Origin of the sequence: Bradyrhizobium lablabi (assembly GCF_018131005.1) — a bacterium.
Classification (GTDB): domain Bacteria; phylum Pseudomonadota; class Alphaproteobacteria; order Rhizobiales; family Xanthobacteraceae; genus Bradyrhizobium; species Bradyrhizobium lablabi_D.
This window is the reverse complement of sequence record NZ_JAFCJK010000001.1, coordinates 1-912,115: the sequence shown is the minus strand read 5'-3', so window position 1 is coordinate 912,115 and position 912,115 is coordinate 1. Positions and strand designations below refer to the sequence as shown.

Annotated in this window: 843 protein-coding genes, 5 tRNA genes, 6 pseudogenes and 2 riboswitches (1 of these 856 cut by a window edge); of the genes and pseudogenes, 458 read left to right on the top strand and 396 right to left on the bottom strand. The window is 63.2% G+C overall.

Annotated features, from left to right (window positions below):
- The 3 genes from rplT to infC form a co-directional block, all read right to left on the bottom strand.
- A protein-coding gene (gene rplT, locus JQ553_RS04245; RefSeq protein WP_212498600.1) for a 50S ribosomal protein L20 crosses the window boundary here: on the bottom strand, positions 1–241 show its 5' portion. It extends 119 nt beyond the left edge of the window; the window shows 241 of its 360 coding nt (coding positions 1–241); it begins with the start codon at positions 239–241; its stop codon lies beyond the left edge, outside the window.
- 74 nt (positions 242–315) lie between these two features.
- A complete protein-coding gene (gene rpmI / locus JQ553_RS04240; RefSeq protein WP_212498599.1) occupies positions 316–516 on the bottom strand; it encodes a 50S ribosomal protein L35 in 201 nt (66 codons plus the stop codon).
- A gap of 340 nt (positions 517–856) precedes the next feature.
- Positions 857–1,396, bottom strand: coding sequence for a translation initiation factor IF-3 (gene infC / locus JQ553_RS04235; protein WP_212498809.1), 540 nt, complete (start codon positions 1,394–1,396; stop codon positions 857–859).
- Positions 1,397–1,622: 226 nt separating this feature from the next.
- On the opposite strand from infC, the gene JQ553_RS04230 reads away from it, so the two are divergent.
- Positions 1,623–2,417 (top strand): carboxylesterase, encoded by a 795-nt coding sequence (locus JQ553_RS04230; protein WP_212498598.1) that lies wholly within the window; start codon positions 1,623–1,625, stop codon positions 2,415–2,417.
- Between the two features lie 129 nt (positions 2,418–2,546).
- Positions 2,547–3,017 (top strand): nuclear transport factor 2 family protein, encoded by a 471-nt coding sequence (locus tag JQ553_RS04225; protein WP_212498597.1) that lies wholly within the window; start codon positions 2,547–2,549, stop codon positions 3,015–3,017.
- Positions 3,018–3,031: 14 nt separating this feature from the next.
- Here JQ553_RS04225 and JQ553_RS04220 read toward each other — a convergent pair whose 3' ends face one another.
- Genes JQ553_RS04220 through JQ553_RS04210 form a run of 3 tightly spaced genes read right to left on the bottom strand, consistent with a single transcriptional unit; the run spans position 3,032 to position 5,725 of the window.
- Positions 3,032–3,829, bottom strand: a complete 798-nt coding sequence (locus tag JQ553_RS04220) for an acyl-CoA thioesterase domain-containing protein (protein ID WP_212498596.1) — start codon at positions 3,827–3,829, stop codon at positions 3,032–3,034.
- 34 nt (positions 3,830–3,863) lie between these two features.
- On the bottom strand, positions 3,864–5,084 hold the full coding sequence (gene queG, locus JQ553_RS04215) for a tRNA epoxyqueuosine(34) reductase QueG (protein ID WP_212498595.1): 1,221 nt from the start codon (positions 5,082–5,084) through the stop codon (positions 3,864–3,866).
- A complete protein-coding gene (locus tag JQ553_RS04210) occupies positions 5,033–5,725 on the bottom strand; it encodes a glutathione S-transferase family protein (protein WP_212498594.1) in 693 nt (230 codons plus the stop codon). The genes queG and JQ553_RS04210 overlap by 52 nt, the downstream gene beginning before the upstream one ends.
- Before the next feature lie 250 nt (positions 5,726–5,975).
- On the opposite strand from JQ553_RS04210, the gene JQ553_RS04205 reads away from it, so the two are divergent.
- On the top strand, positions 5,976–6,782 hold the full coding sequence (locus JQ553_RS04205; RefSeq protein ID WP_212498593.1) for an undecaprenyl-diphosphate phosphatase: 807 nt from the start codon (positions 5,976–5,978) through the stop codon (positions 6,780–6,782).
- A 35-nt stretch (positions 6,783–6,817) separates the two neighbouring features.
- On the opposite strand, the gene JQ553_RS04200 is transcribed toward JQ553_RS04205, so the two are convergent.
- On the bottom strand, positions 6,818–7,786 hold the full coding sequence (locus JQ553_RS04200; protein ID WP_212498592.1) for a complex I NDUFA9 subunit family protein: 969 nt from the start codon (positions 7,784–7,786) through the stop codon (positions 6,818–6,820).
- Positions 7,787–7,934: 148 nt separating this feature from the next.
- On the opposite strand from JQ553_RS04200, the gene JQ553_RS04195 reads away from it, so the two are divergent.
- Positions 7,935–8,021, top strand: a tRNA-Leu gene (locus JQ553_RS04195).
- Between the two features lie 85 nt (positions 8,022–8,106).
- Here the strand turns inward: JQ553_RS04195 and JQ553_RS04190 are convergent.
- Both JQ553_RS04190 and JQ553_RS04185 read right to left on the bottom strand, forming a co-directional pair.
- Positions 8,107–9,372: a glycosyltransferase family 87 protein gene (locus tag JQ553_RS04190; protein WP_212498591.1), complete on the bottom strand. Its 1,266-nt coding sequence runs from the start codon at positions 9,370–9,372 to the stop codon at positions 8,107–8,109.
- Positions 9,373–9,554: 182 nt separating this feature from the next.
- Entirely contained in the window at positions 9,555–10,826 is a 1,272-nt protein-coding gene (locus JQ553_RS04185) for an MFS transporter (RefSeq protein WP_212498590.1), read from the bottom strand.
- A 454-nt stretch (positions 10,827–11,280) separates the two neighbouring features.
- On the opposite strand from JQ553_RS04185, the gene JQ553_RS04180 reads away from it, so the two are divergent.
- From JQ553_RS04180 to ptsN, 7 genes are all read left to right on the top strand, one after another.
- Positions 11,281–11,895 (top strand): ribonuclease D, encoded by a 615-nt coding sequence (locus JQ553_RS04180; RefSeq protein ID WP_212498589.1) that lies wholly within the window; start codon positions 11,281–11,283, stop codon positions 11,893–11,895.
- 152 nt (positions 11,896–12,047) lie between these two features.
- Positions 12,048–12,776 (top strand): LPS export ABC transporter periplasmic protein LptC, encoded by a 729-nt coding sequence (lptC, locus tag JQ553_RS04175; protein WP_212498588.1) that lies wholly within the window; start codon positions 12,048–12,050, stop codon positions 12,774–12,776.
- A complete protein-coding gene (locus JQ553_RS04170) occupies positions 12,773–13,471 on the top strand; it encodes an LptA/OstA family protein (protein ID WP_212498587.1) in 699 nt (232 codons plus the stop codon). The genes lptC and JQ553_RS04170 overlap by 4 nt, the downstream gene beginning before the upstream one ends.
- Positions 13,472–13,760: 289 nt before the next feature.
- Complete coding sequence (lptB, locus tag JQ553_RS04165) at positions 13,761–14,756, top strand: LPS export ABC transporter ATP-binding protein (protein WP_212498586.1); 996 nt, start codon at positions 13,761–13,763, stop codon at positions 14,754–14,756.
- A gap of 90 nt (positions 14,757–14,846) precedes the next feature.
- Complete coding sequence (gene rpoN / locus JQ553_RS04160) at positions 14,847–16,487, top strand: RNA polymerase factor sigma-54 (protein ID WP_212498585.1); 1,641 nt, start codon at positions 14,847–14,849, stop codon at positions 16,485–16,487.
- A gap of 210 nt (positions 16,488–16,697) precedes the next feature.
- Entirely contained in the window at positions 16,698–17,285 is a 588-nt protein-coding gene (gene hpf, locus JQ553_RS04155; RefSeq protein WP_212498584.1) for a ribosome hibernation-promoting factor, HPF/YfiA family, read from the top strand.
- A 230-nt stretch (positions 17,286–17,515) separates the two neighbouring features.
- Entirely contained in the window at positions 17,516–17,977 is a 462-nt protein-coding gene (ptsN, locus tag JQ553_RS04150; protein WP_139479410.1) for a PTS IIA-like nitrogen regulatory protein PtsN, read from the top strand.
- Positions 17,978–18,156: 179 nt separating this feature from the next.
- Here ptsN and JQ553_RS04145 read toward each other — a convergent pair whose 3' ends face one another.
- The 3 genes from JQ553_RS04145 to JQ553_RS04135 all read right to left on the bottom strand — a co-directional run bounded on the left by JQ553_RS04145 (position 18,157) and on the right by JQ553_RS04135 (position 19,544).
- Positions 18,157–18,504, bottom strand: a complete 348-nt coding sequence (locus JQ553_RS04145; RefSeq protein WP_312015083.1) for a hypothetical protein — start codon at positions 18,502–18,504, stop codon at positions 18,157–18,159.
- Positions 18,505–18,802: 298 nt separating this feature from the next.
- Entirely contained in the window at positions 18,803–19,069 is a 267-nt protein-coding gene (locus tag JQ553_RS04140; RefSeq protein WP_212498582.1) for a DUF1150 domain-containing protein, read from the bottom strand.
- A gap of 49 nt (positions 19,070–19,118) precedes the next feature.
- Positions 19,119–19,544 carry an Hsp20 family protein gene (locus tag JQ553_RS04135; protein ID WP_092120814.1) on the bottom strand — a complete coding sequence of 142 codons (426 nt, stop codon included), beginning with the start codon at positions 19,542–19,544 and terminating at the stop codon, positions 19,119–19,121.
- A gap of 273 nt (positions 19,545–19,817) precedes the next feature.
- On the opposite strand from JQ553_RS04135, the gene JQ553_RS04130 reads away from it, so the two are divergent.
- A complete protein-coding gene (locus JQ553_RS04130; RefSeq protein ID WP_212498581.1) occupies positions 19,818–20,339 on the top strand; it encodes a cupin domain-containing protein in 522 nt (173 codons plus the stop codon).
- Positions 20,340–20,531: 192 nt separating this feature from the next.
- Here the strand turns inward: JQ553_RS04130 and JQ553_RS04125 are convergent, their stop codons facing one another.
- From JQ553_RS04125 to JQ553_RS04100, 6 genes are all read right to left on the bottom strand, one after another.
- Complete coding sequence (locus JQ553_RS04125; protein WP_212498580.1) at positions 20,532–21,626, bottom strand: sn-glycerol-3-phosphate import ATP-binding protein UgpC; 1,095 nt, start codon at positions 21,624–21,626, stop codon at positions 20,532–20,534.
- Positions 21,627–21,746: 120 nt separating this feature from the next.
- Positions 21,747–22,595, bottom strand: coding sequence for a sn-glycerol-3-phosphate ABC transporter permease UgpE (gene ugpE / locus JQ553_RS04120; RefSeq protein ID WP_212498579.1), 849 nt, complete (start codon positions 22,593–22,595; stop codon positions 21,747–21,749).
- On the bottom strand, positions 22,595–23,476 hold the full coding sequence (gene ugpA, locus JQ553_RS04115; protein WP_212498578.1) for a sn-glycerol-3-phosphate ABC transporter permease UgpA: 882 nt from the start codon (positions 23,474–23,476) through the stop codon (positions 22,595–22,597). The genes ugpE and ugpA overlap by 1 nt, the downstream gene beginning before the upstream one ends.
- A gap of 64 nt (positions 23,477–23,540) precedes the next feature.
- Positions 23,541–24,857, bottom strand: coding sequence for a sn-glycerol-3-phosphate ABC transporter substrate-binding protein UgpB (ugpB, locus tag JQ553_RS04110; RefSeq protein ID WP_212498577.1), 1,317 nt, complete (start codon positions 24,855–24,857; stop codon positions 23,541–23,543).
- Positions 24,858–25,061: 204 nt separating this feature from the next.
- The gene (locus JQ553_RS04105; protein ID WP_212498576.1) at positions 25,062–26,267 is read right to left on the bottom strand and encodes a CaiB/BaiF CoA-transferase family protein; all 1,206 of its coding nucleotides are present in this window, start codon (positions 26,265–26,267) and stop codon (positions 25,062–25,064) included.
- A gap of 262 nt (positions 26,268–26,529) precedes the next feature.
- Positions 26,530–26,955 (bottom strand): organic hydroperoxide resistance protein, encoded by a 426-nt coding sequence (locus JQ553_RS04100; RefSeq protein WP_212498575.1) that lies wholly within the window; start codon positions 26,953–26,955, stop codon positions 26,530–26,532.
- 162 nt (positions 26,956–27,117) lie between these two features.
- Here JQ553_RS04100 and JQ553_RS04095 point away from each other — a divergent pair, with 162 nt between their 5' ends.
- Positions 27,118–27,576, top strand: coding sequence for a MarR family winged helix-turn-helix transcriptional regulator (locus JQ553_RS04095; protein ID WP_212498808.1), 459 nt, complete (start codon positions 27,118–27,120; stop codon positions 27,574–27,576).
- A gap of 13 nt (positions 27,577–27,589) precedes the next feature.
- On the opposite strand, the gene JQ553_RS04090 is transcribed toward JQ553_RS04095, so the two are convergent.
- The 3 genes from JQ553_RS04090 to JQ553_RS04080 form a co-directional block, all read right to left on the bottom strand.
- Entirely contained in the window at positions 27,590–27,829 is a 240-nt protein-coding gene (locus JQ553_RS04090; protein WP_212498574.1) for a GIY-YIG nuclease family protein, read from the bottom strand.
- A 102-nt stretch (positions 27,830–27,931) separates the two neighbouring features.
- A tRNA-Ala gene (locus JQ553_RS04085) sits at positions 27,932–28,007 on the bottom strand.
- A gap of 93 nt (positions 28,008–28,100) precedes the next feature.
- A complete protein-coding gene (locus JQ553_RS04080; RefSeq protein ID WP_212498573.1) occupies positions 28,101–28,505 on the bottom strand; it encodes a TIGR02300 family protein in 405 nt (134 codons plus the stop codon).
- Positions 28,506–28,651: 146 nt separating this feature from the next.
- Here JQ553_RS04080 and aroA point away from each other — a divergent pair, with 146 nt between their 5' ends.
- The 9 genes from aroA to trpB all read left to right on the top strand — a co-directional run bounded on the left by aroA (position 28,652) and on the right by trpB (position 37,000).
- On the top strand, positions 28,652–29,989 hold the full coding sequence (gene aroA, locus JQ553_RS04075; RefSeq protein WP_212498572.1) for a 3-phosphoshikimate 1-carboxyvinyltransferase: 1,338 nt from the start codon (positions 28,652–28,654) through the stop codon (positions 29,987–29,989).
- A complete protein-coding gene (gene cmk / locus JQ553_RS04070; protein ID WP_212498571.1) occupies positions 29,986–30,615 on the top strand; it encodes a (d)CMP kinase in 630 nt (209 codons plus the stop codon). The genes aroA and cmk overlap by 4 nt, the downstream gene beginning before the upstream one ends.
- A 53-nt stretch (positions 30,616–30,668) precedes the next feature.
- A complete protein-coding gene (locus JQ553_RS04065) occupies positions 30,669–30,809 on the top strand; it encodes a hypothetical protein (RefSeq protein WP_212498570.1) in 141 nt (46 codons plus the stop codon).
- 222 nt (positions 30,810–31,031) lie between these two features.
- Positions 31,032–32,741 (top strand): 30S ribosomal protein S1, encoded by a 1,710-nt coding sequence (rpsA, locus tag JQ553_RS04060; RefSeq protein ID WP_212498569.1) that lies wholly within the window; start codon positions 31,032–31,034, stop codon positions 32,739–32,741.
- 214 nt (positions 32,742–32,955) lie between these two features.
- Entirely contained in the window at positions 32,956–33,933 is a 978-nt protein-coding gene (gene sppA / locus JQ553_RS04055; RefSeq protein ID WP_212498568.1) for a signal peptide peptidase SppA, read from the top strand.
- Positions 33,934–34,105: 172 nt separating this feature from the next.
- A complete protein-coding gene (locus JQ553_RS04050) occupies positions 34,106–34,441 on the top strand; it encodes an integration host factor subunit beta (protein ID WP_212498567.1) in 336 nt (111 codons plus the stop codon).
- A gap of 68 nt (positions 34,442–34,509) precedes the next feature.
- Positions 34,510–34,902, top strand: coding sequence for a lipopolysaccharide assembly protein LapA domain-containing protein (locus JQ553_RS04045; RefSeq protein WP_212498566.1), 393 nt, complete (start codon positions 34,510–34,512; stop codon positions 34,900–34,902).
- 65 nt (positions 34,903–34,967) lie between these two features.
- Positions 34,968–35,669: a phosphoribosylanthranilate isomerase gene (locus JQ553_RS04040; protein WP_212498565.1), complete on the top strand. Its 702-nt coding sequence runs from the start codon at positions 34,968–34,970 to the stop codon at positions 35,667–35,669.
- 113 nt (positions 35,670–35,782) lie between these two features.
- Complete coding sequence (gene trpB / locus JQ553_RS04035; RefSeq protein ID WP_212498564.1) at positions 35,783–37,000, top strand: tryptophan synthase subunit beta; 1,218 nt, start codon at positions 35,783–35,785, stop codon at positions 36,998–37,000.
- Between the two features lie 79 nt (positions 37,001–37,079).
- Here trpB and JQ553_RS04030 read toward each other — a convergent pair whose 3' ends face one another.
- Complete coding sequence (locus JQ553_RS04030; protein WP_212498563.1) at positions 37,080–37,424, bottom strand: endonuclease domain-containing protein; 345 nt, start codon at positions 37,422–37,424, stop codon at positions 37,080–37,082.
- Between the two features lie 72 nt (positions 37,425–37,496).
- On the opposite strand from JQ553_RS04030, the gene trpA reads away from it, so the two are divergent.
- The 4 genes from trpA to JQ553_RS04010 all read left to right on the top strand — a co-directional run bounded on the left by trpA (position 37,497) and on the right by JQ553_RS04010 (position 41,507).
- Positions 37,497–38,333: a tryptophan synthase subunit alpha gene (gene trpA, locus JQ553_RS04025; RefSeq protein ID WP_212498562.1), complete on the top strand. Its 837-nt coding sequence runs from the start codon at positions 37,497–37,499 to the stop codon at positions 38,331–38,333.
- A gap of 105 nt (positions 38,334–38,438) precedes the next feature.
- A complete protein-coding gene (accD, locus tag JQ553_RS04020) occupies positions 38,439–39,380 on the top strand; it encodes an acetyl-CoA carboxylase, carboxyltransferase subunit beta (RefSeq protein ID WP_212498561.1) in 942 nt (313 codons plus the stop codon).
- A 38-nt stretch (positions 39,381–39,418) separates the two neighbouring features.
- A complete protein-coding gene (locus JQ553_RS04015; protein WP_409363033.1) occupies positions 39,419–40,720 on the top strand; it encodes a bifunctional folylpolyglutamate synthase/dihydrofolate synthase in 1,302 nt (433 codons plus the stop codon).
- Positions 40,721–40,766: 46 nt separating this feature from the next.
- The gene (locus tag JQ553_RS04010; protein ID WP_212498559.1) at positions 40,767–41,507 is read left to right on the top strand and encodes a metallophosphoesterase; all 741 of its coding nucleotides are present in this window, start codon (positions 40,767–40,769) and stop codon (positions 41,505–41,507) included.
- Between the two features lie 101 nt (positions 41,508–41,608).
- Here the strand turns inward: JQ553_RS04010 and trxA are convergent, their stop codons facing one another.
- The 11 genes from trxA to ubiE all read right to left on the bottom strand — a co-directional run bounded on the left by trxA (position 41,609) and on the right by ubiE (position 58,672).
- Positions 41,609–41,929 (bottom strand): thioredoxin, encoded by a 321-nt coding sequence (gene trxA, locus JQ553_RS04005; RefSeq protein ID WP_171712798.1) that lies wholly within the window; start codon positions 41,927–41,929, stop codon positions 41,609–41,611.
- 114 nt (positions 41,930–42,043) lie between these two features.
- Positions 42,044–45,520, bottom strand: coding sequence for a double-strand break repair helicase AddA (gene addA, locus JQ553_RS04000; RefSeq protein ID WP_212498558.1), 3,477 nt, complete (start codon positions 45,518–45,520; stop codon positions 42,044–42,046).
- Entirely contained in the window at positions 45,514–48,660 is a 3,147-nt protein-coding gene (gene addB, locus JQ553_RS03995; protein WP_212498557.1) for a double-strand break repair protein AddB, read from the bottom strand. The genes addA and addB overlap by 7 nt, the downstream gene beginning before the upstream one ends.
- Before the next feature lie 120 nt (positions 48,661–48,780).
- Positions 48,781–49,503, bottom strand: a complete 723-nt coding sequence (locus tag JQ553_RS03990) for a nucleotidyltransferase family protein (RefSeq protein WP_212498807.1) — start codon at positions 49,501–49,503, stop codon at positions 48,781–48,783.
- 184 nt (positions 49,504–49,687) lie between these two features.
- Complete coding sequence (locus JQ553_RS03985) at positions 49,688–50,008, bottom strand: PilZ domain-containing protein (RefSeq protein WP_212498556.1); 321 nt, start codon at positions 50,006–50,008, stop codon at positions 49,688–49,690.
- 91 nt (positions 50,009–50,099) lie between these two features.
- Positions 50,100–51,623 carry a tRNA (adenosine(37)-N6)-threonylcarbamoyltransferase complex ATPase subunit type 1 TsaE gene (tsaE, locus tag JQ553_RS03980; protein ID WP_212498555.1) on the bottom strand — a complete coding sequence of 508 codons (1,524 nt, stop codon included), beginning with the start codon at positions 51,621–51,623 and terminating at the stop codon, positions 50,100–50,102.
- The gene (locus tag JQ553_RS03975) at positions 51,620–54,130 is read right to left on the bottom strand and encodes a PAS domain-containing sensor histidine kinase (RefSeq protein WP_212498554.1); all 2,511 of its coding nucleotides are present in this window, start codon (positions 54,128–54,130) and stop codon (positions 51,620–51,622) included. The genes tsaE and JQ553_RS03975 overlap by 4 nt, the downstream gene beginning before the upstream one ends.
- A 274-nt stretch (positions 54,131–54,404) precedes the next feature.
- Entirely contained in the window at positions 54,405–54,863 is a 459-nt protein-coding gene (gene dut / locus JQ553_RS03970) for a dUTP diphosphatase (RefSeq protein ID WP_212498553.1), read from the bottom strand.
- Complete coding sequence (gene coaBC, locus JQ553_RS03965; RefSeq protein WP_212498552.1) at positions 54,860–56,287, bottom strand: bifunctional phosphopantothenoylcysteine decarboxylase/phosphopantothenate--cysteine ligase CoaBC; 1,428 nt, start codon at positions 56,285–56,287, stop codon at positions 54,860–54,862. The genes dut and coaBC overlap by 4 nt, the downstream gene beginning before the upstream one ends.
- A 52-nt stretch (positions 56,288–56,339) precedes the next feature.
- Positions 56,340–57,914 (bottom strand): 2-polyprenylphenol 6-hydroxylase, encoded by a 1,575-nt coding sequence (gene ubiB, locus JQ553_RS03960; protein ID WP_212498806.1) that lies wholly within the window; start codon positions 57,912–57,914, stop codon positions 56,340–56,342.
- On the bottom strand, positions 57,911–58,672 hold the full coding sequence (gene ubiE / locus JQ553_RS03955) for a bifunctional demethylmenaquinone methyltransferase/2-methoxy-6-polyprenyl-1,4-benzoquinol methylase UbiE (RefSeq protein WP_212498551.1): 762 nt from the start codon (positions 58,670–58,672) through the stop codon (positions 57,911–57,913). The genes ubiB and ubiE overlap by 4 nt, the downstream gene beginning before the upstream one ends.
- An 80-nt stretch (positions 58,673–58,752) precedes the next feature.
- Here ubiE and mutM point away from each other — a divergent pair, with 80 nt between their 5' ends.
- Positions 58,753–59,634 carry a bifunctional DNA-formamidopyrimidine glycosylase/DNA-(apurinic or apyrimidinic site) lyase gene (gene mutM, locus JQ553_RS03950; protein ID WP_212498550.1) on the top strand — a complete coding sequence of 294 codons (882 nt, stop codon included), beginning with the start codon at positions 58,753–58,755 and terminating at the stop codon, positions 59,632–59,634.
- Between the two features lie 43 nt (positions 59,635–59,677).
- Here mutM and JQ553_RS03945 read toward each other — a convergent pair whose 3' ends face one another.
- The gene (locus JQ553_RS03945; protein ID WP_249143908.1) at positions 59,678–61,009 is read right to left on the bottom strand and encodes a serine protease; all 1,332 of its coding nucleotides are present in this window, start codon (positions 61,007–61,009) and stop codon (positions 59,678–59,680) included.
- A 255-nt stretch (positions 61,010–61,264) separates the two neighbouring features.
- Here JQ553_RS03945 and JQ553_RS03940 point away from each other — a divergent pair, with 255 nt between their 5' ends.
- Entirely contained in the window at positions 61,265–62,065 is an 801-nt protein-coding gene (locus JQ553_RS03940; protein WP_212498549.1) for a molybdopterin-synthase adenylyltransferase MoeB, read from the top strand.
- A gap of 43 nt (positions 62,066–62,108) precedes the next feature.
- Here JQ553_RS03940 and JQ553_RS03935 read toward each other — a convergent pair whose 3' ends face one another.
- Positions 62,109–63,110 carry a D-glycerate dehydrogenase gene (locus JQ553_RS03935; protein ID WP_212498548.1) on the bottom strand — a complete coding sequence of 334 codons (1,002 nt, stop codon included), beginning with the start codon at positions 63,108–63,110 and terminating at the stop codon, positions 62,109–62,111.
- Positions 63,111–63,447: 337 nt separating this feature from the next.
- On the opposite strand from JQ553_RS03935, the gene JQ553_RS03930 reads away from it, so the two are divergent.
- Positions 63,448–63,975 carry an SH3 domain-containing protein gene (locus JQ553_RS03930; RefSeq protein ID WP_212498804.1) on the top strand — a complete coding sequence of 176 codons (528 nt, stop codon included), beginning with the start codon at positions 63,448–63,450 and terminating at the stop codon, positions 63,973–63,975.
- Between the two features lie 79 nt (positions 63,976–64,054).
- Here the strand turns inward: JQ553_RS03930 and irrA are convergent, their stop codons facing one another.
- A complete protein-coding gene (gene irrA, locus JQ553_RS03925; RefSeq protein ID WP_283817203.1) occupies positions 64,055–64,546 on the bottom strand; it encodes an iron response transcriptional regulator IrrA in 492 nt (163 codons plus the stop codon).
- A 325-nt stretch (positions 64,547–64,871) separates the two neighbouring features.
- Here irrA and fabA point away from each other — a divergent pair, with 325 nt between their 5' ends.
- The 3 genes from fabA to fabV all read left to right on the top strand — a co-directional run bounded on the left by fabA (position 64,872) and on the right by fabV (position 67,920).
- A complete protein-coding gene (gene fabA / locus JQ553_RS03920; protein ID WP_212498547.1) occupies positions 64,872–65,393 on the top strand; it encodes a bifunctional 3-hydroxydecanoyl-ACP dehydratase/trans-2-decenoyl-ACP isomerase in 522 nt (173 codons plus the stop codon).
- Positions 65,394–65,436: 43 nt separating this feature from the next.
- Entirely contained in the window at positions 65,437–66,660 is a 1,224-nt protein-coding gene (gene fabB / locus JQ553_RS03915) for a beta-ketoacyl-ACP synthase I (RefSeq protein ID WP_212498546.1), read from the top strand.
- A gap of 87 nt (positions 66,661–66,747) precedes the next feature.
- Positions 66,748–67,920, top strand: a complete 1,173-nt coding sequence (fabV, locus tag JQ553_RS03910) for an enoyl-ACP reductase FabV (RefSeq protein ID WP_212498545.1) — start codon at positions 66,748–66,750, stop codon at positions 67,918–67,920.
- Positions 67,921–67,964: 44 nt separating this feature from the next.
- Here fabV and JQ553_RS03905 read toward each other — a convergent pair whose 3' ends face one another.
- The 11 genes from JQ553_RS03905 to rimP all read right to left on the bottom strand — a co-directional run bounded on the left by JQ553_RS03905 (position 67,965) and on the right by rimP (position 80,595).
- Positions 67,965–68,561: a glutathione S-transferase family protein gene (locus tag JQ553_RS03905; RefSeq protein WP_212498544.1), complete on the bottom strand. Its 597-nt coding sequence runs from the start codon at positions 68,559–68,561 to the stop codon at positions 67,965–67,967.
- A 184-nt stretch (positions 68,562–68,745) separates the two neighbouring features.
- On the bottom strand, positions 68,746–69,207 hold the full coding sequence (locus tag JQ553_RS03900; protein ID WP_212498543.1) for a GNAT family N-acetyltransferase: 462 nt from the start codon (positions 69,205–69,207) through the stop codon (positions 68,746–68,748).
- Positions 69,208–69,339: 132 nt separating this feature from the next.
- Positions 69,340–70,074 carry a superoxide dismutase gene (locus tag JQ553_RS03895; RefSeq protein ID WP_212498542.1) on the bottom strand — a complete coding sequence of 245 codons (735 nt, stop codon included), beginning with the start codon at positions 70,072–70,074 and terminating at the stop codon, positions 69,340–69,342.
- Between the two features lie 194 nt (positions 70,075–70,268).
- Complete coding sequence (gene pnp / locus JQ553_RS03890; RefSeq protein ID WP_212498541.1) at positions 70,269–72,425, bottom strand: polyribonucleotide nucleotidyltransferase; 2,157 nt, start codon at positions 72,423–72,425, stop codon at positions 70,269–70,271.
- Positions 72,426–72,741: 316 nt separating this feature from the next.
- Positions 72,742–73,011, bottom strand: coding sequence for a 30S ribosomal protein S15 (gene rpsO, locus JQ553_RS03885; RefSeq protein ID WP_212498540.1), 270 nt, complete (start codon positions 73,009–73,011; stop codon positions 72,742–72,744).
- A gap of 2 nt (positions 73,012–73,013) precedes the next feature.
- Positions 73,014–74,120 (bottom strand): tRNA pseudouridine(55) synthase TruB, encoded by a 1,107-nt coding sequence (gene truB / locus JQ553_RS03880; protein ID WP_212498539.1) that lies wholly within the window; start codon positions 74,118–74,120, stop codon positions 73,014–73,016.
- The gene (rbfA, locus tag JQ553_RS03875) at positions 74,120–74,533 is read right to left on the bottom strand and encodes a 30S ribosome-binding factor RbfA (protein ID WP_212498802.1); all 414 of its coding nucleotides are present in this window, start codon (positions 74,531–74,533) and stop codon (positions 74,120–74,122) included. The genes truB and rbfA overlap by 1 nt, the downstream gene beginning before the upstream one ends.
- A 151-nt stretch (positions 74,534–74,684) precedes the next feature.
- The gene (gene infB, locus JQ553_RS03870; protein ID WP_212498538.1) at positions 74,685–77,348 is read right to left on the bottom strand and encodes a translation initiation factor IF-2; all 2,664 of its coding nucleotides are present in this window, start codon (positions 77,346–77,348) and stop codon (positions 74,685–74,687) included.
- Between the two features lie 110 nt (positions 77,349–77,458).
- Positions 77,459–78,145: an RNA-binding protein gene (locus JQ553_RS03865; protein ID WP_212498537.1), complete on the bottom strand. Its 687-nt coding sequence runs from the start codon at positions 78,143–78,145 to the stop codon at positions 77,459–77,461.
- 71 nt (positions 78,146–78,216) lie between these two features.
- The gene (nusA, locus tag JQ553_RS03860) at positions 78,217–79,827 is read right to left on the bottom strand and encodes a transcription termination factor NusA (RefSeq protein ID WP_212498536.1); all 1,611 of its coding nucleotides are present in this window, start codon (positions 79,825–79,827) and stop codon (positions 78,217–78,219) included.
- 3 nt (positions 79,828–79,830) lie between these two features.
- Positions 79,831–80,595 carry a ribosome maturation factor RimP gene (gene rimP / locus JQ553_RS03855; protein WP_212498535.1) on the bottom strand — a complete coding sequence of 255 codons (765 nt, stop codon included), beginning with the start codon at positions 80,593–80,595 and terminating at the stop codon, positions 79,831–79,833.
- Positions 80,596–80,931: 336 nt separating this feature from the next.
- On the opposite strand from rimP, the gene JQ553_RS03850 reads away from it, so the two are divergent.
- Complete coding sequence (locus JQ553_RS03850) at positions 80,932–82,005, top strand: DUF2336 domain-containing protein (RefSeq protein ID WP_212498534.1); 1,074 nt, start codon at positions 80,932–80,934, stop codon at positions 82,003–82,005.
- A gap of 13 nt (positions 82,006–82,018) precedes the next feature.
- On the opposite strand, the gene JQ553_RS03845 is transcribed toward JQ553_RS03850, so the two are convergent.
- The 16 genes from JQ553_RS03845 to murJ all read right to left on the bottom strand — a co-directional run bounded on the left by JQ553_RS03845 (position 82,019) and on the right by murJ (position 97,115).
- The gene (locus JQ553_RS03845; RefSeq protein WP_212498533.1) at positions 82,019–82,777 is read right to left on the bottom strand and encodes a tRNA (guanine(46)-N(7))-methyltransferase TrmB; all 759 of its coding nucleotides are present in this window, start codon (positions 82,775–82,777) and stop codon (positions 82,019–82,021) included.
- Positions 82,777–83,901 carry a M20 family metallopeptidase gene (locus JQ553_RS03840; protein ID WP_212498532.1) on the bottom strand — a complete coding sequence of 375 codons (1,125 nt, stop codon included), beginning with the start codon at positions 83,899–83,901 and terminating at the stop codon, positions 82,777–82,779. Before JQ553_RS03840 ends, JQ553_RS03845 begins: the two co-directional genes overlap by 1 nt.
- Before the next feature lie 101 nt (positions 83,902–84,002).
- A complete protein-coding gene (locus tag JQ553_RS03835) occupies positions 84,003–84,419 on the bottom strand; it encodes a helix-turn-helix domain-containing protein (RefSeq protein ID WP_212498531.1) in 417 nt (138 codons plus the stop codon).
- Positions 84,420–84,680: 261 nt separating this feature from the next.
- Positions 84,681–86,294, bottom strand: coding sequence for an apolipoprotein N-acyltransferase (gene lnt, locus JQ553_RS03830; RefSeq protein ID WP_212498530.1), 1,614 nt, complete (start codon positions 86,292–86,294; stop codon positions 84,681–84,683).
- The gene (locus JQ553_RS03825; protein ID WP_212498529.1) at positions 86,291–87,406 is read right to left on the bottom strand and encodes a hemolysin family protein; all 1,116 of its coding nucleotides are present in this window, start codon (positions 87,404–87,406) and stop codon (positions 86,291–86,293) included. Before JQ553_RS03825 ends, lnt begins: the two co-directional genes overlap by 4 nt.
- A gap of 1 nt (position 87,407) precedes the next feature.
- Positions 87,408–87,911 (bottom strand): rRNA maturation RNase YbeY, encoded by a 504-nt coding sequence (gene ybeY, locus JQ553_RS03820; protein ID WP_212498528.1) that lies wholly within the window; start codon positions 87,909–87,911, stop codon positions 87,408–87,410.
- 68 nt (positions 87,912–87,979) lie between these two features.
- Positions 87,980–89,035, bottom strand: coding sequence for a PhoH family protein (locus tag JQ553_RS03815; protein WP_212498527.1), 1,056 nt, complete (start codon positions 89,033–89,035; stop codon positions 87,980–87,982).
- A gap of 5 nt (positions 89,036–89,040) precedes the next feature.
- The gene (gene miaB, locus JQ553_RS03810) at positions 89,041–90,441 is read right to left on the bottom strand and encodes a tRNA (N6-isopentenyl adenosine(37)-C2)-methylthiotransferase MiaB (protein ID WP_212498526.1); all 1,401 of its coding nucleotides are present in this window, start codon (positions 90,439–90,441) and stop codon (positions 89,041–89,043) included.
- 132 nt (positions 90,442–90,573) lie between these two features.
- Positions 90,574–91,254 (bottom strand): HAD family hydrolase, encoded by a 681-nt coding sequence (locus tag JQ553_RS03805; RefSeq protein WP_212498525.1) that lies wholly within the window; start codon positions 91,252–91,254, stop codon positions 90,574–90,576.
- 5 nt (positions 91,255–91,259) lie between these two features.
- Positions 91,260–91,712, bottom strand: a complete 453-nt coding sequence (locus JQ553_RS03800) for a Fur family transcriptional regulator (protein WP_212498524.1) — start codon at positions 91,710–91,712, stop codon at positions 91,260–91,262.
- 52 nt (positions 91,713–91,764) lie between these two features.
- Complete coding sequence (gene rimI / locus JQ553_RS03795) at positions 91,765–92,250, bottom strand: ribosomal protein S18-alanine N-acetyltransferase (RefSeq protein ID WP_212498523.1); 486 nt, start codon at positions 92,248–92,250, stop codon at positions 91,765–91,767.
- A complete protein-coding gene (gene tsaB, locus JQ553_RS03790) occupies positions 92,247–92,945 on the bottom strand; it encodes a tRNA (adenosine(37)-N6)-threonylcarbamoyltransferase complex dimerization subunit type 1 TsaB (RefSeq protein WP_212498522.1) in 699 nt (232 codons plus the stop codon). Before tsaB ends, rimI begins: the two co-directional genes overlap by 4 nt.
- An 87-nt stretch (positions 92,946–93,032) precedes the next feature.
- Positions 93,033–93,602, bottom strand: a complete 570-nt coding sequence (locus JQ553_RS03785; RefSeq protein ID WP_212498521.1) for a NifU family protein — start codon at positions 93,600–93,602, stop codon at positions 93,033–93,035.
- Between the two features lie 175 nt (positions 93,603–93,777).
- Positions 93,778–94,272 (bottom strand): universal stress protein, encoded by a 495-nt coding sequence (locus JQ553_RS03780; RefSeq protein WP_212498520.1) that lies wholly within the window; start codon positions 94,270–94,272, stop codon positions 93,778–93,780.
- A 188-nt stretch (positions 94,273–94,460) separates the two neighbouring features.
- Positions 94,461–95,513 carry a tryptophan--tRNA ligase gene (gene trpS, locus JQ553_RS03775; RefSeq protein ID WP_212498519.1) on the bottom strand — a complete coding sequence of 351 codons (1,053 nt, stop codon included), beginning with the start codon at positions 95,511–95,513 and terminating at the stop codon, positions 94,461–94,463.
- A gap of 66 nt (positions 95,514–95,579) precedes the next feature.
- Positions 95,580–97,115 carry a murein biosynthesis integral membrane protein MurJ gene (gene murJ, locus JQ553_RS03770; protein ID WP_212498518.1) on the bottom strand — a complete coding sequence of 512 codons (1,536 nt, stop codon included), beginning with the start codon at positions 97,113–97,115 and terminating at the stop codon, positions 95,580–95,582.
- 93 nt (positions 97,116–97,208) lie between these two features.
- On the opposite strand from murJ, the gene JQ553_RS03765 reads away from it, so the two are divergent.
- Positions 97,209–98,210: an adenosine kinase gene (locus tag JQ553_RS03765; RefSeq protein ID WP_212498517.1), complete on the top strand. Its 1,002-nt coding sequence runs from the start codon at positions 97,209–97,211 to the stop codon at positions 98,208–98,210.
- A gap of 49 nt (positions 98,211–98,259) precedes the next feature.
- Here the strand turns inward: JQ553_RS03765 and JQ553_RS03760 are convergent, their stop codons facing one another.
- Positions 98,260–99,954: an AMP-binding protein gene (locus tag JQ553_RS03760; RefSeq protein WP_212498516.1), complete on the bottom strand. Its 1,695-nt coding sequence runs from the start codon at positions 99,952–99,954 to the stop codon at positions 98,260–98,262.
- A gap of 208 nt (positions 99,955–100,162) precedes the next feature.
- Positions 100,163–101,356: a serine hydrolase gene (locus JQ553_RS03755; RefSeq protein ID WP_212498515.1), complete on the bottom strand. Its 1,194-nt coding sequence runs from the start codon at positions 101,354–101,356 to the stop codon at positions 100,163–100,165.
- 348 nt (positions 101,357–101,704) lie between these two features.
- Here JQ553_RS03755 and JQ553_RS03750 point away from each other — a divergent pair, with 348 nt between their 5' ends.
- The gene (locus JQ553_RS03750; RefSeq protein ID WP_212498514.1) at positions 101,705–103,201 is read left to right on the top strand and encodes an NAD-dependent succinate-semialdehyde dehydrogenase; all 1,497 of its coding nucleotides are present in this window, start codon (positions 101,705–101,707) and stop codon (positions 103,199–103,201) included.
- On the opposite strand, the gene JQ553_RS03745 is transcribed toward JQ553_RS03750, so the two are convergent.
- The 4 genes from JQ553_RS03745 to JQ553_RS03730 all read right to left on the bottom strand — a co-directional run bounded on the left by JQ553_RS03745 (position 103,173) and on the right by JQ553_RS03730 (position 107,687).
- Positions 103,173–104,234 (bottom strand): aldo/keto reductase, encoded by a 1,062-nt coding sequence (locus tag JQ553_RS03745; RefSeq protein WP_212498513.1) that lies wholly within the window; start codon positions 104,232–104,234, stop codon positions 103,173–103,175. The genes JQ553_RS03750 and JQ553_RS03745 overlap by 29 nt on opposite strands.
- 515 nt (positions 104,235–104,749) lie before the next feature.
- Positions 104,750–105,556, bottom strand: a complete 807-nt coding sequence (locus tag JQ553_RS03740) for a crotonase/enoyl-CoA hydratase family protein (RefSeq protein WP_212498512.1) — start codon at positions 105,554–105,556, stop codon at positions 104,750–104,752.
- A gap of 222 nt (positions 105,557–105,778) precedes the next feature.
- Positions 105,779–106,693, bottom strand: a complete 915-nt coding sequence (locus JQ553_RS03735) for a phosphoribosylaminoimidazolesuccinocarboxamide synthase (protein ID WP_212498511.1) — start codon at positions 106,691–106,693, stop codon at positions 105,779–105,781.
- 76 nt (positions 106,694–106,769) lie between these two features.
- Positions 106,770–107,687, bottom strand: coding sequence for a pirin family protein (locus JQ553_RS03730; protein ID WP_212498510.1), 918 nt, complete (start codon positions 107,685–107,687; stop codon positions 106,770–106,772).
- 136 nt (positions 107,688–107,823) lie between these two features.
- Between JQ553_RS03730 and JQ553_RS03725 the strand changes: the two genes are divergently transcribed.
- Positions 107,824–108,399, top strand: a complete 576-nt coding sequence (locus JQ553_RS03725; RefSeq protein WP_212498509.1) for a GNAT family N-acetyltransferase — start codon at positions 107,824–107,826, stop codon at positions 108,397–108,399.
- 220 nt (positions 108,400–108,619) lie between these two features.
- Here JQ553_RS03725 and JQ553_RS35040 read toward each other — a convergent pair whose 3' ends face one another.
- Both JQ553_RS35040 and JQ553_RS03715 read right to left on the bottom strand, forming a co-directional pair.
- The gene (locus JQ553_RS35040) at positions 108,620–111,994 is read right to left on the bottom strand and encodes an autotransporter outer membrane beta-barrel domain-containing protein (protein ID WP_212498508.1); all 3,375 of its coding nucleotides are present in this window, start codon (positions 111,992–111,994) and stop codon (positions 108,620–108,622) included.
- Positions 111,995–112,586: 592 nt separating this feature from the next.
- Positions 112,587–113,957: an MmgE/PrpD family protein gene (locus tag JQ553_RS03715; RefSeq protein WP_212498507.1), complete on the bottom strand. Its 1,371-nt coding sequence runs from the start codon at positions 113,955–113,957 to the stop codon at positions 112,587–112,589.
- A gap of 132 nt (positions 113,958–114,089) precedes the next feature.
- Here JQ553_RS03715 and JQ553_RS03710 point away from each other — a divergent pair, with 132 nt between their 5' ends.
- Positions 114,090–115,229 (top strand): aromatic acid exporter family protein, encoded by a 1,140-nt coding sequence (locus tag JQ553_RS03710; RefSeq protein WP_212498506.1) that lies wholly within the window; start codon positions 114,090–114,092, stop codon positions 115,227–115,229.
- Between the two features lie 7 nt (positions 115,230–115,236).
- Here the strand turns inward: JQ553_RS03710 and JQ553_RS03705 are convergent, their stop codons facing one another.
- From JQ553_RS03705 to rpsT, 12 genes are all read right to left on the bottom strand, one after another.
- Positions 115,237–115,893 carry a 2-hydroxychromene-2-carboxylate isomerase gene (locus JQ553_RS03705; RefSeq protein WP_212498505.1) on the bottom strand — a complete coding sequence of 219 codons (657 nt, stop codon included), beginning with the start codon at positions 115,891–115,893 and terminating at the stop codon, positions 115,237–115,239.
- Positions 115,894–115,942: 49 nt separating this feature from the next.
- Positions 115,943–117,340, bottom strand: a complete 1,398-nt coding sequence (locus JQ553_RS03700; protein WP_212498504.1) for an MATE family efflux transporter — start codon at positions 117,338–117,340, stop codon at positions 115,943–115,945.
- 81 nt (positions 117,341–117,421) lie between these two features.
- Positions 117,422–118,714, bottom strand: coding sequence for a UDP-N-acetylglucosamine 1-carboxyvinyltransferase (gene murA, locus JQ553_RS03695; protein WP_212498801.1), 1,293 nt, complete (start codon positions 118,712–118,714; stop codon positions 117,422–117,424).
- Positions 118,715–118,875: 161 nt separating this feature from the next.
- On the bottom strand, positions 118,876–119,661 hold the full coding sequence (locus tag JQ553_RS03690) for an ABC transporter ATP-binding protein (protein WP_212498503.1): 786 nt from the start codon (positions 119,659–119,661) through the stop codon (positions 118,876–118,878).
- Entirely contained in the window at positions 119,658–120,431 is a 774-nt protein-coding gene (locus JQ553_RS03685; RefSeq protein ID WP_212498800.1) for an ABC transporter permease, read from the bottom strand. The genes JQ553_RS03690 and JQ553_RS03685 overlap by 4 nt, the downstream gene beginning before the upstream one ends.
- Before the next feature lie 182 nt (positions 120,432–120,613).
- The gene (locus tag JQ553_RS03680; protein ID WP_212498502.1) at positions 120,614–121,558 is read right to left on the bottom strand and encodes an ABC transporter substrate-binding protein; all 945 of its coding nucleotides are present in this window, start codon (positions 121,556–121,558) and stop codon (positions 120,614–120,616) included.
- 465 nt (positions 121,559–122,023) lie between these two features.
- Positions 122,024–124,459 (bottom strand): DNA topoisomerase (ATP-hydrolyzing) subunit B, encoded by a 2,436-nt coding sequence (gene gyrB / locus JQ553_RS03675; RefSeq protein WP_212498501.1) that lies wholly within the window; start codon positions 124,457–124,459, stop codon positions 122,024–122,026.
- Positions 124,460–124,691: 232 nt separating this feature from the next.
- Positions 124,692–125,831, bottom strand: a complete 1,140-nt coding sequence (gene recF, locus JQ553_RS03670) for a DNA replication/repair protein RecF (protein ID WP_212498500.1) — start codon at positions 125,829–125,831, stop codon at positions 124,692–124,694.
- A gap of 80 nt (positions 125,832–125,911) precedes the next feature.
- Positions 125,912–127,030, bottom strand: a complete 1,119-nt coding sequence (gene dnaN, locus JQ553_RS03665; RefSeq protein WP_212498499.1) for a DNA polymerase III subunit beta — start codon at positions 127,028–127,030, stop codon at positions 125,912–125,914.
- A 242-nt stretch (positions 127,031–127,272) separates the two neighbouring features.
- Complete coding sequence (gene dnaA, locus JQ553_RS03660; protein WP_212498498.1) at positions 127,273–128,703, bottom strand: chromosomal replication initiator protein DnaA; 1,431 nt, start codon at positions 128,701–128,703, stop codon at positions 127,273–127,275.
- 170 nt (positions 128,704–128,873) lie between these two features.
- Positions 128,874–129,122, bottom strand: coding sequence for a hypothetical protein (locus JQ553_RS03655; protein WP_212498497.1), 249 nt, complete (start codon positions 129,120–129,122; stop codon positions 128,874–128,876).
- Between the two features lie 764 nt (positions 129,123–129,886).
- Positions 129,887–130,153 carry a 30S ribosomal protein S20 gene (gene rpsT, locus JQ553_RS03650; protein ID WP_212498496.1) on the bottom strand — a complete coding sequence of 89 codons (267 nt, stop codon included), beginning with the start codon at positions 130,151–130,153 and terminating at the stop codon, positions 129,887–129,889.
- A gap of 354 nt (positions 130,154–130,507) precedes the next feature.
- Here rpsT and JQ553_RS03645 point away from each other — a divergent pair, with 354 nt between their 5' ends.
- From JQ553_RS03645 to JQ553_RS03635, 3 genes are all read left to right on the top strand, one after another.
- Positions 130,508–130,825, top strand: a complete 318-nt coding sequence (locus JQ553_RS03645; protein ID WP_212498495.1) for a hypothetical protein — start codon at positions 130,508–130,510, stop codon at positions 130,823–130,825.
- A gap of 114 nt (positions 130,826–130,939) precedes the next feature.
- Positions 130,940–131,599: a peptide-methionine (S)-S-oxide reductase MsrA gene (msrA, locus tag JQ553_RS03640; RefSeq protein ID WP_212498494.1), complete on the top strand. Its 660-nt coding sequence runs from the start codon at positions 130,940–130,942 to the stop codon at positions 131,597–131,599.
- Positions 131,600–131,765: 166 nt separating this feature from the next.
- A complete protein-coding gene (locus tag JQ553_RS03635; protein ID WP_249143907.1) occupies positions 131,766–132,470 on the top strand; it encodes a polysaccharide biosynthesis/export family protein in 705 nt (234 codons plus the stop codon).
- Between the two features lie 86 nt (positions 132,471–132,556).
- Here the strand turns inward: JQ553_RS03635 and JQ553_RS03630 are convergent, their stop codons facing one another.
- Together JQ553_RS03630 and JQ553_RS03625 are read right to left on the bottom strand one after the other, a co-directional pair.
- Entirely contained in the window at positions 132,557–133,231 is a 675-nt protein-coding gene (locus JQ553_RS03630; protein WP_212498492.1) for a dienelactone hydrolase family protein, read from the bottom strand.
- A gap of 55 nt (positions 133,232–133,286) precedes the next feature.
- The gene (locus JQ553_RS03625; RefSeq protein ID WP_212498491.1) at positions 133,287–133,658 is read right to left on the bottom strand and encodes a hypothetical protein; all 372 of its coding nucleotides are present in this window, start codon (positions 133,656–133,658) and stop codon (positions 133,287–133,289) included.
- A 298-nt stretch (positions 133,659–133,956) separates the two neighbouring features.
- Here JQ553_RS03625 and JQ553_RS03620 point away from each other — a divergent pair, with 298 nt between their 5' ends.
- The 3 genes from JQ553_RS03620 to JQ553_RS03610 all read left to right on the top strand — a co-directional run bounded on the left by JQ553_RS03620 (position 133,957) and on the right by JQ553_RS03610 (position 138,008).
- The gene (locus JQ553_RS03620) at positions 133,957–134,448 is read left to right on the top strand and encodes a (2Fe-2S)-binding protein (RefSeq protein ID WP_212498490.1); all 492 of its coding nucleotides are present in this window, start codon (positions 133,957–133,959) and stop codon (positions 134,446–134,448) included.
- A complete protein-coding gene (locus JQ553_RS03615; RefSeq protein ID WP_212498489.1) occupies positions 134,445–136,727 on the top strand; it encodes a molybdopterin cofactor-binding domain-containing protein in 2,283 nt (760 codons plus the stop codon). The genes JQ553_RS03620 and JQ553_RS03615 overlap by 4 nt, the downstream gene beginning before the upstream one ends.
- A gap of 186 nt (positions 136,728–136,913) precedes the next feature.
- The gene (locus JQ553_RS03610; RefSeq protein WP_212498488.1) at positions 136,914–138,008 is read left to right on the top strand and encodes an HD-GYP domain-containing protein; all 1,095 of its coding nucleotides are present in this window, start codon (positions 136,914–136,916) and stop codon (positions 138,006–138,008) included.
- Between the two features lie 30 nt (positions 138,009–138,038).
- Here the strand turns inward: JQ553_RS03610 and JQ553_RS03605 are convergent, their stop codons facing one another.
- Positions 138,039–138,458, bottom strand: a complete 420-nt coding sequence (locus JQ553_RS03605; protein WP_212498487.1) for a VOC family protein — start codon at positions 138,456–138,458, stop codon at positions 138,039–138,041.
- A 248-nt stretch (positions 138,459–138,706) separates the two neighbouring features.
- Here JQ553_RS03605 and JQ553_RS03600 point away from each other — a divergent pair, with 248 nt between their 5' ends.
- From JQ553_RS03600 to JQ553_RS03555, 10 genes are all read left to right on the top strand, one after another.
- Positions 138,707–139,678: a tripartite tricarboxylate transporter substrate binding protein gene (locus tag JQ553_RS03600; protein WP_212498486.1), complete on the top strand. Its 972-nt coding sequence runs from the start codon at positions 138,707–138,709 to the stop codon at positions 139,676–139,678.
- 83 nt (positions 139,679–139,761) lie between these two features.
- A complete protein-coding gene (locus JQ553_RS03595) occupies positions 139,762–140,019 on the top strand; it encodes a DUF3551 domain-containing protein (RefSeq protein WP_212498485.1) in 258 nt (85 codons plus the stop codon).
- Positions 140,020–140,163: 144 nt separating this feature from the next.
- Complete coding sequence (locus JQ553_RS03590) at positions 140,164–140,619, top strand: metalloregulator ArsR/SmtB family transcription factor (RefSeq protein ID WP_212498484.1); 456 nt, start codon at positions 140,164–140,166, stop codon at positions 140,617–140,619.
- A complete protein-coding gene (locus JQ553_RS03585) occupies positions 140,619–140,963 on the top strand; it encodes an SRPBCC domain-containing protein (protein WP_312015082.1) in 345 nt (114 codons plus the stop codon). The genes JQ553_RS03590 and JQ553_RS03585 overlap by 1 nt, the downstream gene beginning before the upstream one ends.
- 21 nt (positions 140,964–140,984) lie before the next feature.
- A complete protein-coding gene (locus tag JQ553_RS03580; protein WP_212498483.1) occupies positions 140,985–141,722 on the top strand; it encodes a thioredoxin family protein in 738 nt (245 codons plus the stop codon).
- A gap of 127 nt (positions 141,723–141,849) precedes the next feature.
- Positions 141,850–142,206 (top strand): DUF1428 domain-containing protein, encoded by a 357-nt coding sequence (locus JQ553_RS03575; protein ID WP_212498482.1) that lies wholly within the window; start codon positions 141,850–141,852, stop codon positions 142,204–142,206.
- A 119-nt stretch (positions 142,207–142,325) separates the two neighbouring features.
- Positions 142,326–142,943, top strand: a complete 618-nt coding sequence (locus JQ553_RS03570; protein ID WP_212498481.1) for a hypothetical protein — start codon at positions 142,326–142,328, stop codon at positions 142,941–142,943.
- Positions 142,927–143,310 carry a transcriptional regulator gene (locus JQ553_RS03565; protein WP_212498480.1) on the top strand — a complete coding sequence of 128 codons (384 nt, stop codon included), beginning with the start codon at positions 142,927–142,929 and terminating at the stop codon, positions 143,308–143,310. Before JQ553_RS03570 ends, JQ553_RS03565 begins: the two co-directional genes overlap by 17 nt.
- A gap of 29 nt (positions 143,311–143,339) precedes the next feature.
- Positions 143,340–144,080 (top strand): di-trans,poly-cis-decaprenylcistransferase, encoded by a 741-nt coding sequence (locus JQ553_RS03560; RefSeq protein WP_212498479.1) that lies wholly within the window; start codon positions 143,340–143,342, stop codon positions 144,078–144,080.
- 410 nt (positions 144,081–144,490) lie between these two features.
- Positions 144,491–145,720, top strand: coding sequence for a threonine ammonia-lyase (locus JQ553_RS03555; protein WP_212498478.1), 1,230 nt, complete (start codon positions 144,491–144,493; stop codon positions 145,718–145,720).
- A 40-nt stretch (positions 145,721–145,760) separates the two neighbouring features.
- Here JQ553_RS03555 and JQ553_RS03550 read toward each other — a convergent pair whose 3' ends face one another.
- Genes JQ553_RS03550 through JQ553_RS03540 form a run of 3 tightly spaced genes read right to left on the bottom strand, consistent with a single transcriptional unit; the run spans position 145,761 to position 147,238 of the window.
- Positions 145,761–146,273 carry a DUF1697 domain-containing protein gene (locus JQ553_RS03550; RefSeq protein WP_212498477.1) on the bottom strand — a complete coding sequence of 171 codons (513 nt, stop codon included), beginning with the start codon at positions 146,271–146,273 and terminating at the stop codon, positions 145,761–145,763.
- A gap of 7 nt (positions 146,274–146,280) precedes the next feature.
- Entirely contained in the window at positions 146,281–146,922 is a 642-nt protein-coding gene (locus JQ553_RS03545; RefSeq protein WP_212498476.1) for a glutathione S-transferase family protein, read from the bottom strand.
- A gap of 13 nt (positions 146,923–146,935) precedes the next feature.
- Positions 146,936–147,238, bottom strand: coding sequence for a hypothetical protein (locus tag JQ553_RS03540; RefSeq protein ID WP_212498475.1), 303 nt, complete (start codon positions 147,236–147,238; stop codon positions 146,936–146,938).
- A 183-nt stretch (positions 147,239–147,421) separates the two neighbouring features.
- Between JQ553_RS03540 and JQ553_RS03535 the strand changes: the two genes are divergently transcribed.
- The gene (locus JQ553_RS03535) at positions 147,422–148,687 is read left to right on the top strand and encodes a serine hydrolase (RefSeq protein ID WP_249143905.1); all 1,266 of its coding nucleotides are present in this window, start codon (positions 147,422–147,424) and stop codon (positions 148,685–148,687) included.
- Positions 148,688–148,692: 5 nt separating this feature from the next.
- On the opposite strand, the gene JQ553_RS03530 is transcribed toward JQ553_RS03535, so the two are convergent.
- On the bottom strand, positions 148,693–149,865 hold the full coding sequence (locus JQ553_RS03530) for a helix-turn-helix transcriptional regulator (protein ID WP_212498474.1): 1,173 nt from the start codon (positions 149,863–149,865) through the stop codon (positions 148,693–148,695).
- 432 nt (positions 149,866–150,297) lie between these two features.
- Entirely contained in the window at positions 150,298–151,251 is a 954-nt protein-coding gene (locus JQ553_RS03525; protein ID WP_212498473.1) for a helix-turn-helix domain-containing protein, read from the bottom strand.
- 455 nt (positions 151,252–151,706) lie between these two features.
- Between JQ553_RS03525 and JQ553_RS34275 the strand changes: the two genes are divergently transcribed.
- From JQ553_RS34275 to JQ553_RS03425, 20 genes are all read left to right on the top strand, one after another.
- Positions 151,707–152,189 carry a hypothetical protein gene (locus JQ553_RS34275; protein ID WP_249143904.1) on the top strand — a complete coding sequence of 161 codons (483 nt, stop codon included), beginning with the start codon at positions 151,707–151,709 and terminating at the stop codon, positions 152,187–152,189.
- A 20-nt stretch (positions 152,190–152,209) separates the two neighbouring features.
- Entirely contained in the window at positions 152,210–153,232 is a 1,023-nt protein-coding gene (locus JQ553_RS03515) for a formylglycine-generating enzyme family protein (RefSeq protein WP_249143903.1), read from the top strand.
- Positions 153,225–154,865, top strand: a complete 1,641-nt coding sequence (locus tag JQ553_RS03510) for an arylsulfatase (RefSeq protein ID WP_249143902.1) — start codon at positions 153,225–153,227, stop codon at positions 154,863–154,865. Before JQ553_RS03515 ends, JQ553_RS03510 begins: the two co-directional genes overlap by 8 nt.
- Before the next feature lie 63 nt (positions 154,866–154,928).
- Positions 154,929–155,963 carry a MoxR family ATPase gene (locus JQ553_RS03505; RefSeq protein ID WP_249143901.1) on the top strand — a complete coding sequence of 345 codons (1,035 nt, stop codon included), beginning with the start codon at positions 154,929–154,931 and terminating at the stop codon, positions 155,961–155,963.
- Positions 155,964–155,970: 7 nt separating this feature from the next.
- Positions 155,971–156,957 carry a DUF58 domain-containing protein gene (locus JQ553_RS03500; RefSeq protein ID WP_212498472.1) on the top strand — a complete coding sequence of 329 codons (987 nt, stop codon included), beginning with the start codon at positions 155,971–155,973 and terminating at the stop codon, positions 156,955–156,957.
- A gap of 25 nt (positions 156,958–156,982) precedes the next feature.
- Entirely contained in the window at positions 156,983–157,441 is a 459-nt protein-coding gene (locus tag JQ553_RS03495) for a DUF4381 domain-containing protein (RefSeq protein ID WP_212498471.1), read from the top strand.
- Positions 157,434–158,432: a VWA domain-containing protein gene (locus JQ553_RS03490; protein WP_212498470.1), complete on the top strand. Its 999-nt coding sequence runs from the start codon at positions 157,434–157,436 to the stop codon at positions 158,430–158,432. Before JQ553_RS03495 ends, JQ553_RS03490 begins: the two co-directional genes overlap by 8 nt.
- The gene (locus JQ553_RS03485; RefSeq protein WP_212498469.1) at positions 158,425–159,954 is read left to right on the top strand and encodes a VWA domain-containing protein; all 1,530 of its coding nucleotides are present in this window, start codon (positions 158,425–158,427) and stop codon (positions 159,952–159,954) included. Before JQ553_RS03490 ends, JQ553_RS03485 begins: the two co-directional genes overlap by 8 nt.
- Positions 159,951–161,345: a BatD family protein gene (locus JQ553_RS03480; protein WP_212498468.1), complete on the top strand. Its 1,395-nt coding sequence runs from the start codon at positions 159,951–159,953 to the stop codon at positions 161,343–161,345. Before JQ553_RS03485 ends, JQ553_RS03480 begins: the two co-directional genes overlap by 4 nt.
- A gap of 86 nt (positions 161,346–161,431) precedes the next feature.
- Positions 161,432–163,114 carry an arylsulfatase gene (locus tag JQ553_RS03475; RefSeq protein ID WP_212498467.1) on the top strand — a complete coding sequence of 561 codons (1,683 nt, stop codon included), beginning with the start codon at positions 161,432–161,434 and terminating at the stop codon, positions 163,112–163,114.
- Between the two features lie 248 nt (positions 163,115–163,362).
- Complete coding sequence (locus tag JQ553_RS03470) at positions 163,363–164,817, top strand: DUF1254 domain-containing protein (protein WP_249143900.1); 1,455 nt, start codon at positions 163,363–163,365, stop codon at positions 164,815–164,817.
- A gap of 113 nt (positions 164,818–164,930) precedes the next feature.
- Positions 164,931–165,170 carry a DUF3302 domain-containing protein gene (locus tag JQ553_RS03465; protein ID WP_212498466.1) on the top strand — a complete coding sequence of 80 codons (240 nt, stop codon included), beginning with the start codon at positions 164,931–164,933 and terminating at the stop codon, positions 165,168–165,170.
- On the top strand, positions 165,170–166,111 hold the full coding sequence (locus JQ553_RS03460; protein WP_212498465.1) for an HlyD family secretion protein: 942 nt from the start codon (positions 165,170–165,172) through the stop codon (positions 166,109–166,111). Before JQ553_RS03465 ends, JQ553_RS03460 begins: the two co-directional genes overlap by 1 nt.
- Before the next feature lie 17 nt (positions 166,112–166,128).
- The gene (locus tag JQ553_RS03455) at positions 166,129–167,556 is read left to right on the top strand and encodes a DUF1254 domain-containing protein (protein ID WP_212498464.1); all 1,428 of its coding nucleotides are present in this window, start codon (positions 166,129–166,131) and stop codon (positions 167,554–167,556) included.
- Between the two features lie 35 nt (positions 167,557–167,591).
- Positions 167,592–168,611: a DUF1254 domain-containing protein gene (locus tag JQ553_RS03450; protein WP_212498463.1), complete on the top strand. Its 1,020-nt coding sequence runs from the start codon at positions 167,592–167,594 to the stop codon at positions 168,609–168,611.
- Between the two features lie 51 nt (positions 168,612–168,662).
- Positions 168,663–169,688, top strand: coding sequence for a transporter (locus JQ553_RS03445; RefSeq protein WP_212498462.1), 1,026 nt, complete (start codon positions 168,663–168,665; stop codon positions 169,686–169,688).
- 269 nt (positions 169,689–169,957) lie between these two features.
- Positions 169,958–170,428, top strand: coding sequence for a VOC family protein (locus JQ553_RS03440; RefSeq protein ID WP_212498461.1), 471 nt, complete (start codon positions 169,958–169,960; stop codon positions 170,426–170,428).
- On the top strand, positions 170,425–170,754 hold the full coding sequence (locus JQ553_RS03435; RefSeq protein WP_212498460.1) for a helix-turn-helix transcriptional regulator: 330 nt from the start codon (positions 170,425–170,427) through the stop codon (positions 170,752–170,754). Before JQ553_RS03440 ends, JQ553_RS03435 begins: the two co-directional genes overlap by 4 nt.
- Positions 170,751–171,230, top strand: coding sequence for an SRPBCC domain-containing protein (locus JQ553_RS03430; protein WP_212498459.1), 480 nt, complete (start codon positions 170,751–170,753; stop codon positions 171,228–171,230). Before JQ553_RS03435 ends, JQ553_RS03430 begins: the two co-directional genes overlap by 4 nt.
- 261 nt (positions 171,231–171,491) lie before the next feature.
- A complete protein-coding gene (locus JQ553_RS03425; RefSeq protein WP_212498458.1) occupies positions 171,492–171,758 on the top strand; it encodes a DUF3551 domain-containing protein in 267 nt (88 codons plus the stop codon).
- A gap of 210 nt (positions 171,759–171,968) precedes the next feature.
- Here JQ553_RS03425 and greA read toward each other — a convergent pair whose 3' ends face one another.
- Positions 171,969–172,451: a transcription elongation factor GreA gene (gene greA / locus JQ553_RS03420; protein ID WP_212498457.1), complete on the bottom strand. Its 483-nt coding sequence runs from the start codon at positions 172,449–172,451 to the stop codon at positions 171,969–171,971.
- 324 nt (positions 172,452–172,775) lie between these two features.
- On the opposite strand from greA, the gene JQ553_RS03415 reads away from it, so the two are divergent.
- Both JQ553_RS03415 and JQ553_RS03410 read left to right on the top strand, forming a co-directional pair.
- Positions 172,776–173,522 (top strand): alpha/beta fold hydrolase, encoded by a 747-nt coding sequence (locus JQ553_RS03415; RefSeq protein WP_212498456.1) that lies wholly within the window; start codon positions 172,776–172,778, stop codon positions 173,520–173,522.
- A 363-nt stretch (positions 173,523–173,885) separates the two neighbouring features.
- Positions 173,886–174,278, top strand: coding sequence for a cupin domain-containing protein (locus JQ553_RS03410; protein ID WP_212498455.1), 393 nt, complete (start codon positions 173,886–173,888; stop codon positions 174,276–174,278).
- 254 nt (positions 174,279–174,532) lie between these two features.
- Here the strand turns inward: JQ553_RS03410 and JQ553_RS03405 are convergent, their stop codons facing one another.
- Positions 174,533–174,709: a hypothetical protein gene (locus JQ553_RS03405; protein ID WP_212498454.1), complete on the bottom strand. Its 177-nt coding sequence runs from the start codon at positions 174,707–174,709 to the stop codon at positions 174,533–174,535.
- 547 nt (positions 174,710–175,256) lie between these two features.
- On the opposite strand from JQ553_RS03405, the gene JQ553_RS03400 reads away from it, so the two are divergent.
- A complete protein-coding gene (locus tag JQ553_RS03400) occupies positions 175,257–175,526 on the top strand; it encodes a DUF3551 domain-containing protein (RefSeq protein ID WP_212498453.1) in 270 nt (89 codons plus the stop codon).
- Between the two features lie 188 nt (positions 175,527–175,714).
- Positions 175,715–175,963, top strand: coding sequence for a hypothetical protein (locus JQ553_RS03395; protein WP_212498824.1), 249 nt, complete (start codon positions 175,715–175,717; stop codon positions 175,961–175,963).
- A 224-nt stretch (positions 175,964–176,187) separates the two neighbouring features.
- Here JQ553_RS03395 and JQ553_RS03390 read toward each other — a convergent pair whose 3' ends face one another.
- The gene (locus JQ553_RS03390) at positions 176,188–176,523 is read right to left on the bottom strand and encodes a hypothetical protein (RefSeq protein WP_212498452.1); all 336 of its coding nucleotides are present in this window, start codon (positions 176,521–176,523) and stop codon (positions 176,188–176,190) included.
- Between the two features lie 852 nt (positions 176,524–177,375).
- On the opposite strand from JQ553_RS03390, the gene JQ553_RS03385 reads away from it, so the two are divergent.
- The gene (locus JQ553_RS03385) at positions 177,376–177,612 is read left to right on the top strand and encodes a hypothetical protein (protein ID WP_212498451.1); all 237 of its coding nucleotides are present in this window, start codon (positions 177,376–177,378) and stop codon (positions 177,610–177,612) included.
- Positions 177,613–177,821: 209 nt separating this feature from the next.
- Here JQ553_RS03385 and JQ553_RS03380 read toward each other — a convergent pair whose 3' ends face one another.
- The 3 genes from JQ553_RS03380 to JQ553_RS03370 all read right to left on the bottom strand — a co-directional run bounded on the left by JQ553_RS03380 (position 177,822) and on the right by JQ553_RS03370 (position 180,477).
- Positions 177,822–178,928 (bottom strand): tripartite tricarboxylate transporter substrate binding protein, encoded by a 1,107-nt coding sequence (locus JQ553_RS03380; RefSeq protein ID WP_212498450.1) that lies wholly within the window; start codon positions 178,926–178,928, stop codon positions 177,822–177,824.
- Between the two features lie 284 nt (positions 178,929–179,212).
- Positions 179,213–179,677 carry a cupin domain-containing protein gene (locus tag JQ553_RS03375; RefSeq protein ID WP_212498449.1) on the bottom strand — a complete coding sequence of 155 codons (465 nt, stop codon included), beginning with the start codon at positions 179,675–179,677 and terminating at the stop codon, positions 179,213–179,215.
- Between the two features lie 287 nt (positions 179,678–179,964).
- Positions 179,965–180,477, bottom strand: a complete 513-nt coding sequence (locus JQ553_RS03370; protein ID WP_212498448.1) for a lipocalin-like domain-containing protein — start codon at positions 180,475–180,477, stop codon at positions 179,965–179,967.
- 331 nt (positions 180,478–180,808) lie between these two features.
- Between JQ553_RS03370 and JQ553_RS03365 the strand changes: the two genes are divergently transcribed.
- The 3 genes from JQ553_RS03365 (at position 180,809) to JQ553_RS03355 (ending at position 183,666) form a co-directional block, all read left to right on the top strand.
- A complete protein-coding gene (locus JQ553_RS03365; RefSeq protein WP_249143898.1) occupies positions 180,809–181,723 on the top strand; it encodes a helix-turn-helix domain-containing protein in 915 nt (304 codons plus the stop codon).
- A gap of 139 nt (positions 181,724–181,862) precedes the next feature.
- On the top strand, positions 181,863–182,576 hold the full coding sequence (locus tag JQ553_RS03360) for an SDR family NAD(P)-dependent oxidoreductase (RefSeq protein ID WP_212498447.1): 714 nt from the start codon (positions 181,863–181,865) through the stop codon (positions 182,574–182,576).
- 10 nt (positions 182,577–182,586) lie between these two features.
- Positions 182,587–183,666 (top strand): nitronate monooxygenase family protein, encoded by a 1,080-nt coding sequence (locus JQ553_RS03355; RefSeq protein ID WP_212498446.1) that lies wholly within the window; start codon positions 182,587–182,589, stop codon positions 183,664–183,666.
- A gap of 134 nt (positions 183,667–183,800) precedes the next feature.
- On the opposite strand, the gene JQ553_RS03350 is transcribed toward JQ553_RS03355, so the two are convergent.
- From JQ553_RS03350 to JQ553_RS03340, 3 genes are all read right to left on the bottom strand, one after another.
- A complete protein-coding gene (locus JQ553_RS03350; protein WP_212498445.1) occupies positions 183,801–184,283 on the bottom strand; it encodes a cache domain-containing protein in 483 nt (160 codons plus the stop codon).
- Positions 184,284–184,406: 123 nt separating this feature from the next.
- Positions 184,407–185,174 (bottom strand): hypothetical protein, encoded by a 768-nt coding sequence (locus JQ553_RS03345; protein ID WP_212498444.1) that lies wholly within the window; start codon positions 185,172–185,174, stop codon positions 184,407–184,409.
- Positions 185,175–185,901: 727 nt separating this feature from the next.
- Positions 185,902–187,728, bottom strand: coding sequence for an alkaline phosphatase family protein (locus tag JQ553_RS03340; RefSeq protein ID WP_212498443.1), 1,827 nt, complete (start codon positions 187,726–187,728; stop codon positions 185,902–185,904).
- 196 nt (positions 187,729–187,924) lie between these two features.
- On the opposite strand from JQ553_RS03340, the gene JQ553_RS03335 reads away from it, so the two are divergent.
- Positions 187,925–188,218, top strand: coding sequence for a hypothetical protein (locus JQ553_RS03335; protein ID WP_212498442.1), 294 nt, complete (start codon positions 187,925–187,927; stop codon positions 188,216–188,218).
- Positions 188,219–188,226: 8 nt separating this feature from the next.
- Here JQ553_RS03335 and JQ553_RS03330 read toward each other — a convergent pair whose 3' ends face one another.
- Together JQ553_RS03330 and JQ553_RS03325 are read right to left on the bottom strand one after the other, a co-directional pair.
- Positions 188,227–189,606: a cytochrome c peroxidase gene (locus JQ553_RS03330; RefSeq protein ID WP_212498441.1), complete on the bottom strand. Its 1,380-nt coding sequence runs from the start codon at positions 189,604–189,606 to the stop codon at positions 188,227–188,229.
- A 518-nt stretch (positions 189,607–190,124) separates the two neighbouring features.
- Positions 190,125–190,201, bottom strand: a tRNA-Arg gene (locus JQ553_RS03325).
- Between the two features lie 150 nt (positions 190,202–190,351).
- Between JQ553_RS03325 and JQ553_RS03320 the strand changes: the two genes are divergently transcribed.
- Positions 190,352–191,431, top strand: a complete 1,080-nt coding sequence (locus JQ553_RS03320) for an LLM class flavin-dependent oxidoreductase (RefSeq protein ID WP_212498440.1) — start codon at positions 190,352–190,354, stop codon at positions 191,429–191,431.
- Between the two features lie 12 nt (positions 191,432–191,443).
- Here the strand turns inward: JQ553_RS03320 and JQ553_RS03315 are convergent, their stop codons facing one another.
- From JQ553_RS03315 to JQ553_RS03300, 4 genes are all read right to left on the bottom strand, one after another.
- Entirely contained in the window at positions 191,444–191,848 is a 405-nt protein-coding gene (locus JQ553_RS03315; protein WP_212498439.1) for a YccF domain-containing protein, read from the bottom strand.
- A 120-nt stretch (positions 191,849–191,968) separates the two neighbouring features.
- A complete protein-coding gene (locus JQ553_RS03310) occupies positions 191,969–195,073 on the bottom strand; it encodes an EAL domain-containing protein (protein ID WP_409363023.1) in 3,105 nt (1,034 codons plus the stop codon).
- 392 nt (positions 195,074–195,465) lie between these two features.
- Positions 195,466–197,199 (bottom strand): bifunctional diguanylate cyclase/phosphodiesterase, encoded by a 1,734-nt coding sequence (locus JQ553_RS03305; RefSeq protein WP_212498438.1) that lies wholly within the window; start codon positions 197,197–197,199, stop codon positions 195,466–195,468.
- Positions 197,200–197,451: 252 nt separating this feature from the next.
- A complete protein-coding gene (locus JQ553_RS03300; protein WP_212498437.1) occupies positions 197,452–198,414 on the bottom strand; it encodes a sensor histidine kinase in 963 nt (320 codons plus the stop codon).
- A 186-nt stretch (positions 198,415–198,600) separates the two neighbouring features.
- On the opposite strand from JQ553_RS03300, the gene JQ553_RS03295 reads away from it, so the two are divergent.
- Positions 198,601–199,446 carry an SDR family NAD(P)-dependent oxidoreductase gene (locus JQ553_RS03295; protein ID WP_212498791.1) on the top strand — a complete coding sequence of 282 codons (846 nt, stop codon included), beginning with the start codon at positions 198,601–198,603 and terminating at the stop codon, positions 199,444–199,446.
- A 217-nt stretch (positions 199,447–199,663) separates the two neighbouring features.
- Here JQ553_RS03295 and JQ553_RS03290 read toward each other — a convergent pair whose 3' ends face one another.
- A complete protein-coding gene (locus JQ553_RS03290; protein ID WP_212498436.1) occupies positions 199,664–201,040 on the bottom strand; it encodes a cytochrome P450 in 1,377 nt (458 codons plus the stop codon).
- 196 nt (positions 201,041–201,236) lie between these two features.
- Here JQ553_RS03290 and JQ553_RS03285 point away from each other — a divergent pair, with 196 nt between their 5' ends.
- Entirely contained in the window at positions 201,237–202,058 is an 822-nt protein-coding gene (locus JQ553_RS03285; RefSeq protein WP_212498435.1) for a DUF4886 domain-containing protein, read from the top strand.
- 140 nt (positions 202,059–202,198) lie between these two features.
- Here the strand turns inward: JQ553_RS03285 and JQ553_RS03280 are convergent, their stop codons facing one another.
- From JQ553_RS03280 to JQ553_RS03240, 10 genes are all read right to left on the bottom strand, one after another.
- Complete coding sequence (locus tag JQ553_RS03280) at positions 202,199–203,200, bottom strand: DUF808 domain-containing protein (protein WP_212498434.1); 1,002 nt, start codon at positions 203,198–203,200, stop codon at positions 202,199–202,201.
- A gap of 80 nt (positions 203,201–203,280) precedes the next feature.
- Entirely contained in the window at positions 203,281–204,075 is a 795-nt protein-coding gene (locus JQ553_RS03275) for a potassium channel family protein (protein WP_409363022.1), read from the bottom strand.
- A gap of 45 nt (positions 204,076–204,120) precedes the next feature.
- A complete protein-coding gene (locus JQ553_RS34265) occupies positions 204,121–204,285 on the bottom strand; it encodes a YidB family protein (protein ID WP_409363021.1) in 165 nt (54 codons plus the stop codon).
- A 112-nt stretch (positions 204,286–204,397) separates the two neighbouring features.
- Positions 204,398–205,591, bottom strand: a complete 1,194-nt coding sequence (locus JQ553_RS03270; protein WP_212498432.1) for a hydroxymethylglutaryl-CoA reductase — start codon at positions 205,589–205,591, stop codon at positions 204,398–204,400.
- A 19-nt stretch (positions 205,592–205,610) separates the two neighbouring features.
- Complete coding sequence (locus JQ553_RS03265) at positions 205,611–206,957, bottom strand: MFS transporter (protein WP_212498431.1); 1,347 nt, start codon at positions 206,955–206,957, stop codon at positions 205,611–205,613.
- A gap of 45 nt (positions 206,958–207,002) precedes the next feature.
- Positions 207,003–208,535: a wax ester/triacylglycerol synthase family O-acyltransferase gene (locus JQ553_RS03260; protein ID WP_212498430.1), complete on the bottom strand. Its 1,533-nt coding sequence runs from the start codon at positions 208,533–208,535 to the stop codon at positions 207,003–207,005.
- A gap of 111 nt (positions 208,536–208,646) precedes the next feature.
- Positions 208,647–210,335, bottom strand: a complete 1,689-nt coding sequence (locus JQ553_RS03255) for a long-chain fatty acid--CoA ligase (protein WP_249143897.1) — start codon at positions 210,333–210,335, stop codon at positions 208,647–208,649.
- 136 nt (positions 210,336–210,471) lie between these two features.
- A complete protein-coding gene (gene phaP / locus JQ553_RS03250) occupies positions 210,472–210,909 on the bottom strand; it encodes a TIGR01841 family phasin (protein ID WP_212498429.1) in 438 nt (145 codons plus the stop codon).
- Positions 210,910–210,993: 84 nt separating this feature from the next.
- Positions 210,994–211,761, bottom strand: coding sequence for an alpha/beta hydrolase (locus JQ553_RS03245; protein ID WP_212498428.1), 768 nt, complete (start codon positions 211,759–211,761; stop codon positions 210,994–210,996).
- A gap of 246 nt (positions 211,762–212,007) precedes the next feature.
- Positions 212,008–212,238, bottom strand: coding sequence for a hypothetical protein (locus JQ553_RS03240; protein WP_212498427.1), 231 nt, complete (start codon positions 212,236–212,238; stop codon positions 212,008–212,010).
- Positions 212,239–212,420: 182 nt separating this feature from the next.
- Here JQ553_RS03240 and pflB point away from each other — a divergent pair, with 182 nt between their 5' ends.
- From pflB to fabI, 5 genes are all read left to right on the top strand, one after another.
- On the top strand, positions 212,421–214,691 hold the full coding sequence (gene pflB, locus JQ553_RS03235) for a formate C-acetyltransferase (protein WP_212498426.1): 2,271 nt from the start codon (positions 212,421–212,423) through the stop codon (positions 214,689–214,691).
- 12 nt (positions 214,692–214,703) lie between these two features.
- Entirely contained in the window at positions 214,704–215,531 is an 828-nt protein-coding gene (pflA, locus tag JQ553_RS03230; protein ID WP_212498425.1) for a pyruvate formate-lyase-activating protein, read from the top strand.
- A gap of 34 nt (positions 215,532–215,565) precedes the next feature.
- Complete coding sequence (locus JQ553_RS03225) at positions 215,566–217,167, top strand: aspartate:alanine exchanger family transporter (RefSeq protein WP_212498424.1); 1,602 nt, start codon at positions 215,566–215,568, stop codon at positions 217,165–217,167.
- A 33-nt stretch (positions 217,168–217,200) separates the two neighbouring features.
- Positions 217,201–218,067, top strand: coding sequence for a formate/nitrite transporter family protein (locus JQ553_RS03220; RefSeq protein WP_212498423.1), 867 nt, complete (start codon positions 217,201–217,203; stop codon positions 218,065–218,067).
- Between the two features lie 288 nt (positions 218,068–218,355).
- Complete coding sequence (fabI, locus tag JQ553_RS03215) at positions 218,356–219,162, top strand: enoyl-ACP reductase FabI (protein ID WP_212498788.1); 807 nt, start codon at positions 218,356–218,358, stop codon at positions 219,160–219,162.
- 301 nt (positions 219,163–219,463) lie between these two features.
- Here the strand turns inward: fabI and JQ553_RS03210 are convergent, their stop codons facing one another.
- The 3 genes from JQ553_RS03210 to JQ553_RS03200 form a co-directional block, all read right to left on the bottom strand.
- Entirely contained in the window at positions 219,464–219,724 is a 261-nt protein-coding gene (locus tag JQ553_RS03210; protein WP_212498422.1) for a GlsB/YeaQ/YmgE family stress response membrane protein, read from the bottom strand.
- Positions 219,725–219,748: 24 nt separating this feature from the next.
- Positions 219,749–220,216 carry a YidB family protein gene (locus JQ553_RS03205; RefSeq protein WP_212498421.1) on the bottom strand — a complete coding sequence of 156 codons (468 nt, stop codon included), beginning with the start codon at positions 220,214–220,216 and terminating at the stop codon, positions 219,749–219,751.
- A gap of 852 nt (positions 220,217–221,068) precedes the next feature.
- Positions 221,069–222,310, bottom strand: a complete 1,242-nt coding sequence (locus tag JQ553_RS03200) for an LLM class flavin-dependent oxidoreductase (protein ID WP_212498420.1) — start codon at positions 222,308–222,310, stop codon at positions 221,069–221,071.
- 586 nt (positions 222,311–222,896) lie between these two features.
- Between JQ553_RS03200 and JQ553_RS03195 the strand changes: the two genes are divergently transcribed.
- From JQ553_RS03195 to JQ553_RS03175, 5 genes are all read left to right on the top strand, one after another.
- Positions 222,897–224,621, top strand: a complete 1,725-nt coding sequence (locus JQ553_RS03195) for a PQQ-binding-like beta-propeller repeat protein (RefSeq protein WP_212498419.1) — start codon at positions 222,897–222,899, stop codon at positions 224,619–224,621.
- Positions 224,622–224,648: 27 nt separating this feature from the next.
- Entirely contained in the window at positions 224,649–225,056 is a 408-nt protein-coding gene (locus JQ553_RS03190) for a cytochrome c (protein WP_249143896.1), read from the top strand.
- Positions 225,049–225,867, top strand: a complete 819-nt coding sequence (locus JQ553_RS03185; RefSeq protein ID WP_249143895.1) for an ABC transporter substrate-binding protein — start codon at positions 225,049–225,051, stop codon at positions 225,865–225,867. The genes JQ553_RS03190 and JQ553_RS03185 overlap by 8 nt, the downstream gene beginning before the upstream one ends.
- Before the next feature lie 132 nt (positions 225,868–225,999).
- Complete coding sequence (locus JQ553_RS03180; protein WP_212498418.1) at positions 226,000–227,406, top strand: MFS transporter; 1,407 nt, start codon at positions 226,000–226,002, stop codon at positions 227,404–227,406.
- Positions 227,407–227,528: 122 nt separating this feature from the next.
- Entirely contained in the window at positions 227,529–228,719 is a 1,191-nt protein-coding gene (locus tag JQ553_RS03175) for a PHB depolymerase family esterase (RefSeq protein ID WP_212498417.1), read from the top strand.
- Positions 228,720–228,726: 7 nt separating this feature from the next.
- On the opposite strand, the gene JQ553_RS03170 is transcribed toward JQ553_RS03175, so the two are convergent.
- Positions 228,727–229,395, bottom strand: coding sequence for an MBL fold metallo-hydrolase (locus tag JQ553_RS03170; protein ID WP_212498416.1), 669 nt, complete (start codon positions 229,393–229,395; stop codon positions 228,727–228,729).
- A gap of 170 nt (positions 229,396–229,565) precedes the next feature.
- On the opposite strand from JQ553_RS03170, the gene JQ553_RS03165 reads away from it, so the two are divergent.
- Together JQ553_RS03165 and JQ553_RS03160 are read left to right on the top strand one after the other, a co-directional pair.
- Positions 229,566–230,378: an RMD1 family protein gene (locus JQ553_RS03165; protein ID WP_212498415.1), complete on the top strand. Its 813-nt coding sequence runs from the start codon at positions 229,566–229,568 to the stop codon at positions 230,376–230,378.
- 100 nt (positions 230,379–230,478) lie between these two features.
- Positions 230,479–232,083 carry an alpha-amylase family glycosyl hydrolase gene (locus tag JQ553_RS03160; RefSeq protein ID WP_212498414.1) on the top strand — a complete coding sequence of 535 codons (1,605 nt, stop codon included), beginning with the start codon at positions 230,479–230,481 and terminating at the stop codon, positions 232,081–232,083.
- A 75-nt stretch (positions 232,084–232,158) separates the two neighbouring features.
- Here the strand turns inward: JQ553_RS03160 and JQ553_RS03155 are convergent, their stop codons facing one another.
- Positions 232,159–233,865, bottom strand: coding sequence for an alpha-amylase family protein (locus JQ553_RS03155; RefSeq protein ID WP_212498413.1), 1,707 nt, complete (start codon positions 233,863–233,865; stop codon positions 232,159–232,161).
- Positions 233,866–234,115: 250 nt separating this feature from the next.
- Between JQ553_RS03155 and JQ553_RS03150 the strand changes: the two genes are divergently transcribed.
- On the top strand, positions 234,116–234,604 hold the full coding sequence (locus tag JQ553_RS03150; protein WP_212498412.1) for an MmcB family DNA repair protein: 489 nt from the start codon (positions 234,116–234,118) through the stop codon (positions 234,602–234,604).
- Positions 234,605–234,693: 89 nt separating this feature from the next.
- Here JQ553_RS03150 and JQ553_RS03145 read toward each other — a convergent pair whose 3' ends face one another.
- Positions 234,694–235,248, bottom strand: coding sequence for an ActR/PrrA/RegA family redox response regulator transcription factor (locus tag JQ553_RS03145; RefSeq protein WP_312015081.1), 555 nt, complete (start codon positions 235,246–235,248; stop codon positions 234,694–234,696).
- Between the two features lie 104 nt (positions 235,249–235,352).
- On the bottom strand, positions 235,353–236,687 hold the full coding sequence (locus tag JQ553_RS03140) for an ActS/PrrB/RegB family redox-sensitive histidine kinase (protein WP_212498411.1): 1,335 nt from the start codon (positions 236,685–236,687) through the stop codon (positions 235,353–235,355).
- Positions 236,688–236,896: 209 nt separating this feature from the next.
- Between JQ553_RS03140 and JQ553_RS03135 the strand changes: the two genes are divergently transcribed.
- The 4 genes from JQ553_RS03135 (at position 236,897) to JQ553_RS03120 (ending at position 241,015) form a co-directional block, all read left to right on the top strand.
- Positions 236,897–237,691, top strand: a complete 795-nt coding sequence (locus tag JQ553_RS03135; protein WP_212498410.1) for an ABC transporter ATP-binding protein — start codon at positions 236,897–236,899, stop codon at positions 237,689–237,691.
- Positions 237,692–237,744: 53 nt separating this feature from the next.
- Positions 237,745–238,512 carry an ABC transporter permease gene (locus tag JQ553_RS03130; RefSeq protein WP_212498784.1) on the top strand — a complete coding sequence of 256 codons (768 nt, stop codon included), beginning with the start codon at positions 237,745–237,747 and terminating at the stop codon, positions 238,510–238,512.
- 136 nt (positions 238,513–238,648) lie between these two features.
- Entirely contained in the window at positions 238,649–239,977 is a 1,329-nt protein-coding gene (locus JQ553_RS03125) for a polyhydroxyalkanoate depolymerase (protein WP_212498409.1), read from the top strand.
- A 198-nt stretch (positions 239,978–240,175) separates the two neighbouring features.
- Entirely contained in the window at positions 240,176–241,015 is an 840-nt protein-coding gene (locus JQ553_RS03120; protein WP_212498408.1) for a M48 family metallopeptidase, read from the top strand.
- A gap of 255 nt (positions 241,016–241,270) precedes the next feature.
- Here JQ553_RS03120 and JQ553_RS03115 read toward each other — a convergent pair whose 3' ends face one another.
- Positions 241,271–243,481 (bottom strand): transglycosylase domain-containing protein, encoded by a 2,211-nt coding sequence (locus JQ553_RS03115; RefSeq protein WP_212498407.1) that lies wholly within the window; start codon positions 243,479–243,481, stop codon positions 241,271–241,273.
- A 218-nt stretch (positions 243,482–243,699) separates the two neighbouring features.
- Here JQ553_RS03115 and JQ553_RS03110 point away from each other — a divergent pair, with 218 nt between their 5' ends.
- The gene (locus JQ553_RS03110) at positions 243,700–244,125 is read left to right on the top strand and encodes a DUF1330 domain-containing protein (protein ID WP_212498406.1); all 426 of its coding nucleotides are present in this window, start codon (positions 243,700–243,702) and stop codon (positions 244,123–244,125) included.
- A 214-nt stretch (positions 244,126–244,339) separates the two neighbouring features.
- Here JQ553_RS03110 and JQ553_RS03105 read toward each other — a convergent pair whose 3' ends face one another.
- Positions 244,340–245,566 carry an ABC transporter substrate-binding protein gene (locus JQ553_RS03105; protein ID WP_212498405.1) on the bottom strand — a complete coding sequence of 409 codons (1,227 nt, stop codon included), beginning with the start codon at positions 245,564–245,566 and terminating at the stop codon, positions 244,340–244,342.
- Between the two features lie 421 nt (positions 245,567–245,987).
- On the opposite strand from JQ553_RS03105, the gene JQ553_RS03100 reads away from it, so the two are divergent.
- Positions 245,988–246,518 (top strand): methylated-DNA--[protein]-cysteine S-methyltransferase, encoded by a 531-nt coding sequence (locus JQ553_RS03100; RefSeq protein WP_409363020.1) that lies wholly within the window; start codon positions 245,988–245,990, stop codon positions 246,516–246,518.
- A 150-nt stretch (positions 246,519–246,668) separates the two neighbouring features.
- Here JQ553_RS03100 and JQ553_RS03095 read toward each other — a convergent pair whose 3' ends face one another.
- Positions 246,669–249,458, bottom strand: a complete 2,790-nt coding sequence (locus JQ553_RS03095; protein ID WP_212498404.1) for a [protein-PII] uridylyltransferase — start codon at positions 249,456–249,458, stop codon at positions 246,669–246,671.
- Positions 249,459–249,655: 197 nt separating this feature from the next.
- Between JQ553_RS03095 and JQ553_RS03090 the strand changes: the two genes are divergently transcribed.
- The 4 genes from JQ553_RS03090 (at position 249,656) to JQ553_RS03075 (ending at position 253,193) form a co-directional block, all read left to right on the top strand.
- Complete coding sequence (locus JQ553_RS03090) at positions 249,656–250,630, top strand: aliphatic sulfonate ABC transporter substrate-binding protein (protein ID WP_212498403.1); 975 nt, start codon at positions 249,656–249,658, stop codon at positions 250,628–250,630.
- A gap of 79 nt (positions 250,631–250,709) precedes the next feature.
- Complete coding sequence (locus JQ553_RS03085; RefSeq protein ID WP_212498782.1) at positions 250,710–251,552, top strand: ABC transporter permease; 843 nt, start codon at positions 250,710–250,712, stop codon at positions 251,550–251,552.
- A gap of 287 nt (positions 251,553–251,839) precedes the next feature.
- Positions 251,840–252,625 carry an ABC transporter ATP-binding protein gene (locus JQ553_RS03080; RefSeq protein ID WP_212498402.1) on the top strand — a complete coding sequence of 262 codons (786 nt, stop codon included), beginning with the start codon at positions 251,840–251,842 and terminating at the stop codon, positions 252,623–252,625.
- A 58-nt stretch (positions 252,626–252,683) separates the two neighbouring features.
- Positions 252,684–253,193: an OsmC family protein gene (locus tag JQ553_RS03075; protein WP_212498401.1), complete on the top strand. Its 510-nt coding sequence runs from the start codon at positions 252,684–252,686 to the stop codon at positions 253,191–253,193.
- A 172-nt stretch (positions 253,194–253,365) separates the two neighbouring features.
- On the opposite strand, the gene JQ553_RS03070 is transcribed toward JQ553_RS03075, so the two are convergent.
- Genes JQ553_RS03070 through JQ553_RS34825 form a run of 4 tightly spaced genes read right to left on the bottom strand, consistent with a single transcriptional unit; the run spans position 253,366 to position 256,619 of the window.
- Complete coding sequence (locus JQ553_RS03070; RefSeq protein ID WP_212498400.1) at positions 253,366–254,343, bottom strand: HlyD family secretion protein; 978 nt, start codon at positions 254,341–254,343, stop codon at positions 253,366–253,368.
- A complete protein-coding gene (locus JQ553_RS03065) occupies positions 254,340–254,558 on the bottom strand; it encodes a DUF1656 domain-containing protein (protein WP_212498399.1) in 219 nt (72 codons plus the stop codon). The genes JQ553_RS03070 and JQ553_RS03065 overlap by 4 nt, the downstream gene beginning before the upstream one ends.
- Positions 254,555–255,439: an FUSC family protein gene (locus tag JQ553_RS34830; RefSeq protein ID WP_283817218.1), complete on the bottom strand. Its 885-nt coding sequence runs from the start codon at positions 255,437–255,439 to the stop codon at positions 254,555–254,557. The genes JQ553_RS03065 and JQ553_RS34830 overlap by 4 nt, the downstream gene beginning before the upstream one ends.
- Entirely contained in the window at positions 255,357–256,619 is a 1,263-nt protein-coding gene (locus JQ553_RS34825; protein ID WP_212498398.1) for an FUSC family protein, read from the bottom strand. Before JQ553_RS34825 ends, JQ553_RS34830 begins: the two co-directional genes overlap by 83 nt.
- Before the next feature lie 209 nt (positions 256,620–256,828).
- On the opposite strand from JQ553_RS34825, the gene JQ553_RS03050 reads away from it, so the two are divergent.
- Entirely contained in the window at positions 256,829–257,722 is an 894-nt protein-coding gene (locus tag JQ553_RS03050; protein WP_212498397.1) for a LysR family transcriptional regulator, read from the top strand.
- A 323-nt stretch (positions 257,723–258,045) separates the two neighbouring features.
- Positions 258,046–258,852, top strand: a complete 807-nt coding sequence (locus tag JQ553_RS03045) for a hypothetical protein (RefSeq protein ID WP_212498396.1) — start codon at positions 258,046–258,048, stop codon at positions 258,850–258,852.
- An 88-nt stretch (positions 258,853–258,940) separates the two neighbouring features.
- Here the strand turns inward: JQ553_RS03045 and JQ553_RS03040 are convergent, their stop codons facing one another.
- Positions 258,941–259,489: a cupin domain-containing protein gene (locus JQ553_RS03040; protein ID WP_212498395.1), complete on the bottom strand. Its 549-nt coding sequence runs from the start codon at positions 259,487–259,489 to the stop codon at positions 258,941–258,943.
- Positions 259,490–259,755: 266 nt separating this feature from the next.
- Entirely contained in the window at positions 259,756–262,482 is a 2,727-nt protein-coding gene (mutS, locus tag JQ553_RS03035) for a DNA mismatch repair protein MutS (protein WP_212498394.1), read from the bottom strand.
- Positions 262,483–262,695: 213 nt separating this feature from the next.
- Here mutS and pcaF point away from each other — a divergent pair, with 213 nt between their 5' ends.
- From pcaF to JQ553_RS03015, 4 genes are all read left to right on the top strand, one after another.
- Positions 262,696–263,904, top strand: a complete 1,209-nt coding sequence (gene pcaF / locus JQ553_RS03030) for a 3-oxoadipyl-CoA thiolase (RefSeq protein ID WP_212498393.1) — start codon at positions 262,696–262,698, stop codon at positions 263,902–263,904.
- A gap of 226 nt (positions 263,905–264,130) precedes the next feature.
- Complete coding sequence (gene pcaH, locus JQ553_RS03025; RefSeq protein WP_212498392.1) at positions 264,131–264,832, top strand: protocatechuate 3,4-dioxygenase subunit beta; 702 nt, start codon at positions 264,131–264,133, stop codon at positions 264,830–264,832.
- Entirely contained in the window at positions 264,833–265,438 is a 606-nt protein-coding gene (gene pcaG, locus JQ553_RS03020) for a protocatechuate 3,4-dioxygenase subunit alpha (RefSeq protein WP_212498391.1), read from the top strand.
- Between the two features lie 131 nt (positions 265,439–265,569).
- Positions 265,570–266,739: a Gfo/Idh/MocA family protein gene (locus tag JQ553_RS03015; protein ID WP_212498390.1), complete on the top strand. Its 1,170-nt coding sequence runs from the start codon at positions 265,570–265,572 to the stop codon at positions 266,737–266,739.
- 85 nt (positions 266,740–266,824) lie between these two features.
- Here JQ553_RS03015 and JQ553_RS03010 read toward each other — a convergent pair whose 3' ends face one another.
- From JQ553_RS03010 to JQ553_RS02990, 5 genes are all read right to left on the bottom strand, one after another.
- Positions 266,825–268,648: an acyltransferase family protein gene (locus JQ553_RS03010; protein WP_212498389.1), complete on the bottom strand. Its 1,824-nt coding sequence runs from the start codon at positions 268,646–268,648 to the stop codon at positions 266,825–266,827.
- A 320-nt stretch (positions 268,649–268,968) separates the two neighbouring features.
- On the bottom strand, positions 268,969–270,279 hold the full coding sequence (locus tag JQ553_RS03005; RefSeq protein ID WP_212498388.1) for an ABC transporter substrate-binding protein: 1,311 nt from the start codon (positions 270,277–270,279) through the stop codon (positions 268,969–268,971).
- Between the two features lie 321 nt (positions 270,280–270,600).
- Positions 270,601–272,160 (bottom strand): DHA2 family efflux MFS transporter permease subunit, encoded by a 1,560-nt coding sequence (locus JQ553_RS03000; protein ID WP_212498387.1) that lies wholly within the window; start codon positions 272,158–272,160, stop codon positions 270,601–270,603.
- Positions 272,161–272,165: 5 nt separating this feature from the next.
- Positions 272,166–273,332 (bottom strand): HlyD family secretion protein, encoded by a 1,167-nt coding sequence (locus JQ553_RS02995; RefSeq protein ID WP_212498386.1) that lies wholly within the window; start codon positions 273,330–273,332, stop codon positions 272,166–272,168.
- On the bottom strand, positions 273,325–273,804 hold the full coding sequence (locus JQ553_RS02990; protein ID WP_212498781.1) for a MarR family winged helix-turn-helix transcriptional regulator: 480 nt from the start codon (positions 273,802–273,804) through the stop codon (positions 273,325–273,327). Before JQ553_RS02990 ends, JQ553_RS02995 begins: the two co-directional genes overlap by 8 nt.
- Before the next feature lie 149 nt (positions 273,805–273,953).
- On the opposite strand from JQ553_RS02990, the gene JQ553_RS02985 reads away from it, so the two are divergent.
- On the top strand, positions 273,954–274,439 hold the full coding sequence (locus tag JQ553_RS02985; RefSeq protein WP_212498385.1) for a Fur family transcriptional regulator: 486 nt from the start codon (positions 273,954–273,956) through the stop codon (positions 274,437–274,439).
- Positions 274,440–274,689: 250 nt separating this feature from the next.
- Complete coding sequence (locus JQ553_RS02980; RefSeq protein WP_212498780.1) at positions 274,690–275,565, top strand: DMT family transporter; 876 nt, start codon at positions 274,690–274,692, stop codon at positions 275,563–275,565.
- A 112-nt stretch (positions 275,566–275,677) separates the two neighbouring features.
- Here JQ553_RS02980 and JQ553_RS02975 read toward each other — a convergent pair whose 3' ends face one another.
- Both JQ553_RS02975 and JQ553_RS02970 read right to left on the bottom strand, forming a co-directional pair.
- Entirely contained in the window at positions 275,678–276,553 is an 876-nt protein-coding gene (locus JQ553_RS02975) for a sulfurtransferase (protein WP_212498384.1), read from the bottom strand.
- Between the two features lie 149 nt (positions 276,554–276,702).
- Positions 276,703–276,918: a hypothetical protein gene (locus JQ553_RS02970; RefSeq protein WP_212498383.1), complete on the bottom strand. Its 216-nt coding sequence runs from the start codon at positions 276,916–276,918 to the stop codon at positions 276,703–276,705.
- Between the two features lie 83 nt (positions 276,919–277,001).
- On the opposite strand from JQ553_RS02970, the gene ispG reads away from it, so the two are divergent.
- From ispG to JQ553_RS02955, 3 genes are all read left to right on the top strand, one after another.
- Positions 277,002–278,291, top strand: coding sequence for a flavodoxin-dependent (E)-4-hydroxy-3-methylbut-2-enyl-diphosphate synthase (ispG, locus tag JQ553_RS02965; RefSeq protein WP_212498382.1), 1,290 nt, complete (start codon positions 277,002–277,004; stop codon positions 278,289–278,291).
- Positions 278,292–278,368: 77 nt separating this feature from the next.
- A complete protein-coding gene (locus tag JQ553_RS02960) occupies positions 278,369–279,262 on the top strand; it encodes a TauD/TfdA family dioxygenase (protein ID WP_212498381.1) in 894 nt (297 codons plus the stop codon).
- Between the two features lie 63 nt (positions 279,263–279,325).
- Positions 279,326–280,666 (top strand): Rieske 2Fe-2S domain-containing protein, encoded by a 1,341-nt coding sequence (locus tag JQ553_RS02955; RefSeq protein WP_212498380.1) that lies wholly within the window; start codon positions 279,326–279,328, stop codon positions 280,664–280,666.
- Between the two features lie 21 nt (positions 280,667–280,687).
- On the opposite strand, the gene JQ553_RS02950 is transcribed toward JQ553_RS02955, so the two are convergent.
- Together JQ553_RS02950 and JQ553_RS02945 are read right to left on the bottom strand one after the other, a co-directional pair.
- Positions 280,688–282,295 carry a Na+/H+ antiporter gene (locus tag JQ553_RS02950; RefSeq protein ID WP_212498379.1) on the bottom strand — a complete coding sequence of 536 codons (1,608 nt, stop codon included), beginning with the start codon at positions 282,293–282,295 and terminating at the stop codon, positions 280,688–280,690.
- Between the two features lie 177 nt (positions 282,296–282,472).
- Positions 282,473–282,847 carry a nuclear transport factor 2 family protein gene (locus JQ553_RS02945; protein WP_212498378.1) on the bottom strand — a complete coding sequence of 125 codons (375 nt, stop codon included), beginning with the start codon at positions 282,845–282,847 and terminating at the stop codon, positions 282,473–282,475.
- A 96-nt stretch (positions 282,848–282,943) separates the two neighbouring features.
- Here JQ553_RS02945 and JQ553_RS02940 point away from each other — a divergent pair, with 96 nt between their 5' ends.
- Entirely contained in the window at positions 282,944–283,378 is a 435-nt protein-coding gene (locus tag JQ553_RS02940) for a GFA family protein (protein WP_212498377.1), read from the top strand.
- 13 nt (positions 283,379–283,391) lie between these two features.
- On the opposite strand, the gene JQ553_RS02935 is transcribed toward JQ553_RS02940, so the two are convergent.
- On the bottom strand, positions 283,392–284,072 hold the full coding sequence (locus JQ553_RS02935; protein WP_212498376.1) for a DUF1345 domain-containing protein: 681 nt from the start codon (positions 284,070–284,072) through the stop codon (positions 283,392–283,394).
- A 17-nt stretch (positions 284,073–284,089) separates the two neighbouring features.
- The gene (locus JQ553_RS02930; RefSeq protein WP_212498375.1) at positions 284,090–285,010 is read right to left on the bottom strand and encodes a polyprenyl synthetase family protein; all 921 of its coding nucleotides are present in this window, start codon (positions 285,008–285,010) and stop codon (positions 284,090–284,092) included.
- 183 nt (positions 285,011–285,193) lie between these two features.
- Between JQ553_RS02930 and mtgA the strand changes: the two genes are divergently transcribed.
- From mtgA to JQ553_RS02915, 3 genes are all read left to right on the top strand, one after another.
- Positions 285,194–285,865 carry a monofunctional biosynthetic peptidoglycan transglycosylase gene (mtgA, locus tag JQ553_RS02925; protein WP_212498374.1) on the top strand — a complete coding sequence of 224 codons (672 nt, stop codon included), beginning with the start codon at positions 285,194–285,196 and terminating at the stop codon, positions 285,863–285,865.
- Between the two features lie 155 nt (positions 285,866–286,020).
- Positions 286,021–286,206, top strand: coding sequence for a 50S ribosomal protein L32 (gene rpmF, locus JQ553_RS02920; protein ID WP_044536294.1), 186 nt, complete (start codon positions 286,021–286,023; stop codon positions 286,204–286,206).
- A gap of 139 nt (positions 286,207–286,345) precedes the next feature.
- Positions 286,346–286,948 carry a hypothetical protein gene (locus JQ553_RS02915; protein WP_212498373.1) on the top strand — a complete coding sequence of 201 codons (603 nt, stop codon included), beginning with the start codon at positions 286,346–286,348 and terminating at the stop codon, positions 286,946–286,948.
- Between the two features lie 67 nt (positions 286,949–287,015).
- Here the strand turns inward: JQ553_RS02915 and JQ553_RS02910 are convergent, their stop codons facing one another.
- Positions 287,016–287,300: a hypothetical protein gene (locus JQ553_RS02910; RefSeq protein ID WP_212498372.1), complete on the bottom strand. Its 285-nt coding sequence runs from the start codon at positions 287,298–287,300 to the stop codon at positions 287,016–287,018.
- Between the two features lie 217 nt (positions 287,301–287,517).
- On the opposite strand from JQ553_RS02910, the gene JQ553_RS02905 reads away from it, so the two are divergent.
- Positions 287,518–289,209 carry a bifunctional diguanylate cyclase/phosphodiesterase gene (locus JQ553_RS02905; protein ID WP_212498371.1) on the top strand — a complete coding sequence of 564 codons (1,692 nt, stop codon included), beginning with the start codon at positions 287,518–287,520 and terminating at the stop codon, positions 289,207–289,209.
- A gap of 88 nt (positions 289,210–289,297) precedes the next feature.
- Here the strand turns inward: JQ553_RS02905 and phaR are convergent, their stop codons facing one another.
- The gene (gene phaR, locus JQ553_RS02900; protein WP_212498370.1) at positions 289,298–289,891 is read right to left on the bottom strand and encodes a polyhydroxyalkanoate synthesis repressor PhaR; all 594 of its coding nucleotides are present in this window, start codon (positions 289,889–289,891) and stop codon (positions 289,298–289,300) included.
- Between the two features lie 314 nt (positions 289,892–290,205).
- Between phaR and JQ553_RS02895 the strand changes: the two genes are divergently transcribed.
- The 3 genes from JQ553_RS02895 to JQ553_RS02885 all read left to right on the top strand — a co-directional run bounded on the left by JQ553_RS02895 (position 290,206) and on the right by JQ553_RS02885 (position 293,263).
- Positions 290,206–291,384, top strand: coding sequence for an acetyl-CoA C-acetyltransferase (locus JQ553_RS02895; RefSeq protein WP_212498369.1), 1,179 nt, complete (start codon positions 290,206–290,208; stop codon positions 291,382–291,384).
- 171 nt (positions 291,385–291,555) lie between these two features.
- Positions 291,556–292,281 carry an acetoacetyl-CoA reductase gene (phbB, locus tag JQ553_RS02890; RefSeq protein WP_212498368.1) on the top strand — a complete coding sequence of 242 codons (726 nt, stop codon included), beginning with the start codon at positions 291,556–291,558 and terminating at the stop codon, positions 292,279–292,281.
- 115 nt (positions 292,282–292,396) lie between these two features.
- Positions 292,397–293,263 carry a DMT family transporter gene (locus tag JQ553_RS02885; RefSeq protein ID WP_212498367.1) on the top strand — a complete coding sequence of 289 codons (867 nt, stop codon included), beginning with the start codon at positions 292,397–292,399 and terminating at the stop codon, positions 293,261–293,263.
- Between the two features lie 84 nt (positions 293,264–293,347).
- Here the strand turns inward: JQ553_RS02885 and JQ553_RS02880 are convergent, their stop codons facing one another.
- Together JQ553_RS02880 and gloB are read right to left on the bottom strand one after the other, a co-directional pair.
- Positions 293,348–293,779, bottom strand: a complete 432-nt coding sequence (locus JQ553_RS02880) for a cupin domain-containing protein (RefSeq protein ID WP_212498366.1) — start codon at positions 293,777–293,779, stop codon at positions 293,348–293,350.
- Positions 293,779–294,546, bottom strand: coding sequence for a hydroxyacylglutathione hydrolase (gene gloB / locus JQ553_RS02875; RefSeq protein ID WP_212498365.1), 768 nt, complete (start codon positions 294,544–294,546; stop codon positions 293,779–293,781). The genes JQ553_RS02880 and gloB overlap by 1 nt, the downstream gene beginning before the upstream one ends.
- A 131-nt stretch (positions 294,547–294,677) precedes the next feature.
- On the opposite strand from gloB, the gene JQ553_RS02870 reads away from it, so the two are divergent.
- Positions 294,678–295,409 carry a methyltransferase domain-containing protein gene (locus JQ553_RS02870; RefSeq protein WP_212498364.1) on the top strand — a complete coding sequence of 244 codons (732 nt, stop codon included), beginning with the start codon at positions 294,678–294,680 and terminating at the stop codon, positions 295,407–295,409.
- 212 nt (positions 295,410–295,621) lie between these two features.
- Here the strand turns inward: JQ553_RS02870 and JQ553_RS02865 are convergent, their stop codons facing one another.
- From JQ553_RS02865 to JQ553_RS02845, 5 genes are all read right to left on the bottom strand, one after another.
- Positions 295,622–296,350, bottom strand: coding sequence for a DUF4167 domain-containing protein (locus JQ553_RS02865; RefSeq protein ID WP_212498363.1), 729 nt, complete (start codon positions 296,348–296,350; stop codon positions 295,622–295,624).
- 433 nt (positions 296,351–296,783) lie between these two features.
- Positions 296,784–297,665, bottom strand: coding sequence for a peptide chain release factor N(5)-glutamine methyltransferase (gene prmC / locus JQ553_RS02860; protein ID WP_212498362.1), 882 nt, complete (start codon positions 297,663–297,665; stop codon positions 296,784–296,786).
- Positions 297,662–298,741 (bottom strand): peptide chain release factor 1, encoded by a 1,080-nt coding sequence (gene prfA / locus JQ553_RS02855; RefSeq protein ID WP_212498361.1) that lies wholly within the window; start codon positions 298,739–298,741, stop codon positions 297,662–297,664. Before prfA ends, prmC begins: the two co-directional genes overlap by 4 nt.
- A 54-nt stretch (positions 298,742–298,795) precedes the next feature.
- Positions 298,796–301,063 (bottom strand): phosphoenolpyruvate--protein phosphotransferase, encoded by a 2,268-nt coding sequence (ptsP, locus tag JQ553_RS02850; protein WP_212498360.1) that lies wholly within the window; start codon positions 301,061–301,063, stop codon positions 298,796–298,798.
- Positions 301,064–301,394: 331 nt separating this feature from the next.
- Positions 301,395–302,648: an aspartate kinase gene (locus tag JQ553_RS02845; protein ID WP_212498359.1), complete on the bottom strand. Its 1,254-nt coding sequence runs from the start codon at positions 302,646–302,648 to the stop codon at positions 301,395–301,397.
- Between the two features lie 175 nt (positions 302,649–302,823).
- On the opposite strand from JQ553_RS02845, the gene JQ553_RS02840 reads away from it, so the two are divergent.
- From JQ553_RS02840 to JQ553_RS02830, 3 genes are all read left to right on the top strand, one after another.
- Positions 302,824–303,291, top strand: a complete 468-nt coding sequence (locus JQ553_RS02840) for a PH domain-containing protein (RefSeq protein ID WP_212498358.1) — start codon at positions 302,824–302,826, stop codon at positions 303,289–303,291.
- 14 nt (positions 303,292–303,305) lie between these two features.
- A complete protein-coding gene (ubiG, locus tag JQ553_RS02835; RefSeq protein ID WP_212498357.1) occupies positions 303,306–304,058 on the top strand; it encodes a bifunctional 2-polyprenyl-6-hydroxyphenol methylase/3-demethylubiquinol 3-O-methyltransferase UbiG in 753 nt (250 codons plus the stop codon).
- 164 nt (positions 304,059–304,222) lie between these two features.
- Positions 304,223–305,122: an EamA family transporter gene (locus tag JQ553_RS02830; protein ID WP_212498356.1), complete on the top strand. Its 900-nt coding sequence runs from the start codon at positions 304,223–304,225 to the stop codon at positions 305,120–305,122.
- A gap of 58 nt (positions 305,123–305,180) precedes the next feature.
- Here the strand turns inward: JQ553_RS02830 and JQ553_RS02825 are convergent, their stop codons facing one another.
- The 5 genes from JQ553_RS02825 to JQ553_RS02805 all read right to left on the bottom strand — a co-directional run bounded on the left by JQ553_RS02825 (position 305,181) and on the right by JQ553_RS02805 (position 308,211).
- Positions 305,181–305,621 carry an EamA family transporter gene (locus JQ553_RS02825; RefSeq protein WP_212498355.1) on the bottom strand — a complete coding sequence of 147 codons (441 nt, stop codon included), beginning with the start codon at positions 305,619–305,621 and terminating at the stop codon, positions 305,181–305,183.
- Between the two features lie 142 nt (positions 305,622–305,763).
- A complete protein-coding gene (locus JQ553_RS02820; protein ID WP_212498354.1) occupies positions 305,764–306,225 on the bottom strand; it encodes a DUF1178 family protein in 462 nt (153 codons plus the stop codon).
- Positions 306,222–307,100, bottom strand: a complete 879-nt coding sequence (locus tag JQ553_RS02815; protein WP_212498353.1) for a carbon-nitrogen hydrolase family protein — start codon at positions 307,098–307,100, stop codon at positions 306,222–306,224. The genes JQ553_RS02820 and JQ553_RS02815 overlap by 4 nt, the downstream gene beginning before the upstream one ends.
- Positions 307,100–307,372: a glutaredoxin 3 gene (gene grxC, locus JQ553_RS02810; protein WP_212498352.1), complete on the bottom strand. Its 273-nt coding sequence runs from the start codon at positions 307,370–307,372 to the stop codon at positions 307,100–307,102. The genes JQ553_RS02815 and grxC overlap by 1 nt, the downstream gene beginning before the upstream one ends.
- Positions 307,373–307,401: 29 nt before the next feature.
- Positions 307,402–308,211, bottom strand: a complete 810-nt coding sequence (locus tag JQ553_RS02805) for a ComF family protein (RefSeq protein WP_212498351.1) — start codon at positions 308,209–308,211, stop codon at positions 307,402–307,404.
- Positions 308,212–308,289: 78 nt separating this feature from the next.
- On the opposite strand from JQ553_RS02805, the gene JQ553_RS02800 reads away from it, so the two are divergent.
- Positions 308,290–309,135 (top strand): methyltransferase domain-containing protein, encoded by an 846-nt coding sequence (locus JQ553_RS02800; RefSeq protein ID WP_212498350.1) that lies wholly within the window; start codon positions 308,290–308,292, stop codon positions 309,133–309,135.
- Between the two features lie 45 nt (positions 309,136–309,180).
- Here JQ553_RS02800 and JQ553_RS02795 read toward each other — a convergent pair whose 3' ends face one another.
- From JQ553_RS02795 to JQ553_RS02785, 3 genes are all read right to left on the bottom strand, one after another.
- Positions 309,181–309,594: a (deoxy)nucleoside triphosphate pyrophosphohydrolase gene (locus tag JQ553_RS02795; RefSeq protein ID WP_212498349.1), complete on the bottom strand. Its 414-nt coding sequence runs from the start codon at positions 309,592–309,594 to the stop codon at positions 309,181–309,183.
- Positions 309,595–309,848: 254 nt separating this feature from the next.
- Positions 309,849–311,090 (bottom strand): bifunctional glutamate N-acetyltransferase/amino-acid acetyltransferase ArgJ, encoded by a 1,242-nt coding sequence (gene argJ / locus JQ553_RS02790; protein WP_212498348.1) that lies wholly within the window; start codon positions 311,088–311,090, stop codon positions 309,849–309,851.
- Positions 311,091–311,276: 186 nt separating this feature from the next.
- Entirely contained in the window at positions 311,277–312,218 is a 942-nt protein-coding gene (locus JQ553_RS02785) for a peptidylprolyl isomerase (protein WP_212498347.1), read from the bottom strand.
- A gap of 347 nt (positions 312,219–312,565) precedes the next feature.
- Here JQ553_RS02785 and secA point away from each other — a divergent pair, with 347 nt between their 5' ends.
- Positions 312,566–315,424: a preprotein translocase subunit SecA gene (gene secA / locus JQ553_RS02780; RefSeq protein WP_212498346.1), complete on the top strand. Its 2,859-nt coding sequence runs from the start codon at positions 312,566–312,568 to the stop codon at positions 315,422–315,424.
- Between the two features lie 313 nt (positions 315,425–315,737).
- Positions 315,738–318,176: a hypothetical protein gene (locus tag JQ553_RS02775; RefSeq protein WP_249143894.1), complete on the top strand. Its 2,439-nt coding sequence runs from the start codon at positions 315,738–315,740 to the stop codon at positions 318,174–318,176.
- Positions 318,177–318,195: 19 nt separating this feature from the next.
- On the opposite strand, the gene JQ553_RS02770 is transcribed toward JQ553_RS02775, so the two are convergent.
- The gene (locus tag JQ553_RS02770) at positions 318,196–318,639 is read right to left on the bottom strand and encodes a MarR family winged helix-turn-helix transcriptional regulator (protein WP_212498345.1); all 444 of its coding nucleotides are present in this window, start codon (positions 318,637–318,639) and stop codon (positions 318,196–318,198) included.
- A 181-nt stretch (positions 318,640–318,820) separates the two neighbouring features.
- Between JQ553_RS02770 and JQ553_RS02765 the strand changes: the two genes are divergently transcribed.
- The 9 genes from JQ553_RS02765 to JQ553_RS02725 all read left to right on the top strand — a co-directional run bounded on the left by JQ553_RS02765 (position 318,821) and on the right by JQ553_RS02725 (position 328,371).
- Positions 318,821–320,008, top strand: coding sequence for a substrate-binding domain-containing protein (locus JQ553_RS02765; RefSeq protein WP_212498344.1), 1,188 nt, complete (start codon positions 318,821–318,823; stop codon positions 320,006–320,008).
- A gap of 154 nt (positions 320,009–320,162) precedes the next feature.
- A complete protein-coding gene (locus tag JQ553_RS02760; protein WP_212498343.1) occupies positions 320,163–321,677 on the top strand; it encodes an amidase in 1,515 nt (504 codons plus the stop codon).
- Between the two features lie 36 nt (positions 321,678–321,713).
- Entirely contained in the window at positions 321,714–322,571 is an 858-nt protein-coding gene (locus JQ553_RS02755; RefSeq protein WP_212498342.1) for a branched-chain amino acid ABC transporter permease, read from the top strand.
- A 4-nt stretch (positions 322,572–322,575) separates the two neighbouring features.
- Entirely contained in the window at positions 322,576–323,796 is a 1,221-nt protein-coding gene (locus tag JQ553_RS02750) for a substrate-binding protein (protein ID WP_212498341.1), read from the top strand.
- A 7-nt stretch (positions 323,797–323,803) separates the two neighbouring features.
- Entirely contained in the window at positions 323,804–324,895 is a 1,092-nt protein-coding gene (locus tag JQ553_RS02745) for a branched-chain amino acid ABC transporter permease (protein ID WP_212498340.1), read from the top strand.
- Positions 324,882–325,616, top strand: a complete 735-nt coding sequence (locus JQ553_RS02740; RefSeq protein ID WP_212498339.1) for an ABC transporter ATP-binding protein — start codon at positions 324,882–324,884, stop codon at positions 325,614–325,616. The genes JQ553_RS02745 and JQ553_RS02740 overlap by 14 nt, the downstream gene beginning before the upstream one ends.
- Positions 325,609–326,310, top strand: coding sequence for an ABC transporter ATP-binding protein (locus tag JQ553_RS02735; RefSeq protein WP_212498338.1), 702 nt, complete (start codon positions 325,609–325,611; stop codon positions 326,308–326,310). Before JQ553_RS02740 ends, JQ553_RS02735 begins: the two co-directional genes overlap by 8 nt.
- Positions 326,311–326,510: 200 nt before the next feature.
- A complete protein-coding gene (locus JQ553_RS02730) occupies positions 326,511–328,145 on the top strand; it encodes a hypothetical protein (protein ID WP_212498337.1) in 1,635 nt (544 codons plus the stop codon).
- Positions 328,146–328,167: 22 nt separating this feature from the next.
- Positions 328,168–328,371, top strand: a complete 204-nt coding sequence (locus JQ553_RS02725) for a hypothetical protein (protein WP_212498336.1) — start codon at positions 328,168–328,170, stop codon at positions 328,369–328,371.
- Here the strand turns inward: JQ553_RS02725 and JQ553_RS02720 are convergent.
- On the bottom strand, positions 328,347–329,525 hold the full coding sequence (locus JQ553_RS02720; RefSeq protein ID WP_212498335.1) for a GNAT family N-acetyltransferase: 1,179 nt from the start codon (positions 329,523–329,525) through the stop codon (positions 328,347–328,349). The two genes, JQ553_RS02725 and JQ553_RS02720, sit on opposite strands and share 25 nt — an antisense overlap.
- Before the next feature lie 136 nt (positions 329,526–329,661).
- On the opposite strand from JQ553_RS02720, the gene JQ553_RS02715 reads away from it, so the two are divergent.
- The 7 genes from JQ553_RS02715 (at position 329,662) to JQ553_RS02685 (ending at position 334,738) form a co-directional block, all read left to right on the top strand.
- Complete coding sequence (locus JQ553_RS02715) at positions 329,662–330,489, top strand: 3-keto-5-aminohexanoate cleavage protein (RefSeq protein ID WP_212498334.1); 828 nt, start codon at positions 329,662–329,664, stop codon at positions 330,487–330,489.
- Positions 330,490–330,888: 399 nt separating this feature from the next.
- Positions 330,889–331,869 carry a glycosyltransferase family 9 protein gene (locus JQ553_RS02710; protein ID WP_212498333.1) on the top strand — a complete coding sequence of 327 codons (981 nt, stop codon included), beginning with the start codon at positions 330,889–330,891 and terminating at the stop codon, positions 331,867–331,869.
- A gap of 166 nt (positions 331,870–332,035) precedes the next feature.
- Complete coding sequence (locus JQ553_RS02705; protein WP_212498332.1) at positions 332,036–332,884, top strand: cytochrome c; 849 nt, start codon at positions 332,036–332,038, stop codon at positions 332,882–332,884.
- 184 nt (positions 332,885–333,068) lie between these two features.
- Entirely contained in the window at positions 333,069–333,392 is a 324-nt protein-coding gene (locus JQ553_RS02700; RefSeq protein ID WP_212498779.1) for a helix-turn-helix transcriptional regulator, read from the top strand.
- Entirely contained in the window at positions 333,389–333,820 is a 432-nt protein-coding gene (locus JQ553_RS02695) for an SRPBCC domain-containing protein (protein ID WP_212498331.1), read from the top strand. The genes JQ553_RS02700 and JQ553_RS02695 overlap by 4 nt, the downstream gene beginning before the upstream one ends.
- 37 nt (positions 333,821–333,857) lie before the next feature.
- Positions 333,858–334,064 (top strand): hypothetical protein, encoded by a 207-nt coding sequence (locus JQ553_RS02690; RefSeq protein WP_212498330.1) that lies wholly within the window; start codon positions 333,858–333,860, stop codon positions 334,062–334,064.
- 215 nt (positions 334,065–334,279) lie between these two features.
- The gene (locus JQ553_RS02685) at positions 334,280–334,738 is read left to right on the top strand and encodes a DUF1801 domain-containing protein (RefSeq protein WP_212498329.1); all 459 of its coding nucleotides are present in this window, start codon (positions 334,280–334,282) and stop codon (positions 334,736–334,738) included.
- 731 nt (positions 334,739–335,469) lie between these two features.
- On the opposite strand, the gene JQ553_RS02680 is transcribed toward JQ553_RS02685, so the two are convergent.
- The 4 genes from JQ553_RS02680 to JQ553_RS02665 form a co-directional block, all read right to left on the bottom strand.
- Positions 335,470–336,933, bottom strand: coding sequence for a murein L,D-transpeptidase family protein (locus JQ553_RS02680; RefSeq protein ID WP_212498328.1), 1,464 nt, complete (start codon positions 336,931–336,933; stop codon positions 335,470–335,472).
- A gap of 227 nt (positions 336,934–337,160) precedes the next feature.
- Positions 337,161–338,123 (bottom strand): acetyl-CoA carboxylase carboxyltransferase subunit alpha, encoded by a 963-nt coding sequence (locus tag JQ553_RS02675; RefSeq protein ID WP_212498327.1) that lies wholly within the window; start codon positions 338,121–338,123, stop codon positions 337,161–337,163.
- 170 nt (positions 338,124–338,293) lie between these two features.
- Positions 338,294–339,262 carry a site-specific tyrosine recombinase XerD gene (gene xerD, locus JQ553_RS02670; protein WP_212498326.1) on the bottom strand — a complete coding sequence of 323 codons (969 nt, stop codon included), beginning with the start codon at positions 339,260–339,262 and terminating at the stop codon, positions 338,294–338,296.
- 16 nt (positions 339,263–339,278) lie between these two features.
- Positions 339,279–339,425, bottom strand: coding sequence for a histidine kinase (locus JQ553_RS02665; RefSeq protein WP_212498325.1), 147 nt, complete (start codon positions 339,423–339,425; stop codon positions 339,279–339,281).
- A 145-nt stretch (positions 339,426–339,570) separates the two neighbouring features.
- Here JQ553_RS02665 and JQ553_RS02660 point away from each other — a divergent pair, with 145 nt between their 5' ends.
- Genes JQ553_RS02660 through JQ553_RS02650 form a run of 3 tightly spaced genes read left to right on the top strand, consistent with a single transcriptional unit; the run spans position 339,571 to position 342,694 of the window.
- Positions 339,571–340,203, top strand: coding sequence for a shikimate kinase (locus JQ553_RS02660; protein ID WP_212498324.1), 633 nt, complete (start codon positions 339,571–339,573; stop codon positions 340,201–340,203).
- On the top strand, positions 340,200–341,345 hold the full coding sequence (aroB, locus tag JQ553_RS02655) for a 3-dehydroquinate synthase (protein ID WP_212498323.1): 1,146 nt from the start codon (positions 340,200–340,202) through the stop codon (positions 341,343–341,345). Before JQ553_RS02660 ends, aroB begins: the two co-directional genes overlap by 4 nt.
- Positions 341,346–341,383: 38 nt before the next feature.
- Positions 341,384–342,694 (top strand): HlyC/CorC family transporter, encoded by a 1,311-nt coding sequence (locus JQ553_RS02650; protein ID WP_212498322.1) that lies wholly within the window; start codon positions 341,384–341,386, stop codon positions 342,692–342,694.
- An 8-nt stretch (positions 342,695–342,702) separates the two neighbouring features.
- Here JQ553_RS02650 and JQ553_RS02645 read toward each other — a convergent pair whose 3' ends face one another.
- On the bottom strand, positions 342,703–343,149 hold the full coding sequence (locus JQ553_RS02645; protein ID WP_212498321.1) for a hypothetical protein: 447 nt from the start codon (positions 343,147–343,149) through the stop codon (positions 342,703–342,705).
- A 127-nt stretch (positions 343,150–343,276) separates the two neighbouring features.
- On the bottom strand, positions 343,277–343,552 hold the full coding sequence (locus JQ553_RS02640) for a BolA family transcriptional regulator (RefSeq protein ID WP_212498778.1): 276 nt from the start codon (positions 343,550–343,552) through the stop codon (positions 343,277–343,279).
- Positions 343,553–343,661: 109 nt separating this feature from the next.
- Between JQ553_RS02640 and JQ553_RS02635 the strand changes: the two genes are divergently transcribed.
- The gene (locus JQ553_RS02635; RefSeq protein WP_212498320.1) at positions 343,662–344,300 is read left to right on the top strand and encodes a J domain-containing protein; all 639 of its coding nucleotides are present in this window, start codon (positions 343,662–343,664) and stop codon (positions 344,298–344,300) included.
- 110 nt (positions 344,301–344,410) lie between these two features.
- Here the strand turns inward: JQ553_RS02635 and JQ553_RS02630 are convergent, their stop codons facing one another.
- Positions 344,411–345,499 (bottom strand): citrate synthase/methylcitrate synthase, encoded by a 1,089-nt coding sequence (locus JQ553_RS02630; protein ID WP_212498319.1) that lies wholly within the window; start codon positions 345,497–345,499, stop codon positions 344,411–344,413.
- 76 nt (positions 345,500–345,575) lie between these two features.
- Here JQ553_RS02630 and JQ553_RS02625 point away from each other — a divergent pair, with 76 nt between their 5' ends.
- The gene (locus tag JQ553_RS02625) at positions 345,576–346,799 is read left to right on the top strand and encodes a citrate synthase family protein (protein ID WP_212498318.1); all 1,224 of its coding nucleotides are present in this window, start codon (positions 345,576–345,578) and stop codon (positions 346,797–346,799) included.
- 3 nt (positions 346,800–346,802) lie between these two features.
- Here JQ553_RS02625 and JQ553_RS02620 read toward each other — a convergent pair whose 3' ends face one another.
- Positions 346,803–347,465 (bottom strand): DedA family protein, encoded by a 663-nt coding sequence (locus JQ553_RS02620; RefSeq protein ID WP_212498317.1) that lies wholly within the window; start codon positions 347,463–347,465, stop codon positions 346,803–346,805.
- A gap of 291 nt (positions 347,466–347,756) precedes the next feature.
- Between JQ553_RS02620 and cobS the strand changes: the two genes are divergently transcribed.
- The 7 genes from cobS (at position 347,757) to JQ553_RS02585 (ending at position 355,396) form a co-directional block, all read left to right on the top strand.
- Positions 347,757–348,755, top strand: coding sequence for a cobaltochelatase subunit CobS (cobS, locus tag JQ553_RS02615; protein WP_212498316.1), 999 nt, complete (start codon positions 347,757–347,759; stop codon positions 348,753–348,755).
- 3 nt (positions 348,756–348,758) lie between these two features.
- Entirely contained in the window at positions 348,759–349,169 is a 411-nt protein-coding gene (locus JQ553_RS02610; RefSeq protein WP_212498315.1) for a GNAT family N-acetyltransferase, read from the top strand.
- Positions 349,166–351,064: a cobaltochelatase subunit CobT gene (gene cobT / locus JQ553_RS02605; RefSeq protein WP_212498314.1), complete on the top strand. Its 1,899-nt coding sequence runs from the start codon at positions 349,166–349,168 to the stop codon at positions 351,062–351,064. Before JQ553_RS02610 ends, cobT begins: the two co-directional genes overlap by 4 nt.
- Before the next feature lie 3 nt (positions 351,065–351,067).
- Entirely contained in the window at positions 351,068–352,144 is a 1,077-nt protein-coding gene (locus JQ553_RS02600; RefSeq protein ID WP_212498313.1) for an esterase-like activity of phytase family protein, read from the top strand.
- 140 nt (positions 352,145–352,284) lie between these two features.
- A complete protein-coding gene (locus tag JQ553_RS02595; protein ID WP_212498312.1) occupies positions 352,285–353,397 on the top strand; it encodes an NADH:flavin oxidoreductase/NADH oxidase in 1,113 nt (370 codons plus the stop codon).
- A 198-nt stretch (positions 353,398–353,595) separates the two neighbouring features.
- Positions 353,596–354,696, top strand: coding sequence for an LLM class flavin-dependent oxidoreductase (locus JQ553_RS02590; RefSeq protein ID WP_212498311.1), 1,101 nt, complete (start codon positions 353,596–353,598; stop codon positions 354,694–354,696).
- A 280-nt stretch (positions 354,697–354,976) separates the two neighbouring features.
- Complete coding sequence (locus tag JQ553_RS02585) at positions 354,977–355,396, top strand: hypothetical protein (protein WP_212498310.1); 420 nt, start codon at positions 354,977–354,979, stop codon at positions 355,394–355,396.
- Between the two features lie 3 nt (positions 355,397–355,399).
- Here the strand turns inward: JQ553_RS02585 and JQ553_RS02580 are convergent, their stop codons facing one another.
- Positions 355,400–356,017: a TetR/AcrR family transcriptional regulator gene (locus JQ553_RS02580; RefSeq protein WP_212498777.1), complete on the bottom strand. Its 618-nt coding sequence runs from the start codon at positions 356,015–356,017 to the stop codon at positions 355,400–355,402.
- A gap of 52 nt (positions 356,018–356,069) precedes the next feature.
- Here JQ553_RS02580 and JQ553_RS02575 point away from each other — a divergent pair, with 52 nt between their 5' ends.
- The 3 genes from JQ553_RS02575 (at position 356,070) to JQ553_RS02565 (ending at position 361,121) form a co-directional block, all read left to right on the top strand.
- Positions 356,070–356,315 (top strand): hypothetical protein, encoded by a 246-nt coding sequence (locus JQ553_RS02575; protein WP_212498309.1) that lies wholly within the window; start codon positions 356,070–356,072, stop codon positions 356,313–356,315.
- Between the two features lie 285 nt (positions 356,316–356,600).
- The gene (locus tag JQ553_RS02570; RefSeq protein WP_212498308.1) at positions 356,601–360,047 is read left to right on the top strand and encodes an acyl-[ACP]--phospholipid O-acyltransferase; all 3,447 of its coding nucleotides are present in this window, start codon (positions 356,601–356,603) and stop codon (positions 360,045–360,047) included.
- A gap of 111 nt (positions 360,048–360,158) precedes the next feature.
- Positions 360,159–361,121, top strand: coding sequence for an alpha/beta hydrolase (locus JQ553_RS02565; protein ID WP_212498307.1), 963 nt, complete (start codon positions 360,159–360,161; stop codon positions 361,119–361,121).
- A 190-nt stretch (positions 361,122–361,311) separates the two neighbouring features.
- Here the strand turns inward: JQ553_RS02565 and JQ553_RS02560 are convergent, their stop codons facing one another.
- Positions 361,312–361,527 carry a hypothetical protein gene (locus JQ553_RS02560; RefSeq protein ID WP_212498306.1) on the bottom strand — a complete coding sequence of 72 codons (216 nt, stop codon included), beginning with the start codon at positions 361,525–361,527 and terminating at the stop codon, positions 361,312–361,314.
- Positions 361,528–361,830: 303 nt separating this feature from the next.
- Between JQ553_RS02560 and JQ553_RS02555 the strand changes: the two genes are divergently transcribed.
- Both JQ553_RS02555 and JQ553_RS02550 read left to right on the top strand, forming a co-directional pair.
- Positions 361,831–361,992, top strand: a complete 162-nt coding sequence (locus JQ553_RS02555; RefSeq protein ID WP_212498305.1) for a hypothetical protein — start codon at positions 361,831–361,833, stop codon at positions 361,990–361,992.
- Between the two features lie 59 nt (positions 361,993–362,051).
- The gene (locus tag JQ553_RS02550) at positions 362,052–362,330 is read left to right on the top strand and encodes a DUF3551 domain-containing protein (protein ID WP_212498304.1); all 279 of its coding nucleotides are present in this window, start codon (positions 362,052–362,054) and stop codon (positions 362,328–362,330) included.
- Between the two features lie 618 nt (positions 362,331–362,948).
- Here JQ553_RS02550 and JQ553_RS02545 read toward each other — a convergent pair.
- Entirely contained in the window at positions 362,949–363,536 is a 588-nt protein-coding gene (locus JQ553_RS02545; protein WP_212498303.1) for a phasin family protein, read from the bottom strand.
- Positions 363,537–364,007: 471 nt separating this feature from the next.
- Between JQ553_RS02545 and JQ553_RS35200 the strand changes: the two genes are divergently transcribed.
- A complete protein-coding gene (locus JQ553_RS35200) occupies positions 364,008–364,229 on the top strand; it encodes a DUF3551 domain-containing protein (RefSeq protein WP_409363019.1) in 222 nt (73 codons plus the stop codon).
- Positions 364,230–364,561: 332 nt separating this feature from the next.
- Here the strand turns inward: JQ553_RS35200 and rpmB are convergent, their stop codons facing one another.
- On the bottom strand, positions 364,562–364,870 hold the full coding sequence (gene rpmB, locus JQ553_RS02540; RefSeq protein WP_212498302.1) for a 50S ribosomal protein L28: 309 nt from the start codon (positions 364,868–364,870) through the stop codon (positions 364,562–364,564).
- Between the two features lie 426 nt (positions 364,871–365,296).
- Here rpmB and JQ553_RS02535 point away from each other — a divergent pair, with 426 nt between their 5' ends.
- The 6 genes from JQ553_RS02535 (at position 365,297) to JQ553_RS02510 (ending at position 374,319) form a co-directional block, all read left to right on the top strand.
- The gene (locus JQ553_RS02535) at positions 365,297–366,115 is read left to right on the top strand and encodes a DUF3108 domain-containing protein (RefSeq protein WP_409363032.1); all 819 of its coding nucleotides are present in this window, start codon (positions 365,297–365,299) and stop codon (positions 366,113–366,115) included.
- Positions 366,116–366,648: 533 nt separating this feature from the next.
- Entirely contained in the window at positions 366,649–370,059 is a 3,411-nt protein-coding gene (locus JQ553_RS02530; RefSeq protein WP_212498301.1) for a helicase-related protein, read from the top strand.
- 9 nt (positions 370,060–370,068) lie between these two features.
- The gene (locus JQ553_RS02525) at positions 370,069–370,338 is read left to right on the top strand and encodes an RNA-binding S4 domain-containing protein (protein WP_212498300.1); all 270 of its coding nucleotides are present in this window, start codon (positions 370,069–370,071) and stop codon (positions 370,336–370,338) included.
- Positions 370,339–370,465: 127 nt separating this feature from the next.
- Positions 370,466–370,804, top strand: a complete 339-nt coding sequence (gene fdxA, locus JQ553_RS02520) for a ferredoxin FdxA (protein WP_212498299.1) — start codon at positions 370,466–370,468, stop codon at positions 370,802–370,804.
- Between the two features lie 407 nt (positions 370,805–371,211).
- Complete coding sequence (locus tag JQ553_RS02515; RefSeq protein WP_212498298.1) at positions 371,212–372,012, top strand: CarD family transcriptional regulator; 801 nt, start codon at positions 371,212–371,214, stop codon at positions 372,010–372,012.
- Positions 372,013–373,221: 1,209 nt separating this feature from the next.
- Positions 373,222–374,319 (top strand): DUF2336 domain-containing protein, encoded by a 1,098-nt coding sequence (locus tag JQ553_RS02510; protein ID WP_212498297.1) that lies wholly within the window; start codon positions 373,222–373,224, stop codon positions 374,317–374,319.
- Between the two features lie 57 nt (positions 374,320–374,376).
- Here JQ553_RS02510 and JQ553_RS02505 read toward each other — a convergent pair whose 3' ends face one another.
- Genes JQ553_RS02505 through cyoA form a run of 7 tightly spaced genes read right to left on the bottom strand, consistent with a single transcriptional unit; the run spans position 374,377 to position 381,288 of the window.
- Entirely contained in the window at positions 374,377–374,913 is a 537-nt protein-coding gene (locus JQ553_RS02505; RefSeq protein WP_212498296.1) for a response regulator transcription factor, read from the bottom strand.
- Positions 374,903–376,285: an ATP-binding protein gene (locus tag JQ553_RS02500; RefSeq protein ID WP_212498295.1), complete on the bottom strand. Its 1,383-nt coding sequence runs from the start codon at positions 376,283–376,285 to the stop codon at positions 374,903–374,905. The genes JQ553_RS02505 and JQ553_RS02500 overlap by 11 nt, the downstream gene beginning before the upstream one ends.
- Positions 376,257–377,075 (bottom strand): SURF1 family protein, encoded by an 819-nt coding sequence (locus JQ553_RS02495; RefSeq protein WP_212498294.1) that lies wholly within the window; start codon positions 377,073–377,075, stop codon positions 376,257–376,259. The genes JQ553_RS02500 and JQ553_RS02495 overlap by 29 nt, the downstream gene beginning before the upstream one ends.
- 2 nt (positions 377,076–377,077) lie before the next feature.
- Complete coding sequence (gene cyoD / locus JQ553_RS02490) at positions 377,078–377,479, bottom strand: cytochrome o ubiquinol oxidase subunit IV (RefSeq protein ID WP_212498293.1); 402 nt, start codon at positions 377,477–377,479, stop codon at positions 377,078–377,080.
- Entirely contained in the window at positions 377,476–378,105 is a 630-nt protein-coding gene (gene cyoC, locus JQ553_RS02485; protein WP_212498292.1) for a cytochrome o ubiquinol oxidase subunit III, read from the bottom strand. The genes cyoD and cyoC overlap by 4 nt, the downstream gene beginning before the upstream one ends.
- Complete coding sequence (gene cyoB / locus JQ553_RS02480) at positions 378,102–380,111, bottom strand: cytochrome o ubiquinol oxidase subunit I (protein ID WP_212498291.1); 2,010 nt, start codon at positions 380,109–380,111, stop codon at positions 378,102–378,104. The genes cyoC and cyoB overlap by 4 nt, the downstream gene beginning before the upstream one ends.
- A gap of 10 nt (positions 380,112–380,121) precedes the next feature.
- Complete coding sequence (cyoA, locus tag JQ553_RS02475) at positions 380,122–381,288, bottom strand: ubiquinol oxidase subunit II (RefSeq protein ID WP_212498290.1); 1,167 nt, start codon at positions 381,286–381,288, stop codon at positions 380,122–380,124.
- Positions 381,289–381,469: 181 nt separating this feature from the next.
- Between cyoA and JQ553_RS02470 the strand changes: the two genes are divergently transcribed.
- Positions 381,470–382,777, top strand: coding sequence for an MFS transporter (locus tag JQ553_RS02470; protein ID WP_409363018.1), 1,308 nt, complete (start codon positions 381,470–381,472; stop codon positions 382,775–382,777).
- A gap of 109 nt (positions 382,778–382,886) precedes the next feature.
- Here the strand turns inward: JQ553_RS02470 and JQ553_RS02465 are convergent, their stop codons facing one another.
- Both JQ553_RS02465 and JQ553_RS02460 read right to left on the bottom strand, forming a co-directional pair.
- Positions 382,887–384,380 carry a M48 family metalloprotease gene (locus JQ553_RS02465; RefSeq protein WP_212498288.1) on the bottom strand — a complete coding sequence of 498 codons (1,494 nt, stop codon included), beginning with the start codon at positions 384,378–384,380 and terminating at the stop codon, positions 382,887–382,889.
- A 55-nt stretch (positions 384,381–384,435) separates the two neighbouring features.
- The gene (locus tag JQ553_RS02460; RefSeq protein WP_249143893.1) at positions 384,436–385,305 is read right to left on the bottom strand and encodes a thermonuclease family protein; all 870 of its coding nucleotides are present in this window, start codon (positions 385,303–385,305) and stop codon (positions 384,436–384,438) included.
- 72 nt (positions 385,306–385,377) lie between these two features.
- Between JQ553_RS02460 and JQ553_RS02455 the strand changes: the two genes are divergently transcribed.
- The 4 genes from JQ553_RS02455 to JQ553_RS02440 all read left to right on the top strand — a co-directional run bounded on the left by JQ553_RS02455 (position 385,378) and on the right by JQ553_RS02440 (position 390,609).
- Positions 385,378–386,586, top strand: a complete 1,209-nt coding sequence (locus JQ553_RS02455; protein ID WP_212498287.1) for an ABC transporter substrate-binding protein — start codon at positions 385,378–385,380, stop codon at positions 386,584–386,586.
- Between the two features lie 166 nt (positions 386,587–386,752).
- Positions 386,753–387,547, top strand: a complete 795-nt coding sequence (locus JQ553_RS02450; RefSeq protein ID WP_212498286.1) for an enoyl-CoA hydratase — start codon at positions 386,753–386,755, stop codon at positions 387,545–387,547.
- Positions 387,548–387,550: 3 nt separating this feature from the next.
- Positions 387,551–388,303, top strand: coding sequence for a hypothetical protein (locus JQ553_RS02445; RefSeq protein WP_212498285.1), 753 nt, complete (start codon positions 387,551–387,553; stop codon positions 388,301–388,303).
- Between the two features lie 191 nt (positions 388,304–388,494).
- Positions 388,495–390,609, top strand: coding sequence for an acetate--CoA ligase family protein (locus JQ553_RS02440; protein ID WP_212498284.1), 2,115 nt, complete (start codon positions 388,495–388,497; stop codon positions 390,607–390,609).
- A gap of 71 nt (positions 390,610–390,680) precedes the next feature.
- Here JQ553_RS02440 and JQ553_RS02435 read toward each other — a convergent pair whose 3' ends face one another.
- From JQ553_RS02435 to JQ553_RS02425, 3 genes are read right to left on the bottom strand one after another with little or no spacing between them, the layout of a single operon-like run.
- Positions 390,681–391,481, bottom strand: a complete 801-nt coding sequence (locus tag JQ553_RS02435; protein WP_212498283.1) for an enoyl-CoA hydratase/isomerase family protein — start codon at positions 391,479–391,481, stop codon at positions 390,681–390,683.
- A gap of 17 nt (positions 391,482–391,498) precedes the next feature.
- Positions 391,499–392,659, bottom strand: a complete 1,161-nt coding sequence (locus JQ553_RS02430; protein WP_212498282.1) for an acyl-CoA dehydrogenase family protein — start codon at positions 392,657–392,659, stop codon at positions 391,499–391,501.
- Positions 392,660–392,676: 17 nt separating this feature from the next.
- Positions 392,677–393,744, bottom strand: coding sequence for an acyl-CoA dehydrogenase family protein (locus JQ553_RS02425; RefSeq protein WP_212498281.1), 1,068 nt, complete (start codon positions 393,742–393,744; stop codon positions 392,677–392,679).
- Between the two features lie 314 nt (positions 393,745–394,058).
- Between JQ553_RS02425 and JQ553_RS02420 the strand changes: the two genes are divergently transcribed.
- A complete protein-coding gene (locus JQ553_RS02420; protein WP_212498280.1) occupies positions 394,059–394,841 on the top strand; it encodes an SDR family NAD(P)-dependent oxidoreductase in 783 nt (260 codons plus the stop codon).
- A 185-nt stretch (positions 394,842–395,026) separates the two neighbouring features.
- On the opposite strand, the gene JQ553_RS02415 is transcribed toward JQ553_RS02420, so the two are convergent.
- Positions 395,027–395,305, bottom strand: coding sequence for a GlsB/YeaQ/YmgE family stress response membrane protein (locus tag JQ553_RS02415; protein WP_212498279.1), 279 nt, complete (start codon positions 395,303–395,305; stop codon positions 395,027–395,029).
- Between the two features lie 36 nt (positions 395,306–395,341).
- Entirely contained in the window at positions 395,342–395,935 is a 594-nt protein-coding gene (locus JQ553_RS02410; protein WP_212498278.1) for a YidB family protein, read from the bottom strand.
- 151 nt (positions 395,936–396,086) lie between these two features.
- On the opposite strand from JQ553_RS02410, the gene JQ553_RS02405 reads away from it, so the two are divergent.
- Both JQ553_RS02405 and JQ553_RS02400 read left to right on the top strand, forming a co-directional pair.
- Positions 396,087–397,091 carry a 2-dehydropantoate 2-reductase gene (locus JQ553_RS02405; RefSeq protein WP_212498277.1) on the top strand — a complete coding sequence of 335 codons (1,005 nt, stop codon included), beginning with the start codon at positions 396,087–396,089 and terminating at the stop codon, positions 397,089–397,091.
- Between the two features lie 57 nt (positions 397,092–397,148).
- A complete protein-coding gene (locus JQ553_RS02400) occupies positions 397,149–397,352 on the top strand; it encodes a hypothetical protein (protein WP_212498276.1) in 204 nt (67 codons plus the stop codon).
- A gap of 63 nt (positions 397,353–397,415) precedes the next feature.
- On the opposite strand, the gene JQ553_RS02395 is transcribed toward JQ553_RS02400, so the two are convergent.
- The 7 genes and pseudogenes from JQ553_RS02395 to JQ553_RS02370 form a co-directional block, all read right to left on the bottom strand.
- Positions 397,416–398,660: a hypothetical protein gene (locus tag JQ553_RS02395; RefSeq protein WP_212498275.1), complete on the bottom strand. Its 1,245-nt coding sequence runs from the start codon at positions 398,658–398,660 to the stop codon at positions 397,416–397,418.
- A gap of 3 nt (positions 398,661–398,663) precedes the next feature.
- Entirely contained in the window at positions 398,664–399,068 is a 405-nt protein-coding gene (locus JQ553_RS02390) for a hypothetical protein (RefSeq protein ID WP_212498274.1), read from the bottom strand.
- A gap of 78 nt (positions 399,069–399,146) precedes the next feature.
- Entirely contained in the window at positions 399,147–402,254 is a 3,108-nt protein-coding gene (locus tag JQ553_RS02385; protein WP_249143892.1) for an adenylate/guanylate cyclase domain-containing protein, read from the bottom strand.
- Between the two features lie 87 nt (positions 402,255–402,341).
- Positions 402,342–402,482, bottom strand: a pseudogene (locus JQ553_RS35195) (zinc-ribbon domain-containing protein); the annotation flags it as partial.
- 333 nt (positions 402,483–402,815) lie between these two features.
- Positions 402,816–403,487, bottom strand: a complete 672-nt coding sequence (locus JQ553_RS02380) for a hypothetical protein (protein WP_409363017.1) — start codon at positions 403,485–403,487, stop codon at positions 402,816–402,818.
- Positions 403,488–403,714: 227 nt separating this feature from the next.
- Complete coding sequence (locus JQ553_RS02375; RefSeq protein ID WP_212498272.1) at positions 403,715–404,797, bottom strand: zinc-binding dehydrogenase; 1,083 nt, start codon at positions 404,795–404,797, stop codon at positions 403,715–403,717.
- Between the two features lie 10 nt (positions 404,798–404,807).
- Positions 404,808–405,476, bottom strand: a complete 669-nt coding sequence (locus JQ553_RS02370) for a TetR/AcrR family transcriptional regulator (RefSeq protein WP_212498271.1) — start codon at positions 405,474–405,476, stop codon at positions 404,808–404,810.
- 70 nt (positions 405,477–405,546) lie between these two features.
- On the opposite strand from JQ553_RS02370, the gene JQ553_RS02365 reads away from it, so the two are divergent.
- The 5 genes from JQ553_RS02365 (at position 405,547) to JQ553_RS02345 (ending at position 411,422) form a co-directional block, all read left to right on the top strand.
- The gene (locus JQ553_RS02365) at positions 405,547–407,040 is read left to right on the top strand and encodes an NAD(P)/FAD-dependent oxidoreductase (RefSeq protein ID WP_212498270.1); all 1,494 of its coding nucleotides are present in this window, start codon (positions 405,547–405,549) and stop codon (positions 407,038–407,040) included.
- Between the two features lie 141 nt (positions 407,041–407,181).
- Positions 407,182–407,258, top strand: a tRNA-Arg gene (locus JQ553_RS02360).
- 473 nt (positions 407,259–407,731) lie between these two features.
- Entirely contained in the window at positions 407,732–408,658 is a 927-nt protein-coding gene (locus JQ553_RS02355) for a peptidoglycan-binding protein (protein ID WP_212498269.1), read from the top strand.
- 611 nt (positions 408,659–409,269) lie between these two features.
- A complete protein-coding gene (locus JQ553_RS02350; RefSeq protein WP_212498268.1) occupies positions 409,270–409,896 on the top strand; it encodes a carboxymuconolactone decarboxylase family protein in 627 nt (208 codons plus the stop codon).
- A 674-nt stretch (positions 409,897–410,570) separates the two neighbouring features.
- On the top strand, positions 410,571–411,422 hold the full coding sequence (locus JQ553_RS02345; protein ID WP_249143891.1) for a tetratricopeptide repeat protein: 852 nt from the start codon (positions 410,571–410,573) through the stop codon (positions 411,420–411,422).
- Positions 411,423–411,501: 79 nt separating this feature from the next.
- On the opposite strand, the gene JQ553_RS02340 is transcribed toward JQ553_RS02345, so the two are convergent.
- Positions 411,502–412,194 (bottom strand): hypothetical protein, encoded by a 693-nt coding sequence (locus tag JQ553_RS02340; protein WP_212498772.1) that lies wholly within the window; start codon positions 412,192–412,194, stop codon positions 411,502–411,504.
- Positions 412,195–412,536: 342 nt separating this feature from the next.
- Between JQ553_RS02340 and JQ553_RS02335 the strand changes: the two genes are divergently transcribed.
- Entirely contained in the window at positions 412,537–414,072 is a 1,536-nt protein-coding gene (locus JQ553_RS02335) for an aspartate ammonia-lyase (protein ID WP_212498267.1), read from the top strand.
- Between the two features lie 33 nt (positions 414,073–414,105).
- Here the strand turns inward: JQ553_RS02335 and JQ553_RS02330 are convergent, their stop codons facing one another.
- Entirely contained in the window at positions 414,106–415,944 is a 1,839-nt protein-coding gene (locus JQ553_RS02330; protein ID WP_212498266.1) for a di-heme-cytochrome C peroxidase, read from the bottom strand.
- Between the two features lie 238 nt (positions 415,945–416,182).
- Between JQ553_RS02330 and JQ553_RS02325 the strand changes: the two genes are divergently transcribed.
- Both JQ553_RS02325 and JQ553_RS02320 read left to right on the top strand, forming a co-directional pair.
- Entirely contained in the window at positions 416,183–416,875 is a 693-nt protein-coding gene (locus JQ553_RS02325; RefSeq protein WP_212498265.1) for an alpha/beta family hydrolase, read from the top strand.
- A gap of 33 nt (positions 416,876–416,908) precedes the next feature.
- Positions 416,909–417,634 (top strand): aspartate/glutamate racemase family protein, encoded by a 726-nt coding sequence (locus tag JQ553_RS02320; protein WP_212498264.1) that lies wholly within the window; start codon positions 416,909–416,911, stop codon positions 417,632–417,634.
- A gap of 79 nt (positions 417,635–417,713) precedes the next feature.
- On the opposite strand, the gene JQ553_RS02315 is transcribed toward JQ553_RS02320, so the two are convergent.
- Positions 417,714–418,493, bottom strand: coding sequence for an SDR family oxidoreductase (locus tag JQ553_RS02315; protein ID WP_212498263.1), 780 nt, complete (start codon positions 418,491–418,493; stop codon positions 417,714–417,716).
- 39 nt (positions 418,494–418,532) lie between these two features.
- Entirely contained in the window at positions 418,533–419,507 is a 975-nt protein-coding gene (locus JQ553_RS02310) for a ketopantoate reductase family protein (RefSeq protein ID WP_212498262.1), read from the bottom strand.
- 218 nt (positions 419,508–419,725) lie between these two features.
- On the opposite strand from JQ553_RS02310, the gene JQ553_RS02305 reads away from it, so the two are divergent.
- Positions 419,726–420,526, top strand: coding sequence for an enoyl-CoA hydratase-related protein (locus JQ553_RS02305; protein ID WP_212498261.1), 801 nt, complete (start codon positions 419,726–419,728; stop codon positions 420,524–420,526).
- Positions 420,527–420,541: 15 nt separating this feature from the next.
- Here JQ553_RS02305 and JQ553_RS02300 read toward each other — a convergent pair whose 3' ends face one another.
- Positions 420,542–420,805, bottom strand: coding sequence for a hypothetical protein (locus JQ553_RS02300; RefSeq protein WP_212498260.1), 264 nt, complete (start codon positions 420,803–420,805; stop codon positions 420,542–420,544).
- A 154-nt stretch (positions 420,806–420,959) separates the two neighbouring features.
- Between JQ553_RS02300 and JQ553_RS02295 the strand changes: the two genes are divergently transcribed.
- From JQ553_RS02295 to JQ553_RS02275, 5 genes are all read left to right on the top strand, one after another.
- Positions 420,960–422,327, top strand: coding sequence for an FAD-dependent oxidoreductase (locus JQ553_RS02295; protein ID WP_212498259.1), 1,368 nt, complete (start codon positions 420,960–420,962; stop codon positions 422,325–422,327).
- Between the two features lie 50 nt (positions 422,328–422,377).
- Positions 422,378–423,382 (top strand): ABC transporter substrate-binding protein, encoded by a 1,005-nt coding sequence (locus tag JQ553_RS02290; RefSeq protein WP_212498258.1) that lies wholly within the window; start codon positions 422,378–422,380, stop codon positions 423,380–423,382.
- A gap of 157 nt (positions 423,383–423,539) precedes the next feature.
- Positions 423,540–424,313 (top strand): ABC transporter ATP-binding protein, encoded by a 774-nt coding sequence (locus JQ553_RS02285; protein ID WP_212498257.1) that lies wholly within the window; start codon positions 423,540–423,542, stop codon positions 424,311–424,313.
- The gene (locus tag JQ553_RS02280) at positions 424,306–425,133 is read left to right on the top strand and encodes an ABC transporter permease (RefSeq protein WP_212498256.1); all 828 of its coding nucleotides are present in this window, start codon (positions 424,306–424,308) and stop codon (positions 425,131–425,133) included. The genes JQ553_RS02285 and JQ553_RS02280 overlap by 8 nt, the downstream gene beginning before the upstream one ends.
- A gap of 353 nt (positions 425,134–425,486) precedes the next feature.
- A complete protein-coding gene (locus JQ553_RS02275; protein WP_212498255.1) occupies positions 425,487–426,911 on the top strand; it encodes a DUF1254 domain-containing protein in 1,425 nt (474 codons plus the stop codon).
- 175 nt (positions 426,912–427,086) lie between these two features.
- Here the strand turns inward: JQ553_RS02275 and JQ553_RS02270 are convergent, their stop codons facing one another.
- A complete protein-coding gene (locus JQ553_RS02270) occupies positions 427,087–428,076 on the bottom strand; it encodes an AraC family transcriptional regulator (protein WP_212498254.1) in 990 nt (329 codons plus the stop codon).
- Between the two features lie 214 nt (positions 428,077–428,290).
- Here JQ553_RS02270 and JQ553_RS02265 point away from each other — a divergent pair, with 214 nt between their 5' ends.
- From JQ553_RS02265 to JQ553_RS02245, 5 genes are all read left to right on the top strand, one after another.
- Positions 428,291–428,680 carry a VOC family protein gene (locus JQ553_RS02265; protein ID WP_212498253.1) on the top strand — a complete coding sequence of 130 codons (390 nt, stop codon included), beginning with the start codon at positions 428,291–428,293 and terminating at the stop codon, positions 428,678–428,680.
- Between the two features lie 81 nt (positions 428,681–428,761).
- Complete coding sequence (locus JQ553_RS02260; protein WP_249143889.1) at positions 428,762–429,904, top strand: 3-keto-5-aminohexanoate cleavage protein; 1,143 nt, start codon at positions 428,762–428,764, stop codon at positions 429,902–429,904.
- A gap of 85 nt (positions 429,905–429,989) precedes the next feature.
- Positions 429,990–430,772, top strand: coding sequence for a carboxymuconolactone decarboxylase family protein (locus JQ553_RS02255; protein ID WP_283817200.1), 783 nt, complete (start codon positions 429,990–429,992; stop codon positions 430,770–430,772).
- Between the two features lie 57 nt (positions 430,773–430,829).
- On the top strand, positions 430,830–431,375 hold the full coding sequence (locus JQ553_RS02250) for a hypothetical protein (RefSeq protein ID WP_212498251.1): 546 nt from the start codon (positions 430,830–430,832) through the stop codon (positions 431,373–431,375).
- Between the two features lie 186 nt (positions 431,376–431,561).
- Positions 431,562–431,930, top strand: a complete 369-nt coding sequence (locus JQ553_RS02245) for a hypothetical protein (RefSeq protein WP_212498250.1) — start codon at positions 431,562–431,564, stop codon at positions 431,928–431,930.
- An 86-nt stretch (positions 431,931–432,016) separates the two neighbouring features.
- On the opposite strand, the gene JQ553_RS02240 is transcribed toward JQ553_RS02245, so the two are convergent.
- Positions 432,017–433,018, bottom strand: coding sequence for an MBL fold metallo-hydrolase (locus JQ553_RS02240; protein ID WP_212498249.1), 1,002 nt, complete (start codon positions 433,016–433,018; stop codon positions 432,017–432,019).
- 152 nt (positions 433,019–433,170) lie between these two features.
- On the bottom strand, positions 433,171–434,211 hold the full coding sequence (gene gtdA, locus JQ553_RS02235) for a gentisate 1,2-dioxygenase (RefSeq protein ID WP_212498248.1): 1,041 nt from the start codon (positions 434,209–434,211) through the stop codon (positions 433,171–433,173).
- Between the two features lie 106 nt (positions 434,212–434,317).
- On the opposite strand from gtdA, the gene maiA (JQ553_RS02230) reads away from it, so the two are divergent.
- Genes maiA (JQ553_RS02230) through JQ553_RS02220 form a run of 3 tightly spaced genes read left to right on the top strand, consistent with a single transcriptional unit; the run spans position 434,318 to position 436,645 of the window.
- Positions 434,318–434,950, top strand: coding sequence for a maleylacetoacetate isomerase (maiA, locus tag JQ553_RS02230; RefSeq protein ID WP_212498247.1), 633 nt, complete (start codon positions 434,318–434,320; stop codon positions 434,948–434,950).
- Positions 434,951–434,969: 19 nt separating this feature from the next.
- Positions 434,970–435,452 carry a MarR family winged helix-turn-helix transcriptional regulator gene (locus JQ553_RS02225; RefSeq protein ID WP_409363031.1) on the top strand — a complete coding sequence of 161 codons (483 nt, stop codon included), beginning with the start codon at positions 434,970–434,972 and terminating at the stop codon, positions 435,450–435,452.
- Positions 435,452–436,645 carry a 3-hydroxybenzoate 6-monooxygenase gene (locus JQ553_RS02220; protein ID WP_212498245.1) on the top strand — a complete coding sequence of 398 codons (1,194 nt, stop codon included), beginning with the start codon at positions 435,452–435,454 and terminating at the stop codon, positions 436,643–436,645. Before JQ553_RS02225 ends, JQ553_RS02220 begins: the two co-directional genes overlap by 1 nt.
- Positions 436,646–436,681: 36 nt before the next feature.
- On the opposite strand, the gene JQ553_RS02215 is transcribed toward JQ553_RS02220, so the two are convergent.
- From JQ553_RS02215 to JQ553_RS02200, 4 genes are all read right to left on the bottom strand, one after another.
- A complete protein-coding gene (locus tag JQ553_RS02215) occupies positions 436,682–438,292 on the bottom strand; it encodes a benzoate-CoA ligase family protein (RefSeq protein ID WP_212498244.1) in 1,611 nt (536 codons plus the stop codon).
- On the bottom strand, positions 438,289–439,419 hold the full coding sequence (locus JQ553_RS02210) for an FAD-dependent monooxygenase (protein WP_212498243.1): 1,131 nt from the start codon (positions 439,417–439,419) through the stop codon (positions 438,289–438,291). The genes JQ553_RS02215 and JQ553_RS02210 overlap by 4 nt, the downstream gene beginning before the upstream one ends.
- Positions 439,420–439,537: 118 nt before the next feature.
- Positions 439,538–439,759 carry a cysteine rich repeat-containing protein gene (locus JQ553_RS02205; protein WP_212498242.1) on the bottom strand — a complete coding sequence of 74 codons (222 nt, stop codon included), beginning with the start codon at positions 439,757–439,759 and terminating at the stop codon, positions 439,538–439,540.
- Between the two features lie 35 nt (positions 439,760–439,794).
- A complete protein-coding gene (locus tag JQ553_RS02200; RefSeq protein WP_212498241.1) occupies positions 439,795–440,592 on the bottom strand; it encodes a cysteine rich repeat-containing protein in 798 nt (265 codons plus the stop codon).
- 206 nt (positions 440,593–440,798) lie between these two features.
- Here JQ553_RS02200 and JQ553_RS02195 point away from each other — a divergent pair, with 206 nt between their 5' ends.
- Together JQ553_RS02195 and JQ553_RS02190 are read left to right on the top strand one after the other, a co-directional pair.
- Positions 440,799–442,001, top strand: coding sequence for an efflux RND transporter periplasmic adaptor subunit (locus JQ553_RS02195; protein ID WP_212498240.1), 1,203 nt, complete (start codon positions 440,799–440,801; stop codon positions 441,999–442,001).
- 9 nt (positions 442,002–442,010) lie between these two features.
- Positions 442,011–445,178 (top strand): efflux RND transporter permease subunit, encoded by a 3,168-nt coding sequence (locus tag JQ553_RS02190; RefSeq protein WP_212498239.1) that lies wholly within the window; start codon positions 442,011–442,013, stop codon positions 445,176–445,178.
- A gap of 173 nt (positions 445,179–445,351) precedes the next feature.
- Here JQ553_RS02190 and JQ553_RS02185 read toward each other — a convergent pair whose 3' ends face one another.
- Complete coding sequence (locus JQ553_RS02185) at positions 445,352–446,353, bottom strand: NADP-dependent oxidoreductase (protein WP_212498238.1); 1,002 nt, start codon at positions 446,351–446,353, stop codon at positions 445,352–445,354.
- Positions 446,354–446,567: 214 nt separating this feature from the next.
- Here JQ553_RS02185 and JQ553_RS02180 point away from each other — a divergent pair, with 214 nt between their 5' ends.
- Together JQ553_RS02180 and JQ553_RS02175 are read left to right on the top strand one after the other, a co-directional pair.
- On the top strand, positions 446,568–447,857 hold the full coding sequence (locus JQ553_RS02180; RefSeq protein ID WP_212498237.1) for a dicarboxylate/amino acid:cation symporter: 1,290 nt from the start codon (positions 446,568–446,570) through the stop codon (positions 447,855–447,857).
- 12 nt (positions 447,858–447,869) lie between these two features.
- Positions 447,870–448,817: an amino acid ABC transporter substrate-binding protein gene (locus JQ553_RS02175; protein ID WP_212498236.1), complete on the top strand. Its 948-nt coding sequence runs from the start codon at positions 447,870–447,872 to the stop codon at positions 448,815–448,817.
- 70 nt (positions 448,818–448,887) lie between these two features.
- Here the strand turns inward: JQ553_RS02175 and JQ553_RS02170 are convergent, their stop codons facing one another.
- A complete protein-coding gene (locus JQ553_RS02170; protein ID WP_212498235.1) occupies positions 448,888–449,520 on the bottom strand; it encodes a TetR/AcrR family transcriptional regulator in 633 nt (210 codons plus the stop codon).
- Positions 449,521–449,665: 145 nt separating this feature from the next.
- Between JQ553_RS02170 and JQ553_RS02165 the strand changes: the two genes are divergently transcribed.
- The 4 genes from JQ553_RS02165 to JQ553_RS02150 all read left to right on the top strand — a co-directional run bounded on the left by JQ553_RS02165 (position 449,666) and on the right by JQ553_RS02150 (position 453,800).
- On the top strand, positions 449,666–450,811 hold the full coding sequence (locus tag JQ553_RS02165) for an HlyD family secretion protein (RefSeq protein WP_212498234.1): 1,146 nt from the start codon (positions 449,666–449,668) through the stop codon (positions 450,809–450,811).
- Positions 450,808–452,316, top strand: coding sequence for an MDR family MFS transporter (locus JQ553_RS02160; RefSeq protein ID WP_212498233.1), 1,509 nt, complete (start codon positions 450,808–450,810; stop codon positions 452,314–452,316). Before JQ553_RS02165 ends, JQ553_RS02160 begins: the two co-directional genes overlap by 4 nt.
- A gap of 76 nt (positions 452,317–452,392) precedes the next feature.
- The gene (locus JQ553_RS02155; protein WP_212498232.1) at positions 452,393–453,334 is read left to right on the top strand and encodes an aldo/keto reductase; all 942 of its coding nucleotides are present in this window, start codon (positions 452,393–452,395) and stop codon (positions 453,332–453,334) included.
- Positions 453,335–453,404: 70 nt separating this feature from the next.
- On the top strand, positions 453,405–453,800 hold the full coding sequence (locus JQ553_RS02150) for a nuclear transport factor 2 family protein (protein WP_212498231.1): 396 nt from the start codon (positions 453,405–453,407) through the stop codon (positions 453,798–453,800).
- Positions 453,801–453,834: 34 nt separating this feature from the next.
- On the opposite strand, the gene JQ553_RS02145 is transcribed toward JQ553_RS02150, so the two are convergent.
- Positions 453,835–454,773, bottom strand: coding sequence for a RimK-like protein (locus JQ553_RS02145; RefSeq protein WP_212498230.1), 939 nt, complete (start codon positions 454,771–454,773; stop codon positions 453,835–453,837).
- Positions 454,774–455,066: 293 nt separating this feature from the next.
- Between JQ553_RS02145 and JQ553_RS02140 the strand changes: the two genes are divergently transcribed.
- The 3 genes from JQ553_RS02140 (at position 455,067) to JQ553_RS02130 (ending at position 458,764) form a co-directional block, all read left to right on the top strand.
- On the top strand, positions 455,067–455,840 hold the full coding sequence (locus JQ553_RS02140; RefSeq protein ID WP_212498229.1) for a ferredoxin--NADP reductase: 774 nt from the start codon (positions 455,067–455,069) through the stop codon (positions 455,838–455,840).
- Between the two features lie 210 nt (positions 455,841–456,050).
- Positions 456,051–456,920 carry a patatin-like phospholipase family protein gene (locus JQ553_RS02135; protein ID WP_212498228.1) on the top strand — a complete coding sequence of 290 codons (870 nt, stop codon included), beginning with the start codon at positions 456,051–456,053 and terminating at the stop codon, positions 456,918–456,920.
- 212 nt (positions 456,921–457,132) lie between these two features.
- Positions 457,133–458,764 (top strand): FMN-binding glutamate synthase family protein, encoded by a 1,632-nt coding sequence (locus JQ553_RS02130; protein WP_212498227.1) that lies wholly within the window; start codon positions 457,133–457,135, stop codon positions 458,762–458,764.
- A 223-nt stretch (positions 458,765–458,987) separates the two neighbouring features.
- On the opposite strand, the gene JQ553_RS02125 is transcribed toward JQ553_RS02130, so the two are convergent.
- Both JQ553_RS02125 and idi read right to left on the bottom strand, forming a co-directional pair.
- A complete protein-coding gene (locus JQ553_RS02125; RefSeq protein ID WP_312015079.1) occupies positions 458,988–460,160 on the bottom strand; it encodes an aminotransferase class I/II-fold pyridoxal phosphate-dependent enzyme in 1,173 nt (390 codons plus the stop codon).
- A 593-nt stretch (positions 460,161–460,753) separates the two neighbouring features.
- Entirely contained in the window at positions 460,754–462,418 is a 1,665-nt protein-coding gene (idi, locus tag JQ553_RS02120; RefSeq protein WP_212498225.1) for an isopentenyl-diphosphate Delta-isomerase, read from the bottom strand.
- A gap of 389 nt (positions 462,419–462,807) precedes the next feature.
- Between idi and JQ553_RS02115 the strand changes: the two genes are divergently transcribed.
- Positions 462,808–463,005 carry a hypothetical protein gene (locus JQ553_RS02115; RefSeq protein ID WP_212498224.1) on the top strand — a complete coding sequence of 66 codons (198 nt, stop codon included), beginning with the start codon at positions 462,808–462,810 and terminating at the stop codon, positions 463,003–463,005.
- A 95-nt stretch (positions 463,006–463,100) separates the two neighbouring features.
- Here JQ553_RS02115 and JQ553_RS02110 read toward each other — a convergent pair whose 3' ends face one another.
- The 4 genes from JQ553_RS02110 to JQ553_RS02095 all read right to left on the bottom strand — a co-directional run bounded on the left by JQ553_RS02110 (position 463,101) and on the right by JQ553_RS02095 (position 467,466).
- The gene (locus JQ553_RS02110) at positions 463,101–463,325 is read right to left on the bottom strand and encodes a hypothetical protein (RefSeq protein ID WP_212498223.1); all 225 of its coding nucleotides are present in this window, start codon (positions 463,323–463,325) and stop codon (positions 463,101–463,103) included.
- A 490-nt stretch (positions 463,326–463,815) separates the two neighbouring features.
- A complete protein-coding gene (locus JQ553_RS02105; protein WP_212498222.1) occupies positions 463,816–465,810 on the bottom strand; it encodes a carbohydrate porin in 1,995 nt (664 codons plus the stop codon).
- 441 nt (positions 465,811–466,251) lie between these two features.
- Positions 466,252–466,512, bottom strand: coding sequence for a hypothetical protein (locus JQ553_RS02100; protein ID WP_312015078.1), 261 nt, complete (start codon positions 466,510–466,512; stop codon positions 466,252–466,254).
- A gap of 129 nt (positions 466,513–466,641) precedes the next feature.
- A complete protein-coding gene (locus tag JQ553_RS02095) occupies positions 466,642–467,466 on the bottom strand; it encodes a creatininase family protein (RefSeq protein WP_212498221.1) in 825 nt (274 codons plus the stop codon).
- Positions 467,467–467,599: 133 nt separating this feature from the next.
- Between JQ553_RS02095 and JQ553_RS02090 the strand changes: the two genes are divergently transcribed.
- From JQ553_RS02090 to JQ553_RS02065, 6 genes are all read left to right on the top strand, one after another.
- Complete coding sequence (locus JQ553_RS02090) at positions 467,600–468,619, top strand: ABC transporter substrate-binding protein (RefSeq protein ID WP_212498220.1); 1,020 nt, start codon at positions 467,600–467,602, stop codon at positions 468,617–468,619.
- Positions 468,620–468,643: 24 nt separating this feature from the next.
- Positions 468,644–469,444, top strand: a complete 801-nt coding sequence (locus tag JQ553_RS02085) for an ABC transporter ATP-binding protein (protein WP_409363016.1) — start codon at positions 468,644–468,646, stop codon at positions 469,442–469,444.
- Positions 469,441–470,229: an ABC transporter permease gene (locus JQ553_RS02080; RefSeq protein WP_212498218.1), complete on the top strand. Its 789-nt coding sequence runs from the start codon at positions 469,441–469,443 to the stop codon at positions 470,227–470,229. Before JQ553_RS02085 ends, JQ553_RS02080 begins: the two co-directional genes overlap by 4 nt.
- Entirely contained in the window at positions 470,229–471,212 is a 984-nt protein-coding gene (locus tag JQ553_RS02075) for a 2-hydroxyacid dehydrogenase (protein ID WP_212498217.1), read from the top strand. The genes JQ553_RS02080 and JQ553_RS02075 overlap by 1 nt, the downstream gene beginning before the upstream one ends.
- Positions 471,212–471,907: an AprI/Inh family metalloprotease inhibitor gene (locus tag JQ553_RS02070; protein ID WP_212498216.1), complete on the top strand. Its 696-nt coding sequence runs from the start codon at positions 471,212–471,214 to the stop codon at positions 471,905–471,907. Before JQ553_RS02075 ends, JQ553_RS02070 begins: the two co-directional genes overlap by 1 nt.
- A gap of 86 nt (positions 471,908–471,993) precedes the next feature.
- Entirely contained in the window at positions 471,994–472,371 is a 378-nt protein-coding gene (locus tag JQ553_RS02065; RefSeq protein WP_212498215.1) for a hypothetical protein, read from the top strand.
- Positions 472,372–472,455: 84 nt separating this feature from the next.
- Here JQ553_RS02065 and JQ553_RS02060 read toward each other — a convergent pair whose 3' ends face one another.
- Positions 472,456–473,094, bottom strand: coding sequence for an HD domain-containing protein (locus tag JQ553_RS02060; RefSeq protein WP_212498214.1), 639 nt, complete (start codon positions 473,092–473,094; stop codon positions 472,456–472,458).
- Between the two features lie 321 nt (positions 473,095–473,415).
- Between JQ553_RS02060 and JQ553_RS02055 the strand changes: the two genes are divergently transcribed.
- The gene (locus tag JQ553_RS02055; RefSeq protein ID WP_409363015.1) at positions 473,416–474,423 is read left to right on the top strand and encodes an NADP-dependent oxidoreductase; all 1,008 of its coding nucleotides are present in this window, start codon (positions 473,416–473,418) and stop codon (positions 474,421–474,423) included.
- A 222-nt stretch (positions 474,424–474,645) separates the two neighbouring features.
- Here JQ553_RS02055 and JQ553_RS02050 read toward each other — a convergent pair whose 3' ends face one another.
- Positions 474,646–475,068 carry a lipocalin-like domain-containing protein gene (locus JQ553_RS02050; protein ID WP_212498213.1) on the bottom strand — a complete coding sequence of 141 codons (423 nt, stop codon included), beginning with the start codon at positions 475,066–475,068 and terminating at the stop codon, positions 474,646–474,648.
- A 207-nt stretch (positions 475,069–475,275) separates the two neighbouring features.
- Positions 475,276–477,843 carry an ATP-binding protein gene (locus tag JQ553_RS02045; protein ID WP_212498212.1) on the bottom strand — a complete coding sequence of 856 codons (2,568 nt, stop codon included), beginning with the start codon at positions 477,841–477,843 and terminating at the stop codon, positions 475,276–475,278.
- Between the two features lie 636 nt (positions 477,844–478,479).
- Between JQ553_RS02045 and JQ553_RS02040 the strand changes: the two genes are divergently transcribed.
- Positions 478,480–480,024 carry a serine hydrolase gene (locus JQ553_RS02040; RefSeq protein WP_212498211.1) on the top strand — a complete coding sequence of 515 codons (1,545 nt, stop codon included), beginning with the start codon at positions 478,480–478,482 and terminating at the stop codon, positions 480,022–480,024.
- 817 nt (positions 480,025–480,841) lie between these two features.
- On the opposite strand, the gene JQ553_RS02035 is transcribed toward JQ553_RS02040, so the two are convergent.
- The 3 genes from JQ553_RS02035 to JQ553_RS02025 form a co-directional block, all read right to left on the bottom strand.
- Entirely contained in the window at positions 480,842–481,597 is a 756-nt protein-coding gene (locus JQ553_RS02035; RefSeq protein WP_212498210.1) for a GntR family transcriptional regulator, read from the bottom strand.
- Positions 481,590–482,561 (bottom strand): Gfo/Idh/MocA family protein, encoded by a 972-nt coding sequence (locus JQ553_RS02030; RefSeq protein ID WP_212498209.1) that lies wholly within the window; start codon positions 482,559–482,561, stop codon positions 481,590–481,592. Before JQ553_RS02030 ends, JQ553_RS02035 begins: the two co-directional genes overlap by 8 nt.
- A 125-nt stretch (positions 482,562–482,686) precedes the next feature.
- On the bottom strand, positions 482,687–483,649 hold the full coding sequence (locus JQ553_RS02025; RefSeq protein WP_212498208.1) for a tripartite tricarboxylate transporter substrate binding protein: 963 nt from the start codon (positions 483,647–483,649) through the stop codon (positions 482,687–482,689).
- 115 nt (positions 483,650–483,764) lie between these two features.
- On the opposite strand from JQ553_RS02025, the gene JQ553_RS02020 reads away from it, so the two are divergent.
- The 3 genes from JQ553_RS02020 to JQ553_RS02010 all read left to right on the top strand — a co-directional run bounded on the left by JQ553_RS02020 (position 483,765) and on the right by JQ553_RS02010 (position 485,710).
- A complete protein-coding gene (locus JQ553_RS02020; protein WP_212498207.1) occupies positions 483,765–484,166 on the top strand; it encodes a carboxymuconolactone decarboxylase family protein in 402 nt (133 codons plus the stop codon).
- A 63-nt stretch (positions 484,167–484,229) separates the two neighbouring features.
- Entirely contained in the window at positions 484,230–484,457 is a 228-nt protein-coding gene (locus JQ553_RS02015; RefSeq protein ID WP_212498822.1) for a hypothetical protein, read from the top strand.
- Positions 484,454–485,710, top strand: a complete 1,257-nt coding sequence (locus JQ553_RS02010) for an aminopeptidase (protein WP_212498206.1) — start codon at positions 484,454–484,456, stop codon at positions 485,708–485,710. The genes JQ553_RS02015 and JQ553_RS02010 overlap by 4 nt, the downstream gene beginning before the upstream one ends.
- Positions 485,711–485,765: 55 nt before the next feature.
- On the opposite strand, the gene JQ553_RS02005 is transcribed toward JQ553_RS02010, so the two are convergent.
- Genes JQ553_RS02005 through JQ553_RS01995 form a run of 3 tightly spaced genes read right to left on the bottom strand, consistent with a single transcriptional unit; the run spans position 485,766 to position 488,647 of the window.
- Positions 485,766–486,722 (bottom strand): GNAT family N-acetyltransferase, encoded by a 957-nt coding sequence (locus JQ553_RS02005; RefSeq protein ID WP_212498205.1) that lies wholly within the window; start codon positions 486,720–486,722, stop codon positions 485,766–485,768.
- An 11-nt stretch (positions 486,723–486,733) separates the two neighbouring features.
- On the bottom strand, positions 486,734–487,786 hold the full coding sequence (locus JQ553_RS02000) for an amidohydrolase (protein ID WP_212498204.1): 1,053 nt from the start codon (positions 487,784–487,786) through the stop codon (positions 486,734–486,736).
- Positions 487,787–487,831: 45 nt separating this feature from the next.
- A complete protein-coding gene (locus tag JQ553_RS01995) occupies positions 487,832–488,647 on the bottom strand; it encodes an MBL fold metallo-hydrolase (protein ID WP_212498203.1) in 816 nt (271 codons plus the stop codon).
- Positions 488,648–488,859: 212 nt separating this feature from the next.
- On the opposite strand from JQ553_RS01995, the gene JQ553_RS01990 reads away from it, so the two are divergent.
- The gene (locus tag JQ553_RS01990) at positions 488,860–489,759 is read left to right on the top strand and encodes an alpha/beta fold hydrolase (RefSeq protein ID WP_212498769.1); all 900 of its coding nucleotides are present in this window, start codon (positions 488,860–488,862) and stop codon (positions 489,757–489,759) included.
- A gap of 135 nt (positions 489,760–489,894) precedes the next feature.
- Here the strand turns inward: JQ553_RS01990 and JQ553_RS01985 are convergent, their stop codons facing one another.
- Positions 489,895–491,415, bottom strand: a complete 1,521-nt coding sequence (locus JQ553_RS01985; protein ID WP_212498202.1) for a permease — start codon at positions 491,413–491,415, stop codon at positions 489,895–489,897.
- Entirely contained in the window at positions 491,412–492,164 is a 753-nt protein-coding gene (locus JQ553_RS01980; protein ID WP_212498201.1) for an ABC transporter ATP-binding protein, read from the bottom strand. The genes JQ553_RS01985 and JQ553_RS01980 overlap by 4 nt, the downstream gene beginning before the upstream one ends.
- A 291-nt stretch (positions 492,165–492,455) precedes the next feature.
- Here JQ553_RS01980 and JQ553_RS01975 point away from each other — a divergent pair, with 291 nt between their 5' ends.
- From JQ553_RS01975 to JQ553_RS01950, 6 genes are all read left to right on the top strand, one after another.
- Positions 492,456–493,331, top strand: coding sequence for a branched-chain amino acid ABC transporter permease (locus JQ553_RS01975; protein WP_212498200.1), 876 nt, complete (start codon positions 492,456–492,458; stop codon positions 493,329–493,331).
- 10 nt (positions 493,332–493,341) lie between these two features.
- On the top strand, positions 493,342–494,493 hold the full coding sequence (locus JQ553_RS01970) for a branched-chain amino acid ABC transporter permease (RefSeq protein WP_212498199.1): 1,152 nt from the start codon (positions 493,342–493,344) through the stop codon (positions 494,491–494,493).
- Positions 494,490–495,248, top strand: coding sequence for an ABC transporter ATP-binding protein (locus tag JQ553_RS01965; protein ID WP_212498198.1), 759 nt, complete (start codon positions 494,490–494,492; stop codon positions 495,246–495,248). Before JQ553_RS01970 ends, JQ553_RS01965 begins: the two co-directional genes overlap by 4 nt.
- A 9-nt stretch (positions 495,249–495,257) precedes the next feature.
- The gene (locus JQ553_RS01960) at positions 495,258–496,037 is read left to right on the top strand and encodes an ABC transporter ATP-binding protein (RefSeq protein ID WP_212498197.1); all 780 of its coding nucleotides are present in this window, start codon (positions 495,258–495,260) and stop codon (positions 496,035–496,037) included.
- Between the two features lie 143 nt (positions 496,038–496,180).
- The gene (locus JQ553_RS01955) at positions 496,181–498,013 is read left to right on the top strand and encodes a long-chain fatty acid--CoA ligase (protein ID WP_212498196.1); all 1,833 of its coding nucleotides are present in this window, start codon (positions 496,181–496,183) and stop codon (positions 498,011–498,013) included.
- A 107-nt stretch (positions 498,014–498,120) separates the two neighbouring features.
- Entirely contained in the window at positions 498,121–499,320 is a 1,200-nt protein-coding gene (locus JQ553_RS01950; RefSeq protein WP_212498195.1) for an ABC transporter substrate-binding protein, read from the top strand.
- Positions 499,321–499,460: 140 nt separating this feature from the next.
- On the opposite strand, the gene JQ553_RS01945 is transcribed toward JQ553_RS01950, so the two are convergent.
- Positions 499,461–500,207 carry a transglutaminase-like cysteine peptidase gene (locus tag JQ553_RS01945; RefSeq protein ID WP_212498194.1) on the bottom strand — a complete coding sequence of 249 codons (747 nt, stop codon included), beginning with the start codon at positions 500,205–500,207 and terminating at the stop codon, positions 499,461–499,463.
- 621 nt (positions 500,208–500,828) lie between these two features.
- Between JQ553_RS01945 and JQ553_RS01940 the strand changes: the two genes are divergently transcribed.
- Both JQ553_RS01940 and JQ553_RS01935 read left to right on the top strand, forming a co-directional pair.
- Entirely contained in the window at positions 500,829–505,337 is a 4,509-nt protein-coding gene (locus tag JQ553_RS01940) for a VCBS domain-containing protein (protein WP_249143887.1), read from the top strand.
- A gap of 64 nt (positions 505,338–505,401) precedes the next feature.
- The gene (locus JQ553_RS01935) at positions 505,402–507,633 is read left to right on the top strand and encodes a CHASE2 domain-containing protein (RefSeq protein ID WP_212498192.1); all 2,232 of its coding nucleotides are present in this window, start codon (positions 505,402–505,404) and stop codon (positions 507,631–507,633) included.
- A gap of 51 nt (positions 507,634–507,684) precedes the next feature.
- Here JQ553_RS01935 and JQ553_RS01930 read toward each other — a convergent pair whose 3' ends face one another.
- Entirely contained in the window at positions 507,685–509,292 is a 1,608-nt protein-coding gene (locus JQ553_RS01930) for an ABC transporter substrate-binding protein (RefSeq protein ID WP_212498768.1), read from the bottom strand.
- Between the two features lie 205 nt (positions 509,293–509,497).
- On the opposite strand from JQ553_RS01930, the gene JQ553_RS01925 reads away from it, so the two are divergent.
- From JQ553_RS01925 to JQ553_RS01885, 9 genes are all read left to right on the top strand, one after another.
- Entirely contained in the window at positions 509,498–511,153 is a 1,656-nt protein-coding gene (locus JQ553_RS01925) for an ABC transporter substrate-binding protein (RefSeq protein WP_212498191.1), read from the top strand.
- Between the two features lie 142 nt (positions 511,154–511,295).
- Complete coding sequence (locus JQ553_RS01920) at positions 511,296–512,249, top strand: ABC transporter permease (RefSeq protein WP_212498190.1); 954 nt, start codon at positions 511,296–511,298, stop codon at positions 512,247–512,249.
- Between the two features lie 3 nt (positions 512,250–512,252).
- Positions 512,253–513,140 carry an ABC transporter permease gene (locus JQ553_RS01915; RefSeq protein ID WP_212498189.1) on the top strand — a complete coding sequence of 296 codons (888 nt, stop codon included), beginning with the start codon at positions 512,253–512,255 and terminating at the stop codon, positions 513,138–513,140.
- A gap of 3 nt (positions 513,141–513,143) precedes the next feature.
- The gene (locus JQ553_RS01910; RefSeq protein ID WP_212498188.1) at positions 513,144–514,217 is read left to right on the top strand and encodes an ABC transporter ATP-binding protein; all 1,074 of its coding nucleotides are present in this window, start codon (positions 513,144–513,146) and stop codon (positions 514,215–514,217) included.
- Positions 514,214–514,411 carry a hypothetical protein gene (locus JQ553_RS01905; protein WP_212498187.1) on the top strand — a complete coding sequence of 66 codons (198 nt, stop codon included), beginning with the start codon at positions 514,214–514,216 and terminating at the stop codon, positions 514,409–514,411. The genes JQ553_RS01910 and JQ553_RS01905 overlap by 4 nt, the downstream gene beginning before the upstream one ends.
- Complete coding sequence (locus tag JQ553_RS01900) at positions 514,408–515,820, top strand: amidase (protein ID WP_212498186.1); 1,413 nt, start codon at positions 514,408–514,410, stop codon at positions 515,818–515,820. The genes JQ553_RS01905 and JQ553_RS01900 overlap by 4 nt, the downstream gene beginning before the upstream one ends.
- A complete protein-coding gene (locus JQ553_RS01895) occupies positions 515,817–516,794 on the top strand; it encodes an ABC transporter ATP-binding protein (RefSeq protein ID WP_212498185.1) in 978 nt (325 codons plus the stop codon). The genes JQ553_RS01900 and JQ553_RS01895 overlap by 4 nt, the downstream gene beginning before the upstream one ends.
- A gap of 427 nt (positions 516,795–517,221) precedes the next feature.
- Positions 517,222–518,967, top strand: a complete 1,746-nt coding sequence (locus tag JQ553_RS01890; RefSeq protein WP_212498184.1) for a type I secretion system permease/ATPase — start codon at positions 517,222–517,224, stop codon at positions 518,965–518,967.
- A complete protein-coding gene (locus JQ553_RS01885) occupies positions 518,964–520,274 on the top strand; it encodes an HlyD family type I secretion periplasmic adaptor subunit (protein WP_212498183.1) in 1,311 nt (436 codons plus the stop codon). Before JQ553_RS01890 ends, JQ553_RS01885 begins: the two co-directional genes overlap by 4 nt.
- A 109-nt stretch (positions 520,275–520,383) precedes the next feature.
- On the opposite strand, the gene JQ553_RS01880 is transcribed toward JQ553_RS01885, so the two are convergent.
- Positions 520,384–520,866, bottom strand: coding sequence for a CinA family protein (locus JQ553_RS01880; protein ID WP_212498182.1), 483 nt, complete (start codon positions 520,864–520,866; stop codon positions 520,384–520,386).
- A 183-nt stretch (positions 520,867–521,049) separates the two neighbouring features.
- On the opposite strand from JQ553_RS01880, the gene JQ553_RS01875 reads away from it, so the two are divergent.
- From JQ553_RS01875 to JQ553_RS01865, 3 genes are all read left to right on the top strand, one after another.
- Entirely contained in the window at positions 521,050–522,117 is a 1,068-nt protein-coding gene (locus tag JQ553_RS01875) for an amidohydrolase family protein (RefSeq protein ID WP_212498181.1), read from the top strand.
- A gap of 64 nt (positions 522,118–522,181) precedes the next feature.
- Positions 522,182–523,291, top strand: coding sequence for an amidohydrolase family protein (locus JQ553_RS01870; RefSeq protein ID WP_212498180.1), 1,110 nt, complete (start codon positions 522,182–522,184; stop codon positions 523,289–523,291).
- On the top strand, positions 523,292–523,705 hold the full coding sequence (locus tag JQ553_RS01865; RefSeq protein ID WP_212498179.1) for a Rieske (2Fe-2S) protein: 414 nt from the start codon (positions 523,292–523,294) through the stop codon (positions 523,703–523,705). It abuts the gene before it with no gap.
- 122 nt (positions 523,706–523,827) lie between these two features.
- Here JQ553_RS01865 and tcuB read toward each other — a convergent pair whose 3' ends face one another.
- The 4 genes from tcuB to JQ553_RS01845 form a co-directional block, all read right to left on the bottom strand.
- A complete protein-coding gene (gene tcuB, locus JQ553_RS01860; protein WP_212498178.1) occupies positions 523,828–524,931 on the bottom strand; it encodes a tricarballylate utilization 4Fe-4S protein TcuB in 1,104 nt (367 codons plus the stop codon).
- An 81-nt stretch (positions 524,932–525,012) separates the two neighbouring features.
- On the bottom strand, positions 525,013–526,413 hold the full coding sequence (gene tcuA / locus JQ553_RS01855; protein WP_212498177.1) for an FAD-dependent tricarballylate dehydrogenase TcuA: 1,401 nt from the start codon (positions 526,411–526,413) through the stop codon (positions 525,013–525,015).
- Positions 526,414–526,491: 78 nt separating this feature from the next.
- Positions 526,492–527,802 carry an MFS transporter gene (locus JQ553_RS01850; protein WP_212498176.1) on the bottom strand — a complete coding sequence of 437 codons (1,311 nt, stop codon included), beginning with the start codon at positions 527,800–527,802 and terminating at the stop codon, positions 526,492–526,494.
- A 153-nt stretch (positions 527,803–527,955) separates the two neighbouring features.
- Entirely contained in the window at positions 527,956–528,855 is a 900-nt protein-coding gene (locus JQ553_RS01845) for a transcriptional regulator GcvA (protein ID WP_212498175.1), read from the bottom strand.
- Positions 528,856–528,975: 120 nt separating this feature from the next.
- On the opposite strand from JQ553_RS01845, the gene JQ553_RS01840 reads away from it, so the two are divergent.
- Positions 528,976–529,179 carry a DUF1127 domain-containing protein gene (locus JQ553_RS01840; RefSeq protein ID WP_212498174.1) on the top strand — a complete coding sequence of 68 codons (204 nt, stop codon included), beginning with the start codon at positions 528,976–528,978 and terminating at the stop codon, positions 529,177–529,179.
- A gap of 71 nt (positions 529,180–529,250) precedes the next feature.
- Positions 529,251–529,874, top strand: a complete 624-nt coding sequence (locus JQ553_RS01835) for a GNAT family N-acetyltransferase (protein WP_212498173.1) — start codon at positions 529,251–529,253, stop codon at positions 529,872–529,874.
- Between the two features lie 87 nt (positions 529,875–529,961).
- On the opposite strand, the gene JQ553_RS01830 is transcribed toward JQ553_RS01835, so the two are convergent.
- Positions 529,962–530,798, bottom strand: a complete 837-nt coding sequence (locus JQ553_RS01830; RefSeq protein WP_212498172.1) for an enoyl-CoA hydratase — start codon at positions 530,796–530,798, stop codon at positions 529,962–529,964.
- Between the two features lie 158 nt (positions 530,799–530,956).
- Positions 530,957–531,658: an SDR family NAD(P)-dependent oxidoreductase gene (locus JQ553_RS01825; protein ID WP_212498171.1), complete on the bottom strand. Its 702-nt coding sequence runs from the start codon at positions 531,656–531,658 to the stop codon at positions 530,957–530,959.
- Between the two features lie 82 nt (positions 531,659–531,740).
- Here JQ553_RS01825 and JQ553_RS01820 point away from each other — a divergent pair, with 82 nt between their 5' ends.
- The gene (locus JQ553_RS01820) at positions 531,741–533,522 is read left to right on the top strand and encodes an acyl-CoA dehydrogenase family protein (protein ID WP_212498170.1); all 1,782 of its coding nucleotides are present in this window, start codon (positions 531,741–531,743) and stop codon (positions 533,520–533,522) included.
- Between the two features lie 80 nt (positions 533,523–533,602).
- Positions 533,603–534,691 (top strand): Zn-dependent alcohol dehydrogenase, encoded by a 1,089-nt coding sequence (locus tag JQ553_RS01815; RefSeq protein WP_212498169.1) that lies wholly within the window; start codon positions 533,603–533,605, stop codon positions 534,689–534,691.
- Positions 534,692–534,740: 49 nt separating this feature from the next.
- Here the strand turns inward: JQ553_RS01815 and JQ553_RS01810 are convergent, their stop codons facing one another.
- The 7 genes from JQ553_RS01810 to JQ553_RS01780 all read right to left on the bottom strand — a co-directional run bounded on the left by JQ553_RS01810 (position 534,741) and on the right by JQ553_RS01780 (position 542,551).
- Positions 534,741–535,094, bottom strand: a complete 354-nt coding sequence (locus JQ553_RS01810; protein WP_212498168.1) for a nuclear transport factor 2 family protein — start codon at positions 535,092–535,094, stop codon at positions 534,741–534,743.
- A gap of 118 nt (positions 535,095–535,212) precedes the next feature.
- Positions 535,213–536,685 carry an amidase gene (locus JQ553_RS01805; protein WP_212498167.1) on the bottom strand — a complete coding sequence of 491 codons (1,473 nt, stop codon included), beginning with the start codon at positions 536,683–536,685 and terminating at the stop codon, positions 535,213–535,215.
- 156 nt (positions 536,686–536,841) lie between these two features.
- Positions 536,842–537,813: an iron exporter MbfA gene (mbfA, locus tag JQ553_RS01800; RefSeq protein ID WP_212498166.1), complete on the bottom strand. Its 972-nt coding sequence runs from the start codon at positions 537,811–537,813 to the stop codon at positions 536,842–536,844.
- 65 nt (positions 537,814–537,878) lie between these two features.
- Positions 537,879–539,024 carry an alpha/beta fold hydrolase gene (locus JQ553_RS01795; protein WP_212498165.1) on the bottom strand — a complete coding sequence of 382 codons (1,146 nt, stop codon included), beginning with the start codon at positions 539,022–539,024 and terminating at the stop codon, positions 537,879–537,881.
- A gap of 353 nt (positions 539,025–539,377) precedes the next feature.
- Positions 539,378–539,632, bottom strand: coding sequence for a hypothetical protein (locus JQ553_RS01790; RefSeq protein ID WP_212498164.1), 255 nt, complete (start codon positions 539,630–539,632; stop codon positions 539,378–539,380).
- 65 nt (positions 539,633–539,697) lie between these two features.
- Positions 539,698–541,236, bottom strand: coding sequence for an acyl-CoA synthetase (locus JQ553_RS01785; protein WP_212498163.1), 1,539 nt, complete (start codon positions 541,234–541,236; stop codon positions 539,698–539,700).
- 142 nt (positions 541,237–541,378) lie between these two features.
- On the bottom strand, positions 541,379–542,551 hold the full coding sequence (locus JQ553_RS01780) for an acetyl-CoA C-acetyltransferase (protein WP_212498162.1): 1,173 nt from the start codon (positions 542,549–542,551) through the stop codon (positions 541,379–541,381).
- A gap of 111 nt (positions 542,552–542,662) precedes the next feature.
- Here JQ553_RS01780 and JQ553_RS01775 point away from each other — a divergent pair, with 111 nt between their 5' ends.
- The 8 genes and pseudogenes from JQ553_RS01775 (at position 542,663) to JQ553_RS01740 (ending at position 551,172) form a co-directional block, all read left to right on the top strand.
- Positions 542,663–543,373, top strand: a complete 711-nt coding sequence (locus JQ553_RS01775; protein ID WP_409363014.1) for a TetR family transcriptional regulator — start codon at positions 542,663–542,665, stop codon at positions 543,371–543,373.
- Positions 543,374–543,497: 124 nt separating this feature from the next.
- Positions 543,498–544,256 (top strand): SDR family NAD(P)-dependent oxidoreductase, encoded by a 759-nt coding sequence (locus tag JQ553_RS01770; RefSeq protein WP_212498160.1) that lies wholly within the window; start codon positions 543,498–543,500, stop codon positions 544,254–544,256.
- Positions 544,257–544,319: 63 nt separating this feature from the next.
- A pseudogene (locus tag JQ553_RS01765) lies at positions 544,320–544,472 on the top strand (enoyl-CoA hydratase/isomerase family protein); the annotation flags it as partial.
- Positions 544,473–544,611: 139 nt separating this feature from the next.
- Positions 544,612–546,486 (top strand): AMP-binding protein, encoded by a 1,875-nt coding sequence (locus JQ553_RS01760; RefSeq protein WP_212498159.1) that lies wholly within the window; start codon positions 544,612–544,614, stop codon positions 546,484–546,486.
- A 19-nt stretch (positions 546,487–546,505) separates the two neighbouring features.
- The gene (locus tag JQ553_RS01755) at positions 546,506–547,633 is read left to right on the top strand and encodes an acyl-CoA dehydrogenase family protein (protein ID WP_212498158.1); all 1,128 of its coding nucleotides are present in this window, start codon (positions 546,506–546,508) and stop codon (positions 547,631–547,633) included.
- Between the two features lie 126 nt (positions 547,634–547,759).
- Positions 547,760–549,007, top strand: a complete 1,248-nt coding sequence (locus tag JQ553_RS01750) for an acyl-CoA dehydrogenase (protein ID WP_212498157.1) — start codon at positions 547,760–547,762, stop codon at positions 549,005–549,007.
- A 111-nt stretch (positions 549,008–549,118) separates the two neighbouring features.
- Complete coding sequence (locus JQ553_RS01745) at positions 549,119–550,363, top strand: acyl-CoA dehydrogenase (protein ID WP_212498156.1); 1,245 nt, start codon at positions 549,119–549,121, stop codon at positions 550,361–550,363.
- A 110-nt stretch (positions 550,364–550,473) separates the two neighbouring features.
- The gene (locus JQ553_RS01740; protein ID WP_212498155.1) at positions 550,474–551,172 is read left to right on the top strand and encodes a nitroreductase; all 699 of its coding nucleotides are present in this window, start codon (positions 550,474–550,476) and stop codon (positions 551,170–551,172) included.
- A 6-nt stretch (positions 551,173–551,178) separates the two neighbouring features.
- Here JQ553_RS01740 and JQ553_RS01735 read toward each other — a convergent pair whose 3' ends face one another.
- Together JQ553_RS01735 and JQ553_RS01730 are read right to left on the bottom strand one after the other, a co-directional pair.
- Complete coding sequence (locus JQ553_RS01735) at positions 551,179–551,964, bottom strand: enoyl-CoA hydratase/isomerase family protein (protein WP_212498154.1); 786 nt, start codon at positions 551,962–551,964, stop codon at positions 551,179–551,181.
- 11 nt (positions 551,965–551,975) lie between these two features.
- Positions 551,976–553,088, bottom strand: a complete 1,113-nt coding sequence (locus tag JQ553_RS01730; protein WP_212498153.1) for a cyclic nucleotide-gated ion channel — start codon at positions 553,086–553,088, stop codon at positions 551,976–551,978.
- Positions 553,089–553,402: 314 nt separating this feature from the next.
- On the opposite strand from JQ553_RS01730, the gene JQ553_RS01725 reads away from it, so the two are divergent.
- Both JQ553_RS01725 and JQ553_RS01720 read left to right on the top strand, forming a co-directional pair.
- Positions 553,403–554,071 (top strand): Crp/Fnr family transcriptional regulator, encoded by a 669-nt coding sequence (locus JQ553_RS01725; protein ID WP_212498152.1) that lies wholly within the window; start codon positions 553,403–553,405, stop codon positions 554,069–554,071.
- A complete protein-coding gene (locus JQ553_RS01720) occupies positions 554,068–554,973 on the top strand; it encodes a DUF6537 domain-containing protein (RefSeq protein WP_212498151.1) in 906 nt (301 codons plus the stop codon). Before JQ553_RS01725 ends, JQ553_RS01720 begins: the two co-directional genes overlap by 4 nt.
- Positions 554,974–555,000: 27 nt before the next feature.
- On the opposite strand, the gene JQ553_RS01715 is transcribed toward JQ553_RS01720, so the two are convergent.
- Both JQ553_RS01715 and JQ553_RS01710 read right to left on the bottom strand, forming a co-directional pair.
- Complete coding sequence (locus tag JQ553_RS01715) at positions 555,001–555,219, bottom strand: hypothetical protein (RefSeq protein ID WP_212498150.1); 219 nt, start codon at positions 555,217–555,219, stop codon at positions 555,001–555,003.
- Positions 555,220–555,277: 58 nt separating this feature from the next.
- The gene (locus JQ553_RS01710; protein ID WP_212498149.1) at positions 555,278–555,493 is read right to left on the bottom strand and encodes a hypothetical protein; all 216 of its coding nucleotides are present in this window, start codon (positions 555,491–555,493) and stop codon (positions 555,278–555,280) included.
- Positions 555,494–555,937: 444 nt separating this feature from the next.
- Here JQ553_RS01710 and JQ553_RS01705 point away from each other — a divergent pair, with 444 nt between their 5' ends.
- From JQ553_RS01705 to JQ553_RS01695, 3 genes are all read left to right on the top strand, one after another.
- Complete coding sequence (locus JQ553_RS01705) at positions 555,938–556,144, top strand: hypothetical protein (protein ID WP_212498148.1); 207 nt, start codon at positions 555,938–555,940, stop codon at positions 556,142–556,144.
- Positions 556,145–556,231: 87 nt separating this feature from the next.
- Positions 556,232–556,594, top strand: a complete 363-nt coding sequence (locus tag JQ553_RS01700) for a PRC-barrel domain-containing protein (protein ID WP_212498147.1) — start codon at positions 556,232–556,234, stop codon at positions 556,592–556,594.
- Positions 556,595–556,777: 183 nt separating this feature from the next.
- Positions 556,778–557,536 carry a Crp/Fnr family transcriptional regulator gene (locus tag JQ553_RS01695; protein WP_212498146.1) on the top strand — a complete coding sequence of 253 codons (759 nt, stop codon included), beginning with the start codon at positions 556,778–556,780 and terminating at the stop codon, positions 557,534–557,536.
- Positions 557,537–557,618: 82 nt separating this feature from the next.
- On the opposite strand, the gene JQ553_RS01690 is transcribed toward JQ553_RS01695, so the two are convergent.
- Positions 557,619–559,025: a TAXI family TRAP transporter solute-binding subunit gene (locus JQ553_RS01690; RefSeq protein WP_212498145.1), complete on the bottom strand. Its 1,407-nt coding sequence runs from the start codon at positions 559,023–559,025 to the stop codon at positions 557,619–557,621.
- Between the two features lie 401 nt (positions 559,026–559,426).
- Between JQ553_RS01690 and JQ553_RS01685 the strand changes: the two genes are divergently transcribed.
- Together JQ553_RS01685 and JQ553_RS01680 are read left to right on the top strand one after the other, a co-directional pair.
- Positions 559,427–559,780 carry a DUF3307 domain-containing protein gene (locus tag JQ553_RS01685; protein ID WP_212498144.1) on the top strand — a complete coding sequence of 118 codons (354 nt, stop codon included), beginning with the start codon at positions 559,427–559,429 and terminating at the stop codon, positions 559,778–559,780.
- Positions 559,781–559,959: 179 nt separating this feature from the next.
- Positions 559,960–560,355, top strand: coding sequence for a hypothetical protein (locus tag JQ553_RS01680; protein WP_212498143.1), 396 nt, complete (start codon positions 559,960–559,962; stop codon positions 560,353–560,355).
- Between the two features lie 24 nt (positions 560,356–560,379).
- On the opposite strand, the gene JQ553_RS01675 is transcribed toward JQ553_RS01680, so the two are convergent.
- Positions 560,380–560,697, bottom strand: a complete 318-nt coding sequence (locus JQ553_RS01675; RefSeq protein ID WP_212498142.1) for a YkgJ family cysteine cluster protein — start codon at positions 560,695–560,697, stop codon at positions 560,380–560,382.
- Entirely contained in the window at positions 560,697–561,395 is a 699-nt protein-coding gene (locus JQ553_RS01670) for a YafY family protein (protein ID WP_212498141.1), read from the bottom strand. The genes JQ553_RS01675 and JQ553_RS01670 overlap by 1 nt, the downstream gene beginning before the upstream one ends.
- A 131-nt stretch (positions 561,396–561,526) precedes the next feature.
- Here JQ553_RS01670 and JQ553_RS01665 point away from each other — a divergent pair, with 131 nt between their 5' ends.
- Both JQ553_RS01665 and JQ553_RS01660 read left to right on the top strand, forming a co-directional pair.
- Complete coding sequence (locus JQ553_RS01665) at positions 561,527–561,760, top strand: hypothetical protein (RefSeq protein WP_212498140.1); 234 nt, start codon at positions 561,527–561,529, stop codon at positions 561,758–561,760.
- Between the two features lie 63 nt (positions 561,761–561,823).
- Positions 561,824–562,552 carry a glutathione S-transferase family protein gene (locus JQ553_RS01660; protein ID WP_212498139.1) on the top strand — a complete coding sequence of 243 codons (729 nt, stop codon included), beginning with the start codon at positions 561,824–561,826 and terminating at the stop codon, positions 562,550–562,552.
- Positions 562,553–562,634: 82 nt separating this feature from the next.
- Here the strand turns inward: JQ553_RS01660 and JQ553_RS01655 are convergent, their stop codons facing one another.
- Positions 562,635–563,270, bottom strand: a complete 636-nt coding sequence (locus tag JQ553_RS01655) for a pyridoxamine 5'-phosphate oxidase family protein (RefSeq protein ID WP_212498138.1) — start codon at positions 563,268–563,270, stop codon at positions 562,635–562,637.
- Positions 563,271–563,384: 114 nt separating this feature from the next.
- Between JQ553_RS01655 and JQ553_RS01650 the strand changes: the two genes are divergently transcribed.
- Positions 563,385–564,278: a LysR family transcriptional regulator gene (locus tag JQ553_RS01650; RefSeq protein WP_212498137.1), complete on the top strand. Its 894-nt coding sequence runs from the start codon at positions 563,385–563,387 to the stop codon at positions 564,276–564,278.
- Here JQ553_RS01650 and JQ553_RS01645 read toward each other — a convergent pair.
- The 4 genes from JQ553_RS01645 to pobA all read right to left on the bottom strand — a co-directional run bounded on the left by JQ553_RS01645 (position 564,275) and on the right by pobA (position 569,538).
- The gene (locus tag JQ553_RS01645) at positions 564,275–564,718 is read right to left on the bottom strand and encodes a PaaI family thioesterase (protein WP_212498136.1); all 444 of its coding nucleotides are present in this window, start codon (positions 564,716–564,718) and stop codon (positions 564,275–564,277) included. The two genes, JQ553_RS01650 and JQ553_RS01645, sit on opposite strands and share 4 nt — an antisense overlap.
- A gap of 251 nt (positions 564,719–564,969) precedes the next feature.
- Positions 564,970–566,022, bottom strand: coding sequence for an alpha/beta fold hydrolase (locus JQ553_RS01640; RefSeq protein WP_212498135.1), 1,053 nt, complete (start codon positions 566,020–566,022; stop codon positions 564,970–564,972).
- A gap of 73 nt (positions 566,023–566,095) precedes the next feature.
- Positions 566,096–567,793 carry an NAD(P)/FAD-dependent oxidoreductase gene (locus JQ553_RS01635; RefSeq protein ID WP_312015077.1) on the bottom strand — a complete coding sequence of 566 codons (1,698 nt, stop codon included), beginning with the start codon at positions 567,791–567,793 and terminating at the stop codon, positions 566,096–566,098.
- Between the two features lie 575 nt (positions 567,794–568,368).
- Positions 568,369–569,538: a 4-hydroxybenzoate 3-monooxygenase gene (pobA, locus tag JQ553_RS01630; protein WP_212498134.1), complete on the bottom strand. Its 1,170-nt coding sequence runs from the start codon at positions 569,536–569,538 to the stop codon at positions 568,369–568,371.
- A gap of 270 nt (positions 569,539–569,808) precedes the next feature.
- On the opposite strand from pobA, the gene JQ553_RS01625 reads away from it, so the two are divergent.
- From JQ553_RS01625 to JQ553_RS01590, 8 genes are all read left to right on the top strand, one after another.
- Entirely contained in the window at positions 569,809–570,831 is a 1,023-nt protein-coding gene (locus JQ553_RS01625; RefSeq protein ID WP_212498133.1) for a TRAP transporter substrate-binding protein, read from the top strand.
- Positions 570,832–570,993: 162 nt separating this feature from the next.
- On the top strand, positions 570,994–571,542 hold the full coding sequence (locus JQ553_RS01620; protein ID WP_212498132.1) for a TRAP transporter small permease: 549 nt from the start codon (positions 570,994–570,996) through the stop codon (positions 571,540–571,542).
- Between the two features lie 6 nt (positions 571,543–571,548).
- Positions 571,549–572,853: a TRAP transporter large permease gene (locus JQ553_RS01615; RefSeq protein ID WP_212498131.1), complete on the top strand. Its 1,305-nt coding sequence runs from the start codon at positions 571,549–571,551 to the stop codon at positions 572,851–572,853.
- A gap of 4 nt (positions 572,854–572,857) precedes the next feature.
- Positions 572,858–573,319, top strand: coding sequence for a DUF3237 domain-containing protein (locus tag JQ553_RS01610; protein ID WP_212498130.1), 462 nt, complete (start codon positions 572,858–572,860; stop codon positions 573,317–573,319).
- 118 nt (positions 573,320–573,437) lie between these two features.
- Positions 573,438–574,241, top strand: coding sequence for a crotonase/enoyl-CoA hydratase family protein (locus tag JQ553_RS01605; RefSeq protein WP_409363030.1), 804 nt, complete (start codon positions 573,438–573,440; stop codon positions 574,239–574,241).
- Positions 574,238–576,118: a feruloyl-CoA synthase gene (locus JQ553_RS01600; RefSeq protein WP_212498128.1), complete on the top strand. Its 1,881-nt coding sequence runs from the start codon at positions 574,238–574,240 to the stop codon at positions 576,116–576,118. The genes JQ553_RS01605 and JQ553_RS01600 overlap by 4 nt, the downstream gene beginning before the upstream one ends.
- Positions 576,119–576,131: 13 nt before the next feature.
- Complete coding sequence (locus JQ553_RS01595; protein WP_212498127.1) at positions 576,132–576,551, top strand: thioesterase family protein; 420 nt, start codon at positions 576,132–576,134, stop codon at positions 576,549–576,551.
- 89 nt (positions 576,552–576,640) lie between these two features.
- The gene (locus JQ553_RS01590; protein WP_212498126.1) at positions 576,641–577,792 is read left to right on the top strand and encodes an ABC transporter substrate-binding protein; all 1,152 of its coding nucleotides are present in this window, start codon (positions 576,641–576,643) and stop codon (positions 577,790–577,792) included.
- Positions 577,793–577,994: 202 nt separating this feature from the next.
- Here JQ553_RS01590 and JQ553_RS01585 read toward each other — a convergent pair whose 3' ends face one another.
- From JQ553_RS01585 to JQ553_RS01570, 4 genes are all read right to left on the bottom strand, one after another.
- Positions 577,995–579,443: a sensor histidine kinase gene (locus tag JQ553_RS01585; RefSeq protein ID WP_212498125.1), complete on the bottom strand. Its 1,449-nt coding sequence runs from the start codon at positions 579,441–579,443 to the stop codon at positions 577,995–577,997.
- Positions 579,444–579,931: 488 nt separating this feature from the next.
- Positions 579,932–580,663 carry an ABC transporter ATP-binding protein gene (locus tag JQ553_RS01580; protein WP_212498124.1) on the bottom strand — a complete coding sequence of 244 codons (732 nt, stop codon included), beginning with the start codon at positions 580,661–580,663 and terminating at the stop codon, positions 579,932–579,934.
- On the bottom strand, positions 580,660–582,429 hold the full coding sequence (locus tag JQ553_RS01575) for an ABC transporter permease subunit (protein WP_212498123.1): 1,770 nt from the start codon (positions 582,427–582,429) through the stop codon (positions 580,660–580,662). The genes JQ553_RS01580 and JQ553_RS01575 overlap by 4 nt, the downstream gene beginning before the upstream one ends.
- 5 nt (positions 582,430–582,434) lie before the next feature.
- The gene (locus JQ553_RS01570) at positions 582,435–583,475 is read right to left on the bottom strand and encodes a branched-chain amino acid ABC transporter permease (protein WP_212498122.1); all 1,041 of its coding nucleotides are present in this window, start codon (positions 583,473–583,475) and stop codon (positions 582,435–582,437) included.
- A 179-nt stretch (positions 583,476–583,654) separates the two neighbouring features.
- On the opposite strand from JQ553_RS01570, the gene JQ553_RS01565 reads away from it, so the two are divergent.
- The gene (locus JQ553_RS01565; RefSeq protein ID WP_212498121.1) at positions 583,655–584,173 is read left to right on the top strand and encodes a MarR family winged helix-turn-helix transcriptional regulator; all 519 of its coding nucleotides are present in this window, start codon (positions 583,655–583,657) and stop codon (positions 584,171–584,173) included.
- A 159-nt stretch (positions 584,174–584,332) separates the two neighbouring features.
- Here JQ553_RS01565 and JQ553_RS01560 read toward each other — a convergent pair whose 3' ends face one another.
- Complete coding sequence (locus JQ553_RS01560) at positions 584,333–585,031, bottom strand: TetR/AcrR family transcriptional regulator (protein ID WP_212498120.1); 699 nt, start codon at positions 585,029–585,031, stop codon at positions 584,333–584,335.
- A 139-nt stretch (positions 585,032–585,170) separates the two neighbouring features.
- Here JQ553_RS01560 and JQ553_RS01555 point away from each other — a divergent pair, with 139 nt between their 5' ends.
- From JQ553_RS01555 to JQ553_RS01535, 5 genes are all read left to right on the top strand, one after another.
- A complete protein-coding gene (locus JQ553_RS01555; protein ID WP_212498119.1) occupies positions 585,171–585,503 on the top strand; it encodes an HdeA/HdeB family chaperone in 333 nt (110 codons plus the stop codon).
- Between the two features lie 58 nt (positions 585,504–585,561).
- Positions 585,562–586,056, top strand: a complete 495-nt coding sequence (locus JQ553_RS01550; RefSeq protein WP_212498118.1) for a DUF992 domain-containing protein — start codon at positions 585,562–585,564, stop codon at positions 586,054–586,056.
- A 77-nt stretch (positions 586,057–586,133) separates the two neighbouring features.
- Positions 586,134–586,598, top strand: a complete 465-nt coding sequence (locus JQ553_RS01545) for a cysteine rich repeat-containing protein (protein ID WP_212498117.1) — start codon at positions 586,134–586,136, stop codon at positions 586,596–586,598.
- An 11-nt stretch (positions 586,599–586,609) separates the two neighbouring features.
- Entirely contained in the window at positions 586,610–587,344 is a 735-nt protein-coding gene (locus JQ553_RS01540) for an outer membrane protein (RefSeq protein ID WP_212498116.1), read from the top strand.
- A gap of 150 nt (positions 587,345–587,494) precedes the next feature.
- Positions 587,495–589,000, top strand: coding sequence for an arylsulfatase (locus JQ553_RS01535; protein ID WP_212498115.1), 1,506 nt, complete (start codon positions 587,495–587,497; stop codon positions 588,998–589,000).
- Between the two features lie 65 nt (positions 589,001–589,065).
- Here JQ553_RS01535 and JQ553_RS01530 read toward each other — a convergent pair whose 3' ends face one another.
- The 11 genes from JQ553_RS01530 to JQ553_RS01480 all read right to left on the bottom strand — a co-directional run bounded on the left by JQ553_RS01530 (position 589,066) and on the right by JQ553_RS01480 (position 601,670).
- Complete coding sequence (locus JQ553_RS01530) at positions 589,066–590,352, bottom strand: glycerate kinase (protein WP_212498114.1); 1,287 nt, start codon at positions 590,350–590,352, stop codon at positions 589,066–589,068.
- A gap of 21 nt (positions 590,353–590,373) precedes the next feature.
- Positions 590,374–591,606 (bottom strand): ABC transporter substrate-binding protein, encoded by a 1,233-nt coding sequence (locus tag JQ553_RS01525; RefSeq protein WP_212498113.1) that lies wholly within the window; start codon positions 591,604–591,606, stop codon positions 590,374–590,376.
- Positions 591,607–591,814: 208 nt separating this feature from the next.
- On the bottom strand, positions 591,815–593,041 hold the full coding sequence (locus tag JQ553_RS01520) for an ABC transporter substrate-binding protein (RefSeq protein ID WP_212498112.1): 1,227 nt from the start codon (positions 593,039–593,041) through the stop codon (positions 591,815–591,817).
- Positions 593,042–593,203: 162 nt separating this feature from the next.
- The gene (locus JQ553_RS01515) at positions 593,204–594,433 is read right to left on the bottom strand and encodes an ABC transporter substrate-binding protein (RefSeq protein ID WP_212498111.1); all 1,230 of its coding nucleotides are present in this window, start codon (positions 594,431–594,433) and stop codon (positions 593,204–593,206) included.
- Positions 594,434–594,616: 183 nt separating this feature from the next.
- Positions 594,617–595,843, bottom strand: coding sequence for an ABC transporter substrate-binding protein (locus JQ553_RS01510; protein WP_212498110.1), 1,227 nt, complete (start codon positions 595,841–595,843; stop codon positions 594,617–594,619).
- A 213-nt stretch (positions 595,844–596,056) separates the two neighbouring features.
- Entirely contained in the window at positions 596,057–597,286 is a 1,230-nt protein-coding gene (locus JQ553_RS01505; protein WP_212498109.1) for an ABC transporter substrate-binding protein, read from the bottom strand.
- A 31-nt stretch (positions 597,287–597,317) separates the two neighbouring features.
- The gene (locus JQ553_RS01500) at positions 597,318–598,334 is read right to left on the bottom strand and encodes a branched-chain amino acid ABC transporter permease (RefSeq protein WP_212498108.1); all 1,017 of its coding nucleotides are present in this window, start codon (positions 598,332–598,334) and stop codon (positions 597,318–597,320) included.
- Between the two features lie 2 nt (positions 598,335–598,336).
- A complete protein-coding gene (locus JQ553_RS01495) occupies positions 598,337–599,215 on the bottom strand; it encodes a branched-chain amino acid ABC transporter permease (RefSeq protein ID WP_212498107.1) in 879 nt (292 codons plus the stop codon).
- 11 nt (positions 599,216–599,226) lie between these two features.
- Positions 599,227–599,940 carry an ABC transporter ATP-binding protein gene (locus JQ553_RS01490; protein ID WP_212498106.1) on the bottom strand — a complete coding sequence of 238 codons (714 nt, stop codon included), beginning with the start codon at positions 599,938–599,940 and terminating at the stop codon, positions 599,227–599,229.
- A complete protein-coding gene (locus JQ553_RS01485) occupies positions 599,937–600,734 on the bottom strand; it encodes an ABC transporter ATP-binding protein (protein ID WP_212498105.1) in 798 nt (265 codons plus the stop codon). The genes JQ553_RS01490 and JQ553_RS01485 overlap by 4 nt, the downstream gene beginning before the upstream one ends.
- Positions 600,735–600,803: 69 nt before the next feature.
- The gene (locus JQ553_RS01480; protein WP_212498766.1) at positions 600,804–601,670 is read right to left on the bottom strand and encodes an IclR family transcriptional regulator; all 867 of its coding nucleotides are present in this window, start codon (positions 601,668–601,670) and stop codon (positions 600,804–600,806) included.
- A 172-nt stretch (positions 601,671–601,842) separates the two neighbouring features.
- On the opposite strand from JQ553_RS01480, the gene JQ553_RS01475 reads away from it, so the two are divergent.
- The 9 genes from JQ553_RS01475 (at position 601,843) to JQ553_RS01435 (ending at position 615,219) form a co-directional block, all read left to right on the top strand.
- Positions 601,843–603,939, top strand: coding sequence for a 3-hydroxyacyl-CoA dehydrogenase NAD-binding domain-containing protein (locus JQ553_RS01475; protein WP_212498104.1), 2,097 nt, complete (start codon positions 601,843–601,845; stop codon positions 603,937–603,939).
- Positions 603,940–604,058: 119 nt separating this feature from the next.
- Positions 604,059–605,726 carry a dicarboxylate--CoA ligase PimA gene (gene pimA / locus JQ553_RS01470; RefSeq protein WP_212498765.1) on the top strand — a complete coding sequence of 556 codons (1,668 nt, stop codon included), beginning with the start codon at positions 604,059–604,061 and terminating at the stop codon, positions 605,724–605,726.
- A gap of 26 nt (positions 605,727–605,752) precedes the next feature.
- On the top strand, positions 605,753–606,943 hold the full coding sequence (gene pimC, locus JQ553_RS01465; protein WP_212498103.1) for a pimeloyl-CoA dehydrogenase large subunit: 1,191 nt from the start codon (positions 605,753–605,755) through the stop codon (positions 606,941–606,943).
- A gap of 199 nt (positions 606,944–607,142) precedes the next feature.
- On the top strand, positions 607,143–608,288 hold the full coding sequence (gene pimD / locus JQ553_RS01460; protein WP_212498102.1) for a pimeloyl-CoA dehydrogenase small subunit: 1,146 nt from the start codon (positions 607,143–607,145) through the stop codon (positions 608,286–608,288).
- A gap of 148 nt (positions 608,289–608,436) precedes the next feature.
- Entirely contained in the window at positions 608,437–609,210 is a 774-nt protein-coding gene (locus JQ553_RS01455; protein WP_212498101.1) for an SDR family NAD(P)-dependent oxidoreductase, read from the top strand.
- 235 nt (positions 609,211–609,445) lie between these two features.
- Entirely contained in the window at positions 609,446–610,957 is a 1,512-nt protein-coding gene (gene glpK, locus JQ553_RS01450) for a glycerol kinase GlpK (RefSeq protein ID WP_212498100.1), read from the top strand.
- Positions 610,958–611,151: 194 nt separating this feature from the next.
- Positions 611,152–613,602, top strand: a complete 2,451-nt coding sequence (locus JQ553_RS01445; RefSeq protein WP_212498099.1) for a penicillin acylase family protein — start codon at positions 611,152–611,154, stop codon at positions 613,600–613,602.
- A 261-nt stretch (positions 613,603–613,863) separates the two neighbouring features.
- Positions 613,864–614,457, top strand: coding sequence for an N-acetyltransferase (locus JQ553_RS01440; RefSeq protein ID WP_212498098.1), 594 nt, complete (start codon positions 613,864–613,866; stop codon positions 614,455–614,457).
- Between the two features lie 135 nt (positions 614,458–614,592).
- Positions 614,593–615,219 (top strand): glutathione S-transferase family protein, encoded by a 627-nt coding sequence (locus JQ553_RS01435; protein ID WP_212498097.1) that lies wholly within the window; start codon positions 614,593–614,595, stop codon positions 615,217–615,219.
- A gap of 788 nt (positions 615,220–616,007) precedes the next feature.
- On the opposite strand, the gene JQ553_RS01430 is transcribed toward JQ553_RS01435, so the two are convergent.
- The 5 genes from JQ553_RS01430 to metF all read right to left on the bottom strand — a co-directional run bounded on the left by JQ553_RS01430 (position 616,008) and on the right by metF (position 624,928).
- Positions 616,008–618,548, bottom strand: a complete 2,541-nt coding sequence (locus JQ553_RS01430) for an HWE histidine kinase domain-containing protein (protein WP_212498096.1) — start codon at positions 618,546–618,548, stop codon at positions 616,008–616,010.
- A complete protein-coding gene (locus JQ553_RS01425) occupies positions 618,545–619,150 on the bottom strand; it encodes a biliverdin-producing heme oxygenase (protein WP_249143884.1) in 606 nt (201 codons plus the stop codon). Before JQ553_RS01425 ends, JQ553_RS01430 begins: the two co-directional genes overlap by 4 nt.
- A gap of 112 nt (positions 619,151–619,262) precedes the next feature.
- The gene (gene maiA / locus JQ553_RS01420) at positions 619,263–619,922 is read right to left on the bottom strand and encodes a maleylacetoacetate isomerase (protein ID WP_212498095.1); all 660 of its coding nucleotides are present in this window, start codon (positions 619,920–619,922) and stop codon (positions 619,263–619,265) included.
- A 224-nt stretch (positions 619,923–620,146) separates the two neighbouring features.
- Complete coding sequence (gene metH / locus JQ553_RS01415; protein WP_212498094.1) at positions 620,147–624,010, bottom strand: methionine synthase; 3,864 nt, start codon at positions 624,008–624,010, stop codon at positions 620,147–620,149.
- Positions 624,011–624,013: 3 nt separating this feature from the next.
- On the bottom strand, positions 624,014–624,928 hold the full coding sequence (metF, locus tag JQ553_RS01410; RefSeq protein ID WP_212498093.1) for a methylenetetrahydrofolate reductase [NAD(P)H]: 915 nt from the start codon (positions 624,926–624,928) through the stop codon (positions 624,014–624,016).
- A gap of 394 nt (positions 624,929–625,322) precedes the next feature.
- Between metF and JQ553_RS01405 the strand changes: the two genes are divergently transcribed.
- Positions 625,323–626,339 carry an LLM class flavin-dependent oxidoreductase gene (locus tag JQ553_RS01405; RefSeq protein WP_212498763.1) on the top strand — a complete coding sequence of 339 codons (1,017 nt, stop codon included), beginning with the start codon at positions 625,323–625,325 and terminating at the stop codon, positions 626,337–626,339.
- Positions 626,340–626,404: 65 nt separating this feature from the next.
- On the opposite strand, the gene JQ553_RS01400 is transcribed toward JQ553_RS01405, so the two are convergent.
- Together JQ553_RS01400 and JQ553_RS01395 are read right to left on the bottom strand one after the other, a co-directional pair.
- Positions 626,405–627,265 (bottom strand): prephenate dehydratase, encoded by an 861-nt coding sequence (locus tag JQ553_RS01400; RefSeq protein WP_212498092.1) that lies wholly within the window; start codon positions 627,263–627,265, stop codon positions 626,405–626,407.
- Positions 627,266–627,287: 22 nt separating this feature from the next.
- On the bottom strand, positions 627,288–628,028 hold the full coding sequence (locus tag JQ553_RS01395; protein ID WP_212498091.1) for a 3-deoxy-manno-octulosonate cytidylyltransferase: 741 nt from the start codon (positions 628,026–628,028) through the stop codon (positions 627,288–627,290).
- Positions 628,029–628,226: 198 nt separating this feature from the next.
- Between JQ553_RS01395 and JQ553_RS01390 the strand changes: the two genes are divergently transcribed.
- From JQ553_RS01390 to JQ553_RS01365, 6 genes are all read left to right on the top strand, one after another.
- Positions 628,227–628,775: a cytochrome c family protein gene (locus JQ553_RS01390; protein ID WP_212498090.1), complete on the top strand. Its 549-nt coding sequence runs from the start codon at positions 628,227–628,229 to the stop codon at positions 628,773–628,775.
- A gap of 219 nt (positions 628,776–628,994) precedes the next feature.
- The gene (locus JQ553_RS01385; RefSeq protein WP_212498089.1) at positions 628,995–630,896 is read left to right on the top strand and encodes an extracellular solute-binding protein; all 1,902 of its coding nucleotides are present in this window, start codon (positions 628,995–628,997) and stop codon (positions 630,894–630,896) included.
- A gap of 15 nt (positions 630,897–630,911) precedes the next feature.
- A complete protein-coding gene (locus JQ553_RS01380; RefSeq protein ID WP_212498088.1) occupies positions 630,912–632,783 on the top strand; it encodes an extracellular solute-binding protein in 1,872 nt (623 codons plus the stop codon).
- A gap of 3 nt (positions 632,784–632,786) precedes the next feature.
- Positions 632,787–633,896 (top strand): microcin C ABC transporter permease YejB, encoded by a 1,110-nt coding sequence (locus tag JQ553_RS01375; RefSeq protein WP_212498087.1) that lies wholly within the window; start codon positions 632,787–632,789, stop codon positions 633,894–633,896.
- Entirely contained in the window at positions 633,896–635,074 is a 1,179-nt protein-coding gene (locus tag JQ553_RS01370) for an ABC transporter permease (protein ID WP_212498086.1), read from the top strand. The genes JQ553_RS01375 and JQ553_RS01370 overlap by 1 nt, the downstream gene beginning before the upstream one ends.
- Positions 635,075–635,085: 11 nt before the next feature.
- Positions 635,086–636,711: an ABC transporter ATP-binding protein gene (locus JQ553_RS01365; protein WP_212498085.1), complete on the top strand. Its 1,626-nt coding sequence runs from the start codon at positions 635,086–635,088 to the stop codon at positions 636,709–636,711.
- Positions 636,712–636,885: 174 nt separating this feature from the next.
- Here JQ553_RS01365 and JQ553_RS01360 read toward each other — a convergent pair whose 3' ends face one another.
- Positions 636,886–637,728 carry an NlpC/P60 family protein gene (locus JQ553_RS01360; RefSeq protein ID WP_212498084.1) on the bottom strand — a complete coding sequence of 281 codons (843 nt, stop codon included), beginning with the start codon at positions 637,726–637,728 and terminating at the stop codon, positions 636,886–636,888.
- Positions 637,721–639,100 (bottom strand): M17 family metallopeptidase, encoded by a 1,380-nt coding sequence (locus JQ553_RS01355; RefSeq protein ID WP_212498083.1) that lies wholly within the window; start codon positions 639,098–639,100, stop codon positions 637,721–637,723. Before JQ553_RS01355 ends, JQ553_RS01360 begins: the two co-directional genes overlap by 8 nt.
- A gap of 141 nt (positions 639,101–639,241) precedes the next feature.
- On the opposite strand from JQ553_RS01355, the gene JQ553_RS01350 reads away from it, so the two are divergent.
- From JQ553_RS01350 to JQ553_RS01330, 5 genes are all read left to right on the top strand, one after another.
- Positions 639,242–639,445, top strand: coding sequence for a hypothetical protein (locus tag JQ553_RS01350; RefSeq protein ID WP_212498082.1), 204 nt, complete (start codon positions 639,242–639,244; stop codon positions 639,443–639,445).
- 119 nt (positions 639,446–639,564) lie between these two features.
- Positions 639,565–640,380: a tetratricopeptide repeat protein gene (locus JQ553_RS01345; RefSeq protein ID WP_212498081.1), complete on the top strand. Its 816-nt coding sequence runs from the start codon at positions 639,565–639,567 to the stop codon at positions 640,378–640,380.
- Between the two features lie 506 nt (positions 640,381–640,886).
- The gene (locus tag JQ553_RS01340; protein ID WP_212498080.1) at positions 640,887–641,675 is read left to right on the top strand and encodes a phosphodiester glycosidase family protein; all 789 of its coding nucleotides are present in this window, start codon (positions 640,887–640,889) and stop codon (positions 641,673–641,675) included.
- Positions 641,676–642,200: 525 nt separating this feature from the next.
- Positions 642,201–643,895 carry an alkaline phosphatase family protein gene (locus tag JQ553_RS01335; RefSeq protein WP_212498079.1) on the top strand — a complete coding sequence of 565 codons (1,695 nt, stop codon included), beginning with the start codon at positions 642,201–642,203 and terminating at the stop codon, positions 643,893–643,895.
- A gap of 11 nt (positions 643,896–643,906) precedes the next feature.
- Positions 643,907–645,229: a cytochrome-c peroxidase gene (locus tag JQ553_RS01330; protein ID WP_212498078.1), complete on the top strand. Its 1,323-nt coding sequence runs from the start codon at positions 643,907–643,909 to the stop codon at positions 645,227–645,229.
- 68 nt (positions 645,230–645,297) lie between these two features.
- Here JQ553_RS01330 and JQ553_RS01325 read toward each other — a convergent pair whose 3' ends face one another.
- From JQ553_RS01325 to JQ553_RS01285, 9 genes are all read right to left on the bottom strand, one after another.
- The gene (locus JQ553_RS01325) at positions 645,298–646,272 is read right to left on the bottom strand and encodes a type II secretion system F family protein (RefSeq protein WP_212498077.1); all 975 of its coding nucleotides are present in this window, start codon (positions 646,270–646,272) and stop codon (positions 645,298–645,300) included.
- 9 nt (positions 646,273–646,281) lie between these two features.
- Positions 646,282–647,259, bottom strand: a complete 978-nt coding sequence (locus JQ553_RS01320) for a type II secretion system F family protein (protein ID WP_212498076.1) — start codon at positions 647,257–647,259, stop codon at positions 646,282–646,284.
- 12 nt (positions 647,260–647,271) lie between these two features.
- Positions 647,272–648,735: a CpaF family protein gene (locus tag JQ553_RS01315; RefSeq protein ID WP_212498075.1), complete on the bottom strand. Its 1,464-nt coding sequence runs from the start codon at positions 648,733–648,735 to the stop codon at positions 647,272–647,274.
- Positions 648,736–648,759: 24 nt separating this feature from the next.
- Entirely contained in the window at positions 648,760–650,028 is a 1,269-nt protein-coding gene (locus JQ553_RS01310) for an AAA family ATPase (protein ID WP_212498074.1), read from the bottom strand.
- On the bottom strand, positions 650,025–650,777 hold the full coding sequence (locus JQ553_RS01305; RefSeq protein ID WP_249143882.1) for a CpaD family pilus assembly protein: 753 nt from the start codon (positions 650,775–650,777) through the stop codon (positions 650,025–650,027). The genes JQ553_RS01310 and JQ553_RS01305 overlap by 4 nt, the downstream gene beginning before the upstream one ends.
- A 9-nt stretch (positions 650,778–650,786) precedes the next feature.
- On the bottom strand, positions 650,787–652,256 hold the full coding sequence (locus JQ553_RS01300) for a type II and III secretion system protein family protein (protein ID WP_249143881.1): 1,470 nt from the start codon (positions 652,254–652,256) through the stop codon (positions 650,787–650,789).
- Between the two features lie 14 nt (positions 652,257–652,270).
- Positions 652,271–653,056 (bottom strand): Flp pilus assembly protein CpaB, encoded by a 786-nt coding sequence (cpaB, locus tag JQ553_RS01295; protein WP_212498073.1) that lies wholly within the window; start codon positions 653,054–653,056, stop codon positions 652,271–652,273.
- 123 nt (positions 653,057–653,179) lie between these two features.
- Complete coding sequence (locus tag JQ553_RS01290; RefSeq protein ID WP_212498072.1) at positions 653,180–653,704, bottom strand: prepilin peptidase; 525 nt, start codon at positions 653,702–653,704, stop codon at positions 653,180–653,182.
- A gap of 202 nt (positions 653,705–653,906) precedes the next feature.
- Positions 653,907–654,071, bottom strand: coding sequence for a Flp family type IVb pilin (locus tag JQ553_RS01285; RefSeq protein ID WP_212498071.1), 165 nt, complete (start codon positions 654,069–654,071; stop codon positions 653,907–653,909).
- Positions 654,072–654,351: 280 nt separating this feature from the next.
- Between JQ553_RS01285 and JQ553_RS01280 the strand changes: the two genes are divergently transcribed.
- From JQ553_RS01280 to JQ553_RS01255, 6 genes and pseudogenes are all read left to right on the top strand, one after another.
- Positions 654,352–655,179: a sterol desaturase family protein gene (locus JQ553_RS01280; RefSeq protein ID WP_212498070.1), complete on the top strand. Its 828-nt coding sequence runs from the start codon at positions 654,352–654,354 to the stop codon at positions 655,177–655,179.
- 15 nt (positions 655,180–655,194) lie between these two features.
- The gene (locus JQ553_RS01275) at positions 655,195–656,640 is read left to right on the top strand and encodes a hypothetical protein (protein WP_212498069.1); all 1,446 of its coding nucleotides are present in this window, start codon (positions 655,195–655,197) and stop codon (positions 656,638–656,640) included.
- A pseudogene (locus JQ553_RS35035) lies at positions 656,641–657,314 on the top strand (sterol desaturase family protein); the annotation flags it as partial. It lies immediately after the preceding gene.
- 86 nt (positions 657,315–657,400) lie between these two features.
- Positions 657,401–657,913, top strand: coding sequence for a pilus assembly protein N-terminal domain-containing protein (locus JQ553_RS01265; RefSeq protein WP_212498068.1), 513 nt, complete (start codon positions 657,401–657,403; stop codon positions 657,911–657,913).
- A gap of 175 nt (positions 657,914–658,088) precedes the next feature.
- On the top strand, positions 658,089–658,628 hold the full coding sequence (locus JQ553_RS01260) for a TadE/TadG family type IV pilus assembly protein (protein ID WP_212498067.1): 540 nt from the start codon (positions 658,089–658,091) through the stop codon (positions 658,626–658,628).
- A gap of 8 nt (positions 658,629–658,636) precedes the next feature.
- Entirely contained in the window at positions 658,637–659,275 is a 639-nt protein-coding gene (locus JQ553_RS01255; protein WP_212498066.1) for a TadE/TadG family type IV pilus assembly protein, read from the top strand.
- A gap of 204 nt (positions 659,276–659,479) precedes the next feature.
- Here JQ553_RS01255 and JQ553_RS01250 read toward each other — a convergent pair whose 3' ends face one another.
- The 3 genes from JQ553_RS01250 to JQ553_RS01240 form a co-directional block, all read right to left on the bottom strand.
- Complete coding sequence (locus tag JQ553_RS01250) at positions 659,480–659,692, bottom strand: cold-shock protein (RefSeq protein WP_016842648.1); 213 nt, start codon at positions 659,690–659,692, stop codon at positions 659,480–659,482.
- 266 nt (positions 659,693–659,958) lie between these two features.
- Positions 659,959–660,249 carry a translation initiation factor IF-1 gene (gene infA, locus JQ553_RS01245; RefSeq protein WP_212498065.1) on the bottom strand — a complete coding sequence of 97 codons (291 nt, stop codon included), beginning with the start codon at positions 660,247–660,249 and terminating at the stop codon, positions 659,959–659,961.
- 24 nt (positions 660,250–660,273) lie between these two features.
- Positions 660,274–661,692: a DEAD/DEAH box helicase gene (locus JQ553_RS01240; protein WP_212498064.1), complete on the bottom strand. Its 1,419-nt coding sequence runs from the start codon at positions 661,690–661,692 to the stop codon at positions 660,274–660,276.
- 512 nt (positions 661,693–662,204) lie between these two features.
- Between JQ553_RS01240 and urtA the strand changes: the two genes are divergently transcribed.
- From urtA to JQ553_RS01165, 15 genes are all read left to right on the top strand, one after another.
- Positions 662,205–663,530, top strand: coding sequence for an urea ABC transporter substrate-binding protein (urtA, locus tag JQ553_RS01235; RefSeq protein ID WP_212498063.1), 1,326 nt, complete (start codon positions 662,205–662,207; stop codon positions 663,528–663,530).
- Between the two features lie 155 nt (positions 663,531–663,685).
- Positions 663,686–665,266, top strand: a complete 1,581-nt coding sequence (gene urtB, locus JQ553_RS01230; RefSeq protein WP_249143939.1) for an urea ABC transporter permease subunit UrtB — start codon at positions 663,686–663,688, stop codon at positions 665,264–665,266.
- Positions 665,263–666,432: an urea ABC transporter permease subunit UrtC gene (gene urtC, locus JQ553_RS01225; RefSeq protein ID WP_212498061.1), complete on the top strand. Its 1,170-nt coding sequence runs from the start codon at positions 665,263–665,265 to the stop codon at positions 666,430–666,432. Before urtB ends, urtC begins: the two co-directional genes overlap by 4 nt.
- Before the next feature lie 4 nt (positions 666,433–666,436).
- Entirely contained in the window at positions 666,437–667,198 is a 762-nt protein-coding gene (gene urtD / locus JQ553_RS01220) for an urea ABC transporter ATP-binding protein UrtD (RefSeq protein ID WP_212498060.1), read from the top strand.
- A gap of 122 nt (positions 667,199–667,320) precedes the next feature.
- Complete coding sequence (gene urtE / locus JQ553_RS01215; RefSeq protein ID WP_212498059.1) at positions 667,321–668,016, top strand: urea ABC transporter ATP-binding subunit UrtE; 696 nt, start codon at positions 667,321–667,323, stop codon at positions 668,014–668,016.
- 51 nt (positions 668,017–668,067) lie between these two features.
- Positions 668,068–668,904 carry an urease accessory protein UreD gene (locus JQ553_RS01210; RefSeq protein ID WP_212498058.1) on the top strand — a complete coding sequence of 279 codons (837 nt, stop codon included), beginning with the start codon at positions 668,068–668,070 and terminating at the stop codon, positions 668,902–668,904.
- A 28-nt stretch (positions 668,905–668,932) separates the two neighbouring features.
- Entirely contained in the window at positions 668,933–669,235 is a 303-nt protein-coding gene (locus tag JQ553_RS01205; protein ID WP_212498057.1) for an urease subunit gamma, read from the top strand.
- A gap of 111 nt (positions 669,236–669,346) precedes the next feature.
- Entirely contained in the window at positions 669,347–669,664 is a 318-nt protein-coding gene (locus tag JQ553_RS01200) for an urease subunit beta (protein WP_212498760.1), read from the top strand.
- A 145-nt stretch (positions 669,665–669,809) separates the two neighbouring features.
- Positions 669,810–670,349: an HD domain-containing protein gene (locus JQ553_RS01195; protein ID WP_212498759.1), complete on the top strand. Its 540-nt coding sequence runs from the start codon at positions 669,810–669,812 to the stop codon at positions 670,347–670,349.
- Entirely contained in the window at positions 670,346–672,061 is a 1,716-nt protein-coding gene (gene ureC, locus JQ553_RS01190) for an urease subunit alpha (protein ID WP_212498056.1), read from the top strand. The genes JQ553_RS01195 and ureC overlap by 4 nt, the downstream gene beginning before the upstream one ends.
- A gap of 114 nt (positions 672,062–672,175) precedes the next feature.
- Positions 672,176–672,475, top strand: a complete 300-nt coding sequence (locus tag JQ553_RS01185; protein WP_212498055.1) for a putative quinol monooxygenase — start codon at positions 672,176–672,178, stop codon at positions 672,473–672,475.
- Positions 672,476–672,721: 246 nt separating this feature from the next.
- The gene (locus tag JQ553_RS01180; protein WP_212498054.1) at positions 672,722–673,372 is read left to right on the top strand and encodes an urease accessory protein UreE; all 651 of its coding nucleotides are present in this window, start codon (positions 672,722–672,724) and stop codon (positions 673,370–673,372) included.
- On the top strand, positions 673,353–674,090 hold the full coding sequence (locus JQ553_RS01175; RefSeq protein ID WP_212498758.1) for an urease accessory protein UreF: 738 nt from the start codon (positions 673,353–673,355) through the stop codon (positions 674,088–674,090). The genes JQ553_RS01180 and JQ553_RS01175 overlap by 20 nt, the downstream gene beginning before the upstream one ends.
- 159 nt (positions 674,091–674,249) lie before the next feature.
- Complete coding sequence (gene ureG / locus JQ553_RS01170; protein WP_212498053.1) at positions 674,250–674,894, top strand: urease accessory protein UreG; 645 nt, start codon at positions 674,250–674,252, stop codon at positions 674,892–674,894.
- 360 nt (positions 674,895–675,254) lie between these two features.
- Positions 675,255–676,913, top strand: a complete 1,659-nt coding sequence (locus JQ553_RS01165; protein WP_212498052.1) for an HWE histidine kinase domain-containing protein — start codon at positions 675,255–675,257, stop codon at positions 676,911–676,913.
- A 466-nt stretch (positions 676,914–677,379) separates the two neighbouring features.
- On the opposite strand, the gene JQ553_RS01160 is transcribed toward JQ553_RS01165, so the two are convergent.
- Positions 677,380–677,925 carry a sigma-70 family RNA polymerase sigma factor gene (locus JQ553_RS01160; RefSeq protein ID WP_212498051.1) on the bottom strand — a complete coding sequence of 182 codons (546 nt, stop codon included), beginning with the start codon at positions 677,923–677,925 and terminating at the stop codon, positions 677,380–677,382.
- Complete coding sequence (locus JQ553_RS01155) at positions 677,925–678,131, bottom strand: NepR family anti-sigma factor (protein WP_212498050.1); 207 nt, start codon at positions 678,129–678,131, stop codon at positions 677,925–677,927. The genes JQ553_RS01160 and JQ553_RS01155 overlap by 1 nt, the downstream gene beginning before the upstream one ends.
- A gap of 277 nt (positions 678,132–678,408) precedes the next feature.
- Between JQ553_RS01155 and JQ553_RS01150 the strand changes: the two genes are divergently transcribed.
- Positions 678,409–679,218 carry a response regulator gene (locus tag JQ553_RS01150; RefSeq protein ID WP_212498049.1) on the top strand — a complete coding sequence of 270 codons (810 nt, stop codon included), beginning with the start codon at positions 678,409–678,411 and terminating at the stop codon, positions 679,216–679,218.
- 60 nt (positions 679,219–679,278) lie between these two features.
- On the opposite strand, the gene JQ553_RS34245 is transcribed toward JQ553_RS01150, so the two are convergent.
- Positions 679,279–679,425 carry a hypothetical protein gene (locus JQ553_RS34245; RefSeq protein ID WP_249143880.1) on the bottom strand — a complete coding sequence of 49 codons (147 nt, stop codon included), beginning with the start codon at positions 679,423–679,425 and terminating at the stop codon, positions 679,279–679,281.
- A gap of 61 nt (positions 679,426–679,486) precedes the next feature.
- Between JQ553_RS34245 and JQ553_RS01140 the strand changes: the two genes are divergently transcribed.
- The 5 genes from JQ553_RS01140 to JQ553_RS01120 all read left to right on the top strand — a co-directional run bounded on the left by JQ553_RS01140 (position 679,487) and on the right by JQ553_RS01120 (position 681,385).
- Positions 679,487–679,789, top strand: coding sequence for a hypothetical protein (locus JQ553_RS01140; protein WP_212498048.1), 303 nt, complete (start codon positions 679,487–679,489; stop codon positions 679,787–679,789).
- Positions 679,790–679,890: 101 nt separating this feature from the next.
- Complete coding sequence (locus tag JQ553_RS01135; protein ID WP_212498047.1) at positions 679,891–680,772, top strand: DMT family transporter; 882 nt, start codon at positions 679,891–679,893, stop codon at positions 680,770–680,772.
- Positions 680,773–680,818: 46 nt separating this feature from the next.
- Positions 680,819–681,049 (top strand): hypothetical protein, encoded by a 231-nt coding sequence (locus JQ553_RS01130; RefSeq protein WP_212498046.1) that lies wholly within the window; start codon positions 680,819–680,821, stop codon positions 681,047–681,049.
- Positions 681,050–681,078: 29 nt separating this feature from the next.
- Positions 681,079–681,273: a DUF3606 domain-containing protein gene (locus JQ553_RS01125; RefSeq protein ID WP_212498045.1), complete on the top strand. Its 195-nt coding sequence runs from the start codon at positions 681,079–681,081 to the stop codon at positions 681,271–681,273.
- Positions 681,248–681,385, top strand: a complete 138-nt coding sequence (locus JQ553_RS01120; protein WP_212498044.1) for a hypothetical protein — start codon at positions 681,248–681,250, stop codon at positions 681,383–681,385. The genes JQ553_RS01125 and JQ553_RS01120 overlap by 26 nt, the downstream gene beginning before the upstream one ends.
- Before the next feature lie 44 nt (positions 681,386–681,429).
- Here JQ553_RS01120 and JQ553_RS01115 read toward each other — a convergent pair whose 3' ends face one another.
- A complete protein-coding gene (locus JQ553_RS01115; protein WP_212498043.1) occupies positions 681,430–681,684 on the bottom strand; it encodes a hypothetical protein in 255 nt (84 codons plus the stop codon).
- Positions 681,685–681,864: 180 nt separating this feature from the next.
- Here JQ553_RS01115 and JQ553_RS01110 point away from each other — a divergent pair, with 180 nt between their 5' ends.
- The 4 genes from JQ553_RS01110 (at position 681,865) to crcB (ending at position 683,008) form a co-directional block, all read left to right on the top strand.
- On the top strand, positions 681,865–682,032 hold the full coding sequence (locus tag JQ553_RS01110; protein WP_212498042.1) for a hypothetical protein: 168 nt from the start codon (positions 681,865–681,867) through the stop codon (positions 682,030–682,032).
- A gap of 37 nt (positions 682,033–682,069) precedes the next feature.
- The gene (locus JQ553_RS34815) at positions 682,070–682,192 is read left to right on the top strand and encodes a hypothetical protein (RefSeq protein ID WP_283817195.1); all 123 of its coding nucleotides are present in this window, start codon (positions 682,070–682,072) and stop codon (positions 682,190–682,192) included.
- A gap of 130 nt (positions 682,193–682,322) precedes the next feature.
- Positions 682,323–682,383, top strand: a riboswitch (Fluoride riboswitch).
- Positions 682,384–682,451: 68 nt separating this feature from the next.
- Entirely contained in the window at positions 682,452–682,625 is a 174-nt protein-coding gene (locus tag JQ553_RS01105; RefSeq protein ID WP_212498821.1) for a hypothetical protein, read from the top strand.
- Positions 682,598–683,008: a fluoride efflux transporter CrcB gene (crcB, locus tag JQ553_RS01100; protein WP_212498041.1), complete on the top strand. Its 411-nt coding sequence runs from the start codon at positions 682,598–682,600 to the stop codon at positions 683,006–683,008. Before JQ553_RS01105 ends, crcB begins: the two co-directional genes overlap by 28 nt.
- Before the next feature lie 73 nt (positions 683,009–683,081).
- Here crcB and JQ553_RS01095 read toward each other — a convergent pair whose 3' ends face one another.
- Positions 683,082–683,309, bottom strand: coding sequence for a hypothetical protein (locus JQ553_RS01095; RefSeq protein ID WP_212498040.1), 228 nt, complete (start codon positions 683,307–683,309; stop codon positions 683,082–683,084).
- Positions 683,310–683,494: 185 nt separating this feature from the next.
- Between JQ553_RS01095 and JQ553_RS01090 the strand changes: the two genes are divergently transcribed.
- A complete protein-coding gene (locus JQ553_RS01090; protein ID WP_212498039.1) occupies positions 683,495–683,695 on the top strand; it encodes a hypothetical protein in 201 nt (66 codons plus the stop codon).
- Positions 683,696–683,801: 106 nt separating this feature from the next.
- Entirely contained in the window at positions 683,802–684,023 is a 222-nt protein-coding gene (locus JQ553_RS01085; protein ID WP_212498038.1) for a hypothetical protein, read from the top strand.
- Between the two features lie 28 nt (positions 684,024–684,051).
- Here the strand turns inward: JQ553_RS01085 and JQ553_RS01080 are convergent.
- Positions 684,052–684,252, bottom strand: a pseudogene (locus tag JQ553_RS01080) (ATP-binding protein); the annotation flags it as partial.
- Positions 684,253–684,746: 494 nt separating this feature from the next.
- Here JQ553_RS01080 and JQ553_RS01075 point away from each other — a divergent pair.
- A complete protein-coding gene (locus tag JQ553_RS01075) occupies positions 684,747–685,676 on the top strand; it encodes a DMT family transporter (RefSeq protein WP_212498036.1) in 930 nt (309 codons plus the stop codon).
- 80 nt (positions 685,677–685,756) lie between these two features.
- Here JQ553_RS01075 and JQ553_RS01070 read toward each other — a convergent pair whose 3' ends face one another.
- The gene (locus JQ553_RS01070; RefSeq protein WP_212498035.1) at positions 685,757–686,980 is read right to left on the bottom strand and encodes an ABC transporter substrate-binding protein; all 1,224 of its coding nucleotides are present in this window, start codon (positions 686,978–686,980) and stop codon (positions 685,757–685,759) included.
- Between the two features lie 567 nt (positions 686,981–687,547).
- Between JQ553_RS01070 and JQ553_RS01065 the strand changes: the two genes are divergently transcribed.
- The gene (locus JQ553_RS01065; RefSeq protein ID WP_212498034.1) at positions 687,548–687,964 is read left to right on the top strand and encodes a hypothetical protein; all 417 of its coding nucleotides are present in this window, start codon (positions 687,548–687,550) and stop codon (positions 687,962–687,964) included.
- 128 nt (positions 687,965–688,092) lie between these two features.
- Here the strand turns inward: JQ553_RS01065 and JQ553_RS01060 are convergent, their stop codons facing one another.
- The 3 genes from JQ553_RS01060 to JQ553_RS01050 form a co-directional block, all read right to left on the bottom strand.
- On the bottom strand, positions 688,093–688,530 hold the full coding sequence (locus JQ553_RS01060; protein ID WP_212498033.1) for a hypothetical protein: 438 nt from the start codon (positions 688,528–688,530) through the stop codon (positions 688,093–688,095).
- A 131-nt stretch (positions 688,531–688,661) separates the two neighbouring features.
- Positions 688,662–689,033 (bottom strand): YqjD family protein, encoded by a 372-nt coding sequence (locus JQ553_RS01055; protein ID WP_212498032.1) that lies wholly within the window; start codon positions 689,031–689,033, stop codon positions 688,662–688,664.
- Between the two features lie 82 nt (positions 689,034–689,115).
- Positions 689,116–690,228, bottom strand: a complete 1,113-nt coding sequence (locus tag JQ553_RS01050; protein ID WP_212498031.1) for an AI-2E family transporter — start codon at positions 690,226–690,228, stop codon at positions 689,116–689,118.
- Between the two features lie 229 nt (positions 690,229–690,457).
- Between JQ553_RS01050 and JQ553_RS01045 the strand changes: the two genes are divergently transcribed.
- From JQ553_RS01045 to JQ553_RS01035, 3 genes are all read left to right on the top strand, one after another.
- On the top strand, positions 690,458–691,246 hold the full coding sequence (locus JQ553_RS01045; RefSeq protein WP_212498030.1) for a L,D-transpeptidase: 789 nt from the start codon (positions 690,458–690,460) through the stop codon (positions 691,244–691,246).
- Positions 691,247–691,255: 9 nt separating this feature from the next.
- Positions 691,256–691,894, top strand: coding sequence for a DUF2865 domain-containing protein (locus tag JQ553_RS01040; protein ID WP_212498029.1), 639 nt, complete (start codon positions 691,256–691,258; stop codon positions 691,892–691,894).
- Between the two features lie 107 nt (positions 691,895–692,001).
- Positions 692,002–692,157, top strand: coding sequence for a Thivi_2564 family membrane protein (locus JQ553_RS01035; RefSeq protein ID WP_212498028.1), 156 nt, complete (start codon positions 692,002–692,004; stop codon positions 692,155–692,157).
- A 108-nt stretch (positions 692,158–692,265) separates the two neighbouring features.
- Here the strand turns inward: JQ553_RS01035 and JQ553_RS01030 are convergent, their stop codons facing one another.
- The 4 genes from JQ553_RS01030 to cysD all read right to left on the bottom strand — a co-directional run bounded on the left by JQ553_RS01030 (position 692,266) and on the right by cysD (position 697,674).
- Positions 692,266–692,466: a CsbD family protein gene (locus JQ553_RS01030; protein WP_212498027.1), complete on the bottom strand. Its 201-nt coding sequence runs from the start codon at positions 692,464–692,466 to the stop codon at positions 692,266–692,268.
- Between the two features lie 89 nt (positions 692,467–692,555).
- The gene (locus JQ553_RS01025; RefSeq protein ID WP_212498026.1) at positions 692,556–694,718 is read right to left on the bottom strand and encodes a malate synthase G; all 2,163 of its coding nucleotides are present in this window, start codon (positions 694,716–694,718) and stop codon (positions 692,556–692,558) included.
- Positions 694,719–694,922: 204 nt separating this feature from the next.
- Complete coding sequence (gene cysC / locus JQ553_RS01020; protein ID WP_212498025.1) at positions 694,923–696,842, bottom strand: adenylyl-sulfate kinase; 1,920 nt, start codon at positions 696,840–696,842, stop codon at positions 694,923–694,925.
- Positions 696,843–696,879: 37 nt separating this feature from the next.
- On the bottom strand, positions 696,880–697,674 hold the full coding sequence (cysD, locus tag JQ553_RS01015) for a sulfate adenylyltransferase subunit CysD (RefSeq protein ID WP_212498024.1): 795 nt from the start codon (positions 697,672–697,674) through the stop codon (positions 696,880–696,882).
- A gap of 263 nt (positions 697,675–697,937) precedes the next feature.
- Between cysD and cysG the strand changes: the two genes are divergently transcribed.
- The 12 genes from cysG (at position 697,938) to JQ553_RS00955 (ending at position 709,334) form a co-directional block, all read left to right on the top strand.
- On the top strand, positions 697,938–699,383 hold the full coding sequence (gene cysG / locus JQ553_RS01010) for a siroheme synthase CysG (protein WP_212498023.1): 1,446 nt from the start codon (positions 697,938–697,940) through the stop codon (positions 699,381–699,383).
- Positions 699,380–699,697 (top strand): DUF2849 domain-containing protein, encoded by a 318-nt coding sequence (locus JQ553_RS01005; RefSeq protein ID WP_212498022.1) that lies wholly within the window; start codon positions 699,380–699,382, stop codon positions 699,695–699,697. The genes cysG and JQ553_RS01005 overlap by 4 nt, the downstream gene beginning before the upstream one ends.
- Before the next feature lie 12 nt (positions 699,698–699,709).
- Positions 699,710–701,365 carry a nitrite/sulfite reductase gene (locus JQ553_RS01000; protein WP_212498021.1) on the top strand — a complete coding sequence of 552 codons (1,656 nt, stop codon included), beginning with the start codon at positions 699,710–699,712 and terminating at the stop codon, positions 701,363–701,365.
- Complete coding sequence (locus JQ553_RS00995) at positions 701,352–701,867, top strand: DUF934 domain-containing protein (RefSeq protein WP_212498020.1); 516 nt, start codon at positions 701,352–701,354, stop codon at positions 701,865–701,867. The genes JQ553_RS01000 and JQ553_RS00995 overlap by 14 nt, the downstream gene beginning before the upstream one ends.
- On the top strand, positions 701,864–702,595 hold the full coding sequence (locus JQ553_RS00990; protein WP_212498019.1) for a phosphoadenylyl-sulfate reductase: 732 nt from the start codon (positions 701,864–701,866) through the stop codon (positions 702,593–702,595). Before JQ553_RS00995 ends, JQ553_RS00990 begins: the two co-directional genes overlap by 4 nt.
- 178 nt (positions 702,596–702,773) lie before the next feature.
- Complete coding sequence (locus JQ553_RS00985) at positions 702,774–703,763, top strand: sulfate ABC transporter substrate-binding protein (protein WP_212498018.1); 990 nt, start codon at positions 702,774–702,776, stop codon at positions 703,761–703,763.
- Between the two features lie 63 nt (positions 703,764–703,826).
- Complete coding sequence (gene cysT / locus JQ553_RS00980) at positions 703,827–704,633, top strand: sulfate ABC transporter permease subunit CysT (protein WP_212498757.1); 807 nt, start codon at positions 703,827–703,829, stop codon at positions 704,631–704,633.
- Positions 704,634–704,685: 52 nt separating this feature from the next.
- Positions 704,686–705,609, top strand: coding sequence for a sulfate ABC transporter permease subunit CysW (gene cysW, locus JQ553_RS00975; RefSeq protein ID WP_249143933.1), 924 nt, complete (start codon positions 704,686–704,688; stop codon positions 705,607–705,609).
- Positions 705,599–706,648, top strand: coding sequence for a sulfate/molybdate ABC transporter ATP-binding protein (locus JQ553_RS00970; protein WP_212498016.1), 1,050 nt, complete (start codon positions 705,599–705,601; stop codon positions 706,646–706,648). The genes cysW and JQ553_RS00970 overlap by 11 nt, the downstream gene beginning before the upstream one ends.
- Positions 706,649–706,763: 115 nt before the next feature.
- Positions 706,764–707,261: a CAP domain-containing protein gene (locus tag JQ553_RS00965; protein ID WP_212498015.1), complete on the top strand. Its 498-nt coding sequence runs from the start codon at positions 706,764–706,766 to the stop codon at positions 707,259–707,261.
- A 102-nt stretch (positions 707,262–707,363) separates the two neighbouring features.
- A complete protein-coding gene (locus JQ553_RS00960) occupies positions 707,364–708,533 on the top strand; it encodes a patatin-like phospholipase family protein (RefSeq protein ID WP_212498014.1) in 1,170 nt (389 codons plus the stop codon).
- Positions 708,534–708,545: 12 nt separating this feature from the next.
- Positions 708,546–709,334, top strand: a complete 789-nt coding sequence (locus JQ553_RS00955) for a 3-hydroxybutyrate dehydrogenase (protein ID WP_212498013.1) — start codon at positions 708,546–708,548, stop codon at positions 709,332–709,334.
- A 112-nt stretch (positions 709,335–709,446) separates the two neighbouring features.
- On the opposite strand, the gene JQ553_RS00950 is transcribed toward JQ553_RS00955, so the two are convergent.
- Together JQ553_RS00950 and JQ553_RS00945 are read right to left on the bottom strand one after the other, a co-directional pair.
- Positions 709,447–710,817, bottom strand: a complete 1,371-nt coding sequence (locus JQ553_RS00950; protein ID WP_212498756.1) for a lipopolysaccharide biosynthesis protein — start codon at positions 710,815–710,817, stop codon at positions 709,447–709,449.
- 214 nt (positions 710,818–711,031) lie between these two features.
- Positions 711,032–711,871, bottom strand: coding sequence for a protein-disulfide reductase DsbD domain-containing protein (locus JQ553_RS00945; RefSeq protein WP_212498012.1), 840 nt, complete (start codon positions 711,869–711,871; stop codon positions 711,032–711,034).
- A gap of 134 nt (positions 711,872–712,005) precedes the next feature.
- On the opposite strand from JQ553_RS00945, the gene JQ553_RS00940 reads away from it, so the two are divergent.
- Positions 712,006–712,665: a YqgE/AlgH family protein gene (locus tag JQ553_RS00940; protein WP_212498011.1), complete on the top strand. Its 660-nt coding sequence runs from the start codon at positions 712,006–712,008 to the stop codon at positions 712,663–712,665.
- Positions 712,666–712,859: 194 nt separating this feature from the next.
- Here JQ553_RS00940 and JQ553_RS00935 read toward each other — a convergent pair whose 3' ends face one another.
- Positions 712,860–713,747, bottom strand: coding sequence for a TauD/TfdA family dioxygenase (locus JQ553_RS00935; RefSeq protein WP_212498010.1), 888 nt, complete (start codon positions 713,745–713,747; stop codon positions 712,860–712,862).
- Between the two features lie 97 nt (positions 713,748–713,844).
- On the bottom strand, positions 713,845–714,624 hold the full coding sequence (locus JQ553_RS00930; RefSeq protein ID WP_212498009.1) for an SDR family NAD(P)-dependent oxidoreductase: 780 nt from the start codon (positions 714,622–714,624) through the stop codon (positions 713,845–713,847).
- Positions 714,625–714,722: 98 nt separating this feature from the next.
- Between JQ553_RS00930 and JQ553_RS00925 the strand changes: the two genes are divergently transcribed.
- Entirely contained in the window at positions 714,723–715,457 is a 735-nt protein-coding gene (locus tag JQ553_RS00925; RefSeq protein ID WP_212498008.1) for an SDR family NAD(P)-dependent oxidoreductase, read from the top strand.
- 109 nt (positions 715,458–715,566) lie between these two features.
- On the top strand, positions 715,567–715,941 hold the full coding sequence (locus tag JQ553_RS00920; protein ID WP_212498007.1) for a CsbD family protein: 375 nt from the start codon (positions 715,567–715,569) through the stop codon (positions 715,939–715,941).
- A 51-nt stretch (positions 715,942–715,992) separates the two neighbouring features.
- Here the strand turns inward: JQ553_RS00920 and JQ553_RS00915 are convergent, their stop codons facing one another.
- Complete coding sequence (locus JQ553_RS00915) at positions 715,993–717,720, bottom strand: SGNH family hydrolase (protein WP_212498006.1); 1,728 nt, start codon at positions 717,718–717,720, stop codon at positions 715,993–715,995.
- 177 nt (positions 717,721–717,897) lie between these two features.
- A complete protein-coding gene (locus JQ553_RS00910; protein ID WP_212498005.1) occupies positions 717,898–719,280 on the bottom strand; it encodes a lytic murein transglycosylase in 1,383 nt (460 codons plus the stop codon).
- Between the two features lie 274 nt (positions 719,281–719,554).
- On the opposite strand from JQ553_RS00910, the gene galU reads away from it, so the two are divergent.
- Positions 719,555–720,430 carry a UTP--glucose-1-phosphate uridylyltransferase GalU gene (gene galU, locus JQ553_RS00905; protein ID WP_212498004.1) on the top strand — a complete coding sequence of 292 codons (876 nt, stop codon included), beginning with the start codon at positions 719,555–719,557 and terminating at the stop codon, positions 720,428–720,430.
- Between the two features lie 424 nt (positions 720,431–720,854).
- On the opposite strand, the gene JQ553_RS00900 is transcribed toward galU, so the two are convergent.
- Positions 720,855–722,354 (bottom strand): sensor domain-containing diguanylate cyclase, encoded by a 1,500-nt coding sequence (locus JQ553_RS00900; RefSeq protein ID WP_212498003.1) that lies wholly within the window; start codon positions 722,352–722,354, stop codon positions 720,855–720,857.
- 114 nt (positions 722,355–722,468) lie between these two features.
- On the opposite strand from JQ553_RS00900, the gene JQ553_RS00895 reads away from it, so the two are divergent.
- Positions 722,469–722,735 carry a hypothetical protein gene (locus JQ553_RS00895; protein WP_212498002.1) on the top strand — a complete coding sequence of 89 codons (267 nt, stop codon included), beginning with the start codon at positions 722,469–722,471 and terminating at the stop codon, positions 722,733–722,735.
- A 113-nt stretch (positions 722,736–722,848) separates the two neighbouring features.
- On the opposite strand, the gene JQ553_RS00890 is transcribed toward JQ553_RS00895, so the two are convergent.
- The 3 genes from JQ553_RS00890 to metG form a co-directional block, all read right to left on the bottom strand.
- Positions 722,849–725,725 carry an EAL domain-containing protein gene (locus tag JQ553_RS00890; protein ID WP_212498001.1) on the bottom strand — a complete coding sequence of 959 codons (2,877 nt, stop codon included), beginning with the start codon at positions 725,723–725,725 and terminating at the stop codon, positions 722,849–722,851.
- Positions 725,726–725,841: 116 nt separating this feature from the next.
- The gene (locus JQ553_RS00885) at positions 725,842–726,840 is read right to left on the bottom strand and encodes an NAD(P)H-quinone oxidoreductase (protein WP_212498000.1); all 999 of its coding nucleotides are present in this window, start codon (positions 726,838–726,840) and stop codon (positions 725,842–725,844) included.
- Between the two features lie 68 nt (positions 726,841–726,908).
- On the bottom strand, positions 726,909–728,630 hold the full coding sequence (metG, locus tag JQ553_RS00880; RefSeq protein ID WP_409363029.1) for a methionine--tRNA ligase: 1,722 nt from the start codon (positions 728,628–728,630) through the stop codon (positions 726,909–726,911).
- A gap of 238 nt (positions 728,631–728,868) precedes the next feature.
- Here metG and JQ553_RS00875 point away from each other — a divergent pair, with 238 nt between their 5' ends.
- The 3 genes from JQ553_RS00875 to JQ553_RS00865 all read left to right on the top strand — a co-directional run bounded on the left by JQ553_RS00875 (position 728,869) and on the right by JQ553_RS00865 (position 730,806).
- Positions 728,869–729,060: a DUF1192 domain-containing protein gene (locus JQ553_RS00875; RefSeq protein WP_212497998.1), complete on the top strand. Its 192-nt coding sequence runs from the start codon at positions 728,869–728,871 to the stop codon at positions 729,058–729,060.
- 381 nt (positions 729,061–729,441) lie between these two features.
- Positions 729,442–729,954, top strand: a complete 513-nt coding sequence (locus JQ553_RS00870) for a DUF1465 family protein (RefSeq protein WP_212497997.1) — start codon at positions 729,442–729,444, stop codon at positions 729,952–729,954.
- A 225-nt stretch (positions 729,955–730,179) separates the two neighbouring features.
- On the top strand, positions 730,180–730,806 hold the full coding sequence (locus tag JQ553_RS00865; protein ID WP_212497996.1) for an FMN-binding negative transcriptional regulator: 627 nt from the start codon (positions 730,180–730,182) through the stop codon (positions 730,804–730,806).
- Between the two features lie 93 nt (positions 730,807–730,899).
- Here JQ553_RS00865 and JQ553_RS00860 read toward each other — a convergent pair whose 3' ends face one another.
- Complete coding sequence (locus JQ553_RS00860) at positions 730,900–731,694, bottom strand: adenylate/guanylate cyclase domain-containing protein (protein WP_212497995.1); 795 nt, start codon at positions 731,692–731,694, stop codon at positions 730,900–730,902.
- A gap of 152 nt (positions 731,695–731,846) precedes the next feature.
- Positions 731,847–732,365, bottom strand: a complete 519-nt coding sequence (locus JQ553_RS00855; protein ID WP_212497994.1) for a septal ring lytic transglycosylase RlpA family protein — start codon at positions 732,363–732,365, stop codon at positions 731,847–731,849.
- 598 nt (positions 732,366–732,963) lie between these two features.
- Here JQ553_RS00855 and JQ553_RS00850 point away from each other — a divergent pair.
- Positions 732,964–734,511, top strand: a complete 1,548-nt coding sequence (locus JQ553_RS00850; RefSeq protein WP_312015076.1) for a glycosyl hydrolase family 17 protein — start codon at positions 732,964–732,966, stop codon at positions 734,509–734,511.
- Positions 734,512–734,571: 60 nt separating this feature from the next.
- Here the strand turns inward: JQ553_RS00850 and JQ553_RS00845 are convergent, their stop codons facing one another.
- Entirely contained in the window at positions 734,572–735,360 is a 789-nt protein-coding gene (locus tag JQ553_RS00845; protein ID WP_212497993.1) for a substrate-binding domain-containing protein, read from the bottom strand.
- Between the two features lie 427 nt (positions 735,361–735,787).
- Here JQ553_RS00845 and JQ553_RS00840 point away from each other — a divergent pair, with 427 nt between their 5' ends.
- Complete coding sequence (locus tag JQ553_RS00840) at positions 735,788–737,143, top strand: NAD(P)/FAD-dependent oxidoreductase (protein WP_212497992.1); 1,356 nt, start codon at positions 735,788–735,790, stop codon at positions 737,141–737,143.
- 132 nt (positions 737,144–737,275) lie between these two features.
- Here the strand turns inward: JQ553_RS00840 and JQ553_RS00835 are convergent, their stop codons facing one another.
- Together JQ553_RS00835 and rpmE are read right to left on the bottom strand one after the other, a co-directional pair.
- Positions 737,276–737,590 (bottom strand): hypothetical protein, encoded by a 315-nt coding sequence (locus JQ553_RS00835; RefSeq protein WP_212497991.1) that lies wholly within the window; start codon positions 737,588–737,590, stop codon positions 737,276–737,278.
- Positions 737,591–738,227: 637 nt separating this feature from the next.
- The gene (gene rpmE, locus JQ553_RS00830) at positions 738,228–738,455 is read right to left on the bottom strand and encodes a 50S ribosomal protein L31 (RefSeq protein ID WP_212497990.1); all 228 of its coding nucleotides are present in this window, start codon (positions 738,453–738,455) and stop codon (positions 738,228–738,230) included.
- 181 nt (positions 738,456–738,636) lie between these two features.
- On the opposite strand from rpmE, the gene JQ553_RS00825 reads away from it, so the two are divergent.
- Positions 738,637–740,493, top strand: coding sequence for an ABC transporter ATP-binding protein/permease (locus tag JQ553_RS00825; RefSeq protein WP_212497989.1), 1,857 nt, complete (start codon positions 738,637–738,639; stop codon positions 740,491–740,493).
- Between the two features lie 182 nt (positions 740,494–740,675).
- Positions 740,676–741,074, top strand: a complete 399-nt coding sequence (locus JQ553_RS00820) for a hypothetical protein (protein WP_212497988.1) — start codon at positions 740,676–740,678, stop codon at positions 741,072–741,074.
- A gap of 8 nt (positions 741,075–741,082) precedes the next feature.
- Here the strand turns inward: JQ553_RS00820 and JQ553_RS00815 are convergent.
- The 4 genes and pseudogenes from JQ553_RS00815 to JQ553_RS00800 all read right to left on the bottom strand — a co-directional run.
- Positions 741,083–741,262: pseudogene (locus JQ553_RS00815) on the bottom strand (dioxygenase); the annotation flags it as partial.
- Positions 741,263–741,320: 58 nt separating this feature from the next.
- On the bottom strand, positions 741,321–742,901 hold the full coding sequence (locus JQ553_RS00810; protein ID WP_212497987.1) for a 4-hydroxyphenylacetate 3-hydroxylase family protein: 1,581 nt from the start codon (positions 742,899–742,901) through the stop codon (positions 741,321–741,323).
- Complete coding sequence (locus tag JQ553_RS00805; RefSeq protein WP_212497986.1) at positions 742,901–743,323, bottom strand: nuclear transport factor 2 family protein; 423 nt, start codon at positions 743,321–743,323, stop codon at positions 742,901–742,903. Before JQ553_RS00805 ends, JQ553_RS00810 begins: the two co-directional genes overlap by 1 nt.
- On the bottom strand, positions 743,320–743,892 hold the full coding sequence (locus JQ553_RS00800; RefSeq protein ID WP_212497985.1) for a flavin reductase family protein: 573 nt from the start codon (positions 743,890–743,892) through the stop codon (positions 743,320–743,322). The genes JQ553_RS00805 and JQ553_RS00800 overlap by 4 nt, the downstream gene beginning before the upstream one ends.
- 379 nt (positions 743,893–744,271) lie before the next feature.
- Here JQ553_RS00800 and JQ553_RS00795 point away from each other — a divergent pair, with 379 nt between their 5' ends.
- Positions 744,272–745,186, top strand: a complete 915-nt coding sequence (locus JQ553_RS00795; RefSeq protein WP_212497984.1) for a LysR family transcriptional regulator — start codon at positions 744,272–744,274, stop codon at positions 745,184–745,186.
- 171 nt (positions 745,187–745,357) lie between these two features.
- Here JQ553_RS00795 and JQ553_RS00790 read toward each other — a convergent pair whose 3' ends face one another.
- Complete coding sequence (locus JQ553_RS00790; RefSeq protein ID WP_212497983.1) at positions 745,358–746,263, bottom strand: LysR family transcriptional regulator; 906 nt, start codon at positions 746,261–746,263, stop codon at positions 745,358–745,360.
- 114 nt (positions 746,264–746,377) lie between these two features.
- Here JQ553_RS00790 and JQ553_RS00785 point away from each other — a divergent pair, with 114 nt between their 5' ends.
- The 6 genes and pseudogenes from JQ553_RS00785 to JQ553_RS00765 all read left to right on the top strand — a co-directional run.
- Positions 746,378–747,274, top strand: a complete 897-nt coding sequence (locus JQ553_RS00785) for a sterol desaturase family protein (RefSeq protein ID WP_212497982.1) — start codon at positions 746,378–746,380, stop codon at positions 747,272–747,274.
- Positions 747,275–747,319: 45 nt separating this feature from the next.
- Entirely contained in the window at positions 747,320–747,517 is a 198-nt protein-coding gene (locus JQ553_RS00780) for a bacterioferritin-associated ferredoxin (RefSeq protein ID WP_212497981.1), read from the top strand.
- Between the two features lie 83 nt (positions 747,518–747,600).
- Positions 747,601–749,046, top strand: a complete 1,446-nt coding sequence (locus JQ553_RS00775) for a coniferyl aldehyde dehydrogenase (RefSeq protein WP_212497980.1) — start codon at positions 747,601–747,603, stop codon at positions 749,044–749,046.
- Between the two features lie 3 nt (positions 749,047–749,049).
- Positions 749,050–749,178 (top strand): hypothetical protein, encoded by a 129-nt coding sequence (locus tag JQ553_RS34810; protein ID WP_283817194.1) that lies wholly within the window; start codon positions 749,050–749,052, stop codon positions 749,176–749,178.
- A 48-nt stretch (positions 749,179–749,226) separates the two neighbouring features.
- The gene (gene fabG, locus JQ553_RS00770) at positions 749,227–749,907 is read left to right on the top strand and encodes a 3-oxoacyl-ACP reductase FabG (RefSeq protein WP_212497979.1); all 681 of its coding nucleotides are present in this window, start codon (positions 749,227–749,229) and stop codon (positions 749,905–749,907) included.
- Between the two features lie 220 nt (positions 749,908–750,127).
- A pseudogene (locus JQ553_RS00765) lies at positions 750,128–750,223 on the top strand (IS5/IS1182 family transposase); the annotation flags it as partial.
- A 101-nt stretch (positions 750,224–750,324) separates the two neighbouring features.
- Here JQ553_RS00765 and JQ553_RS00760 read toward each other — a convergent pair.
- Positions 750,325–750,882 carry an HNH endonuclease gene (locus JQ553_RS00760; RefSeq protein ID WP_212497978.1) on the bottom strand — a complete coding sequence of 186 codons (558 nt, stop codon included), beginning with the start codon at positions 750,880–750,882 and terminating at the stop codon, positions 750,325–750,327.
- Positions 750,883–751,075: 193 nt separating this feature from the next.
- Here JQ553_RS00760 and JQ553_RS00755 point away from each other — a divergent pair, with 193 nt between their 5' ends.
- The gene (locus tag JQ553_RS00755) at positions 751,076–752,836 is read left to right on the top strand and encodes a chloride channel protein (RefSeq protein WP_212497977.1); all 1,761 of its coding nucleotides are present in this window, start codon (positions 751,076–751,078) and stop codon (positions 752,834–752,836) included.
- 72 nt (positions 752,837–752,908) lie between these two features.
- Complete coding sequence (locus JQ553_RS00750) at positions 752,909–753,886, top strand: tripartite tricarboxylate transporter substrate-binding protein (protein WP_212497976.1); 978 nt, start codon at positions 752,909–752,911, stop codon at positions 753,884–753,886.
- Between the two features lie 150 nt (positions 753,887–754,036).
- On the opposite strand, the gene JQ553_RS00745 is transcribed toward JQ553_RS00750, so the two are convergent.
- The 4 genes from JQ553_RS00745 to JQ553_RS00730 all read right to left on the bottom strand — a co-directional run bounded on the left by JQ553_RS00745 (position 754,037) and on the right by JQ553_RS00730 (position 758,764).
- Positions 754,037–755,014 carry a peptidyl-alpha-hydroxyglycine alpha-amidating lyase family protein gene (locus JQ553_RS00745; protein WP_212497975.1) on the bottom strand — a complete coding sequence of 326 codons (978 nt, stop codon included), beginning with the start codon at positions 755,012–755,014 and terminating at the stop codon, positions 754,037–754,039.
- 15 nt (positions 755,015–755,029) lie between these two features.
- Positions 755,030–756,817 carry an NAD(P)/FAD-dependent oxidoreductase gene (locus tag JQ553_RS00740; RefSeq protein ID WP_212497974.1) on the bottom strand — a complete coding sequence of 596 codons (1,788 nt, stop codon included), beginning with the start codon at positions 756,815–756,817 and terminating at the stop codon, positions 755,030–755,032.
- A gap of 112 nt (positions 756,818–756,929) precedes the next feature.
- Positions 756,930–758,021, bottom strand: coding sequence for a DUF2855 family protein (locus JQ553_RS00735; RefSeq protein WP_212497973.1), 1,092 nt, complete (start codon positions 758,019–758,021; stop codon positions 756,930–756,932).
- Positions 758,018–758,764: a DNA-3-methyladenine glycosylase gene (locus tag JQ553_RS00730; RefSeq protein WP_212497972.1), complete on the bottom strand. Its 747-nt coding sequence runs from the start codon at positions 758,762–758,764 to the stop codon at positions 758,018–758,020. The genes JQ553_RS00735 and JQ553_RS00730 overlap by 4 nt, the downstream gene beginning before the upstream one ends.
- Before the next feature lie 117 nt (positions 758,765–758,881).
- Here JQ553_RS00730 and gluQRS point away from each other — a divergent pair, with 117 nt between their 5' ends.
- Positions 758,882–759,784 carry a tRNA glutamyl-Q(34) synthetase GluQRS gene (gene gluQRS, locus JQ553_RS00725; protein WP_212497971.1) on the top strand — a complete coding sequence of 301 codons (903 nt, stop codon included), beginning with the start codon at positions 758,882–758,884 and terminating at the stop codon, positions 759,782–759,784.
- Positions 759,785–759,838: 54 nt separating this feature from the next.
- On the top strand, positions 759,839–761,086 hold the full coding sequence (locus JQ553_RS00720) for an ATP-binding protein (protein ID WP_212497970.1): 1,248 nt from the start codon (positions 759,839–759,841) through the stop codon (positions 761,084–761,086).
- Here the strand turns inward: JQ553_RS00720 and JQ553_RS00715 are convergent.
- Entirely contained in the window at positions 761,013–761,906 is an 894-nt protein-coding gene (locus JQ553_RS00715) for a YihY/virulence factor BrkB family protein (RefSeq protein WP_212497969.1), read from the bottom strand. The two genes, JQ553_RS00720 and JQ553_RS00715, sit on opposite strands and share 74 nt — an antisense overlap.
- 136 nt (positions 761,907–762,042) lie before the next feature.
- On the opposite strand from JQ553_RS00715, the gene JQ553_RS00710 reads away from it, so the two are divergent.
- From JQ553_RS00710 to JQ553_RS00685, 6 genes are all read left to right on the top strand, one after another.
- Positions 762,043–762,237 (top strand): twin transmembrane helix small protein, encoded by a 195-nt coding sequence (locus JQ553_RS00710; protein ID WP_212497968.1) that lies wholly within the window; start codon positions 762,043–762,045, stop codon positions 762,235–762,237.
- A gap of 169 nt (positions 762,238–762,406) precedes the next feature.
- Positions 762,407–762,979 carry a cob(I)yrinic acid a,c-diamide adenosyltransferase gene (locus JQ553_RS00705; RefSeq protein WP_212497967.1) on the top strand — a complete coding sequence of 191 codons (573 nt, stop codon included), beginning with the start codon at positions 762,407–762,409 and terminating at the stop codon, positions 762,977–762,979.
- 117 nt (positions 762,980–763,096) lie between these two features.
- Complete coding sequence (locus tag JQ553_RS00700; RefSeq protein WP_212497966.1) at positions 763,097–763,846, top strand: electron transfer flavoprotein subunit beta/FixA family protein; 750 nt, start codon at positions 763,097–763,099, stop codon at positions 763,844–763,846.
- On the top strand, positions 763,846–764,796 hold the full coding sequence (locus tag JQ553_RS00695; protein ID WP_212497965.1) for an electron transfer flavoprotein subunit alpha/FixB family protein: 951 nt from the start codon (positions 763,846–763,848) through the stop codon (positions 764,794–764,796). Before JQ553_RS00700 ends, JQ553_RS00695 begins: the two co-directional genes overlap by 1 nt.
- Positions 764,797–764,956: 160 nt before the next feature.
- A complete protein-coding gene (locus JQ553_RS00690; RefSeq protein ID WP_212497964.1) occupies positions 764,957–765,838 on the top strand; it encodes a 3-hydroxybutyryl-CoA dehydrogenase in 882 nt (293 codons plus the stop codon).
- Between the two features lie 129 nt (positions 765,839–765,967).
- Complete coding sequence (locus JQ553_RS00685) at positions 765,968–766,141, top strand: putative motility protein (protein ID WP_409363013.1); 174 nt, start codon at positions 765,968–765,970, stop codon at positions 766,139–766,141.
- Here JQ553_RS00685 and tlpA read toward each other — a convergent pair.
- The gene (gene tlpA, locus JQ553_RS00680) at positions 766,138–766,806 is read right to left on the bottom strand and encodes a thiol:disulfide interchange protein TlpA (protein ID WP_212497962.1); all 669 of its coding nucleotides are present in this window, start codon (positions 766,804–766,806) and stop codon (positions 766,138–766,140) included. The two genes, JQ553_RS00685 and tlpA, sit on opposite strands and share 4 nt — an antisense overlap.
- A 126-nt stretch (positions 766,807–766,932) precedes the next feature.
- Here tlpA and argH point away from each other — a divergent pair, with 126 nt between their 5' ends.
- The 3 genes from argH to lysA all read left to right on the top strand — a co-directional run bounded on the left by argH (position 766,933) and on the right by lysA (position 769,978).
- Positions 766,933–768,330, top strand: a complete 1,398-nt coding sequence (argH, locus tag JQ553_RS00675; protein ID WP_212497961.1) for an argininosuccinate lyase — start codon at positions 766,933–766,935, stop codon at positions 768,328–768,330.
- Between the two features lie 91 nt (positions 768,331–768,421).
- The gene (gene lptM / locus JQ553_RS00670; RefSeq protein ID WP_212497960.1) at positions 768,422–768,697 is read left to right on the top strand and encodes an LPS translocon maturation chaperone LptM; all 276 of its coding nucleotides are present in this window, start codon (positions 768,422–768,424) and stop codon (positions 768,695–768,697) included.
- A gap of 15 nt (positions 768,698–768,712) precedes the next feature.
- Positions 768,713–769,978, top strand: a complete 1,266-nt coding sequence (gene lysA, locus JQ553_RS00665; protein ID WP_212497959.1) for a diaminopimelate decarboxylase — start codon at positions 768,713–768,715, stop codon at positions 769,976–769,978.
- Positions 769,979–770,072: 94 nt separating this feature from the next.
- On the opposite strand, the gene JQ553_RS00660 is transcribed toward lysA, so the two are convergent.
- Positions 770,073–770,984 (bottom strand): NAD(P)-dependent oxidoreductase, encoded by a 912-nt coding sequence (locus tag JQ553_RS00660; RefSeq protein ID WP_212497958.1) that lies wholly within the window; start codon positions 770,982–770,984, stop codon positions 770,073–770,075.
- A 128-nt stretch (positions 770,985–771,112) separates the two neighbouring features.
- Positions 771,113–771,490 (bottom strand): carboxymuconolactone decarboxylase family protein, encoded by a 378-nt coding sequence (locus tag JQ553_RS00655; protein ID WP_212497957.1) that lies wholly within the window; start codon positions 771,488–771,490, stop codon positions 771,113–771,115.
- A 170-nt stretch (positions 771,491–771,660) separates the two neighbouring features.
- Between JQ553_RS00655 and JQ553_RS00650 the strand changes: the two genes are divergently transcribed.
- Positions 771,661–774,285, top strand: coding sequence for a TIGR02302 family protein (locus JQ553_RS00650; RefSeq protein ID WP_212497956.1), 2,625 nt, complete (start codon positions 771,661–771,663; stop codon positions 774,283–774,285).
- A gap of 161 nt (positions 774,286–774,446) precedes the next feature.
- On the opposite strand, the gene JQ553_RS00645 is transcribed toward JQ553_RS00650, so the two are convergent.
- Both JQ553_RS00645 and JQ553_RS00640 read right to left on the bottom strand, forming a co-directional pair.
- The gene (locus JQ553_RS00645) at positions 774,447–774,824 is read right to left on the bottom strand and encodes a response regulator (protein ID WP_212497955.1); all 378 of its coding nucleotides are present in this window, start codon (positions 774,822–774,824) and stop codon (positions 774,447–774,449) included.
- 35 nt (positions 774,825–774,859) lie between these two features.
- Positions 774,860–775,708 carry an MJ0042-type zinc finger domain-containing protein gene (locus tag JQ553_RS00640; protein ID WP_212497954.1) on the bottom strand — a complete coding sequence of 283 codons (849 nt, stop codon included), beginning with the start codon at positions 775,706–775,708 and terminating at the stop codon, positions 774,860–774,862.
- Between the two features lie 169 nt (positions 775,709–775,877).
- On the opposite strand from JQ553_RS00640, the gene ftsE reads away from it, so the two are divergent.
- The 6 genes from ftsE (at position 775,878) to JQ553_RS00610 (ending at position 780,231) form a co-directional block, all read left to right on the top strand.
- Entirely contained in the window at positions 775,878–776,537 is a 660-nt protein-coding gene (gene ftsE, locus JQ553_RS00635) for a cell division ATP-binding protein FtsE (protein WP_212497953.1), read from the top strand.
- On the top strand, positions 776,530–777,501 hold the full coding sequence (locus tag JQ553_RS00630) for an ABC transporter permease (RefSeq protein WP_212497952.1): 972 nt from the start codon (positions 776,530–776,532) through the stop codon (positions 777,499–777,501). The genes ftsE and JQ553_RS00630 overlap by 8 nt, the downstream gene beginning before the upstream one ends.
- Positions 777,502–777,597: 96 nt before the next feature.
- Positions 777,598–778,302, top strand: a complete 705-nt coding sequence (locus JQ553_RS00625) for a YdcF family protein (RefSeq protein ID WP_212497951.1) — start codon at positions 777,598–777,600, stop codon at positions 778,300–778,302.
- A 24-nt stretch (positions 778,303–778,326) separates the two neighbouring features.
- On the top strand, positions 778,327–778,569 hold the full coding sequence (locus JQ553_RS00620) for a hypothetical protein (RefSeq protein ID WP_212497950.1): 243 nt from the start codon (positions 778,327–778,329) through the stop codon (positions 778,567–778,569).
- Between the two features lie 26 nt (positions 778,570–778,595).
- Positions 778,596–778,883, top strand: a complete 288-nt coding sequence (locus JQ553_RS00615) for a hypothetical protein (RefSeq protein ID WP_312015088.1) — start codon at positions 778,596–778,598, stop codon at positions 778,881–778,883.
- A gap of 580 nt (positions 778,884–779,463) precedes the next feature.
- Positions 779,464–780,231, top strand: a complete 768-nt coding sequence (locus tag JQ553_RS00610; RefSeq protein WP_212497948.1) for a 1-acyl-sn-glycerol-3-phosphate acyltransferase — start codon at positions 779,464–779,466, stop codon at positions 780,229–780,231.
- 15 nt (positions 780,232–780,246) lie between these two features.
- On the opposite strand, the gene JQ553_RS00605 is transcribed toward JQ553_RS00610, so the two are convergent.
- Positions 780,247–780,858 (bottom strand): gamma-glutamylcyclotransferase, encoded by a 612-nt coding sequence (locus tag JQ553_RS00605; protein ID WP_212497947.1) that lies wholly within the window; start codon positions 780,856–780,858, stop codon positions 780,247–780,249.
- A 108-nt stretch (positions 780,859–780,966) separates the two neighbouring features.
- On the opposite strand from JQ553_RS00605, the gene JQ553_RS00600 reads away from it, so the two are divergent.
- The 3 genes from JQ553_RS00600 to JQ553_RS00590 all read left to right on the top strand — a co-directional run bounded on the left by JQ553_RS00600 (position 780,967) and on the right by JQ553_RS00590 (position 785,221).
- Complete coding sequence (locus tag JQ553_RS00600; RefSeq protein WP_212497946.1) at positions 780,967–782,154, top strand: DUF2125 domain-containing protein; 1,188 nt, start codon at positions 780,967–780,969, stop codon at positions 782,152–782,154.
- Positions 782,155–782,454: 300 nt separating this feature from the next.
- The gene (locus JQ553_RS00595) at positions 782,455–783,630 is read left to right on the top strand and encodes a peptidase M15 (RefSeq protein ID WP_409363012.1); all 1,176 of its coding nucleotides are present in this window, start codon (positions 782,455–782,457) and stop codon (positions 783,628–783,630) included.
- 127 nt (positions 783,631–783,757) lie between these two features.
- Positions 783,758–785,221, top strand: coding sequence for a L,D-transpeptidase family protein (locus JQ553_RS00590; RefSeq protein WP_212497944.1), 1,464 nt, complete (start codon positions 783,758–783,760; stop codon positions 785,219–785,221).
- 55 nt (positions 785,222–785,276) lie between these two features.
- Here the strand turns inward: JQ553_RS00590 and JQ553_RS00585 are convergent, their stop codons facing one another.
- Entirely contained in the window at positions 785,277–786,074 is a 798-nt protein-coding gene (locus JQ553_RS00585; protein ID WP_212498754.1) for a DUF2066 domain-containing protein, read from the bottom strand.
- A 306-nt stretch (positions 786,075–786,380) separates the two neighbouring features.
- Here JQ553_RS00585 and JQ553_RS00580 point away from each other — a divergent pair, with 306 nt between their 5' ends.
- Positions 786,381–787,298 (top strand): PaaI family thioesterase, encoded by a 918-nt coding sequence (locus JQ553_RS00580; RefSeq protein ID WP_212497943.1) that lies wholly within the window; start codon positions 786,381–786,383, stop codon positions 787,296–787,298.
- A 58-nt stretch (positions 787,299–787,356) separates the two neighbouring features.
- On the opposite strand, the gene JQ553_RS00575 is transcribed toward JQ553_RS00580, so the two are convergent.
- Positions 787,357–787,926, bottom strand: coding sequence for a tetratricopeptide repeat protein (locus JQ553_RS00575; RefSeq protein WP_212497942.1), 570 nt, complete (start codon positions 787,924–787,926; stop codon positions 787,357–787,359).
- 54 nt (positions 787,927–787,980) lie between these two features.
- The gene (locus JQ553_RS00570; RefSeq protein ID WP_212497941.1) at positions 787,981–789,582 is read right to left on the bottom strand and encodes a hypothetical protein; all 1,602 of its coding nucleotides are present in this window, start codon (positions 789,580–789,582) and stop codon (positions 787,981–787,983) included.
- A gap of 1,785 nt (positions 789,583–791,367) precedes the next feature.
- Here JQ553_RS00570 and JQ553_RS00565 point away from each other — a divergent pair.
- Positions 791,368–791,751, top strand: a complete 384-nt coding sequence (locus JQ553_RS00565) for a hypothetical protein (RefSeq protein WP_212497940.1) — start codon at positions 791,368–791,370, stop codon at positions 791,749–791,751.
- Positions 791,752–792,042: 291 nt separating this feature from the next.
- Positions 792,043–792,588 carry a hypothetical protein gene (locus JQ553_RS00560; RefSeq protein WP_212497939.1) on the top strand — a complete coding sequence of 182 codons (546 nt, stop codon included), beginning with the start codon at positions 792,043–792,045 and terminating at the stop codon, positions 792,586–792,588.
- Positions 792,589–793,173: 585 nt separating this feature from the next.
- Here JQ553_RS00560 and JQ553_RS00555 read toward each other — a convergent pair.
- From JQ553_RS00555 to apaG, 4 genes are all read right to left on the bottom strand, one after another.
- Positions 793,174–793,977 carry a hypothetical protein gene (locus JQ553_RS00555; protein WP_249143872.1) on the bottom strand — a complete coding sequence of 268 codons (804 nt, stop codon included), beginning with the start codon at positions 793,975–793,977 and terminating at the stop codon, positions 793,174–793,176.
- A gap of 21 nt (positions 793,978–793,998) precedes the next feature.
- Complete coding sequence (locus JQ553_RS00550; protein ID WP_212497938.1) at positions 793,999–795,102, bottom strand: YncE family protein; 1,104 nt, start codon at positions 795,100–795,102, stop codon at positions 793,999–794,001.
- A gap of 263 nt (positions 795,103–795,365) precedes the next feature.
- Positions 795,366–795,857 (bottom strand): hypothetical protein, encoded by a 492-nt coding sequence (locus JQ553_RS00545; protein ID WP_212497937.1) that lies wholly within the window; start codon positions 795,855–795,857, stop codon positions 795,366–795,368.
- 793 nt (positions 795,858–796,650) lie between these two features.
- Complete coding sequence (gene apaG / locus JQ553_RS00540; RefSeq protein ID WP_212498752.1) at positions 796,651–797,049, bottom strand: Co2+/Mg2+ efflux protein ApaG; 399 nt, start codon at positions 797,047–797,049, stop codon at positions 796,651–796,653.
- A gap of 241 nt (positions 797,050–797,290) precedes the next feature.
- Here apaG and JQ553_RS00535 point away from each other — a divergent pair, with 241 nt between their 5' ends.
- The 3 genes from JQ553_RS00535 to JQ553_RS00525 are packed head-to-tail and all read left to right on the top strand — an operon-like array spanning position 797,291 to position 800,323.
- Positions 797,291–798,535, top strand: a complete 1,245-nt coding sequence (locus tag JQ553_RS00535) for an OpgC domain-containing protein (RefSeq protein ID WP_212497936.1) — start codon at positions 797,291–797,293, stop codon at positions 798,533–798,535.
- Between the two features lie 14 nt (positions 798,536–798,549).
- Positions 798,550–799,299, top strand: coding sequence for an SGNH/GDSL hydrolase family protein (locus JQ553_RS00530; protein WP_212498751.1), 750 nt, complete (start codon positions 798,550–798,552; stop codon positions 799,297–799,299).
- A 13-nt stretch (positions 799,300–799,312) separates the two neighbouring features.
- Positions 799,313–800,323 (top strand): SGNH/GDSL hydrolase family protein, encoded by a 1,011-nt coding sequence (locus JQ553_RS00525; RefSeq protein ID WP_212497935.1) that lies wholly within the window; start codon positions 799,313–799,315, stop codon positions 800,321–800,323.
- 74 nt (positions 800,324–800,397) lie between these two features.
- Here JQ553_RS00525 and JQ553_RS00520 read toward each other — a convergent pair whose 3' ends face one another.
- Complete coding sequence (locus JQ553_RS00520; RefSeq protein WP_212497934.1) at positions 800,398–801,591, bottom strand: O-succinylhomoserine sulfhydrylase; 1,194 nt, start codon at positions 801,589–801,591, stop codon at positions 800,398–800,400.
- Positions 801,592–801,669: 78 nt separating this feature from the next.
- A riboswitch (SAM riboswitch) is annotated at positions 801,670–801,749 on the bottom strand.
- Between the two features lie 159 nt (positions 801,750–801,908).
- Between JQ553_RS00520 and JQ553_RS00515 the strand changes: the two genes are divergently transcribed.
- From JQ553_RS00515 to JQ553_RS00505, 3 genes are all read left to right on the top strand, one after another.
- Positions 801,909–803,015: a 2'-deoxycytidine 5'-triphosphate deaminase gene (locus tag JQ553_RS00515; RefSeq protein ID WP_212497933.1), complete on the top strand. Its 1,107-nt coding sequence runs from the start codon at positions 801,909–801,911 to the stop codon at positions 803,013–803,015.
- Between the two features lie 114 nt (positions 803,016–803,129).
- Positions 803,130–804,173 carry a hypothetical protein gene (locus tag JQ553_RS00510; protein WP_212497932.1) on the top strand — a complete coding sequence of 348 codons (1,044 nt, stop codon included), beginning with the start codon at positions 803,130–803,132 and terminating at the stop codon, positions 804,171–804,173.
- A gap of 191 nt (positions 804,174–804,364) precedes the next feature.
- Complete coding sequence (locus JQ553_RS00505; protein WP_212497931.1) at positions 804,365–805,807, top strand: MATE family efflux transporter; 1,443 nt, start codon at positions 804,365–804,367, stop codon at positions 805,805–805,807.
- 16 nt (positions 805,808–805,823) lie between these two features.
- Here the strand turns inward: JQ553_RS00505 and JQ553_RS00500 are convergent, their stop codons facing one another.
- The 3 genes from JQ553_RS00500 to JQ553_RS00490 all read right to left on the bottom strand — a co-directional run bounded on the left by JQ553_RS00500 (position 805,824) and on the right by JQ553_RS00490 (position 807,630).
- Positions 805,824–806,240 carry an SRPBCC family protein gene (locus JQ553_RS00500; protein ID WP_212497930.1) on the bottom strand — a complete coding sequence of 139 codons (417 nt, stop codon included), beginning with the start codon at positions 806,238–806,240 and terminating at the stop codon, positions 805,824–805,826.
- Between the two features lie 135 nt (positions 806,241–806,375).
- Positions 806,376–806,735: a VOC family protein gene (locus JQ553_RS00495; RefSeq protein WP_212497929.1), complete on the bottom strand. Its 360-nt coding sequence runs from the start codon at positions 806,733–806,735 to the stop codon at positions 806,376–806,378.
- Positions 806,736–806,790: 55 nt separating this feature from the next.
- A complete protein-coding gene (locus JQ553_RS00490) occupies positions 806,791–807,630 on the bottom strand; it encodes an AraC family transcriptional regulator (protein WP_212497928.1) in 840 nt (279 codons plus the stop codon).
- A gap of 249 nt (positions 807,631–807,879) precedes the next feature.
- Here JQ553_RS00490 and JQ553_RS00485 point away from each other — a divergent pair.
- Positions 807,880–807,953 (top strand) — tRNA-Gly (locus tag JQ553_RS00485).
- Positions 807,954–808,046: 93 nt separating this feature from the next.
- Here the strand turns inward: JQ553_RS00485 and JQ553_RS00480 are convergent.
- The gene (locus JQ553_RS00480) at positions 808,047–809,147 is read right to left on the bottom strand and encodes an FAD-binding oxidoreductase (RefSeq protein ID WP_212497927.1); all 1,101 of its coding nucleotides are present in this window, start codon (positions 809,145–809,147) and stop codon (positions 808,047–808,049) included.
- A gap of 437 nt (positions 809,148–809,584) precedes the next feature.
- On the opposite strand from JQ553_RS00480, the gene JQ553_RS00475 reads away from it, so the two are divergent.
- From JQ553_RS00475 to JQ553_RS00455, 5 genes are all read left to right on the top strand, one after another.
- On the top strand, positions 809,585–810,211 hold the full coding sequence (locus JQ553_RS00475; RefSeq protein WP_212497926.1) for a GDSL-type esterase/lipase family protein: 627 nt from the start codon (positions 809,585–809,587) through the stop codon (positions 810,209–810,211).
- A gap of 265 nt (positions 810,212–810,476) precedes the next feature.
- Positions 810,477–812,219, top strand: a complete 1,743-nt coding sequence (locus JQ553_RS00470; protein ID WP_212497925.1) for an ATP-binding protein — start codon at positions 810,477–810,479, stop codon at positions 812,217–812,219.
- Between the two features lie 246 nt (positions 812,220–812,465).
- Positions 812,466–813,527 carry an isocitrate/isopropylmalate dehydrogenase family protein gene (locus JQ553_RS00465; RefSeq protein ID WP_212497924.1) on the top strand — a complete coding sequence of 354 codons (1,062 nt, stop codon included), beginning with the start codon at positions 812,466–812,468 and terminating at the stop codon, positions 813,525–813,527.
- Between the two features lie 119 nt (positions 813,528–813,646).
- Positions 813,647–814,813 carry an NADH:flavin oxidoreductase/NADH oxidase gene (locus JQ553_RS00460; protein ID WP_212497923.1) on the top strand — a complete coding sequence of 389 codons (1,167 nt, stop codon included), beginning with the start codon at positions 813,647–813,649 and terminating at the stop codon, positions 814,811–814,813.
- Positions 814,814–814,836: 23 nt separating this feature from the next.
- Positions 814,837–815,766, top strand: coding sequence for a dihydrodipicolinate synthase family protein (locus JQ553_RS00455; protein ID WP_212497922.1), 930 nt, complete (start codon positions 814,837–814,839; stop codon positions 815,764–815,766).
- 6 nt (positions 815,767–815,772) lie between these two features.
- Here the strand turns inward: JQ553_RS00455 and JQ553_RS00450 are convergent, their stop codons facing one another.
- The 6 genes from JQ553_RS00450 to JQ553_RS00425 form a co-directional block, all read right to left on the bottom strand.
- Positions 815,773–816,942, bottom strand: a complete 1,170-nt coding sequence (locus tag JQ553_RS00450; protein ID WP_212497921.1) for a cytochrome P450 — start codon at positions 816,940–816,942, stop codon at positions 815,773–815,775.
- A 129-nt stretch (positions 816,943–817,071) separates the two neighbouring features.
- Positions 817,072–817,437 (bottom strand): nuclear transport factor 2 family protein, encoded by a 366-nt coding sequence (locus tag JQ553_RS00445; RefSeq protein ID WP_212497920.1) that lies wholly within the window; start codon positions 817,435–817,437, stop codon positions 817,072–817,074.
- Between the two features lie 91 nt (positions 817,438–817,528).
- Positions 817,529–817,825, bottom strand: coding sequence for a cupredoxin domain-containing protein (locus JQ553_RS00440; RefSeq protein ID WP_249143871.1), 297 nt, complete (start codon positions 817,823–817,825; stop codon positions 817,529–817,531).
- A gap of 35 nt (positions 817,826–817,860) precedes the next feature.
- Entirely contained in the window at positions 817,861–818,382 is a 522-nt protein-coding gene (locus tag JQ553_RS00435; protein ID WP_212497918.1) for a DUF4142 domain-containing protein, read from the bottom strand.
- A 101-nt stretch (positions 818,383–818,483) separates the two neighbouring features.
- The gene (locus JQ553_RS00430; protein ID WP_212497917.1) at positions 818,484–819,170 is read right to left on the bottom strand and encodes an RNA polymerase sigma factor; all 687 of its coding nucleotides are present in this window, start codon (positions 819,168–819,170) and stop codon (positions 818,484–818,486) included.
- Between the two features lie 114 nt (positions 819,171–819,284).
- Entirely contained in the window at positions 819,285–820,193 is a 909-nt protein-coding gene (locus JQ553_RS00425) for a LysR family transcriptional regulator (protein WP_212497916.1), read from the bottom strand.
- A gap of 103 nt (positions 820,194–820,296) precedes the next feature.
- Here JQ553_RS00425 and JQ553_RS00420 point away from each other — a divergent pair, with 103 nt between their 5' ends.
- Positions 820,297–821,364 (top strand): aromatic ring-hydroxylating dioxygenase subunit alpha, encoded by a 1,068-nt coding sequence (locus JQ553_RS00420; RefSeq protein ID WP_212497915.1) that lies wholly within the window; start codon positions 820,297–820,299, stop codon positions 821,362–821,364.
- 325 nt (positions 821,365–821,689) lie between these two features.
- Complete coding sequence (locus tag JQ553_RS00415) at positions 821,690–822,685, top strand: alpha/beta fold hydrolase (RefSeq protein WP_249143928.1); 996 nt, start codon at positions 821,690–821,692, stop codon at positions 822,683–822,685.
- 75 nt (positions 822,686–822,760) lie between these two features.
- Here the strand turns inward: JQ553_RS00415 and JQ553_RS00410 are convergent, their stop codons facing one another.
- Together JQ553_RS00410 and JQ553_RS00405 are read right to left on the bottom strand one after the other, a co-directional pair.
- Positions 822,761–823,111, bottom strand: coding sequence for a RidA family protein (locus JQ553_RS00410; protein WP_212497913.1), 351 nt, complete (start codon positions 823,109–823,111; stop codon positions 822,761–822,763).
- A gap of 122 nt (positions 823,112–823,233) precedes the next feature.
- Positions 823,234–824,892: an FAD-binding dehydrogenase gene (locus JQ553_RS00405; protein ID WP_212497912.1), complete on the bottom strand. Its 1,659-nt coding sequence runs from the start codon at positions 824,890–824,892 to the stop codon at positions 823,234–823,236.
- Between the two features lie 276 nt (positions 824,893–825,168).
- On the opposite strand from JQ553_RS00405, the gene JQ553_RS00400 reads away from it, so the two are divergent.
- From JQ553_RS00400 to JQ553_RS00380, 5 genes are all read left to right on the top strand, one after another.
- Positions 825,169–825,633, top strand: a complete 465-nt coding sequence (locus tag JQ553_RS00400; RefSeq protein ID WP_212497911.1) for a hypothetical protein — start codon at positions 825,169–825,171, stop codon at positions 825,631–825,633.
- A 329-nt stretch (positions 825,634–825,962) separates the two neighbouring features.
- Entirely contained in the window at positions 825,963–826,553 is a 591-nt protein-coding gene (locus JQ553_RS00395) for an SCO family protein (RefSeq protein ID WP_212497910.1), read from the top strand.
- Positions 826,554–826,715: 162 nt separating this feature from the next.
- Entirely contained in the window at positions 826,716–827,585 is an 870-nt protein-coding gene (locus JQ553_RS00390) for a transporter substrate-binding domain-containing protein (RefSeq protein WP_249143869.1), read from the top strand.
- Between the two features lie 220 nt (positions 827,586–827,805).
- Positions 827,806–829,446 (top strand): lysine--tRNA ligase, encoded by a 1,641-nt coding sequence (locus tag JQ553_RS00385; RefSeq protein ID WP_212497908.1) that lies wholly within the window; start codon positions 827,806–827,808, stop codon positions 829,444–829,446.
- Positions 829,447–829,610: 164 nt separating this feature from the next.
- Positions 829,611–830,396, top strand: coding sequence for a class II aldolase/adducin family protein (locus JQ553_RS00380; protein ID WP_212497907.1), 786 nt, complete (start codon positions 829,611–829,613; stop codon positions 830,394–830,396).
- Between the two features lie 93 nt (positions 830,397–830,489).
- Here the strand turns inward: JQ553_RS00380 and JQ553_RS00375 are convergent, their stop codons facing one another.
- Entirely contained in the window at positions 830,490–831,143 is a 654-nt protein-coding gene (locus JQ553_RS00375) for a helix-turn-helix transcriptional regulator (protein WP_212497906.1), read from the bottom strand.
- Between the two features lie 258 nt (positions 831,144–831,401).
- Between JQ553_RS00375 and JQ553_RS00370 the strand changes: the two genes are divergently transcribed.
- Both JQ553_RS00370 and JQ553_RS00365 read left to right on the top strand, forming a co-directional pair.
- Complete coding sequence (locus tag JQ553_RS00370) at positions 831,402–831,746, top strand: DUF952 domain-containing protein (protein ID WP_212497905.1); 345 nt, start codon at positions 831,402–831,404, stop codon at positions 831,744–831,746.
- Positions 831,743–832,840 (top strand): quinone-dependent dihydroorotate dehydrogenase, encoded by a 1,098-nt coding sequence (locus JQ553_RS00365; protein ID WP_212497904.1) that lies wholly within the window; start codon positions 831,743–831,745, stop codon positions 832,838–832,840. The genes JQ553_RS00370 and JQ553_RS00365 overlap by 4 nt, the downstream gene beginning before the upstream one ends.
- Positions 832,841–832,997: 157 nt before the next feature.
- Here the strand turns inward: JQ553_RS00365 and JQ553_RS00360 are convergent, their stop codons facing one another.
- From JQ553_RS00360 to JQ553_RS00340, 5 genes are all read right to left on the bottom strand, one after another.
- Positions 832,998–834,323: an MATE family efflux transporter gene (locus tag JQ553_RS00360; protein ID WP_212497903.1), complete on the bottom strand. Its 1,326-nt coding sequence runs from the start codon at positions 834,321–834,323 to the stop codon at positions 832,998–833,000.
- A 2-nt stretch (positions 834,324–834,325) separates the two neighbouring features.
- On the bottom strand, positions 834,326–835,060 hold the full coding sequence (locus JQ553_RS00355) for an MBL fold metallo-hydrolase (protein ID WP_212497902.1): 735 nt from the start codon (positions 835,058–835,060) through the stop codon (positions 834,326–834,328).
- Positions 835,061–835,082: 22 nt separating this feature from the next.
- A complete protein-coding gene (locus JQ553_RS00350) occupies positions 835,083–835,388 on the bottom strand; it encodes a DUF6460 domain-containing protein (protein WP_212497901.1) in 306 nt (101 codons plus the stop codon).
- Between the two features lie 156 nt (positions 835,389–835,544).
- Positions 835,545–837,236 carry a cisplatin damage response ATP-dependent DNA ligase gene (locus JQ553_RS00345; RefSeq protein ID WP_212497900.1) on the bottom strand — a complete coding sequence of 564 codons (1,692 nt, stop codon included), beginning with the start codon at positions 837,234–837,236 and terminating at the stop codon, positions 835,545–835,547.
- Positions 837,233–838,270, bottom strand: coding sequence for a ligase-associated DNA damage response exonuclease (locus JQ553_RS00340; RefSeq protein ID WP_212497899.1), 1,038 nt, complete (start codon positions 838,268–838,270; stop codon positions 837,233–837,235). The genes JQ553_RS00345 and JQ553_RS00340 overlap by 4 nt, the downstream gene beginning before the upstream one ends.
- Before the next feature lie 80 nt (positions 838,271–838,350).
- Between JQ553_RS00340 and JQ553_RS00335 the strand changes: the two genes are divergently transcribed.
- The 4 genes from JQ553_RS00335 to pdeM all read left to right on the top strand — a co-directional run bounded on the left by JQ553_RS00335 (position 838,351) and on the right by pdeM (position 844,410).
- Positions 838,351–839,277, top strand: a complete 927-nt coding sequence (locus JQ553_RS00335) for a methyltransferase domain-containing protein (protein WP_212497898.1) — start codon at positions 838,351–838,353, stop codon at positions 839,275–839,277.
- Positions 839,278–839,535: 258 nt separating this feature from the next.
- The gene (locus JQ553_RS00330; RefSeq protein WP_212497897.1) at positions 839,536–840,762 is read left to right on the top strand and encodes an ABC transporter substrate-binding protein; all 1,227 of its coding nucleotides are present in this window, start codon (positions 839,536–839,538) and stop codon (positions 840,760–840,762) included.
- Between the two features lie 285 nt (positions 840,763–841,047).
- Positions 841,048–843,684, top strand: coding sequence for a ligase-associated DNA damage response DEXH box helicase (locus JQ553_RS00325; RefSeq protein WP_409363028.1), 2,637 nt, complete (start codon positions 841,048–841,050; stop codon positions 843,682–843,684).
- Between the two features lie 54 nt (positions 843,685–843,738).
- Entirely contained in the window at positions 843,739–844,410 is a 672-nt protein-coding gene (pdeM, locus tag JQ553_RS00320) for a ligase-associated DNA damage response endonuclease PdeM (protein ID WP_212497896.1), read from the top strand.
- A gap of 41 nt (positions 844,411–844,451) precedes the next feature.
- On the opposite strand, the gene JQ553_RS00315 is transcribed toward pdeM, so the two are convergent.
- Complete coding sequence (locus JQ553_RS00315; RefSeq protein WP_212497895.1) at positions 844,452–845,315, bottom strand: LysR substrate-binding domain-containing protein; 864 nt, start codon at positions 845,313–845,315, stop codon at positions 844,452–844,454.
- Positions 845,316–845,422: 107 nt separating this feature from the next.
- On the opposite strand from JQ553_RS00315, the gene JQ553_RS00310 reads away from it, so the two are divergent.
- From JQ553_RS00310 to JQ553_RS00300, 3 genes are all read left to right on the top strand, one after another.
- The gene (locus tag JQ553_RS00310; RefSeq protein WP_212497894.1) at positions 845,423–846,349 is read left to right on the top strand and encodes a DMT family transporter; all 927 of its coding nucleotides are present in this window, start codon (positions 845,423–845,425) and stop codon (positions 846,347–846,349) included.
- Positions 846,346–847,125, top strand: coding sequence for an MBL fold metallo-hydrolase (locus JQ553_RS00305; RefSeq protein ID WP_212497893.1), 780 nt, complete (start codon positions 846,346–846,348; stop codon positions 847,123–847,125). Before JQ553_RS00310 ends, JQ553_RS00305 begins: the two co-directional genes overlap by 4 nt.
- A gap of 79 nt (positions 847,126–847,204) precedes the next feature.
- Positions 847,205–848,542 carry an NRAMP family divalent metal transporter gene (locus JQ553_RS00300; RefSeq protein ID WP_212497892.1) on the top strand — a complete coding sequence of 446 codons (1,338 nt, stop codon included), beginning with the start codon at positions 847,205–847,207 and terminating at the stop codon, positions 848,540–848,542.
- A gap of 42 nt (positions 848,543–848,584) precedes the next feature.
- Here the strand turns inward: JQ553_RS00300 and JQ553_RS00295 are convergent, their stop codons facing one another.
- From JQ553_RS00295 to JQ553_RS00275, 5 genes are all read right to left on the bottom strand, one after another.
- Positions 848,585–849,322 carry a TIGR02186 family protein gene (locus JQ553_RS00295; RefSeq protein ID WP_249143925.1) on the bottom strand — a complete coding sequence of 246 codons (738 nt, stop codon included), beginning with the start codon at positions 849,320–849,322 and terminating at the stop codon, positions 848,585–848,587.
- 41 nt (positions 849,323–849,363) lie between these two features.
- A complete protein-coding gene (locus JQ553_RS00290; protein ID WP_212498749.1) occupies positions 849,364–850,293 on the bottom strand; it encodes a sulfite exporter TauE/SafE family protein in 930 nt (309 codons plus the stop codon).
- A gap of 257 nt (positions 850,294–850,550) precedes the next feature.
- The gene (locus JQ553_RS00285) at positions 850,551–851,198 is read right to left on the bottom strand and encodes a hypothetical protein (RefSeq protein WP_312015075.1); all 648 of its coding nucleotides are present in this window, start codon (positions 851,196–851,198) and stop codon (positions 850,551–850,553) included.
- Between the two features lie 300 nt (positions 851,199–851,498).
- On the bottom strand, positions 851,499–854,918 hold the full coding sequence (locus JQ553_RS00280) for a tetratricopeptide repeat protein (protein WP_212497889.1): 3,420 nt from the start codon (positions 854,916–854,918) through the stop codon (positions 851,499–851,501).
- A 216-nt stretch (positions 854,919–855,134) separates the two neighbouring features.
- Positions 855,135–855,722, bottom strand: coding sequence for a PadR family transcriptional regulator (locus JQ553_RS00275; protein ID WP_212497888.1), 588 nt, complete (start codon positions 855,720–855,722; stop codon positions 855,135–855,137).
- A gap of 140 nt (positions 855,723–855,862) precedes the next feature.
- Between JQ553_RS00275 and JQ553_RS00270 the strand changes: the two genes are divergently transcribed.
- The 4 genes from JQ553_RS00270 to JQ553_RS00255 all read left to right on the top strand — a co-directional run bounded on the left by JQ553_RS00270 (position 855,863) and on the right by JQ553_RS00255 (position 861,830).
- Positions 855,863–856,279 carry a nuclear transport factor 2 family protein gene (locus tag JQ553_RS00270; protein WP_212497887.1) on the top strand — a complete coding sequence of 139 codons (417 nt, stop codon included), beginning with the start codon at positions 855,863–855,865 and terminating at the stop codon, positions 856,277–856,279.
- A gap of 108 nt (positions 856,280–856,387) precedes the next feature.
- The gene (locus JQ553_RS00265) at positions 856,388–858,178 is read left to right on the top strand and encodes an acyl-CoA dehydrogenase C-terminal domain-containing protein (protein WP_212497886.1); all 1,791 of its coding nucleotides are present in this window, start codon (positions 856,388–856,390) and stop codon (positions 858,176–858,178) included.
- A gap of 73 nt (positions 858,179–858,251) precedes the next feature.
- Positions 858,252–859,460 carry an acetyl-CoA C-acetyltransferase gene (locus tag JQ553_RS00260; RefSeq protein ID WP_212497885.1) on the top strand — a complete coding sequence of 403 codons (1,209 nt, stop codon included), beginning with the start codon at positions 858,252–858,254 and terminating at the stop codon, positions 859,458–859,460.
- Positions 859,461–859,604: 144 nt separating this feature from the next.
- Entirely contained in the window at positions 859,605–861,830 is a 2,226-nt protein-coding gene (locus JQ553_RS00255) for an FAD-dependent oxidoreductase (protein WP_212497884.1), read from the top strand.
- Positions 861,831–861,957: 127 nt separating this feature from the next.
- On the opposite strand, the gene gstA is transcribed toward JQ553_RS00255, so the two are convergent.
- Entirely contained in the window at positions 861,958–862,572 is a 615-nt protein-coding gene (gstA, locus tag JQ553_RS00250) for a glutathione transferase GstA (protein ID WP_212498748.1), read from the bottom strand.
- A gap of 129 nt (positions 862,573–862,701) precedes the next feature.
- On the opposite strand from gstA, the gene JQ553_RS00245 reads away from it, so the two are divergent.
- The 4 genes from JQ553_RS00245 (at position 862,702) to JQ553_RS00230 (ending at position 866,759) form a co-directional block, all read left to right on the top strand.
- On the top strand, positions 862,702–863,190 hold the full coding sequence (locus JQ553_RS00245; protein WP_212497883.1) for a MarR family winged helix-turn-helix transcriptional regulator: 489 nt from the start codon (positions 862,702–862,704) through the stop codon (positions 863,188–863,190).
- 102 nt (positions 863,191–863,292) lie between these two features.
- Positions 863,293–864,663: a glutamate--cysteine ligase gene (locus tag JQ553_RS00240; RefSeq protein ID WP_212497882.1), complete on the top strand. Its 1,371-nt coding sequence runs from the start codon at positions 863,293–863,295 to the stop codon at positions 864,661–864,663.
- 242 nt (positions 864,664–864,905) lie between these two features.
- Positions 864,906–865,460 carry a PAN domain-containing protein gene (locus JQ553_RS00235; protein WP_212497881.1) on the top strand — a complete coding sequence of 185 codons (555 nt, stop codon included), beginning with the start codon at positions 864,906–864,908 and terminating at the stop codon, positions 865,458–865,460.
- A 537-nt stretch (positions 865,461–865,997) separates the two neighbouring features.
- Complete coding sequence (locus JQ553_RS00230) at positions 865,998–866,759, top strand: DUF4239 domain-containing protein (protein WP_212497880.1); 762 nt, start codon at positions 865,998–866,000, stop codon at positions 866,757–866,759.
- Positions 866,760–866,770: 11 nt separating this feature from the next.
- Here the strand turns inward: JQ553_RS00230 and JQ553_RS00225 are convergent, their stop codons facing one another.
- The 3 genes from JQ553_RS00225 to tldD all read right to left on the bottom strand — a co-directional run bounded on the left by JQ553_RS00225 (position 866,771) and on the right by tldD (position 869,527).
- The gene (locus JQ553_RS00225; RefSeq protein WP_212497879.1) at positions 866,771–867,109 is read right to left on the bottom strand and encodes an MmcQ/YjbR family DNA-binding protein; all 339 of its coding nucleotides are present in this window, start codon (positions 867,107–867,109) and stop codon (positions 866,771–866,773) included.
- A gap of 229 nt (positions 867,110–867,338) precedes the next feature.
- Positions 867,339–868,109, bottom strand: coding sequence for a signal peptidase I (gene lepB / locus JQ553_RS00220; RefSeq protein WP_212497878.1), 771 nt, complete (start codon positions 868,107–868,109; stop codon positions 867,339–867,341).
- Positions 868,109–869,527 (bottom strand): metalloprotease TldD, encoded by a 1,419-nt coding sequence (tldD, locus tag JQ553_RS00215; RefSeq protein ID WP_212497877.1) that lies wholly within the window; start codon positions 869,525–869,527, stop codon positions 868,109–868,111. Before tldD ends, lepB begins: the two co-directional genes overlap by 1 nt.
- 227 nt (positions 869,528–869,754) lie before the next feature.
- Between tldD and JQ553_RS00210 the strand changes: the two genes are divergently transcribed.
- A complete protein-coding gene (locus JQ553_RS00210; RefSeq protein ID WP_249143867.1) occupies positions 869,755–870,369 on the top strand; it encodes a TlpA disulfide reductase family protein in 615 nt (204 codons plus the stop codon).
- Between the two features lie 30 nt (positions 870,370–870,399).
- Here JQ553_RS00210 and JQ553_RS00205 read toward each other — a convergent pair whose 3' ends face one another.
- Complete coding sequence (locus tag JQ553_RS00205) at positions 870,400–870,927, bottom strand: invasion associated locus B family protein (protein WP_249143866.1); 528 nt, start codon at positions 870,925–870,927, stop codon at positions 870,400–870,402.
- Between the two features lie 488 nt (positions 870,928–871,415).
- Here JQ553_RS00205 and coxB point away from each other — a divergent pair, with 488 nt between their 5' ends.
- From coxB to JQ553_RS00160, 9 genes are all read left to right on the top strand, one after another.
- Positions 871,416–872,258, top strand: a complete 843-nt coding sequence (gene coxB / locus JQ553_RS00200; RefSeq protein WP_212497875.1) for a cytochrome c oxidase subunit II — start codon at positions 871,416–871,418, stop codon at positions 872,256–872,258.
- A 96-nt stretch (positions 872,259–872,354) separates the two neighbouring features.
- On the top strand, positions 872,355–873,971 hold the full coding sequence (ctaD, locus tag JQ553_RS00195) for a cytochrome c oxidase subunit I (protein WP_212497874.1): 1,617 nt from the start codon (positions 872,355–872,357) through the stop codon (positions 873,969–873,971).
- Between the two features lie 60 nt (positions 873,972–874,031).
- The gene (locus JQ553_RS00190; protein WP_212497873.1) at positions 874,032–874,970 is read left to right on the top strand and encodes a heme o synthase; all 939 of its coding nucleotides are present in this window, start codon (positions 874,032–874,034) and stop codon (positions 874,968–874,970) included.
- A gap of 18 nt (positions 874,971–874,988) precedes the next feature.
- Positions 874,989–875,153 (top strand): CoxF protein, encoded by a 165-nt coding sequence (locus JQ553_RS00185; RefSeq protein WP_212497872.1) that lies wholly within the window; start codon positions 874,989–874,991, stop codon positions 875,151–875,153.
- Between the two features lie 5 nt (positions 875,154–875,158).
- Positions 875,159–875,800, top strand: a complete 642-nt coding sequence (locus JQ553_RS00180) for a cytochrome c oxidase assembly protein (RefSeq protein WP_212497871.1) — start codon at positions 875,159–875,161, stop codon at positions 875,798–875,800.
- Between the two features lie 156 nt (positions 875,801–875,956).
- Positions 875,957–876,853 carry a cytochrome c oxidase subunit 3 gene (locus JQ553_RS00175; RefSeq protein WP_212497870.1) on the top strand — a complete coding sequence of 299 codons (897 nt, stop codon included), beginning with the start codon at positions 875,957–875,959 and terminating at the stop codon, positions 876,851–876,853.
- A 65-nt stretch (positions 876,854–876,918) separates the two neighbouring features.
- Positions 876,919–877,305, top strand: a complete 387-nt coding sequence (locus JQ553_RS00170) for a DUF983 domain-containing protein (RefSeq protein WP_212497869.1) — start codon at positions 876,919–876,921, stop codon at positions 877,303–877,305.
- Complete coding sequence (locus tag JQ553_RS00165; RefSeq protein ID WP_212497868.1) at positions 877,302–878,057, top strand: SURF1 family protein; 756 nt, start codon at positions 877,302–877,304, stop codon at positions 878,055–878,057. The genes JQ553_RS00170 and JQ553_RS00165 overlap by 4 nt, the downstream gene beginning before the upstream one ends.
- A 186-nt stretch (positions 878,058–878,243) precedes the next feature.
- On the top strand, positions 878,244–878,717 hold the full coding sequence (locus JQ553_RS00160; protein ID WP_212497867.1) for a VOC family protein: 474 nt from the start codon (positions 878,244–878,246) through the stop codon (positions 878,715–878,717).
- Positions 878,718–878,759: 42 nt separating this feature from the next.
- Here the strand turns inward: JQ553_RS00160 and JQ553_RS00155 are convergent, their stop codons facing one another.
- The 3 genes from JQ553_RS00155 to JQ553_RS00145 form a co-directional block, all read right to left on the bottom strand.
- Complete coding sequence (locus JQ553_RS00155) at positions 878,760–879,335, bottom strand: CAP domain-containing protein (RefSeq protein WP_212498746.1); 576 nt, start codon at positions 879,333–879,335, stop codon at positions 878,760–878,762.
- A gap of 401 nt (positions 879,336–879,736) precedes the next feature.
- On the bottom strand, positions 879,737–881,479 hold the full coding sequence (locus JQ553_RS00150) for an adenylate/guanylate cyclase domain-containing protein (RefSeq protein WP_249143865.1): 1,743 nt from the start codon (positions 881,477–881,479) through the stop codon (positions 879,737–879,739).
- A 104-nt stretch (positions 881,480–881,583) separates the two neighbouring features.
- Complete coding sequence (locus tag JQ553_RS00145) at positions 881,584–882,546, bottom strand: helix-turn-helix domain-containing protein (RefSeq protein WP_212497866.1); 963 nt, start codon at positions 882,544–882,546, stop codon at positions 881,584–881,586.
- 354 nt (positions 882,547–882,900) lie between these two features.
- On the opposite strand from JQ553_RS00145, the gene JQ553_RS00140 reads away from it, so the two are divergent.
- The 6 genes from JQ553_RS00140 (at position 882,901) to JQ553_RS00115 (ending at position 890,580) form a co-directional block, all read left to right on the top strand.
- Positions 882,901–883,428 carry a cupin domain-containing protein gene (locus tag JQ553_RS00140; protein WP_212497865.1) on the top strand — a complete coding sequence of 176 codons (528 nt, stop codon included), beginning with the start codon at positions 882,901–882,903 and terminating at the stop codon, positions 883,426–883,428.
- A 594-nt stretch (positions 883,429–884,022) separates the two neighbouring features.
- Positions 884,023–885,504, top strand: coding sequence for a sulfatase (locus JQ553_RS00135; protein ID WP_212497864.1), 1,482 nt, complete (start codon positions 884,023–884,025; stop codon positions 885,502–885,504).
- 952 nt (positions 885,505–886,456) lie between these two features.
- The gene (thrC, locus tag JQ553_RS00130) at positions 886,457–887,875 is read left to right on the top strand and encodes a threonine synthase (RefSeq protein WP_212497863.1); all 1,419 of its coding nucleotides are present in this window, start codon (positions 886,457–886,459) and stop codon (positions 887,873–887,875) included.
- Positions 887,872–889,161, top strand: a complete 1,290-nt coding sequence (locus JQ553_RS00125; RefSeq protein WP_212497862.1) for a pitrilysin family protein — start codon at positions 887,872–887,874, stop codon at positions 889,159–889,161. Before thrC ends, JQ553_RS00125 begins: the two co-directional genes overlap by 4 nt.
- Before the next feature lie 75 nt (positions 889,162–889,236).
- Positions 889,237–889,824, top strand: a complete 588-nt coding sequence (locus JQ553_RS00120) for a GNAT family N-acetyltransferase (protein ID WP_212497861.1) — start codon at positions 889,237–889,239, stop codon at positions 889,822–889,824.
- 114 nt (positions 889,825–889,938) lie between these two features.
- Complete coding sequence (locus JQ553_RS00115; RefSeq protein ID WP_249143864.1) at positions 889,939–890,580, top strand: hypothetical protein; 642 nt, start codon at positions 889,939–889,941, stop codon at positions 890,578–890,580.
- Positions 890,581–890,653: 73 nt separating this feature from the next.
- On the opposite strand, the gene JQ553_RS00110 is transcribed toward JQ553_RS00115, so the two are convergent.
- From JQ553_RS00110 to JQ553_RS00090, 5 genes are all read right to left on the bottom strand, one after another.
- Entirely contained in the window at positions 890,654–891,139 is a 486-nt protein-coding gene (locus JQ553_RS00110; protein ID WP_212497860.1) for an ATP F0F1 synthase subunit B, read from the bottom strand.
- A gap of 6 nt (positions 891,140–891,145) precedes the next feature.
- Positions 891,146–891,712 (bottom strand): F0F1 ATP synthase subunit B, encoded by a 567-nt coding sequence (locus JQ553_RS00105; RefSeq protein WP_212497859.1) that lies wholly within the window; start codon positions 891,710–891,712, stop codon positions 891,146–891,148.
- Between the two features lie 57 nt (positions 891,713–891,769).
- Positions 891,770–892,000 (bottom strand): F0F1 ATP synthase subunit C, encoded by a 231-nt coding sequence (locus tag JQ553_RS00100; RefSeq protein WP_016847054.1) that lies wholly within the window; start codon positions 891,998–892,000, stop codon positions 891,770–891,772.
- Positions 892,001–892,056: 56 nt separating this feature from the next.
- Positions 892,057–892,806, bottom strand: coding sequence for a F0F1 ATP synthase subunit A (locus tag JQ553_RS00095; RefSeq protein ID WP_212497858.1), 750 nt, complete (start codon positions 892,804–892,806; stop codon positions 892,057–892,059).
- A gap of 72 nt (positions 892,807–892,878) precedes the next feature.
- Entirely contained in the window at positions 892,879–893,250 is a 372-nt protein-coding gene (locus JQ553_RS00090; RefSeq protein WP_212497857.1) for an AtpZ/AtpI family protein, read from the bottom strand.
- Between the two features lie 274 nt (positions 893,251–893,524).
- Here JQ553_RS00090 and JQ553_RS00085 point away from each other — a divergent pair, with 274 nt between their 5' ends.
- The 3 genes from JQ553_RS00085 to JQ553_RS00075 all read left to right on the top strand — a co-directional run bounded on the left by JQ553_RS00085 (position 893,525) and on the right by JQ553_RS00075 (position 895,292).
- Positions 893,525–894,148, top strand: coding sequence for a 2-hydroxychromene-2-carboxylate isomerase (locus tag JQ553_RS00085; RefSeq protein WP_212497856.1), 624 nt, complete (start codon positions 893,525–893,527; stop codon positions 894,146–894,148).
- A gap of 79 nt (positions 894,149–894,227) precedes the next feature.
- Positions 894,228–894,746 carry a hypothetical protein gene (locus tag JQ553_RS00080; RefSeq protein WP_212497855.1) on the top strand — a complete coding sequence of 173 codons (519 nt, stop codon included), beginning with the start codon at positions 894,228–894,230 and terminating at the stop codon, positions 894,744–894,746.
- Between the two features lie 72 nt (positions 894,747–894,818).
- A complete protein-coding gene (locus JQ553_RS00075) occupies positions 894,819–895,292 on the top strand; it encodes a secondary thiamine-phosphate synthase enzyme YjbQ (protein WP_409363011.1) in 474 nt (157 codons plus the stop codon).
- Positions 895,293–895,382: 90 nt separating this feature from the next.
- Here JQ553_RS00075 and JQ553_RS00070 read toward each other — a convergent pair whose 3' ends face one another.
- Positions 895,383–897,008, bottom strand: coding sequence for an MFS transporter (locus tag JQ553_RS00070; protein WP_212498742.1), 1,626 nt, complete (start codon positions 897,006–897,008; stop codon positions 895,383–895,385).
- A gap of 351 nt (positions 897,009–897,359) precedes the next feature.
- Between JQ553_RS00070 and JQ553_RS00065 the strand changes: the two genes are divergently transcribed.
- Entirely contained in the window at positions 897,360–898,034 is a 675-nt protein-coding gene (locus tag JQ553_RS00065; protein WP_212497854.1) for a response regulator transcription factor, read from the top strand.
- A 194-nt stretch (positions 898,035–898,228) separates the two neighbouring features.
- Here JQ553_RS00065 and JQ553_RS00060 read toward each other — a convergent pair whose 3' ends face one another.
- The 7 genes from JQ553_RS00060 to JQ553_RS00030 form a co-directional block, all read right to left on the bottom strand.
- Positions 898,229–901,732 (bottom strand): PAS domain-containing hybrid sensor histidine kinase/response regulator, encoded by a 3,504-nt coding sequence (locus tag JQ553_RS00060; RefSeq protein WP_212497853.1) that lies wholly within the window; start codon positions 901,730–901,732, stop codon positions 898,229–898,231.
- Positions 901,733–901,843: 111 nt separating this feature from the next.
- On the bottom strand, positions 901,844–903,073 hold the full coding sequence (hemA, locus tag JQ553_RS00055; RefSeq protein ID WP_212497852.1) for a 5-aminolevulinate synthase: 1,230 nt from the start codon (positions 903,071–903,073) through the stop codon (positions 901,844–901,846).
- 179 nt (positions 903,074–903,252) lie between these two features.
- Positions 903,253–904,314: an MBL fold metallo-hydrolase gene (locus tag JQ553_RS00050; protein WP_212497851.1), complete on the bottom strand. Its 1,062-nt coding sequence runs from the start codon at positions 904,312–904,314 to the stop codon at positions 903,253–903,255.
- Positions 904,315–904,393: 79 nt separating this feature from the next.
- Positions 904,394–905,431 (bottom strand): acyltransferase, encoded by a 1,038-nt coding sequence (locus tag JQ553_RS00045; RefSeq protein WP_212497850.1) that lies wholly within the window; start codon positions 905,429–905,431, stop codon positions 904,394–904,396.
- A 57-nt stretch (positions 905,432–905,488) separates the two neighbouring features.
- Positions 905,489–907,633, bottom strand: coding sequence for a methyl-accepting chemotaxis protein (locus JQ553_RS00040; protein ID WP_212497849.1), 2,145 nt, complete (start codon positions 907,631–907,633; stop codon positions 905,489–905,491).
- A 215-nt stretch (positions 907,634–907,848) separates the two neighbouring features.
- Positions 907,849–908,565 (bottom strand): outer membrane protein, encoded by a 717-nt coding sequence (locus tag JQ553_RS00035; RefSeq protein ID WP_212497848.1) that lies wholly within the window; start codon positions 908,563–908,565, stop codon positions 907,849–907,851.
- A 214-nt stretch (positions 908,566–908,779) separates the two neighbouring features.
- Positions 908,780–909,100, bottom strand: a complete 321-nt coding sequence (locus JQ553_RS00030; protein WP_212497847.1) for a DNA-binding transcriptional regulator — start codon at positions 909,098–909,100, stop codon at positions 908,780–908,782.
- Between the two features lie 95 nt (positions 909,101–909,195).
- Between JQ553_RS00030 and JQ553_RS34805 the strand changes: the two genes are divergently transcribed.
- Positions 909,196–909,321 (top strand): hypothetical protein, encoded by a 126-nt coding sequence (locus tag JQ553_RS34805; protein WP_283817192.1) that lies wholly within the window; start codon positions 909,196–909,198, stop codon positions 909,319–909,321.
- A 233-nt stretch (positions 909,322–909,554) separates the two neighbouring features.
- Here JQ553_RS34805 and JQ553_RS00020 read toward each other — a convergent pair whose 3' ends face one another.
- The 4 genes from JQ553_RS00020 to JQ553_RS00005 all read right to left on the bottom strand — a co-directional run bounded on the left by JQ553_RS00020 (position 909,555) and on the right by JQ553_RS00005 (position 911,921).
- Complete coding sequence (locus tag JQ553_RS00020) at positions 909,555–910,589, bottom strand: site-specific integrase (protein WP_212497845.1); 1,035 nt, start codon at positions 910,587–910,589, stop codon at positions 909,555–909,557.
- Between the two features lie 166 nt (positions 910,590–910,755).
- The gene (locus JQ553_RS00015; RefSeq protein WP_212497844.1) at positions 910,756–910,920 is read right to left on the bottom strand and encodes an Arc family DNA-binding protein; all 165 of its coding nucleotides are present in this window, start codon (positions 910,918–910,920) and stop codon (positions 910,756–910,758) included.
- Between the two features lie 285 nt (positions 910,921–911,205).
- A complete protein-coding gene (locus JQ553_RS00010; protein WP_212497843.1) occupies positions 911,206–911,496 on the bottom strand; it encodes a hypothetical protein in 291 nt (96 codons plus the stop codon).
- Between the two features lie 224 nt (positions 911,497–911,720).
- Complete coding sequence (locus JQ553_RS00005; protein ID WP_212497842.1) at positions 911,721–911,921, bottom strand: hypothetical protein; 201 nt, start codon at positions 911,919–911,921, stop codon at positions 911,721–911,723.
- Between the last annotated feature and the right edge of the window lie 194 nt (positions 911,922–912,115).

The window sequence follows — 912,115 nt, the reverse complement described above, 5'->3', positions numbered from 1 at the left end:
TGATAAAGACGCTGTAGGTCATGCCGAACGGGCGGACCGCAGCGTTGATGCGCTGGATCCAGAGAGCGCGGAAGGTACGCTTCTTGCGCTTGCGGTCGCGGAATGCGTACTGGGCAGCCTTTTCGACCGCCTGCTTGGCGACGCGGATCGTGTTCTTGCGGCGGCCGTAATAGCCTTTGGCGGCCTTGTAGACCTTCTTGTGCTTGGCGTGAGCGGTCACACCGCGTTTGACGCGAGACATGACTGAAATCCTTGGATCTTGGAAGAGGTGACAGGTCGCCGCGCGAACGCGGCGGGTTCAAGCGGCTTTCGTGATCAGGCGTTCGGCAAGAAGTACTTCTTGACGTTGTCGCCGTCGGTCTTGAACAGCACGCGGGTGCCACGGAGCTGACGAATCTGCTTGGTCGTCCGCTTGATCATGCCGTGGCGCTTGCCACGCTGGGCGTGCATGACCTTGCCGGTGGCAGTCACCTTGAAGCGCTTTTTAGCGCCCGACTTGGTCTTCAACTTGGGCATTTGGCTCTCCTTCAAGCCGCAACACGAAAATCGCCCCGAAAGGCGTCCGGCCGGCTAAAATGCTCGTTAGAGCGTTGAAAGTGCTGAGGTTTTTTCCGAATTGAAAGAACCCGCACGAAACGTCGCCACGGCAGCCCTTGATCAGCCGGGCGACGAAGCCGCGCTTATGGCAGAGGAAACGCGGTTTTGCAACGCCGAACCGGGTGCCGACGCCCCGAAGCGAGCCGAGGGGTGCGCCGGTTCCAGCGCGGTCGAAGCCGGCCTTGCCCCGGCAGCTCAAACGAAACAGCCCGCCGGACGATCTGACGGGCTGTTCCTTTGCGCAATCGATAGATTCGAACTACCGCGGCGCGAGCACCATCACGACCTGGCGTCCCTCGAACCTCGCATCCTGCTCGACCTTGGCGAACTCGGCGACGTCGGCCTTCACCTTGTCGAGCAGCTTGGTGCCGATCTCCTGGTGCGCCATTTCACGGCCGCGGTAGCGCAAGGTGATCTTGACCTTGTCGCCTTCCTCGAAGAAGCGCTGCATCGCGCGCATCTTCACGTCATAGTCGTGATCGTCGATCATCGGGCGGAGCTTGATCTCCTTGATCTCGACGACCTTCTGCTTCTTGCGGGCTTCGGCGGCCTTCTTCTGCGCGGAATACTTGTACTTCCCGTAGTCCATGATCTTGCAGACGGGGGGGCTGGTGTTCGGCGAAATCTCGACGAGATCCATCCCGGCATCCATGGCCATGCGGATGGCCACCACGGTTTCGACGGTGCCCTTGTTGGTACCGTCCTGATCAATCAGTTGGACCTGTGCGTTGCGGATGTCGTCATTGGTGCGCGGCCCATCTTTGGCGACTGTGGGCGGGGCTCTATTGGGACGGCGAATGGGTAACTCTCCAAAGTTGTGAAGGAAGCAGATATTTTGAAGCAAGACGCCGCGCCGGGCAAGCGAACTTGGAGACCTCGCCTGCAAAACCGTCAAATGCGAGGCATTTTGGTCACGTCCGGCAGATATTCCGGATGTCCCTGTTTCGCAAGACACGTCGCAAGAGCTGTTGACCGGTGCCGCCAGCTCATTGAAAAGCAGGTGCCTGACACGCGAGTGACGACCCATGAGCCAAACTGCCGCAGACGATCCGGAACCCGCCTTCATCGAAGTCGGCGAGGGCAGTGAGGCACGCCGGATCGCGGTGCGCGTCCGTGACGGCCGCGGTCCCGGGCTGCTCTGGCTCGGCGGCTTCAGTTCCGACATGCGGGGCAACAAGGCGGTTGCGCTCGACGCGTGGGCAGCCGAGCAGGGCCGTCGCTGCGTCAGGTTCGACTATTCCGGCCATGGCGAATCCGGCGGCGATTTTGTCGACGGCACGATCGGCCGCTGGCTCGAGGAGAGCGTCGCGGTATTTACGCAGTTCTGCAGCGGGCCGCAGGTAGTGATCGGCTCCTCGATGGGCGGCTGGATCGCGCTCCTCCTGGCGCAAGAGATCGCACGACGCGGGAACGCAAGCGCCTCGCTCGCCGGCCTGGTGCTGATCGCCCCCGCGCCCGATTTCACCGAGGAACTGATGTGGAAGGCCTTTACGCCGGAGATCCGCGCCGAGATCGAAACCAAGGGGGTGTGGCTCAGGCCGTCGGACTATGACGACGGCACGCCCTATCGGATCACGCGCAAGCTGATCGAGGAGGGGCGCAACCATCTCTTGCTCGGGAGTCAGATCGACGTCGGCTGCCCGGTGCGCATCCTGCAGGGCGCGCAGGATCCAGATGTGCCATGGAAGCATGCATTCGCGCTGGTGCACCGCCTGCCGGCAGAGGACGTGGTGCTGACCATGATCCAGGACGGCGACCACCGGCTGTCGCGGCCGCAAGACATCGCGCGGATCATCGCCTCGGTCGCCGAGATCGGCTAGAGCCCTGTCGGTTCCGATAGAATCAGAGCCGAGGCTCTGGGTTGTGGTTTTGACGCCTTCTCCTCGCGCGAACCCGCACCCCACGTCGCTCGAAAACGCTATATGCTCCCGCGCGAGGGAGAAACGCCAATGACCATCGACGAGATGTTGCGCGCATTCTGCGACGCGGTCGAGCGACGCGACGGCAAGGCCTTCGCGCGCCTCTTCACCGAGGATGGCGTCTATCACGACGTGTTCTACGGTGCGTTCAAGGGGCACGCCAGGATCGCCGAGATGATCGACGACTGGTTCTACCGCACCGCGACGGATTTCCGCTGGGACATGCATGAACCGGTCAGTGACGCCCGCACGCTCTATGCGCGCTACACCTTCAGCTACCGCTCGACGCTGCCGGAGGCGAAGGGGGCGCGGGGGATGTTCGAGGGCGTCGCAATCATGCGGCTGCGCGACGGCAAGATCGCAGAATACCACGAGGTCGCCAACACCGCGCCCGCCTTCGTCGATCTCAACTTTGCGCCTGAGCGGATCGCAAGGATCATGGCCAGGCAGGGCGCGGCGCTGAAGGCGCGGCCGGAGATGGCGCGGCATCTGGTCGAATAGGCGATGGTGCGCCTTTACGGCGGCGGCGGGTTGGTCATCGGCTTGCGCTGCGCAAGCGCGGCGACTGTCGAGGTGCCGATCGATCCCTTCTCGTCGTAGAGCCAGCACTCGCCGATCGCGACGCCATCGGTGGCGTGATGGTTCACGACCTCGAAGCCGATCCAGCGCGTTACCGGCAGGCGGTGCAGATAGATCGTCACGTCGCTGTTGATGTAGCCGAGTCCTTGGTCGCCGGCGTTGGCAAAGGGGCTTGCGAAATCAGCGCCGGTTGCGACATGGACGAACGGCGTCATCGGCACGCCCGCGACGAGCTCGCGCACCTCGCTCATCCAGAGCCGGCGGGGACCGAGCGAACCCATGTGGCCGACAATCGGCCGCGTCTCCCATTTGCCGTTCATGCCGAGCGTTGGATCGGTCGGCTTCGGAATGTCCGCCGGCGACGGCACGTCCCAGTTCGGCGGCGACCAGACATTCCCGGGGGGATTTTCCGTTTTGCGCAATAACTGGCACGAGGCGCGTGCCATGCTGGTGCCGCCGGAAAAGAACTCCGCCTCGATCACCTTGATGCGCGCGCCGTCCCGCACGACCCTGGTCGTGACCTCGATCGGCGTCATGATGTTGGGCAGGCGGAACATGTCGGCGGTGAGCCGTGCCGGCACGAAATCGTCGGAGCGGTGGCGCTCCTCGATGACAAAGGCAAGCAGGCCGATCACGACGCGGCCGTGCAGGGACTCAGGACTCCATGGTCCGTTGGCGACCGGCGTCGGCATAAAGCCGTCGCCCTGTCGGGTGAAGAAGGGCTGGTTTGTCATGGCGCGCGACCATGACGGGTTCGGTGCGGGGAAATCAAGACTCTTCCCCCTCCTCACCATGGGGGGACACGGCGCTTGCTGCCCGCCACTCGTCTTGCACCGTAGCATCGAGCTCGGCGTCAGCGCGTGACGCCAGCGTCGCAAACTCGTCGCGGCCGATCAATTGCGACAGCGCCCATACCGCGGCGCCGCGCACCAAAGGGTTCGCATCGTCAAGCAACCGCCGCGGCTCCGCAGCCAGGGCGGCATCGCCGGAATTGCCGATTGCGATCAATACATTGCGGATGAAGCGGTCGCGGCCGATGCGCTTGACCGGCGATTTCGAGAACAGCGCGCGGAAGGCGGGATCGTCGAGCCGCGCGAGCCCGGCGAGCTCGGGCGCACGCAATTCGGCGCGCGCGGCGAGCTTTTGCTCGCGGCCAGCTTGCGCGAACTTGTTCCAGGGGCACACCGCAAGGCAATCGTCGCAGCCATAGATGCGGTTGCCGATGCTCTTGCGGAATTCGTGCGGGATCGGGCCCTTGTTCTCGATCGTGAGATAGGAGATGCAGCGCCGCGCATCGAGCTTGTAGGCGGAAGGAAACGCCGCGGTCGGGCAGATGTCCTGGCAGGCGGTGCAGGAGCCGCAATGATCGGTGTCGCTGACGTCGCGCGGCAGCTCGAATGCGGAAAAGATCGCGCCGAGGAACAGCCACGAGCCGAACTCGCGCGAGACCAGGTTGGTGTGCTTGCCCTGCCAGCCGATCCCCGCGGCCTGCGCGAGGGGCTTCTCCATGACGGCGGCAGTGTCGACGAAGACCTTCACCTCCGCGCCTGACATCGCGACCAGCCAGCGCGCCAGCGTCTTCAGCCGCTTCTTGATCACGTCGTGATAGTCGTCGCCCTGCGCGTAAGCCGAGATCGCGCCGTGCGAACGACACTTGAGCAGCTCCAGCGGATCATCGTCGGGCCCGTAATTGACGCCGAGCATGATGATCGAGCGCACGCCCGGCCACAGCGCGCGCGGGTCGGTGCGCCGCTCGGGGTTGGCGGCGAGCCAGTCCATGTCGCCATGGGCGCCGCTGTCGAGAAATTCGTGGAAGTATTTTCCGGCCTGCGCGATCGCGTCCGGATCGGTGACGCCGATGCAGTCGAAGCCGAGCGAGCGTGCCTCGCGCTCGAGCGCCGCCTTGAGATCGTCAGGGGAGAGCCTGACCGCCTGGTTCAGAAGTCGAGGTCCACATAGGTTCGCGAGGCCGGCACGCCCGCCAGCCATTCGCTGAGCAGCGGACGGAACGACGGGCGGGATTTCACCCGCGCGTACCACGCCTTTGCCGCGTCGTCCTCGCTCCATGGCACGTCGCCCAGATAGTCGATCGCCGAAAGATGCGCCGCGGCGGCGAGGTCCGCGTAGGTGATGCGGTCGCCGGCGAGATAGTTCCGGGTCTTCGCCAGCCAGCCGATATAGCTCAGATGATAGCGCACATTGACTTTGGCCGCGCGCATCACGTCGGCGGCGGGCGCGCCGCCGCCATCCTCCTCGCTCATGAAGCGCTTGTAGATGCGCTCGGTCACCAGCGGGCTGGAGACCTCCTCGAAGAACTTTTCGTTGAACCACGCCATCAACCGACGCACCTCGATGCGCTCGGCCATCGAGACCGGCAGCAGCCGGCGGTCACCGACCCCGAGGCCGTGCGCCTCGTCGACATATTCGCAGATGATGGCGGCGCCGGGGATCGGTGGAAAGCCCTCGGCGATCAGCATCGGCGTGGTCGCTGCCGGATTCAGCGCGAGGAACGCCTCGCGCCGCTCCCAAACCCGCTCCTCCACCAGACGCAGATCGAGTCCATACTCGCCGATCACCAGGCGGATGAAGCGCGAATGCGGACAGAACGGATGATGATACAGCGTGTACATGGAGCCCCTTGGTAGCGTGGCGGCGCTTAAGAAACCATCAACCCGGGTACAAGGTGGAAACGGGCCTCACCGTCTCCACGGTCGCGTGAGCCGCGGACCGGTAACCGCCCCGTGAGCAATGCGGGGTCAGTAAGACGCTATAGCTCAGCAAATCCATCAGGCAACCATTGTTTGGCGTTTTTTTGCGATTGCAGCGACTAGGGGAATAGGCGAGAAGGGCGCGGCTTTTTCAGACAGGGCAGGCCACATCATGATGACGGATATGCTGCGGGCGGTGATTCTCGGCATTGTCGAGGGTGTCACGGAATTCCTGCCGGTTTCATCGACGGGCCACCTCCTGCTTGCGGAACGGTTCTTCAATCTCGGCGAAGGCGATTTCTGGAAGAGCTTCGCGATCCTGATTCAGCTTGGCGCGATTCTGGCGATTGTCGCGCTTTATTTCGGCAAATTGTGGCGCGTCGCGCTCGGCATGTTCTCCAATCCGGACGACCGCCGCTTCGTCATCGGCGTGCTGGTCGCGTTCCTGCCGGCGGTGGTGATCGGCCTGATCGCCGGCAAGTACATCAAGGAGGTGCTGTTCAATCCCTGGGTGGTCTGCTTCACACTGATCGTCGGCGGCGCCATCTTGCTGTGGGTCGATCAGCTCGATCTCAAGGTGCATGAGGACGACGCGACCCGGTTCCCGCTGATGATGTATCTTTGGATCGGCATCGCGCAGTGCCTGGCGATGATCCCGGGCGTGTCCCGCTCCGGCGCCAGCATCGTGGCGGCGATGCTGCTCGGCGCCGACAAGCGCTCGGCGGCGGAGTTCTCGTTCTTCCTCGCGATTCCGACCATGGTCGGCGCGTTCGCCTATGATTTCTACAAGAACCGCGCTGACTTCACGACCGACAATCTCAGCGTGATCGCGGTGGGCTTCGTGGTCTCGTTCATCACGGCGATGATCGTGGTGAAGACGTTCCTCAACTACGTCACCCGCCACGGCTTCGCCTTCTTCGCGTGGTGGCGCGTGATCGTCGGCACGCTCGGCCTGATCGCGCTGGCGATGGGGCGGTAAGCGTCCTCTTCGCTCCTCCTTGCGGGAGAACGTCTCTACGCGCTTTTCCGCTGGAACTGCCCGGAGGCGCGGAAGCGCCAGAGGTATTGCGGAGCGATGGCCTCGATCGAATCGGGGGCGATGCCGAGGCCCTCGAATGTCAGGCGCGCCGCCTTCGCGGCATCAGACACCACATTGTCCACGCGCAGCATGTCGACCTGGTCCGGTGTCAGCTTGAACGCGCCGGGCGCAAACTGCAGGAACAGCGCCTGCAGCCTGGCGAGGCCGAACGGCAGCGTCACCAGCATGCGGTTGCGCTCGGTGATGTCGAGGATGATCTGCATGATCTCCCGCATGGTCAGCACTTCCGGCCCGCCGAGTTCGTAGGTCGCCCCGGCTTTGGTCTTGCCGTCCACGGCATCCGCCACCGCCTGCGCGACGTCGCCGACATAGGCAGGCTGCAGCCTGTTGACGCCGCCGCCGACCAGCGGCAGGGCCGGCGACATCCGCGCCAGCGCGGCAAAGCGGTTGGTGAACTGGTCCTCCGGGCCGAACATCAGCGATGGCCGCAGAATGGTGGCCGCGGGCGCCGCGGCCAGCACCGCGGCCTCGCCGGCCGCCTTGGCGCGATAATAGGCCGACAGCGCGTTCTCGTCGGCGCCGATCGCCGAGACATGGACCATCCGGGCGCCGCCGGCGGTCGCCGCCTTGGCGACGATCTCGGCCCCCTTGGTCTGCACGGCGTCGAAGCTCTGGCCGCCGCTTTCGGCCAGAATGCCGACCAGATTGATGGCGATCTGCGAATCGCGCATCGCGGCCGCGACAGACGCCGGATAGCGCACATTGGCCTGCACGGCGTGGATCTGGCCGACCCGGCCGAGCGGCTGCAGGTGGCCGGCGAGCTCCGGCCGCCGCACGGCGACGCGCACCCGGTACTCACGCTTGCACAGCGCGCGGACCACGTTCCGCCCCAGAAAACCTGATCCGCCGAAGACCGTGACGAGCGTTTCCAGGTTCGATGCCATGAGGTCAGTTCCTGCCGGATTCGAGAGCGATTGACGGGATTTAACGCTTCCGGCGATACGCCATCAGCCCCACCCTGTACAGGGTATTTGAATTTGCATTCGCAAATTTGACAACCGCGTCACCGGTCCTTACTAGAGCGCCCCACGTGCCCAGGTGGCGGAATTGGTAGACGCGCTGGCTTCAGGTGCCAGTGGCCTCACAGCCGTGAAGGTTCGAGTCCTTTCCTGGGCACCATTTGCTTCCTTCAGCGGTCGTTGCAAGGGCGGATTACGCCATCCCGACTTCTCTGGTCCGGATCGCCGACATGATCTCCCACCGGTTAGCATGATGAAGGTCCCCCTCGCCTCGCACTCGACCAGATCTTCGATGTTTCGGGACGAAGGAAGTCGGCAATGAGCAGCACCGTAAACAGCGGAGCAATTCTGCCCACGGCAAAAAGGAGCGGTGGACTGACCATGGGTATCAGCCAGATCATGAGCGCCAGGATCCAGCACCACAGAGGCTGAGGGGGAGCCTGCTCGATCAGCCAGAACGCTGCGGCTATCACGAGCAGGGTAGCATCATATGGTCCGGAATGCGGAGCAGCGAGCACCGTAGCGGCCAGAAAGAGCGCTGTTTTGGCCCTCATACTCAGCCGCGATCGGAAAGCGACGATAACGGAAGCCGCCGCGCCAAGCGATGCAAGCAGCTGAATGCATGACGCGAGCCGTTGCGGAGCGCCAAGCAAAACCGCGCAGGTGTAGACGCTATGACCCCACATACGGCCGTAGGTGATCCACTTCTCATCGGGGCTGATCAGATCAGCGACGATGAGAGGGAACCAGCGGAGCCACAGATCCCATCCGAAAATCGACCCGCTCGCAACCATCATCGCCAGCGCGGACAAGCCGGCGCCCAGGAGCGCGCCCCATTGCGCGGCCGCGATCAGGGCCAGCGGGACGAGGATGCAGAACTGAGGTTTGAACGTCAGCAGCCCCAAGATCAATCCGCTCACAGCAGGGCGTGACTCAAGAAGGCAAAGCCCGCCGACGATCAGCGCGGCCACCAGAAATACGGTCTGGCCGTCGATCACATTGATTGCCGAGGCTGGACAAATCAGAGCCATCGCGACCAAAGCACCTGATGGCGCCGAGCCTCCGGCAGCAAATCGCAGCGCGGTCGCCATCATGCCGCCGGTTGCGAGCTGAAACGCAACGTACGAGCCAAGAAAGCCGAAGGGCGCAAAGGGCAGAAGAAACAAAAGAAAGCTCGGCGGATAGGCCCACGGCCGAAACTCCAACGACTTGGAAAGCCAGCTCGCAAACGAACTATCGAGGAAATCGGTAAAACGATTGCCGTCGAAAATCAGGGAAGCGTGGTCATCGAGAACCGAGCGAATGGCCCCGTAGAAGACCATCCAGTCGGTGCCGACGGTGTTGTAGTCGAGCCCGATGACGGTGTCGTAGTCGAGCCCGACCGTGCGCGGATGCGGAATGGTCGTGGCCAGGGACAGCCAGAGGTAGAACGATGTCGCCAGACCGCCGATGAGCACGAACGCAGGGGCGCGGAAAACACCTCGCTTGAAATCAATTCGACCTTTTGCCACGCAGACGTTCTGTCCTGTCGAATTCGAGACACGAATCCGATCAATCTTAAGTTGTCAGTGAAGGCAGATAGGCCTGAAAGTTGCTAAAATTCCTTTAATCCAGGGTTGAATCTATCGTCGACCCACAACCGGGCGGAGATGCAGGCCGCTGTCGGGACGGCTCGGCCTTTGCCGCCGTGCCGTCACACAACCGCTTCGCCACTCCGCTTCGCCACCGATTTCTGCACGAAATACATCGCGACCAGCGAGACGATCGACGTCGCAACGACGATGTATCCGAGCCGGTCGAAATGGATCAGCGAGCCATCGGGACTTTCCGCGATGATGGCGGCGGCGAGCACCGAGCCGAGCCCGCCGGAGAGCTGCTGCAGTGACGCGCTGACCGCGCTGAACGAACCGCGCTGGCTGGCGTCGGGGATCGCCGAGATCAGGGCCTGCGACGGGATCATGCGTGAGAAGATGCCGACGAACATCAGGACATTGACGACGATCGCCGTTGTCAACGAGACCTGACCGAGATGAGTGTAGATCAACACCATCACGACGGACACCGCGCTGCCGAACACGAAGGTGGGATATTTGCCGAAGGTGTCGCTTGCCCTGCCGACCAGGGGACCGATGACGATGCTGAACAGGCCGGAGACGAGATAGATCGTCGGAAGGTGCGCGATGTCGATACCGAGATTGTGCACGGTGTAAGCGCTGCCGAACGGCATCAGCATGAAGCCGCCGGTCGCCAGCAGAGTCGTCACCGCGAATGCCAGCGTGTAGCGCGGCTGTCCGACCGTGGCGATCAGATGCCGGAACGGGTTGTTGTCCTGCTTCAACCGCAGATGCGCGTCGACCGGCTGCATCACGCAGGCGATAGCGGCCATCGCCACAATCGACAGGCCGACGATCGCCACGAAGCAGACGTGCCAGTCCCAGTGGTTGGCGAGAAACAGGCCTGCCGGAATCCCGAGCACCTGGCTCGCGGCGAACGCGGTTTGAACGAACCCCATCACGCGGCCGCGCAGATTGAGCGGAAACAGGTCGGTGATGATGGCGAGCACGACGGAGCCCATCACCCCGCCGAACAAACCGGTCACGGTCCGGCCCAGCAGCAGCACGTGATAGTTCTGCGCCACTGCGCAAAGCGCCGTTCCGAGCATGAAGCCGGCATAGAAGAACAGCAGCAGGCGCTTGCGATCGAAGCGATCGGCAAAACCGGCGGCAAGGATGCCCGAGACTCCCGCGCTGAATGCGTAGGCCGAAACAGCGACGCCGAATTGCCCGGCCGTGATATTGAGCGATGGCATCAGGATGGCGCCGAGCGGCGACATGATGATGAAATCGAGGATGATCGTGAACTGCGTGAACGCAAGCAGCGCGATGAGGAGCGACTGATAGCGCGAAAAGCCGCGTCGGCGTTCCTGCTGGTCGTCGACCGGCGCTGCCAGAGTCTGTTCGGTCATTGCTCTTGTTCGTGGTGGAGAATAAGGACTCGTGAGGCGTCGTCACCAGATAAGGTGGTTTCGCGACGATTTCAGGGGCCGCACGGCAGAAGCTCCGCTGAGATGCGAGTGTTCGCGGCGGATTGTTGAATCTTTGCAACGCATATTGGGAGAGTCGCGGCCGGACGACACCTCATGAAGCGCGCGACCCGGCAGGCAGCAACGGGTCGGGCACCTGCGCATCCATCAGGGATCGTGTGGCCAACCCATTGTCTCCGGTACACAATAGCGCTACACAGCCCGCGATTGACCCAATTATGCCAGCAATATCAGGGGCTCCCGGCATGGCGACCCGGCCCTTTCCAGGGCGGCCATCAGTGGGTGCCGCCTCCGACACAATCCGAAGCCTGCGCGCGCTCGCCTGTCGGGCGATTGGGCGATAGCTTTAGAGTGATTCGACGAGGTTTTTGACAGCATGACCATCCGCCTGCATCACGGCGATCTGCCGGACTTGTCCCGCTACACCGAATCGGTTGCGATCGACACCGAGACCATGGGGCTCAATCCGCATCGCGACCGGCTGTGCGTGGTGCAGATGTCAAACGGCGACGGCACCGCCGACGTGATCCAGATCCCGAAGGGGCATACCGATTCGCCGAACCTGAAAGCGCTGCTCGTCAATCCCGCTATCACCAAGATTTTCCATTTCGCCCGGTTCGACGTCGCCGTGCTCTACAACACGTTCGGCGTGATGCCGCAGCCGGTCTATTGCACCAAGATCGCCTCGCGGCTCAGTCGCACCTATACCGACCGGCATGGCCTGAAGGATCTGGTCCGGGAGGTGCTCAACATCGATTTGTCGAAGCAGCAGCAATCGAGCGACTGGGGGGCGGCGAGCCTGAGCGAGGCGCAGCTCGCCTATGCCGCCTCCGACGTCCTGCATCTGCATGCTCTCCGCGAGAAGCTCGATGCCATGCTCGTGCGCGAGGGGCGGACGGATCTGGCCAAGGCCTGTTTCGACTTCCTGCCGGCCCGCGCCAGGCTCGATCTCGACGGCTGGGAGGCCGAGGACATCTTCGCCCATTCGTGAACGGCCCGATTTTGGGTGCGGAAGGGCGGTTCCGCCCCGTTTCGGACAAACTGTTCACGCGAGGTCCTACCCGGGGCGCGACGCGAGGTCCGGGCTGCATATTATGAAAGCTCGGGTAGAATGGCCGGCGATTTCGCGCCTCGGGAGCAGCGGTGAATACGGTTCAGAACCCAGCCTATGTCGCCGGCCTCGAGGCACGCTTTGCCGCAGCCGCGCGCCACAGCCGCATGGTGCGGATCCTGCGCATCGCGGTCCCGGCAGCGGTCGCGCTCGCGCTCGCGGCGATCATCTTCGTATCGATCGTCAATCCGTTCCGCGCCTTGATGCCCAAGCTGCCTCTGGACATGGGCAACCTCGTGGTCTCCGGGACCAAGATCACGATGGAATCGCCGCATCTCGCCGGCTTCTCGACCGACCAGCGGCCCTACGAAATGTGGGCCAAGGCCGCGGTCCAGGACATCACCGATCCCGATCATGTCGAGCTGAAGACCATCCGTGCGAAGGTGCAGATGGAAGACCGTTCAATGTTGACCATGGACGCGCGGACCGGCTTCTTCGACAACAAGCAGCAGTTGCTCGACCTCCGCAAGGATATCTTCCTGCAATCATCCACGGGCTATGAAGCCAGGCTCACCCAGGCGTTTATCGACATGAACAAGGGTGTCGTGACATCGGACGAGCATGTCGACGTCAAGCTGCTCAACGGCACGCTGACCGCCGACAAGCTTCGCATCTTCAACAGCGGCGAGGTTGTGCGTTTCGAAGGCAACGTGGTTATGAATCTGGACCAGCTCGGCGACGACAACAGTAAGTCCGGCCCGCCCGCTGCGCCCGAGCCCGCCCCGCCGCCGAAGCCGCGCAAATCCGCCAATTCGAAATGATGTCGATGACGAGACGTATCTTGCACGCCGCGGCAGTGGCGGCCTGCGTGGCCGCGCTGCTCGCCTCTGGCAGCGCCCGTGCGCAGGGCGCGATGACGGGCGTCCCCAACGCGATGCAGGGCTTCTCGCAGAACCGCGATCAGCCGATCCAGATCGAGGCGGCCTCGCTCGAGATGCGCGACAAGAAGAAGGAGGCGACCTTTGCTGGCAATGTGAAGGTGGTGCAGGGCGACACCACCATGACTTCGAAGACGCTGGTCGTGTTCTACGAATCAAGCTCAGGCCAGTCGACTCCACCGCCCGCGAACGCCAAGGGCGCGAAGAGCGCGCCGATGCAGTCGGCCACGCCCGGCCCCGGCGGCAGTTCCTCGATCAAGCGGCTGGAGGCAAAGGGCAACGTGGTCGTGACCCAAAAGGATCAGGTCGTCACCGGCGAAACTGCGATCTTCGATACAAAGGCCAATCTGATCACCATGCTCGGCGGCGTGGTGCTGACCCAGTGCCAGAACGTGCTGCGCGGCGACCGCCTCATGGTGGACATGACGACCGGCGTCTCGCGGGTGGAATCCGACAGCGGAAAGGTGCAGGGTTTGTTCATACAATCCCAGGGTGCGCAGGGCGGCAAGGGGTGCGGCTCGCCGGCAACCGGCCCGGCGCCCGCCGCGCCATCGCTCATTCCGGGTAAGCCTAAGTAGATCAATAGCTTAGATAACATTTTCCAACCGCGAGGTTGAAGCCCGCTTGGCAAGATTGTATCTACTGGAGCAGCCTGGTTTGCAGATGCGCTTGAAGGGGATCGCGGCGCAAGCCGGGACGAGGGGCACCCATTCATTCAAGGCGATCGTCGTGCTTTGCCTTGTCGTTTGAGCGTGATCCGGAAAGCCGGTACCCAGTTTTTCCGAATCGCGCGCGTGGGTGGCGTTCGAGTAGACCGGTCCGCGAGCAAGCTCGCCGGATCACTGTGAAAGGCTGAGCGAAGCGGGGATGGTGGATTTACTCGGCATGTTCCGACGGCGCCCTGCGAAACGCGGAGCCGGATTCGCACGCTCGCGTGACGACATCACCGCACTTGGCGATTCCTTCGGCGACATGCTGGCAAGCCCGGTGCGCGACGCGCCGCCGATCGCTCGTGCCGCCCCGGTTCCCGGTCTGGAGCTGCCGCGCCCCCAACCGTCGCCCGAGCCGCCTCGCGCGGAACGGGCACCGGCAAGGCCTGCCAAGTCCAACGGCGCGAACGCGCCACGCCTGATCAAGCGGCCCGGTTATCTGGCTGTGCATAGCGTGGAAAAGAGTTTCGGCTCCCGCCAGGTTGTGCGCGGCGTCAGCATCTATGTGCGCCGCGGCGAAGCGGTTGGCCTGCTCGGGCCCAACGGGGCGGGCAAGACGACGGTGTTCTACATGATCACCGGCCTGATCAAGGCCGATCGCGGCGCGATCGAGCTCGACGGCCACGACGTCACGAAACTGCCGATGTATCAGCGCGCGCGCCTCGGCATCGGCTACCTGCCCCAGGAGGCCTCGATCTTCCGGGGTCTCTCGGTCGAGCAGAACATCCGCGCGGTGCTCGAAGTCGTCGAGCCGTCCAGGAAGAAGCGCGAGCACGAACTCGACTCGCTCCTCGACGAGTTCAACATCACGCGATTGCGGAAAAGCCCATCGATCGCGCTGTCAGGCGGCGAGCGCCGCCGCGTCGAGATCGCCCGAGCGCTCGCGACGCGCCCCAATTACATGCTGCTGGACGAACCCTTCGCCGGCATCGATCCGATCGCGGTCGGTGACATCCAGGATCTGGTGCGCCATCTCACCAACCGCGGCATCGGCGTGCTCATCACCGACCACAATGTCCGCGAAACGCTCGGCCTCACCGACCGCGCCTATATCGTCTATGCCGGAGAAATCTTGACGGAGGGCACCCCGGATGAGATCGTCAACAATCCGGATGTACGCCGCCTTTACCTTGGTGAAGAATTCCGCCTCTAGCCTAATTTTCCCGCTCGTCAAGCCGTGTACATCGGCTTTCGACTAGGATAAGCAAGAATCGAGCCAACTTTTGGGATCGTTCTTGCCTCCATGGCGCTGACGCAAAGACTAGAGTTCCGCCAGTCGCAATCGCTGGTCATGACGCCGCAGTTGATGCAGGCGATCAAGCTGTTGCAACTTTCGAATCTCGACCTGTCGGCCTTTGTCGAGGAGGAACTCGAGCGCAATCCACTGCTTGAGCGCGCCGCCGATGGCCCCGAGGCGCCGGTGGCGGGCGAGCCGGGGACGGAGCCGGCCGACTATTCCGCATCCGACGGTTCCGGCGGCGACGAGCAGGCCGAGATGGCAGGCAGTTCGGTGGGTGATGCCTTCGAGCCCGGCCAGGAGGAATGGTTGAACCGCGATCTCGGCACCCGAGCCGAGATAGAGCAAACCCTCGATACTGGTCTCGACAACGTTTTCTCCGAGGAACCCGCCGAGGCGGCAGCGCGCGCCGCGCAGGATGCGCCGCCTTCCGTCTACACCGAATGGGGAGGCGGCGCCTCGAACGACGACGAATACAATCTCGAAGCTTTCGTCGCCGCCGAAATGTCGCTGGCCGACCATCTCGCCGAACAGCTTGCGGTCGCCTTCACCGCGCCGGCGCAACGCATGATCGGGCAGTATCTGATCGATCTCGTCGACGAGGCCGGCTACCTGCCGGCGGATCTTGGCCAGGCGGCTGAGCGGCTCGGAGCGTCGCCGCAGGCGGTCGACGACGTCGTCGCCGTGCTACAGAAATTCGATCCGCCCGGCGTCTGCGCGCGCAATCTGAGCGAGTGCCTGGCGATCCAGCTCCGCGAGCTCAACCGCTACGATCCCGCGATGCAAGCGCTGGTCGAGCATCTCGATCTGCTCGCCAAACGCGATATCGCCGCGCTGCGAAAGCTCTGCGGCGTCGATGACGAAGACATCGCCGACATGATCGCGGAGATCCGCCGTCTCGATCCGAAGCCGGGATTGAAGTTCGGCACGGTGCGCACGCAGACCATGGTGCCCGACGTCTATGTGCGGCCCGGTCCGGATGGCGGCTGGCATGTCGAGCTCAACAGCGACACTCTGCCGCGCGTACTCGTCAATCAAACTTATTACGTTGAGCTGTCGAAGACGATCCGCAAGGACGGCGACAAGTCGTACTTTACTGACTGCCTGCAGAACGCGACCTGGTTGGTGCGCGCGCTCGATCAGCGCGCCCGGACGATCCTGAAAGTCGCGACCGAAATCGTCCGCCAGCAGGACGGTTTCTTCACCCACGGCGTCGCGCATCTGCGGCCGCTCAATCTGAAGGCGGTGGCAGACGCGATCCAGATGCACGAATCGACGGTGTCGCGCGTCACCGCCAACAAGTACATGGCGACCAATCGCGGCAGCTTCGAATTGAAGTATTTCTTCACCGCCTCAATTGCGTCCGCCGACGGCGGCGAAGCGCATTCGGCCGAAGCAGTCCGTCATCACATCAAGCAACTGATCGACGGCGAATCGCCGTCGGCGATCCTGTCGGACGATACGATCGTGGAACGCTTGCGCGCGTCCGGCATTGATATAGCCCGCCGCACCGTGGCGAAATATCGCGAAGCGATGCGGATACCATCCTCGGTGCAGCGCCGCCGTGACAAGCAGAGCACGCTCGGAAATGCCCTTTCGGCCCCAGCCGCCTCCCCTGACCGCTCCCGCGATCCTGCTCCCGCATAAGTTCTTTTTCGAGCATGATCACAGAACCGGCGTCATTTTGCCGGGGCCTGCTCTGATTGCGTTCGCGTCAAATCGCGATAGTCTCAATTCCCCCTGAGCGTGGTCTGGGACGGGAGGCGTGGTCCTCCCGTGCGACAAACGCGAGGCGTCGGTCGTACGGATCATGCTCCAACAAGAGAGTGATCAGGAATCAAGCAATCGAGGCATCAAATGTCCCTTCGAATCTCGGGAAAGAGCATCAGCATAGGCGAGGCGCTTCGCGCGCGCGTCAGCGAGCGCACCGACGAGGTCCTGCGAAAGTATTTTGATGGTAACTACTCCGGTCACATCACGCTGAGTAAGGATGGCTTCGGCTTCCGGACCGATTGCGCCCTGCACCTGGATTCCGGGATCACGCTGGAGGCCGATTCAAATGCGACGGATGCTTATGCGAGCGCCGACGCGGCGCTGTTGATGATTGAGAAGCGCCTGCGCCGCTACAAGAGCCGCCTCAAGGACCGTTCTGCCCGCAAGGCCTTCGCCGCGAGCGCGGCACTCGCCGAGTTGAACGGCGCCTGGAGTTACGTCATCGAGGCGCCCGAAAGCGAGGACGAGGTCACCGAATACAGCCCCGTTATCATCGCGGAGGCGACGACCGCGCTGAAACGGCTTTCAGTCAGTGAGGCGGTCATGGAACTCGACCTGACAGGCGCGGCCTGTCTGGTGTTCCAGCACGGCAGCAGCGGTCGGGTGAACATCATTTACCGTCGCGCGGACGGCAATGTCGGCTGGGTCGACCCCCCGTCCGTTAACCCCTGAGATAAGTCGCGGGGAGCATTGACGGCGGAAGCCGGGCCTGCTTATGGTCCGCCGCCTTTAACGATGAGGGGCGCGGCAAGGTTCGCAAGTGTTGGCACCGCTGGTGCGTTGGAGTAGAAGCCCTGCCAACCGGGATCGGGCCTAAGCCCCCCTCACGCCTCAAGTTCTTGACGCCGCCGCTGTAACACCTATTTCGCAACCTGACGGTCCAATTCACTTCGGAACGCCCCATGCCGATTACCGATCTGGTCGCACCGGAGGCGATTCTCCCGGCTTTGAAAGTCATCAGCAAGAAGCAGGCGCTGCAGGAGCTTGCGGCGCGGGCCTCGGCGTTGACCGGTCAAAACGAACGCGCGGTGTTCGAGGTGCTGCTGCAGCGTGAAAAGCTCGGCACCACGGCAGTGGGCTATGGCGTCGCCATTCCCCACGGCAAGCTGCCCAAGCTGGAGAAACTGTTCGGCCTGTTCGCGCGCCTCGAGCGCCCGATCGATTTCGAGGCGATGGACGGCCAGCCGGTCGACCTGATCTTTCTCTTGCTGGCACCCGAGGGCGCCGGCGCCGATCACCTCAAGGCCCTGGCGCGCATCGCGCGCCTGTTGCGCGATCAGGATGTCGCCAAGAAGCTGCGCGCCTCCCGTGACGCCCAGGCGATCTATTCGGTGCTCGCGCTGCCGCCAGCGAGCGCGGCGTAAAGCCTTCGTCCAAACAAGACGGCGTCCGCCGCGGGGCGTTTTGATTGTTGTTTTGACGCGCTTTCTTCCCGCGAACCGGCATTACATTGGCTTCACTCGAAAGCGCAATGGTCGGCAAAAAGGCCGCAGACATCTCTGCGGCCTCTCGTTGCCCGGAACGTCAGCGTCGCGCCTGGCGATCACCAGCCGTATCCGCCGTACCCGCCATAGTAGTACCGAGGACCATATGCGTATGCGGGACGAACAACGCGCCGGTACCGGGGGCCATAATATCCGCCGTAGTACGGGGAAGCATAGCCGTAGTACGCCGGAGCGTACCCGCCGTACCCATAAGCGGGGGCATAGCCGCCGTAGCCGCCGTAGTAGCCATATCCCGGTCCATAATAGCCATAACCCGGGCCATAGGCGTAGGCACTGGACGCGATGCCACCGATAACCGCGCCAGCAAGTAGTCCGCCCGCGAGACCGGCACCCCAACCGCCCCAACCCCAGCCTCCGCGCCAGGCGTGAGCCTGTGTGGGCGTCAAGGCGGTGACACTGATGGTGGCAGCGGTTGCCAACGCCAATACTGATTTCTTCATGTCCGAAGCCTCCAGTTCCCGGAACTCCAACCCGCCGGGTCAGCAATAGTTTCCCCGGATGGTAATCTGTGAAAGTGCCGCCGTAAAATTTAACGTTGATGAACGGCCCTCGCAGCAGGCAACGCAAAGGTGGTACCTCGGCCGCTCCCAACGGGATGGGTATTAAAAAATGCGCGGGCCGCCTCGGTGATATCGAGGCATGCCCGCGCATCCCAAACTCGCGGTAGGTGCGTTCAGTCCCGTGTCAGTGAACGCTGACCGCCTGCAGTTCATTGCTCCAGGCATTTGCGACGGCAGCTTCGCGGCTGTCGGTCAGCATGATCGGGGTACCGTCGGCGGCGTGGAGTGCAAACAGCTTGAGGCCCGGAGCGATCTTCGGGGCCTCCGGGAAGAGCTCAGGCACGTCCTCGGAACGGACCTGCTTCACATAGGCGATATGACCCTCGCCCAGATGGGCCAGCGCCTCCGGTGAGACGCTCTTGGTTTCGAAGTTGCTGCTTACGTCGCTCATGGTCTCGACTCCTCAGTGATACAAGCGGTCGAGTCCGCTCCAGGTTTCATTATTCGTGCTCATTGATAGCGATTGTCTTAACGACCCGTTCAGGTTCCGGCCTGGCGAGGTCGATCGACAACAGCCCGTTCTTCAGGTCCGCGCCCAGCACCTGCATCCCCTCCGCCAGCACGAAGGTGCGCTGGAAGTGGCGCGCGGCGATGCCGCGATGGATGTATTGCCGAGCCTTGTCGTCCTGCTGGCGGCCACGAATGACGAGCTGATTTTCCTCAATGGTTACATCGAGTTGGTCGCGGGTAAACCCCGCCACCGCCAGCGTGATACGCAGCCGCTCGGGTTGGCCGTTGGTACGGTCGCACCGTTCGATGTTATAGGGAGGATAGCCGTCGGCGCCCTTCACGACCCGATCGAGCGCACGCTCGATTTCGTCGAATCCCAGAAGGAACGGACTGGACAACGATGGAACACGAGACATTACAAAGTCCTCTCGAAGCGACTTTGAGGGGCCCTTGCGGCGCCCCATTTTGGGCCGTCCGGCGGATTGCCGTCAGGTCACCCGCGAAATATGGGGGTGATTCGTAAGCGGTTCAAGCACCTTACGGGGGCCCTGGGAAACCACTGTCCGCCTGACAGGAAATCACTCCCGTCTCACTGAGAATTGCCCCCGCGGTCCCCTTCTTCGTCGGCCTGGCCTCGCCTAACTGCCGGTGTGAGCGGAGGCTGTTTCCCTGAAGGAAGAAAAATCACGATGTCCGACAACAATGCTGCGCGACTGGTCGACCTACGCACCGTCCAAGCCATCGATGTCATCGGCCCCTCGATTCAGTTCCTGTCGACGGAGGAGCGAGACAACGACCCCTGCATCATACGCGCGGTCCTTCCGCCGGGCGTCGTGATTCCGCTGCACAGCCATGTCGAGCCCGAAACCTTCATTGGGATCTCCGGCCGGGCGGAGGGCCTGAAAGTATCCGGCGCAACCTTTGAATGGATATCGTTTGGGCCGGGCGAGGTCTTTCATATCCCCGGCTCGGCCAAGCACGCCATCCGCAATCAATCGAAGGAACCGGCCGAAGTCATGCTTGCCACGTCGGCTTCACTCGGCCGGTTCTTTCGCGAAGTCGGCACGCCCGTCGCTCCGGGCAGGCGACCAGCGCCGCCCTCAGCCGCGGTCGTTCAGCGTTTCATGGAAGCGTCTGTCCGCTACGGTCACTGGAACGCCACGCTGGAGGAAAATGCGGAGGTTGGAATTTTCCTCACGCTGCCATCCTGACGCAATTTTCGGTTCAGGCTTCATCCCTCGGTCGCCGCGCGACATCGAGGCCTCTTGAACAACGCGCCCACACGGCGACGAGATCCTGAACCCTCGGGACCGGTGCCGCCGCACGCCGCGCGTCCCGAATCAATTCGCCAGGAAATGCGCAGCTGCAATTGGATCGAGCGGAATGTGCCTTGGTGCAGCGGTCTATGCTTCCAGTCGAGTCCGGCCGTCGGCGCTGAACAGATGCAGCTTTTCGCGCGGCGCGATCGCCCGGATCCGCTCGCCGATTGCGGGCGCGATCGCGCCGGGAATCCGCACGATCAGCTCACCAGGCGGCAGATCACCGGGATTGGCGGCGATGCCTTGCTCCTCGTGCTGGCGGGCGCCGTAGATGAACGTCTCGGCGCCGACGCGCTCGATCGCCTCAACGGTGAGATCAAGCGCGACGCCGCCCGCGATCGTTTCGTGCGAGATGACGAAGTCCTCGGGGCGGATTCCCAGGATACCGGCTTTGCCATTGGCGCGGCTGTCGCCGGCAAACCGGGATTTAGTCTCATCCGGCCGCAGCGGCATCAGATTCATCGGCGGAGCGCCGATGAAGGACGCGACGAAGGTGGTCGCGGGCTTCTGGTAGATTTCAAGCGGGTTGCCGATCTGCTCCACCCGGCCGCCGTTCATTACGACCAGAATATCGGCGAGCGTCATCGCCTCGAGCTGGTCGTGGGTGACGTAGATCGAGGTGGTCTGCAGCCGCCGCTGCAATTTGCGGATTTCGACGCGCATGGCGATGCGGAGCTTGGCGTCGAGGTTGGACAGCGGCTCGTCGAACAGGAACACCTTCGGCTGGCGCACGATGGCGCGGCCCATCGCGACGCGCTGGCGCTGGCCGCCGGAGAGCTGCCGCGGCTTGCGCTCCAGCATCGGCGCAAGCTCGAGGATGCGCGCCGCTTCCTCGACTCGGGTCTTGATTTCGGTTTCCGCCATGCCGCGGTTCCGCAGGCCGTAGGCCATGTTGTTGTAGACGCTCATGTGCGGATAGAGCGCGTAGTTCTGGAACACCATCGCGATGTCGCGATCGGCCGGCTCGATCTGGTTGACGACACGGCCGCCGATGTCGATCTCACCGCCGGTGACGGTCTCCAGTCCCGCGACCATGCGCAGCAAGGTGGATTTGCCGCAGCCGGAGGGGCCGACCAGCACGCAGAATTGCCCGTCGCCGACATCGACGTCGACGCCCTTGATGGCCTCGAAGCCGCCGGGATAGGTCTTGTGGACGTTGCGCAGTGTGACGTTAGCCATGCCCGTCTCCGCGGGCGCGAATGGCGAATAGGGGGTGGCGAATTGGGGATTGATGGCCCCGCAGCGGCTCTCCGGGGCCTTCGCTTGCTACTCGCCATTCACTATTCGCCATTCGGCCTCTCACTTTTCCGTCTCCACCAGTCCGCGCACGAATAATTTCTGCATCGCGATGACGACGAAGACTGGCGGCAGCATCGCGAGCACGGCGGTCGCCATCACCACGGGCCATTCCGTGAGCGCATCCGTCGTGGTGATCATCTTGCGAATGCCGATCTGGATCGTTTGCATGTCGTCGCGGGTCGTGATCAAGAGCGGCCAGAGATACTGATTCCAGCCCAGGATGAACAGGATCACGAACAGCGCCGCCATGTTGGTGCGCGACAGCGGCAACAGCGTATCCCAGAAGAAGCGGAACGGGCCCGCGCCGTCGATGCGCGAGGCCTCCAGGAGTTCGTCCGGCACCGTCATGAAGAACTGCCGGAACAACAGCGTCGCCGTCGCGGACGCGATCAGCGGAAGCGAAAGGCCGGCGTAACTGTCGAGCAGATGCAGGTCGGCAACGATCTTGTAGGTCGGATAGATGCGCACCTCGACCGGCAGCATCAACGTAATGAAGATGATCCAGAACATCGCCATCCGGAACGGAAAGCGGAAATACACGATCGCATAGGCGGAGATGATCGAGATCGCGATCTTGCCGACCGCGATCATCAGCGCCATGACCAGCGAGTTGAGCATCATGTTGCCGACCGGCTCGCGGGTCGAGCCGCTCGTGCCGACGAAGATGGTCTGATAGTAGGTTTGCAGGAAGTGGCCGCCCGGCAAGAGCGACATCTGCCCGTTGGCGATCACCGCATTGTCCTGGGTCGAGGCGACGATCGCGAGATAGACCGGGAAGGCGACGACCGAGATCCCGATCCACAGGATGGCATGAGCCAGATAGCGCTGGATGCCCTCGTGCTCGACCATCAGTAGGTCACCTTGCGTTCGACGAAGCGGAACTGGATCGCCGTCAGCGCGATGACAATGCCCATCAGGATGACCGACTGTGCCGCCGAGCTGCCGAGATTGCCGCCAAGCAGGCCGTCGGTATAGACCTTGTACACAAGCGTCTCGGTCGCCTTGCCGGGACCGCCGCGAGTCATCGTGTCGATGATGCCGAACGTGTCGAAGAAGGCGTAGACGATGTTGACGACCAGCAGGAAGAAGATGGTCGGCGACAGCAGCGGGAAGATCACGGTCCAGAACCGCCGCATCGGGCGGGCGCCGTCAATCGCGGCGGCCTCGATCACGCTCTTTGGAATGCTCTGCAGGCCGGCGAGGAAGAACAGGAAGTTGTAGGAAACCTGCTTCCAGGCGGCGGCCAGGATGATCAGCAACGCGGCCTGATCGCCGTTGAGCAGCGGATTCCAGTCGATGCCCAGGTCCCGCAGGTAGCGCGAGAGCACGCCGAGCGAGGGGTGCAGCATGAAGATCCAGAGCACACCGACGACCGGCGGTGCCACAGCATAAGGCCAGATCAGCAGCGTGCGATAGACCATACCGCCGCGCAGCGGCTTGTCCGCCATGACCGCCAGCAGCAGCGCGAAGGATAGCGAAGAGAAGGCGATCGCAAAGGAGAAGACGAATGTCCTGACGACCGCCTCGAAATAGCGGGGGTCCTTGAACAGTTCCACATAGTTCTCGAACCAGACAAAGCTCGTCGAGAGACCGAAGGCGTCCTGGAGCAGGAACGATTGCAGCACCGCCTGCGCTGCCGGCCAGTAGAAAAAGATCAGCACGATCGCGAGCTGCGGAGCAACCAGCGCGTAAGGCAACAGCTTTGATTGAAAAATCGATTGCTTCTGCATGGCGTCTTGAAAATGGCAGGCCGCGTCATGCGGCCTGCCAGCGTGTTTGCCTCAAGCCATCATGTCAGCGTACGGCGGTCTTTTCAAACTGCCGCAGCATCTGGTTGCCTTTCTCGACGGCGGCATCAAGCGCCTGCTTGGCAGTCTTCTTGCCGGCCAGTGCCTGCTCGATCTCTTCCGACCACATATCGCGCAACTGCACCATGTTGCCGAGGCGCAGGCCGCGGGAATTCTCGGTCGGCTCCTTGTTGGTCAGCTCGAGCAACGGTGTTTCAAGATAGGGCTGGTCCTTGTAGAAGCCCTCTTCCTTGGCCTTCGCGTAAGCCGCCTTGGTGATCGGCAGGTAGCCCGACGCCTTGTGGATCCAGACCTGGCGATCGGTGTCTGACAGGAAAGTCAGGAATTTCGCGACACCCTTGTATTCCTCGGCCGACTTGCCGCCCATGATCCAGAGCGAGGCTCCGCCGATGATCGAGTTCTGAGGCGCTCCCTTGACGTCGGGGTAATACGGCATCGGCACCGCGGTGAAGTTGAACTTGGCCTGGGCCTTGACGTTGCCGAAGAAGGCCGACGACGTCAGGTAGATCGGACATTCGCCCGAGGTGAAGCGGCCCTCGCCGGTGTTGGTGCGGCCGGCATAGTCATAGGTCTTGTCTTTCTGCAACTCGACAAGGTGTTCGAGATGCTTGACCTGCAGCGGACCGTTGAACTCCAGCACGGTGTCGAAGCCGTCGAGGCCGTTGGCCTTGCTGGAGAGCGGCACGTTGTGCCAGGCGGAGAGCTGCTCGAGGTTGACCCAGGTGACCCACGAGCCGGAGAAGCCGCAGGTGGCGTGGCCGTTGGCCTTCAGCTTCTTGGCGGCGTCGAACACCTCCGGCCATGTCTTTGGTATCTCGACATTGGCCTTCTTGAGCGCGTCGAGATTGACCCACATCACCGTGGAAGACGAATTGAAGGGGAACGACAACATTTCTCCCTTCGAGGTCGAATAGTAGCCGGTGATGGCAGGCAGATAGGCCTTGGGATCGAACTTCTCGCCGGTCTCGGCCATCAGCTTGTAGACCGGTTTGACCGCGCCGGTGGCCGCCATCATGGTTGCCGTGCCCACCTCGAACACCTGCATGATGTGTGGCGCGTTGCCGGCGCGGAACGCGGCGATGCCGGCGTTCATCGTATCGGCGTAATTGCCCTTGTAGGTCGGGATCACCTTGTAATCGCTTTGCGAGGCGTTGAAGTCGTTAGCCAGCTTGACGATGACGTCGTTGTTGGCGCCGGTCATCGCGTGCCACCACTGGATTTCAGTCGCTGCGAGCGCCGGCGTGGCGCCAAAAGCCAGTGTGACCGCGACTGCCGCGGCAGCACCGAATCGTCGGAAATTCATCAAAACCCTCCCGGTTGGAACCATCATCTTTCGTTACGCGCGTTAGCAGCGCGGGATGACCGTCAAATGACCGTATAAGCGAAAGTCAGGGTAAGGGGGAAGCCAAGGGGAAGGAAGCGGTAAAAAAGGCGAAGGCCGCCACAGCGCGCGTGGTTCAGCATCATGCTGACGCTGCACCACGTGCGAAGCTGGAGGTGCGCAAGCTTAGCGCTTGCGCTCCGGGCCGCAGACCACGCCCCTTTCGACCAGGGTACCGATCTCGCTCTCGGAGTAGCCGAACTCGCCCAGCACTTCCGCGGCGTGCTGGCTGAATTTGGGCGGCGTGCGGCGCAGGCTCGGCTTGGTCCGCTCGAGCCGGATCGGCGAGGCCACGCCCTTGTACCAATCCTCCTCGATGACGTCGCCGCGGTGGATCGTGTGCGGATTTGTCAGCGCCTGGTCGATTTTCTGCACCGGACCGGCCGGCAGGCCCGCGGCGAGCAGCCGATTGCAGAGTGGCTCGGCCTCATGCTGGCTGAACACGGCGGCAAGTTCGACCCGCAGCGCATCGCGATTGGCGATACGATCCTTGTTGCTCGCAAAGCGCGGGTCGGTGCCGAGCCCCGGCTTGCCGATTTCCTTGACGAGCTTGCGGAAGGTGCCGTCATTGCCAACGCCGATGAAGATGTCGTCGGTCTTGGTCGGGAAGATCGCATAGGGCACCAAATTGGGATGCTCGTTGCCGGTCAGGCCGGGCGGCTTGCCATGCATGAAGTAGTTCGCGGTGTGCGGATGCATGATCGCAAGGCCGGTTTCGTACAGCGTCGTCTCGAGGAATTGGCCCAGTCCCGAGCGTTGCCGCTCGGACAGCGCCATCAGGATTCCGATGGCCGCATAGAGACCGGTCGTAATGTCGACCAGCGGCACGCCGATGCGCATCGGTCCGCTCTCCGGCGAGCCGGTTGCGGCGATCATGCCGGTCATCGCCTGGATGATGGCATCATAGCCAGGATTGCCGCCGCGCGGACCGTCGGCGCCGAAGCCGGAGATGCGGCAATGCACCAGCTTCGGGAATTTCGCGCGCAGCACGTCGTTGCCGATGCCCCATTTGTCGAGCGTGCCCGGCTTGAAATTCTCGATCAGCACGTCGGCCGTCTCCAGCACTTTCATCAGCACCGCGCGTCCACCTTCAGAGGCAAGATCGAGGCCGATCGAGCGCTTGTTGCGGTTGATGCCGACAAAATAGGCCGCGTCCTCCTCGTGGAAGGGAGGGCCCCAGTCGCGCACCTCGTCGCCGGCGGGCGGCTCGACCTTGATCACGTCGGCGCCGTGGTCGGCGAGGATCTGGGTACAATAGGGGCCGCCGAGCACGCGCGTGAGGTCAATCACGCGCAGCCCGCTCATGGCGCCCGCAGCCGCTGGAGGATTCATGGAAGCAACCTTCGTTCAGATGGGATCGTCTAGGCATGATCCGGAAAAGTGTGCAGCGGTTTTCCGAAAGGATCATGCTCAAACGAAGATATGAGATCATGATGCAATTCGACGGAATCGCATCATGATCTCGTGGCTCCCAGAGCTAGCGGTCTTCGCGAGCCCCAGCAATGGCCTGGCACGCGCGCCCGCATGCTGGGGGAACGCAAAATGGCCCGCCGAGAGGAGCGGGCCATTTCGCGTCGCGGATTCTGTCGCCGAACTAGACGACGGTGAGCTTCACATCCACATTGCCGCGGGTCGCGTTGGAATAGGGGCATACCTGGTGGGCCTTCTCCACCAGCGCCTCGGCCTCGCCACGGGGAACGCCGGGCAGCGAGATGGCGAGTTCGACCGCGAGGCCAAAGCCACCTGCCGAGCGCGGGCCGATACCGACCGTCGAGGTCACCGAGGTGTCCGCGGGAACCTTCGGACCGCCCTGCGAGGCCACAAACTTCATGGCGCCGATGAAGCAGGCGGCGTAGCCGGCTGCGAACAATTGCTCGGGATTGTTGCCGGCGCCACCGCCGCCGCCGAGTTCCTTCGGGGTCGCGAGCTTGACGTCGAGCGCGCCGTCGAGGGTTGCGGCGTGGCCGTCACGGCCGCCGGTTGCCTTGGCGCTGGTCTTGTAGAGCACATTCACTGACATGGGGATCTCCCTCTAGCTTGGTTTCGACGCAGTATAGATTTCACACAATTAGATTGTGTACAATACAAAAAGCACGGCCTCACGTTTAATTGTTCGCAATTGAATCCGCCGTCGCGCGCCCCCACAATCATCGCAGAATTTGGAGATTCGATGAGATCGCATATGGTCAGAAAACTAACGGCGGACCAGGCGCTGCGGCTGGACAATCAGATCTGCTTCGCGGTCTATTCGGCGACCCACGCGTTCAATCGCGTCTACAAGCCGCTGCTCGACCGTCTCGGCCTCACCTATCCGCAATATCTCGTGATGCTGACGCTCTGGGAGCGCGACGGTGTCCCGGTCAAGGACATCGGCGAGCGCCTGTTTCTCGACTCCGGCACACTTACACCGCTGCTCAAGCGGCTGGAGGCGGCGCAATTGATCAAGCGGGCCCGCGGCACCGAGGATGAACGCCAGACGCTGATCGCCCTGACTCCGCAGGGCCAAGCGTTGCGCGAGAAGGCGAGGGCTGTTCCGCAGTCGATCGTGGCGGCCTCGGCCTGTTCGGTTGGTGAACTGATGACGATGAAGAACGAGATCGTCGCGTTACGCGACCGGCTGAATGCCGTACTGGAGGAGTAGGGCGAGCCGGTAGCTAAAGGCGCTTCTTGGCAAAGGCCCGGCCGGAGTGGGATTTGAGATATTTCTCGAACGCCAATGCCTTGTATTTGTCCGGGAATGCGCAGTACCGAACAAGCGTCCAAGGTCTGAATTTCGCCGTGTGCGCGGATTTGCCGGCGTTGTGCTCGGGAATTCTACGCTTCAAATCGGCGGTTGCGCCGACGTATACCTGCTCAGGGAACTCGATGCTGCGGATGATGTAGACGTACCACATCGATTCACCAGTCCGTCTTCGCCCTTCGGGCTACGCCGGACACCACACCTCACCGTTCGGGCACCACGCGGCTGCGCCACGCGGAGCCCGAAGGGCGAAGCGTGGTGGAGCCAGGCGGGATCGAACCGCCGACCTCTTGCATGCCATGCAAGCGCTCTCCCAGCTGAGCTATGGCCCCGTGAGGGTACAATAGCAGGGTGCTCTCTAACCCTGCTCCCGCCGGTCTTGGGCGACCCGCGGTGGAGACCCAGAACACAGTTCTGGATCGATCTCAAGTCTCTTCGTCGCTTCCGACGTCGCCAATGATGTCGGTCACGTCTTCATCGCCCTCTTCCTCGTCGGCGATGAAGGTCGAATCGTCGTCGTCATCGTCCTCGATGGTCTCATCGATCTCGATATCGTCCTCGGATTCGGGAACCACGGCCTTGACCTTCCCGGTGTTCTCCTCGGCGTCGGCTTCCTCGAGCGAGACCAATTCTTCGGCTTCCGCGGCCTCCGGCACGTCGGTCGCAGTCGCGGCGGCGGCAGCGGCGGCGCGGCCGCGCGTCGGGGCGACAGGCGCGATTGGCACGACCTCACCGGTGTAGGGTGAGATAACCGGATTCTTGTTCAGGTCGTAGAATTTCTTGCCCGTCGTTGGGCAAATGCGCTTGGTTCCGAGATCGGACTTGGCCACGTGGAGATCCTGGGAATTTTCCTGAAAAACGGTGTTTCACTTGGCTAGTTGAGGGGCCGCTGTCAATAGCGGTTTGCGCGCATTTGACGGGCGCGTGACGCGGTGTTGCCTATGTGATACCTGCCGCGGCGCGAGAGGACACAATCTTGACCCATTCCGATACCCCGACCCCGCTTGAAGCCCGCGCGAGCGGCCCCTTGGCCGGCCAGGTCCGCGTTCCCGGCGACAAGTCGATCTCCCACCGCGCCCTGATCCTGGGCTCGTTCGCGGTCGGCGAAACCCGCATTTCCGGCCTGCTTGAGGGCGAGGACGTGCTCAACACCGCCAGATCGATGCGCGCGCTGGGCGCTCACGTAGAGCGGATCGCACCTTTTGCCTGGTCGGTCCGCGGGGTTGGCGTCGGCGGCTTCGCTGAGCCCGCAGGGGCGCTCGATTTCGGCAATTCCGGCACCGGTTGCCGCCTGGTGATGGGCGCGGTCGCGGGGTGTCCGATCAAGGCCGTGTTCGACGGCGACGCCTCGCTGCGGAGCCGACCGATGCGCCGCATCCTCGATCCCCTCGAATTGATGGGCGCCAGGATCGGCGACATCCGGGAGAGCGGCCGGCTGCCGCTGACGCTGCACGGCGCGCGCTATCCGGTGCCGATCGTCTACAGGACGCCGGTCGCCTCGGCACAGATCAAGTCCGCCGTGCTGCTCGCCGGCCTCTCGGCGCCCGGCGTCACGGCCGTGATCGAGCAGGAAGCGAGCCGCGACCATACCGAATTGATGCTCAAGCATTTCGGCGCCGAGATTTCATCGGTCAAGGAGGGCAGCCACGGCCGCCGGATCACGCTCACCGGTGAGCCCGAACTGCACGGCGCCGAGGTCGTCGTGCCCGCCGATCCGTCATCCGCGTCATTCCCGATCGTGGCTGCGCTGATCGTCGAAGGCTCTGACGTCATCTTCTCCGACGTGATGACCAATCCGCTGCGCACCGGCCTGTTCACCACGCTGCGCGAGATGGGCGCGTCCATCGAGGAGAGCGAGGTGCGGAGCGATGCGGGCGAACCGATGGCGCAATTGCGCGTGCGAGCCTCCAAGCTGCGCGGCGTCGAGGTGCCGCCGGAGCGCGCGCCCTCGATGATCGACGAATATCTGGTGCTGGCGGTCGCGGCGAGCTTTGCCGAAGGCACCACGATCATGCGCGGCTTGCAGGAATTGCGTGTCAAGGAATCCGACCGCCTCGCGGCGACCGCCGACATGCTGCGCGTCAACGGCGTCAAGGTCGAGATCTCCGGCGACGACCTGATTGTCGAAGGCAGGGGGCACGTCGACGGTGGCGGCCTCGTCGCCACCCATATGGATCATCGCATCGCGATGTCGGCGCTGGTGATGGGCCTTGCCTCGGACAAGCCGGTCAAGGTCGACGACACCGCCTTTATCGCCACCAGTTTCCCGGATTTCATTCCGATGATGCGCTCGCTCGGAGCTGAATTCGCATGATTATCGCCATCGACGGACCCGCCGCCTCAGGCAAGGGCACGCTCGGCAAGCGCCTTGCCCACCATTACGGCTACCGCCATCTCGACACTGGCGTGATCTATCGCGCGGTGGCCTATGCGATGTTGGAGGCCGGCGCCGAACTGAGCAACGAGGTGCTGGCAGTCGCCGCCGCGCTGGAGCTCGATCCCGAGAAATTCGGCAATCCGATCCTGAAAACGCAGACGGTCGGCGAGGCGGCCTCGGTGGTCTCGGCGATTCCGGAGGTGCGCGAGGTGCTGGTCAATTTCCAGCGTCAGTTCGCCGCCGATCCGCCGGGCGCCGTGCTCGATGGCCGTGACATCGGCACGGTAATCTGCCCGCATGCCGACGTAAAGATATTCGTGGTCGCCGACCCTCGGGTGCGGGCGCGGCGGCGGACGCTCGAGGCGCGCGCCCGCGGCGAGAACGCCAATGAGGAGGCGGTGCTCGCCGACATTCTCAAGCGCGACGAGCGCGATCAGAACCGCGCGATCGCGCCGCTGCGGCCGGCCCCGGACGCCCATACCCTCGACAATTCCAACCTCGACATCGAGGCTGGCGTGCGCGCTGCCATCGCCATCGTCGAGTCGGTCCGCGCCAAACGCTGAGGTATGATCCGAGGGCCGCGAAGGCGTTGAAGTGCGACATTTGGAGCGCCGGCATGCGCTGCAGCAGCCTTCTGGCCGCGCAAATCGGGCATTTCCGCTTGCCGAAGAAGGGTCTCGGCGCTATATCAGCGCCGTCCGGGCCAACCATCGACGTGATCGAGGCTGTGTCCGAGCGGGCCGGCGACGGGTTTTAGCCCCTGCCGTATCTGGAGGAATGCCCGCTCCCTGTCTTGAGCTCGATACTTTCGCTTCAGGCCCCGGATAAAATCAAACGTGCCGAACGTGCAGTCATGCTGCCGGCCCGCTGTTGCGCCTCCCGCAACGAGCGGCCGTCGGGGTTTGCGGAACCCTGACACTTCACGCGCGGTGCGCCCATCAACCCGAACGGCCGGCACGATCCCGCACCTGGAGAACAAATGGCTTCGAATACTGCGTCTTCATATAATCCGACCCGCGACGATTTCGCGGCGATGCTTGATGAGTCCTTTGCCGGCGGCAATTTGCAGGAAAGCTCGGTCATCAAGGGCAAGGTGGTCGCAATTGAGAAAGACATGGCCGTCATCGACGTCGGCCTGAAGACCGAAGGTCGCGTCGCGTTGCGCGAATTTTCCGGCCCCGGTCGCGACAGCGATCTGAAGGTCGGCGACACCGTTGAGGTGTTCCTCGACCGCATCGAGAATGCGCTCGGAGAAGCCGTGCTGTCGCGCGACAAGGCGCGCCGCGAAGAGAGCTGGGGCAAGCTCGAGAAGGCTTTCCAGAACAACGAAAAGGTCAACGGCGTCATCTTCAACCAGGTCAAGGGCGGCTTTACCGTCGACCTCGACGGTGCCGTGGCCTTCCTGCCGCGTTCGCAGGTCGACATCCGTCCGATCCGCGACGTTGCGCCCTTGATGAACAATTCGCAGCCGTTCCAGATCCTCAAGATGGACCGTCGCCGCGGCAACATCGTGGTGTCGCGCCGCACGGTTCTGGAAGAGACCCGCGCCGAGCAGCGCCAGGAGCTGGTGCAGAACCTCGAAGAGGGCCAGGTGATCGACGGCGTGGTCAAGAACATCACGGATTACGGAGCGTTCGTTGACCTCGGCGGCATCGACGGCCTGCTGCACGTCACCGACATCGCGTGGCGACGCGTCAACCACCCGACCGAGGTGCTGACCATCGGGCAGACGGTGAAGGTCAAGATCATCAAGATCAACCACGAAACGCACCGCATCTCGCTCGGCATGAAGCAGTTGCTGGACGATCCGTGGCAGGGCATCGAGGCGAAGTATCCGCTTGGCGCCCGCTTCACCGGCCGTGTCACCAACATCACCGACTACGGCGCGTTCGTCGAGCTCGAGCCGGGCATCGAAGGCCTGATCCACGTCTCCGAGATGTCGTGGACCAAGAAGAACATGCACCCCGGCAAGATCGTATCGACCTCGCAGGAAGTCGAAGTGCAGGTGTTGGAAGTGGATTCCGTCAAGCGCCGCATCTCGCTCGGCCTCAAGCAAACCATGCGCAATCCCTGGGAGGTCTTCGTCGAGAAGTTCCCGGTCGGTTCCGTGGTCGAGGGCGAGGTCAAGAACAAGACCGAGTTCGGTCTGTTCCTCGGCCTCGATGGCGACGTCGACGGCATGGTCCACCTCTCCGACCTCGATTGGAAGCTTCCGGGCGAGCAGGTCATCGACAACTTCAAGAAGGGCGACATGGTCAAGGCCGTGGTGCTGGATGTCGATGTCGAGAAGGAGCGCATCTCGCTCGGCGTCAAGCAGCTCGAAGGCGACCCCTTCGCCGAACCGGGCGACGTCAAGAAGGGAGCGGTCGTGACCTGCGAAGTGCTCGAAGTGAAGGAGGGCGGCATCGAGGTGAAGATCTCGGGCACCGACTTCACCACCTTCATCAAGCGGTCTGAGCTTGCGCGCGACCGCAACGACCAGCGCGCCGAACGCTTCGCGGTCGGCGAGAAGGTCGACGCCCGCGTCATCCAGTTCGACAAGAAGGCCCGCAAGGTGCAGGTCTCGATCAAGGCGCTGGAAGTCGCAGAAGAGAAGGAAGCCATCGCGCAGTACGGCTCCTCCGATTCGGGTGCGACCCTCGGCGACATCCTCGGCACCGCGCTCAAGAACCGCGGCACCGACAAGTAAGCGTTCGATCGAGAAGAACGATCGGAGGGGCTCCGGCATCCGCCGGGGCCCTTTCGCTTTCGAGGCCATGTGACCGGATTGCGCGTCGCCACGTCCGGCCTTGCCGGTTACGCGAGCCTTGTTTACTTCATATTGCGGCGCAATTGATGTATTTGGCTAAACGAATGGTGACGCTGCGATTGCAGAAGGCAGTGCGCGCTTCAGGAGAAATTCCATGTCGCTGGATTCAGACGTGATCGTGGATCGCCGCCGACTTCGCCGCAAGCTGACGTTCTGGCGCGTCGCCGCCGCGGTCGTTGCGATCGCCGCCATCGTTGGCTTCGGCGTGATTGCGGTCGGCGGCCGCGGAGTGCTCGCGACCTCGGGCTCGATCGCGCGGGTCACGATCGAGGGATTGATCCGCAGCGATCAGGCGCGCGTCGAGGCGCTTGAGCGGCTCGAGAAGTCGCAGGCCGCGGCCGTCATCCTGCACATCAATTCGCCGGGCGGCACCACCGCGGGCTCCGAGCAGCTCTATCAATCGCTGGTGCGGCTGAAGGCCAAGAAGCCGCTCGTCGTCGTCGTCGAGGGATTGGCCGCGTCGGGCGGCTACATCACGGCGATCGCCGCCGATCAGATCGTTGCCCAGCAGAGCTCGCTGGTCGGCTCGATCGGCGTGCTGTTCCAGTTTCCCAACGTCTCCGAACTGATGAAAACCGTCGGGGTGAAGATGGAAGAGATCAAATCTTCGCCACTGAAGGCTGCGCCGAACGGCTTCGAGCCGACCAGTCCGGAGGCACGCGCCGCGATCGACGCGCTCGTGAAGGACTCCTATGCCTGGTTCCGCGGACTGGTGAGGGAGCGGCGCGGCATGGATGACGTCCTTTTGGAAAAGGTCGCGGATGGGCGGGTGTTCACCGGCCGGCAGGCGGTCGATCTCAAGCTGGTCGATCAGCTCGGCGACGAGAAGACTGCGATCGCATGGCTGGTCGCCGAGAAGAAAGTCAAGCCCGACCTTCCGGTGCGTGATTACAGGCTTAATCCACGCTTCGGCGACCTCACTTTTCTGCGCACAGCAGCATCCGTGACGCTCGATGCGCTTGGACTCGGCGCCATCGCGCGACGGATCGAGGAGGGCGGCCTGGTTCAGGCGGTCGATCGATTCGGACTCGACGGCATGTTGGCCCTATGGACCCCCGCCGGGACCAATTGAACCGCGTGGAAGCGTATCCTTTCGGCGTTTCCCGCTCTGCGGGAAGTCCCTAATTCCCCGATCGGGCTATTTGTCACGTGCTTTCGCGGCGTCCAAAATTGATTTAGCGTCTTGACAGTTCAAGGCATTTTCACGGAAATGGACTTCCGCGAGCTCCCGGATCCCACTTCCGATGATCAAATCCGAACTTGTTCAGCGCATTGCCGAGCACAACCCGCACCTCTATCAGCGGGATGTCGAGAACATTGTGAATGCGATCCTCGACGAAATTGTCGCGGCGCTGGCGCGCGGCGACCGCGTCGAGCTCCGCGGTTTTGGCGCCTTTTCGGTGAAGCACCGTCCTGCGCGCGCCGGGCGCAATCCCCGCACCGGCGAGCATGTGCCGGTGGATCAGAAGAGCGTGCCGTTCTTCAAGACCGGCAAGGAAATGCGCGAGCGTCTCAATCGCGATGGCGACGAGACGGACGCCCCAAAGGGCGACGCCGACGCCTCAAAGGCCGAGGCATAGGCGCGCATCGGTCGGTGCCGCGTCGCGGGTCACGCGTTCGCCAAGCTCGATCTCTATGAGAGATGGTCATGCGAAAATTCTTCACCGCGCTGGTCGTCATCCCATTGGGGCTGATCTTCATCATCTTCGCGGTCGCAAACCGCCATTGGGTGACGGTGTCGTTTGATCCGTTCAATTCCGTAACCCCGATGATTGCGGTTACGCTGCCGCTGTTCGTCGTCATCATCGCATCCGCGATCCTGGGCGTCATCGCAGGCAGCACCGCGAGCTGGTTCCGGCAGCGGCATTGGCGCCGCGCGGCCCGGCAGAACGAGGCCGAGACCCGCCAGGCGCGGGCCGAACTGGCCGACCTTCGGGCGGCCGCGGCCGCTTCCCGCGAGGACGCTCAACGCCGCCAGGCGCAGACCCAGCTCGGCTTTTACGGGTCCGCGGGGCGAGACAAGCAGGGCGCGACGTTGTAGAACCCGCCCCATCGGGCCGGGAGCGCTCCGGGTCCGGCGCCGTCCAAAGAGCCGTTTGAGAGACCATGTCCCTGCTTGTCAAAATCTGCGGCCTGTCCACGCGCGAGACGCTCGACGTCGCGCTTGCGGCCGGCGCTGACATGGTCGGATTCGTGTTTTTTCCGCCGTCGCCGCGCCACCTCGCGTTCGAGGACGCGCGCGAGCTCGGCAGGCAGGCCAAGGGTCGGGCGACGAAGGTCGCGCTGACCGTCGATGCCGACGACGCGACGCTTGAAGGCATCGTCGAGGCGCTGCAGCCGGATATCCTGCAATTGCATGGCAAGGAAACCGCCGCCCGGCTGCGTGACATCAAGCGGAAGTTCGGCCTGCCCCTGATGAAGGCGCTGCCGGTGGAGACGGCAGCCGACCTCGCGCCGCTGCCGGGTTATGCCGACGTCGCCGACCGCATCCTGTTTGATGCCCGCGCGCCGAAGAGCGCCACGCGTCCCGGCGGCCTGGGGGCGACGTTCGACTGGCATGTGCTGGAAAATCTCGATTTCGCCCTGCCGTTCATGGTCTCGGGCGGGCTGCACGCCGGCAATGTCGCGGAAGCTGTTCACATCACCCGCGCGAGTGGCGTCGACGTGTCATCGGGCGTCGAGCGCATGCCCGGCGTCAAGGATCCCGACCTGATCCGTGCTTTCATCAGCGCTGCGCGCGCGGCTGACTCTGCTTCACCTCTCCCCGTTTACGCCGAGAGGTCGACCGCGCAACGCGCGGGCGGGTGAGGGGCAACAATGACCGGGCGCACGGAAAAACCCCGCACCCTGACTCTCTCACCGCAGGAGCGGGGCGAGGGAACGGAAACAGCCGCGATGCGGCAAGAAGAACTGATGGTTCGATGAATCAAAATCTGCCCAATTCATTCCGCAGCGGGCCTGACGAGTTCGGGCATTTCGGCATTTTCGGCGGACGTTTCGTCGCCGAAACGCTGATGCCGCTGATCCTCGACCTGGAAAAGGCCTATGCCGAGGCCAAGGCCGATCCGGCGTTCCAAAAGGAAATGAACGGGCACCTGAAGGACTATGTCGGCCGTCCCTCGCCGCTCTATTTCGCCGAGCGGCTGACCGAGCATCTCGGCGGCGCAAAAATCTACTTCAAGCGCGAGGAGCTCAACCACACCGGCTCGCACAAGGTCAACAACGTGCTCGGCCAGATCATGCTGGCGCGGCGCATGGGCAAGAAGCGCATCATTGCCGAGACCGGCGCCGGCCAGCACGGGGTCGCGACCGCAACCCTGTGCGCGCGGTTCGGGCTCGAATGCGTGGTCTATATGGGCGCGGTCGACGTCGCGCGGCAGCAGCCCAACGTGATCCGTATGGAAATGCTGGGGGCCAAGGTGATCCCGGTGCAATCCGGTGCGCGCACGCTGAAGGATGCGATGAACGACGCCTTGCGCGACTGGGTCACCAACGTGCACAACACTTTCTACTGCATCGGTACGGTGGCGGGCCCGCATCCCTATCCTGCGATGGTGCGCGACTTCCAGTCGATCATCGGGAACGAGACGCGCCAGCAATTGCAGGAGGCGGAAGGCCGCCTGCCCGACTCGCTGGTCGCCTGCATCGGGGGCGGCTCGAATGCGATGGGGCTGTTCCACCCCTTCCTCGACGATCCGTCCGTGGAGATTTTTGGCGTCGAGGCCGCTGGCCACGGTTTGACGCAACTCCATGCCGCCTCGATCGCCGGCGGCCGCCCCGGCGTGCTGCATGGCAACCGTACCTATCTCCTGATGGACGAGGACGGGCAGATCACCGAAGCGCATTCGATCTCGGCGGGCCTCGATTATCCCGGCATCGGCCCCGAGCACGCCTGGCTGCACGAAACCGGCCGCGTTAAATATCTCTCGGCCACCGACGACGAAGCGCTCGCCGCGTTCCAGCTCCTGTCGCGGCTCGAAGGCATCATTCCGGCGTTGGAGCCGGCGCACGCCATTGCCAAGGTGATGGAGCTCGCGCCACAGCGGCCCAAGGATCACCTGATGGTGGTCAATCTCTCCGGCCGCGGCGACAAGGACGTGCCGCAGGTCGGCGACATCTTGAAAGGCAAGAAGAAGTGAGGGACCGAGCACGCGTTTCTCACCTCTCCCCGCCGGGGAGAGGTCGGCCGCGCAGCGGCCGGGTGAGGGGTCTTTCCACTCACTCGAACCGGAGCGAGGTTTCGATCATCTCAAGCACGCCTTCGAGATTTTCGTATACGTCCGTGTTTGAGACCCGCACAATAAGAAAGCCGCAGGCTTCGAGGATTTCCGTCCTTGTCGCATCGCGCCTTTTCTCTGAAGCCGTGGAATGCGTGACACCGTCAACCTCGACAATCAGCTTGCCATCGAGGGTTACGAAGTCGACGACGTACCGGTCGATCGGGTGTTGGCGGCGAAATTGCCATCGCGCCAGCCGTCGGTTGCGCAGCGCCTGCCAAAGCTTTGCCTCAGCGCTTGTCTGTGACGCGCGGAGGCTTCGCGCTCTTGCCTCGAACCGCTCCATCCCCCTCACCCGGCTGCTGCGCAGCCGACCTCTCCCCGGATGGGAGAGGTATAGCACAGCGATTGCCACGTCATGACCACTCGGATCGACACTACTTTTGCCGAGCTCGCCAGGCAGGGCCGCTCCGCGTTCGTCACCTTCCTGATGGCCGGAGATCCCGACGCCAAAACCTCGCTCGAGATCATCAAGGCGCTGCCGAAGGCCGGCGCCGATATCATTGAGATCGGCATGCCCTTCACAGATCCGATGGCCGATGGCCCGTCGATTCAGGCCGCGGGCTTGCGTGCGCTCAAGGGCGGCATGACGCTGAAGAAGACGCTGGAGATGGTGCGCGGCTTCCGCAAGGGTAACGACGCCACGCCGCTGGTCCTGATGGGATACTACAATCCGATCTACATCTACGGCGTCGACAAATTTCTGGGCGACGCAAAGGCTGCCGGCGTTGACGGCCTGATCATCGTCGACCTGCCGCCGGAGGAAGACACCGAGCTCTGCATCCCTGCGATGAAAGCCGGGCTGAACTTCATTCGCCTGGCGACGCCGACCACCGACGACAAGCGCCTGCCGGCGGTGCTCGCAAACACCTCGGGCTTTGTCTATTACGTCTCGATTACCGGCATCACCGGCAGCGCGGCCGCGGATTCCGCGGCGGTTGCGCAAGCGGTGGCGCGGATCAAGCGGCACACCAAGCTACCGGTCTGCGTCGGTTTCGGCATCCGCACCCCGGAGGCGGCGCGGGCGATCGCGCAAAACGCCAATGGCGCCGTGGTCGGCTCCGCTCTGGTCGACGCGCTGCGCAGCAGCCTGGATAGCGAGGGCCGCGCGACGGCCAGGACCGTCGCCGCAGTGACTGACCTCGTGTCCTCGCTGGCTCAGGGCGTCCGTGGCGCCAGGCAGGCCGCTGAATAAGCCACAATTTGCGTTGACAAGGCCGCCAGCGGCGGCTTGCCGGGCTTGGCGCGGCCCGCCATATATCGATGTGATGCGGAAGTGATCCGCATGTCGGAGCGAACCATGAACTGGCTCACCAATGTTGTCCGGCCGAAGATCCGCAACATCCTGCGTCGTGAAACGCCGGAGAACCTCTGGATCAAGTGCCCGGATTCCGGGCAGCTCGTGTTCTACAAGGACGTCGAGGCGAACCAGTTCGTCATTCCCGGCTCGAACTATCACATGCGCATGGGCGCGGTGGCGCGGCTGAAGTCGATCTTCGACAACGAGACCTGGTTCGACGTCGCGCTGCCCGAGGTGACGGCCGATCCGCTAAAATTCCGCGACGAGCGCAAATATGTCGACCGCATCAAGGATGCGCGGGCCAAGACCGGGCTGAACGACGCGATCAAGGTCGGTTATGGCAAGCTCGAAGGTGCCGGCGTCGTGATCGCTGTGCAGGATTTCGATTTCATGGGCGGCTCGCTCGGCATGGCCGCGGGTGAAGCGATCGTGCGTGGGCTCGAGCTTGCGGTCGAGAAGAAATCGCCCTTCATCGTCTTTGCGGCGAGCGGCGGCGCACGGATGCAGGAAGGTATTCTGTCGCTGATGCAGATGCCGCGAACCACCGTCGGCGTACAGATGCTGCGCGAGGCCAAGCAGCCCTACATCGTCGTGCTGACCAATCCAACCACCGGCGGCGTCACCGCATCCTATGCAATGCTGGGCGACGTCCACATTGCGGAGCCCGGCGCGCTGATCGGCTTTGCTGGCGCGCGCGTGATCGAGCAGACCATCCGCGAGAAGTTGCCCGAGGGCTTCCAGCGCGCCGAATATCTGAAGGAGCATGGCATGGTGGATATGGTCGTGCACCGCCACGACATGCGCGCCACGCTGGCGCGGCTTTGCCGATTGCTGACCAAATCGCCGGCCCTCGAGACAGCGTCCAAACCTGTGGCCGCCGTTGCGACGCCGGCCCAGATCGTCACGGCTCCGGAGACGGTGCCGGCCGCGCCGCACGCGTGAACTTATCCGCCGCCAGACCGCAGCCCTCTTTCGAGGAGCTGATCACGCGGTTGTCGGCGCTGCATCCCAGCCGCATCGATCTCAGCCTCGATCGCATGCACGGCTTGATGGAGCGGCTTGGGCACCCCGAACGCAAGTTGCCGCCGGTGATCCATGTCGCCGGCACCAACGGCAAGGGCTCGACCATCGCCTATCTGCGCGCGATCCTGGAAGCTGCAGGCCTGAGCGTGCATGTCTTCACCTCGCCCTATCTGGTACGGCTCAACGAATGCTACCGGCTAGGGGCGGCCGGCGGCGGCAAGCTCGTCAGTGACGACGAATTGCGCGGGACGCTCGAGCATTGCGAGCACGTGAATGCAGGCAATCCCGTCACCATCTTCGAGATAGAGACCGCGGCCGCGTTCTGCCTGTTCGCCAAGCATCCTGCCGATGTCGCGCTGCTCGAGGTCGGTCTCGGCGGCCGACTTGATTCGACCAACGTGGTGGAAACCCCGCTCGCCTCCGTGATCACACCCGTCAGCATGGACCACATGGAATTCCTCGGCGATACGCTGACGTCGATCGCCAGCGAGAAGGCCGCGATCATCAAGCGCAAGGTGCCGGTGATCTGCGCCGAGCAGGCGCCGGAGGCGATGGCGGTGGTCGAGGCGCAGGCGGACCGCATGCGCGCGCCGCTGCACGCAGCCGGGCAACAATGGCATGTCAGCGTCGAGCGCGGCCGGCTGGTCTATCAGGACGATCGCGGATTGTTGGACCTTGCCGCGCCAAGACTGTTCGGCCGGCACCAGTTCGACAATGCGGGCCTGGCGATCGCGACGCTGCGCGCGATCGACGCATTCAAGCTGAATATCGCGGCCTACGAGACCGGCATTGTCAGCGCTGAATGGCCGGCGCGTATGCAGCGTCTGGCCTCTGGCGCGCTGGTCTGCCAGGGACCGCAGGGCTGCGAGGTCTGGCTCGACGGCGGGCATAATGCCGAGGGCGGCCGCGTCACGGCGGCGGCGCTCGGCGATCTCGAGGAGCGCGTGCCGCGTCCGCTCGTCGTCATTGCCGGCATGATGGACAACAAGGATGCCGACGCCTTCCTCGCCAATTTCGCCGGTCTGACGCGCCATATCATCGCAGTCCCGGTGCCTCGCCGCGACAACGGCATGCCGCCGGAACGGCTGGCCGATGCCGCACGCGCACAGGGCATGCGCGTCGAAATCGCAACCGGTGTCGATACCGCTTTGCAGCGGCTCGCCGCGCTCGCTTATGAGGTGCCGCCGCGCATTCTCATCACGGGATCGCTCTATCTCGCCGGACCAGTGCTCGCGGCGAACGGCACGTCTCCTGAATGATGGGTCGCGCACCCACCCCGGACCGGTGAAGGGAGCAACTGGCATCATGCGCTTTGCTGCAATCGCCGACGTGCACGGCAACCATCTCGCGCTGGATGCTGTCATTGCCGACATCCGCGCGCAGGGAATTTTCGATATCGTTGACCTCGGCGATATGGCCAGCGGCCCGCTCGACGCGCGCCGGACGATGGATGCGCTGATCGCGCTCGATGCGGTTCACGTGCTCGGCAATCATGACCGCTATCTGATCGACCGTCCGCCGGAGAAAATGGGTTCATGGGATCGGCCGGCGCATGCGCAGCTCGATGCACGGCATCTCGACTGGCTGCAGGCGCTGCCATCAACGCGCGTCTTTCGCGACGACGTATTCCTCTGCCACGCGACGCCGGCGGATGACGAGGCTTACTGGCTGGAAACGGTGCTACCGAACGGCGAGGTCTGCGCCGCTTCGCTGGAATCGATTGAGGCGAAAGCCGCGGGCGTGACGCAGCCGCTGATCCTGTGCGCCCACAGCCATATTGCCCGAGCGGTTCGACTTCGTGATGGCCGGCTGGTCGTCAATCCCGGCAGTGTCGGATCGCCAGGCTATCGCGATGTCCGTCCCTGTCCGCATGTCATTGAGGCCGGCTCCCCGGATGCGCGCTACGCGATTCTGGAGTGCGTTGACGGCTCTTGGCACGTGACCTTTCGCCATGTGCCGTACGATCACGACGCAATGGCCGCGCTGGCGCGGCAAAACGGCAAGCCGGAGCTCGCATCGGCGCTGGCAACGGGGTGGATACGCTGACTCGACTCGCGTCACCTCACCGCTTTCATTCGACGAGACGCGCAAAAAGGAAACGGCCGGCTCATTGCCGGCCGCCCCACAATTCTTCTAACAGAAGCGGATCAGACCGCAGCGGAAATCCACTGCTGCAGCTTCGCCTTCGGCGCGGCGCCAACCTGGCGCGACGCCATTTCACCGCCCTTGAAAATCATCAGGGTCGGGATCGACATCACACCATACTTTGACGCCGTCTTCGGGCTCTCATCGACGTTGAGCTTCACGATCTTGACCTTGTCGCCCATTGCGCCGGAAATCTCGTCAAGGGCGGGCGCGATCATGCGGCACGGACCACACCACTCGGCCCAGAAATCGACGACCACCGGCCCGGTCGCCTTGAGCACTTCGGCTTCGAAATCGGCGTCAGACACCTTGCCAACGGCCATGGGATTACCTCGTTCAGTTGAGATGGAAGACGCTTGGGAATCGCGCCCCGGGAGCATGCCCAATACCTATGAACGCCGCGTTGCCGGGTCAAGCTTGGCCGTCCCGGCATCGTCTTATGCCAGCCCGGCGTCCAGCGCGGGGGCCGAAATCTCCATCATTTCAGGCGTTTCGGTCCATAACAGCGCCGCCCGGACCGGGAGTTGGGGATAAAGCTTCGAGAGCACCGCCCGGTATAGCGAAAGCTGCCTGACGTAGCCCCTCGGCGCCGCGGCGGCCGTCTCGGGTGGGGCGTGGTTGGTCTTGAAATCGACGATCAGAACCTCCTTCGGTGTCACCACCAGCCGGTCGATCTGGCCCGAGATGAGCGCCATGGGCTCGCCCGGCCGCTCCAGCCGGCCGACGATCGAGACCTCCGCGCGGCTGCCGGGCGCAAACACCGCCGCAAAGCGCGGGTCCACGATCAGGTCGAGCACCTGTCCGGCAAGCGCCGCGCGTTCCTCTTCGCTCCAGCCATCGGCATTGCGGGCGAGATAGAAGAGCGCGGCGGCGCGCCGCCGTTCCGCGGCGACATCGGGCAGCGACTGCAACAGGCGATGCACCAGCGTACCGCGTTGCAGGGCGCGGGCACGCAACGTGACGGATTCGCCGGTTCGCACGTGATGGCCGTCGTCACCGGCGGGATCGGATGGACGCAGCAGCCCCCCTCCCGCCGTCTCGGGCGCGGCCGGCGTGCGCAACCATGCCGGCAATGCGATCGACGATGTCAGGGTCGGAGCCGCGGCGCCTGTGACCGCCGCGCCATCCTCCACCCGCGAATAGCGTTTCACCTTGCCCGCTGGCGTCTCCAGTTCCTCGAGCCGCAGCTCTGAATTGGCGAGGCCTTTCGTGATCAGGTCGTACCAGGAGGATTTGCGCACCGTGGTCGTGTTGCCGGGCTTGCAGCCGCCGACGATCAGTCGATCGGCGGCGCGCGTCATCGCGACATAGAGCAGGCGGCGATATTCGTCCTCGGTGTCGGCGAGCATCGCCTTGCGCGCTTCGGCGACGCCGGGCGGATCATCCGCCTTCTTGCCCGCCCACACGACGACGCCGGCCGCTTGCGGCGCGGCGTTGCCCTGCGGCAGGTGAATCAGCCGCAGCCGTTGCGTATCCGACGGCGAGGTCGTGGTATCAACCAGGAACACGACCGAGGATTCCAGTCCCTTGGCGCCGTGTACGGTCATGACGCGGACCTCGTCACGCGAGATCTCCATGTCGCGCTTAACCTCGGTGTCGGCAGCGCGCAGCCAGGCTACAAAGCCCTGCAGCGAGGCTGGCGCCTTGCGCTCATAGTTCAGTGCGAGCTCGAGAAATTCGTCGAGCGCGTCATTGGCCTCATGCCCGAGCCGCCGCAGGATTCGCGCCCGTCCGCTGTCGCCGCCGAGCAGCCAGGCATAAAATGCAAACGGCGTTTCATGGGGAAAGCGGCGCTCGCATTGTTCGAGACGGCTGAGCACGGCGCTCAAGCGCTCATCGGCCGGCGCATGCGCGGCGAGCGACTCGCGCAGCGACCCACGCCGCTGCCACGCGAGCCTGAACAGATCGTCGTCGGTCAGGCCGAACAGCGGGCTCTTCAGAGCGACCGCCAGCGCGAGATCGTCCTGCGGCAGCAGCAATGCGTCCGCAAGGTTCATCAGGTCGATGATCGCGATGTGCTCGGTGAGCTTCAGCCGGTCGGCGCCGGCGACCGGAATATTGGCGTGCTTCAGCGCCTGGATCACGGCATCGAACGCGTTGCCGCGCCGCCGCACCAGGATCAGCATGTCGCCATAGCGCAGCGGTCGGCGCGCGCCAGCGCTGCCAGTCGTGACGCCGCTCTCGACGAGGCGCTTGATCTCGGCCTGGATCCGCTTTGCGAGCTTCACTTCCGGGCTTGTCACCGACACGCCGTCAAACGGCGCGCGCCACCCCTCGATATCCTGCCTGTCGTCGGCCTGCGCCAGGTCCCAGAGCTCGATCAGGCTTGGGCCCGCATCCGCCATGGCGTTGTGGATCGGATATCCGTTCTCGACGGCATGAATGCTCCGGAAGATCTCCTGCTCGCGGAACACTTGGTCGACCGAATGCAGGATTGCAGGGCCTGAGCGGAACGAATAGGTGAAGGAAACCGGATCGAACTTCAGCCCGGCAGCCTCGAACCGCCTCTTCAGCTCGCGGCGGCGCAGGTCGAATTCGCGCGGCGCGGCCCCCTGGAACGAGAAGATAGACTGCTTCTCGTCGCCCACGGCAAAGACCGTGCGCACCAGGCCGTCGCGCGCACCAGCGCCGGAAGTGAATTCCGAGATGATGTGCGCCACGATGTCCCACTGCCGCGGGCTCGTATCCTGTGCCTCGTCGATCAGCACGTGGTCGACACCGCGGTCGAGCTTGTAATGCACCCAGCCGGAGGAGACGCGGTCGAGCATCGCCAGCGTCTTGTCGATGAGATCGTCATAGTCGAGCAGACCGCGTTCAAGCTTTTCGCGGCGATAGCTGGCGGCGGCAGCGGTTGCGATATGGATCAGCGCCTCGGTGCGGTCGCGTACCATCACCGCGCGACGCCGTTCGATCAGGGGACCCAGACGATCAATCTCTGACTCGAATCTCCGACCGGCGGCTGCGTTATGCTTCACGAAGCCATTCGTTACGACCGAAGCTCGAGGGGTGCGATCATCGGTGAGAAACACTCCGAGGTATTCGTCGACTTGAGCGGCGCCGGTGAAATTTAGCGCACCGCGCAACCGCGCGGCTTGCTTCTGATCCGCCTTGCTGCCGGTGTCGAGGACCGAGGCCATCTCCCGCCAACTCGATCGCGGCAGACAGGGACCGTCCACGATATCGCGTTCGGCATCCTCGATGCGATCGTTGGGGGAAACGCCGAGCGCGGCCGACACCTGCGCGGCGGCGGACGCCGCGCCGCCCGCGGTATCGGTCCAGGCCATGAAGTGATCGCGGCTCAGGCATGCCTCGCGGACCACGTCCTTGAAGGTGACGTCAGCGGCGCTCGCCATCGCCGTCATCAGCGCGCGGCCGATAGCGCTGTCGGGATTGCGCGAGGCTTCCAGGAATACGGCGAGATTGGCGCGCTCCATCATCTCGTTCTGCTCGCGCTCATCGAGTACGGCGAAGCGCGCCGGCACGTTGGCCTCGAACGGAAACTGCTGCAGCAGACGCGTGCACAGCGCGTGGATGGTCTGCACCTTGAGCCCGCCCGGCGTCTCCAGCGCGCAGGCGAAAAGCTTGCGTGCATCGCGCCGGAGCCTTGCGTCGGGATGGGCGATGCCGACCTCGCGGATCGCGGCATCGAGCGCGGTATCGTCGAGCGTGACCCAATGACCGAGGGTCGTGAACACGCGCTCGGCCATGTTGGCGGCAGCGGCCTTGGTGAAGGTGATGCAGAGGATCTTTTCCGGCGGCACGCCGTCGAGCAGCAGGCGGATAACGCGTTGGACAAGAACGTGCGTCTTGCCCGAGCCGGCATTGGCTGACACGAAGGTGGACGCCTTGGGATCGGATGCGCGGGCTTGCGCGTCGCGCACCGCTGACGGGACGGGGCGGGGTGCTTTCACCATTCCTCGATCCCCAGGCCGCCGGCCGCGGACCATTCCTTGATGCGGGCAAGGTCGTCATAGGTGCCATAGCGGTTCGCCCACATCGACAGGTTCAGCGAGGTGTAGGCCTGCCGCTCATCCTCGAAGGCGCGGATCAGCGCCGCCAGTTTGCGCAGCGCGCCGTCGGCCGCCTCGTCCGGCGGCTGCGGGGTGTCATTGGGGCGGATCTTCAGCTCCAGCGAGCGCTGCTCGCCCGGCGGATTGTTGCCGCTGAGCCTGACATAGGCGAGCTCGCCGACCGGGGAGTCGGCCCCGATGCCGGGAAAGCCTCCCTCGCGCAGGATCGCGGCCTCCAGCGTGAGCTGCGGTGACAGGCCCATGCGCACCTGTTTTCCGGTCGGCGGCTGCCCGGTCTTGTAATCGAGAATCGCGAAGCTGCCGTCGTGCCGCCGCTCGATGCGATCGGCGCGGGCCGAGAGGATGAAAGTGCGCTCGTTATCGAGGGGAATGGCGATCTCGCCACGGATCTCGGCCTTGATCATGTCAATCTGGTCGCGCCGCGCAGTTTCCCATTCGGCAAACCACGCCGCGATGCGCTGGAAGCGCGGCCACCACAGCGCGCGGGCCTCGGGCCGCTCCATCAGGGGCGCAAAATGCTTGCCGCCGATCTCGCGCAGCGCACGCCTGATGTCGTCGGGCAACATATCGGCATAGACTTGCGTGAACTCGCCAAGCGCTTCGTGGATCGCCGAGCCGCGATCGGCGGCCGACAGCGGCATGTCGACGGGATCGAGCGGATCGAGCCTCAGGATGTAGCGGGCATAGATCGTGTAGGGATCGCGCAGCCAGTCCTCGATCGCGGTGACCGACATCCGCAGCGGCCGTGTCCCGCGCGGCGGCCGCGGCTCGGGCTGCGGGATTGGCTCGACCTTGTCGGGCCGGTCGAGCTCGGCGGCATATTGCACATAGATGTCGCCGGCCGATTTCGCGATTCTCCAGCGCGTGTCGCCAGCGACCGCTTCCAGCCGATGCAGGAAGCGCGAGGCGACCGCCGGCGCGCCGCCGACCTTGGCCGCATGGGTGAGGATCACCTCATCATGGCCGAGCAGTTGCGCGAAGTCGTGTGCGGAGAGGCCGATTCGACGTTCGGGGAGGTCGAGGCCGAGCTCGTGCCGCATCGGCCGGCTCAGCCAGGGATCGACCCGTGGCGCCGGCGGCCACACGCCTTCGACCAGCCCGCCCAGGATGACGCGATCGGATTCGGTGAGACGGGCTTCGAGCTGGCCGAAGATATTGAGTTGCGTGCGCGAGGATTCCGGCCGTCGCACCATGCGGTCGGCGAACGCCGTCTGAAATACGTCGGGATAGTCGGCAAGCGACGTCATCAGCCCGCTGGGCTGCTGCCTGGCGAGCAGCTCGTCAAAGGCCGATGCCAGCGCCTCGCCCGCACGCTCCTCGAACGCGACGGAGATGCCCTGCTGGTCGCACGACAACGCAATCAGCGCGTCGCGATGCCGCGACGCCAACTCGGCGAAATCATGCGGCTTCGATGCCGCGACGCCTTCCAGCGGCGCCAGCGCCGCCTGCAGCCTCGCGATCAGCGCCTGCGCTTGGTTGAGATCCTTGTCCCGCAGGCGCGCGCGCTGCTCCTGCGCGTGCAGCGACGAGGTTTCGCCGTGGTGGAGCTTTGCGAGCTCGGCACGGAAGCGTTCGAAATCGCGTGCGAGGCCGCCGCTGCCGGCCTGCGGCCGTGTGCCGCGCAGCAGGGCGATCTCAAGCACTTCGATGGCGCGCTTGAGCGCGCCTTGCGCGCCGCCGAGCCGGAATAGCGGATGCTTGAGCAGCGCCAGCAATGTCGGCGGCTCCAGCCCCTTCGCAGCCGCCTCCGCGGTGAGGCGGGCAAACACGCCGGCCGGCGTCTCCATCAGCGCGTCACCGCCGGAATCGTCGAACTCGAGATTCCAGCGCATCAGTGACGCCATCACCCGCCGCGCCAGCGCGCGGTCCGGGGTCACCAGCGCCGCCGATTTGCCGAGATGCCGTGCCTCGCGCATCGCCACTGCAATTGCGAGCGCTTCCATCTCCGGATTGGGCGCCTCGATCACGGCGAGATTGGTCATGCCGGCGGCAATGCGTTCGACGATCTCCGGCCGCTCCAGCCGGTCGTGCCATTGCGCTGTCGCTGTCGATGGCCGCATCGTTTCCGACACCAGAACGTCGCGGCCGCGCGGCGCGGCTGCTGCCAGGATCTCGACATCGCGCCGCTTGATGCCGAAGCGGTCGAGCAGGGTGTGCATCGCAAATTGCGGATGGTTCGACGAGGGCGGCATCGTGAATTTGCCTTGCGCATCGCGCTCGCCGCCGATCGTGTCCCAGGATTCCTCGTCGAGATCGGTGTCGAGCCCCGGCAGCACCACGGCGCCGTTTTGAAGTTTCGCCACTGCGTGCAGGAATCTTGCGGTAGCGGGCATCGAGCCGGTCGAACCGGCTGCGATCACCGGTCCGGCGTGATGCTTGCCGAGCCGTGCGGCTTCCGCCTCGATCAGGAGATCGCGCCGTGCCGCCGGCTCGATCTTGCCGATTTCCTTCAGATAGTTCGGCCACGCATCGCGCGCGATGCGCAGGAATTCCAGCGAATGTTGCCAGTATTTGTCGAGTTGGTCAGGTACGAGCCTGTCGAGCGCGCGCCAATCGACGCCACGCGTGACCATGTCGTCCATCAGCCGCGCGAGGTCGCCGGCGAGTTGCAGCGTCGAGGCCGGGCCTCCAACCACAAGCGGAGACGATACCGGCGTCTTGGCCCAGGCCGCGACCAGATGCGCGAGCGTCAGGCGTCGTTCGAGTTCGCCGAGCTTCGGAGGAATATCGAGCAGCGCCGCGCCGCCGACTTCGTCTGACTGGTCGGCGAAGGCGAGTTCGTCCTCATCGATGTCGCCCAGCGCGACAATGCGCGGCAGCACGGCGGCATCGGCTTCCAGCACGTCGAGGAAGATTTCGCGCGCCAGCCGCCCGGCGCGCCGGGTCGGCAGATAAAGCGTGGCCCTGGCAAGCTTCGCCGGATCGCCGCGCGCCTCGAATCCCTCGACCAGCCGGCCTTCGACCAACGCCGAGATGACGGTGCGCAAGAAGGGCGCGGAGATAGGAACGCTGAAAACGCGCATGGGCTGCCTGATTCGGAATCAGGCGCCAATATAGGGAGCGGCAGCCGGTTGGTCATGGCCGGTAGGACGGTCATCCCCGTTCCCCACTGTCATGCCCCGCTCGGGCGGCGGCGGATTGTTCTACGCCACGCTCTCCAAAAACGCCTCTTCCGCGGCCTGGACCGCCTCCGGGGTTCCGACATGCATCCAGACGCCGTCGAGACGGAGGCCGAACAGCCGCTCCTGGTCGTTGGCGCGGTCGAACATCTTGGTCAGCGAGAATTCGCCGGTGGGCGCGTCGGCAAACAGCGCCGGCGACATGATCGCCGCGCCTGCATAGACGAAGGGGACCACCTGGTGCTCCCGCCGCTTGCGCAGCGCGCCGTCGGGCAGCATCGCGTAATCGCCGCGGCCGCCATAGCCAATGCTGCTGGTGGTCGGCGCCATCAACAGAAGGATGTCCATGCATGCGGGGTCGAAGATCTCGGCGAGCCGCGCAAGATTGGACCGCACGCCGTCGATCCACATCGTGTCGGCGTTGAGATGGAAGAAGGGTGCATCGCCGAGCAGTGGTAATGCCTTGACGATCGCGCCGCCTGTCCCCAGCACCTGGTCGCGCTCGTCGGAGATGATCACGCGCGGGCGGCCGCGGGTCTTGACATGCTCGATGATCTGGTCCGGCAGATAGTGCACGTTGACGACAGCTTCGTCGACGCCGACACAGGCAAGCTTGTCGAGCACGTGGTCGAGCAGCGGTTGGCCCGCGACGCTCACCAGCGGCTTCGGCATTGTGTTGGTCAAGGGTCGCATGCGCACGCCGAGGCCGGCGGCGAGCACCATGGCTTTGTGGGGGGTAACTGGCATCTTCCGGACGGTCTCAGTCATTATCTTCCTGCACCCGCAATCATATCACGGCGATTCGGCAGGCACATAAGTCAGACGCCATAGTCATCGGACATGACGGCCGTAAGACGACTATGGCGCAAGAACCTCTTGGTTTGAACGTGATCTTGTCGGAAAACCGGTCTCCACTTTTCGGAATCGCGCCTTAGGCGTCCGCGGCCTGAGAGCCGCGCTTGGCCATTTTCTTTTTCTTGTCGCCCGGTCTCAGGAAATTGACGCCGATCTGATCGCCATTGACCCAGGCCAGCTCGCACCGCCGGTAGGCCAGTCCTGTAGACGACAGCAGAAGGAAAAACTCTTTCAGGTGCAGCCCCTCGACCGATCCGTCGACGGTGAGCTTGGCACCGGTCTCGGACACGTCTTCCATGACGCAATCGCGGCGCCAGGTGCCATCGATGCCCATCATATGAGCCGCGATACCGCGCTCGAATGTCACCCGATCGCCCTTGCGCCGCTCCGCCGCCATCCCGTGGTCCTGCTCCGGATCCGGCCGCTCCAGTAGACGGAGCACGGCCTCCGTCAGCGTAGGCGGTCGAGGGCTAACAACCGGTAAAAACCTACGGGTCCGGAGTCGGGACGTTGGCTGCATACCAGTGGCGGAACTCCGCGAGCGCCGGGTGGGCCAGCGACCGATTGAGGTAGGTCCAGATCCGCGGCTGGTGTTTCAGGTATTGCGGCTTGCCGTCGCGCCGGTTCAGCCGGGCGAAGGTCCCGAGCAGCCTTGTGTTGCGCTGCGCCGACATGATGGCGTAGAGCTCGGCGAGATTGGCCGGATCGAAGCCGTCGTCGGTCATGCGCCGCGCCTTGATGTAGCGGGTCAGGAGCGACAGTTCGAGCTGTTCGGGCACGTCGATCCGCGCATCCTGCAACAGCGACACGAGGTCGTAGGTCGCGGGGCCCAGCAGCGCATCCTGGAAATCGATGATGCCGACGCGCTGGATTCCGGTGCGCTCGGCGAGCCATATGATGTTGGGCGAATGGAAGTCGCGCAACACCCAGGTCGGCGTCGCCGCAGCCGGCTTCTCCAGAAGCGTCCGCCACATTGCGAAGAATTCGGTGCGGAGCTGGTCGCTCGGCTGGACGCCGCGATCGGGCAAATACCATTCGAGCATCAGCCCGATCTCGATCAGCCAGGCGTCGATGTCGAACACCGGCATCTCGTAGCTTGTCTCGGGCGTCAGCGGCAGCGCGGTCGGCAGCGCCTCGCGATGCAGCGCCGCCAGCATGTCGATCGCAACCTCATAGCGCTCGGCGATCGGCTGCGGTGGATCGCCTTCGATCACGCCGGCGCTGCCGAAATCCTCGGTGATGAGGAAGCCGGCCTCGAGATCGGTGTGCCGGATCGCGGGCGCGGAAAACCCGTGCTCGCGCAGGCCATTTCCGATCGCGACGAACGGCCTGGCATCCTCGGCGAGATGCACCGCAGCGCTGTAGGATTTGCCGTCGTAGATCGCCGGACCATCCGGCCGCCGCGGCGCGTTCATCAGGATGGCGGTGCCGTCGTCGGTGCGCAACCTCGCATAGGAACGCGTCGAGGCGTCCCCCGGCATGCGCAGCCGCTTGGCGCCGATATAGCCGGCGTTATCCAGGAACTGGCGCAGCAGCTTCAGCCGTGTGACTTTTGCCGCGGCCTTCCCGTGACCGGTAATCTCCGCCGCACGCGCTGTCGATCCCAGCGCAGGACGATGGCTGAAGGCGATGTCGATGCGGTCCTCGGGCAGCGCGTCGGGCGCGCGCTCCGGCCACTCGATCAGCGCCACGATTCCCTCGGGCAACGGCGACAGCTCGATCTCATCGAGCTCGCTCGCATCGTTGATGCGGTAGAGGTCGGCGTGAACCAGCGGAAACGGCGGCAGCTCGTAGCTTTGCGCGAGCGTAAATGTCGGGCTTGGCACTTCCAGCGTCTCATCGTCGGCAAGATGACGGATCAGCGCACGCGCGGCGGCGGTCTTGCCGGCGCCGAGATCGCCGGACAGCGTGATCACGTCGCCGGCGCCGATCAGCAGCGCGAGATCAGCCATTAGCTCCGCTGTCGCGGCTTCGTTCGCGAGCGCCACAGAGAATGTGGTGATCGCAATCATTCGGCGGCGTTGCGATGTGCGGTCTGGTCGGTCGGGAAATCGCAGGTCACGGTCGTGCCCTTGCCGACGGTCGAATCGACACGCACCCGGCCGCCATGCAATTCGACAAAGGAGCGCACCAGCGACAGGCCTAGTCCGGCGCCGCGGTGCCGGGAGCCATGGGAGTGACTCTCGAACCAGTTGAAGACCTTGTCGCGCATTTCAGGCGGAATGCCGGGGCCGGAGTCGGTGACCGCGAACACCACACTGTGCGCGTTCCGGCGCGCGCTGATCGTGACGGTGGCATCGTGCGGCGAGAAGCCGACCGCATTGGCAAGCAGGTTGTAGAGCACCTGCACGACGCGCCGCTCGTCACCGATGAAGCCGCCGATGTCAGGTTCGATATTGACCTTGAGTGCGATGCGATCGGTGGCGAGCCGGTCCTGGATGCCTTCGGCGGCGGCCTCGATCGCCTTGCCGATATTGACCGGGCCAAGCTCGAGCTTCATCGCACCGGCATCGATGGTGGCGAGATCCAGGATGTTGTTGGTCAGCGCGAGCAGCGCGTTGGTCGATTTGGTGACGTAGTCGAGATATTCGGCCTGCTTCGGCGTCAGCGGGCCGGTCGAGGGATCGCTGAGGAAGTGCGCGAAGCCGATGATGGTGGTGAGCGGTGCACGCAGCTCGTAGGAAACGTGGTGGACGAAGTCCACCTTTATCTGGTCTGCGGCCTCGAGCGCCTCGTTACGCTCGCGCAGGGCGCGCTCGACATTCTCGGTGTCGGTGATGTCCTGGAAGGTCAGGAGCGTCGCGCCGTCCGGCAGTGGAATGGTCATGCAGTCGAGCACGCTGCCATCCTTGCGCTCCAGCTTGAGCGCGACCTGGGCGCGGTTCTCGATTGCGGTGATGGATTCGCGCAGGGTTCGCCACGTCAATGCGTCATCGTAGAGCGGTTTGCACATCGCCTCCACGGTCTCGATATGCGGCTCCTCGTGCAGCGCGTCGGGTGGAAGCTTCCATAGCTTCGCGAAGGCCGGATTGGACAGGCGGGCGCGGCCGTTGCTGCCGAACACCGCGACTGCCTCGCCGAGGTTGTCGAGGGTTTCGCGCTGTACCCGCGTCAGGCCGTCGAACCGGCGCGCGAGGTCGAGGCTCTCGGTGACGTTGTCGAACAGATAGGTGACGCCGCCTTCGAGGTTTGGCGTGGTGACGACGCTGACCGCTCGGCCGTCCGGCAGGAACCAGGTATAGGTCTCGGATTCGACCGCGCGATAGGCCTCGTGCAGCTTGGCCTTCCAGGCGCGGAAATCCGGCTGCTCCGGCAGCTTGCGGTTGGCGCGCAGGCGGTCGAGAATACTGGAATCATCCGGGTTGCTGTCGAGGAAGGACTGGTCGAGACCCCACAGCCGCCGGTAGGATTCATTGTAAAAGGCAAGGCGGCGGTCGGCGTCGAAAACCGCGACGCCCGAGGACAATTGGTCGAGGGTGCGCCGGTGGGCTTCGACCATCCGCGTCATTGCCGCACGCAGCGCCGCTGCCTCGCTGGCGTCGATCGCGATGCCGGCGCTGCCGCCGCTAAGCCTGAGCGCCTGCACGTCGTAAATCCGCCGCTCGCCGCTGACCACGATCGGCAGGCGGGCGGCATAGCTCGCATTGTCGTTCAGCGAGCGGATCAGTTCGGTGCGCTGGTCGCTTTCGAGCAGTTCGAGGTTACGATGGAGCGCATCAGCAACGCTTGCGCCCTCGGTCGCGTGGACATAGGCCGCGTTGGCATAGCGCAGATTGCCTTGAGCGCTCTTGGCCCAGATCGGCCATGGCGCGGCCGCCGCGAAGTCGCGAAGCAGCTCGGTCTCCTCCATCAGCGCCTTGTGGCGCAGGTTGGCTTCGGCGAGCTCGCGGCGTAGCCCGCTGAGCTCGCGAATCCGCACGATGGCTCGGCCGCCGATCGCGCGCCCCATCGCCTCGATGGCGCGGCCCGCCGACGTCGAGAGATTGAGCAGGAAGGCCTCGCCCTTTTCGCGCAACGCGTCGACCGCGTGATCCATCTGCAGCGCCGGCTCGGGCGGCAGCCAGGTTCCGAAGGCGAGGATGCGCTGCGGGGAGCTCTCCTGCGACATCACGAGCGAGATGTCTCCGCTGATCTGCGGCCGGTCGTCGCCGGCGGCCCAGGAGATCAAGACCTGCGGCTCGGCGAAAAGCAGCGCGCGCAGGCGGTCGGATTGCGCCTGGAGGTCCGATATCTCGGAGCGCAGCCGCGCCTCGTTTCCGGTTGCGCGCACGCGGGTGCGCATCAACAGGATCGCGGCGACGACCGAAAAGCCGACGAGCGCCAGTGACGTCGCCAGAGCCGCGACCTCCTCGTGATTGAAACCGAACAGAACGGAGATCACCCGGGACAGGGTCAGATCGGAAGCGAACGCCGGAGCGGCCGGCAGCAGTGCCGCGATGGCAAGCCCGATCATGCCGTCGCGCGCCAGTGAGGTGCATGACAGCAGGGTTCGACGCATCGCCGCGACTACGCCCGACATGGTTTGCCCCAGAACGCACAACTCCCGAGCATGATCCGGACCGGCGGCCCCCGCCAAAAGGATACCGGCTTTCCGGCGCAATCATGCCCAAGCAAGACAATGGAGTCCGGCGAAGACCCCCCGCCGGGCTCGAATCAAAAGAGAATAGTCCCAACGGGAGTCGGCGAGTAAGAGTCCAGACCGTGAACGCGGAATCGGCTGTGAAAAAATGCGGGCGCGCGAGCACCTGATCGCGCGAATTTTATTCGAACTGCTCGTGTTGGTGCGGTTTTCGTCAGCGCCCGGTCGAGCCGAAGCCGCCGCTACCGCGTTCGGTCGCAGAGAGCGAGATGACCGGAACCAGTTCCGCCCGGGTGATGGGCGCGATCACCATTTGCGCGATGCGCTCGCCGCGCTGGATCGGGAACGGTGTATCGCCATGATTGATCAAGAGCACGTTGATTTCGCCGCGATAGTCGGCGTCGATCGTGCCGGGCGCGTTCAGCACGGTGACGCCGTGCTTGGCGGCAAGGCCGGAGCGTGGGCGGACCTGCGCCTCGAAGCCGGCAGGCAGCGCGATCGTGAGCCCGGTCGGCACCATCGCGTATTTCCCGGGTGGCAGGATCAGCGGCGCCTCCGCCGGCACCGCCGCCAGCAGGTCGAGGCCGGCTGCATCAGTGGTCTGGTATGCCGGCAATGCAAGGCCTTCGCCATGCGGCAGCTTGCGGACTTCGACCTTGATCTCGGCGCTCACGAGCTGGTCCCCACGACCTTTGCGATCCGCGACACCAGCTCGGTCGCAACTTCTTCCTTGGTCATGACAGGCCAGGAATCGACATTGACGTCGTTGCCGTCGCGCGACAGCAGATGAACCGCATTGCGATCCCCGCCCATCACGCCGGTGGCCGGCGAGACGTCGTTCGCGATGATCCAGTCGCAGCCCTTGCGCGCCAACTTGGCCTTGGCATTGTCGATCAGGTGCTCGGTCTCGGCGGCAAAGCCGATCACCAACGGCGGGCGTTTGTCTTTCAGCTTCGAGATCGTGGCCAGAATGTCGGGGTTTTCGACGAGCTGCAGAGGCGGCATGCCGGCGGCGGTCTTTTTCAGCTTCTGCGCGCCTTCACTGGCGACGCGCCAGTCGGCAACGGCCGCTGCGAAGATCGCGATATCGGCCGGTAACGCGGCTTCAACCCGATGCAGCATATCGCGCGCCGATTCCACCCGGATCACTGTGACACCCGCGGGATCGCGCAGATCAACCGGGCCGGTAACCAGCGTGACGTCGGCGCCCGCGGTCTGGGCTGCGGCGGCGATGGCATAGCCCTGCTTGCCGGACGAGCGGTTGGCGATGTAGCGCACAGGATCGATTGGCTCATGCGTTGGCCCCGCCGTGATGAGCACGCGCTTCCCGGCAAGCGGACGCGGGCGTGGCGGACGCAGGATATCGACGGCGGCGGCCGCGATTTCAATCGCCTCGGACATCCGCCCGATGCCGGCTTCACCGGCTTCCGCCATTTCGCCGGCAGCGGGCCCGATCATATGGATGCCGTCGCGCCGGAGCTGCAGCACGTTGCGGCGGGTGGCCGGATTGTTCCACATCAGCGGGTTCATCGCCGGTGCGAGCAGGATCTGCTTGTCGGCGGCGAGGAGGATAGCGCTGGCGAGATCGTCGGCATGGCCTTGCGCCATCTTCGCCATCAGGTCGGCGGTCGCCGGCGCCACCACGATCAGATCGCATTCACGCGCCAGACGAATGTGCCCGGCGTCGAATTCGCTGACGGGGTCGAACAGATCCGTGTAGACGCGTTCGTGCGACAGCGCGCTGGCTGCGAGCGGCGTGACGAATTGCTGGGCCGCCTTGGTGAGCACGCAGCGGACGTCGATGTGCCGCTCCTTTAGCCGCCGGATCAGGTCCAGCGCCTTGTAGGCAGCAATGCCGCCTCCGATGATCAGGGTGACGCTTGCCTGTTTGCCAACATCTATGGGCTGCGCGGCAGGCCGGTCAGCCGGCGCGAGTAACGGGGCCGATGCAGTGGCGGCAGGCACCGGCCTGCCCTCACAATACTCCCGCAGGATCACCCGGACCTCTTCCTCGACTGAGCGCCCGTTCTTGGCCGAGCGGAGCCGCAGATAGGACTTGATGGCGTCGTCGAGCTTTCGGATGGTCAGGCTGGCCATGGGCGCCTCCGGCATATGCCATCAATGCTAGCATGATCTGCCATCATTGTAATCACAATTGCCGGATGGCGACCAAAATCCCGATAAAGGTCGCCGCGATGATCCAGAGTGCCACGGTGCGCCAGCGGTTCTTGCGACCTTCGGTGCGGCCCATCGCGGCGATGGTCTCCGGCGATAGCGTGATGCCCTCCCGGCTCATTTTCTCCAGATTATCAAGCACGGCAACGGCGCGTGAGGCGATTGCCGGCAGCCCGGCGAGCACCCGGCTGAGTTCGCCGGCGCCGGCCATCGCGCCCTGGATGCGACCGACCGGGCCGAGGTTGTGCGCGATCCATTCGCGCACAACCGGGTCGGCGATCTTCCAGATATCGAGCTTGGGATCGAAGCCGCGCGCGACGCCTTCGACCACCACCATGGTCTTCTGCAGCAGGATCAACTCGGGCCGGGTCTGCATGTCGAACAGGCCGGTGACTTCGAGCAGCAGGGTCAACAGCTTCGCCATCGAGATTTCTTCGGCGGTGCGGTTGTGGATCGGTTCGCCGATGGCGCGGATGGCCTGCGCGAAATTCTCCACCGAGTGATGGCCCGGCACATAGCCCGCCTCGAAATGCACCTCGGCGACCCTGCGGTAATCGCGCGTGATGAAGCCCAGCAGGATTTCGGCGAGGAAGCGCCGCTCCTTCAGGCCGAGCCGGCCCATAATGCCGAAATCCACCGCCACCAGCCGGCCAGCCTCGTCGAGGAACAGGTTGCCGGGATGCATGTCGGCGTGGAAGAAGCCGTCGCGCAGCGCGTGGCGTAGAAAACTCTGGATCACCTTGCGACCGAGATCGGGCAGGTCGACCTTCGCTTGCGAGAGCCGAGCATGGTCGTTCAGCGCGATGCCGTCGACCCATTCCATCGTCAGCACATTGTGGGCGGTGCGGTCCCAGTCGACCGCCGGCACGCGGAAGTCCGGGTCGTCCTGCGTGTTCTCCGCCATCTCGGAGAGCGCAGCGGCTTCGAGCCGCAAATCCATCTCGATCGCGACCGAGCGCGACATCGTGTTGATGACCTCGACGAGTCGCAGCCGCCGGGCCTCGGCGGAATGCGCCTCCGCATTGCGCGCGACAAAGAAGAAGTCGCTCAGATCGCGGCGAAAGCGCGCCGCGACGTTGGGCCGGAGCACCTTCACCGCAACCTGGTGACGCACGCCGTCGCGCTCGACCTCGCCGCGATGCACCTGCGCGATCGAGGCCGCGGCGACCGCCGGCCCCAGACTCGCAAAGATCTCCGGCAACGGCCGTTCCAGCGATTGCGCAATCACCGCCTCGGCCTCGGCTTGCGAAAACGGGGGCAGCCGGTCCTGCAAGCTTTCCAGATCGCGCGCCACCATCACCCCTACGACGTCGGGTCGGGTTGCAAGAAATTGTCCGAGCTTGAGGTAGGCGGGGCCGAGGCGCGTCAGCGCGCGGGATAGCCGCCGGCTGGACCTGGCGCCGGGCCGTTCGATCAGCCGCGCCAGCTTCAGAGCAAGCTGACCGGGCGGCGGCACCAGAGAGGGATCGACGACGCCGAACACGCCCTCGCGGGCAAACACAATACCTGCGCGGGCGAGGCGCGCGATGTGGGTCAGTGCGGAGATCACAAACGCCAGCCCGAATGCAGCGCGACGATGCCCCCGGAGAGACTCTGCCATTTGACGCGCGCGAAACCGGCGGCGCTGATCATCTCGGCGAATGCGCTCGGCCGCGGGAATTTGCGGATCGACTCGACGAGATATTGGTAGGATTCGGCGTCGCCGGTGACGGCGCGCCCGAGCGGCGGGATCACCTTGAAAGAGAAGAGATCATAGAGGCGATCGAGGCCGGGAACGTCGACCGTCGAAAATTCCAGGCACAGGAAGCGGCTGCCGGGCCTCAGCACGCGATAGGATTCGCGCAACGCGAGCTCGATGCGCGGCACGTTGCGGATGCCGAAGGCGATCGTGTAGGCATCGAACGAACGATCCGCGAAGCTCAGCGCTTCGGCATTGCCCTCCACGAACGAAACCTTGTCGTCGAGATGCCGCGCAGCGGCGCGATTGCGACCGACCTCGAGCATGTCGGTGTTGATGTCGCAGACGGTGGCGCGGAAGCCTGCACCGGCGGCCTTTGCCGCACGGAACGCGATGTCGCCGGTGCCACCGGCGACATCGAGCAGCGCGAACGGTTTGTCGCTCCTCGGCGGATCGAGCGTCGTGATCATAATGTCTTTCCAGACCCGGTGCAGGCCCGCAGACATCAGATCGTTCATCAAGTCATAGCGCGACGCCACGCTGTGAAACACGTCGTTCACCAGCGTCTGCTTTTCGCCCAGGGGGACATCCCTGAAGCCAAAATGGGTGGTTTGATGCGGCCGATCCATCAACTCATACTCCTGGCCGGACCATAGCGCGGCGGCCGCAATGGCGCTATCACGTCACTTCCAAAAGGTGAATGCCTGCTATGCCGGAATTACCCGAAGTCGAGACCGTTCGCCGTGGCCTGCAGCCGGCCATGGAGGGGTCCAAGATCATCAAGGCCGAGGCCCGCCGCAAGGATTTGCGGTTTCCCTTCCAGCAAGACTTCGTCGCCCGCCTCGAGGGCCAAACGGTCACTGGGCTCGGCCGGCGCGCCAAATATCTGATGGCGGACCTGACCTCGGGCGACGTGCTGCTGATGCATCTCGGCATGTCCGGTTCGTTCCGCGTGCTCAGGGACGAGGGCGCTGCCACGCCCGGCCAATTCCATCATCCGCGCGGCGAGGATCGCGCGCACGATCACGTGGTGTTTCACATGTCGTCTGGCGCGGCGATCATATTCAACGATCCGCGCCGTTTCGGTTACATGAAGATCATCGCCCGCAACGGGATCGAGGACGAGCCGCTGCTCAAAGGCCTCGGTCCCGAGCCGCTCGGCAATGAATTCGATGCGGCGATGCTGGCCCGCTCTTGCCACAACAAGAAGACCAGCGTGAAGGCGGCATTGCTCGACCAGCGCGTGGTGGCGGGGCTTGGCAACATCTATGTATGCGAAGCGCTGTTTCGCTCGCGCCTGTCGCCGCGGCGGTTGGCCGCCACGCTCGCGACGAAGAAGGGGGAGCCCACTGATCATTCCCGGCGGCTGGTCGACGCGATCCACTCGGTGCTCAACCAGGCGATCAAGGCCGGCGGCTCCTCGATCAGCGATCATCGGCTGACCAACGGTGAGCTCGGCTACTTCCAGCACTCATTCCAGGTCTACGATCGCGAAGGCGAAAAATGTCGGACCGCAGGCTGCAGTGGCATCGTCAGGCGTTTCACTCAGAACGGCCGCTCGACGTTCTGGTGCCCGAAGTGCCAGAAATGACCACAACGCCGGCTTCTCGCTGCAGGCAGGGCGAAAATCAAGCTTATTTCCGTACGCAGATCACCCGGACGACGGCAGACTTGGCTTCTGTCGATCCGCCCGAGGTACTGACGCCATTGGCCTTCAGGAAATCGCGCACGATGTCGGCCGAGACCAGTGCCGCCTGAGCGGGCGGCGTCGCGTTCGCAGGTCCAGCGACGAGTACAGGCCTGAGCAGCGCGATGCCCGCAAACTTGCCGTCGCCGTCGAGCGCTGCCCCGCCGGAGAAGCCGATCGCCGGCGGCGGGGACAGCGCCGCGTCGCCGCGGCCGAGTTGCGCTACCGAAGCCTTCATGCTGGTCGCGGCCGATCCGCCGCCTTGGTTCTGCGGATCGGCGATGCCGGAGATGTCGAGCGCGGTCTGCGTTGCATTGCCGGCGATATCGAGTGGCTTCAGCCCGCGCGCTCCATAGATGCGCAACAGCGCGAGGTCATGCTCCTTGTCCTCGGCGACGCGGTCGGCGCTGCCATGGCCGGGGATCGTCAGCGCGATGCATTCGTCGGTCGTCACGCGATCGGTGACGATCGCGCCGTCCTCGCTGACCACGACGCCGGTGCCATATTCGACAGTCTTGCGCGGTGGGGGACCGGCCTGCGCTGCTGATGGAAACGCATTGAACGCACTCGACATCGCGATCACCACCGGCTCGACGGTGTTTTCAGTCGCCTGGTCGTAGAGGATGGTCATGACGCGGACCTCGTCACCCCTGAAGGTGCCGCGCAGGTAGAACTTCTTCAGTCCCTGCAGGCCCGACAGCACGAAGAAATCCGGCTTCACCACGGCGTAGTCGACGGTGCGGCCGGCCGGCTCCTTCTTTTCCCGCTCGGCGAGCTTTGCGGCGGTCGGGTTGGATTCCTTGCGCCGTGTCAGCACGACCTGGATCGTGCCGGTCGGCGACGTCCATTTGGCGCCACTGGCATCGCTGGTGAGTTGCGGCACCAGTTTCGTGGGAATGCCGAGGCGCGCCCCGGTCGCGGGCTCGGCAACGATCCGCCAGCCGACATTCTCCTGCCGCTTGCGCGCGGTATCGGCGAGTGCGCCACGCTCCTGGAGGTTGAGCACGCCGGTCGGCTTGCCGCCGCGACTCTTCTGGAATTCCTTGATCGCGTTGACCATGCGCTCACTGACGTCGCCGGTGATCGCGCCGTTATATTCGCCGACCCAGGCGAGGTCCGATTGCAGCGCGAGCCGCTCGGCCTGCGCCATCGCGTTCGCGGTGTCCTCCGGCTTCTGCAGAGCGGGGCGGACAGGCACGGTCGTTACCGTCTTCGGCTTGGCGCCGGTCGTCGATGGCGGCTTCATCTGGGCTTGGGCCGCGCCCATGCCCATGGCCATCAATGTTGCCGAAAGCACCGATCTGATAACAAATCCGGAGGGAATGACAGGAGCCATTGACGTCCACGCAATTGAGCACATCTGCTTGGTCGGCAACAAGCTTGCCCCGGTTCAGGGTACACTTCAAACCCTGGTTCTGAGGAGCGGTGTCAGCCGAGTCTCGAAGGATGGGCTGGGGTCAGGTCAAGACCTCATGGTTCGAGATACGCGATCCGCGCTCCTCACCATGAGGTCGAGAATGGGAACTAACAAACGATGCTGAGCGCCGACGAACTCGAACGCTACGCCCGCCACATCGTGCTGCGCGAGGTGGGCGGCCCCGGCCAGAACGTGCTGAAGGATTCGTCCGTTTTGGTGATCGGCGCGGGCGGCCTCGGCGCGCCGGCGCTGATGTATCTGGCGGCGGCCGGTGTCGGCAAGCTCGGGGTGGTCGATGACGACACCGTGTCGCTGTCCAACCTGCAGCGTCAGATCATCCATGCGACGCCGGACGTCGGAAAGCGCAAGGTCGACAGCGCTGCCGAGCAGATCCACGCGCTCAATCCGCATGTGAAGTTCGAGGCGCACGCGGTGCGGCTCGATGCAAAGAACGTGATGGCGCTGATTGCGGGTTACGATCTGGTGCTCGACGGCTCCGACAATTTCGAGACCCGCTACCTCGTCTCCGACGCCTGCTTTCTTGCCGCCAAACCGCTGATCACGGCGGCGCTCGGACAGTTCGACGGCTCGCTGACCACGATCCGCGCGCATGAGACGAACCCGCAGGGCGAATTCAACCCGACCTATCGCTGCCTGTTTCCCGAGCCGCCGCCGCCGGGCACGGTGCCGGCCTGCGCCGAGGCCGGCGTGATGGGGGCGCTCGCGGGCATTCTGGGATCGATGATGGCGCTGGAGGCGATCCGCGAGATCGTCGGATTCGGCGAGGGCCTGGTCGGCCGCCTGCTGATGGTGGATGCGCGCGCGATGCGCTTCGAGACCTTGCGCTACGTGCGCGATCCACAGAACCCGCTCAACGGTGATGTGCCCACCATTACCGACTTGAGCGGGCAACCCTGATCCTACGACGGCTGTTGCCGCGTCAGCTCACATGGAGTGCGCGTTACAGCATGCTCGGCAGCACGCGATCCGGCGGCTTGTGGTTGTCGAGGAAGGTTCTGATATTGATGATCACCTTCTCGCCCATTTCGACGCGGCCTTCGATGGTAGCCGAGCCCATATGCGGCAAGAGCGTCACCTTCCCGGCCCTTGCCAGGCGCACCAGTTTCGGATTGACCGCGGGTTCGTGTTCATAGACGTCGAGCGCCGCGCCGCCGATCTCGCCGGCTTCGATCAGCTTGATCAGCGTGTCCTCGTCAATCACCTCGCCGCGCGCGGTGTTGACGACATAAGCTTCTTTCCGGATCAATTTCAGCCGCCGCGCCGAGAGCAGATGGAAGGTGGCCGGCGTGTGCGGGCAGTTCACCGAGATGATGTCCATCCGGGCCAGCATCTGGTCGAGGCTCTCCCAATAGGTCGCCCCAAGCTCGTCGGCGATCTTCGGCGCCACGGGGCGGCGGTTGTGATAATGGATCTGCAAGCCGAAGGCGCGGGCGCGGCGCGCCACCGCCTGACCGATGCGGCCCATGCCGATGATGCCGAGGCGCTTGCCGCCAATGCGGTGTCCGAGCATCCAGGTCGGCGACCAGCCCGCCCAATTCTTGCCGTCGGTGAGGATGGAGGCGCCTTCGATCAGCCGGCGCGGCACCGCGAGGATCAGCGCCATGGTCATGTCGGCGGTGTCCTCGGTCAGCACTTTCGGCGTGTTCGTCACGGTGATGCCGCGCGCATGCGCTGCCGCTACGTCGATGTTGTCGACGCCGTTGCCGAAATTGGCGATCATCCGAAGCTTGCAGTCTGGCTGGTTGATGGTGTCCTCGCGGATCATGTCCGTCACCGTCGGCACCAGCACGTCGGCGCTGCGCACGGCTTCGGCAATCTGCTCCGCGGTCATGGGCGTGTCGTCGAGATTGAGCCGGGCATCGAACAATTCGCGCATCCGGGTCTCGATCGAGTCCGGCAGCTTGCGGGTGACGACGACAAGAGGCTTTTTCTTTACCGACATGTTTTGCTCTCATGAGGTGTGAGGCGAGCCCCAAAATTCAGGCCGTTCAGACCTCATTAACCCGGTTGATCGACACTGCTGACAGCCGCGCCGTCCCGGCGATTCCTCTGCGTTTCCTAGGGTTCCCCGATGCTTACCTTGGATCGGCAAGGGAAAACTCGGGCGTTTTGGTTCTCAGACGTTCCGTCCTCTCTAGCAGAAGGCCGGCCCAAGACAAGAACCCCTCGGAAATCATGGACCGGGGAGCGAACAGGCGGGACAGGGGCTGGGTTCAGGCGTGGGTGGGTTGCAACTTGTCGAACGCGAGTTGACGATCTCGACAGGAGACGAGGTGATGGTGGCGTTGGGGCGTTTCTCTTCATTGGCCGCGTTGGTCGGCTGCATTCTGGGTGCCTCGGTCACGACAGGACATTCCGCCAAGGACTCGAGCCCGACCACCAGCGGGCTACCGATCCCGCGCTATGTCAGCCTGAAATCCGACCATGTGAATGTCCGCGCCGGCCCCACCAAGGACAATGACGTCGCCTGGGTCTACACGCGCTCCGGCCTGCCGGTCGAAATCACCGCTGAATTCGAGAACTGGCGCCGGGTGCGCGATTCCGAAGGGGCCGAAGGCTGGGTCTATCACTCCCTGCTGTCGGGCCGTCGCACCGCCGTCGTCACAATGAAGAGCAAGGAGGATCTCGCCTCGCTCTACGACCGTCCGGATCCCGCCAGCGGGGTCGCTGCGCGCTTGCAGGTCGGGGTGGTCGCCCAGGTCAAGAAGTGCGCCAACGGTTGGTGTCGTATCGCGGGCAACGGCTTCGACGGCTGGATCGAGCAGCAGCGCCTGTGGGGTGTCTACGCCGACGAGAAGGTCGATTGAGTTTTTGCGGCCGCGAAGTCGAAAACAACAATGGCCGAGACGAACCCGGCCATGACGGTCATTTTCGCAACACGATAGGTCAGCGCTTCTTGCGCAGGCGAACGACCATGTCGACGCGGGCGATCTCGTAGCCTTCCGGCACGTCGGGCATCTTCGACAGCACGAGGTTCGGATCGGGGATGTCGACCAGCTCGTGATTGTGCTCAAGATAGAAATGGTGATGCGCCGAGACGTTGGTGTCGAAATAGGTCTTGGTGCCATCGACGCTGACCTGACGGAGCAAGCCGGCATCCGTGAGCTGGTTCAGGGTGTTGTAGACGGTCGCCAGCGACACCGGAACCTTGGCCAGCGTAGCTTCCTCGTAAAGCATTTCGGCGGTCAGATGGCGGGCGCCCTTGCCGAACAACAGCCACCCCAGCGCCATGCGCTGACGGGTCGGCCGAAGGCCCGCGGCCTGCAGCATCTCGTTGACGTCATGCCAGGGGCAACCCGTCAAAGCCGGATGGTGCGCAGCGCCACGTGCGGCCGGGTGCACGTCGTCATCGTTCAAAACCGGTGATTCCTCGCTCATATCCACTCTATGCACGAAACGCGGGCCATATTCCCGAACAATATAAAAGACCCGAGGATAGATGCAAGTTTTTCGCAACTAGAACGGATCCAAGGTGAACCGGGAACCCCATGGAGACGCGGCGATTTATCCTCTCAATGCCGCTTTGCCGCCTCATTGAGCCTATGTTAGAGAGCGCGCGGACCACATATGCGCTTTCGGCAGAGACGGTTGCCTGTAGCGTACCCAGGTAGCGCCATCATGCGGGACGTTTTCGAGGTTCCGCGGGAAGCGGTCCGTTCGGCAAGAGCGCTTCGTCGGGACATTTTGAGAGGTGGATAAGAGGATGCTGGATCGGCGCAGCGGTTATGAGTTCGAGGATTTGCTGGCTTGTGGCCGGGGTGAGCTTTTTGGCCCCGGCAACGCCCAGTTGCCGTTGCCGCCGATGCTCATGTTCGATCGCATCAGCCAGATTTCGGAAAGTGGCGGAGAGTTCGGCAAGGGGTTGGTCCGCGCCGAACTCGACGTCGAGTCGGACCTCTGGTTCTTCGGCTGCCATTTCAAGAACGATCCGGTCATGCCGGGTTGCCTCGGCCTCGACGCCATGTGGCAGATGGTCGGCTTTTATCTCGGATGGATTGGCGGCGAAGGCCGTGGCCGCGCGCTCGGCCTAGGCGAGTTGAAGTTCTCAGGCCAGGTGCTGCCGCATGCGCGCAAGGTTGTGTACAACATCGATATCAAACGCGTGATGCGCTCAAAGCTCGTGCTCGGAATTGCCGACGGCTGGCTTTCCATGGACGACGAGATTATCTATCGGGCCAAGGATCTCAAGGTTGGCTTGTTCAAGCAGGGCACGGCGCCTTCTTGAGCAATAACATGGCAGCAAAGCAAAACGGCAGGGCGAGGCGAACATGAAGCGGGTTGTCATCACGGGGATGGGCATTGTCTCATCCATCGGTAACAACACCCAGGAAGTGCTTGCGAGCCTTTACGAGGCGAGGTCCGGCATCACGCGCGCGGAGAAGCATGCGGAGCTTGGCTTTCGCTCGCAGGTGCAGGGCGCGCCCACGCTGAACCCGGCCGAAGTGATCGATCGCCGCGCCATGCGCTTCCTCGCTGAGGGTGCGGCCTGGAATCACGTCGCGATGGAGCAGGCGATCCGCGACTCCGGGCTCGAACCCGATCAGGTCTCGAACATCCGTACCGGCATCATCATGGGATCGGGCGGGCCATCGACACGGACGCTGGTGGAAGCAGCCGACATCGCCCGCACCAAGGGCCCGAAGCGGGTCGGGCCGTTTGCAGTGCCGAAGGGCATGTCGTCAACCGCATCGGCGACGCTTGCGACCTGGTTCAAGATCAAGGGCGTGAACTACTCGATCTCGTCGGCTTGCGCGACCTCGAACCATTGTATCGGCAACGCCTACGAGACTATCCAGATCGGCAAGCAGGACGTCATCTTCGCCGGCGGTTGCGAGGAACTCGACTGGACGCTGTCTGTGCTGTTCGACGCCATGGGCGCGATGTCCTCGAAGTACAACGACACCCCGGCAACCGCCTCGCGGCCCTACGACCTCAATCGAGACGGATTCGTGATCGCCGGCGGCGCGGGCGTGCTGGTGCTGGAAGAGCTCGAGCACGCCAGAGCGCGCGGCGCGCGCATCTATGCCGAGGTGGTCGGCTATGGCGCGACGTCCGACGGCTACGACATGGTGGCGCCGTCCGGCGAAGGCGCCGAGCGCTGCATGCGTATGGCGCTGGAAACGGTCAAGGGGCCGATCGACTACATCAATCCGCACGCGACGTCGACGCCGGCCGGAGATCCGCCGGAGATCGAAGCGATCCGCAAGGTATTCGGCGTCGGCGACAAGTGCCCGCCGATCTCCGCGACCAAGGCGCTGACCGGCCATTCGCTCGGCGCCACCGGCGTGCAGGAGGCGATCTATTCGCTGTTGATGCTCAACAACGGCTTTATCTGCGAAAGCGCGCACATCATCGAGCTCGATCCGGTGTTCGCCGACATGCCGATCGTGCGCAAGCGCATCGACAACGCCAAGCTCAATACGGTGCTGTCGAATTCATTCGGCTTCGGCGGCACCAATGCCACACTGGTGTTCCAGCGGCTGGATGCGTGATCTCATCTCTTTGTTTGAGCATGATCTTTTCGGAGAACCGCGACACACTGCTCCGAATCATGCTCGAGGATCCGAAACGGAGTGGGCATGATTATCGAACCGCGCGTGCGAGGCTTCATCTGCACGACGGCACATCCCGCCGGCTGTGCCACCAACGTCCGCGAGCAGATCGCTTATGTACTCCGCCATGGCCCCATTCCGGAGTGCCCCAAGCGCGTCGCCGTGCTCGGGTGTTCGACCGGCTATGGCCTTGCGAGCCGCATTGTCGCGACCTTCGCCGGCGGCGCCGAGACCATCGGCGTGTCGCTGGAGCGCGAGCCTTCGGCAACCAGATCCGGCAGCGCCGGCTGGTACAACAACCGCGCGTTCGAGATCGAGGCGCAGAAGATCGGACGATCTCCCCTCACGATTGAGGGCGACGCCTTTTCCGACGAGCTGAAGAAAACCTTCATCGACCGTGTCCGCGAAAAGTTCGGACAGCTGGACATGCTGGTCTACAGCATGGCCGCACCGGTCCGGACCGATCCGGTCACGGGCAAGACCTTTCGCTCCGCGATCAAGCCGCTCGGCGCCCCCGTCGAGATCAAGACTCTCAACACTGAAACCGGTGAGGTCTACGAAACCACCATTGCGCCGGCGAGTGAGGATGAAGCGGCTGCCACGGTCGCTGTGATGGGCGGCGATGACTGGAAGCGCTGGGTCGACCAGCTCGCGGACGCCGGCGTCCTGGCGCCGGGTTTCCGCACGCTCAACTACACCTATATCGGCAGCGAACTGACTTGGCCGATCTACTGGAAGGGCACCCTGGGTCGCGCCAAGGTCGATCTCGACCGCAAGGCGGAAGAGATCCGGGGTCGGCTCGGCCAGGATGCGGCCCGCGTCGTGGCGCTGAAGGCCGTGGTCACCCAGGCAAGCTCGGCCATTCCGGTCGTGCCGCTCTATGGCACGGTGCTGTTCAAGGTGATGAAGCAGCTCGGGCTCCATGAAGGCTGCATCGAACAGATCGATCGACTGTTCCGAACCCGCCTCGGTCGGGACGCCGCAGTCGATGAGGCGCAGCGGCTTCGAGTCGACGATTGGGAGCTGTCGCCCGAAGTTCAGGCGGAGGTGTCGCGCCGTTGGCCTCTGCTCTCCACGGAAACGCTCGGCGAACTGGCAGACCTTGCAGAATACAAGAGCCAGTTCCTTCGCCTGTTCGGGTTTGGTATTGAAGGCGTCGACTACGCGCAGGACGTGGATCCTCGCGTCGTCCCGGGTTAAGGCGCCTGTTAAACTGCCGTAGCAAGCCCGTCCGGGCGATATAATCAACCCGCCGCGATCTTCTCCGCGCGCTGGAATGCCGGTCGCGCCACGCAGCGATCGATATAGGCGTCGAACGACGGCCGCTGCGGCACCATCTTGAACACCCGCGCCGCATAGTTCAGCCCTGACCCGATCGTTATGTCGGCGGCGGAGAACTGGTCGCCGAGGATCCACGGCCCTTTTTGCAACTCGGCATCGAGCACGTCGAACACCTGCGCCGCGCTGCCCCACGCCGCCGTGGTCGTGGGCACCTCGAGCTTGGTGAAGATCTGGATCAACGCCGGCTCGATGCAACTCGGCGAGAAGAACAACCACTGCAAATACCGTGCGCGCTTGGGATCGTTGGCGGCCGGTGCAAGCTTTGTCTCTGGATAGCGGTCGGCGATGTAGGCGCAGATTGCCGCGGCCTCGCCGAGCTGAGCCTCGCCATCGCTCAGCCCCGGCACCTTGCCCATCGGGTTGACCTTCAGGTAGTCCGGCGCCTTCTGCGCGCCCGTCGCGATATCAGTCAGCACGCGCTCATAAGGGAGCCCCGTTTCCTCCATCAGCCAGATTGCGGTGAACGAACGCGAGCGCGGCGACCAATAAAGCCTGATCATGGTGCTGGACCTTTCATCGTCGTGGGACGAACCGCCGCCCCTGTCATTGCGCTTCCGCGTTGGATTTGCAACGCACTACGCCTGGGACGAACGAGCCCGGATCAGGCCGACATCTTGGTCAACTATTTTTGGTGCGGCTGATTGACGGCCGGCGACAGAGGCGAATCGAGGCCACCTGCACCCGTTATGCACTGTCTGTCCGCTTCCAGCGGTAGTATTTCATCATCAACCCGGTCACCGGATTCAATTTTTCGTCCTCGAACGCAAAACCTTCGCGCTCATACCAGCGCCAGGCCTTTTCATTGTCGCGCGCGCAGCGCAGCCAGATCTCATCGGGCAGTTGCCGACGCGCGAAGGCAAGCAGCCGCCGGCCAAGACTCCGGCCCTGATAGGCCGGTGCGATCATGAGTTGATCGAGAAGGACCGTCGGCAGATGCAACGCCAGCATGCCGGCGATCGTGCCGCGATCGTCGGCGACGAACAGACTCCAGCCCTTCTCGATCTCGCGCGACATACGCGCGCGCAAATCGCTCAGCAGCCCATCGCTCGGCTGCGAGAGTCCGGTCGTGACCCGGCTTTCCATCCAGACGCGGGCGATCTCGTCATGTTCGTCCGGGCGGGCAGGGCGGATGGTCGGCTGCATCATTGTCGATTCCCTGACGTCGGCTCCGAACGATCCGGAGGGCGAGGCACGAAGAAGCCCCACGATCAACTCGTGGGGCTGTGCTCTTTCAAGTGCAGCGCATCATTATGCGACGAGCGAGCCTGTCTGGGGCAATCATACACCCAGCGTGCCGGCTTTCGCCGCGGCGTAGCGCTCGGAAATCGCCTTCCAGTTCACCGTATTCCACCAGGCCTTCAGGTAGTCGGGGCGGCGGTTCTGGTAGGTGAGGTAATAGGCATGCTCCCAGACATCATTGCCGAGCAGCGCGCGCTTGCCGTCCATGATCGGGCTGTCCTGGTTCGGGCGCGTCTCGATCGCAAGCTTGCCGTCCTTGGTCACGGTGACGAAGACCCAGCCCGAGCCGAACACGCGCCCGCCCGCAGCATTGAATTCGGCCTGCAGCTTTTCCATTCCGCCGAGGTCGCGGTCGATTGCCGCGAGCACGTCGCCCTCGGGCTTGCCGCCATTCGGCCCCATGATCTGCCAGAACATCGTGTGGTTGACATGGCCGCCCATATTGTTGCGCACGCCGGTGCGGATCGATTCCGGCACATTGCCGAGATTGCCGAGCACCTCGACAAGCGGCTTCTCGGCGATTTGCAGGTGGTCCTTGGCGAAGGTGTTGAGGTTGGTGACGTAGGCCTGGTGGTGCTTGTCGTGATGGATCTCCATCGTCTTGGCGTCGATATGCGGCTCCAGCGCGCTCGTCGGATAGGGCAGCGGATCAATCTTGAATGGTCCGGCAGGAGCCGGCGCAGTGGCTTGAGCGAATGCAAGGCGCGACGACACGGCTGCGGTGGCGATGCCGCTTGCGGCCATAATGAGGTGGCGCCGGGACAGGAATGACATCGTGGTTCTCCATGCTGGGAAACGTCATCACGTTAGGTACGGGATACGACGGGGTTCCAGACACTGCCGGTCACAATATCGGGGCCAAACCGCGCAAGGCAATCAGCTGAGATTGATTTGCATTGCAACGACCGAAAAAAGAAAGGGGCCGCCATGCAGGCCGCCCCTTTCGTAACAATCGGATATCCCTCGCCTTATTCGCCGGCAGCCTCGCGCGGGGCGGGCGCCTCGGCCTTCTGCTTGGCTTCGAGGTCTTCGCCGGTCTGCTGATCGACCGCCTTCATCGACAGGCGGGTCTTGCCGCGGTCATCGAAGCCGAGCAGCTTGACCTTGACCTTGTCGCCTTCCTTGACGACGTCGGAGGTCTTCTGCACGCGGTTGGCGGCGAGCTGGCTGATATGGACGAGGCCGTCCTTGGCGCCGAAGAAGTTCACGAAGGCGCCGAACTCCATAACCTTGACGACGGTGCCCTCATAGATCTGGCCGACTTCCGGATCGGAGGCGATCGACTTGATCCACTTGATCGCGGCCTTCATCGCCTCGCCGTCGTTGGAGGCGACCTTCACGGTGCCGTCATCCTCGATATTGACCTTGGCGCCAGTCTTCTCGACGATCTCGCGGATCACCTTGCCGCCGGTGCCGATCACTTCGCGGATCTTGTCGGTCGCAATCTTGAAGGTTTCGATACGCGGCGCGTATTCGCCAAGCTCGGCGCGGGCGGCAGTCAAGGCCTTGGCCATCTCGCCGAGGATGTGGATGCGGCCTTCCTTGGCCTGGCCAAGCGCGACGCGCATGATCTCCTCGGTGATGCCCTCGATCTTGATGTCCATCTGCAGCGAGGTGATGCCCTGGTCGGTGCCGGCGACCTTGAAGTCCATGTCGCCGAGATGATCCTCGTCGCCGAGGATATCCGACAGCACGGCGAAGCGCTGGCCTTCGAGGATCAGGCCCATCGCGATGCCCGCGGTCGGCCGCTTCAACGGCACGCCGGCATCCATCAACGACAGCGAGGCGCCACAGACCGACGCCATCGACGACGAGCCGTTCGATTCGGTGATCTCGGAAACCACGCGCACCGTGTAGGGGAATTCGTGGTGCGGCGGCAGCACCGGGTGGATCGCGCGCCAGGCTAGCTTGCCGTGGCCGATCTCGCGGCGCTTGGTGCCGCCGAGCCGCCCGGTTTCACCGACCGAGTAGGGCGGGAAGTTGTAGTGCAGCAGGAACGTCTCCTTGTAGGTTCCCGACAGCGCATCGACATACTGCTCGTCCTCGCCGGTGCCGAGCGTGGTCACGACCATCGCCTGGGTCTCGCCGCGGGTGAACAGTGCCGAGCCGTGGGCGCGCGGCAGCACGCCGGCCTCGGCAATGATGTTGCGCACGGTCTTGACATCGCGGCCGTCGATGCGCCTGCCGGTGTCGAGGATGTTCCAGCGGACGATCTTGGCTTCGAGCTCCTTGAACACATCGGCAACGCGCAGCTTGTCGTATTTCGGCTCCTGCCCTTCCGGGAAGAAGTGCGCCATCACCTTCTCCTTGACGGCGCCAACGGCGGCGTAACGCTCCTGCTTCACCGGGATCGCGTAAGCCTTGCGCAGGTCCTGCTCGGCAAGCGCGAGCATTTCCTTCTCGATCTCCGAATTGTCGATCGGGGTGACTTCGAGCGGCTCCTTGGCGGCCTTCTCGGCGAGTTCGATGATCGCGTTGATGACCGGCTGGAAGTGGCGGTGGCCGAACATGACCGCGCCGAGCATCACGTCCTCATTCAGCTCCTTTGCTTCCGATTCCACCATCAGCACGGCGTCGGCGGTGCCGGCGACGACCAGGTCCAGCTGGGTCTCGGCCATCTCGTCGAGCGTCGGGTTGAGCACGTATTCGTCGTTGGCGAAGCCGACGCGCGCGGCGCCGATCGGGCCCTTGAACGGCACGCCGGACAGCGTCAGCGCGGCGGAGGCCGCGACCATCGCCAGAACGTCCGGATCGTTCTCCATGTCGTGCGACAGGGTGGTGATGATCACCTGGGTCTCGTTGCGCCAGCCGTCGACGAACAGCGGGCGGATCGGGCGGTCGATCAGGCGGGAGACCAGCGTCTCCTTTTCGGTCGGGCGTCCTTCGCGCTTGAAATAGCCTCCGGGGATGCGGCCCGCGGCGTAGGCCTTCTCCTGGTAATCGACCGTGAGCGGCAGGAAGTCGACGCCCTCGCGCGGCGCCCTCGCCGCAACAACGGTGGCAAGCACCACCGTCTCGCCATAGGTGGCCATCACGGCGCCGTCGGCCTGGCGGGCGATCTTGCCGGTTTCAAGCTTGAGGGGACGTCCACCCCAGTCGATCTCGACGGAATGAGTATTGAACATATCGGTCTCTTTCATGGTTTCGCGAAAGCACGGCGCCGCAAAACGCAAAGACCATGCGCAAGACGGCCGGACGCTGCCGCCATCCGGCGATCAGCATCCGGCGATCCTGCCATGGTCCTTGAATTTCGGATGGCGTCCATCCTTTCGGTCATCTGGGCATCTTGCCCCGTCCAACTGCCGGATTGCTGCTGGACGCTAGTGCGGATGGCTTGCATGCCATGCTGTTGCGCATGATCGTCTTTCGACAATTCGAAAGTCCGGGTCTCGGAAGATCACACGAAAACGCGCGCGAACCCCGCGCGCGTGTTTCTCAAAATCAACGACGGATGTTGTGCTTTTCGAGCAGTGCCTTGTAACGCGCTTCGTCCTTCTTCTTGATGTAATCGAGAAGGGAGCGACGCGTCGACACGAGCTTCAGGAGGCCGCGGCGTGAATGGTTGTCCTTCACGTGGGTCTTGAAGTGCTCGGTGAGATTGTTGATGCGTTCCGACAGGATCGCGACCTGAACCTCAGGCGAGCCGGTGTCGCCGGCTTTGGTGGCATTCGTCTGGATGACTTCCGCTTTGCGTTGCGCGGTAATCGACATCGTCAGTTGCTTCCATTGTTGCGAGCCGGACCGGCAGTCAGTCCACTCAGGTTGAACACGCGCTTGGGGATGAGTTCGCCATTGCCAATTTCGGCAAGCGCGAGAAGTCGACCTGCCACCGTGACATAGACTGTGCCGCTGCCAGTGGGCGCATCCCGTCCGCGCAACAAAACGGCCTGGCCCCTGTGGAGCCTTGCCGCATCAGCCCGTGTGACGGCCAGTGCCGGGATGTCGTCCAGCGCGGTCTCAACGGGCAAAAGCGCGTCGGCGAGGCTGCCCTCGCCAGACGCGGCTCTATTACATAAAGCCTCCAATTGTTCCAGCGAAATCATGTCCCGCTCGGTAAACGGGCCGACAATGGTCCGCCGCAGCCCGCAGATATGGCCGAAACAGCCCAAAATCCGGCCGATGTCGCGCGCCAGGGCGCGGACATAGGTTCCCTTGCCGCACTCGGCCTCGAACACTGATTGATCGCTATCCCCATGCTCCACAAGGGTCAATTCGTGGATCTCGACCACTCGGGGCTGCAATTGCACGGTTTCGCCGTCGCGCGCGAGGTCGTAGGCGCGTTCGCCCTGTACCTTGATCGCCGAATATTGCGGCGGGATCTGCTCGATCTTGCCGGTGAAGCGAGGCAACAACTCCCGGATCGAATTGGCCGTGGGCCGGGCTTTGCTGGTCTTGACCACCCGTCCCTCGGTGTCGTCGGTGTCGCGTTCCGCACCCCACGCCACGGTGAAGCGGTAGCGCTTGCGGCCGTCCATCACGAAGGGGACCGTCTTGGTGGCCTCGCCGAGCGCGATCGGCAGGCCGCCGGAGGCGAGCGGATCAAGCGTGCCGGCATGGCCTGCGCGCTTGGCCTGGAACAGCCGCTTGAGCACCGCGACCGCGTGCGTCGAGGTCATGCCGATCGGCTTGTCGAGGACGACCCAGCCGTGCACGTCGCGCTTGTCGCGGCGTGGTTGAGCCCGCTTTCCCTGCCTGTGGCGCGGATCGTTATCGACACGTCGCGACGCGTCATCGCGCTGCTCGGAAAAAAGATTCGCGTCAGCGTCGCGCGCGTCGGCATTCTGCGCGTCGATCACGCTGTTTGTGGTCGTCACAATCATCACTCGTCGTCCGATTCGGGTGCGAGGTCTCTTTGCACCGCAGGTGTTCGCAGTAATTTCTCGATACGTTCCGCTTCGTCGAATCGCTCATCGACGCGGAAGCGAATGTCAGGTGCAAATTTCAGGTTAACGCGATGCGCGATCTCGCCGCGCAGGAATTTCTTGTTGCGCTCGAGTGCTGCGATCACGACGTCGGTGTCGCGTCCACCGAGCGGCATCACGTAGATCGTGGCGAGCTTCAGGTCTGGCGACATACGCACCTCGGGAACGGTGATAATGTGGCCTTCCAGATCCGGATCGTGGACGTCACCGTGCGACAGAATATCGGCGAGCGCGTGGCGAACGGTTTCGCCGACTCGCAATTGACGTTGCGAGCCGCCGGGGGTGGAGCTCTTCTTGTGCTGACGGGGCATGAACCTTTCCAAAACCGTCACACCCGCGGCCGGCCACGGGTGTCGATGTTCCTAGCTTTCAAATCAAGCAATGCACGAGCAGGCGGCGCAGGTCCGGCCACGCCGCTGCAATTGCAGTCAAGTGAATCCCGGCGCGTCGTAAGGCTTGGACTTACAGCGAGCGCTGGATCGTTTCGATGCGGTAGCACTCGATCACATCGCCGACACGCATGTCGCCGTAGTTCTCGAACGCCATGCCGCACTCCTGGCCGGCGACCACTTCCTTCACTTCATCCTTGAAGCGCTTCAGCGTGGACAGCTTGCCTTCGTGCACCACGACGTTGTCGCGGATCAGGCGGACATTGGCGCCACGCTCCACGGTTCCGTCGGTGACGCGGCAGCCCGCGACCTTGCCGACCTTGGAAATGTTGAACACTTCCAGGATCTGCGCGTTGCCCAGCATGGTCTCGCGCAGCGTGGGCGCAAGCAGGCCGGACATCGCTTTTTTGATGTCATCCACGAGATCGTAGATGATGTTGTAGTAGCGGATCTCGATGCCGTTGCGCTTGGCCGCGGCGGCCGCTTCCTTGTTGGCGCGGACCGAGAACCCGATGATCGCGGCATTGAAGCCTTCCGCCAGCGTTACGTCGGATTCCGAGATGCCGCCGACGCCGGCATGCAGGATGCGGGCTGCGACTTCGTCGGTGCCGAGCTTCTCGAGCGAGCCCAGGATCGCTTCCAGCGAGCCCTGCACGTCGGCCTTCACGATCAGCGGGAATTCCTTGCGGCCCGCGGTCTTGAGCTGCGACATCATCTGCTCGAGCGAGCCGCGCATGCCGGAGATCGAGGCGGCGGCGTTCTCGCGCTTCTGGTGCGCGCGGTAGCTCGTGACCTGGCGGGCGCGGGCCTCGTTCTCGACCACCGCGAGACGGTCGCCGGCCTCCGGCGGGCCGTTGAAGCCGAGTACTTCGACCGGCACGGACGGGCCGGCCTCGTCGAGATTCTCGCCCTGGTCCGAGATCAGCGCGCGGACGCGGCCCATCTCGGCGCCGGCCACGATGATGTCGCCGACGCGCAGCGTACCGCGCTGGACCAGCACGGTCGCGACCGGGCCGCGGCCGCGATCGAGCTTGGCTTCGATTACGGTGCCTTCCGCCGGACGCTGCGAATTGGTCTTCAACTCCAGGATTTCGGCCTGCAGCGCAATCATTTCCAGGAGCTTGTCGAGATTGGTCTTGTCCTTGGCGGACACCTCGACGTCGACGACGTCGCCGCCGAGCGATTCGACCTGCACCTCATGCTGCAGCAATTCGGTGCGCACGCGCTCCGGCCTCGCATCGGGCTTGTCGATCTTGTTGATCGCCACGATCATTGGCACCTTGGCCGCCTTGGCGTGGTTGATCGCTTCCACCGTCTGCGGCATTACGCCGTCGTCGGCAGCAACCACCAGCACGACGATATCGGTGACCTTGGCGCCGCGCGCGCGCATCGCGGTGAAGGCGGCGTGGCCGGGCGTGTCGATGAAGGTGATCTTGGTGCCGCTCTCTGGCGAGAGCACCTGGTAGGCGCCGATATGCTGGGTGATGCCCCCGGCTTCGCCCGACACCACATTGGCGTGGCGCAGTGCGTCGAGCAGTGAGGTCTTGCCGTGGTCGACATGGCCCATGACCGTCACCACGGGCGAACGCGGCTCGGTATCGGTGGAATCATCGACAACGTCGAACAGGCCTTCTTCCACGTCGGCCGCGGCGACGCGCTTGACTGAGTGGCCGAGCTCCTCGGCAATCAGTTGCGCGGTGTCGGCGTCGATCACGTCGGTGATCTTGTGCATCGCGCCCTGCTTCATCAGCATGCGGATGACGTCGACCGCGCGCTCCGACATGCGATTCGCGAGTTCCTGAATCGTGATCGCCTCCGGGATCGTGACCTCACGAACCAGCTTTTCCTTTGGCTCGTTCGAGGCGTGGCCCTTCAGACGCTGGGTGCGCCGGCGGAACGAAGCGATTGAGCGTTCGCGCACGTCGTCGGCGTCGAGCGCGGTGACGACCGTGAGGCGGCCACGCTGCTTCTGCGGACCGGGCTTGTGGGTGGTCTTCGGCGCGGCGGCGGGACGCACGGCGCCTCCCGGCCGGCGCACGAGACGCGGACCCTCATCGTCGTCAGCCTCGGCGGCGACCGCCGGCGTGCGCGGTGCGGAGGCCGGCGTTCGAGCAGGTGCGGATGTCGAAGTGCGGGCCGGCGCAGACGTGGCTGCCGGCTTGACGGCGGCAGTCGGCGCCGCCGCGACGGGTTTGGCCTCGGCTTCGCCAAAGCGGCGCTTGGCCTCGGTCTCGGCCTTTCGCTTGGCTTCCTCTTCCTGGCGATGGCGCTCTTCCTCTGCCTTGCGGCGGGCTTCGGCGGCCTCGCGCTCGGCCTTCTCGGCGACCTCGCGACTGGCGCGGCGCCTGGCCTCCTCTTCGGCCTGACGGCGCTCCTCGATATCGCGCTGCCTGGCATCCGCCAAAGCGCTGGCGCGCGCCGACCGCTCGTCCTCGGTCAGCGTGCGCAGCACGACCCCCGATCCGGCATTGCGTTGGCTTGCGGGCGTGCCCGGCCGGCCGAGCGGCGGCTTGGCCGCCGGCGCCGCCGGTTTGGCGGTTACGGGTTCCGGCGCGTGCGTCTCGGCCGGCCCGTCGCCGCCGATGCGGCGTTTGCCACGCTTCTCGACCACGACCTGCTTGGTCCGGCCGTGGCTGAAGCTCTGGCGCACGGTGCCCGTCTCGACGCGAGGCTTGATCGTCAAGGTCTTGGTCGGGACACTCAAAGTCTTGTCGCCAGGGGTCTTGGTATCAACCATTCAGCAGTCCTAATCTCGTTTCGCTGTGCGTTTTCCCGCACAAATCTTTCAACAGGTCGTCTTTTGTTGAGCGTGATCCCGTCGGAAAAAGCGGTAGCCGCCTTCCCGGGTCATGCTCTGGAATTTCTGGCCGCTTCGGCGGTCTTGTCGTCGTCGGCCATCCGGTATCGGACCAGCATCTGGCAGCGCGACAAGAACGTCTTGCTCGCTGGGCCCGCGAGCAGCGCAGCATGTACCACATTTGACCGCCCAAGTGCCAAATCCAATTCTGCCGACGTCAAAACATTGACGACCGCGATTACCGGCGATTCACCATGTTTTTCGCCCCTTTGCCGCACGATCGCGTCTAATTTGCGGATTCCGTCGGCGGCGCCGTCGGCGGCGTGGACCAGGGCCGCGGTTTCGCCCCGGTTGAGGGCGTCCTCTACCTTGCCGAAGCCCGAGACGACCTGGCCGCCCTTGGCGGCCATCGCCAGCGCCTCGACCGCGCTGCGCACCAGCAATGCCTCGGTATCGCTGGGAAGGGTCGGCGCGACACGGACATCGCGCTTGAATCCCTTGCTAAATTGGTGACGGCGGACGGCTTCCGCAACGCTTCTTCGCGATGCCAAAACCCATAATCCCCGGCCGGGCAGCTTGCGCTTGACGTCCGGGATCACCTCACCGGTGGGGGCGACGACGAATCGGATCAGTTCGGCGATGGGACGCACCTCGCGGCTGACCGCGCACATCCGCGTGGTCGCGGACCTGGTGGTTCGCGGCCCATCGTCGAGATCGAGGTCAGCCTGCGCGAGCATTCGTTGGCCATCTCCCTACTCATTTGGCGCGAGTTCTTGTCGCATCACCCGTCCCACCTTCACGGAACGCGCTATTCCGCCGGTTCTTCAGCCGCGTCGGCCTCGGCAGCCGGCTTGGCGAGGTCGGCCTCGGTGATCCAGCCGGCCTTCAGGCGGGCCTGCATGATCATCGCCTCGGCATCGTCACGTGAAACCTCGATCCCATCGAGGAAGCCGGCGTGCTTGATCGGCTCGCCGCCGTCCTTGCGCTCGGTCCAGCCGACCAGATCGTCGGTGGCGCAGCCGGCGAGATCCTCGACGGTCTTCACGTCGTTCTCGCCGAGTTTCACCAGCATCTTCGAGGTGATGCCGGGAACCGTCTTCATGTCGTCGGCGACGCCGAGTTCCTTGCGCTTGGTTTCCAGCTCTGCCTCGAGCCGCTCCAGATACTCCCGGGCGCGGGTCTGCAGTTCGTTCGCCGTCTCCTCGTCAAATCCCTCGATGCCGGCGAGCTCCTTGACGTCGACCAGCGCAAGTTCCTCGACCGAGGTGAAACCTTCGGAGGCGAGCAATTGGCCGACCACCTCGTCGACATTGAGCGCTTCCATGAACACGCGGGTCGAATTCTCGAAATCGGCCTGGCGGCGCTCGGACTCCTCCTGTTCGGTCAGGATATCGATGTCCCAGCCGGTGAGTTGCGAGGCGAGGCGTACATTCTGGCCACGGCGGCCGATCGCGAGCGAAAGCTGGTTGTTGGTGTCGGGAACCACGACCTCGATCCGTTCGCGGTCCTCGTCGATCACGACCTTGGCGACTTCGGCAGGGGCCAGCGCGTTGACGACGAAGGTTGCGATGTCAGGCGACCACGGAATGATGTCGATCTTCTCACCCTGTAGCTCGTTGACCACGGCCTGCACGCGCGAGCCGCGCATGCCGACGCAGGCGCCAACCGGGTCAACCGACGAATCGCGAGAGATGACGCCAATCTTGGCGCGCGAACCGGGGTCGCGGGCGACCGCTTTGATCTCGACGATGCCGTCATAGATTTCCGGCACTTCCTGCGCGAACAGCTTCGCCATGAACTGCGGATGGGTGCGGGACAAGAAGATTTGCGGGCCGCGGGTCTCACGGCGCACGTCGAAGATATAGGCGCGGACGCGGTCGCCGTTGCGGAACACCTCGCGCGGCAGCATCTCGTCGCGGCGCACGATCGCCTCGCCGCGGCCGAGATCGACGATCACGCTGCCATATTCGACGCGCTTGACGATGCCGTTGACGATGTCGCCGATGCGGTCCTTGAATTCCTGGTATTGCCGGTCGCGCTCGGCCTCGCGCACCTTCTGCACGATCACCTGCTTGGCGGACTGCGCGGCGATGCGGCCATATTCCAGTGGCGGCAGCGTGTCGGCGATGGTGTCGCCGACCTGGGCGCCCGGATTGGCGCGCTGCGCGTCGGCCAGCGAAATCTGGTTCGACGAATTCTCGACGACGTCGACCACCAGCATGTGGCGCGACAGGCGAAGCTCGCCCTTCTTGGCGTCAATCTCGGCATGGACGTCGGTCTCGCTGCCGTAGCGCGCGCGCGCCGCTTTCGCGATTGCGTCTTCCATCGCAGCGATCACGATCGAACGGTCGATCGACTTTTCGCGCGCAACTGCGTCTGCGATCTGCAGCAGTTCGAGTTTGTTGGCGCTGACTGCCATGGTCTACTCTCCTTCGGTAGGATCGATTTCGCCCCGCCGCGCGCGTTCGACGGCCAGGCGGTGTTGCTTGGTGTTGGTCGGGGCCGGCTTCTTGCCGGGCTTCGGTTTCGGCTTGTGGCTCTGGTGAGGATCGCTTTTCCTGGCGTGCGCCGGCTGCGGCGGCTCGAGGCCAAGCTCGCGGCGCAACTCGCGCTCAGCGGCCTTGCCGCGGCGCATCGATTCCGCGATCAGCTCGTCGGTCAACACCAGCCGCGCCTCCGATATGTCCTCCATCACCAGGAGAACGTCGGCATCTTCGCCCGCCCGCGCGTCGTCGCGCTGGACGCGCACCGCGTTGCCGGCGACGCCGGCGAGTATGCCGCGGAACCGCTTGCGGCCCTGATGCGCCACCGCCATCTCTATCTTGACGAGATGACCGGCGTAGCGCTCGAAGTCGGAGCGGCGCACCAGCGGCCGGTCAATTCCCGGTGAAGAGATCTCGAGCCGATAGGCGCGCTCGATCGGGTCGGCAACGTCGAGCACCGGCGACAGCGCGCGAGAGATCGCCTCGCAATCCTCGAGTTGCATTGTGCCGTCGGGCCGCTCGGCCATGATCTGTACTGTGCAGCCGGCTTCGCCGGAAACCTTGATCCGCACCAACCGATAACCCATGCCTTGGAGGACGGGGGTCGCCACCGCCGATACGCGTGCCGCGAGCCCCGGCTCGACGACAAGCCGCGGTTCGGCGAGCAGTTCGGCGTCCATGGACGAGGCGGTTGGATCGGTCATATCCGGTGTTACAGCGATTTCAGATCTGTCGATTGGTGTTGGACGGGCCGGTCTTAAGGGACCGGTAACGCTACCCAAACTGGACACGGCCCGACTGGGTCCCTTCAGGTAATAAAAAAGAGCGGGTCCCGGAGGGCCCACTCTCAATACGCGATCGTATGAGATACCATAAGCTGCTGCCGATATAGCGCTTTTGCTACCGGCCGGCAAGGCCCATGGTCGCCCGATGGATGATTTTGCGGCTGTCCTGGCAGCCGGCCAAATCTAACCCTTCGTTCATGAACGGGACCTAGATTGCCGCGCAAACCGGCAGGAGCAGCCGGTTTGGACAGGCGTATGACGACAGCCCCCGCGCTGATTCCGGAACTTGACGACATCGTCCAACGCGGCGACCCGAGGCGACGCGCTGAGGCCGCGCGCCGCGTCGGCGAGTTATTTCTTCAGGGCGCCGCGAATTTCGGCCCCGATCACGTCGATCTGTTCGATGGCATCCTGACTTCACTGGTTCCACATGCCGAGCGGGCCGCGCGGGTCGATCTGGCCGAGCGCCTTTCGTTGCTCGCCAATGCGCCGCGGCTTCTGGTAGGGCAACTCGCCCATGAGGATGAGGTCGCAATTGCGGGCCCGCTGCTCCGCCGGTCGCCCGTCATCGACGAGCAGGTGCTGGTCGAGATCGCCAGCGCCAAGAGCCAGGGCCACCTGCTCGCGATGGCCGAACGGCCGAAACTTTCGACCACGCTGACCGACGTCATCGTTCGCCGCGGCGATCGCGATGTGATCCGCTGCGCTGCCGGCAACGCCGGCGCGACCTTCTCCGACGAATCCTTCTCTTTGCTGGTCCGGCGCGCCGGACAGGACGGCGTGCTCACGTTGAAGATAGGCCAGCGCGACGATCTGCCCCCCGCACATCTGAAGAATCTGCTGGCAGGATCAATCGACGTCATCCGCCGCCGCATGCTCGACGTCGTCAAGCCGGAACGGCAGGCCGAGATCAAGCAGGCGATGAGCGAAATCGAGGGCATGACCGAGCATGTCGGGGGCCGCCGCGATTTTGCGCCGGCGCAGCGCACGATTCTGGCGCTGCATCGCGCAGGCGAGCTGAACGAGGCCGCGCTGCTCGACTTCGCAAAAGCCTTCAAATACGAAGAATCCGTCGCGGCGCTTGCCGCCATGAGCGGTGTGAAGGTCGCAACCCTCGACCGCCTGATCACCGGGGACCGCTACGATCCGATCCTGATCGCCGGCAAGACCATCGGCCTCGAATGGGTGACCGTGCGCGCGCTGATCCTGATGCGGCTCGGCGCCAACCGCGTGGTGGCGCCGGCCGATATAGAAGGCGCGCGATTGAACTTCGCCCGCCTGATGCCGTCGACCGCGCAGCGCGTCGTCGATTTCTGGAAGTCGCGGTAATTATCGCGACGGGCTAACCACTGCCTCGAGCGAGTGCGTGCCGGAAGCGCAGATAAGTCGCCTTGCGGCCTTCGCGCTCAGCCTTCGCGCCATAGCGCGTCATGGTGTAGTCAGGCCATGGCGACTGCCAGTCGGAGACCCGCTCGGCGAGCCAGACAAAGTCCGGCGAGCGCATCAGATGCGCTAAGGTCCAGGCGCAGTAATCGTCAATGTCGCTGACAAAGCGGAACTCGCCACCCGGCTCGAGGATACGCGCCATCGCCGCAACCGTCGCATCCTGCACGAAGCGCCGCTTCCAGTGCCGCCGCTTCGGCCAGGGATCGGGATGGATCAGGTCGATGCGCGCGAGCGATCGCGCCGGGGCCCAGGCCAGCAGTTCGGCGGCATCGCCGGCGAACAACCTGATATTGCCGACGTTGTGCGCCTCGATTTGAGACAGGATTTTGGCCATCCCGTTGACATAGGGCTCGCAGCCGATGAAGCCTGTCAACGGAAGCGCGCGCGCCTCTGCGATCAGGTGTTCGCCGCCACCGAAGCCGATTTCGAGCCTGATGTCGTCGACGCCGCCATCGAACAGGTCAGCGAGCCTATCCGGTGCCGGCGCGCCGATTTCGAGCGCCAGATGCGGCAGCAGATTGTCGATCAAGTCGGCCTGGTGCGAGCGAAGCCTGTGGCCCTTTCGTCGCCCGAAGAACGAGCCGCGCGAATGCGCGACCGCGCCGTCGTCGGATTGCGCGTCGCGATCTCGGGTATCACGCGGTGCGGCGGTCATCATCGCAGCGTCTGAAAGAGTCGATGCAGGAGTCGCGCGCGCGGCTCGATCGACGAGATGTAGAGCTGCTCGTAATGGGTATGGGCGCCCTTGCCGTCGACGCCGAGCCCATCGAGTGTCGCCGTATGCGGCGCAGTGAAATTGCCGTCGGAGCCGCCCCCGGTGAAGACGTCCAGCAGATCGAAGCCGAGTTCGGCGGCAAGCCGTTTGGCATGTTCGAAGAGTGCGGCGCCGGCATTGCCTTTCTCGTAGGGTGGACGGTTCAGTTCGCCGACCACCCTCACGCTGACGCCATCGGTGCGCGACGTCATCGCGAGGATCCTCGGGACGAGATCTTCGGCATCGGCGAGCGTCGGCACGCGCATGTCGACCTCCGCGTACGCCTCTTCGGCGATCACGTTGGGCTTGGTGCCGCCTTTAACGACGCCGACATTGACGGAGATGCCGCGCTTGAGATCATTCATCGCCTCAAGCGTCTGGATGACGTTGCCAAGCTCGCGGATCGCGCTGCGGCCGTCTTCCGGGCGCGTGCCGGCATGCGACGGCACGCCCCTGATGAATACCTCGAAGCGAGCGACGCCCTTGCGCCCGGTGACGATCTTGCCGCCGTCACGCGCCGGCTCGGTCACCAGCACATATTTGGCCTTGCGTCCCTCGGACTCGATCAGCGCGCGCGACGTGGGGCTGCCTATCTCCTCATCCGACACGAATATCTGCGTAATGCCGAGCGGCGCGCGTTCGCCGTCGGCGCAAATCTGCCGGAACGAATGATAGGCGAGATAGGCGCCGCCTTTCATGTCATAGATGCCAGGACCGAATGCGCTGTCACCCTCGATCCTGAACGGCAGCCGCTCGATGAAGCCCATCGGATGGACCGTATCGAGGTGACTCAACACAAGGATGCCCGGCGCGTCCTGTCCCCATGACGAGCGCGCAACGAGATGATCGCCATAGCCGTCGCGTCCCGCGATTCGCTCGACAGTGGCCGGCAAGCCGCGGTAGCCGGATGCGACGAAGTCGGCGAGCTTGTTCACCTGGTCGGGCCGTTCGGTGGGCGATTCGATTTCGACCCAGCGGCGTATCCCGTCGAGGATTGCGGCGGCATCAAACGGGTTGTTGGACATGGCTGTCGTCGACGCCTTTGATTCGACTATTCGCGCACGCCCGTGCACGCTGGAATGACATATTCCAGATTTGACAATCTCTCAAACCGATCCGCCGGGAATCAGGTTTGGTCGGCCGCCTCGCGCGCCGCGATCTGCTCGACCAGTTCGACGATACTGCGGCGGAGCTTGGCATCGGCGATGCGCGTGAAGGCACGCGTCAGTGCGAGGCCCTCCGCGGTCGCAAGGAAATCGGCGACATAGGTCGGCGAAGATCCCTCGCTGAAGCCGTCGGCGGTCCTGGCGCCGCTTGGGCCGCCGTCGAACAGGAAGGAAACCGGCACCTGCAGGATCTCGGAGATCTGCTGCAACCGGCTGGCGCCCACGCGATTGGTTCCCTTCTCGTATTTCTGTACCTGCTGAAACGTCAGGCCGAGCGCCTCGCCCAACTTCTCCTGGCTCATGCCGAGCATGATACGACGCATGCGAACACGGCTGCCGACATACTTGTCAACAGGGTTGGGCGCTTTGGTGGACATCTCCAACTCTCCTAGGGATTGCGCGCCCGGGGACGAGGCGTGATGCATGGGAAGTATGCCTCAGGCGCCGGTGCCGTCAAATCCTGCAAGGAGGATCGGGACAAAATGCGGATAATTTGCGCAATGGGCTGACGGGTCTTTTATCTCGCTGGCATCCGTACAATGCGAAGCGTGCGGTCAATCTGTCAACTGGTGGAATCGCGCAGCGGTGAATTTCGAGGCTCTTTTTCGAAACCGCACGACCACCGGGGTATGCGGCCGTCAGGGCTTCCGCCTGAGAAAGCGGCGGCGCAGGACGATTGTGAGCGCGGCGATCAGAATCACCGCGGCGGGGATGTCGCCGACGCGTGCGTAGATCGTCGGCGCAATGGCCGACGGCAGGCCGGCATCCAGGACCCCCTCGATGCCGAGTCCAAGCTGTGCGACAATCCGCCCTAACGGATCGATCACCGCCGAGATGCCCGTATTGGCGGCGCGGACCATCGGCAGCCCTTCCTCGATCGTGCGCATTCGGGCTTGCTGAAGGTGCTGGTAAGGACCGGTCGAAATTCCGAACCAGCCGTCATTGGTGACATTGACGATCCAGCCGGGGCGATCGTCGTGGATCGTAATGTTGCCGGGAAAAATCGCCTCGTAGCAGATCAGGGGCAGCGCCCGGGGCGCGCCCGGTACGTCGAGCGTTCTGCGGATGGTGCCTGGAATGAACCCGCCCTGCACCTTGGTCAACTGCACGAAGCCGAGCTTTTCCATCCAGTCCTGGAACGGCAGATATTCGCCGAACGGCACCAGATGCAGCTTGTCGTAAACCGACAGCACGCTGCCATCATGGTCGATGACGTAGATCGAATTATAGGCCCGGGTAACGCGGACGCCGGGCGGCAGATCGGGCGCGCGCACCGAGCCGGTGATCAGGACGGTTCCCTTTGGCAGGAGGTCGGCGATCTGCGCCATCGCGTCGGCTTCCCGCGTCAGGAAAAATGGAAATGCAGATTCCGGCCAGATCAGGATGTTGGCATCGCTCACGCCGGTGGACCGTGGCCCCGATGCACGATCCGACAATGTGAGATATTTCTGCATCACCGCGGCCTTGGCGGAGTAATTGAACTTGGCGTCCTGTTGCAGGTTGGGCTGCATGATGCGCAGCTTGACGTCGGCGACGAATGTTGTTGGTTGCAACGTCAGGCGGACCGTGCCGAACACCAGCATCGCCACCAGCACCAGTAGCGCTACGGCCGGCGTCTGCCACGGCGCGGGCCGGCGCGAACCGCCGTCGACCAGCACCGCCGGACTTGCGAAGATCGCCACTGCCAGGAACGTCATGCCCCACAGCCCGACCAGCGATGCGGTCTGTGCCAGCGCAAGCGGTTCGCTCAACGCATAGCCGAAGGCGTTCCATGGGAGCCCGCTCAGGACGTGGCCGCGCAGCCACTCGGCGATTGTCAGGCTGACTGCGAGCGCGAGCACGCGCGAGGCATCGCGTGGCCAGATCAGCCGCGCCAGCGCGAAGCCGAAGGCGGTGAACAGCGCGAGACAGGCCGGCAGACCGAGCACGGCAAACGGCGTCAGCCAGGCGAAAGTCTGCGCATCGACAAAGAAAGCATAGCCCATCCAGTAGAGCCCCGGCACGAAATAGCCGAGACCGAACCAGAAGCCAGACAGCGCCGCAGCCGGCACGCCGTGCCAGCGGCCGGCCGCTGCACCGTCGATCAGCCAGACCGCAACGGAAAAGGTCAGAAACAGCACGGGCCAGGCGTTGAACGGCGCCATTGCGAGCGCCGACAACGCGCCGGCAACAAGCGCAATCGCCGCACGTTTCCATCCCCAGGTCAGGATAATCACAAGCCCGGCCGCGCGGAGTTTGTCTGACAGCCTCACTGCGAGCCCGCTCCATCGCCCGATGGAGGCGGGGTGTTGTCATTGGCCTGCGGTGTGCCCTGGTCCGGCGGCTGCTCGCGGCGGCGCTCCCGCTCCTTGCGCGGTGTCGGGCGCTCCTTGCGCGTCGTGACCCGTACTCGCTTGACGCGGCGCGGATCGGCATCGAGCACCTCGACCTCGAAATTGCCGGGCCCTGAAATCACCTCGCCGCGCACCGGCAGACGGCCGACGAACGAAACAAGATAGCCGCCGAGCGTCTCGACCTCTTCCCCGGCCTCGCCGATGACGAAGTCGTCACCGATCACGGTGCGGACGTCGTCGAGGCTCGCGCGCGCATCCGCGATGAAGGAATTATCGGGCTGGCGGACGATCGCCGGCGGCTCGTCGGAATCGTGCTCGTCGTCAATCTCGCCGACGATCTGCTCGACGATGTCCTCGATCGACACCAGCCCGTCGGTGCCGCCATATTCGTCGACGACGAGCGCAAGGTGAATGCGCGAGGCCTGCATCTGCGCCAGCAAATCGATCGCCCGCATCGACGGGGGGATGTAGAGAAGCTTGCGGATGATCTGTGCCTCCGACAGCGGCAGCGCGAGATCGACGGCGCGCAGGTCGAGTCCGGCCGGGAACGGCTTCTTGCGCCGCGTCTTGGTGGCGTCGGTGACGCGCGCCCTGGCTGTCATGAAGGCAAGCAGGTCGCGGATGTGCACCATGCCCTCCGGATCGTCGAGGGTTTCATTGTACACGACGAGTCGCGAATGCGCCGCGCTCTCGAATAGGCTCATCAGTTCGCCGAGTGGAATGTCGCGCTTCACCGCGACGATGTCGGCGCGGTGCACCATCACGTCGGCGATGCGCCGCTCGTTCAGCGACAGGATGTTGCGCAACATGGTGCGCTCGATCGCCGAGAAGCCGACATCGTCGGGCGTCGAGGCGTCGAGCACCACCTGCAGGTCGTCGCGTACCGAACCGGCCTTCCAGCCGAACAGCGTGCGCATGGCCCGCATCAGCCAGCCGTCGGCGGCTGGCCGCTGCGCCTCGCCCTCGTGCACCACCGCCGGAAGGTTGCGCACGTCGCGCGGATTGTCATGGGTCGGTTCGGAATCCGCCATGTCAGTCCATCCGCTCCCGGTCCGGATAGGGATCGGGTATGCCGAGCTGGCCGAGAATCTCGCGCTCGAGACTCTCCATGTCTTCGGCATCTTCGTCGTTCTCGTGGTCGTAGCCGATCAGGTGCAGGAAACCATGCACCGCAAGATGGCTCAAATGATGGTCGAACGGTTTTTGTTCGTCGTCGGCTTCCCGCCGCGTGGTCTCATAGGCGATGGCGATGTCGCCGAGCATGCGCGGGGCGTCGGCGGGGCCGCTGGAGGCGGATGGCTGCAGCGCCGGAAACGACAGCACGTTGGTCGGCTTGTCGATGCCGCGCCAGTTGCTGTTCAGCGTGCGGATGCCGGCGTCATCGGTCAGCATGACCGCGAGTTCCGCCTCGGCGACATCTGCGTCGGCGACCTCCGCGGCCGCCTCGATGGCGCGATGGATCACGGCCTCGGCGCCGGGCTCGGTCCGCCAGCAATCGGCCGTGACGAGAACCTCGGTTGCGGGAAACACGGACACGATCGTTCCAAAATCTGCGTTGTGGCCGGAACCCGCCCCCTGCGGGCGCGCGGCCGAAGCTGATGGTCTCAAGATTTGGCGTTTGCCGGCCGCTGCGGCAATCCCTCATAGGCGGCGACGATGCGCGCCACCAATTCATGGCGGATGACGTCCTCGGCGGTGAACTGCACCTGGGCGATGCCTTCGACGCCGCCAAGCAGCTTCACTGCCTCGGCAAGCCCCGAGGCCTGGCCGTGCGGCAGGTCGACCTGCGAGGGATCGCCGGTGACGATCATCCGGCTGTTCTCGCCGAGGCGAGTCAGGAACATCTTCATCTGCATCGATGTGGTATTCTGCGCTTCGTCGAGAATGATGACGGCGTTGGTCAACGTGCGGCCGCGCATGAAGGCAAGCGGCGCGATCTCGATCTCGCCACCCTGCAGCGCGCGCTCGACGACGCGAGAGTCCATCAGGTCGTACAGCGCATCATAGATCGGACGCAGGTAGGGATCGACCTTTTCGCGCAAATCTCCCGGCAGGAAGCCGAGCCGCTCGCCGGCCTCGACCGCCGGGCGTGACAGGATGATGCGATCGACCTCCTTGCGCTCGAACAGTTGGGCGGCATAGGCGACTGCGAGCCAGGTCTTGCCGGTGCCGGCAGGGCCGACGCCGAACACGAGCTCATGCCGCTTCAGCGCGCGGATGTAGGAATCCTGGGCGGCGGTGCGCGCGCGCACCGGCCGCTTGCGCAGATTGATGGTCTCGAAGGTCGGCTTGGCGCTCTTGTTGTCGAATTCGAACAGCGAGCCCTGCGCGATCACGGCGCGGATCGCGCCTTCCACTTCACCCTGGTCGAGGTCGTGGCCCTCGATCGCCTGTGCGTAGAGCGTCTCGAGCACGCGCCGCGCCGCGTCGCAGCCGTCACGGCTGCCGGCGATGGTGACGTGGTTGCCGCGGGAGTCGACCACGACGCCAAGCCGCCGCTCGACCAGCGCGAGATTCTGTCCGTAGGGGCCGACGAGCGCGGAAGCAGCGCGGTTGTCGTCGAAGTCGATGACGACCTGGGTCTCGGGTGGAACTGGCATGTCGCGATCAGGTTTGCGGCTGGGAGCGAGCGACGTCGAATCCGATGCGCTTTTGGGCAAGGATCTCAGGCTCCAATGGTCGTCGGCAAATTGCGCGACGGAGTTGCCAGCAGGGGCGATGTCGGGAGCTCGCCGATCAGGCTGTAGCGTTCGAGGCTGCCTATCTTCACCGGCAGGATCCGGCCGATGATGTCGGACGGCGCCATCACATGGGCGGGTTGCAGATAGGCGGTGCGGCCGACGATCTGGCCGGGATTGCGCGCGGCGCGCTCGAACAGCACGTCAACCGTCGTGCCGATCGCAGCCCGATTGAAGGCCGATTGCTGGCTGTCGATCAGTTCCTGAAGCCGCCCCAAGCGCTCGTCCATCTCTGCCGCTGACACCGTCTCCCGCATCTCCGCCGCCGGCGTGCCTGGCCGCGGCGAATATTTGAACGAATAGGCGGCAGCGTAGCCGATTTGCGTGACAAGCGCGAGGGTGGCGCAAAATTCTCGCTCGGTTTCACCGGGGAAGCCGACGATAAAATCTGATGAAAAAGCAATATCTTGTCGCGCGGAACGGAATCGGTCGATGACGCGCCGGTACTCATCAGCGGTATGTTTTCGGTTCATGGCCGCGAGAATCCGGTCCGCGCCGGATTGGACTGGCAGATGCACGAACGGCATCAGTGCCGGCAGATCGCGATGCGCCTCAATCAGGGAATCATCGACGTCGCGCGGATGGCTCGTCGAGTAACGCAGCCGCGCGACGCCGGGAATGACGGCGAGCCGCTGCAACAGCTTGCCGAGCGGCCAAGCGCATCCATCGGGACCCTCGCCGTGATAGGCGTTGACGTTCTGTCCGATCAGTGTGATCTCGCGCACGCCGTTCTCGGCTAGCCTCGTGACATCATCGATGATCTTCGCGACCGGGCGCGAGACTTCCGCCCCGCGCGTATACGGCACCACGCAGAAGGTGCAGAACTTGTCGCAGCCTTCCTGCACCGTGACGAAGGCGGAGATGCCGCGTGAACGGATCGCATCCGGCTTCGGCTGCGGCACGAAGACGAACTTGTCCTCGATCGGGAATTCCGTCTCGAGCGCGCGGCCGTGTTCTTTCGCGTGCTTCAAGAGCTGCGGCAAGTGATGATAGCTTTGCGGTCCCACCACGATGTCGACGGTCGGTGCGCGATGGATGATTTCCTCGCCCTCGGCCTGCGCGACGCAGCCGGCGACCGCGATCTTCATCTCGCGGCCCTGCCGCGCGGCTTCATCTTTGGCGACCCGCAGCCGCCCGAGCTCCGAATAGACCTTTTCCGAGGCCTTTTCGCGGATGTGGCAGGTGTTGAGGATGACGAGATCCGCTTCTTCCGCATTGGCAGTTTCGACAAAGCCTTCGACGGCAAGCGTGTCCACCATGCGTTGCGCATCGTAGACGTTCATCTGGCAGCCGTAGGACTTGATATGCAGCTTGCGCGGCGTCGTCATGGAACCTGCATGCGGAATGGAAATGGCGCCCGCAGGGCGCCGAGGGTGAAATATAGCCTAAACGGCCGAAAATCCAGTGCTCCGACCCGTCATGCCCGGTTCAATGCTACCATCGCCGATGTGGGTGTTGGTTCAGCCAGCGACGGGCGTGGCGCCAAACTCAGCGATCAAGCCGGGCAATTGGCGCATATCGCCGAAGGTCACGGCGGCACCCGCGGCAGCAAGTTCCGCAGCCTGCTCCACTGTGCAATGGCTGCCGCCATAAAAGCCCAGCACCCTCATCCCGACGGCCCGGGCGCCGGTGACGCCGGGCACACTGTCCTCAATCACGACGCAGCGCTCGGGCCTTGCTTTCATCTGTTCGGCCGCGAACAGGAAGAGATCGGGTGCCGGCTTGCCGCGCTTGACCTGCACGGCGGAGAAGATGTGCGGCGCGAGTTGGCCGTAGAGTCCGGCGCAGCTCAGGCCATGTCGGATTTTTTCAGGCGCGCCGCTCGAGGCCACGCATTTCGGCATGCCGAGTGCGGCGATCGCATCGCCGACATGGGCGATCGCGTTGAGGTCTTCGGCATAGCAGCCGAGCGTCGCCCGTTTGATCTCTGCCTCGAAATCGTCGGGCAGTTTGCGGCCAAGCTCGGTCTCCACCATCCGCCGCGCCTCGCGATCCGACACGCCGAGGAAGCGCTTGAGCACGCCGTCCGGCGTGATCGGATACCCGTGACGCGTGAGCGTCTCCGCATGTGCGCGACAGGAAATCACTTCGCTGTCGACGAGCACGCCGTCGCAATCGAAGATGACGAGATCGATGGTCACCCCGGTCAGGACTTGCTGTCGTCGTCGAGCGGCACGCAATAGAGCTCGAGACGGTGATCGACCAGCTTGTAGCCGAGCTTGCGTGCGATCTCGGCCTGCAGCTTCTCAATCTCTTCGGAGGTGAATTCGATCACCTTGCCGTTGCGCAGATTGATCAGGTGGTCGTGGTGGCTGTCGGGCATCTGCTCGTAGCGTGCGCGTCCCTCGCGAAAATCGTGGCGCTCGATGATGCCGGCGTCCTCGAACAGCTTGACGGTGCGGTACACCGTCGAAATCGAGATCTTGTCGTCGACCGCGACGCAGCGCCGGTACAGCTCCTCGACATCAGGATGGTCCATGGCCTCCGCCAGCACGCGCGCGATGACGCGGCGCTGTTCGGTCATGCGCATGCCGGTCGCGGCGCAGCGCGCCTCGATGCCGGTATTTTTGTGCGCTGGCGGGGATTTCACTGTGGTCATGAGCTTCGAGCCTTGAGTGGCACAGCGGAGGAGTTCTGCCACCACGCGGATGTTACGACAAGTCGCGCCGCATCAGAAGCGCGTTCAAATGTTCCCCGCCGGGCTGCTTGTAGTAGCGTTCACGGCGGCCGACCACACCGAATCCGGCCCATTGATACAACCGTCGCGCCGGTTGATTGTTTTCTTCCACCTCCAGAAAAATGGTGCGGATGCCGCGTCCGGCAAGATGGCCGAGATGGGTCATGAGCAGTTCGCGCGACAGGCCGCGGCCGCGGCGGTCCGCGTCGATCGCGATCGACAATATCTCCGCCTCGTCCGCGGCCATGCGCGAGATCGCGAAGCCGATCACCTTGCGTCCCTGCCGCAAGCGATGCACCAGCGTGTTGCGCTCGGTCAGCATCGCCTCGAATTCGCTTTCACCCCAGCCGCGGTGAAACGAAGCGCCGTGTAACTGCGCGAGCCGGGGGGCGTCGCGCAAGCCTGCCGGCTCGATCGCAGGCGTACCGCCTCCCCACCATTCTGACAGCCAGGCGATCATGTTGCGGACGGCTGCGGACTGACCTGAAGCTGATCCTTCGGCGGCTTGGCGTCCGGTGCACGCAGATAGAACGGACGCGCCGGCGCGCTTTCCGGGCTTACGGCGGCGCCGATCCAGGCGACCCAGGTGATATCAGGCGCAGCATGCGGGTCGACCTTGAAAGGCGCCGTCACGTCGGCCGGCCAGCGTTCGGCGAGGATTTTGGCGGCATTGCCGACGAGATGCAGTTCGCCGAATTGCACGGCCTCGAACGCCTCGGCGATCGGCGCCACCTTCGGCTTGACAAGCGGACTGCCATCGCCACTCACCACCTGGAAGTAGATGTGATCGTGACGCGCATCGATCGCCGACAGAATCGGGTGCCCGCCATTGTCGGCAACGACGGGAGCGGCGTAGGCGGCGAGCGTCGTCAGTCCCACCACCGGCTTGTCCGCGGCCAGCGCGATGCCGCGCGCCGCCGACAGGCCGACGCGCAGGCCGGTGAAACTGCCGGGGCCGGTGGTGACGGCGACGCGATCGAGCGCGCTGAAGGCGATGCCGGAGGTCTGCATCACGCGCGCGATCAGCGGCATGAGCGCCTCGGCGTGGCCGCGCTGCATCGCTTGCGTCTCAATGGCGATCGTTTTGGCCGCGGCGGTATCGAGCACGGCCGCGGAGCAGGCGTCGAGCGCCGTATCGATGGCGAGGATGATCATGAGGGGGCGAACGGCGAGTAGCGAATGGTGAATAGGGAATCAAAGCGTATCGCCATTCGCCACCCGCTATTCACCATTCGCCTCCGATCACATCGGCCGAACTTCCTGTACGTCGGGCACGAAGTGCCGGAGCAGGTTCTGGATGCCATGTTGCAGCGTTGCCGTCGACGACGGGCAGCCCGCGCACGAGCCCTTCATGTTGAGATAAACGATGCCGTCCTTGAAGCCGCGGAAGGTGATGTCGCCGCCATCATTGGCAACCGCGGGACGCACGCGGGTCTCGATCAGGTCCTTGATCTGCGCAACGGTCTCTGCGTCTTCTTCGTTGAAGAACTCGTCCTCCTCGTCGCGCGCGTCGTCGCTACCGGCTGCGCCATCGGCGAGCAGCGGAGCGCCGGACATGTAGTGCTCCATGATGGCGCCGAGGATCGCGGGCTTGAGGTGCTGCCAGTCGCCGTCTGCCTTGGTCACGGTGACGAAGTCGGCGCCATAGAACACTCCGATGACGCCGGGCACGGCGAACAGCCGTTCGGCGAGCGGCGAGCGCATGGCGGATTCGGGGCTCGAGAATTCCATGGTGCCGCTGTCGAGCACCATGCGGCCCGGAATGAACTTCAGGGTCGCGGGATTGGGCGTGGCTTCGGTCTGAATGAACATCTGTTGTCTCCGGCGTCGCCGGTTCAAGGCCGGCGCGTTGGGGTTCCTTTATCGCGTTTTCCAGCGAAGTGGTACCGGTTCGTGGCCGGAAGACGCGTCAAATCAAGGGTTAAGATGGCGACGGCGCCAGGGCCGATCAAGCCGCCGCGCCGCAGTTCCGCGTTGCATGTGCGGGTCAGGAGAGGGCATCGACCTCCGCGTCAGTTAGGCCGCCCGGCACGATGGTGACCGGAATCGGGAACGCGCCCATGGTCTTGGCCATGGTGGTGATGATCGGACCCGGTCCCTCGGGGCCCGGATTGGCCGCCAGCACCAGCATCGCGATGTCCACGTCCTTGTCGATCACGTCGAGGATCTGCTCGGTCGGGTCGCCCTCGCGAATCACCCGTTCCGGCGTGATCGCGGCGATCCCGTTGGCGCGGCCGGCGGCGCGGTCGAGCGCCTCATTGGCGGCTTCCTCGGCTTCGGCGCGCATGATGTCGGCGACCCCGAGCCATTGCTGGTTTTGGTCTTCGGTCTCGATCACCCGTAGCATGACCACGCCGCCGCCGACCCGGATCGCCCATCGGCTGGCGTAATACACCGCGCGGTCCCATTCCGCGGTGTCGTCAACGATGACAAGGCATTTTGGCTTGTGACCCGTCTCGTAGCTTCGTCGCTGTGTGGTCATGCATCTCCCGGTGCTGCACCAAACCTGCGCATGCTGCCACACTCCCTTTCCGTTTGGGAGAGGGAGCTGGTGCGTGATCCGGAAAAGTGTGTAGCGGTTTTCCGAAGAGATCATGCTCAAAAAGTCGGATCGGGATGACGATTCGAAGAAGCATCATCCCGATCCGAGGTTCTTGGTTTCCGGCCGCGTCAGCGCTGGCGGATGAAGCCGACAATGTCCTTGGTCATACGCATGGTTTCGTCGGCGATGCCGCGGGCGCGGTTGGCGCCATCGACCAGGACGGAGTCGACATAGCCGGGATCGGCGACCAGCCGCTTCATCTCCGCCGCGATCGGCGCCAGTTTTGCAACGCAAACCTCAACCAGCGCATTCTTGAAGTTGGAGAATTGCCCGCCGCCGAACTCCTTCAGCACGTCCTGCTTCGTCACCCCGGCGAGCGCCGCATAGATGCCGACGAGGTTGTCGGCCTCCGGGCGCGTCTCGAGCCCCTTCTCCTCCGACGGCAGCGGCTCCGGATCGGTCTTCGCCTTGCGAATCTTCTGCGCGATGGTGTCGGCGTCGTCGGTGAGGTTGATGCGCGAATTGTCCGAGGCTTCCGACTTCGACATCTTCTTGGTGCCGTCGCGCAAGCTCATCACCCGCGTCGCCGGTCCCGTGATCAGCGGTTCGGGCTGCGGGAAGTACAGGCCGTCGGCAAAGCCGTGGCCGCGAATCGAATCGCCGAAGTCGTTGTTGAACTTCTGCGCGATGTCGCGCGACAGTTCCAGATGCTGCTTCTGGTCCTCGCCGACCGGCACGTGGGTCGCGCGGTACAACAGGATGTCGGCCGCCATCAGCACCGGATAATCGTAGAGACCGACCGACGCATTCTCGCGGTCCTTGCCGGCCTTTTCCTTGAACTGGGTCATCCGATTGAGCCAGCCGATCCGCGCGATGCAGTTGAATATCCAGGTAAGCTCGGCGTGGCCGGCGATCTGGCTCTGGTTGAAGACGATATGTTTCTTCGGATCGATGCCGCTGGCGATGAAGGCCGCGGTCACCTCGCGGGTGTTGCGCGCGAGTTCCGCCGGCCCGCCCCAAACCTCGGGGCCTTGCGTGATCGCGTGCATGTCGACGACGCAATAGATGCAGTTGTGGGTCTGCTGCATCTTCACGAAGTTGACGATGGCGCCGAGATAGTTGCCGAGGTGCAGATTGCCCGTCGGCTGGACGCCTGAGAAAACCCGTTCAACGAACGCCATGGTCAAAATTCCTGGAAATGGCCACTTTGGCGGCGTCGTTTGCCATTTAAGGCGGGCGCGCGCAAGTCAGGCGGTCGGCTTTTGCCGGATTGCGTTGGCGGCCTCGCGCCAGCCGGCGACGCCGAAAAGCTGTAAAAGCAGCCCGTAGATCGCCATGCCACCGGAGATCAGCAGCAGCAGCGACAGCGCCTGGAGGACGCCGTGTGCGGCGGTGGGCAGCGCGGTGGCCGCAAGCCAGAGCACCGCTCCCATCGCGAGCGCGGCGGCGAGGATGCGTGGCAGCCGGCGGCGGGCGTCGGCATCGATCGCAAAGCCGAAGGTCGCCGCGCCCTTGCCGATCAACGACAGCGCGTTGCTCCAGGCGCCAAGCGCGATGCCGGCGGCGATCCCGTTCGCGCCAAACAAGCGGCCGAGCAGGAAGGCGGCTGCGATTGCGACCACGATGGCCTTGAGCGTCGCCAAGAGCGGCGTCAGCGTGTCCTCGCGCGCGTAGAACGCCGGGGACAGCACCTTCACCAGCACATGCGCCGGCAGCGCGAGCGTAAGCCAGGTCAGGGCCTGTGCGGTTGCCGCGGTATCGGTGGCCGTGAACGCGCCACGCTCGAACAGGACGCGGGCGATCGGTCCGCTCAGCACGATCAGGCCGAGCGTGGAGGGTAGCGCCAGTCCGGCCGCAAGCTCGAGGCCGCGCGATTCCGCGCGCGCAATCGCGGCATGGTCGCCGCCGCGGACCGCGCGCGTCATCTCCGGGATCAGCACCATGCCCATGGCGACCCCGACAATGCCGAGCGGCAGTTCAAGCAAGCGGTTGGCGAAGTAGAGCCATGACACCGCCGACGGCGAGCTTGACGCGATCACCGTGCCCGCGACCATCAGCCATTGCGGCGCGGTGCTTGCGAGCATGCCGGGGATGGCACGGCCAAGGAAGCGGCGCATCTCGCTGTCGAACGACACGCGCAAGGGCGAGGCAAGCTTGCCGCTACGCAAGGCCAGCATCGAGAGTTGCAGCAAGCCGGCAACGCCGACGGTCGCCGCCATGACCAGCGCCGCCTGGACCGGATCCTCTCGCCGCGCCAGCAGCCCGACCATCACCGCTATGAGCGCGACGTTGAACAGGAGCGGCGAGAACGCGGGCATTGCGAAGCGGCCCTGCGCGTTGAGAAGTCCCATCATCACCGTGACGGGGCCGGCGAAGGCGAGATAGGGCAGCATCAACCGGGCGTTATCGACCGCGAATTGCAGCGTATCGCGGCCCACGAAGCCGGGCGCAATCGCCGCGATGACGAGCGGCATCAAAAAGCCGAGCGCGAGCGCGGCCGCGATGACGGCGGCACTGACGGTGCCGAGCACGCGGCCGGCAAACGCACTTGCGGCCGTCGCGCCGTCGGCTTCGCGGACCTCGAGCCAGGCCGGCACCAGCGCCGCGTTCAGCGCGCCCTCGGCGAGCAGGCGACGCACCACGTTGACCAGTTGAAACGCCGCCAGGAATGCATCCGCCACGGGCCCGGCGCCGAGCAGCGCCGCGATCACGGAATCGCGCACGAAACCGAGCAGCCGCGAAGCCAACGTTCCCGAGGATACCGTAAGGAAGGAGCGGATCATCGCGCCTCTATAGCAGGCACTTCCCTTGCTGGCGCTAGGGGGAACGTGATAGGCCGCAGCCTTTCGTGGCTGGCCGGAAAACAGGACAGGTCAATGGCTGACGCAAAATACGACGTTCTCGGGATCGGCAATGCGATCTTCGACGTGCTGGTGCAGACCGACGAGGCATTCCTCAGCCGGCACGGCATGGCCAAGGGCAGCATGTCGCTGATCGACGAAGCCCGCGCCGCCGCGATCTACCGCGACATGGGACCGGCGACCGAAATGTCCGGCGGCTCCGCCGCGAACACGATCGTCGGTATCGGAAATTTCGGTGCGCGCGCCGCCTATGTCGGCAAGGTCAAGGACGACCAGATCGGCCGGCTCTATAGCCATGATATCCGCGCCGCCGGCGTGGCCTTCGCAACGAAGCCGGCCGCCGACGGTCCAGCCACCGGCTGCTCCTACATCCTGGTGACGCCCGACGGCGAGCGCACCATGAACACCTATCTCGGCGCTGCGCAGGATCTCACCCCTGACGATATCGACCCGGACCAGGTCGCAGCGGCCAGCATCATTTATCTTGAGGGTTATCTCTGGGACCCCAAGAACGCCAAGGAAGCCTTCGTGAAGGCGGCGACGATCGCCCACGGCACCGGCCGGCAGGTCGCACTGACGCTGTCGGATGCATTCTGTGTCGATCGTTATCGCGACGAGTTTCTTGGGTTGATGCGCACAGGCACGGTCGATCTGGTGTTCGCGAACGAGTCCGAACTGCACTCGCTGTACCAGACTTCGGATTTCGACACCGCGCTGAAGCAGTACCAGAACGACACCAGGATCGGCGTCGTCACCCGCAGCGAGAAGGGCTGCGTCGTCGTGTCAAAGGATGGTGTGACATCAGTACCGGCTTTCCCGATCGACAAGATGGTCGATACCACCGGCGCCGGCGATCTGTTTGCCGCCGGCTTCCTGGTCGGTCTGGTGCGCAATGCCGGCTATGACAATGCCGGCCGTCTCGGCGCGCTCGCCGCGGCAGAGGTGATCCAGCACATCGGCGCGCGTCCGCAAGTGTCCCTGAAGGAGTTGGCGCAGCAGAACGGGCTGCCGGTCTAAGGCGTTTCCTACCTCCTCCCGCGAAGAGCGGGGAGAGGGCGAAAACGCCTCACGCCGTCTTCGCCGCCTTCAACCCCAGCCGCGCCTCGACGGCTTCCCGCATCGCGAACTTCTGGATCTTTCCAGTGACCGTCATCGGGAATTCCTCGACGAATTCCACGTAGCGCGGGATCTTGTTGTGCGCGATCTGGCCTTGGCAGAACGCGCGGACCTCGTCGGCGGTCAGGGTTGCGCCCTGCCGTATCCTGATCCAGGCGCAAAGCTCCTCGCCGTAGCGATCGTCGGCCACGCCGAAGATTTGCACATCCTGGATCTTCGGGTGACGATACAGGAACTCCTCGATCTCCCTGGGATAAAGGTTCTCGCCGCCACGGATCACCATGTCCTTGATGCGGCCGACGATGTTGCAATAGCCCTCGTCGTCGATCACCGCGAGGTCGCCGGTGTGCATCCAGCCGTTGGCATCGAGCACGTCGGCGGTCTTCTCCCTTTCGTCCCAATAGCCGAGCATGACGCTGTAGCCGCGGGTGCACAGCTCGCCGCGTTCGCCGCGCGGCACGACCTTGCCGTCGAGATCGACGACCTTGACCTCGACATGTGGATGGATGCGCCCGACGGTGGAAACGCGCCGCTCCAGGGGATCGTCGGTCGCGCTCTGGAAGCTCACCGGGCTTGTCTCGGTCATGCCATAGGCAATCGTCACCTCGCGCATGTTCATCTCGGTGTTGACGCGCTTCATCACTTCGATCGGGCAGGGCGCGCCCGCCATGATGCCGGTACGCAGCGATGAAAGGTCGAAGCGCGCAAACTCCGGATGATCGAGCTCGGCGATGAACATGGTCGGCACACCATAGACCGTGGTGCATTTCTCCTGCGCGATCGTCGTCAGCGTCGCCAGCGGATCGAAACCCTCGCCGGGATAGACCATGGTAGCGCCGAGCGTGACGGAAGCGAGGTTGCCCATCACCATGCCGAAACAGTGATAGAGCGGCACCGGGATGCAGATGCGGTCATGTTCAGTCAGCCGCATCGCGCGACCGACGAAGTAGCCATTGTTGAGGATGTTGTGGTGGGTCAGCGTCACGCCCTTCGGCGAGCCGGTGGTGCCGCTGGTGAACTGGATGTTGACGGGGTCGTCGAACTGCAGGTTTCCGGCCAGCGCGGCGAGCTGCTCGCGATGCCGCGCGCCGCCCATGCCTGCGACGGCGTCGAAAGCAATAGTGCCGGGCGAGGGTGGCCCGCCGATCTGGATCACCGCGCGTAATTGCGGCAGTCGTGCCGACTGCAAGCAACCGGGCTCGGAGCTCGCAAGCTCCGGGAGCAGCGTGTTCAGCATCTCCATATAGGCTGAGGTCTTGAACGCAGTCGCGGTCACGATCGCGGCGCAGCCGACCTTGCCCAGCGCGAATTCGAGCTCGCTCAAGCGATAGGCCGGGTTGATGGTGACCAGGATCAACCCCGCTTTCGCAGCGGCAAATTGCGTGAGCGTCCACTCGGGGCGGTTCAGCGACCAGATGCCGATCCGCTCGCCGCGTTCCAGGCCGAGGGCCAGGAATCCCGCAGCCAGCGCCTCGACGCGTTCGGCGAATTCATTCCAGGTCCAGCGCACATTGTGGCTGGGCGAGACCAGCGCCTCGCGGTCGCCCCAGCGCTCTCTCGCGCGCTCGAGGCTGCGGCCGATGGTTTCGCCGAGCAGCGGCATATCGGAGACGCCGCAAACATAACTTTCCGCCTTGGGTGCCAAGACCGTCCTCCCCGTCGATTGTGTTCAACGTCGCTTGGCGCGATCTTAGAGCATGATCCGGAAAAATGTGTCGCGGTTTTCCCTCGCGACAAATGCACCGCGTCAGCGCGGAGATAATGCTCGAACAAACGGATGGATCATGATGCGGTTCGACCTGACCGCATCATGATCCAGCCAGTGCTTGCAGGCCGCGTTCGACGTTCGGGACCTACGCCGCTTTCTGCCCGCTGCCGGCATCGAGCCCGTCGTAGATGCCACGCTCGAATCCAGCAAAAGTTTCGATGGCCTTGCCATCGAAGAATGGCAGCAACTGCATCAGGATCACGCCAGCGACGTCGCGCGCGGGGTCGATCCAGAAATAGGTGTTGGCGAGCCCTGCCCAGGCGAGGCTGCCGGCGCTGCGGCCTTCCGGCGTCTTGGCGGTGTTGATCAGGAAGGAGAGTCCCCACTTCTTGACGATATCGGGATAGAGATCGACATCGTTGGTGTACATTGGCGCCACCGTGGTTATCTTGCCGATGGTGAGATCGCCGATGTGGTTCTGGCCCATCAGCGCGACCGTCTCGGGCTTCAACACCTGGTTGCCGTTGCCGCTACCCTTGTTGAGGATCATCTGGGTGAACCTGATGTAATCGGCCGCAGTGCCATAGAGGCCGCCGCCGCCCATGTGAAATTCCGGCGCCTGTTCGATCTCGAACGGGATCGGCGCCAGCGCTCCATCCTCTCCGCGTGCATGCATGGCGACCAGGCGCTTGCGCATGTCGTCGGTGATCTTGAAGCCGGTGTCGTTCATGCCAAGCGGCGCGAACATGTGGTCGCGCAAGTAGGCATCGAGACGTTTGCCGCTCGCGGCTTCCACCGCCTTGCCGACGAAATCGATGTTGATGCCATATTCCCAACGCGTGCCGGGATCGGACATGATCGGCGTCTTCAGCGCGGCGTTCTGGCAGCTGAAGATGTTCGGGGTTCCGGTCTTCTGCAGATATTGCTCGCAGTCGCCGTTCCACACGTTGTAGCAGAAGCCAGCGGTGTGGGTCATGAGCTGGCGGAGCGTGATCGGCTTCCTCGCCGGTCGCAGCTTCGGCTCGCCCTTGGCGTCGAAGCCTTCAAGCACCTGCGGGGAGGCGAGGTCGGGCAGCAATTTGCCGATCGGCTCGTCGAGCGACAGCTTGCCTTGCTCGACGAGCTGCATCGCGCCGGCTGTCGTCACCGCCTTGGTCATCGACGCGATCCAGAACACGCTGTCCTGCGTCATGGCATCGTCCTTCGACAAATCGCGTTTGCCGAAAGCGCCTTGATAAATCACATCCTTGCCGGTTGCCGCGATCGCGACAACGCCGGGAATTTCCTTCGCCTCGCTCGTCTGACGTAGAAGCTGATCGATCTTGGATTTGCTTTGCATTGGGGGCTGCCTCCGGTGGGTGATTGTTTTGGAGTATGGTGATCATCCTCCCGCCCGGCGTGTCCCGCAAGACAGCGCGTCGGTCGCGATCGCGTGATCGCAAGGGCCGCGGGAAATTTCTGCGCGCGGCGGATCCGATTGATTGATGGCACACCGCAACGCGGAGCAAGAGTGATTCCTCGACCTGAATTCCGCGGTATGGTGTTGATGTTCCTCAATGAAAGCGCGGGCCGCCTCTCCGCCAGCCCCGAAGATAGCTTTAAGCAGGGCTGCGTGGGCGGCCTGTGCATCGCGGCGGCTTTCGGCCTATAGTTGGAGAAACAGCCCAAGAGTCCGAGGAGTAACGCCATGACCCCGCCCGTTGCCGCACGCGCTGCGCAATCCTCTACGTCGTCCCTGCGTGACCGCCTGAAGGATCCCTCGCTGCTCCGCGACCGCTGCTACATCGACGGCGCCTGGGTTGGTACGCCGTCGCGCCCGGTCACCAACCCGGTCAACGGCGCGGAACTGGCAAAAATCCCGGTCATGAGTACCGCGGAGACCACGCAGGCCGTTGAGGCCGCCGAGCGCGCATTCCCGGCCTGGGCAAAAATGACCGCAAAGCAGCGCTCCAACATTATGCGCAAGTGGTTCGAGTTGATCGCCGCCAACCGCGAGGACATCGCGCTGATTCTGACTTCCGAGCAGGGCAAGCCGCTGGCGGAGGCGCTCGGTGAGGTCGACATCGGCGGAGCCTATGTCGAGTTCTTCGCCGAGGAGGCGCGCCGGGTCTATGGCGAGACGATCCCGACGCAGCGGCCGGATGCGCGGCTGCTCGCGATCAAGCAGCCGGTCGGCGTCTGCGGCGCGATCACACCGTGGAACTTCCCGTGCTCGATGATCACCCGCAAGGTGTCGCCGGCGCTTGCGGCCGGCTGCACCGTGGTCCTCAAGCCTGCCAACGAAACTCCGCTCACGGCGCTGGCGCTGGTGGCGCTGGCTGAGAAGGCCGGTGTGCCGAAGGGCGTGTTCAACATCCTCACGGGCAATTCGTCGGCGATCGGCAAGGTGCTGTGCGAGCATCCGGCGGTGCGCTTCGTCGGCTTCACCGGCTCGACCGAGGTCGGCAAGATCCTCTACGAGCAGGCCGCAGTCGGCGTAAAGAAGCTCGGGCTCGAGCTTGGCGGCAACGCACCCTTCGTGGTGTTCGACGACGCAGATGTCGACGCCGCTGTCGAGGGCGCAATCGTCTCGAAATACCGCAACATGGGCCAGACCTGCGTCTGCGCCAACCGCGTCTACGCTCAGGACAAGATTTACGACGAGTTCGTCGAGAAGCTCTCCAGGAAAGTCGCGGCGATGAAGGTCGGCGACGGCACCGAGGCGGGCGTCGTGCAGGGACCGCTCATCAACATGGACGCGGTGCTGAAGGTCGAAAAGCACATCGACGACGCGGTGAGGGGCGGCGCGAAGATCGTCACCGGCGGCAAGCGCCACGCGCTCGGCGGCTCTTTCTTCGAGCCGACCGTGCTCGCCAACGTGAAGGCGGACGCGCTGGTTGCGCATGAGGAGACATTCGGCCCGCTGGCGCCGGTGTTCCGCTTCAAGGACGAAGCCGAAGTGATCGCCATGTGCAACAACTCGCCGTTCGGCCTTGCCTCCTATTTCTACTCCCGTGATCTCGGCCGCGTGTGGCGCGTCGCCGAAGCGCTGGAATCAGGCATGGTCGGCGTCAACACTGGCCTCATCACGACGGAAGTCGCGCCGTTCGGCGGCGTCAAGGAAAGCGGTCTCGGCCGCGAGGGCTCGCATTACGGCATGGACGAGTATGTCGAGATCAAATACGTGATGATGGCCGGGGTTTAATTCTCTCGCCGCTATTCTCTCGAAGCGGCACAACGTCCGGTTTCTTTCGGGAAAGCGGCGAGTTCGGCATCGGATCGGCCCGCCGCGCTCCCTCCAGGAGCGCGGTAACAACGGAATCAAGCTGTTCGCGTGTTGGGTAATTGCCCAGTCGCTGCAGATTGAAGTCGAGGTGCTCCCTATGAAGCATCGAAAACAGCGTAACCCCCGGGTTTGACGCGAACGCGTAATCCGCGAGAAAAGCGGCGGCAATGTCGGTGATATGGCCACGGTACCCAAGCCCGTGCAAAGCACTCGGGATCTCCGGTCGCTCATTGAGTTGCGCGACGAGCTGGGCGAGGCACGCGAATGTCCCGTAAGTTACGAACGATTTTCCAGGGCTGGCACGCTCCCTCAGCGTCTCGAGGTTCGGCTCGAACGGAGTGTTGGCAACCTGGACGAGCCTGTAGGGCAGCGACTTGTCGAGGCCTTTCATTCCGGCCGCGAGGTCACCCGCGATCGAGACAGCACGGGCCTTTCCCGCCTGGACTATGCGCTCTAACGCCCGCACGACATCTTCGCGAACAAGTTCTTCGACCGCCGGCCGGTGGAGTGCAAGCACATCGACATAGTCTGTGCGAAGGCGCCTGAGGCTCTCCTCGACGCTTGTCGTGATAAGCTCCGCAGACAACGGTACCTTGTACGGCGCGGGTCGCACCCTTGAAGCATACCTCTTGAGCGCGGGAAGCGCCGCAACGGCGACCCGCGACAACGGCTTGAGCAGCCGCATGGCGGCGGGAGTCGCAGGCGGTCGCATGCCGACCTTTGTGCAGACGTAGACGCGATTGCGTTTCCTGGCAGCAAATTCACCCAGAATCGATTCGGCCATCCCGTCGCCATACGAAGGCGACACGTCGTACCAGCTTATGCCAGCGTCGTAGGCGCGCTCCAGTGTCTCGAGCCCCTTGCGAGTTCCGACACGGGAGCCGAGCGATGCGCAGCCGAACCCGATACGCGAGACTTGTGCGCCGATGGCTTCAACAAGGACCAGCTTCATCGCAAACACTCTTCTGTCCGGCTTTTGTGATTGTCGCTGACGGCCACCCTGCGGCGTCTCGGGAAATGACGCCCATGGCTCGCCGGTCGCACTGCCGGAACGGCCGCCAGCAATGTTGGAATAGATTGTTCGCTTGTCGTTAAAGGGCCCGACGCAACATGGAGGTCGCGATCCTATTGGGGCTGCGGTCGCTGTTCACCTCATCCTTTCGCGCTACCCATCATGGGTAACAGCGCGACAGGCCTGTGTTGCGACCGTTTTCTGAGTGCCCAGGCCACAATTCACCCAGGCGGGGCAAACTGAGCCGAGTTCCGGCGCTGCGGCCTATCGTCCCACCCTTGCTTGCGCAACCTCTTCGGAAAGCCGCGGGCTTTGCCCGTACGGTCCTTCGGAGCCGGATGATGCATTGGTGGCGCAGCAACGCCTGCGAGACCAAGCCGATCTCGCCGATGGTGGCGTCACGTCGCAGGCTGCACGCCGGTGTGCCGTGTCCGTCGTCGGCCACGACGCAGTTTTCACCCATCTCCCACTTTATCGCCGAACGCGCCGTGACGGCCGATGCCGGATGCAAAGCGCGTCGCGCCAGACAGCGTCTCGCCCGAGGCGATCACCTCGAGCCCGCCGCGCATCTCATTCCTGATCGCCTCTTCCTCCTCGAGGTCCCATTGCCGCAGGGCCGACTGCCGGTCGGCGCGCAGGCAGTTTTGCGGGAATTGCGCAATCTCCTTCGCGAGTGCAATCGCGCGCGCGCGGGCCTCGCCCTTCGGCACCAGCCGGTTCGCAATCCCCATCCGATGCGCCTCCGGTCCTCCGACCGGACGCCCCGTGAGGATCAGGTCGATCGCCTGTGAATGGCCGATCAGCCGCGGCAGGCGGATGGTGCCGAGATCGATCAGCGGCACGCCGAAGCGGCGGCAGAAGATACCGAAGGTCGCGTCCTCGGCGACGATGCGCATGTCTGCCCACAGCGCCAGCTCCATTCCGCCGGCTACCGCAAAGCCCTCGACCGCCGCGATCACAGGCTTTGATAGCCGCAGCCGGCTCGGTCCCATCGGCGCGACGGAATCGTGGCCGCCGATTTCGCGTTTCTTGTTGGGATCACCCGTCGCCACGGCCTTCAGGTCCGCGCCCGCGCAAAAACAGCCGCCGGTGCCGGTGAAGACTGCAACGGAAGCGCCTTCGTCCGCATCGAATGCAAGAAACGCGTCGTACAGCTTCCGCGCGGTGGCGCCATCGACGGCGTTGCGGCAATGCGGACGGTTGATGGAGACGATGCTTACAGGACCATCGCGCTCGACAAGCACGGTGTCAGCTTCGACCATGGGGCCCTCCCTGGGACTTTCTTCTGCCGGGAGCTTGGCATCTGATACGCCGATTGAGCAACCTCTATCGTCGCCGTCATTGATCTCGCGAGAAAATTGCAAAGCATTTGCGCTGAAGCGACGAAGCAATCCGTGTCGCCTCGCGGAACGTATGGATTGCTTTGCGGAGCCTGTCATCGGCGGCGCTTCGCGCCAACCGGGTGGCTTGCAATGACGGCCGAGCTAGACCTTTAGCTCGGATCCGGTCACCCGCCGATATGCTTCCAGATACCGTCTGCTGGTCGCCTCGACCACGTGTGCCGGCAGCGGCGGGGGCGGCGCATCGCCGTTCCAGCGACCGGCGCGGCGCTCGGCGTCGAGGTAGTCGCGCAACGGTTGCTTGTCGAAGCTCGGCTGCGGCTGGCCCGGCGTGTAGGCATCAACCGCCCAGAAGCGCGAGGAGTCCGGCGTCATCACCTCGTCGATCAGGATGATACGACCATCTCTGTCGCGGCCGAACTCGAACTTCGTGTCCGCAATGATGATTCCGCGGGCGCGGCTGGTCGTCTCGCCATAGGCGTAGACGTCGCGCGCCATCTTCTCCAGTGTCGCGGCGACATCAGAGCCGACGATCTCGCGTACGCGCGCCACCGTGATGTTCTCGTCATGGCCGGCCTCGGCCTTGGTCGCCGGGCTGAAGATTGCAGGTTCGAGCTTTTGGCTCTCGACCAGGCCCGGAGCGAGCTTCTCGCCGGCCAGCGTGCCGCTTGCGGCATATTCCTTCCAGGCCGAGCCGGAGATGTAGCCGCGGATCACGCATTCGATCGGGAACACGGTAGTGCGCTTGCAGAGCATCGCGCGTCCGAGGATGTCGGCGCGGTGGTTCTTCAGATCAGGCACCTCGCGGATGATCTCGTCGGCGTCGGCACTGATCATATGATGAGGCACCGTGCCTGTGAACTGGCGGAACCACCAGGCACTGATTTGCGTGAGCACCGCGCCCTTCATCGGGATGGTTTCCGCCATCACCACGTCGAACGCTGAGATCCGGTCGGTGGTGAGCAGCAGCACGCGGTCGTCGCCGACGGCATAGATATCGCGCACCTTGCCGCGCCCGATCCGGGGCAAGGGCAGGTCGCTGGCGAGCATCGCGGTCATGGGCGTTGTCTCTCAAAGCGGCGCGGCTCGCATGTGGAAAACGTGCGGGCCGCAACGGGGAAGGGCAGGAGATAGCTCACTCCGGCAGCGGAATGAACTCATGTTCCTGCGGAACCTGCGCGAAGCGGCCGGTTTTCCAGTCCTGTTTCGCCTGCTCGATCCGTTCCTTCGAGGAGGAGACGAAATTCCACCAGATGTGGCGCGGCCCTTCCAGCGCGTCACCGCCCAGGAACATCATCCGCGTCGGCTGCACGGTCCTCACTGTGATGCGGTCGCCGGGACGGAAGATCAGGAGCCTGGGCCCCTCGTAGCGCTCATTGGCGATCTCGACCTCACCATCGACGAGGTAGATCGCGCGCTCCTCATGATCGGGATCGAGCGGCAGGCTGGTGCCGGCCGTTGCGGTCACTTCGGTGTAGAACCACGGCGACACCATGCTGACCGGCGAGGTGATGCCGAACGAAGAGCCGGCGATCACGCGCGCGGTGAAGTCGCGCTCTGAGATCATCGGCAGTTCGCCCGCGGCATAATGCTGGAACGAGGGCGCAATCTCCTCCTTGCCGGCCGGCAGCGCGATCCAGCTTTGCAGGCCGAGCATCTTCTGGCCGTCGCGGCGCTGCACGTCGGGGGTGCGCTCGGAATGGGCGATGCCGCGGCCCGCGGTCATCAGGTTCATCGCGCCGGGCTGAATTTCCTGGATGTTACCCTCGCTGTCGCGATGCATGATGCTGCCGTCGAACAGATAGGTGACCGTGGCAAGGCCGATGTGCGGATGCGGCCGCACGTCCATGCCCTTGCCGGCGAGGTATTGCACCGGTCCGAAATGATCGAAGAAGATGAAGGGTCCGACCATCTGCCGCCTGCCATGCGGCAGCGCGCGGCGCACGGCAAAGCCGTCGCCGAGATCGCGGGTGCGTGGCACGATGACGAGCTCCAGCGCGTCGCAGGTCTTGGGATCACCGAGTTCGGGATCGAGGTCGGGAAGCCAGCTCATGGGAGACTCCTTTTGCTTGCAGCGATCGTAACAGGATTTGATTGCCGCGTCGCGCCGCTCACGGCGCGGTTACAATGGTCTATTTGCGTACGCCGTGCGATATCGGCGATAGCAATCTTGGAAACAGGGGCAGGCCATGGTTTCTCTGATCAAGCCCGGCGCAAAGCTGCTGCAGGTCGATGGCCCGAGCATCGAAACCGCGCGCCTCATCTTGCGGCCGTGGCGTGCATCCGACATCGCCGGCAATACTGCGATGCTGTCCGATCCCGGCACCGCGCGCTTCATCACGCTGGACCGCAAGGCGGTGACGACCGAACAGAATGGCTGGCGCAATGCCGCGGTCATCTCCGGTCATTGGGCGTTGCATGGCTTCGGCATGTTCGCGGTCGAAGAGAAATCCTCGGGCCGCTATGTCGGGCGTGTCGGCCCGTGGTATCCGCCGGGTTGGCCGGGATTTGAGGTCGGCTGGGGAATCGCCAGGGAGTGCCGTGGCCAAGGCTATGCAGTGGAGGCGGCGCGTGCCGCGATCGACTGGGTGTTCGCCAATTTCACGGTCGACCGCATTATTCATTGCATCGATCCGATCAACGTCGCTTCTCAAAGCGTCGCGCGGCGGTTGGGTGCGGAGAACGAAGGGCCCGGCAAGCTCAACGACGACGTCGTCGACATCTGGGTCACCATGCGAAGCCGCTGGTTGCGAGATGGTTCTTGAAAAGCTGGCGTGACGGATAGTGTTCGATCAGTTGGGTGTTCGACCACTGTGCGATGTCTAGAGACTGAACACGCTTGAGTTCGCCTTTTGACCGCTGATGCCGCGAAGAGACGTTGAAATGCAGTTGCAACCAGCGATCCTCGTACTGGCTCTGGAGCGCGCGGCGCCAAACGGCGCTACTGTCAATAAGCAGTACGAATTGAAAGCTGTCTTGGCTTGGTTACCAGTTCACCCGCAGACCGGCCTTGCCGGTATAGGCGAAGCCGCCGCCGTCGAACCGGCTCTGGTAGGAGGCGTTGGCATAGAGCGTGGTATTCGTTCTCACCTGACCACTGACGCCGACATTGACCTCGCCCCATAGCCCGCCGAGATCGGCGTGGAACGGAATGAAGCCGGTTTCCGAAGAGAATGAGGTGGTCGGGTTACCGCGAAATTCGTTCCACAGGTTGGGCCGGATCCAGGCGGTGATAGTGCGCGGACCGTCGTCGATCGCCCAGGTGCGGCCGAAGCGCGCGCCGATCCGGCCCAGCAACGAATCGACATCGGAAAAGCGGATCTGCGCCGCGATGTCAGAGGCGTCATTGATGTTGATGTTCTGATAGATCAGTTGCGCTTGCGGTTCGATGAACCAGCCGCCGGCGAACTTGAAGGGATATCCCGTCTCGAGCGAGGCAGCGAAACCCTGAGCTTCGGTCTTGAAGGTCGGCAGGCCGCGATTGGCTGTCGAACTGATGTCGTAGAAAGTGCCCTGCAGGATCGCATCGGTGTACCAGCCGGTCGGTCCGAAATGCGTCCAGTACCCGCCGAGGCTATAGGCGTTGAAGTCGCTGTTGCCTTCTCTGCCGTCGAAATGGGTGACCTGTCCCTGGTTGGTGCCGATCGCGAAATAGCCGCCGGCATGATCGCGCGAGCCGTCGGGCCGATCCTGGCGGAAGAAATCCATGCCGGCCTGCAAGCCCAGGAAGGCATAGTCGAAATGCGGGCCGCCCGTTCCGGGACCAAGCACGCCCTCCGAGGCGCCTTGTTGCACCCCGTTCATGCCGAAGATGCGGCCCCAGCCAAGATACTGAGAGGTGGCATTGGGCGGGGAAGAATTGTAGTACCCGCTTGCGAGAGCGCTGCGAGCAGGCCCTCCATCGAACTCCTCGCCGACGCGGTCATGCAGCGTGTCAAGCAGATTGCGCCCGTACAATAGCGCCATCGACGGGATCGCCGCATAGAGCGAGGTTTCGATGCGGAAGTTCGGGGTCACCGGTGTTGGCGGGATTGGCGTCTGGCACTCCGGCAACATCGGCGTCAGTGTGCAGTTCAGCGTCGAGCGCAGGTACCAGTTTCCGTTCGTTGCATCGGAGCCGACACCGCCATGGAACAGCGTGTATTCGTAAGCCCCGGCGATAGTTGGCGCGCCGAGCGCAAAGACACCGCCTACCGAACGACTGGGGTCAACCGACTGCACCACCAGGATGCCATTATCGACGGTCAGCGCACCGCCGCCGCCGGCGTTCTTGGCAAACAGCCGTGTCGCGCCGCCGGCGCCGACGGCGGTGCCGTCGACTACGAGAACGTCGGACCGGGAATTGGCGCCTCCCTCGTTCAGCACGGTATCCAGCAAGAGGCGACCGCCGTTCGCGATGAATGTACCTCCGCCTGTCGTTCCCGGCGTATGACCGCCGGAAATCAGCAAGACGTCACCAGGTACCGGATTGACCTGCAGGTCGATGGTGCCGGAATTGGTGAATGTGGTCGCGCCGAGAATCTGACCCTGCACCGGTCCGCCAAGCGCCATGCTATTGAAGGCAAGTCCCAGCGGCAGATATTGACCGGTGGCATCGAGCGTGGTCGCGCCGGCACCGCCGAGCAACGCCAAAGTCCCGTTGTTGGTAAAGGCGCTGGGTCCGCTGCCAAGATCTGAAACCGCGACGCGCAACGTATCGCGGATTCCATCGCCATTAGTGTCTGCGAAATGGCGCAAGTTGAAGAGGCCGTTGTTGGTGACGTCGTTGGCGCCGCCGAGTTGAACAAAGCCGGTGACGGTACCGTTGTTGACGATGATCGGATCGCCGGCAACAGCGCGATCGGACAGCGCGCCGATGCTGCCATTGTTGGTCAGGGTCGCGATGCCGCCGGTCGAACTCAGGAAAATGCCGGAGGCCTGCAAGCCGTAGATCGCGCCGACGCTAGCAAGGTCAGCCTGCCAGCCGCCCATGATCGTTCCGCCTGGCGCGATGTTGACTGCAACGCCACCACTGCCGCTGGTGGCGCTGATTGCGGTGCCGAACTGCCCCATAGTTGACACGTTCGTCGCATTGACCTCCACAAATCCGGTCGTTGCGGCGAACGGCACCGGGCTGTGGACGGTGCTGGTGTCGGTCAGCAAGCCGCTCCTTAGAGCGAGTATCGTGCCACTGTCGGCAAGGATGCCGACCGCATTGGAGCCGTTGGTCGTGTTGATCGACCCAGTGGCATTCACCGTGATGCTGCCGCTGCTGGAAAGGGCCTGGATGCCGGCGCCGCCCCCGCCCTGGGTCGTGATGCCTGGGCCGGTGTATGTCACCGTCGTTGGGGCGTCGACGTAGCTGATGGTTCGGATGCCGACAGGGTTGTTGAAAATGTTGGTATCGGGAGCCGCGGCCCCGAAGTTCGTGATCGTCGAGGCCACTGTCGCAGTCAATGACCGGCCGTTTGCTGCGGTGGCCGAGTCCGTTTGGACGGCGATGGCCGCCTTCACAGGTTGAGTCGGGGGATCTACCCCGGGGTTATTGGAGCCGTTGACTGAGATGACGGTCCCCGGAGCGGTGGTGACCGAAGCAGACCCGTCGCCCTCGGCCCATACGACGATGCCCCGCGGCCTGTTTCCAAACACGTTGATCGTGCCGCTGTTGTATGTGACGGACGCATCGCCGGCTCCCGATGGGGCAAGCAACGAGTCACCGGAATGAGCGATCAAACCGTAAAACCCTGACTGGCCCACACCCGGGGTGCCGGTGATATTCCCGGACGCCGCGATCGTGGCGTTGCCGATCCCGCGGTTGTCCGCCTGGATGCCGCCCGATTCCGTTCCGCCGCCAAATCCCGTTGTGCCAGTGGTTAGCTGCGAGCCGCTCCAGGTGACGCTCGCCACATGAGAAGTCCCCGTCAGGTTTGGCATTGCGAACGCCAATATCCCAAAGTCGCTTGCGGTGCCGTTCACGTCAATCGTGGTGTTCGTTGCCGTAATGACGGCGTCGCCGCTGGATTGTATTCGCAATCCGGTCTGGTTATTGCCAAAGGGATTGGCTGTATTGTTGATGGTCACACCATCCGCGGTGATGGTGATGTTGGCACTGCCCAGAGTCACGCCCGTGGTGTTGGCGGCGTTGACGGCGTTGACGCCGCCTGCACCGGACGGGATGACGACCTGAACACCCGACAGAAGCTGCAGGTTGATGGGGGTGCCACCCAAACCATCGGCGGTATCGACGTTGATACCGCCGGGATAAGGGTTGCCGCCCGGCGTGCAGACAGTGCTGCTGGGGGCACCCGCGCACTGCGCCAGCGCCGGTGACAGCCCTGCATCGAGCGCGGTCGCTGCAGTTGCAGCTACGGCTAACGACACGCTCGACAGCAGGCGAGATCGGAGCAGGCGAAATCCGCCTGGACCACCTGCCAGTCCGTGCAGCGTGAGCGCAGGTTGATTTGAATATTTTTCTGTTGTTCCGATCCTGCAAGCGTCGGAGTCCGACGCTCGAATTTCGTCAATTGCGTCTCGCACGCAATCCGTCCGGCACTGCACCACTGTCCCCCCGTGAGTCAGTCGCAACTTCAGCAAATGAATCAGTGAAAGAACGCGTCACGGCCTGCCGGCCCCACAGGTCCAGTTGTGTCATGCCGTCGAAGACCCGGCGCGCGAGCTTTCAGTACGACTCACCCTAAGCGAGTATGACATTTGTTAGCCCAATCGCCGTAAGTATGGCGAACGGCCAAAGTGTCGAATTTTTCGGCGGCTGTTGCTCCCGGGAGACGCAGAGGACAGCAACACTAACCTATTTACCAATACCAGCTTGTGATCTTGGTCCGGACTTTGCGGCCAAATGCGATCTCGCTTCCGCTGCCGTTCGCGCCGCGAGAACACGAACTCACGTCGTCAAGGCTGCTTGACAGTTGAATCGAGGATCGTCCCCGAATTCGTCCTGGCGAACGTGTGGCTGCTACTGCCGCCCGAGCTGCGTCGCCGTGGCGACCCGGTCGAAGCGCTCCAGCGTCAGGATCGCGTCGGCGAGCTGTTCAGCGCGCTGGTTCAGCACCGGTCTCGCCAGCGTCAGGAATTTCTGCTGCATCGCCTTCGCGTCGGGGAACGAGGTCGGCTCGCCGGAGGGATCGGCGTGGAGCCGCTCATGCACTCCGTCGTCGGTGGTGATGCTCACACGGGCGCCGAACGGATGGGTGCGGCCGATCTCGAGGCGGTCGTCCTGCACCACGTCGAACTTGTCGGCGAGCGCGTCGATCGCCGCATCGCCGAGCCGCTCGTAGTCGTCCCAGCCGAAGCGGCCCTGGTCGAGGGCGATGGCGCCAGTGAAGAACATCGAGAACTGCCCGCCGACGATCGAGGTCGGGTGGCGCTTGGTCGACGCGTCCCCGGTCAGTGTGATGCCGTTGCGGTGCAGGCCGATCTCGACCTTCCTGACCTGATCCGGGGTCAGATTGTGCTCCCGGCGCATCGCGATCAGCGCGTCGATCGCGGCATGGGTGTAACGGCAGCTCGGATAGGGTTTGACACCGATCTTCATCGTCTCATAGGTGCGGCCGAGATCGGCGACCGCCTTGTCGGGATGGGCGTCGTCGCTATAGCCGACGAGCAGGCCGTGCTTGCCCTCGACCGATTCGGTCGAGCCGACAAAGTCGTTGCGCGCCAGCGTCGCCGCGATCACGCCGTTCATTGCGGCAGCGCCGACCTGGTAGCGCTTGTTCCAGGCGCCGTTGACCAGGAATTGCAGCGAGCCTGCGGCCTGGCTGCCGGAGACGCCGAAGGCGGAGACGATCTGCTGCTTCGACAGGCGGAACAGCTTTGCCGCGGCGGCCGCCGCGCCATAGGTGCCGGCAGTCGCAGTCGGATGGAAGCCGCGGGCGTAGTGCGAGGTCGGATCAAGCGCGTTGCCGAGCCGGCAGCAGACCTCATAACCCGCGACGATCGCGGTCAGCACGTCGCGGCCGGAGGCGCCGACCGTCTCCCCGACCGCGAAAGCGGCGGGCACGACCGGCGCGCTCGGATGCAGCGAGGAATCGGCATGCGTGTCGTCGAAATCGAGGGAATGGCCGAGCGCGCCGTTGAGCAGCGCGGCGATCGCCGGCGTCCAGGCCTTGGCATCTCCGAATACGGTGGCCTCGCCCTTGCCGTCGAGCGCCAGCGCCTCCAGCATCTTCATCAGCGACGGCGTCGATTCGGCATCGCGGCGGCCGCGGATGGTGCTGCCCAGGAAATCCAGCGTCAGCACCTTGGCGCGCTCCAGCACTTCCGGCGGAATAGCCTCGAATTTCAGGTCGGCGACATAGGCAGCGAGCGTTGCGGTTTCGTGGGCCATCGTGTTTCCTCAATCTTGCGGCGCAGGGTAGGCGGGCCGATCGGGCCTTTCAAGCCGCCTTGCCGCCGTGGGCATCAGCCATGCTCGACGTCAGCCAACACGGGACTTTCCATTGATTCCGGATCACGGCGTATGAGGACCTTCGTAAAACGCATGTTCGATCAGCTCTGGACCCGCAAGACCCAGCTGGCGCTTGCGGTCCGGATCGCTTTGGCAGCGGTGGCGGCCTATACCATCGCAGTGGCGCTGCATCTGATGTTGCCACTATGGGCGGTGCTGACGTCGCTTATCGTAACCCAGATGAGCGTCGGCCGCTCGCTGAAGGCGACCCGCGACTACATGCTCGGCACCATCGGCGGCGCCATCTATGGCGGCGCGATCGCGGTATTGATCCCGCATTCCGGCGAGGGCAGCTTGCTGGCGCTGCTGGTGCTGGCCATCGTGCCTCTGGCCTTCATCGCGGCGCTCAATCCCAGCCTGAACTCGGCGACGGTGACGGCCGTGATCGTGCTGCTGCTGCCGACGATGCATCACTCGAACCCGCTGGAGTCCGCGATCGACCGCGTCTTCGAGGTCACGGTCGGGGCGCTTACCGGGCTTGCGATCTCGTTCCTGGTGCTGCCGTCGCGCGCGGTCAGTCAGATCAGGGTCAATGGGTCAAAATTGCTGGAACTGCTGTCGGCTGCGTTCGCCGAGCTGCTCGCCGGACTGACGCGCGGTCTCGACAACGACGCCTTGCACCGGATCCAGGATGGCATCGGCGTTGCGGTGACCAACCTGCACGCGACCGGCCTTGAGGCTGAGCGCGAGCGCTCCTTGCATCTGTCATCGGGACCGGACACAGGTCCGTTGCTGCGGACGATTCAGCGCCTGCGGCACGACGTCGTGATGATCGGGCGGGCTTCTGTGGTGCCGCTGCCGGCGGATGTTCAGGCAAGGCTGGCACGGCCCCTGTCCGATGTGAGCAATGCGATCGTCACCTATATGAAGGCGGTCGCGACCGCCCTGCGCGCCGGCAGCGGCCCGGCGGACATCGCACCGGTCGACGCTGCGCTACAGGCCTATACCGCGGAGGTCGCCGCGGTCCGAAGGGATGGTCTGATCCGCGGCCTGCCGGTCGATGCCGCCGAGCGCTTCTTCGCGCTTGGCTTCTCGCTCGACCAGATGCGGCAGAATCTGAACGACCTCAAGCGCTGTCACGGCAATTGGTGCACGAGCGCCGACGCTTCGGAGAAGATCGTCGCTGACACATCGGAGAAGAGCGCGGCATGACCTCCAACTATCCCTTGCGGCGCGTCATGCCCTTGCTCTCCATTCGCCAGATCAGGAGATCGATACGATCCTGACCGAAAAACGGCTCGTTCTCGAACACGAAGGTCGGCACGCCCCAATGGCCGGAGCCGGCGTGGGCTTCTTCGTTGTCCTTGATGACCCGTCCGTAGCGGTCGGGATCGGCGGCGATGGCCGCATCCATCGCGGCGAGATCGAAGCCCGCCGCGCTCGCGGCTGTTGCGAGGTGGTCGCCTTCGTTCCATCCTGTCACCGTACCGTCCCACAACACGCGGCTGATCGCAGCGGTGAAGTCGAGCGAGCGGTCCTCGAGCTGGGCGGCGGCGCCGAGTCGCGTCAGGCGGTGAATGTAGGGCTGATGCTCGGCAACATCGAGCGTCGCCATGTTCTGCACGATCGGGTCCGGTCGCGGAAAGCGGAACGGGATGTTCTCATGCTCGGCGACGCGTCTGGAATCGAGCACCACATAGCGGGCGAATTGCGGATTGGTTTTCTTGAAGAATCCGGGGACGCGCACCGCGAGCGGATAGACCGGCCGCAGGTTCACCGCGACGTCGTAATCGGCGACCATTTTCAGCGTCTTCGGCAGCGCCAGATAGCTATAGGGGCTGCGGAACGAGAAAAAGAGATCAACTGACAATGTCATGAACGCAAGGCCTCCGCAGCCGCGCCGCGATCGGCCGGCCGCATCGTCGTCAGGCCGGCAATCTGCTTGCCAGCGCGCGGAAACGCAAGATCAGCAGGCTCGCATAGAACGCGGTTCCGAGCGACAGTCCGATCCAGACGCCGACGGCGCCGAGCGTGGTCAAGAAGGCGAGCACGCAGGCCGAGGTGAATCCGACCAGCCAATAGCTGATGGTGGCAAACAGCAGCGGCACCTGCGTGTCGTTCATGCCGCGCAGCGCGCCGGCCGTGGTGGTCTGGACACCGTCTGCGATGAAGAAGGTCGCGCCGATCAGGAGCAGCATCGCGGTGAGTTCCGCGGTCGCGTCGGTGGCCTCGCCGAGGAACATCTCCGCAATCTTGAACCGTCCCAGGATCACGGCAAGCGTCATGATGCCCATGAATGCGCCGCTGAGCGCCATCGGTACGTAGCCCGCGCGCCGCACTCCATCTGCATCGCGGCGGCCGACGGCGTGACCGACCCGTACGGTCGCGGCCATGCCGACGCCGAACGGCACCATGAACAGGATCGCCGCGATCTGCAACGCGATCTGATGCGCCGCAAGCGCGGTCGTGCTGATCAAGCCCATCAGCAGGCCGGCCGCGCCGAACAGCCCGTATTCCAGCAGAAAGGACATCGAGATCGGCGTGCCGACGGCAGCAAGCTTGCCCATCAGGGACCAGTCGATGCGCCAGATACGGCTGAAGACATGATATTTCCGGAAAGGGCGGCAGCGCGCGGTGTACCATACGCCGGCAAGGAAGGTTCCGAGATTGACGATGGTGGTCGCAAGGCCCGCGCCGAACAGGCCGAACTCGGGCATGCCCCATTTGCCGTAGAGCAGGAGATAGACCAGCAGTGCATTGGCCGGTATCGCCGCGAGCGTGATCCACAGTACCGGCTCCGGCCGATTGACCGCGCTCATGAAGCCGCGGATCGCGATGAACCACAGCGCCGGCAGGATGCCCCAGGCGAGGCCAAACAGATATTCCTGCGCGAGACGGGCCGCTGCCGGCGCCTGGCCAAGCGCGAGCAGGATAGTTTCGCCGTGGAACGGCAGGGCCATCAGCGGGAGTGCCATCAACAGCGCCGCCCACAGCCCGACGCGAAGCGCGCGGCGCACCATGCGGGGGTCGCGGGCGCCGAATGCCTGCGCGGCCAGCGGGGAGACCGCCGACACCAGACCCATACCGAACGTGAAGCTGACGAAGAATACCGTGTGCGCCAGCGCGGCGGCGGCGACCGCATCGCTGCCGAGCCGGCCGATGAAGGCGAGGTCCGTCGTCATCATTGCGATCTGGCCGAGCTGCGTCAGTGCGAGCGGCACCGCGAGCTTCAGCGTTTCCGCAAGCTCGGCCGCGAGCTCATTGCCAGAGATGGCGACGGCCGCGCGCGGCGCGGCCGGCTCGATTTTGTCTACGGACGTCATCGGAAAACCGCTACATACGTTTTCGGATCGAGCCCTAGCACGGCAAGCAGGCCAAAAGGATGGCCAAGCTGCCGCGGCCGGTCACGGCCGCGCAGGCAGGCGGGTGATCTTGGCGCCGAGCGCGTTCAGCCGCTCTTCGAGCCGTTCGTAGCCGCGCTCGATCTGGTCGGCGTTGTTGATGGTGGAGGTGCCTTCGGCGCAGACGGCGGCGAGCAGCATCGCCATGCCGGCGCGGATGTCGGGCGAGGTCATCGGCGCGCCGCGCAACCGGCTCGGACCGGTGACAATCGCGCGATGCGGGTCGCACAGCACGATGCGTCCGCCCATCGCGATCAGCTTGTCGACGAAGAACATCCGCGATTCGAACATCTTCTCGTGCATCAGGATGACGCCATCGCATTGCGTTGCGGTGACGATCGCAATCGACATCAGGTCGGCCGGGAAGGCCGGCCAGGGCTGGTCCTCGAGCTTCGGGACGTGACCGCCGAAATCGTCGTGGATCTTCATGGTCTGCCCTGACGGCACGATGAGATCGTCGCCCTCGATGCCGCAGACGATGCCGAGCCGCTCGAAGCCCATCCGGATCGAGCGCAGATGCTCGACGCCGGCGCGCGCGATGCGCAGCGGCGAGCGCGTGACGGCGGCGAGCCCGATCATCGAGCCTACCTCGATATGATCCGGCCCGATTGCGAACGTCGCGCCGCCGAGCGTCGCCTGCCCATGGACGATGATGGTATTGGTGCCAATGCCTTCGATCTTGGCGCCGAGCGCGACAAGGAAATGCGCCAGATCCTGGACATGCGGCTCGGACGCCGCGTTGCGCAGGTAGGTGGTGCCGCGGGCGGCGACGGCGGCAACCAGCGCATTTTCGGTCGCGGTGACGCTGGGCTCGTCGAGGAAGACGTCGGCGCCCTTCAGTCGCGAGGCGCGGAATTCTAGCCGATGCGTTGCGGTGACGGTCGCGCCGAGCTGCTCGAAGGCGAGGAAATGCGTGTCGAGCCGGCGGCGGCCGATCACGTCGCCGCCGGGCGGCGGCAGCGCCACCTCGCCGCAGCGCGCCAGCAGCGGACCGGCGAGCAGGATCGAGGCGCGGATGCGCGCGCACAGTTCGGGATCGAGATCGGCGGCGCGGATGTCCTTGGCATGGATGACGAGCGTATTGCGCTCGGACCATTCGGCGGACGCGCCGACAGAGCGGCACAGCTCGACCAGCGTTTCGGTGTCGCGGATCCGCGGCACGTTCTGCAAGGTGACCGGATGTTCGGTCAGCAGCGCCGCGGCGATGATTGGCAGCGCAGCGTTTTTGTTGCCGGACGGCTCGATTGTGCCCGAGAGGCGGCGGCCGCCTTCGACAATGTACTGGATCGGCGGCACGCGGAAACGTCCTCTCACAAACTGCTCTGGTTCAGTGGCAGAGTTTCCTGAATGGAATCAAGGCTTGATTTGGGTAGACTAACACAATTCCCTGACCCGGATAACGCATATCGCCAACTCCAGCGGCGATTTCCAGACGCACGTTGGCGCCCGAACGATTGTCAGGCGTTTTCGGTAACCTTCAACGCCTCGGTGCGGATCTCCTCGACCAGCCGTTCCTTCAGACGGACGAATTCGGGCGTGGTCTTGATCTTGTAGGCGCGTGGATGCGGCAGGTTCACCGCGATTTCGGCCTTGATGCGTCCGGGACGTGCGCTCATGACAATGACGCGGCTGCCGAGGAAGATCGCCTCTTCGATGTCGTGGGTCACGAACAGTACGGTCTTCTGGTCACGCTCCCAGATCCCCAGCAGCATTTCCTGCATAAGCGCGCGGGTCTGGTTGTCCAGCGCGCCGAACGGCTCGTCGAGCAACAGGATCTTGGGATCATTGGCAAGGGCGCGAGCGATTGCCGTGCGCTGCTGCATGCCGCCGGACAACTGCTTCGGCCAATGATTCTCGAAGCCGGACAAACCGACCTGGCGGATGAACGCATCTGCGATCCTGTGGCGCTCGGCCGGCGGAACGCCGCGCTCGCGCAGGCCGAAGGCAATGTTCTCGCGCACGGTGAGCCAGGGAAACAGCGTGTAGGACTGGAACACCATGCCGCGATCTGCACCAGGGCCGGTCACCTCGCGCTCGTCCAGCACGACGCGCCCGCCGGTGGGACGATCGAGGCCGGCGACGATGCGGAGCAGGGTGGACTTGCCACAGCCGGAGGGACCGAGGATGGTGACGAAATCGTTGGTTCCGATCGTGAGATCCGTCGGCTCGAGCGCCCTGGTTGGCGGGTTGCCGTGGCGTGCAGGGAAAATTCGCGAGACCTGTTCGATCCTGAGCGTCGTCATGCGAGCTTCCACGGAAACAGCCAGGCGTTGAACGCCTTGAACAGGAAGTCGGAGACGAGGCCGATCAATCCGATGACGATGATGCCGAAAATGATCTGGCCGGTGTTGAGCAGGGCCTGGCTGTCGGTGATCATGTGGCCGATGCCGGAGGACGAACCGATCAGCTCGGCGACGATGACATAGGTCCAGGCCCAGCCCAGCACCAGCCGGAGAATCTCCGCGATCTCGGGCGCGGAGGAGGGTAGCAGCACGCGGCGGATGATGCCGCGGTCGCTGGCGCCGAGCGTATAGGCCGCCTCGACCAAGTCGCGGCGCGTCGCGCCGACGGCCACCGCCACCATGAGGATGACCTGAAAGACCGAGCCGATGAAGATGACGAGCAGCTTTTGCAACTCGCCGATGCCGGCCCACAAGATCAGGAGCGGGATGAAGGCCGAGGCGGGCAGGTAGCGCGCGAACGAGACGAAAGGTTCGAGAAAGGCTTCGACAGGCTTGTAGGCACCCATCATCACACCGAGCGGCACCGCGATGATCGCGGCCAGCGCGAAGCCGCCGAGGACGCGCCAGATCGTCATGCCGATGTCGAATAGAAATCCGTGCCGGGTCAGGAGCTCGAAGCCCTCGCGCACCATGGTCAGCGGATTGGCGAGGAACGTCTGCGATACATGGCCGCCGAACGTCACCCAGGACCAGAGGGCGACGAACAGCATGAAGAACGCAATGCCGTAGGCCGCGCGCTGCTTCGATGTCACGGGATCCAGGGGACGCATCACATCAGGTGTCCAGGCAGTCGTTGATCGTCCAGAGCACGATCCGGGAGTGTAGCGGTTCTCCGAGCAGGATCACGCTCAAGCAAAGAGATGAAATCACGCGATTCGACACATCGCATCATAGCGTGGTCTGGAGACCCGCCGCGCGACGTTGCGGGGCGGGTCCATTACGTACAGTGGCTTTACTTGATGAAGCTCGCGTCGAAGAGGTCCTCGACCTTCGGCGCGGACTTGATAATGCCGATCTCGAGCAACAGGTCCGCGGCCTCCTTGTTGAAAGTGAGGAAGTCACCCGAGAAGAACTTCTGGTTCGCAGCCTTGTCCTGCCAGCGCAGGTATTTGGCCGAGTTGCCGAACTGCTCGCCGGACTGCTTCACGTCAGCGCCCATGATTTCGTAGGCCTTGGCCTGATCCTTGGCGATCATGTCGAGGGCTTCGAAATAGCTGTTGGCCAGCGCTTGGGCCGCCTGCGGATGGTCGGACAGGAACTTAGGCGTGCAGCCGAACGTGTCCATGACCATCGGGTAGTCGAGCGTGGTCGCGATGATCTTGCCGTTGTCGGGCGCGGCGCGCACGGTCGAGAGATACGGCTCATAGGTCATCGCGGCATCGTTCTGGCCGGAGACGAAGGCCTGCGCGGCAGCAGCCGGCTCCAGGTTCACGACGGTGACATCCTTCATCGAAAGGCCGTTCTTCTTGAGCATCCAGGCCAGCGCGAAATACGGCGAGGTGCCCGGTGCGGAGGCCGCGACCGTCTTGCCCTTTAGATCCTTGATCGCCGCAATGCTGTTGCGCACGGCCATGCCGTCGGCGCCATAACTCTTGTCGAGCTGGAAGATCTGCTTGGTCGCAACGCCATTGGCGTTCCAGGAGATCCAGGTCTCGACCGTCGTCGCCGCGCACTGGACGTCACCCGAGGCGATGGCGAGATGCCGGTCCTTCTGGGGAATCTTTTTCAGCGTCACGTCGAGGCCGTTCTTCTTGAAGATGCCGGCCTCCTTTGCGAGTGTGAGCGGAGCGAATCCGGTCCAGCCGGAGATGCCGATGCCGACCTTGACGTCGTCGGCGAGCACGGGGCTGGACACCGCGAGAGCAATGATTGTCGCAAATAGTTTCGAACTACGCATGATTGTCGTCCTCTTGCCGATCGATGAATTGACGTCCCGTTAATCTGTTCATGTCGGTTCAGGCTGCGTGCACCGTTGTCCGGCCCGCTGCATGAATCGTGCCGGCATCCTCCTTTCAGCCTTCCTTGAATAGGGCGACAAGGCGCCAGGAGTCACCTGGATAAAACGGCCGCGCCGCGACAATCGCGCGCGAGGTTTGGGCGCGGCCGCCTGCCCGCCAATCACGAGACAGGACGCCGACCGCAATGTCGAGCACCTCCGCCGTGCGATCGTCCGCGACAATGGCGCTGATCGTGTACTCAGCGCCTGTCCATGAGACATGATGAAGCAGCCATGAGCCGGATGCTGTTGCGCAACGTCTGCGGTGGCAGCCTGCCGGCGCCGACGAGAGGTCAACCAGCCTGTTCTGCACGGCGAAAGGCGTTGTCTGCGTTTCGCCGGCAGGCGATCGCGATCAGCCTGCCTTTAGATGTCGATTGTGGCGCTGAGCGAATGTTCCTGGATGAAGTCGCGGCGTGGTTCTACCACGTCGCCCATCAATTTGGTGAAGATATCGTCGGCCTCGTCGACCTCCTTGACCTTCACCTGCAGCAGCGAGCGCGCCTCGATGTCCAGCGTGGTTTCCCAGAGCTGCTCGGGGTTCATCTCGCCAAGGCCTTTGTAGCGCTGCAGCGTGACGCCCTTGCGCGCGGAATTGGTGACAGCATCGAACAGATCGATCGGACCGTAGATGGCTTGTTCGGATTCCTTGCGGCGGAGCTTGCCGGGCCGTGCATAGACGCCCTGAAGCTTCTCCCGGTATTCATGCAGCTTGCGCGCATCAGCCGAGCCTAGGAAAGCATCGTCGATGATGGCGGCTTCCTTGACCCCGCGCACCGTGCGCTCGAACACAAAACCCTGGCCTACGACGAAGAGCCCGGTCCAGCCGCGTTCGACTTCCTCCGCCTGGTTGTCGAGCCGTCGCGCCATATACTCGGCAGCCGCGTTGGCGGTGGCCGGATCGGAATAGATGTCCTTGCCAAACAAGCCCGCGATAGCCGCCTGCTCGACGACCTTGCGATTGTAGCGGCTGTGCAGGTTGCTCAACAACGCGCGGATGACACGCGCGTCATCGACCAGAGAGCGCAGGTCGCGGCCCGTGCGGTCCTCGCCGGTTCCGAGCTTGAACACGCAATCGTCGATCCCGGCCTCGATCAGGTAATCCTCCAGCGCGCGCTCGTCTTTCAGATACTGCTCGGACTTGCCGCGCGAGACCTTATAGAGCGGCGGCTGGGCGATATAGAGATAACCGCCATCGATGATCTCTCGCATCTGTCGATAGAAGAACGTGAGCAGCAGCGTGCGGATATGGGCCCCGTCGACGTCGGCGTCGGTCATCACGATGATCTTGTGATAGCGCAGCTTTTCGATCGAAAAATCGTCGCTGATACCGGTGCCGAGCGCCGTGATCAGCGTGCCGATCTGCTCGCTCGACAGCATCTTGTCGGGACGGACGCGCTCGACATTGAGGATCTTGCCGCGCAGCGGCAGCACCGCCTGGAATTCGCGGTTACGGCCCTGCTTGGCGCTTCCGCCGGCCGAATCGCCCTCGACGATGAACAGTTCGGACTTCGCCGGGTCCTTTTCCTGGCAGTCGGCCAGCTTGCCGGGCAGCGAGGAGACGCTGAGCGGGCTCTTGCGGGTCAGCTCGCGCGCCTTGCGCGCAGCCTCACGGGCCGCCGCCGCCTGGATCACCTTGCCGACGATCACCTTGGCCTCGGACGGATGTTCCTCGAACCAGGCCTGCAGGGCCTCGTTGATGACGTTCTCGACCACCGGGCGCACTTCCGAGGACACCAACTTGTCCTTGGTCTGCGACGAGAATTTCGGATCCGGCACTTTCACCGACAGCACCGCGGTAAGGCCTTCGCGGCAATCGTCGCCAGTCAGCGCGATCTTTTCCTTCTTCGCATTGGCTTCGGCATAACCGTTGACCTGGCGCGTCAGCGCGCCGCGGAAGCCGGCCAGATGGGTGCCGCCGTCGCGCTGCGGGATGTTGTTGGTGAAGCACAGCACGTTCTCATGGTAGCTGTCGTTCCACCAGAGCGCAGCCTCGACGCCGATTCCGTTGGCTTCCGCGCGCACCATGATCGGAGCCGGCACGATCGCCTTTTTGTTGCGATCGAGATATTTGACGAATTCCTCGACGCCGCCCGAATAGTGCATCTCCTCGCGCTTCTCGACCGCGTGACGCACGTCGGAGAGCACGATGTTGACGCCGGAATTGAGGAAGGCAAGCTCGCGCAGGCGATGCTCCAGTGTCGCGAAATCATACTCGATGTTCTTGAAGGTCTCGACGGCGGCGTGAAAGGTCACCTCGGTGCCGCGCCTGCCCGGGGCTTCGCCGACGACCCTCAGCGGCGCAACCGAATCGCCGTGGGCGAATTCGATGTAGTGCTCCTTGTCATCGCGCCATATGCGCAACTCGAGCTTGCTGGAGAGCGCATTGACCACGGAGACGCCGACGCCGTGCAGTCCGCCGGACACCTTGTAGGAATTCTGGTCGAATTTGCCGCCGGCATGGAGCTGGGTCATGATGACCTCCGCCGCCGAGACGCCTTCGCCCTTGTGGATGTCGACCGGAATGCCGCGGCCGTCGTCGCGCACGGTGACCGAATTGTCGGCATTGAGGACGACTTCAACGCGCGTCGCATACCCCGCCAGAGCCTCGTCGATCGCGTTGTCAACGACTTCGTAGACCATGTGATGCAGGCCGGAACCGTCGTCAGTGTCGCCGATATACATGCCGGGCCGCTTGCGCACGGCATCGAGCCCCTTGAGCACCCGGATCGATTCCGCGCCATATTCGACCGGAATTGAATGTTGAGGGTCGGCAGGGGTCCGCCGGGCAGGTTCTGTCATGTGAGGCCTTCGAGGAATGTCCCGAATCAGCGGCGCAATAAGAGGCGCTGATCGCGCTGTTTGTGCCATGAAAGAGGTGTCGCGCCTAGCGCAAAGTCTCTCTCAACAAGCTATTGAATAAATGGGGTTTTCTGGTCCTCTTTCAAGGCCGTCAAAGGCCGGTTCCGGCGACTCTCAAAAGCTCGATTCGAAGGCGCGTTTCTACGCTTTGCGGACGGCGATTTGGGTTGCGTCAAGCGCGACGGGTGGCGCGGCCGGCTTCGATGTCGAAGACCTCCCCATTCGGGCCGATATCGACAAACGCCGCGGGATCGGCGCCGGTCATCCAGACCTGAGCGCCGAGCTTGGCGAGCTCGTCGAACAGCGCCCTGCGGCGGCCGGGGTCGAGATGAGCCACGACCTCGTCAAGCAGGAGCAGCGGCACGATGCCGGTCATCTCTGCGACCATCGTCGCGTGCGCGAGCACGAGCCCGATGAGCAACGCCTTCTGCTCTCCAGTCGAAGCCTCCCGCGCCGGCATGTTCTTTGGCGCATAGACTACCTGCAGGTCGGTGAGATGCGGCCCGTCGAGCGTGCGTCCGGCCGCCGCGTCGCGCGGGCGGCTCGTGCGCAGAATCTCACGATAGCGGTCTTCCACCGCCGTTGCGGGCTCCTGCAGCAACGCATTTTCCATCCAGCCGTCCAGCATGATCTCGGCGGAGGGAAAGGCGGACGCCGCGCCCCGCTCGCGCAGCATTGCGGCGAGCTTCGCGGCGGTCTGGCCGCGCGATGCGGCGACCGCGACGGCAAGCTCTGCGGTTTCGCGCTCGATCGCGTCGCACCAGTGGTCGTCGTAGTTGCGCACTTCGAGCAGGCGGTTGCGCGAGCGCAACGAGCGCTCGAGCGCCGAGACCCGGCCGGAATGCTCGGAATCGATCGCCAGCACCAGGCGATCGAAGAAACGCCGCCGCTCCGCCGCCGCGCCGAGGAACAGCCCGTCCATCGCCGGCGTCAGCCATACCATGCGCAGATGATCGCCAAACGCGGTCGCCGAATTCACCGTCTCGCGGTCAATGCGGCAGCGACGGCTGGTTCCGCTGGCGTCGCCCAGCGGCGCATCGATGCCGGTGCCGAGCGTTGCCAGCCCGAGAGCGCCTTCGACCTCGGCTGAGACCGCCCAGGAACCGTCCCCCTGGTTGTCCGCGATGTCCTCCAGCCTCGCGCGGCGCAGGCCACGACCCGGCGACAGGAATGAGATCGCCTCCAGGCAATTGGTCTTGCCGGCGCCGTTCGGTCCGACCAGCACCACCATATCGCTCTGTGCAGACAGCGTCGCCGTCTGGTAGTTGCGGAAATGCGTCAGCGATAAGCGACGAATACGGGACGGGGTCATGCTCACTCTGTCATTGCCGGACTCGACCGGCAATCCACTGCCCGCGTCATGGCCGGGTCGAGCCTGGCCATGACGAAGACTCACACCCGCATCGGCATCAGCACGTAGAGCGCGTTCCTGTTGTCGCGATCCTGGACCAGCGTCGGCGAGCCAGGGTCGGCGAGCTTGAGGATTGCGACCTCGCCCTCGATCTGGGCTGCAATGTCGAGCAGATAACGCGAGTTGAAGCCGATATCGAGCGCGTCGGAGGCGTATTCGACCTCGATCTCTTCTGTAGCGCTGCCAGAGTCCGGATTGGTGACCGAGAGCACCAGCTTGCCCGACGACAGCGCGAGCTTCACCGCGCGGCCGCGTTCGCTGGAGATGGTCGAGACGCGGTCGACGGCGGCCTCAAAGTCCTTTTTGTCGACTAGGAGCTCTTTGTCGTTGTTCTGCGGAATGACGCGGCCGTAATCCGGGAAGGTGCCGTCGATCAGCTTGGAAGTCAGCACCACATTGCCGAGGGTAAAGCGGATCTTGCCGTGCGAGAGTTCGATCGCGATCTCGGCCTCGGTATCCTCGATCAGCCGCTGCACCTCGCCGACCGTCTTGCGCGGCACGATAACCCCAGGCATGCCCGTGGCGCCCTTGGGCAGCGGCAGGTCGATCTGGGCCAGGCGATGGCCATCGGTCGCGACACCGCGCAGCGTCGCGGTCTTGTTGCTGTCGATCGCGTGCAGGTAGATGCCGTTGAGGTAGTAGCGCGTCTCCTCGGTCGAGATTGCAAACTGCGTGCGATCGATCAACCGCTTGATATCGGCGGCGGGAAGCGAGAACGCATGCGTCATGTCGCCGGCGGCCAGATCCGGGAAATCGCTCTCGGGCAATGTCTGCAACGTGAAGCGCGAGCGGCCGGCGCGCACCGTCAGGACCGAGCGGTCGCCATCGGCTTCCAGCATGATCTGTGAGCCGTCAGGCAGTTTGCGCACGATGTCGTAGAACATGTGCGCCGGCACCGTGGTCGAGCCGGCGGTTCCAGTTTCCGCGGCCAGCGTCTCCGTGACCTCGAGATCGAGGTCGGTCGCTTTCAGCGACAATTTGGCGCTCTCGGCGCGGATCAGCACGTTGCCAAGGATCGGGATGGTGTTGCGTCGCTCGACCACGCGATGCACGTGGCCCAGCGATTTCAGAAGTTGCGCGCGCTCGACGGTGACCTTCATTGCAATACCCGCCAGATCCCTCAGATGGAAAGGCCGGACGGCCGTTCATGGCAGCGCCGCGGCGTTGGAAACCCGTAAAGCCGGATCAATGTCGGATTTGATCAAACCCACGGGGGGACCGCAAGGTGGCGCGGATGGCGGGCCGGTGCAAGGGAAACGGGGGGTGTTCCCCACGTTTTGGGCCGGAAGCCGTTTGCCCTCCCGCTCGTCAAATGGCGGGAGGGCACGAGGCGCAGGCTGTCTTATTCCTGCAACTGGCGCTTCAGCGATTCAACCTCCTCGGACAGCGCCGTATCCTTGGCGACCAGTGCCTCAATCTTGCGCACGGCGTGCAGCACCGTCGTGTGGTCGCGCCCGCCGAAGCGCCGGCCGATCTCCGGCAGCGAACGCAAGGTCAGCGTCTTCGCGAGATACATCGCAACCTGCCGCGGACGCACAACATTGGCGGTGCGGCGGGACGACAACAGGTCGGAACGGCTGACATTGTACTGCCGCGCGACCACTCGCTGGATATCCTCGATCTTGATCCGCTTCGGCTCCTGCGGGCGGATCAGGTCGCGCACTTCGCGCTCGGCCATCTCCAGCGTCACCGGCTGGTTGTTGAGCTTGGAGTGTGCGAGCAGGCGGTTGATCGCGCCTTCGAGGTCGCGGCCATTATGGGTGATGGTGCGCGCCAGATAGTCCAACACTTCCTCCGGCACGTCGAAGCTCGCGTGATGTACACGCGCCGCCGCGACGCGCGATTTGAGGATGCCAAGCCGCAACTCCTCGCCGAGCGAGCCCATCTCGACCACGAGCCCGCCGGCAAGCCGCGAGCGCACGCGGTCGTCGAGGCTTTCCAGGTCGGACGGCGGACGGTCGGCCGCGATCACGACCTGGCGGCCGGCGTCGATCAGGGCGTTCAGCGTGTGGCAGAACTCGGCCTGGGTCGACTTGCCCTGCAGGAATTGCAGGTCGTCGATCACGAGAACGTCGATGCCGCGCAGCGCGTCCTTGAACGCCAGCGCCGTCTGCGTCTTGAGCGCGGCGACGAAGCCATACATGAACTTTTCCGCAGTGAGATAGAGCACCTTGCGCTCGCTGCCGGAATTGCCGGCCCAGGTCACGGCCTGCAGCAGATGGGTTTTGCCCAGGCCTACGCCGGCGTGAATGTATAGCGGATTGAACATCACGGGATCACCGCGCCGACCCTCCGCGACCTGGCGCGCGGCTGCATGCGCCAGCGTGTTGGAGCGGCCGACGACGAAGCTCGCAAAGGTCAGCCGCGGATCGAGCGGCGAGCCGCCGAGCGCGTCATGGTTTGCTGACACCGGCGCTGTCGCAACCGAACGTAGCTCCGGTGCCGAGCGGCCATCGGCGCGCTCGATGCGGCGCGCCTCAACCGGAGCAACCGCCTCCCTGACCGGCACCGCCGCTCGGATCGCCGAGCGCACGGTGAGGTCGATCCGATGCACTTCGGGCATCTCGGCCTGCCAGCAGGTGAGCACGCGATCGGCATAATGCGCCTGGATCCAGCTCTTCAGAAATCGGGTCGGAACCGACAGGTGCACGCTCTCGTCCTGCACACCTTCGAGGTCCATCCGAGCAAACCAGCTCGTGTAGATGTCCTCGCCAACGCTTGTCCGCAACCGCCCCTTCACTCGCGACCAGCGATCCTGTTCCGCATTCGTCATTGCCTTCGCACTTTCCAAACAGAGTTATTCTTGTTGTGACATCGCCGTGCGGGTTTCTCGCGACGGCGCGACCTCAAGCGGGTGCTGCCTGCTCCAGACATAGATCTCCTGTTCGGCGACGATGCGCCGTTGGACAGATCAGTCGTTTGGAGAAGATGCGCCCCGCGAGGTCAGCGCGTACTCGACAGTCTCTGCAGGTAAGAACTGAAATCTAAGGCAATGAATACGGTATCGTTTGAAATCTGCATTCCCAATGTCGTGATGACGACTGCAGTGATGGTTCCGTAAGTCATACTTCCTCCCCCTCTCGCCGCGACGTATCGCGACGAGCTTTCCAGCTCGCTCTTGTCTTCAAAGCCAGTCTTGCCGCCACCGAACACCGAAATGCCCGGCGCTGCGCCGCCGCGTGCCCTCTTCAACTTGTCCGCTCGCTTCGCGTTCCCTGCTGCCAGACCTACGACTGCTCCTGGTCTCTCTTGTTCGAGACACCCGGTAAGCCGGGCATCACGCCGGAGAATTTTAGACACAGGTCAGCCGTCCTCACATCGCTATGAGTTATCGATCTAGCTTCGCTTGGAGAGCGTCGCTAACGCGCATACCGCCGCCGATTTGCACGTCCGCCCCTGGGTCTCAAACCGCGCTGATCTGGAGAGCCACGGACGTCGCGGACAACAAAACAAATACACTAAGCGAATTTTCTGACAATCCGTGGATTCGATGGCGACGGAGACTCTTCGCAACTGTTGCGATGTTGCAAATGCGGCATCGCGAAAGCAAGTTTTTGAATCCGCGTACAGATTCCTGCGCGTCACAAACCACGGCGCAATACCAAAAAAATTTCATAAATAATTTACGTTTGCTCTTGCGGCGGTCGGTTTTCCAATCACTCGCCAACGCTATGCGCTTAAGTAACTCGCGACGCGTGATTTTTCACGATTGCTTTTGCAGGGTAACTCCCGTCGCAGATTCGAGGCGGCCTCGATCGAAATTCCATCTGCGTTGCGTTCGCGGGCGCCATTTCGCATGCGCACGCTTTGTGCCAGCTCGGGTGCATCCGGTAAAACTACGGGATATGAGGGTCCTTTATGTCGCATGCGACGTCGAGTGGGACCAAACCATGCGCCACAAAAACAAAAAGCCCGGCGTGAGCCGGGCTTCGTAACGATTGTGTTCTTTAGTCAGTTTACTTGGCGAGCTTCGCGATCTGGTGCGACAGACGCGACACCTTCCGGCTCGCATTGTTCTTGTGAATGATGTTGCTCTGGGCCGCCTTCATCAACTCGGGCTCCGCGCGCGTCATCGCCTTCAACGCCGCCTCGCGGTCACCGCGCTTGATCGCCTCCTCGACAGTGCGAACCGCACCGCGCATCTGCGTGCGGCGGGACTTATTGATGATTGTGCGGCGGGCAATCTTGCGGGTCGCCTTCTTGGCGGAGGTGGTATTGGCCATGGTCTCAATTGTCCTTCGGCGGTGATCGCTCAGTGGTCGGGCTCGAGCGCGCCGGCCGGTTCAAATCTCGATTCGGGTGTATTGTCCAAGGGTGTTCTTGAGGAGGCTGTGCCAGGGAGCGAAGTTGCCCCCACATGCGGCGCTGTCCAAAGAACAGCGGCGGCAGGATTGCGCCCGCCGCCATTGGCCGGTCTTATAGATGGCGCGGCCGGCAGCGTCAACGCTTTCCGGGCCAAAAAGAGCTGGAAATCGGGCCCGCAATGGCCAGATAAGGCTCTGAAACGGTTGAATTTCCGGGGGACGCCCGGTAAGGCCTGCCGGCGTGCGGGGCGCGACAGGGATTCGGGGTGAAGCATGATCCGCGGGTTTTTCCGTCTGATCGGCCTTCTGCTGCTTGCCGGCGGATTCGTCTTCATGGTCTATGATGGCGCCCGCTACGTCGCCGACCAGCGTCTGCGGTTAACCCAGTTCGGCCAGTTCTGGTACGACATCCATCAGTCAAGCGAACTCGCTTTTCGCAACTGGCTCGAGGACGTCGCGCCCGGGCTCTGGAACAGCGTCGTCAGGGTGATTCTGGAGCAGCCTGTGTTCGCCGTACTCGGCATCGCCGGAATCCTGCTGATGATCCTGTTCAGGCCGCGCAAGCCGCTGATCGGCTATACGCGCGACTGAGGGGCGCCCGGCCCCCTCCGACGGGGCTGCCATCACTTGCGCCAACACTTATATAGTGTTGATGGCCCCGCAGGCCGTAGCCGCGTCGGCCGATGTTCCGCCTGGAGACAATCCATGTTGTTCATGCGCAAGACTACCGCGTTGCCAAGCGCCGCCGAGGCGCTGCCGGGCCGCGCCTCGCCGATTCCGACCGCTACAACCCATTTCGTCAACGGCAGCAAGCTGAAGCCGCCTTATCCCGATGGTCTCGAGCAGGCCGTGTTCGGGCTCGGCTGTTTCTGGGGCGCGGAGCGCAAGTTCTGGGAGCTCGGCGCCGGCATCCACACCACCGCGGTCGGCTATGCCGGCGGCCACACGCCGAACCCGACCTATGAGGAGGTCTGCTCGGGGCGCACCGGCCACACCGAAGTGGTGCTGGTCGTGTTCGACCCGAAGAAGGTCTCCTACGAGAAGCTCCTGAAGACATTCTGGGAAAACCACGACCCGACGCAGGGCATGCGTCAGGGCAATGATGTCGGCACGCAGTATCGCTCCGCGATCTACACGTTCAGCGACGCGCAGCGCAGAGCCGTCGACGCGTCAAAGGCGATGTATCAGAAGGCGCTTGCCGCCAAGAGACTTGGCGCCATCAGCACCGAGATCGCGCCGGCGGGCGAGTTCTACTTCGCTGAGGACTACCACCAGCAATATCTTGCGAAGAATCCGGCAGGCTATTGCGGACTCGGCGGCACCGGCGTGTCCTGCCCGATCGGAGTTGGTGTCACCGCAGCTTGAGCTCTCGAAGTCTCCGACAGAAGGGAAGCCGGGCGCCGGCTTCCCTCGCAATCTCCGTCAAGAACCAATTGTTAACCATAACCGGTGCAAGACTGGAGCTGTCTCGCTTTGAGGGATGGCCCCGGTGCGGATTCCGCGCGCGTTACGATTGCCGACTATTGCCATCATGACTGCGCTCGCTTTGTCGGGCTGCATGCGCACGACCGGCCCGGTCGCGGCCGCCAAGCCGCAAGGCGATCTCGATTCTCTCGCCTACGGCGAGACCTACGCGGCAGCCCCGGCTGCGGTCGCAAGTTCTGGCGGCGGTGGTGCGATCAGCGCTCTGCGCTCTGCCTTTGCCGCCGCACCGCGCGGCTATGCTGCGCCGGCCCCTGCGGTGTATGCCGCGCCCGTCGAGCCTGTCCGTTACGATAGCGCCTATCATCTCGATGCCGGCGACAAGCTGCGCATCGTGGTCTACGGGCAGGAAGGCCTCACCAACACCTATGCGATCGACGCCGCAGGGTCGATTACGATGCCGCTGATCGGCGGGGTGCCGGCGCGCGGCCGCACGCCGGCCGGGCTCGCCGGCGAGATATCCGCGAAGCTCCGCAACGGTTACATCCGCGAGCCCTCTGTCGCGGTCGAGATCGAGACCTATCGTCCATTCTTCATCCTCGGCGAAGTCGCGGCTCCGGGCCAGTATCCCTACGTGCCGAACATGACGGTGGAGAGCGCGATCGCGATCGCCGGCGGTTTCTCGCCGCGCGCAAAGCGCGATGCTGTCACCGTCACGCATACCGAGGCCTCCGGTCCGGCCCGCGCCGTCGTTCCGCTGGGTACCTCGATCAGCCCAGGCGACACGGTGTTCGTCAACGAGCGCTGGTTCTGACGAAGGACAACGCCCTTCGTCATTCCTGAATGGTGATGGTATACTGAGATCTGCTCGTTTTTCGCCCTGGAATGCCGCTCGCGGCATCACGTCTTCAAGTGCTTGGCAAAGAAATCCAGGGTGCGCGGCCAGGCAACGTCGGAACTCACCTTGTCGTAGCTTGCGCGCTCGTCGCAGTGGAAGCCATGCTGGGCGCCGGGATAGATGAACACTTCGACCTCCGGCCGCTTCGACTTGATCGTCTCGACATCGCTCAAGGGAATGCCAGCGTCCTTCTCGCCGAAATGCAATTGCGTCGGCACGGTCGGCTTGTCCTCGGCAAACCGCACGATGGCGCCACCGTAATAGCTGACCGCGGCCGAGAGTCCCTTCAGCTTGGTGGCGGCGGCATAGGTGAGGCTGCCGCCGAGGCAAAAGCCGATGATGCCGACCGGTCCCACCGACTTCACCGACTCGATCGCGGCCTCCGTGTCGCGCAGCATCGCGGCCCAATCCGGGTTGGCGACGAACTTCCTCGCATTGGCGACCTCGTCAGGCGAATAGCCGCTCTGAAAATTGGGTTCGATGCGGTCGAAGATCGACGGCGCGACGGCGACATAGCCCTCCTTCGCAAGGCGGTCGCAGACCGAGCGGATGTGGTGATTGACGCCGAAGATCTCCTGGATCACGACGATCGCGCCTTTGGGCGCACCGGCAGGGTCGGCGCGATAGCCGCCGAACTGAAATCCGTCCGAAGCCTTGAGTTTGATGTCTTGTCCCATGGGTCATCCCATTCTTGTTGGTGGTTGCACGAAATCGTCGGATGCAGCGGTGGGGCTACTGCCACATCCAGTTCTCGCCCCAGTCGGCCTTCCAGCCGGCAAGCCGCCCCTTGCGGAACAACAGATAGAGCCGGTCGTGGTGCGGGAATAGCCCGCTCCCGCCGAGATCGCGGAAAGTCAGGAATATCTCGTTGCCGGGCCGACCACTGACATAGGTCAAAGGCGTGCCGAGTGCGTGCTGAGCCTCGTCAACGCCCATGCCAAACGCCAGCGGCGCGGTGTTCGACAGTGTCGCGGTGAAGGAATTTGGGGCCGTGATGAACGGCTGGCGCTTCTGTGCCGCGGCGGTCGTGGTCGCACCCGCGATCAGCAGCAAGGCGAGGACGGGCCTGGTCAAGATGCGGCCCTTTCGATTGAGTCTAGGCATCTCACCTTGCCGAACAGCCCTGTTTGATCCTGGCGCGATCCGGCCTCGGCTGGGAAATGCGCTACCGGGAGGGAAATGCGCGTGGACGGCGCACCAATCGCCATATCGTTACACGCCTTTCCGCAACGCACAACAGAACGGCGGAATTTTATTTCCTTCGAGCGTTTCCAAATTGCATTGCCTCTAAACGGGAACCGGATCATTGTTTTGGCAACTGTCGCTTACCCGGTGGGCGCCAGCCACGACCCGACAGTGAATTGCCGCCGTAAGCGGCTTCATACACCGGAAGGGGAGAGAGATGCCTAATCTCAATATCAACGGACGGAATATGTCCGTCGAGGCGGCGAACGACACGCCGCTGCTCTGGGTCATCCGCGAACAACTGCAGATGACCGGCACCAAGTTCGGATGCGGCGCGGGCCTTTGCGGCGCTTGCACCGTCCACGTCAACGGCGAAGCCGTGCGATCCTGCCAGACCTCGGTCGCCGACGCCGTTGGCAAGAAGATCACCACCATCGAAGGGCTGAGCGCTAAGGGCGATCATCCGCTGCAGAAGGCCTGGATCGCCGAGCAGGTGCCGCAATGCGGCTATTGCCAATCTGGCCAGATCATGCAGGCCGCAGCGCTGTTGTCCAAGAACGCCAACCCCACCAAGGACGAAGTGGTTGCGCATATGGACGGCAATCTCTGCCGCTGCATGACCTATTCGCGGATCCAGAAGGCGATCATGCGCGCCGCGTCAGAAATGCGCACCGCATCGACCACCGGAAGCGAACGGAGGGCCACATGAACAGCCACGTGAAAATCCCTCACGGCGCACCGGCCGACCTAAGCCGGCGTTCGTTCCTGGTCGGCTCGGCCGCAACCGGCCTCGTGCTCGGCTATGCCGCCGTTCCCGGCCTCGATCAGGCGCTTGCGGCACCGTCCAGTTTCGAGCCGAGCGTCTGGTATTCGATCGCGCCCGATGGCCTCGTCACCGTCACCTGCGGCAAGGCGGATATGGGCCAGCATATCGCCTCGACCATGGCGCAGATCGTGGCGGAAGAACTCGGTGCCAAGTGGAGCGACATGCGCGTCCAACTTGCCTCCAACGACCCGAAGTTCAACGACCCTGTACTGGGTGCGCAGATCACCGGCGGCAGCTGGTCGACGATGATGAACTTCGACGCGATGAGCCGCGCCGGCGCGGCCGGCCGCATGGCGTTGACCGAAGCAGCGGCGGCCGCGATGGGCGTTCCGGTCGGCGAACTGGTGGTGCGCGATTCCACCATCAGCCATCCGAAGTCGAAGAAGTCGATGACCTTCGCCGAGGTGGTAAAGAGCGGCAAGGCGACCAAGACCTTCACGCCGGACGACCTCAAGGCAATCAAACTGAAATCACCCGACCAGTACACGCTGATCGGCGTCTCGGTGCCGCAGCTCGACATCCCCTCCAAGACCAACGGCACGGCGAAGTACGGCATCGACGTCATGCTTCCGGGTATGGTGTACGGCCGCGTGGTGACGCCGCCGGTGCGCTACGGCGCCACGGTGAAATCGGTCGATGACAGCGCAGCCAAGAAGGTGCCCGGCTTCATCAAGGCGGTGACGCTGGACGACAAGACCGGCAGCACCACGGGATGGGTGGTGGCAGTCGCCAACACCTATGCCAGCGCCGCCAAGGCGGCCGATGCGTTGAAGATCATCTACGACAATGGTCCGAACGCCAAACTGTCCAGCGGATCGCTGCTTGCCGAGGCCAAGCGGCTGCAGGGGCTCGACGACTCCGGCCAGTTCTTCGTCAAGGACGGCGACCCGAACGCTGCGTTTGGCACCGCCGCGAAGGTGTTGGAGGCGGAATACACCACCAACATCAACATCCATGCACCGATGGAGCCGATGAACGCCACCGCGGAGTTCAAGGGCGACATCCTGCATATCTATTCCGGCAACCAGTTCGCGACGCGCTCCGGCGCAATTGCGGCCGGTGCGGCAGGGATCGATCCGAAATACGTGGTGATGCACCAGATGTGGCTGGGCGGCGGCTTCGGCCGGCGTCTCGACGCAGACATGATGGTGCCTGCGGTGCAGGCGGCGAAGGCCGTCGGCAAGCCGGTCAAGGTGATCTACTCACGCGAAAACGACATGACCATGGACTACTCGCGGCCGCTCACCTACCAGAAGGTGAAGGCCGGCGTGGATGGCGACGGCAGGCTTGTCGCGCTCAGCCACGACGTGGTCTCGGCCTGGCCGACCGCGCGCTGGGGAATCCCCGATTTCCTGACGCCCTCGGTCGACAAGAAGGGCCCGCTCGATTCGTTCACGGTGAACGGTGCCGATTTCTTCTACACCGTGCCCAACCATTATGTGCGGGCGATCAAGAACGAGATGGCGCATACGGCCACGCCGTCGGGTCAACTACGTTCGGTTGCGCCAGGGTGGACCTTCTGGGCGGTCGAAAGCATGATCGACGAGATCGCGCATGCGACCGGCAAGGATCCGGCGCAATTCCGCATCGAACTGCTCGACGGCAAGGGCAAGAATGACGGCGGCGCGCAACGTCTCCGCAACACCTTGCTTGCCGCGATGGGGCTCGCCGGCTACGGCACCAAGCAGCTTCCGAAGGGAGAAGGCATGGGCGTCGCCTGCGTGTCGTCGCAGGAGCGGGCGACCGCAAGCTGGACCGCCTGCGTCGCGCATGTGGCGGTCGCGCCGAGCGGCGAGGTCAAGGTCAAGAAGCTGACCGTTGCAACAGACGTCGGCACGCAGGTGCATCCCGACAACATCCGTGCCCAGGTCGAGGGCGCGGCGCTGTGGGGCATGTCGCTTGCAATGTTCGAGAAGGCGACGTTGAAGGATGGCGGAATCGAGCAGACCAACTTCGACACCTACACGCCGCTGCGGATGAGCCAGATGCCGGAAGTCGCGGTCAACGTCATTGCCAATGGCGAGAAGGCGACCGGCGTGGGCGAGCCGGCGGTGACGGTGGTGGCGCCGGCGATCGGCAACGCCATCTTCAGGGCCTGCGGTGCGCGTCTGCGCAGCCTGCCGATCAACGCCGAGGCGGTGAAGGCGGCGATGAAGGCGTAAGATACTCTTCGCCACGCAAGCACAAGGATCCGCCGGGGAGCTCTCCGGCGGATTTTTTGCTGCCTGATCCCGTGATGCTTAAAATTGTAACCGTTCCGCTAGATCGTCGTTCAGCATTCCCATTAAGCCGGAGGGAACTCATCGTCGGGTAGCGTTCACGTCGTTCGTTACCGCGACGGGGATTTCATGAGTGCTTTAGCCAACAAGACATTGAAGCGCAGGCTGCTGCTGGCGTCAGACCGAAGCGATCACAGCAGCGAACTTGCCAATATACTGAGGGCGGTGGGAGAGGTCGACACTATCCAGACGTCCGAGATTCCCGAGCGGCCGGCCGCCGACCTCTCCGGTATCGTGGTCGACATCAACCTGCGTTCTCCCGAGAGCGTGATGATGGTCCGAGCCAAGCTGCAGACCGAAGCCTATCGTGAGATGCCGCGGCTCTTCGTGCTGGCGGACGCACTGCACCACGCTTCGATGCAAGCCTGGGCGCTCGGCGCGACGGACACGATCTCGCGGCCGTTCGATGCGCGCGGCATCCTGCAACGCATCCGCGCTGCATTCCCCGACAACAGTGCCTATGACGAGACCGATCGCGGCAAGGCGCTCAATCGCGGCGTCGAGGCTGCGCACGCGGTGATGGTCAAGATCTTCGATCGGCTGCCGGCGGGAGAACCGCTGAAGCTCGAGGATATCGTCGCCGCCGAAACCAGGATCCTCAAGGCCATCAAGCACAATTCGCTGCGTGAGTGGCTGACCACCGTTGGCTGCCATCATCAGGAGACCTATCGCCACTGCCTGTTCGTGACAGGCTTTGCGGTCGCGTTCGCGCAGCATCTCGGCATGCGTGAGGACGATCAGCGCCGTCTTGCCCGCGCGGCGTTGCTGCACGATGTCGGCAAGGCTTTCGTTCCGGTGGCGCTGCTCGACAAGCCCGGCGAGCTGACGATCGAGGAAATGGCCGATATGCGCGAGCATCCCCGCCGCGGCTACGATGCGCTATCCGCGCAGGGCGGCTTCCCCGCGGAAATGCTCGACGTGATTCTGCATCACCACGAATTTCTTGACGGCAGCGGTTATCCGAACGGCCTCAGTGGCAGCGAGATCAGCGACATCGTCCGCCTCACGACGATCGTCGACGTCTATTCCGCGCTGGTGGAAAAGCGCGCCTACCGGCTGCAATTCACTCACGCCAAGGCGTTCTCCATGATGGAGGAGATGGGCAGCAAGTTCGACCGGCAATTGCTGCAGGCGTTTCGCCCGGTGGCCTTCGGGCATTATTGAGGCTTGTGCGCCTGCGCTCGCCGTGAGGTATCAGGCGGCGCCATCCTCATAGGATGAAATCTCGATCAGGCTGCCGTCGGGATCGCGGCAATACACCGAGCGCAGCATGCCGCGCGCGCCCTGCTTGGCCACCGGGCCTTCCTCGATCACGACACCATTGGCGTTGAGGTGCGCGACCACTTCGTCGGGCGTGCTTGAGGTCAGAAAGCAGAGATCGTCGCTGCCGGCCGTCTCATGGTCAGCGGTGAACCAATCGACCTTGTCGGCATTCCGCGGCCGCACATTGATCTTCTGGTTGCCGAACACCAGGGAGGTCCGCGGCGCCTTTCCCGCGCCCGGGTCGAACACTTTCACGTCCATGCCGAGGATCTTGCCGTACCAGGCGGCGGAGCGCGCGACGTCGGTGACGTTGATGACGAGATGGTCGAGCGCATTCACCCTGAGAGCCATGATCGGTCCTTTCGGCTCGGAGCATTATCGGTTCTGATTGAATCAGAACGGAAGCTCCGGATTCTTGTTGTCGCGTCTTCTCCAGGCGAACCGGGATCCACTTCGCTCGAAGGCGGTTTAGTCTTTGGTCGCGGCCGCCCGCGCATCTGTCGCACTGGCCGCTCCCGGCTTTGTTTGTTAAAACGCCGGCGCACGCAATTCAACAGAAACGGGGCAGGGGCCAAACCTGCCTTATCGGGAGGAACTACATGATCTCACGTCGCACCGCGCTGGGCCTGATCGGGTCGGGAATTTCGACATTTGCGATCGGCCGCGCGTCTGCGGCCGATTATCCGGCGCGGCCCGTGCGCTGGATCGTCGGCTATCCGCCCGGCGGCGCCACCGACATCCTCGCCCGACTGATCGGTCAGCGGCTGTCGGAAAGGCTCGGCCAGCAATTCGTGATCGAGAACAAGCCAGGCGCCGGCAACAATATCGCCACGGAAGCCGCCATCAACGCCGAGCCCGACGGTTACACGGTGCTGCTGGTCAATCCGGCCAACTACATCAACAGCTCGCTTTACGCGAATTTGAAATTCAACTTCGTGACCGATATTGCGCCGGTCGCCTCTTTCAATCGCGTGCCGAACGTGATGACGGTCAACAAGGATGTGCCGGCCAAGAACGTCGCCGAGTTCATCGAATATGTGAAGGTTAACCCCGGCAAGGTGAACATGGCCTCCTCCGGCAACGGTACCTCGGTGCATCTCTCCGGCGAAATGTTCATGGCGATGACCGGCTGCAAGATGCAGCACGTGCCCTATCGCGGCGCCGCGCCCGCGATCACCGACATGCTCGGCGGCCAGGTGCAGGTGATCTTCGACAACATGCCCTCGATCATCCAGCACATCCGCAGCGGCGCGCTGCGCGCGCTAGGCGTCACGACGGCGGAGCGCTCTGCGCAATTGCCGGACGTGCAGGCGATCGCCGAGACCGTGAAAGGCTATGAGGCGAGCGCGCTGTTCGGCATGGGTGCGCCGAAGAACACGCCGAAGGAGATCATCACCAAGCTTAACGGCGAGATCAACGCCGTTCTCGCCGAGCCGGAGATGAAGAAGCGCCTGGTCGAGCTCGGCGGCGAGCCGCTGATCCAGACGCCGCAAGCCTTTGGCAACGACATCAAGGCCGAGACCGACAAGTGGAGGAAGGTCGTCGAGTTCGCCGGACTGAAGGTAGAATAGGCTGCGTTCAAACCTTTCCGCCACATTCGCGTTCTGAACCTGGTCGCGCGCCGCCGCGACCAAGGTTCAGAAGGAGAACGATCATGCGCAATCTGATGTTGGCGGCATTGGCCTTGGCTGCGGCCGGCGCGACGATGATGGCGAGCACCGCGCCTGCGGCGGCAGCCTATGATTATCCTTGGTGCGCCCAGGGGAAGAGCTACGGCTATCCGGGCGAATGTTCCTACCAGACCTATCAGCAATGTCAGGCCAGCGTGTCCGGCCGCAACCTTTATTGCGGCATCAATCCGCGCTTTGCTTTCGGTCCGACGGAACCGCGCCGCGGCCGCTATTCGTACTAGCGCTTAGAAAGGCGATCGATGCCGGGCCCCGCCGTAAGGCGGGGCTTTGCGTTTTGCATCAGTGCCGATCCGCTCGTCGCGAGTTGACGCGATCGTGAAGCATGGAGCTTGACGCTGATCGTCGCGCCTCCTATACTAAACCATATGGTTAAGTATCAGGACGAGACGTTGGACCGCACCTTCGCGGCGCTTTCCGATCCGACCCGCCGGGCCCTGCTGGCGCGGCTTGGTCAGAAGGAAAGCCTGTCGGTAAGCGAGCTGGCCCAGCCGTTTGCGATGTCGTTGCCCGCGATCGTGAAGCATCTCGACGTGCTCTCGGATGCCGGCCTGATCGCGCGTCAAAAGACCGGCCGCACCGTGGCGTGCCGCCTCACGGCCCGGCCGATGGAGCAGGCGATGAACTGGCTCAATCGCTACGCGCGCTTCTGGTCCGAGAACCTCGATCGCCTTGCCGCCTTTGTGGAGGAAGACCCATGGCCGACAGATCCGCAGTCACAGCCGACGCCGACCTCGCTGCGCGCCCAAGCCTCACCCTCACGCGCCGTCTCCGCGCGCACCCGGAAAAAGTCTACGCCGCGTGGACCGACCCGGAAAATCTAGTGCAGTGGTTCAGGCCGGGGCGGGCGATATCAGGCACGGCTCGCGCCGAGCTCGACGTGCGCGTCGGCGGGCGCTATCGCATCAGCTTTACGGGTCCCGATGGCGAATATCACGAGGTCGGGGGCGTCTATCGCGAGGTGGTGCCGAACGAGCGGCTGGTGTTCAGTTGGGCCTGGCATTCGACACCGGAGCGTGAGTCGCTGGTGACCGTGTCAATCAGGCCCGAGGCCGGCGGCACCCTACTCACCTTCCATCACGCGCAATTCGCCGACGAGGGCGCTCGCGACAACCACAAGCGCGGCTGGACCGAGTTCCTGACCAATCTGGAGAGTTTCGTCGCCTGAACGGCAGCAGAGGAGTCTCGCATGCAACCGCACAAGATCGTCTCGCGCGAGGAATGGATTGCAGCCCGCACGGCCCACATGGCCCGTGAGAAGGAGCTTACGAAAGCTCGCGAAGCGCTCAGCCAGGAGCGCCGCGAGCTTCCTTGGGTGAGGGTCACCAAGGACTATGTTTTCGACGGACCAGACGGCAGGGTCATGCTCGCCGGGCTGTTCAAGGGCAGGCCGCAACTCGTGGTGCAGCACGTGATGTTCGCGCCCGAATGGGACGCGGCGTGCAAGAGCTGCTCGTTCTGGGCCGACGGCTTCGAGCGCATGATCCCGCATCTTGAGGCCCGCGACACAACGATGGTCGCGATCTCGCGGGCGCCACTCGCAAAGCTCGAGGCATTCAAGCGACGGATGGGCTGGACCTTCGACTGGGTCTCCTCGGAGGGCAACGATTTCAACTTCGACTACGGCGTTTCGTTCACGCGCGAGCAGATCGATTCCGGCGCTGCGAAATACAACTACGGAACCTCGCCGCTCTACGGCGAGGAGCTGCCCGGCATCAGCGTGTTCCATCGCGACGAGGAAGGCGACGTCTTCCACACCTATTCTACCTATTCGCGCGGCCTCGACATGATGAACGCGGCCTACCATTATCTCGACCTGACGCCGCTCGGCCGCCACGAGGAGAACTTGCCCTATCCGATGGATTGGGTGCGGCTACGTGACCAGTACCAGCCAACGCCGGTTCAGGCATCCTGTTGCCATAGTTGACGCGCAGCGTCGGCCGCGGTCATTGCGAGAACGCAAGCGACAAATCAGTCTCGATCCCTCTACATACGGAAGGACAGGTTGCTCGCTTCGCTCGCAATGACGATGCAATGACAACGAGGGGACCCCGATGCCTTATGTCGATGGCTTCATCGTCGCCGTGCCGAAGAAGAATCTCAAAACCTATGCGCGGATGTCGAAGAAGGCCGGCAAGGTCTGGCGTGAATATGGTGCGCTGGATTATCGCGAATGGGTCGCCGATGACGTCAGGCCGGGCAAGTCGACCTCATTCCCGCAGAGTGTAAAGCTGAAGTCCGGCGAAACGGTCGTGTTCGCCTGGATCACGTACAAATCTCGCGCCCAGCGCAACAGGATCAACACCAAGGTGATGGCGGACAAAAGGCTCACCTCGATGAACACCAAGTCGATGCCGTTCGATCCCAAGCGGATGATTTACGGTGGCTTCACGGATCTGGTGAAGGTGTGAGCCGCGCGCACGGCCATCGACCCTGATAACCGGCAGCCTGCCGTCTACTCCGGGGCGGTAGGCCTCTTGCAATTACCAGGCAGTCCCGTATACTTTGCAATGCAAAGTTCGGGAGCCCGATGCGCGACCTCGATAAGGCGTTGGCCGATATCCTCGCGATCCGCAGCCAGATCGCGGCCGGCACCGCGTTTCGCGGCTACGGCCCCGCTACGGTCGCCGTCACCAGCGGCATCGCACTCCTCACCGCGGTCGCTCAATATCTGTGGCTCGACAATCCGACCGGCCACCCGATCGCCTTCCTCGCCGGATGGGCTGCGGCGGCCCTGGTTTCCGCGGTGCTGATCTGGATCGAGATGCAGGCGCGCTCGCGGCGCCATCACTCCGGCCTTGCCGATGCGATGGTCCAGCAGGCGATCGAGCAGTTCCTTCCCGCGGCCGTTGCTGGCGTGCTGCTTGCAATCCTGCAATGGAAATTCGCGCCGGAAACCCTGTGGATGTTGCCGGGCCTGTGGCAGGTGCTGGTGAGCCTCGGCGTGTTCGCCTCGGTGCGCCTGCTGCCGCGCACGATCGCGCTTGGCGGCGCCTGGTATTTCCTCTCGGGCTTCATCGTGCTGCTGATCGCAAGCCAGACCCATGCACTGTCGCCATGGACCATGGGCCTGCCCTTTGCAATCGGCCAGCTCCTGCTCGCCGCACTGCTTTATTTCGCTTCCGGAGACAATGATGCCGAGCATTGACGCGACCAGCGCGCCATTCGCCTATGACGGCCTTGACCGCGTGATCCATGAGAAAGCACGGCTCGGCCTGCTCACTTCACTGATGACGCACCCGAAGGGGTTGGCCTTCGCGGATCTCAAGCAGCTTTGCGGGCTCACCGACGGCAATCTCAGCCGCCATCTGCAGGTACTGCAGGAGGCCGGGCTCGTCGACGTTATCAAGGGGTATGAAGGCAACCGCCCCCACACCACTTGCCGTCTGACCAGGACGGGCCGCCGTCGCTTCCTCGACTATCTCGCCGTGCTCGAGCAACTGGTGCGCGACGCGGCAAAGGCCGCTGGCAAGGACCAGCGCTCGGCCAGTCGCCTTGGCATCCTGCCTGTCTGACCCATGCATTTTTGCCCGGAGCCTTTGTGATGCAAAGTAACGTCTCGCTCGAGCCGGTGGCTGCCGCGCGGCTGCATGTCGGCATCATCATGGATGGCAACGGCCGCTGGGCGACACGGCGCGGCCTGTCGCGGTTGCGCGGCCATGAGGCGGGCGTGGAGGCGATCCGCCGCGTGGTCGAGGCGGCGCCGGAGCAGGGCGTCGGCACGCTGACGCTCTATGCCTTCTCGAGCGACAATTGGCGGCGGCCGAAGACCGAGGTGGCCGCGTTGATGACGCTGCTGCGGTTCTATCTCGCCAGCGAGATTGAGGCGTTGGTGCGCAACGGCGTGCGCCTCACCGTGATTGGCCGGCGTGACCGCCTGCCCGGAGGCATCGCCGATGCTATCGCGCGCGCCGAAGCCGCGACCGCACGCGGCACCACGCTCCACTTACGGATCGCGGTCGACTATTCGGCGCGCGATGCGATCCTCGAAGCCGCGTCGCGTGCGGCAGGTCTTGCCCCGCTCACCCGCGAGCAGTTCGCCGACCTCGTCACCGGAGAGGCCAATCTGCGCGACGTCGATCTCATCATCCGCACCTCCGGCGAGAAGCGGCTTTCAGATTTCCTGCTCTGGGAAGGCGCCTATGCCGAGCTGCATTTTACCGAGCGGATGTGGCCCGAATTCGATGCCCACGATCTCGCGGACGCGCTCGCCTCCTTCCATCGCCGCGAGCGCCGTTTCGGCGGGCTGACGGCGATCACGCCGGAAAAAGTCGCGAACTTCTAACAACTGTCGGTTCTGATGGGATTGGAACCGAAGCTCCAGATTCTTGTTTTGACGCGCTTTCTTCGAAACCAGAGTCCACCTCGTTCGAACACGCTGTAGCGACGCGACGTTTTGTCCCCGGAAAGTCACATTAGCTTAACGGGCCTGCGTTAGCCAAGCGGACGCTTCCCATCTCTCAAGCCGGGGCCGATCTCCCATGGACAAGCCGATGCGCTGCCAATGCGGCGGGACGCGAACAATTGTGCTCGACCGGCATTTCCGCACAGCGCTAGTATGTCTGAAATGCGACGAGGTTGAGCTTGCCGAGCCGGTCAAAATGCCGGGAGAGGCTCTCCCTGCGCGATAGCGCGGTCGTTTTCGCCAGCAAAACCCGATACGCTTCGCTTCCCGAAACAGAGCGAAGCTATCAGATGCCGCAGGCCCCCGGTCCCGTCCACGCCGCCGTGACGCTCGCCGACATCCACGCGGCGGCCGCGACCATTCGTGACTCTGTCAGGGTGACGCCGTGCAACGAGAGCCGCACGCTTGGCGAGATCTGCGGCTGCCGCCTGTTCCTGAAGTTCGAAAACCTGCAATTCACCGCGACCTTCAAGGAGCGCGGAGCGCTGAACCGCCTGGAGGCGCTGTCGCCGGACGAGCGCCGGCACGGCGTCATCGCGATGTCGGCGGGCAATCACGCCCTGGGCGTGGCCTATCACGCCATGCGCCTCGGCATTCCCGCCACGATCGTGATGCCGATCGGCACGCCCATGGTGAAGATCGAGAATACCAGGCGCCACGGCGCGGAGGTCATCATAACAGGACAGACATTGGAAGAGGCGGCCGACTTCGTCAAAGCGCATGCCGGGAAGCATGGCCTGATCGAGGTCCATCCCTATGACGATCCCCTGATCATCGCGGGTCAAGGCACGATCGGGCTCGAAATGCTCTCGGCCGTGCCGGAGCTCGATATCATCGTGGTGCCGATCGGTGGTGGCGGGCTGATCTCGGGCATTGCGACGGCCGCGAAAGCGCTGAATCCGGCACTGCGCGTCGTCGGCGTCGAAGCGAAACTCTATCCGTCGATGTACAACGCGATCCGCGGCGAGCATTTGCCAATGCGCGGTGATACGCTTGCCGAGGGCATCGCGGTCAAGGCTCCGGGCGTCATCACGACGAAGATCGTTCGCGAACTCGTGGACGATATCCTGCTCGTGAGCGAAGACCAGATCGAGCGCGCTGTGGCAATGCTGATCTCGATCGAGAAGACCGTGGTCGAAGGCGCCGGCGCAGCCGGGCTCGCCGCGATGCTGGCGGCGCCGGAGCGCTTCGCCGGCCGCAATGTCGGCCTTGTGCTGACCGGCGGCAACATCGACACGCGGCTAATCGCCTCGGTCCTGACCCGGGAGCTCGCGCGCGAGGGCAGGCTAACGCAACTCGCGCTCGACATCGTCGACCGGCCCGGCCAGCTCGCCGCGGTTTCCAATCTGCTCGCTTCCGCCGGTGCCAACATCATCGAGGTCTCGCACCAGCGCACGTTCTCGGACCTGCCGGCCAAGGCCACCCTGCTGGAACTCGTGATCGAGACCCGCGATCGCGCGCATCTGGATGACGTGCTGGCCAAGCTTGGGGCGGCCGGATTTGCGGTGAGGGGCAGTTAAGCTCGACCGGAAACCGCTACACACCTTTCCGGATCATGCTCTAATCACCGGCCGCAAGTGCTGCAAGCTTCGCGATCGTGTTGATGTTGCGTGCGGTCCCCTTGGCGGCCGCCGGGATCCTCAGCTTCGAGCGACCCATGCCGCTGCCATAGGCGACGTAGATCTCGCGCTTGCCGAGCCGGATCTGCTCGTCCTGCCGGCCCTTGATGTCATCAAGCGCATCGTTGGGCGGTGCTTCGTCGAGGAAGATCGCAACCGTATGGTTCGGCGGCTCCTTGGGGAACGGATTGGCCTCGAGCACGGCGGCGATCTCGTTGGCGGAGCGGATCACCACGCCGACGGGCTTGCCGGCATAGGCGCGCAGCCGCTTCTCCAGCGCCGCCTTCACCTTCGCCGCTCCAAGTCTGGAGGAGAACACGACGTTGCCGCTGGCGATATAAGTCTGCACCTCGCCAAAGCCCTCGTCGATGCACATCGCCTCGAGCTCGGTCATCGGCAGCTTGCCGGTTCCGCCGACATTCACCGCACGCAGCAGCGCGACGTAGCGTGGCATGCGGGTCTCACGTCAAGAGCAGCGCCATGCCGGGATCGCCCTTCGCCATCGCGCGCCGGTAGGCAGGGCGCTCGGCGATACGGCCGATATAGGCCCTGACGTTGGGGCAGCGGCCGAGGTCGTAGGGCAGGAAATAGCGCATGGTTGTGAGCGAGAAGCCGATCATGATGTCGGCCGAGGTGAATTCATCGCCTGCGAGGTATCGGGCGTCGCGGACGCGCGCATCGACAAGGTCGAAGGCGCGATCGACCCGGGCCCGGGTGGCCGCCAGCATCGGATTGTCGGCGGCGAGGTTCAGCCGGTTGAGGATCATGTTGCGGCCCATCTGCGCCTGCAGCGTGCCGTTGGCGAAATGAAACCAGTGGAGGAATTGCGCGAAGTCCGGATGATCCGGCGTCAGAGCAAGCCTCCCATTGCCGTATTTCGCGATGACGTATTCGACGATGGCACCGGATTCCGCCAACGCGATCCCGGTGTCGGTGATCACGGGCGCGGTGCACATCGGATGCAGCGCCTTGTAATCGGGCGGGGCCAGCATGGTCGCGGGATCGCGCGTGTAGCGCTTCAGCTCGTAGGGAATGGCGAGCTCCTCGCACAGCCAGACGATTCGCTCGGATTGCGATTTGCCGAGGTGATGGACGGTGAGCATGGGCGATCCTCCGTCAGGCATCTTCCTTTTTCTTCGAGGGCCGCTTCGCCGGAGGCTCTTCCATCGCTTTCTTCATCGCGCGACCATAGGCATCGGCGGCGTTCTCGGCCGAATTCTGCAGCCGCCTGGCGGCCGCGGTGGCATTCAACAGGGTGCTCTTCGCCATGAAGCGGAAGCGCGCCTTGGCCTCCCTGTCCTTGGCCTTGGCGGCCCGCGCCACCCATACGGCCCGACGCTTCTTGGCGGCCGCCATCAGGGATTTGGTTTGCGCTTTTGCGGTCTGCCGGATGACGGCGTCGAGATCGGCTTCGGCCATTCAGGTGTACTCATCGAGTGCAATGTGCGCGCGGAGGCAGTGCACGGATTTCGGAGGGAAGCTATCAGTAGCGCAACCCGTCCGGTTTGAACATGCGATCGTTCGTTGGTGGTCATTGTCGCGGTTGCCTCCGGCAACGTGCTCCGGCATAACCCGGGCAGGCCTGCAGGGAGCGACTTGCTCATGACGGGGCGGTTCAGTCGGCGCGATCTGGTCGTGCGCACGGCGGCGGTGGCTGCCGCAGGCGTGATGGCCAATGCGCACCGCGCCGTTGCAGCTCCGCTCCACAATTTGCCTCAGAGCCGCGACATCGACTCGATCTTGCGGGCCGGGGTCGATGCAGGTGAGATACCCGGCATCGTCGCCATGGCGGCGAGCGCGCAGGCGACGGTCTATGAGGGCGCATTCGGTGCGCGCGCCAAGGGCGCGGCGGCGAAAATGTCCGTCGACACCGTGTTTCGCGTCGCCTCGATGGTCAAGCTGCTGACCTCGGTCGCGGCGCTACAACTCGTCGAGCAGGGCAAGCTCAGGTTGGATGAACCGGCCGCCGACATCGATCCGGCACTGGCCGCGCCGCGGGTTCTAACCGGTTTTGACGACAAGGGCGTGCCGCAACTGCGCCCCGCGCGAACGCCAGTCACGTTGCGCAACCTGCTGTCACACACATCGGGCTTCAGCTATCCGCTGTGGGATGTCGACGCTGTCCGCTATCTGCGGGCGGCGCGATCCGATCCGGCACTGCCGCGGAGCGTGCTGATGTTCGATCCCGACAGCCGCTGGGCTTATGGCGGCAGTCTCGACCGCGTCGGCCGGCTGGTCGAGATTGCAAGCGGGCAGACGCTCGACCGCTATTTCCACGATCGCATCCTGCAGCCGCTCGGCATGAACGACACCGGGTTTACGATCACCGAGAAGCAGCGCGCTCGCGAGGCCCGCTTGCATGTCCGCCAGAGCGACGGCACGCTGGTGCTGCAGCCGCTGGAGAAGCACACGGCGACAAGGACATTCTCGGGAGGCGGCGGGATTTATTCGACGGCGCCGGATTATCTCAACTTGCTGCGGGCACTGCTCAACGGCGGCAGCATCCGCGGCAAATCGATCCTGCTGCCCGAGACGGTGGCGCTCATGGCGGTGAACCAGATCGGCGATCTTGACGCGGGCGTGATGAAGACGACCAATCCGGCGCTCTCGAACGATGTCGATTTCTTCCCGGGCACGCGGCTGCGCTGGGGCCTCGGCCACATGATCAACCTCGATCCCATGCGCGGCGGCCGCAAGGCCGGCAGCCTGACCTGGGCCGGTCTCTACAACACCTATTATTGGATCGACTTGGCCTCTGGCGTTGCTGGCGTAATCATGATGCAGATCCTGCCTTTCGCGGATGCGCGCGCGCTTGTGGCCTATCGTGCCTTCGAGCGCGCGATCTATCGGGCGCACAACGCGGCGTAGGCGCTCTACCCCCGGTCGCCGCTGCCGACGGTCGGGCGCCCGGGGTCACGCCCGTTTGCCACCCGATCCTGCTCCGCCGCAGGACTCGGCACCTTGGTTCCGGCGAGCAGTGCGGCCAATTCCGCTTGCCGCCGCAAGCCGGTCTTCGCCAGCACCGCCTTGAGCTGATTGCGGATGGTTTCGCGGGAGACGCCGAACGCGCCGGCGATGGCCTCGACTGTCCGTCCCTCACCGATGCAGCGCGCGACGCGAGCTTCCGCCGGCGTCAGGTCGAACAGCCCCTGGAGCACCTCTGTCGTCGGCATCTCCGACGGCACGACTGGCGTCACGATCACGAGCGCCGATGCCTGAACGAAGAGGTCATGTGCCACCCCTCGTATCGGTACCACATGCACGATCATCGGCGGATGGTCGTCCTCGGCCGCGATCGCAATCGCTGGCACGTCGACGCTCGCAGGGCCATTACGAAGCGCGGACAGCGCCTGCGCGAACGCTCCGTCCGCCGTGGCGGATGCCAGCGCGAGGCGCTCCGCGCGATCCTGCATCACATCGGGGATCAGGCGCTCGAACCGCGCATTGGCTGCCATCACCTGGCCCCCGCGCTTGAGCACGGCCGCGGGAAGCGCGAGCTGCGCCAGCGACTCGGTTGCGGCCCTTGCGCGCTCGATGCCGAGCCGCGCCGAAAGTAGCGCCGCACGCGCAAGATGCGGGCGCAGCGCATCGAGTTGCTCCACGGCCGACTGCTCGATCGGGCCGCGATGATAGTCGCGCTCGACGCTGTAGACCAGGATGTCGCCGCCCGGCGCGGGTATCGCGGTGCCGGCTCCCCATCCAAGCCCACGCGGGCGAAAAAATTCTCGTATCTGGTAGTCCTGCTGCACATCCTCTGGCGTGTCGAATACGTCGATGTCGCGCAGAAAGCCGGCATGGTTGGCCGCGAGCAGTCGCGGCAGCCGTTCGTTGCGCTCATACCAACGGCCTTCGACGTAGGCCACCATGTCGTCGTAGATGTCGGGCGAGGCGACCCAGCGCATGTCATGCGGGTCCGCGGTCAGCAGCGCGGTACCGCGCGCTCCGGCAATGCCGCCGACGCCGTGCAGGGCGTTCGGCCACAGCTCCGGCATAACAGCAGCTTCATAAAGCAGGTCGATCAGGTGCTCGTGCAGGTCATTTTTCATCGGCTGCCCCCGACACTTCGCGGCCTGTATAATAACCCGCCGGGTGCGGATTCATTCCGCTACGCCAGTTCAGGCGATCGCGGGAGTCCGTGAGACTCCGGTGAGAAGCGCGGATGCGGAGCCGATGGGAATCCTCGGCTTCAACGTCGCGCAGCTCGGGCCATTCGCTCTGGCACCGTGCATGCCAGCTTCGCATCTGTTCTGCTCTTGATTATGCGATCGAGCGACAGGAACGCTGCGGTACATGTTCACTGGGCAAGGGTCACGTGAGCTCCCTGGCATACGAACGTTGCCAGGCATTCCACCCGCAAGGCTAGTTGCTCGGAAAGCTCGAGACTGGCGTGATGGCCGTCACACTCATCTTGCTGCCGCACAGGGAAGCGCTGTAGCGTTCCGCCAGCGATCATGATGGCGCTTGGACGAATTGGAGGGTTACGCCTGAAGGCCGAGAGTCTGCGATGGGTATTCGCCAAACACCGCACGGTAGTAGTGCGCGAAGCGTCCAAGCTCGATGAAGCCTTGCTGCATCGCGACTTCCGTGACCGTGGTCTCACCCGGCGCGCTTTCCCTCAGGGTTGCGTAGATCGCGCACAGCCGCTTGTGCCGCAGGAAGGTGACCGGACCCATCCCGAACACCTCGTGGAACGCGCGGTGCAGGCTGCGCCGCGACAAGCGAAATTCCGAACAGATCTCGGACACATGCACGGGCCGCGCGCCCGCGGCTTCAAGATAGTCCTCGACGTCGCGGACGAGTTTCATCGCTGACGGCAGATAACCCGACTCGTCCGGCGGCAGCGATGTGATGATGTTTGCGGTGACGCAGTCGACGATTGCCCGCTTCCAGAAGTCCGCGGCACCGTCCGAAAGCGCGCCCTTCACCCGCGCGAGATGCGACACCATCTGCGGCAGCTTCCGTGCCGCCAGCATGCCGATCGTCGCGTCGGCGCGATAATAGTTCTTCTCCCGCCAGGCTTCAGGGTCCGCCAGACGCGGTTCGCCGCCGAACACGGCGGGCAACTCGCTGAGGTCAAAGCGGATCGCTGCATAGGACGAGGCCCCCTGGAACACGCCGTCATGCTCGACCTCCGGCGGGATCACCAGCACGTCGGCGGGCCGCATGTCGAATGCCCAGTGCGTGACGCGATCCTCGGCGCTCAGGAGCATCCCGATGATCAGCTTATCGTCAGTGGAGATGCGCTGGGTGCGTACGCCGAGGTTAAAAGCGCCGATGCTGAGCGAGAAATCGCCGATCCCGACATGGGACAGCGTGCCGCGCAGCTTGCCGCGGCCAAGCTGCATCACATCGACATGCGAGCCTTTGACGGCCTGATGCAGTCCTTCAAATCCGTCTAGTTCGCCGATGCTGACTGTGAGGGGGCCACCCATCCGCAAACCTGCAACTGAACCGCGACCATGATTATCCTATTTGAGCCAGGGACCCGGAGTCAGCGAAAATTTTCCTGCCCGCGACAACTTGGAACACTCTGCCGATTCGAATGGCAGGATGGTGTTGATGATGGCGAGAATTCGAAGTTTCCTTAGTTTTTAGATAAGGTAACCTGCGCGGCATCAACGGGTTGATCGACTGAGGCCATCTTCCGTCAAGCCTCGAAGCGCCGTCGCGCGGGCTGGCACAAACTGCACGTCACAGACGGAATGAGTTGATCTATCGTTCAACCCGTAGAAGTAGTTGGGCCGTGACAGCGTCCAATGATTACGCGTCGTGAGGGAGGCTGCGCACGTAAGCGTGCACAGAAAAGGAGAGAAGGGCTGACCTAATCAAGCTGCTTGGGCCGGCAGCAATGAAAAAATCTGGGAAGGGCACAATCATGCAACGATCATTGAAAACGACGCTCGGTCGCCAGGCTAATTCTACAAACGCCTTCAAACTCATCGGTTTCGCGATCATCGGCTTGGCCGGGATCGCCGTGACATCAAAACCTGCCTCTGCCCTCAACATGGGTGCTGCCGCTTCGTTCGGAAGCCGGGCGATCATCGATCACCAAAATAGCGACATTATCGACGTGCGTGCGGTGGCCCGCCGCGGCGGTGTGGCGGTCGGTCCGCGCGGTAATGCGGTTGGTTACCGCAGTCGCACCGTGGTGCGCGGTCCCGTGGGACGGCCAGGCGTGCGAGCCGGCTGGGCCCGTCCCGGCTGGTATCGCTGGCCGGTCGGTGGTGCGATCGCGGCCGGCGCGGCGGTCGGCTTTGTGACCGCGGCCAGCGCGGCCGCATGGGCGGGCGCGGCGCCCGCGGCCGGCATGTGCTGGTTCTACACCGATCCGTCCAGGACGCAGGGTTTCTGGGACTACTGCCCCCAATAACGCGCGGGGGATGCGCCGTCATGTCTCGGACCGTCACCGAATGCGCTGAATCGTCGCTGGACGTCCGGACCGTGGATATGGTCTGGATCTCCGGCGGTACCTTCCGCATGGGCTCGGACCATCATTACGCCGAGGAGGCACCGGCGCACCGGGCGACGGTCGACGGCTTCTGGATCGACCGCACCCCGGTCACCAACACCCAGTTTCGGAAATTCGTGCGTGAGACCGGTCACGTCACAGTGGCCGAAACGCCGCCGGACCCGGCGCAATATCCGGGCGCGCTGCCGCATATGCTTTATGCCGGCTCGCTGGTGTTCCAGCCGCCGAAGCGTGTGCATTCGCTGCGCGACTGGGGCCAATGGTGGAGTTTCATGAAAGGCGCCGATTGGCGTCACCCCTATGGCCCACGCAGCAACATCAATGTGCTCGGCAGCCACCCGGTCGTGCACGTCGCTTACGCCGATGCGCTCGCCTACGCAAAATGGGCCGGAAAGGATCTGCCGACCGAAGCCGAATGGGAATTCGCCGCGCGCGGCGGCCTTGAGGCGGAGGAGTATGCCTGGGGCAACGCGCTGACCCCGGGTGGCGCACACATGGCCAACACCTGGCAGGGCAACTTTCCGATCCAGAATCTCTGCGAAGACGGCTTTGACCGCACCTCGCCAGTGACCGCCTTCCCCCCGAACGGGTATGGCGTCTACGACATGATCGGCAATGTCTGGGAGTGGACTTCCGACTGGTGGTCCGCCCGTCATGAAGCCGACACCACAAAATCCTGCTGCATTCCCGAGAATCCGCGCGGCGGTCCGGAGACCGCGAGCTACGACCCGGCGCAGCCCAATATCAAGATCCCGCGCAAGGTCCTGAAGGGCGGTTCGCACCTCTGCGCTCCCAATTATTGTCGTCGTTATCGCCCCGCGGCGCGGCACGCCGAACCAGTCGACACGTCGACCAGCCATGTCGGATTCCGCTGCGTGCTGCGGACTCCCGGTTCTCAGCCAACACTAAAACCTTCTGAAGAGCAGGGAGTGTCGAATGAGTGATGACGTCAGACCAACGAATAGCGCCACGACCAATCCGTCCGACGGCGGCCCCCGTCCGCTGCTTCGCACTCTGTTCGCGGCCGCATTGGTTGCGACAAGCCTGTCACCATTGGCCCGCTCGCCCGTGCTCGCGCAGCAGCCGAGCACGGCAAAGCCGAACATTCTCGTCATCTTCGGTGACGATGTCGGCCAATCCAACATCAGCGCCTATACGCGCGGGGTGGTGGGTTACAAGACGCCGAACATCGACCGCATCGCGAATGAAGGCATGATGTTCACGGACTATTACGCTGAGAACAGCTGCACGGCCGGCCGATCCACGTTCATTACGGGACAAGTCTGCCTGCGCACCGGCCTCTGCAAGGTCGGTATCCCCGGTGCTGCCGTCGGCCTTCAGGATCGCGACGTCACGATTGCCCAAGCGCTGAAGCCGCTCGGCTATGCCACGGGCCAGTTCGGCAAGAACCACCTTGGCGACCGCGATGAATATCTGCCGACCAAGCACGGTTTCGATGAATTCTTCGGCAATCTCTATCACCTCAATGCCGAGGAAGAGCCGGAACGGCCGTACTACCCCAAGAACGACGCCGCATTCACCAAGAGCAACACGCCGCGCGGCGTGCTCAAGGCATCAGCGGACGGCAAGATCGAGGATACAGGGCCGCTCAATCGGAAGCGCATGGAAACCGTCGACGATGAAACCACGGCCGCCACGGTCGATTTCATCCAGCGGCAAGCGCGCGCGAACAAGCCGTTCTTCACCTGGATGAACACCACCCGCATGCACGCGTTCACCCACGTCCGCCCATCCATGCAGGGCCAGAGCGGCATGCCCGGCAACGAATATGCCGACGGCATGATCGAGCACGACGGCGACGTCGGTAAGCTCCTGAAGGCGCTGGACGACCTCGGTATCGCCAACAACACGATCGTCGTCTACACGACCGACAACGGGCCCAACCAGTGGTCCTGGCCCGATGCTGCGACGACCCCGTTCCGCAGCGAAAAGGACACCAACTGGGAAGGCGCGTTCCGCGTGCCGGCGATGATCCGCTGGCCCGGCCGCATCAAGGCCGGCGAAGTCTCCAACGAGATTGTCTCCGGGCTCGACTGGTTCCCGACGCTGCTCGCCGCGGCCGGCGACACCGATGTCAAGGAACGCCTGCTTAAAGGCACTGATCTCGGCGGCAAGTCGTTCAAGGTGCATCTCGACGGCTATAACCAGTTGCCATATTTGACCGGTCAGCAGCCAAAATCTGCACGCAACGAGTTCTATTACTTCAACGACGACGGCGAGGTCGTCGCCTATCGCTATAACGACTTCAAGATCGTGTTCTGCGAGCAGCGCAAGCCCGGCGGCTTCGAAGTGTGGGCCAACCCGTTCACCTGCTTGCGCGCGCCGAAGATCTTCAACCTGCGAATGGATCCGTTTGAACGCGCCGACGTGGTCTCCGATCAGTATTATGACTGGATGGCCAAGAACGCCTACCTGATTCAATACGGCGTGTGGCGCGTGGCTCCGTTCCTGCAGACCTTCAAGGACTATCCGCCGAGCCAGCGCTCCGCGAGCTTCAGCATCGACCAGATGGTCGACGCGCTGATGAAGACGCTCGACAAGACGGCCACGAAATAGCGAGGACGCACGCGGCCCGGCCGCCGATCCTGGCGGCCGGGAATATTCTTCCGGTGCACACTGATGTCCGATCCTCGACCGAGCCAGTTGAAAGCCGCGACGGAGCAGGAAAGCCCAAAGAGTTCATCGGCGCGCGAGGCTGTGCAGGACCTGAAGGCACGCATCGGCAAGTCGGTGCTCGGCCAGGATCATCTGGTCGAGAGCATGCTGATCGGGCTGCTCGCCAACGGCAATCTCCTGATCGAGAGCCTGCCGGGCCTCGCCAAGACCCGCGCGGTAAAGACGCTGGCGAAGAACCTCGCCGCGGATTTATCGCGCGTGCAGTTCACGCCGGACCTGCTGCCCTCCGACGTCACCGGCGCGGAAATCTACCTGCAGACCGAGAAGGGCGGCCAGTTCCAGTTTCAGAAGGGGCCGATCTTCGCCAACCTCGTGCTGGCGGACGAGATCAACCGCGCGCCGGCCAAGGTGCAATCGGCGCTGCTCGAGGCGATGGAAGAGCGTCAGGTCACCGTCGCCGGCAAGACCTACAAGATGCCCGACCTCTTCATGGTGCTCGCGACCGAGAATCCGATCGAGCAGGAGGGCACCTATCCGCTGCCGGAAGCGCAGCTCGACCGCTTCCTGATGCATGTCGTGATCACCTATCCTGACGAGGCGACCGAAGGCGAGATCATCAAGCTCAATCGCGCTGAGAATGCGCAAAAGCCGCAGGACCATGCCGCCGAACCGCCGCCGGTGCCGCAGCAGGCGATCCTCGACGCGCGCGGCGAGATCGACGGTATCTTCGTGTCCGATCTCGCGCAGAAATATATCGTCGATGTGATCTATGCGACCCGCTTTCCGGGCCGCTACGGCGATCCCCTGGGCAAATGGATCCAGGTTGGCGCCAGCCCGCGCGGCAGCCTCGCCATCGATCGCTGCGCGCGCGTGCGCGCCTGGCTCGACGGGCACGACTTCGTCACGCCCGACCACGTGCGCGCCGTCATGCATGACTGCCTGCGGCACAGGCTGATCCTCTCCTATGAAGCGGTGTCGCAAGGCGTGACGCCTGACAAGGTGATCGATCAGATTACCGAACTGGTCGCGCCGGCGTGAGGTCACCATGACCGAGACATCAGCCAGAACACCCGGTGTCTATGTCGGTCTTGATGATCTGATCGCGCTCGAATTTCGCGGCCGCAAGGTGTCGTTCCTGCCGCGACAGCCCGTGCACAGCCTGCTGTCCGGCCGGTTCGCCTCGCGGATGCGCGGCCGCGGCCTGAATTTCGAGGAGATCCGCGACTATCGCGCAGGCGATGACGTCCGTTCGATCGATTGGAAGGTGACCGCGCGGCTGCAGAAGCCGCATGTCCGTGTCTTCAACGAGGAGCGCGACCGGCAGGCACTGCTGGTGGTGGATCAAAGGCTGTCGATGTTCTTCGGCAGCCGCCGCGCGATGAAATCGGTCACAGCGGCGGAGGCCGCCGCGATCGGCGCCTGGCGTGTGCTCGGCGCCGGCGATCGTGTCGGCGCGATCGTGTTCAACGACAGCGATATCGTCGAGATCGCCCCGCGCCGCAGCCGCGCGACGGTGCTGCAGATCCTGTCCGCGGTAGCCACGCAAAACCAGGCGCTCGGCGTCGGCCATGGCACGGCCGCGGCACCCGCCATGCTCAACGCCGCGCTGGAGCGCGCGCGGCGCCGCGCGCTCCACGATGCCACCGTGATCGTAATCAGCGATTTCGACGGAGCCGACGCCGCGACGCGCCTTATGGTCGAGGCCATCGACCGGCACAATAACGTGATCGCGGTGCTGGTTCACGACCCCCTGCAAAGCGATCTGCCGGCCTCGAGCCGCATGACCGTCACCGACGGCGAGCTGCAGATCCAACTCGAAGTCGGTCGCGAAAGCGTCCGCAAGCGCATCGCGCAGGCCTCGCAGGAACGGTTGCAGGGCGTGTTCGCATGGACGCATGAGCTCGGCATTCCCGTGCTGCCGCTGAGCGCAGCAGAGGAAACGGCGCCGCAGCTCCGCCGCCTGCTCGGACGCTTGCCCGCGCAGCATGGGCGCGGTGGCGGTCACACCCAGGCGGAGGCCGCCCTTGGCTGAGACCCGACCAATCCCGAATGATCCGGTGGCGGGCCTGATCGATATCCCACTGCCGCGGCCGGTCAGCCTGCTTCCCGAGACATGGGCGTCGCGGATCGCGCTCGTGTTGCTCGTCGTGGGCGCCGCGTTCGCGATCTGGCATGGCGTGCGTCGCTTTCGCGCCAACCGCTACCGGCGCGCAGCGCTTGCGGAACTGGATCGGATCGAGCGGACGCCCGGCATCGCGTCGGATCAGCGGGCGGCGCAGCTCTCTTTGCTGGTGCGGCGCACGGCGCTCGAGGCCTTTCCGCGCGAAACAGTGGCGCCGCTCGCGGGCGCAGGCTGGCTTTCGTTTCTCGATCGCAGCTATGGCGGTCACGAATTCTCGGAAGGTGTGGGAAGGGTTCTGGCGAACGCGCCCTATCGGCGGGCCGCGCTCGATGCCGATGAACTGCGGCCCCTTGAGCAACTCATCCGCCGCTGGATCAGGGGGCACCATGTTTGAGCTCGCCTGGCCCTGGATGCTCGCGTTGCTGCCGCTGCCGATCCTGGTGTGGTGGCTGTTGCCGCCCTATCGCGCGCGGCAGGCCTCAGTGAAGGTTCCGTTCTTCGACCGCCTCGCCGCGGCGACCGGACAGACGCCGCAGCGTGGCGCTGTCGTGCTGCAACGGCGCCGCGTCCAGATGGTCGCCGCCGTCGTGATCTGGGCGCTGCTCGTGGTGGCGCTGGCACAGCCGCAATGGGTCGGCGATCCCGTCACGCGCGAGGTCTCCGCGCGCGATCTGATCCTTGCGATCGATATCTCCGGCTCGATGCAGCAGCGCGATTTCCGCGCGGCCGACGGTGCGGTGCTGACGCGGCTCGACGGTGTCAAGCGCGTGGTTGCGGATTTCATTGCGCGGCGGCAAGGCGATCGCGTCGCACTGATCCTGTTCGGCACCAAGGCCTATGTGCAGGTCCCGTTCACCCAGGATCTGCAAACCGCGACCGCGCTGCTGGCGCAGACCGAGGTCGGCATGGCCGGCCAGCAGACCGCGATCGGCGACACGATCGGCCTGGCGATCAGGACGTTTGATGCGAGCAAGGCGCAGCAGAAGCTTCTGATCCTGCTCACCGACGGCAACGACACTGCGAGCCGCGTACCGCCCGAGCATGCAGCCGATATCGCGCGCCAGAATGGAGTTGTCGTCTATACGATCGGCGTCGGCGATCCCGCCGCCTCCGGAGAGAACCGCGTCGATCTCGGCGCGCTGCGATCGGTTGCACAGACTACGGGCGGCCGCTTCTTCCGCGCCGAGGACGGCGCACAGTTGCAGGCGATCTATGCCGATATCGACCGTCTCGCGCCGGCGAAACTCGACACGCTGTCGTGGCGGCCGAAGTTACCGCTGTTCCAGTGGCCGCTCGGCGCGGCGGTGATCCTGGCGCTGCTGCTGTGGCTCGGCCTGTCGCTGGAAAGCGAACGAGGGCGGCGGGAGGCGCAACATCATGCATGATGTCGCCGCCATCCCGTTTCATCTGCTGCGGCCGCTGTGGCTGCTGGCGCTCATTCCGGTGGCGGCCGTGTTCGCGCTGGTGCGCTGGCGGCAAAGTCCGCAGCTGCAATGGGGCGGCGTGATCGCGCCGCATCTGCTTCGGCATCTCATCGTGCAGCCCGGCGCGGGACGCGGCGTCAGCCCGCTCTATCTCGTCGCCTTCGGTCTGTTGCTCGGCATTGTCGCGCTGTCGGGCCCGACCTGGCGGCGAGAATTGCCGCCCTTTGTCGAGGACAAGGCGCCGCTGATGATCGCGCTGGCGCTTAACGCGTCGATGGGCGAGACCGACGTCGCGCCGAGCAGGCTCGAGCGCGCCAAGCAGAAGATCAGGGATCTCCTCGCCGTGCGCTCGGGTGCACGGACCGGGTTGGTCGCCTATGCCGGGTCCGCGCATCTGGTGATGCCGCTGACCGACGACCGCGCCGTGATGGAGCCGTTCCTAGCGGCGCTCGAACCCGGCCTGATGCCCGCTGACGGAAAGAACGCGACGTCCGCCGTCGCACTCGCGGCGAGTTCGCTTGCGGCCGAAACCGTGCCTGGCACGATCCTCATCGTTGCCGACGATCCCGGCGCCGGGCAACCGGCGGTGCGCCAGCTAGCCGGGCGCAACGGCCTGGTGATGCTGAGCGTCACGTCGTCGCGCACGGGCGAAGGGCTCGCCCTGGGTTCGGACGTCGTGCGCGTCAGCGCCGATGCCTCAGACATTGGCGCGCTCGAGCGGCGGATCGAGACCCGGTACCAGTCCGCTCAGGGCGATAGATTCGGCATGCAATGGCGTGACGAAGGCTATTGGCTGCTGCTGCCGATGGCGCTGCTCAGCCTGCTCTGGTTCCGCCGCGGGACCACCGTGGCGTGGGTCGTCGCGTTCGCTCTCCTCTCACAGCCCTCGCCCGCCAGGGCTGAGGAGTCCTTCCGCTTTGCCGATCTGTGGCTCACACCGGATCAGCAGGGACGCATCGCCTTCGACCGCGGCGACTACGCCACCGCGGCAAAGCGCTTCGCCGATCCGATGTGGCACGGCATCGCCGCCTATCGCGCCTTCGACTTCCTCACCGCCGCGCAGGAATTCTCCCGCGTCAACTCGATCGAAGGAAAGTTCGCGCTTGGCAACGCGCAGGCCCAGAACCACGCCTTTGAGAAGGCGATCGCGGCCTATGACGAGGTGCTGAAGGCGCAGCCGGGCAACGTTGCTGCCAAGACCAATCGCGCAATCGTGCAGGCAGCGCTGGATGCGCGGGAAGCGAAGCGCCGCAAGCAGGAGCAGGACGACAGCGCGCCGCCGGACGAGAAGGCCGACGAGATGCGTGTCGATCCGAACCAAAAGGGCGGCAAGAAGATCCAGGTGACGCCCGACGACATGACCACGGCCGGCGCCGCCGAGGCCTGGATGCGCCAGGTCCAGACCACGCCGGCCGATTTCCTCAAGCAGAAATTTGCAATCCAGGCGGCGACCGCGCCGGCAGGGGCGGGAGAGCGGCCATGAGACGTCCGCTCGCCATCGTCACACTGCTGCTCGGCGTACTGACGCCGTGCGAAATGCGAGCACAGCAAGCCGCTCCGGAGCCGATCGTGCACGTGACGCTCGATCCGCCGCGCGTCGTTGTCGGGCAGGCGACGACGTTGCAAATCGACGTGCTGGCGCCGAACTACATGACGTCGCCGCCGGAACTGCCGGGCTTTCAGGTCCGCAACGCCGTGACACGGCAGTTGCAGAGCGTCAACACCAACGAGCAACGGGATGGCGTGTCCTACGCCGGCGTGCGCTTTGAATACGCCATCTATCCGCAGGAGCCGGGTAGCTACGCGATCGGGGATCAGAGGGTCACCATCAAATATGCCGCGGAGCCCCCGGCCACGCGCGAGGAGGCCGTTGCGCTGCCGCGCGTTTCCTTCGAGGCCTTCATTCCCGATGCCGCGGCTGCGCTTCGGCCGTTCGTGTCGGCAGACAAGCTGACCGTCGAGCAGGTGATCAAGCGTTCGTCGGATCAGCTCAAGGCGGGGGATGCAGTCACGCGCACCGTGACGATCAAGGCGGAGGGCGCACCCGCGATGTTGCTGCCTCCGCAGACATTCACGTCCATCGAGGGCTTGAGACTCTACCCTGCGCAACCGGTCCTTGAGGACAAGGTCGAGGGGCGGACCGACGTCATGACCTCGAGCCGCGTCGATTCCGCGACCTATATGCTGGAGCGTGTCGGCGACTATTCGTTGCCCGCGATCGACATCGGCTGGTGGAATGTCGGCAGCGGCAAGATCGAGCGGGTCCATCTCGATGCCGTGCCACTGATGGTCGCGCCCAACCCGGCGGCGGGCAGCACGGTGCCCGCCGGTCAGACCATGCGGGGTTGGACGTGGGGAGGTCTCGTCGAACTCGTTGCCGACCATTGGCTGATTGCGTTGCTCGGAGCGGTCGGCATTACCGCACTCGGCTGGTTCGGGCCCGGCGTTGTGCAGCGGTTTGCGGACTATTATCGCCGCCGGAGCCAGGCCTATCTACAATCCGAGGCTTATGCCTTCAGCAGATTTCGCCATGCGATACGTCATCGCGACGCAAGAGCTGCCTATTTCGCACTGCTTGACTGGCTGCCGCATGCTGAAGCAGTCCCGCCTCTGAACACGATCGGTGCACTCAAGACTGCTGCAGGCGATCCCGCGCTGGACCGTGAGATCGGCGCCATCGAGAACGAGCTGTTCGCAAGCCAGCGCGATTCGCAGCGATGGTCACCGCACCAATTGCTGCGCCACGTGACCGCCGCCCGGCGCGGCTTGCGACATCGCGCGAGACGCCGCGAAGACAAGAGCTTACCCAAAAACCTGAATCCGGTCGGGCTTTCGACTGCCGCGTCCTACAGCGGCAGAAGGCCAGCCAGATGAGCGAAGCACGCGGAGACTGATCGAGCAGAACACGCGATTCGTAACTACCAGAGCGAGCAACCCCTTGAGTAACTGAGGAGTGTCGAATGAGCAGCGAAACGAGGAAGCAGGATGACATTGTCGCCAATTCCGGTGACAATTCGACCATAAATCGCCGGGCAATACTGCTTGGTTCGTCGTCGCTTGTCGCGACCGCGACGCTAGCATCGCAGGCCTTTGCACAGGCCCAGAAAGCCGCTCCCTCCGCGGCGCAGACGGCGGCGCCGGCCAGCGGCCGCAAGCCGAACATCCTCGTCATCTTCGGCGATGACATCGGCATTCCGCAGATCAGCGCCTACACCATGGGCATGATGGGATATCGCACGCCGAACATCGACCGCATCGCGCGCGAGGGAGCGATCTTTACCGACGCTTACGGCCAGCAAAGCTGCACCGCCGGCCGCGCCTCCTTCATTCTCGGCCAGGAGCCGTTCCGCACCGGCCTTCTCACGATCGGCATGCCCGGTGATCCCCATGGTATCCAGGACTGGATGCCGACCATCGCCGACGCCCTGAAGACCCAGGGCTACGCCACCGGCCAGTTCGGCAAGAACCACCTCGGCGATCGCGACGAGCATCTGCCGACCAAGCACGGCTTCGATGAGTTCTTCGGCAATCTCTATCACCTCAACGCGGAAGAGGAGCCGGAAGGCTATTTCTATCCGAAGGATCCGAACTTCCGTAAGCAGTATGGCCCGCGCGGTGTGATCAAATCGTCCGCGGACGGAAAGATCGAGGACACCGGTCCCCTGACCACCGCGCGCATGCCGACGGTGGACGAGGAATTTCTGGGGGCGGCAAAGGACTTCATCGGCCGCCAGGTCAGGGCAGACCGACCATTTTTTGTCTGGTTCAACTCGACGCGAATGCACGTCTTCACGCACCTGAAGCCATCATCCCTCGGCAAGACCGGCAAGGGCATCCACGCCGACGGCATGGTGGAGCATGATGGAATGGTGGGCGAGTTGCTGAAGCAGCTCGACGATCTCGGCATCGCTGACAACACCATCGTTCTCTACACCACGGACAACGGTGCGGAGCTTGCGCTCTGGCCGGACGGCGCCATGACGCCATTCCATGGCGAGAAGGGTACCACCTGGGAAGGGGGTTTCCGTATCCCGATGATGGTGCGATGGCCGGGCGTCGTGAAGCCGGGCACACAGTATAACGAGATCATATCGCTGATCGACTGGTTCCCGACGCTATGTGCGGCGGCCGGGGTTCCCGACATCAAGGAGAAGATGAGAAGCGGATTCGCGGGTGCCGGCGGCAAGAGCTTCAGGGTTCACCTCGACGGCTACAACTTCCTGCCGTTCTTCAAGGGAGAGGCAAAGGATCCGCCGCGCGATGCGATCTACTATTTCGATCAGGGCGGTAATCTCAACGCCATCCGATGGAACGACTGGAAGCTCAGCTTTGCTACGGCGTCGAAGGGAAATATCGCAACCGCAACCCGTGAAGTGCCCTCCTGGGCATTGATCGCCAATCTGCGCATGGACCCGTACGAGCGTGGCATGGAGGAGGGGGGAGGAGCGATCCAGTTCCTTGCCCAGAACATGTGGTTGATCGTGCCCGTGCAAGGCAAGATCAAGGAGTTCTTCTCGGATTTCGACCAGTTCCCGTATCAGGAGGGTAGTTCGCTGAACGCGAGCGGCATCAATTACGGACTGCTTCGGCAACAGGCCGCGCTGAAGCGACTCAAAGAGCTGGAGAGCTTGAAGCCGCAATAGCTCGCAAGGAAGGGACGACAGGAAGGGCAGGCCATGACGGTTCGGTTTATCGCTGTGCTGCTTGGATATCTCGCGGGGATCTCCATTGCGGTGGCACAGCAGGCCGAGCCCCTTGCCCGTCTCGAACGACGGCGCGGCGAAATCGGCGATCACCGATTTCGTCGCGCGCGTCACGAGGCAAGGCGCGGCAGACTTCGTGCCGCCGGCCGAGCGGCAATACGTGCAACAGGGTACCGGAGGCTGGCGTCATGTTGAGAAGTTGGCTTGTCATGATCGGCGCTGCGGCGGGGCTTGTGGTAGGCACCGGTTACGAAGCCATCGCGCAAAATCCGGCGGCGCCTGCCGCGTCAGGCGGCGGGCGGGCCGAACAGACCACCGAGCAAAGGGTCCGCACGATTGCACGCGAGGTGTATCAGTACGCTTATCCGATCGTTCTCATGGACACCACGATGCGGCAAGCGACGGCCGTGCCGAATGCAACATCCGTCGTTGGGCGTGCGCCGGTCAACCAATTCGCCTATTTCCGGTCATATCCCGCCGCCGACGCAAGGGATGTGGTTCGGTTCAATTTCGATACCTTATATTCCTTCGCATGGGCCGACCTCGGCAAAGGGCCGATGATTCTGTCGGTACCCGATACGGGAGGGCGTTTCTATCTGGTGCCGACCCTCGACATGTGGACGGACGTATTTTCGTCGATCGGATCGCGCACGACCGGTACGGCGGCCGGCCATTTTGCCTACGTGCCGCCTGGCTGGCGCGGCGACCTGCCCGAAGGCGTGCAGCGGATCGACGCGCCGACATCGATGATCTGGATCATGGGCCGCGTCCAGACCAACGGCCCGGCGGACTACGACAATGTTCACAAGATCCAGGACGGGCTGAAGCTGACGCCGCTGGAGCAATGGGGCAAGTCAAGTACGCCGCCGGCAACGGCCGCTGTTGATACAGGTGTGGACACCACGACTCCACCGCTGGTGCGAGTCGGCAAGATGACCGGCGTCGAGCTGCTGACGCGCTTTTCGGAGTTGATCAAGAAGTTCCCGCCGCATCCGAACGACTATCCGATTCTCTTTCGCATGCGCGCGATCGGGCTGGAGGCCGGCAAGCCTTGGGATCGCGCCAGGTTGGACACTGCCACAATCGATGCCATCAACGCCGGTGCCAGGGAAGCTCTGGAGGACATGATCGCCGGCATCAAGCGGAGCGGCACCCATGTCAACGGCTGGAACGTTGCCCTCGACAATATCGGAACCTACGGCACATCCTACCGGCAGCGCGCGATGATCGCGCTCGCCGGGCTTGGCGCCAATCTTCCGGCCGACGCGATCTATCCCGCGGCCTTCGTTGACGGCGACGGCAAACCGCTCGATGGCGCGAACAAATACGTGCTGCATTTCGACCGCGGCAAAACGCCGCCCGCGGACGCGTTTTGGTCGTTGACCATGTACGACAACGAGGGCTTCCAGGTCGCGAACCCGATCAACCGGTTCGCGATCGGCGATCGCGACAAGCTGAAATTCAACGATGACGGCTCGCTCGACATCTACCTCCAGAGCGAATCGCCCGGAGCCGACAAGGAGTCCAATTGGCTGCCGGCCCCGGAGTCCGGGGCGATGGGCCCGACAATGCGCATCTATGGACCGAGGCTTGAGGCGCTTGACGGCACATGGGCGCCGCCGCCGATCAGGCGCGTACAGTGAGGAAAGAGGGACCGCGTACCGCAGTGACATCGGGGATGACGATGAGGAGCCTGCTATGCCCGAAAGCAACAAGCCGCGCCCGGCGATGTTTCCGATCGTGAAACGAGGACGCCATGAGCGGCTATGACATCTTCGCCTGGATCGTGTTGGTCATCCTGGTGGCGAGCGCGATCGGCGTGTTCTGCATCGCCGGCTGGCTGCCCGGGCACATCGCGAAATCGCGCAATCATCCGTGGGCGCAGGCCGTGACAGTGGCGGGTTGGGTCACGCTGTTCTTCGGCTTCGCGTTGTGGCCGATCGCGTTGATCTGGGCTTACGTCGATGTGCCCCAGCGCAAGGCGGGAGGGGCCTGATGGCCATCGCCATTATCAATACGTATCTGGTGTTGCTGTTCCTGCTCGTGCATTTCGGAATCGTGCGCTTCAATTTGTTCTGGAAGGCATCGCCGTTCCTGGTGCTGCTTCTGACCATGTTCGGCCTCCTGATTCCGATGGGTTGGGGCGCGCCACAGGGCTCGGCGCTGGTGGTGCGCAACGCGGTCTCGATTGTGCCAGACGTCGCTGGCGAGGTGACCGAGGTGCCGGTGGTCGCGAACGAGCCGCTGAAGGCCGGCGACGTGCTGTTCAAGATCGACCCGACGCCCTACGACGCGCAGGTGCAGTCGATCGCCGCGCGATTGAAGCTGGCCTCGACGCGGCTTTCGCAGATGACGACCTTATTTGAGCGCGACGCTGGACGCGGCTTCGATGTCGAGCAGCGGCAATCCGAGGTCGACCAGCTCAAGGGCCAGCTCCAGGCGGCGCAGTGGAATCTCGACAAGACCGTGGTGAAGGCGCCGGCGGACGGCTACGTCACCAACCTCGCGCTGCGCAAGGGCGCGCGGGTCGCAAACCTGCCGCTCTCGCCGGTGATGGCCTTCATCGACACCTCGGACACGATCATCGGCGTCGTGATCAACCAGAACGATGCGCGCTATGTCGCGCCGGGGCAGGAGGTCGAGGCCACCTTCAAGTTCGCGCCCGGGCGCGTCTATCCCGGTAAGGTCGAGAGCGTGTTGCAGGCGATCGCGACCGGGCAGACGCAGACCTCCGGTACGGCCGTGATGCCGAAGGAGATCGAGGCGGTGCCCTTCGTCGTGCGGGTCAGGCTCGATGATGTGGATTTCGTCCGCCGCCTGCCGGCCGGCGCGACCGGCACGGCTGCGATCTACACCGACCGTCTGAAGCCGACCCACATCGTGCGCCGCGTGATCCTGCGCCAGGTGGCGATCGTCAACTACATCAATCCGTTTTGATGCGGAGGGAGAACGTCATGACGAAGTCGGTAGCCGGAGCCTTCGCGCTGATACTATCGGTCGCAATCGCCCATGCCCAGGTGCCGTCGTCCGACGATCTTGCCGCCCGCAATGTCCATCGCCGCGCCGTCGAGGCCATGATCTGGGCGATGCCTGCGGTCAATGCCGACCTGATGCTGCAGGCGATGCTCAACAGCACCAAGGCCAAGGTCAACGAGATCGTCTACTGGTCGAAGCCGGTGAACTGGAAGAACCAGACGCTGACGCCCAATCCGGATGCGATCTACCTGATGTCGTTCTGGAACGTGAAGGACGGCCCGATCGTGATCGAGATACCGCCGGCACAGGGCGGGTCGATCGCAGGCAATATCGTCACGGCCTGGCAGATGCCGCTGGAGGACGCGGGTCCCGAAGGAGCCGACAAGGGACTGGGCGGCAAGTACCTGATCCTGCCGCCCGGCTACAAGGGCGAGGCGCCGGCCGGCTATATCGCGCTGCAGTCCGATACTTTCAGCGGCTTCGCGCTGCTGCGCTCGAATCTCGCAAGCCACAGCGACACTGACGTCGCGAAGTCGGTGGCCTATGGCAAGCAGATCAAGGTCTACCCGCTGGCGCAGGCGGCCAACCCGCCGCCCACCAGTTTCACCGATGCCTATGATGTCCTGTTCGACTCCACGATCCCCTATGATGCGAGCTTCTATCGCAGCCTCGATCGCGTCGTGCAGAATGAGCCGTGGCTCGATCGCGATCGCGTCATGATCGATCAGCTCGCTACGATCGGTATCGAGAAAGGCAAGCCGTTCAATCCGGATCAGAAGACGGTCGCGATCCTGGATCAGGCCGCGCGCGAGGCGCATGCTCTGCTTGAGCAGCGCTATGACGCGGGCTTTCCCGTGATCAATCCGGGCATCCGCTGGTTCCCGGCCGCGATGGCGGAGATGGTGAAGGCGGCAGGGAGCGGCTACGCCGACCCGAACGCCTATCCGATCGACGCGCGGGGCGTGACATACACGCTCGGTTTTACCGGGGTGAAGCGCATCGGAACGGCGCAGTTCTATCTGATGGTCAACAAGGACAAGGATGGCCGGCCGTTCGACGGCGCCGCCACCTATCGTCTGACCGTGCCGGCCAACTCGCCCGTCAGGCAATACTGGTCGGCGACCGTATACGACCGCGAGACGCACGCGCTGGTCCGCAATATGCCAGGCGCAAGCCGTGCCTCGATCAGCCCGGACATCAAGAAGAACGCCGATGGTTCGGTCGATGTCTATTTCGGCCCGAAGGCGCCCGAGGACAAGGAGGCCAATTGGGTGCCGACCGATCCGAACCGGAAGTTCGAGCTCCTGTTCCGCCTCTACGGACCGGAGAAGCCGCTGTTCGATCACAGCTGGAAGCTGCCCGACGTCGAACGCCTCGCCACGACGGCCGGCGGCGCGACGAAGTGAGAAGAGAATCAGTTAAGAAAAATATGGAGGGTGGAATGAAGGCCCGTCTCTTGCTCGCGATGACCACAGCTTCCTGTCTTGCGGCGTCGTCTGCATTCGGCCAGGCACCGGTGCCCGTCACGGTCGCCAATTTCGCCCGCGCGGAGTCCGATCGCTACATCGGCAACCTTGCCAAGGACGCCGGCCTTGGGAAGCTTGTGCATCGCCGCGAACCGGCCAGCATCGACAAGCAGGACGTCATCCGGCTCAACCGTGACACGCTCTATACGTCCGGAGTGTTCGACCTCGACGCCGGTCCGGTGACGATTGCGATGCCGGACGCCGGAAAGCGCTTCATGTCGCTGCAGGTGATCAATGAGGATCACTACGTGCCCGCGGTGTATTACGGAGCCGGCAAACGAACGTTGACGCGCGACAATGTCGGGACGCGCTACGCCGTCGTCGGAATCCGCACGTTGGTCGATCCAAACGACCCGAAGGATCTTGCCCAGGTGCATGCGCTGCAGGACGCTATCAAGGTCAACCAGAAGGGCACGGGCAGGCTCGAATTGCCGAATTGGGATCCGGAAAGTCAGAAAAGCATCCGTGATGCGCTTTTAGTGCTGAATGATCATACCGGCGGCTTTGCGCATGCGTTTGGACCCAAGGGGCAGGTCGATCCTGTGCGGCACTTGATCGGCACCGCCGCCGGCTGGGGTGGCAATCCGGACAAGGACGCGACCTATCTCAGCGTCACGCCCGCGAAGAACGACGGCGCGACCGTCTACAAGCTTACCGTCAGGGATGTGCCCGTCGACGCGTTCTGGTCGGTCAGCGTCTACAACGCGAAGGGATACTTCGAGAAGAACTCCTATGATGCCTATACGCTGAACAACATCACCGCGAAGAAATCCGCCGACGGTTCGATCGCCATCCAGTTCGGCAGTTGCGACGGCAGGATTCCGAATTGCCTGCCGATCATGAAGGGTTGGAACTACACCGTCCGGCTCTATCGGCCGCGCGCGGAGATCCTGAGCGGCAAGTGGAAATTCCCGGAGGCGCAGGCGGTAAATTGAGGCGCGGGGGCATCCGTGCGATGGGTGTAACTTTCAAGTGGGGAGACCAGGATGAACATGATCGCGCGCCGCAAGCAGACTCTACTTGGGTCCGTCTGCGTTCTCGCCGTGACGGCAATACCGCACGCCGCATTCGCCGACCAAGGCGGAGTCAGTTTCTGGCTTCCCGGCGCATTTGCAAGCCTGACCGCCGCCCCGGCTGTGCCCGGCTGGGCCTATGAGACGATCTATATCCACCTCCAGCAAAGCGCCGGGGGCGGGAAAAACTTCGTCACCAGCAACGGCGTACCCGGCTCCGTGGTTGCCGGCCTCAACGCGCATGCGGACGTTCTCGTGCAGGGGGTCACCTATACCTGGGCGCAGCCGGTTCTTGGTGGACAGGCGGGCTTTACTGTCCTTGCCGCCCCCGGAAACATTGGCGTCGGTATCGACGCGACGTTGACGGGACCCAGGGGAAATACGGTCTCCGGTACCGCAACGGATAACCGCGCGACCGTCTCTGATGTCTTCTACCAGGGCACCCTGAAATGGAATCAGGGTGTGAACAACGAGATGGTCTACATCTTTGGCAACATCCCGAGCGGCACCTACGACAGCAATCGCCTCGCCAATCTGAACTATGGATATACCGCAGTCGATGTCGGTGGTGCCTATACCTACCTCGATCCAAAAAGCGGACATGAGTTTTCCGTTCTTGCGGGCGTGACCTACAGCGGAAAGAATCACAATCTCCAATACCAGAACGGCATCGACTTCCATCTCGACTGGGGCCTTTCGCAGTTTGTCGCCAAGAACGTGCACGTGGGGCTGGCCGGCTATTATTTCCAGCAGCTCACCGGCGACAGCGGCGCCGGTGCGACACTGGGCGATTTCAAGGGGCGCGTGCTCGGTATCGGACCGCAGGTCGGATTCATCTTCCCGGTCGCGGAAGGCTATCAGGGCTATCTCAACTTGAGGGGGTACAAGGATTTCGCCGCGGAGAACCGGCCCGATGGATGGACAGCGTGGGCGACTTTCCAGCTTTCGCCGGCGCCGCCGGAGCCGGCATCGGCGAAGCCGGTCGTGCGGAAGTACTGAGCCCAGAGCATGATCCGGGAAAAGCGCGTCGCGGTTCTCCTCGCGACAAACGCGTAGCGTTCGCGCGGAGATCATGCTCGACGAGGCGAGATATCGAACAGCAGCGTGCCGGAGGCGGTGAACGCGTTCATCGCAGGCATGGCTGCGGTCTCGTCCTGGGCGACCTTCGACGTCGTCGGTCTGAGGCGAGTTGGTTTCAATAATTGACAAATATTTCCATTTCTGTTAAATGAATGGCATCGAGGGCTGCTGTTCGAGGGGAGAATGACGTGACTGATCCCTACCGGCCCAAAGGGCTTTCAAGCGCCGTCTGCTATCAGGACGCCAAGGCCGCATATCGCTGGCTCGAAGAGGCGTTCGGGTTTGAGCCGCTCTTCGTCCTTCTCGACGCGAACGGGAATCTCGGCCATTCGGAAATGACCTTCGGAAGCTCCGTCGTCATGGTCGGCAACGAGTGGAGCGCCGATCACAAGAGCCCGAAATCGGTCGGTGGCAAGAACACGCAGACCGTTCACGTCCAGCTCGCGGTAGGCGACAACATCGACGCTCATTGCAAGCGCGCGCGCGAAGCGGGCGCGGAGATCCTGCAGGAGCCCGCGACTCAGTTCTACGGCGATCGCACCTATCGCGCGCGCGACCCGGAGGGACATATCTGGACCTTCGGGGTCACCGAGAAAAGAATGACGCCGGAACAGTGGGACGGAGCGAGCGGCTTCACAACAAGGACGCGGCTCGATTGAGCTCCCGCATCGACAAGACCTTCGCGGCGCTTGCCGACCCGCATCGCCGCCACGCGGTGGAACTGCTTGGCGAGCGGCCGCGCCGGGCGGGCGAACTCGCGGACGCGCTCGGCCTGTCGGCGCCGGCGATGAGCCGGCATTTGCGTGAGCTGAAGCAGGGCGGGCTCGTCGAGGAAACCCATCCCGAATTTGACTCGCGCGTTCGTATCTATGCGCTGAAAGCCGGCGCCATGACGGAGATGAAACGCTGGCTCGCGGACACCGAAGCGATGTGGTCGGCGCAACTTTCCGCCTTCAAGGCGCATGTCGAAAAGAAGCGGAAATGACCGCGGCGGTCATCGTTTCAATCCGCGTCGATGCGACACCGTTGCGGGCCTTTGAGGCCTTCACCGCGGAGATCGGCGAATGGTGGCGGCCGAATCCCTTGTTTTCCCTGACGCCGCGCGGTGACGGCGATCTTCGCTTTGAACCAGGGGAAGGCGGGCGGCTTGTCGCGGCGCTGACGAACGGAAAAGAGTTCGAGGTCGGCCGCATTACCGTCTGGAAACCGGGCGAAAGGCTCGCACTCTCCTGGCGTCACGCGACATTCGCCCCCGGCCAGTCCACGCAGCTCGACGTGCGCTTCGAGGCGGTGGGGGACCAGACGCGTGTGACGGTCGAGCACCGCGGCTGGGACGAGATTCCGCAGGACCATGTCGCACGTCACGGTTTCGAGCTGATGCTGTTCCAGCGCCGCCAGGCCGAACACTGGCACGCGTTGCTTGCCTGCTTGAACGCGAAATTGCATCGCAACGGTGAGTGACGGAAAAGGCGCCAATCGCAGCCTGCGCGGTCCTTAGGCTCACCCGCTATTGAGACCATTTCCTGATTTCTTTGACGGCGTCATCAGGGCCGCGCCACAAGAATTCCAGCCCCTTGTCTTCCAGGCTCGAGCGCAATCCTCCCGGCATTGGCGAATTGCTCGCGATTTGCTGGCAACGTCTATGTTGGCTACACGTCCAAGGCCTTTGATTCCCACCCTCCCCACCAGGCCGGACTGGCTGGGAGTAGCAGGAGTTTCGCAATGAGATTACTTAGCTGCGCCACTCTCGTGCTGGGTACGCTGGTGGCCGTAACACCGGCATCCGCCCAGATGTACGATCCCCGCTATCCCGTGTGCATGCACGTCTTTGGCGAGAAAGTGGGGGAGCGGATGGATTGCATCTTCACTTCGTTGGCGCAGTGTGCAGCAACAGCCGGAGGCCTGCCAGCGACGTGCCTGGTGAACCCTTTTTACGCTTATGCAGGGAAGCCGATGCCGGCTCGGCCCTACAGATCACAGCCGTGGTAGACCCGAGATGAAAGCCCCCGGCGCGGCAAACACCGGGGGCTTTCGTCGTGGTCGCGAGTACATCCGTCGCCCATTCCACGGGCAAACCATCAATGCGGATCTTGTGCAGGATGTGGCCGTAGTGCGACCTCATCATGGACAATACAATCTGCGTCACGTTTGGGAGTGATCGAACGAAATCTGAGATGGTGTGCGAGGGTGTCCCGCTCGCTACGAGATCGCGACGATTTCGATTTCCTGACCCGACGCCTGGATTACGTCTCCGACCGGCCTGCCCATCAAGAGCCTGGCGATCGGTGAAACAAAGGAGATCATGCCCCTCTTCGGGTCGGCCTCGTCCTCGCCGACGATCCGATACGTCTGCACGCGCCCATCGTCGCGGCTGAAGGTGACAGTGCTTCCGAAGCTGACGGTATCGAACGCGGTTGGATCGGGAACGACCTGAGCTGTCCGGACGCGCGCAGTGAAATAACGCAGGTCGCGCAACGGCAACGCGCCTTGCCGGCGGCGTTCGTTCACATCTTCGAGTTTTTGAGAGATACTGTAAGCTTCCTGCGCCTCTTTCAATTGCAGTTCCAGGACCTCCATGCCAGCCGGCGTGACCAGGTTCGGGTGAGGCGAGATCGGGCGGTCCGGCAGCTGCGTCTCGGATGCGGTTTCTGCACTCTCTTCCTTGGTGAATGCGACGCTCACGTGCGGAACTCCCACGGCAAGGCACGCGCCCCGCGCGCCAACTTCTCTCTATATCCAGATAGTGGCCGTGGCATCCGATGGCCAGTCCGTTCGGAAGCGCGACTCAAACGGCGCCCGCTCCTTGGCGCGCTCGTGTCAGTAAAGGAGGCGTCCACAGCATCAAAGGCAGTGACGCCAAGTCTGCCCAATGTCGTGATCCCGAGCAAAAGAAAATACCTTGAAGCGGCTTTTCGTCGCTATGAGCGAAGCGATACGTTCAATAATCTTGAATACGGCGCTCCGCGCCCAGGCACGTGCGGCAAATGTCGTTTGGGAGTAGCTTCGATGACGATTGTTCTTGTTCACGGAAATCCTGAAACGGAGGCGATCTGGGACGATCTCGTCCCGTATCTGCGAAGCGATGACGTTGTTCGTTTGTCTCCGCCCGGATTTGGCTCTGCGATCCCTCCCGGCTTTGACTGTTCCACGGACGCCTATCGCGACTGGCTTGCCGGCGAACTCGGGAAGTTGGCACAACCGATCGATCTCGTGGGGCATGACTGGGGCGGCGGGCACGTCATCCGGATCGCAATGGAGCATCCAGGCCTGATACGGTCCTGGACGAGCGATATTTTGGGATGCTTCGATGCGGATTACGTCTGGCACGACATGGCGCAGGCTTGGCAGACGGCGGACGTCGGCGAGCAGGCGGTTGCGCAGATGACAAGCATGCCGGCCGAGGCCCGAGCACAGCGGTACGAGAGCTTGGGCATGAGCTCGGCGATTGCTCGGAAAGTAGCTGCAGGTGCGAACACGGACTTGGGCCGGGCAATCCTGGCGGTGTACAGATCGGCCGCCCAACCGGTGATGCGCGATCTCGGAGCCGGGTTGCCGCGGGCAGCCGCCAAGCCCGGCCTGGCGCTGATCGCGACGGAAGATCACTACTGCGGCGGCGAGACGCTTGCGCGACGTTCTGCCGAGCGCGCCAAGGCAAAGGTTGCCGTTTTGGCAGGGGCTGGTCATTGGTGGATGTGCCAGCAGCCGAAACAAGCTGCTGACGCGATCAACACGTTCTTGGCAAAACTGAACTAGGCAAGCCCGGCTCAACGGCAACACCATTCGCGCAGGCGAATGTCTGCGTCAATCTCGACGAAATTCCAAGTGGTGGCGGATAGCGAGGCCGCTACGCCTCCGAAACTCGTCGTCAAAGCTGACGTCGGTGCTCGGCAGGGATGAGCCACAACGGAACACAGGCTCGTTTGTGTGGGCCGCCCGCCGGCGCGGCAGGCTGCGGCGCGTGTCCGCCTCTGCGCAGGCGCAGCTTGCGCGGTAATTCGCCGCTTCGTTTGCTGGCCTGCCCGTCGCCTGTGCTGCGGCCCGGCCTGCCGCTGTCAGTGGTCTGTCCGTGCTCATCGTGCTTTACTGCACTTGTTTCATAAAATGCGGGAGCGATAGATGATTAAGCAAGCAGCTTCGATTGCACTCGTTGGACTGGGACTGACATTTTCGGCGGCTGCTCAAACGCCGACGACCAAGCGAACCGAACTCGCCAAAGGCGATTTGACAGGCACTAATATGGAAATCATCGTTAGCTTGGTGGAGTACCCGCCTGGCGCTGTGAGCGCGCTACATACTCACCCGGGCGAGGAAGCCTTCTATGTGCTAGAGGGCGCTACGCTGGAAACTCCGGACGGAAAGACACTCACGCCAACGACTGGCGTATCGAGAATCAACGTCCGTGATGTGCCACACGGAGCGTTTACGGTAACCGGCGACAAGACATTCAAGCTGCTGGCTGTCCATATTGTCGACAAGGGAAAAACGGCGTTCGTCCCGGTTAAGCCCTGAGAGACCTCCGATACAAACGCCTGCCGGGTGAGGGCCGCCGCCGTCGAATCGCGTGAGCGCCGACGGCCCTCGAAGGATGGCGGTCCCTCCGCAATCGGTCGTCAAGAAATGAACGCGGCGAAAAAATCGCGAATATCTGGCACGGGATGAACCTGCTGGGGACGCTCACGTTCGCTCCAGCCCTTGTCGTAACCAGCTCCCTTGGAGGGAGCATTGCCCTTCGATTGGCCGCAAGGCGACCGGAGCTGTTTCAGTCAATAACGTGCCACGAACCCCCGCTCTTCAGCCTGCTCGAGGATGATCCCGAGAGTCAGAAAATGTCGTCGCAACTCGCAGGAAGCCTTGAGCCTGTAGGTCGGCGCATCGCGGACGGCGATCACGCAGGAGCGGCCAAGCAATTCATTGACGAGATCGCCTTTGGGCCTGGGCATGGGACCAACTGCCACCACAAGTGAAGGAACGCTCGTCCGGAACGCCCCTCCTTTCCCTGATGAACTTCAGAATCAAACGCAGGTCCGTATCGACGAAGAGAGCCTACTTAACCTCACAATGCCGGTCCGATTGACTCTAGGGTCTGAGAGCCCACCAATGTTTGCGCCTGTGATCGATCGGCTAGAGGGATTGATCCCTCATGCTACATGCGAGACCATCGAGAGCGCGGGCCACGTACCTCACTTAACCACGCCCGGGCCTTACGTCGACTCGATGAAGCGGGCGATTCAATCAGCGGCGGTGAACCGGGATTGAGCCAAGCGCCTATTGGCAAAGGCAATCGGCGATAGTGACATTGTGTCCGGAGATGCCCGCGCGGGCGCCATTGTCCGAAGCCGCACGCTATTGGCGCGTTCCTGCACGCGGTTGCCTCGAAGTCAATCTAGCCCGATCACGTCGGGTGACATATATCGACAACAAAGCGGCCTTCGAACCCGAAAGCTCTGCGGGCCATAGTAGGTGAAAACTGTTTGAAGGAGGCCGGCGATGCGGATGCTACGTTGGATGATCTTGGGCGGTGCGGTGATCCTGGTGGTTACCCCAGCCAGAGCTCAAAGTTACGATCCCAGATATCCAGTCTGTCTTCAGGTTTGGCAGTGGGGTGGTAGCTACTACTTTGACTGCTCCTATACGACATGGGACCAGTGCCGAGCGAATGCGGTTGGCCTTGCAGCGATGTGCCTGGACAACCCTTATTGGCCCCGAGCGCGTCCGAGGCCATCCGGCGGCCGCTTGCGTTCATCAACTCCATACTGATGCGCGCGCCATAATTCGGTAAGGTAGTTTGGTCGGTACGTAGCCTTTAATGAGTCAAAGGGGTGTTGATCCGAGGCTGGTTTGGCGACAATTCAAAAACCATTCGAACTATTGGCCGTCCGTGCTAACGAATCGAAAATCGTTGTGCTGCAAGTTCGCCCCCAGGATAGGAATGGGGAGATCTAAACATGACCGGGCTGGCTGTTATGGAAAATGTGCGCCGCTACCGCACCATAGCTTCGCTATGCCGCCAGGCCGCCGCGTTCAGGCCGACGCAACGGCACTCGCTGTTGGCGCAGGCCGAGCAGTGGGAGCATCTAGCGGTCGTGGAACTCGAGGGGTATTTTGGGGCGTCGGAGAATGTTTCTTTCGACTTTCCCATACAAGCCCTTCAGCGTCGCGAAACGCAATGGAACGCGATGGCCGCAATCCTGTAATGACTGCCGTGGATAAATCTCTGCAGCAGCAATCTGCAAAATTGGCGTCCCGCCACCGGTCTGAAAACAAAACGGATACCAAATAGTTAACGGACGCCCGGGCGGACGACGCCTGGCTGAAGCGCGGGTCAACCAACGCGGCGATCAGGCCATCAGCACGTCGCACGCAATCTGGCATTCGGGATCGGATCATCGAACCGACAGCGCCAGCCGCGATCTGTCGTTCAGTCGCCCAAGCGAACGGCAAGCTCCTTGATCCGCTCAAAATTGAGGGTTGCCTGCAATGCATCGCTTTGTCGGATTATCATCGCCGCATCGCGCTCATCCGGCAACAACGTCATCGCTCTCGCCACTGCGCAGCGAAGTGTCATTACGCCGTGACCGGATAAAGTAACAGGTTCTTCCGGGTCGATGGTCTCTATCATGGCCGTGCTCCATGTTTTTGAGCATGAGTGAACGCGCTTCAGTTCGGCGGTGCAGTCCGACCGATCGCAGGCCGGTGCCGGGTTCAACTCCTGCACTTCGGACCAAACCACACCGCCTGTGAGGATCCTGGTCATCAGTCCGTTGCTTCAATTCTCGGGGTGACGCTTTTCCTTCATTCTACAACACACTTGAAGCATGACCTGAGTACCTGAGGCGACCCTACGGGCGCTGCGGGCCTATGAAAAAGGGGGTACCCCTTTTTTCAGTGTCGCCTCCAGACGCGCACTGCGTAGCGTCGGCAGTGCGCCGGTCGCCAGTGACGACGGACGGGCAGGCAGCGCGCGCTGCTGGCCTGATCGTTGACGAGCGGCGGCTCCGACGAAGCGCTAAAAACCAAAAGTCGCGCGAGCGCGCGTCCCAAAATTTCCTAGATCACCATCCACCGATCGAGCAGCTTTGCACCGGCAATACTTGCCTGCGCGCGCCGACGATAGAACCGCGCGGTGAGGCGTTGAGCCCAGCGCGGGTTTCTCGCCGGAGACGCACAGCCGTGCTCGAGAGCCTCCAGCATGGAGTGACGATATTATGAGAATTGAAACGTTCGGGAAGCCGCCAGTCTGGATATGCCAATTCGGGTGTTAGCGGGTGGTGGCTGTGAGAACTGGTCCCTTAACCCGGGTGCAAGCCGAGTACGCGGGTTCTTCACCCTTATCCAACGATCGCAGCGGCCGGCGCGATCGGTGCGCCCCGCTAAAACCGGCAGTTGCTTCAAATGAAGGTTTTATGACAGTGCTGGCGTAGCGAGCGCGTCGTGCTGATGATCCTTGATCATGGGTTGTCCCACTATACGCGTCTGTGCCCAAATTCCCACACTGCGACGGAGAAATCGTCTGCGTGTCACCTTTCGAGCAGACAAGTCGAAGCCATTTCGTTTCAACCTGCTCTTGCTGGGACAGGTCTAACGCTTGTCGGTTAGGAGCCGATAAATGGATCGTCTTATTATTAGTGATGTTCCGCGCGACAAATATGTCGAGCGGTGTAAGCAACGAGCCTTCGATTATCTTGACCGAGGCGACCTGAGAAACGCGGTCGCTTCGTTCGTCAACCATATGAATGCCCGTTCCGATTGCGAATTGCCACACCACTTGGCAGCGCTTGGCGTTCTGCTGCTGATGGCGAACGATGCGCGCGGCTGGAAGACGCTGATCGAGGAGTTCAGGTGATGATCGCTCGCGGAGCATTGCTGCGCTGCTGATCGGCGAACGCGCGAACCGATTGCGGGATGTGGTCTACAGGTCTGGAGCGTAGCTACGCTCCGTTGGATTGGTTCCCGAACGTCTCGGTTCTCGGCGCAAGTCCGCTTTGCTCTCCGTAAGCGGACATCGCCAGCGCTGGCGATCAGGCCGGAATCGGGCCAGAAGCCGACATGAGCTCAGATTCGCTCGATGCCGGCCTTGTCGACCACTTCAGTCCAGCGCTTGATGTCGGCAGCAATTAAATCGGCCAGTTCCTTGGGCGACGAGGCTTTCGGGACGGCGCCGAGCGCCAGGAGGCGATCACGCGCGGCCGGAGCCGCGAGCACCTCGCCGGTTGCGGCATTGAGCCGTTGCACTACCGGATTGGGTGTGGCCGCAGGTGCCACTAGCGCAAACCAGGCGGTGAGATCGAAGTTTGAAATGCCCAATTCCTGAACGGTTGGAATGTCCGGCAGCCCCGGAAAACGCGTTGTGGTGCTGACCGCAAGCGCACGAAATTTGCCCGACTTGAGGTGCTCGATCATCGAGAGCGGTGGATCGATCATGAAGTCGATGCGCTGTCCGAGCACCTCGACGACGGCCTGTGCGCCGCCCCGGAACGGCACATGTGTAAGCTTCACGCCGGCGCGCTGCGCCAGAAGTTCGGTCGCCAGATGGTTACCGGAGCCGACACCGGGAGTCCCATATGAGATACTGCCGCCCTGCTTGCGCGCCATGTCGAGCATTTGTGGCAGAGACCGAGCGGGATGCTCGGCATACGTCACGATGACGTAGGGGGCCTCGGAGAGCTGGCCAATCGCGCTGATGTCCTCGATGGGCCGGTAGGGCAGGTTCTTGTAGAATGCGGCCGATGCGCAATACGACGTAGCTATGAGGGCAATGGTGTAGCCGTCAGGCACAGCTCGTACGAGCTGTGCGCTTGCGAGCGTCGTACCCGCTCCAGTCTTTGATTCCACAATGACGGTTTGGCCGAGCACCCTACCAAGCCCTTCCGCCGCAATGCGCGCATTTGCATCTGCTCCGCCGCCCGGAGCGAACCCATGCAGCATCGTAATTGGTCGCTCAGGCCAAGCGGCTCGCGCCACATGAGGAAATGCGCCACTTGCCGAAAGGCCCGCGACGACCCCACGCCTAGTGATCATCATGGCTGCGCTCCCCAATGACGACTGACGGTAAGGTAGCAGGACCTTAGCGCCTTCAAAAGACGATTCTGAGCGATCTGCTTTCACCTCAAGATCGAGCCGAACGTTCGCTTCAGGTCTTGGGCTGTGTGAAAACGCCAAGACGTTTGAGCGCGATTGAGGAAGTTATTCGTGAAAGACCGTTCTAGCGCTCAAGCACCTTCGACTTAGATGACAAACTGAAGAATCTAATTCTAGTCGTGATACGATCCTTTGCGTTTTTGCACAGCCATGGTCACAAGGCGACTTGGCGGGGAGGGCGGCTTTGGCACAAAAGCGGACCTTCCCAAACGACCCCACTTTTTACGAGAGGCCAAGCGACCATCCAATCCCGCTCTTGCGGCCGCAGTTTGTTGTGCACTGTGCAGGTTGGACGGAGATGTAGATTACTTCGGCGCATCCGGGCCGACGAATTTACGTCCACTCGGACCGGTACCGCTGACTTGGATCACCGTCGGCTCACGTATCTCGACATAGTGAGCAATATTTGCGGGTTCGGTATAGAAGCTTCCCGCCGGCAATTCCTTGAGACCGGAAGCTTCGGCTTTTTCGCCGTAGCCGGTGTGCCAAGTCCCGGAAAGGACCGTGACCTCGCGCGAATCAGGGTGCGTATGCGGGCCGACCTTAAACCCAGCGGGAAATTTGAGACGGATCGTATAGGGCCCTGGCTTGCTCGGATCGCCAATTAGGATGGTTTGCTCCAAACCGGGCAGCGCCAAACCCCCTTGCGAGCTCCATTTCATTTCCGTTGGCGTAAGGGCCATTACATCCGGTTCGGCGGAATAGGCGCTTGCAGCAAACGATAGAAGGGCGACCGAAGCGCTGAAGGCAGGAATCGCTTTCACTTGCATGACATCCCTCCCCCATTTGGCATGGGTCACCAACGTGAACTTTCGCCCGGTGGACCAGAATGTGACATTTGGACGCGAACAAAGGCGGATGCAGAGAAGCGCTTTCGGGGAGATTGAAGACCGTTCGGGTCAATCGCGTCGGTTTACCCCTCTGCCAGCCACCTCCGGTCTCCCCCAAAACATCGCAAGGGCAGTCCGGTCGGTCCGTCTCGGGCCGGCAACGGACAAACGTCTCGAGTAAAGACAGTTGACCTTAACACTGGGGAAGGCGAAGAGCGCTCAGATCGTCACTTCGCCCGCTTGAACACCAGCTCCAGCGTAATGCCGGCCGGCGTGCGTGGATTTGTAAACTTCAATTCATCGCCGGTGATCGACGTCACGATCCGGCGCTGATTGGGCGCTCCGACCAGGTTGGGAAATGAACTCGTCTCGATGTTGACGTGGATCGTCCTGTTGCTTTCGTCCACCTTGTACGTCCCGGTGTAGGCGACCACGCCTGACGCAATGGCTACCGCCTCCTCCGGCGACGGACGTGCAGGATCGCTCGATGCATACTTCGGCGCATCGGAGCGTACCGTGATGAAATGGAAGCGGTCATCGGCGGTGTAGGTGACCGCGCCTTGTAAGCTCGGTCGCTGCACAGCACTGCCATCCTGACGTGTGCCGGTGCTGGACACGTAAATCCAAGTGCCAACCAACTGATCTTTGAGAGAGTTTCCTTCCGCCACGCTGTTGTTCGGAAATGCTGCAATCGAAATCAACGCGGTCGCACAAAGCCCTAATGCACAATGGCTGTTCATGTGATGCCCTCACTTTTGGCAACGCGGCAAGATACTCGGAGTTCTAAGTTGTCGGCAATGGGTTAGTTGGAAGTATCTGGCCACCTAATCGTTGGTCCGCTTCTCCCCCGACATCAGACGTAGCCGTCACCAATAGGGGAGACAGCGCAGGGCCAAGAGGGGAAGTGATGCGGCTAAGCGGCTCTGATCGCGGATGCGTGATAGGGCACCGGCGAGAATTGTGATCCGCCTCCAGGCGGACCACATTAGTCTGATCGAGCCGGCGGTTACTGCCGGGAGGCATGTCAGCAAGGGTAATGTTCGCGTGACTTCATCTGGTGGAAATCAGGGATTGGCGCCTCAGCCGACGCCATCGGGCGAGAAAACATTCAGCAAATACGGTGCCGACGGCCTGCTGGCTTCTTCCGCCACGCGGGGCTGGTCGAACCTCGCGGCAGAGCTTCGCAGCCATAGCGGTATGGTTGCCTGGAGTAGACCGCAGCCCGACGCCGAGATCTGCGTCGATGTGCGCGGCAGTCGATCCGTGATCACGCGACGGTTGGATGGCGTCACCGATTCGACCGTCTCCGAACGCGGCACCATCTGGCTACGTCCGGCCGGCGTGCAGGAAGGCCTGATCGACATGTCTGAGCCGGTGCCGGCGATATTACATCTCTATCTTCCGTCGAGCCAGTTCTCGCGGGAGAATCTGGGCGAGGGATTCGACACGAGGGCGATCAGGTCGCTGCGGCACGAAGGTGGCTTTCGCGATCCCCTGCTTGCCGAGATCGCTTATGCCATCATGTCGGAACTGGAGCACGAGACTTCTGCGGGCAGGCTGCTTGCCGAAACCCTGGCGCTGAGCCTGATGGCGAGATTGCTCCAGAGTCATGTCGGTGCGTCGCGCTCCGGCCTCGTCACTCAGGCCTCACGGGAGGGGCTTGATTCGCGCAGACGGGCGCGAGTGCTCGACTATATCGAAGCCAATTTGGAGGGCGATCTGACGGTGGCGCGGCTGGCGTCGGTTGCCTGCCTGAGCGAGTTTTATTTCGCGCGCGCGTTCAAGGCCGCCGTCGGCGAATCGCCGCATCGGCATGTCAGTGCGAGGCGCCTCGAACGCGCCAAGGAACTGCTCTCTGATGCGGACCGGGCCTTGGTCGATATCGCGCTTGCGCTCAGGTTTTCGTGCCAGGCCAATTTCACCCGCGCATTCCGGCGAGCCACGGGCCAGACGCCGGCGCAATATCGGCGCAAGCTGCGGGCTTGATTTTGTTATCGACGTAACGAACTGCTCCCACCGACGGCAGGAAATGACAATAGCTGAGCAGGCGATGCAAAGCCGCGTTGCCTCGCTCAGGGTAACTGTTCGCTCATCCGCTTACTGATTGCGTGAAGGAGAAGCGAACATGACTTCCGAACGGAAGGTTGCCGTCATCACCGGGGCATCGCGCGGCATTGGCGCGGGATTGCTCAAGGCCTATCGTGATATCGGCTATCATGTCGTTGCCAGTTCTCGTTCGATCGGCAGGAGCGACGATCCGTCGACGCTTGCGGTCGATGGCGATATTGCTAGCGCAAAGACGACCGATCGCATCGTGGGACTGGCCATCGAGCGCTTCGGACGAATCGATACGCTCATCAACAATGCCGGACTGTTCATTGCGAAGCCCTTTACGGAGTATTCCGAGGCCGACTTCGCCACGATGGTCGGGGTCAATCTTGCAGGCTTTTTCCATCTGACGCAGCGGGCAGCGGCGAGGATGCTGCTCGCGGGTTCGGGTCACATCGTCAATATCACGGCCACGATCGCCGAGCAGCCGATGGCCTCGTTGGCGGCGGCGCTCGCGGCGTTGACCAAGGGCGGGCTCAACGCGATCACCCGCTCGCTCGCGATCGAATACGCAAGCCGCAATGTCCGCGTGAACGCCGTCTCGCCTGGCGCGATCGCGACTCCAATGCATGCGCCGGAGACGCACGGTTTTCTCGCGAGTTTGCAGCCGATGGGCCGCATGGGCAAGACTCAGGAGGTCGTCGACGCCGTGATGTATCTGGAGCGGGCGGCCTTCGTCACCGGCGAGATCATGCATGTCGATGGCGGCGCGTCCGCCGGCCACTGGTAGGAGGTGTGCGATGTGGTCTAACCGACGTCTTGTTGAACTGTTTCAGATCGACCATCCGATCGTGCTGGCACCGATGGCCGGATTGGGCACGGTAGACCTTGCGGCTGCGGTCTCGAATGCGGGCGGCCTCGGCTCGATCGGTTGCGCTGTCTTGACGCCGGAGCTCATTGCGAGAACCGTTGCCGAGCTACGGCGACTGACGACGAAACCGATCAACCTCAATTTCTTCTGCCACCATCCGGCAAAGGTGGACGCAGCTCGCGAGAGTGGATGGCATGAGAAGCTTTCGTCGTATTATCGTGAACTGGGCGTCGACCCCGCAACGGTGGCGCCGCGGCTCGATCTAGCTTCGTTCGGCGACGCCGCCTCTGCTGTAGTCGAACAGGTCCGGCCGGAGGTGGTAAGCTTTCATTTCGGTCTACCCGAGCCGAGGTTGGTTGATCGGGTCAAGGCAGCCGGCTGCAAGGTAATCTCATCGGCGACGACGGTCGACGAAGCATGCTGGCTCGAAAAGCACGGTGCCGATGCGATCATCGCTCAGGGGTACGAAGCTGGAGGACATCGAGGCTTGTTCCTCGATACTGACCGCAAGCGCGCGGTCGCCTCACAGGCCGGCACATTCGCCCTGGTGCCACAAGTCGCTGACGCCGTCAGCGTCCCCGTGATCGCTGCTGGCGGGATCGCGGATGGGCGAGGGATCGCGGCGGCGTTCGCACTCGGAGCTGCCGCCGTGCAAGTCGGGACTGCCTTTCTGCTTTGTGCCGAGTCGGCAACGCCCCCGCTCCATCGCGAGGCCCTGCGGAATGCGGGGAAGAAACAGACTGTCGTGACAAACGTGTTCTCCGGGCGGCCGGCGAGGGTTCTTGTCAATCGCCTTGCCGCCGAGATCGGTCCCTGGTCGGATGCGGCGCCGGACTTTCCGCTGCCCATGGGCGAGTTGCTGTCACTGCGTGCAGCGGCTGAGCAGAATGGGAGCACCGATTTCACCCCACTTTGGTCGGGCCAGGCAGCCGCGCTCGCCCGGGAGATGCCTGCCAAAATGTTGATCGACCTCCTTGTGCAGGAGACCACCAAGTTTGGGGGTGGCTGATCTGCGGCGACCTGAATTAGATGATGTTTACGACGACATTATCGGGTGACTTTGAGCAAAGCGACGTCCGTCCGGTCTGTTGTGCTCCTCAACGTCGCATGTTGTTCACGGCTCCGCTGCGCGAGTAACATGCTCTACCCCCCGAAAAAGCCGGCGCCGATCAAGCCGCTCATGCCATCAGCCTTGAAGCCCTTCACATAGCTCCACTTATGCGACGGCTGTGTCTGCCCAGGTTTCGGGAACATATAATCGACCCAGCCGGCCCCCCTCGTCTGCACCGTCTGCAAGAACTCGTCATGGAACATCTTGCCGTTCGCATCCTTCTCGCCGTGGGGATTGGTCCCCTCGCGCTTGGGAAATGCCGGGTTGAGCAAGACGTTGAGATGATCGTCATAGGCAAACAGGTAGGTATTGCCAGACCACCACTCGCTATCACGCTTCCTGAATTCGGAAAATGCCGCCTGCTGCCCGCGTTGCTCGACGAGGGCCGCTGCCCGATTGACGAGGTCTTCGATCCGTTTGGCCTGATCGGAGGGCGGCGGCGCCTCCTGCGAATGCGCAGAGCTTCCCATCATGAAGTTGGCCAAAGCGATGAAAACCAAGAGTGACTTGATCATGGCGATGCTCCGTCCGGGACTGAGCCATCGTAGCATCGGCCGCCAACCTGGGGAAGGTCGTAGGTTGGCTCGGGGTCATGATGCGAAGGTTCGAGGTTAAAGCGGCGACCGCAAGGGATGGCTCTAGCGTGCTCGATCGCCGAGCGACTTCGCCAGACCTTCAAGATTTTGCGGCCTCACCTCAATCAGGCCGTGGCGAGGAGCATCGATATCGGCGATGAGGAGGAAGGCAAACGAAACGATCAGCGGCAGCACGAATAGCAGCCTCGGCCCGGCCTTGCCGCTTCGGTAGCCCATCAGCGCGTTGGAACATAGCGCGATGATTGCCATGAAAAACCATGCGGCAGTAGGGATGCGATTCCAAAACGCTGCCTGCGTATAGCCTTGCGAGTTAATTACATCGTTCATTCCGGCGATCGCCAGCGCCTCCACCGGCGTTGGCTGGGCCGCCGAGGATTTGCGGACCGCAGCCCAGAGAGCGGCTTGCAACTGTGCCGTTCGTTCGGCGATCTGCTTGCGCTGATCGTCGTCTTTGTTGAGGTAAAACTGGATGCGCAGGCCCGTATACTCGGCAAGGAGCGCCCGGACGTTTGCGCCATCGGCGGTTGGAAGAAAATCAGCGCGCAATATCTCGGTTCCGATGGCGTTGGCTTCCGCCTCTTCGAAATTCTTGCGCTGATCATAACGATTGGCCGCCATCGAAAAGCTGAAGCCGATGATCAGGCCGAGCAAAGTCAGGGTGGCCGCAAGGACGACACCAAGATGTTCGTTTTGTTCGTCGTCGGTGGACGGAAAACGCCTGCGTAGCCATGATCCTGCGAGCGCAACGGCCGACAGCGCCACAAAGGAAAGAACGAACAAAAGAAGCGGGTAGTGCGTCAGATTTTCCATGGCTGGGTCGGCAAAATCAAAGGCCCCGACCTGCGCGTTTCCGGCCGGGGAAGGAATAGCTATAAAGGAATAACTATGGTGTATTTTGCCCGCAGTGTCACGGACTGCCTTCCCTGGGCCTCACGGCTGCTCGGGGTCAAAAGGCGGCATTAGTCTGTTCATGCCCGTGTCCGCTTTAGCCGTCGAAGGCGAACATCACGGACGAGGTCAATGTCGCGCTCCTTCTTGATCGATCAACGCAACGTTGAGCCGATACTCCGTATCTGGATGTACGCAAATGAAATCTTGTGCCCACCAACGTGTTCTTGTGATGCCGCTTGAAGCCGATGCACTCGATCTGATGTTTCATCGCCGGCCTCCGATGCTACGGAGAGCCGACGGGCTAGGCGCGAACAGCACACGAACAAATTCCGCGGACATCCCGCGGGCAACGCAGTTTCAACCCTCTGCTCCATAGCTAACTAATTGTCTGAATAGACTGGCGTATCCGACACGATTCGAAACGTGTGACATTCGCCTTCGGAGGGCAACGCTCCATCCAACTCAGCTACGGGTGCGTGCAGGACGTTCTCATCGGTGTGTGTTGAATAGCCGAACTTCGCATCTCCCGCTACGCCGAGCTTCCTCGGCTCGGATCAGATGGACAACCTCCTGAAGGCGGAATTCCGCCGCAGGCAAATGCCTGCGGCGGGCCGGTTGTCGTGGCTCAATCGTTTCGGCTGTCGCGTTAGTGGTCGTGATCGTTACCGTGGCCGTTGTCGTGATCATGGCCGTTGCCGTTGCCGTTGCCGTTGCCGTTGCCGTTGCCGTTGCCGTGACCGTGGTCGTGACCGTTGCCGTGGTCGTGACCGTCGTTGTCGCTGTCGCCTCCCGAGACGATCGTTCCAGTGACGGCATCGAGAATGAGAGGACGCGTATTCGGCTTGCGCTTGAAATCGAACATGTTATCGAGCGAATTTGCAGTCCGGTCAACCGATCCGGTACCCTCGGGAGGAGCAACCGGGCCATCGATGAAGCCGAGCTTCCAGTTGTCCTCGATGAAACGAAGCACCGAGGCCTGATGAGTCAGGGTGTGATCGATGAAGTTCGGTTTCGCATAGGGCGAGATCACAAGCAGAGGCTGGCGCGGGCCGAGGCCGCAGCGCGCAGCGTCGGCACCGGGTTTCGGCGTACCGCAATTGCCGGGGCCAAACAGGAAGTCGAGGTTGGTCGCCGACGGGCTCAAGACCGGAGGCATGACGTGGTCGTACCAGCCATCGGAGTCATCCCAAACGATGATGATCGCAGTGTCTTTCCAGAAGCGAGACTTCTGGATCGCATTGATTGTCTCCACGAGAAAGCCTTGTTCCGTGAGCGGATCGGAACTTGAAGGGTGGCCGTACTGATAGACCGGCGCCTTCACGTAGCTCACCGCGGGCATTGAGCCGGCGTTCAGCGAGGTAAAGAAATCCGATATATCGTACATGTGATTAGCCCGGTCGGTCTTGCCGATCATCTCCGGCGAGCTCGGCCGCAGATGGTGCGGGTTGCGCGTGCTCGCAAATTTCATGAACGGCGTAACGCCGGTGCTGTAATCCCTGGCGAGCGCGTGAATGTCCACGCCCGGGTTGTTGACGCTCGGGTTCTGCACCAGGTAGGTGCGGCCGTTGATCTCCATCTGATGGGCGCTATGCGTCGTGTTGCAAACCGCGGGCGTAAGCACCTTGCCGTTCGCGTCTAACGTCGCGGGCGTGCTCGGCAGGAAGCCGCCCTGGAAGTAACCCCAGGTGACCTTCTTCTCGTTCAGGAGATCGCCGACATTCTTGCCCGTGAATTCAAAAGTCCGGCCGCTGCCGCAATCGTCGAGATAACCGGGCAGATTCGCGTCAACGAGCGTGACCGACTGGTCCTTAGGATTGACATAGAAGCCGGAGGTGTTGGGGTTCGCCGGGTTTGCAGGATCGTGAATGATGATGCCGTGCGTGGTACCCGCAATGAGATTGGCGTGTCCGGGCACCGTGGGGCCGTAGGTCGTGGAGAAGTGGTTGTCGCTCATGGCGTAGTATTGAGCGTAGTTCCATATCGCTGTGACAGTGTTGCCGTCGAAATAAGTCATGACGGTTGTGCCGTCCGGCTGGCAACCCGAGCCCTTGCCGGCAGTGGTCTCGGGGAATTGATCGACCTTCCCGCCATTGTACGCCTTTTGCTCGGGCTCGTAGTCGTGGCCCATATCGCAGGTGACGGCGTCGGCCGGACCAGACCGCGTGGGATTGGCGGGGACTCCGAATATGCTCCGGTTCGGATTGTTCTTCAGCAAGGCGGGCGTCAGGGTGTTGGCCTTTGGGGTGCCGGGGCGCGCCACGAATTTCGGCGCAGGCACGCCGAGCCAGCTCTGCTCGCCGGGAATATTCGCCGCGTTGGGATAGGTCCCGAGGTAATGATCGAACGTTTGGTTCTCGGGAATGATGACGACGACGTGCTTGATCGGGGTGCGCGTATCGTCGCCATGCTTGCCCTGATCAACGTCGTCGGCGCGGCCGGCGGAGGAGCACAGCGCCAACGATGCTGCTGACAAGCAAAGCATTCGACGAAGATGATGACGAACAGGCGTTGGCGATGGCATGGGGGATACCTTGTTTCAAGAGTACGGGCATTCTCGACACAGTCGATTGGGCGGGTTTGTAGAAACGGTTTGTTTCAGCGATGCGACATTCCTAATACCCTCGGCGATTCACCGATCATCTGCACGTGAACCACACGGACGTGAGCGCATGTCGATCGCGACAATGCTCGCGATAAGTCGCTTCGAGACGTTGCATCGATATCGACAACGTGGAGAGAAACTTATTCGAGTGGTCGTTCGCCGGTTCAAGACAGCCATGGTGTTCATCGCCGACAGGCAGGCCATTCTTCCAGGAATGGCGTGCGACGCCAGAGGTCAGGCAATCGCCCGGGACCCCCATGTTTTCGGCGGGACCGCAACGTTCTTGAGCGCGATCAAGCGATGCATGCAGATCGCCTCGGCGTCGGAGCTCGAGCGTTGTTCGACAATGACTGACGGTTAGAAGGCCAGTTACTTGGTCGATTGCTTCCTACTAGATTCCAGCTGCTGTCGCAGAGCGGCATAATGAGCGTCGTGGACGGCCTTGTTCAGCAGCGACCATGGTTCCGCGCGACTGACAGCAGGCTGCACCTCGACACTTATACAGTGATTGTAGTTTTGATATTCGCGCGCCGCGTCGTCGTATTTTCCCGCAGTTGCATCGCTGCCGACCCGTTCCAGTATCGCCACGGCTTCCTTGAGAGCATTGCGTGCAGCGTCGCGCTCTTTCTCGCCGCCAGACACGCCGGGGGTGCCCTGCTCCGGAATGCGATCCATCACATCGTTGAGATCACCACCAACGGCTGCGACCGTGAGAGAAATGACGCCATTGTCATGCGCCTGAATGGCGGTGCCGAGCACGCTCGCGAAGTCGAAAATGTCCTGCAACAGGATCGCCGTGGTGAGGGGTTCATACGGCTGCACGGCGTCGCCGATCGCCTTCAGATAGGCAACCATGTCGGCCCGATCCTGGGTCGAATAGCCGAGCGTGAATGAGCGATCGAAGTAATCGACGACCTGATCGAAATTGGTGAAACGTGCGTCGTGAAAATAAGGTGCGTTGAAATCGGCGTTCAACAGCGTCGGCGTCTTGTAGAGCCCACCTGAGCCGACATCGTGCCGCTTGTTATCGACGAACGCGGCGGACGGAATGTGACAGCCCGCGCAGCTCAGATCCGCGTCATGCGGAAAAGGCTTCCTGAACAGGGCCTCGCCGCGCCGCTCGGCCTCGCTGGCGTCCGCCGCCAATTTTCCGCCGATACTGATGCGGGGGTTGGGCAGAAAATCGATATCCTCGATATAGGCGACCAACGCATCAAGGATCGCAGGCGCGGGATCGGGACCTGAGAATTCATCGACGATCACGGTGCGGACAAAATCGCGCAGCGATTCCTTTCTGCCGTCGAGGCCGTAAGGCGCAAGATAACGCGCGCCGCGCAAGCTCGGAACCCGAACCGGATCGAGAACGAAATTCTCGGCTTTCGGATTGAACAGAGCGCTCGTCGTATCAAAACCGCCATGACGGATCGACAATCCCGGGATGAACAGCTTCCCATTGGAAGAACCGTTGATGTGGCATGTGCCGCAACTGACGCCGCCCTTCAGCGCGGTGCCGCCGAGAATGGCAGGCGTATTGAACGCCATGTTTCCGAGCTTCACCAGATATGATTTCTGACCTTCGATGGCCTCAGAGTGAAACTGCTCGCGCGGCTGATCGACCGCGTCATCGTCCAGCTCGGTTCCGACGGGAAGCGACGTGTTCACGCCCTCGATCGGAAAGGCCAAGGCGTGCTGAAGAACTAACACTGATGCAAGGCCCGCGGCTGCCGACAGAAACACTCGAACGATCATCCGCTAGCCCTCGATTTTCCGGACGACATGTTGAAGCGAGCGAAAGCCTGATCTCGCCAGCCGCTCGATGATTAGCGATGGGACTGGTGTTTCCGGCAGCACCGCAACGTTCTTGACCGAGATCAAGCGATGCTTGCGGATCGCCTCGGCATCACGCTTTGAGGTCGTCGTATCCGATGTTGCGATTGCTGTTTTGTGACAGCCTGATGTGCGGCGTTCACGTTTGATCGCGGCTCGATCACGCTTTGATGGCTTGAGCCACAGCGCTCGACTCGTACGCACCGAACTCCCGGTCAATCGACTTGGTCAGTCGAGTTGTCGAGTTGCACCCGGCTCCCGGCATGCTCATGCAAGCGCCGCGAAGCTTCGACGAAATCTCATTGCTAACTCGAGCGTCGCCGGCCGGCGCGAAGGTCAGGGGCAACGAACCACGCCCATCCGCTCATCAAGGACCCGGGCGGAGCAAAAGACCGCCCTTCGAAGCCAAGGAGTGGCGGAAAGCCTGGAAAGGCGAACGCTGGCGCACCCGACACGATTCGAACGTGTGACCTTTGCCTTCGGAGGGCAACGCTCTATCCAGCTGAGCTACGGGTGCGTGCAGGGCTTCAATAGCTGATTGGCTCCGCGTCGGCAACGCCCTTGGCGGGCGGCCGGCGGGCTGTAAACTGCGCGCCCAGACAGACCCGCGCGCGGAAGTGGCGCGCTTCTAAAGCAATCAAAGACCATCCACAGGAGGGAGATCGTCATGCGTCCGCTGGAATTCGGCTGGTATCTGCCCACGCATGGTGACACCACGGCCTATGGGTTGATGGAGGCCCAGGTCGCGGGCTCGGTGGAACTCTGTGAGCGCGTGGTCCGCGCGGCCGAGGACGCCGGGTTCGAATATCTCCTGATCCCGGTCGGCTCGGTGTGCTGGGAGGCCTGGATCACGGGTGCGTTCATGGCGGCGCGCTCGTCGTCGATCAAGCCGCTGATCGCGGCGCGGCCGGGCTACATCAACCCGGTGCTACTCGCCAAGATGATCTCGACCTTCGACCAGATGTCGGGCGGGCGCATCTCGATCAACCTGATCGCCGGCCAGAACGAGAGCGAGGTCGAGGCTGAGGGGGTGCGCTTCGCGAAGGAAGAACGCTACGCGCTGATGGAGGAGGAGGTCTCGATCCTGAAAGCGCTGTGGACCACCCATGGCCCTGTGCACTACCGGGGCAAATTCCACACGCTGTCTGGCGCGCATATCAGGCCGCGGCCGCTGCAGCAGCCGTTTCCGAGATTCTATCTCGGCGGCGGCTCGCGGCGGGCCTGGGAATTGTCGGCGAAACATTCCGACGTGCATCTGTTCTGGGGCGATTTGCCGGAGCGTATTGCCGACAACATCGCCGAGATCAGGCGGATGGCGCGTGCCCATGATCGCGACAACGACATTGGCTTTGGCATGCGGCTACAGGTGATCTGCCGCGAAAACGAGGCGGATGCCTGGGAGGCCGCCGATCGCCTGGTGCGGCACGCCACCGAGCGGCAGAAACAGGAGATGAAGACGCTCTACACCCGCTCGGAGGCGAACCAGCGCGTGCAGCAGCTCGCGCATGACTATGGTGATCTCTTGATGCCGCATCTGTGGACCGGAATCACGAAAGTGCGGCCCGGCGCCGGCATCGCCGTGGTCGGCAACCCCGAACAATGCGCCGAAACGCTGCAGCGCTTCATCGACGCGGGCTGCCACTCCTTCTGCCTGTCCGGCTATCTACACGATGAGGAGGCCGAGCGGTTCGGCCGACTGATCCGCCCGATTCTCGCCGCGAACAATCCCGGCCGCCTCGCGGCATGATCGACGCAGGGCTTACGCCGGCACGATCGCTTTGCCGATCGGCCACAGCGCGATGCCGGCGAGCTTCAGATGCGCCCAGGCGAAGGGAATGCCAATGATGGTCACCGCAAGAAGGATTGCGGTGATCACATGTCCGATTGCGAGCCACCAGCCGGCCAGGATGAACCAGATCAGATTGCCGATCACGCCGAGCGGCCCGGTGCCGACGTCGCTCTCGCCGGTCAGCTCGTCGCGGCGCACCGCGCGCGAACCGAACGGCAAAAGCGTGTAGACCGCGATATTGAAGGCCGCGCGCGCCCAGGGCAGGCCGATGATGGTGATCGCCATGATGACCGCAGCGACCAGCCAGCCGACTGCCATCCACGCACCGCCGATCAGAATCCAGAGGATGTTCAGGAGGATAGACACAGGCTGCATGCGATGACGCCTTTCCGCCGCGTGAATCTACACTCAATATATACGCCTGCGGGCTCCATTGCGGTAGGTGCAAAGCCGGAATCCGGCGCTGCGGTTCTAAGTCGATCCAGAACCAGTGCTCTACGCGCTCAGGCGCGGCTTTTCGGCGCGGGGGATGAGCAGGTGCCTCAGTTCGGCGGCGGGCCTCGGCGCACTGAACAGGTAGCCCTGCATCTCGGTGCACCCGAGCTTGCGCAGCAGCTCACGCTGCTCTTCGGTCTCGACACCCTCCGCTGTCGTTGTCATGTTGCGCGACGTTGCGATGTTCACCACCGACTGCACGATTGTCGCCGAGCCGTCGACGGTGATGTCGCTGACGAAGCTGCGGTCGATCTTGATCTTGTCGAACGGGAAGCGCTTCAAATAGCTCAGCGACGAATAGCCGGTCCCGAAGTCATCGAGCGCAATCCGCACGCCAACGTCGCGGAGCTGATGCAAAATGGAGAGTGCCACCTCGTCGTCGCCGATCAGCACCGCCTCGGTGATCTCGAGCTCGAGCCGGCTCGGCGCCAGACCGGATGCGGCAAGCGCGCTCGCGACCTTCAGCGGCAGCGCCAGGTTCTTGAACTGCACCGGCGAGACGTTGACCGCGAGGCGGACATGCTCCGGCCAGGTCGCGGCCTCCATGCACGCGGTTTGCAGCACCCACTCGCCGAGTTCGCCGATCAGCCCGGTGTCCTCCGCAACAGGAATGAATTCGGCCGGCGACACCATGCCGCGCTCGGCATGCCGCCAGCGCAGCAGCGCCTCGCAGCCGGTCACCTCGTTGGAGTGCAGGCCGAGCAGGGGTTGGTAATGGATCTCGAAGCCGCCATCGATCATCGCCTGCCGCAGGTCCTGCTCCACCATCAGCCGCGCTTTGGCATTGGCGCCCATCTCCGGCTCGAAGAAGCGGTGGGTGTGCCGTCCTCCGGCCTTGGCGCCGTACATCGCGATGTCCGCGTTGCGGATCAACTGGTCGAGCTCGGTGCCGTCCTGCGGCGCCAGCGCGACGCCGATGCTGGCGTCGGTCGACAAATGATATCCGAGGCAGTCGCAGGGTTGACGGATCGCGCCACGGATTCCGGCGACGAACGCCTCGACCTCGTCGGGGCCGGCGACCGCAGTCTGGATCACCGCGAACTCGTCGCCGCCGAGCCGCGCGATCAGGTCGCCGTCCTTGAGGCAGGACTTGATGCGCACGGCGATGGTCTTGAGCAGCTCGTCGCCGACGTGATGGCCGAGCGAATCGTTGATGCCCTTGAACTCATCGATGTCGATGTAGAGCAGCGCGAAGCGTTCGCCGTCCTTCGCCTTTCCAAGTTCGCGCTCGATCTGCTCGCGGAACAGCACGCGGTTCGGCAGATCGGTCAGCGCGTCGTAATGGGCGAGATGCGCGATCGTCTCGTTGGCGCGGCGGCGTTCGGTGACGTCGTCCACGACGTTGATGATGTAGCGCGGCGTGCCGGCGCGATCGCGAATGCCGATGCGTTGTGACGTGATGTAGTGCTCGCCGGTCACATGGCTGTGCCAGCGGTGCTCACCCTTGAAGAAGCCGCCGTTCGATTTCAGCATCGTGTCGTCGTCGGCGGTGATGGTTTCGGCGGAGGCGCGCGGGAAGATGTCGAACGCCGTTTTGCCGATCACGAGTGCTCGCGAAATCCCGAATTGCGTCTCGGCGACGCGGTTGACCAGCAGATAGCGGCGCGTATGCGCGTCCTTCACCGTGATCTGCGACGGGATGTGGTCGACGATCTCACGCAGGAAGGCATTGTTGCGGTCGCGCTCCTGCTCCAGGTTGCGCCGTTCGGTGATGTCCTCGATGGTCGCGACCCAGCCCCCGTGGGCGAGCGGCTTGATGATGATCGAGAAGCTGCGTCCGTCGACGGAGGACGTAACACTCTCCGTCACCTTGCCGTTGGCGACATTGGTCCGGACCATGGCGCAGAATTCGTCGACGTCGCCGTCGAACGAGCCGCTCGCCTTGCGCTGCTGCATCACATCCTCGAAGCAGCATCCCGGCTTGATGAAGTCGGACGAAAGCCCGCACATGTCGAGATAGCGCTGATTGCAGACCACCACGCGGGCCGACGTATCGAACAGCACAAGACCTTGGATCATGTTGTTCAGCGCGGTGTCGAGCCGCTGCCGCTCCGACTCCAGCCGCCGCTGGGCTTCGCGATCCTGCCTCCTGATCTGCCGTACGATGACGAACAGCACCAGCGCCACGGTGGACGCGGCCAGAGTGGCCGCGGCGATCAGCAAGCGGGTCTGCGTGCGCCAGTCGCTGAGTGCGGCTTCCACCGTGTTGGTTGCGACGATGACCGCCGGGAAATGCGTGAGTCTCGCCGCGGAGCCGAGCCGCGCGGTCTCATCGATCGGGTTGATGAAGCGCAGCGTATGCTGGCCGCCCTTGCGGGTGGCGAGATCGACCAGCGGCGCGCTGAGATGCATCTGCCCGACCGGCTCGTCCAGGTGGGGATAGCGCGCAAGCAGGGTGCCGTCGGTATGGAACATGGTGATTGCCGCGCTCGTTCCCGGCGCGATGGACGCGAAGAACTTCTCGTAGTGCAGGGGATTGATCCGCCGGATCATGACGCCGAGAAAGTTGCCATCCGGTCCGGCGAGGCGATGGGCGATGACGGTGTTCAGGCTTCCGTCGATCAGGCTGCGCAACGTTTCGGTACGCACCGGCGTGGAATGCGGATCGGATTCGAAGCTCCTGAAATAGTCGCGGCCGGAGATGTCGAGACCGGCCGGCGGCGGCAATTCGAGCGACCAGGTGATGATCTTGCCGTCGGCACCGAACAGCGAGAGATCGCCGAGAAACGAGACGCCCGTGGCCGTCAACGCCTGATAAGTATCCGGTGTCGACATCTTCGCCCTGAAGTCCTCCGGCGAAGTGATCTGGGGGATTCGCAACCGGGTGATCATGTTTGAGGCGATGATGTCGGAATCTTCGAACTGCTCGTCGAAATGGCGGGCGAGCAGCCGCACGGTGTTTTCCAGCTCGCGCTCGCTGTTGGCGAGCGCTCGCTCGCGAAATTCGCCGATCATCATGCTGGTGCCGACGAAGATCGCCATGACCAGCAAGGCGCCGCACAGCGTCAACCACAGCACCGGCCCGCGCATCGTCGCCGCGATCCGCCGCCAGCCGGCGCCTTGTCCGGACAGGACCTTGATCAGTCCCCGCATCAACCTGTGCATTCCTTTCGTCCCGGAGAACTCCATACGCCGCAGAATTCCCACAAATAGTTAGGAAGACCGGTTACTCAACGCTTAATAGGTATATTTTTGTATCTAAACGTACTGGTTGTGCATTTGCCGAACCGGGGTTGGAGCGATTCCCGTCGTTCCGACCTTCCTCTGGAGGGCGGGGGGCAATCATGCTGCGAGTTTGGTGCGCCGTCTCTCCACAAACTCGTTATGTCCGAGCCGTCAGGGGCGCCCCCGTCCTGGCACCAGCGAACGGGTCGGCGATGGTCGCGACAAGCCGGCCATGACAATGTGGAGGCGTCAGGGCCAGCGCACCAGGTCATGCGCGATTGCCTCGCCCGGCAGGGAGTTTGGCGGAGTTGTCGGACAAGGATTGTCCCGCGCTACCGGCGATAGCCGCTGGCGCGCGAATAGGCGACGCGGGTTTCCTGCGCGGGACGGGCCGCCATGCTGGCGCGCGATTCGCTCGTCAGCGGCGGCGCGGACTTCATGTCCTCGAGGAAGATCGGCTTGGCGAAGTAGTAGCCTTGCGCGTAGCGGATCTTGGTCGCTGCCTGCAGATAGGCCAGTTCCTCGTGCGACTCGATGCCCTCCGCGATCACGGTCATGCCGAGCGCTTCGCTCAAGGATTCGATCGCGCGCAGGATGCCCTGGCTGCGCGGCCGCTTGTGGATGTCGGTGATGAAGGAACGGTCGATCTTGATCTCGTCCGCGGTGATGTCGGCGAGCGCCGACAGCGACGAATATCCGGAGCCGAAATCGTCAATCGAGATGCCGACGCCGATCTTGCGCAGGATCGGCAGGATATGGTCCTGGAAATGCGACTTGGCGACGAAGGCGTCCTCGGTCACCTCGATCATGAAGCGCCTGGGAAACCCGGTTTCCTCGATCGCGCGGGCGAACGAACGCATGAATTCGAGGTTGCCGGCCTGCCTGGCCGCGACGTTGATGCTGATGGTTGCGTTGGGGCCGAACGTCTCGTTGATCAGGTCGATCGACTTGACGATGTCCGCCAGCACCACATGCGTCAGCTCGTCGATCAGCCCGAGCTCGACGGCAAGATTGATAAAGGTGCCGGGGGCCTGGATCACGCCATCGCCGTCGCGCAGCCGTACCAGCGCCTCGATGCCCTTGACCTCCTGCGTGCGGATGTCGACCTTGGCCTGAAATGCGCAGCAAAAGCGCTTTTCCAGGATCGCGAGCCGCAGCGACTGCTCGACCTTCATCCTCGCCAGCGCTTCGCGCTCCATGCTGGCGTCGAAGAATGCCGCGGACCCCTTGCCGAGGTTCTTGACCCGGTACATCGCGATGTCGGCATTTTGCCGCAGCGCCTCGTAGCTCCGGCCATGCTGCGGATAAAGGCTGACGCCGATCGAGGTAGAGGCGAAGATCTCGGACTCCTCGATGAAGAACGGCGCCTTTAGCCGTCCCTGCACGGTACGGATGAACTCGATGACTTCATGATCGCCGCCGATCGGGTTGAGCAGCAGCAGGAACTCGTCGCCGCTGATGCGGGACAGGATGTCGGTCTCGCGCAAAGAGAGGCCGAGACGTTTGGAGAACTCGACCAGCAGCGCATCGCCGATCGTGTGGCCGTAATAATCGTTGATGTGCTTGAAGTTGTCGAGGTCGAGGAAGGCGAGCGCGAACTGGCCTTGCGCGTCATCGTGGTTGATCAGGCTGTTGACGCGATGCTCGATCACGCGGCGGGTCGGCAGTCCGGTCAGCTCGTCGTAATAGGCGGAGCGGAACAGTTGGTCCTCGAACGCCTTCTGCTCGGTGATGTCGGCCGAGGCCGAGATGACAAGATTGCGTCCCGCGATCTGCACCGGTCGGTGCGAGGTGAGGTAGACGTGCTTCGATGCGCCGCAGGTCACGGCTTCCTCGAGTACCACGGGCTCGCCGTTGCGCAGCAATTCGAGACACGTCTCATGGCGGTTGTCGATCTGCGACGGCTGGCCGGAATTGGCGGCGAGCTGCATCTGTGCCGCGGCCGCTTCATTCACCATGAGAAACTCGCCGCGCTCGTCCTGGACGGTTACCCCGGAGGGCAGCAGGCGGAGAAGGTCGCGCAAAATGCGTAGTTCATCGCTGGAATTGCCTTCATTACCGGGCATTCGCGCGTCGGACTGAAAGTCGTTTTTGGTGAGAATTTGCATGGAAGTAGCTTGGCAAATTCCTTTGTAGTTTTGGTTAAGCGGATCTGCGAAAGCGGTGACAGAAAAGGGGCGGAGCGAAGTTTCGCAAGCCGTCGTGACGATCGTCATTAACAGAGTATCAATGCGCGGCAGGGTCGCTTGCGAAAGCGCTTGCGGGCCGCGCGCTTGACATCCGCAGGCGAAAACGCCGCACTTTTCCGGATCGTGCTTTCAGGCTGCCGGAAGGCGGCACTGCATCGTGCAATGAACGCCGGTCTTGAGGTAGCTGATCTCGGTCTTGCCGTCGAACGGCCGCAGCGCCGATTTCAGAAGCTTGGTGCCGAAGCCCGCTTCGCCGATCGTCTCGACCGCTGGGCCCTCGGTTTCGTCCCAGGTGACGTTGAGACGGTCATCATCCACCGTCCACGACACCTGCAGGAAGCCGCGCGGGGAAGAGAACGCGCCGTATTTGCCGGCGTTGGTGGCGAGTTCGTGGAAGATCAGCGCCAGCGAGACCGCGAGCTTGGCGGGCAGGAACAGCTGCTCGCCGTTGAGGTTGAACCGGACATGGCCGTAGGGGCCGAGCTCGGAGCGCAGCAAATCCTTGATATCGCATCCATAGCCGTCGACCCGCGCGATCAGATCGTCGGTTGCCGATAGCGCCCGGATGCGGTGGTCGATCCGCCCCCACACGTCGGGCCGATCCTGCAGCGCCTGATGCAGCACGGCATGGATGGTCGAGGACTTGTTCTTCAGCCGGTGCTGCAGTTCGTCCACGACAAGCTTGCGGTATTGCTCCTCCTCGATCAGGCGTCTGGAGATCTGGCGTTGCTGCAGGACTATGGTCCGATAGTGTTCGACACCCCAGATCGCGATGCCGCATACCACCCAGAAGATCATCAGCAGAGCGAAGCGGGCGGTATCCGCTGTTGCGCCGGAGAAGTTGACCGCGACGCCGAGCGCTCCGCTAGCCAGGGCGGTCGCGACCCCGACCCGATAGCCGCCAAAGGCGGTCGCGAAGAACACGGCCGGAAGGTACGGTGTAAAAAAAACATCCGGTCTGATCAGGGCGAGTCCCCAGCGCGCCGCGGTAGCCAGAACGAGACAGACCAGCGCAAAGCCGATTGCAAGCGGTAGCGAAGGCTGGGAAACGCCCTGCCAGCCGTGCCTGAACTCGTCGATCCACTTCGCCATCGCATCAATCAATTCACGAGATCAGCCGACCCAAAATATGGCCACTGCGACCGAAAATCTGCGGTTGTGTCCTTCAGGCCACAAGTGGACCCGGCGCGCCAGTGCCAGCCGCGCTGCGAGCTTGCTTTGGCCATCGCCGACGGAGATGATCCGCATCATCTCACCTGGATAATTGAGGGTATCGACATGGGACGGCTCGACGGCAAGGTCGCGGTGATCACGGGCGCGACCAGTGGTATCGGATTGCGCACAGCGGAAGTATTCGTCGCCGAAGGCGCCCGGATCGTCATCGCGGGACGCCGCGTGCCGGAGGGCGAGGCATTGGCAAAACAGCTTGGCGCGACTTGCGTGTTCCGCCAGACCGACGTGACGGTCGAGGATCAGATGAAGGCGCTGATCGCGCTTGCCGTCGAGAAATTCGGCCGGATCGACTGCCTGTTCAACAATGCCGGCGGTCCGGCACAGACCGGCGGCATCGAGGGCCTCGAGGTCGAACGGTTCGATGCGGCGATGGCCACATTGGTGCGCAGCGTGATGCTCGGCATGAAGCATGCCGCGCCCTACATGCGCAAACAGGGTTCCGGCAGCATCATCAACAATGGCAGCATCGCCGGACGGCTCGCCGGCTTCTCGTCGTCGATGGTCTATGGTGCGGCGAAGGCCGCCGTCATTCATTTCACCAAATGCGTGGCGATGGAACTCGGCGAGGCCGGCATCCGCGTCAATTCGATTTCGCCCGGCGCGATCGCGACCGGCATCATTGGCAAGGCGCTCGGGCTATCGACGGAGGCCGCCGAGAAGACCTCGGCGATGATGCGCGAGGTGTACCGGACCGCACAGCCGATCCCCCGCGCCGGCCTGTCCGACGACATCGCGCATGCGGCGGTGTTCCTGGCGAGCGACGAGTCGAGCTTCATCAACGGCCACGACCTCGTAGTCGACGGCGCGATCACTGGCGGCCGCAACTGGAGCCAGCAGCAACAAGGCTATGTCGAGTTGCGCAAGGCGTTCGGGCAGGGCGCTGGCCGATAGGCGGCGGCGCGAAAGGGGCCGTCGTCGCGAGCGAAGCAATCCAGCTTCCAACAGCTTCGGTTCTGATTGAATCAGAACCGGAGCTCTTGATTTTTGTTTTACGCGTTTTCTTTACGCTAACCGGCGTCCGCTTCGCCCGAAAACGCTATAACGCTTGCGAGGACGGATTGCTTCGGGCTCGCCAAAGCTTCGCTCCTCGCAACGACGGCTCGTCGCTCTACACCGGCTTCACCATCACGCGGAGCCCGTCGCGCGGCTTCGGGATCGGCCACATCTGCCAGCTCGGTGTGTAGCCCGCCGGCAGCGATACCTGAAGATTTTGCAGAAAATGTCTCGCGAAGCATTTCGCCTGCATGTAGGCAAAATGCAGGCCGAGGCACATATGCGCGCCGCCGCCGAATGGCACCCAGGCGAAACGATGTCGGCCGCGCTGTGCCTCGTCGGTGAAGCGCATCGGGTCGAAGCTATCAGGCTCGGGCCAGATGTCCGCCATGTGATGTGTGAACAGCGGATTGACGCCCATCAGGGTGCCGGCCGGAATCGCAAAACCCTTGAACGAGAAATCGCGCACGGCGCGACGCGGAATCGACGGCACCGGAGGCTTGAGGCGCAGCGCCTCCTTGAACGCCATTTCCGAAAGCGGCATGGCGTTGAGATGATCGAGGCTGGTGGGCTCTTCGGTCGCAATGCCGAGCGCGCTGACTTCGCGGCGCAGCTTCTGCTGCCACTCGGGATGGGCGGCAAGCTCGCCGACGAACGAAGTCAGCGACGACGTCAGCGTGTCGTGCGCGGCCATCATCAGGAAGCTCATGTGATCGATGATGTCCTGCTCGGACAGGAGGGCGCCGTCCTCATGCGTCGCCCGGCATAGCTGCGAGAACAGATCGTCGCCATCGCCTCGCGCGCGCCGGATCGGAATCTGCTCGGAGAAATAGGCGATGATGCGCTTGCGACCTTTCACGCCGCGCGCCATCTGGGTGCCCGGCAACGGCGTCCTGATCGGGGCGACGGAAGCGGCAACCATGTCAACGAAAGCGCGGTTGATTTCATTCACCTCGGGCCCAATGTCGGCTCCGAGGAACGAGGTCGCGGCAAGGTCGAGGGTGAGCTGCTTCATCGCAGGATAGATTGGCATTTCGCCGGGCCTTTTCTTCCATTTTGCGACGCGCGCGGCGATGCCCCGGTCCAGTTCAGTGAAATAGGACCTCATCGGCTCGGACTTGAAGGCAACCGACAGCGCACGGCGGTGCACGCGGTGTTCATCGAAGTCGCGCAGCATCAGTCCTCTCGGGAACAGGCGGCCGAGAACGAATCCCCAGCCAAGCTCGGAGGAGAACAACTTGGCCTGATCGAACAGCAGGAGCTGGTTGGCTTCTGGCCCGAGCGCTGTAATGCTGGTCTCGCCGAAGACATGGGCGCGATACACAAGGCCGTATTTCGCGGCGCTTCGCTCCACAAAGCCTTTGGGATCGGCGAGCGTTTCCAGCGTCTTGCCTATGAACGGCCAGCCCTCTTCGCCCGGAATGTGTTTCAGCGAATTGCGCTTCGGCGGCTTCAGCGTGGTCGCGGTGGACGACGCAACGTGGATCGACATGGCCGTTGCTCCAATTGGGTCGCGTAGCCGTGGTTGGTAGATAATCCTTCGCCGTCCCGATGCAAAGCGGCACTTCGTTCGTCGGATCGTGTCGCGGAGCGGCAGGTCTGTGCTATAGCGTTTTCGCGCCAGCCCGCCCAAACAACAATGCGTCAGGGCGTACCGAAAAATGAGGCGATCGCAAGGAGGGGCCGTTATGCCGATTTCATTTCGCGGTTTTGTTATCGCCCTCACATTGGGCAGCATCGCCATCGGATCGCCGGCGGCGCTGGCGCAAACCAAGCCGAAGATCACAACGCTCGGGCCGGATTTTCCCAAGACAGAGATCTTCATAGGCAACAGCTTCTTCTACTACAATAACAGTATGCATAGCCATGTGCTGGCGATGCAGCGTGCCGCCGATCCCGAGCACAAGCAGGACTATCGCGCCACCTCGGTGACGATCGGCGGCTCCGGCTTCGACTGGCATGATGTCGAGAGCTATTTCCGCACTGATGCGATCGGCAAGTATTCCTTCGACGACAACAACAACGTGGTCTTCAACAAGCTCGACCGGCTGTTCGATGCCGCCATCATGATGGATTGCAGCCAATGCCCGATCCATCCGACGCTGAAGCCAGTGTTTACCGAATACGCGAAAAAGGACGCCGACATCGTTCGCAAGCATGGAGCGCGACCGATCTTCTTCATGTCATGGGCCTATGCCGACAAACCGGAGATGACGGCGCAGCTTGCGGAGGCCTACACCATCGCCGGCAACGATAACGATGCGCTGGTAATTCCCGCCGGCCTCGCCTTTGCCCGCGCCCATGAGAAGCAGCCCGAACTCGTGTTGCATGCCATCGACCGTCGCCACCCTTCGCCCGCCGGCACCTATCTCGCATCCTGCGTGGTGTTTGCAGCGCTGACCGGCAAGTCGCCGGTCGGCAATTCCTATCGCGCGGGTCTCGACGAGCCAACCGCGAGCTTCCTGCAGCGGATCGCCTGGGACACGGTGCAGGATTATTACCGGAAGTAGCCCGGGTCGCGTCTTCCGCTGCTCGACGCGGGCGAGGAGAAGATGATGAAAGGTGATGCGGGCAGGATTTAGCTTCAGGCTTGGAACCCACTAAGAGCGCGAGGCACAGCAGCGGATGGCCGAAGCATATTAGGCCAGATCTAGCATCGTCCGCCACGCTTCGACCAAATCCGCTTCGAGACCTTCCACGCGGGAGCGACGGTAAATCCGATTGCCGGGATCGCTATCCCGCCGACCAACAGCCCAATGATCCCTGAAAGGAAGGTCTCAACCGTCCATTGCGCCACCGCGGCAATAGAGGTTAGCGTGTTAGCTGCAGCTTTGGCGGCGGACCCGATGGCATGACCGACAAAATGCACATCATACGCCTCGAGGCCGTGGACAATAATGCTTCCGCCGACCCAGATCATGGCTGCAGTACCGACAGCGCCGAGAAACGTGAGAAATCCCGGCATACCGAGAACCAGCGCGCGTCCGAATGCGCGACTCATGAAACCGCCAATTGAATCTCCATCGTGTCTTGCAAGAGCCACCCCGATGTCGTCGGCCTTCACGATCAAGGCGACCACGCCATAGACCGCGATGGTGATGCCGATTCCGACGACCGCCAACACCAGCGCCTGCATCCAGAATCTTGCATCAGGAACGGCCGCCAACGTAATCGCCATAATCTCCGCCGAGAGAATGAAGTCGGTCTTGACGGCGCTGGCGACTTTCTCGTCCTCGAGTGTCTGCGCGTTCACCGCAACCGTGCCCACGCGAGCTTCATGGTCGCGGGCCTTATGAGGCGCGATGACCTCCAGAACCTTTTCGGTTCCCTCGTAGCAGAGGTAGACACCACCCAACATGAGGAGCGGCACGAGCATCCCTGGAAGGAAATAGCTGACGGCCAGGGTGATAGGAAGCAAGACAAGTAACTTGTTCCGAAGCGAGCCAGCGGCGATCCTGGCCACGATCGGCAGTTCCCGCTCAGCCGAGAACCCGAATACATATCGTGGTGTAACGGCTGCATCATCGATTACGACAGCGGCCGCTTTGGCGCCCGCTTTGGTGGCTTGAGCCGCCACATCGTCCAGAGACGCAGCCGCCACCTTCGCGATCGCAGCAACGTCGTCGAGCAGCCCCAGCAGCCCTATGCTCATCGCATGTCCTTCTTTGGCACGTGGCAGCAACGTGGAGCCCGCACTGCACGTGAGCCGATCGTGTCGACAGCGGCATGTGACTAGTCCGAGCCTTCGTCAGGAATGTTCAATACCGTCCCACACGCCTTGCAATGCACGGCATCGATATCGTGGCGTTGCAGCCCGCAGATCGGACACGGGAATCGCACCTTGGCCGGCGCCAACAAGGCCTTGGCGAGATACAAGAAAAGCGTCACGCCGAAGATCATGATGACGACCGTTATCAGGCGGCCAATCGTTCCTGGCAAAGTGATATCGCCAAAACCGGTCGTGGTCAGCGCCGTGACCGTAAAGTAGAGCGCATCGGCATAGTTTGCGATCTGATTGTTGTGAGATTTCTGAGTCTCGTAGACAATCCCTGTCATCACGAAAATGAACACAGCGAGGTTCGCGACGGCAAAGATGACTTCCTCATTCTTTCGAAAGAAAGGACTGTCAATTCGTAGCCGCGCTACCATTTGAACGTCGCGCAGCAGCCGCAATGTTCGAAGCGTGCGCAGAAAGCCACCAGCTTCTCCGGCGAGCGGCGCAAGAAATGAAACAATCACCACCATATCCGTCCACGTCGACAGGCGGGTGAAGTCCTGCAGGGGGTGTCGGCTGATAATCAACCGCGCGGAGAAATCCGCAAGGATCAGGACGCCGAACACAACGTCCAGCGATTCAACGGCCTTGCTACGAGGCAGGAACGATGTGACGATGATAAATAGAACTGTAACAATATCGAGCACCAGCAAGGCATACCTGAACCGTACCCCGCCGGGAGTTTCGCCCTCATATAGTTGCCGAATCCTGCCCCTCACCAGTTCAAATGGGCTGGCGACAGTGTCAACCAACCCATGTTCACCTGAGTTGTGAGGGAGCACCATTGTCAACGCTGTCTAATCGGGAGTCAGGGGGAAACGACTATCCGGCGTATACTTGTCGACGGCTGCTGGCACTTCCCGTGAAGATCGGGCAAGAAGCTCTTCTTGCGACAAGCCGGTCTGTTTCACCAGCCTTGTCAAGACGTCCCGTCCGATGGCCTGCTTTAGCTTAAATGGCATTCCACGCCTCATACATCGCGACATTTCGCTGGGCTGCCGATTTTGTTCGCGGATGGCAGACTTTTGGCAATCGTCCGCGCGGCCGAACAATCGTTCTCCAAATAGCCGAACGCTAGGGACGATTCCTGCCCAGTTCGTCGTGGCTTGACACCCAATCGCCGGCGAGGATCGCGCTGGATAAGGATGTTTCGCCAGCAAGCACAACACCCGCACAAATTTCGGCAAACTTGTTGGATTTCCCGTTGCCGTAGCAGCCCAGCATCTCCAGACATTCCCTTTGCGTGGGCAATCCTGTCCCACCACCATAGGTGGCGACAATCAGCGACGTCAAAGTAATCGACCAGTAAAGGTCGCCATTGTCGAGCAGTTGGTTATACACCACCCCCGCATGGGATTCTGAGACATTCGCGACGTCCTGACCGGTCGCGATGAACATAGCGGTCAGGCCGTTGGCAGCGTGCGCGCCATTGTTGGCCGATCCCGCGAGGAATGCGCCAGCCTGCGAAATCTGGCGCGAATAGAACAGATCGCGCGTATCGACGCGCATCAGGTCCTTCAAAACATCTTTCCGAATGGTCGCTTCCGCCACCACTCGCTTCCCGCGCGTCACCAGCATATTAATGCGCGAATGCTTCTTGTCCGTGTCCATGTTTCCCGAGAGTATGTAGCGAGCCCCTCCCGGGTAATTCTTCTTGATCCACTCACACGCAGCGAACGTTGCTTTTCCGGTCATGTTCTGACCCGCGGCATCGCCGGTGGTGTAATTGAATCGCAGGTGGCGCAAAGGCCCAACTGAATATTGGTAGATGTTGATGAGCTTGCCCGAACGCGTAGTGGTCTCCGCTGCCGCCTTGATCTCGGTGAAGTGTTCATCGATCCAATGTCCGAAATCGCGTGCTTTCAGGGCATCGTCCCAAATGAATACCGGTGATCGCTGCATATATTGCTCGACGACGGTCGTCTTCACGCCCCCGCACTCGGACAGCAAACGCATTCCGCGGCTGTAGCTCGCGACGAGCGTACCTTCCGTGGTCGCGAGCGGGATGTAGAAGCGTCCACGCGCATGTTCGCCGACGATGAGCAAGGGACCAGCTAGCCCGATGGGGACCTGGGCGACTCCGATGAAATTTTCAACGTTGCCCGGAAGGATGGATGGGTCAATCGAATATTTGGCGACATGATCAAGCTCAGCTCCGGTTCGCTCGGTCACGAAGCGGCGTCTCGCGTCGGCGACGCTCTCGCGATAGTCGTCGTCTTTGTCGCGAGGGATCTTAAGGGATGACTCGGATGACACTTGTGCTGACATTTGCTTCTCCAAATCGTCGTCAATGTGCAGGTGCCGCCGCCGGGACGACCGCGGTCGATGCCGGGCGGATCGCAAGCAGTAGGAGTGTTCCGGACAGCAGGTAGAGGGCGATCACGAAATACATGCTGTAGATATTGTCGCCTGTGTTCCTGATGATAAGCCCGTTGATCGATGGACTCATCGCCGGACCAAGGTTGCCTAAGCTGCTGATGAGCGCGAGCCCGCCCGCGCGGGCACCGACGGACAAATATTCGCTGACCAGTGCGAAGAAGAGCGGTGTTGCCGATGCAATTCCGATGACCGCGAACGCCAAGGCCATGACCGATCCGACCAGGTTGCCCTGCAACAATGTCGTCACGAAGAGGCCGAGAGCCGCGATCGCGACGCAAGCGGCGAAATGCCAGCGACGCTCATGCCACTTGTCCGAATGCCGGCCGATCAGGATCATGCCGATGACCCCCACGGCGTTCGGGATTGCCGCATAGACCCCAATGAGGAATAGGTCTTTGACGCCCCAGCTCTGGATCAATGTCGGCAACCAGAACACCATCGTGTAGGTCGCTCCAAGCAGAAGGAAATAGATGAGCGACAGCACGTAGACCTTTGGGTCTCGCAGCATTTGCCCGAAAGTGCCAGCGGGCTCGCTTTCGACGTCCTTCACATCGTGCTGTAAGCTGTCGTCGAGCAGTTCCTTTTCGCCATGAGAGAGCCAGGCGGCATCGGAAGGCTTGTCTTCCAGAAGGAAGTAGACCAGGAAGCCGAGAATAACTGCGGGCACTCCCTGCACCAGGAACAGCCATTGCCAGCCGTGGAGACCGCCGAGCCCATCGAAATATTTCAGGGTCGCACCACACAAGGGTCCTGTAATCACGGACATGATCGTGGTGGCCGACATGAAAATCGCGATCACCCGACCGCGCCGCACTGACGGATACCAGTAGGTAAAATACAGAATGACACCGGGGAAGAAGCCTGCCTCGAAGGCACCAAGCAGGAATCGCACCACATAGAATTGCAGAGGCGTCGATACGAACATCATGGCTGATGCAGCAAGGCCCCAGAGGACCATGATGCGCAACAGCGTTTTGCGAGCGCCGATCCTCTCCAGGAGAAGATTGCTCGGCACTTCGAACAGGAAATATCCGATGAAGAACATGCCCGCACCGAGACCGTAGACGGCGTCATCAAACGGCAGGGTTTGCTTCATCTGAAGCTGCGCATACCCGATGTTGATGCGATCGAGATAGGCGATCATGTAGGAGATCAGCAAGATCGGGATCAGGCGCCGGTCAATCTTCGAAAATAGCGCCTTGATAGCCCCGCTTTCGAATAGCGGTGACGACCTGTTTGCAGCGGTCGGTTGCATGTTCGTTACCTCCGCGAAGATTCGTTGGTTCTACGTCTGCTCGATTTAGCTGGGCGCCTTCGGCCGTGCTCTGGCGGTCTTCTTCGTGGAGACCTTGTTCGGTTCGATCACTGCGTTTGGTTCGATCACTGTCGACGCCGCAGACTCGACGCCGGCGTCCGCATGGATCGTCGGCAGCGCCTCCATCTCGCGCAAGGCGGTCTGCAAGTTGGCGACGATCTCGTAGGATTCTTCCTGTGACACCACACGCCGACAGGCGGTGAGGCCGAACTCCAGCAACCCGGCGTAGCTCTGCACCGTGATGTTCAGCCCACTGCCGTGATACGGGATTGAGACCGGATAGTAATGCACCATCCGCGCGCCGGCCATGTAGAGCGTCATAGGCGGACCGGGAACATTCGAGATGACGACGTTGCCGGCCGCCGGCGCGCGGCTCGCGAGGTTGGAGCGGCCGAGCAGCGAGGCGAGCCCGGTCATAAGCCAGGGCGATCCCGTGATCGGCACTTGTAGCCCGAGCACCGGCTTCAGCTCCTTTACCACCGCCTTCGCCGCTTCGGACGACGCGTGGATCGCCTTCAGGCGCGACGGCAATTCCGTTATGTCGGTCGCCAAATCGACCCGGACCATCGACACCTGATTGTTCATCGCACTGTCGCCTTCTGCGCGCAGGCTAACCGGCACCATGGCGATGAGCGGCTCCTTTGGCAGCAAGTCGCGTTCCTTCAAGAAGCGATACAGTGCGATACTGCACATCGTCATCACGATGGTATTGACTGTGCCACCGACGCGCTTACCGAGTTCCTTGATGTCCGCGAGCGGCACAGACAGCGTGCTGTAGGAACGCTGGTTGGTGATCGAGTCGTTGAAGATCGTCTTTGGTGCGAGGCCCAGGTTCAACGAACGGGCGCCGCTGGCCGCTCGCTGGCTCGCGACGACCTTTGCTGCTGCAGCCAAGGCCTTTGCCGTACCGGGCAGCACATCGGCAAGCTTGCGGTATTGGCTGGCCGAATTGGCGACCGCGGCCTGCAGAAGTTCGGTGATGCCGAGCTGGTAGGAACTGCTGCCGCGTTTGCGTCTCGGAGGCGGTACTTCGCGCATCTCGGGCGACACGTCATAGAGCACTTTGGCGAGTTCCACCCCAGCCTTACCGTCGACCCCGCTATGATGCGCCTTGCTGTAGAAAGCGACCTCTCCATTCTCGAGGCCTTCGATGACGTACATCTCCCACAACGGGCGACTGCGATCGAGCAACGTCGAGTGCAGCCGTGCGATCAGCGCCTCAAGCTGCCGCATGGTCCCCGGGCGGCGCAGCGTCACGCTGCGCACATGGTAATCGAGATCGATATCGTCGTCCTCGATCCAAACCGGTTCGGAAAGTTCAAAGGGCATCTGCGCCAGTTTGCGATGCAGCACCGAAGCGAGGTGCAGGCGTTTGCCCAGCATCGCCTTGACATCCTCGTAGTAGTCGCCCTGGTAACCCTCGGGAAGCTCGAAAAGCATCAAGCTGCCGACATGCATCGGCGTTTCCGGCGTTTCGAGATGCAGAAACGAGGCGTCAACGCTACTGAGTTGATCCATTCTCGTGGCTCCTTTGTGGTGTCGATCGAGCCGAGGTTGGGATGTCGCCGATGTCGCTGCGTCAGGCGACCGTCTTCATGTGATCCCCTGGCAGAATCTTCAGATCAGCACCTAGACCGCGCGTTTGCGTTTCTCCTCGTCGTACAACGCAGTCTTCAAAGGCTTGCCCACTGCCGTCAGCGGCAGTTGAGCGAGGATTTCGAGCGCCTGCACCATTTCGTGCTTGCCGAGCTTGTCCTTCAGAAACGCCTGCAATTGTTCGAGGGTGAAAGCCGTGGCATTGGCCTTCAGCTGGACAAAGGCCTTGGGCGACTGGCCGCGATATTTGTCGGGGATGCCGATGACCGCGACCAATTCGACCGCTGGGTGCTTGTAGATCGCTTCCTCAAGGACACGCGGATAGACGTTATAGCCGCTGCACAACAGCATGTCCTTGGTGCGATCGACGATGAACACGAAGCCGTCCTCGTCCATGTAACCGACGTCGCCCGTACGCAAGAAGCCGTCAAACGTCGTGACATCAGCCGTCGCTTCCGCGTTCTTCCAGTAGCCTTTCATAACATTAGGTCCCTTAATGCAGAGCTCGCCGCGCTCGCCGAGTGGGACATATTGCGTTGGTTTATCGAGGCTGAGGAACTTAATGGTTATGCCCGGCATCGGCATTCCGCAGGAGCCGGCCTTGCGCTTGCCGTTGACCGGCGTGAAAGTTCCGGTCGGCGACGTTTCGGTCATGCCCCAGCCTTCGCTCATGTTGCAGCCGGTAATCGCGCAGAATTGCTGCGCTAATTCGAGGGGCAGCGGAGCCCCGCCCGAGCCACAATATTTGAGCGAGCGCAGACTATGCTTGGAGATCTCCGGATGATTGATCAGCGCAGTGAACATCGTGGGAACGCCGCAAAAAATGCTCACCTTTCTATTCGAAATGTCATTCAGCGCCGCCAGGGGATCAAAGCGCATGTGCTGAATGATCTCCCACCCTCCGAAAACGGCAAATAGAACATTCACCGTAAGTGCATAGATGTGGAATGGCGGCAGCATGGCGAGCAAGCGCTCTTGCCCTTCGACCAGAACCGGAGGCGTACCATTGGTGGTCTCCCACGCCTGCTGGCACGCGCTGGTCAGGTTCGCATGCGTTAGCATCGCGCCCTTGGGCAGACCGGTGGTGCCCCCCGTGTACTGGAGCGCAGCAATCGTCTCCCGCGGATCGGCAACCGGATAGACCTCGTACCTCCCGTCGTTGTCGAGCAACTTGGCGAAGCTGATGTGCCGATCGTCCCATACAATTTCGCTCAGTTGTTTGGCGGCTTTCATCTCCGCCGTCACCGCGTCGGGCGCAGACGTCATCTCGCCCAGGCTGCCGACGATCAATTTCTTCAGCCGTGTCTTGCCGAGCATGGTCTCCATCTGAGGATAGAGCGCGGCCAGGTCGAGTGTGATGAGGAAGTCGGTACGGCTGTCCTCTATTTTGTGTTCCAGAACAGCTGCGGCGTCGAGTGGCGAGTAGTTGACCACCGTGCCGCCGGCCTTCAGCACCGCGAAGAATGCAATGATGTAATGCGGCGTATTCGGGAGGTACAGGCCGACATGCACGCCCGGCTTCACGCCAAGCCGCTGCAGCCCGCATGCAGCGCGGCTCACGTAATCGCCCAACTCCCGATAGGTCAGGCGCTTACCCATAAAATCAATCGCCGGCCGATCAGGCCACTTGCCGACGGTATTATCGAGAATTGTCTGCAGTGGCGCAGGAGTGATTTCCTTGTCCCAGCGCACACCGGCGGGGTAGGAGTTGATCCAGGGCATATTGTTCATGGCATTCCTCCCTGTGTAGCCGCCACGGTCGCGGATGGCGTAGACCTTTATTAAGTTGCGGATGTTTTGGTGTGTCGGACGGCACTCCTGATGGCGTTCATATTCGCGGAAGACGGCCGCCTCCGTGCTACTTCGGCTGCAGCAACTTCTGCAGATTGGCCAGATTCTCCTGCATGCGGTCCTGCACGACCTTCCAGGCGTTGTTGCGCGACTGCGCTTCCATCTCGGCGAGTTCACGAATATTCGCGATCACCTGTTGTACGCCCTGCTTGCCGGCTTCCGCCTGTTTCGCTATCGCTTCGCTGCTGGTGGCATCCTTGACGGCGGCCTGCCATTGCGCGAGCGTCTCTTTCAGAATTTCGTTGCGCCGCTCGATAAGCGCCCTGACACCTTCATAGGCTTGCCGGTTCGCCTCTACCAACGTTTCCAGGTCCTTACGCTGCCAATCGACCAACGCCGCGACGTCGACACCCGGCAACTGAAATTTCTCGGTCAACTTCTTGATATCGTCGAGCCACTGCTTGGACGTGTCGTCCGAGCCGATCGACTGCTTGCTGGTTTCCATGGGACTCCTCCCTTGCTTTGATAGTGACAACAAAAACGCGACGCTAGCTACGTACGAAGCGGCGCGAGGCGGCGCCGCGCACTATCAGCTGCGCTTCGGATCTGGATACAGTAAGCTGCGCAGGCCACTGCGATCGAAGGGACGCCAATTTTCTTCCGATAGCGCGAGCCGATCTGCGATCGCGTACAGCACGACAGGATTGTGGCCCAGCCCGGAATGACTACCCTCGACCTCGATGTTCTGCGTCGTAGGGCTCTCTTGTTCAAGGCATCCCTGCCACGCGACGATACCGTCGGTGCGCGTGTAGATTGCCGTGCTCGGCACCGGCGGCGGGAGCTTCATCGCTTCGCGCCCGGGCCAATCGCCGGCAGCGCGCCCGCTCAGGGCTTCGTAGAGCCGCCAGGCGTTGCTCGCCTTCGGCTCGTTGGCGAATGGGCTGCCGAGCGTAATAACCTGGCGCACCAAGGCCGGTACCCTCCGCGCCAATTCGCGCGCAAAAACGCCGCCGAGGCTCCATCCGATCAAGCTTACCTTGCGCCGGTAGCGCCCGGACAATTCCGCGAGCCGAGCATCGATGCCGGCCTCGACGCCCGGGCGTGGGCCATTGTTGCGGCCCTGCTCCCAGCCGTGCGCCGCATAACCCTGCTCCTTCAGATAGGCGCGGAGCGGGCGCGTCGAAGCATCGCTCGCGGCAAGACCGGGCAGCACGAGCACCGGATGACCATCACCACGCGGTGCCAGTCGCAGCAGCGGATAGGCCGCGAAGAACGCCTGCAGTTCCCAAATTCCACGCAGTTCGAGCCACAATAGTTGGCGCGATGGCGGGCTTGAGCGGTGAATGGCCGTGTCCATGTCAGAACGTTTCCTCCGGTCGTTCCGGTCGCGTGGCGCACTGACTGCATTCTTTTTCAAGTCGTAGTGCTTCGATTGCGGATCGAAGCGCAGAAGCCTCGATCATGCATTCGTGCAGCTTGATTTCACTGGCTTCTTCAGCGCAGGCGGCTACGAAAATACCTTTAGGCAATGAAGCTGCTAACCAGTTGAGAGCTTCACTTTAAGCCGTATGACCCGACCAACCGACCCGAGTGTTGACATAGATCAATCGTTCAACGCGTGACCACGTGTGTCCCTGATCTTGGCTGCCGGGCCGACCAGGATTGGCTGGATGATGCCGGCTCCAGCGCTATCTCCCGCACCGTGCAACGATGTCTCGTCGCGGGGGTGAACCACGATAGTCGGCACTGGCGAGATGCTCTGCGTTGCGGCGATCAATTTGTCATACTTGGTCCGGGATTTCGTATCGCCGGTCTCCGCTGCCGTTGCATTCATGATTCCCCCTCGGGATCCGCGCAGATCAGTCAGGCAAAGCACGCAGAAGCGGCTACGGCTGCGCGAGCTTGATTTAGATCAAGCATCTACGAACTGATCGAGACCAATCTTTGAGGCCGCTGCCTGTATGGATTTCACCCGCACGGGCACCTAATCAAACATACGCTGGTGGGAGACGTACCATGAAAGCAAGCGCCGCTCTCAGAAAGGAAGTCGACACCGGGGATTGCTGGAAGGGATTCCGGCCGGGAGACTGGCAGACCTCCATTAACGTTCGCGATTTCATTGTCCGAAACGTCACGCCTTACAGCGGCAACGAGGACTTCCTCGCAGGGGCATCGCAGCGCACAAAAGCGGTTTGGGCGAAACTGCAACCGTATTTCGCGGATGAAAGGAAAAAGGGAGTCCTTGCGGTCGATACAAAGTCTCCGTCGACAATGCTCGCCCACAAGGCAGGTTACATCGATCGCAATAATGAGGTTGTGGTGGGACTTCAGACCGATCAGCCGTTCAAGCGGGCAATCTTCCCGTTCGGCGGGCTGCGAATGGTAGAGGCGGGCCTGAAGGCTGCCGGCTTCGAGCCGGATGCAGCCGTGCACGAGACGTTCACGAAATACCGGAAGTCGCACAATGACGGGGTATTCGACGCCTATACGCCCGAAATCATGAATTGCCGTAGATCGGGTGTCATTACCGGACTTCCGGATGCCTACGGCCGCGGGCGCATCATCGGCGACTATCGTCGAGTCGCTCTCTACGGTGTCGATCGCCTCATAGAAGGAAAACGCGCGGAGCGTGCGCAGATCGACGACATGTGGCCGACCGACGACATCATTCGGATGCGCGAAGAGCTGTCCGAACAGCTTCGCGCACTCAAGGATCTCGCTTCGATGGCGAAGCTCTATGACCGCGATATTTCAAAGCCGGCCACGAATGCTGAGGAGGCATTCCAATGGACCTATTTTGCCTATCTAGGCGCAATCAAGGAGGCCAACGGGGCGGCGATGTCGATCGGTCGCATCTCAAGCTTCCTCGACGTCTACATCGAACGCGACTTGAAGACAGGCATTCTCGACGAGGCTCGGGCTCAGGAGCTCTGGGACCAGCTGGTGCAGAAACTGCGCATCGTCCGCTTCCTTCGCACTCCGGACTATGACGCGCTGTTCAGCGGCGACCCCTATTGGGCGACCGAGTGCGTCGGCGGCATGGATCTCGACGGGCGTGCTCTAGTAACGAAAAGCAGCTACCGCATGCTGCATACCCTCTACAATCTGGGACCCGCGCCGGAGCCGAACATCACGGTGCTCTGGTCGAACCACATGCCTGCGCCCTTCAAACGGTACTGCGTGAAGGTCAGCCGCGACACGTCCTCGCTTCAATACGAAAACGACGATCTGATGCGGCCTTTCTGGGGGGACGACTACGGGATCGCCTGCTGCGTCTCAGCGATGCGGCTGGGCAAGCAGATGCAGTTCTTCGGCGCCCGCGTCAACCTTGCGAAGGCTCTGCTTTACGCCATCAATGGCGGCCGCGACGAGGTCTCCGGCGAACAGGTCGCACCCGGGACTATGCCAGTCGCTGGCGACTTCCTCGACTATGACGACGTCATGGTCAAGTTCGACACGACGATGGAATGGCTGGCAAAGACGTATGTGCACGCCATGAATTGCATTCACTACATGCACGACAAGTACTTCTATGAGCGACTGGAGATGGCCCTTCACGACCGCGACATCCTGCGGACCATGGCCTTCGGCATCGCCGGCCTTTCGGTGGTCGCCGACAGCCTCAGCGCCATCAAGTACGGGAAGATCCGAGTTACGCGCGATGACAGAGGCTTGATTGTCGACTATCAGAACGAAGACAACCAGTCGACGCCGCAATTCGGCAACAACGACGATCGGGTCGATCAGATCGCCTCAAGCATCGTCACCAGCTTCATGGAGAAGATCCGCAAGCATCCGACTTACCGTAACGCGACGCACACCCAGAGTGTGCTCACGATCACCTCCAACGTCGTCTACGGCAAGGCTACCGGAAACACTCCGGACGGCCGGCGCAAGGGCGAGCCATTCGGGCCCGGCGCCAATCCGATGCACGGACGCGACAGCCATGGCTGGCTGGCCTCCTGCCTTTCGGTAGCGAAGCTTCCGTACAGGGATGCGCAGGATGGCATCAGCTACACGGTCTCTGTCGCGCCCCAAAAGGCTCATCTGTCGGAAAGTCAACTGCTGGACGAGGCGGTGAAGGCGTTCGACGTCTATTTCGATCGGGGTGGCTTCCACATGAACCTGAACGTCATCGACAGGGAGACGCTCGAAGACGCCATGAAGAACCCAGACAAATATCCGCAGCTCACGATCCGGGTCTCGGGTTACGCCGTGAATTTCGTGCGGCTGACGCCCGAGCAGCAGCGAGACGTCATCAGCCGCACTTTCCACGGCCAGATCTGACCGAGGTGCGCTATGTCCACGGTGCAGGCATTGGAGCCCGGAAGTCGTCACGACCTCCGGGTCGGAATTTCGCCCGACGCGCCCGATGAAGACAAGATCAAGGACGAAGTCGGCTCGTTTGGCTATTGCCATTCCTATGAAACGTCATCGCGCTACGATGGCCCTGGCCTTCGCCTCGTGCTTTTCGTCTCCGGTTGCCTTCTGCGGTGTACCTATTGTCACAATCCGGACACCTGGCATCTCAAGGACGGCACCTATGTCTCGGTCGATCAGGTGCTCCGCCGGATTAGCGATTTCGCACCGTCAATCCAGGCCCTTGGTGGCGGGCTGACCATCTCGGGCGGCGAGCCGATGGTGCAGCTTGCATTCACCCGACGGATATTCGCCGGCGCCAGAAAAATGGGTCTGCACACGGCCATTCAGACCTCGGGATTTCTCGGCGATCGCGCGGACGAGGCCTACTTGTCGGAAATCGATCTCGTTCTTCTCGACATTAAAAGTTCGGACCCGGAAACATACCGACGAGTTACCGGCCGCGACCTGGCTCCGACGCTTCGCTTCGCTGAGCGTCTTGCTTCGATGTCGAAGCCGGTTTGGGTTCGCTTCACGCTCGTGCCCGGCGAGACCGACGATCCCGCGAATGTCGACGGCATCGGGCGATTTGTCGCGCCGATGAAGAACGTCGAGTGGGTGGAGGTGCAGCCATTTCACCAGATGGGCTCGTTCAAATGGAAGGCGATGGGCCTCGATTACAAGCTCGAAGACACGCTGCCAGCCGACCGCGAACTGGTGGGTAGGGTGATCGAACAGTTCCGGGCTGCGGGGTGCCAAGTGCGCTGATCGATCTATCAATCCGGCTATCCGGGAGCAAAGAATGTTGGATCTAGCTCGCGATATCATCGGCAGTCAGCCGATCCTGACGGCGTTTCTGGCGATCGGGTTGGGCTATCTGGTCGGCCAGATCAACATTGCGGGGTTTTCGCTTGGGGTCGGGGCGGTTCTGTTCGTCGGCCTTGCAATCGGGGCGTTTGCGCCCAAAGCCCAGATTATAGGCCCGATTGGGCTCACGGGCCTGATCATGTTTCTATACGGCATCGGCATCCTTTATGGCCGCCAGTTCTTCGAGGGCATGGTTGGCGTCGGCCAGAAGTACAATCTGTTGGCGCTCGTTGCCTGCATCGCAGGCCTCTTCGTTGCGCTCGGACTGGGACACATCTTCAGCATCAAGATCGGACATACGCTCGGTCTTTATGCAGGATCGATGACCAGCACCGCGTCGCTTCAAGCGGCACTCGACGTCATGAAGAACAAGGATCCATCGATTGGCTATTCTATCGCGTATCCGTTCGGCGTTATCGGACCGATCCTCTGCATCTATTTCATGACGCGCATTGTGAAGCCGAAATTTCCGGTAAAGGCTCAGCGTTTCCACATGGCTGAGATTTCAATCGGCCAGGCGTTTAGCGGGAAGAAGCTCCAGGATTTGACGAGCACCGCCTTGGCCGACGTTCAGGTTACGATGGTTCGAAAGGGTGGCCGAAACTTCGTTCCAGAACCCGAGATGGCATTGTCCGCGGGAGATGCCGTTTTGGTCGTCGCGGAGCGTGAGGATGCGATTGGCAAGGCCGCCGCGCAACTCGGGAGTCTCGAGCCGGGGAGGTTGGCAAGTGATCGTGCCGATCTGGACTACATCCGAGTTTTTGTCGGAAAGGCGAGTGTGGTTGGTGTACCTCTCGCCAATCTTCCGATGCCAGCCGGTTATCCGACACATCTTTTGCACGTCCGGCGATACGATGCTGACTTGGTGCCGTCGCCGGACTTGATGCTGGAATTTGGCGACCGCGTCGGCGTGCTGCTGCCACCCGATCGGAAGGAAGAGATCCGGCGTCACTTCGGCGATACAGTTAAGGCAGCGGCCGAATTCAGCTATGTCTCGCTTGGGATTGGAATGGTTCTGGGTGTTCTGCTCGGACTTATTCCAATTCCAATTCCCGGCGTCGGCATCGTGACACTCGGCATCGGAGGCGGACCGCTGATCGTCGCGCTAATTCTCGGCAAGCTCCGTCGCACCGGCCCATTGCTCTGGACGATGCCCTTGCCTGCGAACATCGTTCTGCGAAATTTCGGCTTGGCGATGTTTCTCGCAACCGTTGGCGTCAATGCCGGCCAACCCTTCGTCCGCACTGTGGCCGAGTCGGGCTTTACGATGCTGTTTATCGGAGTTGCCATACTACTGACGACGGTGTTCATCGTCCTGCTGGTTGGCCATTACATACTTAAGATACCGTACGACGACTTGGTCGGCGTGGCATCCGGAGCGACGGGAAACCCGGCCATCCTGGTCTATTCGACAAAGATGGCGCCGACCGAACGCCCGGACATCGGCTACGCCATGATCTTCCCGTCGATGACCTTGGTGAAAGTGATCTCTGCGCAGATCGTCGGGCTCCTGGCGACAGGTGGAGCTGGCGGGTAGGGATGCGTGCGCGGCGAGGGAGGTAAGACAGCGATGGCCGAGCCGATACCCGCGCCACAGCCCATTTTCAATCTGCAAGCTTACAGCCCCGCCGAGATTAAGGAGGCTGTCGAGAAGGTCGGCGTGAAGAAAGCCAATCTACCCTTTCTCGCCTCCTTCATGCTGGCGATCGTGGCAGGCGGCGGCGTCGGCTTCGGCGCGCTCTACTATACCATCGTCGCCAGCGATGCGTCCCTCAGCTTCGCCACCGCACGCGTCGTCGGCGGACTGGTTTTCACGCTTGGATTGGTACTCGTTCTTGTAGGAGGCGCCGAGCTGTTCACGGGCAACAACCTGATCGTGATGGCTTGGGCCAGTGGAAAGGTTTCCACGCGGACGATGCTGAGTAACTGGACTATCATCTGGTTCGGTAACTTGTTTGGGGCGCTTGGACTAATCGTCCTTGTCTTCTTTTCGCATCATCTGGACATGAACGATGGCCGCATCGGCTTGTCTGTGTTGAATACAGCAGCCGGGAAAATCCGTCCCGATGTGGTGACGCTGTTTTTCAAGGGAATTCTGTGCAACGTGCTCGTGTGCGCGGCAGTCTGGCTCGCCTATGCAGGCCGATCCGTGACCGACAAGATGATTGCGGTCGTTTTGCCGGTCTCGGCCTTCATAGCGGCCGGCTTCGAGCACTGCGTTGCCAACATGTATTTCCTGCCCCTGGCGTGGCTGTTGATCCAGACAGGCCACGCTCCGGCGAATTTCGACGCATCGCCGATCACCATCACGGGGATTATCCACAATCTCCTACCTGTGACGCTTGGCAATATCGTGGGTGGTGCCGGATGTGTCGGCGCGGTCTACTGGGCGATTTATCGGGCGGCGTTCGGCGCATCGTATCGCGACGAGAAGTAACGGGTTCTGAATCTAACGACACGTGCGAGGACTATCATCATGCCGCTACAGACCGCCAATTGGGAGCCGAACAAGGAAATGGCTGTAGGCAAAGGAGCAACCGTTCAGCAGTTCTTCACAACCTTGGGCAAGGACCGGTTTGAGATCAACGTTGCTCCATGGGGTGAAGGGCAGTTGAAGGTGAACGGTCAGGAGGTCGCACGGACCGCCGAAGCGAAGGATCGCCGCCACGCCTTCGCCACCCTCAAGCAGGCCGCCGAGAGATATGCTCGCGGCGAACCCCTGGAGATGCCGAAGAACGGTAAGGCTCGATTGATTCCGGCTGTCAAGGCGAAGCTGCTGGAAGGCAAGAAGGGGCTGGTCGTGGGCATCGCCAACGAACAATCAATAGCATGGGGTTGTGCCGCCGCCTTTCGCGCGTTCGGCGCCGATCTCGCCGTCACCTATCTGAACGAGAAGGCCAAAAAGCACGTCGATCCGCTGGCGCGGGCCCTTGAGTCCTCCATCGTTATGCCGCTGGACGTCCGCGAGCCGGGGCAGATGGAAGCCGTGTTTGAGCGAATTGCAAAGGAGTGGGGCAAGCTGGATTTTGTCGTACATTCGATCGCATTCGCGCCACAGCAGACGTTGCACGGCCGGGTGGTCGACGTGCCGCTGGATGGATTTTTGACAACCATGCAGGTCTCATGCTGGACGTTTCTTCGGATGGCTCATCTGGCCGAACCGCTGATGAAGAAAGGCGGGACCCTTTTTACGATGACATATTACGGCAGTCGAACGGTTGTGAAGAACTACAACATTATGGGTGTCGCCAAGGCCGCCCTTGAAAGTGCAGTCAGGTACGTCTCCGCGGAGCTGGGACCAAAGGGTATTCGCGTGCACGCCATCTCTCCGGGGCCGCTGGCGACCCGGGCGGCTTCAGGCATTCCCGAATTCGACAAGCTGCTCGAAAAGGCGAAAGCCAAGGCTCCCGCAAGGAGTCTCGTAAGCATCGAAGACGTCGGTGCGGCAACTGCCTTCCTCGCACACGACGTGGCGCGACTCATCACCGGAGATACGATCTACATCGACGGCGGGTATCATGTAATCGACTGAAGCGGTTCAACGCGTCGAAATTGGATTTGAACATCGAAGTGATTGAAGCCGACCAAGAGTTGCAGGAGCGAGGGCGCGACGCATTTGCCGCGACTTCCTGTCACGTAGTGTGAATTGCAACACAGGACACAGGCGCAAACCGACGTGGGCCGGTGATGCGCGTCTTCAGACGCGCATCCCGTAGATGTTTGGTCCCGGCGCTCCACGCCGTCACGCTGGCGTCACCGATTGGCTTTGGCCGGGCTGATGGCACATCAGGGCAACGGCCTCGAGCTTTTTCCTCAGCTCGAGTGTCGGTAGATCAAACTGCGCTGCGCCTCCCGGCAAAGAATCCGTATAACGCCAGCAGGATTATCGCTCCCACTACGGCACCAACGAAGCCGGCGCCCTCGCCAGCCTTGTACCAACCGAGCGCTTGTCCGAGATAAGATGCGAGGATCGAACCCACGATGCCCAAAATGGTCGTCATAACGAATCCTGAAGGTTCGTTGCTTCCGGGCATGATGAATTTTGCGACCACGCCCGCCAAAAACCCAATAATAATGGTCCAGATGATGCTCATTTTGCTTTCCCTATGGCGGTGCACTCAAATATCGCGAGAGGGCACACGGCCGTCCGGCGTATATTTATCGACGGCCGTTGGCAGTTCTCGCGAAAGTCGGGCAAGAAGTTCTTCTTGCGACAGTCCCGTTTGCTGCACCAGCGTAGCCAAGACATCCTGTCCGATGGCTTGCTTGAGCTGAGGAGCCGAGATCTCCTTGTTGGGGCCGGGGCCGACCCAGGAGTCGGCTGCCTCTCCTTGTCCGTTTTTCGTGAATTGCTCGAGCAATTCTCCGAGACCGCCGCTAAGCAGGCTTCCGACTCCTCCTCCACCTAGAAGGCCGCCAAAAACGTTTGAAAGATCGCCCTGTGCCCGCGCCTGTCCGCCGCTGTCGCTTTTGGAAGCGCCGCCCGTCGCGCTGTTGAAAATTTCCATCAGCTTGTCCCGATTCTGATATCCCGCAAGGGCAAGCATTCCGAGAAGCGCAGTCATTGATGGCATTCCACGGCTCATGATTCCCTCCTGCAACGAGTTCTCACTGGGGGTCTTTGCCTCCGGTCTAACGGTAGTGCCCGTTTGCTGGAGGCAATCTTTGACATGAATCAATGTAATTGCATTTGCGGAGGGCCGCCGCGAGCCGGACGACTTTGGTGGGATCGGATTGAACCGAAGTACAAAGGGCGCTTCGGCACTCCGAGAGCGCCGGCCAGATGCAGCTAGAGTGGGATGAAGTCAGGTCGAATCGGTTCAGCGGCTGGCTCCTTGCACCTCGCCCCGCCTGCGGGGAGAGGTCGGAACGCATCGTAAGATGCGTTCCGGGTGAGGGGAAGCCTTCCGCGGATTCTTCTGTCGCCGTTTACGCGGAGACGGCCCCTCACCCCAACCCTCTCCCCGTAAGTGCGGGGAGAGGGAGCGCAATTCTTTCGAGGTTGCTACTCGACTTAATCTCATCACGCTCTGGAAAGGGCGCCCGCGGCCAAAGTCGTAACGTCCGCTTAGGGTCCAACAGCGGTCGATCGTCCCCGATGGTCAAAGGGACCCTCAGCTATCGGTTCGGGAATGGACATGTCGCACCTGCCACGCTCGTGCGCTAGTTCAAGCGTTACCAGACGCGCCAGCAATGTAGCTGGATGAATTTGGCCGATGATCGCCTCGACAATGGCAAGACTGCGCGCATACGGATGCGGAGATACAACGTCGCCATGGCATTCGTGCGGGACAATGAGCGAGCCGTGCAGCTATTGCATCACTTGGCGAGCCTCGAAGCACGACGGGCACGGGCAGGGCCGTGCATCCTTCGAGGCTCGCTACGCAAGCGCCTCAGGAAACAGGACCCGCGCCGACGCACTGTGCGAACGAAGAACCTCACGCCTTCCGCTTCGCGGCTTCCTTCTGCAAATCCGGCGCATTCACGGCAGGGATCGCGATGCGGCCGGGGCCGGTGTGGGCAAGCGCGGCAGCGGCCTTGTCGTTTTCCATGATCTTCGCCATCACGGCTTGTCCTGCGCGTTCGAACACAGCGCGATTGTCGATCACGAACTGGCGCGACGCGCGCAGGCCGTCGATGAAGCCGTTGATCTCCGGGATCACATAGCGTGCGACCATGTCCCAGCTCCGGCGGGTGTTTTCCGGATTGGCCCAGTCATGCACGAAGCCGACGATGGTGCCGACGCCGCCGGAGACGCTGACAAGGTTCTTGATCATCTTCACGAGATCGTCGGGCGTTCCGATGGTGGACGCCGCGCCCTCGACGAAGGCGGTCCTGTCGACCGCTTCATCCGGCGAGGAGAACGCGGTCAGGCCCGGACGCATCAGCGTGCCGAGAATATATTCGTTGTGCCAGCGCATCAAACCGGCGCCGGCTTCACGCCGCGCCTGCTCGCGCGTCTCGGCGATGTGCCAAGACAGCAGCACGCGCCAGTTCGACCGGCTCACCGTGGTGCCGTGCTTCTTGGCGGCATCCTCGGCGAATTGCCACTGCTGCGGCAACGCCATCAGGCCCTGCGTCGACATCGAGCCAAGCGAGATGATCCCGATGCCGTATTTGCCGGCAAGTGTCATGCCCGAGGGTGAGATCTGCGAGGCGACGACGAATGGCATGTCCTCCTGCAGCGGCAGGATCTGCAACGCGGCGTCCTGCATCTTGAACCAGTCGCTGTTCACGGTGACGCGCTCGCCGTTGAACAGGCGGCGGATTACCGCAATCGCCTCGTCCTGGCGGTCGCGCTGGGTCATCGGGTCGATACCGAGCGCGTGCGCATCGGAAGCGAGCGCGCCGGGACCGGAGCCGAAGATCGCGCGACCGCCGGTCATGTGGTCGAGCTGCACCATGCGCTGGGCGACGTTGAAGGGATGGTGATAGGGCAGCGAGATCACGCCAGTGCCGAGCTTGATGCGCTTGGTGCGCTCGCCGGCGGCGGCCAGGAACATCTCCGGCGAAGCGATCATCTCCCAGCCCGAGGAGTGGTGCTCACCGCACCAGAATTCGTCATAACCGAGCGCGTCGAGCTGCTCCACCAGATCGAGGTCGCGGCGGAATTGCAGCATCGGATGCTCGCCGATCGGGTGGTGCGGGGGCAGGAAGGCTCCGAACTTGAGGCGCGCCATGCGTCATTCTCTCCAAATCGTTGTTTTTGTTCGCTTCGAACGAAACTACGGGGTGGTGCCAGCCAAGGCAATCGCGGAGGCCCACCGCGGCTGCATGGTTGTTGCGCAGGAACGGCTAAGGCATGCCGTCGCCCGAAAAATCTCCGTCACCGCCGCGAGGATCGGGCCGCCCGCGTGCTCAACCAAAGCGGGTGTCGCAACGTCGATCGAGACCAAAGTCTCGACGTTCGTTCCGCGCTTCACAAAAAAGCAACAATCCACACCAAATAATGGCAGAACGCATCGAGGGACGTGTCATGGTGCACTGCACTGACATCGCCGACAGCGGTTGGGGCAGTCTGGCTGCCCATAATGATGTCCGATACTGTCGTGCGCCAAAGCGCACCCTGCCAAGATCCATCCTTTCTCGACCCACTGACCGTCACCTGCTCCGGCGCCAAACGTGGCTCACGCCGGCTCCTGGCGGCAGTCCCGTGAGAACATGCAATCTCTGTTCGACCACGACCCAATGAGGTGACAGCACGAGATCCTGCAAGGGTCGTGACGAAAACTTCGGCCCAACAAATAAACCAGAGGGAGGACGCAGATGGCTCTTTACGGACGACATCTCGGCAGTGGCGTTGCGTTGGCGGCGGTTGTTTTGTTGACAGCCTCACCGGTGCACGCCCAGAGCGCGGCAGCGCTCAATGCGGAAGCGGCCCAGAACGACTGGCCCACGCATCACGGCACCTACAAGTCCTACCATTACAGCGGTCTCGACCAGATCAATACCGGCAACGTCAAGAATCTCGAAGTCGCGTGGATGCATTTCCCGGAGCGCGCCACCCGCGGCTTGCAGTCGACGCCGCTCGCGGTTGATGGCGTGCTGTATTATTCGGGCTCCTACAGCCGTGTGTGGGCGCTCGACGGAGCAACCGGCAGGACAATCTGGTCCTACGCGCCGGAGCTTGACGAGGAGCTCGTCTCCAAGCAAACGCACTCACCGTACAACCGCGGCATCGCCATCGGGCAGGGCAACCTCTATGTCGGCACGGTCGACGGGCGCCTGATCGCGCTCAATCTGAAGACCGGCCAGCCGGTGTGGGACACGAAGCTGCTGGATTCCAAGAAGATGACCGTTGGCTTCACCGGAGCGCCGCTGGTGGTGAAGGACATGGTGATCATTGGCGCGCAAGGAGGCGAATGGCCTCATCGCGGACCGATCTTCGGCGTGGACAGCAAAACCGGACAGAAGAAATGGGAGTTCTTCACGGTCGCCGGCACCGAAGAGGCCATGGCGAGCTGGGGCGGCGACTCCTGGCGGACCGGCGGCGGCGGCGGCTGGATGCCCGGGGCCTATGATCCGGAAACCAATACGGTGTGGTGGGGCACCGCCAACCCGGCGCCGCTCTACGACTGGTCGGGGGCGGACTGGAAGAAGAGCGGACCGCGGCCGGGCGACAATCTCTACACGACATCGGTCATCGCGCTTGATCCCGATACCGGCAAGCTCAAATTCTATCATCAGGAGCTGCCGCACGACGCCTGGGACTTCGACTCTGCCGTGGGAGAGTTCGTCATGCTCGACCGTGGCGGCAAGAAGCTCGTGGTGCACGCCAACAAGAGCGGATACATCTTCGTCTATGATCGGTCCAACGCCAAGGTCGAGAACGTCTGGCCGCTGGTGAAGAACATTAACTTCGTCAAGAGCATCGATCCGAAGACCGGCGAACTGATCGGTCGCCGCGACCTCGCGGAAGGCAAGGTGGACCCGCCGTTGTGCCCGGCCATCGCCGGCGGCATCAGCTGGAACTCCGGCGCCTACAACCCCAAGAACGGGCTGTTCTACCGGATCGGGCAGGAATGGTGCATGGAGATGACCGTGGAGAAGACCACGCCGATCCTGGAGCCGATGGCCCAGCTCAACATCGGCGCCACGTTCAAGTTCATCCCGCCTCCGGACGGGCCGGCCCGTGGTCATCTTAGCGCCCGCGATCCGGTCACCGGCGCCAAGAAGTGGGAGGTGAACTACAAGTATCCGCCGCTCGCCAGCGTTCTCGCCACCGCGGGCAACCTGGTATTCGTGCCGGACGCCGAAGGCGTCGTGCACGCCTATAATGCGGACACTGGCGAAGAGCTCTGGTCGCGCAACAACGGCATGGGGCACAATGCCGGCATCATCAGCTACATGGCCGGCGGCAAGCAGTACATCGCCGTGCCGGCGGGCTGGGGCAGCCTGGTGGCCGACGAGTTTGTCGCGCTCTATGGCGAGCCCTTCAAGAGCATGTCGAAGAATACCGGTGCCCTGGTCGTCTTCGCGCTCAGACAGTGACGATGGCTGGGCGGCAGGGATCTCTCCTTGCCGCCCTTGCCGATCTATGCGTTGCCGCCCCTTGCCGTGAATACGGATGCTGGAATGCGAATATTGTTTGTAGTTGTTGCGTCCCTGGCCATCATCTGGCCAGGGCCGTCGACCGTCTCGCTTGCCCAACCGTCCAACTCGGCGGGCTCGCCGATCCCAGCCGAAGCCTCACCGAACGACATCGATGGCCAGAAAATGTTCGCGACCACCTGCGGCTTTTGTCATCAGGATGGCGGCCGCCATGCTGGCAGGGGTCCGAAGCTGTCGAAGTCTGAGCGCAGCGACGAATTTATCATCGAGCGCATCAAGAAGGGCAAAATGGGTGCCATGCCTGCGTATGGCTCGGTATTCAGCGACGGCCAGATCATCGCGATCCTGGCCTATATTCGAGGGCTCGATGACTAGAGCGCATGGTGATCGCCGGATCGCGCCGTGGAAACCGCGAGGTCGCCTCGGTGGATGCGCGGCAAGCCTCGTCCTGCTGATGCTCTGGAACGCGCCGGCGGAGGCCCGCTCGCTCGAAACCATTATCGAGCGCGGCGCGTTGACGCTTTGCGCCAGTCCGAACGCGCTGCCATTTGCAAGCAAGTCCGGACCGGTCCCGGGATTTCAGATCGAGCTCGGCGAGAAAATTGCCGAGCAACTCGGTGTCAAGTTGACGCGGGAGTGGGTGGTCAGTGCGATCCAGTATCGCCGCGCCGATTGCGACCTCGTGCTCGATGTCATCGCCCGCAAGGATACGACGCCCGCGGGCGGTGTGCGGCCTTCGCGTCCTTACCATCGCAGCGGCGTCGTGCTCGCGGTGCGAGGCGATTCACCCGCGACATCGCTGACAAGTCTCGGTTCCGATCAGCGGGTCGGGGTGCCGGTCGGCTCGTTGGTCTCCATGACGCTCGCCAAGGGCGGCACCGCCACGTCGCCGTTCGTTTTCGAGGACGATATTGTTGCGGCATTGGCCAATCGCGAGATCGAGGCGGCGGCAGTCACACCGATGACGGTCGGCTGGTTCAATCTGCAGCATGCCGACAAGCCGCTGCGCCTGATTCCGGCGTTCGACAACGATCAGGATTTGAACTGGAACATCGCGGCCGGGTTGCTTCGCCCGGACGACAAGCTGCGGCAGCGTGTCGATGCCGCCATAGGGGTGCTGCTGACGGATGGCACCATCGCGCGGATCTACGCCCGCTACGGCGTCGAACTGCGACCTCCGCAATGAGATTCTGTTTTCGACGGTCGAACGAACTCCACGTGTCATGTCCGTGAACGAACGCTTACCTCGGAGGTAATCGAAGGGATGATCGGAATCTGGTGATGTGCGGCAACGGATTCTTGGACAGGACCACGCCGCATGCATCAGATCGTCTCGGCTCCGGTGGACGCCTCCCGCCGCTGGCGGGTGCTCGCGATCGTCGTAGCGGCGCAATTCATGTTCGGCGTCGATGCCTTCATCGTCAATGTCGCGATCCCAACCATGGCGGCCGAGTTGCACGCGACGCCGGCGCAGATCGAGGCCGTGATTGCAATCTATCTGATCGCCTATGCTACGCTGGTGGTCACCGGCGGCCGGCTCGGTGACATCTACGGCACGAGGAATGTGTTCATCGCCGGCGTCGCCGGCTTCTCCGCGACCTCGTTGTGGTGTGGCCTGGCGCAGTCCGGCCCCGAATTGATCGTGGCGCGGCTCGCGCAGGGCGCCACCGCGGCGCTGATGGTGCCGCAGGTGCTGGCGACGCTGCATCTGTTGTTCTCCGATGCGACCCGCGCGCGGGCCTTCGGCATCTACGGCATCGTACTGGGGCTCGCGGGGGTCACAGGTTTCACCCTCGGCGGTGTGCTGGTGACGCTCGATCTCGCGGGTCTCGGCTGGCGCGCCGTTTTCTTCGTCAATGTGCCGTTTGGCGCCGTCATCATCGCAGCGGCGCTGAGGATCATGCCCACGGTGCCGCGCCGTGCCGGCACGCGGCTCGATATTCCCGGTGCCGTCGTGCTGTTCGGCGGCCTGCTGTGCCTGATCGGTCCGCTGCTGTTCGGCCATGACGTGCACTGGGCAGCGTGGGTGTGGCTCGTGATGGCGGCCGGGGTTGCGATCATCGCGGCGTTCGTGCGGCTCGAACGCGCCGTCGCGCGGCGCGGCGGCATGCCGCTGATCGATCTGGCGCTATTGTCGGATGCAGCCTTCATGCGCGGGCTGGTCGCGGTATTTTTCTTCTTCTTCGCCAATCTCTCCTTCTACCTGATCATGACCATGTTCATGCAAAAGGGCCTGCAGATCCCGCCGCTGCACGCAGGACTGGTGTTCGTGCCACTGGCGCTGAGCTTCGTGCTTGCCTCGCGTCACAGCGGCGTGCGGGCGAAACATCGCGGTACGCTGGTGTTGATCGAAGGCTGTGGCTTGCAAATTGCCGGACTTGCCGTGCTGGTCGCGACGGTTGAAGCAACCGTTGCGCCGTCGGCACTCCTGCTCGCGCTGGTGCTGATGGTCTTCGGTTACGGCCAGGGGCTCGTCATGGCGCCGTTGTCAAGCGCGGTGCTGTCCAATGTGAGGTCTTCAAGCGCCGGCGCGGGCTCGGGCATGTACGGAACGACCACGCAGATCGGAAATGCAGCTGGCGTTGCCGCGATCGGGGCTGTGTTCTTCGCGATCGAAACTACGATTTCGACAAGCGTGGCGCTGTTTGCGGCATGCGCATTGTTTGCGCTGTCGATCATGATTTCGGCCGCATTTCTGTCATCGATGCGTCGCGCGAGCGCCTGATCACGCGATCACGCCAAATCTCACATTTCCGGGGGAATGACAGCACACGGTCTTTTCATTTTGCAGTGCAGCAACTATGTGGCTGAGGTGACGTTCAGGAACAATCACCTCAGGAGCTGCTGTTGTCTTTGGTGAACAACGTTGAATTTCTGCGCCATCTTCCGAGACTGAATGCGTTCAACAGTCTCGGCGCGCCCGCCGCGCCAACGCCGCTCGTGGAGACGACCGGATTCGGCTCGAATCCCGGGGCGCTGAAGATGTTCTCGTTCGTGCCCGCGCAGCTTGCTCGGACGCCCGCGCTCGTCGTCGTGCTGCATGGTTGCGGCCAGACGGCGGCGTCTTATGATCTCGGTGCCGGCTGGTCGAGGCTCGCCAAGCGCTATGGGTTCGCGCTGTTGATGCCGGAGCAACAGGCCTCCAACAACGCTAATACCTGCTTCAACTGGTTCAATCCGGACGACGTAGCGCGCGGTCACGGCGAAGCCTGCTCGATCAGGCAGATGATCGCCCAAATTGTCAGCGCGCACGGCATTGATCCGCGCCGGATCTATGTGACAGGTCTTTCCGCGGGTGGCGCGATGGCGGCAGCCATGCTCGCGACCTATCCGGATGTGTTTTCGGCCGGGGCTGTTATCGCCGGCCTGCCGTTCGGCGTCGCGACCAATCTGCGCGAGGCGCTGCATGCCATGATGCATGGCAGCGCGCTGCCCGAGGCCAGCCTGGGCGAATTCGTTCGCAAGGCATCCAAGCACAAGGGCACCTGGCCGAGAATTTCCGTGTGGCACGGCAGTGCCGACCGCACCGTCCATCCCGGCAATGCGGATGCCATCATCAGGCAGTGGCTTGATGTCCACGGCCTGCCGCTTACGGCGATGTCGAAGGCTGATGTCGACGGCCATCCCCGGGAGGTCTGGTGGAATGCCGATGGCGAGACGCTGGTCGAGTCCTACACCATCAACGACATGGCCCATGGCGCGCCGCTCGGCCTCGCTGACAATGACGAGCGGTACGGCGTGGAAGGCGCGTTCCTCATCGAGGCCGGGATTTCCTCGTCCTATCATATCGCGACGTTCTTTGGCCTGACCGGCCGTGTCCATCAATCCAATGAGGTACAGGCTGCAAATGAGATCGTCGCCGACGAAACGGCGAGATCGGCCGTAAAGCGGATCGCAAAAGACACCAATAACAAAGAAGCCAAAAGCGCCGTTTCGCCAGCGCGGAGCGGCAGGCCGTCGCGCGCGGCGCGCCGCCGTGGCATCGACGTCGGCAGCGTCATCACACGCGCGCTCACGGCAGCGGGATTGATGAAGTAACGCGGGCCTACAACTCGCCGGTCAGGAACGGATTCGTCATCCGCTCCTGGCCGATGCTCGAGCCCGCGCCGTGGCCGCAGATGAAGCCGACATCGTCGCCGAGCGGCAGCAGCTTGTCCTTGATCGACTGGATCAGCGTCGGGTGGCTGCCTCCGGGCAGATCGGTTCGCCCGACCGAGCCGGCGAACAGGACGTCGCCGACATGGGCGAAGCGCATCTCCTTGTTGAAGAACACCACGCTGCCAGGCGAATGGCCGGGGCAATGCAGGATGTCGAAGGTGAGATCGCCGATCGAAACCTGGTCGCCCTCGTCGAGCCAGCGGTCGGGCCCGAAGTTGCGCACCCCGGTCATGCCGAAGCGTTCGCCGCTCGATACGACGTTGTCGAGCAGAAACTTGTCGGCGATATGCGGCCCCTCGATCTTCACCTGTAGCGCGTCGCGCAGTTCGGCGGCACCACCGACATGGTCGATATGGCCGTGGGTCAGCCAGATCTTCTCGACCGTAACGCCGGTCTGTTTGATCGCGGCCTGGATCTTCTGCACGTCCCCGCCGGGGTCGATCACCACCGCCTTCTTGGTCGGCTCGTGCCAGATAATGGTGCAGTTCTGTTCGAACAACGTCACCGGCACGATGATCGCGCCGGCTTTCGGTTTGGTCTCGGTCTTGTCATCCATGGATTCACCATAGGCATCGCGGGGAAGCCGTCAACACGGACAGTATACGCGCCTCACCCGGCGTGTGATCCAAAACAGACCGTGATAGGCTCGGCCGACTGAGTATGCCCGAACAGATCGATCTGCCCGTGCTATCGACGATGATCTAGGTCCCCGCAGTCCGAATTTCCATGACCCAGGCCTCCAAATCGCCGCTCGGCGGACCGCGGACCACCGCCCGCGCATTTTTCGTCGCCGACCGCATCAATACATCCGGCCTGGAACGTGGCGATGTGCTGGCGACCACCCCGCTCGCGTTCCGCGTCAACGAAAACGGCGTCGCCATCCTGTTCCGTTACGGCGTGGTGGTCCTGATTGGGCTCAATGCGCTGGAGGAAGACGAATTTCTGCGCGGGCTGCAATCGCGCATGACCGGCCCGTTCACGCGGCGTGAGGAGGAGATCGCGATTATCGAGCTCGCGTCGGAGAAGGAAGACCAGATCCCGCCGGGCGGCCCGATCTATCTGCAAAGCCTGTCGCCCGAGCGGCTGATCCTGGTCGGCGAGGCACTCGCCAAGAGCGTGGTGCTGGCCCGGCACGAGCGCGAGGTTGCGGCTGTGTTCGATCTCACCGAGCCGTTCGCGCGCGAATTAGCCAAGGGCGGGCGTCCGCGCGGCGGCCGCGCCGCGATCCTCAAGCATATTGGCAACGCGCTGTTGGTGCGCCACCGCGTGGCTGGCCCGGTCGAGATCGGGGAAAAGCCGGACATCCTCTGGGACAAGCCGCAGCTCGAGCGACTCTACTCCCGGCTTGAGGATGAGTATGAATTGAAGGAGCGGGCGGAATCGCTGAACCGAAAACTCGCCGTCATTGCTGAAACCGCGCAGGTCCTCACCGATATCATCGACACCAGCCGCTCCCTGCGACTGGAGTTGATCATCGTCTTCCTGATCCTGTTCGAGGTCCTGATCACGATCTATCAGATTGCAGTGGGCCGGCACTGACGCGGCCGTCATTTTCCTTCCCAAGTATCGTGCTTGGGCCGTGAACCAGGCGGCATCGCGGGCGTTAGCTCGCTTGGGCCGGATCATGAGGGGCTTTGGGATGGATGAGCGCGACGGCGACTGGTGGCGGCACGGGATATTCTATCAGGTCTATCCGCGATCGTTTCAGGACAGCAATGGCGACGGTGTCGGCGACATCAGGGGGATTATCGAGCGGCTGCCCTACCTGACGCGGCTCGGCGTCGATGCGATCTGGCTGTCACCGGTATTTCCCTCGCCGATGGCCGATTTCGGCTACGACATATCTGATTATACCGGCGTCGATCCCCTGTTCGGAACGATGGAGGATTTCGACGAGCTGATCGTGGCCGCTCATGACGCGGGCCTCAAGCTGATCCTTGACCTGGTGCCGAACCATACCTCCGACCAGCATCCATGGTTCATCGAAGCCAGGAGCTCGCGCGAGAACTCAAAACGCGACTGGTACATCTGGCGCGACCCGGCGTCCGACGGCGGCCCGCCCAACAACTGGCTGTCGGAATTCGGCGGACCTGCGTGGACCTATGACGACGCTTCGAGCCAATATTATTACCACGCCTTCCTCGCCGAGCAGCCCGACCTCAACTGGCGCAACCCCGAAGTCAGGCAAGCGATCTACGATGTGATGCGCTTCTGGCTCGGCAAGGGCATCGACGGCTTTCGCGTCGATGTAATCTGGCATCTGATCAAGGACGCTGAATTCCGCGACAATCCGCCGAACCTTCATTATCTCGAGGGGCGGCCGCCGCATGAAAGAATCCTCACGCAATATTCGACCGACCAACCGGAGGTGCATACGGTCATCACCGAGATGCGCCGCGTCACCGAGGAGTTCGATAACCGCGTGCTGATCGGCGAGGTCTATCTGCCGCTGCATCGGCTGGTCGCCTATTACGGCAACGATCTACGCGGTGCGCAAATGCCGTTCAATTTCGCGCTGCTGTCGACGCTGTGGAGCGCACGCTCGGTCGAGACCATCATCGCGGATTACGAGAAGGCCCTGCCGATCGGCGCATGGCCGAACTGGGTGCTCGGCAACCACGACCGGCCACGAGTCGCGAGCCGGGTCGGGGCGGAGCAGGCGCGGATCGCAGCGATGCTGCTCCTGACGCTGCGCGGTACGCCGACACTTTATTATGGCGATGAGATCGGCATGCGCCAGGTTCCGATCGCGCCGAACCAGGTACGGGACCCCTTCGAAAAGAACGTGCCGGGCATCGGTGCCGGCCGCGACGGCTGCCGCACGCCGATGCAGTGGAGCGCGGAGGCCTATGGCGGCTTTTCGGCCTCAACACCATGGCTGCCGCTGGCGCATGATTTCGCCCACGACAATGTCGTCAACCTGGAGGCGGACAGGGGCTCGATCCTGAACCTCTACAAGGAGTTGATCGCATTGCGGCGTGGTCTGCCGGAACTCGTCAGCGGCAGTTATGAGCCGGCGGTGGCGCAGGGCGACATCCTGCTCTATCGCCGCCGCGGCGAGGACGGCGTGGTGGTGATCGCGTTGAATTTTGGCGGGCAACCTGCGGAGATCACTTCGAGCGCGATCGGTTTCAGCAACGAGATCCTGCTCTCGACCTTGATGGACCGCCAGGGCGAGAAAGTCGAAGGCGTGCTTGATCTGCGGCCCAACGAGGGCGTGATCCTCGGCTCGCCGCGGGTATGAACCGGAAAGCCGTGTATCGACCTTCCGAAAGGACCATGCTCAAAGAGAAGGCTTGAGCGCGATGATGATTCATCCTCATCTCATCGCTCTCTGGCGCGATGCCCGCGGGCTTTCGGTATCGATGTCGCTGCGCTTCAGCAGGTAATCGAGCCCGCCGACCCGATACCAGCGGTAACCGTAACCCTCGATCAGGAGCTTGTGACGGCCGCGCTCGTCGGCGCGGTTGTGATCTTCCGTCAACAGATTGACCAGCAGGTCCCCCGCGTCATCCGGAAGCCCGACGGCAAATGAGACCTCGCGGGGCTGTTCTGCGAGGTTGTGTATGAACAGCACCGAGTTGTTGCGCCAGTCGTAGCGGATCACCAGCACCGCAGGATCGCGCGTCGCGATCACCTTGAAATCGCCCCAGCCGACTTCAGGGACCTCCTTGCGCATCCGAATGATGCGCTCGGTCCAGTTCAGCATTGAGTTGGGATCGCGCCGCTGCTTGGCGGCGTTGACGTGCTCGTAACCGTAGGCACCCTGGTCGATCACCGGCGAGCACGGCCGGTCGCTCTCGGTGAAGCCCGCGTGCGGCTCGGTGGACCATTGCATCGGCGTGCGTGCGCAATTGCGCTCGGGCAGGTCGAGATTGTCGCCCATGCCGAGTTCGTCGCCGTAACGGATCACGGGCGTTCCGGGCAGGGTGCACATCAGGCTGTACGCAAGCTCCAGCCGCCGGCGGTTGCCGCCAAGCATTGGCGCGAACCGCCGGCGGATGCCGCGGTCATAGAGCTGCATGCTCTTGTCCGGACCGAAGGCCTTGAAGACGGTGTCGCGCTGCGCCTTGGTGAGGCGGCCGAGGTCGAGCTCGTCATGGTTGCGCAGGAACAGGCCCCATTGCGCCGTCACCGGCCGCGGCCTGGTCGCGGCGAGTGCCTTCGCGAGTGGTCGCGAGTCGGCTGATGCCAGCGCATAGAACAGATGCTGATTGACGTGGAAGTTGAACATCATGTGCATCCGGTCGCCGTCGCGGCCGAAATACTCCATGTCGGTTTCGGGCAGCACATTGGCTTCGGCGAGAATGATCGCGTTACCCTGACGCCATTGCAGGAATTCGCGGAACGAGCGCAGCATGTCATACTGCTCGACTGGCTTGCGCACGGTGGCGCCCTTGGTCGCGATCACGAAGGGGACCGCATCCATGCGGAAGCCGGAGACGCCGAGCTGAATCCAGAACCCCATGATCTTGAGGATCTCAGCCTGCACATGCGGGTTTGACGTGTTGAGATCGGGCTGGAAATCGTAGAAACGATGAAAGTACCAGGCGCCAGCTTTTTTGTCGCGCGTCCAGGTCGACTTCTGCACGCCGGGAAACACCATCCCCGTGTTGGCATTCGCAGGTCGCCTGTCGGACCAGACATACCAGTCGCGATAGGGCGAGTCCTTCGAGGTTCGTGCCGACTGAAACCAGGCGTGTTGGTCGGAAGTGTGATTGATGACGAGGTCGATGATGACGCGGATGCCGCGCTGCCGGCATCCATGCGTAAATTCGACGAAGTCGCCCAGAGTGCCGTAGCGCGGGTCGACGCTGTAATAGTCCGAGATGTCGTAACCGTCGTCCTTGCACGGTGAGGGTTGAAACGGCATCAGCCAGATCGTGGTGATGCCGAGGCCGTGCAGGTAATCCAGACGCCGCAACAGCCCGCGGAAGTCGCCGACACCGTCGCCGTTGGCATCCATGTAGGTGCCGACGGAGAGGCAGTAGATCACGCCATTCTTGTACCAGAGGTCGTCTATCACAGCGCAGCCTCATCGGTCCGCCCGTTGCAGCGGCCGATGGATAAGCTGTGAAGGGGCTGCGGGTTCCCTCTCGCGGACGCCAGGAAAATCGCGTGGACGGCCTCTCGTGATGGGCGCCCGGTCTGAAATCGGCCAGAGCATCGTCGGTCCTAGTTGAATCAGAACCGAAGCTCCAGATGCTTGTCTGACGCGTTTTCTTCACGCGAACCGGCATCCACTTCGCTCGAAAACGCTATATAGTCTCGGCGCCATGGAATCGCCCGCCCGCCAGATCGCGCTCGTGCCTGCACCTGACAGACGCCAGTCGGAAACCGCGCTCGCGATTGCGCGCGGTACTGCGAGGCTTCTGAGGTCGCTGGGGTTTTCCTGCATCAGCGAATTGCCGCTGCCGTCCGGCCGGCGCGCCGATCTGGTGGCCCTGAACGAGCGCGGCGAGATCTGGATCGTCGAGGTCAAGTCGTCAGTCGAGGATTTGCGCGCCGATCAGAAATGGCAGGACTACCGGATGCATTGTGACCGGCTGTTCTTTGCCTTCACGCAGGATCTGCCGTGTGAATTATTTCCGGCGGATACCGGGCTGATCATCGCGGACGCTTATGGCGCGCATCTCCAGTGCGAAGCGCCGGAGCATCGTTTGCCGGCCCCGACGCGCAAGGCGATGACGGTGCGCTTCGCGATGGCCGCAGCGCAGCGGATCAATCGGCTGGTCGATCCCCAGGGAGGGCATGGGGAATTCTAGAAGCGAGCGCGATTGTCGTCCGCCATCCTGAGACGCGCGAAGGCGCGCTCCCCAGGATGACGGAGATGGGTCGGAGCAATCCGCGACTATTACCGCGGCGCGCGCTTGGCGAGAATACGCTGCAGGGTGCGGCGGTGCATGTTGAGCCGGCGCGCGGTTTCCGAGACGTTGCGGTTGCACATCTCGTAGATGCGCTGGATGTGCTCCCAGCGCACGCGGTCCGCCGACATTGGATTAGTGGGCAACTCGGATTTCTCGGTGCCGCTCGCAAGCAACGCGGCGACGACGTCATCCGCATCGGCCGGCTTGGAGAGATAGTCAATGGCGCCCATCTTCACCGCGGTTACGGCGGTGGCGATGTTGCCGTAGCCAGTGAGCACTATTGCGCGCGCATCGGGGCGCTTGCGCTTCAACGCCGACACGACATCGAGCCCGTTGCCGTCACCGAGCCGCAGATCGACGACTGCGAATGCGGGCGCAGCGCGGCCGATTTCGGCCAGACCGTCGGACACAGTATCGCATGACTTTACCGCAAAGCCGCGTGTCTCCATGGCGCGGGACAAACGCTCCAGAAAAGGCTTGTCATCCTCGACGATGAGAAGCGAGCGATCGGTGAGTTCATCAAGTTCGGCAATGGCGTTCACGATCCAGTTTCCCTGTGTTCAATGCCAGATATATGGCGCGGCACTGCGGCGCTGCCAAGGCACACAACGTCGCGATCGCTGCATGCGTAATGCCAGCCGGCTTGTTACGAACCATTCCAGGACACCAGTTCGGGCTGTGTTTCGACAGCCTCGAAACGTTCGCGAGGCCATACAATCTGAACGACCGCGCCGTGATCCGGGAAGACACGGTTGGAGAACGAGACCTTGGCTCCCGTGCGCTCCAGCAGCGTACGCGCGATGAAAACGCCGAGACCGAGGCCGCCATGCGCGTTTTGGGCCTCATCCGCACCGCGACGGCGCGATAGATAGGGTTCCCCGATCCGTTTCAGCATATCCGGTGCGATTCCCGGGCCGTCGTCGGAGATGACGATCTCGACAGTCTCGGCATTCCACCACGCGTTAACCTCAACGGTCTGATGGGCGAAATCGACGGCATTCTCCAGAATGTTGCCGACGCCGTAAAGGATCCCGGGGTTGCGGGCGCCTACCGGTTCTTGTGTAGGTGCGACAGCAAGCCGCACCTTGATATTGACCCCGAAATCGCGATGCGGCGCGACGGCCTCCTCGATCAGTGTCGACAGCTTCATCTGGTCGAATGGCGCGCCTCGCGAGGAGAGCTGGGTGATCTTGCCCAAGATGTCGCGGCAACGCTGCGCCTGCTCATGCAGGGTTTTCAGGTCGCCTGTCAGCTGAGGATCCTTGACCGTTTTCTCAAGCTCGCGCGCGATCAGAAAGATGGTCGCGAGCGGGGTGCCTAGCTCATGGGCGGCTGCGGCGGCCAGGCCATCGAGCTGGGTCAGGTGCTGCTCCCGCGTCAACACCAGCTCGGTCGCTGCAAGCGCGTCGGAAAGCTGGCGTGCCTCCTCCGTCACCTGAAACGCGTAAAGGCTTGTGACGCCGATTGCGAGCAGGATCGAAAGCCAGACGCCGAGCAGATAGATCGGCGGCAGCACGAGCGGGTCGTCGCCATCCCATGGCAGCGGCAGATGGAAGAAGAACAGCGCCGAGGCGCAGGCAACCGCAAGGCAGCCGAGGGCGAAGGTCAGCCGGATCGGCAGCACCGTGGCCGAGATCAGCACAGGGGCGAGAAACAGGAACGAGAACGGGTTCTGCAGGCCGCCAGTGAAATAGAGCAGCCCGGCAAGCTCGACGATGTTGAGCGCGAGCAGTGCGGCGGCATAGGCCGGCTCCAGCCGCTGCATCGGGTTGAAGATAATCTGAAGCACCAGATTAAGCAGCGCCGAGAACGTGACGATGCTGACGCAGGGGATGATCGGAAGGTCAAATTCCAGCCCCTGGGCGACGATGAAAATCGCGACGAGCTGACCCAACGCCGCCAGCCAGCGCAGCCGCAAAATCGTATCGAGACGGACATAGCGGCGCGGTTGGCGGAAATCGGAGGCTGCAACGTCGGTCATATCCGGACTCTATAGCGTTTTCGAGCGGAGTGGCCACCGGTTCGCGTGAAGAAAACGCGTCAAAACAAGGATCTGAAGCATCGGTTCTGATTCAATCAGAACCGATGATGCTTCAGCTGTGCCGCGGCCGGCGCACAAATTCGCGATTGTCTCCATGGCGCCGGCGCGACCCTTGCGCTTGCTGCCGCAATGGCCCAATGAACGGGCAAATGCAGCAAAGCGAGACAGGCCAGGGGAAATCGCCCGCCGCCGATGCGAGCGGATCGGCGGCGATCGACGTCGCGCATCTGGTCAAGGTCTACAAGACCACCCGCGCGGTCGACGGTGTCACGTTTCGCGTGGCTCGCGGCAGCATCACCGGCCTGCTCGGCGGCAATGGAGCCGGCAAGACCACGACAATCGCGATGATCATGGGCCTGGTGCTGCCGACCTCCGGCCGCATCCAGGTGCTGGGCGCATCCATTCCGGACCAGAGCTATGACGTGCTCGGGCGGATGAATTTCGAAAGTCCTTATGTCGACATGCCAATGCGGCTGACGGTGCGGCAGAATCTCACCGTGTTCGGCCGGCTCTACGCGGTGAAGCATCTGCGCGAGCGGATCGATCAGCTTGCCGCCGACCTCGACCTCAGGGACTTGCTCGACCGTGCCAACAGGAAACTGTCCTCGGGACAGAAGACGCGCGTCGCGCTGGCGAAGGCGTTGATCAACGAGCCGGAACTTTTGCTGCTCGACGAGCCGACCGCCTCGCTCGACCCCGATACCGCCGACTGGGTGCGGCAGCACCTTGAGACCTACCGCAAGACGCACAACGCCACCATCCTGCTTGCATCGCACAACATGCTGGAGGTGGAGAGGCTATGCGATCGCATCATCATCCTGAAGCGCGGCACGATCCAGGATGACGACAGTCCTGACCGGATCATGGCGCGTTACAACCGCGATACGCTGGAGGAGGTGTTTCTCGACGTCGCACGCGGCCGACTCCGGGAGGGTGCGCCGTGAGTGAGATCGCCAGCCCGCATCAGCGCACGATCTCGTTGCATCGCATCAACGCGATGGTGCTGCGCTATTGGTATCTGCTGGTATCGTCATGGCCGCGGCTACTCGAGCTGGTCTATTGGCCGGCGTTGCAGATCGTCACCTGGGGCTTCCTGCAGACCTATATTGCGCAAACCTCGGGGTTTTTCGCCAAGGCGGGCGGCGCGCTGATCGGCGCGGTCATCCTGTGGGACATCCTGTTCCGTGGCCAGCTCGGTTTCTCCATCTCGTTCCTGGAGGAAATGTGGGCGCGCAATCTCGGCAACCTGATGATGAGCCCGCTGAGGCCGATCGAATTCCTGCTCTCGATGATGATCATGAGCCTGATCCGGCTCGCCATCGGCGTCATTCCGATGACGTTGATGGCGCTGTTCTTTTTCGGCTTCAATTTTTACGCCATCGGGCTGCCGTTGATCGCGTTCTTCTGCAACCTGATCTTTACGAGCTGGTCGGTCGGCGTGTTCGCCTCAGGCCTCGTCCTGCGCAATGGCCTCGGCGCGGAGAGCATCGTCTGGACGCTGATGTTTGCGGTGATGCCACTCGCCTGCATCTACTATCCGGTCGACGTGCTGCCGGCCTGGCTGCAATACGTCGCCTGGATGCTGCCGCCGACCTACGTGTTCGAGGGCATGCGCACGTTGTTGATCGACCACGTCTTCCGCGCCGATCTGATGATTGAGGCGTTTCTCATCAACGCGCTCCTGTTCGTTGCGTCCTTTGCGACCTTCATGGTCCTCTTGCGCAGTGCCAAACGGAACGGCTCGCTGCTCGGCGGGGGCGAATAAGTTTCACATTCCCTCAATTTCCCGTGGATTTCCGTTGTTTTGGCTGGTTCCGGACCGCAATTTATAGATTGCTGCATTGACGCAATATGTCAGGTCCGTCAGTATGTTGCGGCGCAAAACAAGGATCCGAGAAACCATGCCGATTGGTGAATTTGGTGGTGCCCCGCCCCTGGCGGTGGGAGGCAGTGCCGCACTCACGACGCCACTGTACTGGATGTACGAGATGGCGCATGCCTCGCTCAATCCGGCGCGCGCAGTCACCGACGCCACCAAGATCCTGTTTCAGAATCCGCTTAATCCGTGGTCGCACACCGAGTTCGGCAAATCTCTCGCCGCGGCCTGCGAGCTGTTCGAACGCACCACCCGCCGTTACGGCAAGCCTGAATGGAACTTGCCGACGACCGAGGTCAACGGCATCCGGACGCCCGTCGAAGTGCGTTCGATCTGGGAAAAGCCGTTCTGCCGTCTGCTGCATTTTGATCGCAAGCTGACGCGGCCATTGCGCAGTCCCCAGCCGCGCGTCCTCATTGTCGCGCCGATGTCGGGTCACTATGCGACGCTGCTGCGCGGCACCGTCGAGGCCTTTCTACCGACGCATGAGGTCTACATCACCGACTGGATGGACGCACGCATGGTCCCGGTGGCGGCCGGCCGGTTCGATCTCGATGACTACGTCGATTACGTGATCGAGATGCTGCAGGTTCTGGGCGGCAACACGCATGTCGTCGCGGTGTGCCAGCCGTCGGTGCCGGTGGTGGCCGCGGTATCCCTGATGGAGGCGAACAAGGATCCGTTCGTGCCGCTGTCGATGACGTTGATGGGCGGCCCGATCGACACCCGCCGCAATCCGACCGCGGTCAACCAACTCGCGGAGCAACGCGGCATTGAGTGGTTCCGCAACAACGTCATCACCAAGGTGCCGTTTCCGCATCCCGGCGTGATGCGCGATGTCTATCCGGGCTTCCTACAGCTCAACGGCTTCATCAGCATGAACCTCGATCGGCACATGGACGCGCACAAGGCGCTGTTTGGCAATCTGGTGAAGGGTGACGGCGATCTCGTCGACAAGCATCGTGAATTCTATGACGAGTATCTCGCGGTGATGGACCTCACCGCCGAGTATTATCTGCAGACCGTCGACCTCGTGTTCGTCAAGCATGCACTGCCCAGGGGCGAGATGACCCATCGCGGAAAGCCGGTCGATCCGTCGAAGATCCGTCGCGTCGCGCTGATGACCGTGGAAGGCGAGAAGGACGACATCTCCGGCCTCGGTCAGACCGAAGCGACGCACGCGCTCTGCACCGCCATTCCCAATCATCGCCGGGTGCACTATGTGCAAAAAGGCGTCGGGCATTACGGCGTCTTCAATGGATCGCGCTTTCGCTCCGAAATCGTGCCGCGCATCTCCGATTTCATGGTTTCAGCGGCCAATACGAGGCTTTCGCTCGTCGCAGCGGCCGAATAGTCATCGTTTTGGTCTCGATTCGAGCGGCCGGATAAACCTCTGAATCGATTAAAAAAATCCAGATTCGAGGACAGTTCAAGGAATGAGTGTGGCCTCATTCCTTGAATCATGTTTGCGAGGCCGGTTCACCGTAAAAAAATGGGTTCCAGCCCCTGTAGGTAGGGGTCAAACACCGATCAGCCCCTGTATATTGGGCAAATGATTTGTTTTTGCGCCGAGCGCTTTCCCTGGCGCCGGATATGGCAAAGTCCGGGTGAACTCCTGCTCCCCGGACTCTCAGAAATGGCTACTCGCGCGCTCCTCTATCGGCGGCCGGCCGAACCCGCGACTGTTTTGGTCAGACACGGCTCCCAATTCTTCGCCATCAGGCTTCGCAGACACAGGCGCGCGCGCCGCTACACGCTGAGAATCCATCCCACCGACAGAGAGGCGATCCTGACGATGCCGCCGCGCGGCACCATCATCGAAGCCAGGGAGTTCGCGCAGCTCCATGGCGGGTGGATCGCCGCGCGTCTTGGCCGCTTGCCGAAAGCGGCTCCGTTTCAACCGGGTACAGTGGTGCCGCTGCGCGGCATGCCGCATCGCCTCGTTCACCGCGCCGGCGAGCGCGGCACGGTATGGACCGAGACGCGCGACAGCGGCGAGAAGGTGTTGTGCGTGGCGGGTGGCGTCGAGCACATGGACCGCCGCGTACACGACTTCCTCAAGCGCGAGGCGCGGAAGGATTTGCAGAAGTCGGCACAACTCTATGCCGCAGAACTCGGCGTGCGGGTGCGGCGGATTTCGATCCGGGATCAATCCAGCCGCTGGGGGTCCTGCACCTCGGCCGGCTCGCTCTCGTTCTCATGGCGACTGATTCTCGCGCCGCCCTTCGTGCTCGATTACCTCGCCGCTCATGAAGTTGCGCATCTCGTCGAGATGAACCACTCGCCGCGGTTCTGGAGGGTTGTTGGCAAGGTCTGCGCGTCGGTCAACCGCGCCAAGACCTGGCTCGACACGCACGGTAACGACCTGCATCGCTACGGGATCGAGGACTAGAGCCCTTTTCGTTCCGATGGAATCGGAACGAGGCTCTAGATTCTTGTTTTGACGCGTTTTCTTCACGCGAACCGGTTTCCACTTCGCTCGAAAACGCTCTAAACCTTGATACGATCAGGCTGAATCGTCATCGCGCTTTTAGGTCCTCGGCTTCAGCGCGATCTCCGCGAAAACGCTATGCGTTGTCGCGGGGGAAAACCGCTACACTTTTCAGGATCAAGCTGCAGCGTTCCGCCGAGGCCACGGCATTCGCCTCTACCTTCCGAACAATCGATCCACCAGCCAGCCGTCCAGTCCTGCGGCGGCCTCCGGCCGTGCGTTCGGGTTCGGCGACGCTGAAGCACGGGTTGGCGACGGACGGTAGGCGCCGGCAGGGGGGACCGGCGAAGGTGGCATCTGCGGCTGCGCGGGATAGCTGGGCGCGGTGACCTGCGACGATGCCTGCACCAGGTTCGACAGCGCCCAGCCTCCCTGCGAGTTCGGCAAATTGGCCACTGGCACGCCCTGATGCGCGGTCTTCATGAAGCGCGTCCACACTTCCACCGGCAGACCGCCGCCGGTTGCCTTCTTGGTCGGCGAGTTGTCGTCATTGCCGAGCCAGACGCCTGTCACGAGACTGGCGGTGTAGCCGATGAACCAGGCGTCGCGGAAATCCTGGCTGGTGCCGGTCTTGCCCGCGGCGGTCCAGCCCGGGATTTCCGCCTTGCGCGCGGTGCCCGAGATCAGCGTTTCACGCATCATGGCGTTCATCATCGCGACAAAGCGCGGCTCGATCACCCGGCCCAGTTGATCGGAGGGCCGGTCGTAGAGGATTTTGCCGCCGCTGGTGCGAATCCTGGTTACCACATGCGGCGACACGCCGAGCCCGCCATTGGCAAAGGGCGCGTAGGCGCCGACCAGCTCGATCACGGAGACCTCGGAGGTACCGAGCGCGATCGAGGCGTTGGCGTCGAGCTTGGAGGAGATGCCGAGTCGGTGCGCGGTGCGCACCACGTTTTTTGGGCCGACCTCGAGGCCGAGCCGCACCGCGACCGTATTCAGCGACATCGCGAGTGCCTGGGTCAGCGTCACCGAGCCGAAATACTCGTGGGTGTAGTTCTCAGGCTTCCAGCCTTTGACGTCGAGCGGCGCGTCTGTGCGGATGGTCTCCGGCGTCAGGCCCGACTCCATCGCGGTCAGATAGACGAACGGCTTGAAGGCCGAGCCGGGTTGGCGCTTCGCGGTCACCGCGCGGTTATACTGGCTATCTGCGTAGTTCCGGCCGCCAACCAGGGCGCGCACCGCACCATCAGGCGTCATCGCCACCAGTGCGCCCTGGCTGACGTTGAATTTCACGCTCTTGGCGGCGAGCTCGTCGATGATCGCGGCCTCCGCAACGCCCTGCAGCTTCGGATCGATGGTGGTCTGCACCACAATGTCCTGATCGATCTGGCCGACGAGGTCGTCGAGCACTTCACCGATCCAGTCGGCGACATAATTGACGGTGCCGGCGCCGGCCGGCTTCACACTGACCCAGGGCTGGCCGATCGAGGTCTTGGCCTGCGCTTCCGTGATGAACTTGGCGTCCGCCATCGCGGCGAGCACGATTTGCGCGCGCTGCTCGGCGCCTTCCGGGTTGCGGTTCGGCGCGAGCCGCGACGGCGATTTGACGAGGCCCGCGAGCATTGCAGCCTCCGCCACCGTCACGTTCTTCGCCGACTTGCCGAAATAGCGTTGCGCCGCCGCCTCGACGCCATAGGCGCCGGAGCCGAAATAGACGCGGTTCAAATAAAGTTCGAGGATTTCGTTCTTGGAATGCTTGCGCTCGAGCCACAGCGCTAGCTCGACCTCCTGCAGCTTGCGCTGCACGGTGCGCTCCTGGGTCAGAAACAGATTCTTCGCGAGCTGTTGCGTCAGCGTCGAGCCACCCTGCGATACGCTGCGATGCAGGATGTTGGCGACCAACGCGCGCCCGATGCCGATCGGGTCAACACCATAATGCGAATAGAAGCGGCGGTCTTCGATGGCGATGAATGCCTTCGGCAGATAGGGCGGCAAATCTTTGAGCGCGACGTTGGCACCAGCCATTTCGCCGCGCTGCGCCAGCACGCTGCCGTCCAGGCCGACGATCTGGATCGTCGGCGGCCGCTTCGGAATCTCCAGAGACTGGATTGGTGGCAGATGTGCGCCGACCCAAACCACGACACCGATGACCGCGATGCCGGACCAGAGACCGAGCACCACGGCCCAATAGAACAGACGGCCGATGCCGAAGCGGCCTGATTTGCCACGGCGCCTGCTTGCGCTGCGCGAGGGACGCGGTTTCTCGTCGGCGGAAACGTCACTCTTGCGCTTGGGCTTTGCCGGCTTGTCGCCGCCGCCGCCGGGAACGCGGTCTTCGGGGGACAGCCGCAGGTCGGCAAGCGCGGCCGGAAGCCCGAACAGCGGTTCCTTGCGCCCACCGCTTTTTTTTCGTCCCCACGCCATACGCGACTCTCACCGATCCGGGACGCACGCTAGCGTTCCCGGTTTAAGGCGCGGTTACGCAAAGCTTAACGCGCCATTAGGAGGTGAGGCAGCGCGTGCAAATGACGGAGCATGATGCGAAACTCGGATGCCGGTTTTTCGAAAAAAATCATGTTCGAACAAGAGGCTGGAGCCTGATGATGTTATCACGCTCTGGGCTACGACAAAGGGAGCGCCGCATGGGCCATATCGATCCGACCAAGGAGATCTTCGCGCAGTTCCGGGACAACAACCGGCCCGGCCCAATCCATATGCTCAATCTGGTCCGATTGCGCGCGCAGGCCGCCTATCCCGATGGCCGCAAGGCGACGGGCGCGGAGGCCTACGCTGCCTATGGCCGCGAAAGCGGTCCGGTATTCGAGCGGCTCGGCGGGCGGATCGTCTGGCAGGGCCGCTTCGAGCTGATGTTGATCGGTCCGCAGGATGAGCGCTGGGACCATTGCTTCATCGCCGAATATCCGAGCGTTGACGCTTTCGTCGCGATGATCCGCGATCCCGTCTATCGCGAAGCCGTGAAGCATCGCCAGGCCGCGGTGGAGGATTCCCGGCTGATCCGGCACGCGGTTCTGCCGGTGGGGAAAACATTCGGGGAAATTCCGAAGTGACAGCGTGTTCGCGTTCGGCGTACTCGTTGCTGGCCCGTCATGCTGAGGCGCTCGCGGAGCGAGCCTCGAAGCATACACGGCCCCAGGCAGGCTGCCGTGCTTCGAGACGGCCGCGCTGCGGCCGCCCCTGCATGACGGGGATGGAGTGCGCGCGTCGCCAAAGCAGATCGGCGGCCCATGAGGCCACCGATCGTTTGTCGAAACTGCGATGCCGCTAGCCCGCGGGACCGGCGTCCTCGAGGATCGGGCCGAACAGCTCCCAGCGCTCGCCGTTGAACTTCATCATCTGGAGCTGCTTGTTGACGCGATAGTCGTTCGGCGCGGTGTTGCCCTTGATGCCGGGCAGCGACAGGTCGAGTTCCACGTTCTTCAGGTTGGTCGCCTGCTTGAGCACGTTCTCGCGGGTGAGATCGTCGCCGCACTGCTTGAGTACATGCACCATCAGCTGGGCCGTCGAGAAGCCGTAGGTGTTGAAATTCGAGTTCTTGTCGCCGTCGGGATAATACTTGGCCATGAAGTCGAAATACCGCTTCATGCCGGGATCATCCTTCCACTGCGGGTCGCTCGGGTCCTTGCCGTAATTGGTGCTGATCAGGCCCTTCGATGCATCGAGGCCCGCCGGTTGCAGCACCGCGCCAACCGAGGTGGCGTTGATGTCGACGATGTGTACCGGCTTCCAGCCAAGCTCGGCGATCTTCTTGATTGCCTGAGCGGCCTGTTTCGGCGTCGAGGCCGAGAAGAACAGATCGGCGCCGGCATCCTTGATCTTGAGCACCTGTGAATCGATGGTCGGGTCGGAAACTTCGTAGGAGGCTTCGGCCACGATCATCTTGGCCGCTTTGTCGCCGAGGCCTGCTTTGATTCCGTTCAGATAATCTTTTCCGAGGTCGTCATTCTGGTAGAGGATGCCGATCTTGGCGTTCGGATGCTCCTTCAGGATGTACTGGCCGTAGATGCGGCCTTCGACGAAATAGTTCGGGTTGAAACCGAGCGTCCAGGGGAAGTTCTTCGGGTCGGTGAACTTCGAGGCGCCGGTTGCCGCGAACAGCTGCGGCACTTTCTTGGCGTTGAGATATTTCTGCACGGCGGCGTTCGACGGCGTACCGACGATCTGGAAGGTCAGCAGCACTTCGTCGCTCTCGACGAGCTTGCGCACCTGCTCGACGGCCTTCGGCGGCGAATAGGCATCATCATACTGGATCAGGTTGATCTTGCGGCCGTTCACGCCGCCCTGGTCGTTGATCATCTTGAAATACGCCGCCTGCGTCTTGCCGATGCTGGCATAGGCAGAGGCCGGTCCGGAGAAGGGGACGGTCTGGCCGATCTTGATCTCGGTGTCGGTCGCGCCGGAATCGTACTTCTTCTGCGCGGAGGCCGGCGACGCCGACAGCGCGATCGCCAGCGCTGTTCCCGTGACCAAGTGGAAAATCCCATTCCTCATAGTGCTGTTCTCTCCCGTGGCTGGTGTTGACCGATGATCTTGCCCCCGAGCTCAGATTGCAGCGGGGTGCCATCGCTTGCGGCGGGATACTGGCGGAAGCCTTGCTGCAACGCAAGATGAACGGTGACGAAAAGGTGACCGGTGGCCGCCAACGAAAGTAGGGGGCGCTCCCTCCTGATTCCCCTTGTCGCGAGCAGCAAGGGAGCTGGTTTATGGTGTCTCAAGCGCGGTGAGATCGGCGCCTTGGGCCGTCAAGAGCAAGATCAGCTAGCGCCGCTGGGGCTGCCCGCACATAAAGGATGCGCCGACCAGAATCTTGGCAATGATTCGGTCCTCCAACCGGCACGCCGGAATTCGGGTGGACGCCACCATGGGCGTCGCGAAAAGTACACGGATGGTGCCGCAATCCCGTGAGATGACGATGGCCGATCGCAAGATGTCCCAGACCTTCACGCTCGACCGCCTCGGGACGCCGATCGGCGTCGCGCTGCTGGTGACCGATGACGAGGGCATGCTGCGTGCGCTCGACTGGGAGGATTACGAGGGACGGATGCTGGAGCTGCTGCGTCTCCAATACGGCGCGGTGACATTGCAGCAGGGCCGCGCGCCGCGCTCCCTGTCGAGAGCGCTCGGCGGTTATTTCAAGGGCGATCTCGACCGGCTCGCAACTATCGAATGGTGCGTGGCCGGCACGCCGTTCCAGAAGAAGGTCTGGACCGCGCTCCCGAAAATTCCGGCTGGCACAACCATGAGCTATGGCGCGCTGGCCGCGAAACTAAAGGCGCCGAACGCGATGCGCGCGGTCGGACACGCCAACGGCTCCAATCCGATCAGCGTCGTCGTGCCCTGCCACCGCCTGATCGGCGCCAACGGATCGCTGGTGAAATATGGCGGCGGGCTCGACAGAAAGCGTTGGTTGCTGCGGCACGAGGGCGTGACAATCGATTCGTAACGGAATGCACCCTGCTACAAATTCCGTCATGCCGAGGAGCGCGGAACGCGCGTCTCGAAGCATGACGGCCACGGACGGGGGCGTACATCCTTCGAGACGCGCTGCGCGCTCCTCAGGATGAGGGGACAGTTGTCAGTGCAGCGGGGCACTCTAGGCCGCCGGCTTCGCCGCGGTGTCCTCGCTTGACAGCAGATGCAGTAGCGCGCTCTTGATCGCGGCCTGCCGGGTCGGCGCGATGATCTGGGCGCCGAGCAAGTCTGTGACGTAGAATACGTCGCGGGCGCGTTCGCCGAAGGTCGCGACATGCGCGGAGGCGATGTTGAGATTGAGCTTCGAGATCGCCGTGGTGAGCTGGTAGAGCAGCCCTGGCCGGTCGAGGCCGGAGACCTCGATCACGGTGTAGCGGTCCGACCACTGGTTGTTGATGATGACCTCGGGCTCGACGGTGAAGGGGCGCGTCTTGCTGCGCAGGGTGCGGCGCGCCACCGCTTCGGGCAAGCGCAGCTTGCCTTCCAGCACGTCCTCGATCATCTCGCCGATCCGCGTCGCGCGGCGGCCCTCGTCCTCGTCGCGGTCGTACTCCCTGGAGATCGAGATTGTGTCGAGCGCGCGGCCGTCGGTCGTGGTGTAGATCTGCGCGTCGACGATGTTGGCGCCGGCCGACGCGCAGGCGCCCGCGATGATCGACAGCAGCCAGGGATGGTCCATCGCAAAAATGGTCAGCTCGGTGACGCCGCGCATCTCATCGAAGCCGACATTGATCGCGAGCTTGTGGTCCGCCTGTTCGCTGGCGCGGATGAAGCGCGCCTGCCGGATCTTGCGCGGCAACTCGACCTTGAGCCAGTAGGCCGGATAGTGCCGGCCGATATAGGTGTTGAGCTCCTGTTCCGGCCATTCGGTGAAGGCCTGGCGGAATTCGGCCTGCGCCACTGCGATGCGCTGGGCGCGGTTCACCTCCGAGAAGCCGCCGGTCAGCACCGGCTCGGTCTCGTAGTACAGCGTGCGCAGGAGCTGCGCCTTCCAGCCGTTCCACACCCCCGGGCCGACGCCGCGGATGTCGGCGGTGGTCAGGATCGTGAGCAGCTTCATCTGCTCGACCGATTGCACCACGGCGGCGAAATTCTCGATGGTCTTGCGATCCGACAGGTCGCGCGACTGCGCGACCGTGGACATCGTGAGGTGCACCTCGATCAGCCATGCCACCAGTTCGGTGTCGGCGGCCGAGAAGCCGAGTCGCGGGCACAGCCGCCGTGCCACCTTGGCGCCGGCGATCGAGTGATCCTCGGGGCGGCCCTTGGCGATGTCATGCAATAGCGTTGCGATGTAGATCACCGGGCGGTGCTCGGGCCGGATCTTGCGGAACAGGTCGCTTGCGACCACGAACTCCTCGTGGCCGCCGCGCTCGATGTCCTGCAGAAAGCCGATGCAGCGGATCAGATGCTCGTCCACCGTGTAGTGATGGTACATGTTGAACTGCATCATCGACACGATCTTGCCGAAGGCGCGGATGAAATGGCCGAGCACGCCGGTCTCGTTCATTCGCCGCAACACGATCTCCGCGTTGTCGGAGGTCAGGATCTCCATGAACAGGCGATTGGCTTCCTCGTTCTCGCGGAGTTGCGTGTTGACGAGCTTCAGCGAACGCGTCACCGTGCGCATCGCGTCGGGATGGAAGGCGAGATTGTTCACCTGCGCCAGGCGGAAGATCCGGATGAGATTGACCGGGTCATGCTTGAATACGTCGGGCGCGGCGAGGTTGATGCGGTTGTTGTCGACGATGAAGTCGTCGCTGTTCGGCACGCGCCGTTTGGTGCCCGGGCGGAAGCGCGCCACCATGCGGCTCAGCACCGGCGCAGGCTTTTTCTGTTCCTCCTCGAGCTTGGCGCACAGGATCGCGGTGAGGTCGCCGACGTCCTTGGCGATCAGGAAGTAGTGCTTCATGAAGCGCTCGACATCCTGCATGCCCGGATGTGAGGTATAGCCGAGCCTGACGGCGATCTCGCGCTGCATGTCGAACGACAGCCGCTCCTCGGGCCGCCCTGCGAAGAAGTGCAGATTGCAGCGGACCGACCAGAGGAAATCGGCGCAGCGGCGGAAGGTGCGGTACTCCTGGGCGTCGAACACGCCGCGCTCGAGCAACTCGTCCGTCTCGCGCACGCGGTAGACGTATTTGGCGATCCAGAACAACGTGTGCAGGTCGCGCAAGCCGCCCTTGCCGTCCTTCACATTGGGCTCGACCAGATAGCGCGATTGGCCTGCGCGGCGATGCCGCTCCTCGCGCTCGGCGAGCTTGGCGGTAACGAATTCAGACGCCGTTCCCTGCACCACATCCTTGTCGAAGCGCTCGACCAGTTCGTCATAGAGCGGCTGGTCGCCGGCGAGGAACCGTGTCTCAAGGATCGCGGTGCGGATCGTCATGTCGCCGCGCGCCTGGCGGATCGATTCATCGACCGAACGGGTGGCGTGGCCTACCTTCAGCCCCATGTCCCACAGGCAATAGAGTATGGCTTCGGCGACCTGCTCGCCCCAGGCGGTCTGCTTGTAGGGCAGGATGAACAGCAGATCGATGTCGGATTCCGGCGCCATCAGCCCGCGGCCGTAGCCGCCGGTCGCGACCACGGCCATGCGCTCGGCACCTGACGGGATCGGCGAGTGATATAGATGCCTGGTCGCAGCCGCATAGAGGATGCGGATGATCTCGTCCTGCACGAAGCAGAGCCGCTCGGCGCAGCGGCGGCCGTGACGGTCCTTCAAGAGCAGCGCCTGCGCGGTGGCGCGCGCCGTGATGAGCTCGGCCTTGAGCAGTTGCGCCATTGCTGCGCGGAATTGATCCTCGCGGCCGGAATGCTTTTCGGCGAGTGCATTGATCGCGGCGGTAACGCGCGCGGTTTCGAAACGATTGTCCGCTGGGGGGCGGACCTCTGCTACGACGCTGTCCATGCATTCATCCGATAACGGACAGCGTCTTTGCTGTCACTGACCAAAGTATGTGGGCAACAGCTCCATGCTGTCTCAGCGGGGTTCTGAGCAAGCCTGTTCTCGTGCTGTCGTGACGAAGGGACAAATTTTCTCGTTGACGGTAGGCCTAACTCATTGAATTAAAAAGGTGTTTCAAAATCACATTCGGGAGATCGACGATGCCAATTTTTTCACGGCGCACTCTGGCCGCTCTGGTCGCGGTCTCTACCCTGTTTCCCGGCGCGGCCTTTGCGGCTGACGCGCTGAAGGAGATCCGCATCGACTGGGCGACCTATAATCCGGTGTCGCTGGTCTTGAAGCAGAAGGGCCTCCTGGAGAAGGAGTTCGCCAAGGACGGCATCAGCATCGTCTGGGTGCAGTCGGCGGGGTCCAACAAGGCGCTCGAATTCCTCAACGCCGGCTCTATCGATTTCGGCTCGACCGCGGGTTCGGCCGCGCTGGTCGCGAGGATCAACGGCAACCCGATCAAGTCGATCTATGTTTATTCGCGCCCCGAATGGACCGCACTGGTCACGACCAAGGATTCCAAAATCGTTTCCGTCGCTGACCTCAAGGGCAAGCGCGTCGCGGTCACCCGTGGCACCGACCCGCACATCTTCCTGGTCCGCGCACTGCTCAGCGCCGGCTTGGGCGAGAAGGACATCACCCCCGTGCTGCTGCAGCACGCCGACGGCAAGACTGCCTTGATCCGCGGCGACGTCGACGCCTGGGCCGGCCTCGACCCGATGATGGCACAGGCGGAAGTCGAGGAGGGCGCCAAGCTGTTCTATCGCAAGGCCGACGCCAACACCTGGGGCATCCTCAATGTGCGGGAGCAGTTCTTGAAGGATTATCCGGATGTCGTCCGCCGCGTGCTCGCGACTTACGAAGAGGCGCGCAAATACTCGCTGGCGAACTACGATGATCTGAAGAAGACCTTCATCGGTGTCACAAAATTGCCGGAGGCGGTGGTCGACAAGCAGCTGAAGGAGCGCACCGAGCTGACCCACAGCCACATCGGCGCTCCGCAGCGCGAATCCATCCTCGCGGCCGGCCTGGCGCTACAGCAGGCCGGCGTCGTCGACGCCAAGGTCGACGTGAAGGCGACGCTGGACGCGCTGGTCGACGACCAGGTTCCTTTGCCGACGAATTAGCGCGGTTCTCACCCTCTCCTTCGGGGGAGGGTGTTCGCCTCCTTGCAATCCCTCGCCAGACGCGTTCTTTGCTATGGCCATGACCGTTGACCTGCCGGCGCTGGAACAGACCGATGCGGCGGTGCCGCATGTGGCATCGGCGCGCTGGTCGCGCTATGCGCGGCCGGCGCTCGGGCTGGCGTTGCCGGCCGCGCTCGCGCTTGGCTGGGAGCTCGTGGTGTTCCTCGGCTGGTCCAATGGCCGACTCGTGCCGCCGCCGTCGCGGCTGTTCGCGACCATCGCTGAACTCGCGAAAAGCGGCGAGCTTTCGCGGCACATCCTCGCGACAGTGACGCGCGTCGGTGCGGGCTTCGTGCTTGGCGTGATCTCCGGCACGATCCTCGGCGCGATCTCGGGCTATTGGGGCCTCGCGCGCCGGCTGCTGGATCCCACGGTGCAAGCGCTTCGCGCGATCCCCTCGCTCGCTTGGGTGCCGCTGTTCGTGCTCTGGCTCGGCATTTTCGAGACCTCGAAGATCGTGCTGATCGCGGTCGGCGTGTTCTTTCCGATCTATCTCGGCGTGATGGGCGCGATCCTCTCGGTCGATCGCAAGATCGTCGAGGTCGGGCGCGTCTTCCGCCTCTCCGGGGCCGCCATGATCCGCCGCATTCTTTTGCCTGCAGTGCTGCCGGCCTATGTGGTGGCGCTCCGGGTCGGCCTTGGCCTTGGGTGGATGTTCGTGGTGGCGGCCGAGCTGATAGGGGCCTCCGAGGGACTGGGCTATTTGCTGCTCGACGGCCAGCAGCTTGGCAAGCCCGCGCAGATCCTCGCAGCGATCGTGATCTTCGCGATCCTCGGCAAGCTCACCGACTGGCTCATCGAGGTCGCGGCCTCGCCGCTATTGCGCTGGCAGGACGCGTTCGGCGCGCGGGGAGGGTACTAAAGCATGATCCGGAAAAGTGCGTAGCGGTTTTCCCTCGCGACAAACGCGTAGCGTTTGCGCGGAGATCATCCGCAAACAACAGCTACAGCGCGATGATGGCTCATTCTGATCTCATCGCGCCTTAGTGCCGCCGATTTGAAGTTCCTGCGGTGCAAGCCGCGAGTCCGAACAGGAATTTCAAATCGATCGGCGGCACTAGAATAGTCATTTTGTCAGCGCCCTCTTGCTTTCCGAAGTTCGGGCAGAGGGTGGACCGAAAGATGACGAACTTCGGAAGGAGGGCACTGATGCTCGCACTGAAGGAGGTCGGCAAGACCTATCCCAACGGCGTGCACGCGCTGGAGCGCTTCTCGGCCGCGATCAAGCCCGGCGAGATCGTCGCCATCATCGGCGGCTCCGGCTGCGGCAAGTCGACGCTGTTGCGTGCCATCGCCGGCCTCGACCGCGCGACCTCGGGCGCCGTGACGTTGGATAATGCCACGATCACCTCGCCGCATGCCAAGATCGGCATCATCTTCCAGGAGCCGCGGCTGCTGCCCTGGCTCAGCGTCGCCGACAATGTCGGCTTCGGCCTGTCGGAACTGCCCGCTGACGTCAGACGCAAGCGCATTGCGGCGGCGCTCGCCCGTGTCGGCCTTGCCGACAAGGCCGAGGCCTGGCCGCGCGAACTCTCCGGCGGGCAGGCGCAGCGGGTAGCGATTGCTCGCGCCCTGGTGCCACAGCCGGAGGTGCTGTTGCTCGACGAGCCGTTCTCCGCGCTCGACGCTTTCACCCGGCGCGACCTGCAGGACCATCTGCTCAACCTCTGGGCCGACACGCGGCCGACCCTCATCCTGGTGACCCACGACGTCGACGAGGCGGTGACGCTGGCCGATCGCGTGCTGGTGATGCGGCCGCGGCCGGGCCGGCTGTTCGAGGAGATCACCATCAACCTGGCGCGTCCCCGCGACCGCAAATCGGAGCTGTTCGACAACTTCAAGCGCCGTGTTCTGACCGCGCTCGACCGCTCACTGGACCGTTCGGTGCGTGATCTCACGGCCAAATCAAGCGCCGGCGAAGCGATGTGGTGGTGACATCCGCGCATTAAAGCCTTACATCGGCAGATAACAACGAACGTCGGGAGATGAAACTATGGACGCCGCCGAACTCCGCGCAATGCAGGCCCCGATCAAGGAGCGCTACAAGGCCGATCCCTCGGCCGCCGTGGTCACGCTGAAGGCCAAGGGCTCGATCGAACGCGAAGGCATTTCCTGCAAGATCGAGACCGGCCGCGCGCTCGCGGTCGCCGGCCTCCACCCCGCAACCGGCGGCTCCGGTCTCGAGCTCTGTTCCGGCGACATGCTCCTGGAGGCGCTGGTCGCCTGCGCCGGCGTGACGCTGAAATCGGTCGCGACCGCCGTCGAAGTGCCACTCAAGAGCGGTAACGTCTTTGCCGAGGGCGACCTCGATTTCCGCGGCACGCTCGGTGTCGACAAGGAAGCCCCGGTCGGCTTTCGTGAAATCCGCTTGCGTTTCGAGGTCGGCACCGACGCTCCGCAGGAGAAGCTTGATTCGCTTCTGAGGCTGACTGAGCGCTATTGCGTGGTCTATCAGACCATCAAAAATGGCCCGAAGGTGTCGGTATCGATGCAACGGGTGTGATGATCTTCACTCTCTGCTGGAGGGGTCGTCAACCATCGTGCTCGCCGTCAGCCGCCAAGACGCGGCAGCGGCGGCGCGCCGAGTGGCGCCGCTATCGCGAGTGGCAAGGCACGGATGCCCCTTCGATGCCGACGCCTCGCGGCCTAAAGCGGGTTCCGTACATGAGCAGCGATCAATGATGCGACCGCTTCGCTGATCCTGGCTCAATCTGTACCGTGGCGGTCAATCCGGCCACCAGCCGCACGTCGCTTGGCACGTCATCGAGATGGATGCGCACCGGAATGCGCTGCGCGAGGCGGACCCAGGTGAAGATCGGATTTACCGAGGCGAGACCGGACGTGTCCGGCTGAGTGTTTGGTATATCGATGCCGCGGGCGACGCTCTCGACATGCCCACGAACGACTTCGCCGTGGCCCATCAATTTGATCGAAGCGAGGTCTCCTTCGCGAATCCCTCGCAGATTGGTCTCCTCGAAATATGCGTCGACCCAAAAGGAATCGGTGTTGACGAGCGAGATGCTCCTCTGCCCGACAGTGACGAAATCGCCAAGTTGCACCTGCAAGTTCGTCACATACCCGTTGACCGGAGAGACGATGCGGGTGCGCTCGAGGTCGACATGCGCCTGGTCGCGTTTCGCAAGCGCCTGCTGATAGGCCGCATCGGCGCTCAGCGAGTTGCTGGAGAACGTCTGCTGCTCTTCCTGCGAGATCGCCAGATCAGTCAGCTTCTGCCGGCGCTCCGACTGGGCCCGCGCATTCTGCGCGAGGGCCTGCGCCTGGTCGACGGCGGCATCTGCGAGCCGGGCGGCAATCGCGAAGTTCGTGGGATCAACGACCATGAGCAGGTCGCCCTTGTGGACGAATTGATTGTCGGCGACCGGCAGTTCCACAATCCGGCCCGACACCTCGGGCGCGATCGTGACGACATAGGCGCGCACGGTAGCGTCGCGCGTCCACGGTGCCTCCATATAGACGCGCCACATCGCCCAGCCGAGCAGCCCGGCAAGCGCGACGGTTGCCAGGGTGATCAGGAACGGAATTACCTTGATACGACGTCTGGCGAACTCATCCGTTTCCGGCGCAAGGAACGGGCTCTGCTCACGATGATCGGGCCTCTTGCCTTGCTTCGATATGATTTCAGTAACGGTCATAATGGCGAACTCCAGTGGGCCACGATCAGAACCCAGGACGAAAGAACGATGATGTACGTGGCAAACACGAACAGGGCTGGATGCCAGACGTATCGGAGCAAACCAAAGCGGCTGAGGACCCGGCGCAGCGCAATCGTGACGCGCCAGGCGCCGACCATCATGAGCGAAATGGGTGCAACATACACACCGAACAGGTTGACCTCGACAAACCTCATGTTAGTGCTCCTGAATCGAAGTAATCGGCGTGCTCAAGCAACACCTCCGATAGGGTGAGAATGCGAGCGCGCGCCTGCACCACCTCGCGTTGGGCAAATCTGTTACCGGCGAGCGCCGCGTCGAGGCGAGTGAGGTGCTCAATGGCGATCGAACTCTCGCCTTCCGCCAGAGCGGCGAGAGCGTGTTCGAAATCGGTGCCGACGCCGAGCCGTCGAGCCAGAGGGCGCAGCCCGACTATCTCGGATCCCACTGAGAGCGACGCCAACAGTTGAGCGCGCTGTAGAGGGATCGCTCCTCGCGGCATGGCCGAGAGCCGGCCATGGATGTGGCCCATCCAGTCGCCGAACGTCCGCCCCATCGCGAGACGGCGCAGGTCGCGCAAGGTCAAGGCCAGCAACCGTCGGGCGCAGAATTCCGGCGACAGTGGTGGCAGCAGGCGAAACGACAGTGCCGCGGCGCCGATGCCGGCGAGGATCGCGAGCGCCGCGTTGTAGAATTGCGCTGCGTCGTAGCTCATCTGGTTCTCGGGCGCGAGCAACGGTACAAAATACGCCGCCATATAGGTGAGCGCGCCGCTTCTCCAATTCCCCGCCGCGGCACCGGCGGGGACCAGCCAAAGGCCGATCGCGAGGCTGAAGGCGGCAAAGGTCTCCAGGTGCGGCAGCACCGCGAACCTGATGATCGACGCGGCAACAGCTGCGATTCCGGTACCCACCATGAAGCCCATGGCCCCCGCGTGAGCCTGATCCGCTCGCGGCGCGAACAGAATGACGGAGATGGCTGCGAAGGTGATGGCCTCAGCGCCGCCCGGCCAGGCGGTGACGATCCAAAACAACGCGACGGAGCAGACCGTAACGAATGCGCGCGCTGCATTGACCAGAGCTGGCAGCCAGTCCGCGACGTGCAGGCGGATGACATTGTGGCGGCGCGGGACAGGTCGAGCGGGGGGCGGCGACAAGCAAAGCCAGGCCCTTCGCCGCAAGCGACATGCCGACCAGCGCTTCGGCGGTCTGGTCGGCGAGCAGGCGGAGCGATGGGGTGCGAGAGGGCAGCTCGATTAGCCGGCGCGCGGTCGTCTCACAGAGCCTGCCCAGGCCGGTCGGATCAGCGATCCACCGCGACGGCTCGGCGTTTGTGGATCGCAGCTCGAGCGGCAGGATTTGCAGGATGATTGCCGCGTCTTGCCGGGACTCCGCGCTGGGCAGCTCGACAAGGTGATTTGCCGCCGTACGCCAGCCGGCCAGGGCGGCGAACAAGCCTTCCACCGCCCTCTCCAAGACCGACGAATGATAACGGATTTGAGCCGATTCCCCGAGCGTTTCGTCGATCATCGGGTCGAGGGCAATAGCTCTCTGCACGAGTGCACGCCGCATCGATCGCGTGGTAGATGGTTCAGGCCCGGTCGGCGCGAATGTGCCGGTAAGTCCCGCTGCGATTCGTGCCTCCAGGTCTGCAAAGAGCGTGGCTAGCCGCCTGCGGGCGCTGCCGAGATCGGTTCCAGCGAGAACGACGCCGGCGCAGACGATGCCAATGGAAGTCTCGCTTGCACGGGTGACAGCCAGCATGAAGACGTCACCGTGTACGCCGCCGATTGCGCCGAGCTGATCGCTGGCAATAATTGCCGCCGTATAGCCGGCCAGCGCTGCGCCATAGCCTGCAAAGTTGCGGACTAACGTCGCGACGAATGCACATGCCGCTCCCCACAGGGCGAGCCCAAGGAGAAACGATGCACGATCCTGCGGAAAGCATGCGGTCAGCACAACGATCGCGATAGCGCCGACCAGCGTGCCGATCATGCGGAACCACCCCTTGCGCAGTGCTGCGCCGAGCTGCGGCTGACAGACGATCGCCGCCGAGGTGCCGGCCCAAAACGGGCTGTCGAGTTCGAGCCAGAAAGCGATATAGAGCGCGAGGCAAACAGAAGCCCAAAGCCGCAAGCCGAAGAGAAGCGCGGGAACCGTGCCTGCGGCCATCCTGTTCAGACGTTCCAAATCGAGCACACGGACCTGTCGCTCCGGGAACCTGGGCAAGGACATTCGGCTGGGCTCATCGGTAGTCATTGAGTGTTTTCCATCGGACGCGCCATCTAGCGGAGCCGGAACCTCAACTGGACGGCGCCATCTCTTCCGCGCCGATTGCTCGACAAAGCGCTGACTTCGTCCAGGCGCGTTCCCTCACGGATGAAAGGTGCGCTCGCCCATTGATCTCGTCCAATAGCGAGACGATATCGTTTAATCTCGAGCCGAGATAAAATCCGGAGATCCTTGGAATGCTCGATGTCCGGCAACTTCGCTATTTCGTGGCTGTCGCGGAATATCTGCATTTCACGAAGGCGGCAGACCACCTGCACGTCGCCCAGTCGGCCCTCAGCACTCAAGTAAAGCAACTTGAAGCCCAGTTAGGCGTAAGGCTGCTGGGCCGAAGCAAGCGGTCCTCAGTGACTCTGACCGACGCCGGTCAGCTCTTCCTGACCGAGGCGCGAAATGCGCTGCGGCAAATTGATATCGCAGAATCCGTCGGCCGCCTCGCCGGGCGCGGCATGCTCGGCCACGTCGAGATCGGCTACGTCGCCTCGGTCGCTTTCTCCGGCCTGCTCTCGCTCGCGATGTTGACCTTCCGCGAGGAGCGCCCTGGCATCGTCCTGCGGATCTCTGAGATGGAAACGTTTCAGCAGCTCGCGGCCATCGCGGAGGGCAAGCTGGACGTGGGCTTCATCAGGCCGCGTCCGAATTATCCCGAGGGCGTCGTGGTCGAGGTGCTGCGCACCGAAAAGCTGCTGTTGGCGCTGCCGGTCGGGCATCCGCGGTCGGCCGACCCCGAGATCCGCGCGCTCGCCGACGAGACCTTTGTGGTGCCGAAGTCCGGCGGCTTCGCCGAGCATGCCGCCGACTTCGTTGCAGCCGGCGGTCCCACACCCGAGCGGGTCGTCCAGGTGCGCGACTTCCTGTCGGCCATCACTCTGGTCGGCGCAGGTTGCGGGATCGCGCTCGTGCCCGAATCGTTGCGCGCGCTCGCCATGCCCAATGTCCGTTACAGCGAGATTTCGAACTACGACCGCAAGGTCGAACTCGCCCTGGCCTATCGCTCAGCGCGCAACTCACCGGTCGTACAGGCCTTCATCGAGGTTTGCCGGGGTTATGGGAACGTAAGTCATCAGGCGTGACGATTGACTTGCCGCAAGCGATTCGCAAACGCGGCCGTCGGCGCTTTGTTGATTGCGACAACCCGCATTCGGCTGTCGCTCGAACGCACTCTCTGCTGTGAGGGGTGTCCACCACCGTGCGACGCCAGCGAAATCAAGCGCGAGAATCGGAAGTCCCGTCTCGCCGACGAGAGATCCTAGAACTCCGGAGGCGGCCGCGTACTATCACAACCGACCTGAGAAGGTCACAGATAATCGTTTTGCAGTTTCAGCGGCTTACGAGCATCGAAGCGATATCGCCTATTGCAAAATGTCCCCCTTCAGGGGAAAGTTACAAGGCAACGATGTCCCCCGAACTCATCTTTCTTCTCACGCTCGTGCTACGCATGGCCATCACGGCGGCGTTCGTGGTGAGTGCATCGATCATTACGGAGCGTTCAGGCCCGGTGATCGGCGCGCTGGTCGCCACGCTGCCGATCTCGGCGGGGCCATCCTACACATTCTTGGCGCTCGATCATGACGCCGCCTTCATCGCGGAGGGCGCGCTGGCGAGCCTGCCGGTCAACGCTGCGACGATTTATATGGGCCTCACCTATGCCGTGCTGGCACAACGATTCAGCGGATTGGTAAGTGCCGGATCGGCGATTGCGGCATGGCTCGTGATCGCCTCCATCATGCGCCAGTTCCAGTGGACGCTCATCGCGGGGTTGATCGTCAACGCCATCACCTTCGCGATCTGCATCCCGCTGCTCAGGCCGTATCGGCACGTCGCAAAGATGCCGCTGATTACCCGCCGCTGGTACGACATCCCGCTGCGCGCTTCGCTCGTCGCGACGCTGGTTGCAGTCGTGGTGACGACGTCGGGCTGGGTCGGCCCGCGCGTCAGTGGCGTGATGGCGCTGTTTCCGATCGTGTTCACCTCGATGATGCTCATTCTGCATCCGCGCATTGGCGGGCCGCCGACCGCGGCCGTCATCGCCAACGGTGCCTGGGGCCTGATGGGATTTGGGCTTGCGATCGCAGTCATGCACATCGCGGTGCTGCAATTCGGCTCGGCGATCGGCCTGAGCCTGGCGCTCGCCACCTGCATCTGCTGGAATCTGACGCTGTGGTGGAACGGAAGAAGGAAGCGACGCGGACTTAGAGCATGAACCAAAAAGCGGGATCTGGTTTCCGGGAAGTGTTTTGTTGTCGCGTCGAGATCTGGGGTGAGGCCAACTTCGTGAGAGATAGGTCTGGCTAGCCGTGCGAGGTGGGATATTCGGGCATTTCGGCGTGGATCTCGTCCGGAGTCAGTAATCGCAGTCCAATCCGCTTAAATATCTTGATCGTTTCTGTGAGGTCGACATTCGCATAGGTAGCAACATCGGAATCGTTGGGCACCTCCATCCGCTCGGCCGGCGCATTCATCTTGTTGACGGCGTCCAGGAAGCCACCGGGCGTAAGGAGGACGATGATGTGTATTTCCTCAGACACAACTAAAAACGCATGCGGCTTTAGACGCGGAAGAAACATGCATTCTCCGGCGGTCATATGAAAGACTTCGCCGTCTGCATAAACGTTCATTTCACCCGCGAGCAGGTAGAAGAACTCGTCTTCTCGCGAGTGGACATGAGGCGGCGGCTCGGTACCTCGCCTCATCCTGCCAAGACTGATATCGAATGCCCCGTTGTTGTCTGCGGTTCCGGCTAACTGGCTTATGAGAATGCCCTTGTACCACGTCGAATTGCTCAACGCGGGCGCCCTCTTGTAGGCCCGTGGCTGTTGCCGTCTCGCCGCGTCGCTCATCGCAATCCACCTTTCTTCAACTTTCCTGCATTGCAAAGTTCCGCTGCATAACAGTTTCAGATTTTGGATTTTTGGTTACAAACGAAACTCGGCACTCGTTCGAAACGAGAAGGTCGCGATATCGGGATGACTTGCCGCTCTTGAGAATCAGAAGCGGAGAAGCAGAAAGCGTAAAGTGGGTTGACAAGGCGCAAACCATCACATCGACGTAGAGAAAGAGGTGGTGGGTTGCACTCGCTGCCGCATCCTGCCGACGGCAGGCACTCTCACTGCTTCGGCAGCTTCGCCTTCAGCGCATAAAGCGCCTCCAGCGCTTCGCGCGGCGACATTTCGTCCGGATGCAGCGCTTTCACCGCTTCCATCAACAGCTCGGTCTCGCTCGGCGGGGCGTCCGCCGTCGCGCGGGAGGGGACGGCGAAGAGCGGGAGATCATCGACCAGCGCGCGTGCGGTCTGGCCGCGGTCTTGTGCTTCCAGTTTGGCCAGCACGGATTTGGCGCGCGCGATGACGGCGGGTGGCAGCCCCGCGAGCTTCGCGACCTGGATGCCATAGGAGCGGTCGGCCGAACCCGGCAGCACCTCGTGCAGGAACACGACGTCGCCCTGCCATTCCTTCACGCGCACGGTGGCGTTGAACATCCGTGCCAGTTTTGCGGAAAGCGCGGTCAGCTCATGATAGTGGGTGGCGAACAGGGTGCGGCAGCGGTTGTTTTCATGCAGATGCTCGATCGCGGCCCAGGCGATCGAGAGGCCATCGAAGGTTGCCGTGCCTCGTCCAATCTCGTCGAGGATGACGAGCGACCGCTCGCTCGCCTGATTCAGGATGACAGCGGTTTCGACCATCTCGACCATGAACGTCGAGCGCCCCCGTGCGAGATCATCGGCTGCGCCGACGCGCGAGAACAGGCGGTCGACGATGCCGAGCCGTGCGCGCGATGCCGGCACGTAGGAGCCGATCTGCGCCAGCAGCGCGATCAGTGCGTTCTGGCGCAGGAAGGTCGATTTGCCGGCCATGTTGGGGCCGGTGATCAGCCAGAGCTGGCCGGATTTCTGCCCGGGCGTCGGAGAGAGATCGCAGGCATTGGCGATGAACGGTTGCCCGTCCCGCCTTAGCGCCTGCTCGACCACCGGATGCCGCCCGCCCTCGATCGCAAAGCCGAGCGAGCTATCGACCTCGGGTCGCGCGTAATGGTCGTCGACCGCAAGCTTCGCCAGAGCGGTCGCGACATCGAGCATCGCAAATGCATGCGCGGCGTTACGCAAATCGTCGCCGGCGGCAAGCGCCATCGCGCTCAGCCGCTCGAAGATCTCGATCTCGAGGTTGAGCGCGCGCTCGCCGGCGTTGGCAATCTTGGCCTCGATCTCGCCGAGTTCCGCGGTGGTGAAGCGGATTTGCCCGGCAAGCGTCTGGCGATGGATGAAGGTCGCATTCAGCGGCGGCGCCATCAATTTGTCGCCGTGCTGCGCAGTCACCTCGACGAAATAGCCGAGCACATTGTTGTGCCGGATCTTCAGGGATTTGATGCCGGTGTCCTCGGCATAGCGCGCCTGCATCGCGGCGACGACGAGGCGCGAGGCGTCGCGCAAATTGCGGCTCTCGTCGAGCGCGGCTTCATAGCCTTCGCGGACGAAGCCGCCGTCGCGCTTGATCAGCGGCAGTTGCTCGGACAGCGCGCGGGCGAATTCGCGCGCCAGATCGCGCGATGGCCGGCGCAGTGCCGCCATGACGGCCATGACTTCCGCCGGCGGGCTTTCGAGCTGCGCCAGCAGGTCGAGCGCCTGGTCGGCGGCAAGGATGCCGTCGCGTAATCCTGCGAGGTCGCGCGGGCCGCCGCGGCCGACCGACAACCGCGCCAGCGCCCGCGACATGTCGGGTGCGGCGCGCAGCACGGTGCGGATGTCCTCGCGTGCGGCGCTGTCGCCGACGAAGGCCGAGACTGCATCGAGCCGTCGCGCGATCGCCGCGCTATCGGTCAGCGGTGCGGCGAGACGCTGCGCCAGCAGCCGCGAGCCCGCGGCGGTGACCGTGCAATCGATCGCATCGAGCAGCGAGCCGCGGCGCTCGCCGGCGAGGGTGCGCGTCAGTTCGAGATTGGCGCGGGTCGCCGGATCGATCGCCATCGTGGTGCCGGCTGCCTCGCGCGCCGGCGGTGACAGGGGCGGACGTTTGCCGACCTGGGTGCGGTCGATATAGGTCACCGCGGCGGCAGCGGCGGTTGCTTCCAGCCGCGACATCGCCGACAGGCCGTCCATGGTCGCAACCGCGAAATAATCGCACAGCCGCCGTTCGGCCGTGGCGCTGTCGAACACGTCGCGGGTCAGCGGCGTCACCGCCGGCAATTCGCGCAGGATGGGCGCGAGTTCGCCGTCGCCATAGAGCGCATCGGTGACGATGGCCTCGTTCGGATTGATGCGGGCAAGCGTCGCCGCGAGCTCCGCGGTCGAGCACTCCGTTACCATGAATTCGGAGGTCGAGATGTCGATCCAGGCAAGGCCGAGCCGGTCGGCGCCGGCCGAGCCCCGCGCGCGCGCGATCGCCAGCAGATAATTGTTGGTGCGGGCGTCAAGGAGCGTATCTTCGGTCAGCGTGCCCGGCGTCACCAGCCGCACCACACCTCGGCGGACCACGCTCTTGTTGCCGCGGGCGCGCGCCGCGGCCGGATCCTCGGTCTGCTCGCACACCGCGACACGATGGCCGGCGCCGATCAGGCGGTGCAGGTAATCCTCCGACCGCTCGACCGGTACGCCGCACATCGGGATGTCCATGCCCTGATGCTTGCCGCGCTTGGTGAGCACGATGCCGAGCGCTTTCGAGGCGATCTCGGCATCCTCGAAGAACAGCTCGTAGAAATCACCCATCCGGTAGAACAGCAGGAGGCCGGGGTGGGCCGCCTTTATTTCGAGGTACTGTTCCATCATCGGCGTGACGCGCGACGGCGTCTCGGCAGCGGAGGCAGGTTCAGGCGGAACAGGGATGGATTGCTGGATGGTCATCAGGTGGCGGAAACTACAGAATTTCGCCGCCCGGTCCTATCCAAGTGCGCGGGGTTTTCCACCCTCTCCACGGCCTCAAGATAGGACAAGACCTCCCCGTAACGCGCGCTTGGCGCGTGTTACCGTCGATTGACCTGTGACAGGCACGCTCCTAAAACTCACGCCAAGTTCAGCCATCCAGCGCCTAAAGCACGGCATTCAGGGAGAGATTCAATGCGTGATGTGTTCATTTGCGATGCCGTCCGGACCCCGATCGGCCGCTTCGGCGGCGCGCTCGCCAAGGTGCGCACCGACGACCTCGCCGCCACCCCGATCAAGGCATTGATGGCGAAGCACCCGAACCTCGACTGGTCGCAGGTCGACGAAGTCTTTTTCGGCTGCGCCAACCAGGCCGGCGAGGACAACCGCAACGTCGCGCGCATGGCGCTGTTACTTGCGGGCCTCCCCGATTCGGTTCCCGGCCAGACCTTGAACCGCCTTTGCGCCTCCGGTCTCGATGCGGTGGGCGCGGCGGGCCGCGCCATCCGCTCGGGCGAGATCGATTTCGCGATTGCCGGCGGCGTCGAATCGATGACGCGCGCGCCGTTCGTGATGGGCAAGGCGGCGGAGGCGTTTTCACGGTCGGCCGACATTTACGACACCACGATCGGCTGGCGCTTCATCAATCCGCTGATGAAGGCGCAGTATGGCGTCGATGCGATGCCGGAGACTGGCGAGAACGTCGCCGAGGAGTTCCAGGTCTCGCGCGCCGATCAGGACGCGTTCGCGATCCGCTCGCAGCAGCGCGCGGGTGCCGCGATCGCATCGGGCTATTTCGCCGAGGAGATCACCCCGGTCCAGGTGCCCGGTGGCAAGGCCGGTCCCATCACCGTCGACAAGGACGAGCATCCCCGTCCCGAGACCACGCTCGAAGGGCTGGCGAAGCTGAAGCCGATTGTGCGCAATCCGGGCACGGTCACCGCAGGCAACGCGTCCGGCGTCAATGACGGCGCCGCCGCGCTGATCCTGGCGTCCGAGGGTGCGGTGAAGAAGCACGGCCTGACGCCGCGGGCAAAGATCCTCGGGCTTGCGTCGGCCGCGGTGCCGCCGCGCATCATGGGCATCGGACCGGTGCCGGCCACCCGTAAGCTCGTCGAGCGTCTCGGCATCAAGGTGTCGGATTTCGACCTGATCGAGCTCAATGAAGCCTTTGCTTCGCAGGGCATCGCCTGCCTGCGCCAGTTGAGCGTCAAGGAAGACGCCGATTTCGTCAATCCGCATGGCGGCGCCATCGCGCTCGGCCATCCGCTCGGAATGAGCGGTGCGCGGCTCGCGCTGACCGCGGTGCATGGGTTGGAGAAGCGGGGCGGTAAGCTTGCCTTGGCAACCATGTGCGTCGGTGTCGGGCAGGGTGTCGCGGTTGCGATCGAAAAACTGAACTAAAACAATAACCTGGAAGGGCTGAAAACAGCCCTTCCCCGGATTAGTTATGTCCTATAATGATCTGCGACGGCTGACCGGCGCGTGGCCGAGCATGATCCGGAAAAATGGAAGCGGGTTTTCCCGCGCGACAAGCGCGTAGCGTTTGCGCTGAGATCATGCTCAGTCAAAGAGATGAGATCATGATGCGATTGCCTCCAACCGCATCATGATCGAGGAGGAATTCGCCATGACCTTGCAATATCCGCTGCAGTCGCTTGCGGCGCATCCGGCGCGGCTCTCGCCGGCCTATCGCTCGACGCTGAAGCGGGCGCCGACCAAGCCCCTGATCCCGATGCGGCACACGCTCTCCGAACTCACCGGTCCGGTCTATGGTCATGAGACCGTGCGCGAGCACGACAACGATCTCACCATCCAGCACAAGAGCGAGCCCCTCGGCGAGCGCATCATCGTGCACGGCCATGTGCTGGATGAGGACGGCCGCGGCGTGCCGAACGTGCTGGTCGAGTTGTGGCAGGCCAATGCCTGCGGCCGCTACATCCATGTCGTCGACCAGCATCCTGCGCCGCTCGATCCGAACTTCACCGGCGCCGGCCGCACCCAGAGCGATGCCACGGGCTATTACAAGTTCATCACCATCAAGCCGGGCGCCTATCCGTGGGGCAATCACCACAACGCCTGGCGGCCCGCGCACATCCACTTCTCGGTGTTCGGCCACTCCTTCATCTCGCGTCTTGTCACGCAGATGTATTTCCCGGGCGATCCGCTGTTTCCGTTCGATCCGATCTTCAACTCGGTGACGGACGAGAAGGCGCGCGCGCGGATGATCTCGTCCTTTGATCTCGAGAACACCAAGCCGGAATGGGCGCTCTGCTACCGCTTTGATATCGTGCTGCGCGGGCGCTACGCCACGCCGATGGAGACCAAGTAAGTGTCGCACCAACGTCCTGATGGAGTAACGCCGTCGCAGACCGTCGGTCCCTATTTCAAATACGGCCTGACGCCGAATGGCGAATACGCCTGGAACGACGCCTTCACCAACAATTTGGTCACGCCGGATACTTCGGGTGAGCGCATCCGCGTCGAAGGCAAGGTTTATGACGGCGACGGCGCCGTGGTCCCCGACAGCATGTTGGAGATCTGGCAGGCGGACGCTCAGGGCCGCTTCTGCGATCCGCAGGACAAGCGTGCGCTGCCCAACAGCTCGTTCAAGGGGTTCGGCCGCGTCGGCACCGATGCAGGCGGCGGCTACGCCTTCGACACCATCAAGCCGGGCCAGGTCGCGGACCCCGACGGCAAGCCGCAGGCGCCGCATATCGTGCTCGCGGTGTTCGCGCGCGGCATGCTGCTGCACCTCTACACGCGGATCTATTTCGACGACGAGGCGTCGAATGCCAGCGATCCCGTGTTGGCGCTGGTGCCGGCCGATCGCCGCGCGACCCTGATCGCCAGGCGCAAGGCGGACTCGGGCAACGCGGTCTATACGCTCGACATCCATCTGCAGGGCGACAACGAGACGGTGTTCTTCGACGTTTGACGTACGTTGAGGAATGACGAGCGAGTGTTTCCTCACCGGCGGCATCGCCGCCGGCGGCCGTGGGAAATGCATTCGACGGTGTCATGGCGAAGCGTTACGCTGCGCCGGCCTGAGGTGCGGAGACATCCACAATGGCGAAAATCAGGGTCGGCCTGGCAGGCTGCGGCTTCGTGGCGGAGCTGCACATGTATGCCTACAGGCGCGTCTATGGCGTCGATGTCGAAGTCCGCGCGGTCGCGGCGCGAGGCGATCACGTCATCGAATTCGCCCGCAGGCACGCGATCCCGAACGCCTATCGCAGCTTTGCCGAACTGATCGCCGATCGTGAGCTCGATGTCATCGACATCTGCACGCCGCCCAATCTCCATGCCGTGATGATCGTCGAGGCAATGCAGGCCGGCAAGCACGTAATCTGCGAGAAGCCGTTCACCGGCTATTTCGGCCGCGACGGCGACAAGCAGCCGATCGGCAGGCACGTGCCGAAGGCGCTGATGTATCGGCGCGTGATGGAGGAGATGGAAAAGTCCCGTGCGGCCATGGAGACGACCGGCCGGCTCTTCATGTATGCCGAGGACTGGATCTACGCGCCGGCGGTGACGAAGACCGCGGAGATCATTCGCACCACCAAAGACAAGATCCTGTTCATGAAGGGCGAGGAGAGCCATTCGGGCTCGCATGCGGCTCATGCCGCGCAATGGGCGATGACCGGCGGCGGCTCGCTGATCCGGATGGGCTGCCATCCGCTGTCGGCGGTGCTCTATCTCAAGCAGGTCGAGGCCCGCGCGCGCGGCGAAACCATCGCTGTTGCGAGCGTGACCTGCGATGTCGGCAATGTCACGGCAACTCTCGGGCCGGAGGAGCGCGCCTATATCAAGGCCAATCCGATCGATGTCGAAGATTGGGGCACACTGACCATGACCTTCTCCGACGGCACCAAAGCGACGGTGTTTTCGGGCGACATGATCATGGGCGGCGTGCGCAATCTGATCGAGGCGTACACCAGCGGCGGATCGCTGTTTGCCAACATCACGCCGAACACGCACCTGATGAGCTACCAAACCAGCGAGGAGAAGCTCGCTTCCATCTACATCACCGAGAAGGTCGATCGCAAAACCGGCTGGCAGTATGTCTGTCTCGAGGAGGAATGGACGCGCGGCTACCTGCAGGAGATCCAGGATTTCATGGAATGCGTCGCAACCGGCCGCCAGCCGCTCGCCGATCTCGCGCTCGCCTTCGAGACGACGAAGGTGAATTACGCCGGCTATTGGTCAGCGGACGAGGGCCGGCGGGTGATGTTCTAACCGCGAACCCATTGCTCGCCTGCCGGAGCGACTTCGGAAAGTCCATAAGATCGCCAAGCGCCGTCGATCCGTTTTTGCCAAATAATCAATGTGCAATGCCCAGCTCTGGCGCAATTGCCTTTATGAGAAAGTTCGATCCGGTTGGTGTCAAATGGATGATGTCTCTTGCGGCCAACGACTCGCCTATCCGAGTAACGCAGCCGCGATTGTCACAAAGCGCATCGCGCGCTGAAATGTAGTCGACTCCCAGGGACGAGGCTATATTGCGCATATTGGAGTCGCCTGAAGCCTTATCCACGTATTGCCAAGTTCTCTCGGGTATGACTTCGCCCGACCGGCGAAAGTAGGTCGCAACGACGGCCGGCAAACCGCCTGTCCAAACCGGGACGGGACCCAGAATGACGATGCGTCCAATATTCAGGGCGCGAAGCGCTTCGATGGTTGGCCTCAGATTTTCGATCCTGTCATTCGCATCCCAAAAAGCGTGGAGCACCACGATATCCGGAGAATTGCTACGTATTAGATCAACAATTTTCCGATTTTCCTCCAGGCAAAACTCGGTCATCGAACCGGACCGAATTAGAAGTGGAGGACAAGAGCTCACGGTGAATTGGGCAATCCCGAAATTCCGCGTGGCTTGAAGATCGCGAAAGCCCGGGACAAGGGTAGAGGCGGTCGAATCGCCCCATATCGCTATGAGTGGACGTTTTTCATCGACGCAATTCGGAGAGAAACCGACTTTAGCACCATCCAAGAGCATGCATTCCCCTACGCGCAATCCTTCGGTCGGATCGAGCACCGTTATCATTTTGCTGATGCGGTCAGGAAGAGCCGGACCATGCCCTAGGGCAGGTACCAAGGCCGCTGCCCCAAGCGCAGCCATGCCGGCAATCAATGGCTTCGTAAACCGAATGCGACCGAATCTGATCGGCCGCTCAACGAATTTGTATGTCAGCCACGCCAAGAAAAACGTGAGCGCAATGACCAGTCCGCGTTCCAGGTCGGTGAGCCGCTTGAATTTGATCAATTCGGCAAACACCAGCAATGGCCAGTGCCAAAGGTAGAGGGGATAGCTGATGACGCCAACATTGACTGCGGCGTGGCTTGATAGCACCCAGCGATTGAGAAAGCTGCCCTCGGCCATAATAAGCAGTGCCGTCCCGGCCACCGGAACAGCCGCAGCCCATCCGGGAAACGGCGTTTTTTCGTTTATCAAGAACAGCGATAGAGCGATGGCGGCGATTCCGACAGCGGCGAACAGGTCATCGTGACGCGGATCCTTGATCGCAGCTTGCGCGATCGCTGCACCGGTCATCAATTCCCATGCCCGCGTGAAGGGAAGATAGAAGGTCGCGGATGGATAGTGCGGAAGCATCGCGACATTGAGCAGAAACGACGCACCGAGAATGATCGCAGTTGACAGCAGGAGACGGTTGCGCGGCAACAGCCAAAGCAGGATCGGCCAAGCGAGGTAAAACTGTTCCTCGATGCCAAGCGACCAAAGGTGCAGGAGCGGTTTCAAATGCGCGGCCACATCGAAATAGCCGACCTCCGAAAGCAACATCAGGTTTGCGGAAAACGCTGCGCTCGCAACGATGTTCTTTCCAAGTGACGTGAGCTCCAAGGGCAAAAGGTAATTCCAGCCGAGGACAAACGTCGCAATCAGAACAACGATCAATGCCGGGAAAATGCGTCGCACGCGCCGAGCGTAGAACGACGAGGCAGTGAAGCTGCCAGAATCCATCCCTTCAAGGATAATTTGAGTGATGAGATATCCCGAGATGACGAAAAATATGTCGACACCGACGAACCCGCCCGGCAGCACTTTGGGGAATGTGTGAAAGACAATAACTGCGAGCACCGCGACGGCTCTCAGGCCGTCAATGTCGGGTCGGTAGCGCAAACGCATTGCGTTCCTGCAGGTTGTTCCAGGCAATTTGCTTCGATTGGAGATTTTCGGTGCGACCCCGCGGGTATAACCAGCCGTCGCCGAAAGTCAAAGCCAGCATTGCTGGTCGTCTGATCCGCGTGGATCCGCTTGACGCACGCTTCAGCCGATGCCTTCGAGAAGACCAACGTGAACTACGCAAGCTATTGGGCGACGGACGGGGGCGGGCAGGTGACGCTGCAACGCGCTTGCGCGGAGAGGTTGGATTGCATCGTCAGATGCAATCCAGCCTTTCTTCCTGCAACAGCGGCGTGAGGAAGCATTATCCCGATGCGGCGCAACTACGCCCCGTAGGTCGAGCCCTTCGGCAGTGGGAAGACCGGATCCTGCGTTCTGATATTGGTCGGCCAGACCACCGAGATGTGTTCGCCGGCGTTCTGCATCACGACCGGGGTCGAGCGTTCGTTCTGGCCGGAGAGCGGCGTGCCCGGCCGGAAGAACTTCACGCCATAGCCCTGGATCGTGCCGCCCGGCGGGATGTCGACGTCGAGCGCGGCCTTGCGGACGGCCTCGGGGTCGAAGCCGCCGTATTTTTCCTTGGCAACCGGCAACACGTTATTGAGCAGCACCCATGTCTGGTTGAAGCCCATCGAGCAATGCGGCGGAACGTCGGTCGCGTTGGTCTTGGCCTGATAGCGCGAGACCATGGTCTTGGTGAGATCGCCGATCCCCGGTGCGAGCTTGGTGGGATCGAGCAGTTGTGCGGGGACCGGATCGATGTTGCAGAAATTGTCGATGTCGGGACCAAAAGTCGCGCGCAGCTTGTCGAGCTGGCTGTAGCCCGCGCCGGCGCCAAACAGCATCTTGAATTTCAGCCCGCTCTCTCGCGCCTGGCGAAGGAACAGGGTGATGTCAGGATTGTAACCGGCATGCGAGATCACGTCGGCCTTCGCGCGCTTGAGCTTGGTCACCAGCACCGAAAGGTCCGGTGCGGAGGCCGAGTAGCCCTCCTTGAACACGACCTGCAGCCCAGCCTCCTTGGCATAAGCCTCGTCGGCGGCAGCGACGCCGACCCCGTAGGGGCCGTCTTCGTGGATGATCGCGACCTTGACGTCTTTTGGCTCCATGCCAAGCTTGGCCTTGGCGTGTTCGGCGATGAAGCTTGCGAAGGCCTGGCCATACTGGTCGGAATGGATTTGCGCGCGGAAGACGTATTGCAGATTCTTGTCCTTGAACACCGCCGTGGAAACCGCGGTCGTGATCCAGAGAATCTTCTTCTGCTGCTCGACTTTGGCCGCCAGCGGGACCGCGTGCGAACTCGCATAAACGCCGTTGATGATGTCGATCTTTTCCTGGTCGATCAGGCGATTGGCCTCGTTGATGGCAACGTCGGGCTTGCTCTGGGAATCGGCGTTGACAGGGGCAATCTTGTACTTGCCGGCGATGCCGCCCTTCTCGTTGACGAGATCGATCGCGATCTGCGCGCCGATCGACGAGGCAACCGAACCGCCCGCAGCAAATGGGCCGGTCAGGTCGTAGATCACGCCGATGCGCACGGTTTCGGCCTGTGCCTGCGCGCGTGTCCAATCGAGGCTGAATGCAGCGGCGGCAGCCGCAGAAGTCTTCAGCAGCGTTCTGCGTGAAGTCGGCATCGCGTCCTCCCCATGTGATCCGTCGTTTGCGACGATCTTTCTGTTTTTTTGCCAAGTATTGGGGAGAAGGGGCTGGAAAGTCAACGCGGACGGGACTGCGGCGTCTCGCTCGTTGGTAGGGGGTGTATCCTAGTGACCCGGCCCTTGGGGCGCGCGATCAAATCCATCCCCGTCATGCTGAGGAGGCCGCAGAGCGGCCGTCTCGAAGCACGACGGCCACCAGCGAGGCCGCGCGTCCTTCGAGGCGCCTGCTCTCGGCAGGCTCCTCAGGAGGACGGGTCCAGTGATCGTTTGCAAGAGGGCGACGGCATCGGCCGCGGTTCACTCGATCGCCGCCGCATGATCGGATGGCCCGGCGGCCTGGGCGCGCAGCGTTGCCTTGGTCGAGCCGATCATGATCGCAAGCGGGATCGAGGCGACGATGAACAGCATCACGAGCTGGTAGTCGTGCGCGAACGCGATGATTTGCGACTGGGCGGCCACCATTTTGTCGGCGATGGCGCGACCGGCATCGCTGTTGAGGTTCACCATCCCGGCAACGTCGGGCATCTGCAGCGCGTGGTTGAACGGATTGATGTGCTCCGACAGCTTGGCGTAGATGCGCCGCGATCCTTCGGTGAGCTGTGCGATCACGATCGAGATGCCGACCGAGCTTGCCACGTTGCGCATCAGGGTCAGCATCGCGGTGCCGTCGGTACGCAGATGATTCGGCAGCGTCAGGAACGCTACGGTCGACAGCGGCACGAAGACGAGGCCGAAGCCGAAGCCCTGGATGATGCTGACGACGATGATTTCCGGCGCCTGGGTCATGTCGGTCCAGCCGGTCATCTGGAACAGCGATGCCGCGGTCAGCGCGAGGCCTGCGATGATCAGCGTCCGCGCCTCGATGTAGCGCATCAAGCGACCGACCAGCATCATCGCGACGAAGGTGCCGACGCCGCGGGCGGCCAAGAGCAGGCCGGCAGTAATGATCGGATAGCCGATCACGTTCTGCAAATAAGGCGAGGACAGCGCCATCGTCGAGTACAGTACGAGGCCCATGACAGTCATGAACACGCAGCCGCCAAGGAAGTTCTTGTCCTTGAACAGTGCGAACTGGATGAACGGCTTCGTCGTCGTCAGCGAATGGGCGAAGAAATAGTAGAAACCGATCGCCGAAACGATGAATTCGGCGATGATCTCGTTCGACTCAAGCCAGCCGAGCTGCTCGCCGCGGTCGAGCGCGAGCTGCAGCGAGCCGATCGCGACCGCAAGCGCCGTGAAGCCGAACCAGTCGAAGCGAAGTTCGAGGTTGGGCTTGGTCTCGTCCATGAAGATCATCAGGCCGAGGACCGTGATGGCGCCGAACGGCAGATTGACGAAGAACACCCAGTGCCAGGAATAAGTTTCGGTCAGCCAGGCGCCGAGCGAGGGGCCCATGATCGGGCCCATCATCACGCCCATGCCCCAGATCGACATGGCTTTCGCGCGCTCGTGCAGTGCATAGGAGTCGAGCATCACGGCCTGCGATAGCGGCACGAGCGCCGCGCCGAACACGCCCTGCAGCAGGCGAAACAACACCATCTGGTTGATGTCCTGCGCGAGCCCGCACAGCACCGAGGCGACGGTGAAGCCGGCCGAACAGATGATGAAGACGCGCTTGCGGCCGTAGCGGTTGGCGATCCAGCCCACGGGCGCGGTCATGATCGCGGCCGCGACGATGTAGGAGGTCAAGACCCAGTTGATCTGGTCCTGCGAGGCCGACAGCGAGCCCTGCATATAGGGCAGTGCGACGTTGGCGATGGTAGTGTCCAGCGCCTGCATGATCGTCGCCGTCATGGCGCAGATCGTCACCATGTTCCGGCGCAGGCCGGGAACGGCGGCTGGCGACGTAGCGGTCATCAGGCTCAGTCCTGGGCCTGGCCCGCGGCGGCGGCCGGGCCCAGCCCGAGCAGACCGGCCAGCGTGCGCCGGTGGTTGGTGTCAATGGTCACATAGACGCTCATACCGGCCTTCAGCTTGGAGACGAACTTGTCGTCCTTGTCGAAGTAGATGCGGACCGGCACCCGCTGAACCACCTTGACGAAATTGCCGGTGGCGTTCTGCGGCGGCAGGATCGCGAATTGCGCGCCGGTGCCGGGCGAGAGCGAACCGACCGTGCCCTTGAATACGTGGTTGGGGAAGGCGTCGACGTCGAGCTCGACCGGCTGGCCGACCGCGACGTAAGTGAAGTCGCTTTCCTTCGGATTGGCGTCGACCCACGGGCTGGCGACATCGATGATCGAAAACACCGGCGTACCGGCCGCGACGAAGCGGCCGAGCTGGATCTGCTCGACCTGCGTGGCGACGCCGGCCATCGGCGCGCGCAGCACGGTGTGGTCGAGGTTGCGCTGGGCAATGCCAAGGGCCGCCTTGGCCTGGGCGTAGGGCGGGAATTTCTCAAGCGGCAGATCGGGATCGCCGAGCAGTTGGGCCTTCGCGGTTGAAAGCTGCTGCTTGACGAATTGTGCCTGCGCTCCGGCGGTAACGAAGCTGGTCGAGGCGTTGTCGAGATCGAGCTGCGAGCCGACCCTCTGGTTGACGAGTGCGGTCTTGCGCTCGACGTCCCGTTGCTTCAGATCGACGGCCTGCTTGGCGAGATCGAGCATCTGGCCGTAAATCTTGATGTTATCGACGAGCTGCTCGTAGCTCGTCTTGGCCTGTGCGAGGTTGGCCCTGGCCTGATCGAGCGCGAGCTGGAAAGGCTCGGAATCGATCTCGAACAGCTCGTCGCCTTCCTTGACCCGTTGCCCCTCCTTGACCACGACCTTGGTGATCTTGCCGGAGATGTCGGGCGTGACCATCACCTTCTGAGCGCCGACATAGGCATCGTCGGTGGTCACGTAGCGGCCTCCGTTCACGTAGAACGCGACGCCGGCGACCGCCGCGACCAGCGGCAACACGACGAGCAACAGAACGCGGCGATAGCGCCGCATGCCCGCCATCAGGCGGCGGCGCGGCGCGGCAGCGTGCTTCTCGGGTGCCGCCTGATTGCCCTTCTGCTCGGGCGGGAATCTGAGGACAGGATCAGCCATAGCGCTGCTCTTTTCGGAGAGATTGGCCAGCTGGAGCTTGGATGGCATTGCGAATGTTTTCCTTGATCGAATCCAGTTGCGAGAGCATGCGATGGGCATCGGCCGGACTGATGCCCTCGAGTGCGGTCGCGGTGAGTTCGGAACGAAGCCCGGCGAGCTTGCCGAGCAACGGTCGCGCGGCCTTCGTCAGATAAAGGCGGTTGACGCGGCGGTCGGTCTCGTCGCCGCGGCGTTCGATCCAGTCATTGTCGCAGAGCTTGTCGATCAGCCGCGTCAGTGTGATCGGCTGCATCTCCATCTGCTCTGCGAGTTCCGACTGCTTCAACCCTTCGGCACGTTCGACCTTGGCGAGAACAGCCCATTGCGCACGGGTTATGCCGTAACGCGCCGCCTCTTTGTCCGCATAGACGCGGAGCAGGCGGAACACCTCGCCGAGCGTGAACAGGAAGTTCATATCCACCGAACCGCGCATGGCCAATCGAGCCCCTTTCAATAAGCTTGGGATATAATAAGCTTGCTTACGAATTCCGCACCGCAGATTAACGGGAGGCAGCCCCGCATTGAGCACATGGCTGGAGGCGGGCTTTGGGAACCCACGCCAAGGTGCTAAAAGCGGGACAAATGAGCTTGGCCAAGCCGACATTTCCGGCCCCCGATCACGACCATGGGCGCTGCACCGCCGAGGCGATGACGCATGCCGAGCAGGTCTGCGCGCGCCGGGCGCAGAAATTCACCCCGATCCGCCGCCAGGTGCTGCAGGCGCTGTTGTCCAGTCACCGTCCGCTCGGCGCCTATGAAGTGATCGACGAGCTTGCCAAGTCGATGCCGCGGCCGGCGCCGATCACGGTCTACCGCGCGCTCGACTTCCTGATGGCGAACGGCCTCGTCCACCGCATCGAGAGCCGCAACGCCTTCCTTGCCTGTGCGCACGATCACGACGAGACCTCGATGGTGGCGTTCCTGATTTGCGACCATTGCGGCTCGGTCGGCGAGATTCCGGCGGCGCCCGTCGCGCAAAGCCTGACGGCGGCGGCGCGGGCGTCGGGCTTCGTCCCAAAACTCTCCGTCGTCGAGATCGCGGGCACCTGCGCCCATTGTCGCAAATGATGTGGAAAAGAATGCGAGATCCTCACCCCGTCGTTGCGAGCGGAGCGAAGCAATCCATTTCGCCATTTGCTGAAACGCAGATCGCTTCGTCGCTTGGCCCCTCGCAATCACGGGTCAATCTAGTCGAACCATAACGAGCAACACGGCGCCAAGCCGGCCGCGAGGAAACATGTCCACCCAGGCAATCTCCACCAACTCAGCACCGCCCGTCAGCGTCGGGCATGGACTGCCCCCGCGCGCCATCGCGCTGATGCTGATGCTATGCCTGAGCTGGGGCTTCAACCAGATCGCGGTCAAGCTCGCCTTGCCCGACGTGCCGCCCATGCTGCAGGCGATGATCCGTTCCGCCGGCGCGTTGCCGGTCATGATCATCGTCGGCTGGCTGCGCGGCGTGAAATTCGTCGTGCGGGACGGCACCCTCGGCCCCGGGCTGGTCGCGGGGCTGATGTTCGGTGTCGAATTCGTGCTGATCTTTTCCGGCCTTGTCTTCACCTCGGCCTCGCGTGCGGCGGTGTTCCTCTACACCGCGCCGTTCTTCGTCGCGCTCGGCTCGCATCAGTTCCTTGGCGAGCGCTTGAGCGCGATGCAGTGGAGCGGGCTGGCGCTGAGCTTTGCCGGCGTCGCGCTGGCGATCGGCGTGCCGCAACCGGATGTCGATGCAAAGGTCCTGCTCGGCGACCTCATGGTGGTCGGCGGCGGCGCGCTGTGGGCGGCGACCACGCTGGTCGCCAAGGGGACCAACTTGCGCAAGGCGGCGCCGGAAAAGGCTCTGGGCTATCAGGTCGCGGTCTCGATTCCGATCCTAGGGCTTGCGTCATGGCTGTTCGGCGAGAGGATCACCCATATGCCGAGCGCGCTGTCGATCTCGCTGCTCGCCTATCAGGCGGTCTGGGTCGTGGGGTGCACCTTCGTGATCTGGTTTGCGATGGTAAAGAGCTATTCGGCGAGCAGGCTTTCGGCCTTCACCTTCATCACGCCGCTGTTCGGCGTGGTCGCCGCCTACTTCATCATGCACGACACGCTGACGCCGGTGTTCGGCGCCGCAGCGCTGCTCGTGATCGTTGGGCTCTATCTGGTCAACAAGCCCGATCCGAAGGTGACGCCCGATCCGAACGTTCCGGCGTGATGCTGCCAAGCGGCCAATCCGACCTGCGGACCTGTTAGCTCTCTGGGATTGAACCGCCATGAATTCACGGTCGTCTCGGCTTTCGCCAGGACGGGGCGAGGCGAGTACGGCGCTACCCCGTCTCGATCGGCAGCGACTCGTCCTTGGCCCATTCGCCCATCGAGCCGTCATAAAGCGTGAGATTGTCGTAGCCGAGCCGATGCAGCTGGAGCAGGTCGATGGTTGCGGAGATGCCGCCGCCGCAATAGGCGATCACGCGTTTGTCGCGGGTGATGCCCTGCGCGGCGAACACCTGCTCGGCCTCGGCAAGCGGCACGAACGCCTTGCTCTTCGGGTCAATCAGGGTTGCCGCCGGCACGCTGACGCTGCCTGGGATGCGTCCGGCACGACCATAACGGCTAGGCTCCAGGCCCTTGTAGAATTGCGGGCCGAGCGCATTGACGATGACGGTGTTGCGATCGGCCGTCGCGGCCAGCACGTCATGCTTGCCGACGAACAGGCCGGGCACCGGCCTCGCCGTGAACCTTGCCAGCGGATAGCCGCCGGCAAGGCCGGTCTCAATGTCGCGGCCCTCGGCGGTCCATTTGTCGATGCCGCCGTCGAGTAGGGAAGCGCCTTCGAAGCCGAGCGAGCGCAGCATCCACCAGAAGCGCGTCGCCCACATCATCGTGCCGATCGAGTAGAGAACGACCCGGCTGTTCGCCGAGATGCCGTGGCGGCCAAACGCGGCCTCGAGCTGCGCCACCGGCGGCATCATGAAGCGAAGTTCGGTGTGCGGATCTGAGAATTCGCCCTGCAGGTCGAGGAAATTCGCACCGGGAATGTGACCGGCTTCGAACGTCTGCCGCCCCGAGACCGCAAGATAGGGAACTCGGCTACCCGGAGGTACCGGCTCGAGATAGGTCGTACAGTCGAACAGGCGCAGATCCGGTCGCATGAGGATGTCGGCGAGTTCCGCGGTAGTGATCAGCTCGCTGTGGTCAGCCATGGGCTCTCTCCCGATATCATCTCAAGCCGGATGCTAGAGCATGATCCGGAAAAGTGTGTAGCGGTTTTCCCTCGCGACAAACGCGGAGCGTTTGCGCGGAGATCATGCTCAAGCAAGGACCTGAAGCGCGATGACGATTCACCCTAATCTCATCGCGCTTCTAGGGCGTTATCCGGAAAAGTGGACTCGGTTCTTGCGACAGGATCATGCTCGATCGAGGCGATCGGAGGTACCCGGATCACATGAAAAGCGGTCACTTTGCCCTTTGAATCATCCAATTCCGCTCCAATATAGCGGTCATGCAGGGCGCCGCCGCATGGCTTGCTTTCGGTCTCGATCGGCGCAATAAGGTATTGAATCAACAACGGAAACTTAACCGCCCCGCCGCGCGGACGCGCCGTTCACCGCCCGTTGGTGAATGTCACCAGAATCTGATATTCGAGACGCCATGAACAAGCCCGAGATTTTGCCGCAAGACGACGTCGCAGGTCCGCAGCCGCGGCACGAAACCACGCAGGTCATGGTCGGCAATGTTGCCGTCGGCGGCGGTGCGCCGATCGTCGTGCAGTCGATGACCAACACCGACACCGCCGATGTCCAGGGCACCATCGCCCAGGTCGCGGCGCTCACCCGCGCCGGCTCCGAGCTGGTCCGCATCACCGTCGACCGCGAGGAGGCCGCCGCCGCGGTGCCCCACATCCGCGACGGTCTGCGCAAGATGGGCATCACCACGCCCCTGATCGGCGACTTCCACTATATCGGCCACAAGCTGCTCGCCGAGTATCCTGATTGCGCCGAGGCGCTCGACAAGTACCGCATCAATCCCGGCAATGTCGGTTTCAAGAACAAGCGCGACACGCAGTTCGCCGACATCATCGAGATCGCAAACAAGAACAACAAGCCGGTGCGTATCGGTGCGAACTGGGGTTCGCTTGACCAGGAATTGCTCACCAAGCTGATGGACGAGAACACGGCCTCGGCCAATCCGCGCGATGCGCGCGCGGTGACCCGTGAGGCCATGGTGCAGTCGGCGCTGCTGTCGGCGGCCCGCGCCCAAGAACTCGGCATGCCCAAGAACAAGATGATTCTGTCGGCCAAGGTCTCGGCCGTGCAGGACCTGATCGCGGTCTATCAGGAGCTGGCGCGCCGCTCGGATTACGCGATCCATCTCGGCCTCACCGAGGCCGGCATGGGCTCAAAGGGCATCGTTGCCTCCTCGGCCGCGCTCGGCATCCTGCTGCAGCAGGGCATCGGCGACACCATCCGCATCTCGCTGACGCCTGAGCCTGGCGGTGATCGTACGCTCGAAGTGCAGGTCGCGCAGGAATTGCTGCAGACCATGGGCTTCCGCACCTTCGTGCCGCTGGTCGCGGCCTGCCCGGGCTGCGGCCGCACCACCTCCACCACGTTCCAGGAGCTCGCGCGCTCGATCCAGGACTTCATCCGCGACGAGATGCCGACCTGGAAAACCAGGTATCCCGGCGTCGAGCAGCTCAACGTCGCGGTCATGGGCTGCATCGTCAACGGCCCCGGCGAATCCAAGCACGCCAATATCGGCATCTCGCTGCCCGGCACCGGCGAGGCGCCGGCTGCGCCCGTCTTTGTCGACGGCAAGAAGTTCCGAACCCTGCGCGGTCCGACCATTGCAGCCGAGTTCAAGGCGCTGGTGATCGATTACATCGACCAGCGCTACGGCAAGGGCACCAAGGTGCCCGAGCAGGCGGGCGCCGCGGAGTAGCAGTGTCATGAGCCGGATTGCGCTTCGCGCGATCCGGGCTACGATGTCTCCCAATCAAGAACGATCGGGAGAACAGGATGAGTTCATTGTCCGGCAAGCAGGGCCCGCGCTATCGGCACGTTGCCGATGAATCAGAGCCCTATGAGACCATCGCTGTCGAGAAGCTGACGCCGATCATCGGCGCGGAAATCTCCGGCGTCGACATTGGCAAACTCGTCTCGGACGATGCGCGCTCCAACCGTCAGATGGACGAGATCCACCGCGCGCTTGCCGAAAACCTCGTTATCTTCTTCCGCGACCAGCACATCTCCCCGCAGCAACATCTCGCCTTCGGCCGCAAGTTCGGCGAATTGCACGTGCACCCGGCGGCGCCGAACGAGGGCGATCCGGCGCTGATGAAGATCCACGCGGACAAGGATTCGCCGCGCGCCAATGGCGAAGGCTGGCACACCGACGTGTCCTGCGACCTCGAGCCGCCGATGGGCTCGATCCTCTACATCAAGCAGTGCCCGCCGCGCGGCGGCGACACGCTGTTCGCCAACATGTACGCGGCCTATGAGGCGCTGTCCGACCGGATGAAGGCCTATCTCGACGGGCTGACTGCGATGCATGACGGCGAGCAGACCTATCGCGGGCTCTATGCCAATTACGGCGTCGCCGACAAGCAGATCTACCCGCGCGCCGAGCATCCGGTGATCCGCACGCATCCGGTCACGGGCAAGAAGGCGCTCTACGTCAATCGCGGCTTCACCCGCCACATCGTCGGCATCCCCCGCGACGAAAGCGACGCGATGCTGGCCTATCTCTACCAGCACGCGGAGAACCCGCTGTTCCAGTGTCGCTTCCGCTGGACCGAGAACGCAATCGCGTTCTGGGACAACCGCTGCGCCCAGCATCGCGCGATGTGGGACTACTGGCCGCACACGCGATCGGGCACGCGCGTAACGGTGAAGGGAGAGCGGCCGGTGTGAGGACGGCAGCGCCGGCGCGCTACCAAGCGCGCCAAAATCTAGAATGATATTCGGAGGTCGCCCATGCTCCGCGCCGAAGACAACAGGTTCCTCACCGAGGCAGGTCCGGGAACGGGGATGGGCGAACTGTTGCGCCGGTTCTGGATTCCGGTGCTGCTGCCGGAAGAATTGCCGGAGCCGGACGGCGAGCCGAAGAAGATCACAGTCCTCGGGGAGGAACTGCTCGCCTTCCGAGACACACGCGGCGTGGTTGGCCTCATCGATCAGTATTGTCCGCATCGCGGCGCCAATCTCTGGCTCGGCCGCAACGAGGAATGCGGCATCCGCTGCGTCTATCACGGCTGGAAGTTCGATACCGACGGCGCCTGCGTCGACATGCCGACTTCCTATCCCGATCTCAACGCCAAGGACCTGATCCGCATCAAGTCCTATCCGGTGCGCGAATGGGGCGACATGATCTGGGCGTATATGGGCCCGGCCGGCGAGATGCCGGAATTGCCCGCGCTGGAGATGGCGTTGCTGCCGCCATCACACCGCTACGTCACGAAGAAATGGCAGGACTGCAACTGGGTGCAGGCGCTGGAGGGCTCGATCGACACTGCGCATTTCACCTTCGCCCATCTCTCGTTCGAAAAGGAGGAGAACGAGATCCTCGACATCAAGAGGCATTTCGTCAATCCGCTGACGCGGGTCGCGACCGAGCACATGCGATGGATCGCCGAAGACCCGCGGCCCGTCATCAAAATCAACCCGCATGATGCAGGGCTGACGATCGCAGGTGGGCGGCTTACGGGGACCGACAATATCTACTGGCGCATCGCACAGTTTCTGATGCCGGTTCATACCTACGCTCCGAGTTCGATGCCGGGCGAGAACATTTTCGGCCAGAGTTTCGTGCCGGTCACTGACACCAATTGCTGGATCTTTACCTATGCTTGGAATCCGCACCGCCCCCTGACGGAAGCCGAGCGCGATGGCTACGCCCACGGCAATGGCGTGATGTCGGAGGTCGACGAGAACTACGTGCCCCTGCGCAACAAGCGAAACGACTATCTGATCGACCGCAAGCTGCAGAAGACCAGAAGCTATACCGGCATCAAGGGCGTGTCCGAACAGGATGCCGCCGTGCAGGACAGCCAGGGCCCGATCGCCGACCGCACCCGCGAGCATCTTGGGCTCACCGATCTCGGCATCATGCATTTCCGGAAATTGGTGATGGAGGCGGCCCGCGCGCTGCAGCGGGGCGAGGCGCCGCCGCATCTGAAGCATCAGGACCGCTACACCGTGCGTTCCGGCGCCTGCGTGACCAGCAAGAGCAAGGATTTAACCGCCGTCATGATCGAGCGGTTCGGCGATCCGGCTGGGCTTGTGGGCGGGCCAGGGCAGGACGCCGCCGCGGAGTAGGCGCACCACGATGACGGGCGGTTACAACGGAATCCGCCGATACTCGCGATTGCTCAGGCTCGCTTCCTCCAGATCGAGATCGCGCTCGATCCGCCGCCGTGTCTCGTCGGTGATCTTGCCGTCGCGCAACAGCGCGTGGATGAATTTTCGCTCGGAAGCGATCAACTCGCGCGTCAGCTCGGTGCCGGCCGCGGACACGTCGTGCTTGTCGGGATCAAGCGAATCCGGCAACTGGTTGGTGCGGATCTCGTGTCGCGACCGCAGCAGCTTCAGCACCTCGTCTGACAATTCGCGGTCGTCGGTGATGGCGTCGAGCGATTTCAGCGCCTCCGCCAGCGCCTCGCGTCGCGCCGCGATTTCCTGTTCATGCTCGGCGATATGCTCGCTGCGACCGTCCTTGGCGACGCCGAGCCAACGCACCATCAGCGGTAATCCGAGGCCAATTCCGACCAGGGTCACGAAGATCACGCCGAAGGCGACGAACAGGATCAGGTCACGATGGGGGAACGGATCGCCGTTCGGCAGCGCCAAAGGCAGGGCCAGCGCGGCGGCAAGTGAAACCGCGCCGCGCACGCCGGTGAAGGCGATCACGAAAACCGCCCGCCACGACGGCAACGGGTCCCGCTCGCGCAACCGCTTGTTGAACCAGCGCGGCAGATAGGTGGCCGGAAAGACCCAGAGGAACCGCGCGATGATGACGATGACGGCGACCAGTGCCGTGGCCGAGAGGATGTCGTGCAGCGGGAACGCCTTCGATTTCTCGAACAACGCGCGCATCTCGAACCCGGTCAGGAGAAACAGCAGGCCCTCGATCAGGAAGATGATGAGGTCCCAGAAGAAAATGCCCTGCAGGCGCGTCGCGGCTGAGATCAGAAGCGGTCCGTTCCAGCTCATGTAGAGCCCGCAGGCGACGGTCGCGATCACGCCGCTGCCGCCGAGATGTTCGGGGATCCAGTAGGCGAGATAGGGCGTGATGAGCGACAGCGTGATCTCGACCTGCGGATCGCGGGCACGGCGGCGTGCGCGCAGGCTGAGCCAGCCGACCGCCGAGCCGAACAGGACCTCGACGGCCACGATGACCAAGAAGGTGGCGGTCGCCTTCGGCAGCGAGAACAGCCCGGTCGTGATCGCGACCACTGCGAAGCGATAGAGGATCAGCGCGGTCGCGTCATTGGCGAGGCCCTCGCCTTCGAGCACAACCAGGATCCGGCGGGGCATGCCCAGCTTGCGGGCAATCGCAAGCGGCGCCACCACGTCGGGTGGCGCGACGATTGCGCCGAGCAGGAAGCCGACGCTCCAGGGCAGGCCGATCAAATAGTGGGTCGCGGCTGCGACCATGAAGGCGGTGAAGATCACACAGCCGACCGACAGCAGAATGATGGGCCGCAGGTTCGCCTTGAACTCGCGCCAGCTCATCGCGACGCTCGCCGAATAGATCAGCGGTGGCAGCACCACCAGGAGCACGAGCTCGGGGGGCAGTTCGAGCGACGGCATGCCCGGCACGAAGGCGAGCGCGACGCCGACGAGGAGGAGAAGGATAGCTGGTGCGACGGCGATACGGCGCGCCAACAGGGCGGTTCCCGCGAGCAGCCCCAGCAGGATCAGAAAGATCTGAAACGTGGCTTCCATGACGGTCAATTCGCCCGGAAAGCCATCGCCAGTCAATGCGGCCCGGCCTGCGGCCCGGCGTGCGCAACCGCGTCACGAGAGCCGCATGATCAGTCGGGCCGCGGCCTGATCATACCTCCGCGAAATGTCGGTGGCCGGAACGACCGCGATGGCGAGGACGGCGGCGATTGCGCCCCGTCACTCGTGCAGGTCATATCGATAGGATTTCGAGACGATCTGCCAGCCGTCCGCGAGCTTCATCGCCACCAGATAGTCGGTGAAGTAGCGCGGCGGCAACTGGCATCGCACCTTGATGAAAGCGGTCTTGTCGTCGGAGCGGTCGATGGTGACGATGAAGTCCTCGCGCGGCTTGCCCTCCGCCTTCGCCGATGGCCGCTTGCGCACGCGATCGAGCCAATCCGGCACGGTCAGCACCTGCAATTCGCCCTTCTCGACCCAACGCAGGTCGGCGGAGGGGTGGAAGACCGCGCCGAGCTTGTCGGCGTTGCCTTCATAGAGGCCATCGAAATAGGTTTGCACGACGGCCTCGACGCTCGCTCGATCGTTGCTCATGGGTTGTCCTCCCGTCAGGATCTGTTCTGATAGGATTAAGCCATGAACCGCCGGATCGCGCCATGGCGATGTCGGCATCCGCGTGAGAGGTGAGCTGTGACCGCATCAGCAAATTCAAGCGCTCGTTATCTTGCAGGCGAGTGTTTTTGCCGCGCCGTGCGCTATCAGGTCGCCGACGTGTTTTCCTATGCACTCAATTGCCATTGCTCGAACTGCCGGCGGGCCACAGGGGCGGCATTCAAGCCGTTCGCCGCAATCGGGCGCGAGAAATTTTCTGTCGTCAGCGGCGTTGATGACCTCTTGGTTTACGGCGATGGCAAGGCCCACGACGCGCATTGCCGCCATTGCGGTTCGCTGCTCTATTCCGTCGTGCGCGACGGCGCCTTCGTCCATGTCGCGATGGGGACGCTGCTTGACGCGCCGTCAATCCGCCCGACCGCGCATATCTTCGTCGGCTCAAAGGCCCCTTGGTATGCAATCACCGACGACCTGCCGCAGTATCGCGAGCATGTCACGCGCGACGCGGGATAAGTCGGCGCCCCGGCTAGATCGCGCTTGCGGCGATATTCACCATCAGCGCCAGCAGCGCGGTGTTGAACACGAAGGAGATGATGCCGTGCACGGTGGCGGTGCGGCGGATGATCTTGTCGGTGATGCCGACATCGGAAACCTGCGCGGTCATGCCGATCACGAACGAGAAATAGACGAAATCCCAATAGTCGGCGTCGACATGGGCGTCGCCAGTCGGGAATTGCAGGCCGCCGGGCGTCTTGCCACGGTAGAATTCGTGCGCGTAGTGCAGCGCAAAGGCGGTGTGGACTGCAGCCCACGACAGCGTGATGGTAGCGACCGCGAGCGCCAGCTCGGCCGGACTGCGCTTGGATACACCGAGTTCGAACAGGATGGCCGCAAGGCTCGCCAGCGCGCCGAGGGCGGTCAACAGCAGGATCAGAAAGCGGCCGTCGTCCTGCATCACGGCGCTGCGCTTGATATAGGCGATGCCACAGCGCAGCATCATGACATAGGCCAGCAGCAGGTAGAGCGCGGCGAACGCATCCCAGCCGATCAGAAGCCGCGTCACCGGCCGCCGCGAATCCGGCAGCAACAGACATACGGCGATGCCGAACGCAACCGCGACGAAGGTGCGCGGCCGGCCCACGACGAAGCGGACCGGCATCGGCAGCTTTCTGAAACGAACAAGGTGGGCGTCGACATCCTTGCTCATTTTTGCGGGGGCTCGCGCTAGTTCTTGCGCTCAGCGACGAAGCGCGCGGCTGCGCGCAGAACGTCGCCCCTGTCGCCGAAGATCGACAGCGCGGCGTCGGCGCGTGCCAACAGGTCGCGCACGCGCTGCTTCGCGCCCTCGATGCCAAGCTGGGTGACGAAGGTGGTCTTGCCGAGTGCGGCGTCCTGCCCGGATGGCTTGCCGAGCGCTGCGGCATCGCCCTCGACGTCGAGCAGGTCGTCGGCGATCTGGAAGGCTTCGCCCAGCGCTTTGCCGAAATCGTCCAGCGCCTGGTATTGCTGCTGCGAGGACTGGCCGAGGATCGCGCCGGCGATGCAGCCGTAGCGCAGCAGCGCGCCGGTCTTCATCTGCTGCAGTCGCGCGACGTCGACCGGCTCGCGGTCGCCGAAGCGTCCTTCACCGGCAAGGTCGAGGATCTGGCCGCCGGCCATGCCGCCGATGCCGGCGGCCCGCGCCAGTCCACGCGTCAACAGCAGGCGGACATTGGCGTCCTTGTGGACCTCGTCGCGGGTGATGATGTCGAAGGCGATCGTGAGCAGTGCGTCGCCAGCGAGGATCGCGGTCGCGTCGTCATAGGCCTTGTGCAGGGTCGGGCGGCCGCGGCGCAGGTCGGAATTGTCCATCGCCGGCAGATCGTCGTGGATCAGCGAATAGCAGTGGATGCATTCGAGCGCGGCACCCGCCATCAGCGCGGCCTCGCGCGGCACGCCGAACACCGCGGCGCTCTCGACCACCAGGAACGGCCGCAGCCTTTTGCCGCCCCCGAGGCTCGAATAACGCATCGCCTCGATCAGCCGCTTCGGGCGGACGATCTCGTCGGTCACCGTCGCGCCAGACAGCAGTCTCGCAAGCATCGCCTCAGTATCTTCAGCGGTTTGGTCGAGCCGCTTGGAAAACTCTGCGGTACCGGTCGTCATCAAGAATTGCTCCAGATCGATTTTCGGCCGGACAATCGTTGATGACACCGGCTTCGTCAATTCCAGTTGGAGGGCAGATGACGCCTTAAAACTGCTGGAAAAACCGTGAATTATCCGGTCGACGTCGGTCAAGGCCGGCCCTTTTTTGCCGCTGCGACCCGCGTCCCAGCCGGAAACGCCGTTTTGCGCATCGTCCGAATTTCATTGCTGTTCCTGCTCGTCCTGCTGTTGCTGCCCTATCTGGTGACACCGTTCTACCGCACCGGCCATCCGATCTCTGCGCTCATGGCATGGCGCAGCCTGAAGGGCGCGCCGGTGTCACGGCAATGGGTCGATTTCAGCGCGATATCGCCCTATCTCGCCCGTTCGGTGGTCGGATCCGAGGATGCGAAGTTCTGCAGCCATCGCGGCATCGATTGGGGCGCGTTGCGCGAAGTGATCGACGACGCCGAGGATGGCGAGGTGGCGCGCGGCGGCTCGACCATCACCCAGCAGGTCGCCAAGAACCTGTTTCTCTGGCCCGGCCGCAGCATGATCCGCAAGGGCCTGGAACTGCCGCTCGCGCTGTGGATCGACCTCCTGCTGCCGAAGCAGCGAATCCTGGAAATTTACCTCAACATCGCCGAAATGGGCCCGTCGGGGCAGTTCGGCGCCGAGGCCGGTTCCCGATACGCCTTCGGCCGCTCCGCCGCGACACTGTCGCCGCGCGAGGCGGCGCTCCTGGCCGCGATCCTGCCCAATCCAATCAAGAGAAGCGCCCGCAGCCCCGGTCCCGGGGTGCGTCGGCTGTCTGCGATCTATATGGCCCGGGCCAGCGCAGTTCAGCGCTGCTGGAGTGAGAATCGGGCTTTCTGAGCCGATTTTGAGCGCTTTTTGCTGCAACCGACCCTAGCTTTGCGCGGTCCCTTCCTCTATAAGCGCGGCCTTACCGGCATCGCATCTTGCGCTCTCAGCGCTGTGCCGTCCGTATTTCGGACGATGCCTCCGCAACACCCCTAGAGGACACCGCTATGGCCGTTCCCAGAAGAAAAACCTCGCCGTCGCGCCGTGGCATGCGCCGTTCGGCCGATGCGCTCAAGACCCCGACCTATGTCGAGGACAAGGATTCCGGCGAACTGCGCCGCCCGCACCACCTCGACCTGAAGACCGGCATGTACAAGGGCCGCCAGGTCCTGAAGGCCAAGAAAGAGTCCTGACCTGACGTTCGGCCTGCGCGCCGCGGCCTCGCGGCGCCACGCCTGAAGTCGGCCCGCGCGTGCGATAAGAAGGGCGCGTCTGCGGCGAAGCCAGTGCATCGCTGCAATGCTCGGTTCTCCTGATGAAGGCCCAGCCCTGATGGTCAGTTTTCCGCTGCTGCTCATTCCGCTCGCGGTCTACAACATCATCGTCTTCCTGATGCCCGGCGTGTCCTTCACGGACGCACTGATCACGCTGACATTGATGTCGGGTGCGGAATGGCAGGTGACGCTTAGCGACGTACTCCTGGCAGTCGGCGTGCTGTTGCTGCTGCTCGAGGTGATCAAGGGCGCGCGCCCCGGCGCGAAATATCTCACGGATCATCTGCTGGCACTGATCCTGTTCGGCGCGGCGGCGGCCGAGTTCGTACTTTGGCCGAAATTCGGCACATCAACCTATTTCCTTCTGGTGTTGTTCGCCCTGGTCGATTTCCTGTCGGGGATTGCGCTCCACCTGCGCCGCCGTCCGCTGGTGGCGCAGGTCGCACCGGGCGCTTCCCGGGGCAGGCGCACGAAAACGCCCGAACCGGTGCTCGCGGACGATCCGCGGCCCGCGTCCGCGGCGTCGCCGGACGCATCGGTGCCGGCAGCGGCCTCGGTCGCCGAATCCGTTCTGCAGGATCAGGCCGAACCGAAGCCTGCGGTCGCGTCGCCGGACTTGCAGCCGGGCTCCCACCCCTCGCCGGACGCGCCGCCGCGCTGACTCGCTGTCCTACGGCGTTTCGGACAAAGGGGATGTCGGTCCTGATTCAATCAGAACCGTTAATGCTCTAAACAATCTGCCGGGTCCGGCGCATGACGCTGCGGCGCTCGTAGACGTGCGGGCCGTAGGCGATCTGCGCATCCGCCAACGAACCGCGCCGCAGATCGCGGGTTTGCGGCACGTGCTCGGCGGTGGCGATCAGGTGGGCGATAAAGGACGGATCGGCGTGAGTGAGCGGGATCTTGGGTGCCCAATGCGTCGTCGCGGCCAGAGGGACCAGGGCGGTGCAGGCGGCCCCACGATCATCCGTGGTCCCGCCCTCCAGAAACTCTGATTGGTTGACATCCAGCATCACGAGCAAGCCCAGCCAAACCGTCACACTTTGGGACGTTACGTCCCTCCGTGACCGGATCATGGCAAAGGTTATGCCGGCCGCCTGCACTTCGTTCCTTGTCACAGATAAACGTGGTTTCCAGATTATTTATCAGACTCGCCTAGCGTCCGATTCGATAGACTCATGATCGTTGGGCACAGCAACACCCCTGGTGTCCCAAAACGAGGCAAGCTCGATGCCCCCTGTCCCGCCAGCCGCCCGTATACTTGCCTCGCTCGGCCAGGCCACATTTATCTGGGATCTCGCGACCGATGCGATCGCCTGGAGCGACAACGCATTTGCGGTATTTCCCGACATCCCTGCGGCGTCGCTTTCGACCGGTGCTGAACTCGCCAAGCTGATCGAGCCATCGCGCTCGATGCGCGCGGAGGCGCTCAGCCATGCGATGCCGGCGCGGAGCGGTGAGTCGGTTCCCTATCGGCTCGAATATGGCGTGCGTGCCGCCAGTTCGGCTCCCGTGATCTGGATCGAGGAGACCGGCTGCTGGTTTGCAGGCGCGGACGGCCGTCCGGCACGCGCGCAAGGTGTTGTCCGCATTAACAATGAGCGCCATGCCCACGATGAGCAGCTCCTGAAACTGTCGCGGCACGATCCGCTGACCAATGAGCTCAACCGTACCCATCTGATCGCGTCGCTCGCGGAGACCCTCGAGGAGTGCGCGCGCTTCCGTGTCTCCTGCGCCTTCATGCTGATCGGCATCGACCATCTCGCGCGGGTCAACGACGCCTTCGGCTTCGACGTCGCCGACGCCGTGATCGCAGAGGTCGCGAAGCGGATCCGCGCGCGCCTGCGCGGCGGCGATATGCTCGGCCGTTTCTCCGGCAACAAGTTTGGCCTGATCCTGCGCAACTGCACCGTCGACGACACCAATGTCGCGGCCGAGCGCTTCCTTGCAGCGGTTCGCGATGAAGTGGTGCCCACCAAATCGGGACCGGTGTCGGTCACTGTCTCGATCGGTGCTGTCACCATCCCGCGGCACGCGAGGTCCGCCGAGGAGGCGGTCAACCGGGCCCAGGAGACGCTGGACGGCGCCAAGCGCCGTCGCGCCGGATCGTTCGCGCTGTGGAAGCCGAATGTCGAACGCGACGCGCAGCGCCGCGTCAACATCCGTGTCACCGACGAGATCGTCACCGCGCTGAACGAACGGCGCCTCGTGGTCGGGTTCGAGCCCGTCGTCGACGCGCGCTCCCGGCAGCCGGCGTTCTACGAATGCCTGGTCCGCATGGAGCAGGAGGACGGCCGAGCGCTGCTCGCGCCCGATATCGTCCCGGTCGCCGAGCGGCTCGGCCTGATCCGGCTGGTTGATCACCGCGTGCTCGAGCTTGCGCTCGCAGAGCTCGCAGCCGCGCCGGGGGTGCAGCTCAGCCTGAACATCTCGCCGGATACCACGATGGATCCGGACTGGTGGACGACGATTGAATCGCTGATGCGGGCGCATCCCGGAGTCGGCGAGCGGTTGATCGTCGAGATCACCGAGACGGTCGCGATCCAGGACGTTGATGATGTCCGCGGCTTCGTCACGCGGCTGAAGAATTTCGGCAGCCGGATCGCGATCGACGATTTCGGCGCCGGTTACACCTCGTTCCGCAACCTCCGCAAGCTCGGCGTCGATATCGTCAAGATCGACGGTGCCTTCGTGCAAAACATCGCGCACTCGGCGGATGACCGTGCGTTTGTGCAGACCCTGATCGATCTGGCGCGACGCCTTCAGATCAAGACGGTCGCCGAATGGGTGCAGGACGAAGAGGCCGCCGTGATGCTGCGCGAATGGGGCTGCGATTTCATCCAGGGCCGCCTGATCGGGCTCGCATCACCGGACAGGCCGTGGAGCGCGTCGGCGGAGACGATGGTGCCGGTCGCGGGTTGACTGCTGAGTCAGCCCATCGCGTTTCGAGCGAAGCCGGTTCGCGACAATACTTGAGTGGGGAGTCCGCAGCAGTGCCGAAGGCGAAAACCTACTCGTCCTTCTTCGGCTGCGACATGCGCTCGAGACGTTCCTGCATATCCTTCATCTGACGGCGCAGATCATCGATATTGTCGCTGTCAGCCGCCGGCTCCGCCACCTTTTCCGGTTCGCTCGTGGCGCCGCCGCGCTGCGGCACGAACGGCTTGAACATCGAGAAGGTCTGCTGGAACAGCTCCATATTGCGGCGAACCTGCTCCTCGAGCGGAGCAAAGGGCGTCCCGCTCAGCGCGCCTGCGATCTGCTTGCGGAATTTTTCCTGCTCTTTGGTCAGCGTCTCGAGCGACTGCTCGAGATATTTTGGCACCACCATCTGCATGCTGTCGCCGTAGAAGCGGATCAACTGGCGGAGGAATGTGGTCGGCAGCAGATTCTGGCCGGCCTTATTCTCCTGTTCGAAGATGATTTGCGCCAGTACCGAGCGGGTGATGTCGTCGCCCGTCTTGGCGTCATAGACGAGGAAATCCTCGCCTTCCTTCACCATCGCCGCGAGATCCTCGAGCGTTACGTACGTGCTCGTACCGGTATTATAGAGCCGCCGGTTCGCGTATTTCTTGATCGTGGTCGGTTGTTCAGATTTTGCCATGGGCTCTCACTTCAACACTGACGACCCTGGAACCTGACGGCATCGCCGCAGGCCAAATGCAACGCATCGCAGCAAAGGTAAGCATTTTCAAAGCGGTTCGGCTACCGTTTTGTGCGCCACGGTTAATTCCAAAGCATAGGTATTGCTCAGGAAACTGCCAAGCGCGCCATTTTGAGTGCGCCGCGGCGGGAATTGAGCCACTGTCCGATTGACATGCCTCAATCAGGTTAACAGGATGAGTGGTTAAGAGACAGGTTTGCCAACCGGGCGCCCGCCGTCGAAAACCCAAGCCTATAACCAACAGGAGAATGTCCATGTCAGACGATGTCGTCATCGTCAGCGCCGCCCGCACCCCCGTCGGCAGCTTCAACGGCGCGTTCGCCACCACCCCGGCTCATGACCTCGGCGCAATCGCCATCCGTGCGGCGCTCGAGCGCGCGGGCGTCGAGCCGGGCCAGATCTCCGAAACCATTATGGGCCAGATCCTCACCGCGGCGCAGGGCCAGAATCCGGCCCGCCAGGCCTCGATTGCCGCCGGCATCCCGGTGGAGAGCCCGGCCTGGGGCGTCAACCAGCTTTGCGGGAGCGGCCTGCGCGCGGTCGCGCTCGGCTACCAGGCGCTCGTCAACGGCGATTCCTCCGTCGTCGTCGCCGGCGGTCAGGAATCGATGAGCATGGCCCCGCACGCGCAATATCTGCGCGGCGGCGTCAAGATGGGTGGCCTCGAGCTGGTCGACACCATGATCAAGGACGGCCTGTGGGATGCTTTCAACGGCTACCACATGGGCAACACCGCCGAGAACGTCGCCAAGCAGTACCAGATCACCCGCGCGCAGCAGGATGAGTTCGCCGTCGGCTCGCAGAACAAGGCTGAGGCCGCGCAGAAGGCCGGCAAGTTCAAGGACGAGATCGTTCCGGTCACCATCAAGACCCGCAAAGGCGACGTCGTGGTCGATGCCGACGAATATCCGCGCCACGGCGCAACGCTCGATGCAATGGGCAAGCTCCGTGCGGCCTTTGAGAAGGACGGCACCGTGACTGCTGGCAACGCCTCGGGCATCAATGACGGCGCCGCTGCCGTGGTGCTGATGACCGCCAAGGAAGCGGCCAGACAGGGCAAGAAGCCGATCGCCCGCATCGTGTCGTGGGGCCAGGCCGGCGTCGATCCCAAGATCATGGGCACCGGCCCGATCCCCGCCTCGCGCGCCGCGCTCAAGAAGGCCGGCTGGAACATCGCCGACCTCGACCTGATCGAGGCCAACGAGGCCTTCGCGGCGCAGGCTTGCGCCGTCAACAAGGATCTCGGCTGGGATCCGGCCAAGGTCAACGTCAACGGCGGCGCGATCGCGATCGGCCATCCGATCGGCGCGTCGGGTGCGCGCGTGCTGGTGACGCTGCTGCATGAAATGCAGAAGCGCGACGCCAAGAAGGGTCTCGCGACCCTGTGCATCGGCGGCGGCATGGGCATCGCCATGTGCGTTGAACGCAACTGAACCAACAGCGGCGTGGCGGGTTGAGTGATGAAAACAACATCTGTCAACCGCGGCGCGAGCTGATAAGTAAGATGCCCGGCCTCGCGCCGGGCATTTTTGTTTCGGCGTGTGAGCGGGTGTAAAAGGCGGAGCAATTCCGGCTTGTAGAAGACGGCCAAGGAGGAGACGGACATGGCACGTGTTGCACTGGTGACTGGCGGAACGCGAGGTATCGGAGCTGCGATCAGCAAGGGACTGAAAGCGGCCGGCTACAAGGTTGCGGCGACCTACGGCGGCAACGACGCTGCCGCCGAGAAGTTCAAGGCGGAGACCGGCATTCCAGTCTACAAGTGGGACGTCGCCTCGTTCGACGACTGCGCGGCGGGCGTAAAAAAGGTCGAGGCTGATCTCGGCCCGGTCGACGTGCTGGTCAACAACGCCGGCATCACCCGCGACACCGCCTTCCACAAGATGACGCTCGAGCAGTGGAACGCCGTGATCAACACCAATCTCGGCTCGCTGTTCAACATGACGCGCCAGGTGATCGAGGGCATGCGCTCCCGCAAGTTCGGCCGCATCATCTCGATCTCCTCGATCAATGGCCAGAAGGGCCAGTTCGGTCAGGTCAATTACTCCGCGGCGAAGGCCGGCGACATCGGCTTTACCAAGGCCTTGGCGCTGGAGAACGCCAAGGGCGGCATCACGGTCAACGTGATCGCGCCTGGCTACATCAACACCGAGATGGTGCAGGCCGTGCCCAAGGACGTTCTGGAAAAGAATGTGATCCCGCAGATCCCGGTCAGCCGCCTCGGCGAGCCCGAGGAGATCGCGCGCGCGGTGTTGTTCCTGGCTGCCGATGATGCCGGCTTCATCACCGGCTCGACGTTGACCATCAATGGCGGCCAGTATCACGCATAAACGCGGAAGCGCCGCGGAGTGCTATCCATGATGTTGTCATGCCCGGCCTTGTGCCGGGCATTGACGTCTATACAAGGGGCCGAAGCCGGGACGTCCGGCCACGCCGGACCTTTCGATGACAACGCGTACTTCTACCCTCGTTGGATTGACTGCCATCCTGATGTGGTCGCTGCTGTCGGTCATGACGGTTGCGACCGGCAGGATTCCGGCGTTCCAACTCGCCGCCATGACGTTTGCGATCGGAGCGTCGGTCGCGTTCGCAAGCTTCCTGTTCCGCCCGTCAGCCTTCGACGCCTTGAGGCAGCCGCCAGTGGCCTGGGCCGTCGGCGTCGGCGGCCTGTTTGGCTATCACGCGCTGTATTTCCTCGCGCTGCGCTACGCGCCGCCGGCGGAAGCGGGACTCTTGAACTATCTCTGGCCGCTCCTGATCGTGCTGTTCTCCTCGCTCTTGCCGGGCGAGCGGCTCGCTGCGCATCACATCGTCGGCGCGGTGCTCGGATTAGCCGGCACCGTGTTGCTGTTCGCCGGCAACACCACCGCTTTCGCGCCCGGACAGATTCCGGGGCTTGCCGCGGCGTTCGTCGCCGCCTTTGTCTGGGCGTCCTATTCGGTGATGTCGCGGCGGCTCAAGGCGGTGCCGACCGATGCGGTCGCGGGCTTCTGTCTCGCGACCGCTGTGCTCGCGGCGCTCGTGCACCTGATGGTCGAGCCTACGATCTGGCCGGAGACGCCGCTGCAATGGCTCGCAGTCGTCGCGCTTGGTATCGGCCCGGTGGGCGCCGCATTCTTTACCTGGGACATCGGCATGAAGCGCGGAGACATCCGCGTGCTGGGCGCCGCCTCCTACGCCACGCCATTGCTCTCGACAGCGTTCCTGATCGTGGCAGGCTTTGCCACACCCAGCGCCAACATCGCGGTCGCCGCGATCCTGATCGCCGGCGGCGGTCTGATCGCTGCAAAGGACATGGTGTGGAAACGCTAGAGCCTTATCGGTTCTGATGGAGTGAAAAGAGCTCTAAAAGCGCGATGACGATTCAGCCCAATCTCATTGCGCTCCAAGACGAACTCAATCCGGCTGCCAGCCGTTCGGCGCGAGTTCGATCTTCGCGAACTCGAATCCCGGCGCCACCGTGCAGCCGACCAGCGTCCAGTCACCGGTACTCTCCGCAGCCTGCCACGCATCCGCCGGCACGATCGCCTGCGGCCGTTCGCCGCTCGTAACGTTGGGGCCGAGTCTCACCGTATGTCGGGTGCAGCCGTCATGGGTGATCTGCAGCATCAACGGCGCGCCCGCGTAGAAATGCCAGACCTCGACCGCATCGATGCGGTGCCAATGCGCGCGTTCGCCGCGCGCAAGGAGGTAATAGATCGCAGTCGAGCACGCACGGCCGTAGCCGTCGCATCGCTTATCGCGCAACGTTTCGCGATAATGCCCGCCTTCGGGATGCGGCTTCAGCTCGAGCCGAGCGATGATCTCGGCAGCCGTGGGCTGTGACATCAGGATTTGTTCTTGCGCTCGCGGAGCTCGCCGAATATCTGGGCAGGATCCGCACCCTTCATGTGCAGCCTTGCAGCGACCGATGGCTCGTCGGCGCGCAGGAACACATTGGCTTTTTTCTCGTCACCGAGCAGGGTCGGGACCGTCGGCTTGTTCTCGGCGCGCAATCTCGCCACTTCCTCGGCGCGGGCTTTCAGCGCCGGATTGTCGGGTTCGACGGTGAGCGCGAACTTCACATTGGACGCGGTGTATTCGTGTCCGCAATAGAGCCGAAAATCGTCCGGCAGCGCGCGCAGCTTCAGAAGCGAATCCCACATCATGGGATAGTTGCCCTCGAACACGCGTCCGCAACCGATCGAGAACAGCGTGTCGGCAGCAAACACTACCTTCTCGGCGTCGAACACATAAGAGACATGGTCGAGCGTGTGGCCGGGGGTCTCCACCACTCGCGCCAGCAGGCTACCAACCTTGATCACGTCGGCATTGACGACGCGCAGGTCGACATTGGCAATCTTGGTCGACTTGTCGTGCGGCGCGACGACGCGGCAACCATATCGCTGCTTCAGCTCGGCGACGCCGCCAACATGGTCGCCATGGTGATGGGTGATCAGGATGTCGGTCAGCGTCCAGCCTTCGCGTTCCAGCGCCCGGATGATCGGGCCAGCCTCCGGCGCGTCGACCGAGGCGGTCGCCTTGGTCGCGGGGTCGTGGATCAGATAGCCAAAATTGTCGGTAAGGCAGGTGAAAGTGCGAATTTCCGCAGCCATGACATCTCCACGAATGGCAAGGGCCGTGACGCTAGCACGCCCAATATAAGGGTGAAATATGGCGTTAACGCTCATCCGGCAACGCAATTTTCCGCGCCCCGCCGCCTTTGGCAGCATGTTAGGTTGGGGATATGGACGTCATCGACCTGCGCGATTTCTATTCGCAGCGCCTCGGCATTGTGGCGCGGCAGCTCATCAACCGCGGTATCCGCGAACGCTGGCCCAATGCGGAGGGCCAGCGCGTGCTGGGGCTCGGCTATCCGACGCCCTATCTCGGGTTGTTTCGCGAAACGTGTGAGCGCTGCATCGCCTTCATGCCGGCGGCTCAGGGTGTGCTGAAATGGCCGACCGGCCGGCCGGCGCTGGCCACCCTGATCGACGAGTTCTCGATGCCGCTGCAGGAAGCTGCGGTCGACCGCGTGCTGCTCGTGCACGCGCTTGAAATGTCTGATGATCCGGAGCGGCTGCTGCGCGAGGTCTGGCGCGTGCTCGCACCGTCGGGGCGGCTTATCGCGGTGATTCCGAATCGCCGCGGCGTGTGGACGCGCACCGACACCACGCCGTTCGGCCATGGCCGGCCGTATTCGCGCGCGCAGATCACGCAATTGCTGCGGCAGACCTGGTTCACGCCGACGGCGTGGGGCGAGGCGCTGTTCATGCCGCCGGTCGCCGGCGGCTGGTTCCTGCGTTCGGCGACGGCGTGGGAGCGCGTCGGCGCTGCGCTGTCACTGCCGTTCGCCGGCGTGCACATCGTCGAGGCGAGCAAGCAGATCTATCGCGCGATTCCCGCAAATCGCCAGCGCACGCGGCTCATACCATCGCTGCAGCCGGTGCTGGTGCCGTCATCGCCGACGCGGGCCTGACAGTAATCTTGTTGTGAAGCGAGAGCTGTGGTGGGCAAAGCGAAGCGCGCCCAACACAGGAATACCAGAACGCAGCATCATCGGTTCTGATTTAATCGGACCGAAGCTCTCGATTCTTGTTTTGACGCGTTTTCGCTGCGCGAGTCGGCCTCGACTTCGCTCGAAAACGCCGTGACGCGCGTTAGCCGGCCAACCCCGAACGATCCGAAGGCCTACTCGCCGTTGAAGTCTTCGCTCGGCGCGGACTGCGCGGCCATGTCGGGACGCGGGCCATGCGGGCGGCGCCGGCGGCGCGGGAAGCGCTCGCCGCGCTCGTTGCTGCGTTCGCCGCGCTCGCCACCATTGCCTTCATAGGCGCCGTTGACCTGCGGCGGCGAGTTTCCGGTGATGAAGGAGGGCAGACGATCGACGCCGGCGTCGGCCAGCACCGGCTGCGGCTGATTCTGCGGTTGCGGCTGATATTGCGGCTGCGGACGATGTTCGCGCTCGCGGTGCTCGCGCGGCTGCTGCTGTTCGCGCTGAAAGGGCTGCTGCCCGTTGTCGCGCATGAACGGCTGGGGCTGCGGCACAAAGCCCGGCTCCTGGCCAAAGCTCGAATAGCTGTCGCTATCGTCATAGCTGTCGTCCGACGACGTCACTTCAGCGTCGGGGCGAGGCAGCTGCTGATTCTGCCGGAACTGCTCCTGCGCAGCCGCGATGATGCGGTAATAGTGCTCGGCATGCTGGTAGTAGTTTTCGGCGGCGACGGGGTCGCCGGAAGAGCGCGCGTCGCGCGCGAGCTGGACATATTTCTCGGCGACGTGGGAGGCGGTGCCGCGGATCTTGATGTCGGGTCCATTCGATTCGTAGACCCGCGTAAGGGGATTCTGGCCGCGTCGATTATTATTGTTATTGTTATTGTTTCGGTTGCGCATCCGCTTGTTGTTCTGACCGTTTCTCATGTCTCGCCTTTTATTCCAGCCCTGAAGTTATTGCAGTTCACGCTTCAATCGCGATTTCGCGCGCAGCTTTACGCACACGGAATCGTAATACCGTCCGAATTGGCTTCGAAGTCGCCGACCATCGCGTTCAGCAAAGACGCGTTCCCCAACCGCCGGCGGTTCCTGCCAGCGACCAAATCATTCAGCCCGCCGAGACAGGCCCAGTTCTCTAACGTAAGTCTTCAAGCGCAATAACGGCTTTCGTTCGCTTGGCGGTCAGAGCAGCACAGCTCCAGCTATTGCGCTCAATTCGACCTGCGGTTTTGGAACCTTTCAATCGGCGGGCTCTCGCTCGAAAACCCTGGTCATCACCCGTAGGCTACGGGGCCAGCACCGATGTTGTGACTGGAACGTAGTCGTTCCCGGGAGATATTCCAAGAGGTTTTTTTGCGTTTCAATAGGACTTTATCGGGGCAAGCCGGCGGGCGGAAACCGCCCGCGGAATACCTGCCAGATCGGCTCTGGGGGGCTCCGTTGTGGTTAATCCGGCCGCCGTCATCAAAGCTTCAATTTCGTCGCTCTGGCCGTGTCCTGCCTCCACGACAAGGCTGCCATCCGGCGCCAGCAGCCGTGCAGATTGCGAGATCAGCGTGCGATAGGCATCGAGCCCGTCGGCCCCACCATCGAGCGCCGCGCGCGGGTCGTGGTCGCGCACCTCGGTAGCGAGACCGGCGATATCACCAGAGCGGATATAGGGCGGATTCGACACGATCAGGTCGAACGGACCTTCGAGCCCACTCGCATAGTTGCAGACGACGAACGTCGCGCGATCGGAGAGTTGGAGCTGCGCGGCGTTCTCGCGCGCCGTCCGCAGCGCCTCCGTCGAGATGTCGGTGCCGACACCTTGCGCCGTCGGCAGCTCCGAGAGCAGCGCGAGCAGGATTGCGCCGGAGCCTGTGCCGAGGTCGGCGATGCGCAAGCCATCAGCCGTGGCGCCATCGGAGCGCACGATCTCGAGCGCGCGCTCGACGATGGTCTCGGTATCGGGCCGCGGTACCAGCGTGGCCGCGGAAAGCTTGAGCGGCAGTCCCCAGAACTCCTTGACGCCGACGATTCGCGCGACCGGCTCGCCGGCGAGGCGCCGTTGCGCGAAAGTCTCAACACGCTCCGACTCCTGCGGCGTGATCGTGCGATGAGCCGATGTGACCATGCCAGTGAGGTCGAGGCCGAGCGCGAAGCCGAGCAGGAGACGCGCGTCGAGCTCGGCGGAGTCGTTGCCGGCAGCGTTGAAGCGCGCCGCCAGCGCGCGCCGGGCGGCGTCGATGGATTGACTCACGCCGCCGCACCCTGCGCGGCGAGCTGCGCGGCCTGATGTTCCGTCGTCAGCGCGTCGATCAATTCGCCGAGCGCTTCGCCTGAGATCACCTGCGGCAGCTTGTAGAGGGTCAGATTGATGCGGTGGTCGGTGACGCGTCCCTGCGGGAAATTGTAGGTGCGGATGCGTTCGGAGCGGTCGCCGGAGCCGACCTTCTCCTTGCGGTCGGCCGAGCGCGCGGCGTCGACGCGCTGGCGTTCGGCGTCGTAGATGCGCGAGCGCAGGATGTTCATCGCCGATGCCCGGTTCTTGTGCTGCGAACGGCTGTCCTGCATCATCACCACGATGCCGGACGGGATATGGGTGATGCGGATCGCCGATTCGGTCTTGTTGACGTGCTGGCCGCCCGCTCCTTGCGCGCGCATGGTCTCGATTCGCAGGTCCTCGTTCTTGATCTCGACGTCGACGTCCTCGACCTCGGGGAGCACGGCGACCGTGGCGGCCGAGGTGTGGATGCGGCCCTGCGTTTCGGTGTCGGGCACGCGCTGCACGCGATGCACGCCCGATTCGAATTTCAGCTTTGCGAAGGCGCCGCGGCCCCGCACCTCGGCAATGATCTCCTTGTAGCCGCCGACGGTGCCCTCGCTCGCAGAGATCACCTCGACCTTCCAGCCCTGCAAATCGGCGAAGCGCTCATACATGCGGAACAAGTCGCCGGCGAACAGCGAGGCTTCGTCGCCGCCGGTGCCGGCGCGGATTTCCAGCACCACGTTGCGGTCATCCATGGCGTCCTTGGGCAACAGCGCGACGCGGATCTTCTGCTCGAGTTCATCGATCCGCGCCTGCAGCGTTTCGAGCTCTGCTTCCGCCATGCCGCGCATTTCCGGATCAACCGCAGGGTCCGCCAGCAGCGCTTCGGTGTCGGCAAGCTCGATGCGCGCTGAACGATAGGTCTTTACGGCGTCGATCAGCGGATTGAGCTCGGCGAGCTCGCGCGTGATCTGTACGTAGCGCTCTGAATTGACCTGGCCCAGCAACTCGGCCTCGAGGGAGGCGTGGTGAGCGAGCAGGATGTCGAGTTTGGCTTCGGGTAACATGCGAGGTTCTCAAGCGACGGGAGCGGGCGGGCGGCGAGGGCGACGGCAGCGTCGCTACAAGGCCAGTCCCTCGGCTTCGGCAAATTTTGTCAGCTTTTCGCGGATCGAAACGCTACCGGACGGCGCATCCAGCAGCGGGTTGATCATCGCCTCCGCCTTCCTGGCGTCGAGGTCGAGGACCATCGCCTTGACCGGGCCATGCGCGGTCGCCGACAGCGACAGCGAGCGATAGCCGAGCGCGATCAGTGCCAGTGCGCCGATCGGCTTCGACGCCATCTCGCCGCAGAGCGAGGCCGTCTTCTTCGCGGCTTGCGCCTTGCGCACGATGTCGCGCAGCGCGCGCAGGATTGGCGTCGACATGGGGTCGAAGCGCTCCGAGACCTTGGCGTTGCCGCGGTCGACCGCAAACAGGAACTGAAACAGGTCGTTTGAGCCCACCGAGACGAAGTCGACCTTTTTCAAGAGTTCGTCGAGCTGGTAGAGCAGGGCCGGCACTTCGACCATGGTGCCGACGTCGATGCGTTCGGGCAGCGCATGTCCGTGCTGGCGCAGATAGGTCAGCTCGCGCTCGACGATCGCCTTGGCCTGGTCGAACTCGGCGACTTCGGAAATCATCGGAAACATGATCTTCAGCGCGCGGCCGCCGCCGGCACGCAGCAGCGCGCGGATCTGGCCGCGCAGCAGGCCGGGACGATCGAGGCCGAGGCGGATCGCGCGCCAGCCGAGCGCGGGATTTTCCTCGATCACGGTCTCCATATAGGGCAGCGCCTTGTCGCCGCCGATGTCCAGTGTGCGGAAGGTGACGGGCTTCGTGCCCGCGGCGTCGAGGACCGTGCGGTACAGCGCGAGCTGGTCGCTGCTGCGCGGCAGGCTCGGGCTCACCATGAACTGCAATTCGGTCCGGAACAGACCGATGCCGGCGCTGCCGGTGTCGTCGATATGGGGCAGGTCGATGGTCAGCCCGGCGTTGATCAAAAGCTCGATTGGCTGGCCGTCCCTGGTCACGCAGGCCTTGTCGCGCAGCGCCGAATACTGCGCCTGCCGCCGGGCACGGAAGCGCACCCGCTCGGCATAGGCGGATTCGATCTCGGCGGAGGGGCGGACATAGATCTCGCCGGACGTACCGTCGACGATGATGGCGTCACCCGGATCGGCGATGCCGGGCGCGTTCGGCACCTCGCCGACGGCGGGGATGCCGAGCGCGCGCGCCACGATCGAGACGTGGGAGTTCGCTGTGCCTTCCTCGAGCACCAGACCGCGCAGCCGCTTGCGGTCATAGTCGAGCAGCGCGGCGGGGCCCATCGCGCGTGCGATCAGGATGGCGTTGTCGGGTAATTGCTCGCGCGAGGGCGCGTGGTCCTGCCCGACGAGCTGGCGCATCAGGCGATGGCCGAGGTCCTCGAGGTCGTGCAGGCGTTCGCGCAGATAGGGATCGGTCGAGCGCAGCATGCGTGCACGGGTGTCGGACTGCACGCGCTCGACGGCGGCTTCCGCGGTCAGGCCGGTGCCGACGGCCTCGTGCAGCTTGTGCGACCAGCCATGATCGTTGGCGAACATGCGGTAGGCTTCCAGGACCTCGCGGTGCTCGCCGCCGTCCGCGACGTCTCCGCGTTCCAGCATGCGGTCGAGGTCAGAGCGCAGGTTCGTGAGCGCCAAGTCGAGCCGCTTGATTTCCTTCGGCAGGTCCTCGGCAATGTAATTGGTGATGACGACGCGCGGCTCATGCAGCACGACATGGCCGAGCGCGATGCCGTCGGAGAGGACCGCGCCGGTCTTGTGCAGAGAGTGTCTTGCCGCGGGCTCCGCGCCGGGCTGCGCCAGCGCGGCAAGCTCGCCGGAGGCGATCATCTCCGCCAGCACCATGGCGGTGGTTTGCAGCGCCTCGACCTCTTCCTCGACATAGGTGCGCTTGGCGCGGTTCTGCACCACAAGCACGCCGAGCGTGTTGCCCGCGCGCAGGATCGGCACGCCGAGGAACGAATGGTAGATTTCTTCGCCGGTTTCCGGACGATAGGAGAAGGCCGGATGACTCTGCGCGTCCGAGAGGTTCAGCGGTGTCGCCTCGCTGGCGACGAGGCCGACAAGGCCCTCATGTGCGCTGAGGACGGTGCGGTGCACGGCGTCGCGGTTGAGACCCTCGGTGGCATAGAGCTCGAGCGTATTGTCGACCCGCAGCACATAGGTCGAGCAGACCTCGGCCACCATGTTGGCCGCGATCAGCACGACGATCTTGTCAAGGCGCTCCTGGGCGGAGACTTGCTCCGCCATGGTCTCGCGGAGCCGTCTCAGCAAGACGCGGGGGCCTCCCGACGCGCTCCGCATGCCTTTGAACCCTCCCCCGCGAGGCCAGCACACCGGGATTGCCGGCGGTTGGCGCCAAATTCGTTAGCCAACAATTTTAATCGTTCGGCATCACCGCAAGCGCCACCCGTGCCGAATCGGGATCGCCAAAACTGTGACACAATTTGCGGCAGCCCACCTCTCTGGCCGTATAGCCAATCGAGGCTTGCTTTGCCAAGCAAAACGCCTGCCAGTAGCAGATAACGTCTGCGTCAGCCCAATGCTGCGCCCGCTAAGAGAAAATCCGACTACCAGCCCAACCGAACGAGAGATTGTGATCCTCTCTATGGACCGGTGTCCCCTACATGAACTGCTACGTCTGATCCAGCCCGTACAGCGTGTGCAGCGTGCGCACGGCGAGTTCGGTATAGGCCGCGTCGATCAGTACCGAGAATTTGATCTCGGAGGTGGTGATGGCGCGGATGTTGATGTTGCGCTCTGACAGCGCCTTGAACGCCTTCGCCGCGACGCCCGCATGGCTGCGCATACCGCTGCCGATCACCGACACCTTGGCGACGTCGGTCGCGGTATCGAGGCGCGCATATCCGATCCTGGCCTTGGCCGAGGTGATGGTATCCTTGGCGCGGTTATAGTCGGTGGCCGGAACAGTGAAGGTGAGGTCGGTGGTCTGGCCGTCCTGGGACACATTCTGCACGATCATGTCGACGTTGATGTTGGCATCCGCGAGCGGCCCGAAGATCGAGGCGGCGACGCCCGGCTTGTCCTCGATCTGGCGCAGGGAAATCTGAGCTTCGTCCTTCGAAAAGGCGATGCCGGTGACGACGTGGCTTTCCATGATTTCCTCCTCGCTGCAGATCAGCGTGCCGGGCGGGGTGCCATGTGGGTCGATATCCTCGGGCCTGTCGAAACTCGAGCGGACGAAGATCGGCATGTTGTGAACCATGCCGAGTTCCACCGAACGGACCTGCAGGACCTTGGCGCCCTGCGAAGCCAGCTCCAGCATGTCCTCGAACGCAATCTTGTCGAGCCGGCGCGCCTTCGGCACCACGCGCGGATCGGTGGTGTAGACGCCGTCGACGTCGGTATAGATGTCGCAGCGGTCGGCGCGCAGCGCAGCGGCGATCGCCACCGCCGAGGTATCAGAGCCGCCGCGGCCGAGCGTGGTGATGCGGCCGGTCTGCGGATTGAGGCCCTGGAAGCCGGAGATCACGGCGACTTCCTTGCGGTCCTTGAAGCGGCCGACGATCTCGGCGCCGTCGATCTCGAGGATGCGGGCCGAGGCGTGGGCGTCGGAGGTCTTGATTGGAATTTGCCAACCCTGCCACGAACGCGCCTGGATGCCGATGCCTTGCAGCGCAATGGCAAGCAGCCCCGATGTGACCTGTTCACCTGAGGCGACCACCGCGTCGTATTCGCGCGCATCGTGTATCGCGGAAGCGTCAGTGCACCACGCGACCAACTCGTTGGTCTTGCCGGCCATCGCCGACACCACGACCGCAACCTCGTGCCCCGCATCGACCTCACGCTTCACGTGCTGCGCAACGTTGCGGATTCGATCGATATTGGCGACGGATGTACCGCCGAATTTCATCACGAGGCGGCCCATGACGACGCGTCAGTTCCTTGACAGAGGATAAGAGGGTCACCCGCACCCAAAACCGCAAGCGCCGGGACCGAAACGCGCGTATACATAGCGCCGCGCTCGGGGGCAAGCCGGTTCCTCGAGGGGGGTTCGACCGCTCGGGGCAGAGCTGTGGCGGAGGGGTGACTCAGGGCAGATTATGGGCCGTTACATCGACGAAATCCTGCAGCCGGGCGAAAAGGTGCTGTATTCGACCAACGCGCACTGGATGTTCTATCTGCCGGCGATCGGGGCCTGGATCGTGGTGCTGGTGCTGCTGATTCTGTCGCGCATGGTGACGGTCGACGGCCTGGTCATGCTGTGCCTTGCCGCCGCCGCCGTGGTGGCGGTCGCGGCGCTGTATTGGACCGGCACGGCCTGGTTCCATCGTTGGACAACCGAGACCGACGTTACTAACTTCCGAATCGTCCACAAGACCGGCTTCATCACGCGTCGCACCTTCGAGATGAGTCTCGACAAGGTCGAGAGCGTGGACGTCAACCAAAGCGTCTTGGGACGGATCCTCAACTATGGCGACGTCACCATCCGTGGCGTCGGCGAAGGCATCGAGACGATCAAGAATATCGCCGCGCCGCTCGCATTCCGCAGTCACATCACCGCGCGATAGGGGCGCGCGTCAACATGGCCATGCAGTCTAGCTTCTCGTCATCCAGCTCGGTCGATCCGGCAGAGGTCGCCAAATTCTCCAAACTGTCGGATGAATGGTGGGATCCACGCGGCAAGATGGCGCCGCTGCACAAGATTAATCCGTTGCGCCTGACCTACATCCGCGACGCTGCCTGCCGCAAGTTCGAGCGCAACGTGCGCAGCCTGCGCTGCTTGTCCGGCCTGCGCATCCTCGACATCGGATGCGGCGCCGGGCTGCTCTGCGAGCCGTTCACGCGGCTCGGCGCGCAGGTGATCGGCATCGATCCCTCCGCCACCAACATCGCGGCCGCCAAGTTGCATGCCGACAAGGGCCATCTGTCGATCGACTATCGCTGCACCACCGTGGAGGAGATGGACGTGCGCGAGCGCTTCGACATCGTGCTGGCGATGGAAGTGGTCGAGCACGTTACCGATGTCGGCGCCTTCCTCAAGCGCTGTGCTGCGATGCTCAAGCCCGGCGGGTTGATGGTGGTCTCGACGCTGAACCGCAACTGGAAGAGCTTTGCGCTCGCGATCGTCGGCGCTGAATACGTGCTGCGCTGGCTGCCGCGCGGCACCCATCAGTGGAACAAGTTCGTCACCCCCGACGAGCTCGCGCGCTACCTCGCCGACGTCAGCCTCACCATCACCGACCAGACCGGCGTCGTCTACAATCCGCTTGCCGACAAGTGGTCGATGGCATCCGACACGGACGTGAATTACATGGTGGTGGCGGAGGAGGCGTAGCCTCGCCTCGTCCCCTAATAGCGAGCTCCTCCGCTCGTCTCGACCCCCGCAAGAGCGGGCGAGGGAGCTGGTGCAATCCTGTCATGCGTTGCGTCAGTTGACCGTATCGGCGGTAGTCGGCACGGTGGCCTGCCATTCCCGCCCAACACGATTTCCTTTCGCATATGTTTACAATCGCCTCACTCTGGATCCCCTTCACGATCATCGCTGCGCTTGGGCAGGTCGCGCGCAATGCGATGCAGCGATCGTTGACCGGGCCATTGGGCACCTGGGGCGCGACCAACATCCGCTTCCTGTTCGGTTTCCCGTTCTCGGTGCTCTTCTTCGTGCTGGTGTTGGCGGTGACGGGCGACCACGTGCCGTGGCCGACGCCGGCATTTTGGCCATGGCTGCTGCTGGGCGCGCTGAGTCAGATCATTGCGACCGGGCTGATGTTGCTCGCAATGAACGATCGCTCCTTCGTGGTAACGACGGCGTACCTGAAGACCGAGGCGATCCAGACCGCGATCTTCGGGTTCATCTTCCTCAGCGATCACCTGACCTGGCTGAAGGTGCTGGCGATCTTGATCGCGACCATCGGCGTCGTCATCACGGCGCTGCGGCCGGGCGGCGAAAAGGGATTTGCGGAGTTGAAGCCGACGATCATCGGCCTTGTCGCCGCCGCCGCATTTGCGCTTTCGGCGATCGGATTTCGCGGCGCGATCATCACGGTGCCGGGCGTCTCCTTCGTGACGGCGGCAACCTACACGCTGGTTTTCGGGCTGTTCGTGCAGACCATGATCTTGTCGGTCTATCTGCTGCTGCGTGCTCCCGACGTGCTCTGGAAAATCCTTGGCCTGTGGCGGCCATCGATGCTGGCGGGCTTCATGGGCGCGTTTGCGTCTCAGTTCTGGTTCCTGGCGTTCGCGCTGACCGCCGCGGCGAATGTCCGCACGCTGGCGCTGATCGAGGTGTTGTTCGCGCAGGCGGTCGCCTATTATTCGTTCAAGCAGCCGATCTCGGCGCGCGAGCTCACGGGCACGATTCTGATCGTGATCGGTGTCGCGCTGCTGGTTGCTGCGTAGCTTCCGACGCGCTTTCTTCGAGCGAACCGGGGCTCACTTCACTCGAAAACGCTTTCGATCACCCTTTGGCTGCAATCAGCATGGCGCCGGCCGAGATCAGCGCAATCCCGATCCATCCGTAAAGCGATGGCCGCTCGCCGAGAAATGCCACGCCGAACAGCGCCACCAGCACCACGCTCAATTTGTCGACTGGCGCCACCAGCGTCGCTGGTCCGAGCTTGAGTGCGCGGAAATAGCAGATCCAGGATGCGCCGGTGCCGAGCCCGGACAGCAAGAGGAAGATCCAGCTCCTGGTCGGGATCGGGCCGGACTGGGTGAACTGGCCGGTCGCAAACAGGATTGCCGACAGCGTGATCAGCACGATGACGGTGCGGATGAGCGTTGCGAGGTCGGAGTTGATGCCCTCGACGCCGACTTTGGCGAAGATTGCGGTGAGGGCTGCAAACACGGCCGAGAGGAATGCCCAGACTTGCCAGGAGGAGAAGGTGTCGGGGCTCATCTGCGTCCCATAGGCGGATTGGCCTAAACCGTCATCGCAGGCGAAGCGAAGCGATCCACGGCTCGACAAGCAATTGCTTCCGTCTTCGCCAAGACTCCGGCGGACGGTGGGCGCCTCGCTCGCTCAATCACGGGAGCGTGGACTAATTCCGGTCTTCCGGAACCGTCGGCAGCGGCGAGACCTCGACGCCCTCGTCGATCAGCGCGCGCGCCTCTTCCGGTGACGCCTCGCCATAGATAGGGCGGTGCTCGATATCGCCGTAATGCATGGCGCGCGCTTCCCTTGGGAAGCGCTCGCCGACATTATCGGCGTTCTTGACGATGTGGTCACGCAGCTCTTTGAGCTTGGCGCGCAGTTCGTGCTCATGGGCCATCATCAGCGACGTCGGCGTTGCCTCCGCGGGCGCGGCCGGCGCCGGCGCGGCGGTCTCGCGGCCCTTCTTGCCGACGATCCGCGGGGCCATGATCGCGCGCTCCACATTGGTCGAACCGCAAGTCGGGCATTCGATCAAATGACGCCGTTCCTGCGTTTCGTAGGCCGACGAGTTCTGGAACCAGCTTTCGAACTCGTGGGCGTGCGCGCAGCGCAGGGTGTAGCGGATCATGCGGAGCCCCGGACGAGGTGCAGGTGCTCCGGACCAGCCTTGGGATCGGCGATCCCGAAGCGCCTGCCGTGTTGCAGCGAGGGCACGGCCTTGCGCGCGGCCTCGACCTTGGCGGTATCGATCCTGGCAAGGAACACGCCGGGCTCGACGCCACCCTCGGCGATGATCTCGCCCCAGGGATCGACGATCAGCGAATGGCCGAAGGTCTCGCGCTTGTTTTCGTGCAAACCGGCCTGCGCGGCGGCAAACACGAAACAGCCTGTTTCAATGGCGCGTGCCCGCAACAGAGTATGCCAATGCGCTTCGCCGGTCTTGCGGGTAAAGGCGGAGGGCACGGTGAGGAAGGAGGCGCCGGCTTCGGCCAGCGCACGATAGAGCGCCGGGAAGCGCACGTCGTAACAGATGGTCAGCCCGATCCGGCCCCAGGGCAGGTCCGAGATCACGGCGGTCTCGCCCGGCTGGTAGTTTGCGGATTCGCGATAGCTCTCGCCGCCCGGCAGGTCGATATCGAACATATGGATCTTGTCGTAGCTTGCGAGCAGATTGCCGTCAGGCGCGATCAGGAACGAGCGGTTCACCGCCTTTTCCGGCGAGAAACGCAGCGCCAGCGAACCGATGTGAAGATGGATCTTCAGCTCGGCGGCAAGTGCGCGATAAGCCTTCAGCGACTTGTCGTCCTCTTCGCTGGCGAGGTGCTCGAACAGCGCCGTGCGGTTCAACTGCATCATGTTGCTGACTTCTGGCGTCAGCACATAATCGGCACCCTGCGCCGCCGCCTCGCGGATCAGCCGGGCGCCCTGCTCGAGGCTTGGGCCCGGCAGCAACGAGGTGCGCATCTGCACCATGGCGGCGGTGAACGTCGCGTCCATGCCCATCAGGCACCACCTCCGTTGGCGAGCAGACCGTCGAGCTTGCCGTCGCGGTCGAGCGCGTACAGCTCATCGCAGCCGCCGACATGGGTCTCGCCGATGAATATTTGCGGGAAAGTCGAGCCGGCGCCGGCGCGGCGGTACATTTCCTCGCGGTAGGCGGGATTGCTGGTGATGCTCAATTCGGTAAACGCCGCCTTCTTGCGTGTCAGCAGGGATTTGGCTGCGGAGCAATAGCCGCAGCCCGGGCGGGTATAGATTTCAACGGCGGACGTCATGGCATGCTCGGTTGGCTCGGGATACCACATTATATGGGAGCACGGTGGCTATCGACAACCCGGGCAAAGACTAGCACATCGACCTGCGCAGCTTTCGCCCGCAACAGGGCGCGCGCGCAGGAATCGACGGTGGCGCCGGAGGTCAGCACGTCGTCGATCAGGATCACGCGGCGGCCCTGGATATCAGCCCTGCGCTCGTCGGCGACCTTGAAGGCCCCCTGGACATTGCTGGCGCGTTGGCTGCGCGACAGTCCGATCTGCTGCTCGGTGGCGCGGACACGCCGGAGCGCATCTGAGGCCATCCCGACGCCGCTCTGGCGCGAGATCACCTTGGCGAGCACGCCGGATTGGTTGTAGCGCCGGCTCCAGCCGCGCCGCCAGTGCAGGGGAACCGGAACCAAAAGGTCGGCGCCGTCGAGCAATTCGCGTCCCGCCCGCGCCATCCAGCGGCCCATCGCGGGCGCGAGGTCGGTGCGGTCCTGGTATTTCAGCGCATGGACAAGGGTGCGCGCCACGTCGTCATAGCGAACCGCGGCGCGGGCGCGCTGGTAGGCCGGCGGATTGGCGATCGCCTCCATCGACAGCAGCTCGGGCCCGGGATCGTAGACGAAAGGAATGCCAAGCCGCGGACAGAACGGCGCCGCGATGAACGACAGCTTGGCCCAGCACCCGGCGCAAACGCCCTCGCCATCGACCGGCTCGCGGCAGGATACGCAGAGCGTCGGCAACGCAATGTCGAGTGCGAGCCGTGCGGTCTGCGTCCATACGCCGCGGAACGTCGCAAACGCGCCGCGGAGACGGCTCGCGACGATGCGTGACGGTGATGACTCGGCGCCCATGGCACAAGGCTAGCGCCGGGTAGGACAAGGCTCAAGCTCCGGATTGCCAGTGAAGAAGGTCCGGCGTAACGAACCGGCATGGCTTCGAACCCGACCACGGCACCCCTCCTGTTTGACCGCGCGCTGCTCGGCGCACGGCTCCAGCGTGCGCGGCGCGAGGGCGCGGCGACGTTCCTGCTCGAGCGCGCGGCCGAGGATATGACGGATCGATTGCTTGCGGTGGCACGGACGTTTTCCGCCGCTGCCGATATCTGGACGCCGGGCGGCAGGCTTGCAGATGCATTGCGCGATCGGGTCGGGTCGATAGACGCCATTGAGTGCTCCGCGCCCGAAGCGCTCGGCTTGCCGCCGGAATCGCTGGACCTGGCCGTCTCGGCGCTGGCCTTCCAGTTCGTCAACGATTTGCCCGGCGTGCTCGCGCAGATTCGCCGCGCGCTGAGGCCGGACGGGCTGCTGCTTGCGGCGATGCTGGGCGGCGATACGCTGACCGAACTGCGGCAAAGCTTCGCCGCGGCGGAGGCCGAATGCGAGGGCGGCGCCTCGCCACGCGTCGCGCCGTTCGCCGATCTGCGCGATGTCGGCGCGCTGCTGCAGCGGGCCGGCTTTGCTCTGCCGGTCACCGACGTCGATCGCGTCGTGGTGCGCTACGACAGTGCCTTTGCGCTGATGCAGGATTTGCGGCGCATGGGCGCGACCAACATCCTGCGTGAGCGCCGCCACACGCCGACCCGCCGCGCCACCATGCTGCGCATGGCGCAGATCTACGGCGAACGATTCGCCGACCCCGACGGTCGCATCCGCGCCACGTTCGACATTGTCTGGCTGTCCGGCTGGGCGCCGCACGAGAGCCAACAGAAACCGCTCAGGCCGGGCTCGGCCAAAGCGAGCCTGGAAGCGGCGATTAAGAGGCAGCCAAACACCTAGCTCCGTCATGCCTGGCCATGACGAGGGGAATGCTTGGCGCTATGCCTACAGCAACAGATCGATCAGATGCGGCAGCAGCGGGATATCCGCGGGCGGCATCGGATAGTCGCGCAATTTGTTCGCGCGAACCCAGGCAAGCTTCTGGCCTTCGCGCGCCACCACCATGCCGTCCCAGCGTCGGCAGATGTAGAGCGGCATCAACAGGTGGAAGGTCTCGTAGGCGTGGCTCGCGAAAGTCAGCGGCGCGAGGCACGGCTCGCTCACCGTGATGCCGATCTCCTCGTGCAGCTCGCGGATCAAAGTCTGTTCCGGCCGCTCGCCGGGCTCGATCTTGCCGCCCGGGAATTCCCACAGGCCCGCGAGCGCCTTGCCCTCGGGACGCTGCGCGAGCAGTACGCGCTTGTCGGCATCGACGAGCGCGCAAGCGGCGACGAGGATCAGCTTGATGTCATCAGCCATGCGGCCTGAATGCCTCGATGTGATGGTCAGCCTTCATAAGCCAGCAGTTGGTGCAGGACCAAACGGTTTGTTGCCGGGAAGCTCGTCACTGATGTCCGCATCGGAGCGCTCTCACCGTCACCCTGAGGAGGCCGCAAAGCGGCCGTCTCGAAGGGCGACGGCCCGGCTCTTTCCGCGCGGAGGCAGCCGGGCCTTGCATCCTTCGAGACGCGCTACGCGCTCCTCAGGATGACGGAACGGAACGTCTGCAACGGTTAAGACCGATAATCGCCGTTGATCGCGACATATTCCTTGGTGAGGTCGCAGGTCAGCACGCGGTCGCGGCCCTTGCCGAGGCCAAGCGCAACCTTGATCTGGATCTTCGGCGCCTTCATCGCCTCCGATACCTCGTTTTCGTTGTAGGAAGGATCGCGCGCGCCGCTCTTGGCAACGCGGATGCCGTTGAAGGAGATCGAGAGCTTGTCGCGATTGGCAGGCTCGCCGGCCTTGCCGACAGCCATCACCACGCGGCCCCAATTGGCGTCCTCGCCGGCGATCGCGGTCTTTACCAGCGGTGAATTGGCGATCGACATCGCGATTTTGCGCGCGGACGTCTTGGTGGTCGCGCCCTCGACGATGACTTCGACGAGCTTGCGCGCGCCTTCGCCGTCGCGCGCCACTTGCTCCGAAAGGTCGGCGAGAACACCCTGGAACGCCTTCGCGAAAGCCTTCAGGCGCGGGTCGCTCGCGCGGCTGATCCTCGGCGCGCCATGCGCGGCCGCGGCTCCCGTCGCGAAGGCGAGCAGCGTGTCCGAGGTCGAGGTGTCGCCGTCGATCGTCACGGCATTGAAGGTGTCCTCCACACCGGTCTTGAGCAGGGACTGCAGTGCGGCTGCCGACAGCGGCGCGTCGGTGAAGATGAACGAGAGCATGGTGGCCATGTCGGGCATGATCATGCCGGCGCCCTTGGCCATGCCGCTGATCGTCACCGTGGCCTTGCCGAGCTTCGCGGTCGCGGTCGCGACCTTGGGGAATGTGTCCGTGGTCATGATCGCCTTCGCCGCATCCATCCAGTGATCAGGCGTTGCGGTCTCGGCGAGCGCCGCCAGCACGCCGTCGAACTTGCTGGCGTCGAGCGGCTCGCCGATCACGCCGGTTGAAGCCAGGAACACATCTGATGCCGCGCAGCCGACCGCCTTCGCCGCGATCTGCGCAGTCAGCGCGGTGGACTGCTTGCCGGTCTTGCCGGTGAAGGCGTTGGCGTTGCCGGAGTTCACGACCAGCGCGCGGGCCTTGCCGCCTTTCAGCCTGGCGCGGCACCATTCCACCGGTGCAGAGGGGCATTTCGACCTGGTGAAAACGCCGGCAACCGTCGCCCCCTCGTCCATCACCGCGAGCAGCACGTCGGTGCGCCCCTTGTAACGGATGCCGGCCGCGGCCGTGGCAAGTCTTACGCCCGCGATCACGGGCATGGCGGGAACGTCTGACGGGGCGAGGGGGGAGACAGCGGTGGACATGGGAGGCTTCCGGCGTTGCGAGGAAGCGCTCCTTATCATCTCGCTCGTCGAAGCGGGAGAGGGGCTGCACCGTCCTGCGAAAGCCGCTACCCAACCACTGTCATCGATTGTTCACGGTAACTCTCGCCGCCGCGGCAAACCAACTGCCGCGGCGCATAGGTTCCGGCTCCGCTGGGATGACACAAGCTACTTCTTCGCCGGCGCCATCTTGTTGTCGGACGGCTTCGGCGCATCCTTTGCCGCGTCCGCCGGCTTGGCGGTGTCGGACTTCGCCGTCTCTTCCGGCTTGTCCATGCGCTCGACCTTGGCGGCCTCGCGCAGCTTGGCGACATAGTCGGCCTGCGCCTTGCGGGTCACATAGGTCTCGATCTGGCTTTTCACCTGATCGAAGTCGGGCGCCTTGCGATTGTGCTTTTCCTCGACCTTGATGATGTGCCAGCCGAACTGTGACTTCACGGGATCGGAGATCTTGCCCGGCTCGAGCGTGAAGGCGACCGCGGAGAATTCCGGCACCATCTGCTCCTTGGTGAAGAAGCCGAGGTCGCCGCCATCGGCCGCGCCGGGATCCTTGGACTTCTTCTTGGCGAGCTCGGCGAAGTCGGCGCCCTTGTCGAGTTCGGCCTTGATTGCCTTGGCTTCGTCCTCGGTCTCGACCAGGATATGGCGGGCGCGCACTTCCTGTTCGCCGGTGATCTGCTTGGCGGCCTCCTCATAGACCTTCTTCATGGCCTCGTCGGTGGTCGCGGCCTTGCCCTCGCTGGCGAGCAGGCTGTCCATCAGCAGGCGATTGCGGGTGAAGGCGAGGCGCTTCTTGAATTCGTCGCTATTCTCGATCTTCTTGTCCTCGGCGGCCTTGGACACGATCTTCATGTCGATCAGGAAGGCCAGCACGTTTTCCTTGCGCGTTGCCGGGTCCATCTGCGCGAGGCTCTGGCCGAGTTCCTCCTCAGCGAGCGCGACGTCGCTCGCACGGATCTCGGAACCATTCACCTTGGCCATCACCGGGTTGGAGTCCTCGGCCCGGACCGGAAGGCCGGCGGCCAGGAGTGCGGCAAGGCAGCCCGTCACGGCCAGGGTGGCCAGGCCGAGGCGCAGGCCGGTTTTTGTTTCCGGGAGCGAGGTGGTCATGCAATATCCTTGTCACAAAGGGGGAAAGCTCGCGAGCGGGGCGGACACTCGCCCAATCGCGTGGCCTTGGCAACGCGAAAAGTCTGTCAAAATGATGAATTCCTTGACATCTTGCCGACGTTGACAACCCCCCGACCGAGCCATATTTCTGGCCCATCGTGTCAATGGCGATAGCGCTTATTTTGCTGCGTTTTTGGCCGTTGAACCTTGGATAGCCTGTTTCCCACTCAATTGGCGGACAAGCCCTCAGGGTCGGGGTTTGAAACGTGGCGCGTCACGGTGAGTTGATAGGCGATCCGGTGGACCATTCCAGGCTTTAACCCAAGACCGAAGAACAGGAATTACGCATGATCGGCGCGCTCGCCCGCAAGTTTTTCGGCTCCGCCAACGACCGTCGGGTCAAGGGATACCAGTCCCGCGTCAACGCCATCAATGCGCTGGAGCCGGAGCTTGTCAAACTGTCCGACGAGGCGCTCAAGGCCCGCACCGCCGAATTCAAGCAGCAGCTTGCCGACGGCAAGACGCTCGAAGACATCCTTGTTCCGGCGTTTGCGACCGTCCGCGAGGCCGCCAAGCGCACCCTCGGCCAGCGCCATTTCGACGTCCAGTTGATCGGCGGCATGGTGCTGCACGAGGGCGACATCGCCGAGATGAAGACCGGCGAAGGCAAGACGCTGGTGGCAACGCTCGCGGTCTACCTCAACGCGCTCGCCGGCAAGGGCGTCCACGTCGTCACGGTCAATGATTACCTCGCCCGCCGCGACTCCGGCTGGATGGGCCAGATCTATTCGTTCCTCGGGCTGACAACCGGCGTGATCGTGCATGGTCTCGACGACGCCGAGCGCAAGGCGGCCTATGGCTGCGACATCACCTACGGCACCAACAACGAATACGGCTTCGACTATCTGCGCGACAACATGAAGTACCGCCTGGAGGACATGGTCCAGCGCGGTCATTATTACGCGATCGTCGACGAAGTCGATTCGATCCTGATCGACGAGGCGCGCACGCCGCTGATCATTTCCGGTCCGCTCGACGACCGCTCCGAGTTCTACAACACCATCGACACCTTCTTCCCCCAGCTGGACAAGTCCGATTACGAGGTCGACGAGAAGCAGCGCACGGTGACGCTGACCGAAGGCGGCATGGAGAAGATCGAAACCCTGCTGCGCGACGCCGGCCAGCTCAAGGGCGATTCGCTCTACGACGTCGAGAACGTCTCCGTCGTGCACCACATCAACCAGGCGCTGCGCGCGCACACGCTGTTCACGCGTGACAAGGACTACATCGTCCGCGACGGCGAGGTCGTGATCATCGACGAGTTCACGGGACGCATGATGCCCGGCCGCCGCTATTCCGAAGGTCTGCATCAGGCGCTGGAGGCCAAGGAGCAGCAGCCGGTCCAGCCGGAAAACCAGACGCTCGCCTCGATCACCTTCCAGAATTATTTCCGGATGTATGAGAAGCTGGCGGGCATGACCGGCACGGCGGCGACCGAAGCCGACGAATTGTTCGACATCTACAAGCTCGAGGTCCTGGAAATCCCGACCAATCTGCCGGTCGCCCGCCTCGACGAGGACGATGAAGTCTACCGCACGCAAGGCGAGAAATACGCCGCAATCCTGGCCGAGATCGAACGCGCCAACAAGCGCCTGCAGCCGGTGCTGGTCGGCACCGCGTCGATCGAGAAGTCGGAAGTGCTGGCCGAATATCTGAGGAAGCACGGCTACAAGCAGATCGATTTCGGCAACCCGGGCGCGCTGGATAAGCTTTACGCCGCGGCGCGCGCGGGCAAGCCGGCGAAACTGTTCGCGGTGCTGAACGCGCGCTTCCACGAGCAGGAAGCCTACATTGTTGCGGAAGCAGGCGTCCCTGGCGCGATCACGATCGCGACCAACATGGCCGGCCGCGGCACCGACATCAAGCTCGGCGGTTCGCTCGATATGCGACTCCAGCAGGAGACCGCCGGAATCACCGACGAGGCCGAGAAGGCGAAGAAGATCGAGCAGATCAAGGCCGATATCGAGCGCTTCCGCGAGATCGTGCTCAAGGCGGAAGAGGATTTCGAGGTTGAGCCCGCCAAGGGCAACAAGCTGGCCAAGACCGTGAAGAAGCCCGGCGGCCTCTACATCATCGGCTCGGAACGCCACGAATCCCGCCGCATCGACAACCAGCTGCGCGGCCGATCCGGCCGTCAGGGCGACCCGGGCCGCTCGAAATTCTTCCTGTCGCTGGAAGACGATCTGATGCGCATCTTCGGCTCCGACCGCCTCGACAGCATGCTGCAGCGGCTCGGCCTGCAGGAAGGCGAGGCGATCATCCATCCCTGGATCAACAAGGCGCTGGAGAAGGCGCAGCAGAAGGTCGAGGCGCGCAACTTCGACATCCGCAAGAATCTCCTCAAGTTCGACAATGTCCAGAACGACCAGCGCAAGGCGATTTTCGACCAGCGCGTCGACCTGATGAAGGACGAAAGCGTCGCCGAAACCGTCGCCGACATGCGCCATGCCTTCGTCGAGGACGTGGTGGCCAAGCATGTGCCCGAGCATGCTTATGCCGAGCAGTGGGACGTCGCCGGCCTGAAGGAGGAGTTGAAGCGCGTGCTCGACGTCGATCTGCCGGTCGACGAATGGGCCAAGGAAGAGGGGATTGCCGAAGAGGAACTCTTGTCGCGCATCGAGAAGCATGTCGATGAGCACATGGCCGCCAAGGTCGCGCAATGGGGCCCGGACGTGATGCGTTACGTCGAGAAGACGATTCTCCTGCAGACGCTCGATCATCTCTGGCGTGAGCATCTGATCATGCTCGATCACCTGCGCCAGGTGATCGGCCTGCGCGGCTACGGTCAGCGCGACCCGTTGCAGGAATACAAGCTGGAAGCCTTCAACCTGTTCGAGACGATGGGTGCGCATCTGCGCGAAGCAGTCACCGCGCAGTTGATGCGGGTCGAGATCATCCCGCCGGAAGAGCAGCAGCCGGTACTGCCGGCGATGGAAGTGCACAAGCTCGATCCGAATACCGGCGAGGATGAAATGGCCTTCGCGCAGGCTCAAGGGAGCTTTGCTCAAGCCTCGCTGGTGCCGAAGAGTCCCGCCGCCGGCCGCGATCCGAACAACCCGGCAAGCTGGGGCAAGGTCGGCCGGAACGAGGATTGCCCCTGCGGCAGCGGCAAGAAGTACAAGCACTGCCACGGCAGGTATGCGTAGAGCATTGTCGGTTCTGGTTTCATCAGAGCCGACCATGCCTTGGAGTCATCGATAATTTTCCGTGGCGTTTTCGAGCGAAGCGCCCGTCAGGTTCATCGCCGACATATTGCGTTTCGGGCGAAAGTGTTCGCCATCGTCGGTTTGCCGCTAACCGCGCGATAATCCTCGGATCGTTATCACGGCCGCCGGGACCGGCGACCGATCGCCGGCAACCAATTATTAGGAGTTGTGACCCAATCTAGACCCGCGCATTGTGCGGGCCGTCAAGGCGCATCCAAAAGCCTCGCTTTTCAAGGCTCGATGGGGGCGCGTCTTGCAAGAGATCACCGCGAAAACGCACGGCCGCTATTATCCGGCGATCTTCGTGCTCGCGTCGGCCACGCTGTCCTACCAGATCCTCATCACTCGCTTCTTCAGCGTGATGATGTACTACCACTTTGCCTTCGCGGCGATTTCGCTCGCGATGTTCGGGCTCACGCGCGGCGCGATGAAGGTCTATGGCGACCCGGACCGCTACGCGCCCGCGCAAGTGGGATCGGAGTTCGCGCGCCACGCCGCGGGATTTGCGATCTCGAGCGTCGTGGCGATGGCCGCCTTCCTGTGCGTGCCGCTCGTGGTGCCGAACGAGGACGCCATGTTGGCGTTGGCGATCGCGGCGATCGCCTTCGTCATCCCGTTTACCGAGGGCGGCGTCTGCATCACGTTGCTGCTGACACGTCTTCCCTACGCCGGCGGTTGGCTCTACGCCGCCGATCTCGTCGGCGCTGCGGTCGGATGTCTCGGCGTCATCTTCATCCTGCTGGTGATCGATCCGGTCAGCGCCACGCTGTGGATCGGCGCCTTTGCCGCCGCAGCCGGCTGGTTCGTCATCCGCGACGAGGGTGACGGACGAAACCTGCGGCTGAGCCGGGTCACCGCGCTTACGCTCGCCGTGCTCGCCGCCATCCACACCGGCCTCGCCGCGACCGGCGGCGGCCATCTCGGCGTGGTCTGGGCGAAGGGCAGTGCGCAGAGCGGAACGCTGTTCGAGCGCTGGAACACCTATTCGCGCATCCGCGTCAAGGATATCGGACACACGACCCCGTTCGGCTGGGGCTATGTGCGCGCGCCCGACGTCAAGGTCGATCAGTATTATCTCGACATCGATGCGGACGCTGCGACGCCGATCACCCGCTTCTCCGGCGATGTCGCCGAGCACGCCTACCTCAAGGACGACGTGATCAACGCCGCCTATCTGGTGCAGCAACAGCCGGCCGACGTCGCCGTGGTCGGCGTCGGGGGCGGACGCGACATCCTCTCCGGCCTCTATTTCGGCGCGAAGCGGATCCGCGGCATCGAGATCAATCCCGCGATCTTCGAAGTGTTGACCGGCAAGTTCGCCGATTTCTCGGGCCATCTCGATCGCCAGGCGGGCGTCTCGCTGGTCAACGCCGAGGCGCGCAGCTACATCAACCATTCTGCCGACCGCTACGATCTGATCCAGATTTCGCTGATCGACACCTGGGCGGCGACCGCGGCCGGCGGCCTGACGCTCACCGAGAACCGTCTTTACACGGTTGAGGCATGGAATGATTTTTTCCGCGCGCTGAAGCCGGGCGGAATGCTGTCGGTGTCACGCTGGTATGATCCGAAAGTCCATCGCGGCGAGTTCTATCGTCTGGTCGCCATCGCAGCCGACGCTCTGCAGCGCCGCGGCGTGCCGGCGGCCGAACTGTCGCAGCACGTGATCGCGGTGAATGTGGGCAACATCGTCACTGTCATGACCCGCCCGGACGCGTTCGCGGCGGCGCAATGGCAGGCGGCGCGCGACCGGATCACGGCGCAGGGGTTTACCCTCCTGCTCGGCCCGGACACCGCCTTCGACGCCATCACCTCGACCTTGATGTCGGGCAAGGCCGACCAGGCGTTCCTTGATTCGCTGCCCGCGAATATCGCCGCATCGACCGACGACAATCCGTTCTTCTTCTACACCGCGCGATTGGCCGATCTGTTCAGCGACGCCTCGTTCGAGGTGCGGAACAACGCGGCGATCGGCGTCACCAAATGGCTCGTCCTGCTTGGGCTCGGCGTGTGCGTCTGGTACATCGCGCTTCCCTTTGCACGCCTAACGCGGCGCATGCCGGCGGCGGCGCTCGCGCCGCCCGTGGCCTATTTCGCCGCGATCGGCATGGGCTTCATGCTGATCGAGATTTCGCAGATGCAGCGGTTGATGGTGTTCCTCGGACACCCCGTCTACGGCTTGAGCGTCGTGCTGTTCACGATCCTGCTGTTCAGCGGTCTCGGCAGCACCACCGTCGGCGCGGAGACGCCGCGGCCCGTCGCCGTGATCGTCCGAGTCGTGGCGCTGGTCGCTACGCTTGTCGCCGCGGGCTGGCTCACGCCATCAATCACCGGTTGGGCGCGCACCGCATCGACCGACATGCGCATTGTGGTCTCGGTGCTGCTGCTCGCGCCGCCGGCCTTCTGCATGGGCATGATGTTCCCGCTGGGCCTGAGTATCTGGCGCCGGCATGATGGCCTGCTGCCATTCTTCTGGAGCACCAACGGCATCACGTCGATGCTCGCCTCGGTGCTCGGCATGGCGCTGTCGATCCAGTTCGGCATCGCGAACACGTTCGCGCTCGGCGTCTGCTGCTACGTCGTGTGCGCCGTGATGATCGCGGGAAGCAGGCTCGCCAACCCCGTCGCAGGATCCGCGGTCACGCCGGCTCCGCACCGGGCGCTGCTGCCACAGGACGAGGCGGCTTCGTAACGGGCGGGATAGCGCGACCTCAGGTCGCGCTGCCGATCAGGCTTCCCAGCAGGCGCTTCAGTTCGTTGGTCGACTTGTCGCCATAGCTCTCGACGATGTGCTCTTCCTGGCTTACGGCCAGCGAGTTCAGGCGCCTGCACAGCGCCTTGCCGCGATCGGATACGAACATCAGGACTTTGCGGCGGTCCTTGGGATCCTGAAGGCGGTAGACGAGGGCGTCCGACACCATGCGGTCGATCATCTTGGTCAGCGTCGGATGGTTGAGCAGCACGGCATCGGCGAGTTCGCCCATCGAGTGGCCGTTGCCGTCGGACAGGACCTTGAGGATGCGCCACTGCTCCACCGGCACCCCTTCCTTGCTCAGCCGCGTCTCCAACTGCCGGTTGATCTCCCGGTTGGCTTGCGCGAGCAGGTAGGTGAGGTGTTCGGTGATGGGGAAGTTTTCTTTCGGCGGTTTGACCACGGCTGAGACTTCGTTTTGATCCGAGTGAGTGAATGTCTGGCAATCGCTGCTGTTTCTATATGCACTTCAATTGTTGAATATTCAATATTTTCAAAATAGGATCATTGCCCAACAAAAGGGCGCGTGCCGGGGGTCGCCCGCAGAATATGCTTTGTAAGTCTGGTCCCAGACAGGAGTTGGCGTGCGCTCGACGGTAAACTTCCCGGCTCGCGGCGGGCCTGTGTTTCCACCACCCCTGCTGTTGAGGAATTTGTCGTCGCCGGCGGCCAATTGTGCGTGGTCGCCGGACGATCGCGCCTTCTTCGAGCGTCGCGGCGCGAGCAGCAAGCTTCGGATCGGCGGCTTCATCTGCTGCACGGGCTCGCCGGGGGTTTGGGGCCCGTGCGCCACGTCCAGCGCGCAGCTTGCGGTCGCCGAGATCAACAAGCGCGGCGGTATTCTTGGTCGCGAGATCGAACTGTCGATCTACGACGCTGGCGGTCCGCTCGACGAGGTGGTCGATCGCGCCGAACAGGCCATCGCTGAAGCCGAGGTCGACCTTATCGTTGGCCTCCACACCAGTGCGGTCCGCGTCGCCCTGCGCGACATCATCACCCGCAACCACATCCCCTATATCTATACGCCGGTCTATGAGGGCGGCGAGCAGACGCCGGGCATCATCGCGATCGGCGAGACGCCGCGCTGGCAAAGCCGGCCGTCGATTCACTGGCTGGCCGAGGTCAAGGAGGCTTCGCGCTGGTACCTGATCGGCAGCGACTATGTGTGGCCATGGCAGTCGCATCGCGCGGTGAAAAGATACATCGCCGAGACGGGCGGACAGGTGGTCGGCGAGGAATTCGTCCCCCTCGGCGAGGACAATCACGAGCCGCATCTGGCGCGTATTCGGGCCGCCAAGCCCGATGTCGTGCTGATCTCGCTGATTGGCACCGACAGCATCACCTTCAATCGCGCGTTCGGCGAATGCGGCCTCGCCGCCACCACGCTGCGGTTGGGCGGGGCGATGGACGAGACCGTGCTGCTCGGCATCGGCGCCGACAACTCCGAGAACCTGTTCTGCGCTTCCGGTTATTTCCCCAATGTCGCCTCGCGCGCGAACGACGACTTCCAGATTCGCTATCGCGCAATGTTCGGGCCGAACGCGCCGCCGATCGGCTCGCTCGGTCAATCCAGCTACGAGGGGCTGTGCCTGCTCGAAGCCGCGGCCAACAAGGCCGGCTCGCTGTCGATGGGGCCCTTGCTGTCCGCCGCGCGCAACGTCGTCTATGGCGGCGCCCGCGGACCTGTTACCATTCGCAACGGTCACGCCAGGATGCCGATGTATCTCGCGGAGGCCGATGGTCTCGACTTCAGGGTGATCAGGACGGTCTGAGAAGCCGCGACAATCCTGAGACCCGCACTTCCGAAATAATGCTTGAAAGGGAAAATATTTCCGTTTTGAATACATTCGTCGCGCTGCCGGCTCCGCGCCGCAGAACGGACCGCAGCGCCGCGTCCAAGGACCCTAAAAACTGCAGGAGAGCCTCGTGTCAGTCACCCTTCCCACCCCAACGCAACTTCGTGCCGTCGCCGAGCAGTGTGGTCTTTCGCTGACCGAGGAGGACGTCGCATCGTTCCGTGGCCTGCTGCAGGGCTCGATCGATGCCTACAACCTCGTGGCGGCGATGCCCGATGAGGTGCCGGAGGTGAAATATCCGCGCACGCCCGGCTACCGGCCGTCGCCCGACGAGAATCCGCGCAACGCCTGGTATCGCAAGTCGACGGTGAAGGGCGCTGCCTCCGGCAAGCTCAAGGGCAAGACTGTCGCGCTGAAGGACAACATCATGCTGGCCGGCGTGCCTATGATGAACGGTTCGTCGACGCTGGAAGGCTATGTGCCCGATTTCGACGCCACCATCGTTACGCGCATGCTCGATGCCGGCGCCGAGATCCTCGGCAAGGTGCATTGCGAGTCCTTCTGCATATCCGGCGGCAGCCATACCGGCGCGGTCGGGCCGGTGCACAATCCGCACAAGATGGGCTATTCGGCCGGCGGCTCGTCTTCGGGCTCCGGCGTCGTCGTGGCGCTTGGCGAGGTCGATATGGCGATCGGCGGCGACCAGGGTGGCTCGATCCGCATGCCGTCCTCGTTCTGCGGCACCTACGGCATGAAGCCGACCTGGGGCCTCGTGCCCTACACCGGCATCATGCCGATCGAGATCTTCGTCGACCACACCGGTCCGATTACCGCCACCGTCGCCGACAACGCGCTGCTGCTCGAGGTGCTCGCCGGCGACGACGGCTACGATCCGCGCATCAAGGCACCGAAGGTCGAGGAATACACCAAGGCGCTCGGCGCCGGCGTCAAGGGCATGAAGATCGGCGTCCTCAAGGAAGGCTTCGAGCAGCCGACCGCGGAAGCCGCCGTGAACAAGAGTGTTCACGAGGCGGCGAAGCGCTTCAAGGATCTTGGTGCCTCGGTCGAGCCCGTGTCGATCCCGATGCATCTCACCGGGCCCGCGATCTGGACGCCCATCGGCGTCGAGGGCATGACCCAAACCATGATGTTCGGCGACGGCTACGGTCTCAGCCGTCCGGACCTGTATTCGACATCGCTGATGGACTTCCATCGCGGCTGGCGCCGGCAGGCGGACTCGCTGTCGGAGACCACGAAACTGTTCATGCTGCTCGGCACCTACATCAATAACAATTTCGGGCCGCGCTTCTATGGCAAGGCGCTCAACATCTCCCGGCGGCTGACCGCAGCCTATGACAAGGCTTTCAAGGACTACGACCTGCTGCTGATGCCGACTACGCCGATGAAGGCGACGCCGCTGCCGCCGGCCAATGCCAGCCGCGAGGACTACGTCGCCCGCGCGCTGGAGATGATCGCAAACACCGCGCCGTTCGACATCACCCATCACCCGGCGATGTCGCTGCCTTGCGGCATGGTCGACGGCCTTCCCGTCGGATTGATGCTGGTTGGTCGGATGTTCGAGGAATCGACCATCTATCGCGCCGCGAATGCCTTCGAGCAGATCGGCGACTGGAAGAAGATGTGAGGCGTCCCTTGTCGCAGGCCGGATGGATCGCATCGCATGGCTAGCAGCTTCGTCGCGGCGTTCGAGATCCTGAGCTTCGGCGCGATCATCGTGCTGGTCGTGCTGGGGCTCGGGATCATCGCCAGCATGATGGGCATCTTCAACTTCGCGCAGGGCGAATTCGTCCTGCTCGGGGCCTACGTCGCCTATCTGGCGTTCAGCCACGGCGCGCCTATCTGGGCCGGCATGGTCGCCGCACCCTTCATCGTCGGCGGGCTCGGCTTCGTGCTGGAGGCGCTGATCATCCGCCGCTTCTACGCCGCGCCGATCGTCGCGATGCTCGGCACCTATGCGCTGGGCCTGATCATCCGCGAGAGCGTGCGCGGCCTGATCGGCGGCTTCTACCTGACGGTGCCGGAGCCGATCGGCGGATCGATCGATATCGGCTCCGTGCACATTTCTGCCTGGCGGTTCACCATCATCGTGATCACGCTGCTGGTCATGGGCGCATGCTACCTGCTGCTGTCGCGCACCAGTTTCGGCCTGCGCGTGCGCGCCACGCTGGAGAATCCGGCGCTGGCGCGGGCGTCGGGAATCTCGACGCCGCTGATCTACGGCGCTACGTTTGCGTTCGGCGCGGCGCTCGCCGGACTCGCGGGCGCCCTGATCGTGCCGGTGTTCAGCCTGTTCGCCGATCTCGGCATCCGCTTCCTGATTCAGGGCTTTGTCGCCGTGATGGTCGGCGGGGTCGGTTCCTTCATCGGCCCGGTCGCCGGCGCCGGCGTGATCGGCACGCTCAGCGCCGCACTGCCCTGGATCATGTCGCCCGTGGTCGCCGACGTACTCGTCTTCGTTCTCGCCATTGCCTTCATCAAATTCCGCCCGCAGGGCCTCATATCGGGAAAAGGGGTTTAGCCAGATGTCCACAGGTCGCATCAATCTCACACGCCGTCGTTTCATGAGCAATTTCGCTTTCGCCACCGGCGCGATCGCGACCGGCGTCGGAAGCTGGGTGATCAGGCCCGATTGGGCCAATGCCGCCGACGGCCCCATCAAGGTCGGCATTGCGACCGACCTCACCGGCCCGATCGCCTATGCCGGTAACGCCGACGCCAACGTCGCCAAGATGGTGATCAAGGAGATCAACGCAGCGGGCGGCCTCCTGGGGCGGCCGCTCGAACTCTACATCGAGGACACGGCGTCGAACGAGTCGGTTGCCGTGGGCAACGTCCGCAAGCTGATCCAGCGTGACAAGGTCGACATGGTGCTCGGCGGCATCACCTCGTCGATGCGCAACGCGATCAAGGACCCGATCGTGGCGCGCGGCAAGACGCTCTACATCTATCCGCAGCTCTATGAGGGCAAGGAGTGCACGCCCTATCTGTTCTGCACCGGGCCGACGCCGGCGCAGCAATGCGACGAGTTCATCCCATGGCTGATCAAGAACGGCGGCAAGAAGTTCGCGCTGCCGAGCGCCAATTATGTCTGGCCGCACACGCTCAACGTCTATGCCCGCAAGGTGATCGAGTCGAATGGCGGCGAAGTCGTGTTCGAGGAATACTACCCGCTCGATCAGGTCGACTTCTCTGCGACCGTCAACCGCGTCATCTCCAACAAGGTCGACGTTGTCTTCAACACCGTGATCCCGCCCGGCGTAGGCCCGTTCTTCAAGCAGCTCTACGAAGCCGGCTTCCTCAAGAACGGCGGACGCCTTGCCTGCGTCTACTATGACGAGAACACGCTCAACATCAACCAGGCCAACGAGATCGAGGGCCTGGCGAGCTGCCTCGATTATTTCAAGGTGTTGACCAAGGACGATCCGGTCAGCGCCAAGATCCAGGCCGCCTATGACAAGGATTTCCCGGGCAACATTCTGTTCGCGGCGGGGAGTGCCGCGACGGGAACCTATCGCGGCCTCAAGCTGTGGGAAGCCGCGGTCAAGGAGGCCGGCAAGGTCGACCGTGACTCAGTGGCGGCCGCGCTGGACCACGCCAAGATCACCGAAGGGCCGGGCGGGCCGGCCGAGATGGTGCCGGGCACGCGCCACTGCAAGATGAAGATGTATACTGCCGTGGCCAAGAACGGGACTTACGAGGTGGTGGCGCGCAGCAGCGGACTGGTCGATCCCAAGGAATGTTGAGCGGTCGATGAGTGCAGCAAAACAGGCCGTCGCTGATGTCGGCGAGGGACCGGATGTCGTAATGGACGAGGGTGCAGTGTCAGTCGGTCTGCCGGTGGGACAGACCGCGGCAGGACGAAAAGTCCTGCCGATCGTGGAAGGGCTGGTGCTGCTTGTCGCGCTGGTCCTGCCGCTGGTCCTGCAGGATTACCTCACGGTGTTCGCGACCCGTGTGGTCATCCTCGCGTTGTTCGCGCTGTCGTTCGACCTGGTGTGGGGCTATGCCGGCATCATGAGCTTCGGCCAGGCGTTGTTCTTCGGCTCGGCCGGCTACGGCGTGGCCCTGCTCGCACGCGACCTCAACGTCACCTCGATCTTCCTGATCCTGCCTGCGGGAACGCTCACCGGGCTCACCGCCGCTCTTTTGCTGGGCGGCTTCCTGCTGCTCGGACGGCATCCTGCGAGCGTGATCTTCGTCTCGCTCGGCACCCTGACAGGGTCCTACGCGGCGGATCGGCTGGCGCGCGGCTGGTACTATCTCGGCGGGCAGAACGGCATCCCGTCGATTCCACCTCTGACGCTCGGCAGCTACGACATCACCGAAGGGCCGGTCTATTACTACATGGCGCTCGGCATTCTCACCGTCGTCTATCTGCTCTGCCGCTTCCTGGTGCGGTCGCAATTCGGGCTTGCGCTTGCGGGCCTGCGCGAGAACGAGCAGCGCATCGCCTTCTTCGGCTACAAGGTGCAGCATCTGAAGGCGATCGTGTTCGCGGTCGGCGGCACCATCGCCGGGCTCGCCGGCAGCCTCTATGCCTTCCACGAAGGCTTCGTCTGGCCCAACATGCTTGGGGTGGTGTTCTCGACCCAGGTCGTGCTCTACGTGCTGTTCGGGGGCGCGGGCACACTGATCGGCGCAGTCATCGGCACCGTCATCATTGAAGGCGTCAGCTTCTGGCTGTCTGACAATTACCGCGACATCTGGCCGATCATCCTCGGCGTGCTGCTGCTCCTGGTGATCATGTTCCGTCCGCTCGGCCTGATCTCATTCGTGCTCGGCGAGCGCGAACGCATCGGCAGCTTTGGCGCCAGGAAGGAGAAGCGCAATGCCGCTCCTTGAGGCGTCAGGCATCAGCAAGGTGTTCGGCAAGCTGACCGCGCTCGACGGCGCGGGCCTTACGGTCGGCGAGAACGAGTTTCACGGCCTGATCGGCCCCAACGGCTCGGGCAAGAGCACGCTGATGAAATGCGTCGCCGGCGCCGAGATGCCGACCACGGGCAAGGTCAGCTTCGTCAACACCGACATCACCGCGTTCACGCCGACCGAGCGCGCCCGCGCCGGCATGAGCCTGAAGTTCCAGATCACATCCGTGCTGCCGACGTTGACGCTGTACGACAATATCCTGCTGGCGCTGCAGGCGCAGTCGTCGCTGTTCGACCTGCTGTTCTCGCGCACGCGCGGTGCTCTGCACGACCAGGTGATGACGATGCTGACCCAGTTCCGCCTCGCCCATCGCGCGCATGACGCGGCGGCAACGCTCTCGCACGGCCAGCAGCAGTGGCTCGAGATCGCGATGGCGCTCGTCGGCAAGCCGCGGCTCCTGCTTTTGGACGAGCCGACAGGCGGCATGAGCCTCGAGGAGCGTCGTGTCACCGGCGAGCTGCTGCAGCCGATCAAGCAGCACTGCTCGCTCGTCATCGTCGAACACGACCTGGATTTCATCCGCGACATCTGCGACCGCCTCACCGTGCTCGACCAGGGCAGGGTGCTGGCGTCAGGCACGATCGCGGAGATCCAGGCCAACAGAAGCGTCCAGGAGATCTATCTGCGCCGTGCCTGACCAGACATTCCTCGATATCAGGCATCTCGATGCCGGTTATGGCCGCAGCCAGGTGCTGTTCGATGTCAACATCGGCATTCCCTGGCGCGGCGGCGTCGCCGTGCTCGGCCGCAACGGCGCCGGCAAAACCACGCTGATGAAGACCATCGTCGGCGAGCTCGCAAGCTCCGGCGGCGAATTGTTCTTCGATGGCCGCGACATCACCCGCCGCCGCACCGAGGAGCGCGTACGCTCCGGCATCGGCTATGTGCCGCAAGAGCATTCGGTGTTCGCGCGCCTGTCGGTGCGCGACAATCTCGCCGTCGGCTCGCTGTCCAATCCCGATCCGGCAGCGGTCGAGCGCGTGCTGACGATCTTCCCGAAACTTGGCGAGCGCCTCGACCAGCCGGCCGGCACCCTCTCGGGCGGCGAGCGCAAGATGCTGGCGATCGGCCGCGCCATGCTCGGCAATCCCAGGCTATTGCTGCTCGACGAGCCGACCGAAGGCGTCTGGGTCGGCGTGATCGAGGAAATCACGGAGCGGCTGATCGCACTCGCCGAGGAGATCGCAGTCGTCATCGTCGAGCAGCATCTCGACCTCGCGCTCCGCGTCGCCGACTACGCCTATGTCCTCGACCGCGGTCGCGTCGCGTTGCAGGGCGCCGCCGGCGAGGTGCGCCGCGACCCGGAGCTGCTGCGCTATCTCGCGCCGTAACGATTGGCCGACTGCCTCGGTCATGCGCGGTCCAGCTTGATCTGAAGTTTTCCACAGCTCGGTATCGCTCGCACGATCAATGCGCGCTGCCAGATACGTGGCGGACTGGCGGCGGCGACGTGTCGAGACACGACATCACAAATTCGCATTTGCTGCGTAGACACGACTCACACGAAACTTGACAGCAAGAGCAGCAAGACATGGCTCAGAGCACGACCGGCGCTACGCCGTTTCCACTCGGCGTCTTCGTCGGGAACCCGAACTATTTTGATCCGAACGAGGAGGCGAGTTTCGAAACAAACTTCAACGCCTTCTCAACCCTGATGAAGACCAAGCCGGAATTCCTCGACCAATATGGCGATCAGCGCCAGCCCATTTCGCAATGGGTGGGTCAATCGAGCTGGAATGCGGCCTCGATGGCGCAGTCGCCCGTGCTGAAGGATGTTACGCCGGTGATCGGGTTGCCGATGAGTTCGACGGCGGCGGGCTCGGGAACTCCCGATCAGTTCTACAAGGAGTTCGCTGCCGGGAAATACGATTCCGTTCTGACCGGCATGGTCAAGGCCTGGGCCGACAATGGCTTCACGACGCAGATCTGGCGGCCAGGCTGGGAGATGAATATCGACACCATGCCGTCTTATGCCGGGGAAGACGCCGCGACACGCGCGGATTGGGTCAAGGCCTTCCAGCACATCTACACGGTCCTGCATGCCGCGGGTCAGGCTGATGGCGTGAACATTCAGGTGGCGTGGAATCCGAGCGTGGTGAATTACAGCCACGCCGGCAATGTCATCCAGACAGCATATCCCGGCAACCAGTATGTCGATATCGTTGCCGCCGACGTTTATGGCGATGTCTTCCCTTACGGGTCGCCGACGCACCTGTATGACTGGGACAAGAGCGGACAGGTCCTCAACTCGTCCCATCCGGTCTACGATTCCAGCATTCAGCAATGGGCGTCGGATCCGGTCAACCTCCAGCACTACTACACCCACCCGGCTTCCAACCAATGGTCGCTCGATGGCAGTGAGGGTCATGCGACCTCGCTTCAGCAGCTGATCGATCTCGCCAAATCGGCCGGCAAGCCGTTCGCAATTGCCGAGACCGGTGCAGGCAATACCCACGACGGCGCAGGCCTCACCGACAATTCGACATTCGTGAAGTGGCTGTCGGACACGCTGCATGAGTCGGGCGTCAACGTCAGCTTCGTGAACGTCTGGGATTCGAACTCCGGCGGAAAGTATCAGTTCACCGGTTCCGACAAGCCGCTTGAGGCTGCGGCGTGGTCGAAGTATTTCGGCGACCCACCCACAACGACATCCACCGCATCCGCTGCCGCATCCACACCCGAATCCGCGCCAACAACAACGGCGCCATCGCACCCGTCAGACAGCGCTGCGGCCGGCAACGGCACCACCGGTCACGGCGGCACCACCGGGACAAACAGCGTGACCGCCAGCGGACATGACGCCGCCGTCGCGCCCGATTCCTCCAACCACAATTTTCATTTCGCGTCCGAACCGACGGCCGTCGCCGATAAGCCGGCCGCCCCATCGGTCACGGTTGGAGGCGTTGGCAACGACAGCCTCAATTTCCACGGGCTCATCGACGCAAGTTCCGGAAACTCGGACAGCCTTGCAACAGGCGGCTTCGCGTCGAATGTTGCGCACGGCGTCGGAGCGTGGCTCGCACACGATTCCCAGCCGAATGGTCCGCCGATGTCGATGATGGCAGCTGACCACAACGTCGTGCAGAGCCATTCCGCCGCCGCGAATGAGGCGAGCACGCATCATGGCGCGCTGAATGCCAGCGACTTCATGCTGCACTGGCTGTGACGGGATCGGGCCGAGATCCTCGATGCCGTTATGGCCGCGCCAGGTGCTGTTCGATGTCAACATCGGCATTCCCTGGCGCGGCGGCCTCGCCGCGACGCGCGCGGATTGGGTCAAGGCCCTCCAGCACATCTACACGGTCTTGTCCTCCATAGGGATGTTTCAGACGGCCAGGAGCTGTCCGGAAATCATGCCTGTCGGACGTTATCGCCAATCGTCGATGATGTAGGCGCCGGGGCGGCAATATCCGGGATCGTTCTGCCGATGCATGGCCACGCCCTGCATTTCGGTGCGGAATCCGCGGGCGACCAGATGCCGATAGGCTTCATCGCGTGCCATATTCGCACCAGCCAACAGGTTCGACATGCCGGCAGCGACCGCCAACGCCTCGCACGCGTCGAGCAGCCGAAGGTAGTCGTGTTCAGCCGATCGCCCAGCGCGGACTGCACCGAATTTGACGTAGCAAGTATCTGCTCCGGCTTCGCTGCGTGGCCCGTAGTGACACACCGCGAACGCCGCGATGCCATGGGCACCTTCAACCAAAACAATATCACCCAAACCTTGCGTATGGGTCGCGTCTATCTCGCTGGTCAGGTCGAGACCAGGACAAATTGTTTCAGCCACGTCCGCGCACGCCAGGAGAGCTTCCGCTCGCTGCACTTCGCTCAACTCGCTGAAGCGTAACCATCCGGCCGCCGTTTGCCGCATCGCTTTTGCCGACATGATTGCTGTAAGGAAGCGCGCGTAAAAGCCGTATTTTTGGTAAAGGGCGATATGTTTCGCGCTATCTGAGAATGTGAATAGCCCGACGTGCCGCGTGTCCCAGGTGTCGAACTGCTCGATGGTTTTCCCGAGCAGCGCTCGGGCGACACCTCGCCCCTGGAGATCAGGTCGCACAGTCAACGGACCGAAGAAGCCGACACTTCCCCAATTGGTGGCAAAGTTGGAGCCGGCTAACTTTCCATCCAACGTCGCGCCGAACGAGGCCACGTGAGCCGCGCATTGTCGGCCGTAGACGATGTCTCGATCGGCCCAGAACATGTCCGGGTCGGGAGCCCCAAGGAAGCTACCAAAGGCAAGACGGAAAATTCGTGCAGCTTCCGGCAAATCACTGGCGTCGAGCTTGTCAACCACCGGGCGACTCGCTTTCGGATCAGTGTTCCCGCTGGCATTCTGATCTGGCATGATCGCCCCGCTTTTGGAACCAACCATGCCAGCGATAGCAACTCGCATGGTCGCAATCCAATCACGCCTGAGCCAGCCGACCCATCGGCCACAGTTGGAGGCGTTGGCAACGACAGCCTCTTTCGACGGGCTCATCGAGGCAAGTTCCGGAAGTCGGACAGCCTTGCGCTGGATGGCGTCGCGTCGAATCTTGCGCACGGCGCCGGCTCACGCGCGATTCCCAGCCGAATGGTCCGCCGAACCAAGCCGTCGAGCAAGCCATGTTGGGCATGCGCGATGACAGGGGCGAGACAGGCGGATATTATCCGAGCCAAAATCATATGGAGGGATGAGAATGACCACGCCCTGCATCATTACGATCGCTATCACCGGTTCACTCCCGCAGAAGTCCGACAACCCGGCCGTGCCTATCACTGTCAGCGAGCAGATCGAATCGACGCAGGAGGCGTTCGAGGCCGGCGCCACCTTGGTCCACGCGCATGTACGCAAGGATGATGGTTCCCCCACATCCGATCCGGAGCGCTTTGCGAGGCTGGTCGAGGGCGTGCGGAAGCATTGCCCCGGGATGGTCATCCAGCTTTCGACGGGTGGCCGCTCCGGCGCCGGGCGCGAGCGTGGTGGCATGATTTCCCTCAGGCCTGATATGTGCTCGCTGTCCACGGGCTCCTGCAATTTCCCGACGCGGGTCTACGAGAACAGCCCCGATCTGGTTGAATGGCTCGCATCCGAGATGCGCGAGCATGGGGTGAAGCCCGAGATCGAGGCATTCGACCTGTCGATGATCTTCAAGGCCGTCGAGATGCAAAGAGCCGGCAGGATAGCGGGCACGCTGCACGTTCAGTTTGTGATGGGCGTGAAGAACGCCATGCCGGTCGATCGCGAAGTGTTCGAGTTCTACGTGACCACGCTCAAGCGCCTCGCACCGGAGGCGACCTGGACAGGCGCGGGAATCGGCCGCGACCAGATCACGCTCAATCGCTGGTCGCTCGAGCTTGGCGGTCACTGCCGCACGGGCCTTGAAGACAATGTGCGTCTCGACCGCAATACGCTCGCGCCATCCAACGCGGCCCTGGTCAAGCGCATCGTCGACATGGCCGGCGATTACGGCCGCCGTCCCGCTACCGTGGCGGAGACAAGGCAGTTGCTCCGGCTTGCTGCCTAGAGCTTCGGCCTGATTGAATCGGAGCCGAAGCTCCAGATACTTGTTTTGACGCGCTTTCTTCACGCGAACCGGCACCTGTTTCGCGCGAAAACGCCATAGCTGTTTCGTCCCGGCTCTTGATAGAGCATCCCCGCCTTGCACATTGAGGATGCGCAAGGTCAGATTCTTCATGGGAAAGCCACGACGACAGAGGCAATCGTCGAGCGATACGAAGCGCCGGAGGCGCGGCCGTGCCCTTGATCGAGGAAGCCCTATGGTCTGGCCCGTGCTGATTGTATTTCAATCGTAACAACTCCTTGGCCTTTCGAAACCGAAGTGCAGCGGAGGGATTCTAGGCTCCTTTGTTGAACCGCTTCTGCGGACAACCTGGTGACGGTGCCAAGAGTCCTTCCGACCGTGATGAACGAAGCAGAATGGAGCTTGCGGCCGGCGGAGAACCCCACCGCATTTGCTCCCGAGGCCGGGCACGAGCAGCATGCATCCGTTTGCATTCTCAACGGCTTTGGCCGAACGTTGGGCGATGGAATCATTGGATTGCAAGCGCTTTCGGTAGCTATCCGGATCGGGGTCATTCCGCGCGGGGTAACGCTGTTCCGATTGCCCAATCTCCCGGTCATGGTTCAGGCGATCCATGCGGTCGCCGAGTTCGCCAAACGGAAGACGCTTCCGTGGGATTTCGCAGGCAAGGAGCGACGATTCGATCCCGCTTACTCGGCCGCTCGCGTCATCGACATGCGCGACTTCGCTTTCGATCAGGATTTCCAGCAAACCTCGATGATAGATTTCTTCCTTCAGCGGCTTGGCATCGCCTCGAATTCGATCCCTCCAGGCTGCAAGCGCAACACGTGGCTGGCACCACGCGTAACGCAAACACCTCCGCTCTATCCGCCTGGCTACATCCTCGTTTGTCCAAATTCGTCGATACGTCTACGCAGCATGCCCGCGGCGATTCATGCTGGAATTTTACGAGAGGCGCTTGCCGTCGGGCCTGTCGTAACTCAGGGAGAGGTGCCTGACGAACTTGTCGGCCAGGTGTTCCACGCTGCGCCCTTCGGGGCGCTTGAAGACTTATGTGGGTTAATTCGTCATGCCCGGCTGGTGATATCGACAGACACCGCCATGGTGCACTTGGCTGATGCGTTCGATGTGCCATGCCTGGCATTCTTTCCAACGCATCGGCCGGAATGGCGCGTGCGCGACTACCCCAAATGCCGCGCGGTTATGCTGCGTAGTGGGCTTCCAGCCGGCATCGAGTTCCCACGCGGGCCGCACGACGAGGAACTCGCTCACGCCGGGTGGTTTCCGCATGGTGATGACCTTGGCTGGCTTGCAGACGTGCTGACGCCGACGCTTGCGCGATCTGCGCGTGGGGCAGCCTGAACGCAGCGGATTCGGCGATCTTGTTGTGGCAGGCCCCAGCATCAACTCGAGTTGATTGGGGATATGGTAGATGTCAAACCGGGCTTGTTTCTGCAACACGAAGCGACCGCGTCCTTCGCGGCGCGGCTGGCCTGCGCTCAGGCCTGTTCTCATTGCAACCGTCGTTTTGCTGCTGCTCGGCGCATGGAGCCAGGCTCGCGCGCAGCCCCGATCAGCAGCAGAACCCGTGCTTGTCATCAATAGCAGTGCGAACGAGCAGCATTTTACGGTCCCTCAACTGTTGAACAGGCCCGACGTCGCGACGTTGAGCGCAACGGACGACGTCTATCGCCACACCGTCGCCTATCGCGCCGTGCCGCTTTTGGCTCTCCTGGGCAACAACGTCGATCCGAAATTCGATACCGTCGAGGCCAAAGCACGGGACGGCTTCGTCAGCCAGATTCCTTTTGCACTGATCGCGCGTGGCGCAAGCGGCGGCGCCGTCGCGTATATCGCCGTCGAAGATCCCGCGCATCCGTGGCCGCCACTGCCGCAGAAGACCGAGACCGCTGGTCCGTTCTACCTGATCTGGAATCAACCGGAACGGTCAGCAATCACCCGTGAGCAATGGCCCTATCAGGTGATCAGTTTGACCCTTGTCGAGAGCCCGGTTCGCCGTTGGGCTCAACTGGCGGTGCCGGCGACGACAGCAGTCGACGCTCCAGCACGACACGGACAAGATGTTTTCGTCACGCTATGCCTGCCGTGCCATCGGTTAAATGGCGGCGGCGCGAGCGATACCGGACCCGATTTCGGACGCCCGATGTATCCGACACAATACCTGACCGAGGCCGGACTGCGCGCCATCATCCGAGATCCGCAGGCAGTCCGCACATGGCCCGGTCAAAAGATGATCGGCTTCAGCAAAGATATCCTCTCAGACGCCGACCTGGATGCGCTGGTCGCCTATTTGCGCACCATGGCGATGGCATCAGGCAGATGCCCCGACGGTCGGGAGGGGTCGCCGTGCAGGTGAAGGTAATTTGATCGCGCTCGCGCCCGATACACGCCACGGGCGATCCTTGCGTTTGTTCCCTGCGCCATTCCTCGCCGACCGCGCCGACAACGTCGCGGCCAAAAGGGTGGCCGTCTTTCCCCTTGACCAACATATATCTCGGCGGTTATACATGGATCGATAACCAGCGAGTTATTGATTGACCATGCCCAGTGCGCACGACATGCTCTTCAGAACGCTTGCCGATCCGACCCGGCGGGCCATCTTCGAGCGGCTCTGCCGCGAAGGAGAGAAGACGGTCGGGGCGCTGACGGCGCGGGCCGGGATTTCGCAGCCGGCCGTCTCCAAGCATCTCGCGGTGCTGAAGCAGGCCGGACTGGTGCGCGATCGTCATGAAGGCCGCCAGACCCACTACAGCGCGCAGCTTAGCGCGCTGGCTCCGCTGATCGACTGGACCAGCCGGATGACCGGCTTCTGGCAGAGCCGGTTCGATCGTCTCGAAGATCTCCTCAAGAGGATGGACCAATGACCAAAGCTGCGACCGAGACCCGCTCCGTTATCGTCGAACGGGAGCTTCCCCATCCGCCGGAGAAGATCTGGCGCGCGCTCACGCAACCGCATCTGATGGAGGAGTGGCTGATGAAGAGCGATTTCAAGCCGGTCGTCGGTCACAGCTTCAACCTTCGCGGCGAATGGGGCGGCGTGCTGGACTGTGAGGTTCTTGCGGTCGAGCAGGACCGCACGCTGTCCTACACCTGGAATTTCTCGCATGACGATGCGGCCTATGATCTGAGGAGTGTCGTGACCTTTACGCTCACGCCGACGCGCGATGGCACGCACCTGCGCGTGGAGCAATCGGGCTTCCAGCCGAGCCAGAAGCAGGCCTATGGCGGCGCCCACGCCGGCTGGAAGCAATTCCTTGCAAACCTGGAACAGGTGCTGACGCGGGTCGATTAGTCCGCCGCGCCTTGGCTCGTCGTCAAAGGAGGTCTTGTTGAACTGGAATCAGTTGATACGGCAAATCCACCGTTGGCTGTCCATCGCATTCACGGTGGCCGTCATCGTCAATATCGTTGCCATGACGCAGGTGACGCCCGCCGTCTGGGTCGGCCTGCTGGCGCTGCTCCCGCTCGTCTTGCTCCTGCTCACTGGCCTGTACATGTTTGTACTGCCCTACGCCGCCAAATGGCGAAATGGCTGACAATTCGGCGAACGGGAGTGGACGCAATGGCCGAAAGGACGCCCAGGTCGTCAGCGAAGGTCGCCGGAATGCACGCCTCCAGGCGGCGTGTGGCAAATCCGGCGCTTCTTGCCGGAGGTAATCCGAAGTCCAACTCGCGGCATGGGTAAGGCGAGCCAGCCAATTGCCGGGCGAACGAATCTGAGCGGAACGCACCGGCCACGAAAAAAGGGACAATGAGCGTGAAGAAGAGCGGCGCGAAGGAACCAAGCGGCGGGGGCTCTCCCTCTCGGCTGATCGATGCGAGAATCGAGGAGCTGGGCGACTGGCGGGGCCAGACGCTCGCTCGGGTCCGAATGCTCATCAGGCAGGCCGTACCCGACGTGGTCGAAGAGTGGAAGTGGCGAGGCGTTCCGGTTTGGTCGCACGGCGGGATCCTTTGCACCGGCGAGACTTACAAGAGCGTTGTGAAGATGACCTTCGCCAACGGCGCCTCGTTGGAGGATCCGTCGGGCCTGTTCAACTCCAGCCTCGAAGGCAATGTGAGACGCGCCATCGATTTTCACGAGGGCGACAAGATTGACGAGCGTGCTCTGAAAAATCTCATGCGCGCCGCCGTCGACTACAATCAAGCCAAATCGAAGAAGGCGCCTGCGAGGAAGCAAGCGAAAGCCAAGAAGACCAGGACGGCATGAAGCCCTGGCTTGCTCTCGTTCATGGCTTGCTCTCGCTCATTGCCTCGCCGTTCGACCGCCGCTTCCGCAAGGTGTGGATTCTCGCCCCTGAGCCTCGTGGCGCCGGCCGCGGCAATCACTGATTTGCCCGACGAGGCAAGCCCTCACGCGAAAAACATTCCGCTTCGCGTTTCACCCAAATCAGCCGTCTAATCCGCCCGTCTCATCCGATTGAGGGGCGCTTCGCCATCGTCACGGGTGTTGGGTCGAGATGCGGTGGACGCTGCGGCACACGAGGCGAACGTGCCAAGGCGGACGGCGAAGTCGTGTGGTTCTGACGCCCCGATGCAGGTGTTAAGTTCGTGAGCGGCAAGCCGCTGCGGGCGACGGTGACAACAAAGCTGGTCTCACCGAGAAGAGCACGAAGGACACCGTAAAACCATCGCGCAGGGAAAGCCGGGTTGTTTCCGGTTACACCTGTGGTCCTACCCCCGGTGCTTTTTGTTGCACCGGGCCCATGGGTGCGATCGGCACCCGGCTTTCCCTGCGCCCTCTGTTGAAGAGAGGGCGAAGCGAGATCAAACCTCGGGCAATTGATGTCGCGAGAACACGGACTCGTATCTTCATCGCTGTTTGACAATCGAATCCGAAATCTCCGCCGCATCATTGTGGCGACGCGACGTGTCCGCCGTAGACTTCGCGAAGGCCCTCCGCCGCGACGACGGCGATGAATCCAGGGCCGCCGCGGGCGCTTACTTCATCGCCGAGAAGCGGCCGTCAAACGAACTCGACTGCACGGCCGGCGCGGAGCCGGCGATTTGGGTGCCAGTAGCCGCACTGGGCGCTGCTGCTGCTGTGGAGACCGACGGTTTCCGCACGGACTTGGCGGCCTGCTTGGGCTCGGCCGGCTTCGGTGCGACGCGGACCACCGATTGTGGTTTGGCCTCGGCGACCTTCGGCTTGGCCGGCGTGGGAGCGGGCGCAGCGGCGGCGTTCGCCTGGGTGGCGTCGGCGGTATTGCCGATGCCGACCTTGCGGGCGAGCTTCGCAAAGAATCCATCGGATTTTTCGGGCGGCGCAGCCGAGGCGACGCGGGTAGCGGATGTCGTTGCGGGAGGCGCCGACACCGCGACGGCAGGCTCTTCGGGCTGGACCGCCAGGTTGGGCTTGGGCGGATTGACAGTGCCGGGGATCGTGCCGGGGGCGCGCGCCAGCTCCAGCGATGCGAGGCTCTGGCTGTCGCCGCCTTCGGAGAGACCGGTGTTACCTTCCGGAATCTTCGAGGCGAAGATCTTGTTCATGCCGCCGTCGATGCCGGTGTTCATCCGCGCCAGCGGCGTGCCCTTGGCGATCAGTTTTGAAGTCTCGGCCGCCTCTTCCTGCTGCTTCCCGCGAACAGCGTTGGCGATCTCGTCCGGGACCACATAGGCCGGACACTTGGCGGCGGCGTCGAACACCGGTTCGCGGGTCGCGTTGGCGGGCTTCGCCGCGTCGAAGACGTATTTCTTCTCGCAGAAGTCGACCTTCGGCTCCTGCTTCGTCACCTCGAAATGATCATAGCCTTCCTTGATCATCTTCCAGAAAGGCATGTTCGGATTGTTGCGGTGCTTGGCCATGTTGATCGGCGTCATCCGGAACGGATAGGCCTGCAACTGGAACGCCTTCTGGCCGCCGAAGAAGGATTCGCGGCCGAGCGAATAGATTTCCGCGATCTGCTCGTCGGTCATCGCGTAGCAGCCGCGCGACGAACAGTCGCCATGCACCATCAGTTGCGAGCCGGTGCGGCCGAGCGAGCGGTCGAAAGCGTTGGGATAGCCGGTGTTGAAGGAGAGATAATAGGCCGACTGCGGATTCATCTGGCTGGGGTTGATGGAATAGAACCCCTCGGGCGCCTGGCGGTCACCTTCGCGGACCTTCGGACCGAGATCGCCCGACCAGCGGCAGATCGGATAGGTCTTGAGCAGAGCAAAGCGGCCGGAGCGGTCCTGCTTCCAGACCTCGAGCTCGGCTTCCTGCTTGAACAGGCGGACCAGGATCGGCGACTGCAGATCCATGTCCTTCTCGGATATCGTGGCCAGCAGTTTTGGCGGGACCGGCTGGTTGGCCTTGGCGTTGTTCGCGAGCGAGACCTGGTCGCTGTTACAGCCGGCCAACAAAACAGCGGCCGCGATGGCGGCCGACCCAAGAAGCGCGCGAACCAAGCTGCGATGAATCAAGTCCAAGCTCCACACCCACCGGGCCTATTCGCGACCCCAACACAGCGAATATGCCCTGAAGCCATTGTTTAAAATACTAGCGGTCGGCCCTCCTGCTCGCAACCTGAACAGGCCAGGCCGGCCGGTCACATAACAGGCATGGTCAATAGAGATTAAAAACCGGTGTCTGGGCCTAATTGCGGCCAAACCGGCCGGTTTTGGCAAAAAAGCCGGCCGATTTGGGCTCCTCAGCCGAGCTTGCGCCCGATCTCGAGGAATTTCTGCCGGCGCTGTTTGCGAATCGCGTCGGGATCAAGATTCCGTAGGTCGTTGAATGCCTGCGCGATGGCATCGCCGGTGGTCGCGATCATTGCGGCTGCATCGCGGTGGGCGCCACCGGCCGGCTCTTTCAGGATCTGGTCGATCACGCCGAATCGAAGCATGTCCTGTGCGGTGATCTTCATGCTGTTGGCGGCTTCCTGGGCCTTGGTGCCGTCGCGCCAGAGGATCGAGGACGCTGCCTCCGGCGAGATCACGCTGTAGATCGCGTGCTCGAACATCAACACGCGATTGGCGGTGGTGATGGCGATTGCACCTCCCGACATGCCTTCGCCGGTCACTATCGCGACATTGGGCACGCCGAGCGAGAGGCACGCATCCGTCGAGCGCGCGATCGCTTCGGCCTGTCCCCGCTCCTCGGCGCCGATGCCGGGGTAGGCGCCGGCGGAATCGACGATCGACAGCACGGGAATACCGAAACGATCGGCCATCTCCATCAGCCGCACCGCCTTGCGGTAGCCTTCGGGACGGGCCATGCCGAAATTGTGCTTGATGCGGCTCTCGGTGGTGGCGCCCTTTTCCTGGCCGACAACGCAGACGCTCTCGCCGCGAAAACGGCCGAAGCCGCCGACCAGCGCCTCGTCGTCGGCGAATTTGCGGTCGCCGGCCATCGGCGTGAATTCGGTGATGAGCGCATCGACGAAATCGGTGAAGTGTGGTCGCTGCGGATGGCGTGCGACCAGCGTCTTCTGCCACGGCGTCAGGTTGGCATAGAGGTCGGCGAGAGCCTGCGCTGCCTTGTCCTCGATCCGCCCGACCTCGTCGCCGATATCGCTGCCGGAAGCGGCAAGCGCGCGCAACTCGTCGATCTTGGATTCGAGCTCGGCGACGGGTTTTTCGAAGTCGAGGTAGCTGCGCATCTGATCCGGCATCAAGACAATATAGGGAGGAACCTGGCGAGAGACGAAGCGGTTTCAGCGAAAGGTGAAGAAGCTTTTCAACTTCAATCGGTTAGCGTGCATTCGGGCGGAATGCGCGCCGGCCGGGGTCGCGAACGGGTGACGCTCTTTCTGCGGAGATGCCGCGGAAGTCAAGGCGGGCGTTACTTCTCGGCCAGTGGATGCAGGTCGCGGACCAGACTTTTCAGCCGCTCCTCGACCACATGGGTGTAGATCTGGGTGGTTGAAATATCGGTGTGGCCGAGCAAGGTCTGCACAATGCGCAAGTCGGCGCCGTTGTGGAGCAGGTGGCTCGCGAAGGCGTGGCGCAGCACGTGCGGAGAGACCAGCCGCGGTGCAAGCCCCGAAGCCGCTGCGAGCTCCTTCAAGTCGCGGGCGAAGTGCTGCCGGGTCAGGTGGCCGCTCTCGCCGAAGGAGGGAAACAGCCATTTCGACGGCGCGGCCTTCTTCTGCTCCGGCTTCATCAGCTCCATTGCCAAAAGATACTCCGCCATCGCCTGGCGCGAGGCGTCGTTGAGCGGCACCAGCCGCTCCTTGTTGCCCTTGCCGCGCACCACGATCATCCGCGCGTCACGGCGCGCCGCCGACGGCGGCAGCGACACCAGCTCGGAGACACGCAGGCCGGTGGCGTAAAGCACTTCGAGCAGGCAATGGAGGCGCAGTGCGCGCAGCCGCTGCGCCGGCGTGGCGGCGGTCTGCGTCAACTCTTTGGCGCGCGTCAGCATGCGGTCGACGTCGCCGATCGACAGCACCTTGGGCAGGCCCCGGCCGCGTTTCGGGCCGGATAGAATCGCAGCCGGATCGTCATCGCGGATCCGCTCATTGAGCAGGAAGCGGTAGAGGTGCCGCATCGCCGACAGCCGCCGCGCCACGCTGGACGACTTGAAGCCGCGGATGTCGAGGTCCGCGAGATAGCCGCGCAGCGCCTCGGTATCCGCGCCGACGAAGTCCGTCCCGGAGCGGGTCAGGAATCCGGAGAAATCGGTGAGGTCGCGCTGGTAGGCATCGAGCGTGTTGGCGCCTGCGCCCTGTTCCGCGGCGAGCATGTCGAGGAATAGGCCGATCAGGCTGGAACTGGAGGTCTTGGTGTTGGCTGAGGTCCTGGAACGCATGCCAGGATCATAGCGTCTATTTCTTGAGGAACTTATCCGGCGGAATGGTAACGGTCATTTCCCGCGGCTTCGGGTCCACGAAATTCGCCAATGCGAAGAGGATGCCGTAGCCGATCCCGAAAATCACCGCGAGGACCGTCAGGAAGCGGAACAGGCTGGGCATGGAGGGGGCTCGGGAGGCAAATTAACCAATGAAATCATCCAACATGTTCCCTGTACCGTTGCAAGAGTCGCTGGCAAACGTAAAGCCGGGGGTAGTATAGGTGGCTCGAAACGGCGCAAATCCACAGATCAACTGAGCTCTTTTGATGTCCGAGACCGCCACGCCGGCGCCCATCAATCCGATCCTGGAGGCCGACATCGCGGCCGCGCTGGGGCCGCGGTCGATCGTGCTGGTGGGCATGATGGGGGCCGGCAAATCCACCATCGGCCGGCGGATAGCGGCGCGCCTGCACTTGCCCTTCACCGACGCCGATACCGAGATCGAGGCGGCGGCCGGGATGTCGATTTCGGACATTTTTGAGATTCATGGCGAACCTTATTTCCGGGACGGCGAGGCGCGGGTGATCGCACGCATCCTTGACGGCGGCCCCACCGTGCTGGCGACCGGCGGCGGCGCCTTCATGCGCGAGGAGACACGCCTCCGCATCCGCAGCAAGGCGGTGTCAATCTGGCTCAAGGCTGATCCTGACATCATCATGCGCCGGGTCCGCCGCCGCGCCGACCGGCCGCTGCTGCAGACCCCCAATCCCGAAGCCACTGTCAGCCGGCTGCTTGGCGAGCGCGAGCCGGTCTACCAAACTGCCGATGTGACCATTGCCTCACGCGACGTGCCGCATGACCGCATCGTGGACGAATGCCTCGAGGCCCTGCGCGCGCATCTGAATGGGGCAGCTTCGGCCGCCGGGCCAATACCGAAGGGACTGAACGCGACGCCATGACCGCGCCTTTGAAACGTTCCGCACCCACCACGGTCGACGTCGCGCTCGGCGACCGCGCCTACGACATCGTGATCGGCCGCGACGTGCTCCAGTCGCTGGGCGCGCGTGTCGCGGCGCTCCGGCCCGGCGGACACACCGCCATCGTCACCGACCGCACGGTCGCCAAGCACTGGCTGGAGCCGACCGAGGCATCGCTCGCCGCCGCCGGCATTCCGACGTCGCGGATCATCGTCGAGGAAGGCGAGGGCTCGAAGAGCTACGCCGGGCTGTCGCAGGTCAGCGAAGCGCTGATCGCAGCCAGGATCGAGCGCAATGACCTTGTGATCGCGCTTGGCGGCGGCGTGGTCGGTGATCTCGCCGGCTTTGCCGCCGCGATCCTTCGACGCGGCGTCGATTTCGTGCAGGTGCCGACCTCGCTTCTGGCGCAGGTCGATTCCTCCGTCGGCGGCAAGACCGGTATCAATTCGCCGCAGGGCAAGAACCTGATCGGCTCCTTCCACCAGCCGGTGCTCGTGATCGCCGATACTTCGGTGCTGGATACCTTGTCGGCGCGCCAGTTCCGCGCCGGTTACGCCGAGGTCGCAAAATACGGCATACTTGGCGATGAAGCCTTCTTTGCCTGGCTCGAAAACAACCACGCTGCCATCTTCTCCGGTGGCGCCGCGCGGGAGCACGCGATCGCCACCTCCTGCCGCGCCAAGGCCGCGATCGTCGCGCGCGACGAGCGCGAGACCGGCGAGCGGGCGCTGCTCAATCTCGGCCACACCTTCGGCCATGCGCTGGAGGCCGCGACCGGCTTCTCCGACCGGCTGTTCCACGGCGAGGGTGTCTCGATCGGCATGGTGCTGGCCGCGGAGTTTTCCGCGCAGCTCGGCATGATCGCGCCCGAAGCCGCGGCGCGCGTTGAGCTTCATCTTGCGGCGGCCGGCTTGCCAACGCGCCTGCGGGACATTGCGGGCTTCGCGCAAGAAGGCCTCGCCGATGCCGATGCGCTGCTCGCGCTCATGGCGCAAGACAAGAAGGTCAAGCGCGGCAAGCTCACTTTCATTCTGCTCGAGGCCGTCGGCCGCGCCGTGATCGCCAATAATGTCGAGCCGTCGCTGGTTCGTGACTTCCTGCAGGCGAAACTTGCCGAGGCTTGATACAACAAAGGCCTGAAACTCTGTCCGGATGATTTCAAGTGGGTTGGTTCACCTTCGCGATCGTGCTGGCCTGCCTGTTCGTCTCAGCGTTCTTTGCGGCGAGCGAGACAGCCCTGACCGGCGCTTCGCGCGCCAGCATGCTGCGGCTGTCGAAGCAAGGTAACGGCGAGGCCGCCGTCGTCTCAAAACTGTTCGACATGCGCGAGCGACTGATCGGCGCGCTGCTGCTCGGCAACAACATCGCCAATATCGGCGCCTCGGCGCTGGCAACCGGCGTCTTCACCGCCTGGTTCGGCGAGGTTGGCGTGCTCTACGCGACCGCCGTCATGACGGTCATGGTCGTCGTGTTCGCTGAGGTGTTGCCCAAGACCATTGCGATCAACGCGCCCGACCGCATCTCTCTCCTCGTCGCGCGGCCGATGCGGCTGACGATGTTCGTGCTGGGACCGCTGCTCACGGTGATCGAGACGATTGTGATCGCGCTGATGAAACTGTTTGGCATCAAGGTCGGCGCGCATCAGGCGTTCTTGTCGCCGACCGAGCGCCTGCGCGGCGCGGTCGATCTCCTGCATCACGAAGGCAAGGTCGAAAAGCAGGACCGGGACATGTTCGGCGGCCTTCTGGATCTGCGCGAGCTGCAGGTCTCCGACGTCATGGTCCACCGTACCGAAATGACCATGATCAATGCCGACCTGCCGCCGGAGGAACTGGTGCGCGAGGTGCTGGCAAGCGAATACACGCGCATCCCGCTGTGGCGCGAAAAGCCGGAGAACATCGTCGGCGTGCTGCATGCCAAGGATCTGTTGCGCGCGATCCGGGCCAGCGAAGGCGACATGTCCGCCATCGATGTCTCGACCATCGCGCTGCCGCCCTGGTTCGTGCCGGAGATGCGTCCGGTCTCCGAGCAGCTGAAGGCATTCCGCCGCCGCAAGACCCATTTCGCCCTCGTGGTCGACGAATATGGCGAGGTCGAAGGCATGGTGACGCTGGAGGACATTCTGGAGGAGATTGTCGGCGACATCTCCGACGAGCACGATGTCGTTGTGGCCGGCGTCCGCGCCCAGCCCGATGGTTCGGTCGTGGTCGACGGTTCGGTGCCGATCCGCGATCTCAATCGCGCGATGGACTGGCGTCTGCCGGACGAGGAGGCGACGACAGTCGCCGGCCTCGTGATCCACGAGGCGCGCTCGATCCCAGAGCGCGGCCAGAGCTTTACGTTCCACGGCTTCCGCTTCCGTGTGCTGCGCCGCGAGCGCAACCGCATCACCGCGCTGCGCATCGTCGCGGTTCCGCGCGAGGCAGGCGAACTCGACGAGAAGAAGCCGAAGCGCGCCGGGACGGCGTTCTAATTTAGGTCTTACTCGATATCGATCGCAATCCCCGACAGCTTCCACGCGCCATCGGAGGGGATGAAGCCGAGCTGATAGCTCACCTGTTTGGGCGCGGTGTCGAAATGGCCCTTCAGCCGCAGCACGCCCTTTTCGTCGATCCTGGCGTCCTCGTCAGCAATCATCGGCTTGGCGACCACGGCATCGAACACCGCGTGCTTCTCGACCAGATCCCTGAAGATCGTCCGCAGCTTCTCGGGTGGAAACTGGTCGCGGAACGGTTTTGAGATCTTGGCATGGAACACGGTGAAATTGTTCGCGGCGACCGCGTCGTTGAGGGATACCAGGATGCTCTTGATCAGCACCTCCTGTACGAAGGGGCTTGGCATATCGAGTGCCGAGGCAGGGCGCGTTGCGCAGATCACGAGCAGGCCGGCGGCTGCGATCGACCGGAATCGTGCCCTGCAAGGGATCATCAACGGCCCCTTCGATCGGTGGCGATGCGATCCGAGCATGCCCGCGCCTGCGCGGAGCGGGTGCGTCGCCGGTGGCATCCATGCTTGATAGATGAAAGCCGCCGCGGCGTCCTGAGGCAAGCGCGAACTAGCCCCGCTTTTCCCCGGAAGCGTGGGCGTGAATCGCCAGCGCATGCACGGAGCCGGCAAGTTCCTGCGCCAGCGCCGCATTTATCATGCGGTGACGTTCGATCCGGCTCTTCCCTTCGAAGGCCGGCGACACAATATAGACCCTGAAATGTGTCTCGCCGCCGGGTCTGTGGCCCGCATGGCCTTCATGCAGATGTGATTCATCGACGACGTCGAGGCTTTCCGGCAAGAAAGCTTCACGCAACTTGTTTATGATAGCGTCTTTGGTGTTCATGGCGGCGGCATTACGTTCGCGGCGGCTTTCCGTCAATGGTGCAGCGGGAAAACGACGTGTTTGCAATGTCAAGACTTGAAGAATTGTGCATTGCGTAGTCAAAGACAACATGCCGATCGATTCATCAAAATTCTTCGACTCCATTCGCATCAAGCCCACCAAGGTGAGTGCGAAGCGCCAGGCGCAGGTGGGCGAAGAAGCCGTGACCTGCGAATGGGCGGGTTGCCAGAACAAGGGCGGGCACCGTGCACCGAAGGGTCGCGATAACTCGCGCGAATACTGGCACTTCTGTCTCGATCACGTTCGCGAATACAACCAGTCCTACAATTTCTTCCAGGGCATGAATCCGGAAGACGTTGCGCGCTACCAGAAGGACGCGCTGACCGGCCATCGGCCGACCTGGAAGATGGGCGCCAACAGCGGCGCCAAGAAGGGGGACGCCGATTTCGACGCCGCCTCGGATCCGTTCCACGTGTTCTCGGAGCTCAACGGCCGCGGCCGCTGGCGCCCCGGTCCGGGTGCGCAGGCCAAGCCTGAGACACGCAAGGTGATGAACGCCGAGCGCAAGGCGCTGCAGGTGATGGGGCTCGGCGCCGGGGCCACGCTGGAAGACGTCAAGGCGAAGTACAAGGCGCTGGTCAAGCAGCATCATCCCGACGCCAATGGCGGCGACCGCTCCACCGAGGACCGCCTGATCGAGATCATCAAGGCATACAACTATCTGAAGACCGTGGTGCGCGAGGCGTAAGCCGCAAGCGCGCATCCGTCTCCGCATACGTCACTTCGCCTCTGCACAAGAGGGGGAGAGGTGGGTGCGTTGCGCTGCGTCCTCCGCCTCGGGTCTCGCATTGTTCAGCCCTATGGCATCACCCCGACATAGGACGAACTCGGCCGGATCAGCCGTCCAGTACGCTGCTGCTCTTTCGCATGCGCGGTCCATCCGGCGGCGCGGGCGGCGGCAAAGACCGGCGTGAAGGCCTGCCGCGGAATTTCCAGCGCGTCGAGCAGGATCGCGGTGAAGAACTCGACATTGGTCTCGAGCGGCCGCGCCGGATTCTTCCGCCGCAGCGCCTCCCGGATATAGACTTCGACTTCGCTGGCGAAGGGCAGGTCGGCGCCGGAAGCCTCGAGCCGCTCGATCGCGGCCTTCAGCACGTCGGCGCGAGGGTCGCGCACACGGTAGACGCGATGGCCGAAGCCCATCAGCCGTTCGCCGCGCGCCAGCGCGTCGTCGACCCATGGCTTGATGCGTTCGCGCGTGCCGATCGCGTCGAGCATCTCAAGTACCGGCTCGGGCGCCCCGCCATGCAGCGGGCCTGTCAGCGCGCAATAGCCGCCGGTTACGGCCGCGAACAAATCGGCCTGCGTGGAGGCGATCACCCGCGCGGTGAAGGTCGATGCGTTCATGCCGTGATCGCAGACGGTGACGAAATAGGTATCTAGCGCTGCGACCTCGCGCGGCTCGGGCTTGCGGCCGAGCAGCATGCGCAGCGTATCGGCGGCGTGGCTGACATTTGGCTCGGGGGCAATGGGATCGTTACCCCTGGTGCGCTGCACCAACGCGCCCGCGATGACCGGGAAGGCGCCGACGATCGTCGCTTCATCCTCGAGCCCATTCTCGCCGCGCAATCCTGCGATGCCGGCGCGAAAACCGTCGACGACGGACATGCCGCGGGTCGCCGGCAGCAAATCCGGCAGGCGCGCGAAGGCGCGCTCGCGGGCGGCGCCGAGGCTCGCGCGGACATTGGCTTCACTGAGCGCCTTACCGGAGGCGCCCGCCCATAGTCGCGCGCTGACGCCCTCGAAGCTCGCCTTGCCGGCGAGATCAGCAACGTTCTGGCCGGCGATAATCAGCTCGCCGCGCTCGCCGTCGACATGGCTCAACACGGTCTCGGCGGCGGGAACGCCGTCCAGACCGATCTGGCTCTTGGTCACGTTGATGTTCATGGCCCGGTCTCCTGTTTCACCACGGATAAGGTCGGGCCTGTCGACAGATTGATCAATCTTGATTATATAAATCAATATGAAAAAATCGCCCGCGCTCTACCTCTCCGCCCGGGAAGCGGCTGCCGAGCTCACGATCTCGCCAGCGACGCTCTATGCCTATGTCAGCCGCGGGCTGATTCGCTCCGAACCGTCGACCGATTCCCGTAGCCATCGCTACCGCGCCGAGGACGTCCGCGGCTTGAAGGAGCGCCGCGCGCCCTCGCCGGAGCCGAGGGGCTTGCGTAATTTCGATGCGGACCTGCCGGTGATGGATTCGGCGATCGCGACCATCACCGAGCAAGGCCCGATCTACCGCGGCGTGAACTGCGTCGATCTCGCGGAAAAGAACACGCTGGAGCACGCCGCGACGCTGTTGTGGGATGTCACCGGCGTCGATCCGTTCACCGCGGATAATTGCCCCCATGTGTCCGACGAAATGCATGCGATCGCGGAGGCCGCGCGCCGCGCCGCACCGATCGACCGCACCATCGCGGTGCTGGCGCTGGCCGCAAGCGCCGATCCGCGTGCCTTCACCCGCGCGCCCGATGGCCGCGCGATGGTCGGTGGGCGCATTCTGCGGCTCCTGGTCGCGACCATGCTGAATGCACAGCCCCTGGCCGACCCGCTGCATGAGCAGGTCGCGCGTGTCTGGACAGCTGACCACAGGCATGCGCCGGACTTGATCCGCCGCGCGCTGGTGCTTCTTGCCGACCATGAGCTGAATGCCTCGACCTTCACCACACGCTGCGCGGCGTCGACGGGCCTCAATCTCTATGACGCCGTCATTGCAGGGCTCGCGGCACTGAAGGGCCCAAAACATGGTGGGGCCGGCGTGCTCGCTTCGCGGCTTGTCCGGACGCTGGTCGACAATGATGTCGGTCCCGTCATTCGCGAACGTGTCGCGCTCGGCGAACGCTTCGCCGGCTTCGGCCACGGCGTCTACAAGAAGGGTGATCCGCGCGCGATCTCCCTGCTCGAGGCGCTGACGCGTGCAGGAGCGCCGCGCAAATTCACCAGGGAAGTGCCGGAGCGAATCGCGGAGGCAACCGGCGAGTTCGTGAACATCGACTATGCGCTCGCGGTGCTGGCGCACAGCTTGCGGATGCCTGTTGGCAGCGAGCTTGCCTTGTTTGCGATGGCGCGCTGCGTCGGATGGATCGCCCATGCCAGCGAACAGTTGCAGTACGGCAAGCTGATCCGGCCGCGCGCCCGCTACGTCGGCCCGGCGCCCGGCCGCGGTGGCGCGACCAACAGCATCTGAACCTTATTCCGCAGGCCTTCCCGGTTCGATGAAGCCGCCGCCATGCCGGCGGCGGATGGTCCAGACCGCAAGCGCGAGGATCAGCGCGGCGCCAGCGACGGCAAACATCCAGAGATGCTTGCCGACATGCTCATGGTGCGGCATGCCGGCATACTCGTGCAGTGCGGTGACCGCGAGCACGCCCGGCAGAACATGCGCCGGCGCCCAGAGCAGGATCGCCGGAACGTTGACGCCATAGAATTGCAGCGGCGGCATCCCCAGCGCCCCCGCCGTGATCGGCACGAAGGCGCGGATCGGCGGCACGAAGCGGGCAAAGAATACCGCGAGCATGCCCCAGCGATGGAAAAAGGTCACACTCTGATCGACCACGCGCGGATAATTGGAGAGCGGCCAGGCCGACAGAATCTCGCGCTGGCTACGGTGGCCGATCAGGTAGGCGGTGCCGTCGCCCGCCAATGCGCCGGCTGCGGCGGAGGCAAGTACCGGCCAGAGTTTCAATTCCCCACCGGGGACCAGTGCGCTCAGCGCGAGGATGATGGTCGAACCCGGCACCAGCGAGCCGACGACTGGAACGGCTTCCAGCAGGGCGGCAAGGAACAGCGTCAGATAGCCAAGCCAAGCGTGGTCGGCGACAAAGGTGATCAGGTGATTGAGAAAGGAAGTCACTAAATACCTGTAGCGGTGTCCTGCTGGCGTCAGACCTAATAACACAGGGCTGAGGTGAAAAGTGCCCGCACGGTTCGTGCGCGGGCCACTCCGGCGAAAGCACGGCGTGATTCGCAGGGCTGCCCTTCCAAAAACCGGGCGCGGCACCTATCTTCATGATACAACTAAGGAACTTTGATAAGGCCGCGGGCTTCTGCCGACCGTTGCTCTCTGCTAGGCTCAGTATCAGCACCCAATCCGCAGCCAAACGATTAATCTGGTTTCGGGAATGTCCGGGACCTCGGAGGATGAATGACGACCGCCGTCCAGACCAAAGCGCAGGAACCCGTCGGGTTGCCCGACATGAAGGTGTCGGTTCGGCAGGTCTTCGGGATCGATAGCGACCTGGAAGTTCCGGCCTATTCCGAAGTTGATCCGCATGTGCCGGAGGTCGATAGCGACTACCGTTTCGACCGAGCAACCACGCTTGCGATCCTCGCGGGCTTCGCCAAGAACCGCCGTGTGATGGTCACCGGCTATCACGGTACCGGCAAGTCGACCCATATCGAGCAGGTCGCGGCGAGGCTCAACTGGCCCTGCGTCCGCGTCAACCTCGACAGCCACATCAGCCGTATCGATCTCGTCGGCAAGGACGCGATCGTGGTGAAGGAGGGCAAGCAGGTCACCGAATTCCGTGACGGCATTCTGCCTTGGGCGCTGCAGCACAACATCGCGCTGGTGTTCGACGAATACGACGCCGGCCGTCCCGACGTGATGTTCGTGATCCAGCGCGTGCTGGAAGTCTCGGGCCGGCTGACGCTGCTCGACCAGAACAAGGTCATCAAGCCGCATCCGGCGTTCCGCCTGTTCTCGACCGCCAACACGGTCGGCCTCGGCGATACTTCGGGCCTCTATCACGGCACCCAGCAGATCAACCAGGGCCAGATGGACCGCTGGTCGATCGTCACGACGCTGAACTACCTCGCCCATGACGAGGAAGTCGAAATCGTGCTTGCGAAAGCGCGCCACTACCGCACGCAGGAAGGCCGCGACACCGTCAACAAGATGGTTCGGCTCGCCGATCTCACCCGCAACGCATTTGCCAACGGCGATTTGTCGACGGTGATGAGCCCGCGCACGGTGATCACCTGGGCGGAGAACTCGGAAATCTTCAACGATATCGGTTTCGCCTTCCGCGTCACCTTCCTCAACAAGTGTGACGAACTGGAGCGTCCCCTGGTCGCCGAGTTTTACCAGCGCTGCTTCAACGTCGAGTTGCCGGAATCCTCGGTCAACGTGGCGCTCAGCTAGTCCATGCCGAAAATCTCGGTCGAGCGCACGGTCACACAGACGAAGAGGGCGGTGCTCGGCGGATTGATCCGCTACAACAACGAGAAGATGGGGAAGCAGAAGTACAGGCGCTTCGCCATCTCACTCCGCGAAGGCAACGAGATTGTCGGCGGCATCGTCGGCGAGGTCTGGACCGCGGTGCTGTTCATCCAGTTCTTCTGGATGGAGCAGAAGTTTCGCAAGAAGGGATTTGGCGGGAAACTGATCAAGGCGATCGAGGACGAGGCACGACGCTTCGGCGCGACGCGATCCTATCTTGATACGATGAGCTTCCAGGCGCCGGGTTTCTACCGCGCCAACGGATATGAAGAGTTCGGTTCGATTGAGGGGTATGCCGGCGGCGTCACGCGCCATTGGTTTACGAAATCGCTATGACAGCCTCCAACATCAAATTCCGCCCCGGATCGAAGGAAGCGCCGACCGAGCCGTTCAAGCGCTCGGTCACCGGCTGCCTGAAAGCGATCGCCAAGAAGCCCGAGCTCGAAGTTTCCTTCGCCGCAGAGCGCCCGGGGCTTGCGCCCGGCAAGGCGCGGCTGCCGGAGCCGGCGCGCAAGATGACCAAGCGGGACGCTGCGATCGTGCGCGGCCACGCCGATTCGATCGCGCTGAAGATCGCCTGTCACGATCCCAAGGTGCATCGCAGGCTGATGCCCGGCAATCCGCAGGCGCGCGGCGTGTTCGAGGCGGTCGAGCAGGCCCGTGTCGAGGCAATCGGCTCACGGCGCATGTCGGGTGTCGCCAAAAACCTCACTGCGATGCTCGACGACCACTTCCATCGCGGCAAGTATGACGAGATTACCGACCGTGCCGACGCGCCGCTGGCGGATGCGCTCGCCATGCTGGTGCGCGAACGCCTCACCGGTCTCGCGCCGCCGGCGGCGGCCAAGAAGATGGTCGATCTCTGGCGCCCGATGCTGGAGGACAAGATCGGGACGCGGCTCGACAAGCTCAGCCGTTTCACCGAAGACCAGGCCAAGTTCGGCGACCTCGTCCATGATCTCCTCTCGGCGCTCGACCTCGGTGACGAGCGCAACATGGACACCGACGATGACGACGACCAGGACGAGAACCAGGACGGCGAAAGCGATCAGTCCGGCGCCGAGGGCTCGCCCGATTCCGACGCCGCGCAGGAGATGAGCGCCGACCAGGCGCAGGCGACCGCCGAGGAGATGAGCGAAAGCGCGATGGAAAGCGCGCAGGCCTCGACGTCAGATACTTTCGACGATGGCGAACTCGGCGACGACGAGACGCCGGGTGAAGCGACGCGGCCGAACTCGCATGGCAAAAATGAGCCGCGCGGCCCGGAATACCACGCCTTTGCGCCCAAGTTCGACGAGGTGATCGCGGCGGAGGACCTTTGCGATCACGACGAACTCGAGCGGCTGCGCAGCTACCTCGACAAGCAGCTAGCGCATCTGCAGGGCATCGTGGCGCGGCTTGCCAACCGCCTGCAGCGGCGCCTGATGGCGCAGCAGAACCGCGCCTGGGAGTTCGATCTCGAAGAGGGTATCCTTGATCCGGCGCGGCTGTCGCGCGTTGTCACCGACCCCTATCACCCGCTGTCCTTCATGCACGAGAAGGAAGCGACCTTTCGCGACACCGTGGTGACGCTTCTGCTCGACAATTCCGGTTCAATGCGTGGCCGCCCGATCACGGTCGCCGCCACCTGCGCCGACATTCTGGCGCGCACGCTGGAGCGTTGCGGCGTCAAGGTCGAGATCCTCGGCTTCACCACCCGCGCCTGGAAGGGCGGACAATCGCGCGAGGCCTGGCTTGCCGCCGGCAAGCCGGCCAATCCCGGCCGCCTCAACGATCTTCGCCACATCATCTACAAATCGGCTGACGCGCCGTGGCGGCGCGCGCGCAAGAACCTTGGCCTGATGATGCGTGAGGGTCTGCTGAAAGAGAACATCGACGGCGAGGCACTCGACTGGGCGCACAAGCGGCTGCTTGCGCGTCCCGAGCAGCGCCGCATTCTGATGATGATCTCCGACGGCGCGCCGGTCGACGACTCGACCCTGTCGGTCAATCCCGGCAACTATCTCGAGCGTCATCTGCGCCACATCATCGATGAGATCGAGACCCGCTCGCCGGTCGAGCTGATCGCGATCGGCATTGGTCATGACGTCACCCGCTATTATCGCCGTGCGGTCACCATCGTGGACGCCGAAGAACTCGGCGGCGCCATCACCGAGAAGCTCGCCGAGCTGTTCAGCGAGACCCACGGCCCGGTGCCCGGATCGGGCAGGCGGCACCGTCTGCATTCATGAGACATGCGCCCGCCCCCTAGCCGCCGCCGCTTCCTGCAGAACGTGGCGGCGGGGCTGTCGGCAGCCGCGCTACCGCGCTTCGCGCATTCGCAGACCGCACCTCGGCCGCCGAAGCAGGCCTTTGGGCCAAGCGAATATTCCGCCACCGCGCCCGTTGCGATAGAGGTCAACGCGCGACCGCTGCCATCCTTCGATATCCGCGATCGCGCACGCACCAAATTCGGCTCGCTGGAATATCGCAGCGGCCTGATCCTGACGTCGTCGTTTTCCGGCTTTGGCGGCCTGTCGGGGCTGCGGCTCGATCCGAAGGGCGGGCGGTTCATCGCGATCAGCGACAAGGGGAGCTGGTTCACCGGCCGGATCATCTATCGTGGCCGCGACATGGTCGGCCTCGACGACGTCGAGGCGTCGCCGCTGCTCGGACCCGACGCCAAGCCGATTACGTCGCGCAACTGGTACGATTCGGAATCGCTCGCGATCGACGGGACTTTCGCCTATGTCGGGCTCGAGCGCGCCAATGTCGTGCTGCGCTATGATTTCTCGAAGGGCTTTACCCGCGCTCCTGGCGAGTTGGTGACGCTGCCCCCGGCAGCACGCACGCTTCCTCGCAATAAGGGCCTCGAAGCGCTGGTGTTCGTGCCCAAGGGAATGCCGCTCGCCGGCACGCTGATCGCTCTCTCGGAACGGGGGCTCGACGCGAACGGCAACATCATCGGCTTTCTCGTCGGCGGCAAGACGCCTGGGCAGTTCAGCGTCCGCCGCACCGAGAATTTCGACATCAGCGACGCGGTGCTGCTGCCTTCGCCCTCCAGCGATCTGTTGATCCTGGAACGGAAATTCTCCTGGTTCGGCGGCATCGGCGTCCGTATCCGCCAAATCGCGCTGACCCAGATCGCGCCCGGCGCCATCGTCGACGGCCCGGCGATCTTCAACGCTGATCTCGGTAACGAGATCGACAACATGGAGGGCATTGACGCCCATGTGACCGCAGAGGGCGAAACTGTGCTGACCATGGTTTCCGACGACAATTTCTCGCTGATCCAGCGCAATCTGCTACTGCAGTTCACGCTGATGGAATAGCCGCGGCCGGCTGCTGGCGCCGGCCAACGTTCTCGCATTGCTGATCTGCGCGTTGGCTCGTTCGGCGATGACGACCGTTGTGATCGCGGGCGCCGCCTTTATGTTATCGACACCCTTCCCCCGGTTCGGATATTCCCCGCATGAGCACCCTGTTTTCCCCGATCGAGCTGCGCGGCCTGAAACTTGCCAATCGCGTCATGGTCTCGCCGATGTGCCAGTATTCGGCCATCGACGGATCGGCCAACGACTGGCACTTCACCCACATCAACATGTTGGCGCTGTCGGGTGCGGCGATGTTCTGCATCGAGGCGACTCACGTGGAGGATATCGGGCGGATCACGCCCGGCTGTCTTGGCCTCTATAGCGACGCCAACGAGGCGGCGTTGAAGCCGATTCTCGCTTCGGTGCGCAAGCATTCGAAGGCCGCGGTCGCGATGCAGCTCGCCCATGCTGGCCGCAAGGGGTCGAGCCATCGCCCTTGGGAGGGCGGACAGTTGATCCCGATCTCGGAAGGCGGCTGGCAGCCGCTGGCGCCGTCCGCCGTACCGCACAAGGACGGCGAAGCGGCTCCGCTAGCGCTCGATGACGCCGGATTGAAGCGTGTCCGCGAGGCGTTTGTCGCCGCCGCCAGGCGCGCCGAGCGGCTTGGCATCGATGCGCTCGAACTGCACGGCGCGCACGGCTATCTGTTGCATCAGTTCCTGTCGCCGATCGCCAACAGGCGCACCGACCGATATGGCGGCTCGCTCGAAAATCGCATGCGCTATCCGCTGGAAGTGTTCGAGGCCGTGCGCGCGGTTTTCCCGGCTCGCAAGCCGATCGGCATGCGCGTGTCGGCGACCGACTGGGTCGAGGGCGGCTGGGACGTCGCGCAGACCATCGAATTCACCAAGGAATTGAAGAAGCGCGGCGTCGACTGGGTCGATGTGTCCTCCGGCGGCGTATCACCGCTGCAAAAGATTCCGCTCGGTCCCGGCTACCAGGTACCGGCGGCGCAGGCGGTGAAGGAGGCGACCGGCGTCACTACCATGGCGGTCGGCCTGATCACCGAAGCGAAACAGGCCGAGGAGATCGTTGCCTCCGGCAAGGCCGACATGGTCGCGCTTGCCCGCGGCATGCTTTACGACCCGCGCTGGGGCTGGCACGCAGCCGCCGAGCTCGGTGGCGTGGTCTCAGCGCCGCCGCAATATTGGCGCTCACAGCCATCGACGCAGAAGGCGCTGTTCGGCACGACAACTTTTGGCGCGCGGTAATCTGACACGCCGTCATGGCCGGGTTCGACCTTGGCCATCCACGTTTCTTTTTCCTTCATGCCCAAGTCGGGATGCCCGGACGATGCGCGGCGCGGAAAATTTTCGCTGCATGAGGAAGCCATCATTCCGCCGCAGCCGTGACAGGTACTGCTTTGCGTGCGTGCACAAGACACGCCATAACAAAGCGAGAGGAAACCCATGGAACTCGGATACTTCGCGATGCCCTCGCATCCGCCGGAGTGCGGACTGAAAGAGGGTCACGACTGGGATCTCCAGGTGCTGCGATGGCTGGACGAACTTGGCTATCGGGAGGCGTGGATCGGTGAGCATCACACGGCACCCTGGGAGCCCCATCCGTCGCCGGATTTGTTGATCGCGCAGGCGCTGCTGCAGACCAAGAACATCCGCATCGGGCCCGGCGGTTTCCTGCTGCCCTATCATCATCCTGCAGAACTCGCCAATCGTGTCGCGATGCTCGACCATCTCGCCGAGGGCCGGCTCAATTTCGGCGTCGCCGCGAGCGGCCTGCCGAGTGACTGGGCGATGTTCAATGTCGACGGCATGAGTGGCCAGAATCGCGACATGACGCGCGAGGCGCTCGAGATCATCCTGAAGATGTGGACCGAGCCGGGTCCGTGGACACACAAGGGCAAGTTCTGGACGGTGACGAAGCCGGATACGATGTTCGATTTCCTGAAGCCGCACATCAAGCCGCTGCAGGCGCCGCATCCGCCGATCGGCGTCGCGGGCTTGAGCAAGGGTTCTGACACGCTGAAGTTGGCCGGCGAGCGCGGCTTCATCCCGATGAGCCTCAACCTCAATCCTGCCTATGTCGGCAGCCATTGGGAGTCGGTCGAGGCTGGCGCCGCCAAGACCGGCCGCAAGCCGAGCCGGCAGGATTGGCGGCTGGTGCGCGAAGTGTTCGTCGCCGATACCGACGAGGAAGCGTGGAAGCTCTCGGCCGGCGACATGATGGGCCGCATGATGGGCGAGTATTTCCTGCCGCTGCTCGGTCATTTCGGCTTCAAGGACTATCTGAAGGCCACCCCCGACGTGCCTGATAGCGACGTCACGGTCGAGTATTGCGCCCGCAACAACTGGATCGTCGGCTCGCCCGCGACCGTCACCGAGAAGATCGAAAGGATCTACCAGGAGGTCGGTGGCTTCGGCGTGCTGTTGGTGTTCGGATTCGACTACAAGCACAAGCCGGAGGCCTGGCACCATTCGCTGCGGCTGTTGAAGCAGGAAGTGCTGCCGCGGCTGAAGCATCTCGACGCCTCGCTCGGACGCGCGGCGTAAGGTTAAGTGGGTGAGGGAGGACGCGGGGCGGCGGCGACGCCGCCCCACGTTTCGTTTTTCCGGCCGTCCCATGCCGATATCGTTGCCGAATTAGGTGTCGCTAGATTGTTCTAACAAAGGAAGTGGCACTGTTGATACACAACCAAGCCTAGAGGCTGGCTCACGCAAGTCGGCGCTGCGCTATTCGGAAAAGGTCGCGGTCATGTGAGCGGGCAGCGTCTTTCGCGCCGCGACAAAAAGGCTTAGCCTAAAGTAGGTGGCAATCGGTAGGGTCACGGCAATGCGGGCCCGCGTACGGAAATTTGCCCATGTGTTGGAGCGCCTTGGCCTTGCCATGGCGGGAGCGGCAAGCGGACTGTTCGTGGCGGTGCATGTCGGCTCTAGCGTCGCGGCGCTGACCTCGCAGGCGTTCGTGCTGGTCATGATGGTCTGCGGCGCGGTCGGGTTCTACCTCGGCATCGATACGCCGCAATTGATGTTTCATCCGAAGGATACAGTCTCGACGCGCAAGATCGACGCGGCGGAGTTGCTTAGCGCGATCGGCACCTTCCTCGCGACGCTGGTCGCGTTCTTCTCGGTTGGCGTCATCGTGCTGCGGGGCGAGCCGCACATCGCCTGGACTGCGGCGATCATGGTCGGTTGGGTGCTCGGGGTCGTCATGCAGATCGTCGCCGGTACGATGGCGCGTATCCGCGCGTGAACATCATTTGTGCGGAACACCGAGACCGGCGAGATGCGTGTCGATGAACTGCGCGAGCTGTTCGCGCAGTCTGTCGGGCGGCACTGCGACCATGCGCTCTTCGAGGCCGAGCGAGATGATGCCATGCACCGCGGAGAACATCATGCGCGCGAGCAGCGCAACCTCCTCACCATCGCGGCCGGGCAATAACCGCACGAGCGGCGCGTGCATCAGGTCAAAGGCCTTCATCACCATCAACAGAATGTCTTCGGGGAAGGGCCGGTCATTCTCCATCCGGTGCTCGAACAGCGAGCGCAGCAGATTGGCGTGCTCGGCCGCGAAGGCGAGATAGGCATCGGCGAGCCGGTGGAGGTGGCGGCCAGGGTCGTCGGCGGGGACCGCCGTTAGCCGGGCCGTCAACGCCTGAACCGTCTCGCGGTTGACGCTCAGGATCAGCCCGTCGAAGTCGCCAAACTCATTATAGACGCTGCCGATGGAACAGCCGGCGGCGTCCGCAACGTCTCGAATCTTCAATGACCTCAAGCCTTTAGATGCAATCAAGCCACGCGCGATCTCGATCAGCAGGGTACGGCGCTGAAGTTTCTTTCGGTCCCGCAGAGATTCTACTTGAACATTGTTCATTTTCGTATTACTAACTTGAGCGTTGCTCAATTATTCCTTGGAGGCCACTGACATGCAGAGTCTAGCACTTCAACTGACCACCACCTTCCTCGACGATGCGATCGAATTCGCGAGGGGTATTGGGCGGCCGATTGTTCGGTTCGCAATGGCGCCGATCGAGCGCATCGCCCAAGCCAGCGACGTCGCGGGCGTATTGGAGCGGCGGCGCGCGACGCGTGCCGCCGTGAGGGCTGGCCGCCGCCGCAATCAGCGCAACTGCCCGCTGTCGCCCTTCGGAGGGCTGAGCGAACTGACCTGATCGCGCGTGACGATTGCAGCCCGCAATTGTCGCCGAATCCTCAACAAAGCACTCACCATGTGCCATGCTAGCTCGTCCTTGCATCGGCTGGCCGCAGGCCAGCGAAAGGTGTCGTACATCTCCTCCGGGCAAGGTTGCGCCGTCCCGGCAAGGCCGCCAGACCAAACCGATACGTGACGAAGACTCGAGGCTGCGGCATCCGTTTCATTCCACCTCACCAGTCGTCCCCAACACGCCCGATTGCAGATTCGCCGGCCCCGCGCGCCTGAACCCAAGGAAACGGCCATGATCAAGGAACTGATGTCGTCCCGCCGCTTCGCGCCGCTGTTTTGGGCCCAGTTCTGTTCGGCGTTGAACGACAACGTACTGAAGAATGCGCTGGTCATCATGCTGCTCTACGGCGCGACCAAAGAGCAGGGTCCGACGCTCGTCACCATTGCTGGTGCGGTCTTCATCTTCCCGTTCTTCGTTCTGTCGGCGCTCGGCGGCGAATTCGCGGACAAATATGTGAAGTCGATCGTCGCGCGGCGGCTGAAGTTCTTCGAGATCTTCGCCGCGTGCTTCGCGGCGGCCGGCTTCTTCATGCATTCAATTCCGCTCCTGTTCGCCGCGCTGGCGCTGTTCGGCACGGTCGCCGCGCTGTTCGGCCCGGTGAAATACGCCGTGCTGCCCGACCAGCTCTCGATCTCGGAGCTCGCAACCGGTAACGCGTTGGTCGAAGGCGCGACCTTCATGGCGATCCTGATCGGCACCATCGCCGGTGGCCTATTCGTGGCGGGCGCCAGCCATATGGGCTGGATCTGCGCGGCCGTGGTAGGCCTGTCGGTTCTTTCCTGGGCGTTCGCCGCGCGCATTCCGATGACGCAGCCGTCGGCGCCGGACCTTCCGATCACCACCAATCCCTGGAGCTCGACCTTGCGGCTCCTGAAGTCTCTCTATTCCGAGCCGCGGCTGTGGGACGGCATGGTGATCGTGTCCTGGTTCTGGATGGTGGGCGCGATCGTGCTGTCGCTCTTGCCCGCGCTGGTCAAGGAAAGCGTCGGCGGCGCCGAGGATGTGGTGACGCTCTGTCTCGCGATCTTTGCGATCGGCATCGCGGCTGGCTCGTTGTTTGCCGCCCAGCTCAGCCATGTCCGTCCGAATCTCGCACTGGTGCCGGTCGGCGCCATCGTGATGGGCATCGTCGGCCTCGACCTCGCCTGGGCGATCGGCGCCACGACGCCGGGCAAGGCCGAGGTCCACGCGTTCGAGTTTGCGGCCTCGTTTGGCGGCCTGCGCATGCTGGTCGACTTCTTCCTGTTCGCCTTCGGCGGCGGCCTGTTCGTGGTGCCGTCCTTTGCCGCCGTACAGGCCTGGACTGCGCCGTCGGAGCGGGCCCGGATCATTGCCGCCGGCAACATCCTGCAGGCGGGCTTCATGGTCGCGGGCGCCCTGTTCGTGGCGCTGCTGCAGTCCGCGGGGCTTGCAATCGCCTGGATCTTCTTCGGCCTTGCGATTGCGAGCTTCGGCACCGTCTGGTTCGTGTTGAGCAAGTGGGGCAAGGAGGGCGTGCGCGATTTCGGTGGGCTGCTGTTCCGTGCGCTATTTCGCGTCGAGATGCGCGGATTGGAGAACCTGCCGCCGGCAGGCACACGGATGCTGATCGCCCCCAACCATGTCAGCCTTGTTGATGGTCCGCTGCTGCACGCGACGCTTCCGATCGACGCGAGCTTCGCGGTCGATACCGGAATCTCCAAGGCGTGGTGGGCAAAGCCATTCCTGAAAATGATCAAGCACTACACGATGGATCCGACCAAGCCGCTCGCCGCGCGTGACCTCATCAAGCTGGTCGCGGCCGGCGAGCCGGTCGTGATCTTCCCGGAGGGGCGCATCACGGTTTCCGGTTCACTGATGAAGGTCTATGACGGCACCGCGATGATCGCCGACAAGGCTGATGCCGTCGTCGTCCCGGTTCGCATCGAGGGCGCACAGCGCTCGCATCTCAGCTACCTCAAGAACGGTGAGATCAAGCGCTCCTGGTTCCCCAAAGTGACGATCTCGATCCTGCCGCCGGTCAAGCTGCCGGTCGACCAGACGCTGAAGGGCAAGGCGCGCCGCAACGCCGCCGGCGCGGCGCTGCAGGACGTGATGATCGACGCCATGGTCAAGAACGCGATGCTCGACCAGACGCTGTTCGAAGGCCTCGGCCATGCCTATCGCGATCGCGACACCGGCAAGCCGATCATCGAGGACGCGCTCGGCACCAGGTTGACCTACCGCAAGCTGATCCTCGGCGCGCAGGTGTTGAGCCGCAAGCTCGAGAGCGGAACCTCTGTCGGTGAGAATGTCGGCGTGCTGCTGCCGAACTCGGCCGGCGTCACCGTCGTTTTCATGGCGTTGCAGACCATCGGCCGCGTGCCGGCGATGCTCAACTTCTCGGCCGGCCCCGTCAACGTGCTCGCCGCGATGAGGGCGGCGCAGGTCGGGACCGTGCTCACCTCAAGGGCTTTCGTCGAGAAGGGAAAGCTCGACAAGCTGATCACCGCGATCGCCGAACAGGCCTGCGTCGTCTATCTCGAAGATGTCCGAGCCGGCATCCGCTTCGTCGATAAGCTCAAGGGCGTGCGCGCCGGCAGCGCGCCGCGTGTTCCCCGCAAGGCGAACGATCCCGCCGTGGTGCTGTTCACCTCGGGCTCGGAAGGTACGCCGAAGGGCGTCGTACTCTCCCACCGCAATATCCTCGCGAATGCAGCGCAGGCACTGGCGCGGGTCGATGCCAACGCCAACGACAAGGTGTTCAATGTTCTGCCGGTGTTTCACTCCTTCGGTCTGACCGGCGGCATGATGATGCCGATCCTCGGCGGCATCCCGATCTTCATGTATCCGTCGCCGCTGCATTACCGGATCGTGCCCGAGCTGATCTACCAGACCGGCGCCACCATCCTGTTCGGCACCGACACCTTCCTGACCGGCTACGCCCGTTCGGCACATGCCTATGACTTCCGCACGCTGCGGCTCGTCATCGCGGGTGCGGAAGCGGTGAAGGATCGCACCCGGCAGATCTTTATGGAGCGCTACGGCATCCGGATTCTCGAAGGCTATGGCGTCACCGAGACCGCGCCCGTGCTCGCGATGAACACGCCGATGGCGAACCGCCAGGGCACCGTCGGCCGGCTGTCTCCCTTGATGGAATACCGCCTCGATTCCGTGCCGGGCATCGAGGAAGGTGGTCGCCTCTCGGTGAAGGGTCCGAACGTCATGCTCGGCTACCTCCGCGCCGAAAATCCCGGCATGCTGGAGCCGCTGCCCGAAGGTTGGCACGATACCGGCGACATCGTCACCGTCGATGCCCAGGGCTTCATCGCCATCAAGGGCCGCGCCAAGCGGTTTGCCAAGATCGCCGGCGAAATGGTCTCGCTTTCGGCGGTCGAGACCATGGCGACGGCATTGTGGCCGCAGGCGACGTCGGTCGCGGTCTCGATTCCCGACGCGCGCAAGGGCGAGCGCATCGTGCTGATGACCACGCAGAAGGACGCCGACCGCGCCGCCATGCAGCGCCAGGCGAAGGCCGCCGGCGCCTCCGAACTCGCCGTGCCTGCCGACATCCGCGTCGTCGACAAGGTGCCGCTGCTCGTCACCGGCAAGACCGACTATGTCGGCGCGACTGCGCTCGCCAAGGAACTCGCGGCAGCGCCTGCGTCGCAGGCCGAGCCGGGGCCGGAGGACGAGCAGGCCGTGTCGCAGATGGCATAGCTCCACCACAGTTGTGCTTGCTGCCGTCCTGTTGTCCAATGGGCGCATAATCAACAACACGACGATGCCGGTACGTCGCCGCCAAGGCTGCCGGACATCCGGAGAACAACGATGCCCGCTCCGCTTGATCCCGCCATTGAAAAGATCATTCCGCTGTTGCCCCTGCGCGATGCCGCGACATTGACGCCGCAGATCGCGCGCGACCAATTGCGCGCGCTCGCTGCGGCGCGTGCTGCGGTGCCGCCGCCACCCGTCCAGAGCGTTGAAAATATCGAGGTGAAGGGCGGGGGCGGCAAGCTCGCCGCGCGGCTCTATCGCAACGGCGGCGCCAAGGCGCCGACCATTGTGTTCTTCCATGGCGGCGGCTGGGTCGCCGGAGATCTGGAGACCCATGACCGCCAGGCGCGCAACCTCGTGATCGAGACCGGCGCGGTGGTGGTCTCGGTCGATTACCGACGCCCACCGGAGACGCGCTTTCCCGGCGCGTTCGACGATGCCCTTGCCGCGACTCGCGACGTGATCGATCGCATCGGTGCGTTCGGTGGCGACGCCTCGCGTGTCGGCGTCGCGGGCGATTCCGCGGGCGGCAATCTCGCCGCGACCGTGGCGCTCGCCTGCCGCGATGCCGGCATCAACCTTGCCGGGCAATTGCTGGTCTATCCCGTCACCGACGTGGTCGGCGGTTTTGCCGATCCGGCGGAGAACGCGAAATTCCCGTCGCGCGCGGAGAATGCCGAGGGCTATTTCCTGTCGCGTGCCGTGATGCAGTGGTTCTGCGGTCATTATCTCGCCGACAAGGCCGATGGCGCCGACTGGCGCGTCTCGCCGCTGCGCGCGAGAAGTCTCGCCGGTGTCGCGCCGGCCGTCGTCACCACGGCCTGGTTCGATCCGCTGCGCGACGAGGGCGCCGCCTACGCAAAGGCGCTTGCCGCGGCCGGCGTGCCGGTGAAATACCATTCCGGCGAAGGCCTCATTCACGGTTATTTCGGCCTCGGCGACGCTTCCGAGACCGCACGCAGCGAGGCGCAGCGTGCGCGGGCCGATTTCAAGGCGCTGCTGGCGAAGGGCGCGTAGGCACGCCGCGGAGCGGACTTGTCAAGGCTTCGACGAGCCCGGCCATGACGATGCGGGAACGGTAGAGCATGATCCGGAAAAGTGTGTCGCGGTTCTCTCGCGACAAATGCGTCGCGTTTGCGCGGAGATTGTGATCAGACAAAGGACCTAAGCGCGATAACGATTCAACCTCACCTCATCGCGCTCCAAATCAGTCCGCGCCGCTGAATGTCGCGGGATCCGTCGGCAGCAACGTCGCGCCGGCGCGCATGACGGCGGCGGCGGTGGTCGCGCCTGGGCTTGTATGGGCGTCGCTTGGCGGCGTGAACTCGAACAGGAACAGCGCTGCGGTGGCGAGTGCTGCCACTGCGGTGGCGGCGACGACCGGCATGAACCTTCCGCGCGGATTGCGTGCGCGAGTCTTCATGGTTGAATTCCTTTGCATTGACCTAACACGACATACGACTCGCGATGGGCGCTGTTTCTTCCATGCGAGGCGCATCGGTCACTTTTGTTTGTGACCGCCGTGATCAGCTTCGCGGTGCAGATGCTGTGACATCCCGCCGAGTCGCAACCACATGCGGTATCGTTTGTTTAGATATAAACAATCGTGAAGGAAGCGTGCACGACACTGCCGAGATCATGTTCTCGTGATCGTCTTCTCTGATGTCGTGAACGATCGTGATCTGGCGGAGCGCTCGCGTCCGAGTTTTGACATTCATGACCCTTGGTGAAAGCGCAGACGGCGCGGGGAACGCCGGGTCAGGTCCAGCAAAATTTCCGCGCACGGAAATTTTCAAGCACGCCGGTGCGGTTGTTCCTCCTCGATCAGTTCGATCTCGAGGCCAAACGGCTGGTGGTACTGGCGGGTGGGCCGAAGCCGTATGGTTGAACCTCCTTGCGTGCTAATATAGCCAAAGAAGACGCGCCTTCAGCGCGAAGGAGGTGACCATGCGCAAGCTCATGTTGGCCGTGATAGCCTTGGCCGCGGTCGGCGGCGGTACCCTTGCGACTTCCGCTCCGGCGACGGCCGACGACTACCCCTGGTGCCTAACGGGCCGGCAGACCGGATATCCCGGTGAATGCTACTACACGAGCTATGCCCAGTGCATGGCCAGTGCCTCCGGTCGCCAAGCCTATTGCAAAATCAACCCGCGAGTCGCGTTCGGCGTCGAGGCCCCTATCGGCGGCGGCCGCCGGGCTCCCTATCCATACGGCTATTATCGCTAGCGCCCGAAGCGCTTGATCATTTGAAGCGACACGGAACGCGCGGCGGGTGTTCGCTGCGATAACGGAAGCGACGGTGCCGATGGTCTTCGCGGGATTCGCGTCCAGCGTGAGCGAGGTTCCGGCCGCCTATGGGGCCTTCGAACTTGCCAAGGCGACGTTTGTGCGAAACACGCGCTCCGGTCCCGATGGCAAGTCGGGCGCAGACGAATCCTGGGATTTCAGTTCTGATGGCAACTCCGGCATTTCTGTTCAACTGCAATTCGTCCCAACGCCCACAGCAAGGACCTAGGTGGAGCTAATTATCGCTCAACAATTCGCCCGTCGACGAATTGACGAAGTGCAGCCGGAAGCATGAGGGGCAGGTGATAGCCTGATAGAGCGCGGCATCGCCCTGATCCGCCTGACCTTCGCAGTCAAAGCACCGGATCTCTTGTCGAGTGAACGGACAGTGAAATCGAAGTACTCGCATGGCAGGGGGCCTCCGGCAATCTAACGCCAAGAAACTAACGCCAAAGAAACTAGCGCCAAGAACCCAGCGCCAAGTGCAAATGAGGATGCAAATGAAGCACACATGAGCGGCATTCAGCCGCTCATGTGCCAGGTCAGCAGTTTGTATGGCTAGGCGGCACGCTCCACACTCTGGCTTATGTGCTGGCCCGCATCGTCGGCGACCTTGAGCGATACGTCCGCTATCCGGCGACTGCACTGAAGCGCACTGTTGATCGTATCGCGCACCTGGTCACTGTGCACGGCCGCGAAGTCATGCGGCGTGCGACAGCGCATGAGTTCGGTCATGCGATCCATGTTGCCTTCAATCTGCTGGCGCAGAAAGTCTCGACACTCTCGAGCGACTCCATCGAACCCTTTGGCGACAGCCGTAGCGGAATACAGGATGGTTTCGGCATTGCGCGCCGACCGTTCGGTTGCCTGCTGCGCCTCGTCTCCGGTCAGGCCGAAAGCCCGACCAAAGTGGTCAGTGGAGCGCCCCAATATCGCCGTCGTCATCTCCATGCCGAAGCGCCAGCTATTCTGCAGCATCTCGGCGTTCTGTTGTAACAGGCCCGCGCTGGCCTTGGCGACTTCCTCGCCGGCCTGCGTCGCAGCTAATCCGATGCGCCTCGTTTGCTCACTGGTTCTCTCGCCGGCGCGCTGGATCGTTTGCTCAACGTTAGGGGTGATCTTCTCCTCCTGGCGCGGATTGGCCATTTGCTGCTCCGTCGATGTTGGTTGTTGCCGATCGATCCGATTCTTCGGCAGGCAACGTGGTCGCTTCAGCCCCGTTCCCAAAAAATTCGCTTTTAATGGAGTGCGTCGGATTCGCGGGCGGGAACAAGTGCGCAAAGCGCGCTGTCTGCGGTAGCCGTGGTTCCAATGTGCGAACCGCAACTTGAGAAGCGACCCCTGTTGCAACGAGGCAGTGGACCTGTCTCAATTTATCGTATGCCGATGTTGGCGTAACGACATCGGGCACGATGGTGATGCGGAAGGTGGAGGATCGCAACGTTCTTCTCTCAGATGGCGGCTCTACCGCAAGCTGCATTCTCGTGCTAGGACCAACATCGGCATACATCAGGCTCCGTCCGCGGGCGACTCGGAAACCGCGCAAACTGCACCCAGAAAAAAACCTGCTCTGCGGCCAATCAATGCCGGGGGCAAATCTCATAGGGAGGCTTGGATATGTCGCGTTCAAAGTTGACGTTCATCGCTGCGATGGTGCTGCTCTCGGCAGGCTTCGTTCTTTATCCTCAGGACTCTGCCGACGCCGCCAGGTTCTGCATGAAGTTGAGAGGGACGACGGCCGTAGGACAACCTGACTGCTCGTTTTCGTCCCTGGATGCTTGTCGCGCCCGCGTAAGGCATAGGGGCGGCGGACACTGCTACAGATTGACTCACGCGTAGCGCTTGCGCGGACATCAGGCTCAAACAAGGGCCTGAGGCGCGATGACGATTCAGCCTGATCTCATCGCGCTTCAGGTTCCTCGGTTCTGATTGAATCAGCACCGATGATGCTGCGGCGCGTTACGCCACGGCCGCCATCTTGTCTTCCTTGTCCTCGCCGCGCATCACGATCTTCAAGGCGTCATCAGATGCCGGCAGAGGCGCAGAAGATGCCGGCAAAGGCGCAGAGCGCACGGTCTCGTTTGAAGAACCGATCAGAACAAAAAAACGGCCGGGTCATCCGACCCGGCCGCTCCAAACTCTCTCCGCGCTTTTCTGTGCTTCGCTAAATCTCAGCTCGCCTGCTTCACCAGCTCGGGCTTGCCGGCCTTCTTCTCGATCGCGCGCTTCAGATCGAGCGCGCGGGGCGAGAGCACGTCGGCCTTGGCCTTGAGCAGGAAGGCGTCGAGGCCGCCATTGTGATCGACGCTCTTGATCGCGTTCGAGGAGACGCGCAGGCGCACGTTGCGGCCGAGTGCATCCGACATGAAGGTCACGTTGCACAGGTTCGGCAGGAAGCGCCGCTTGGTCTTGATGTTGGAGTGGCTCACCTTGTGGCCCACTTGCGGGCCCTTGGCCGTCAGTTCGCAGCGCCGGGACATCGTGCAAAAATCCTTTTCCATCCCCGCCTCTGTGTGCTGCGCGTGCAGTCACGCGGCCCGCGCGGGGGTTTTGAATTCGCGTCCATTTTCCAGGAACCGCGGGTGTATAGGGGCAGATGTGGCAACCGTCAAGGCTCTCAAACCGCGCAAGGCGCCTGCGGAAAACGCTGGTTCATAAGCCGTTCCAGTCACTTACCTGGAAATAAAGCAACCATATAAAGGGCGCATTCGGTTGCGATTGTCGGTTCCATAGAAAGGCGCGGAGTGTGATGACCTGTGTCCCGGCCGGCAAGACCGGATACCACTTTTGCGGAGCACGCGTTGTCTGGCCGATTTTGACAGCCGCAATGACACAATACCCGCGCCGATAGCAGGACCGTCAGGTAAGTGACCACCCAAATTGCCATTTGGCCCGCGTTCGGACGGCTGTTCGGCCTGTTCGCGGGCGTCCTGCTGCTGTTGCTATCAGGCGCGCTGCAGGCGACCGCGCAAGGGCGGCTCGATGCCCAGTACGAGGCTACGCTCGCCGGTATCCCGGTCGGCAAGGGAAGCTGGACCATCGAGATCGGCGATGACATGTTCTCGGCCTCCGCGGTCGGCGGCACCGCGGGACTTCTCAAGGCGTTTTCCGGCGGCACCGGCTCTGGCGCGAGCCAGGGCCGGGTCGTCAACGGCGGGCTGGTCGCCAGTTCCTATACGGCGACCACCGCGACCTCGAAGAAATCAGAGACCATCCGCATGGTGCTCGCGGGCGGCAGCATCAAGGATTTCTCGATCGATCCGACGCCGCCGATCGATGGCGACCGTATCCCGATCACCGAGGCGCACCGTAAGGGCGTGTTCGATCCGATGACCGGCGCGATGCTCCGGGTCGGCGGCACCGCCGAGCTGATGAGCCCGGAAAGCTGCCGCACCGGCGCCGGCATCTTCGACGGGCGCATGCGCTACGATCTCAAGCTTGATTTCAAGCGGCTCGAGACGGTGAAGGCCGAGCGCGGCTATCACGGCCCGGCGCTGGTCTGCGCGATCTATTTCATCCCGATCGCGGGCTACATCCCCGATCGGCCGGTCATCAAATACCTCGCGGCCCAGCGCAACATGGAGATCACCTTCGTGCCGATCGCGGGAACCCGGGTGCTGGTGCCGTTCCGCCTGATGATCCCGACCCCGTTCGGCACTGCGATGCTGGAAGCGACGTCGTTCGTCACCACGGCCGCGCCGCCGCGCGTGGCGAAGACGCAGTGATCCTCTCCCTCCCACCGCTTTTGTGGGGAGAGAATCCGCGCGCGGCCGCTGCGGAATCCAGTTGACTCTTGCCCGGTTCTGATTCGACTCGCAGGTTGCAGGAATTTAAGGAAATCCACATCCCAACCCTCGCTTGTGAAGCGCCTGCAAACTTGATCTAGTGCCGCGGCATCGAACCTACGCGAGATGTTGCGGTGAACGTTTCAAGCCTGAAATGGAGTCAGCGATTCGGCCGCGATTCGTTCTTACCTCGTTCTGAAACTTAAGCGGGCAGCGGAAATCGTCGCGTAATGGGACAGAATTTGCGAAACACGCCGCCAGACAGTCAGCCTCGTGCAACGGCTCCACCGTTGTCGCTGGAGGAGGCCGCGCAACGGCCGTCTCGAAGGGCGACAGCCCCGCTCATCCTGGGCAGAGGACACCTGATCAAAACGCGCGGATGAATTCCGGCCGCACATCCTTCGAGACGCGCTACGCACTCCCCGGATGATGGGACGGGCACCTGCCACCAGTTCAAGAAACACCCGTAAAATATGGCTTTCTCGACTTCGTTTGGAAATGACCGCGCGCCGGGCGCAGGCGTCACCGCCGTTCTCGGCCCGACCAACACCGGCAAGACCCATCTTGCCATCGAGCGGATGCTCGCGCATTCGTCCGGCCTGATCGGCCTGCCGCTGCGGCTCCTGGCGCGGGAGGTCTACAACAAGATCGCCGACCGGGCGGGCAGCGAGAGCGTCGCGCTGATCACTGGCGAAGAGAAGATCAAGCCGAAGTCGCCGCGCTTCTGGGTCTCGACGGTGGAAGCGATGCCTCGCGATCTCGACGTCTCGTTCCTCGCGGTCGACGAGGTGCAGATCGCAGCCGACCTGGAGCGCGGGCACGTCTTCACCGACCGCATCCTCAACCGGCGCGGCCGCGACGAGACGCTGCTATTGGGCGCCGCCACCATGCGGCCGATGATCGAGCGGCTGCTGCCGGGCGCCTCCATCATCACGCGCCCGCGATTGTCGCAACTCGAATTCGCCGGCGACCGCAAGGTCACGCGGCAGCCGCGGCGCACCGCGATCGTCGCGTTCTCGGCGGACGAGGTCTACGCGATCGCGGAGCTGATCCGCCGCCAGCATGGCGGCGCTGCCGTGGTGCTGGGCTCGCTCTCGCCGCGCACACGCAACGCGCAGGTCGCGATGTTTCAGAACGGCGACGTCGATTACCTGGTCGCGACCGATGCGGTCGGGATGGGGCTCAATCTCGACGTCGATCACGTCGCCTTTGCCTCCGACCGCAAATATGACGGCTACCAGTTTCGCCGGCTGACCCCGGCCGAATTCGCGCAGATCGCGGGCCGCGCCGGCCGCGCCACGCGCAACGGCACCTTCGGCACCACCGGCCGTTGCGCGCCGTTCGAGCCGGAACTCGTCAACGCGCTGCAGAACCATACGTTCGATAGCGTGAAGATGCTGCAATGGCGCAACACCAGGCTCGATTTCTCCTCGCTGGGCGCGCTGCAAGTGTCGCTGGCGCTTACGCCCGGCCACGAGGCGCTGACGCGGGCGCCGATCGCGGAAGACCTGCGCGTGCTCGACCATGTCGCGCGCGATACCGAGGTGCGCGACATGGCGCATGGCGCCGCCGCCGTGGAGCGGCTATGGGACGCCTGCCAGGTCCCGGATTACCGCAAACTCTCGCCGGCCGCCCACGCCGAACTGGTCGCGACGCTGTACGGCTTCCTGATGCAAAAGGGTCGTATTCCCGATGCATGGTTTGCCGCCCAGGTGGACCAGGCCGACCGCACCGATGGCGACATCGATACGCTGTCGGGCCGGATCGCGCAGATCCGGACCTGGACGTTCGTGGCCAACCGGCCGGACTGGCTGGCTGATCCGGATCACTGGCAGGGAATTACGCGCGAACTGGAAAATAAATTATCCGATGCGCTGCATGAACGGCTCACGGAGCGTTTCGTTGACAGGCGGACCAGTGTATTGATGCGCCGCCTGCGGGAGAACTCAGTTTTGAATACGGAAATCGGCAAGACCGGCGAAGTGATCGTGGAAGGCCATGTGATCGGCCGGCTCGATGGTTTCACCTTTGCACCGGACGCGGCGGAAGCCGGCAGCGACGCCAAGGCGCTGCAGGCCGCGGCCCAGCAGGTGCTGGCGCGCGAGATCGACGCGCGCGCCGAAAAGCTCGGCGCAGGCGCGGACGACCAGTTCGTGCTGACTTCCGACGGCACCATCCGGTGGACCGGAGATGCGGTCGCAAAACTCGTCGCGGCCGAGGACGCGCTGCATCCGCGGCTGCGCATCATCTCCGACGAGCGGCTGACCGGTGCCGCGCGCGAAGCGGTGCAGACGCGGCTCGATCTCTGGCTCAAGACGCATATCGAGAAGCTCCTCGGCCCGCTGTTCGAGCTTGCCAAGGCCGAGGATCTGCAGGGCATCGCCCGTGGTATCGCATTCCAGCTCGTCGAGGCGCTCGGCGTGCTCGAGCGCACCAGGATCGCGGCGGAGATGAAGGATCTCGACCAGCCCTCGCGCGCGACCCTGCGCAAATACGGCGTGCGGTTTGGCGCCTATCACATCTATTTCCCACAGCTCCTGAAGCCGGCAGCGCGCTCGCTCGCCTCGCTACTCTGGGCCGAGAAGCAGAACAATGTCGACATGGCGACGCTGTCGAACGTGCAGCACCTGGCGTCCAGCGGCCGCACTTCGTTTCCCGTCGACAAGGCCTTGCCGCGCGATGCCTATCGCGTGCTCGGCTATCGCCAATGCGGCGAGCGCGCGGTGCGCGTCGACATCCTGGAGCGGCTCGCTGATCTGATCCGGCCCGCGCTCGCGTGGCGCGAGAGCTCACCGGGCGAGAAGCCCGCCGGTGCGTTCGATGGCCGCGGCTTCGTGGTGACGCAGGCGATGACGTCGCTCACGGGTTCGGCGGGCGAGGACTTTGCCTCGATCCTGCGCGCGCTCGGCTATCGCATGGAGCGCCGCCCACCGCCGCCGCCGAAGCCTGCCGAGCCCGCGCCGAGCGAGAGCATCGAGACCGTTTCCACCGAGATGCCACCGGTCGAGGTGAGCGCCGAGGCGACGGCCGACGCGCCACCGGCGGAAGCTGTCGCCGGTCTGGCGGTCTCCGGCGATCCCGCACCGTCGGCAGCCCTGCTGCCTGACATTGGCTTCGTGCCCGTCGTTGCGAGCGAGGAGACACCTGCCATAGCCGAGACGCAGCCGGAGCCTGTGGCGGAGGCGGTGCCCGAGCCGGTCGCGGAAGCCGTGCCCGCGGAAGTCCCGGCAGAGGCCGCCGAAGCGCCTGCGGAGATGGCAAGCGCCGAAGCGCCCGCGGAGACGGCGAGCGCCGAGACCGCTGCGGTCGAAGCCCCGGCGGCCGCCGCGCCTGAGGCGCCGGCCGAGCCGCAACTGGTCGAAGTCTGGCGGCCCGGCGGCCGCTCCGAAGAACGCCGTCCGCGTCATCACGATCGTAACCGTGCACGTCATCAGGCACAGCAGGCCGAGGGCGGCGCGCAAACAGCCGGCGATGGCGCTGAGGGCGAGAAGCGCGAGCATCGTCGCAGACCGCGCCGTCACCAGGATTTCCGCAAGCCCCGCGAGGGCGTCGTCGCCGATGGCGCAGCCCCGACCGCCGATTCCGCGCAAGCCCGCTTCAATCGCGAGGACAAGGACCAGCGCCGCGAGCGCTTCGAAGGCAAGGGCCGCGACCGCGACAATGAGCGCCGGCGTGAGAAATTCGGCGATCGCGGCGAGCGTGAACGCGGCGGCCGTGATTTCGGCCGTGACAAGGGCGGGCGCGACAAGCGCGACGGCGGGCCATCGCATCGGCCCTACGCCACCAGCGCACCGCGCGAGCGCGACCGGCCGATCGATCCGAACTCGCCGTTCGCAAAGCTCGCCGCGCTCAAGGAACAGCTCGCCGGCAATCGCAAGGATTGATCGACTCGATTGGATCGACAGCGCCTCGACAAATGGCTGTGGCACGCGCGGGTGGTGAAGGCTCGCACCAGCGCGGCCGCGCTTGTCGAGTCCGGCCATGTCCGCATCAATGGCGTGCGCGAGACGTCGCCGGGACACGCGGTGAAGCAGGGCGATGTCGTCACCATCGCCCTCGACAACAGCGTGCGCCTGCTGAAGGTCACGGGCTTTTCCGAACGGCGGGGCGATGCTGCCTCGGCGCGCGTGCTCTACGACGATTTGCATCGCGGCAAGGAGTAGCTATCTAGGGAAGGTAATCCGGATTCGCGCTGGAACGGCCGTGCTTTTTGATGGCTGCTTCCCTTGCGGCTGCGGTATTCCTGCGCTAGGCAACCCCTGAAAAAGCTGACCGTTTTCGGAGTTTGGGATGACCTACGTCGTCACTGAGGCCTGCATCAAATGCAAATATACTGACTGCGTTGAGGTCTGCCCCGTCGACTGCTTCTACGAGGGCGAGAACATGCTGGTCATCCATCCGGACGAATGCATCGACTGCGGCGTGTGCGAACCGGAGTGCCCGGCGGACGCGATCAAGCCCGATACCGAGCCGGGGCTTGAAAAGTGGCTCGAGGTCAACCGCGACTATGCCAAGAGCTGGCCGAACATCACCCAGAAGAAGGATGCGCCCGAAGACGCCAAGGAGTGGGAAGGCAAGGAAGGCAAGTTCGAGAAATATTTTTCTCCAAATCCGGGAGCAGGCGACTGACCGCGTCGTCTGCCAAGGGCAGCATTTAAGGCCCATTCCGACCCTGAATAGCCTGCGGATTTAACCCTATTGACGGACATATGACCGAAAGGTCCCTAGATGGGTCCGGAATCGGGCGTAAACCATTGATTTTTGCGGAAAATGTGCTATATTAGGCACATTACAGGCCAAAGAACCCCCTGCCATGCGTATCCTGTGGCTTCGCGGTTCCCGCAAACATCGAACAGGGGCGTGGCAGTTTCCGCGCGCAGGCTGTGTCACAGAAAACGCGTAAAAAGAGTGCTTCTAAGACCACGAAGAAAGCCGCTGTCGTTGCTCGCAGCGCAACCAAGGGCCGTGCCAAGGTTTCCGTGAAAGAAGCCAGAAAGGCGTCGGCGACAAAGTCCTCAAAGAACAAAAGAAGCGTGATGTCAGAAAAGACTGCCAAGACCGCCGCGAAAGCGACGGCTGCGAAGACCAGTGCTGCGAAGTCGGCCACGAAGGTTGCCGCGAAGCCTGCTGCCACCGCCAAGCCCGCTGCCGTCAAGCCGGCGGCGCCGAAAGCTGCCGCGAAGCCCGTGGCTCCGCCGCGCGTCGAAGAGAAGAAGGTCGTGACCCAGCGTCAGGGCTTCAAGGCCAATGAATTCATCGTCTATCCCGCTCACGGGGTCGGTCAGATCCTGGCGATCGAGGAGCAGGAGATCGCGGGCGCCAAGCTCGAGCTGTTCGTGATCAATTTCATGAAGGACAAGATGACCCTGCGCGTTCCGACGGCGAAGGTCGCCAATGTCGGCATGCGCAAGTTGTCGGACCCGGCGCTGGTCAAGAAGGCGCTGGAGACGCTGAAGGGCCGTGCCCGCGTCAAGCGCACCATGTGGTCGCGCCGCGCCCAGGAATACGAAGCGAAGATCAATTCGGGCGACATCGTCGCAATCGCCGAGGTGGTCCGCGATCTCTATCGCTCGGAATCGCAACCCGAGCAGTCGTACAGCGAACGCCAGCTCTACGAAGCGGCGCTCGACCGCCTGTCGCGCGAAATCGCCGTGGTCCAGCACGCGACCGAGACCGAAGCGGTCAAGGAGATCGAGAGCCAGCTCGCCAAGAGCCCGCGCCGCGGCGCCAAGGCCGAAGCCGGCGGCGAAGGCGATGCCGACGGCGAGGGCGATACCGACGGTGAAGAACTCGATTCCGACGGCGACGATACCGCTGTCGAAGACGAGGCCGCGTAAGCAGCGCGGAGATTTTCAAGCGAAAGCCCGGTCGAAAGGCCGGGCTTTTTTGCTTTTGGGCTTCGTCGTCCTGACGTCGAGAGTGATTTTGCGCCTGCCAGTTGGTCTGACCACCGCGCGTTGTCCGCCTCTCGATTTGCGGAAGCGCCGTTCAACCCGGCCGGACATCGTTGTCGTGAAAGAGAAGATTAAGAAATTGCGACCATCATCTTCCTGATGATTTGTCGTGTGAGACCGACGTTCTCACCGCACGTGACCTTGTATGTTTCCATGTTCTGGCTGCCCGGCAGGCGAAAGCGGCGATTGATCTTCCGCCCGCGTCTCGTGCTTTCATTCCCATGCCGGCGTCACCAAGCTGTATGACCTGAAGAGCTGCCCCATGTTTGAGACACGAATTGCGCGTCGTCGTCGGTCCAGTGAGGCGCAGATCGACGACTGCGGCTACGGCGCCGGCGTTGTGTCCCAAGAGGCGCGAGCAAGGAAATGAGCTCAAGACCAACCGACGAACAGCTGGCCCTCTTTGCGAAGCGCGTCCGACGCGCAATCGGCAATGAAAGAACGCGTCACCATTTCGGCGTGTCGCCGGAGGAACACGTTTTTACCCTGTTCCCCGACGTGATGAGAACGCTTGAATGGATCGAGGCCGGAGCTGAGGGCGAGCACTCCTCAACACAAGGGCGAGCACGGCCGACATTGCGGAGGAAAGCCGGAGCCTAGAGCATGATCCGGAAAAGTGTGTAGCGCTTGGCGCTTCAGGAAGTAGGGCCACTCTTCACATCGCGATGCAAGTCATTTCATACCGAACCGTTCCCTTCATTGATTCTCAATCGCTCGAAGCACGCGAGGGTCGCGAGATTCTGCTTCGAGACAGCAGCGGCTTTCATCTCTATCTGACGGATGGCGACCCTCACTCGGCTGCCGAGGAGCGGATCATGAGTCTTGATCTGCGGGAAGCGCTGATCTGGTTGAACGAATCGCGAGACGATCAAGGATCGTTCTGGAGTTGAGTTCGGGCGCCGGAGAGCGAGATCGCAGCATTCCAGGAGGCTGGTTCCTTGGAGGCCGGTACCCGTCGAGCGGAATTCCTTTGCTCGCCGTTAAGCGAACGAAATGATGGTTGCGGCCTGTTTACCATTCCTTGAGCTTTGCAGCGGCCAAATCCGGCGGCCGGAACTATTTCGTCCCAGCTTGCGCAATTGAGCCCGCCGGATGGTTGAAGCGACGGAATTCCTTGCCGAACTCGAGAACGCGGTGTCCAAAGGCACCGCCGAAACTCGCCGTCGGGCGCTGTGGCACGCCACTGACCGCCTGATTACGGGTAGTTATTCAGAGGAGCAAATATGGGCCTTCGGCGAGATAATCGGCCGACTTGCCCAAGAGATTGAAGTTAGCGCCCGAGTTCGACTTGCAAACGTGCTGGCCCGCAGCAAAAACGCGCCGGTCGAAGTAGTCGGCACGCTTGCTCGCGACGACTTGATCGACGTCGCGGGTCCTATTCTTCAACATTCGGAACGGCTGGACCCGAACACCTTGATGAGTTGCGCCCGAGACAAGGGACAGCAGCACCTGCTCGCCATCTCCAAGCGGCGAACCGTGCCCGATGCGGTAACTGACATATTGTTGGAGCGTGGTTCGCAGGCGGTCGTTACTTCGGTTGCGCGAAATAGCGGCGCACATTTTTCTGAATCAGGGTTTCTGCAACTCCTGCGACGCTCGGAGGATGACTCCATCCTTGCTGAGTGCGTGGGGCACCGCAGGGATATTCCGCGGCAGGTATTCCATCAATTGATCTCCAAGGCTTCAGATGAGGTCAAGGAAAAGCTCAAGCGCGAACGTCCCGATATGCAAGGGCATGTCCAGAGCATCGTCACGGATGTCGAGGGTGCCATTCACGCACGATTTGGTCCGGCATCGAAGGACTATTTTTCAGCAAAGCGGACGGTCGCAAAGCTGCATCAGCAGGGAGATCTGACTGAGGACAGGGTCTTCCAATTTGCTCATTCAATCAAATTCAACGAGACGGTTGCCGCGCTTGCCTTGTTGAGCTCAATGCCCGTGGACATCGTGGAGCGCGCTCTGATCGACAAGAATCGGCAATCAACGCTCATACTTGCCAAGGCTCTGAAGCTGTCATGGACCACCACCATGTCGCTTCTTTTCCTGGGGGCACCGAGCTACAGAATAACGGCCGGAGAACTGGATCGGATGAAGACCGGCTACGGCTCATTGAATGCCGAGACATGTCTGCGCGTGCTCGACGCGTACCGCTCCCGCAAGCAAAGTGCGTGGCAGCACGCTTCACATTGACGCTGCCGTATCCTGGATACGTCCGGCCTTTTTCAGGAAGGGAGAAGGCGGGCGAGCCTACTTCACCTGCCGCTTCTCGAGTTTCCGCGCCAGCGTGCGGCGGTGCATGCCGAGGCGGCGAGCGGCTTCGGAGATGTTGAAGTCGGTCTCGATCAAGGTCTGGTGGATGCGTTCCCATTCCAGCGTCTTGATTGAGGTTGGGCGCGCGCCGACCTCGATGGCGGCATTGCCCGCCGCCTTCTGGAACGCGGCCTCGATGTCGTCGGTGTTCGATGGCTTGGCGAGGTAGTGGCAGGCGCCGAGCTTGATCGCCTCGACCGCGGTTGCGATGCTCGCGAAACCCGTCAGCACGACGATCAGCATGTCCGGATCATGCGCATGCAGCGCTTCCACGCAGGCGAGCCCGGAGGCGCCGCCGGCGAGCTTGAGGTCGACGACGGCATAGCTGGGCGATTGCTGCTCAAGCAGATGACGGACCTCGTCGAGCGAGGCCGCGACGGCGACGCGGTAGCCGCGCCGTTCGAACGAACGCTTGAGCGTGCGGGCAAACCCGTCGTCGTCATCGACGATCAAGAGCTGACGTTCATCCGTCAAAATCGTCTCCAATCGCGAGCGTCGCCAGCGGCAGTTCGAGTCTGATTGCGGCGCCGATATCCGGCCGGTTTCGCGCCGTGACCACTCCGCCGAGCTTGCGCACGACGTTGACCACCAGGAACAGGCCGAGGCCGCTGCCGGGGTTACCCTTGGTCGATTGATAGGGCTTGCCGAGATGTGACAGCATCTCCGCAGCAAACCCCGGCCCGCGATCGATCACCGTGAGCACGAGCTTGCCGGCGTCACGCTCGGCCATCAGTTCGATCCAGTCGCGCGAGACCTCGGCGGCATTGTCGAGCACATTGAAGATCGCCTGTTTCAGCGCGATGTCGGATACGATCGGCAAGTCGGCGCCGAAAGCATTGCGGAAGTACAGCGTGGCCGAAGGCCGGGTGGTCCGCCATTCGTCGACCAGGGTGGCCAGGAAAGCGGCGACCGTCGTCGGTGAGGAGCCTTCGCCGCGTGCTTCGCCGGCCGACAGCAGGATTCCCGTCACGATCGATTTGCAGCGCTGCAGCGACGTCTCCATCTCGCCGAGATCGTGCGATAGTTCGGGATCCGATGCGAGCGCCGGCATCCGGCGCCAGTCGCCGAGAATGACGGACAGCGAGGCGAGCGGCGTGCCGAGTTCGTGTGCCGCACCCGATGCGAGAAGGCCCATCCTGACGATATGGTCCTGTTCCGCTGCATGCTGGCGCAGCGCGGCGAGGCGCGCATCGCGGTCGCGCAAATTGCGGTTGATTCGGGTCACAAACACCACGACCAGAACCGCGTCGAGAACGAGCCCGATGAACGTGCCGGTGATGTACAGGCTGAACGCGTCGCTGGAACTCTCGGGCAGCACCAGGGGCTGGTGATAGGCGGTAAGCCAGGCGAAGCTCGCACAGGCCAGCGCGACCAGCGACCAGGTCGACCGAGCGTCGAGCAGCATCGCGCCGAGCGTGATCTGCAACAGATAGAGCGATGAGAATGGATTGGTGGCGCCGCCGCTGAGATAGAGCTGCGCCGTCAATGCCGCTACATCGAGCGTCAGCGCGATCAGAAGCTCGCGGTTGTCGACATTGGCGCGGTAGCGCACCCAGGCAAGGCTCACGAAATTGAGCGCGACCAGCCCGCAGATCACGCCTGCCATCGGCAGCAGCGGCAGGACAATGCCCATCCACAGATGGACGAAACCGATCGTGACGATCTGCCCGATCACGGCCGTCCAGCGCAACTGGATCAGCAGGACCATGTTCTTGCGATTGGTCGCGACACGCGCCGGCGAGGGCGCGCCGAGATCGAAGGGCAGGCCGGCGGTCGCGGCAGCCGTCGTCACGGTCTCGCCTGCAATTGCTTCCCGGTCATGCAGATCCGATGTGCGCTCGAGCATCTGGGCCTGTGTTGCGAGACAGACGGCGTGCAGCACCGATCAGGCGATGCACGGCGGCACGCCGGGCCTTCAGGTCGCCGGCGGAACTCCTTCCGCGTGCGATGCGCAGGAGTACGGCGGCAAGCATAAGGGCGAGTGCGAACCATGTCAGCGCGTAAATCAGGTGATTGTTCGGAAACCGGACAACCGTCAGCCCGCCAACCGGGTAGCCGCCGGGGTTTTCCGCCGCGTCGGCGTCGAGGAAGAAGGGCGCGACCTGCGGCAGGCCATGCACGGCGGCGATCGCGGCGACATCGCGCGAATACCAGCGGCCTGCCGCCGGGTCGTTGTTGCGCAGGAAACCGCCCTTTGGTTCGGACATCCGCAGCAGGCCGTTGAGGGTGACTGTGCTCTGCGAATCGCCGTGTCGCCGGGTCGCGGGATCGCGCCGCTCAGGCGGCACGAAGCCGCGATTGACCACCACGGTGGTTCCGTCAGCGGTCCGCAGCGGGGTCAGCACCCAGAAACCGGGACCGTCGACCGTCACGGCTTGCACCAGCGTCTCGTCGGCATGCAGGAACCGACCGCTGACGGTGACGCGACGATACTCGTCGCGTGCCGCAGTCACCGCCGGCCAGGAAGAGGGCGCGGGTAACGCCACCGGGGCGGCGTGCATGCGCTGCTCGACCCGATCGATCAGCGCGATTTTCCAGGTTCTGCGTTCGAGCTGCCAAACGCCAAGCGCGGTCAGCGTCACCACGCCCAGCATACCGAGCGCGAGCAACGGCAGGGATGGCCTGGGCGAGCGCATCGTCACCGCATGCCGCTCATGTCGTGTACGGGCATCATGTTGACGGTGAGGTTATGCATCACCCACAGCGATCCGGTGAGTGCGATCACCACCATGATGATGGTGAAGATCAACGCCATCATGGTCCAGCCGTTCTCGGAGCGCGTGTTCATGTGCAGGAAGTAGATCATGTGCACCACGATCTGCACCGCCGCGAACAGCATGACGACGAGCGCCGTGAGTTGCTTGCTGCCTAGCGCGCCCGACATCACGAGCCAGAACGGGATCGCGGTCAGGACGACCGAGAGGCCGAAGCCGATCAGGTAGCTCGACAGCGAGCCGTGGGCAGCCGAGTCATGGACCGCCGAGTCATGGGCATCATGGCCGCCGGCCTCGGGTTGCAGGGCGTGTGAGTCGATTTTCATCGCAGCATTCCCAGAAGATAGACGAAGGTGAATACGCCGATCCAGACCACGTCGAGGAAGTGCCAGAACATCGACAGGCACATCAGACGCCGCCGGTTTGCCTCGATCAGGCCGTAGCGCCAGACCTGCACCATCAGCGTCACCAGCCAGACCAGGCCGAAGGTGACGTGCAGGCCGTGGGTGCCGACCAGCGTGAAGAAGGACGACAGGAAGGCGCTGCGCTGCGGGGTGGCGCCCTCATGGATCATGTGCGCGAACTCGGAAAGTTCGATGCCGATGAAAGCGAGGCCGAACAGGCCGGTGATCGCAAGCCAGGCCTGCGTCGCGCCAATGCGCGATCTCTCCATCGTCAGCATGGCGAAGCCGTAGGTGATCGACGACAGCAGCAGCATGGACGTGTTGAGCGCGACCAGCGGCAGATCGAACAGGTCCCTCGGCGCGGGACCGGCCGCGTAATTGCCACTGAGCACGCCAAAGGTGGCGAACAGGATCGCGAAGATGAGACAGTCGCTCATCAGGTAGACCCAGAAGCCCAGCATCGTGCTGGCGCCTTCGGGGTGTGCGTGCTCGTCGATGACGTGAAAGATCGGTTCGGAATCTTGTGAGGGGACGACTGCAACCGTCATGACCTGGCTCCCGCGGCAAGCAGACGCGTGCGCGCGTCTTCGACCCGCACCACGTCATCCGCCGGGATGTCGTAGTCGCGGTGATAGTTGAAGGTGTGGCCAATCGCGACCGCGAGCAGCGCAACGAAGCTCAAGGCGGCGAGCCACCAGATGTACCAGATCAGGCCGAACGCCATCGCGGTCGAGAGGCCGGCGAGGATAACGCCGGTGCCGGTGTTGCTCGGCATGTGGATCGGCTTGAAGCCGGTGAGCGGGCGGCTATAGCCGCGGCGCTTCATGTCCCACCATGCGTCGTTGTCATAGACAACCGGCGTGAAGGCGAAGTTGTAATCCGGCGGGGGCGATGAGGTCGCCCATTCCAGCGTGCGCGCGTTCCAGGGATCGCCGGTGACATCACGGAGTTCCTCACGACGGAGAATGCTGACCGCGAACTGCACCAGCATGGACATGATGCCGAGCAGGATCAGGAAGGCGCCGATGCCGGCGATGACGAACCAGATTTGCAGGGACGGATCGTCGAACACGCGAAGACGGCGGGTGACGCCCATCAGGCCGAGCACGTAGAGGGGCATGAAGGCGAGGTAGAAGCCCGAGACCCAGAACCAGAACGACAGTTTGCCCCAGAACGGGTCGAGGCGGAAACCGAACGCCTTCGGAAACCAATAGCCGATGCCGGCGAACAGGCCGAACAGCACGCCGCCGATGATCACGTTGTGGAAATGCGCGACCAGGAACAGGCTGTTGTGCAGAACGAAGTCGGCCGGCGGCACGGCGAGCAACACGCCGGTCATGCCGCCGATCACGAAGGTCAGCATGAAAGCGATGGTCCACATCATCGGCAATTCGTAGCGGATGCGGCCGCGATACATCGTGAACAGCCAGTTGAACATCTTCGCGCCCGTCGGGATCGAGATGATCATGGTGGTGATGCCGAAGAACGAGTTCACGCTGGCGCCCGACCCCATCGTGAAGAAATGGTGCAGCCAGACCAGATAGGACAGGATCGTGATGACGACAGTGGCGTAGACCATCGAGGTGTAGCCGAACAGCCTTTTGCCCGAAAAGGTCGAGGTCACCTCGGAGAAGATGCCGAATGCCGGCAACACAAGGATGTAGACCTCGGGATGACCCCAGATCCAGATCAGGTTCACGTACATCATCGGGTTGCCGCCGAAGTCGTTCGTGAAGAAATTGGTGCCGACGTAGCGGTCGAGCGCAAGCAGCGCCAGCACCACGGTCAGCACCGGAAACGAGGCGACGATCAGGATGTTGGTGCAGAGCGAGGTCCAGGTGAAAACGGGCATCTTCATCATCGTCATGCCCGGCGCGCGCAGCTTGACGATGGTACAGATCAGATTGATGCCCGACAGCGTCGTTCCGACGCCGGCGACCTGCAGCGCCCATATGTAATAGTCGACGCCGACGTCGGGACTGTAGCCGAGGTTCGACAGCGGCGGATAGGCGAGCCAGCCGGTGCGCGCGAACTCGCCGATGAACAGCGACATCATCACCAGCACCGCGCCGCCGACCGTCATCCAGAAGCTGAAATTATTGAGGAACGGGAACGAGACGTCGCGCGCGCCGATCTGCAGCGGCACCACATAGTTCATCAGGCCCGTGACCAGCGGCATTGCCACGAAGAAGATCATGATCACGCCATGCGCCGTGAAGATCTGGTCGTAGTGATGCGCGTTGAGATAGCCCTCCGAGCCGTTGAAGGCGATCGCCTGCTGCAGGCGCATCATCACGGCGTCGGCAAAGCCGCGCAGCAGCATCACGATGCCGAGGATCATGTACATGATGCCGATGCGCTTGTGGTCGACCGTGGTGAACCACTCGCGCCACAGATAGCTCCACAGCCGGAAATAGGTGACGGCCCCGAGCAGCGCGACGCCGCCGAGCGCGACCACCGCGAAGGTGCCGACTACGATCGGCTCATGCAGCGGCAGCGATTCGATGGTGAGGCGGCCGAAGATCGCCTTGATGAGAGCGGGATTGTCGAACATGCGGCCCTCTTTAGGATTCTGACTTTGGACGGAGTCCGAGCAGGAAAGACGTCGATGACGGATTGGCCGGCGAGAACGGCGGGCGCTTCAGCCCGACGCCGCGCAACGGCGTCATGTCGGCGGGAGCCGTGACTTCGTGCGACGGTTGGTCCTTCAGCTCGTCGATCGAGCAGATGCCGGCAAGGACGGTCGGCTCGGGGCCGAACGGCGCGCCGCGGCGGGCATATTTGTCGTATGTCAGCGGCAGCGTGTTGTTCAGCCCTTCGCGGCCGAGCCCGCCCTTGGCATCGATCGCCATCATCTCGCTCATGCACATCTTTCCCGGCTCGACGCACATGTTGACGATCGCCTTGTAGAGGTCGCGATCGACGGAAGCGTAGTGGCGCACCGGTTCATTGCTGCTGGGGCGCTCGAGCTGCAGATAGTCGCTGCGTCCGAGCATGTGCCCTTCGACCTTGTTTGCGGCGATCCAGCCGTCAAAGTCGGATGGCGAGAGGCTCTTGAAGGCGAAATGCATCCCGGAGAAGCCTGCGCCGCTGTAATTGGCGGAGAAGCCCTTGAAGGTGCCGACCTTGTTGGCGACCGCGTGCAGCTTGGTCTCCATGCCCGGCATGGCATAGATCTGGCCCGCGAGCGCCGGGATGTAGAACGAGTTCATCACGGAAGAGGCCGTGATGCGGAAGCGGATCGGGCGATCAACCGGAGCGGCGAACTCGTTGACGGTAGCGACGCCGTAGTCGGGGTAGATGAACAGCCACTTCCAGTCGAGGGCGACCACCTCGACGTTGAGCGGCGCAACGCTGGGCTCGATCGGCCGGTCGGTTGCGATGCGGCCGAGCGAGCGGTAGGGATCGAGCAGATGGGTGCCCATCCAGGTCAGCGCGCCGAGGCAGATGATGATGAGGAGCGGCGCAGACCAGATCACCAGTTCGAGCTGCGTGGAGTGGTCCCAATCCGGCTGGTAGGTCGCCGAGGTGTTGGACTGCCGGTAGCGCCAGGCGAACAACGCAGTCAGCGCCATGACCGGCACGACGATCAGCAGCATCAGGACGGTCGAGATGACGACAAGATCGCGCTGCTGCGCGGCGATGTCGCCGGCCGGGGCGAGAACGACGTAGTCGCACCCGCCCAAAGCGGCCGCTAACGGCAATAATGCCAACAATTTCAAGGCGCGCACGACTGACCTCGTTGGAATTTTCGTAGGTTCGCCAAGGGGTAGCTGCGATGCAGCAGGGGGGACATTGGACAATTTGTCCAATGTTGCGTTGCGGCATAGGAGGCTCAAACAGTCAACGGGACGGTGCGGCGCGAGCCGCTTCGGGCCCGCATGTTCAACGACGAATCACGGCGCGATGGCGATGGCACAAGCCCCTGCAACAGCTCACGGCAACCCGATTCCGGCTGCACACGGGCAGGCGAAGCCCGGCGAGATCGCGATCGGCGTCGTCATCGGACGCACGTCCGAGTTCTTCGACTTCTTCGTTTATGCGATCGCCTCGGTGATCGTGTTCCCGCGTTTGGTGTTTCCGTTCGTCAATGAATTGACCGGGACGCTCTATTCCTTCGCGATCTTCGCGCTCGCCTTCGTGGCGCGCCCGCTCGGCACGATCATCTTCACGGCGGTCGACTGCCGCCACGGCAAGGGCGCCAAGCTGATCATCGCGTTGTTTCTGCTCGGCACCGCCACGGTCGCGATCGCCTTCCTGCCCGGCTACAACACGATCGGCGTGGCGGCGATCTGGCTGCTTGCCGCCGCCCGCGCCTCGCAAGGCATCGCCTGGGGCGGCGCATGGGACGGGCTCGCCTCGCTGCTCGCGCTCAACGCGCCGGCGCACCATCGTGGCTGGTACGCGATGGTGCCGCAGCTTGGTGCGCCGCTCGGGCTCGTCCTCGCCAGCGCACTGTTCGCGTTTTTCGCCGGCAATCTCTCGGCGGAGGACTTCTTCGACTGGGGCTGGCGCTACCCGTTCTTCGTCGCCTTCGCCATCAACGTCGTGGCGCTGTTCGCGCGGCTGCGCATGGTCGCGACCCCGGAATATTCCGATCTGTTCGAGAGTCGCGACCTGCAGCCGGTAGGGGTTGCCGAGACGGTCGCGCATGAGGGACGCAACATCCTTCTCGGCGCGTTTGCGCCGCTGGCGAGTTTCGCGCTGTTCCACATGGTCACGGTGTTTCCGCTGTCCTGGGTGTTCCTGTTCACCCGCGAAAGCCCGGTGAGCTTCCTCGTCATCGAGATGGTCGGCGCGATGGTCGGCGTCGCTGCGATCGTCGCCTCGGGCATGATCGCCGATCGTGTCGGGCGCAAGCCGCTGCTGATAGGCTCGGCGATCGCGATCGCCGTCTATAGCGGCTTTGCGCCGCAACTGCTCGATGCCGGCGAGGCCGGCCAGGCCGTCTACATGGTGCTGGGCTTCATCCTGCTCGGGCTCTCCTTCGGCCAGTCGTCCGGCGCGATCGCCTCGAGCTTCGCACGGACCTATCGCTATACGGCCTCTGCGCTGACGTCGGATTTCGCATGGCTGTTCGGCGCCGGCTTCGCGCCGCTCGCCGCGCTGTTGCTCGCGACCCATTTCGGGTTGATATCGGCGGGCGCGTACCTGTTGTCAGGCGCGGTATGGACGCTGCTCGCGCTGTGGCTGAGTGGACTGCGTGAGGCGCAGGGCTGACCTTGCATCCGGCCAACGGCGCGCATCGGTTAGCGTGACGAAAATACGTCAACAAGAACCTGGAGCTTCGGTTCCGATTCCCTCAGAACCGATAATGCTCTGAGGCGTCTCAATCGACCAGGATCTTGACGCGGTCGCGCGGCCTGACCTGGGCATGGGCATCGAGCCCATTGAGCATGCGGAAGCGTTCCATCGGGTGGTCGACCCCGGCCATGCGATGCGACAGCGATTCCACGGTATCGCCGGGCTGAACGTTGATGATCTTGATGCGCAGCGGACGCGCCGCCTGGATCTCATCGAGCGTCAGGCGGCGGAACGAGTTGACCGTCTCGCGCGCGTTGCGGTCGCTCTCGGTGGTCCTCTGCTTCGCCGCGAAGATGAAGCGGTAGACATCGCTGCCGAAGCGCAGCGCGTAAATCTTGAACTGCCACTGATCGCCAGTCGCGGAGGCCGAGGCCGCCGGGAAACCGTTGACGGTGAGGTCTTCGGTCGAGGCTTTCTCGACGCCTTCCATCCATCCGGAGTTGAGGTAGTCGCCCAGCGACTGCTCGGCGGGCACCCGCACCACATCGAAGCGCATCGCCTGGGTGCCGCCCTCGCGCACGCCGATCACCGCCTGCGCGGTGTTGTCGAGCGTGAAGGTCTCGGGCGCCGCGAAGGTGAATCCGAGCTTGGGATGCAGGAAGCGCCGGCCGCGGACAAACCCTTCACTGGGGTCCTCGCCGTAGACGATGTTGTCGATCGCGGCGAGATAGGTCTCGCGGTCGCGCTCGTTGCTCTCGGGCGATGAGTATTGCCGGGCGGTCGCCTGCGCATTGGCGATGCGCTCGGGAGTTGCCGGATGCGACGACAGGAAATCCTGCGCGCGCGGGTCGAGCGGGGTCTTGCCGGCCTTGAGCGCCGCGTTGCGCTCCATCGCGGTCAGGAAGCGCGCCGCGCCGAAGGGGTCGAAACGCGCGCGCGCGGCAAGCCCGACGCCGATGCCGTCGGCCTCGAACTCCTGCTGCCGCGAGAAGCTCGCCATCGTCAGTTTGGTCTTTGCGAGCGCGAGCGCGGTGAGATCGGGATCATTGCCCATGTCGGTGACGACGCGTGTCACCACCGCCGCCTGCCGTGCCTGGTCCTCGCGGATCGAGGCGTGCTTGGCAAGGACATGCGCCATCTCGTGGCTCAAAACCGAGGACAATTCGGAGGTGTCGCTGGCGAGTGCGATCAGGCCGCGCGTGACATAGAGCTGGCCGGTCGGCAGCGCGAAGGCGTTGACCGCGCCGGAGTTGAGGATCGTGACCTTGTAGGCCTGATCGGGACGGTCGGAGGCGGCAACCAGCCGGTCGACGGTCTTGCTGATCAAGGCTTCCAGCTTCGGGTCGTCATAGGCGCCGCCATAAGAGGCGAGGATACGCTCATGCTCCCGCTCCGTGGCCGGCGTCTGTGTCACCACGCGATTCGGCTTCACCGGCGGCGGCGTTGCGGCGGGGGAGGCGGTCTCGAGCTTCCCGAAGTTCCCGCAAGCCGACAGGGTGAGCGCAGCGCACAAAAATGCCGACGCAGCCAAAAGGCGGCGGCCCGTTATTTTCTCGCGCCGTCTTGCACGCTCAATCACGTTCACAACTCACAACTTGTCGAGCGAATCAGTAGGGCCCCAGTTCGAACCCGTCCTAGTCCCCGCCCAGCACTTCAACCTGCTCAACCCGGAGCAACTCAATTCGTGGGCCACTTCGTGCTTCCACCCAGCCGCGGACACGAATCCTTCGATTTTCGAGGGACTTAGGCGCAAGTCCAGCCGCCTCGAACGCTGGAACTATGCGCCTTGAAATGGTTACTGCAAAGTCCCGTGTCCAGTTTCGGCCGAAATTCACATAGGTCGTAGCCCCTGCCTGCCGCACGGACAACACCCTGCCCTCGACCACCATAAAGCGCCCGATCCCGGCCAAAATATCGCCCGGACTTTCCGCGTTTTTTATGGCCGTGGGATCGACCCAGGTTCCCAATTTCGCCCGCCGCGCCTCGCCCTCCGCCGCCATCAGGGTTGCGGCACAGTCCCTGTCGGCGACCTCGGATGACACCAGCGCGAGCCCCTGGCGCAGCAGTTCGCCCTGTACCTGTGTTCCGCTGTCCGTGAGAACGGCATAGGCCGGCTGGCGGCCGTAGCGATCCGGCATGTCGTCATCGCCGCGCAGCGTCACGCCGCGCCCGACCAAGAGGGCCGAAAGTACTGCGGTGGCCTTCGCCGTGTCTGGCACCTCGATGCCGGCGAGCTTGATCTCGCGCCCGTCGTTCAGGCGGAAGCTGCGCGCATCGACGATCGCAGCGACGCGGCCTTCGCCCTGAATTTCGAAATCGCATCCGGCTGCGTGTCCGTCACCGGCAGCGAAGACGATCACTGACGCGATCAGCACGCTGCAAACGATGTCTGCTGGAATGCGTGAAGGCTGCATTCGCTCATGCTGACACATTCCAGCCATTCCGTTGAACGGAAAACTGCACGGCGGCGCTGCATTGCAGCGGCTTGCTGCGATGGATGGCATGCGGCATGATCCGCCCTTCATAAACGGACCAGCCGCAGTGGAAATGCGGCGCGTGCTTCAAGGGAGGCTTGGATGAATCGGGTTTTGGCCGGCGTGTTCGCGTGCGCGCTTGCGATGTCGGCGAATGCGGCGCTGGCGCAGGGCAAGCCGCCGCTGAAGCTCGGCGGCATCCTCGACATGTCGAGCCTCTATGCCGACATCACCGGTCCCGGCAGCGAAACCGCCGCGAAGATGGCGGTGGAGGACTTCGGCGGTGAAGTGCTCGGGCGCAAGGTCGAGATCGTGGTGGCCGACCATCTCAACAAGGCCGACCTGGCCGCCAATATCGCGCGCGACATGCTCGACAACCAGGGCGTCGAGATGATCTTCGACGTCGCGGCCTCCGCAACCGCGCTCGCCGCCGGCGAGATCGCCAAGGCGCGCAGCAAGATCATCATCTTCAACGGTCCGGGCTCGATCCGCCTCACCAACGAGGCCTGCGGTCCCTACACCGTGCATTATGTGTTCGACACCTTCGCGCAGGCCAACGTCACCGGGCTTGCCGCGGTGAAGTCCGGCCTCGACACCTGGTTCTTCCTGACCGCGGACTACGCCTTCGGCCAGGATCTCGAAAAGGACACCACGAGCGTGGTGCTGAAGTCCGGCGGCAAGGTGCTCGGCAGCGTGCGGCATCCGCTCAACACGTCGGATTTCTCGTCTTTCCTGCTGCAAGCGCAGGCCTCCAAGGCCAAGGTGGTCGGCCTCGCCAATGCCGGCGGCGATACCATCAATGCGATCAAGCAGGCCGCGGAATTCGGCCTCACCAAGAGCGGGGGTCAGAAGCTCTCGCCGCTGCTCGCCTTCGTTACCGACATCGACAGCGTCGGGCTCGATACTGCACAAGGATTGCTGCTCGCCGAAGCGTTCTATTGGGACCTCAACGACGACACCCGCGCCTTCACCAAGCGTTTCATGGAACGCACCAAGCGCGTGCCCACCTCGGCGCAGGCCGGCGTCTATTCCTCCGTGCTGCACTACCTGAAGGCCGTGAAGGCCGCGGGTACCACGGACTCGGCCGCGGTCATGAAGGTGATGAAGGAGACCCCGATCAACGACATGTTCGCCAAGAACGGCAGGATCCGCGACGACGGCCGCATGGTGCACGACATGTATCTGTTCGAAGTCAAGAAGCCCTCGGAATCCAAGGGCCGTTGGGACGACTACAAGCTGCTCGCGACCGTGCCGGGCAACGAGGCCTTCCAGTCACTGGAATCCTCGCGCTGCCCGCTTGTGAAGAAATGACGGGTATCGGCGACTTTGCTGGGAGCTCGCGACAAAATTGCAAAGCAATTTTTCGCTGAATTGACGAAGCAATCCATCTGTCCGCGCGCTGAGATTGCCTTGCTTCGCTGGCAATGACGGCGCGGAAGCGGCCTCCATTAAACCAACAACAACGAAAGCATCAGCCATGAGCGACAATCAAATGGTCCTACAGTCCCTCGATCAGGGCCTGCTCACCATCACCATGAACCGTCCGGAGCGGCGCAATGCGCTCAACCCCGACATGACGCGCGGCCTTGTGGAGGCGGCGCGTCGCGCGGCCGAGGACCACGAGGTACGCGCGGTTCTGATCAAGGGCGCCGGCGGCACGTTCTGCGTCGGCGGCGACGTGAAGTCGATGGCGGAAGGGCGCGCGCCGCTTCCCTTCGAGACCAAGATGGCGAATTTGCGCCGCGGCATGGAGGTCTCGCGCATCCTGCACCTGATGCCGAAGCCCGTCGTTGCTCAACTTGACGGCGCCGCGGCCGGCGCCGGGCTGTCGATCGCGCTCGCCTGCGATCTGCGCGTTGCCAGCGCATCCTGCAAGATCACCACCGCCTTCGCCAAGGTCGGGTTTTCCGGCGATTACGGCGGCACCTATTTTCTCACCCGGATGCTTGGTAGCGCCAAGGCGCGCGAGCTCTATCTGACCTCGCCGGTGCTGTCGGCGCAGGAGGCCTATCATCTCGGCATAGTCACCAGGGTCGTGCCCGATGCGGAGGTCGAGGCGGAGGCGCGCGAGCTCGCGCGATCGCTGGCGCAGGGTCCGTCGGTGGCACTCGGCTATATCAAGCGCAACATCAACAATGCCGAGACGATGACGCTGGAAGCCTGCTTCGACGCCGAGGCGATCCATCACTCGCGCGCCGGCGAAACCGCCGACCACAAGGAGGCCGCGAAGGCCTTCGTCGAGAAGCGCAAGCCGGTGTTCCAGGGGCAGTAGGCCATGGTCGATGATGTGCGGCTGCGGCAGATCTGTCTGGTGGCGCCGCAGCTCGAGCCCGTGATCTCGGACATTTCTGCGATCATGGGCCTTAGCGTCTGTTACCGGGACGGTAACGTAGCGAAGTACGGCCTCGAGAACGCGCTGCTGCCGGTCGATACCATTCTTCTGGAGGTGGTCGCACCGTTCAAGCGGGGCACTGCGGCCGGCCGTTTCGTCGAGAAGACCGGCGGCCGCGGCGGCTACATGGCGATTTTCTGCTGTGAGGATCCCGGCGCGCGCGGCGCGCGCGCCAACGCCATGGGCGTGCGCACGGCGAACGTGATCACGCACACGCCGTACCACGGCGTTCAGCTTCATCCGCGGGACTGCCGTGCCGCCTTCATCGAATTCAACCACACCGAGGGCAGCGACGACATTTTGGGCCCGTATCCGCCGGCCGGCCCGGACTGGCAGAAATCGATCCGCAAGGACACGACGCTGGCGCTGACCGAGGTCGAGATGAAGAGCCCAGATCCGCTGGCGCTGGCGGAGCATTGGGGCAGGATCATCGGCGTGCCTGCCGAAGGCGAAGCGATGTTGAGGCTGCCAAACAGTGTCTTCCGCTTCGTGAAGGGCGACAGCGAGATCATGAGCGGGCTGACGTTTGAGGTCGCCGACAAGACGAAGGTGCTGAATGCGGCAAGAGCCAGGGGCTGCGCGGTGGTGGGGGACGAATTTTTTCTTTGCGGCGTAACGTTCAAGCTAACGACGTAGCGCTCGGATCTCTCACCCCGTCATCCTGAGGAGCGCATAGCGCGTCTCGAAGGATGTACGGCCCGGCCGCTGGCCGTTCATCCTTCGAGACGGCCGCGTTGCGGCCTCCTCAGGATGACGGGGATAGAACGATCCCCCCGCAGCGATTCGCTATCGTTGAGGTCAATAACAACAACAAGGAAGCACTCCGCATGCCGCATCCCCTTGATTCCTTCTTCGCTCCCGCAAGCATTGCGCTGATCGGCGCCTCGCGCGATCACGAGAAGATTCCCGGGCGGCTGCTCTCGATGCTGCGCAAGAACGACTTTCCCGGAAAACTCTATCCGATCAATCCAAACTATGACGAGATCGACGGGCTGAAATGCTTCAAGTCAATCGCCGACATCGGAGCGCCGGTCGATCTTGCCGTCATCGTGATTCCCGCTCGCGTGGTGCTGCCGGCGCTCGAGCAGTGCGCCGCAGCCGGCGTCAGGAACGCCGTCATCATCTCGTCCGGGTTCGCGGAAGAGGGCGGCGATAGCGCGGCGATGCAGGATGCAATCGCGGCGCTGGCGAAGAGGACTGGCATGCGCATCTCCGGCCCCAACGCCGAGGGCTTCTACAGCCAGGTGCAGAAGGTCGCGGCCACTTTCAGCCCGACGGTCGACGTCAAGCCGGATGCGCCCGTGCTGGTCGCAACCAGGCGGCGGATCGGGATCGTCGCCCAAAGCGGCGGCATCGGCTTTGCGATCTATCATCGCGCAAAGGCACTCGGCGTTGCGCTGAGCTATGTCGTCAGCGCCGGCAATGAGAGCGATCTCGGCGCCGGCGAGTTTCTCGACTACATGGTGCAGGATCCGTCCACCGACGTGATTCTGCTGTTCGTTGAAGGCATCCGCGACGTCGACAGGTTCCTGGCAGCCGCGAGGCGCGCGGCGGAGATCAAGAAGCCGGTCATCGTGACCAAGGTCGGCCGTTCCGGCGCCGGAGAACGTGCGGCCGCCTCGCATACCGCGAGCATGGCCGGCTGGTCGGTCGCGTATGACGCGGTGTTCGCAAAGTACGGCTTGATCGTCTCCAACGATCTCGACGAGGCCGTGACAATCGCGGCGGTGCTCGCGAGCAACCCGCTGCCGAAGGGCGACCGCGTCGCGGTGCTCACCGTCTCGGGCGGCGCGGGGATCTGGGCTGCTGATACCGCATCGATGCAGGGGCTCAAGGTTCCGGAGCTCTCGGCAACGGTCCAGAACGAGATCAAGAAATGGATGCCGTCCTATGGCGCGGCGGGTAACCCGGTCGACGTCACCGCGCAGGGTGTCACCTCCGGCGGCTTGCAGAACAGCATCGAGCTGTTCGATGAGTCTGATGAGGTCGATGCGACGCTGGTCGTGCTGTCGCTGTCGAGCGAGACGCGCATGCCGTTCAAGGGGGCCGAGCTGAAGCCGGTGATCGCGGCGCAGAGCAAACCGGTCCTGTTCTACTCCTACACGCTGCCGTCGCATTTCGCGCGGCAGGAGCTCACAAAATCCGGTGTCGTGGTCTTGTCCGGCCTCACTCATGCCGCCGTCGCAATGCGGCGGCTGGCGGAATACGCGAAGTTCAAGTTCGTGCCGGAGGTGGAACGCGCGGCGTTGCCCCTGCGCGATCTCTCGTCGTATCTGGAATCGAAGAAATTGTCCGAATACGACAGCAAGTCGCTGTTGCGTGCCGCCGGCATCATGCTGCCGGACGAGGTGCTGGTACGGGAGCGGGATGGGCTCGATGCCGCGATCGCGCGCGCAGGCTTCCCGCTGGTCATGAAGATCCAGTCGCCCGATATCGCGCACAAGAGCGAGGTTGGCGGCGTCCGCGTCAACATCGCGACCAAGGGCGAGGCGTTCTCGAACTATCGCGACTTGCTCGAGAATGCAGGGAAGCATCGGCCTGCCGCGAAGATCCAGGGCGTGCTGGTCGCTCCGATGGCGAAGAAGGGTGTCGAGATCATTGTCGGCACCATGCTGGATGAGACCTTCGGGCCGATGGTGATGGTGGGACTCGGCGGCATCACGACCGAATTGTTCAAGGACATCGTCTACCGGCCTGCGCCGCTAGGTGTCGCGGAAGCGTCTGCGATGCTGGAGACGTTGAAGGCCGCGCCGCTGCTGCAAGGCTTCCGCGGCGCGCCGAAGGCCGATGTCGCAGCGTTGGCGCAATTGATTTCGGAGATATCAACGCTGGCTACACAGCACTCGCGCGAGATTTCCGAGATCGAGGTCAATCCGGTTTTGGTGCATGCCGAAGGGCAGGGCGTCACGATTGTCGACGCGTTGGTGGTGCCGAAGGAATAGTAATAACTCCCTCCTCAATGTTGTCCCGGCGAAAGCCGGGACGACGTGTTGAGAAAGGGTGCACTTTTAGCTCACCGCCCCCTGAAATTCGCGGCGCGGCGCTCGGCGGTAGCCTTCACGCCTTCCTTGAAGTCTTCCGTGGCGCGCAGCTTGGTCTGCTCGACGAGCTCATGGTTGGTCGCGGCGAGCACGCGGTCGGCGAGGTTGCCGCGCATCGTGGCGCGGGTGGAGACGAGGCCGAGCGGCGAGCATTCGGCGATCTCCTGCGCGAGCTTCATCGCCTCCGCGCGGACCTGGTCCTGCGGCACCAACACGTTGGCGAGGCCCCAGTGATAGGCCTCTTCGCCGGTGACGCGGCGGCTGGTGTAGAACATCAATTCCGCATTGTTCTTGCCGATCAGCTCGGGCAGCGTGACTGTGAGGCCGAAGCCCGGATGGAATCCGAGTTTGGTAAAGTTCGCCGAGAAGCGCGCTTCGGGGCATGCAACCCGGAAATCCGCCGAGACGGCGAGCCCGAGGCCGCCTCCGATCGCCGCGCCATGAATCGCCGCGACGATCGGCTTCTTGTTGCGGAAGATGCGCACCGCCTGGACGTAGAGATGGTTGATCGGCAGGTTCGAGGCGGGATCGGATTTGGCCCGCTCTTCCTGCTCCTGCCGCGCCGGATCGCTGAAATTGGCGCCGGCGCAGAACGCCTTGCCCTGGGCGGCGAGCACCGAGGCGCGGATTTCGATGTTGTTGTCGAACTCCTCGAGCGCGTCGGCGATCTGGTTGATCAGCGAGACATCGAAGAAATTCAGCGGCGGCTTCCGGATCTCGATCAGGCCGACATGCCCGTGAGTCTCGACGCCGATATCCGTGTACTTGGTCATGATCCGTCCTCGTTGAATTAGCGCAGGCCAAGGCCGCGGGCGATGATGCCGCGCAGCACCTCGGTGGTGCCGCCCTGGATTGTCAGCTTGGGCGCGGTCTTGATGGCGAAATCGAGCTGTTTCTCCAGCGTCTCGCGGTTGGTCGCGGTCTCCTCGACAAAGGCGGCGAGATCGCGGACGCGGTGCGGCAATTGCTGCTCCCACACAGTGCCGATGTCCTTCACGATCGAAGCTTCCACCACCGGCTCCTTGCCTGCCTGCAGCATGCCCGCGACCGACACCGACATCCGGCGCATGGTGTGGACTTGCGCCACCAGCCGGCCAATGCCTTCGGCGCTGCGGGTGTCGGGATTCTTGCCGACCGCGCGCACCAATTCGGTCAGCACGTAATAGGTTTCAAGGAAACGCTCGGGGCCGCTTCGTTCATAGGCGAGCTCGCTGGTCGCCTGCTTCCAGGCGCCGTCGATTTCGCCGAGCACGTGATCGTCGGGAACGAAGTAATCGGTGAACACGACTTCGTTGAACTCGAACTGTCCGGTGATCTGGCCGATCGGGTTCACCTTGATGCCCGGCTGTTTCATCTTGACCAGAAACTGGGTCAGCCCGTGGCGGCGATTTTCCTTGGTTGGCGGCGAGGTGCGGAAGATCGCGATCATGTAGTCGGCGATATGCGCCGACGAGGTCCAGATCTTGGTGCCGTTGACCAGGTAGCCGCCGTCGGTCCTGGTCGCGCGCGTCTTCGCCGCGAACAGGTCCGAGCCGGAATTCGGCTCGCTCATGCCGATGGCAAAGCAGAGCTCGCCGCGGCAGATGCGCGGCAGGATGTCCATCTTGATGTGCTCGGGCGCGTACTTCAAAAGCACCGGCCCGCTCTGGCGGTCGGCGACGAAGAAGCGCCGGGTCGGCGCATTCGCCACCCGCATTTCCTCGGTCACGACATAGCGCTCGAGGAACGAGCGTTCCTGGCCGCCATATTTCTTCGGCCAGGTCATGCCGAGCCAGCCCTTGGCGCCGACGCGGCGGGAGAATTCCGGTGCGTCGTTGTCTTCGCGATTGGGCGCGTGAGGATCGAAAGTGCCGGCGGCTATCTCCTCCGCGAGGAAGGCGCGCACTTCCTTACGAAGTTGCTCGCATTTTTCCGGCAGGCGGATCGGATCGAATCGAAGGGCTGCGGTCATCTGATGTCTCTCTAATCTCAGCGCGAGGCCACCAGCGGCCACAATTCATCGGCACCACGGTCGGCGACGAGCTTGCCGAGCTCGACCGCCCAGTAGCTCTCCGAGCCGAAATCGTCGCGCCAGGCGAGCGCGCGCAGCGAGTAGCGATGCAGGATGTGCTCGACGGTGAAACCGATCGCGCCGTGCACCTGATGGGCGATGCCGCCGCCTTTTTCCGCCGCTTCCGAGCAGCGGATCTTTGCCGACGCCGCTTCCAGGAACACCGCGGCGTCGCCGAGCGACTTGGCGTGAGCGATGGCATCGGCCGCGGATGTCGCGGCTGCCAGTGCCGCGGCGGATTCGCCGGCGAGGCGGGCGAGGTTGTGCTGGACCGCCTGGAATTTCGAGATCTTCTTCTCGAAGGCGACGCGCTCGTTGGAATAGCGGACGGAGATGTCGAGCATCGATTCCAGCGCGCCCGCGATCTGGAGCGAGCGCACCACGCCGCCCATCAGCATCAGAGCGGTCTGGTCGAAGCCATCAGGCGCAGGCTTGATCGCAACCGGCCGCAGCTTGTCGAGCGTAACCGTATCGCTGTGGTCGCCGCCAAGGCCGATACCGGTCTCGATCCGGCATTTCGTGGCATCGACGAGTGCGATCGAGATGCCGTCATTGCCGCTTGCCAGCACCGCGAAATGTTTGGCTTGCTTCGCGAACGGCACGGCGCGCGCGCGTCCGGAAAGGCTGCCGTCGGCGTTGCGCCTGATGCGGTCCTTCGGACTTGCCGGCACAACCGTCATCTCCGCTTCAGGGGAGGCAATTCCGGCCTGCGTCAGCAGCCAGCCCGCCAGCATGGTTTCGGCCAGCGGAACGGCGATCGCGTGCCGCCCGGCGACGTTGAGAACCGCAAAGCCTTCTGCGAGGCTCGCGCCGGAACCGCCGAGATGATCAGGTACCCAGGAGAGCGGCAGGCCGGCTTCGGTCAGCGCCCGCCACAGCGGCGCTTTCCATGCGCCCTGCTTGTCGTGATTGATGGTCTGGGCATCGGCGAGATCGGCGAAAATCTTCTCCGCGGTCTCGGCGACGATGTTTTCACTCTCCGCCACAGCGTTCCTCTTGTTGATTGGCTTGGGTACCCGACAGTTCGGCTGCACCCCGCATGTACCGTTCTTGCGCTCAATGATGGGGAAAAGCCATAGCCGTGACAAGCGTTGCCCGCAGGGCCATCTGCGACCGCGGCATGCGATCCACGACGCGACGACTAAATTCCGCGGAGCGGATTTCGCAGATTTTCAAGGACGTCGCTGCTCGATATGGTATGCCACCATGAGGATGATCCCGGAAAAGTGGGCTCCGGTTTTCCAAGAGGATCGTGCTCGAACAGAAAGCTCTTCAGCTCGGAACAACAAGGGAAATGCAGATGTCGAAGGATGGTTTGTGCGCGATCGTGACGGGGGCTGCATCGGGTCTCGGCGCCGCCACTGCGCAAATCCTCGCCAAGGAGGGCGCGCGCATCATCGTCAATTATTCCAACAGCAAGGCGGAAGCCGAGCAGACCGCCGATCTTTGCCGCAAGCGGGGAGCCGAGGTGCTGGTCGTGCAGGGCGACGTCTCGCGCGATGAGGATTGCAAGAAGATCGTCGCGGCCGCGAGCGGCTGGGGGCGGCTGGACGTGCTCATTAACAATGCCGGCACCACCAAGCATGTGCCGCATCACAATCTCGACGGGCTCTCGGCGGATGACTTCCAGCGCATCTACGCTGTCAACACGATCGGTCCGTTCCAGATGGTGCGCGCCGCGCGTGCGCTGCTGGAAGCCGGCGCCAAGGCGTCAGGCCGGCCCTCGGCGGTGGTCAATGTCTCGTCGGTCGCCGGCATTTCCGGCGGCGGTTCGTCGATCGCCTATGCCGCAAGCAAGGGCGCGCTCAATACCATGACGCAGTCGCTGGCCCGCGCGCTGGCGCCCTTGATCCGCGTCAACACCGTGTGCCCGGGCTATATCGATACGCCCTGGTTCACCAAGGGCCGCGGCGAAGAAGGAGCCAAGCAGGTGCGCGATGCCGTGGTGGCGCGGGTGCCGCTGCAGGTTGCGTCGACGGCGGAGGACATCGCGAACCTCGTCTGCTTCCTGGCGAGCCCGGCATCGAGCAACATGACCGGCGAGTTCGTCCGCATGGACGCGGGCATGCATTTGATTCAGTGATGCGCACTCGGCCTTGCCGACGTCATCGCGATAGCTCGCGACAAAATTGCAGAGCGAATTTGCGCTGAAGCGACGAAGCAATCCATCTCTGCGCTCGCGACGCTATGGATTGCTTCGTGGAACCCGTCATCGGGCGCGCATTCGCGCGATCCGGCTCGCGATGACGGACGTGACGGCCTGCGGCGTCACCTGTTGCCCGGATCCGAGATCACGCGGCTCGCAACCAACCGATTCCAGATGAACAGCACCACCAGCGCGCCGATCGTGGCTGTAATGAAGCCGGCGCCCTGCTCGGGACCGTAATGGCCGATCGCCTGGCCGATCAGGGTCGCGAGAAATGCGCCGGCGATGCCGAGCACGGTGGTGAGGATGAACCCGGTCGGGTTGTTGCGGCCCGGTGACAGGATTCGCGCGATGATGCCGGCGACGAAGCCGACAATGATGACCCAGATGATGCCACTCATGTATGTCGTCCTCTCCCGTTGGAAACCAACGCCCCGTCAGAGCCGGCCTGACAATTCTTCGCCGCTCGGCAGCCTGCCGTCCGGTGTCAGATGGTTGATCGCATCGGGCAGATACCGGCTGAGACCGCTCAGCAGATCGTCTCGCGACAATCCGCTTTGCGACGCGAGCGAGTTGATCTGATCGGCGCCGAGCGCGTTGGCGAGATCGCCGGGCGAGATCGACTTGTTCGGCCCGTTGCTGACCCAGGAATTGGCCGCTTCGCCATGACCGTTTTGCTGAAGCTGATTGAGCAAATCGCCAAGACCGCCGCTCAGCACGCTGCCGGCCGCGCCGCCCGCGAGCAGTCCACCCAACCCGCCCTTCAGCAGGTCGGACAGTCCGCCGCCGCCCGTTCCACCGGGCAGGCTCGCGGCTACATTGCCGGAGGGCGGGGGCACCTGTGCCGGCTTCGGCGCCGGTGCATCAGGCTCGCCTCCGGTGAAATGCTTAACGGCTTTCCAGGCAAGCAATGCCAGGATTGCCATCGTCATCGGCGACATTCCGCCGCTGCTGCTGTCAGATTGAGCGCTTGGCGTGCTCGGGCCACGCGGGCCGTTCTGCATGCCGTTGAGGACGTCGAGTAGACCCATGATCGTCTCCTGCCACAACCGTGCCCCGTGCTTGAAGCATAACGGTGGCCCATGAGGGTTACAAGGCATCGCGATCAGCGCCGGCGGTCTGCCCGATGGGCAGTCATCGCTAGTTCTGCTATCGAGCCGCGATGCATGGATGTTTGGTTTAATGAACAAGGATCGGCCGATCGGCATTGCGGGCGCCGGCAGCATCGGGTGTTTCGTCGGCGGCATGCTGGCGGTATCCGGCCGCCGCGTCGCAATGCTGGCGCGGCCGAGGGTGGTGGAGGAAATCACCGCCAACGGACTGCGGGTCACGAGCTTCGATGGATCGGAGCAGAGGGTTTCCGCAAGCGGGCTCTTGCTGTCCGACGATCCCTCGATCTTCGGCGATGCCCAGGCGGTGCTGGTCACGGTCAAGAGCGCCGACACGCGCGAGATAGCGGACCTCGTCGCGCGCCACGCGCCCCCTGACGTCGTGGTCATCAGCCTGCAGAACGGCGTCGGCAATGCCACGCTGCTGCGCGACCGCCTGCCGGGACGGCGCGTGCTGGGCGGGATGGTGCCGTTCAACGTGGTTGCTCTTGGCGACGGACGCTTTCATCGCTCGACCTCGGGCGACATCGTGATCGCGCAGGACGAGGCCAACACGGCAGCGATGCTGTCGGTGTCGGGCCTCGCAGTGCGCGCCACCGACAACATAGAGGGCGTGCAGTGGGGCAAGCTGATCGTCAATCTCAACAATGCGCTCAATGCGCTGTCCAACATTCCGCTGCGCAGCCAGCTCGCACAGCGCGCCTGGCGGCAATTGTTCGCCGACCAGATGGCCGAGGGATTGGCCGCGATCCGCGCCGAGGGCATCGTGCCGGTGTCGCCGACGCCCATCCCGGCAAATTGGATGCCGCGATTGCTGCGGCTGCCGAATGTGGTCTTCGAATTACTGCTCGGACGCACCATGCAAATCGATCCCGAGGCGCGCTCCTCGATGTGGGAGGATCTGCAGCGCGGGCGCCGCACCGAGATCGACTATCTGCAGGGCGTGATCACGGAGATCGCCGACCGGCGCGGGCTCGCGGCGCCGCTGTCGCGCCGCGTGGTGGAACTGATCCGCAAGGCGGAAGCCGACGGTCGCGGCGCGCCCGGGCTTACGGCAGAGCAGATCCGCGCGTCATGACCGGCTTGAAAGGGCTGCTATCGCAGCCCAATTTCGATGTCTCATAGGAGAGAAACAATGAAGCGAATCCCTGCGTTGTTGCTCGCCCTTGCGGCGCTTGGCGCCTGCCCTGCTCGCGCCGCACCACCGACGGTCGTGCCATCGCCCGGCTATGACGCGCGGCTGCAGGAGCAGCGTGCGGCATTGGCCGCGAGAGAACCTGCCATATCCGCGACCAGGAAGGCTTCGCGACACCACACCCGGCGTAGCCGCACGCACTGATGCCCGGAAATTCCGGGCGATGATGGAGATACGGATTGATGCGGCGGCGGCTCGGGGAGGGCGTCAAAGCCGGATCGTCGAATGACCCCATTGTTTGAGCGCCCGCGTCAGCTCTGTGGATGGCAAATCGAAGATTTCCTGGCGAGGCGATATGCCCTGTGGATCGATTTCCAGCGTCTCCTTGAAGAGGAAAGCCGCAAAAACGTCCAGTCCGAGTTCACGCAGGCAAACCGCGGCCATGTGTCTGCCGACCAAGCTCGCCGGCGGTCCAAGGATGGCAGCCACCGCATAGGCCTCGGCGGCCTTCCGCCAATCCTCGCGCAGGTAATGCACCTGCCCCAGCTCGACCCACGCCTTTGAATCGTACGGGTCCACTCTTGTGACTTCCGTGGCCCTGGTTGTTGCGAGTTCCATCTCGTTGAGCCAAATCGCCTCCTTGGTGCGGCTCTCCATGACGGCATGCAGGTTTTCCCGGGCCAGAAGCTCCTGCGCCGGCGTTGCTGGCCTGAGGTTTCGGGCGTGATGTTCGGCCAGATCCATGATGCGAACGAGCTCTGCGCGATCGCCTGTCCGCTGGGGAACGAACCCCATTCCACGATAGAACCGGCTCCTGAGCAGGCGGGAGATGAAGCATTCGTCGCTGGGCCCAACAGCGGCGATCGCGCTTTCCAGCCGGTTGCCCCATTCGGCGAGGTCTTCCGCCGGAGCCTTGGTCTTCGCCTTCTGCACGAGCATCATCGCGGTAGCGTTGAATCTCACATGGGGGTGGCCATCGCAGTCGAGCGCGAGGTGCTCGAAACACGACATCGTTTCCGCGTCCCAGCCTGCACGGCGGGTCGCCAAGTTTGCCATGAACTGCGCAGATGCCCTGCAGAAGGCGAGTTCGCCCGCGTGTGGATCGGCAGTGCTCGCCGCCGCTTCGTGCTCAGCTATCAGTGCGAGCAGCAGATCGTAGAAGCACAGGGAATGCAACAGGGCCGCCAGCCGGCTCTTCCGCGCGGCCGGCAGATCGGCCCATCCGTCGATGCTGTCGCAGAGCGTGCGCCATCGTTCGGTTCGAAGATGATCTGCCAGTTCGCGAGGGTCGCCGAGCGCATAGTCTCGGCCCGCTTGCTCGGCCAATTGATCGCGAAAACCGGGTGCCAGAGCTCGTTGCGGGATGAAGGGAGGGCCGTCCGGGTTCGCGAATGCCTGCCACCCTGCCTCGATCGAGCCGGCGTGGGCCGGTCCGATCTGAAACGGGCCCAGGTCAAGGTAAGGCCGAAGCAGCCAAGTCGAGAACCTGGACTCCAGGTTATCGCCGAGCACGGACTAGCCGAACCTCGCACTCAGCATGCCGCTGCACGCCGAGGTGACGTACTCGGCGCTCTTCTTCTTCTTTTTCATCCAGGCGTGATACTCGGTGTTGAGCTTCTCGAAGCCCGCTGCATACTCAGGGAGTGTCGCCCGAAAGACTTCGATAGCCGGCGCAAGCGCCTGATACATATGGCAGACAGGCATTCGTTCGAACACCCGGTCCCGTCCCTTGACGCCGCGCGTCAGCGCCGCGATCGTCTCCCAGGTCCCGATGAGCAACTGCACGGCTGCCTTGTCGTCCTCGTTCGAGCTTGTTGCCATCGCTTGCGCGCCAAGTCTCCGGCGAACAATCTCGGCAGCGTGATAGTGGGGATCCATTCGCAGGTTTTCGGTTGCGATTATCAGCTCGTTCTCATTCATCTGCTTTTTCCTATGAATTGGTCAACCTAGGGCCGCAATAATCATGAAGCCTACCCCGGCGCGCATCGGTTCACAAGATTATGCCCAGAAGCGCATCTCCATGGCCTCGATCATCGCGGCGGAGATATCGCGATGGCGCTCCGCTTCAACCTTCCGGTGTTGCAGATCGAACACGTTCGCGAGCGCCTTGTGACAATGCGCGGCAAGCGGCCGCATGCCGAGCTCCGTGGCAAGGGACAGGCTTTCCGTGAGCCAGCCCTCGGCGTCGCCCAATTCGTTCCGATATGACTCAACCTCGCCCAGCATTCGCAACGAATATGCTTCGTTGGCTCGTTCGCCGTGCTGGCGCGCCAATTCGAGCGCGCGTTGCGCAGCGTTGCGCGCGTCATTGTCCCTTCCGAGCAAAAGGTAAGCTTCACTGACATAAGCGAGGCGAAGGGCGTGACGCGCAACGAACCCGCGCGACTGCGCCAGTTCAATGCTCCGCTCGAGAATGGGAATGCCCTCATTGGCGCGGCCGGACAGGGCAAGTCCATAGCCGAGGTGCAGCGAGACGTAGGCAAATCCGACCGGGCTGTCGGCGAAGGCTCCCGCTGCCAGGGAGCGCTCGAATGAACGCAGTGCCCGGCGCAGATTACCCTGGCGCAACGCGACAACGCCCAGTCCCAGATGGGCATAACCGCAGCTGAATGGGTGGCCCGCCGTTTCTGCGATCCGGAGCCCATCCTCGCCGATACTGAACGCCTCGGAAAAATTACCGGTATCGGCAAGGCCCCACGCAATGAAGCTTCGTGAGAATGAGGACGGCAGGACAAACATGCCAAAGCGCTCACCGACCAGTTCGCCGTTCAAATTGGTCGCATTCCAGCCAAAATACTCCCGGGCTTTCGCATAACTGCCGCGCGTATGGTGCGCCAGGCCGAGCGGCAGGTTCGTGACCACCCGCAGCGGCAGATCGGAGACCTGGTCGGCCACGGTGAGCGCCTGTTCGCCTGCATCGATCGATTGTGGATATTGGCCGAGCATCCAGAACTGCTCGGTCAGATGGGATTGCACCCAGCCCATGCGCTGCTTGTCGTCAATCTGGGCCGCCAGCCCGCCAGCCTCGTCCAGATATGTCGCGATGCGCCTGCGATCACCAAGCGGTTGCAGAACGTTGCGGATGTCGAACCGGATGTCGATTGCCTTGCGGATCGTCTCGATGTCTTGTGGCAGTTGCGCCAGGGCGTCGAGAGCCTGCTCGAGCAGGATGACCGCCTCGGGATAGGCCTCGCGATCGGCGGCCTTTCGTCCCGCCTCGCGCAGATACATCACCGCCTTCTCCGGGAGCTGACCGCGGAGCGCATGATCAGCCAGGCGTTCGACCTGCTCGCCGATCCGGCCGGCATATTGACGTTCGATCGCGTCGACCACCAGTCGATGGATCTCGCGCCGCTTGTCGCTTCGCAGGCCCGCGTAGGCGACGTCGTGGGTGAGGGCATGCTTGAAGGAAAACTGCAGGTCAGGAAAAAGCTGGGTGGGATAAATGAATTCCGCCGCTTGAAGATTGCCGAGAAGACCGCGGAGTTCGCTGTCATTGAGGCCGCAAATGTCATGAATCAGCGACAGCGGGACATCTTGGCCGACGACGGATGCTTCCTGGAGCAGTCTTTTTTCGGCTTTGGGGAGCGTATCGATACGCGCCGCCAGAACGGCTTGTACCGTCGGGGGGATTTCGTTTCCCGAGAACGGCTTGTTGATGGTGTAATGCTCGCGTGTCCCCTGCAGCACCTTGCGATCGACCAGCGTGCGGACCAACTCCTCGAGAAAGAACGGATTTCCCCCTGCGCGATCGAGAACAAATCGCTTGAGGCCGTCGAGCGCCGCATCGGATCCAAGCAGGGATTGCAGCAGTTCGGTCAGGCTCTCACTCTCAAGAGGCTCAAGACGCAAATTTCGATAGTTCGGCCGCCCCTTCCATTGGTCCTGGAATTCGGGACGGTAGGTGACGAGCAGCAGCAGCCGCGCATCGCGCGCATTCACGATGATCTCGTCGAGCAGGCCTAGCGTCAGCGAATCGTTCCAGTGCAAATCCTCGAAGACCGCGACAACGGGCTGCACGCGGTTCTCGCGCAACAGCAGTTTGGTAATGGCCTGATAGGTGTGTTGTCGGTGCTGAAGGGGATCGAGCGACTGAAAGGGATGCCCCGCGTCCAGCGCATCCAGGAGATCGAGCAGCGGCGCAATCGTATCCTGCAGCAAGGGGTCGAGCGACAGGACCTTCTCGGTCACCTTCTCACGGATCGAGTTCGGATCGTCGCGCCGGTTGATCTTGAAATAATAGTGGCGCAACAGCTCGATCACCGGGAGATATGACGCTGCGTGTCCGTACGACGCTGAGTTTGTCTCGAGCAGCAGACAGCCTGTGGTGCGGCTCGAATGGACAAATTCGTGGATCAGGCGCGACTTGCCCATGCCGGGCTCGCCGACGACGGCCACGACCTGGCCGTGCCCGGCGCGCGCATGCTCGAGCGCCTGCTCGATCTGCTTCATCTCGAGCGTGCGTCCGACAAAGGGCGTCAGCCCGCGCCACGCCGCCGCCTGAAACCCCGTGCGTTCGGTGCCACCCTCGGTGATCTCATAGACTTCGACGGGATAGGCCAGTCCCTTGATCGGCAGCGCGCCCAGCGGCTTCGCCTCCACATATCCTTCGACCAGGCGCATTGTGTCGGTGGTTGCCAGGATCGAGCCCGGCAGTGCCATTTGCTCCATCCTGGACGCGAGATGGGCGGTCTGTCCGACAATCGTGTAGTCCATGTAGAGGTCGTTGTTGATCGACGACACCACGATCTCACCGGAATTGATGCCGACACGTATCGTAATTGGCGTGCCATGGAGCCGGCGAATCTCCTCGGCACGCTGCGAGATCGTCTGCTGCATTCGCAGGGCCGAATAGCAGGCCCGGACGGCATGATCTTCATGCGCAACGGGGGCGCCGAACAGCGCCATGATCCCGTCGCCCATGACCCTGCTGACCATTCCTTCGTAATGGTGGACGGCTTCCAGCATGAGATCGAGGATCGGATCGAGAAGCTTCTGCGCCTCCTCCGGATCGCGATCGGCGATGATTCCAAACGAGCCCACGATGTCGGCGAAGAGAACGGTGACCTGCTTGCGCTCGCCCTCGAACTCCTGCTTCGACGTCAATATCTTTGCAGCGAGGTGTTTGGGTGTGTAGGTGCCGGGAGATCGAAATCGATCTGTCGCGCGATGCTCCGGATATTGTCCGATCGGGTGAGCACATTGCGAACAAAACCGGGAGCCTGGCAGAACGGGGCTGCCGCAATTGGGGCAATCAGGTGCGAGAGGAGCCGCGCACTCCTCGCAAAACTTCGCTTCTGGTCGATTTTCGTGCTGGCATTTCAAGCACTTCATGGAATAACTCAACCAAAGGCCGCCAACTCATAATATTCTACCGCGGCGCGGAATCGGCGGCAACCTGACGGTGCGCGTCAATACCGGCGAGATCGCCGTTGAGTTGTGCAAGCCTTATGTTGAGGGCGATCCTTGAACGCGGCTCGTATCTTCAGACGCCATCACCCGCACTTCGGCGCGAGCGCTGATTTGGACAACGGGTCATGCGCGCCTGCCTGATGATCGGGGATCGGGCAGTGTCGACGCAGGATGAATGTTTCATCTGGCGGCAGGACGGCCGGCGCGGAGCCGCCGCTCTCCCCGGTCGACGATGGCTCGCGGGGACTGCGAGGGTCAGCCCCGTTTTGCCGATTTGGCCGGTGGCGACGGCTGCGAGGTGAACAGCTTCTTGAGGTCGTCGAGGCCTTGAGAAAGCAGCGGCCAATCGCACGAGAAGGAGTTCTTGGCGCATTGGGCGGCCCTGATGCGCGCAGCGTGCTTGACCGGGCTTGCGACTGGCACCGGCACCTTCGCGGTCTCGGCGCGCAGGGATACCGGCTCGACTTGCCGCCGCGGCTGTTGCTGCGGTCGTTGTTCCTGCGGTTGTTGTTCCTGCTGCTGCTCCTGTTGCTGCTCCTGGCGCTCGAGCTGCTTCGCATTGAACGCTGCCGCGATGTTCGATCGGCGCTGGCTCTCCAGGTAGCGTGTGTATTCCTGGTCGATCTTCTTTTGTTCGTCGGGCGTCGGATTGGGCCCGGCAATATCGAAGGAGCGGTCCTGCATGAAGTCGTAATAGGTGTAGCCACCGCCGGGCTTGCGGCGTCCGGCGAATTTGGCGTTGCATTCGGCAAGTTGCGCAGTCTTGTCTTGCTTCGTCTTCGCCTTTTCGGCGAGATCGGCGCAATCCTCGAAGTCCTTGGGTCCGCTGCGCCACCATTGCGCATATCCGCTCATCGGCGCCAACTCGAAGCAAGCGACAACCGCAGCAATGGCGAACGCCGATGGTCGTGAAACGATCACGGACATTGAGTCAAACTCGAACGAACACTGATTCACCCCATTGTCGCCATTTTGGCCGCGCTTGTCACGCTGGAACCGGGCGATGATGGAACTGGCGGACCTGCCGGGTTGCGGCTGTGGCTCGTGCGACACAGCACATGCTTTTAATTTAATTGAAGAATTCCTGGCTTGCTCCACCCGCTGCCGATCATCGGCCCCGGGCGGCCGACCTTCCGCTCAATCGCGCCTCGGAATCAGTGGTCGGGCCGGATGATGACCTTGGTGTGCCGTTCAGGATTGGCGAGGTCCGCAAAAGCCTGCGCCACGCCGTCGAGGCCCGTGGTGGCGGTGACCATTGCGGCCGCGTCGACCTCGCCCTCGGCAATCAGGCGCAGCGCAAGCGCGAATTCGTCCGGCGTGTAGGCATAGACATATTGCAACGACAACTCCTTGAGCACGCCGAGCAGGGGTTCGGAGGTGTCGCTTTCCATGCAGACGCCGACAACGACGATGCGAGCATCGCGCGGCGCGCCTTCGAACACCTGCTGCAGCAATCCGGGAATGCCGACACATTCGAAAATCAGACCGGGCTTGAGTGGCGGCAGGAAAGACCGGAGCGGCGGCCGCGCCGCCGTCTGCTCCGGCGTCATTTCCGCGTGCTGCGCCCAGGCCGTGAACGGCTGCGTCTCCGCGGGATTGACCACGACATCGGCGCCCATCTTCGCCGCGAGCGCCCGCCGTGCCGGCGAATAGTCTGATGCCACGATCGGGTGCAGACCGCGCAGCTTCAGCGCGGCGATCACGGCGAGACCAATCGGTCCGCAACCGATCACAAGCGGCACCTCATCGCCGTTGATGTTGGCCTTTGCCACCGCATGGATGCCGACCGCAAGCGGCTCGGTCAAGGCGGCGTGCTCGGCGGCGAGGCCGTTCGGCACCTCGATCATCAACGGCTCGCTCAGCACCATCCGCTCGGCGTAGCCGCCGACGATGTCGTTGGAATAGCCGATGCCTTGCGGCCCGTTCGCGCCGAGCAGGATCGGCATCGAACAGACGCGCGTGCCAGATTTGAAGCGCTTTTCGGTCCCCGGCCCGTGGTCGAGCACCTCGCAGCAGAATTCGTGGCCAAACACGACATCGCGCGACAGGTCCATCGGCCTGCGGCCGGGGAAATGCTTCATCAATTTCGCGGTGTGTCCGGCGTGCTTGCGCGCGTGCAAATCCGAACCGCAAATGCCGCAAGCCAGCGTCTTGACCAGAACCTGTCCGGCCGCCGGCACAGGGTCGGGAATGGTATCCGTGACGATGTTTCCGTTCCTGAAGACTGCAGCTCGCACGGTCTGTCTCCTATACCGAACGCAAGAATGTCCCGCTCTTCGTACCGTCGAACGCCACGCGGCAGAATGCGGCGGCGATCGCGACGACTTCGTCCACCGGTTGCGGATAATGTTTGGATACCCATCGTAGCGCGATGCTGACGACGGCGCCGACCATGCCGATCGGCAGCAGCGCGGCGGAAGGGTCCTTGTCGTGTCGTTTTGGATCGACGGGTGGCGGCACCAGGATGTCGCTGAACGTGCGCAGCGCGTCGAGCTTGACCGCATCGACCGCCGGGCTGATGCCGGATATCTCGAGCAGGAACACGCGCGCCGGCTTCGGATGTTCCTTCAGCCGCGTGAAGTAGAGCGTGAGCGTCGCAAGCAATCTGGCCTCGGAGTCGGTGCCCGCGGCATTGGCGGCGGCTGCCATTTCCTCATGAAGGCGGCCGACGACGTGGGTATAGGCCGCGATCAGCAGCGCTTCGCTGTTGGCAAAGGATTCGTAGAAATAGCGCTCGGTCAATTCGGCGGCTTCGCAGATCGCCTTCACGGTCGCGCCGCGGTAGCCGACCTCGCCATAAACCTCGATCGCAGCGTCGATGAGCCGCAGCCGGCGTTCGGCACGGCGCGCGTCGGCGTTCATGCCGCCATACAGTCGGGCTTTGCGGCTGGCTTCCATGAAGTATGATATTGACACGATGCATTGTCAGATGTCAAGGTGTCTGACAGGAAGCATTGTCAGCACGAATGGCTAGGAGAGCCGAGGCATGTCCGCTCATTTCGACGTGTTGATCGTTGGCGCGGGCCTCTCCGGCATCGGGGCCGGTCATCATCTGCAGAAGAATTGCCCGGACCGCAGCTACGCCATTCTAGAGGCGCGCGATTGCATCGGCGGCACCTGGGATCTGTTCCGCTATCCCGGCATTCGCTCCGATTCCGACATGTACACGCTTGGCTATTCGTTCCGGCCCTGGACCGAGCCGAAGGCGATCGCCGATGGGCCGTCGATCCTCAACTACGTGCGCGAAACCGCGCGCCTCTCAGGGATCGACAGGAATATCCGCTTCAACCATCGCGTGGTGCGCGCCGACTGGTCGTCGGCGGAGTCGCAATGGACGGTGGAAGTCGAGCGCGGCGCGGAGAGGACAATCGAGCGCTTCACCTGCAACTTCCTGTTCATGTGCAGCGGCTACTACAAATACGACAAGGGTTATACGCCTGACTTTCCCGGCATCGCCAATTTTTCCGGCCGGGTGGTCCATCCGCAGAAGTGGACCGACGACATCGACTACGCCGGCAAGAAGGTGGTGGTGATCGGCAGCGGTGCGACCGCGGTGACGCTGGTGCCGGAACTGGCCAAGGCGGCCTCGCATGTCACGATGCTGCAGCGGTCGCCGACCTACGTGGTCGCGCGCCCGGACAAGGACAAGATCGCCGACTGGCTGCGGGCGAGGCTGCCGGCCATGGCCGCCTACGGCATCACGCGCTGGAAAAACGTGCTGTTGGGCATGTATTTCTACCGGCTCTGCAAGCGCAATCCCGAGCGCGTCAAGAAGCTCATTCTTGGCGGCGTGCGCGCCGCGCTGGGTCCGGACTACGACGTCGCGACGCATTTCACTCCGCGTTACAAGCCGTGGGATCAGCGTCTCTGCCTGGTGCCGAACGGCGATCTCTTCGAATCGATCAGGAACGGCACGTCGTCGGTCGTCACCGAAGAGATCGACACCTTCACAGCGAAGGGGATCAGGCTGAAATCGGGTACGGAACTCGACGCCGACATCGTGGTGACGGCGACCGGCCTCGATCTGCAGGTGCTGGGCGGGCTCGATGTCAGCGTCGACGGCACGCGCGTCGATTTCTCGAAGACCATGAGCTACAAGGGGCTGATGTATAGCGGCGTGCCGAACCTCGCAGCCGCGTTCGGTTACACCAATGCGTCATGGACGCTGAAATGCGACCTGACCTGCGAGTATGTCTGCCGCATGCTCAACTACATGAAGGCGAACGGCTACGCGCAATGCACGCCGCGCCGCAACGATCCCACGATCACCGAATTGCCGTGGGTCGATTTCTCCTCCGGCTATGTGCAGCGCGCCGTTCACAAGATGCCCAAGCAGGGCTCGCGGCGGCCGTGGCGGCTGTATCAGAACTATGCGCTCGACATCGTCAGCTTGAGATTCGGTGCGATGAAGGACGAGGCGATCGAATATCTGCCGGCACGCCGGTCTGAGTCGACGGAGCCGGCCGGCCGGGCGGCGTAGAGGGCGCACCGTCAACGCTGGGCCCGATGCACGCGGTTCAATCGGCGCAACTTCGCGCATGGGAGATGTCTGCGCAGGCTGGCGATCAGCCGGCGCCTCTGCTATGGGATGGCCATGCCCGCTGCCGTCTCGCGGGATCGCGGTCCCGTAGCTCAGCCGGATAGAGCGACGGTTTCCTAAACCGTAGGTCGGAAGTTCGAGTCTTCCCGGGATCGCCACATCCAAATCTTCCTCCTGCATGTTCAATAGCTTGACTTCCCGTTAGTCACTCGATTCCGGAACTGCTAGCCAATCGGTGTTCTGGAGCTGTTCGCCAGCTTCGTCATTGCCGCCTCGGACATGTGCTCGTCGATGTAGGTCTGTACCTGTGCCGGCGTCGAGTGGCCGCTCACAGTCATGATCTCCGGCGCGGTGCATCCCGCATGCGCGAGCACAGCGGAGCGCCATCAAAGGACCAGCGAAGGATGAACCTAGGACGATCGAGATCGACCCACTATCGAGCCGCTGGCGCCCGATCGCCGCGCCGCCACTATGGGGTGCTGTCAGCACCCCCCGCAGCGAGGGCAACGCCGGAGGGCGGCACTGCCAGGATCGTTGTGAAAAAAATTGCGAGATCGGTGGGTGTGTCGGACAGGCGAACTTTGGACTGAATAATAGAGCCTTTAGGCCACCCAGCGCAGGAGGGAAGGCCATGGTTGTACCGGTCGTAACGAAGCCCCGTCTGGCTTCCAAACTTTTCCGCGACAACGAGAAGCTTCAAAAGTGTCTCAAGATTCCTAGTGAGCACGTGATCCCCGGATCGCGTGGGGAACATGTTAGCCTGATCCAAAAGGCGCTGATGAGTCTGGGCGTGGCTGTGATTAGCCCTGGCGAGATCGCGAGCGGGAATTTTGGGCCTTCCACTCTCAAGGCAGTTCGGGCGTTCAAGGGACCGCCACGCAACATCATCAATAGGACTTATCAGAATACCCCGGACGACATTGTCGGTCAGATGACCATCGAGCGTCTGGATAACGAAATGGACATCCTTGAAAATGAATCTCCGGCCTCATCCGCTTTGGTAGCCTTCGACGATTTTGGGCCGCCGCACGATCACACCAGATGTCCTCCGCCTTCAAGCGACGCAGAAATCGAGTTGTCGCCAGACGGCACTATGAGCCATGTCGGCACACCGATGAACCCCCTGGGGATCGGTCGGAAGATAAATATCGGAGGAATAAAGGAAGCCATTGGCTTTGAAGATTGCATGCCTGATCCGGCATTGGATCCTGATATGCTGGGCGTTCCCCTCAAGGGCCGTCGGCTTACGTCGTCGATCCCCAAGCACACCGTTAGCGATATCTGTGTTCGGAGTGCTCCCATAGACCGCTTTATGAAACGCGAGATCAAGCGAATCTGCATGCGTGGGGCTCGCCTCACGGTCGTTCAAAGTGTCATGCAAATCCTGGCATCGGACTTTCCCTATTTTCGCGAAATCGGCGTGATCATCGAACAAGGCTTCGTGCCATCGCCGTTTTCACCAGCGGACCAGCGGGCAGGGAAGCCGCGGGAAATAGACAGACCTTTTGTGGTGGTCACCATATTGAACGTGAATCCCGATAACGTGGATCCATTCTAAGCGTTTCCAGCGGACACGCTCGGCGGCGCCGGAGTCGTTGTCCGGCACCGCGAGGTCGCCGGTCTTGATGAGAACAAACGGTCCTGATCGCACCTTAGCGCTGAAGCCATCAAACCGCACGCACTGGAACCTCGAACGCGGCGGACTCCGCTGCGGAGGCGCTCACCGATGCCGATCAGCGTGCCGCGTCAAGCGAGCGCGCGATAGCTGTCCGGCCCGATGACGACGGGATCATGAACGGATCAAAGACAGCTGATAACCTCGACGGGTCCCGTCACGCTAAAATCCGTAGCGCGGCCGCGCTTGGCGCCAGTTCTAAGAGCGGCGCGAAAGCGCCGTCCCCGCGCTGCACCCTTCTCCGAGTATGGTGGAGAGAAGCAGGCCTTTCGTCGAAACGCTCGCCGCACTTGACATTCAAGGGATCGGCCCCTTGGAGCCGAAGCCCGACGTCCCTCCTTCCTCGCCGCAATATACGAGGTCGTTCGGGAGGCTGCTTCCTGGTCGGATGGATCAAGCAAGATTGATTTGTTGACTCGGCTGTCAACTTGAAGCTGGTGGGTTTCGGCGGTAATTGGCGCGCCATATGAGCGCGAGGGGAAACGGGTAGGCCCATGACCAAACTAGCGACAGCGCTTACCGCGACAGTTGTCTCGTTCATGTTTTCGGCTGCAGCGTCGGCGCAAGAGCGTCTTCCGACGATTCCGCCCGACCAGTACACGGACGCTCAAAAGAAAGCTGCCGCGGAATTCCTGGACGCGAGAAAGGTCCCTGTTTTCGGGCCGTTCGAACCGTTGATGTATAGCCCGGAAGTCATGTCTCAAGCTCGCGCCATGGGCGACTATCTGCGGTACAAATCCGCGATCGGCAATACGCTATCTGAACTGGTCATTCTTATTACCGCGCGCGAATGGACCCAGGACTACGAATGGTACGTGCACAAGCCCATAGCGCTTAAATCCGGCATCAAGCCAGAAACCATTGACGCCATCCGAGACGGGCGACGTCCCAGCGGCATGAGCGAGGACGAAGAGATCGTGTATGATTTTTCTACTGAGTTGCACAAGAACAAGCGCGTATCCGACGCGTCGTTTGCTCGCGCCGAGAAGCGTTTCGGCAAGACGGGGGTTGTCGATCTGGTTGGCATTAACAGTTACTACACGCTGCTCGCGATGCAGCTGAACACGGCTCGTTATCCGATGCCGAAGGATGGCGTTGCGCTGCCACGATTCCCGGAGTGAATGCGCCTGGGCAAAGTGGCGGCTTCCGCTTCCGGGAGCCGAGCAAGGCCTTCTGTCAGAATCCAAACTATCTGCAGCCGGTGTTATCGACGATATACCAGGCGAACTCGATGAGGGCTTCGCTGTAACACGTCGGTATTTTTCCGCGATCGCCGACACGATAGATGAATCGCCTGTTGGGTGCGGTATACGTTATCCGCCATGGATATGTCGACCTGATTCCATTTTGCGGGCGCTCGCCGGATACGAGCCGCCTGTTCGGCGCATCATAGGTTTCCCGCCACAAATACATCGCGGTGCGATCGTGGTTTCCGCGATGAGCTTCCTTGCTCGGAGTTTCACGCGATCCCTGTTGCTGAAAGCCTCCAGCCGTCGCGCTGGAGACGCTCGCTGTCAGAAGCCAAAGAGACAAAACCGCTATTTTGCGCGGAGCCATTTGAATGCTCCCGTGTTGGGATGAGATAAAAATAAAGTAACATATTGCGGCCAACGAACTTGAGAAATCGCGTCCTTGCATGCGACATGCAAGATCTACCCAAATTGGGAACCTGATTTCGTTGGGCGAAGCCGAGCGTAGCTGAGCAAGCCGTCCTGTCGTCTTCATGCTACTTTTGCTGGACGGCCCCTCCATGTCCGGCGATAACGGCTGAGATGACCAATACATTACAAGCCTGATGCCGAAGCATCCCACCGTCCCCCCCGCGAGCCACGGGCACAATCAGTCCCAGGCGCTGCAACGTGCCGCGCTCGCGCTGCAGATGCGGCAGTTCAGCGAGGCCGAGCGGCTCGCGGCCGAGGTCTTGAAATCCAGCCGGACCGATATTGCCGCGACGACGATCCTGGCGCGGGCGCTGATAGCGCAGAACCGTGGCGGGGAGGCGATCGCGCCGCTCGAACGGGTTGCGCGCCGGGTCAGCGATGCTGGTATCGAGACCCTGCTGGGCGCGGCGCTCGGCGGCGCCGGCCGCCGCGCCGAGGCAATCGATCTGCTGCGCCGGACCACCGAACGCAAGCCGCCGTTCCTGCCCGCGTTCCAGGAACTGGCGGGCCAATTATCCAGGGACGGGCGCGCCGCCGACGCTGCGGCTGTCATGGAAAGTGCGGTTGCCTTGGCGCCGGGGGCCGTCGATTTGCAACTTGATCTGGCGCGCCTGCTCATCCAGCGCAACGCGCGCGGCAGGGCACGTGCGATCCTGTCGAAGGCGCGCGAGGCCGCACCGGGACATCTCGACATCCTGACGACGCTTGCGCGCGTTCTGCTGCTCGATGGCGATTATGCCGCGGCTGCTGACAGCTACCGACACGCGCTTGCGCTCCGTCCGGACGACGCCGTGACGCGCGCCGATCTCTCGGCCTGTCTTCTCGAAATGGGTGACCGCGATGCCGGCGAGGCCAATTTGCGGCTGGCGTTGCGCGGCCGGCCGCAAATGATCGGTCGCACCACCTATGCGCTGGTCCACTCGTCGCACGGCCGCTTCTTCTTCCGCCCGAGCGCGGTGGCGAAGTTTCTGAGCGAACCGTCCTGAACTGACGGAGCATGATCTAGACGCAAAGGCTACGCGTTTGTCGCGAGGGAAACCGCTACGCACGTTTGCGGATCATGCTTCAAGCCCGGAATTGCCGTCGATAGAGCCCGGGCTCGCGGCTGATCTTCTTGGTCAGCTCATGCACCCGCTGCGTCTCGTCGGGGGTCAGGGCTGCGGTCTCCGCGACCCAGTTGTCGCGCTTGACCGGCAGACACTGCACGACCGGCGTGCCCTTCGGCAGCACGCCGCTGAATTCCTTGTTGTGCCAATGCGCCGGGAAGTGGATCCAGCTGTCACGAAAGCGGTCGCAATCGACCAGCCCGCTCAGCGTCGTGAAGGGCAAATCGAGACGATTGACCGGATGGGTGAAGAACAGCGCGTAGCCTTCCGGCGCTTCGATGGTCCACAGATTGTGAAACTTGATTACGAAGCGGTCGGGTTCGAACAGCGGCGAGCCTTTCACCTGGCTTTCGTCATGGAATCCCACCGGCGAGCGCGGGAAATCGAGTTCGCCGCCGGGCGGGATATCATTGTCCCAGGTGATTTCGCCGTTCTCAACTTTGAGATCGCAGATCAGCGGCAGCAGGAAGCCGCAGGTCATCGCGTCGACGAATGGCGGGCAGCGCTTGACCGTGTCCTCGTCGCGCATGTTGATTGCGTTGAAGGCCTGGGTTGGCATCGCCTTGAGCCAGCCGGGAAGGCCCAAGGTCGCCGGTACCGGCGGCGGGATCTTGCCCTCAAGTTCCGCCGGGCAGCGGAATTTGAGCGTCATCGGTTCGTTGGTGTTGGGCACGGCTCTCTTTCTTGGTTTGGTTGCCTGTCCGTAGGCGGTTTCGCGCCAGCCGATGAGGTGATCTAGCACGCGGCTCCGTCCGGGCGAAAGCCGCGCTGCCGTTCGCGGCGGACATGCCGAGTGAGGTGGATAAGCTGTTGTTATCACGGGCCGGGAGGAAGGGACGCTTCCCGGCTCGCCGGTCCGACACCCCGCGAATTCTTTTCCATCTGCCAATCTGTGCAAGACTTTGCCGTTAGAGATTGGATTTTGCCCGGGGGCGGGCGCATCATGCCGGCGTCGCGGACGACAGGGATCCGCAAAGGCGCAAGGGAGGGATCGATGGCCGAATCGAACGTTGAGACCGCCAACAGGAGCGCCGCGCCATCTTCTGGGGACGGCTCCGGACCGAGCGAACTCGCCGTCGCGACCGTCCGCACCGTGCCGATCGAGCAGGCGCTGTCCCGTACCGAGCACGATCTGCTCGGCGAGGATGATGTGCCGGCCAATGCGCTTTGGGGCATTCACACCAAGCGCGCGGTGATGAATTTTCCGATCACCGGCGTGCCGGTCGGTCATTTCCCAGAATTCGTCCGCGCGTTGGCACTCGTGAAGCAGGCCGCCGCGCGCGCCAACAAACGCCTCGGCTATCTCGCGCCGGAGAAGGCCGACGCGATCGACGCGGCCTGCACGCAGGTCGCGACCGACAGGGTCTACGCCGAATCCTTCGTGGTCGACGCGATCCAGGGCGGCGCCGGCACCTCAACCAACATGAATGCCAATGAGGTGATCGCCAATGTCGCGCTGCGGCTGATGGGCCGCAAGCCCGGCGATTACCATGCGCTGCATCCCAACGACGACGTCAACATGGCGCAGTCGACCAATGACGCCTACCCAACCGCGCTGCGGCTCGCGGTCATTTTCGCCACCCAGCCGCTGGTGCGCGCGCTGGATGACCTTGCCTACGCCTTCAAGGGCAAGGCGGTGGAGTTCGCCGACGTCCTGAAGATGGGCCGCACCCAGCTTCAGGACGCGGTCCCGATGACGCTCGGTCAGGAGTTCGACAGCTTCCACGCCACGGTCAAGGAAGACGTCGCGCGGCTGAACGAGATTTCGGGCCTGTTCCGCGAAGTCAATCTCGGCGCGACCGCGATCGGCACCGGCATCAATGCCGACCCGCGCTATGCCGCTCTCGCCGTCGAGGAGCTGTCGCGGCTGTCGGGCCAGCCGATGGTGCTGGCCTCCAACCTGATCGAGGCGACGTCCGACCTCGGTGCCTTCGTCCTGTTCTCCGGTGTGCTCAAGCGCGTCGCCGTCAAAGTGTCGAAGATCTGCAACGATCTGCGCCTGCTGTCGTCGGGGCCGCGCACTGGCATCGGCGAGATCCGCCTACCCGCGGTGCAGGCCGGTTCGTCGATCATGCCGGGCAAGGTCAATCCGGTGATCCCGGAGGTCGTCAACCAGGTGGCGTATCTCGTGATCGGACATGATCTCACGGTGACGATGTGCGCCGAGGGCGGTCAGCTCCAGCTCAACGCCTTCGAGCCGACCATTGGCTATTGCGTGCTGAGTTCTCTGCGGATGCTGACCGCGGCGATCGATACCCTGACCAAGCGCTGCGTCGAGGGCATCGAGGCCGACCGCGAGCGCTGCCGCAGCCTGGTGCAGGGCTCGATCGGACTGATCACCGCCTTGGCGCCGACGCTCGGCTATGAGGCAAGCTCGCGCGTGGCACGGCGCGCGCTCAAGGAGAACCGCTCCGTCGCCGAGATCGTGCTGGAGGAGAAGCTCATGACCGAAGCGCAGCTCAACCAGCTTCTCGAGCTCGAGGCAATGACGCGCCCGGCGCGGCGACAGGCCCCGGCTCCCAAGGCTTAAACCGCCCGGAACGGGTTTCCGATCCGCCGTCGGTCATAGTGTCTTGATAAACTCGATCAGGGCCTTGCGCTGGTCGGCGTCGAGCGCCGGGCCGATCACGCCGGGACCTTTCGTATTGCTGAATTCGTGCCCGCGATTGGAGTTGCCGCGAAGGCTGGTATCGAGCGCGAACCCGCCCGCGATGGAATCGCTGCGATAACCGAGGTTGACCGGATCATACTCGCGATGGCCGAGCACGGGCTTTGACGGCCGCTTCTCCGCCGGCCCGAGCAACGCCTCGATGGTCGGCACCGAGCCATTGTGGAGGTAGGGCGGCGTTGCCCAGATGCCGTTGAGCGGACGGACCTTGTAGGCCAGCGGATCGGCGACGTCGGGCGGACGATAGCCGTCCATTTCCGCGCGCCGTTTTTCGGAGATGTTGTTCTGGACGTACCAGTAATTGGCGGCCTTCACGACAACGTCGCGGAGGGCGGGTCCGAAGGCGCTGCTCGTCAGGCCGAGCGAAGCCGGCACGTCGAGTGTCCGGTTCTTCATGTCCACCGCCTGCGCCGGGTCGGTGCCGATATGATCGATCGGAATGCCCTCGACATCGAGCAGCGGTTGACCGATGTCGTTCTTGACCCACCACTTCGGGTTCTTGAACAACGCATAGGCCTCGTTCTCGGGCAGCGCCTTGCTCGCGATTGCCGGCAGATGGCAGGGTTCGCAGATCTTCTTGTAGAGTTCGCCACCCTTTCGCGCGAGGTCCATGTTGATCGGCGGGAAGAAGTCCGGCCAGCGCGGCGACTCCAGGCCGCCAAAGCCCTTGTCTTGCGACGGCCCGTCCTGGCCGGCAATCATCCGCTCCATGGCAAACAGCTCGTCGATGCGTGAACTCGACTTGAACAGCCCCTTGTCGGGTGCGATCAGGTTCAATTCGGCGCTGACGCCGAGCGACTCACCGGCATTGCGCACCATCGGCTGCATGATCGAGCGGTTGTACTGCACCCAGGTGAACCACGGCGCGTTCCAGATCCGGGGGAAGTGCACCGGCGCCGAATGGGCGGCATAGTTCTGCGGCCGCTGCAGATCGAGCGCAAACACCTGGTTGCCGATCCGATTCAGCGCGTCGAGCCGTGCATAGCCTTCGTCGACGCTGTTGGGGGCGACGCTGTCCTCGAGCGCCTTGATCTTGGCGTACTGCTTCAACACCAGATCGAGCTGCGCGCGCAGTTCCATGCGCTCGTCAAGGGTTGCATCCTCGCCGAGGATCTCGGCGGCGAAGCGGGAGAAGCGACCGGGCCAGTATCGCGTCAGCAGCAGCGACAGGCCGAGCCCCTTCTGCAACTGGAACAGGTTGGTGTTCGCGGGGCCGCCGTCGATGACGACGCGGACGTTGTTGTACGTGATGCTGCCGGTATGGCAGGCCGAGCAGGTGAGCCCGATCCCGTTCATGTCCGACTTGTCGCGCGGATTGCGCCAGGGAGCTCCGTTCGCGTCCAGCATCGCGGTGCCCTTTGCGAAGCCGATCGGGAGTTCATGCTGTTGGCCATCGATGACCGTGTCCGGAATGAAGCCGTAACGGGCGAGATAGCTGATATCGCTGAAGCGGCCGGCACGGGTGAACAGCAGCGGCGGAAGCGTCGGCTGCTCCAGCGCCTTGAACCACTCATAGGGAATGCCAAAAGTGCGCGTGCCCTGATCGGCGTGATAGAACCAGCTCAGTTCTTTCGGATCGACATTCTGCTTCAGCCAGACCGTCTTGGCCGGCGGCTGGTAATCGACGATCCGAACGTGGAAGCCCTGCCACAGCGTCTCAAGATCATCCTTGAAGTAGAGGACGCCTGCGACAATCAACGCCCCGATCAAAAAAACAGCATTTTTCCGCCGCATGCCCGTCTCCGATCCTCCGTCACTGCAGGTGGTATTTCATCAGGTATTAAAAATCGCCGAAACACCTCGCGTTTAGCGTGTATATCGGATATCGCCATCCTATAGTGGTGGCGCTTGGTCCACCAATGAAATCGGCGTGTGAGCCATTTCGCGATCGGTGGACGGATGCCGTGACGTTTGCGCGGATCGCGGCCAAAAGCTAGAAACGGCTGAGCCAAACGACAAGGAGATGGCCGACTTGCAGGCGGCCCGCGCGCAACAACTCACGATCGAAATCGCGAACAAGGGCGCAGTGTCCGGGCTGCTGCTGCGGCCAGATCGCGCGCATGCGGCCTACGTCTTCGCCCATGGGGCTGGTGCCGGCATGACGCACGCATCCATGGCGACGATTGCCGAAGGCCTGGCCGAGCGGGGTATCGCGACGCTCCGCTATCAATTCCCGTACATGGACAAGGGCAGCAAGCGGCCCGACCCGCCGGCGATCGCACAGGCGACGGTGCGGGCCGCGGTGGCGGAAGCGGTCCGCCGTTGCGGCGATCTGCCGCTGTTTGCCGGCGGCAAATCGTTCGGCGGACGCATGACCTCGCAAGCCCAGGCGAAAACGCCCCTCGCTGGCGTGCGGGGGCTGGTGTTCCTCGGTTTTCCCTTGCATCCCGCCGGAAAGCCGTCGAGCGAACGGGCCGATCACCTCGAAAGCGTCGAGGTGCCGATGCTGTTCCTGCAGGGTACGCGCGATGCGCTGGCGGCGCTCGATCTGCTCGAGCCCATGGTGAAGGGTCTCGGCTCGCGAGCGACGCTGCACCCGGTGAAGGAGGCCGATCACTCCTTCCACGTGCTGGTCCGCTCCGGCCGCAATGACCGCGAGGTGATGGCCGAGGTGCTCGATGCCTTCGCCGCGTGGGTCGCCGGGATCATTGAACGGACGGCTTGATCATGGCCGGGCGGTGGATGCTAATCTCGATCCATGACAAAGATCCTGATCGTCAATCCCAACACCACTGCATCGATGACAGCGACCATCGCGGCTGCGGGCCGCGCGGTGGCGGCCGCGGGCACCGAGATCGAGGCGCTGACCTCGTCGATGGGGCCGGCCTCGATCGAGGGTTTCTATGACGAGGCCTTCGCCGTTCCGGGCCTGATCGCGGCATTGCAGAGCGCGCCCGGTGCGGATGCCGGCATCATCGCCTGTTTCGACGACACCGGGCTCGACGCCGCGCGAGCGGCGGCGCAATTCCCGGTGGTCGGCATTTGCGAGGCGGCGTTGGTCACCGCGGGCCAGATCGCCAAGCGAATCGCGATCGTCACCACGCTGCCTCGTTCGATCGTTCCTCTGGAAGAACTGGTCCGTCGCTACGGCTTTGCCGACCGTGCCGTCGTCACCGCCTGTGACGTTGCGGTGCTGGATCTCGAGCAGCGAGGCTCGGGCGCGAAGGCGAAGCTGCAGGCGGAAATCGTGCGGGCGCTCGACAAGGGCGCCGATGCCATCGTGCTCGGTTGTGCCGGCATGGCCGAGCTGGCGCATGAATTGTCAGGAGAGTTCGCCGTCCCTGTCGTCGACGGCGTCACCGCCGCCGTGAAGCAGGCGGAGGCATTGGCCGGGTTGAAGCTCACGACCTCGCGGCGGGGCGCCTACGCATCGCCCGCCGCGAAAAGCTACGCGGGACTGCTGGAAAAGTTCGCGCCACCATGACAACGGATGGCTTCGTCGCTTCAGCGCAAAATTGCTTTGCAATTATGTCGTGAACTCCTGGCAACGACGGCTGAAATGTTCACGACACCGGGCCACCATAGATCCGGTCGCGCAGACGGCGCATGCCTGATAGCCAGCGCTCGCGATCGGCCGCCTTGCGCTCCATGTATCCCTGCACCTGCGGATGCGAGAGGATGAGGAAGCGCTCTTCTTCCATCGCCTCGATCACCATCCGCGCGACTTCGGCCGGCTGCAGCACGCCGTCGACCCGAGCAGCGCTCGGGCCCGGCGTGGTCATGCCCGTCTGCACCGATTGCGGGCAGAGCACGGAGACGCGGACGCCGCGGTCGCCGTATTGAATGGCGAGATGCTCGGCGAGCGCAACTGCCGCGTTCTTCGTCACGCCGTAAGGCATCGAGTTCAGCGACGCTAACAGCCCCGCAGCCGATGCGGTGTTGAGCAGATAGCCGGTGCCGCGCGCCAGCATGCCCGGCACCAGCGCGCGCGCCGCAAACACGTGGCTCATCACATGCACCCGCCAGCTTATGTCCCAGTCGGCGTCCGACGCCGTCTCCTGTCCCTTGCGCGACAGCCCGGCATTGGAGAAGAAGACATCGACCGGCCCGTATTTGTCCTCGGCGGCGGCCACCAGCGCCTTGACGTCCTCTTCCAGCCCGACATCGGCGGTCACCGCGAGGGCGTCGATATCGCCGGCGACGCTCGCGAGCCGATCACGCGAGGTCTTGAGGTCGGCGACCACGACGCCGCGCGCGCCGCCTTCGGCATAGGCGCGAGCGACTGCTTCGCCGATGCCGCTCGCGCCGCCGGTGACGACGCAGACCTTACCTCTCACTTGCATGGTTCAACGTCCTGCCTTGTTCCTGCTGCGCGCGTATTCTCAACCCTGGTCGAGCCCTTTGTCACGCGCCTTCCTGATCGCGAGCGCGGCCATCAGGTCGAGCATCGGGGTGGCAAGGCCGGCCGTGCGCGCGAACGCGGCAGGGGCGCGGACCAGTACGTCGATCTCCATGACGCGGCCAAGCTCGAAATCCTGCAGGATCGACGGCTTGTGGTCCGGCGCGGGGCCGGTGCGCGTGACGCGCTTAACCGCGGGGATATAGTGCGTCGCAACCATATTGGCCTCATCGAGCAGGCGCGGGATTACGTCTTGCAGCGCCGGATCGTCGCGCACGCCGCGCGCGGTCTGTCCTGTCAAAAGGCATAGCACCGACATCGACATGTTGGTCAGGAGTTTCGACCAGATCGTCTCGCGGATTTCCTTCACGTCAGGCGATTCGATCTCGGCGTCATTCAGAGCGGCGCGCAGCCGCGCGATTCGATCGCTCCGGCGATCGTCGCACTCGCCGATCAGGAGGCGGTTGCGCTCGGGTGAGAGATTTGCCGCAACGCCCGGCGCGATGACTTCGTTGGAGGAAAAGATCACGCCGCCTATGATCCGCCGCTTCGGCACGGCCGCCCGCAGCTGCCCGCCGGGGTCGAGGAAGCTGAGGTCGGGGATGTCAGGATGTCGCGCCGGCAGGCCAAGATCGTACCACCAGGGGATACCGTTCTGCGCGAACACAATTGCGGTGTCGTCATTGAGCAGAGGCGCGAGCCCGGTTGCGAGCGCGCCGATCCCGGTTGCCTTCAGCGTGCTGATGACGACATCCTGCGGCCCGAGTTCGGCGGGATCGGCCGACGCCTTCACCCTCGCCTTGAGGTGGGTGTCGCCAACCTTCAGCGTCAGGCCGTTGGCCCTGACCGCGTCGAGATGCGGCCCGCGCATCACGCAGCACACGTCATGGCCGCCGCGCGCGAGCCGGACCGCAAGGTGGCTGCCGACGGCGCCCGCGCCGAAAATGCAAATGCGCATGGGTGGAACCAGCCCTCTCGATGATGCCTTGCCAGTTTCCACAACCGCGCCGCCTCGCGCAACCGGTCATGCGCGTGGCGCGGGTGCTTCGTGCCGGAAAGTGATGGATCAAGCGATGGGCTTTCCGCCATAGTGCCGTGCATCATCAGATCATGTTGCGGGAAAACCGCTACGCACTTTTCCGGATCATGCTCTGGTGCCAAGAGGGAGAAGTGTGCATGCCGGCCAGCCCAGTCCTGTGGAGCCTTGACGAGCGTGGGGTTGCGACCGTCACGCTGAACCGCCCGGAGGTCAACAACGCCTATGACGGCGCCTTGATCCAGGGCGTGCTCGCGGCGATCGACGACCTCTCCACCAAGCGGCCGCGTGTCGTCGTGCTCAAGGGCAATGGCAAGCACTTCCAGGCCGGCGCCGATCTGAAATGGATCAACGGCGTGCGACCGCAATCATCTGATGAGAACGAGGCGGCGTCGCGCGCGACGTTTGAGGCGGTGCAGCGGCTCAACACGTTGCCGGTCCCGACGGTGGCGCTGGTGCAGGGCGGCTGCTTCGGCGGCGGCACCGGCGTGATCGCGGCTTGCGATGTGGTGATCGCGGCCGACAATGCACTGTTCTCGATCACCGAGGTGCGCTGGGGGCTGACCGCCGCGATCATCATCCCGCAGCTCTGCGATGCGATCGGCGTGCGCCAGGTGCGGCGCTACGCCCTGACCGGCGAGCGCTTTGGCGCCGAGGATGCCCGCCGCATCGGCCTTGTGCATGAGGTGGTGCCGTTAGCCGACCTCGATGGCGCCGGCGCCAAGGTGGTCGAGCAGTTGCTCGCCAATGCCCCGGACGCGCTGGCCGAGACAAAACGGCTGGCCATGGAGAGTTCGTTCGGGGGAATGGCCGTCGACGACGCGGCCTATGCCCGTCTGGTCAAGTTGCACTCGGCCAAGCGGCAGACCGCGGAAGCCGCCGAAGGGCTGGCATCCTTCGCCGAGAAGCGTGCGGGAAGCTGGGGGCGTGGCAAAGCGTAGCTCGCGCCGTGCCATTCAACACCCGCGGCAGATGCTGCGCAGGCTGCGATAGACCTCTTCGTCCTCGTGGCGCATCTGTTGCAGCGACTCAAAGACTTTCGAATCGCTCGATGTCGATGGTGCCGGCTCGGGCTTGCGTCGGGCTGCAAGCTCGTCCTCCTGGCGGTGATAGCAGGCTTCCCGTTCCGCCTTGGCCTGGATGAAGCGGCACTGCTCGATCGCCGAGGCCGGCGTGGCGCAAATGACGAGGCCGAGCGATAAGGAAAGCGGAGTTTTCAAGACGAATGGTCCTTTCGCTGCCGTTGTCGCAGTTCCTCCAAACGGACGCAATAACGGGCTTGTGTGGCCGCCGTTCCCCAGACGCGGTGGACTCCGGCAGCGCCGTGCCGCAATAGCGTGTCTTCGCAAGCCATGATGGCTTGACCATTTTGGGATGTCAGATTTGCCCCGGACGATCGAAGAACCAGCGCGGCAGGTCCCGATCTACGGCGAGTATGACGTGGTCGTGCTCGGCGGCGGGCCAGCGGGCATCGCGGCGGCCGTCGCCGCGGCGCGCGCCGGACGGCGCACGCTCTTGATCGAGCGCTACGGGTTCCTCGGCGGCATGGGCACCGCCGCCGGCGTCACCAATTTCTGCGGGCTGCACGCCAATGTCTTTGGCGAGATGCACCGGGTGGTGCAGGGGATCGCCTCCGACCTTCTGGCGCGGATCGACCGGCTCGGCGGGTTGAACGCGCCGCATCTGATCCTCGGCAAAATCCTTGCGCAGGCCTACGACACCGCGGCCTACAAGATCGCGGCTGACGATCTGCTTGCGCATCACAAGGTCGACATTCTGTTCCATGCGATCGGCGCCGGCGTTGTCATGGATGGTCCGCGCATCCGCGCGCTGATGGTGGAGACCAAGGCCGGGCGGCAGGCGGTGCTCGCCAGCATCTTTATCGATTGCTCCGGCGACGGCGACCTTGCGGCCTGGGCCGGCGCACCCTATGAGGTCGGCGACGCCGCCGGTAGCATGCTCTATCCCTCGATGATGTTCCGCCTCAACGGCATCGATCCCGCGAAGGCCGGCGACGCCTGGCGAACGATCCCGGCCCTGATGGAAGAGGCCGAGGCCGCCGGCACCCACAAATTCCCGCGCAAGGCCGCGATCGTGCGGCCGCAGAAATCGCAGATCGAATGGCGGGTGAATTTCACACAGCTTGCGCGCGGCGACGGCACGGCGGTCTCCGGCATCGACCCCGACGATATGACCCGCGGCGAGATCGAGGGCCGCCGCCAGGCGGTCGAGGCCTTCGCATTCCTGCGCACCGTGCCCGGCTTCGAAAACTCCTACATCGTCGACTTGCCGCCGCAGCTCGGCATCCGCGAAACCCGGCGCTTGATCGGCGGTTACATGCTAAGCGGTGAAGACGTGATCGGCTGCGCGTCGTTTGCGGATTCGATCGGCGTCAACGGCTGGCCGAAGGAATCCCATGTCGCGGGCGACGTGATCTTCGAGTTTCCGCCGATCCCGCAGTCGCGCGGCTTCAACGAGTTGCCGTATCGTATGCTGCTGCCGGAGGGTGTCGACAATCTCTTGGTAGCCGGGCGCTGCGCCTCGATGACCCATGAGGGCCAATCGGCGGCGCGGGTTTCGGGTGCCTGTTTCGCGATGGGCGAGGCGGCGGGAACCGCGGCGGCGCTGGCGCTATCGGGCAATGCGATTCCGCGCGACATTTCCGTCGAAAAGTTGCAACAACGACTCACCGCGCAAGGCGCATTCATTGGACGCGATCAGGCGGTGCCTGCGGGACTTTAGAACTCGCGTGACGGCTCGTTCGAAATGCGTGCCAGGTTGGAGGATACGGAATGAAGCGATGGGTACGGCTCGCGGTTGCAGGCCTGCTGGCGCTCGCGGCGAGTTCGACCGCGCGGGCCGATGATCTGTTGAAGGCCAGGATCGGCGTGCTCCGCCTGTCGTCATCGGCGCCCGTGTTCATCGCGCAGGACAAGGGCTATTTCCGCGACGTTGGGCTCGACGTCGAGCTGAAGTTCTTCGACGCGGCGCAGCCGATTGCGGTGGCCACCGCATCAGGTGATGTCGATTTCGGCATCACCGCGTTCACAGCGGGCCTGTACAATCTCGCCGGCAAGGGCACGCTGAAGGTGATCGGCGGCATGAGCCGGGAGAAGGCCGGCTATCCCCTGATCGGTTATTTCGCCAGCAAAAATGCCTATGCGGCAGGCCTCAAGACGCCGAAGGATCTCGCGGGCAAGCGCGTGGCGGTGACGCAGGTCGGCTCCAGCTTCCACTATTCGCTCGGCCTGCTCGCAGACAAATACGGCTTCAAGCTGTCAGAGGTGAAGATCGTTCCGCTGCAATCGCTGTCAAATGCCGCCGCTGCGCTGAAGGGCGAGACCGTCGACGCCGCGCTGTTGCCGGTCTCAACCGCGCGCACGCTGATGGATTCCAATGGCGCGAAGCTCCTCGGTTGGGTCGGCGACGAGACGCCGTGGCAGTTGGGCGCCGTATTCGCCTCGCCGAAGACGCTGACCCATGCGGCGCTGGTGACGAAGCTGCTGGCCGCGCTGGCTCGCGCGGACCGCGAGTATCACGACGTGATCCTGGCTGTGGTCAAGGACGGTGTTGCACCGATCGACGAGAAGACAAGGCCGCTGCTGGATATCATCGCCAAATACACCAACCTCCCGGTCGAGCAGGTGGTCGGTAATTGCGCCTATATCGATCCCGACGGCAGGCTCGACGTGAAGAACGTTTCCAACCAGATCGCGTGGCTGCAGGAGCAGGGCTTTGTCGACAAGGGTTTTGATGCAAATGCGATCATTGCAAAGGATTACGTGAAGGGAGATTGAACGTGGAGCGTGCGTCCAAATCATTGCGAGCGAAGCGAAGCAATCCATCTTGCCGGGCAAATGAAGGATGGATTGCGTCGTCGCTCCAGCGCAAAATTGCTTTGCAATTTTGTCGCGAGCTTCTCGCAATGGCGAATCCTGCGACCTAGAGTTCTAGATGGACCTGATCGCCGACCATATCAGCCACCGCTTCGGCAAGCTTGCCGTGCTCGACGACGTCTCGTTCACGGTCAGCGCCGGCGAGGTGGTGGCGATCGTCGGCCCCTCCGGCTGCGGCAAGAGCACGCTCCTGTCGATCCTCGGCGGCCTGCTGCGGCCGGATGAGGGCGCAGCCGAACTGCGCGGCGCGCCGCCGGCCGACAGCCTCAATCCGCTGACCTTCGTGTTCCAGGATTCTGCGCTGCTGCCATGGAGCACGGTGGAGGAGAATGTCGAATTTCCGTTGCTGCACACAGCCTTGACCGCAGCCGAGCGCCGCGCCGTGATCGACGACGCGCTGCTCCGCACCGGGCTCGTCGATTTCCGCACCACCTATCCGAAGCAGCTTTCCGGTGGCATGCGCCAGCGCGTCGGCATCGCGCGCGCACTCGCCGTGCGGCCCGCGATCCTGTTGATGGACGAGCCGCTGTCGGCACTGGATTCTCAGACCCGCGAGTTGCTGATGGAGGATTTCGTCCGCCTGCTCGCCGATGGCGCGATGGGCGCGGTCTATGTCACGCATAATCTCGAGGAGGCCGTGCGGCTCGCCGACCGTGTCGTCGTGCTGTCGCGCCGGCCCGGCCGCATCAGGGAGATCGTGACCATTCCGATGATGCGCGCCGAGCGCGGCGGTTCGGGTGCACGTGCCCAAATGGTGTCGCTGCAGGGCGAATTGTGGTCGCTGATCCGCAACGAGGCGATCGATGCCGAACGCGAGGTGCAGCATGCTTGACCGCGCTGCGCCAGACACAAAGGAGGAATCCACCGAGAGGCGGCGGCCTGTCGCGTTTCGCGGCGCGGGCTTCACGCCTGACAACGGCCGCTACGTCGGCTCGATTACGCTCGCGCTGGTCGTCGCGGTCTGGCAACTCGCCGGCAGTTCGGGCTGGGTCAATCCGCTTTTCCTGCCGGCGCCGTCGGCGATTGCGGTCGCGCTCTACAAGCTTGCGACATCAGGGGCACTGTGGCAGCACCTCTGGTGGTCGCTGCTTCGCATCGGCGCGGGGTGGATCATCGGCACGGCGGCTGGCGTCATCACGGGCTTTGCGATCGGGCTGTCGACGATGGCGCGCGGCGTCGGCATCACCTTCATCTCGGCGCTGTTCCCGATCCCGAAGATCGCGCTGCTGCCGCTGCTCATCCTTTGGCTCGGGATCGGCGAGGAGCCGAAGATCGCGACGATCGCGCTCGGGGTGTTCTTCTCGACCGCGATCTCGGTCTATAGCGGCGTCGACGCGGTGCCGCGTAATCTGATCCGGATGGCGCAGAGTTTCAATGTGCCGTTCCACGCCATCGTCCGCCGCGTAATCTGGCCGGGCGCGCTGCCCTCGATCCTGGCCGGCTTCCGCATCACCGCCTCGGTCGCGCTGCTGCTCGTCGTCAGCGCCGAGATGATCGGCGCGCAATTCGGCATCGGCGCCTTCGTGCTGCAGGCCGGCAATTTGCTGCAAACCGATCAGCTGCTCGCCGGCGTCGTGATCCTGTCGTTGTTCGGGCTTGCGGTGGGCAAGCTGATCAACTGGATGGAAGCGCGGCTCCTGCACTGGCGGTAAGACTTTAGGGGAGCAAAGCCTCAGCGTGCCCACGCACTGCCCGACGGTCGGTAAGCTGCTGCCGTCTTGCCACGGTTACTTCTTCGGAGGCAGGCATTCGTCGCGTTCAGTGCCGCTCCTTGTGCAGGTCGCTTCCGGCGAGCCCTTACGATAATGCCACCGCCTGAGATGCTGGGGCTTCCGGCACATAATTTTGAGCTGTGTCGTAAAATAACAAGCATAGCGAAGTAGACGTCGTCTTGGATGACGGCCGTCATGGCCGCCGGCAAATCCAATCGTGCGGCAATGCAGGTAGACTGACCCGATATTCTTGATCGACTATTCCTTTTGGAAGCCCATTGCAGGAGTGAAAGATGAAAATCAGCCGTCGCTCGTTGACTTTCGGTAGCCTGAGCATTCTCTCGAGCGTCTCTTTCAGCACGCTGAGCCGAGCTGAACTGGGCGGCCTCAACCTCGGCGAGGGGCTCGAGGACTTCTGGCTGGCGACCGATGCATACATCTTTGGCTATCCCCTCGTGACCATGGAAATGACCCGCCGGGTCATCACCAATGTGGCAATCCCGGAGGGCACCCGTGCACCGATGGGCCAGTTGGTCAAGCTGCGCCAGTACCCGGATGCTTCGTTTCGCGACGTTACCGCGCCCAATGCTGATACGCTCTACACCACCGCGTTTTTCGATGTCGGCCAGGAGCCATGGGTATTGAGCATCCCCGACATGAGGGACCGGTACTTTCTCTTCCCGATGCTCGATGGCTGGACCAATGTCTTTCAGGTCCCGGGCAAGCGGACCACCGGGACGGGGCCACAAACCTACGCGATTACCGGGCCGGGCTGGAGCGGCACGCTGCCGGCCGGCATCAAGGAATACAAGTCGCCCACCAACATCGTATGGCTGTTGGGACGCATTTACTGCACCGGCACACCGGAAGACTACAAGGCGGTTCACGCGTTACAGGATCAATGCCAGCTGGTGCCGCTCAGCTCTTACGGAAAGCCGTACACTCCGCCGGAGGGGAGGGTCGATCCTGCAATCGATATGAAGATGGCCGTGCGGGATCAGGTGAACCGGATGGATGCGCGCGAGTACTTCGCGCTGCTGGCGCAACTCATGAAGACCAATCCGCCGGCTGCTGCGGACGCGCCTGAGCTCGCTCGTTTTGCGAAGATCGGGCTCGTCCCGGGCCAGGATTTCGACGCCAGCAAGCTCAACGCCGATTTCGTCAAGCGCATTCCTCAGGTCGGTTTCGACCGGATCATGGCTCAGTTCAAGCTCAACAAGGAGCTGAAGGACATCAATGGATGGATGTTCACGACCAAGACAGGCGTCTACGGCACCGACTATCTGATGCGCGCCTTTGTCACGGCGATTGGACTTGGCGCCAACCGGCCGCAAGACGCGATCTATCCGACGTCACAAAAGGACGCCGATGGCCGGGCGTATGACGGGACGAAAAAATACGTGATGCGTTTCCCTAGAGATCAGTTGCCGCCGGTGCGGGGCTTCTGGTCGGTCACGATGTATGACGCCGACTATTTCTTCGTGGCCAATCCGATCAATCGTTACTCGATCAGCGCGCGTCAGAGCCTCAAGAGCAATGAGGACGGCTCGATCGATCTTTACATCCAGAAGGACTCGCCCGGCGCGGACCTGGAGTCGAACTGGCTTCCGGCGCCGGCGAGCAAATTCATTCTGATGTTGCGGATGTATTGGCCCAGCGAGGACAATCCATCAATCCTTGACGGTTCGTGGACGATACCACCCGTGAAGCCGGTGTGAGGCCTGGCGTGAACACAAGACGGAGCGTGTGCGCCTCGCGGCAAACGCTTAGCTTGCGGGGCGCACAGGGTGGACGATCTCCTTGGCGGAAGCCCTCTGATTGATGTCATTGTCGGCGATCTGCCGCGGCGCCAAAGACTTGGCGCAACGTCCACCTCGGACCTAAGCGTCGCATTCAGTAGGTGCGCCACTCGCTGGGTGCCATGCCCGACCAGCGCTGAAACGCGTGGGTAAAGTTGCTCGGATCGCCGTAGCCGAGTGCCAGTGCGATGTCGGTGATCTCCATTCGGGTGCCTCCGAGCAATTGGCGGGCAACTTCGAAACGCGCTTCATTGATCAATTCACGGAAGCTCCTTCCCTCCGCCTGCAATCGGCGGTTCAACGTCCGGGGCAGCATCGAGAGCTCGCTCGCCACTGCTTCCAACGAGGTGTCAGGGGAGATCACGCGGGCGCGGAGCATGCGGACCACCGTCTGCGTGATGTTTGGTTGCTCGATGGCCCAATAATCGGCAACCGACTTTTCCAATATTCGGCGCAGCGCCGGATCTGCGCTGCGGACGGGACGGCTGAGCAGACGGGCAGGAAAGACCAGCGCGCATTGCTCCGCATCGAACCGTGGATTGGAGCCAAACAGGCTGCGATAGGGTGCGGTATTGCCGGGTGCGCGACGGGAGCAAAGAACCTCATCGGGTGCTGTGCCCGCGAGCTCCCTGAGCAAGTTAAATCCTACGGCGATCGCCCCGTCGGTGATCTGCTCGATTGCCTGCACGCCCGGAAGATGGATCGCGTAACCCAAGAACGCGACATCGTTCTGGACCAGTAGATAGACGACGGAGCCGCGCACATAGCGTCGCTGGTTGGTGCAGAGGTCGAGGATCGCATCCTTGACTGTGGGCGCAGTCTGCATCAGCCGTCCTACCAGCCCGAGGCTGGCCGTTCCTGACCGTTGCCCAACGAGAAGCCCAAAATGCTCGCATTTTGTCGCAGCCACGCAAGCCTGGATAAGCCTGCCGAGCTCGACGAACGTGAGAGAGTTTTCGGGGTTACGCAGCAGGTCAGGGTCGATGCCGGCACCCGCGATTACCGTTGCCGGATCTTCCCCCATCTCGCGCAAGACCTGGGGGAGTTCGACCAGGACTCCGACACGTTGCCGCCCGTCCGTCATCTCGTTTCCTTAGTCGTGGAGCCAAGAGAACTGCAATTTCACATGACAAAGATCATACCAAATTTTCCAACGGCGTGTCGCAAAATAACAAGCAGCGTCCTTCCATTGTCGGTCACATGCCAACCGTCGCGTAGCTGCCCGCTTTCATCGGCATCGACCACGCTGATCCAATTCTGGTGGAATACAGACACGGCAAGTTTTTCGAGGGATCGGAATGACCGGCCAGGTAACCCACTTTGAAATCTACGGCGAGGATCCCGCAGGTCTCGCAGAGTTCTACGCCAGCCTGTTCGGCTGGCAGATCGTGAAGGCGCCGGGCGTCGGCTATTGGCGAATCCAGACCGGACCGAAGCGCGGCAACGGTTTCGATGCGGGTTTGACCTATCGACCGACGACCGGCCCGCACTGCTGGCTCAACTACGTGACAGTCGATTCGATGGATGCGGCACTCATGCAGGCGCAACGCATGGGCGCGAGCATCGTGCGCCCGAAGACGGCCGTCCCCAGGACGGGTTGGTGCAGCGTTCTTCAGGATCCGCAGGGAAATTCCTTCGCCATTTGGCAAGCCGATCCAACGGCATTCCCACCACCGGAGCCGGATTGATGCGGCAGCCGGCTCGTCCGCGAGAACATTGGACTGTCCGCGGCAATGGTGACTCAGGCCACCAACGGAAGGGAGACGAACATGTACTACACCGACGACTCGATTCTTCCAGAAAACATGGAGCCATTGATCATCACCGCGGCTCCATACGGGCCGGAGTGGATACCGGGCGATGCCGATATCCCGGTGACATGGGATGAACAGGTTCAGGCCGCGGTAGATTGTTACAACGCCGGCGCCACGATGCTGCACGTCCATGTGCGCGACCCCGCCACCGGTCATGGCTCGGTGGACTTCGACCAGTTCAACTACTTCATCGGACGGCTGAGGCAGGCCGTACCGAAGATGATCCTGCAGGTGGGCGGCTCGATCTCATTTTCGCCCAAGACCGCCGACGCAAAGGCGAAGTGGCTGGACTACGACACCCGGCACATGCTGACCGAGCTCGATCCGAAGCCGGACTGCGTCACCGTCGCGACCGGCACAACCCAGTGGGATATCATGTCCTGGATGTCGGCAGACGACGTCAAGGGGACGCACCTCGAAGACAACCCCAAGGTCCAGGCCGCCTGGGCCGGCATGTGGGTTGACGCCGGCCCCGCATTTTATCTCGAGCACTTGAAGCGGCTGCGCAAAAATCGGATTCAGCCTTATTTCGTACCTGCCCACGTCCATCAGCTCGAGATCATCGAGCGTCTGATCCGCGCCGGCGTGTACATGGGCCCCATGAACCTTGCCATCGCCGGTTATGGCGGCGGCACGCTCGGCCGCAATCCCTACCACTGGATGGATTTCCTTCGCCAGGTGCCGCAAGGAGCCGTCGCGACCTTCTGGACCAGCATGCGAGGGCTGATCCCGATCTCAGCGATGGCGATCGTGCTCGGGCAGCACGTGCGCGTCGGCAATGAGGACAATCTGTGGGGTCCGGACAAGAAGCGCCGCACCACGGTGCAGCAGGTCGAAGGAGCGGTGCGCATCTGCAAGGAGTTCGGGCGCAAGGTCGCGACGGCCGAGGAGGCACGGCAGATCATGAAGGTTGGCGTCTGGTACGACAGTGTCGAGGAGACGCTTCATAATCTTGGTCTGCCGCCAAATCGCCGCGACGGCCAGCCCGGCTTCTTGGTCTGGGAGACCGAAGGCAGGAAGACGGTGGCAAAGACCGGCGGCGATTCTCATCCCATGGCATACTGCATGGTGCCCCCGCCGCAAGTCGCCGCCGAGTAAGCAACGCTCACCGGGTCCTGCGCGTGTTCGACGTTGGACCCGGCGCGCGCCTTTGCAACCACCCGCGGCGTCGACAGGAGGCGAAATGACGATCACTCGACAGACCACGGGCGCTTCCGCAGCCAACTCGCCAGCGCAAGCGGGCCCATGGGACGCGGCGGCGGCCAAGCTTGCGGAATGGGACCCGGCCTGGACTGCGGCTTGCGTGAGGATGACAACCAATCCATGGACTGAGGGGGTTCTGCCTCGAAGGTTCATCGAGCTGGTCGGAGTGGCGCTCAATGCCGCCTGCACGAATCTCAACCCGGATGGCACGCGCAGGCATATCCGGGCAGCGCTCGAAGCGGGCGCGACACGCGACGAAATTCTCATGATCCTGAAGATGGCCTCGGTGATGTCGATTCATTCCTGCAGCCTTGGCGCGCCGATCTTGCTTGAGGAGGCCAAGGCCGTCGCAGCGAAGCGTGCCGCGAGAGCCAAGGTATCGACGCCAGCCTGCGACAAGTTGAGGTCAGTTGGACAATGGAATGCGGCGTGGGATCCTTTTTTGTCACTCGATCCGACATGGACCGATGAGTTCATGACAACGGGTCTGTCCATCTATGGAAGCGGCCTGTTTACGCCGAAAGAAACAGAACTTCTGAGCATCGCCTTCGATGCCTCCTACACCCATATGTACGCGCCCGGCACGCGCCGTCACATCAAGGGGGCGCTCAAGGAAGGCGCGACCGTCGAGGAAATCATGGAGGTTCTGAAACTGTGCGTCGTTCAGGGCGTGCAGGCCTGCAATCTCGGCGTGCCGATCCTTGCGGAAGAATTGGAGCGATTGCGCCCAGGAAACAGTGCTCCATCGATCGAAGCGAAATGATCAGGGTAGATTCCGCTGGTCCTTATGGAGCGCACGCTTTGGTCGGGAGATCGGACAATGGCCGGAGATCACTTCGCCCGCTTGAGGGAAAAGGGCATTACAGAAGCAAGGCGACTATTCTGGATATTCATCTATCTATGGGTTCTGCTCGCTCTGTTTGCGCTTCACAAATCGATCGTTTTGGATGAACCCGATCCATTCTACCATCAGGGCTTTGTTGTCATAAATGCTTTGGTGCTGGCGAAGATCATGTTTGTCGCAGAGGCCTTACACGTGGCCGACAATCTGAAGCGCAAGCCCTTGATCTACCCGATGGTTTACAAGTCCGCGGTATTTTCGCTGATACTGATTTCTTTCCACGTGCTTGAGGAGGTCCTGACAGGAATGTGGCACGGGAAGACAGTCGCCGAAACCGCCACCGCTTTGGGCGGAGGAGGTCTAATGGAAATATCTGTCTTCGGCGTGATCATGTTCGTCGTGTTGATGCCGTTCTTCGCACTGAGAGAGGTCGGCAGAGATATTGGCGACGATAAATTGTTCGAGCAATTCTTTGTGCGAAGAACCAGATACATAGATTCGGAATTGGCAGGGAAGAGCCCATGATCATCGCGTTCATATCAATCGCGCCCTGGTCGACCTTTTGATCCGCATGCAGATGACCGGCCCGGCGAAACTAACGCCAAACGCTGGCCGCCGGTTATGGGCCGGGCAGCGTTTGCTGGCTTGTAAAGCCGCTAAAGGACGCGCAGTCTTGTCGGCGCGGTACCTCCCGGGAGTCTGGGCCTGAAAATGCTCTCGATCGCGCGGCACGAAATCATGATTCGGAACGGACTTTATCTCGCAGAGACAACGTTTCTGGACGGCGTGGACGCCTACAACCGGCACATCATGATGCTGCGTGAGGGCACGATGCGCGGGGGCGGAGGATTTTATTATACCATCGGAAGCTACACTTGCTCTGGCGGCAAGTGGAAAGGTGAAATGACGAGCCGGGAGCATTCGCCTATTTCGGCTACGTATCCATGGGCACGAAAAGTTCTCACCATTGGATTTACCGGAATCTATTGGAATGACGGTGCCGAGTTCGAAGCCACCGCACTGGCCGGCAAGCAATCCTTTCGCTTCAAATCTGTCTACCGGTTGCTCTTCGCAGATTGAAAAAGTTGAACACGGACACTCACGGCTACTTCTCCGGCGTCTATAGCGTTTTCGAGCGAAGTGGACGCCGGTTTCAGGATCATGCTTTAGTCGCCGATGCTGGCCTTGGTCGCGAGCGCGCATTCGCCGAGGACAGTGAGGAAGCGCTGCACCGCGTCCTGGCCGACCACGAAGGGATTGGGTTCGCCTGCCTTGCGTTCTCTTAGCAGCGCCATCTTCTTCACCGCGTCGTCGAAACCGACATGGTTGGAAAGAAAGATGTCGGTGTTCTCCGTCTTCATGACTTCTCGATATCTGGCCGTGGTGTCGTAATAGAGCTGCAGTCGGTCCGGCAGCGGACCGAAATTATGGGCCGTACCGCCCCAGGCGACCGCGCGGTGCGCAGCACCTTGGTCGTGCGCCGTGAACACGGTCGCGAGCGTGCCGAGCGTGTGGCCGGGGATCACGTAGAGTTTGACCGTGGTGTTGCCGAGCGTGATGGTGTCGCCGTCATTGACAGCCATGTCCCGTTTCGGGGGTGCGCTGAACAGCGGGTTGCGCTTGGTGCCGAACAGCGGATCGCGCTGTGCTTCCTCCTCGGCCTTCCAGTCGATCTCGCTCATTACGATTCGCGGATTGAACTTCTCTTTCAGGTAACCGGCGCCGCCGTCATGGTCGCCATGGGCGTGACTGACGATGACATATCTGATGTCAGCCGGGTTGAGTCCGAGCTTGCGCAGGCCGCCGGCGATGTAGCTTTCAGCCTCGTCGGAATTATCGAGGGAGTCGATGATGATAAGACCGGCCGAGGTCTTCAGCGCCCAAGCCGTCGACCATCTTGTGCCGAGGAAATAGAGTTCGTCCATCACCTGCATCGGCTCGAGCGGCGGATCCTTCACCGCCGCCCTGTAATTGTCCATGAAGCTCGGCCCCGGTGTTGGGGTCGCCGTCTTGCACAGGGCAAGCGGCCCGAGCAGGTCGGATTTCGCGGCGGCGGTCGCGGCCGCGATGTGCTGCTCGACCGCGGCGGGATCGGCCTTCTGGGCGTTGGCGGTGGAGAGGCTCAGCGCAAGGGTGATGGTGGCGAAGACGGCCGTCTGATGGTTCATGGGAAGCCCCTGGTGTTTCCGCGTCACGGCGGCGATCAAGCGGCGTCGCTTCCGCTTGTCTATGTTCCGGCCATCGACGTTTTTGTTATTGCCGAGAGCATGCAGGGGTGGATGCCCGGGTCAAGCCCGGGCATGTCGGGGCTGCTATTCGCTTACGCGTTGCCGCGATCCTCGCGGAAAAGGTCGAGCTTCTGCTGCACCGGGCGGTCGGAGAAGGAGAACAGCACGGAGTCGGCGTCGGCCTCGTGTGTTACCCAGTGCCAGCTTGGCACGACGAACAGGTCGCGCGGCCCCCATTCGAAAGTCTGTTCACCGATCCTGGTGAGGCCCTTGCCTTCGATCGCGGCGAACACTGTGGCATCCGTCGAGCGATAGCGTGCGGTCTTGAAGCCCTTCGGCAGGAGCTGGATGAACGTGCCGATGGTCGGCATTGCGAAGTCGCCGGTCTCGGGGTTGGAGAATTTCAGCTTCAGTCCGTGGCAGGCATCCCACTCGTCGCGGACCTTGGCGTGCTCGAGCGCCTCACGGGTGTATTCGTAGGGGTAGTTGAAGATCGGCGAGGTCTTCGATGTCCGCTTCTGGTCAATCGGCAGCAGGTTGTGGCCATATCGCGCGAAGCTGTCGCCGGCCGGCTTTGAAATCTTCTGCTGGTCTTCCTTGGAGCCTTCCGCAAAGGAGCAGTCGAAGAACTGCACCATCGGGATGTCGAGACCATCGAGCCAGAACATCGGCTCCGCGGTCTCGTTGGAATGGTCGTGCCATGTCATCGACGGCGTGATGACGAAGTCGCCCGGCGACATCGCAGTGCGCTCGCCGTCGACGGCGGTATAGGCGCCCTTGCCCTCGAGCACGAAGCGCAGCGCCGATTGGGCGTGGCGGTGAGCTGGCGCGATGTCGCCCGGCACCACCATCTGGACGCCGGCAAACAGCGAAGTGGTGATCCTGGATTGGCCGCGCAGGCCTGGATTTTCCAGCACCAGCACGCGGCGCTCGGCTTCCTTGGCCGTGATCAGCTTGCCGGCCTCGTTCATGTAGTCGCGGATCTGGTCAAACTTCCACAAATGCGGGCGGCAGGCGCTCTTCGGCTCCGGCGTGATCAGGTCGTTCATCACGTTCCACAGCGCCGAGAGATTTTCGCCATCGATCTTCTTGTAGAACGCCTCGCGTTCCGGGGTCTTCTGCACGGCTTCCATGGGCCAGGCCTCCCGTCGTTTTCGTTGATGATTGACAGCATACTGACAATGTGGGTAGCGTCAACGCCACCAACAAGCGAAACAAGAAAATTGCGGGGAGGTTCCGATGAAGCTGCATGGCTATTTCCGCAGCAGCGCATCCTACCGGGTCCGGATCGCCCTCAACCTGAAGGGCCTGACCACCGAGCACCTGCCGCATCATTTGCGCAAGGGTGAGCAATGCGCGCCTGCGTATCTCGCGATCAATCCGCAGGGGCTGGTGCCGACGCTGGAGAATGATGCGGGCGGGATCCTCACCCAATCGCTCGCAATCATCGAATGGCTGGACGAGACCTATCCCGACCCCCCGCTGATGCCGCGGGACCGGCTACGCCGCGCCAGGATTCGCGCGTTCGCGCAGGCGATCGCCTGCGACACCCATCCGGTGCAAAACCTCAAGGTACTGGCGCGGCTGCGTCAACTTGGCTTGCCCGAGGAGAAGGTGACGGAGTGGGCGGCCTGGGCCAATCGCGAGGGATTATCGGCCTGCGAGGCGCTGATATCTGAAGAGGCCGGGCCGTTCTGCTTTGGCGAGGTGCCGACGCTAGCCGACCTCTGCCTTGTCCCACAGCTCGCCAATGCGCGGCGCTTCGGCGTCGATGTCTCGGCTTATCCGCGTCTTCTGAAAGCCGAGGCGGCTGCCAAGGCCGTGCAGGCGTTCGCCGATGCCGCCCCGGACAAGCAGCCCGATGCCGAATAGCAAGCCCTTACCCGTCACCATGGACGCGGTCTATACCGCACCCGGCTATCTGTTCCGGCGGATGCAGCAGATCGCAGTCGCGCTGTTCGTCGAGGAATGCAGGGCGTTTGACCTGACGCCCGTGCAATATGCCGCCATGGTCGCGATCTCGACCCACCCCGGTATCGACGCGACGCGGCTCTCCGCCGTGATCGCATTCGACCGCTCCACGCTCGGCAACGTGATCGAGAGGCTGGAGGCCAAGGGCTTCATCGAGCGCAAGCCGGCGCGCGAGGACAAGCGTGTCAAGCTGCTCCACCTCACCAGGGCGGGCGCTGCGATGCTGCGCGACATTGTTCCATCGGTCGACAAGGCGCAGGCGCGGATGCTGCAGCCGCTGAAGCCGGCCGACAGAAAGGCGCTGCTGACGCTGTTGGCCCAGCTCGTCGATCTCAACAACGAGGCGTCGCGCGTGCCGCTGCGCGCCGAGGACGCGCTAGAACATCTCGGGAAATCGGGCTGATGGCAGACACCAGACCGGTCCTGATCGCAGGTGGCGGCATCGGCGGCCTCGCCGTGGCGCTTGGTCTTGCGCAAAAAGGTATCCATTCAATCCTGCTGGAGAAAGCCTCCGCGCTCGGCGAGATCGGCGCCGGCATCCAGCTCGGCCCGAACGCCTTCCACGCGTTCGACTATCTCGGCGTCGGTGAGGCCGCGCGCGGTATGGCCGTCTATATCGACCGGCTCCGGCTGATGGATGCGCTGACGGCGGACGAGATCACCCATATCGATCTCGGCGACGCCTTCCGCGCCCGCTTCGGCAACCCTTATGCCGTCGTGCACCGCGGCGACCTGCATGGCGTGTTCCTGCGCGCCTGCCAGAACCACGAGCTGATCGAGCTGCGCGTGAGCAGCGAAGTTGTTGGCTACGATCAGGACGGCTCATCGGTGACGGCGAAGATCGCCGATGGCGAGCGCGTGACCGGGCGCTTGCTGGTCGGCGCCGACGGCCTGTGGTCGAACGTCCGCAAACAGGTCACATCAGACGGCCCGCCGCGAGTGTCCGGCCACACCACCTATCGTTCGGTGATCCCGACCGAGCAGATGCCGGAGGATCTGCGCTGGAACGCCGCGACGCTGTGGGCCGGCCCGAAATGCCACATCGTGCATTACCCGCTGTCGGGCTGGAAGGTATTCAACCTCGTCGTGACCTATCACAACGACGCGCCGGAGCCGGTCGCCGGCAAGCCGGTGTCCGATGCCGAGGTGATGCAGGGGTTCGTCCATGTTCACGAGCGCGCGCAGAACATCATTCGCCACGGCACCAACTGGCGGCTCTGGGTGCTCTGCGACCGCGATCCGAATGAGCGCTGGATCGACGGCCGCGTCGCGCTGCTCGGCGACGCCGCGCACCCGATGCTGCAGTATTTTGCGCAAGGCGCCTGCCAGGCGATGGAAGATGCCGTGTGCCTGTCGCACATGCTGGCCTGCCATGACGACCAGGTGGCCGCGCTCGAGGCCTATCGCGCGCATCGCTTTCCGCGCACCGCGCGGGTGCAATTGATGTCGCGCGCGATCGGCGAGCACATCTACCACCCCTCGGGCGAGCACGCCCGGATCCGCAACGCGATCATGAGCGCGAAGTCGCAGGAACAGTGGTGCGACGATATTGCGTGGCTCTATGGCGGCACGGGGTTGGACGCGATTGGGACCTAAGAGAAGCGAGCGGACACGGCAGCGATTCGCGGGCCGCTACATCCGCATCACCGCCTGGCGGTCGATCTTGCCCGTTCCGGTCTTCGGCAGCTCGTCGATGAACTTGACCTCGCGCGGATATTTGTAAGGCAACAGCTTTGCCTTGACGTAGTCCTGCAGCCGCCGTGTTGCTTCGCCTGCGTCGAAGCCACTCTCGTTCATCACCACCACGGCCTTCAACGTCATGCGGCGGTCCGGCAGCTCGGCGGCGTAGACGGCGCATTCGCGCACGTCGGGATGGTCGGCGAGGCAAAGCTCGACCTCGAGCGGATAGACCCACTGGCCAGAGATCTTGACCAGATCGTCGGCGCGTCCGCGAAAGAAATGGAAGCCGTCGCTGTCGCGCACGAAGCGGTCGCCGGTGTAGATCCAGCCCGCGTCGCGGACGGTCTCGGCGGTCTTGTCCGGCCGGTTCCAGTACAGTGGAGTCGCGGAATCGCCGCGCACCCACAGGATGCCTTCCTCGTTGTCGCCGACCTCGCGTCCGTCCTTGTCGCGCAGCATCAGCTCATAACCGGGGACGCGAAGGCCCGCGGCGCCGAGTTTTCTGCTGTCCTCGCGATTGCAGAGATAGATGTGCAGCACCTCGGTCGAGCCGAGGCCCTCGATGATCTCGAGCCCGGTCAGCGCCTTCCAGCCGTTGAACACGTCGGCCGATAGAACTTCGGCCGCCGAGACCGCCATCCGCAGTGAGGAGAAATCCGTGGCCTCAGCGCCTTCGGCGTTGGTCAGCGTCGTGTAGAGCGTCGGCAGGCCGAAGAATACGGTTGGACGATAGTCTTCGATCGCCGCGAAGATCGCCGCCGGCTTAGGCTGTCCGGGCAGCAACAGCGCGGCGGCGCCGGCCGCGAACGGGAAGGTGATCGAATTGCCGAAGCCATAGGCGAAGAAGATCTTGGGCACCGAGAAGCAGATGTCGTCGGGCCCGAGCTTCAGCACGCTGCGCGCGAAGGAGAGCTCGGTATAGGCCATGTCGTGCTGCAGATGCACGATGCCCTTGGGGCGGCCGGTCGAGCCCGACGAATACATCCAGAACGCCATCTCGTTGCGATGGGTGTCGGCCTCGTCCAGCTCACCGTCAAACGCGAGCAGCCATTCGTCGGCGATGCGAGCGTCGACTACGGCGTGGCCGCCGGGCGGACCATTGACCACGATCAGCGTGCGCAGCGGAGTGTCGTTGCAGGCCTCGGCAGTGAAGCGCTCGCAGAACTCGGCGTCGGCCACGGCGACCTGCGCGCCCGCATCCGACAGGTAGAACTGCAACAGGTCGGGCGGCGTCAGCGTGTTGATCAGGAGCGGCACGAAGCCGGCGCGCACCGCGCCAAAGAACGCCGCCGGATAGGCCGGCGTGTCGTCGAGAAACAGGAGGATGCGGTCGCCGCGCTTGAGCCCCAGCGATTTGAAGCCGTGTCCCCAGCGAGCGGCGTCCGCGCAGAGCTGGCGATAGGTGCTCGCGCCGGCCGGCCCGGTCAGCGCCACGCGCCCGGCGTTTCCGTTGCCAAGATTGTCGAACAGGATGCGGCTTGCATTGTAGCGCTCGGGAACGCCAAAGCCGATCTCGCGGGAGCCGGGATTGTCCGAAGGCACCTGGTCGGCGATCCCGGTCATGACTTGCCTTTCGCCGATTCGTAGCGGGTCATGAAGGCCGGCGACATCGCGCGCAGCCGCGCATCGTCGATCCGGCCGGACCGGGTGATGTAGCTGTAGGCGAAATCCATCAGGTCGAGTTTCATGTGGTCGGGGAAATGCTCGTACCAGCCGGCGCTGGTGCGCGCAGCGTCGACGAGCTTCTTCACGATCGGCTTGCGCTCGCTCTCGTAGCGCGCCAGCGCCGGTGCAATACCGGCTTCTGCTTCCAGTGCCTTCGTCAGAGCGATCGCGTCCTCGATCGCAAGGCGCGTGCCCGAACCGATCGAGAAATGCGCGGAGTGCAGCGCATCGCCGATCAGGACGATGCTGCCGCGCGACCAGCGCTCGTTCCAGACCCAGGGGAAATTCCGCCACACCGACTTGTTCGACACCAGCGCGTGGCCGTCGAGAGTGGCAGCGAATACATCCTCGCAGATCGCCTGCGATTGCTCGATGCTCTTGTCGGCGAAGCCGTAAGCCGCCCAGGTCGCCGCGTCGCACTCGACCAGGAAGGTGCTCATGTCCCTTGCATAGCGGTAGTGATGGGCATTGAAGCTGCCGAGCTTCGTCTTCACGAAGGTCTGCGACAGCGTGGCAAAGGTTTTGGTGGTGCCATACCAGGCAAACTTGTTGGTCGAGTGCGACACCGACGCGCCGAAATCAGTCTCGAAGCTGCGGCGGACCATCGAGTTCAGGCCGTCGGCCGCGACAATCAGGTCGTAACCTCTGAGCTCGCCGACTGATTGTACTGTCGTGTCGAAGCGAGGCATCACGCCGACGCTACGTGCGCGCTGCTGCAGGATCGTGAGCAGCTCCAGCCGGCCGATCGAGGAGAAGCCGACGCCGTCGATCTCGACGCTCTCGCCGCGCAGGTTCAGCGTGATGTTTTGCCAGCTCTCCATCTGCGGCGCGATGGCGTCGACCGTGTCGGGGTCGTCGGCGCGCAGGAAATCGAGCGCCTGCTCGGAGAACACCACGCCGAAGCCCCAGGTGGCGCCGGCCGAGTTCTGCTCGAACAGCTCGATCACGGCGTCCGGGTGACGCTTCTTCCAGAGATAGGCGAAATAGAGCCCGCCAGGCCCCCCGCCGATCACGGCGATGCGCAACGTCTGCCTCCCGGATTGACAGTACACTGATAATTTTGGGCGAGACTAATGTTCCTCCTGCTGAAACGCCAGAGGGAAAATGCCGCCATGAGGCCAAAACCGACCGCGTCGATCGCTTCTATTTCTTCTCTGCCGCCAGGAGCACTTTCTTGCAGGCGGGTGACAACCTGTCGATTTCCTTGGACAGGCAGGCGATGATGCGGCCGCCGCCCGGCGTCACGCTCTTGCAATATTTCTCGTAATCGCCCGTGCAGGCGTTACGTTGCGCGGCGGTCAGCTCCTGTGCAAAGCCAGCGGTCGATGCGCCAAGCAGTGCTGCGGTCACGATGATGCGCAACATGCGTTCCTCCTCCTCTTGATGTGGCGCCGGTCTGTTTATCGTGCCGCAAATGGTGCCAGCACGTCTTTGCAAGCCGGTGACAGTGAGCCGGCATTGGTCGCGAGGCACTGCATGATCCGGCCGCCGCCGGGCTGAACACCGCCGCAGAGAGAGCGGACATCGGCGCCGCAGGACGAGCGCAGCACGAGCAATTCTTCGCGCGGCCGCATCGGCCGCAACACGATCACGCTCGGCGCGGCCGCGGGGGCAGCCGCCGGCGCCGCCGCCGCTCCCGCCGGCGCGGCCGCAAGAGCGCCGCCGCCCGCCGCGGTAACGGCTTGTTCGCAGGCCGGTGAGAGCTTGCCCTTGTTCTTCTCCAGGCATTGCAGCGCCGGTGCGCCGCCGGTCGGGACTCCCGCGCACACTTTAGGATAATCGGACCGGCAAGCACTGCGGATCGTGGAAACCTGCGCGCTGGTCGGCGGCTTTGCCGCCGTCTTGGGCGCTGCCGTTTCAGCCGCCGGCTTTGCCGTCGCTGCTTCAGCCGCCGGCTTTGCCGTCGCCGCGGCCGGGGCGGATTCTGTCTTGGCCGCCGCCGGGGCTTCGACGGCGCGAACCGCGCCCGCACAGCCCGCGGACAGGCTCGACATATTCTTTTGCAGGCATTGCAGCGATGCTTCGCCGCCGGGCGGAACGCTGGAACAATGGGCCATGTAATCGTTGCGGCATTGCGACTTGATGGCGTCGCGTTGTGCCTCGGTTGGCGCCTGCGACAATGTCGGCGTCACGCTCGCGAGCAATACCGCCGCAAGCCACACCAATAGCCTTGCCGCACGTGTCAACGTCCTGATCATCTGACTGAACCTTTCTGTTATTGCCGGAAGCCGCCGCTTCGGCCGAACAGATTTTGAAAAAGCTTTTCGTTGTAACAACCTGAGCGGGCCGCATCATTTTCGCTTTCGAGTTCCACTGCAAGCAGATTGTTGTTATGCATGAGCCGCGCTAGTTTTCGCAGGATACGACGCCGCTTTCGAAAGCAGTTTGAAATCGAGGCCCGGAAATGAGGCATGCGCGCTCATCGGCATGTTCCACCCTGTGCAATATTGTCGGACTGCGAACCACCGCGCGTCAGCGCATCGTCTTCGCCGCATTCGCCTTCGTGAGCTTAAGTGCCTGCGAACAAAATAGTTTTGTTCCACCCCCGCCGCCGAAGGTCGATGTCGCGCTGCCAGTGCAACGGGCCGTCACGCGCTATCTGGACGCCACCGGCAATACCGCGCCGATCAAGAGCGTCGATCTGGTCGCGCGCGTGCAGGGTTTCCTGCAATCGATAGATTATCGGGACGGCACCGTCGTGAAGGAGGGGACGACGCTGTTCACGATCGAGCCGGACACTTACAAGCTGAAGCTCGAGCAGGCGCAGGCCGCGGAGGCCGGCGCGCGTGCGACGCTGAAGCAGGCCGAGACCGACTTCAAGCGGCAGGTCGACCTGGTGCAGCGGCAGGCTGTCTCACAGGCGACGCTCGATTCGTCTACGGCAACGCGCGACAACGCGCAGGCCAGTCTGCTGCAGGCCGAGGCCAATACCAGGTTGGCCGCGGTGAATTACGGTTATACCAATGTGGCAGCCCCGTTCGACGGCATCGTCAGCGCCCACCTCGTCTCGGTCGGCGAGCTTGTGGGCGTGGCATCGCCGACGCAACTCGCGACGATCGTGCAGCTCAATCCGATCTACGTGAATTTCAACGTCAGCGAACAGGACGTTCAGCGCATCCGCGACGAGGCGCGCAAGCGCGGCATGACGGCGAACGACCTCAAGCAGCTGCCGGTGGAGGTCGGCCTGCAGACCGAGGCAGGCTATCCGCACAAGGGCAATCTGGATTATGCCTCTCCGACGCTCAACCAATCGACCGGAACGCTCGCGGTGCGGGGCGTGCTGCCCAATCCCAATTACGTCCTGCTGCCGGGCTTTTTTGTCCGCGTCCGCGTGCCTTTCGATGAGGAGCAGAACGCTCTGCTCGTTCCCAATGTCGCGCTCGGCAGCGACCAGGCTGGGCGCTACCTTCTGGTCGTGAACAGCGAGAATGTGGTCGAGCAGCGCAAGGTGACGACCGGCCAGCTCGAAGGCGAACTGCGCGTCATCGAGAGCGGGTTGAAGCCGGACGACCGCGTCGTCACCGCCGGACTGTTGCGCGCGATCCCCGGTGAAAAGGTCGATCCGCAACTGCAAAAGAGCGAGGCGGCGGCAGTACCGGCCAAATAGGAACGCGCCATGATATCGAAATTCTTCATCGAGCGGCCGGTCCTTTCCAACGTCATCGCGATCCTGATGATCCTGATCGGCGGCGTGGCTCTGCTCAACCTCGCGGTCGCGCAATATCCCGACGTCGTGCCGCCGACCGTGCAGGTGACGACGCGTTATCCCGGCGCGTCGGCCAAGACCGTCGTCGACACCGTGGCGCTGCCGATCGAGCAGCAGGTCAACGGCGTCGAGGACATGCTCTACATGCAGTCCTATAGCGGCGCCGACGGCACCTACACGCTGACGGTGACGTTCAAGATCGGCACCGATCTCAACTTCGCGCAGGTGCTGGTGCAGAACCGCGTCTCCAGCGCGCTGTCGCAATTGCCGACGTCGGTGCAGAGCCAGGGCGTGACGGTCCAGAAGAGATCGACCTCGATCCTGCTGTTCGTGACGCTGACCTCGCCGAACAGGACCTACGACAGCCTGTTCCTGTCGAACTACGCGACCATCAACATCCGCGACGAGTTATCGCGACTGCCGGGCGTCGGCAACGTCACGGTGTTCGGCGCGGGGCAATATTCGATGCGCGTTTGGCTCGATCCGAACAAGCTGTATGCGCGTGGGCTGATGCCGCAGGACGTCATACAGGCGATCCAGCAACAGAGCCAGCAGGTCACCGCCGGCCAGGTTGGCGCTCCGCCGACGCCGCCAGGGCAGGCATTCCAGTATACGCTGAACGTCAACGGCCGGCTCGACGAGCCGGGCCAGTTCGAGAATATCATCGTCAAGACCGGCAATGTCGGCGATGTCACGCGCGTCCGCGACGTCGGCTGGGTGGAACTCGGCGCGCAGACCTACAGCCAGATCTTTTCGCTGAACCAGAAGCCTGCGACCGGCATCGGCGTGTTCCAGTCGCCCGGCGCCAACGCGCTCGAGGTTCAACGCGCCGTCGAGAGGAAGATGGCGGAACTCGCCAGGCAGTTCCCGCAGGACATCAGATACGACACGCCATTCGACACCACCAAATTCGTCAACGCCTCGATCGACGAGGTCTACAAGACGCTGATCGAGGCCGGCCTGCTGGTCCTCGTCGTGATTCTGGTGTTCCTGCAGGACTGGCGCGCGATGCTGGTGCCCGCGACCACGGTGCCGGTCACCATCATCGGCGCGTTTGCGGCGATGGCCGCGCTCGGCTTCACAATCAACCTGTCGACGCTGTTCGCAATCGTGCTCGCGATCGGCATCGTGGTCGACGACGCCATCGTCGTGGTCGAGGGCGCCGCGCATAATATCGAGCGCGGCATGTCCGGGCACGATGCCGCAATAAAGGCGATGGACGAATTGTTCGCGCCGATCGTCGGAATCACGCTGGTCCTGATCTCGGTGTTCCTGCCGGCCGCCTTCCTGCCAGGGCTCACGGGGCGGATGTATGCACAATTCGCGCTGGTGATCGCAGCGACTGCGCTGCTCAGTGCCATCAACGCCGCGACCCTGAAGCCGACACAGTGCGCATTGTGGCTGCGCCCCCCGGTGCCTCCCGAACAGCGGAATTTCTTCTACCGCGGTTTCAACGCAGTCTATGACCGCATCGAGCGCGGTTATGCGAGGCTGATCGGCAGCATCGCCGGACACGCCAAGACCTCGGTCCTCATCGCGTTGCTTCTGATTGGGCTCGCCGGCTACGGTCTGTCGCGCGTGCCCACCGGCTTCATCCCGATCGAGGACCAGGGCTATCTGCTGGCCGCCGTGCAATTGCCCGACGGCGCAGCGCTCGATCGCACTCAAAGCGTGCTCGATCGGGTGACCGAGATCGCGGCCAAAACGCCTGGCGTCGAGCAGGTGGTCTCGATCGCCGGTATCTCCGCGCTCGACAATTCGTCGAGCCTTGCCAATGCCGGCGTCGCCTATCTGATTCTCAAGGACTGGAGCGCGCGCGGACCCGGCGAGGATCTGCGCTCGCTGGTGTTCGGGCTCAACGACAAGCTCGCGGCGATCGACCAGGCGCGCATCCTCGTGATCCCGCCGCCGCCGATCCAGGGCATCGGCAACGCCGCCGGCTTTGCCATGCAGGTCGAGCTGCGTGACGGCAATGCCGATTATAACAAGCTGCAGGCGGTCACCGGCGCCGTCGTCGCCAATGCGCAGACGCAGAGCGCGCTGCAGCGCGTCTCGTCGTCGTTCCGTTCGCTGGTGCCGCAATATGACATCCAGGTCGATCGTATCAAGACACAGACCCTGCACGTCACCACCGACCAGATATTCTCGACGCTGTCGTCCTACGTAGGCGCGAGCTACGTCAACCAGTTCAACAAGTTCGGCCGCACCTTCCAGGTCTACACCCAGGCCGATGCGCAGTATCGGCTGACCCTGCGGGACATCGAGAACATGATGGTCCGCAACAGCAATGGCGACATGGTCCCGCTTGGCACGGTCGCCAAGATCACACCGTCGGTCGGCCCGTCGCTGATCAGCCTATACAATCTCTATCCGTCCGCGACCGTCATCGGCCTGCCGGCGGCGGGCTACAGCTCCGGCCAGTCGATGAGACTGATGGAGGAGATCGCCGCGAAAACCCTGCCGCCAGGCATGGGCTTTGATTGGACGGCGATGTCGTATCAGGAGAAGGAGGTCGGCGGGCAGATCTACTACGTGTTCGCCCTCGCGCTGCTCCTCGTCTATCTCGTGCTCGCAGGACAATATGAGAGCTGGTACGCGCCTATCTCCGTGATCCTGGCCGTGCCGCTGTCGCTGCTCGGCCCGACGCTGGTGCTGACGTCGCTGAGGATCGACAACAATCTCTACACCCAGATCGGCATCATCCTCCTGGTCGCGCTGTCAGCCAAGAACGCGATCCTGATCGTCGAGGTGGCGCTGGAGCGTCACCTGCGGGACGGCCGCACGGTGATGGAGTCCGCCATCGATGCGGCGCGCGCTCGCTTCCGGCCGATCCTGATGACGTCGTTCGCCTTCATTCTCGGGGTGCTGCCGCTGGTGATCGCGACCGGCGCCGGGGCCAACGCCCGCAAGTCGATCGGCATCACCGTGTTCTCCGGCATGATCGCCTCGACCTGCCTTGCCGTGCTGTTCGTGCCGGCCTTCTTCGTCGTGGTGCAGAGCTTTGAGAACTGGCGCAAGGCGAGGAAGGGCAAGACGGCGGAGCCACGTGCGGCGCAGGCGCCGGGCACGGTGCGTTAGACCGCGCGGACGATCTATCCCCGTTACCCAGAGGGGGCCGCGAAGCGGCCGTCCCGAAGGGCGAACGGTCCCCAGGCCGGGCCATGCATCCTTCGTGACGCGCGTTCCGCGCTCCTCCAGCGACAACGGAAGAGCCGTTGCGCGGGGATGACGGGACTAACAGCGCTTTCGCGTCACACCTTCACCATGCGCTTGCCGCGGTTCTCGCCGGCCAGGAGCCCGATCAGCGCCTTTGGCGTGTTCTCGAGCCCGTCGATCACGTCCTCCTGCACCTTCAACCTGCCTGAGGCGACCCAGGACTGCAGGTCGGCAAGCGCCGCGTCGCGCTGATCCATGTAGTCCATCACGATGAAGCCCTGCATGATGAGCCGCTTCACCACGATCAGGCCGGGCACGCCGCGCGGGCCGTGGGCGGAGGGGACGCCGTCATATTGCGAGATCGCGCCGCAGCAGGCAATGCGGCCGCGATTATTCATCTGCGCAAGGCACGCCTCGAGGATATCGCCGCCGACATTGTCGAAATAGACGTCGATGCCCTTGGGCGCTGCGGCGCGCAGCGCCTTGTAGGCGGCACCGTCCTTGTAGTCGACCGCGGCATCGAAGCCGAGCTCACCGGTCAGCCAGTGGCACTTGTCCTTGCCGCCGGCGATGCCGACGACATGGCAGCCCTTGATCTTTGCGATCTGCCCGACGATCGAGCCGACCGAGCCGGCGGCGGCCGAGACCACCACGGTCTCGCCCTCCTTCGGCTTGCCGACATGGAGCAGACCGAAATAGGCGGTCAGCCCCGCGATACCGTAGACGCTGAGCAGATGCGTCATCGGCTCGAGCTTCGGCATCCTGGAAAGGTGCTTGGCCGGCACCGCGGCATAGTCCTGCCAGCCGGTGTCGCCGAACACGAGGTCGCCGGCGCTCAGGCCGGGCGCCTTCGACGACACCACTTCGGCGATGCTGCCTCCGGCCATCACCGTGTTGGCTTCGACCGCGGCGCGATAGGTCGCACCGTGCATCCAGGCGCGGTTGGCGGCGTCGAGCGAGATGTAGCGCGTTCGCACCAGCGCCTCGCCGTCCTTCGGCTCGGGGATCGCGCCCTTGGTCAGTTTGAAATGTTCAGGGCCGAGCTTGTCGGTCGGCTTTTCCACAAGCAGGATCTGGCGATTGACGGTGTCGTTCATGGCGATCTCTCCCCTCGGCCGTGATCATTCACGATGCAATTTGACCGCGTCGTGCGCGCGCGGTTGCACACATTGTGCGCTGCGTGAACGGTAGTCCTCGTGCTGGCATTCCACAACGGGCACGTTGCGGCAAAATCCTGCCGCACCGCAAGCGTGTTGCATAGGCACACAAATCTGCCACACTCGCGCTTGCCGGAACTGATGGGGGTAGGAAATGTCCAACAGGTTCACGCAGTACATCCTGATCGCGATGGTTCTGGGCATCGTGATGGGCACGCTTGTCTTCAACTTCCTTCCCGACAGCCGCGCTGAAATCGCAGCGGACGTAAACCTGGTCGCGATGTTGTTCCTGCGCCTGATCAAGATGATCATCGCGCCGCTGGTCTTTGCAACTCTCGTCGGCGGCATCGCTCATATGGGAAGCGGCGCCCGGCTCGGGCGAATCTTCGCCAAGACCATGGGCTGGTTCGTCTCAGCCTCCTTTGTCTCGCTGCTGCTCGGCCTCGTGATGGTCAACCTGCTGCAGCCCGGCGCCAACTTCCCGGGCACGCTGCCCGACAAGGCGCAATCGACGGGGCTGCCGGTGTCGGCGTTTTCCTTCGAGAAATTCCTGATCCATCTCGTTCCGACCTCGATTGCGGATGCCATGGCGCAGAACGAGATCCTGCAGATCGTGGTGTTCGCGGTGTTCTTCGCGGTGGCGCTCGGCGCCATGCCTGAAAGAGCGAAGCCGATCATGAGCCTGATCGACGACCTCGCCCATATCATGCTGAAGGTCACCGGCTATGTGATGCTGTTCGCGCCGCTCGCGGTGTGGGCGGCGATCATGGCGACCGTCTCCAGGAACGGTCTCGGCGTGCTCTGGAAGCTCGTCGTGTTCATGGGCGGTTTCTATCTCGCGCTCCTGATCCTGTGGGGGATCCTGGTCGTGGTCGGCTTCATCGTGATCGGCCCGCGTTACGCCCATCTGTTGCGGCTGATCCGCGAGCCCTTGATGATTGCGTTCTCGACCGCGTCGTCGGAGGCGGCCTATCCAAAAACGCTCGAGGGCCTCAACCGCTTCGGCGCCTCGTCGCGGATCTCGGCCTTCGTGCTGCCGCTCGGCTATTCGTTCAACCTCGACGGCACGATGATGTACTGCACTTTCGCGAGCGTCTTCATCGCGCAGACCTACCACATCGATATGTCGCTCGGCACGCAGCTCGCGATGCTTGCAACCCTGATGATCACCTCGAAAGGGGTCGCCGGCGTGCCGCGCGCGTCGCTGGTGGTGATCGCGTCCACGCTTGCCCAGTTCGGCATTCCGGAGGCTGGTCTGTTGATGATCATGGGCATCGACACCTTCCTCGATATGGGGCGCAGCGCAACCAACGTGATCGGTAACTCGCTGGCGACGGCCGTGGTCGCAAAGTGGGAGGGCGAGCTGAAGCCCGAGCACGAGCTCGGGCCCGACGACGCCGTGCCATCGGATGCGGTGCCCGGTGCCGTGATGGCCGGCCATTGACGGGAGGGACGCATGCATCGCGCCCGATGGAGGCCGGTACGGGCTGAAGGCCGGGCGCTGTCAGCATGTCTGCTGGCAGCATGCCTGCTGCTCACAGCACCGGCTCTCGCTCAGACGGCCGGCAACGAGGGGTTGAGCCCCACGCTTGCCAATATCAAGGCTACCCATACCGTGCGGCTCGGCTATCGCGAGAGCTCGCCGCCGTTCTCGTTCCTCGACCATTCCAACCGGCCGATCGGTTACAGCCTCGAATTGTGCGAGGCGATCGTCGAGGAGATCGGTGTCGAGGTCGATGACGCCGATCTCAAGGTCGACTATGTCAAGGTCACCTCGGACGACCGCATTCCGGCGGTCGTGCAGAACAAGATCGATCTCGAATGCGGATCCACCACGGCGAATTCAGAGCGCGCGAAGCAGGTCGCATTCTCGCCGTTGATGTTCGTGGCCGGCACCAAGCTGATGGTGCCGAAGGCATCTGGAGTCACCGCGGTGACCGATCTCAAGGGCAAGACCGTTGTGGTGACCAAAGGCACCACCAACGAGCAGGCGATGCATAGTGTCGACAAGAAGTTCTCGCTCGGGCTCAACATCGTTACCTCGCCCGATCACGAGCAGTCGTACCAGATGCTGGCGGACGGCAAGGCCGACGCTTTCGCGACCGATGACATCCTGCTCTACGGCCTCATCGCGCGGCACAAATCGCAGGACAAGTTCCGCGTCACCGGCGATTATCTGTCCTACGATCCCTACGGCATCATGTACCGCAAGGGCGAGCCGCAGATGAAAGACGTGGTCGAGCGCACCTTCCGCAAGCTCGCCTCGAACCGCGACATCGTTCCGCTCTACAACAAGTGGTTCATCTCGCGATTGCCGACCGGCGAAAAGCTCAACGTCGCAATCTCTCCGCAACTCGAGGAAGCCTTCAAGGCGCTCGACGATTCGGCGGGCGGGGCGAACTAGAGTCTTCGCGAGCCTGCATCCGCTTCGCTTACTGCACTCGATTTGGCTCGACGCTCACCAAGCAACTGGCTCAATTCGTACAGCAGCAAATCACATCCACCGCTTTTCGGGCAATCGCCCTTAGCTCGGCACGGCGGGCGCCGGCGCGCGCACGGATGGCGATGGTATGCATGGTGGCTGACGCGAGGACCGCGAGCGCCGCTGGATCCGCGCCGCGCCCCAGTTCGCCCTTCTCTTGCGCGAGGCGGAAACGGGCTTCGAAATCAGCGTCGATCGTGCGTAGTCCCGCCGCTACACTGCTCCGGATCGCTGCATCTTCCGCGACCTCGGTTACGGCGGTGCCGATCACAAAGCAGCCGCGCGCGTGTCCCTTGCCGGAAAAGTAGATGGACAGTGCCGCGTCGTAGGCGCGCATCAGCGCTTCATCCAAGGGATGGTCCCCTGCGAGTGCCTCACGCGTTGCCGCAAGGCTGGTCTCCCAATAGCGGGCGAGTGCCTCTAGATAGAGCGCGTGTTTGTTGCCGAAGGCCGCATAGAGGCTCGGCGGGCTCATGCCGGTCGCGGCCGCCACCTTGTCCAAGGATGTGCCGGAGTAGCCGGTCTTCCAGAACGTCTCGGTCGCCTTTTTGAGGGCTATTTGTGCGTCGTAGGCGGGTGGCCGCCCTCGACGCGCCGGACCCGTTTCGGTGCTTTTTCGCGCCATATCGTCAGAAACCTCCGTTGCGGTGCATCGTTACCAATATTTGTATGCATCGTTATAAAAATCAATAGAGCGGCGTCTTGATTGCAGAGCCGGAGAATAGTATTTGTAACGATCGTTAGAGAAATGGATAAAGACAGGCCTTTCGATGAGTTTCAATTTTGCGCCAATCGCGGGCTGGACGGGTGATGGCAAGAGCCTTCGTAAGCACATGGCCGCGACCCAATGGTTCGGGCCGGGGCTGGTGAAACGGCTGCGCCGGCCCCTGATGCTCGTGTTGCCGATCGTCGTGGCAGCATTCGGCACCTCCGTCTATCTCGCCCGGGAGCAATACGTCTCAACCGACGATGCGTTCGTCCGCGCAGCGAAGGTGACCATCAACGCCCGCGTCTCCGGTCAGGCGGTTGAAATCGCAGTGCGGGACAATGAGCGGGTCCGGCAGGGCCAGGTCCTGTTCCGAATCGATCCGGAGCCTTATCAGATCGCTGTCGAGCAGGCGGAGGCCCGGCTCGGCAGTGCACGCCTGCAGATAGACTCGCTCAAAGCGACCTACCGCCAGCAACAGGCTGAGCTGCAATCGGCAAAGGAATCGGCTGCCTATGACGAGCGCGAATTTGATCGCAAGAAGATGCTCGTCGCCTCCGATTTTACTCCGCGCGCGGTCTACGAGCGAGCGGAGACGAACCTCAAGGTCGCGCGTCAGCGCATCGCGTCGACAGAGGAGCAGATCGCCAACACGATAGTTGCCCTCAATGGCGATCCGGATATCGATGTCGATCGCCATCCGACGGTCCGCGCAGCCAAGGCCCAGCTCGACCGCGCGCGGCTTGATCTCTCCTACGCGACGGTGACGGCTCCCGACGACGGCATCGTGACAAGGGTCGACGACCTCCAGATCGGCAGCTTCGTCAACGCCGGAGCGCCGGCGTTTTCGCTGCTGTCGAGCCGGCACGTCTGGATCGAGGCGAATTTTCGCGAAACCGGGCTGACCCACATGCGTCCAGGCCAGAGGGCAACGATCGATGTCGATGCCTATCCGGATCGAACGTTCGGGGCACACATCGTCAGCATGAGCCCCGGGACCGGATCGGACTTCTCGGTCCTGCCGCCCGAGAATGCGACCGGGAATTGGGTCAAGGTCGTGCAGCGTCTGCCGGTACGCCTCGAGCTCGATGATATCAATGCGAATCGGCCGCTGTTCTCGGGCATCAGCGTGACTGCGCGGGTCGATACGGGCTATCGCCGGACCTGGCGGCATCTGCTTCAGCCCGCGCTCGCGACGGAGGTCAAATGAGCATCTCCGTTCCATCGCCGGCCGCGGCCGGTGGCCGTCACGCGATCTCGCTGGCGGCCCTCTTGGCTACCTACATGCAGGCCGTCAATATTTCCGTCCCGAATGCAGCCCTGCCGCATATTCAAGCGACACTATCGATGGCCAATGACGAGGTCGGGTGGATATTCTCCTCGTATATCGCTGCGAGCGCAGTGGCCATGTCGATAACGCAGTGGCTCGCCGGACGTTATGGCCGAAAGGCAGTTTATCAGGTCGCCCTCGCGGTCTTCGCGGTCGGTCTGATGCTGGTCACACTGGCGACGACCTCCATCCAATTCGTGCTCGCCCGGATTCTCCAGGGAGCGGCGAGCGGCCCCCTCGCGCCGCTTTCCCTGGCGATCCTGCTTGAGGTGACGCCGCCGGCGCGGCATGCGCGTATGAGTCTGGGATGGACGGTGTGCTCCCTGCTCGGCATCAGTACCGGACCCGCCATTGGCGGCTGGCTCAGCGAATACCACGGCTGGCCTTCAATCTTCTATTTTAGCTTGCCGATGGCGGGTTTCATCTTCCTGGCGATGGCGCTGTCTCTCCGCGAGAAGAAGGCGGAGCGAGGCCAGCCCTTCGACTTCTTCGGCTTGACGACCTTCTCTGTCGGGATGATCGGGCTGCAAATGCTGCTTGATCGCGGCGAGCGCCTGGAATGGTTCGCCTCGACGGAAATCTGGGTTGAAGCGGTCGCCTCGGTCCTGGGCTTCTATCTTTTCATAGTGCACGTGATGACGACCGAGGAGCATTTTCTACGCACGGCGCTGTTCAGGGATCGCAATCTTGTCCTCTCGACGCTTATCTCCTTCGCCCTTGGCTTCGTGCTGCTGCCGACCTTGGCTTTGACGTCCCCGATGCTGGAGGAATTGCTCGATTATCCCGTCGACACCACCGGCTACATGACCATTCCGCGCGGCCTGGCGCTCGTGGGAGGGGTGGTGCTGACAGGATTGGTTCCGGCGCAGGTCGACTACCGGCCGTTTCTGATGGGCGGAATGGCGCTGGTGGTCTACGCCAATTGGCTGATGCTTGGCTTTTCACCGGCGATGGATTGGCGGCCGGTGGTCGAGACTGGCCTGCTCCAGGGTGCTGGTCTTGGCATGTTGATTCCGGCCCTCGCCAGGGCTGCATTCGGTACGCTTGATCCCAGGCTCCGCCCGGAGGGCAGCGCGCTCATCAACCTGTCGCGCCTCTATGGCAGCACGATTGGCATCGCCGTGGTCCAGATCTTCTTCTACGCCAATACGCAGGCGGTACATGTGGCACTCGCAAAGGACCTCACGCCCTACCGTGCTGCCGCTCATGTCGCGGGTTCGATCGGCAGGCCGGGCCTTGCCGCGCTGAACGGCATGATTACGCGCCAGGCGGCCACCGTCGCGGTCATCGACCAGTTCGAGATACTGATGTTCGCCATGCTCATCGTGAGCCCGCTCGTGTTCTTTCTTCGCAAGCCGCGGCCGGCTGACACCGTGGAGCCGTGACGTGACATCGCATCGGCCAGTCTCGATCGCCTCGTCCATCGCCGCGGCGGTTGAGGCCAAACAAGGGAGTACAAGCATGAGTACATCCGATCCGCTTCGCTATACGAGGATCCCGATTGCCGACGGATCGGTCGCAATTCCCGCCGTAGGGTTTGGCACGCTTATTCCGGATCCCGTCGCAACCAGACAGGCGACCAGGGCGGCGTTGGACGCGGGATTTCGTCACCTCGATTGTGCGGAGCGCTATCGCAATGAAGCGGCGGTTGGTGATGCGATGCAGGAGACGTTCAAGACGGGAACGGTTCGGCGCGAGGACGTCTTCGTCACCACGAAGCTTTGGAACTCCAATCATCGTCCGGAGCGGGTCAAGCCCGCATTCGATGCGAGTCGCCGGCGGCTGCAACTCGACTATCTCGATTGCTATCTCATCCACACTCCCTTCGCTTTCAAACCTGGCGACGAGCAAGACCCGAGGGACGAGCACGGCCGAGTAATGTATGATTCGGGCGTCACGCTGATGGAGACGTGGCAAGCGCTGGAGCGTCTCGTTGACGACGGTCACTGCAGATCGATCGGCCTGTCGGACGTTACCTTGCCGAAGTTGCGAGAGATCGTTACGGCCGCGCGGATCAAGCCGGCCGTCGTACAGGTCGAATCGCATCCCTACCTTCCCGAATGGGACCTGCTCGAGTTCTGTCGGGAGAACGGGATTGTGCTCCTGGCGTTTGCCGCGCTGGGACATGCCATGGAGCCAAGACTCCTGGACGACCCAGTGATTACAGCCATCGCGCAGAGGGTGCACAAGACGCCGGCGCAAGTTGCCCTGGCCTGGGCCGTGCAGCGGGGCACCGCCTTCCTGACCACCTCGACCAATCCCCGGCGCATCGAGGAGAACTTTGATATTTCGGCCCTGCCTGAAGACGCCATGCTGGAGATTAGGGACCAGATCGCAACGAGCGTCAGGTTCAACGCGGTAGTGGAGACCGGCGTACCCGGATTTATTCCTCGGGCCCGGTAAGCTCACCTGCAAAGGGCCGTATTGGTTCCCTAGCGCTGTTTGGTGGCGCCGGAAAAACAGGGAGATAGCGATGGACGATCGGGCCAAATTAGCTGCTCTACAGCGCCATTGGGATGCTTCGGACACGAGCAATTTTGAGGTCGAGCACGAAATCTACCTCGAGGATGCCGTGCTTGATTATCCGCAATCGGGCGAGCGGATTCGTGGTCGGCGGAACATTCAGGAGAGTCGCTTTGTACAACCAAACAAGAAGCGCTTTACAGTCCGGCGAATTGTCGGCGGCGGCGATCTCTGGATTACCGAATTCGTGCTGAGTTACGACGGCATACCCTCTTACGCGGTGAGCATCATGGAATTCCGAGGAGGACTGGTGGCCAACGAAACGCAATATTTTGGCGATCGGTTCGATCCGGCGCCTTCGCGGGCGCATCTTGTCGAGCGGATGGGGCCAATCACGTCGTCGTAAGCCGCCAAAAAGAGCCTTCGCCGGGACAACGCGATCAGGCAAACACTTCGTCCAGTGCGGCGTGGTACGCGGCTTCGACCAAATCGGGGGCATGCCTGGCCAACGCTTCCATCTTCACTCCGGAATTGATTTCGAGGATTTGCCAGCGCTCCTCGGCGCGCACCACGTCGATCGAGGCGAAGCGGATGCCGATCGCGCGCGCAGCCCTGATCGCGAGCGCGACACAGGCGTCGCGCATCGCGCCGTCTGTGAGCAGCGCCGGCTCGGCGCCGGAATCGAGATTGTGCCGCCAGTTGAGGATCCGCCGTTCGCCGGCCGGAAGAATCGCATCGAGCTCGGCGGCGGAGAAATCGTCGCTCATGGTCTGGAGCCACTCGGCGGATGCGGCTGCCCGCGCAAGCTCTCGCAGCGAATGCGCGCCGTTGCCGACAACCGACGGGCGCACCTTGCCGTAGACGATCAGCGCGCGCTGATCGAGCAGCACGACGCGAACCTCGTCCTCGATTTCGACATAGGGCGAAATCGCAAGGCTCGGATGGGCGGTCAGGATGCGCGCGACGGCGGCTTCGAGTTGCGGCTTCGTCGTTACGCGGATGACGAACTCGCCCGAAGTGCCTTCGTTGGGCTTGACGACGAGACCACGCGGATGCCGCGCGAGAAGCCGCAGCATCGCATCTATTGATCCCGATTCCGGAATATGCGCGCTGAGCTTCGCGCCCAAGAACAGCGCGTGGGGAACGACCGGGATGCCTGCGAGTCCCAGCACGTCGGCGCAAGCCGCCTTGTCGTTTGCGACCTGATGCGCGACCGCGCTGTTCAACCCGACGTCATAGCCAATCGCGAGCCGCCGCTCCGCGTCGCGCGTCATGACGACGAGCCAGCCGCCCGACCTGATGTCGACCGCGATGGAGCGCGCGAGACAATATTTTTTGATGGTTTCCAGGAAGATTCGCTGGCTGATCAGGACCGTCAAATCATTTTCCCTTCGCGGCGCTGTTTGTGGCAATTAATTGCCAGATCGGTGGCGATCTCAGCAAGTAAATTTCGAGCGGGCGTTTTCGTTAACGAACTCGCGGTCGAATCCTTTACGAAATCAATCGACCCCCATTCCGAAATCGCAATTGCGCGCCGCCCGATCTTGACTATCTCCCTGAATGGCGCAATGCACACGCGAGATCATCAATGATTTCAGTCCATTTCGCGTCGTCGCGAGCCGTCTAGAAATCAATCCGTTCTAAATCTGGTCAATCGAGAAAACGAAAACCCATGAGCGCGTTCTATCGAGAGAAGGTTCTTTCCGTTCAGCATTGGACCGATACGCTTTTTAGCTTCCGAGCCACCCGCGATTCCGGATTCCGTTTTCAGAACGGCCAGTTTGCCATGATCGGCCTCGAGGTCGAGGGCCGGCCGCTGCTGCGCGCCTATTCGATGGCGAGCGCCAATCACGAGGAAGAGCTCGAGTTCTTTTCGATCAAGGTGCAGGATGGGCCGCTCACCTCGAAGCTGCAGAAGATCCGCGAAGGCGACACCATCCTGGTCGGCCGCAAGGCGACAGGTACGCTGATCGCCGACAATCTGATCCCGGGCAGGCGGCTCCTGCTGCTGTCGACCGGCACCGGCCTTGCGCCGTTCGCGAGCCTGATCAAGGACCCCGATGTCTACGACCGCTACGATACGATCGTGCTGGTCCATGGTTGCCGCCAGGTTTCCGAGCTCGCCTATGGCGAGGATCTGGTCGCAAAGCTGCGCGACGACGAATTGTTCGGACCGCTGCTCTCCGAGAAGCTGTTGTACTATCCGACCGTGACGCGTGAACCGTTCCGCAACCGCGGCCGTATCACCGACCTCATCACCTCCAACCAGCTCTTCACCGACCTGCATCAGGGTCCGCTCGACGTCGAGACCGACCGCGTCATGATGTGCGGCAGCCCGGCAATGCTGGAAGACTTGAAGCAGCTGTTCGAGACGCGCGGCTTCAAGGAAGGCAGCGGCAACGCACCCGGCCACTTCGTGATCGAGAAGGCGTTCGTGGAACGCTGATGCTGGCGCAGGCCGGCGGCGTCACCACCGGCATTGGCTTGGCAAAGGCTGGGGCCGTCAGGCTCCAGCCTTTCTTTTTTAGGTCGTGAAGCATCCGCACGCCGCGATCACTATCTCGCCTCCACCCAAGTGGCGCCGCGCATTGCTTCGCTGCTATAACGCGGCCAACGCCGAGCGGCCAGTGGCCGACGCGGCGAGGGGAGGCGCCCGTTGTCCATCACCGATCCGGATCCACCGAAGACCGCCTTTGTGTTCGCCGGCGGCGGCAGCTTTGGCGCGATTCAGGTCGGCATGCTGCACTCGCTGGCGAGCCACGGCATCACGGCGGATATGGTGGTCGGGTCAAGCGTCGGCGCGCTGAACGGCGCCTTCTATGCCAGCGACCCGACGCTCGCGGGCATCGAGCGATTGGCCACGATCTGGCGCGGCCTGCAGCGGCATGACGTATTTCCGATGACGTGGAAGACGCTGCTCAGCTTCCTGTGGCGACGGGATTTCCTGATACCGCATGACGGGATCCGCAAGCTGATCGACGATCACATCCCGTTCCGCAACCTCGAAGACGCGCGGATGCCGGTGCACATCGTCACGACCGACATCATCTCGGGCGACAGCGTAGTGCTGTCGGAGGGCTCGACCGCGGAAGCGATCATCGCATCCACCGCGATTCCCGGCGCGTTCACGCCGGTTCGCTACCGAAATCGGTATTTGGCTGACGGCGCGATCTCCAGCAACACGCCGGTCCGCGTCGCAGTGAAGCGAGGAGCTCAGCGCCTGATCGTGCTGCCGACCGGGCATGCCTGCGCCAACCGGGCGCCGCCGGCCGGCGCGCTCGCCAATGCACTGCATGCGCTGACGCTCCTGATCGCGCGGCAACCCGTCAATGAGCTCGAGAATCTGGGTCCCGGAGTCGAGTATTTCGTGGTGCCGCCGCTGTGCCCGCTGGTGGGATCACCCTACGATTTCTCCCGCACGTCGGACCACATCGAACGGGCGACCCGCAGCACCGACGCATGGCTGGAGCGGGACGGGCTGAAGCAAGGCCGGATCCCGAGCGAGTTGCAGCCGCACGATCATTAGCTTTACGACGATGCTGCCGTGAGTGCCATTTGACGCTTCGTTGCACCGCAAAAGAAATGCTTCAGGTCAATTTGCGCGGCCGTCGCCCGGGTCGCGCCGGAGTGACTGTCACATCCGTGACCGCTCGGCCCATTACCGTGTAGCGTAGCTTCCTTGAGTTGGATTAGACTCAAGGCCAACAGTGTGAATTTGCAGATCGGGTGAGGGATTCTATGGAAACGCTGCTGCTTCCTTTCTCGCCACGCTTCATCGTGCTGACGATCTGCTCCGTCGTCACCGCGTTGCTGCTGGCGATCGGCGTGTTCGACCACAACCCGAAGATCTGGGAGGTGGTGCTGCTTCCACTCATCATCTTCGGCGCGCTGACGCTGCTCGGCATCCGCGATCTCGTGCAGAAGCACCACGCGGTGCTACGCAATTATCCGATATCGGCGCATTTGCGTTTCCTGCTCGAGGAAATCCGCCCGGAGATGCGGCAATACTTCTTCGAGAGCGAGAAGGACGGCATGCCGTTCTCACGCGACACCCGCGCGGTGGTCTATCAGCGCGCCAAGATGGTGCTGGACAAGCGGCCGTTCGGCACCCAGGAGGACGTCTATCGCGAGGGCTACGAGTGGATGCATCATTCGGTGGCGCCGAAACCCCACGTCGATCCGCAATTCCGTATCACCATCGGCGGCCCCGATTGCACGAAGCCCTATTCGGCCTCGGTGTTCAACATCTCGGCGATGAGCTTTGGCGCTCTGAGCCCGAACGCGGTGCGTGCGCTGAACGCCGGCGCCAGGAAGGGCGGCTTCGCACATGACACCGGCGAGGGCGGCGTGAGCCCTTATCACCGCGAGAGGGGCGGCGACATCATCTGGGAGGTCGGCTCCGGCTATTTCGGCTGCCGCAACCGCGACGGCAGCTTCAACCCCGATGAATTCGCCCGCGTCTCGTCCGACGACCAGATCAAGATGGTCGAACTCAAGATCAGCCAGGGCGCCAAGCCAGGCCATGGCGGCGTGCTTCCGGCGGCAAAGGTGTCCGAGGAGATATCGAAGATCAGGGGCGTGCCGATCGGCGAGGACTGCATCTCACCGGCCTCCCACAAGGCGTTCTCGACACCGCTGCAGATGATGGAATTCGTGGCAAATATGCGAAAGCTCTCCGGCGGCAAGCCGGCCGGCTTCAAGATGTGCATCGGCCATCCCTGGGAATTCCTGGCGATCTGCAAGGCGATGAAGGAAAGCGGACTCTACCCGGATTTCATCGTGGTCGACGGCAATGAGGGCGGCACCGGCGCGGCGCCGCTGGAATTCATGGACCATCTCGGCATGCCGATGCGGGAGGGCGTCAATTTCGTCCACAACGCACTGGTCGGCATCAATGCGCGCGACCGCATCAGGATCGGCGCCTCGGGCAAGATTGCCACCGCCTTCGACATGGCGCGTGCGATGGCGATCGGCGCCGACTGGTGCAATTCGGCGCGCGGCTTCATGTTCTCGCTCGGCTGCATCCAGTCCTTGAGCTGTCACACCGACCGCTGCCCGACCGGCGTCACCTCGCAGGACCCGATCCGCAACCGTGCGCTCTACGTGCCCGACAAGATCGAGCGGGTTTACAATTACCACCATAACACGCTGCATGCGCTTGCCGAACTGCTCGGCGCGGCCGGCCTCGAACACCCGCAACAGTTGCGGCCGATCCACTTCTCGAAGCGGACCTCGACCACCGAAGTGTGCTCGTTCTCGCATCTCTATCCGGCGCTCCGCCCGGGAGAACTTCTCGAAGGCACTGAGGACCGCCGCTACCGCGCCGCCTGGGCCATGGCGCGCGCGGATTCGTTCCAGCCGGCGGGGTAGGCGCGGCAAGCACAGTATCATCCGGCGGAGGCGGCCACGCCTCCAGGCGGCTAAGCTGTGATTGGATCACTGAGCCGCACGACGCGATTCGAATGTGTGACCTTTGTCTTCGAAGGGCGAAACCCATCAGCGTGTGCCACCTGCTCGCGAGACTCGGCAACAGAGCCGCCCGGTCATGATCGCATCGCCCAGACGGGATCCAAGCGAGCATGGCTGGCTTGAACTACGTGCCCCGACGCGCCTCCATGAATAGGGGCAGCGCCCTCTCGACCATTTCATCGGATGCAGTCAGGCTTATGCGAAAGTATCCCGGAGCATTCATCATAGCGCCCGGTATGACGAAGACATTCCGATCTGCGAGCGCATTCCAATGCCGATCGGGATCACCCTCCGGCCACTTGCACCAGAGATAGAACGTGCCCTCTGGCATTAGTGGATCGTACCCGGCTTGACGCAGCGCCGGAACTAAACGATCGCGACGATGCGCGAGCGCACCCTGATCGATCGAGAGTGTTTCGAGATCTGGTATGGCGTACTGCATCACCGCATTGGGAAAGCACCAGCCGATCGACATCTGCGCTGGAATGATGGCCTCCTGGATTGCCCGCCGGTCCTCTCGCGGCATGAGCGGAGAGATCGCCATGTATCCAAGCCTTTGCCCGGGAGAGAGGAGCACCTTGCCGTAGCTATACGCAATGAAGGTCCGGGGATAGAAGGCCGCAGGGCTGTCGAATTTCCTGGCGTCGAAGCGAAGCCGCCGATAGGGCTCGTCGGAGAGCAGATAGATGCGGTGACCGATCCGCCTCGAGGCTCGCTCGAGCAGGTTGGAAAGCTCCTTCAGCACATCGCCGGTGTAAATCCGTCCGGTTGGATTATGAGGCGTGTTGACGATCAGGAGCCTCGTCCTCGGACCGATTGCAGCGTCGATAGCAGCAAAATCGAGCTCGAACGTTGGCACGACGAGAGGCACCTTGCGAGGCACGGCATTGGCCGCAAGAAGCATTGGCTCGTAACAAGGCCACGCCGGTTCGCAAAAGATCGCCTCGTCCCCCGGGTCAAGGATCAAGTGGAATACAAGGGAGATCGCCGCAAAGGCGCCTGGCGTGAGTGCAAAATCCGTCGGCTCGAACGAAAGGCCAAGCTCGCGTCCGACGTGCTCGGCCAGGAACCTCTGCGGCTCGATCTCGCTCGTTTTGTATGCAAACCAGCTCTCGTTGTCTGGGACGGCATGCGACCGAAGCGCCGAGACGAGCCCGGCCAGCGGCAATTCATGGGGATTTCCGAAAGTGAAATCACAGATGGCAGGATCTGATCGTCGCTTCCCATATTGGGAATGAAACCGGTTGATCGACCGAGACGCTTCCTGAACTTCCTTGATCCGACGTGAAACCGGCACGGTCACAATCCTGGTTAAATTGAAAGTTGCAGCCACAGCGCGCCATCGGAGAAGCGTCGAGCCGCGGTGCCGGGTCGATGCACCGACATTCGTTGGGGCCTTTCGATGGCGCAGTCGAACTTTGATTGTGATCGTTACGGCAGGATGTCATTGCACAACCGACGCGTTACGCTCGTAACTAATTTTCATGGTGACGCGTACGTTGCCCAGGCTTCCCCGCGTTTTCATCGAAGTCGCCTGCATCGCCGCCTCGGCACTTCATCTTGAAGGTGATCGCCGTAGGCATATTGGTGTGGCGTGCTCGGAGCAAACCTATCGTCGAGACCTGCAGCCCGAACTGGTGGACGATGTTGCGCGAAGTGCAGTCGCGGGCGTGGAGGCCACGCGCCGTGATGTCTTGACCCCGCCGGTTGCGACGAGCGCCGCTGATCTCTCGAGATACCGCCGCAAGGCGCGTGGGTAGACTCCTGGCGGACGAAGCCGGTCGTCGCCAATGCATGCGCTAATCAAGCCCGGAGGACGCCGAACGTCGCGACCGCTCCACACGTGCAGGCCGCAGCGATTCCCTCCCGCTCGGTCCAAAACTGCTGATGTCAGAGAAGTGCAGCGGCGGGAAGCCTGCCAGTCGTCACCGGCCAACTCATCGGGTCAGGACCCAATGATGCCAGTTGAGCAATCTGCAGTCTGCACCATGGCGACACTTCGCGATCAGCGCGGAGGACTTGGGCAGCAAAAGTGGACCACGGTAGCCATTCTGCGCTGTCGACCTCCTCTGGATCCGCAGTGAGGTCCGCAGGATTGGCAAGCGCCGTGAAGACCGGGCAGAGCTCGTTCTCAGCGACACCATTAGCCATTTGCGCTTTGTACCTGAATGCCGGAAGGATGAGCTTGATATCGGTTGCACTCAAACCCAGCTCCTGTTTGACTCGCCGCCTAACCGCAACGGTCAGAGGCTCGTCGGGAGCTGGGTGGCCGCAGCAGCTATTTGTGATAACCCCCGGCCAAGTGCGCTTGTTGTGAGATCGACGAGTGACGAGTAAATTCCCTTCTTGGTCGAATAGGTAGCACGAAAAAGCCAAGTGAAGGGGTGTCTCACGGTGATGCACCTTGCTTTTTGGCAAAATGCCAGCTGTTGCACCTGCCGGCGTGCACAATACAACCATCTCTTCTTTCACTGGTGCCTCAATGCGCTCTTGACCTCTGTCGTACTGCGGGAACCGCAGGTAGAGCCCGACATCGGCGGGGCTGGCGGGGGAAATTGTTCGAAAGCTCAACAGTTCCCGGGTCACTGATGTATTAGGCTTGTAGAGCGTCTTTAGCGCCAAGTAACTGGCAGTATCGGCCCTCTCAGCACGCAAAACGGCCATTATCGGATCGGGTCGCCCTGCACCATTCAGCCTGAGGTATACATTAGCCTCCTCCGGACAATTCGATCCTGTTCGGAACGCCAGGCAGGTCATCGGTTCGTTCACAATCAATGACTCCTTGTCGTAACACGCATTGTAAGCATGAGACGCACGTCCGGAGTCGTGCCCGCGGGCAAGGGACGCTACCGTATCCAGCTCGTTGAGCGCAATGGAGTGGTGTCGGAAATAGACTTTCGCCCTGGCGATCTCCGGCTTCTCTAGATCGAGCGCAAAGAATTCGATTTTATGGCCGCCTGCTTCCAGTTCTGCATAACGTTCGGCCACTGAACGCCACGCGGTCGACATGCCGATCCTGGCCATGGCTTCTGAAACCACCGGCAAGGTACGGTGTAATCCTTGTGATTGCGGATTTAAGTATACCTTGTAACGCGGTGAAGAACGTCCTGGCTGCTTCGCCATGGAATGCCAGATTGTCGGCCGACCCAGCAGAGGAGCGTCTGTTGTGAACAGCTCTTCCACCGCCAAATAGCGATTGATGTCGACGCCCGCCCTTGAAGCCAATCGGCGGGTCAACAGGCGACCCGCATCCTGTGCACCTCGCGCACTTAGATCCGAGCTCAGTGACTCAAATAGTATTCGTACTTCTGGCCCGCTGGCTCGCCAACTTAATGAGAACTCCGCCGGGAAGCCATCATCTGAGACAAACGATGGATATTGGCAGTAATGTCCAATAGGGTTGTTACCCCATGGATGTAATAGCTCACGAAGCTCCGCATTCAATGAATCAATTTCATTATCGGCAAAGCGGTTGATGCGACATAGCAGCCCCCACTGTTCTGCCAGAAAGTCGCCAAAGGAACGCACGGCGGTGGCAGAATTTACGTCAGTCACAGCAAAAGTCTCCAAGGAGGACAAGATCTAGTCAGATCACGCACACAACAATGACGCGGCGGCGTTACAGCGGCATCTCAACTCGATTACATAACGAAGAAAGTTCTGGTGCTGCTTGATGACTTGCTGAAGCGCGGGCGAGAAGGAACGTTTGGTTGCGCTTCGTTGGAGCCCGGCGTCGGAGTGCGCGCGGTGGTGCGGGAAGATTTACAATTTACGGATTTGCGATCTGCGGAATTACGGTGAGGGTGCTGGACTGCACTCAATTCTCGAGTCCCGACGGGCACCGGAACTCCCCGGGCCCGACCGCAGCCCAGGGGTACCCCTTACGGCGAGGACCCTTCGACCATGCCCTGCGTTAATATCCCGTGCGCTGGAGGGTATCGCCCATGGACAACTACCGCACCGCACTGATCCTGTTCGCCGTGATTTTCGCCGCAGCGGTCGCAGGCGCGTTCTTCGCTACACTCGGAAACATCAACACGCGCCTAGCCGGTAACGACGTTCCAGCGGGAACGACGGGTCTGGCTCGTCCGCATCCGCCGCTTGATCGAGCGCCGGGGCAACCCTTAGAGACGCCGCGCTAAAGCATGATCCGGAAAAGTGCGTAGCGGTTCTCCGAAGAGATCATGCTCAAACAAAGAGATGAGAACGTTGCACATCGTGCGCAGGTGCTGCCGCGCTATTGCAACTCTTTGATATGGCCGGTGCTGTCAACGACGACGGACCGTTCCTGTCCATCCTTTGTGGCCTTGAATATCCGAATCTTACCGGATGGGACTTCGCGAACGTTCGAATAGCCGGCTGCCGCAAGCTTGGTCTTGATTTCGTCCAACGTGAGAGCTTGCGCTGCCGGGCTAAAGTCGGCCAGGAAACACAGGACTAAAAGGATGGCTCGTATCGGCATGGGCTTCTCGCAGGATACGTTGCGGCTGGCCGCTTGATGCAGTCGGTGCCGCCGTTGTGAACCTTCGTCACCAGGAGTTTGTGGCCTAGTTCACAGGTCTTGATGTGCGGTATTGCTTAGATTTGGCTTCATGTGGAGCCTTATCATGCGTGGGATCATCGTCGTCGCCGTCGCGCTCGTCGCGGTGGCGGCAATGTATCATAGTCCGTTCAAACCTCTCCCCACACGGCCAATGCCCGCGGTGAACGTACCTTGATAATTTTGCAGGGCTCGGACAAACCATGTCGCGAGAACGCGAACTCACATCGTCATGCTGCTTGAAAAATTGAGTTCGAACCCAACCCGGTCATTGCGAGCGGAGCGAGGAATCCATGGCTCAACTCGGCGATAGATGGATTGCTTCGCTCCGCTCGCAATGACGATGGAGAGCGCGCGGCGCGGGTTGCACGTCGCCGTGTCCGGCTGTGCATCCCGGCCCACCTAGTGCTTTCTAAAACTCGCCGTGCAGCCGGCCCGAGAAAATGTGCACCGGGCCGCGGTCGGCATTGTAGGCGGGGTTGGTGACGAACTGGTAGTCCGCGGTCAGCGTGAAATATTTGTTCAGCGCGAAGGCGTAATAGGTTTCCAGGATCCGCTCCTTCCGGTAGTTCAGCGCGCCGTCGCCGATCAGCACGCCGAGGCCGCCGGCGGCAATGAAGTCGCGGTGATCGTTCGACAGCGCGTTGATGGCGCCGGCGATGCCGATCGTGTCGTCGGGCCGGCCCCATCTGGTGCCCTTGATCGAGGTGCCCAGCGACAGCGAGGCGTCGATGTCGGTGAAGGCCATGATCTCGGTCTGGCCGTTGTTCCAGCTCCAGCGGCCGAACAGGCCGATGTCCTCGGTCAGCGCCTGTTCGAGGTTGAGGACATAGCCGTATTTGATGCGGCCGGCGCGCGTCAGCGCGATGTCGAGATCGAGCGCCGGGTTGTCCAGCGTTTCGCGATAGCTTCCGGAGAAGGCGCTGTTGAGCCAGGCGAGCGTGCGCAGCTTGCCGGGTAGCGAGAACAGCTGATAGCGCGTCTCGAGCTCGACCACATATTCGCCGCGCCGGAAGACATTGGTGTCGAAGCTGTTCGAGTTCGAGACCGCATCCATCAGGAAATAGCCGGCGCGCAGCGCCCAGCGCTTCTGATTCAATTCGGCTGTTATGCCGTAGGTGAGGCCGACCTTGTCGGCGGAATAGTCGAAGGCGCCGGGTGCCCAGATCGACCAGTTCAGAAAATCCTTGCGCGTGTCCTTGGCATAGGCGTTGCCGTCGAATACGTCGGTTACCGCGAATTTACCGGCCTGGATGGTCAGGCGGTTGACGTCGACCTTGCCGCCGAGCTGGCCCGGACCGCTCGCCAGTTCCTCCTGCTCGCCGCCGAAGCCGAAGGTCTGGCGCACAAGAAGCCGCGAGGTGTTGTAATGCGGGTAGGGGAAGTTGGATTTCTGCGCTTCGCCGTTCGAGAAGCCGCCGAGGCCGACCGTGTCATTCAGTCCGAACCCCTGCAGCAGCTCGGGATTGTAGTAGAGCTCGCCGCCGTCCCAGAGTCGGGCGTTCAGATAAAGACTGTTGCTCCATGTCGCCTGGAGCTGCGCCGCCGGCGTCAGGCTGTTGGTCCCGGTATAGAGCGCTCGAAACCCCGGGTAGCCCTGCGGCAGATAGGTGGTCTGGCCGTGGATTTCCCAGCGGTCGGATTCGGGGTCGGCGATCTGCGCCGCCGGCGTCAGGCCGCTCGACCCGGTCAGGTCGATCTTGCGATTGAGGCCGAGGCGCACCGCCTGGAAGTCGGGCTGAGAAGCATATTGCGTGCCCGACGGCAGGACGACGCCGGCACCTTCGAACCGGCTGTAGAGATATTCGACCCGCGCCGTCCAGTTCGGCGCGAACGCATATTCGAGGCCGGCGCCAGCGGCCCAGCCGAAGCGGACATGAATGTCCTTTTCCTCGTCGCCGACGGTGGGCACATTGAGGAAACGCTCGCCCATGAAGGCGAAGCCGCCGGTGGCATAGGCGAGCCACGGACCGCTCGCATAGCCGATGCGGCCGCGCACCGTGCCGACATAATCCCACTGTTCGCTGGCGATCGAACGCGGTGTTGCGATCAACGACATCACCGAATTCGACGTCAGGTAGTTCGGGAACATCATGTCGGTTTCGACGCCGAGCAGCAGGCCGGAACTCGCCCGCCAATTGTAGCCGGCCTGCAGGCCGCCGATCACGCCGCTGAAGGTGTTGCTGGTGGTCGTCACCGCGGCATCGGACAGCGTCGCCACCGACGTGCCGCGGGAGTAGCCGGCGTGTGCGCCGATGTAGAAGCCGGTCCAGTCGAACACGGTCTTCAGGTGGGGCGCCTTGACCGGCAATGCGACGTCGGCCGCGATCGCGGGCGCGCCGAATGCGGCCACGCCGAGCGCCGTGCCGGCGGCGATATGGACCCGGAATGCGCGGGCACAGGTCATGATGCAGTTTCGTCCAGCGCCGGGCGGTTGGCAGAATCGGCGGCCATCACGGCAGATTTGTCCGCCATCCGCCAGCCGAGTTTTGAAGCCATGGCGAGCCGCCCCCAGTTCGATCTGCGCATCAACTCAGATCAACAATGCTGCCATCCTTATTGCAAATCATTCGCAATAGCAACTAGGGAATGGCCGCTCTCCGGCCATCGCATCCGCTGATGACAGTCCCTTAACAGAGGCCCGTTGACGCGGCCTTTGTGCGCGATTGGCCTGCGCCATGTTGCCAGCCTGCATCGCTGGCCGGCTCGAACAGTCTCGCCGCACAACGCGACGCATCGGCGCAGACGATCGGGGCCGAAATGAAGACCCGCCCGGGGGGACAGCCGGGCGGGTCGGGCTACGACACGGGTTGGATGAGGACCCGCGCCGAATGCGAAATCCTTGAACTCAATCGATCAGCCGCAGGTGCGCATGCGGCGGACATAATTGCCGTAAGCGTCGAACCGGCGAATCCGGCCGCGGCGGCGATAGCTCGTAGTGGTAGCCGTCACTGGCCGCGATCGTGCTCTCGACCATCGTGGCACCGAGGACTTCCGCACCCAGGCCGCGCAGCCAGCCGGCCTCGGCCTGCAAAGTGGTTGACCCCATGGTGCCCGTCACGGCACGAGCGGCGAGGGCGGCGGCGGCAATGCGGGTCCTGATCGACATGAGAACTTCCCGTCCTGTTCAGCCGCGGTGCCGTCATGGTCCGCATGCCCGTTGGACGGTGGCTTCGCAAATCCGGTTCGATTCCTGCCGGGATGGTTGGCTCTGACCGCTATTCGCCAGATGGTCCAGCTACTTGGCCGGGCTGCCGGGTAACGCGGCAAGCCTGTTCACGTCGAAGTTATCGACGTCTTGGAGCAATTCGCAGAATGCGCGGGCGCCGTGGTCGAGCAATTCCTCGCCCTTCTCTGCGGAGGCCTTGGTCGCATCGCCGATTGCTCCGCGCGGATGGAGATCCTGCGCCTGCCAGGCGAAAGGCGCCGGCCGCTGTGTCGACAGAAAGCGGTGATCCTTCTCGATCGCGATGCTGGCCGGGTGAAAGTCCGCGATCGCATCCCTGCGGACATGCTGCGGATATCTGGCCAGCATGATCGAGGTCTCGACCGCGCCGCCGTGGATGCCGTGGCGCAACTCGTCGGCGACGAACAATCCGTCCGGCACACCGAAACGCGACCAACTCGTGGTCACGACGAGCATGCGGTGTTGCGCGCGCAAATCCTGTGCCACCAGCGACATCGCGGCGCTGTTGCCGCCATGACTCGTTACCATCACGAGTTTCTTCACGCCGGCCCGTGCGACGCTCTCCCCAAGCGCTCCCCAGCTTTTCAGCGCCACCTCCGATGGCAGCGTCAGCGTGCCAGGAAAGTCGATATGCTCGGTGGAGATGCCGACCGGTTGCAGCGGCAGGAACGTCGCCGGAATTTGCGCCGGCAGCAATTCGCGCACCCGCGCCAGATAGGCCTCGCCGATCATGACGTCGGTTCCAAGCGGCAGATGCGGTCCGTGCTGCTCGGTTGCCGCCAGCGGCAGCACCGCGACCCAGCGCGACGGCGCGCTCTTGGCGATGTCGGGCCAGCGGATTTCGGTCCAGTCGCGGGGCGGAAGTGGCGCAGTCATCAAGCGGTCTTTTCTTTGGATGAATTTGCGAGGTACTTTGTTCGTCATTACGGGGGTGTGATCCCCGTCCCCGGGGCGCGGTCCACGTCCTCCGCCTTCCATCATGGGCCAGAACAATCGACGGAGTCCAATCATGAACCCGGCCTTTTTGCCGCGAACGTTAACCGCAGGCCTGTTTGCCGTCCTCGCGGCGCTTGCGCCCGGGCGCGCGCAAACCCTGGACAAGGTCTCGTTCGGAACCAATTGGGTCGCCGAGGCCGAGCATGGCGGATTCTTCCAGGCTGTCGCCGACGGCACCTACAAGAGCTACGGCCTCGACGTGACGATCGTGCCCGGCGGTCCCAACGAGAACAACCGCATGCTCCTGATTGCGGGCAAGCTCGACTTCTTCATGAGCGCGAATCTGCTGCAAACCTTCGACGCCGTCACCAACAACGTGCCGCTGGTCGCGGTTGCCGCCATGTTCCAGAAGGAGCCGCAGGTCTTCCTCACCCATCCTGAGGTCAAGCTTGACAAGATCGAGGATCTCAAGCCGCTGACGCTTTTCATCTCCAAGGAAGGCATCACCAGCTACTTCCAGTGGCTGAGGTCCGAATACGGCTTCAGCGAAAGCAAGGTAAAGCCCTACACCTTCAACCCGCAGCCCTTCATCGTGAACAAGCAGAGCTCGATGCAGGGCTATGTTACGTCCGAACCCTATGCGGTGGAGAAGGCGGCCGGCTTCAAGCCGAACGTCCTCCTGATCGCCGACTACGGCTTCAACACCTATTCGACGCTGATCGAGACGCGGCGCGAAATCATCGACAAGAAGCCAGACCTCGTGCAGCGCTTTGTCGATGCCTCGATCATCGGATGGTACCACTACATCTACGGCGACAATTCTGCGGGCAACGCGATGATCAAAAAGCTCAACCCGGAGATCACCGACGAACTGCTCGCCTATTCGGTCACCAAAATGAAGGAGTACGGCATCGTCGATTCTGGAGACTCGGTCAAGAATGGCATCGGTGCCATGACCGACGAGCGGATGGCGAGCTTCTTCGAAAAGATGGTGCGTGCCGGCGTGGTCAAGAGCACCATCGACTACCGCAAAGGCTATACGCTGCGCTTCATCAACAAGGCGGTCGGCGTCGACCTAAGGCCGAAGAATTGAACTGCACGCGCGATGGCGGAGCCTATGTTGTCGGGAACCGATACTGAGGCAGCCGGCTATGCCGTGCGCCTGCGCGCGGTCACCAAGGTCTATGATACCGGAGTGGCGGCGCTCGGGCCGCTCGATCTCGAAGTCAGGCGCGGCGAGTTTCTGTCGCTGGTCGGGCCATCCGGTTGCGGCAAGTCCACGGCGCTGCGGCTGGTCGCCGGGCTCGCCGCGCCGAGCGCGGGCACCGTCGATGTCTCCCATCATGGCGCACAACGGCGCGGCAGCCATCCGATCGGCTTCGTGTTTCAGGAGCCGACGCTGATGCCCTGGGCGACGGTGCGCGACAACGTCCGCCTGCCGTTCAAGCTCGCGCATGCGCCGGCCGCCGACGCCGATGCGCGGATCGACGATGCGCTTGAACAGGTCGGGCTCGCCGATTTCGCGAGTGCCTATCCGCGCGAATTGTCGGGGGGAATGAAGATGCGCGTGTCGCTGGCACGGGCGCTGGTCACCGACCCCGATATCCTCCTGATGGACGAGCCGTTCGCCGCGCTAGACGAGATCACCCGCTTTCGCCTCAACAACGATCTGTTGTCGCTGTGGCGCAACCTGCACAAGACCGTGATCTTCGTGACGCACTCGGTGTTCGAGTCGGTCTATCTCTCGCAGCGCGTGATCGTGATGACGGCGCGACCGGGCCGCATCGGCGCGGAGTTTCGCATCAGCGCGGCCGAGCCGCGCGGCGAGGAGTTCCGCACCTCGGGGGAATACGCCGGCTTCTGCCGTGAGGTCTCGCATGCGCTGGCGCCGTCTTATGCAGGGCAGGCGGACGCATGACATCGCCGCGTGACCTCGTCCGCATCCTGCTTCCCGTCGCGGTGTTCGCGGCGGGGCTGGCGCTCTGGGAATTGATCGTCCGCGTCAACGACATCCAGCCCTATGTGCTGCCAAGCCCGCTCCTGGTGCTCAAGACCCTGGTCGCGGATTGGCCGGTGCTGTCGCAATCGCTCGGCGTCACGCTCCTGACCACGCTCGAGGGATTCGCCGCCGCCGCGATCGGCGGCGTCGCGTTGGCGCTGTTGTTCAATCAGTCGAAATGGCTGGAATACTCGTTGTTTCCCTATGCGGTCATCCTTCAGGTCACGCCGGTTATCGCGATCGCGCCGCTGCTTCTGATCTATCTGCAGCAGCAAACCGCGGTGATCGTCTGCGCCTGGATCGTCGCCTTCTTTCCGGTGCTGTCGAACACAACCCTCGGCCTGAATTCGGTCGATCGTAATCTGGCCGGCCTGTTCCAGCTTTACGGCGCCTCGAAGCTGCAGACGCTGTTGTTCCTCAAGCTGCCCGGCGCGCTGCCCTATATGCTCGGCGGATTGCGCATCGCCGGCGGGCTCTCGCTGATCGGCGCCGTCGTCGCCGAGATCGCGGCGGGGAGTGCCGGCGCCGGCTCCGGCCTTGCCTTCCGCATCGCTGAATCGGGCTATCGGCTGAATATTCCCCGCATGTTCGCGGCACTTCTGCTGCTCTCGCTCGCCGGGATTGTCATCTATGGGCTGCTGGCGCTAATTTCGCATCTCTTGTTGCGACGCTGGCACGAAAGCGCGCTTGGAAAGGAAAGCTGATGGCCAATACGTCTTCCGAAAAGATCGATCTCCTGATCTATGGACCGATCCGGCCAATTCTCGAGAACGGCTTCTCCAATCAATATGTGGTGCACAGGGCGGAAAGCCGCGGCGACCTCGAGCGGCTCACGCCCGAAGTCCGGAGCAGGATTCGCGGCATGGCGGTCACCTATCATACCGTGCCGGCCAACAAATCCGCGCTGGAGCAATTCCCCAAGCTTGAGATCATCGCAAGCTTCGGCGTCGGCTACGACCACGTCGATTCCCACTATGCGCGCGATCACAATGTCGTGGTTACCAACACGCCCGACGTGCTGACCGAGGAGGTCGCCGACGTCGCGATGGGGCTCTTGATCGCGACCTTGCGCGAGTTCGTCAAGGCCGACCGTTTCCTGCGCTCCGGGCTCTGGCAGACACAGAACTATCCGCTCAGCGCAGGCTCGCTGCGCGACCGCAAGATCGGCATCGTCGGCATGGGCCGCATCGGGCAGGCGATCGGGCGCCGGCTGGAGGCCTCGCTCGTGCCGGTATCCTATCACTCGCGCAATCCCGCCAAGGGCGTCTCCTACAAGCACTATCCCGATCTGATCGAGATGGCGAAGGCGGTCGATACCTTGATCGTGATCGTGCCTGGCGGTGCATCCACCGCGAAGATGATCAATGCCGACGTGCTCAAGGCGCTCGGCCCGCGCGGCGTCGTGATCAACGTCGCGCGCGGCTCCGTGGTCGACGAGCCTGCGCTGGTCGCGGCGCTGAAGTCCGGCGAGATCCTGGCCGCCGGCCTCGACGTATTTGCGGCCGAGCCGAACGTGCCGGAGGAGCTGAAGGCGATGCAGAATGTCGTGCTCTTGCCACATATCGGTTCGGCATCCGTGGTAACGCGGAATGCGATGGATCAGCTCGTGGTCGATAACATCAAGAGCTGGTTCGCCGGCAAGCCGCCACTGACGCCGGTTGCCGAAACTCCGGTGAAGGGCCGTTGATGTCATTGTCCCGCTGCAACGTCGCGGTTTTCCTGCTCGTAGCCGGATGTTGTCCGGCCTGGTCGCAGGACGCCTCGACGTTGAAGAAGGATATGATCGGGCAGTGGGAGCTCGCCACCACGGAGCGCAGCAAGACCTGCGTCGTGACGCTCAAGGGCGATACGACGCCACAAGGCTTCAAGCTCGAGCTGGAGCCATCCTGCGCGACTGCGTTGCCCTTCACCAAGGATATCGCCGCCTGGAGCATCAAGGGCCTCGGCGACATTGTGCGGCTGCAGAGCGCCGCAGGCGAGGCCGTGATCGACTTCACCGAGGTCGAGAGCGGGATCTTCGAGGGCTTGCGCACCAATGAGGGCGTCTACATCCTGCAAAACCTCGCCGCGGCGCGATCGCTCGCCAAATCGATGGACCAGATGATCGGCGACTGGTCGATGGTGCGCGGCGACGGCCAGGCGATCTGCGGGCTGACGCTGACCAACACAGACGCTGGCAGCGACAATTTCCAGGTCTTCCTGAAGCCGAAATGTGATCCGGCGATTGCGGCCTTCAATCCAACGTTATGGCGGCTCGAACGCGGCCAGATCCTGTTGACGTCGGCCAAGGGCGAGACGTGGCAGTTCGAGGCGGACGACAACGCGCAATGGCGCCGGGTTCCCGACAGCGCCACGCCCCTCATCATGCTGCGTGATCAGTGACGCTTCCAGCCCGCGCCGGCCGCTGACGTTCCGTGCCGTCGGCACGAAGCCGACGCGTACCCACAATCGGACCGGGAGCCGCAACCATGACGAAGAGATACGTGCTTGCGATCGGCCTCGACCCCGCTGTTGTCGATTTCTCCGCTTTCCCGCAATTGACGCCGGAACTCGTGCGCACCTACATCGATGCACAGATCACCGGGCTGCGCACGCTCGGCTTCGACGTGGAGAGCTGCCTCATCGACCTCGGCGAAACCGCCGAGGCCGTGACGGCAGCGGCGCTGAGCTCGAAGCAATATGATTGTGTCGTGATCGGCGCCGGCCTGCGCGAGCCGCCGGAACGGCTGCTGCTGTTTGAAAAAATCCTCAACCTTGTGCACCGGTTGGCTCCCGGCGCCTGCATCTGCTTCAACTCCAACCCCGCCGATACCGCCGCGGCCGTGCAACGCTGGATCAAGCCCTAACCTAAAGCGCGATGATCATCACGCTTTAGTCGAAGCTTGACGGGCCAGGCCGCCCACCGGCTTCCAAACCCGTGGAACGACGGTTCAGCTACGCCACGGAGTATTGCGGATCCGAGTGCAAGCGTTTGGCTTGCGAAATGCGGGGTCGTGATCTTCGATATAATCGACATTGACTGTGCCGAATGTGGTCTGAGGCTTCTTCAATGCCGAGCACGTCTGAACCCGGATGAACTCATTCTTGAAATCGCCGCGTGGAAATGCCGCAATGACCCGATCGCGTTGCTCGGGTGTATAGTCGTCGTATCCAATTCCGACCACGTCCACGAGAACACCCGCGTTCGTGAGCGCGATTTCCGGCCGCATGTATTGCGGGATGCCCGGCGTGGTATGTAGCGCGATCGCTTCCCACACCAGATCCGCTTTCGGCTCGGGTATGCCATTGCTCCTGAGAAATTCTCGCGCTGCATCGGCGCCGTCGACTTCAAATCGCTTTGTCTCGGTGTGATAAGCGTCGACAAGTCCCAGGTCGTGAAAGAGCGCAGCAACGTACAGCAACTCCGAGTCAAATTTCAGGTTCTGGCGGATTCCCTTCATCGCGCCGAATACGAACACGCGGACCGAGTGATTGAACAGCATCTCGGTTTCATGTTGACGCACCAATTCAGCGGCCTGCCGGGCGATCTTGCTGTCTGGGATTTTGACGTCGGAAATCAGGTCGGCCATTCTAGAACTCCTGTGCAACATCCCGATCAGACAATAGCTGTCGTTCATGCGCGGCCTATCCCGGAAGGATTTGGCCAAAGAAGGACGCTTACTCGAACGGAACTCCGGGCAGTATTCAAAACCAATATGAGGATACCGACCACCAAGCTGCAAGAGCTCCACTTCCTGTAAACGGCGACCACGTGCAAAAACCTCGGAGCGCCCTTGCCAAAGTCGCCCTCGAATACTTGAAATCCAAAAGCGGACCTTCATTTGTCACAAGCGCTTGACGTTTCAGATCGACCGAGAGCGCCGAACACGAAGCGATACAGGAAGCTCAGAATGACAAGTGCCTACGCCGGCAATACGCACCAGGATTCTACCCTCTCCATGTTGGCGTGGCGAGTGCATGAATTTGGGCCGCCGGAAGCGATGAATCTGGAAAGGATCGCGCGCCCAGATCCTGGTCCGGGTCAGGTTCTGGTTCGTGTTCACGCAGCAGGTGTCGGTCCCTGGGATGGCTGGATCAGGGCCGGTAAGAGCGCTTTGCCGCAGCCTGTTCCTCTTACGCTTGGCTCCGATCTGTCCGGAACGGTCGCGGCTTTGGGGGCCGACATTTCCGGATTGGCCATCGGAGATCGGGTTTTCGGTATGACTAACGCTCAGTTCCTGGGCGCCTACGCAGAATATGCGGTGGCCACTGCCGGGATGCTCGCCAGGAAGCCGAGCTCGCTTAGCTATGCCGAAGCTGCATCCGTTCCCGTCGTCGCCGTCACGGCGTGGCAGGGTCTATTCGAGCACGCTCGCCTCGAAGCCGGCCAGACGGTCGTCATTCACGGAGCTGCGGGGAACGTGGGCGCCTACGCGGTTCAGCTCGCTCGTCGCGCTCGCCTGCGTTCAGTCGCCACGGCGGGAGCGAAGGATGTCGATTACGTGCGGTCACTCGGTGCCGACAAGGTGCTGGATTATCATACACAACGGTTCGAGGATGAGGTGAAGCATGCCGACGCGGTCTTCGATCTCGTCGGCGGGGAAGCGCAAATGCGTTCCTTTGAGGTTCTTCGTCGCGGTGGCAAGCTGGTCTCCGCCGTGTCCGAGCCTGATCAACATCGCGCGAAGGACCACGGTGTCACCGCAGCGTTCTTTTTGGTGGAGGTCAACACTGAGCGGCTGCGCACAATCGCCGAACTCATTGATCGTGGCGAACTGAAGACCTGCGTAGGTGCAGTCTTCCCTCTCGCCAGCGCGCGAGACGCGCACATGATGTTGGAAGGCCGACGATTGCCGCCAAGAGGGAAGATCGTTCTCAACGTAGAAACCGCGGACGAATTCACAGCGCCCGGTCAATGATCACGCGACTCTGCGCGGCCGCGCCACGGTCGTGTACTCGGAGAAAATGTGCCGACTGTTGGTGCGGACGTCCTGCGGCGGATGTCCGGAAGGGGCCATTTGCGTCGATTGAATCATCCCGAGACTACGCCTAGTCTACCTCAAGGAGACGCCAAGGCAAGCGTGGAAGTCGGACGCGACGGGTCGAAAGGAACGTTGCGCTCCGAGATTGCCGATCCCGGTCTACTCTTTCCGGCCGGTCAATACGCCTCGAACACGCCTTCCCGGATACTTTGGATTTTCGCGAAACAATCCTACGACCGACAACACTCCCTCATTGATTTTAAAGTAGCGAACTTGCTCCGTACCATGCCAAGCTGGAAGCCAAGTGCTGTCGACGGTGGTGATGAAGCAATCATCGCCTTGCAATCGATAGCGACCGGAATATGCCATCATGCTATCGAACAAGTTGGCAGCGGATTGATCCATCGCCCGTTTCGGCCTGGTTATCACGGCGATTAGGCGCTTATCGGTGAGCACTACGTAGCCGTCTGGGTTTGTGCCGTAGGGTTCGTCTCGTTCGTCGCTGTCCTCAAATTCGATTTGGAACGACAACACCTTCCATGTGCCAACCAGCGAATTAAGCGGGGAAGCCAATTCCGACATGGTGTTCCTCCTTATGCTCGCCTTCTCCAGTCACAAAAATCTACTAAATGGTTGCAGTCTTCAAAAGGGAGTAGGGCGTGTGCACCTCATAAGGCGCGGATGACTGCCGTTGGGAGGTAGACAATGAACCACTGCGAGACAGCAGTTCAAACGGTTACTTCCGTTGGCGGTGTGCCCGCACAAGCCGGGGAGGCGGGGACGAGGACCTCACGGTTCGTGCAGGATTGAGCGCAGGCACCGCGCCAAGTCTTTCAGGCGGAAGGGTTTGTCGATAATCGGAAACTCGTTCACCGCGCGATATCGTTCCATAACCTCTCCCGCATAGCCCGAGGTGAGCAGGATCTTGATGCCTTTGCTCAGGCGCCTCGCTTCGCGGGCAAGCTCAACGCCATTCATTCCGCTCGGCATCACGACGTCGCTGAACAAGAGTTTAATGTCCCGGCCACTTTCGAGTATCCGGATGGCCTCCGCGCCGTTTCGGGCGCAAAGAACCTGATACCCCAACGTGGTCAGCATTTGGGACGTGACATCGAGGAGATCCTCATTGTCCTCGACCATCAGAATTTGGCCCGAGCCGCCCGGTGTAGCCTCGGCTTGAATAGCTTCGACCTTAGCCTCAGGCCTTTGCGTGGCTCCAGGCAGGTACAAGGCGACCGTAGTTCCCGCGCCGGGCGCGCTCTCTATGGTTACATGCCCATCCGATTGCCGGACGAAGCCATAGACCATGCTGAGGCCGAGCCCGGTGCCCTTGCCGACTTCCTTGGTCGTGAAGAAGGGCTCGAAAACCCGATCCCGTACGTCGGGAGGCATCCCGCAGCCGTTGTCAGTGACGGATATCCTGACATACGGTCCGGGCAAACATCCGGCCACAGCTCCCTTGTCGAGCACGACGTTCCGCGTCTCGATCTCGAGGACGCCGCCATCCGGCATGGCATCGCGGCCATTGAGGGCCAGGTTTAGGAGGGCGGTCTCCAGCAGCGCGGGATCGAGGTGGCACAGCCACAGTCGTTCGTCGATCCGCAGCTTGATCTCGCATGCTCCTCCGACCGCCTGGCGAATCAGCCCCTGGAATTCGTCAATCAGCTCATTTGCGCTGACGAGTTTCGGATGCAATCTTTGCCGCCGGGAAAAGGCCAGAAGCTGCCCCGTCAGCTTGGCTCCCCGATCAGCGGCACGGCGGGCGGCCGCGGCGAACTGACGGACCCTGCTGATATCTTCCGCTCCCTCTTCCTCGATGCGCTCGAGGTTCGCGGAGACGACCGCAAGCAGGTTGTTGAAGTCGTGCGCGATGCCCCCAGTGAGCTGGCCGACGGACTCCATTTTCTGGCTCTGCTGAAGCTGCTCTTCAGTCAGGCGGCGCGCCTCAACCGCGTGCTTGTGCTCGGTGATGTCCCGGAAGAAGATGGCGAGGCCTTCGCTGGAGGGGAACGCATTGAACGCGTACCAGACATTGCGGCGAGGGCAGAGCATCTCGAACGAGATCGGGCGCTGGTCCGACATCGCTTCTCGAAATCGACCGAGTAGTTCCGTGCCGGCGGCGTCCAGAAAAGCCTGTTGCAACTCCATGCCCATGAGTTGGCGCCCTTCGGCGATCTGCGCCCAGGCCCGCTGGTTGAAGAAGCGGATGCGGCAGTCCCGATCGATGGTGATCACGCTGTCAGTCGTACTCTCAAAGATCATCGTGATCCGGGCCGCCGCATCCTCGGCTCTCTCCTTCGCCTCGGACAATTCGTGCTCGCGACGCTCCAGCGCGTCGGCCATGGTGTTGAACGCGTCGGCGACCCGGGCGATTTCCGATTTATCCCGGATGCCCACACGTCGGCCGTATTCGCCGAGACGCCATTGGTTCGCGGCACAGACCAATTCGCCAAGCGGACGATGGATGAACCGGCGGGCGCCTAAAGATGTCAGGAGCAATACCAGCGCGGCGCTCAAGACAATCAAAATGATGTCGCGCCGTGTGCGATTCTCGATCTCGGCGAAGGCCTGCGCCTTGTTGACGCTATAGCCGACAAAAAGCCCCCCGGAACTGGCGTCCAGGGTTGCGTAGCCGATGATCCGCTCCACCCCATGGATGTCGAGGATATCGATCGCTCCCCGTTGGTCCAGATTCAGGTATCTGTCACCGCGCATCTTTTTACCGACAAGCCGGTCGTTATCGGGGTAGCGGGCGAGATACGTGCCATTGCGATCCGTGATGGTAAGTGCCGCTCCCGCTGGAATGCCTTTTCGCGCGATGTTGTCAGCGAGCCAATCAAGGCTGAGAGCGGCAATAACGACGCCGCCCATGTGGGAATCGTCGCCATAGAACGGCAGCGCAAAATGAAGGACGTTACGGCCGGTCACTCGACCGACCGCGAACTCTCCGACCGTGAATTCACCGGTCTTCACGACGTTGGCGAAGTAGGGCCGCCCGGCGGCGGTCGATGGCCTGTGATCGTTGCTCGCGTCGCAGAAGGAGTCGCCATTCATGTCGACGATGATAAAGCTGATGAACCCCGGATATCGCTGCTTGATTTTGGAAAGGTAAGCGTTGCATTCCTGGGTGTCCTTCGCCTTTATCGCCGGGAGCTCCGACAGCGCAATCAGGGTCCGGTGAATTCCCTGGACGATCTGCTGTTGCTCCGCTGCGGCGAGCTTGGCCAGGCTAAGCGCCTGGTTCTGCACTTCGACTTCGCGCGCGCGGCGCAGGTCGAATTCATTGTCTGTCTGGACTGCGATCGCCGGCAGTAGCGCGACGACCACCAGCAAGAAAAGGCGCGATAAAATGGTCACTTCTCGGCCGACCTCAATCCTTTGTGGTTCGCCGGTCGGGGGAGAATGCTGGGTGCGTTCCGGTCGCTGTCGAAACGCTGTTTGCGATACGCTCGATGATCCCGGCCGCAAAACGTGCGTCGGGTGGACTGGCCAGTCCCATTTCAAAACTCCACGCCGTTCGTCACCAAAGATTCAGCGGCCCTGTGGCGACTCAGTGCCGTTGGCGTGAAAATTTCGCTACGATTGTAACGCGACTAGCACTCAGGACGGCGGCAGCCGCCGCTACCACCACACATTGTATTTGGACGATCATTTCATGGCGATTGACATTATCGTGAGTGTCGCTGCTTGGCGACGTCTAGTGGCTGTGGAAATTCGCGAGCAGGTCCCGTGATCGAGATGCGCCTGTTTGTAAATCCAGCGCCAAGTACCGAATCGATGATGAGACTGAATGCTGTACTGCTCGCGCTTCCTGAAAGACCGGATCGGCCTCACACGAGCATCCATGGCAGCGGCGTCCGCGCGACAATCCTATTTTTATGAGTACTTACCCCAAATTGCAGTCATGCCGATGGCGCAGCGGCGTGGGCATTGACAGGTGCGCTGGCGCTCGCGGATTGTGCCGCAACGTAGTCGCATTCCGACGAGGCGTCCATGCAAGGCGGACGATTGGCCGTGTCGATGCTGGGCAGCAGCCTGCTGCTCGCGTCTGTGCTGGCGTCATCCGGCGCGGTCCGCGCACAAGGCGGCGACCCGGTGTGGCCGACCACGCAATGGCTGACCTCGACGCCCGAAGAGCAGGGCATGGAGTCGGCCGCGCTCGCCAGGCTCGTCAGCTACGGGACTGCCCGCAGCTTCGACAGCCTGTTGATCGCACGTCACGGCCGGATCGTTCTCGACGCCTATTACGCTCCGTACACCGCCGACATTCCGCACGTGATCAACTCCGCCACCAAGGCGGTGATCGGAACCTTGACCGCGATGCTCATCAAGGACGGTCTGCTCGACAGCGTCGACCATCATATGCTGAATTTCTTCAGCGATCGCAGCATTGCCAGTGTCGATGTCCGCAAGCAGGCGATCACGATCCAGCACCTGCTCGACATGACCTCGGGCCTTGACTGGAAGGAGGGGGTCGAAGGCGGCCGTCCCGACTCCTTGATCGAATGGGAACGCAGCCGCGACGTGATCAACTTCGTTCTCGACCGGCCGATGGCGAACGAGCCGGGCGAAGTCTTCTATTACAACAGCGGAAATGCGCAGCTCCTGTCCGCCGTCATCAGCAAGCTCACAGGACTGAGCGCGCGGGACTATGCCATGGCGCGGCTGTTCCGTCCGCTCGGTATCGCCGCTCCGACCTGGCATGGCGTCGGGCAGGGACTGTCGCAGGGCGGCGGCGGTCTTATGCTCGCACCGCGAGACGCCGCCAAGATCGGTTATCTCTATCTGCATGACGGCGAGTGGGAGCGGCAGCATCTGTTGCCGCCGAACTGGGTCGAGCGCATCAGGCATGCGACGGTCGAGATGCACACGACGTTCGATCCGACCATGCGCTACGCCAATTTCTTCTGGGTGATGCCGGGCAGGCAGGTCATTATGGCGGTCGGCGACCGCTGTCAGCTCATCATGGTGTTGCCCACGCTCGACGTCATCGCTGTCGTGACTGCGCGCGACTATTGTTCGTTCGGCAAGCTGGCTGCCGATATTACCGGCGCCGTCAAGTCCGACGTTGCACTGCCGGCCGATCCAGTTGGCGCCAATCTGCTGGCGGGCGAACTCCGCGATATCGCAACCGAAAGGACCACCGCCGTTGGCGCAACGCCGGAGACCGCCGCCACGATCTCTGGCAAGACGTACCGATTCGCGCGCAGCGCGTTCGATGTACGGAAGATCTCGCTGGATCTGAACGGCGCGCTTCCGCGCTACGAATTGGAGATGTCGACGCCTGATCCGGCCCGACCTTCTATCAGATTGGCCGGGCCGATCGGGCTGGACGGACGTTATCGCCTCGGCGATACGACGCCGCTTGGTGTGATGGCGCTCAAAGGAACATGGCAGGACAGCCATACATTCGCGATCGACCTGCGCATGGTGGGCGGCGACACCGACCGGAAATGGCTGCTGTCGTTCGACGGCGCCAAGGCGCGGCTGAATGGAAAGGATCGCTTCGGCCACGACGTCCAGGTCGACAGCGAGTAATAACAGCCCGGCGCATTGATTTGCCCGACGAGGCAAGACCCCGCATCGGTCTGTCGCTTGGTGAATCCGTGCGCGCCTGCCCGGGCGGCGCGGCGCAACCACGGAGGTTGTGGGCGGGGTTTGCTACGAAAGGCGTAAGGGCAGCGCGTTCGATTCGAACGCGCTGGCCTATTCACGCGGCTTCGCTGCCGTGGATCCGAGGTCGAGGCCAAGTTGATGCGCGCGTTCCCGGCGCTCTTCCGCCAGCAGGCTCAATTCCCGTTCGAGCGATCGCGCAACCTCATCCTGCGATTCGTGGGAGCGGCGGCGTCGGGCGCCTTGAGGTCTTGCCGGATGAGCGATCACTGAAGCATCCTTGTCACCGTACTGTCATACACAGTCATGGCATGCCGGGATTCCCGGCGACAATCAAAAAGATTTAATAATGACTCTTTGGAAGATCTCCCATGCAATTGACCCGGGATCAGCCAAAAGATTCTCCGAGTGGACCACCTTGCGCACGAATCGCGTTCGCCGAAAGCGCAACTTCGGGTCCAGCGGCATTAGACTCATTTCTATGTCGCGACGAAGCGATTTCTGGATTTTGGATGAGGATGTCCTGAAATGGACACGCTATAGCGCTAGTGAGGCTCAGGAATCGCCCCGTCTCGGCGAGCCGCATGATCCGCTGGAGCACATTATCGATGAAGCAGCCAAGTGCCATACCGTACGTGTGGGCGGCTGCTTTGATCGCCGTTGCCATCTGGGGCGCGGTTGGACCGCCACAAACGGCTCACACCTCGGCCCGGCAGCATTATGCCGGTGCACGTTAGGCTCGCTACAGCCGCGGCCGCAGCGAGCGCTGCATGTCCATCGTGTAGGTGTAGCGGCCTTCGGGATGCGTGGTGATGGTGACCTCGAACAACTCTTCGCGCAGGCCGTAGTAGCGGCGGACCACTGTCAACGCCGGCGAGCCGGTCTTGACGCCGAGCGCTTTCGCGATCGGCGCGGGCATGCTGCGCACGAAGATCTCCATTTGGGCGTATTCGGTGGTCTGGCCGTACATCTTGGCGATCTGCTCGTGCACCGGAGTACGGCCGTGGTCAGCACGCTTCACCACGCCGGCGAATTTGCGCAGCACATAGATCTCGGTCCAGCCGAGCGGAGCCGCGAACTGGTCCGAGCGGCGCACAGCCTCGATCAGGAACCAGTTCTTGCCCGGCTCGCATTTGAGCAGCGCGGCAAGCTTGCGATCGGCGACGACGTCGCCGCTGCGCACGACGTCGCGATAGGTTTCATTGGAATAGCGCAACCACTCGCCGAGCGACTTCACGCTGTGGGTGAACAGCACCGGCGGCTCGTCGGCGATCACCACCGAGCCGAGGCCGGCGCGGCGCACGATCAGGCCCTGGTCGATCAGGATGCGCAGCGCCTCGCGCACGGTCTGGCGGCTCGCCCGGCAGCTCGCCATCAGCTCGGTTTCGGTCGGCAGCAGATTGCCGACCGCGTAGGTGCCGAGCCGTATGTCCTTCTGCAGGCTGGTTGCGATATCGCGGTAGCGGGACGATCTCGCCTTGCCCGGTTTGTCAGCCATGACAGATGACCGGACGCCCGGATTGCATCGACTGCAGCGCAGCCTCGAAAGCGGCGAGGGTTGCCAGCACGTCCGCTTCGGGGACCGGGAAAGGCTCTTTGCCTTCGATCGCGTCGGCAAAGGCCGACAGCTCCGCGGCAAGCGTATCGAGCGCCGGGTAACGCACCGTCGCGGGCGGCTCGCCGGAGTTGCGCAGCACGATCGTCCCCTCGTCCAGCACTTCGGCCGATCCTTTCGTTCCGAACACGTGAAGGCGCCAATAGAACGGCGTCGCGCGCACCGTCGCAAGCGTGCCGGTGACTCCGTTTTCAAATTCGATCGCAAGCATTGCGGTGTCGAGCGGCGGCGGGCCCGGCTCGTGCGGCGTCAGGCGGGCATAGACCTGGTGCGCCGGGCCGAGCAGGCTGACAAAGGCGTCGAGCACGTGCAGGCCGGCGCCGGTCAGCCCGCCGCCCGGCGATTCCTCCGGCGACAGCCGCCAGCCCTGCGTGATGCTCTGCGAGTTCTCGTTGCTGTTATGGCCCTCGACATGCAGGAACGTACCGAGCTCGCCGGCGGCGACGATGGCGCGCAGCGCCCGCATCGAGGGCCAGAAGCGCCTGTTGTGCCCGACCGCGAGGACGACGCCGGCGTTGCGGCAGGCCGCGAACATCTCCGCTGCGTCAGCGCGCCGCAGGGCCAGCGGCTTCTCGCAAAACACCTGCTTGCCCGCCGCGGCGGCCGCGACGACCTGTTTCCTGTGCAGCGAATGCGGCGTCGCCAGCAATACGGCGTCAATACCGGGATCGGCGAGCACCGCCTCGAGGTTGTCAGCGAGGTCGAGACCGTGCCCGGCGCAAAAGCTTCTGGCGCCGTCCATGTCCGGCTCAACGGCACGGCTGATCGTCAGCCGCTTCCCGTTGCGTGCCGCTGCGACAAGCGCGCGCCCCCATCGGCCGAGGCCCGCGATCGCGCAGTTGATCATGTGCCTCTCCGAGGTTGGCTTCGTCTGCCACGAACGTCTTCAATGACCGAGCCCATCAAGCCCAGGCCAATCACTCCGATCGGTGTCTCGGGTGTCAGGTCACGAATCTGTTGTTTCATTTCCCGCTATTGGGGCTGGATACCGGCCGCCTTAACCTCGGCCGACCAACGAACGATCTCGTTCTTGACGAAGGCACCGAACTCGGCCGGCGTCATGGTCGCGACGACCACGCCGACACTCGCAAGTTTCTCGCGTGTCGCCGGCAGCGACAAGAACTTTTCGCACGCAGCATATATCTTGCCGACGACCGGTTCAGGCGTGCCGGCCGGCGCGAACAGCCCGTACCAGATCGTGGCTTCGAAGCCGGGCATGACCTCAGCCAGCGCCGGCAGCCCCGGCGTGAGCTCGTTGCGCGTCGCGGAGGTCACGCCGATGCCGCGCAGCGTGCCGCCCTGCATTTGCGGGATTGCGACCGAGAAATCGCCGAAGGTGAGGTCGATCACACCGGCCATCACGTCGGTCAACGCCTGTGGCACGCCACGATAGGATGCGGCGACAACCGACAGGCCGCCGCGCGACTGCAGTTGCGCGACGGAGATCTGGGATGCGCCCGAGCCGTAACCCGCGGTCAAGCCGGGATGCGCCTTGGCGTAGTCGAGGAACTGCGGCAGGTCCCGGGCCGCGAATTTTGGATTGACCAACAGCACCATCGCCGTCGTGGTGGTGCGAATGACCGGCGTGAAATCCTTCACCGGGTCGTAGGACAAGCTCTTCAGCGTCGCGACGTTGCTGGCATGCGTAGTGTTGGTGCCCATCAGGAGCGTGTAACCGTCGGGCGCGCTGCGCGCCACTTCCTGTGCGCCGATGCTGCCGAGCGCGCCGGCGCGGTTCTCAATCAACACGGTCTGGCCGAACGCGTCCTGCAGGTGCTGGCCAATCAGCCGTGCCACCTGGTCCGGGCCGGCGCCGGCCGGAAAGGGGACGATGATCCTGATCTGGCGTTGCGGGAAGTCGTCGGCGGCAACAGCCGGCAGCGCCGCGGGTCCGCACAGGAGCAGGACGACAAGCCAACCCAGGCGCACCTTCATCCCGACATCCTCCGGAGTCGGCAAATTTATACGGATAATTGCCACAAGGGCGCAAGGCGTACGATTGAGACCGATCCGATTTATCCGTATAAATCACAAAACTGGAGGCATCATCATGGTGGACATCAGCGATCTCCATGCGCGTGGCCTGCGCCGACGCCAAAGGATGTTCGGCGAGGCTGATGTCGCGCGGCGAATGGCAGCCGCCGGCGATTTCGGCGCACCGCTGCAGAACATCATCAACGCCTACGTCTATGGCGACGTCTGGGAGCGAAGCGGCCTTTCCGACCAGATCCGCAGTCTCGTGATGCTCGGCATCACCGCGGCGAGCGGCAAGCCGGCCGAATTCAAGGTCCATGCCAAGGGCGCGCTTGCCAATGGCTGTACGGCCGCACAGGTGCAGGATGTGTTGTTGCTTGTCGCGATGTATTGCGGCGTTCCGGCTGCAATCGAAACCAGCCGGATCGCAGCCGAGGTGTTTGGCGATATGCCGGAGGGATCGGGGCCGTCCGGGTGACGGATGCGCGCGCGGCGTGATAGGGAACGTTCGCTGAGCCGCGATCGGCAGCAGGAAACGCCCATGCCCACCTTCCCGATCTCGGCCACCATGCTCGGTTCCGCACTGTTCCGGGATGCCTTCGGCACCCGCGAGATGCGCGAAGTCGTTTCGGACCTGCGCCTGATCTCCCGTTACGTCGAAGTCACTCGCCGTCGCGTGATCGGCGGAGGCAGCGGGAACCTTGCGAATGCGGGTCAAGTTGAACTACCAATCCAGTTCTCTCAACTGCCAGCGCCGGACAATTCATGACTGCACATCAACGCAATGTTTCCGCCTCGATCGATCCCGTGAAGCTCGATCGCCTCGCCGAAGTCGCGGTGAAAGTCGGGCTGCGGCTGCAGCCGGGACAGGATCTGCTGCTGACCGCGCCCGCGGTCGCGCTGCCGCTGGTGCGCCGGATTGCGGAGCACGCCTACAAGGCCGGCGCCGGGTTGGTGACGCCGTTCCTGTCGGACGATGAGGTTACGCTCGCGCGCTACCGCTACGGCCACGACGCAAGCTTCGATCGTGCCGCGAACTGGCTCTATGAAGGGATGGCCAAGGCGTTTGGCGCCAATACGGCACGACTCGCCATCGTCGGCGACAATCCGATGCTGCTGTCGGGCGAGGATCCGACCAAGGTCGCGCGCGCCAGCAAGGCCAACTCGATCGCCTACCAGCCGGCGCTGGAGAAGATCGTCAATTTCGACACCAACTGGAACATCATCGCCTATCCGAGCGCGTCCTGGGCGAAGCAGGTTTTCCCCGATGATGCCGAAGACGTGGCGGTGGCGAAGCTCGCGGACGCGATCTTCTCGGCCTCGCGCGTCGATCAGGACGGCGCCGTCGCTGCCTGGGAACAGCACAATGCAAGGCTGCGCGAGCGTACTGAATGGCTGAACGGCCAGCGCTTCCATGCACTGAAATATTCCGGTCCCGGCATGGACCTCACGATCGGGCTTGCCGACGGCCATGAATGGGAAGGCGGTGCATCGACCGCCAAGAACGGAATCGTCTGCAACGCCAACATCCCGACCGAGGAGGTCTTTACCACGCCGCATTGCCGGCGCGTCAGCGGCCATGTCGTCAGCTCCAAGCCGCTGTCCTATCAGGGCACGTTGATCGACAATATTTCCGTGAAGTTCGAGGACGGCCGGATCGTGGAGGCAAAGGCCTCGCGCGGCGAGGAGGTGTTGAAGAAGGTGCTCGATACCGACGAGGGCGCGCGCCGGCTCGGCGAGGTCGCACTGGTGCCGCACTCCTCGCCGATCTCGAAGAGCGGGCTGCTGTTCTTCAACACGCTGTTCGACGAGAACGCCGCCTCGCATATCGCGCTCGGCCAGTGTTACTCGAAATGCTTCGTCAACGGTGACAGGCTGACGCCGCAGCAGATCGCTGACCGGGGCGGCAACAAGAGCCTGATCCACATCGACTGGATGATCGGCTCCGACAAGACCGACATCGACGGCGTCCATGCCGATGGCCGCCGCGTGCCGTTGTTTCGGCAGGGTGAATGGGCGTAGCGCCTGTTCGCCTGAAGAAAACGCGTCAAACAGGAATCAAGAACTTCGGTTCTGATCAATCAGAACCGATAATACTCGGGCCGAAGCGCCTTTCGCGTGAGGCGATCAGATCGCCCCGTGTGGCGCTGAAGCGGCAGGTCTCGTGCTGCGGCCGGAACCCGAGCCGCCGATAGATCTTGAGCGCGGCGGGATTGCGGCTGGAGACATTCAGCCAGCAGGGATGCTCGACCGAGACGTCGTGAGCGGTCAACACGTGATAGACCAGGACCTGGCCGAGGCCTCGCCCTTGCCGCGCCGGATCGACGGCGGCGGATTCGATCCAGATCGAAGTCTGTTCGAGTTCGGTCAGGCAAAAGCCGGAAACCTGCCCATCCTCGCTGGCGATCCAAACTTCGCTCCCGGCCAGCAGCTGCGCCATCTCCTCCGGAGAGTACCGGCGGAACGCCGCATCTGAGGCATACGCCGCATTGTGGATGCGGGCGACCTCGGCGGCACAGGCGGTTGGGTCGTTGACCCGCTCGATGGTGGCCCGGGCGGCGGCGAGCGTGCGGGCCGGCTGCAGCGGTTCCACGCACTTCATCCCGATCTCGGATTCGATGTGGACGAAGCCGAGCGACGACACGAAGCCCATTCCTGCCGGCCAGTCGCGGCTCACCAGCGTCTGTACGGCCAGATACGCGTCCGACGCGTCGATTGCGAGGACGTCATCGAACAGTGCGAGGGCGATGCGGCAGCGGCGCGCCTCGGGCGCCACCACAATCTTGAGGAACCGGGAGTGATGCGGGCCTTGATCGCGCAGCGAGGATTCGGCGAGGCCGACCAGACGTCCATCCCTTTCCGCTACGCGAAAATCGCGGCCGCCGCGATTTTGCGGCAGTTTCAGGAATTGTTGCCATTGCGGCAAAGTAATGGGTCCGAGCCGCGGTTCCACCGCCGCTGCCCTGGCGTAAAGCGCGACCACCGCTTCCGCGTCAGTTTCGCGAAGCGTCCGGATGGTGATGCCGTCATCCATGAGTCGCTAGCTTACCCGATCTCGAGCCGATAAACATCCTTTGCCGTCTTCGAGAACAGCGCGGTCTTTTCGACTTCGCTGTATTGTGAAGCAAGCCGCTTGAAGGCGTTGAAAATCACCTGGTAGCTGCACTGGCCCTTATCAGGTGGGAAGTTGCTCTCGAACATGCAACGGCTCGGCCCGAAGGCATCGATGCAGCTTTCGACGTAGGGACGCCACACGGTGGCGAGTTCCTCCGACGACGGCGGCTTCGGTCGGAGATGGAAGTCGTAGCCGAGCAGGCACATCGCAAGCCCGCCGAGCTTGACGACGACATTCGGGCACCTCGCGATCTCCTGGATCGAAGCCTTCCAGATCGGAAACGTCTCCTTGCGTTTGCCGGCGAAGCGGCCGATGCCGACCGGCCCGCCGCAATGATCGAGCACGATGCGCGTGTCGGGAAAGGCGCGGGCGAGGTCGGTGAGCTCGCCGATCTGCGGATGGAACAGCCAGGCATCGAAGCTCAGTCCGAGCGGTGCCAGGCAGGCAAAACCCTTGCGGAACGTCGGATCGAGCAGCAGGCCCTTCGGCCGCGTCGCATACATGCCGGCTACATCGGGATCTTCATCCCAGGCGGAGGAGTGGCGGATGCCGCGGAACCGGCCGTTGCCGGCGGCGATCTCGGCCTCCAGCACCGCCCTGGCGTGATCGCCCAGCAGCAGGTTGGCGTGGCTGACAATGCCGGCGCAGATCGCGGCTTTGCCATAGCCGCCGCTTGCCGCCATCGCGGCAACGCCATTGGCAAATTCAACCTCGCCGACCGGGCGGAACGCTTCCGGACCGTCCGCGCGATACATGGACCGACAGTCGACATAGACGGTCGCAACGATGTTGTGGCCGGAGGCGATGTCGTCCGACATCTCCTCGATCAGATAGCGCAGACCGCCGCGGTCCCACAAATGGTGATGCGGATCGACGATTGGCCGAGCGGGATCGATGATCTCCTCGGTATATTGCGCAAGCCAGTCTTCGCGTGGATTGGCATAGAGCCCACTTGCGGAGGCGGGCAAGGTGCTGGCGACCATCATTCACTCCCGGTTGTCCTTGATTGATTGCTCTCTGGACGCGCCTCAGACTCCGTCGAGGATGATCACCGTCGGCGTGGCGGGCAACGTGTCGCGCGAGATCTTCAGCGTGCGCTCGCCGCCGCGCCGGTCGATCTCGAACTGCTGGCCGATCAGGCGCATGAATTCGTCAAGCGGCGTAGCGAAGCGGTGCATCGGCAGCACGATCGCAGCGCGCAGCCGCCTGGTGATCTCGGAGACGCCGTCGAGCGACATCGTATAGGTGCCGTCGATCGGCACCATCACGATGTCGAGCCGGCCGATCGCGGCGAAATGGCTATCGTCGAGCTTGTGATGAAGGTGGCCGAGATGGCCGATGCATAGGCCGGCGACCTCGAAGATGAAGATCGAGTTGCCATCCTTGATCATCTCTCCGCCGGAGCCTTCGCCCCAATAGCGGCGGATATCGGTGGTGACGTTGCGGATATAGACGTCGCCGATGCGCTCGGCGTAATGGGCCGGCTGGCCGTTCTCGCCCCAGCCGTGCAGCACGTGAGGGATTTTCGGGTCCGGAAACAGCGTGAAGTGCGTGTCGTGCGCCCGGTTCATGGTGACGACGTCGGGCAGGCGCCCGGTGCGATAGGCGCCGTTGTAGTCGGTCGCGATTCGCACACCGCCCGGCGTGTCGACGTAATACGTCGAATGCCCGGCGTAGGTGATCGCGACCTCGTCGGCCTTCGCCGCGATGCGCCGGAAGCCGACCGGCATCGCGCGCGGGGGGACATTTGCCATCGCCAGGCACTCGCTGCGCTGAGCATCCTGCGCCGAGGCTTGCGCGATCAGCGACCCCAACAGGACGAGCACGGCGAGCAATTTCGGCATGGCATGTTCCGTCTGTAGCGGCTTCCGCGCCCGGGACAGTATCGCCGAATCGGCGTTCCGTCATGATGATGCCGGCGCATCGCTCCATGGCGCGTGCTGCAACGCGGGCCAGGCGATTAATCCGGCGAGAGGCGCTACCATGCCAGGCAAGCAAGCGAGATCAGGAGCCCGCCGTGACCGACAATGCCTCTGCGCCGCGCGCGCCGTCGACGATGCGGCTGGATCCGCTGCGCCGCCTCGACGCCGGTGTGCTCAACATCGCCTATTACGAGGCAGGTCCCGCCGATGGCCCGGCCGTGATGTTGATGCACGGCTTTCCCTATGACATTCACTCCTATGTGGACGTCGCGCCGATGCTGGCGGTGCAGGGCTGCCGCGTCATCGTTCCCTATCTTCGTGGCTACGGCCCGACGGCATTCCGCGACGGCGCGACGCCCCGTTCTGGTGAGCAGGCAGCGGTCGGCGCCGACATGATGGCACTGATGGACGCGCTTGGCCTCCAGCGAGCGGTGTTCGCCGGCTACGATTGGGGCGGCCGCGCCGCCTGCGTCGGCGCGGCGCTCTGGCCTGAACGCTGCAACGGGCTCGTCTGTGTCAACAGCTACCTGATCCAGGACATCGCGCATGCGATGGCCCCGATGAAGCCGGAGCGCGAGGTACCGCTCTGGTATCAGTACTATTTCCAGCTCGAGCGCGGGCGAGCGGGCCTCGCCGCCAACCGGCGCGACATCGCGAAGATTTTGTGGAGGCAATGGTCACCGAACTGGCAATTCGACGACGCCTGTTTCGAGCGTACGGCGGTCGCGCATGACAATCCTGATTATGTCGATGTCGTGATCCATAGCTATCGCCATCGCTTCGGACTTGCCGACGGCGACCCGCAATATGCCGGGCTGCAGCATCGGCTGGCCGCATTGCCGATAATTTCGGTACCCGCCATAACTCTCGACGGGGCCGGCGATGGCGTTGTACCCGCAACCGATGGCGGCGCCAGCGCCGCGAAATTTACCCGCCGCCGGAGCCATCGCGTGATCCCGCGCGCGGGCCACAATTTGCCGCAGGAGGCGCCGGAGGCCTTCGCGGCGGCAGTAATGGAGGTCATGAAGGGCTAAAGCATGATCCGGAAAAGTGTGCAGCGGTTTTCCCTCACGACAAACGCGTAGCGTTTGCGCGGAGATCATGCGCAAACAACAAGCTAAAGCGCGATGATGAATCATACTGATCTCATCGCGCTTGAATGCGGTGGCTCACGCCGGCTTAGGGCTGATCTTCCAAGCCACCGCCAAGGTTATCAGGGTCAAAGCGCCGCTGACGACGGCAGCGCCCGGGATCGTCAGGGTCAGCGCCGACGTCGCGGCCCAGCCGATCGAGCAGAACGCCTCGGCGAAGGTCGCGACACGCGACGAGGTCTGCCGCCGGCGGAATTGGCTGCGTTTGGCCTGGGCGCGGAACCAGAGCTGAATCGCGGCGGCGGAGGCAGTCACGACGACCACCGCGATCGCGGTGACCGCGGCCTGCCATGGCGAGGCGAAGGCCAGCGCGACGACCAATGGTGCGAAGATGACGGCGATCGCGATCAGTACCACCTCGATCTTGGCGCGGATCACGCGCGAGGGCGGCAGCGGCGCGGTCGCCACCAGATCGGCTGCGTCTTCGCCCGAGATCGTCAGCCAAGCGAGGCCGCCGGCAAGCTGGCCCGCCGCCATGACGATCACGGGGGTCACCAGGACGATTGCGGTGGCGCTGTCGGAAAAGCTCCGCCACAGCATCAGCGCCGGCGGCACCAGATAGAGCATCTGCATCAGGCTCTGCGACAGCAGCCACGGATCGCGGCAAAGCAGCAACAACTCCTTCCAGCGCAACGCCTGCTGTCGCGAGCCGGCGCGGAACGAGCGGGCCCGCCCGCTTGTGGCGGCAGTCGGATGGGCTGCGACGCTTGCGATCGTGCCGGCGAATCGCGGTGCGAACACGGCCATCACCACGCCGAGCATGGCGAGCGCGCCGGCGACGAGCAGCATCAGCACCTCGACGTCGCCAAGCGCTGCGCGCGCCGGCCACCAGACGACGCTGCCCGGATCGGGCGCGAAGCGCGCCGCGGCGTCCGAGGTCAGCAGGGCGAAGCGCGACAGCGTGCCGTAGGACAGGATTGCGCCGACCTGCAGGGCGATCACGAAGCCCGCACCGATGACGGCGGAGACGATCTGCGCCGCGAGGCGGGTGCGGACCGGCCCGATCAAGCGGAACAGCAGCACTGTAATCGCGATCGCGGCTGCTGCGGCCGACAGCCCGATCGCGATGACGGCTCCGAAGCCTGCGAGCCAGCGAGGGCCGCCGCAGAACACCAGCACGTCGATGAACGGTGCCGACAACAACAGCGCCATGCCGGTCACCGACAGCCCGATCGCGGCGATGCGGACCGAGAAGATATTGGTAAGCTTCACCGGCGACGACATGATCAGGTCGAGGTCGGCGCGCGCATAGAACACGCGTGTCACGGATTCGATTGCCTGCGACAGCATCAGCGCCCAGGACAAGAAGACGGTCGCCGTCAGCACGATCAGCGACGACGGCTCGAGCGGAAGCTGCAGGTTGGCAAAACGGCCGACCACGGCATAGGCGGGCAGATGCAGGATCGCGGCGAACACCAACAGGCCGATCACGGCGCGGTTGCGCCGGCGGCGGCCTCCGGTCATCATCGCCAGCCATTCGCGCCACGCAAGGCGGAATTCGTGGCGGGCGAACCAGGAGATGTGAACGGCCGAGCTCACGCGGCCGCCGGTTCGGTATCGACCAGCGCGATGAACATGTCCTCAAGGCTGGTGTCCTTGCGTCCGTTCTGCTGGCGTAGCTCGGCGAGCGTGCCTTCGGCGACCAGCCTGCCGGCCGCGATCACTCCGATCCGGTCGGCCATCCGCTCGGCAACCTCGAGGATGTGCGTGGTCATGATCACGGTGCAGCCGTCGCGCACCCGCTCCTGCAACAGCCCCTTGACGTGACGCGCCGACAGCGCGTCGAGGCCGGTCAGCGGCTCGTCAAGGATGATCAGGCGCGGATCGTGCACCAGCGCGCCGGCAAGCGCCACCTTCTGGCGCATACCCTTGGAGAAGCCCTCGCAACGTTGGTGCAGGTGCGCCTCAAGCCCGAGCGAGACCAGGAGATCGCGCGCCGATGTTTCGGAGGTCCCGGGATCGACACCCCAGAGGCCGGCGACGAATTCGAGGTACTCCAGCGGCGTAAGCTTGTCGTAGATCATCGGCTCGTCCGACACCCAGGCCATCACCTGTTTGGCGGCGACAGGATCAGACAACGCATCGATGCCGAGGATCGACACTGAGCCGGTGTCGGGCCGCAGCAGCCCCGCCACCATGCGCAGCGTCGTGGTCTTGCCGGCACCGTTCGGGCCAAGCAACGCATAGAACTCGCCAATCCGAACGGTGAGATCGAGCGCATCGACCGCCGGGCGGTCAAAACGCTTCGTTAACCCTCGCACGGCGAGCGCTGATAGTTCGGCTGTCATGATGTCGCGACGATCCAGGGCTTCGCTTGTCGGTCGCCGAACCTTGGACAAAAACCGTTTCGGCGCGGTGAATCGCGCCAGGCAAATCGAAACGATCATGAACAAAACTTCGTGCCGGGGCATTCTCCCCAATTGTGATGACGTCCGCCAGCAAGCGCTTTGTTGACAGCGATCGGGCCTTTTGGCTCAATTGGGCTGGACATAGGCGGCTTTCTGCGGTTCCGGCACAAGGGCGCGAAAGCGGGATGCAACAGGCGATCGGCAGAATCGCCGTGCATCGGGGAGGGAACGATGCTGGACTTCGTTCAGCAGCTCGTCAGCGGCATCGCGCTCGGCTGCGTTTACGGCCTGATCGCGCTTGGCTTTGTGCTGGTCTACAAGGCAACCGAGGTCGTCAACTTCGCGCAAGGCGATTTGATGATGCTGGGCGGTTTCTTCGCCTTCACCTTCATCGGCATGCTCGGGCTGAACTACTGGGTCGGCTTTGCCGGCGCAGTCGCGGCAATGGCGCTGTTCGGCATGCTGGCCGAACGGGTGGTGGTACGGCCGATCCTCGGCTATCCGCAGTTCTCGATCATCATGGCGACCATCGGGCTCGGCTATTTCCTCCGCTCGGTCTCCGGGATCATCTGGGGCACCGACGACTTCAAGATCGAGACGCCGTTCAGCCAGGGTGTGTTGCGCATCGGGTCGCTCGTGCTCGCCTACGACAAGCTCTCGGTGATCGCGGCGACCATCATCCTTTGCACGCTGCTCTATCTGTTCTTCAACCGTACCACGCTCGGCACCGCGATGCGGGCGAGCTCGGAGAACATGCTCGCCGCCTATTACATGGGCATTCCGGTCAAGCGCGTGGTGTCGATCGTCTGGGCGATTTCGGCCGCGGTTGCGGCCTGTGCCGGCGTGCTGCTCGCGCCGATCACCTTCATCCATTCCAATGTCGGCCTGGTGCTCGGGCTGAAGGCGTTTCCGGCCGCAGTTCTCGGCGGATTCGGCTCGATCCCCGGCGCTGTCGTCGGCGGTGTCCTGATCGGGGTGATCGAGAGCATGGCGGGCTTCTATTTGCCGCAGGGATGGAAGGACGTCGCGCCCTACATCGTGCTGCTCGCGGTGCTTCTGCTCAAGCCCGAAGGCCTGTTCGGCCTTCACGTACGCAAGAAGGTTTGAGGAGCGGCGCATGCGGTTTCTCTTCAAGACCGACTATGACGACGACATCAGGCTGTTGCCGCATTCGGGCTATGTCTACTCATACGGCCTGTTGCTGGCGGTGTTGCTGATCGCGCCTCATGTGCTCTCGAGCTATTTGATGAGCCAGCTCGTCTTCGTGTGCATCTATGCGACCGTTGGCGTCGGGCTGCTGATCCTGACCGGCTTTACCGGTCAGGCGTCGCTCGGCCACGCGGCGTTTCTCGCCATCGGCGCCTACACGGCGGCCTATCTTCAGCAATTCGACGTACCCTTTCCCGTCTACTTCCTCGCCGCGGGGCTCCTGACCGGGGTGGTCGGCGCACTGGTCGGATTCCCGGCGCTGCGGCTGCAAGGCATCTATCTCGTCATCGCGACGATCTCCTTTGCCTTCATCGTCGAGGAGATACTGGCCCGCTGGGAAAGCGTGACCCATGGCAATGAGGGTATGCGGGTCAAAACCATGCAGTTGCTCGGCACCAGCGTGTCGCGGGACAGCCCGACCTTCTACTATCTCTGTCTTGCGGTGCTGGTGCTGACCATCATCGGCACGCTCAATCTCCTGCGCTCCCCGACCGGGCGCGCCTTCGTCGCGATTCGTGACAGTGAGACGGCGGCCCGCAGCATGGGCATCAATGTCTCGCTGTATAAGGTCAAGTCGTTTGCGATCTCGGCCGCGATCACCGGCTTTGCCGGCGTGCTGTTCGCGCACAAGCTCTCCTTCATTTCGCCGGAGATGTTCACGCTGCAGCTCTCGATCGAGTTCATCATCGTGATCCTGATCGGCGGTACATTCAGCCTGCACGGCGCGGTGCTGGGGGCGATCTTCCTTGTCATGATCGACCCGTTCCTGACCTATCTGAAGGACGACATGCCTGGTGTGATCGCCGGCGTTGCCGCCGCGTTCGGCGCCGGCAAGGAACGCGCCGGGCATATCCAGGATGCGGTCGCGGCGTTCGCCTCGGCCAACGGGCTGAAGGGCGCGATCTACGGCATCATTATCGTGGTGTTCGTGCTGTTCGAACCGCTCGGCCTCTATGGGCGCTGGCTGAAGATCAAGCTCTTCTTCCAGCTCTTTCCGCTTTACAAGCGCGCCACCTTCAAGCGGCAGAAGATCTACGTCAAATCGGAGCGGAACCGATGAGCTATTTCCGCGCGGAGAATCTGTCCCTGCATTTCGGCGGCCTGAGGGCAGTCGATTCCGTCAGCTTCGCCGTGGAGAAGGGCGAGATCCTCTCGATCATCGGGCCCAACGGTGCGGGGAAAAGCTCAATCTTCAACCTGATCTCGCGGATCTATTCGCCGACATCCGGAAAGATCTTCTTCGAGGATCAGGACATCACGGCGGAGCCGGCGTTTGGTATCGCCAAGCTTGGCATCGCGCGCACCTTCCAAAACATCGAACTGTTCGAGAATGCGACCGTGCTGAGCAATCTGCTGGTCGGCCGCCACGTGCACTCCACCACCCAGCTCTGGCAGGAATTGCTGTTCCTGCCGAGCGTGCGAGCAAACGAGAAGGCGCATCGTCGCCGGGTCGAGCAGGTCATCGAGTTTCTCGATCTCGAGCCTTATCGCGACAAGCTGATCTCAGGTCTGCCCTACGGTGTGCGCAAGGTGATCGAGCTCGCGCGCGCGCTGTGCTCGGAGCCCAAACTGATCCTGCTGGACGAGCCGTCGTCCGGACTGAATGTCGAGGAGACCGACGACATGTCGTTCTGGATCCGCGACATGAAGAACGAGCTCGGCATCACCGTATTGATGGTCGAGCACGATATGACGCTGGTGAACCGCGTCTCCGACCGCGTGATCGCGCTGAACTACGGCAGGGTCCTGGCGATGGGCTCGCCGTCGGAGGTGCAGCACCATCCCGACGTCGTCGCAGCCTATCTCGGCGCATAGGATGATCGCATGAGCGCGCCCGACATCATCCTGAAACTCAGCAACATCGAGAGTTATTACGGGCCGATCATGGCCATCCGCGGCATCAGCCTCGAGGTGCCACGCGGCCGGATCGTCACGCTGTTGGGCGCCAACGGCGCCGGCAAGACGACGGTCTTGAAGACCATCTCCGGCATTCTCGATCCGCAAAAGGGAACGATCGAATTCCTGGGCAAGCCGATCCAGCGCATGGAGGCCGACAAGATCGTGCGGCTGGGCCTAAGCCACGTGCCGGAAGGGCGCGAAGTGTTTCCATTCCTGTCGGTGCGCGAGAACCTGATGATGGGTGCCTATCCGCGCAACGACCGCGACGGTGTGGTGCAGGACCTCGAACGCGTCTACGGCTACTTTCCGAGGTTGAAGGAGCGTATCGACCAGCCCGCCGGGCAGCTTTCCGGCGGCGAACAGCAGATGCTCGCAATCGGGCGGGCGCTGATGAACCGTCCGACGCTGCTGCTGCTCGACGAGCCGTCGCTCGGGCTGTCGCCGATCCTGGTGAAGGAGATCTTCACGATCATTCGCCGCGTCAACGAGGAGCAGGGCATGTCGATCCTGTTAGTCGAGCAGAACGCCAAGATCGCGCTGGAGACGGCGCATTACGGCTATGTGCTTGAGATCGGCCGTGTCGTCATGAACGACACCTGCGAACGGCTGGTGAATTCACCTGACATCCAGGAGTTCTATCTCGGCGCCAAGGAAGCCGGCGCGCGAGGTGAGCGGCGCTGGAAAAAGAAGAAGACGTGGCGTTAAGAAAGACTTGGCGTTGAAGAAGTTTGGCGTTGAAGAAGGTTTGGCGTTGAGAGCAAGTTGGAGCTAAATTGAGGCCCTGCCTCGCGAACAAGACCGGCCGCAAAGTCCGGCACGCAAGGCGGGCGACAGAGGAGGAAGCAGGCATGGCCAGACCGGCGGTGCTGACGGTCGCCGACACGATCGCGAAGAGTTTTCTTCTGGCCGTGGAGACGCGCGGCGACGGGCCCGCGATCCGCGAAAAGAAGTTCGGCATCTGGCAGCCGACGAGCTGGCGGCAGTGGCTGCAGATTTCCCGGGACGTCGCCTACGGCCTGCATGCGCTGGGCTTTCGTTCCGGCGACGTCGCCTCGATCATCGCGAACGCCGTCCCCGAATGGGTCTATGCCGATATGGGCATCCTGTGCGCGGGCGGCGTGTCGTCGGGAATCTACCCGACCGATTCGTCCGCGCAGGTCGAATATCTCGTCAATGATTCGCGCACCCGTATCGTGTTCGCCGAGGATGAGGAGCAACTCGACAAGCTCCTGACCTGCCGCGCGCGATGTCCGACTCTCGAGAAGATTGTCGTGTTCGACATGGAAGGTCTGAGCGGCTTCTCGGACCCGATGGTGCTGTCGCTCGCCGAATTCATGGCGCTCGGCCGCAACCATGCGCAGGGCAGGGAGGCCCTGTGGGACGAAATGATCGGCAGCCGCGCGCCGTCCGATCTCGCAATTCTCGTCTACACCTCAGGCACGACAGGTCCGCCCAAGGGCGCGATGCATTCCAACCGCAGCGTGACGCACCAGATGCGCCACGCCGCCAGTCTGTTTCCGTCTGCCGATGAGCGGCTGGTGTTCCTGCCGCTCTGCCATGTCGCCGAGCGGGTCGGCGGCTATTACAACTCGCTCGCGCTCGGCTCGGTGATGAATTTCGCCGAGAGCCCGGAGACGGTGCCGGACAATCTGCGCGAAGTGCAGCCAACCGCGTTCCTCGCGGTACCGCGGGTCTGGGAGAAATTCTATTCGGGCATCGCCATCGCGCTGAAGGATGCGACCCCCTTCCAGAACTGGATGTACCGCCGGGCGCTGGCGATCGGTCATCGGATGACCGATTGTCGGCTTGCGGGTGAAACGCCGCCCCTGTCGCTGCGGCTCGCGAATCGCGCCGCCTATTGGCTGGTCTTCCGCAACATCCGCCGCATGCTCGGGCTCGATCGCTGCCGGATCGCCTTTACTGGCGCGGCGCCGATCTCGCCCGACCTGATCCGCTGGTATCTCGCGCTCGGCATCGAATTGCGCGAGGTCTACGGCCAGACCGAGAATTGCGGCGTCGGCACCATGATGCCCATTGATCGCATCAAGCTGGGGTCGGTCGGAAAGGCCGTTCCCTGGGGCGAGGTGATGATCTGCCCGAAGGGCGAGATCCTGATCAAGGGCGACTTCCTGTTCATGGGCTACCTCAACCAGCCGGAGAAGACCGCCGAGACGATCGACGCCAAAGGCTGGCTGCACACCGGCGACGTCGGCTCGATCGACAATGAAGGCTATGTGAAGATCACCGACCGGATGAAGGACATCATCATCACCTCCGGCGGCAAGAACGTCACGCCCTCGGAGATCGAAAACCAGCTCAAGTTCTCGCCTTACGTTTCGGATGCCGTCGTCATCGGTGACAAGCGGCCCTATCTCACCTGTCTGATCATGATCGACCAGGAGAATGTCGAGAAATATGCGCAGGATCACGACATTCCCTTCACCAATTATGCGAGCCTGTGCCGCGCGCGAGAAATCCAGGACCTGATTCACCGTGAGATCGAGGCGGTCAACGCCAACTTCGCGCGCGTCGAGAGCATCAAGAGATTCTATCTGATCGAACGCCAGCTCACACCGGAGGACGAGGAGCTGACGCCGACCATGAAGCTGAAGCGCAGCTTCGTGAACAAGCGTTACGCGACCGAGATCGACGCCATGTACGGCGAGCGGGCGGTTGCATGATCCTGAGAGCGGATCATACTGAAAAGAGCTGCGCTGACACGGAAAAGGCGAAGGCTGGAAGGCCCGACCCTTCGCTCAACACGGGCCACTGAAGGAGGAGACTTGCAATGTCGAAATCGCTGAAGGCACTGGGCCTCGCGGTGAGCGTCCTGGCGCTGACCTGTCTGCCGGCCGCAGCCCAGACCAAAGTCACCAATGAAGGCATCTCGGCGACCGAGATCGTCATCGGCACGCATCAGGACCTGTCCGGCCCGATCAAGGTCTGGGGCGTTCCGGTGTCGAACGGCATGAAGATGGCGGTCGAGGAAATCAATGCCGCCGGCGGCATCAACGGCCGCAAGATGAAGATGATTCTGGAAGACAACGGCTACGATCCGAAAAAGGCCGTGCTGGCCTCGCAGAAGATGGTCGAGCGCGACAAGGTCTTTGCGATGATTGGTCCGATGGGCTCGCCGACCGTGCTGGCCGCGCAGGATGTGCTGTTCGACGCCGGCGTGCTGCAACTGTTTCCGCTGACGGCGGCCGAATTCACTTTCAAGTTCGATCCGAACAAGCCGCAGGAACGTTTGAAATTCAACAACCTGCTGCCCTATGTCGAGAGCACGCGTGCTGCGCTCAAATACATGATGGAATGGAAGAACTTCAAGAAGCCCTGCATCATGCACCAGGACGATGAGTACGGTAAGAACGTGCTCGACGGCTTCAACCAGCAGCTTCAGGTCATGAAGGTGCAGCCGGCCTCGATCACCAGCTACAAGCGCGGCGCTTCCGATTTCAGCGCGCAGGTCGCCAAGATGAAGTCCGACGGCTGCGACCTCGTCGTGCTCGGCACCGTGATCCGCGAGACCATCGGCGCGATGAGCGAGGCCAGGAAGCTCGGCTGGGACGTCACGTTCCTCGGCGCGTCTCCGACCAACGTGCTGGAAGTGCCGGCGCTCGGCAAGGAGGCGGTGGAAGGCCTTTACTCCGCCGCCCTCTTCGAGATTCCCTACGAGGACACCGCCAAGGGCAAGGTGAAGGACTGGCTTGCCAATTACAAGAAGATGTTCGGCACCGACGCCAACACCCAGGCGATCATCGGCTACAACGCCGTGATGACCTTCGCCTTCTACGCGCAGAAGGCAGGCAAGGACCTCACGGGACAGAAGATGCTGGATGCGCTGGAGTCCGGCGACAAGTTCCTCGACATCTTCGATTCGCCGCCGACCAAGTTTTCCAAGACAGATCACCTCGCCAGCACCATCACCCAGGTGCACCAGATCAAGGGCGGCCGCTGGGTCATGGTGAAGGATAATCTGATGTTCTGAGCTTTGCCGGCGTCTAACGCGCGATGAGATCAGGATGAATCATCATCGCGCGTTAGCTTGTTGTTGCGCGCATGATCTCCGCGCAAACGCTGCGCGTTTGTCGCGAGGGAAAACCGCTACACACTTTTCCGGATCATGCTTTAGAACGTCTTCCGCAACGCGACGTCGGCGACGAGCGGCGCGTCGGCGTAGCTGCTGACCCCATGCCGGTCGAGCACGAACATCGGCCGGACGTTCCTGGCGTCGGAATCCTGGACCATCGCCATGCGGCGGTTGTCCAGCAGCAGCCAATGGCCGTCCAGCCTGGCGGCGGCGACGGCGTGATCCGCGCCGCTGAGCTGGTCGTGCATGACTACGATCCGCAGATCCTCGGCTGCAACGCCGGCCTGATGCAGCGCGACGAATTTCGCGATCGCGTAGTCCTCGCAGTCGCCCGCGCCCCTCGCGAGCGTCGCAAGCGGCGAGGTCCAGACATCGATCTGGCCGTGCAGCGCAAGATCGCTCGCCGGCCTGATCGCAAGGTTGATCGCGCGGTTGATCTCGCCAAGCCGGGCGCGGCCATCGCGGGCCCGCGCGTGATCGACGATCGCTAGAAATCGCAGCGCCTCCGGCGAGACGCAGCCCTCGCGGTCGCCTTCGCAGATTGCGAGCTGCACCAGTTCGTCATCGAGGCGGCGCAGCACGCCAAGCCATTTGTCGCGCAGGCCGCCGGCGGAAAGCAGGGCAGTCGGCAGCCCGAAGGGCTCGGCCGAAGACTTCCGGATCAGCTCCGCGGGCCCTGGCGTGAGGATCGATGCCGCCTTCAGCTCGCTCGCCGGCAAAAGCGAGGCCATGCCGCAGGCAAGCAAAGCGGCGCGAAGCAGGCGCGAGTGACGCAAATTCCCCATTTGATACCCCTTGTCCGGGCATCGGCGGAATGATGTAGCCCCCACGTGACCGGATCGTTGCGGACCGCGAGCATGGTGGGCGGTACTTTGAATCTGCTTAAAACTGGCCAGATCGGCCGGGGAACTGTAGGGGACGGTGAAGGCGGTGTCTTTGCCGTTCTGAAAACTTTATCGATCTCGTGAACGGGGCCCCTGCCAACCTTTTGTGGGTGACGCAGCCTTACCCTTAATTTGTCGTTAACTTACGGGGCCGACTCATGATTGTGTGATTTGTCAGCCAGTTCACGGCTTTAGCTGTGAATCCGAGCTCAATTTGCGTCAGGAAGGCTGACGGAAATGGAACCAAGTAAAATCGTGGCCGTTTACACCACGAATACATATGTGAATACGCTTTTTCATTTGAGTTCGTTGTTGGAATACCTGCCGACCTGACCAATTACTCCCGAGTTACAAGAAGCTCAGGTCGTTGACGAGGTAACAAGGGGCGGCCTGCACAAGCATAGGATGGTTTCGTCGGGTTCCATCCGATGATAAGCAAGCTTAGGCATTTGTATATTCTATAAATATTAACGTTAAGTGGGCACATCCGCGGTGGGCATTGGGGGCAAATTTGACGGCGTTTTGCCGCGTCTGGACGCTCATGCTCATGGGCAGGTCCATGCCGATAGCGTATCCGCCCACGTCCCTCCTGGCGCCATCGTCGTCCAGGATGTGCAGCTTCTGTTCACCGGCGACTACAGGCGCTCCGGCGTCGATCTGATCCTGTCGAAAGACGACCGTGAGCTAGTCGTGCACGACTATTTCAGGGGCGAAAAGCGCGCGCCGCTGGCGTCACCCGACGGCGCGCATCTGACCGGCGATATCGTCAACGCACTCACCGGATACACTCAGTTCGCCCAGGCTGGCGGCGCCGCGGACGCGCCCAAAGTCATCGGTCATGTCAGCAAGCTGACCGGCAACGCCACCGCGATTCGCAACGGTGTGGCGGTCGTCCTGAACCAGGGCGACAACGTCTTCAAGGGCGACGTGGTCCAGTCCGGGTCGGCGTCGACCCTTGGCATCACCTTTATCGACGGCACCGTGTTCGGTCTCGGCGCGAACGCGAAAATGGTGCTGAACGAAATGGTCTATGACCCGAACGGGTCGAACAATTCATCGCTGCTGAGCCTCGTCCAGGGCACGATCTCGTTTGTCGCCGGCGCGACCGCCAAGCACGGCGACATGAAGGTGGATACGCCGGTCGCGACCATGGGGATTCGTGGCACCGCGGTGCTGGTCGAGATCGATTTCGAGGTGCCCGGCGCAGGCGGCGCACCCCCCGCAAAATTCCAGGTGCTGGTCGAGCCGGACGGCACCTCCGGCTCCTACATCCTGTTCGACAAGACGACGCTCAACCCGATCGCGACCGTCAATCAGCCCGGCACGCAGACGATCGTCAACAGCCAGGGCAACGTCAGCTTCCTGTCGTCGGCGCCGCTTTCGGACGATGCGCAGAAGATCATCAACGACGTCTTCTCGCTCAGATTCACCGACAACACCAATCCCAACACCAAGCTCACGTCGATTGGCTCCGACACCGTCATCCCGATTTCGACCAGCTTCAAGCTCGCGAGCGGCGACATCGTCACGCCGACGGTCTTCCTGCTGAACCTCTTTGACAAGCCGGCGCCGGAGACCATCAGCAACACTATCCAGACGCCCGTCCACATCCCGGGATCGCCCGAGGTCGTGGCTGATGACGCTTCGTTCACCGAGCAGCCGAACGTCACGCAGAGCGCCTTCGAGACCACGATCTCCGGCAAGATCAGGTGGGCCGACATCAATCCCGGCGACCTTCCGACCGGAAGCGCGAGCTTTACGTCTTTCGCATACAAGGATGCGCACAACAACGATATCACCGCGTCGCTGACGCCAGAGCAACTGGCCGCGATCAAGGCGGTTTCGATTGCGTTGCTCGTCGAACAGGATCCCGGCAACAAGAACGTCGGATCGGCGAGTTGGACCTACAGCGTTGGAGGCGGCGCTTTCGACTTCCTGGCTGCCGGTGAAACCTTGACGGTGACCTACACGGCGCGCGTCGACAACAATTTCGGCCTGAACAACGAGACAGCTTTCAGGCCCTTCACGATCACGATTACGGGCACCAATGACGCGCCGGCGATTTCGGCGGCCGGCGGCGCTATCACCGGGCGGATCGGCAGCGGCAGTACCGCAATTGATACCGTGACCGGCACCATCGCGTTCGCCGACGTCGACCTGAGCGACCGTCCGGTAGCCAGCGCGGCGTTCTCCTCCTTCATCTATCTCGACGCGCGGGGGCAGGACGTCACGGCCGCGCTGGCGCCGGAGCAATTGGCGGCGATCAAGGCGGTGGAGGTGCCGCTGAGCGTCGTGCAGGCCGCCGGCAACACCCATGACGGTTCGGCCACCTGGACCTACAGCATCCAGGACAAGGCGTTCGACTTCATCGCCAAGGGCGAGACGCTGATCCTGACCTATGTGGCAACCGTCGATGACGGTCATGGCGGCGTGACCTCGACGACGATCAGCGTGTCGATCAGCGGTGCCGACGGCACCAACGACGTTCCCGTGATCACCTCCGGCGTGCAGGCCGCCGCGATCACCGAAGTCGCTGCCATGAAGGATTCCGTGGTCCCTGACACGGCGAGCGGCGCGGTCAGCTTCATTGATCCTGATCTGAGCGATACCCACGCGGTAACCATCACAGGCGTGGCCATGTCCGGCGTCGCCACCGGGCTAGCCGACCAGGCGACGGTGCTGAGCTGGCTGTCGCTGGGCACGCTGGTGGATTCGACCAATGGCGTGACGGGATCGCAGCCATGGACGTTCTCGGCAGCGGACAAGAACTTCGACTATCTTGCCTTCGGGGAAACGCTCACCCTCACCTATACGATCGAGGTCGACGACCATCACGGCGGCGTAGCAAGTCAGCCCGTCAAGATCACCGTCACCGGTACCAACGATGCGCCGGTTGCGGTAGCTGACAGTGACATCGGCCATATCGTCGAAGCCGGCAACGGCGCCAACGGCAATATCCTGCCCGGCGTGCCGAGCACGACCGGCGATGTGCTCGCCAACGACACCGACGTTGACATGTCCGATACCCATGAAGTGATCGGCGTCGCCGCGGGGACCGCGAGCGGAGCGCTCCTGGGCGATGTCGGTACGACCGTGATCGGTACCTACGGCTCGCTGGTCCTGAACGCCGACGGCACATGGACCTATATGCTCGATAACAGCAAACCGGCCACCGACGCGCTGGCGAAGGGCGAGCACGTTTCCGACGTCTTCAGCTATACCGAATCGGATCACCACGGTGGTATCTCGACGACGACGCTGACGATCGATGTCACCGGCACCAATGATGCCCCGACGCTTGCGAACGCCGATGCCGGCACGCTGACCGATACCGCGGCCGACGACAGCTTCGGCGCGCTGGTCGGCAAGCTCAACGGACATGACGTCGACAACGGTGAAACCGCGACGCTGACTTATGCCGCGCTCGACGCGTCGCACCATTCCGTGAACACGGCGATCAAGGGCCTCTACGGCTCGCTGACCGTGAATGCGGACGGCACTTACACCTATGTTCCTGATGAGGCCGCGATCAACGGGCTGCCGAAGGGCGATTACGCAGATTCTTTCGCCGTGCAGGCCACCGATGTGCAGGGCGCCGCTGGCGTCGCAACGTTGACTGTGCACGTGACCGGCGCGAACGACACGCCAGCGATCGTTGGCAAGACTGATCCATCGGCGCTGGCGATCATGGTGCCGCAGCCGACCACCATCGTCCTGGACCATGGCGTCGACACGAACTCCCTCGGGCTGCCGACGGAGACCTTTGACGGCCAGCCGGCCGGTACGGCCTCGAACAACGGCGCCGGCGCGGGCGATTTCTACAGCGCGGCCCTTGATGCCACCTTTTCGGGGACGGGGCACGCCGGCGTGGTCCGTGGTGCTGCACCGGGCGCCACGGCACCGCCATTCATCGGCGATCCGGGTGCGCCTGACGCCACGAATTATCTCAGCATCGGCGGCGGGGGTTCGGAGACGATCAGCTTCGCGAGCGAAAAGCAGACGTTTGGCCTCTATTGGGGCTCCGTCGACTCCTATAACAGCGTCGCCTTCTACCATGGCGCGACGCTCGTCGCCTCCTATACCGGCGCAGACGTCGCGCCGCTGTTCTCGGATGGAGGCCAGAGTTCGTTCTCCTCGAACGGGTATGTCGAGTTCACCGGTCTTCCTTCGTTTGACAAGGTCGTTCTGTCGAGCAGCTCGAACGCGTTCGAGATTGATAACATCTCCGCCGGTTCGACGCCTCCGCTGGATTTGTCGGTATCCGGCACGCTCACGGTCGAAGATCGCGATGTCGGCGACCACCTGACAGTGTCCGTGATTGGAGACGGCGCCGTCGAATACAATGGCTCGACCAAATTGCCCGATGGCGCCGACGTCGCGGCGTTGATCGATGCAGGCGATCTGGCGTTCGATAGTGCAGTGTCCGATGGCGGATCGCAGCTGCTGCACTGGACCTACCATGCAACCAATCCGGACCTGGATTTCCTTCACGCGGGCGACGTGCTGAAGATTCACTTCACCGCGCAAGTCAATGATGGCCATGGCAACGTCGGAGCCCAGGACTTGACGGTCACGCTGGTGGGTACCGACCAGTCAGGCAGCGGCTCGGCGTTTAGCGCTGTCAGTACGACAGGCGGTCTTGATTTGTTCGCCAACGCCCCGACGGTGACAGGCACCGCGGGTAACGACACCCTGGTCGGCAGCTCAAATGACGATCTGTTCTTCGGCAATGCTGGCAACGATACCTTCGTGTTCAACGAAAGCGCCGGCGGGATCGGTCATGATACGATCGATGATTTCATGCCCGGCGCCGACAGGATGAAGCTGGACTATGCGGCATTCGATCCGAACAACCCGCAAGACTTCAGCCATTGGCTGTCAGGTCATGCCGTCACCTCGGGCAACGATGTCCTGATCGACCTCAACCCGGATGGTCTGCATCCGAACCACGATACGATCCTTCTCAAGAGCGTTGTACTGGCGAGCCTCCGCGCCAACGATTTTATACTGCCTTCCGGCGGCGCGGCCTGACCAATTCGACCTTTGGCCGGACTCCCGGCGTGATCAATTCCGCAGGCCATGATATCCAGAGGGGATGAAACGACTGAAGGTCCTCCGACGGTGGTTCACGCGGCGCTTCGGCTATGCGCGGCTGGTCTGCCTTGCGCTCTTGCTCGGCATTGCCGCGGTGCGCCACTGGGATCCGCCTCCGGTCCAGGAGTTGCGGCTCAGGACCTTCGACCTGTTCCAGGTGCTCGATCCGCGCAAGAAGACCATCCGTCCGGTCACCATCGTCGACATCGACGAGAGGAGCCTGGCAGATCCGAAGCTCGGTCAATGGCCGTGGCCACGGACGCGGATCGCCGACATCATCAACAACCTGACCCGGCTCGGCGCCGTCGTGATCGCGTTCGACGTCGTGTTTGCAGAGCCCGACCGCCTCAATCCGGATATCGCGGCCGATACGTTCGGCAATCTCGACGAGGAGCTGCGCGCAAGGCTCCGCGCGCTGCCCAGCAACGACAAGATTTTCGCCGATGCGATCCGGAATTCGCGAGTGGTGCTCGGAGAATTTGGCGGCCAGCACGTCCACACCGAAGTCGACCTCAAACTTCCGGTGACCGGCCTTGCGATGCGCGGCGATCCGGAGCCCTTCATGTTCCAGCTCCCGGGCCTGTTGCGTAACGTGCCGGTGCTGGAGGAGGCCGCCGCCGGGCGCGGCCTGTTCACAATTCTCCCCGAGCGCGACGGCATCGTCCGGCGGGTGCCGATGATGATGAAGGCCCAGGGCGTTATCATGCCGTCGCTGAGCTTCGAGATGTTGAGGGTGGCGAGCGGATCGGGAACGATTTTGATCAACGCCGACGAACTGGGTGTCCGCAGCATCAGGGTGGAGGGCTTCACCCTCGCGACCGACAAGAACGCCCAGCTCTGGCTGCACTATGCGAGACACGATCAATCGATCTACGTCTCGGCCATCGACGTGCTGGAAGGGCGGGTCGAGCCGGACAAGATCGCCGGGAAGCTGGTGATGATCGGGACCTCGGCGGCCGGAATGAACGACCTCAAGACCACCCCGGTCGCGGCGGCGATGCCCGGCGTGGAAATTCACGCGCAGGTGTTGGAGAGCGCGCTCACGGGCGCCATCATTTCGCAGCCGAACTTCGCCAACGGGATCGAGTTCATCAGCGCGTTGGTCATGGGACTTCTGGTGATCGCGTTCGCGCCCAAGTTCGGGCCCGTGACGCTCGTGCTTGTTGGCGGGCTGTTTGCGGCCATTCTGGTCGGCAGCTCCTGGTATTTCTACACTCAGCACCGCCAGCTCGTTGATTTCACCTATCCCTTGATATCGACGACGGCGATCTACCTCACGCTGATCTTCGCGAGCTTCGTGCGCGAGCAGCAGCAGCGGAAGCAGATCCGCGGCCAGTTCGCGCAGTACATGTCGCCGGAGTTGGTCGAGCAACTCGCGCAGTCGCCGGAGAAGCTCGTGCTTGGCGGCGAGGAGCGCGAGATGACGATCATGTTTTCCGACGTGCGCGGCTTTACCACCATCTCGGAGACCTACAAGCACGATCCGCAAGGTCTGATCACGCTGATGAACCGCTTCCTGACGCCGCTTACTAACGTGATACGAGCGCATAAGGGCACCATCGACAAATACATGGGCGACGCCATCATGGCGTTCTGGAACGCGCCGCTCGACGACAAGGAGCACCAGATCAACGCCTGCGCAGCAGCGGTCGACATGCTCGAGCAGATCGACGAGGTTAACAAGGAGCGTGAGCAGGAAGCCGTCGATGGCGGCCACGTCTATATCCCGCTCAATGTCGGCATCGGCATCAACACCGGCATAGGCGTGGTCGGCAACATGGGTTCCGACCAAAAATTCAACTATTCTGTGCTGGGCGACAGCGTCAATCTGGCTTCGCGGCTGGAAGGGCAAACGAAGGAATACGGTTTCCCGATCATCGTCGGCTCCAAGACGGCGTTGGCCGCCAAGGACAAGTTCGCAATTCTCGAGCTCGACTTCATCATGGTGAAGGGCAAGACGGAGCCCGAAGTGATCTACGCGATCGCCGGTCGCGAGGATGTCGCAAATTCAGGCCGCTTCCAGCGGCTTCGTAACCTGACAATCGAGATGCTCGCCTGCTATCGCAGTCGCGACTGGGAAGGCGCACTGGCCGCGATCGAGCGCGGCCGCAGGTCTGACGAGGCGCGCTCGCTGCAATATCTCTACGCACTCTACGAGGCACGGATCCGCAACTTCCAGAAAGAGCCGCCGCCCGACGACTGGAATGGCGCGTTCCAGTTGTTGACGAAATAGGTGCTACGTGCATTCGTTGTCCCGACCTTCGCCGGGACGACGATTGAAGGTCTACTCCAGCCCGATCTGCGTCAGATCCTGGAACCAGTGCTGCGCCTGTACGAACGACTTCACCTTCGGCGATAGCGCATGCGGGTTGGTGTCGTGCACCACCCAGACCAGCGCCGCGTCGTCGACAATCAGCGCATGCGCCTGCGCCAGCAGTTCATCCTGTTTGGTTGTGTCGAAGGTCTGCTTGGCCTCGTCGATCAGCGCGTCGACCTTCGGGTTCTTGTAGCCGCCCCAGTTGACGCCGACCGGCGCCACTTGCCCGGAGTGGAAGAAGCGCACGATGGCGTAAAGCGGGTCCGAGGTCACATAGGCGATGTTATTGGCGCTGATGCCGGCATTCATCTCGTCAGCCGCGCCCTTGCGCCAATGTGTATAGAGCGTCTCGAGCTCGACCACCTTGAAGTCGACGTCGATACCGATCTCCTTGAAGCTCTGTTGCAGGAATTCATTCATGGGCAACGACAGCATCTGCCCAGTGCCGCCCTGTGCGATGATGAAGGTCGTCTTCAGCGGCTTGTCCTTGGAGTAGCCGGCTTCCTCGACCAGCTTCTTTGCCGTGGCGACGTCGTATTTCAGCTCGAAATCCGGCTTGCCGAACCACGGGCTCGACGGGTCGACCTGGCCTTTAGCGGGCTTGGCCAGGCCGTTCATCAGGCCGACCACCGCGTCGCGGTCGATTGCGAGGTTGAGAGCCTTGCGCAGGCGGATGTCGGTCCAGGGCGAGCCGGGCAGCACGCTCAAGTGATAGTTCCAGACATGCGGGGTGACGTTGTCGACGATCTTCATGCCGGCAGCCTTGAGCTGCGGCACGGCGTCGGGTGCCGGTGTCTCGATCAGATCGACCTGGCCCGCCAGCAGCGCGTTGGTACGCGTCAGCGCTTCCGGCATCGGGATCAGGATCATCTTGTCGACCTTCGGAATCCGCTTCTTGTCCCAGTAATCGGGATTCTTGCTCAGCTCGGCGAGTTCGCGCGGCACCAGCTTTGTCAGCTTGAACGGGCCGGTGCCGGAGGGTTGGCTCGCGAACTTGTCCCAATCCTTGCCGAGCTTCTCGTATTGCGCGGGGCTCGAGACCAGGAACCAGAGCATCTGGTAGGGGAAGAAGGAGTCGACTGTCTTGGTTGTGATCTCGATGGTCGAGTCGTCGATCTTGGAATAGGTCGCAACCGAGGGCAGGCGCGTCTTGACCTGCGCACTCTGGCGCTTGTCGAATTGAGGTGCCTTGTCATTCAGCACCTTGTCCAAATTCCAGATTACCGCGTCGGCGTTGAACTCGCTGCCGTCGTGGAATTTGACGCCCTTGCGCAGCGTGAAGCGCCACTTGGTCTTGTCGTTGTCATCGACCTTCCATTCGGTGGCGAGGCCGGGCACCAGTTTGCCGGGCCGGTCGGCAACGTCCATCTCCCAGGCGACCAAGGGATCGTAGATCGTATAGGCCGTGAACTGATAGGCCCCGGCGCCGCGGTCGGGCTGGCCTGTCGTCAGCGGGATGTCCGCCATCGAGATGCCGTAGCGCACGACGGATTCCGCATGCGCCGACATGGCCGGCCAGCCCAAGGCGATGGCGAGTGCCATCGCTGCCATCAGGATCGAATGACGCGCACGCATCAGGAAGGCTCCGTTGAATGAAAACACGGGATCAAATCCTGCAAGCTTGATGCCAGAATAGGCATCTCGGCCTCTTCCAGGAGCGGGCTGGGAAGAATTGACGCGCCCAACGCTTATTTGGCGAAGAACTATTCCCCTTGGCACAGGCATTGCATACCATTGCCCAACAATTAGTCACCTGAAGTTGCTTGAGGGGGTTGCTGCGATGCGTAACGAAAAGCCAAAGACAACAGCGGCGGCGATGGCGCTGGCCTTCGCACTTGGCGCGGGCATGGTCCCGGCCGACGCCGAAACCGTACTGCGGATAGGCATGACGGCTGCAGATATTCCGCGCACGCTCGGCCAGCCCGACCAGGGGTTTGAAGGCAACCGTTTCACCGGTCTCACCATGTATGACGGGCTGACGATGTGGGACCTGTCGTCATCCGACAAGGCGAGCACCTTGATTGCGGGCCTTGCCACCGAATGGAAGGTGGAGGAGTCGGACAAGAAGAAGTGGGTGTTCAAGCTGCGCCCGGGCGTCACCTTCCATGACGGCTCGCCGTTCAATGCCGACGCCGTGGTCTGGAATGTCGATAAAGTGCTAAAGCAGGACGCGCCGCAATTCGACCCGAGCCAGGTGGGCGTCACGGCCTCGCGCATGCCGACGCTGGTATCGGCGCGCAAGATCGACGACTTGACGGTCGAGCTGACGACGAAGGAGCCGGACAGTTTTCTTCCGATCAACCTGACCAATCTGTTCATGGCGAGCCCGGCGAAGTGGCAGAAGTTCTATGACACGGCTGAAGGCGCCGACGCCAAGGCGAGGTCGCAAGCCGCCTGGGCGGCGTTCGCCAAGGACGCTTCGGGGACCGGTCCGTGGAAGATGTCGAGCTTCACGCCGCGCGAGCGGCTCGAACTCGTCAAGAACGACAATTACTGGGACAAGGCGCGCGTGCCGAAAGTCGACAAGATGGTGCTCTTGCCGATGCCGGAAGCCAACGCCCGCACCGCGGCGCTGCTCTCGGGTCAAGTCAACTGGGTCGAGGCACCGGCGCCGGATGCGCTGCCCGAGATCAAGCAGCGCGGCTTCGCGCTCTACTCCAACGAAGAGCCGCATGTCTGGCCATGGCAGTTCTCCCGCGTCGAAGGCTCGCCCTGGAACGACATCCGCGTTCGTAAGGCCGCCAACCTCTGCGTCGATCGCGAAGGCCTGCGCGACGGGCTGCTCGCGGGGCTTATGGTGCCGGCGACCGGCACTTTCGAGCCCGGCCATCCTTGGCGCGGCAACCCCACATTCCAGATCAAGTATGACAAGCCAGCCGCGCAGAAGTTGATGCAGGAGGCGGGCTTCGGGCCGAACAAGAAGTTGACGGTCAAGATCCAGACCTCCGCCTCCGGCTCCGGTCAGATGCTGCCGCTGCCGATGAACGAGTATCTGCAGCAGGCGCTGGCCGAGTGCTATTTCGATGTGCAGTTGGACGTCATCGAGTGGAACACGCTGTTCACCAACTGGCGGCGCGGCGTCAAGGATCCGTCGGCCAATGGCTCGAATGCGACCAACGTCACCTATGCGGCGATGGACCCGTTTTTTGCGTTGGTACGCTTCCTGCAGTCGGGTATGGCGCCACCGGTGTCGAACAACTGGGGCTATATCAACAACCCGAAGTTCGACGAGCTCGTTACCAAGGCGCGCCAGACTTTCGATCCCGCCGCGCGCGATGCCGCGCTCGCCGAGCTGCATGCGGCCTCGGTCGACGACGCTGCTTTCCTCTATGTCGCCCACGACGTCGCGCCGCGCGCGATGAGCTCGAAGATCAAGGGTTTCGTGCAGCCGAAGAGTTGGTTCGTCGACTTCTCGCCGGTCACGATCGTGCCGTGAGGCTGGCCTCACGCTATCCTTCGTCATGACCGGGCTCGAGCCGGACATCCACGCTCTGTCGTCTCTGTGGCCAAGACGTGGATGGCCGGGTTGCCCCGGCCATAACGGGTGGTGATTTGTTTCCCTGACGCAAGGTTAAGTCGTGTTCGCCTATATCGCCCGACGTATCGTCTACGTCATTCCAATCGTGATCAGCGTGGCACTGGTGTGCTTCCTGCTCGTGCATATCACGCCCGGCGATCCTCTGGTCGCCGTGCTGCCGGCAGATGCCTCGCAGGAGCTCGCCGCGCAATTGCGCAGCGCCTATGGCTTCGATCGCCCGCTGCCGGTGCAGTTCGGGCTGTGGTTGTGGCGCGCGGTCCACGGCGATCTCGGCAATTCGATCGCGACCGGTCGTCCCGTGCTGTCAGAGGTGATGCGCGCGGTCGGCAACACCGTGATGCTGGCGATCGCCGCAGCGATGATCGGCTTCACGCTCGGCCTGTTGTTCGGTCTGATCGCCGGCTATTTTCGCGACACCTGGATCGACAAGGTCTCCACATCCTTTGCCATCGCCGGCGTTTCGCTGCCGCATTACTGGCTCGGCATGGTGATGGTCATCATCTTCTCGGTGCAGCTCAACTGGCTGCCCGCGGTCGGCGCCGGCCCCGGCGGCTCCGGCGCCTGGGCATGGGACTGGGAGCATCTGCGCTACCTGATCCTGCCGGCGATCACGACCTCGGTAATTCCGATGGGCATTGTCACCCGCACCGTACGTGCGCTGACCGGCGATATCCTGAGCCAGGATTTCGTCGAGGCCTTGCGCGCAAAGGGCCTGCGCGAGACCGAGGTGTTCCGTCACGTCGTCAAGAACGCCGCGCCGACCGCGCTCGCGGTCATGGGGCTGCAACTTGGTTATATGCTCGGCGGCTCGATCCTGATCGAGACCGTGTTCTCTTGGCCGGGTTCGGGCCTGCTGCTCAACTCCGCAATCTTCCAGCGCGACCTGCCGCTGCTGCAGGGCACGATCCTGGTGCTGGCGCTGTTCTTCGTCCTGCTCAACCTGCTGGTCGATATTGCGCAGGCTGCGATCGATCCTCGCATCAAGCGGAGCTAGGCCATGAGCGTGTTGTCAGATGCGGCCTTGCAGGCCCCGCCAACTGCCAAGGCTCGCGGTTATTGGGCCACCGTTGGTCGGCGCATCGCCAGGGACAAGGTCAGTATGGCCTGCGCCTTTATCTTGGCGCTGATCTTCGCGGCAGCGCTGCTGGCGCCATGGCTCCACCTCGCCGATCCCTACCAGGGCTCGATGATCCGCCGTCTCCGCCACATCGGCACGCCGAACTATCCGCTCGGCACCGACGAACTTGGCCGCGACATGCTGGCGCGCTTGATCTATGGCGGGCGTCTGTCCCTGATTGTCGGCATCCTGCCTGTCATCTTAGCCTTTGTGATCGGCACCTCGCTCGGCCTCGTCGCCGGCTATGTCGGCGGCAAGCTGAACACGGCGATCATGCGCACGGTGGACGTGTTCTATGCCTTTCCTTCGGTGCTGCTGGCGATTGCGATCTCCGGCGCGCTCGGGGCAGGCATTGTCAATTCCATCGTGTCGCTGACCATCGTCTTCGTGCCGCAGATCACCCGGGTCGCCGAAAGCGTCACCACCGGCGTCCGCAACATGGATTTCGTCGAGGCGGCGCGAGCCTCCGGCGCGGGTCCCTTCACCATCATGCGCGTGCACATGCTTGGCAATGTGCTGGGCCCGATCTTTGTCTACGCCACAGGCCTGATCTCGGTCTCGATGATCCTGGCAGCGGGACTCTCCTTCCTCGGCCTTGGTACCAAGCCGCCGGAGCCGGAGTGGGGATTGATGCTGAACACGCTGCGCACGGCGATCTACGTCAATCCCTGGGTCGCGGCGCTGCCCGGTGCGATGATTTTCGCGGTCTCGATCTGCTTCAATCTCTTGAGCGATGGCATGCGCAGTGCCATGGACATCAGGAACTGAGTGATGACCGACGTCGCCATATCTACCGATATGCTGGAGCCGATTGCCGATGTCGGCGGCGAGGCGCAGCCGCTGCTGCAGGTCAAGGGTTTGACCAAGCATTTTCCGGTCCGCGGCGAGTTGTTCAGCGCCCGCAAGACGGTGCGCGCGGTGGACAACGTCTCCTTCTCGGTGATGAAGGGCGAGACCGTCGGCATTGTCGGCGAGTCCGGCTGCGGCAAGTCGACCACCGCGCGGCTTCTGATGCATTTGATGGCGCGCGATGCCGGCGAGATCGTCTATGACGGCATGCAGGTCGGCCGGTCGCTCAGCTTGCGCGAGTTGCGCCGCGGCATGCAGATGGTGTTCCAGGACAGCTATGCCTCGCTCAACCCGCGCCTGACGGTCGAGGAGTCGATCGCCTTCGGCCCAAAGGTGCACGGCATGGCCGATCGCGCGGCGCGCGCGCTCGCGCGGGAACTGCTCGGCAAGGTGGGATTGCGTCCGGAAACCTTCGCCAACCGCTATCCGCACGAGATTTCCGGCGGCCAGCGACAGCGCGTCAACATTGCCCGTGCGCTGGCCCTGTCGCCGCGGCTCGTGATCCTCGACGAGGCGGTGTCCGCGCTCGACAAATCGGTGGAGGCGCAGGTGCTCAACCTGCTTGCCGACCTCAAGCGCGAGTTCGGGTTGACCTATCTCTTCATCAGCCACGATCTCAATGTCGTCCGCTACATCTCCGATCGCGTGCTCGTGATGTATCTCGGCGAGGTCGTCGAGCTTGGCCCGGTCGAGCAGGTATGGGAGTCGCCCGCGCATCCCTATACCCGCGCTCTTCTGGCGGCGATGCCGTCGTCCGATCCGGATAATCGCACCGAGGTGCCGTCGATTTCGGGCGATCCGCCGAATCCGATCGATCCGCCTCCAGGTTGCAGGTTTCACACGCGCTGTCCGTTTGCGGAACCGCTCTGCGCAAAGGACACACCAAGTCTCAGCGATCTCGATACAATGGGCCATCAGGCGGCGTGCTACATGGCCATCCCGGGCTCGGGGCACAGCCGCGCGCCGGCAAGAGCAAGAGGAGAAAACGCCGCATGACCAGACCCAGTCCCAAGGAAGTCAAGGTGGTGGTGTACGTCGCCGGCCTGCCCGTCGATGACGAGGTCGCCAACCGCATCGCCAATTCCATCGGCCCGGCGTTCGACGGCTTTGCGCCGATCGCCGGCACGCTGCCATTTGACCTCGAGCCCGCGAGCTTCCTGCTCGCGCAGGTTGCGACGGTGTCGAAATGAGCACCGAACCAGCCTTGATGTCGCTGACCGCGGTTGCCGCGGCGATCGCCGGCAAGAAACTGTCCTCGCGCGAGGTGACGCATGCCGTGCTACAGCGGATCGCGCAATGGCAGCCGCGGCTCAACGCCTATATGGCGATCGAGTCCGAACCGGCATTGGCAGCGGCCGACGAAGCCGATGCGGCGCTCGCCAAGGGCAACAGCCGTGGCGTGCTGCATGGCGTGCCGATGGCTCACAAGGATATGTATTACGAGGCCGGCAAGGTCGCGACCTGCGGCTCGCTGATCCGCCGCGACTTCGTGCCGAAGACGACCTCGACCGCGTTGCTGCGGCTGAAAGATGCGGGCTCGATCCGGCTCGGCTCATTGCAGATGGTCGAGTTCGCCTACGGCCCGACCGGTCACAACGTGCATTATGGCGCGGTGCACAATCCCTGGAACCTCGATCACATCACCGGCGGTTCGTCGTCGGGCTCGGGCTCGGCGGTTGCCGCGCGGCTGACTTTTGCGGCGCTGGGCTCCGATACCGGCGGGTCGATCCGGATGCCCGCACATTTCTGCGGCGTCACCGGGTTGAAGACCACGATCGGGCGCGTGAGCCGCGCCGGAGCGATGCCGCTGTCGCAATCGCTCGACACGGTTGGTCCGCTGGCGCAGACGGTCGAGGATTGCGCTCTGCTGCTCGGTCTGATGGCCGGCGCCGATCCCGAGGACCTGACCACCTCGACGCTGCCGGTACCGGATTACGTGGCCGCGGCCAAGGGTTCGCTGAAAGGCATCAAGATCGGCGTGCCCAACGCCTTTTATGTCGACGATCTCGATCCCGAGGTGGCGCGCGTCCTCGACGAGACGGTTGCGACCTTGAAGGAGGAGGGCGCGGAGATCGTCAACGTCGAACTGCCGGACCAACGCCAGCTCAGCGCGGCTTCGCAGCTGGTGCTCGCGGCCGAAGCGGCCGCCTTCCACAAGCGCTGGCTGATCGAGCGTCCGCAGGATTACGGCGCGCAGGTACTGATGCGCCTGCAGAACGGGCTGACGATACCCGCCGTGTCCTATCTCGAAGCGATGCGCTGGCGCGGCCCGGCGCTCGCCGCGCACAATGCTGCCGTCAGCGGCGTTGACGCGGTCATCGCACCGTCGGCGCCGGTTCCGGCGCCGACGATTGCCGAAAGCGACGTCGGCAACAGCCCGAATGCGGAAGCAGTGATCCAGCGACTGACGCGCTTTACCCGGCCGGTCAATTATCTCGGCCTGCCGTCGCTGTCGATTCCGAGCGGTTTCACCAAGTCCAGCTTGCCGGTCGGCATGCAACTGATCGGCCGCTCCTTCGAGGAAGCGACCCTGATCCGGATCGGTGCCGCCTTCCAACGCGCCACGGACTTCCACGCACAGGTGCCAAAGCCTTCATGACCAACCTCGTCGAGATCGACAACCTCAACATCCGCTTCACCGGCGATCGCACGGTTCATGCCGTGAACGACCTCAGCCTGTCGCTTGGCGAAGGCGAGGTGCTGGGGTTGCTCGGCGAGTCAGGCTCGGGGAAAAGCGTGACGCTGCGTGCGCTGATGCGGCTGTTGCCGAAGAGGCGGACGCAGATCTCCGGGAGCGTCACAGTGCTGGGTCAGGACGTGCTGGCGATGGACGACGAGGCGCTGTCGGCGTTTCGCGGCCAGACCGTCTCGATGATCTTTCAGGAGCCGGCGCTGGCGCTCGATCCGGTCTACACCATCGGTCGGCAGATCGCCGAAACCGTGATGCGCCACGAAGGCAAGAGCGAGCGCGAGGCGACGGCGCGCGCGCTTGAGATGCTGAATGTGGTGCGGATTCCATCCGCCAAACGCCGGCTCGATTCCTATCCGCACGAAATGTCGGGGGGCATGCGGCAGCGCGCGATGATCGCGCTGGCGCTGGCCTGCAAGCCGAAAATCCTGCTTGCGGACGAGCCGACCACGGCGCTCGATGCCACGGTGCAGATCCAGATCCTGCTCCTGCTGCGCGAGCTGCAGCGCGAGTTCGGCATGTCGGTCATATTCGTGACCCACGACATCGGCGTCGCCATCGAAATCTGCGACCGCGTCGCGGTGATGTACGCCGGCCAGATCGTGGAGCAGGGCACCTTGCGCGACATCGTGCGTTCGCCTGTCCACCCCTATGCTAGGGGGCTGCTGGCATCGACAATCCATGGCGCGAGGCGCGGGGAGCGGCTGGAGACCATCCCGGGCACACCGCCCACGCTCGATCACGCGCCGACCAGCTGCTCCTTCGCGCCGCGCTGCGGTCTGGCCCAGCCGCGCTGTAGCGAGCGTCTGCCACCCAATGTTCAGGTAGCGCCCGGCCGTGTTGCGCGCTGCATCCTGGCGGCGCCGACGGTGGTTGCGACCTAGATGCGATTCTGTCGAATCGCGGCACGAGCTCATCTCTTTGATGAGCATGATCTCCGGGCAAGCGCTAGGCGCCTGACGCGAGTGAAAGCCGGTACACACCTTTGTCGATCATGTTACTACGGGCGCCTGCGTCGGCGTTCGCACGAAGACGGAGCTATCGGCCGGCGCCGCTTGAGCCTCGTCCGCGGTGTGTTGCGCAATTCGCATGGCTGGAGCCGCGCTGCTCGTCATGCTGGCGATCCTTTCAGCGGAACCGGTCGCGGCCTGGCTCCGCACCGTACCGGCCATGATGATTCCTTCAAGTCTCTGTGTCCTCACGAGAAATACAGGCGCGAACCCAGCCCGGGTTAACGCGACATAAATGGACGGTGGTCACAAACGGCAGTACAACGGTCCATCATGTAACTCTTTTGCAGAGACCCGATTTATGACAGCCGCTCCCGCTGTCCGGCGTTCCGAACTGAGTGACGCGCTGCGCGCATGCCGCGGCGCCTTTATCGGCGTCGGTCTCATGAGTTGCATGATCAACCTCCTGTATCTGACAGGTTCGGTGTTCATGCTGGAGGTCTACGACCGGGTGCTGCCGAGCCGCAGCGTTCCGACCCTGGTCGGCCTCATCATCATCGCCGGTGGTCTTTACATTGCACAGGGTATGCTCGATCTCCTGCGCGGGCGGATTCTCGGCCGCGTCGGAACCGCGCTCGATGAAGCCCTCAATGCCCGGGTGTTCGACACTGTCGTGCGTTTGCCCCTCATGGTGGGCAATCGCAGCGAGGGCCTGCAGCCATTGCGTGATCTCGACAACGTGCGCTCGTTCCTGGGCAGCATGGGGCCCGGTGCGTTCTTTGATCTGCCCTGGCTGCCGTTCTACATGGCGATCTGCTTTGCGTTCCACTGGCTGCTCGGTGTCACCGCTCTCATCGGCGCTGTTATCCTGGTGACGCTGACGCTGATCACCGAATACATGTCGCGCTCGCCTGCGAAGGAGGCAATGACGCTTGCGGCACGGCGCAACGATCTCGCCGCTTCCAGCCGGCGCAATGCCGAGGTGCTCGTCGCGATGGGCATGGCCGGACGGATGAACAACCGCTGGAACGAAGCCAATGAGGATTATCTGGCGGGCAATCAGCGCGCCAGCGACGTCACCGGCGGCCTCGGCGCGGTGGCCAAGGTGCTGCGCATGATGCTGCAGTCCGCTGTTCTCGGGGTCGGCGCCTATCTCGTCATTCAACAGGAGGCGACTGGCGGTATCATCATCGCGGGGTCGATCCTGAGCGCCCGGGCGCTGGCCCCGGTCGACCTTGCGATCGCGCACTGGAAAGGCTTCGTCGCCGCGCGCCAGAGCTGGCAGCGCCTGAACCGCCTGTTGCAGCAGATCCCGCCACGTGCCGCGCAGACCCTGCTGCAGGCACCGTCGAAGAGACTGTTGGTCGAAGGCGTGACCATGGTCGCGCCGGGTGACCAGCGCGTGATCGTGCAGGACGTCACCTTTGCAGTCGAGGCCGGCAGCGGTGTCGGCGTGATCGGTCCGAGCGGCTCCGGCAAATCCTCGCTGATCCGTGCGCTGGTCGGAGTTTGGACCCCGGTCCGCGGTAAGGTGCGGCTCGACGGCGCCGCGCTCGACCAATGGTCGTCGGATGTGCTCGGCCGCTATATCGGCTACCTGCCGCAGGATGTCGAACTGTTCGGCGGCAGCGTTGCGCAGAACATCTGCCGCTTCGATCCGGAGGCCAAATCCGATGCGATCATCGCGGCGGCCAAGGAAGCCGGCGTGCACGAGATGATCATCAAGATGCGTGAGGGCTACGACACCCAGGTTGGCGAGCAGGGCACCGCGCTCTCCGCCGGCCAGGCGCAGCGGGTGGCGCTGGCGCGCGCGCTATACGGCAATCCGTTTCTGATCGTGCTGGACGAGCCGAATTCAAATCTCGACAGCGAGGGCGACGAGGCGCTGACCCGCGCCGTGCGTGCAGCCCGCGAACGCGGCGCGGTCGTAGTCGTGGTCGCGCACCGGCCGATCGGCATCGAGGGCGTCGATCAGCTCCTCGTGCTGAAGGACGGCCGAATGCAGACCTTCGGTCCGAAGGAGACGGTGCTCGGGCAGGTGCTGCAGCGCGTGGCGCCGCCGCCACCGATCAAGATCGTCTCCGATGCAGGAGCGGCGAAGCCATGACACAGCAACCGCGAAACGCGCAACGCTCGATCAGGAAGCACTTGATTGTCGGCCTGGTCGTGGTCCTGGTTCTGGCCGGCGGCGTTGGCGGCTGGGCTTCGACGATGCCGATCTCGGGCGCGCTGATCGCGCCGGGCTCGGTGGTAGTCGATTCCAACGTCAAGAAGGTGCAGCATCCGACCGGCGGCGTGGTTGGCGAGGTGCGGGTGCGCGACGGCGACGTGGTCAAGTCGGGCGACGTTGTCGTGCGGCTCGACGAGACAGTCGTGAAGGCAAGCCTTGCGATCGTCGTCAAGACGCTGAACGGCCTTTACGCACGGGCGGCCCGGCTCGAGGCCGAGCAGCAGGGGCGCGACAAGATCGCTTTTCCGCGACAGCTGACCGATCAAGCCGGCGATCCCGACGTCCGCGACGTGATGGCGAGCGAGACCAAACTGTTCGAGGTCCGCGTCAATGGCCGCATCGGCCAGAAGGCGCAGTTGCGCGAGCGTATCACCCAGCTCAACGAGGAGATCGCGGGCCTCGAGGCGCAGGAGAAGGCAAAGGACAGGGAAATCGATCTGGTGCAGAAGGAGCTGGTCGGCGTCCGCCAGCTCTTTGACCAGCATCTGGTGCAGCTCACCCGCCTGACCACGCTTGAGCGCGATGCCGCGCGCCTCGCGGGCGAGCGTGCGCAGTACATCGCCTCGCGTGCGCAGGCCAAGGGCAAGATCACCGAGACCGAGCTGCAGATCATCCAGGTCGACAAGGACATGCTTGCGGAGGTCTCGAAGGACCTGCGCGAGACCAACGACAAGATCGGCGAATTCGTCGAGCGTAAGGTCACCGCGGAAGACCAGCTCCGCCGCATCGATATCCGCGCGCCGCAGGATGGCGTGGTGCTGCAATCGACGGTGCACACCGTCGGCGGCGTCATCACCGCCGGCGATGCGATCATGATGATCGTGCCGAAAGCCGACGATCTGTCGGTCGAGGCCAAGGTCAATCCGCAGGACATCGACAAGCTACAGGTCGGCCAGAAGACGCTGCTGCGACTGTCGGCTTTCAACCAGCGCACCACGCCCGAGCTGAACGGTGTCGTCACCCGCGTTTCCGCCGACGTCACCGCCGACCAGCGCACCGGGCAGAGCTTCTATACCATCCGTGTCTCGATGCCGCCCCAAGAGGTCGCGCGTCTCGGCAGCGACGTCAAGATCATCCCTGGCATGCCGGTGGAAGCTTTCGTCCAGACCGGCGACCGCACCATGCTGTCTTATCTGATGAAGCCCTTGAGCGACCAGTTCATGCGGTCGTTCCGCGAGAAGTGAGATTTTTTCGCGTGACTTTCGCGCGTTCTGCGCGCCTCCGGGTGCTGCCCCTCATGGTGAGGAGCGTGGCTTGCCGCGCGTCTCGAACCATGAGGCCGAGCTGACGCAATTACCGCGACAAATTCTGGAGCAGTAACTCAAGCGCCGCCCGCGCGAACGCCCGCATGTTCGCTTGCCGGTTGTTGCTCCCGGTCTCAATTGTGATCACCTGCTGCCGCGGCCCGGCTATCGCCATGCAGCTATGTCCGGCGGCATCGCCGTAGCGGTTGCCGGTCGGACCGGTGGCGCCGGTTTCTGACAGTCCCCAGTCGGTCGCGAGGCGCTGCCTGATCTGTTGCGCGAGCAGTTGCGCATAGGGCTCGGACGCCGAGCGGATGCCCCGCATCGCGTCGTTGGAAATATCCATCAGCACGCGCCGCGCGTCGCGGGTGTAGATCACGCCGCCGCCGAGGAAATAGGCCGACGCCCCGGGCACCGCGAGCAACGAGGCCGAAATCAAGCCGCCGGTCGAGGACTCCGCGACCGAAATCGTCTGCTTGTTCGCGATCAGCTTCGCCGCAACCTGTTCGGCCAGTTCAAAAAGCTCGTTCATCGCCAAACTCCGGCGCAGGGTCCGTTCCAGTCGTGGCTTCTGCTCAGCCGCTTCGGCCCATGTTTCCCTAGCACATGGCCACGCATTTTGCGCAAGTTGCCGGCGGGCAGCGGGCCTGTTTGAATGTCCGGCAAGAACCAAGCCGCGCGGCTTACAGGATCGCGTGACAGCAGAGGAAACGCCATGACGTCGCCGATCGCTGGTGGAGTGGATTGCGATCTGCATCCAGCCGTACCGCATCTGACCAGCCTGCTGCCGTACATGAACGACTACTGGCGCGACCAGGTGACCACGCGCGGCATGACGGATCTGATCTCGCAATCCTATCCTATCAACTCGCCGATCTCAGCACGGCCGGACTGGCGGCCGACGCAGGGCAAACCGGGCTCAAGCCTCGCTGACATGCAGCGTCAGGCGCTCGACAGATTCGGCACGGTCTATGGCATCTGCAATCCGCTCTATGGCGTGCAGATGGTATTTTCCGAAGACATGGCGAACGTGTTCTGTCGGGCTTTGAACGATTGGCTGGTCAAGGAGTGGCTCGACAAGGACGATCGGCTGCGCGGCTCGATCGTCATTCCCGTGCAGAGCGTTGAGAAGGCGGTCGCCGAGATCGAGCGCTGCGCCAAGGACCCACGCTTTGTGCAGGTGCTGATGCTGGTCATGGGTGACATGCCCCTGGGCAAGCGCCATTACTGGCCGATCTATGCTGCGGCGGAACGGCTGGGTTTGCCGATCGGTATCCACGCCGGCAGCGCCTATCATAACCCGCCGACCTCGGTCGGCTGGGGCTCCTACCACATAGAGGATTACGTCGCGCAGGCCCAGGCGTTCCAGACGCAACTCACCAGCCTGATCGTTGAGGGTGTGTTCGCGCGCCATCCGAACCTCAAGATGGTGATGCTGGAATCAGGGTTCACCTGGCTTCCGCCGTTCCTGTGGCGGTTGCATAAATTCTGGCGCGGCGTGCGCATGGAGACACCGTGGGTCGACCGCGCCCCGCTGGAGATTGTGCGCAGCAACATCCGCTTTTCGCTGCAGCCGGTCGACGCGCCGCCGGAAGGAGACACGCTGAATCGCCTCTTCGAGCATATGCAGTCGGACGAATTGATTCTATTCTCGACCGACTATCCACACTGGCAATTCGACGGCGACGAGGCGCTGCCCAAGGGGCTGCCGAAGGATCTTGTCCGCAGGATCATGATCGACAACCCCCATGCAATCTACACGCGCCTGAAGGTGAGAGCATGATTTCGGAAAGTGGCGTCCGGTTTTCAGACCAGATCATGCCCAGGCCAAAAGAGGAGACGACGCCATGAACATCCAGCTTCGGGAACGTCCGGGAGCTTCTGCGTCAACAAGCATCAAGACCGCGATCGCCGACTGTGACATCCACCCCGCTCGCGCCGCCAAGGACGAACTGTATCCGTATCTGGCAAGGCGCTGGCACGATCATCTTGAGACCTTCGGCGTCCATGCCTATCAGGGCATGATGGAGGGGCCGCCCTATCCGAAGGCGCAGCCGAACGCCTCGCGGCGCGATGCCTATCCGCCGGAAGGCGGCCCGCAGGGCTCCTCGCTGTCCTTCATGCAGAAGCAGCATCTCGATCCGAACAATATCGCGCTCGGAGTGCTCAATCCGCTCAATACCGGGCAAGGCATTCGCAACCAGGATTTGGCGGCTGCGATCTGCTCGGCAATCAACGACTGGCAGATCGAGAAATGGACCAGCAAGGATCAGCGTCTCAAGGGCTCGGTCGTCGTTGCCAACGAGGACGGCGTGTCGGCGGCTGCCGAAATCCGCAAGCGCGCGGGTGATGCGAATTTCGTCCAGGTGCTGCTCTTGAGCCGCAACGTCGAGCCGCTCGGTCAGCGCCGCTACTGGCCGATCTATGAAGCGGCGCAGGAAGTCGGACTTCCGGTCGGGGTCCACGCCTTCGGTTTCGGCGGCAACCCGATCACCGCATCAGGTTGGCCGAGCTACTACATCGAGGAAATGGTCGGCCACTCGCAGTGCCAGCAGACCGCGCTGGCGAGCCTTGTGCTCGAAGGCGTGTTCGAGCGCTTTCCGAAACTGAAGATGGTAATGGTCGAGGCCGGCTTCGGCTGGGCGCCGTCGCTTGCCTGGCGGCTCGACAAGGTATTCGCGCGCCTGCACGCCGAAGTACCGCATCTCAAGCGCAAGCCGTCGGAGTATATCCGCGATCACATCTGGTGGACCACGCAGCCGATGGAGGATCCTGAAAGCCGCGACCATCTGTTCCAGACCATCGAATGGATCGGCTGGGACAAGCTGCTGTTCGCGACCGACTATCCGCACTGGGACTATGACGAGCCGTCGCGCGTGCTGCCGGCAGGCGTCAGCGACGCCAACAAGCAGGCATTCTATCTCGACAATGCGCGGAAGCTGTACGGTATTTCATAGATGGCGCGTCACGTGATCGCCCCGGTGGACGAGTTGCCGCCGGGCTCGCGAAAATTCCTCGAGATCGACGGCCGGCCGATCGCGGTCTTCAACGTCAAGGGCGAGTTCTTCGGCCTGTTGAACCGCTGCCCCCATCAGGGCGCAGCGCTGTGCGAGGGGCCGCTGATCGGGCTCGCCTCGTCCTCCGATCCCGGCGAGATCGAATACACAAAGCTCGGCGAGATCATTCGCTGCCCTTGGCACGGCTGGGAGTTCGACATCCGCACCGGCCAGTCCTATTGCGACCCCAAGCGCTTCCGCGCGCGCGCCTATCCGGTCAATGTCGAGCCGGGGACGAATTTGGTGAAGGGGCCATATGTCGCCGAGACCATCAAGGTTGCGGTGGAAAGCGACTACGTGGTGGTGGACTTGTAGAATTCCACCGGCGCAATGGCGAGGAGAGTGTAGGGTGGGTTAGCCGAAGGCGTAACCCACCATCGCGCACAGCCGCAAAAAGAGGTGGGTTACGCTTCGCTACTCCACCCTACATTCTAAATTCACTCTCCCATCATCTGCCGTTCCCGCGCATAGCGGACCAGCGCGACGAACCGATAGATGCCGTGCACGAACTTGCCGTAGGGCATGGTGATGAACAGCGCAAACACCACGCCGAGATGCAGCGCGAGCAGCGGGCCCATCGAGGCCGTCTCGCGCCACAGCAACAGTGCGAGGCCCGTAATGCTGGTCAGAAAGAGCATCACGATGAACGCGGTATCCATTCCCATCCGTTGCTCGTCGACCAGCACCGGATCGCGCTTCCATTTCTCGATGAGTAGCCCGATGGGACCGATCAGCAACCCGATGCCGCCGAGCGTGCCGAGCACCACGGGCAGGTCCCACCACGCATAGGGCGCCTCGCGCGCGAACAGATAATGATAGAGCGTCCCGACACAGGTTGCGGCGAAGCAAAGAACAAACCCGTAAAAAGTTAAATGATGATACAGCTTGCGTCGGTCGGTCGGCTGGTCGTCTTCGTTGAAGCAACCGACGCCGCCGCCGTCGAGATAGCGCAACTCGCCAGCGTCGCGTATCGCCTGGAAAAGCGCCTTCGCGTCGGTCGTCATGCCGACGGGCTCGCCGATGTCGCGCCAGAACGCGCGTACGCTCATCACCAGCGCAACGATGGCGTAGAGGAAGGCGGCGCCGAACAGGAGCGCCATCGCGTTGTGCGGCATCAGCCTGTAGAACGCGCCGGGTCCGGTGTGGATGCCGTAGAGCACGTCACGGTCGTTGATCGCGGCAAAGCCGAAGATGAAGGCCGCGACGCTGAGCGCAGCGACGAGACTGATGACAAGGCCGTTGCGCGCAAACGCGCCGGCAAAGGCATGTGGCCAGGCATAGGTGGCATAGGATTCGGCGCGCGCGGTCGCGAGCGTCTTCGGCACATCGACATTGAACTCGTGCGGCGGCGAGAACTGGCAATCGGTGTAGCAGGCGCCGCAAGCGTGGCAGAGATTGGCGAGATAGTTGAGGTCACCGTCGGAGAAGGCGCGGCGCATCTCCATCGCGGGAAACACCGCGCACAGCCCCTCGCAATAGCGGCAGGAGTTGCACACCGTCATCAGACGGTCGGCTTCCTGCAAGATCCTCGTTCCGTGCATTGCGATCAATTTCCACTATTTGGGCGGCGCTTACCTTCCAGCCGTGACTGGATCAGGCCAGGCGTCCCCCGGCGCGCGGTGCTAGTTCCGCGCATTCTTCGCAGCTTCCTGGCCGGCGACGCGGCCGAACACACTGCCGATGGTCATGCCGATGCCGGCGGCGTAGCCCTTGCCGAGCACGTTGCCGGCCATGATCTCGCCGGCGGCGAACATGTTGGCGGAAGGCTTGCCGTCCTTCATCAACATACGCGCCTGCCTGTTCACGCGCGTGCCGAGATAGGTAAAGGTGATGCCGGGCCGCACCGGATAGGCGAGATAGGGCGGCGTCTCGATCCTGCGCGCCCAATGCGTCTTCGGCGGCGTCAGGCCTTCGGTGCGGCAGTCGTCAAGGATGGTGTGGTCGAACGTGCCGGGCCGCACCGCTGCGTTGAAGTCGGCGATGGTCGTCTCGAGCGCCACCGGGTCGAGCTCGAGCTTGCCGGCAAGCTCGCCGATCGTGCTGCCCGCGATCGGCGGAAACAACGTCGGCATGAAGCTCGTCACCACGGTCGAGTCGAAGATGATGTAGGCGATCTGGTCGGGCTGCGCCGCGACCAGGCGGCCCCAGATCGCGTAGCGCTTCGGCCAGATGTCCTCGCCCTCGTCATAGAAGCGCTGGGCGAGCTTGTTGACGACAACGCCGAACACGACGGAGTCGTGCCGCGTGATGATGCCGCCGTCGAATTTCGGCGCCCGCGCGTCGATCGCCACGGCGTGGCACTGGGTTGGATCGCCGATCTCCTGCACGCCCTTGGCGAGCAGCATCTTCAGGATCGAACCGCGGTTATAGGGCGTGCCGCGGATCAGGAAATTGTCGGCGGCTTCGCCCCAATGCTCCTTCAGCCATTCGATGTTGGCCTCGAAGCCGCCGGCGGCCGCAACCAGCGTGGAGGCGCGCACCTCGGTCCGGCCACCGACCGGCTGCTTCAACGCAGCGGAGAGGAACATGCCATCGTCGATCTTGAGATCAATGACCTCGGCATCATAGAGGATGTCGACGCCGAGCTGCTCCGCTGTGCGATAAAGCGCGTTCAGCATCGCCCGCCCGCCGCCGAGGAAGAACGAATTGGTGCGGCCGAGGCTCAGCGTGCCGCCGAGCGAGGGCTGCCAGCGCACGCCCTGTTCGACAATCCAGTTCAGGATGTCCTTCGACTCATGGATCATGAACCTGGCCAGTTCCTCATCGGTCTGGCCGCCTGTCACCAGCAGCAGGTCCTGCCAGAATTCCTCCTCGGTGTAGGGTCCGGTGAGGATCTCGGTCGCCGCGTCATGGGCGCAGCGCATGTTGCGGGTATGGCGGGTGTTGCCGCCGCGATAGAACTTTGGTGCGCCCTCCAGCACCAGTACGGCTGCCCCGGCGCGCCTCGCGCTGATCGCCGCACAAAGCGCGGCGTTGCCGCCGCCGATCACAAGCACGTCAAATCTGCGCGTCAAATCGACCATGCGCTCTTGTTATCGTCGTTTGCACGGAAAGCAAATGGTTGGGCGGGCGAACGGCCCGCACAACCATGGCAGGGAAGATCAGGCCGCAACCGTCTCGCGCTGCTCGATGGTCTGGCCACCCCGATAGACGGTCAGCGTGGCGATAATGCCGAGGGCCGCGCCGAACATCAGCCAGTAGCAGGGCGAAGCCTTGTCGCCGGTCCTGTCGATCAGCCAGGTCGAAACGAATGGCGTGAAGGTGCCAAACAGCCCGGCCGCCAGAGCAAAAGCCAACGAGAAGCACGTGGTGCGGACATGCGCCGGCACGATCTCGACAAGGCAGCCGAGCATGGCGCCGCTGTAGACACCGAAATAGAACGAAAACATCATTTCGACCGTCAAGAGCTTGCCGAAGGACGGAGCGCTTACGAGCCAATGCAACGCCGGATAGGCCGTCACGAAGGACAGGCCGGCGATTGCCAGCAACACCGGCTTGCGGCCGAGCCGATCGGAGACCGCGCCGCCGACCGGATTCCAGATGAAGTTGGTCACGGCGACGAGCAACGTGACCAGCAGCGCGTCCTGTGTCGACAGTTTCAACACGGTCTTGCCGAAGGTTGGCGTGTAGACGGTGACGAAATAGAACGTCGTGGTGGTCAGCACCGCGATCATCATGCCCAGAATGACGATGCGCCAGTTCGCCATCGCGGAAGCAAAGACTTCGCTCGCGGACGGATGCCGCTTCATGGCGAGGAACGCCGGGGTCTCTTCCAGGGTTCGCCGCAGGAAGAAGATCACGGGAATGATGAGGCATCCGACGAAGAACGGAATGCGCCAGCCCCAGGCTGCAACCGTTGCGGCGGGCATGCTTTGGCTCAGGATGTAGCCGAGGATCGAGGCGACGAAGATCGCGACTTGCTGGCTGGCCGACTGGAACGAGGTGTAGAAGCCGCGATTGCCGGGCGTGGCAATCTCCGCGAGATAAACCGAAACGCCTCCGAGCTCGACGCCGGCGGAAAATCCCTGCAGCAGGCGGGCGATCAAGACAATGATCGGGGCGGCAACGCCGATGGTCGCGTAGGTCGGGCAGAACGCGATCACGACGGTGCCGACTGCCATGATCGAGAGCGTCACGATCAGGCCCTGGCGGCGGCCGATGCGGTCGATATAGGCACCGAGCACGATCGCGCCGACCGGGCGCATCAGGGCGCCGAGCCAGAACACGCCAAAGGCGTTGAGCAGGGCCGCGGTCTCGTTCTCGGAGGGGAAGAAGGCCTTCGCGATCGCCTGCGCATAGAAGCCGAACAGGAAGAAGTCGAATTGCTCGAGGAAATTGCCGCTGGTCGCGCGGAGGATCGCGCCGATGCGCGACTTGATTTGCGGTGTTTGCGATGAACGCGACTGCGACATAACGCCCTTTCCTCCCCATGACAAAAAGGGCTGGCGAAAACCTTGCCAGCCGAGGCAGTTACCCTGCCTGCTGCGACAATTTGGCACGCCTGCTCGGTGTGACCAACCCCGAAAACGCGCGGCAGCGTTGGAAAAAAGCCGTAGGCGGAGGTCTCAGGACGTGCCGTGGGCTGACGCGCCGAGCCATTCCCGGAAGGCCGCCAGTTTGGGTGGATCCGGCTGTCCCTGGGGAGAGACGAGATAGAAGCCGGCATCTGCAGGCAGCGTGATCTTGAAGGGAACCACGAGCCGGCCCTTGGTGATGTCGTCCCTCACGTAGGACGTGCGGCCCATGGCGACCCCGATCCCGTCGATAGCGGCCTGGATCGTCACGAAGATCAGGTCGAAAGTGACGCCGGGCTGCTTGGAAATGTCGTTTGGCAGGCCCGCCGCGGTCAGCCACAGGCGCCAGTCGTCGCTATTGGTGTTGCTGGTGTGCAGGAGTACGTGATCCCTGAGGTCTTCCGGGCATTTCAGCGGCTTGGCTCCCTGCAACAGCGATGGGCTGCAAACCGGAAACAGCTCATCGGCCATCAGCCAATCGGCACGCAGCCCGGGCCACTGGCCGCGGCCGTAGCGGATCGCGGCGTCGACCTTGTCGCGCTGGAAATCAACCAGGTTGGCCGATGTGGTGATGCGGACATCGATTCCAGGATGCGCCTCCTGGAATGCCGCGAGTCGTGGCAGCAGCCATTTGGCGGCCAGCGAGGCAAGCGTCGAGACGGTGAGCACGTGGTCGTCGTCCTTGCGCAGCAGGCGGTCGGTCGCAAGGCGCAGGTCGTTGAAGGCGGCGCGGACCCCAGGGAGGTATTCGCTGGCCTCCGGTGTCAGACTCAACGAGCGGTTCTGGCGGACGAACAGGCGGACACCAAGTTCCTCCTCCAGGCGCTTGATCTGATGGCTGATCGCGGTCTGCGTGACGTTCAATTCAGACGCGGCGAGCGTAAAGCTCATGTGCCGCGCGGCGGCCTCGAACGCCCGCAGCCCGTTCAGCGAAGGCAGCCGGCTGGTCATGTCCCTGCCACTCTCCCAGATGCATGAATTTAATTCATACGAAACGGTACAAAGTGTCGTTTGTGAACGGCTCGGATAGCACCGATATTACGGCCATCAGGTTACCGACAGGAGCCGAAAATGTCCATTTTTACACATGAATCGATGACAAATCATCATGCTCATGGCGCCTTGAACCAGCTCAGCGATACATTGCACGTCTGGTGGGACCGCTACGAGCGCCGCCGTGAGCTGGCGCAGTGGACCGAGCGCGATCTCCACGACGTTGGGCTGTCCCGGAGCGACATTGCTGCCGAGATCGAAAAGCCCTTCTGGCGGGCCTGAACGGGCCGCCGTTGCCGGCGCTGCCTCCAGAGAGGGGCGCCGGCCCATTTGGAAGCCGTGGAGAGCGTGTCATGACTGCGCTACGCCCCGATGACCTCAAGCAATATTCCGACGTGTTGCGCGCAAAGAACGGCAGCACGGTGAACGTCCGCTTTGTCGAGCCGCGCGACCGCGAGGAGCTGCAGAACTACATCCGTTCGCTTTCATCGCGCTCCCGCTACAACCGCTTTCTGGGTGCCATGAGCGAGCTACCGAAGGCGGAGCTTGAGCGCTTCATTCACGTCGGCGAGGCTGACCGGTTCACGGTGGTCGCAACCATGACGTTGGATGGGTTCGAGACCATTGTCGGCGAAGCCCGCTATGCTTTCCACGCCGACACGTCGAGCGTCGAGTTTGGACTGTCGATCGACGACCGGTGGCAGGGCTACGGCATCGGCAAGGCGCTGTTAAAGAACCTCGAATGCCGGGCGGCGTCCTTTGGAGCCGAACGCATCTTCGGCGACACGCTGCGCTCTAACGAATCGATGATCGGGCTTGCCCGCAAGTCCGGTTACGCCTTCACGAGCAATTTCGACGACTGGAAGCTGGTGCGCTTCGTGAAAGAGATCCACGTCGAACCGCAAGACATTCCCTGCGCCAGCTGGCGGCTTGCCGCCGCGTCCCGCATGGCCGCGATGTCCTCGCTTGCGGTTTGACCACTCAGCCCGGTTCTGGCCCCTCCAGAACCGGGCTTTTTTCTTCATCGAATTGATCAGTATCCCTGATCGGGCGGAAATCGATCGTCAATTGTCGTTGCCCCGAAACACCGGCTTCCTCTTTTCGATGAAGGCTTGCACCGCTTCCTTGTGGTCGGCCGTCGTGGTCAGTCGGACCAGCCGTTCGGCCTCATGATCTCGCGCAGTCGCGAAGTCGAGCAAAAGCGCCTCATCGAGGTTGTTCTTCATATAGCGCAGCGCCAGCGCCGGGCCCTCGGCCAACGATTCGGCGAGCGCGAAGGCTTCGTCCTGCAGCGCCTCGTCCGGCACGACTCGATTGACGAGGCCGATTTGCTCGCATCTCGCGGCGTCGACCTTCTCGGAAGTGAACATCAACTCGCGAGCGCGGGCGGTGCCGACGAGACGCGTGAGCAGCCAGGCGATACCATAGTCGCCGCTCAGTGCGACGCGAAGGTAGCCGGTCGAGACGAAGGCTGACCGGGCGGCGATGCGGATATCACAGGCCATCGCGAGCGCCAGGCCTGCGCCGACCGCGGGGCCGGGCAGCGCGGCAATGGTCGGCTTGCGCACCGAGGCGAGCGCGCCGGTGAGCAGACGCTGGCGCTCCTGCAAATCGGCCACCTTGTCCTCATAGGACATTTCGAGCTTTTTCTTGTCGCGGTGCGCGCCCATTCCCTTGACGTTGCCGCCGGCACAGAACGCCTGACCGGCCCCCGTGATGAGGAGTGCGCCTACCTCCGTGTTCTCGCCGCAGGTCCGGATCATCGTACGCAGTGCCGGGGTCAAATGATCCGACAGCGCGTTGCGCGCTTCAGGACGGTTCAGCGTGATGATGGCGACCCGGTCGCGGATCACGCAGAGCAGCTCCTCGGTGCCGGTGTCGATGATGGTGTCGCTGGTCATGTTGGCTCATTTTGTTCATCGTCATTGCGAGGAGCGATAGCGACGAAGCAATCCATCCTGCCGCTTGTGATGACATCGATTGCTTCGCTCCGCTCGCAATGACGAATGCGGCCGACGGAAGTACCCCATCCTACGCCAGTTGCATGATGTTGGTCATCTCAAAACTTCTCTACCCATGGCCGCAATTCAAGCTCCCAGCTCCAGGCGCTGCGCGGTTGTTGCAGCACGTTCCAGTAGCTCTGCGCAATGGCGTCGGGATCGAGCATCGAGTCCGGGCGGTCGGCGGGTTCGGTGCGGGTCTGGCTGCGGATGCCGCCGTCGATCACGAAATGCGCGACATGGATTCCCTGCGGCGACAATTCGCGCGCCATGCTTTGCGCCAGACCGCGCAGCGCAAACTTGCCCATCGCGAACGGCGCCGACTGCGCATAGCCCTTCACGCTGGCGGAGGCGCCGGTGAACAGGATCGCGCCCCTTTTGTTCGGCAGCATGCGCTTTGCCGCCTGTTGCGCCACCAGAAAGCCGCCGAAGGCACTGACCGCGATCGCCTGCTCGACTTCCGCCGGCACCAGCTCGACAAACGGCCCGCGGGAGCGGCCGCTGGCATTGTAGACCACGAGGTCAGGCGTCCCGATTTCGCGTTCCACCAGGCCGAACAGCCGCTCGACGTCGCCGGCCTTGGTCGTGTCGCAGGCATAGGCGCGCGCACCGGTTTCGGTGCAGAGCGCGCCCAGCTTCTCGACGCTGCGGGCGGCCAGCGCCACGCGAATTCCCTCCCGTGAAAATAGCCGCGCGAGCGACGCGCTGAGGCCCTCGCCGGCGCCGACGATCAGGGCGATCTTGTATTTTGGCATGTCCATGGATTGTCCTTTGGGCTTTCCTTGCTCCGCCGGTGGGGCGTAGTGTCACACGAAGAGATGAGAAAGCGAACAAGAGAATTCAATGCAGCCACGCAAGCATGATCGTCAGGCCTCCGCGGCCGGCCAGCCCGGGTTGCTCGCCCCCGACACCACGGGAATGAACTTTTATCGCGCAGATCCGGCGCTGGCGGATCTCCTGAAGCTGCACCTGCCGGACGCGTTGTTCCGCCACATCGAGCCGCATCTCGATCGGCTCGGCGAGCTTGCTGGCGGCTATCTCGACGAATGCGCGCGCCTCGCCGACCGGCACACGCCGGTGCTGCACCAGCGCGACAAGTTCGGCCGCGACGTCCAGCATATCGAATATCACCCAGCCTATCGCGAACTCGAGAAGGCCGCATTCGGCGAGTTCGGCATTCACGCCCTTTCGATCCGCAAGGGCATCATGGGCTGGCCGGACAAATATCCAGTGGTGGCAAAACATGCTTTCACCTTCCTGTTCAACCAGACCGAATTCGGCATGGGTTGTCCCATCAACGTCACCGACGGTTGCGCGAAGCTGCTCGCGAATTTCGGCAGTGAGGCACTGAAAGCGAAATATCTGGATAGTCTGACGCAGACCGACATGAGCAAGCTGACACAGGGCGGCCAGTTCATGACGGAGAAGGAGGGAGGCTCCGACGTCGGCACGCTGACGACGTCAGCCGTGCAAGAGGGCGATCACTGGCGGCTCTACGGCGAGAAATGGTTCTGCTCGAACGCCGATGCCAAGGTGGTGATGCTGCTGGCGCGGCCCGAGGGAGCGGGGCCCGGTACCCGTGGCGTCGGCCTGTTCCTGATGCCGCGCTTCCTCGATGACGGCACGCAGAACGACTACCGGATCGTTCGTCTCAAGGACAAGCTCGGCACCCGTTCGATGGCCTCAGGCGAGATCAAGTTCGATGGCGCGATCGCCTATGCCGTCGGCAAGCTCGATCGCGGTTTCGTGCAGATGGCGGAGATGGTGAATTCCTCGCGGCTGTCCAACGGCGTGAAGTCAACCGCGCTGATGCGCCGCGCCTGGCATGATGCAATGACCGTGGCAAAGGGGCGAGTGGTGTTCGGAAGCCGCATCGTTGATCTGCCGCTGGCGCGGCGGCAATTGATGAAGATCATGCTGCCGACCGAGCAGGCGCTATCGATGAGTTTTCTGACTGCCGACGCGCTCGATCGCGCAGAGGCCGGCAGCCAGGATGCCGCTGCGCTGCTCCGCATCCTGACGCCGACGCTGAAATTCCGCGCCACCCGCGATGCCCGCAAGGTCTGCGGCGATGCGATGGAGATGCGAGGTGGTATCGGCTACATCGAGGAATTCGTGACGCCGCGCCTTTTGCGCGATGCTCATCTCGGGTCGATCTGGGAAGGCACCGGCAACATCGTCGCGATCGACGCGCTCAAGCGGGCGGTCGGCCGTCACGGTGCGGACAGCGCGCTCGCGGCCGATTTGCATGCGCGTCTCGACGACAGCGCCAATGTGCCGGAGGGGTGGCGCAACCGGCTGCGCGACCTCAGCGACCGCGCGATCGTCTTCGCGCGCGAGGTCGCGGGCGGCACGGACAACGAGGCCGACGCGCGGCGCGCAACCAGCCTGCTCTATCATGTCGCAAGCGCAGTGGCGCTGGCATGGGAAGGCGGACGCATCCACGAGATACGCGGAGATGCGCGCAGGCTGTTGTTGTCGCGAATGGTGATCGATCATCGTGTTCAGCTCGCCGATCCGTTCCGGCTAACGGAAAATACCGCTCAGCGCACGATAACGACGCATTTGCTCGGCGATCGCGCCGTCGGCATGGCCGAGGTTGGCGAATTGCTGGCGGCAGCGTAAGCTTTCAGTCTGGGCCGTCATCTCTCCCTTCGGGAGAGGTGACGAACGTGCATAATAAAAAAACGCGAGAGGAAATTCCCATGAAGGCTGCCGTCCTGCATGAGGTCAACAAACCGCTGGTGATCGAGGATGTCAGCGTGCCCAATCCCGGGCCGCGCGAAGTCCTGATCCGCACAGCGGTCGCAGGCCTTTGCCATTCCGACCTGCACTTTATGGAGGGGCTTTATCCGCATCCGTTACCGGCCGTGCTCGGCCATGAATCGGCCGGCGTGGTCGAGAAGGTCGGCTCCGACGTCAATTATGTGAGGCCGGGCGATCACGTCGTCACCTGCCTGTCGGTATTCTGCGGCACCTGCGACAATTGCACCACCGGCCGCACCGTGCTGTGCACGGATACCACGGTGAAGATGCTGCCGGGCGCCTCCAATCGATTGTCCTGGAGCCGGCCGGAGAAGCTCAACCAGTTCCTCAATCTCTCCTCCTTCGCCGAGCAGATGCTGGTGCACGAGAACGCCATCGTGAAGATCCGGAAGGAGATGCCGCTCGATCTCGCGGCGCTGATCGGCTGCGGCGTCATCACCGGCTATGGCGCGGTAGTGAACACCGCCAAGGTGACCGCAGGCGAGACGGTGGCGGTAATCGGCTGCGGCGGCGTCGGCATGGCCGCGATCAACGGCGCGCAGATCGCGGGCGCCGGCCGCATCATCGCGATCGATACCAATCCGGCCAAGCTGCAGCTTGCTACCAAGCTTGGGGCCACCGACATCATCGATCCCGCGCGCGGCGACGTCGTGCAGCAGGTGCGTGAGCTCACCGGCGGCGGCGTGCAGCATTCGTTCGAGGTGCTTGGTCGCAAGGAAACCGCCGAACAGGCGTTCGGAATGCTGGCGCCCGGCGGCACCGCGACCATCGTCGGCATGATCCCGTTCGGCCAGAAGATCGAGCTGCATGGTTTTGATTTCCTGCGCGAGCGCAAGATCCAGGGCTCATCGATGGGCTCCAACCACTTCCGCGTCGACATGCCGCGCCTCATTGATTTCTACATGCGCGGCAAGTTGCATTTGGAGGATTGGATCTCGGCCAAACTGAAGCTTTCCGAGATCAACGAAGGCTTTGCCAACATGAAGGCCGGCAAGACCGTGCGCAGCGTGATCGTGTTTGACAGCTAAGCATTCCCTCAACCTCTCCTCGCTCTCTTTTGCGAGGAGAGGTTGAAAACTAACGCGCCACATGCGCGGACACGGCAAGCCATTTTCCATCCTGCTTTGCCCAGCAATCGGTGTAGCGGCCATGCGCCGGCTTGCCGTCTGCGTCGATGTAGCTGGTTTGGGCGTGGATGATGGCGAAATCACCGAAAATGCGGATTATGACGTCCTCGGCTTTCAGAGCCTTGATCTTCACCGGGATCGCCGTCTGCTTCAGAAAGGCGGGGCGATCGACAAAGCTCTTGTCGGGATTGGTGCAGTAGAAATCCTGGGCGAGGATTTCGTCAAAGCGTTTGACGTCGCAGTTCTGAACCGAGTCGACATAATCCTTGTTGAGCCTCGTGAGTTCGTCGATATCCTTGCTCATTGCCGCTTCTCCCAGCTTCTCATTTCGTCATTGCGAGCGGAGCGAACTATCCATCGCCTTTGCGGACGGTGGATATTTGGATCGCTTCGCATCGCCCGCAGTGACGGCGAGATCTCAATCAATCGTCAAACATCTTCGGCGGCACAAAACCACCGAATTCGCGCTCGATCAGTTCCGCGAGTTTCAAGGGCGTGCGATCTTCGAGCCACGGGCCGACGATCTGAACGCCGATCGGCAGCCCGTCGGGCGCAAATCCGGTCGGGATCGCGGTTGACGGCAAGCCCGGCAGGGTGGCGATGCCGGGCCAGGCGAGCTGGTCGGGATACACGTATGGCTTGCCGTCGATCAGGATGAGTCGTTGCTCCTGGTCGGGCGAATGATCGTGCGGATAGGCCGGCGTCGGCATGATCGGGCAGATCACTGCATCGAACGCCTTGAACAGCTCGCGCCATTGCGCCCGCAGCCGCGTTCGTCCGACACTCGCCACGACCCAGTCGCGATGGCTGAGCGCGCAGCCGCGCAGGCGCTCGGCCTGAAGACGGGTGTCGCTGGCCGGCAACGCCGCGGCCGCGGCCACCGCGCCGGCATAGACCTCGGGCGTGAAGCCCGCGGCGAGTAACGACAGCAGCATCCGCATATAGAGCCGCGAGGACGCCGCGAAATCTGGCAGCAGTGGGCTCGAGCGGGAGACCTTGGCGCCGGCTCTGTCGAGGTTGCTTGCGAGCTTGTCGATCATGCCACGGACCGTCTTGTCGGTCGGTAGCACCGGGTCGGTGTCGATAACGAGGATGCGGAAATCCTTCAGGTCGGCGTGACGCGCGGCCGGCAGTTCGAGGTGATAGGCCTTGCCGGCTTCCAGCGGATCGGGGTCGGCCATGACGTCGAGCAGCAGCGAGAGGTCGGCCGCGCCGCGAGCCATCGGACCGATCACGGCCAGATCACGCTCGTATGGAAGCGGTGGCGCCGGCGGCGCTGTGTGACCGCGCGACGGCACCAGCGCAAAGGTCGGCTTGTGCGCATAGATGCCGCAGTGGAACGCCGGCACGCGCAGCGAGCCGCCGATGTCGGAGCCGAGCGACAGCGCCCCATAGCCCGCGGCAAGCGCCGCCGACGATCCGCCGGAGGAGCCGCCCGGCGTGCGCCCGAGATCGTAGGGGTTGTTGGTGACGCCGTAGACATCGTTGTAGCTCTGCCAGTCGGCGAGGCCGACCGGTACATTGGTCTTGGCGAGGATCACGCCACCGGCGTCCTTCACCCGAGTGATTGGCAACGCGTCCTCGGTTGGCGTGAAATCCTTCTGCGCTGGCTGGCCCCACGTCGTCGGCAATCCTGCGACATTGTAGGATTCCTTCACGGTCACGGGGATGCCGAGCAGCGGCCTGTGCTCGCCGCGCGCAATCGCGGCGTCCGCGGCTCGCGCGGCGGCAAGCCCGCGTTCGAAATCTCGCACGCAAATCGCGTTAACCTTATCGTCATGTCGTTCGATGCGACCGATCGCGTCCTCCGCGAGCTCGACGGCGGAGACTTGCTTCGCCCTCAGTGCCGCCGACAGTTCGACGGCGGTTTTGAAACTCCATTGCGATTTGACCACGGCGTACTCCCCTTTTGTTGTTGTCTGGATGATGCGCAGTTTGTCCGGGCCTCGCAAGCGCTGCGCGATCGACGCATGCCTGCGAAGCCTTCACGGCGTAGCCGTCAATAGGGATGATGGAGCCGTTTTGCTTGACTGGAATTGCGGCGCGCGAGACTACGCCGCGCCGATCAATATCCCGACACCGAGCACGATCGCCCCGCCCAGCACGATCTGGAATACGGCTTGCAGGAACGGCGTATCCATGTAGCGCGCGCGGATGAAGGCGATCGCCCACAATTCGAAGAACACGACGATCCCGGCGATCGCGGTCGCGATCCAGAACGCGTTCGGCCACGCATCTGGAACGAGATACGGAATCGTGTGACCGAGCCCGCCGAGCGTCGTCATCAGTCCGCAGGTCAGGCCGCGCAGCCAGGGCGAGCCGCGCCCGGTCAGCGAGCCGTCGTCGGACAGCGCCTCAGCGAAGCCCATGCTGATGCCGGCGCCGATCGAGGCCGCAAGCCCGACCAGGAAGGTCGCCCAGTTCTGATGGGTGGCAAAGGCGGCGGCGAACAGCGGTGCCAGCGTCGACACCGATCCGTCCATCAAGCCGGCAAGACCCGGCTGCACGTATTGCAGCACGAACATCCGCCGGCGCGTACGGTCTTCCTCCGCGCGCACGTCGGGCCTGAGAATCTCGCCGGTGAGTTTGACCGCGAGCTTCTCATGGCTTCGCTCTTCGTCGGCGAGATCACCGAGCAGGCGGCGCACGCCGACATCCTCGGCCTTCTCCGCCGCCTTCGCATAGAAGCGCTCTGCCTCCAACTCCATGGTCTCGACTTCCTTCCGGATGGTGTCGAGCGGCAGGTTCTTGGTGAGCCAGATCGGACGGCGACGCAGAAAACCTCTGACATCCTCGCGCCGGATCGGTGGCAAATGCGGGCCGAACCGCTGCTCGTAGGTTTCGAGCAGCCGGTGGCGATGGCCGCGCTCCTCCTCGGCCATCTCCTCGAAGATCTTCGCTGTATCGGGATAGCGAGCGGACAGATCCTCCGCGAAGGTCATATAGATGCGGCTGTCTTCCTCTTCCGAGGCAATCGCGACCGCCAGTACCTCGCGCTCTGTCAGATCGGCGAAATTCTTCACGCGGCGCCTATAGTTTAGAATTAGAATAATTCTAAACTATAGAAAAGCTATCGTCTTAGGTCAATTCACTTCGCCTCGCCCAGAAATGCGAGCAGCAGACGGTTCACTGCCTCCGGCTGTTCCTGCTGCACCCAGTGGCCGGCGCCATCGACCAGATGGCAGCCGATCATCTTCGTGCAGGCTCTGGTCTGCATCGTCTCGTACACGCCGGGTCGCTGATAGGTGCCCCAGTCCTGTTTCCCGGAGATGAAGGCGGAAGGCACGTCGATGGTGCGGCCCGACCAGGTCTGCAATTCCGGCACGAACGCGCCCGAGGTCCCGCAGCGATACCATTGCAGCCCGCCCTGGAATCCCGTGCGCTGATATTCGGCGCTGTAATAGGCGAGGTCACCCTCTGGCAACCACCTGTTGGCGGCGATCGCCTCGCGCGACGGCATCTCGTCGGCGACCGTCGCCGGCATGTCGCGGGCGAGATCCATGATGTAGTAGGTCGGCAATTTCGCGAGCTCAGCCGCCGACCACGATTGCAGCGGATAGGGCCTGTTGTCCGGCCAGTCCGCGCTCTTGTGATGGTAGTAGGCGCGAAGGAACTCGTGCACGCCTTGCGGCGCGCGGTGCATGTCGCCATTGGCTTCGCGTGTCGAATAGTACCACTGGTAATGCTTGCGCGGCCGCGGCAATGCAGCGAGCTCGCGATGCACGGGATCCACGGCGGCGGACCTTGCCGGTCCATTCACGGTGTTGAACGGCAGCGATGGCGTTCCCGCGAATGGCGCGCTCATCATGACAACCTTGCGGAACACGTCCGGTCGGATCAACGCGCACCACGCCGCGACCGATGAGCCGAAATCGTGCCCGATCACGGCGTCGACGTTCTTGTGGCCGAACGCCGCAACCAGCCCGAGCATATCGCGCACGAGATTGGGCAGGCGGAACGATGCGAGATTGCCGTCATAATCCGGATCCCATCCCGTCGTGCGTCCGTAACCACGCTGGTCCGGCGCGATCACGTGATAGCCGGCCGCTGCCAGCGTCGGCATCACCTTGCGCCAGGAGAAGGCAAGTTCGGGGAAGCCGTGCAGCAGCAGAAGGCAGGGCCGACCAGATGTTTCAAAGCCCGCCTCCAGCACATGCATGCGCAGGCCGTTGATGCCATCGACGTAACGCGAGCGGATGGAGGAGGGGAGGGGGACGTCGGGGAGAACTTCCATCTTGCAAACCTCCTGGATCAGCATCGCCGCAGATGCAGCGCACCTGACACTACGTCGGCGGCTGCTGAATGCTACCTATGCTTGGTCTGTCGCCTCGGAAAAAACCGAGAGCTTCCGGCCATTAATCCCTAGGTCCGTCGAACGATAGCAACTTTGTTCAAGGAATGCAGGCCGCATGCCTTGCTCAAGGATTGCGACCTCGTCTCGATAAGTCTCGCGTCTCAGCGTGATGATAACGGCCGCAAGCCTGGTTTTTGCTTCCATCGCCTTTGCGGCGGAGATGAAGGATCATCTGACCGAACGAAAGCCCCCGCGCTCATCCAGGCGAGATCCTGTGGGACGGCGATGTCGCGTCAGTTGCCGGCGGCCAGTTGTTTCATCGCCTCGGCTGGAGGCTGCTTGGCGTGAGGCGCACGCGTCATCCAGTGCAGATACTTGCCGGGTTCGCGACCTTCGATAACTCGCCATGTCCAGGCCATCGCCCGAACAACGTTGCCGTCCCGGTCTGCGAGCCAGATGCGACCGGCACCGACGGGTATGGGAGTTTGTTCGATCTGTTTCCAGGCTTCGTCGTCTGAAGCTTTCTTGAACCGATTCCAGAAAGCCATGAGACCCTCGCATCCGGCATCCGCAGACCCGGATATAGCTCAGCGGTTCTCATTTTCCATAGCCTTCACGCTTTCGCGATCTGCCAGTAGCGGTCACGAAGGTGGCGCTTGACCAGCTTGCCGGTCGGCGTGCGCGGCAGCTCGGCTTCGAAGTCGATGCTCTTCGGGCATTTGATCGGCGACAGATGTTTTCGGCAGAAGGCAATCAGCTCGAGCTCCAGCTCCGTGCCGGCCCTGGCCATGTCGTGCGGCTGCACCACCGCCTTGACCTCTTCGCCCATCTCCTCGTTCGGCACGCCGAACACCGCGACGTCGGCAACATCAGGATGGGTGATCAGCACATCCTCGGTCTCCTGCGGATAGATGTTCACCCCGCCGGATATGATCATGTAGCTCTTGCGGTCGGTGAGGTAGAGGAAGCCCTCTTCGTCGAGATAGCCGACGTCACCGAGCGTCGACCAGCCCTTCGCGTTGTAGGCGCGCTTCGTCTTTTCGGGATCGTTGTGATAGGTGAACGCCGGCGCGTCGGCGAAATAGACCTGGCCGATCTGCCGGAGAGGCACCTCCTGATCGTTTTCGTCGAGGATCTTGACCTTGCCGACCACGGCACGACCGACCGTGCCGCGATGGTTGAGCCATTGCTGCGAGGTCGAGACGGTCACGCCGTTACCCTCCGAACCCGCGTAATACTCGATCAGGATCGGTCCCCACCATTCGATCATCCTGGCCTTCACGTCGATCGGGCAGGGGGCCGCGGCGTGGATCGCGCCCTTCAGCGAAGAGACGTTGTAGCGGGCGCGCACCTCGTCGGGCAGCTTCAGCATGCGCACGAACATGGTGGGCACCAGCTGCGACTGCGTCACCTTGCGCTTCTCGACCTGCTTCAGGAATTCCTCGGCGTCGAAATGCTCCATGATGATGGAGGTGCCGCCGAGCACCGTCGCCATCATGTTGAAGCGCAGGGGCGCGGCATGATAGAGCGGAGCCGGCGACAGATAGATGCTGTCGGCGTTCATGCCGCACATGTCGGCGCACAGGACGCGCAGGAACGGGTTCGGCACGTCGATCCGGTCGCCCTCGAACTGCTTCTTGATGCCCTTCGGCCGGCCGGTGGTGCCGGAGGAATAGAGCATGTCGTAGCCCGCGATCTCGTCGGCGATCGGTGTGGTCGGTTGCGCGCCGGCCTCCCTGTCGTAGGAGCGGAAGCCCGGCGCGGGCTCGTCCATCATGTAAAACAGCGGGTCGCCGGGCTCGCCTTTGACCAGATCCCTGACCTTGTCGGCGCACTGCGGCGTGGTGATGAAGACCCGTGCGCCGCAATCCTTCACGATGTAGGCGATCTCGTCCTGCGTCAGATAGCGGCTTATCGCGGTGTAGTAGAGTCCCGAGCGCTGCGCTGCCCAGCAGATCTCCATGAAGGCAAGGCGGTTTTCCATCAAGAGCGCAATGTGGTCGCCGGCCTTCAGGCCGAGCGAGCGGAACAGATGCGCCCCCTGGTTCGAGAGCCCCTCGAGCTCGCGATAGGTGATCGCCTTGCCGCTGCCCGCCATCTGGTAGGCGATCTTGTCGGGCGTATTGCGGGCGTGGATGGAGGGGTGGGTCATCGCGTTTCCTCACGCGAATAGCGAGTAGCGAATGGCGAATAGGGACATCTTCCGTGCTCTCTATTCGCCACCCACTCCTCGCTGCCCGCGGTTCCTTGTCGCTTCCTCTATTCGCTATTCGCCAGTCGCTATTCGCTGGATTTTATAGTCGCTCGACGATGGTGACGTTCGCCATGCCGCCGCCTTCGCACATGGTCTGCAGGCCCCAGCGCTTGTTGCGCTGCTTGAGCGCGTTGACGAGCGTCGTCATCAGCTTGGTGCCGCTCCCACCGAGCGGATGGCCGAGTGCGATCGCGCCGCCATTGACGTTGAGTTTCGCGGGGTCGGCGCCGGTGGTCTTCAGCCACGCGGTCGGCACCGAGGCGAAGGCCTCGTTGACTTCGAACAGATCGATGTCGTCGATGGTCATGCCGGCTCTTTTCAGCGCGCGTTCGGTCGCGGGCAGCGGGGCTTCCAGCATGATCACGGGATCATGGCCGATCATGGTCATATGATGGATGCGCGCTATCGGCTTCACGCCGAGCGCCTTCAACCCTTTCTCGTTGACGATCATCACGCCCGAGGCGCCGTCGCAGATCTGGCTCGCGCTGGCTGCGGTGAGCTTGCCGTTCTCGGCGATCAGCTTGACGCCCTTGATGCCCTCGAGGCTGGCGTCGAAGCGGATGCCTTCGTCGATGTGATGGGTATCGGTCGAGCCGTCGTCACGGGTGATCTGCACCGGAACGATCTCGTCCTTGAAGCGGCCGGCCTGCGTCGCCGCGATCGCGCGCTGATGGCTACCGTAGGAATATTCGTCGAGCTCATCCTTCGACAGACCGTACTTCTCCGCCATCATCTCCGCCCCGGTGAACTGGCTGAACATGATGTTCGGGTACTTCTTTTCGATGCCAGGGCTCTTGTAGTGGCCAAAGCCGTTCTTGGCCGGCAGCGAGGAGGCAAGGCCCATCGGCACGCGGGTCATCGATTCGACGCCGGCCGCGATGACGCAGTCCATGGTGCCGGACATCACCGCCTGCGCGGCGAAATGCAGCGCCTGCTGCGAGGAACCGCACTGGCGGTCGATCGAGGTCGCGGGCACGCTCTCCGGCAGTCTTGAGGCCATCACGGCGTTGCGCGCGATGTTGTTGGACTGCTCGCCGGCCTGCATCACGCAGCCCATGATCACGTCCTCGATCTGTGCAGGGTCGGCGCCGGTGCGCTCGACCAGCGCGTCAAGCACGGTCGCGGCCAGATCGGCCGGATGCCAGCCCGCGAGGCGCCCCCCTTTGCGGCCGCCGGCGGTGCGAGCGGCGGCGACGATATATGCCTCGGCCATGTCGGATCTCCCTGATGTTCTGAATTGGGGCGCCTTCTAAGACGGGCGCGTTTTAAGGGATGGCTCGGCATTTAGTCAATCATTCAATTAACTCTTGAGTGCAACCCCGCCATGGGCTTATGTGCGCCCTCACGTCAGACAGCAAGGACCGGACAGCAGTTGGATACCAGCGCACCAGCGAGACTTCAGGCGAGCAAGAATGCCACCGCCGACAAGCTACTGGTCGCGGCCAGCGAGCTGATGATCGAACGTGCCTCGATCGATGTTTCCCTCTCGGACATCGCGCAGAAGTCCGGAGTCAATGCCGCGCTGGTGAAATACCATTTCGGCAACAAGGATGGGCTGTTGCTGGCTCTGCTCGCGCGCGACGCCGCGACTGAAATGTCGCAGCTCGAATATCTGTTGGCACAGTCGATCACGCCGACCGCGAAGCTCCGACTGCATATCGGCGGCATCATCCGCGCCTATCACCAGTTCCCCTACATGAACCGGCTGATCCATTATCTCCTGCACGAGAGCAGCGCAGAGGCCGCCGACGAGGTCTCGAATTTTTTCGTCGCGCCGCTGCTGGATTTCCATCGCCGCCTGCTCGCCGAGGGAATCAACGCCGGCGAATTCCGCAAGATCGATCCGGTGCTGTTCTACACCAGCCTGATCGGCGCTTGCGATCACCTGTTCTTCGGCCGCCACGCGATGTCGCGCGCGGTCGGCGTCGGCCCGGTCACCGACGAAGTCTGCCGCGAGTACATCAAGCACATGGAAGCCTTGATCTTTGGCGGCGTGCTGGAAGCGAAGGAATTGCAAATGGCGAATAGCGAGTAGAAGCGAATTGCGAGTAGCGAATGGCGAATAGTCGCAAGCGGGCAAGCCTCCTCTTCCCTATTCGCCACTCCCTATTCGCCATTCGCAAGTCCACAGAAGAAACGCTCAAGGAAAGGTTGTACCCATGCAGTTGAAAGACGTTGCCGTTCTCATCACCGGCGGTGGCTCCGGTCTCGGTGCCGCGACCGCCCGCGCCATGGCCGCGAAGGGAGCCAAGATCGGCGTGCTCGACCAGAACAAGGAGAATGCAGAAAAGGTTGCCGCCGAAGTGAAGGGCGTCGCCCTTCATGCCGACGTCACCAGCGAAGAGCAGATGAAGGCCGCGATCGCGAAGGCGGAAGCTGCCCACGGTGTTGCGCGCGTGCTGATGAACTGCGCCGGCATCGGCGGCTCGCAGCGTACCGTCGGCAGGGACGGCGTCTATCCGCTCGAGAAGTTCGCCCGCATCATCAATGTCAACCTGATCGGCACGTTCAACGCGCTGCGCCTGTTCGCGGAACGGGCCGCCACCATCGAGACCATCGGCGAGGAGCGCGGCGTCATCATCAATACCGCGTCGGTAGCGGCCTATGAAGGCCAGATCGGTCAGATCGCCTACTCCGCCTCCAAAGGCGGCATCGTCGGCCTCACGCTGCCGGCGGCGCGCGACCTCGCCAGCCTGAAAATCCGCGTCAACACCATTGCGCCCGGCATCTTCTTCACGCCGCTGCTCATGGGTCTCAACGAGGAAGCCCGCAAGAGTCTTGGCGCCCAGGTGCCGCATCCGGCTCGCCTCGGCGAGCCCGACGAATACGGAGCGCTTGCCGTGCACATCGTCGAGAATGCGATGCTCAACGGCGAGACCATCCGCCTCGACGGCGCCATCCGCATGGCGCCGCGGTAACGACAATCCGTCGCCGTCCCGGCCTGGGATTCGCCTGGCCGGGGCGGTGAGGAGGAGCGCCGCGTGTCTCTACCCCTGCTGATCGAACACAACGACGGAGTCGATTGGGTCACGCTCAATCGCCCCGAGAGCCTCGACGCGCTCGATCCTTCGCTGATCGATGCCCTCAACACCTATTTCCAGGGGCTGCAACGCAATCGCGAGACGCGTGTGGTAGATCGCAATCAGGTCCTGTGCAGCCGCTCTGAGGATTTCCGGGAGGGCATCAGGGCCTTTCTCGAGAAACGAAAGCCTGTCTATATCAGGCGCTGACAAAAGATCCTCGAAAAGGACAAAAAATTCCGGGAGACGCAAAATGAATGGGAGTGCAGCAGCCGCGCTGGAAATGCCGTCCTTTCGCAAGGTGCATTGGCTGAAGCGCGACATCGCCGTCGAGCGGCGCGACGACGGCACCGTCGTCATGAAGTCGCGGATACCGCTCCAGGCCTACGAAACGCACATTCCGGCCTCGCTTGCCAAATGGGCAAAGGAGGCGCCGGAGCGCATCTGGCTCGCCCAGCGTGGCGGTCCTGACCGGCAATGGCGCAAGGTGTCATACGAGGAAGCCAAGCGCACCGTCGATGGGCTGACGCAGGGTCTGCTCGATCTCGGCCTCGAGGAAGGTCGCCCGGTTGCGATCCTGTCAGGCAATTCGATCGAACATGCGCTGATGACGCAGGCCGCGATGCAGGCGCGCTTGGCCGCAGCGCCGGTGTCGCCGGCCTACTCGCTGATGAGCCAGGATCACGTCAAGCTCAAATATCTGTTCAACCTGATCAAGCCCGCCGTCGTGATGGTGCAGGACGGCCCGACCTTCGAGAAGGCTTTGAAGGCGCTCGATCGCACCGGGATCACCGTGATCCACGTGCTGCGCCCCTGCGAAGGCATAAAGAGCGTGTCGTTTGCCGAGCTTGCCGCTACTCCTGTGACGCAAGCTGTTGCGGAGTCGATCGCAAGGATCATGCCGAGGACGGTCGGAAAGTTGCTGTTTACCTCGGGCTCGACCGGCATGCCCAAGGCGGTCATCAACACCCAGGAAATGATGTGTGCCAATGCGGCGATGATGATGCAGGTGCGCCCGCGCGAGCCGGGCGGCACGGCGCCGACCGTGCTCGACTGGATGCCCTGGAATCACACTATGGGCGGCAACGCCGCGTTCAATCCGGTGCTGGTTGACGGCGGCACGCTCTATATCGACGACGGAAGGCCGATGCCGGGCCAGTTCGAGGAGACGATCAAAAATCTGCACGAGGTGTCGCCGACCTATTACGCCAACGTGCCGGCCGGCTATGCCGCGCTCGCCGCGGCGATGGAGAAGGACGATGCGCTGTGCCACAGCTTCTTCAAGAACCTCTCGATCATGGCCTATGGCGGCGCGCGCCTGCCCGACGATCTCTACGACCGCATGCAGGCGCTTGCGGTCAAGACCACCGGCGAGCGGATCGTGTTCTACACCGGCTGGGGCTCGACCGAGACCGCGCCGACCTCGACCGGCACCTATTGGGACACCGAGCGTGTCGGCTTGATCGGCCTGCCGTTCCCCGGCGTCGAACTGAAGATGGTGCCCTGCGGCTCCAAGTACGAATTGCGGCTCCGCGGCGTCAACGTCACACCAGGCTACTTCGGTCAGTTTGAGCTGACCAAGAAGATGTTCGACGAGGAAGGCTTCTACTGCATCGGGGATGCAGGCGTGTTCGTCGATCCCGACGATCCCGTGAAGGGCATCATTTTCGCCGGCCGCGTGGTTGAGGACTTCAAGTTGACGACCGGCACATTCGTCCATGTCGGTTCGCTGCGTACCGATGCGATCGCGGCGGCCACGCCGGTGGTGCACGACGCGCTGGTCGCCGGACAGGATCGTCCGTTTGTCGGCTTGTTGTGCTGGCCGAACCTGCATGCCTGCCGGCAGCTGCTCGGCAATCCCGAGGCCCGCTACGAGGAGGTGGTCAGGCATCCTGATGTCATCGCTTGCCTGAAGAAGGGCCTGCAGACGCATAACGCCTCGACCACGGGCGCAAGCAGCATGCGCGTCGCTCGCGCGATGCTCATGGTCGAGCCGCCCTCGATCGACGGCAACGAACTCACCGACAAGGGTTACATCAACCAGCGCGCCGGTCTCGAGCGCCGCGCTGACCTGGTGGAGAAGCTTTACGCCGACAAGCCTGGCGACGACGTCATCATCCTGAATTGAACGAAGAAGAGCATAAGTCATGAATTTCGATTTCTCCGACGAACAGAAGCAGATGCGCGACGAGGCGCGGAAATTCCTCGCCGAGAAGTGCTCGGCGAAGGCGGTGCGCGCGGTGCTCGACGGCAAGGCCACCTACGACAAGGACCTGTGGAAGGGCCTTGGCGAGATGGGCTTCCTTGGCGTCGCGATTCCCGAAAAGTTCGGCGGCGCGGGCGCCGGCCATCTCGAGCTCTGCGCGATCGCGGAAGAAATGGGCCGCGCGCTGGCGCCGGTGCCGTTCTCCTCCACCGTTTATCTTGCCGCCGAAGCGATCATGATCGCGGGCTCGGATGCGCAGAAGCAGAAGTGGTTGCCGAAGATCGCGTCCGGCGAGGCGATCGGCACGCTGGCGCTGTTCGAGGGCAAGGGCAATCCGTCCCCGAAGGCAATCAAGCTCACCGCCAATGGCGGTACGCTGAACGGTGTCAAGAAGCCGGTGCCCGATGGCGCGATCGCCGACTTTGCGGTGGTCGCCGCGCGCACGGGGTCGAGCGGACGGGAGTCCGATGTCTCGCTGTTTATTATCGACCTCAAGGCTGGCGGCGTCGAGGTCAAGGCGCTGACCAGCATCGACCCGACCCGCGGGCAGGCCGAGATCACCTTCAAGGACGCCAAGGCCGAGCCGCTCGGTGCGGCCGGCGAGGGCTGGGGCGTCATCGCCCAGGTGCTGGATCGCGCCGCCGTGCTCGTTGCCTTCGAGCAGGTCGGCGGCGCCGACCGCGCGCTGGAGATGGGCCGCGACTACGCGCTCGACCGGATCGCCTTCGGCCGTCCGATCGGCTCGTTCCAGGCGGTCAAGCACATGCTCGCCGACATGTATGTCTCGGCGACGCTGGCGCGCTCCAACAGCTATTACGGCGCCTGGGCGCTCTCGACCAATGCGGGCGAACTGCCGGAAGCCGCCGCCGCCGCTCGCATCAGCGCGACGCAGGCGTTCCAGCATTGTGCCAAAAACAACATCCAGGTCCATGGCGGCATGGGATTCACCTGGGAGTTCGACTGTCACATGTACTACCGCCGCGCCAATGCGCTCGCGCTCGGCCTCGGCAGCCTGTCCTATTGGGAAGACGCGCTGATTGACCGCATGCGCAAGAAGAACGCGGCGTAAGCAGGAATCGTAGAATCGTAGGGTGGGTTAGCGAAGCGTAACCCACCATAGACGCGCAAGCGCGCTCGATGAAATTGGTGGGCTACGCCTTCGGCTAACCGACCCTACGCAGACAAGAGAACCGTCATGAATTTCGATGACACCCCGCAGGAGGCCGCGTTCCGCGCCGAGGCAAGAGCCTGGATCGCGGCGAACGCGCCCAAGCAATATGAGGAGGAGCTGCGCAAGGCCTCGCTCGGCCGCGTCCAGCTCAAGAACGCCAACATCCTTGAAGTGGCGAAAGCCTGGCAGAAGAAAAAGGCCGATGCCGGCTGGGCCTGCCTGCACTGGCCGAAGGAATATGGCGGTCGCGGCGCCTCGCCGATCGAGCGCGTGATCTGGCAGCAGGAGGAGGGACCGTTCGGCCGCCTGAGCGCGATGTTCATCATCGGTCATGGCATGTGCGGTCCCACCATGATGGCGTTCGCCGCCGAGGAGCAGAAGCGCAAATATCTGCCGCCGCTAGCTTCCGGCGAGAAGGTCTGGTGTCAGTTGTTCTCCGAGCCCGCCGGCGGCTCCGACGTTGCGGGTCTCCGCACCCGTGCCGAAAGATCCGGCGACGAGTGGACCGTCAACGGCCAGAAGATCTGGACCTCGGGCGCGCACTATTCCGACTACGGCATCCTGCTGACTCGCACCGATCCGACCGTGCCGAAGCACAAGGGGCTGACCATGTTCTTCCTGGACATGAAGAGCCCGGGCGTCGAGGTGCGCCCGATCAAGCAGGCGAGCGGCGCATCCGACTTCAACGAAGTCTATTTCACCGACGTCCGGATCCCTGACTCGCAGCGGCTCGGCAACGTCAATGATGGCTGGAACGTATCGCTGACGACGCTGATGAACGAGCGCATGTCGATCGGCGCCGGCGTTGCCACCGGCTTCCCCGAGCTGTTCGAGTTCTGCAACGGCCTGATGCTGGAGGATGGCCCGGCGATCGAGAACCGCGCGGTGCGCTCCAGGCTCGCGAACTGGGCGGTGAAGGCGAGCGGGTTGAAGTACACCAGCATGCGCGCGATCTCCGCGCTCTCTCGTGGTGAACGCCCCGGCCCCGAAAATTCGATCGGCAAGCTGGTCGCCGGCTCGATGATCCAGGATGTCGCGACCTACGCGCTTGATTTGCAGGGCGCCTCCGGCACGCTCAATGGGCCCGAAGATGCCGAGGTCGCCGGCAAATTCCAGGCGATGCTGCTGCGCGCGCCCGGCACGCGTGTCGAGGGCGGCACTGACGAGATCATGCGCAACATCATCGCCGAACGCGTGTTGGGCCTGCCCGGCGATATCAGGGTCGACAAGGACGTTCCCTTCAACCAGATCCCGACCAAGGGAAGGGCCTAGGAATCGCAGGGCGGGTCGGCGAAGCGTCACCCACCAACGCCCAAGCAACGACGCTCGATCGATGGGTTACGCCTTCGGCCAACCCACTCTACGCAAGAATAGAGGTTCGCCATGAATTTCGATGACACAGCGCAGGAAGCCGAATTCCGGAAGCTCGCTCGCAAGTGGATCGAGGCCAACGCGCCGAAGGAGTTCGAGGAAGAGCTCTCGAAGTCGTCGCTTGGCCGCATCAAGCTCGCCAACCACGATATGGTCGAGGTCGGCAAGGCCTGGCAGAAGAAGAAATCGGATGGCGGTTGGGCCTGCTTGCACTGGCCGAAGGAATATGGCGGCCGCGGCGCGACGCCGATTGAGCGCGTGATCTGGCAGCAGGAAGAGGGTGTCTACGGCAAGCTGACGCAGCCGTTCCAGATCGGCGAGGGTATGTGCGGCCCGACCGTGATGGCCTGGGGCAGCGAAGAGGCAAAGCGGCGGTATCTGCCGAAGCTCGCTTCCGGCGAGGAGATCTGGTGCCAGCTGTTCTCCGAACCGTCGGCCGGCTCCGACGTTGCCGGGCTTCGCACCCGCGCCGAGAAGAACGGCGATAATTGGGTGGTCAACGGCCAGAAGATCTGGACCTCCGGTGCGCATTATTCGGACTATGGCCTTCTGATCGCGCGCACTGATCCGAACGTGCCCAAGCACAAGGGCCTCACCATGTTCTTCCTCAGCATGAAGAGCCCAGGCGTCGAGGTCAGGCCGATCAAGCAGGCCAACGGCATGCAGGAGTTCAACGAGGTCTACTTCACCGATGTGGTGATATCAGACAGCCAACGTTTGGGTGCCGTCGGCGACGGCTGGAACGTCTCGCTGACCACGCTGATGAACGAGCGCATGTCGATCGGCGCGCGGCTCGCGACCGGCGTGCCTGAAATGTTCGAGTTCTGCTCCAACCTGATGCTGGACGACGGGCTTGCCATCGACGATCCTGCCGTGCGCTCGAAACTTGCGAGCTGGGCGGTGAAGTCGAGCGGGCTGAAATATACCAGCTACCGCGCGATCTCGGCGCTGTCGAAGGGCGAACGTCCCGGTCCCGAGAACTCGATCGGCAAGCTCGTTTCCGGCATGATGCTGCAGGATATCGCGGCCTACGCCATGGATCTGCAGGGAGCCGCCGGCACGCTGGCAGGCGAAGCGGAAGAGGAGGCGCGCGGCCAGTTCCAGCAGATGCTCTTGTCCTCGCCCTCGATGCGCATTGCCGGTGGCTCCGACGAGATCCTGCGCAACATCATCGCCGAACGCGTGCTCGGCCTGCCCGGCGACATCAGGGTCGACAAGGACGTGCCCTATAACAAGATCCCGACCAAGGGGCGCTGAGCAGAGCCGTAGAGTGGGCCGAAGGCGTGACCCACCATTCCACTACGACGCACGACAGAAGAGGTGGGTTACGCTTCGCTAACCCACCCTGCAGAGATATGGGGATGCACATGGACGCCACCACCAACCAACTGGATCGCATTGGCGCACTCGAAAGCCTCCTCAACGAGCGCTACTCCGTTCGCGCGTTTCTGGCCCGCGAGGTGCCGCGCGAGATCATGGAGCATGTGTTGACGGTTGCGCAGCGCACCGCGTCCTGGTGCAACAGCCAGCCCTGGCAGGTGCTGATCGCCAGCGGCGCTGCCAAGGAACGTTTCCGCAAGGCGATCTATGCCGAGGCGGCGTCGGGCGCCAGGGACGACCACGACTTCACGCCGCCACGCGAATATGTTGGGGTCTATCTTGAACGTCGCCGCGAGAGCGGCTTCCAGCTCTACAACACCCTCGGAATTCCGCGCGGCGACAAGGCCGCCTACGCCAGGCAGGCGCTGGAGAACTACAATTTCTTCGGCGCGCCCCACGTCGCCATCATCCACACCAACGAGCCGCTCGGCATCTATGGGGCGATCGATTGCGGCGCCTATGTCTCGAACTTCATGCTGGCGGCGCAGGCGCTCGGCCTCGGCACCATTCCGCAGGCCGCGCTCGCTCGCCACTCCGGCCTGATCCGCCGCCATTTCAATCTGCCTGACGACCGCCGGGTCGTCTGCGGCATCTCGTTCGGCTATGCCGATCATGCGCACCAGGTAAACAGCTATCGGACGTCACGTGCGAGCGTGGCGGAGGCTGTCACCTTCGTGGACGAATGACTCCATTCAAAACCTAGGGGCTCGCTTCTCGGCGAACGCTTTGATGCCTTCCTTGATCTCGTCGCCGCGCATGCTGTCGCGGTGTCGTTGGTCGGCGGCGGCTTCGTCGAGTTCGCCCCGGGCGAATTCGTTGATGGCACGCTTCATGCCGCGCATCGCAAGTGGCGCGTTGCCGGCAAGGATCGTCGCTAGCCCGTCCACCTCTTCGTCCAGCCGTTCGACCGGCACCATGGCGGTGAGATAGCCGATCCGCAGCATTTCCGGCGCGGTGATCTTCTGCGCCGTCAGGAACAGCATCTTCGCGTTGTCGATGCCGAGCCGCGACACGTAACGCTTGATGCCGCTCTTGTAGTAGTGCAGCCCGAGCCGCGCCGCCGGCATGAACATTTCGGCGGTGTCGACGCCGATCCGGAAGTCGCAGGCGAGCGCGAGATCGGTCGAGCCACCATAGACGCCGCCATTGAGCCGACAGATCGTCGGCACGCCGAGATCCTCCAGGCGGTTGACCACGACCTCGAATGCGGAGCCGGCGCTCTGCTGTTCGCTAGCGCTGACCGCCCGCTCGGCTACCGAGTTGAGATCGTAGCCGGCCGAGAACGCGCGGCCAGTCCCGGTCAGCACCAGCACGCGGATCGATGGATCGGCCTCGATCCTGTCGAACAACCTCACGAGCTCGCCGAGGTCCTCAGCCTGCAGGCGGTTGAGATGCTTGGGACGGTTGAGGCGAATGGTGGCGTGCGCGCCCGCAATCTCGAGCACGGGAGCGCTGGGGGTCTCGGCCGTGTCCGGCATTGCTGTCTCCGTTATCTATTTTCGAGTTCGCGCCGCTTCGCCTCGGCGTCGATGGTCTGGGCGAGGTCGGGATGCCGTGCCATCAACAGGCGGAAATCGACGAGGTCAAGCACCAACAGTCGCGTGACCTTCGTGGTCGCGACATCGGCGCCGCGCACGGCGTTGCCAAGCAGCGCCATTTCGCCGAAGAACGCGCCTTCGTCGAGCTTCACCTTCTTGTCGCGCAGGTCGACTTCCACCTCACCGGCGGCGATGAAGTACATGCAGTCGCCGCGGGTGCCCTTGCGGATGATCATCGTGCGGGGCGGCAGGTCCATCGTCCGCAGCATTTGGGTGACGTCGGCGATCGCACCGGGGCCGAGGTTGGCGAAGAACGGCACTTTGCTGACGGTTTCCCAGGTCTTGAGGAAATTGTCGCGCCGGGTCTCGGCGGCAAAGCCGGTCGCGAGAATGCCGGTCCACAGCCCGAACACGCCAAGGCCGGAGATCATGACGAGCGCGGCGACGATGCGGCCGAGGGGCGTGATCGGGACGACGTCGCCATAGCCGGTCGTGGTCAGCGTCACCACCGCCCACCATAGCGCCGCTGGCACGCTGCCGAAGGTCTGCGGCTGCACGTCGCGCTCCAGGTAGTACTCGGCGACGGAGGCCAGGAACACCACCATCAGGAAGATCACGAGCACGCTGAGCAGCGGACCGGACTCCAGCACCAGCACGCGCCGGAGCTGCCGCAGGCCGGGAATGCCCGGCACCACCTTGAGCACCCACAGGATACTGAGCAGCCACGCCGTCTTGGGCTCGACGCCGCAGACGAGGGCGAGCGGCACGGCAAGCGCGCCCGTCGCATCCACCAGCCCGGCGCCGGACAGTGCGTAGAACCACAGGCGCCCCTGCCGCCCCAGGTGGCGCAGCCGCACCAGCCATTCGAACACGAAATAAGCCAGGCATAGCCAGAGCAGGGCATTGACCCAGTGATGCGTTGCGTCATAGGCGGGCGCGGTGGTCAGCAGCACCATCATGGCGACGCCGAGGATCACTGCGATATAGGCCACCGCGGTCATGTTGCGGCCGGCGGTGGCGGAAACGAAATCTGCCAAAACCGGAAGGACGAGCCGCCTGGACATCGGACGTGTGTTGCCTGTCGATGGACTGCTTGAAACGGCCCCGCCAATACAGGGCCTGCGCCACAAGGTGCCCCGCCCCGGGGGAGCTCGTCAACGCGTACCGACTAGCGGATTCGGGCCGCAGTGCCCTCATCCATTTGGAGAATACGCCTTACCATTCCGTCATGAAATTAATCAGGGATTGGTGAGAATCCCGACAAAACGTCGCTTTTTCCCCTTATATCGGGCATGCAGCCCGATACTTGCGACCACAGCCGAGCGGTGGCGACTAATATGGCGATTGTGTTCACTTCCTGAGAATTGGTTGGTTTCCAATGGATACCTCACATCTCGCACAGCACGCCGGCGCTGCCGGCAGCTTCTTTGCATCGATCTTTGTGGTCGCCACGCTGTCGATGCGGACCATGATCCCGCTGCGTGTCTTTGCCATCCTGACCAATATCATCCTGATTGCGACCGCGATCCCGACCCACAATTACGCGACGCTGATCCTGCATTCCGTGCTGCTTCCGCTGAACACATACCGCCTGCACCAGATGCTGCAACTCGTGCGAGACGTGAAAAAATCGGTCAATAGCGACCTGTCTATGGAATGGCTGAGGCCATTCACGACCGAGCGCAAATTCACCGCAGGCGAGGTCCTGTTCTACAAGGACGAGAAGGCCGACAGCATGTTCTACATCGTCAGCGGCCGCTTCCGCCTGGTTGAATCAGGCATCGAATTGCCGGTCGGCGCGATCGTCGGCGAGTTCGGCATGCTGTCGCCGTCGAACACGCGGACCCAGACGCTGGAGTGCGTCGAGGACGGCGTGGTCCTCTCCGTCACCTACGACCAGGTCGAGCAGCTCTATGTGCAGAACCCGGCTTTCGGATTTTACTTCCTCCGGCTCGCCAGCGCCCGGCTATTCCAGAACATCTCGACGCTGGAGCAACGGCTGGCGCAGCAGACCGCGCCTCCCGTCGCGGAGCCGAAACCCGCATGAGCAGTGGAGGCGCCGCAGTGCCGGATGACGACGGTCTCCTGGCTTCGCTCCGATACCTGTTCTCCGACATTATCGGAGAGCAGGACGATGCGCCGCCGACGTTGCCCGAGGCGCTGCCATTTGAGCTTGCACCCGTGGTGGGCGATGCCATCCATTCGCTGATCGAATATCAGGGCGTGAGCTACGCACAGCTCTATGTCGACCGGCTCAAGCGCTTCGTTGGCAGGCGCGGCGTCGATCGGGCCATGCTCCTCGACATCGCGCAGCTGATGGCGCAACGCATGGCCTATGAGGATCCGATCCGAATCGCCCAGATGAAGCTCGGTGAGCTCGATCAGGCGGCCGGATGCCTTGCGGCGCGCTCCGCCGACGATATCAAGAAATTTCGTCTCGATGAACTGATCGGAGCCCTGCCCGCCATCGTCGCCGATCCCGCGCTCGGTCTTCTCGATCAGTTTGGCTGGCTGCGCAGGAACGTCTCGATCCGCTTCAGCGCCAACAGCCGCTTCAGCGTTCGCCGCCTCAAGATCGAAGCCGGGTTGAAACGCTGGCGGCTGTTCTCCGTGCGCTATGCAATGGAGCGGGTCTGGGTTGAGCGCTGGCTGCACATGATCGATCGCAGCCTGACCAAGCAGCCGCAAGCGACCATGGCGGTGATAGAGACCGCAACAATGATTCGGGGTTACGGCGATTCCTATCGCCAGGGCCTGGCGGACTGGCACGCGATCATCGACGGGCTGGCGAAGCCGACCTTTGACGGCGTGCTGGCGCTCCGCGATCTCGCCGGCGCGATCGCCGAGGCGCGCGCCGCCATCATGCCCGATCCCCGACAGGCGTCGTTGAAACGCACGATCGCTGAAATCCGCGCGCGGGCGCCGGCGGTCGCAAGCACCGCAGGCTGATGCGATGGATTTGAGAGAATTGTCGCGTCACTTGTAGCGTGGCGGCTCGTCGTAGCCGTGACGGCTCGAATAAAACAGCGATCCCATCAGGCTGACACCGACGATCACGGCGAACACAATTCCGACGGCAAGCGTCAGATAGCCGTGCGCGGGCATCGCGCCACCGGGCAGCGTCAATGCCTCATAGACGTAGATGCCGACGGTTGACAGGATCGCCAGCAAGGCAATAGCCAGCACTGCGCGCATGGGCTGCCTCCATGGCGCCGATCTGCGAGACGGCGCGACCAAGGCAACGCGACGGGGGCTATTTGGCTGCTACGGCGACCTCTGTCAGCGCATCCTGGCCCGCTTCGGTCAGTTCGGCGAGCGTCGTCCTGCCGTTCTCGGCGCATCTAATGATCTGTTCGGCAACGCGCTTGCGTTGGACATGTTCCTCGCCCCTTGGATCGGTTCCGCACACGCAATCCAGCGCGGCATTCATGATGGCGAGCGTACGTGAATCAAATTTCTCCTCGATCATTGCAGCCCTCCTGTTCGGGCCTGCCTATTTGCGCAGCGTCAGCATCTCGCTGACCTCCATGGCGGCTTCGGTCTGTCTTGCTTTCTTCATCAATGCATCGCGGTCACGTCCCGGCGGCATCTTGCGCGCTATGCTTCGCGCATCGTCGGCAAATCTCTGAAGGCGATCCTCGAATGAAGCCGGTGGGCCGCGACCTGTTGCGTTTCTTCTTGGGCATGTCGCCTCCGATGGAACAAGGATGTTAGGCGGGTTCCGGAAAGTCGTCGTTAACCTGTGACACCGGTCGGAACAAAAATCGCTGGCGCGAAGGGCAGGAACGATTTGACCGGCTGTGCGTAACACCGATGCGTTCGCCGCTCGCCCCCCGAGAGCGGTGAACCTCCGGTGACGGGCCCCGGCGAATTTTGTCGTCGGGGCCCGCGTGGCTTTGAGGGACCATTGCAAATGGCACATTCCAATCAAGGTATCGTCAAGGACGACAAGGGTCAGGAGCAGCCCGCCGACAAGCGGCGCGCCCAGACCGCCCACAAAACCATTCCGGAAAGACCGGGTTCGCGGGAGGCGACGCGAGATCCGAAGCTTGCGGACGGCGACAAGACGCCAGGATCGGGCATGGTGCCTGACGACCGCGGCGATCCGCCGACAGGCTGAGGACGTTCCCGCTCTGCAGCAGCGGCAGTGCGGCAGGAACGATGGTCCCGTTCCCCTGTTGCCATCGAAAGTCGAAGGAGATCCGACATGGCAATGGGCGAAGATGAGACCGGCAATCTGATCGGTAGCGACAAGGTCGAAGGTACCGCAGTGTATGGCGCCGACGATCGCAAGATCGGCTCGATCGAGCGCGTGATGATCGACAAGGTGAGCGGACGCGTGTCGTACGCAGTGCTCGGCTTCGGTGGAATCCTGGGCCTGGGCAACGATCATTACCCGCTGCCCTGGCAGTCTCTGAAATACGATACGCGCCTTGGCGGCTACGTCACAGGCGTGACCGAAGACCAACTCCGCAACGCGCCGAGCTACGCGAGCGACCGGGACTGGAATTGGTCGGACATCGCCGCGACACGGACCGTCAACGATTACTACGGCGTGCCAGTCATCTGAAGGCGCCGCACCTTGCCGAATGATCAAGGGGGCGGCTTCTGCAACGCCGCCGAGGAGCACGAGCCCCTGAATTTTTCAGGCGTCTGTACACTTGTGAGCATACGCCAACAGCTGTGGAATATAACATACGTTATTGAAATCCGTCCGGCGGTTACCCCATGAGCGTAGGGGGAGACCATGTCATTGGCATCGCTAGTCCGGAAATTGGAGCAATTCGTTCGCCTCTCGCCGCTGGATCATGCCATCCTCAATCGAGCGTCGTCAGAGCGCGTGCGCCATTTCGGACCGCGAGTCGATATCGTGCGCGAGGGCGAGAAACCCAAGGACGTTCACCTGATCCTGTCCGGCTGGGCCTACCGCTACAAGCAATTGGAAGATGGCCGTCGGCAGGTGGTATCATTCTTCCTGCCCGGCGACATTTGCGACGTGAATGTTTTCATCCTGCGCGAGATGGATCATTCGATCGGCACCGTCACCTCGGTTTCGATTGCCGATCTCTCCCGCGAGTTCTTCGAACAGGTGGCCGCCGGACATCCGCGAATCGTCATGGCCTTCTGGTGGGAGACTCTCGTCAATGCCGCGATCCAGCGCGAATGGACGATGAATCTCGGCCAGCGCACCGCGTTGGAACGTATGGCCCACCTGCTCTGCGAGATCTGGCTGCGCCTGAGGCTTGCCGGGCTGACCAACGGCGACAGCTGCGATTTTCCGCTGACCCAGGCTGATCTGGCCGATGCAACCGGCCTCTCCAAGGTCCATGTCAATCGCACCCTGCAGGAGCTGCGCGCCGCCGATCTGATCGTGCTGAAGGGGAAGACCCTTGCGGTCCCCAATCTGGACCGCTTGATGCGCGCCGGCCTGTTCAATCCGAACTATCTGCATATGGACCACGAGGGACGGCAACTGGATGCCGCCGGCACGACGGACGCCGCAGCCGGGTGAGGCGGGTTGCCGTCTGGCGGCGGCCCGCCCGCCGCACCAACCACACAAAAGGGGATATCCTGCGACGGATTGTCGCGCCCCCTCACGCGCTCTGAGCGGCTTTCACCACCACGACATTATCGTCCGGCGGTGACGGGTGGCGATTGAGATGGTCGCGGCGCAGCGCGATCTCGTCGCGGACGAATTCGTAGCCGAGCTTGAACGTATCGAGGCCGTCGCTTTTGATGGTGCCGTCGCGCAAGCCTATCACCGCTTTACGCAGCAGCGTCTCGAGCTCGTCCTGCAGCTCGTCGAGCTGGCCGATGCATTTGGCGTGCTCGGTGCGCTCGCCGATGTCGAGGATGGCGGTAGCCAGTTCGCCGGCCCTTTCCGGCGCGATGCGGGTGATCTTGGTGTAGATCGCGGCGAAGATCGAGCCGATGATGCTGAGCGCGGCGACGCCGAGATACATCATATCGCTGTAGCGATCCATGAACGACTTGGTGTCGTCATTGATGTAATCGGCGGCGCCCGGATGGGCGATGATGAAGGCATCCTTGTCGGTCTCCGCCGGCTCGATCTTGGAGGCGAAGCCGTCATCGAGCGCGAGATCGGACTTGTTCTCATAGACGATGCGCGCAAGCTCGGTTGCCGTCGCGGTCGGCATCGATGATTGCGCGATCAGAAGCCATTCGAGCCCGATGGTATCGATCTCGTCGTCGGGAATGGCGGGAGAGGACGAAAGCAGGCCGGTCGAGACCGTCTCCTCCGAGATCGCCGGATGTTTGCGCGCGAGCGCTTTGGCCGCATCGATCGCGTTCAAGGTGAAGCCTCCGCCGCGCCTGGCATATTGCTCGTAGGTCTTGTCCTTCATGATCTTCGAGGTGTGCTCGATTGCGATCACCGCGCCAAAGCCCGCAGCGAACAGCTTTTCCAGGGGGGTGTTCGACGGCGCCTGCTGTACCCGCTGCGCAGCATCGGGACTGTCGGCAATATCGAGCGCGTTGCGGACGAAGTTGACGTTGTTATCGCCGTCGCCGACGACGGCGATCTTCTTCTTTTTGAGGTCGGTGACCGATTTGATCTTCTTGCCGCCCGGGCTCAGCACCAGCACCACGTCGCGTTCGAGGATAGCAATCGCGCGGGCGCGCGGCGGCACCTTGGCGTCGGCGCGCAGGATCGCAAGGCCGGCATCGCGGCGGTCGAACTGCGCCAGCGCCTTGGCGCTGTCGGGATTCGGCGCGATCTTCAGTTTGAGCCGCGACGAATCGTTCTTCAGGACGGCGGCGAGCTTTGCGGCAAACTTCGCCTCCGGACCGTTGGCATCACCGACCGCAAATACTACGGTCTCGGAATTGCGCAGCCAGGTGCGGCCGCCCCAGACGGTCGCAGCGGTCAGAATTAGAGTGAGCAGGGAGAAGGTAACGATTTGAAAGCGGTTGCTCTTCACAACTCCGGCGCGAGGGCGTGGCCGTGCCGGCGATGGTGGCGTGGGGGCATCAGCGCTCATGGCTTATCACCCGTCCCGAGACCGTTTGCCGCGCCTTGACCGACGGGCATTAGCTCGGTTGAAATCGTAAACGCCTATAAAAGAAAGAAAATTTCACAGTCCATGAATGATATCGCTCCTCGGAGGGAATGCAAATCGACCGAGGGCAGTAACGTTAACTTGTGGCGCCGTTGCCGCGATGCCGCATCATCATCGCGGTTCGAGGGTGTATTTGCGACTACTCACAGGTGCATTCCGCCGTCGGAGATGTCATAAATGAGACCAGCCTTGTCCGAGTTTGTGAAGTTGTGCTGACGGCCTGACCCGGATTTCTTGCGATCACATTCACCCCAGCGAAGGGCGTCAGCTTGTTGCTTCCCTCCATGTCATCGTCAGTGTCGGTTGGTGCCCTGGTGGGTTGGATGCTGCTTCTCACCGCGAAGCACATCATCGCGGACTTCATGCTTCAGACCTCCTGGATGGCGATCGGCAAGGACCAGAAGACCGGCTGGGCGATGCCGCTGCTTGCGCACTGCCTCGTCCACCTCGCAGTCGGGCTGGTCCTGATCCTCATCGTTGCGCCGCGCTTCTGGTACGTCGCCTTCGTCGACTTTGTCATCCACATCCTGGTCGACCGCGCCAAGGGAATCTGCGCCTCGCATTTCGGCGTGACGCTTGAGTCCGGGCATCCCTGGTTCTGGACCCTGATCGGTGTCGATCAGGCGCTGCACCATCTCACCGGCTTCGCGCTGTCGATCTACATGGCGGCCAATTGAGTCCCCGGGCCGTCCTTGCGGCGACCTGACCCGAGCAGTGTAGAGACCCGAATCAGCCGCTCGCGATCCGCGGATGTGATTCGCCCGCAACGGGCAAGGGGTTCGGATGACGACCGGGGCCCGTGGTTAACCCTTCGTTAGAGAATTGCGCGGCATCTTCGCGTACAGGGGGAACCGCAATGTTTTCAAGCCGTGACGCCTTCGACAACGATGCCTGTCCGGTCGGTGAAGAACTGCTCGGCCAGATGTACCGCGCCAATCCCAACGGCCTGTCGCTTCTGGTGGCAAACGTGTCACCTGACATCCGGGCGAGGCTGGCGCTGTTCTGCTATCGCCGCAGCCATCTGCACGCGCTGGCGCTGGCAATTGCGACGAGCTGCGCCGAGCGCGAGCTGGTGTTTTTCGGCGGCCGAGTCGGCTCGACCCTTTACGCGCTGTCACGCGAGCCCGTGCGCGCCGCCGCACCGCACGGCAGCCGCAAGCCGATCACGCTGTCGACCAAGCCGCTCTCGACCTTTGTGCCGCTCGTCGATGAGCTCGACGATGAAGACTTCGGTGATGTGGTGACGGCGTAGGCCCGCAGGTCTGCTTGCAGTGCCTCAGATGAGCGGCAGCCCGTGGCGCCGCCGCGCCATCGCACATTCCACATCGCCGGGCACGCAGGTCCGGCACACTTCCGGCCGAACCGCATAGATGTCGCACCGCGTCGCCACCCCGATTTCGCCCGACAGCGCCGCGCATCGCTCGCCGTTGCAGCGCATGCCCGACAGCCGCTCATTCACGAATTGCGCCGGGATCAGCTCGAGCTGCGCGTCGTCCTCAATGGTGAAGCGCGGCCAGTTCTGCGAATAGCTGCAGCAGGCACCGCAGGATTGGCAGGGGCCCTCGTCCACGGCGTCGATGTCGCTTGCGGTCATCAGGTATCCCTCGGCGCTTCCCATACGAGGCTGCGGCGCCATCGCGCGCGCAGGAGATCGCGCCGCTCCGGATATTTCTCGTCATGGTAGATCGCCGCGACGACCCGGTCGGTGCGGAAGCTGCGGAAGTCCTTGCGCAGCTCGCACCAGGCTGCGAGCAGCCGCACTGCCTCGTGATAGCCGACCGCGATCGGCCAGATCGTGCGCTCTGAGTCGCGGCCATGCTCGTCGCGATAGTTCAGCGTGATCTTCTTGCCCTCATGGATCTGGGCGCGGGTCTTGACCATGTCGATGCGGTCCGGTTCCCGGTTCCACGCCGATCGGGCCCGGCTCGCCGGTTCCAGCACAAACGGCCGCAGCCGGTCGGGCACCGTCTCGGCGATCTTGGCCATCAGGTCCTCGGCGGCACGCCCCAGCGCCGGGTCGGCGTGGCCGATCACCCATTGCGCGCCGAGCACGCAGGCCTCGATCTCGTCCGGCGTCAGCATCAGGGGCGGCAGGTCGAAACCCTTTTCCAGAATGTAGCCCATGCCAGCCTCGCCACGGATCGGCACGCGTTGCTCGATCAGCGTCGCGATGTCGCGATAGATCGTTCGCTTCGACGTCTCGAGCTCGGCCGCGATCGCATCTGCCGTCAGGGGCTTTCGGGTGCGGCGGAGCACCTGGATGATCTGAAACAGCCGGTCGGCGCGTCTCATAGTCGGTCTCTGGGCTCTCGATCGATCTCTTGGCTCGTCTTTTTTGCATCCTGCCGCGCTGCTGCTGACAGCATGTTGGCAGCAGGTGGGGCCTATACCAGGACAACACCTCAAGTGAAGGGAATTTGTCCATGACGAATCTTGAAGAGCATGGTTTCCGGCAGGCGCAGACCTTCGCGCTGGAACAACTGACCACAGTCTACTCCACCTCCGGCGATCTGCGCTGGGCCCTGGTTGTGGCGCTGGCGCAGGCGGTCAGCGCGGCCTGGTCACATGGGCGGGCGCGTATTGCCAAACGGGTTCGCGAAGCGGTTCGCCGCTTCGCTCCCGTCGGCCCGTTCGACGGGGAATGCCACTGCTGCTGACACCATGGTGGCAGCAGGCGGGCGCTAGCGTCGCTCGCGAAACCAGGCAATCGGGAGTTTCCCATGATTACGCTTTACGGCTTTGGCGCGGGCTTCGGCTTACCCGAAATCAGCCCGTTCGTGACCAAGACCGAGGTCCAGCTCAAGATGGCCGGGCTTGAGTATCGCAAGGAAACGGCGATGCCGCCGGCCTCGCCCAAGGGCCAGTTGCCGTTCATCGCCGATGACGGCGAAGCGATTGCCGATTCGACCTTTATCCGCGCCCATCTCGAGGGCAAATACGGCTTCGACTTCGACGCGCCCTTGAGCCTTCAGGCGCGCGCACAGGCCTGGGCCTTCGAGCGCATGATCGAGCATCACGTCTATTGGGCATTGGTCGGCGCGCGATGGGTCGACGACACCAATTTCGCCAAGGGGCCGGCGCATTTCTTCGACGCGGCGCCCGACCACTTGCGCGACAAGCTGCGCGAGGACGCTCAATTCCGTGTCGCCGAGAACTATCTGTTGAGTGGGCTCGGCCGCCACGCGCCCGACGAAGACGTCGATCTCGCGATGCGCTCGCTGTTTGCTCTCTCGGTGCAACTCGGTGACAAGCCCTACCTGATGGGCGAAGCGCCCTGCGGTACTGACGCCACCGCGTTCGGCGCGCTCGCCGGAGTCCTGACGCCGTTCTTCTCCTCCCCATTGCGAGAGCGCACCGAGAAGTTCGGAAACCTCGTCACCTATGTCGACCGGATGATGCTGCAATATTATCCGGAATTCGCCTGGGCACCGCTGCAGCAGGCAGCGTAGAGTATTGTCGGTTCCGATTGAGTGCTCCTTGTTTGGTTTTCCTTGCGCGAACCGGCATCCACTTCGCTGGGAAACGGCGCGGCTAACCCGTCGTGACTGGTACCGGCTGGCGCTTGAGTGCGGCGAGTTCGGCCTCCAGCTCCGCGATCCGCGCGTCGCGTGCGGCAAGCGCCGCGGCGACGTCAGCGGCGTCGAACTTCTGCGGGATGTGCTGCGGGCAATTGGTATCCCACGCCGCTATCTTGAACAATATGACGTGCTCCGGCCGCGCCCTGTAGCCTTGCGGCATCAGCGCCTGCGTCAATGCAGGGTCATCCTCGACGACATGAGCCTCACCCCAGATCTTGACGCGGCGGCGGTGCGCATAGTCCATCACGAAGATATAAGCCTTGGGGTTCTCCGACAGATGGCCCTGGGTGATGTATTGTCGGTTGCCACTGTAGTCGGCAAACGCAATCGTATTCTTGTCGAGGATCTTGATGAATCCCTTGGGTCCGCCGCGATGCTGGATGTAGGGCTGGCCATCGGCCGAGGCGGTCGCGAAATAGAAGCTGTTGGCGTTGGTGAGGAAACCGGCGAGGTTCTCGTCGATCTCAGTGCGCCAACCGCCGCGCTCATCGACACGGGCAAAGGCCTCGCGTGAGCCCTTGCGGGTCTGAATCGCTTTTACCGCCGCGCTGAACAGGACATCGCCGACATTGGGCTGCGCGTCTGCCATCTGCATCTCCCGTCATGGGGTCAAAATCATGCGCCGCTGTTAAAGTGGACGTTTCCGAAATTTAAGCAATTCGGATAGTTGACACTACACTGTTGCTGAATATGCAATAGTCGCATGGACCGGATCGACGCTATGCAGGCCTTCGTCGTCGTGGCCGATCTGCAGGGCTTTGCTCCTGCAGCGCGGAAGCTCGGATCGTCTCCGTCCGCCGTCACGCGGATGGTCGCGGCCCTTGAGGAGCACCTCGGCGCTCGGCTGCTGCAGCGGACTACGCGTCAGGTCACTTTGACCGACGCAGGCTCACGCTACCTCGAGCGGGCGCGCCGGATCCTCGCCGATGTCGAGGAGGCCGAAGACGCCGTCGAGGGTGAACGCACGCGCCCGGAGGGGCGCGTGGTGATCTCGGCCCCGATGGGTTTCGGTCGGCTGCATGTCAGCCCGGTTGTATCGGCCTTTCTGAAGCGTTATCCCGATGTCGCCGTCGATCTGCGCCTGTCGGACCGCATGATCAACCTGGTTGAAGACGGCGTCGACCTCGCGGTCAGGATCGGACATCTGCCCGATTCGACCTTGGTGGCGCGCCATGTCGGCGAGATGCCTCGCATCGTGGTGGCTTCGCCTGGCTATCTGCGGGCGCGTGGCGAGCCGGCGCGGCCATCGGATATTTCCGGGCACGACACGATCCAGTTCGGCGCCATGACCGCCGCGCTCGACTGGCGTTTCATCGAGGACGGCCAGGAGATCCGCGTCTCCAGTTCGCCACGTTTCACCACCAACAGCTCGGATGCCGCCGTCCACTATGCCGAACAGGACGGCGGGCTGACACGGGTGATGGCCTATCAGGCCGCCGAATCGCTGAAGGCCGGGCGGTTGAGGGTGGTGCTCGCGGATTTTGCGCCGCCGGCGATGCCGATCCACATCGTCTATCCGACCTCGCGGCTTCTGTCAGCCAAGGTGCGAACCTTCATCGATCTCGCGACGGAGATCAGCGACTGGCATTTCCGCTAGCCTACAGGCTCCTTCTTCGGCACCACGCGGAACGTGCCGTTGGCGCGTGCGATCGTCACATCGTCGGCCCTGATCAGGCTCTGCGCGAAGCAGATCGTGCTGCCGGTCTTGATCACGTCGGACTCGACGGCGAGCCATTGTCCGATATCGGCAGTGCCGATGAAATCGACTGCCAGCGAGATTGTGACAAACGTAGTCTTCCAGCCCGTCGCCTGTGCGCAGCTGTAGCCCATCGCGTTGTCGGCAAGCGCAGCGATCAGGCCGCCATGGATCAGACCGCGGCCGTTGGTGTGCGGCTTTGCCAGCCGCAGTCCGATGATGACGGCCTTGTCGGTCTTCTTCGAATAAAGCGGCTCCCAGGGCTCCGTGAGCGGGCTCTTGCGGAAATGTGGCTCGAAGCCCGCGGGGACGTCGGTGGTGACGGACGTTTCGATAGTCATGTGCGGCTCGCGCATTGGCGTTTTGCTGGCCCATTGAACGCGATGTCGATGACGCTTTCACCACCTACAAAGTTTTAAACGGGATTTGCGCGGCTGTTTGAAAGGCCATTTGACGCTCTCGCGCCGGCGGAGGAGCCGTCCACAGCATTAAAAACGGGGCTACGGCGCCTGCGCAAACCGGACATTCGCGGAAACAGAATACCCGCGAAGTGCAAGCTTCAGGGTTCACGCGACCCGCCGTAGCTCGCGAGCTAGACTTCTGACGCAAGCAATTCGCTTAAGTGCTTGTCGAGCTGACCGATAGCGTTTGGATCAGCACCGAAAAGTGCAAGATGGCCATCGACGGTTTGGATCGGCCGAAACTCAGCATTCGGAATCAACCGCCATTCGGCCTGGCAATCGGATGGAGGGAAGAACATGTCCGAAGACATCGGCATGACAAACGTCTTGGCTTTGATCCGGCCCAACGCTGCTCGTAGATCGCCGCCGGTGTGGCGGCTGACGTCGCCGCGCTGCCATTTCCATGCCATGCACAGCAAATCGTTGGGGTCCATGACGCTGAAATAGCCGTTCATGAAGTTTATGATGAAATCGTCCATCGACGAAAAGCCCAACGCCTTGTGCCGGTCTTGCTGGAAAAATTCCGTGCTCCAACCCATAACGGCCCACATTTTAGCGTGGCGCAGCAGGCCTTCCCTCACGTCGACCGACGACGCGTAAAAGCCTTTATTAAAGCCCGGGTCGGATGTGATCGCCTCGACCAGCGTTTCCGTGAAAAGAGAATCGTGGATGGTGTTCTTGGCGGTGCCGGCGATAGGCGCAGCGCGCTTCACCATGTCGGGGTAGCGTACCGCCCATTCGTAGGTCTGTTGTGCGCCCATTGAGCCACCAACAACAAGCGCGAGACGTTTCAAGTCGAATTTTTCCGTGAGAAGCTTGTGTTGCGCACGCACATCATCTCCGATGCGCACACGGGGAAAATTTCCCATCCCGCCCGGCGCCGGTGTGTTGTGCGGTGAAGATGAAAGACCATTGCCAATCTGATTGACGACAACGATGAAATACTTGTCGGGATCGAGGGCGCGGCCCTGACCGACATACACCTGCTCGATGATTTTGTTTGTGCCGGAGTACCAGGTGGGGATGAGAACGGCGTTATCTTTCGCAGCATTGAGCCTGCCGAAAGTTGCATAGGCAAGTTTGCATGAGCGAATCGTGCCGCCTTCTTCCAAATCGAGATTGCCGATGTCGTGAAGCTCGTAGGGGCCGTGCACGTCCTGCGAGTAGTAGCTGTTCTCGATCATTATGTCCTCCCGACGGCATTTGTGGGCGGCAAGGCTGATGCCTTCCCGCCCTATTTCAGTTGTTTACGTCCGGTTACGCCAATTCAAATCCTTCGTAGCCTCTGGCTGCGACCTCGTCACACTTCTTCCTGTAGCCACCGACGCCTTCCGGTCCCAGATAGGGCAAGAAGGCGCGCGGCTTGCCGGGGATGTTGGCGCTCATGTACCAGGAGTTGGCGCTGGTCATCAGCGTCGCGTTGACGATTTCGTTGACATGCGCAACCCATTGGTCCTGCGCCGCAGGCATCGCCTCGATGGTGGTCTTTCCGGTCTTGCGCATGGCTTCGATGCAATCGGTGATCCATTCCACATGCTGCTCAATCGAGACCGGCATGTTGGACAACACAGAAGGGCTTTGCGGGCCGGTGATAGTGAACAGGTTGGGAAAGCCGGCGACCGAAATGCCAAGGTAAGTGTGCGGTCCGTCGCGCCACTCCTGATCCAGCGTGCGTCCGTCACGGCCTTTTAGCTTCAGCGCCTTCAGCGGGCCGGTCATGGCATCGAAACCGGTCGCAAAAACGATGATATCGAGGGGATATTCCTTGCCGCCTGCGCGGATGCCCGCTTCGGTGATCTCGTCAATCCCGCCGTCGGTTTTTGCATCGACCAGCACCACGTTGTCCTTGTTGAATGTCTCGTAGTAATTGGTGTCCAGCGGCTGACGCTTGGTGCCGTAGGCGTAGCCCTTTGGTATCAGCTTTTCGGCGACGACCGGGTCTTTCACAGTCTTGCGGATCTTGCGCTTGATGTAGTCGGCGCAGATGTCATTGGCCTCCTGCGAGAAGAACATGTCCTGATAGTTGGCCAACCAGAAGGCGAATCCGCCGGCGTCCCACATCCTGTCGAATTCACGCTCCCGCTCCGCGGGTGTTGCCTCGAGCACCGACTTCGGAATGAAGTAATGCTCCTGGCCGAAGAACGATTCCCGGATTCGTTTGGCGATACCCTCATAGTCCGCCTTTCGGGCCTTGACCAATTCGGGGTCCACCTTGCCGTTGCGCGCCGGCACGCAGTAGTTGGCGGTGCGCTGGAACACGGTGAGTTGCTTGGCCTGCTGCGCAATTTCGGGAATGGCCTGTACCGCAGTGGCGCCGGTGCCGACCACGCCCACGCGCTTGTTGGTGAAGTCAATGCCGGTGTGAGGGAAGCGACTGGTGTGGTACCACTTGCCCTCGAATTTCTCCAAGCCCTTGAACTGAGGCATGTTCGTGGTCGACAAAGTGCCTACGGCCGGCATGAGGTAACGCGCCGTAACCGTTTCCCCTGTGTCGGTATGCACCGTCCACAGGTTGGTTGTCTCGTCGAATTCCGCGCTCGTCACGCTCGTATTGAATTGAATATCGCGTTTCAGGTCGTGGCGTTTGGCAACATGCTCCAGGTAATTGAGGATTTCGGGCTGCTCGGGATAGCGTTCGGACCATTCCCAATCTTGCAGGAGCTGCTTGTCCCAGGTGAAGCAATAAATGTAGGCGTCAGAATCGCAGCGCGCGCCGGGGTAGCGGTTCCAGTACCAGGTACCGCCAACGCTTTCGCCGGTTTCATAGACCCGCACCTTCAACCCCAACTTGTCCCTTAGCGACTTCAGCATGTGCAGGCCAGAAAAGCCTGCACCGATGACGACGGCGTCAAAGTCTTGAGTTACGGCCATTTCTCCCTCCAGTTTTGTTATTTGAACGGACGAAAGAGAAAATCGGTCTCCATAGATGGAAATTACCCGCAGCACATGCCACACGAGCACAGCCTAGATGTCACTTTCCAACAACCGCGAACGCCAGCGCTGCATCAGGATGACGCCGGAATTTCGCGCAAGGGGTGGATCCGGTCTGGTGTTGGCAGGGCCTGCCGAGGTCAGCCTTTAGAGGCCACGACAACCATTGGCCGGTGTTGAACCTTGATCTGGAGGTCGTGCATCCTGCTTTTGTTTTTCCAAGATGGCCAATCTACCTACCGAACAAGAGTTCATGCAAGGAAAACGCACCGTGTTTCACGATCGACTGAAGGCAATGTGCTTGCGAAGATATTGACTGAGATGAATCATGCCGCGTCAACGATGCCGAGAGTGGTCTGTTGCGACAGCAAGGCTGTCCAATGTCTTGCGATGCGCTCTACTCGTAGTGCCGGACTTGGGGAGAGCCTTTCTGACTTCCAGAATCGCAGAACGACGCAGACTCGACTGGCCTTGAAGTCGAGTGAGGAATGAATCGTGCGCTCGAACGATCCACCAAGCGCGGAGTGGAGGTGCGTCGCGGCTTTCGTCAGAACCTGACGTCTACGGCTTTATGAGTGCACATCCTAGCCTGGACCAGGCTAGAACGGCAGCCCCACATAATTCTCCGACAGCGAGGTCGACGCGGCCTTCGAACTCACCAGATAGTCCAGCTCGGCGATCTGGATGCGCGCCGCGAATTCGCCCTCGTCGGGGAATTTGTGCAGCATCGAGGTCATCCACCACGAAAAGCGCACCGCCTTCCAGACCCGCGCCAGTGCTTTTGCCGAGTAGCCGTCGATCCCGGCCGCGGATTTTTCGTCGTAGAATTGGAGAAAGGCCTGCGAGAGGTAGTGTACGTCGCTGGCTGCGAGATTCAGGCCCTTGGCGCCGGTCGGCGGCACGATATGCGAGGCATCGCCCGCAAGAAACAATCGGCCGAACCGCATCGGCTCGGCGACGAAGCTGCGGAGGGGCGCGATGCTTTTCTCGATCGAGGGGCCGGTGACGAGCTCGTCGGCCGCCTTCTGGTCGAGGCGGCGCTTCAATTCGTCCCAGAACCGCTCGTCCGACCATTGGTCGACATGATCGTCGAGTGGGCACTGCACGTAATAGCGGCTGCGGTGGGTCGAGCGCATGGTGCAGAGTGCGAAGCCGCGCTCATGGTTGTTGTAGATCAGCTCGGGCGAGACTGGAGGTGTCTCCGAGAGGATGCCGAGCCAGCCGAACGGATAGACACGCTCATAGCTCGTGATGGCCGATGCCGGAACACTGGTGCGACTGATGCCATGGAACCCGTCACAGCCGGCGATGAAATCGCAGGCGATTTCGTGGCTGACGCCGTCCTTCACGTAGGTGACGCGCGGATTGTCGGTATCGAAATCATGCGGTTTCACGTCGGCCGCTGAGTAGATCGAGGTGAGGCCGGCCGCCTTGCGCGCGTTCATCAGGTCGAGGGTGACCTCGGTCTGGCCGTAGATCGTGACTGTCTTTCCGGTCGCGGCATGCATGTCGATGCGGTGCCGCGCCCCGGCAAACGCCAGTTCGACGCCGTGATGGACCAGGCCCTCACTATGCAGGCGGCTGGCGGCACCGACCTTGTCGAGCAGCGACACCGTGCCCTCTTCGAGCAGGCCGGCGCGGATTCGCCCGAGCACGTAGTCGGGGGTCTGCCGTTCCAGAATGACGTTGTCCACGCCATAATTGTGAAGTAGTTGCCCAAGCAACAGTCCGGCCGGACCTGCGCCTATGATTGCTACTTTTGTCCGCAATACCTGCTCCTCCCGATACGGTAGGCTTGAGCAACGCGCCCGCGCCGCGGGCGGCCGTCGTCAGCTTGCCATGGTAATTATATCATATAACAGTCTTCGCAAAGCGCGTCCGGGCGGAAATGCGTTCGCCGCAACGCGAGGTGTCGAAGCGGCCGGTATTGCGTCGGGGCGGGGAGCGTTTCACCTTGAACAAAGGTGCAGACTATATAACATGTTAACTAATGAGACCGGGCATGTGAAGCCTGCCGTCATGCAGAGGGAGAGGATGCGATGAAAAAGACCTTGTTGGCGCTTCTCGTAGTCGCTGGGGTCGCGCCGGCGTTTGGGCCCGCCTTGGCGCAGGACAAGACTGTCAATCTCAAGGTATCGCTGTGGGTGCCACCGGCGCATCCGCTGGTGCCGGCGACGCAGGCCTGGGCCGCCGACATCGAGAAGGCGTCGGGCGGCACCATCAAGGTCACGGTGTTCCCCTCCGAGCAGCTCGGCAAGGCATTCGACCATTACGACATGGCGCGCGACGGCATTGCCGATGTCACCTATGTCAATCCCGGCTACCAGCCCGGCCGATTTCCGATCGCGGCCGCCGGCCAGCTTCCATTTACCTTCTCCGACGGCAAGAAGGGCACGCTGGCGCTGAACGAGTGGTACCACAAATACGCGCCGACCGAGATGAAGGACACCAAGCTCTGCTTCGCGTTCATCCACGATCCCGGCGCGCTGCACGGCAAGAAGAAGATCCTGCTGCCGAGCGACCTCAACGGCGTGAAGGTGCGTCCGGCGCAGAGCACGATCGGGGAGATGGTGAAGATGTTCGGCGGCACCAATGTGCAGGCCTCGGCGCCGGAATCGCGTGACGCGATCGAGCGGGGTGTGGCAGACGCGATCACCTTCCCCTGGGGTTCGATCTTCCTGTTCGGCATCGACAAGGTGGTGAAGTACCACATGGATGTGCCGCTCTATTCAACGGTGTTCACCTACAATATCAACCTTGCCAAATACAATTCGATGTCGGACGCCCAAAAGAAGGTGATCGACGACCATTGCACGCCCGAATGGGCCTCCAAGGTCACCGATCCCTGGACCGATTTCGAGGCCAATGGCCGCACCAAGATGAAGGCGCTCGAGGGCCACGAGGTCTATCCGCTCACCGCGGATCAGCTTGCGGAGTGGAAAAAGGCGGTCAAGCCGCTGCGCGATAGCTGGGTGGAGGCGGTGAAGAAGGCGGGCGGCGACGCGGCCGCAATCGAGGCCGATCTGCAGGCCAAGCTGAAGAAGTTCGAGGCGGGGATCTGATCTCGTCATTCCGGGGCGCACGCCAGCGCGAACTGCGATGTGCGATTGCACATCTGAGAATTTCCTGCCGACAATCCAAATTCCGGGTTCGCTCGCGTGGCGAGCGTCCCGGAATGAAGGTTCCTGACATGATCGTTCGAAACCATGGCGGCTAATTCCGAAATGACCCAAGACGGCGCGCTTATCGGTCCGCCCGGACCGGCACACAAGAATATCATGGACCGCTTCATCGATTCGATCGAATGGATCGCGGCGTTCTTCGTCGGCATTGTTGCGCTCAACACGTTCACAGCAGTGTTCATGCGCAAATTCTTCGCGGTGACGATTCCCGATTATTACAATTTCGGCCAGTTCCTGCTCGGCATCCTGATCTTCTGGGGGATCGCGGCGACGAGCTATCGCGGCACCCACATTACCGTCGATCTGGTCTGGGCCAATGCCTCGCCGCGCTACCAGCGCTGGATCGATATCTTTGCGACGCTGGTGCTGCTGTTCGTGGTGACGGTGCAGACCTACACGCTGATCGATAAGGTGATCGATACCAAGAACGGCCATATCGTCACCATGGATCTGGGCGTTCCGATCTGGCCGTTCTTCCTGGTGTCGTGGATCGGCGACGTCTCCGCGGTGCTCTTGATCGCGATCCGCACCTACCGGCTGGTCTTCCATCCGGAAGACATCCATGACGTCAAGATCAAGACCGCGGAGTAGGCGGCAATGAGCAACGAGACCGTTGCCGTCGTCGGCTTTGTCAGCCTGTTCGTGCTGATGCTGTTGCGCGTGCCCGTCGGCATGGCGATGGGCCTCGTCGGCATCACCGGCTTTGGCTACCTCACCGGATTCGCGCCGGCGCTGAAGCTGGTCGGCCAGACCACCATGCGCACGGTGACGGATTATTCCTTCGGCGTGATCCCGATGTTCCTGTTGATGGGAGCGTTCGTCTCGGTCTCGGGCATCAGCCGCGAGCTGTTCCGCGCCGCCAACACCTTCGTCGGGCACTGGAGGGGCGGGCTTGGTATCGCGACTATCGCCGCCTGCGGCGGTTTTGCCGCCATCTCCGGCTCCTCGGTCGCGACCGCCGCGACTTTCTCGGCGGTCGCTTATCCCGAGATGCGACGCTTCGGCTATCCGCAATCCTTTGCGACCGGCGTGATCGCGGTCGGCGGCACGCTGGGGGCAATGCTGCCGCCGTCCACCGTGCTCGCGGTCTACGGCATCATCACCCAGCAGGACATCGGCAAGCTCTTCATCGCCGGCGTGGTGCCGGGCCTGCTCGCGATTCTCATGCATATGATCACGATCGGCATCATCGGCGTCGCGCGGCCGGGCTTCCTGCCGGCCGGCAAGCGGGCGTCGTGGCGCGAGCGCCTGGTCGCGCTGCGCGACGTCTGGTCGCCGCTGCTGCTGTTTCTGTTCGTGATCGGCGGCCTCTATGGCGGCTTCTTCATCCCGACTGAAGCCGGTGCCGTCGGCGCCGTCGGCGCCTTCATCATCGGCATCATCAGAGGCAAGCTCACCAGGGACGGCATCCTGCAATCGCTGCTGCAGTCGACGCGCACCGCGGCGGCCGTGTTCACCGTGCTGATCGGCGCGCTCTGCTTCGGCTATTTCCTTACCATCACCCAAACGCCGCAGAACGTGACCACCTTCCTCACCGGGCTCGGCATCGGCCCCTATGGCGTGCTGGCGCTGATCCTCTTGATGTACCTGGTGCTCGGATGCCTGATGGACGCGATGGCGATGGTGATCCTCACGGTGCCGATCGTGTTCCCGGTCGTGACCTCGCTCGGCTTCGATCCGATCTGGTTCGGCATCGTCATCGTCATGACGGTCGAGCTCGGCCTGATCCATCCACCGGTTGGCATGAACGTGTTCGTGATCAAGAGCGTCATCAAGGATGTCAACATGTCGACGATCTTCGTCGGCGTGCTACCCTTCGTGGTGACCGACCTGATCAGGCTCGTGATTCTGATCCTGTTCCCGTTGCTCGCGACGTGGCTGCCGCAACGCATGATCGGCTAAATTCATGACACCAGAGATCCAGACCCGATACGCCTTCACCATCACCGCGTTGATCGGCCCGGTGACGTCGGCGGGCGAGACCGGTAGCGGCGTCCGCCGTATCATCCCGATCATCGGCGGCGAGGTGAAGGGCGAGAGGATCAACGGCAAGGTTTTGAGCTTCGGCGCCGACTTCCAGATCGTCCGGCCGAACGAGCTGATCGATCTGGAAGCCAAATACGCCTTCGAGACCGACGACGGCGCGGTGGTCTATGTCGAGAACAGGGGCATCCGCTTCGGGCCGGTTGAGCTGTTGCAAAAGCTGAAGCGCGGCGAACCGGTCGACCCGCAACTGATCTACTTCCGCACCGTGCCGCGATTCGAGACGGGCAGTGAGAAATACCGCTGGCTGATGGAGCACATCTTCATCGCCTCCGCCGCCCGTCACGCCGATCGCGTCGTAATCGACGTGCATCAGGTGTTGTAACAGTCTTCATCCTTCCCTGAAGGGGGAAGCCAAAGTGTTCCGCACGGTGGGAGCCAGCCGCCACGTATTGACTCTTCTCTCTATCGTTATAAAACATAACTATTCTGGAGAGGAAGCAATAGCGATGGGAAACGCCGCCTCCACCGCGAGTGATGCCTTGCCGCTCGAGATCGAGACGCGAGGTGCGGTGCTGGTCGTGGGGCTCAACCGTCCCGCCAAGCGCAATGCGCTGAACGACGGCATCATTCTGGCGCTGCGGGATTGCTTTTCGGCGATTTCAGACGAGATCGGCGCCGTGGTCATCCATGGCATCGGCGATCACTTCTCCTCCGGCCTCGACCTTTCCGAACTGACCGAGCGAGATGCGACCGAAGGTCTCGTGCACTCGCGGATGTGGCATCGCGTGTTCGACCGCATCCAGTATTGCCGCGTGCCTGTGATCGCCGCGCTAAAGGGCGCGGTGATCGGCGGCGGGCTCGAGCTTGCCTGCGCGGCGCATATCCGCGTCGCCGAGCCGTCGGCCTATTTCGCGCTGCCCGAGGGCCAGCGCGGCATCTTCGTCGGCGGCGGAGGTTCCGTGCGGCTGCCGCGGCTGATCGGCGTGCCGCGGATGACCGATATGATGCTCACCGGCCGCGTCTATTCCGCGACCGAGGGCGCGGCGTATGGTTTCTCGCAATATCTCACCGAAGCGGACGGCGCGCTGTCGAAGGCGCTGGAACTCGCCGAACGCGTCGCGGCGAACGCGCCGCTGACCAATTTCGCCGTGCTGCAGGCGCTGCCGATGATCGCGGAGGCCAACCCGCAAACGGGTCTATTGATGGAATCGCTGATGGCGACCGTGGCGCAGAGCGACAAGGAAGCCAAGAAGCGCATCCGCGCATTTCTCGATCGCAAGACCGCGAAGGTGAAGCCGACATGAGCGCGCGGTGGAGCCTGATCGGTCCCGCCGAGGGCGCGCATCCGCTGCGGCCGATTTCGTTCGGCAATCCCGCGGTCACGATCGAGGGTCGCGACGACGGCACGATTTACCTGCGCCCGAAGGCGAAGCTCGCCGCCTATCCGACGCGCATCACCGACCGTCTGCATCATTGGGCCAGGGTCGAGCCGCACCGCGTATTCATGGCCGAGCGCAATGCCGGCGGCGGCTGGCGCCAGATCACCTACGCGCGATTGCTGGAGACCTCGCGGCACATCGCGTCCGCGCTGATCGGGCGCGGACTCTCGGCCGAGCGGCCGATCGTGATCCTGTCGGGCAATTCGATCGATCACGCGCTGATCGCGTTCGGCGCGCTCTATGCCGGCATTCCCTTCTGCCCGGTCTCGCCGGCCTATTCGCTGGTGTCGCGCGACTTTGGCAAGCTCAACTTCCTGATCAGGCTGCTGACGCCGGGCCTCGTCTTCATCGACGACGCCGACAAATTCGCGGCTGCGCTGCTTGCGAATGTGCCGCCGCGCGTCGAGATCGCCGCGACCCGGGGTGCTCTCCCCGGCCGCAGTGTAACGCGGCTCGCCGATCTCGTCGCTACGCCGGAAGATGCGCGCCTCGATGCCATCAACGAAGGCATAGGCCCGGATACGATCGCGAAATTCCTGCTGACCTCGGGCTCGACGGGCAATCCGAAGGCTGTCGTCAATACCCAGCGCATGATCTGCGCCAACCAGGTAATGCTGCGCGAGACTCTCGCGTTCCTCAAGGACGAGCCGCCGGTCATCGTCGACTGGCTGCCCTGGAATCACACCTTTGGCGGCAACCACAATATCGGGCTCACGCTGTACAACGGAGGCTCGATGTATCTCGACGAAGGCAAGCCGATGCCCGGCGGCATCGAGGAGACGGTGCGAAACCTGCGCGAGATTTCGCCGACGGTCTATTTCAACGTGCCGAAGGGCTACGAATCGCTGCTGCCCTACCTGCGCGACGATGCTGCCTTGCGGGCAAGATTCTTTGATCGCCTCCATGCGATGTTCTTCTCGGGCGCGGCACTGTCGCCATTCATCTGGAACAGCTTCGACGAACTCGCGGTGCGGGAGAAGGGTTATCGCGTGCCTGTCCTGACTGGCCTGGGCGCGACCGAGACCTCGCCGTTCTTCATGTCGGTCCGTCCCGACACCAGCCGTTCGGGCCATGTCGGTCTCCCCGTGCCGGGCAATGACGCCAAGCTTGTGCCGAACAACGGCAAGCTGGAGGTTCGCGCCAGGGGGCCAAACGTCACGCCGGGCTATTGGCGTCAGCCGGAGCTGACCGCCAAGGCGTTCGACGAGGAAGGCTTCTACAAGTTCGGCGACGCGCTGCGGCCGGCCGATCCGAACGACTTCGACGCGGGCTTCGATTTCGACGGCCGTATCGCCGAGGATTTCAAGCTTGCGAGCGGCACCTGGGTCAGTGTCGGCCCCTTGCGCGCGCGCTTCGTCGGCACCTGTGCGCCGCTGGTGCGTGACGTCGTGATCGCCGGCATCAATCGTGACGAAATCGCCGCTCTCGTGATCCTCGATTTGGACGGTTGCCGCCTGATCAATCCCGCCCTTGCCGCCAACGACATCGCCGCGGCAGCGGCCGATCCGCACGTCCGTGCCGCCTTTCGCGAGCGCTTCACGCGGTTTTTCGCCAGCGCCACCGGCTCGTCGAACCGCATCGCACGCGCGATGCTGCTCGATGCGCCGCTGTCGATCGATCGCGGCGAGGTCACCGACAAAGGATCGATCAACCAGCGCGCGGTGCTCGAGCATCGCAGCTCGCTGATCGAGATGCTTTATGCGCCGGCGCCGCCGGCTTCCGTGATCACGATCGCATCATGATTGAGGGTAAATCATGTTCGTCCATCGGCGCGATGTGCAGATTCAGTGGGGCGATTGCGACCCCGCAAATATCGTCTACTATCCGCGCTACTTCGCGATGTTCGACGACTCGACCTCGATCATGTTCGAAGCTGCCGGTTTCTCGAAGCAGGATATCATCCGGAAATACGGCCTGGTCGGTATTCCCATGGTTGATACGCGGGCGAAATTCCACATCCCGTCGACCCATGGCGACTGGATCACGATCGAGAGCCGGATCGACAGCATCAGGCGCTCGAGCTTCGAGGTGGTGCACAGGGTGTTCAAGGGCGAAGCGCTGGCGATCGAAGCATTCGAGACCCGCGTGCTGGTCGGCAGGCATCCGGACGATCCCAACAAACTGAAATCGGCGCCGTTTCCGCAGGAGATTGTTGACCGTTTCATGAAGGGCTGACGTGTGCGCTGTCATGACCTAAAGAAGGGGCTGAAACGGCCCACAAAACTGGTTTAAACCCAAAAAAGCATACCTTCAGGGAGGATTGAATGAAGAAGGCCTATCTCGCCGCGGCGGCGGTTGCGGCGACGCTCGCGTTGCCGGGTTCGCAGGCGTCGGCGCAGACCACCGAAATCACCATCGGTATCTCGATTTCGACAACGGGGCCTGCGGCAGCGCTTGGCATTCCCGAGCGTAACGCGCTCGATTTCGTGCCGAAGGAGATCGGCGGCGTGCCGCTGAAGCTGATCGTGCTCGATGACGGCGGCGACCCGACAGCGGCGACCACCAATGCGCGGCGCTTCGTCACCGAATCCAAGGCCGACATCATCATGGGCTCGTGCACCACGCCGCCGACGATCGCGGTGTCGACGGTCGCCAACGAGGCCGGCATTCCGCATTTCGGCCTCGCGCCGTTCCCGATCAACGAAGCGCGCATGAAGTGGTCGGTCGACCTGCCGCAGTCGATCCCGATCATGGGCAAGGTGCTCTACGAGCACATGAAGGCGCATGGCATCAAGACCGTCGGCTATATCGGCTACTCGGATTCCTATGGCGACCTCTGGGTCAACGACTTCAAGGCGCAGGCCGTGCCGATGGGTCTGACCATGATCGACGAGGAGCGCTTTGCGCGTCCGGATACGTCTGTCGCGGGCCAGGTGCTGAAACTCGTCGCCGCCAACCCCGACGCCATTCTGGTCGGTGCGTCCGGCACCGCCGCGGCGCTGCCGCAGAGCGCGCTGCGCGAGCGCGGCTACAAGGGGCTGATCTACCAGACCCACGGCGCCGCCAGCATGGACTTCATCCGCATCGCCGGTGCAGCCGCGGAAGGCGTGATCATGGCGTCCGGTCCGGTGATGTCGCCGGAGACCCAGCCGGACTCGGCGCTGACCAAGAAGCCGGGCCTTGCGCTCAACACCGCCTATGAGGCGAAGTATGGCCCGAACAGCCGCAGCCAGTTCGCCGGCCACTCCTACGACGCCTTCGAAGTCTTGAAGCGCGTCATCCCGGTGGCGCTGAAGGCCGGCAAGCCCGGCACGCCGGAATTCCGAGAGGGCATCCGTCAGGCCTTCATCAGCGAAAAGGAAATCGCCGCGACCCAGGGCGTCTACAACTGGACCGAAAAAGACCGTTACGGACTGGACGACCGCTCGCGGATCCTGCTGACAGTGAAGGACGGGAAATACGTGCCGGCGATGTGAACTGATTGCGGGTTCAAGAAACGAAGAAGCCGGTCTCCAAGCGAGGCCGGCTTTTTCTTCATCCCCTGAAGGACAGGGCGATCGCATTTGCTGGCGGGGTCGGACCGCTTCATCGGTTTTCCCACAGACGCGCCACGCCCGGCCATGACGACGCGGAAACGCCAGCGCCGAAGCCCGCCGACGCGGCCTCCGCGTCGCGAGATCACAACGGGTTGTCGGGACGCACAGGCAACGTGAATGCAAAAGCAGTTCCTGTCGGCTCGGCCGCGGTCGCCCACAATCGTCCTTCGTGCGCCTCAATGATTGAGCGGCAGATCGAGAGGCCCATTCCCAACCCGCTAGGCTTGGTCGTGTAGAAGGGAGAAAAGACTCGATCGATGCTCTCGGGCGCCATGCCGGGGCCCGAATCCTGCACCACGATGCGTATTTCCTTCTGGTTCGCTTTGTCGGTGTTGATTAGCAGTTGTCGCGTTCTTTTGTCTGAGTCACTCATCGCTTCGACTGCGTTCATGATCAGGTTGAGGATGACTTGTTGCAATTGGACTCGATCCCCTTGAACAGGCGGTAGCCCCTCAGTGAGCTGCGTCTCAACGGAGACATGGTTCTTGGCCACTTCGTGTCGGATCAGTGCAACGACCTCGAGGATCGCTTCGTTGATAGCTAGCGCGTCCCTTCGCGGAGGGGTCTTCTTGATGAAGGAACGTATTCTATCGACGATCTCCTGGGCGCGTTTGACGTCATTGACGATCCGTCCGAGTCCCTCTTTTGCCTTCGCGAGATTGGGTGGCTCGGTGCTCAACCATCGCAATGCGCTCTCAGCACTAACCGCCGTGGCCGTGATCGGCTGGGTGACTTCATGCGCAATCGACAATGACAGCTGGCCGATTGCGGAAACGCGGTTTGCGTGCGCTAATTCCAGCCCAATCTGGCGATGCCGTTGCTCGCTTTCGCGGAGCGCGAGTGCTGCCTTCTTGCTGTCGGTCAGGTCGAGCACGAAGGCAACACCTTCCTTTGGCGTTCCTTCGAACATCGTCATTCCGACCAGGACCGGCACATGACCAATGTTTCTTTGGACGTATTCCGTCTCGTATGGATGGATCATTTCGGACGCCGTTAGCTTGGACAGGCGTTGCTTGTCGACACTGCGCGTTTCGGCGGGAATCAATTCCGTCCAGCGCTTGGAGAGGAGATCGTCGCGGCTGTAGCCAGTAATGCGGAGAAAGGCGTCATTCGCGTCAACGATCCGATCGTCAGGACCCCAGATGAAGATACCGACGATGTTGGCGTCGATCAGGCGACGCACCCTCGCTTCCCGTCCTTGAAGCTCGACGAGGAGTTCGACGAAGCCGATAGATATGGAAGCCACCGCGAACAGAGTGACAAGCCAGCTGAGGTTGCGATGAAGAGCCTCCATGGCCACCATTGCTTCGTCCATCGCGGTGAACCTGGGAAGGACGTGCATGATCGCGAGATCGGCCGCATAAAATGAAGCAAGGGCCAACAGCCCCGAGTTGATCAGCAGCAGACTGATCCGCGTCCGTCCGAAGCGCTTTCCAGGACTGATCCGCCGGCAACGCCATACGCCATAGACGGCAACCGCTATGATCAGGAGATCGATAGCCGTCATCAGAGGCACGGAATTCCAGATCATGGCTTCGTCCGTAGCGCGGTCGAATGAATTAGGTCACATGTCACATGCGCATGGTGTAGCGTCAATTATTCGGAACAGCTAGAGGGTGCTGGCGCTTGGTGACCAGCCAGGTGTCCGGTCATGGTTCATCGCGCCCATATTGACGTGTCTGCTTTTGCGCCGGACTGGGACCAGGCTGACATGAAAAATAAATGCCTGCGAAGGGCCTAGGCCGCTTGCGTAAGGTTGCGGCAAACTGGACGGGGTTCGGCGAGGTTACCGGGGGCAGTCAGCGGAGAAGAGCCACCACGGCCAATGCCGTCGATCCGATCCTGGCGAAGACCACTAAAGCGGTGAAAAACCGGTCGTCCCTTTCCAGGTCAAGGTTGGCATCAGGTTGTGACCGTCCCATGACGGACCGAAATTGCAGCGGCAGCCAAAAGGACAGGAGCCATCCGCCACCCGCCGCTGTTCTCTAACACAGCCTGTGCACTTTTCCGGATCATGCTTTAAATCGCGCTCTCGCCTTCGTGCTGAAAGCCGAGATAGCTCGCGGCGACGCGTTTGTTGGAGGCGATCTGCTTTGCCGTGCCGCTGAGCACGAATTCGCCGAGCTCCATCACATAGGCGCGGTCGGCGATTTGCAGGGCAGCCTGGGCGTTCTGCTCGACCAGCAGCACCGAGACGCCGGCGGTGCGAAGTTCGCTGACGGTTCGAAAAATGTCCGCGACGATGATGGGGGCAAGCCCGAGGCTCGGCTCGTCCAGCATCAGCAGCTTCGGCGCGCCCATCAGCGCGCGGCCCATGGCGAGCATCTGCTGCTCGCCGCCGGACAACGTGCCGGCGAGCTGCTTGCGTCGCTCCTTGAGGCGCGGGAACAGCGTGTAGACCTTTTCGAGCGAGGTCGCGGCGGTTGCCTTGGCGATCCGGAACGCGCCGAGCTGCAGATTGTCCTCGACATTCATGGTGCCGAACAATTCGCGGTGCTCCGGCACGAGGCTCAGACCGGACGCGACGCGATCCTCGATGTCTGATTGCGCCATGTCGATGCCGGCGAAGGTGGTGCGTCCCTTCAGCGGCAGGATGCCCATGATGGCGTTGAGCAGCGTGGTCTTGCCAGCGCCGTTCGCGCCGATGATGGTTACGATTTCGTTGTCACCGACGTCGAGCGATACGCCGCGCACGGCCTCGACCTTGCCGTAGGAGATGTGGACATCGGCAACCGTCAACAGCGCGCTCATGCGGCGGCTCCGAGATAGGCCTTGATCACGTCGGGATTGGCCTTGATCGCGGCCGGCGTGCCCTCCGCGATCTTGGTGCCGAAATCGAGCACCACGATGCGGTCGGCGAGATCCATCACGAAGCCCATGTCGTGCTCGACCAGGAGCACCGACATGCCGCCGTCGCGCAACTGGCGCAACAGGGCAGCGAGACGCTGCTTTTCCAAATGCCGCAGGCCCGCGGCGGGCTCGTCGAGCAGCAGCAGCATCGGATCGACGCAGAGCGCGCGCGCGATCTCGACGATGCGCTGCTGGCCCAGCGAGAGCGAGCCCGCAAGCTGGTCGATCTGGTCGGACAGGCCGACGCGCTCGATCTGCCGGGCGGCTTCCGCGAGTAATCTTGCCTCGTCAGCGCGATCGAGCCGCAGCATGCTGGAGATCGCGCCGGAGGACCCTCGCAGATGCGCGCCGATCGCGACGTTTTCCAGCACCGTCATGTCCGGCACCAGCTTGACATGCTGGAAGGTTCGGGAAACCCCGAGCTTGACCACCTCCTGCGGCGGCGCGTTCTCGACCTCCTTGCCGAGCACGAAAATCTTGCCGCTGGTGGCGGTCAGCACGCCGGTGATCAGGTTGAACGTGGTGCTCTTTCCGGCACCGTTCGGACCGATCAGTGCGACGATCTCTCGGGCATTCACCTCGAAGGAGACATCGTTGACGGCGACCACGCCGCCAAACTGCTTTCGTGCCTTCTCGATGTGAAGCAGCACTCCGGACGTCGCCGGCGCTCGTCCGCGGGCCGGCAGCTTCAGCGATGTGTCCGGCGTCTTGCGCGCGGGCTTGAACGGCAGCCGCGACATCAGCCACGGCCAGACCCCGGAGGGCGCGAGTTGCAGCAGCAGCACCAGCATGATGCCGAACACAATCGTCTCCAGCTGGCTCTGGCCGCCGAAAATGTAGGGCAAATAGCTTTGCAGCACCTCCTTGAGGATCACGACGATGCCGGCGCCGAGCACTGCGCCCCAGACGTAGCCCGCGCCGCCGACCACCGCGATAAAGAGATATTCGATGCCCGCCTGGGCGCCGAACGGCGTCGGGTTGGCCGCGCGCTGGAAATGCGCATAGAGCCAGCCGGACAGGCCGGCCAGCACCGCGGCATAGATGAACACCAGCAGTTTTGCGCGCGGCGTCTGCACGCCGAAGGCCTCGGCCGCGACATGGCCGCGGCGCAGGGCGCGGATGGCGCGACCGGTGCGGGAATCCAGCAGGTTCATGGTGAGAATCGCCGCGATCAGCACCGCAATCCAGATCGCGTAATAGATCGTGTCGGGGCTCAGCATCCTGAAGCCGCCGATCGAGAGCGGCGGAATGCCGGAGATGCCGTCATTGCGGCCGAGGAATTCGAGCTTGCTGAACAAATAGAACAGGCCGATGCCCCAGGCGATGGTGCCGAGCGGCAGGTAGTGGCCGGACAGTCGCACCGTGACGATGCCGAGCAGCACGGCGGCAATGCCGCTGACCAGCAGCGAGGCCGGCAGTGTCAGCCAGGGCGAGACGCCATAGGCCGTGGTCAATACCGCCGTGGTGTAGGCGCCGAAGCCGCAGAAGGCGGCCTGGCCGAACGAGGTGAGGCCGCCGACGCCGGTGAGCAGCACGAGCCCCATCGCAACCAGCGCGGCGAGGCCGATATTGTCCAGGAGCACGATCCAGAACGGGGGGATGCCCGGAATGAACGGGATCACCGCGATGACAATTGCGAAGATGACGAGAGGAAGCCGTTGCGTCACCGCGCTCAATCCTTCTCTTCTTCCACTGCGGGCGCCGCGAGCGAGCGCAGCACCAGCACGGGAAGGATCAGCGTGAACACGATGACTTCCTTGAAATTGCTGGCATAGAACGATGAGAACGCCTCGACGATGCCGACCAGGATGGCAGCGACCGCGGTGAGGGGATAGCTGACGAGGCCGCCGATGATCGCGGCGATGAAGCCTTTCAGGCCGATCAGGAATCCAGTGTCGTAGTAGAGCGTCGTGATGGGCACGATCAGGATGCCGGATATCGCGCCGATGACGGAAGCGAGCAGGAACGCGATCTGGCCCGACAGCGTGGTACGAATGCCGACGAGGCGGGCGCCGAGCCGATTGACGGCGGTCGCCCGCAGCGCCTTGCCGGTCTTGCTGTAGCCGAAGAACAGCCACAGCGCGATGATGAAGGCAATCGTCAGGCCGTAGACCGCAAGGCTCTGGCCGGTGAAGCGCAGCGGACCCGCGGTCAACGCGACGTTTGACAGCGCAGGGCCGCGCAGGCCTTCGGCGCCGAAGAACACCAGCCCCAGTCCCTGCAGCGCGAGGTGGCAGCCGACGGACGCGATGAGGAGCACCAGCACCGAGGTGTGTGCAATCGGCTGGAATGCGATGCGGTAGAGGAAGAGCCCGATCGCCGCGACGATCAGAAGCGATAGCGCGATGTTGACCGCGATCGGCGTCTTGGGGCCGGCGACCGCATAGGTGACGGCGAGTAACGCTATGGGGAAGGCGATATTGAGCGCGGCCGAACGCAAGACGAGCCGCGCACGCAGCGCCTTGCGCGCAAAGAACAGATCGAGGCCGAAGGCGACGATGCCCATCGCGACCGCGAGCCGCACGGTGCCGGGCACCTGCCCGGTCGCCAGCATGGCGTAGCTCAGCGCGCCATAGGTGACGAACTCGCCCTGCGGAATCAGGATTACCCGCGTGACCGCAAACACCAGCACCAGGGCCAGCCCGAGCAACGCGTAGATCGCGCCATTGGTGACGCCGTCCTGCAGCAGGAACAGCAAGATCGTCGTGTTCAAGACCGAGCGCTCCCCCTCAAGCGTCGGGCCGCCGCAACCAAAGCGAAAGGCCGAGGCCAGCCGATATCGGGTGTTGAATTCCGCCGATATTTGATATAGTGAATAACAATTATCAAATATAATCTCAAGGCCGCGGGGCGCTGCGGAGATCTTTGTACCGGGATTGCGAGCCTGGAGCGATGACTGTTTCCAAGACTGCCGCCGACGCCGTCAGGCCATCCCGTTCCCTGCGCAAGGAACCGGTCGATCCTGCCTTGGACGACAGCATGCTGCAACTGGGCGAACTGTCCGGACTGCTTGGCTATTCGTTGAAGCGCGCCCAGCTCAAAGTGTTCGAGGACTTCCTGCGCTGCGTTGAGCCGTTGCAGCTTACGCCAGCGCAATTTTCGGTGCTGCTGCTGCTCGACAACAATCCCGGCCGCAACCAGACCGAGATCGCCAATACGCTCGGCATCCTCCGCCCGAATTTCGTCGCCATGCTCGACGGGCTCGAAGGCCGCGACCTTTGCGCGCGGATGCGCTCCACCAACGATCGCCGCTCCCACATCCTGGTCCTGACCGACAAGGGCCGCGCGGTGCTGGCGCGGGCGAAAAAGCTCGTCTCCAGCAAGCACGAGGCGCGGCTGATGGAGGTTCTCGGCCCCGCCAATCACGCGGCGATGCTGGAGATGCTGGCGAAGCTCGCGCGGGAGTTTTGAGCACCGCTATCTGTCGTCATTGCACGCGAGGCAACCCAAATCTCCATCGGGAGGAGGAGTGGATTGCCTGGTCGGCGGATGCGTGGTCGAACCTGACGGCATTTGCCACGCGCATCGGCTCAATTGTCGCCTCCGGCGTTTCAGCCTCCAAGCATTGGCTTACTGCGCTTGGCCTTTGTTGCTGTCTCGAACGATATGCTTCACGGCGCGAGTTGCTTCGCGACCAGAGACACCGAGCGACCGCAGGATGGCCACGACGGCGGAGGGCATGTCCGAGCTCCGCAAATTTCCCTCGCTCGCCGACCGCATCACCTGGAGAACGATTCCGACGACGATCGCGGTGCCGAGATCAGGTGATATTTCGGAGATTCGGCCTTTGCGCGCAGCTTGATGCAAATCGTCGGCGAGAAGGCCCCGCGCCTTGCTTCCTACGGTGGGAAATGACCAGGCGTACCGGGCAACAAGGCCTCCCCACTTGGGATTGACGGCCGCCTGATGCAGGAACGTGTAGCACCCATCCGCAATTCGTTCGACAGGGTCAAAGATCGCGCGACGCGGCTGCAATAGATCCACGAACGTCTCTGTCAGCTCGTCCGCGACTGCCATTTGAACGGCCTCTATGTTCTTGAAATGAACATACAGAGTGCCTTTGGCAACGCCTGCCTCGCGTACCACATCCTCAACCGTTACGGATTCAACCGCCTGCTTCGCATAAAGTGAGCGCGCCGCGCCGAGCAACTGCTCGCGGGTCCGCGCACTTCTTGCGCGCCCAATTTCGGCGCGCCTCGCTCGATCAATCTTCACCACCAGAAAACCCAGCGAACCCTCTTCGGTTCCCATTTCGATGTTGACATTCATCTCAAATTGACCGAATAGTCAATTTGAGGGATGCAAGATCATACGCATTTTTGTGGAAGTTTTTTATTCGGGCGCGGGATCCCGCCACAACGCCGGAAGTGAGTAAGCCCCAGCCATCATTGAAAAGGGATACTGAACGATGAGCCGCCAACTCGCCATGGCCATATCGGTACTGATCCTCAGCGTGTGCGGTGCGACCGCGCAGACCGAGCTTTCCAAATATGCCGACGCAAAGGGCTACATCGACGTCCAAAAACTGACCTGCGCGCAATTGGCCGGTACATATCAGGAAGATGCCGACTTTCTCGGTGTCTGGTACAGCGGCTGGTATAATGGACTAGCTAAAAAGCACGCGATCAATGTGCCGCGCGTAAAGGACAACATCCACAACGTCATCGTATACTGCAAGGCACATCAGGACATCACGGTAATCAAGGCGATCGATATCATTCTCAAGGCCGAGAAGAACTAAGCGGGGGCCGGCCGACCTGGAATTTACAGGTGCGGTGTCTCGGGAGGGCAACATCCTCATGTCCAGATTTCGTTTTTGCATTGCGGCTTTGCTGGCGACCTTGGCCTTGTCATCATTGTGCAGTTTCCCTGCACTTGCCCAGCCGCAGGGTACCAAGGCGGGAGTGCTGACCTGCAAACTTTCGCCATCGATCGGACTGATCATCGGCTCCAGGCAGCGCATGTCGTGCCGCTACGTCCCGGACAATGGCGGCGCGCCCGAGTTTTATACCGGCGTCATGAACAATATCGGCCTCGATATCGGAATCACGGCCGGTGGCGCTTTGGCCTGGGGTGTGATCGCGCCAACCAGTGGTCCGATGCGTGGCGCTCTCGCCGGGACCTATGTGGGGGCATCCGGCTCGATCGGCGTGGGCGTAGGCGTGGGCGCCAATGTGCTGGTCGGTGGATCGCACCGCTCGATCTCCCTGCAGCCGCTTTCAGTCGAAGGATCCATCGGGGTCAATCTGTCGCTTGGCGTTTCAGGTCTCACCCTGAATTGGGTGCCGCGATAAGGACGCCCGGACGATCGGCCTTGGCGTCCAATCTCGAACACAGGGAACGCTGCCCCTCAGTCATCAAAGGATTATCGATGAGAATCCTGAAGCACACTCTGGTCAAATCGGCGGCTCTTCTCCTGATCGGCTACGGCGCCGTCCCGGTCGCTCATGCGCAGTCCGATATTGCCAAGACATTCGTCGACCGGCTGCTTGGCCAGGTGGCGAAGCTGGAAAAATCCTGCGCAAAGGACATCAAGAAGTACTGCGCCACGGTCACGCCGGGCGAGGGGCGCGTGATCTACTGCATGCAGGCCCATGAGGACAAGATCGGTCCGGGTTGCGCCTACGATCTCGCGGATGCGGTCCTGTTGCTGCAGGCGTCAAACGATGCCTTGAAGGAAGCTCTGAGCGCCTGCCGCACGGACATCGCGACCAAGTGCGGAAAGATTCAGCCAGGCAAGGGCCGCGTCGCGGCCTGTCTCGTCGCGGAAAAGTCCAACGTTTCGAAGGACTGTGCGGCCGCCATCGAGAAGGTCGAGAACGTGAAGGTTCAATAGCAGTCTATTTTTTGGAGGCCATCAAATTGCACTCAACCTTTACCGCTTTATTTGCCGCCGTCGGAAGCTTCATCAGCCTGTCCGCCATGGCCGCCGATTTACCCGCCCGTCCGGAGTCCCCTGCGCCCGTTGTTCCTTCACCGGTATTTTCGTGGACCGGCTTCTATCTGGGCGGCGAGCTCGGATGGATCCGGACCGATCCTGAATACACCACTGGGGCGGTGTTGTTGGGGACGCCGTTCGTCGTCACGGCTGCGTCCGGCAAGGACGGCCTGAGCTACGGATTTTTGGCCGGCTACAATTACCAGATGGGCAATGTGGTTCTCGGCATCGAAGGCGAGTTCGAGGGCTGGACTGTCGGCAAGATCAGGTACACGTCGGTCACAGGAGATTTTCTCACCGCGCACAGCAAATGGGGCGGCTCGGTGCGTGGGCGGCTAGGCTATGCGGTCGATCGCGCCCTGTTCTATGTGACGGGCGGTGCCGCCTTCATTTCGACCGAGACGTTGATCCCAACGACAGGTATCACAATCGGAAGCGACGACACGCGCGTCGGGTGGACCGTTGGCACGGGTATTGACTACGCCTTCTCGAACCACTGGTTTACGGGCCTGGAGTATCGCTACTCGCAATATCAATCCAAGTCATTCGTGTATCCGATTCCGGTGCTGAACCTCGGCACGATCGGGCTGAAGCAGGACCTGAGCAACAATCAGGTTACGGCTCGCATAGGCTATAAATTCTAGGCACAACCACGAGCAGGGTCAGCGAACGGCTGACCTCTCGTCCCGCGGGATCGCGAGACGACGTCTTCGGTCAACCACGGCCGATACGTCGGTGAGGTCCGTCGATCTCGCAGAGCTCTCCCATGGCTCCCACTACTCCGAGGAGACAAAATGAATTGCCGGCCCACTGACAAATCGCCACGCCCGCAGAGCACCGATGGCATCAGCCGCCGCGATCTCTTGTTGAATGGAAGCTCCGCCGTCGCCGCCGCGTCCATTGCTTGGCTGGCTCCAGCGAGCATCAGGCCGGCGATGGCACAATTGCCCTCGCGACAGCCGCACATCGTCTACATTGTCGCGGATGATCTGGGATGGAAGGACGTCGGGTTCCACGGCTCCGATATCAAGACCCCCAACATCGACAAGCTGGCGCAGGATGGAGCTCGGCTCGAGCAATTCTACGTTCAGCCGATGTGTACGCCGACCCGTGCAGCCTTGATGACAGGCCGGTATCCCTGCCGGTACGGCCTCCAGACCCTGGTCATTCCCACGCCCAGCAAATACGGCCTGCCCACCGACGAATGGCTGCTACCCCAAGCGCTCAGGGAAGCAGGCTATCGGACCCTCATGGTGGGGAAATGGCATCTGGGACATGCCGACCGCAAGTTCTGGCCGCGTCAGCGCGGGTTCGACTATCACTATGGATCGATGGTCGGCGAGGTCGATTACTACACCCACTCATCGGCGAACGTGCTCGACTGGTACCGCAACGACCGACCGGTGCAGGAGCAGGGTTACGTCACCCAGTTGTGGGGCGCCGATGCTGTCGCGCAGGTCAACGCGCATGATCCCAGGACGCCGCTCTTTCTCTACCTGGCCTTCACGGCTCCGCATTCGCCGTATCAGGCCCCAAAGGAATATGTCGACGGATACCAGCATATCGAGGATCCGACACGGCGCGCCTACGCCGCCATGATCACGTGCATGGACGACGAAATCGGCAAGCTGATCTCCGCGCTCGAAAAGAAGAACATGCGCGATAACACGTTGATCGTTTTCATGAGCGACAATGGTGGCAACCAGACCGCACTCCTTGCCGGGGATAGCGACGTCTCGAAACTGAAGCTGCCCGCCGACAATGGTCCCTATCGCGGCGGCAAGGGCACGCTGTACGAAGGCGGCACGCGTGTTGCAGCGCTTGCGAACTGGCCTGGACGTATCAAGCCCGGCGAGGTGAAAGAGATGATGCACGTGGTGGACATGTATCCCACGCTCGCCGGGCTCGCAGGAGCCGGCTTCGCCAAGGCAAAGCCGCTGGATGGGATGGATGTCTGGCCGGCCATCAGCATGGGCGGTCCCTCGCCACGGCAGGAAATCGTCTACAACATCGAACCGTTTCGTGGCGGCGTGCGCATCGGCGACTGGAAGCTGATCTGGCGAACGCCGCTTCCCTCCGCGCTCGAACTCTACAACATCCCGCAAGACCCCTCCGAAAAGGCCAATCTCGCGGACAGCAATCCTTCGAAGGTCGCGGAGCTGCAAAAGCGCATCGAGCAGCTTGCCAGGGAAAGCGCCAAACCCCTGTTCATGATCGATGCTTTCGCGGCCGTGAAGGGTGCCGCGCATGGTCCGCCCTCGCTCCCCGATGATGAGGGCTACTTCACGCAAGGCGATTGAAGCGGCGGGACTGCTGGTCGCGTGGCTCCCGATGAATCAGGCTGTGCCATGCGCGAAGAGTTGCCCTACTGATCCACCAGGATCACCCTGACATCGTTGACGTTCGTCAACGTCGGGCCCGTCAGCAGCAAATCGCCGGTCTGCGCAAAGAATCCCGTCGCGTCGTTGTTCTCCAGATACGCCTTGGGATCGAGCCCGAGCGATTTCATTTTCGCGAACGTCGCCTGGTCGATCAGCGCGCCGGCCGGGTCGGTGGCGCTGCCGGCGCCGCCATCGGCACCGTCGGTGTCGCCGGCAAGCGCCGAGATGTTCGGCGTATCCTTCAGCAGGTCGGCGAGCGCGAGTGCGTATTCCTGGTTGGGGCCGCCGCGGCCGTTGCCGCGCACGGTCACGGTGAGTTCGCCGCCCGAGAGGATCGCGACGCGCTTGCCTTCGCCGCGGGCCTTCACCGCCAGCCGGGCGTGCTCCGCGGCAACCTCGCGCGCCTCGCCTTCGAGGTCCGCGCCGAGCGCGATGGTCTCATAGCCGGCAGCCTGCGCGACCTTCACCGCGGCGTCGATTGACGCCCTCGGCTTCGCCAGCAGCTCGAATGTCGCGCGGGCAAAGGCGGGATCATCAGGCTTGCAGCTCTCGTTTTTGGGATCGTCGAGCGCGCGGCGCACGGCGTCGTCGACCGAGAGATTATACTTTGCGACCAGTGCGCGGGCATCCGCGAGCGTGGTCGTGTCAGGCACCGTCGGCCCGGACGCGATCGCGGAGGGATCGTCATGGGGCACGTCCGATATCGCGAGCGTCGCGATCTCGGCGGCGCGCTGGCCGGCGCGCGCCAACCGCCCGCCCTTGATCCGCGACAGGTGCTTGCGGACGGTGTTCATCTCGCCGATCGGCGCACCGGAGCGCAGCAGCGCGCGGTTGACCTGCTGCTTCTGCGCAAAGGAAACGCCCTCGACCGGCGCAATCCAGTTCGCCGAGCCGCCGCCGGTCAGCAGCACCAGCAGCAGGTCCTCCGCGGTCGCCTCCGCCGCGAGCCGCAGCGTATCGTCGGCTGCCTTCAGTCCAGCCTCGTCGGGCACGGGATGGCCGGCCTCGACCACCCTGATACGTCGGGTCGGCACGCCATGGCCGTGGCGCGTGGTGGCGATGCCGACCAGCCGCGACGGATCGAGCTCGAGCGCGTCGAGATAGTGCCGCTCCGCCGCCGCAGCCATTGCGCCGGCGCCCTTGCCGGCGGCGAGGCAGATGATCCGTCCTTTCGGCACCGGCCGCAGCCGCGCCGCCAGCACGACGTCGGGATGCGCGGCCGCCACCGCGGCGTCGAAGATGGAACGCAGGAAGGAACGTCGGTCGGTCATGGTGATGCTTTCGTCCAGGAATTAGTTGCCGGCGACTTCGCCGCTGATGACGTCGCCGAACAATTGCCAACGCTCGCCCTTGAACTGCATGAGCTGCAACTGTTCGATCGGCTGGAAGTCGTCCTGCCCCGTGGTCAGCGTTACGCCGGGCAGCAAGCCCCCTTGCGCGAACTGCTTCAGGCTCGCCGCCTGTTTCATGACGTTGACGCGGGTCAGGTCGTCGCCGCAGCGGCGCAGCACCTCGACCATCGTGGTGGCCATGTTGTAGCCGGTCATCGCGGAGGCGTCGACGCGATTGGTGTCGGGCATGTATTTGGCGAGCAGCTCGTCGAACGCCTTCATGCCGGGGTCGTCCTTCCATTGCGGATCGCTGGCATCCTTGGCATAGGCCGCCGAAATCACGCCTTGCGAATTCTCCAGTCCCGCTGGGCGCATCACGGTCGCGGTCGAGGCCGACACGTTGGAGACGATCGTGACCGGCTTCCAGCTCATCTCGCCGACCTTCTTGATCGCCTGCGCGCCGAATTTCGGCGTCGTGAAGAAGATGATCACGTCGGGGTTGGAGGATTTCAGCCGAACCACATGCGAGTCGATGGTCGGTTCGGCGACCTCATAGCTCTCCTCCGCGACAACGCGCGAGGGATCGGCGGCAAGCCCGTCCTTGAGGCCCTTGAGATAGTCCTTGCCCATATCGTCGTTCTGGTAGAGCACCGCGATCTTCGCGGCCGGCTTCTCCCTGGTCAGATATTTTGCGTAGATGCGCGACTCGCTCTGGTAGCTCGGCAACCAGCCCATGGTCCAGGGGAAGGCCTTGGGGTCGTTCCATCTGGTCGCGCCGGTGGCGACGAAGAGCTGCGGCACCTTCTTGGCATTGAGATATTTCTGGATCGCGGTGTTGGAGGCAGTGCCGAGAGTACCGAACAGGAACAGCACCTCGTCGCTTTCGACGAGCTTGCGCGCCTGCTCGACCGCCTTCGGCGGTGAATAGGCATCATCATAGGAGATGAAGTTGATCTTTCGCCCGTTGATGCCGCCGTCGTCGTTGACCTTCTTGAATACGGCGGCCATCGCCTTGCCGACCACGCCGTAGGCCGAGGCCGGACCGCTATAGGGCACGATGTTGCCGACCTTGATCTCGGTGTCGCTTGCGCCCGTGTCGTATTTCTTCTGCGCCAATGCGGCGCCGCCGCTCGCGGCCGCGACGGCGAGGCCGAGAAGGGTGGTTGCGACAAGGTATCGGAACGGCATGGACATCTTGCGGATCTCCGGATTCCTAAACTGCGCCCTTCGAGGACGCGTCCGTTGTTGGCTCCCCGGTTCGATACCTAGCGTATCGTCGGCAGAAGTGTAAGCGGTTCGGCGTCTTTCGGTCCTTCCGATAGAGCGATAGCAAACGAAAGGCAAAGCAAAACCCCCTGCGATTGGATCGCAGGGGGCCGGATTTTCACGATGCGGAAAAGCTTCAGCCGCCGACGTCGGCGCTGATCACGTCGCCGAACAGTTCCCACTTCTCGCCCTTGAACTTCTGGAGCTGGAGCTGGCTGATCGGGGCGAAATCGTTCGGAGCGGTGTTGATCTTGATGCCGGGCAGCAGCACCTCGGTGCGGAAGTCGCGCAGGTTCGCCGCCTGCTTCATGACGTTCTCGCGGGTGAGGTTGTCGCCGCACTGCTTGAGCACCTGGACCAGCGTCTGGGCGACGCCGTAGCCGGTCACGGTGCCGCCGTCGAGCTTGTCGCCTTCGGGGAAGTCCTTGGCCATGAAGGCGTAGAACTCCTTCATGCCGGCGTCACTGTCCCATTGCTTGTCGGAGGCGTCCTTCAGATAGGCGGCGGAGATGATATCCTGTGCGTTCTCATATCCGGCAGGCCGGATCACGGCGCCAACCGAGGCCGACACGTTGTTGAGGAAGTGGGTCGGCTTCCAGCCGATCTCCGCGACCTTCTTGATCGCCTGCGCCGCGAATTTCGGCGTCGCGATGTCAATGAAGACGTCGGCGTTGCTCGCCTTCAGCTTGACGATATGGCTGTCGATTGTGGGCTCCGAGGTCTCGAAGCTTTCCTCGGCCACGATCATGCTCGACGCCTTCTGGCCGAGTCCGTCCTTGAGTCCCTTCAGATAGTCCTTGCCGTAGTCGTCATTCTGGAACAGCACCGCGATCTTGGCGTTCGGCATGTTCTTCAGGATGTACTTGGCGTAGATCTGGGTCTCGCTCTGGTAATTCGGCTGCCAGCCCATCGTCCACGGAAAATCCTTCGGATCATTCCACTTGGTCGCGCCGGTGGCGACGAAGAGCTGCGGCACCTTCTTGGCGTTCATGTATTTCTGGATCGCCGAGTTCGACGGCGTGCCGAGCGAGTTGAAGATGAACAGCACCTCGTCGCTCTCGACGAGCTTGCGGGCCTGCTCCACTGCCTTGGGCGGCGAGTAGGCGTCGTCATAGGAGATGAAATTGATCTTGCGGCCATTGATGCCGCCGGCCTCGTTGATCTTCTTGAAATAGGCGGCCTCGGTGCGGCCGATGATGCCGTAGGCGGACGCGGGGCCGCTATAGGGCATGATGTTGCCGATCTTGATTTCGGTGTCCGAGACGCCGGGGTCGTATTTCTTCTGGGCAAGCGCCGCGCTGCTCCATGCGGCGACGATCGCGAACGCGGCCGAAAGGGCCGCCAGTTTCCTGGTAGCGAACATTTAGGTTTCTCTCCCTGTTTTTTCAGGCTGATGTGCTGTGGCCTCCTTGTGGAAGGCTCTTAGTTTGTTGCAGTGATTATCATTTTTTGGGCGGGCCGTCTCAATGAAAGCCCCTGCGGCAAGGCCGCAGGGGCTGCGCCTTTAGTCGATCACCCCCGGGGCTCAACCGCCGACGTCGCCGCTCAGGATTTCGCCGAAGCGCTCCCAGGTCTCGCCCTTGAACTTAATCAGTTGCAGTTGCGACAGCGGTGCGAAATCGGTCGCGGAGGTATTAACCTTGATGCCCGGCAGCAGTCCGCCGAGCTCGAGGTCACGGATGCTGGCCGCCTGCTTCATGACGTTCTCGCGGGTCAAGTCGTCGCCGCAGGCCTTCAGCACGTGCACGAGACCCTGGGCGACAGTGTAGGCGAACATCACGAAGGCGTCCGCGCGGTTGGCTTCCGGATAGTATTTGTCCAGGAATTGGTTCCAGGCGATCATGCCGGCGTCGGTCTTCCACTGCGGATCGGTCGGATCCTTAAGGTACTGCGACGAGATGATGTCCTGCGCATTCTCGAAGCCCGCAGGCTTGATCACGCTGCCGATCGAGGACGAAACGTTGTTGAGGAAGTGGAGCGGCTTCCAGCCGAGCTCTGCGTTCTTCTTGATCGCCTGCGCCGCAAATTTCGGCGTCGTGATGTTGAAGAACACGTCGGCGCCGGAAGCCTTGAGCCTGACGATGTGGGAGTCGATGGTCGGCTCCGTCACCTCGTAGCTGTCCTCTGCGACGATCAGCGAGGCTGCCTCGGCGCCGAGCCCGTCCTTGAATCCCTTCAAATAGTCCTTGCCGTAATCGTCGTTCTGGTAGAGCACCGCGATCCTGGCATTCGGATGGTTCTTCAGGATGTACTTCGCGTAGATGATGGATTCGCTCTGGTAGTTGGGCTGCCAGCCCATGGTCCAGGGAAATTCCTTCGGATCGTTCCACTTGGTGGCGCCGGTGGCGACGAAGAGCTGCGGCACCTTCTTCTGGTTCATGTATTTCTGAATCGCCGAGTTTGGCGGCGTACCCAGCGAGTTGAAAATGAGCAGAACTTCATCGCTCTCGACGAGCCTGCGCGCCTGCTCCACCGTCTTCGGTGGCGTATAGGCGTCGTCATAACTGATGAACGTGAGCTTCCGGCCGTTGATGCCGCCTTCGGCGTTGATCTTGCGGAAGTAGGCCTCCTCGGTCTTGCCGATCACGCCATACGCGGACGCCGCTCCGCTATACGGCATGATGTTGCCGACCTTGATTTCGCTGTCGGAGGCGCCAACGTCGTATTTCTTCTGCGCGGCAGATGGGGTCACGGTCGCCGCGAGCAGTGCGAGGGCAGCCGAAAAGGCCCCCAGTCGCAAGCCAATAGCGGGCATTTTGATCTCCCTTGGATCACGGTGAATGTGTGGTGTTTTTGGATTGGGAGCGCTTTGCGGCTCCTTCCCGCATTGAATACCTTTCACCTGATGCCAGCAACAAAAAGCCCCCCGGGATGATGTCGCGGGAGGCGGTCTTTTCGTCGAACATGAAAGGGGCGGCTGCCCCCGCGCTGCGGAATATCAATGGCCCAGACCGCCGGACATGACGTCTCCGAACAGCTCCCACTTTTCGCCCTTGAAGCGCATCAGCTGCAACTGCTCGATCGGCGCGAAGTCGGTCGGTGACGTATTGATGGTGATGCCCGGCAGCAGCGTATCCGGCACAAAATCCTTCAGGCTCGCCGCCTGCCTCATGACGTTGGCGCGCGTAAGGTCGTCGCCGCACATCTCGAGTACCTTCATCATCGTTTGCGCCGCGCCGTAGCCGAAGATCACGGAGCTGTCGAGCCTGTTGCCTTCCGGATAGTAATTCTGCAGGAAGGTAAGGAATCTCTGCATGCCGGGATCCTTTTCCCATTGCGGATCTGCGCCGTCCTTGGCGTAGGCCGCCGACAGGATACCCTGCGAGTTTTCGAAACCGGCCGGCTGCATCACGCCACCGACGGAGGTCGAGACGTTCGAGATGATCTGCAGCGGTGTCCATCCGATCTCGGCGATCTTCTTGATCGCCTGCGCCGCGAATTTCGGCGTCGTGATGCTGACGAACGTGTCGGCGCCGGCGGCCTTGAGCGCGACGACGTGGTTGTCGATCGAGGGCTCCGAGGTTTCGTAGCTTTCCTCGGCAACGATCATCGACGCCTTGTCCCCGAAACCGTCCTTGAGGCCCTTGAGATAGTCCTTTCCGAAGTCGTCATTCTGATAGAGTACGGCGACCTTGGCGCCGGGCTTCTCCCTGATCAGGTATTTCGCATAGATATGGGCCTCGTCCTGGTAGCTCGGCTGCCAGCCCATCGTCCAGGGAAAGTTCTCGGGGTCGTTCCATTTGGACGCGCCCGAGGCGACGAACAGTTGCGGGACTTTTTCCGTGTTCATGTACTTCTGGATCGCGGAGTTCGTTGCGGTGCCAAGTGTGTTGAACAACAGCAGCACCTCGTCGCCCTCGACCAGGCGGCGCGCCTGCTCCACCGTTTTCGGCGGCGAATAGGCATCGTCATAGGAGATGAAGGTTATCTTGCGGCCCCTGATGCCGCCCTGCGCATTGATCATCTTGAAGTAGGCGGCCAAGGTCTTGCCGATCGCGCCATAGGCCGAGGCGGGACCGCTATAGGGCATGATGTTGCCGATCTTGATCTGGGTGTCGCTGGCGCCGCTGTCGTATTTCTTTTGGGCCTCAGCGGTTCCGCAGCTTGTGGCAATCAGCGCGAGCGCTACGGAGAGCGCGATCAGGGTCGGGCGTACTGCAGTCATGGTTCCCCACGTCGTTTTCTTGGTTCGTTCATTTCAATACCTTCGGGACGGAGCGTCAACAAAAAGCCCCCGCGACCAAAGTCGCGGGGGCTCGTCGTTCATCGCAGCTTTGCGCGGCGCTGTAGCGTTTTCGAGCGAAGGGGATACGGCTTCGCTTGAAGAAAAACGCGTCAACAGAGCTCCGGTTCTGATTCAATCAGAACCGGAAAGACTCTAGTCGGCGGGAACGTCGCCGGAAATGATTTCGCCGAACAGTTCCCATTTCTGGCCCTTGAATCGCTGCATCTTCAACTGAGCGACCGGGGCGAAGTCGGCGGCCGAGGTGTTGATCTTGACACCGGGCAACAGCGTGTCGGGCTCAAAGTCCTTCAGGCTCGCTGCCTGCTTCATGACGTTGGCGCGGGTGAGGTCATTACCGCACATTTCGAGCACCTTCGCGAGCGTTTGCGCCGCGCCATAGCCGTAGACGATGCTGCCATCGGTCCGGTCGGCGCCCGGCATGTACTTGTCGAGGAACGCAAGCCACTTCTTCATGCCGGGATCGTCGTTCCACTGCGGATCGGCACCATCCTTGGCGTAGGCTGCCGACAGCACGCCCTGCGCGTTGTCGAAGCCGGCCGGCTGCATCACGCTGCCGACGGAAGCCGACACGTTGGTGATGATCTGCAGCGGCTTCCAGCCGAGCTCGGCGGTCTTCTTGATGGTCTGCGCGCCGAATTTCGGCGTGGCGTAGATCAGGAGCACATCCGGGTTGGCGGCCTTGATCTTGACGATGTGCCCGTCGATCGACGGCTCGGACACTTCGTAGCTTTCCTCCATGACGATCATGGATGCAGCCTTGGCGCCGAGTCCGTCCTTGGTGCCCTTGAGGTAATCCTTGCCGAAATCGTCGTTCTGATAGAACACCGCGATCTTGGCGTCGGGCTTCTCCTTCAACAGCCACTTGGCATAGATCTGCGCCTCGCTCTGGTAGCTCGGCTGCCAGCCCATGGTCCACGGGAAGTTCTTCGGATCGTTCCACTTGGTCGCGCCGGTGGCGACGAACAGCTGCGGGATCTTCTTGCCGTTGAGGTACTTCTGGATCGCGGTGTTCGAGGGCGTGCCGAGCGGATTGAACACGGCGAGCACCTCGTCGCTCTCGACCAGCTTGCGCACCTGCTCGACCGCCTTCGGCGGCGAGTAGGCGTCGTCGTAGGTGACGAAGTTGATCTTGCGGCCGTTAATGCCGCCCTGATCGTTGATCATCCTGAAATAGGCTTCTTCGGTCTTGCCGATCACGCCGTAGGCGGATGCCGGTCCGCTGTAGGGGATGATATTTCCGATCTTGATCTCGGTGTCGGTCGCGCCGGTGTCGTATTTCTTCTGGGCAAAGGCCGCGGTGGACGTCGTGACAATAGCGACGACCGCCGCGGAAACCGCGGCGATCCGTAAGGTAGAAAGCATAATGTCTCCTGGTTTTGCTTCTTTCAGTCTCTTAGTTCTTCTTGAGTTTTCCGATCAGTTGCTGGGCAATGATCGCGACCTGCCTTGCGCCATGCGGCACGAGGAAGATGACGAGGAACAACAGCACGCCGAACACGGCGCCGGACAGGCCTTTGGAAATGCCTTCGGCAATGTTGGGCACGAAGATGATGAAGGCGCTTCCGACGATCGAGCCGGGCAGCCAGCCGACGCCGCCGACCACCATGCCGAGGAACAGCGAGATCGCCAGCGTGATGGTGTAGCCGTCAGGCGCAACGAACTGAACCGCGATAGCCCCGAGGCCGCCGGCGACGCCGGTGATGCCGGCGGAGACGCCGAATGCCAGCGTCTTGTACAGCGCGACGTCGACGCCCATCGCGGAGGCGGCGATCTCGTTGTCGCGGATCGCCATGAAGGCGCGGCCTGAGCGGGAGCGCAGCAGGTTCACCGAGGCGATGTAGATCGCGATCGTGATCGCCAGCGTGAAGTAGTAAAGCCACATGTCCTGCGACATCGGCAGGCCGAACGGCGCGTCCGGCTTGGTCACGACCAGGCCCTGCACACCGCCGGTCCAATGCTCGAAATAGCCGAGTTTCAGGAGCTGCGGCATCGCCGTGGCGAGCGCAAAGGTCGCAAGGGCAAGGTAGACGCCCGAGAGGCGCAAGGCCGGCTGGCCGAACAGGAAGCCGAAGCCGAAGCAGATGAGGCCGGCGACCGGCAGCGTCAGGGCATAGTTCATGCCCGCATGTTCCATCAGGATCGCCGAGGTGTAGGCACCGACCGCATAGAAAGCGCTCTGGCCGAGCGAGAACTGCCCGCTGCCGCCGGTCAGGATGTTCAGCGCGAGCACCGCAAGGCCGTAGATCAGCAGCATCGTCATCTGGAAGATAATGAAGTTCTTCACGAACAGCGGCGTGAGGATGAGCGCGGCGAGCACCACGAGCGAGGTGCCGTAGCCGAGCGTCATGGCGCGCTTGGGAACTGCCTCGACGGCGGCGGCTTCCGTGACGACTTCTTCAGCGGCGCTCATGATCAAACTCGCTTCACGATGGGCCGGCCGAACAGGCCTGCCGGTTTGACGACCAGGACGGTGACGATCAGCGCAAGCGCGATCGGGAGTTTCAGCTCATTCCCGACGCCGGGGATGTAGGTTCCGACCAGGTTCTCGAATATCCCGACCAGGAAGCCGCCGACGACGGCCCCGAACGGACTGGTCAGGCCGCCTAGCACGGCGGCGGCAAATCCGTAGATCAGGACGCCGAGCATCATGTTCGGCTCGAGGAACACCACCGGCGCGATCATCATGCCGGCGATCGAGCCGATCGCGGCCGCCATGCCCCAACCCAGCGCGATCATCCATGAGGTGTTGATGCCGACGAGCCGCGCCGATTCAGGCAACGACGCGGCTGCACGCATCGCAAGGCCCACCCGGGTGAAGCGGAAGAAAATGAACAGCAGGACCAGCAACAATACCGTGATGCCGATCATGCCGGCCTGATGGGTCGAAATCAGCTGGCTGCCGAGGAACGGCGAGGAACCGAACGGGGTCGGATATTGCTTGATCGTGAAGTCCCAGATCAGGCCGGCGACGCTGTTGATGATCGCATACAGCGCGATGAAACCGGCGACATTGGTCAGGATCGGTGCCTTGGCGAGCGGCTTGAACAGCAACCGCTCGATCGCGATGCCGGCGGCAAACGAGAAGGCGACGGTGAGCACAAAGGCTCCCCAATAGGGCACGCCCCATTGCATCAGCTGCCAGGAGACGAAGGTCGAGAACATTGCCATTTCGCCCTGGGCGAAATTCAGGTGGTCGATGGCCTGGTAGATCATGACCACAGCGAGCGCCATGCAGGCATAGATCGCGCCGGTAGCGATGCCGGCAAGGACCTGGTTGGCAAAAAGCTCCATTGTCCAGCTCCTCAGTAGCCGAGATAGGATTTACGGACGTCTTCGTTGTTCGCGATGTCCTTGGCGTCGCCCGACATCACAATCCGCCCGGTTTCGATCACATAGGCCTGATCGGCGAGCTCGAGCGCGAGCTGGGCGTTCTGTTCGACAACCAGGATGGTGACCTTTTCCTCACGATTGATCTTGCCGAGGATACGGAACAGGTCACGCACGATCAGCGGCGCGAGGCCGAACGACGGCTCGTCGAGCAGCATCAGCCGCGGCCGCAGCATCAGCGCACGAGCGACGGCGAGCATCTGCTGCTCGCCGCCCGAAAGCGTGCCGGCCTGTTGCGTGTAGCGCTGCTTGAGCACCGGAAAGTGATCGTACATCCGTTCGATGTCGGCGACGATGTTCTTCTTGTCGGTGCGGGTGATGGCCCCGAGTTGCAGGTTCTCCTCGACCGTCATTGTGGTGAAGGTGCCGCGGCCCTGCGGCACATGGGCGATGCCGAGGCGGACGACGTTTTCGGTCGAACGGGCGCCGATCGGCTTGCCTTCGAACTCGATCGCGCCGGTGGAGCGCACCATGTTGCAGATCGCCCGCAGCGTCGTGGTCTTGCCGGCGCCGTTAGCGCCCAGCAGCGTGGTCAGCGAGCCCTCGTCGAGCGAGAAATTGAGGCCGTGCAGGGCCTGGACCTGGCCGTAATAGGCGCGCAGGTCCTTGACGTTGAGCATCGCGGTCATTGATCCTTGCTCCCCAGATAGGCCTTGATGACATCCGGGTCGGCCTGGACCTGGGCCGGCGTTCCCTCGGCCAGCTTGCGGCCGAAGTTGAGCGCCACGACATGGTCGGCGATCGACATCACGAGCCCCATGTGATGCTCGACCAGCAACACCGTGATGTGGCGGTCGTCGCGGATTTTGCGGATGAGGTCGCCAAGCACATAGACTTCCTCATGGTTGAGGCCGCCGGCCGGCTCGTCGAGCAGGAGGATCTTCGGGTCTGCGGCGAGCGCCCGCGCCAGTTCCACGCGCTTCTGCGTGCCGAAGGGCAGGCCGGACACGGTGGTGTGCGCAACGTCCTCGAGGTCGAGATAGCCGAGGATCTCATGCACCTTTTCATTCATTGCCGCTTCGCCGCGGCGAACCCAGGCAAGCCGGAGGGAGTCGCTGACGATGTCGCTGGAGGTGCGGGCATGAGCGCCGACGCGCACATTGTCGAGCACCGAAAGATTGGGAAACAGTGCGACGTTCTGGAACGTGCGGCCGATGCCGATCTCGGCGATCCGGTGCGGCGGGCGGGTCAGGATGCTGACGCCTTCCATCAGGATGTCGCCGGACGACGGCTGGTAAAGCCGCGACAGGCAGTTGAACAATGTCGTCTTGCCGGCGCCATTCGGGCCGATCAGGCCGAGGATCTGGCCCTTGCGCATGTCGAACGACACGCCGTTGAGGGCGATGATGCCGCCGAACACGACGCTGACGTCGCGAACCGCAAGCAGGGGGGCATGTCCCTGCGCGACCTGTGCCTGCGTCATCTCGTCTCGCCCGCCATTGTCATGCGGTGCGAGCGAACCTGCGAAGCGCTTCGCCGGTCGTGATGGAAGCTATCTGATCCCCTCGGCCAAACGTGCAACTTTCCCTCCTGGTCTAGACTTTTTACTTTCTTCTTGTTTGGATTGCGGCGCCATCCCACCGAGCGCTTGCTCGATGTTCCTTACCATCGCGACAAGACGAGGTCCAATGTCGTTGCGCAATCGATCTTCCGTGAAGCGGAATGCCGGCGCGCCACAATTGAACGAATAGGGGCCCGTTCCATCATTCAGCTTCAGGGCGACGCCGACCGCGGCGACATCGTTCTGCCAGTCGCCCGCGGAGATCGCGAAGCCATATTTCGCGACCGTCTCACCGGAGCGTTCGATGCGGTCCCGCATCTTGGCCCAGCGGCTGCCATAGTGATCGCGCAGTTCGCGGAACAAAGCGGTACGCTCGTCGGGGGTTAGTGCCCAGACATAAGCGCGTCCCATCGCGGTGGTGGCGATGGGTATCCGTGAACCGACGTCGAGTTGTACCCCGAGGGTTAAGCCGTTCCGGCTTTGGCCGAAATAGATCATGCTGTGGCGGTCGCGACCGCCGACCGCGACGGCGCCGCCGGTCTCGCGCATCACCTCTTCCCGGTAGGGTTCGGACAAGTGCCGAACGCCGAGATTGGCGAGCGCCGCATAGCCGAGCGCCATCGCCGACGGCGCCAGCTGGTACTTCTCGAACTTTGGAACAGGTGTAAGGTATCCCAGCTTGGTCAATGTATAGGTCAACCGGGAGATCGTTGGCTTCGGCAGCTTCGTGCGAGCTGCAATCTCCTGATTGCCGAGGAGCCCGTCATTGGGTTGGAACGCGCGCAGGACATCAAGTCCGCGTGAAAGTGCGACAACGAAGTTACGATCGGTCGCTGCTTTCTTGCCAGAACGCTTCATACCTTGCTGCTTTGTCATGCTCGTTGACAAGGCTCGTGCTTCAAAATAACCCTCCCTGTCAAGATGTGGAATTTAATTTCGCTGTGCGAAATTGACCCAGATGGTGGTTGTGTGACGAGGTCGCGCAGCTACTCAACACAAGTTGAAGATCAAGCATCCAGGGAGAGCCGCCGTGAGTGAAGTCGTCAAGCTCGAGCGTCAGGACAATATTGCTGTCATCACGGTTAACAGCCCTCCAGTGAATGCGCTGAGCGCCGCCGTGCGCGGCGGCATCTTCGAATGCATGAAGAGCGCGATCGCTGATCCGCAAGTGCAGGGCATCGTGCTGACCTGCGGCGGTCGCACCTTCATTGCCGGCGCCGACATCACGGAATTCGGCAAGCCGCCGAAGCCGCCCGGCCTCGCCGAAGTGCTCGCCCTGATGGACGACTCGCCGAAGCCGATCGTTGCTGCGATTCACGGCACGGCCCTCGGCGGCGGTCTCGAGGTGGCGCTGGCATGTCACTATCGCGTCGCCGTGAAGGATGCCCGGCTCGGCCTCCCTGAGGTGAAGCTCGGCCTTCTGCCGGGCGCCGGCGGCACTCAGCGCCTGCCGCGCGCGGTCGGCCCCGAGCTTGCCGTCAAGATGATCGTCGGCGGCGATCCGATCGGCGCCGACGTTGCGCTCAAGAACGGCCTGATCGAGGAGATCGTCGAGGGTCCGGCGGCGGGTGGCGTGGCTTTCGCGCGCAAGGTCGTGGCCGAGAAGCGCCCGCTGCGCCGGCTCCGCGACGACGACAGCAAGATCGCGGCCGCCAAGGCCGATCGCTCGATCTTCACCAACGCGGTCGCCGCGATGACCAAGAAATCGCGCGGGCTGGAAGCGCCGTTCGCAGCCGCCGACGCTGTCGGCGCCGCGATCGACCTGCCGTTCGACGAGGGCCTGAAGAAGGAGCGCGAGGGCTTCCTTAAGCTCGTCTCCAGCGACCAGTCCAAGGCGCAGCGTTACGCCTTCTTCGCCGAGCGGGAGGCGGCCAAGATCGCCGGCGTGCCCGAGGGCACCAAGTCGCGCAACGTTTCCCGCGTCGCCATCATCGGCGCCGGCACCATGGGCGGCGGCATCGCGATGTCCTTTGCCAATGCCGGCATCCCGGTCACGTTGATCGAGACCGGCGAGGAGCAGCTCAAGCGCGGCATGGGCATCATGCAGAAGAATTACGAGGCCACCGCGGCGCGCGGCGGCATCCCGGCGGACGCTCCGGCCAAGCGCATGGCGCTGATCAACGGCGTCGTGGGGCTCGAGCAGGTCAAGGACGCCGACCTCGTGATCGAGGCCGTGTTCGAAACCATGGCGGTGAAGAAGGAGGTATTCGGCAAGCTCGACCAGTACGCCAAGCCGGGCGCCGTACTGGCCTCCAATACCTCGTATCTCAACATCGACGAGATCGCCGAGCAGACCAAGCGTCCGCAGGACGTGCTCGGGATGCACTTCTTCTCGCCCGCCAATGTCATGAAGCTGTGCGAGATCGTGCGCGCGGCGAAGACCGCCCCGGACGCGCTTGCCACGGCCGTTTCGGTCGCGCGCAAGATTGCAAAGGTGCCGGCGGTGGTCGGCGTCTGCGACGGCTTCGTCGGCAACCGCATGCTGGCGCAGCGCGGCAAGCAGGCCGAGAAGCTCCTGTTCGAAGGCGCCTTGCCGCAACAGGTCGACGCCGTCGTCACGAAGTTCGGCATGCCGATGGGCCCGTTCGCGATGGGCGATCTCGCCGGCCTCGACATCGGCTGGCGCTCGCGCAAGGACCGCGGCATCAAGTCGGAGATAGCGGATGCGCTGTGCGAGGCTGGCCGCTTCGGTCAGAAGACCGGCAAGGGCTACTACAAATACGAGGCAGGCTCGCGCGCTGCGCTGCCCGATCCGGAGGTCGAGAAGCTGATCGACGAGACCCTGGCCCGGCTCGGCCGCAAGAAGCGCGTGGTCAGCGACGAGGAGATCCTCGAGCGCATGATGTACCCGATGATCAACGAGGGCGCGAAGATTCTCGATGAGGGCATCGCGGCACGGCCGTCCGACATCGACGTGGTCTGGCTCTATGGCTATGGCTGGCCGATCTATCGTGGCGGCCCGATGTACTGGGCCGACACGGTGGGCCTGAAGCACATCGCCGATCGTCTCTCCTTCTATGCCAAGGAGACCAACGATCCCTCGCTCGAGCCGGCGCCGCTGCTCAAGAAGCTTGCGGCCGAAGGCAAGACCTTCGCTTCGCTCGCCGCGCCGTCGAAGGCGGCGTGATGCCCAACTGCAACCGCTCGTCATTCCGGGATGCGCCGTAGGGCGCAGACCCGGAACCTCGAGATTTCGTGGTCACGCTTCGCGTGTCCCGGAATGACCGTTTCCAGAGCACCGTCTTCATGACCTATCCCGGCGAACAGTTTTATCCAAAGGGCGTCAACTGGAGCGACCCGATCGAGAGAGGTACGCTGCCGGACCTGCTTTCGACCGCCGCCGCCGAATTCGGCGCGCGGCCCGCGCTCGAATTCCGCGACCGGCCGATCGGCTTCAGCGAGCTCGAAGCCATGGTCGAAACGGCTGCCGCCGCCTTCATGCGCGCCGGCTATGGCAAGGGCTCCACAGTGGCGCTGTTTCTCGGCAATACGCCGGATCATCCCATCAACTTCTTCGGGGCGCTGAAGGCCGGCGCGCGCCTCGTGCACCTTTCGCCGCTCGACGGCGAGATCGCGCTGTCGCACAAGCTCGCCGATTCCGGCGCGCGTGTGCTCGTCACCAGCAACCTGTCGGCGCTGCTCCCGACCGCGCTGAAGTTCCTCGACAGGGGACTGCTCGACCGCTTGATCGTCTGCGAGGACGACAATTGGGGCAAGGTCGGCACGCCACAGACGGCGCGGCCGGACAATCCTGCGATCCTCACCCACAGGCAGTTCATCGACGGTGCAAGCAGGCCCGCGCAATGGCCCGCGATCGATGTCGAGGACGTCGCGCTGCTGCAATATACCGGCGGCACCACCGGCCTGCCCAAGGGCGCGATGCTGAGCCACGGCAACCTCACCGCGGCGGTGTCGATCTATGATGTCTGGGGCAAACCGGCGCGGCTCGAGCGCAATGCGGTCGAGCGCGTGATCTGCGTGCTGCCGCTGTTCCACATCTACGCGCTCACCGTCGTGCTGCTGTCGTCGATCCGCCACGGCAATCTGGTCTCGTTGCATCAGCGCTTCGACGTCGAGGCCGTGATGCGCGACATCGAGGTCAAGCGCGCGACCGCCTTCCCCGGCGTGCCGACGATGTGGATTGCGATCGCGGCGCTGCCCGATCTCGACAAGCGCGACCTGTCGTCGCTGGTCTCCTGCGGCTCCGGCGGCGCGCCGCTGCCGGTCGAGGTTGCAACGATCTTCGAGCGCCGCGTCGGCATGAAGCTCAGGATTGGCTGGGGGATGACCGAAACCTGCTCGCCCGGCACTGGCCATCCGAAGGAAGGGCCGGACAAGCCGGGCTCGATCGGGCTGATGCTGCCCGGCATCGAGCTGGACGTGGTGTCGCTGGAGGATTCCACAAAGGTGATGCCGACAGGCGAAGTCGGCGAGATCCGCATCCGCGGTCCGAACGTCACCAAGGGCTACTGGAATCGGCCGAAGGAGACCGCCGAGGCCTTCGTCGGCGACCGCTTCCTCACCGGCGACATCGGCTACATGGATGCCGACGGCTATTTCTTTCTGGTCGACCGCAAGAAGGATATGATCATCTCCGGCGGCTTCAACGTCTATCCGCAGATGATCGAGCAGGCGATCTACACGCATCCCGCTGTGCAGGAGGTGATCGTGATCGGCATTCCCGACGATTACCGCGGCGAGGCCGCGAAGGCCTTCATCAAGCTGCGCGACGGCGAGACGCCGTTTTCGATCGACGAGCTGCGTGCGTTTCTTACCGGCAAGCTCGGCAAGCATGAATTACCAGCGGCGGTGGAGTTCGTCGCCGAGCTGCCGCGCACCGCGGTCGGCAAGCTGTCGCGCCACGAATTGCGCCAGCAGCAGCCGCAGCCCCCTCAACTGATCACGAATAGCTGAATCAAAGTCGTTCAAAGGAGGATCCGATGGATCTCGCTTTCACCAAGGAAGAGATAGCATTTCGCGAGGAAGTGCGGGCGTTCTTCAAGGACAACGTCCCGCCGGAGACGCGGCGCAAGCTGCAGGAAGGCCGTCATCTGTCGAAGGATGAGATGGTCACCTGGTGGCGCATCCTCAACAAGAAGGGATGGGGCGTCACCCACTGGCCGAAGGAGTATGGCGGCACCGGCTGGAGCAGCGTGCAGCAATACATCTTCAACGAGGAGCTGCAGTCCTATCCGGCGCCGCAGCCGCTCGCCTTTGGCGTCAGCATGGTCGGGCCGGTCATCTACACCTTCGGCAATGAGGAGCAGAAGAAGAACTACCTGCCGCGCATCGCCAATGTCGACGACTGGTGGTGCCAGGGCTTTTCGGAGCCGGGCTCGGGCTCCGACCTCGCCTCGCTGAAGACCAAGGCCGAGCGCAAGGGCGACAAGTGGATCGTCAACGGCCAGAAGACCTGGACCACGCTCGCCCAGCACGCCGACATGATCTTCTGCCTGTGCCGCACCGATCCGGCGGCGAAGAAGCAGATGGGCATCTCCTTCATCGTGTTCTCGATGAAGTCGAAGGGCGTCACCGTGCGTCCGATCCAGACCATCGACGGCGGCCATGAGGTCAACGAGGTGTTCTTCGACGACGTCGAGGTGCCCTACGAGAACCTGATCGGCGAGGAGAACAAGGGCTGGGACTACGCCAAGTTCCTGCTCGGCAATGAGCGCACCGGCATCGCCCGCGTCGGCGTGTCGAAGGAGCGGCTGCGCCGCATCCGCGCTCTCGCCTCCAAGGTCGAGTCCGGTGGCCGTCCGGTGATCGAGGATCCCGCGTTTCGCGAGCGGCTTGTCGCCTGCGAGATCGAGCTGAAGGCGCTGGAGTTGACCCAGCTCCGCGTCGTTGCGGACGAGGGCAAGCACGGCAAGGGCAAGCCCAATCCGGCCTCCTCGGTGTTGAAGATCAAGGGCTCCGAAATCCAGCAGACCACCACCGAGCTGCTGATGGAAGTGATCGGCCCGTTCGCTACTCCCTATGACGAGCACGGCGATGCCGGCTCGAACGAGAGCATGGACTGGACGGCGCAGATCGCGCCGAGCTACTTCAACAACCGCAAGGTTTCGATCTACGGCGGCTCGAACGAGATCCAGCGCAACATCATCAGCAAGGCGGTGCTGGGGCTTTGATTTCTCTGCTCCCTCTCCCCGCTCTTCGCGGGGAGAGGGGCGGGGTGAGGGGCATCTCTCTCCGCGCAGTGACCGGCACTGAGACCGGCACCCCCTCACCCGGATCGCATCTTGCGATGTGATCCGACCTCTCCCCGCAAGCGGGGCGAGGTGAAGAAACCCCGGCTAGAGCAACGATCAGTTATTCAAGGGAACGAAAATGGATTTTGATCTGTCCGAGGAGCAGCGGCTTCTCAAGGAAAGCGTCGACGGGCTCCTGGCTGACGCCTACGATTTCGATGCGCGCAAGAAATACATGGCGGAAAAGGGCGGCTGGAGCAAAGCCGTCTGGAGCAAGCTCGCCGAGCAGGGCCTGCTTGGCCTGCCCTTCGCCGAGGCCGATGGCGGCTTCGGCGCCGGCGCGGTCGAAACCATGATCGTGATGGAATCGCTCGGCAGGGCGCTGGTGGTCGAGCCTTATCTCGCCACCGTCGTGATCGCCGGCGGCTTCCTGCGCCATGGCGGGTCCGCCGGGCAGAAGGCCAAACACATTCCCGGCATCATCGACGGCAGCAAGACCTTTGGCTTCGCGCAACTCGAGAAGAACTCGCGCTACGATCTGCACGACATCGCCACCAGCGCGAAGAAGAAGGGCGACGGCTGGGTCATCGACGGCGAGAAATTCGTCGTGCTCAATGGCGAGAACGCCGACACGCTAATCGTGACCGCGCGCACCAAGGGCGGCCGGCGCGACAGAAGCGGCATCGGCGTGTTCCTTGTGCCGGTCGATGCCAAGGGCGTCACCAGGAAGGGCTATCCGACCCAGGACGGCCTGCATGCCGCCGACATCACCTTGACCAATGTCGAGGTCGGCGCTGATGCCGCGATTGGCGATCCCGAGAGTGCGCTCGACCTGATCGAGCGCGTCGCGGACGAGGCCCGCACCGCCATCTGCGCGGAAGCCGTCGGCGCGATGGATGAGTCGCTCAAGACCACCGTCGAATACATCAAGACACGAAAGCAGTTCGGCGTTGCGATCGGCTCGTTCCAGAGCCTGCAGCACCGCGCCGCCGACATGTTCGTGGCGCTGGAGCAGGCCCGCTCGATGTCGATGTTCGCCACCATGGCGTCCGACTTCGACAGCGCCAGGGAGCGCGCCTCGGCGGTCGCCGCCGCCAAGGTGCAGGTCGGCAAGTCGCTGAAATTCGTCGGCCAGCAGTCGATCCAGCTTCATGGCGGCATCGGCATGACCATGGAGGCAAAGATCGGCCACTATTTCAAGCGGCTGACCATGATCGAGAACACGCTCGGCGACACCGATTACCACCTCCGTCGCGTCAGCGAGGGCGGCGGTCTGCTGGCGTAACCAACACCATCATTGCGAGCGTAAGCGAAGCAATCCATCTCCCCGCTCGGGGAAAGATAGATTGCTTCGTCGCTTCAGCGCAAAATTGCTTTGCAATTTTGTCGCGAGCTGCTTGCAATGACGACGAAACAAACAGGGAGCAACAACAATGAAAAACACCCCGTTCGATCTCACAGGCACCGTCGCCGTCATCACCGGCTCGAGTCGCGGCATCGGCCGTTCCTCGGCCGAACTGCTGGCAAGGCTCGGCGCCAAGGTCGTGATCTCCTCGCGCAAGGCTGACGCCTGCAAGGAAGTTGCCGACGGCATCAACAAGGCGGGCGGCGAGGCGATCGTCATCCCCTGCAACATCTCACGTCGCGAGGAGTGCGAGGCGCTGATTTCCGGCGCGACCAAGCATTACGGCAAGATCGACATCCTGGTCTGCAACGCCGCCGTGAACCCGTATTACGGCCCGCTGCTCGACATCAAGGACGAGGCCTTCGACAAGATCATGGGTTCGAACGTCAAGAGCAACATCTGGCTCTGCGCGCTCGCGATCCCGCAAATGGCGGCGAGGGGCAAGGGCTCGGTCGTGATCATCTCCTCGATCGGCGGACTTCGCGGCTCGACGGTGATCGGGGCCTACGGCATCTCGAAGGCGGCCGATTTCGCGCTCTGCCGCAGCCTCGCCGGCGAGTGGGGCCCGAAGGGCGTCCGCGTCAATTGCGTGGCGCCGGGCCTGGTGAAGACCGATTTCGCCCGCGCTCTATGGGAGGATGCCGAAAACCTCAAGCGCCGCACCGCCACGACGCCGCTCCGCCGCATCGGCGAACCCGACGAGATCGCCGGCGCGGTCGCGTATCTGGCATCGGATGCCTCGACCTTCATGACCGGCCAGACCATCGTGATCGACGGCGGCGTCACCACGGCGTCGGTGTAATGTTCTCCCTCGCCCGCTCTTTGCGGGGAGAGGGCGGGGTGGAGGGTGGGTGTCTCCACAAGCTCGAAGCCTGTGAATGCGGCGTCATCCCTCACCCGGCGCTCCGCGCCGACCTCTCCCCGCGAAGAGCGGGGCGAGGTGACGAGAGGTGCCGCTCCCAACTTGACCTTGCCACGCTAATCCGCTCCCTTTGACGCTGATAAAATCGCCTCCGGGAACGCCAGGGAACGCCGCCATGTCTTTCGTGCTCGCCATCGATCAGGGCACCACGTCCTCGCGTGCCATCGTGTTTCGCAGCGACATTTCGATCGCCGCGATCGCGCAGCAGGAATTTCCGCAGCATTTCCCGGCCTCTGGTTGGGTCGAGCACGAGCCGGAAGACATCTGGACCTCGACCGTGATGGTGTGTCGCGACGCGCTGGAGAAGGCCGGGCTGAAGGCAAAGGACATTGCCGCGATCGGCATCACCAACCAGCGCGAAACCACCGTGGTGTGGGATCGCGCGACAGGGCAGGCCGTTCACCGCGCCATCGTCTGGCAGGACCGCCGCACCGCCGACATCTGCGCGAGGATGAAGGCGGAGGGCCACGAGCCAGCGATCTCGGCCAAGACAGGTCTGATCATCGATCCCTATTTCTCCGGAACGAAGGTCGCATGGATTCTCGATCATGTGCCGGGCGCACGCGAGCGCGCCGAGCGTGGCGAGCTCCTGTTCGGCACGGTCGATAGCTACCTGCTGTGGCGGCTCACCGGCGGCAAGGTGCACGCGACCGACGCCACCAACGCCTCGCGCACGCTGCTGTTCAACATCCATACCGGCGCGTGGGACGATGATCTGACGAAGCTGCTGCGCGTGCCGCGCTCGATGCTCCCCGAGGTGAAGGACTCCTCCGCCCGCTTCGGCGAGAGCACGGCCGATCTGTTCGGCGGCCCGGTCGCGATCTCGGGGATAGCCGGCGACCAGCAGGCCGCGACCATCGGACAGGCCTGTTTCGAGCCCGGCATGATGAAGTCGACCTACGGCACCGGCTGTTTTGCCCTGCTCAACACCGGCACCACGCCGGTCGCCTCGAAGAACAAGCTGCTCACGACGATCGCCTATCAGCTCGGAGGACAGCGCACCTACGCGCTCGAAGGTTCGATCTTCGTCGCCGGAAGCGCGGTGCAGTGGCTGCGCGACGGTCTCGGCATCATCAGGCAGGCGGCCGAAACCGGCCCGCTCGCCGACAAATCCGACGTCATGCAGAGCGTCTATCTGGTGCCGGCCTTCGTCGGCCTGGGCGCGCCCTACTGGAATCCGCGGGTGCGCGGCGCGCTGTTTGGCCTCACCCGCAACACCGGCCCTGCCGAGCTTGCGCATGCGACGCTTGAAAGCGTCTGCTACCAGACCTTCGACCTCTGGGCCGCGATGCGCACCGACTGGCCCGAAGCCAATGCCGCCAACACCGTGCTGCGCGTCGATGGCGGCATGACTGCGTCTGACTGGACCATGCAGCGCCTCGCCGATCTCCTCAACGCGCCGGTCGATCGTCCGATGATTAAGGAGACCACGGCGCTCGGCGCCGCCTATCTCGCCGGCCTCGAGGCGAACGTCTATCCGGAGCCGATGAAATTCGCCGACAATTGGCGGCTCGAACACCGCTTCAAGCCGGCCATGAGCCAGGCGACGCGCGAGCGCAAGCTCGCCGGCTGGGCACGCGCCGTCAAGGGCGTGCTGGCGAGCGACGAGGGGGGAGTGAGGGTATGAGTTTGGTTTGAGACGATCCGGCGGCAGACGCTGCACCTCTCCCGCTCGCGGGGGAGGTCGGATTGCATCGGACATGCAATCCGGGTGGGGGTTCTCTCCACTCGAAGATTCTGCCTCGCGGAGAGAGCCCCCGGCCCTCGCCCGCAAGCGGGAGAGGGAGTCCAGAAAAGCATGACAACAATCGGAGAAAGAAAATGAACACGGATCTCAACCGGGTCACCCAGAAGCTGATGGGCGCGGCTCTCTGCGCCGCGCTGCTGATCTCGCCAGCCGCGGCGCGCGACAGGGACAACGATGCGCTCTCCGCAGCGCGGCAGATCAAGACCGATGTCGCGGGCCTCAAGGCGCCCGGCCAGATCCTGGTCGATGTCTGGGGCATCCCGCACATCTACGCCGGCAACGAACAGGACCTGTTCTTCCTGCAGGGTTTCAATGCCGCCCGCGACCGGCTCTGGCAGATCGATCTCTGGCGCAAGCGCGGGCTCGGCCTGCTCGCGAAGGATTTCGGGCCCGCCTATGTCGAGCAGGACAGGGCGCTGCGGCTGTTCCTCTATCGCGGCGACATGAACGCGGAATGGGCCGCCTATGGCCCGAAGGCGAAATCCTATGCGGAAGCCTTCGTCGCCGGCATCAATGCCTATGTCCGCGACGTGAAGGCGGGCAAGCGTCCGCTGCCGATCGAGTTCCGCATCGCGGGCTCCACACCGGACCTGTGGTCGGCGGAGGATGTGGTCCGCATCCGCAGCCACGGCCTGACCCGCAATGTCGCCTCCGAGGTGAAGCGCTCGCTGGTCGCATGCAGCGCCGGGCTGGACGCCGATCGCTTCCGCGTCAAGCTCGAGCCGGCTTGGACCACGAAAATTCCCGACGGCCTCGATCCCTGCAGCGTGCCCAAGGCCGTGCTCGCGGCCTACGATCTCGCCACGCGGCCGGTCCGGTTTGCCGAGCCGAAGGACCGTCACGCCGCGCTGGCGCATGATCCCGACAAGTTTCTCGCCGAGGCCGACCAGCAACGCGACACCATCGGGTCCAACAACTGGGTGATCGCGCCACAGCGCACGGCAACTGGCCGCCCGATCCTCGCCAACGATCCGCATCGCGAGCACTCGGTGCCGTCGCTGCGTTACATCGTCGCTCTCAACGCGCCCGGCCTCTCGGTGATCGGAGCGGGCGAGCCGGCGCTGCCCGGCATCTCGATCGGCCATAACGGCGCCATCGCCTTCGGCCTGACGATCTTCAACGTCGACCAGGAAGACCTCTACGTCTACGAGCTCAAGTCAGACAATCCGAACCAGTACCGTTACGGTTCGGGCTGGGAGGACATGCGGATCGTCCACGAGAAGGAGCAGGTGAAGGGCGAGGACGAGCGCGACTTCGAGCTGAAATTCACCCGCCATGGCCCGGTGATCTATGTCGACGAAGCGAACAAGCGTGCCTTCGCCGTGCGCTCGGTGTGGTTCGAGCCGGGCACGTCAGCCTATTTCGGCTCCTCCGATTACATGACCGCGAAGGACTGGAACGGTTTCCTCGCCGCGATGCGCCGCTGGGGCGCGCCGTCGGAGAACCAGGTCTATGCTGACACCAAGGGCAATATCGGCTGGGTCGCCGCCGGCAAGACGCCGCGCCGCGGCAATTATGACGGCCTGATGCCGGTGCCCGGCGACGGCCGCTACGAGTGGCAGGGCTTCCTGTCGCTCGACGAACTGCCGAAGGCCTATCAGCCCAAGCAGGGCTTCCTTGCCACCGCCAACCAGATGAATCTGCCGGCCGATTATCCGGTGAACGAACGCAAGGTCGGCTTCGAATGGGCCGACAGTGCGCGCTGGCAGCGCATCACCGAAGTGCTGCAAGCCAATAGCAAGGTGACGCTGGCGGACGCGATGGACCTGCAGAACGACGACACCAGCATGCTCGCGCGGCGGCTGGTCGCGTTGTTGAAACCGCTCTCGTCCGAGGATGCCAACGTGAAGAAGGGCCTCGATCTCCTGACAGGCTGGGACGCGCGCGATGCCGCGGATAGCGCTGCGGCGGCGGTCTACGAGGTCTGGATCGCCAACCACCTCGGCCCCGTGCTGCTCAAGACATCAGCGCCGAAGGCGGCCGACCTGATCGCGCCCGAGGCCTCCAGCATTTCGGCGATCGTCGATTACCTGGAACAGCCCGACGCGTCGCTTGGCGCCGATCCCGCCGCGGAGCGCGACCGCGTGCTGCGCGACAGCCTCGGCGAAGCCGTCGCCGACGTCGTCTCCAAGCTCGGTCCTGATGCCTCGACCTGGCGCTGGGGCCGGCTGCATGTGGCAAAGTTCGATCACGCGCTGATGCCGCTCGCCGACAAGGCGACCGCCACACAGCTCACGGTCGGCCCGCTCGCCTATGGCGGCGCCGCCAACGTGCCGCGCGCCGCGACCTACCGCCGCTCCGACTATCGGCTGCTCTCCGGCGCCTCGTTCCGCATGGTGCTCGACGTCGGCAATTGGGATGCAAGCCGCACCATCAACACGCCGGGGCAATCAGGCGATCCCTTCAGCGGCCACTACCGCGACCTCGCACCATTGTGGGCGACCGGAAAATATGTCCCGCTACTCTACAGCCGCCCGGCGGTGGAGGCGGCGACCGCGGAGGCTATCACGCTGACTCCGCGGTGATGGTGCCCGAACGATATTGTGAAGCGGGCAACAGGCTCCCGCTTCGCCTCGCCCCGCGCGCGGGGAGAGGCCGGAACACATCGTTAGATGTGTTCCGGGTGAGGGGGTCTCCGCGAGCGCATCTATTGCTGTGCATGCGGCGGCGGCCCCTCACCCCAACGCTCTAAGAGCGAGTTCCGCTCGTCTCGACCCCGAAGGACGGGGAGAGGGAGCGCAGTACCGCCGCGGACGCATGCCAGCTCCATTGAAAGGACCAGCCCGATGATCGTGCCTGACGGCTTCTCCGATATTCCCGCCGGCAAGATCGCAGCCGTCGTTACCCATCTGGAGATGACGGAACGGCCGCCACGCCGAGCCGATCCGCCGGGCGCGTGGGGCTTGCGCAAGGCGGAGCCGCCTATGCTCGACTGGTACCGCGATCTCTACCGCCGCGTCGGCGAGGATTGGCTGTGGTGCTCGCGGACGCGGCTCGGCGACTCCGAACTCGCCGCGATCGTCCATTCGCCGCTAGTCGAGGTCTATGCGCTGGTCGTGGACGACAGCGACGAAGGCCTGCTCGAACTTGATTTCCGCCAGGCCGGCCAATGCGAGCTCGGCTATTTCGGCGTCACCGCCAAACTGATCGGCAGCGGTGCTGCACGCTTCCTGATGAACCGCGCGCTGGAGATCGCCTGGTCGCGCGACGTCAGCCGCGTCTGGGTGCATACCTGCACCTTCGACCATCCGTCGGCGGTCGCGTTCTATCAACGCTCCGGCTTCCGCGCCTTCCGGCGGCAGATCGAAGTGGCTGACGATCCGCGGATGGATGGCACGGCGCCAAGGGATGCGGCGAGACATGTGGCGGTGATTGGGTGATCGGCGTATTGCAACGTGCAGCAGCGCATCTAGCATGACCGGAAGTGCAACCCTAGACTGCTGTGGTCGGCGCACTTCTGAAGCTTGGTCTCGAAGCATGGCTCGCCGCGGCATGTCCGATGATGAGGTGCAACCATGTTCCTGATCGGCCAATACGACTCGCCCTTCGTCCGCCGTACCGCGATCGCGCTGCGGCTTTACGGGCTGCCGTTCGAGCACAAGCCGTGGTCGACCTTTGGCGATGCCGACAGGATCGCGCCCCATAATCCGCTGCGGCGGGTGCCGACGCTGGTGCTCGATGACGGCGAGGCGCTGATCGAGAGCGCGGCGATCCTCGACTATCTCGACGAGCTGGTGGGGCCGGACAAGGCGATGATCGCGCGCTCCGGTGCGGAGCGCAGAAAGCACTTGCGCATTTGCGCGCTCGCGACCGGGCTTGGCGACAAGGCGGTGAGCCTGATCTATGAGCGCGTGCTGCGCAAGGAGCAGCTCAAGCTGTGGGTCGAACGCTGCGAGGCGCAGATATCTGGCGTGCTCGGCGTGCTTGAGAAGGAACGCGCAGCGGTGAAGACGCCGTATTGGTTCGGCGAGCGCATCGGCCATGCGGACATCGCGGTCGCTTGCGTGCTGCGCTTCACCGGCGAGGCGCATCCGGCGCTGTTCGACGATCGCTATCCGGCGCTGAAGGCCCACGCCGCTCGCTGCGAGGCGCTGCCGCCGTTCCAGGAGATCGTCCAGCCGCTGGCGCCGCCGAGCGGTTAGCGGGCGTTCGCGGCTCCGGCATCGTAGGGCGGATTGGCGACAGCGTAATCCGCCGCTCCGCGGCGACAAGGCAAGATGGTGGGTTACGCCTAAGGCTAACCCACCCTACAAGCAGCGCTTCCTTCTCACCGTGAGGGCGCGGTGTTGCCGAGCGGACACGACGGGCAAATCACTCGAACACCTGTCCAGCCCTCCGGACAAAAACATTTCACTTCCGTCGTCGGGCAAATCAGTTGTTCAATTCCGCCCGTCTCACCCGATCGAGGGGCGCTTCGCGATCGTCACGGGTGTTGCGGTGAGATGCGGTGGACGCTGAGTGCGCAACTGACGAGTGCGCGCAATGTGGACGGCGAAATCGTGTGGTCCTGACGCCCCAGTGGCAGGTGTTAAGTTCGCGAGAAGCAAGCTTCTCGCTGACGACGGTGACAACCAAGCCTGGTCTCACCGAGGAGATCACGTATAAGCCGTAAACCATCGCGCAGGGAAAGCCGGGTTGTTCCCGGTTACACCTGTGGTCCTACCCCGGTGCTTTTTGTTGCACCGGGCCCACGGGTGCCAACCGGCACCCGGCTTTCCCTGCGCCCTCATTCTCTATGAGGGCGGAAAGAGACGCAAAGCTCGGGCATTTCGTGCCGCGAGAATGCGGGCTCACATCCTCATTGCTGTCTGACAATTAAATCTGAACCGTCACCCCGTTATTGCGAGGCGCGCGGCGCCGCGGCAATCGATCGCGCCGCATGCGGCGAAATGGATTGCTTCGCTCACGCTCGCGATGACGAGATCCTCATCTATCCCGCCGCGTCTCGCAGCCTGGCCAGCGCCGCCTCGACCACGTCGCGGGTATAGGGCTTCTGGATCACCGGCGCCGACTCCAGCTCCGGCGGAATCGGAGCGCGCTCGCCGTAGCCGGTGGCGAACACGAAGGGGACGTTCAACTCGGACAGCTTTTGCGCGACCGGGACGCTGTTCTCGCTGCCGAGATTGAGGTCGAGCAGCGCAAAGCCCGGCGTGCTGCGCTCGATCGCCGCGCGCGCCTGGGCGACGGAGGCGGCGGTCTCGACATGACGCGCGCCGAGTTCGAGCAGGATGACTTCCGCGCCCATCGCGATGATCAGGTTGTCCTCTACGATCAGCGCGGTGCCGGAAATGCGCGGCGCGGCGGGCTCCTCGGCTTCGATCTTGGTTGCGACACCGGACATCGACATCAACTCCACGAAATTGGCGGGGATCACGAAGCGCGCCTGCACGCCGAGCAGGTCGAAACGCAGTTCGGTGTCGCCCTTGAGATCGAACGGGATCGAGCGTTCGATGATGGTGGTGCCGAAGCCGCGGCGCGACGGCGGCTGCACCGGCGGGCCACCGCTCTCCTTCCAGTCGATGATGAGACCGGAGCTCGGGTCGAGCTTCCAGACGATCTCGACCTGGCCGGTGGAATCCGCCAGCGCGCCATACTTGGCGGAGTTGGTCATCATCTCGTGGACCACGAGCGCCAGCGTCGCGAACGCCTTGGGATCAAGCGCCACGTCCGGTCCGCCCATCTTGATGCGTCCGGCGCGTGCGCCGAGATAGGCGCCGGCTTCCGATTCGACCAGCGACTTCAGCGCCACCGGCGCCCAGTTCAGGCTGGTGATCTGGTCATGCGCGCGGGCGAGCGCCTGGATGCGGCCGCCGAGCACGCCGGCAAATTCCTCGATCGAGGTCGCGGTGTCCTTGCTCTGCGCCACGAGCCCGCGCACCAGGCCGAGAATGTTGCGGACGCGATGGTTGAGCTCGGCGATCATCAATTCCTGCCGCTCCTGCGCGCTCTTGCGTTCGCGGGCGGCAAGATCGGCAAGCTGCAGGATCACCTCGAGCAGCGTGATGCGCAGGCCCTCGGCGATGTGCAGGTCTGCCTGCGTCCACGGTTTGGACTGGCCGTGCACCACCTCCTGCCACAGCTCGAAGCTCTTGCGCGGGGTCAATCGCGGGCCGAGCGGGCCGGTGGCATACACCTTGTCCGGTGCGCCGGCCCAGTTGACCGAGCGCTGCACCTCGCGGCGGAAGAAAATCAGGCAGTCGCGCGGCACGCGCGAGATGGGGATGGCAAGGAAACCGGCCGCGCGATCGCGGAACGATCCGCCAGCGGCATAGACCTTGGCGATCTCGCCGCTCGCGGTGATGCGGCCGGGCGAGGTGCGGTTGATGAAGGCGACGAGGTCCTTGACCTCCGCTTCGGTAGGCGTGTCGCCGGACAGCCTGATCTCGCCATCCGACCAGATGGCGATGCCATCGCATGCGATCATGTTGCGGTAGTCGTCGACGAAATCGAAGATGGCGCGGTGGCTGTGCTCGTGGGCCGCGGCGGCTTCGATCAGCCGCTCCTGGATCTGCTGGGCGCGCGTCTCGTAGGCGATGGTTCGCTCGCGCTCCCGGGTCTCCAGAATCCAGGAGAACATCTGGCCGAACAGCTCGGCGGCGGTGCGCCGCTCGAACGAGATGTGGCGGGGCGAATAGTGATGGCAGGCGAAGAGGCCCCAGAGCTTGCCGTCGCGCAGGATCGAGACCGACATCGAGGCTCCGACGCCCATGTTCTGCAGGTATTCGATGTGGATCGGCGACACCGAGCGCAGCGTGCTCATCGACAGGTCGAGCAGGCCTGCGCTGTGAGTTGCGATCGAGGACAGCGGCACCGGCCTGCTGTCGACGTCGGCGATGATCCGCAGCCAGTTTCGCGTGTAGAGCGTGCGCGCCTGTTGCGGAATGTCGGAGGCGGGATAATGCAGGCCAAGGAAGGATTCGAGGCCTGCCTTGGCGACCTCCGCGATCACCTCGCCCGAGCCGTCCTGATGAAACCGATACACCATCACCCGGTCGAAGCCGGTCAGGATTGTGACCTGCCGCGCGGCCTCCTGCGCCAGTTCGGTGACGCCTCGTGTCTTGCGAACGCGGCCGAGCATCAGCCGCACCAGCTCGCCGGAATTGACGTCGGGCTCGATCACCGACGGCTCGGCCTCGATGACGAGATAGGCGCCGGAGAAGTGGATCGCGACGTCAAACGGTTCGCCGCCGTCCTGAAGCTCTACGCCGAAGATGCGTTCGGTCGCATCGGGGCCGGTCAGATAGTCGACGCGGGTGCGAATCGCGTCGATGGCCGCCTGAGAGAAAATGTCGTCGATCGGCCGCTGGAAGATCTGGCTCGCGTCGCGACCGAGATAGGCCGCGACATTGTCCGAGGCCATGCACACGGTGAAGTCGGATTGCAAAGCGATCAGAAAGCCAAATGGTTGCACGCTGCCTGGAATGTGGATCGGCTCGCGATCGCAATTGGTGAGATCAACCTGAGGCCTCATGACAGCACAGCCGCCCTGGCGAACAGATCGAAGGCGCGGCGGGCCGATGCAACGATGTCGTCCTCGTCGACCAGGTCGGGTGCATGGCTTTCGAGAACGGCAAGGAAGCTCGCCCACAGATTCTGACCGACGCCATGCGCGAGATAGCAGGTGGCGCCGACGATGCGCGGGTCCGCGGCACGCCTGACATGCTTGAGCAGATAGGCCGCGCCGAGCCGCGAGCCTTCCAGCACGTAAAGCGTGCCCAGCGCGGCAAAGCGGTCGGCGAGCGCGGGTGGATCGAGCGGCTGCGATCTGCCGCCGATGCGGGCGAGATCATTGAGAATGGCGTGGCTGCGCGCGCGGCGGTCCCAGTCGGGAAGCACTTGCCGCACGCCGGCCACAACCAGCGCCGCCTCGAGCGGCAGCAGCGCCGCCGCGTTCACCTCGAGGAAGTTGCGATAGCCGGCGAGGGTGGTGAGGTCGAACGCCGAGAGCCTGCCGTCGAGCCGCGCATGGTCGGCGGCAGTGGCTGCTTTCAGCGTCGTACGGAGATGATGAACTGGACCGGCAAATCGGCGGGAGTCGATGTTTGAGGGTGTCGGAACTGCGATTTCCGGCATCCGGAATCCTTCATCTGGCGCAATGGGTGGCCGCGCAATAGGTGGCCGGCGGCCGGAAAATAGCTCCGGCCCAACGCCCCGACGGAACTTCCGGTTCCTCGAACGACGGTGTTTATTTCGCCCGCATCGCCTCCGGCGTATCGGGCTGCGCAGCCGGATGCGCGTTCGCAAACGCCGGCAGCGCCATTGCGGTCTCATGGATGCGCTTCACCGTAGGCCACGGCGACAGGCTGATCTGCTGGTTGATGGCGGCCGTGACGTGGCCGACCAGGCAGACGTCGGCAAGACCGGGCTGATCGCCATGGCAGAACTGACCGGTCGCCTTGTGGCCGGCGAGATGGCCTTCGAGAGCTGCGAGCGTCTCGACCGTCCAGTGCCGCCGCCAGGCGTTCTGCTGGCTGTCGCGCAAATCGAGCTCGCGGTCGAGATAGCGCCGCACCCGCGGCGTCAGCAGCGGATGGCCCTCGCAGGCGACCAGCAGCGAAAGCCCGCGCACCCGGGCGCGGCCGAGCGCGTCGGCCGGCAGCAACGGCGGGGTCGGGTGCTTCTCGTCGAGATATTCGATGATCGCGAGTGACTGGAACAGCACGGTGCCGTCGTCCTCGACCAGTGCCGGCAGCGCCATCTGCGGATTGATCTTGCGATAGGCGTCGGCGCGATGCGCCTCGGCATCGATGTCGACGAAGACCACCTCGGCCGGGAGATCTTTCAGATTGAGTGCGATCCGCACCCGAAAGCTCGCCAGCGATCGCCAGAAGGAGAAGAATTTCATGGGGGATATCCGTGTTCTTCACCTCGCCCCTTTTTGCGGGGAGAGGTCGGCGCGCAGTGCCGGGTGAGGGGCGTGGCACGATGATGCTCGGACTATAACCCTCTCGGATTCGAAAATCCTCACCGGATAACAAGGCGACGTTATTGTGGAGACGCCCCTCACCCGAAGCCTTCGGCTTCGACCTCTCCCCGCGAAGCGCGGGGCGAGGTGAAGAGCGCGCTGAGCTAGCCCGCTCCGACCGCCTTCTTGCGCCAGACGAGGTGCACGGCGCAGGTGCACCCCGGCGGATGCGAGGCCAATTCCTTGGACGCCTCGTCGTTGGCGGGCACGGCGGCGGCGGCGAGCTTCGGCTCCTTCGCCTGATCCTGCGACGGGATATAGTTCAGGATCGGCGCGAGCCAGCGCTCGACCTCGGCGACCGTCATGTCCTTGCGTGCGGCATAGTCCTCGACCTGGTCGTGCTCGATCTTGCCGACGCCGAAATAGAAGCTTTCGGGATGAGAGAAATAGAGCCCCGAGACCGAGGAGCCGGGCCACATTGCAAAGCTTTCGGTCAGCTTCACGCCGGCGGTGGCTTCCGCATCGAGCAGCGCGAACAGCGTCTTCTTTTCGGTGTGGTCAGGCTGCGCCGGATAGCCGGGCGCCGGGCGGATGCCGTCATATTTCTCGAGGATCAGTTCCTCCGACGACAGCGCCTCGTTGGGCGCGTAGGCCCAGAACTCCTTGCGCACGCGCTGGTGCATGCGCTCGGCGAAGGCCTCCGCGAGCCGGTCGGCTAGCGCCTTGCACAGGATCGAGGAGTAGTCGTCATTGGCGTTCTTGAAGCGGTCAGCGACCGCATCCTCGCCGATCCCGGCGGTGACGACGAAGCCGCCGACATAGTCGGGCACGCCGGAACCAACCGGCGCGATGAAATCGGACAGCGCGGCGTTGAAGCGGCCCTCACGCTTCTCGAGCTGCTGGCGCAGGGTGTGGAAGGTCGCGATCTTTTGGCGGCGCGTCTCGTCGGCATAGACCTCGATGTCATCGCCAACTGTGTTAGCCGGCCAGAAGCCGATGGTGGCGCGGGCCTTGAACCACTTCTCCTGGATGATGCGGTCGAGCATCTTGCGCGCGTCGGCATAAAGCGAGCGCGCGACCTCGCCGATCTTGGGATCGTCGAGGATCGCCGGGAAGCGGCCGGTCAGTTCCCAGGTCTGGAAGAACGGCGTCCAGTCGATGAAGGCGGCCAACTCCGCGAGGTCGTATGCATCAAAGCTCTTCAGGCCGAAGAAGGTCGGTTTCGCCGGCGGCCTGGCCGCAAAGTCGATCGCGACCTTGTTGGCCCGGGCTTGGCCAAGCTTCAGCCGCTTCTTGTCGGCCTGGGCGCGGAAATGTGCGGCGGAAATCTTCGCGTATTCGGCGCGCACCTCGGCGGCATAGACCTTCCGCTTGTCCGCCGACAGCAGCGAGGAGGCGACGCCGACCGCGCGGCTCGCGTCATTGACGTGCACCACAGGGCCGCCCGGATAGTTCGGGTCGATCTTCACCGCGGTATGCACGCGGCTCGTGGTGGCGCCGCCGATCAACAGCGGCAAGTTCATGCCCTGGCGCTCGAGCTCGCCGGCAAGAAAGCTCATCTCGTCGAGCGAAGGCGTGATCAGGCCCGACAGGCCGATGATGTCGGCGCCTTCGGCCTTCGCCGTCTCGATGATCTTGTTGGCGGGCACCATCACGCCGAGGTCGATCACCTCGAAATTGTTGCACTGGAGCACGATGCCGACGATGTTCTTGCCGATGTCGTGGACGTCGCCCTTTACGGTCGCGAGCACGATCTTGCCGGCTGCGTTGCGGCCGCCGGTGATGCCATTGGCGAGGTTGCGCGCCTTCTCCTCCTCCATGAACGGCATCAGATAGGCAACCGCCTGCTTCATCACCCGCGCGGACTTCACGACCTGCGGCAGGAACATCTTGCCGTCGCCGAAGAGGTCGCCGACGACGTTCATGCTGGCCATCAGCGGCCCCTCGATGACGTCGAGCGGACGCGACGCGTTTTGCCGCGCGGCTTCGGTATCAGCCTCGATGAACTCGGTGATGCCGTGCACCAGCGCGTGGGAGAGCCGCTTCTCGACGGGCCATTCGCGCCAGGCAAGATCGGCTTCCTTGGCCTGCTTCTCCTTGCCGCGGAATTTTTCGGCCAGGGCGAGCAGCCGCTCGGAGGCGCCCGGATCGCGATTGAGGATGACGTCCTCGCAGGTCTGGCGCAGCTCGGGGTCGATGTCGTCATAGACGATCATCTGCCCGGCATTGACGATGCCCATGTCCATCCCGGCATGGATGGCGTGATACAGGAACACCGAATGCATCGCCTCGCGCACCGGCTCGTTGCCGCGGAACGAGAACGAAAGGTTGGAGACGCCGCCGGAGATGTGCGCGCCCTTCAGGTTCGCCCGGATCCAGCGTGCCGCCTCGATGAAGTCGACGCCGTAATTGTTGTGCTCCTCCAGCCCGGTCGCGATCGCGAAGATGTTCGGATCGAAGATGATGTCCTCGGGCGGGAAGTCGAGCCGGTTGACGAGGATGTCGTAGGCGCGCTTGCAGATATCGGTCTTGCGCGCGAACGTGTCGGCTTGTCCGGTCTCGTCGAACGCCATCACCACCACGGCCGCGCCATGGCGCTTCGCGATCGTCGCCTCGTGGATGAACTTGTCCTCGCCTTCCTTGAGCGAGATCGAATTCACGATCGGCTTGCCCTGCAGGCACTTCAGGCCGGCCTCGATGACGTGGAATTTCGAGGAGTCGACCATCACGGGCACGCGGGCGATGTCGGGCTCGGCGGCGACGAGGTTGAGGAACGTCACCATCGCCTTCTCGGAATCGAGCAGACCTTCGTCCATGTTGACGTCGATGATCTGGGCCCCGTTCTCGACCTGGTCGCGCGCGACCTGCAGCGCCGCAGTGTAGTCGCCCGCGGTGATCAGCTTGCGGAAGCGCGCCGAGCCGGTGACGTTGGTGCGCTCGCCGACGTTCACAAAGGGAATCGTGTCGGTCAGCGTAAACGGCTCGAGGCCCGAGAGCCTCAGTCGTGGCTCGATCACCGGCACGACACGCGGCTTGTGCGGGGCGACAGCGGCAGCGATTGCCGCGATATGGTCGGGCGTGGTGCCACAGCAGCCGCCGACGATGTTGACAAGGCCGTCACGAGCGAACTCGCCGATCAGCCGCGACATATATCCTGGCGTCTCGTCATACTGGCCGAACTCGTTGGGCAGGCCGGCATTCGGATAGGCGCAGACCAGCGTGTCGGCGACACGGCCGATATCGGCGATGTGCGCCCGCAGGTCTTCCGCGCCAAGCGCGCAGTTGAAGCCGATCGTAATCGGCCTGGCGTGCCGCACCGAATGCCAGAACGCTTCCGGCAGTTGACCCGAGAGCAGCCGGCCGGACTTGTCGGTGATGGTCCCCGACACCATCACGGGCACGTCGATGCTGCGCTCCTCTGCGATTTCCGAAATCGCATAGAGCGCCGCCTTGGCGTTCAAGGTGTCGAAGATCGTCTCGACCAGCAGCAGGTCGGCGCCGCCGTCGAGCAGGCCCTTGACCTGCTCGCCATAGGCCTTGCGCAGATCGTCGAAGGTCACGGCCCGGTAGCCGGGGTTGGAGACGTCGGGCGAGATCGAGGCGGTGCGGTTGGTCGGGCCGAGCGCGCCGGCGACGAAGCGTTGCTTGCCGTCTTCTGCCGACACGCGCTCGGTGGCGGCGCGTGCCAGCTTGGCGCCTTCCAGGTTGAGCTCATAGGCGAGGTCCGACATGTCGTAGTCGGCCTGCGCGATCGAGGTCGAGGAGAAAGTGTTGGTGGCGACGATGTCGGCACCGGCGCGCAAATAGGCGGCGTGGATGTCCTCGATCGCCTTCGGCTGGGTCAGGATCAGGAGATCGTTATTGCCCCTGATGTCGCGGTGGAAATTCTTGAACCGATCGCCGCGGAACGCCGCCTCATCGAACTGCAGGCCCTGGATCATCGTGCCCATGGCGCCGTCGAGCACCAGGATGCGCTCGCGGGCAGCCGCGAGCAGGGCGATACGCTTGGTAGAAACTGGTGCGGTCATGGATCAGGCAGCTTTCTGCGCGGCGTTCGGCCGGATGCCGAGCAAGTGGCTGATCGCGAAGACGAGGTCCGCGCGGTTCATGGTGTAGAAGTGGAAGGTGTCGACGCCGTGCTTGAACAGCTTTTGCACCTGGCCTGCGGCCACGGTCGCCGCCACCAGCTTGCGCGTCTCCGCGTCGTTATCGAGACCGTCGAATTTCGCAGCGAACCAATCCGGCACCGTGGTGCCGGCGCGGGTCACGAAATTGCGGGCCTGCTTGAAATTGTGCATCGGCATGATGCCCGGCACGATCGGGATCGCGATGCCGCGGGCGCACACCCGGTCGCGGTAGCGGAAGTAGAGATCGTTGTCGAAGAACACCTGGGTGATGGCGCGTGTTGCGCCGGCGTCGACCTTGGCCTGCAGCGTGTCGATGTCGGCGTCGAAGTCGGCGGCTTCCGGATGCTTCTCGGGATAGGCGGAGACCGACACCTCGATGTCCGGATGACGCTTCTTGATCCCGGCGACGAGCCCGGCCGAACTCTGGTAGCCGTCCGGGTGGGTGAAATACGGCGTGCCGATTCCGCCGGGCGGATCACCCCGCAGCGCCACGATGTGGCGCACACCGACGTCGTGGTAGCGGTCGACGATGTCGTCGATCTCGCCGCACGACGCGCCGACGCAGGTCAGATGCGCGGCCGGCAGCAGCTCGGTCTCCTTCAGGATGCGCGTGATGGTCGCGTGGGTGCGCTCGCGGGTCGATCCGCCCGCGCCATAGGTGACAGAGACGAAATTCGGCGTCAGTGGCGCCAGGCGGTTGATGGTGTCCCAGAGATTGCGCTCCATCTCCTCGGTCTTCGGCGGGAAAAACTCGAAGGAGATCTTCGGCGTCTTCGTTGCGCGATGCCCGTTTGCAGCCGGGGACGTAGGATCGGACATGGGACCTCTCGGGCTCCACAGGGTTGGGCAGACAACCGGTTTGGTTCTGGAGGCCGTAAGGTAGGCCATGCGCATTCAGACCGACAGCCCACCAGTGATGGGAAATAGCCCATTTAATTTGGAAACGCGACCTTCACAACCGTGTGCATGTCATAAGTGGGCAGTAAATTCATCGCTGAATAAACGAAAACGTTAGTGATATCTTATAATTAACTGAGAGGTGCGACCACCTTATACTTCCTCTCAATGTGGGCAGAATGATGATGTCAATGAACTATAGCAATCCAGCCCAACATCCGAAGGTCGGACGGTGCGTCAGGTGCCATCGCGCGCGGGCCAGATCTGCATGGCCGGGGCCTTTGTCGACCCATCGGTCCACACTAGTTTCAGCACCATGATTCCGCTCTCCGTTCTGGACCTTTCGGTCGTCACCACCGATACCAAGCCCGCCGCCGCGCTGCGCAACAGCATCGATCTGGCGCGCCATGTCGATGGCCTCGGCTATGTCAGGTACTGGCTTGCCGAACATCACAACCTCGCCTCCGTCGCAAGCCCTGCGCCCGACCTGATGATAGGGCAGATCGCGGCGGTGACGCGGAACATCCGCGTCGGCTCCGGCGGCGTGATGCTGCCCAATCATGCGCCGCTGGCGGTCGCCGAACGTTTCAAGATGCTGGAGGCGCTGTTTCCGGGCCGGATCGATCTCGGCCTCGGCCGCGCGCCCGGCACCGACGGCGCGACCGCCTATGCGCTGAGGAGCAGGCTCGACCGCCGCGAGGGCGACGATTTCCTCGAGCGGCTGCATGAGTTGACCTTGTGGGAGACGCGCGATTTCCCGCCCGGCCATCCCTACAACAAGGTCGTGGCAATGCCGGACGACACGCCGCTGCCGCCGATCTGGCTGCTTGGCTCGAGTGATTACTCCGCCGAACTCGCCGCGCAGGTCGGGATGGGCTTTGCATTTGCGCATCATTTCGCCACCCATGATGCTATCGCGGCGATGACGAACTACCGCGCGCACTTCACTCCGTCGGGCTGGCGCGCCACGCCGCACAGCATCCTGGCGGTCGCCGTGGTCGCCGCAGAGACCGACGCGGAGGCCGAGAAGCTTGCGTTGTCGATGGACCTCAACCGCCTGCGCCGCGACCGCGGCGAGTATCTGCCGCTGCCAGGCGTCGAGGAAGCGGAGGCCTATCCCTACACGGACGCCGAGCGCGCCTCGATCGCGCGCAACCGCTCGCGCTTCTTCGTCGGCAGCCCTGCGACCGTGATGGCCAGGCTGCAGCCGCTGATTGCTGCGACCCAAGCGGACGAATTGATGGTGATATCAGCGGTCTTCGACCACGAAGCCCGGAAGAAATCCTACAGCCTTCTCGCCGGCGCCTTCGGGCTGGCCAAGGTGGCGGCGTAGTTGGAACCGATCCGGGGGCGGAGCGCGGGCACAGGTTCACGCTTTGCGCGCCCGAATCGCCCCAATCAGTCCCGGGTCTCGGTAAAGGTCGCGCGGAACGGATGCGCCGGATAGACGCCGATGATGCGGAATTCGCGGGAGAAGAATTTCAGCTCCTCCAGCGCGAAGGTAAGGCCGCGATCCTCAGGATGGCCGTCAACGTCGGCATAGAATTGCGTGGCGAAGAAATTGCCGTCGACCATGTAGCTTTCGAGCTTGGTCATGTTGACGCCGTTGGTGGCAAAGCCGCCGAGCGCCTTGTAGAGCGCGGCGGGCAGGTTGCGCACCCGGAATACAAAGGTGGTGACGAGCGGTCCCGAACCTTGCCTGGCCCAGTTCGCCTCCCGCGCCAGCACCACGAAGCGGGTGGTGTTGTGGGCCTCGTCCTCGATGTCCTCGGCGAGGATGTCGAGGCCATAGATATCGGCGGCAAGCCGCGAGGCAATCGCAGCGACGCTTTTGTCGCCGCGCTCGGAGATGTCGCGGGCGCTGCCGGCGGTGTCGGCGGCGACGATCGGCTTGATGCCGAGCTTGCGGATGACGCGGCGGCACTGGCCGAGCGCGTGCACATGGCTCTCGACGCTCTTGATGTCGGAGATTTTGGTCCCCTTGATTGCCATCAACTGGTGGCGGACCGGCAAAAACCACTCGCCGACGATGAACAGGCCCGAGGCCGGCAGCAGATGATGAATGTCGGCGACGCGGCCGGCGACCGAATTCTCGATCGGGATCATGCCGAGGTCGGCTTCACCGGAGGAAATCGCGGCCAGCGCATCCTCGAAGGTCGGGCACGGCATCGGCTCGGCGTCGGGATAGGCTTCGACGATCGCGATGTGGGAATTGGCGCCAGGCTCGCCCTGGAACGCGATTTTCAGCTTTTTGGTCATGCGGGGGTCTTTTAGCAGCGGTTCAGGCTTTTGCCAGTATCCGCCTCGCGGTTTCGAGGTCGGCCAGGGTGTCGACGCCACGCGGGACGCTATCGACGATCGTGATGTCGATACGCATTCCGGCCTCCAGCGCGCGAAGCTGTTCGAGCTTTTCCTGCTGTTCGAGCGGCGAAGGCGGCAGCGCCACGAACCGTTCCAGCGCCGCGCGGCGGTAGGCGTAGAGGCCGATGTGGTGGTAGCGCGGTCCATTGCCATGGGGCGCCGTGGCGCGGGTGAAATAGAGCGCGCGCAGCCGGTTCACCCCGATTGGCGAGCCAACGGCTTTCACCACGCTCGGGGCCTGGTCCTCATCCTCGGTATGGATTTGTGAGGCCAGTGTCGCAATGTCGACGGCCGGGTCGTCGAGCGGCGCCAGCGCGGCGCGGATCGTGTCCGGGGTGATCGTCGGAAAGTCGCCCTGCAGGTTGACCACGATCTCGGTCTTCCCGTCCGGGTCCAGCGTCCGCATGGCCTCGTGGATCCGGTCCGAGCCGGACGGGTGGTCGGCGCGGGTCATCACCGCCTCGCCGCCGGCGGCCCTCACTGCGCCTGCGATCTCCGCCGTGTCGGTGGCGACCGCGACCCGACCGATGCCGGTCTCTTCCGCCCTGCGAAGCACGTGGACGATCATGGGCAATCCGGCGATGTCCAGAAGCGGTTTGCCGGGAAGTCGCGTGGCCGCCATGCGGGCGGGAATCAGCACCAAGATACGGGGGTCGGTCATCGTGTCGGGGCCCGATCGGGCAGCGGGAATTGATGGGGACTGCGCGAAATCCGGCGCGTTTATACGGGTTGCCAGAGCGCGGGCAAACCGATATCTCAAACTGGCCTGGGGGCGGCGCGAAAGGCCGATTCCCGGGTCCTTCCGCGCGGCCGTCTTCCGGCCTGAAGTCTACATTCAAGGCTCGGAGCCTGATCCAAAATGGACTCCTTCGAACTCAATAAGATCCTCGGTGCGCTGCTTGGCACCTGCATCATTGTCCTGGTGACGAGCTTTGCCGCCGGCGCGAAATTTACGCCCAGAGTGCCGGAGAAGCCGGGTTTCGAGATCGCGGTGAAGGAAGAGTCGCATGGCGGTGGCGGCGAGGCGGCTGCTGCGTCGTCCGAGCCGATTGAGAAGCTGCTGCAGACCGCCTCCGTCGAGAAGGGCGCGGCGGCCGCCAAGAAATGCGGAGCCTGCCACACCTTCGAGAAGGGTGGCCCGAATCGCGTCGGCCCGAACCTGTTCGGCGTCGTGGGCGAGGCGCGCGGCGAGGGCCGCGGGTTCAACTTCTCCGCTGCCATGAAGGCCAAGGGCGGCACCTGGACCTTCGATGAACTCAACAAGTTCCTGACCAACCCGAAGGGCTACATTCCGGGTACGGCGATGGGCTTCGCCGGTATTCCGAAGGACAGCGAGCGCGCCGATGTGATCGCGTACCTGAATTCGATGTCGGATCACCCGGAGCCGCTGCCGACCGCTTCGAAGTAACGAATTGTTCAGCGAGCACGCGCGGACCGAACGGCCAGGCAACGCCTGGCCGTTTTTGCATGGAGAAGCCATTTGTGGGTTGCAGGTCTGCTATCGGGACGTTTCGCCGCACCGGATCGGTTCCGGAGCGCTCATCATGAGGAAAAAGCAACGTAACTGGTCGAATGGTTGCCTTATATTGGGTCCCATCTAAACGGGCTTAGTGACAGGAATTCCGAATTGGCGATCACCCGACGACAACTTCTTCAAGGCAGCGCACTGGCGGCGATGGCGCCGGTGCTGGGTTTCAATTCCGGCGTCGCGATCACGCCGGCATTTGCGGATGATGGCCCGGACGGGCTGAAGTGGCGGCACGGTCTGTCGCTCTTCGGCACAGTCAAATATCCGGCTGACTTCAAGCGGTTTGATTATGTCAATCCGGATGCGCCGAAGGGCGGCACGGTCCGTCAAATTGCCATCGGCACTTTTGACAATTTCAATGTGGTCGTCTCGGGGGTGAAGGGCTCCGTCGCGGGCGCGGTCGCGCTTATCTACGAATCCCTGACGACACCTGCGCTCGACGAAGTCTCGACGGAATACGGATCGCTGGCGGAGGCCGCGAGTTACCCTGACGACTTTTCCTATGTCATTTACCGGCTTCGTCCGCAGGCCAAATGGCATGACGGCACACCCGTCACCCCGGACGACGTGATCTTCTCGCTCGATGCTTTCAAGAAGCATCACCCGATGTTTTCGGCCTATTACAGCCACGTGGTGCGGGCGGAGAAGATCGGCGACCGGGAAGTGAAGTTTGTCTTCGACATGCCGGGCAATCGAGAACTCCCGCAGATCGTCGGCCAGCTGACTATTCTGCCGAAGCACTGGTGGGAGGGCACCGATAGCCAAGGGCGCAAACGTGACGTGTCCGCGACGACGCTCGAGAAGCCGCTCGGGTCGGGAGCCTATCGCATCAAGGATTTTGTCGCGGGACGGACCGTCGTTCTCGAACGAGTCAAGGATCATTGGGCCCGCGACCTCGCGATCAATGTCGGCCGCAACAATTTCGACGAGCTGCGCTACGAGTATTTCAGAGATCCGACGGTCGCGATCGAGGCTTTCAAGGGGGATCAGATCGATTGGCGTACAGAGAACAGCGCCAAGGCCTGGGCGACCGCCTATCAATTCCCGGCCGTCACCGACAAGCGCGTGGTGCTGGAAGAGTTTCCGAACCGAAGTTCCGGCATCATGCAGGCCTTTGCGCCAAACCTGCGTCGCGCCAAATTTGCCGATCCGCGTGTCCGCCGGGCTCTGAACTATGCGTTCGACTTCGAGGAAGTGAACAAGCAGCTGTTCTTCGGCCAATACAAGCGCATCACCAGCTTCTTCGACGGCGCTGAGGAACTGATGGCGACTGGTCTGCCGCAGGACAAGGAACTCGGCATCCTCGAAACCGTGCGCGGGCAGGTACCGGCCGAAGTATTCACGACGGTGTACACCAACCCGGTCGGCGGCAATCCCGAAGCCGTGCGCGGAAATCTGCGCGAAGCGTCACGGCTGCTCAAGGAGGCAGGCTACGAAGTGCGAGACCGCAAACTGGTCGATTCCAGGACCGGCGAGCCGTTCGCGATCGAACTGCTGAGCGAGGATCCGAATTTCGAAAGGGTCATGCTGGCTTACAAGCCATCACTGGAGCGGCTCGGGATGTCGATCAGTGTGCGCACGATTGATCCGATCCAGTACGAAAACCGCCTTCGCGACTGGGATTTCGACATCGTTGTCGCGTCCTGGCCGGAATCCCTGTCTCCCGGGAACGAGCAACGCGAATTCTGGGGAGCGAAATCTGCCGACGCACCGGGATCGCGCAATATCGTCGGCATCAAGAATCCGGCGATCGACAAGCTGATCGAGCGGGTGATTTTTGCGAAGGATCGAGAAGATCTCGTCGCCGCGACGAAAGCGCTCGACCGCGTGCTGTTGTGGAACCACTACGTGGTCCCGCAATGGAACTATCCAAAGGTCCGTACGGCGCGCTGGGACCGGTTCGGCCGTCCCGCAGAGTTGCCTAGATATGGCCTCTCTGGATTCCCGGCGATCTGGTGGTACGACGCCGAAAAGGCCGCGAACACCGGTAAGCGTTCTTAACGTAAGGATCCGCGCATGGCGCTATTCACCCGTCGGCACGCACTCGGTCTTGGCATCGGTGCGTTGAGCGCTGCATGCCTTCGCGTCGCGCCGGCGGCGGCCGACGACGGCGCCGAGATGCACGGCATGTCTGTGTTCGGCGATCTGAAATATCCGGCGGACTTTCAACGTTTCGATTACGTCAATCCGAGTGCGCCCAAGGGCGGGTTCTTCTCGCTGATCCCCTCGGTGCGCGCATACAATCAGTCCTTCTACACCTTCAATTCGCTGAACGCCTACGTCCTGAAGGGCGAGGGTGCGCAGGGCATGGACATGACGTTCGCGACGTTGATGACGCGGGCCAATGACGAGCCCGACGCGATGTATGGCTATGCTGCGAAGTCGGTTCAAATCTCGCCGGACAAGCTCAGCTACCGTTTCACCGTGCGCCCGGAGGCGCGGTTCCACGACGGCTCGAAGCTGACCGCACGGGATGTTGCCTTCTCGCTCAATACGCTGAAGGAAAAAGGTCACCCGCTGATCGTCGTGCAGATGCGCGACTTCGTAAAGGCCGAGGCGCTCGACGACGCGACAGTCGTCGTAACCTTCGCGCCCAATCGCGCGCGTGACGTGCCACTCTATGTCGCCGGCCTGCCGATCTTCTCGAAGGCCTATTATGCGACGCGGCCGTTCGACGAATCGACACTGGATACGCCGCTCGGCTCGGGCCCCTACAAGGTCGGCAAGTACGAGGTCAACCGCTACATCGAATACGATCGCGTCAAGGACTGGTGGGCGGCCGATCTGCCGATCGCTCGCGGCAACTACAATTTCGACACCGTCCGCTACGAGTTCTACCGTGATCGCGATGTCGCCTTCGAAGGCTTCACCGCGAAGAATTACCTGTTCCGCGAGGAATTCACCGCCCGCATCTGGGCGACGCGTTACGATTTTCCCGCGGTCAAGGATGGCCGCGTCAAGCGCGAGACTCTTCCTGACGAATTGCCGTCGGGCGGACAGGGCTGGTTCTTCAATATCCGGCGCGAAAAATTCAGCGATCCGCGCGTGCGCGAAGCTATCGGCTGCGCGTTCGATTTCGAGTGGACCAACAAGACCGTCATGTATGGCGCCTATGCGCGCACCGTCTCGCCGTTCCAGAATTCGGATATGGTGGCGAGTGGGCCGCCGTCACCGGAAGAGCTGAAGCTGCTCGAGCCATTCCGCGGCAAGGTGCCCGACGAAGTGTTTGGCGAGCCTTATGTTCCGCCGGTGTCTGACGGATCAGGGCAGGATCGTACCCTGCTCCGCAAGGCGGGGCAGTTGCTGCAGGACGCGGGACTTGTGGTGAAGGATCGAAAGCGTCTACTGCCGAATGGCGACGTCTTGAAGATTGAGTTTCTGCTTGATGAGGCATCCTTCAAGCCGCATCACGCGACTTTCATCAAGAACCTTGAGCTGCTCGGGATCGAGGCGGAAATCCGGTTGATCGATGCCGTGCAGTATCGCGCACGTGTCGAGTCGTTCGATTTCGAAATCACGACGTCGCGCCTGAGCATGTCGCCGACGCCGGGTGACGGCCTGCGGCCGTACTTTTCATCGCAGGCGGCCGTCACCAAGGGATCCTACAATCTGGCGGGGATTGCCAGTCCGGTGATCGATGCGCTGATCGAAAAAGCCATTGCTGCCGAAACAAGGGCGGACCTGAAGAATGCGTGCCGCGCACTCGACCGCGTGTTCCGTGCCGGTCGCTACTGGGTGCCGCAATGGTACCGCAGCACGCATCCGATTGCCTATTGGGACCAGTTCTCGCATCCGGAGAAGCCGGCGAAATATGCGCAGGGCGTCGGCGCGCCGGATAACTGGTGGTATGATGCGGCCAAGGCCACGAAGCTCGAGCAGGCGAAATAGCCGATGAGCGCCTATATCGCCCGCCGTATTTTGCTGATGCTGCCAACGCTGTTGGGCATCCTGTTCGTTTCCTTCGTAGTTGTGCAGTTTGCGCCCGGCGGACCCGTCGAACGCGTCATCGCCCAGATCAACGGCGCCGATACCGGCGGCACCTCGCGCGTTTCGGGCGGTGGCGGCGATTTCGGCGCGCAGCGCGGCCAAGTGGGCACCTCCGCCGATGCGGTTACCTCGAAGTATCGCGGCGCGCAGGGGCTCGACCCCGATTTTATCAAGAAGCTCGAGGTGCAATTCGGCTTCGACAAGCCGGCGCCGGAGCGCTTCGCGCTGATGGTATGGAATTTCGCCCGCTTTGATTTCGGCAAGAGCTATTTCCGCGACGTCAGCGTGATCCAGTTGATCAAGGAAAAGCTGCCGGTCTCGATGTCGCTCGGCATCTGGATGACACTGCTGACTTACCTGATCTCGATCCCGCTCGGCATTCGCAAGGCGGTTCTTGATGGTTCCCGCTTCGACACCTGGACCTCGGCGGTAATCATCGTCGGCTTCGCCATTCCCGGCTTCCTGTTCGCGATCCTGCTGATCATCCTGTTTGCCGGCGGCTCGTTCTTCAACATCTTTCCCCTGCGCGGGCTGACCTCGGACGGCTGGTCGCAATTCCCCTGGTATTGGAAGATCATCGACTATTTCTGGCACATCACGCTGCCCTTGATCTCGATGGCGCTCGGCGCGTTCGCCACCATGACGCTGCTGACCAAGAACTCGTTCCTCGACGAGATTCGCAAGCAATATGTGATGACCGCGCGCGCCAAGGGCTGCAGCGAGCGCCAGGTGCTGTACGGCCATATCTTCCGCAACGCCATGCTGATCGTGATCGCGGGCTTCCCGGGCGCGTTCATCCATGCCTTCTTCTCCGGTTCACTCCTGATCGAGACCATCTTCTCGCTGGATGGACTCGGCCTGCTCGGTTTCGAGAGCGTGCTCAACCGTGACTATCCGGTGGTGTTCGGAACGCTGTTCATCTTTTCGCTGGTCGGACTGGTGGTCAACCTGGTCTCCGACCTTGCTTACATGTGGATCGATCCGCGGATCGATTTCGAGGCGCGGGAAGTCTGATGACGATGCTTGCGCCCCAGCCGGTCGAGACCTCGACGCAATCGCCGCTCGGCGAGGCGGTACCCGCCACGCGCCACGCCTTCGCACCGTCACCGCTCAACAGGCGCCGCTGGCAGAACTTCAAGGCGAACCGCCGCGGCTACTGGTCGTTCTGGATCTTCCTCGTCCTGTTCGTGGTGTCGCTGTTCGCCAATTTCATTGCCAACGACAAACCGCTGCTGGTCAAGTATGACGGCCGTCTCTATTGGCCGGTGCTGTTCAGCTATTCGGAAACCACCTTCGGCGGCGATTTCGAGACGGCGGCCGACTACCGCGATCCCTATCTGCAGAAGCAGATCGCGGCCAAGGGCGGCAGCGTGATCTGGCCGCCGATCCGCTACTCCTACGACACGCACAATCTCGATCTGCCGACGCCGGCGCCGTCGCCGCCGACCTGGATGCTGACCGAAGCTCAGTGCAAGGAAGTGGTGCAGAAGAAGGGCCTGACGGGCTGCCGCGACCTCGAATACAACTGGCTCGGCACCGATGATCAGGGCCGCGACGTGGTCGCGCGGCTGATCTACGGTTTCCGCATCTCGGTACTGTTCGGCCTGACGTTGACCATCCTGTCCTCGATCATCGGCATCGCCGCTGGTGGCGTGCAGGGCTATTTCGGCGGCTGGATCGACCTCGGTTTCCAGCGATTTATCGAGATCTGGACCGCGATCCCCTCGCTCTACCTGCTGCTGATCATCTCGGCGGTGCTGCCGCCCGGCTTCTTCATCCTGCTCGGCATCCTCTTGCTGTTCTCCTGGGTGTCGCTGGTCGGTCTGGTGCGCGCGGAATTCCTGCGCGGGCGCAATTTCGAATACATCCAGGCGGCGCGGGCGCTCGGCGTCTCCAATGCCGTGATCATGGTTCGCCATCTGCTGCCAAACGCCATGGTCGCAACCATGACGTTCCTGCCCTTCATCGTGTCGTCCTCGGTGATGACGTTGACCGCGCTGGACTTCCTCGGCTTCGGCCTGCCGCCCGGCTCGCCGTCGCTCGGTGAACTGCTGTCGCAGGGTAAGGCCAACGTCCAGGCGCCGTGGCTCGGCTTCACTGGCTTCTTCTCGGTTGCGATCATGCTGTCGCTTCTGATCTTTATCGGCGAAGCCGCGCGCGACGCCTTCGATCCGCGCAAGACGTTCCGCTGAAGGGCTGCCGCATGGATACCATCAACCAGCCGCTGCTCGATGTGCGTGACCTCTCGGTGGCGTTCGGCCGCTCGGTTGCAGTCGACCGTATCTCGTTCTCGATCAAGCGCGGCGAGTGCGTGGCGCTCGTCGGCGAATCCGGCTCGGGAAAATCGGTCAGCGCGCTGTCGATCCTCAAGCTGTTGCCCTATCCCGCGGCGTCGCACCCTTCCGGCGCGATCAGCTTCCGTGGCCGCGATCTCCTGACCGCTTCCAACCAGGAGATGCGCGAGATCCGCGGCAACGACATCTCGATCATCTTCCAGGAGCCGATGACCTCGCTCAATCCGCTCCACACCATCGAATCCCAGATCGGCGAGATACTGTCGCTGCATCGGGGCATCGGTGGATCGGCGGCGCGGGCGCGGACGCTGGAATTGCTGCGTCAGGTCGGTATCCCCGAGCCGGAAACGCGGCTGCAGAGCTATCCGCACCAATTGTCCGGCGGCCAGCGCCAGCGTGTGATGATCGCGATGGCGCTCGCCAACGAGCCGGATCTGTTGATCGCGGATGAACCGACCACCGCGCTCGACGTCACCGTGCAGGCGCAGATCCTGGCGCTGCTCGCCGAAATCCGCACCCGGCTCGGCATGAGCCTGCTCTTTATCACCCACGATCTCGGCATCGTCCGCCGCATCGCCGACACGGTCTGCGTGATGAACGACGGCAAGATCGTCGAGCAGGGGCCGGTCGAGCAGGTCTTTACCGCGCCGAAGCACGCCTATACCCGCGCGCTGCTGGCAGCCGAGCCGAAGCCCGACCCGGCGCCGCCACAGCCGGCCGCCCCGGTTGTGATGTCGGCCGACAATCTCAAGGTCTGGTTCCCGATCAAGCGTGGCTTGCTGCGTTCCACGGTCGGTCACATCAAGGCCGTCGATGGCGTCAGCCTCGCGGTGCGCAAGGGCGAGACGCTCGGCGTCGTCGGGGAATCCGGCTCCGGCAAGACCACGCTTGGCCTCGCACTGCTGCGGCTGATCTCCTCCAACGGTCCGATCGTGTTCCTCGGCAAGGACATCCAGGGCCTGCGCTTCAAGGCGATGCGGCCGTTCCGCCGCGACATGCAGATCGTGTTTCAGGACCCGTTCGGCTCGCTCAGTCCGCGCATGTCGGTTGCCGACATCATCGCCGAGGGTCTCTCCGTGCATCAGGCGCAGCTCTCGCGCGAGGAGCGCGAGACGCGGGTGATCAAGGCGCTGAAGGACGTCGGCCTCGACCCGGAATGGCGCTTCCGCTATCCCCATGAGTTTTCCGGCGGCCAGCGCCAACGCATCTCGATCGCGCGTGCGGTGGTGCTGGAGCCGAACTTCATCGTGCTGGACGAGCCGACCTCAGCGCTCGACATGCTGTTCCAGGCGCAGATGGTCGACCTGCTGCGCGACCTGCAGCGCAAGCGCGATCTCACCTACATGTTCATCTCGCATGATCTGCGCGTGGTGGCCTCGCTCGCAAGCCATCTGATCGTGATGAAATCCGGCAAGGTGGTAGAGGAGGGGCCGGCCTCCGAACTGTTCAAGAACCCGAAAAGCGAATACACCCGCGCCTTGTTCGCCGCCGCCTTCCGCCTGGAGAGCGAAGGTGAAGGGGCCGTGGCGACGTAGTTCCACGGCATCCCCGCGCGACGGCTTCGCCGTTGTCGCTGGAGCTGCGTGCCTTGCGGAGCACTTGCGCCGCTGGGGGAGCCTCAAAGGATGCATGGCTCCGCTGGTGGCCGTCGATCCTTCGAGACGCGCTTCGCGCTCCTCAGATGACCGGGTTGGATACTGTTGCGGCCGCTAAAGCCGTTTGATTGCAACCACGTCGCTGCCGGCGGCCCTGATCCGCGTGATGGCCTGTTGCGTGTTCTCGACCACGGTCGCCATGTGGTGTGCGTTGGCGTGCACGATGCTGGATGCATCGCGCGCGATAGCGACATGGCCTTTCCAGAAGATCAGGTCGCCGCGCCGCAGGTGCTTCGCTTCCGCCGCGCTCAACTCTCTCCCCAACCCTTCCTGCTGCATGTCGCTATCGCGTGGGCAGCCGGTGCCGGCCGAGGTCAGCGCGATCTGCACAAGGCCCGAGCAATCGATCCCGAATGCGCTCTTGCCGCCCCATAAATAGGGGGTGCCGGCGAACCGCTCGGCCACGGCGACGAAGTCGGGCGCGACCATGTCGAGTGCGCCGAGATGCTGACGCGGCACGTAGCGGCCCTCGCTTGTGACTGCGAACGAACCCTCTTCGCGCGTCACCGTCACCATTGCGGTCATCGGAAGGGCTTCAGCCGGCGGCAGCTTGATCGAAGGACCGGGAAAGGCGAATGTCCAGAGTGCCGTCACCTTGTGCGTGGGCGCCGCTGCGGGCTTGATCAGCGCGCTGTCCGGCAGCCAGCCGACATAACCGTCGGTGGCGAGTTGGCCCCACGCCCAGCCTTCGCCGTTGCGATCGTAGACCGTCACGCGCTCGCCCTTCAGCGCCTGCGTCATCAGTTCGCTGCCGGCAGAAGGCGCGCGGCGCAGCGGAGCGACGGCCTCGAGGACCTCGAACTCCTCGCCGTCAACGAAGCGCGCCGCCGTGACTTTGCCCTCGAGATATTTGGCTGCGAGATCGTCGCGGGCCGGCGTCAATCGCGGGTCATGCATAGCGCTGGCTCAACAGTTTGTAGATCGCGCGCGCGGCCTGACACTCGCCGCCTTCAGGACGGCCGGGCCTTGCGGATGGCGTCCAGCCATAGATGTCGACATGCAGCCAGCTTTTGGCGTGCTCGACGAAGCGCTGCAGGAATAGTGCGCAGGTGATCGAGCCAGCAAAGGTCCCCGAAGGCGCGTTGGTGATGTCGGCGGTCTTGGAGTCCAGCCAGGCGTCATAGGCCGGCCATAGCGGCATGCGCCACAATGGATCGTTCTCCTCCTTGGCGTGAGCGGCCACACGATCGGCCAGCGTTTCATCATTGGTGTAAAAGGGCGGTAAATCCGGCCCAAGCGCCACGCGCGCCGCGCCAGTCAGCGTGCCAAGGTCGATCAGAAGATCCGGCTTCTCCTCATCCGCGAGCGCCAGCGCATCGGCCAGCACGAGCCGTCCCTCGGCGTCGGTATTGCCGATCTCGACGGTGAGGCCCTTGCGCGACTTGAAGACGTCGAGCGGACGGAACGCGTTGCCGCCGACAGCGTTCTCGACTGCCGGAATCAACACGCGCAGCCGCAGCTTGAGCTTGGCGTCCATGACCATCTGGGCTAGCGCCAAGACATTGGCGGCACCGCCCATGTCCTTCTTCATGATCAGCATGGCGCTCGACGGCTTGAGATCGAGCCCGCCGGTGTCGAAACAGACGCCTTTGCCGACCAGCGTCACCTTGGGATGCGCGGGATCGCCCCAGCAGAGATCGATCAGCCGCGGCGCGCGCGTTGATGCCACGCCGACGGCGTGGATCAGCGGAAAATCCCGTGCGAGCTCGTCACCGGTGATGCAGTTGAAGCTCGCGCCGAACCGCGTCGCGAGCTCCCGCGCCGCGTCCGCGAGCTCCGTGGGGCCCATGTCGTTGGACGGCGTGTTGATGAGGTCGCGCGCGAGCGCGGCGGCGCCGGCCATCCGTCCGATGTCGGCGGCATCGATGCCGTCGGGCGGCACCAGGCGGATATCGGGCGCTTCGTTCTTGCGATAGCGGCCGAAGCGGTAGCAACCCAGCGCAAATGCGAGCGTGGCGAGCCGTGTATCATGCGCCGCGTTGGCGAAGCGGTAGACGCCCGCCGGCAGCAGGCCGGGCAGAGCGCCCGGATGGAACGGATCACGCGATTTGTGGCCGTCGTCCTCGAGACCGAACAATACCTGCGCGATGCGGCCGTCGGCCGCCGGCAATGCCAGGCATTTGCCGGGCTTGGCGGCGAAGCCGTTGTCCTCCGCATATCGACGTGCCGGCGCGGGCAATTCTTTTTTGATCGCGTCCCACGTCGCCTTGGTGACGAAGGTGATGGGAATGGCTGCGGCGCTGGGCGCGGTCTCGAACACGGATGACATGCGGCTCTCGGCTTTTCTGGCGTCGTGTGTCGCTACTACACGCCTTTCGGTCGCGATGGTAGGCTTCTGCTGCGGCCGTCCGCCGGATGTGGCCCAGGTTGAGAAGCCGCGACTATCACTTTTGCCAAGCGGGTGGAATGCATGGATATTGTGCTGAGTATTTTTGCCGGCATCGGCCACGCGATCGAACTGGCCTTCGGCTATGTGGAGAGCCACCACTGGGTCTTCGGGCTCTTGCTGATCGGCTACCTTTTCTATCTTCACGACCGCAGCCTGCACGCACGCTTCGACGCGCTGGACAAGCGGATCGACGAGGTCCGCCGGCGGCTTGCCATGGACTATTGATTGCCGCGGTCCGACCGGCCCGGGATCGGGAAGGGCGATTAACCGGCCGTTAGGGTTAATGGTCTATTGATGGCACGTTCAATTCGTTCCATTCGCCCGATTTCATGAGTCAAAATGCCATGCGTCGACAGCCCAGCCTGGCCCGGCTTTTTGCCCGGCATCTCGCTTCCGTGGCCGTGGCGGCAACCCTCATCGCGGGCCTTGGCGGCTGCCAGACCATGTCCGACGTCAGGGGATCATTGACCTCGCGGGCGGAACCCGCGCCCGACGATCCGCAACGCGCTGTCGAAGTCTATGGCGAGCGCTATCGCAACAATCCCAAGGATGTCGACGCCGCCGCCGGCTACGGCCAGGCACTGCGCCTGACCGGCCAGCGCGCGCAGGCCTGCGCGGTATTGGAGCAGGCGACCATCGCGCATCCCGGCAACAAGCAGCTGCTCGCAGCCTATGGGCGCGCGCTTGCCGACAACGGCAATTCGAAGGCAGCGTTCGACGTATTGACCCGCGCGCATACCCCGGACAATCCCGACTGGCGCATCCTGTCGGTTCAGGGAACCACGCTCGACAAGATGGGCAAGCACGAGGACGCGCGGCGGTATTATGCAAGCGCGCTGCGGATCGCCCCGGACGAGCCGTCGGTGCTGTCCAATCTCGGCCTGTCCTACATGCTGACCAAGAACCTGCCCAAAGCGGAGGAGACGCTGCGCCGTGCCTATGCGAGCGCCCGTGCCGATGGACGGGTGCGGCAGAATCTCGCCCTGGTCGTCGGCCTGCAGGGCCGCTTCGCGGAGGCCGAAGGCATCGTCAAAGCGGATCTGCCGGCTGACGAGGCGGCGGCCAATGTCGCCTATCTGCGCGAGATGATGAACCGAAAGGATGGCCCGCGCACCGCATCGCGATCCGCGCCGGTGCTTGCCCAGGGGCAAGACGACTAGCGTATTTTCGTTCTGATGAATCAGAACCGAAGCTCTGGATTCTTGTTTTTGACGCGTTTTCTTTACGCGAACCGGCGTCCACTTCGCTCGAAAACGCTATAGGGCACTCACAAAAAAGAGATCGTCGTGCGAATTAGCGCCCAGTGGATCTCTGCTCGCGGTCGACGAAAGTCGCAGGAGCGACGTCATCACTAAACTCCAACTCGTCCCGTCGGCATGATTGCGCGGCCGGAGTATTTTGTGAGGCGCGGACGGAGGACGCACGCAAAGATCGAAATTTGTAACGGCGTTGCCAGGACCGTAGTCAAACGGCCGTCGTCAATGCTTCACATCTTGTAGCGATAGTTCGCGTCCTCCTACCAAAAAAGAGACAGACGAAAATGCGAACTTGCTATACCGTTGCGGCGGCCGTGCTTCTCAGCTGTTCTGCGCACGCCGAGACGGCTGGTGTCCCACCGAACCAAGCGGCCTCTCAGATCACGCAGAGCGGCTTTTCACCACTCTACGTGGGCGTCGACTACGAAACAGCAACCGTTCCATCCAATCCAGCGACAACAGATGGAGCGCCAACGACAAGCCGAGCTTATATCGCACGCGTCGATCTGAGGGCGCCCGGGGTTGCGCTGCAGACTACGTCGCATAGCGGTCCGCTCAACACCGTATCCGAGACAATTTCGCAGTTCGCGACCCGCACGCGCGTACGCCTGGCAATCAATGCAAACTTTTTTGCACCGTGCTGTAACGCCTTCTCCGAGCCGAAGACGATAATCGGCTTGCTCGTTTCGAATGGGAGGGTTGTCTCGCCCGCGACCAAAGATCCGACGCAGAGCGAGGCAGTGCTCGCGATCATGCGCGGGAATGCTGCCGTCATTGAACATGGGTCAAATATCAAGGTATCTCAGATCGTCACCGCCGTCGCTGGCTCGGCGATTGTCGTGCAGAACGGCAAGGACATCAGCGCCAGCAGTCCGAACGAAGGCGATCCGACCAACCCGAATCCACGCACGCTGGTCGGACTGTCAAATCACGGCCGCTATCTCTACCTCGTGGTGATCGATGGTCGTGTGAAGGGCTATTCGACCGGGACCACGAACGCACAATCCGCGGCACTGATGCTCGCGCTGGGGTGCGACAGTGCACTAAATCTCGATGGCGGCGGATCAACGGAAATGGTCCGCGCAGACAAGCTCGGCGAGCCCTACATCCTGAACACGCCGAGCGGAGGCGCCGAACGCTTCGATGCAGCTGCCTTGGGCGTTTATGCCCAGGAGCTTCCGAGATTGCCCTTCGAATAACGTTTCGTCGAGACAGCGGCTGATTCGATCGGCCGCTGTTAAGACATTTTCGTACAGCCGGCTTGTGCCAATAGTGACGCTTCAACGAAAGAAGCGCCAGCCACGCCGAGTTACTCATTGTCGATGTTTGCTCTTGCGCTATCGAAGCCGGTTCGGTCGCCGCTCCGTAAAGGGTATCATCGCGGACAACGGGTACACCCCACGAAACGTGGGTTTTGAACGGGCGCTGGAGCTACTGTCCTCGCCCTGGCAAATGTCGCACTGAAATATTCTCGCCTTCCAGGGATTCGCGACGCTTGCATTCCGCCGCATCCTAAAAAAATCGCCTGCGTAACTTCGCAAATGATTTGTCGCGAACCGCGATCAGCGATTCAACCGCTGCGTGCGTGCGCGGTGCTGCATCGCTGTCGCGCAAGACCGGGACGTCGCGTGAAATTAAACTGACACACCTCCGTCATTGACGCTGCCTAACTGTCTCCGCCGCACGACCAAAAAATGTTTTTTTGGGAGACATAAGGAAAAAAGATGAAAAATCGAAAGCTGAAAAGCGTTCTGCTATCAACGGTTGCAGTTACAATGATAACAACCATTGTCGTATCGACCGCTTCGATGGCTGGTGAAGATGCCGCCTCCGGGAAGACGTCGGCGGTTAACCCGAACACGCTGCACACCAAATATCCGATCAAGCACCTCGTGGTGGTCTTCAACGAGAACGTCTCGTTCGATCATTATCTCGGCTCGTACCCGAATGCGCTGAATCCCGAAGGCGAGCCCGTTTTCGAGCCCGCCAAGACAACTCAGCGGGACATCAACAATCTCCTGACGAACCCGGCGCTGCTCAACAATAACCCTAACCTGAACGGGGCCAATGGCGCGGGCGCTACCAATCCGTTCCGTCTTGACCGCACGCAGGCAAATACGGCCGACCAGGGCCATGGCTACACTGCCGAACAGAAAGCCTATGACGGCGGCAAGAATGACCTTTTCCCGTCGAATACCGGTAAGGGCAGCAGCGGCGGAGCCGGCGCCTTCGGCACTACCGGTCAGGTGATGGGCTATTTTGACGGCAACACGGTCACCGCCGTCTGGAACTACGCTCAGAACTACGCGATGAGCGACAATGCCTGGGCTGACCAATATGGTCCGTCGACGCCGGGCGCGATGAACATGTTCGCCGGCCAGACCAACGGCTTTGTGCAGACAAAGGGTAGTGGCAGTTTGCTCGCTGACGGTACGGGCGGCTTCACGTTGACCGGCGATATCGATCCCTCCGGTGACACGTGCTCGGACCAGACCAAGCAGGCCATGTCAAACGCCAAGAACATCGGCGACCTGCTCAATGCCGCGAACGTTCCATGGGGCAATTTTTATGGTGGTTTCAATCTGCAAACCATCAATGCCAACGGTAGCACCGGCTGCAATCGCTCCACCGTGAGCCAGGTCACCGGCGGCGCTCACACCGACTATGTCCCGCATCACATGTGGTCCCAGTACTTTGCGTCGACGGCCAATCCGACGCACGCCCGCCCGACCTCGACCAAAGCGATCGGTTACACCACGGTTCCGGGCACCAAAAAGGTTGATCCGGCCAACCACAACTACGATCTGCAAGATTTCTTCACCGCGGTTGGATCAGGCAATTACCCGGCGGTTTCCTTCATCAAGATGGCGTCGGTTCAGGACGGTCACCCAGGCAACTCCAATCCGCTCGATGAGCAGATCGGGCTGGTTAACCTCGTCAACTTCCTGCAGCAGCAGCCCGACTGGGACAGCACCGCTATAGTCCTCGCCTATGACGATTCGGATGGCTGGTATGACCACGCTTTTGCGACGACGACGAGTCCGTCGTTCTCGTCGGCCGATGCATTGAATGGTCAGGGCCTCTGCGGCGCCCCTGGTGCTACCCAACCCACTGGCGTCAATGGCTTGCCCGTCCCTGGTCGCTGCGGCCCGGGGACGCGCCACCCGTTCTTCGTGATCTCGCCCTACTCCAAGAAGAACTACGTGAGCCACGTGCAGATCACGCAGGCCTCGATCCCGCAATTTATCGAGGACAACTGGTTGAACGGTGAGCGTCTGGGCAAGGGCGCATTCGATGCCACGACCGGTTCGTTCGTGGACATGTTCAACTTCAACAAGAAGAACAGCACCACGCTTATCCTCGATCCGAACTCCGGCACCGTGGATACCAAGGACAAAGAAAAGAACAACAAGAGCTGAGCCAAAGTTTCATGTTCAATCGCACGATCGTGTGGTTTCTCGGCGCCGGCCTTATGGCCGGCGCCGTCTTCGCTGCCGAACCGAAGGGATTGTCGGGCGAAAACCCAAATCCGATTCATCTCATTCGTCCTCCCGTTCAGCCGCTATCGGCCATGGCGAAGCTTGGCCGGGAACTGTTTTTCGACACGAGCCTGTCATCGTCGGGCAAGGTCGCTTGCGCGTCGTGTCACAGCCCGGAACATGCCTATGGTCCCCCGAACGATGCGCCCGTGATGCTCGGTGGAGCGGACCTCACGCTGCAGGGCGCTCGCGCTGTTCCGTCGCTGACCTATTTGGAGCGGCAACCCGAATTCAGTGTTGGCCCCGATGACCCTTCAAATGAGAACGTGAACGTGACGCAGCAGGCCGAGATCGGCAAAACGGCGGTGCGCGTGCAGAAGCTCGCGACACAGACGGCGCAAAGCGCAAATATCGTTCCACAGGGAGGCATGTTCTGGGACGGCCGCGCAGACACCCTTCAGATCCAGGCGGCAGGCCCTCTGTTCGACCCTCGCGAGATGGACGGCGGCAGCGAGGAAGTGATCGCCGAGAAGCTTCGTAAATCCGCCTATGCGCAGAAGTTTGTGGGATTGTTCGGCCCGAGCATCCTGCGGGATTCAAGACTGCTGGCCGCCGAGGCGTTGTTTGCCATCGGGCGCTATCAGATCGAGGATCCGAGCTTCCATCCCTATACCAGCAAGTATGACTACTGGCTGGAGGGCAAGGCCCGCCTGAGCGAGCCCGAGATGCGCGGACTTCGCCTGTTCAACGATCCGGAAAACGCCAACTGCGCCGGCTGCCATACCTCGGAACCTTCCCGGGAGGGCTACCCGCCGAACTTTACCGATCGTCAGTATGAAGCCCTGGGCGTGCCACGGAATGTTGCGCTCGCCGATACAAAGGACCCCAACTATTTCGATCTTGGGGTTTGCGGACCGATTCGCAAGGACATGGCGGAGCAGACGCAATTTTGCGGTATGTTCAAGACGCCGACCTTGCGCAACACCGCGGTGCGCCACGCGTTCTTCCACAATGGCGTATTCCGGACGTTGCAGCAGGTAATGGATTTCTACAATTTGCGCGATACGAATCCGGAGAAAATCTATCCACTCGGCGCCGACGGAAAAGCCGAGAAGTACAACGATATCCCGGCGCAGTATCACGCCAATGTCGATGTCGCCGATCCGCCCTTCGATCGCCATCGCGGCGAACCGCCGGCCATGACGGCTCAGGACGAAGCCGACATCATCGCATTCCTGAGCACCCTGAATGATGGATACAAGCCGGAGCAGTGAGGAGCACCTCACGCTCCATGAGCATTTAGCTTACCGAGCCCGACTCCAGCGCATGACCGCTACACGCTCTAATGTATCTCCGTGAACTTGATGTAGCTCGGCCCGAGGATGACGATGAACAGACAGGGCAGGAAGAACAGGATCATCGGCACCGTGAGCTTGGGCGGCAGCGCTGCCGCCTTCTTCTCGGCCTCGGTCATGCGCATGTCGCGGTTTTCCTGCGCCATCACGCGCAGGCTCTGGCCGAGCGGTGTGCCGTAGCGTTCGGACTGCTGCAGCGCGAGGCAGACCGACTTCACTCCCTCGAGGCCGGTGCGCCGCGCCAGGTTTTCGTAGGCCGACTTGCGGTCCTGCAGGTAGGACAGCTCCGCGGTGGTCAGGGTGAACTCCTCCGACAGCGCCACCGACTGCCCGACGATCTCCTGTGCCACCTTGCGGAAGGCGACTTCGACCGACATGCCTGACTCGATGCAGATCAGCAGCAGGTCGAGCGAGTCCGGGAAGGCGCGCTTGATCGACAACTGGCGCTTGGAGATGGCGTTCCTGAGGAACAACATCGGCGCCTGCAGGCCGGCATAGGCCGCGGCGAGACAGATGCCGATCTGGACCGTGGTCGGCCAGTTTGAGGCGGACAGGAAGAAGACGTAGACGATGGCCGCAATCAGCATGACGATCGGCGTCACCGCGCGCGCAAACAGGAAGGTGACGTAGGGGGCATGGCCGCGATAGCCCGCCATAACGAGCTTCTCGAGCGCAGACTCCTGGGCCAGCCATTTGGTGAGGTTCAGGTCGTCGACCACCTTGGAGACGAGCTGCTTCGGCGTCTGGCGCAGCGTGACTTTGTCCGTCTTGTTGAGGCGGTCGCGCTCGCGCTGACGGATACGCTCGCGCTCGCTGGCGACGGCCTTCATGCGCTTGTTGAGATCACCGCCGGCGAGCAGCGGCATCACAAGCGTATAGACGGTCGCGCTTGCCGCAAAGAAGGCAAGCAACATGCTCATGAACCTGACGTCGTGAAGCTTGGTGATGAGAAAATCAATCATGCTGCACCGTCAGAAATCGAAGTTGATCATCTTCTTCATCACGAGTATGCCGATCATCATCCAGACGACACAGGCGACCAGCATCAGCTGGCCGGTCGGATGGGTCCACAGCAACGAGATGTATTCGGGCGTCGTGATGAACACGAGGATCATGACGACGGGCGGCAGCGAACCGATGATGCCCGCGGACGCCTTCGCTTCCATTGACATCGCCTGGATCTTTTCGGCCATCTTCTTGCGGTCGCGCAGCACCTTGGACAGATTGCCGAGCGCTTCAGAGAGGTTGCCGCCGGATTTCTGCTGGATCGCGACCACGATGCCGAAGAAATTCGCTTCCGGCAGCGGCATGCGCTCATAGAGCCGTGCGCAGGCCTCCCCAAGAGGCATGCCGATCGCCTGGGTCTCGATGATGGAGAGGAACTCGCTGCGCAGCGGTTCGGGTGCGTCGTTGGCCACCACCTTGATCGATTCGAATAGCGGCAGGCCGGCCTTGATGCCGCGCACGATGACGTCGACGGCGTCGGGCAGCGCCTTCAGGAAGGCCTTCTCGCGGCGCTTCTTCAGGAATCCAAGCAGCCAGCGCGGCACGCCGAAGCCGGCGGCGAAAGCCATGCCGCCGGCGCCGAGCAGGCCGCCGCCGATCATGAACGTAATGGCAAAGCCGAGCAGGCCGAGCACGCCGGAGATGATCCAGAATTTCTGTTCGGACCACGCGAGTCCGGCCTGCGAAATGCGCATGCCGAGCGGAACCCGCTTGCTCTTCTGGCGCCTGGCCTCGAGCTCCTTGAGCGTTCCCTCGACCTGCTCGCGGCGCGAGCGCTGCGTCCGGTCGGCCTGGCGCGCAGCAGCGGGTTCGCTGCGAGCCACCGAGGCGCGGCGCGACTCGGCCTTCTTCTCCCCCGACAGGTGCGGATACAGGAAGACCCAGGCGAGGCCGCCCACGGTGGTGGCGGCGAGGAACGCCATGGCGATGTTCTGCACGTTCATCGCGCGTTTCCCTTAAGTCGGAGGCGGGGCCTCGGAGGCGTCGAGCGCCGCTCCGAGCCGCTTCTCTTCGTTGTAGTAGCGCGCACGCTCCCAGAACTTCGGACGGCCGATGCCGGTCGAGCGGTGGTTGCCGATGATCTTGCCGTTCGCATCTTCGCCGATCATGTCGTACAGGAAGACGTCCTGAGTGATGATGGTGTCGCCTTCCATGCCCATCACCTCGGTAATGTGCGTGATGCGGCGCGAACCGTCACGCAGGCGCGCCGCCTGGATGATCACGTCGATCGAGGCGCAGATCATCTCGCGGATGGTGCGCGAGGGCAGCGAGAAGCCGCCCATCGTGATCATGGATTCGCAGCGCGAGAGGGCCTCGCGCGGGTTGTTGGCGTGCAGCGTGCCCATCGAGCCGTCATGGCCGGTATTCATCGCCTGCAGCAGGTCGAACGCCTCGGGTCCACGGACTTCGCCGACGATGATACGCTCGGGACGCATACGCAGACAGTTGCGGACCAGCTCGCGCATCGTGATCTGGCCTTCCCCCTCGATGTTCGGCGGACGGGTTTCCAGCCGCACCACATGCGGTTGCTGCAGCTGCAGTTCGGCTGCGTCTTCGCACGTGATGATGCGCTCGTCATGCTCGATATAGTTGGTGAGGCAGTTCAGCAGCGTGGTCTTGCCCGAGCCGGTGCCGCCGGAAATCAACACGTTGCAGCGGACGCGGCCGATGATCTGCAGGATGGTCGCGCCTTCCGGCGTGATCGCGCCGAACTTGACGAGCTGGTCCAGCGTCAGCTTGTCCTTTTTGAATTTGCGGATGGTGAGCGCGGGGCCGTCGATCGCCAGTGGCGGCACGATGGCGTTAACGCGCGAGCCGTCGGCGAGGCGGGCGTCGCAGATCGGCGAGGATTCGTCGACGCGCCGCCCGACCTGGCTGACGATGCGCTGGCAGATGTTGAGAAGCTGCTGGTTGTCGCGGAAGCGGATGCCGGTGCGCTGGATCTTGCCGCCGACTTCGATGAACACCGTGCCGGCGCCGTTGACCATGATGTCGGCGATGTCGTCACGCGACAGCAAGGGCTCCAGCGGACCGTAGCCGAGCACGTCGTTGCAGATGTCGTCGAGCAGCTCCTCCTGCTCGGCGATCGACATCACGATATTCTTGATCGCGATGATCTCGTTGACGATGTCGCGGATTTCCTCACGAGCCGATTCGCTGTCGAGCTTGGCGAGCTGCGCAAGGTCGATCGCCTCGATCAGGGCGCCGAAGATCGTCGCCTTGACCTGGTAGTAGTTGTCGGAGCGGCGTGACTCGATCGTCGGTGCGGGCGGCGGCTTGATCGCGGCAATTGGCGGCGACGGGATCGTCGGTGCGGCCGTCTCGCGCGGAATGCTTGGCGCGGCGGCAGGTTCCGGCGCCTGAAATGCGGGCTTGGACGACCGCGGGTCGAAGTCATTTCCGCTACGCTTACCGAACACGACGTCTTTGCTCCATGAGGGCCGCTACTTGGCCCGCAGCTTTTCGAGCAGGGGCGACAGGAAGGACCCCCTGGGCTTCTTCGTCTCGCCGCGGCCTGTCAGCCGCTGCGCGATCTGCAGGAACATCTCGACCGAGCGATGATTGGCGGAGATTTCCGCGATCATCTGGCCGTTGTTGGAGGCCGAGCCGAAAATCTGCGGATCAAACGGGATGGTGGCGATCGGCTGGCTCTCGATCGCCTTGGCGAATTCGGCGGTCGCGATCTCCGGGCGCTTCGGTATGCCGACCTGGTTCAGGCAGTAAAGCGGTGCGCGATCGTTCGGACGCGCCGCCTTCAGCAGATCGAACATATTCTTGGCGTTGCGCAGATTGGCGAGATCGGGCGCCGCCACGATCAGGATGTCGTCGGCCGCGATTAGCGCGCGCTTGGCCCAGCCCGACCATTGATGGGGAACATCGAGCACGATGCAGGGCATCGTGGTGCGCAGCGTGTCGAAGATTGCGTCGAACGCCTCGGCGCCGAAATCATAGACCTTGTCGAGCGTGGCCGGCGCGGCCAGGAGGCTCAGGTGATCGGTGCACTTCGACAGCAGGCGGTCGACGAAGGCGGTGTCGACGCGGTCGGGCGAGAACACCGCGTCCGCGATCCCCTGCGCCGGGTCCTGGTTGTAGTTGAGGCCCGCGGTGCCGAATGCGAGATCGAGATCGGCGACCACCGAGTCGAGCGCCAGGTCGCGCGCGATTGCCCAGGCGACGTTATGGGCGATCGTCGAGGCGCCGACGCCACCCTTGGCGCCGACGATGGCGATGATGCGGCCGACCGCTTTGGCTTCCGGCGCCGAGAACAGATTGCAGACCGAGCGCACTACGTCGATCGTCTGGGCCGGCGCAATCACGTAGTCGCTGACGCCGCGGCGAACCAATTCGCGGTAGAGCGTGACGTCGTTGACGCGGCCGATCACGATCACGCGGGTGCCGGCGTCGCAGACTGAGGCAAGCTGGTCCAGCCCGGCCAGAATGTCGCCGCGGCCCTCGGTCTCGAGGATGATGACGTTCGGCGTCGGTGCCGAGCGATAGGCCTCGACGGCCGCGGCCATGCCGCCCATCTGGATCTTGAGATGGGCCTTGGCCAGCCGGCGATCCTCGCCGGCCGACTGCACGGCGGCGGCGGTCTCGACCGTCTCGCAGAACGCCTGGACCGAAACCCGCGGCGCCGGCGCAATATGGTCCTCCACGGCCGGTGTCGAGGCGTCCGGCTGCTCTTCGGAGTTCTGTCGCGCGTAGCTGATCATTTGCCTGTATCGCTGAGTTTGGCTTTTTCCGCCTCGGGATAGGTCGTCGCGGTCGAGGTGCCCTTGCGATACTTATCGAAGGCGATGTTACGACGCGGTATATAAGCGGGGGTTTCCGCACGCGGCTGCAAGATATCGGCCGGGTCCGCCACCATGGCGGCGAGGTTGCGCTGGTTGGCGCAGCCGAAATTGTAGTACGGCTTGTTCTCGAAATAGGATCCGTTGTGGATCGACGGGCCGAGATCTTCCGGCCACAGGCCGCACGGGCCGGCGACCGCGGAGATCTTCGGATAGTTCACCCGGATCGCGGCCATGTGGCGCGGATCCTGGGGGCGGTACTTGCGAACTACGACCCCGTGGGGCGGCACGCCGGCGGCTGCGAAAGTGGCCCGGATCTCGCGCAGCGAATCCTGGGCGGCGCGTGCGTTAGGTGTATCGGCGGGAACGTCGATGCTGACAACGCCGGTGCCCTCGCGGAGCCAGTCCTGCGCCATTCCCATCACCTCGGCGCGCTGTTCTGCGGTCAGGCCGCCCCGGCCACGGCCGACGAACACCACGATCGAGCGGTCGGCCTCGGTGACCGCGATCGGATGCCGCTGGCGATAGTCGTTGGGCGCGTTCACGTAAGCGAGGCTGTCGTCGGCGGCATGCTGGCAGGCGCCGAGGGTCACCGTGAGGCCGATGAGCGCTCCCGCGAGGCGGAAGGCGCGCATGCAATCGGCGGGTATCGTTGCTGTCGTCTGTTTCATCGTCCCGCCTCAGTCCGTAATGAAGCCGTAGGTGCCACGGTAGTTGCGCGCCGGATCGGTGCGGCCCGGCACGCCGTAGATGCGATTGATGCTGCCCAGGAGATCGGCCTGCGGGTCGGACGCATTGGCAAAGCCGTCATCCGGACGCGACAGGTCCTTCTGCGCCACCGCGCGGACCACGTAGGGCGTGACCAGTACCATGAGCTCTGTCTGGTTGTTGATGAAGTCGCGGCTGCGGAACAGCGTGCCGAGCACCGGAAGCTCCGCAAGCCCCGGGAAGCCGTTGATTGCCTGCTTGGTTTGATCCTGGATCAGGCCGGCCATCGCCATCGAGCCGCCCGAGGGAATCTCGAGCGTGGTCTCCGCGCGGCGGGTCTTGATCGAGGGAATCGTCGTTCCCGCCTGGCCGCCCGTCAGGGCGTTCTCGGTCGAGACTTCCGACACTTCCGTCATCACCCGCAGGCTGATCCGTCCTTCGGTCAGCACCACGGGAGTGAAATTGAGCGAAATACCAAATTTCTTGAAGCTGACGGTCTGGACGCACTGCCCGATCGCGCCCGACGTTGTCGTTTGGCAGGTGACGCCGGTCGGTATCGGAAACTCGCCGCCTGAGATGAAGGTCGCCGATTCACCGGAGATCGCCGTCAGGTTCGGTTCGGCGAGCGTGCGCACGACACCCGCGCTTTCCATGGCGCGCAGCGTCGCCGAGACCGATGGCGTCGCTCCGAATGTCGTGGTGAGAGCGTTGCCCGGGACGAGCGCAGCGTTGTTTGCCGTGAACGGGTTGGAGTTGTTGAACTTCACGACCGCCGTGCCGTAGTTGAGATTGGCGGAGAGGTCGATGCCGAGCTGCTTGATGATCGAGCGTTGGACCTCCGCGACGGTGACCTTCAGCATCACCTGGTCGCGGCCGTGCACGGCGATGGTGTTGACGACCTTGTCGGGACCGCCCGACAGGCGGGCGGCGAGATCGAAAGCCTGCTGCGCCTCGATCGGGCTCGCCGCCGAGCCCGATAGCATCACGCCGTCGCCGACACCCTCGATCTGAATGTCGGAATTGGGCAGCGCCTGCCTAAGCGCGGCGCGTACACCGTTGAGGTCGCGCTTGACGGCGATGTCATAGGCGGCAATCTGCTGGCCCGCGGCGTCGAAGAACACGATGTTGGTCTGCCCGACCGTGGCGCCGATGATGTAGGCGCGCTGGGCGGAGCGAACCACCGCGTTGGCGATCTTGGGATCGGCGACCAGCACGTCCTTGATCTCGCGTGGCAGATCGATCACCACCGACTTGCCGACGCCGAGCGACAGGAAGCGTGCGTTCATCGAGCTGTCCGCGGCGGCTGGAGATGCCGCGACGCGGTAATCACTTGCCACCACCGGCGTCAACGCGGGGTTGAGCGCGAGTGCCGTGACCGCCGAAAACGACAGGGCGCGGATCATGGCCGTCCGCATCGTCCGCCGGGCTACCCTGCAATTCATCTCGTCTATCCTCGTCACTTCTGCGTCGTCGCCTGGCTGGCGACGCCAAAGCGGATGACGCTCACCGTGTCGCCGCGTCTGTTGAAATTTTCGTCGGTCCTGATCTCGTTGGCGTCGGCGATGCTGCGCAGCGCGAGCGACAGGATGCCGGTCTGGCGCGCCCGCGCCAGCGTCTCGGCCTGCTCAGGCCTCAATTCGAGCGTAACAGTCTTGCCGACCAGTGCGTTGGTGCCGTCTTTCTCTTTCGGCGCCTGATCGATGGCGAGCACGCGGACATTGGTCAGGATGATCTCGGTGATGACGATGTCGGCCGCGTTGCGGTCGGGATTCTTTTCCCGCTTGGACAGCAGCACATCGACCCGGTCGTTTGGCAGGATGAAGCCGCCGGCCCCGGTTTCCGGCGAGATTTCAGTCGACACCCCGCGCATGCCGCTCGGCAGGATCGCCGCCATGAAGCCGCTTCCGTCAGCCTTGACGAGCTTCTGTTCGCGGATCGGTTCGCCCTGGATGAACGGAGCGCGCGCGATCGAGCCGGTGACATCCTTGATGGCGTCGGCCCGGGCGTCCTTGCGCATGAAGGTGCTGCTGGCGGTCGCGGCCGGCCAGGTCTGCCACTGCAGGTCGTCAGCCTTCACGGTTTGGCCGAGACCGATGTCGGACCGCGCGACCAGGATGTCGACAGTTTGCAGTTGCGCGGCCGGCTGTGTCTGCGCCGGCTTGTCGCCGCCGCTCGCCAGATAAAGGGCCGCGAGGCCGGCACAGCCGGCGATTGCCAGGACCATAATGCGAGCGGTATTCATTACGCTTCACTTTCCACATGACGCGACGCTGCCGCCGCCGTGTTGGAAGTTGACCAGCTATTCGTCAAAGCATGGTTAATGAGGCGTATCTAAATCACCTTAACGGCTGGTTACCCGCCGCCGTCAGCGCATGGCGAGGTGTGCGAGATCGATTGTCTTGATCCAATCGGTGTCTGGATAGGCCAGCAATGCGCCGAGGGCGAGCGCGATGCCGTAGGGAATTCCGGTCTGCTTATCGTGCAGCCGGGCAAGCCAGGCCTGCGATACGAGCGGGTAAGGCAGCGGCCACTGCCTGAGTTGCAGCAATAGCAGGGTCAGCGCGCCGCCGAGCACAGATGCGTAGACCAGAAAGTTGAGCAGGTGGTCGAAGCCGAACCAGAGGGCGGCGGCCGCCGCGACCTTGGCGTCGCCGCCGCCGATCCATCCCATCGCAAACATGGCGAACGACACCACGAGCACCAGCGCACCGGCGCCAGCATGGCTGAGCATGTCGTGGACGCTCATGCCGGTCAGCGGCGCCAGGAGCATGAAGCCGGCCAATAGCCCCAGCGACACCCGGTTGGGGATCGTCATGGTGAAAAGATCACTCGCTGCCGCGAATGCCATCAGGGCTGGAAACAGCATCAAGCGCGCGATGTCGAGGATCATGGAAGAAGCGCCGTGAGGCTAGGACCGAGGTTGTGACGTGGCGCGACGCTAGCGGCCAATGGTGAACAATCGGAAAAGACCTGAAAGCGGCTTCCCGGTTCCTCACGAAGCGTGCGTGCGCAGCGCCGGCGGAGCAAGTCCGTCAAAAAGACAAAGGCCCCGGGACCGCCGGGACCTTTGCGGCGAATTCGCCGAATCGTGCTTACTTCAGCGAGGTCGAGATCGTGCCGAAGGTGCCGTTCAGCGCCGTGCCGACGCCGCGGACGGCAGTGATGATCGCAATCGCGATGCCGGCGGCAATGAGACCGTACTCAATAGCAGTCGCGCCAGACTCATCCTTCACAAAGCGCGAGACGAGGTTCTTCATAAACAAACTCCTGTGTACACGTGGCTGGTCGAAGTGGATTTGGTCTGGTCGGCGTTCTCAGCACCGTGACCATGCTAGGGAGCCTAGGGATCGACGATTGCGGTGCGGTTAATTTGATCGCGTAAAGTCGGCCGGAACCCGCAGTTCTTGCGCACAGTAAATTTGGAATTAAGGCGTCGGATTAAACCGCGGGGTTTTTCTCCCGCGAGCGATCGATCGGGATTCACAGCTCTTTAAGCGCGAGCCGATACCCATGAGGCCTCCATCGAATGAGGCTGTCATGTCTGAGCTCCCCCTCGAAATCATCGCGATGGTCGGCCAGACGATGATCAAGGTGGCGCCGATCACGATCGTTCTGGCGCTTGTCTTCTCGGTGTTGACCCACTTCTGGGCCTGCAATCCGGGCAAGCCCTGGTGGCGCAAGCGCGAGCTCGTCACCGATATCTGCTACTGGTTCTTCGTGCCGGTGTTCGCCCGCGTGCTGCGCATCGGGTTGCTGGTGCTTGGCGCGGCCGTCCTGTTCAACGTTCATGGTGCCGACGAACTGGTGGCATTCTACGACAACGGCCACGGCCCACTGTCACGGCTTCCGCTTTGGCTGCAGGCGGCGATCTTCCTGGTCGCCTCGGACTTCATGCTCTATTGGCTGCACCGGCTGTTTCATGGCAGCGGGTTCTGGAAATATCACGCCATTCATCATTCCTCCGAAGACCTCGAATGGATTTCCGCGGCGCGCTTTCATCCGGTCAACCTGATGATAGGCACGATCTCGGTTGACGTGGTCCTGTTGATGGCGGGCATCTCGCCGAACATCATGCTGTGGGTCGGTCCTTTCACCACATTTCACTCCGCTTTCGTCCACGCCAATCTCAATTGGACGCTCGGCCCGTTCAAATACGCGATCGCGACGCCGGTTTTCCATCGCTGGCATCACACCGGTGTCGAAGAGGGCGGTGACACCAATTTCGCGGGCACCTTCCCGATCTGGGATATGCTGTTCGGCACGTTTCGGATGCCGGACAATGCGCTGCCCGTGAATTATGGCGCGGATGACAAGGCGATACCCTCCGAGATCGGCGGGCAATTGGCCTATCCGTTCCGTCACTGAGCGGCGTGCGCCGCCATGAGCGCAGAGATCGCTACCATCCAGCGCGAGAGGGCCTCCGTCGTGAGCGAGGTCCCGGCCTGGTTCTGGATGGGCTGCGGCGTTTACGCGCTGCTGTTGATCGATGGCGGCAGCCGGCTCGGCGATTCCGATACCTATTGGCAGATTACCATCGGGCGGTGGATCCTTGATAACGGCGCCTTGCCGTCCGTCGATTTCTACTCGTTCACCAAGGCGGGCGAACCATGGATGTCGTCGTCCTGGCTTGCGCAGGTTCTCTACGCAAAATCCTACGATCTCGCCGGATGGACCGGGCCCGTGGCGCTGGCCGCGGTCTGCATCGCCGTCGCTTTCGCGCTGCTCACCTCGATCCTCAACCGCCGGATGCCCGCGGCCTATGCGAGCGCCGCCGCACTCGCGGCGCTGGCGCTGTCGTCTGGGCATCTGCTGGCGCGTCCTCATGTGCTCGTGCTACCGATACTGGTCGCCTGGACGAACGGCCTCATGTCAGCCAGCGAGCGCCTCGAGCCGCCGTCATTCTGGCTTACGCCGCTGATCGCGCTCTGGGCCAATCTGCACGGCAGCTTCGTCTTCGGCCTGGTGCTGGTTGGCGCCTTTGCGCTCGACGCATTGTGGAACGCGGAGCCCTTGCACAGGAGTAGCTTGGCGCTGCGCTGGACTTTGTTCGGGCTCGGTGCGCTCGCCGCGTGCTGTTTGACGCCCTATGGCTGGGGCTCGATCCTTGCTTCGCTGAGGATTCTCGCTCTCGGAGAGCTCCTGCATCTGATCGCGGAGTGGATGCCGGCTGATTTCCGCACCATCGGCGCGTTCGAGCTGGCGCTTCTCGCGCTCATCGGCGGCGCGCTCTATGGCGGCGTGAAGTTGCCGCTGCCGAGGATTGCGCTGGTGCTGGGCCTGCTGCACATGGCGCTGTCCCACGTCAGGAATATCGAGATCTTCGCCATGTTGCTGCCGCTGGCGGTGCTCACGCCTGTGGCATCGCAATTCGGCTTGAAGGCCGTGGGTCTGGCGCGGCTGAGGGTTGCGCCCGCAGTCGCGCTTCTCGCTGGCCTCTGCGCCTCGACCTTGGCCGTCGCGGCAAGCCAGGCCATAGCACCGCCGGCCGGCCATTCGCCCGCGGGCGCTGTCGACGCGTTGAAAGCGCATAACGTCAGGCGTGTCCTCAACGATCTTCCATTCGGCGGTTACCTGATCTGGCGGCAGATGCCGGTGTTCATCGACGGACGCGCCGAGCTCTACGGCGAGGCATTCGAGATGGCCTATTACCGGGCGCTTCAGCTCAAGGACGTCGACGGCTTTCTCGATCTGCTCAAGACATACGACATTGATGCGGTGATGCTCACGCCGGACATGCCGGCGGTCAAGCTGCTCGACCGGATCGGGGGCTGGCGGCGCGTCTACGCGGATGCGGGGGCGGTCGTGCATGTGCGCGTTGCGGATTGACCGCTGTTTGCGCGCGTATTCCGTGTCGGACTTCTCGTGATCGTTGCCGGCCTCGTCTTCGGCATCCGCGACACCGACGAGCTTTCGCTTTCTACGACAGCGGCCATGGCCCGTTGGCGGCGCTGCCGTCGTGGCTGCAAGCGGTGGTGTTGCTGGTGATCTCCGATTCGCGATGTACTGGCTTCACCGTCTGTTTCACCGCGGCGGCTTCTGGAAGTACCATGCCATCCATCATTCCTCGGAGGACGTGGACTGGATTTCGGCGGCGCGCTTCCATCCCGTGAACCTGCTCGGCACGGTCGGCATCGACGTCTTGCTGCTGTTGGCCGGCATCTCGCCAAACGTGGGTTGGTCCCTTCAACCTGTTCCTGTCGGCTTTTGTGCACGCCAATCTGAACTAGGATCTGGGTCCGCTCAAATATGTGCTGGCAACGCCGCTCTTCCACCGCTGGCATCACACCTCGCTTGAGGATGGCGGCAACACCAATTTCGCAGGCACTTTTCCGATCTGCGATATCCTGTTTGGCACCTTCCGCATGCCGGCGGGCCGGCTACCGGATAATTACGGAATCGCCGATGATGCATTCCCGAGCGAGATCGCCGGCCAACTCGCCTATCCGTTTCGGAAGTCGCGGCATCCGCGCAATTCGCCGCTCGATTTTTGCTCTTCTTAAATGAATTGCCGTCAGATTCGCCTTGTCGGGCGCCGGCTCCGCTGCGCTTCGCCTTTTGCCGGCATGTCAACGTCCCGGGGTAGAGTATGTCTTTCCAGTCCCAGCGAATCTGCGCAGGTGCACGTTTCGGCCTGATTTCCCTGGCCGCGGCGATCCTGCTGTGGCCGGCAGTGTCCACGGCCGCGCCTGACCCTGACAAGATCTCGGTCAATGTCGATCAGGCCAAGCTTGTCAAGCTGCCAACGGGTATCGCCACGATCGTCGTCGGCAACCCGCTGATTGCAGACGTGAGCTTGCAGAATGGCGGCGTCGTCGTCGTCACGGGCAAGGGCTATGGCGCCACCAACTTCATTGCGATCGACCGCTCCGGCCAGGTGCTGGTCGATCGTCAGATCCAGGTTGAAGGCCCGACCGACCAGCTCGTCACCGTTTATCGCGGCATCGACCGCGAGACCTATAGCTGCATGCCGGTCTGCCAGCGCCGCATCACGCTCGGTGACGGCGAGACCTATTTCAAGGCGACGATGGACCAGGCCGGGTCGCTGAATACGCAGGCCACCGGTTCGGGTGCGACCGCGGCCGCCAAGTCGGCGAACTGACGCATTCCCGGGCCGGCGCTCATTGCGCGCCGGCGACGTGGCCGGTTAAAGCTTATCCCGCCTCGGCACGGTTAAAATTGGCCTAACGTTACGGGTCGCCGTCCCGAGGTCTGACGAAACATTTCAACAATCAGTTTCCGGTAGTTGTTGCCGTCATGCTCATCCGGGGTCGTTGATGCCGCTGCCCGCACGCTTTTCCAGAAATCTCCACCGCTTCTGCCGCAACCGCCGCGGCTCGACCGCAGTCGAATTCGCGCTGGTTGCGCCGCTCTTCTTCGGGCTCCTGTTCGCGATCATCGAAGTGGCGATGATATTTTTTGCCGGCCAGGTACTCGAGACCGTGACGCAGGATTCCGCGCGCATGATCCTGACCGGTCAGGCGCAGATGGCAAACTTCACCCAGGTGCAGTTCAAGAACTTTGTCTGCAGCCGGATCAACGTTCTGTTTGATTGCGCGAACGGCGTCTATATCGACGTGCGCAGCTACCAGTCTGACCAGTTCGGCTCCGTCAACATTGCCGCGCCGATCGATTCGGGTGGAAACTTTCTTCCAGCCATGCAGTACAGCCCCGGAACCGCCGGCCAGATCGTGGTTGTCCGCCTGTTCTATCAGTGGCCGCTGTTCGTTACCAAGCTTGGCTTCAACCCCGCCAACCTGAACAACAACAAGCGGCTGCTGACCGCGACCGCAGCGTTCATGAACGAGCCCTTCTGAGGCGGAGCATGAAAGAGATATCACCGATCCGGACAGGTCTGCGGCAGGGTGCGGCGAGATTCGCGCTCGATCGATCCGGACTTGCCGCTGTCGAGTTTGCCTTCATCGTGCCGCTGATGCTGGTCATGTTGTTCGGGATCGTCGAGTTCTCGTCCGCCGTCGCCGCTTCCCGCAAGGTGACACTGATGGCGCGGACGCTGTCCGACCTGACTTCGCGCGCTCCCCAGAGGTCGGATCAGCAGACAGTGGCCGACGCCGATCTCGCCAACTTCGTCAATGCCGGTATCGGCATCATGACGCCCTTTACGACGGCGCAGTTGAAATCCACTATCACCGAGCTCTGGATCGATCCCAACAGCCTCGCTGCGCGCGTACAGTGGAGCAAGGGAGATGCGCCACGAGCGACGAGCACTACAGTCCAGGTCCCAAGCGCGCTGCAGATCGCCGGCACCTATCTGATCTTCAGTGAAGTCAGCTACAACTACATTCCATCGGTCGGCGCCATAAACATCCCGACGATTGGACCCGTGATGCCGACCGGCATTGCTCTCCGCGACGTCGCCTATACCCGTCCGCGTTACTCTCTCTGTGTCATCTATCCGACTCCGGCGCCAAATGTGGCGATGCCGAACTGCCCGAAATTGTAGCCGCTTCCATGCTCGAGCATCATCGGTTTTGATTGAATCAGAACCGAAGCTCAAGCTTGCTGCCTTGACACGTTTTCTTAACGCCAACCGGCGTCCACTTCGCTCGAAAACGCTATGTACAAAAGCAAAGGCCGCACCCGAAGATGCGGCCTTTGCTGTCTCCGAAGACAATTTCCGGAGAGCTTTTGCTCTCGGGAAATCGGCTTATCCGGCGGCGCGCAGATTGTCGGCCGAGGATTTACCGGACCGGCGGTCGGCGACGATCTCGTAGGAGATCTTCTGGCCCTCCCGCAACGTCCCAAGGCCGGCGCGCTCGACGGCGCTAATGTGCACGAACACGTCATTCCCGCCTTCATCCGGCTGGATGAAGCCGTAGCCCTTAGTCGCGTTAAACCACTTAACGGTTCCCATGCTCACGTGGGTAGTCCCTTCTCAGATATACAAGTTCAAAACCCGCTGGTTGGCGGGGTGGCGAGATCGAATTTTTGGAAGGGTCGTCAGCGTCTAAACCGGCTGTACCGGTGGATAGCTAATGTCGTCCGGCCGAAAATCGATGATCAATATTATGCGATAGGCCGTTTCAAAACAATCCGGACATGCTGATTTTTTGGCCGGCGCAGCCGCGGGCCATTTTTTAGCGCGACATGAAAATGTCATACTCGGGATAGTTGCTGGATCTGGCCCTATCGACGGCGGAACTGGCCCCCGCGCGGCGGCCCGCTACGCGGCGGCCCGCCGGGTGAGCTCGGGCGCTCGTCCTTGTGACGGAAGATCAAGCGACCCTTTTCGAGATCGTAGGGCGACATCTCGATCGTGACGCGATCGCCGGCCAGGGTCTTGATGCGGTTCTTCTTCATTTTGCCTGCAGTGTAAGCGACGATCTCGTGGCCTGCATCAAGTTGCACCCGATAGCGGGCGTCGGGGAGAATTTCGGTCACCAGTCCTTCGAACTGGATCAGCTCTTCCTTAGCCATGTGTATCTCCAGATCGAGCGACGGCTAGTGCTGCGGTTGGTTGTTGCGGTTGGATTGCGGTTTCGGCCGGGCTTCGCGGTGCAAGAAGGCGACACCCTGAATGCCCTCGCTTGCGCCGGTCTGCGACGGACGGGACGACTCGCCCCGGTTCGTCTGCGGATCGCTACTACTACCACTTCGACGGCGGCGGCGGCGAGGCCCTTTTGTGCCGGGGGCGCTTTCATTCCCACGGACATGATGCGCACGTGGCGCAGACCGGCCGCCCCGGTGCGGCTGCGGTGCCTTGGCCGGTGCGGTGGCGTCGCGGTTGCCCGGCGTGCGGCGGTCTTCCCGCGGAAGCGGGATGCGGATCAGCCGCTCGATGTCGCGCAGATACCCCATTTCCTCGGCACCCGCGATCAGCGAAATCGCGACCCCCTCGGCGCCCGCGCGCGCCGTGCGGCCGATGCGGTGGACATAGGTTTCCGGAACATTTGGCAGGTCGAAATTCACGACATGGCTGATGCCGTCGACATCGATACCCCGGGCGGCGATGTCGGTCGCCACCAGCGTCCGGATTTCGCCGGAGCGGAACGCCGCCAGCACGCGCTCGCGGTGGTTCTGCGACTTGTTGCCATGGATGGCGTTGGCCTCGATGCCGGCCTTGGCGAGGCCCTTCACAACCTTGTCGGCGCCGTGCTTGGTGCGGGTGAAGACCAGCGCGCGGTCAACTGGTTCCTGCTTCAGCAACTGGGCCAGCACGGCCGGTTTGGCCGCGAAATCGACCTGGATTACGCGCTGGGCGATGCGGTCGGCGGTCGATGATACCGGCGTCACCGCGACGCGGGCGGGGTCGCGCAGCATCGCCTCGGCGAGCTCGGCGATATCCCTCGGCATGGTCGCCGAGAAGAACAGCGTCTGCCGCCTGATTGGCAGCTTGGCCACGATTTTCCTGATGTCGTTGATGAAGCCCATGTCGAGCATGCGGTCGGCTTCGTCCAGAACCAGGAACTCGACCTGATTGAGTTTCAGCCCGTTGCTCTGCACGAGATCGAGCAGGCGGCCGGGGGTTGCCACCATGACTTCGACGCCCTGCAATACGGCGCGAACCTGGCGGCCCATAGGCACGCCGCCGATCGCAAGCGCCGAGGTAAGGCGGATATGGCGGCCATAGGCGTTGAAACTGTCAAGGATCTGGCCCGACAATTCGCGAGTGGGGGAGAGCACCAGCACGCGGCAGCTCTTGGGCTGCGGACGGCTGCGGTTCTCCAGCAGACGGTGGAGGATCGGCAGCGCGAAGGATGCGGTCTTGCCGGTGCCGGTCTGGGCGATGCCGACGACATCGCGGCCGGCGAGAGCTAGCGGGATCGTCTGGGCCTGGATGGGGGTGGGCGTGAGATAGTTTTCTTCTCGAAGCGCACGGGCGATGGGATCGGCGAGGCCGAAATCCTGAAAGGAGGTCAAAAGGCTGTTCTTTCCATAAAGGCAATCGTCGTCCCGGCCGAGATGGCCGGGATCGCACGAGGGTGTCAGGACACCCGCGTGTTTGGGGCATCGCACATTGGTTTGCTGATAAAGCGAGCCAGAGGCCATTCGACCGGCCCGGAACACGCAGCTCGCAGGCGCCGCGATTCGCGGGCACCGCAACGATATGGACCAGGAACACGGCGGTTTCAAGGTGTTAGCTTTGACGCAGCGCGGCATAGCTAATTGCTTTCCTTTCCTGCCGAAAATATCGCCATCGCGAAAGTTTTGCTCACGAAATAATCTGATTGCCCTTTTTGCACACATTTTCTTGGCCTAAAAATTAAGCAGTCAAGACAGGCGTTTCCGCTGGAAATGAAATATAACCTAGTTAAGTCAATATCTTAGTATGTCAGCCGCCTGTGGCATGGTTCTTGCGATTCCCTTAACCGCAGGCGGCCATGTGGCCGTTCGCAAGCGTTTCACGCCTTGCGTCAGGGAGATGACATTTCATGCTTACTCAACTTACTTGCGATCTTGCGATGACCCGTCGCCGCTGGCTTGCGGCGACCGCCGGCCTGGTTTTGGGTCTGGCTGCGTCCTCGCCGTTCTCGCCGGCGCAGGCGGCGGAGGACACCATCAAGGTTGGCATTCTCCATTCGCTCTCCGGCACCATGGCCATCAGCGAGACCACGCTGAAGGACACCGTCCTTTTCCTGATCGACGAGCAGAACAAGAAAGGTGGCGTGCTCGGCAAGAAGCTCGAGGCCGTCGTCGTCGATCCCGCATCGAACTGGCCGCTGTTTGCCGAAAAGGCGCGCGAGCTCATCACCAAGGACAAGGTCGCGGTCGTGTTCGGTTGCTGGACCTCGGTGTCGCGCAAGTCCGTGCTCCCGGTGTTCAAGGAGCTGAACAACATCCTGTTCTATCCCGTGCAGTATGAAGGCGAGGAATCCGAGCGCAACGTGTTCTACACCGGCGCCGCCCCGAACCAGCAGGCGATCCCGGCCGTCGACTACCTGATGAAGGACGAGAAGGTGAAGCGCTGGGTGCTGGCGGGCACCGACTACGTCTATCCGCGCACCACCAACAAGATCCTCGAGGCCTACTTGAAGTCGAAGGGCGTCAAGCAGGAAGACATCATGATCAACTACACGCCGTTCGGTCACTCCGACTGGCAGACGATCGTGGCCGACATCAAGAAGTTCGGCTCGGCCGGCAAGAAGACCGCGGTGGTCTCGACCATCAACGGCGACGCCAACGTCCCCTTCTACAAGGAATTGGGCAATCAGGGCATCAAGGCGACCGACATCCCGGTGGTCGCGTTCTCGGTCGGCGAGGAAGAGCTTGCCGGTATCGACACCAAGCCGCTGGTCGGCCATCTCGCCGCCTGGAACTACTTCGAGTCGATCAAGACCCCCGCGAACGAGAAGTTCATCAAGGACTGGCAAGCCTACACCAAGAATCCGAAGCGCGTGACCAACGACCCGATGGAAGCTCATGTGATCGGCTTCAACATGTGGGTGAAGGCGGTCGAGAAGGTGAAGTCGACCGATCCGGACAAGGTGATCGACGCGCTTCCTGGCATCGAGGCGCCGAACCTGACCGGCGGCGTGTCGAAGATGCTGCCGAACCACCACATCACCAAGCCGGTGTTCATCGGCGAGATCAAGGGCAACGGCCAGTTCGACGTGGTCTGGAAGACTCCGGGCCTGGTGGCCGGCGACGCGTGGTCGAAGGAGCTGGATGGCTCCAAGGACCTGATCGGCGACTGGGTCGACAAGAAGTGCGGCAATTACAACGTCAAGACCAACAAATGCGGCGGGCAGGGATCCTGATTGAGGCTCCTGATCTAAGTCGCCCATGATCTGATCAACGACACAACAAGCAATCTTCCAAGACACTGGAGAAGGCGGCTCTGTCCGCCGCCTTCTCCTCGCACTCCTGCCGGGGTTATCACGTGTTTGTCTCTTGTCTTGACCGCCTTCGCGCGTTGTTTCTGTCGATCTTGTTGCTCGGCAGCGTTACCTTGCCGGCGTTCGCCGGCTCGTTCGAGGACTCGGTCGCCAAGTTTGCCAATGACGAATTCTCCGACACCGAGGAGGCGGTCGGCGAGATCGCGGCGTCCGGAAATCCGCTTGCCTTCCCGATCATCAGCGCCCTGCAGGATGGCCGCCTGTCGGCCGATCCCGAGACCAAGAAGGTCTTCATCACCGGGGCCGACGACAAGGTCATCGATGCTGCAACCGGCACCGCCGTCAACAAGCTGCCGGACGGCACTGCACCCGTCCGCCTCAACAACCGTCTGCGGCGCACCGTGGAGGCCGCGCTCGGGGGCCTGACCCTGTTATCGCCGGACCCCGCCAAGCGCCTGGCGGCGGCGCAGTCGGTGTTCAAGAGCCACGAGGAGAGCGCGCTCGCCACCGTCGAAAGCGCGCTCGCCAACGAAGCCAACAAGGCGACCAAACAGGCCTTTGCCGAGGCGCGCGCCGCCATCATCCTGTTCAAGCCTGATGCCTCCGAAAATGACAAGCTCGAAGCCATCGCCGTGATCAAGGCGCGCGGCGACCAGGAAGCCATGGCTCTCTTGACGAGCCTCGGCGCCGACCAGCCGCCACTGGTCGCCAAGGCCGCGGCCGGCGCGATCTCCTCGATCCAGAGCAATCTGGCGACGTGGTCGGCGGTCCAGAACGCCTGGTACGGCATTTCGCTCGGCTCGGTGCTGCTGCTCGCCGCGATCGGGCTTGCCATCACCTTTGGCGTGATGGGGGTCATCAACATGGCGCATGGCGAGATGGTGATGCTCGGAGCCTACACCACGTTCGTGGTGCAGGAGGTGATCCGCACCCGCTATCCCGGCCTGTTCGACTATTCGCTGCTGATCGCAGTGCCGCTCGCTTTCCTGGTTGCGGGCGGCATCGGCGTGCTGATCGAGCGCGGCATCATCCGCTTCCTGTACGGCCGCCCGCTGGAAACACTGCTTGCGACCTGGGGCCTGTCGCTCGTACTGCAGCAGGCGGTGCGCACCGTGTTCGGCCCGACCAACCGCGAGGTCGGCAATCCGTCCTGGATGAGCGGCGCTTTCGACCTCGGCCAGATCACCATCACCTATAACCGCCTCTGGATCCTCTGCTTCACGCTCGCCGTGTTCGCGATCCTGCTCGCGATGCTGCGCTATACTTCGCTTGGGCTCGAGATGCGCGCGGTCACGCAGAACCGCCGCATGGCGGCCTCGATGGGAATTGCCACCTCGCGCGTCGACGCGCTGACCTTCGGCCTCGGCTCGGGCATCGCCGGCATCGCCGGCGTCGCCCTGTCGCAAATCGACAATGTCAGCCCGAACCTCGGCCAGAGCTACATCATCGACAGCTTCATGGTCGTGGTGTTCGGCGGCGTCGGCAATCTCTGGGGCACGCTGGTTGGCGCCTTCACGCTCGGTATCGCCAACAAGTTCCTCGAGCCGGTGGCCGGCGCGGTGCTTGGCAAGATCGCGATCCTGGTGCTGATCATCCTGTTCATCCAGAAGCGGCCGCGCGGCCTGTTCGCACTCAAGGGGCGGGCGGTGGAAGCATGACGCCGCACATCCTCACCCGCTCGCTCGACCGCGCCGCGACCAGCTTCATCCTGATCGTCGCCGCCGTCGGTGTGCTGATCCCGCTGTCGAACCTGCTCCTGCCGCAGGGCTCGATCTTCCAGGTGCCGACCTATCTGGTGGCGCTATGGGGCAAGTATGTCTGCTACGCGATCCTTGCACTGTCGATCGACCTGATCTGGGGCTATTGCGGCATCCTGTCGCTCGGTCATGGCGCCTTCTTCGCGCTCGGCGGCTACGCCATGGGCATGTACCTGATGCGCCAGATCGGCAGCCGCGGCGTCTACGGCAATCCGATCCTGCCCGACTTCATGGTGTTCCTGAACTGGGACAGGCTGCCCTGGTACTGGTACGGCTTCGACAACTTTGCCTTCGCCGCGCTGATGGTGCTGCTGGTACCCGGACTGCTGGCGTTCTGCTTCGGCTGGTTGGCGTTCCGCTCGCGGGTCACCGGCGTCTACCTCTCGATCATCACCCAGGCGATGACCTATGCGCTCCTGCTCGGCTTCTTCCGCAACGATTTCGGGTTCGGCGGCAACAACGGGCTGACCGATTTCAAGGACATCCTCGGCTTCAACGTGCAGGCCGACGGCACGCGCTGCGCGCTGTTCCTGCTGAGCTGCCTCGCGCTTCTGGTCTCCTTCTTGATTTGCCGCGTCGTGGTCACCTCGAAGCTTGGCAAGGTGCTGATCGCGGTACGCGACGCCGAAAGCCGCACCCGCTTCCTCGGCTACCGCGTCGAATCATACAAGCTGTTCGTGTTTACGCTGTCGGCCTGCATGGCAGGTGTGGCGGGGGCGCTCTATGTGCCGCAGGTCGGCATCATCAACCCGAGCGAATTCGCGCCCGGCAACTCGATCGAAGCGGTGATCTGGGTCGCGGTCGGTGGCCGCGGCACGCTGGTCGGCGCGGCGCTCGGCGCGGTCGTCGTGAACTACGCCAAGACGCTCTTCACCTCGGGACCACTCGCGCCCTACTGGCTGTTCATGCTCGGCGCGCTGTTCATCCTGGTGACGCTGCTCTTGCCCAAGGGCATCGTGGGCACCTTCAACGCGTGGTGGGAGCCGTGGAAGGCGCAGCGCGCCTCGGCCGACGACATCAGCGCCGCGCGCGAAGACGGCATCAGCGAACCGAATCCGGCGGAGTAGGCCCATGAACGTAATGGATACCCGCGCCACGTCCGCGATGCTCTATCTCGACGGCGTGCACGTCTCGTTCGACGGTTTCCACGCCATCAACAACCTGTCGCTGATGCTCGCGCCCGGCGAGATGCGCGCCATCATCGGCCCCAACGGCGCCGGCAAGACCACAATGATGGACATCATCACCGGAAAGACCAAGCCGGACGAGGGCACGGTTCTGTTCGACGGTACTGTCGACCTGACGCGGCTGGACGAGACCCGCATCGCCGAACTCGGTATCGGCCGCAAGTTCCAGAAGCCCACGGTGTTCGAGAGTCAGACCGTGCAGGACAATCTTCTGCTCGCGCTCAACGTCGATCACAGCGTCAGGGGCACGCTGTTCTGGCGCGGCAGCAAGGCCGAATCCGAGCGGATCGACAATGTGCTCGAAACCATCCGCCTGACCGGTGCCCGCAATCGCCTCGCTGGAAGCCTGTCGCATGGCCAGAAGCAGTGGCTCGAAATCGGCATGCTGCTGGCGCAGGATCCCAAGGTCCTGCTGGTTGACGAGCCCGTGGCGGGCATGACCGACGTCGAGACCCATCTGACCGCCGAACTGCTGAAGCAGATCAACCGCAACCACACCATCATGGTGGTCGAGCACGACATGACCTTCGTGCGCGAGCTCGGCGTCAAGGTGTCTTGTCTGCATGAAGGCACGGTCCTCGCCGAAGGCACCATCGATCAGGTGTCGTCGAACGAGCGGGTGGTGGAAGTTTATCTGGGTAGGTAGCCGGTAGGGCGCGTAGCGAATAGCGGGTAGCGAATAGGGATGTATGGAGACATGAGCGCGGCAATTCTTACCGTTCGCTATTCGCCATTCGGCATTCGTCGCATCACGGCCGGAGGTCGCGCATGCTGAAGGTCGATCATATCAACCTGTTCTACGGCGCGGCGCAGGCGTTGCGCGGCGTGTCGCTGACGGCCGAGGCCGGCAAGGTCACCTGCGTGCTCGGGCGCAATGGCGTCGGCAAGACCTCGTTGCTGCGCGCCATGGTCGGCCAGTATCCGATCGCCTCGGGTGCGATCAATTTCGATGGCAAGGACATCACCGCGTTGAAGCCCTACGAGCGAGCCCGGCGCGGCATCGGCTTCGTGCCGCAGGGCCGCGAGATCTTCCCGCTATTGACGGTAGAGGAAAACCTCAAAACCGGCTTCGGCCCGCTGAAGCGAGAGGACCGCAACATTCCCGATGATGTGTTCTCTCTGTTCCCGGTACTGCAGACCATGCTCGGGCGACGCGGCGGCGACCTCTCCGGCGGCCAGCAGCAACAGCTCGCGATCGGCCGCGCGCTGGTGATGCGGCCAAAGCTGCTGCTGCTGGACGAGCCGACCGAGGGCATCCAGCCCTCGATCATCAAGGACATCGGCCGCGCCATCTCCTATCTGCGTAACCTCGGCAACATCGCGATCGTGCTGGTCGAACAATATCTCGACTTCGCTTGCGAACTCGGCGACAGTTTCGCCGTGATGGACCGCGGCGCGGTAAAATATGCCTGCGACCGGTCGAGTCTCGATTCCGCTGAGATCAGCCGCCAGATGGCGCTGTAGTGAAGTTGTTGCGCGGCTCGTGGTGGCCGCGGATGTAGAGTGTGGGGATAGATGCTGACTGAAATCGCAAGCGCTGCGACAGCGACATTTGCAGCTAACCGTGCCCAGGGCGCGGTGCGGTTCGGTGTGCGCTTGCGGGATGGCGTAACCCGGCGCGGTGACCTTCATGAATCGGGATCGCTGCGCGTCCGCTTTCCATCGCCGGAGGATGAAGGGCTGTCGGCCATGTTGGTCAATACCGCCGGCGGCATTGCCGGTGGTGACAGCTTCGACATCGAGATTGAAACTGGCGAGGGCGCCCGGTTGACGCTGACGACGGCTGCGGCGGAAAAGGTCTACCGCGCGCCGGGCGCTGCTGCTCGGCTCGGCATCGCCTTGAAGGCCGGCGCCGGCGCGCATCTCGCATGGTTGCCGCAGGAGACCATCCTGTTCGACCGCGCTCGCATCGAGCGGTGCTTCGAGATCGACCTCGCGGAGGACGCCTCGCTCCTGCTCTGCGAAATCGTGGTGTTCGGCCGCACCGCGATGGGAGAGACGATGCGGCACGGTGAATTCGTCGACCGCTGGCGGATGCGCCGCGGCGGCCGGCTGGTGTTCGCCGAGACCGTTCGGCTCGACGGGGAGATCGGCGAGAAGCTTGCAAGACCAGCGATCGCCAATGGCGGCGCCGCGATCGGAACTGCGCTGATCGTGCCGGGCGACGAAGCAGTGGTCGCGCGGATCCGCGACGCGGCTCATACTTTTGGGGGTGAAGTTGGCATCTCGGCGTGGAATGGGTTTGCAATGGCGCGCTTCTGCGCCCAAGATGCGGCTCAGCTCCGTGCCGACATGCTGACGGTGCTCGGCCGTGCCTCAGCCGGCCCGCTGCCGAGGCTGTGGCTCAACTAGAGTTCGAAGGACGCGTCAGAGTAGTTTCATGAATTTGTCCCCCCGAGAGAAGGAAAAGCTCCTGGTTTCGATGGCGGCCATAACGGCGCGCCGCAGGCTCGAGCGCGGCCTCAAGCTCAATCATCCGGAAGCGGTCGCGTTGATCACCGATTTCATCGTCGAGGGCGCGCGCGACGGGCGGACGGTTGCCGAACTGATGCAAACGGGCGCGACGGTTTTGACGCGCGACCAGGTGATGACCGGGATCCCCGAGATGATCCACGACATTCAGGTCGAGGCGACATTTCCCGACGGCACCAAGCTCGTCACTGTGCACGAGCCGATCCGTTAGACCAAGTGCCTCATTCCCGCATGACCGTGCGGCGGCCTGACGGGGATGCTGAGGCTGAAATCGAAATTCCACGCTCAGCGTGGCGCGTCTCGGATTGACGGAGGAAGAATGATGATTCCCGGCGAATTTTTCATCAAGGACGGTGAGATCGAGCTCAATGCAGGTCGCAAGGCGATAACGATCTCGGTTGCCAATACCGGCGACCGTCCGATCCAGGTCGGTTCGCACTACCACTTCTTCGAGACCAACGCGGCGCTGCGGTTCGACCGCAAGAAGGCTCGTGGCATGCGCCTCAACATCCCTGCAGGCACCGCCGTCCGCTTCGAGCCCGGCCAGACCCGCGAGGTTCAGCTCGTCGCCCACGCCGGCAAGCAGGACTTGCGGTCTACGCGGCGAGGGGAAAAGCAACCGGCAACCGCTGGCGCCTGAGAGGTGAGCAGGTCAGTCACGCTCTTTCCCCACTTGCGGGTCAGGGACCGGGAGAGGGGGAACCCCCGGGCTCCGGCCGAAGCGATGTTGCGGTCCGTCGTCTGCCAAATCCGTGGTGCGCGTGAACAACAGACGTCGTGACGCGATGCTTCCCGCGATCCGCCTTGTCTCCGAAGCTGCCGCGCTTGCCGCACGCCGTCACAACGGCATGGCGCGCAAGGGGCGTGGCAACGAGCCCTACATCAACCACCTCGCCGAGGTCGCGAGCTTGCTCGCTCAGGTGACGGATGGCGCCGATGCCGAACTGGTCGCGGCGGGCTGGCTGCACGACACCATCGAGGACACTGGCACGACGCGCGCGGAGCTTGCGGAAAAATTCGGCGAGCACATCGCCGATCTGGTCGTCGAGGTCACTGACGACATGACCCTGCCAAAGCTGGTGCGGCGGCAAAGGCAGATCGAGGAGGCTCCGCATAAGTCGGTGGGCGCCAAGCTGATCAAGATCGCAGACAAGGTCAGCAACATCCGCGCCCGCATCGTGCCGAATCCGAGCAAGGAAGAGCGCGACGATCTGATCGACTACGTCGGATGGGCTGAAAAAGTCGTAGCCGGATGCCGCGGCGGCAATGCGCTGCTCGACCAGACATTCGACGATACCGTCAGGCTTGCAAGGAGCGCGCTGTGAGCATCAAAATCAAACGTTCCGTCTATGCCGGCATGTTCGGGCCGACCACCGGAGACAAGGTGCGGCTTGCCGACACCAATCTCGTTATCGAGGTTGAAAAGGATCTCACGACCTATGGCGAGGAGGTGAAGTTCGGCGGGGGCAAGGTGATCCGCGACGGCATGGGGCAGTCGCAGGTGACCAACAAGCAGGGCGCGGTCGACACTGTCATCACCAACGCGCTGATCGTCGATCACTGGGGGATCGTGAAGGCCGACGTCGGCATCAAGGAAGGCATGGTCGCGGCGATCGGCAAGGCCGGCAATCCCGATATCCAGCCCAACGTGACCATCATCATCGGGCCCGGCACCGACGTGATCGCCGGCGAAGGCAAGATTCTCACCGCGGGCGGTTTCGACAGTCACATCCATTTCATCTGCCCGCAGCAGATCGAACATGCGCTGATGTCCGGGGTCACCTCGATGCTTGGGGGAGGCACCGGACCGTCGCATGGCACCTTCGCGACCACCTGCACGCCTGGGCCGTGGCACATCGCGCGGATGATCCAGTCGCTCGATGCCTTCCCGGTCAATCTCGGCCTTTCCGGCAAGGGCAATTCATCGCGCCCGGCGGCGCTGGCCGAGATGGTCAAGGCCGGCGCCTGCGCGCTGAAGCTGCACGAGGATTGGGGCACCACGCCGTCGACGATCGATACCTGTCTCTCCGTCGCCGACGATTACGACGTCCAGGTGATGCTGCATTCGGACACGCTGAACGAATCCGGCTTCGTCGAAGACACGGTGCGGGCGTTCAAGGGCCGCACCATCCACGCCTTCCACACCGAAGGCGCCGGCGGCGGGCATGCGCCGGATATCATCAAGATCGCGGGCCTGAAGAACGTGCTGCCGTCCTCGACCAACCCGACACGGCCGTTCACCTGCAACACCATCGACGAGCATCTCGACATGCTGATGGTGTGCCACCACCTCGATCCTTCGATCGCTGAAGATCTTGCGTTCGCCGAGAGCCGTATCCGGAAGGAGACGATCGCCGCCGAGGATATCCTGCATGATCTCGGCGCGCTGTCGATGATGTCGTCGGACTCGCAAGCCATGGGCCGCGTCGGCGAGGTCATCATCCGCACCTGGCAGACCGCGGACAAGATGAAGAGACAGCGTGGCGCTCTTCCCGAGGACAGGGGTAAGGACAACGACAATTTCCGCGTCAAGCGCTATATCGCCAAATACACCATCAATCCGGCAATCGCGCATGGCGTCTCCGATCTGATCGGGTCGGTCGAGAAGGGCAAGCTCGCCGATCTCGTGCTGTGGTCGCCGGCGTTTTTCGGCGTCAAGCCGGATTGCATCATCAAGGGCGGCTCGATCGTGGCGGCGCCGATGGGCGATGCCAACGCCTCGATCCCGACGCCGCAGCCGGTGCACTACCAGCCGATGTTCGCGGCCTTCGGCAAGGCACTCACCGCCTCGTCTGTGGTATTCACCTCGAAGGCCGCCGTCAGCGGCGGGCTTGCCCGCAAGCTTGGCATAGACAAGAAGCTCTACGCCGTGAAAAATACCCGCGGCAAGATCTCAAAGAAGAGCATGATCCACAATGACGCAACCCCTCATATCGAGGTCGATCCCGAGACCTATGAGGTGCGCGCAGACGGCGAGCTCTTGACCTGCGCGCCGGCCGAGGTGTTGCCCATGGCGCAGCGCTATTTCTTGTTCTAGACTCCCTGCCGGTTTCCAAGCCACAAAAGAAACAGCCGGGGAGTTCGCCGCGACTGTAGTCGTGGCTGCCCGACGAAAGTCGAGGTCCATCGGCAAGAAAAAGTGAGACAAGCCATGATCTATGTCATCGCCACGACCCAGATGAAGCCAGAAGCGCGGGACGATTACATCAGAGGCCACAAGGCCTGTATTGCCGAGACGCGCAAGGAGAAGGGCTGCGTCTCCTATGAGGGGCACGTTAGCGTGAACGACCCCAATCTGTACGTGGTGGTGGAGCGCTGGGAGACCCGCGACGATCTGACCGCGCACAGCAAGGCGCCGCACAGCAAGGTCTGGCGCGAATATTCGACGCCGCTGCGCGCCACGCCGACGGTGATCGAGATCATCAGCGACGGCAAGATCGAGAAGTTCTAGAGCGTGATCCGGAAAAGGTGCAGTTCTCCGAAGGGATCTTTGTTCAAGGGAGAAGCTGAAGCGTGATAATGGTTCGGCCAGATTCCATCACGCTTTAGCGCGTATCTCGCTCCTTGGCCTCGTGGTCCGGGAGGCGCGGCATTACCGCGCTCCTCACCGTGAGGAGCCAGGACCTCATCCTGAGGAGGGAAGCGCCGTCTCGAAGGATGAAGCCACCGAACGCAAAGGGTATCGAGGCAAACGGGAATGATCCGCGCAACGAAGGTTCTGGGCCAGCATCGCTGGCAGGAAATGCCGGTCGACACCGTCGTGCTCGATTTCGACGACCGGCACCGGCGGCGGATGGCGATGACGGCGACGCGCGGGCTCGAATTCCTGCTCGATCTCGAAAGTGCGGTTGCGTTGCGTGGCGGGGATGCTCTGGTGCTGGAGGACGGCCGGCTGATCGAGGTGGTTGCCGCCCCCGAGCCGCTGGTCGAAATTCGCGGCAGCGATCCGCATCACCTGGTCCGGGTCGCCTGGCATCTAGGCAACCGCCATCTGCCGACCCAGATCATGCCGAAGGGCCTGCGCATCCGCCGCGATCATGTCATCGAGGCGATGGTGAAGGGGCTGGGAGCGCGCGTGATCGAGATTGAAGCACCGTTCGATCCCGAGGGCGGCGCCTATGCCGAGCATGCGCATGGTGATACCGGCCACGATCATCACCACGATCATGCCGCTGGCCACGACCACGGTGATCACCATCACCACGGTGATCACGATCACCACGGTGATCACGATCACCACGGTGATCACGATCACCACGGTGATCACCATCACCACGGTGATGGCCGCCGTCATGATGAGCATTGCGACCACGATCACAGCCACTCACATGCTCATGACCACAAATGAGCCGGATCTCGCCGCGATCCGCGGCGGGATGACAAAGAGTGAGGCGGCGGCGCTGTACCGGCTGATGACCTGGCTGTCGCCTTCCTTTCCGGTCGGCGCGTTCTCCTATTCCAGCGGCATCGAATGGGCGGTGGAGGCGGGCGACATCACGGATGCCGCATCGCTGCGCGGGTGGCTCGCAGCGATGCTTGCCGACGGAAGCGGATTTTGCGACGGCATATTCCTCGCGCAGACGCATCAGGCCGCAGCAGCGCGCGATGCCGCCAGATTGAAGGAACTCGCCGAGCTTGCCGCGGCCTTCGTACCCTCGCGCGAGCGTCAGCTCGAAACCACGACGCAGGGGCGCGCCTTTATCGACATCGCATGCAGTGCCTGGAATGTGGCGGGCCTCGAAACTTTGATCGCGTCCTGCGACGGCCCGATCGTCTATCCGGTCGCGGTCGGCCTTGTGGCCGCTGCGCACGGCATTCCGCCGGAGCCTGTGCTGCACGCCTTCTTTCACGCGGTAGTCTCGAACTGGATTTCAGCGGGCGCCAGGCTGATCCCGCTGGGGCAGACCGACAGCCAGCGCGTGCTGGCGGATCTCGAACCCCTGGTCACCGAGACCGCGCGGCGTGCCGGCGCGGCGTCGCTGGAAGACCTCGGCAGCGCGACCTTCCGTGCCGATCTCGCAACCTTGCGGCACGAGACGCAATATACGAGATTGTTTCGGTCATGACGCGCAGATCTCCCCACGCATTGTCCCGGCGAAACCCGAAAATGATATCTGCCGGTGATCGTGGATACACCGGACCGGGGCGGCGACCCGCGTCAGCAATCTCCATTTGTGGTTATGGGTCCCGACTTTCGCCGGGGCGACAGGGAAAGAGCATCTGATATGCCCACCTCTCACGGTCCGCTTCGCGTCGGTGTCGGCGGTCCCGTCGGCTCCGGCAAGACCGCGCTGATGGATTTGCTCTGCAAGTCGATGCGCGAGCGATACGAGATCGCCGCCATTACCAACGACATCTACACCAAATGGGATGCGGAGTTCCTGGTGCGCTCGGGCTCGCTGACGCCGGACCGTATCGCGGGCGTCGAGACCGGCGGCTGCCCGCACACGGCGATCCGCGAGGATGCCTCGATGAATCTCGCTGCCGTTGCCGACATGCGTGCCAAATTTCCAAACCTCGACCTGGTCCTGATCGAATCCGGCGGTGACAATCTCGCCGCGACTTTCTCACCGGAATTGGCTGACCTCACGATTTATGTCATCGACGTTGCCGCCGGCGACAAGATTCCCTCAAAGGGCGGTCCCGGGATCACGCGATCTGACCTTCTTGTGATCAACAAGATCGACCTCGCCCCGCATGTTGGTGCTTCCCTCGAGAAGATGAATACTGACGCAAAAAGGATGCGCGGTGAGCGGCCCTTCGTGATGACCAACCTGAAGAAAAGCGACGGCCTCGATCGCATCATCGGCTTCATCGAGACCAAGGGCGGACTACGGCCGAGGGCCGCAGGTAGGGCTGCAGCCCGTTAATCTTTATGGCACGCATCCGGCTCTGATCCCGGCGCGACGGCGTTGCCGTTGTCGCCGGGGCAAGGGCCTTGCCGGGGAGCAATCTTGCTCACATGACGGCGTGCGACGGTCCGCCGCAAGAATGTTGCTGAAAAGACGGAACAAAATCCGGCCTTGCCGATTAGCAACCTCTGGTGCCGGCAAGGATCGGCCGGATGGCAGCCCGCCGTTAATGCTGCCGACCGGCTTCAGTTGCGCATCGTTGATCGCTATTCCATAGTCCGCTGCGGTTGGCGCTCATCGCATCTTGTTCTGTTACCGCCCGCAGACGTCAAATGCCTTCCATCACGTGTTGCCAATTCCGGATTGCCGAGTAAGCGAGTGGTTCGGCTGGGCTTTATTGTCGCCTTGATCGCCCTGATCGGAGTTCTGCTCTCCGGTCTCGCGGCCTATCGGGTGCACGACCAGGAGCTGGCGCTCGACAGCATCGCGCTCGCGCGGGCGATCGACGTTCATGCGAGCCTTGTGCAGGACCGCCTGACCGAACGCGAGCTGTTGGCGCGGGTGGCGTCCGGACTGTTCCGTGCGCCGTCGATGGTGAAGGCCAACATGCTGCAGCCGCTCCGCTCGGCGATCTATGCCTTCAAGACCGATTTCGTGGTGGCCGCCTGGATCGCGCGGCTGAAGCCGAACGAATTGCCGGCGGCAGAGGCGGAGCTGAAGAGCGCCGGCTTCACCAATCCCACGATCCGGGATTTCGACGACCAGCCGCTCGACCTCAAGGCGATCGACCGGCCGATCAACGTGCTGATGGACGTCGAGCCGCGCAACCCGGAAACCATGAGCGTCCCGGGCCGCGCCTTTGATCGCCACTCCGTGGTCGGTCCGATGCTCGCGCGGGCCATGGCGGACGCCAAGCCGGTGGCGTCGGATCCGATCCCGCTGCTGCGGCAGAACGGCCCGGTTGGGGTCGTGCTGGCGGCGCCTGTGTTCCAGGACGGAGCTTCCGAGCCAGCCGGCTTTATCACCTTCTCCTACGAGCTCGCGTCGCTGATGCTGACCAACGACGACACTTCGCTGTTTGCGGTGGCGCTGAAGGATCCGCGCGATGCCAACGACGAGTTCACCGCTAACGAGCAGGGCGTTGTCACCTCGCGCACGGCACGCGAGGGCGGACCGGCGCCCTCGATCGTGCGCACCGTGACGTTCGGCGGCCGCGACTGGTCGCTCGACTATTACGCCAAGAGCAATGCGACGGTGCGCGCGCAACAGACGGCGACGATCGTCGCGGCGATCGGGCTCGCGCTGACCGGCATCGTCTGCGGCCTGTTCGGCTATGTCGCCTACAACAACCTGCGTCTCAGCCGCGAGATCGAGGTCAGGATCGGCTTCGAGCGCCGGCTGACAGCCGTCATCGACGAACTCAATCATCGCGTAAAGAACATTCTTGCGGTGATCCAGTCGATCGTGACGCGCACGCTTCGCCACGGCTCCGACATTGACGTGGCGCGCGAACTGCTGATCGGCCGCATCCACGCGATGTCGAACGTGGTGACGCTGCTCAGCGAAAGTCAATGGCAGGGCGTGCAGTTGAAGGGCCTGTTCGAGTCGCGCTCGATCCCGCACGCTGATCGCATCGCCGTGAACGGTCCCGACATCACCGTCAGTGCCCGCGCTGCGCAATCGCTTTCTCTGTTGTTCTTCGAGCTCGCCTCGCATTCCGACGAGGGCCTGTCGCTGGTCGGCAAGCATCCGCACATCGTCGCGAATTGGGAGATCAACGGCGAGGCCGCGGATGCGCTGTTCCATTTCCGCTGGGAGGAGTTCAATACCAGTCAGGCGACGCGCCGGGCGGACAGCGATTTCGGGCTGATCCTGCTCGATCGCGTTGCGCCCGAGGCGCTCGGCGGCACCGCCAAGCGCTATTTCACCGACGTCTCCTACGTCTACGAACTCACCGCGCCGATGGATACCGTCGTCGATATGAGCGAGCGCGACCGCACCGAGCAATTCTCAGCCCCGGTGCGGCCGGCCAAGTAACGGCCAAGCGCAGAAGCCAGCTTCTTTTGACGTTTTCTTCACGCGATCCCGCATCCACTTCGCTCGAAAACGCCATAACGCCCGCGGAATAGCGGACGCTCTGGTGCGATGTCCGCCGGAACGTCTGCTTCCAGCGTGCATTGACTCGCGGTCAGATTGCGATGGAGGAGATGTGCTGATGGGACGTTATCTCTTGTTGTGGGTGCTCGGCGTACCGATTCCGATCCTGGTGCTGATCTACGTCTTCGGCGGCCTCCACTAGTGAGCATTTTCGGTTCTGATTGAATCAGAACCGGTAATGCTCTGGCTGTGAAATATCCGGACAACCGCAGAACCGCGGGGTGGGCAAAGCGAATCGTGCCCACCTTTTTTGTTGTCCGAGCCGATCGATGTTGTGAGCGCAAAATGCGCCCACCAAAACATAACGGCGGCCCGATGGGGCCGCCGTTATCACCATGTCTCTCGGCTATCCGCCATTTCCGATCACGGCGCGCACGGTATTGTCGGGACCGAAATCTTCGGCGCTGTCGACATAGAGCAGGGCACTCAGCTTCGATCGCGCGCGATTGACGCGGCTCTTGATGGTGCCTACCGCGCAGCCGCAGATCGCCGCCGCGTCTTCGTAGGAGAAGCCGGAGGCACCGACCAGGATCAGTGCCTCGCGCTGGTCCTGCGGCAGCTTGTCGAGCGCGGCGCGGAATTCCTCGAATTCCAGATGCGCAGACTGCGAAGGCTGGCTCTTCAGGGTCTTCGCATAGTTGCCCTCGGCGTCCTCCACCTCGCGGCGCCGCTTCCGATAATCGGACCGAAACAGGTTGCGCAAGATGGTGAACAGCCACGCCGGCAGGTTCGAGCCCGGTTGGAACGAGTCGATATTGGCGATCGCTCGCAGCAGGGTCTCCTGCACCAGATCATCGGCGCGGTCGCCATTACCGGACAGCGAGATCGCGAACGCACGCAGACTCGGTACCGCCGCCAGAATGTCGTCGCGAAGTTGGTTAGTGAGAGGCATTAGTCCCCTCCATTGTTCTTGTCGGTATCGCCCCCAGCCGCAGCCGCTGCGGCTGCGGCCTCAGGCCCGTCGAGTTTGCGAATCAGCTCCGCAAAGCGGTCAGGCACACCCTGGCGCACCACGTCGTCGTACATGGCGCGAAGCTGGTGTCCGATTCGTGATTGAATCTCGGCGTTGAGCCCGCCCTGCTTCTTTACTTCCTTCATGATCTGATCCACGCTTCCCCGGGAGTTAAGTCTCTGATTTCCAAGCAGTATCCTCGAAATGAGAGGCTGGCCACATCGCTCTTCGGTCGAGAGCTAATGCAAAGTTGCGCTGAAAGTTCCGGACGTCCGGAACTTTTTCGTGGAACCTTTTGGCTTTTCGCGCGTAATCGGGCATGCGGGGAACCGGGGTAGCCTGATCAGTTGGGAATTTGCCGCCCCAGAGCCGCCCCAGACAACGCGTTTCAGGCCGACCTGGCCAAAGAAGGATGGAGTGGGAATGTCCCGATCGCAGCTCGTTGCTGAACATTTGCCGCTGTTGCGCCGCTACGCCCGTGCGCTGACTGGAAACCAGGCGTCGGGAGACGCCTATGTCGGGGCCATGCTCGAGGCCCTGCTGCAGGATTCCTCGCTGCTTGACGAAACGCACGGCGCCCGCGCCGGGCTGTTTCGCCTGTTCACCCAGATCTGGAATTCGGTCTCGGTGAACGGTGACAACGGCGACGTGGCGACGCTGTCGCTGCCGCCCGAGCGCCGGCTCTCGAATATCACGCCCCTGCCGCGGCAGGCCTTCCTGCTGCTCTCGCTCGAGGGTTTCTCGGAGGAAGAAGTGGCCTACATCCTCGGCACGGATATCGCCGAGACGCGCAAGCTGACCGATGCCGCCGGTCGCGAGATGGCCGCCGAGATCGCCACCGATGTGCTGATCATCGAGGACGAGACCTTCATCGCCATGGACCTGGAGAGCCTGATCAGAGGTCTCGGCCACAACGTCATTGGCGTCGCCCGTACTCATTCGGATGCAGTGGCGCTCGCCAAGAACAAGAAGCCCGGCCTGATTCTCGCTGACATCCAGCTTGCCGACGGCTCCTCGGGCCTCGATGCCGTCAACGAATTGCTGCGGACTTTCGAGGTGCCGGTGGTGTTCATCACGGCATACCCGGAGCGCTTCCTCACTGGCGAGCGGCCGGAGCCAGCCTTCCTGATCTCGAAGCCGTTCCAGCCGGCGATGGTGTCGGCGGTGGCGAGCCAGGCGCTGTTCTTCCAGCGCAATTCGCGCAATCGTGCGCCGCGAGCCGCCTCGGCATGACGTCCTGAGTTTACGTAAACTGGTCAACTGCGCCGGCGTACCACAAGGTACGCCGGTTTTTTATTTCGGCGCGACGCGAACCGGCATCGTGCTGAGCGCCCGCAAGCCGCTGCTGTCGCGAAAGGCGACGTCGCCAGCGATCTCAATGGTCCGGACGCGCGCGGCGAGCGCCGAGCGCACGGCTTCGGCCTCAAGGCGCGCCACCATCTGGCCGACGCAGCCATGGATGCCGACCCCAAAGCCCAGTTGCCCGGAGAGGCGGCGGGTAATGTCGGGTTGGTCAGCGCGTTCCCAGCGCTACGAGATCTTCGTGGTCTCGGTGCGCGAGTTCCTGACCACGCACGGCGCCGAGCCGGCCTCCGGCCTGCCGGCGCGGCTCGCGACCGCGCTGCTCTCGGCGGTGCATGGTGTGATCGCGCTCCAACTCGGGACGCCGACAATGAGACTGCCGGATGTGCGGGGGACCGGCCGCCTCGTCATTGCAAGCCTGGTGGATGCCTGGGCCATCAAGCTCGCGGCCGCGCGGCAAAGCAAGACCTGGCCACGGGTGACGCTGGCGGCCTTCGCATGACGGCGGACCGTCCGGACGCCAACGTTTCGCGTGCATTTCGCACGGCCCCGCATGCACCGCGCGGTGTGGAGGCTTGCGTCCCCGCCTGCTAAGCGGTCGCCATGGATACGGCGCGGCACCACCGATCAATCGGCTTTCTCTGCCTCCTGGTGACCGCGTTCGGCTGGGCGCTGAACTGGCCGCTGATGAAGTTGTTGCTGCAGCAATGGCCGCCGCTGTTCGCTCGCGGCCTGGCCGGCGTCTGCGCCGCCGTAATCCTCGGCACGCTGGCGCTGTCGCGCGGACAATCGCTCGCCGTCCCGCGCGAGGCGATCCCGCGGCTGTTGTTCGCGTCCTTCACAAACGTATTCGCCTGGATGGGCTTTGGCACCATGGCGATGAAATTTGTCACCGTCGGCGAGGGCGCGCTGCTCGCCTACACCATGCCGATCTGGGCCATGCTGTTCGCCTGGCCGCTGCTGCACGTCCGCCCGACGCTCCGTGACCTCGCGGCACTGGTGCTTGGCGTCGCCGGCGTCGCGCTGCTGCTCGGCGGCAACGGCTTCGCCTTCAGCGCCGGCAAGCTGATCGGCATCGCGCTGGCGCTCGCCTGCGCCATCCTGTTCGCGCTTGGCAATGTGGTGAACCGCAAGCAATTGCCGATGCCGCCACTCGCCGTGGTCGCCTGGCAGGTCGGCATCGGCTGCTTCGCGATGCTGATCCTGGGCGTGCTGTTCGAGCAGGCGGACTATGCCGCGATTACTCCGTTCGGGATCGGCTGCTTCGTCTACATGACGCTGATGCCGATGGGCATCTGCTATCTCACCTGGTTCGAGACCTTGCGTCGCCTGCCACCGACCTCGGCCTCGACCGGCATGCTGCTGGTGCCAGTGATCGGCGTGGTCTCGGCCGCGATGATTCTCGGAGAGCCGCTAGGCCTGCGCGAGATCGGTGCGATGGCGCTGACGCTCGGCGGCGTGACGCTTGCGCTGCAGAAAGCATGACCGCAACGCTTGAGGAACGGACGCCTGCGCGCCGCGTTCTTAATTCATGCACGAACCGATTCCAGTCCTTGTCGAAAATTCGTTTCGGATCGCCTGGGACTATCTCGAGCGAGTCGGCGAGCTTGGCGATCCCTACGTGGCCAGCAGCGTGCTGCTCGACACGATGGAAGACATGATCAGGCACGGCGAGCGCCGCAAGCTGTTGCTTTCCAACAAGGCGATCGATGCCTACCGGCGTTTCCGCTCGGAGCGCGGGGCGGTCGCGCGGGCCTGCTGATGCTGTGTCTGAACAGTCGGAGATGAGCGATGGATGATCTCAGGAAGACGGGTTTTCAGGACCGCAGCAAGATCAACATGCACGAACCGCACGAGGTTCAGTACTGGACCAAGCATCTGGGCGTTTCCCGGGAGCAGCTTCAGAAGGTCGTCGACAAGGTCGGCAACTCGGCAAAAGCGGTGAGGAAGGAGCTTGGCCATGCGCAAGGCGATAGCGCAACTTGATGCGGAGCAGAGGGAGCAGTTGCTCTATTTGGCGGATCTCGGCGCGGCGTTGTGTTCGTCGGCGCTGGCCGTCGGCCTTCTGAAGGTGATCGTGGATTTCGTCATCACATGAGGGACCCCTCGTGCGGCGGTGATGCACCTCCGCACGAGGCGTGCTCAGTTCTCCTCGCCCGCCCCAGAACCCAAATCTGTCTGAGTATGCCCGTCCGGACCGCGATCGAACACGCCGTAGTCGCTGGACTTTACGCCGACGGTCGCAATGACACCCGAGCCGGAAAGGCCGAGCTTGAGAAGCTCGCGAACCGCCGCGGCACGGGTCGGCATGCGGTGTTTGAAGCGAAAATCGTCGAGAGCCGCCAACTCCTCGGGCGACAACATGACCTGGAGACGTTCAGCGCGAAGCTCATTCATCGCAAAGGCCCCAAAATTAGCCAGATGAGTAATTTGCTAAACGAACAAACTCTGATCGGGTTCCACAAGCTGAGACAATAAAGCCAACTGAGTAACATTATTAAATGAAATCAATAAGTTAATCAGAAATAGACGGAACGATTCTGGCGCTGGTGTCTTTTCTATGTCGGGAGAGATGCCATGACCGAACAAGTCAAGCTGCCCCGTAAACTGTCCCAGGAGAGGGAGGCGCCGAAGCCGCGGCGGCCTAGCCACGCGCGAGTCATCGAGGAACTGGACCGCTGGGCCAACAGCTCCGGTCTCCAACCGCCAAAGCGAGAACAGGAAGATGATGAGGAAACGATCTGAACCCCATACATTTGAGCAGCGCCTGCACGAGCATCGATTGCGTCTCGAGACCCAGCGCGCCGAGCTTCCGCAGGGAGAGCGGCGCGAGGCGCTGACGGCACGCATCGAGCAGTTGCGGACGGCTGCCGAGATGCACGCAATGCTGACACGGCAAGCGTAGCAATCGCCGGGTGCCGTCGCCTCGGCGGCATCGGCAGATCTGATGCATCCCAGAATCTACACGCGCCAAGTACCCGACGTCGGATTCTCAAAACGTCTTGCCTGAACCCGCCACGCCCCGTAGCATGGACGGCGTTGATGGGGATGGAGTCCCCCGATAACCGCCGCAAGGCTGATGGCTCCTACCGGGCGCGAAAGCGTCGGTAGGAGCACGCGCTACCGCCGGCCTGTCGCGCCCCGCGAATGAGAAGGGGCGAAATATGACGGGTCTTCCTCGATCACTCTCAATCGCTTTGTCGCTGGTCGGGTCGATCTGGCTCGTCGGTGTCGCGGCCGTTCTGGTCGGGGCGCCCGGTGAACTGGTCATCGCGACCTTTGTGGTCGGGTTGCTGGCGGGCATCGCCGAATGGCGGGCCGGAAAGGTGAAGCATTGAACGTTCATTTGTTGGCTGCGGTCGCTGTCGGCGGCGCGCTCGGATCACTCGCGCGCTATCTCGTTGCGATCGGCGTGGCGCGCCTCCTCGGCAGCGATTTCCCCTGGGGAACGCTGATCATCAACGTCTCGGGCTCGTTTCTGATCGGCGTCCTGGTCGAATCCTTCGCGCTTATGTGGAATGTCAGTCAGGCGGTGCGCGTCTTTCTCGTCGTCGGGATCTGCGGCGGCTTCACCACGTTCTCGACCTTCTCGCTCGATGCCATCGTGCTGATGCAGCGCGGCGAATTGTGGTCGGCCGGCGCCTATATCGCCGCATCAGTCGTGCTGTCGATCTTCGCGCTGTTCGGCGCACTGCATCTGGTGCGCGCCTTCGCGACGTAGCCCGAGCTTGGGGGGGCGCCGGAGATTTACTCGCTTGGGAGGTAGACGGACAACCGACGATTCCGTCGCCGTCCTACTTGGTCGGATGCCGGCCGGAGCGCGGATTAAGCGGCGCGGTTGGTGGCCGCCGCAGCGCCTCGGGAAGGAAAGCCTCGTCAGGGTCGGCTGAGGCCGCCGCGCGGACGTCGGCGGCGGTCTGCGCGCGCTCGTGCGGCGTCTGGTTGTCCCTGAACTTCCGCTTCACATCGACCCCGTCGACGGGATCATTGACGCCATTCTGGATATCCCTGGTGTCGCCCATGGTGGGCTCCGCAGCTGTTTTCGTCAGCGACAACGCTGCCGGTTTACTCGCCGTTCCCTGGAGATCGCGCGAAACCAGTGCATCGGATCATTGGGAACGCATTTCGCTTTCAAGGCTTTCCTCGGGAAAGGCGAGCGGCGCGCGGTGTCAGCAGCGCACCGCGCCTGGAACGATGGAGAACGGCCATGGGATTGGCCCAATATTCGGTGGTCCCCGTCAAAAATGAATGGGGCGTATTGCACGACGGCAATCTCAATGGTGGCTACGCGACCAAGGAGGCTGCCTTCGAATCCGCGATGGCAGCGGCGTCGCTGGCGATCCGGCAAGGCCACGAAGTCCATGTCAGCGTTCCCGGAAGCGAGGACGAGGGGAGGTCCAACCGATAGTCGGGCGTAGTGACCGACCGGCGGGCTCCAGCCGCTCCGAAACGCTGGCGTGCGGACCGCGACTGGGTAGAATGGAACCCGAGCGGATCCACGGGGCCAGAGGGAGATGAGGTACATTGACGTCGCGGTGATCAGCGCCACGCTTTGGCTGTTGGCGTCGCTGGTTCTCGACATCTTCACGCCGAAGTCCATCACCTTCTTTATGATCGCGGCGGCGCTCGCCCCGTCGGTCCTGATCGGACTCGGCGTCCATTTCAGGCGCGAACATGTCAAGGCGAAGCAGCGCAGCGATCAGCCGAGCCGATGGGACGAGCACTTCAGGAAGTGAGCGGGCGGGACTTCATGGTGCGGCACCACTACACCTGTTCAGGCTGAAATTTGGTCCGCCTCGCTCGAGGCATCTCAAAAACGAACGTTGTCCCTTCGAGCGTCGAAGTGACCTTCAATGTACCGTCATGCGCTCGCGCAATCTCCGAGGCGATATAAAGGCCTAGTCCTAGCCCCTGCTGGCTCGGGCGGTCGCCGCGTGTGTACGGCTCGAACAGACTTTCCATCGCCAAGCTCCAATCATTCAACGTGCGACGGCCGGGAATGTTCTTGGGAACGGTTAGGCTGCGCTTAGGTTGTCGCCTGATGTCCCCGAGTAAAGTGATTCACGTTCCCGGATTGCCTCAACGCCCATGGAAGCGAGGCTCCACAAACAGAAAGGGGGCGGCATGTACTTCGCCGACGAGGACATAGTTGCCTGCAAGTGCGGTCAGCGTCTGACGGAGTTCACTCTCGTGGACGACAGGACGACGGGAATTAAGTTTCATTTTGGCCGTTGCCCTGCTTGCCAAGAGGTCACGATTATTCGAGCCAAGGATTCCCAGCCATATGGCAGCGCCTGACGCATGAACGTGCGGACGGATCGGAAGGCTTCTGCTGATTCTTTGTGAGGCGTTCGCCAGCATCCCTCAGTCAAGGAAGTGTTCGTCAGCGGTGTTCTGGACAGTTGCGATCAATCGCGACAAGAATGGTTGCGAGAACGCGGGAACAACCAGGCCTCTTCATGAAGAAAAAGCTGCCGGACGCCTCCAGTGCGAGCCAATCCGGCGAAGCGTGGCAGGGCCCCGTCGCGCTGGTCGGCTTCATCCTGGTTGCGACTGCGCAGGCCTCCAATCAGATTCTCGCCCGGGGCCTTGCCGGCTCCGTGCCGCCCTTTTCACTCGCCTTCTTTCGGTGGAGCATCATCGCCGCCGGGCTGGCACCGCTCGCGATCGCCGAGATTCGCGCCGGCAGGATTCCGCTCGCGAACAACGTCTGGCCGATATTTGCGGCAGGCTTTCTCGGCATGTTCCTCTGCGGCGCCCCGGTCTATATTGCTGGCATCACGACCACGGCTATTCATATCGCGTTGATCTTTGCGTTGTCGCCGATCGTGGTGCTGCTGATCTCGGCGGCGCTCGGCATGGAGCACATCGGCCCGATGCAGTGGCTCGGGACCGGCCTCGCACTGTCAGGCGCGCTGTGGATCGTCTCGGGCGGCCATCTGGAAACGCTGACGCAATCGAACGCGGCATGGGGCGATTTGCTCGCCCTGCTCGCGATGCTCGGCTGGTCGGGTTACACGCTGTTGCAGTCGCGCGTGGCGCCCCGTGCCTCGCTGCTGGCGCGCATCAGCCTGTTTGCCGCGGTCGGCGCGCTGTGCTCCCTGCCGCCGGCGATCCATGAGATGTGGACCGCGCCCGCGCAAGTCTTCAGCGTCAAGGCGTTCCAGGCCTATCTGTTCGCCGGGCTTGTGCCGGGCCTCCTTGCCTATGCGGGCTTCGCCTGGCTTGGGGCCAGGTTTGGCTCGGTGCGGACATCGCTCGTCCTCTATATCGGCCCGATCGCAAGCGCGCTGCTGTCGTACGTCATCCTCGGCGAGCCGCCGACCATGATCCATGTCCTTGGCGGCGCGCTGATCCTCGGCGGTGTCTGGGCAAGCCTGCGGAAATAGATGCCGCGTCACCGCTCTAGGGAAGGGAGCGGTGAATCCCGGCGAAGCAACAACGCGACTTCACCTCATCTCATCGCGCGCTACCGCTTCGGCGCTTCGGAGAACGCCGTGTCCAGCACGTCGCCGATTGGCTGCCAGGTGCGGCCGTCGAACTGCATCAATCGCATGTGCTGGATCGGCCGGAAGTTGGAGGTCGTCGTGTTGATGGTGATACCGGGCAGCATGACCGAGGGCTGGTAATCCTTCAGTGAGGTTGCCTGCCGCATCACGTTCTCGGGCGACAGGTCGTCGCCGCACTGCTTCAGCACCTGGACCAGGGTTTCGGCCGCCGCGTAGCCATAGAGTGCGCTGGAGTCGTTGATGTTGCCCTGCGGATAGTATTTGGTCACGAAGGCTGCCCATTCCTTGATGGCCGGATCGTCCTTCCAGGCCGGGTCGCTTGGATCCTTCAGGAACGCGGCGGAGACGACGCCCTGCGACTTGTCCATGCCGGCGGGCCCAAGCGCGGTGCCGATCGAGGCCGCGGCATTGGCAAGAATGAACACAGGGTGCCAATTGGAATCGGCTGCCAGCCGGATCGCTTGGGACGCCGTGCTCGGAACGCCCGCGAACACGAAGATGTCGGCGCCGGCGCGTTTCAGGATCGACACATGCGTCTCGATATGCTCGTCGGCGATGTCGAACGCGACGTCGACGAGGATCATGCGGGTCAGGTCGCCGAGACCCTCCTCAAACCCCTTGAACACATCGCGTCCGAACTGATCGTTCTGCCAGAGAACCACGATCTTGCGGTTGGGGTAGAACGCCTGAATGTAGTTCGCATAGATGCGCCCTTCCGCGCGGAACGATGGCTGCCAGCCCATGGTCCATGGATAGGCCGCCGGATTGCTCAATTGCTCGTCGCCCGACGCGACGAAGAGTTGCGGGACTCGTCGCTCGTTCAGATATTTGCGGACCGCGAGGTTGCCGGGGGTGCCGAACGAGTTGAACATCAGCAGCACATTGTCCCGCTCGACCAGTCCCCTGGTCAGATCAAGCGCCACCGAGGGATCGGAATTGTCATCGTAGGAGAGGAAGCGGATCTTGCGGCCGTTGATCCCGCCGCGGTCATTGACCATCTTGAAGTATGCGGCAGCAGCCTTTCCGATCGGCGCAAATTCCGACAGCGCCCCGGTGTAGGGCGTGAGATTGCCGATGCGGATTTCATCGTCGCTCGTGGGAGCTTCGTCATGGCGCTGGGACATCGCGCTCAATGACGTCAGCGCGGCGACAAAGGCGATCAGCAAACGGCCCGGTGCTTTCATTTGAGCCTCCGGAAGCTAGGGCGTCCGTCTCATGCGGGGTCGAGAGAACACGATCCTACGCCAGTTTGGAAACGTACGGTCGCCCGAAAACATCCGGCCTTGTTGATTTAACGCAAGCGGCCGTCTGTCGGAGTGAGCCTAGTCGAAGGATTCGGCAAAAATGTCGACGGCCCGCCGCCGGGAAGCGCGGCTGCGGCATTGGCTGCCCTTGCTCTGATTTCGAAATATTGCAGACCGTCATTGCCCGCGTGAGTTGTATGTCGTCCCAGTCGACTACGTATCACTGCGCGCAATGCTGGTTGAGGGGACAGATTCGGAGGATCCCGAGAACCTCGCAGAAAAAAGCAGGGCGCGACCGGCATCACCACGGTCGCGCCCTACGTCACCGGTCAATGGGGCAGGGGGAATAACCGGCTGCCGGAATGACTCGGAAGCCCCGGGACTCGTTCCAGGCCTCAGAAAATTTTTTTGTACACGGTTAAGTGATTGGCGGGTGCGAGAACCGCATCGGTTTTGTTCGCGTTGTGTCCGTGATCGCCAAGGGATTCCATGGGGCGAGGGACCAACATGTTAGAGAGTCAAAAGGGAATTTCTCGAAAGGTCATTTTCGGTGCGCTCGCCATCGTCCTGGCGTCCGGCGCCGTCCAGTTCGCATCCGGCCATGATCTCGTTGGCCTGAAGCTCACCGCAACCGCAGTTCCGGTTTTGGGCGCCGATGGCACCGTGAACCGTGCCGCCAAGGCTGACCGCGCCGCGGTTCCGCCGGCGGGCGGGCAGAGCCAGACCATCGTGTTCAAGGTCGACGGCCTTCCCGACACCTCTGTGTTGGTCCGCGTGGCCGTGCGCAAGGAAGAGGCACGCAACCGCCCGGTCGCGCCCGCTCCGACCAAGCCCGGTGAGACGCGCAAGGTCGCCTGCGAGCCGGTGGTCAGCGTCCTGACCGAGGTCGCAAAGCTGCTGCAGCCCGGTCGCTGCATCACCTGACGTCCGACACACCTGATTGCTCGTACGTCCGCCCACGCTCATCCTGAGGAGCGCTTGCGCGCGTCTCGAAAGATGGGCGGCCGGCGAGGCCGGCTTCATGGCCCCGGCGGAGGGACAACGGTTGCGGGCTACTCCGCCGCTTCCGTCTGATCGCTCGCGGCGCCGCGGCTTGCCATCAGGCCGAGAGCGAGGCCGCCGACGGCGAGGATCGGGATCAGCCGCTTGACGCCGATGGCCCGGACGATCTGCAGGCCGGTGGCTATCAACACGGGGTCGGCGAGCACGCTTGCCGCAGCGGCCTTTGCCGCCTTCTCGGCGCGGCGCTGCATCTCGCGTTTGCGCACGATGTAACAGGCGGCAGCGATCACCGTGACGACGAAGAAGATGGCCGCACCCGCAAGACACGCCTGTACCGCCCCATAGGTCTGCAGCACGAACACGAAGGCGGCCGCGCACAGGAAGGCGGTGGTGATGAGAAGTGCGATGGCGGCTGCGCCCGCCAGCGACGTCAGCCGGAGCGTGCTCCCGACCGATTCCTTGAGATCACCGATCAGCCGCTGAAGCATTGGCGTGCCTTGCCTTGAAAAGAGCATCGACAAATCGTGCGGCAGCCCACCAGCGCTGCCATCTTGTCCAAAACGGTGGTCTGCGCATGACCGCCATCGCTGGCCTCATCCGCTTGGGGGAAATTAATTGCTCAGCGCCGCCAGGTGATGCCGATCAAAAAGCCGAGGCCGAGCGCGAGGCCGACGGTCGCGAGCGGCCGTTGCGTGATCACTTCCTCCAGCGTCTCCTCGATCGAGGACGCCGCCTCCTGCGCCGCGCCCATCATCGCGCTGCCGCGCTCGGACACGTCGTCCAGCGTGGATTCCGCGTTGGTGCGCGCCTCGTTCAAGCGGCGGCGGGCCTGCTTGCTCGCGTTGCCGGCAAAGGAGTTGAGCGCGTCGGTGATCTGTTCGGTGAGGGCGGCGATATCGTTTTTCACGGCGGTGACATCCTTTTCGAGGCGGTCGTAGGTCGCTTTATCAGTCATGTTCCTGATCCCAAATGTGCTGTCCGTGCCCGACATCGAAAGCTCCCGGCAACTGATGATCTCGGGAAAAAACGCCTCCCTGTGAGCAAAGTTCCCGTCCGTGAAGTTGCGACGCTTTCTAGTCCTCCGGCAACTGCGGCGAATTGACCGGCATCAAATGCTCCTTGACGATCAGTGCAACGATCAGCAGCGGCGACGACAGGAACGCACCCATCGGACCCCACAGCCAGGTCCAGAATGCCAACGCCAGGAACACCGCGAGCGCATTCAGCGCCAGGCGGCGTCCGATTATGGTCGGCGTGATGAAGTGGCCCTCAAGGAACGTCAGCATGGCGAAGCAGGCCGGCGCGATCAGTCCTGCACTGATGCTCGGAAAGGCAATCACGCCGACCACGACCAGGATCGCGAACATCGCGACCGGGCCGATGATCGGAATGAAGTTCAACGTGGCGGCAAGCGCGCCAAGTCCGGCCGGATTGGGCATCCCGACGACGGCGCAGATCGCGCCGGTGGCGATGCCGACGCCGACATTGATCATGGTTACCGTGAGCAGATAATTGCCGAGATGAACCTCGAGCTCGTTGATGATGCGCAAGGTGCGCAGCCGCGCGGTACGCTCGCCGAACGTCATCACCAGCGCGCGACGCAGGTCCTTCCAGCTTGCGATGAACAGGATCAGGGTCGCGATGAACAGCAGGAATTCGGTGAAGGTGGGCGAAAGGAATTCCAGGGTCGGTTGCACCCACTCGAATTTCGGCATTTGGACCGAGGCGAGGGTGTCCGACCCGCCGACAAGGCTCTGGAGCTCCTGCCACAGCGCAAGCGGCCGGTCGAACACATGCAGCTTCTCCTTCAGCATCGCGCCGAGCTCGGGAAGCCGCGAGCTCCACTCCATTACCGGCGATGCGATCAGGCCGACCAGGAAGGTGACCGCCGCGCCGACCGCGGTCACGATCAGGACCGCGCCGAGCGCGCGCGGGACCCGGAAGCGTTCGAGGAAGCTTGCCGCCGGTGACAACATGGTGCCGACGATGAAGGCCATGGTGATCGGAAGGAAGAACGCCCTGGCGAGATAGAGCACCACGACAATGACGATGACGAGCAGCGCGACCAGCGCAAAGGCCACGACCTCGGTGCGCCGGATCACCGGCGGCAGTTCGGCCTTGCTGTCGGGGATCGGCGTGCCTTCGGCCGCGTTGGCAAACAAACGTTCACTCGGAAGGACACGCACAAAAGTTCTCCCGCCCGCGCACAACCAGAACCGCGCCGCGAAGCCGCCCCGCGCGTCGAATTACCCGGTCTCAACTTCGCGCCCGAGCGAAAGTTCCATCGCGGAATCGTGAGGCCGCACGGGTTGACAGTCGCTGGCTTGCGACAATTCGGGGCGGAACCGGCGGGCGGCAATCCGCGTTGCCGGCACAGAGCATCACCACGATGCGTATTCGTTTCAGGGGCAGTCCATGACCCAGCAGCCTTCATCCAGCTATCGGCTTTCCTCGCGCGCGGCGCGTACCCTTGCCGTCGCCAGCGTCCTCTTCGTCGCGCCCTTCGCCGTCTCCGGTGCCGCCAACGCGCAAGCGCTCGGCTATGCCTCGACCCAGCCAGGTGCGTTTCCAACGGACGAGGTGCTGAACGATCCCGCAGCCGATGGCGCCACGCCGGAGCGGCTGCGCCGCGCGGTCGTTGCGCTCAATACGACAGAGGCGCCCGGCACCATCATCATCGATACCGGCAACACCACGCTCTATTACGTGCTCGGACAGGGCCGGGCGATCCGTTACGGCGTCGGCGTCGGCCGCGAGGGCTTTACATGGTCCGGCGTGCAGACCATCAGCCGCAAGGCGGAGTGGCCGGACTGGCACCCGCCGGCCCAGATGATCAAGCGCCAGCCCTATCTGCCGCGGTTCATGGCGGGCGGTCCGGGCAATCCGCTCGGCGCGCGGGCGATGTATCTCGGTACCAGCGAGTACCGGATCCACGGCACCAACGATCCTTCGACGATCGGCAAGTTCGTATCGTCAGGCTGCATCCGCCTGACCAATGAGGACGTCACCGACCTGTTCAGTCGCGTTGGTGTCGGCAGCAAGGTCGTGGTGCTGCCGAAGAATGCATCGCATCTCGCCGCGCGCGAACTCAACACGACGACGCAGATCTCGGTTCGTCCGGCGCCCGCGCAGCCGCGCCCCGCCGTAATGACGCTGCCCTCGGGCCGCCAGGCAATGAACACACAGGCGTCGTCGCTGTACTGAGGATTGATGATGGGAGCGCGTAGCATGAAGCGGTGGGCGATCGGGACGACAGCGTTGCTTGGCGTCTCGATCTCGCCTGCCGCACAGGCCCAGGATTTTTTCTCGGCGCTGTTCGGCAATCTGATGCAGGGCCGTCCACCGGTGATCCAGGTGCCGTTTGACGACGGCGGCGGGCGGATGGTGCGGCAGGTCGAGCGCCCGCGCTATGGCGGCGGCGGTAGCCAGGCCTATTGCGTCCGCACCTGCGACGGCCGGTTTTTCCCGATCTCTGCGACCGGCAACCAGAGCAAGGCTCAGTCCTGCAACAGCTTCTGCCCGGCGAGCGAGACCAAGGTGGTGTATGGCAGCGGCATCGACAATGCCGCGACCGAGAATGGAGAATCCTATTCCGAACTGCCGAACGCGTTCCGCTACCGCGACGAAATCGTCGCTGGCTGTACCTGTAACGGCAAGGACCCGGTCGGGCTTGCCTCCGTCAAGGTCGAGGACGACCCGACGCTGCGCAAGGGCGACATTGTCGCGAGCAAGCACGGCTTGATGTCGGTCGCCCGTGGTCCCGACCGGCGCGGCGCCGCGTTGAACTTCACGCCGGCGCCCGACCGCATCCGCGCCAAATACGAGCCTCCAGCCGTGATTGCGCGGCAGTAGCGTGACCGGCCGCTGATCGATCGGTTCCGCAGGCGGGAACCCGCCACCCCGTTGCACGTTAGGAAAGGGCTTACACCGCTTTCAACGATGTCTTGAGGGGGCCCTGCATGCTCGTCGGCGTACTCATCACATTCCTTGTCGTTATTCTCGTCCTTTATCTGATCAACATGCTGCCGCTCGACGGCCGCGCCAAGCAGATCGCCCGTGTCGTCGTGATCATCATCGGCATCGTATCGCTGCTGAGATATCTCGCGGTGTTTTAGGTCCGGAGCATGCGATGATTGATAGTCACGATCACGTCGCGCTTTGGGTTCGCGATTACGGCCGACAAAAAGCCCCGGCGTCGCGCCGGGGCTTTTTGATCGTGCCGTCTACTTCAGCGTGCTGAACCAATCATCGATATCCTTGTGCACCTGGTCCTTTGCGAAGCCGTAACGCTGCTGCAGCTTGCCTTCCAACTGTTCGCGACGACCCTGGATCACGTCGAGGTCGTCGTCGGTGAGCTTGCCCCATTTCTCCTTCGCCGCGCCCTTGAACTGCTTCCAGTTGCCTTCAACCCGGTTCCAATCCATCGTCATCTCCTGTTGTTCTGAGATGACGCCTCAACGGACCGTCGGCGCGGACGTTCCACGCCGAACATGCGGCGAGTGATCGCGAACGATCAGCCCGCGGCTTTCGCCTCGCGGCGGCGCGCGGTCAGGATGTGCTCGGTGTAGCCGTTCGGCTGCTCGCGGCCCTTGAATACGAGGTCGCAGGCGGCCTTGAAGGCCGTGCCGTCGAAGGACGGTGCCATCGCCTTGTAGAGGGGATCGCCGGCGTTCTGCTTGTCGACCACGACCGCCATGCGCTTCAGCGATTCCATCGCCTGGTCCTTGGTGATCACGCCCTGGTGCAGCCAGTTCGCAAGGTGCTGGCTGGAAATGCGGAGCGTTGCGCGGTCCTCCATCAGGCCGACGTCGTGGATGTCGGGCACCTTGGAGCAGCCGACACCCTGGTCGATCCAGCGCACGACATAGCCGAGGATGCCCTGGCAGTTGTTGTCGATCTCCTGCTTCACGTCATCAGGCGCCCAGTTCGATTTCGACACCGGGATGGTGAGAATGTCGGACAGCTTGGCGCGCGGCCCGCCCTTGGCAAGCTCCTGCTGGCGGGCGATCACGTTGACCTGATGATAGTGCAGGGCGTGCAGCGTGGCCGCGGTCGGTGACGGCACCCAGGCCGTGGTCGCGCCGGCCTGCGGATGGCCGATCTTCTGCGCCAGCATGTCCGCCATCTTGTCGGGCGCGGCCCACATGCCCTTGCCGATCTGGGCGTGGCCGGGCAGGCCGTCGATCAGTCCGATGTCGACATTCCAGTCTTCATAGGCCTTGATCCAGGGCTGCGCCTTCATGTCGTTCTTGCGGATCATCGGACCCGCTTCCATCGAGGTGTGGATCTCGTCGCCGGTGCGGTCGAGGAAGCCGGTGTTGATGAACATGATGCGCTTGGAGGCACGCTGAATGCAGGCCTTGAGGTTGACCGTGGTCCGCCGCTCCTCGTCCATGATGCCGACCTTGAGCGTGTTTTCCGGCAGGGCGAGCAGCTTCTCGACCTCGCCAAACAATTCGCAGGTCAGCGCCACCTCGTCCGGGCCGTGCATCTTCGGCTTGACGATGTAGGCCGAGCCGGTGCGGCTGTTCTTGACCTTGGAGTTGCCCTTGAGGTCGTGAATCGCGAGCAGGCCCGAGACCGCAGCATCGAGGATGCCCTCCGGAATCTCCTCGCCCTTGGCGTCGAGCACCGCATCGGTGAACATGTGATGGCCGACATTGCGCATCAGCAGCAGGCTGCGGCCGTGCAGCTTCAGTTGCTTGCCGTCCGGCGTCTTGTAGACGCGGTCGGGATTGAGCGAGCGGGTCATGGTCTTGCCGCCCTTGTCGAAGTCCGCCGACAGCGTTCCGTCCATCAGGCCGAGCGTGTTGCGATAGACCAGCACCTTGTCCTCGGCATCGACGGCGGCGACGCTGTCTTCCATGTCGAGAATGGTGGAGACGGCCGCCTCCATCATCATGTCGGCGACGCCGGCCGGGTCGTCCTTGCCGATCGGGTGGCTGCGATCGATCTTGATCTCGACATGCATGCCGTTGTTGACGAGCAGGATTGCGGACGGCTGCGCCGCGTCGCCCTGGTAGCCGGCGAACTGCGCGGCGTTCTTCAGCGCGGAGGCATTGCCGCTCTTGAGCTTCGCCGAAAGCTCGCCGGCGATCACGCTGTAGGACGTCACGTCAGTATGGCTTCCGGTCGCAAGCGGCACGGCGGAATCGAGGAACGCCTTTGCCTTTGCGATCACGTTGTCGCCGCGCGCCTTGTTGTAACCCTTGCCGCTCTCGCTCGGATCATGCGGAATCGCATCGGTGCCGTAAAAGGCATCGTAAAGCGAGCCCCACCGCGCGTTGGCGGCGTTCAGCGCGTAACGGGCGTTGGTGAGGGGCACCACGAGCTGCGGGCCGCAGATCTTGCCGATCTCTTCGTCAACATTCGCGGTCTCGACCTTCTGGGTCGCGGGCTCGGGAAGCAGATAGCCGATCTCCTTCAGGAAGGCGGTGTAGGCACCGATGTCGAACGCCTTGCCCTTGTTGGCGCGATGCCATTCGTCGATCTTGGCCTGCAGCGTGTCGCGGAATGCGAGCAGTTCGCGGTTCTTCGGCCCAAGCTTCTTGATGATGGCGGCGAGCCCGGCCCAGAATGCGTCGGGAGTAATACCGGTCTTGGGGGTCGCCTCCTTGGCAATGAAATCGAACAGGACAGGGGCGATCTTCAATCCGTGGGCATCGACACGAGTCATGATGGGCTTTCTCAAGAGAAACGGGGGCGTTTTGGGCTGTTTTCAGGAGAAAATCAGCAAACGGCGACGAAGGGCCGCGTTGACGGCCCTTTTAGCCCCAAAGCCACGGTTCTGAGAAGGGGCCCCAAGGGGCCGGTTGCGTGCTCTTGCTGTTTTGTCCGCTTCGGGAGGCGGGTATCGGGAAACCTCGTGATCAAGGTCTCGTTAGATATTGGCGGCGAGATCGACCACTTCATTGAACAGGATACCGGTCCGGGCCAGCATCCGCTCGATCTCGTCGGCTGCATCAGCCACCGAGAGGGTTGAGGCATCGATGGTCAGTTCGCTTGCAGTCGGCGGCTGATAGTCGTTGCCGATGCCCGTGAAGCCCTGGAGCGCGCCGGCGCGGGCCTTGGCGTAATGGCCCTTGGGGTCGCGGCTCTCGCAAACCTCGGCGGGCGTTGCGACATAAATCTCGCGGAATGCGCTGTCGGCGATGCGGCGCGCCGCGGCGCGGTCGACGGCCGATGGCGACACTGCGGCGACGATCGCGATATGGCCGTTGCGGGCGAGATGGGTCGCGACTTCGGCCAGACGACGTATGTTCTCGCTGCGGTCCTGCGGTGAGAAGCCCAGGTCGCCGTTGAGGCCGGCGCGCAGCGTGTCGCCGTCGAGCAGGATCGGCGAACCGCCATTGCCGAACAGCCGCCGCTCGAGCGCGCGCGCCAGTGTCGACTTGCCGGAGCCGGGCAAGCCCGTGAGCCAGATCACCGCGCCGTTATGGTGATAACGCGCGGAGCGTTCGTCGGGCCGCAGCGCGGATTCGACCGGCACGATGTCGACTGGAATTGCCCGCTGGCCGGCATCAACCGACAGCACGAGACCTCCGCCGGCAATCCGTCCGCCGACCTCGATCACCAGCCGCCCGGTGCGCGGATTGTCGGTGTAGGGATCAGTCGCGATCGGCTGCGCCAGCGAGATATCGATCTCGCCGACATGGTTGCGCGCGATCGCCTTGTTCTCGTCGTTCGAGAGCGCGCCGGGATCGATCGCCTTCTCGATCGCGACCACGGTGGCGCGGCTTTCCCTGGCGCCCAGCCGGACCAGAATCTGCTCGCCCGTCGCCAGCGGCTTGTCGTGCAGCCAGAAGATCCGCGCGCGGATGCGGCGGGTGTCGCGCGGGCTTTGCCCGACGTGACTGATCACGTCGCCGCGTTCGATGAACAATTCGCGGTCGAGCGTGATGCCGACCGAACGTCCCGCCGTCTGCGGTCCGCCGAGCGGTGTCACCGGCCAGCTCTCGACGGTCTTGATCCTGGCGATCTTGCCGGCAGGCATGATCACGATCTCGTCGCCAGTCTTGAGGCTGCCGGACTCGATACGGCCTGCGACGATGCGGCGGTCGTCGAACTTGTAGATCGCCTGCACCGGCAGCCGCAGCGGCAGCGACGCGAGCGGCCGAGCCGGCTCCAGCGCGTCGAGCGCGTCGACCACGGTTGGGCCGGTGTACCAGCCAATCCGGGGCGTGCGTTCGGCGACGCCGTCGCCATCGCGCGCCGAGATCGGAACCACGGCCGACGGCGTCACGCCGAGGCCGATCAGATGCGCCGAGATCTCGTCGCTGATCTCCTTGAATCTGGTCGCGCTGAAATCGACGCGGTCCATCTTGTTGACGACGACTGCGACCTGCTTCACGCCGAGCAGATGCAGCAGATAACCGTGTCGCCGCGTCTGGTCGCGCACGCCTTCGAGCGCATCGATGATCAGCACTGCGCCGTCGGCCTGCGACGCACCCGTGATCATGTTGCGCAGGAACTCGGCATGGCCGGGCGCGTCGATCAGCACGACATCGCGCGAGCGGGTGCGGAAGCGGATTTGCGTGGTGTCGATGGTGATGCCTTGGTCGCGTTCGGTCTGCAGCGCGTCGAGCAGGAACGACCACTCGAACGGCATGCCGCGCCGCGCGCTGACTGCCTTCAGCATTTCCAGCTTGCCGTCCGGCAGACTGCCGGTCTCATGAAGCAGGCGGCCAACGAGCGTGGATTTGCCGTGATCGACATGACCGACGATGACGATACGGACTTGCGGCCGGGTCGTGCCGTTTGGCGTTGCCGAGATGGAAGCAGTAGGAAGGATCATGTTCATCGGAGCGCTCACGCCAAACGGGTCGGAGAAGGAAGGATCAGAGATAGCCGGCGACGCGCAGCCGCTCGAACGCGTCCTCGGTCTCGTGATCGAGCGCGCGGCCGGCGCGCTCCGGGACCTTGGTACGGTCGAGCTCGGTCAGGATCTCGTCGATGTTCGAGGCGGTCGAGGCGACCGGAAAGGTGATGTCGGCGTCGCCCAGCGAGCGATAGCGCTTGCCGTCCTTGGCGAGATACAGCGGGATGATCGGGATGTTCTCGCGTTTGGTGTACGCCCAGATGTCGGCCTCGGTCCAGTGCAGGATCGGGTGGATCCGCAGATGCGCGCCTTGTGGCGGCGAGGCGTTGAAGTGATCCCAGAATTCCGGCGGCTGGTCGCGCACATCCCATTCGCCCTCGAGGCCGCGAGGCGAGAACACGCGCTCTTTCGCGCGGGTGGCTTCCTCATCGCGGCGGATGCCGGCGATCAATCCGTCAAAGCCGTGCTTGACCAGCGCGAGCTTCAGGCCCTCAGTCTTCCGCGCGGCTGAGCGCGCCGCCGGCGGCAGGGTCGGATCGACGCTATCGATCGGCGGGCAGGGCTCGACGCGCAGATCGAGGTCCCACTCCTTTCCGAACCGGTCGCGGAACGCATACATCTCCGGAAATTTCTTGCCTGTATCGACATGCAGCGCAGGAAACGGGACGCGGCCGAAGAACGCCTTGCGCGCCAGCCAGATCATCACGTTGGAATCCTTGCCGAGCGACCACAGCAGCGCGAGCTTCTTCAGGCGTGCGAATGCCTCGCGCAGGATGTAGATGCTCTGCGCCTCGAGTTCGTCGAGGTGATCCATTGAGGGGATGGTCTGAGATGGGATGGTCTGAACGGCCGAGATTTTCGGCACGGAAGCTGCTTTGACGTGGGCGCGGGCCCGTAGCCCAGTCTCAGCGGTTTGATTGTCGAGAAGAAGCATCTACCGAACCTCGGTCTGTGGAGGCGAAACTTCTAAAGTTGCGCCGCAATAGAAAAGAAATAATTTTCTCTTTTCTGGCCTTGATCGACAGATAGATGGAAAATAATTTCAGTCAACCCTCAAGTTGGGGAAGCGAGTGTCAGATGCGGTATCTACCAGTGTTCCTGGATGTGCAAAGCGGCAGCGTGCTGCTCGTCGGGGCCGGCGAGCTCGCGCGGACCAAGCTGCGGCTGCTCGTGGCCGCAGGCGCGCAGGTCCGCTGGTATGCGACCGACGGTGATCATGACGTTGCCGGCCTTGCCGCGCACGAGACAGCCCGGATCGAACGCGCCGTGGGCGATCCGCTTGCAGCTGATCTTTCTGGTGTCATCGCGGTGCTGTGTGCAGGCGCGGGCGATGTCGGTGTCGCAATGTCGGCGCGCGCCAAGGCGGTTGGCCTGCCCGTCAACGTGATGGACGATCTCGCGCATTCGACCTTCATCTTTCCCGCGATCGTCGACCGCGGCGACGTCGTGGTCGCGGTCGGAACCGGTGGTGCGTCGCCGGTCGTGGCCCGCCGTGTCCGCGAGCGGATCGAGGCCATGCTGCCGGCGCGCATTGGCGATCTCGCGGGCTTCGTCGGCCAGTTCCGCAAATCGGTCCACGCGCGCATTGCAGAATTCACGCTGCGCCGCCGCTTCTGGGAGCGCGTTATCGACGGTCCGATCGGCGCGCTGGTGCTCGCCGGCCGCCGGAGCGAAGCCGAGAAGGCGCTCGCCGGCATCGCCGATCCCGCTGCCTTTGCCGGCGCGAGTGCGGAAGGAAAGGCGCAAGGACACGTGACCTTGGTCGGCGCGGGCCCTGGCGATCCTGACCTGCTGACGGTGAAGGCGTTGCGTGCGCTGCAGGATGCCGACGTGGTGTTCTACGACGAGCTGGTGACGCCGGAGATTCTGGACCGGGCCAGGCGCGATGCCGCGCGCATTCCGGTCGGCCGTCGCGTCGGCAGGCCCGGCATTGGCCAGGATGCCATCAACAGACTGATGATCGAAGCAGCTCAATCGGGCCAGCGCGCGGTGCGGCTGAAGGGCGGCGACCCCTTCATCTTTGGCCGCGGCGGTGAGGAGATCGAGACGCTGCGCGCTGCCGGCGTCGCCTATTCGGTCATTCCGGGCATCACCGCGGGCCTCGGGGCCGCGGCGCAGTTCGAAGCGCCGCTGACCTACCGCCACGAGGCGTTGCGCATTACCTTCCTGACCGCGCACAAGGCACGGGATGCCGAGACCGTCGACTGGTCGGCGCTGACCGACAAGAAGATGACGGTCGTCGTGTATATGGGCATGACCGCGGCTCCCGCGATCCGGGCCGGCCTGTTGGCCGCCGGCCGCTCGCCCGAAACGCCGGTCGGCGTGTTCGCACGCGCGACGCGGCCGGATGCCCAGGCCGCGGTCGGCACGCTTGAGCGGCTTCCGGACCTGGTCGACAGGATCGACGGCGGTCCCGCCGTCCTCATCATCGGCGACGTGGTGGCGCATGCCGCGCCGTGGCGCCAATCCAACTACCTTACCTCCAACCAAGTCATCCCCGAACTGCTGGAAGCTGCGCAATGACCTCTCCCCTCGAACAAAAGAAAATCAGAATCACGGGTCCGTCGGTGGTCACCGCCAACCGTACCTGGGATGGCGCCGTGGTGTACCGGACCGGCCAGCGGGGCTGGTCGACCGAATTGGTCGATGCTGCGATCGTAAGCACGTCCGACGATGCGCGCGCATTGCTTGCCGAAAGCGCTGCCGACGACGTCGGCGCGGTCGGCGCCTATATCGCGCCGGTCGAAATCAAGGACGGCGGCAGCATCAAGCCCGGCAACCTCCGCGAACATATCCGCGCAAAGGGCGTCACCATCGATCTCCGGGTGCCGGCGTAAGGTTTATCCATCATGTATGCATATGACGAACTCGACCGGACGCTCATCAGCGAGCGCGTTTCGGAATTCCGCGATCAGGTGAAACGCCGCCTCTCCGGCGAACTCACCGAGGACGAATTCAAGATTCTGCGCCTGCAGAACGGCGTCTATCTGCAACTGCACGCCTATATGTTCCGCGTCGCGATCCCCTACGGCACGCTATCGTCGAAGCAATTGCGGGCGCTCGCCCATGTCGCGCGCCGCTACGACCGCGGCTATGGCCATTTCACCACGCGGCAGAACATCCAGTTCAACTGGATCAAGCTCGCCGAACTGCCGGACGCGCTGGCCGATCTCGCCGAGGTCGGCATCCACGCGATGCAGACCTCCGGCAACAATATGCGCAACGTCACCTCGGACCAGTGGGCCGGCGTGGCGCCCGGCGAGATCGAGGATCCCCGCATCTGGTCGGAGCTGTTGCGTCAGCACACGACGCTGCATCCGGAATTCTCGTTCCTGCCGCGCAAATTCAAGATCGCGATTACGGCCTCCGAACACGATCGCGCCGCGATCAAGATCCACGACATCGGCCTGCGGCTGCACAAGAATGCCGACGGCGAGACCGGCTTCGAGGTGCTGGTCGGGGGCGGTCTCGGCCGCACACCCTTTATCGCCAAGACGATCAAGCCGTTCGTCCACGGCCGCGACATCCTGAGCTATGTCGAGGCAATCCTGCGCGTCTACAACCAGTATGGCCGCCGCGACAACATCTACAAGGCGCGCATCAAGATACTGGTGCATGAACTCGGCATCGAGAAGTTCGCGCGCGAGGTCGAGGAGGAATGGAAGCAGATGGGCGACGTCGGGCTGACGCTCGATCACGCTGCCATCGAGGAGGTCCGCTCGCGCTTCTCCTATCCGGCTTACGAAAAGCTGCCGCACATGCCGGACGAACTGAAGCAGGCCGCGCACGATCCGGTGTTCGAGCGCTGGCGCAAGAATTCGGTGTTTCCCCACAAGGTGCAGGGCTATTCGATCGTGACGCTGTCGCTGAAGCCGGTCGGCGGTCCGCCCGGCGATGCCACCGCCGAACAGATGGACGCGATCGCCGATCTCGCCGACAGGTATTCGTTTGGGGAGATCCGCGTCGGACATGAGCAGAACCTGGCGCTGCCGCACGTCGCCAAGCGCGACCTGCCGGCGCTGTTCAAGGCGCTCGACCGCGTCGGCCTCGCCACGCCGAACGTCAACCTCGTCACCGACATCATCGCCTGCCCCGGGCTCGACTATTGCTCGCTGGCGAACGCACGCTCGATCCCGATCGCGCAGGAGCTGACGCGGCGCTTCGCCAATCACGACACCGCCGGTCTGATCGGCCGGCTGCATATCAACATTTCCGGGTGCATCAATGCCTGTGGCCATCACCATGTCGGCCATATTGGCATTCTCGGTGTCGAAAAGAACGGCGAGGAATTCTACCAGATCACGATCGGCGGCCGTGCCGACGAGAACGCGCAGATGGGCACGCTGATCGGCCCGGCCGTTCCCTATGCGGAAGTCGCCGACGTGATCGAAGACATTGTCGAAGCCTATCTCGCGCTGCGCGACCGTCCCGAGGAATTGTTCGTCGATACGGTGAAGCGTCTTGGCGTCGAGCCTTTCAGGGAGCGCGTCTATGCCACTCGTTAAGAACGGAAGAATCACCACCGACCTGTTCGTCGGTGTCGCCGATGGCGCCGAACTGCCCGGAGACGGCGCGATCATGGTGACGGCCGAGCGCTTCCTTGCAGATCCCGAGGCGCTTTTGCGACGCGCCGGCAAGGTCGGCGTGATCTGGCCGAACAACCGCGACCTCGACGATCTCGTGCCCTATCTCGACCGCCTCGCCGCGGTCGCGCTGGTGTTCCCGACCTTCCGTGATGGCCGCGCCTACAGCCAGGCGCGGCTGCTGCGCGAACGGCACGGCTATGACGGCGAGCTGCGCGCCACCGGCCAGGTGCTGCGCGACCAGTTCGTGTTCATGTCGCGCGCCGGCTTCGACGCCTTCGAGGTGAGGAAGGAGGCTGACGCCGATGCCTTTGCGGCTACCATGAAGCGCTACACGGTGTTCTACCAGCCGACCGGCGATGGCCGCGTCACGGCCCTCAATCGGCGGATGCTGCAGCGTCATTCGGAGAGCGCCGGTCAGTGAGCCTGCTCGCACCAGAACTGTCGTCGTCGCGGACTAATCCGTTGCCGGCAGCGGACGCGCTCAACGACGTGTTGCGCGCGGCGTCGCCCGCCCAGGTCATCGCGACCGCGCTCGAGGCGGTCGGACGCGAGCGGCTCGCGCTGGTGTCGTCGTTCGGCACGGAATCGGCCGCGCTGCTCAAGGTGATGGCGGATGTCGATCCCTCGATCCCGGTGATCTTTCTCGACACCGGCTGGTTGTTCGAGGAGACGCTCGCCTATCGTGACACGCTGATCAAGGCGCTCGGTCTTTCCGATGTGCGTTCGATCAAGCCGCTGCAGCAGACGCTGTCGCGCGAGGATCCGGACCGCGAATTGTGGTTCTCCGATCCTGATGCCTGCTGCCGCATCCGGAAAGTCGAACCGCTGGCGCGTGCTCTGAAGCCGTTTGACGCCTGGATCAACGGCCGAAAGCGTTTCCAGGGTGGCGCGCGTGCCGAGATTCCCGTCGTCGAGGACGACGGTGCACGGTTGAAGTTCAATCCGTTCGCCAACGTCTCACGCGAGGAGGTCGAGGCGATCTTCAAGGTCGGCAAGCTGCCGCCGCATCCACTTGTCGCATCGGGCTATCTGTCGGTCGGGTGTATGCCTTGCAGCAGCAGGAGCGCGGCCGGCGAAGATGCACGTGCCGGCCGGTGGCGCGGCCGGACCAAGACAGAATGCGGCATCCACACTGCCAAGACCTCGTAGCACAAGGCCGCTGCGCTGCCGCAAACAATGAAATGCGGTTTCGTTGACTCAAGACCACTTCATCGTGAGTTATGTCGAGAGCATGATCCGGAAAGATGGATGCCGATCTTCCGAACAAGATCATGCTCACACCTGGCGTGCTCCCTGACGATTCCGATCAGGCTGAACGGAGAATGAGATGGTCCGTCGTATCCTCCCGCTCATTGCGGGACTGGTGTGGGCGAGTTCGGCTTTCGGCGCCGACTATTCGCTGCTGAACGTCTCCTACGATCCGACGCGCGAGCTCTATGCCGACTTCAACAAGGCATTCGCGGCGGCCTATCAGAAGCAAACCGGCAAGAGCGTCGAGATCAAGCAGTCGCACGGCGGCTCGGGCTCGCAGGCGCGTGCCGTGATCGACGGGTTGCAGGCCGATATCGTCACGCTGGCGCTCGCCTACGACATCGATGCGATCGCCGCCAAGGGCCTCGTTGCTGCCGACTGGCAGCAGCGGTTGCCGCTGAATGCCGCGCCTTATACCTCGACCATCGTGTTCCTGGTGCGCAAGGGCAATCCGAAGGGGATCAAGGATTGGGACGATTTGATCAAACCCGGCGTCAGCGTGATCACGCCGAACCCGAAGACGTCGGGCGGTGCGCGCTGGAACTATCTTGCCGCCTGGGGCTATGCGCAGAAGAAATATGGTTCAGCCGACAAGGCTAGGAAATTCGTCGCCGATCTGTACCAGAACGTGCCGGTGCTTGATACCGGCGCGCGGGGATCGACGGTGACCTTCGTCGAGCGCGGCGTCGGCGACGTGCTGCTTGCGTGGGAGAACGAGGCCTTTCTGGCGCAACGCGAGTTCGGCAAGGACAAGTTCGAGATCGTGTCGCCGCCGCTGTCGATCCTGGCCGAGCCTCCCGTCGCCGTCGTCGACAGGGTTGCCGACAAAAAGGGCACGCGGGCGGTCGCCGAGGCCTATCTGAAGTATTGGTACAGCAAGGAAGGCCAGGAGATCGCGGCGCGCAATTCCTACCGCCCGCACGATCCAGAGATCGCCAAGGAATACGAAAAATCTTTCGCCAAGGTCGAACTTTTCACCATCGAGGACGTTTTTGGTGGTTGGACCAAAGCGCAGAAGGATCACTTCGCCGAAGGCGGCATCTTCGATCAGATCTACAAGAACTGATCTGATGGCGGCCCAAGGCGAGCAGGGGGATTTGTGAGCACAGCGGTTGCACGGCGCAGCACCTTGCCCGGGTTCGGTCTCACCATGGGACTGACCCTGACTTGGCTCTCCGTCATCATCCTGATTCCGCTGGCGGGCCTCTTCCTCAAGACCTTCGAACTCAGCCTTGACCAGTTCTGGGGCATCATCAGCAGCCGCCGTACCCTCAATGCATTGAGGATCTCGTTCGGACTGTCGTTTGCCGCCGCCTGCGTCAATCTGGTGATGGGCACCATCATCGTCTGGGCGCTGGTGCGCTACCGCTTTCCGGGCCGCCGACTGTTCGATGCGATCGTCGATATTCCCTTCGCGCTGCCGACTGCGGTGGCCGGTGTCGCGCTGACGCAATTGTTCGCGCAGAAGGGCTGGCTCGGTGCGCCGCTCGCCGAACTCGGCATCAAGGTCGCCTTCACGCCGATCGGTATCTTCATCGCCATGATCTTCATCGGTATTCCCTTTGTCGTGCGCACGGTGCAACCGGTCCTGATCGACCTCGATCCCGAAATCGAGGAGGCCGCGGCGAGTCTCGGCGCCAACCGCTGGCATACCGTGTTCCGCGTGATCCTGCCGAGCCTGATCCCGGCGCTGCTTACCGGCTTCGCGCTCGCCTTTGCGCGCGCCATCGGTGAATACGGTTCTGTGATCTTCATCGCCGGCAACTTGCCGAACGTCTCCGAAATCGCACCGCTGTTGATCGTGATCCGGCTCTCCGAGTTCCGCTATGCCGACGCCACCGCGATCGCGGTCGTGATGCTGGTGGCTTCGTTCCTCATCATCTTCCTGATCAATCGCCTGCAGCGCTGGGCGCAAACCCGTATCCCCGCGCATTGAGGGCGGACCCGAGATGTCGATGCAACCGGGATATGTCACCTCCACCACGCGGATGCGGGGCTACGCGCCCGCGGCTGATGTCAGCGTCGCCGCGCCGTCGCCGCGCCGGCAAAGCGCGCGTCCGCTGCCGATCGCGGCGCCGCGGGACCTGCGCACCGAGCCGGGGCCGATTCGCTTCATCATCATCGCACTGGCGGTGACCTTCCTCAGCATCTTCGTCGTGTTGCCGCTGGTCGTCGTGTTCGCGCAGGCTTTTTCCAAGGGCATCTCCGCCTATCTCGGGGCACTCGCGGAGCCCGAAGCGCTGGCGGCGATCAGGCTGACGCTGCTGGTGGCGGCGATCTCGGTTACGCTCAACCTGGTGTTCGGCGTCATCGCAGCCTGGGCGATTTCGAAATTCGATTTCGCCGGGAAGACTTTCCTGATCACCCTGATCGATCTGCCGTTCTCGGTGAGCCCGGTGATCTCCGGCCTCGTCTTCGTGCTCTTGTTCGGCGCGCAGGGCTTTTTCGGACCCTGGCTGCAGGCGCACAATGTGCACATCCTGTTCGCGGTGCCGGGCATTGCGCTGGCGACCATCTTCGTCACCTTCCCCTTCGTGGCGCGCGCGCTGATTCCGCTGATGCAGGAGCAGGGCACGCTGGAGGAAGAGGCGGCGATCTCGCTCGGTGCGTCGGGCCTGCAGACCTTCTTCCGCGTCACGTTGCCCAACATCAAGTGGGGGCTGCTCTATGGCGTCCTGCTTTGCAATGCGCGCGCCATGGGCGAGTTCGGTGCGGTGTCGGTGGTCTCGGGCCACATCCGCGGCGAGACCAACACGATGCCGCTGCTGGTCGAGATTCTCTATAACGAATATCAGTTCGTATCGTCGTTCGCGATCGCATCGCTGCTTGCGATGCTGGCGCTGATCACGCTGGTGGTGAAGACCATTCTTGAACGGCGTCTGGATGAAGGACGGGTGCCAGATGGCGATTGAAGTCAGGAATATCGTCAAGAAGTTCGGCAGCTTCGCCGCGCTGGACAGTGTCGATCTCAAGGTCGCCGACGGCGAGCTGCTGGCGCTGCTCGGCCCCTCCGGCTCGGGCAAGACCACGCTGCTCCGGATCATCGCCGGCCTTGACTGGCCCGACGCCGGCGAGGTCTCGATCGATGGCGAGAACGCGCTGGTTCGTGGCGCGAGCGAACGGCAGGTCGGCTTCGTATTCCAGCATTACGCGCTGTTCCGGCACATGACGGTGTTCGAGAACGTCGCCTTCGGGCTGCGTGTGCAGCCGCGCGCGATCCGCAAGGACGAGGCGACGATCCGCGCACGCGTCAAGGAGCTGCTCGATCTCGTGCAGCTCGATTGGCTTGCCAACCGCTATCCGAGCCAGTTGTCCGGCGGCCAGCGCCAGCGCATCGCGCTTGCGCGCGCGCTTGCGATCGAGCCGCGCATCCTGCTGCTCGACGAACCCTTCGGGGCACTCGATGCCAAGGTTCGCAAGGAACTGCGGCAATGGCTGCGTTCGCTGCACAACGAGATCCACGTCACCTCGATCTTCGTCACGCATGACCAGGAGGAGGCGCTCGAAGTCGCCAACCGCGTCGTGGTCATGGACAGGGGCCGGATCGAGCAGGTTGGCACACCCGGCGAGGTCTACGACAATCCGGCGACCGCCTTCGTGCACGGATTCATCGGCGAATCCATAGTGCTGCCGGTCGATGTGAGCGGTGACGCGGTGCGGCTCGATGGCCGGCCGCTGAATATCGCCGCCCATGGGGCGGCGTCTGGCGCGGCCAAGCTGTTCATCCGCCGCCATGACATGGCGATCGGACCGGCAGGAACCGGGTCGCTCGAGGGCGCGGTCCGCCATGTCCGCTCGTTCGGTCCGATCCAGCGCGCCGAGGTCGCGCTCTCGGGTGGCGGCGGCAGGACCGTGATTGAGATCGATGCCCCCCGCGACCGCGAACTCGAGGCGGGCGAGATCGTTTCGCTGCAGCCCCGCCGCTACCGGATCTTCGCAGCCCAGGACTGACGATCGCGGTCGTCACCCGGGGGAGGGGAACGGGACGGCGCAAATTCTCCCCCTGTTCACCATTCAGCCACGGTTGGTATGCAACAACGGCAGGCCAACCTTGGGGGTTTTCTCAGTGAAACGGACGACGGTCGCCCTTTTCGGGCTTCTGGTGCTTGGCGGCTGCGCTGCGGACACCAAAATCCCGGATCAGCCGGCCATGTACATGGACATGGCTCAGCCTGGCGCTGTTCTGGACACTCAGGCGGCAGCCGTCATGTTCTCCCAATACCGGCTGAACAATGGTCTTGGGACCGTGGTCGTCGATCCCGATCTGGTGAAACTCGCCGAGCAGCAGTCGCAGTCGATGGCCGCCCGCAACAAAATGGATCATGACGTCAAGGCCCCGCTCGGCAAGCGGCTGGAGGCCGGCGGTTATCCCGTAACCGTCGCGGTAGAGAACATCTCGGCCGGCTATCACACGCTGGCGGAAGCGTTTTCCGGCTGGCGGGATTCGCCGCCGCATCGGGCCAACATGCTCAAAGGCGGCGTCACAAAATTGGGCATCGCGGCGGTGTATGCTCCAAACACCAAGTACAAGGTGTTCTGGACGCTCATTCTTGCCGCCACCTGAATTTTGATAAACTTGGCGTGATCAGGTGACCGATCTCGCTGATTGACGCCGCCGCCAACAGCCGCCACGCTGTCCCTTTCAATTCTGACCGAGCGGTGACGAATGGATATTTCGGATTCCGCACCGGCCTCGGTGCCCGCGCAAGCGCAGCGTGTGCTGGTCCTGCAGGGCGGCGGTGCGCTGGGCTCGTATCAGGCCGGGGCCTTCCAGGCGCTCTGCCACGCTGGCTTCGAGCCGGAATGGATCGCCGGCATCTCGATCGGCGCCATCAACGCCGCGATCATCGCCGGCAACGAGCCCGAGATGCGCGTGCCTCGCCTGAAGGAATTCTGGGAGATGGTGTCCTCGCCCGTCTCCTGGAATCCTCTTGTCTCCGGCGAACGCGCCCGCTCGGTCTTCAACGAGACCAGCGCCGCCATCATCGCGACCTTCGGCGTGCCCGGCTTCTTCGTGCCGCGGATTCCACCGGCGCCGCTATGGCCGCCCGGCAGTTCGCAATCGCAGAGCTATTACGACACCGCGCCGCTGAAGAAGACGCTCGAGAGTCTCGTCGATTTCGATCGCATCAACGACCTGAAGACACGGCTGTCGGTCGGCGCAGTCAACGTGACCTCGGGCAATTTCTGCTATTTCGACAATTACGAATTCAGGAAGCGTGGCAAGGCCATCGGCCCCGAGCACATCATGGCCTCCGGCGCGCTGCCGCCCGGCTTTCCGTCCGTGATCATCGAGGGCGAACATTACTGGGACGGCGGCATTTCCTCCAATACGCCGCTCGACTTCGTGCTGGACGAGGAGACCAAGCGTGATCTCCTGATCTTCCAGGTCGACCTGTTCAGCGCGCGTGGCGAGCTGCCGCAGACGCTGCTGGAAGCCGCCGAGCGCGAAAAGGACATTCGATATTCCAGCCGTACGCGGTTGAACACCGACAAGAACAAGAAGATCCACAATGCCCGCATGGCGGTGCGCGAACTGATCGGCAAGCTGCCCGACAACCTGAAGAACGATCCCACCGTCGAATTGCTGCGCGAGGCCTCGAAGGAAAACACCGTCACGGTGGTGCACCTGATCTACAAGAGCAAGAATTACGAGACCAATTCCAAGGATTACGACTTTTCCCACGTCGCCATGGTCGAGCACTGGGGTGCCGGCGTTCGTGACGTCCATTTGTCCATGCGTCACAAGGAATGGCTGGAACGGCCACAGTCCGGGGAAGCAATGGTGACTTACGACCTCACCGGGGACGAAGCGAAGTCCCGCGGAAGCAAATAGGAGCGAAGATCGATGGGTACATTGACAGGTAAAACGGCAGTTGTGACCGGCTCGACCAGCGGCATCGGATTGGCGATCGCGCGCGCCTTCGCGGGCGCCGGCGCCAATGTCGTCTTGAATGGCATGGGCGCACCGGCGGACATCGAGAAGGAGCGTTCCGGCATCGAGACCGATTACAAGGTCAAGGCGATCCATTCGCCGGCCGATATGACCAAGCCGGCGGAAATCGCCGAAATGATCGCGCTCGGCGACAAGACCTTCGGCTCGGTCGACATCCTCGTCAACAATGCCGGGATACAGTTCGTCGCGCCGATCGAGGAGTTTCCGATCGAGAAGTGGGACGCGATCATCGCGATCAACCTGTCGTCTGCGTTTCACGGCATTCGCGCCGCGGTACCGGGCATGAAGAAGCGCGGCTGGGGCCGCATCATCAATACCGCCTCCGCGCACTCCCTGGTGGCCTCGCCGTTCAAGTCGGCCTACGTCTCGGCCAAGCACGGCATCGCGGGTCTGACCAAGACGGTGGCGCTGGAGCTCGCGCAATTCAAGATCACCTGCAATTGCATCAGCCCCGGCTATGTCTGGACACCGCTGGTCGAGCATCAGATCCCCGAGACCATGAAGGCGCGCAACATGACCAGGGAGCAGGTCATCAAGGACGTGCTGCTGGCCGCGCAGCCGACCAAGGAATTCGTGACCTCCGACCAGGTCGGTGCGCTTGCGCTGTTCCTGTGCAGCGACGACGCAGCGCAGATCACCGGCTCCAACTACTCGATCGACGGCGGCTGGACCGCCGAGTAGCACGATCGGCGCAGCGCCTGTCAGACAACCGGCGGAGAGCCGGCCCCGATTGGATCGGGGCCGGCTTTCGTCATGACGACATGAACAGGATTTGCACGACCTTGCGGCCGTATCAGCGCTTCCAGAACGCCAGCACGTGCAGCCCCAGCCGTTCGCGCACGATCCAAAACAGGAGGATCGTCTCGAACGTCAGCGACAGCGAGGTCGCTGCGGCGGCGCCCATGCCGCCGTAGCGCGGCACCAGCTCGATGCACAGCCCCACATTCATGAAAAAGGACACTGCATAGGCCGTCGCGCAGATGCCCTGGTGGCCGAGCATGTTCAAGAGCCGCTCGACCGGACCGATCGCCGAGCGCACCACGAGACCGATCGCGGCAACGAACATGATGTCGTAGCCGACTACGAAATGCGGGCCGAACAGCCAGAGCAGCGGCTTGCCGAACGCCAGCAGGACGGCGGTGGCGAACAACGATGGCCAGAACGTCCAGCCGATGGCGTGCGCGACATAGGCCGACAGCCGGTCCTTGTCGCCGAGCGCATTGTATTCGGCGAAGCGGTGCGCCGTCGTTGCCGACATCGCGTAGTGAATGAAGGAGACGAGCGCCAGCGTCTTCACCACGGCAAAGTAGATGCCGACCTCTTCCGACGAGCGAAACTGCTGCAGCATCAACACGTCGGTGTAGGAGAGCAGCAGATAGAAGCTTTCCACCAGCAGGATCGGCAGCGCGATCGCAAGCCAGCCTCTGACGTCATAGGCCTTTTCACCCGGTTCGACATGCGCGGCGAGGCGGCGGTTCAGTACGATCGACTGCCCGATCGCGGCGATCCACACTGCCGCTGCGCTCGCGGCCATCGCAATCGTTGCGCCGAGATGAAGACCGAGCGCCAGCGCACCGGCGGTCAGCCCGATGATCAGGCCCTGCCGCACGATGAATTGCGGCATCAGGCCGAGTTGCATCCAGTCGTGCGAGCGCGCGATGCCGTCCTGCGTGTTGGCAACCACGAAGGGCGGCAGCGTCAGGCAGCCGATGTAGAGCGGTACGATCGTGTTCGCGTCGATCCATGGCGACAGCAGGCGGACGAGGCCCGCGAGCAGCAGCGCGACCACGGTGGACGCCGCGAGCGTGATCCAGCGGCTGCCGGAGAGGAAGCCGCGCAGCAACGCCTGGTCGCCGCTGGTGCGGTATTCCGGGATGATCTTCTGCGCCGATGCCGCGATACCGAAATCCATCATGCTGCCGAGCAGCAGCACCCAGGTCCAGACATAGACATAGACGCCGTAATCCGAGCCGCCCATCCAGCGCGCGAGCACGATCTGGCAGAAATAGGCGAGCGCCGCGCTGACGACGCGGATGATGAAGATGGTTCCTGCGAGCCGCTTTGTAACCGACGCCTCGTTGGTGCCGCCAAGCACACGCGCGACGAGGCCGCGCAAGCGTGCGATCGAGCCCGACGGCGGAGTGGTTGCGGCTTGGGTATCCATCGCGGCCAAGGCGGGCAATTTCCCGAACGCCGCGAGGTGGCGGCAATAGCCCGGCTTATCAACGAAACCTTAAGATCTGGTTGGGCGAAGCCTGCCCTTGTGTCGTCGTCCGGGGCGGCGCGAGGCACTGAACCTCGGGAAGCGCAACGGCCGATCCGGGCACCTCGAGGTTCCTGGTTCCGCCGGTTCGCGCGTGTCCCGGAACGATCCGAGGTCAGTTCAATTTAACATTGTATTCGTAGCTTTTATCGCCGCCGACTAGCGTCAGCTTCAGCGCGGCGCCGTTGGGATCGGCGCCGGGCGGCAGGCCCTCGAGTTCAAAGGCAAAGCGTTTCACGCCGGAGGGAGCGTTCTCGACAAGCTTCGGCACCGGCAGCGCCCAGTCCGGCGTCGGTCCCTCGACGAACAGGCTGACCTCCTTTGTCTCGGGTGCTGTGACGTCGACAAGCACGCTATTCTTCCCCTCACGCTTGATGCCATGGATGGTCAGGGGGGCGTTGTCGCCGATATTGGCTGGCTTCGGCACCGTATTGAGCGCTTCTTGCAGCGCGCTGTCCTCGGTGCTTGCGACGCTCGAGAACGCAAGCTCGGCCTTCGCCTCCACGGGGATGCACAGCTTCTCGCACACGGCATAGTTGATCTCGGCACGGAGCGTGAGCGGTTTGTCGGGATTCTTGGCGACGATGCGCAGCGGGAACACCACGTGGTGCTTGTAGCCGAGCGACGTGCCGCCGGCGCCATCGTCGAATTGCTTCGGCGCTGGCCACATCACGGTCACCGCTTCGACATTGTCCGACCTGGAGAAATCGAACCGTGGAGGTACCCCGGAATCCCCGGGCGATCGCCAATAGGTTTTCCAGCCATCCTGCAGCTGGATGGCGATGCCGCCGAGCAACACCGCACCGCTGCGCGACCCCGCAAGCAGCCTGACCGCGGAGTGCGCGTCCTGCTGCCAGGGCGAAGCATCGCCGGCACGACTCTCCGTTGCAATACATGCGACAAATAAGACCGCGGCAACGCGAAAAGCGGCCCGCAAGGGAACTATGACGGTCATCAGACGTCTTTACCTGCGACTTTCGTGGCAAACCATTGAATTGCTTGTGATGCGGCGCGGCGATGCGCGCAAGCTTGATTGACAGAGCGCCCACCCAATATCAGGATGCCAAATCAGCAGGAAGGGCCTTTGCGATGAGCGCGGAAGGCAAGGAAGGCAGAACACGCAAGTCCGTCGGCGGCAAGGGCGCCAGCCTCGGTCACCATGTGTCCGACGATGGCTATCTCGACGGCCGGCTGCTGATCGCAATGCCTGTCATGAGCGACCCGCGCTTCGAACGCTCCGTGATCTACATGTGCGCCCATTCGTCCGAAGGCGCCATGGGCATCATCGTCAACCGCCCGGCCGGCAGCATCGATTTCCCCGGTCTGCTGGTGCAACTCGACATCATAGAGACGGCGGACCAGATCAAGCTGCCTGAGAATGCCGAGATGATGAAGGTGATGAAGGGTGGCCCGGTCGACACCGGACGCGGCTTCGTGCTGCATTCCAGCGACTTCTACATCCACGATGCGACGCTCCACATCGACGACGGCATCTCGCTGACAGCGACCGTCGACATCCTCAAGGCGATCGCCAGGGGTGCCGGCCCCAAGCACGCGATCCTGGCGCTGGGCTATGCGGGCTGGGCGCCCGGTCAGCTCGAGAACGAAATCCAGCACAATGGCTGGCTGCATTGCGACGCCGATCCGGACCTGATCTTCGGCGACAACGTCGACGAGAAATACGGGCGCGCTCTGCGCAAGATCGGAATCGACCCCGGCATGCTGTCGAACGACGCCGGGCACGCGTAGTCATTCCTGCACTCGCTTGCATTGTCCGCCTCTCCCCGCGTGGAAGGGGCCGGCCCCGCATCGGGAGTCGCGATCCGGGTTGGGGGGCCGTCGGTCCTGAAGGGAACCCGATCGCGAATACAGCCCCCGCGTGAAATTCGACCTCTCCCGCAAGGGAGGGGTGCAGTACGTCTGCTTCGCGCAAAGACTGACAGCTACTCCGCCGCTTCCTGCGCCACTGTCGGCGCCGTCCCCGCCACCGTGGCGCGGCGCATGTCGCGAGGCTGCGACTGATCGTAGCGGCGCACGCGGTGCATGGTCTGGCGGTTGTCCCACATCACGAGGTCATGCAGCGCCCATTTGTGCACATGGACGAATTCCGGTTGGGTAGCGTGCTCAGTGAGATCGCGCAGCAGCACCCGTCCCTCCGGCACGCTCATGCCGCGCACGGCGCCAGCATGCGATGACAGATACAGTGATTTGCGGCCGTGCACCGGATGCGTGCGCACCAGACGCTGCAGCACCGGCTTGAACATTTGCTTCTCCTCGTCGGAGTAGTCGAGGAAGCCGAGCGAGCCGCGCGAATACATCAGCGAGTGCTCGCAGATCATGTCCTCGATCTCGGCCTTGGTCTCGTCGTCGAGCGCGTCATAGGCCGCGCGCATGTCGGCAAATTCGGTGTTGCCGCCTTTCGGGTTCAAGACGCGCGCCGACAACAGCGAGAATTTTGCCGGGATCGGCCGAAACGAGCTGTCGGAATGCCACAGGCAGTTGCCGAGATTGAACAGGTGGGTGCGATGATCCTTTGGCAGCGGCTTGCCATCCTTGCCGAGGTTCGACACATCGTTCAGCCCGGAGCTGAGGCGGTAATCCTCCTTCTTCGTCACGGTGCCGCCGCGCGATTTCTCGCGCTCACCGAAATTCAGCGCGAACGCCAGTTGCTGCTCATCCGTGATGTCCTGGCCGTGGAAAATGAGCACGGCGTATTTGTCCATGCCGGCTTCGATGTCGATCGCCTCCTGCTTCGTCAGCGGCTCGCGCAGATCGACGCCGGACACCTCGCCGACGAAATGCTTGTGAAGCTGCCGGATTGCGATCGCCATAGCGCTTTCTCCCGTGCGCGGGCGTCTCTCCCGCTGTGTTTAACGCGAAGGCTACTCGGCGTCGGCGGCCTGTCAACGTTCGCGGCAACAACGCGGATCAGGCATTCCGCGCCATCAACCCGCCGTCCACCGGAATGACGGCGCCGGTCAGGAAGGAGGCGGCGGGCAGGCACAGGCTCAGCGTCATGTGCGCGACCTCTTCCGGATCGCCGTAGCGGCCGAGTGCGGTGCGGCGCTTGGCGTAGATCGTCTTGTGCTCCTCGGGGATGCGATCGGTGATCGCGGTGCGGATCGGACCGGGGCAAATGCAGTTCACGGTGATGCCGTCGCGCCCCAGTTCCACCGCGAGCGAGCGCGTCAATCCGGTGACGCCGGCCTTGGCCGCGGAATAGGGGCTGTGCAAGGCGGTCGCGCCGAGCGCCTCGGTGGAGGCGATGTTGACGATCCGCGGCGACCTGGACTTGCGCAGATAGGGTAGCGCCGCGCGGATGATGCGCGGATGCGCTGTCAGCATCACGGCGACGGCCCTGGCCCAGGCGTCGTCATAGCCGTCGTCGTCGATCGCCAGGCGCACGGAGATGCCGGCATTGTTGACGATCATGTCGAGGGAGCCGAAATGTGCAGCGATGTCGTCGACGGTCTTTTTGATCGCATTGCCGTCGGCGACGTCGAGCACCCACGCCTTCGCGGAACCACCCGCGGCGGTGATCTCGTTTGCCACCGTCTGTGTGCCATCGGCCGTCAGATCGGTGACGGCGACGTTCGCGCCTTCGTCGGCGAACACGCGTGCGGTGGCGCGGCCCATGCCGCTGGCGGCACCGGTTATGAGAACAGTGAGGTCCTTCACTGAACGGCTGAGCTTTCTGGACTCGGACATCGAGGACCTCGCCGTAGGATGGTGGAAGCAATTGACAAGGCTGGCACCGATCCGCAGACAGGTCAAACCAACAAGAACCAGGAGAGAGGAGACGCGCGATGAACGAGCTCGATTTCGCAGGCAAGCAGGTGTTGGTGATCGGCGGCTCCAGCGGCATCGGCAACGGCATCGCGCAGGCGTTCCGCGCCAAGGGCGCGCTTGTCAGCGTCTGCGGCACCCGCGCGCAGGCGAGTGACTATTCCGCCGAGCAAGGCTCGCAGCTCGAAGGCCTCGCCTACGCGCAACTCGACGTCAGCGATCCGCAGGCGGTCGAACGATTCAAGCCGGCCTTCGACGGGCTCGACGTGCTGGTGCTGGCGCAAGGCGCGGTGATCTACCGCCGCGGAGAATTCGAGATGGAAGGTTTCCGCAAGGTGATGGAGGTCAACCTGATGAGTCTGATGGCCTGCGCCACCAGATTCCACGCGATGCTGAGCGCGGCGAGGGGCTCGCTGATCATCGTGAGCTCGACCGCGGCCTATCACTCCACCATGGGCAATCCGGCCTACAACGCTTCGAAGACCGGCGCGGTCGGATTGACTCGCACGCTCGGCGAGGCCTGGGCCGAGAACGGCATCCGCGTCAACGGCATCGCACCGGGTCTCGTCGACACCAAGATGACGAAGGTGACCACATCCAATCCCGCTCGCCTCGAAGGTGCGCTTGCACGCATTCCGCTCAAGCGCCTCGGCACGCCCGCCGACATGGCCGGCGCGGCGCTGTTCCTGGCTTCGCCGCTTGCCTCCTACATCGTCGGCCAAACCATCGTCGTCGATGGCGGCCTGATCCTCTAGAGAGCGACGAGATGGGGTGAATGATCCTCGCGCGCTGGTATTGCGCCAGCAACAGGAACCAGCGCGGGTTTTCCCGGTTAGCACCGAGACAAATCAGGGAGCAGCCGCGATGGACAAGGATCGCATTTACGGTTCGGCCAAGGAGTTTGGCGGCAAGGTCGAAGGCGCCGCCGGTGACTTGACGGGTGACGCCAAGACGCAGGCATCGGGCCGCGTGCGCGAGGCGGCGGGCGCGATGCAGGATCTCTACGGCCAGGCCAAGGATGTCACGCGTGACGCCACTGACGCCGCGGTCAACTACGCCAAGGACGCCTATGAGCACCGCGGCGAGACCATCCGCAGCGGACAGAAGGCGATGGCCCAGGCCGTGCAGGAGAATCCGCTCGGTTCGCTCTTGATCGCTGGCGGCATCGGGTTCGCGCTCGCGTTGCTGATGACCCGTCAGCCGCGACGCCCGCCACCGCGCTGGCGCTACTACGGCTGACAGCTCGCAGAGCAGGTGGCGGAGCGTACCCGGCCACCGTCCAAATCGGTCCTACCAGAGCTGGGGTGCCCACGCGGAGCGGCCGACATTGGCCGGGGGCCGTGGCCCCAGCGGCCGCTGCTGCGGCGGGATCACCAGCGGGCGTTGAGGCGGCGCACCAAACCCGAAGAAATCGCGCAGTGACGGCGCACTCGGCTGGGCCGGGGGCGGGGCCTGAGCCGGCCGGAACAGCTTCTTCTGCGCCGGCTTCGGCGGCGCCGTAATGATTGAGCCATCTGGCGCGATCGCCGTGGTGGAAGGCGGCGGGTTGACAGTGGCCGGCGCCGCCGGAGTGGTCGCGGCAACCGGAGTATCGCCCCCCGGCTGTTCGCGGCCGACTTCCCGCCGCGGCCAGGCATAGTCATCGGCACGGCCGGCGGGCGGCGCCAGCGCCTCACCCTTAACCAGCGTCCGCGCGGCGAGCGCATCGACGGAGGCCGGCCGTGAGCCGGGACCGCCCAGCAATTGATCGGTGCCGACCGAGGAGGCGACCAGCGGCAGGATCGGTCCGGCCAACGGACGGGGAGCGGGCTTGCCGGGTTCGGCACTGGTATCGGGGGTTGCCGCTGGCTCGCTCGGCAGCGCAATCGGTCCGGAGCGCGCGGCGAGCAGGCGCGTGACCTCGCGCTCGACATAGTGCGCCAGTTTGCGCGCGCCGGCCTTGGTGAAGAACACGCCGTCATAGGTTCGGAGCTGGCGGATCTGGCCTTCGAAGTCGGGGCCCTTTTGCATGAAGCGGCCGGCCTCGTCGACGAAACCGTCCCAGACGTCGACATAGGTGATGCCGGCCTTGCCGGCGCCGTCGCGGTACAGCGCGTCGAGGAACAGCATGTCGGTGGTGCCCTTCGGGCCGCGGATCGCAGGCAGGCCGACCCACAGGATCGGCACGCCCTTGCTCTTCAGCACGTTGATCATCTCCTCGATCTTCTTGCTGTAGAGCTCGACCCAGCGGTCATCGCGGAATTCGTAGAGACCGCTCGGCGTGCGCGCGGTCCTTTCCGGCGCAGCGGCCGGCGGCGCGTCATTCTCCGCATCGTCGGGCGACAACTCGGTGTCGATGGGCTTGTCATTCGGCTTCGCACTCGCGTCGGGCTTGGCGTCGCCGGGCTTCGCGTCGGGCTTGGTTCGCGCCTCCTTCTTGGTGTCCTTGTCGCCCCTCTTGTCGGTCGGCTTGTCGACAGCAGATTCGCGCATCGCGATGCGGTCGTTGAGGCCGAGCATGACGACGATGGCGTCCGCCTTCTCGGTCGCGAGGATGCCCTTGGCCGCGGTGGCCCAATCGGCCGGCTCGCCCTTGGGCTGATATTTGATCAGGCCGGAGACGGTCTTGTGTTTGCGGATCACACCCATGTCGGGCTGTTCGGAATAAGCGTCCTCGAGGCCGTAGGCGAGCCAGTCCGCCATGGCATCACCCAGCACCAGGACGTTGCGCTCCGGCACGGTGTCGTGCTTGGCCGGCGGCGGCGCGCGCGAAAAATCCTCGCGGGGCCGCTGCGACTGCTGCGACTGCTGTTGCTGCGGCGGCGGATGCTGGAATGGCGTGAAGAAATCGGACCCGAACCAGCCGCCACCGCCACCGCCACGCTGCGGCGCCTGCCGCTGCGGTGGTCCACCGAAACCCGGGAAGCCGAAGAACTGCGCCGAGGCGGGGCCGGCGATGCCGACCAGAAGCGCGATCGCGACCGCGACCAGCGGGCCGGCTTCGATGAATACGCGCAGAAAGGATTTCGGCTTCGCCATGGAGTTCGGTCGCAAGGTCTGGAATTTGCCAAGCATATTAGCGGAATCAGGCCGCAAGCGGGCAGTTTTTCCACCATAAATGGCCCCGACAAACCGCCGTCAAGGCTACCGCCACATTGCCCATGTCAGGGTTAATTTCATTGCGCGGATGGGGGAATTCACCAGGAACACGGCTCGTTACCTGGCCCGAAGGCGCTCCAGCACCTCGGCCGAGGCAAACCCGTCGGCTGGCGCCCCGATCGAGGCCTGGAAGCCGCGCAGCGCCTCACGCGTCTGGCCGCCGAACTGGCCGTCCGGCGTGCCGCGGTAGAAACCGCGCTCGGCAAGGAGTTGCTGCAGTTCCAGTCGTTCCGATCGCGACAGCACCCGTTCCTGGCGCGGCCAGGGCTGCACGAAGGGCGGCCCGCCGCGCAGGCGATCGGCGAAATGACCGATGGCGAGCGCATAGGCTTCCGCCGGGTTGTATTTCATGATGACGCGGAAGTTCTGCAGCATGAGGAAACCCGGGCCGGCGGCACCGGCCGGTGCCAGCAGATACGCTTTCTCCGCGGGGCGCGGGAACGGCTGGTTGTTGGCGCGCCTGACGCCGAGATGCTCCCACTGCGACAGCTGCATCACCTTGGCGCGGTCGGCCAGCATGTAGTTGAAGCCTTGGGGCACGACGACCTCGTAGCCCCAGTTCGCGCCGCTCTGCCAGCCGTCCTTCTTCAGATTGTTGGCTGTCGAGGCGATCAGATCGCTCGGATCGTCGACGACGTCGCGGCGGCCATCGCCGTCGCCATCGACGGCGTAGCGCTTGAACGCCGTCGGCATGAACTGGGTCGGGCCGAATGCGCCAGCCCATGAGCCGCGCATCTGCTCAGGCCTGAGGTCGCCGCGGTTGAGGATTTCCAGCGCCGACAGGAACTCGTCCTTGAAATAGGCCTGGCGGCGTCCGATGCAGGCGAGGGTGGCGGTCGACTGCACCACGCTGCGGTCACCCATTTGCGTCGAGTAGTTCGACTCGATGCCCCAGATCGCAGCGATGATGTAGCGATCCACGCCAAAGGCCTGCTCGGCCGCATCGAATTGCGGCTTGTACTTCGCAAGGATCTCGCGGCCCCGGGCGAGTCTCGCGTCGTTCACGAGAATGTCGAGATAGTCCCAGATCGCCTTGGTGAATTCCGGCTGCGAATCCAGCAGATCCATGATGCGCAGGTCGGGCTCGAGCCCCGCGGTGAAACGCTCGAAATTCTGCTGGCTGATGTTGCGTCGTGCGGCATCCGGCCACATCGCGGCGACACAGGCTGGAAAATTTGCGGCGGCCTGGCGGATTGCATCCGCCGTCATCAACGGATGGCCCGACGCGCCGTCCTCGCCGCTCCAGGGCGGCGGCGCGCCGTCCGGACCAGGGGCCGATTGCGCCGGGGCCGTGGCTTTCGGTCCCGAAAAAATGTTGCCGAACAGGTCGGACAGCCCGTTGCCCGGCGATTGAGCAAAGGCATTGGCAGGCAGCAGCAGCGCCAGCGCGGTCAGTATCGCGCAGCTCAACCCGATCCTCGATGTGTCGCTCGACCGCATGGGGTCCGCCTGCCTTTAAAACGTGCCGTTTCAGAAGGCCCTGTCACAGTTTCCAACAGCTTAACAAAGGCGAGATTTTGATGCCGGCCTTATTTGGGGCCGGAGTTTCGCGGAATTCATCTGGACCACACATCCGCCTTTGTTACCGGCTGCAAACCGGCTACCAAGATGTGATGATGGCGTTTTCGAGCGAAGCGGATTCCGGTTCGCGCAAGGCAAACGCATCAACGCAGAGCGTCCGCAGTGTCCCACCCTGAAGGCTTCCGATAATCCCATGAAGATCCGCAAAGCCGTTTTTCCCGTCGCCGGTCTCGGCACCCGCGTGCTGCCCGCCACCAAGGCGATGCCGAAGGAGATGCTGACCATCGTCGACAAGCCGCTGATCCAGTACGTGGTGGACGAGGCCAGGGAAGCCGGCGTCGAGCATTTCGTGTTCGTCACCGGTCGCAACAAGGGCGCGATCGAGGATCACTTCGACCGCGTGTTCGAACTCGACACCACGCTCGCCGCACGCGGCAAGAAGGCCGAGCAGGAGATCCTGGCGCAGAGCCAGCCGGAAGCCGGTGCTATGAGTTTCACCCGGCAGCAGGCGCCGCTCGGCCTCGGGCACGCAGTATGGTGTGCGCGTGACATTGTCGGCGACGAGCCGTTCGCGGTGGTGCTGCCTGATGAATTGGTGCTGAACACGCCAGGTTGCCTCAAGCAGATGATCGAGGCCGCGAGCGCGCTCGGCGATAAATCCAACCTGATCGCGGTCGAGGCGGTGCCCGACCACCTCACTCACCAATACGGCATCTGCGGCGTAGGCAAGCGCACCGGCAGGATCTTCGAGGTCGACGGCATGGTCGAGAAGCCGCCGAAGGGCACCGCGCCCTCCAATCTCTCGATCACCGGCCGCTACATCCTGCAGCCGGAAATCTTCAAGATACTGGAGACCCAGGAGCGTGGCGCCGGCGGCGAGATCCAGCTTACCGACGCCATGATCGGCCTTGCCAAGACGCAGAAATTCTACGGCGTCGAGTTCGAGGGTGAGCGCCACGATTGCGGCTCCAAGGCCGGCTTCCTTCGCGCCAACATCGCGTTCGGCCTCAAGCGCGATGATTTGCGCGACGGTCTGCGCACCGTGATGAGGCAATATCTGAAGGAGTGAGGCCTGGCAGCTTTGTAGGCAGCGCAACTCGCAATTCGGCGCACGCAGAATGGCGGGATGCGCCTCGGCTTATCGGCCTGAGGCGGTTCGCCAGTCGTCAAGCTGCGCTTCTGCCGTGACCTGGCGGTGATCGGGGCTGGTCGTCCCTCCAGGAGTCGACGTCTCCGGGAAGCACCTCGGGCTCGACTTTGGCTTCGGCTTCCTTCTTTCGGCCGAAGGCCAAGCCAACGAGCCCCGCCAATACAAGCAGGGCTCCGGCAATCATCAGCCAGTGCGGCAATTCCAGCAATGGCATTGCGATACCTCGCCGCCGTTGATGAACGGGCACTGAAGCATACTACCGCACGCCCTGCTGGCTGCCTACGGGCATACCCCATAATGGTAAATTGTGGCGCGACCGGTCGTCGCGGCCATCGGCGTTGCGTCACGCCACCAGCGAAATCGGGGACAAGCTCGCGACGACCGACTGGTTGCGGCCATTGGCCTTGGCGGCATAGAGCGCCTTGTCGGCGGCTTCGACGAGGTCCGACCATTGCTGGCCCACGGCCGGCTTCACGCTGGCAACGCCGATGCTCACTGTCGTGATGGTCTCGCCCTCGCACCATTGCTCGACCTTGAAGCGGATTGCCTCGGCGACGCCGAGCGCATCAATGGCGCTGGTCCCAGGCAGCAGCACGGCGAATTCCTCGCCGCCGAACCGCGCCGCGCAATCGCCGGCCCGGCGCACCGAGTCCGAGATGCAGATCGCGATCCCGACCAGCACCTGGTCGCCGGCCTGATGTCCGTAGGTGTCGTTGAAGACCTTGAAGTGGTCGGCATCGATCATCAGTAGCGCGACCGGCATGCCGAGCCGCGCCGCGCGCCGCCATTCGACGTCGATCTCGGCGTCGAACTTGCGCCGGTTCTTCAGGCCGGTGAGGGCGTCGGTGGTCGCCATTTCCTCGAGCCTGTCCTCGGCATCGGCGCGCCGGCTGATCTCGCGGGCGAGCAGTGACGCCGTGCCGAGCACGAACACGACCAACGCCGCCATTACGGCGCCGATCCGCATCGCTTCGGTGCGCCAGAGACTGAAGACGCTTTCCAGCGGCTTTCCAACCACGACGAAGAGAGGGCTTGTGCCCATGCTCCGGACATAGAGCCGCGGCGTCGCGTCGATCGGCCCCCTTCCCGCAAATGACGCACCTTCCTTTTCCTTCAGATTCTCCGCGTTCCAGTCCGGCTGCTCCGACAGGTTCCTGCCGATGACATCAAGGTCGAACGGCGTCCGCATGATGATGGTGCGGTCGCGGCGCAGCACGGTGATGGTATCGCCGGGAGCAAGGTTCAGCCGTCCGAACAGATCGTGGAAATAGCTGAAGCGGATCGAGCCGACGACCACCCCGAGGAAACGTCCATCCTCACCGGTAATGCGCCGGCTCAGCACGATCACATAGGCACTGCGATGCAGCATCGGCCGGCTGATGAACAGCCCGGCGTCAGGATGATCGCGGTGGATCGTGAAATACTCCTCGTCGGCGCGGTTTTCCGGCCTCGGATCAAGGCTCGCGGCATCGATGGTCAGATTGCCCTCTGCATCGAATACCTGGATCGCGCCGAAATGCTTGGCAGTCGAGGCGTGATCGAACAGGATCAGGTGGCGGATTTCCTTGCTGACGCTGTGAATCTCCGGCATCACCAGGTTGCTGACGACCGCTCGCAGCGACAGGTCGTAAAGCTCGATGTTGCGGCTGATGTCAGCGTCGATGCCCGACGCCACGTTCTCCAGCATCTGACGGGCCAGCTCTTCCTCGCCGCGGCGCATATCGAGCATCACGCTGACGCAGATCGCGGAGAAGCCGATAACGGTCGCAATCGACGAGGCGATCAGCAGCTTTGCCGATAGCCGCCAGTGCCGCCTTGCGTCTTTTCTCCGCCGAATTGACATGAACCGCTCCAAGCGACGTCATGTACGCAAAACATTGTTGTCGCCTTAAGTGGCGACATGGACCGCCAAATGCGTTAACGAATGGTTGCCGGATCTGCGCCATTGAGGACCCAAGTGAACGATTACGAGGCGCTGCGGGACTACCTGAAGAAGCAGCATCTTCCGGAGTTCGTGCTGACCTTCGACGAGATCGAGGCGCTCATCGACGCGGCGTTGCCGCGCGCCGCGCAGCGCGCATCGTGGTGGGACACTCTGCGCAGCCCGCAGGAGAAGATGCCGCAACGCGAAGCCTGCCTCGAGGGCGGCTATATCGCGACGCGCCAGGCCGACGGCAAGAGCGTGAAGTTCAAGCGGATGCCGAAGTCGGGCGCCGCGCGCTAGATCATCGTTTTGTTTGAGCGTGACCTCGGCGCAAACGCTGTGCGTTTGTCGCGAGGGAAAACCGGAACGCACCTTTCCGGATCATGCTCTGGTCTGCCCAGCCTGGTAGCGCCTCAGCCGGTCGCCTCGAGCCGCTCCTCGGTCAGGAGCCGCATCGCGGCGTCGGCGTCCATCGGCTCGCCGAAGGCAAAGCCTTGCGCGTATTCGCAGCCGAGCTGGTAGAGTTCGACAGCGTCGGAATCGGTCTCGGCGCCTTCCGCGACGACCTCCATGCCGAGATCGTGCGCGAGCGCGATGATCGATTTCAGGATCACCGGACGGGTGCCGCGGCTGGTGGTGCGGACAAAGGACTGGTCGATCTTGATGGTGTCGAATGGGAAGCGCTGCAGGTAGGAGAGCGAGGAGTGGCCGGTGCCGAAATCATCGAGCGACAGCCCCGTGCCGAGCTCGCGGATCCGCGCCAGCATCTGCGCGGCATGCTCCGGATTCTCCATGACCAGCGACTCCGTCAGCTCGAGCTTCAGCGTGCCGCGCGCGACGGAAGAGCGCGACAGCACGGTCCTGATATCGTGGATCAGGTCATGACGCAGCAGTTGCCGTGAGGAGACATTGACGCTGGCAAAAATCGGATCGCGCGCGCGCATCGCGCGCTGCCACACCGCGAGCTGCCGCGCGGTCTGGTCCATTACGAACATGCCGAGATCGACGATCAGTCCGATCTCCTCGGCGATGGCGATGAATTCCGACGGCGACATCCGACCGAGCTTGGGATGGTCCCAGCGCGCGAGCGCCTCGAAGCCCGCGATCGAGCGATCCTCCAGCCGTACGATCGGCTGGTACAGGATCGTTATTTCCTGCCGCTCGATGGCGCGGCGCAGTTCGCTTTCCAGCGTCAGGCGGTCGGTCTTGCGCGCGCGCATCGCCGGCTTGTAGACGTCGATACGGTCGCCGCCGATCCGCTTGGAGTGATACATGGCAAGCTCGGCGTCCTTGATGATCTCGTCCGTGAGCGGGGCTTGCGGATCAGACAGCGCAAGGCCGATCGAGGCGGTCAGGAAGATCTCGCGGTCGTTGAACGCGATCGGCGCGCGGATGGTCTTGCGAATGGTCTCGGCGAAATTGGTGATCCGCGCCGAATCCTGCTCCGACAGCAGGATCAGGCCGAACTGGTCGCCGGCGAGCCGCGCCAGCGTGTCCTGCGGTTTCAGGATGCGGGTCAGCCGGCGCGCGAGCGTCAGCAGGATGGAATCGCCGACCGCGATGCCGACGGAATCGTTGACCTGCTTGAAGCGGTCGAGGTCGATCACCATCAGCGTCGGCCGCAGCGTCGGCACGGCCTTGGCGAGATTCGCCACCGCGCCGAGGCGATCGATGAACAATTTCCGGTTCGGCAGGCCCGTCAGGTTGTCATGGACGGAATCGTGGAGCATGCGCTCTTCGGCATTCTTGAACTCGGTCACGTCCGTCAACGTACCGACCACGCGCGAGACCTCGCCGTCGGAGCCGACCACAGGACGCGCCTTCAGCGCGAACCACATGAAGTGACCGTCGGGCGTGCGCAGACGGAAGTCCTGCACCAGGCGGCCGCGGCGCTGGTCGAGCACGCTGTCGAGCGCGGCGCGGAAGCGGTCCTGGTCGAGCGGGTGCAGCACTTCCAGCCATTTGGCGGCCGGTCCTTCCAGCGTGCCGCGCTTCAAGCCGAGCAGGATTTCGGTCTCCGGACTGGTGAAGACCTTGTCGGCGGAAACGTCCCAGTCCCAGATCAGATCGCCGGAGCCGGTGAGCGCCAGCGCGCGTCGTTCGACGTCGGAGACGACGCCGGTGGTGGCGCCGCCGCCGGCAAAGGCGTGCTGCATGACGGTGAAGCCGATCAGCATCACGATCAGCACGAGACCGCCGAGCAGTGCCGGGCCGACGATGTCGTTGGTGACGGAACCCGCGACCGCCATTCCGGCCGCGATCACCCAGACCACCAGCAGGAACCAGGTCGGGATCAGCAGCACTGCGCGGTCGAAGCCGTGGGTCGAGAGATAGACGATCAGCGCAAAGCCCACGAAGGCGATCATGACGAGCGATATCCGCGCGATGCCGGAGGCAACAGCCGGATCGAACAACGCGAGCGCCACCAGTGAGCCGAGGAAGGCGAGCCAGCCGATCGTGATATGCGAGTAGCGCACGTGCCAGCGGCTCAAATTCAGGTAGGCGAACAGAAACACCAGCAGCGTCGCGGCGAGGATGGCTTCGCCGGCCGCGCGCCAGACGCGCTCGGCGTTGTTCGACATGTCGAGCACCTTGGCCCAGAAGCCGAAATCGACGCCGATATAGACCAGCACCGCCCAGGCCAGCGCCGCGGCGGCCGGGAACATGATCGAGCCCTTGACCACGAACAGAATGGTGAGCACGAGGGCAAGCAGTCCGGAAATGCCGATCACGATGCCCTGATAGAGCGTGAACGAGTTGACCTTGTCCTTGTAGGCCTCGGGTTCCCACAGATAGAGCTGCGGCAGCTTGTCTGTGCGCAGCTCGGCGACGAAGGTGACGACAGCACCCGGATCGAGCGTGATGCGGAATACGTCGGCGGTGGGGCTCTCCTGCCGCTCGGGACGATCGCCGACTGAGGGCGTGATCGTGGCGATGCGCGACAAGCCGAGGTCGGGCCACAGCAGGCCCGACGAGACGATGCGATAATGCGGCGCAACGATCAAACGGTCGAGCTGGTCGTCGGTGTTGTTGGCGAGCGCGAACACCACCCAATTCTGCCCGCCCTCGCGGGCGCGGACCTCGATGCGGCGCACGATGCCGTCAGTGCCGGGAGCGGTGGAGACCTGGATGCGGTCGGCCTCGCTGCGCTGATGATCGAGCACGGCGGTGAGGTCGATCGCGGGCGCGTCGCTGCGGACGCTGACAGCATCGATCGCATACGCGTCAGGCGCAGCGGCAAAAATCATGAGACCCAGCGCCAGCAGCGCAAGGCACCTGACCAGACGCAATGTCATTACTCCGCGATCAATCGGTCCGAGCCCGGCGAACGGCCCGGCGTGGCGCGATAAATGACACGAAAGCGAAGCGAATCAAAGGGTTTCCGCCTACGCTTCGGCCGCGATCGCTAAACTGACAACACAATTTTGCCAATATGTTCGCTGGTCTCCATGCGCCGGTGCGCGTCAGTGGCTTTTTCCAGCGGGAATGTGCTGTCCATCAGCGGCTTGATGCGGCCTTCGCGCAGCAACGGCATCACCTTTTCTTCGATGGCCGCGACCATGGCCGCCTTATCCGCATTACTACGGGGGCGCAGCGTTGAGCCGGTGTGTGTGAGGCGCTTGATCATCAGTTTGGAAAAATTGGCGGTCGCCTTGGGCGTTCCCGACAGGAACGCGATCTGGACGATTCGCCCCTCGACGGCAGCAGCCTCATAGTTGCGGTCGATGTAGTCGCCGCCGACCATGTCGAGGATGAGGTTGACCCCGCCGCCGGTGATCTTCTTCGCCGCATCGACGAAGTCTTCGCTCTTGTAGTTCACCGCGTGATCGGCGCCGAGCTTGAGGCAGGCATCGGCCTTGTCCTTCGAGCCTACGGTGACGATCACCTTGGCGCCGAACGCTTTCGCGAGCTGGATCGCCATCGTGCCGATGCCGGACGAGCCGCCATGGATCAGAATGGTTTCGCCCGGCTTCAGCCCGCCGCGCTCGAAGACATTGTGCCAGACCGTCATCAGCGTCTCCGGAAGCGCGCCGGCTTCCTGCATCGTGAGCGAGGGCGGCACTGTCATCGCCTGTGCGTCCTGCGCGATGCAGTATTGCGCGTAGCCGCCGCCCGCGACGAGTGACATCACCTTGTCGCCGATCTTGTGCCGCGTCGCGCCTTCGCCCAGCGCAACCACTTCGCCTGATATTTCGAGGCCGGGCAGGTCGCTTGCGCCGGGCGGCGGCGGATAGACGCCGGAGCGCTGCGCGACGTCGGGCCGATTGACGCCAGCGGCTTGCACTTTGACCAGGATTTCGCCCGGACCCGGAACCGGCAACGCGCGGGTCTCCGGCACCAGCACCTCCGGGCCGCCCGGCCTGCTGATAGCGACGACGGTCATTTGCGCGGGCAGAGTTGGCATGGTTCGTCCTTGTCTGTGATGAGGATCGGCGGATGGCATATCGCCTTTTCCGCCGGAGTGGAACGCCATTAAACGCCGAACCGCGCCGCCAGATGGCTTGCTCTCTCAGGCGTGATTTTCTCGACCAGCGGAGTGAGCCGCGCCACCTCAGTGCCCGCGCCGCCGTCGAGCAGGGCGGCGAGTGGGCCATCGGGCCAGTGTGGGATCGCATCGCAGCGGTCGAAGGCGCGCAGCACGCGCTCGGACAAATGAGGGATGATGCTCCATGCCACGACGGCGCAGATGCAGACGAGATTGAGCCCCGTGCGCGTCACCACCGCTGCTCGATCGGGATCGGACCTGACCGAGGCCCAGGGCGCTGCGTGCTGCAGATAGGCGTTCGCGGTGTCCCAGATCGCGCGCGTCGCAGCGGCCGCGGCGCGAAACTCGAGCGCCTCATGATGGCGGCGGAGCGCTGCGATGCGTCGCCCGAGATCGTTCGCTAGCGCGGATTCTGCGTCATCAGGCACGCCACCCGCGGGGATGCGACCGTCGAAGGCGCGGTGTGCGAAGCTGATGATGCGATTGGCGAGGTTGCCGAAGATGTCGGCGAGGTCTTTGTTCACGTCGGCGACGAATTTGGCGATGCTGAAGTCGGTGTCGGCGCTCTCGGGCGCGTTGGCGATCAGCCACCAGCGCCAGAGATCGGCGGGCAATTCCTCCAGCGCCTGATCGGTGAAGATGCCGCGATGCCGGCTGGTAGAGAACTTGCCGCCCTCATAGGTGAGCCAGTGAAATCCCTTGATGACGTCGACGGTTTTCCATGGCTCGCCGGAACCGATCAGCGTCGCGGGGAAACTGACGGTATGGAAAGGGATGTTGTCCTTGCCGAGAAACTGGATGTAGCTGACGTCATCGGCCTGCCACCACCATCGGCGCCAGTCGCGGACCGCATCGACCGCCGCCCATTGCTGCGCGGCCGCGATGTAGCCGATCGGCGCATCGAACCAGACGTAGAACACCTTGGCGTCGAACCCCTCGCGCGGGACAGGGACACCCCAGGCCAGATCGCGCGTGATGCAGCGATCCCGCAGGTCGGCGGTGAGCCAGCTTTTTGCGGTCGACACCACGAAGGGCGGCCAGCCGCTGCGGTTCTCGATCCAGGTGCTCAATTTGTCGACGAGACGTGACTGGCGCAGGAACAGGTGGCGGCTGGTGCGGATTTCAAGTGCGCGATCACCTGACAGCGCGGAGCGCGGCGCGATTAGCTCGGGTGGATCGAGCAGCGTTCCACAATGGTCGCACTGGTCACCGCGCGCCGATTCATCTCCGCAATACGGGCAGGTGCCGAGCACGTAGCGATCCGGCAGGAAGCGCTGATCGACCGGTGACCAGATCTGCCGCAACTCGCGTTCCTCGATGAGGCCGGCCTCGTCGAGCCGGCGATAGAAATGCTGCGTCAGCGTCCGGTTCTGCGGCGAGCTGGTTCGCCCGAAATGATCGAAGGACAGGCCAAGGCGGCGGTAGATGTCGGCCTGGATGGCATGCTGCGCGTCGCAGAAGGTTTGGACGTCCTGATTGGCCTTGAGGGCGCCGAGTTCGGCCGGCGTGCCGTGCTCGTCGGTGGCACAGATGAACAGCACGTCGTCGCCGATCTGCCGCCGGAAACGGGCGTGGACGTCGGCAGGCAGCAGGGAGCCGATCAGATTGCCGAGATGCTTGACGCCGTTCACGTAGGGAAGGGCGCTGGTGATGAGGATTTTGGCCATGGTAGCGGTCTTTCGCGTTTGCTGATGCCGACCCGGACAAATCGGAAAATCAAAAGGCCCTCCCGCATGATCGGAAGGGCCAGGGTCAGCTCATGCCTCGCGCACGGACGCGCGCTATCCCCTCCGGTCAGACTCCTTGCGGTCGGACCGGGGCATTCGCGTCAGCTGTTGCGCGCACACGAAAGTCACTGCAAAATTCTCCTTGTGCCGACAGATATCACCTCGGGGTTGAAAACGCCAGATCGGTCCGCCGAGGAGGCACGATTGCCGGGAGGGATACATGCCGATTGAGGACGAAGACCGGCCGCGCAAGAAGATCACGCACGAGATCGGTCAGGATCTCTCACTGTTGTCGGTCGAGGAATTGACCGAGCGCATCGCGCTGTTGAACGCCGAGGTCGAGCGTCTGAAAGAAGCGATGACCAGGAAGCGCGCGTCGAAGGATGCCGCGAACGCGTTCTTCAAGCCATAGCTCTGCAAAACATCTCCTGAGCCAGGTTAGCTGCCGCTTGCCGCGCGGGACGGCTGCGCGCGTGTCCCAGACTAGGTCAATGGCCGACATGGCAAACAAAGGCTAAAGAAATTTGCTCGTTTACGATCAGTTAAGCTTTCTCGATTATAACTGTATTGTCCTTGTTTGGACACCGAGTGGCTCCTGTCCACTCTGTTTGACGCCTCCCTGTTATCAACTTCAAAGCCGCCGGAAACGGCGGCTCTTTTTTGCATCCCGACTGCTGGAAACCATATTCGGGTTTGCGGCTGGACTCTTCGCCGCGCCCGCGCAATGATTTGTTCATCATAAGCCGGCGCCGAAGAAGCCGGCCGGGGTAATAGTGGTGTGAGGGCGTTAACCATGGCGGATCGTTCGCTCGGCGAATCCGGACTCGTGCTGTTCAGCGAACGGCTGACCAATTCCGCGGCTTTCGGGGTCTTGTTCCGGGAGGGCATGGATCTGGTCGAGGAGACGGCCGCCTATCTCGACGGCGACGGCCGCACGCAGGCCAAGGCGCTCGAACGGTCCGTCAGCCTGACCTACGCTACCGAGAGCATGCGCCTGACCACGCGGCTGATGCAACTGGCGTCCTGGCTGTTGCTGCATCGCGCGGTGAAGGAAGGCGAGATGACGCTGACCCAGGCCAACCGCGAAAAGACCAAGGTCAAGCTGTCGGCCGCCGATCCCGGCCCGGTCGAGATGATCGCGAAGCTGCCGGAACAATTGCAGGACCTGATCGCGCGCTCGATGGACCTGCAGTCGCGTGTCCGCCGGCTCGACGTGACGATCCATGCGCCGGCACCGGATCGTTCCGCGATCGGCAACCCGCTGGTGCCGCAGCTCAACCGCCTCAAGGCTGCGTTCGAGAGGTAGACCCGCGTTTCCGCGAGTCTAAAGCGCGATGAGATCAGGATGAATCATCATCGCGCTTTAGCTTGTTGTTTGCGCATGATCTCCGCGCAAACGCTGCGCGTTTGTCGCGAGGGAAACCGCTGCACACTTTTCCGGATCATGCTCTAAGCCCCGCCCGAGCCCCATCGCGCGGCTGACCTTCAGCCGCCTTGGCGTTATGCTGCGCCAACAACGAAAGGGCCGGGCATGTATCTTCCGCCGCATTTCAAGATGGACGAGCTTGGCGCGATTCACGCCGCGATGCGCGCGTCGCGGCTTGCGACGCTGGTCACCGCCACTGCGGACGGGCTGATCGGAACGCCGCTGCCGCTCATCCTCAACGAGGAGGAGGGCCGATACGGCACGCTCTATGGCCACGTCGCGCGGCCAAATCCGCAGTGGAAGACGCCGGCGGTCGGGGAGGCGATGGCGATCTTCAGCGGACCCGACGCCTATGTCACGCCCTCATGGTATGTAACCAAGGCCGAGCACGGCAAGGTCGTGCCGACCTGGAATTATGTCGCCGTGCACGCCTATGGCGTGGCCGAATTCTTCGAGGATGCCGATCGCCTGCGCGACGTGGTGACGCGCCTGACCGAACGCCACGAAAGCGTTCGCGTCGAGGCCTGGCAGGTCAGCGATGCGCCGGATGATTTCATAACTGCGCAACTGCGCGGCATCGTCGGCTTCCGCCTGCCGATCACGCGGATCGACGCCAAGAAAAAGATGAGCCAGAACCGCAACGCGGAGGATCGGGCCGGCGTCATCGCAGGTCTTGACGCCAGCGACAATCCTGTCGATCGAGCAGTTGCGGCGATGATCCCGCCGACGTAAGCGTGTGCCGACGATGGAATTGTCCCGCGATCCGCCATGCGAACTCGCGACATCGAGCCAATTGCAAAACAGTGGCCACTTTCGCGGGACACCTTAATGTTCGACCCGGTACAGGCGCCATCGCTCCGGCACGCCTTTGAGTTGGTGAACGCCGCGATCCTTGAAGCGGATACCAGACTGCGACATCAGATCCTTGACTGCGCTCGAGACCAGAACTTCGCCGGCACGCGCTTTCGCGGCGACGCGCGCGCCGATGTGAAACGCGAGACCAAACACCTCAGCGCCGCTCACCTTGTATTCGCCCGCGTGCAGCCCCACCCTGATCTCCAGCCCCAGCGTGCGCACTGCCTCGCGGATTGCGGTCGCGCAACGGATCCCGGCAGCCGGCGTGCCGAACGTCGCCAGCAGTCCGTCTCCCGTCGTCACAACTTCCTTTCCGCGCAAAGTCTTCAGCTCTCTACGGACGGCGGCGAAATAGTGATTCATCACCTGCGCCCAACGCGAATCGCCGAGCCGCGCTGCTTTTTCGGTGGACCGGACGATGTCGACAAACAGGATCGTGGCGAGCACTTGTTCGAGCTCGGCGGAACGATCAGACGGTCGGCGCCGGATCGCAATATTTCCAGTCAGCGGTTCATAGCGATGGTTGCGTCGCCGCGCGATCGCGGCCTTTGTATAGTCTTTGGCACGCTGCACCGTGCCGCAACGGATTATTTTCGCCCTCGGTGGGACCGTCCAGCAAATCTTTCGCCCATCTCCGATGCCTTGGACCTCGACGGCACCCCACTTCAGGAAAACCGTCGAGCGAACCCGGTGAACGCACCATGCCTTCGACGTATATCCGGATACGTTCGACTGATGGACTCCGATGCGAAGAAACTTGGGCATATGAGCGCGCCCGATCGCAAGACCGTTTGGGCCTACCAAAGCTAAAGCGTAGTCGTACACTCCTGCGTTGGCAACAGCACTCTCAATCGCAAACTTGCCTGGAGCGTGATCCGGAAAAATGCGCGGCGGTTTCCGCCAGACGTGGCATCGCCTCAGAGATCAGCTGTGAGGAAGCCATCGAGGACCGGTCCGGGGATCCAGTAGTCTCCTGAAAGCGGCCTGACGCTTACGCTATGGATTACTCCGAGCTGCAGGCTTGGATCGAAATAGCGCATCGTCCGCTCATTCAGGTCAATGATGCGGCCAGGCGTCAGTGGCCCCACGTCATTTATCTTGACGATGACCTTCTTGCCTACGGCCTCAACGAGGGCATACTTCGGCCTCGCGCCGTATTGGACCCCACCGAATTTCTGGCGCAAGCTTGTCTTGATGGCTGCCGCCCAGACAGAGGGATCATAGCGCTCACCGGATGCTGTGTCCGGGCCGCCTTCCTGCTTTCCGGGCCGGAACGGATTGTACGTGGATGCTGCGCCAACAATCGCTTCGCCGGAAGCAGCGTTGACGACGGCGATTGAATGAACCGCACCGATTTCACTTCGAGCAACTGTAACTGAAACGGTAAGCGCAACTGCGGCGCCGCAAATAGCGGCGCTGGAGCGGAACAGCATCATAACTCCTCGATTGATTTTTGATCATTCGGTTCCCGATGCCGCAAAACATGGTCAAGCGAACGCGGAGGCGTTAACGAACTCGTGCCAATCTTTTGCGGATTCGCGCCAACCTGGCGATGGAACCGTTGTGGGAACCAGGGTGGTCCTCACACAGTGTTTTTAGTGCTCACCGAGTAAGACAGAGATTGCGTCAGCACCATGACCGATCAGAGCTTCTTTGACAGCGCGTCAGTAGGAGCAAACGTTCTGGCCGTTGTCCGCTGCGGGTCCGACAGGTGACGTTCGTTAGCAAGCATGGCGAGCGTCAAGGAGAGGCCACATTGCCGCCGGTCCCGTGAGTTCATCTCGTAAGGCGGCGATGATTATTTCTACCCGCCCTGCGGTAACCTCAAGATCATCGTCGGAGGTCACTCGCCTCTTGCGGCACGGACGATCTGGCGGCAGCTTTCACAGATCAGGTGCGGGCCGGCGATGCTGACCTATTGTTGTCGGGTCAGGGCAGCACGCCGGTCGATCGACGACCCTTGCATTGGAGGACGGAATCATTTCGCTTCGCGCGCCTCTGGCGCTTCTCGCCATATCGCTGGGTGCGATCGCCGTGGTGTGGTGGTGGCTGGCCATACCGATCAACTTGGCGCGCGCACCGATCGATCCGAATGCCAAACTGCAATGCATATCATACGCGCCCTTCCGCGATCACCAGACGTCGCTGTCGCCGGCGACGCAAGTGTCGCGCGAACAGATCGCGGAAGATCTCGCCCAGCTTGGCAAAATAACCGACTGCATCCGTACCTATGCGACTGATCTTGGTCTCGATCAGATTCCCGAACTTGCGGCCAGGGTGGGGCTGAAAGTCATTCAGGGAATTTGGCTCGGTAGGGATCGGCAGAAGAACTCGACGCAGATATCGACGGGCATACGCCTCGCCCGGCAATATCCGGAAACCATCACCGCGCTCGTGGTCGGCAACGAGGTTCTGTTACACCGTGAAATGACGGCTTCCGACCTTTCCGCCCTAATCCGCTCGGTCAAAGCGCAGGTGCCCGTCCCCGTCACCTATTCCGACGTCTGGGAGTACTGGCTGCGCTATCGTGAACTTTATGACGCCGTCGATTTCGTAACCATTCATATCCTGCCGTATTGGGAAAATGTCCCGGTCCCGGCGAAATTTGCCGCTGCTCACGTTGACGCCATCCGCAGGCAGATGGCGTCGGCATTTCCGGGTAAGGAAATCCTGATCGGAGAAACAGGTTGGCCGAGCGAGGGGCGGATGCGCGGGCCAGCGCTACCCTCGCGCACCAATCAGGCCCGGGTGATCTCGGAGGTCCTCGAGCTTGCCCAGCGCGAGAATTTCCGCGTCAACCTGTTCGAGGCCTATGATGAATTGTGGAAGCAAGAGCTCGAGGGCACGGTCGGCGGATCTTGGGGCCTATTCGATTCCGTGCAGCGCACGGTGAAATATCCGCCCGGCATCCCCGTCAGCAATTTTCCGCTCTGGAAGCTGCAAATGAGCAGCGGAATGGCGCTGGCGATATTGGTGTTCGGCGCTGCATGGCTGACCTTGCGCCGCAAACCTCGGCGGCCCCGGCTCGTCGCATGGTGCGCGGTCGGAATATCGGCAACTACAGCCGGAATCCTGTTTGGGGTGGCCGCCCAAAAGATGTTCTATGAAAGTTACGGAGTGGGTAGCTGGCTTCAATGGGGCGCACTTCTGGTGGCGGCAACTGCTTCGCCGGTATTCGGCGCCAACGCCCTGATGTCGGGGCGCGCGCCGCCCGTATTTCTGGAATTGCTGGGTCCGACGGACGACCGGACTCGATCGGTGCCGGCGATCATGCACGGATTGATCTTGATCGTAACCACCTTGATCGGCACGCAAACCGCGCTTGGTTTTGTGTTTGACCCGCGCGAAAAGGACTTTCCCTTTGCGGCCCTCACTATGGCGGCGGTTCCTTTCGCCGCCATGGCATTGCTCAACCGCCCCGAGAAAGGAAGCCGCCCAATGGCGGAATCGATATTTTCCGGTGTGTTTTTCGTAGCAGCACTCTATACGGCGGTCAGCGAAGGGCCGGGCAACTGGCAGTCGCTGTGGACGTGTGCTGCCTATATGCTGCTTGCGCTTACGCTATGGCGGGCGCGCGCTTGAGAAACTCCGGCCGGCCGGCTCCCGCTTTGGCTCCAAGATGTTGGCGCGGCGGTGCGACCTTCAACGCGCCGGCAATGGTTTCAATCCGGCTTTCGTGATGACGGCTGCGGCCTCTGCAGAGGAGAGGAATTGCAGCAGGGCGACCGCGGCGTCGGGATGTTGTGAACTCTTGGGCAGCGCGCCGACAAAAAGGGTCGGCGGTTGTACGTCGGACGGCACCGTGCCGACGAAATCGACGCCCGGGACGTGGATCAGTTCGGGTACCTGCTGGAACCCGACTTCCGCCTCCCCGCGGGCGACGACTGCGGCCACGAGCTCGCCCGAAGGCGGACCGCGCACCCTGCGCGTCTTGCCGGAGATCTCGTCGGCGACGCCGAGCTTCCTGAATCCGATCGTCGACAGATAGGTGCCGCTCGAACTGTCCGAGCAGGCGATGGATCTGGCTGCCAGCAGCGTCTTGCGCAGCGCCTCCATCGTGCTGATGTCGGGCTTGGGCTGACCCGCTCGAACGACCATGCCGATGAACGATTCCGCGAGCGGCGTCCGGCTGCCGGGACGAACCAGATCGCGCTGGTCCAGCAGATCGACGCCGACTCCGTCCATGATCACGACGTCGGCCTCCTCGCCACGGGTGAGACGCGCCGGAATCGCTTCAGGTGAATCGCCGATCGAAGGCCCGCGTGTGGTGACGAGCTTGTGCCCTGTCGATGTCTCGAACGCGGGACCGAGCTCCTTATACACACTGAAGAACCCGGCCGAGATCATCACCTTGATATCGGCTGCTGTCGCGCCGGGCGCCAACGCAATGGCTACCAGAAAAGCAAACAGGCAAGCGAGATGTCGCAGCATCGCACGGCTCCCCAGCAGCAGGTTGCAGTGTCCTACGAAAATCAGCCCGGGTCCAGTTTGTGGAGCAGCCGACATCGGGCCGCATGATTTAACGATTGCTCCCGATAACCCGTAGGCATTCCATGCCGGCAGCATCGATGTCCGGTCTGGTCTTAGAAAGCGCCGTTGGGTAGGAAAGTCGGCCAGTCACTTCCGGTTCACCCCGATAAGCGGACCATTTCATGTTCGGCCTGCACTTCGCACGAGGGCCATTAAGCGACATTGCTTTTCTTGGAAGGGCGAAGAGGCGAACGATAGGACTTGATCTTTTGAAGGAGGCTGCGATCGGTGAACGCTCGCGGATACGTGTCTTCCAAGGCTCAGTGAGGGCATGGTACCTCCTCGCTCAGGGGCATCATCCGTACTGTGCCAACGAGAGCGATGTGCGATGTCTCAGGCCGCCGCGGAGGCTCGTCGCCGCGTCGTGATTGTCGGGGCCGGATTTGGTGGCCTAAGCGCCGCCAAACGGCTGGCTAAGACGCCGCTCGACGTCACCGTCGTGGATCAACACAATTATCACCTGTTCCAGCCACTGCTGTATCAGGTGGCGACTGCCAGCCTGTCTGCAGCCGACATCGCTTCTCCCATCCGCGGCATCCTTCGGAACGCCGACAACGTCAAGGTCATTCTGGCCACGGTCTCCGGCGTCGATGTTGCACGCCGTGAAGTCCTTGCCGAGGGGCGCCGCATTACGTTCGATGACCTGATCATCGCCACCGGAGCCGAACATGCCTATTTCGGAAACGAATGGGCGGAGTTTTTACCAGGACTCAAGACTGTCGATGACGCCACTTATATCCGCCGCCGGATTCTGCTCGCCTTCGAACACGCCGAGACCGAGCCGGACGCGGACGAGCGGCGACGTTTGTTGAATTTCGTCGTGGTCGGCGGCGGTCCGACCGGCGTCGAAATGGCGGGCTCCATCGCAGACCTCGCCAATCGCGCGCTAGCGTCGAACTTTCGTGTCATCGACCCGCGCACCGCCCGCGTCATCCTGGTCGAGGCCGCGCCGAGGCTGCTGACGCTCTTCGACCCGCCACTGTCTGAGGCGGCACGCCGCTCACTCGAGCAGCTCGGAGTCGAGGTGCGTCTCAGAGCGGGCGTCACAGGATGCGATGGCGGCGGCGTGTCGATCGGCGCGGAACGCATCGAGGCTCGCACCGTTATTTGGGCTGCTGGCGTCAAGGCAACGCCCGCCGCTGAATGGCTCGGCGCAGAACACGATCGCGCCGGCCGCGTCAAGGTCGAGCCAGACCTTTCGGTCCCCCGTCATCCGAACGTCTTCGTCATCGGCGACGCCGCCCTCATGCTCGGCGCGAACGGCAAGCCGATGCCTGGCGACGCGGGAGTCGCCAAGCAACAGGGCAAATATGTCGCGAAGCTACTGATCGCCCGCGACAAGTCGAAGACCTTCCCGCCATTTCGTTACCGCCACCTCGGTTCGATCGCGGCTGTCGGGCGCAAGAGCGCAATCGTACAAATACACTGGCTGAAGCTCAGCGGCTTGCCAGGCTGGCTCGTCTGGAGCGTCGCACATATCTACTACCTGATCGGCTTCCGCAATCGCGCCATCGTGGCGATGAACTGGGTGTGGAACTACCTGACGCTCCAGCGCGGGACGCGACTGATCACGGGGGTCACCGGCTCCCGCGACATGACGGGGTGCGTCCCATTGCCGGCCGCCGTCAAGGTCGACGGCGCGGTGTTGCCTTGCGCCGCCGACCCCGACGCTCGTGCACAATGACGGTCACGCACCGCACCCCGTGCATGGCGCTTGTCCGCTATGGGAAGGGCGAAGTAAACGAAACCGCAGCTTGTGGCCCAGTAACGGACATTGGGCTGTCTGAGCTACGAGGACTTTCCGGAGCGTTTTTAGTCAGATCGTTGCGGGAATTGCGTTGAGTGCGCGACGAACCGCAATGAACATCAGCAAGGCTCCGACCAAATAGATGCCGATGAAGGCCGCTTGACACAATAGCCACGCGTTCTTTCCTGCACTGACCGGCGAGTAGAAAAAGCTCGGCCAGATGGCGTCGAAGACGAAGTAGCCCGGATATCCAGCGAGGAACACGCCAACCAGCCCAATCACGCAAAGCCCCAGTGCGGCCGAGCTACCGACGTTGGGAGCTGCGGCTGAGGAGGCCGCAGAGCGGCCGTCTCGAAGCGCGACGGCCTGACTGAGGCCGTTCATCCTTCGAGGCTCGCCGACGAGGCGAGCACCTCAGGATGACGGGCTTAATAGCCACTTCCTGGCGCGATCATTGATTTGCCCGACGAGGCAAGACCTCGCGCGAAAAACATTCCGCTTCGCGTTTCACCCAAATCAGCCGTTTAATCTGCCCGTCTCACCCGATTGAGGGGCGCTACGCGATCGTCACGAGTGTTGCGGTGAGATGCGGTGGACGCGGAGTGTGCAACTGACGAGCGCATGCGATGCGGACGGCGAAATCGTGTGGTCCTGACGCCCCAGTGGCTGGTGTTAAGTTCGTGAGAGGCCAGCGCCTCTTGCTGATGACGGTGGCAACAAAGCCCGGTCTCGCCGAGGAGATCACGTATAAGCCGTAAACCATCGCGCAGGGAAAGCCGGGTTGTTTCCGGTTACACCTGTGGTCCTACCCCCGTGCTTTTTGTTGCACGGGGCCCATGGGTGCGATCGGCACCCGGCTTTCCCTGCACCCTCTGATCGATGAGAGGGTGAAACTGACGCAAACCTCGGACAAATCATGTCGCGAGAACGGGCGCCCATGTCTCGCAGGGTACCAAACAAAAACGCCCCCGCTGGGCAGGGGCGTTTGCGTCCGATCGGAGCGTGCGACCTCTAACGGAACCTAGTCCTTCTTGAGGAAGCCCGAGAACTTTTTCTGGAACCGCGACACACGACCGCCACGATCCATGATCTGCTGAGTGCCGCCGGTCCAGGCCGGGTGCGACTTGGCGTCGATGTCGAGGTTCAGCGTGTCGCCTTCCTTGCCCCAGGTCGAGCGGGTCGTGTACTCGGTGCCGTCGGTCATGACGACCTTAATCATATGATAATTCGGATGAATATCGGCTTTCATGGCAGTTCCTTCGGCGCGCCGGCGCCCGTCTCAAGATCGCTGGGATACGGGATTTGGGCCGCTCTATAGCGCAAGGGCCCCCCTAAAACAAGCCAGGTCTGTCCCGGATTTGGGCTTCGCGGGATTTGCCAGCCGGGGGTCCGCGGGCCTATCTGAGGACGGTAGAACCGGTCTAAAATTCATGAGCGTAGCCGAACAGCTTGAGACCCCTCGCAGCGCCCCGCCTCCGCCGCGCGACGCGCTGCTCGAGGAAGAGGCTTTCATCGAAAGCCAATTGACGGAGCCCGCCAAGAGCCGCGCCCGCTTGCGGCCGCTGCTTGCGCTCGCGCCCTACGTGGCGCGCTACAAGGGCCGGGCGATCCTCGCGTTCATCTCGCTGACGGTCGCGGCGATCACCACCCTCGTCGTGCCGGTCGCGGTCAGGCGGATGATCGATTTCGGCTTCTCGCCGGAGGGCATCGCGATGATCAACAGCTATTTCAGCGTGATGATCGTTGTCGTTGCGGTGCTGGCCGGTGCCAGCGCCTCCCGCTTCTATCTCGTGATGACCATCGGCGAGCGGATCGTCGCCGATCTCAGGCGCGAGGTGTTCGCGCATCTGACCGCGCTGTCGCCGTCGTTCTTCGATTCCGCGCGCTCGGGCGAACTGGTCTCCCGGCTGACCGCCGACACCACGCAGATCAAGTCCGCGGTCGGCGCCTCGGTCTCGATCGCGCTGCGCAACATGATGCTGTTCATCGGCGCCGTCGCCATGATGGTGATCACGAGCCCCAGGCTGTCCGGCTTCGTGCTGCTGGCGATCCCGGTGATCGTGATCCCGCTGGTCGCGTTCGGCCGCTGGGTGCGGCGGCTTTCGCGCAACGCCCAGGATACGCTGGCCGACGCCAGCGCCTATGCTTCCGAGCTCGTCTCCGCGATCCGTACCGTGCAGGCCTATACCGGCGAGCGGCTCGCCAACACGCGCTTCGGCGGCGAGGTCGAGCAGGCCTATGAGGCGGCGCGAAGCTCGACCCGGGCGCGCGCGGTGCTGACGCTGATCATCATCTTCATCGTGTTCTCGAGCGTCGTCGTGATCCTCTGGGTCGGCTCGCATGACGTGCTGACCGGTTCGATCAGCCCCGGCCGCCTCGGGCAGTTCATCCTCTATACGGCGTTTGCCGCGACTGGCCTTGGCCAGCTCAGCGAGGTCTGGGGCGAGGTGTCGGCCGCGTCGGGCGCGGCCGAACGGCTGTTCGAGATCCTGCGCGTCAGGCCGGAGATTGCGGCGCCGGCCGAGCCGCGCGCGCTGCCGCAGCCTCCGCGTGGCGATGTCGGCTTCGACAATGTCAGCTTCGCCTATCCGGCGCGGCCCAACGTGCTCGCCGTGGACGGCGTCTCGCTGTCGGTGCGTTCGGGCGAGAAGGTCGCGATCGTCGGCCCGTCCGGCGCTGGCAAGAGCACGCTGTTTCATCTTCTGCTGCGCTTCTACGATCCCAAATCGGGCTCTGTCTCGTTCGACGGCGTGCCGATCAGGGAGGCCGACCCCGCCGCCGTGCGCGCGCGCATCGCGCTGGTGCCGCAGGACTCCGTCGTGTTCGCGGCGAGCGCGCGGGAAAACATTCGCTTCGGCAGGCCCGACGCCGACGATGCCGAGGTCGAGCGCGCCGCAGACCTCGCCCATGCGACCGAATTCCTGCGCCGGCTGCCCGGCGGTTTCGAAGCGCAGCTTGGCGAGCGCGGCGTGACACTGTCCGGCGGACAGCGCCAGCGCATCGCAATCGCGCGCGCCATCCTGCGCGATGCACCGCTATTGCTGCTCGACGAGGCGACCTCGGCGCTCGATGCCGAGAGCGAAACCCTGGTGCAGACCGCGCTGGAAGCGCTGATGCGCCGCCGCACCACGCTCGTCATCGCGCATCGTCTGGCGACCGTTCTGTCCTGCGACCGCATCCTGGTGATGGAGCAGGGCAAGATCGTCGAGCAGGGCACCCATGCCGAGCTGGTCGCCGCGGGCGGCCTCTATGCACGGCTCGCGCGACTGCAGTTCGAAGGGATTTGAGAGCCTCGCTGGAGACAGATTCTCGGTCGGTCGCCTATGTCGCTCCTATGAGATCGTCCGGGCCTTCCCCTCGAAAATATATTCTGCGCAAGGATATTCGTGTCGCGCCGAACCACGTTCGACAGGCGCTGAGCGCCGTGCGGGCACTTCAACGGCATCGGCGCACGCGAGGTATTCAGCACATGAACGGTGACGGGGCGACCGAACGGCAGGACAAGCTGCTCCGCGCATGGCAGCTCGGCGTTCTGCGGTTCGCAGTGACGCTCGGCGACGACGATCGGATGCATGCGCTGGCGCTGGCGGGCGAGGTCGATCGGCTGCGCGGACGGACCGACCGCGAGGACTCGTTCCACTTCTTCCGGAGGACGACCGCAGAATTGTGCCATGCCATTTGCGCGAGTGACGCGCAGGCCGAGGCCATTGTTCGGCATTTCCAGTCGCAGATCGAGGACCCCAGATTGAAGCGCGCGCTCGAAGCGGCGACCGGGAAAGGCGGGACGAAGCCGCCGGCAATCGTCGGACGGCGATTCAAGCCACGTGGAGATATCTGGAGGGGGCTGTCCTCGCGACGTATCGCGTGAGAGGTTAACGGGGAGCGCGATCGATGTTGCGGGCCGAGCACCGTGGTTTCCATGGCCCTCTCCGGAACAGGGTGACTGATCGCGTCGACCAGCATGGAAACACCCAACGTGTCCGAGAGCAGGATGAATTCCTGACGCTTGTCGTCGCACATGTGACCGCTACGGGTAAGAAAGTCGATGCCATACTCTCGACGTGGAATTTAATGCGACGCGGCGAGAGCCGCGTCGCATCGCATCCACCTCGATCTATTCGGCGGCGGTCGTCATGTAGCCGTCCCGCACGTCCTGTGCCTTGGCGTATTCGGGTTGGAAACGCACGTTGGCGTAGTGCGACGCCTTCTCGCCCTCGGCGGCGCGCCGGCCAAGTTCGGCCGTATCGCCGAAGCCCAGCACCTGCCGCGCCAGTTCGGTGAGCGGGCCGTCGACCTGATACTCGGTGCGCTGCATGGTGAGCAGGTTGATCAGATACAACGGCGTGCCGTTGAACTTCTCGAACATCTCGTGGCGGCTACCCCACTCGGTGAGGAAGCGTTCGCTGATCTGCCGGAAGATCTTGATGCGGTCGTGCGCGCTGATCTCGGCGCCGCGCAGCGCCTCTGACAGCTTGGGCCCGATATAGGGATCATCGAGCTCGCGCCGGGTCGGCTGGATCACCACGCCGCGACCACAGAAGTCGATCAGCATGTTGACCATGCGGTGCTGGTTCTCGAGATAGTAGGCCCGGCCGAAGTCGATGTAGATGTTGTTCGGCTTGTAGAGGCCGCCCGGGGTCGCGAAGCCGGTCTCCTCGGCGGCGAGCATAAAGGCGCGGCAGGTCTCGCGGAAGCGGATCAGCTCGGCGAGCTGGCCCTGCACCACAGGGCTCTGGGCGGTGCCGAGCGATTGCGTGAGCAGCAGCGCGAGGCCGACCATCAGCTCCGCGTGGACGGTGTGGCGGATCTGGGTCTCGAGGTGCACCCAGTCGAACTGACGTTGCGGATACCACTTGGCATGGTCCGGGTTGCCTATGTGTTGCACCTGCGCCCAGGGGATCAGTACGTCGTCGAAATAGACCATGGCGTCGAGCTCGTCGCCGATGGTGGCAAGCGGACGGTCATAAGGATCGGCGTCCGGCGCGGCGTTGGACTTGCGCGCGACCACCGAGATGCCCTTGGTCGCGATCGGCACCAGTGCGTAGACGGTCTGTTCGGCGGTCTGGCCGGGGCGCCACAGGTTGCCGATCAGCAGGTGGTTGACGAACGGGACCGATGTTCCGATCGCCTTCCAGCCGCGCACCAGGATGCCCTCGTCGCGCTCCTCGACGATCTTCAGCATCGGCGTTTCGGCCATCGCGTTGTCGCGGCCGCGATCATATTGCACGTCTAGGAACATCGGCGATATTGCGAGATCCCTCGCCGTCACTTCCTCCCATTGACGCTGGATGTTGCCGGAGAGATCGACCTTCTTGCGCTTGAAGCGGGAGTTCTCGGCCCACGGCTTCTGATCGTCGACCTGCGTGAACATGACGACATTCATCCCGGCCGGCGGGCGGGTAAAGATGCCACCCTTGAAGTGCCGGCAAAGAAAGTCGCAATACTTGCGCCGGCGCACCACGTCTTCCTTGGAGCGCGGCAGGAACCAGTGCATCGATTGGCGCTTGCCGTTGTCGTCGATGAAGGTCGTGATTTCCCGATTCTTCGGATCGAGGTGCAGATCGTAATACTCAGCAACGGCATGGGCATAGCCCTTGGTCGCCGGATGCGTGGTGATATCCTCGATCAGCTCACCTCCGACGTAGACGCGCCGGCCGTCGCGCAGCGATTCCAGATATTCTTTCCCGGTTCTCATCACTCAGCTCTCCGTTCATGGACATGGTTCAGTTGGCGCTGGAACGTTGCGGCGTCCCAGTAGTCTTCGCTGCGGCGGATGAGACCGTCGCGAATTTGCAGCATGTGAACGCCGCGAAGCGAGACCGCCTGGTCGCGCGGCGCGATCGGCCCGAACTGGCGCTTGAGGGTAGCGGTGAGGAGATAGCTCACCGCGGCGACGCCGCTTGCGCCGATAGCGTGGTGCTGCGGCGCCCAGTGCGCGTCGGGAAACCAGCTGAAAAAGCGCCCGAGACCGGCGGCGATCTCGTCGGGCCCGTGTTTGGGCTTGCCCTGGGCGATGTCCTCGTGGGTGGCATCGGGTGCATAGAGCGCGGCGACCGCCGCGGCATCGTGCGCGTTGTAGGCCAAATAGAGCCGCGCGATCACGCCATCGATGCTCATGCCAAGGCTCCTGTCGCCGCGTCGAGAGTGACGCTTCTGAGATAGCCGCCCTGGCCGTAGAGCAGGGGCCGGCGGGCTTGTGGCGCGAGGATGGCGCGGATCGCGCCAACGACCACAACATGGGTGCCGATCCGCCGGATCTCGGAGGCGTCGCAGTCGAAAGTCGCGACCGAATCCTGCAGCACCGGCATCGCGATGCGCGGCGGGAGGTTCGCCGCGGGTATTGCGTCTTCGTCGAGATATTTCGAGGCGCCTTGCTGAGCGCAACGCTGGGAGACGCCCCGCTGGGCCTCGCTAAGCAGATTGAGCGAGAACTTTCGGTCGCGCGCGATATCCGCCGCCGTGGCGGTCGCCGCGTTGACGCACACCAGGAGTGTCGGCGGCTCCATGCAAACGGGCGTGAATGCACTCACCGTCATACCCCATGGCCGACTCTCGCGCAGCGTCGCCACCACCGCGACGCCGCCGACCACGCGGCGCATCGCCGCCCGGAAGGCGTCGGGTGCCGGACCCGCGTCGAGATCCCAGCGCGCAACGCGCGCGCCTGCCTCATCGAACGATATGCGCATCGTTGTCCTCCCAATGCGACCGCGCGAGCGGTGTGCCGTGTTATTGGCCGCGCGCGAATGCAAGGCGTTCACTCGTGACGATGCGGAGGTTAGCGGGACGAGTTTTGCGGCGTCCAATCGATAATTGTCATTTCAACTATCGATGTCGGCAATCCCGTTCGCACGCGAACGATCGCCGAGATCGTGCCGATGGCACCTGCAGGCGAGGTGCGCCGTCAGCTATCGATCCGGTTCATGCCAACCATCGAGTGGATGGATATCGGGTTAGCCGCGGGTCGCAGTAGTCAATGGTGACGCACCAAACACGGTTGATTTCATCCCGCCAACAAGTTCACACTGACGTCTTCGGGACGGTTCGCCGGCCACGGGGAGGGAGGGTTTGAACCTTCGCAACGTCGACCTCAATCTGCTCGTCGTGCTCGATGCACTGCTAACCGAGCGCAATGTGAGCCGCGCTGGCGAGCGCATTGGCCTCACTCAATCCGCGATGAGCGCTGCACTTGCCCGGCTCCGCGAACTGTTCGACGATCCACTGCTGGTGCGGTTTGGCCGCGGGCTCGTGCTGACGCGCAATGCCGAGGAGCTGATCATTCCGGTGCGAGAAACGCTCGACCGCATCGAGCAGACCCTGTTGCAGAAAGCGGAATTCGATCCGGCCGCGGATGCGCGTACCTTTTCCATTAGCGCCTCCGACTATGCCGGACTCGTGCTGCTTACGCCTCTGGTGCGCGCACTCGCTACAGAGGCTCCAAACCTGGTCATCCACCTGCTGCCGCGCTCGCGCGACGCGGCACGCATGCTGCAGACCGGCCAGGCTGACCTCGTGATCGAGCCGAGCGAACTGTTCGGCAGCACCGGATTTCCCTCGGCTCTACTGCTCAGCGACCGCTGGCTGTGCGCCGCGGACGCTCGCAATCCGCGCGTCACGTCGGCTGGATTGACCCGCGAACAATTCCTGGAGCTGCCGCATCTTGTCTACGGCATTGGCATGGATCGCCAGCTCAACCTCGCCGACCAACACCTCGCCACGATGGGAATCCAGCGCCGAATTCACGTCACGGTAGAGAGCTTCCTACTGGCGCCGTTTCTCATCGAGGGCACGCCTCTGGTCAGCCTGGTGCTCGAGCGCGGGGTTCGTGCGCTCGGCTCGTCGCCGAAGATTCGCCTGTTCGAACCACCGATTGCGTTGCCCGACATTCACGAGGCGATGTATTGGCACCCTCGCCATACCACCGACCCGGCACACCGCTGGCTGCGCGATCGCCTTCGCGAAATTGCCGCCGGCATCACATGATGGCTGCTGACGGACGGATAGAAGCCGCGGTGGCGCACTTCTGGATCGTAGGAGAGAATAGCCTCTCTGCAAACCGACGACCGGGTTCGCTTTGGTAAGAAAACAGTCGTCTTAGGAGTATGAAGAGGCCGGCATTCCGCACCGGACGATGCGTCGGGTGCTGTAAGGCGCCTACACGTTGATCTCGCCGGCGGCCCGCACGATCGCTGCAATGGCTGCCTTAGCTGCCGGCGACGAGGTTCTCCCTCGCAAACACACGATGCCCGTGCTCGACGGCGGCGACAGCCAGCCATGTACGACAAGCCGGACGAGCGCGCCGGATTCCAGCTCCTCCCGTACCGCCGCGTTCGTCGCACCCAGAACCGTATCCGTGGTGAGCGCGACCGTCTTGAGCAGGCCGTAGTTGTCGCACTCGAGCGCCACGGTGGCCTCCTGGCCCTCAGGCACGCCCAGCAGGGCGGCCAGCTCCACCTTTGAGGGGCCCAGCAGCTTCGGTGCTGCGAGACCGTACGTCCAGATTTCCTGCAGCGTGTGCTCGCGCCCGGCCAGCGGATGGCCTGCCCGCACATACAGATCGGCCTGCTGCCCCCCGATCAGCTGGATGTCCAGCGCGGCATCCCTGGGCATGTCGCGCACATCGGCGGCAAAGAACTCGATATTCTCGGTACGCAGGCTCTCCAGCAACTGCACCCAGTTGCCGACCTCCATGCGCAGCGCCACCTGCGGGTGTTCGCGGCGCAGCGCCACAAGCGCGCGTGGCATCAGGGTGGCCGTTAGCAGCGGCCCGACACCGAACGACGTGTCGCCGAGCTGGCTGTCGCGGTAAAGATCCACGTCGCGCTGCAGGCAACGTGCCTCGAACAGCAGCTTGCGCGCCCGCTCAATGACGAATTCCCCGGCGCGGGTGGGGCGGACATCACCAACGTCGCGGTCGAACAGGCGGATACCCAGGTCGCTCTCGATGGCCTGTATGCTGCGGCTGAAGGCCGGCTGGCTCAGGTGGGCGACTTCGGCGGCCCGGGCGAAGTGCAGAGTGTCGGCAAGGGCGACGACGTGGTTCAGGCGGCGCAGATTCACGGCATTGCTCTCCATGCATCAAGATAATGAATATTATGCATTGGACGCATTATGGTGGCACCCCTAAAGATCGTCCCACAATCCAAAACATGAGATCGGTAGGAGACGCCCCATATGAGCTCGCAACTGCAATATCTCCTGATAGGCGCCTGGATCCTGGGCTTTGCCGCCATGGAGTTCATCACCCGGCGGTACCAAGCCACCGTGCACGGCAACGCGACAGCCAACGACACCTGGCTGGAGGTGCTGATGTTCGTCAGCCTGATCGCCATCACCCAGCCGATCGCACTGCTGGGCAGCAACGCGCTGTGCAGCTGGCTCATGCCCGCGCAGCACAACGCCTGGGCCAACTTGCCGTGGTGGGCCATGGCCGGCCTGCTGCTCGTCGGCGATGACCTCACACAGTACCTCTGGCACCGCGCCTCGCACACGCCCTTGCTGTGGCCGCTGCACCGCGCGCATCACAGCGCGGCCTACATGAGCGTGCGCATTACCTACCGCAACAACTTCTTTTACTACCTGATGATGCCGGGCCTGTGGATCGGCGGCGTTGCGGTGTACCTTGGTTTCGGCCCGGTCTACGCGGCGTACCTGGTGATCAAGCTGGCGGTCATCCTGGGCGCGCACTGCGCCTGGGCGTGGGATGCGCCGCTGTACCGCATCCGCGCGCTGCATCCGCTGATGTGGGTACTGGAGCGCACCATCTCCACGCCCGCCACGCACCAGGCACACCACGCGCTCACCAACGAAGATGGCATCGGCCACTACAAGGGCAACTTCGGCAATCTGCTGTTCTTCTGGGACGTGCTGTTCGGCACGGCGCATATCACACGCAAATATCCCGCCCAGGTCGGCCTGCAGGACGACATCCTGTTTGGCGCGGAGCGCTGGACGACGCAGATGTTCTACCCGTTGGTCCACTCCAAGCGCGAGCATTCGGCGCTGCGCCCCGGCGGCTATGGCTTCGCCGAAGCCGACCTACGGACCGAAGCTAAACAGGGAGGCGCATGAACGACGACGCCAGGTTCGACGTGCTAGCTACCTCAGGAGAGGGCGATGATCGTCTGTTCTTGCAATGTGTTTAGCGACCATCAGGTGCGGTCGGTGGTCGCTAAAGAGGCGCAGCGGCCACGTATGAGCGAGGTGTATGCCTGCCTCGGATGCAGCGCCCAGTGCGGCCGCTGCGCTCACGCTATCAAGCGGATCATGGATGAGAGGCCGGGCCCCGTTCACGCGAACGCAAGCATGCACTGACTTGGAGTTGATACAGTCAGGGTCAGCACGCGCCCTCGTTGTCCGCTTGGAGACACGCGAAAAACCAAGAGAAAGGGAACATCATGAACATGCCTGTCAATTCCCGTTCGATCGACATTCCCGCTGAACTGCAGTCCTGCTTCGCTAGGCAGCGGGCAGCCTATTTGGCGGCGCCCGAGCCATCCTACGATCAGCGCATCGCTGACCTGAAGGCGCTCGCGCAACTCCTGAAGGACAACAAGGACGAACTGGTCGCAGCGATCAACGCCGACTATGGCAACCGGTCTGAATTCGAGACGCTGTTCGCGGAATATTTCGTCGTCCTGGAAACAATCGCCGACGCCAGAAAGAACTTGAAGAAGTGGATGAAACCACAGCGCAGACACGTCGACTTCATGACCTATCCGCTCGCGCGCAACCATGTCATCCCCCAGCCGCTTGGCGTCGTCGGAGTCATCGTTCCCTGGAATTTTCCGCTTAATCTTAGCTTCTGCCCGCTCGCTGCGATTCTGGCCGCCGGCAATCGCGCGATGGTGAAGATGTCGGAAAATTCAAAAGCGCTCGCCCAGGTTCTGATGCGCGTCTCCCCAAAGTATTTTCCGATCGAGAAGCTTGCCTTTTTCGAGGATGGCGGCGGACGAGGACCGGGATTCTCGTCATTGCCCTTCGACCATCTGCTGTTCACGGGATCCGGTGCGACCGGTCGCTCGGTCATGGCCAACGCGGCCCGCAACCTCACCCCTGTCACGCTTGAACTGGGCGGCAAGGCCCCTGCGATTGTCGGGCCTGACTTCCCGGTCAAAACAGCGGCGGAGCGCATTCTCTGGGTGAAGATGTTCAATGCCGGTCAGATCTGTACCAATGTCGACTACATGTTCCTGCCCAAGGGGACCGAGGACGAGTTCGTCGGCCATTGCAGGCGACTTTTCACTGAGCGCTTTCCAGACATCAACGGCCAGGACTACACGTCGATTATCGATGACCGGGCTTTTACGCGGCTGCAGGCCACACTGGAGGATGCCCGCTCGAAGGGCGCAGTCTTGATCAATCTTGCGGAACACCAAGATCCGGACGTCAAGCGCCGCAAATTTCCGCCGCATCTCGTGCTAAATCCGACGGAAGACATGATTGTCATGCAGCGCGAGATCTTTGGTCCGATCTTGCCGATCAAGACGTATGCAGATCGGCAGGAGGTCGCCGACTATGTCAACAGTCACGACCGCCCGTTGGCAATTTATCCATTCACTCACAATGCCGAGCTGCGCGACTTCTACATCTCGCGGGTCATGTCGGGCGGCGTATCGGTCAATGAAGCTCTCCTGCACGTCGGCCAGCATGACCTGCCATTCGGCGGGGTCGGCGCGAGCGGCATGGGCCATTACCACGCGCGCGAAGGGTTCAACACCTTTTCAAAATTGCGACCGGTCTTCTACCAGGGGCCTCTCTCGCCGATCCAAATGCTGTTCCAGCCACCCTATGCCGGCCGCCCCATGAGCGTCCTGCAGACGATGATCAAGTGGAAGACGTGATGCGTGACTGTGGCAGATCGCGCAAATGATGTGCGCCGCCAGCCTGAGCGGATGCCGGGCTTCATCGGCATTCATCCCTGTATCGTCGTGGTCGATCTGAGCCAGGCGGCGCACATTTTGAAGCTCTGCTGACGATAGTGACTGCGGCCTCGATTCATTCTCATTCGCACGGAGATCACCATGAAGGGTAAAGTCGTTGTCATCACCGGCGCGTTGGGCGCGCTTGGCAAGGTGGTCGCCGAGGAAGCCCTTTCGCGCGGCGCGCGAGTGGCCGGTATCGATCATGCTGCGTCGCAGCTCGCGGCAACGGCCCAGCGGATCGAACTCGGCCGCATCGATTTGACCGATGCGGCACAGGCGAAAAAGGCGATCGATGCCGCCGTCACTCATTTCGGCGCGATCGACGCGCTGATCAATATTGCCGGCGGATTTACCTTCGAGACCATTGCCGACGGCGATCCCAAGGCCTGGCAGCGCATGCATGCTCTCAATGTCGAGACCGCGCTGAATGCCTCGCGCGCGGCGATCCCGCATCTTCTCAACTCGCGGTCGGCCCGCATCGTCAATATCGGTGCCATGAGCGCCCTGCAGGCCGGCTCCGGCATGGGTCCTTATGCGGCGTCGAAGGCCGGTGTGCATAAGCTGACGGAGTCACTAGCTGCCGAGCTGAAAGGCAAGATCACCGTGAATGCGGTGCTGCCCTCGATCATCGATACCGCGGCAAACCGCGCCAGCATGCCGGAGGCCGATCCCGCCAAATGGGTCGCGCCGAAGGAACTCGCGGATGTCATCCTCTTCCTCACGAGCGACGCCGCGAGCGCCGTTACCGGCGCGCTGTTGTCGGTCAACGGACGGGTCTGAAGCGCGGTTACGCCGCTACCAGCCTCAGAAGCACAGCTCAGCTATCGGATGCCCTGCGCCTGTAGCGATGTGCGTTCCAGTCGCCCGTCCCGCAAAAACCAGCGAGAGGTGATAGTCCTCGGGTTCTGAGACCAGGATAGCTTCGCCGCGGTCCAGATGATCGACACCTCGATTATCCGCGCATCAGCACGGGGCCTGCATCACGAGGAATCAGCGCCAATCGATGGGAAGGTCACGCGGTGGCCTGACGAGCAAAATACACGCGGTGGTCGATAGCAATGGCTTACCGGTACGGCTCGCGTTGAGCCCGGCGCGGCGCACGACATTCGACTTGCCGGAATGGATCGACTTTGTCGCTCGCCTATTCTGCGGTCCCTTGCAAGGACATCACGCAGGGCGGCCGCCCATGCGCGCAAACTATGGATCGAGTTCCGTATCCCAGTAGAGATAATCGAGCCAGCTATCGTGCAGATAGTTCGGTGGAAACAGCCGCCCGTTCCGGTGGAGTTGGTGCACCGTCGGCGCATAGGGGGTCTGCTTCGGAAACATCCTGGCCTGCTGCGGCGTCAGATTGCCCTTGCGCAGGTTGCAGGGCGAGCAGGCGGCGACGACGTTTTCCCAGGTGGTCTGGCCACCCTTGCTGCGCGGAACGATGTGGTCGAAGGTGAGGTCGTCGCCCGAGAGGCAGTATTGGCAGGCGAATCGGTCGCGGAGAAAAACGTTGAACCGGGTGAACGCAGGGTGGGTGGTGGGTTTGACGAAGGATTTGAGGGATACGACGCTGGGCAGTTGGATTTCGAAGGAAGGACTTCGTACCGCCCGGTCGTAATACTCGACGATGTTCACGCGGTCGAGAAACACCGCCTTGATCGCGTCCTGCCAGGACCAGAGCGACAGCGGATAGTAACTCAGCGGCCGGAAGTCCGCATTCAGCACCAGTACCGGCCAACCGCCTTGCGAGACATGTGCGTTCAAATAACGCTCCTGACTCCCATTAGCTGCGAAGCAGCATGCACTCACATACTACAGGCAGCGTGACGGGATTGTGAAGAGCAATGAGCGGCTTATCCGTGGACCGCTCGCCATGTTCCTGCCGCGATTGCCACCCGGCTGCGAACCCCGCTAAACCGACGCCCGCGTGCCGCTCTCGGCCCGACGGACTCCGTAGATGACCACTTCATCCCGCTACCTGGAAGCGCCGCGCCGGCTGCGTGCATTCGTTCGCGCGAACGAGACGAGCCTGGTCGTCCTCGCGGCGCTGATCGGAACCATCGGCGGCCTCGTGGTCGCGACCATGAGCGGACTGGTGTCGGTGCTGCATGCGGCGCTGTTCAACCTGCCCTGGGGTGAACGGCTGTCGAGCCAGGCGAACATCCCACCGCTGCGCGCGCTGCTGGTTCCTGGCCTCGGCGGGCTGCTGCTGGGATTGGCGTTCCTCCTGCTCGCGCGCTGGCGACCGGCGCGAGAGGTCGACCCGATCGAGGCCAATGCGCTCTATGGCGGGCGCATGTCGTTTCGCGGCAGTGTCATCGTGGCGCTGCAGACGATCTGGTCGAGCGGCGTCGGCGCCTCGGTCGGGCTCGAGGCCGGCTATACGCAATTGGCGAGCGGTCTTGCCGCCTCGCTCGGCCGCGGCTTTCACCTGCGCCGCAACGACCAGCGCATCTTGGTCGGATGCGGCGCAGCGGCAGCGATTGCGGGCGCATTCGGCGCGCCGCTCGCGGGCGCCTTCTACGCGTTCGAACTTGTGATCGGCGGCTACACCCCGGCGAGCCTGACGCCGGTCGGCGTCGCGGCGGTCGCCGGCTATTTCGTCGCGCACGCCTTCTCGCCGCTGCCGCTCGGGGTCGCTGTCGGCGCGGTCGGCGATGTGCCCGGGCGTGACCTTGCGATCGCCATGCTGCTCGGTATTGCTGCGGCGCTGGTCGGCATCGCCATCATGCGCGGGGTCACGCTGTGCGAGGCGCTGCTCGCGAAGGGCAGGCTGTGGCCGCCATTGCGCCCGGCGCTCGCCGGGCTCGCCGTCGGAGCGATGGCGCTGGCGAGCCCGCAGGTGATGTCGTCGGGCCACGGCGCGCTGCACTTTCCCGGAATCGTCGCCATGCCGCTAACCTTCATCGCCGGCGTGTTCGTGCTGAAGGCGCTTGCCTCGATCGTCTCGCTCGGCGGCGGCTTCCGCGGCGGCCTGTTCTTCGCAACACTGCTGATGGGCGTGCTCGGCGGCCGCCTGTTCGCCGCCGGTGTCGACATGGTGTGGCCGGGCCTGAACCTCGATCCCAATGTCTACGCGGTGATCGGAATGAGCGCGTTGTCGGCCTCGGTGATCGGCGGCCCGCTGACGATGTCGTTCATCGCGCTGGAATCGACCGGCAATCTCTGGCTTACCACCGCGGTGCTGGTCGCCGTCATCATCTCGACCATGATCACGCGCGAGCTGTTTGGCTATTCCTTTGCGACGTGGCGGCTGCATCTGCGGGGCGAGACAATTCGCAGCGCCGCCGATGTCGGCTGGATCCGCGACCTCACCGTCGGCAGGATGATGCGGCAGGACTTGACGACGGTGGATGCCGCGATGCCGATCGAGGCGTTCCGCGAGAAGTTTCCGCCGGGATCGAAGACTCAGGTTGTCGCGGTCGATGGCGAGGGCCGCTATGCGGGGCTCGTGCTGATTGCTGAAGCGCATGCGCCCGACATGGCAGCCGACAAGGGGCTGGCCGCCATCCTGCGTCATGCCGACGTGGTGCTGCATCCAGCGATGAATGTCCAGGAGGCGATCGCGGTGTTCGATGCGGCCGAAGCGGAATCGCTCGCCGTGGTCGAAGGCGATGGCGATACCCGCCCGATCGGGACCCTGACCGAAGCGCATGCGATGCGGCGCTATGCGGAAGAATCCGAACGACGGCGGCGCGAGATGATCGGAGAGATTTGATTTCCGCAGGAAAAGCCGCAAAGAGTAACGAATGACACGCGCCCCAAAGAGCGCGGTGCAGGAGAATTTCCGATGCGGAGTTGGCTTGCATTGATGGCGGCGTTGCTGCTTGGCTTGGTCGCGGCGGGCACGGCTTTCGCTGAAGACTACCCGTCTCGGCCGATCACCATGATCGTGCCGTTCCCGGCCGGCGGCGCCACCGACACCCTTGCGCGATTCCTGGCCGAGAGCATGCGGCCCGTGCTCAGCCAGCCGATCGTGATCGAGAATGCCGGTGGCGCGGCCGGCAGCATCGGCGTCACCCGCGCGGTGCGCTCGCCAAATGACGGCTACACGCTCAGCATCGGCACCTCGACCACGCATGTGCTGACAGGCGGCCTCTACGCGCTACCGTTTAATCTGTTGAAGGATCTCGAGCCCATCATCGAGATCGGCAGCGAGCCGCTCCTGATCGTCGGCAGGAAGAACTTTCCGGCGGACGATCTGAAGGGGCTGATCGCCTGGCTGAAGGCCAATCCCGACAGGGCTTCCGTCGGCATCGCCGGCGTCGGCGCCACCGGCCACCTCGCCGGAATCGCATTTCAGAAGGCCACCGGAACGAAGTTTCAGTTCGTTCCGTATCGCGGCAACGGACCCGCGATGCAGGATCTGCTCGCCGAGCAGATCGATTTCATGATCGAGCCGGCGTCGAATTTCCGCGCGCTGCTCGGCGCCGGCAGCGTCAGGCCGTTCGCGATCACCGGCCAGGTGAGGCTGCCGTCTTCGCCTGCGATTCCGACCGCTGACGAGGCGGGCCTGCCAGGCTTCCTCGCCTCGCTCTGGTATGGGCTCTGGGTGCCGAAGGGCACACCAAAGGACGTCATCGCCAAGCTGAACGCGACCATGACGCAGGTGCTGGCCAACCCCAAGGTGAAGCATCGCTTCGACGAACTGGGAATTCAGATCACGCCGCTGCAGCGGCAGTCGCCCGAATCGCTGCGCGCACTTCAGAAGCAGGAAGCCGATCGCTGGTGGCCGATCATCAAGGCGTCGGGGATCAAGGCGGAATGAGCTTCCAGCGTACTATCTGACCCGACATCCTGAGATGCTCGCGACGCGAGCCTCGAAGGATGAACGGCCCCGGCGGTGGCCGTGCATGCTTCGTGAAGCGCGTTCCGCGCTCCTCAGCATGACGGAAACGAGCAAGGGTGCTCGCAACGGCTACGCCGTCACCTTCTCCAGCTTCTGCAAGCAGCGCGCTACCCGCACTGCCGCCGGCATCTCCGTATCGGGGAAACTCGTCTTCCAGTCGGTGACGCCGACCTCGCCGACGTAGATGTCGCCCCTGGAATCGAGCGCGATGCCGTGCGGTGCAAGGAACTTTCCGGTCTCAACGCCGGGGCCGTGTTCGCCGCCGAGGCGGGCGATGCGATTGCCCCTGGCGTCCACGATCGACAGGCGCGGGCCGAGATTGGGGACCTTGCGGTTGACCGGCATGCCGGGGCCGAGCTCGCCGATGATGAAGTTCGGCTGCTTGCCGCCTCCGCAGCAGCACAGCGCGCAGGGGCGATGCAGATTGTTCCACTGCGTCTCGTATCTGCCGTTGCCGTCGAACACCTGCACGCGATGGTTCTCGCGATCGGCGACATAGACGAAGCCGTCGGCATCGGTCGCGATATTGTGCACGATGTTGAACTGGCCGGGATCGGTGCCGGGCTCGCCCCAGGTTTTGATCAGCCTGCCGTCGGGCGTGTATTTGTGGACGCAGGCGTTGCCATAGCCGTCCGAGACGTAGATCTCGCCCTTCGGCGACAGCGCCGTGTGGGTGCAACGGTGAAACGGCTCGCCGCTCATGAAGGGCGCCGGCTTGTTCGGGATGCCGATCGTCAGCAGCACCTTGCCATCGGTGGAGCATTTGCGAACGGTGTGGTCGCCGTCGTCAGTGCAATAAAGATTGTCATCGGCGTCGATATGCAGGCCGTGGGCGCGGGAGAACACTCCTTCGCCCCAGCTTCCGATGAAATTTCCTTCGCGGTCGAGCACCACCATCGGATGCGCGCCGCGGTTGAAGACATAGATGCGGTCCTTGCTGTCGACCGCGACCGAAGCGACGTCGGTCAGGCTCCAGCCGTCAGGCAATTTGGCCCAATTCTCCACCACGCGGTAGCGATGCTCGCCCGCGCCCAAAATGGTCGCCATGCCTGTCTCCGTGATTTAAGCAAGGTTGGCCCGCGGACCGACGTCGCGCGGCAAGAGGCCTTCCTCGATCGCCTTGATCTGCAGCGCGAGGTATAGCGAATTGATGCGGCATTGCGCGAGGCTACCGGCGATGAACCAGAGTCCCGGCTGTGGCGTGCGCGTGTACATGTTGCGCAGCTCCTGTCCCTCGCCAAAGCCCCAGATCGGCCCGACGCGGGCAGCCATGGTCTCGCCGAACAGTTTTCGCACCAACTCTTCCTGAGGCCGGTACCCGGTCGCCAGCACGATCAGGTCGGCCCGAACCGTATCGCCGCTTGTCAGCCGCGCGCCGTCGCTCACGAATGTCTCGATATCGGAAAACTGTTTCAGCTTGATCGCGCCGCCGACCACGAGATCCGAGCAGCCGACATTGAAATAGTAGCCGCCGCCGCGGGTGAGATACTTGAACTGCCAGCCGGTTTCGCCGTCGCCGAAATCGAGCTTGAACCCGACGCGCCTCAATCCCTCGAGCAGGTCCTTGTCGAGCTCCTTCGACTGCTCGGTCATCAGCATATGGCTGCGCCTGGCGAGCGTCAGCGGCATCGATGCCGCGATCAGGTCGTTGTCGTCGAGTGTGCCTTCGTTGTAGGCGGCATAGGCGAGCTGTGCCGACGGTTCGATGTTCGTGATCAACGTCGGGGAACGCTGAATCAGCGTGACGTCGGCGCCGCTCGAATGCAGGTCCTGCGCGATATCGTGGCCGCTGTTGCCGGTGCCGATAACGAGAGCCCGCTTGCCGCTCCAGTCCTCGCCGTCCTCGTAGCGGCTGGAATGGACGATCTTGCCGGCGAAGTTCTTCAGCGACGGAATGCTGGGCAGGTTGGGAATGCCGCTGACGCCGGTCGCCATCACGACATGACGAGGCCGCATCTCGCGCGTGGTGCCGTCGGCGCGGCGGAGCACCACGTTCCAGCGTCCCTGCGCGTCGTCGTAGCTGCCGCTTTGGAAATCCGTGCCGGTCCAGAAATTCAACTCCATGGCGTCGACATAGGATTCGAACCAGTTGGCGAGCTTGTCCTTGGGAATATAGACCGGCCAGTTCGGCGGGAATGGCATGTAAGGCAGATGATTGACTTGCACCTGGTTGTGCAGGGTGAGCGCGTGATAGCGTTTCCGCCAGTTGTCGCCAATGCGCGCCTCGCGATCGACAATCAGCGTGTCGATCCCGAGTTGCTTCAGCCGTGCCGCGATGGACAGCCCCGCCTGCCCGCCGCCGACCACGAGCACGACAGGATCGCGATCGGCATATTCGGCCGACGTCTTGCGCTGGTCGAGCCAGTTGGGGCCGCGGAAATCGCGTGAATAGGCTTGCCCGCGCGGGCGCGTGCTGCCTCGTTGCTCCTCGAAGCCCTTGAGTTCCTCAAGCGCGGTGAGCAGTGTCCAGGCCTTCAGGCGATTGTCGTCGGCGGCATCAGGGATCAGCCGCACGATGCCATGGCCACGGCCGATCGACGTCTCGAACTTGAAGATCGCCTCGATCGTGTTGGTGCCGGCGCGCATCACGCGCCGCGGGGCGGCGCGATCGGCATCGATGCGAAAGTCATGCGGCGCGCTGTGGCGCGCATGCGCGGGCAACTCGTCGAGGATCGCGAACGCGCGGTTCACCGTCTGGATGTTCCAGCTCAGCGCCAGCACGTCGCGCCAGTAGCTCTCCGGATGGAACAGCGGTTTCAGCAGGACGTCGTCCGTGCTCGCCAGCGCGTCCTCGAACTGCACAAGCCAATTGTCGGCGGCGACCGATACGTCTTCCGTCTTGTCGAGCATTGGGCGTTTCTCGTCGGGCGTTTCTCGTGGTCGGCCGTCTCTGCGGCGCTACGTTGCGTCGGAGCCTATACCTAATCGAAGGCGCGCAGGAAGGGCGCCAACGAGATGTCCGCTATTCGGCCAGCGACAGGATCAAGCCTTGATTCGGCGGAATGCGACCGTTGAGGGTGTCGAGATAGGCCTCGCGGACCGCCGCCGGTCCGCGCCGCTCGATAACCTCGAGCCAAGCCGGGAGCCGCGGCGCAAACTCTGCCCATGCGGCGCCAAAACGCTGTTCGACGCCGCCCGGTCCCCATTCCTTGGCGCGCTTGCGGATTTGATCGGGTGCGAAGAACCGGGTCGGTTTGGCGCCGGGCAATGCGGGTTCATCAGGCCTCCGGCCGCGATGGGTCAGTCCGATCTGGCCGGAATATTTCATCTGCGCGCCGAAATGCCGGTGCAGCGTCTCGCGCAGCGAACTGCTGCCCGCCATGTCGACATAGGCGACCGGCTCCGTCGCAGGTAACGACGTGATGCGGTCATAGGTGACGATCTCGTCGTAGCAGCCGAGCGATTTGACGAAATCGACATTGCCGGCCGAGGTCAGTCCGACCACACGGATGCCCGGACGCTGCGTGTGCACGAGATGGGCAAGCCCGAACGCCGTCTTGCTCGAAGCCGACGACAGCAGGATGCTGCGCGCGCCGCAGAAATCCTGCTCGGCAAGAAAATCATCCACCAGGAATGACAGCATGAACAATGGCCGCAGCAGCGCCTGGTAGTCACCCTGCCGGCCGGCAAATGCTGGATCGACGGAAACGCGGGCATAGGCATTGTAGACCGGCGCCACGCTTTGCCGATGAGCGGCTCCATCGCGCAGGCCGCGCTTGCTGACATCGGTGGCCTCGATGACCAGGTGCGTCGCCATCGGGAAATAGCCGAACAGCATTTCGCCGACTGCGACGCCGGGATGCATCGAGGCGATCACCTCGCCAAAACCCCAGACCGGGATGTTGCCGTAGCCCTCCGGTGCCGGGAACAGCTCCCAGTATTTGAGCTGGTCGCCCACGACGGCGTAAGTGATGTTGTTGGCGGTGAGTGCGAAACGCGTCACCTTCACGAGCAGCGTATCAGGCGGCAGCGTCGCCGCATCGGGCAGTTGCGTCTCGATCACCTTGCATTGCTGCAGATCGTCGCGGAGAACGATGAAGTCGGTCGCGTTCATTGTCCTGATCCCGGCTTTTTGCGCATGGTGATCTTTGCTTTGTCGGTGGGTGGCTTGGCAACCGCAACAAAGTTTGAAACGTTGTTCACTTCCTTCCCGCTTGCGATGACGCCTTCGCGTTTCCTGAGAACGCGATAATAGGCCCACCACAAATGCGCGGCGGCGCCGCGCAAGGGACGCCATGGCTCGGCGAGCGGCGCCATCTGTTTCGCCGTCGGGCGCGTCTTCAGCCCGAGGCCGACCTTGACGGCTTCCTGCACGGCGAGGTCGCCCGCAGGCCAGGCATCGCCATGGCCGAGACAGAACAGCAGATAGATGTCGGCGGTCCACGGGCCGATGCCAGGCAGCGCGGTCAGCGTGTTGTGCGCGGCGTCGGCCTCTTCGTTGGCGAGCACGTCGAGATTCAGCCGTTCCTCGGCGAGCTCGCGCGCGATGTGCTTCAACGTCCTGATTTTTGCCGCTGACAGCCCGAGCCGGCCAAGGCGGTCGGCGCGTGCTTTGCGGATTGCGTCGTGATGGAACGGGTCGAAGGCACCGCTGACGCGTCCCCAGATCGCCGCGGCGCTGGCGGTCGAGAGTTGCTGGCCGCAGACAATGGCGGCGAGGCCGGCAAAGCCGGGCTCGCGCTGGCGGATCGCCGGCATGCCGGTCAGTTCCAGGATCGGCCGCAACCTTCGGTCCCGATCGACGAGCTTGAGGATCGCTTCGTCGAGATCGGCCTGGGTTTCGAGGTGGATCAGCATCGTGGATCGGCTTCACTTGTCGCGCGCGGGGTTGACCCGCGCATCCATCTCCTATCGTAACAGAGTCTTGCTCAGATGGACCGCCGGGTCGAGCCCGGCAATTGACGCGTGATCAGCATGCCGCCCGTTTTCCGCTTTGCGCCGAGTCCGAATGGCCATCTCCATCTCGGTCACGCTTATTCGGCGCTGCTCAATTTCGACCTGGCGCGGCAGTCGGGCGGGCGCTTCCTGCTGCGGATCGAGGATATCGACGCGACGCGCTGCCGGCCGGAGTTCGAGGCGGCGATCTACGAGGATCTCGCCTGGCTCGGCATCTCCTGGGATACGCCGGTGCGGCGTCAGTCGGAACACCTTGCCGCCTATCGCGATGCGATCGACACATTGTCGGCGCAGGGCCTGATCTATCCGAGCTTCGAGAGCCGGGCCGAGATCGCGCGGCTCGTCGCCGCGAAGGAGGCCGCGCGCGCATGGCCGCGCGATCCCGATGGCGCGCCGCTCTATCCGGGGACGGCAAAATCGCTCCCGCGGGAAGAACGCGACCGGTTGATCGCGCAGGGCCTGCCCTACGCGCTGCGGCTCGACATGACGGCCGCCCGCCGGCGGGCGGGCAATCTCGTCTGGCGCGAGCGGGGCGAAGGACCATGCGGGGAAACCGGCGACGTAGCCGCCCGGTCGGAGGCCTGGGGTGACGTCATCCTGGCGCGCAAGGAGACGCCGACCAGCTACCATCTCTCCGTCACGGTCGACGATGCGCTGCAGGGCGTCACAGATGTGGTGCGGGGCCTCGACCTGTTCTGGTCGACCAGCGTCCATCGCCTGCTGCAGGATTTGCTTGGTATCTCCCCACCGCTGTACCGGCATCACCGGCTGATACGCGACGAGGCCGGCCGGAAACTCTCGAAATCGACCAAGGCGACCGGATTGCGCAAATTGCGCGCGGCGGGCGCGAGCCCGGCCGACATCCGCCGGCTGGTTGGCCTGCCGCCGTTTTGCGGTGGTCAGCCAACGCCGCCGCCGTGACTCGGATAGTCCTGGCATGCCATGCTATCTCCCGGGGCGGGGACAACTGAGACCATGGCGGCAATATCGCGGGCACGGCGCAGCAAGCGGCGACCGAAGGGGAAGCCGACCAAGAAGCGCGTTCTCAAGGCAGGCACGAAGCCGCGCCGCAAGGCGGCAGCGCCCAACACCGTTCCCGGCATGGTCGAGACGGCGCTCGCGGCCTTTGCCCACGAGGTGCGGACCCCGCTGACGGGAATTCTCGCCATCAGCAATCTGCTGGCGACTTCCGATCTTGGCGAGCGCGAGCGGCGCTGGGTGGACACCATCAAGACCGGTGCGGAACATCTGGCGAGCCTGGCGACCCTGTTTGTCGACGCTGCCCGCAGCGAGGGGCCGGGATTGGAGATCCGGCAGGATTTCTTCGATTTGCATACGCTGGTCCGAAATGCCGGAGACTCGCTGGCCGGCCGTGCCGCAGCCAAGGGGCTGCAGACCTCGGTCGCCATTTCCGACAAACTACCCGCCTTTGCGGTCGGCGATTCCGTCCGCCTGCGCGCCGCGCTGGAGAATTTGATCGACAATGCGGTGAAATTCACCGAGCGGGGAGGGGTGGCCCTGCAGGTTTCGCCTGTTCGCGCCAGCAAGGGCAAGTTCGGCGTCGCCTTTGCGGTCTCCGACAGCGGCATCGGCCTCACGCTGTCGGAGGTGAAGCGTCTGTTCAGGCCGTTTTCGCAGGCCAATGTCTCGATCGCCGCGCGCTTCGGCGGCGCCGGGCTCGGCCTGTCGTCGGTCAGACAGTTCGCCCGCGCCATGGGCGGCGACATCGTGGCGACGGCGCGCAAGGGTGGCGGCACGACCTTCACGTTGAACGTGACGCTGGCGCCTGCCGAAGCTGCCGCGACCGCCCAGTCCGACGACGAGGCCGCGACCGGCCCGTCGCAGCGTCTGCGGTTGCTGAGCGTTGAGGACAATCCCTTCGGCCGCGTCGTGCTCAACACGATCCTGACCGAACTCGGCCACCAAGCGGAATTCATCGGTCAGGGCGAGGCCGCGCCCGATCGGCTCGGGCAGGGCGGGTTCGACGCGGTGTTGATGGATATGGTGCTACCCGGCATCGGCGGGGTCGAGGCGATAGGGCGCATCCGCGCACTTCCCCCGCCGCTCGGCCGTATCGCCATCATCGGGATATCCGGCCGGGCCGAGGACGAGGCGGCCGCCCGCGCTGCCGGCGCCGACGCCTTCCTGGTCAAGCCCGTGTCTCCGCGGGCCTTAGCGACTGCGCTGCTTGAAGCGACACGCCGCGCGGCAGACGCGACTTGATGATCGCAGCGTTCAGTTCGCCGCCATAGACGAAGATCGCGGCGATGAAATACAGGAACACCAGCGCGATGACCACCGAAGCAAGCCCCGCATACATCGTGACGTAATTGTTGGCGAAGCGCGCCAGATACTGTCCGAACCCGATACCCGAGATCAGCGACGCCACCATGGTGAAGATGATGCCGGGCAGGATCTGCAGAAAGCTGCGGCGGCCGGCCGGCAGCCAGGCATGCAGGATGAACAGAGCGACGATCAGCGCCAGGATCGTGATGCCGTAGCGGGCGATATTGAGCAGGCTCTCGTTGGATTCGACGAAGAAGGGAATGTGGCGCCGCGCCGATTCCAGGATCAATGGCCCGAGCACGATCAGAAATGCCATCGCGAGCGATGTGACGGCCGCGACCAGCGTGTAGCCGATCGATTCCAGCCGCAGCCAGTACCAGCGCCGCAGTTCGGGCATGGCATAGGCGCGGTTCAGCGCCACCCGCAGCGCCTCGACGCCGTTGGAGGCGAAGTAGACCGCGAGCACCGCGCCGATGGTCAGGATGTCGCCACGCGTGGTGGTCAAGACGTCGTGGATTTCCCCCGTCAGGGTATCGGCGACCTGCTGTGGCCAGACATTGAGGAGCAGTCCGACCGCCTGGTCGGCGAGCTCCTTGGAGCCGAAGAAGCCGGCAAGCGACGTCAGCACGATCAGGAACGGAAACAGCGCCATCAGGGTCGACAGCGCGATGTGGCTTGCGATCGCCCAGCCGTCGTCGGCGAGGAAGGTGTAAAATGCATCGATCACGACGTCGACGACGTAACGAAGCTGTTTCACATTCCACCTTGACCTGGCGCGGACGGGCTAAGTCCCTCGACGGCCCCAGCTTCCGACATAATCCGGTTAAAGACCAGATGGTTGCGGCGGAACCGGGTGTGTGGAAGTCCGTCCGGTGCGGTGTTATGTACCGTTGATGACATCTTTTCTAAGCACAATCGTCCTTCCGATCGCCGTCGGCGCCGTGGCGCTGGTGCTGCTGCTCGGCCTCGTCAACATGATGAAGGGTGGCTCGCCGAACCGCTCGCAGAATTTGATGCGGCTGCGCGTGCTGCTGCAGTTCATCGCCATCATCATCACGATGGTCACGGTCTGGGCGATGGGGCGTTAGATGAGATAATCTGTTGGCATCTTCACCTCTCCCATCAGGAGAGGTCGGATCGCGCGGCGATCCGGGTGAGCGGTCTAGGTCCATCACTGGATTGCAACTCCTCACCCGCTCGCACGATGCTCGCGACCTCTCCCTGTGCGAGAGGTGTTATCGAACGCCGGAGCTGAACATGGTCGTTCTCAATCGGATCTACACCCGCACCGGCGACGACGGCACCACGGCGCTCGGCTCGGGCGAGCGCCGCCCGAAATACGATCTGCGCGTCGCCGCCTACGGCACGGTCGACGAGACCAATGCCGCGATCGGCGTGGCGCGGCTGCATCTGGCCGGCAGCCCCGAGCTAGATGCCATGCTCGGCCGGATCCAGAACGATCTGTTCGATCTTGGCGCCGACCTCGCGGTGCCCGAGCGCGAAGGCAAGGCGGAGCGCTTGCGGATGCTGGCGAGCCAGGTCGAGCGTCTCGAGCGCGACATCGACCACCTGAACGACCAGCTTGCGCCGCTGACCTCGTTCGTTCTGCCTGGCGGCACGCCCGCCTCCGCATATCTGCATCTCGCGCGCACGATATGCCGCCGAGCGGAACGGATGATGGTGGAACTCGCTGCCCGGCCCGGCGAACCGGTCAACGCGGCTGGCATCCAGTATATGAACCGCCTGTCGGATTTCCTGTTCGTCGGCAGCCGCTTTCAAAACAACAAGGGCGCCGGAGACGTGTTGTGGGTGCCCGGCCAGAACCGCTAGACTGCGTGAAATCCAGGGAGGCGTTTTTTGGCGTTCGCGCGTTGACCGGGGTTAGCGGGACCTTTAGGTTCCGCGCCAGCCAACCGAAACCCACAAAATCAAAGCGAAAGAAGATCGATGAAGGTTCTTGTGCCGGTAAAGCGGGTCGTCGACTACAACGTCAAGGTCCGCGTCAAGAGCGACGGATCGGGCGTTGAGCTTGCCAACGTCAAGATGTCGATGAACCCGTTCGACGAAATCGCCGTCGAGGAAGCGCTGCGGCTCAAGGAGGCCGGCAAGGCGACCGAAGTGGTGGTGGTGTCGATTGGACCCGCGCAGGCCTCGGAGACCATCCGCACCGGACTCGCGATGGGCGCCGACCGCGGCATCCTCGTCAAGGCCGAAGGCAATGTGGAGCCGCTCGCGGTTGCCAAAATCCTGAAGTCGGTGGTCGAGGCGGAGAAGCCCGGCCTCGTCATCCTCGGCAAGCAGGCGATTGACGACGACTCCAACCAGACCGGCCAGATGCTGGCCGCGCTGCTCGGTTGGTCGCAGGCGACCTTTGCCTCGAAGCTTGAGGTTGATGGTTCCGATTTCAAGGTCACGCGTGAAGTCGATGGCGGTCTGCAAACGCTCAAGCTCAAGGGGCCGGCGATCGTCACCACCGACCTGCGCCTCAACGAGCCGCGCTACGCGTCGTTGCCCAACATCATGAAGGCGAAGAAGAAGCCGATCGACGACAAGGCGGCTTCCGACTACGGCGTCGATCTCACGCCGCATTTGGAGATCTTGAAAACGTCGGAACCGGCAGGCCGCAACGCGGGCGTCAAGGTCAAGGACGTCGCCGAACTCGTTTCCAAGCTCAAGACCGAAGCCGGGGTTCTCTGATGACGACGCTGTTGATTGCCGAACACGAGCACGAGGTCCTCAAGGACTCCACCAACAAGGCACTCACTGCGGCAAGCCAGCTCGGCGGCGACGTGCATGTGCTGGTCGCCGGCGGCGGCCAGGGCACCAAGGCGGCTGCCGAGGCTGCCGCCAAGCTCAATGGCGTGAAGAAGGTGCTGGTCGCCGAGGGCGAGGCCTATGCTCACGACCTCGCCGAACCGCTCGCCGCGCTGATCGTGGCGCTCGCGCCCGCCTATGACGCCTTCGTCGCGCCAGCGACCTCCCGCTTCAAGAACGTGATGCCACGTGTCGCCGCCCTGCTCGACGTCATGCAGGTGTCCGAGATCATCAAGGTGGTCGCGCCCGACACCTTCGAGCGGCCGATCTATGCCGGCAACGCGATCCAGACCGTGAAGTCGAAGGACGCCAAGAAAGTCATCACCGTGCGCACCTCGACCTTCGCCGCGGCCGGCGAGGGGGGCAGCGCGGCGGTCGAGACCGCGGCGGCGGCAGCCGATCCCGGCCTCTCCACGTTCGTCGGCGAAGAAGTCGCCAAGAGCGACCGTCCAGAGCTGACGTCCGCAAAAATCATCGTCTCGGGTGGCCGTGCGATGCAGAGCCGGGAGAATTTTGCGAAATACATCGAACCGCTCGCCGACAAGCTCGGCGCCGGCGTCGGCGCGTCGCGCGCGGCAGTGGATGCCGGCTATGCGCCGAACGACTGGCAGGTCGGCCAGACCGGCAAGGTGGTGGCCCCGGAACTCTACGTTGCGGTCGGCATTTCCGGCGCGATCCAGCATCTGGCCGGCATGAAGGACTCCAAGGTCATCGTCGCCATCAACAAGGATGAGGACGCGCCGATCTTCCAGGTTGCCGATTACGGCCTGGTCGCAGACCTCTACCAAGCGGTTCCGGAGCTGACCGAGGCGCTCGGCAAGCTCGGAAAGTAAAAGTGAGCGACAAGACGCCGGCCGAATGGATAAGCTCCGGCCGGTGTCGTTACCATTGAGGGGCATTTTTCCGGTGAATAGGGCGCCCGGAAGACCGCGCTTTCGGGTATCGTTGGAATTGGGCAGGCGCGGTGTGCGCGCCGTTCCGGTGGATGGCAAGATGACGGTGGCAATCAAGAAAGTCGGCGTGATCGGTTCGGGCCAGATGGGCAACGGCATTGCGCATGTGGCGGCGCTGGCGGGCTTCGATGTGGTGCTCAACGATGTGTCCGAGGACCGGCTGAAGTCGGCATTGGCGACCATCAACGGCAATCTGACGCGCCAGGTCTCGAAGAAGACCATCAGCGACGGTGATCGCAAGCAGGCGCTGGATCGCATCAGCTCCGCGGCCGCACTGGACGCGCTGGCGGACTGCGATATCGTGATCGAGACGGCGGTCGAGAAGGAAGAAACCAAGCGCAAGATCTTTCACGATCTCTGCGCGGTGCTGAAGCCCGAGGCGATCGTCGCGTCCAACACCTCGTCGATATCGATTACGCGCCTCGCGGCGTCGACCGACCGCCCCGAACGCTTTATCGGCATTCATTTCATGAATCCGGTACCGGTGATGGAGCTGGTGGAGCTGATCCGCGGCATCGCCACCGACGACTTGACCTTCGACACCGCCAAGGCGTTCGTCGGCAAGCTCGGCAAGCAGGTCGCCGTCTCCGAGGACTTTCCTGCCTTCATCGTCAACCGCATCCTGCTGCCGATGATCAACGAGGCGATCTACACGCTCTACGAAGGCGTCGGCAATGTCGAGGCCATCGACGCGGCGATGAAGCTCGGCGCGCACCACCCGATGGGACCGCTTGAGCTCGCCGATTTCATCGGCCTGGACACCTGCCTGTCGATCATGCAGGTGCTGCACGAGGGACTTGCCGACTCCAAATACCGGCCGTGCCCGCTACTGGTGAAATATGTCGAGGCCGGCTGGCTTGGGCGCAAAGCCCAGCGCGGCTTCTACGACTATCGCGGCGAGAAGCCGGTTCCGACACGGTGAGCGCGGGCGCTTTCGCAAGGTGAAGCTGCTCTCTGGAAGGCTGCTTCGCCTCTCCCACCCTACCTTTCGTTAACTCCCGCGGCCTAAGGTGCCCCCGCAATTGGGAGTACGCCTATGGACACCGTGAGCATGGCCACAAGCATCCTGTCGATGCAGCAGGGAAATCTGCAAAGCCAGATCGGGACCACGATTTTGAAACAGAACGCGGATGCCGAAAAGTTCGCGGTTCAGACCCTGCTCGGGACACCTTCGACCGCCAATCTTGGCCCCGGCGTCGGCGGCAACGTCAACCTCGTCGCCTAAGATCCCGCCGCGGCCGGCTGCACCACCGCCTTGACCAGCTTTAGAGCATCGTCGCTGGCCCATTCCGCGGGTCCGGCGAGGCTCGCGATTTCGCAGCCCTTGCCGTCGACCAGCACCGAGGTGGGCATGCCGAGCGCCTTTCCGATGTTTTTAAGTTCCTGAAAAACCTTGGCTTTCTGGTCGGTGAAGTAACCGAGATTGGTCAGATTGGCCTCTTTCAGGAAGTTTCTCGGCTTGTCGGGGTCGCGGGTGTCGATGTTGATCGCAACCACCTCGAAGTCCTTGCCGCCGAGCTTGGTCTGCAGGCTGTCGAGAGCCGGCATTTCCTTGCGGCAGGGCACGCACCAGGTCGCCCAGAGGTTCACCAGGACTGTCTTGCCGCGCCAGTCCGAAAGCTTTCTCGGCTTGCCGTCGCCGTCCTCGAAGGCGAGGTCCGGCAGTTGCAGGGGCTTGGTGGCCATGGTCAACGCCGCGACCTCGCCATGCGCCAGCGGGGCAATTTTCCTGGCCAGATCCACCGCTCCGTTGCAGCCGACGTCGCCAGCGCCAGGACGCTTGAAATTGGAGACCCCGACATAGCCGATCACGGCTCCGACCAGGACCGCGCCGACGACGAGCGGAATGCGGCGCATGGAGGTCGCCTTCGGCGGGGTCGTTTCGGGCATATCGTTTGTCATCCTGGGTCAGATATGGCTATGCAGTGCGACTATTACGGTTGGAACCGCCGTGCTGTTTCGCCGATCCCGGCGAGAAACGGCAAGCTTGAAATACGAAGTTGTGAGCGAGAAGTCATGAGCAACAAGATGTGGGGTGGCCGGTTCTCGGAGCGTCCCGACGCGATCATGGAGGAAATCAACGTCTCCATCGATGTCGATCGCCACCTCTATGCCCAGGACATCGCCGCGTCCAAGGCCCACGCGGCCATGTTGGCCGCCCAAGGCATCATCACCGCAGGTGATGCGAAAAATATCGGTAAAGGTCTAGACACGATTTTGTCAGAGATCGGCAAGGGCGATTTCGACTTCAAGCGTGCGCTCGAAGACATCCATATGAACGTCGAGAGCCGGCTGTCCGAACTGATCGGGCCCGCCGCAGGGCGTCTGCACACCGCGCGCTCGCGCAACGACCAGGTCGCGACCGACTTCCGCCTCTATGTCCGCGACACGATCGACGCAACGGATGCGGCGCTGGCCGACTTCCAGCAGGCGCTGGTCGCCCGCGCACTGGAGCATGCGGGGACCGTGATGCCGGGCTTCACCCATCTGCAGACCGCGCAGCCGGTGACGTTCGGCCATCATCTGCTTGCCTATGTCGAGATGGCCGGCCGCGACCGCGGCCGCTTTGCCGATGCGCGCAGGCGGTTGAACGAATCGCCGCTCGGCGCGGCCGCGCTTGCCGGCACCTCGTTCCCGATCGACCGTGCCGCCACGGCCAAGGCGCTCGGCTTCGACCGCCCGATGGCCAATTCGCTGGACGCAGTGTCCGACCGCGACTTCGTGCTGGAGACATTGTCGGCGGCCGCGATCACGGCGGTGCACCTGTCGCGGTTTGCCGAGGAAATCGTGGTCTGGACCTCGCCCCTGATCGGGCTCGTCCGGCTCAGTGACAAGTTCACCACCGGCTCGTCGATCATGCCGCAGAAGCGCAACCCGGACGCGGCGGAACTGGTGCGCGCCAAGACCGGCCGCGTCATCGGCGCGCTCACCGCGCTCTTGATCGTGATGAAGGGCCTGCCGCTCGCCTATCAAAAGGACATGCAGGAGGACAAGCAGGGCGCGATGGAAGCCTTCGCCGCGCTGTCTCTCGCGATCCGCGCCATGACCGGCATGGTCGAGGACATCGTGCCGGACGAGGCACGCATGAAAGCTGCCGCCGGCGAAGGCTATGCCACCGCGACCGATCTCGCCGACTGGCTGGTGCGGACGCTGAAAATGCCGTTCCGCGACGCCCACCACGTTACCGGGCGTATTGTCGCTCTGGCCTCGAAAGAGGGAGTGGCGCTGCACGAACTGCCGCTGAAGGCCATGCAGGAGGTCGAGCCCCGAATCAGCGCTGACGCGCTGAAAGTGCTGTCGGTCGAATCTTCGGTGAAGAGTCGGACGAGCTTCGGCGGCACCGCGCCGAAGAACGTGATGGCCCAGGCCAAGGTCTGGGCCAGGCGGCTGGAAAAAGAGCGAAAATTGGGCTGAGCGAGAAATTTCGCTGTCATTTCAGCGACGCCCGGCTCTCGCCAGAGCGTGGCAATCTTTGTATGGTGCGGCCCGCATTGGGGATTTCGACGTGACGAGCAAGAACAGCCTGACCCCGTCGGGATGGGCGATCATTGTGCTGGGCGCCGCCGCGCTCGCGTTGGCCGGCTGCGGCCGCAAGGGACCGCTCGATCTGCCGCCGACGGCATCGAACGCCGTGCCGCCGGCGCAGGCAGGCCGCGATACGGACGCCGAGCGCGCGGCGCAGCCGAGCCTGTTCGATCCGACCTATGGAGCGGAGGGCGGCCCGGCCGCGCCGAAGGGCGGCAAGAAATCCTTTATCCTCGATCCGCTGCTCGGCAATTAGTAGTTAAAGCGTGCCATGAACCATTTCGACTATCGCAACGGCGTGCTGCACGCCGAGGCGGTCAATCTCGTTGAGATCGCGGACGCCGTCGGCACGCCGTTCTATTGCTATTCGACTGCGACGCTGGAGCGCCACTACCGCGTCTTCAGCGAAGCCTTTGCCGGCGAAAAGACCGTCATCTGCTACGCGCTGAAGGCCAATTCCAACCAGTCGGTGTTGCGTACGCTGGCCAGGCTCGGCGCCGGCGCTGACGTGGTGTCTGGCGGCGAGTTGAAGCGGGCGCTGGCCGCCGGCATCGCACCCTCGAAGATCCTGTTCTCCGGCGTCGGCAAGACCGAGGCCGAGTTGCGCGCCGCGCTTGCGGCCGACATCCTCTGCATCAACGTCGAATCCGAGCCGGAGCTCGTGCTGCTGTCGCGGCTCGCGGTCGAAATGGGCAAGACGGCGCGCATCTCGGTGCGCGTCAATCCCGATGTCGATGCCGGCACGCATGCGAAGATCTCGACCGGCAAGTCCGAGAACAAGTTCGGAATTCCCATTGCCCGCGCGCGCGAGGTCTATGCCCGCGCGGCGAAGCTGCCGGGCATTGAGGTCACCGGCACCGACATGCATATCGGCAGCCAGATCACCGATCTCAGCCGCATGGAGACTGCGTTCCGCATCCTCGCCGAATTCGTGCAGACGCTGCGTGCCGACGGGCACACCATCTCGCATATCGACTTCGGCGGCGGCCTCGGCATCCCCTATTACATGGACCGCGCGGCGCCGCCCGCGCCCGACGCCTATGCCGCGATGGTCAAGCGCGTGACGCATAATCTCGGCTGCACGCTGATGTTCGAGCCGGGCCGCATGATCGTCGGCAATGCCGGCATTCTCGTCACCCGCGTGATCTACGTGAAGCCGGGCGATGCCAAGAACTTCGTCATCATCGACGCTGCGATGAACGATTTGATCCGGCCGACGCTGTACGAGGCCCATCATGACATCCTGGCCGTCCGCGAGCCAGCGAAGGGCGCGCCGACCATCGTTGCCGACGTGGTCGGCCCGGTCTGCGAGACCGGCGACTATCTCGCGCTCGAGCGCTCGCTGCCCGAGCCCAAGGCCGGCGATCTGCTGGCGATCATGACCGCCGGCGCCTATGGCGCGGTGCAGTCCGGCACCTACAACACGCGGCCGCTGATCCCGGAAGTGCTGGTCAAGGACGATCAATACGCAGTGATTCGCCCGCGTATCGATGCCGACGCGCTGATTGCGATGGACAAGCCGGCGCCGTGGCTCTGATGGGCTTCCAGTAGTTCGTACGGAGATCGTTGCGGCAGACTCCCGCCTCTCCGCAGGGAAAGAGGCGATCCCGGCAAGCAAGCCGAGATAGCGTCTACTTTGCGGCGTGACTGCCCTTAACACCCCCGCCGACGATCACGCCTGCGGCCTTCTCGATCGGCTTGATTGCGGCGGTGAAGTCGGATTCCGCGCCCTCGTCGCGGATGATGACTTCCCAGAGCCGGCCGACCGCTTCGGCGACTTCCATCGAGAGCCCCAGCGACTTCATTTCGTCGAGTGCGAGGCGGACGTCCTTCACCATCAATCCGGTGGCGAAGCCGAAGTCGAAACTGCGCGGCAGCACCGAACGGGGAAATTTGTCGCGGCTCGCCGTGTTCAGTCCCGAGCCTGCGTTGATGACGTCGATCATCACCGCGGGATCAAGCCCCGACTTGACGCCCATCACGACGGCTTCCGAGGTCGCGACCATCGCGGTCGCCGAGAGGAAATTGTTGGCGAGCTTCATGGTTTGGCCGGAACCGGGCTTGGTGCCGATGAAGAACACCTTGCCGATCACGTCGAGCGCGGGTTTCACCAGCTCGAAATCGGCCTTCGGCCCCGACACCATCACCGCCAGCGTGCCCTTCTCCGCGCCGCCGACGCCGCCGGAGACGGGACTGTCGATCTGCACGATGTTGTGCCTTGCGAGCAGGTCGTGAATCTTCACCGCCATCTGCGAGCCGACAGTGGAGAGATCGATGAAGCGCTTTGCGCGCTTGCCCTCGATCACGCCGCCGGCGCCGGTCGCAACCTCGAGCGAGGCCTGGAGCGAGGGCAGGCTCGCCATCACGGTCTCGACGCGGTCGGCGATGTCCTTCGGAGATGAGCCAGCCTGCGCGCCGAGCGCGACGAGCCTGTCGACGGCGTCCTTTCGCGTATCGAACACGATCAATTGATGTCCGGCCTCGATCAGCCGGCGCGCCATCGGGAAGCCCATCTTCCCGAGACCGATGAATCCGATTTCCATGGTCCGTTTTCCTTCCATTTCGTCATTGCAAGACGCGAAGCGCCGGAGCGGTCCATGTTCCAGCTTGCGGAACTATGGATGACGTCGGTGCGCTCGCAATGATAGCTTTGGCCGGCTGGCGAGCCGCCTCACTTGTCGAGTTCGGCGAACACCTCGCGCGCGATGCGGAAGCTGTCGACGCCGGCGGGGATGCCGGCATAGATCGAAACCTGCATGAATATCTCGCGGATTTCGTCGCGGCTCACGCCGTTGGTCAGCGCGCCCTTGATGTGCGCCTTCAATTCGTGCGGCCGGTTCAGGATCGAGATCATGGCGAGGTTGAGCATGCTGCGGGTCTTGCGCGGCAGTTCCTCACGGCCCCACACGGCGCCCCAGCAATACTCCGTGACGAGTTCCTGGAACGGCTTGTTGAAGCTGTCAGAGTTCTTCAGGGCATTGTTGACATAGGCCTCCCCGAGCACCGCTTTGCGGATTTCCAGCCCCTTGTCATGCGTCTTCTGGTCCATGATTTTTCCTCATGTGTTTAGGTAATGGTTCGGGGGGCACGTTACGGGGCCGAAAGGTCGCAGTCACTCCTTCGTGCTATGCGTATTTCCCGGTGTGGGTTACGTCCTGAAACGGATGCCTCACGGCCGCCACCGTGCTAGGCTCATCTACCGGCAACCCGGAGATTTTTTTGAGCGGCGCCAATTTCGACCCGTCCGAGAATTCGTCACGGCCTGCGCTCGACGGCGATGCGATCGCGCGGCTGAGACTGACGCAGGCTCTGCAGCGGGCAAGATACGCGATCGCGTGGGAACGGGCCTGGCCGCATCTGGCGCGGTTCCTCACGGTCGTCGGCCTGTTCCTGGTCGCATCATGGGCCGGACTGTGGCTGGTGCTGCCGTTTGCCGGACGCGTGGGCGGCGCTGCGCTGTTCGCGCTTGGCGCGGTCGCGGCGCTATTGCCGATCGTCCGCTTTCGCTGGCCGACCCGTGAGGAGGGCCTCAGCCGGCTCGACCGCGGCACCGGAATCCGTCATCGCCCGGCCACCGCGCTCGCCGACACGCTCGCCACGAAGGATCCGTTCGCACGGGCGTTGTGGCAGGCCCAGCGCGAACGCACGCTGGCCTCGATCAAGCGCATCCGCGCCGGCCTGCCTTCGCCGCGACTCTCGATCCACGATCCCTGGGCGTTGCGCGCGCTGGTTATCGTGATGATGGTCGCGACCTATGTCGCGGCCGGCGACGAGCGCGGCCTGCGCATCGCGTCGGCCTTCGATTGGAACGGCATCATGGCGCCGGCCAACATCCGGGTGGATGCCTGGGTGACGCCGCCGAACTACACCGGCAAGCCGCCGATCATCCTGTCCAACGCGAACCGGGAGGCCGCGGCGGCCGACGCCGGACCGCTGGCGGTTCCCGCGGGCAGTGCGCTCCTGGTGCGCTCCAGCGGCGGTACAATCGACGTCGTGGTCGGCGGCGGCGTCACCGAGGTCGCGGCCGCCGAGCAGGCGCCGAAGGGCACCAACGAACGCCATTTCAAGATCGCGAGCGACGGTACCGCGCATGTCCGCGCACCGGCCGGCCAGCCCGTGTGGAAGTTCGCCGCGACCCCGGACCGGCCTCCGAGCATCGCGCTGGCCAAGAATCCGGAGCGGCAGGCACGCGGCTCGCTCCAGATGTCGTACAAGCTCGAGGACGATTACGGCGTCACCGAAGCGCGCGCGCAGTTTGCGGCCCGCCCGAGCGAGACACCGAAGGATCCGGCAGGCGACAGCGCCAAGGCCGCGCAAGCTCGTCCGCTGTTTGATCCGCCACAGTTCCCGCTGGTGCTGCCCAATGCGCGCACCCGCAACGGCGTCGGCCAGACCGTGAAGGATTTGAGCGAAGACCCCTATGCCGGCGCCGACGTGACGCTGACGCTGACCGCGAAGGACGAGGCTGGCAACGAGGGCAAGAGCGAACCGTTCAACATGCACCTGCCCGAGCGGCTGTTCACCAAGCCGCTGGCACGCGCGCTGATCGAGCAGCGCCGCATCCTTGCGCTCGATGCCAACCAGAACTCGCAGGTGTTCGCTGCGCTCGATGCGCTGATGATCGCGCCGGAGTTGTTCACGCCGGAAGCCGGTTACTATCTCGGTCTCCACAGCGTGAGCCGACAGCTCGAGGCGGCGCGCACCGACGACCAGTTGCGCGAGGTCGTCGCCAGCCTCTGGGCGCTCGCCGTCACCATCGAGGATGGCAACATCACCGACGTCGACAAGGCGCTGCGCGCGGCGCAGGACGCGCTCAAGCAGGCGCTCGAGCGCGGGGCGAGCGACGAGGAGATCAAGAAGCTCACCGAGAATCTGCGCGCGGCGCTGGACAATTTCCTGCGCCAGCTCACCGAGCAGTTCCGCAACAATCCGCAGCAGCTTGCCCGACCGCTCGATCCGAATACGCGGGTGCTGAGCCAGCAGGATCTGAAGAACATGCTCGACCGCATGGAGCGGCTGTCGCGCTCCGGCGACAAGGATGCCGCCAGGCAACTGCTCGAACAGATGCAGCAGATGCTGGAAAACCTGCAAATGGCGCAGCCCGGCCAGAACGGCGACGACGACATGGAGCAGGCGCTCAACGAGCTCGGCGACATGATCCGCAAGCAGCAGCAATTGCGCGACAAGACCTTCAAGCAGGGCCAGGACTCCAGGCGTGACCGGATGCGCGGCAAGCAGGGCGACCAGTCGATGTCCGACCTGCAGCAGGATCAGGAGGGGCTGCGCGACCGCCTGAAGAAACTGCAGGAAGAGCTTGCCAAGCGCGGCATGGGACCCGGCCAACGCGGTGAGAAAGGCCAACGTGGCCAGCAGGGTCAGCAGGGCCAACAAGGCCAGCAGGGTCAGCAAGGCCAGCAGGGTGACCAGGGCGACGACGGCGCGGACGGCCTCGATCAGGCCGATTCCGCGATGGGTGATGCCAGTGGCCGGCTCGGCGAGGGCAATGCCGATGGCGCCGTCGATTCGCAGGGACGCGCGCTGGAGGCGCTGCGCAAGGGTGCCCAGAGCCTCGCGGAGGCCATGCAACAGGGCGACGGCGACCAGATGGGCGACGGTCCCGGCAATCGCGTCGGCCGCCAGCAGAGCGGTGGCAACCAGACCGACCCGCTTGGGCGTCCCTTGCACGGCCGCGAATTCGGCGACGATTTCACCGTGAAGATTCCCGGCGAGATCGACGTGCAGCGTGTGCGCCGGATCCTGGAGGAACTGCGCCGCCGTCTCGCCGACCCGTCGCGGCCCCAGATCGAGCTCGACTACATCGAGCGGCTCCTGAAGGATTATTGAGTTTCAACGGCTGCTCAGGCCGTCATCGCCCGGCTTGACCGGGCGACCGGGTATTCCAGAGGCGGATGTGATTGAGCCGAGACGCCGCGGCGTACTGGATGCCCCGCATGCGCGGGGCGTGGCGCGTGGGGCGAACGGTGTCTTCAGGCCGTCCTCGAGGATTACCCGTTCTTGCTCGCGGTGAGCGCATCCGCAACCGCGGTGCGGATATCCGCCACCGAGAACGGCTTCGTCACCACGTCATGCACGATGGCATTGAGGCCCGAGGCGCGTTCGCGCTGATCGGCGAAGCCGGTCATCAGCAGGATCTTCAGTTCCGGGAAATCCCGCGCTGCGGTGAGAGCGAGCGCGATGCCATCCATCACAGGCATCTGGATGTCGGTGAGCAGCAGGTCGAACGCGCCCTGTTCGTGCGCGAGCACTTCGAGCGCTTCGGCGCCGTCAATGGCGGTCACGGTCTCGTGGCCGTCCATGGCGATGGCGCGCGCCACCAGCGTGCGCACGGAGTCTTCATCGTCGGCGATCAGGACACGCGGCATAACGTTCGGTTCGTTCGGGGATGCTCAGGCCGGCTTCAGGCGTGGCCGCCGGCGAGGTCCGATTTGTTGAAGAAGCGTACATCGACATTGCGGCCTTCGGGCGGCGGCGAGGCGAGGCGCGACTTGAAGACGGCACGTTCGCCGGGATTGAGCACTGTCTGCTCCAGCACGGCATTCCAGGCGTAGATTTCAGCGCCCTGCGCGTCGCGAACCGAGAAGCGCAGCCGAGGCAGTTCGACCGCCTTGCGGGTCTGGCCGACGATCACGCCCTCGATCACCAGCACCGGCTTGCCGTCGACCGTCTCGTTGGTGATCCTGACGTCCCGGAACGCCAGTCCACGCAGATTCACGTCGAGACCGGCCATTCTGTAGAATAACGCGGTCTGCGGCAGCAGGTGCACCACATCGCTGCGCCAGACCACGAGCGCGATGATCAGCGCGCCCATCGTGGCACTGGCGGTCGGCAGGGCGCCGACAGTGGGCATGAAGCGAATGCGCGGCACGGACGGCAGGCGAAATAGCTTCCGCAGCCTGAAGCGAGACCTGGCCCGGTCGGCGCTCTGGACTTCGGCATCCTGCCGGGTGACCGCCGGCGACCCGCCGCTCTCGGAGGGCAGATCGGCCGAGATGGAGGGGCTCTCGACGAGTGGGATCTGCTCGGCGTCTTCGTGGCGCGCCATCGTCTCCCATTCGGCGGCGGGGTCGCAATCGGCCGACTCGCCGGCAGCCGCCAGCACGGGCACCGCCGCAGCCTCGATCGCATCCTCCGGCCGCGCCAGCCAGACCTCCTTGCAGCGGCAGCAGCGGACGCTCCGCCCGGCCTCGCCGAGAGTGGCCGCCTTGATGGCGTAAGATGTTGTACAATGCGGGCAAACGATGTGCATGGAGCCGATCTCCACCTTGTCTTTGCCCGGATGCTACAGAGCGACTGTTAACGAATCGGAAACCATGGCCGAAGCACAACCCTTTTGTGCGGTTCGCAGCCGGCCAAACGGACGGCGCGCCGGGGGTGCGGGGGTTTGGGCTGCGGCCCATCGCGGACGGAGCTAGCGCTTGGTTCGGTTCGAAAATGTCGGTTTGCGCTACGGGCTCGGCCCGGAGATTTTGCGCGACCTCTCCTTTGCGATCCCGCCGCACTCGTTCCAATTCCTGACCGGGCCGTCGGGCGCGGGCAAGACCTCGCTGTTGCGGTTGTTGTTCCTGTCGCTGCGCCCGACCCGCGGGCTGGTCAATCTGTTCGGCCGCGACGTCTCCCTGCTCAGCAAGGATCAGGTCGCCGACCTGCGCAAGCGCATCGGCATCGTGCTGCAGGATTTTCGCCTGCTCGACCACATGACGACCTATGAGAACGTGGCGCTGCCGTTCCGCGTGATGGGCCGCGAGGAATCGAGCTATCGCCGCGAGGTGATCGACCTCCTGAAATGGGTCGGCCTCGGCGAGCGTATGGACGCGCTGCCGCCGATCCTGTCGGGCGGCGAGAAGCAGCGCGCCGCGATCGCGCGCGCGGTGATCTCGCGGCCGCATTTGCTGCTGGCGGACGAGCCGACCGGCAGCGTCGATCCGACGCTTGGGCGGCGGCTGCTGCGGCTCTTCATCGAACTCAACAAGTCGGGCACCGCCGTCATCATCGCGACCCACGATATCACGCTGATGGATCAGTACGAGGCGCGGCGGCTGGTGCTGCATCAGGGACGGCTGCATATCTATGAGTAGGAGCGGCGAGGACGAGGTGTCGCTGGTGGATCTCGGGCGCGAACGCCCGCAGGTCCCGGCGCAGGCGCGCAACATGTCGCCGATTGTGCCGCGCGCCTCGATCTCCGGGCGCGCGCTGGTCGCGGTGGTCGCGATCATGACCTTCCTCGCCTCGATAACGACCGGCACGGTGCTGCTGGTGAGCGCGTCGGCGGCGGAATGGCAGTCGGAAGTCGCAAGCGAGATCACCATCCAGGTGCGGCCCTCGGCCGGCCGCGACATCGATCGCGATGCGCAGGCCGCGGCGGAAGCGATGCGGGCGCAGCCCGGCATCGTGCAGGTCCGCCCGTTCAGCAAGGAGGAGTCGGCCAAGCTGCTCGAGCCCTGGCTCGGCAGCGGGCTTTCGATCGAGGAATTGCCGGTGCCGCGCGTGATCGTCGCGCGGGTGCAGCCCGGCACGACGCTCGATCTCGCCGCCTTCCGCGCGCGGGTGACGCAGGCAGCGCCGACGGCAAGCGTCGACGATCACCGCGCCTGGATCGAGCGCATGCGCTCGATGTCCGGCGCCACGGTGTTCGCCGGCATCGGCATCCTGATCCTGGTGATCATCGCCACCATCATCTCAGTGTCGTTCGCGACGCGGGGCGCGATGGCGGCAAACCGCCCGATCGTGGAGGTGCTGCATTTCGTCGGCGCCGGCGACAGCTACATCGCCAACCGCTTCCTGCGGCATTTTCTCATGCTCGGCCTGGAAGGCGGGTTGATCGGCGGCGGCGCCGCGATGCTGGCATTCGGGTTTTCGGAATCGATCGCCGGCTGGTTTTCCGGCACGCCGGTGGGCGACCAGTTCGCGGCCTTGCTCGGCACATTTTCCCTGCGCCCGTCAGGCTATCTGGCGCTCGCGGCGCAGGCGCTCTTGATCGCGGCGATCACCGCCTGGGCGTCGCGGCGCACCCTGTTCGCGACCCTCGACGATATCGATTGACGCCGCGCAAACGCTTGCATTTGTCGCGCAAAACCGGACTCCACTTCGCTCGAAATCGCTCTTAAACTTGTTTTGGGGGAAGGACAGTCGCATCACATGAGTTTGCAGCCCGACGATACGTCGCCGAACCGGCGTGCCGCGCCGCCCCGGGGCTGGCTGCGCGCGGTAGTCGTGGTCTCGCTGGCGCTTGCCTTCGTCGTCGCGGCGGTCGGCTTCGTCGGCTTTCTCTCGCAGTTGCGCGGCGTCGAGGTCAGCCCGCCCCGCAATGCGGATGGGATCGTGGTGCTGACCGGCGGCTCGTCGCGTGTGTCGGATGCGATGGAACTGCTGTCGGCAGGCTATGGCAAGCGGCTCTTGATCTCGGGCGTGCATCCGACCAATGACGCGAGCGACATCTCCCGCTCGCTGCCGGACAGCCAGCGGCTGATAAACTGCTGCGTCGACCTCGATCACTCCGCCGTCAACACCCGGAGCAATGCGGCGCAGACTCGGCGCTGGGTGCGCGAGCGCGGCTTCAAGTCGCTGATCGTGGTGACATCGAACTACCACATGCCGCGGGCGATCGTGGAACTGTCACACGCGATGCCTGATGTCACGCTCATTCCATTTTCCGTCATCGGCGACAAATGGCGCGATGAACCCTGGTGGACGAGTGGCGCGACGTTCCGCCTGCTGTTATCGGAATACGCCAAATATGTCGCCGCGGAAGTGCGGGTGAGGCTGGCCGATGCCGGTCTCGACCTGACCTACGATCTCGGCGAGCCGGCGCCGCCCCCACCGGCCACCGCGCAGGCGAACTGATGCGTCAGGCACCGTCATTCCGGGATGCTGCGTCAGCACCAGATCCGGAATCTGGCGTTACGATGCTTCGCATCGCCCCGGAGCCCAGCGGCCTGGGGCGGCAATGGCGACGACCATATCTGGGGCGGCGGCGGCAGCGACATCCTGCAAGGAGAGGCCGGTAACGACACACTCTATGGCGAGGCCGGCGTTGACGGTCTCTACGGTGGCGACGGTAGCGACTTTCTCTCCGGCGGCGACGGTGACGACATGCCGGCATCGACTTGATCTGGGCCGGCACAGGCGCCGACACCGTGGATGGCGGAGACGGGAACGATACGATGTATGGTAACTCCGGAAACGATACGCTGACTGGCGGCGCCGGTTCCGATACCTTCTCTTTTGCCACGTCAGACGGCCCCGGTGTTGATGTCATCAAAGATTTCAATCTGACGGAAGATACGCTCCAGCTGTCCGGTTGGGGAACGGTTGGATTCAGTGACACGGTTGGGGGTCTGGAGTTGGACTTGGCGGGCGGCGAGGTGATCACATTGCAGGGCCTGCATGCGTCCGACCTCGGCGAGATACATATAGTGGGATAGCCGGCAGGGTGTGCCATCCTTCCCGATCGTGCCTGACGCGCGTTCGGTGAGCTTGGTCAGATCCAGGTCTGAGTCAACCTCTAGCTCAAAAGCTTACAGCGGGATGTCACCGAAGACCGTGGCACCCCGCTTTCAGAGGGAACGGCGGCGTCCGCCATCCGGCTGCCCTCGCGCGACCGCACCTTGCCGTGGTCGCCGTAACGATCTTTCACGAGTTGGATCGTAGCATCCGCCGCTTCCGAGTTGAGGCCGTCGGGCCGGAAGCATCACGGCAAGGTCGCCCTTGATCTCGGATTCCGACGGGGTCTATTCTGCCGCCCGTGAAGTGTCAGCCTTCAAATCCAAGGCCTATTGACGGCGGCCGCGTCGCCAGCACGAGCGGCCGTTCACCTTGTCCGGGTCGAGCACCTCGACATGGCTTAACCTCCGTCACGGCGGGCAAGGGACGTGACACTCGCCCGCGAAAGCCAGCGGAACCCTGCGAGAGGTCCCGCCAGATGTAACAGTGCCAGGTCATTCAATTTTGGGAATTGTTACACATCGCCCCGGAATGACGGTGTGATGCACAAGAGTATAGTTGATGGTTTCGATCTTCCTGCGCTCGCTCGTCTTCAACCTGCTGTTCTATCTGGTGCTGGTGGTGCTGTGCATCATCGCGATTCCGACGCTCGTGCTGCCGCGCGGCGCGCTGATGGCGCTCGCGGCATCGTGGGCGAATATCAGCTTGTTCCTGATGCGCGTGGTCTGCAACATCAGGGTCGAATTCCGCGGCGCCGAGAAGATTCCGAAGGGCGCGCTGGTCGTCGCCTCCAAGCATCAGTCGATGTGGGAGACCTTTGCGCTGCTGCGCTTCTTCGACCATCCGCTGTTCATCCTGAAGCGCGAACTGATGATGATTCCGGTGTTCGGCCAGTTCCTGAAGAAGGCGGGCATGATCTCGGTCGAGCGCGGCGGCGGTCCGCGCTCGCTGGTCAAGACGCTGAAGCAGGCAGGCGCCGAAGTGCGGCGCGGCCGCCAGCTCGTGATCTTCCCTGAAGGCACGCGGAGGCCGCCCGGCGCGCCGCCGAACTACAAGGCCGGCGTCGCCCAGATCTATGTCGAGACCGCCGTGCCGTGCCTGCCGGTCGCGCTCAATTCCGGCCTGTTCTGGCCGCGCCGCACCTTCATGCGCTATCCGGGAACGCTGGTGGTCGAATTTCTCGATCCCTTGCCGCCGGGATTGCCGCGCGACGAATTCCTCCATCGCCTGCGCGACCAGATCGAGACCGCGACCGGCCGAATCGTCGAGGCGGCGCGCGCCGAGCAGGCGCAGTTGTTCGGCGTGGTGCCGAGCCCGGCGAAGAGCTAACGCTTCGCGCGCGATTCAGGCGCGATCGACCCCGCTTGCCGGATGGGATTCGCGATGCAGCGGGGCGGCATCGTGCAGCATCATCGCAAGGCGATGCAGCTGCGGATCGCGGAAGCCCTGCTTCTCGATCGACGTCACCGTCGAGAGCACATAGTCGCGATTGTTGCCGGAGCGGCCATGGCCCTGCTGCACCAGGCGCAGTTGCTCAGACAAGGACAGCCGCCCGGCATATTGCACGTGGCCGCGATCGACCACGTAGGCGAGCGCGGCTACCCGCTCTCGCGCCTCGTTCTCGAGCCACACCGAGCGCATCACTTCGCGATAGACGTTGGTGGTCTGTTCGCGCGAGCGCAGATAGTCAATCGTGCCGCTGCGAAGACGGGCCGCGACGCGAAACGCGATACCGCGGCAGGCGCCGCCGCGATCGAGCCCGAGCACCAGGCCCGGCCTCTCCGGCGTGCCGCGGTGATCGAAGGAATAAACGCAAAGCGCGCGGTGTTCACCGATCAGCCGCGCCGGCACCTGTTCGATGAACTCGAATCCCGGCTTCCACATCAGGGAGCCGTAACCGAACACCCAGAGGTCGCCGTCTGAGAGTTCGGCCGAAGCGGAGGGATTTGCTGGCATTGCCGTGATGGGCTAGCAGAACGGGCGGCTGAAGCGAAGTGAATTCCCGGCTCATGCGGGCGCTTTGCTGCTTAGTTTTTGACAAATTCGCACGCCAAAGGAGGCCGCATGTCCGATATGACCTCCACACCGCGCCGACGCTCGCTTTGGGGCCTGTTATTCATGCCCGTCCTGGTCTTCCTCGCGGCCGTGGCGTGGAGCGGTTTCTGGTATTATGCCGCCTCCCAGGTCGGTGTGCAGGCCGACGCCTGGCGCGCCCAGGAGGCGAAGGCCGGCCGGGTCTATGACTGCGGCAAACGCTCGGTCGCGGGTTATCCGTTCCGACTCGAAATTCGCTGCGAGGATCCGAGCGTCACGCTGATTTCGCAGACCGCATCGCCGCAGACATCCTTCACCGGGCGGCTCGGCGAGATTCTGGTCGTGGCGCAGGTCTACGATCCTAAACTCGTGATCGCCGAATTCAGAGCTCCGGCGACGCTTGCCGAGCGCGGCGCGCCGCCGTCGCTGTCGATCAACTGGAGCAAGGGACGCAGCAGCGTCGTCGGGCTGCCGGCGGTGCCGCAGCGCGCTTCGCTGGTGTTCGACGATCTCGCCATCGATCGCATCGGAGGCGCGACGCCGATCGCGCTTGCGCGCGCCGGCCATGTCGAACTGCACGGCCGGCAGGTCGACGGGCCGGCTCCGGACAGCCCGGCGATCGAGACCGCGCTGCAGATCGCCGGCGGCAGCCTGCAGGACGTTCATCCGCTGCTCGCGCAGCCGTTCAACGCCGATATCCGTGCGAGGCTGACCGGGCTGAAGGATCTTTCGCCAAAGCCGTGGCCCGAGCGTTTCCGCGAGATCCAGGCTGCCGGCGGCAGCGTCGAGATCGTGCAGTCGCGGATCGAGCAGGGCGATCTCGTCTCGGTGGCCGCGGGCGCGTTGCGGCTCAACGCCAATGGCCGCATCGACGGCGAGCTGCAGATGACGGTTGCCGGCATCGAACGCGTGATCCCTGCGCTCGGCATCGACAAGATGCTGGAGGAGGGCGTGCCGCAGGCAACGCTCGATCGCGTTGCGCCGGGCGTGAAGACGCAGGACATTGGCAACCTGTTCGGCGCGCTGGATCGCATGATCCCGGGGCTTGGCAAGACGATCAAGCAGAACGCCAATGCCGGCGTCGCCGCCGGCATCAATTCGCTTGGCACCGAGGCGGTGCTCGAGGGCAAGAAGGCACGCGCCTTCCCGCTGCGCTTCGTCGACGGCGGCGTGTTTCTCGGGCCGCTCAAGGTCGGACAGGTTCCGCCGCTGTTTTAGAGCATTTTCGGTTTCTGATTGGGATCAGAACCGAAGCTCTGGATTGTTGTTTCGACGCGTTTTCTTCACGCGGCCGGCATTCGCTTCGTTTGAACACGCTATGGTTAACGTTCGCGACTGCGTGAATCAGATTCAATCAGAGCGTGTTCGTTAACACGTTGCATTCAGGCAACACTCTTCTGAAAAGACTGCTGATCGGCATTTCCCGCCTTTGCGCGTCCATATCCTGAACCCACAATCCGCCGTGTCGCATGCTTGGCTGGGTAACCGGGCTCCAGGGAGCCCTTGGAGGCTGGGATGATGAACGCGCGGCGAACGGGAGCGACGGCCTTGTGCCGGACGGTCGTCTTCCCGAGTTGGATTATCGCCTGGCTCGCCGCATTCGGCTCGCCTGGACTCGAAAACGCCGGCGCGCCAATCGCCGAGCAGCCGGCGCCTCCGGTTGTCGTCGCCGACGCGTCGCCCGATGCCCCGTGGGCAATCGGCTCAAGCAACGTCGATGTCGGTCGCGCCGCTGTCGGCAACGCCGCCGCCGGTAGCGCTGACCCGGCGACCACCGCCGCGCCGGAGACCGTGGCTGATACCGACACCACGACCAAGCACGAGGCAAAGCCGATTGTCGAGGCCGCGTTGGGCGATCCGGCGCAGGTGGTGCAGCCGGAAACGCAAGCCGCGCAAGAGCCGGCAGCAGGCGCGCCAGATCCGCAGGCTCGCGACGCGAAGGAGCCTGTGCGCTCCATCGAAATTCTCGACGAGTGCTGGGTCGTGGACGTCTGCGTCGACCGCTACCTCTGGGCGCTCTATCAACGGACGCCCAAGGAGGACAGCCTCAAGGTGCAGGACAAGAGGAAAGTGCAAGTCAGGAAGAGGGGCAGAATGGTGACCGTCACCAGAACGTTCACCAGGCTGGTCGATCAGGATTTCACCTGGAAGGACCCGAAGGCCGCTGCGAGAGTTGGTATGCCCATGGCTGACTATGTGATCGGGGGCATGGATCGACGGTTCAAGCTGAAGCTGTTTCATGTGCTCCACGCGGCGGAGCAGGCCGGCCTGTCGCCTGGCATCACCAGCGCATTCCGCGATGACTATCGTCAATCGATTGCAAGCGGCCTCAAGGCAGCCAGCGACAGATCGTATCATGGCGGCAGCTCCCGCGGCGGCTACGGTCATGGGCTTGCGGCCGATGTCGTCAGCGTCAGCGGCGCGACGCGCGATGAGCGATGGTCGTCCTCGGAAAAGCTCTGGAAATGGATCGATGCACACGGGAAGGAGTTTGGAATAGCGCGCCCCTATCTCAACAGGGATCCGCCGCACCTCGCGCCGACCGACGGCAAGGAATATGCCGCTCACCGCGGCGGCAAGACTCAAACGGCGGGATTGTCGGCGAAGAAGCACAGCCGGGTCGCGGTACGAGACAATCATCGCGCCGCGAAGCGCCCGAAGACTGCGAGATCATCGAAGGTGAGAACGACCTGACCTGGATCACGGAACATCCGCGTTACGCCGGAGGCGAAGCTCCCGGCACCGAGCATTTCCGGGTTGGCCGATGAGCCCGGCAACGATGCTTTCCTCGGCACAGGCTCGCGTAACTCGGATCGCGGGGATGCGCATGACCTTTGGGCTTTCGAGGCGGAGGCGGCTGCGGCCCGTGCATCTTGCCATTGCGGGTCTGTTCGCGCTGATCATGATGGGCGGCGGTGCGGACGCCAGAGGCGTTGGCAGCGCCCGCGCGGTCGAGTCCATCGCCTCTCGCGAGGCCGGCGAGCCGGTGCTGGCAATCGTGTCGCTGCAGAAGCAGCGCATCACCATCTATGACGCCCAGGGGTGGATCCTGCGGGCACCGGTGTCGAGCGGCACAAAGGGGCGAGAAACGCCTTCCGGAATCTTCAGCGTCATCCAGAAGGAAGCGGAGCACTATTCGAACCTGTATGACGACGCCTTCATGCCGCACATGCAACGCCTCACATGGTCCGGCATCGCGCTCCATGGTGGCCCCCTGCCAGGATACCCGGCGTCACATGGCTGCATTCGAATGCCCTTCGACTTCGCAGACCGCCTGTTCGACATGACACAGCTGGGCTTGCGGGTGATCGTGGCGCCGACGGACGTAGCGCCGGTCGAGACCGTTCACCCGCTTCTGCTCCGGGCCAAGCCGGATGCCGGTGACGCGGCCGCTGCGCGTATCGCCGAGGCGAATGACGCGGCCAGGAAGGATGAGCAGGCCAGAGGCGCCGCCGGACGCGCCTACCGGGAGTCCATGCAGGCGACGGTGCCGGTGCGCGTGGCGGAAAATCTGAAGGCCAAGGCCGATGCGCGGTTGGCCGCCGTCGAGGCTTCGCTCGGCTCTGCAAGTTCGGCCGATGCAAAGCAGGAGGCAGAGGACGCCAAGGCGAAGGCGGCTGCCAGCGTCGCCGAAACCGACGCGAAATTGGCTGCCGCGAGGGATGAACTGCAATCGAAGCTCGACGCTCTCGCGGCCGCGCGCGACGCCGCCAAGGCCGCGCAGGTTGCACGCGCCGCGGCAGCCGCGGCGGCACGCCAAGCCGCCCGCGAGCTGGCGCCGATCTCGGTGTTGATCAGCCGCAAGACCCAGCGGCTCTATGTGCGGCAGGCCTTTGAACCCATCTACGAGAGCCCGGTCACGATCCAGGATGCCGATCGCCCGATCGGCACGCACGTCTTCACCGCAATCGAGCGCGTCGGCGGCGAGGCCGGCGCGCGATGGAATGTCGTTTCATTGGAGAACGGGCGGCCGCGCGGCGCCGAAGTCGAATCTCCGTCGGAGCCGGACCGCGCAAAGGCCGCGCTCGACCGCATTGTCATCCCGCAGGAGGCACTCGACCGCATCGCGGGAATGACGCCGCGATCTTCGGTAATTGTCACGGACGAGGCATCGAGTTCGGAAACCGGCAAGGGAACCGACTTCGTGATCGTGTTGAGCGACGAACCGCAGGGCGGCATCAAGTTCCGCCGCCGCCGTCCGCCGGCCGGTTTCGGTTATGTGCGCTCGCGCGAACGCTTCCACTACTGGGGCTCGACCTTCAGAAGCCCGCTCTCCATGTGGTGAGATTGAACTAGCGTGCACCAGCCTGGTGCGTCAGCTCATATCGGTTCGCAGCTCTTCATTCGTGGCTCCTGGCTTCGTCAGACAGCACTTGCGCGGCGCCGCCGATGCCGCGCCGAAAGGCTTCATCGAAGCTGACGCCACGAAGCTGCCAGCGGTGCGGTCGGCCGGGACGGTCAACCTGCCATTGCGTGGCCCACCCAAGGTCTTCATCCTTCCAGACCAGACGTCCGACCAAGGCAATTTCCGCGCCCTGCCCGGCAACCGAGACCAGCGTCGAGGACGGCGTCCTGCTCAGATCCGTGCCGTTGATGTTCGCGCTTGCCAATGCCGGCGCGGTCGGGAGCACAATGTTCATCCCGCGCCTGGCGGCCGCCGCGCGCAGCGAGTCGCGCTGTAGATCGGATTGCGTTCCATCCGACGTGACGATGAATTTACGCGTGCCTTGCTCCATCTCGACAAAGACCGCAAGCACTGGACGGTTTGAAAGCCACGGCTTCGAGCCAAGCGCCTTGAGCACGTCGTCGATCTTCTCCTTATCGAAGTCGACGGTCAGGTCGAATGGCCGATCGCGGGTACCTTGCTCGTCGCGTTTGGGCTTGCCGGAAAATTGGTCGTGATACTCGAACGCTGCGACAAAATCCTTTGCCCTTGCCTTGTAAGCCGCCAACCGGTGGTCGCCCGCGAGCCTTTCGGCCCCCGATACTTTGATGAGGGCGTCCTCCAAGCACGACGCAAAGCCGATCATGCGATTTGCCTCGCCCTGGCCGGTCACGACAGTCTGTGCGCGATAGAGGTCTTCCGCCGCCCTTGCAGGGTGAACGCTGCAACACGCCAACGCAGCTGCAAGAACCATCCCGATGACGGCGCGTGCCGTACCAAACCATACGAAGCGGCGCTGCCGTCTTATGTTGTGGGTAGCAATCATGAGATCTCCCGGTTTTGCGATTCGCCCGAGACGATGCTTCAAGCATTGGTCAGATTTTGTGGAAATGCAACCTGTCCGAGAGCCGGCCGCCACTCACGCCATCATGGCATCGAACTCCCGTTCCCGAGCGAAGGGATACCGGTTTGCGTGAAGAAAACGCGTCAAACAAGAATCCAGAACTTCAGTTCTGATTCAATCAGACCGATAATGCTCCAAGGAGCCTGGAACGTCACTATGTCCAAACCCTCGATACCCAACGCGCTGCTACCGTTTGACGAACTGGCCGAAGCCATCAAGGGGCGCCGCTCCGCCTATGGATTGATCAGCGGGCTTCGGCTTGACCAGGCCGCCCCTGGCGAGGCCTGGTCGAGCCTGCCGTACCGTCCGGTCTTCGTCGGCGACACGGAGACCGGCGTGCTTCACGGCGGGGTCGTCACGGCTATGCTCGACGAAAGCTGCGGCATGGCCGTTCAGCTCGCGCTGGATGGTACGCGCGCGATCGCCACGCTCGACCTGCGCATCGACTATCAGAAGCCCGCGACGCCGGGCCTCGACATCAAGGCGCACTCGGTTTGCTACCGCGTCACCCGCTCGATCGCCTTCGTGCGCTCGACGGCCTACCAGGAATCCGAAGGCAGTCCGGTCGCCACAGCAACGGCCTGCTTCATGGTTGGTGCGAACCGAACCAACATGCTGACGGACCGGTCGATTGATTTTCGTGCGCTGCCGACGCTGGAAGCCCCGGAAGATCCGACCAGCCCATTCGCCAAATGCCCTTTCGCGCGTTGTCTCGGCATCCGCATCGGCGACGATGGCACGCTGGTCATGCCGTTCTCGCCAAAGGTCATCGGCAATCCCATCCTGCCCGCCATCCACGGCGGCATCACCGGCGCGCTTCTCGAAACGACGGCAATTGTGAGCGTAACGCGCGAGCTCGGCACCTTGGCGCCGCCCAAACCGATCGGCCTGACCATCAACTACCTGCGCTCGGGCCGCGCGCTGGATAGCCATGCGAAAGCGTCGATCGTCAAGCAGGGCCGGCGCGTCGTCGCCTTCGAAGCACAAGCCTGGCAGGACGATCCGTCCAAGCCGATCGCCTCGGCCTTCGGTCATTTCATGCTGAGGCGTATACCGGACGTCGATGAGGAGTGAGCGCCACGAGCTGCGCCCCGCTGCCCAGCGGTTCGATTTTCCAGTGGCCAATTCGGGGCTAACGCGCGGCCAGCTTTCCATACGCCGCAATGGCCCGCTTGAGATCGTCAACTTCTTCGCAAGGAATGAGGCAGAGAGTCTCGAGCGCGCCCACGAGTTGCTCGGCCTTGGCCGGCTCGCCAAGCACCAGGTAGGCCTCGCCGAGATGTTCATGCGCGCTGCGGTGTCGCGGGTTCAGGATCAGCGCCTGCTGATAATGGCCAATGGCCGGACCAAGCTGACGTTGCCGCCGATAGGCATAGCCGATGTAGTTCTGGATATCGGCGTTATCGGGATCGTGTAATGCGGCGAGTTCGAGCGCCGCGATGGCGCCCTTCCAATCCGCCGCGGCGAGCGCTTTCTTGCCTGCCTTGAAGTCGGGGTCGAGCTGCGCCCAGTCGGCATCCGATGCGAGTGATGGCATGGTGGTGCAGATCGGCCAGGCTTCCGGCGCAATTGCGGGCTCGGCTCTACGATCCAGGCTGCCGAACAGCGTTTTGGTCCACCACTCTGGCGGACCTTTGCTGTAGAGGGTGGCGCCGGCGACCAGCGCGCCAAACACCGTAGCCGCTGCGATCGCGCGGATCATCATTGTCTTCTCGCCATCGATGGCCGCGTGGAGTCGGGGTCAGTCGCTCGAAATCTACTTGCGCGCATCACCGACCGTGGCATCTCGATTCAGGTATGCCTTGGCTTCACGGATTTCCTGCCGTTCCGTATCGGCGTTCCTGGTTAGCTCGACCAGCTTGCCAAAATACTCGGTTGCCTTCTGGCGATCGCCAGCGCCGTCGGCGGCACGGGCGGCCCCGTAGAAGCCGCGATAGCGGTTGGGGAACTGCTTGAGCTCGGTCTCGAATTCGCTCAGCGCGGCTGCGGGCTGTCCGACCTCGAAAAGCAATTCACCGAGCAATTCGCGGGAGGGAAAGAGACGATTTTCCATCGCCACGTGTTTGAGGCTGGCATCCTCGCTGTCGGCGGCCGCCCGCATCAGCTTGAGGGCCCGATCGCGGTCGCCTTCTTTCAGTGCCACCCATGCGGAAACGGCAAGCATCTGCTCTTCTGTTCGGTCGGCCCAGTAGGACTGGTCGGCGCGCTGCAGGGTCGCGCGCAAGGCCTTCATCGCCTCGATCTCATCCTTGGCGCCTGCGAGATCGCCGGTGCGCGCCATGCCGAGACCGCGCGTGAAGCGGATCAACGAATCCGCCATGGGATACTGGGTGGGAATCATGGGCAGCGCGGCGGCGCCGGCCCAGTCCGCCCGTTCCAGCACATAGCGTGCCGGCATGGCAGCCTTGGCGGTGAAATTGACGAAGTTGATCGGTCGATCGCCGCGATCGGCGGTGGCAAGTGACTTCTTGATCATTGCATCGGCCTTGGCGTCCTGCGCGAGCTGCAGATGCGCATAGACGGTAAAATCCGAGGCGTGATAATAGTCGGGCTGGATCTCGAGCGCCGTAGCGTTTGAGGCGATGGATTCTTCCCAAAGCCCGACCATGGAATAAATGTGCGACGGCATATGCCGCGCATGCGGCACGGCCGGCGCAATGCCGGCATAGCGACGGGCCGACGCAACGCCCTTTTCGGCAAGTGGGGCAAAATCATAGGCGTGAATGAGATAGTGCGTCACCCCTGGATGTTGCGGGTTCTGCTCGAACAGCTTTTCGAGAATTGCCGCGGATCTGAGCTGGTTGGCGTAGGTGAGATCCTTCTTCGGCGCCGAGGCTTGCAGCGTCAGCGCATAGTAAGCCTGCACCTCGTAGTCGTCGGGATAGGTCTGCGCCATCCGCTCCATGGCGGCGTTGTAGGCCGCCAGACGGGCATCTACGGCGACCTTGTCGTGGTCGCGGAAATAGGCGCTCAGCGCCTCGATCCAGTCGCGCTCACGCTGCGTCTTCGGCCCGGCGGCCCGCGCCTTTTCCAGTGCGTCCCAGGCTGCCTGCGCGTCGGCCCGCGTCGGCGTGGTTGCCAAGGTATTGCCGAGGAGGTCCATCGCCACACCCCAATGGGCCATGGCACACGTCGGATCCTGCTGCAGGATTGCTTCGAACTTCCGCCGGGCGATCAGGAACCAATACGAATGCAGCATGGCGACGCCGCGGTCGAACTCGGCCTGCACATTGGGATCGCAAGAGGTAGGGAATGTCACCTTGCCGAGCTGCTGGTCCTGCTGGCCGATTGCGCTGCTTGCGAGTGCGGCGGTGATCAGTCCGGTGGCAAACAACATCCGTGCCGACTGAGCGCTCATCGTAAGTCTCCTCTCCGGCTTGTAACCGATGGCGCGCGGGCCTGCCCCAACCGACCGCCCGCCTCGGGTCTACTGCTTCCTCCGATTCCCGCTGTTCGATTGCCGCGCAAGTGTGTGACAAGCACATTCTCTCGCGCGCATCGGATCGCGCCCAAGACCAGCTTCAAACGAAGTACGCAAATGTTGCCCGCCAAAGGGCGCGGTCGTTGCCCTTAAATACGCGAGAGCGGCGGCGCGTCTCGGCGGCAACCCGTCATGGAAGATTATCCCACCTCTCGCGCCGCTAAAAGAGCAGGAGGACTTCCGTACTTGGTCCGCCGGCCAACTGGCCGCCCGAGAAGTTGGGGGAAGCCGGGGACTCCGGCAGTCTGGTGGAGGCAAGCCCGTTGGCTGATTTGGTGATGTTCATGCTGACGTCGCCACGTGGCGTGACAATCTCGACGTCGTCTGATGCCCGCGAATTTCGATCTTAGGAGGCATCCAAAGTGACGGGCAAAAAAAGGCCCGCTGTTTGCAGTTGCGACGCCGTCTCTCAGGTCACATCCGAATCCTTGCCTCGGGGGGCACAGAGCCGCAATTTCCGGCGGGGCAAAAATCAAGAATGAGTCGCAACTGCCGGATCAGTCGCGTTCGAAGACCTTGGCGCCGGGGTAGATCCGCCTTGCGTACGCAATGACGAACGCCCGGTCCTGAATCTCCAGGAACGGAGTTCGGATCTTGCATGACCCGACGATGAGGTGCCATAGGCCATTAAGCTTCTGAATGTTGACGTGCATTTGAATGTTCCTCGAACAACCTGCATTCCAGCAAACACATGCTTGTCGCGACCGTCTTGCGATTCAATCCTCGGAACGGTGATCCTGATTACAGATCGGAACACTGCTCACGCCTGCGATAGAACGACGGCGACTATCATTAGTGTAGGACTCGGCCGCGGCCGTTCAATTGTACGAGGGTATGCGCGGGGCATGAGAAGGGATGAAACAGGGTATACAAAGGTATTGGATGTCCGTCCCGGAGAGCGGAACTGCGGACACCGCTCTCGGCCCATTGCGTCGACTTTTGCGTGGTTGCTTTGCGCCGCTCTTCCGGGAAAGTGAGCCGGATCGATACATCAGTGCGCAATCCGGGTGCGGCAGGACGACCCGACGGGCAAGTCCCTCGAAAGCCCGTCCAGTCCTCGCACGAAAAATATTCGGCTTCCGTCGGTTGGGCAAATCAGTTGTTCAATTCCGCCCGTCTCACTCGATTGAGGGGCGCTTCGCGATCGTCACGGGTGTTGGGTTGAGATGCGCTGGACGCGGAGTGTGCAACTGACGCGTGCGCGTGAAGTGGACGGCGAAGTGGTATGGTCCTGACGTCCAGCATTATTTCTGCCGCGGAAAAGACGGAGGAAAGCCAATGGTTCATGGATCAGTCGCGATCAGATGGAAAGTTCGGCCAATGCCACGCCGCCGAAATTGATCGGCGTTCCTCCAGCGCGTCACGATGTCGAGAAACATCCGTCCTACCTTCTGAGCCGGTGGTCCTTGGTCTATGGGCGGAGGCTTCGAGGGCATACCGGCGGGCCCGCAAGCCGGAACACCGGACGTAACGCTGTGTGTACCTACGTCCGCAAGGCGGGAACCAAGATTTCCTTCGATGCGACGAAACAAAATCTGCCGGGACGAAACCATTTTCCGGCGTTCACGAAACCATGGTGAAACCGCCGGCCATTAGGAACGGTTGTCGGAAGCGACGGGCTAGGGGGGCCATAAAGAACGACAATCGCGATGGGGCGAAGCCATGTCAATTCGCAAAGCTTTTTTAGGCGCTGCGGCGATCACATTCACGCTCGGCGCCGTGCAGCTCGCTTCAGGTCACGACCTCGTAAACCGCTGGCAGGCGGTCTCTGAACAATCAAGCCAGATCGTCAATCGCGCCGGCAAGGCAGATTATCTTGCCGACCGCAAGCCTTTCGCAGTTCCGACAAGAACGGTTTCTCTGCGCCTGAACGATCTCGCCGACACCTCGGTTTTACTGCGTATTCCATTTGCAGAGGTCCGCACCCCGAAGCCGCCGACGCTGCTGCGGAATCAGAGCCGCAAGCCGACGCTTGCCTGCGAGCCCATGGTCAGCGCACTCACGGAGGTCGCGAGTCTTCTGCCGCCGGGCCGCTGCGTGACCTGATCGGCTCGATCCTCACTGTTCATGTCGCAGACCGGAACGCGAGCGCTACCAGCCGACGAAATTCCTGCTGTTCCTGATCAAGGGGCGGCGTTAGCGCGCAACGCAACCTTCTAAGCTGGAAACGGACATGGCATCGGCCTTGGCCAATGTCCGGTCCTGGCTCGAACCGGCGCTCGACGATGTCCGCTCAAATGTCGGGTATTCGGAGTGAAGCAGACGTCTTGTGCTCGACCTGAGTCTTACTGGTTTTGACCCGTTGCGGACATTGCAGAGAATTGGCATTGTCGCGCGATGATCAACAATTGGCTTGCCAATATGCGCACGTGGGCTGTCTGTTTGATTGCTTATTGCGCTGCTTGCACTAGCGCAGTCGCCTGTGTGTTGCCGGGAACACCAGCATCATCAAAAGGCATCCTCTTCGAGCATGTCCCGACCGATATCGACGCACCGGTTATCGTCGAAGCGACCATCTATAACGCAACGGATAATGTGAGCTTCGCGTATGACAGAACTTTCGTACCTGTCACACTAATGAAAGCGCGAGTGGATCGAGTGATCAAGGGATCAATCGATACCAAGTACCTCATGATATTCGTGTCCATGGACAGCTGCGCCCACGTTGGCGTCGGACGGGGAATCGTTCTCGGAACGCTCCGGGACGATCCTCAGCGCGGGATTATGTTGGAAGCAATCCAGAAGGCCGACAGGCGCGACTGGTCCAAAGAATTTTTCGCAAAACAGGCAGCAATTCATGATGCTACAAAGTGCTTCAGGAACGAGTTCGGGGCCCGTGAGTGCCGCCTCCCCGGTATTGGTCCGGAATCAATTCAGCCCTAATACCCAAAGCGGGTCCGTTGTTGGCCCGAAGCGGCGGTCGACGATGTCCGCTCAAATGTCAGGTATTCGGGGTGAAGCAGAAATCTTGTGCTCGACCTGAGCCTTACCGGTTTTGACCCTGGCTGTGTGAAAACGCCGTGCCGCTGTTATGATTCTCCCGGTGATTCTGGGGGGATTTGATGAGGCGCTTCGTTGAGGAGGCAGATCGTGGGCAGTGGACGCTTTTGCCTGAATGCCTCGATGAGCAATGGCCTGGCGCTGCGCAAGGTCTGGCCTCGCCCGACCAGCAAGTCTCCCTATGGGGGCGACGCACTTCCTGACGAAAACGCTTCCAAAAGTAGCCGCCGAGATGGCGCTTTCGGTCCTGGCCTGCAATCTGACACGGGTCATGAACATCATCGGAATCAGGCCGTTGATCGCTGCGATCGCAGCCTGCGCCCCCCGCATTTGGCTCTCACAGACGATCTCCTCCAGGACGTTTTTACACGACCAAGACCCGTGGCGGACGTACGGCTAGTCTCGGAATGACGTCAGTCATCGCAATGAAAACACCGCTCATCCGAACAAATGGATCCTGAGGCCGCCTTATTGGGATATGGCCCGCGGCACTTCCCGTTGTGCTGCGTGGCCTTCAAAAAAGGAAAGCGGGAAACCGAAGGTTAAACCCGCGCGAATCTCGTTCACCGAGCGTCGGTTCGTAAGTGCATGACGTATCGCGAAGTCGATACTGAGATCGTCGCGCACTTTGTAGATCATGCCGACCAGCCCTGAGAACGTTTCTTCCCTTCCAAACTCGTTCTCATAGAAAACCTCGGCGACGGGACGAACCGTCCATGTCGACGGTCCCTCTATGATGGCACTAAGGAAGAGTTCGCCGTGGTGATCCCGGGTGAGGGCAGTCTCGGCATTCAGGTGGATGGTGCCCCAATCCCAACGCTGCGAGACGATGCCGGCTAGGCTTGCGCCGATGCCTGAGTTGCCCGTGCTGTCCGGAAGAAGGACGCCAAATTCGGTCGCAACGCTTGGACCGGTCTTGTCCTGCAGGCTGCCAGGCACAATTACATGCTTAAGGAACGCGCCCGCCGCGGCCAGACTTGTGGGGCCCGCCTGTGAAAGTGGCGTCTGTCCTTGGCCTTCGAAGACGGCTTCCCAGTCTTCGGTTAAGCCGTAGTTGATGACCGTGGCCGGCGCGATCAGCGTGGTCCCGCTCTCGTCGCGCAGGGGTCCGGCCGGCTGCAATTCAATCTCTATCTCCCCCTTCTTTGCGACGGCGGCATCAGTACCGTCGAAAGGCCGATAGGCCTGCGCAGCGCTAGCCCAGGCGAGCAGGGCGAGCGTGACTGACGGGAGCCTCGGGAATTTTCGTGAGCGTCGGTATTTCATAGACATGCGCGCTTTCCCGACAATCGATCAAGGCATTGGCTTGAACATCCAAATCGCCGCCGGCTCCGTCGGCCCTCCACGGACCGCGACCAGCAGACGATCCATTTCCGCCACGAACAGCGACGTGCGCGCGCCCGCTGACGTGGGAATGCGTGTCATATGGCGATATGTCGTGCCCTTCGTTTCGAACACGTCGACGAAACCCGCGCCACAACTGACATAGACGCGGTCGCGTTTTGGGTCGACGAAGAGATCGTCAACGTCGCCACAGGTCTCGGTGGCCGCAACTGGCTTGCCTTCGCTGATATCGAGGACGACAAGCTCAGGCGGATCACGGAAAGCCACGAGGAGCCGGCTTCGATCCCGATCGACGGCCATCGCGAAATTGCCGCGCTTTGCCATAGGCCAATTGGCGACCGGCTTGCCAGAGTTTCCGTCCACTACCGCGACCGCGTGGGCATTGGGCAGGTTCACGAAGATTCGATCTTGGACGATCTGGAAACTTTCGGGATGCGCCTTCAGGGGCGTATCCCAGAGCTTACTTCGGGTCGAAGGGTCGATGAAGGCTAGCGCACCGTCGCCGTGGCCGATCACAATACGCTTGGTGGTAGACTCGATGCGGATGTTGTCGGCATCGCTTCCAAGCTCGAGCCGTCCTATCGCTTTGTATTCGTTTCCGTCGAACAGCCGTACCGAACCATCGTGAGCATTGGCGACGAAGAGCGTGTCAGTCGACGGCTCGTAACCCACTCCTTGCGGTTCTTTCAGACCGCGAATGGTGCGGCTCAAGCTGCGGTTGGCAAGATCGATAACACCAACGCTATCGTTGCCAAGCTCGGCAACGAACAGCCGCTGACGCTTCAAATCGACTGCCATATGATCGATTCGGCCGCGCACGTTGCCGAGGGAAATCTTTGCCTCAATCTCGAGCGGAGCGCCGTCGGTCGATTGCGCAGAAGCCGCGGAGTCGGCGAGACCCGTGACGCTCACGACGAGCGCCACGATAATGATCTGGAACAACTTGTCTGAGAAATTGGAGCTGTAGAAAGAAGACATGCTGCGCCCCTGTGAAATCAGGCGCGATTCTTGGGCATGTCGCCTCGCGGGGAGACCGCTATCCCCGTGGGTCAAATAAACGTCCGGCTGCCCAATCTGTCAATCGGTCTCGCACAATCCCGGCGCGCAGTACGTAACCAACCAGACATTGGAACTTTGTGGACTTCATCTGATCTTAAAACGGGCGGCCGCAAGCCCCCGTTCGGATGTCTCCTGTTGGCCCGAAGCGGCGCTCGACGATGTCCGCTCAAATGTCAGGTATTCGGAGTGAAGCAGAAATCTTGTGCTCGACCTGAGCCTTGACCCACAGCCGACCTCTCGGCAGCGCCTCGGCAATTTCATCCAGCATAAGCGTAGATTGCTCGCTTGGCCCTCGGAATAACGATTACCACTCCAAGGCGTCCGTGCGAATAAAAACTCCCCGGTTTCGAGATTGCGTTGTCCACCAGTGCTTCAACAGCCGGATCAACCTCAATTCCAAAGCCGAACCGGTTAAGGTAGCCTGACAACGTCACTCCCATGGGTGTTTCATGCCACGCTGAATGCGTTCGTTGCGTGCCAAAGCGACGCTCTACATTTTCGGGTCGATAAAAGAAGCCAAGACCCTCATCAGCGATCCTGTTGGCGATTGCATCGGGCAGATTGTACGTGAGAATGCCAGTCTCATTGTCGCCCGGCAGATGTAGAAGAACTGAGCCCCAAATTTGTTGGTTCGAATATAGAATGCCGGTCACTTCGAGATCGGCCGGCATGTGGTTTATCTCAAATCTATGTTCACTGAATTTGAACACGCCGTACAACATCGCAAGGATAACGACGATCGGCAGCACGCAACCCAAGCCAACGGCTCTGACACTTCGCACAAAATGCTCTTTAGTAGTTGCCACAGTTCTCTTCGCGCCCCAAGCGAGCAGGTTGTCTATCTTTTGGTCCCCTAAGATCGTTATGGCAAGATAGGTAAAATGCGATGCAAGGGCCCGTTGCGGCTTGAGTCCTGCTGTTTGAAGGATGTCCGCCTTTGGGAGTCGCGATGACGGTGCACTTAATTTCCATGGCGTGACAACAGATTGCTGATTTCGTTCTCGATCACTGATTTGCCCGACGAGGCAAGTCTTCGCATGAGAAATATAGTGTTTCGCGTTTGACCCAAATCAGGTGTTGAATCCGCCCGTCTCACCCGATCGAGGGGCGCTTCGCGATCGTCACGGGCGTTGGGTCGAGATGCGGTGGACGCTTGAGCGTGTGACTGACGAGCATGCGTGAAGCGGACGGCGAAGTCGTGTGGTTCTGACGCCCCGATGCAGGTGTCAAGTCAGCGAGAAGCAAGCTTCTCACTGGCGACGGTGACAACAAAGCTGGTCTCACCGAGAAGAGCACGAAGGACACCGTAAAACCATCGCGCAGGGAAAGCCGGGTTGTTTCCGGTAACACCTGTGGTCCTACCCCCGTGCTTTTTGTTGCACGGGACCCATGGGTGCGATCGGCACCCGGCTTTCCCTGCGCCCTCTTCAAGAAGAGGGCGGCCAAGGCCAGGCAAACCTCGGACAAATCATGTTGCGAGAACGCGAAACCGTGCGTGGATTCGTAAGGCGGGCAAAGCCAATGGGTGGCGCGAAGCGCCTGTCAATTCAACACGCGCTTGCCGTCCGGGCTTGGACTGTCGAGCGAGAACGTCGGCACGTCGATCTCGAAGCGCTCGCCGCTCTCGCTGACCATCTGGTAGCTCCCGGTCATGAAGCCGGAGGCGGTCGGCAACGGCACGCCGGAGGTGTACTGGAAGCGCTCGCCGGGCGCGAGCACCGGCTGCTCGCCGACCACGCCTTCGCCGCGCACCTCCTGCTTGCGGCCGGTGGCGTCGGTGATGATCCAGTGCCGCGTGCGCAACTGCACGGTCTCCGTGCCGGAATTGGTGATGACGATGGTGTAGGACCAGAAATATTCGCGCCGCTCGATCGACGAACGCTCCGGCATGAAGTTCGGCTCGACGGTAACTTCGATCTGGCGGGTGACGGCGCGGTACATGCGGTCGATTCCGATGGTCTCCAGCATGCGTATCATATCGAATTGGGCCACTGGAACCAATCGATTGCCGCTGCGGCGAAAATCGATCCCCGTCGACCTGACCTATCGCGTTTTCAACATAGTTCCATCCTAATGCGCGACCGCGTGCAGCCCGAATCCGCGCCTTGTTTGCAAGTCGTGGACCGATAATATCTTTTCCGCGCGGCGCGCGCGGAGATCCCGCGCCCCGATACGGTGCCTGATGAGTTCGATTGCGGATCAAATTGCCGGACCGCCCGTCGCGGACGCCCAGGCTAAGGCCATGGCGGCCGCTCCGGCGATCACGCTGCCGGCCACCGGCGAGCGTGAACTGCGGCTCGACCTGTTTCGCGGGCTCGCGCTGTGGCTGATCTTCATCGACCATTTGCCGCCCAACATCCTGACCTGGTTCACGATCCGCAATTACGGATTCTCCGACGCCACCGAGATATTCATCTTCATCTCCGGCTACACCGCCGCCTTCGTCTACGGCCGGGCGATGCTGGAGGCGGGATTCGTGGTCGCGACCGCGCGCATCCTGCGCCGGGTCTGGCAGATCTATGTCGCGCATGTCTTCCTGTTCACGATCTTCCTTGCCGAGATCTCATACGTCGCCACATCCTTCGAGAACCCGCTCTACACCGAAGAGATGGGGATCATGGATTTCCTCAAGCAGCCCGACGTCACCATCGTCCAGGCGCTGCTGTTACGCTTCCGCCCCGTCAACATGGACGTGCTGCCGCTCTACATCGTGCTGATGCTGTTTCTGCCGCTGATCCTGGCGCTGATGCGATGGAAGCCCGACGTCACGCTCGCGCTATCGGTGCTGCTGTATGCCGTGACCTGGCATTTCGATCTCTATCTGTCGGCCTATCCGAACGGCTTCTGGGCGTTCAATCCGTTCGCCTGGCAGTTGCTGTTCGTGTTCGGCGCGTGGTGCGCGCTCGGCGGCGCGCGGCGGATGTCGCGCATCCTGTCGTCGCCGGTCACGATGTGGATCTGCATCGTCTATCTGATCGCAGCATTCTGCGTGACGCTGACCTGGTACGTGCCGCAGCTCGGCCACATCATGCCCAGGCGGATCGAGCAGTGGATGTATCCGATCAACAAGACCGATCTCGACGTGCTGCGCTTCGCGCACTTCCTGGCGCTCGCCGCGCTCACCGTGCGCTTCCTGCCCAGGGACTGGCCGGGGCTGAGGTCACCCTGGCTGCGACCTTTGATCCTGTGCGGCCAGCATTCGCTTGAGATATTCTGCCTCGGAGTCTTCCTCGCCTTTGCCGGACATTTCGTGCTTGCCGAACTGTCCGGGGGTGCCGCACTGCACGCGCTGATCAGCATCTGCGGCATCCTCATCATGTCGGGCATGGCGTGGATCATTTCGTGGTACAAGCATTCTGCCGACAAAGGTGCGTCGCGAACAAAAAGCACCGGCGGCAACGCCGATCTGGCGGGAGGGGGAGCGTGAAGTCCGTCTGGACGATGCTAGGCATGACGCTGCTTGCCGGCTGTTTGACCGCCGTCCCGGCGCGCGCCGAAGAGGCGGCCCAGCCGCAGCCCCAGCCCTGCGACGTCCCCGCCTACCTCCTGTCCAGCGACAGCTCGCTTCCGAGGGTCGCCGATGTGGTCAAGCGCGGCCAGCCGCTCAACGTGCTCCTCGTCGGCAGCCGCTCCTCCACCATCCCCACGCAGGAGGCGAGCGCCTATCCGGCCAAGCTGCTGGCGGCGCTGAAGGACAGGCTGCCATCGGTCCAGATCAATCTGTCCGTAGAACTGTACCCCTCGAAGACCGCAGAGGAGACCCATGCGTCACTTGTTAAGCTCGTAGAGGCAAAAAATCCTACTCTGGTGATTTGGCAGACCGGCACGGTCGATGCTATGCGGTCGATCGATCCGGATGACTTCCGCAGCGCCATCGATGAGGGGGTTGTTGCGTTGCAGAATGCCGGGACTGACGTGGTGTTGGTTAACCTGCAGTACAGCCCGCGTACGGAGACGATGATTTCCGCGCCGCCATATCTCGATAACATGCGCGTGGTGGCGCAGCAGCACGACGTCCCGCTGTTCGACCGGTTCGCGATCATGCGCTACTGGAGCGAAGCTGGAGATTTCGACCTGTTCAGCACCTCGCATGGGGTCGAACTGGCCAAACGGGTTCATGCCTGCATCGGCCGCGCGCTGTCGAAATTCGTGATCGATGCAGCCCATCTGGATCAGGCGCAGCAGAATTAGGGAAACAGAGTTAATGAGTCCTCACCGCCCTTTTTGCCGGAAGCCACGGCGAGCCCTGTCCGCAGTCGCGGCGTTGCTGTTGCTGACGCCCGGGTCGGTCGCGCCGCTTTGCGCGCAGACGGCGCCGGCGGGCCAGCATGCCGCGCTGTCGCCCGGTTCCGGGACCGAGGCCGCGAAACCTGATGCGGCGAAGTCCGAGACAGCCGGCGATCGGGCCAGCCAGCCGCCTCCGCGGGGCATCACCGAAAAGGCAATCGACAAGGTGAAGGAGGTCGCCAAATCCGCGAGTGACATCTTCAACCGTGTGCCCTGCCTGCCGCCGAAGGGCGTGATGACGTCGATGGGCTCGTTGTCCCATGTCGCGAGCAAGCTTGCCGCAGGACTTCCGGTCAAGATCATCGCGTTCGGGTCGTCCTCGACGCAGGGCTACGGCTCGTCGTCGCCGGAGTTTACCTATCCGAACCGGCTTGCCGCGCAATTGCGCCGCCAATATCCGACCGCCGACATCACCGTGATCAATCGCGGCAGGGGCGGCGAGGACGCGCCGGAAATGAAGACGCGGTTGCAGACCGAGGTGCTCGACGCGCATCCCGATCTCGTGATCTGGCAGGTCGGCACCAATGCGGTGCTGCGCAATCTCGATTTCACCGAGACTGAAAAGACCATCGAGGAGGGCGTGGCGCGCATCCAGGCTGCCGGTGCCGACGTGGTGCTGGTCGATCCGCAATATTCGCCGCGCGTCATTGAGCGGCCCGAAAGCGCAAGGGGAATGGTGAAGCTGCTCGGCCGCATCGCCGCGCTGCGTCACGTCGGCATCTTCCCGCGTTTCGAGGTGATGCGCGACTGGCACGAAAGACAGTCGATTCCGATCGACAAATTCGTCATCGCCGACGGCCTGCACATGAACGACTGGGGCTATGCCTGTTTCGCGCAACTGCTCGGCGACGACATCATCCGTTCGGTCGGCCAGATCAAGGTCGGCGCCCACGTGCCGGCCGATGTGCGGGCCAATAGGCCGATGTGATTGGCGCGAGCAGGGAGTAGCGAACCGCGAATGGTGAAGATGTTGTTCGCCATTCGCTACTCGCCATTCGCCCTCTACGCCTTTTCCAGCGCCTGCTCGAAATCCTCGACCAGATCGTCGGCATGCTCGAGCCCCGCGGAGAAGCGAACGAAGCCTTCACTGATGCCAAGCTCGGCGCGGGCGTCGGGCGTCAGGCGCTGATGCGTCGTGGTCGCGGGATGCGTGACCAGGCTCTTGGCGTCGCCGAGATTGTTCGAGATCCGCGAGATTTTCAGCGCGTTGAGGCAGCGGAAGGCCCCGGCCTTGCCGCCCTTCACCTCGAAGCCGACCAGCGTCGAGCCCGCGCGCATCTGCTTGCTGACGGTCTCCGCCTGCGGATGGTCGGCGCGGCCCGGATAGACCAGCCGGGTGATCTTGGGGTGCTTGGCCAGCGCGTCCGCGACCTTGGCGGCGTTCTCGGTCTGCGCGCGTACCCGGACGCCGAGGGTCTCCAACCCCTTCAGCAGCACCCAGGCATTGAATGGCGACATCGACGGGCCGGTCTGGCGCATGAAATTATGGATGTGCTCGGCGATGAACGCTTCCGACGACAGGATGATGCCACCGAGGCAGCGGCCCTGGCCATCGATGTGCTTGGTCGCGGAATAGACCACGACGTCGGCGCCGAGCGAAAGCGGAGACTGCCAGATCGGGGTCGCGAATACGTTGTCGACCACGAGCCGCGCGCCGCCCTGATGGGCAATCTCGGCGATCGCCGGGATGTCGAGCACGTCGAGCGTCGGATTGGTCGGGCTCTCCAGGAAGAAGGTCTTGGTGTTCGGCCGCACCGCCTTCTTCCACTGGTCGAGGTCGAGGCCGTCGACCAGCGTCGACTGGATGCCGTAGCGCGGCAAAAGATCCTGCACCACATAGAGGCACGAGCCGAACAGAGCTTTCGAAGCGACGACGTGATCGCCGGCCTTCAGCGGCGCCAGGATCGCAGTTGTCACTGCGGCCATGCCTGTCGCGGTCGAGCGCGCGGCTTCCGCGCCTTCGAGCTCGATCATGCGACGCTCGAACATCGCAATCGTCGGATTGGAATAACGCGAATAGATGAAGCCGGGATCCGCGCCCTTGAAACGCGCCTCGCATTGCTCCGCGCTGTCGTAGACGTAGCCCTGGGTGAGAAACAGCGCCTCCGACGTCTCGCCGAATTGCGAGCGCAAGGTGCCGCCATGGACCAGGCGGGTTTCGGGACGATGGCGGGACGCAGACTTGGATTCAGACATGTGACCTCCGACGCGACCGCTCTCGTCAGGAGAAACGGTCACAAAAAAACCGGCCCGGAGAAACCTCCACAAGCCGGGATCACATTGTCCCCGGCCTGTTTAGCGACTTATTTTACGTGGCTGCAAGCCGGCCGGCTCAAATCACCACGGGATAAGTCCTGCTGATATTCGCTCGCGCCCTTTCCGTCAAGGCGGCCATCGGATAACCCGTAAAAGCCCATATTTTGGGGGTTGGATGGCCGCTCCGGCCATGATCTGGAGAAGCGGTTGCATTTTTCCGGGAAGATCGTGAGAGAGCAATCCCGAGGGACCACGCCGTGCCGTTCACGCTGCAAGACGAAGCCAACGGAATCCTGCCCGACCGCATGATCGCGGAGCTGGCGGATGCGGGCCTCATCCTGCCTGCCTATCCCTTTGTCGAGAGCCAGATCCAGCCGGCAAGCCTCGATCTCCGCCTCGGCGACATCGCCTACCGCGTGCGCGCGAGCTTCCTGCCCGGCCCCGACGCCACGGTGGCCGAGCGCATCGACGAGCTGAAGCTGCATGAAATCGATCTGTCCGACGGTGCCGTGCTCGAGACCAATTGCGTCTACATCGTGCCGCTATTGGAAAGCCTCGCGCTGCCGCCCGAGATCGTCGCCGCGGCCAACCCGAAAAGCTCGACCGGCCGGCTCGATGTCTTTACCCGCGTGATCGCCGACGGCACCCGCCGCTTCGACATGATCGGCGCCGGCTATCACGGTCCGCTCTACGCCGAGATCAGCCCGAAGACGTTTCCGGTGCTGCTGCGCGAGGGCTCGCGACTCTCGCAGGTACGCTTCCGCATCGGCGACGCGATCCTTAATCCCGACGAACTCGACGCGCTGCATGCCGCCGAACGGCTGGTCGATAGCGACGATGCCGATCTCAACCATGGAGTAGCGCTCTCGGTCGATCTGTCCGGCGAAAGCTCAGGGGGCTTCGTCGGCTACCGCGCCAAGCGCCACACCGGTGTGGTCGATGTCGATCGACGCAGTGGCTACGCGGTCGATGAGTTCTGGGAGCCGATTCCGGCGCGACCCGACGGCAGCCTGATCCTCGATCCCGGCGAATTCTACATCCTTGCGTCCAAGGAAGCCGTGCAGGTGCCACCGGATTTCGCAGCCGAGATGGTGCCGTTCGATCCCCTGGTCGGTGAATTTCGTGTCCACTACGCCGGTTTCTTCGATCCCGGCTTCGGCTATGCCGGCGCCGGCGGCAAGGGGGCGCGCGCCGTGCTGGAGGTGCGCTCGCGCGAGGTGCCGTTCATCCTCGAGCACGGCCAGATCGTCGGCCGCCTCGTCTATGAGCGTATGCTGAAACGCCCCGACGCATTGTACGGCCAGCGGATCGGCTCGAACTACCAGGCCCAGGGCCTGAAGCTGTCGAAGCATTTCCGGGTTTAGCTCACTGTAGTGTGCTCTCGCGGTTCGAGTGGCCGCTTTGCGGCTCCTCGTCGTGGGGATTATCATCGGCGAGTACATCGCGGGCGTCGTGCAAGAGAGCCGAAAGGTGGCGATATGACCGGTGAGCAAAACGCCCAGGAGGCGCAATGGCGACGCTGGCGCGCAGTCGCCGATCTCTATCATGCCTTCTTCACAGGTCTCATTCTCGCCGTGGTGACACGGCGCGGCGCGGCCGATGCCGCCGAGTTCGTGTTTCGCGTGTTTCGCCGTCAGCAGCAGGAGCGCTTCCTCCCCGGCCTGAAGAAGCTCGGCCTCGACCATCTGCCGCCGCCGGTCGCGGCCGCGCAGTATCACTATCTCTCCAACTGGATCGGCGGCGTGCATGTCGAATACATGTACGAGAACGACCGCAAGGCATGGATCCGCTATCCGCCGCCGCGCTGGATCTGGAAGGGCACTGCGATCTGCGGCGTGCCCGGCGAGGTCTCGCGCGCGATGCTGCGCGGGTGGCACGCCAATAACGGTGTCGCGCTCGGTGACCTCCGGCTTGGCTTCGTCTGCACCAAGCAGAGCGTCGACGGGCAGGACGGGCTCGAAGGTTATTACTGCGAATATGATCATCCGCTCGAGCTCGAGCAGCGCCTCGTGTTCGCGCGTCATCTTGAGGCGCCGCTGTTCGATCCCAAGACCGCGCCGGCGTTGCCGGTCGAGAGCTGGCCGAAGCCGCGGCTGGAGAAGGCCTATCGCAACTATGCGATGGAATATGTGAAGACCGCGGCCCCCGTGATCGTGCAATTGTTCGGCCCGGAGGATGCCAGCTATCTCCTGCATCTCACCGGCAAGTTGGTTGGCATGCAGTATTTCGACGAGGTCGCAGCAGCTCTCGGCGCAGGCCGTGGCGGCGCGAAGGAGTTTGCCAGCTTCCTGAATGCGCTCTTCCAGTCGCAGGATGATGCGGCCGAGATCAGCGAATCCGAGGGTCAATTCGAGCTTCGCCAGCAGAACTGGAAGCTGATGGCCGACGTCGCCGACTATCACCCGGCATGCGCCAGCGTGCTGACGGGCCTGTTCGAGGGGCTCGCGGCCGGCTGCGGAAGACATATTCCGGTGCATTTGAAGCCAAATGGCAGCGCACCGCTTGTCTGGTCGGTCGGCTAGCACGGGCGCGAAGACCCGAGACGTAAAGAATTCGCGGCCGGAACGATACGAGTGAGCATCGTCACACCGGCGCCTGTGGCTCGCCTGCAATCGCGCAGGCCCCCTCTGCGTCACGCGCACGTGGAATTGATCCCCGCCATGGTAGGGAAACACACGTGGCGCGGCTCCCAGACTGCGCGCGGGGAGTTGAAATGTCCGATCTCGGCCTCGCCGAAATACCTGTCGACAAGGAAGAACGCCCGCTGCCGCCGCCGGTGACCAGGCCGGCGCGCAATGCGCTGCTGGACGGGCCGATCCTGCGCACGCTGCTCTGGCTCGCCTGGCCGAACGTGATCGCGCTGTCGGCCGGCACCTGCGTGGTGATCGCGGAGACCTCCTATATCGGCCGCCTTGGAGTCGAGGCGCTCGCCGCGATGGCGCTGGTGTTTCCCTGCGTGATCCTCACCATGACGATGTCGGGCGGCGCGATGGGCGGCGGCGTTGCATCGTCGATCGCACGCGCGCTTGGCGCCGGCGAGATCGATCGCGCCTCGACGCTCGCGGCGCATGCGTTGCTGATCGGGCTGACCTTCGGCCTGATATTCATGCTGGGCATGCTGATCTTCGGGCCGCGCCTGCTCGAACTGCTTGGTGGCCGCGGCAAAGTGCTCGAGCTAGCGGTCGCCTATTCGCAGATCTTCTTCGGTGGTGCGATCCTGCCCTGGCTGATGAACACCATGGCCGGCATCCTGCGCGGCACTGGAAACATGAAACTGCCGTCGACCATGATCCTGTCGTCGGCGGTCTGGCAGATCATCCTCGGCGGCACGCTTGGGCTCGGCCTCGGCCCGGTGCCGCAATTCGGCATGCGCGGCGTCGCCGCGGGCTCGCTGATCGCCTATTCGATCAGCATCGTGGTCATGGGCTGGTACCTTTTCTCCGGCCGCGCCCGCGTCATCCCGAAGATCAAGGGCCTGCGCGTGCAATGGGCGATGTTCATCGACATCCTCAAGGTCGGCGCGGTCTCCTGTTTCTCGCCGCTGCAATCGGTGCTGACGATCTCGATCTTCACCCACATGCTGGCGCAGTTCGGCACCGCGGTTCTCGCGGGCTATGGCATCGGCGCCCGGCTCGAATTCATGCTGACCTCGGTTGCCTTCGCGGTCGGCATCGCCTCGGTGCCGATGATCGGCATGGCCATGGGCGCGGGGCGGACCGCGCGCGCAAGGCGGATCGCATGGACAGCGGGCACGGTGTCGTTTCTCTCGGTCGGCGTGATGGGCAGCTTCATCGCCGTTTTCCCCGACCTCTGGGTCAACATTTTCACCGATGATCCCGCCGTGCGGACCACCAGCCATCAGTATCTTTCCACTGCCGCGCCGATGTATGCGTTCATCGGCCTTGCAATGTCGATGTACTTTTCCTCGCAAGGCGCGGCGAAGGTGTTGGGTCCGGTACTGGCCCAGACCGCGCGGCTGATCTTCATCGCGACATGCGGCTGGTGGCTCTCGACGCAGGAGGCGACCGCACAGAATTTCTTCGTGCTTGCCGCCGCCTCGATGGGCGTGCTCGGTACGCTCTCCTGGCTCAGTGTAGTGCTGACGCGGTGGGGCAAGCCAGCGCCGCTCGCCAAGGTGCGGCCGGCGCTGTCCTGAACCTCTCGCGCACGGGTTACGCTGCGCTCTTCGCCTTCGCCGATCGCGCCAGCGCGGTCTGCATGGCGGCTGCGCCGAGGTCCATTTGCGCGTCCATATAGGGCGCGATCTCGTGCGGCAGCACGTCGGCGATCCATACGATGCGGCAGCGGCCGTCAACCTCGGCGAACACCTGCGCCGACGCCGAATGCTGCTTCAGCCGCTCGCTCGTGATCGCGTAAACCAGCCGCTGCCGCTGGTCGTCGCTATCGACCAGCGTCTCGCGCGCCACGGTGCCGTTGGCAAAGGTGACGATGCGCACGTCGCCCTCGAGTTGGGTGTCAGTGACGAAGCCCGGCACCAGCCGCGTATGCAGCGCGCCGAAATCGCGCAGCGCGTCCCAGACGTGATCGGCCGGCGCATCGATAGGGATATTCTTGTGAATGGAAGCCATGGGATCGGATCCTTGTTCATGCACGTAAAAAATCGTCACTGCGAGGAGCGAAGCGAAGAAGCGATCCACGCCTCAACAAGTGGAAAGATGCATTGCTTTGCTTTGCTCGTAGTGACGGTGGAACGTGTGCCGCACCTACGTGGACACCGCCTCGACATTGTTGCCGTCCGGGTCGATCAGGAACGCGGCATAATAGGTCGGGCTGTAATCCTTGCGGTGGCCCGCCGCGCCGTTGTCCTTGCCGCCGGCCTTCATGCCTTCGGTGTGGAATGTCTTGATTGCGTCGTGGCTCGGCGCGCGGAAGGCGATATGGGCGCCGGCAGGGGTCGTGCCATTGTGCAGGTGCAGCCAGAGCGCGGGCTCGCCCTTCGGGCCGAAGCCCGCGCCGTTGTCGTCGCGTGAGCAGAGGACAAAGCCGAGCGGCGCCAGTGCGGCGGTATAGAAACGCACGCTGGCGTCGAGGTCGGCGACGCGCAGTCCGATGTGGTCATACATGAGGAGTCTCCGGGTGATCAGCGCGTCGGTGACGCGCGGGCTGGAGAAACCCTAGCTAGTGCGCGGCAAGGCGTTCTTGGAAAATCTTGCGGTCACCCCGCGACGCCTGGCGGAACTTGCGCGGCGAGGCGCCGGCGGCGCGGTGGAAGCTGCGCACGAAGTTCGAGAGATCGTTGAACCCGACATCATAGGCGATGTCGGTGATCGGGCTGTCGTCATCGGCGAGCCGCCGCGCCGCATGGCGCAGCCGCGAGCGGACCAGATATTGATGCGGGGTCACGCCGAGCACAGCGGAGAACAGCCTCAGGAAATGGAACGAACTGAGGCCAGCCTGGTCGGCGGCATCGTCAAGGTCGATGTCGCGGTGCGAATTGGCTTCTATCCACAACGCGGCCTCCACCGCGCGGCGACGATCCCGCAGCGTGGCGGTCAGGGCTCTTGCCTTGCGGTCGGACACAACCTCGACAAAGCGGCTGGCGAACAGATGTCCGACCTCGTCGAGGCCGACATCGCTGCTGCCAACTGCTGCCGTTTGCGCAAGCTCGCCCAGCACCATCAGTTCCGGCAGCGGCGGCACCGAGCCAACTTGCCAGACCGCCACGCGGTCACCGATCGTCTCCACCAGCTCCGGATCGAGGAAGAACGACAGGCACTCGTCGCCGACCACGTGGTCGTGCGTGCAGGTGTATTCGTCACCGGGATGGCCGACCAGGGTCGACCCCGCCACCAGCTCGTGGAAACGGCCGCGGCAATGGCAGCCGAAGCTGCCCTTGCGCACATAGGACACCGAATGGCAGGCGAATTGCTCCGCAAACGGCTTGTCGCCGGGCTCCGCGCTGCAGCGAAACTCGGTCACCGATATGCGGTCGCGCTGCAACAGCGTGGTGCGGTTCATGCAGGAAATTTAGGGCTGCGCCCCGGGCGGCGCAACCGATAGCAGCACGTCGAACAGCGTCTTGCTGATGGCCGCATTGGCGCCCTCGATCGAGAACAGCCCAGCGGCACGCCCGCAAGATCGCAGTCGTCGCAACTTCGGATAGGATCATAACACCATCGTGAACGCGCGCACCTGGGATCCGCCCGTCCCGTTAAGGGCGGAGACGACTTGGCGGACGGCCCAGTCTCAGGTATTCATCTCAGTCAGGCGGGCGTAGTTCAATGGCAGAACGGCAGCTTCCCAAGCTGCATACGAGGGTTCGATTCCCTTCGCCCGCTCCAAATCAGATATCTCCGCAAAGAGCGCGCGTAAGTCAGCCATCGCCCGTCAGGCGCTCGATCGCAAGCAGCGATCAGGTGACATCTGCGATCGGTTCAACTGGTCCGCAGCATCGAGGGGTCGAGCGCGGGCAGCCTCATCGGGTCGAACGGCGCCAGATTAAGAGTGTGTGCCGCGCCGTCAGCGATCAATTCGGCCATCGCTTCCCCGGTCGCGGGTGAGTTGAGGATACCCCAGACGTTGTGCCCGGTCGCGATATAGATGCCCTCGCTGCGAGGGACCTTGCCAATCAGCGGCAAGCCGTCCTGTGTGACCGGACGGAAACAGGCTTGCCGCGCCACGATTCTTCCTGCGCGGAAAACCGGCGACAACCGTTCGGCGATTGCTTGCAGGCGGTCGATTGCCTCTGATTCCGGCTTTACCGCGGCGGGGTCGATCGGTAGTGGGACTATGTCGGACAGGGCCGTGATGTGGGTGCTGCCGTCCGCGCGCGGAAACACCTCGACGCTCACGACCTCGCCGGTCTCATCGTGATAGTCCAGAAATAGCGCGTGCGGGGGAACGTCCGTGCCGGTATCGTAGATGAGGCTCGGACTGCGCTGCCCAAATACTGCCGGCAAGCTCATCCATTCGGCCGCCAGCAGCGACCAGGGGCCCATCGCGACCACGATGGCATCCGCTTCGATGACGTCGTCGTCAACTTTGACGAACCGCACGGTTTCATCGTGGCTCACCACACCTGTGACGCGTCCGCGGCGCTGTTCGGCGCCATGCGCTTGGGCGGCACGCATCATCGCGAAGGTAAACTTGCGCGGATGAACAATGGCCGTCGTTTCGGTGGTGCCAAGCTGCCCTGCAATGACCACGCCGTCGGACAGCCAATCAAGCTCCGATGGTTTGTGGCGGCGCGGATCATGCCGGGACACAACGAAGCCGCTGTAAGCGGTCATGGGACGATAACCCCAGTCGTCGGCAATTTCCTTCGGCAACGCGGCGTGCAGCTGAAAGCTGCGTCGGGCCAGCGCGTCAAGCGGCGTGCCGGCACACCAGTCGAGTGCCAGGAAGCCGCCAGCCTTGCCGGAGGCGGCGGCCGCCACCTCGGTGCCGTCAACCACAATTACCTCGACGCCGCGTCGGCTGAGGAAATAGGCGGTGCAAGCGCCAATTACGCCCCCGCCGCAAATCACAACCCGCATGTCTTCTCCGCTTGCAAGCCGTCAATAACCGCCACCGACCTCCCGGAACGCCAAATGCTAACGCGCGAGCTATCCTTTTGTCTCCTTGAACTCGTCGACCTCCCTTCCGATATCGATGCGCGGAGCAGACGGAACGATCTCTCCAGCCTAGCCTTCTGGTCCTGACAAGGGCATCGTTGAGATCAGAGAGCATCTTATGGATGCTCCTGTCTTACAGGATGGATTGTTTGGCGGAAACGGCGGCCTGTGATCAACTAACTAACTAAAGCGCGATGAGAATACTTAGGCTGAATCGTCATCGCGCTTTGGGTACTTGTTTGAGCATGATCTCCGCGCAACGCTACGCGTTTGTCGCGAGGGAAAACCGCTACACACTTTTCCGGATCATGCCCCAGAAGGGGTCTTGAGGCGCTAATTCGCGGCCTTGTGGAGCGTGGATGAAGGGAATCGTTCGGGTACTGCCGTGGGCTATTTCTTTGGTTTGCCTGATTGGATTTGTCGCGTCGTTCTCTGAACTTCAGCGAATGAGAAAGCGTTTTGGCGAGGTGACGAGGCACGCTTATCACGACCATGCGGACGTTCGGAATTTCATCATTGGAACGGAGATGAACGCCTCGGATAGGCCTGTTGTCATCGTAGGCGACAGCATAGCCGAGATGGCACGCTTCCCAGACAGACTCTGCGGTCATGCTGTAGTCAACGCCGGAATTGGCGGTGCCACTATTTCAGAACTGGACAGAACCGCCAAACGCTTGTTGATCGGACACGATGTGTCGCTGTTCGTTGTTCTCGCTGGGACGAATGATGCCAGCTCGCCCACAATTGTTGCAGATTACTCTCGACTTCTTTCAACCCTCAAGCCGCAGCCCGTGCTAGCTGTCTCAGCGACCAAATTTGGCAACGTGAACGAACTGACGCGCGTCGCGGCCGACTCTGCCGGAGTGCGCTATGTCGATGCAGCTTTCAGTGACTTTCTTCCGAACGATGTGCACCCTAGTCCGGCCGGATACAAAGCATGGATGCCCAAGGTCATTCAGGCGATCAATGCGGAATGCGGGAGGTAAACCCGGGCGCGCCGGCGCAGGGAAGGTGAGGGGAGCGCGGGTTGCGCGGTGTTGGGATCGACAATTGGCCTGGTCCGCTCAACAACGGAGCTACTTGAGGTCTGGGCTCGGTTCGGACTAAAGTCGGCATTCTTCGGTGCAGTCCACCATGGGGCAGACCTCGCGCCTATTGCGGGAGTAGACCGCGAAGGCTCGGCTTGCATGGCGATGGGGCAAGGTTCGCCTGGTGCTTCAGAACCCACGAACAAGGGGCAAGCAGGAGAGGTTGACCGGCCTCGGTCTCACGCGGCTGGTGCACGCGATCGCGCTTACTTTCGCGATCGGCTCCATCTATTTTGTAGCGGCGCGGCTGAGCCTTGCGCTGCTGACTAAGCCAGAGGGCGTAGCGGTCTTCTGGCCTGCCGCAGGCGTGTCGGCCGGCGTCCTCATTGCTCTCGGCTTCCATGCGCGATGGCCGGTCATTTTCGGCACGGTGGCTGCCACCATATTGGCGAATCTGCTTGGCGATCGAAATATCTGGGGGGCCGTTCTGTTTGGCCTGTGCAATGCCGGCGAAGCGGTGCTCACGGCATGGCTCATCGAACGTTTCTATGGTCCTGATTTCACGTTGAGCAAGCTGCTCAACATGGCGGGATTGGTCGCTGCGGCCATCATAGGGACCGCCACGTCCGGCATTGGCGGCGCGATCGTGTTCAGATTTTTCCACAACTCGGCAACGCCGATGTGGACGACTTGGGAGCACTGGTTCGCATCCGATGGACTGGGAATTATTGCGGTCGCGCCATTGGTGATCGAGCTAGCTTCGGCGGCACGCGACCGGCCACCGCTGAACGAGCTCCTCGAGGGCGCTCTGACAGTCGCCGCGCTTGCACTCGTGAGTGCCCTTGCCATTTTCCTCCGGTCGGACCTGCTGGCGAATGTTGGTCCGGTCGCGGTCTTGTTCGCCCCGATGTTGTGGCTCGCAGCGCGATGCCGGCCAGTCTTCGCCGCCGCGGCGGCATTCATTGTCAGTCTTTCAATCGTTTGGACGACTACCTTTGGCATTGGCTATTTTGGCAATCCGGCTCTTTCGTTAGAGGAGCGCGTTCTAGCCGCGCAGGTGAGCATCCTGCTTGTGACCATCGGCTCATTACTGTTGGCCGCCCTGTTTGCCGAACTGCGAGACAAGAGGAGGGTCGCCGAAGCGGCGCTCCGCGCAAGCGAAACCCAGCGCTATCTCATCGAGACTGAGCGACTCGCCGCGCTCGGACGCCTCGTCGCGGGTGTCGCCCACGAACTGAACAGTCCTATCGGCATCAGCCTGACGATTGCTTCGACGCTCGCGCAGCGGTGCGCCAGGTTCGGACATCAAATCCTCTCGGGCCCCGTGCGCCGTTCCCTGCTCGCGGAGTTCACCGACGATAACCGCGACGCCGCCAATCAATTAGTGTCGAATCTCGAACGCGCCGGAGAGTTGATTCAAGCGTTTAAACAGGTCGCTGTCGATCGCAGCAACGTTGAGCGCCGCAAGTTTGATTTGAGAGTCGCGACGGAGCAGATTGTAGCCAGCGTGATGCCGGGCCTTCCCAAGCCGCGCGGCCATTTGGCGGTCGACATACCATCCGACGTCATCCTGGACAGCTATCCCGGCGCTTACGGACAGGTCCTGACCAACTTGATCTTCAATGCCGCGACCCACGGCTTTGCCGACGCGCCTGATGGAAACATGCTGATCGAGGCAGTTCGTCTCGGCGTCGCCGAGGTCGAGATCATTTTCTCCGACGACGGACGTGGCATTCCGGAGGAAATTCAGCGTCATGTGTTCGATCCATTCTTCACCACGCGAAGGGCGAAAGGCAGCACTGGGCTGGGCCTCCATATCGTCCATAATCTTGTGACCGGACAGTTGGGCGGCCGGATCACGCTCGTCTCGGCTCCTGGAAAGGGCACTTCCATTTGTATGACACTTCCCCTGGCGGCTCCTAGCCATGCTGTCGGCCAGACCGAGACGTCCAATACTGCCGGCTGATGGGCCGCGATGAGACAAGCCACACCGGCATCGTGCTTCGCATGGTGAGCTGGTCGCTGGCGCCGCAGCGCTGCCGCGCGCCGAAGGTCATGACGAGATCCTGATGCCGGGTGAACCTGAAGAGCAGATGGCGGAGCAACGCCGCCGCCGCGACGGTCTTGTGATTTCACCCGGCGGCCGCGAAATGCTTCGTGCCGAAGCGGCACGCGTCCGTGTCGTTCCCTTTTTGTAACTTACGAGCACATCATGAAACTCATCGTTCTGCCCGGAGACGGTATCGGCCCCGAAATCACCACCGCCACCCTGGCGGTGCTCGATGCCGCGGCCGACCGCTACGGTCTCGTCCTCGAGATTGACCAGCACGATGTCGGCCATGTGAGCCTCGCCAAGCATGGTACGACGGTACGGCCGGAGCTGTTGGATCGGGTGCGCCGCGCCGATGGTTTCATCCTCGGGCCGACCGCGACCTTCGATTTCAAGGATGAGTCGAAAGGGCAGATCAATCCCTCGAAGTTCTTCCGCAAGTCGCTCGATCTGTTCGCGAACGTCAGGCCGGCGCGGACCTACAAGGGGCTGAAGGCGCCGGTCGGCGCATTCGACCTGATTGTGGTCCGCGAGAACACCGAAGGCTTTTACGCTGACCGCAACCTCGCGCAAGGCGCCGGCGAGATGCTGGTCACGCCGGATGTGGCGATTTCCCTGCGGCGGATCACGCGCCTGTGCTGCGAACGCGTCGCCCACGCCGCCTGCGCGCTCGCTGCACGGCGACGCAACCATCTCACAGTGGTCCACAAGGCCAACGTGCTCAAGATCGCGGACGGGATGTTTCTCGACATCTGCCGGGAAGCCGCGACGCAATATCCCGGGCTGCATGTCGACGACGTTTTGGTCGATGCCATGATGGCACACGTGGTGCGTCATCCTGCCCGCTTCGACGTCATCGTGACCACCAACATGTTCGGGGACATCTTGTCGGATCTGACGGCCGAATTGTCGGGTAGCCTCGGGCTCGGTGGCTCCCTCAATGCCGGTCAAGAGCACGCCATGGCCCAGGCGGCCCATGGGTCGGCGCCCGATATCGCCGGCCAGGACATCGCCAATCCGGCGTCCCTGATCCTCTCCGCCGCGCAGTTGCTCGACTGGCACGGCGCCCGCAAGGGCGAACCCCGCGCCGTCGAGGCCGCGCGCGGGATCGAAGCGGCGCTGTCCACGGCGATTGAGGCGGGACACGCAACGCGCGACCTGGGCGGACGGCTGGGCACCGCAGAATTCGGGCGCTCCATCGCCGAATTCGTTGGCCGCGTGTAGCAGCAGCGGCTTTTGACGCGTTTTCTTCACGCGAACCGCTGGCCACTTCGCTCGAAAACGCTATAGCTTCGCGGGCCCGCGTCATCCTCGCCGGCCGGGTCACAAATTGCAGGGTTCCGATGTCGCAGCCGATTCTGTTCCAGCCGATTACGCTTCGCGGCGTATCCTCCAAGAACCGCATCCTGATTTCGCCGATGTGCCAATATTCGGCGATCGACGGCGTCGCCAATGACTGGCATCTGGTGCATCTCGGCAAATTCGCGCAAGGCGGCGCCGGGCTCGTGATGGTCGAGGCCGCGGCCGTCACCGCGGAAGGGCGCATCACCCATGGCGATGTCGGAATCTGGAACGACGGTCAGATCGCGCCGCTGAAGCGCATCGCCGCGTTTCTGAAGGAGAACGGCGCGGTGCCGTCGATTCAGCTCGCGCATGCCGGCCGCAAGGCCAGCATGCAGCGCCCCTGGTACGGCAATGCCGCGCTCGATGACGCCGACCGCGCTCGCGGCGATCTGCCGTGGCGAACGGTGGCGCCGAGCGCGGTCCCGATGGACGAGGGCTGGCTGATGCCGCACGCGCTCGAATTGGCCGAGCTTGCCGATCTGCGCCAGCAATGGCGCCGCGCCACCTTGCGCGCCGTCGATGCCGGATTCGAGTTTCTCGAAGTGCACTGCGCGCACGGCTATCTCCTGCATGAATTCCTCTCGCCGCTGTCGAACCGCCGCAGCGACGCCTATGGCGGCGATCGCGACGGGCGCATGCGCTATCCGCTCGAGATCATTGAAACGGTGCGCGCGGTGTGGCCCGCCGAGCGGCCGCTGTCGGTGCGGATCTCCTCGGTCGACGGGGTCGAAGGCGGCTTGCTTCTCGACGACCAGATCGCGTTTGCGCGCGAAGCCAAGGCGCGTGGCGCCGACTTGATCGACTGCTCCTCGGGCGGCCTGCTCGGTTCGGCGACCGCGGCGCGGATTCCGCGAGGCTACGGTTTCCAGGTGCCCTATGCCGCCGAAATCCGCACTTCCGCCGAGATCGCGACCATCGCGGTTGGCCTGATCCTGCATCCGCAACAGGCGGAAGATGTTTTGACGAACGGCCAGGCCGATCTGATCGCGATCGGACGCGAGGCGCTGTTCGATCCGAACTGGCCACTGCATGCCGAACTTGCACTTCGCGCCGAGGGCGGCGAGGTTTTCACCTCCTGGCCCAAGCAATATGGCTGGTGGCTGGAGCGGCGCGAGCCGGGCCTGCGCAAGCTCGACGGGCCGCCGTTGCCGTTCCGCAAGATATAGTCCGTTGTGAGCGAGGTCCTGGCATGACATTTCCGGCAAACCGTCCCTATCGCGGCGTCTTCCCCGTGGCGCCCACCATCTTCGATGCCAACGGCAATCTCGATCTCGACGGACAACGGCGCTGCGTCGACTTCATGATCGATGCCGGCTCGCACGGCATCTGCATCCTCGCCAATTTTTCCGAGCAGTTCGTGCTGACCGATGCCGAGCGCGAAGCCGTGATGCACGCAGTGCTGGCGCACGTCGCGGGCCGCATTCCCGTCATCGTCACGACCACGCATTTCTCCTCTTCCGTCTGCGCGGCACGCAGCCGCCAGGCGGAGTCCGCCGGCGCCGCCATGGTCATGGTGATGCCGCCCTATCATGGCGCCACCTTCCGCGTGCCCGAGGCAAGCGTCTACGAATTCTACCGCGTGGTCTCCGATGCGATAGGCATTCCCGTGATGATCCAGGACGCGCCGGTCTCGGGCACGCCGCTCTCGGTCGATCTGTTGGCGCGAATGGCGAAAGAATTCGCCAATATCAGCTACTTCAAGATCGAGGTGCCGATGGCGGCAAGCAAGCTGCGCAGCCTGATCGAGAAGGGCGGCAACGCGATCGAGGGACCGTGGGACGGCGAGGAGGCGATCACGCTGATGGCCGATCTCGACGCCGGCGCCACCGGTGCGATGACCGGCGGCGGCTATCCTGACGGCATCCGCCAGATCATGGATCCGTTCTTCGCAGGGAAGCGCGACGAGGCCATGCAGGCCTATGCGCGCTGGCTGCCGCTGATCAACTACGAGAACCGCCAATGCGGGCTGCATGCCTGCAAGGTGCTGATGCGCGAGGGCGGCGTCATCAAATCGGACACGGTGCGTCACCCGCTGCAGCCGCTGCATCCGGCCACCCGCGCGGGGTTGATCGAGATAGCGCGGATGCTCGATCCGCTCGTGCTGCGCTGGGGACGGTGAGGAAGTTTACGCGTCCCACGTCACCGGCAGATCCAATAGCCCGCGGAATGCCCAGCCGCCGATCCGTGGTGGCCTGTCCTCGATCAGACGCAGATTCTTCAGCCTGTCGAAGATCGCGGGCAGCGCGACGTCGGCTATCATGGCGCGAGAGGCCCAGGCGCCGGCGCAGAAATGCGGACCGGCGCCGAACGCGATGCTCTTGCTGGTATCGCGGCGCGCGTCGAACTCTTCCGGATTGTCAAAGTGCTTCTCGTCGCGGTTCGCCGAGCCGAACATCAGGAACACCCGCTCGTTGGTCTCGAACGCGATGTCTCGGATCATCCATGGCTTGGCGATCCGCCGCGGTGACATGCCGATCGGCGAGATCCAGCGGGCATATTCCTCGAACGCCTGCAGCCACGGGATGTCGCCGCGTCGCAGCAGTTCGAGCTGGTCGGGATGGGTCAGCAGCGCCCACACGGTGCCCGCGATCGCGTCGCGGGGTTCGTTCTGTCCACCCGAGATGGCAAGCTTGATGTTGGCGCGTACGCTCTCCATCGGCATGTCCGATTGCAGCATCACGCCGAGCAGGCTGAGGCCGGGCCTCTTGCTCAGGACCGGCACCATGTCGTCAATCGCGGCATCGATGCCCGACGTCGCTGCATGGCAGCGGGCTTCCACCGCGGGATCGCCGGCATAATTGGCGATACCGTCGATCATGCCCTGCGACCATGCATTCATGTCCTGAAAGCGCATGTTGGTGAGGCCGGTGATCAGCTTCAGGCATTCCGCCGAGAACGGCAGCGCGAAGGCCTGCACGAAATCGACGACGCCGTCCGGCTCCAGCGCGTCGAGGATGCGCCCGGCATGAGCCTCGAACTGCGCCGTCCAGTGCGACTTCACGGTCCTTGGCGAGATCGCCGGGAAGATCGCCTTGCGCTCGTTCATGTGCGCATCGCCGTCCTTGCGCATCATGTTGTGGCCCATCAACTTGTTCATCAGCCCCTCGGGCTGGTGCGACGAGAACACGTCGACCTGCTTCTCCGAGACGAAGATGTCGTCTCGGCTGCACAAGAGCGTGCTGCCGAGCTGCGGCACGAACGCGATCGGTGCCTCCTTCCGCAGGCGCGCGAAGGTCGGGTAGGGATCCCGCCAGAAGGCCGATACGTCGATGTCAAAATGCGGCGCGGTGCTCACGGCCTGCCCCCCTTGTCCCGGGCAGCATAAGCCAGCCGGCTCCCCCTGTCTGTCCACTGTCTGTCCCGACGGTGCAGGACGCCCGCTCGCCGGAGTGCCGGTGCGGAAGCGCCGGCACTCCCCTCGCCGTTACGCCCCCTGCGGCACCTGGTCCAGGAAGCCGGTGATGCTGCGGATGCGGCCTTCCTTCAGCACCGCGAAGTCGGTGCCCTTGATCGGGCTGTCGACGCCATCGGGGCCCAGCCCCCACGAGAAGCGGACATGATCACCGAAGCCGTTGGGCTCGCCGATCAGTTTGAACCTGAAGTCGGGAAACTTCTGCTGCACGCCTGATATCAGTGCGTCGACGCCGTCGTGGCCGTCGCCGCTCATCAGGGGGTCGACGTAGCGCGCGTCCGCGGTCCAGTTCTCGCTCAGCATCTCACGGCGGCGGCTCGCCGTCCGCTCGTTCCAGAGGTCGATATAGCGGCGGGCAATGGTTGCGTGATCGGTCATGGGCTCTCCTTCGATGGCGCCGGATTGTTCGGCTCCGCACTATCGAAGGTTCGCTCACGCGAGGCGATTACCTCTGACGTCATGTCGCGCGCTACGGCGCGATCGTCAACACCGCCTTCATGTTGGGATGATAGCGGCAGTAATACTCGACCGTCCCTGCCTTCTGCAGCACCGAGGTCACTGTTGTCTTCGGCGCGATCGCCACGTCGAAGTCGCCATTCTTCGCCGTGGCGGTGTGGGCCAGGATATCCTTGTTGACCCATTCGATGGTGTCGCCGACCTTGGCCGATGCCTCGGCTGGCGAGACCACCAAATTCTCCATCACGATCTGAATCGTCGCCGCATGCGCCGGGACGGCCATCGCGCCGGGCGTGAGCAAAACAAACATTGCGAGATGATGTCCCAGCCGCATGACGAGCCCCTTTACTTCAGACTGGCCGCGACATGTTCGGCGTGCTGCTGGTGCCCCTGGAAGATCTTCAGGCCGGTCTGCAGCAGGCCCTTGAGCTCGGGATTGCTGGCCGAGGGGATCAGTTGCGTCTCCAGCGCGCTGTTGACGGCCTTGTGGTAGGCGACTTCGTTGGCGATGTAGGCCTTGTCGTAATCGGCGCCCTTCAGCTTGGCGAGCTCGGCGAGCTTGTCGGTGGCCTGCTTCGACAGCGCCTTGCTGGTGTCGTTGTCTTCGGGCGTGACTTTCAGCTTCTTGACGAGGTCGAGCGCCTGCTTGTTCACGGCCTCATGGTCGCGCTCCATGTCCTTGGCGAACGCCTTGATCTCCTTGTTGGAGGCTTTCGAGTCTGCCTGCTTGGCGGCATTGATGTCGATCACGCCGGCCGTATAGGCGATGTGCGCGATCTGCGGGTCGGTGAGCTTTGCGCCCTGTGCGAGCGCGGCGCTGCTCAGAAGGCTCAGCGCGGCGACCGCAATGCTCAATCGAACGAACATGGTTTGACTCCTGTGGCGCCGGGCGTGAGGCCGGCGCGTGGTTGATTGCACAGGCGTTGGATGGCGCTGGCGCGCGGAGGTTCCCAAGAATTGAAGCGAATCTACGCGGCGTATCCGAGCCGCTTCAGCACGGCTTCGGTTAGCCGCTCGCAGCGTTTGCCGGCGAAGGGAAACGCGTCCATGACGACGGGACCGATCTTCCGCTCGACATTGTCCCGCAGCATGCTCCTGGCGCGGTGCAAACGGGTCTTCACGGTCTCGGGCCTCAGGCCAAGGATCTCGGCCGTTTCCTCGACGTTCATGCCCTCGATCACGCGGGTGATGAAGACGAGGCGGAACGCCTCGGGCAGTTCGTCGATCGCATGCTCGACGACGTGCTGGATTTCGCGCTGGGCCATGGATTTTTCCGGATCCGCTGACGACAGGGGGAACTGGATGATTTGGGCTTCGAGCGCACCCTGCGGCACCTCGGACCATTCCACGCTGGGCGGCTTGCTGCGCATCCGCCCCAACGCCTCGTTAATGGCGATCCGTGACAGCCAGGTGGACAGGCTGGAGTCGCCGCGGAACTGGTCAAGATGGGTAAAGGCGCGGACATAGGCGTCCTGCACCACGTCCTCGGCCTCGCCGTCATTGCGCAGGATGCCGCGCGCCAGCCGGAACAGCCGGCGATTGTTGGCTTGCATGATGGCGCGCACCGCGGCCTCGTCGCGGCCGAGCGCGCGTTGCACCAGTTCGGCATCGCCGGTGCCGGCGGGCGTGACGGTTTTGACTTCGGCCTGGCGCATGGCGGGATGCCTCTCATCGCTCGAAAGCTTGCCGACATAGGATGCAGCCGGGGGCCCGCAGGTTCCCGAAAAAAGGACTGCAGTCCAAGAAAAATTCTGCCGCGAGATCAAAGCCTACGGCTTGATATAGGCCTCGAGATCACCGTGCGCATGAGTTTCCAGCGCGTCAAGGAAGCAACGCACCTTGGCCGGGACGAACTGCCGCGCCGGCAGCAGCGCGTGCACATTCAGCGGCTCGCAGGCATGATCCGGCAGCAGCCGCCGCAATTGGCCGGCCTCCACTGCGGCGCGGGTGTAGCTCGCTGTCACCCGCAGCACGCCATGGCCGGCAAGCGCCGCCTGCAGGCGGACATGTGCATTCGAGCTCGTGAGGCGCGCGCGATCGACCGCGAGCTGCTCCACCGCCCCTCCGGGCGCGGTGATCGCCCATGGCATGTCGCTAGGCCCGGTCAGGAGCGGTAGCCTCCGTAGCTCTTCCAGCGTGCGCGGCTCGCCGAACCTTTCGAGCAGCGCAGGTGCCGCGAACAGGCCGCGCTCGAGGCTGAATACACGGCGGATCACGATCCCGGCCGACGGCAGCGGCGCCTCCAGCATCGCGAACACGATGTCATAATTCTCGGCGACCGGGCTGACGATCTCATGCTCGACATCGATCCGGATCACCAGCTCCGGATGGCGGCTCATCACTTCGCAAGCGACGGGCCCGGCGTGATGCGCGCCGAATTCATAAGGAGCCTTGATGCGCAGCGTGCCGGCGACCGCGCTGCTCATCGCCACCGCCTCGCTGTGCATTTCATGCAGCGCGACAAACAGCGGGCGCACCTTGCGATAGATGGTCTCACCGGCATCGGTCAGCCGCAGATGTCGCGTGGTGCGCTCGATCAGCCGCAGGCCGAGATTGCCTTCCAGTCGCTGCACTGCAGCACTGAGGCTCGATTTAGGATGCCCGAGCACCCGCGCGGCGGCGCTGAAGCCGCCATGCTCGACAACCTCGCAAAACAGCTCCCAATCGCGCCATTCCATGGCAGGGATTGTCCATCCGGCGGCACAGTGTGTCCAGACAAATTGGATTATCCATCCGACGGGGTTCACCTAACCTCGCTGCATATCGCATCGGGAGAGTGACATGGCTGATGACGACGGAATCTTTCTGCGCAACACCTGGTACGTTGCCGCGTGGAATCACGAACTGATCGACGGCAAGAAACTGGCGCGCACCATTCTGGAGCGGCCGATCGTTCTCTATCGAGGGTCGAGCGGGAAGGTGGTTGCGCTCGACGACCGCTGCTGCCATCGCGCAGCGCCGCTGTCGATGGGCCGCGTCGAAGGCGACGATATCCGTTGCATGTACCACGGCATGAAGTTCGCCGCCGACGGCAAATGCATCCAGATTCCCGGCCAGGAGGTCATTCCCGCGAAGCTCGGCGTGCGGAGCTATCCCGTGGTCGAGCGCTATAATCTGATCTTCATCTGGACCGGCGATCCCGAAAAGGCAGATCCGAATCTGATCCTCGACTATCCGCCGCTTGCCGATCCGAAATGGCGGGGACTGCCGGGCTATATGCACTACAAGGCCAACTGGCTCTTGATCGTGGACAATCTAAGCGACTTCGCCCACCTGGCCTTCGTGCACACCAACACACTCGGCGGCTCCGAGGAGTACGCCTACAAGACCAAGCCGGTCGCGATCGAAAAACTCGACGACGGCTTTCGCGTCGAGCGCTGGCACATGGGGGCCGAGCCGCCGCCCTACCACAAGAAAGTGATCCCGAACAAGTCGGACAAGATCGATCGCCGCAACATCGGCCGCATGATCATTCCCGGCATCTTCACGCTCGACACCACCTTCGCGCCCGCTGGTCAGGGCGTCGAGAAGGGCGTTCAGGTCCCCGGCACGCGGCAATACCGCAACGCGCAGTTCATGACGCCGGAGACGCGCTCGACCACCCATTTCTTCTGGAACTATCTGCACGATTTCGACATCGACAACCCGAACATCGCGCTGTCGCTGCGGCACTCCCTCGAGGAGGGGTTTAACGAGGACAAGGACATCATCGAGGCGCAGCAGCGGGTACTCGACGACGATCCGAACTACCAACTGCTCGCGATCGGAGCGGATGCGCCGCTGACATATTTCCGCTGGCTGTTCGCGCGGAAGGTCGAGGCGGAGCGGAACGCCGCGCGTGCGGCGTAGATCAAATGGTGCGACCGCGCTGTCCCGCCAACCGCGAGAGCGTCAATATTGATCAGGCTGGGGTCCGGACCAGATTTGGCGTAGAAGCATGATCCCCAATTAGTTGGTTCGGTCGGGGTCAGAGATTCAAACTCATCCCAGCATGACCATTGTGGCCACGATTAAACGGTGAATGAGCTTGAGCGAAAACTCAAAGCCACCGGAAAAAGATGTGGGCGCCGAGTGGGCGCAACAGGTCTGGTTGTGGCCGTTGCAAGCCACGAGGTTGGCGCTGGATGCCTATTCGCATTGGTTCGCCGATCGTGGGCCGGCGGCACCATCTCCCATGCCCGATCCGGCGCCGCTCGCCTGGACCACGCCGAATACGATTGCGCTGCAACTTCCGTCGATGCGTTTGCGGGATTTTTCGCGGGGACCGGGCGAGCAGCCGCTCGTCATCTGCGTCCCCTATGCGCTGCACGGTGCACTGATCGCGGATTTCGCGCCGGATCACAGCTTGGTCGAGGCACTGCAAAGAGGTGGCGTGAACCGCATTTACGTCACCGATTGGCGCTCGGCCGCACCTGACATGCGGTACCTGTCGATCGACAATTATCTAGCAGATCTCAATGTGGCGATCGACGGGATTGGCGTGCCGGTCGATCTGGTTGGGTTGTGCCAGGGCGGGTGGCTGTCGATCCTCTATGCGGCACGCTTTCCCGACAAGGTGCGGCGGCTCGTGCTCGCGGGCAGCCCGGTCGACGTGTCCCTGCCGTCGCAAATCTCGAACATGGTGAGGGCGCTTCCCAGGCCAGCGTTCGAACAACTGGTGCTCCAGGGCGACGGCATCGTAAGCGGCAAGCATATGCTCCGGATCTGGAGCATTCCCTTCAGCCTGCACGACGTGGAAGCTGCGCTGCAAACGGATCTCGGCGACGGGTCCGAGCGAGCCAAATCATTGCTCGCCCGCTTCGAACAATGGGATAGCGAAACGCTCGACCTGCCGGGGACCTACTATCTCGAGGTGACCGACTGGATCTTCCGCGAAAACCGGATCGCTGAGGGGCGCTTCGTCGCGCTTGGCCGTACGATTGACCTTGGCGCGGTGACGGTGCCGCTCTTTGTGCTGGCGGGAGAGAGAGACGTCATCGTTCCGTGCGATCAGGCCCTTGCGACGGCGCCGCTGTTGGGCACGCCGCCGGCGCGGCTGCAACGGGCCGCCGAACCGTGCGATCACCTTGGCCTGTTCATGGGGCGCAATACCTTGCGCCAGTCATGGAGCCGCATCGCCCGTTGGCTTCAGTCCGACATTGACAGTCTGGACGCCAGGATCAGTGCGTAAGATACGGACAAAAAATGCCCCGGGTCACATTGGTTCCCCGGGGCATCCGAGCGCCGCTCTCGGCCGCGAGGCAACTTACTTCGCCGCGACCACCATGATCTCGACGTTGTATTGTGGCGCCGCCAGCTTGGCCTCGACGGTGGCTCGCGCCGGCGTGTTGCCGGGCGAGACCCAGGCGTCCCACACCGCGTTCATCTCGGGGAATGTCTTCATGTCGGTGATGTAGATGTTTGCGCTGAGGAGCTTCGACTTGTCGGTGCCGGCCTTCGCCAGATGGCCGTCGATGATCGACAGGATGTCCTTGGTCTGGTCGCTGACACTGCCGCCGGCGGCCTTGCCTGCAACCACGCCGGCGAGATAGACGGTGTTGCCGTGCACGACGACCTGGCTCATGCGCGGGCCGGTTTCGAAACGTTGAATGCTCATTGGGGTCTCCACATGAATGGCGGGCACTCTCTACCTTGCCGGGCCCGCCATCGCTACCGCGCAGTTTGCAACCAGAGCATTATCGTCGGCGTTGCGTCCCGATTTCGCGAACATCGCCCCGCTTATCCTACCGTCTTCGCGACTGCGCGGCCCGCGCTGCGGCCTGAGAACAGGCACCCGCCGAGGAATGTGCCCTCCAGCGAGCGATAGCCGTGCACGCCGCCGCCGCCGAAGCCCGCGGCTTCGCCCGCCGCGTAGAGGCCGCGAATGATCCGGTGATCTTGGCCGAACACGCGGGAGTCGAGATCGGTCTCGAAGCCGCCAAGCGTCTTGCGTGTCAGGATGTTGAGTTTGACGGCGATCAGCGGTCCGTGCTCGGGATCGAGGATGCGGTGCGGCTTGGCGGTGCGGATCAGCCTGTCGCCGATATAGCGGCGCGCATTGTGCAGATTCATTACCTGCGCGTCCTTGACGTAGGGGTTGGTGATTTCACGGTCACGCGCCTCAATCTGCGCCTTGATGTCATCGAGCTTCAGGTGGTCGCTGCCGGCAAGCTTGTTCATGGCCTCGACGAGGTCGGCAAGATTGTCGCGCACGATGAAGTCGGCGCCGTGCTGCTTGAAGGCTTCCACCGGTGCCGGTGCGCCCTTGTTGGTGGCGCGCTTGACCGTCATGCGCCAGCTCTTGCCCGTCAGGTCCGGGTTCTGTTCCGAGCCCGACAGCGCGAATTCCTTCTTGATGATGCTCTGTGTCAGAATGAACCAGGAATAGTCATGGCCTGATTTCATAATGTATTGGAGTTGCCCGAGCGTGTCGGAGCCGGGGAACAGCGGCGCGGGCAGACGCTTGCCCGTTGCGTCGAACCACAGCGATGACGGCCCCGGCAAAATACGGATGCCGTGGCGAGGCCAGATCGGGTTCCAGTTCTGAATGCCCTCGACGTAGTGCCACATCCGATCGCGGTTGATCAGCCGCGCGCCGGCCGCCTCGGTGATGCCGATCATCCGGCCGTCCACGTGCTCCGGCACACCTGAAATCATGAATTTTGGCGGCCCGCCGAGCCGCTTCGGCCAGTTCTGCCGTACCAGGTCATGATTACCGCCAATGCCGCCGGAGGCGACGATCACGGCCTGCGCGCGAAGATTGAATCCGCCGATCACCTCGCGCGAGGAGCTCTTGCCGCGCGCGATGTCGGTCGGTTCGAGGATCGCGCCGCTGACGCCGTCGACCGTGCCGTTGGTGATGCTGAGAGAATCGACGCGATGGCGGAACTTGAAGACCAGGCGCCCGCTCTTTGCAGCCTCGCGCGCGCGCCGCTCGAACGGTTCGACGATCCCGGGGCCGGTGCCCCAAGTCACATGAAAGCGCGGCACCGAATTACCGTGACCCATCGCGTCGTAGCCACCGCGTTCGGCCCAGCCGACGACCGGGAAGATGCGATGGCCCATCGCGCGCAGCCAATCGCGTTTCTCGCCCGCGGCGAAGGCGACATAGGCCTCGGCCCATTTGCGCGGCCAATGATCCTCGTCGCGGTCGAAGCCCGCGGTGCCCATCCAGTCCTGCAGCGCAAGTTCGAAGCAATCCCTGATGCCAAGGCGGCGCTGCTCCGGCGAATCAACCAGAAACAATCCGCCGAACGACCAGAATGCCTGGCCGCCGAGGCTTTGTTCGGCCTCCTGATCGACCACGATGACGCGTTTGCCGGCGTCGGCGATCTCAGTTGCGGCGACAAGTCCGGCCAATCCGCCACCAACCACAATCGCATCTGCATCGTCCGCCATATCGATCCTCCCCAGCCCCGCCGTGATTGAAAACCGCGCCGGCGCGCCCGGTCAACGCTAATCGGCGCTTTCCTGTGGCGGCCTTGCATCAAGCCGACTCGGCCGGCTGTTCCAGTTTGGGACCTTGCGACCGATGATTGCAGCCCGCGCGCAACACCCAATTTGAATCTGTTTTGATGTGACTGGCTCGTCTGGACAAAACTTCAGTTTCGCAACACGCTCACGCCCATCTCGCATCACAAGACAAACAGATTCGGTTTCGACTGGGGCTGACTAATGAAGTTGATGACGTGGTTGCTGGCGGGAGTTGTTCTGCTGGCGGGGGTGGGGACGTCGCACGCAGTGGTCCGGATTGCCGGAGATCGGGGTGGACGAATCGGTACCTACGTCGATAGATATCAAGACCTTCGCACATCCGGCGAAACGGTGATCATCGACGGCCTATGCGCCTCGGCCTGCACCATCGTGCTCGGTGCGGTTCCCCACAGTCGGATCTGCGTCACCTCGCATGCCAATCTTGGCTTCCACGCCGCCTGGGATTTCGGCGCAAACGGTCGCGCCGTGACAAATCCCGAAGCGACCCAGATGCTGTACTCTATGTACCCGCCGGCGGTACGCAGATGGATCGCGTCGCGTGGCGGGCTGACCCCGCGCATGATTTTCCTGCGCGGCAAGCAGCTCCAGGCGCTGTACAAGCCCTGCTATCTCGACGCGCAAGCCTCCTCGATCCGGTCGCACTGAGCCGGGGCCCTAGTTTCTCGAGACGACGTCGTCCCGGAGACCGCGCCTCGATGATGTGATCTGGTCTGACGTCCATTGTGCTTGTCGCCCGGTGGAACCGGCCTTATCTAAATTGCATGGCCCGGCCGATCTCCACCCAGCCTCACCTCGCCGCCGTCCCCGCGCAGGGCAGAGCAGCGTCTGTGTTGATTTGGGGTGCGGCCGGCGTTGGCGGGCTTGCGCTGCTTGCTGCCGTGGCGCTCTGGTTCCATTACGGGACCGCGGTGTTCTTTGAGACGATCACCGCTGGCGTTTCCGCCTGCTTCTGACCGGTTAAGGAACTCTGGAAAATGCCCCGGACCACTCGCCCGCTGGTGATCTTCGCCGCCTTCGCCGGCAGCCTCGCGGTCGGACTGCTCGTGATGCTGTGGGCGCTCGGGGGACTGCGCACCGTCACCGCACCCGCTGCGATCGGCGGTCCCTTCCAGCTTACCGACCAGGCCGGGCAGGTCGTCACCGACCAGAACCTGAAGGGCAAGCCGACGCTGATCTTCTTCGGCTTCACCCATTGTCCGGACGTCTGCCCGACTTCGTTGTTCGAGATATCGGAAGTGCTGAAGGCGATGGGCAAAGACGCCAACCGCGTCAACGCTTATTTCGTGTCCGTCGACCCTGAGCGCGACACTGCGGCTGCGATGAAGGACTACCTTGCGAGCTTCGATCCGCACCTCAAGGGCCTCACCGGCAACCCCGCTGATGTCGCCAAGGTGCTCTCGGCCTACCGCGTCTACGCGAAGAAGGTGCCGTTGAAGGATGGCGACTACACGATGGACCACACCGCCCTGATCTATCTGATGGATCGCGACGGCCGTTTTGTCTCGCCGTTCAACCTTAAACGGTCGCCCGAGGAAGCGGCGGCGGATTTGAAACGGTATCTCTGACCGCCCTTTTCCCAGTCAGATCAGCCCAAACGGCGCTCGCATCGCACGCCGGATGGTCTATAACGCCGTCCAATTCCCTCGAAATCGCCGGTTATGCCAATTTTGACCACCGAGCCCCTTGCTGTCCTGTCGCGCCCAGTCGCCGTTTTGGCGGCGTGGCTGATGGTGGCCGCGGTCCTGGTCCCGGCGGGGGCCGCGACAGCGCAAACGCCTCCGGCACAGACCTCGCCAGCGCCGGCCGCGACGCCGAAGCCGGTCGAGGCCGCTCCCCAGGCGGTGCCCGGCTTCTGGGACCCGCGGCGGCGGCCGGACCGGCCCGACCTGTCGCGCCTCACCGTGATCCGCTTCCTCACCGAGACCGACTATCCGCCGTTCAACTTCACCGGGCCCGATGGCAGCCCGGCCGGCTTCAACGTCGATCTGGCGCGGTCGCTCTGCGACGAAATCAAGGTTACCTGTACGATCCAGATGCGCCGCTTCGAGACGCTGGTCGATGCGCTCGCGACCAATCGCGGCGACGCCATCATCGCGTCGCTTGCGGTAACGCCGCAGCTCCGTACCAAGGTTGACTTCACCGACCCCTATTACCGCGCGCCGGCGCGGTTCGTGTCGCGTCGCGACGCCGTGATGCCGGAGGTCCGCCCCGAATATCTCGAGGGCAAGAAAGTCGGCGTCATCGCCGGCACCTCGCACGAAGCCTATCTGAAAGCGATGTTCACCGACGCCGAGATCAAGTCCTATGCCAATGACGACGCGCTGCGCGCGGCATTGCGCCGTGGCGAGGTCGATTTCATCTTCGGCGACGCAATCTCCCTGGCGTTCTGGATCAACGGCACCGACTCGGCCGAATGCTGTGCCTTCTCCGGCGGCCCCTTCGTCGAGAGCCGCTATTTCGGCGAGGGCATCGGGATCGCCGTGCGCAAGGGCAACGACCTGCTGCGGCAGTCGCTGAACTGGGCGCTGTTCCGGATCTGGGAAAAGGGCCGCTTCACAGACCTGTGGCTGCGCTATTTTTCGGTCAGCCCGTTCTGACGGAGCGTTCTTCACCTCGCCCCCGCCTGCGGGGAGAGGTCGAAATTCAGGCGCAGCTTGAATTTCGGGTGAGGGTGCCTCCGCGAATCCGTCTCTTGCCATTGATGCGGATCGAGCCCCTCACCCCGACCCTCTCCGCGAAAGAGCGGGGAGAGGGAGAGCAAGTTTTGCATTTTGCCGCAAAAACGCTAGTTTCCGCGGCCTTGGAGACAGCCGAACGATGTCTGTGATTGATCTTGCCGCCAGCCCTGGCGATTTGCGTGCGCTCGCCGAACAATCCAACGCCTGGCCATTCGAGCAGGCGAAAGCGATCGTTGCGCGGCTCAAGAAAAATCCGAAGGACGAGGTGCTGTTCGAGACCGGCTACGGCCCGTCGGGATTGCCGCATATCGGCACCTTCGGCGAGGTCGCGCGCACCACCATGGTACGTTATGCCTTCCGCGTGCTGACCGAGGACAAGATCAAGACGCGTCTCTTGGCGTTCTCCGACGACATGGACGGCCTGCGCAAGGTGCCCGACAATGTGCCGAACAAGGAACTGCTGGAGAAGCACCTCGGCAAGCCGCTGACCAAGGTGCCCGATCCGTTCGGCACCCATCCGAGCTTTGGCCAGCACAACAATGCGCGGCTGCGCGCCTTCCTCGACCAATTCGGCTTCGACTATGAATTCGCGAGCTCAACCGAGTATTACACCTCGGGCAGGTTCGACGCGGCGCTGCTGCGCATGCTCGAGCGGATCGAAAAGGTGATGGCGATCATGCTGCCGTCGCTGCGCGAGGAGCGCGCGGCGAGCTACTCACCGTTCCTGCCGATCTGTCCGCGCAGCGGCCTCGTGCTCTACGTGCCGGTGACGGCACACGACGCCAGGGCCGGCACCATCTCCTATGACGATCCGGAGACGAAGGAGAGCGTGACCGTTCCGGTCACCGGCGGCCGCTGCAAGCTGCAATGGAAGCCGGATTGGGCGATGCGCTGGGTCGCGCTCGGCGTCGACTATGAAATGGCCGGCAAGGATTTGATCGACTCGGTCAAGCTGTCGGGCAAGATCTGCTCGGCGCTCGGCGGCACGCCGCCCGAGGGCTTCAACTACGAACTATTCCTCGACGAAAAGGGACAGAAGATCTCGAAGTCAAAGGGCAATGGCCTGACGATCGAGGAATGGCTGCGCTACGCCTCGCCGGAGTCGCTGTCGCTGTTCATGTATCGCGAGCCCAAGGCGGCCAAACGGCTCTACTTCGACGTCATCCCGCGCAATGTCGACGACTACCAGCAGTTTGTCGACGGCTTCCCGAAGCAGGAGGCGCGTCAGCAACTGCAGAATCCGGTCTGGCATATCCATTCCGGCAAGCCGCCGCGGGTCGACATGCCCGTCACCTTCCAGCTGCTCCTGACGCTGGTGTCGTCGTCGAATGCGGAGAATGCCGAGACGCTGTGGGGCTTCATCGGCCGCTATCGTCCGGGGGTGACGCCGCAGACACATCCAAAGTTGGATGCGATGGTCGGCTACGCCATCAACTACTATCGAGATTTCGTGGCCCCCACAAAGCAATTCCGCGAGCCGACCGAGCGCGATCGCGCCGCGCTGCAGGATCTGCGCGATGCGCTGTCCAACATGCCGGCAGGCGCGACCGCGGAAGACATCCAGAACGTCGTCTACGAGATCGGCCGCCGCGAGCCGTTCCTCGACATCAACAAGAAGGGCAAGGACGGCCGTCCCGGTGTGTCGCTCGATTGGTTCAACATGCTCTACCAGGTCCTGCTCGGCCAGGAGAAGGGCCCACGCTTCGGCTCCTTCGTCGCGGTCTACGGCGTGCAGAACGCCGTGAACATGATCGACGGCGCGTTGGCGCGGTCGGCCTGATCAGCCGTCCCGGCGTTGGCCGGGACGCAGTATGTGACACTGAGCCGCAAAATTCGGATGGCTGATCCTCGGCAATTTCAGCCGAGGTCGCTCCGGATTGCGTTACACTCGCTGCCACAAAACAGCCCGGCCCACCCAAGGCCGGCGCATATGGGAGCACGCACATGCAGTTCAGGGTTTCGCCGAAATCGCTGCAGGACAGCAGCAGCGCCGAGGAATGGCAGGCGCGGGTCGATCTGGCGGCGGCCCATCGGCTCGCCTTCACCCATGGCTTTTCGGAAGGCATCTTCAACCATCTCACCTTCGTGGTGCCCGGTCGTACCGACCGCTACTACCAGATCCCGTTCGGAATGCATTGGTCGGAGGTCACGGCGTCGTCCTTCATGGAGGTCGGCATCGACGACGCCGAGGTGAAGCGCGGCGAGGGCGAGGTCGAGCGTTCCTGCTATTGCATCCATGCGCCGATCCACAAGGCGCTGCCGCAGGCCAAGGCCGTGTTTCATACCCACATGCCTTACGCCAGCGCGCTGACCCGGCTAGAGGACCCCCGCATCAAGGAGATCGGCCAGACCGAGGTCGGCCTTTCCGGCGCCATCGCCTATGACGACGAATACACCGGGCCGGCGCTCGATCCCGCCGAAGGTGCACGGTTGGCTGGAGTCATCGGCGACAAGAAGGTGCTGTTCATGGCCAATCACGGCATCTCGACGGTCGGTCAAACCGTCGCGGACGCCTACGACATGCTCTATTATGTCGAGCGCGCCGCGCAGGTTCAGATCTACGCGATGTGGACCGGGCAGAGGCTGAAGCAGCTTCCCGCGCCCGTGGTCGAAAAGACCAAGCGCGATTACCGCGACGACCATCTCTACAACGGCCCGACGCCGGCGCAGCGCCATTTCGACGCACTGAAGCGGATGCTGGACCGCAAGGAGCCGGATTACGCGACGTAAGGCCAGCCAAACCAGCGAAGCGTTGCCCGCCATCCCGAGCAAGACAGGGTGGGCATGCTTCGCTCCGCCGATCCTACATGTGCTGGCTCACCGCTACTGGCTCGCCCATACAATGCGCGCGATCCACTCCACCTCATCCGCATCAAGCGTTCGGTCGGCATGCGCCGGGTTGAGCGGAGCGAGTTCCAACATCTTGGCAGTGCGGCGTTTCAGCTCCTTCACCATCATCTCACCGCCGGTCGTGCGCACCACCACGCGGTCGCCGCGGCGGATTGCCGTCGCCGGCGAGACCACGATGATATCGCCCTCGCGATAGGCGGGCTTCATCGCGTCGCCCTCGATCTCCAGTGCATAGGCGTGTTCATCATGGGTCGCGGGCAGCGCCACCTCGTCCCAGCCCTTGCCGGAGGGAAGGCCGTTGTCGTCGAAATTACCGCCGGCGGCGGCCTGGCCGAAGCCGATCAGCGGCACCGACTGGGTGGCGCGGGTGCCGTCGCCCATCAGCTGCACGAACGTCTCGATCGTGGAATTGGTAGCGGCCAGTGCCTTGGAGACCGACTCGGTCGATGGCCAGCGCTCGCGGCCTTCGCCGGTGATCCGCTTCGACTTGTTGAAGGTTGTGGGATCAAGTCCGGCCCGCTTGGCGAGCGCCGAGGGTGACAGGCCAGCCCGTTCGGCGAGGCGGTCGAGTGCGGTCCAGACCTGGGCGTGGGTGAGAGGGCGGGGGGCTTTGGGTTGTTTGGCCATCAAAAGCATCCGCTTGCGGCTCGATAGCGTCTTCGCGACGCGGATGGTCGCCTCCGGGCTGATCGGAGCCGATCATCTTCTAGGAATTATTACCTGAATTGGGTGGTTTGCGCAAATCTGCCCAGCCTGTCGCGCTGTGCCGCTTGAGTTGCGCCGCCGCCGCCGATACGGTCGCTCGCTTTCCGGTGGCGTACGGGACCATCCCGCCAATCCGGACAAAACCCCAAGAGACTCAAGGACAAGAGGGGCCGCCCGCACGTGCCTATGATCTACAAAATCACCCCCGCCTCGGCCTGGCGCGAAGCCGAGCGGCAGGGCGTTTACCGGGGCAGTGTGGACGACAGACGCGACGGCTTCATCCACTTCTCCACCGCCTCCCAGGTCGCCGAAACGGCGCGGAAGCACTTTTTCGGGCAGACCGGCCTGTTCCTGGTCGCAGTCGATGCCGGGGCGCTCGGCGACGCGCTGCGCTGGGAGCCGTCGCGGAACGACGAGCTGTTCCCGCATCTCTATGATGAGCTCGATCTCGGCGCGGTCGTCGAAATCCTCGCCCTGCGCGCACGCTCCGATGGCGGCCACGACGTTCCGGAGCTCAAGCCGTGATCCGCGCTTTCGACGCCTTCTCGCTGCCGCTGCTCCGCTGGTTCGATCCGGAAGATGCCCATCGCATGGCAATCCAGGGCCTCAGACTGCTGCCGCCGATCCGTTCGCGGCCGGACGATCCAAAACTCGCGGTGCGCGCCTTCGGGCTGAATTTCCCGAACCCGATCGGCATGGCGGCCGGCTTTGACAAGAGCGCCGAGGCGCCGGACGCGCTGCTCAGGCTCGGCTTCGGCTTTGTCGAGATCGGCTCGGTGACGCCGCGCCCGCAGAGCGGCAATCCGCGCCCGCGGCTGTTTCGCCTCGAGCGCGACGAGGCCGTCATCAATCGCATGGGCTTCAACAATGACGGCGCGGAGGCTGTGCTGCGGAGGCTCGCCTCGCGCGCCAGCCTCGGCGGCATCGTCGGGGTCAATGTCGGGGCCAACAAGGATTCGGCCGACCGCGTCGCCGACTATGTGAAGCTGATCGAAACATTTGCGCCGGTTGCAAGCTACTTCACCGTCAACGTCTCGTCCCCGAACACGCCGGGACTGCGCAACCTGCAGCAATCGGCCGCGCTCGACGATCTCCTGGCACGAGTCATCGACACTCGCGAGCGGGTGCGTCGGAACGCCGGCGATTCGCCTGTACTGTTGAAAATCGCGCCGGACTTGAGCCTTGCGGAGCTGGACGACGTCGTGCACATCGCCCGCTCGCGTCGGGTTGACGGCATGATCGTCGCCAACACCACGCTTTCGCGCCCTTCGACGCTGCGCGAGCAGGACCGCGCGAAGGAGCAGGGCGGCCTGTCGGGCCGGCCGCTGTTCCGCCTGTCGACGCGGATGGTGGCGGAGACCTATGTGCGCGTCGAAGGCGCGTTTGCCCTGATCGGCGTCGGCGGCATCGACTCGGGCGGCGCCGCGCTGACAAAGATCCGCGCCGGCGCCAGCCTGATCCAGCTTTATTCGTCACTGGTCTACAAGGGTCTGGGATTGGTCGAGGACATCAAGCGCGATCTGTCCTCGACCTTGCTGCGCACCGGCCGCGACTCGCTTTCGGAAATCGTCGGCGCGGATGCGGCGACCATCACGGCCGAGGACTGGCCGGTGCGGTGATGCTTGTGTCACCTCGCCCCGCGTGCGGGGAGAGGTCGAATTGCGAAGCAATTCGGGTGAGGGGGGCTTCCGCGAGTGCCACGGTCACCGTCCTCGCGGAGATTCCCCCTCATCCCGACCTTCTCCCCGCAGGCGGGGAGAAGGGGAACAAAGGTCGTCATTTTCCGAACGACTTCCGCAGCAGCGCCGGGTATCGCGCCGCCTGCAATCCGCCTCGGGCGGCGTAATGTGCAAGCTGGGCCATCCATAATCCGGCGTTGCCGAACGAGCGCAGCGCGAACCAGGTGCCGAGGAAGATCAGGAGCGATGCAATCATGAGGTTGCGCATGTCACGCGCCCAGGTCGCGCCGATATAGACGCCGTCGAAGGCAAACGCGAACACCGACAATAGCGGCGAGGCCGCGACGAACCAGAGATAGTTGTGCGCCGTGGCGCGGACCGCGTCGCTCGTGGTCATGACGTCGATGAGCGCCGGCCCGAACACCACGAAGCTGATGCTGACGACGAATGAGAACGCGGAACCCCATGCGACCACGAGCCGCGTCGCACTGGCAAACCCGGCGCGGTCGCGCGCGCCGAGCGTCTGGCCGCAGAGCTGCTCGGCAGCGTTGGCAAGTCCGTCGAGGAAGAAGGCGCTGACCAGCAGGAAATTGTTCAGCACGGCATTCGCGGCAAGCGTGACATCGCCGGCGCGCGCGCCTTGCGCGGTGAAGAACAGGAAAGCCGCGATCAGCGCTGCGGTGCGGATCATGATGTCGCGATTGACGTTGAGCATCCGCGTCAGGGCGACGCGGTCGAGCAGTGCCGCGCGCGGCACCGACAGCGTTCCGTTGGAAAGGCGTCTTGCGATCAGCACGCCGATAACGAGCCCACTGGCTTCCGCAATGACGGCAGCGATCGCCGCGCCCGTGATTCCCATGCCGAGGAACAGCACCAGCACCGTGGTCGCGGCCATGTTGATCAGGTTGATCGCGATCTGCACGGAAAGCGCGAGTCCGGCGCGCGCCTGGCCGATCAGCCAGCCGAGCAGCACGTAGTTTGCCAGCACCAGCGGCGCCGACCAGATGCGGATGCCGAAATAGGCGCGTGCCGCGGCCGTGACGCCGTCGCTGCCGCCCATGGCCCGTAACAGGATGCTGGCGAGCGGCGCCTGCAGCGCGATCAGCCCCACGCCGATCACGGCAGACAATGCCAGCCCGCGCACCAGATGCAGGCGCAGTTGGTCGGTTTCGCCGGCGCCGATAGCCTGCGCGGTGAAGGCGAGCGTGCCCATGCGCAGAAAGGCGAACAGCCAGAACAGGCAGTCGAACAGGAACGAGGCCATCGCCACGCCGCCCAGCATTGTGGCGTCGCTCAGCCGCCCGATCGCGGCCGTCGAGACGATGCCGATCAGCGGCGTGGTCAGGTTCGCGATCATGGCCGGGCCCGCGATGGCAAACACGCGGCGGGTGGTGATCTTCGCGGGAGGAACCGGCGCGTGCATGGTCAGAACACGACCACCATGCCGTCCTCAGCCATCGTGTAGGGCAGGTCATCGACGCGGCCGAGCATGTCGTCGCTCATATGGGTGAGCACGACGCGCCTGGCGTTGATGGCGGGCAGATGTGCTTCCAGCGTTTTCAGGCTGAGATGGTTCTTGACCATCCGATCGTAGGTATAGGCTTCCGCGATGAAGAGATCGGCGTGCTGCGCAGCCGGGATCAGCGCATCCGTCCACTCGGTGTCCGCGCCGTAAGTGATGATGCGGCCTTCAGCCTCGATGCGGAAGCTGAGAAAGGGCCCGCCTGATTCGCCATGCACGACCGGGTAGGCCCTCACCGTGACCTCGCCGAAGTTTCTGACGTCCTCGGGCGCGAGTGCGACCACCGAGAGGTCGTAGCGCTGTTTCGTCTTCGACGAATGCTCGAACATCGCCTCCATCACCTGCGGCAGCTTTGTCTCGATGCCGGCCGGACCCGCGATCACCAGCGGCCTGGTGCGGCGGGAGAATTGTGCGTCAAGGAGAAAGAACGGAAGGCCGGCAAAATGATCGCCGTGGAAATGCGTGATCAGGATCAGGTCGATCTCGTCGCGCTCGATCTCGAACCGCTTCATCGCGACAAGCGAGGACGCGCCGCAATCGATCAGGAAGTTGACGCGCTTGCCTGTGACGTGGAAGCAGGTATTGAATCGGCCGCCGGAGCCGAACGCATCGCCGCAGCCGACAAATCGCAGTTGCATCGGCGGTGGTCTCTCCTAGATGTCAGCGGCCGCGCGGGGCGCCGAATAGCCGCGACAGGAACCAGACCGGTATCACGATCACCGCGCCGAGCAGGAAGTAGCGCCAGGCCCAGTTGATCGCGTCGAAGCCGAAATCCCAGATGCGCTGGAACAGCACGCGGATGCTGTGAAGGATGTTCCACGGATCGAATCCAACAGCGGCGAGCACCACGCCGACCAGAATCGACAACAGGATCAGCCGAAACGCCACTGACAGCGGCGAGCCGCCGAGAAAGCGGTTCAGGCTGTCAGCGTTGCCGCCCGGCAAGTCTCTGACGTCGTTTTGCATCGTGGTCTCATCTCTCTGTTTGAGCATGATCTTTCGGAACACCGCTGCACGCTCGTCCGGATCATGCTCCTCGCGGAATCGTCGCCATTATAGGTCACGGCGGGGCACATGGGGAACCCGGTCGACGCAATCAATGGCTGCCATGTGGGCAAGGAATTAATTCGCCGTCATGGTCATTAACAGGCGTTCAAGCGTCTCGAGCCGGTCGGCCTCGCGCGGCGGCTTGTCCCAGCGCAGGCGGTTGATGCGCGGAAAGCGCATCGCGACGCCGGATTTGTGACGCGGCGAACGCTGCAGACCCTCGAAGGCGACTTCCAGCACCAGGCCCTGGTCTGGCTCGTGCACGACATGCCGCACCGGGCCGAACTTCTCGGTGGTGTTGCGGCGGACGAAGCGGTCGATCTGCAGCAGCTCCTCGTCGGTGAAACCGAAATAGGCTTTGCCGACCGGGACGAGCTGCTCGCCGTCCTCGCCTGCAGCCCAGACGCCGAACGTATAATCGGAGTAGTAGGACGAGCGCTTGCCGTGGCCGCGCTGCGCATACATCAGCACGGCATCGATGATGTGCGGATCGCGCTTCCATTTCCACCATGGTCCTTTCGGGCGCCCCGGCAGATATGGCGCGTCGCGCCGCTTCAGCATCACGCCCTCGACCGCGTCGGCATCGTCGCCCGCGCCGGCGCTCTTGGGATCGGCGCGGGCCGCGGCCAGTTCCTCCCAGCTTGCGAATGGAATCGTCGGCGACAGGTCGATGCGCGGATCGTTCAGCTTTTGCACGAACGCCTCCAGCCGCGCGCGGCGCTCGACGAATGTCAACTCGCGCAGATCGGCTTCGTCGTCGCCGAGCAGGTCGTAGGCGCGCAAGTGGATCGGAAACTCCTTGATCAGCTTCGGCGACACCACTTTGCGGTTCAGCCGCTGCTGCAGCACATTGAACGTCTGCACGCGGCCGCCGCGCAGCACCAGGAGCTCGCCGTCGATCGCGCCGGGCAGGTGCAGCGACGGCACCAGGTCGGGAAAGCTGGCCGTGATGTCCTCGCCGGTGCGTGAATAGAGTCGCGCCTGAATGTGGCCGCGCTCGTCGCGGCCTGATACCGCCTGCACCCGGATGCCGTCCCACTTCCATTCCGCACTGAAATCCGCGGCGTCGAGAGCCGCAAAGTCCGAGTCCTCGATCGCATGCGCCAGCATCACCGGGCGGAACGGGGTCGGGTCGCGGTTGACGGGCTTGTCACTGCGGCCTTCCAGCCAGGCGAACAGCTCGAGATAGGGCGGCGACAGCCCGGGCCACATCAGCTCGATCTCGTGCGGGTCCTTATTCCCGAGCGCGGCCGCCGCAGTCTTGGCGAGCCGCGCCGAAATCCCGATCCGCATCGCGCCCGTGACGAGTTTCAGCAGCGCCCAGCGTCCGGTCTCGTCGAGCTCGTCGAGCCAGCGCGCGAGCCGCGCAGGCAACTCGGTCTTGCCGAGCGTACGCAGCGTTGTGACGACGTCGGTGAGGGTAGGCGAGGGTGGGGTATTGTGGGGGCTGGACGCGCGGCCTTCTTCACCTCCCCCGCTTGCGGCAGAGGGGGAAGATTTCGGCCACATCAGCGCCACCGTCTCGGAGAGATCGCCAACATAGTCGTAGGACAGTCCAAACAGCACCGGATCGGTTCGTTCCGTGATCAGGTCGCGGATCAAGCCCGGCTTGGCGTGCTTGAACGATAGTGCGCCGGTTAGCGCGGCAAGTGCATAGCCACGATCGGGATCCTCGGTCTTGCGGAAATAGGCGACCAGCAGTTTCAGCTTGTTGTTGCGGCCGGGCTCGTAGGCGAGGCGGTCGAGCAGTTCGGCGAAGCGGTTCATGCGCCGGCCTCGCCGGCCGGCGTCGTCTCGGATTCATCCTCATCGCCATAGCCGACAAGGTCGAGCGGTTGCGCGGCGAGGCCTCTCGTCCTGCACCAATGCACCAGCGCGTCCTCCTGGCCGTGCGTGACCCAGATCTCGCCAGCGCCGGTCGCTTGAATCGTCGCGGTCAACCCGTCCCAGTCGGCATGATCCGAGATTACCAACGGCAACTCGACGCCGCCCTGGCGGGCGCGGGCGCGCACGCGCATCCATCCCGAGGCGAATGCGGTGACCGGATCGGGAAAACGCCGGGTCCAGACGTCGGAAGTGGCGCTTGGCGGCGCCAGCGTGATGGTGCCGGCGAGATCGGCCTTCTTCATACCGCGCGCGGCCCTGAGTTCGCCGAGCGGAATGCCGCGCTCCTGATAGTAAGAGGTGATCTTCTCCATCGCGCCGTGCAGGTAGATCGGCGCATCGTAGCCGGCTTCGCGAAGCAGCGCGATCACGCGCTGCGCCTTGCCGAGCGAGTAGGCGCCGACCAGATGGGCGCGCTCCGGAAACAGGCTGACGGACGCGAGCAGCTTCTTCACCTCCGAGGCGGCCTCGCCGTGGCGGAATACCGGCAACCCAAAGGTCGCTTCGGTGATGAACACGTCGCACGGCACGACCTCGAATGGCGCGCAGGTCGGATCGCGCACGTCCTTGTAATCGCCGGACGCGACGATGCGGATGCCCTTGCACGCCACCTCGATCTGCGCCGAGCCCAGCACATGGCCGGCGGGATGGAATTTTGCCGTGACGTCGCCGAGCCTGATCTCTTCCCCGTAAGCCACCGCCTGCACTGAGCCCGCGAAACCGTCGCCGTAGCGCAGCCGCATCATGTCGAGCGTTTCCCGCGTGGCCAAGACCGCACCATGGCCCGCGCGGGCGTGGTCGGAATGGCCGTGGGTGATCAGCGCACGCTCAACCGGCCGCACCGGGTCGATATGGAAGCCGCCCGGCTTGCAGCATAAACCGGCGGCAACGGGCATCAGGATGTCTTGCGGGCGCATCTTCGCTATATAGGAGGTGTTGCGGCGATTTTTACCTCTCCCGCCGGGGAGAGATGAACTTCCGATCGAGTGTAGAAAGAATGCCCCTACGCCTGTTCCTGTCCTCCGGCGATCTCGCTGCCGACCGCCGCTATGAGTTCGCGCGCGACCTGCGATTGAAGGGTGACCTGCCAGCGGCTTCCGACCTGCTCGAACAGGCAATCGAGCTCGCGCCGAAATTCACCTCCGCCTGGTTCACCCTCGGCGAGATCCGTGACCAACTGGGCCAGCGAGAGGCCGCGATCGCGGCTTTCCGAGCCGCGCGCGACGCCGACCCCGAGGACCGCCACGGCGCCAGCCTGCACCTGATGAAGCTCGGCGTCGAAGCGGTCGCGCCGATGCCACCGACCTACGTGCAGACACTGTTCGATCAATATGCGCCGCGATTCGAGGCCGCGCTCATCGGGGATCTCGGCTATCGCGGTCCGGCGCTTTTGTTCAAGGCGGTGCTGTCGGTGCGATCCGCGGCGAAGAAGCCGGCCTTCTTCAAACGCGCGATCGATCTCGGCTGTGGCACCGGGCTCGCGGCCGGGGCGTTTTCGAAAAACGTCGACCGCTTCGTCGGCATCGATCTGTCGCCGCGCATGGTCGAGAAGGCGCGCGCAACGGGCTTCTATGCCGAGCTCGAGGTCGACGACATGCTGCGCGGCATTCGGTGCAAGCCTGACGCCAGCGCCGAGCTGATCCTCGCCGCGGATGCCATGGTCTATGTCGCCGAGCTCGCGCCGGTACTCGCCGAGGCAAGGCGGGTGCTGGCCACCGGCGGCCTGCTCGCCTTCACGACCGAGACCCATGACGGCGAGGGCGTTACCCTCGGCGAGGGGCTGCGCTACGCGCACAGCGCGGCTCATGTCCGCACCACGGTTGCGGCTGCCGGACTGACCTTGGTCCGGCTCGAAGCGCTCTCAATCCGCAACGAAGACAATGTTCCCGCACCCGGGCTTGTCGCGGTCGCGACCAAACCCTGACTTTATCACACGCTCCCACAAAAGGAGAAAGTAAGCGTCATTGGCGGGCAAAACTTGAGTCTAGACGCTACGCGAGCGCCGTATAGCGGCATTGCGTCGCAAAGTCTCTCATTCGATATTGCTTCCACGCAGGACTGAATGTCAGATCGACACATCGTCGGATCCGAGAGGTGGACAGCGGTCTTCCGAAAGGATCAGCGCAAACAAAAACGATAGATCGTGCGATGACATTTGTCATCGCGCGAGAGGGAGCAAACAATGAGAAAGCAGACCCGGCGCGAGTTCGGCGCCACCGCGTTATCGGCCATTGCCGCATCTGCCTTGCCCGCGCCTTATCTCTGGGCGGCCGAAAAGAAATACGATCCGGGCGCCAGCGACACCGAGATCAAGCTCGGCCAGACCGTGCCGCATTCCGGCCCGGGCTCGCTCTATGGTGTGCTCGGACGCGTCGGCGAGGCCTATTTCCAGATGGTGAACGAGAAGGGCGGCATCAACGGGCGCAAGGTGAAATTCCTCACCATGGACGACGCGTACAGCGCGCCGAAATGCGTCGAGGCGACGCGCCGCCTGGTCGAGCAGGAGGAGGTGCTGGCGCTCTACGGCTCGCTCGGCACCGCGCCGCAGACGGCCGTGCATAAGTATCTCAATTCCAAGGGCGTGCCCCAGCTCCTGCTCAACACCGGCGCGTCGAAGTGGAACGATCCGAAGAATTACAAATGGACGATGGCGGGCCTGCCGCTGTACCCGACCGAAGCGCGCATCCTGGCCAAGCACGTCGTCGCGGTGAAGCCGAACGCCAAGGTCGGCATTCTCTACCAGAACGACGATTTCGGCCGCGACTTCCTGGGTCCCTTCAAGAAGGTGCTGGCCGACGCGGGCGGCACCGCGAAGGTGATCATGGAGCAGACCTACGATCTCACCGATCCGACCATCGATTCCCAGCTCATCAATCTCTCGAAGTCGGGTGCGGATGTGTTCTACAACATCACGACCGGCAAGGCGACGTCGCAATCGATCCGCAAGGTCGTCGAGCTCGGCTGGAAGCCGCTGCAATTGCTGTCGGCGGGTTCGACGGGCCGCTCGATCCTGAGCGCCGCCGGCTTCGAGAATGCCAAGGATATCGTCGCGATCCGCTACGCCAAGGAAGTCGGCGTGCCGCGCTTCGAGAAGGACCCGGACGTGCTCGCGTTCGAGGAGTTGCGCAAGAAATATCTGCCCAACGTCGATCCCGACAACACCATCGCCTTCGCCGGCTATGGCCAGGTGGTCTCGATGGCGGAAATCCTGCGCCGCTGCGGCGACGAATTGACCCGCGCCAATGTGCTCAAGCACGCGACGACGCTCGCGGGTTATCACTCGCCCTATTTCCTGGACGGCGTCAATTTCAGCTACACGCCCGACGATTACACCCCGATGAAGACGCTCTACATCTCGATCTTCAACGGCAAGGATTGGGACATTTCCGACAGGCCGGTGACGGAGTAGAGGCCAGAGCCCCATCTTCCTTGCGATTCTCTTCCTCTCCCTCTCCCCGCTCTTCGCGGGGAGAGGGTAGGGTGAGGGGTCCTCTCCACGAGTTGCGCGCGTGGATGGACCAGTACCCCCTCACCCGGATCGTATCTCGCGATACGATCCGACCTCTCCCCGCCAGGCGAGGTGACTTCCAGGCAGCGACTTCGCGTTCTCCGCAAACGGGCGGGCCATCGCGCCACCTGCTGCCATTTTCGTTCCACCCTCGACGAAGCCGCCTGAACGACCTACCTCTTGGGTGTGTCGACGCTTGATCTCTTTTCCGTGACGCCGTCGGAGACGGCCGACCTGCTGCCACGGCCGTTTCGTGCGTGGTTCGCCTCGCGCGGTTGGTCGCCGCGCGCGCATCAACTCGCGCTGCTTGCCAAGGCGCGCGAGGATCGCTCTGCGCTGCTGATCGCGCCCACGGGCGCCGGCAAGACGCTGGCGGGCTTCCTGCCGACGCTGGTAGAGTTGACCGAAGGGATTGACCGTGGCGACCCCGCACACCTAGCCCCGGGGGAGCGTGACAAGGGCGCGCGCGGTGAGACAGCAGGGGCTGTCCGCCCGAACCTGATCTCCACCGGCCGCTCGGTCCGCCGCACCGGCGGACTTCACACGCTCTACATCTCGCCGCTCAAGGCGCTTGCCGTCGATATCGCGCGCAACCTCGAGGCTCCGGTCGCCGAGATGGAGCTGCCGATCAAAATCGAGACCCGCACCGGCGACACACCAGTATCGCGGCGGCAGCGGCAGCGGCGGTATCCGCCGGATATTCTGCTGACCACGCCGGAGCAGCTTGCGCTGCTGCTCGCCTCCGACGATGCGCCCTATCTGTTCGCCTCGCTGAGGCGGGTTGTGCTCGACGAATTGCATGCGCTCGTCACCTCGAAGCGCGGCGATCTGCTCTCGCTCGGGCTCGCCCGTCTGTGGCGGATCGCGCCGCAGATGCGCGCCATCGGCCTGTCGGCGACCGTCGCCGAGCCCGAGCAGCTCGCGCGTTTCCTCGTGCCGCAGCCGGACGGCGCGAGTGCCTCCGCCGATGTCGTCACTGCCGGCGGTGCCACGCCGCCGATCGTCGAGATGCTCGACACCAGGGAGCGCCTGCCGTGGTCCGGCCACAGCGCGCGCCATGCGCTCGGCGAGGTCTATGAACTCATCAGGCGCAACAAGACCACGCTGGTTTTCGTCAATACCCGCAGCCAGGCCGAGATGCTTTTCCAGGATCTCTGGCGCATGAACGACGATGGTTTGGCGATCGCGCTGCATCACGGCTCGCTCGACGTCGCGCAACGGCGCAAGGTCGAGGATGCGATGGCCGCCGGCAAATTGCGCGGCGTTGTCTGCACCTCCTCGCTTGATCTCGGCGTGGACTGGGGCGACGTGGACCTCGTCATCAATATCGGCGCGCCCAAGGGCTCGTCGCGGCTGATGCAGCGGATCGGCCGCGCCAATCACCGGTTCGATGAGGCCTCGCGGGCCGTGCTGGTGCCGGCCAACCGCTTCGAGGTGCTGGAGTGCGCCGTTGCAATCGATGCCATCGCGGAGAACGCGCAGGACACGCCGCCGCTGCGATCGGGCGCGCTCGATGTGCTGGCGCAGCATGTGCTCGGCCGCGCCTGCGGCGAGCCATTTCTGTCGGATGAGCTTTATGCCGAGGTCGTGACTGCCGTCCCCTATGCCGGGCTCGCCCGCGCCGATTTCGACGATATCGTCGACTTCGTCGCCACCGGCGGCTACGCGCTGAAGACCTATGAGCGCTTCGCCCGGATCAGGCAGGACAAGCAGGGGCGCTGGCGCGTTGCCAATCCGAAGGTGCGGCAGAGCTACCGCCTCAACGTCGGCACTATCGTCGAGGAGACCATGCTGAAGGTGCGGCTGGTGCGCTCGCGCGCCGGCGGTACCGGTTCGACCGGCGCGATCGCGCGCGGCGGCCGCATGCTCGGCGAGATCGAGGAAGTCTTCATCGAGGGCCTCGTGGTCGGCGACACGTTTGTCTTTGGCGGCGAGGTGGTCCGCTACGAGGCCTTGGTCGAGGACCAGGTCTACGTCTCCCGCGCCAATGACAAGGATGCAAAAGTGCCGTCCTACATGGGCGGCAAGTTTCCGCTCTCGACCTATCTCGCCGAGCGGGTCCGCAAGCTGCTCGACGACCGCCGCGCGTGGAATGCGTTGCCGGACCAGGTGCATGACTGGCTGTCGCTGCAGCGGAAATTCTCCCATGTGCCGGCGGTGCGCGAATTGCTGGTCGAGACCTTTCCGCGTGGTGGCAGCCATTATCTTGCTTGCTATCCGTTCGAGGGGCGGCTCGCGCACCAGACCCTCGGCATGCTCCTCACGCGGCGGCTGGAGCGCGCCCGCGCCCGGCCGCTCGGCTTCGTCGCCAACGAATATGCGCTCGCGATCTGGGGCGTCGGCGATCTCTCCTTCATGGTCAGGCACGGCAAGCTCGATCTCAACGCGCTGTTCGACCCCGACATGCTCGGCGACGACCTGGAGGCGTGGCTTGCGGAATCGGCGCTGATGAAGCGCACCTTCCGCAACTGCGCCATCATCTCCGGCCTGATCGCGCGCCGCTTCACCGACGAGGAGAAATCGCGCCGCCAGGTGCTGTTCTCGACCGATCTGATCTATGACGTCTTGCGCAAGCACCAGGCCGACCACGTGCTGCTGCGCGCCGCGCGCGCCGATGCCGCCACCGGCCTGCTCGATCTCCGCCGCCTCGGCGACATGCTCTCGCGTATCCACGGGCGAATCACCCACAAGGAACTTGATCACGTTTCTCCGCTCGCCGTGCCGGTGATGCTGGAAATCGGCCGCGAGTCAGTTTATGGCGAGGCATCCGACGAACTTCTGGCCGAAGCAGCCGAGGAGCTCGTGCGGGAGGCCATGACATAACGCTGGGAACAGGACGTGACGGCAAGCGCGCAGGCTTCGGGAGACGAGAACGGCATGCGCGTTTCGAGGGTCACGGTCGCCGACGTCGGCTTCATTGCCGATTTCTCCGGCGCCCTGTTCTGGCAAGAGCAGAGCCTGCTCGTCGTGTCCGACCTGCATCTTGAAAAGGGCTCGAGCTATGCCGCGCGCGGCGTGCTGCTGCCGCCCTATGACACGGTCGCAACGCTGAGCCGCCTTGCCGCCGTGATCGCGCGGCACGATCCGCGCCGGGTGATCGCGCTCGGCGACAGCTTTCACGACCGAACCGCTCATGCGCGATTGTCCGCGCCCGACCGCGAGGCGCTGGCCGCGCTGCAAGCGCGGCGCAACTGGATCTGGGTCTCGGGCAATCACGATCCGGCGCTGCCGTCCGATCTCGGCGGCGTGGTCGCGACCGAAGTCGCAATCGGCCCGATCCTGTTCCGCCATGAGCCGACTGGTGCGAGCGGTGAGATCGCCGGCCATCTGCATCCCAAGGCGCGCGTGCCCACCCGCGGCCGGGCGATCGAGCGCCGCTGTTTCGCGAGCGACGGCGAACGCGCGGTCATGCCGGCCTTCGGCGCCTACACCGGCGGCCTGAGCATCCGCGACGTTGCGTTCGCAAGGATCTTCGGATCACCGGGCTTCACGGCCCATGTGCTCGGCAACGATCGCGTCCACGCCTTCGTTGCGTCGAGGTGTTGTTAGGCCATAGCCCTCGACACAAAGAGGCGACACGGCGCGACTTCTCACGCCGCCTTCGCCTGCACGGTTTCGCAAAAATCCGCGAGCCGGTCCGCAAGCCGCAGCGTGGCCGGGCTCGCATCGGGAGCCGCGACGAGGGCGACTTCGGTGCGGTCAATCGGCGCAAATCCGTCTTTCGCCGTGAGCACGCGATGATCGGCCTGGATCGCCATCTCCGACAAGATGCTCAGACCCATGCCGGCCGCGATCGCGGCCTGAATGCCGGCGAGATTGGACGACGTGTACGCCATATGCCAGGTGCGACCAGCGCTTTCCAGCGCATGGATCGCGCCTGCACGGTAGAGGCAGCCGGAGGGAAAGCCGATCAGCGGCACCGAACCGGTCGAGGTGTCTCGCGGATGGCCCTTGCTGGTCACCCAGTGAACGCGCTCGGGCCACGCCGCGATGCCGCCTTTCTCGCCGGCCGCGCGCTTGAACAGTGCAAGATCAAGCTCGCCCCGCTCGAGCTCGCGCTTGAGATGCGCGCTCTGGTCGGCGCGAATGTCGAGACGAAGCCTGGGGTGCGATCGCGAGAAGGCGGCGAGCAGTTTCGCGAGACGATAGGCCGCGAAATCTTCGGGAACCCCAAGCCGGATCGCGCCTTCATTGTCCGGTCGCGAAAGCACGTCGCGTGCCTCTTCCGCGAGCGACAGCAGGCGTCGCGCATAGGACAGCAGGCGCTCGCCGGCTTCGGTTGGGGTCACGTCCTTGCCGCTGCGGATCAATAGCGGCTGGCCGACGTCCTCTTCCAGCCGCTTGATCTGCTGGCTCACCGTCGATTGCGTGCGATGGACGCGCTCGCCGGCGCGGGTGAAGCCGCCGGCATCGACCACCGAGACGAAACTGCGCAACAGCTCCAGATCGAGCATCGCAGCCTCCATTTGAAAATCAACTGAATGTCAGTCTATCATTTAATTTCCAAATATCAAGCCGCGCGCCTAGATCAGAAGCGAAGGAAACCCCCAGGAGAAGTCCGATGTCCCGCGCCTCCGCGCTTGCGCTTCCCCGCACCCGCTTCAACACGCTTCCGTTGCTGATCGCGCTGTTCTGCCTGCTCTGGAGCTACGCCTTCGTCGCCGGCAAGATCGGTGTCACCGATTGCCCGCCATTGCTCCTGCTCACCGCGCGGTTCTCGCTCGCCGGCATCCTGATCCTCGGCATCGCGGCGCTCCGCGGCGAGGACTGGCAGATGTCCTGGCGCGACATCGCCGTCTTCGCCGTGCTCGGCGTCGCCAACAACGCCCTCTATCTCGGCCTCGGCTATACCGGCCTGAGGACGGTATCGGCCGGCCTCGGCGGCCTGATCGTGTCGGCCAATCCTGTCTTCACGGCGATGCTGGCGGCGGTTGTGCTTGGCGAAGCCATGACCTGGCGGAAGGCCGCCGGGCTGGTGCTCGGCATCACCGGGGTTGCCTTCATCGTCTGGCACCGGATTTCGGTCGGGTCGGACAGCCTGCACGGCATCCTGTTCACGCTGGCCTCGCTGGCCTCGATTGTCGGCGGCACCATCCTGTTCAAGCTGCTGGCGCCGAAAGGGTCGCTGTGGGTCGGCAACGGCATCCAGAACGTCGCCGGCGGCCTGGCGCTTCTGCCCTTCGCCTTCACGCTCAACGACGTCAGCGAGATCACGCCGAGCACGCGGCTCGCAGGCGCCTTTGCGTTCCTGGTCCTTGGCGGCTCGATCCTCGCCTATCTGCTGTGGTTTCATCTCCTGAAAGTGTGTGGCGCAACCGCCGCCAGCGCCTATCACTTCCTGATGCCACCGCTTGGTATGCTCTTTGCGTACCTCGTGCTCGGCGAGCACGTCGAATTTCGCGACCTCGCCGGGATCGTTCCGGTGGCGCTCGGCATTTACCTGGTGACCCACCCCGCGGCCGCCGCAGCGAAGAGGAGTGCGACATGAGTCTCACCATCACCCTGATCGGCGGGCCCACGGCGCTGATCGAGATCGACGGTTTCCGTCTCCTCACCGATCCGACCTTCGATGGCCCCGGCGACTATCAATTGCCGCATGTGAAGCTGGAGAAGCTGACCGGACCCGCGCTTGGCCCGCGCGATGTCGGCGAGATCGACGCGGTGCTGCTCAGCCACGACCAGCATTCGGACAATCTCGACCATTCGGGCCGCGATTTCCTCGGCCAGGCGAAGCGCGTCTTGACGACCGAGGCGGGCGCAAAGCGGCTCGGCGGCAAGACCGAAGGGTTCATGCCCTGGCAATCGACCGAGCTCACGAAGGGCGGGCACACCCTCACCATCACCGCGACGCCGGCGCGGCACGGGCCGGCCGGGATCGAGCCGTTGTCCGGGGATGTCATCGGCTTCGTGGTGCAATCGCGCAAATCCGGCAGCCGCCCGATCTATATCAGCGGCGACACCACCTGGTTCGACGGCGTCGCCGAGGTCGCGCGCCGCTTCAAATGCGGCGTGGTGCTGCCGTTCGCGGGCGCCGCGCAGACCCGCGGGCCGTTCCACCTCACGATGGACACCAACGATACGATCGAGACCGCGCGGGCCTTTGCGGACGCCGTGATCCTGCCGGTTCATACCGATGGCTGGGCGCATTTCCGTCAGAACGCCCAGGATCTCCGCGCATCCTTCGACACGCTCGGCTTCGGCCGGCGGCTGCGCATTCTCGAGCCGGGCGTTGCGACTGAGATCGAGCCATCATCAGGTGCCTGACCTCGCGGATTGAGAGGAGTGAGCGGTTTCATCGGTGGAACCGGCGCATGTCCGGTTCGTTGTCGCGCCGGAGCCGGTCATGACGCAGCACAGGCAAATCAAGCGGAAGCACCATGATAAGGACGGTCATGCGCCGGCGGCCAAGGCCCCGCGCGAGCGGTTCAGCCTCCGCCGCGCCCTGAAGGCGCTTGGCCCCGGACTGATCACCGGCGCCTCCGACGACGATCCGTCGGGCATCGGCACCTACAGCCAGGCCGGTGCGCAGCTCGGTTACGGCATCGGCTGGACGATGCTGCTCACCTTCCCGCTGATGGCGGCGATCCAGGAGATTTCCGCGCGGGTCGGCCGCGTCACCGGACACGGCATCTCCGGCAATGTCTGCCGGCATTATCCGAACTGGCTCCTGGTCGTCGTTGTGACCCTGCTGTTTATTGCCAACACCGTCAACATCGCCGCCGACCTTGCTGCGATGGCGGATGCGGCAAGGCTCCTGGTCGGCGGACCCGCGTTGCTCTACGTGCTGCTGTTCGGCGTGACCTCGGTGGTCGCGCAGATCTTCATGGACTACAAGCGCTACGTCGCGGTGCTGAAATGGCTGACGCTCAGCCTGTTCTCCTATGTCGCGGCGCTGGCCTTCGCCAAAGTGTCGTGGAGCGACGCGCTCGCCGGCGTGCTGCTTCCCCGCATCGCCTGGCGCGCGGATTATTTCACCACCATCGTTGCGATCCTCGGCACGACCATCTCGCCCTATCTGTTCTTCTGGCAGGCCTCGCAGGAGGCCGAGGAGCAGCGGGTCGATGCCACCAAGCATCCCCTGATCGAGAAGCAATACGGCGCGCGCAGGGAATTCTCACGTATCCGCGCCGACACTATCGTCGGCATGGCGTTCTCGAACCTGATCGCGCTGTCGATCATCACCACCGCTGCGGCGACGCTGCACGCATCAGGCAAGACCGACATTGCAACTTCGGCGCAGGCGGCCGAGGCGCTGCGCCCGATCGCCGGCCCGTTCGCGGAAGTGATCTTCGCACTCGGCATCATCGGCACCGGCCTGCTGGCGATTCCGGTGCTGGCGGGCGCGACCGCCTATGCGGTGGGCGAGGGACGGCAATGGCCGGTCGGACTCGCGCGCAAGCCAAAGGAGGCGATCGCGTTCTATTCGGTGCTGGCGCTGTCGGGCGCGATCGGGATCGGGCTCAACTTCACGCCGATCGATCCAATCTCGGCGCTGTTCTGGAGTGCGGTCGTCAACGGCGTGCTCGCCGTCCCCGTCATGGTGCTGTTGATGGTCATGGCGCGCCAGCGGGACGTGATGGGCCGCTTCGTGATCGGCGGGCCGCTCTACTGGCTCGGCTGGCTCTCCACCGGCGTAATGCTCGTCAGCGTGCTCGCGATGGGGGTAGGATTCTTGCTGTGAGTCACGGCCACCGCTTTGCGGCTCCTCACCATGAGGACTGCGTCAATCCTTGCGGAACACGATCGAAGCCATCCAGCCGGTCATCAGCGCCATGGCCGCGGTGACGAGGCCGTAGACAAATCCGTTCTGCCGCGCGGTGGTGGCGACGAACTGTTCGAAGCCGACCTTGACGATCTCAAACGCGGTGTCGGTCCTGGTCACCAGGGCGCCGTCGGCGAACAGCTTGATCTCGACATTGTAGGTGCCGATCGGCACATCGGCCGGCAGCGGAATGCCGGTGCGGAACAGGGTCGGCGTCAGGAAGGTCACGGCAGACGTCGCCTCGCGATAGAGCCCGCGCTCGGAGCGCAGCCGCACGAAGGCGCTGCGGAACGCGTCGTTCGGGACCACGTCGGCATAGTCGGGACCGACGCGCTGCATCAGCAGCACGTTGTTGAGCCCGAGCTGCTGACGCCGCTGCACCTCGGGCGAGGCGATCTGGTCGAACGGACGGTTCGAGAACAGCGCGAGATAGCCCGGCACCTGCAGGAACTGCCGGTAGTCGGTGTTGATCCAAATGCCGAACTTGCGCTCCTTGCGCCGCGTCACCATGTCGGCGCGCGGCCCGCTGACGGTGACGACAAGGTCGTAACTGTCACGATTGGGCGGCGTCCGGGCGTCCTTCTCGACCGACCCGAACAGCACGAGTTCGCCGCCCGAATAATTCGGCGTCACCGTGACGCGGTGGTTGGAAACTGAGACGATCAGCCGCTCGGCATGAACGGGCGTCGTCGCAAGCATGGTGGCCAAGAGGCCAGCGATGGCGAGCGGGGCGCGCGGCTTCATGGCGCGGCTCCGCCGGTTTCGCGGATGCTGAAGAGATCCTGGGGCCGGATCACCAGCTCGACCGCAAAGCGGATGCCGACTGCGAGCACGAGCAGGCCGAGCAGGAGGCGCAGATGCTCGCCGCGGATCTTCTGGCCCGCGCGCGCGCCGAACTGGGCGCCGGTGACGCCGCCGATCATCAGGATCAGCGCCAGCACCGCATCGACCAGGTGATTGGTCACCGCGTGCAGCATGGTGGCGAACACCATCGTGACGAGGGTCAGCACCATCGAGGTGCCGATCACGGTCGAGGTCGGCACCCGCAACAGATAGATCATCAGCGGCACCAGGATGAAGCCGCCACCGATACCCATGACCGCTCCAATGAACCCGATGATGAGGCCGACCACGACGACGGGAATGACCGAGAGGTAGATCTTGGAGCGCTTGAAACGCATCTTCAGCGGCAGGCCATGGATCCAGCCATGGCTGCCGGGCTTGCGGACCGAGACCGCGCCGCCGCGCCGGACGCGGAGCATGGCGCGCAAGCCTTCCCAGAACATCAGCCCGCCCACGGTGGTCAGCAGGATGACGTAGGACAGCGCGATCATCAGGTCGAGCTGACCGAGCGAGCGCAGCACGGTAAAGGTCCACACGCCAAGCGCGGTGCCGATCGTGCCGCCCGTCAACAGCACGATGGCCAGCACCGGGTCGATCGCGCGTCTTCGCCAGTACGAGATCGCGCCGGAGAAGGATGAGGCCGCGATGTGGCTCGCGACAGAGGCGACCGCGACCGCCGGCGCGATCCCGACGAAGATCAAGAGCGGCGTCATCAGGAAGCCGCCGCCGATACCGAACATGCCGGAGACGAAGCCAACCGCCGCACCCATCGCCAGGATGAGGAAGACATTGACGGGAATGTCGGCGATCGGGAGATAGAGCTGCACGCGGGTCGCTTCTTGTTGTCGCAATAAGGGCTCAAGGCCGCTTCACGGCGTGGTGTTTGGTCGAGCTTTTGGCCGGCAAGAAAATCCGGTTGGCGCGCAGGCTGCAGGCGAACGTGGATCGATTGCCGCGTCCCTGAATAACCGAAATCCGCCGAAGGAGGGACTAAAGAATCCGGTGCACGCGGCCTTTTTGCCGCACCTCGCGTCTGATCCCGCGGACGTGGTTGATGATTCAGATTAATGACATGAGCGCGGGCTCAGGGCGGATTGACCGGCGTCGTGACGAGATTCATCGCGAGTGCCTGCTTCGGGCTCAGCCAGCGAATCTCGGAAGTCTGCGACATCGCCTCGACGATCGTCGACGAGACGCCCATCTTGGTCATGTAGCCGAGCACCATGCCCTGCGTGCGCTGGGTTTCGGCAACGGGATCATCCATGGGAATGGGTGTAGTGAAGCGGTGAACGCCGAGCATCGATCCGTGGATGCCGTAGCGAGTTTTACCTCCGGCATAGACCAGAACGCAGGCACTGGCGCAAGAGGAGGCACGTATCCGGCCGGACGCATCGGCCATGCCAACTGCGGTGACGAGTCCGCGCGCGCGGATGGTCTCGCCCATGATGGCGGCCTGGTTCAGCTTGCCGCCATCCGACGACAGCAGAATGGCGTCTCCCGCCGACAGCCGCGCCTCGTCGAGCCGGTCGCGGAACCAGCTCGCGCTCGCCTTGCCGATTTCGCCGCTGATCGCAAGCGTACGTCGGCCGTGGCCCGATCCATCTATGTCCGCACTGGGAATGACGGTCGATGTCATGCTCGCCGAGACATGAGTCTCGCGCCAATAGTCCCAGGCGTCTGGCCGCGACAGGTCCCAATAGGCGCGAATGCCGACGCCCGACAGCAGCAGCACAAAGATGGCTACCGACCAGAAGGAGGGTTTGAAGGCGCCGTGTGGATAATGGGCGGCGTCGGTCCTACGTGCGGGAGCTGCGGGAGGCTGCGCACCGCGTGGCTGCGTCTGACGCGGCGGTACGACTCGGGGACCTGTGGGCGACGAACGGCGGACTTCTGCTCGTTCATTGCGGCGGTCATCGGCAGACAAGCAAAATCCTCCCCGCGGCAGGGGCCGTTCGCGTAATGCGTGCCCATCTATACGGTTGTGTCGTGGAGGTATATGGCGGCGCCAGTCCGCCGCCGCAATCGCCTCTCGTCAGCGAGCGGCGAGGACGGCGCTCCGCCGCGCTGCCTGCTTGGCAGGCTTCGCCGGGACGGCCTGGGCGGGAGCGCTGTCCCAGCCGCCAGCCGGGGCTGCGACCCTGATCGCGTCGCTCGGCTGCGGCTCGGCGGTGAAAGTCTGGATCGCGAGCTTCGCCGCCGCCAGCGACTGCGGATCGAGCCGCTTGACGATGTCGTCGCGCTTTTGGGCGGCATCGGCATCGCCCTGTGCCGCCGCAAGGCTGAACCATTTGAAGGATTCCGCGAGGTTCTGTTCGACGCCGATCCCACGCGCATAGAGGATGCCGAGGTTGAACTGGCTGTCCGCCACGCCGCGGTCGGCCGCCTTGCGGAACCACTGCGCCGCGCTGCTATAGTCGGCGCCCTTGCCGCCGCCATCGGCGGCGAGCACCGCGAGGTTATGCATCGCCTTGGCATTGCCTCGCTCGGCTGCCTGCACATAGTAGCGTCGCGCGACATCGACATCGCGCTGCACGCTCAGGCCCTTCTCGTAGAACGTGCCGAGCCGGAAGATCGCGGGTATTATGCCCGCCTGCGCGGCGCGACTATACCATTTGGCGGCTTCATCGAGGTTGGAGGGAATACCCTTGCCCTCGGCGTAACGCACGCCGACCTCATAGGCCGCGGCCGGATCGCCCTTCAGCGCCGCCGCGCGCAGCACCGGTCCGCCGATGGCATCGGGCAGCCTCTCGCCCGACGGAATCTGGATCGTCGCGAGCTTGCCGGCAACCGACGCCGCTGTCGGGATCGTGCCGGTGACATCGTTGGCGCTGACCGGCGTCGGCGCGATAAATGCTGCGGCCTGTGCCGGGGCCGACGGGATCGCGATCTGCGTGCCGTCCAGCATGTTCGGCGCCGGGCTGTTGTTCGATTGCTTGTCGAGTGGGGTCGGCGACGTCATCGATGGCGAGGGCGACGTGGTCGGCGCGACTGGCGCGGCTGGTGCCGGCGCGGCGGAATTCTCAGTGGGCGCCGGCTGGCTCGGATTTTCCATCGCCGGTATCTGCGGCGCGGCGCCGGTGTCGAGCAGGTTCATCGCCATCTTGAAGGTGCCGAGCACGATCACGACGACGCTCGCGCCGACCAGCAGCGAGCGGATCTTGGAGGTAATGCTCGAAGAGGCCCCCTCGGCTGCGCCAATCTTGAGAGTGGCCTTGGCCCTTTCGGCCTTGTCGGCCTTCTCTTTGGCTTTGGCGGCGGCCTTGCTGGCGGAGCGCGCGGCCTTGTCGTTGACGGGTTGCGCGGCGGCCGCCTGCGCAGCACGACGCGCGGCCGCGATGAAGCTCGACGTCGAGACTGGCTCCTTCTTGCCCGCGGGAATTTCGCTGATCGCATCCTCGGACGCGGCGATCCGCTCCGACGGAGATGGCGTTCGGCCGGTGGGACGGGTGCCCGGCTCAAGCGGATGATCCGGCGGCAGTTCCGGCGCCATCACTGCTCGCGCTGTCGCGGCATGCGGCTCGAGGATCTCGCTGATGGCCCGCGGTGGGACGGGCGGCAGCAGCGGCGGGGCTGCCACCGCCGGCGGCTCCGCGGCATGGAAGTCGCGCGGCGCGGCAGCGAAATGCTCCTGCGCCAGCGCGGGATTGTGCAGTTCGGGCTTCGGCTGCGGCATCACCGGCGGCGGCGTTTCCATCCGCGGTTCGACCGGCGCGGGCGAAGCCGGGGGCGGCGGCGCGGTGCGGACCGTGCGCAGATCGGCCTCGATCATTGCCAGCCGGTCGACAACATGGCCGAGAGCGTTGTGAACCGTTTCCAGCGAATCCTGGGTCCGGCGGTCGGTTTCCGACTGGCTGAAGCGGATGTCCGACAGCTCGCGTTTCATCATGTCGGCGAGGCCGCTGTCCATCATCGGCTGTGCCGAGGGGGCGCCGATGTTACGGGTGGCGTCGGCAAGCGAGGCGATATGGGCGTGCTGGGCCTCGAGGTGCCGCATGATGTCATGCAGCGCCTCCTCGACCCGATCGAGATTGCCGGAGCGCTGCTCGGAAGAGGAAGCTTCCAGCCGCTCGAGCAGATACGACACGCGCTGTTCGAGATGGGCGAACGCCGAAGCGCTGTCGTTGCCGACCTGCAGGCGGTCAATGCGTTCCGAGAGCGTGCGAACCGCGCTCTCGACAGCCTCCGAATTCTCATTGCCGGCCGGCCGCTCGCGCTCCTCCAGCGTCGAGGTCAGCGCGGCGATGCGCCGCTCGAGCGCGGCAACGGCATCGCCGTGAATGTTGGAGTGCGACGCCTGCGCGAGCTGGTCGACCTTGGCCGACAGCGCGTGGACGTCCTCGGAGAGCCGCAGCAGCGCGTCGTTGGAGGCGACGTTCGAGACGATGGCCCGCAGCGCCGCAATCGCGCCCTCGAGCTGATGCATCGTCGAGGGATCGTCGCTGGCGCGAAGGATCATGTCGAGCTTGGCGCCGAGATTGCGAATTGCCTCGTCGTAGCCCGTGAGCTGCTCGGCGGGCGTCAGCGTGCGCAGCACCTCGCGGATTTCGGACAATGCGCGTTCGATTCCGGTGATCGCCTGGCTGCCGCCGTTCTCCTGTCGGATCTCGTCGATGCGACGATGCAGCGAACGGACTTCGTTCTCGATCGATTCGATCGCGCGGCGCGGCATCGCCTCGGTGATAGCCTGGCGGATTTCCGCAAGCTCGGTTCGGAAGGCGGCGATCGATTGCTCGGTATGGTCGGGACGCTGCAGCGCCTCGATCTGGCTCGTGATCTTGAGCAGATGACGTTCGAGCGAGGAGAAGTCTGGTCCGGCAGACGCCGCCGGAGACGGCGGTGCATGGGCGGCCGTGGGCTGCTCCGCGGGCGCCGCCGGCGGCGCGCTGCGCGGCGGCATCTGGCGCGGCGCAGGAGCATCGAGCTCGTTCTGGCGCGCGGCAATTTCTGCAATCGCCGAATCGAACGAGGCCGGGCTCAACGGCGGCGAGGGACGATAGACCTGTGCGGCGGCGCGCTCGATCGCGTCGGCTTGGTGTTGCCGGTCTTGCGGCTGCTCGCCGATTTGCGGCTCGCGGGCGGGTTGCGGCCTGGAAATCTGCGACAGCCTCGCGTCGAGTCGCGAGATGGCGTCGTTCAACTGCCGCGCGATTGCGGGCTGGCCGCGCGGCACTTCCGAACGCGCGTCGCTGCGCGGCGCTGGCTTCGCAATTTGTTCGATCTGGCGGGTGATCGCATCGAGCCGCTGATGGATGTCCGCGACGTCGTGGCTTTCGCGGCCGGGCAGCGGCGGCCGCTCATCATGGGGCGTACGGAAGTCCGGCGGGGGTGCTTCGCCGACGGTGGAATTGAGCCAGTCGTTCAGCGACATGCCGGCGCGGCGCGCAGCCGCCTCGGCCCTTTCGCGGACGGATGGATCGATGCCGTCAACACTCCACGATACGCGCGAATTCATGATTCCGTCCGGTCCCGACTCCGGCGCCCCATTTTGCGCCCACAGCCTCCCCGTGCGTCCCGGTTAAGAGACAATCGAATTTTGCGCGGGTCGTCTGCCTCAGCTCCCGACTTTTTCCCGTCACGGTAAATAACGGGTTAAGGAATTGGACCGCCGAGCCCTAAAGTTATGGAAGTGGCAACCGAATACCCGGCTCGGGACAGGAGCGGGACGCGCTCAGCCACTGCCTTCGCGTCTGTCGTCATCGAGCGGTAGTGCGTTGCCGCGGGTCGCGATCGCAGAGAGCGCGTCGAGGGCCTCCTCGCACCATTCGACCACGACGCGCTCGTGCCGCATCCCGATGCGCAAGCCCAGCATCTTGCCGAGGTCGGCCGGCGGTGCGATGCCATCGGGAAAGCGCTTGTTCAGCAGGCGTTCGTAGCGCTCATAGCGGTCGCGGTGATGCTCGAGCCGCGCCATCAGGTCGGTGCGCAGCGGTTCGATGTCAACGCAGTCGAGCGCGTAAAGCCGGACCAGCAGGTCGTCCTTGATCGATGGCGGCACGCTGGGTCTCGCCGCCCAATGCTTCAGCGCCGCGCGGCCTTCCGCGGTCAAGGTATAGACGAGCTTGTTGGGCTTGCCTGACTGCACCACCTCACGGCCCTGGACATGGCCCTTGTCGCGCAGGCGGGAGAGTTCGCGATAGATCTGCTGGTGGTCGGCCTTCCAGAAGAAGCCGATCGAGGCGTCGAACGTCTTGGCGAGCTCATAGCCCGTCATCGGCCGTTCCGTGAGGCATGCGAGGATTGCGTCACCGAGCGCCAACGCCCACCTCCGTATCTGTTCTCTCGTTGTCCCGAGATCGCTTGACATTATGTGCGATGGTGCATATGCGTCAATATGCATATATGGCGCGACGCGATTGCGGGCACGCTGTCGCGCTCTCTGTCCGCAGGAGACGTCCGATGACCAAGCCGGGCCTCGACACGTGGTACGCCTATATGAAGTCGCACGACAACGCGGCGCTATGGGATCTGCTGCATCCCGACGCGGTGTTCGAAAGCCCGGTCGTGCACACGCCGCAACGCGGCCGCGACGTCACTTTCAAATATCTGACCAGCGCCGCGCGGGTCCTCGGCGGCCCGACGTTCAAATATACAGGCGAATGGACCAACGGCACCGGCGCGGTGCTCGAATTCGAAAGCGTGATCGACGGCATCAGGATCAACGGCGTCGACATCATCTCTTTCGATGCAGACGGCCGGATCGCGCATTTCAAGGTGATGGTGCGCCCGCTCAAGGCCATCAACCTGCTGCATCGGCTCATGGCAGATGAGTTGACGAGGCAGGGCGGCGCAACGTCGCAATCACAGCCCGGATAGTTACTGCCGCAGACCTTCGGAAGCGGATAAGGTCCATCCAAGCGAACCCAGGGAAAGGCCGAACTGCAATCGTCGCAAATGCGACCGCGAGCCGGCCAGGAGAACAGCATGCCGACCTACAAAGCCCCCGTCGAGGACGTCAGCTTCCTTCTCAACGACGTGTTTCAGATCGATCGCTACGACAATCTCCCGGGCTTCACCGACGCGTCGGCCGACGTCCGCGAGGCGATCCTCGGCGAGGCCGCGAAGCTCAGCGAGGAAGTGCTGCAGCCGCTCAATCGCGTGGGTGACCTCGAAGGCTGCAAGCGGGCCGATGACGGCAGCGTCGCCACGCCGAAGGGGTTCAAGGAAGCCTTCAGGCAGGTCGCCGAGGGCGGCTGGCTCGGCCTGTCGGCGCCATCAGAATATGGCGGGCAGGGCCTGCCTGTGGTGCTGAGCCAGGCGGTCAACGAATTCCAGATCTCCGCCAACATGGCGTTCTCGATGTATGGCGGCCTCACCATGGGCGCGACCGCCGCGCTGGTGGTGCACGGCTCGGCAGAGCAGAAGAAGACCTATGTGCCGAAGATGGTCGCAGGCGAGTGGACCGGCACCATGAACCTCACCGAGCCGCACTGCGGCACCGATCTCGGCCTGTTGCGCACCAAGGCGGTGCGGCAGGCCGACGGCAGCTTCAAGATCACCGGCACCAAGATCTTCATCTCCGCCGGTGAGCACGACCTGACCGAGAACATCATCCATCTCGTGCTGGCGCGCATCGAAGGCGCACCAGCCGGCATCAAGGGCGTGTCGCTGTTCGTGGTGCCGAAGGTGCTGGTCAATGCCGACGGCTCGCTCGGCGCGCGCAACGGCGTGACCTGCGGCTCGATCGAGCACAAGATGGGCATCCACGGCAATTCGACCTGCGTGATGAACTACGACAACGCCACCGGCTGGTTGATTGGCGAAGAGAACAAGGGCATGCAGGGCATGTTCGTGATGATGAACGAGGCCCGCCTCGGCGTCGCCGTGCAGGGTCTCGCGCAGTCCGAAGTTGCCTATCAGAACGCAGCGGCGTACGCGCGCGAGCGCGTGCAGGGCCGCGCGCTGACCGGCGCGAAGGCGCCCGACAAGCCGGCCGACCCGATCATCGTGCATCCCGACGTGCGCCGCACGCTGCTGACGATTCGCGCCTTCAACGAGGCTGCGCGCGCCATGGTGATCTGGACCGCGCTGAAGAGCGACGTCGCTCACCGCTCCAACGATCCCAAGGATCGCCAGGAGGCTGACGACCACATGGGCCTGATGACGCCGGTGCTGAAGGGCGTGCTCACCGACACCGGCTTCGCCAACACGGTTTCGGCCCAGCAGATGTTCGGCGGCCACGGCTACATCGCCGAGCATGGCATGGAGCAGTTCGTGCGCGATTCCCGCATCGCCATGATCTATGAGGGCGCCAATGGCATCCAGGCGCTCGATCTCGTCGGCCGCAAGCTGCCGCGCGACGGCGGACGCGCCGCGATGGCGTTTTTCGGCGAGGTCGGCGCCTTCGCCAAGGAGCACGGCGGGAACGAGGCGATGAAGCCGTTCATCACCCCGCTCTCGACCGCGCTCGGCCACCTGCAACAGGCGACCGGCTGGCTGATGCAGAACGCGTTGACCAAGCCGGACAACGCCGGCGCGGCGGCGACCGACTACATGAGGCTGTTCGGCCTGGTCGCGCTCGGCTACATGTGGGCAAAGATGGCGAAGGTCGCGCAGGACAAGATCGCCGCCGGTGACACGACGTCTTACCTCAGCACCAAGCTCGTCACCGGCCGCTTCTTCATGGAGAAGCTGCTGCCGGAGACCGCCGTGCACCTGGCGCGGGTCCAGAGCGGCAGCGCGACCACGATGGAACTGGCCGCGGAAGCGTTCTGAAAATTGTCGACGGACCCCTGCGGCGGCGCTCCGTTCGGCTATATATTATGATCCTCATATCAAGGAGGGCGTCATGCCTGAGGCATATATCTACGATCACGTTCGCACCCCGCGCGGCCGCGGCAAGCCTGATGGCGCGCTCCACGAGGTCACCGCGCTGGCGCTCGCCACCGTGCCGCTGAAGGCGCTGAAGGAGCGCAACAATCTCGGCGAAGACACCGTCGACGACGTCATCCTCGGCGTGGTCGATCCGGTCGGCGAGGCCGGTTCCGACATCGCGCGCTTCGCCGCGCTGAAAGCCGGTCTCGGCGAGAAGGTGCCGGGTGTGCAGATCAGCCGCTTCTGCGCCTCCGGGCTCGATGCCGTAAATTTCGCTGCCGCTCAGATCATGAGCGGCCAGCACGAGCTCGTGATCGGCGGCGGCGCGGAATCGATGAGCCGAGTCGGCATCGGCGCCTCCGGCGGCGCCTGGCCGATGGACCCGTCGATGGCGGTGCCGTCCTATTTCATGCCGCAGGGTGTCTCGGCCGATCTGATCGCGACCAAATACGGCTTCTCGCGCGACGACGTCGACGCCTATGCCGTGCAGAGCCAGCAGCGCGCCGGCAAGGCCTGGGACGAAGGCCGCTTCAACAAGTCGGTGGTGCCGGTGAAGGACATCAACGGCCTTACCATCCTCGCCAAGGATGAGCATATGCGCCCCTCCACGACGATGCAGTCGCTGGCGCAATTGCAGCCGTCCTTCGCCGCAATGGCGGCCATGGCGGGTTTCGACGCGGTCGCGGTGCAGTCGCATCCGGAGATTGAGAAGGTCAATTACGTCCACCACGCCGGCAACTCCTCCGGAATCGTCGATGGCGCCGGCGCGGTGCTGCTCGGCAGCAAGGAGGCCGGCGCCAGGCATGGCATGAAGCCGCGCGCAAAAATCCGGGCGTTTGCCAACATCGGTTCGGAGCCCGCGATGATGCTGACCGGCCCGGTCGACGTCACCGAGAAGCTGTTCGAGCGCTCCGGCATGAAAAAATCGGACATCGACCTGTTCGAGCTCAACGAGGCCTTCGCCTCAGTCGTGCTGCGCTACATCCAGGCCTTTGACATCGACAATGCCAAGATCAACGTGAACGGCGGCGCAATTGCGCTCGGCCATCCGCTAGGCGCCACCGGCGCGATGATCCTCGGCACCGTGCTCGACGAGCTCGAGCGCACCAACAAGGAGACGGCGCTGGTGACGCTGTGCATCGGCGGGGGCATGGGCACCGCCACCATCATCGAGCGCGTGTAACGGCCGTAGGGTGGGTTAGCCGAAGGCGTAACCCACCGCGCCACGGCGAAAGAGGTTGGTGGGTTACGCTTCGCTAACCCACCCTACGAGATCACAGTCAACCGCCGCGCCTGAGATCGGCTGCTGGCACCGAGGGAGCACCACATGGCTTTCAAGAATTTCAAGTTCGAAACCGACGCCGACGGCATCGCGCTCGTCACCTGGGACATCCCGGGTCGTTCGATGAACGTGCTCGACGAGACCTCGATCCGAGAGCTCGAGGAGATCGTGAAGCAGACCACGGCCGATGCCGCGGTCAAGGGCGTCGTCATCACCTCCAGCAAGGAGGCGTTCTGCGCCGGCGCCGATCTCTCGATGCTCGAGGGCATGAGCCGCACCTATGCGCAACTGCTCAAGGAAAAGGGCGAGGAAGCCGCCAACCAGGTGCTGTTCGAGCAGAGCCGCCGCTTCTCGCAGGTGTTCCGCTCGATCGAAACCTCGGGCAAGCCGTGGGTCGCCGCGATCAACGGGCTCGCGCTCGGCGGCGGTTTCGAGGTCACGCTGTCGTGCCATTATCGTGTCGCAGCCGAGAATCCGAAGACCAGGCTCGGCCTGCCCGAGATCAAGGTCGGGCTGTTCCCGGGCGCCGGCGGTACCCAGCGCGTGCCGCGAATCGTGCCGCCGCAGGATGCGATGCAGATGCTGCTCAAGGGCGAGGCGGTCAATCTCGCCAGGGCCAAGTCGCTCAATTTGATCCACGCCATCGTGCCGGCCGCAGACCTGATCAAGGCCGCGAAGGACTGGATCAAGGGCGGCGGCAAGCCGGTCGCTCCGTGGGACGAGAAGGGCTTCAGGCTGCCCGGCGGCCCCGTCTTCTCCAAGATGGGCATGCAGATGTTCCCGGCTGGCAACGCGATCTATCGCCGCGAGACCTACGACAATTATCCGGCCGCCCGCGCGATCATGAGCTGCGTCTATGAAGGCCTGCAATTGCCGATCGACGCCGCGCTACGGGTGGAGTCGCGCTACTTCACACAGATCCTGCGCTCCAAGGAAGCGGCGGCGATGATCCGCTCGCTGTTCCTGTCGATGCAGGAACTGAACAAGGGCGCGCGGCGCCCGGCCAATGTGCCGCCGACCAAAGTCAAGAAGCTCGCGGTGATCGGCGCCGGCTTCATGGGCGCGAGCGTCGGCTACGTCTCGGCCAAGGCCGGGATCGACGTGGTGCTGGTCGATCGCGATCAGGAGAGCGCCGACAAGGGCAAGGCGCATGCGAAGTCAGTGATCGATGGCCTGATCGCCAAGGGCCGCGCCAAGCCGGAGGAGGGCGAGGCCATCCTGGCGCGCATCTCGGCGACATCGGACTACAGCGCGATCTCTGATTGCGACCTCGTCATCGAGGCCGTGTTCGAGGACCGCAAGGTCAAGGCGGACACTTATGCCAAGGCGCAGCCGCTGTTGAAGACGGACGCGATCTTCGCCTCCAACACCTCGACGCTGCCGATCAACTCGCTTGCCGAAGAGTTCAAGGACCAGGGCAGGTTCATCGGCATCCACTTCTTCTCGCCGGTCGAGAAGATGATGCTGGTCGAGATCATCATGGGCAAGAACACCGGCGACGCGGCGCTCGCCGCCGCGCTCGACTATGTGCGCGCGATCGGCAAGACCCCGATCGTGGTGAACGACTCCCGCGGCTTCTTCGCCAACCGCTGCGTGATGCGCTACATCGCGGAAGGAAACGAGATGCTGCTCGAGGGCGTGCCGCCGGCGATGATCGAGAACACCGCCAGGATGGCGGGCATGCCGGTCGGCCCGCTGTCGCTGTCGGATGAGGTCGCGCTCGATCTCGGCTTGAAGATCATGAAGGCTACGGAAGCCGATCTCGGCCCCAATGCAGTCAATCAGGGTCACAAGAAGCTGATGATCGAGATGGTCGAGAAGCAGGGTCGCTTCGGCCGCAAGAACTCAAAGGGCTTCTACGACTATCCCGAGAAGGGCAAGGGCCAGAAGAGCCTGTGGCCGGGTCTTGCCGGCCTGCAGCCCAGGCAACTCGACCCTGACACGCTCAGCGTCGAGGAGCTGAAGCAGCGTTTCCTGGTGGTGCAGGCGGTGGAGGCCGCACGCACCGTCGAGGACCACGTCATCACTGATGTGCGCGAGGCGGATGTCGGCTCGATCCTCGGCTTCGGCTTCGCGCCGTTCACCGGCGGCACGCTGTCCTATATCGACTTCATGGGCACGAAGAAGTTCGTTGAGCTCTGTCAGAAGTTCGAGAAGAAGTACGGCTCCCGCTTCACGCCGCCGAAGCTGCTCGAGGAGATGGCCGCCAAGGGCGAGACCTTCTACGGCCGCTTCCCGCCGAAGAAGCCAGTGGCGCAGGCCGCAGAGTAAGGCGCAGACGCGCCGGCCAAAACCTGCTTTCGCAGGGTCGGCAGCGGGGAGTGGGCAGCATCTTGTCGCAAACAGATAAGGGCCGGATCGGCGATCCGGCCCTTTCGCTATCTCTGAGGCCGAACCCTCACGCCTTCAGCAGGCCTTCCTTTTTCAGTGCCTCCTGAACCTTCGGGCGCGCGCCGACACGGGCCTTGTAGGCCATCAGATTCGGCAGGCCGGAGAAATCGAAGTTCAGCCGGTCGGTCGCCCAGACCAGCATTGTGAAGAGGTAGCCGTCGGCGACCGAAAACTGCTTGCCCATCAGGTAATCGCGGTCGCCGAGCTGGGTCTCCAGATATTTGAACTTGCCCATCACGCGGTCCTTGAAGAAGGCCTTGGCGTCGTCGGCGAGAACGGGCGAGAACATCGGTCCGAGATTCTTGTGCAGTTCGGTCGTGATGTAGTTCAGCCATTCGAGCAGCTTGTAGCGCTCGTTGGAATCGCGGGCCGGCGCAAGGTTCTTGTCCGCGACCTTGTCGGCGATCATCTGGACGATGATCGGCCCTTCGGTGACGAGTTCGCCCGAATCGAGCGCAAGCGCAGGCACCTGGCCCTTCGGGTTCACCTTCAGGAAATCGTCGCCGTTCTCGAGCTTCTTGGCGCGCAAATCGACCTTGACCAGATCGTAGGGGAGGCCGGCTTCGAGCAGCGCAATGTGGGGGGAGAGGGAGCAGGCTCCGGGGCTGTAGTAAAGCTTCATCGGCATTTTCCTTCCCTTGTTATTGGTGGCCGGAGCGGGAATGCTTACATGCATCTGCATGAAATAGTCAAGATTGATGCAGGTGCATTCAGTGCGCTACACTCCTCTCCGGGACCAATGGACTAGACCATGAAACGCAAGCCGTCGACCGAGGCAACTGCAGCCTGGATCCGCCTGATGCGCGTGCCAAGCCGTGTGCTGGACTGCGTCGAGCACGATTTGAAGAAAGCTGGCTTTCCGCCCCTTGCGTGGTATGACGCGCTGCTCGAACTGTCGCGCGCGCCCTCGGGCGAGCTGCGGCCGGTCGAACTCGAGCGGCAGATGCTGATCCCGCAATATTCCACGTCACGGCTGATCGATCGGCTGGTCGACGAAGGTCTCGCTGCCCGGCGCGAGTGCAAGATCGACAAGCGCGGCCAGTTCGTCGAGATAACCGAGGCCGGACGCGAACTGCAGAAGAAAATGTGGAGCGCCTATTCGGCCGCGATCGAGAAGTATGTCGGATCGAAATTGTCGGATGCCGATGCGGCGAAACTTTGCGGTCTGCTCGACCGCCTGGGTTGTTCCTGCAATGAAGTCACGGCGGCCCCTGCGCGAGACGGCGTGCTCGCCCGATGATATTCTTGGATCCCATTAACCGCGGTCCGCGGTCCCCTTGGGGGCGCGGATGTTCCTGCCACCACGCGCATTCGATCGAAGCGCCCTTGAGTTGGATTTCGTATGGCGCGTGACCAGATCGATATGACGCCGCTGCAATCGCGCGACGAACTTGTCTCGTGGCTTGAAGCCGGCGTAAAGCCCGAAGCCGAGTTCCGGATCGGCACGGAGCATGAGAAGACGCCGTTCACGCTCGAAGGCCATCAGCCGGTGCCTTACGCGGGTGCCAAGGGCATCGGTGCGCTGCTTGACGGCATGAAGCTCCTGCTCGGCTGGGAGCCGATCATGGAGCGCGGCAACATCATCGGCCTCTACGATGTCACCGGCGGCGGCGCGATCTCGCTCGAGCCGGGTGGCCAGTTCGAATTGTCCGGCGCGCCGCTCGATAATGTGCACCAGACGCAGGCGGAGCTGATGGCGCATCTCGCCCAGGTGCGCGAGATCGCGACGCCGCTCGGCATCGGCTTCCTGGGCCTCGGCATGACGCCAGCCTGGTCGCGGGCGCAGATCCCGGTCATGCCAAAGGGCCGCTACAAGATCATGACTGACTACATGCCGAAGGTCGGCAAATATGGTCTCGACATGATGTACCGGACCTGCACGGTGCAAACCAATCTCGACTTCTCCTCCGAAGCCGATATGGTCAGGAAGCTGCGTGTGTCGCTCGCGCTGCAACCGGTCGCGACCGCACTGTTCGCCAATTCGCCGTTCACCGAAGGCAAGCCGAACGGCTTCCTTTCGTTCCGCTCCGAGATCTGGCGCGATACCGACAATGCGCGCGCTGGCATGATGCCATTCGCGTTCGAGGACGGCATGGGCTTTGAACGCTATGTCGACTACGCACTCGACGTGCCGATGTATTTCGTCAAGCGCGGCGACGACTATATCGACGTCGCCGGCTCCTCGTTCCGCGCCTTCTTCGAGGGCCGCAACGAGCGCCTGCCCGGCGAGCGCCCGACCTTGTCGGACTGGGCCAACCACCTCTCGACGATTTTCCCGGAGGTGCGGCTGAAACGTTACCTGGAAATGCGCGGCGCCGACGGCGTGCCATGGGGTCGGCTGCCTGCGCTGCCGGCATTCTGGGTCGGGCTGCTGTACGACAATGACAGCCTGGATGCCGCTTGGGATATCGTGCGCCACTGGACCGCGTCCGAGCGCCAGGCATTGCGCGACGACGTGCCGCGTTTCGGCTTCAAGGCGCGGATCAGGGACCGATACCTGTTCGAGATCGCCAAGGAGTGTCTGATCCTGTCGCATGCCGGGCTGCGGCGGCGCGGCCGCATCGATCATCTCGGGCGCGACGAGAGCCGCTACCTCGATCCGCTGGAGCGGATCATCGAAGCCGGCCGCTCGCCGGCAGAGGAAATGCTGGAGAAGTTCAACGGCCCTTGGAACGGTTCGGTGGAACCGGCCTATCAGGAATACGCGTTCTAGAGAATTATTGGTTCTGATTGAATCAGAACCGAAGCGAACCGGGATCCACCGCGCTCGAATACGCCATAACAACGTCTCACCGGGGAGGCACTCCGGCCGCGTCGGCGGGGCGGGGATCAGCCGTTTGACGCCCCGGCGCGCGGATCCGGCCGCGGTCATGGGCCGTTCATCTGCCGTACAGGTTGATGGCGTTCAAATGGCCGACCGCGAAGGGTGGGCTGCGCGAATTTGAAAGCAATCTCATGGAATTAGGCCGCCTGTTGGGGGCATGTGTGGTGACGTTCGCCGTTTTGGCGGCCGTCGCCGTGGTGCGCCCGGCGTTGGCGCAGACCAATTTCGACCGTCCCGGCGGCGACTATCAGAACTCGCCCGTGAACTCCGGCGACCCTGCCGATTGCGCGCTCGCGTGCGAGCGTGATCGTCGCTGCCGCGCCTGGACCTTCAGCTATCCGACCGATGTGACCTCGGGCGCGGTGTGCTGGCTCAAGAGCACCGTGCCGCCGCGCGTTCAGGACCCTTGCTGCATCTCCGGCGTGCGCGGCGCCGGCGTGGTCGAACCGCGCAATGGCGCGTTCGAAACCTCGATCGACCGCTTTGGCGGCGATTACAAGAACTTTGAATTAAAGAGCAGCGACGGCGATGAAGCCTGCAAGGCGGCCTGCATCGCCGACAACAAGTGCCGCGCCTGGACCTATGCCCGCCCTGGCTATGCCGGCCGCGACGCGCATTGCTTCCTGAAGAAGGAGATCAAACCACCGCGCAGGAGGGCCGGGTTTACCTCCGGCGTGGTGCGGTAGGCCTCGTCCCACGCGCAACGCCCGGTGCACTTGAGAGAGGTCGGAATTCAAGCCAACGCGTCGGTACGATACGCCGACGATGGCGGCCCCGTACGAATTCCAGATGAAGGATTTCGGGGCACGTTCGCTTTCGGAAGTCCAGTCAAGCCGACGGCGGCGCGCGGGACGATGCCGGATAAGCTAGCCATCTGGCCATCGGTGCCGACGGCATTTGCGCCATCGTCGCGTCCGTCATCATCATTGTGCTTGTTCTTGCAAGGCCGCCAAAGGCCTCGCGTCTGCCCCAGAATCACGCCGCAGCATCTCAACCCCGGAGCCCTCGCGTTGGCGAATGCCTCCGCTGACCAGTACAGGCAGCCGGCTGCACGACCGCATTTCGGAGATTATCCCCTAACTGGACATGCGCGTGTCAATATCGACATGGGCGACATGCGCGCTCCGTTAAGTCCTCGTTCAACGTGACGTCAAGAACGAGTCTTTAGACAAGCCCGCACAATCGGAGCTACGATCAGCGGAGATGGTGGAGCATTCGCAAATATGAAGAATCTCTTGATTTCGTTGCTTGTGTTCGCGCTGATCTTTGGCGGCGCCCTGGCCGGCATGGCCGTTCGGCCGTTGTTGTCGGATCATCACTTGCACTCGGACTCCAAGGACGTCGTAAAGCTGACCACGGGCCTCATTGGCACACTGACCGCGCTCGTGCTTGGTCTGTTGATCGCATCCGCAAAAACCACGTTCGACCAGAAAACAAACCAGGTCCGGCAGATGACCGCAACGATCATTCTTCTGGACGATCTGGTTACGCAATACGGACCGGAAGCGACCACTCTCCGAAAGCTCCTGCGGCAAAGTATACCACCGATGGCTGATCGCATCTGGCGCGAACAAGCGAACCCGACCGGGAAACCCGCGGTCTTCGAGTCCAGCGTGGAGGCGTGGGCATTCTATAACGAGCTCGAACGGCTATCGCCGAACAACGATACACAACGTTCCCTGCAGTCTCGCGCTATTGCGGCTTTTACCGAAGGCGCGCAGATGCGATTGCAGTTGTTCACGCAGGCCGGCAGATCAATTCCGACGCCTTTTCTGGTAATCATGGTATTTTGGCTAAGCGTGATCTTTGTGAGCGCCACCCTTTTTGCGCGGGCGAATATCGTTGTCACGATCTCGCTGTTTGTATGCGCGCTGTCGTTTGCCGGCGCGATCTTTCTGGTTTTGGAGCTGGATGATCCCTTCACGGGACTCATGGGGATTTCAAGCTCGCTACTGCGGGGTGCACTTTTGCCGCTGAGCTCGTAAGCTTCGGTGGCTTATCTCTGGTCGAACGCCTTCACCGCCTTCTTCGATGCCAGCGTGCGCCAGTGCCGGCGCAGCAGCGGCTCGACGGTCGCACGATTTGCCTTCGACAGGCGGATCAGCACCATCGGGTAATCGCGGTAGTGGTCGGTGAAATAAAAGAGCTGCGGCTTGCTCTCGACGAGCATGTCGCGCTCGTCCTGTGGCACACCGGGCATCACCAGGCTGTCGCCGTCCTCCTTCAGCCGGGCCAGCATCTTCTTGCGCACTTTCAGCGCCGGCGTGCCGTACGAGGTGCCGTCCTCGACCTCCGGCCACGCCAATGCCATGAGTCTGACGTCGTCGAAAGTCATCGAGCCAGTCCATACTCTCCAAATCCCGAGGAGCGCGCTCGAGCATGATCCGGAAAAGTGTGTAGCGGTTCTCCCGTGCGGCAAGCGCATAGCGGTTGCGAGGAGATCATGCTCAGTGGAAGCGAGGAGATCATGATGCAATTCGACATATTCGCATCATGATTTTGAGCGGCATCACCGCTGGCCTCATGGCTGGAGACGGCGCCAAGGCGCCTCCTCACCATGAGGTTTACTGCACGGAGGTGAAGAACCGCGCGAGACGGAAGCCGGAGAGCCAGGTCCAGACCGGCTGGCTGCGTATGCCGATGTCCCAGGAGCCGACCACCGCGTCCGCTCGGCCGATCAGATTGTCGATCGGCAACAGGCCGACGCCGCCGTCGCGCACCGCCACGCGGCTGTCGGCGGAATTATCCCTGTTGTCACCGAGCACGAACAGCTTGCCGGAAGGCACCGTCACTTCCGGCGTGTTGTCGAGCCGGCCGTTGTCGCGCATCTTGAAGATCGCGTGGCTGATGCCGTTCGGCAGCGTTTCGATGTAGCGATAGGCTTCCTCGCCGCCGCCGCGGTCGTCCTCTGCGAAGCCCGTGCCGTCAGGCTTCAGGGCCGCCGGATGATCGTTGATGAAGAGCTGGCCCTGCCGCATCTGAATGCGGTCGCCGGGCAGCCCGACCACGCGCTTGACCCATGCCTGCGAGCGGTCGCCCGGCCAGCGGAACACGACGACATCGCCGCGCTTCGGCGTCTCGCCGAACAGGCGCCCGGTCTCCGGCAAGGTGATCTGGATCGGCAGCGAGGCCGCGCCATAGCCGTAAGGGAATTTCGAGGCCACCAGCGCGTCGCCGATCAGGAGTGTCGGCTCCATCGAGCCTGACGGCACGTAGAACGGTTCGGCGATCGCCCCCTTGGCCAGGAACACGACCGCCACAATTGCCGCCAGTTGCGCCGCCTGCGAGCGCCAGCTTGTCGGCTTGGCCGCCGCTATCTCCTTTGCGCTGCTCACTAGCCCGTACCTCCGACCGTAATCCGTTCCATCCGCAGTGTCGGTTGCCCGACGCCGACCGGCACGCCCTGGCCGTTCTTGCCGCAGGTGCCGATTCCCGTGTCGAGCGCAAGATCGTTGCCGATCATGGTGATCCTGTGGAGATCGGTCGGCCCGTTGCCGATCAGCATCGCGCCCTTCAGCGGCGCGCCGAGCCTGCCGTTCTCGATCTTGTAGGCCTCGGTGCACTGGAACACGTATTTGCCCGAAGTGATATCGACCTGGCCGCCGCCGAAATTCGCGGCGTAGATGCCGTTCTTCACCGAGGCGATGATCTCGCCTGGATCGCGGTTGCCGGCGAGCATGTAGGTGTTGGTCATGCGCGGCATCGGCACATGGGCGTAGCTCTGGCGACGTCCATTGCCGGTCGGTTTCATGTTCATCAGCCGGGCGTTCTGGCGGTCCTGCATGTAGCCGACCAGGATGCCGTCCTCGATCAGCACGGTGCGGCTGGTCGGGGTGCCCTCGTCGTCGATCGACAGCGAGCCGCGACGCGAGGCCATGGTGCCGTCATCCACCACGGTGACGCCCTTGGCCGCGACCTGCTGACCCATCAGGCCTGCGAATGCCGAAGTCTGCTTGCGGTTGAAATCGCCCTCGAGCCCGTGTCCCACGGCTTCATGAAGCATCACGCCGGGCCACCCGGATCCTAACACCACGTCCATCTCGCCGGCGGGGGCGGGCACCGATTCGAGATTGACCAGCGCCTCGCGCAGCGCGCCGTCGGCGGCGTCGCGCCATGCCTTGGTCTCGATGAAGCGCGCATAGCTTTCGCGGCCGCCATAGCCCTTGCTGCCGCTTTCCTGCCGGTCGCCCTCGCCGGCGACGACGGAAATATTGACGCGCACCAGGGGCCGGACGTCGCGATAGCTCTCGCCGTCGGGCCGCATGATCTCGACGACCTGCCAAGTCGCAGTCAGGCTCGCCGAGACCTGCCGCACCCGCGGATCCTTGTCTCGGACATAGGCGTCGATCTCGCCGAGCAGCTTGACCTTGGCCTCGAAACCCGGAGCATCAAGCGGATTATCGTCGCCATAGAGTTTGACGTTGGTGTGCGCCGGCGCCGCGGCAAAGCTGCCCGAATAGCCGCTGCGGACGGCTGCGACCGCGTCCGCCGCACGGATCAGTGCTGATACGGAGACGTCGGAGGAATGCGCATAGCCGACCGCGTCGTCCTTGACCGCGCGAAGGCCAAATCCCTGCGAGGTGTCGTAGGTCGCCTGCTTCAGCCGGCCATTGTCGAACACCAGCGCCTCTGTTTGCCCGAACTCCAGAAACAATTCGCCATCATCAGCTCCGGCGAGCCCGCGCGCCACCTCATGGCGGACGGCATCGCGATCGAGATTGGCGCGGTCGAGCAGGGAGGTCGTGGGGTTCATCGGGGGATTCCGTTGCCTGGGAGCGAAACCATCAAGATAGTCGCTTGGAGGCAGAGTTGCGAGGGCCTGCGCGAGCACGCCGCAGCGCTTTGGTATCGTTGGGACATTTCACCGATGGTTCGATCGCCCGGTAACGTCGATCTGATCCGGTGCGAGTGGACCCGCGCTACCATCGAATATATCCGGTTGCGACAAGCGGACCAATGCTGCACAGCCGGGGCCCCCTCATGATGTCGGATCAGACGGCAACGCGCCGCGCTTTTGTTGCGCGGCTGATCGGTGCGGGCGTCTCGCTCGCCACGCCGGCCATGCCGGCGCGCGCCGAACCGGGCGCACCGCCGCCATTCGAAACACTCCGGCACCAGTTCACGGAGCTTCGCGGCGCCTTGCCGGTCCCGTCGGTGCCGATCCCAAATCTCTCCGGCGGCGTGTTCGATCTGACGTCCTTTCGGGGCAAGGTCGTGCTGGTCAATTTCTGGGCGACCTGGTGCCCGGCATGCCGGGTCGAACTTCCGATGTTGGATCAGCTGGCGGCGAGCGGCCGCAGCGATCTCGCAGTCATCGCCATCGCGACCGATCACGATCGGTCCAAGGTTGCGCCTTTCGTGAAGAAACTGAAGCTTCGCAAACTCGCGATCGGATTCGATCCCGGCGGGCTGGTGGCACGGGCCGGTGCCGGCGCCGAAGTCAGCACACCGTTCGCACTTTACGGGATGCCGATTTCCTTTCTGCTCGGCGTCACCGGCCAGGCCGAAGGCTATATCGCCGGTGAAGCGGATTGGTTGTCCGGCGAGGCGCGCCAGTTGCTCGAATACTACGCCGCCGCCAGGCCGGGTGATTGAGCGGGCCACCTTGTGAGTGCTTCCGCCGCCTCACGGCAGCTTGTCATATCCCTCGCCGAGCCCGTTCAGGCTGAGCGGGAAGCCGATACCCTCTTCCGGGGTCTCGAAGATGATAAAGGTCGCCGTCTTGGCGTTGCGGAGTTGGCCGAGCAGCTTGTCGTCCATCACGACCTCGGCCACGCAGCCATTGGGCAGGCAGCGCACGAACCCGGCGCGACCGACGTCCTGGTTGTCGAGCTTCAGTCCAAGCCCGGAGGGCAACAGCACGCCGAGCGGCGCAACCACCCGCATCAGGCGGCTTTTCTGGTCGGCGGTTTTCAGCACGATCACGGTCAGTCCGGCGTTGGAGCGGTCTTCTGCCACCACGCTCTGGATCAGGGCGCATTGCTCGCTCTGTGCGCCCGGCGGGGTGTCGCAACGGATTTGCCAGTCGCCGTGAACCGAGCGCACCGCGCCTTGCGCGTACGCCGCGCCGGTCAGGCCGAGGGAAAGAGCGAGCAGCCCGCCCAGCCAACCGGCGAGTGCCCGACGTCTTACCTGCGTGTTCGAAGCGCCCATCCGGGTCGATCCTCTGAGGTTCGGTCAAGGTCCGGCCATCCGTTCGGCCGCCGGTAGCACGCGACCTTCGACTGATACCGCAATGACGGCGCCTTGAAGGCGGTCGCAAGGCCATTCGCGCCGGATCGGGGCTCCAGCAGGCCGAATCAGGTTCCTGTTGAGCGCCTCGTCTGTGGGTACATCCGGCAATTCCCCTGTCAAGCTGCGCCGCGAGCCAATCGGTGCCTTTTGCCTGATTTTGCGGGAAAATCCGAGGCCGGCCGCTTCGCCGCGCGCGCATGGCCTCCGATCCCACTACTGCATTGCGAGCGCCTGCGAATTATGGTTTGAGAGGCTGGATTTCGACGCGTTCTAGCGATTTGGCTTCCGTACCCTCCTTGACGCCAAGACGGGTACGTTCGGTAGGCCGTTTGTCAGGGCGGATCGTGCTGCATTTCCGGCTATTCGCCGGGGATGCGTTGGGGAAATATCAAGGGAGCGCGAGCGGCATGAAGTTGTCGATTGGCCGGGTGGGGCGGCATTTGCTGGGATTTACGGTGGCTGGCGTGGTGCTTGCAGCCGCCGGAACGGCGTCGTCTGCCGAGTTGGGACAGCCGGCGCCGTGGGAAATGACGCTGCAGCAATCCGCCACCGAGGTGATGGATTACATCCATTGGTTCCATAACTGGTTGCTCGCCACGATCACCATCATCACGCTGTTCGTGCTTGCGTTGCTGATCATCGTGGTGACGAAATTCAACGCCAGGGCCAATCCGGTTCCCTCCAGGACCACGCATAACACGCTGATCGAGGTGGCTTGGACGCTGGTGCCGGTGCTGATCCTGGTGACGATCGCGGTGCCGTCGTTCCGCCTGCTGTTTCTCCAGCTCGACATTCCGAAGCCCGACCTGACCGTCAAGGCGACCGGCAAGCAATGGTACTGGAGCTATGCGTATCCCGACAACGGCAAATTCGAATTCGATTCGCTGATGGCGCAGGACAAGCAACCGCGCCTGCTCGGCGTCGACAACGAGATGGTCGTGCCGGTGAACAAGGTGATCCGGGTCCAGACCACGGGCGCCGACGTGATCCACGCCTTCACAGTGCCGGCGTTCGGCATCAAGATCGACGCCATCCCCGGCCGGCTCAACGAGACCTGGTTCAAGGCCACCAAGACCGGCATGTTCTACGGCCAGTGCTCGGAACTGTGCGGCAAGGATCATGCATTCATGCCGATCGCCGTGCGGGTCGTGAGCGACCAGGAGTTCGCCAGTTGGGTGGAGACCGCGAAGAAGAAGTTCGCGACCAATCCCGCGAATTCGTATGCTTCGGCGGGACAAGCTGCGCAGTAAGCGCGCGGCCTTGATCTCAAGGCCGGCGCTTTCGGCGCGATCGAACTAGGGCGAGGGACCGAGAGGTCTAAGGGACTGCAAGGCAGGATTTGGAACATGGCAACAGGCGCAGCGACACACGGCGATCACGCCCATGACGACCATGCACACCACCCGACCGGGTGGCGGCGTTTCGTCTATTCGACGAACCACAAGGACATCGGGACGATGTACCTCGTCTTCGCGGTCGTGGCGGGCGTCATCGGCGCGGCGATGTCGATCGCAATCCGCATCGAGCTGATGTTTCCGGGGGTCCAGCTCTTCCACGAGACCCATACCTACAACGTGTTCGTGACCTCGCACGGCCTGATCATGATCTTCTTCATGGTGATGCCGGCGATGATTGGCGGGTTCGGCAACTGGTTCGTGCCGCTGATGATCGGGGCGCCCGACATGGCGTTCCCACGCATGAACAACGTCTCGTTCTGGCTGTTGCCGGCCTCCTTCGCGCTGCTCGTGATGTCGACCTTCGTCGAGGGCGAGCCGGGCGCCAACGGCGTCGGCGCGGGCTGGACCTTGTACGCGCCGCTGTCGACCTCGGGCCATCCGGGACCGGCGGTCGACTTCGCGATCCTGTCGCTGCATCTGGCGGGCGCCTCGTCGATCCTGGGCGCCATCAACTTCATCACCACGATCTTCAACATGCGTGCGCCGGGCATGACCCTGCACAAGATGCCGCTGTTCGTGTGGTCGATCCTGGTGACGGTGTTTCTGCTGCTGCTGTCGCTGCCGGTGCTCGCCGGCGCGATCACCATGCTGCTGACCGACCGCAATTTCGGCACCACCTTCTTCGCGGCCGATGGTGGCGGCGATCCCGTGCTGTTCCAGCACCTGTTCTGGTTCTTTGGCCACCCCGAAGTGTACATCCTGATTCTGCCGGGCTTCGGCATGGTCAGCCAGATCGTCTCCACCTTCTCGCGCAAGCCGGTATTCGGTTATCTCGGCATGGCCTACGCCATGGTCGCGATCGGCGGCATCGGCTTCGTGGTGTGGGCGCACCACATGTACACGGTCGGCATGTCCAGCGCGACGCAGGCCTATTTCGTCGCCGCCACCATGGTGATCGCGGTACCGACCGGCGTGAAGATCTTCTCCTGGATAGCCACGATGTGGGGCGGCTCGATCGAATTCCGCGCGCCGATGCTCTGGGCCATCGGCTTCATCTTCCTGTTCACGGTCGGCGGCGTCACCGGCGTCGTGCTGGCGAATGCCGGCGTCGACCGCGTGCTGCAGGAGACCTACTACGTCGTCGCGCACTTCCACTACGTGCTGTCGCTCGGCGCCGTGTTCGCCATTTTCGCGGGCTGGTACTACTGGTTCCCGAAGATGTCGGGCTACATGTACAACGAGACGCTCGCGAAGGCGCACTTCTGGGTCACCTTCGTCGGCGTCAACCTGGTGTTCTTCCCGCAGCACTTCCTCGGCCTTTCCGGCATGCCGCGCCGCTATGTCGACTATCCGGATGCCTTCGCGGGCTGGAATCTGATCTCCTCGATCGGCTCCTACATCTCCGGCTTCGGCGTGCTGATCTTCATCTACTGCGTGGTCGACGCTTTCATGCGCAAGCAGCAGGCGGCCGACAATCCGTGGGGCGCAGGTGCGACCACGCTGGAGTGGACGCTGCCGTCGCCGCCGCCGTTCCACCAGTTCGAAGTACTGCCGCGGGTGCAGTAGCCTCAAACACCGCGCGGCGCACCCTGGGTGCGCCGCGCTCTTAACGAAGCGAGATTTGTCTTGTCGGTTGTCGATCACAATGCCGTCGAGCTGCCCCGGATCTCCGAGGCCGAGGTCGGCGACTACATTGCGCTGCTGAAGCCGCGGGTGATGTCACTGGTGATCTTCACCGCGCTGGTCGGCCTCATGATCGCGCCGGTGCACGTCCATCCGGTGCTGGCGATCACCTCGATCCTCTGCATCGCGGTCGGCGCCGGCGCCTCCGGCGCGCTCAACATGGCCTATGAAGGCGACATCGACGCGCTGATGTCACGCACCGCCAACCGGCCGATCCCGCGCGGTCGCATCACGCAGGCGGAAGCGGCCGCGTTCGGCACCACGCTCGCCTTCTTCTCGGTGATGACGCTCGGCATCCTCGTCAACTGGGTGGCGGGCGCGCTGCTCGCCTTCACGATCTTCTTCTATGCCGTGGTCTATACGATGTGGCTGAAGCGCTGGACCGCGCAGAACATCGTGATCGGCGGCGCCGCCGGCGCGCTGCCGCCGGTGGTGGCCTGGGCGGCGGCAACCGGCTCGCTGTCGATGGAGCCGCTGCTCCTGTTCCTGATCATCTTCTTCTGGACCCCGCCGCATTTCTGGGCGCTGGCGCTGTTCCGCAGCGACGACTATGCGCGTGCCGGCATTCCGATGCTGCCGGTGGTCGCCGGCCCCGAAGCGACGCGGCTGCAGATCCTGCTCTACACCATCGTGCTGGTCGCGATCGCGCTGTCGCCGTGGCCGCTCGGCTATTTCGATGCGATCTACGGCGTCACCTCGCTGGTGCTCGGCGCCGGCATGTTGTGGCTTGCGATCAACGTCTATCGCCGCCGCGAGGGTGTCGAGGCCAATCGCGCCACCCGCAAGCTGTTCGCGTTCTCGATACTTTATCTGTTCGCGCTGTTCGCCGTCCTGCTTGCCGAGGTCGTCGTCCGCGCAATTGCGCCAGTCATCATCGGGTAGGGGGCGCATGGGATACCTATGGACGAGAAGCAGGAGCCAGAAGGAATCGTCCTCACCGAGGCGCAGCTCAAGAGCCGCCGCCAGCGGTCGATCGCCATCGCGCTCGCGCTCGGCGTCCTTGTCGTGCTGTTTTTTGCGGTCACCTTGGTCAAGGGGCCGGCCGTGCTGGTGCGACCGCTGTGAGTGAGATGGCAAACCAACCGACCACGCAGGAGACGCAAAGCCCGCGCGCCAGGACTTCGGGCCGTACGCTGACGCGCGACGCGGTGGTCGCCTCGGTCTGCGGCTTCGTGGTGGTGCTGATGGTCGGCGCATCCTACGCGGCCGTGCCGTTCTACAACTGGTTCTGCCGCGCGACGGGCTTCAACGGCACGACCCAGGTCGCGACCTCCGCACCGTCGGATGCGCCGCTCGCCCGCACCATCACCGTCAGCTTCGATTCCAACGTCGCGCCGGGCCTGCCCTGGAAGTTCGAGCCGGAGCAGAACAATATCGACGTCAAGCTCGGCGAGGTGGTCACCGTGTACTATACCGTGACCAACCAGTCGGCGCGGACCACCACGGGACAGGCCGCCTACAACGTCGCGCCGCTGACGGTCGGCGCCTACTTCCAGAAGATCAACTGCTTCTGCTTCACCGAACAGACCATGGCGCCGGGCGAAAAGCGCGAGATGCCGGTGGTGTTCTATGTCGATCCGAAGCTTGCAAAGGACAGCGAGAACGACACGCTGAAATCGATCACATTGTCCTACACCTTTTTCCCCGTGCGTGATCCCGCGCCGAAGCCGGTTGCGGCAGGCGAGGCGGATCAGCGCAAGGGCAGTTTGTGAGACGCGCATGATACGGACCCGGACGGCCACGCTGGTGCAAAACGGACCCGGCTTCCCTTGCGGCAAGCGCGCAGCGTTTGCGCCGCGTTCAGGCGCCAAGGGGTGAGAATTTGAGACGCAGACGTGCCTCACGGCACGCGAATGGAGAGACGGCAAATGGCTGAGGCGCAAGTCAAGCATCACGACTATCATCTGGTCGACCCGAGCCCGTGGCCCGTGGTCGGCTCGATCTCGGCCTTCATCATGGCGGTCGGCGCGATCGGCTGGATGCATCACATGTATTCGGCGGCCCCGATGGTGTTCGGCATCGGCGCCATCGGCGTGCTCTACACCATGGCGAGCTGGTGGGCGGACGTGATCAAGGAAGCCCAGTACAAGGGCGACCACACCCGCGTGGTGCAGATCAGCCACCGCTACGGCATGATCCTGTTCATCGCCTCCGAGGTGATGTTCTTCGTTGCCTGGTTCTGGGCGTTTTTCAACTCCGCGCTGTTCCCGGCCGACGCGGTCCACGCCACCCGCGACGCGGTGTTCGGCTGCGGTCCCGGCACCCAGATGGGCGCCTGCAACGTGCCCGGCACCTGGCCGCCGAAGGGCATCGAGACCTTCGACCCCTGGCACCTGCCGCTGCTCAACACGCTGTTGCTGCTGACCTCGGGCACGACAGTGACATGGGCGCATCATGCGCTGCTCGAGAACGACCGTCAGGGCCTGAAATACGGCCTGATCCTGACCGTGATCCTCGGCGCCTGCTTTACCATGGTGCAGGCCTATGAGTATGCGCACGCGACGTTCTCCTTCGCCGGCAACGTCTACGGCGCGACCTTCTTCATGGCGACCGGCTTCCACGGCTTCCACGTGCTGGTCGGCACCATCTTCCTGCTGGTCTGCCTGTTCCGCGCCTATGCCGGCCATTTCACGCCGAAGCAGCACCTCGGCTTCGAGTTCGCCGCCTGGTACTGGCATTTCGTCGACGTGGTCTGGCTGTTCCTGTTCATCTGCATCTACGTCTGGGGCCGCGGCGCCGAGGTCATGGCCCACGGCGCGCACTAACCGCAGTCAACGTGCTAAGAGAGGGGCGGCCGGATGGCCGCCCCTCTTGCTTTCGAAGAGAGCCGATGTCGGAAACACTGCCCACGGTGACCGAGAGCGCGCTACGCGGCATCGCCTGCAAGTGCCCGCGCTGCGGCAAGGGCAAGCTCTATGCCGGATTCCTCGCGCTGGCGCCGCGCTGCGATTCCTGCGGGCTCGACTATGCGTTCATCGATTCCGGCGACGGGCCTGCGATCTTCATCATCATGCTGGCGGGGGCGATCGTGGTCGCGGCGGCGCTGATCGTCGAGGTGAAGTACCAGCCGCCGTTCTGGGTTCATGCCGCGCTTTGGCTGCCGCTGATCGCCGCGACCACGCTGTTACCGCTGCGCGTGATGAAGTCGCTGCTGATCGCGCTGCAATTCCACCACAAGGCCGCACCGGGCCGGCTGATCGACCGCGAGCCGAAATGAGCGGTGCGACGGCGCGCCGGCGCGGCGGCGCCGGCTTCGGGATTTTCACGCTCGTCATGGTGGCGGCCTTCGTTGGCCTCGGCGTCTGGCAATTGCAGCGCCGTGTCGAGAAGCACGCGCTGATCGCCGCGCTCGATGCGCGGCTCGCGGCCCGGCCGGAAAGCTTGCCGCTGGCATCGGCATGGGCCGCGCTGACGCCGGCGAAAGACGAATTCCGCCGCGTCAGCTTCACCGCAACTTACGCAAGACTGCCGGATGCGATGGTCTACAGCTCCGGCTCCGCGGTGCGCGACGACGTCGCCGGTCCCGGCACCTGGGCGTTCCTGCCGGCCAAGCTCGAAGGCGGGGAGACCATCGTGATCAATGCCGGCTTCGTGCAGAACACGATGCAGGACCGCGCCTTCGAGGATCGCATCGCCGGCCGCCTCGTCACCGGCGCGCCCACGCAGCTCACGGGCTACATCCGCTTTCCCGAAAAAGCCGGTGCGCTGACGCCCAAGGAAGATCTGCCGAAGCGGCTGTGGTTCACCCGCGATCATCTCGCGATGGCACGGGTCCTCGGCTGGAGCGAGGTCGCGCCGTTCTACATCGATCTCGAGACGCCGGTGCCGGAGAGCGGAGTTCCACGACCCGGTCCGCTGCAGGTCCACCTCAAGGACGACCACATGCAGTACGCGATCACCTGGCTCTCGCTCGCGGCGGCAATCGCGATCGCGTTCGGAGTGTGGTGGCGCGGGCAACGGCGCGCCTGACTGGTTCCGGGCTTGCCGGATTTGACGCTGTGCGCGTTGCGCGCCTGGCAAGTCGTGTTCCCGCTCGACGGCCATAGCGTCTCGGTTTTGATTCAATCAGAACCGAGAATGCGCGGCAGCGAGGCTTCATCTGAACAGGGGCCACGAGATGAGGCGTGAATTGGAATAAAACCGAAAGGACTCGCAATGGCAAAGAACACGATTTGCCTCTGGTACGACAAGGACGCCGAGGCTGCCGCACGTTTCTATGCCGAGACCTTCCCCGACAGCGCAGTGGGCGCCATACACCGTGCCCCCGGTGACTATCCTTCCGGGAAGGCCGGTGACGTGCTGACGGTCGAATTCACGGTTGCCGGCGTCCACTGTCTCGGCCTCAACGGCGGTCCCGCGTTCAAACATAACGAAGCGTTCTCGTTCCAGATCGCCACCGACGACCAGGACGAAACCGACCGCTACTGGAACGCCATCGTCAACAATGGCGGGCAGGAAAGCGCCTGCGGCTGGTGCAAAGACAAGTGGGGCATTTCCTGGCAAATCACGCCGCGCGTGCTGACCGAGGCGCTGGCGGTTGGCGGCGATGAAGCAAAGCGCGCATTCAAAGCGATGATGGATATGAAGAAGATCGACGTCGCCGCGATCAAGGCGGCGCGACGCGGTTGACGTTGCACTTGCAGTGCTTCGCCTCCGACCTTGTGCTTCGCCTCAAATGCAAAGGCCGAGCAGCTTGATGTGGCAGCCGCTGGATTTGGGCCGGCCTGAGGGAGCGACCTCACGTTGCACAGCGACGAGAGGCTCCTTGTCTTTCTTGCCCTTACCTCGTTTCAGCTCGTAATCGCCGGCGATCACCATGGCCCAATAGGTGCGCTTGCCGCTGGCATCCTTGGCACTCGCAATCCCGACTCGGGAGGCATTGTGCAACAACAGGTTCTTGCGGTGCCCGGAGGAGTCGATCCACTGGCCGAGCGTCTTCTCGAAACTCTCGTACCCGTAGGCAATGTTCTCGGCAGCGAGGCCCGCGCGCGCCGGCGCGATCCGCGCGGAAAACGAGCTGAGCACCTCATGACTGAGATCATCCTTCGCCGCCATCGCTCGCGCCTGGTCCAGTGCAATGCGGTCGAGGGTTGCATCGCGCACTACGCGGGCCTCGCCATGCTTGAGGCGGAAGCTGGAGATCAGTTCGGCCGGAGACTCGGCGGCCATGACAGGCGTCGCCAGCAGCAGAAAGCCTGCGATCAGTCCGCCAACCGCACCACGTGTCATCGTCCCCCAACTGCCCATTGCTTGCCAAGCCAGCGTGATACCCGGCCGCTTGTCCACCGGCATTGTGGACGCTTCAAGGCACGGGCGCAATTGCTCCAAGCCGCCCCCGCAAAAAGATCGTGCGCAAACAAGGAGATAGGGTCATCATGCGATTCGATATGATCGTATCAAGACCTTAAGGCGGGTTCCGTGCGCGAGCAGCGGTCAATGATGTCGGCCTCGCTGGCGTCTCCTTCTGAGGCACAACCGCCGTGATTTGCTGACCGGCCGGATTGCAGCGAACACCGAAAAGGTTCGCTTCTGAGCGAAGAGCGGAAGTGGCTTGCCGACTTCACAAACGGCACTCATGGACCCCTTGCCGACATGCAAGTCGGACGCGTTGGATCGGCGAGGTCGCCTTTTTGACCCCAAGCCAGACATCACCCCTCCGGTACCCCGGCCAGGCGCATACCCTCATAGATGCGCTCGCGTCCGGCGAGATGAGTTGGATTATCACTCGCTGCGCCGAGGCGGAATCGGCGGATGGTAAAGCTTGGATCGAGCGCAAGTCCTGCCTTCGCAGCGGCCCGCGCCTCATCCAGCGAACCGAGCAGCGCCAGGACAGCGGCGAGCCCAAAATGCGTGATGGGATAATTTCGGTTGGCCTCGAGGCTTCGACGGAACCAAGCTACTGCTTCGGCGTCGGCATTGAGTTGCACTTTGGCGAAGCCGACCATCTGCAGCCAACGGAAGGCGGAGATGTCGCGAGGAGAGAGGCGGAGTGCTTCGTTGACATGGGCCTCAGTCTCTGTGCCGCGACCCAGAGAATTCTTGGCGAAACCGATGGCCGCGTGCGCATTGGCCAGATTTCGATCCAATACCAACGCTCGCTCGCACTCGGCGATGCCTAGAGCCGCGCGGTTCGTAAAAATTTGGACTATCCCTAATATCATGTGGGCCAGGGCGTGGTTCGGCGCGAGAGACAGCGCCTTTGTCAACATCGTCTCGGCTGCCGCGAGATGCGCGATCCGGTCGTCGGTCAGGAAGATCGCTCCGATGGACGCATCCACCAACGCCACACCGACCATCGCTCCGATATGTCCTGGATCGAGCGCTAAGGCTCGTTCAAAAAAGCTGCGGGCTTGTGCCATCGATTCGGACGTCATCCCCTTGTTCCACAAGGCCACGCCTCGGAAATGGAGGTCCATCGCATCGGGATGCGGCGACCGTTCCGCTCGGCGCGCTTCAACCGCGGTGAGCTGGGCGTCCAGCGTATTGGCGAGCCTTGCTACAATTTCGTCCTGCGTATCGAAAAGGTCGGTGACGGGCTTGTCGAAGCGTTCGGCCCATAGATGCGACCCGGTTTCCGCGTCAATCAGCTGCACATTTACTCGAAGCCGATTACCGCCACGCTGCACGGAGCCTTCGAGCAAGTAGCGAACATTTAACTCGCGGCCGATCTGTTTGAGATCAACAGCCTTGTTTTTATAGGTAAATGCGGTGTGTCGACCGATGACGAATGCGCCACTGATGCGCGACAGGTCGGTCGTAAGGTTCTCGGTCACGCCATCGACAAAATGATCTTGCTCGGTATCGCCCCCGAGGTTCATGAAAGGCAGGACGACGATCGAAAGTCGTGGCGCTCGAAGCACGGCCGGTCCCGCGCGAACGACTGGTGTCGGCGGGTTAGATCCTCCTTGGAGCACAGCGTAGGCTCGCACTGGCCGGTCGATGTTTTTGAGGTTCTGCTCGCCAAGATCGGCGAATTCAACCTCGACCTTGTCTCGGATTTGATCGTAGGCGGCAGACGAGATGCAGATACCGCCGGGCTCTGCGATGCTCTCGAGCCGCGCCGCAATATTAACGCTGTCTCCAAAGATGTCATGAGGCTCAACGATTACGTCGCCGATGTTGATGCCCACGCGGAAAGCAACACGCCTGTCTTCCGCGTCATCGATTGTAAGTTGCCCGATGCGGGTCTGAAACTGCACGGCAGTTCGGACGGCTTCGACCGCGCTCGGAAACTCCGCCAAGAACCCGTCGCCGATGTTCTTCACGATGCGGCCGCCGTGTTCGGCGATTGCCGGCGCGACAGCGTCCGCGAGGAACGCCGTCAGCCTGGCGTAGGTAGCCTCTTCGTCCTCGTGCATCAGCCGCGAATAGCCAGCCACGTCGGCAGCCATTATCGCCGCCAACCTACGCTCAACCCGGACTGGCCGCTCCTGCGCTATGGTACGCAATCCAACAGGCATCATGCGATCTCGCTCCGCTGGCCGATGTCTACGCATCAACTGTCGCCGGAAACATACCCTTCTGCGGCTGCGCTGGGCGCGCACCCAAATCGAAGGCGGAACGTTCGAGAAAAATGCGCGTAGTCGCCGAACCCGCACGCATTGGAAATCTCGGCAAGCGGCTGGCCCGACCTGGTTAGTTTTCGTCTACTCAGAAGATGTGCAGCGTGATCCAGTCGAAGCGACTGGATGAACCGGCTACACGTTGTTCCGCGCGCCGTGAACAGTTTCTGGAGATAGCGCAACGAAATTCCAGCCTCGCTGGCCACATCGCGAAGGGAAAGGTCGGGATCGGAGAAGCGGCTTCTGGCGATGCTGCAGACGCGCGTGAACAGCTTGTCGGTGTAGGAGGAATTACGCGGCAGATCAGAAACGGCGAATAGGGCGCCGAGCAGGTCGTAGATCGCGAGCTGGATGTAGGGCTGGGCCGCAGCGGATGAAGTATCGTCCTCGCCAAGGCCTTCCGAAACGAAACGGAATAGGAGGCGACACGCGGGTATTGTACCGTGCCAGTACATTCCGCCGCGCGGTTCGAAGCCCAAGTGGGAAATCAGCGGCCGTCGTGGCATAGACAGAGAGAGCCATCGGCACGACGTGTCACCGGAGATCAGACTTACTGGCCGGGCCACATCGACAAATCCAATGTCGCCCACAGCAAGCTTGGTCACACGATCGTTGTGGATCAGTGTGGACCGGCCGGAGATCTGAAAAACTGCGTTGTAGTAATCGCTGCTATCGAGGCGAGGGTCCCGGCTCATCCGTTCGAATCTGCTGACGCCGGGGCTTGCAAATGCAGTTTCGAGCGCGACAATCCCCCACATGCATGAGCCACGGACCGAACCTTTGAACGCTGCGGGTTCGACGCTCTGAGAACTGATAACACCGACTGAGCGGATGCCGGTTCGCCACGTCTCGTAATCCGATGTTGGCCCGATGAGAAAGTCACTGCAGCCAGTCATCTTGCCTTCCCTTTCGCAACGAGGAATGAAGCAAAACTATCTACTCCAGGTCGGCGCAAGTCTGAATGCTGCAACAGCGGTACACCAAAATGTGTTTCCGAGCCGCTGCTGAAATAACGAGTTCCTGTTCGTTGGAGCAGTGCGCGCTACCGCATCGGAAGGGGCGCGCCAGCCACTCGACGTTCATCCCCATTGTTCTAGATATCAGCCGCCGAGAGTGATTGGACCAGCACAGCAGTCCTTGTGCCGGTCTGCCGGCTCTTTGGTGACGATGGCGTCAAACCGCTGCGGTCAACAAGTCGAGTGTCACCTGCAAGTGTCTTGCCCGCAACATCATGCAAAAGGTCTCTGACAATGTCTGACGATCTCAATTTGAACAATCGTCGCTCGACGAGCGCAACCGATGCCCAAGAAGTGTTTTCCCCGCAGAAACACTTGCGTCCGATCAACGAGTATCTCACGGCAGTTTCCGATGATGCTGGAGATTACTGTCTGATCCGATGTACCCTGCCCGCGGGCGCGGTGGTGCCGATGCATGGTCACGCCGATCGAGAGACGTTTTACGTTGTGTCCGGGAACATAAATGCTCTCAACGGAGATCGTTGGGAGGAGCTTGGCCCGGGCGACGTCTTTGATGTGCGAGACGGGGTCAAGCACGCCTGGAGAAACGCGTCGGAAGTGGCCGCTTCGATCATATGCGTGACAACAACAAGGATGGCTCGGTTTCTGCAGGAGATATCGAGTTCGGCTGCCGGCTCTTTGCCGGAAGAGCAAGCTCAACGCTTCCTCAAGCTTGTCCAAGCAAACGGGTATTGGCTCGCAAGTCCGGAAGAGAACGCGGCGGTCGGATTGACTGTCGATTGGAACGGAGTTGGCGACTGACTTCGGCTCCTTCTTGCGCTGGATGCCAGATAGAAGGCGGTTATGCCGTCAAACCCGGATGCGCCAGGAAATGCAAAAGCGGCCTGCGCCAAAGGGCGTCTACAATGCGGGGTACGACGCTGTTTCTCAACAATGAAATGTGTCTTCGCACCATACGAGGATCGTCGTGCACAACGCGCGTTTTTCCCGGCACTGGAGTTATGGATCTCCACGAGCCTCGCTAACCTCGACAGTGGATCCTCCGGACGCAGCCTCGACGCAACGCTAGGGATAAGCTTTCCACTTAAACAGAACCGAGATGACCGCTACGATAGGTTTGGGTCCCAAACGGATATTCGTTTGCTCGGATGCCGATTTCCTACAGACGGCGTTACGCGAAGGTCCGGCAGCGTCATGTGACTGGTGGCTACGTCCGCCTTGCTCCCATAGCGACCAAATTTGCGCAGCGGCGCAATATGTCGCGAAGCGCCAAACCCGACACTGGTTGGTGACGTGTCGTAGGTTCAGCCTTTGCGGGCAACCTTTTTGAGTTCCCCGAAAGCGAGCATGATGTTACGATCCGTTCCTGCTACCAGGAATTTAGGGGAGCGGCCTATGGCGCAGCAGGGCGCAATCTCTCGTCGTCGATTTGTTCAGACGACCGCCGCGACTTCATTGGCTCTGGGTGGGATAGGACTTAGTCACTCTACATGGGCTCAGTCGACAAAGCCAAACATCGTCTTCATCCTGGCGGATGACCTCGGCTACGCGGATTTGAGCTGCTACGGTCAGCGGGACTATGCGACACCGAACATAGATCGGCTTGCAGCCGAGGGATTGAAATTCACGCAGGCGTATTCCAATTCGCCTGACTGCTCTTCGACGCGCACGGCGCTGATCACAGGGCGCTATCAGGCTCGGTTGCCGCTTGGGCTCGAGGAGCCCCTTACTCCCTTAACTCCCAAAGAGATCGGCCTGCCTCCAAGCCACCCCACCTTGCCGTCGCTGCTGAAGAAAGTGGGGTATGGCACGACGCTAGTTGGAAAGTGGCATCTTGGTGATCTGCCGGATTTCAGTCCGTTGAAGAGCGGCTATGACCAGTTCTTCGGGATACTCGGCTGCTGCGCCGACTATTTCAATCATGGAGCGGAAGCTTTCCGGACGTATGTATTACCGTTCCCCGGACTTGCGCATCAACTTTACGAGCAGGAGGTACCGGTTGAGCGTCAGGGTTACATGACAAACTTACTCGGCGATCGAGCGGTGCAAACTATCGAAGGCTACGCCAAGTCAAAAGAGCCGTTTCTGCTGAGTCTGCATTTCACCGCGCCACATTGGCCATGGGAAGGGCCGGATGACGAGGCAGAGTCGAAGAGGATCAGGAACATTTTTGACCGCGACGGCGGCTCGCAGAAGACCTACGCCGCGATGGTACAGAGTCTGGACGCCAATATCGGTCGTGTGCTGCAAGCGCTCGATGGGAGCGGTCTATCCAGCAATACCATTGTCATCCTCACCAGCGATAACGGCGGCGAACGATTCTCTAACGTGTGGCCGTTCTCCGGCATGAAGCATGAACTCCTCGAAGGCGGTATTCGCGTTCCGGCGATTGTGCGCTGGCCCGGCCGCATCTCGCCTGCAAGAGTATCCGATCAGGTCATGATAACGATGGATTGGATGCCGACCTTGCTTGCTGCCGTCGGTACGTCGCCGGACCCGGCTTATCCATCCGACGGTGAGGACCTTGGACAAGTTTTGAGTGGTAGCGCGGGGCCGCGTCCCCGGAAGTTGTGCTGGCGCTATAAGGCGGGATCGCAGCGTGCCATCCGCGACGGCGATCGGAAATATCTACGGATAGCGGGAAACGAGTTTCTCTTCGATGTGGTGAGAGACCCGCGCGAGCGGGCCAATCTCAAGGACCGGGAGAAAGACGTATTCGAACGGCTGAAAAGTGACTGGGAGGCTTGGGACGCAACGATGCTGCCAGAACGGTCGCGACCAGCGTCTTTTACGCACACTGGCAACTTCGTTGCCGACCACTATGGCGTCGCTAACCCGGCGCCAGCGCCCCCATCGACAGGCGCCCCCACGAAGTGATCAAGTGATGGAAGGTTTGAGTGCGCGGCAACGCGCATCGCACCTACTGTTGCCGCGCTCATCACCGCTTTGGACCTCCGGCGGTGTTCGCTTTCGCGCAGGCTGTCGGGGACACAGCAGACATCAAGTACCGCTTGATCCGCACGACGTCTCGTCACGTGGGCCCGCAGTCGAGGGCGATCGCCCCGGCCCGGCGGGCAAATCAGTTTTGCTTCACACGTCTTTACCGGAGTCCAGCCGTTGCCGAGAAAACATTGCGCTTCCGTCGTCGGGCAAATCAATTGTTCAATTCCGCCCGTCTCACCCGATCGAGGGGCGCTTCGCGATCGTCACGAGTGTTGCGGTGAGATGCGGTGGACGCGGAGCGTGCAACTGACGAGTGCGCACAACGCGGACGGCGAAGTCGTGTGGTCCTGACGCCCCAGTGGCTGGTGTTAAGTTCGTGAGACGCAAGCTTCTCGCGGACGACGGTGGCAACAAAGCCCGGTCTCACCGAGGAGAGCGCGAAGTAAGCCGTAAACCATCGCGCAGGGAAAGCCGGGTTGTTTCCGGTTACACCTGTGGTCCTACCCCGGTGCTTTTTGTTGCACCGGGCCCATGGGTGCGATCGGCACCCGGCTTTCCCTGCGCCCTCAACTTTCTGAGGGCGGAAAGTGACGCAAAACTCGGACAAAACATGTCGCGAGAACGTTGAGTCGTCTGCAATTGTCATGTCCCGCGCGTGCTGGGCCTTTCGGTTCACGCACCGACGCCTGTGGAACACCGGATCACCCCACCGGAGCTGCCACGGCGCGCGACGACGGTTAAGGGCGGGGACACTCGCAGGCGTCGTTCGGGCTACCCTTTGCCGGCCCGATCTTCTATGGTGGTCGTTCGGTCCAGCTGTGGCGAGAGCGATAGCTATGGAATATCAAAAGCTTAAAGGCCGGGATCGGGGCCTTTGGAGGATTGTTTGACGCGGTATATTTCGACCCGGGGCGAAGCCCCGAGCCTGGGCTTCTGCGATGTGATGCTGACCGGGCTCGCCCGCGACGGCGGCCTTTACGTGCCCGAGACATGGCCACAGCTTGCACCCGAAACCATCGCCTCCTTCTTCGGCCGGCCCTATTGGGAAGTCGCGGTCGAGGTCATCCGTCCGTTTGCCGTCGGCGAAATCTCGGACGCCGACCTTGGGCGCATGGCGAACGAGGCCTATGCCACCTTCCGCCATCCCGCGGTGGTGCCGCTCGACCAGATCGGGCCGAACCAATTCCTGCTCGAGCTGTTCCACGGGCCGACGCTGGCGTTCAAGGACGTCGCGATGCAGTTGATCTCGCGGCTGATGGATCATGTGCTGGCGAAGCGCGCGCAACGCACCACCATCGTGGTCGCGACCTCGGGCGACACCGGCGGCGCCGCGGTCGAGGCATTTGCCAATCTCGACAATGTCGATCTCGTCGTGCTGTTTCCGAACGGGCGCATCTCCGAGGTGCAGCGCCGCATGATGACGACGACGGGCGCCGCCAATGTGCATGCGCTTGCGATCGAGGGCACGTTCGACGATTGCCAGGCCATCGTGAAGGCGATGTTCAATCATCATCGCTTCCGCGACGCGGTTGCGCTGTCGGGCGTCAACTCGATCAACTGGGCGCGCATCGTGGCTCAGGTGGTCTATTACTTCACCTCGGCGGTCGCGCTCGGCGGCCCGGCGCGGATCGTGGACTTCACCGTGCCCACCGGAAATTTCGGCGACATCTTTGCCGGCTACGTCGCGAAGCGCATGGGGCTGCCGATCCGCTGGTTGCGCATCGCCGCTAATGTCAACGACATCCTGCCGCGCACGCTGAAGACCGGCATCTACGAGGTGCGTGAGGTTCACGCCACCGCGTCGCCCTCGATGGACATCCAGGTGTCCTCGAATTTCGAGCGGCTGCTGTTCGAGGCGAGCGGGCGCGATGCCGAGAGCGTCCGCCGCCTGATGGCCTCGCTCAAGCAGTCAGGTCGCTTCGTCCTGCCGGATGCGACGCTCGCTGCCGTGCGTCGCGATTTCGACGCCGGCCGCGCCGACGAGACCGAGACCTCGGCCGCGATCCGCGCCGCCTGGCGCGAGGCGGGCGATCTCGTCGATCCCCACACCGCGGTGGCGCTCGCCGTCGCCGATCGCGACACCTCGGACTCGAAGATTCCGAACATCGTGCTTTCGACCGCGCATCCGGCCAAGTTCCCTGATGCGGTTGAGGCCGCCTGCGGCGTGCGGCCGCATCTGCCAGCCTGGCTCGGAGGCCTGATGACCAAATCCGAACACATGACGGTGATGAAAAACAATTCCGCGGAGGTCGAACGATTCGTGCTGTCGGTCAGCCGTGCCGCCAAGCAGGGAGTTGCCGGATGAGCGTTGAAGTCACCAAGCTTCCCACCGGCCTCACCGTCGTCACCGATACCATGCCGCACCTGGAAACTGCGGCGCTTGGGGTCTGGGCCGGCGTCGGCGGCCGCGACGAGAAGCCGAACGAGCACGGCATTTCGCATCTCCTGGAACACATGGCGTTCAAGGGCACCTCGCAACGCTCCTCGCGCGAGATCGTCGAGGAGATCGAGGCGGTGGGCGGCGACCTCAATGCCGGCACCTCGACCGAGACCACAGCCTATTATGCGCGGGTGATGAAGGCGGACGTGCCGCTGGCGCTCGACGTGCTCTCCGACATCCTCGCCAACCCCTCGTTCGTCCCGGACGAACTGGAGCGCGAGAAGAGCGTCATTGTGCAGGAGATCGGCGCGGCACAGGATACGCCCGACGACGTCGTGTTCGAGCATCTCAACGAGCTCTGCTTCCCGGACCAGCCGATGGGCCGCTCGCTGCTCGGAACCGCCAAGACGCTGAAGACCTTCAACCGCGACATGCTGCGCAGCTACCTGTCGACGCATTATCGGGCACCGGACATGGTGGTGGCCGCCGCCGGCGCGGTCGATCACAAGCGCATCGTCGAGGACGTTACGCAGAAGTTTTCGAGCTTCGAGGCGACAGCGGCCCCGAAGCCGGCGCCTGCGACGTTCGGCAAGGGCGGATCGCGCGTGGTGCATCGCGAACTGGAGCAGGCGCATCTGACGCTTGCGCTCGAGGGCGTGCCGCAGACCGATCCCTCGTTGTTCTCGCTGCAGGTCTTCGCCAATACGCTCGGCGGCGGGATGTCGTCGCGGCTGTTTCAGGAAGTGCGCGAGAAACGCGGGCTGTGTTACTCGATCTACACCTTTCACGCGCCTTACACCGACACCGGTTTCTTCGGCCTCTACACCGGCACCGATCCGACCGACGCGCCGGAGATGATGGAAGTCATCGTCGATGTCATCAACAACGCCGTCGAGACGCTGACGGACGCGGAGGTGGCGCGGTCGAAGGCACAGATGAAGGCCGGCCTGTTGATGGCGCTGGAAAGCTGCTCGTCGCGCGCCGAACAGTTGGCCCGCCATGTGCTGGCCTATGGCAGGCCGCAGACGGTGGAAGAACTGGTGGCGCGGATCGATGCGGTCAGTGTCGAATCGACCCGCAATGCCGCGCGCGCGCTGCTGTCGCGCAGCCGCCCGGCTGTCGTCGCGCTCGGCAGCGGCAGGGGTCTGGACACGGCGGTGTCTTTCGCGGAAGGATTGACGGAGTCGAAGGCAAAGACGCTTTTGCATTAGAGCCACGGCCGGTTCCGGCCGGGCCCGAGGTACGGGCGTCTGCGCCCGGATCTCCGGGCGGGGGAGTATCGGGCCATGGCCCTGTTTCGTTTGCCATCCAGCGGACCGGCCGCGCTGATGCCGCGGGGCCATGGGCTTCTGCTGCGTGCGCCGCAAATGGTGGACTTTCCACAATGGGCACAATTGCGCGAATTGAGCCGGGCCTATCTCACGCCATGGGAGCCGATCTGGCCCTCCGACGACCTGACCCGCGCCGGTTTCCGGCGGCGACTGCGTCGCTACGCCGAGGACATCGCCGCGGACCGCTCCTACCCCTTCATCATCTTCCGCGAAACGGACGGCGTGATGATCGGCGGCATCACGCTCGCCAATGTCCGCCGTGGCATCGTGCAGGCCGGCACCATCGGCTATTGGGTCGGCCAGCCCCATGCGCATCGCGGCTACATGACCAAGGCGTTGCGGGTGCTGCTGCCGTCGCTGTTCGGCGAACTCAATCTGCACCGCATCGAGGCCGCCTGCATCCCCTCCAACGCGCCGTCGATCCGGGTGCTGGAGAAATGCGGCTTCACTCGCGAGGGTCTGGCGCGGCGCTACCTCTGCATCAATGGGGTCTGGCAGGACCACCTGCTGTTCGGCCTGCTGCATGAGGATTTTCGCGGATAAATTCCGACTTTTGGCTGATTGGCACGCGGTTTCGGTGCCTTGGGTTCGCCGCCATTGCTTTGATATAAAGCCGGGCGAGACGGCGAATCCTCGCCTGGAGGCTACGGAAATCGAATGGGTGACAGACGGCTGGTCAGGTTCGCGCTCGTGGCGGCGGTTTCGATCGGGCTTGGCTGTGGATGGTTCGGTTCTGCCGCATCGGCGCAATCCCTGACCGATCGCTTCAAGAGCTTGTTCGGCGGGGGCTCATCCTCCGACAAGCCATCGGGTCCGCCGCCTGCGCTCAGCGACAGCGACGCCGAGCTGACCTGTCCGCCCGTCGTCATACGCGCCGGCGCCTCCACCTACTCGGTGGCCGCGCCGGGCAAGCAGCCGATCGGCAATGATTTGAAGTTCCAGGCGAGCATTACCCGCACGGCGCGGCAATGCAGCCTCAACAATGGCGAGATCACTGTGAAGATCGGGATCCAGGGCCGCGTGATCGCGGGGCCTTCGGGGGCGCCGCCGACGGTGCAGGTGCCGCTCCGCGTCGCCGTGGTGCAGGGCGGCGTCGGGGAGAAGACGATCGCAACCAAGGCCTATCAGACTACGGTGCAGATGGACGAAGCCGGTAGTGTGCCGTTCTCGCTGGTCGCCGAGGACGTGGTCTATCCGGCGCCTTCGCCGGGCGACAACGACAATTACATCTTCTATATCGGGTTCGATCCGCAGGCCCTAAAGCCCGAACCGAAGCCGAAGGCGGTGAGGAAGAAGTAGGCCCGTACGGACCCCAATAAAAGAAAGCCGGCGCGGTCATCTCGCGCCGGCTTCGTGTTTGAAGCGGAATCGTTCAGTTCAGCTTGGAGCGGACTTCGGCGATGCCCTTGCTGACGAGGTCGTCGGCCACCGGGCCCTTTACCGACTGAGACAGGATGGTCGAGGCGGCGGCGACCGCTGCATTGGCCGCGGCGGCGCGGACGTCGGCCAGGGCCTGAGCCTCGGCCAGCGCGATCTTGCTCTCGGCGGTCTTGGTCCGCCGCGCGACAAAATCCTCCATCTTGGTCTTGGCCTCCGCAGCGATCCGTTCAGCCTCGGCCTTGGCGCCCGAGATGATTTCCTCGGCCTCGCGCTCCGCGCTGGCCCGGCGGGCCTTGTACTCGCCGAGCAGTTTGGCGGCTTCCTCCTTCAGGCGGCGGGCATCGTCCAACTCGGCCTTGATACGTTCGACGCGGCGATCGAGCGCCGTCAGCACCGTGCGATGGACGCCGAGATAGCCGAACACGATCATCAGAATGACGAACGCGATCGCAACCCAGGTTTCCGGTTCGGTAAACATCCGCTTTTATCCCTTCAGCGATGCGTCGACGGCGTTGTTGACCGCATTTGCGTCCGGCGTCACGCCGGCGAGCCGCTGGACGATGGCGCCGGCCGCATCCGCCGCGATGCCGCGGACGTTGCTCATGGCGTTTGCCCGGGTCGCCGCAATCTGCTTCTCGGCGTCGGCGAGCTTGGCCGTCAGCTTGTCTTCCAGCGTCTTGCGCTCGGCCTCCGCGGCCGCATTCAACTTCTCGCGGGCCTCGTTGCCGATCGCCTGCGCGCGGGCGCGAGCGTCCGCGAGCTCGCCCTCATAGGCCTTCAGCGCAGCGTCGGAATCGTCCTTCAGCTTCTGCGCCTCGGCAAGGTCGCCCTCGATCTTGTTCTGGCGTGCATCGATCGTAGCGCCGACGCGCGGCAACGCGACGCGCGACACGATCAAATAGAGCGCGACGAACGCAATCGCGAGGGACACCAACTGCGAGGCGAAATTGGAGGAATCGAACGGCGGAAATGCTCCGCCGTGATGTCCGCCATCGGCTTCGGTGTGGGTGCCGGCGTTCTGGCCCTTTGCCTCGCCATGACTCTCAGCCATGGTGTTCTCCTGTTGCTGTCAGGCGCGCCGCCCTAAGGCGGCGCGAAAGGGTACCGCTCAGAGCGGAACGAACAGCAGGAGCAGCGCGATCAGCAGCGAGAAGATGCCGAGCGCTTCGGTCACGGCGAAGCCGAAGATCAGGTTGCCGAACTGACCCTGCGCGGCCGACGGGTTGCGCACCGCCGCGGCAAGGTAGTTGCCGAAGATGATGCCCACGCCGACGCCCGCACCGCCCATGCCGATGCACGCGATGCCCGCGCCGATAAGTTTAGCTGCTGCCGGTTCCATTTTTAACTCCTTGAGGAAAGATAGACGGATTGGTGGGTGGGAATTCCCCGGACCGCTTAGTGTCCCGGATGAATGGCGTCGTTGAGGTAGATGCAGGTCAGGATCGCGAACACATAGGCCTGCAGGAATGCGACCAGGAGCTCGAGCGCGGTCAGCGCAACTGTGAGCGCCAACGGCAACACGCCGCCAAACCAGCCGATCGCGCCGAGCGAGACGCCGAGCATCGCGACAAAACCGGCAAACACCTTCAGCGCGATGTGGCCAGCCAGCATGTTGGCGAACAGACGCACGCTGTGCGAGACCGGCCGCAGGAAGAACGACAGGATCTCGATGAACATGACGAGCGGGAGGATGTAGATTGGAACACCGGTCGGCACGAAAATCTTGAAGAACTTGAGGCCGTTCTTGTAGATGCCGTAGATCAGCACCGTGAAGAACACCAGCAGCGCCAGCGCCGCGGTGACGATCAGGTGGCTCGAAATGGTGAAGGTGTAGGGGATGATGCCCACCAGGTTCGAAACGCAGATGAACATGAAGAGCGAGAAGATCAGCGGGAAGAACCTCATGCCTTCCGAGCCGGCCGTGCTGCGGATAGTGGTGGCGACGAACTCGTAGGAGATCTCGGCGATCGATTGCAGTCGCCCCGGAATCAGCTCACGGCCGCTCGCCAGCATCAGCGCCGCGATCAGCGCCACCGCGATCAACATGTAGAGCGTCGAATTGGTGAAGGCGATCGTGTGGTTGCCGATATGGCCGATCGTGAAGAAGGGCTCGATGTTGAACTGATGGATCGGGTCGATTTTCATCCGCGCGGCTCTTGGTCAACCGGCAGTCCTGCCGGTTATCGAATTTCAAATGTCATGACTTCCCGCCAGCGCTCAGCGCTTGCCCGGAGCCACGCCCGCAGACCTCACCACGTTGACCACGCCGGCGACGAAGCCGAGCAGCAAGAACACGATGAAGCCGAATGGCGATGTCGACAGCAAACGGTCGAACCCCCAGCCAATCGCCGCTCCGACGGCAACGCCCGCGATCAGCTCCGAGGAAAGGCGAAAACCGAGCGCCATCGCCGAGGCTCTGGCAACACTGTCTCCGCTCTCGGTTTCGGATTGATCGGTCTTGTTTCTCCGGCTGTCACGAATTTCAGACAACCGGTGATCGAGACTTCCGAGCCTTGCGGAAAGCGCAGCTTCGTCGGAGGACGAATGATCGCGATTTCCACTTGCGTCATCGTTGGTGTTGTCAGCCATGCTGCAAACACTAACCGATGCCGCGGATGATGGAAATTGCGCCCGTCCCCGTCAAAGCCGCGCGGACCATACTTACCGAGTCTAATCAAGTCAAGATTGCGTCGTAACCAGTTACTTGTTTGATTTCGTTGAATTTATCTGGAGATATTCAATGCTGGAGCGATGCCGCGTTCGCGCTGCAGCAGTTGGTTGGCAGTGGAGCGAACTTGCGCGCGTTTCGTCGCTCTGTTGAGATGATCCCGGGGTGGCCCAAACATTTGCAGTCGGACATCGCATGCCGCGTCAGATCGACTACTACTTCTCGCTTCAATCGCCGTGGGCCTATATCGGCCACGCGCCCTTTATGAAAATCGTAAGTACTTACGATCTCAGGATAAATTACCGGCCGGTGCTGCTGCTCGATTTGTTCTCGGAGAGCGGCGGGCAGCCGCTCGCCAAGCGCCACCCGATGCGGCAACGCTACCGGATGATCGAACTGCAGCGCTGGCGCGACAAGCGGGGGCTGAATTTCCACCTGCAACCGGCGAACTGGCCGTTCAACGCGCGTCTGGCTGATGGTGTCGTGATCGCAGCGCTTGAGGCAGCCCTCGATCCCGAGCGCTTCCTGCGGCGTGCATTTGCCGCAGTCTGGGAGGACGAGTTCAATCTCGCCGATCCCGCCACGCTCACCAAGTTGGCCGACGAGGTCGGCCTGCCGGGCAAGCAACTCGTGGAGCGTTCCGCGACCGACGCGATCGGCGCGGCCTATGAGCAGAACCGCCAGGACGCACTGTCGTCGGATGTGTTCGGCTCGCCGGGTTATGTGCTCGATGGCGAGCTGTTTTGGGGCCAGGACCGGATCGAATTGCTGGGCGACGCGTTGAAGTCAGGCCGCAAGCCCTATAGTTCAAACGGTTAGGCATGATCAGGAAAGGTGGGCGCCGGCTTCAGAGCCGATCATGGCCGGCGTCACGATCTGGCTGAGGCGGAGCAAGCCCATGCGCACAGCGACGTCGTCCTCGAAATTTCCGATCGCGATTGCGGTTGCCGTTTTGGTCCTCGGCGGTGTGGCGGCCGCGCAATCGACGCCGGACACCGAGAACGGCCGCTATGCGCTGTCACCGGCAGGCGACGGCTTCCTCCGGCTCGACACGCGCACCGGCGCGATGTCGACCTGCACCAATTCCGGTGCCGGCTGGGCCTGCTACGCTCAGCCCGACGAGCGGGCGGCGATGGATGCCGAGATCGGCCGCTTGCAGGCCGATAACGAGCGGCTGAAGGCGGAGCTAGCGGCGCGCGAGCCCGCGGCCTCGGGCAAGACGGAGGAGGCGTTACCGAAATCCGACTCGCTGAAGAAGACGGAGCCGAAGGTCGCCGAGGGCGAGAGGAAGATCGAGATTCCATTGCCGAGTGACCGCGACATGGATCGCATGATGTCGTTTCTGGAGCGCGCGTGGCGGCGGCTGATCGAGATGGCCAACCGCGTGCAGCGGGACATCAACGGCGGCAAGATTTGATGCCGCGCTGCTATAATGGCTTCATGGAGTCATCCCGGCCTGCGCCGGGAGCACGAGCTGAGGACACGACTGATGGCAACGGGAACGACCACACGCTCGGCACCGTCCTCCGTCGCGGCGACCAGAGTCGCGTCCTCGCGGCTAATGGTTCAAACGCCAGGTGCGGGCTTCCTCGACGTTACAGGCGAGGTGGCAAAATTCCTGCGCGAGGTGCGCGCCGGCGAGGGCGCAGTGACGTTGTTCATCCGCCACACTTCGGCATCGCTGACGATCCAGGAGAATGCCGATCCCGCCGTGCTGATGGACCTGATGACGGCGCTCGATCGCGCCGCGCCTGAAGGCGGCGGCTGGCGTCATGATGCCGAAGGGCCGGACGACATGCCGGCGCACATCAAGACGATGCTGACGGCGACCTCGCTGCAGATTCCCGTGCTCGACGGCGAGATGGCGCTCGGCACCTGGCAGGGCGTCTACCTGATCGAGCACCGCGCCCGCCCGCACCGGCGCGAGATCGTGCTGCAATTCATCGGTTCGACCAGGGCGTGACGCGATCGCGTTTGAATCCCATCATGGTTGAAACGAAATCGGCCGCGGATCGCTCCGCGGCCGACACGTTTCGATCGCCATGTTGACCGGTCAGGTCTTCGTGATGTCGACGTCCTTGGTCTCCGGCAGGAACAGAAAGCCGATCACTACGGTGATCGCCGCGAAGATGACCGGATACCAGAGACCGGCGTAGATATCGCCGGTCGAGGCGACGATTGCGAACGCGGTCGCAGGCAGCAATCCACCGAACCAGCCGTTGCCGATGTGATAGGGCAGCGACATCGAGGTGTAGCGGATGCGGGTCGGGAACAGCTCGACCAGCATGGCGGCGATCGGGCCGTACACCATGGTCACGAAAATCACCAGGATGAACAGTAGACCGATGACGGCCGCAACCTGCGGACGGAAGATGTCGAACGGGTGCGCCATCTTCACGACGCCGGCGTCGCCGGCCTTCGGATAGCCGGCGGCGGTCACCGCTGCGGTGATTGCCGGGTTGCCGTCCTTGGCGTTGGCGTACGGAATCTCCTTGCCGTTGACCATGACCTTTACGCCGGAGCCTGCCGGGCCGCTGACCGTCGAGTACTTGACAGACGACTGGGCCAGGAAGGCACGAGCGGTATCGCAGGGCGCGGTAAAGACGCGAGTGCCGACCGGGTTGAAGAGGTCGCCGCAGCCCGCGGGATCCGCAAACACCTCGACCTTGGCGCTCTCGATCGCCTTCTCGAGCGCCGGGTTGGCATTGGTGGTGATCATCTTGAAGATCGGGAAGAAGGTCAGCGCCGCGATCGCGCAGCCGGCCAGAATGACGGGCTTGCGGCCGATCCTGTCGGACAACGCGCCGAACACCACGAAGAAGCCGGTGCCGAGCAGCAGCGACCAAGCGATCAGGAGGTTCGAGGTGTAGCCGTCGACCTTGAGAATCGATTGCAGGAAGAACAGCGCGTAGAATTGGCCGGTGTACCAGACCACGCCCTGGCCCATCACGCCGCCGAACAGCGCAAGCAGCACGATCTTGGCGTTGGCCCAGTTGGCGAAGGCTTCGGTCAGCGGCGCCTTCGAGCTCTTGCCCTCGTCCTTCATGCGCTGGAACACCGGCGACTCATTCAGTCGCAGCCGGATCCAGACCGAGATGCCGAGCAACGCCACCGACACCAGGAACGGGATTCGCCAGCCCCAATCAGCGAAATCCTTCTCGCCGGTGAGGGTTCGCGTGAACAGGATCACCAGAAGCGAGAGGAACAGGCCGAGCGTTGCGGTCGTCTGAATGAACGAGGTGTAGTAGCCGCGCCTGCCCTGCGGGGCATGCTCGGCGACGTAGGTTGCCGCACCGCCGTATTCGCCGCCGAGCGCGAGGCCCTGCAGCAGGCGGAGCGCGATCAGGATGATCGGCGCAGCGATGCCGATCGTCGCGGCGTTGGGCAGCAGGCCGACGATGAAGGTCGACAGGCCCATGATCAGGATGGTGACGAGGAATGTGTATTTGCGGCCGACGATGTCGCCGACGCGGCCGAACACGATGGCGCCGAACGGGCGCACCAGGAAGCCAGCGGCGAAGGCCAGCAGCGCGAAGATGTCGCGCGTTCCCGGCGGATAGGCCGAGAAGAATTGCGCTCCGATGATGCCGGCGAGCGAACCGTAGAGATAGAAGTCGTACCACTCGAAAACTGTGCCGAGCGACGAGGCGAGAATGACGAAGCGTTCGTCCTTCGTCATGCCGGCCGGTCGCGCCGAAGTCGCAGTCATTGTGGCCATCTGGATTACCTCCCCCAAATTTATTCCCGCCAAACGCGCTCATCTGCCGAGTTTGGCCGTATAAGTTACGAGCTTGTAATCAAGGTAACATCGCGGTGAAACCCGCCCCAATAAGACTTTCGGCTTTTGCACGGCTTGGTTTAAGCGTCAGGAACTCGAACGGTATGAACCGCTTGGGCGTGTATTTGTTGCAGCGCACAAGTCGGCGGGTTAACTGCATTGGCATATGGTATTATCCAGCGCTTGCACGGTGCTGCTGCCCGGGTCACAACAGCATCTTGCGGGCCGCCGAAACCCGCGCGTGAGACTGAGATGACTGCTGCCGCCAATACCCATCTTGTCATCGCCGATGATCATCCGCTGTTCCGCGATGCGTTGCGCCAGGCTGTTTCCACTGTCGTGAGCTCGGCCACGATCAGCGAGGCCGGTTCGTTTGGGGACCTGACGGGTCTCCTGGAACGGGACCCCGAGGTCGACCTGATCCTGCTCGATCTGACGATGCCCGGAATCAGCGGCTTCTCCGGGCTGATCTATCTGCGCGCGCAATATCCGGCGATCCCGGTGGTGATTGTCTCCGCCACCGACGATGCCGGGACAATTCGTCGCTCGCTTGATTTCGGTGCCTCCGGGTTCATTCCGAAGCGGTTTGGCGTCGAGACGCTGCGCGACGCCATCTTGAAGGTGATGGAGGGCGACGTCTGGGTTCCGCCGGACACCGATCTCTCGGCCGCTGGCGACCCCGACATGACACGACTGCGCGATCGTCTGGTGACGCTGACGCCCCAGCAGGTGCGGGTGCTGATGATGTTGTCGGAGGGATTGCTCAACAAGCAGATTGCCTATGAGCTCGGCGTCTCCGAGGCGACCATCAAGGCCCATGTCTCGGCCATCCTGCAAAAACTCGGTGTCGAAAGTCGCACCCAGGCCGTGATTGCCGCCGCCAAGATCGCCGGTGGCCAGTGGCGCCAGGGCACGCCGACGGCTTGACGGCAGGTGGTAGGATGGGTGGAGCGCAGCGATACCCATCACCTTGCCATCCGGCTACGCGCGCATGACCGGCTGCCGCCGCAACTTCGTTGCTGGCGGGCCGTTTCTTCTTCACGGTCAATCTGGCGGATCGTCGGCAGCGGTTGTTGACTGAAAATGCGCTCCACCGGTCCTGCGGTCTCACAATGACGTAGCTACTCGGCCGCCACCATCTGCTGGGTGCGCCATTGCCCGAGCAGCGCGCGCAGCGAGGCCGGTTTGACCGGCTTGTTCAATACCGCGATGTTCTCCTCGCGCGCGGCGGCGCGGACCGGCGGGCTGCGGTCGGCGGTGATCAGGATGGCGGGGATGGTGTCGCCGAAGCGGCGGCGGATCTCGCGGATCGCGGCGACGCCGTTGCCGCGGTCGAGATGGTAGTCGACCAGAACCCCGGTGACGCGGCCGCCGCCGGACTCGATCGCAGCGATGGCCGCCTCGGGGTCGGTCACGGCGATGACCTCGGCGTCCCATGCGGTGAGCAAGGTCTTCATGCCGTCGAGGATCGCGAGATCGTTCTCGATGCAGACGATCAGCGCGCCGCTCATCGGCGTCTTCAAAAGCGGCGTAGCGCTGGTGACGGCTGCGGTATAGTTGATCGCGGCCGCGACCGGCACCGTCACCGAGAACACCGAGCCGCCCCCGTTATTGGCGTCGATCGCGATGCGGTGGTTGAGCACACGCGCCAGGCGGTCGACGATGGACAGTCCGAGCCCGAGGCCGCGCGCGATTCGCGCGCCCTGTTCGAGCCGATGGAACTCCTTGAAGATCTCGCCACGCTTCTGCACGGGGATGCCGACGCCGGTGTCGTAGACGGCGATCTGCAAACTTTGGCCACGGCGACGGCAGCCGACCAGGACGCGGCCGCGCGGGGTATATTTGATTGCGTTGGAGATGAAGTTCTGCAGCAGCCGGCGCAGCAGCGAGCGGTCGGATTCGACCGGCAGCGAGCACGGCACGAAGCGCAGGTTGAGGCCCTTGTCGCGGGCGATCGGCGCGAATTCGATCTCCAGCGAGCGCATCAAGTCGGCCATTTTGAAGCTCGTGATCGACGGCGTCATGACGCCCGCATCGAGCCGGGAGATGTCGAGCAGTGCGCCCAGGATGTCCTCGATCGCCTCCAGCGAGTCGTCGATGTTCTCGACCAGACGCGAATCCTCGCCGCCGTTCTGGCGCTCGACCAGACTCGTCACATAGAGGCGCGCCGCATTGAGCGGCTGCAGGATGTCGTGGCTCGCGGCCGCAAGGAAGCGCGTCTTTGACGCGTTGGCCTCTTCCGCCGTGCTTTTGGCGAGCGCGAGCTCCGTGTTGAGCAGCGTCAGTTCCTCGGTGCGGTCGCGCACGCGCTTCTCCAGGGTCGCATTAGCGCGCTCCAGCGCTTCGGCCGCCTCGAAGCTCGGCGTGACGTCAGAGAAGGTGATGACGAGGCCGCCGCCCGGCATGCGGTTGGAGCGCACCTCGATCACCACGTGCCGATCGGGGAAGAGCTCCAGATACGGCTCACCCTCGGTGGTGTAGGCGCGCAGGCGATGCTCCAGCAGGCTGTTGCCAACGCCGGGCGGGTTCACCGCGGCCATGAATTCGAGGATCTCGGGCAGGGGGATGCCGAGCTGCGCGAGATGGGGCGGCAGCGCCAACAACTCGCTGAACTGCCGGTTGGAGCAGATCAGCTGCAGATCGGCGTCGAATACGGCGATGCCCTGGCGCACATGGTTGAGCGCGGTTTGCAGGATCTCGCGGTTGAAGTGCAGCGCGGCGTGGGAATCGTCGAGCAGCTTCAGCGCGGCCTTGGCCGACACGGTGCGCCGGCGCAGCAGGAGCGACATCACGAGCCGCGACGACGCGGCGCCGATCGACGACGCGATCAGGCGCTCGGCATGCTGCAGCAGCTCGAAGTCCGCGGGCGCGGGCGGCTCGAGTGTGCTGTTGCGGTCGGCGGCGAAGGCCGAGAACGCCTCGCGGGCGCGCTCGGGGCCGAGATATTGCGCCACCGTGCTTTGGATGTCCTGCACCGTCACGGTGGTGCGCCAGCGCCTGAGGGTGGGTGCGATCGGCGCGAGCGCGTCGGGCACGAACACGTCGGCCTGCAACCGCTCGATCGACGAAGGCACATGCCCCAGCGAGAGGACGACATAGGTGAGGATATTGAGCGCGAGGCTCCACATTACGCCGTGCATAAGCGGCGGCAGGTCGGTGCCGAGTAGCGCCTGCGGCCGTAGCGCCTCGATGCCGAACGGTCCGTGTTGCAGCAGCATCAGACCTGCGGTGCTGGTTTCGAGGAAGCTCGGCACGAACAGGGTGTAGAGCCATACCGTGAAACCGACCAGCATGCCCGCCATCGCTCCACGCGCGGTGGCGCGGCGCCAGAACAGGCCGCCGAAGAACGCCGGCGCAAGCTGCGCGACGGCGGCAAAGGACAACAGGCCGATCGCGACGAGTTGGGTGTTGCCGAGCGCGCGATAGTAGAAATACGCCATCACCATGATGGCGAAGATCGAGAAGCGGCGCGTCTTCAGCAGGAAGTCGCCGAAATCCTTCTGGCCAACGCGGCCGTCGTCGCTGCGCGGCAGCACCAGCGGCAGCACGATGTCGTTGGAGACCATGATCGACAGCGCGACGCATTCGACGATCACCATCGCCGTTCCGGCCGACAGACCACCGATAAACACGGCAAGGCTGAGTAATTGCGAATTGCCTTCCATCGGCAGCGCCAGCACGAACATGTCGGCATCGACGGCGCCGAACGGGAAGGTGATCAGGCCCGCGATCGCGATCGGGATCACGAACAGGTTGATCGCGACGAGATAGAGCGGGAACAGCCAACGCGCCCGGCTGACATCGGCGCTGGTCGAGTTCTCCACCACGCTGACATGGAACTGGCGCGGCAGCAGCATGATCGCGCAGAACGACAGTAGCGTCATGATCAGGAAGTTGCCGATCGATGGCGCGTACTCGATCGCGCGCACCGCCTCCGGTGTCTTCAGGGCGCGCTCGTAGAGCTCGACAGGCGAGAACATCCAGAAGGTGACGAAGGCGCCGGCGGCGATGAAGGCGACCAGCTTGACGATGGATTCGGTCGCGATCGCGAGAATCAGTCCGTGCTGGTGTTCGGTCGCGTCAGCGTGGCGGGTGCCGAACAGCACGGCGAACACCGCCATCGCGAGCGTCACGATCAGCGCGATGTCGCCGATGATCGGAATCTTGGAAAAGGCCTGGTCCTCGCTCAGGATCGTCTCCAGCGAGGAGGCCATCGCCTTGAGCTGCAGCGCGATATAAGGCACCGAGCCGATGAGCGCGATGCTGGCGACGGTTGCCGCCACCGCCTGGCTCTTGCCGTAGCGTGCTGCGATGAAGTCGGCGACCGAGGTGATGTTCTGCGACTTGGCCAGTACGATCACGCGGCGGAGCAGCGGCGTGCAAAGTCCGATCATCAGGATCGGACCGACGTAGATTGCGAGGAAGTCGACGCTCGTGCGGGTCGCGAAGCCGACCGAGCCGAAGAAGGTCCATGAGGTGCAATAGATCGCGAGAGACAGCGGATAGATCCACTGGCTCGCGCGGCCTCGCCGGCCCGGCGACATCCGGTCGCCGCGGCTCGCCACGAAGAACAACAATCCGATATAGGCGAACGCCGCGGCGATAACGCCCCAGTCGTGGAGCATTGCTGCTTGTCTCCCTTCCGGCCTGGAGGGGCCGCGTAGGGAACTATAAACGTATTGGGTCGGCCGCGCACCGCGCGACCGGTCAATTTCAAGGATTAGGCCTGGACAGGGTTACTCCGCCGCCAGCGGCTTCTTGCTGAGTGGCAGGCCTAGCCGTTCCCAGACCTGCAGCAGCGCGTCCGCAAGCGCATCGATCAGGCCGTCATCGTGATAGGGCGAGGGCGTGATGCGCAGCCGCTCGGTGCCCTTGGCGACGGTCGGGTAGTTGATCGGCTGGATGTAGATGCCGTGATCCTCGAGCAGCATATCGGAGGCGCGCTTACATTTCTCGGGGTCGCCGACGAACAGCGGAACGATATGGGTGTCGCTCGACATCACCGGCAGGCCGGCAGCGGTCAGAATGGCCTTGGCGCGGGCGGCGCGATCCTGATGGCGCTCGCGTTCCCAATTCGAGGTCTTCAGATGCCGGATCGCGGCGGTCGCGGCCGAGCAGATCGCCGGCGGCAGTGCAGTCGTGAAGATGAACCCCGGCGCGTAGGAGCGCACGGCGTCGATGATCTCGGCCTTGCCGGCAATATAGCCGCCAAGGCAGCCGAACGCCTTGGCGAGCGTGCCTTCAAGGACGTCGATGCGATGCATCACGCCGTCACGCTCGGCGATGCCGCCGCCCCGCGGCCCGTACATGCCGACTGCATGGACCTCGTCGACATAGGTCATGGCGCCGTATTTCTCGGCGAGATCGCAGATTTTCGCCAGCGGCGCGACATCGCCGTCCATGGAATAAAGGCTTTCGCACACGATCAGCTTCGGCCGATCGGGACCTGCGGCGATCAGCAGCTCTTCGAGATGCGCGACGTCGTTGTGGCTGAAAATCTGCCGCTCGCAGCCGGCCTGGCGCACACCCTCGATCATCGAATTGTGGTTCAGCGCGTCCGACAGGATCAGGCAGTTCGGGATCAGCTTTGCGATTGTCGAAATGCCGGTCTGGTTGGACACATAGCCCGAGGTGAACAGCAGCGACGCTTCCTTGCCGTGGAGGTCGGCGAGTTCCGCTTCGAGCTGCACGAGGGGATGATGCGTGCCGGCGATGTTGCGGGTGCCGCCGGCGCCGGTACCGACACGGGTCGCGGTCTCGACCATGGCGCCGACCACCTTGGGGTGCTGGCCCATGCCGAGATAGTCGTTGGAGCACCAGATCACGACATTGCGCTGGCCTTTCGGCGAGTGCCAGGTCGCATGCGGGAAGCGCCCTGCGATCCGCTCGAGGTCGGCGAAAACGCGGTACCGCCGCTCATCGTGCAGGCGGGCGAGCGCAGTATTGAAGAACTTGCTGTAATCCATCGGCAAACCTGGCAACGGAACCTGACCCGGAATGACTGCCCCTTCTTAGAGCTTTTCCAGCTCTAATGTCTATGCGCGAACCCACATCAGGGCATGCGGGGGACGTGGGCAAATTGCCCTAGCGGAAGGCGGTCAGGACTTGATTTCCATCAAAGGGGAATGGTTCGCCCGCGGCTGCGTCAGGTCGTCCGGAAGCGCAGCATGCCGTCGGCTTCCTCGGCGGTCAGCCGTCCCTCGACCAGCATGTAATTGACGTGGGCGATCAGTTCGCCTGCGGCAAAGCCCATTTGATGGGGGTCGAGGGTATGTTTGTGGAACACGACCGGAACCAGTTCCTTTGAGGTCTGCGGCACCTCGCGGCAGGCCTCGGCGATCAGGCGGCAGCGTTCCTCATGATGGTCGGCGAGTTGCTTGATCCGGGTCTTGAGCCCGTAGAACGGCACGCCATGGCCGGGCAGCACCATCACGTCGTAGGGCAGCGTGGTCGTGAGGCTCGCGAGCGACGCCAGATATTCGCCGAGCGAGTTCTGCTCCGGCTCGACCGCCCAGACGCTGACATTCGGTGAAATCCTGCTCAGCACCTGGTCGGCGGACAGGAACAGCTTGTCCGAGGCGCAGTACAGCATCACCTGGTCGAGCGCATGGCCGCCGCCGGTGATCACCTTGAAGCGGCGCGCGCCGATCACGACTTCGTCACCATGGGTCAGGCGGTGATAGGACGGCGGCAGCACCGACACCCGCTTCAGATAGTCCTGGCCGCGGCCGAGCAGCTTTTCGGTCAGGTCCTCGTCCATGCCGTGGCGGCGGAAGAACAGCCGCTGCGCGTTGCGCCGCTCCTCGGTGCCGCGGTTCTGGTGGTAGACCGACTGCAGGTATTCAACCTGCGACATGAACAGCGGGCAGCCGAAGCGCTCGGTGATCCAACCGGCGAGGCCGACATGATCGGGATGCGAATGGGTCACGATCAGGCGCGTGACCTTCACATGCTTCAGCGGTCCCTCGAACAGCGTGGTCCAGGCCGCGATGGACTCCTCGTTGCCGAAGCCGGAATCGACCATCACCCAGCCGTCGCCGTCAGCGATCAGGTAGATGTTCACATGGTTGAGGCGGAACGGCAGCTTCAGCCGCACCCACAGCACCCCGGGCATCACCTCCACAACCTGGTCGTGGCCGGGATGGTTCTCCCAAGGGTATCGCAATGCCTCCGCCGAGGAGGGGACGCTGTCAGTCTTCGAATGCATGCTACCGGCTTAGCGGGCGGCGGGCCGGCGCGCCAGCCGAAAAATAAAAATAGGGGCCGGGTGCGGAGCGTGGGAAGGGTCAGGCTCTTAGAGGCGGTGCGACGGTCTCGGCCGGCAAATCCGCGGCCCGTTTCAGCAATCGGTTCCCAACCGAGATCATCGGCACTTCGACGAGCCGCCAGGTCGCATAGGAGACGACGCATGTCAGGGCGAGCAGCCCGTAGCGCGAGGGCTCGCACAACCACGCAGGCACCGAGTTGAACTGCGCGCAAAACCAGGGGAAGTAATACAGGATGAGGCCGTGAAGCAGATAGATTGAATAGGAACCGTCGCCGATCAGGACCAGCCAGCGCAGCGACCAGTGCTTCCATGGCAGTCTCAGATTGATCATCCCCAACAACACCAATGCAAGGCAGATGGTTGTCGCGAAAGTGAAGATGCGGGACGGATTGAACCACAGATAGCCAAGGGCAAGCACTCCGGCCGCCAGCGACAGGCCTGCTGTCCACGACCCGGGACGGAAATGGCGGCTGACCAGAAACACCAGCACACCGCCGAGAAAGTCGGCTTGCCTGATCGATATCAGATGAAAGGACCAGGGATCCTGGTAGACAAATCCGGCAAAGGCGAGTCCGGCAAGGACGATCGCGAGCCCCCTGATGCCGACAAACGGAACGAGCAGTGCGGCCAGGGCGTAGAATACGACCTCGCGTTCCAGCGTCCAGCTGACCTGATAGGCCGTTGGTCCATGCTGTGGCAGCAGCGTCATCGAGTAGAGGAAGTGTCCGAGCCCGATCTGATCGGGAAACTTGCCGGACAGGATCGCGGCCGCGACGATCGCCATCGTCACCCAGTACATGGGGTAAAGCCGAAAGGCTCGCTTGATCGCGAAAGCCAGGGGGGAAAAATCCGGCTTTGAGGCGACGAGGCAGATCACGTAACCACTGATCGCGAAGAAGAGATCGACTCCCAGGAAGCCCCAGGCCTTCAAGAATGCGATCGGGTGCTGGGCATCTTCCGGGAAGGCGCGTAGCGCGACATAGGAGTGGAAATAGGCGACGCTGAGCGCCGCGATCGCGCGCGCCGCCTGCAGCCCTTCCAGCTTTCCACTTCCCAACCCAGCCTTCATTCCGGACGGCTTTTTACCGGCCGACCGAATGCGAGGTCAAGTCGCTCAGGCCGCCCTGATACTCGACAGGAAACTGTCGATTTCCGAGTCCAGCAGGTCGGCCTCGCGGCGCAGCGCGTCGGAGGCGCTCAGCACCTCGCCCGCCGCGGTGCCGGCTTCCGCCGAGGCATGACTGACTCCGACGATGTTGCTCGACACCTCGCTGGTGCCGCCTGCGGCGTGCTGGATGTTGCGGGCGATCTCGCGCGTCGCAGCGCCCTGTTGCTCGACCGCCGCCGCAATCGCGGTGGTGACGTCGTTGATCTCGCCGATCGTGCTCGAGATGTTGCGGATGGCGGAGACAGCCGACGTCGTCACCTCCTGCATGCTGACGATCTGCTGACGGATCTCTTCCGTTGCCTTGGCGGTTTGGCTCGCAAGGTTCTTCACTTCGGAGGCGACCACCGCGAAGCCGCGGCCAGCTTCGCCCGCGCGCGCCGCCTCGATGGTGGCGTTGAGCGCGAGCAGGTTGGTCTGCGAGGCGATGGTCTGGATCAGGTCGACCACGACACTGATGCGCGCGGCATTGTCGGCAAGGCCCTGCATGGTGGTGTCGGTAGCGCTCGCCTCCGCCACCGCCTTTCGAGCGATCTCCGCCGAGGTGACCACCTGGCGGCCGATTTCCTGGATGGACGACGACAGTTCCTCGGTGCCCGACGACACCGTCTGCACATTGACCGAGGTTTCCTCGGCCGCCGAGGCCACCGCGCTGACCAGCGCGCTCGACTGGTCGGCAGTCGCCGACATGCTCTGCGCGGTGGTCTGCATCGAGTTCGCCGCCGTCTGCAGGCTGCCGAGAGCGGCGCGCACCGTGGATTCGAATGCCACGATCTGCGCCTCCATGCGCGAGGCGCGTTCGGCCTTGGCGATGCGATCCGTGTTCTGGCTTGCCGAGAGCTCGCGGCCCTCGATCATGCTCTCGCGGAAGATCTGCAGCGAATCGGCCATCGAGGTGATCTCGTCGCGCTGGCGGCTCTGCGGGATCTCGGTTTCGAGATCGCCATCGGAGAGCAGCTGCATCGAGCGCTGCAAGCCGCGGATGCGGCGCAGGATATTTCGGCCGACATAGAGCCAGACGAACAGAAACGATCCGACCAGCGTCAGCGCGCCGAGCCCGATCATCACCATGGTCGCGAACGAGATCTGCTGCCGTGCCTGGAAGGTCGAGGCATCTGTCTCCTTCTGGACCCCGTCGACGAGCTGCTGCACGCTGATGCCGAGGCCGACATTGAGCTTGCGCGTTTCGTCCAGGATGGTCTGGCCGTAGTCGATGGAATCGAGCTCCTTCTCGCGCACCTTGAACACGCCGCTCTTGCCTTCCCCGAGCGCGAGCAGCTTCTGCGCGCTGTCCCTGACCGCGGCGGTGGACGTCGTCTTGGGCAGGTCATCCAGATTCGACTTGATGCGTTCGCGGCCCGCCTTGAACTCCTTCTCGATCGCTTCGAGCGCGTCGCTGGAGTTCGCCGAAAGCGCCGCAGTCATGTCAGCCGCCACCAGGTTGCCGATGGCGAGCACGTTGCCGATCTGGTCGACCGTGCGCGCGGCTTCGGCCGCGTCATCCGCCGACACATCGGCCGCCCCCAGGATCGCGCTGAGCCGTGTCTGCGCATCGAGCATCGCCGGGCTCGCGGCGGACACGAACGCCGCCTGCACCTTGCGCAGCGTGGTGTATTGCTTGTCGTGAAGGGCTGCGATCTCCAGCCGCTCGCGCGCCGCCGAGATCAGGCTCTTGGTCGCTTCCTCGGTGTTCTTGACGTTCTCCCGAAGCGCGCTGAGGACGGATTTGTCGGCGCCGAGCTCGATGATCTCGCCGAGCTTGTCCGTGATGAGCTGCTGGACTTCCTTTACCTTCCTGGTGCGCTCGTTCAACGCCTCTTCGCTCTGCGCGGCCAACAGGCCCGGTCCCTGCGCTGCGAGCGCGGCGCTCTGCGCAGAGAGTTGCAGGCTCGCGGCAAGCCGCGGGATGTCGCGGCCGCTCAGATCGATCATGGTGCCGCCGAGCTCGCGCAGCACCATGCCGGCGCCCGCGCTGATGACGAGCGCCATGGTCGCGATCATGGCAAAGGCCGCAAGCAGGCTGCCCCTGATGCCCATCTGCGGAAAGTGGACATGCTTGAGATTGAATTTGCCGCGCTTGAACCGAAACGTCATTACCCCCCGCCCCGTCACTGCCCCTGGGTGATCCCCTCGGGCTGCAGTATCGGGGTGCCCGGTTAACAAAATCGCGAAAATTGTGGCGATCTGCTCGGTTTTTGAGCGATCTCGACGACCGTGACGTTTTCTTCCGCAAAATGGCCGGCGCGTTGGATGCAAAAAGGCCGGCACGAGGCCGGCCTTTTTCATGTCCGGTTGTTGCGACCGAGCCCTCAGTAGCGGCCGAGGCCCCCGAAGTTGAAGCGGTAGTTAATGCCGGCCTTCACGGTGTGCTCGTCATTATGGAAGCTGCCGAAGGGGACAATGGCGGCAGGGGCGACGAAGCGGCTGTCGCCGAAATCGTAGAATTGATACTCGGCCTTGGCCGACCAGTTGGGCGCGAACATGTATTCGACGCCGGCGCCGACGGTGTAGCCGTTGGTGTGGTCGTCGCTGAGCGCAAACGCGATCGGCGTGCCGCCAAGCGTCACCGTCTCACGGTTGTCCGAATAGGCATAGCCGCCCTTCACATAGATGAGGCCCGGACCCCAGGTGTAGCCGAAGCGGCCTGTGATCGAGGCAATGGCGCGCTGGTCGTTGTTGTACGCGAGGCCGCCGGGGAAGAACGCGTTGAGCTGGTGGCCGCTCAGCCAGGAATACTGGCCTTCGATACCGATCACCCAGTTCGGCGCGGTCTGCCAATCAAAGCCGGCCTGAATGCCGCCCATGAAACGGGCGCTGGAATCGCTGAGCGGGACGCCGTTGAAGGTGTTGTCGCTGGCGAACACACCGCCGAGATGGCCACCCAGATAAAAGCCAGTCCAATCGTAGGCCTGCGCAGTGTAGGCGGGCGGGTTGTAGTAGGAGCGGAGATCGGCGGCTTGGGCGGTTGCACCCAGGGCAGCGACGGCGGCTCCGACGGCGGTGGTTGCGAGCAGATAATTCTTCATTGGATCGGTCTCCCGGAAATTTGCGTGGAGACGCCGTGTGGCGGCGCCATCACATCCATGGCGCGCAGCTAAAAGGCCTTTGAATAAAAAGCCGTCACTCCGGGGACGCTAACGCCCGATAAACCAAGCTCGCGGCGGCTAAACGTTTTCTTGTGCCTAACGAAGGCTTAATCCGGCAGGCGCAGGCGAGCTTCGTTAACCAGGCAGGCTTTGCTTAACCAAGCCGGCGGCGCACGTCGTCGCGCATCTGTTCGCGGAAGGCCTGCCGGCGGGCGGGCCGGTCTTTCACGGCGACGTCGTGGCGGTCGAACACGTTGAACATCTCGAGGATGGGATAGCGGTCGCTCGCCATTGCCAGGATGCGGAACAGCTCGCGCGCGGGATGGCTCGGACCGCTGACCTCCCACCTGCGAATCGTGTCGGCGCCATCGGCCGCCGGTAGCCCGCAGAGCTTCGCCATGTCGGCCGCAGTCAGCGGACGGCCGATCGCCTCGCCGAGGTCCTCGCGCAATTTCTTCAGTTCGGGGCCGGTCACTCTTGATTCCGCTCCGCGGTTATTAAAGTGTGAACCACGTCACACGACGCGCTCCAGGCCCGGGCTATACCACGCCTGTGATCAAGGAGGCGATCATGCGCGATATCATTGAAAGCCTGAGCCCTCAGGACGGACACATCGACTGGAAATGGGTCGGCAGTGTGTTCGCATTTTACGTCGTGGTGATGATTGGCGGCGTTGGCGTGGTCGTCACGCATTGATTCTCAATTGCGAGGGGATGGACGATGACATCATCCGCGTTTCAGGCTGAGGCCGACCCGGATGATCCGTGCATGGCCTTGACGAACTCCTCAACTCGTCGCTGCGGCGCTGACTGCGGGAGTGGCTGTGAGGAGTGGCAGTTCTCTGCACTTGCTGGTGCTGCCGGACAGGATTGAACTGTCGACCTCTCCATTACCAATGGAGGTTTGCCCGTCGTAATTCCTTCGTATATTCATTGGTTTGTACCGTCCTTCAGTTTCATTTCCCCAAGGTTTCCCCCAGGGAGCCGGTCTATGGTGTGCGCGAGTTCGCCAACGTTGACGTGCGCATACCGCATCACCATGCGCTCCGATTTCCAGCCGCCGAGCCTCATCAGGGCGCCGAGATCACGGTTCTCCTGGTAGTGCCAAGTTGCCCAGGTATGGCGGCAGTCGTGCGGGTGAAAGTTGTCGATACCAGCGCGGCGGCAGGCGGCCTTGAACGCGGTCTTGATGCGAGTGCCGGCCGAGGTGTCGCTGGCGTTCCGAGGGCGGTTGTAGGGCTTACCGTCGGGCCTCCGGAATACCTCGCCGGTCTTTGTCTTCAAGTTCGCCATCTCAGCGACGACGCGCTGATGCAGCGGCACGCCACGGGCTTCCCCGTTCTTGGTCTTGGGGAACTGCACATGCGCGCGGCTCAGGTCGACGTCACGCCAATCGAGCCAAAGGGCCTCGCCGGCGCGCGCTCCGGTGTAGAGCATGAAGACGACCAATGGCCGCAAATGATCGCTGCAGGCCGCTATCAAGCTGTCGGCTTCCTCGATCGTGAGCCACCGTATTCGTCCGGGCGGGGTGGTCGGTCTCTCGATGATGGGCAGAGGGCACCATCCACGCCTTGCCGCATGATGCAAGATCGCTGAAGCGATGGCATAGAACTGCCGATTGCGTGTCGACGGTGAAGCGTCCGGGTAAACCTTCTTTGCCCCCAGGTCGAGCGCGTCCTGGTCGATCTTGGCGAGGGGCATAGTGCCGAAGTGTCGGATCACCGCGGCCGTGAACCTCGTTGATCCACCGTGTTCAAGATAGCTCAAGGCCGCGCTCGCGAACGTTTCGGTAGCGCGACGACCGTGGATTGACTGCTCGAGGAGTTCGGCCTCGCGCTTGATGAGGATCTCCTCGGCGGCTCGCTTGTCGCTAGTGCCAGTGCTTTCCTCAACGCGGATTCCGCGGAGGGTGCCGCGGATGACCCAGTTGGGCGTCTTTGGTCTGCGGGTGAGCCGGAGAGGCATGGGAGAACCTCATATAGTTGGTTGACGGCGTCGACGCTGAAGATCACTGATCGGCCCATTCTTTTGCCGATACCGTTCTTGCGCGCGGTCTGCAAAATGACCTGCTCACTTACCGGAAAAACAGATCCGGCAAGATCGCGCGCCATTTTGTACGTGGGCCAACTCATCAGCCGGCCGCCTTCGCCTGCTGCAGCATGTCCATGCGGGCGCGAATGCAGCGAATGATCTCGCTGTTCTGGCTTGAGGCGTTGCGCGACGCCTCTTGCGCGAGCCATGCCTTGATCTCGTCTGGCAAACGGACCAGGCACTTTTTCACCATCTTCCTACTCATCAACCAAACTCCTAATCAACAAAACTACGAGGGCGATCCGGATTCGGCGCCGTTTTGCAAGTATAGCATTTGGCGCTACGGCAGTTAATTGTTTGCCGCCAGTTCCCCACGTTTGCCGCCCGAGAGATACGCATCACACACGGACGTGAGTGTTGTCTGGTGTCTGCCAAATGCAGGAAGCCCGCCGGTGCGCGAACCGACGGGCCGTTGCTTCGGGTCTTTTACGACCGCGGGATTCTTCGGAGCGCCTCGAAGAAGCCCAGGCCGATCCACGATAACAGGATGCTACAGGCGATCGTTGTCACGGCTGCCGCCCTCCGTTGAGCTGCGCCCCTTCACGCGGCGGCGGCCAGGGCGAGGCACGGCGACTTGCCCTTCTGCACCATGTATTGCCCGAATGACGGTGCGCGCGAGCAGCCACCAGAAGTCATGCCTTTTGCCCTCGTCGTTCTCCACGCGGTCCGACCAAGCCACGCCTTTGACGTTCTCACGTTCAATCGCGTACGTCAGCAAGGCGGCCGCGCCGTGCAAAGACAGGCTAGGCGGCGACGCGATCGACGAGATGAGCGAGGCCAAGGCCAGCCCAGAGGATCAAGGCAGCCGTAAGCGGCGGCTCATTAAAGGACCGGAAGAATTTCGAACCGTCCGACGCGATCGGCCAGACCGTGATTGATGAGCGGCAACGCTTGAAGCACGGTCGCCGGTTGCTAACCGGTCGATTTGCAAAGGGATGCTGAAGAGAGGTTACTGGCGGCCGGTCACGGTGGCGGCCGGGGGTCAAAAGTTGCAGGAGCGGGCGACTATCCGCGCAGTTTTTGATAACCCGCAAGGTATTCATCGGCCGTCATCATCAGCTTGGCATAGGTCACGGCATCATGCTGATTGACGAAGTTGACACTGATGTCTGGCCGCAACGAGAACAATTGCTCCTCTAGTTGCCAGACCTCCCAACCGTTCACCGTATCGAGCTGCTTGGGATACACCTCCTTGCGTTTCCTCATCGCACTCTCCTACGGCAATCATCAACTGGTTTCAGATCAAGACCCGATCGGCGCTGCAAACCATGCTGAGACCGGCGGCCACTGAAAGCAACCGCGATGAGCTTGTGAAATCTGCGTTGTCGAGAAGTAATGACCGATGTGGGGGCCGGCGCGAGTCACATTCAACTTAGTCAATTTGGCTGCTTACTCAAAGT

What these genes read in the sequence shown, in the direction of transcription:
- JQ553_RS00525 (WP_212497935.1), top strand. Translation starts at nt 799,313, where the DNA reads ATGAGTCCTCACCGCCCTTTTTGCCGGAAGCCACGGCGAGCCCTGTCC.
- JQ553_RS00475 (WP_212497926.1), top strand. Translation starts at nt 809,585, where the DNA reads ATGAAGGGAATCGTTCGGGTACTGCCGTGGGCTATTTCTTTGGTTTGC.
- gtdA (WP_212498248.1), bottom strand. Translation starts at nt 434,211, where the DNA reads ATGGAAGCCGTGCAGAAGACCCCGGAACGCGAGGCGTTCTACAAGAAG.
- JQ553_RS03315 (WP_212498439.1), bottom strand. Translation starts at nt 191,848, where the DNA reads ATGCAGCCTGTGTCTATCCTCCTGAACATCCTCTGGATTCTGATCGGC.
- JQ553_RS01505 (WP_212498109.1), bottom strand. Translation starts at nt 597,286, where the DNA reads ATGCTTTCTACCTTACGGATCGCCGCGGTTTCCGCGGCGGTCGTCGCT.
- JQ553_RS01840 (WP_212498174.1), top strand. Translation starts at nt 528,976, where the DNA reads ATGTCCATTTTTACACATGAATCGATGACAAATCATCATGCTCATGGC.
- JQ553_RS00440 (WP_249143871.1), bottom strand. Translation starts at nt 817,825, where the DNA reads ATGTTTGTTTTGCTCACGCCCGGCGCGATGGCCGTCCCGGCGCATGCG.
- JQ553_RS02840 (WP_212498358.1), top strand. Translation starts at nt 302,824, where the DNA reads ATGGGCCGTTACATCGACGAAATCCTGCAGCCGGGCGAAAAGGTGCTG.
- JQ553_RS01105 (WP_212498821.1), top strand. Translation starts at nt 682,452, where the DNA reads ATGACGGGTCTTCCTCGATCACTCTCAATCGCTTTGTCGCTGGTCGGG.
- JQ553_RS01280 (WP_212498070.1), top strand. Translation starts at nt 654,352, where the DNA reads ATGTCTGAGCTCCCCCTCGAAATCATCGCGATGGTCGGCCAGACGATG.
- JQ553_RS02865 (WP_212498363.1), bottom strand. Translation starts at nt 296,350, where the DNA reads ATGAGAAACGGTCAGAACAACAAGCGGATGCGCAACCGAAACAATAAC.
- JQ553_RS02445 (WP_212498285.1), top strand. Translation starts at nt 387,551, where the DNA reads ATGGTCGATGATGTGCGGCTGCGGCAGATCTGTCTGGTGGCGCCGCAG.
- JQ553_RS00070 (WP_212498742.1), bottom strand. Translation starts at nt 897,008, where the DNA reads ATGACGAAGGACGAACGCTTCGTCATTCTCGCCTCGTCGCTCGGCACA.
- JQ553_RS02275 (WP_212498255.1), top strand. Translation starts at nt 425,487, where the DNA reads ATGAAAATCAGCCGTCGCTCGTTGACTTTCGGTAGCCTGAGCATTCTC.
- JQ553_RS03740 (WP_212498512.1), bottom strand. Translation starts at nt 105,556, where the DNA reads ATGGTCGAAGCTGACACCGTGCTTGTCGAGCGCGATGGTCCTGTAAGC.
- JQ553_RS01275 (WP_212498069.1), top strand. Translation starts at nt 655,195, where the DNA reads ATGAGCGCAGAGATCGCTACCATCCAGCGCGAGAGGGCCTCCGTCGTG.
- JQ553_RS02935 (WP_212498376.1), bottom strand. Translation starts at nt 284,072, where the DNA reads ATGAGCAAGGATGTCGACGCCCACCTTGTTCGTTTCAGAAAGCTGCCG.
- JQ553_RS03630 (WP_212498492.1), bottom strand. Translation starts at nt 133,231, where the DNA reads ATGGGACAAGACATCAAACTCAAGGCTTCGGACGGATTTCAGTTCGGC.
- cmk (WP_212498571.1), top strand. Translation starts at nt 29,986, where the DNA reads ATGATTATCGCCATCGACGGACCCGCCGCCTCAGGCAAGGGCACGCTC.
- JQ553_RS02600 (WP_212498313.1), top strand. Translation starts at nt 351,068, where the DNA reads ATGCGCCCGCCCCCTAGCCGCCGCCGCTTCCTGCAGAACGTGGCGGCG.
- JQ553_RS00105 (WP_212497859.1), bottom strand. Translation starts at nt 891,712, where the DNA reads ATGGCTGAGAGTCATGGCGAGGCAAAGGGCCAGAACGCCGGCACCCAC.
- JQ553_RS00410 (WP_212497913.1), bottom strand. Translation starts at nt 823,111, where the DNA reads ATGAGCATTCAACGTTTCGAAACCGGCCCGCGCATGAGCCAGGTCGTC.
- JQ553_RS03985 (WP_212498556.1), bottom strand. Translation starts at nt 50,008, where the DNA reads ATGGCGGCGGAGCGGCGCAAGGGCGATCGGGTGACATTCGAGCGCGGT.
- rpmE (WP_212497990.1), bottom strand. Translation starts at nt 738,455, where the DNA reads ATGAAAGCCGATATTCATCCGAATTATCATATGATTAAGGTCGTCATG.
- JQ553_RS01640 (WP_212498135.1), bottom strand. Translation starts at nt 566,022, where the DNA reads ATGATCGAGAACAGCTACTACTCGCAGGACGTGCACGGCCCCTACGAG.
- gyrB (WP_212498501.1), bottom strand. Translation starts at nt 124,459, where the DNA reads ATGACAGAACCTGCCCGGCGGACCCCTGCCGACCCTCAACATTCAATT.
- prfA (WP_212498361.1), bottom strand. Translation starts at nt 298,741, where the DNA reads ATGTTACCCGAAGCCAAACTCGACATCCTGCTCGCTCACCACGCCTCC.
- JQ553_RS00165 (WP_212497868.1), top strand. Translation starts at nt 877,302, where the DNA reads ATGAGCGGTGCGACGGCGCGCCGGCGCGGCGGCGCCGGCTTCGGGATT.
- JQ553_RS03485 (WP_212498469.1), top strand. Translation starts at nt 158,425, where the DNA reads ATGCATGATGTCGCCGCCATCCCGTTTCATCTGCTGCGGCCGCTGTGG.
- JQ553_RS02175 (WP_212498236.1), top strand. Translation starts at nt 447,870, where the DNA reads ATGCATCGCGCCCGATGGAGGCCGGTACGGGCTGAAGGCCGGGCGCTG.
- JQ553_RS03345 (WP_212498444.1), bottom strand. Translation starts at nt 185,174, where the DNA reads ATGGAAAATCTGACGCACTACCCGCTTCTTTTGTTCGTTCTTTCCTTT.
- JQ553_RS03410 (WP_212498455.1), top strand. Translation starts at nt 173,886, where the DNA reads ATGATTAAGCAAGCAGCTTCGATTGCACTCGTTGGACTGGGACTGACA.
- JQ553_RS01915 (WP_212498189.1), top strand. Translation starts at nt 512,253, where the DNA reads ATGAGCGTGTTGTCAGATGCGGCCTTGCAGGCCCCGCCAACTGCCAAG.
- JQ553_RS01870 (WP_212498180.1), top strand. Translation starts at nt 522,182, where the DNA reads ATGAACATCCAGCTTCGGGAACGTCCGGGAGCTTCTGCGTCAACAAGC.
- JQ553_RS03070 (WP_212498400.1), bottom strand. Translation starts at nt 254,343, where the DNA reads ATGACCGTTACTGAAATCATATCGAAGCAAGGCAAGAGGCCCGATCAT.
- JQ553_RS00775 (WP_212497980.1), top strand. Translation starts at nt 747,601, where the DNA reads ATGAACATGCCTGTCAATTCCCGTTCGATCGACATTCCCGCTGAACTG.
- JQ553_RS04125 (WP_212498580.1), bottom strand. Translation starts at nt 21,626, where the DNA reads ATGGCTAACGTCACACTGCGCAACGTCCACAAGACCTATCCCGGCGGC.
- JQ553_RS00755 (WP_212497977.1), top strand. Translation starts at nt 751,076, where the DNA reads ATGACCACTTCATCCCGCTACCTGGAAGCGCCGCGCCGGCTGCGTGCA.
- rbfA (WP_212498802.1), bottom strand. Translation starts at nt 74,533, where the DNA reads ATGCCCCGTCAGCACAAGAAGAGCTCCACCCCCGGCGGCTCGCAACGT.
- JQ553_RS03570 (WP_212498481.1), top strand. Translation starts at nt 142,326, where the DNA reads ATGCGCGACCTCGATAAGGCGTTGGCCGATATCCTCGCGATCCGCAGC.
- JQ553_RS01000 (WP_212498021.1), top strand. Translation starts at nt 699,710, where the DNA reads ATGTATGCATATGACGAACTCGACCGGACGCTCATCAGCGAGCGCGTT.
- JQ553_RS02165 (WP_212498234.1), top strand. Translation starts at nt 449,666, where the DNA reads ATGAGTTTCAATTTTGCGCCAATCGCGGGCTGGACGGGTGATGGCAAG.
- JQ553_RS01285 (WP_212498071.1), bottom strand. Translation starts at nt 654,071, where the DNA reads ATGAAGAACCTCGTCTCGCGCTTTGTGAAGGATGAGTCTGGCGCGACT.
- cyoB (WP_212498291.1), bottom strand. Translation starts at nt 380,111, where the DNA reads ATGTTCGACAATCCCGCTCTCATCAAGGCGATCTTCGGCCGCCTCACC.
- JQ553_RS03110 (WP_212498406.1), top strand. Translation starts at nt 243,700, where the DNA reads ATGGGCCATATCGATCCGACCAAGGAGATCTTCGCGCAGTTCCGGGAC.
- JQ553_RS03510 (WP_249143902.1), top strand. Translation starts at nt 153,225, where the DNA reads ATGAGTGATGACGTCAGACCAACGAATAGCGCCACGACCAATCCGTCC.
- JQ553_RS03385 (WP_212498451.1), top strand. Translation starts at nt 177,376, where the DNA reads ATGGATCGTCTTATTATTAGTGATGTTCCGCGCGACAAATATGTCGAG.
- urtE (WP_212498059.1), top strand. Translation starts at nt 667,321, where the DNA reads ATGCTGAAGGTCGATCATATCAACCTGTTCTACGGCGCGGCGCAGGCG.
- JQ553_RS02740 (WP_212498339.1), top strand. Translation starts at nt 324,882, where the DNA reads ATGCCGCTCCTTGAGGCGTCAGGCATCAGCAAGGTGTTCGGCAAGCTG.
- JQ553_RS02825 (WP_212498355.1), bottom strand. Translation starts at nt 305,621, where the DNA reads ATGAGCCCCGACACCTTCTCCTCCTGGCAAGTCTGGGCATTCCTCTCG.
- JQ553_RS02980 (WP_212498780.1), top strand. Translation starts at nt 274,690, where the DNA reads ATGCTGATGCTATGCCTGAGCTGGGGCTTCAACCAGATCGCGGTCAAG.
- JQ553_RS03350 (WP_212498445.1), bottom strand. Translation starts at nt 184,283, where the DNA reads ATGATCAAGTCACTCTTGGTTTTCATCGCTTTGGCCAACTTCATGATG.
- JQ553_RS00810 (WP_212497987.1), bottom strand. Translation starts at nt 742,901, where the DNA reads ATGAGAACCGGGAAAGAATATCTGGAATCGCTGCGCGACGGCCGGCGC.
- JQ553_RS00875 (WP_212497998.1), top strand. Translation starts at nt 728,869, where the DNA reads ATGCCGATTGAGGACGAAGACCGGCCGCGCAAGAAGATCACGCACGAG.
- JQ553_RS02435 (WP_212498283.1), bottom strand. Translation starts at nt 391,481, where the DNA reads ATGACCAAGTACACGGATATCGGCGTCGAGACTCACGGGCATGTCGGC.
- JQ553_RS01325 (WP_212498077.1), bottom strand. Translation starts at nt 646,272, where the DNA reads ATGATTGATTTTCTCATCACCAAGCTTCACGACGTCAGGTTCATGAGC.
- JQ553_RS03160 (WP_212498414.1), top strand. Translation starts at nt 230,479, where the DNA reads ATGGATGAGCGCGACGGCGACTGGTGGCGGCACGGGATATTCTATCAG.
- JQ553_RS01255 (WP_212498066.1), top strand. Translation starts at nt 658,637, where the DNA reads ATGAAAGAGATATCACCGATCCGGACAGGTCTGCGGCAGGGTGCGGCG.
- JQ553_RS01125 (WP_212498045.1), top strand. Translation starts at nt 681,079, where the DNA reads ATGGATGATCTCAGGAAGACGGGTTTTCAGGACCGCAGCAAGATCAAC.
- JQ553_RS00125 (WP_212497862.1), top strand. Translation starts at nt 887,872, where the DNA reads ATGAGCGTTGAAGTCACCAAGCTTCCCACCGGCCTCACCGTCGTCACC.
- JQ553_RS01140 (WP_212498048.1), top strand. Translation starts at nt 679,487, where the DNA reads ATGTCGGGTTGGTCAGCGCGTTCCCAGCGCTACGAGATCTTCGTGGTC.
- JQ553_RS01775 (WP_409363014.1), top strand. Translation starts at nt 542,663, where the DNA reads ATGGGCTTATGTGCGCCCTCACGTCAGACAGCAAGGACCGGACAGCAG.
- JQ553_RS03545 (WP_212498476.1), bottom strand. Translation starts at nt 146,922, where the DNA reads ATGCTCACCGTCCATCACCTCGGCAAATCGCAATCCGAGCGAATCGTC.
- JQ553_RS02715 (WP_212498334.1), top strand. Translation starts at nt 329,662, where the DNA reads ATGACCACGCCCTGCATCATTACGATCGCTATCACCGGTTCACTCCCG.
- JQ553_RS02430 (WP_212498282.1), bottom strand. Translation starts at nt 392,659, where the DNA reads ATGACCGCAGCCCTTCGATTCGATCCGATCCGCCTGCCGGAAAAATGC.
- JQ553_RS03825 (WP_212498529.1), bottom strand. Translation starts at nt 87,406, where the DNA reads ATGGCGGATTCCGAACCGACCCATGACAATCCGCGCGACGTGCGCAAC.
- infB (WP_212498538.1), bottom strand. Translation starts at nt 77,348, where the DNA reads ATGGTTGATACCAAGACCCCTGGCGACAAGACTTTGAGTGTCCCGACC.
- JQ553_RS01770 (WP_212498160.1), top strand. Translation starts at nt 543,498, where the DNA reads ATGCAGTTGAAAGACGTTGCCGTTCTCATCACCGGCGGTGGCTCCGGT.
- JQ553_RS03680 (WP_212498502.1), bottom strand. Translation starts at nt 121,558, where the DNA reads ATGCGTAGTTCGAAACTATTTGCGACAATCATTGCTCTCGCGGTGTCC.
- JQ553_RS01025 (WP_212498026.1), bottom strand. Translation starts at nt 694,718, where the DNA reads ATGACTCGTGTCGATGCCCACGGATTGAAGATCGCCCCTGTCCTGTTC.
- JQ553_RS00455 (WP_212497922.1), top strand. Translation starts at nt 814,837, where the DNA reads ATGACATTTCCGGCAAACCGTCCCTATCGCGGCGTCTTCCCCGTGGCG.
- JQ553_RS02190 (WP_212498239.1), top strand. Translation starts at nt 442,011, where the DNA reads ATGATATCGAAATTCTTCATCGAGCGGCCGGTCCTTTCCAACGTCATC.
- JQ553_RS01790 (WP_212498164.1), bottom strand. Translation starts at nt 539,632, where the DNA reads ATGGCTTTCTGGAATCGGTTCAAGAAAGCTTCAGACGACGAAGCCTGG.
- JQ553_RS01070 (WP_212498035.1), bottom strand. Translation starts at nt 686,980, where the DNA reads ATGAAAGCACCGGGCCGTTTGCTGATCGCCTTTGTCGCCGCGCTGACG.
- JQ553_RS03895 (WP_212498542.1), bottom strand. Translation starts at nt 70,074, where the DNA reads ATGTCATTCCTGTCCCGGCGCCACCTCATTATGGCCGCAAGCGGCATC.
- JQ553_RS00535 (WP_212497936.1), top strand. Translation starts at nt 797,291, where the DNA reads ATGAGTTCGATTGCGGATCAAATTGCCGGACCGCCCGTCGCGGACGCC.
- JQ553_RS03075 (WP_212498401.1), top strand. Translation starts at nt 252,684, where the DNA reads ATGGACGCCGCCGAACTCCGCGCAATGCAGGCCCCGATCAAGGAGCGC.
- JQ553_RS02550 (WP_212498304.1), top strand. Translation starts at nt 362,052, where the DNA reads ATGCGCAAGCTCATGTTGGCCGTGATAGCCTTGGCCGCGGTCGGCGGC.
- JQ553_RS03005 (WP_212498388.1), bottom strand. Translation starts at nt 270,279, where the DNA reads ATGCCGACTTCACGCAGAACGCTGCTGAAGACTTCTGCGGCTGCCGCC.
- JQ553_RS04200 (WP_212498592.1), bottom strand. Translation starts at nt 7,786, where the DNA reads ATGGCATCGAACCTGGAAACGCTCGTCACGGTCTTCGGCGGATCAGGT.
- JQ553_RS02185 (WP_212498238.1), bottom strand. Translation starts at nt 446,353, where the DNA reads ATGAACGACACCGTCAATCGCCAGATCCTGCTTGTGGAAAAGCCGACC.
- ptsN (WP_139479410.1), top strand. Translation starts at nt 17,516, where the DNA reads ATGCCGATTACCGATCTGGTCGCACCGGAGGCGATTCTCCCGGCTTTG.
- JQ553_RS01835 (WP_212498173.1), top strand. Translation starts at nt 529,251, where the DNA reads ATGACTGCGCTACGCCCCGATGACCTCAAGCAATATTCCGACGTGTTG.
- JQ553_RS02885 (WP_212498367.1), top strand. Translation starts at nt 292,397, where the DNA reads ATGACAACGCGTACTTCTACCCTCGTTGGATTGACTGCCATCCTGATG.
- JQ553_RS00945 (WP_212498012.1), bottom strand. Translation starts at nt 711,871, where the DNA reads ATGACCGTCATAGTTCCCTTGCGGGCCGCTTTTCGCGTTGCCGCGGTC.
- JQ553_RS03165 (WP_212498415.1), top strand. Translation starts at nt 229,566, where the DNA reads ATGACCCAGGCCTCCAAATCGCCGCTCGGCGGACCGCGGACCACCGCC.
- JQ553_RS00415 (WP_249143928.1), top strand. Translation starts at nt 821,690, where the DNA reads ATGCCCGATCCGGCGCCGCTCGCCTGGACCACGCCGAATACGATTGCG.
- cysW (WP_249143933.1), top strand. Translation starts at nt 704,686, where the DNA reads ATGCGGGGCTACGCGCCCGCGGCTGATGTCAGCGTCGCCGCGCCGTCG.
- JQ553_RS00610 (WP_212497948.1), top strand. Translation starts at nt 779,464, where the DNA reads ATGGTTTCGATCTTCCTGCGCTCGCTCGTCTTCAACCTGCTGTTCTAT.
- JQ553_RS01725 (WP_212498152.1), top strand. Translation starts at nt 553,403, where the DNA reads ATGGATACCTCACATCTCGCACAGCACGCCGGCGCTGCCGGCAGCTTC.
- JQ553_RS01345 (WP_212498081.1), top strand. Translation starts at nt 639,565, where the DNA reads ATGCGTCGACAGCCCAGCCTGGCCCGGCTTTTTGCCCGGCATCTCGCT.
- JQ553_RS03645 (WP_212498495.1), top strand. Translation starts at nt 130,508, where the DNA reads ATGATCCGCGGGTTTTTCCGTCTGATCGGCCTTCTGCTGCTTGCCGGC.
- JQ553_RS00840 (WP_212497992.1), top strand. Translation starts at nt 735,788, where the DNA reads ATGTCTCAGGCCGCCGCGGAGGCTCGTCGCCGCGTCGTGATTGTCGGG.
- JQ553_RS02265 (WP_212498253.1), top strand. Translation starts at nt 428,291, where the DNA reads ATGACCGGCCAGGTAACCCACTTTGAAATCTACGGCGAGGATCCCGCA.
- JQ553_RS03395 (WP_212498824.1), top strand. Translation starts at nt 175,715, where the DNA reads ATGACCGGGCTGGCTGTTATGGAAAATGTGCGCCGCTACCGCACCATA.
- JQ553_RS03490 (WP_212498470.1), top strand. Translation starts at nt 157,434, where the DNA reads ATGTTTGAGCTCGCCTGGCCCTGGATGCTCGCGTTGCTGCCGCTGCCG.
- JQ553_RS00100 (WP_016847054.1), bottom strand. Translation starts at nt 892,000, where the DNA reads ATGGAACCGGCAGCAGCTAAACTTATCGGCGCGGGCATCGCGTGCATC.
- JQ553_RS01375 (WP_212498087.1), top strand. Translation starts at nt 632,787, where the DNA reads ATGAGCGCCTATATCGCCCGCCGTATTTTGCTGATGCTGCCAACGCTG.
- JQ553_RS04045 (WP_212498566.1), top strand. Translation starts at nt 34,510, where the DNA reads ATGCGAAAATTCTTCACCGCGCTGGTCGTCATCCCATTGGGGCTGATC.
- JQ553_RS00925 (WP_212498008.1), top strand. Translation starts at nt 714,723, where the DNA reads ATGAACGAGCTCGATTTCGCAGGCAAGCAGGTGTTGGTGATCGGCGGC.
- ptsP (WP_212498360.1), bottom strand. Translation starts at nt 301,063, where the DNA reads ATGCGGAGCGCGTCGGGAGGCCCCCGCGTCTTGCTGAGACGGCTCCGC.
- JQ553_RS00600 (WP_212497946.1), top strand. Translation starts at nt 780,967, where the DNA reads ATGTCCGATATGACCTCCACACCGCGCCGACGCTCGCTTTGGGGCCTG.
- JQ553_RS03245 (WP_212498428.1), bottom strand. Translation starts at nt 211,761, where the DNA reads ATGGACACGGCCATTCACCGCTCAAGCCCGCCATCGCGCCAACTATTG.
- JQ553_RS02355 (WP_212498269.1), top strand. Translation starts at nt 407,732, where the DNA reads ATGGTTGTACCGGTCGTAACGAAGCCCCGTCTGGCTTCCAAACTTTTC.
- JQ553_RS03220 (WP_212498423.1), top strand. Translation starts at nt 217,201, where the DNA reads ATGGCCGAGCCGATACCCGCGCCACAGCCCATTTTCAATCTGCAAGCT.
- JQ553_RS02155 (WP_212498232.1), top strand. Translation starts at nt 452,393, where the DNA reads ATGAGTACATCCGATCCGCTTCGCTATACGAGGATCCCGATTGCCGAC.
- JQ553_RS03050 (WP_212498397.1), top strand. Translation starts at nt 256,829, where the DNA reads ATGCTCGATGTCCGGCAACTTCGCTATTTCGTGGCTGTCGCGGAATAT.
- rimP (WP_212498535.1), bottom strand. Translation starts at nt 80,595, where the DNA reads ATGACCGATCCAACCGCCTCGTCCATGGACGCCGAACTGCTCGCCGAA.
- JQ553_RS00805 (WP_212497986.1), bottom strand. Translation starts at nt 743,323, where the DNA reads ATGAGCATCGATGGCGTGATCGCGCGGCTCTATTTGGCCTACAACGCG.
- JQ553_RS01175 (WP_212498758.1), top strand. Translation starts at nt 673,353, where the DNA reads ATGCTCATGACCACAAATGAGCCGGATCTCGCCGCGATCCGCGGCGGG.
- JQ553_RS00185 (WP_212497872.1), top strand. Translation starts at nt 874,989, where the DNA reads ATGGACGAGAAGCAGGAGCCAGAAGGAATCGTCCTCACCGAGGCGCAG.
- JQ553_RS00750 (WP_212497976.1), top strand. Translation starts at nt 752,909, where the DNA reads ATGCGGAGTTGGCTTGCATTGATGGCGGCGTTGCTGCTTGGCTTGGTC.
- pflB (WP_212498426.1), top strand. Translation starts at nt 212,421, where the DNA reads ATGAAAGCAAGCGCCGCTCTCAGAAAGGAAGTCGACACCGGGGATTGC.
- JQ553_RS01160 (WP_212498051.1), bottom strand. Translation starts at nt 677,925, where the DNA reads ATGCCTCTCACTAACCAACTTCGCGACGACATTCTGGCGGCGGTACCG.
- urtC (WP_212498061.1), top strand. Translation starts at nt 665,263, where the DNA reads ATGACGCCGCACATCCTCACCCGCTCGCTCGACCGCGCCGCGACCAGC.
- fabB (WP_212498546.1), top strand. Translation starts at nt 65,437, where the DNA reads ATGAAGCGGGTTGTCATCACGGGGATGGGCATTGTCTCATCCATCGGT.
- JQ553_RS02380 (WP_409363017.1), bottom strand. Translation starts at nt 403,487, where the DNA reads ATGTCCGTGATCGTTTCACGACCATCGGCGTTCGCCATTGCTGCGGTT.
- JQ553_RS04220 (WP_212498596.1), bottom strand. Translation starts at nt 3,829, where the DNA reads ATGACAAACCAGCCCTTCTTCACCCGACAGGGCGACGGCTTTATGCCG.
- JQ553_RS00620 (WP_212497950.1), top strand. Translation starts at nt 778,327, where the DNA reads ATGCTGCGTCAGCACCAGATCCGGAATCTGGCGTTACGATGCTTCGCA.
- JQ553_RS02910 (WP_212498372.1), bottom strand. Translation starts at nt 287,300, where the DNA reads ATGCTGGATGTCAACCAATCAGAGTTTCTGGAGGGCGGGACCACGGAT.
- JQ553_RS03280 (WP_212498434.1), bottom strand. Translation starts at nt 203,200, where the DNA reads ATGAGCATAGGGCTGCTGGGGCTGCTCGACGACGTTGCTGCGATCGCG.
- JQ553_RS02085 (WP_409363016.1), top strand. Translation starts at nt 468,644, where the DNA reads ATGTTGTCGGGAACCGATACTGAGGCAGCCGGCTATGCCGTGCGCCTG.
- JQ553_RS01700 (WP_212498147.1), top strand. Translation starts at nt 556,232, where the DNA reads ATGGCAATGGGCGAAGATGAGACCGGCAATCTGATCGGTAGCGACAAG.
- JQ553_RS03635 (WP_249143907.1), top strand. Translation starts at nt 131,766, where the DNA reads ATGACTGCGCTCGCTTTGTCGGGCTGCATGCGCACGACCGGCCCGGTC.
- JQ553_RS00015 (WP_212497844.1), bottom strand. Translation starts at nt 910,920, where the DNA reads ATGAGTAGGAAGATGGTGAAAAAGTGCCTGGTCCGTTTGCCAGACGAG.
- JQ553_RS02350 (WP_212498268.1), top strand. Translation starts at nt 409,270, where the DNA reads ATGACCAAACTAGCGACAGCGCTTACCGCGACAGTTGTCTCGTTCATG.
- pcaF (WP_212498393.1), top strand. Translation starts at nt 262,696, where the DNA reads ATGCGTGATGTGTTCATTTGCGATGCCGTCCGGACCCCGATCGGCCGC.
- JQ553_RS00075 (WP_409363011.1), top strand. Translation starts at nt 894,819, where the DNA reads ATGGCAACGGGAACGACCACACGCTCGGCACCGTCCTCCGTCGCGGCG.
- JQ553_RS02180 (WP_212498237.1), top strand. Translation starts at nt 446,568, where the DNA reads ATGTCCAACAGGTTCACGCAGTACATCCTGATCGCGATGGTTCTGGGC.
- JQ553_RS00305 (WP_212497893.1), top strand. Translation starts at nt 846,346, where the DNA reads ATGAGTCTCACCATCACCCTGATCGGCGGGCCCACGGCGCTGATCGAG.
- JQ553_RS02200 (WP_212498241.1), bottom strand. Translation starts at nt 440,592, where the DNA reads ATGATCAGGACGTTGACACGTGCGGCAAGGCTATTGGTGTGGCTTGCG.
- JQ553_RS02455 (WP_212498287.1), top strand. Translation starts at nt 385,378, where the DNA reads ATGAATCGGGTTTTGGCCGGCGTGTTCGCGTGCGCGCTTGCGATGTCG.
- JQ553_RS02420 (WP_212498280.1), top strand. Translation starts at nt 394,059, where the DNA reads ATGTCGAAGGATGGTTTGTGCGCGATCGTGACGGGGGCTGCATCGGGT.
- JQ553_RS02710 (WP_212498333.1), top strand. Translation starts at nt 330,889, where the DNA reads ATGAACGAAGCAGAATGGAGCTTGCGGCCGGCGGAGAACCCCACCGCA.
- JQ553_RS00660 (WP_212497958.1), bottom strand. Translation starts at nt 770,984, where the DNA reads ATGGAAATCGGATTCATCGGTCTCGGGAAGATGGGCTTCCCGATGGCG.
- fabI (WP_212498788.1), top strand. Translation starts at nt 218,356, where the DNA reads ATGCCGAAGAACGGTAAGGCTCGATTGATTCCGGCTGTCAAGGCGAAG.
- JQ553_RS00530 (WP_212498751.1), top strand. Translation starts at nt 798,550, where the DNA reads ATGCTAGGCATGACGCTGCTTGCCGGCTGTTTGACCGCCGTCCCGGCG.
- apaG (WP_212498752.1), bottom strand. Translation starts at nt 797,049, where the DNA reads ATGTACCGCGCCGTCACCCGCCAGATCGAAGTTACCGTCGAGCCGAAC.
- JQ553_RS02995 (WP_212498386.1), bottom strand. Translation starts at nt 273,332, where the DNA reads ATGGCTGATCCTGTCCTCAGATTCCCGCCCGAGCAGAAGGGCAATCAG.
- JQ553_RS02630 (WP_212498319.1), bottom strand. Translation starts at nt 345,499, where the DNA reads ATGAACATCAACGTGACCAAGAGCCAGATCGGTCTGGACGGCGTTCCC.
- JQ553_RS03200 (WP_212498420.1), bottom strand. Translation starts at nt 222,310, where the DNA reads ATGGCGCGCCTCAAGTTCGGAGCCTTCCTGCCCCCGCACCACCCGATC.
- JQ553_RS03205 (WP_212498421.1), bottom strand. Translation starts at nt 220,216, where the DNA reads ATGAGCCGTGGAATGCCATCAATGACTGCGCTTCTCGGAATGCTTGCC.
- JQ553_RS02700 (WP_212498779.1), top strand. Translation starts at nt 333,069, where the DNA reads ATGCCCAGTGCGCACGACATGCTCTTCAGAACGCTTGCCGATCCGACC.
- JQ553_RS00050 (WP_212497851.1), bottom strand. Translation starts at nt 904,314, where the DNA reads ATGCATTCGAAGACTGACAGCGTCCCCTCCTCGGCGGAGGCATTGCGA.
- JQ553_RS00560 (WP_212497939.1), top strand. Translation starts at nt 792,043, where the DNA reads ATGATCAACAATTGGCTTGCCAATATGCGCACGTGGGCTGTCTGTTTG.
- JQ553_RS00520 (WP_212497934.1), bottom strand. Translation starts at nt 801,591, where the DNA reads ATGTCTGAATCCAAGTCTGCGTCCCGCCATCGTCCCGAAACCCGCCTG.
- fabG (WP_212497979.1), top strand. Translation starts at nt 749,227, where the DNA reads ATGAAGGGTAAAGTCGTTGTCATCACCGGCGCGTTGGGCGCGCTTGGC.
- JQ553_RS02815 (WP_212498353.1), bottom strand. Translation starts at nt 307,100, where the DNA reads ATGGGCATGGACGCGACGTTCACCGCCGCCATGGTGCAGATGCGCACC.
- JQ553_RS01880 (WP_212498182.1), bottom strand. Translation starts at nt 520,866, where the DNA reads ATGAACGAGCTTTTTGAACTGGCCGAACAGGTTGCGGCGAAGCTGATC.
- JQ553_RS03335 (WP_212498442.1), top strand. Translation starts at nt 187,925, where the DNA reads ATGTCGATCGCGACAATGCTCGCGATAAGTCGCTTCGAGACGTTGCAT.
- JQ553_RS01645 (WP_212498136.1), bottom strand. Translation starts at nt 564,718, where the DNA reads ATGACTATCGAAACGTCCGTCACCACCGACGTCCCCGCGGGCTTCGAG.
- JQ553_RS00490 (WP_212497928.1), bottom strand. Translation starts at nt 807,630, where the DNA reads ATGAACCGCACCACGCTGTTGCAGCGCGACCGCATATCGGTGACCGAG.
- JQ553_RS02405 (WP_212498277.1), top strand. Translation starts at nt 396,087, where the DNA reads ATGAACAAGGATCGGCCGATCGGCATTGCGGGCGCCGGCAGCATCGGG.
- JQ553_RS03685 (WP_212498800.1), bottom strand. Translation starts at nt 120,431, where the DNA reads ATGCGTCCCCTGGATCCCGTGACATCGAAGCAGCGCGCGGCCTACGGC.
- truB (WP_212498539.1), bottom strand. Translation starts at nt 74,120, where the DNA reads ATGATTGTGACGACCACAAACAGCGTGATCGACGCGCAGAATGCCGAC.
- JQ553_RS01550 (WP_212498118.1), top strand. Translation starts at nt 585,562, where the DNA reads ATGTCCAGATTTCGTTTTTGCATTGCGGCTTTGCTGGCGACCTTGGCC.
- JQ553_RS02440 (WP_212498284.1), top strand. Translation starts at nt 388,495, where the DNA reads ATGCCGCATCCCCTTGATTCCTTCTTCGCTCCCGCAAGCATTGCGCTG.
- JQ553_RS02800 (WP_212498350.1), top strand. Translation starts at nt 308,290, where the DNA reads ATGGCTTCGAACCCGACCACGGCACCCCTCCTGTTTGACCGCGCGCTG.
- fabA (WP_212498547.1), top strand. Translation starts at nt 64,872, where the DNA reads ATGCTGGATCGGCGCAGCGGTTATGAGTTCGAGGATTTGCTGGCTTGT.
- JQ553_RS00625 (WP_212497951.1), top strand. Translation starts at nt 777,598, where the DNA reads ATGAGTTTGCAGCCCGACGATACGTCGCCGAACCGGCGTGCCGCGCCG.
- JQ553_RS00955 (WP_212498013.1), top strand. Translation starts at nt 708,546, where the DNA reads ATGGGTACATTGACAGGTAAAACGGCAGTTGTGACCGGCTCGACCAGC.
- JQ553_RS00405 (WP_212497912.1), bottom strand. Translation starts at nt 824,892, where the DNA reads ATGGCGGACGATGCAGATGCGATTGTGGTTGGTGGCGGATTGGCCGGA.
- JQ553_RS03750 (WP_212498514.1), top strand. Translation starts at nt 101,705, where the DNA reads ATGACCCCGCCCGTTGCCGCACGCGCTGCGCAATCCTCTACGTCGTCC.
- JQ553_RS00800 (WP_212497985.1), bottom strand. Translation starts at nt 743,892, where the DNA reads ATGCGCATATCGTTCGATGAGGCAGGCGCGCGCGTTGCGCGCTGGGAT.
- JQ553_RS02330 (WP_212498266.1), bottom strand. Translation starts at nt 415,944, where the DNA reads ATGCGGCGGAAAAATGCTGTTTTTTTGATCGGGGCGTTGATTGTCGCA.
- JQ553_RS03945 (WP_249143908.1), bottom strand. Translation starts at nt 61,009, where the DNA reads ATGGCCATGGGCATGGGCGCGGCCCAAGCCCAGATGAAGCCGCCATCG.
- JQ553_RS03065 (WP_212498399.1), bottom strand. Translation starts at nt 254,558, where the DNA reads ATGAGGTTTGTCGAGGTCAACCTGTTCGGTGTGTATGTTGCACCCATT.
- JQ553_RS01545 (WP_212498117.1), top strand. Translation starts at nt 586,134, where the DNA reads ATGAGAATCCTGAAGCACACTCTGGTCAAATCGGCGGCTCTTCTCCTG.
- JQ553_RS03370 (WP_212498448.1), bottom strand. Translation starts at nt 180,477, where the DNA reads ATGAACAGCCATTGTGCATTAGGGCTTTGTGCGACCGCGTTGATTTCG.
- JQ553_RS00720 (WP_212497970.1), top strand. Translation starts at nt 759,839, where the DNA reads ATGGCGGCAATATCGCGGGCACGGCGCAGCAAGCGGCGACCGAAGGGG.
- rpmF (WP_044536294.1), top strand. Translation starts at nt 286,021, where the DNA reads ATGGCCGTTCCCAGAAGAAAAACCTCGCCGTCGCGCCGTGGCATGCGC.
- grxC (WP_212498352.1), bottom strand. Translation starts at nt 307,372, where the DNA reads ATGACGTCCGCCGTTGAAATCTATACCCGCCCGGGCTGCGGCTATTGC.
- JQ553_RS00150 (WP_249143865.1), bottom strand. Translation starts at nt 881,479, where the DNA reads ATGGCTGCCGACGTGGCTGGCTATTCGCGGCTGATGCACGAGGACGAA.
- argH (WP_212497961.1), top strand. Translation starts at nt 766,933, where the DNA reads ATGAGCAACAAGATGTGGGGTGGCCGGTTCTCGGAGCGTCCCGACGCG.
- JQ553_RS01785 (WP_212498163.1), bottom strand. Translation starts at nt 541,236, where the DNA reads ATGACCCACCCCTCCATCCACGCCCGCAATACGCCCGACAAGATCGCC.
- JQ553_RS02105 (WP_212498222.1), bottom strand. Translation starts at nt 465,810, where the DNA reads ATGACCTGTGCCCGCGCATTCCGGGTCCATATCGCCGCCGGCACGGCG.
- JQ553_RS01760 (WP_212498159.1), top strand. Translation starts at nt 544,612, where the DNA reads ATGAATGGGAGTGCAGCAGCCGCGCTGGAAATGCCGTCCTTTCGCAAG.
- JQ553_RS01510 (WP_212498110.1), bottom strand. Translation starts at nt 595,843, where the DNA reads ATGACTGCAGTACGCCCGACCCTGATCGCGCTCTCCGTAGCGCTCGCG.
- tlpA (WP_212497962.1), bottom strand. Translation starts at nt 766,806, where the DNA reads ATGCCCGAAACGACCCCGCCGAAGGCGACCTCCATGCGCCGCATTCCG.
- crcB (WP_212498041.1), top strand. Translation starts at nt 682,598, where the DNA reads ATGGCGGGCCGGAAAGGTGAAGCATTGAACGTTCATTTGTTGGCTGCG.
- JQ553_RS01875 (WP_212498181.1), top strand. Translation starts at nt 521,050, where the DNA reads ATGACGTCGCCGATCGCTGGTGGAGTGGATTGCGATCTGCATCCAGCC.
- phaP (WP_212498429.1), bottom strand. Translation starts at nt 210,909, where the DNA reads ATGGAAACCAGCAAGCAGTCGATCGGCTCGGACGACACGTCCAAGCAG.
- JQ553_RS02820 (WP_212498354.1), bottom strand. Translation starts at nt 306,225, where the DNA reads ATGATCCGCTACACCCTGCGCTGCGCGCACGCCCACGAGTTCGAAAGC.
- JQ553_RS03705 (WP_212498505.1), bottom strand. Translation starts at nt 115,893, where the DNA reads ATGACATTGTCAGTTGATCTCTTTTTCTCGTTCCGCAGCCCCTATAGC.
- JQ553_RS01885 (WP_212498183.1), top strand. Translation starts at nt 518,964, where the DNA reads ATGACACAGCAACCGCGAAACGCGCAACGCTCGATCAGGAAGCACTTG.
- JQ553_RS00260 (WP_212497885.1), top strand. Translation starts at nt 858,252, where the DNA reads ATGCCTGAGGCATATATCTACGATCACGTTCGCACCCCGCGCGGCCGC.
- xerD (WP_212498326.1), bottom strand. Translation starts at nt 339,262, where the DNA reads ATGCGTTCCAGGACCTCAGCCAACACCAAGACCTCCAGTTCCAGCCTG.
- JQ553_RS02975 (WP_212498384.1), bottom strand. Translation starts at nt 276,553, where the DNA reads ATGGCTGACCACAGCGAGCTGATCACTACCGCGGAACTCGCCGACATC.
- JQ553_RS01180 (WP_212498054.1), top strand. Translation starts at nt 672,722, where the DNA reads ATGATCCGCGCAACGAAGGTTCTGGGCCAGCATCGCTGGCAGGAAATG.
- cysD (WP_212498024.1), bottom strand. Translation starts at nt 697,674, where the DNA reads ATGGATCACCTCGACGAACTCGAGGCGCAGAGCATCTACATCCTGCGC.
- murJ (WP_212498518.1), bottom strand. Translation starts at nt 97,115, where the DNA reads ATGATCCGCTCCTTCCTTACGGTATCCTCGGGAACGTTGGCTTCGCGG.
- msrA (WP_212498494.1), top strand. Translation starts at nt 130,940, where the DNA reads ATGTTGTTCATGCGCAAGACTACCGCGTTGCCAAGCGCCGCCGAGGCG.
- JQ553_RS03270 (WP_212498432.1), bottom strand. Translation starts at nt 205,591, where the DNA reads ATGTCAGCACAAGTGTCATCCGAGTCATCCCTTAAGATCCCTCGCGAC.
- ubiE (WP_212498551.1), bottom strand. Translation starts at nt 58,672, where the DNA reads ATGGATCGGCCGCATCAAACCACCCATTTTGGCTTCAGGGATGTCCCC.
- JQ553_RS01035 (WP_212498028.1), top strand. Translation starts at nt 692,002, where the DNA reads ATGCTCGTCGGCGTACTCATCACATTCCTTGTCGTTATTCTCGTCCTT.
- JQ553_RS01730 (WP_212498153.1), bottom strand. Translation starts at nt 553,088, where the DNA reads ATGTCCAGGCGGCTCGTCCTTCCGGTTTTGGCAGATTTCGTTTCCGCC.
- JQ553_RS03000 (WP_212498387.1), bottom strand. Translation starts at nt 272,160, where the DNA reads ATGACCGCTACGTCGCCAGCCGCCGTTCCCGGCCTGCGCCGGAACATG.
- JQ553_RS03975 (WP_212498554.1), bottom strand. Translation starts at nt 54,130, where the DNA reads ATGTCGGGCGTAGTCGCGGCGATGCGTCGAACCCTGCTGTCATGCACC.
- JQ553_RS02560 (WP_212498306.1), bottom strand. Translation starts at nt 361,527, where the DNA reads ATGAAGACTCGCGCACGCAATCCGCGCGGAAGGTTCATGCCGGTCGTC.
- JQ553_RS01650 (WP_212498137.1), top strand. Translation starts at nt 563,385, where the DNA reads ATGGACCGGATCGACGCTATGCAGGCCTTCGTCGTCGTGGCCGATCTG.
- JQ553_RS01055 (WP_212498032.1), bottom strand. Translation starts at nt 689,033, where the DNA reads ATGTCGGGCACGGACAGCACATTTGGGATCAGGAACATGACTGATAAA.
- JQ553_RS03450 (WP_212498463.1), top strand. Translation starts at nt 167,592, where the DNA reads ATGAAGGCCCGTCTCTTGCTCGCGATGACCACAGCTTCCTGTCTTGCG.
- gstA (WP_212498748.1), bottom strand. Translation starts at nt 862,572, where the DNA reads ATGAAGCTTTACTACAGCCCCGGAGCCTGCTCCCTCTCCCCCCACATT.
- JQ553_RS03710 (WP_212498506.1), top strand. Translation starts at nt 114,090, where the DNA reads ATGAGGACCTTCGTAAAACGCATGTTCGATCAGCTCTGGACCCGCAAG.
- JQ553_RS02310 (WP_212498262.1), bottom strand. Translation starts at nt 419,507, where the DNA reads ATGCGCATTTGCATTTTCGGCGCGGGCGCCGTCGGCAGCCACCTTGCG.
- JQ553_RS00935 (WP_212498010.1), bottom strand. Translation starts at nt 713,747, where the DNA reads ATGGCGATCGCAATCCGGCAGCTTCACAAGCATTTCGTCGGCGAGGTG.
- JQ553_RS00630 (WP_212497952.1), top strand. Translation starts at nt 776,530, where the DNA reads ATGAGTAGGAGCGGCGAGGACGAGGTGTCGCTGGTGGATCTCGGGCGC.
- JQ553_RS03130 (WP_212498784.1), top strand. Translation starts at nt 237,745, where the DNA reads ATGGTGCTGCGCTATTGGTATCTGCTGGTATCGTCATGGCCGCGGCTA.
- JQ553_RS01670 (WP_212498141.1), bottom strand. Translation starts at nt 561,395, where the DNA reads ATGAGACGCGCCGACCGGCTGTTTCAGATCATCCAGGTGCTCCGCCGC.
- JQ553_RS03040 (WP_212498395.1), bottom strand. Translation starts at nt 259,489, where the DNA reads ATGAGCGACGCGGCGAGACGGCAACAGCCACGGGCCTACAAGAGGGCG.
- JQ553_RS00385 (WP_212497908.1), top strand. Translation starts at nt 827,806, where the DNA reads ATGTCTGTGATTGATCTTGCCGCCAGCCCTGGCGATTTGCGTGCGCTC.
- JQ553_RS01705 (WP_212498148.1), top strand. Translation starts at nt 555,938, where the DNA reads ATGGCACATTCCAATCAAGGTATCGTCAAGGACGACAAGGGTCAGGAG.
- JQ553_RS03590 (WP_212498484.1), top strand. Translation starts at nt 140,164, where the DNA reads ATGGTTAAGTATCAGGACGAGACGTTGGACCGCACCTTCGCGGCGCTT.
- tldD (WP_212497877.1), bottom strand. Translation starts at nt 869,527, where the DNA reads ATGAACCCCACGACCTCCCTGCTCGACCGCGCCAATCTCGATCGCGAT.
- JQ553_RS04095 (WP_212498808.1), top strand. Translation starts at nt 27,118, where the DNA reads ATGGTCAGAAAACTAACGGCGGACCAGGCGCTGCGGCTGGACAATCAG.
- JQ553_RS01615 (WP_212498131.1), top strand. Translation starts at nt 571,549, where the DNA reads ATGAGCAACGAGACCGTTGCCGTCGTCGGCTTTGTCAGCCTGTTCGTG.
- JQ553_RS03360 (WP_212498447.1), top strand. Translation starts at nt 181,863, where the DNA reads ATGACTTCCGAACGGAAGGTTGCCGTCATCACCGGGGCATCGCGCGGC.
- JQ553_RS03170 (WP_212498416.1), bottom strand. Translation starts at nt 229,395, where the DNA reads ATGGATGACAAGACCGAGACCAAACCGAAAGCCGGCGCGATCATCGTG.
- cyoD (WP_212498293.1), bottom strand. Translation starts at nt 377,479, where the DNA reads ATGAAAATCGACTCACACGCCCTGCAACCCGAGGCCGGCGGCCATGAT.
- JQ553_RS00505 (WP_212497931.1), top strand. Translation starts at nt 804,365, where the DNA reads ATGTCCGATCTCGGCCTCGCCGAAATACCTGTCGACAAGGAAGAACGC.
- JQ553_RS01945 (WP_212498194.1), bottom strand. Translation starts at nt 500,207, where the DNA reads ATGGGGAATTTGCGTCACTCGCGCCTGCTTCGCGCCGCTTTGCTTGCC.
- JQ553_RS03225 (WP_212498424.1), top strand. Translation starts at nt 215,566, where the DNA reads ATGTTGGATCTAGCTCGCGATATCATCGGCAGTCAGCCGATCCTGACG.
- JQ553_RS01595 (WP_212498127.1), top strand. Translation starts at nt 576,132, where the DNA reads ATGTTCGTCCATCGGCGCGATGTGCAGATTCAGTGGGGCGATTGCGAC.
- JQ553_RS03550 (WP_212498477.1), bottom strand. Translation starts at nt 146,273, where the DNA reads ATGCCACGCTACGTCGCGCTGCTGCGTGCGGTGAATGTCGGCGGAACC.
- JQ553_RS00170 (WP_212497869.1), top strand. Translation starts at nt 876,919, where the DNA reads ATGTCGGAAACACTGCCCACGGTGACCGAGAGCGCGCTACGCGGCATC.
- JQ553_RS00110 (WP_212497860.1), bottom strand. Translation starts at nt 891,139, where the DNA reads ATGTTTACCGAACCGGAAACCTGGGTTGCGATCGCGTTCGTCATTCTG.
- JQ553_RS00860 (WP_212497995.1), bottom strand. Translation starts at nt 731,694, where the DNA reads ATGCCCAAGTTTCTTCGCATCGGAGTCCATCAGTCGAACGTATCCGGA.
- JQ553_RS00315 (WP_212497895.1), bottom strand. Translation starts at nt 845,315, where the DNA reads ATGCTCGATCTGGAGCTGTTGCGCAGTTTCGTCTCGGTGGTCGATGCC.
- JQ553_RS00845 (WP_212497993.1), bottom strand. Translation starts at nt 735,360, where the DNA reads ATGCTGCGACATCTCGCTTGCCTGTTTGCTTTTCTGGTAGCCATTGCG.
- JQ553_RS02580 (WP_212498777.1), bottom strand. Translation starts at nt 356,017, where the DNA reads ATGAACAATGTTCAAGTAGAATCTCTGCGGGACCGAAAGAAACTTCAG.
- JQ553_RS01520 (WP_212498112.1), bottom strand. Translation starts at nt 593,041, where the DNA reads ATGTTCGCTACCAGGAAACTGGCGGCCCTTTCGGCCGCGTTCGCGATC.
- JQ553_RS03580 (WP_212498483.1), top strand. Translation starts at nt 140,985, where the DNA reads ATGCAACCGCACAAGATCGTCTCGCGCGAGGAATGGATTGCAGCCCGC.
- JQ553_RS01515 (WP_212498111.1), bottom strand. Translation starts at nt 594,433, where the DNA reads ATGCCCGCTATTGGCTTGCGACTGGGGGCCTTTTCGGCTGCCCTCGCA.
- JQ553_RS01330 (WP_212498078.1), top strand. Translation starts at nt 643,907, where the DNA reads ATGTTCAATCGCACGATCGTGTGGTTTCTCGGCGCCGGCCTTATGGCC.
- JQ553_RS01620 (WP_212498132.1), top strand. Translation starts at nt 570,994, where the DNA reads ATGACCCAAGACGGCGCGCTTATCGGTCCGCCCGGACCGGCACACAAG.
- JQ553_RS00265 (WP_212497886.1), top strand. Translation starts at nt 856,388, where the DNA reads ATGCCGACCTACAAAGCCCCCGTCGAGGACGTCAGCTTCCTTCTCAAC.
- JQ553_RS03785 (WP_212498521.1), bottom strand. Translation starts at nt 93,602, where the DNA reads ATGTTCATTCAGACCGAAGCCACGCCCAATCCCGCGACCCTGAAGTTC.
- JQ553_RS00855 (WP_212497994.1), bottom strand. Translation starts at nt 732,365, where the DNA reads ATGATGCTGTTCCGCTCCAGCGCCGCTATTTGCGGCGCCGCAGTTGCG.
- JQ553_RS03180 (WP_212498418.1), top strand. Translation starts at nt 226,000, where the DNA reads ATGCATCAGATCGTCTCGGCTCCGGTGGACGCCTCCCGCCGCTGGCGG.
- galU (WP_212498004.1), top strand. Translation starts at nt 719,555, where the DNA reads ATGAAGATCCGCAAAGCCGTTTTTCCCGTCGCCGGTCTCGGCACCCGC.
- metF (WP_212498093.1), bottom strand. Translation starts at nt 624,928, where the DNA reads ATGTCCGATCCTACGTCCCCGGCTGCAAACGGGCATCGCGCAACGAAG.
- JQ553_RS04210 (WP_212498594.1), bottom strand. Translation starts at nt 5,725, where the DNA reads ATGTACACGCTGTATCATCATCCGTTCTGTCCGCATTCGCGCTTCATC.
- trpB (WP_212498564.1), top strand. Translation starts at nt 35,783, where the DNA reads ATGAATCAAAATCTGCCCAATTCATTCCGCAGCGGGCCTGACGAGTTC.
- JQ553_RS00910 (WP_212498005.1), bottom strand. Translation starts at nt 719,280, where the DNA reads ATGCGGTCGAGCGACACATCGAGGATCGGGTTGAGCTGCGCGATACTG.
- JQ553_RS02905 (WP_212498371.1), top strand. Translation starts at nt 287,518, where the DNA reads ATGCCCCCTGTCCCGCCAGCCGCCCGTATACTTGCCTCGCTCGGCCAG.
- JQ553_RS03700 (WP_212498504.1), bottom strand. Translation starts at nt 117,340, where the DNA reads ATGACGTCCGTAGACAAAATCGAGCCGGCCGCGCCGCGCGCGGCCGTC.
- JQ553_RS00380 (WP_212497907.1), top strand. Translation starts at nt 829,611, where the DNA reads ATGCAGTTCAGGGTTTCGCCGAAATCGCTGCAGGACAGCAGCAGCGCC.
- JQ553_RS01655 (WP_212498138.1), bottom strand. Translation starts at nt 563,270, where the DNA reads ATGGCAGACGCGCAGCCCAATGTCGGCGATGTCCTGTTCAGCGCGGCG.
- JQ553_RS02015 (WP_212498822.1), top strand. Translation starts at nt 484,230, where the DNA reads ATGCCCACCTTCCCGATCTCGGCCACCATGCTCGGTTCCGCACTGTTC.
- JQ553_RS00140 (WP_212497865.1), top strand. Translation starts at nt 882,901, where the DNA reads ATGTCTGACGATCTCAATTTGAACAATCGTCGCTCGACGAGCGCAACC.
- JQ553_RS03140 (WP_212498411.1), bottom strand. Translation starts at nt 236,687, where the DNA reads ATGACCGACGTTGCAGCCTCCGATTTCCGCCAACCGCGCCGCTATGTC.
- JQ553_RS00595 (WP_409363012.1), top strand. Translation starts at nt 782,455, where the DNA reads ATGAACGCGCGGCGAACGGGAGCGACGGCCTTGTGCCGGACGGTCGTC.
- JQ553_RS03015 (WP_212498390.1), top strand. Translation starts at nt 265,570, where the DNA reads ATGGCGAAAATCAGGGTCGGCCTGGCAGGCTGCGGCTTCGTGGCGGAG.
- JQ553_RS00235 (WP_212497881.1), top strand. Translation starts at nt 864,906, where the DNA reads ATGGAATTAGGCCGCCTGTTGGGGGCATGTGTGGTGACGTTCGCCGTT.
- JQ553_RS03320 (WP_212498440.1), top strand. Translation starts at nt 190,352, where the DNA reads ATGCGTCCGCTGGAATTCGGCTGGTATCTGCCCACGCATGGTGACACC.
- JQ553_RS00785 (WP_212497982.1), top strand. Translation starts at nt 746,378, where the DNA reads ATGAGCTCGCAACTGCAATATCTCCTGATAGGCGCCTGGATCCTGGGC.
- JQ553_RS01565 (WP_212498121.1), top strand. Translation starts at nt 583,655, where the DNA reads ATGACTGTTTCCAAGACTGCCGCCGACGCCGTCAGGCCATCCCGTTCC.
- JQ553_RS02270 (WP_212498254.1), bottom strand. Translation starts at nt 428,076, where the DNA reads ATGACGGACGGGCGGCAACGTGTCGGAGTCCTGGTCGAACTCCCCCAG.
- rpsA (WP_212498569.1), top strand. Translation starts at nt 31,032, where the DNA reads ATGGCTTCGAATACTGCGTCTTCATATAATCCGACCCGCGACGATTTC.
- JQ553_RS03125 (WP_212498409.1), top strand. Translation starts at nt 238,649, where the DNA reads ATGCCGATTGGTGAATTTGGTGGTGCCCCGCCCCTGGCGGTGGGAGGC.
- JQ553_RS02845 (WP_212498359.1), bottom strand. Translation starts at nt 302,648, where the DNA reads ATGGGCCGCCTCGTGATGAAATTCGGCGGTACATCCGTCGCCAATATC.
- JQ553_RS03625 (WP_212498491.1), bottom strand. Translation starts at nt 133,658, where the DNA reads ATGCCTAGACTCAATCGAAAGGGCCGCATCTTGACCAGGCCCGTCCTC.
- JQ553_RS02830 (WP_212498356.1), top strand. Translation starts at nt 304,223, where the DNA reads ATGTTTACAATCGCCTCACTCTGGATCCCCTTCACGATCATCGCTGCG.
- JQ553_RS03555 (WP_212498478.1), top strand. Translation starts at nt 144,491, where the DNA reads ATGCCGCAGGCCCCCGGTCCCGTCCACGCCGCCGTGACGCTCGCCGAC.
- JQ553_RS02150 (WP_212498231.1), top strand. Translation starts at nt 453,405, where the DNA reads ATGGACGATCGGGCCAAATTAGCTGCTCTACAGCGCCATTGGGATGCT.
- JQ553_RS04050 (WP_212498567.1), top strand. Translation starts at nt 34,106, where the DNA reads ATGATCAAATCCGAACTTGTTCAGCGCATTGCCGAGCACAACCCGCAC.
- JQ553_RS01360 (WP_212498084.1), bottom strand. Translation starts at nt 637,728, where the DNA reads ATGCATGACCCGCGATTGACGCCGGCCCGCGACGATCTCGCAGCCAAA.
- JQ553_RS00835 (WP_212497991.1), bottom strand. Translation starts at nt 737,590, where the DNA reads ATGAACGGCCTCAGTCAGGCCGTCGCGCTTCGAGACGGCCGCTCTGCG.
- JQ553_RS01200 (WP_212498760.1), top strand. Translation starts at nt 669,347, where the DNA reads ATGATTCCCGGCGAATTTTTCATCAAGGACGGTGAGATCGAGCTCAAT.
- JQ553_RS00640 (WP_212497954.1), bottom strand. Translation starts at nt 775,708, where the DNA reads ATGCACATCGTTTGCCCGCATTGTACAACATCTTACGCCATCAAGGCG.
- coxB (WP_212497875.1), top strand. Translation starts at nt 871,416, where the DNA reads ATGAAGTTGTCGATTGGCCGGGTGGGGCGGCATTTGCTGGGATTTACG.
- JQ553_RS01090 (WP_212498039.1), top strand. Translation starts at nt 683,495, where the DNA reads ATGGGATTGGCCCAATATTCGGTGGTCCCCGTCAAAAATGAATGGGGC.
- JQ553_RS04230 (WP_212498598.1), top strand. Translation starts at nt 1,623, where the DNA reads ATGAGCCAAACTGCCGCAGACGATCCGGAACCCGCCTTCATCGAAGTC.
- JQ553_RS01815 (WP_212498169.1), top strand. Translation starts at nt 533,603, where the DNA reads ATGAAGGCTGCCGTCCTGCATGAGGTCAACAAACCGCTGGTGATCGAG.
- JQ553_RS04105 (WP_212498576.1), bottom strand. Translation starts at nt 26,267, where the DNA reads ATGAATCCTCCAGCGGCTGCGGGCGCCATGAGCGGGCTGCGCGTGATT.
- JQ553_RS00180 (WP_212497871.1), top strand. Translation starts at nt 875,159, where the DNA reads ATGGCAAACCAACCGACCACGCAGGAGACGCAAAGCCCGCGCGCCAGG.
- JQ553_RS01440 (WP_212498098.1), top strand. Translation starts at nt 613,864, where the DNA reads ATGATCGTGCCTGACGGCTTCTCCGATATTCCCGCCGGCAAGATCGCA.
- JQ553_RS00570 (WP_212497941.1), bottom strand. Translation starts at nt 789,582, where the DNA reads ATGAGCGCTCAGTCGGCACGGATGTTGTTTGCCACCGGACTGATCACC.
- JQ553_RS00300 (WP_212497892.1), top strand. Translation starts at nt 847,205, where the DNA reads ATGACGCAGCACAGGCAAATCAAGCGGAAGCACCATGATAAGGACGGT.
- JQ553_RS02695 (WP_212498331.1), top strand. Translation starts at nt 333,389, where the DNA reads ATGACCAAAGCTGCGACCGAGACCCGCTCCGTTATCGTCGAACGGGAG.
- JQ553_RS00095 (WP_212497858.1), bottom strand. Translation starts at nt 892,806, where the DNA reads ATGAAAATCGACCCGATCCATCAGTTCAACATCGAGCCCTTCTTCACG.
- JQ553_RS02340 (WP_212498772.1), bottom strand. Translation starts at nt 412,194, where the DNA reads ATGACGCTCAAATTCCGCTGCCCGGCGGAACTTGAGGGCAAGATCCCG.
- JQ553_RS02595 (WP_212498312.1), top strand. Translation starts at nt 352,285, where the DNA reads ATGAGCACCCTGTTTTCCCCGATCGAGCTGCGCGGCCTGAAACTTGCC.
- JQ553_RS01265 (WP_212498068.1), top strand. Translation starts at nt 657,401, where the DNA reads ATGTCTTTCCAGTCCCAGCGAATCTGCGCAGGTGCACGTTTCGGCCTG.
- JQ553_RS03565 (WP_212498480.1), top strand. Translation starts at nt 142,927, where the DNA reads ATGATGCCGAGCATTGACGCGACCAGCGCGCCATTCGCCTATGACGGC.
- JQ553_RS00430 (WP_212497917.1), bottom strand. Translation starts at nt 819,170, where the DNA reads ATGCGCCAGGCCGAAGTCAAAACCGTCACGCCCGCCGGCACCGGCGAT.
- JQ553_RS02410 (WP_212498278.1), bottom strand. Translation starts at nt 395,935, where the DNA reads ATGGGTCTACTCGACGTCCTCAACGGCATGCAGAACGGCCCGCGTGGC.
- JQ553_RS02250 (WP_212498251.1), top strand. Translation starts at nt 430,830, where the DNA reads ATGGCCGGAGATCACTTCGCCCGCTTGAGGGAAAAGGGCATTACAGAA.
- JQ553_RS02400 (WP_212498276.1), top strand. Translation starts at nt 397,149, where the DNA reads ATGAAGCGAATCCCTGCGTTGTTGCTCGCCCTTGCGGCGCTTGGCGCC.
- JQ553_RS00335 (WP_212497898.1), top strand. Translation starts at nt 838,351, where the DNA reads ATGCCCCTACGCCTGTTCCTGTCCTCCGGCGATCTCGCTGCCGACCGC.
- JQ553_RS02990 (WP_212498781.1), bottom strand. Translation starts at nt 273,804, where the DNA reads ATGCGCGGTTCGGTGGATATGAACTTCCTGTTCACGCTCGGCGAGGTG.
- JQ553_RS01890 (WP_212498184.1), top strand. Translation starts at nt 517,222, where the DNA reads ATGACAGCCGCTCCCGCTGTCCGGCGTTCCGAACTGAGTGACGCGCTG.
- JQ553_RS02065 (WP_212498215.1), top strand. Translation starts at nt 471,994, where the DNA reads ATGACGAAGAGATACGTGCTTGCGATCGGCCTCGACCCCGCTGTTGTC.
- JQ553_RS01260 (WP_212498067.1), top strand. Translation starts at nt 658,089, where the DNA reads ATGCCGCTGCCCGCACGCTTTTCCAGAAATCTCCACCGCTTCTGCCGC.
- JQ553_RS04040 (WP_212498565.1), top strand. Translation starts at nt 34,968, where the DNA reads ATGTCCCTGCTTGTCAAAATCTGCGGCCTGTCCACGCGCGAGACGCTC.
- JQ553_RS03430 (WP_212498459.1), top strand. Translation starts at nt 170,751, where the DNA reads ATGACCGCGGCGGTCATCGTTTCAATCCGCGTCGATGCGACACCGTTG.
- JQ553_RS03900 (WP_212498543.1), bottom strand. Translation starts at nt 69,207, where the DNA reads ATGATGCAGCCGACCATCCGCCCTGCCCGCCCGGACGAACATGACGAG.
- JQ553_RS01205 (WP_212498057.1), top strand. Translation starts at nt 668,933, where the DNA reads ATGAATTTGTCCCCCCGAGAGAAGGAAAAGCTCCTGGTTTCGATGGCG.
- JQ553_RS00710 (WP_212497968.1), top strand. Translation starts at nt 762,043, where the DNA reads ATGACATCTTTTCTAAGCACAATCGTCCTTCCGATCGCCGTCGGCGCC.
- JQ553_RS00310 (WP_212497894.1), top strand. Translation starts at nt 845,423, where the DNA reads ATGTCCCGCGCCTCCGCGCTTGCGCTTCCCCGCACCCGCTTCAACACG.
- JQ553_RS02070 (WP_212498216.1), top strand. Translation starts at nt 471,212, where the DNA reads ATGTCATTGTCCCGCTGCAACGTCGCGGTTTTCCTGCTCGTAGCCGGA.
- JQ553_RS02215 (WP_212498244.1), bottom strand. Translation starts at nt 438,292, where the DNA reads ATGACCGGGATCGCCGACCAGGTGCCTTCGGACAATCCCGGCTCCCGC.
- JQ553_RS01115 (WP_212498043.1), bottom strand. Translation starts at nt 681,684, where the DNA reads ATGAATGAGCTTCGCGCTGAACGTCTCCAGGTCATGTTGTCGCCCGAG.
- JQ553_RS03105 (WP_212498405.1), bottom strand. Translation starts at nt 245,566, where the DNA reads ATGAGGAATGGGATTTTCCACTTGGTCACGGGAACAGCGCTGGCGATC.
- JQ553_RS03730 (WP_212498510.1), bottom strand. Translation starts at nt 107,687, where the DNA reads ATGAGCTGGCTTCCCGACCTCGATCCCGAACTCGGTGATCCCAAGACC.
- JQ553_RS02745 (WP_212498340.1), top strand. Translation starts at nt 323,804, where the DNA reads ATGAGTGCAGCAAAACAGGCCGTCGCTGATGTCGGCGAGGGACCGGAT.
- JQ553_RS02960 (WP_212498381.1), top strand. Translation starts at nt 278,369, where the DNA reads ATGAGTTCATTGTCCGGCAAGCAGGGCCCGCGCTATCGGCACGTTGCC.
- JQ553_RS01665 (WP_212498140.1), top strand. Translation starts at nt 561,527, where the DNA reads ATGACGAATCTTGAAGAGCATGGTTTCCGGCAGGCGCAGACCTTCGCG.
- ugpB (WP_212498577.1), bottom strand. Translation starts at nt 24,857, where the DNA reads ATGAATTTCCGACGATTCGGTGCTGCCGCGGCAGTCGCGGTCACACTG.
- JQ553_RS00920 (WP_212498007.1), top strand. Translation starts at nt 715,567, where the DNA reads ATGGACAAGGATCGCATTTACGGTTCGGCCAAGGAGTTTGGCGGCAAG.
- JQ553_RS04130 (WP_212498581.1), top strand. Translation starts at nt 19,818, where the DNA reads ATGTCCGACAACAATGCTGCGCGACTGGTCGACCTACGCACCGTCCAA.
- JQ553_RS00655 (WP_212497957.1), bottom strand. Translation starts at nt 771,490, where the DNA reads ATGGACCAGAAGACGCATGACAAGGGGCTGGAAATCCGCAAAGCGGTG.
- miaB (WP_212498526.1), bottom strand. Translation starts at nt 90,441, where the DNA reads ATGACGACGCCGCGCAAGCTGCATATCAAGTCCTACGGCTGCCAGATG.
- JQ553_RS01155 (WP_212498050.1), bottom strand. Translation starts at nt 678,131, where the DNA reads ATGAAGGAAGTAAAGAAGCAGGGCGGGCTCAACGCCGAGATTCAATCA.
- JQ553_RS01150 (WP_212498049.1), top strand. Translation starts at nt 678,409, where the DNA reads ATGTCCCGATCGCAGCTCGTTGCTGAACATTTGCCGCTGTTGCGCCGC.
- JQ553_RS00590 (WP_212497944.1), top strand. Translation starts at nt 783,758, where the DNA reads ATGCGCATGACCTTTGGGCTTTCGAGGCGGAGGCGGCTGCGGCCCGTG.
- JQ553_RS02460 (WP_249143893.1), bottom strand. Translation starts at nt 385,305, where the DNA reads ATGCCATCCATCGCAGCAAGCCGCTGCAATGCAGCGCCGCCGTGCAGT.
- JQ553_RS01195 (WP_212498759.1), top strand. Translation starts at nt 669,810, where the DNA reads ATGCTTCCCGCGATCCGCCTTGTCTCCGAAGCTGCCGCGCTTGCCGCA.
- rpsO (WP_212498540.1), bottom strand. Translation starts at nt 73,011, where the DNA reads ATGTCGATTACCGCGCAACGCAAAGCGGAAGTCATCCAGACGAATGCC.
- JQ553_RS02945 (WP_212498378.1), bottom strand. Translation starts at nt 282,847, where the DNA reads ATGAGCAACGATCGAGCGAGCGTCGAGGCCGTCGTGCAAACCTATTTC.
- JQ553_RS01095 (WP_212498040.1), bottom strand. Translation starts at nt 683,309, where the DNA reads ATGGGCGACACCAGGGATATCCAGAATGGCGTCAATGATCCCGTCGAC.
- JQ553_RS02285 (WP_212498257.1), top strand. Translation starts at nt 423,540, where the DNA reads ATGGACCTGATCGCCGACCATATCAGCCACCGCTTCGGCAAGCTTGCC.
- JQ553_RS04225 (WP_212498597.1), top strand. Translation starts at nt 2,547, where the DNA reads ATGACCATCGACGAGATGTTGCGCGCATTCTGCGACGCGGTCGAGCGA.
- JQ553_RS03390 (WP_212498452.1), bottom strand. Translation starts at nt 176,523, where the DNA reads ATGACCAGGATCCTCACAGGCGGTGTGGTTTGGTCCGAAGTGCAGGAG.
- gluQRS (WP_212497971.1), top strand. Translation starts at nt 758,882, where the DNA reads ATGCCGCCCGTTTTCCGCTTTGCGCCGAGTCCGAATGGCCATCTCCAT.
- JQ553_RS01715 (WP_212498150.1), bottom strand. Translation starts at nt 555,219, where the DNA reads ATGCGCGCAGTGCTGGCTATTGCCTTGCTGGCGATCCTGTCAACCGTC.
- JQ553_RS03780 (WP_212498520.1), bottom strand. Translation starts at nt 94,272, where the DNA reads ATGACCACACAGCGACGAAGCTACGAGACGGGTCACAAGCCAAAATGC.
- JQ553_RS02100 (WP_312015078.1), bottom strand. Translation starts at nt 466,512, where the DNA reads ATGTCGATCAGGACCCGCATTGCCGCCGCCGCCCTCGCCGCTCGTGCC.
- JQ553_RS03100 (WP_409363020.1), top strand. Translation starts at nt 245,988, where the DNA reads ATGGCCGATCGCAAGATGTCCCAGACCTTCACGCTCGACCGCCTCGGG.
- JQ553_RS02295 (WP_212498259.1), top strand. Translation starts at nt 420,960, where the DNA reads ATGTCAGATTTGCCCCGGACGATCGAAGAACCAGCGCGGCAGGTCCCG.
- JQ553_RS00445 (WP_212497920.1), bottom strand. Translation starts at nt 817,437, where the DNA reads ATGACCGATCACGCAACCATTGCCCGCCGCTATATCGACCTCTGGAAC.
- JQ553_RS00745 (WP_212497975.1), bottom strand. Translation starts at nt 755,014, where the DNA reads ATGGCGACCATTTTGGGCGCGGGCGAGCATCGCTACCGCGTGGTGGAG.
- JQ553_RS01305 (WP_249143882.1), bottom strand. Translation starts at nt 650,777, where the DNA reads ATGAAACAGACGACAGCAACGATACCCGCCGATTGCATGCGCGCCTTC.
- JQ553_RS01975 (WP_212498200.1), top strand. Translation starts at nt 492,456, where the DNA reads ATGCTGGACTTCGTTCAGCAGCTCGTCAGCGGCATCGCGCTCGGCTGC.
- maiA (WP_212498247.1), top strand. Translation starts at nt 434,318, where the DNA reads ATGAAGCTGCATGGCTATTTCCGCAGCAGCGCATCCTACCGGGTCCGG.
- JQ553_RS01955 (WP_212498196.1), top strand. Translation starts at nt 496,181, where the DNA reads ATGGCCAGACCGGCGGTGCTGACGGTCGCCGACACGATCGCGAAGAGT.
- JQ553_RS01965 (WP_212498198.1), top strand. Translation starts at nt 494,490, where the DNA reads ATGAGCTATTTCCGCGCGGAGAATCTGTCCCTGCATTTCGGCGGCCTG.
- JQ553_RS02130 (WP_212498227.1), top strand. Translation starts at nt 457,133, where the DNA reads ATGGAAACGCTGCTGCTTCCTTTCTCGCCACGCTTCATCGTGCTGACG.
- JQ553_RS01900 (WP_212498186.1), top strand. Translation starts at nt 514,408, where the DNA reads ATGAGCACCGAACCAGCCTTGATGTCGCTGACCGCGGTTGCCGCGGCG.
- JQ553_RS02160 (WP_212498233.1), top strand. Translation starts at nt 450,808, where the DNA reads ATGAGCATCTCCGTTCCATCGCCGGCCGCGGCCGGTGGCCGTCACGCG.
- JQ553_RS02020 (WP_212498207.1), top strand. Translation starts at nt 483,765, where the DNA reads ATGGTGGACATCAGCGATCTCCATGCGCGTGGCCTGCGCCGACGCCAA.
- JQ553_RS01060 (WP_212498033.1), bottom strand. Translation starts at nt 688,530, where the DNA reads ATGCTTCAGCGGCTGATCGGTGATCTCAAGGAATCGGTCGGGAGCACG.
- JQ553_RS01435 (WP_212498097.1), top strand. Translation starts at nt 614,593, where the DNA reads ATGTTCCTGATCGGCCAATACGACTCGCCCTTCGTCCGCCGTACCGCG.
- JQ553_RS03405 (WP_212498454.1), bottom strand. Translation starts at nt 174,709, where the DNA reads ATGCCCAGGCCCAAAGGCGATCTCGTCAATGAATTGCTTGGCCGCTCC.
- JQ553_RS01135 (WP_212498047.1), top strand. Translation starts at nt 679,891, where the DNA reads ATGGATACGGCGCGGCACCACCGATCAATCGGCTTTCTCTGCCTCCTG.
- gloB (WP_212498365.1), bottom strand. Translation starts at nt 294,546, where the DNA reads ATGGCTGCGGAAATTCGCACTTTCACCTGCCTTACCGACAATTTTGGC.
- JQ553_RS03045 (WP_212498396.1), top strand. Translation starts at nt 258,046, where the DNA reads ATGTCCCCCGAACTCATCTTTCTTCTCACGCTCGTGCTACGCATGGCC.
- JQ553_RS01980 (WP_212498201.1), bottom strand. Translation starts at nt 492,164, where the DNA reads ATGACAGCCGAACTATCAGCGCTCGCCGTGCGAGGGTTAACGAAGCGT.
- JQ553_RS01185 (WP_212498055.1), top strand. Translation starts at nt 672,176, where the DNA reads ATGATCTATGTCATCGCCACGACCCAGATGAAGCCAGAAGCGCGGGAC.
- JQ553_RS01445 (WP_212498099.1), top strand. Translation starts at nt 611,152, where the DNA reads ATGAACACGGATCTCAACCGGGTCACCCAGAAGCTGATGGGCGCGGCT.
- JQ553_RS02240 (WP_212498249.1), bottom strand. Translation starts at nt 433,018, where the DNA reads ATGAACCATCAGACGGCCGTCTTCGCCACCATCACCCTTGCGCTGAGC.
- JQ553_RS02110 (WP_212498223.1), bottom strand. Translation starts at nt 463,325, where the DNA reads ATGCCGATACGAGCCATCCTTTTAGTCCTGTGTTTCCTGGCCGACTTT.
- hemA (WP_212497852.1), bottom strand. Translation starts at nt 903,073, where the DNA reads ATGGATTACAGCAAGTTCTTCAATACTGCGCTCGCCCGCCTGCACGAT.
- JQ553_RS02665 (WP_212498325.1), bottom strand. Translation starts at nt 339,425, where the DNA reads ATGCCCAGCCTGTTCCGCTTCCTGACGGTCCTCGCGGTGATTTTCGGG.
- JQ553_RS01680 (WP_212498143.1), top strand. Translation starts at nt 559,960, where the DNA reads ATGTTTTCAAGCCGTGACGCCTTCGACAACGATGCCTGTCCGGTCGGT.
- JQ553_RS01300 (WP_249143881.1), bottom strand. Translation starts at nt 652,256, where the DNA reads ATGAATTGCAGGGTAGCCCGGCGGACGATGCGGACGGCCATGATCCGC.
- JQ553_RS01030 (WP_212498027.1), bottom strand. Translation starts at nt 692,466, where the DNA reads ATGGATTGGAACCGGGTTGAAGGCAACTGGAAGCAGTTCAAGGGCGCG.
- aroB (WP_212498323.1), top strand. Translation starts at nt 340,200, where the DNA reads ATGACCGCGCCTTTGAAACGTTCCGCACCCACCACGGTCGACGTCGCG.
- JQ553_RS01480 (WP_212498766.1), bottom strand. Translation starts at nt 601,670, where the DNA reads ATGAAGCGTTCTGGCAAGAAAGCAGCGACCGATCGTAACTTCGTTGTC.
- JQ553_RS03460 (WP_212498465.1), top strand. Translation starts at nt 165,170, where the DNA reads ATGGCCATCGCCATTATCAATACGTATCTGGTGTTGCTGTTCCTGCTC.
- JQ553_RS04065 (WP_212498570.1), top strand. Translation starts at nt 30,669, where the DNA reads ATGCGCTGCAGCAGCCTTCTGGCCGCGCAAATCGGGCATTTCCGCTTG.
- glpK (WP_212498100.1), top strand. Translation starts at nt 609,446, where the DNA reads ATGTCTTTCGTGCTCGCCATCGATCAGGGCACCACGTCCTCGCGTGCC.
- JQ553_RS00090 (WP_212497857.1), bottom strand. Translation starts at nt 893,250, where the DNA reads ATGGCTGACAACACCAACGATGACGCAAGTGGAAATCGCGATCATTCG.
- JQ553_RS02025 (WP_212498208.1), bottom strand. Translation starts at nt 483,649, where the DNA reads ATGAAGGTGCGCCTGGGTTGGCTTGTCGTCCTGCTCCTGTGCGGACCC.
- JQ553_RS00080 (WP_212497855.1), top strand. Translation starts at nt 894,228, where the DNA reads ATGCGCACAGCGACGTCGTCCTCGAAATTTCCGATCGCGATTGCGGTT.
- JQ553_RS03850 (WP_212498534.1), top strand. Translation starts at nt 80,932, where the DNA reads ATGACGACAGCCCCCGCGCTGATTCCGGAACTTGACGACATCGTCCAA.
- JQ553_RS02245 (WP_212498250.1), top strand. Translation starts at nt 431,562, where the DNA reads ATGCTCTCGATCGCGCGGCACGAAATCATGATTCGGAACGGACTTTAT.
- JQ553_RS02075 (WP_212498217.1), top strand. Translation starts at nt 470,229, where the DNA reads ATGGCCAATACGTCTTCCGAAAAGATCGATCTCCTGATCTATGGACCG.
- JQ553_RS00230 (WP_212497880.1), top strand. Translation starts at nt 865,998, where the DNA reads ATGAAGAATCTCTTGATTTCGTTGCTTGTGTTCGCGCTGATCTTTGGC.
- JQ553_RS03755 (WP_212498515.1), bottom strand. Translation starts at nt 101,356, where the DNA reads ATGCAAAGCAAATCCAAGATCGATCAGCTTCTACGTCAGACGAGCGAG.
- JQ553_RS00740 (WP_212497974.1), bottom strand. Translation starts at nt 756,817, where the DNA reads ATGCTCGACAAGACGGAAGACGTATCGGTCGCCGCCGACAATTGGCTT.
- JQ553_RS01130 (WP_212498046.1), top strand. Translation starts at nt 680,819, where the DNA reads ATGCACGAACCGATTCCAGTCCTTGTCGAAAATTCGTTTCGGATCGCC.
- JQ553_RS01455 (WP_212498101.1), top strand. Translation starts at nt 608,437, where the DNA reads ATGAAAAACACCCCGTTCGATCTCACAGGCACCGTCGCCGTCATCACC.
- JQ553_RS02805 (WP_212498351.1), bottom strand. Translation starts at nt 308,211, where the DNA reads ATGGGCGCCGAGTCATCACCGTCACGCATCGTCGCGAGCCGTCTCCGC.
- JQ553_RS03940 (WP_212498549.1), top strand. Translation starts at nt 61,265, where the DNA reads ATGCTGAGCGCCGACGAACTCGAACGCTACGCCCGCCACATCGTGCTG.
- JQ553_RS01210 (WP_212498058.1), top strand. Translation starts at nt 668,068, where the DNA reads ATGCTGACTGAAATCGCAAGCGCTGCGACAGCGACATTTGCAGCTAAC.
- JQ553_RS02390 (WP_212498274.1), bottom strand. Translation starts at nt 399,068, where the DNA reads ATGAATGAGAACGAGCTGATAATCGCAACCGAAAACCTGCGAATGGAT.
- JQ553_RS03085 (WP_212498782.1), top strand. Translation starts at nt 250,710, where the DNA reads ATGACCGTTGACCTGCCGGCGCTGGAACAGACCGATGCGGCGGTGCCG.
- JQ553_RS00730 (WP_212497972.1), bottom strand. Translation starts at nt 758,764, where the DNA reads ATGCTGATCCACCTCGAAACCCAGGCCGATCTCGACGAAGCGATCCTC.
- JQ553_RS02930 (WP_212498375.1), bottom strand. Translation starts at nt 285,010, where the DNA reads ATGACGACCGGTACCGCAGAGTTTTCCAAGCGGCTCGACCAAACCGCT.
- JQ553_RS02880 (WP_212498366.1), bottom strand. Translation starts at nt 293,779, where the DNA reads ATGTCACAGCCCACGGCTGCCGAGATCATCGCTCGGCTCGAGCTGAAG.
- JQ553_RS02755 (WP_212498342.1), top strand. Translation starts at nt 321,714, where the DNA reads ATGGCTAGCAGCTTCGTCGCGGCGTTCGAGATCCTGAGCTTCGGCGCG.
- JQ553_RS03185 (WP_249143895.1), top strand. Translation starts at nt 225,049, where the DNA reads ATGACTAGAGCGCATGGTGATCGCCGGATCGCGCCGTGGAAACCGCGA.
- JQ553_RS01405 (WP_212498763.1), top strand. Translation starts at nt 625,323, where the DNA reads ATGATTCCGCTCTCCGTTCTGGACCTTTCGGTCGTCACCACCGATACC.
- JQ553_RS00245 (WP_212497883.1), top strand. Translation starts at nt 862,702, where the DNA reads ATGAAACGCAAGCCGTCGACCGAGGCAACTGCAGCCTGGATCCGCCTG.
- pdeM (WP_212497896.1), top strand. Translation starts at nt 843,739, where the DNA reads ATGCGCGTTTCGAGGGTCACGGTCGCCGACGTCGGCTTCATTGCCGAT.
- JQ553_RS03300 (WP_212498437.1), bottom strand. Translation starts at nt 198,414, where the DNA reads ATGGCGAAGTGGATCGACGAGTTCAGGCACGGCTGGCAGGGCGTTTCC.
- infA (WP_212498065.1), bottom strand. Translation starts at nt 660,249, where the DNA reads ATGGCTAAGGAAGAGCTGATCCAGTTCGAAGGACTGGTGACCGAAATT.
- ureG (WP_212498053.1), top strand. Translation starts at nt 674,250, where the DNA reads ATGCCCACCTCTCACGGTCCGCTTCGCGTCGGTGTCGGCGGTCCCGTC.
- JQ553_RS02750 (WP_212498341.1), top strand. Translation starts at nt 322,576, where the DNA reads ATGTCCACAGGTCGCATCAATCTCACACGCCGTCGTTTCATGAGCAAT.
- JQ553_RS00020 (WP_212497845.1), bottom strand. Translation starts at nt 910,589, where the DNA reads ATGCCTCTCCGGCTCACCCGCAGACCAAAGACGCCCAACTGGGTCATC.
- JQ553_RS02785 (WP_212498347.1), bottom strand. Translation starts at nt 312,218, where the DNA reads ATGACCACCTCGCTCCCGGAAACAAAAACCGGCCTGCGCCTCGGCCTG.
- JQ553_RS03260 (WP_212498430.1), bottom strand. Translation starts at nt 208,535, where the DNA reads ATGGATCAACTCAGTAGCGTTGACGCCTCGTTTCTGCATCTCGAAACG.
- JQ553_RS02095 (WP_212498221.1), bottom strand. Translation starts at nt 467,466, where the DNA reads ATGACTGCGCCACTTCCGCCCCGCGACTGGACCGAAATCCGCTGGCCC.
- JQ553_RS02195 (WP_212498240.1), top strand. Translation starts at nt 440,799, where the DNA reads ATGAGGCATGCGCGCTCATCGGCATGTTCCACCCTGTGCAATATTGTC.
- JQ553_RS00480 (WP_212497927.1), bottom strand. Translation starts at nt 809,147, where the DNA reads ATGCGGGTTGTGATTTGCGGCGGGGGCGTAATTGGCGCTTGCACCGCC.
- JQ553_RS03505 (WP_249143901.1), top strand. Translation starts at nt 154,929, where the DNA reads ATGTCCGATCCTCGACCGAGCCAGTTGAAAGCCGCGACGGAGCAGGAA.
- JQ553_RS00985 (WP_212498018.1), top strand. Translation starts at nt 702,774, where the DNA reads ATGGTCCGTCGTATCCTCCCGCTCATTGCGGGACTGGTGTGGGCGAGT.
- JQ553_RS03465 (WP_212498466.1), top strand. Translation starts at nt 164,931, where the DNA reads ATGAGCGGCTATGACATCTTCGCCTGGATCGTGTTGGTCATCCTGGTG.
- JQ553_RS00565 (WP_212497940.1), top strand. Translation starts at nt 791,368, where the DNA reads ATGTCAATTCGCAAAGCTTTTTTAGGCGCTGCGGCGATCACATTCACG.
- JQ553_RS02565 (WP_212498307.1), top strand. Translation starts at nt 360,159, where the DNA reads ATGCCCGCTCCGCTTGATCCCGCCATTGAAAAGATCATTCCGCTGTTG.
- JQ553_RS02685 (WP_212498329.1), top strand. Translation starts at nt 334,280, where the DNA reads ATGAGCGTGAAGAAGAGCGGCGCGAAGGAACCAAGCGGCGGGGGCTCT.
- JQ553_RS00435 (WP_212497918.1), bottom strand. Translation starts at nt 818,382, where the DNA reads ATGTTCGTTCGATTGAGCATTGCGGTCGCCGCGCTGAGCCTTCTGAGC.
- JQ553_RS01610 (WP_212498130.1), top strand. Translation starts at nt 572,858, where the DNA reads ATGACACCAGAGATCCAGACCCGATACGCCTTCACCATCACCGCGTTG.
- JQ553_RS03575 (WP_212498482.1), top strand. Translation starts at nt 141,850, where the DNA reads ATGCCTTATGTCGATGGCTTCATCGTCGCCGTGCCGAAGAAGAATCTC.
- ispG (WP_212498382.1), top strand. Translation starts at nt 277,002, where the DNA reads ATGAACAAGCCCGAGATTTTGCCGCAAGACGACGTCGCAGGTCCGCAG.
- JQ553_RS03530 (WP_212498474.1), bottom strand. Translation starts at nt 149,865, where the DNA reads ATGAAAAATGACCTGCACGAGCACCTGATCGACCTGCTTTATGAAGCT.
- JQ553_RS01905 (WP_212498187.1), top strand. Translation starts at nt 514,214, where the DNA reads ATGACCAGACCCAGTCCCAAGGAAGTCAAGGTGGTGGTGTACGTCGCC.
- JQ553_RS03415 (WP_212498456.1), top strand. Translation starts at nt 172,776, where the DNA reads ATGACGATTGTTCTTGTTCACGGAAATCCTGAAACGGAGGCGATCTGG.
- JQ553_RS02030 (WP_212498209.1), bottom strand. Translation starts at nt 482,561, where the DNA reads ATGATCAACTGCGCGATCGCGGGCCTCGGCCGATGGGGGCGCGCGCTT.
- JQ553_RS01485 (WP_212498105.1), bottom strand. Translation starts at nt 600,734, where the DNA reads ATGACGCAGGCACAGGTCGCGCAGGGACATGCCCCCCTGCTTGCGGTT.
- JQ553_RS03605 (WP_212498487.1), bottom strand. Translation starts at nt 138,458, where the DNA reads ATGGCTCTCAGGGTGAATGCGCTCGACCATCTCGTCATCAACGTCACC.
- cysG (WP_212498023.1), top strand. Translation starts at nt 697,938, where the DNA reads ATGCGGTATCTACCAGTGTTCCTGGATGTGCAAAGCGGCAGCGTGCTG.
- JQ553_RS00120 (WP_212497861.1), top strand. Translation starts at nt 889,237, where the DNA reads ATGGCCCTGTTTCGTTTGCCATCCAGCGGACCGGCCGCGCTGATGCCG.
- JQ553_RS00085 (WP_212497856.1), top strand. Translation starts at nt 893,525, where the DNA reads ATGCCGCGTCAGATCGACTACTACTTCTCGCTTCAATCGCCGTGGGCC.
- JQ553_RS02090 (WP_212498220.1), top strand. Translation starts at nt 467,600, where the DNA reads ATGAACCCGGCCTTTTTGCCGCGAACGTTAACCGCAGGCCTGTTTGCC.
- JQ553_RS01825 (WP_212498171.1), bottom strand. Translation starts at nt 531,658, where the DNA reads ATGGACATGCCAAAATACAAGATCGCCCTGATCGTCGGCGCCGGCGAG.
- JQ553_RS02870 (WP_212498364.1), top strand. Translation starts at nt 294,678, where the DNA reads ATGGACGTCATCGACCTGCGCGATTTCTATTCGCAGCGCCTCGGCATT.
- JQ553_RS01110 (WP_212498042.1), top strand. Translation starts at nt 681,865, where the DNA reads ATGACCGAACAAGTCAAGCTGCCCCGTAAACTGTCCCAGGAGAGGGAG.
- secA (WP_212498346.1), top strand. Translation starts at nt 312,566, where the DNA reads ATGATCGGCGCGCTCGCCCGCAAGTTTTTCGGCTCCGCCAACGACCGT.
- JQ553_RS01065 (WP_212498034.1), top strand. Translation starts at nt 687,548, where the DNA reads ATGTTAGAGAGTCAAAAGGGAATTTCTCGAAAGGTCATTTTCGGTGCG.
- JQ553_RS00950 (WP_212498756.1), bottom strand. Translation starts at nt 710,817, where the DNA reads ATGGATACCCAAGCCGCAACCACTCCGCCGTCGGGCTCGATCGCACGC.
- JQ553_RS00690 (WP_212497964.1), top strand. Translation starts at nt 764,957, where the DNA reads ATGACGGTGGCAATCAAGAAAGTCGGCGTGATCGGTTCGGGCCAGATG.
- JQ553_RS04140 (WP_212498582.1), bottom strand. Translation starts at nt 19,069, where the DNA reads ATGAGCGACGTAAGCAGCAACTTCGAAACCAAGAGCGTCTCACCGGAG.
- JQ553_RS01710 (WP_212498149.1), bottom strand. Translation starts at nt 555,493, where the DNA reads ATGATCGAGGAGAAATTTGATTCACGTACGCTCGCCATCATGAATGCC.
- JQ553_RS02955 (WP_212498380.1), top strand. Translation starts at nt 279,326, where the DNA reads ATGCTCCGCGCCGAAGACAACAGGTTCCTCACCGAGGCAGGTCCGGGA.
- JQ553_RS00885 (WP_212498000.1), bottom strand. Translation starts at nt 726,840, where the DNA reads ATGCCAACTCTGCCCGCGCAAATGACCGTCGTCGCTATCAGCAGGCCG.
- JQ553_RS04180 (WP_212498589.1), top strand. Translation starts at nt 11,281, where the DNA reads ATGACCATCCGCCTGCATCACGGCGATCTGCCGGACTTGTCCCGCTAC.
- JQ553_RS03305 (WP_212498438.1), bottom strand. Translation starts at nt 197,199, where the DNA reads ATGCCCGGTAATGAAGGCAATTCCAGCGATGAACTACGCATTTTGCGC.
- JQ553_RS01830 (WP_212498172.1), bottom strand. Translation starts at nt 530,798, where the DNA reads ATGACCAGCGACACCATCATCGACACCGGCACCGAGGAGCTGCTCTGC.
- JQ553_RS03800 (WP_212498524.1), bottom strand. Translation starts at nt 91,712, where the DNA reads ATGACCACAGTGAAATCCCCGCCAGCGCACAAAAATACCGGCATCGAG.
- JQ553_RS01400 (WP_212498092.1), bottom strand. Translation starts at nt 627,265, where the DNA reads ATGACCAAAAAGCTGAAAATCGCGTTCCAGGGCGAGCCTGGCGCCAAT.
- JQ553_RS02515 (WP_212498298.1), top strand. Translation starts at nt 371,212, where the DNA reads ATGTCAGAAAAGACTGCCAAGACCGCCGCGAAAGCGACGGCTGCGAAG.
- JQ553_RS02640 (WP_212498778.1), bottom strand. Translation starts at nt 343,552, where the DNA reads ATGAACACCAAAGACGCTATCATAAACAAGTTGCGTGAAGCTTTCTTG.
- addA (WP_212498558.1), bottom strand. Translation starts at nt 45,520, where the DNA reads ATGGTGAAAGCACCCCGCCCCGTCCCGTCAGCGGTGCGCGACGCGCAA.
- JQ553_RS00820 (WP_212497988.1), top strand. Translation starts at nt 740,676, where the DNA reads ATGAACGGTGACGGGGCGACCGAACGGCAGGACAAGCTGCTCCGCGCA.
- JQ553_RS00585 (WP_212498754.1), bottom strand. Translation starts at nt 786,074, where the DNA reads ATGGTTCTTGCAGCTGCGTTGGCGTGTTGCAGCGTTCACCCTGCAAGG.
- JQ553_RS01845 (WP_212498175.1), bottom strand. Translation starts at nt 528,855, where the DNA reads ATGACCAGCCGGCTGCCTTCGCTGAACGGGCTGCGGGCGTTCGAGGCC.
- JQ553_RS03480 (WP_212498468.1), top strand. Translation starts at nt 159,951, where the DNA reads ATGAGACGTCCGCTCGCCATCGTCACACTGCTGCTCGGCGTACTGACG.
- JQ553_RS01780 (WP_212498162.1), bottom strand. Translation starts at nt 542,551, where the DNA reads ATGGCCGAGGCATATATCGTCGCCGCCGCTCGCACCGCCGGCGGCCGC.
- JQ553_RS01040 (WP_212498029.1), top strand. Translation starts at nt 691,256, where the DNA reads ATGGGAGCGCGTAGCATGAAGCGGTGGGCGATCGGGACGACAGCGTTG.
- queG (WP_212498595.1), bottom strand. Translation starts at nt 5,084, where the DNA reads ATGGCTGGCGGGCGTGCCGGCCTCGCGAACCTATGTGGACCTCGACTT.
- JQ553_RS01685 (WP_212498144.1), top strand. Translation starts at nt 559,427, where the DNA reads ATGCTGCTTCTCACCGCGAAGCACATCATCGCGGACTTCATGCTTCAG.
- JQ553_RS03470 (WP_249143900.1), top strand. Translation starts at nt 163,363, where the DNA reads ATGTTGAGAAGTTGGCTTGTCATGATCGGCGCTGCGGCGGGGCTTGTG.
- JQ553_RS01690 (WP_212498145.1), bottom strand. Translation starts at nt 559,025, where the DNA reads ATGAGCGCTGATGCCCCCACGCCACCATCGCCGGCACGGCCACGCCCT.
- JQ553_RS00035 (WP_212497848.1), bottom strand. Translation starts at nt 908,565, where the DNA reads ATGAAGAATTATCTGCTCGCAACCACCGCCGTCGGAGCCGCCGTCGCT.
- JQ553_RS02625 (WP_212498318.1), top strand. Translation starts at nt 345,576, where the DNA reads ATGAAAAAATCGCCCGCGCTCTACCTCTCCGCCCGGGAAGCGGCTGCC.
- fdxA (WP_212498299.1), top strand. Translation starts at nt 370,466, where the DNA reads ATGACCTACGTCGTCACTGAGGCCTGCATCAAATGCAAATATACTGAC.
- JQ553_RS00350 (WP_212497901.1), bottom strand. Translation starts at nt 835,388, where the DNA reads ATGCAAAACGACGTCAGAGACTTGCCGGGCGGCAACGCTGACAGCCTG.
- cyoC (WP_212498292.1), bottom strand. Translation starts at nt 378,105, where the DNA reads ATGACGGTTGCAGTCGTCCCCTCACAAGATTCCGAACCGATCTTTCAC.
- JQ553_RS00780 (WP_212497981.1), top strand. Translation starts at nt 747,320, where the DNA reads ATGATCGTCTGTTCTTGCAATGTGTTTAGCGACCATCAGGTGCGGTCG.
- JQ553_RS03400 (WP_212498453.1), top strand. Translation starts at nt 175,257, where the DNA reads ATGCGGATGCTACGTTGGATGATCTTGGGCGGTGCGGTGATCCTGGTG.
- JQ553_RS00210 (WP_249143867.1), top strand. Translation starts at nt 869,755, where the DNA reads ATGATGTCGGATCAGACGGCAACGCGCCGCGCTTTTGTTGCGCGGCTG.
- JQ553_RS01075 (WP_212498036.1), top strand. Translation starts at nt 684,747, where the DNA reads ATGAAGAAAAAGCTGCCGGACGCCTCCAGTGCGAGCCAATCCGGCGAA.
- JQ553_RS01495 (WP_212498107.1), bottom strand. Translation starts at nt 599,215, where the DNA reads ATGGAGCTTTTTGCCAACCAGGTCCTTGCCGGCATCGCTACCGGCGCG.
- JQ553_RS00065 (WP_212497854.1), top strand. Translation starts at nt 897,360, where the DNA reads ATGACTGCTGCCGCCAATACCCATCTTGTCATCGCCGATGATCATCCG.
- JQ553_RS02645 (WP_212498321.1), bottom strand. Translation starts at nt 343,149, where the DNA reads ATGATCCCTTGCAGGGCACGATTCCGGTCGATCGCAGCCGCCGGCCTG.
- nusA (WP_212498536.1), bottom strand. Translation starts at nt 79,827, where the DNA reads ATGGCAGTCAGCGCCAACAAACTCGAACTGCTGCAGATCGCAGACGCA.
- pnp (WP_212498541.1), bottom strand. Translation starts at nt 72,425, where the DNA reads ATGTTCAATACTCATTCCGTCGAGATCGACTGGGGTGGACGTCCCCTC.
- JQ553_RS34245 (WP_249143880.1), bottom strand. Translation starts at nt 679,425, where the DNA reads ATGGTGGCGCGCCTTGAGGCCGAAGCCGTGCGCTCGGCGCTCGCCGCG.
- JQ553_RS00930 (WP_212498009.1), bottom strand. Translation starts at nt 714,624, where the DNA reads ATGTCCGAGTCCAGAAAGCTCAGCCGTTCAGTGAAGGACCTCACTGTT.
- JQ553_RS01820 (WP_212498170.1), top strand. Translation starts at nt 531,741, where the DNA reads ATGCAGCCACGCAAGCATGATCGTCAGGCCTCCGCGGCCGGCCAGCCC.
- JQ553_RS00510 (WP_212497932.1), top strand. Translation starts at nt 803,130, where the DNA reads ATGACCGGTGAGCAAAACGCCCAGGAGGCGCAATGGCGACGCTGGCGC.
- irrA (WP_283817203.1), bottom strand. Translation starts at nt 64,546, where the DNA reads ATGAGCGAGGAATCACCGGTTTTGAACGATGACGACGTGCACCCGGCC.
- JQ553_RS02500 (WP_212498295.1), bottom strand. Translation starts at nt 376,285, where the DNA reads ATGCTCGAGCGCACATCGGATCTGCATGACCGGGAAGCAATTGCAGGC.
- JQ553_RS00500 (WP_212497930.1), bottom strand. Translation starts at nt 806,240, where the DNA reads ATGGCTTCCATTCACAAGAATATCCCTATCGATGCGCCGGCCGATCAC.
- JQ553_RS01970 (WP_212498199.1), top strand. Translation starts at nt 493,342, where the DNA reads ATGCGGTTTCTCTTCAAGACCGACTATGACGACGACATCAGGCTGTTG.
- JQ553_RS02590 (WP_212498311.1), top strand. Translation starts at nt 353,596, where the DNA reads ATGGAACTCGGATACTTCGCGATGCCCTCGCATCCGCCGGAGTGCGGA.
- JQ553_RS03990 (WP_212498807.1), bottom strand. Translation starts at nt 49,503, where the DNA reads ATGCCAGTTACCCCCCACAAAGCCATGGTGCTCGCCGCCGGCCTCGGC.
- JQ553_RS03600 (WP_212498486.1), top strand. Translation starts at nt 138,707, where the DNA reads ATGATCTCACGTCGCACCGCGCTGGGCCTGATCGGGTCGGGAATTTCG.
- JQ553_RS00960 (WP_212498014.1), top strand. Translation starts at nt 707,364, where the DNA reads ATGGATATTTCGGATTCCGCACCGGCCTCGGTGCCCGCGCAAGCGCAG.
- JQ553_RS00900 (WP_212498003.1), bottom strand. Translation starts at nt 722,354, where the DNA reads ATGTCAATTCGGCGGAGAAAAGACGCAAGGCGGCACTGGCGGCTATCG.
- JQ553_RS03240 (WP_212498427.1), bottom strand. Translation starts at nt 212,238, where the DNA reads ATGAATGCAACGGCAGCGGAGACCGGCGATACGAAATCCCGGACCAAG.
- JQ553_RS02575 (WP_212498309.1), top strand. Translation starts at nt 356,070, where the DNA reads ATGCAGAGTCTAGCACTTCAACTGACCACCACCTTCCTCGACGATGCG.
- rimI (WP_212498523.1), bottom strand. Translation starts at nt 92,250, where the DNA reads ATGATCGCCTGGCTGTCAGAATGGTGGGGAGGCGGTACGCCTGCGATC.
- JQ553_RS02050 (WP_212498213.1), bottom strand. Translation starts at nt 475,068, where the DNA reads ATGTCGGAATTGGCTTCCCCGCTTAATTCGCTGGTTGGCACATGGAAG.
- JQ553_RS00175 (WP_212497870.1), top strand. Translation starts at nt 875,957, where the DNA reads ATGGCTGAGGCGCAAGTCAAGCATCACGACTATCATCTGGTCGACCCG.
- JQ553_RS04100 (WP_212498575.1), bottom strand. Translation starts at nt 26,955, where the DNA reads ATGTCAGTGAATGTGCTCTACAAGACCAGCGCCAAGGCAACCGGCGGC.
- JQ553_RS02610 (WP_212498315.1), top strand. Translation starts at nt 348,759, where the DNA reads ATGCCGAAAATCTCGGTCGAGCGCACGGTCACACAGACGAAGAGGGCG.
- JQ553_RS03080 (WP_212498402.1), top strand. Translation starts at nt 251,840, where the DNA reads ATGCTCGCACTGAAGGAGGTCGGCAAGACCTATCCCAACGGCGTGCAC.
- JQ553_RS00240 (WP_212497882.1), top strand. Translation starts at nt 863,293, where the DNA reads ATGGCGCGTGACCAGATCGATATGACGCCGCTGCAATCGCGCGACGAA.
- JQ553_RS00495 (WP_212497929.1), bottom strand. Translation starts at nt 806,735, where the DNA reads ATGTATGACCACATCGGACTGCGCGTCGCCGACCTCGACGCCAGCGTG.
- JQ553_RS03290 (WP_212498436.1), bottom strand. Translation starts at nt 201,040, where the DNA reads ATGTCGATCCACGTTGCGTCGTCCACCGCGACCACGCTGAAGCCGCCG.
- JQ553_RS01735 (WP_212498154.1), bottom strand. Translation starts at nt 551,964, where the DNA reads ATGCCGGACACGGCCGAGACCCCCAGCGCTCCCGTGCTCGAGATTGCG.
- JQ553_RS03265 (WP_212498431.1), bottom strand. Translation starts at nt 206,957, where the DNA reads ATGCAACCGACCGCTGCAAACAGGTCGTCACCGCTATTCGAAAGCGGG.
- JQ553_RS03620 (WP_212498490.1), top strand. Translation starts at nt 133,957, where the DNA reads ATGCCTAATCTCAATATCAACGGACGGAATATGTCCGTCGAGGCGGCG.
- JQ553_RS02635 (WP_212498320.1), top strand. Translation starts at nt 343,662, where the DNA reads ATGCCGATCGATTCATCAAAATTCTTCGACTCCATTCGCATCAAGCCC.
- JQ553_RS03765 (WP_212498517.1), top strand. Translation starts at nt 97,209, where the DNA reads ATGGCTGACGCAAAATACGACGTTCTCGGGATCGGCAATGCGATCTTC.
- JQ553_RS01560 (WP_212498120.1), bottom strand. Translation starts at nt 585,031, where the DNA reads ATGAATGTCAACATCGAAATGGGAACCGAAGAGGGTTCGCTGGGTTTT.
- JQ553_RS00645 (WP_212497955.1), bottom strand. Translation starts at nt 774,824, where the DNA reads ATGCCGCGTGTCCTGATCGCCGACGATGAAGACTCCGTGCGCACGCTG.
- JQ553_RS03715 (WP_212498507.1), bottom strand. Translation starts at nt 113,957, where the DNA reads ATGGCCCACGAAACCGCAACGCTCGCTGCCTATGTCGCCGACCTGAAA.
- JQ553_RS00330 (WP_212497897.1), top strand. Translation starts at nt 839,536, where the DNA reads ATGAGAAAGCAGACCCGGCGCGAGTTCGGCGCCACCGCGTTATCGGCC.
- JQ553_RS03095 (WP_212498404.1), bottom strand. Translation starts at nt 249,458, where the DNA reads ATGGACAGCGTCGTAGCAGAGGTCCGCCCCCCAGCGGACAATCGTTTC.
- pimC (WP_212498103.1), top strand. Translation starts at nt 605,753, where the DNA reads ATGGATCTCGCTTTCACCAAGGAAGAGATAGCATTTCGCGAGGAAGTG.
- JQ553_RS01755 (WP_212498158.1), top strand. Translation starts at nt 546,506, where the DNA reads ATGAATTTCGATTTCTCCGACGAACAGAAGCAGATGCGCGACGAGGCG.
- JQ553_RS01085 (WP_212498038.1), top strand. Translation starts at nt 683,802, where the DNA reads ATGAGGTACATTGACGTCGCGGTGATCAGCGCCACGCTTTGGCTGTTG.
- JQ553_RS02260 (WP_249143889.1), top strand. Translation starts at nt 428,762, where the DNA reads ATGTACTACACCGACGACTCGATTCTTCCAGAAAACATGGAGCCATTG.
- JQ553_RS02985 (WP_212498385.1), top strand. Translation starts at nt 273,954, where the DNA reads ATGAGCTTGGCCAAGCCGACATTTCCGGCCCCCGATCACGACCATGGG.
- JQ553_RS02140 (WP_212498229.1), top strand. Translation starts at nt 455,067, where the DNA reads ATGAGCGCGTTCTATCGAGAGAAGGTTCTTTCCGTTCAGCATTGGACC.
- JQ553_RS01960 (WP_212498197.1), top strand. Translation starts at nt 495,258, where the DNA reads ATGAGCGCGCCCGACATCATCCTGAAACTCAGCAACATCGAGAGTTAT.
- JQ553_RS02205 (WP_212498242.1), bottom strand. Translation starts at nt 439,759, where the DNA reads ATGTTGCGCATCATCGTGACCGCAGCACTGCTTGGCGCATCGACCGCT.
- JQ553_RS02345 (WP_249143891.1), top strand. Translation starts at nt 410,571, where the DNA reads ATGCCGAAGCATCCCACCGTCCCCCCCGCGAGCCACGGGCACAATCAG.
- JQ553_RS00695 (WP_212497965.1), top strand. Translation starts at nt 763,846, where the DNA reads ATGACGACGCTGTTGATTGCCGAACACGAGCACGAGGTCCTCAAGGAC.
- JQ553_RS00160 (WP_212497867.1), top strand. Translation starts at nt 878,244, where the DNA reads ATGGCAAAGAACACGATTTGCCTCTGGTACGACAAGGACGCCGAGGCT.
- JQ553_RS04185 (WP_212498590.1), bottom strand. Translation starts at nt 10,826, where the DNA reads ATGACCGAACAGACTCTGGCAGCGCCGGTCGACGACCAGCAGGAACGC.
- JQ553_RS03835 (WP_212498531.1), bottom strand. Translation starts at nt 84,419, where the DNA reads ATGTCCACCAAAGCGCCCAACCCTGTTGACAAGTATGTCGGCAGCCGT.
- JQ553_RS01910 (WP_212498188.1), top strand. Translation starts at nt 513,144, where the DNA reads ATGACCGACGTCGCCATATCTACCGATATGCTGGAGCCGATTGCCGAT.
- JQ553_RS02040 (WP_212498211.1), top strand. Translation starts at nt 478,480, where the DNA reads ATGCAAGGCGGACGATTGGCCGTGTCGATGCTGGGCAGCAGCCTGCTG.
- JQ553_RS02450 (WP_212498286.1), top strand. Translation starts at nt 386,753, where the DNA reads ATGAGCGACAATCAAATGGTCCTACAGTCCCTCGATCAGGGCCTGCTC.
- JQ553_RS00685 (WP_409363013.1), top strand. Translation starts at nt 765,968, where the DNA reads ATGGCCACAAGCATCCTGTCGATGCAGCAGGGAAATCTGCAAAGCCAG.
- tsaE (WP_212498555.1), bottom strand. Translation starts at nt 51,623, where the DNA reads ATGATTGCGATCACCACATTCTCTGTGGCGCTCGCGAACGAAGCCGCG.
- JQ553_RS01850 (WP_212498176.1), bottom strand. Translation starts at nt 527,802, where the DNA reads ATGTCGCAGTCGCGTTCATCGCAAACACCGCAAATCAAGTCGCGCATC.
- JQ553_RS02055 (WP_409363015.1), top strand. Translation starts at nt 473,416, where the DNA reads ATGACAAGTGCCTACGCCGGCAATACGCACCAGGATTCTACCCTCTCC.
- JQ553_RS03905 (WP_212498544.1), bottom strand. Translation starts at nt 68,561, where the DNA reads ATGATCAGGCTTTATTGGTCGCCGCGCTCGCGTTCGTTCACCGCAATC.
- JQ553_RS01660 (WP_212498139.1), top strand. Translation starts at nt 561,824, where the DNA reads ATGATTACGCTTTACGGCTTTGGCGCGGGCTTCGGCTTACCCGAAATC.
- fabV (WP_212498545.1), top strand. Translation starts at nt 66,748, where the DNA reads ATGATTATCGAACCGCGCGTGCGAGGCTTCATCTGCACGACGGCACAT.
- tcuA (WP_212498177.1), bottom strand. Translation starts at nt 526,413, where the DNA reads ATGGTCGATTTGACGCGCAGATTTGACGTGCTTGTGATCGGCGGCGGC.
- JQ553_RS02545 (WP_212498303.1), bottom strand. Translation starts at nt 363,536, where the DNA reads ATGGCCAATCCGCGCCAGGAGGAGAAGATCACCCCTAACGTTGAGCAA.
- ugpA (WP_212498578.1), bottom strand. Translation starts at nt 23,476, where the DNA reads ATGCAGAAGCAATCGATTTTTCAATCAAAGCTGTTGCCTTACGCGCTG.
- JQ553_RS00280 (WP_212497889.1), bottom strand. Translation starts at nt 854,918, where the DNA reads ATGAATTCGCGCGTATCGTGGAGTGTTGACGGCATCGATCCATCCGTC.
- JQ553_RS02220 (WP_212498245.1), top strand. Translation starts at nt 435,452, where the DNA reads ATGGCAGACACCAGACCGGTCCTGATCGCAGGTGGCGGCATCGGCGGC.
- JQ553_RS00225 (WP_212497879.1), bottom strand. Translation starts at nt 867,109, where the DNA reads ATGACTTTCGACGACGTCAGACTCATGGCATTGGCGTGGCCGGAGGTC.
- JQ553_RS00605 (WP_212497947.1), bottom strand. Translation starts at nt 780,858, where the DNA reads ATGCCAGCAAATCCCTCCGCTTCGGCCGAACTCTCAGACGGCGACCTC.
- JQ553_RS03195 (WP_212498419.1), top strand. Translation starts at nt 222,897, where the DNA reads ATGGCTCTTTACGGACGACATCTCGGCAGTGGCGTTGCGTTGGCGGCG.
- JQ553_RS02725 (WP_212498336.1), top strand. Translation starts at nt 328,168, where the DNA reads ATGCCGTTATGGCCGCGCCAGGTGCTGTTCGATGTCAACATCGGCATT.
- JQ553_RS01990 (WP_212498769.1), top strand. Translation starts at nt 488,860, where the DNA reads ATGCGGCTGGATCCGCTGCGCCGCCTCGACGCCGGTGTGCTCAACATC.
- JQ553_RS00155 (WP_212498746.1), bottom strand. Translation starts at nt 879,335, where the DNA reads ATGGGCAGTTGGGGGACGATGACACGTGGTGCGGTTGGCGGACTGATC.
- pflA (WP_212498425.1), top strand. Translation starts at nt 214,704, where the DNA reads ATGTCCACGGTGCAGGCATTGGAGCCCGGAAGTCGTCACGACCTCCGG.
- dnaN (WP_212498499.1), bottom strand. Translation starts at nt 127,030, where the DNA reads ATGAAGGTCACCGTCGAGCGCGCGCAACTTCTGAAATCGCTGGGCCAC.
- JQ553_RS00970 (WP_212498016.1), top strand. Translation starts at nt 705,599, where the DNA reads ATGGCGATTGAAGTCAGGAATATCGTCAAGAAGTTCGGCAGCTTCGCC.
- JQ553_RS03455 (WP_212498464.1), top strand. Translation starts at nt 166,129, where the DNA reads ATGACGAAGTCGGTAGCCGGAGCCTTCGCGCTGATACTATCGGTCGCA.
- trxA (WP_171712798.1), bottom strand. Translation starts at nt 41,929, where the DNA reads ATGGCCGTTGGCAAGGTGTCTGACGCCGATTTCGAAGCCGAAGTGCTC.
- JQ553_RS02010 (WP_212498206.1), top strand. Translation starts at nt 484,454, where the DNA reads ATGACTGCACATCAACGCAATGTTTCCGCCTCGATCGATCCCGTGAAG.
- JQ553_RS01310 (WP_212498074.1), bottom strand. Translation starts at nt 650,028, where the DNA reads ATGATCAGCTACGCGCGACAGAACTCCGAAGAGCAGCCGGACGCCTCG.
- JQ553_RS01625 (WP_212498133.1), top strand. Translation starts at nt 569,809, where the DNA reads ATGAAAAAGACCTTGTTGGCGCTTCTCGTAGTCGCTGGGGTCGCGCCG.
- JQ553_RS03255 (WP_249143897.1), bottom strand. Translation starts at nt 210,335, where the DNA reads ATGCCCTGGATCAACTCCTACCCCGCCGGTGTGCGCTGGGACAAGGAA.
- mutM (WP_212498550.1), top strand. Translation starts at nt 58,753, where the DNA reads ATGCCGGAATTACCCGAAGTCGAGACCGTTCGCCGTGGCCTGCAGCCG.
- JQ553_RS00135 (WP_212497864.1), top strand. Translation starts at nt 884,023, where the DNA reads ATGGCGCAGCAGGGCGCAATCTCTCGTCGTCGATTTGTTCAGACGACC.
- JQ553_RS02225 (WP_409363031.1), top strand. Translation starts at nt 434,970, where the DNA reads ATGGACGCGGTCTATACCGCACCCGGCTATCTGTTCCGGCGGATGCAG.
- JQ553_RS02675 (WP_212498327.1), bottom strand. Translation starts at nt 338,123, where the DNA reads ATGCCGGATCAGATGCGCAGCTACCTCGACTTCGAAAAACCCGTCGCC.
- JQ553_RS00555 (WP_249143872.1), bottom strand. Translation starts at nt 793,977, where the DNA reads ATGTCTATGAAATACCGACGCTCACGAAAATTCCCGAGGCTCCCGTCA.
- lysA (WP_212497959.1), top strand. Translation starts at nt 768,713, where the DNA reads ATGAACCATTTCGACTATCGCAACGGCGTGCTGCACGCCGAGGCGGTC.
- JQ553_RS02585 (WP_212498310.1), top strand. Translation starts at nt 354,977, where the DNA reads ATGCGGGCCCGCGTACGGAAATTTGCCCATGTGTTGGAGCGCCTTGGC.
- JQ553_RS00270 (WP_212497887.1), top strand. Translation starts at nt 855,863, where the DNA reads ATGACCAAGCCGGGCCTCGACACGTGGTACGCCTATATGAAGTCGCAC.
- JQ553_RS01720 (WP_212498151.1), top strand. Translation starts at nt 554,068, where the DNA reads ATGAGCAGTGGAGGCGCCGCAGTGCCGGATGACGACGGTCTCCTGGCT.
- JQ553_RS03560 (WP_212498479.1), top strand. Translation starts at nt 143,340, where the DNA reads ATGCAAAGTAACGTCTCGCTCGAGCCGGTGGCTGCCGCGCGGCTGCAT.
- phbB (WP_212498368.1), top strand. Translation starts at nt 291,556, where the DNA reads ATGGCACGTGTTGCACTGGTGACTGGCGGAACGCGAGGTATCGGAGCT.
- JQ553_RS02035 (WP_212498210.1), bottom strand. Translation starts at nt 481,597, where the DNA reads ATGGCTGACAAACCGGGCAAGGCGAGATCGTCCCGCTACCGCGATATC.
- ubiG (WP_212498357.1), top strand. Translation starts at nt 303,306, where the DNA reads ATGGCCATGCAGTCTAGCTTCTCGTCATCCAGCTCGGTCGATCCGGCA.
- JQ553_RS02280 (WP_212498256.1), top strand. Translation starts at nt 424,306, where the DNA reads ATGCTTGACCGCGCTGCGCCAGACACAAAGGAGGAATCCACCGAGAGG.
- JQ553_RS00040 (WP_212497849.1), bottom strand. Translation starts at nt 907,633, where the DNA reads ATGACGTTTCGGTTCAAGCGCGGCAAATTCAATCTCAAGCATGTCCAC.
- JQ553_RS01585 (WP_212498125.1), bottom strand. Translation starts at nt 579,443, where the DNA reads ATGATCTGGAATTCCGTGCCTCTGATGACGGCTATCGATCTCCTGATC.
- JQ553_RS03935 (WP_212498548.1), bottom strand. Translation starts at nt 63,110, where the DNA reads ATGTCGGTAAAGAAAAAGCCTCTTGTCGTCGTCACCCGCAAGCTGCCG.
- JQ553_RS01525 (WP_212498113.1), bottom strand. Translation starts at nt 591,606, where the DNA reads ATGTCCATGCCGTTCCGATACCTTGTCGCAACCACCCTTCTCGGCCTC.
- JQ553_RS01370 (WP_212498086.1), top strand. Translation starts at nt 633,896, where the DNA reads ATGACGATGCTTGCGCCCCAGCCGGTCGAGACCTCGACGCAATCGCCG.
- JQ553_RS01045 (WP_212498030.1), top strand. Translation starts at nt 690,458, where the DNA reads ATGACCCAGCAGCCTTCATCCAGCTATCGGCTTTCCTCGCGCGCGGCG.
- JQ553_RS35200 (WP_409363019.1), top strand. Translation starts at nt 364,008, where the DNA reads ATGTCGCGTTCAAAGTTGACGTTCATCGCTGCGATGGTGCTGCTCTCG.
- JQ553_RS03690 (WP_212498503.1), bottom strand. Translation starts at nt 119,661, where the DNA reads ATGACGACGCTCAGGATCGAACAGGTCTCGCGAATTTTCCCTGCACGC.
- JQ553_RS34825 (WP_212498398.1), bottom strand. Translation starts at nt 256,619, where the DNA reads ATGACTACCGATGAGCCCAGCCGAATGTCCTTGCCCAGGTTCCCGGAG.
- JQ553_RS02305 (WP_212498261.1), top strand. Translation starts at nt 419,726, where the DNA reads ATGCCGGCCAGCCCAGTCCTGTGGAGCCTTGACGAGCGTGGGGTTGCG.
- JQ553_RS01935 (WP_212498192.1), top strand. Translation starts at nt 505,402, where the DNA reads ATGAAACGACTGAAGGTCCTCCGACGGTGGTTCACGCGGCGCTTCGGC.
- JQ553_RS01430 (WP_212498096.1), bottom strand. Translation starts at nt 618,548, where the DNA reads ATGAGGCCTCAGGTTGATCTCACCAATTGCGATCGCGAGCCGATCCAC.
- JQ553_RS00995 (WP_212498020.1), top strand. Translation starts at nt 701,352, where the DNA reads ATGCCACTCGTTAAGAACGGAAGAATCACCACCGACCTGTTCGTCGGT.
- JQ553_RS03090 (WP_212498403.1), top strand. Translation starts at nt 249,656, where the DNA reads ATGCCAATTTTTTCACGGCGCACTCTGGCCGCTCTGGTCGCGGTCTCT.
- JQ553_RS03295 (WP_212498791.1), top strand. Translation starts at nt 198,601, where the DNA reads ATGGGACGGCTCGACGGCAAGGTCGCGGTGATCACGGGCGCGACCAGT.
- JQ553_RS02000 (WP_212498204.1), bottom strand. Translation starts at nt 487,786, where the DNA reads ATGGTCGCCAGCACCTTGCCCGCCTCCGCAAGTGGGCTCTATGCCAAT.
- JQ553_RS02365 (WP_212498270.1), top strand. Translation starts at nt 405,547, where the DNA reads ATGTCCGCTCATTTCGACGTGTTGATCGTTGGCGCGGGCCTCTCCGGC.
- JQ553_RS01425 (WP_249143884.1), bottom strand. Translation starts at nt 619,150, where the DNA reads ATGCCGGAAATCGCAGTTCCGACACCCTCAAACATCGACTCCCGCCGA.
- JQ553_RS00580 (WP_212497943.1), top strand. Translation starts at nt 786,381, where the DNA reads ATGTCCAAACCCTCGATACCCAACGCGCTGCTACCGTTTGACGAACTG.
- JQ553_RS00465 (WP_212497924.1), top strand. Translation starts at nt 812,466, where the DNA reads ATGAAACTCATCGTTCTGCCCGGAGACGGTATCGGCCCCGAAATCACC.
- JQ553_RS01740 (WP_212498155.1), top strand. Translation starts at nt 550,474, where the DNA reads ATGGACGCCACCACCAACCAACTGGATCGCATTGGCGCACTCGAAAGC.
- JQ553_RS01120 (WP_212498044.1), top strand. Translation starts at nt 681,248, where the DNA reads ATGCGCAAGGCGATAGCGCAACTTGATGCGGAGCAGAGGGAGCAGTTG.
- JQ553_RS03150 (WP_212498412.1), top strand. Translation starts at nt 234,116, where the DNA reads ATGGAATCGCCCGCCCGCCAGATCGCGCTCGTGCCTGCACCTGACAGA.
- trpS (WP_212498519.1), bottom strand. Translation starts at nt 95,513, where the DNA reads ATGGCGTTCGTTGAACGGGTTTTCTCAGGCGTCCAGCCGACGGGCAAT.
- JQ553_RS01580 (WP_212498124.1), bottom strand. Translation starts at nt 580,663, where the DNA reads ATGAGCGCGCTGTTGACGGTTGCCGATGTCCACATCTCCTACGGCAAG.
- JQ553_RS01675 (WP_212498142.1), bottom strand. Translation starts at nt 560,697, where the DNA reads ATGACCGCAAGCGACATCGACGCCGTGGACGAGGGCCCCTGCCAATCC.
- tsaB (WP_212498522.1), bottom strand. Translation starts at nt 92,945, where the DNA reads ATGATCATCCTCGCCATCGATACGGCGCTCGACGCCTGCTCCGCGGCC.
- JQ553_RS03610 (WP_212498488.1), top strand. Translation starts at nt 136,914, where the DNA reads ATGAGTGCTTTAGCCAACAAGACATTGAAGCGCAGGCTGCTGCTGGCG.
- urtD (WP_212498060.1), top strand. Translation starts at nt 666,437, where the DNA reads ATGAACGTAATGGATACCCGCGCCACGTCCGCGATGCTCTATCTCGAC.
- JQ553_RS02315 (WP_212498263.1), bottom strand. Translation starts at nt 418,493, where the DNA reads ATGCAAGTGAGAGGTAAGGTCTGCGTCGTCACCGGCGGCGCGAGCGGC.
- coaBC (WP_212498552.1), bottom strand. Translation starts at nt 56,287, where the DNA reads ATGGCCAGCCTGACCATCCGAAAGCTCGACGACGCCATCAAGTCCTAT.
- metH (WP_212498094.1), bottom strand. Translation starts at nt 624,010, where the DNA reads ATGACCGCACCAGTTTCTACCAAGCGTATCGCCCTGCTCGCGGCTGCC.
- JQ553_RS01005 (WP_212498022.1), top strand. Translation starts at nt 699,380, where the DNA reads ATGACCTCTCCCCTCGAACAAAAGAAAATCAGAATCACGGGTCCGTCG.
- JQ553_RS03840 (WP_212498532.1), bottom strand. Translation starts at nt 83,901, where the DNA reads ATGTCCAACAACCCGTTTGATGCCGCCGCAATCCTCGACGGGATACGC.
- JQ553_RS01380 (WP_212498088.1), top strand. Translation starts at nt 630,912, where the DNA reads ATGGCGCTATTCACCCGTCGGCACGCACTCGGTCTTGGCATCGGTGCG.
- JQ553_RS01335 (WP_212498079.1), top strand. Translation starts at nt 642,201, where the DNA reads ATGAAAAATCGAAAGCTGAAAAGCGTTCTGCTATCAACGGTTGCAGTT.
- mutS (WP_212498394.1), bottom strand. Translation starts at nt 262,482, where the DNA reads ATGACCATCCAGCAATCCATCCCTGTTCCGCCTGAACCTGCCTCCGCT.
- sppA (WP_212498568.1), top strand. Translation starts at nt 32,956, where the DNA reads ATGTCGCTGGATTCAGACGTGATCGTGGATCGCCGCCGACTTCGCCGC.
- JQ553_RS02080 (WP_212498218.1), top strand. Translation starts at nt 469,441, where the DNA reads ATGACATCGCCGCGTGACCTCGTCCGCATCCTGCTTCCCGTCGCGGTG.
- JQ553_RS00355 (WP_212497902.1), bottom strand. Translation starts at nt 835,060, where the DNA reads ATGCAACTGCGATTTGTCGGCTGCGGCGATGCGTTCGGCTCCGGCGGC.
- JQ553_RS03515 (WP_249143903.1), top strand. Translation starts at nt 152,210, where the DNA reads ATGTCTCGGACCGTCACCGAATGCGCTGAATCGTCGCTGGACGTCCGG.
- JQ553_RS04135 (WP_092120814.1), bottom strand. Translation starts at nt 19,544, where the DNA reads ATGTCTCGTGTTCCATCGTTGTCCAGTCCGTTCCTTCTGGGATTCGAC.
- JQ553_RS01995 (WP_212498203.1), bottom strand. Translation starts at nt 488,647, where the DNA reads ATGCCGAAATTGCTCGCCGTGCTCGTCCTGTTGGGGTCGCTGATCGCG.
- JQ553_RS01530 (WP_212498114.1), bottom strand. Translation starts at nt 590,352, where the DNA reads ATGACCGACCGACGTTCCTTCCTGCGTTCCATCTTCGACGCCGCGGTG.
- JQ553_RS01395 (WP_212498091.1), bottom strand. Translation starts at nt 628,028, where the DNA reads ATGACCGACCCCCGTATCTTGGTGCTGATTCCCGCCCGCATGGCGGCC.
- argJ (WP_212498348.1), bottom strand. Translation starts at nt 311,090, where the DNA reads ATGTCCACCGCTGTCTCCCCCCTCGCCCCGTCAGACGTTCCCGCCATG.
- JQ553_RS01750 (WP_212498157.1), top strand. Translation starts at nt 547,760, where the DNA reads ATGAATTTCGATGACACCCCGCAGGAGGCCGCGTTCCGCGCCGAGGCA.
- JQ553_RS03615 (WP_212498489.1), top strand. Translation starts at nt 134,445, where the DNA reads ATGAACAGCCACGTGAAAATCCCTCACGGCGCACCGGCCGACCTAAGC.
- JQ553_RS03425 (WP_212498458.1), top strand. Translation starts at nt 171,492, where the DNA reads ATGAGATTACTTAGCTGCGCCACTCTCGTGCTGGGTACGCTGGTGGCC.
- dnaA (WP_212498498.1), bottom strand. Translation starts at nt 128,703, where the DNA reads ATGACGAATGCGGAACAGGATCGCTGGTCGCGAGTGAAGGGGCGGTTG.
- JQ553_RS03475 (WP_212498467.1), top strand. Translation starts at nt 161,432, where the DNA reads ATGAGCAGCGAAACGAGGAAGCAGGATGACATTGTCGCCAATTCCGGT.
- pimD (WP_212498102.1), top strand. Translation starts at nt 607,143, where the DNA reads ATGGATTTTGATCTGTCCGAGGAGCAGCGGCTTCTCAAGGAAAGCGTC.
- JQ553_RS00700 (WP_212497966.1), top strand. Translation starts at nt 763,097, where the DNA reads ATGAAGGTTCTTGTGCCGGTAAAGCGGGTCGTCGACTACAACGTCAAG.
- JQ553_RS01895 (WP_212498185.1), top strand. Translation starts at nt 515,817, where the DNA reads ATGACCAACCTCGTCGAGATCGACAACCTCAACATCCGCTTCACCGGC.
- JQ553_RS00115 (WP_249143864.1), top strand. Translation starts at nt 889,939, where the DNA reads ATGGGTGACAGACGGCTGGTCAGGTTCGCGCTCGTGGCGGCGGTTTCG.
- JQ553_RS00375 (WP_212497906.1), bottom strand. Translation starts at nt 831,143, where the DNA reads ATGGCCAAACAACCCAAAGCCCCCCGCCCTCTCACCCACGCCCAGGTC.
- JQ553_RS04090 (WP_212498574.1), bottom strand. Translation starts at nt 27,829, where the DNA reads ATGTGGTACGTCTACATCATCCGCAGCATCGAGTTCCCTGAGCAGGTA.
- JQ553_RS34265 (WP_409363021.1), bottom strand. Translation starts at nt 204,285, where the DNA reads ATGCCATTTAAGCTAAAGCAGGCCATCGGACGGGACGTCTTGACAAGG.
- JQ553_RS00145 (WP_212497866.1), bottom strand. Translation starts at nt 882,546, where the DNA reads ATGACTGGCTGCAGTGACTTTCTCATCGGGCCAACATCGGATTACGAG.
- JQ553_RS00060 (WP_212497853.1), bottom strand. Translation starts at nt 901,732, where the DNA reads ATGCTCCACGACTGGGGCGTTATCGCCGCGGCGTTCGCCTATATCGGA.
- JQ553_RS02495 (WP_212498294.1), bottom strand. Translation starts at nt 377,075, where the DNA reads ATGCGCTCGCCCAGGCCATCCCTGCCGTTGCTCGCGCTCGGTATGCTG.
- JQ553_RS03500 (WP_212498472.1), top strand. Translation starts at nt 155,971, where the DNA reads ATGACCGAGACATCAGCCAGAACACCCGGTGTCTATGTCGGTCTTGAT.
- cobS (WP_212498316.1), top strand. Translation starts at nt 347,757, where the DNA reads ATGACGACCGCCGTCCAGACCAAAGCGCAGGAACCCGTCGGGTTGCCC.
- JQ553_RS02795 (WP_212498349.1), bottom strand. Translation starts at nt 309,594, where the DNA reads ATGGCTGATGACATCAAGCTGATCCTCGTCGCCGCTTGCGCGCTCGTC.
- JQ553_RS00735 (WP_212497973.1), bottom strand. Translation starts at nt 758,021, where the DNA reads ATGAACGCGACCGACTTCATCGTTCTCCGCGACGATCTGCAGCAATGC.
- JQ553_RS00420 (WP_212497915.1), top strand. Translation starts at nt 820,297, where the DNA reads ATGGCTGATGACGACGGAATCTTTCTGCGCAACACCTGGTACGTTGCC.
- JQ553_RS01590 (WP_212498126.1), top strand. Translation starts at nt 576,641, where the DNA reads ATGAAGAAGGCCTATCTCGCCGCGGCGGCGGTTGCGGCGACGCTCGCG.
- JQ553_RS03525 (WP_212498473.1), bottom strand. Translation starts at nt 151,251, where the DNA reads ATGGGTGGCCCCCTCACAGTCAGCATCGGCGAACTAGACGGATTTGAA.
- JQ553_RS04010 (WP_212498559.1), top strand. Translation starts at nt 40,767, where the DNA reads ATGCGCTTTGCTGCAATCGCCGACGTGCACGGCAACCATCTCGCGCTG.
- JQ553_RS01555 (WP_212498119.1), top strand. Translation starts at nt 585,171, where the DNA reads ATGAGCCGCCAACTCGCCATGGCCATATCGGTACTGATCCTCAGCGTG.
- JQ553_RS01355 (WP_212498083.1), bottom strand. Translation starts at nt 639,100, where the DNA reads ATGTCATCCGTGTTCGAGACCGCGCCCAGCGCCGCAGCCATTCCCATC.
- urtA (WP_212498063.1), top strand. Translation starts at nt 662,205, where the DNA reads ATGCTTACTCAACTTACTTGCGATCTTGCGATGACCCGTCGCCGCTGG.
- JQ553_RS02660 (WP_212498324.1), top strand. Translation starts at nt 339,571, where the DNA reads ATGTCCGAGACCGCCACGCCGGCGCCCATCAATCCGATCCTGGAGGCC.
- JQ553_RS00295 (WP_249143925.1), bottom strand. Translation starts at nt 849,322, where the DNA reads ATGCTTGCGACGACGCCCGTTCATGCCGAGCGGCTGATCGTCTCAGTT.
- JQ553_RS01950 (WP_212498195.1), top strand. Translation starts at nt 498,121, where the DNA reads ATGTCGAAATCGCTGAAGGCACTGGGCCTCGCGGTGAGCGTCCTGGCG.
- JQ553_RS01390 (WP_212498090.1), top strand. Translation starts at nt 628,227, where the DNA reads ATGGACTCCTTCGAACTCAATAAGATCCTCGGTGCGCTGCTTGGCACC.
- JQ553_RS00575 (WP_212497942.1), bottom strand. Translation starts at nt 787,926, where the DNA reads ATGATCCGCGCGATCGCAGCGGCTACGGTGTTTGGCGCGCTGGTCGCC.
- JQ553_RS03745 (WP_212498513.1), bottom strand. Translation starts at nt 104,234, where the DNA reads ATGAAGCTGGTCCTTGTTGAAGCCATCGGCGCACAAGTCTCGCGTATC.
- JQ553_RS01795 (WP_212498165.1), bottom strand. Translation starts at nt 539,024, where the DNA reads ATGGAAGTTCTCCCCGACGTCCCCCTCCCCTCCTCCATCCGCTCGCGT.
- JQ553_RS04170 (WP_212498587.1), top strand. Translation starts at nt 12,773, where the DNA reads ATGATGTCGATGACGAGACGTATCTTGCACGCCGCGGCAGTGGCGGCC.
- JQ553_RS00390 (WP_249143869.1), top strand. Translation starts at nt 826,716, where the DNA reads ATGGTGGCCGCGGTCCTGGTCCCGGCGGGGGCCGCGACAGCGCAAACG.
- rpoN (WP_212498585.1), top strand. Translation starts at nt 14,847, where the DNA reads ATGGCGCTGACGCAAAGACTAGAGTTCCGCCAGTCGCAATCGCTGGTC.
- JQ553_RS03595 (WP_212498485.1), top strand. Translation starts at nt 139,762, where the DNA reads ATGCGCAATCTGATGTTGGCGGCATTGGCCTTGGCTGCGGCCGGCGCG.
- JQ553_RS00345 (WP_212497900.1), bottom strand. Translation starts at nt 837,236, where the DNA reads ATGAACCGCTTCGCCGAACTGCTCGACCGCCTCGCCTACGAGCCCGGC.
- JQ553_RS03310 (WP_409363023.1), bottom strand. Translation starts at nt 195,073, where the DNA reads ATGCACAGGTTGATGCGGGGACTGATCAAGGTCCTGTCCGGACAAGGC.
- phaR (WP_212498370.1), bottom strand. Translation starts at nt 289,891, where the DNA reads ATGGCAAAATCTGAACAACCGACCACGATCAAGAAATACGCGAACCGG.
- cysC (WP_212498025.1), bottom strand. Translation starts at nt 696,842, where the DNA reads ATGAACATGATCCTTCCTACTGCTTCCATCTCGGCAACGCCAAACGGC.
- accD (WP_212498561.1), top strand. Translation starts at nt 38,439, where the DNA reads ATGAACTGGCTCACCAATGTTGTCCGGCCGAAGATCCGCAACATCCTG.
- maiA (WP_212498095.1), bottom strand. Translation starts at nt 619,922, where the DNA reads ATGAAATTCTTCTCCTTCTGGCGATCGCTGGCGAGCTTTCGGGTGCGG.
- JQ553_RS02730 (WP_212498337.1), top strand. Translation starts at nt 326,511, where the DNA reads ATGGCTCAGAGCACGACCGGCGCTACGCCGTTTCCACTCGGCGTCTTC.
- JQ553_RS02115 (WP_212498224.1), top strand. Translation starts at nt 462,808, where the DNA reads ATGGACAACTACCGCACCGCACTGATCCTGTTCGCCGTGATTTTCGCC.
- cpaB (WP_212498073.1), bottom strand. Translation starts at nt 653,056, where the DNA reads ATGAATACCGCTCGCATTATGGTCCTGGCAATCGCCGGCTGTGCCGGC.
- JQ553_RS02470 (WP_409363018.1), top strand. Translation starts at nt 381,470, where the DNA reads ATGGCACAAGCCCCTGCAACAGCTCACGGCAACCCGATTCCGGCTGCA.
- JQ553_RS00915 (WP_212498006.1), bottom strand. Translation starts at nt 717,720, where the DNA reads ATGGCGAAGCCGAAATCCTTTCTGCGCGTATTCATCGAAGCCGGCCCG.
- JQ553_RS01290 (WP_212498072.1), bottom strand. Translation starts at nt 653,704, where the DNA reads ATGATCCTCGACATCGCGCGCTTGATGCTGTTTCCAGCCCTGATGGCA.
- JQ553_RS00360 (WP_212497903.1), bottom strand. Translation starts at nt 834,323, where the DNA reads ATGCACGCGCCGGTTCCTCCCGCGAAGATCACCACCCGCCGCGTGTTT.
- JQ553_RS01810 (WP_212498168.1), bottom strand. Translation starts at nt 535,094, where the DNA reads ATGAGCAAGGATATCGACGAACTCACGAGGCTCAACAAGGATTATGTC.
- JQ553_RS03355 (WP_212498446.1), top strand. Translation starts at nt 182,587, where the DNA reads ATGTGGTCTAACCGACGTCTTGTTGAACTGTTTCAGATCGACCATCCG.
- JQ553_RS00255 (WP_212497884.1), top strand. Translation starts at nt 859,605, where the DNA reads ATGGCTTTCAAGAATTTCAAGTTCGAAACCGACGCCGACGGCATCGCG.
- JQ553_RS00340 (WP_212497899.1), bottom strand. Translation starts at nt 838,270, where the DNA reads ATGCGCCCGCAAGACATCCTGATGCCCGTTGCCGCCGGTTTATGCTGC.
- JQ553_RS01745 (WP_212498156.1), top strand. Translation starts at nt 549,119, where the DNA reads ATGAATTTCGATGACACAGCGCAGGAAGCCGAATTCCGGAAGCTCGCT.
- JQ553_RS03535 (WP_249143905.1), top strand. Translation starts at nt 147,422, where the DNA reads ATGACGGGGCGGTTCAGTCGGCGCGATCTGGTCGTGCGCACGGCGGCG.
- JQ553_RS03285 (WP_212498435.1), top strand. Translation starts at nt 201,237, where the DNA reads ATGCCGATTTCATTTCGCGGTTTTGTTATCGCCCTCACATTGGGCAGC.
- tcuB (WP_212498178.1), bottom strand. Translation starts at nt 524,931, where the DNA reads ATGCACGGAACGAGGATCTTGCAGGAAGCCGACCGTCTGATGACGGTG.
- JQ553_RS03330 (WP_212498441.1), bottom strand. Translation starts at nt 189,606, where the DNA reads ATGATCGTTCGAGTGTTTCTGTCGGCAGCCGCGGGCCTTGCATCAGTG.
- ugpE (WP_212498579.1), bottom strand. Translation starts at nt 22,595, where the DNA reads ATGGTCGAGCACGAGGGCATCCAGCGCTATCTGGCTCATGCCATCCTG.
- trpA (WP_212498562.1), top strand. Translation starts at nt 37,497, where the DNA reads ATGACCACTCGGATCGACACTACTTTTGCCGAGCTCGCCAGGCAGGGC.
- JQ553_RS34805 (WP_283817192.1), top strand. Translation starts at nt 909,196, where the DNA reads ATGCGCGATATCATTGAAAGCCTGAGCCCTCAGGACGGACACATCGAC.
- JQ553_RS03120 (WP_212498408.1), top strand. Translation starts at nt 240,176, where the DNA reads ATGATTTGTTTTTGCGCCGAGCGCTTTCCCTGGCGCCGGATATGGCAA.
- JQ553_RS03725 (WP_212498509.1), top strand. Translation starts at nt 107,824, where the DNA reads ATGGTTTCTCTGATCAAGCCCGGCGCAAAGCTGCTGCAGGTCGATGGC.
- JQ553_RS02895 (WP_212498369.1), top strand. Translation starts at nt 290,206, where the DNA reads ATGTCAGACGATGTCGTCATCGTCAGCGCCGCCCGCACCCCCGTCGGC.
- rpmB (WP_212498302.1), bottom strand. Translation starts at nt 364,870, where the DNA reads ATGTCCCGGCGCTGCGAACTGACGGCCAAGGGCCCGCAAGTGGGCCAC.
- JQ553_RS00400 (WP_212497911.1), top strand. Translation starts at nt 825,169, where the DNA reads ATGAAGTTGATGACGTGGTTGCTGGCGGGAGTTGTTCTGCTGGCGGGG.
- JQ553_RS03445 (WP_212498462.1), top strand. Translation starts at nt 168,663, where the DNA reads ATGAACATGATCGCGCGCCGCAAGCAGACTCTACTTGGGTCCGTCTGC.
- JQ553_RS03115 (WP_212498407.1), bottom strand. Translation starts at nt 243,481, where the DNA reads ATGGCGTGGGGACGAAAAAAAAGCGGTGGGCGCAAGGAACCGCTGTTC.
- JQ553_RS00005 (WP_212497842.1), bottom strand. Translation starts at nt 911,921, where the DNA reads ATGAGGAAACGCAAGGAGGTGTATCCCAAGCAGCTCGATACGGTGAAC.
- JQ553_RS02415 (WP_212498279.1), bottom strand. Translation starts at nt 395,305, where the DNA reads ATGAGTGGCATCATCTGGGTCATCATTGTCGGCTTCGTCGCCGGCATC.
- JQ553_RS04205 (WP_212498593.1), top strand. Translation starts at nt 5,976, where the DNA reads ATGATGACGGATATGCTGCGGGCGGTGATTCTCGGCATTGTCGAGGGT.
- JQ553_RS02915 (WP_212498373.1), top strand. Translation starts at nt 286,346, where the DNA reads ATGGTCAGTTTTCCGCTGCTGCTCATTCCGCTCGCGGTCTACAACATC.
- recF (WP_212498500.1), bottom strand. Translation starts at nt 125,831, where the DNA reads ATGACCCCGTCCCGTATTCGTCGCTTATCGCTGACGCATTTCCGCAAC.
- JQ553_RS02950 (WP_212498379.1), bottom strand. Translation starts at nt 282,295, where the DNA reads ATGGAAGCCACGTTTCAGATCTTTCTGATCCTGCTGGGGCTGCTCGCG.
- pimA (WP_212498765.1), top strand. Translation starts at nt 604,059, where the DNA reads ATGACCTATCCCGGCGAACAGTTTTATCCAAAGGGCGTCAACTGGAGC.
- addB (WP_212498557.1), bottom strand. Translation starts at nt 48,660, where the DNA reads ATGCGCGTTTTCAGCGTTCCTATCTCCGCGCCCTTCTTGCGCACCGTC.
- JQ553_RS02170 (WP_212498235.1), bottom strand. Translation starts at nt 449,520, where the DNA reads ATGGCGCGAAAAAGCACCGAAACGGGTCCGGCGCGTCGAGGGCGGCCA.
- JQ553_RS02255 (WP_283817200.1), top strand. Translation starts at nt 429,990, where the DNA reads ATGACGATCACTCGACAGACCACGGGCGCTTCCGCAGCCAACTCGCCA.
- JQ553_RS01930 (WP_212498768.1), bottom strand. Translation starts at nt 509,292, where the DNA reads ATGCGTGCGCGTCATTCGATCCTGATGGCAGCGATGGCACTCGCCATC.
- JQ553_RS01490 (WP_212498106.1), bottom strand. Translation starts at nt 599,940, where the DNA reads ATGACCGCGATGCTCAACGTCAAGGACCTGCGCGCCTATTACGGCCAG.
- JQ553_RS00865 (WP_212497996.1), top strand. Translation starts at nt 730,180, where the DNA reads ATGTATCTTCCGCCGCATTTCAAGATGGACGAGCTTGGCGCGATTCAC.
- JQ553_RS01350 (WP_212498082.1), top strand. Translation starts at nt 639,242, where the DNA reads ATGGATATTGTGCTGAGTATTTTTGCCGGCATCGGCCACGCGATCGAA.
- JQ553_RS00940 (WP_212498011.1), top strand. Translation starts at nt 712,006, where the DNA reads ATGAGCGCGGAAGGCAAGGAAGGCAGAACACGCAAGTCCGTCGGCGGC.
- JQ553_RS03010 (WP_212498389.1), bottom strand. Translation starts at nt 268,648, where the DNA reads ATGCGTTTGCGCTACCGACCCGACATTGACGGCCTGAGAGCCGTCGCG.
- JQ553_RS02570 (WP_212498308.1), top strand. Translation starts at nt 356,601, where the DNA reads ATGATCAAGGAACTGATGTCGTCCCGCCGCTTCGCGCCGCTGTTTTGG.
- JQ553_RS03845 (WP_212498533.1), bottom strand. Translation starts at nt 82,777, where the DNA reads ATGACCGCCGCACCGCGTGATACCCGAGATCGCGACGCGCAATCCGAC.
- JQ553_RS00425 (WP_212497916.1), bottom strand. Translation starts at nt 820,193, where the DNA reads ATGGAATGGCGCGATTGGGAGCTGTTTTGCGAGGTTGTCGAGCATGGC.
- JQ553_RS00825 (WP_212497989.1), top strand. Translation starts at nt 738,637, where the DNA reads ATGAGCGTAGCCGAACAGCTTGAGACCCCTCGCAGCGCCCCGCCTCCG.
- JQ553_RS01865 (WP_212498179.1), top strand. Translation starts at nt 523,292, where the DNA reads ATGGCGCGTCACGTGATCGCCCCGGTGGACGAGTTGCCGCCGGGCTCG.
- lptB (WP_212498586.1), top strand. Translation starts at nt 13,761, where the DNA reads ATGGTGGATTTACTCGGCATGTTCCGACGGCGCCCTGCGAAACGCGGA.
- ctaD (WP_212497874.1), top strand. Translation starts at nt 872,355, where the DNA reads ATGGCAACAGGCGCAGCGACACACGGCGATCACGCCCATGACGACCAT.
- JQ553_RS02005 (WP_212498205.1), bottom strand. Translation starts at nt 486,722, where the DNA reads ATGGATGACGGCATCACCATCCGGACGCTTCGCGAAACTGACGCGGAA.
- JQ553_RS03735 (WP_212498511.1), bottom strand. Translation starts at nt 106,693, where the DNA reads ATGACCGCGATGCTCGCCAGCGACCTGCCCTTGCCCCGGATCGGGCGC.
- JQ553_RS02510 (WP_212498297.1), top strand. Translation starts at nt 373,222, where the DNA reads ATGGTTGAAGCGACGGAATTCCTTGCCGAACTCGAGAACGCGGTGTCC.
- JQ553_RS03210 (WP_212498422.1), bottom strand. Translation starts at nt 219,724, where the DNA reads ATGAGCATCATCTGGACCATTATTATTGGGTTTTTGGCGGGCGTGGTC.
- JQ553_RS00705 (WP_212497967.1), top strand. Translation starts at nt 762,407, where the DNA reads ATGGTCGTTCTCAATCGGATCTACACCCGCACCGGCGACGACGGCACC.
- hpf (WP_212498584.1), top strand. Translation starts at nt 16,698, where the DNA reads ATGTCCCTTCGAATCTCGGGAAAGAGCATCAGCATAGGCGAGGCGCTT.
- JQ553_RS02530 (WP_212498301.1), top strand. Translation starts at nt 366,649, where the DNA reads ATGGCTTTCTCGACTTCGTTTGGAAATGACCGCGCGCCGGGCGCAGGC.
- rpsT (WP_212498496.1), bottom strand. Translation starts at nt 130,153, where the DNA reads ATGGCCAATACCACCTCCGCCAAGAAGGCGACCCGCAAGATTGCCCGC.
- JQ553_RS02335 (WP_212498267.1), top strand. Translation starts at nt 412,537, where the DNA reads ATGGCCGAATCGAACGTTGAGACCGCCAACAGGAGCGCCGCGCCATCT.
- JQ553_RS03375 (WP_212498449.1), bottom strand. Translation starts at nt 179,677, where the DNA reads ATGCAAGTGAAAGCGATTCCTGCCTTCAGCGCTTCGGTCGCCCTTCTA.
- cobT (WP_212498314.1), top strand. Translation starts at nt 349,166, where the DNA reads ATGACAGCCTCCAACATCAAATTCCGCCCCGGATCGAAGGAAGCGCCG.
- JQ553_RS03865 (WP_212498537.1), bottom strand. Translation starts at nt 78,145, where the DNA reads ATGCTCGCGCAGGCTGACCTCGATCTCGACGATGGGCCGCGAACCACC.
- JQ553_RS01925 (WP_212498191.1), top strand. Translation starts at nt 509,498, where the DNA reads ATGCGTAACGAAAAGCCAAAGACAACAGCGGCGGCGATGGCGCTGGCC.
- JQ553_RS01365 (WP_212498085.1), top strand. Translation starts at nt 635,086, where the DNA reads ATGGATACCATCAACCAGCCGCTGCTCGATGTGCGTGACCTCTCGGTG.
- JQ553_RS00395 (WP_212497910.1), top strand. Translation starts at nt 825,963, where the DNA reads ATGCCCCGGACCACTCGCCCGCTGGTGATCTTCGCCGCCTTCGCCGGC.
- rpmI (WP_212498599.1), bottom strand. Translation starts at nt 516, where the DNA reads ATGCCCAAGTTGAAGACCAAGTCGGGCGCTAAAAAGCGCTTCAAGGTG.
- JQ553_RS01320 (WP_212498076.1), bottom strand. Translation starts at nt 647,259, where the DNA reads ATGAACGTGCAGAACATCGCCATGGCGTTCCTCGCCGCCACCACCGTG.
- JQ553_RS02290 (WP_212498258.1), top strand. Translation starts at nt 422,378, where the DNA reads ATGAAGCGATGGGTACGGCTCGCGGTTGCAGGCCTGCTGGCGCTCGCG.
- pcaH (WP_212498392.1), top strand. Translation starts at nt 264,131, where the DNA reads ATGACCTTGCAATATCCGCTGCAGTCGCTTGCGGCGCATCCGGCGCGG.
- JQ553_RS00460 (WP_212497923.1), top strand. Translation starts at nt 813,647, where the DNA reads ATGTCGCAGCCGATTCTGTTCCAGCCGATTACGCTTCGCGGCGTATCC.
- JQ553_RS03540 (WP_212498475.1), bottom strand. Translation starts at nt 147,238, where the DNA reads ATGGCCGAAGCCGATCTCGACGCCGTCATCCGGCAGACCGCAAAAGCG.
- JQ553_RS03135 (WP_212498410.1), top strand. Translation starts at nt 236,897, where the DNA reads ATGCAGCAAAGCGAGACAGGCCAGGGGAAATCGCCCGCCGCCGATGCG.
- JQ553_RS01600 (WP_212498128.1), top strand. Translation starts at nt 574,238, where the DNA reads ATGAGCGCGCGGTGGAGCCTGATCGGTCCCGCCGAGGGCGCGCATCCG.
- JQ553_RS00870 (WP_212497997.1), top strand. Translation starts at nt 729,442, where the DNA reads ATGGCGGATCGTTCGCTCGGCGAATCCGGACTCGTGCTGTTCAGCGAA.
- JQ553_RS02060 (WP_212498214.1), bottom strand. Translation starts at nt 473,094, where the DNA reads ATGGCCGACCTGATTTCCGACGTCAAAATCCCAGACAGCAAGATCGCC.
- JQ553_RS00205 (WP_249143866.1), bottom strand. Translation starts at nt 870,927, where the DNA reads ATGGGCGCTTCGAACACGCAGGTAAGACGTCGGGCACTCGCCGGTTGG.
- JQ553_RS01535 (WP_212498115.1), top strand. Translation starts at nt 587,495, where the DNA reads ATGAATTGCCGGCCCACTGACAAATCGCCACGCCCGCAGAGCACCGAT.
- JQ553_RS04030 (WP_212498563.1), bottom strand. Translation starts at nt 37,424, where the DNA reads ATGGAGCGGTTCGAGGCAAGAGCGCGAAGCCTCCGCGCGTCACAGACA.
- JQ553_RS01500 (WP_212498108.1), bottom strand. Translation starts at nt 598,334, where the DNA reads ATGAGCGCCGCTGAAGAAGTCGTCACGGAAGCCGCCGCCGTCGAGGCA.
- JQ553_RS02320 (WP_212498264.1), top strand. Translation starts at nt 416,909, where the DNA reads ATGACAAAGATCCTGATCGTCAATCCCAACACCACTGCATCGATGACA.